Genomic DNA, 892,413 nt, shown 5'->3' with positions numbered 1-892,413 from the left:
GGGCGAGCCGGAGCGGCGCTACACCGCGCTGGCGGAGCCACCGCCCCTGTCCGATGCGTTGCCTGGCGTGCACCTTACCCTCAAGGCCGAACGCCTGGGCTCCCTGGAGCAGGGCAGTCCCGTCTACTACCGGCAGATCCAGGTCGGTCAGGTGAAGAGTTATCAGCTCGCCGAGGACCAGCGCACTGTCGAGGTCAAGGTCCATATCGAACAGCCCTACGCGCACCTGGTGCGCAAGCACACCCGTTTCTGGAACGCCAGCGGGCTCAATGTCGACGCAGGCTTGTCCGGTGTGAAGATTCGCACCGAATCCGTACTCAGCATGGTGGCCGGAGGCATCGCCTTCGCGACGCCGGAGCACCGCCAGGACAGCCCGCCCACCGATCCCAGCATTCCCTTCCGTCTCTATGACGGATTCGAAGCGGCCGAAGCCGGCCTGCGTGTGCTGCTGCGCATGGACGACGTCAGTGGCCTCAACCCCGGCAGCACCCCGGTGATGTACAACGGCGTGCAGGTGGGTACCTTGAAGAAGCTCGACATGGACAAGGATTTCACCGGTGCCACCGCCGAACTCACCATGGAGCCCCGTACCGAAGACTTCCTCGTCGAAGGCACCGAGTTCTGGACCGTGAAACCCTCCATCTCCCTGGCAGGCATCACCGGCATCGAGGCCCTGGTCAAAGGCAACTACATCGCCGTCCGCTTCGCCAAGGAAGGAAGCCCGACACGCGAGTTCAAGGTTCGGCCCAAGGCCCCGCCCTTGAATACCGACGCCCCGGGCCTGCACCTGGTGCTTACCAGCGATCGCCTGGGTTCCCTCGAAGTCGGTAGCCCCATCCTGTTCCGCCAGGTACGTGTGGGCAGCGTGCAGAGCTACCAACTGTCCCGTGATCAGGAGCGGGTCGTCATCGGCATCCACATCGAGCCGGAGTTCGCCAAGCTGGTGAACGAATCCACCCGCTTCTGGAATTCCAGCGGCGTGACCCTCAAGGGCAGCCTGTCCGGCGTCGAAGTGAAAAGCGAATCCCTGCAGACCCTGCTGGCCGGCGGCATCACCTTCAGCACGCCGGATCCCAAGGCCAAGCCTGTGACCCGCCCGCGCCGCTTCAGCCTCTACGACGATGAAGCCCAGGCCCTGCAGAAGGGCACCCTGATCGAGATCGCCGTGCCCCAGGCCAGTGGTCTCAAGGAGGGTACGCCAATCCGCTTCAAGGGGATCGACGTCGGTGAGGTCGAGTCCGTCAGCCTCAAGGACGACCTCTCGGGTGTCATCCTCAAGGCCCGGCTGACCCAGGCGGCCAACCGGATCGCTCGCGCCGGGACACGCTTCTGGGTGGTGGGGCCTGAGTTGGGCCTGTTGCGCACCGCCAACCTCGACACACTCGTCAGTGGCCAGTACCTGGAAGTCGAGCCGGCGGAAAACCCGGGCGCCAGCCAGACCCGGTTCACCGTGCTCAACCAGGCACCTGACCCTCTTGCGACCCAGCAGGGCCTGCGCATCGTCCTCAGTGCCCCCCGTCGTGGCTCCATCAAGCCGGGGGTGATCGTCAGCTACCGCGAGGTGCCCGTGGGCACGGTGCTGTCCTACGAACTGGGCAAGACGGCCGATCGCGTCTTCATTCACGTCCTCATCGAGCCGCGCTACGCACCTCTGGTCCACAGCGGCAGCCGCTTCTGGCACAGCAGCGGCGTCGGTGTCGACGCCAGCCTGTTCGATGGCGTGAAGGTGCGCACTGGATCACTGGAATCCCTGGTGGAAGGTGGCATCTCCTTTGCCACTCCCAATGAGGGGCAGATGGGCAATGTCGCGCTCAACGGTCAGACCTTCGCACTGCATGACGATGCGGAAGATGAATGGCTGACCTGGGCGCCGAAGATTCCCCTCGCGCAGTAAGCATCGGGGAGCGCCCCTGCACAGGGTGGACGCCCCAAACGACAAGGGCCGCGAATGCGGCCCTTGTCGTTTCAGCAGGTTGGCGATCAGGCGGGTTCGACGGCCTTGTCGCGGCTTTCCTGTTCAGCCTTCGTCGACTCGCGACGCTTGATGAACTTCCAGTCGGCCTCGTCGATGTAGATGCCATTGGGGCCGCTGCCGCCTTCCAGGTCGATGGCGACGTTGGCCGATACCTGCGGCTTCACCGACGCCAGGATCGGCGTGAAGCCAAGCTGCTGGCTGGTCTCGATCAGCGCCTGCTGGTTGCGCTCGTCGATGTCCGCCGCTTCGTCCAGGTAGTAAGGCAGGCGAATGCGGCTGGCCTGCTCGCGGTCCATCAGGTGCAGCAGCAGATACATGTTGGTCAGCGCCTTGATGGTCATGGTGGTGCCGTTGGACGCGGCGCCATCGATGTCGGTGTGGATCACCGGCTGGCCATGGACCTTGGTGATCTCGAACGCCAGCTCGAACAGGTCCTTCAGGCCCAGCTGGTTGCCGTTGGCCGCCACCAGGCGCGCCAGGTATTCCTTGGCCTCCTCGTTCTTCGCATCCTGGTCCGCCGACTGGGTCAGGTCGAAGACCGACAGGGTCTCACCTTCCTCGTACTGGCCGGCGCTGTGGATGATCTGGTCGATGTGGCGCAGGGCATCCTTGTTCGGTGCCAGCACGATCCGGAAGCTTTGCAGGTTGGACACCTGGCGCTTGTTGATCTCGCGGTTGAACAGCGCCAGCTGGTGTTCCAGGTTGTCGTAGTCGCTGCGGATGTTGCGCAGCGTGCGGGCGATATCGGTGACCGCCGCGCGGCGCGCCTTGGCCAGGGTCAGCGCCTCGTCCTGGCGGTGGGCATAGGCGTTGATCAACAGGGTCAGGCGGCGTTCGGCATCGTCCTCGCTGTCGAACTTGGCCACGCCTTTCAGGCGCACCTGGGCATAGAGCGCCTCGATCTGGCCGTCGATGCGCTGCAGCGCCTGCCAGGTGTCCTGATAGTCGTTGAGCAGCGGCAGCAGGTTGTCCAGGCTGTCGTCCACAGGGTCCATATAGGGCGTGCCGAAGGGCAGGTCGGCCGGGAGCAACTGGCGGCGGCGCAGGGCATCCTCCAGGGTGCGCTCCTTGGCTTCCAGATCCGCCAGTTGGCGACCCACCAGTTGCAGCTTGGCGGACAGTTGCTGGACGCGCTCGGTGAAGGCGTCGGCGGAGCGCTTCAGCTCGTCCTGGGTCGCCTCCAGTTGCGCCAGCTCCTCCAGCTTGGCCGGCTCTTCGGCGGTCAGGGTCTGGGCCTTGCGGAAGTCCTCCAGGGCTTTCTGCGCATCCAGCACGGCCTGATACAACTTCTCCGCCTGCTCCTTGCTCGCGGCGCGGTCGGCGGCCACCGACTGCTGGGTCTTGAGCTGCTTCAGCTCACGCTCCAGGCGGTCCTTCTGGTCCCGCAGGGCGGCACGGTCGGCCAGGGCCTGCAGGGCCGGCGGCTCGATGCCGGAGAGATCGATGGACAGGCCGGGTGCCTCGAACTGGCTGCCTTTGAACTGATCCAGCACCACTTCCAGGGTCTTCACCCAGGCGTCCTCATCGTCCAGCTGGATGCCTTTCTCGCCCAGGGGCAGGCTGAACAGCTGGCCATTGAACAACCGCATCAGGCGGTCCACATCGGCCTGGCTGAACTCCTCGCGCAGGCGCGAGTAGCTGTTGTTGTCGGCGTGATCGAGCTGCTGTTTCACCGCCTTCAGGCGTTTTTCCAGGTCGCGCACGCGCTCGTCGAGGTCCTCGGCGGAGAACTGCCGGGACTGCGCCAGGGCACCGGCCAGCTCGTCGTGGGCATCCTTGGCGGCCAGCAGTTGCTGCTCCAGCACCTTGGCGTCCTCCACCAGGGCGAAGCGGTTCTTGAGCACCGCCAGCTCGCCCAGCCAGCGCTGGATCTCTGTGATGGCCCGCTCCAGGCGCATCATCTCCTGGGTGCCGCCGCGCTGCTCGTTCTGCAGGCCGTCCTGCTCGTTGCGGTAATGCTCGGCCTGGATCACCAGTTCCTCGCGACGCGCACCGGAATAGTCCTGCCAGGTACCCAGCAGGGAATCCAGCAGCGGCGAGATACGGTGCAGCTTGCCGCGCAGGATCTCGCGCTGGGTCACGCCGTTGGACAGCGCCTCCACCAGCGGGCCGGCGGCCACCAGGGCCTGGTAGTCCTGCTCCATGCGGCGCACGTCGCGGAAGGCCTCTTCACAGGCGGCGATGTAGTCCACGCTGCCCGAACGCAGGCTGTGCTCGAAGGCGTCGAGGAACAGCTGCTTGAGCTTGGCCGCGGTGATTTCGCGCATATGCAGCAGGTTGATGAACAGCGAGCGGAAGGTTTTCAGGCTCTGCTCGCTGGTGGAGCGCAGCGGGATCAGCGTCAGGTCCAGCGGAATCGAGGTGTGCCCGCCCACCAGCAGGCGGCGCAGTTCGTCGGGCTTGAGCTCATAGGCCTTGATGCCCTCACGCTCCAGGTTGTTGAACAGCTCGCGTTGGCGCAGGCAGGTGCCGCCCTGCTGGTAGTGCTCCAGGTCCAGTTCGCCCCGGTAGGCGAAGAACTGGTGGCCGAAGCCGCCGCCCGGGCCACGACCGGCCACGCCGATCACATGGGGGCCGTGGGGCAGGGAGATTTCCACCAGGATGTAGCTGGTATCGGTGGCGAAGTAGAACTTGCGCGACTGCTCCAGGCTGTATTTGCCGAAGCTCATGTCCGACATGCGCGCCAGGATAGGGAACTGCAGCGCGTTGATCGACGCCGACTTGCCCAGGTTGTTGGCTCCGTAGATCGACAGCGGGGTTTCCAGGGGAAACAGACCCAGGCTGTAGCCGGCGGTGTTCAGCAGGGCGAAGCGGCGGATGCCGTAGCGTTCCTGGCTCATGCGTCTTCCTCCTGGGCGGCGCGTTCTTCAGCCATGGCGCGGGCCAGGGCGTCTTCGTCGGATTCCTCGACGGCCTCGGGCACATCGATGGGGATGATGGCATCACCGCTGTCGTCATCCAGCAGTACCGGCGCCTGCAACGCCAGGTCGCTGCTGTGCAGGCTGGCGGCCAGGTCGCGGTCGTGCTGCACCGCCAGGCAGACATCGAGGAAGCGGTGCATCGGCGGCAGGAAGCGGTAGACACCGTTGCTGTCCTCGGCGAAGCCCAGTTGGGTCAGGCGGCGGATCACCTTCTCCTCCAGCTCCTCATGGGTCGTCACCTCGGCCTGCATGAACAGGTCGCGGTACTTTTCCAGCAGTGCGGGCAGCTCGTCGCGGCCGATGCTGCCGCCGTCCAGCACGGACAAAGGGTCGCGGCCCTGATCCGCCAGGTGCTCCACCAGGATGAAGGTGAACAGGGCCAGGCGCTGGGCGGTCTTGTTCACCTGGGCGCCCATCTGCTCGGGCACGAAGTAATAGAAGCCGCGCGGGTCGCACACCAGCTCAAAGCCGAGCGCCTTGAACAGTGCGCGGTACTGGTCCTGCTGCGTGGACAGCTGGGCGTAGCACTCCGGCTCGCTGCGGGAGAGGTGATAGCCCTTGAACAGCTCGCGGAAGATGGGTGCGAGCTGGGTCATTTCTTTCAGGTCGATATTCATCAGGAAGTCTTCTCGGCCGCGGCGGTGGGGCTTTTGATCAGGGCGTAGGAGCTCAGGCTGACCTGGTGCTCTGCGGTCAGGTAATCGCGGCGTTCCAGGCGATCACGCTGGAAGCGCGAGTCGCGGGAAAGACGCGAGAACCAGTAGAGGAGTTCGTCGGTGGCGCCTTCCGGCTCCTGCTCAAGCAGCCAGACCATCAGGTCCGGCAGCGGCAGGGCCTGCTCGCAGCGGTCGAGCATCTCCCGCGCCGTCTTCGGCGAACGGGGCGCGGTCGATTTGCGCGGCCCGCTGGATTTGGGGAAGTGCGCCGGTTTCGGCTGGAAGCGCGCCAGTGCGTAGACATAGGCCTCCACCTGGGACGCGCTGCCGAGGAAGGTGGTCTGCGGGCGGGTGAACAAGGGCATCGCTGCCTGGGGCACCGCATCCAGGCCCTTCTTGCGGATCACCGACAGCGCCAGTGCGGCACCACGGGTCACGGCGTTGTGCCGGCGGGCTTCCTCCCGTAGCGGCAGCAGCAGCTCGCGGGCCTTGCGCAGGGTCAACTGGGCGCTGGTCTGCATTTCCAGAATGCGCGCGTGGGTGCGCAGCAGCAGGTCATCGTCCACCAACTGGCCCAAGCGCTGCTGCTCGCCCAGGAGGCGCAGCAGCACCTGCTCGACGCGGCGCACGCCCTGCTCGAAGGCGCCATCGGCGGCCACCAGCTGGATCATCGGCTCCACGTACTCGTCCCAGGTGGCCAGCACCTCGGCATAGCGCTGGCGCAGGGGGATCTGCCGGTCGCTGGTCTTGGCGCGGTCTGCCACCGCCACCAGCGCCTGCTCGTCGTTGTCCAGCTTCTTCAGCACGTCGCGCACGCGCATGTCCAGAAGGCGTAGCTGGCGGGCCAGGTCGTTGCCGTCGCGGATCTCGAAGGCTTCCTGGATATAGCCGGCCAGGCGCTCCAGGTGACGCAGGTAGGCCTCGATCTCCAGGCACAGGCCCAGGCGGTGCTCCCGGCGCAGGTAGGCGAGAAAGTCGTGGATCTGCGCGTTCAGCTCGAAGCGGTTCGGGCTCTTGGCCACCGGAACCAGAATGTCCAGGCGGACCCAGAGGTCGAGCAGGGCGGTGATGTCGGTGGGCGTGCCCTCCGGCAACTGGCCGGCCAGCTGCACACGCAGCTCCACCAGGCTCAGGGTGCCGGTATCGAAACGCTCGCAAAGCGGTTCGAGCAACGTCCAGTGTTCGGCGAGGGCGCGCAATACGCGCTTGGGATCGATCATCGATGGGCCGGGGTCGCTGAAAAAAGAGGGGATTGTACTTCAGGTTGCCACCGGCGATTGAGACTCAACCGATCAGAGGAGCGACAGCTGTCGCGGACTGACAAAAATCGGCAGATTGCGACTGACGCGGTGCTGGAGGCGGTAGCCCATGTACCTGCAGCCCCCGTCCAAGTGCTTGAATCTGCTGGCATGTTTTCTGCGTTATCGAACCATACACCGCTTGAACGCAGGAGCCATGAGCCTCGAATCCGCCCGTCTCGCCGATGCCCGCTGGGCCGAACTGGAATGCCAGGCCGACCTGGACTGGGACCTTGACGCCATCACCAACCGCCGGGAAGCCATCGACTTCCTGCTGCGCTTCGAAAGCCGCCTGTGCGTCTATTCCGGCTACGTGGAAAAGCTCTACAGCAGCTACAGCTTCGTGGTGCCGGAGGAGGCCCACGGCAGGATCACCATCCTGCCCGACGAGCGTGCCTGGCATGACACCTTCCATGACATCCCGCCCGAGGCCGTGCTGCCCACCGGCATCCACATCCTGCCCGGCGAAGTACTGGGGGCTTCCGGTCTCTACCTGAAGATTCCCGGCGGGCACCGCCTGAGCCCGTCCCTGGAGCTGCCGTTCCAGGACGGCCTCAAGTGGCTGCTCCGCCGTTACCAGGAGCGGGGCGAGCCCTTTCTGCCGGTGCTGGCCAAGGGCGATCTGCGCGAGTACGAGTCGCGAATGCCCTCGTTGCACCTGCATCGTATCGACCCGAAGCGCCTGGTGCGCAGCTCCCAGCTGGATATCCAGGCCATCAAGGGCGCGATCGCCGACCACCTGATCGGGCTCTATCGCCGGCGCTGAGCACGGCATTGCCCGCCCGCTGGCTCGAGCATCGGCCGGTTCGACTCCCGCCGTGACTTCTCGTCGTGGCTGGCCGGGCGTCGGGCCTCCGGAACCGGCCGGTACAAGAGGAGCAGGGACGTCGCCATGCGCACGAATCAGCCGCCATCCTGGCCTTTCCGGCCACCGCTTTTCACGCCACAATTCCCTGAATCCGGTGCCGTTGCCACAAGCAGTCCGGTGCCATCAGCCAGAGCCCCGGCCGCACGCACGGTGGGGCCGTGAGGAGCGAAACATGAGCAGCCAAGATCGCGTCATCATCTTCGACACCACCCTGCGGGACGGCGAGCAGAGCCCCGGCGCCTCCATGACCAAGGAAGAGAAGCTGCGTATCGCCAAGGCCCTGGAACGGATGCGGGTGGACGTGATCGAGGCCGGTTTCGCCATCGCCAGCCCCGGCGACTTCGAGGCGGTCAAGGCCATCGCCGACAGCATCAAGGACAGCACCGTCTGCAGCCTCTCCCGGGCAGTGGACGCCGACATCGACCGAGCCGCCGAGGCCCTGGCTGGCGCCAACGCCGCGCGTATCCACACCTTCATCGCCACCAGCCCCATCCACATGCAGTACAAGCTGCGGATGCAGCCCGACCAGGTGGTGGAGCAGGCCGTCCGCGCCGTGAAGCGCGCCCGCAACCTCTGCGATGACGTGGAATTCTCCTGCGAGGATGCCGGCCGCTCCGAGATCGACTTCCTCTGCCGCATCATCGAGGCCGCCATCGATGCCGGCGCCCGCACCATCAACATCCCGGACACCGTCGGCTACGCCATCCCGCACCAGTACGCCGAGACCATCCGGCAGTTGCGAGAGCGCATCCCCAATGCCGACAAGGCCATCTTCTCCGTCCACTGCCACAACGACCTGGGCCTGGCCGTCGCCAACTCCCTGGCCGCGGTCGCCATGGGTGCCCGCCAGGTGGAGTGCACCATCAACGGCCTGGGCGAGCGCGCCGGCAACGCCGCGCTGGAGGAGATCGTCATGGCCATCAAGACCCGCCAGGACGTGCTCGGCGTCTACACCAATATCGACACCCCGCACATCCTCAGCACCTCGCGCATGGTCTCCGGCATCACCGGCTTCCCGGTGCAGCCCAACAAGGCCATCGTCGGCGCCAACGCCTTTGCCCACGAATCCGGCATCCACCAGGACGGCGTGCTCAAGCACCGCGAAACCTACGAGATCATGTCCGCCCAGTCCGTCGGCTGGCACACCAACAAGATGGTGCTCGGCAAGCACTCCGGGCGTAACGCCTTCCGCACCCGCCTGGACGAATTGGGCATCTCCCTGGCCAGCGAGGCGGATCTGAACGCCGCCTTCGCCCGCTTCAAGGAGCTGGCCGACAAGAAGCACGAGATCTTCGACGAAGACCTCCAGGCCCTGGTTTCCGACACCCTCGGTGAAGAAGCCCCGGAACACTTCAAGCTGGTTTACCTGGAAGTCGCTTCCAAGACCGGCGAGATCCCGCAGGCCAAGCTGGTGCTGTCCATCGATGGCCAGGAGCAGGAAGCCTCCGCCCAGGGCTCCGGCCCGGTGGACGCCACCTTCAAGGCCATCGAGAACCTGGCCCTGTCCGAGGCCAGCTTGCAGCTCTACTCGGTCAACGCCATCACCCAGGGCACCGACTCCCAGGGTGAAGTCACCGTCCGCCTCGAAAAAGCTGGACGAATCGTCAACGGAAACGGCGCAGATACCGATATAGTGGTCGCCTCCGCAAAGGCCTACCTCAATGCGCTGAACCTGATGCAGGCCGGCGTGCGCAAGGCCCACCCACAGGTTGCTGACGTTTGATAGCTGAACACCGTCGTCGCGCGTATCTCGATGCCATGCAGGTAGCCACCTGGCTGCCTCGCATGGACTTGCCCTTCGCCGCGCCTTCCCGTCCCGAACTGCTCGCTCCTCTCCCCGTGGAGGAACTGGAAGACACTCCGACCGTCGCCGCGCCCAGTGCGGCCGTGGCCAGTACCGCCGCCCCCGCTGCCGCCCCTGCGGACGCCAACCCGACCGCCTCCCTGCGCGCCCGCATCGAGGTGCCCCGCCCTGGTAGTGCGCCGCGTCTGGCCGTGCAGCCCGAGGCCGAGCCGGAAGCCGAACCCGTCCAGGCCAAGGTTGAGCTGGTGCCGCCACCGCGCTTCTCCCTGCAACTGCTGCGCGCCGGCAGCTGCCTGCTGCTGGTGGAACTGCCCACCGGCGAACCGTTCCAGAGTCGCGACCCGGCCTACCTGCTGTTGAAGGACCTGCTGCGTGCCGCCGGCCTGCCCGACAGTCCGCAGATACTCGGCGAGCCTGTGCGCTGGCCGTTGCTGGCCGGTGGCAGCCTGGACCAGGGCCCCGACGCGGCCCGCGACTTCCTCCAGGGCTTCGTCGGCGCGCGTCTGGAAGAATCGGGCGCCTGCGCCTGCCTCTGGCTGGTGGGGCTGCCGGCGGTGCGCTTCGCTGGTGAAGCCGATGCTGGCGCCTACAACCGCGAACTCCAGGTCGAAGGCCTGGGTGCCGCTTGGGCGCTGCCCGGGCTGGAACTCCTGATGGACGAGCCCGAACGCAAGGGCGAGCTCTGGCATGCCATGCGCCGCGTGATGCGCCGCTGGAAGAACGCTGAATGACCGACGCCGTATCCTTCCGCCCCATGACCGAGGCGGACCTCGACACCGTACTGAAAATCGAATACGCCGCCTTCAGCCACCCCTGGACCCGCGGCATCTTCATCGACAGCCTCAAATCCTACGACTGCTGGCTCATGTTCGAGGGCAGCCAGCAGGTCGGCCATGGCGTCATCAACGTCATCGTCGGCGAGGCCCATCTGCTCAACATCACCGTCAAGCCTGAAAGCCAGGGGCGTGGCCTCGGCCTGCGCCTCCTGGAGCACCTGATGAGCCGCGCCCGGCAGCTCGACGCCAGCGAGTGCTTCCTCGAAGTACGGGCCAGCAACCAGAGTGCCTACCGGCTCTACGAACGGTACGGCTTCAACGAGATCGGCCGGCGCCGCGATTACTACCCCGCCGTGGGCGGGCGTGAAGACGCCCTGGTCATGGCCTGCACCCTGGTGGATTGAGCGCCGACGGCCATTGCCAAAGATTCCGGTGCTCCGCTATGGTGCGCCGGCCGACGAGGAGGGGACCATGAGCGACCTGAAACAGCTGTTAGAGAACAACGCCCGCTGGGCCGAGGACATCAAGCGACGCGACCCCGACTTCTTCGCCAAGCTGGCCAAGCAGCAAGTGCCGGAGTATCTCTGGATCGGCTGTTCCGACGCTCGGGTTCCGGCCAACGAGATCGTCGGCATGCTCCCTGGTGACCTCTTCGTTCACCGCAATGTCGCCAACGTCGTGCTGCACACGGACCTCAATTGCCTGTCGGTGGTCCAGTACGCCGTGGACGTCCTCAAGGTGAAGCACATCCTCGTCACCGGCCACTACGGCTGTGGTGGCGTGCGCGCCTCCATGCGTGACACCCAGTACGGCCTGATCGACGGCTGGCTGCGCTCCATCCGCGACCTCTATTACGAACATCGCGAGCACCTCGCCAGTTTCGCCACCGAGGACGCACGGGTCGATCGGCTCTGCGAGCTCAACGTCATCCAGCAGGTCGCCAACGTCAGCCACACCACCATCGTCCAGAACGCCTGGCACCGTGGACAGAGCCTCTCCGTCCATGGCTGCATCTACGGCATCAAGGACGGCATCTGGAAAGACCTCAACGTCACCGTCAGCGGCATGGACCAACTGCCACCGCAGTACCGCCTGCGTCCGCCGGGAAACAACTGAAGCATGACGCAAGGTACAGGCCCGGGCGCCGTTGGGCTGGCCTGGGCCGGCCTCCTTCTGGCCAGTCTTTTCTGGGCGGGGAATGCCTTGGTCGCTCGCGCCTTCCACGACGCGATTCCACCTTTCACACTTTCATTCTGGCGCTGGACCCTGGCCCTGGCGATCCTCCTGCCCTTCGTCGCCCGTCCCATGTGGCAGCATCGCGCCCAGCTGCGTCAGGCCGGCTGGCGCCTGCTGCTGGTGGCCACCCTGGGCATCTGCAACTTCAGTGTGCTGCTCTACTTCGCCGCCCGCACCACCGTGGCCATCAACCTCACCCTGCTCAACACCTGCCTGCCCCTGGCCACTTTCATCGGCGCCGGCATCCTGCTCAACGAATGGCCCAAGCGCCGCGCCTGGCTGGGCATGATCGTCGCCACGGTCGGCCTGCTGGTGCTCATCGCACAGGGGAGCGGGGCCCAATTGATGGCGCTGACCTTCAACCCCGGCGACCTCATCATGCTGGCGGCCGTCATCGACTGGGCGCTCTATACATTGTTGCTGCGCCGCTGGAGCGCCTATTTCCAGCTGCCGCCCCTGGTACTGCTGGGCGCCATGATCGTCTGCGGCGTTACCCTGCTGCTGCCCGGCTACCTGCTGGAGCTAGCCAGCGGCCAGCATTTCGAGCCGACTGTGGATAACTTCGCCGCCATCGGCTACACCGGCGTCGCCGCCTCTCTGTTGGCCTATCTGTTGTGGAACCACGGCATCCGCGTGCTGGGCGTGGCCAAGGCCGTACTCACCAACTACCTGATGCCCGTGTTCACCGCGCTGTTGGGTTACCTGCTGTTGGGAGAGGGCCTCCAGGCCTACCATTGGTTGGGAGGGGCAATGATCTTCGCCGGCCTGCTGCTGGCGACGCGCCCGTCATTGAGGTGAGCATATGCACAGGCTGGTGGTGATACCCGGGGACGGCATTGGTCGCGAAGTGGTGCCGGTGGCCGTCGAAATCCTCGAGGCCCTGCTCCCCGGGTTGCAGACCCGGGAAGCCGACGCTGGGTGGGACTGCTTCCAGCGTCAGGGCTGCGCCGTACCAGAGGCCACCTTCGACGCCCTGCGCGAATGTGGCGCCGGCTTGTTCGGTGCAGTTTCCTCTCCCAGCCATCGGGTGCCCGGCTACCGCAGCGCCATCCTCCAGTTGCGCCAGGGGCTGCGTCTGGGCACCAGCCTGCGGCCGGTACGCAGCTGGCCCAGCCTCTCCTCCCGTCCGGGCGTCGACCTCATCATCCTTCGGGAAAACAGTGAAGGTCTCTACAGCGGCCGGGAGCACCTGGAAGCAGAAGGCGTCGCCATCGCTGAACGGGTCGTCACCCGCGAAGCCTGCCTGGCGCTGGCCCACCGCGCCCAGGACGTCGCCAAGGCGCGGCATGCACGGCGAATCACCCTGGTCCACAAGGCTAACGTCCTGCCCCTCACCTGCGGGCTGTTCCGCGATACCTGCCGGGAGGTGCTGGAAGGCGAAGGCTGGGCCTCCGAGCTGGACGAACGCCTGGTGGACGTCGCCGCCCTGCAACTGGTGGAACAACCCGAGGCGTTCGACCTGATCGTCACCACCAATCTCTTCGGCGACATCCTCCCCGACCTCGCCTGCCACTGGAGTGGCGGCCTTGGGCTGGCGCCCTCCCTCAATTGGGGCGAAGGCATCGCCCTGGCCGAACCCGTTCACGGCAGCGCCCCCGACATCGTCGGCAGCGGCAGAGCCAACCCCCTCGGTGCCATCCTCAGCACCGCCCTGTTGTTGCGCTACCACTGGCAGGAACCTGTCCTGGCCCAGCGCCTGGAGGGGGCTGTGGAAAGCTTCCTGTGGGAGGAGGGCAGGGCCGACTTCGGTTTCGAGACCACCCGCGTCGTCGGCCAGGGCATCCTCGCCGCGCTGTAGGCGGTCGCGCCGCGGACGAAGTGCGCACAAAAGAAACCCCGCCGAAGCGGGGTTCAGGATTCAAGCGTTGACTGGCAGGAGTGGGGCCTTCTCCACCACCACCAGCATTCTTCTGGGGGCTCGGAGTTCCAGCATGACCCGGCCCTGCTCGATGGGGCCGAAGACCAGTTCGATGCCTTCCGACTTCAACATGTCCATCAACACTGATTCGCTGACTCCTTCCAGCACCCTCAGTGTCACTACGTCACCCTCCCTGCGTTCGCCAACATGGATCTGCATGGGGATTTCCTCGCGTCGATGACCGCGCAAGGGGACCATGAAGTGGGAACCCGGGTCCATGTGGCGAAGGTACTTTCAGACTTTTCCTATTTGGTGGCGGGATGATTGGTAGTAAGCCGTCTCGTTCGCCTTCTGGGGGAGGAGAAACGTGCCTCGCTGTCGGACGGTCATCATCGGTCCACACGCCTCCAAGCCATTTCCTCCGTCACATTCAGGCGTGAAGAACGACTGGTTCGGGCAGTGTTCCTGGACCTGCTCCGCTCGGGCGCCTGGAAAGGTCCCTTCCCACTTCTACCTGAATCGTCGTCCGGGCTGGGCTCATTCATTCGCGGGATGTTCGCCTCACTGGGAGGCCTTGACCTGACAGCGACTGGACACGCCATGGGCACTGATGTCACCGCTGTGCGGCCAGCCACATCAGGAGCGAGCACCACGACCTGGAGAAAGGACTTGAGAGACTTCCTGCTGCTGTTCATCCCTACACTCGCATTCACCCTCCATGCTTACCGTGACTACCGCGCCGCCGCAGGCGATCGCCCCCACGCCATTTTGCTCTGGATCGAACGCGGCCTGTTCACCGTGGCGGTAGTGGAACTGGTGCTGCTGGCGATAGCGCTGGTGTGAAACGCGCAGGGGAGGGGGAAATGACAGTACGGTACGCCTTCGTCAACCACGACATGATGAGGGACATCCTCGTCCTGCAGGGGATCCTCGGGCACTCGTCGATCAACATGACCATGCGCTATGCGCACCTTTCGCCTGACCACTTGGAGTCGGCTTTGCGTCTGTCTCCGCTGGCGCAGAGCGGGCATGTAGCCGTATGATTTCAGTGATTGCAATGATTTCACTGGAGGTGCTTATGGCCAGCATCACGATTCGCAACCTGGATGACGATCTGAAAGCGCGGCTTCGTGTCGTGGCGGCCAGTCATGGCCGTTCGATGGAGGAAGAGGTGAGGGTGATCCTTGCTGAAGCGCTTTCGCGGCAGGATAAGCCCAGCGCTATGGGCTCCCGTATTCATAGCCGCTTTGCGGCTGTGGGTGGCGCTGATGTCGAACTCCCCGCCCGCAAGACCAAGGCTCGTGCAGCGGACTTTGATGAATGATCTTGCTCGACACCAACGTACTGTCCGAGTTGATGCGTGCGAAGCCTGACCCGAATGTCATCGCTTGGGTGGACGCTCAGAGAAGCAGTGACCTGATCATCTCCTCCATCACCGTCGCGGAGATCCTCTACGGAATTGCGAGGATGCCTGACGGCAAGCGTAAGGACGCGCTGTACGCAGTCGCTACTGCCATGTTCGAAGAGGACTTCGCAGGCAATATCCTGGCCTTCGATGCCGACGCGGCTGTGCACTACGCGGATCTGGTCGCGGCAAGTGAGGGGAGGGGGAAAATAGCCGACATGGCAGATGGGCAGATCGCTGCGATTGCCCGGCTTCATGGAGCCAGGATCGCTACTCGAAACGTCCGTCACTTTGAGGAATTTGGCGTTCCCTTGGTAAATCCTTGGGAAAGTTGAGCAGGAAAGGTCTTGGTAGGCAGGGTGTAGTCACTACCCCAGAAAGCAAAAAGGGCTAGCTTGCGCTGGCGCAGAGTGGGCATGAGATTCCCAAAACCGCCCGAGCCGGATGCCGTCGTGAGTTGCTGACCTGCAGCGATGAAGTCTAGACTTGTACAGTAAATTGAACATGAGGAATTCGGGATGCGAGTAGTCAACTTCACCGATGCCCGCAACAACCTGAAGAAAGTCATCGATGACGTTGTTGATGATTCTGACTTCACCATCATTTCGCGCCGCGATGCGCCGGACGCCGTGCTGCTGTCCCTGGATAGCTTCAACAGCCTGATGGAGACCGTGCATCTCCTGAAGTCCCCGGCTAACGCCGCTCACCTGGCCCGATCGCTGGCCCAGATGGAGGCTGACAATACCGTTGTGCGGGATCTGGTCCTGGACGAAGAACAGGCGACCCGCTGATGACGAGTCGTCTTGTCTGGTCGCTCGAAGCGTGGGCCGACTATGAGTATTGGCAGAGCCAGGACAAGAAGACGCTGAAGCGTATCAACCTGCTCATCAAGGATTGCTGCCGGAGCCCATTTGAAGGGATCGGAAAACCGGAGCCCTTGAAAGAGAACCTGTCGGGATGGTGGTCAAGGCGAATCGATGACACCAATCGCTTGGTCTATCGACAGGCGGGGGAGGCGTTGGAGATTCTTTCGTGCCGCTATCACTATTGATTGGCATCTGGGGTGTTGAGAGGGGGCTGTAGTCTGCGGCGTAGTCTGTTTGTAGTCTGCCGCCCAAAACAAAAAAGGGTTAGCTTTCGCTAACCCTTTGATTTGTATGGTGGCTACACCGGGACTTGAACCTGGGACATCAGCATTATGAATCAACTGCAAGGCCACCCATTCCGACCCGAACGCCCATGATTCGCGGCCTGCAGCCCGGTCCCAACCTCACAAAACCACAGCTTTTCCGAAAAAGCCCCCAATGTAGTCACCCGTATTTCGCCGGCCTTTCTGCCAATGGCAGCCCCTCAAAGGAGGTTCACATGGCCTTTCCGGTTCTGGCTGATCTTGCCATCTCCCTCACCGACTTCAAGCGTGACCCAATCGGCGCCGTCCGCAAAGGGCAGGGTGAAACGGTCCTGGTCCTCGATGACGATCAACCGGCCTTCTATGCCGTTCCGCCTGCGCAGTACCTGGCCCTGTTGGAACGGATCGATGACCTGCAACTGTCCGAACTGGTCCGCCATCGCCAGGGGGAGCCGGTCGTGGCTGTGGATATCGATGATCTGATCAAGGAAGCAGCCGAAACCAGCGGCTGAGGCTCGCCAGCGGTTGAACTGATTAGGTTCAGGCCACATGGTTCATTGCGTCGGCCAAGGCTGCGCTTTTCCATCTGGGGGGAGTATTGTGTATGTACGTAAGTAAATACAGGTCGTCTCATGCGCTTTGAATGGGACGAAGACAAGAACCAGGCCAACATCCGCAAGCACGGGATCGACTTCAATGACGTGCCGGATATGTTTCAGCACCCACGGGTGGTTTTGCGCGATGACCGTACCGATTACGGCGAAGAGCGCTGGATCAGCCTGGGGTGGATCAAGGCGCTGGTAGGCGTGGTCGTATACACCGAGCGGCGGGGTGACGTGATCCGCATTATCTCTGCCCGAAAAGCCACCAAGCAGGAGGCCAAACGCTATGTCGAAAGCATCGAAAACTGATTGGGATCGTCTCGCCAAGCTGGATGACAAGGATATCGACACCACCGATATCCCCGAACTCGACGAAGACTTCTTCCGCCGTGCGGAACTGCGTGTTCCGGTGAAGCAGGCCGTCACCATCCGTCTGGATGCCGACGTGCTGGAATGGTTCAAGGGGCAGGGCGCCGGCTACCAGACCCGGATCAACCAACTGCTACGCCAGTACATGCAGGCTCAGCAGAGTCAGAACTCTCGGCGCTGAACAATCCCGCATGGCATTTGGAGATTGTTGATAGTGGTCGATCACTACCAGGTCTTTTCTCTAAACCCGTCCATGCACTCCTTCACGTCATCATCAATGACGTTCCCAGGCTTGATGCACTCCTTCATCGTCTTCCTTGTACCTCTGTTAGCCTCTCGCTCGGCCTGCTCTCGGCGTTGCAGGTTGCTGCGAGCCGCGTCCCCCAAGGGGCCGTCTGTGCCGGCAAAGAACTCATTTACGGTTTGGTCAACTGCCTCGCCAAACCTCTTGGCGTAGGGCTGGATGGCTTCTGCCGCCTCGGTGGCCAGGGGCTTGGATTCGGCTGCGAGCGATTCCTGAGCGACAGCTGCAAGGCCGACAAGCAGAAAGAGGATGGATAAGGCTTTCACCAGGACCGCTCCTTGGTTCAGTGGAGGCATGCTGGCGCGGGTCCAGCTAGCCCAAAGTCGTTACGGATGGCTATTTACGAAGGGCAACGTACCGCGCTAGCCTCGCCCCATGGCCTTGTGCCACGTATGGATACCACGAGAGCGCAAGGAATGGCACGTCGTCGCAAAACTTCCCCGTTTGAAGATCTCATCTCCCTCGCGGCGCTGCTGCCCTGGTGGGCCAGCCTGCTGATTGCCTTGGTGTCGTGGTTCCTGCTGCATGGCTTTGCCACCAGCGCCCCGCCTGCCATGACCCACCCCAGCCAGTTTTCCACAGCCATGACGGGGACTGTTCTCCGTAGCCTCGCCCTGGTGGGGCAGTACGTTGTTCCCTTCATATTCGTGTGTGGTGCTATCGGCTCGATCGCTGGCAGGGCCAAGCGCAAGAAGCTTATCGACGACGTGGCTACCGCCACTCAGCCCGGCAAGACGGTTGATGGCATTAGCTGGCGCGAGTTTGAGCAGCTGGTGGGCGAAGCATTCCGGCGCAAGGGCTTCACCGTTGTCGAGAAGGGCGGCAGCGGGCCGGATGGCGGTATTGACCTGGTCCTGCACCTGGGCACGGACAAGTACCTGGTCCAGTGCAAACAATGGAAGGCCATCAAGGTAGGCGTCACCGTTATCCGCGAGTTCTTTGGCGTAATGGCGGCCGAAGGTGCGGCGGGTGGCTTTGTGGTGACCTCGGGTACTTACACCGAAGAGGCCAAGGCATTCGCCCAGGGGCGCAATATCCAGTTGGTGGACGGCAATTTGCTCAAGCGCTGGATTGCCAACCGATCCGGCCCGGAGCAACCCGCCAAAGCCACCCCGCAACCTGAAAGGCCACTTGCTCAGCCTGCCGTTCCCTCCTGCCCGGTCTGCAACGCTTCAATGGTGATTCGCACTGCCAAGCGTGGGCTGAACCTGGGTAATCAGTTCTGGGGCTGTACCAAGTTCCCGGCTTGCAAAGGTGTACGCCAGTTGGAGGAGGCCCCGGTATGAGTGAAGCCAAGTTCTACAAATGGGAATACAGAAGGCGTACTTGGTCCTTTAGCCTTAGCTCCATTGCCGTTGTGCTAATGACTGGAGCGTTTCTTGCTACTCATCGAAGCATGGGGACTAACATCAACGACATTGAGGTCCTGGTCGTTGGGGGAGTTGCTTTTCTGATCTATTTGTTCAAGCGTGTTATCTGGCTATGCCCGGCATGCGGGCATGGCTTTGAGATGGGTGATTATGATCAGGCAATTAGATGCTCCATCTTGGATAGCTGTCCGATTTTCAAGGATTTGCTGTAAGGGGGTTATCTTTTTATGTGGTAAGTGTTTTTGAGGTGATAGTATCTCATTTTGAAGTTGCTTTGTTTTTTTTGCTTTTAGATTTGTGAGGGCTCATGGAAAAGATTGAAGTCATAGATTTTTTGACAATTAAAAATGCTGAGTTTGAAATCAGAAAAATAAATATTATCATAGGGCCTCAAGCAAAGGGTAAGAGTGTTATTGCGAAATTGCTTTATTTTTTTAAGAGCACTTTTGCTGAGCAGTACATTCGTTCGATTGAGAGTTTTGGTTCGAAGAGGGATTTGGATAAGAGTTGTGTTGCTCAGTTTGAGCAGATTTTTCCTAAGTATACTTGGGGGCAAAAAAGCTTCTACATAAGATATTCTTGTGGGGATTATTGGCTGTCGCTTGAAGGTAAGCTAACGGCTAGAAGTCATGTTCTTAAGTTTGATTATTGCAAGAAAATAATCGATTTTCATCGTAGGCTTAAAGCATGCTACAAGGATGCTTTGATTGAATATGATGAAAAGGTGAGGGGGAATCATTCTGGGAAGAGAATCAATAGCAGGGATCAGGTTTTCTATGAGTCGGTAATAGATAAAATTCAGTCCTCTACTTTTGGGACTTGTTTTCAACGGAGTATTTTTGTTCCGGCTACACGGTCTTTTTTTGCAAACCTCCAAAAGAACGTATTTTCTTTCCTTGCTAGTAATATTGAAATTGATCCATTTATTAAGGAGTTTGGGGCAAGGTATGAAAGTTGTAAGAGGTTTTATGGTAATAACCATATTTATGGAAATAAGGTAAGTGACGACTATAGGAAGAAGGTCGACCGTCTGACCAGGGATATTGCTTCAGGTGAATATTTATATGAAGAGGAGAAGGATTGGATTCAAAGTGACGGAAGAAAGACAAACTTGGCGAACGCTTCATCGGGACAGCAGGAGTCTATTCCTATGCTATTGGTGCTTTCTGTTTGGCCAACCCTGCTAGGGAAAGATCGACTAGGTACCTTTATAATCGAAGAGCCTGAGGCCCATCTTTTTCCTGTTTCTCAGAAGCATATTGCGACTCTTGTTGCAATTATTCATAGGTATTTTGGTCATAAGTTTTTTATTACAACTCATAGCCCTTATATTCTGACTGCTATAAATAATTTGATCGCTGCGGGTGACGCTTTCTCGATTGTTGATGAGGGGTCTTCTAAAGAGAGGGAGTTGCTTAAGGTTGCTGATAAAATGGAGACTCTGTCATTTGAGGATGTGTCCGCTTATACAATTCAAGATGGTGAGTTGATTGATATAGTTGATAAGGAGAGTCGGCTGATAGGGGCAAGTGTGCTGGATGAGGTTTCTGACTCTTTTGATCGTAGCTTTGACAGTATTGCTCAAATTCTATATGGGGAGTAAGTATGAGCTTTGGAGCGTGCGCTAATAAAACAAATAGCCCTCTTGTTACGGCTGCTGCCCATGGTAGACAATTAGTTATTCGGAATGTAAAGGGGAAAATTATCTCCAAAGTTGAGGTTGATGGGTGTGTTGTGACTGATAATTCGCCGCGTTGTGATTACCTGTTTGAGATAGATGCGCCAATGAAAAAGGTTATCTATCTTGAACTGAAAGGCAAAGATGTTGAAAAGGCGTATTCTCAGTTGTGTGCAACTATGGATAGATTTTCTGTGCGGCATGCTGGTTTAATTAAGGACTGTCATATTGTTGCGTCGAGAGTGCCGAAATCCGGGCCTAAGACCCAGGTTTTAAAGGTTAGAATGTTGAAGGATTACGGTGCTAGGTTGTTTGTTAATACTACCAGGCATCAGGTTGACGAGTAGTGTTATAGTTTTGGATGGCTCATGTTATTCAGCGTTGGGCCATCTTTATCTGGTTTTTAGTTTTTGGCTCATGGCATACTGAAAACTATCTTTTTTTAATTGACGATTTTCCGTGCTCTGACCGTCAAAGCCTCTATGGGGCTTGTCATATTCTGGTCTCGCCTTTCTTTGGCTGAAATAAACCATCAACGATATTTCGGAAATACGTCAACAAGAATCAAATGTATCCGCTCCATAAACCCCGTCTTCCTTTGACGAGTTGCCGTGATCAGGATGCGTTTGTCGGTGGGCAGTTCCACGGCAGCAGGGCTTCGAAGTCTTCGATGCTATTGGCCAACGGCAGGCGTTCGAGGATGTAGCGCAGCCAGGCATAGGGCTCCTGCCCGTTGGCCTTGGCGGTTTCGATCAGGCTGTAGATCTGCGCGCTGGCCGTAGCGCCTTTGGGCGTGTCGCTGAACAGCCAGTTCTTGCGCCCGATGACGAACGGGCGGATGGCGTTCTCCGCGCGGTTGTTGTCGATGGGCAGATGTCCGCCTTCGACATAGCGCACGAGCCGGCTCCAGTTGCTGGCCAGGTAGTTCACCGCCTTGCCCAGGGCGTTCTGCGCGGCGACCTGCGGCTGAGTCTTGTCCAGCCAGGCCTTGAGTTGATCGAGCAGTGGCTGACTACGTTGCTGACGAGCTACGAGGCGTTCGCTGTCGTTAGCCTCCTTCAGGTCGCGCTCGATGCCGTAGAGCTTGTTGATCAGGTTCAAGGCCATGTCGGCACGCCCGATCTTGCCCTTGGGCTGCACCTTCTGCGCGTCGATGAACTTGCGCCGGGCATGGGCCCAGCAGGCCAGACGCTCGATCCCCGTTTGCGCGGCCACGGCGTTGTAGCCGGCATAGTCGTCGGTCATCAGGTAGCCGCTGAAGCCTTCGAGCAGGTGCAACGGCACGTCCTGCGCACGGCTGGTGCTGTAGTCGAACAGGACGACAGGTTTCTCCGGCGGGCCGCCGCTCTGCACCCACATCCAGGACTGCGCCGTGGGATCGCGCCCGGGCTCATGCAGTACCTGGAGCCGGGTTTCGTCGCAGTGCAGCACCGGGTAGCCCAGCAACTGGTCGCGCATCAGGTTGAGCAAGGGTTGTAGCTGTTCGCCGGACTGGATCACCCAGCGCGCCAGGGTCTGGCGGGGGATGTCGATGCCGTGGCGGCTGAGCATCTTCTCGAAACGATACAGCGGGATGCCATCGGCGTACTTGGTGGTCAGCAGCATGGCCAGCACGCTGGGACTGGCCAGGCTTTTCTCAATCAGTTGCGCCGGTTTGTCAGCGGTGACCGGGGCGGTTTCGCAGGCCTTGCAGGCATAGGTCTTGCGGATATGGCGAATGACCCGCACCTGCATCGGGATGATTTCCAGCTGCTCGCTGGTTTCCTCGCCGATCACCTGTTTGCAGGCGCCGCAGGTACAGGTGCGCTCGTACTCAGGCAGCTCGTGGATGACATCCACGCGCGGCAAGTTAGCCGGAAGAGGCTTGCGCTTGCCACGTCGCTTCACGGGGGCGACGACTTCTTCGGCCTCGGCTTCACTCGATCCGCCAGCAGGCTCTTCGAGCAACTCCTCAGCCTCGTTGAACATGGCCAGCTGCGGGGAGTCGGCATCCTCGGGACTGCGCTCGGACTTTGGCGAGAACAGTTTGTGGCGCAGCAGAGCAACCTGCTCTTGGAGTTGCGCCACCTTTCCGTGCGCCAACAGCAGCATCTGCTTGAGCAGAACGGGGTCGTCGGGAAGGGAGTCAGCGCCGGATTTCATGGCGCCGGATTATACCGGCTCAGCTTACAAAACGTGGGGTCAGCACTTTGTGTGGCTGGTTCCCCCAGAGGTCGAAACCTGCCAACAACTGATTCAGTTCCCGCACCGTCAACACGATGGGTTCCTCCGCATCGGGCTTGGTCTTGAAGCGCTCAGCCTGCAAACGCTTGAGCCACAGGCAGAAACCGTTGCGTTCCCAGTAGAGGATCTTCACCCGATTGCGCGTCTTGTTGAGGAAGACGAACAACACCGGATCGAACACGGCCACCTTGATATCCAACTCCACCAAGGCCGCCAGACCATCAATGGATTTCCGGAAGTCGACCGGCTTTGGATAGAGGTAGACGGCTTTGACCTTGGCGTCCGGACGCATCATGACGGGGCTCCACTGGAAAAACGGGAGCCCAGCATCCGCAAGCGGTCAGTTCAAATGAAGGTGGGGTTTGTGGAGCGCTTACAATCAAATTATAATCGGCTCCAAGTCTTGCGCGTCTTCGCTTAATGTTTTACCCGCGCACATGCTCAGTACTTCCTGTCTTTTAGAGTTCGGTAATGCTGGCTAGATTTAACAGTTTTAAGCCGCGCTTTGTTACTCCTTTGCTAGTAATTCTCCCTGCGCCAAAGTTTCTCAGTCTAGTCTTGTGTCATTCTGTTGGGCGTACCAACTCCTAGTCGATTCCTTGGTGATCGCTATCCCGCGCTCTGATTGGACAAGTTTCGATGGGCCTCGTCGTATTCTGGGCTTGTTTGGCCTTTCTCAGGCATTACTTCTCCAGAGATAAGCCACCAGCGATATTGTGGAAAAACTGCCACAAGAATACCGATCTCATCGGCTCCAAGTCTTGCGCGTCCGCGCTTAATATTTTGCCAGCGTACATATCCGGTGCTCCCCGCCTTTGAAAGCTCGGTAATGCTGGCTAGATTTAACAGTCTTAAGCCACGCTTTGTTACTCCTTTGCTCATGATTCTCCCTGTGCCAAAGCTTCTCAGTTGAGTCTTGTTCCATTCAGTCGGGCGTACCAACGCTTAGCCACTTCTTTAGTGATCGCTATCCCGCGCTCTGATTGGTCAAGTTTCGGTGGGCCTCATCGTATTCGGGGCTTCGATGGCCATTCTCAGGTTCAATTCTTCCTGAAATTAGCCACAAGGCATAGTGGGGATAAGTGTCAGCAAGAATTCCTACTTCTTCTGTACTGATCCTGATTTTGCCGCCGCTGATATTTCTCCAGCGCTCGTAGTTTTTTCCACCGAGCTCGCTTAAATACTTGGGTCCTACAGCGCGAATCAACTGAAGTGCCCGTTTTCTTACAGCATCCATAGAATTTTCTCTGAAAGAGTAAGCTTTACTCATTCATTCTGCTGGCTTAGATTCAGTTTCAGAGTATTGATTACTCTGAATTGCTTAAATTTGTCTGATCCGATTATAGGGACTTTGTATGGAACAGTCTGGAGTAGTGGGGCTCACCCCCGAAGGGGGACCCGAACGCATCACCGATTTCCGCAGCGCGCCGTTCTGCACCCAGCTCGTCCTGGCCGAGATGCTGGGCATCCAGGACATCACAGAGGACGTGGTACGGGGCTGGGTCGAGACCCACACCATCCCCACCGTCAAGATCGGACGCCGCCGCATCATCAACCTCCACCGCATCCGCAAGGACCTGGACCGGGGCAAGACGGTCTTCTGCCAGGGGGACTACGCCGATGAATAGCCAAGTCTCCACCCAACTGGCCCGGCTGCTGTGCAACGTCCGCTACAGCCCCCACGGCGTAAAGCTCGGCCACTTCATGCACTTCGCCGGCTACCTCGACGGCCTGCGGGACCTCCAGGGCGTGGACGCCGATGCCATCACGCGGCTCGACAAGCTCGCCCTCAACGCCTTCATCCAGAGCCACGGACGGCGCCGCGAGGTGGAGGCATGAGCCATGCAACCGACTTATCCACACCTCACCCACGCCGCCAACTGCGACTGCTCTGTCTGCTGGTCCCGTCGCGAACTGGCGGCCACCGCACCCTCCCGGTCCACTCCCTGCGAGCACTGCCGCCCCGCGCGGATATCCAGGGTCGCTGGACGCTGGGTCTGCCAACCGGCCTCGTACTGCGAGAAACACAGGCCCGCCCGCCGCGCGCCGACGTACTGGCACGTTGTGTACGACAGCGGACCGCCCACGCCCTACGTGCCCATCTACGAGCCCTTCGACTGGGAGCCCTGAGCCATGACTAAGCGCCCCTCCGCCCTGGTGGCCTGCGAGTTCTCCGGCCGCGTCCGCGACGCCCTGACCCGCGCGGGCTTCTACGCGGTGAGCTGCGATCTGCTGCCTTCGGAAACCGAGGGCAAGCACATCCAGGGCGACGTGCGTGAACTGCTCGACCTGGGCTGGGACCTGATGGTGGCCCACCCGCCCTACGCCGACCTTGCCGTGGCCGGTGCCCGCCACTTCGCCGCCAAGGTCGCCGACGGCCGCCAGGGCAGGGCGCTGGGCTTCGTCCGCACCCTGCTGGATGCCCCCATCCGCTTCAAGGCCCTGGAGGCGCCCCGCTCGGTGATCTCCAGCCGGATCCGCAAGCCCGACCAGATCGTCCAGCCCTGGATGTTCGGCCACGGCGAGCGCAGGGAAATCCACCTCTGGCTCCACAACCTGCCGTTGCTGCAGCCCACCCGGCTCGTCGAAGGCCGCGCCCGCCCCAGCTATTCCGCCACCGGCCCCGAGCCCTGGAAGAACCGCAGCCGCACCTACCCGGGCCTCGCCCACGCCATGGCCGACCAGTGGGGCGGCTACGTCCTCGCCCAACTCACCGGCCCGACCCCGCCGCCCACCCTGGAGGCCTGAGCCATGACCGACGCCCAGTTCATCGCCTGCATCCTGGTCCTGATCGCCCTCCTGAGCCTCCGGCTGGCCAAGGCCCTCGGACTCTTCCCCCGCCCCCACACCGGACGTCCCCCGGTCCAGGGCCGCCGCACCGGCTTGTCCGAACACGCTTCACCGTTCGGTCAAACGGAGCGCCGGGCGAAGCGCACCCTCGACCGCCCTCCACCCTGAAACAGCCTCGGCTGGGGAGAGAGGGGCAGCTCCACCGCCCCGCGCTCCCGAGCCCTCGGCGGCAAGAGCGGGATGACAAGGGCAGCGCCCTTGGTGTTTGAAGCCTGACCGGCCACCCCGCAGCCCGACCGACGCACCCAGGCACCACCAGCAGCCACCGACACAACGGCCAACCACGGGTCGAGGGACCCTTCACGCCCAAGAAAGTCGATCCGGCTGATAACCGACCGCGCACAAGGCGCACATGAAAGAGGAACACACCATGTTCGACATCCCGACCGCTAAGGCCACCCTTGAAGTCCTGGTCGTCCAGACCGACTGGTACGCCAAGAAAGACACCGGCGAAGTCTTTGCCAGCCTGCAAGGCTTCTCCCCCATCCCCGCCGGCTCCAAGGAACGGCCCAACGCACGCGGCTTTGAATTCACCGGCTACGCCTGCGACCCCGCAATCCTGGAAGAGATCGACTTCGCCCGGGGCCCGGTGAAGATGAAATTCGAAACCGCCGTCCGCCCCACCCGCGACCAGTTCGGCCGGATCGAGAACAAGCAGGTGATTGTGTCGGTGGTTCGCGATGAGCCTGCGCCGCGCCATAGCGCGTCCCGCCAGTCCTCCACCCAGACCGCCGCGCCGGCCGTTCCCACAGCCGACTCCAGCAAAGGCGCCTGAGGCGCTGCCCCCAGGTCACCAAAGGGAGGACACCCACGTGGGAACGATCAACGCTCTGCTCTCCCAGATCACCCTCGGTGACCTGTGGGCACTCAACTTCATAACCGGGGTGCTGCAGATCATGGCCCTCGGACTCATCCACGGACACCAGAGGTAACCGGCATGGCACTCACATGGGGGCAGTACCTGGTTATCGCGGGGTTCATGGTAGGGGCCCTCGGGGTCGGCATCGCCTGGGGCCAGTTCCGGCTCGGCTGGAAAGAAATCATCGATGCCTCATCCGCATAAGGAGAACCTTTATGCATCAGCAATCCATCCACGCGCCTTCCGGCGCCGTCACCGTGCAGAACGGTACCCGTGTCGGTAAAGCACGGGGCATCAAGCATGCCGTCCTGCTCGCCGTCCTCTCCGCCAGCCTCAGCGCCGGCATGGCCAACGCGGGCATCGAGATCCCGCCGGAGCTGATCCAGGTCTTCAAAGATCTGGCCATCGCCTTCGGTGCCTTGATGGCAGCAGGCGCCGTGCTGTTCGGTGTCATCCGTGGCGGCGTGGCCCTGTTCAAGCTGGCGGGCCGCATCTTCTCCGCCGCTGGCGCCTAAGCAGGGTGCGGATAGATGCGTACGACTATCCGCCTGCTGGTTGCCCTCACGCTGATGGCGTGGGGGCAATTGGCGCTCGCCCAGGACTTTTACTGGATTACCAGCTCAAACAAGAACCCCGGACCATTTCCCAGCTCGGTAGCGGCCTGCAAGGCGATGGAAAGCTCCGTCACCTTCAACAAATCCATCAGCTACAACACGGGTGGCACCCAGGTCACGGGTACCTGCACCATGTGCTATTTCAGCAACCCCAAGAGTTGCTGGGGCAGCACTGTTATTCGAAAAGGCAAGCAGTGCCCCGCTGGCACTCAACTTGATTCGGCCGGTATCAACTGTGAGCGAACCAGCGACTGCTCCCACACCGTCGGCAAAGAGATCCTCAAGGCCCAGACCTGCCAGTACAACACCGCCCTCAAGCTCGCCGTCTGCGACGACCAGATTGCCTTCGAAGGCTGCAAGTACACCTCGGGTGGCAAGAAGTCCTGCGTCGCGCTCCTGGAGAGCGGGACCTACCAATGCACCGGCACCTTCTACGGCTCCGGCGAATCCAACGGCGAAGCCCCGGATAGCTGCAGCGGCGACGACTGTTCACAGCCCAGGCCTGACGACCCCAAGTCCAACTGCGTTTCCGCCAATGGCGTAGAAACCTGCATTGACCCCAGGAACCCCGGGTGCGGGTCCGTCAATGGCGTCGAGGGCTGCTTCCAGGAGAAGCCCGGCTGCGGCTACTTCAACGGCGTGTACCGCTGCATGGAGGCCGAGAAGCCCAACCGCAACTGCGGCTACTTCAATGGCAAGCAGGTCTGCTACGACCCCAAGGACCCCACCCGACAGATCCCCGAGTCTTCGCCTGACCACCCCAGCAACGGCGGCAACGCGGACGGCAACGACAGCAACGACCCCCTGGATCCGCGTGTGGCCGCCGCGGATGGCCGCAATCCCCAGGGTGCCCGCGAAGGCGCCACCAACGAGGCCATCGACCAGCTCGGCGACCGCATCGACCAGACCAACTCCCTGCTCGGCGATATCCAGGGCCAGCTCGGCCAACTGCTCGATGGCCTGTTCGGCGAAGACTTCGACGGCTCCGGTACCGGCTCGGATGGCGACGCCGAAGGAGCGGGGAAGGGCGCGGGCGATTCACTGGCCGGTGAGATCGGCAAGCAGACCGAACGGATCCTCGGTGAGCGCGAAGCCGAGGTCGATACCGCCCTCAAATCCCTGGCCAACAAAGTGGCCAATGACTGGTTCGGCATCGACGGCAGCAAGGTCGGGCTCAACAACGTCCTGGAGCGGATGCTGCCCTCGGCCATGGGCTGCACCGACTACACCATCGCCCTTCGCCTGGACAAATACGCCGCCAACATCGTGCTTCCGGTGTGCGAGCTGACCCGCCTCAAGCCGCTGCTGGAGTACGTCATCTGGATCGTCACCGCCGTGGGCCTCTGGAGGATCTTCTACGCCGGCCTGCGCCGTGACGATGCCAAGGCCGCCAGGGGAGGCTTCTGACCATGGGCTGGATCATCGGTTTTCTGCGCACGCTCTTCCCCCGGCTGTTCAGCGGGCTCGGGCGCTTCCTGCTGGGCTTCTTCGGGCCGCTGATAGCACCGGTCATGGGCTTCATTGCCCAGTTCTTCAAGAAGGTCGGCATCCTGCTCCTGGTCATCGCCGCCATCGGCACGGCGGTCCAGGTCATGGCCCTGGCCATCGGTGTGCTGCTCAGCCAGATCGCCAACCTCGGCCCGCCCTGGATGCTGGAGATCGGGCGCATGTTCGTGCCGGGCAACCTTTCCCTGTGCATCACCCTCCTGGTCCTCGCCAAGATCAAGTCGCTGATCTTCTACTGGGTGACGCGCCTCTCCGAACAGTTCATCCACACCTGAGGTTGCCATGGCCGTCTACATCGTCACCGGCAAGCTGGGGGCGGGCAAAACCCTGCTGCTGGTCATGCAGATCCTCAACTACCTCAAGGCCCGTCGCCGCGTTGCGGTCAACGTCGACGTGTTCATGAACAAGCTCTGCAGGCCCGGCAACACCTACTCGCGCCTTGTCCGGCTGCCCGACCTGCCTACGGCCGCCGACCTGCGTGGACTCGGCGTCGGCCATGAAACCTACGACGAGGAAATGTTCGGCGGCATCTTCCTCGATGAGGCCGGCGTCTGGCTCAACTCCCGCGACTGGAACCAGGGTGGCCGCTCCGACCTGCTCAAGTTCTTCCTCTACCTGCGCAAGCGCCGCTGGGACCTCTGGCTCTGCGTGCAGAACGTCAACGTCATCGACAAGCAGGTCCGCGAATCCATCGCCGAGCATGTCGTCTACATCAACCGTTGGGACCGGCTGAAGTTGCCCTTCATCTTCCGCTGGCCCTTGCGCCTGCTCACCTTCGGCCGCTGGAACGGCCGCCTGCCCAAGCTGCACCAGGCCATCGTCAAGTACGGCGCCAAGTTCAACTCGCCCAAGGTGGATGACTGGTACTACCGCGGCGAAGAGTTCTACGACTACTACGACACCACCCAGGAATACGACGAGGGCTACGACAAAGGCTCCTACTCCATGCTGCCGCCCGGTTACTGGCATCGGCGCCTTCCCCGAGCCCCGCGCAACTGGAGGTTCTTCATGCGCACCACCCGCATCTTCTTCCGGCGTACCCGCGTCCTCAACGCCTTCTTCCTGGGAGGTGCCTGCACGCTTCTCGTGGCCGCGCCCCTCTTCGCGTCCATCGCCTTCATCCAGCTGCCGGGCTCCGTCCAGGAACAGCCCCGCGCCATGACCTCCGCCCCGGTTACCACGCCGGATCGCCCCCTGGCCGAAGAATTCCCCGGCCTGCGCATTGCCACCTACGGCCGCCTGGCCGGCCGCACCCTGTACGTCTTCCTCGATGAGCGGGACCTGCGCATCAGCCAGGACGACCTCGCCGCCCGAGGCATCACCGTCAAGGACCGGGGCCCCCGTGAAGCCCTCCTGGTCCGTGATGCCGACTACCACTCCGTCTTCCGCTAGAGGACACCGCCATGGACTGGAAACCCCTTCCCACGCTCGCCCTCGCCGCCATCTTGCAAGCGCCGCTGGCCAGCGCCGCCGACCGTATCGAGCTGTACGACGCCACCCTCCAGGACTTCGTCGAATGGTCCGCGCAGCACCTGAAGAAGTCCGTGGTGGTGGGCTCGGATATCCGCTCGGCGCCCATCTCCATCTTCGCCACCTACAGCGGCCCGAAGGAGCTGGAGCAACTCCTGGAGAACGCCGTGATCGCCTCCGGCCTCCACTTCTCCAGCACCCCCTCAACCCTGCGCATCAGCGCCCAGGCCGTCGAAGAATCGCCGGACCTCACCACCGAGGTGCTCCAGCTCCAGCACCTGCAATCCGACTTCGCCCATCAGGCCGTGCGTGACGTACTCACCTCGCGCCGGGAAAACCGGGAGACCGGCCAGGACACCACCATGGTCAGCCCGTCCCCGACCTCCAACGCCCTGATCGTCACCGCCACCCGCAGCCAGCTGGAGGCCATCCGCCAGGTGGTCAGGGAAATCGACCGGCCACGGCGGCAAGTCATCATCACCGCCGTCGTGGCCGAACTGGCCGACAGCGACTTCGAAGCCCTGGGCCTGAACGTCGGCCTCGACAAGGGGAGGGTGGACGCGAGCGGGATCTCCCTGCGCACCTCCGACAAGTCGGACCTGGGCTTCAGCCTCACCTTCTCCGGGCCGACCCTCTCGGCCTTCCTGCAGGCGGTGAAAGCCACCGGCAACAACCGCATCCTGTCCACGCCGCAACTGCTGACCCTCAACCGGGAACCGGCCTCCATCGTCGTTGGCCAGAACGTCCCTTTCATCACCGGGCAGACCACCAGCGGCGCCACGCCGGCCTCGGATCCCTTCCAGACCATCGTGCGCCAGGATGTGGGCGTGACCCTGGAAGTCACCCCCTTCATCACCCCCGCCGACGCCATCGAGCTGGAGGTGAACCAGTCCGCCTCCAGCGTGGCCGACGACAAGGCCGCCGCCGACATCATCACCAACACCCGTCGCATCAGCACCCGCGTGCAGCTCCAGGACGGCGAGGGTGTACTCCTGGGCGGCTTGCGCTCCGAGCAGACCGACCGTTCCGAATCGGCGGTGCCGATCCTCTCCGCCATCCCCTTGCTGGGGCCGCTGTTCCGCTCCACCAGCACCCGCAGTCGTTCCACCAACCTCGTGGTGCTCCTGACCGCACGCATTCATGGCGCCGGTGACAGCGTGAAAGCCAGTGATGCGGTTCGGCCGTTGGCCCTACCAGACCTGAGCGCGGCCGAGCCGGGAATCGGCGCAGCCGGTGACGGGCTCGGCCGCGCGAAGGCGGGCCGGAAGACGTCCCTGTAGCACGTCTTATAAACCGCTTTTAGGAACCTCGTTGTTACTCATAGAAGGGAGAAAAGGGCCGTGACAAAGGCTGTTGATCAGATGCGTCTGGATGGGCTCACCGCTGAGCCCTCGAATCACGGGCGTCTGTTCCTCGACCCGAAGACGGTGCGCATCACCGACCTGTCGAGTGTCCGTTTGCTGGGCTGCCGGGTGGATACCGTCCGCCAGCTTTATCGGGGGCTGATCCGTCCTGAGCTGATCCCTGTGATCGAGCAAGGCGGGATCATCCAGTTCGCCGGGCACTCCTGGCACGCCGGACGTGTAGGCCGGGATTCGGGCTATCAGTACAAGCTGCAGAACGCCGACCTAGGCTTCGTCCTGCTGCTGAAAAACTTCAACGTGAAGATCGACGTGATCGGCGCCCACATGAAGATCGAAGTGAGTCCTCACGCGATCCAGTCGTGCCCGCCCGAGGTGCTCCAGGACTGGATGGATCGCTTCGCCCGGGAAGCCATGGAACACATGGAGCCCAACCAGTGCGCCGTCCACCTCGCCCTGGACGTTCAAGGCTGGACCCCGCCCGCCGATCTGATCGACCTCCTGCAATGCCGCGCCAGGACCCGCCGCGACATGTCGGGCATCAAGCAGGTGCACTACGACGGTGAGGCCGTTTCCTATGGCCGGGGGCAATCCTTCCTGTTCGGCTCTGCCTCCGGTATCCAGCTCGCGCTCTACAACAAGTCGCTCCAGGCCTGGAGCATCGACAAGCTCGATTACTGGCGTTCCGTCTGGTCCGCCATGGACAACCCCTTCGACGACCAAGACGACCAGAACTACGACCCTGAAGCCCCTGTGTGGCGGATCGAGCTGCGCTATCACCACTCCATCGTCCAGCAGTTTGCCGACGGCTCGGCTGACACCCACACCGGCGCCATGATCGACAGCCGCACCTTTGCCGAACTGGCGGCCCATCTGGACGGGCTATTCCAGTACGGCCTCCAGTCCTTCCGATTGCTCTCCAGCAAGGGCGTGTTCGATGCCTTCTGGACCCTGATGCGTCAGGACGTGAAGGTATCCATACCCGCCGAATCGCTGGCCGGTCGAACCCACTACAAGCGCCACTTCAAGACCTCCCAGGGCTTTACCGGCAAGAACGTGGAGCTCTTCCTGGGAAACTTCATCAGCCTGCTCGCCCGGGAGCGTGTGGGGGCAAAAAAGGCGTTCGCCAGCCTCCGTGCGTGGGCGTGCTGGCCAGTGATACGTGACCACTACGCCGCCAAGGGCAAGAGCGAGGGCGACATCTACAAGCACATCCAGCAACTGCTGACGGAGCGAACGATTAGATGGGGGAGGGCGGTATGACGGCCCGCAAGGAAGGCAAGACCTGGACTGCTGACTTCTACGAGAGTGGCCGCACAGGGCGTCGTATCCGAAAGAAGGGATTTGCCACCAGGGCTGCCGCACAGCGTTACGAGACTGAGTTTTTTGCCAGCCTGAAACACACCGGCCGGCCACTGGATGATCGGATTTCGGACCTGATCAACCTCTGGTATGAGCTGCACGGCTGCTCGCTCAAGGACCACAAGTTCCGGCTTTCCAGGACCCTCGCGATTGCCGAGCGCCTGGGCGATCCTTACGCCTCCGAGTTCGATTCCCTGGCCTGGGCCCGTTACCGCCAGATGCGGCTCAAGGACGTCTCTCCCCACACGGTGAACCACGAACAGCGCTATCTCTCTGCCGTCTTCTCGGAGCTGATCCGCCTGGGCGCCTGGGTAGGCAAGAACCCGCTCGTCAACATCCGCCAGATCAAGACGGACCAGGTCGAACTGTCTTTCCTCACGCTGCCGCAGATCGAGCAACTGCTGGAGGAGTGCCGCAAGTCCACCAACAACCACACCTATCCCGTTGCGCTGATCTGCCTTGCGACCGGCGCACGCTGGGAAGAGGCTGAAACGCTGCATCGGGGCGCCATCTTCGGCGGCAAGGCCCACTTCCACCGAACCAAGAACCGCCAGTCTCGCTCGGTACCCATTCCTCCCGAAGTGGAAGCCATCGCCCTCAAGCTCGGGATCCCCGGCAATGGTCGCCTGTTCATGTCCTGCAGGGCGGCCTTTCGCAGTGCCTACCAGCGATGCGGTTTCCACACCCCGGGCCAGATGACCCACATCCTCCGGCACACCTTCGCCAGCCACTACATGATGGCGGGAGGGGACATCCTTAGCCTGCAACGGATCCTCGGGCACTCGTCGATCAACATGACCATGCGCTATGCGCACCTGTCGCCTGACCACCTGGAGTCGGCCTTGCGTCTGTCTCCGCTGGCGCAGAGCGGGCATGAGATTCCCCGGAACTCACGCCCCCGCCGCCCTGTTGACGAACCTGTCAGCTAGGGTATTCTTCATTAACGCTTAACGTTAAGGATTAAAGGATGATCCTCAGCTTCAAGTGTGCAGATACGCGAGAGCTGTTTGAAACAGGCCGCTCGCGTCGCTGGAGCAACATCCTGAATGCCGCCATCCGCAAGCTGGTCATGCTCAACGCTGCGGTTGAACTACGAGATCTGCGATCGCCACCCGGCAACCGGCTGGAAGCGCTTTTGCATGATCGGGTCGGTCAGTACAGCATCAGGATCAACGATCAATGGCGCATCTGCTTTGTCTGGACAGACGCCGGCCCCAGGGATGTAGAGATTGTCGATTACCACTGAGGAGGTACGCATGATTGTGAATGGAATGCGGCCCGTGCATCCGGGCGAGATCCTGCGTGAAGAGTTCCTGGAGCCATTGGGCATTGCTCCAGCTGCGCTTGCTCGTGCGTTGCATGTATCCGCCCCGACGGTGAACGATATCGTCCGTGAGCGTCGTGGGGTAACGGCAGACATGGCCCTTCGGCTGGGCCGTTACTTCGACACGTCTGCCCAGTTCTGGATGAACCTGCAGAGTGAGTACGCTTTAGCGACCACTTACGCGGAGTCCGGCGAAGAAATCGAGAATGAGATCGAGCCGCTTCGTGCGGTTGGATAGACTTGCCAGCCCACATACCACACGGAAGTTCAGAGCCCTGATATGAAGAAGCTCATCCTCATACTCGCTATTGGTTTCGCCGCATGGCAGTACTACTTCAAGGACCAGGATCTCCAGACAGTCACTGGATTCGAAAGTGATCAGGCACCTTTCAGCTTTACCGCCCAGCCTTCCTCTCCGAGCCTTGCTCGCTCGTATTCCTGCGACGGGCGAACCTATTGCTCGCAGATGAGCTCATGCGAAGAGGCAACCTACTTCCTGCAGCATTGCCCTGGAGTGAAGATGGATGGGAACAATGACGGCGTCCCTTGCGAGCGGCAGTGGTGTAACTGAAAGGGGGCGTAGACAAGGTGTAGTCACTTTGTAGTCACTACCCCAGAAAGCACAAAGGGTTAGCTTGCGCTAACCCTTTGATTTGTATGGTGGCTACACCGGGACTTGAACCTGGGACATCAGCATTATGAATGCTGCGCTCTAACCGACTGAGCTATGTAGCCGAGTGGCGCGCATTTTCCGCATCTCTCGGGGGGCTGTCAACCCTGTTTTTAAGAAATTTTCTGTTGCGCGATCAATTGCTTAGGAGGATACCGGCATTGTGCCGATGGGGAAGGCTGGACGAGGTTTCGGTGGGTTTGGCGGCGGTTGACGGAGCACTATCCAGTGTTGCATCGGCATTGAATAGGTACGGCCAGGCTCCGCTTGCCCAAGGTTTTCACTCAAGGGGCGTGGCCATGTCCAGGCTCTGTCCATTGCGTTGTTGCGAAGCGGTTAAGTATCCCGCCGAGAGTGGAAATCAGCACCTTGATGGCGAGGACTCTCTTGGGCCCGCCCCGAGAGAGGAAACGAGGTAGAACGCAAAAACCCCCTGGAGCCGGAGCTCCAGGGGGCTTTTCGGTGCCGCGATGGGCGGCTTAGACGTTGAAGCGGAAGTGCATAACGTCGCCGTCCTTGACGATATATTCCTTGCCTTCCAGGCGCCATTTGCCCGCTTCCTTGGCACCGGCTTCGCCCTTGAACTGGATGAAGTCGTCGTATGCGACCACTTCGGCGCGGATGAAGCCTTTTTCGAAGTCGGTGTGGATCACGGCGGCGGCTTGTGGTGCGGTGGCGCCGACGCGTACGGTCCAGGCGCGGACTTCCTTCACGCCAGCGGTGAAGTAGGTCTGCAGGTTGAGCAGGTCGTAGCCGGCGCGGATTACGCGGTTCAGGCCAGGCTCTTCGAGGCCCAGGGCTTCGAGGAACATGTCTTTCTCTTCACCGTCGTCCAGTTCGGCGATCTCGGCTTCGATCTTGTTGCAGACCGGCACGACGATGGCGCCTTCTTCCTCGGCGATGGCTCTCACCACGTCGAGGTGTGGGTTGTTCTCGAAGCCGTCCTCGGCGACGTTGGCGATGTACATGACCGGCTTGCTGGTAAGCAGGTGGAAGCCGCGGACGAGGCGCTTCTCCTCCTCTCCCAGGTTTTTCAGCAGGGAGCGAGCGGGCTTGCCTTCGCTGAAGTGGGGGATGAGCTTCTCCAGCAGGGCTTTCTGGGCCAGGGCGTCCTTGTCGCCGCCCTTGGCGTTGCGTGCGACTTTCTGCAGTTGTTTCTCGCAGCTGTCGAGGTCGGCGAAGATCAGTTCGAGGTCGATGATCTCGATGTCGCGCTTGGGGTCGACGCTGTTGGAGACGTGGATGACGTTATCGTCTTCGAAGCAGCGCACGACGTGGGCGATGGCGTCGGTCTCGCGGATGTTGGCGAGGAACTTGTTGCCCAGGCCCTCACCCTTGGAGGCGCCCGCTACCAGGCCTGCGATGTCGACGAATTCCATGGTGGTGGGAATCACGCGCTCGGGCTTGACGATCTCGGCCAGGGCGTTGAGACGCGGGTCGGGCATCGGCACGATGCCGCTGTTGGGCTCGATGGTGCAGAAAGGGAAGTTTTCCGCCGCGATGCCGGACTTGGTCAGGGCGTTGAACAGGGTGGACTTGCCGACGTTGGGCAGGCCGACGATGCCGCAATTGAATCCCATGGAGTGTGCCTCTGCGCGGGGAGTGGTTTCACGCCTTGCGACTGTGCAGTTTCTGCATGGCGCGGGTGAGGTCACCGGCGAGCAGTTCTGGCATCACGTCGAGGGCGGAATCGATGCTGGTGTCGAGCAGTTCCTGTTCGCTGCGCGGGGCGCGACCGAGAACGAAGCCGGAGACCAGGCTGCTGTGCCCCGGATGGCCAATGCCAAGCCGCAGGCGATGGAACGAATTCTGGTTGCCGAGCTGGGCGATGATGTCGCGCAACCCGTTGTGGCCACCGTGGCCACCGCCGGTCTTGAGCTTGGCGACGCCGGGCGGCATGTCGAGTTCGTCGTGGGCCACCAGGATGGCTTCGGGGGGAATGCGAAAGAATCCTGCGAGCGCCGCCACGGCCTGGCCGCTGCGGTTCATATAGGTGGTGGGGATCAGCAGACGAATGTCACGGCCCTGATGGGAGAACTTCCCGACCAGGCCGAAGTATTTCTTGTCGAGGCTGAGGTTGATCCGTTCGCGGTCAGCCAGGCGCTCAACGAAAAGGGCCCCTGCGTTATGCCGGGTCTGGTCGTATTCCGGACCGGGGTTACCGAGGCCTACGATCAGTTGGATGGCAGTCACTGCAGGGGCCCTTCTTCAAAGCACGAGAGCAGCTTGCCCGCCCCGGTTGAGGCGGGCAGAGGCATTACTCGGCGCCTTCTTCCTTCGCTACGCGAGCAGCGTGGATGTTGGCGACGGCCAGGTCGTTACCGTGGGCCAGTGCAACCAGCTCAACACCGGCCGGCACTTTCAGGTCGGACAGGTGAACGATCTGGCCAACTTCCACGGCAGCCAGGTCGACTTCGATGAATTCCGGCAGGTCTTTCGGCAGGCAGGAAACTTCGACTTCGGCGATGGTGTGGGAAACTTCGCCGCCGCCCTGCTTCACGCCAACGGAGGTTGCTTCGTTGATGAAGTGCAGGGGAACGTGGGCGGTCAGTTTCTGGCCGGCTACGACGCGCTGGAAGTCAGCGTGTACGACGAAGCCTTTGGACGGGTGACGCTGCAGGGCCTTGATCAGAACGGTTTCGGTGGCACCGGCGACGTCCAGGGCGATCACGTGGCTGAAAGCGGCTTCGTTTTCCAGCAGCTTGGCCAGCTCTTTGGCCAGCAGGCTGATGGATTGCGGAGCCTTGTCACCACCGTATACAACAGCGGGAACTTGGGCTTCGTTACGACGCAGGCGGCGGCTCGCACCTTTCCCCAGGTCGGAACGAACGGAAGCGTTCAGGGCGAAATCAGTCATTACAGTTCTCCAAAATAACCAAAACGCCCGTAATGCTTGCGACCAGCATCCGGGCGGTTGGTGAGTAAGCCCGGCGTCGTCGACATGACGGCGCGGAGCGCTTTCGCTCAGGGATGCCCGCTTAGCGGAACATCGCGCTGATCGATTCTTCGTTGCTGATGCGGCGGACCGCTTCAGCCACAACCGGTGCGATATCCAGTTGGCGGATACGCGAGCAGGCTTGTGCCGCGGCGGACAGCGGGATGGTGTTGGTCACCACCAGTTCGTCCAGCACGGAGTTTTCGATGTTCTCGATGGCGCGGCCGGACAGCACCGGGTGGGTGCAGTAGGCGTAGACCTTGGCGGCACCGTGGTCCTTCAGGGCCTTGGCGGCGTGGCCAAGGGTGCCGGCGGTGTCGACCATGTCGTCGACCAGCACACAGGTGCGGCCTTCGACATCGCCGATGATGTGCATGACTTCGGATTGGTTGGCCTTGGGACGACGCTTGTCGATGATGGCAAGGTCGACGCCCAGGGACTTGGCCACAGCGCGTGCGCGCACGACGCCGCCGATGTCCGGGGAGACGATCATCAGGTTTTCGAAGCGCTGGTCTTCGATGTCGTCCACCAGTACGGGGGAGCCGTAGATGTTGTCTACGGGTATATCGAAGAAGCCCTGAATCTGGTCGGCATGCAGGTCGACGGTGAGGACACGGTCGATGCCGACGACGGTCAGCATGTCAGCCACGACCTTGGCGCTGATCGCCACGCGGGCGGAGCGCGGACGGCGATCTTGGCGGGCGTAGCCGAAGTAGGGGATGACCGCGGTGATGCGGGAGGCCGAGGAACGGCGGAAGGCGTCAGCCATCACCACCAGTTCCATCAGGTTGTCGTTGGTCGGTGCGCAAGTCGGCTGGATCAGGAAAACGTCCTTGCCGCGGACATTCTCATTGATTTCAGCACTGATTTCGCCATCGGAGAACTTGCCTACGGAGGCATCACCGAGGGGGATATGCAGTTGACGTACGACGCGACGCGCCAGATCGGGGTTGGCGTTCCCCGTGAAGACCATCATCTTGGACACGCGCAGTACCTGCCGGCTGAGGGTAACCTGATGAATCAAAAAGCCGTTCAAAGGCCGTGGGCTTTTGAACAGCTTTTCAAATGTATGGCAGGGGCGGCTGGATTCGAACCAACGCATGGCAGGATCAAAACCTGCTGCCTTACCGCTTGGCGACGCCCCTATGTGTAAAAACTTCGCTGCAGGACTTTCGTTTCGTTGTGCGCTCAACCCGTTGGGTTAATGGCAGGGGCGGCTGGATTCGAACCAACGCATGGCAGGATCAAAACCTGCTGCCTTACCGCTTGGCGACGCCCCTGTTTCGTACAACCGAATGCCTTGCATTCCTTCTCAGGCCTGACCTTGCAGCTTGCGGTGCAACATCGAGATGTTGCGGCCTTGGGCTATGAAGCTTGGCAGTGTGGCCGGAAGTTGGCGGCGAACTTTATCAGCATCGCCCCGGTTTGGGAAGCTCCCAAACACACAAGCTCCGGTTCCGGTCAGTCTGGCCGATGTGAATTTATTCAATTCCATCAGCGCGTTACGCACTTCGGGGTAACGCTTCTCGACCACCGGCTGGCAGTCGTTACGACTGTCCCCCCCGAGAAGGCTGCGAACTTTAATGGGCGGAGAATTTCGTGTCAACTCGGGATCGGAGAATATTTCTGCTGTGCTGACAAAGACTTGCGGTACGGCGACGAGGAACCAGGGTTCGGGTAGTTCCACTGGGGTCAGTTGCTCGCCCACGCCTTCGGCGAAGGCCGCACGACCGCGCACGAACACTGGCACGTCGGCGCCCAGGGTGAGCCCCAGCGCCGCGAGGCGATCTTCGCTCCAGTCGAGGCTCCACAGCCGGTCGAGGGCGAGCAGGGTGGTGGCTGCGTCAGAGCTGCCACCGCCGATTCCCCCGCCCATGGGCAGGCGCTTGTCCAGCCAGATGTCGGCACCCAGACGGCAGCCGGACTCGACCTGCAGCTTGCGGGCAGCGCGGACGATCAGATTGCTGTCGTGGGGAACGCCGGGTACCTCGGTGCGCAGGCGGATGTCCCCGTCCTGGCGCAGGGTGAAACCCAGTTCGTCGCCATGGTCGAGGAACTGGAAGAGGGTCTGCAGCTCGTGATAACCGTCGGCGCGACGGCCGAGGATGTGCAGCATGAGGTTGAGCTTGGCCGGCGCGGGCAGGATCAGTTGTGCATCCTGCATGTCACTGGCCGAGCTGGCGCGGTTGCCAGTCCTTGATCACCAGGGTGACGTCGAGGTCCTCTCCGCTGAGCTTGATGCGCTCGGGCAGCGAGTAACCGTTCTGTTCGACGTAGCTCAGGTACTGCACCTGCCAGCCGTCCTGCTCCAGGCGCGACAGGTGGCTGTTGCCGTCAAGCGTGACAACGCTGCGGCTGGCTGGGGCGGGGAGACCGCGCACCCACCAGAGCAGGTGGGACACCGGTAGGCGCCAGCCCAATTGTTCTTCCAGCAGGGCCTCGGGGGATTCGGCCTGGTAGCGGCCCTGGTTGGCCACTTCCAGTTCGACCTGGCCCGGGCGGCCGGTGAGGCGGGCGGCGCCACGGCCGAGGGGGCCGGAGAGCCGGATGTCGTAGTAGTCCTGGCGCTGCAGCCAGAAGAGGGTGCCGCTGCCGGAGTCCTTCGGTGCGCGGATGCCCACCTTGCCACTGATCTGCCAGCCATCCAGTGCGGCGATCTGGGTCTTGTGGGCTTTCCAGATGGCCTGGTTGCCCTGGCCTTCGAGGGTTTCGTGGGGGGCGAGGGCGGCGCAGCCGGTGAGCAGGACGAGCGCGCCGGCTGCGAGTAGATGACGTAGACGCATGGATCAGAGGGTTCCGGAGCCGGTCAGGCGTTGCAGGGTGTCACGGAGGATGTCGCTGTCGGGTTGTTTCTGCAGGGCTTCGGCCCAGACCTTGCGCGCTTCCACCTGTTTGCCCTGGGCCCAGAGGACTTCACCCAGATGCGCGGCGACTTCGTGGTCGGGGAATTTCTCCAGGGCCTGGCGCAGCAGGCGCTCGGCTTCGTCGAGGTCGCCCATGCGGTAGTTGACCCAGCCCAGGCTGTCGAGGATCGCAGGGTCATCCGGGTTCAGCCGGTGGGCCTGCTCGACCAGTTGCCGGGCTTCGTCGTAGCGCGTGGTGCGATCCGCGAGGGTGTAGCCCAGGGCGTTCAGGGCCATGGCGTTCTCCGGTTCGCGCTCGATGATGAAGCGCAGGTCCTTCTCCAGTTGGGCCAGGTCGTCGCGCTTCTCCGCCAACATGGCGCGGGTGTAGAGCAGGTTGAGGTCGTCGGGGAATTGCTGCAGCCCCTGGCCGATGACCTTCCAGGCGCGGGCGACCTGCCCGCGATTGGCCAGGCTTTCGGCCTCGATGAGGTAGAGCTGGATGGCGTAGTCAGGTTGGGCATCGCGGGCCCTGGACAGGCGCGCTTCGGCTTCGTCCGCGCGACCGCTGGCGAGGAGGATGTCCAGTTGGCGCATCTGTGCCGGCAGATAGTCGTTGCCAGGGCCTACCAGGGCGTACTCGATCAGGGCGCTCTCGTTGTCGCCGCGCTTTTCATAGACCTGCCCGAGGTTGAAGTGGGCCGCATCCAGATGGCTGCCACGGTCCACCAGCTCCTCCAGGTAGACCTGGGCTTCGTCCCAGGCCTCGCCCTCGAGGCACACCAGCGCCAGGGAGTAGCGCAGGTCGTCGTCATCGGGGAACTGCTGCACCAGGCCGGAGAACTCGGATTTGGCCTCGTCCAGCTTGCCCTGCTCCACCAGCAGGCGGGCGTAGGTCAGGCGCAGGCGTTTGTCGTCCGGGTGCTGCTTGATGGCCTTCCGCAGGAGGGGAGCGGCTTCGTCGCCGCGTTGCAGGCTTTGCAGCAGGCGGGCGCGGAGCAGGATCGGGGCGATTTCCTGGTCACTGGGCGGCAGGTCTTCCAGCAGGGCGAGGGCCTCTTCGGTGCGGCCATCCTGTTGCAGCAGCACGGCCTTGCCGAACACCAACTGGCTGTTCTCCGGGTGCTTGGCCAGGAGTCGGTCGAAACTCTGCAGCAGGCCGGTGCGGGTCTCGGCGTCGGTCTCGGCGGCGGAGAGTGCGAGGAAGTCGAAATGGGTGTCGCCCTGGGCCTGGAGCACCTTCTCCATGAAGGTCATGGATTCGTCGTAGCGGCCGGCACGTGCCAGCTGTACGGCGGCGGCGCGCTGGGCGTCGAGGTTGTCCGGCGCGTTCTTCGCCCAGATCAGCGAGGTGTCGAGGCCGGCCTGGTCCGCCCCCAGGTATTCGGCGATACGGAAGGCGCGTTCGGCGACGGCCGGATCCTGGGTCGCGTTGGCCTGCTGTACGTAGTTGCCAAGGGCGATGTCGAAGCGGTTTCTCTGGCCGGCCAGTTCGGCGGCCAGCAGGGAATAGAGGGTTTCGCGGCTGAACGAGCCATAGACCTCGGGCTTGGCGGGCGCGGAGGCCTGGGTGCCTTCCTCCACTGGCGGAGAGCCGTCAGGAGACTTGAGGGTCAGGCTCTGACAGCCGCCGAGAAACAGCAGGGCGGTCAGCAACGCGAGGGATTTGTTCATAGGAAGGGAGGCGACTAACCAGCGAGTGGCCCATCATGACACAAGCCGTCAGGCTAGCACATGGGGCGGCGCCCCACCTTGGGCACGGAAAACCTGTGCGGACAGACAATTATCCGCGGTGGTTGTCGTCCTTCGGGTGAAGTAGGACAATTGCCCGCCCTCCCGTTTCTGTTAGCGATCCTGCATGGCCTTCATTGCTCTTGGTATCAACCACAAGACCGCCTCGGTGGACGTCCGCGAGCGTGTGGCCTTCACCCCCGAGCAGTTGGTGGAGGCCCTGCAGCAGCTGTGTCGAATCACGCCCAGCCGCGAGGCGGCCATCCTCTCCACCTGCAACCGCAGCGAACTCTACCTGGAGCAGGACCACCCCAGCGCCGACGAGGTGCTGGCCTGGCTGGCGAGCTATCACAACCTGAGCCTCGATGAGTTGCGGGCCTGCGCCTACGTACACCAGGACGACGATGCCGTGCGCCATATGATGCGCGTGGCCTCGGGGCTGGACTCCATGGTCCTGGGCGAGCCGCAGATCCTCGGCCAGATGAAGTCGGCCTACGCCGTGGCCCGTGAGGCCGGCACCGTCGGTCCGTTGCTGGGCCGGCTGTTCCAGGCCACCTTCAGCACCGCCAAGACCGTGCGCACCGACACCGCCATCGGCGAGAACCCGGTCTCCGTGGCCTTTGCCGCGGTGAGCCTGGCCAAGCAGATCTTCTCCGATCTGCACCGCAGCCAGGCGCTGCTGATCGGCGCCGGGGAAACCATCACCCTGGTGGCCCGCCACCTCCATGAGCAGGGGGTGAAGCGCATCGTTGTGGCCAACCGCACCCTGGAGCGCGCCAGCATCCTCGCCGAGGAATTCGGCGCCCATGCCGTGCTGCTGGCCGACATGCCCCAGGAGCTGGCCAACAGCGACATCGTCATCAGCTCCACCGCCAGCCAGTTGCCGATCCTCGGCAAGGGTGCGGTGGAGCGGGCGCTGAAGCTGCGCAGGCACAAGCCGATCTTCATGGTGGACATCGCCGTTCCCCGGGATATCGAGCCGGAAGTCGGCGAACTGGACGATGTCTACCTTTATACGGTGGACGACCTTCACGAAGTGGTCGCCGAGAACCTCAAGAGCCGCCAGGGGGCCGCCCAGGCCGCCGAAGAACTGGTGGGCGCGGGGGTCAGCGACTTCATGCAGCGCCTGCGCGAGCTGGCTGCGGTGGACGTGCTGCGTGCCTACCGCCAGCAGGCCGAGCGGCTGCGCGACGAGGAGTTGGGCAAGGCCCAGCGCATGCTGCAGAACGGCGCTTCCGCCGAAGATGTCCTGGCCCAGTTGGCCCGGGGCCTGACCAACAAGCTGCTGCACGCCCCGAGCGTGCAGATGAAGAAACTCTCCGCCGAAGGCCGCTTCGACGCGCTGGCCGTGGCCCAGGAACTCTTCGCCCTCGACGAGGGCTCGGATAAAAGCGCCCAATGAAAGCTTCCCTGCTGAACAAGCTCGACCTCCTCCAGGACCGCTACGAGGAGCTCACCGCCCTGCTCGGCGATGCCGAAGTCATCAGTGATCAGGGCAAGTTCCGCGCCTATTCCAAGGAGTTCGCCGAGGTCGAGCCGGTGATCCTCGCCTACCGTGAATTTCGCAAGGTGCAGGGCGACCTCGAAGGCGCCCAGGCGTTGCTCAAGGACAGCGATCCGGACCTGCGCGAGATGGCCGAGGAAGAAGTGGACCAGGCCCGCACCCGACTGGTGGGGCTGGAGGACCGCCTGCAGCGCATGCTGCTGCCGAAGGATCCCAACGACGGCCGCAACGTCTTCCTGGAAATCCGGGCCGGCACCGGTGGCGATGAGGCGGCGATCTTCTCGGGTGACCTGTTCCGCATGTATTCCCGCTATGCCGAGCGCCAGGGCTGGCGTGTCGAGATCCTCTCCGAGAACGAGGGGGAGCATGGCGGCTACAAGGAAGTGATCGCCCGGGTGGAAGGCGACAACGTCTACGCCAAGCTGAAATTCGAGTCTGGCGCCCACCGCGTCCAGCGAGTTCCGGAGACCGAATCCCAGGGCCGCATCCACACCTCCGCCTGCACCGTCGCCGTGCTGCCGGAGCCCGACGAGCAGGCCGCCATCGAGATCAATCCGGCGGACCTGCGTGTGGACACCTATCGCGCGTCCGGCGCTGGCGGCCAGCACGTGAACAAGACCGACTCGGCGGTGCGCATCACCCACATCCCCTCCGGGATCGTGGTCGAGTGCCAGGAGGAGCGTTCCCAGCACAAGAACCGCGCCAAGGCCATGGCCTGGCTGGCCGCCAAGCTGAATGACCAGCAGGAGGCCGCAGCCCACAAGGAAATGTCCGATACCCGCCGGCTGCTGGTGGGGTCCGGTGACCGTTCCGAGCGTATCCGCACCTACAACTACCCGCAGGGCCGGGTGACCGACCACCGTATCAACCTGACCCTCTATGCCCTGGACGACGTGATGGCCGGCGGCGTCGAGGCGGTGATCGAGCCGCTCCTGGCCGAGTACCAGGCCGACCAGTTGGCGGCCCTGGGGGACTGACATGACCATCATCGCCAGCCTGTTGAGACAGGCCAGCCTGCCGGATTCCCCGTCGCCGCGCCTGGACGCCGAGTTGCTGCTGGCGGCAGCCCTCGGCAAGCCTCGCAGCTTCCTCCACACCTGGCCGGAGCGCGTGGTGTCCAGCGAGGTGGCCGAGCGTTACGCCGGCTACCTCGCGCGCCGTCGTGCCGGCGAGCCGGTGGCCTACATCCTCGGGCACCAGGGCTTCTGGAGCCTGGACCTGGAAGTGGCGCCGGACACCCTGATTCCACGCCCCGACACCGAGCTGCTGGTGGAAACCGCGCTGGCCCTGCTGCCCGGCGCATCCGCCGAGGCGCTGGACCTGGGCACAGGTTCTGGCGCCATCGCCCTGGCCCTGGGGTGCGAGCGGCCGGGCTGGACGGTCACCGGCGTCGATCGCATTTCCGCCGCCGTGCAACTGGCCGAACGCAACCGTGCACGCCTCAGGCTGGGCAATGTGCGTTTCCTGGAGAGCCACTGGTTCTCCGCCCTGGGCGAGCAGCGTTTCGCCCTCATCGTCAGCAATCCGCCCTACATCCGCGCCCAGGATCCGCACCTGGGCCAGGGCGATGTGCGCTTCGAGCCGTCCAGCGCCCTGGTGGCCGGCGACGACGGCCTCGACGATATCCGCCAGATCATCCAGGGCGCCCCCGCGCATCTGCTGCCGGGTGGTTGGCTGCTGCTGGAGCATGGCTACGACCAGGCGCCGGAGGTCCGCGACCTGCTGGCCCGTGGCGGCTTCGCCAGGGTGGAAAGCCGTCGAGACCTGGGCGGCCATGAACGTATCTCCCTGGGGCAATGGCCATGTTGAGCGATCAGGAACTGCTTCGTTACAGCCGGCAGATCCTCCTGCCGCAGATCGACGTGGAAGGGCAACTGCGCCTGAAACAGGGGCGCGTGCTCATCGTCGGCCTGGGTGGGCTGGGCTCTCCGGTGGCCCTCTACCTGGCCGCCGCCGGTGTGGGCGAGCTTCACCTGGCGGACTTCGACAGCGTCGACCTCACCAACCTGCAGCGGCAGGTCATCCATGACAGCCACAGCGTCGGCGTCCTCAAGGTGGATTCCGCCATGGCGCGCTTGTCCGTCCTCAACCCGGAGGTGCGGCTGGTGCCCATCACGCGTGCGCTGGACGAGGACAGCCTGGCCACCGCCGTCGCCGCCGTCGACCTTGTGCTCGACTGCACCGACAACTTCGGCACCCGCGAGGCGGTCAATGCCGCCTGCGTGGCCGCCGGCAAGCCGCTGGTCTCCGGCGCCGCGATCCGCCTCGAAGGCCAGCTTTCGGTGTTCGATCCGCGTCGCGACGACAGCCCCTGTTACCACTGTCTCTACGGCCACGGCAGCGAAGCCGAGCTGACCTGCAGCGAGGCCGGCGTGGTCGGCCCGCTGGTGGGCCTGGTGGGCAGCCTGCAGGCCCTGGAAGCCCTGAAGCTGCTGGCCGGTTTCGGCGAGCCCATGGTCGGCCGCCTGCTGCTGGTGGATGCCCTGGGCACCCGCTTCCGTGAGTTGCGGGTCAAGCGTGATCCCGCGTGCGCCGTCTGCGGGAGCCGGCATGCCTGACCAGGCCGCCATCGGCGTCTTCGATTCAGGCGTTGGCGGCCTCTCGGTGCTGCGCGAGATCCGCGCGCGGCTCCCCGCCGAGTCCCTGCTCTATGTCGCCGACAGCGGCCATGTGCCCTACGGCGAGAAAAGCCCCGACTTCATCCGTGAACGCAGCCAGCGCATCGCCGAGTTCCTCCTGGCGCGGGGCGCCAAGGCGCTGGTACTGGCTTGCAACACCGCCACAGTGGCGGCCGTGGCCGACCTGCGGGCGCGTTATCCACAACTGCCCATCGTCGGCATGGAACCGGCGGTGAAGCCGGCCGCCGCCGCCACCCGCAGCGGCGTGGTGGGGGTGCTGGCCACCACCGGCACCCTCAGGAGCGCCAAGTTCGCCGCCCTGCTGGACCGTTTCGCCGGGGATGTGCGAGTCATCACCCAGCCCTGTCCCGGGTTGGTGGAGCGCATCGAGGCCGGCGACCTGGATGGCCCGGCGACACGGCGGCTGCTGGCGGGCTACGTGGAGCCCCTGCTGGCGGAGGGCTGCGACACCCTGATCCTGGGCTGCACCCACTACCCTTTCCTGCGTCCCTTGCTGGCGCAGATGGTGCCGTCCTCGGTGAGCCTGATCGACACCGGCGCGGCGGTGGCCCGCCAGGTGCAGCGGCTGCTGGAGGTCTCGGACCGGCTCGCGGATGGCTCGCCGGCGCCCTGTCGTTTCTGGTCCAGTGGCGATCCCCTGGCGATGCAGGAAATCCTTCCGGTGCTCTGGGGCGAGTCCGCGACTGTCGACCGGTTTCCGGACTGACATAAAAGTCGCGGCCGATATTTCGTCGATAAAAAAGCTATCTATAATCGCTGACAAATCTTAGTGATTTCTGCCGTTACTTCAGAACAAGGACTGAACTCATGAAGAAAGTGCTTTGCTGGGCCGTGGCCGCAGCTGTAACCCTCGGCCAGGCCATCTCCGCGCAGGCCGCGGATGTGTCCCTGGATATCGGCCAGACCGGCGATTCCACCATGACCTATCGCCTGGGCACCCAGTTCGACTTCAGCTCCAGCTGGTTCGAAAGCAGCGTCGGCCGCGTCACTGGCTACTGGGACGCCGCCTACACCTACTGGGAAGGCGACGAGACCGCCAGCAACCACAGCGTTTCCCTGAGTCCGGTATTCGTCTACGAGTTCGCCGGCGAAACCGTGAAACCCTACATCGAGGCCGGTATCGGCGTGGCGCTGTTTGCCGACACCGATCTGGAAGACAACGACCTGGGCTCTTCCTTCCAGTTCGAGGACCGCATCGGCCTGGGCCTGCGCTTCGCCAACCAGGAAGTGGGCGTGCGCGCCATGCACTACTCCAACGCCGGCATCAAGCAGCCGAACGATGGCGTGGAGTCCTACTCGCTGCACTATCGCCTGTCCTTCTAAGGCGCGATGCAGCACGAAGAACCGGGCCAAGCGCCCGGTTCTTTCGTTTTGGCGTGGTCGCCTACCTTTTTGATTTATCAGGCTTTTTTCTGATCTTCCTGCTCTGCAAGCGGGGAGGTGTCGAAGAAGTGTCGAAAGTCTCTGGTCGGGCCGAACTCCAGAACGTCCTGGAAGTGACCGGGTGCAAGGTGGGCGTAGCGCATGGTCATCGCCACCGACGCGTGTCCCAGGATCTTCTGCAGCGACAGGATGTTCCCCCCGTTGGCCATGAAGTGCGACGCGAAGGTGTGCCGCAGCACGTGAGCCTTCTGGCCGGCAGGCAGCTCCAGGCCAGCTTCCTTCACCGCCTTATCGAACCTGTTCCGGCAGTTGGTGAATAGCCCGTGCTTTGAGAAGTGATCAAGGATGCGGGCTTCCAGCTCGGGCGTGATCGGGATCGATCTACGGCGCTTCGACTTGGTCTCAACGAAATGCACCGCGCCGCCCTTCACCCTGGACGGCACCAGACCCTGAGCTTCTCCCCAGCGGCAACCCGTAGCCAGGCAGATGGTGGAGATCAGCTCGACGTGAACGTGCTGCATCGAGCGCAACGTAGCGAACAGCCTGTTCAACTGGTCGTGATCGAGGTAGGCCAGCTCCCGCTCCTGGAGCTTCATTGGCTTCACCGTGGCCAGCGGGTTCGGGTAGTCGATTTCCTGGAACTCGATCAGCACGTTGAACAAGGCGCGGAGGTAGCCGAGTTCGTTGTTCATCGTCTTGCGGCTGATGCCGGCCGCCAGGCGCTTGGCTCGGTACTCGGCGAACTTCACGGCGGTGAACTGACAGCCGACCGGGTCGCCCAGGCGCTCGATCATTCGACGCATCAGCAATTCACGCCCTTCAAAGTCAGAGAGGCCATTGCCGTGCAGGATGCCCCACCGTTTCAACAGTTCCAGCAAACAACGGCGGTCCCTGGGGCGGGGCGACCAGTCCGGGGTTTCGATGCACTTGGCCCGGCAGGTGGCTTCAAAGCGCAGGGCCTCGCCCTTGGTCTTGAAGGTCTTGCGGAAGCGCCTGCTCTTGATGGGTTCGGTATCGACCTTCCAACGGCCATCCGGTAGTTGCTGGATAGCCATCAGACGGCACGCCCCCATCGGATGATGCGTTCCTCCAGCAGTTGCTTGATGCGCTTGTAGAGGGCCCGTTCGTCCATGCCCTTCTGGGCGTAGTGGTCACGGATCAGCGGCCAGCACTCCCAGTCGCGGAGGCCGGCAAAGGCCTTTTTTGCGCCGATGCGCCCCCTGGCGACAAGGCTGATGAAGTTGCCCAGGAAGAGGTCGATGTTCTTTCCCGAAAAGCCCTGGGCGGTCTTGTAGTGGCGCTTGTAGTGAGTGCGGCCCGCGAGCGAGACGCCGGGCACCGAGACTTTCACGTCCTGCCGCATGAGCGACCAGAACGCATCGAACACGCCTTTGCTGGAGCACAGGCGGAAGGATTCCAGGCCGTACTGGAACAGCCCGTCCAGGTGCGGGGCCAGTTCCTTGTAGGTGCGGCTGTCGATCATGGCGCCGGTGTCCATGCAGGCCGAGCCGTCGGCGAACTGCTGGACGATGGAGTGGTGAAAGCGCAGCTCCACGCGCCACACCGGGGCCTTGGCGTCGTAGTTCTGGTCGTCGTCCGGGGCGAAGGGGTTGTCCATGGTCTTCCAGACCGACTGCCAGTAGTCGAGCTTGTCGATGCTGTAGGCCTGGAGGGACTTGTTGTAGATGGCCAGCTGCATGCCCGAGGCGGAGCCGAACAGGAAGGACTGGGCGTTGCCGTAGGACACGGCCTCACCGTCGTAGAACACTTCGTTGATGCCGGTGATGCTGCGCCGGGTACGGGCGCGGCAGAGCAGGCGATCCATCAGATCCTTTGGCGGTTTCCAGCCTTGCACGTCCAGGGCGAGGTGGACGGCGCACTGGTTGGCCTCCACGCATTCCAGGGCGGCCTGGGCGAAGCGGTCCATCCACTCCTGCAGCACCTCTGGCGGACACGACTGGATGGCATGCGGGCTGACCTCGATCTTGAGGTGGGCGCCGATCACGTCGGCCTTCACGTTGAAGTTCTTGAGCAGCAGCACAAAGCCCAGGTCGTTGTTCTGCAGCTTGTACTGGTAGCCGGAATCCCGGCTGACACGCCCCGCGTGCCACTGGTGCCCGGCAAAGCTGACCAAGCCGCTTTCCTCGAACAGGGCCAGCACCTGGGGGCGGACCATGCCCCGGTACAACTGGCGCACGGTGTCCACCCGGCAACCCAACAGGCGGACGCCCGACAGGTTGGTCAGGCGGGCCGACTTCTGGTCGAAGAACAGACGGGAGTGGCGGCACTCCTGGCCGGTCTGCAAATCGACGCGAATCTGGTCTACGGCTTTCCTCATGTCGTCAAACTCCATGAAATGACACGAATTGAAATGGCGCTAAGCCATTGATAGGACGTGCTACAGGGACGTCCCGACGACCGCTTGAGCGCGGGTCCCACCCGCACGCGGGAGCCCTCCCGCGCTCACGCGTTTGCGCGGTACGCGCTGCGCGCGTATCCGTGCAAAACGCGTGTGCGCTCGGATTGGCACATTCATTCCGGGGAGGGCTCTGGAGGGCGACCGATACGGGCTCGGCCAGGGGGCAGGGAATCAGCAGCGGGGGCAGTGGGGGGGTGGGTTCACGGAACTGCGGCCAAGGCAGGGTAGCCAGTACCGCCAACAGGGCCAGGGAGAACACCAGGACCCCGACAACACCAAGGGCGCCGCCCTTGTCATCCCGCTCTTGCCGCCGAGGGCTCGGGAGCGCGGGGCGGTGAAGCTGCCCCACACTCCCCAGCCAAGGCTGCCAGGGCTGGTGCACGGTCAAGGGTGCGCTGCGCCCGTGCTTCCGTTCGCCGGAACTGAAATACGATTCCGACGAGCCGGGAGCGCGGCCCCTGACCGGATCAGGCCACCGAACACGGGAGAGGGCTGATCCGAGCCCGACAACGGGCGGCGGTGCAGCGTGGTGAGGGTGCGGATGTTCGACCAGAACACCTCATTCGGGAAGCGCTCTTCATGGAGGGCATTGAGGACCAGGAAGTGGCCTTCCTCAACGAGGCCTTCCAGCGGCACCACCACGCCGACGATGTGGAAGCAACGCCAGAGCGGCTCCGGGTCCTGCTCCCACACCAGCTCCATCATGACGGTCTGGCCGATCAGGCCCATGGCCTGGGTGGCGTTCAGGTTGAGTGCGAAGCTAGTCATTGTCGTAGTCCCCCTCATCGAACTCGTCCTTGCCGTGCTCCAGGTCCTCGCACAGCCGCTCCAGGTTGATCAGGCGCGAGCCCTGGACCCTCACCGCAGGCACGGTGCCGTTGTCCATCCAGCCCACCACGGTTTCGACGGAAACGCCGCACATGTCGGCGAAGGCTTCCGCGCTCATTACGGCGCTGTTGCCGCTGGAAGGCAGGGCGGCCAGGGTGAGGCGTACGTTGGCGTTGTTCATGCGTTCCACTCCTGTTCCAGAAGCCATTGGCGGAGCAGGGCGCAGTTGACCATGCGCAGCTTGCCGAGCTTCACCGAGGGGATGATTCCCCGATACACCCAGGCGCGGGCGGTGTCGCAGGTGACGCCGTTGCGATCCGCCCAGGCGGCGATGGGTTCTACGTCCTGTTGGGGGCCGGCCAGGCTGGCCGGTGAGAGGTCTTCCAGTTCCATGCTCGTTCCGTCACTATTTGTGGCTACTAACGCCGAGGTTTATGAAATATGTCCATATGGACATTATCCATAAATCTCCAATATGACAATAGTCCATAACGGAATTTTTCAATGGCTGAAGGCATGGCCAATAGGGCGCTTTGCTTGCTGGAACTGACGAGCCTGAAAGAGCTTGCCGAGGTCAACAGCAAGGACTATGTGCGCTGGCAGAGCATCAAGAGAGGACGAGCGCGCTTTGGCGTGGAAGAGCTAGAGCAGCTGGGGGAGCTGTATCCCCAATATCGCTGGTGGCTGATGACCGGAGAGGTCATGCCTGAGATCGGGCAGACAAGCCCTGCGTACGACGAAGCCCATTCAAACTTGCCGACTTCCAACGCGGATTAGCAATCACCGGCAAGGCAGCGGCCGCTGGTTCTTCCGGCGGTCCAGGACCGCATGAATCACCTCGCTCCACCACCTCACGACGGAGCAACCAACTCCTCAACGATCATCATCTTCCCCGGCGCCCGGATGATCAGCTTCACCGTGTCGCCCTGGATCGACGCAACCTCGATCTCTATCCCGTGAGTGAGCAACAGCCGCATCAGCTCCTCACTCGCCCTGCCTTCCAGGATGTTCAGCGACAGAACATCGCCTACTCTGCACTCGCCTTTGTGGACTTGCATGGCTTCTTCTCCCGATAGTGGGAGCCAATCCAGTCCTACTATGGCCCATTCGAGAGAAAAGATGAGAAAGATGCAGGGAAGGAATAGGGTTAAGTAAGTAGGGGTGAGAACTAAGAATTGGTCTAGAGCGGCTGCTGAGATGCAAATAAAAAATATTCGTCGTGATATTCTGAATTAGCAAGGGCGTCTGACGACACCCTTGGTTTCACGCTTCATATAGCATGTGAGCTGAAAAAATCGAATGCCAGATGCTTCACCGCTCAATATGTCGTATTGAATGGCTGATCTAGTTGGTCTGCCATAAACTAATTATTTTGCTGAGGTTGTCCTTGGCTTCATCTTGGCTACAATTTAGGTAGGAAGCTGCTGTATCTAAGGACAAAAAGTTGTCAGTGCATAGGCGCGCAACGAGCCAAGCAAATCTACCGCGTCGAGTTATTGGTGTGTTGTTTATCGGAAAGTAATCAATGGAGAGGTTCTCGGCTGCAACCCATCCATCATCAGGCTCCGGAAGAAGGCCTAAATTAGTTTCGCCAATCTTTATTCCAGTAATATTTTGATAGTGATGCTTGGCAGCAGTGCCGCCAATGCCATACATAGTCATTATCTCAGATATTACCTTTGCGGGATTGCTTTCTTTTGCTGCGAGCTTTTTGATTGCGGAAGGCGGCGCCAGGAAGGCAACCGCAAATGCATTTGCTCTAATTTCAGCAGGGTCACGCTTCGATATGCGGACGTCTTCATCGAGGTCGCCATAATCATCGGCGCGGACCTTCTCTAGTTTATCTTCTGGGTCCCAAAGTAAATGGCCGAGTTCATGGGACAGCGTCATTCTCCTGACCCAGACATTGCTATTCATGCCATTTTCGTTAATTACAATACCTCTGGAGGTTCCATTTGAGATTGTTGCTCCAGCAAATTTTGAATTGAGTGAGTGCTGGATCAGAGGTATGCCTAACTTGTCCTCAATCAACTCACGCACGCTTTCGATTGGTTGGTCATCGGTAAGGTCAAGTAATTTTCGCGTTTTCGCAGCGAGCGAAAACCCGACTTGATAAGCAGGGTAAGAGAAGTTCGAGTCGTGGGCGGGAAGCTTTGCTTTTATCTCATTCGCTGAGTCGCTTAAAAAGTCTTGACGGGCGATAACCCAAGCAGCTTCAGTTAATCCCAGAACAGTGCTAGGTCCGAATGCAGCCATATCTCCGCCACGACCGGTTAGTTCCCGAAGGCGAACTCCTAATCCTGCATCTCTGCCTGGATTGGCTTGGATTCCGAGCTTTCGCTCGTCAAGTGCCAACGCGGCACCAATCCGTTCAAGAGTGCGATATGGGGAGCGTTCACCCTCAGTTTCAGCTCGTAATAATTCAGACTCGGAGCAGCCAGCGCGACGGGATACATCACCAGTAGAAAGACCTAGCTCGGATCTTCGTACTTTTAAAGTTGCCGCCGGTTCTTGAGGCGAAGAGATTATTGGCGCAGCGCCTTCCAGAATGGCGCGGCGAATTATCTCCCAGCCAAAAGCAGCTAAAGCCTCTGATGCAGAGAAAACTCGACCTGTTGCTTCTGGGGAGGCTGGTGCAACTTGTACTTGGCTGCGGACAAAACACTGCCTAGAAGTGCGGGCTCTTTCCAATAGTGAATCGCCTGAAGAACTTGGACCGAAAACTAAATCCAACTCTTCCTTTGGGGGGGCTTCCTTTATTGAAACCATTGCGGCCTCACTCCAAGAAAAGGTAAAGGGCGATTTGCTTCTTCATCGAACCCCATATACCAGACCTGATATCCGGACTGCGCAAAAGCTGCGACGACAGACTCAAGCTCCTTTGGGCTTCTAGGACCATATCTTCCCGAGCATCCGTTGACCACGATAGTGCCGTCCTCAAGAAAGAGTAGTTCACCACCAGAGTATGCAGCCTCTCCACCGGTCAAATTCGTGTGTTTGATAACGCCAGTCTCCAGGTTACTCCCGAAACTACATTTCTCTAAGGCGTGAACCACATCGGTAGATCGGACCACCCATAGATTGATCGAATCGAGCTGATCGGTTGTCAGGAGAGGGGCTTCGGTTGGCGGAGAAGCCTTGGCACTGTCGGCGCCGTCCTCCCACTCACGGAGCCCGTCTGTTGCAGTCATCTGCCTCGTCTGATCAGCATTGGCGATCAGATGGGGCGGAGGGAGTCTCGGGGTTCCGACCTGCTCACGAAAGCGATCAAACGCCTCTTGCGTACGACTCATTACGATCCTTGAGCTAACTGGCACTAATCCGGCGCGCTAGCGTACCAAAGGGATCGGTCCTGTGCACCTGAGGCAAAAAAAGGGGCGAATTTCATCTCCCGTCACCGTCCTGCATCCACGCCGGGATATCTCTCGTTCCATACAAAACCCGCCACACATCAATATGGTCATCACGCTCAATATAGAAGACCAGGTAGGGATAGCGTTTCAGCGACCAGGAGCGCAGTCCCGGTAGGTCGAGTTCATGCGCGTATCGCGATGAGCCCGATTCGGGATGCCGGCCGATGTGCTTATAGGCCCGCTCCAGGACATCGATAAAGCCGACTGCGGCCTGCTCGGCTCCTTCCTCCAAGTAATAGCTGACGGCGTCGTCGATATCCTGATTGGCTCGCGCCCGGGAGTGATGGACTCGGCCTTCATGCCTTAGCGTTCCGTACCCGGTTGCGTAGACGCTGTCTGTCCTGGTCCTCGCGGATCAGCTCGGGTACGTACTCGCCACTGGTGCCGTAGCCGCGCTGGCTGATCTGCTCATTCACAAAGCTCCTGAGCGCAACGGGCAGGTAGATGCTCATGGCGCTCATGGGAACCTATCTTTTGGCAGATTTTGCCAAAGAATCCTGGCGCCGGGTTCCGCTGGCAGGTGTCGAAGAAGTGTCGAAGCCACTGGCGAGAACTGGCCTGAATCGACATGGGCGATTGGTTGAGAAGCCCGTAACGACGGGCTTTGCAACGCAATGAAGTGGCAATCTACAGGGCCAAGCGCCCGGTTCTTTCGTTTCATGGACCGGGTTTCGCGGTGGCCCGCGAGATTGCCGCGAGCTGGTGCAGCAGCGGCAGCACCAGCGCCCAGATCAGCGCCAGCAGTGCCAGGGTGGTGATGGTGCCCAGGGGTAGCGACACATCGGCCAGGCGTGCGCCCGCCAGGTAGGCCGGTGGTGCGAAGAGTGCGCCCAACAGGCTGGCGCGCCACCAGGGGCGAGCGCTCCAGGCCAGGCTGTGGTTGAGGGTGGTGGCCAGCAGGGCCCAGAGCAGCGCCAGCCAGAGGGGCAGCAGGCGGCTCTCGCCGGGGAAGTCGAATACCCCCAGGTTGCCCAGGAAGCTGTCCAGCGCACTGCCCAGGAAGAAGACGGTGGCAATCATCCGGCCTTCCCGCGCCCAGCTGGCGACCCAGAAGAAGTGGATGGCCAGGATCGCCGGGACGGCCACCAGCAGCCAGGGCCGCTGGCTGGCCAGCACACAGGCCAGCCAGCCCAGCTGGAACAGCAGGGCGTTGGCGATCAGCCTAGGCATCGAAGCGGCCGAGCAAGGCTTGTGGACGGGCGCCGGGCTTGGCCAGCAGCAGCTGCGCCGTGCCGATGCCGCGCTCGATGAATCCCCCTTCGCAGTAGCAGAAGTAGAACTCCCATAGCCGATAGAAGTATTCGTCGTAGCCCAGCTGCTCCAGGCGGTTCCGAGCCTGGCGCAGGTTCTCGTGCCAAAGGCGCAGGGTGCGAGCGTAGTGGTCGCCGAAGTCCTCCAGGTGCAGCAGGTTGAGGTCGCTGTGGTGGGTCATGACGTCCAGCAGCTTGTGCACCGACGGCAGGGCGCCGCCGGGGAAGATGTAGCGCTGGATGAAGTCGACGCTGCGTCGCGCCTGCTCGTAGCGCTGGTCGCGGATGGTGATGGCCTGCAGCAGCATGACGCCGTCGTCCTTGAGCAGACGCGCACACTGCCTGAAGTAGGTGGGCAGGAACCGATGCCCCACCGCCTCGATCATCTCGATCGACACCAGCTTGTCGTAGCGGCCCTCCAGGTCACGGTAATCCTGCAGCAGCAGGGTGATGCGGTCCTCCAGGCCGAGGGCTTCGATGCGCCGGCGGCAGTACTCGTACTGCTCCCGGGACAGGGTGGTGGTGGTGACCCGGCATCCGTGGCGCTGGGCCGCATGGATGGCCATGCTGCCCCAGCCGCTGCCGATCTCCAACAGGTGGTCTCCGGGCTTCAGGTCGAGCTTTCGGCAGATGCGCTCCAGCTTGTACAGCTGGGCGGCCTCGAGGCTGTCCTGCGGGCCGCTGAACTGGGCGGCGGAGTACATCATGGTCGGGTCCAGGAACTGCTGGAACAGGTCGTTGCCCAGGTCGTAGTGGGCGGCGATGTTGCGCCGCGACCCCGTGCGCGTATTGCGGTTGAACCAGTGCAGGGCCTGCAGCAATGGCCGTCCCAGGCGTGCGAAGCCGCGCTCCATGCCATCCAGCACCTCGATGTTGGCGACGAACAGGCGAATCACGGCGGTCAGGTCGGGGCTGGTCCAGTAACCGTGGATGTAGGCTTCGCCGGAGCCGATGGACCCCTTGACCGCCACCAGCTCCCAGACGCCCGGATCCAGTACCTGGATCTCCGCCTGAAGGCTGGAATCGGGGGCGCCGAAGGACAGCCGCTCGCCATCCTCCAGAACCACCAGATGGCCGTGTCGCAACTGGCCGAGTTGGCCGAGCACGGCGCGGCGCAGTAAACCGGCGGCGAGGCCGAGGCTACGAAGGCCGCCGAGCTTGGCGCTGAGGCTGGTGCTTTTCATCGTCGTGCTCCTGGGATGAAAGGGTCGCCAGACGGAACTCGTCGTCGGCGTCCTGATGGTCGAAAAGAGGGGTGCGTTTCAGCAGCAGGCGCAGGGCCTGCCAATGGATGGCGGCAAGGGTGCGGGCGGTGGTCCAGGGAAAGCGCCACAGGTAGCGGTGCAGGCTGGCGCGGTCCAGGGGCGCGCGGGTCAGGCGCAGGGTGGCGTCGAACAGCTTGTCGTCACCCCGCCAGTCCTCCATGTGGATGCCCAGGTCTTGGCCGACCGGGCTGAAACTCATGCGGTACTCCAGTTCCCGGGGGAGGAAGGGCGAAACATGGAAGGCCTTGTCCACCCGGTGATGCTGGTGGCCATCGCCGCTGACCGGCATTACGTAGTGGTAGCGCTGGCGCCAGGGGGTGTTGGTGACTTCGCAGAGGATGGCCACCAGCCGTTCGGACGTGTCGAAGCAGTAGAAGAAGCTCGCCGGGTTGAACGCCAGGCCCCAGCTGCGGGGTTGGGCCAACAGTCGAATGGGGCCCTGCGGGGCCTGGCCCAGGGCTTCGCCGACGCGCTGTCGAACCGCATCGGCCAGGGGGATGCCGCGCCGGGTGAAGCCTGGCAGGAAGTCCGTTTCACGAAAGGCGAAGGGCGCCAGCCTTCCCCGGCCGGTCAGGGGGGAGAGGTCGAACAGCCGCTGCTGCTCCGCCAGGTCCAGGTAGAGCAGGCCGATGGGGTAGCGGAAGTCATGGGCGCGCGGGGAGAAGCGCCGATGCCGGACCCAGCCGAAGTAGAGGGCGCTGTTCACGGCGCCTCTCCGAACGCCCGGCCGACACGCAGGGCGCTGACCACGCCATCCTCGTGGAAGCCGTTGCCCCAGTAGGCGCCGCAATAGTAGGAGTGGTTCACGCCGGCCAGTTCCTCCCAGCGCGCCTGGGCGGCGATGCCCGACAGGCTGTACTGGGGGTGGGCGTAGTTGAAGCGGGCGATGATGCTCGCCGGGTCGATGGCCTCGGTCTGGTTGAGGCTGACGCAGAAGGTATCCGGACCTTCCAGGCCCTGGAGGATGTTCATGTTGTAGGTCACCGCCGCTGGCTGCCGCGCCGGCCCGCCCAGGCGGTAGTTCCAGCTGGCCCAGGCCAGGCGGCGACTCGGCAGCAGGCGGGTGTCGGTGTGCAGCACCACGTCGTTGTCGGCGTAGGGCAGGGCGCCCAGGATCGCGCGTTCCGCGTCGCTGGGATCGGCCAGCAGGGCCAGGGCCTGGTCGCTGTGGCAGGCGAAGACCACCTTGTCGAAGGTCTCGCTGCCGGCCGCGCTGGTGATGCGCACGCCCTGCTCGGTGCGCTCGACCCGCTGCACCGGGCAGTCCAGGCGAATCCGTTCCTCGAAGCTGGCGATCAGGTGTGGGACGTAGCTGCGCGAACCGCCCTCCACCACGTACCACTGGGGCCGGTGGCTCACCGAGAGCAGGCCGTGGTTCTTGAAGAAGCGCAGGAAGAACTCCAGGGGAAAGGCCTGCATGTCGGCCAGGGACATGGACCAGATGGCGGCGCCCATGGGCACGATGTAGTGGTCGATGAAGCGCTGGCCATAGCCTTGGCGGCGCAGGTAGTCGCCAAGGGTCGTGCCGGCGTCGACGCGACCGTCGCGCAGGTCGGCCTGGGTCTCGCGGTTGAACCTGAGGATGTCCCGCAACATGCCCCAGAAGCCCGGGGAGAGCAGGTTGCGGCGCTGGGCGAACAGGGTGTTGAGGTCGTGCCCGTTGTACTCCAGCCCGCTGGCCGGATCGGTGACCGAGAAGCTCATCTCGGTGGGCTTGAAGGGCACGCCGAGCTGGTCGAGAAGGCGGATGAAGCTGGGGTAGGTCCAGTCGTTGAAGACGATGAAGCCGGTGTCCACGGCGTAGTGGCGGCCGTTGTGCCGCACGTCCAGGGTGTGGGTGTGGCCGCCGATCCAGCTGGCGCTTTCGAACAGGGTGATGTCATGGCGGCGATTGAGCAGCCAGGCGCAGGTGAGCCCGGAAATTCCGCTGCCGATGATGGCGATCTTCATGGACGGGACTCCTGGCGGTCGTCACGGGCGAGACGTTTGCCCAGGGCCAGGCGCAGGCGGCCCGGCAGGTGGGCGAGCAGCAGCAGGCCGGCGATGAAGGGGCCGGGGAAGGCGATTTCCAGGGGGCGCGCGGGCAGCCGCCGGAGGATGTGGCGGGCCGCCCGCTCCGCGCTCCAGCGCATGGGCATGGGGAAGTCGTTGCGGCGTGTCAGCGGGGTGTCGATGAAACCGGGACTGATCAGGGTGACGTCGATGCCTTCGCGGGCCAGGTCGATGCGCAAGGCCTCCAGCAGGTAGCGCAGCGCCGCCTTCGAGGCGCCGTAGGCTTCCGCCCGGGGCAGGGCCAGGTAGGTGACCGAACTGCCGACGCCCACCAGGTGCGGACGAACTCCACGGCGCAGCAAGGGCAGCGCCACTTCGATGCATTGGCTGGTGGCCAGCAGGTTGGTGCGGATCACCCGCTCCACCAGGGCCGCGTCATAGCGCCCGGCTTCCAGGTATTCGCAGGTGCCGGCATTGAGGATGGCGGTATCCAGCGCGTTCCAGTGGCGGTCGATGCGCTCCCCGATCTCCCGCACCTGAAGGGGATCGGTCAGGTCGCCGGGGGCGACCAGCACCTGACCTGGCCAGCGGTCCGCCAACTCCAGCAGCGGACCGGAACTGCGGGCGCTGAGGGCGACCTGATGACCGGCGGCGAGCAGTTCGCGGGCCAGCGCCAGGCCCAGCCCGCTGCTGGCGCCGGTGAGCCAGATGCGACGTGACGCGCTCATGCCAACCTCCGTTTCAGCCAGCCAATGGCGCCGCCCAGCACTGGTACATGTTCGTACAGCAGGGCGCCGGCATCGAAGTAGTCCCGGTGCCAGTGGACCTTGTGTTCCCAGCGCAGGTGGGAGCACCCCTCCACGCTGACAGGCCGGCCACCGGCCAGGCGCGGATGGCGGTAGCTCATGCACCAGCGCAGGTAGCCTTCGCCTTCGCGCACGAGGTCCTGGCCCTGAAAGTCGAAATGCAGGTCTTCCACCCGGTCATACATCGCGCGGAAGTAGCGATGCAGTGCGCTCAGCCCACGGATCCGATGCAGCGGGTCGGTGAAGAGGATGTCCTCGTGGTAGAGCTCATCGAGCAGGCTCAGGTTGTCGCGGTCGATGTGGACGAAGCGGGAGGCGAAGTGGTCGAGGAAGCCGTTCATGCCGTGCGTCCCCCGAGGTCACGAAACGCGGCCAGGGCGCGTTCCCGGCTGGCGGACAGATCGACCACGGGCTGTGGATAACCTGGCACGCCGAACAGCCCGCCGAGGGCGGAGGGGTCGTGGATGTCCCGCTTGTCCAGATGAGCCAGCTCCGGCAGCCAGTGGCGCAGGAAGTGGCCGTCCGGGTCGAATTTCTGCGACTGGCTGATGGGATTGAAAATGCGGAAGTAGGGGGCCGCGTCGGTTCCGGTGGAGGCGCTCCATTGCCAGCCGCCATTGTTCGCGGCCAGGTCGCCGTCGATCAGGTGGCGCATGAACCAGCGCTCGCCTTCGCGCCAGTCGATCAGCAGGTTCTTGGTGAGGAACATGGCGACGATCATGCGCAGCCGGTTGTGCATCCAGCCGGTGGCCAGCAGCTGGCGCATGGCGGCATCGACGATGGGGATGCCGGTGCGGCCCTGTTGCCAGGCCTCCAGCTCGTCGGGGGCGCGACGCCAGGCGAGGGCATCGGTTTCCTGGCGGAAGGCGCGGTGGCGCGACACCCGGGGGTAGCCGACGAGGATGTGCTTGTAGAACTCCCGCCAGAGCAGTTCGTTGATCCAGCAGACGGCGCCGGGGTTGCCGCTGTCGAACTCCCCCTGGTTATTGGCCAGGGCCGCATGCAGGCATTGGCGCGGCGAGATCACGCCGGCGGCCAGGTAGGGCGACAGCTGGCTGGTGCCGGCACGGGCGGGGAAGTCGCGTCGATCGTCGTAGCACCAGAGTGCTTCCAGGGCGAAGGCGTCCAGGCGCTCCCGGGCCGCTGCCTCGCCGGCAGGCCAGAGCTGGCGGAGCTGCTCGCTCGGTGCGGGGAAGCCGTCGACGGTGCATGGCGGGACGTCGCTCGGGATGCCCAGGTCCTGCTGGGGACCTGGCAGCGGCAGGCAGCTGGGCAGGGCGCTGTGCAGCCGCTGGTAGCAGACCTTGCGGAACTGGCTGTAGACCTGGAAGTAGCCGCCGGACTGGGTCAGCAGGCTGCCGGGGCGGAAGAACAACTGGTCCAGGTGACTGCGCAGGTCGACGCCGTCAGCGCCCAGGCATGCCCGGACCTGCCGGTCGCGCTCGCTTTCATGAATGCCGTACTCCTCGTTCACCTGCACCGTGCCGATGTCGTGGATCCGGCAGATCTCGCGGATCACGGCCGGGGCGTCGCTCCAGGTATCGGCCTTGCGGATCAGCAGGGGCACGTTGAGGGCGCGCAGGGCGCGGGCCAGTTCGGCGAGGTTGCGCAGCCAGAAGTCCACCTTGGCCGGGGCGTCGTCGTGGGCCTGCCACTGGCCGGGGCTGACCAGGAACAGCGCGAGGGTCGGGCCGGCGGCGAGGGCGGCGTTCAGGGCGGTGTTGTCCTGTACCCGCAGGTCGGTTCGGAACCAGATGAGCTGGCGCATGGCGTGTTCCTTATCGGTGATGCAGCAGGCCCAGGTCGGTCAGGCTCTGCAGGGCGTCCAGCGGACCATCGGCCAGGAGGACGTCGGGTTCGAGTTCGGCCCGGTGGATGGCGACGGCGGGGCCGGCCAGTACGCAGGGGCAGGCATGGCCGGTCAGCAACCGGGGCAACTGGCCGGCGGCGAAGGGCTGGCTGGAGTAGAGCAGCAGGGCCCGGGGACGGATGCGGGCGACCGCCACGGCCAGTTCCGATGGCGGCACCGGCCAGTCGAAGACGTCCACCACACAACCGGCGTTGCTGGCCAGCCAGGCCGTCAGCCAGAGTCCGGGCTCCAGGGGCAGGTCGGAGAGGTTGACCATCAGCACCGGGGCGCCGCTGAACTGTCGGTTGTGGTGGTACAGCCGGGCGCCGAGCTTGGTGCGCAGCCAGGAGTGCAGGAACACCCGTTCCACCTGGCCGCCGAACTGGCCGTGCCAGCGTTGTTCCAGTTCCGCGAGCAGGGGACCCAGCAGTTGCCGGTAGAGGGTCAGCGGCGGGTAGAGCGCCAGGGCGGCATTGAAGCGCTCGTCCAGCTGGCGCTCGGCCAGGTTGCCGACGGCTTCCAGCAGGTGCTGGCGTTGTTCCTCCCAGGGGGACGCCGGGGAGGACTCTGACGGCGCCTGGGGGACCTGTTCCTTCAGCAGTCCCTTCACCTGGCCCACCGCGACGCCCCGGTCCAGCCAGGTGAGGATGTGACGGATGCGAGCCACTTCCTCCAGGGTATAGAGGCGGTGCCCCTTGGTCGTGCGCAGGGGCGTCACCAGCCCGTAGCGGCGCTCCCAGGCCCGCAGGGTCACGGGGTTCACGCCGGTCTGGCGCGCCACTTCACGGATCGGCAACAGGCCCCGGGCCAGGGCGGCCTGGTAGTCGTTGTCCGTCGGGGAGTCCGGGGTGTCGTCCATGGCTAGAGGGCGTTGCGCAGGCTGAGTTCTTCCGGATGCGGCTGCAGGTAGGCCTGCTGCGCGATGTAGCGATCCGGGTGGCCGTGGAAGTGGTGCTTGAGCAGGGTGATGGGCACTACCAGCGGAATGATGCCGCTGCGGTACTGGTCGATGAGGCGCAGCAGTTCGGCCTTCTCGTCGCGGCTGAGGTGACGCTTCAGGTACCCGCACAGGTGCTGCAGCACGTTGCTGTGGGTGCGACGGGTCGCGCATTTCTTCAGGGCGGCCATCAGCGCCGAGAAGTAGCGCGGGGCGATGTCCTCCACCCGGTGCTCGCCGATGCTGCCCAGCAGGCGGCCAAGGGCCTTGTACTGCACCGGGTCATTGGCCATCAGCTGGTATTTGTAGCGGGCGTGGAAATCGAGGATGGCCTTGTGGCTCAGACCTTCGCGGCGTAGCGCTTGCCATTGCGCGTAGGCATAGACGCGGGTGAGGAAGTTTTCCCTCAAGACCGGGTCGTTGAGGCGGCCGTCCTCTTCAACCGGCAGGTCCGGCCGGCTGGCGCAGAATGCTTTCGCGAAGAGGCCGCGTCCGCCACCTTCCGCCGGGTAGCCGTTGTCCTGATAGACCTTGACCCGCTCCAGCCCGCAGGACGGGGATTTCTGCATGAAGATGTAGCCGCTGATGCCATCCAGTTGATTCGCCTTGGTCCGGCCGAACTCCAGCAGGGCATCGGTGTGGTCGTTCTCCGGGCGGCGCGTGCCGACTGCGCGCGGGCTGTCCGGATCGCCCACCAGGCGAATGGGCTCGCGGGGGATGCCGAGGCCGATGGCCACTTCGGGGCACAAAGGAACGAAATCGAAGTACCGGGCCAGGTCGTGGCTGCACAGCCGTGATTCCTTGTGTCCCCCGTTGAAGCGCACGGGGTCGCCCAGCAGGCAGGCGCTGATGCCCAATGTGGGGCGCGGTGACAGATCGAAGGGCGTGGACATGGATGCTTACCTGGACATGAGTTATACAACTCTTGTTTCGTGTACAGCTTTTAGATGATCATAGAGACAAACCTGTACAAGTCAATTGTCTTGTACAAGTTTTGGAGGGGAAGGGGTCAGCGCCAGCCGATGAGCCAGCGGCGGATGTCGGCGAGTTCGCGCCAGGGAAGTACCTGAAGTCGGTGGCTGTGCACCGCTTCGAGTTCGACGGCATGCACGACGCCGGCCTCATCCTCGATGAGCCGGCTGACGATGAAATGTTTTTCGCGGTTGGACGGCTCGACGGCCGTCCATTTGGAGAGCAGCAGCTTGCGGGGATTAAGACGTGGCCGGTTCACAGGTGTTCGAGCAGACGGCGAGCCGCTTCCTGGCCGCTGAGCCAGGCGCCTTCGACGCGGCCCGAGAGGCACCAGTCGCCGCAGGCGTAGAGGCCCAGGTCGGCGTCCGCCAGTGCACCCCATTGGTGCGCCTGGCTCGGCCGCGCATAGAGCCAGCGGTGGGCCAGGGAGAAGGTCGGCGCTGGAACGGCGCAGCCGATCATTTCCGCGAAGGCGCCATGGAGTTGCTCGATCACCGCTTCCTTGGGCGAGTCCAGGTGCTGGCGGCTCCAGTTGCTGGTGGCATGCAGCACCCAGGTGTCGAGGCTGGACTCACGACCGGGCTTGGAGCGGTTGCGGGCCACCCAGTCCAGCGGGTTGTCCTGGATGAAGCAGCCCTCGACCTGGGTGTCCAGGGTTTCGGAGAAGCCCAGCGCCACGGCCCAGGTCGGGTCCATGGCGACGCTGGCGGCGGCACCGGCCAGTTTCGGCGCGGCGGCCAGGAGGGCGGCCGCCTGGGGCGCCGGCGTGGCGATGATGACGTGGCTGAAGGGGCCGTGGCTGAGCCCTTCGGCGTCCTGCAGGCCCCAGTGGCGCTCACCGCGGAAGACTTCGGTGATGCGGCAGGCGAAGTTCACCGGCAGGGCGCCGAGCAGGGCGCGGGTGATGGCGCTCATGCGCGGGGTTCCGACCCAGCGGATCTGCTCGTCGGGGGAGGGCAGCAGGCCGCCTTCGGAGGCGTTGTAGAGGCTGGGCGACCATTCGGCTACCCAGCCCCGGTCGCGCCATTGCTGGACCACTTCGGCGAAACGGCGATCGCGGGCGGTGAAGTACTGGGCGCCAAGATCAACGGAGCCCGCGTCTGTGCGCTTGCTGGCCATGCGTCCGCCACTGCCGCGGCTCTTGTCGAAGAGTTCCACGTTCTGCCCAGCCGCGATGAGCGCCTGGGCGGCGGAAAGGCCGGCGATGCCGGTACCGATGATGGCGATGGGTGCAGTCATGGTCTACCTCGTTACCTATGGCTTCAGGCTACGCTTTAGACAATTCCTGTACAACATTTCATCGCTGTACAGGCTGATCGGTTCCAATCGCGAAGTACTGAACGTCTGACGTCGCGTGGCCCAAAGCGGGGCACGTGGGGGCGTCATAAACCAGACTAGGGCGATATCTCCATTTGTCGCCATGCGAGGAGGATGCCATGCACATATTGCTGACCGGCGGTACGGGGCTGATCGGCCGCGCGCTGTGCCGGCGCTGGCTCGGCGAGGGTCACCAGCTCACCGTCCTGTGCCGACGACCGCAAAGCGTCGCGAGCCTTTGCGGTCGCTCGGTACGGGGTATCAGTCAGTTTTCCGACTATGGCGACGAGCCGTTGGACGCCATTGTGAACCTGGCCGGCGAGCCGATCGCTGACCGGCCCTGGAGCAACAAGCGCAAGGCCCAGCTGTGGGGCAGCCGCATCACCTTGACGGAGCAGTTGCTGGAGTGGCTGGAAAAGCGCGACCAGAAGCCGCAGGTGCTGATCAGCGGCTCGGCGGTAGGCTGGTATGGCGATGGTGGGGAACGGGAGCTCACCGAGGATTCGCCGCCCGTGACCGACGACTTCGCCAGCCAGCTGTGCGTGGCCTGGGAGGAGACGGCGCAACGGGCCGAGGCCCTGGGCATCCGCGTGGTGCTGGTGCGCACCGGTTTGGTGCTGGCGCGGGAAGGCGGCTTCCTCAAGCGGCTGCTGCCGCCATTCAGGCTCGGCCTGGGCGGGCCGCTCGGCAACGGTCGGCAATGGATGCCCTGGATTCACCTGGAGGACCAGATCGCCCTGATGGATTTTCTCTTGCGGCGGGATGACGCCCGCGGTCCCTATAATGCGTGCTCGCCGCAACCGGTTCGCAATCGCGACTTCGCCCGCAGCCTCGGCCGCGCGCTGGGCCGGCCCGCGTTCATGCCGGCCCCCGCCTTTGTCCTGCGCCCGCTGCTGGGCGAGCTGGCCGAACTGTTGCTGGGCGGCCAGCGCGCGGTGCCGGCCCGCCTGCGGGCGGCAGGATTCACCTTTGCATTCACCGACCTGGACATGGCGCTCGGCGATCTGCTGAAGCCTAAGGATGTTTGATGACGGATCACGCTCTGCTGCTGGTCAACCTCGGGTCCCCGGCCTCCACCCGTGTGGAGGATGTGCGGACCTACCTCAACCAGTTCCTCATGGACCCCTATGTGATCGACCTGCCCTGGCCACTGCGGCGGTTGCTGGTCTCGCTGATCCTGATCAAGCGTCCGGCGGCCTCGGCCCACGCCTATGCCTCCATCTGGTGGCCAGAGGGCTCGCCACTGGTGGTGCTCAGCCGCCAGCTGGAGTCCGCCGTCCGCCCCCTCTGGCCCCACGGGCCGGTCGCCATGGCGATGCGCTACGGTGCGCCCGCCATCGAGGACACCCTGGTGGAGCTGGCCCGCCAGGGCGTCAAGCGGGTGACCCTGGCGCCGCTCTATCCGCAATTCGCCGACAGCACCACCACCACGGCCGAGCAGGAAGTGCGCCGCGCCCTGGCGGCCCGTGACCTGAAGCTGCAGGTGCAGGTCCTCGATCCCTTCTATGGCCAGCCCGAGTACCTGGACGCCCTGGCGGCCAGCGCGCGTCCTTACCTGGAGCAGGGCTTCGATCACCTGCTGATGAGTTACCACGGCTTGCCGGAGCGCCACCTGCACAAGACCGACCCCAGCGGCAGCCACTGCCTGAAGGGCGCGGATTGCTGCCAGAAGGCGGAAGGAGCTGTTCTCGAGCGCTGCTATCGCGCCCAGTGCTACCGCACCAGCGAGGGCTTCGCGGCCCGCGCCGGGCTGCGTCCGGAGCAATGGTCGGTGTCCTTCCAGTCGCGCCTCGGCCGTGCCAAATGGATCGAGCCCTATACCGAGAGCCGCCTCGACGAGCTGGCGGCCCAGGGCGTGAAGAAGCTGCTGGTGATGTGCCCGGCCTTCGTCGCCGACTGCATCGAGACCCTCGAGGAAATCGGGGATCGTGGGCGCGAACAGTTCATCGCAGCCGGCGGCGATGAACTGGTGCTGGTGCCTTGCCTGAACACTCATCCACAGTGGGTGTCCGCCCTGGCGTCGCTGGCGGGAAAGGCGTCTCGGCTGCTCTGAGGTTCTCTGGCGGTGGTCATCAGCCCAAGGGCATGGCGCGCATTCAGCGTGCCTATATGACGACCGTTCCGGTATTCAGCTTGCCCATGGCCACCTAAGCTGGGCTCTTCTTCAACCGTCGTGCGCCGCACAGGCGGCGCCGAGGAGAGCCCATGCAAAACAACAACAACGGCTATCCCTCGGGCCTGAGAGCCTGGACCACCGTCGCCATCCTGATGGTGGCCTACGTGTTGTCCTTCATCGACCGGCAGATCCTCAACCTGCTGGTGGAGCCCATTCGCCGCGACCTGGTCATCAGCGACACCCAGATGAGCCTGCTGATGGGGTTGTCCTTCGCGCTGTTCTACACCGTTTGCGGAATTCCCCTTGGGCGCCTGGCCGACAGCCGCAGCCGGCGTGGCCTGATCGCCGTCGGCGTGCTGTTCTGGAGCGCAGCCACCGCCGCCTGCGGCCTGGCGAAGCTCTACTGGCAGTTCCTGCTCTGCCGCATCGGCGTCGGCGTCGGCGAGGCGGCGCTCTCGCCGGCGGCCTATTCGCTGATCGCCGACAGCTTTCCCAAGGAGCGCCGCGCCACGGCCATCAGCGTCTATTCCATGGGCGTCTACCTGGGGTCGGGCCTGGCCTTCCTGCTGGGCGGACTGGTGATCAAGTTCGCCTCGGCCCAGGGCAATCTGCACCTGCCCGTGCTGGGCGAGGTGCGTCCCTGGCAACTGATCTTCCTCATCCTCGGTGCGGCCGGCGTGCTCTTCACCCTGCTGATGCTGGCGGTGCGAGAGCCCCAGCGGCGGGGCGTCGGGGCCGGCGTCGCGGTGCCCCTGTCCGAGGTGGGGCGCTACCTGCGCAGCAATCGCCGTACCGTGCTCTGCCACAACTTCGGCTTCGCCGGGCTGGCCTTCGCCGGCTACGGAAGTGCCGCCTGGATTCCCACGTTCTACATCCGCACCTACGGCTGGGATGCCGGCCAGGTGGGCGTGGTCTACGGCAGCATCGTCGCGGTGTTCGGCTGTCTCGGCATCGTCTTCGGCGGCCGCCTGGCGGACTGGATGGCCAAGCGGGGGCGCAGCGACGCCAACATGCGTGTGGGCCTGTTCGCCGCCCTCGGCGCCCTGCCGCTGGTGGTGCTCTTCCCGCTGCAGGACGACGCCTTCTGGGTGACGGTGCTGATGGCGCCCACGGTGTTCTTCCTGAGCATGCCCTTCGGCGTGGCGCCGGCGGCGATCCAGGAGATCATGCCCAACGCCATGCGTGGCCAGGCGTCCGCCATCTACCTCTTCGTCATCACCCTGATCGGCTTGGGCCTCGGGCCCACGGCGGTAGCCCTGGTGACCGACTTCGTCTTCGCCGATGACCGGGCGCTGCGCTGGTCGCTGCTGATCGTCACCACCCTCGCGGTGGCCAGTTCGGTGGTGCTGCTCTGGGCGGGGCTGGCGCCCTATCGGGAGAGCCTGAAGCGGCTCCGGCAGTGGGGGATGGACGCCCGGCAGGATGACGTGCCCGGTACCGCGCAAATGTCTTCGTAGGCTGGTGTCGCTCAGCCACCACCTGCGCGAGCCGCGCCGCTCGGCCCCTGGATAGGAAGACGCCCCGCGATGCGGGGCGTCTTCCTGGCGCTGCGGCGTCAGATATGCGGCGCGTCGTCCGGGTGCTGGTGCCTCCAGGTCTGGTGACCGGGAAGGATCAGGTTCAGGGCGATGGCGACGATGGCGCAGAGGGCGATGCCCTTGAGGCCGAAGTCATCCTGGCCGGTGCCGCTGCCCACGAGCATGCCGCCGATGCCGAAGACCAGGGTCACGGAGACGATCACCAGGTTGCGCGCTTCGGCCAGGTCCACCTGGTGGCGGATCATGGTGTTCATGCCCACGGCGGCGATGGAACCGAACAGCAGGCAGAGGATGCCGCCCATGACCGGCACCGGAATGCTCTGCAGGATGGCGCCGAACTTGCCGATGAAGGCCAGGCCAATGGCGAACAGTGCCGCCCAGGTCATGATCTTCGGGTTGTAGTTCTTGGTCAGCATCACGGCGCCCGTCACTTCCGCATAGGTGGTGTTCGGCGGGCCGCCGAACAGGCCGGCGGCGGAAGTGGCCAGGCCGTCACCCAGCAGGGTGCGGTGCAGGCCAGGCTGCTTCAGGTAGTTGCGGCCGGTCACGCTGCCTACGGCGATGACGCCACCGATGTGCTCGATGGCCGGTGCCAGCGCCACGGGAACGATGAAGAGGATGGCCTGCCAGTTGAACTCGGGGGCGGTGAAGGCCGGCAGTTCCAGCCAGGGGGCGGCGGCGATCTTCGCGGTGTCCACCACGCCGAACCAGAACGACAGGGCGAAGCCCACCAGCACACCGGAGATGATCGGGACCAGGCGGAAGATGCCCTTGCCGAACACGGCGACGACCAGGGTGGTCAGCAGCGCCGGCATGGAGATCCACATGGCGGTGGCGTAGGGAATCAGCTCCGTGCCGTCGCCGGCCTTGCCCATGGCCATGTTGGCGGCGATGGGGGCCATGGCCAGGCCGATGGAGATGATCACCGGGCCGATCACCACCGGCGGCAGCAGGCGGTCGATGAAGCCGGTGCCCTTGATCTTCACCGCCAGCCCCAGGAAGGTGTAGACGAAGCCCGCGGCCACGACGCCGCCCATGGTCGCGGCCAGGCCGAACTGGCCCTTGGCGAGGATGATGGGGGTGATGAAGGCGAAGCTGGACGCGAGGAACACCGGAACCTGGCGGCCGGTGACCAGCTGGAACAGCAGGGTGCCGAGGCCGGCGGTGAACAGTGCGACGTTGGGGTCGAGGCCGGTGATCAGCGGCATCAGCACCAGGGCGCCGAAGGCCACGAAGAGCATCTGCGCGCCGGACAGCACCTGGCGCCAGAGCGGGTCCTTGAACTCATCGCTCATGGATCAGTTTTCCTTCTGCTTGGTGCCGAAGATCTTGTCGCCGGCATCCCCGAGACCCGGGATGATGTAGCCATGCTCGTTGAGTTTCTGGTCGATGGAGGCGGTGAAGATCATCACGTCCGGGTGGGCGTCGTTGACCGCCTTGATGCCTTCCGGCGCGGCCACCAGCACCATGGCGCGGATTTCCTTGCAACCGGCGCGCTTGAGCAGGTCGATGGTGGCGACCATGGAGCCGCCGGTGGCCAGCATCGGGTCGATGATCAGCGCCAGGCGCTCGTCGATCTCGGGGGCCAGCTTCTCCAGGTAGGTGTGCGCTTCGAGGGTTTCCTCGTTGCGCGCCACGCCCACGGCACTGACCTTGGCTCCCGGAATCAGGCTGAGCACCCCGTCCAGCATGCCGATGCCCGCGCGCAGGATGGGGACGACGGTGATCTTCTTGCCGGCGATCTTCTCCACCTGCACGGAGCCCGCCCAGCCCTGGATCTCATAGCTTTCCAGGGGCAGGTCATTGGTCGCCTCGTAGGTCAGCAGGGCGCCGACTTCCTGTGCCAGTTCGCGGAAGTTCTTGGTGCTGATATCGGCGCGGCGCATAAGGCCGATCTTGTGGCGGATCAGCGGGTGGCGGATCTCTCTAATAGGCATGGGGAGGGCTCTCCGGCGGGCTGGCAAAAAAATCGCGATAGCTTAATCCATCGACTTCAGGCTGTGCTGAACTGACTGGCGAGTCCGTACCCGGATGTCGCAGGCAGGAAAGGATTCGTCCGTCGCCTCAACGGCCTGCTGCAGTATGGTCGACACTCGTCCGTCGGGGCTTGCTCCGAGGCAGTCGGATGAGTACCTTTGCCGACTTTTATCTTGACGCCCCGTTCAGGTTCGCAGCCTGAACCCCGCCCGTTCCCTGCCGAACCCCAGAGGAAATGCCATGTCCGCCGATCTCGCACACATCCGCCAGGTGATGGCCGAAGCCGATTGCCTGTTCACCGACGTCCAGGTCGAGGCGGCCATCGCCCAGGTCGCCGAAGCCATCAACGGCGAGCTGGCCGAGCGCAATCCGGTGGTGTTCTGCGTGATGAACGGCGGCCTGATCTTCGCCGGCAAGCTGCTGCCGCTGCTGAACTTCCCGCTGGAGCTGTCCTACCTGCACGCGACCCGCTACCGCAACGAAACCAGCGGTGGCGAACTCTTCTGGAAAGCCAAGCCGGAAATCTCCTTCATCGACCGCGACGTGCTGATCATCGACGACATCCTCGACGAGGGGCACACCCTCGCGGCCATCGTCGACTTCTGCAAGCACGCCGGCGCCGCCCATGTGCACACCGCCGTGCTGATCGACAAGGTCCACGATCGCAAGGCCCGCCCGGACCTCAAGGCCGACTACAAGGGGCTGGACTGCGAAGACCGCTACATCTTCGGCTACGGCATGGACTACAAGGGTTACTGGCGCAACGCCGCCGGCATCTTCGCCGTCAAGGGACTCTGATCCATGTCCACGCCGCGTTTCCTCGACCAGGCCCTGTTCGGCGAACTGGCCAGCCAGGCGGCGGCCAGTCCGCGCAAGCGCCAGCACCACAACTTCCACGCGATGGAAGAGCCCTGCCATCGACTGGCCGTGGGGCTGCAACCCGATACCTACATCCCGCCGCATCGTCACCTGTCCGCCGACAAGGCGGAAAGCCTGCTGGTGCTCAAGGGGCGCCTCGGGCTGGTGATCTTCGATGATCGCGGCGAGGTCAGCGGCACCCGGGAACTGGCGGCGGGTGGCGAGTGCGTCGGCGTCGACCTGCCGCCCGGCGTCTTCCATGCCCTGGTGGTGCTGGAGCCGGACAGCGTGCTCTTCGAGTGCAAGGCCGGCCCCTATCGCCCGCTGGGCGAAGGGGAGTCGGCGCCCTGGGCTCCCCGGGAAGGCGACGAGGCGGTGCCCGCCTACCGGGCCTGGATGGCCTCGCTGTTCAGCTGATCGGCGGGCTCCAGCCAGTTCGCGGCCTTGTGGCGCGCCTGTTCCAGCGTTTTCACGTAGGCCAGCCGGCCGCTCTCCCGGTGCACGCCCGCGCGGCGCAGCTTGAGCCGCACACGGGGCGTGGTGCCCACCAGCACCAGCCCGACGCCCTGGCGACCGTAGTCGTGCAGCAGGTTCTCCAGGGCCGCCAGCGCCGTCATGTCCAGCAGGGGTACGGCGCTCATCTCGACGATCACCACCTTCACCTCGGGATTGAAGCGACGCAGCACGCTCAGGGCCTTTTCCGCCGCGCCGAAGAACAGCGGGCCACGAATGGCATAGGCCAGCACGCCCTCGGGCAGTTCCCGCAGGGCCTCGTGGAAGTGGTTGGGCAGGGGCTCGGTATCGGTGAGGTCGCTCATGCGCTTGATGAACAGGCCGGCGGCCAGCAGTAGGCCGACCCCGACCGCCAACACCATGTCGAAGAGCACCGTGAGCACCAGGCAGGTGAGCAGCACCAGCACGTCATTGCGTGGGGCGATGCGCAGGGTATGCAGCACGTGGGGCGCTTCGCTCATGTTCCAGGCCACCATCAGCAGCAGGGCCGCCAGGGCCGCCATGGGCAGGTAGCTGAACAGCGGGGCGAGCAGCAGCATGGCCAGCAACACCACGCCGGCATGGACGATGGCGGCGATGGGCGATTGCGCGCCGGCGCGCACGTTGGCGGCGCTGCGGGCGATGGCGGCGGTGGCCGTGATGCCGCCGAACAGGGGTGCCACCAGATTGCCGAGGCCCTGGCCGAGCAGCTCGGCATTGGGGTCGTGACGGGTGCCGGCCATGCCATCGGCCACCACGGCGCAGAGCAGGGATTCGATGGCGCCCAGCATGGCGATGGCGAAGGCGGGGGCGAGCAATTGCCGGATGAGCTCGAAGGTCAGGCCAATCGGCTGGCCATCGGGGCCGGGCAACTGCCAGGGCCAGGCGAAGCTGGGCAGGAAGGGCGGAATGCCAGGGTGGCTGACGCCATCCAGGGTGTAGCTGAAGCGTTCACCCAGGGTCGCCACGGGAACGTCCAGGACTTCGAGGCCGAGGCCCAGCAGGGCGCCCAGGGCCAGGGCTACCAGGTGGCCCGGCACCTTGGAGACATAGCGCGGCCAGACCAGCAACACCGCCAGGCTGGCGATGGCCACCAGGATGTCGCCGAGGTGGGCGCTGGGGAGGGAGAGGGCGAGCAGCTGCAGCTGCTCCAGGTAATGCTGGGGCGTATGGGGCAGCGTCAGTCCGAGCAGGTCCTTGATCTGCAGGGTGGCGATGACGATGCCGATGCCGGCGGTGAAACCCAGGGTCACCGGATAGGGGATGAACTGGATCAGCCGGCCCAGGCGCGCCAGTCCCATGGCGATGAGGATCAGGCCGGCCATCAGGGTACAGAGCAGCAGGCCGCCAAGGCCGTACTGCTGGGTGATGGGCAGCAGGATCACCACGAAGGCGGCGGTGGGACCGGAGATATTGAAGCGCGAGCCGCCGGTGAGGGCGATCAGCGGAGCCGCCAGCAGGACGGTGTAGAGGCCGTGCTGGGGCGCGACGCCGACGGCGATGGCCAGCGCCATGGCCAGGGGGATGGCGATGATGCCCACCGTGACGCCGGCGGCCAGGTCGCCACGCAGATGGGGCCAGGAGTAGCCTTCGCGCAGGCTCTGGCGCAGGGCGGTGAACAGCGGGGGCAGGTATCGGGACATGGGGACTCCTCGGAACCGAGGTCTGGAGTATAGGGGCTGGTGGCCTCTCGCGGTCTTGACCCAGGTCGAATACGCCTGTCCGAAAGGCCCGTGCTAGAGTGGTGCGCTCACCTGACCCCGGAGTTCTCCATGCCCCTTCCCCTGCGATTCGGGGCCGGGCTGGCCTTGCTGCTCAGCCTGTCCGCCTTCGCCGCTGAAATCCCGCCGATGCACGCCCAGTTCCTGCCGCCGGATGAGCTGTCCCTGCGCCAGGAGCCACCCGAGCTGCAGCAACTGATCCAGATCACCGAGTACTCGGTGGTGTTGGGGAGCCAGCGGCAGTCCAACCAGCAGCCCATTCCCATCACCTCGCCGGCCGTGGTTCGGCTCAAGGGCAAGCCCCTGAGCAAGGGCGCGGATGTGCGCCAGGTGGTGATCCAGTTCGATGCCGAGGGCAAGAGCCTGAAGAAGCCCAGCTACGACCCGGCGACGCGCATCCTCAGCCTGAACTATCCCCAGGCGCAGTACGCGGCGGTGCTCGACCTGCTGCGCAATGGTCCGGTCTACTGCCAGTTCCTCAGCTACCCCAATGGCCATGTCTGGGCCGACCTGCACAGCGGCGCGGTTCGCCTGCGTTGAGCGCCGGCCCCCGGCGGGGGTAAACTGCCCGCCCCCGAGATACCGGCCCGAGAGATGTGAGCGATGCGTAAAGACAAGAAGCAGGTGATTGGCGAAGAAATCACCGATGACTCGATCAAGCTGTTCCTCGAGGTGGAGCCCGCCGACTCCACGCCGCCGTCGCTGCACAAGCTGGTCAAGGCCTACCGTGGCCTGCGCGTCGATGACTTCGAGCGCTTCGTGGGCTTCTTCGTCGAGGCCGGCTATGACCTCAACGCCCGCGACGAGCAGGGCAAGGATTTCATCGCGCTGATCCAGGACCAGCGCCTGGCCGAGCCCTACATCGAAGTGATCAAGGCCGCTCGCGGCTGATCGCTTCGAACCTGGATAAGCCCGCCGCGCGCGGGCTTTTTCGTGGGCAAGGCCCCAAAAGAAAAACCGCCCCGAGGGGCGGTTCTTCGTTCAGCGCGGCGCGGCGACTCAGGCGAAGCTCTGGGTCGCGGTGTCGACGCTGGTCAGGCCCAGGGTCGCATCGGAGCGGGCGCTGATTTCGCGGTACAGCGCCGCATCGGTCTCCAGGGCTTTTTCGCGGGCCGGGAAGATCTCTTTCAGCTTGGCCGACCACTGTTCGCTGCGGGCTTGTTCGCCGAAGCAGCGTTCGATCAGGTTGAGCATGATGGAGACGGTCACCGAAGCGCCCGGAGAGGCGCCGAGGAGGGCCGCGATGCTGCCGTCTTCGGCGGAGACGAGTTCGGTGCCGAACTGCAGGATGCCGCCTTTCTTGGGGTCCTTCTTGATGATCTGCACGCGCTGGCCGGCGACTTCCAGGCGCCAGTCGGCCGGGTCGAGCTCCGGATAGAACTTGCGCAAGGCATCCAGGCGCTGCTCCTGGGACTGCATCACTTCCTTCATCAGGTAGCGGGTCAGGTCCATGTTGTCGCGGGCGACCGAGAGCATCGGCAGCAGGTTGCTCGGACGCACCGACAGCGGCAGGTCGAGGAAGGAACCATGCTTCAGGAACTTGGTGGTGAAGCCGGCATAGGGCCCGAACAGCAGGGACTTCTTGCCATCCACCACGCGGGTGTCCAGGTGAGGCACGGACATGGGGGGAGCGCCCACCTCGGCCTGGCTGTAGACCTTGGCCTGGTGCTGCCTGACCACCTCGGGGTTGTCGCAGCGCAGCCACTGGCCGCTGACCGGGAAGCCGCCGAAGCCCTTGCCTTCCGGAATGCCGGAGAGCTGCAGCAGCGGCAGTGCGCCACCACCGGCGCCGAGGAAGACGAAGCGCGCCAGGACTTCACGGTTGGCGCCGGTCTCGGTGTTCCTGATGCTGACCTTCCAGCCCTTGTCGGTACGGGTCAGGTCGGTGACCTTCTGGAAGTAGCTGATGCAGGTGCCGGGCAGGCTGCCCAGGTAGTCGAGCAACTGGTTGGTGACCGCGCCGAAGTTGACGTCCGTGCCATTCAGGGCGCGGGTCGCGGCGATTTTCTCCGATGCGTCGCGGCCCTTCATCATCAGGGGCGCCCACTTGGCCATGGTGGCGCGGTCTTCGGTGTACTCCATCTCGCTGAAGGCGTGGTGCTGGCGCAGCAGCTCGAAACGCTTCTTCAGGAAGGCGGTGTCCTTGTCTCCACGCACGAAGGAGAGGTGCGGGACCGCGTTGATGAAGGTCTTGGGCGAGCCGAAGGCGGACTTGCCGCTCATGTAGGCCCAGAACTGCTTGGAGACCTCGAACTGGGCGTTGATGTTGACGGCCTTCTTGATGTCGATGGAACCGTCAGCCGCCTGGGGCGTGTAGTTCAGCTCGCACAGGCCGGCGTGACCGGTACCCGCGTTGTTCCAGGGGTTGGAGCTCTCGATGGCTCCCGACTCCCGGAGTTCCGCGATTTCCAGCTTGATGCCTGGATCGAGCTCTTTAAGCAGTACCGCCAAAGTAGCGCTCATGATGCCGGCCCCGACCAGCAACACGTCCACTGCTTCGTAATCGTTTTGCGCCATTTGCTCGCCACTCTCTCGTGAAGTAGTGAAAAACCGTCATCTCACGCTCTTTTGGAGACGTGAACCTCAAAAGAATCGCCTACTGCCGGGCAGGCCGCTTCCGTCTGCACGCGTAGATCACACATGCGTCCCTGCAAAAGCGTTTGCATTTCGGGCGGAAGGAGGCGGCAGCCAGTGGATGGCAGCGCGATAAAGTGGACGGCTCTCTGTGGGGCTGTGCGGATGCCCAAGCTGGCGCAAGGTGCGGTGTTGCGAGGCCCGATCAGGAGACGACCTTATAATCGGGGGGCGATTATAACGATGAAATCAGGGAAATAGGGCGCTCGGTGTGACTTTTATTCGTCCACCGGTCAGGCTGCCAACGCGCGGCGCTGCGCAGGCCGGCTGACGACCGGCGTAACCCAGGCGCCAGCGGGCAGGGGCTGGCCGATCCAGCCGAGGCGGGACTCCGTCACTTCCACCCAGCGGCCGCCGGTCGGTGGCACGTCGCCCTGGTGCAGGGCGCGGCAGGTTCCGCTCTCGTCCAGCAGGGCGAAATGACGACGGGGCTGGCGGCGGACGAACAGGGACCAGAAGAAGATCATGGGATAACTCCATTTCAACGCAGCCTTTATCCCACCCGGGCGTGACAGCGGCGTGACAGGAACCGGCGGCGCCCACGGCGGTCAGAGGTGGCAGGGATGCTGGCGCTCTGTCAGTACCCCGGCCGGCTGGTTATACTGCCGGCCGTTTTGCTTTCAATCCTGGAGAGATAAAGCATGCTGAAACGCTCGTTGCTTGGCCTGCTGGCCGCCCTCAGCCTGACCCTGGTCGGCTGTGCCCTCAGCCCGCAGCAACTCAGCCCGCAACCCAGGCTCACCGGCCCGCTGACCCCGGTCGGGCAGGGACAGCCCGTAGTGGTGCGCGTGGCCGATGGTCGTCCTTCCCCGGTGCTGGGTACCCGTGGTGGCATCTATTCCGACACCAGCACCATCAGCGTCCAGGGCCAGGACATCCTGCCGCGCCTTCAGGCCGAGGCCGAGGCCGCTGTGCGCCTGCTGGGCTTCACCCCGTCGCCCAACGCCTACAACGCCCCGCAGCTGACCCTGACCCTGGCTGACCTGAAGTACGTGTCTCCCAAGGAAACCTACGTCACCGAGGCCACCATCAGCGCGTCCTTCCGCGTCGATGTGCAGAACGCCACCCGTCGCTACAGCGGCAAGTACGGCGCCTCGCTGAACCAGCGCTTCGGTTCCGCGCCGAACCAGCAGACCAATACCAAGCTGGTGGGCGACGTCCTGAGCGATGCCCTGACCCGGGCCTTCAAGGACCCGACCATCGGCCAGGTCCTCGCCCAGTAAGGGACAAGCCCCAACGAGCCCGGCCCAGCGCCGGGCTTTTTTTCGGGCGCGGGATTTGCCGGCACGTTCGTGACGCCCACCCGGGCATTCGTCGGATCGACCGACTGGTCGGGGCCCGGGTTCGGTACACTCGCCGCTTTCCTTGAGAACCGCCCGGAGCCGGGCGGGCTGAACCTTGTCTTGCAGGTCGAGTGCACGGTCGCACCGCCTGAAGCGGAGTTGAAGATGTCGCTGCAGGCGCTTTGGGCCATGTTCCTGGCCCACCCCGCACAGGTCGTGAATGGCCTGGCCCTGTTTTTCGCCTGTGCCGGTGCCTGGGTGCTGCTGGCCACGCGCCTGCGCGAGCGGCGATCCGTCGCGCGCCTCGCCGCCGAGGCCGATCTGGACGCCGCAGCCACTTCCCTGGATGAGGCCAGCCAGCGCCTCAACCGCTTCTTCTACGCCTTTGGCTATTTCAGCCTGGCGGTCGCCCTCGGCGTGTCCTGGGCCAGCACCCGGCTTTGACTGGATGACTGAAATGAAAACGGCGACTTCAGGTCGCCGTTTTCATTTGCGTGTCGATCAGAGCGGCAGGCCGGCCTTGATCCGGTACTGGTTGCGCACCGGGTTGGCGTACTGCCGGATCAGGTAGGGGCGCTGCTCCTCGGTGCAGGCGTCCAGGCGTTTCTGCCACTCGGCCCGGGCGCGCGCCAGTTCATCGGCTTCGAAGCATTCCGCCGCGCTGGGCACGCTGATTTCCGGGTCGCGCTGGTCCCACTGGGCGTAGGCCAGGTAGTGCGCGGGGAAGAGGCGATAGTTGCCGAGGATCTGCTTGTCGATCTCAGTCGCCAGCTGCTTGGCGTCCTCGCTGTCGCTGCCGATCTCGCTGCCGAAGGCGATGTGTACGCGGCCTTTGTAGCCGGTGATGCCCAGGGCGATGCTGGCGTCGTCCTCGCCCGGGGCCTTGGTGTAGGCGCCGGTGCTGGCCCGGATCTGCAGTTCGCGGGCCTTGGCCAGGTCGCAGGGGTCGTATTCGTAGCTGATGGACACCGGGATCAGGTGCAGGTCGCGGATCACCTCGGCGAAGGGCTCGTCCTTGCGGCTCATGTGGAACATCTTGAGGATGGCCGAATCGGTCCTGTCGTCACCGTCCTTGGCGCGACCTTCGGCCTGGGCGATCCAGATGGACTGGCCGTCCTCGCGGATGGAGTGGTTGATGTAGGCCGACAGCAGCTGGAAGGCCGCCAGCTTCTCGCGGCGCCCGGCGAGGTTGCGGTGCACGATGAAGCTCTTGTTCAGGCGCATCAGGTCGCTGACGAAGGGCTTCTGCAGCAGGTTGTCGCCAATGGCGATGCGCGGCGTCGGCAACCCGGCGTGGTACACGGCGTAGTTGACGAAGGCCGGGTCCATCACGATATCTCGGTGGTTGGCCAGGAACAGGTAGGCGGTGCCGGGTTTCAGGCGTTCCACCCCCGAGTAGGTCACGCCATCGGTGGCGCGCTCGATGGTGTTGTCGACATAGGGTTCGATGCGGTCCTGCAGCGCCGCCACCGAGCTGATGCTGGAGAACTCGCGACGCAGCCGATGAGCTATAACAGGCTTGAGGAGCCAGCCCAAAGGGCCGGCCAGCTTGGGGAAACGATAGCGGGTGAGGGTGCCGAGGAAGGCGTCGTCGGCGAAGAGGCGCGACAGCACTGCCGGTACCTCGGCATCGTCATAGGGTCGTATGGCTTCGAAATCGCCCATTGCTCACTCTTGTTCTGGATCGGCTGTAGAAGGATGGAGGCCCCGCATTCCGGGGCCTCAGGTAGACCGGCGATTATACCGACAAGTCACATGGGAGGCGGGATGCTGGAGACAGAGAATTACCACTGCCCCTACTGCGGTGAACCGGCCGAGGCCGTGCTCGACCTGTCCGGCGGCGACCAGCGGTACATCGAGGATTGCCCCGTCTGCTGCCGGCCCATCCTGTTCCTGCTCTGGACCGACGGGCAGGACTGGAGCCTGGAGGTTCGCCGGGAGGATGACTGATGCGGCGCATCTATGAACCACGGGACCTGATCGAAGCGGAACTGTTGATGGGCATGCTCGCCAGCGAGGGCGTCGAGGCCCACCTTGCCGGCGCTCACCTGCTGGGCGGCATCGGCGAACTGCCGATGTCCGGGCTGCTGGGTCTGCTGGTGGAGGACGAGGACGCCGAACGGGCGAGCCGCCTGATCGCCGCGTACAATGCCGCCCAACCCTTGCCGGGCGAGGAGCCGGATAGCTATCCGGGCACCTTGCTCTGCTGATCCATCACCCGAGCCGGCTTCCCCCATGTCTGGACGTTTCGCCCTGTTCCGCTGGTCGCCTGCGCTGGCGGCCCTTCCCGGTTTCCCCCCCGACCATCAGCCCCATTGGAACCTGGCCCCGGGCAGTCGCGTGCTCATGCTGCGGGAACTTCACGGCGAGCGCCGCCTGGACCTGGCCCGCTGGGGACTGACTCCCGCCTGGCTCACCGACCTGTCGAAGACCCCCGCCCACGCCCGGGTCGAGACCCTGGCCGACCAGCCGATGTTCCGCGAGCCGTTCCGCTCTCGCCGCTGCCTGATCCTCGCCAATGGCTTCTACGAGTGGCGCGGGTTGCGCAAGCGGCCCTACTGGATCAGCTCCGAGGGCGGGATGATGCATTTCGCCGCCCTCTGGGAGGCCTATCCCGCCGGCGACATGGAATACCTGAGCCTGGCCATGGTCACCCAGCCCGCCGCCGACCTGCGCCGCCCGCTGGTGCTGGACGAGGAGGGACAGCGGTGCTGGTTGTCCGCCGACTCGACGTCGGTGCAATTGCTGGAGTTGCTGTCCCGGCCGGGCCCGCAACTGCGCGAGCGCGCCCTGGCGACCCTGGTGAACGATCCGAAGCTGGACGGGCCGGAGTGCCTGACGCCGGCCTGACCGTGCGGGCTTCAACCTGGATGCAGGTCGAAGGCCAGCCCCTTCGCGCGAGGGGCGTGCCGTTCGTTCACAGGCGCTGCCGGTAGGCCCGTTTCCTAGACCCTGAACTGATTGATCAGCCGCCGCTGCTGCTCCGCCAGCCTGGTCAGCTCGGCGCTGGCCTGGGAGGCCTCGTCGGCGCCGCCGGCCACCTCGTTGGCCACCTGGCCGATGTTGATCACGTTGCGGTTGATGTCCTCGGCCACCGCGCTCTGCTCCTCGGCGGCGCTGGCGATCTGGGTGTTCATGTCGTTGATCACCGACACCGCCTGGGTGATGGACTCCAGCGCGTGGGCCGCCTCGTTGGCGTGCTGCACGCTGGTGTCGGTCTTCTCCTGGCTGTCCTGCATCACCTTCACCACTTCCCGGGTGCCGTGCTGCAGCTGCTGGATCATGCTCTGGATCTCTTCGGTGGCCTTCTGGGTTTTCTGCGCCAGGTTGCGCACCTCGTCCGCCACCACGGCGAAGCCACGGCCCTGCTCGCCGGCGCGCGCCGCCTCGATCGCCGCGTTCAGCGCCAGCAGGTTGGTCTGCTCGGCGATGCCCCGGATGGCCACCAGGATGGCATTGATGTTCTCGCTGTCCTTGGCCAGGTTCTGCACCACGCCCACGGCGCGGCTGATCTCGGTGGCCAGGGCGCTGATGGCCTCGGCGGTACTCTGGACGATGCGCTTGCCGTGGTTGGCCGCCTGGTCGGCGTGGCCGGCGGCTTCCGCCGCGTGGGTCGCGTTGCGGGCCACGTCCTGGGCGGTGGCGGTCATCTCGTGGACGGCGGTGGCCACCAGTTCGATCTCCGCCAACTGCTTCTGCACGCCCTGGTTGGTGCGGATGGCGATGTCGGCGGTGTGCTCGGACGAATCGCTGACCTTCTGCACCGAGGTCACCACCTGGCTGATCATCGACTGCAGCTTGCCGAGGAAGGTGTTGAAGCCGCTGGCGATGGCGCCCATCTCGTCGGCGCGCTCGTTGTGCAGGCGCTGGGTCAGGTCGCCATCGCCCTTGGCGATGTCGTCCAGCATGCTGACCATCTGGCGCAGCGGGCGGGCGATGCCGTAGCCGACGAAGCCGATCACCACCAGGCCGAGGCCGGCCACCAGCAGGCCCACCAGGGTCATGCCGAAGATGTCGGCGTCACGCTGGGCGGACAGGTCCTGTTGCAGCGACTTGAGGTCCTTGAGGACCACGGCCTGGGGCAGTTGCAGGACCAGCGTCCAGCGCGCCCCGGTGTCGGCGATGCCGAAGGGCAGCAGCAACTCGATGGATTCCTGCTGGGCGTTGAGCTTGAAGAAGGGTTCCCCGGCAGGCTGCCTGGCGATCTGTGCGACCGTCTCGCTGTCCAGGACGCTGGCGGCGGGCTCGCCCAGTTTCGACGCATCCCGGGTGTAGGCCACCAGGCGGCCGTTGCTGGCCACCAAGGCCATTTCGCCGGCGCCCTCGTACAGCTGGGCGTCGGCCTTGCTCAGCAGCTCCTGGATGAAGTCCAGGGACAGGTCGGTGCCGACGACGCCCATGAAGGTGCCGTTCACCAGGATCGGTGCGTTGAACGAGGACATCATCACCATGCGGCCGCTCATCTCGTAGGGCGCCGGGTCCACCACGCAGGGTTTGCCGGTTTCCTTCGGGCAGAGGTAGTACTCGCCTTCGCGCACCCCGGTGGGAAGGGGCTTGACGCTCTCGATGGTCGGGCCGAGCAGCTCCAGCTTGGAGCCGCCATCGGGGGTGCGGTACCACCAGGGCATGAAGCGACCGTTCTCGTCATGACCCGACTGCGACTGGCCCGCATACAGCGCGTCGCTGCGGTCGAAGGCATTGGGTTCCCAGCCGATGAAGGCGTCCAGCAGCTTGGGGTTCTGCTCCAGCGTCCTGCGCACCAGGTTGTTCAGGTGTTCGCGGCTCAGGCTCAACTGCGGGTTGCCGGCGGCATCCGTTTCGCCCAGCAGGGCGTTCAGGTGCGCAATGTCCTTGGAGATGCCTAGGGGCATTTCCAGCTCCCGCTGGATCTGGCTGACCTGGGCGCGCGCCAGGGCCTCGAGGCGCTGTTCGATCACCTGCTCCAGCAGGGTCTGGGTGCGCTGCTGCACCAGTTCCTGGGTCCGGGCGCCGGAGAACAGCGCATAGAGCACCAGCGCGGCGACCACCGCGAGTACGCTGGCACCGGCCAGGGCGGCGATGGAAAACTGGATGGACCTGAACTTCATGTCGGCTCCGGGAAACGAGGAATTCGGCTTGTGCCTGTATATCGGCAGGTCGGTGGAAATTCCTGAGCCCGCCGCTGATAAATTCGTTGCGCCCTTGTCTACATGCGACGCGGTTGCCGGGGTGCCGGGGCCGCCTTAGCATTACCGACCTCGAAAAGAGATGGAGAGCCATCATGGCCAAGCTGTTTTATCTGTCCGGGCTCACCGCGGCCCTGCTCCTGGCCGGATGCCAGGCCGTCAACACGACCAGCGGCGGGGCGGTGGGCGTGGAGCGCAAGCAGTACATGTTCAGCATGCTGTCCAGCAGCGAGTTGAACCAGATGTATGCCCAGTCCTACCAGCAGACTTTGAGCGAGGCCCAGCAGAAGGGCGTGCTGGACAAGAACAGCACCAATGCCCGCCGCGTCGACGCCATCGCCAAGCGCCTGATCGCCCAGACTCCGGTGTTCCGCCCGGACGCCGCCCAATGGGCCTGGGAGGCCCACGTGATCGACAGCGACGAACTGAACGCCAACTGCGGGCCGGGCGGCAAGATCATCGTCTTCAGCGGTCTGATCGATAAGCTCAAGCTGACCGACGACGAACTGGCGGCGGTCATGGGCCACGAAGTCGCCCACGCCCTGCGCGAGCACAGCCGAGAGGCCATGTCCAAGGCCTATGGCGTGCAGATGGCCAACCAGATCGGTTCGGTACTGGGCGTGGGCCAGGCGGGCCTGGGCGTCGCCAACGCCGGCGTCGAGTACCTGATGACCCTGCCCAACAGCCGTTCCAACGAGAACGAAGCCGACCTGATCGGTCTGGAACTCTCCGCGCGTGCGGGCTACAACCCCAACGCTGCCATCAGCCTGTGGAAGAAGATGGAACAGGCCGGGGGCGGAGCGCCGCCGGAATTCATGAGTACCCACCCGTCGTCGACGTCCCGCATTGCCGCCCTGGAAGCGGCCATCCCCAAGGTCATGCCGTTCTACGAGCAGGCCAAGGGCCAGCGCTGACCCCCGAGCGCCCGATGAGCGTCCCGCCGGGACGCATCGGGCGCCGTCCTTTCGCTTCGATCGTCCTGGCATGCCTGGTAACCCGGCAAGCCGCGATCTAGACTGCTCGCGCCACTTCGCTACGAGGAGTGGCGCATCTCCAGCGGATGAGGAGGCCCCGTGAAGATCGCCGTACTAGGAGCAACCGGCCTGCTGGGCCACCACGCGGCCCGGGCGGTGAAAGCCGCAGGGCATCGCCTGGTGGTGATCCATCGGCCATCCTCGAGGATCGAGCGGCTGGGCTACCTGGACGCCGAGTTTCGCCCCGCCGAACTGCTGGACCACGGGTCGCTCGTTCGCGCCCTCGCCGACCTGGACGGTGTGATCTTCTGTGCGGCGGGCTACCCGAACCGTCCCCGCCGCTGGCAGGAAGAAGTGGCCGCCGCGCTGGACCAGACCAACCATTTCTATGCCGCCTGCCTCGCCGCGCGGGTTCCGCGCATCCTCTACACCGGTGCGGCCATCGCCCTGCCGCGTCATCCCGAGGGCCTGCCGGGCCACGAGGGTTTGTTCTACGAAGAAATGCCCCTGTGGAAGAACCCCTACCTGCTCAGCAAGTGGGCCTTGGACGAGCAGGCGCGGGAACAGGCCCGCAACGGCTTGCCGGTGGTGATCGGGATTCCCGGGATGTGCCTGGGCGAGTTCGATACCGGACCCAGCAGTGGGCGCCTGATCACCGCCATCGCCAATGGCTGGATGACCCGCTTCGTGCCTGGTCGGCGCAATGTCATCGACGCAGCCGATGCCGGACGCGGCCTGTTGCTGGCCCTGGAAAAGGGGCGGGTGGGAGAGCGCTACCTGCTGGCCGGCCATAACATCGAGATGGCCGAGCTGACCCGGCGGATCGCCCAGCTGCTCGGCGTCAAGCCGCCGGAGCCCATGCCCCTGGCCATGGCCCGGGGCATGGCGGCCCTCGGGCGCTTGCGCTATCGCCTGTCCGGTGAGGTCCCGAAGCTGAACGACGCCACCCTCGCGGTCATGGCGGGCGGCCAGTTCCTCGATGGCCGCAAGGCCCGGGAGGAGCTGGGCTTCATCGCCGACACGCCCCTGGAAACCACCCTGGAGCGCACCATCGCCTGGTTTCGCGACAACGGTTACCTCTGATCAGGGCAGTGCCTTCGCCGACAGCGGCTGGGTGTCGAGGCCCAGTTGGGCGCGGAAGCTCTCCATGTCGAACATGGTGCAGATCTCCTGCACCTCGCCCAGGCTGTTGAGGGTCCAGAACGCCATCGCGGAAATGCTCAGGACCTTGTCGCTGGGTGGATAGCCCAGGGCGGGCTTCTGAATGCTGCCGATCAGGGTGCACCAGGTGACCACCTTGTGGCCTTCGGCGAGGCATTCCTCCACCACCACCTCCAGGTCGGGCATGGCGTCGCGGATGTTCTGCACCATCTGGCTGTAGGCGGCGCCATTGAAGGGGCGGCTGATGAAGGAACTCTTGTAGAGGAAGTCCTTGCTCTGCAGTTGTTCGGCCAGGGCCAGGCAGCCCTTGTTCCATGAGAGATCGATGTGCTGGCGAACCAGCCGCTTCATATCGTCCAGTGACACGATGCGTTCCCCGAGCGTGGGTTGTTGGCGTCGGCCACTGTATCAGCCCCGATGCGCCCGCCATTGGCCGAAGCGCCGCCTGCCGGGGAGTCGCCGCCAATCTGCGGGGCGCCTCACACTCCGTCGTGCCCCGGCGCCGGGCCGCCGCCCGGCGCCGAGGTCGTCGGTCAGAGCACGCCGCTGAGTTTCAGGGCTTCGTACACGGCATAGGCGGCCAGGGCGGCGAAGGCGGCGGCGGCCAGGCGACGGATCAGCGCCAGGGGCAGGCGGTCGGCGGCGAAGTTGCCCGCCAGCACCACGGGCACGTTGGCGATCAGCATGCCGAGGGTGGTACCGGCGACCACCAGCACGAAGTGCGGGTACTGGGCGGCCAGCATTACCGTGGCGACCTGGGTCTTGTCGCCCATCTCGGCGAGGAAGAAGGCGATCAGGGTGGTGACGAAGGGGCCGTATTTCTTCAGTCCGGACGCTTCGTCGTCATCCAGCTTGTCCGGCACCAGGGTCCAGGCGGCAACGGCGGCGAAGGACGCGGCGAGGACCCAGCTGAGGGTCGCGGCGGAGAAGAAGCTGGCGACCCAGGCGCCCACGGCACCGGCGGCGAAATGATTGGCCAGGGTGGCGACGACAATGCCCCAGATGATCGGCCAGGGTTTGCGGAAGCGCGCGGCGAGCAGGAGGGCGAGCAGCTGCGTCTTGTCGCCGATTTCGGCGAGGGCGACGATCAGGGTGGGGACGAACAGGGATTCCAGCATCGGGGTTCCTACGGGGGGCGGGTCGACTAATCACCATGACACACGCAATCCGCCCGCCCCGGGTCAGGTTGTGTGTGTCATAGGTCTTGTCAAACCGCGTTCCGTGTAAAAAGCTGCCTGGGCGACTTTTCCTACGGAACCCTTGAAGGGTCGGTCGCATGCGCCATGGTCTGCGGACCAAGTGTGTTGACGCACGCCGGGCGAGCGGGTGGCTCGCGGGAGACTACTCCCCTAGGACGGGGCGGATTTTGCACAAGCCGGATCGCTCCGGCAAGTGCGAAATTTCTCCCATCAATCTTCGCAGGCGCGAATGTCCATTTCCGAATAGCGCACCAGGCGGCTGCCCTTCTTCAGCTTGTAGCCCAGCCAGATGGCCAGGAACAGCGGCAGGCTGATGTAGGTCGCGGCCAGGCCGGCCCAGTCGATGCGGTCGCCGAAGAAGGCCTGGTAGTTCTGCCCGAGGGTGATGGTCAGGCACAGGCCGAAGGCGAAGAGCGGGCCCAGGGGGAAGAGCTTGGCGCGGTAGGGCAGGTCCTGCAGCCGGCCGCCCTGGGCCAGGTAGCCCTTGCGGAAGCGGTAGTGGGAAATGGCGATGCCCAGCCAGGCGATGAAGCCGCACATGCCGGAGGTGTTCAGCAGCCAGGTGTAGAGGGTGCTGTCGCCGACGATGGAGGTGAAGAAGCACAGCGCACCCACCAGGGTGGTGGCGTAGAGGGCGTTGCGTGGTACGCCGCTGGCGGACAGCCGGGCGAACAGCTTCGGCGCCTTGCCCTGCAGGGCGAGGTTGTAGAGCATCCGGGTGGAGGCGTACATGCCGGAGTTGCCGGCGGAGAGGATGGCGGTGAGGATCACTGCATTCATCACGCTGGCCGCCGCGGCGAAGCCCGCGCGCTCGAAGAGCAGCGTGAAGGGCGACAGGCTGATGTCGCTGGCGTCGTTCTTCAGGAGGCTCGGTTCGTTGTAGGGAATCAGCATGCCGATCACGAAGATGGCCAGGACGTAGAACATCAGGATCCGCCAGAACACCTGGCGGATGGCGATGGGGATGTTCTTCCTCGGATTTTCCGATTCACCGGCGGCGATCCCGATCAGCTCGGTACCCTGGAAGGAGAAGCCGGCGATCATCGCCACCCCCACCATGGCCTGCAGGCCGCCGACGAAGGGCGCCTCGCCCTGGGTGAAGTTGCTGAAACCGGGGGATTCGATGCCGCCCATGATGCCGAAGATGGTGGCCAGGCCGATGCCGATGAAGACCACCACCGTCACCACCTTGATCAGGGCGAACCAGAACTCGCTCTCGCCGAAGCCCTTCACCGACACCAGGTTGAGCAGGAACATCAGTCCGAGGAACAGCGCGCTCCAGTAGAGTCCGGGCACGTCCGGCAGCCAGAAGCTCATGATCAGCTGGGCCGCCACCAGTTCGGCGGCGATGGTCACCGCCCAGTTGTACCAGTAGTTCCAGCCCAGGGCGAAGCCGAAGCCATCGTCGACGAAACGACTGCCATAGGTGCTGAACGAGCCGGAAACCGGCATGTGCGCCGCCATCTCGCCAAGGCTGGTCATGAGGAAGTAGACCATCACCCCGATCAGCGCATAGGCCAGCAGCGCGCCGCCCGGGCCGGCCGTGGCCACGGTGGCGCCGGAGGCGACGAACAGGCCGGTGCCGATGGAACCGCCGATGGCGATCATGTTCAGGTGGCGGGGCTTGAGGTCCCGGTGCAGCCCCCCTTTGGTGGTAGGCACGGGGGCGGTGTTCAAATCGGTCACGAAAACACTCCAGGTCTCCAGGCCGAAGCCGGAGGAGGGGCGGCCATTGGCGGCCGCTCGAGCAGGGTTGGATGGGCGACGCCCGGCGATTCAGCTGCGGCGGGCGCGGTAGATGCGGAAGCCGTCACCCTCGGCGAGGGTCTGGCAGGGGCCGAGATGGTACTCGATCAGCGGCGGATACCTGAGGAAACTGTTGGCGACCAGGCGCATCTCGCCGCCGGGCGACAGGTGCTCGCGGGCCTGGCGGAGCAGCTCCTCGGTGGCGCCGTAGTGGGTGTGCACGCCCTGGTGGAAGGGCGGGTTGCTGACGATGGCGGCCAGCTCTCCGGGTGCTCCCCGGATGCCGGTGGCGGTGATGACCTCCGCCTCCAGGCCATTGGCTTCCAAGGTCAGGCGGCTGCTGGCGGCGGCGAAGGCATCCACATCCAGCAGGGTCAGGCGGCTGTCTGGATAGCGACGCTTGAGGACCGCGCCCAGCACCCCGGCACCGCAGCCGAAGTCCAGGATGTGGCCCCGGGGCAGGTCCTCCAGGTGTTGCAGGAGCAGGGCGGTGCCCCGGTCCAGCCGACCATGGCTGAAAACACCCGGCAGGCTCACCACGTCCAGCGGGCCATCGGCCAGCTCCAGGCGATAGCGCTGGGCCAGTCGCAACAGGTCGGGTTCCGCTGGCGCCTGCTCCACGGTGACCTGCCAGAGCTGGCAGTGGCGGGCGTTATCCAGCTTGCGCGGCTTGCCGTAGGGGGCGAGCTGCTTGGCGGCCCGCTCGATGCCGCCACGTTTCTCGCCCACCACGAAGAGGTCGCCGCCAGGCAGGCGCGCGGCCAGTGCCGCCAGCAGATAGTCGGCCAGCTCGCGGGACTTGGGCAGGAACAACACGGCCGCCCCGAAGGGCGTCGCCGGAGGCGTGGTGCCGAAATGACTGCGGCCGGGAAAGCGGCTGTCGGCAGCCGCCTGGTCGCCCGCGTGCCAGGTCCAGCCGCTGGCCTGTGGCAAGGCGCCGAGCAGGTCGTCTGCCGGAAGCCCGGCCAGCAGGACTGGGCGTTGGAACAGGTCGGCCTGGCGGAGCAGGACTTCGCTGCGAGGGTCCATCTAAGAAGATCCTGATAAAAGCAGCGAATTTTATCAGGGTCTGGAGGGATTTATCCTACAACTCTGACGGGTGATCCCTTCATCCAGTTGGAGGCATTCTCGGCCAGTTGATGGACGATTCTCTGGCGCGCTTCCCTGCTTCCCCAAGCGTTGTGGGGGGTGACGATCAGGCGCGGAATGTCGGCGGCCAGCAGCGGATTGCCGTCCCGCGGCGGCTCCTGGGTCAGCACGTCGGTGGCGGCGCCGCCCAGGTGGCCACTGCGCAGGGCGGCGGCCAGGGCCTCTTCGTTCACCAGCCCGCCGCGTGCGGTGTTCACCAGCAGCGCGCCCGGCTTCATCAGGGCCAGTTCGGCGGCGCCGATCATGTCGCGGGTGGCGTCGTTCAGCGGGCAGTGCAGCGTCAGCGCGTCCACCTGAGGCAGCAGTTCGGCCAGCGGCGTGCGGTCCTCGCGCGCCGGGCGTCCGGGGATCTGGCCCAGCACCACGTGCATGCCGAAGGCCTCCGCCAGGCGCGCGACCGCGCCACCCAGTTCGCCATGGCCCAGCAGACCGAGGGTCTTGCCCTCCAGCTCCATGATGGGAAAGTCCAGCAGGCAGAACTGGCTCGCCTGTTGCCAGCGTCCGGCGCGCACCGCGGCCTGGTAGTCCGGGAGACGGGTGGCCAGCGCCAGCAGCAGCAACAGGGTGTGCTGGGCCACCGAGGGCGTGCCGTAGGCCTGGCAGTTGCAGACGGTGATGCCGCGCTCACGGGCGGCGGCCAGGTCGACGTTGTTGGTGCCGGTGGCGGACACCAGGATCAGCCGCAGGTCCGGGCAGGCGGCGAGGGTGGCGGCGGACAGCGGCACTTTGTTGCTGATGGCCACCTGGGCGCCGGCGAGGCGCTCGGCCACCTGTTCCGGCGCGCTCTGGCCATGCAGTTCGAGTTCGCCGAAGACCTGGCGCAGGGGGGCCAGGTCAAGGTCGCCGAGGTCGAGGGACGCGTGGTCGAGGAACACCGCACGGAGATTGTTCATGCTTGTCTGTACCTTTTCTCTGAGGCATCGGTAGGCGTAAGGTGGCCAGCCTATCAGAGCTCAACCCTTTCACCGGAGGCCCCATGTACTGGACGGAATTCCTCACCGTCGCCCTCATCCACCTGCTGGCCGTGGCGAGTCCCGGTCCGGACTTCGCCATCGTGGTGCGTGAAAGCGTGGCCCACGGCCGCCGCGCCGGGACCTGGACGGCGCTGGGAGTGGGCACCGGCATTTTCGTGCATGTGGCCTATTCGCTGCTGGGGATCGGCCTGATCGTGTCCCAGTCGATCATGCTGTTCAACGCGTTGAAGTGGGCGGCGGCCGCCTACCTGCTGTACATCGGCGTCAAGGCCCTGCGAGCCCGTCCGGCCGACCCGGTGGCCGCCGAGGCCGCCCTGATGGCCGGCGATCGCAGCTCGCGCGGCGCCTTCGTCACCGGCTTCGTCACCAATGGCCTGAACCCAAAGGCGACGCTGTTCTTCCTCTCGCTGTTCACCGTGGTGATCGACCCCCACACCCCGCTGGCGGTCCAGGCCGGCTACGGCGTGTACCTGGCCTTCGCCACCGCCCTCTGGTTCAGCCTGGTGGCCCTGCTGTTCAGCCAGCGCCGGGTGCGAGCCGGCTTCGCCCGCATGGGCCACTGGTTCGATCGCCTCATGGGCGCGGTGCTGGTGGGGCTGGGGATCAAGCTGGCGTTCAGCGAGCTGAAGTGAGCGCCCTACGCAGGATGGGGTGAGGCCAGGAACCCCATCGCGTCATCGGGGCATCTCGGGTTGCGAGGGGCATCGCCTCGCGATGACCCTCCTGCGTGGCGCGCAGCTGCGTCTCAGGTTTTCTCCAGCGTCGCCAGCAACCCCAGGCTGGCCACGTATTCCCTCGGGTTTTCCCCCAGCAGGCGGCGGAACATGGCGCTGAAGGCGCGGCCGCTGCCGTAGCCCAGGTCGTGCGCGATCTGCTGCACGCTGTGCCCGGCCAGCAGGCGGGGCAGGGCTTCGGTGAGGCGCAGCTGCTGGCGCCAGTCGTTGAAGGTCATGCCCAGCTCCTGGGCGAACAGCCGGGTCAGGGTGCGGGTACTGGCGCCTACCTGCAGGCTCCAGTCGTCGAGGGTGCGAGTGCTGTCCGGTGCTTCCAGCAGGGCCAGGCAGATGGCCTGCAGGCGGCGGTCGCGGGGCATCGGCAGGTGCAGGGGCATGCGCTCCAGGGCGGCGATCTCGTGGAGGATCAGGCGTTGCACCAGGCGCCGGTGCTCGTCGTCGGTACCCTGCCGCTCCAGCGCCACCAGCCGCAGGATCAGCTCCCGCAGCAGCGGCGGCACCGCCAGCACGCAACAGGCGTCCAGGGTCGGCGGGGCGGCGTCGGGGGCGATGAACAGCGTACGCATCGCAACGGCGCCGGACATGAAGATCTGGTGCACGATGCCCGGCGGAATCCACACCGCGCGGCTCGGCGGGATGACCCAGGCGCCCGCCTCGGTGACCAGCCGCATGAGGCCCTGGGCGGCGTACAGGAACTGCGCTTCGCGGTGTACATGCGGGGTGACGTGGTCGCCGTCCTGGTAGTCCAGGGCGACGGCGCCGATGCGTCCGCTGGGCAGGGGGGCTATCAACATGGCCGATTCGATGAGTTGTTTGTCTGAAAGGTGCCTGATGGCCAACCTAGCATGGGGGCCATAACAACCCAACAGCCGCGAAACTGCCATGAACCGACCGCGTACCGTCATCCGTTTCATCAACGCCGCCCACATCATCGACCACCTGTTCATGCTCATCTTCCCTGCCGCCGTGCTGGGCATGACGGCCACCTTCGACCTGTCCTACGCCGAGCTGATCGGGTTGTCCCTGGGGGGCTTCATCGCCTTCGGTGCCTGCTCGCTACCGGCCGGCTGGCTGGGGGACAGGTGGAGCCGCCGGCACATGATGCTGGCGTTCTTCCTCGGCATCGGCGTCTCGGCCATCTTCACCGGACTGAGCAGCGGCACGCCGATGCTGGTACTGGGGCTGACGCTGATGGGCGTGTTTGCCGCCATCTACCATCCGGTGGGGACGGCGATGCTGGTGGCCCATGCGGAGAATCGTGGGCGCGAAATCGGCATCAATGGCATGTGGGGCAACCTGGGGGTGGCGTTCTCGGCGCTGGTCACGGGCTTTCTCACCGCCCACTTCGGCTGGCGCGCGGCCTTCATCCTGCCGGGGGCGCTGTCGGTGGCCATCGGCATCTGGTTCGCCTTCTGCGTGCGGGATGAAGCCTCGCCCGTCGCGGCGGCCGGGGCTCGTCGCGGCACAGGGGCGGGGCAGGTGTCGATGCGCCTGGTGTTCGGCGTGCTGGCGCTGGTGACCGCCACCGGCGGGGTGATCTTCAACGCCTCGACCATGACCTACCCGAAGCTGTTCCAGGAGCGCCTGGTGGACCTCTTCGCCTCGCCGGAAAGCCTCGGCATCGTCGTCAGCATCGCCTACGCCTTCGGCGCCGTGGCGCAACTGCTCATGGGGCGCGTGCTGGATCGCTTCAGCCTGAAGCTGCCCTTCGTGGCGATGACCCTTTGCCAGGGACCGTTGCTGGTGGCCATGGCCTACGCCGACGGCTGGGCGGTGATCGCCCTGGGCGCCGCCTTCATGTTCGTGGTGTTCGGCCAGGTGACGGTGAACGACACCATGGTGGCCAGCTTCGTCGCGCCGCAGTGGCAGGCGCGGGTTTTCGCGCTGCGCTATTTCCTGTCCTTCGGCGCCAGCGCGGCGGCCATCCCGATGATCGCCTTCATCGAGCCGCGCCACGGGCTGGTGGGGCTGTACCTGGTGCTGGCGGTGTTCGGCGCGTTGACCTTCGCGGCGGCCCTGGCTTTCCCCAGGACGCCGGCCCACGCACCCAAGGCGGTGCCCGCCTGAAATGAAGAGGGGCTCCCGGGCGCACGGTCCGGGAGCCCCGGCGATTCAAATTCGTGACCGGAATGACCAAGTCAGTCACTGATCAAATCACTCTTTTGACTGATTTGCGCCTGGACGAACGGACCTAAAGTCGGGATCAACAACAAAGTCCTCCTACCTCGCCAGGTGTGCTCCCATGCTCCAGACCCGCATCATCAAGCCCGCTGAAAACGCCTACGTCTATCCGCTGCTGATCAAGCGCCTGCTGATGTCCGGCAGCCGCTACGAGAAGACCCGCGAAATTGTCTATCGCGACCGCATCCGCTACAGCTACGCCACCTTCAACGAGCGCGTGGCGCGCCTGGCCAACGTGCTCAGCGCGGCCGGGGTGAAGGCCGGTGACACCGTGGCGGTGATGGACTGGGACAGCCATCGTTACCTGGAGTGCATGTTCGCCATCCCGATGATCGGCGCCGTGCTGCACACCATCAACATCCGCCTTTCGCCGGACCAGATCCTCTACACCATGAACCATGCCGAAGATCGCTTCGTGCTGGTCAACAGCGAATTCGTACCCATCTACAAGGCCATCGAGGCCCAACTGACCACGGTGGAGAAGACCCTGCTGCTCACCGACGGCGACGACCACGCCGCCGACCTGCCGAACCTGGTGGGTGAGTACGAGAGCCTGCTGGCGGCAGCCAGCCCGGCCTACGAGTTCCCGGACTTCGATGAGAACTCGGTGGCCACCACCTTCTACACCACCGGCACCACCGGCAACCCGAAGGGCGTCTACTTCACCCATCGCCAGCTCGTGCTGCACACCCTCTCCATGGCCTCCACCATCGGCGCCCTGGACAGCATCCGGCTGATGGGCACCGACGACGTCTACATGCCCATCACCCCCATGTTCCATGTCCATGCCTGGGGCGTGCCCTACGTCGCCACCATGCTCGGCGTGAAGCAGGTCTACCCGGGGCGCTACGAACCCGAGATGCTCTGCCGGTTGATCCGCGAGGAGAAGGTCACCTTCTCCCACTGCGTGCCCACCATCCTGCAGATGATGCTCAACACCCCCAGTGCCCAGGGCCACGACTTCGGCGGCCTCAAGGTGATCATCGGCGGCAGCGCCCTGAACCGCGCCCTGTACGAGGCCGCCAAGGCCCGGGGTATCCAGCTCACCGCCGCCTACGGCATGTCCGAGACCTGCCCGCTGATCTCCGTGGCGCACCTGAACGAGGAGCTGCGCGCCGGCGGCGAGGATGAGCGCATCACCTACCGCATCAAGGCCGGCGTGCCGGTGCCCCTGGTGGAGGCCGCCATCATGGACGCCGAGGGCAAGTTCCAGCCGGTGGACGGCGAGTCCCAGGGGGAACTGGTGCTGCGTGCGCCCTGGCTGACCTACGGCTATTTCAACGAGCCGCAGAAGAGCGAGGAACTCTGGGAACACGGCTGGCTGCATACCGGCGACGTGGCCACCCTGGACGGCATGGGCTACATCGACATCCGCGACCGCATCAAGGATGTGATCAAGACCGGCGGCGAATGGATCTCCTCCCTGGAGCTGGAAGACCTCATCAGCCGACACGCGGCGGTGAAGGAAGTGGCGGTGGTGGGAATTCCCGACCCGCAGTGGGGAGAGCGCCCCTTCGCGCTGATCGTCACCCGCGAAGGGCAGGACCTGGATGCCAAGGGTCTGAAGGAACACCTCAAGCCATTTGTCGAGCAAGGTCACATCAATAAGTGGGCTATTCCCAACCAGATCGCGCTTGTTACTGAAATTCCCAAGACCAGCGTCGGCAAGCTCGACAAGAAACGCATCCGCGTCGACATCGCCCAGTGGCAGGCCAGCGGCAGCACCTTCCTTTCCGCACTCTGAGTGGCAGGGGTCGCGCCTTCGGGGGGCGCGGCCCATCTACCAAGCAAGCGCTTGGCTCACAAATTGCCTGCTTTCTGAAAAATACTGGCTATCTTTCCTACCGAAGGATCGGACTAATCCGCCGGAAGGGGCGAGCCAGAGTGCCTGGGGGTTCCAAATCACACTTTCGGGGGATCAAGCGCTAATACCTGCTGGCTATAGTCCGTCACCATCAATAACAAAAAACACATGGAGTAGCGTCGATGACAACAACCACCCCATTCTGGCGCCTGGCAAAGCTGCCACTGGCCGTCAGCCTCGCTTCCACACTTGCCGCTCCGGCATTCGGCGTAACCTTCAACATCGGTGAGATCGAAGGCCAGTTCGACTCCTCGCTGTCCGTGGGGGCCAGCTGGTCCATGCGGGGCGCCGACAAGGACCTGATCGGTGTGAACAACGGTGGGGATGGCCTGTCCCAGACCTCCGACGACTCCCACCTGAATTTCAAGAAAGGCGAGACCTTCTCGAAGATCTTCAAGGGCATCCACGACCTCGAGCTGAAGTACGGCGACACCGGCGTCTTCATGCGGGGCAAGTACTGGTACGACTTCGAGCTGAAGGACGAGAGCCGCCTGTTCAAGGACATCGACGACAGCGGCCGCAAGCAGGGCGCCCAGTCCTCCGGCGCCGAACTGCTCGACGCCTTCATCTACCACAACTACGCCATCGCCGATCTGCCGGGCTCCGTGCGCCTGGGCAAGCAGGTGGTGAGCTGGGGTGAAAGCACCTTCATCGGCAACTCCATCAACAGCATCAACCCCATCGACGTGTCCGCCTTCCGCCGTCCAGGCGCCGAGATCAAGGAAGGCCTGATCCCGGTGAACATGTTCTATGTGTCCCAGAGCCTGACCGACAACCTGTCCGCCGAGGCCTTCTACCAGCTGGAGTGGGACCAGACCGTCGTCGACAACTGCGGCACCTTCTTCGCCCAGCCGGACGTGGTGGCCGACGGCTGCGATAACAACCTGGCGGTGCTGCGCACCCAGTCTGCGCTGGCCAATACCCTGGGGCCGATCTCTCCGGTGGTCCAGGGCGTACTGGGCGCCAACGGCGTGAACTGGGGCAACCCGGATGAGGGCGTGATCGTTCGCCGTGGCGCCGACCGCGACGCGGACGATGACGGCCAGTTCGGCCTGGCGCTGCGCTACTTCGCCGAGGAGCTGGACACCGAGTTCGGTGCCTACTTCATGAACTACCACAGCCGCACGCCGATCTTCAGCGGTTCGGCTGCCGGGGCAGACACCTTTGGCCAGTTCAGCCCGCTGAACCCCAATGGCTTCGGTCCCCAGCTGGCCCAGGCCCTGATCAACGCGGGCGTTCCGCCGGCGCAGGCGGCCGCCCTGGCAGGGCAGCTGACCCCGGCCCTGGCGCCTCTGGTCATTGCGGGCAACTCCCAGTACTTCATGGAGTACCCGGAGGACATCCGTCTCTACGGCCTGAGCTTCTCCACCACCCTGCCCACGGGGACGGCCTGGAGCGGTGAAGTCAGCTATCGCCCCAACGCGCCCGTCCAGCTGAACACCACCGACATCCTGTTCGCCGGCCTGACGCCGCTCAACCCGAACGTCTCGGTCCTGCAGGGATCTCCGGGAACCGACCTGCATGGTTACCGCCGCAAGGAGATCACCCAGTTCCAGACCACCTTCACCCACTTCTTCGACCAGGTCATGGGCGCCAGCCGCCTGACCCTGGTGGGTGAGATCGGTGTGGTCCACACCGGCGGCCTGGAAAGCACCAGCGAGGCCCGCTATGGCCGCGATCCGGTATTCGGCCCCGGCCCGCTGCCGAACAACACCTGCTTCACCCTCAACGCCGGCACCCTCGGCAACCCCAATGCCGAGAACGTCAGCAAGTACTGCGAAGACGACGGCTTCGTCACCAGCACCGCCTGGGGCTACCGCGCCCGCGCCGTCTGGGACTACAACGACGTGTTCGCCGGTATCAACCTGAAACCCAGCGTGGCCTGGTCCCATGACGTCGACGGTTACGGCCCGAACGGCCTGTTCACCGAAGACGCCAAGGCCGTCAGCCTGGGCCTGGATGCCGAGTACCAGAACACCTACACCGCCAGCCTGTCCTACACCGATTTCTTCGGTGGCAAGTACAACACCCTGATCGATCGCGATTTCCTCGCGCTCAGCTTCGGCGTCAACTTCTAAGCGGACGGAAATTTCGAGGACGACCATGAAAATGAAAACAACAAAGAGTCTGTTGCAAACCGGCGCGCTGGCCCTGTCCCTGCTCGCCTCCAGTGTGATGGCGGCCGTGTCGCCCGATGAAGCGGCCAAGCTGGGCTCCACCCTGACCCCGCTGGGCGCCGAGAAGGCCGGTAACGCCGACGGCTCCATTCCCGAGTGGACCGGCGGCCTGCCGCAGAACGCCGGCACCGCCGATGCCAAGGGCTTCCTGTCGGACCCCTTCGTCAGCGAACAGCCGCTGTTCACCATCACCGCGCAGAACGTCGACCAGTACAAGGACAAGCTGACCCCCGGCCAGCTGGCGATGTTCAAGCGCTACCCGGACACCTACAAGATGCCGGTGTACAAGACCCACCGCTCCGCCACCGTGCCGGCCAAGGTGCTCGAGGCGACCCAGTACAACGCCACCAACACCAAGCTGGTGGAAGGCGGCAACGGTCTGGAGAACTTCCGCACCGCCAACCCCTTCCCGATTCCCCAGAACGGCCTGGAAGCCATCTGGAACCACATCACCCGCTATCGCGGCGGCAGCGTGCGCCGCCTGGTGACCCAGGCGACCCCGCAGCCGAACGGCTCCTACAGCCTGGTGTACTTCCAGGACGAGTTCACCTTCCGCGACCAGTTGAAGGACTTCGACGCGAGCAAGTCGAGCAACGTGCTGTTCTACTTCAAGCAGCGCGTGACCGCTCCGTCCCGCCTGGCCGGTAACGTGCTGCTGGTGCACGAGACCCTCAACCAGGTGAAGGAGCCGCGCCTGGCCTGGCTCTACAATGCCGGCCAGCGCCGCGTGCGCCGCGCCCCGCAGGTGTCCTACGACGGTCCGGGTACCGCCGCCGACGGCCTGCGCACCTCCGACAACTTCGACATGTACAACGGCGCACCGGACCGCTACGACTGGAAGCTGGAAGGCAAGAAGGAGATCTACATCCCCTACAACAGCTACAAGCTGGATGATCCGAAGCTGAAGTACAGCGACATCATCAAGGCCGGCCACATCAACCAGGACCTGGCGCGCTACGAGCTGCACCGCGTGTGGCACGTGGTGGCCACCCTGAAGGCGGGCGAGCGCCACATCTATGCCAAGCGTGACTTCTACATCGACGAGGACACCTGGCAGGCCGCCGCCATCGACCACTACGACGGTCGCGGTACCCTGTGGCGCGTGGCTGAGGCCCATGCCCAGTACTACTACGACAAGCAGGTGCCCTGGTACACCCTGGAAAGCCTGTACGACCTGCTCTCCGGCCGTTACCTGGCCCTGGGCATGAAGAACGAGGAGAAACAATCCTACGACTTCAGCTACACCGCGTCGGAAAGCGACTACACCCCGGCGGCTCTGCGTCAGGCGGGCGTTCGCTAACGTTCTGCAACACCTTGAGTGTGAAGCCGGCCTGCGGGCCGGCTTTTTCTTGCCTGTACTTCAGAACAGGGCTTCTATTGAGTCGGGCGAACCGCTAGGCTCGTCCAGGTTCGCGCCCCTGCAAGCACCCCATTCCTAGAAGCTGGGTAATGACCGTCCTGACCAGTTCGCGACCTCTGCCACCGATAGCCCCGTCCGTCCCGGACGCGCGTTTCTTCCGCCCGCCGTTGCCGGCCGGACATGTGCCGCGCCCGCGCCTGTGCGAGCGTCTCGCCGCCGGGCTCGATGGGCGCCTGATGATGCTCAGTGCCCCGGCCGGCTTCGGTAAAAGCTCGCTGGCCATCGAGTTCTGCGAAAGCCTGCCCCCCGGCTGGCAGAGCCTCTGGCTCGGCCTGGGCGTGCGGGACAGCGACCCGGGCCGCTTCCTCGAACGTCTGCTCGATGGCCTGCGCCAGTTCCACCCCGGCCTCGGCGACGAAGCCATGGGCCACCTGAAGATGCGCCAGCGTCACCAGCCCTTCGCCTTCGAACAGTGGCTGGACGGCCTGCTGGACGAGGTGGCCGGTCGACCGGATGGCGGCCAGCCGCTGTTGCTGGTGCTGGACGACTACCACCTGGCGCAGAACGCGGTGCTCGACCGCTGTCTGCAGTTTCTCCTCAACCACCTGCCTGATGGCTGGGTCCTGCTGGTGACCAGTCGCCAGCGCCCGGACTGGCACCTGGCGCGGCTGCGTCTGTCCCGGCACCTGCTGGAACTGAACGAGCAGGACCTGCGCTTGACCGAGTCCGAAAGCCTGGCCCTGCTGCAGCGTCAGGGCGCCCGGGTCGAGGGCGAAGACCTGGAAGGCCTGCTGCAGCGCAGCGAAGGCTGGGTCGCCGGCCTGCGCCTCTGGCTGCTGGCGGGGCAGGGCACCGGGGAACCGGCCCGAGGCGATGAAAGCCTGATCCGTGAATACCTGCTGGAGGAAGTGATCGAGCGGCAGCCGCCCGAGGTCCAGGCCTTCCTGTTCGAGACCGCCCGCTTCGAACGCTTCTGCGCCGAGCTCTGCGATGCCGTGCGCGAAAGCCATGACAGCGCCGCCATCCTCCGCCAGTTGCAGGCCAACCAGGTGTTCCTGGTGCCGTTGGACGAAGAGGGTCGCTGGTTCCGTTATCACCACCTGTTTTCCGACCTGCTCAGGGCCCGAGGCACGGGGCCACTCGCGCCATCGGCGCTGCACCTCCGGGCCTGCCGCTGGTTCAGCGCCGAAGGGTTGCTGGACGAGGCCGTGGAGCAGGCGCTACGTGCGGGGCAGCCGGACGTGGCCGCCTCCCTGGTGCAGAACCTGTCCGAAGAGCAACTGCTGGCCAATCAGAACGTCGCCATGCTGCTGCGCTGGAAAATGGACCTGCCGGACAGCCTGCTGTCCAGCACGCCCCGTCTCATCGTGCTCTACAGCCTGGCCCTGGCGCTGGCCTGCCAACTGGATGCGGCGGAGGAGCTGGCCGGCAACCTGGCGCGCTTCCTGCCCGCGCCGGACGTCGCCCGCCAGCGCAGCCTGCTGGCCCAGTGGCAGGCCATCAGCGGCCTGATCGCCCGGGGGCGTGGGGATATCGAGCGTGCCGAGCGCTGCTGCACCGAGGCCCTGGAAGACCTGGCGGCGGAGAACTATGGCCAACGTCACCTCTGTCTTTCGCTGCTGGGCAATCTGGCGGTGGTGCGTGGCGACCTCTGGCGGGCCCGAAGCTTCAACCGCGAAGCCCTGGAGATGGCTCGGCGTGGCGCCAACCCGCTGTTCGAGTCCCTGGTCCACTACGACCGCGCGCGGGTGCTGCAGATGCGCGGCGAGGTGCTGCGTGCCCAGGCCGAGGTTCAGCTGGGCCTGGACCGCCTGAAGACCGCCGCCACGCCTCGCGCCTGCGTCGCCCGGGCTCGCCTGATGCTCTACCAGGGCTACCTGCAGAGTCTGCGGATGCAACCGCAGGAAGCGCGGGTGAGTCTCCAGTCCGGCATCGCCGAGGCCCGCGCCTGCCGGGACATCAGCCTGCTCATCGGCCACTGCGTGCTGGCCGGGCTGGAAGGGCGCGAGGGGCGTTTCGCCGCCGCCTTCGCGCAGTTGGCCGAGGCCGAGCGACTGATGCATATCTGGGACGTGCCGCCCATCTACTACCTGGCGATGATCACCCTGTTCAAATGCGAACTCTGGCTGGCCCAGGGGCAACTGGAACTCGCCGAAGCCTGGCTGCCGCGGCTGGCGGAAACCTACTCGGGCGAGCAGGCCGCGGCAGCACCGGAGTTCCACCCGCAACTGGCGCTTTACATCGAACTGCAGCAGGCGACGCTCGCCCGCGCCCAGGGCAACCTGGCGGACGCCGAGGCCCGCCTGCGCGCCCTGATGGACAAGGCCGAGGCCCAGGGATCGCTGCACGTGGCCCTGATGGCGCGGTTGCAGCGGGTGGCGCTGCTGCGCAACGGCCGTGAGCGGGAAGCCAGCGCGCTGCTTTCGGAGGCGCTGGATCACCTCGCCGGTGGGGCGCTGCTGCCGTACCGCGAATTGCTGGAGCAGCATCCCCAGTGGCTGCGGGAACAGCTGGCGCCGCGTGCGCCGGAGTCGGTCCGGGAGTTGCTGGCGCTGATTCCCGAGGCGGGCGAACTTCCGCTCCTGGACGCCGGCGCCATCGAAGCCCTGAGTTCCCGCGAGCTGGCGGTGCTGCAGCTGATCGCCCAGGGCTGCTCCAACCAGGAGATCAGCGAGCGCCTGTTCATCTCCCTGCACACGGTGAAGAGCCACGCCCGCCACATCAACGGCAAGCTGGGCGTCGAACGGCGAACCCAGGCGGTCGCCCGGGCCAAGTCACTGGGCCTTCTGCGCTGAGCCCGCCACGGGCCTGGAGGGCGCGGCCACCGGAGGTCGGGCCAACGGGGCTGCAGCGTTCCCTCGCGCTTCCGCCGGGCCGTCCGCACATGGACGGGCAGGCTGCCGAGCGATTATCGTGCCGGACCGTGACACCCATTCGCCAGGCGCCGCAGAGCGCCGCCCCGGAGATGCCCCGATGACCCAGCCAACCGCCCTGATCCGCGAAACCTTCCCCGTCGGGCCTTTGCAGTGCAACTGCACCCTGATCGGCGACCCGGTCAGCAAGAAGGCGATAGTCGTCGACCCGGGCGGCAACCATGAGCAGATCCTTGCGCGTCTGGAGGCCCACGGGCTGAAGCTGGTGAGCATCATCCACACCCACGCCCACCTGGATCATTTCCTCGCCTCCGGTGAGCTGAAGAAGGCCACCGGCGCCACCCTGCACCTGCACAAGGAGGACCAGTTCCTCTGGGACAACCTGGAGATGCAGTGCCGCATGTTCGGCGTGCCCTACAAGCCGGTGCCGGCGCCGGACCAGTGGCTGGCCGACGACGAGGCGCTGGCCTGCGGTTGCGGCGTGGCCCTGCACACGCCTGGCCATACGCCGGGCTCCATGAGTTTCTGGTTCCCCGAGGCCAAGCTGCTGATCGCCGGCGACACCCTGTTCCGTCGGGGCATCGGCCGCACCGACCTCTGGGGCGGCGACTACGCCACCATCGAGCGCTCCATCAAGCGACGCCTCTACAGCCTGGACGAGGAGGCCACGGTGATCACCGGCCACGGTCCGGATACCCGCCTGGGCGATGAGATGCGGGAAAATCCCTTCGTCCGTGCCTGAGGCCAGGGAATTTCTGCCGGGCTGCGTGCTCTAATGGCGCGCAGCCATCTCGGCTGATCGTATTCACCAGGAGTAAAAGTCCATGTTCACCCCGCGTCGCCTGATCATCGCCGCCACCGCTTTCGCCCTGCTGTCGGGCTGTGCCTCCCAGAATCCCTATGAGAACCAGGGCCAGGCCCCGAGCCAGGACGGCATGAGCAAGACCGCCAAGTACGGTGCCCTGGGCGCCCTGGCCGGCGCCGTGGCCGGTGCCGCGATCAACCACGACGACCGTGGCAAGGGTGCGCTGATCGGTGCCGCCGTGGCGGGCGCCGCCAGCGCGGGCTACGGCTACTACGTCGACAAGCAGGAAGCGGAGCTGCGTCGCAGCATGGAAGGCACCGGCGTGCAGGTGCAGCGCCAGGGCGACAACATCAACCTGATCATGCCCGGCAACATCACCTTCGCCACCAACTCCGCCGATATCGCCAGCAACTTCTACACCCCGCTGAACAACCTGGCGACTTCGTTCAAGCAGTACGACCAGAACAACATCGAGATCGTCGGCCACACCGACAGCACCGGCAGCCACCAGTACAACATGAACCTGTCGCAACTCCGGGCGCAGAGCGTGGCCAACTACCTGATGGCCCAGGGCGTCAATGGCGCTCGCGTGACCTCCCGTGGCATGGGCCCGGACCAGCCGATCGCCACCAACGCCAACGAGGCGGGCCGTTCCCAGAACCGCCGGGTGGAAATCAAGCTGACCCCCATCCCCGGCGCCCAGGCTCCGCAGCAGTACTGATACCGCCCTTTCGTCCGACGAGGCCCGCTTTTGCGGGCCTCGTCGCATCCACCGCTGGTCGATCGATTGCTGGCGCAACGCCAGTTTCACCATTCCTGTCTAGACTGCGTTGCAGGGCTCCGCTGAGCCTTTTGCACCGCGGACCGGCGTTCCCCGGGAATCGCCGCCGCGGCCATGGAGTGGACAGGAGACCGCATGGACGTACGCCAATCCCCCCTTTCCCGACAATACCTGCTGCCCCTGCTGGCGACCCTGGCCCTGACGCTGGTGTTCGGCGGCCTGGTGCTCTGGCAGTGGTACGCGCTGGAGGCCCGCAACCAGGCCGCCCACGAGCAGCGCTTCAGCCTGGAGGCCGCCGAGATCGCCCAGCGCGTCGCCGTGCGCATGCGTGCCTATGAAATGGTCCTGCGGGGCATGTCCGGGCTGATGGTGGGCAGCGACGACGTGTCCTTCGAGGAGTGGTCCCGGGCCACCGACCAGTTGCACCTGCAGGATCGCTACCCCGGCATCCAGGCCCTGGCCTGGGCGCGCCTGGTGCGGCAGGACGAGCTGGACCGCTTCGTCGGCGAAATCTGGGACCAGGGGCGTCGCGAGTTCAGGGTCTTCCCGCCGGGCCCCCGGGACGACTACCTGGTGATCCAGTTCAGCAGCCCGCTGGACTGGCGCAATCGCCGCTCCCTGGGCTTCGACATGCTCAGCGAGCCGGCCCGCCGGGAGGCGATCGAGCGGGCCCGTGACAGCGGCGAGGCGAGCCTCAGCGGCCCGGTGAAGCTCAAGCAGGAAACCGACCAGGACGTGCAGGCCGGCTTGCTCCTGTACATGCCGGTCTATCGCACCGACGCCCCCATCACCACCGCCGAGGAGCGCCGCGCGGCCCTGCTCGGCATGGTCTACGGCGCCTTTCGCGCCGAGGACCTGATGGCCGGCATCCTCGGCCCCCAGAGCGCCCTGTTCCGGATCGACATCCAGGACTCGGGCAGTCCCGGCATGCTCCTGCTGCGTGAAACCCCCGACGGGACGACGCCCCGCTTCCAGCAGACCCGGGAGCTGACGCTGTTCGGCCGTAGCTGGGTGCTGGGCATCAGCAGCACGCCCGACTACGAGAGCATGCTGGGCAATGACCGGGGCGACTTCAGCCTCTGGACCGGCCTCGCGGCGGCGCTGCTGCTCTCGCTGCTGGCGGGGGGCTATCTCTACCAGCGCGAGCGGCGCCTGCAGATCAGCCTGGCCGCCACCCGTGAGCTGGGCGAGCGCGAGGAGCGCTTCCGCCTGTTGCTGCAGCACCAGCCGCTGGCGGCGCTGACCTGTGACGACGAAGGGCGGATCGAGATGGCCAACGCCCGCGCTGGGGAGTTGCTCGGGTGTTCGGCGGAGGCGCTCCAGGGGCAGCGGCTGCGGCGCTTCCTGCCCGGCCTGGCGGACCTGGGCGCGCGGGTGGCGGAGCAGCGTCCGGCCGAGTTGTCCGAAGGGGAGGCGCTGCTGGAGGAGGGCGAGCGCGTCGCCGTCGCCTACGGCCTCAGTACCTTCAGCCACGACGGCGAGCGACGTTACCTGATCAACCTGGTGGACATGCAGGCACGGCGTAGCGCGGAGGAGCGTTTCCGCCTGGTGGTGGAGGCGTCGCCCAACGCCATCGTGCTGGTGGACACCGCCGGCCACATCGCCATGGTCAACCGTCAGACCGAGCAGTTGTTCGGCTACTCCCGCCAGGAACTGGTGGGGGCGCCTGTGGAAATGATGCTGCCCGACGCCCTGCGCGAGGCCCACGTGGCGATGCGCGAGGGCTTCCAGCGCAAGCCCGAGCAACGGCGAATGGGCAGCAACCGCGAACTCTTCGGCCAGCACCGCGACGGCCGGATGATTCCCCTGGAGGTCGGCCTGTCGCCTATCCGTACCGGCCGCGAATTGCTGGTGCAGGCGGTGATCATCGACATCAGCGAGCGGCGGGCGTCCGAACAGCGCCTGCGGGACCAGGCCGAGCAGTTGATGCTGGCCAACCGCTACAAGTCTGAATTCCTCGCCAACATGTCCCACGAACTGCGCACGCCGCTGAACAGCATCCTGATCCTCAGCGACCAGCTGCGGCAGAACATGGTCGGCAACCTCACCGAGAAGCAGACCCGCCACGCCGACATCATCCACCGCGCCGGCAGCGACCTGCTGCAACTGATCAACGATGTGCTGGACCTGGCCAAGGTGGAAGCCGGACGCATGCAGCTCAAGCTGGAGCCGCTGAACGTGCAGGACATGCTGGCGGAACTGGACGGCAGCCTGCGGCCCATGGCCGAGATCAAGGGGTTGCGGCTGTCCACCCATGTCCTGGCGGGCGTGCCGAGGGTGGTCCACAGCGACCGGGTACGGCTCCACCAGATCCTGCGCAACCTGCTGTCCAACGCCCTCAAGTTCACCGAGCAGGGCGAGGTGGAGCTGTCCGTGGAACTGGACCCGGCGGCGGCCATCGACGAGCGCGAAGTGCTGCGCTTCACGGTGCGCGATACCGGCATCGGCATTCCCGAGGAACAGCACGAGCGCATCTTCCAGGCCTTCCAGCAGATCGACGGCTCCACCAGCCGGCGCTTCGGCGGCACCGGCCTGGGCCTGGCCATCACCCGCCAGCTGGTCCAGGCCCTGGACGGCGAAATCAGCCTTGAAAGCCTGCCGGGGCGGGGCTCCAGCTTCATCGTGCGGTTGCCCGTGGCCGTCGCCCCGAACCAGCCCCGGGAGGAAGACGAGCCATCGCAGCCGTTGCGCGGGGGCCAGGGGCCGGAAGTGCTGATCGTCGAGGACGATGTCGACTTCGCCTCGGTGATCGCCGAGGCGGCTCAGGCCCACGGCTTCACCAGCGTCCACTGCCGCAGCGGCAAGCAGGCCATCGCCCTGCTGCAGCACGAGCGCTTCGCGGCGGTCATCCTCGACATCCTCCTGCCCGACATCAGCGGCTGGCAGATCTACCGGCGCCTGCGCAGCCATGCCAACCACCGCACCACGCCGGTGAACATCCTGTCCTGTGTGCCCCAGCCCCAGGACTGGAGCGAGGACGCCACCCGCTATCTGGTCAAACCCATCGCCCGGGAGGACCTGGAGCAGGTGTTCCAGGACCTGGAGGGCGGCGTCCAGCCCCAGGCGAGCCGGTTGCTGCTGGTGGAGGACGTGGAGGTGGAACGCGAGCACTACCGCGAGCACCTGGAGCAACTGGGCTTCGAGGTGGTGGCCAGCGGCAACGGCGAAGGCGCTCGGCAGGCCTACGCCGAGCAGGACTTCTCCGCCCTGGTGATCGACCTCGACCTGCCGGACCAGGACGGTTTCGAACTGCTCGATAGCCTGGACCGCCAGCGTTCCCTGGAAGGTTCGCGGGTGGTCATCAACACCGGCGTCGACGTCAACCAGCAGACCCTGCAGCGGCTGCGCCGCTACTCGGCGGTGGTGGTGCGCAAGGCCGGCGAGGACCTGGACAACCTCAGCTCGGCGGTGCAGGGCTTCCTCGCCGGCCTGCGCCAGCCGCACCCCGGCACGCCCCAGGACCCGCTGGAGGGATGCCGTGTGCTGCTGGTGGACGATGACGTGCGCAACATCTATGCCCTGAGCGCCCTGCTGGACGAGATCGGGCTCAAGGTGACCCCGGCCAAGGATGGCGAGGAAGCCATCGAGTGCTTCCTGCGGGAACCCTTCGACCTGATCCTGATGGACATGGCCATGCCGCGCATGGACGGCTACACCGCCACCCGCCTGCTCAAGCTGGAGCACGGTTGCGTCATTCCCATCATCGCCCTGACCGCCCATGCCATGAAGGGCGACCGGGAGAAATGCATCACCGCCGGCGCCGACGATTACCTGGCCAAGCCGGTGAGTCGCCAGGAGTTGCTGGACATGCTCTATCGCTGGCTGGAACGAAATGGAGGTCGCCATGGCGCGCCCGCAGCCTAAGCAACAATCCGCCTCCAGCATCCTGCTGGTGGTGGACGATCGCCAGGAAAACCTCGTCGCCATGGAGGCGCTGCTGGACGACGGCGAATGGCAGGTGCGTACCGTGGACTCGGGTGAGGCCGCGCTGCAGTGCCTGCTGGAGGAGGAAGTGGGGCTGGTGCTGCTGGACGTGCAGATGCCGCGCATGGACGGCTTCGAAGTGGCCAGGCTGATGCGCTCGAGCCCGCTGACCCGCTACACGCCGATCATCTTCATTTCCGCCATCGCCCACACCCAGGACGCGGTGTTGCGCGGTTATTCCTCCGGCGCGGTGGACTTCATCCTCAAGCCCTTCGACCCCCAGGTGCTGCGGCACAAGATCCAGTCTCTGCTGGCCCACGAGCGCAACCGCCGTGACCTCCTGCAACTGAGCCAGCAACTGGACAGCGCGCGGGCCTTCAATGCCTCGGTGCTGGAGAACGCCGCCGAGGGCATCCTGGTGGTCGGCGAGGACGGCCTCATCAGCTTCGCCAACCCGGCCATGGCGCAGATGCTCCAGGGCTCGGTGGCCGACCTGGAGGGCTCGCCGCTGCTGGACCTGATCGGCCACCCCGAGGTGGGGCGCGAGTGGCGAGATTCGACGTTCTTCCGGCATTGGCGACAGGGACAGACCTACCGCTTGCACGACGCCAGCCTGAACACCTTCAGTGGCGAGCGCCTGCCGGTGGCCCTGTCATCCTCGCCCCTGCCGCGCCTGCAGCGCTCCATGGTGGTCATCGCCCTGGACATGTCGGTGGTTCGCCAGCTCCACGCCCAGCTGGAATCCCAGGCCATCACCGACGCCCTGACCGGCCTGCTCAACCGGCGGGGGTTCCACCAGTCGCTCGAGGCGTCCCTGGCACGCATCGAGCGCAATGGCCGGCGCATGGCGGTGCTCTACCTGGACCTGGACGGGTTCAAGCTGATCAACGATTCCCTGGGGCACGAGGCCGGCGACCGGGTGCTGCGGCGGGTGGCCGAGCAGTTGAAGCACTGCCTGCGCCCCTACGACATCCTGGCCCGCATGGGCGGCGACGAGTTCACCGCGCTGCTGGACGAACTGGAGCACCCGGAGGATGCCGCGCGGGTGGCGGAAAAGCTCATCGAGCTGGTGTCGGTCCGTCATCGCATCGAGGGGATCGACGTCACCCTCGGGGCCAGCGTCGGCATCGCCTGCTTCCCCGAATGCGGCCAGTCGGTGGACGGCCTGCTGCGGGCGGCGGACATCGCCATGTACGAGGCCAAGCGCGCCGGCCGCCAGCAGTACCGCTTCTACTCGCCGGAAATGAATGGCCGCGCCCGCTCGCGCCTGATGCTCGAAGAGAGCCTGCGCAACGCCATCGAGAACAAGGACTTCCACCTGGTCTACCAGCCCCAGATCCACCTGGAAACGGGGCGCCTGCGGGGCTTCGAGGCCTTGCTGCGCTGGGAGCACCGGGTGGCGGGCACCGTCGCCCCCAATGTCTTCATCCCGCTTCTGGAGGAAACCCGCCTGATCAACCGCCTGGGGGACTGGGTCCTGCGCGAGGGCGCCAGCCAGTGCAGCGCCTGGCGGCCACGCTTCGGCGATGACCTGGTGATCAGCCTCAATGTCAGCCCGGTGCAATTCGGCATGCCGCAGCTGGTGGATGACCTGCGCCGGGTGCTGGAGGCATTCGCCCTGCCGCCCCAGCAACTGGAGGTGGAAGTCACCGAAAGCGCCCTGATGCAGGACCTGGAGCTGACCCGCGAGCAGCTTCGCCAACTGCGCGAACTCGGCGTGCGCATCGCCATCGACGACTTCGGCACGGGTTATTCGTCCCTGGCCTACCTGCGTCACTTCGAGCTGGACACCCTGAAGATCGACCGCCTGTTCGTCGCCAACATGCTCGACTCGCCACGGGACGCCGCGGTGGTCAGCACCATCATCGACCTGGGGCGGCACCTGGGCCTGGAGGTCATCGCCGAGGGTGTGGAGACCCTCGCCCAGCGGGACTGGCTGCTGGCGCACGGTTGCACCTTCATGCAGGGGTTCCTGGTGGCGCCGGGACTGCCTGTGGCCAAGGCCGAGGCCTTCCCCGGCGTGGTGGACTGGGGAGCGCTGCGAGCCCCGGCGGTGCTCACCAGCACCTGACGGCGGAAAGCGGCAGAGGGCCAGCATGCATGGGCGCAAAGCGGGCCTACACTGGCCAGAAGGGGTTGCGGGGATCACGCCTGCGGCCTGTCGTGAAAAGGAGGCTCCATGTACTGCTTCGTTGTGGCGTATCCGAACGCTCCGGGCGCCAAGTTCGACTTCACCTATTACTGCGAGGAGCACATTCCACTGCTGGCCCGCCTCATCGGCGAAAACCTGGTGAAGGTCGAGATACGCAAGGGGCTTGCCGCCGTCGACGGTGCCGTGGCGCCGTTCATCTGCATGGCCAACATCTGGGTGCTCTCGGTGGAGGAGCTGCGCGAGACCCTTGAGCTGAACGGGGACGAGATCAGCGCCGACATTTCAAACTACACCAACCTGGCACCGCTGCTGCAGGTGGACGAGGTGATCCAGACGTCCTGAGCCCGGCGCTCAAGCAAAAGCCCCGTCGAACGACGGGGCTTTTGCGTATCAGGCCGGGGGGAACTGCCGGTGCAGGTCCGCCAGTTGGGCGTCCTTGGCTTCCCAGAGCTGGTTGACCCACTGCTGGAAGGCCAGGCGGTACTCCGCGTCCTGGTCGTAGCTCTTGCCGATGAACTCCGGGGGGATGTCCAGCGGTTCGATCCGCACCACCACTGACCGCAGGCGGCCGCTCAGCAGGGTCCAGAAGCTCGGGTTGCCGTCGGGGTAGTGCAGGGTGACGTTCACCAGGGCGTCGAGCTGCTCGCCCATGGCGTCCAGCACGAAGGCCACGCCACCGGCCTTGGGTTTCAGCAGGTAGCGGAAGGGCGATCCCTGCTGCCGGTGCTTGTCGGGCGTGAAGCGGGTGCCTTCGAGGAAGTTGAAGATGCCCACCGGATTGTCACGGAACCTGGCGCAGGTCCGGCGGGTGGTTTCCAGGTCCTTGCCCTGCTTCTCCGGGTGCCTGGCCAGGTAGGCCTTGGAGTAGCGCTTCATGAAGGGGAAATCCAGGGCCCACCAGCACAGCCCGATCACCGGTACCCAGATCAGCTCCTGCTTGAGGAAGAAGCGCAGCAGCCGGGTGCGGCGGTTGAGCAGGTACTGCAGGACCAGGATGTCCACCCAGCTCTGGTGGTTGCTGGTCACCAGGTAGCTGTGCTGGTAGTCCAGGCCGTCGAGCCCCTTCACGTCCCAGCGGGTATTCCGCACCAGGCGCATCCACAGCTTGTTGCAACTGATCCAGGCCTCGGCGATGGCCGCCGGCGCCCAGCCGAGAAATCCCTTGGCGAAGCGGAACGGCAGCAGCAGCTTGAGCAGGGTGACGGCGAACAGCGGCCAGCACCAGAACAGGGTGTTGAGGGCCAGCAACAGCGCCGCCAGTGCGCCGCGCAGGGAGTGGGGGAGGAAACTGAGCATGAAAGGGATGGAGCCTCACCGTGGGGTGGTCGAGGCCACCTCGTTATGGACTGGCCCGCCGCGATCCCTGGCCGCGAGCCTGTTCTGGCGGCAAAGGGTAACGGTTGTTCACTCAACTGCAAGCGCAAAGGGTGACCGGCGGGTCGAGGGAGCCGGGAACACCGGGGCGACCTTTGCGAGCACGCTCGCTCCTAGTAGGAGCCGGCTTGCCGGCGAATGGTGCGACTCGGTTCGCGAGCAAGCTCGCTCCTACAGCGGAACCTGGTCGTGTAGGAGCCGGCTTGCCGGCGAATGGTGGGGATGGGTTCGCGAGCGAGCTCGGTCCTAAGGCGGGGCTCAGCCGTTCCGGGCCTCCCCGCCGGCCGTGGCCTGGATCGCCGTCAGGGCGATGGTGTGGATGATGTCGTCCACCTGCACGTTGCGCGGCAGGTCGTTCACCGGTTTGCGCAGGCCCTGGAGCATCAGGCCGCCGTTGACCGCCGGGTTGGCCTGCTGTGCGTCCTTCCAGGCGGCGTCGCCGCTGGCGAGGTCGGGGAAGACGAACACCGTGGTTTCACCCTCGCAGGCGCTGGCGTAGGGCAGGGGACCTTCCACCGCGAGACCGGGGCGGGCGCTTCGCACCAGGTCGAGGGCTTCGCGGACGCGGGCGCGCTGGGTGGCATCGGCCGGGTCGCCGATCAGCGCCACGCGGGGCTCGATCCCGAGGGCGGCGGCGGAGTCGGCGCTCTGCAGGGCGATCTCCGCCAGGCCCTGGGCGTCCGGCTCCGGGTTCACCGCGCAGTCGCCGTAGATCACCACCTGCTCCGGCTTGAGCATCAGGTACACCGAAGACGCGATGCGGTAGCCGGGAGCCGGCTTGATCAGTTGCAGGGCCGGGCGAATGGTGGTGACGGCCGGTCGCAGGGCGCCTGAAACCAGTCCGTCCACCTCGTCCAGGGCGAGCATCATGGTGCCCAGCAGCACGGTGTCCTCCAGTTGGGCCGCCGCCATGGGCGCGTTCAGGCTCTTGTTCTGGCGCAGTTCCACCATGGGTTGCACGTAGCGTTCGCGGATCAGGTCCGGGTCGAGGATTTCCAGCCCCTCCGGCAGCTCGATGCCCTGAGCGCGGGCCACGGCACGCACGTCCTCGGGCTTGGCCAGCAGCACGCACTGGGCGATGCCGCGGGCCTGGCATGCGGCGGCCGCCTGCACGGTGCGGGGCTCGCTGCCCTCGGGAAGGACGATGCGCTTGCCGGCGAGCTGCGCCTGGCGGATCAGCCGGTGGCGGAAGGCCGGCGGCGACAGGCGCTGGTCGCGGGGGGCGCCGCAGCGGGCGCGCAGCCAGTCCAGGTCGAGGTTGCGGGCGACGAACTCGGTGACCTTTTCCGCGCGCTCGCGGTCGTCCACCGGGATTTCCTTGTTCATCCGGTTCAGGTTGGTGGCGGTGTCATAGGTGCCGGTGGCGACGCCGAGCACCGGCAGGCCGCCCTGCAGGGCTCCCCGGCAGAGCTCCAGGGTGCGCGGGTCGGGCTGGATGTCGCTGGACAGCAGCAGGCCCGCCAGGGGCACGCCATTCATGGAGGCCAGGCTGGCGGCGAGGATGATGTCGTCGCGGTCGCCGGGGGTCACCACCAGCACGCCGGGCTTGAGCTGCTGCACGGTGTTGGGCACGGTGCGCGCGCACACCACGATCTTCTGCACGCGGCGTTGGTCGTAGTCGCCGGCGTTGATGACCTGGGCGTCCAGCAGGTCGGCCACGTCGCGGGTGCGCGGGGCGTTCAGCTCGTCCAGCCAGGGCACGCTGCCCAGTACGCGGAAATCGTTGCCCCGCAGCAGTGGCGATTGTTCTTTGAGACGCTGTGCGAAGTCGGTGTCGCGCACCTTGTTGAGGATCACCCCGAGCACCTTCGGGTCGCGCGGGCCGCCGAACTGCTGGGCCTGGATCTCCAGCCGGTCGGACAGTTCGGCGAGGCTCTCGTCCTCGGGGGCCGCCACCAGGATCACGTCGGCGTCGAGGCTGCGGGCCAGGTGGAAGTTGATCCGCGCGGCGTAGCTGGCGTGGCGCGTGGGCACCATGCCCTCGACTATGACCACGTCCTTGCCTTCGGCGGCCTGGCGATGGAGTCCGGTGATCTCCTCCAGCAGTTCGTCCAGTTGGCCGTCGGCAAGCATCCGCTCCACCTGGGACTGGGCCAGGGGACGCGGCGGTTGCAGGCCGTGGGTACGGGCCACCAGTTCGGTGGAGCGTTCCGGGCCGAGGTCGCCCGGGTGGTTCTGGGCCACGGGCTTGAGGAAGCCGACCTTCAGCCCCGCGAGTTCCAGGGCGCGTACCAGGCCCAGGCTGGTGGAGGTGAGGCCGACGCCGAATCCGGTGGGGGCAATGAAGAACGAGTGCATGGGGCTCCTTGGCAAGGGTGGTTCAGGCAAGCAGGGCCAGTGTGTCGAGGGCGATCTGGCGTTCCTCGTTGGTCGGCACCACCAGCACGCGCGGATGGCCGCGCTTGTGGATGGGACCGGCGACGCCGCGCACGCAGAGGGCGTTGGCGTGGGTGTCGAGGGCCAGGTTGAGCAGCCGCAGGTGATCGACCGTGCGGCTGCGCACGAGGGGGGAATTCTCGCCGATCTCGCCGGTGAAGATCAGCCCGTCCAGCCGGGGCAGGGCGCAGCCCACGGCGGCCAGTGTCTTGGCCAGGCGATAGCAGTACACCTCGATGGCCAGGGTGGCGCCGGCGTGGCCCTGTTCACGGGCCTGTTCCAGGGCGCGCAGGTCTCCGGACAGTTCGGAAAGTCCGAGCAGGCCGCTTTCCTGGCGCAGGACCTGGTCGATCTTCTCAAGGTCCCAGCCGAGGCTGCGGTGCAGCTGGGTGTAGAGGTGCGGGTCGATGTCGCCGCTGCGGGTGGCCATCACCAGGTTCATGCTGGCGTCGAGGCTCTGGCCGTTGACGATGGCGCAGGCGGACGCGTGGTCGCCCAGGTGGGCCGACAGCCAGCAGCTGTCGCCGCTGGCGAGTCCGCTCAGTTCGGCGGCGCGGTGGCTGACGAAGCGGTGGCTGTTGCCGTGGAAGGCGTAGCGGCGCAGGCCGTGCTCGCGGTAGACGGCATCCGGCAGCGCCAGGCGGTAGACGTGTTCCGGCATGCTCTGGTGGAACGCGGTGTCGAATACCGCCACGTGGGGCAGGTTGGGCAGCAGGTGCAGGGCCGCCTCGATGCCGGTGATGCTGGCGGGCATCTGCTGCGGCGCCAGCGGGGCCAGGGCCTGGAGGCGACGAATCACCTGGGCGTCGATGCGGCAGGCGGCGCTGAACAGTTCGCCGCCGTGCAGCACATGGTGGCCGACGCCGTGGAGCTTGCCGCCGGCGGCGCCCTGGACGATGGGCAGCAGTTGGGAGAGGGCGGCGCGGTGGTCGGCGTTGGGGATCATCAGGCTGTCCTTGTCGCCGCCACGCTGCCAGTGCAGTTCCGCGTTGCGGGTGCCCAGCCCCTCGGCGCGGCCATGGAGCATGAACCGGCTGTGGGCCTCGTTCACCAGGGCGAAGCGCAGGACGTGCCTGCGGGCGTGGATGACCAGGATGTTGCGTGCCGGCATCAGGGTTCCTCAGTGGTTTCGGGGGGCAGTCCCTGGGCGCACCAGCCACAGGGGAAGGGCGTCTCGAGCAGGGCGGCGCGGCGCTCGGGATCGAGCACCCAGGGGCGCGATTGCCAGGGTGGCTGATGGCGCAGGTGCTGGGTATGACCGCAGGAAAGCACGGCGACCCAGTGACCGTCTTCGTCCTGTCTGTAGCCGACAATTCGGGGCCGTCTGTCCGCGTTCGGGTCGCAATCGACCGGCCGCGCGGTTAAACTTTTGCGTTCATCATTCATTCCCAGAAGGTCTCGCACCATGCTGATCGCCGCCAACAAGGCCGTGTCCATCGACTATACCCTTACCAACGACGCCGGTGAGGTGATCGACAGCTCCGCCGGCGGCGCCCCGCTGGTGTATCTGCACGGCGCCGGCAACATCATCATCGGTCTGGAGCGCGCACTGGAAGGCAAGCAGGCCGGTGACGAACTGAGCGTCGCCATCGAGCCGGAAGACGCCTATGGCGAGTACAGCGCCGAGCTGGTGGCTACCCTGAACCGCGCCATGTTCGAAGGCGTGGACCAGCTGGAAGTGGGCATGCAGTTCCACGCCTCCGGCCCGGACGGCGGCATGCAGATCGTCACCATCCGCGACATCGACGGCGACGACGTGACCGTCGACGGCAACCACCCCCTGGCCGGCCAGCGCCTGAACTTCAAGGTGAAGGTCGTCACCGTTCGCGAGGCCAGCGACGAAGAGATCGCCCACGGTCACATCCACGGCGAAGGCGGTCACCATCACTGACCGGTCGTCCGCGACTGCCGACCCGGCAGACCGCGAATCGGCTGCTAAGCTGAGAAAACCGAAAAGGCGCCCCGGGGCGCCTTTTTTGTCCGCTGTGAAATCCCCTGAGATGCTTCGAGGAGTCAGTCATGAGTGCCTTTCACGACCTCAATCTGCGCGCGCTCGACGGCCAGGATCTGCCGTTGGCGCCCTACAAGGGCCAAGTGGTGCTGGTGGTGAACGTTGCGTCCAAGTGCGGCCTGACTCCCCAGTACGCCGGGCTTGAGAAGCTCTACCAGCAGTATCGGGACAAGGGCTTCACCGTGCTGGGCCTGCCCTGCAACCAGTTCGCCGGGCAGGAGCCGGGCAGCGAGGACGAGATCCGCGAATTCTGCAGCCTCAACTACGGGGTGACCTTCCCCCTGGGCAGCAAGATCGAGGTCAACGGCTCGGCGCGTCATCCGCTCTATCGCCTGCTGGCGGGCGAGGGCGCGGAATTTCCCGGCGACATCACCTGGAATTTCGAGAAGTTCCTGGTGGGCAAGGACGGCCGCGTGCTGGCGCGCTTCTCGCCGCGCACCGCGCCGGACGATCCCGGCCTGATCCAGGCTGTCGAGAAGGCCCTGGCCTGAGCGATCTGCCGCCTCCCTGACCGTCCGCGAAACGCCCGAGGCCGGTCGTTCGCCAGCACGCCGGCTCCCGCGTTCAGGGTACCGATCACCTCCTGGCTTGTGGCGCGCGATCAGCGCGGTGGATAGTGCTGTGCAGGGCGAGACGACCGGTCATATGCTCGCCGCCATGAACAGCATCCGACTCGACAAGCGCGACCTCATCCTCGCCAGGGGCTCCCAGGTGATGACGCGCCGTGGCTATCACGGCACCGGGGTGCAGGAAATCGTCCAGGCCGCCGGCATTCCCAAGGGCTCCTTCTATCACTACTTCGCCAGCAAGGAAGACTTCGCCCTGCAGGCCCTGGAGCACCTCTACCGGCCGCGCCTGGAGCGCTACGCCCAGGCCCTGGGGAACCCGGCCCTGAGTCCTCGCCAGCGCATCCTCGGCTACTACCGTGACCTGCTGGCGCACTTCTCCAGTCGCGAGAAGCCCGAGTACCACTGCTTCATCGGCAGCCTGAGCTTCGAGATGGCCGAGCTGTCGCCCGCCATCGGCGAGCAGGTGGACGGTCTTCTCCAGGGCTCCGTGGACATCCTCCAGGCCTGCCTGGAGGAAGCCGTGGCCGCTGGTGAACTGCCCGCCGAGGAAGATTGCGCCAACCTGGCCGCCTTCATCACCAATGCCTGGCAGGGTGTGCTGACACGCCTGAAGGTGGCGGGCGGAACCGCCCCCATGCAGGCCTTCGTCGACCGCCTGGAACGCCTGCTCCGGGCCTGATCATGCAACGCCTTGAAACCGATACGACCGGCCGTCCGGCCGGCACAGGAGACCCCATGACCGCTCCCGCACACGCCCTCTTCGAGCCCTTTCGCCTGGGCAACCTGGAACTGCCCACCCGCGTGGTGATGGCCCCCATGACCCGCAACTTCTCCCCGGGCGGCATCCCCGACGCCCAGGTGGTGGAGTACTACCGTCGCCGCGCCGCCGCCGGCGTCGGCCTGATCGTCACCGAGGGCACCACCGTGGGTCACAAGGCCGCCAATGGTTACCCCAATGTGCCGCACTTCTACGGCGACGAGGCCCTGGCCGGCTGGAAGCAGGTGGTGGATGCCGTGCATGCCGAAGGCGGCAGGATCGTTCCGCAGCTCTGGCATGTCGGCGCGGTGCGCCGCCTGGGCACCGAGCCCGACCCGAGCGTGCCCGGCTATGGCCCCACGGAGAAGGTCAAGGACGGCAAGGTGCTGGTCCATGGCATGACCCGCGAGGACATCCAGGAGGTGATCGCCGCCTTCGCCCAGGCCGCCCGCGACGCCCAGGCCATCGGCATGGACGGCGTGGAGATCCACGGCGCCCACGGCTACCTGATCGACCAGTTCTTCTGGGAAGGCTCCAACCAGCGCACCGACGAGTACGGCGGCAGCCTGGCCAACCGCTCGCGTTTCGCCATCGAACTGGTCCAGGCCGTGCGCGCGGCGGTGGGCCCGGACTTCCCCATCATCTTCCGCTTCTCCCAGTGGAAGCAGCAGGACTACAGCGCCCGCCTGGTGACCACCCCCGAGGCCCTGGGCGAATTCCTCAAGCCGTTGTCCGACGCCGGTGTGGATATCTTCCACTGCTCCACCCGCCGCTTCTGGATCCCCGAGTTCGAGGGCTCCGACCTCAACCTGGCCGGCTGGACTCGTGAACTCACCGGCAAGCCCACCATCACCGTGGGCAACGTCGGCCTCGACGGCAGCGAGTTCCTGCAGTTCTTCGGCCACACCGAGGAAGTGGCCCAGCCAGCCAGCATCGATGGCCTGCTGGAGCGCCTGGACAAGGGCGAGTTCGATCTGGTGGCCGTGGGCCGCGCCCTGCTGGTGGACCCCGAGTGGGCCCTGAAGGTGCGCGATGGCCGCATCGGCGACATCAAGCCCTTCAGCCGCGCGGCGCTGGGCACCCTGGCCTGACCTGGCCGATGCCGCACCGGCCTTCCCTCCGACTAGGTCGGCGGCGGGAGGCCGGTCCCCAGTGGCGTTTCCGTCAGCGGGCCGCGGGCCATCAGCAGGTACTGCTCGAACTGCCGGATGATGGCCTCCCAACCCTGGCGCCCCGCGTGGGTACGGGCATTCAGTCGTACCCGGCGCAGGCGCTCCGGGTCTTCCAGCAGCCATAGGGCCGCCTCGCTGAAGCTGGCCGGCTCGTCCGGCAGGGCGAGGGCGCCATTGTGGCCGTGGCGAATATGCTGGGCCGCCGCGGCCTGGTCGAAGGCCACCACCGCCAGCCCCGAGGCCAGGGCCTCCAGCACCACGTTGCCGAAGGTTTCCGACAGGCTCGGGAAGAGGAACAGGTCCCCCGAGGCGTAGTGGCGTGCCAGCTCCTCGCCGCGCTGGACGCCGCAGAACAGCGCGTCGGGATGGGCTTTCTGCAAGGCGCCGCGCTGCGGACCGTCGCCCACCACCACCAGCCTCAGGCGTCGCTGTGGATAACGTTGCTGCAGGCGCTGTAGCGCCTCGCCCAGCAGCCCGAGGTTCTTCTCCACGGCCAGGCGGCCGACATGCAGCACGGCGATGTCGTCCTCCCCCAGGCCCCACTCCGCGCGCAGTCCGGGGCAGCGACGGGCCGGGTTGAACAACTGGCCATCGACACCCCGGGAGAGCAGTTGCAGGCGCTCGAAGCCACGCCGGGTGAGGTCCTGCAACTGGCTGGCGCTGGGCACCAGGGTCAGCCGCGAGGTGTTATGGAACCAGCGCAGGTAATGGGTCAGCACGCGGGTCAGCAGGCCGGCGCCGTAGTGCCCGGTGTATTGCTGGAAGTTGGTGTGGAAGCCGCTCACCACCGGAATGCCCAGGCGCCGCGCCGCGCGCAGGGCGGAGAGGCCCAGGGGCCCTTCGGTGGCGATGTAGAGGACGTCCGGCGTTCGCTGGCGCCAGCGACGCAGCAGCTTGTGCAGGCTCGATTGGCCCCATTGCAGGCCCGGATAGCCCGGCAGGGGCCAGCCACGAATCAGCAGCAGGTCGTCGTCGCTGCGCCGGCCCTGGTCACAGGCCTGGCGCGGGCGCACCAGCTGCAGGCGGTGGCCGGCCGCACGCAGGCCGTCGCAGAGGCGGCCCAGGGTGTTGGCGACGCCATTGACCTCGGGCAGGAAGGTTTCGCTGATCAGCGAGATGTACAGGGGCGCGATGCTCATGATCGCAGTGTCGACACGGGCCATGTAGCCCGTGTGACACTCAGGTGACGCTCTTGTGAAAGCGGCTCAGCGGGGATCGGCGAGTTGCTTGTCGCCACCCTCGCGCACCCAGAACAGCGTGGCGCCGGCCACGGCGGCGGGCATCATCACGACGTTGACGAAGGGGATCATCAGCGCGAGATAGGTGATGCCGCCAAAGCCCAGGCTCTGCCAGCGCTTCTGTCGCAGCCAGGCGAGCATCTCGTTCCAGCCCAGCTTGTGGTTGTCCGCCGGGTAGTCGATGTACTGCACCGCCATCATCCAGATGCCGAAGATGATCCACAGCGGGGTGGCCAGCAGGTTCACGCCGGGTACGAATGAGAGGATCAGCAGGGCGCCGGCGCGCGGCAGGAAGTACGCCAGCTTGCGCATTTCCCGGCCCATGGTGCGCGGGATCATCGCCAGCAGTTCGCCCCAGCTGAAGGCGGGGAAGTCATCCGTGCCACGCACCACCACTTCCACCTTCTCGGCGAGGAAGCCGTTGAAGGGGGCGGCGATGATGTTGGCCAGCAGGGTGAAGGTGAAGAACACCAGCACCAGCACCAGCAACACGAACAGCGGCCAGATCAGGTACTGGAGAAAGCCCAGCCAATCCGGCAGCGTGGGCATCAGGGCGTCCACCCAGCCGCTGAACTCCTGGATCGCGAAGCCGATCAGCGCGGCGAACAGCAGCAGGTTGACGGTCAGTGGCAGCAGGACGAACAGGCGCAATCCGGGGCGCAGGACCAGTTTCAGTCCTTCGCCGAGGTATTGCGGCCCGGTGAGAGCAGGTGCAGGCATGAGGGTCCCCCAGGGTTGAAAACGCGCCGACCTTAACGGCTTTGGCCCGATTGTGAACAGGCCGGAAACGGTCGGAAGCAATTTTGATCGGTCTTTGGCCAATAGGTGCCGCCTATGGCGTGCATTGAGAGCGGGTATTTCCGCTATCGGGCATGCCTCGGTAACCTTGCGCCCATTCCCGGCCCCCGTGAGGGGCCGGTTCCGATTCTACGGGGCCCTGCATCCAAGCCTTCCCCAAGTGCGCAGCGGTCCCTTTTTATTGCCCGCAAGGGTGGGAGTCCGTCATGTCCGAAGCACGTCATTCCCGGGTCATCATCCTCGGCTCCGGCCCCGCCGGATACTCTGCCGCGGTCTATGCGGCCCGCGCGAATCTCAAGCCACTGCTGATCACGGGGCTGCAGGCTGGTGGCCAACTGACCACCACCACCGAGGTGGACAACTGGCCGGGCGATCCCCACGGCCTCACCGGCCCGGCCCTGATGCAGCGCATGCAGGAACATGCCGAGCGCTTCGAGACCGAGATCGTCTTCGACCACATCAACGCCGTCGACCTGGCCGCGCCGCCCTTCACCCTGGTGGGTGACAGCGGCACCTACAGCTGCGATGCATTGATCATCGCCACCGGCGCCAGCGCCCGTTACCTGGGGCTGCCCTCCGAGCAGGCCTTCATGGGCAAGGGCGTGTCCGCCTGCGCCACCTGCGACGGCTTCTTCTACCGCAACCGCGAAGTGGCGGTGGTGGGCGGAGGCAACACCGCTGTCGAGGAGGCGCTGTACCTGGCCAACATCGCCAGCAAGGTGACCCTGGTGCATCGTCGCGAAACCTTCCGTGCCGAGAAGATCCTCCAGGACAAGCTCCAGGCGCGGGTGGCCGAGGGCAAGATCGAGCTCAAGCTGAACTTCGAGGTGGACGAGGTGCTGGGCGACGCCATGGGCGTCACCGGGGTTCGCCTGAAGGGCACCGACGGCGGCTTCGACGAACTCAAGGTGGACGGTCTATTCGTCGCCATCGGCCATACGCCGAACACCGCCCTGTTCGAAGGTCAGCTGGCCCTGAAGGACGGCTACCTGGTGGTGAACGGCGGCCGTGACGGCAACGCCACCGCCACCAGCATCCCCGGCGTCTTCGCCGCCGGTGACGTGGCCGACCATGTCTACCGCCAGGCCATCACCTCCGCCGGTGCCGGCTGCATGGCCGCGCTGGACGTGGAGCGCTACCTCGACGCCCTCTGAGTCTCGGGACAGCTGCAAACAAAAAGCCCGCATCTTCGGATGCGGGCTTTTTGCTGCGCCAGGGGCCGATCAGCCCTTGCGGCTCAGCGGCTGGCGCTCGAAGCGCACGCCTTCCAGGCCGGTGTCCATCAGGGCGCGGATATTGCCGTGATCGCTGCCTTCCGGCGTGGCCAGCACGGCACGGTAGTGCTCGCCGAAGGCCAGCAGGGCTTCCTCCCGGGTGAAGCCTTCCAGCAGGGCCAGGCCCAGGGTCTTGCAGGAGCCTTCGTTCTGGCCGGCGGCGTTTTCCACCGGCCCGTTGCTGAAGGCGCTCTGCTGGTAGTCGTAGCCGGCGGCGATGAAGGCCAGGGTGTCAGCGAAGGCGTGTTCGCCGCTCTGCAGGCTGGCGCGGAAGTCGTTCAGGTCGGTCATTCTTTGTTCGCTTTGTTGAAGGCCGCTTGCTGCTCGGCGCTGGCTTCTTTCTGGTACTTGGCTTTCCAGTCGGCGTAGGGCATGCCGTAGATCTCCTCGCGGGCCTGGTCCGGCGTCACGTCGACGCCCAGGTCGTCGGCGGCGGCCTTGAACCATTTGGACAGGCAGTTGCGGCAGAAGCCGGCGAGGTTCATCAGTTCGATGTTCTGCACATCGGGGCGGTTGCGCAGGTGTTGCACCAGACTGCGGAAGGCGGCGGCCTCGATCTCAAGGCGTTCTTGCTCGGTCATGGCAGGATTCTCCTGGGGCTTTCGGGAGGAACTGGCCCGGATGATAAGAGCCCGACCCGGCCCGGGCAATCGACAGAACGGCCCAACCGCGTCAGCGGTGGGCGGTCAGGGTGATGGACACCGATTCGGCGTAGCGCAGGGCGTGGGGCTTGTCCACTTCCACTTCGGCGTAGCGCACGCTGGGGTTGGCCATGACCAGGTCGAGGATTTCCTGGGTCAGGCGCTCCAGCAGGGCGAAGCGGTTTTCCTCCACGTGGCGGATGATGGCCTTGGTGATGGTGCGGTAGTTGAGGGCGTGCTCGATATCGTTGCAGTCCACGGCCTCGCTGGCCGGGTAGAGGATGGTGAGGTTGATCAGTACATCCTGCTTGTTGAGGATTTCCTCCTCCTTGATTCCGATGAAGGTGCGCAGGCGCAGGTCCTTGACGCGGATACGCGCCATTCCGGGCTCCAGTCGCGGCATTCTCAGTTGCTCCGTCCAATCAGTTTCAGGAATTCGTGGCGGGTGCTCTGGGACTGCCTGAAGGCGCCCAGCATCACAGAGGTGCTCATCACCGAGTTCTGCTTCTCCACGCCGCGCATCATCATGCACATGTGCTTGGCCTCGATCACCACCGCGACGCCCGCGGCGCCGGTCACCCGCTGCACCGCCTCGGCGATCTGCCGGGTGAGGTTCTCCTGGATCTGCAGGCGGCGCGCGTACATGTCGACGATCCGCGCCACCTTGGACAGGCCCAGCACCTTGCCGGTGGGAATGTACGCCACATGGGCCTTGCCGATGAAGGGCAGCAGGTGATGTTCGCAGAGGGAGTAGAGCTCGATGTCCTTGACCGTCACCATCTCGTCGTTGTCGGACGAGAACAGTGCGCCATTGACGATCTCCTCCAGGCTCTGCTCGTAGCCATGGCAGAGATAGCGCATGGCCTTGGCCGCGCGCCTGGGCGTGTCGCGCAGGCCTTCGCGCTGAGGGTCTTCACCCAAGCCCAGGAGGATTTCCCGGTAATGCGGGGACAGGTCTTCGTTCATCTCGGCAGTCCTTGCGGCCAGGTCACTTGAGGTGGCGGCCGCCATTGAGGGTCAGGGTGGTCCCGGTTACGTAGGGATTGTCCAGCAGGTAGCGCAGGCCCTGGTACACCACTTCGGGGCCCGGTTCGATGCCCAGTGCCGATTTGGCCAGGGTCTTCTTGCGGTATTCGTCATCGTCGTCGGCATTGAACATCACCAGCGCCGGCGCGATGCCGTTCACCTTGATATGGGGGGCGAAGCGTGCGGCGAAGGACAGGGTCAGGTTGTCCAGGCCGGCCTTGCTGGCGCAGTAGGCGACGCGATTGGCGCTGCCCTTGCGCGCCACATCGTCGCTCAGGTGGATGATGTCCGCCGGGTCGCTGCGGCGCAGCAGGGCCTCGCCGTGCAGGTTGATCAGGTAGGGCGCCAGCATGTGCACGCTGAACATGCGCTGGAAGGCCTCGGCTTCCGCACCGGGCGTTTCCTTCAGCCAGTCGGAGGCGTTGTGGATGATGGCCCGCAGGCTGTCGGTCTGGGCCTTGAGCTGCTCGATGAAGGCGAGGATCCCGGCTTCGCTGGAGAAATCCCCGAAGAGGGCGATGGCGCCACGTTCACGCAGGCGCTCGATGCTGTCGCGCTCGGTGCGGTAGCTGACGATGAGTGCATGGCCGTCGTCCAGCAGGCGCTCGGCGCAGTGCAGGCCGACGCGCTGGCTGGCGCCGGTGATGAGAATGGGAGCGGACGGGCGGCTCATGGAGGCCTCGTTCGGAGGGATGGGCCCGGCAAGGCCGGGGGGAACCCTTATAAACTTATACCAGGCCCTTTATTTGTACAACTCTACGACACCTCGACAGTCGGCCAGCGGTGCCTGTTTCCCCCGCAAGTGCTTGATTAAAGAGGGGTCTCCGATAGCGATTGATGGAATCTTGAGTTGTACATTTATTTAGTGTGTATAACTCTTGTTCCATCCTAGCGGGGCTGAATCGCCATGCCGGGTCGGCTGCCCGCCGCACGGGACGCCTTCAACCAGGGCGCCAGCAGTCGGGTGGACAGGGGGATGAACCAGTAGGTCATCAGCGGCGTCAGTGCCAGGGTGCTGAGGAGGATGCGCAGGGTCAGGGGCAGGTCTGCCAGCCAGTCGCCGAAGAGCAGGTTGAATGCCAGGGAGACCGGGAAGAACGCCAGCCAGATGGCGACGCTCTGCTTCCAGCGCGGTGGCCGTTCCTCGGCCATGCCGAACCAGGCATCCAGGCCCAGGGCGCGGTGCTCGTGGGGCTGCTCGAACAGGCCGGTGCCTCGTTCCAGCCAGGCGCGGCGGGACGCGGAATGCTCCCAGGCGGCCAGGGTGGGTTCGTCGGCGAAGCGGAAGATCATCTGGAATTCGTCGTCGTCCGGCGGCGGGGCCAGGACGCCGGAACCCAGGTATCCGGGGAAGTCGGCGGCCAGTTGTTCGCCTTCGCGAAGCCAGGCCATGAAATCCTGGTAACGCTCGCGGGCGACGCGACGAGCCACCATGAGGGTGACGGGATCGGCAGACATCGTGTATCTCCTTGCAGCGGGCCGCACCCGGGTAGGGCGGGGCTCAGTACGCGGCGCCGGGATGTTGGGCCGCGTTGAAAGACAGGCAAGGATTATTCCGTTTTTTTCTCAATGCGCCAGCGCCAGGGATGACCGGCGGGTCGCGCCGCGCCATTCGGGCGCTGACGCATTGGAATCGTCGGAACTCGGTTTAAACTCCCTGTATTTCCAGTCCTGATGACCCCCCACCATGACCGAATCCGGTGCATCCCTCGCCGCCCTGGCCCTGAAACAGGAAGAACTCTTCCCGATCCGTGAGGTTTCGCGGCTGACCGGCGTCAATCCGGTCACCCTGCGGGCCTGGGAGCGGCGTTATGGCCTGATCCAGCCGACCCGCACCGACAGCGGCCACCGGCTCTATTCCCTCGCGGACGTGGAAGCGGTGCGCAGCATCCTCTCCTGGATCGAGCGCGGCGTGTCGGTGAGCAAGGTGGGCAAGCTGCTCGCCCGCAGCCAGGCGGCCCGCGTGCCGGCCGCGCCGGTCTACCAGGAGGTGGCTTCGGGCGAGTGGAGCGAGTGGCGTGCGCAGGTGCGCGGCGCGCTGTCGAGCCTGGACGAGGCCGAGCTCGAGCGGGTCTATGGCCAGGTGTTCTCCACCTACCCGCTGCCGGTGGTCTTCGCCGATGTCCTGATGCCGGTCTGGCGCGATCTGCTGTTGCGCCAGGACGAGGTCGGCCGGGGCAGCGAATGGGCGCTCCTCGACAGCTTCCTGCGTGGCCGGGTGCTGCAGCGCCTGCAACTGGCCCGCTGCGGACAACCGGAGCGGGTGCTGCTGGCGCCGCTCTCCGCCCAGGAGCGGGAACTGGAGCTGCTGGTGACCGGCCTGTTGCTGGGCAGCGACGAGGTGTCGGTCAGCGTCCTGGGACTCGGCCAGCCCTTCGCCGAACTGGAGAGGGTCTGCGAGCGCCTGCGGCCCCAGGCCCTGGTGCTCTTCTCCCACCAGCCTCCAGGGGACGACCTGGCGGCCAGCCTGACGCGCCTCGCCCTGGGGCTGGACTGCCCTCTGGCGCTGGCCGGGGAGACCGCCGACCTGCTGGCCGAGGAGCTGGAAGGCACACCGGTGGCCTGCCTCGGCAGCGAAGGGCGCCTGATGCAGCGCCGGCTGCGACAGTTCCTCGCGGGACATCTGGATACCTGAGGGTAATCATCACCCCCCACATCGACCGTCTGGCGACTCAGGCGCGGGCGTCCCTTGCCTGAAGGGATGCAGTAATCTATACATTAAGTTGTACATTAATCATGTTTGTATAGATTATGTCTGCGCAACCGGTAGCCCCGTCGTGACCACTTCTTCAGGCTGCCGGTTTTTTTATGCCCGCCGGCACCGCGACTCAGCCCTTGAGCGCGGCGAGTTCGGCGCGGACAGCCGCCAGTTCGGCCTCCAACTCCCTGACCCGCTGCCTGGCCTCCACCTGTTCGGTGACGTTCTTCTGGATGCCAATGAAGTAGGTGAGCTGGTCCGACTCGTTGAACACCGGGGTGATGGACAGCTCGTTCCAGAAGGCGCTGCCGTCCTTGCGGTAGTTGCGGATCACCTGTCGGCAGGGCTGTCCGGCGCGGATCGCCTGGCGAATGGCGGCCAGGCCCAGTTGGTCGCGGTCCTCGCCCTGGAGGAAGCGGCAGTCCTGGTAGAGGATGTCGTCCCGCTTGTAGCCGGTGAGGCGTTCGAAGGCGGCGTTGGCGTAGATGAGGATGTTGTCGTCGCCTTCCTGTTCGGCGACCACGATGCCGTCATTGGAGGCATCGACCACCAGTTGCAGCAGCTTGGCATTGATCATGTGCGTAACTCGTCGATCGGGACCGCCAGAGTCTAAGTCATCCTGAAGCCAACGGCAGTTGCGGCATAATGCTCGACCTTTCGCACCTGGAATCGGAGTCTGCAATGAAAGTCGCCATCCTGTCCGGCTCGGTCTACGGCACCGCCGAGGAGGTCGCCCGCCACGCGGAGCAACTGCTCAAGAACGCCGGCCTGGACGCCCAGTACCTGCCCCGCGCCAGCCTGGAACAACTGCTCGCGTTCGATCCCGAAGCGCTGCTGACCGTCACCGCCACCACCGGCATGGGCGAACTGCCCGATAACCTGCTGCCCCTGTACAGCGAGCTTCGCGATCGCCTGCCGAACTGGCGCGGCCGTCCTGGCGCCATCCTGGCCCTGGGGGATTCCAGCTACGACCAGTTCTGCGGCGGTGGCGAACTGATGCGTGAGCTCTACCTCGAACTGGGGCTGCGTGAAGTGGTGGAGATGGAGCGTGTGGATGCCAGCGAGACCGTCTCCCCGGAGCGGGACGCCGAACCCTGGCTGGCCCGTTTCGCCGAGGCGCTGAAAGCCTGATACCCGCGTGGCCCCTGCAGGAGCCGGCTTGCCGGCGAAGGAGGCGAAGGCGCGGCTCTGACCTGCAAGGCCATCATCCTGGCTGCCAAGGCGACTATCGCCGAGGCGGCCCCTGGCTAGACTCCTCGGACCCATAACAACAACGAGGATCCGCCATGACCGCCGCCCAAGCCCTTCCGTCCCTCGACCTCAAGGACCAGGTGTCCGCCGCCGAATGGCAGACCCGCGTGGACCTGGCCGCCTGCTACCGGCTGATCGCCCTCTACGGCTGGGACGACCTGATCTTCACCCACATCTCGGCCAAGGTGCCGGGTACCGAGGACTTCCTGATCAATCCCTACGGGCTGATGTTCCACGAGATCACCGCCTCCAGCCTGGTGAAGATCGACCTGGCCGGCAACAAGCTCATGGACAGCCCCTACGACATCAACCCGGCCGGCTACACCATCCACAGCGCTGTGCACGAAGTGCGCCCGGATGTGGGCTGCGTGCTGCATATCCACACCCCGGCGGGCATCGCCGTGTCGGCGCAGAAGAGCGGCCTGCTGCCGCTGTCGCAACAGTCGCTGTTCGTCCTCGCCAGCCTGGCCTACCACGGCTACGAAGGCGTGGCCCTGCACCATGAGGAGAAGGCGCGGCTGCAGGCCGACCTCGGCCAGGCCAATTTCATGATCCTCCCCAACCACGGCCTGCTCACCGCCTTCGGCAGCATCGCCGACGCCTTCCTCGGCATGTTCACCCTGCAGCGTGCCTGCGAGATCCAGGTCATGGCCCAGGCCGGCGGCGGCGAACTCATCCACATCCCGCAGCCGATCCTCGACGGCGCCAGCGCCATGATCGCGGGCGTGATGAAGACCTCCCAGGGCATGGGCGGTGCGCTGCCCTGGCCGGCACTGCTGCGCAAGCTGGACCAGCAGATGCCCGGCTACGCGCAATGACCTCCACTGGCCAGGACAACCCCCTGGCGGACCTCCTGCCGGCTAGAGGGGCACAATAATTCGGGCCTCCAGCCAGAACTCACGGAAATACGAGCCTGATCCAGAGCAGAATCGGATTCGTCCGTATCCAAATCACTGGGGGACGGCTCTAGCATTCCGGGCTTCGTCCATCAGCCGGGCAGGGTCCTGCCCGGTGCCTGGGAGGCCTGGCCATGCTGTTCCGTTTCCTGGTGTTCCTCTATCCCGTCATCCGCACCCTCGGGCCGCCCCTGGCCGGCCTGCTGCTGGTGGCCGGCATCAGCCTGATCGGCTACACCATGCTCTACGGCGCCGAGCTCTGGAGCTGGTTGGGGGCCACGGCCTGCCTGTTCCTCTCGGCGGCGCTGGCGCTGCTCTGCCACAGCTACACCTGGTGGCTGTTCAAGCTGCGGCCCCAGGGATGCCTGTTCATCCCGATCAAGTAGCGTCGCCCTTATCGGGCACCATTCATGGCGGCTCGCATTCTTGTGGGGCGGGACCGGCTGCCGGAGACTCGGCCGATACCCCGACCTGCCAAGGAGCCCAGCCATGAGCGATGCAATCCGTTTCGAAGACAAAGTCGTCATTGTCACCGGTGCTGGCGGTGGCCTCGGCCGCGCCCATGCCCTGTTGTTCGCCCGTCACGGCGCCAGGGTGGTGGTCAACGACCTGGGCGGCAGCACCCACGGCGAAGGGGCCAACGCCTCGGCGGCTGACCGGGTGGTGGCGGAAATCCGCGAGGCCGGTGGCACCGCCGTGGCGAGCCATGACTCGGTGACCGACGGCGACAGGATCGTGCAAGCCGCACTGGACCACTTCGGCCGCGTCGACGTGGTGGTGAACAATGCCGGCATCCTGCGCGACAAGACCTTCCACAAGATGGAAGACGCCGACTGGGACCTGGTCTACAAGGTCCACGTCGAAGGCGCCTACAAGGTCACCCGCGCCGCCTGGCCGCACCTGCGCGAGCAGGGCTATGGCCGGGTGATCTTCACCTCGTCCACCTCGGGCATCTACGGCAACTTCGGCCAGTCCAACTACGGCATGGCCAAGCTCGGTCTCTACGGCCTGACCCGCACCCTGGCCCTCGAGGGCCGCAAGAACAACATCCTGGTCAACGCCATCGCCCCCACCGGCGGCACCCGCATGACCGAAGGACTGATCCCGCCCCAGGTGTTCGAGCAGCTCAAGCCCGAACTGGTCAGCCCGCTGGTGGTGTTCCTCGGCAGCGAGCAGTGCCAGGAAACCTCCGGCCTCTTCGAAGTGGGCGGCGGCTGGATTGGCAAGGTGCGCTGGGAGCGCAGCCTGGGCGCCGGCTTCGACCCGCGCGAGGGGTTCAGCGTCGAGGACGTGGCGGCCCACTGGCAGCAGATCTGCGACTTCGAAGGCGCCGCACACCCGGCGGACAACGTCGAGGCGCTCAAGGAAATGATGGCCAACCTGCAGAAGTACGCCCTCTGATCCCGCCTGGCTCCGCCATCGGGCTGAGCACGGGACGCACCTTGTTGAAGGCCGGCAGCGATGCCGGCCTTTTGCATGCCCGGCTCAGCGGCTGATGATCACGTAGGTCTTGCGCAGGGTTTCCTGTACATCCCAGATACCCAGGCTGTTGGCCGGCAGCAGCAGGGCGTCGCCCGCCTTGATCTCGATGGAGTCGCCGCCATCGGGGGTGAAGGTGCAGCGGCCGTGGGTGAAGTGGCAGAACTCCTGCTCGACGATCTGCCGGCGGAAGCGGCCGGGGCTGCATTCCCAGACGCCGGTTTCCACGCTGTCGCTGCGTTCGACCGAATGCACGCGGGTGTGAGGGACCGGCTCGCCCACCGGGACCGCTACCGGGCTCGGCTCCGACAGCGGCATGTCGTGGGTGTTCTGCAGCAGGGTGGCTTTCATGGGACAGGGGCTCCGAGGTCGGGGTTGTGGATAAGTCGCGCCGGGTTCAGCGCATCAGGCCTTCCATCAGGTCGGCCAGCTTCAGCGCCATGCGTCGACGCCAGGGCGCGCTGTGGGGATCGGCCAGCACCCGGTCCTCATGGACGAAGCTGCGGATGATGGCGTTGTAGCCGAGCCAGCGGCAGGGCTCCGGTTCCCAGGCGCTGAGGCGGGACAGCGGCCCGTCCCCCAGCACCCAGGGCTGGCGGGTGAGCAGGCTGTCCTTGCCGAGGATCAGGTCGGCCAGGGTGCGCCCGCCCAGATTGCTGGCGCCCACGCCCTCGCCGCCGTAGCCGCCGGACAGGGCCAGGCCGTTCCGGCGATCCACCAGCATGTGCGGGCGAAAACGCCGGGCCATGCCGAGGTTGCCGCCCCAGCTGTGGGTGATGCGGACGTTGCGCAGCTGCGGGAACAGCTCGCCCAGCAGGTAACGGCGCAGGTCGATCTCCTCCACGCTGAGCTGGAAGTCTTCCCGCAGGCGGCCTCCGAAGCGGTAGCCCCCGCGTGCGCCGAAGGCCAGCCGGTTGTCGGCGGTGCGCTGGGCGTAGGTCACCTGGCGGCTGCTTTCGCTGAAGGCCTGGCCATGCTCCAGGCCGATTTCCGCCCATTGGGCGTCGCTCAGGGGCTCGGTGGCGATCAGCAGGCTCTGCACCGGTAACTGGTACTTGCCCAGCGGCGGCAGGCTCGCCGCGTAGCCTTCGATGGCCGGAACCACCCAGCGCGCCCGAACCCGGCCCTGGGCCGTGCGCACCTGCCCGGCTTCCCAGTGGGTCACGGGGCTGTCCTCGAACAGCTGGACGCCCATCCGTTCCACCGCGCGGGCCAGGCCGCGCACCAGCCGTGCCGGCTGCAGGGTGGCGCAGTGGGGCGTGTGGATACCGCCGTAAGGGTTGGCGATTCGCAACTGGCCATTCAGTTCCTCGGGGGCGAGCCAGCGGTAGTCCGCCTCGTCGAGTCCTTCGGCGTGGAGCGCGGCCAACTGGTCGCGCAGGCGGCGCTCCTGTTCCGGGTAGCGCGCCGCGCAATAGAGGATGCCCGCCTTGCGCAGGTGGCAGTCGATGTCCTCGCGCCGCACCACCTCCGCCACTTCATCGGGGATGCGGTGGAGCAGGTCGAAGCTGGCCTTGCGCTCGGCGGCCGGCAGCGGCGCCAGGGCGCGGTCTTCACCCAGCAGGTTGCCCATCAGCCAGCCGCCGTTGCGGCCGCTGGCGCCGAAACCGGCGAAGCGGGCCTCGAGGATGGCGATCTTCAGCTCAGGTGCCTGGCGCTTGAGGTAGTAGGCCGTCCACAGGCCGGTGTAGCCGGCACCGATGATGGCCACATCCAGGTCCAGGTCGCCGGCGAGCGCGGGTCGCGGCCTGAGGTCTTCATCGAGCTGGTCCATCCACAGGCTGATCGAGCGCCAGTTCTGCATAGGCGGGTCCCCGTTGGCAGGTTGTCGTGGCGGGCAAGGCTAGAGCCTGGCGGACGGGTTGTCGTCTGCGCGGGCACGCTGGGAGAAACGAGCCTGCCCTATCGGTCAGCGGTCGCCTGCTTCAGGTAGGCCTTGGGCGACAGCCCCGTGTGCTGGCGGAAGCTGCGGTAGAAGGCGGACAGGGAGTTGAAGCCGGCGCTGAAGGCCAGCTCGTCGATGCGCACCGGCGGCGGGGCGGTTTCCAGCAGCCCCAGCAGGTGCTGCAGGCGCGCCTGGTTCACGTACTGGTAGAAGCTCTGGCCGAGCATCTGGTTCAGCAGGTAGGAAATCTGGTTGCGGGTATAGCCGGTGGCGCTGGCGACCTGGTGCAGGTCCAGGCCCGGGTCCAGGTAGGGCTGGGAACGCTGGAAGTACTCCTCGATGTCCCGCGCCAGCATACCCAGTTGCCGCGCCGAGAGGCCCAGGCGGCTGGCTGCCGGCCGTTGCGAAGCCGGCTTGCCGGGCTGGGCCGGGGGTTGTACCAGCAGGGCGTATTCGTTGATGCGCCAGATCAGTCCGTCACGCACGGTGATGGCCTCGCTGGCGCGGAAGGTGCCACCGCCAGCGACGCTGATGGCGTACTGGATGAAGGCCGTGTCGCCATCCACCCGGATGCGGTCATTGTGCTCGAGGAAGTCCTCCGGTCCGCTGGGCATCGTGGCCAGCAGGTACTCCCGCAGGGCGTCGCGGCCCATGCTGCGGTTCTGGAAGAAGTCGTTGTACTGCACCTCGGGGTGGTAGAGGGCGAGTACCGCCTCGATGTCGCGGGCTTTCCAACTGAAGTGGTAACGCATCACCACTTCGCGGGTGGCGGCGGTCTGCGGGTCGGGGCGGTCGTCGTGCATGGTGGTGGGGAATCGGGCCTACGGAACCCGAGCAGCATGCCTCAGCCGCAGAGCTGCGGGTAGGGCAGGGCAAAGGTTCCATCCATGGAGGGCATGATGGCCCATGCAGGCCGCCCATGATGGGCCGGGGGAGGGCGACGCAGAGCGGTGATTCACTCTTTCGGGCGACAGGATGAATCCCTCCTTGGTGCGCTTATCGCCTGCGCGGGTGACTGGTTAGGGTGGGGTCCTCCTTCACCCACCAGGAAAGCCGCATGACAAGAACAACAATGCGCGCAGTTTTCCGGCCTCACGCGCTGGCCACCGCAGTCGCCCTGGGCTTCGCCGCCCAGGCCCAAGCCGTCACCTTCAACATCGGCGAGATCGAGGGGCAGTTCGACTCCTCGCTGTCCGTGGGGGCCAGCTGGTCCATGCGCGGCGCCGATCCGGACCTCATCGGCATCAACAACGGCGGCAAGGGCCAATCGTCCACCGGCGATGACTCGCGCCTCAACTTCAAGAAGGGCGAGACCTTCTCGAAGATCTTCAAGGGCATCCACGACCTAGAGCTGAAGTACCGCGATACCGGCGTCTTCCTGCGGGGCAAGTACTGGTACGACTTCGAACTGAAGGACGAAAACCGCCTGTTCAAGCCCATCAGCGACCACAACCGCAAGGAAGGCTCCCAGTCTTCCGGCGCCCAGTTGCTGGACGCCTTCGTCTACCACAACTACGCCATCGGCGACCTGCCGGGCTCCGTGCGCCTGGGCAAACAGGTGGTGAGCTGGGGCGAAAGCACCTTCATCGGCAACTCCATCAACAGCATCAACCCCATCGACGTGTCCGCCTTCCGCCGTCCCGGCGCCGAGCTCAAGGAAGGCCTGATCCCGGTGAACATGTTCTATGTGTCCCAGAGCCTGACGGATCAACTGAGCGTCGAGGCCTTCTACCAGCTGGAATGGGACCAGACGGTGCTGGACAACTGCGGCACCTTCTTCGCCAGCTCCGATGTGGCCGCCGATGGCTGCGAGACCGGCTACACCGTCGGCAGCCCGGCCATCGCTCCGCTGCAGCCCATCGCCGCAGCCTTCGGCCAGGGCTTCGAGGTCACCTCCGAGGGCGTGATCCTTCCCCGTGGCGGCGACCGCGATGCCCGCGATACCGGACAGTTCGGCCTGGCCATGCGCTGGCTGGGGGACGAGACCGAGTATGGCGCCTACTTCATCAACTACCACAGTCGCACGCCCACGGTCGGCACCACCACCGCCAGCGCCGCCACCTTTGCGGCCCTCCCCGGAATCGTCAATGCCGCCAACGGCATCGTCCCGGGCTCCGGCGCGGGCCTCGCCCAGAGCACCCTGCTGGGCAACGGCCAGTACTACCTGGAGTACCCCGAGGACATCCAGCTCTACGGCCTGAGCTTCTCCACCACCCTGCCCACCGGTACCGCCTGGAACGGCGAGGTCAGCTACCGCCCGAACGCACCGGTGCAGCTGAACACCACCGACCTGACCCTGGCCCTGCTGAACCCCATCGCCGGAGGCCTGGCTTCGCCCATCGCCACCGCGCCGGGCGCCGACAACACCGGTTACAAGCGCAAGGAAATCACCCAGGCCCAGACCACCCTGACGCACTTCATCGACCAGGTGATGGGCGCCGACCGCCTGACCCTGGTGGGCGAGGTGGCCGTGGTCCATGTGGGCGGCCTGGAGTCGACCCGCGAGCTGCGCTACGGCCGGGACTCCATCTACGGAGCCTATGGCTTCGGTGGCGATACCCACGGCTTCGTCACCAGCACCTCCTGGGGCTACCGTGCCCGCGCCGTGCTGGATTACGGCAACGCCATCGCCGGCATCAACCTGCGGCCCAACCTGGCCTGGTCCCACGACGTGGACGGCTTCGGCCCCAACGGCCTGTTCAACGAAGGCGCCAAGGCCCTGAGCATCGGCGTCGACGCCGACTACCAGAACACCTACACGGCCAGCCTGAGTTACACCGACTTCTTCGGTGGCCATTACAACACCCTGGTGGACCGCGACTTCCTCGCCGTCAGCTTCGGCGTCAACTTCTGAGGGACGACATGACCATGCGCAAGACGATCCTGCAAAGCACCGCCCTGGTCCTCAGCCTGCTGGCCACCCAGGTGATGGCCGCCGTGAGCGCCGACGAAGCCGCCCAGCTCGGCGCCACCCTGACCCCGCTGGGCGCCGAGAAGGCCGGCAACGCCGACGGCAGCATTCCCGAATGGACCGGGGGTATCGGCAAGGAGGCCGGCGCCGTGGATGCCAAGGGCTTCCTCGCCGATCCGTTCGCCAGCGAGCAGCCGCTGTTCACCATCACGGCCCAGAACCTCGACCAGTACAAGGACAAGCTCTCCGACGGCCAGGTGGCGATGTTCAAACGCTACCCGGAGAGCTACCGGATTCCCGTGTACCCGACCCACCGCACCGTCGCCGTACCGCCGGCGGTGGCCGAGGCGGCGAAGCAGAGCGCGCTCAAGGTGCAGCCCATCAACGGCGGCAACGGCCTGGCCCACTTCGCCGAGAGCCGCTACTACGCCTTCCCCATTCCGAAGAATGGCGTGGAGGTCATCTGGAACCACATCACCCGCTACCGTGGCGGCAACCTGCGCCGGATCATCACCCAGGCCACTCCCCAGGTGAACGGCTCCTACACGCCGATCCGCTTCGAGGAGGAAGTGGCGGTGCCCCAGGAGATGCGCGACCTGCCAGCCTCCAAGGGCGAGAACGTGCTGCTCTACTTCAAGCAGCAGGTGACCGCCCCGTCGCGCCTGGCGGGCAACGTGCTGCTGGTGCACGAAACCCTGGACCAGGTGAAGGAACCCCGCCTGGCGTGGATCTACAACGCCGGCCAGCGCCGCGTGCGTCGCGCCCCGCAGGTCGCCTACGACGGCCCGGGCACCGCCGCCGACGGCCTGCGCACCTCGGACAACTTCGACATGTTCTCCGGCGCGCCGGACCGCTACGACTGGAAGCTCGTCGGCAAGAAGGAGATGTACATCCCCTACAACAGCTACAAGCTGGACTCGCCGTCCCTCAAGTACGACGACGTGATCAAGGCCGGCCATATCAACCAGGACCTGACCCGCTACGAGCTGCACCGGGTCTGGGAAGTGGTGGCCACGGTCAAGCCGGGTGAGCGGCACATCTACGCCAAGCGCCACATGTACATCGACGAGGACAGCTGGCAGGTGGCCCTGGTGGACCACTACGACGGTCGCGGCCAGCTCTGGCGCGTCGCCGAGGGCCATGCCCAGTTCTACTACCACCAGCAGGTCCCGGCCTACACCCTGGAAGCGCTCTACGACGTCATCGCCGGCCGCTACCTGGCCCTGGGCATGAAGAACGAGGAGAAGCACAGCTTCGAGTTCGGCTTCGTCGGCAAGGCCGCCGAATACACCCCGGCGGCGCTGCGTAACGCCGGCGTGCGCTGATGACCCACACGCACAGGGATGTGCGTGTCCCTCTACTGTGATTGCGACGCACCCTTGCGAGGCGGCCTTAGGCCGCCTTTTTTATGGTTCATCGCGGATTATCGGGGAAATCCTGTTCACACTGGATTGGCGATTTTGCGTGGTGCCCTGACCCACTCCCAGTCTGCGGATACCGCCCTCTCCCCCGCCCCTCTCCCAGAAGAGGAGAGGGGTGACTCGCGCCGGCAGGGGACAAGTCATCCTGCTGCCCAAACCGATCTGAAACCAGGCGAAGAATATGACGCCGCGCGAAGTGCCCCGTCAGGAGGCCGAGCGGAGTCGTCGTGCAGGAGGACGAGCGGCATGGATGCCGCGAGAGGCGTGTGGGGCCATGGATGGCCCCTCGCGCCGTGCCCCCGGAGCGACGATGCAGCGAGGGAAGTTTGGCGCAGCCAAACCTGGATGCAGGGGCAAGCCCTTTGGTTCCTTTCGGCGATTGAGAAAGGGACTCGCCCGGGAGGGCGAAACAGAAACTCGCAGCCTGCGCGGAAATGAGCCGAGCCCCCACAAAACCTGACGCCGGTTCGACAATCCGGCTTGAGCAAGTCCCTTCCCCGGTAATCCGTGAAGAACCTTTTTTATGAGCATTGCAGCGTCGACAGTAAGAAACAGGCCCGAGATGCCCAGCACCCCGGCATTAAGCCTCACCCATCATCCTCCACCTGACCCGCTCCGGGCCCTCGGTGACTTTTGCCGGCAGTGGCCAGAGGCGTGCCATGCGTCGCTCCAGCGTCAGTGTCGGCAGGATCTCGCCCTCCCGGAAGCGGCGGCGGGCCTTGTCCTTCACGGTGATCCAGAAGAAGTTCACATCCATCGCCTCCCAGTAGCCGGCACGTGGGCAAGGCTCGCCGCTGACGCAGATGGGCGGCGAATCCAGGTAGACGAAGTGGGGGGACTCCGGCGTTGGGCGGCCGGTGGCGGGATCGAGGTGTTTGTCCCTGGCCAGTTGGTGGATCAGCGCCTCGCTGGGCTTGGGCGGCGGGATGTTGGCCTTGCGTTCCTCCAGCCACTGGAGCTTGCCGTCCCAGGGCGGCAGCTTGGCGGGGGGCAGAGGGACTATTTCATTGATCTCGGGGACTTTTGGCGAGGCGTAGGAGTATCTGGCGAGAATGCGCCAGATGGTCTTGTAGCGTTCGGCGCGCTCGAGGTCTTTCTCTTGGCCCAGGTAGTGAAGAGTGTTCGTTGGCGGGGGGCCACGAAAGCCTTCTTCCAGAAAGCCTGCAGATGTTTCATCGCCTGCTGCGACGCCCAGCTGAAAGGCCTCCAGTGCCTCTTGATAGCGACTAATTCCAACTAAATTGACACCGAGGTCCGTGGCCGCATCGCCATGCCCCTGCTCCGCCGCACAGCGCCGCATCTGTCGGGCAATATCCGGTGCGATATCTATGGGCGCCAACTTGTCGGCAACATAAGCCTGGGCCGTGGCGCTGCCCATATCGGCCGCTTTGCGGTAGTAGCGCTGCGCCATCTCCTTGTCCTCTGCCAGCCCCAGCGCGCCCTGTTGCAGCGAGAGGGCAATGATGGTGTAGCCCGTCGCGACCTTGGCCTCGATCAGCGCTTCGGTCAGCCGCACATGCTCGGCGCTGCGCAACCTGAAGGTGCCCTGCATGGAGCCGTTCTGCAGGTTGATATTGGCCTTGGCATGGCCGTGCTCGGCGGCGATGCGGTAGAGCCGCTCCACTTGCCCATCCACGCTGGGGTCTTCCTTGAGCTGGTTGTTCTTCTGCAACCAGCGGGCGTACTTGAACAGCAGGTCGCTGTCCGCCGTAGGGGCGGGGTATTCCTCGTGCTTGCAGGTAAAGGCCAGGTTGGCACGGATCTGCGTGAGTGGATCCACGGTAAATTCCTTTTCCGGAGAAGTGACGGCGCTGCCAGGGTCACAGGCGGTGATCAGCAGGCAGGGCAGCAACCTCAGGATGCCTGGCACCCAGGCCCTAGGCTTCACCGAGCATCCTCCACCTGACCCGCTCCGGGCCCTCGGTGACTTTGGGTGGCAGTGGCCAGAGGCGGGCCATGCGTCGCTCCAGCGTCAGTGTCGGCAGGATCTCGCCCTCCCGGAAGCGGCGGCGGGCCTTGTCCTTCACGGTGATCCAGAAGAAGTTCACATCCATCGCCTCCCAGTAGCCGGCACGTGGGCAGGGCTCGCCGCTGACGCAGATGGGCGGCGAATCCAGGTAGACGAAGTGGGGGGACTCCGGCGTTGGGCGGCCGGTGGCGGGATCGAGGTGTTTGTCCCTGGCCAGTTGGTGGATCAGCGCCTCGCTGGGCTTGGGCGGCGGGATGTTGGCCTTGCGTTCCTCCAGCCACTGGAGCTTGCCGTCCCAGGGCGGCAGCTTGGCGGGGGGCAGAGGGACTATTTCATTGATCTCGGGGACTTTTGGCGAGGCGTAGGAGTATCTGGCGAGAATGCGCCAGATGGTCTTGTAGCGTTCAGCGCGTTCGAGGTCTTTCTCTTGGCCCAGGTAGTAGACGGTATCTGACGGGGACGGCCCCTTAAAGGCTTCCCAAAGACGTCCTGCTGAGCCTTCATCGCCGGCTGCTGCCCCTAACTGAAAGGCTTCAAGTGCTTCTTGAAAATGCTTGTCATACTTAAAGTCAACCCCCAAGTCTGTAGCAGCATCGCCATGTCCCTGCTCCGCCGCACAGCGCCGCATCTGTCGGGCAATATCCGGTGCGATATCTATGGGCGCCAACTTGTCGGCAACATAAGCTTGGGCCGTGGCGCTGCCCATATCGGCCGCTTTGCGGTAGTAGCGCTGCGCCATCTCCTTGTCCTCTGCCAGCCCCAGCGCGCCCTGTTGCAGCGAGAGGGCAATGATGGTGTAGCCCGTCGCGACCTTGGCCTCGATCAGCGCTTCGGTCAGCCGCACATGCTCGGCGCTGCGCAACCTGAAGGTGCCCTGCATGGAGCCGTTCTGCAGGTTGATATTGGCCTTGGCATGGCCGTGCTCGGCGGCGATGCGGTAGAGCCGCTCCACTTGCCCATCCACGCTGGGGTCTTCCTTGAGCTGGTTGTTCTTCTGCAACCAGCGGGCGTACTTGAACAGCAGGTCGCTGTCCGCCGTAGGGGTGGGGTATTCCTCGTGCTTGCAGGTAAAGGCCAGGTTGGCACGGATCTGCGTGAGTGGATCCACGGTAAATTCCTTTTTCGGAGAAGTGACGGCGCTGCCAGGGTCACAGGCGGTGATCAGCAGGCAGGGCAGCAACCTCAGGATGCCTGGCACCCAGGCCCTAGGCTTCACCGAGCATCCTCCACCTGACCCGCTCCGGGCCCTCGGTGACTTTTGGTGGCAGTGGCCAGAGGCGGGCCATGCGTCGCTCCAGCGTCAGTGTCGGCAGGATCTCGCCCTCCCGGAAGCGGCGGCGGGCCTTGTCCTTCACGGTGATCCAGAAGAAGTTCACATCCATCGCTTCCCAGTAGCCGGCACGTGGGCAGGGCTCGCCGCTGACGCAGATGGGCGGCGAATCCAGGTAAACGAAGTGGGGGGACTCAGGCGTTGGGCGGCCGGTGGCGGGATCGAGGTGTTTGTCCCTGGCCAGTTGGTGGATCAGCGCCTCGCTGGGCTTGGGCGGCGGGATATTGGCCTTGCGTTCCTCCAGCCACTGGAGCTTGCCGTCCCAGGGCGGCAGCTCGGCGGGAGGCAGCGGGACGATTTCATTGATCTCGGGGACTTTGGGCGAGGCGTAGGAGTAGTCCGCAAGGATGCTCCAGATTGCTTTGTAGCGTTCAGCGCGTTCGAGGTCTTTTTCTTGGTTCAGGTAGTAGAGTGTGTCCGTCGGAGGTGGCCCCTCAAACGCTTTCCACAAGCGCCCTGCTGAGCTTTCATCACCTGCAGCAACTCCTAGCTGAAAGACCGTAAGGGCCTCTTGATAGTGACCATCCCCAGCTAAATCTACGCCGAGGTCCGTCGCCGCATCGCCATGCCCTTGTTCCGCTGCACAGCGTCGCATCTGCCGGGCAATATCCGGGGCGATTCTGATAGGCGCCAACTTGTCGGCAACATAAGCCTGGGCCGTGGCGCTGCCCATATCGGCCGCCTTGCGGTAATAGCGCTGCGCCATTTCCTTGTCCTCTGCCAGCCCCAGCGCGCCCTGTTGCAGCGAGAGGGCAATGATGGTGTAGCCCGTCGCGACCTTGGCCTCGATCAGCGCTTCGGTCAGCCGCACATGTTCGGCGCTGCGCAACCTGAAGGTGCCCTGCATGGAGCCGTTCTGCAGGTTGATATTGGCCTTGGCATGGCCGTGCTCGGCGGCGATGCGGTAGAGCCGTTCCACTTGCCCCTCCACGCTGGGGTCTTCCTTGAGCTGGTTGTTCTTCTGCAACCAGCGGGCGTACTTGAACAGCAGGTCGCTGTCCGCCGTAGGGGTGGGGTATTCCTCGTGCTTGCAGGTAAAGGCCAGGTTGGCACGGATCTGCGTGAGTGGGTCCACGGTAAATTCCTTTTTCGGAGAAGTGACGGCGCTGCCTGGGTCACAGGCAGCGATCAAGAGGCAGGTAAGCAGCAGCAGGGGGCGCATCAGTCGAGGTTGCTCAGGGTGGGTTTGTCATAGAGGAATTCCACTAGAGGAGTATCTGGTGGAAGATCTTTTGATTGGCGTTCCTTGTTTCTCCTGATGAGGTCTTCCCAAGCCATAAAGGCATCCTTCGGATTGTCCTGCCCGCCCTGGCCAGCGGTATGCAGATTCCAGAGCCGCCGGCGCATGGCCTGGGTCACCTCGTGCCACTCGTGGGCGATGTTCAGCTCGCTGTCCACCTGCATGCTGCGGGTGTTGATATTGGCCGAGCCATGGGTGGTGAAGACGTCGTCGACGATCATCAGCTTGGAGTGGATATACACCGGCACCCAGTCATTGGCCGGCGAGTCGCCGGAAACCAGTGAGCAGATATGCACCTTGAGGCCGGGGCGCTCGGGTGGGCGGTTGACGGGGTTTCTTTTGATCTGCTCGATCTCTGCCTCGAGGTCGGCGGCGCGTTGCCGGGCGGCTTCGGCTGCTTGCTGCCGAGCCTCCCGGGCCTTGTCGCCCAGTTGGGTGCCACCCAAGGTATCGGACAGCGAGGTCATCGCCTCCAGCACCTTGCGCTCGGCCCGCTCGTGCCAGGCGGGCTCCAGTTCTGCGGCACGCTGCTTGGCTTGATCGATGCGTCGCAGCTTGGTGATTTCCGGAATCGTCTCTTCGCGCCCAAGCCGCTCCAGCATGCGCTGCGTATTGACGGTTCCAGCACCGATCCCGCCATCGGTAACGTTGGTGATCACGAACAGATGCAACGCGCCGTGGAGGCCAGGGTCGCGGCCGTTGTTGGTCTGCACCTTGGCGGCCTCGATAATGGCATCGGCCAGGGGCGGCCAGCGGAAGTACTGGTTCTCGATGTAGATGAACTGGGTGGCATTGTTGATGGCTTGCAGATAGGCACGCTCGATATCGCGCTTGCCCTCCTGGGCCTGGGTGCGCAGCAGCTGGCCCATGATCAGTGGGTCCTTCTCCCACAGAGCCAATTTTTCGGCGACCGAGGCGGCTTGCCGCGTGACAAACAGGTCCTCTCCGGTTTCCCGTCGCCAGGCCGTGGCGAAGTTGTGATGCAGGTGCGCCAGAATGGGGCCGGTCACCCGACTGGAAATATCCTGGCGCGGCAGATGCCCCCGCGCGCCTCGATCGGGCGCTGGCCTGTCGGTGTACGTACGTCCCCATGCGGAGTGCTGGTCGGTGTCCCAGTACTCGTCAAGCATGTTGTGACCCATGACGAAGCCCACGGCCAGCTCGGGGACTTCATAGTCGACCAGGACCGTCTTCTGGTGATGGGTGACAGTCCCCGCCAGCGTCCCGATGGTGCTCATGCTCAGATCGGGATCCAGGCTGTTCAACGCGGCCCGGTAAGCAATTTCAGCTCGCTGCATAGGGTCGAAACCACGACTGACAAATACCGGGAGGGGCTTGGTCCAGGCAGCGGCCTGGCCATCCCACGCGGCGCACTTGCTGAACCATTCCCGGTCGTAGGCGTACTGCTCATCCGTCGAGCTTTGTCCTGCACGATCCCACAAATGCGGACGCTTGCCGGGCAGGTTGGCTTCGTCTGCGAAGCCGGCCGTATTGCCGATCATCTCCCACCCCAGGATGCGCACGCGCACTGGGTTTTTCCGGTCTTTCGCCTTGGCCATCAGCAGTTCGCCAATGCAGGGCGCATTGCCGTCTCGAATGAAATACATCGATGGCTGAAAGCCCCAGCAAATGATGTCCACGGATCTCGTTGCACGGGCGATGGCCTCGTGAACAGCGCGGAAGGCTTCCTCACCATTGATCAGCGGCCTGTAGGTGGCAGGCCTGGGACGATACTCGGTGTCGCTGACGAACCAGGGTGAGGTGCACATCACTTCCTGGGTGTGCTGCAACGACAGCGGGACAACGATTTCACGAATTGTCATGACGGCTCTCCTTCTCGCTGGGTGTGCCTTCCAGTAGCGCGGCATAGTCGTTGCGGTGCTCGGTGTGCTGCGAAGGGGGACCAATCTCCCGGTCAGTGCTCGAGGAGGAAAGGTGGTGGAAGCCGCGATTAGCCAAGTGCCCTTGCTCTGGATTGCGATAGTCCTTGGGCACTGGAACCTGGTAACGCACACCGTTTGCCAGGTCCAGTTGGTAATGCCGAGTGATGACCTGGTGGTCGAAGGTCAGGTAACCGGTCTCGTCCAGCACACCTTTTTCCAGCACTTGGCCGTCTGCAGAAAGGGTGTAGGGCATGCCGGCCCATGTGGTGTTCGGGGCATTGGGAGTACGCGATACCAGGAACCTGATTCGCTGAGCCGACTCGAGCTTCGGGTACTGCGGGTGCGCGGCGGTCATGCTGGCCGGCCCCTGGTAGTCGAAGTGCGCGGACTTGATGAAGTGATCGCCCCGGGTGCCTGACTCGATGCCGCAGGCGTCGAGGCTGATGTAGCTGCCGCCGGCGTTGAGGACGATCTTCTGCTTGGCGGTGATGTGGATTTCATCCTCGCTGCTGACGATGTCCAGGCCCTGGCGGGCCAGCAGTTCCAGGCGGTCGTTCTGCGCCTGGATCCTGACCGCGCCCTGGTTGGCGATGAGCTTCAGCCCCAGCGTGCGCACGAACAGGCTGACGCCTTCGCCCACCCCGATGAACAGCCGCCTCACCACACTCAGGGCCGCATCCTTGCCGGCGTTGGCGATGAGGTTGCGTTCGGCGCTCAGTTGCAGGTGGTTGCCACTGCTGAGGGCGATGCCCCGGGGGGCGCTGAGCAGCACCACGGACTCGCGCAGCTGTTCGAGTTGCTCGCGCATGAAGGCCAGTTGCGCCGATACGTCCGCCGGGGCGGCGGTGGCGGCTTCGGCCTGGTTGGAGAGCGCCTGCATCTGCTCGCCCGCGTCTCGCAGCCGGGTCATGGCGTCGCGCATTTCCAGCACCTGCCCCTGGGCCCTGGCCTGCTCGTCGGCACTGATGAACACCCCCTTGCCCGCGCGGATGGCGCCCCAGCCATCGGTGCGCAGCTCGAAGCCTTCGCCGCGCTTCTGCCGCTGGCCGTCCACCAGGTGGCCGAGGTTGAGCTGGCTCTTGCCGCTGTGTTCGGTGCTGAGCTTGATGTGCTCCTGGCCACGGCTGTCGTCCAGGCGCAGCTTGTTGTTGGCCGGGGTGCGCAGGACGTTGCGCTTGTAGTTCTTCAGGGTCACCAGGTCCGGGTGCTGGCTGTCGTGCAGGGCGAAGGCGATGAAGCCCCGGTCCGGGTCGCCGTGCTCGAAGGCGATGGCGACTTCGGTGCCCTGGATCAGCGGCAGGTGCAAGCCGTAGGTGTCGCCGGCGTAGGGCCGCGCCAGGCGCAGCCACAGGCTTTCCTGCCCGGCGGGCCAGCTGTCCTGGTCGAAGAGGAAATTGACCTTGTAGCGGCCGTCCAGGTCGATGTGGCTGTAGAGGTCGCCCGCCTGCGGGCTGGTGACCCGCGCCGGGATAGTGCCGGCGATCACCGGTTTGGCCAGGCGTTCCGGGCGGAAGCAGATGTGCTCGGCGTAGGGGATGGCGCTGAAGCTTGCCTGGAAGCTGCGGTCGCGGGCGGCGGTGGTCTCCAGCCGGGTGATGACGGCGCCGGGGGCGAAGGCTTCCGGCGCGCCGCCTTCGACCTTGAGCACCTGGCCCGGCGCCAGGGCGGCGCTGCTGGTGAGGCCCGACAGGCTGGTCTGCTGGTTGAGGTAACGCTCGTGGGCGAGGCGGGCATAGAAGAAGCCGCTTTCGCTTTTCAGGTCCTCATCGCGGGCGTGGGGGTCGTCCAGCTCGGTGTAGGGCTCGGCGTAGTGGTAGGCCTCGCCGTAGGTGGTGGGGTCGCCCCGGGTCTGGTCGACTTCGCCGTCGAGGTAGGCGGCGGCATCGCGCGGGGTGTAGGCGCGGATGCGCAGATGCTTCTCCACCACGCCATGGCTCGTTTGCAGGCCCCAGACGGCATCCGCTCCGCTGCTTTGGGTGCCCGATTGCGGGCGGCAGGGCAACTGGAGGCCGAACTGGTAGTTGCGCTGGTCGTCGTGGAACTGGACCACATCGATACCCAGGCGCTCGTCGGCGGTGAAGCGGAACCAGATGCCGACCTCGGCCAGCAGGCGCCGGATGAAGGCCAGGTCGCTCTCGCCGTACTGCATCACCTGCTCGCGCTTGGGGTATTCGCGCTTGAGGTCGAAGAGGAAGTCCTGGCCTGCCCAGCGGTGGCGGTCGCTGCGCAGGATCTGCTCGACGATCTCGGGCACCGAGAGGTGCTGGTAGATGCGGTACTGGCGGCCCCGTCCGAGCAGCGCCAGGCGCGGCTCCAGGGTGAGTTGGTAACGGGCCTCGTCGTTGGAGCCGGAGAGGCGGCGAAAGCCGGTCACCACGCCGTGCAGGGTGCGCAGGGGTTTCGCGGGGGGCAGGCTCAGGCCGATGAAGGGCACCGGGGTGGGCGGCGGATGGAGGCTGAAGCGGGCGGCCTGGCCGAGGAAGCGGTCAGCCGGCAGGTCCCGCGCGGTGGCGGTGAGTTCCACCTGGTAGGAGAAGGGCGCGCTGAGGGCTTCCTTGCCGTGGAAGGCCAGCACGTCGAGGGCGGTATCGAGCCCGTCGACTGTGAGCGTGTGCCGGCTGTGATCGAAGAAGGGGCGGATTTCAGCGAGCATGTTCAGGCCTCGCCAGGGAGAAATCGCACCGGAAGCTGTTGGATGTCATGACCACTCCAGATGGCTCCCGGACGGGAGCGCGGATGGGTTCGATCGAGCTGGAATTCATGATCACAAGCGGCTTGAGCGCCGAACGGCAGCGGTGAATTCCACTTCGTGCCTTGGGTGTGCCGTGGGGACGGCAACAGGAACCGCCGGTTTCGGCGCTGGGAGCGAGAAGCCGGCGGGACGGCATTTATCTAGACCGATATCCACAGGGCCGGGAAATAGGATCAATCTGGAACAGCCGACGAAAACTCCGAGTGCTGACAGATTTCGGCGGAGCTTGGGTGCTAGAGGGTGACCAGGCCTTCTGTCAGACGATTATGGCGACGGATCATGGCCCTGAATGGTCCTTCATCAAGCCTGCGCCAGCGGCCTAGGGTTGAGTCCCGGAGTCGCTCCGAGCAGAACAAGAAGGCATGCCGCCATGTCCGCCCTGACCCCATTCGAGCAACTTGCCTACCTGCCGCGTCTGCCGACGCTGCATGTTCCCCGTCCGCGTTTGGTGGAGCAGATGCTTGCCTCCCGTGCGCGCCTGAGGTTGCTCTGTGCGCCCGCCGGCAGCGGCAAGAGCGTGTTGCTGGGCGAGTGCCTGGAGCGCCGTCCGGAGGCTGGTGCCGTGCACTGGCTGCCCCTCGGGGGGAGGCGGTGGACGGTGGCCGGGTTCTGTGCCCAGCTGGCGGGCGCCCTGGGGCTCGATGCGGTCGACGAACAGAGCCTGTGCCGGGCGCTGGCGCAGCGTCGCCAGCCGCTCTGGATCATGCTGGACGACTATTGCCGCCAGCCCGATGCCGAGCTGGATGCCTGCCTGGAGCGCCTGCTGAATGCCGGCAGCCTTCAGGTCACCTGGTGGATCAGCACCCGGCGACGTCTCGCCTGCAACCTGCCACGTCTCCTGATCGACGGCGAGTTGCTGGAACCGGACGCCAGTACCCTGGCCTTCACCCACGAGGAAGTGGCGGCGCTGCTGGCGCGGTCGGGACGAGACTGGCGCGGGGATGCTGTCGGGCGGCTGCTGGACAGCACCGGCGGCTGGTGTGCCGGCCTGCGCATGGCATTGCTGGAACCGGCGGACTGGGGGCTGGACGATTCCGGCCAGGGAAGCGGCCCGTCCGACACCCTGATGGCGTACCTGGATCACGAACTCTTCTCCGGCCTGGGGCCGGAACAGGCGGAAGCCTGGCATGCGCTGGTCCACCTTCCGCGCTTCAACACCGCCCTCTGCGAGCATCTGCTGGGCACGGGGCTCGGCGCCGAGTTGCTGCGACAGCTGCAGGTGCTGGGTGCTTTCCTGGAGCCCCTGGCGGACCAGTCCGGCTGGTTGCGCATCCTGCCCGGACTCGCGCGCCAGGTTCGGCGACGTGACGCGCTGGGTGGTCGAGGCTGGCACCTGCGGGCCTGCCAGTGGTTTTCCCAGGAGGGGGACTGGCAGCACGCCATCGAACATGCCCTGGAGGCGAATCAGCCCGAGGCGGCGGTAAGCCTGCTGCAGCACCTGGGCGTCGAGCACCTCTTCCAGGGGCGCAATGTGGCCCTGTTGCTGCGGTTGTACCGCGAAGTCGACGCCAGCCTGCTGCAGGTGTCGCCCCATTGCGTGCGCCTGCTGGCCGGCGCCCTGCTGTTTGCCGGTCGGCTGGATGAGGCCGCAGCCTGCATTGCCGGCCAGGCGCGATTCCTGCCTCAACCCGATGCCGCCGCCCAGCGGACGCTGCTGGCCTACTGGCAGGCCCAGTACGGGATGCTGGCGCATCTCCAGGGGGATGCCGCGGGGGCCGGCCTGCACCTGCGCCAGTCCCTGGAGGCCTTGCCGGAGTCGGCCTGGGAGCAGGCCCTGATCTGCTACTCCGGCCTGACCCAGCAGGCGCTGCTGAGTGGCCGGCTGGACGAGGCCCAGGCCATCAACCGCGAGGCCCTGCTGGCGGCGCGCAGCCATGGCAGCCTGCTGCTGGAGGCCTTCCTCGAACTGGACCATGCCCAGATCCTCGAGCACCGGGGCGCCCTGTTGCGTGCCGATGCGGTGCTGGAACGGGCGCAGGAGTTCCTCGCTTGCCAGGGTCGTCGGGCCAGTCCCTTGCTGGGTCGGCTGGCGTTGCGGCGGGGGCGCCTGGCGCTGCGCCAGGGGCGCGATGAGGAGGCCCGGAGCCATTACCGCTTCGGACTCCGGGAGGCCCGCTGCTGTGGTGATTACCGTGCCCTGTACGGGTACCTGGGGCTGGCCACCCTGGATGCCAACCAGGGCGCCTTCGACCTGGCCTTCGATCGCCTGCGGGAAGCCGAACGGCTGATGCAGATCCGCCATATACCGGAGCGGGTCTACCGCGCCGTGCTGCTTCAGGTGAGCAGCAGCCTCCTGCTGATGCAGGGCCGAAGCGCCCAGGCACGCCATGCCTTGTTGCGGGTGCTCAGGCATTTCCGGGGCGAGCACGCGGTGCAGGCGCCGCCGGCCACCCTCGACCTGATTCCCCGCATCGAGTGGCAACTGGCCCTCGCGGAGGTCTACGAGGGCGAGGTGTTCAACGCCCGCCAGCGGCTGCTCGGGCAATTGCAGAAAGCCCGCGAGGCGGGCATGCCGGCCCTTGAAGTGGAGATTCACCTGGCCCTGGCGGAGTGCGAGTTCCTCGCCCGTGACCGCGAGCGCGCCCTGGTGGTGCTGCGGGATGGCCTCGCCCTGGCGGAGCGGGTGGGCCTGCAGCAGCCCCTGCGGGAGCTGCGCCTGCGCCAGCCGGGAATGCTTCGGGAGCTCGGTCTGGATGAGGGTGAGGATCCGCTGGATGCGGCGTCCGGCCCCTTGAGCCAGCGGGAACTGGAGGTGCTGGGGCTGATCGCCCAGGGCAGTTCCAACCAGGAAATCGCCGAGCGGCTGTTCATCTCCCTGCACACCGTGAAGACCCACGCCCGGCGCATCAACGGCAAGCTCGGGGTGAAACGGCGTACCCAGGCGGTAGCCCATGCCAAGCGCCTGGGACTGATGTAAGGCTCAGTGCAGGGGCTGGGCCTGGCCGAGGCGGCGCAGGCGCTGGGCCAGTTGCAGGTGCTGGGCGGGGTTGTCGCAGAGCATCAGGGCGTGTTCCAGGTCGTAGCGTTCGGCCTGGGGGCAATCCAGCACGCGGTAGATATCGGCGCGGGCCAGGTGGTCGTACATGCCGGGCGGACCCAGTTGCAGCACCCGCTCCGCGTCCTTCAAGGCCGCCAGGGGCTGGCCGGCCTCCTGGTGCAACTGGCGCAGGTTGCGCGACAGGCGCTGGATCATCTCCCGAGGGGTGGCGGTGCGCAGGTGCGTGGCCTGGAGTTCCGCCTGGGGCCCCAGGGCCCTGAACAGCAGCTCCCGGCAGTCCCGGGTGTAGAGCCGGCGGCCGGAGCAGGGGTCCAGCAGGTGGTCGGCCCCCGGCACCCGCAGCAGGAAATGGCCGGGGAAACCGACGCCGACCAGCGGAACCTCAAGGCGCACGGCCAGTTCAAGGGCGATCAAGGCCAGGGACAGCGGCTGTCCGCGCCGGCGCGCCAGTACCTCGGGGAGCAGGGCGGCCCGGGGGCGCAGCGGCGTTTCGTCGTCCTCGTGGAAGTCCAGCTCGTTCAGGCGCCGCAGCAAGGGCTGCGCCAGCTCCGCCGGTGGCAGGTTCGGCAATCCGCAGGCCACGGCCTGCAACAGCCCGCCGAAGTCCCGCAGGACCTCTGTCGGTTCCAGGGAGGGCAGATGTTCAGCGGCGATCCACACGGCGGATTCCAGCAGTGCCGGTGGATCGCGATCGAGGCATTCCAGACAGTGTTGGCGCGGTTCCATGGGTTTCTCCAGGAGGTTGATTCCTTGTAGCCAACTGGTTGATTTTCGTCCAGTAGTCGCCCCGGGACGCGGTTATCTCGACGCGCCGGCTTATGCCCCCACGGGTAGGCCGGCCGTCGCAGCTCGTCCTATACTGGCCCTAAAGTCAGGAAGGGAGCCCGCCATGTTCGCCATGATGGAAGCCGCCCGGCTGGAGGCGCTTCACCTCGCCGATGATCCCGCCACCGGACTCAAGGCCATCATCGCCATCCACAACACTCGCCTCGGTCCAGCCTTGGGTGGCTGTCGATACCTCGCCTACCCCGATGACGAAAGCGCCATCCGCGATGCCATCCGCCTCGCCCAGGGCATGAGCTACAAGGCCGCCCTGGCCGGGCTCGACCAGGGTGGCGGCAAGGCGGTGATCATCCGCCCCGCCCATGTGGACGACCGCGCCGCGCTCTTCGAAGCCTTCGGGCGCATGATCGAGTCCCTCAACGGTCGCTACATCACGGCGGTGGACAGCGGTACTTCCAGCGCCGACATGGATTGCATCGCCCAGCAGACCCGCCACGTCACCAGCACCTCCGCCGCCGGCGACCCCTCGCCGCACACCGCCCTCGGCGTCTTCGCCGGCATCCGTGCGACGGCCCGGGCGCGCCTCGGCAGCGACGATCTGGAAGGCCTGCGGGTCGCCGTGCAGGGCCTGGGCCATGTGGGCTACGCCCTGGCCGAGCAACTCCACGCCGTGGGCGCCGAGCTGCTGGTCAGCGACCTCGACGCCGGCCGGGTGCAACTGGCGGTGGAACAACTGGGCGCCCAGCCGGTGGCCAGCGACGCGCTGCTCACCACCCCCTGCGACATCCTCGCGCCCTGTGGCCTGGGAGGCGTGCTCAATGCCCTCACCGTCGGCCAGTTGCGCTGCGCGGCGGTGGCGGGGGCGGCCAACAACCAGTTGGCCAGCACCGAGATCGCCGACGAAATGGAAGCGCGGGGCATCCTCTACGCGCCGGACTACGTGATCAATTCCGGCGGACTCATCTACGTCGCCCTCAAGCACAAGGGCGAGGCGCTGCCGGCGATCACCGCGCACCTGTCGCGGATCAGCCAGCGCCTCACCGAGATCTATGCGCACGCCCAGGCCGACAAGCGATCCCCCGCGCGGGTCGCCGACGCCCTGGCCGAGCGCCTGCTGTTCGGCTGAACGGCCGCCAACCAGCGGCCCGGCCTTATCGCTCCTGGAGCCACAAGCCCCGGGCCCTGTGCTGTCACCCACAAGGTGCAAGGAGAGACGCCATGTCCAACCGGATCGAACTGCCCTACACGCGCTTCCTCGACCCCGAGGGGCGGCTGGTCGGCGAACTGCCGGCCTGGGCCGACGATTTCAACCTGCTCACCGACCTTTATCGCCGCATGGTGCTGACCCGCCTGTTCGACCAGAAGGCGGTGGCCCTGCAACGCACCGGCCGCATCGGCACCTACGCCCCGACCCTGGGCCAGGAAGCCATCGGCGTCGCCATCGGCAGCCTGCTGCGGGATGAGGACGTGCTGGTGCCCTATTACCGCGACACCGCCGTGCAACTGATGCGGGGTGTCGGCATGGAGGAGATCCTCCTCTACTGGGGCGGCGACGAGCGCGGCAGCGACTACCAGGCCCCCCGCGCGAAGGAGGACTTCCCCATCTGCGTCCCCATCGCCACCCAGTCCCTGCATGCCTGCGGCGTCGCCACCGCGATCAAGATCCGTGGACAGCACCGGGCGGTGGTCACCACCTGCGGCGACGGCGCCACCAGCAAGGGCGACTTCCTCGAGGCCCTCAACGTGGCCGGCGCCTGGCAGTTGCCGGTGGTCTTCGTGGTGAACAACAACCAGTGGGCCATCTCGGTGCCCCGGCGCATCCAGAGCGGCGCGCCGACGCTGGCGCAGAAGGCCGTCGGCGCCGGCTTCCATGGCGAGCAACTGGACGGCAACGACGTGCTGGCGGTCTATGACCGGGTCCGCTGGGCCCTGGATCGCGCCCGCCAGGGCAAGGGACCGGCGCTGCTGGAGTGCATCAGCTACCGCCTGGGGGACCACACCACCGCCGACGATGCCACCCGTTACCGCAATGCCGATGAGGTGAAGGCGGCCTGGCTGGAGGAGCCCATCAAGCGCCTGCAGGCCTTCCTCGCCGCCAACCGTGTCTGGGACGAGGGCCGCGAGCAGGCCCTGGTCGCCGACTGCCAGCGCCAGGTGCAGGCGGCGGTGGACCGCTTCGAGGCCGCGGGCATCCAGCCCGTGGAGTCCGTCCTGGATCATGTCTACGCACGCTGGCCGGCGGCGCTGGGCGAGCAGCGGGAGATGCTGCTGGAGCGGGTATCCCGCCGGGAGGAACCCTCACCCGGCGCTACGCGCCACCCTCTCCCGCCAGCGGTAGAGGGGAATCGGATGTGCTCTTCGAGCAGCGGAGGCGATCATGAGTAACCTCAACGACACCACCGAAAAGCGCGCCCTGCTGGAGGCCGTCAACCTGGCCCTGCACCGCGCCATGCAGGAAGACGAGAACGTGGTCGTGCTGGGCGAGGACGTGGGCGTCAATGGCGGCGTGTTCCGCGCCACCCTGGGCCTGCGGGACCGCTTCGGCTTCAAGCGGGTGATCGACACGCCCCTGGCCGAAACCATGATCGCCGGCCTGGCCGTGGGCATGGCCGCCCAGGGCCTGAAACCGGTCATGGAAATCCAGTTCCTCGGCTTCATCTACGCCGCCATGGAGCATCTGGTGTCCCATGCCAGCCGCCTGCGCTGCCGCACCCGTGGCCGGCTGACCTGCCCCATGGTGCTGCGCAGCCCCATGGGCGCCGGCATCCGTGCCCCGGAGCACCACAGCGAAAGCACCGAGGCGCTGTTCGCCCACATCCCCGGCCTGCGGGTGGTGATCCCCTCGTCGCCGGCGCGGGCCTACGGCCTGCTGCTGGCGGCCATCGACGACCCGGACCCGGTGGTCTTTCTCGAGCCCACCCGGCTTTACCGGATGAACCCGCAGCCGATCATCGACGATGGCAAGCGCCTGCCGCTGGACAGCTGCTTCACCCTGCGCGAAGGCTCGGACATCACCTTGGTGAGCTGGGGCGCCAGCGTCCACGAGACCCTGCAGGCCGCCGCGCAGCTGGAAGAGCGGGGCGTATCCGCCGAAGTGATCGACGTCGCCTGCATCAAGCCGCTGGACCTCGACACCCTGGAGGCCTCGGTGCGCAAGACCGGTCGCTGCGTGATCGTCCACGAGGCGCCGCGCAGCTGCGGGGTGGGCGCGGAAATCGCCGCCAGCCTCTACGAGCGTGCGCTGCTGGACCTGCATGCGCCGATCCAGCGGGTCACCGCGCCGGATATCCCGCCGCCGCTGTACCGCCTGGAGCAGCTCTACATCCCCAGCCCCGAGGACATCCTCGCGGCCTGCGACCTCACCCTGAACTACGCCTGAGACAAGGAGAGCACGATGAAATACTTCAAACTGCCCGACCTCGGGGAAGGCCTGCAGGACGCCGAGATCGTCCAGTGGCATGTGAAGGCAGGCGACAGCGTGACGACCGACCAACTGCTGGTCTCGGTGGAAACCGCCAAGGCCCTGGTGGATATCCCGGCCCCTCACGATGGCGTGGTGGCCAAGCTCTTCGGCCAGGAGGGCGACATCCTCCATGTGGGCGAACCGCTGATCGGCTATGAAGGCGAGGATGCCGACGCGGGCACCGTGGTGGGACGCCTGGAGGGCGGTGGCAGCAGCCAGGCCGACAGCTTCTTCATCGGCGCCGCGCCCTCCACCCGTGAGCACCTGGCGCCCCGTGCCACGCCGGCGGTGCGCCAGCTGGCGCGACAGCTGGGCGTGGAACTGGCGGCCCTGGCCGGCTCCGGCCCCGACGGCCTGGTGACCCGCTCCGACGTGGAGCAGGCCGCCCAGAGCGCCCGTGACAGCTTTGGCGGCGAGCGCCTGCGCGGTGTGCGCCGCAGCATGGCGATCAACATGGCCCGTTCCCATGCCGAGGTGGTGCCGGTGACCATCTTCGGCGACGCCGACCTGCACCGCTGGGCGGAGGCCCGCGATCCGCTGATCCGCCTGGGCAAGGCCATCGCCGCCGCCTGCGAGGCGGAACCCATCCTCAACAGCTGGTTCGACGGCCGCGCCCTGTCCATCCGCCAGCACGACCGGCTCGACCTGGGCATCGCCGTGGACACCCCGGACGGGCTCTTCGTGCCCGTCCTGCGCAATGTCGGCGGACGCAGCGCCGAGGACCTGAAGGAGGGTATGGCGCGGCTGCGGGCCGATGTTAAGGCCCGCTCCATCCCACCCCAGGAAATGATGGGCGCGACCCTCACCCTGTCCAACTTCGGCACCCTGTTCGGCCGCTACGCCAACCCGGTGGTGGTCCCGCCCCAGGTGGCCATCATCGGCGCCGGCGGCATCCGCGACGAAGTGGTGGCCTGGGAAGGCAAGCCGGCGGTGCATCCGGTGTTGCCGCTGTCCCTGACCTTCGACCACCGCGCCGTCACCGGCGGTGAGGCGGCGCGCTTCCTCAAGGCGCTGGTGGAGGCGTTGGAGCGGCCTTAGGCCGTCTTCCCCGGCAGTGATTCCGTTGAGGCGGAGCCCTCACTCGGCGGGCTGTTCCAGCTCCGCCAGTGCATCGGGCTGGTTCTTGAAGGCGCGGGCGAAGATATCGCGGTTCTTCGCCATGTAGATGCCCAGCTCCTCGACCTGCTGCTCGCTCAGCGAGGGCACCGCCTTCTGCAGGACCTCGGCCAGGGACTCGGCCAGTTCGAGCATCTTGTCGTAACGGTCGGCTTCGGCCTTATCCATGAACAGTCGCTCCGGATCCCGGCTGCTGCGATACACCACTTCGACGGCCATTCATCACCCCTCACCTTTGGTCGATGGTTCAATAAATACTGGATGCGCATACAGTATTGGAATGCTGGCCAGTTGGAAATAGCCCCCGGCGAAATTTCCTTCTGCCCCCGGCTTCAACCTTAGCTGGAAACCCCCGTGCGACATCCTGACTCCTGGCGCGGCCCGGGCGTCGGCCCTCATCCTGCATAACCCCATTGTCACCCACACCCGTCATCATCGGGGGCGTCGTACCGAGGAGCTGTAACGTGAAGATCAAACGGGCTGAACAACTGCGCGAGAACCTGCATGGCCTGGCGGAGTCGCTGGGCAACCTGCTGGTGGAGAGCTTCCACTACCTGGCCCTGTTCGCCATCGGCGGGATCACCGCCTGGGCCGCCGTGATGGCGTTCCTGGGCATGGTGGAGAAGGGGCACATCACGGTGGATGACATCCTCCTGCTGTTCATCTATCTGGAGCTGGGTGCCATGGTCGGCATCTACTTCAAGACCAACCACATGCCGGTGCGCTTCCTGATCTACGTCGCCATCACCGCGCTGACCCGGCTGCTGATTTCCGATATCTCGCACCATCATCGTCCGGACCTGGGGGTGGTGTACGTTTCCGGTGCCATCCTGTTGCTGGCCCTGGCGATCCTCGTGGTGCGCTTCGCCTCGTCGCGCTTCCCGTCCGTGCAGACCGAGGCGCCGCCCGGTCGCAAGCGCCTGCGCCGCGCCCCGTCCGAGGCCGAGGAGGAGGCCTGATCGCCGAAGCCGGCGGGCCTCAGAGGCCCGCCGATCCCCTTGCCTGCACCCTTCCGGCGCGCACCGGCGCCACATGCCCGCCCGTCATGCTGGTGAGCAGTTCCCCGACCTTGTGACCCCGCTCGATGGCGATGCCCAGGCGGATGCTTTCGATCACCCGGGCCAGGCGCACCGGGTCGTTGCGCTGGGCCGTGCTGAGGGTGCGCCGGGCTGCGACGCCCCGTTCATTGGTCAGTGTCAGCATGATGCTGCCGTCCGGGCCGACGAGGCTGAAGTTGACCCGGTATTCGGCCTGGAATGCATCGGTGAGGATCTGGAATGGGTTGTACATGGCCTTTCACCTGGCTGATGGAGCGATGAATCGATGGACTGCCAGGGGAACTGCAAAGTTCGAACCGGAATTCCGGATTCACGTCGAGCGACCTGACCGGATGTCGCGGACGGTCCTGTCCGGGTCGCTCTTGCCCTATTGAGTGGATTTTTCTGTTGCATTCCAAACGCGCCTGTAAATAATTCTCATATCTATTTCGGAAGCGTCCCCTGGATCATGCGATTCGCGCATGGCGGGGGCCCTTGACCCTGGTGGAAACGTGAGAAAAGCCAAGTCATCCACGCCCTGGAGCCTGAGCGCCCGAGTGCTAGCGGCGATCCTCGGCGGTTACGCGCTGGCCTACGTGGCCACCGCCTTCCTGTCCGTCTACCTGCCGCTGGTGCGCAGCGAGCGGGTGGTGTTCGCCAGCCTGGCCTGCTTCGCGGTCTATGTCGTCGGCATCGTCTGGGCCTTCGCCGCGCGCTCGGCCCTGCTTGCCTGGCTGGGCCTGGCCGGGCTGACCGCCCTGCTGGCCCTGGCCGCCTACCTTCCAGGTGATTTCGGAGTGCGACCATGAGCCTGCGCCAATCCATGGCGGGACTGCACACCTGGGGCGGACTGCTGCCGTCCTGGCTGCTCTTCGTCATTCTGTTCGGCGGCAGCATCGCCTGCTTCGACAAGGAGCTGGAACGCTGGATGCGTCCGGCGCTGCATGAAGGCGGCGGCGAGCAGACGCTGTCCATCGACCAGGTGCGCGACTGGCTGCTGGCCAAGGCACCCGATGCCCACGCGCTCTGGATGCGTCCGCCGAGTGAGCGCGAACCCTTCTGGTGGGCCGGTTACGAGCCGGCGGACGAGAGCGAGTTCCAGCGCTTCGCCCTCGATCCGGTGACCGGGCAGGCCCTGCCGGAAACCCTGGGCGGCAGCTTCTGGTTCACCCTGCACTACGACCTCCACGCCGGCATGGCCGGACTCTACATCGTCGGCATCGCCGGCATGTTCATGCTGGTGGCGCTGGTCAGCGGCATCATCATCCACCGGCGCATCTTCAAGGATTTCTTCACCCTGCGGCCCGACGCCAATGGCCAGCGAGCCTGGCTCGACGCCCACAACCTGTTCGGCGTGGTGGGGTTGCCGTTCCACCTGCTGATCGCCTACACGGGCCTCGCCATCTTCGTGGTCTTCTACATGCCCGCCGGTATCCAGCGTGCCTATGACGGCAACGCCGAGGCCTTCTTCCACGATGTCATGGGCGCCTATCACCGCGAGGAAGCCAAGCGCCCGGCACCGCCGCCCATGTCCCTCGACCGGCTGGTGGCCGATGCCCATTCCCGCTGGGGGGGCCAGGAAACCGGCTGGATCAGCGTGCACCATCCCGCCGACGTCAGCGCCGTGGTGGATATCCGCCGCTACGACCGTTCCGGCATCGTCGACTTCCAGTGGACCCTGTCCTACGACGCGGCCACCGGCGAACTGCTCCATGAGCAGAAGCCGTACAGCCCCGGCTACCAGAGCTACGCCTGGCTGACCAACCTGCACATGGCCCAGTTCGGCGGCCAGATCGTCCGTGTCCTCTACCTGCTGCTCGGCCTCATGGGCTGCGCCATGGTGGTGGGTGGCTTGCAGGTCTGGCTGAGCAAGCGTGAGGCGCGTGGTGGCCGGGGAATCGGCCTGGTGCGCGCCCTCAATGGCGCCGTGGTGGGCGGCTTGCCCATCGCCAGCCTGGCGCTGCTCCATGGCAACCGCCTGATCCCCGACGATGTCGCCGCACGGGCCAGCGCCGAGGCCTGGACCTTCGTCGGCGCCTGGGTGCTGGTGGCGGCCTGGGCGGTGCTGCGTCGCAACAGCGGCAAGGTGACCCGCGATCTCCTGCTGGTCGGTGCCCTGCTGGCGCTTGGCCTGCCGCTGCTCAACCCGCTCACCGCCCCCGCCGGCAGCCTGCCGGCCACCCTGGCTCGTGGTGACTGGGGGCTGGCCGGTATCGACCTTGCGCTCCTGGGCGTGGGCGTCATCTGCGGCCTCTTGGCCTGGCGACGTGCGCAACCCCGGGCGGTGAAGGCACCCCGGGTGCGTCGCCGCCTTGTGGAGGAGGGCGCCTGATGCTGCTGCTGAGTTTTGCCTGTTGCTACCTGGCGATGACCGCCCTGGCCCTGGCCATGGGCCGCCCGCACAAGCAGGTCCTGGACGGCGCGCCCAGCGTCGGCCGTTGTCGTGCGCTGCGGCTCGGAGCGCTCCTGGCCATGGCCAGTGCGCTGGCGCTGGCGGTGGGGGAGTTGGGCGGGGAGATCGGCGGGGTGATCTGGCTTTGCCAACTGATGCTCGCGGGCCTGCTGCTGGTGGCGGTGCTGGCCTGGAGGACCCGCTGGGTGTTGCCGCTGGTGGCCATCCTGCCCCTCGGCGGCACCTTGCTGGCGTTGACCTGATCCGCCCGGCCGGTCGCGCGTACCGGTGCGGGCGGCCGGCGTAAACTGGACCTGGCGGTGGTCCGCATCACCGTCAGGAGGTGTTCCATGCGACCCACGCTGCCCCTCATCGTGCTGGCCTTGCTGATCCTCTCCCCGAGTGCGCTGGCCGCTTCCACCGAAGTCAGTTTCAGCAACGTCGAGCGCTACACCGACGCACGTCTCCACCGCGATTACGGGCGTGGGGCGGATGACGCGGTGCTCAAGGCGCTCAAGGCCCATATCGAGACGCTTGGCCAGCGCCACCTGCAGGCCGGGCAGACCCTCAAGGTGGACATCCGCAACATCGACCTGGCCGGCCGCTTCGAGCCTTGGCGCATGAACGGCTACGACGTGCGCTTTCTCCGCGAGGTGACCTGGCCGCGCATCAAGCTCCACTACAGCCTGACCCAGGACGGCCGGATCCTGGTGGCGCGCGAGGTGACGGTGATCGACCAGGCCTACCTGATGCACGGCAACCGCTACTTCAGCAGCGACCGCCTGCGTTACGAGAAATCCATGCTGGACGACTGGTTCCGCTGGAATATCCCGCCCCGGGAGAAGACGGCGGCCCATTGAGTGCCGGTGTCGGATCGGGGGCGCGGCTGTCGCCCTTTTCGCAAATGAGTTCGCACGCGGCGCCCCCGAGGCAGCATCCCGATTCGCGGTTGAAATGTCCTAAAGCCTGTCCGGGTGCTTGTCGCGTTTTGGCGTCGATCCTAACGTGCGCCGGTCGCGGTTAGCCCCGCGACCGGGTTTGACGACCTGGAACCATGAGTGCGCCTTGCCTACGGTGCCGGCGGAAAGCGGCGGACGTTTTCCGTGGAATCGACCTGGAGTGCAGTTACTTACACTGCACACCTCCTACGGCAGGCCGCACGGGGAGACCCTTCGAGGTCTGCCGGTCCGTGGTCCGGTTCGTCAACCCCGCTGCGGTCTGCCACCCTTTCGCTTGACGACGAAGGTGGCAGCTCCTTGATCAACCACGGAGATCCACCATGCACGACGCATATATCCCCCGCTTTTTCTATCGCCACGATCGCCCCCTGCGCGGGGTGATGATCGACAACCAACCCTGGTTTTCCGCCTACGACTTCGCCCGCCTGCTGGGCCTGCACCATCCCCAGGCGCTGCATCGTCGCCTGCGCCCCTTCGAGTCGTGCCGGGTGTTGCTGCAGTACGCCAGCGGCAACGAGGAGGAGGTCCCGATGATCAACGAGTCCGGCCTGTACCGGGCGCTGGTCCGCTTCGGTCACCCGGAATGCCGGGGATTGGAGGAGTGGATGAGCCGCGAGGTGATTCCCACGCTTCGCGACCTTCACGCCCGGGACGAGGCGCGGCCGCGCCGGGTGATGCTGAGCTGGCAGACCCGGCGGCTGGTGCTGCTGGAATGGCAGGGTGAACTCTGGATGCCCTGGAACGACATGCCCCGCCACCTGTTCCATCCCTAGCGACACGCGATCCGGTGCGTTGCCTCGTGCTTCGGCAACGCACCGGGAGGCGAGGGTCAGAACTCCAGGCTGTAGCTCAGGCTGTAGGTGCGGCCACGGCCGTGGTAGTCGAACAGCTCGGCGGGGATGCTGGCGCTGTAGAACACTTGCGCGCGCTGGCCCCAGACGGTGGTGTAGTCCTTGTCCGCGAGGTTCTGGATGCCGAAGCTGAGGGTGCCCACCGGCAAGGTCCGGCTGCCCAGCAGGTCGAAGATGGTGTAGCCGTCGATCCGGTGGTCGTTGCCGTCGAACTGCCCGTTGGCCAGGACGTTGCCGTCATCCGAGAGGTTGAAGGTGCGTACGCCCTGCAGGCGCAGGCTGGTGTCGCCGTCCTGCCAGCCGACGAAGGCGGTGAGCTTGGAGGGGCTGGCGGCGGTGACGTCCTGCTTCTGCCAGCGGCCGTCGATCTTCTGCTGGGAGCGGATGGCCAGGGCGCTGGTCCCCACCTGCCAGTGGTCGTTCAGCCAGTAGTTGGCCTGGCCTTCCAGGCCGTAGTTGCGCTTCTTGTTGTCCAGCTGTTCCACCAGCAAGGTGGTGCGGTTGTAGGTGATGCTCTTGTCCGACCAGGCGTAGAAGGCGGCCAACTGGGCATCCAGGCCGCCACCGTAATGACGCCAGCCGAATTCCACCTGCTTGGTCTTGATACCGTCCAGCGCGGAATCCTCGACGTTCACATGGCGGCCCAGGGTCCAGTGGTTGCCCACCAGGCTGTAGCTGCCCTGGCCGTAGTACTTGGCCGGGTCCGGCAGTTCGAAGCCTTCGGAGTAGTTGGCCCAGACCTGCTGGGCCTTGTTCAGCTTGTAGACGGCGCCGGCGTTGTAGAGGTCCACCTGGTAGTCCTTCTCGCCGCCGGGGATGGCGTCGGCGCTGGTGCCGATGCCCTTGCTGATGAGGATCTGCTGGGTGGCGGCGACAAAGTCGTCCACGTCGTTGCCGGTGCGTTGGCGACGCACGCCAGCGGACAGGGTGAGGGCGTCGGTGGCCTTCCAGCTGCCCTGGGCGAACAGCGAGTCGCTGTCGGTGTCGATGCCGGGGTAGCGCCCTGTCCTGGCGTACTCGGCGGCCACCAGTCCGCCGGTCTGGGCGGCGGTGTCGAGGTCGAACAGGGCCTGGTCGGCGTCGAAGCGCTCACGTTCGATGTCGGCGCCGTAGGTGAGGGTGAAGCGGTCCCAGGCTTTCACCAGCACGGCCTTCAGCCCGTGGTAGTCGGTGTTCTGCTGGGAGGCGGAGTAGTAGGACGAACCGGGGATGATGGCGCCGCTGCCATCGAATCTGATGCTGGGGTAGGGCTGGAAGGCCATTTCCTCGCGACGGTAGTAGGCCTGCAGGTAGAGGTCATGACCCAGCACCTCGGGCGCGTGCCAGGTGGCGTTGAACTGCTGGCGCTGGGTGCGCGGCTCGCGGTCGAAGCGGGCGCCGCCTTCGATCTCGAAGGCTTCCTCGCCACGCAGGCCGGCGAAGTCGCGGCCCAGGTCGACGCCCTTGTCGCCGTCGTAGCCGGAGTCGTACCACTGGGCTCCGAGGCTCAGGCTGTGCCCGTTGTCGAAGGCGAAGTCGAGGCTGCCCATCACATCCACCGAGCGGTTGTACTGCAGGTCGGTCTGGGTGATGTCGAGCATGACCTGGTCGCCGCTGCCGTCGTAGGCGGCGCCGTTCTTCTGGTAGGCGACCGAGGCACGGCCCTTGATCTGCTCGGTGCCGCCGCTGACCGACTGGGCCACGCGCCAGTCGTGGTCCTGGTGGGTTTCGAAGCCGCTGCGCAGGCCCACTTCGCTGTTGAAGCGCGCCGCTCCGGCTTCGCCCTTTTTCGTCACGATGTTGATGATGCCGCCGGTGGCGCCGCCGCCGTACACCGCGCTGGCACCGGAGAGCACCTCGATGCGCTCGATGTTGAACGGGTCGATGGAGTCGAACTGGCGGCTGATGCCCCGGGAGCTGTTCAGGGAGACGCCGTCGATCATCACCAGGGCGCTGCGGCCGCGCATGTTCTGGCCGTAGTTGGTGCGGCCCTGGGGGCCGATGTCGAGGCCGGGGATGAGCTGGCCCAGGGCTTCCTTGAAGGGCACGCCGGCGCGGGTCTGCTCCTGGAGCTGGGGCGCATCGATGATCCACACGGTGCCGGGCAGCTCGCTGATGCTGGTGGGCGCGCGGGAGCCCACCACCACCTGGCGGTCGACTTCCAGGGCGGCGCCGGTGGATTGCAGGCTGTAGCCACCGTCTTCCGCCACCGCCGCGAGGCCGCTGCCGGCCAGCAGGTGGTGCAGCCCTTCATCGACGCTGTATTCGCCGGACAGTCCCTGGGTGCTGCGCCCGGCGGTGAGTTCGGGGCTGAAGGAGAGCAGCACACCGGCTTCGCGACCGAAGCGGTTGAGGGCGGCCTCCAGGGCTCCGGCCGGGATGTCATAGCGTTGGCGCGGGCTTTCGGCGGCGATTTCACGGGGGGCGGCGATGCCCGGGGCGGGCAGGGCGGCGGCCAGGCCCAGGCCCAGCAGCAGGGCGCGGGCGAGGGGGGTGAGGGTGAAGGAGCGGTACTGCATGGTGGCGTCTCGTCAGTGAAAAGGGGTTCTGATTGCCTTGTCACGCGAGGGCGGAAAAAAGGTTCAGCATGGGGAAAGATTTTTCTGCCGGGTCAGCCGGTGGTGCGCGGGTGCACCTTGATCCAGTAACGGGTCAGGCTGTGGACTTCCACGGGCAGGGCGCGGGGCAGCAGGCTGAGGATGCGCTCGGTGTTGTCCAGGGGGTAGCTGCCGGAGATCAGCAGTCCGGCGACTTGCGGGTCGCAGCCAAGGTGGCCGCGTCGGTAGCGGGACAGTTCGGCGAGGAAGTCATCCAGGCGCATCTGGCTGGCCACCAGCATGCCCCGGCTCCAGGCCACGCTGTCCTCGTCGGCGCCCAGCGGCGGGTCGATATGGTTGCGCCCGAGGTCGGCCTGCTGGCCTGCCTCGAGTGCTTGCACCTGCCCGCCGGCGAGCAGGTCGGCGCTGCCGGTGAAGAGTCGGACGCGGGTGCTGCGGTCCAGCAGGCGCACGTTGAGGCGCCCGCCACGGCTTTCGACCAGGCCCTGGGGCGTGTGGATGCGCAGGGGGCGCGGGTCGCTGGCACCCTCCAGGAGGATTTCGCCCTGGCGCATCTCGATCAGCCGCTGGCCGGCGTCGAAGCGGATATCCACGGCGCTGGCGGTGTTCAGGTCCAGCCGCGAACCATCGGCCAGGCGCAGGGTGCGGCGTTCACCGATGCCGGTGGCCGCGTCGCTGCCCAGGGCCAGCATGGGCTCGCTGTCTCGCAGGCTGACCGCGCCGCCGCCCACCAGGGCGCAGAGCAGCATGAGTTTCAGGGCGTCGCGGCGGTTTCGGTTGGCGGGGGCGTCGAGGGCCGCGAGGGCCAGCGGGGTGTCCAGGCCACGCAGGCCCTGGTTGACCGTTTCGATACGCTGCCAGGCTCGCTCGTGTTCGGGGTCGGCGGCGCGCCAGTCCTGCCAGGCCCGGTGGCGCTGCTCACTGACCTCGCCGGACTGCAGCTCCACCAGCCATTCCACCGCTCGCTCGGCGACGTCGGCGGCGATGCGCGGGCGCTCCAGGCGCTGCAGGCTCATGGGAGGCTCTCCCCGAAGTAGCAGCGCTGGGCCGCGCGGACCATGTGGCGCTTGACGGTGGAAAGGGAAATGTCGAGTTCCGTGGCGATCTCGGCGTAGGTCAGGCCGTCTACCTGGGCCAGCAGGAAGACTCGCTTGGCCAGGGGCGGCAGGCCGTCCAGCAGGCGGTCCAGTTCCACCAGGGTTTCCAGGATCAGGGCGCGGCTTTCCTCGCTCGGCACCAGGGCCTCCGGCTGCGCGGCCAGGGCTTCGAGGTAAGCCCGCTCGATCTCCTGGCGCCGGAAGTGATTGGCCAGCACGCGCCGGGCGATGGTGGTGAGGAAGGCGCGGGGTTCGAGGATCACCGGCTGCTCGCGGGCCGTGAGCAGCCTGAGGAAGGTGTCCTGGGCAAGGTCGGCGGCGTTCTGCGGGCAACCCAGGCGACGGCGCAGCCAGTTGCTCAGCCAGCCGTGGTGGTCGCTGTAGAGCCTGTGCAGGGAGTCGGCCGGCGGAGGTGGGATAGCGTCGGCGCCGTGATTCAAGAGTGGGTCTCGGGAGCAAATGGGAATATTTCGCATGTTATAGCCAGGCGCCAGCTTTCAGCAATAATCCTGGTAATGCGATGAATCTCTCACTTTGCTTGTAGGAAAAAGTGGAACCGTCCATCACGCAGCGTGGTCAATCGACTACAAGAATCCAGGAGTCCCCACTATGCTTTCCCGTCCTTTCAATCGCCGTCTCGCCTCCGTCCTGATCGCCAGCCAGTTCATCCTCGTGGCCCAGGTCCCGGTGGCCCAGGCCGCCATGATCGGCACGCCCCAGGCCATCGCCGAACAGCAGCCGCAGCGCCAGCCGGTGGACCAGGCGCAGTTGCGCGCCATGCTCGATGACCGTGCGGTGCAGCAGAAGTTGGAGTCCCTCGGGGTTCCCCGTGAGCAGGTGGAGGCGCGTATCGCCAGCCTGACGCCCGCCGAGTTGCAGCAGTTCAACCAGCGCCTCGACCAGGAGCCGGCCGGTGGCTGGGTGGGCATCATCGTGCTGTTCCTGGTGATCTTCATCATCACCGACATGCTCTGCGCCACCGACATCTTCACCTTCATCAAATGCATCAACTGATGCGCGGCGGCTGGGCGCTCCTGGTCCTGTTCCTGGCCGGTTGCGCGGGGCAGCAGACCCAACTGCCGCCTGAGAGCGCGCGACTGCCGGAGCGGGTGGAACTGGCCGACACGCCGTTCTATCCCCAGGAGATCTACCAGTGCGGCCCGGCCGCACTGGCGACCCTGCTGGTACAGCGCGGCGTGCAGACCAGCCCCGAGGCGCTGGCGCCCAAGGTGTACCTGCCGGGCCGGGAAGGCAGCCTGAAGATGGAACTGGTGGCCGCGGCCCGGCAGAACGGCATGCTGGTCTACCCGGTGGAACCGGAACTGGATGCGCTGCTGGCCCAGGTGGCCGCCGGCAATCCGGTGCTGGTGATGCAGAACCTCGGCCTGGACTGGCTGCCCCGCTGGCACTTTGCGGTGGTGGTCGGCTACGACCGGGCCAAGGGGGAAGTGGTGCTGCGTTCGGGCACCGAGAAACGCTGGGTGACCGACCTGCGCAGCTTCGACCGCACCTGGCAGCGGGCCGAGCGCTGGGGCGTGGTGACGCTGCCGCCGGAGCGCCTGCCGGCGGAGGCAAGGCTGGAGCCCTGGATCAGTGCCGCCAGCGACCTGGAACAGACCGCCCAGCGCAAGGTGGCGGAGCGGGCCTACCAGACCGCCGCCGAGCATTGGCCGAAGGCGCCCCTGCCGCTCTTCGCCCTGGCCAATGCGCGCTACGCCGAGGGTGATCGTGAGGGCGCCGAGCGGGCGTTGCGGGAGAGCCTGCGGCGCAAGCCGGACTATGCCCTGGGCTGGTTCAACCTCTCCGAGGTGCTGAACGAGCGGGGCTGCGCGGCACAGGCGGCCCAGGCCCGCGCCTGCGCCCGGAAGCTGGCGCCGGATGACGCGCGCCTGGCCGTGCCAATGGCGGCGGCCGCGAAAGCGGGGCGCTGCGAGGCCGTGCCGGTGTGCGGGGAGGGCGCTCGCGCCGGGCAATGATGGGGCGCGGTGCCAGAGGCCGTGAATCTGTGGCCTGGATGCAAGCCAGGCGTGCGGTGGCGGCGTCCCCTGCGTACCGCCGCCGTGGTACTCGAAACGAAAAAGCCCCGCGATTGCGGGGCTCTCTCATGGCTGGGCCAGGGCTTACATGCGCAGGCCGCCATCCAGTTCCAGCACGCGGCCGGTGAAGTAGTCGTTCTCCAGGATGTAGGCCACCGAGTGGGCGATTTCCATCGGCTTGCCCAGGCGCTTCAGCGGGATGCCGGAGGTCATCTTCTCCAGGGCTTCCGGCTTCATGCTGGCGACCATGTCGGTCTCGATGAAGCCCGGGGCCACGCCGGCCACGCGGATGCCGTAGCGCGCCAGCTCCTTGGCCCAGACCACGGTGTCGGCGGCGACTCCGGCCTTGGCGGCGGAGTAGTTGGCCTGGCCCATGTTGCCGGCGCGGGAGATGGAGGAAATGTTGACGATGGCGCCTTCGTTCTTCAGTTCGATCATCTTCGCGGCCACTTCGCGGGTGCAGAGGAACACGCCGGTCAGGTTCACGTCGATCACCGCCTGCCACTGGGCCAGGCTCATCTTGGTCATTTCGCCGTCCTTGACCTTGATGGTCAGGCCGTCGCGCAGGATGCCGGCGTTGTTCACCAGGCCATTGATGGCGCCGAAGTCCTCGGCCACCTGGGCGACCATGTGGGTCACCTGCTCTTCATTGGCCACGTTGCACAGGTAGGCGCGGGCGTCGACTCCGGCGGCCTTGCAGGCGGCCACGGCCTCATCGAGCTTCTCCTGGTTCAGGTCCACCAGGGCCAGCCTGGCGCCCTTGGCCGCCAGATACTCACCCATGGCGCGGCCGAGGCCCTGGCAACCACCGGTGATGATGATGACCTTGTCTTTCAGTTGCATGTGAATCCCCTCGAATAACTGTCGCGTTCCCCCGCTGGCGCCGCTAAACCGCTATTCTGGGCGCTCGTCCGTTTACGACGGATTCTGTGCGAGGAGTCATAAGGTGAGCGTGAAAGCCGCAAAGCATGCACGAGAAATGCTGCTCAAGGAATACCAGGGGGTGCTTTCCACCCATTCCAAAGCCATGCCCGGCTTCCCTTTCGGATCAGTGGTGCCCTACTGCCTGGACGCGGCGGGCCGTCCGCTGATCCTCATCAGCCGTATCGCCCAGCACACCCATAACCTGCAGAAGGATCCCCGCTGCTCGCTGCTGGTGGGCGAGCGCGGCGCCCAGGACGTGCAGGCCGCCGGCCGCCTGACCCTGCTGGCCGAGGCCCGGCCGATCAGCGAGCCCGCCGAGGTGGAGGCCGCCGCCGGCCGCTACTACCGCTACTTTCCCCAGGCGGTGGATTATCACCGCACCCACGATTTCGACTTCTGGTGCCTGGAGCCGGTGCGCGCGCGCTTCATCGGCGGGTTCGGCGCCATCCACTGGGTGGACGAGCCGCTGCTGGCCAACCCCTTCGCCGGCGAGGCGGAGCTGGGCATGCTGGAGCACATGAACAGCGACCACGCCAACGCCCTCGCGCACTATGTGGCGCTGGCCGGCCTGCCCGCGGAACCCGCTCCGCAGATGGTGGGCATCGACGCCGAGGGCTTCCACCTGCGCATCGGCCAGGCGCTCCACTGGTTGCCCTTTCCAACATCCTGTAACAACCCGGGGGCGGTCCGGCAGGCCCTGGTTTCGCTGGCCCGCGCCCAGGCCTGGCCGACCGGTGGCGAATCGGCGGCTTGAATTGATTGCAAGGCGACTTCATCTAAGGGGTTACCGGAAGCCGTTCTTCCACCAAGGAAACCCCTGATGCGCGCCTTTTTCTTCCTGTTCCTGCTCTTTCCCCTGATCGAGCTGGCTGTCCTGATCAAGGTCGGCAGCGCGATCGGCGTCCTGCCGACCCTGTTGCTGATCGTCGGCTCCGCCGTGCTCGGCAGCGTGCTGTTGCGGGTGGCCGGCGTGGCCACCGCGTTTCGCGCGCGGGAACGCCTGGCCCGTGGCGAGGTGCCCGAGGAGGAAATGCTCGAAGGCCTGTTGATCGCCGTGGGGGGCGGCCTGCTGCTGCTGCCGGGCTTCATCAGCGACGTCTTCGGCCTGCTTTGCCTGATTCCCTTCACCCGTCGGCTGTTCATCCGCCGCCTGCTTCAGCGCGCGCGGGAACAGGCCATGCGCCAGCGTGCCTTCGCCGATGATCTGGCCGCCCGTACCGGGCAGACCCGCCCGAACGTGATCGAAGGCGAGTACGAGCGTCGCGATCGATAAAGTTCATTTTTTTTAGGGGTGCCCCTTGAAATGCCTCCCGGCGCCCCTATGTATCCGTTCACCGAAAGGTCCCTGTCATCCGGCAGGTCTGAATTCAGCGATGCGCTCGCCGCATCGCACCCGGCAACGCCGGACATTACCAACCCACCGGTGCCCGCACCGGTCGAGCAACAACACTATTGGGAGAGATCGACAATGAAGCTTCGTCCTCTGCATGACCGCGTCGTCATCCGTCGCAGCGAAGAAGAGACCAAAACCGCTGGCGGCATCGTGCTGCCGGGCTCGGCTGCCGAGAAGCCGAACCGCGGCGAAGTCGTCGCTGTTGGCACCGGTCGCCTGCTGGACAACGGCGAAGTACGTCCGCTGGCCGTGAAGGTCGGTGACCAGGTGGTGTTCGGCCCCTACTCCGGCAGCAACACCATCAAGGTCGACGGCGAAGAGCTGCTGGTGATGGGCGAGAACGAAATCCTCGCCGTCGTCGAAGCCTGAGCTCCGCGAATCTCCGTCCAATCATCCAAGAATTGAGGATCAATCAACATGGCTGCTAAAGAAGTCAAATTCGGCGATTCCGCTCGCAAGAAAATGCTGGTCGGCGTGAACGTGCTGGCCGATGCCGTCAAGGCCACCCTCGGCCCGAAAGGCCGCAACGTGGTACTGGACAAGTCCTTCGGCGCTCCGACCATCACCAAGGATGGCGTTTCCGTTGCCAAGGAAATCGAGCTGAAAGACAAGTTCGAGAACATGGGCGCCCAGCTGGTGAAAGACGTTGCCTCCAAGGCCAACGACGCTGCCGGTGACGGCACCACCACCGCCACCGTTCTGGCCCAGGCCATCGTCAACGAAGGCCTGAAGGCCGTAGCCGCCGGCATGAACCCGATGGACCTGAAGCGCGGCATCGACAAGGCCACCACCGCCATCGTTGCCCAGCTGAAGAACCAGGCCAAGCCCTGCACCGACACCAAGGCCATCGCCCAGGTCGGCACCATCTCCGCCAACTCCGACGACTCCATCGGCAACATCATTGCCGAAGCCATGGAGAAAGTGGGCAAGGAAGGCGTGATCACCGTTGAAGAAGGCTCGGGCCTGGAAAACGAACTGTCCGTCGTCGAAGGCATGCAGTTCGACCGTGGCTACCTGTCCCCCTACTTCATCAACAAGCCGGACACCATGGTGGCCGAGCTCGACGGCCCGCTGATCCTGCTGGTCGACAAGAAGATCTCCAACATCCGCGAAATGCTGCCGGTGCTGGAAGCCGTCGCCAAGGCCGGCCGTCCGCTGCTGATCGTCGCCGAGGACGTGGAAGGCGAAGCCCTGGCCACCCTGGTGGTGAACAACATGCGCGGCATCGTCAAAGTGGCTGCCGTCAAGGCCCCGGGCTTCGGCGACCGCCGCAAGGCCATGCTGCAGGACATCGCCATCCTGACCGGCGGTACCGTGATCTCCGAAGAAGTCGGCCTGTCCCTGGAAGCCGCCACCCTGGAGCACCTGGGTAACGCCAAGCGCGTTGTCCTGAGCAAGGAAAACACCACCATCATCGACGGCGCTGGCGCCCAGGCCGATATCGAAGGCCGTGTTGCCCAGATCCGCAAGCAGGTCGAGGAAACCACCTCCGACTACGACCGCGAGAAGCTGCAAGAGCGCCTGGCCAAGCTGGCCGGCGGTGTTGCCGTGATCAAGGTCGGCGCTGCGACCGAAGTCGAGATGAAAGAGAAGAAGGCCCGCGTCGAAGACGCCCTGCACGCGACCCGTGCGGCCGTTGAAGAAGGCGTGGTGCCTGGCGGTGGCGTGGCCCTGGTTCGCGCCCTGCTGGCCATCGAAGGCCTGAAAGGCGACAACGACGACCAGAACGTCGGTATCGCCCTGCTGCGTCGCGCTGTCGAAGCCCCGCTGCGCCAGATCGTGGCCAACGCCGGCGACGAGCCGAGCGTGGTCGTGGACAAGGTGAAGCAAGGCTCCGGCAACTTCGGCTTCAACGCCGCCACCGGCGTCTACGGCGACATGATCGAGATGGGCATCCTGGACCCGGCCAAGGTCACCCGTTCCGCTCTGCAAGCCGCTGCCTCCATCGGTGGTCTGATGATCACCACCGAGGCCATGGTTGCCGAAGCGGCCGACGACAAGCCGGCCCCGGCCATGCCTGACATGGGCGGCATGGGCGGCATGGGCGGCATGATGTAAGCCACCCGGCCATCCGGTCCGAAAAAGCCCCGCCTCGTGCGGGGCTTTTTCTTTCATGGGCAGGTCCCGGGCTGGAAGCTGCCGTATGATCGATTTCTTTCCTCGATTGGAACTCGCTGCCGATTCCGGGTCAAACTTGCCGGGCCGGCAATTGGCCATTAAAGGATCGATAGAAGGAGTGGTGGCAATGCGGATCCTGCTCGTCGAAGACAACCCCGATATCCTCGCCAACATGGCCGATTTCCTCGAGCTCAAGGGCTACGGTGTCGACTGTGCGCGAGACGGCCTGTCCGGCCTGCATCTGGCCACCCGCGAGCATTACGACCTGATCGTGCTCGACATCATGCTGCCGGGCCTGGATGGCTATGACCTCTGCCGTCGCCTGCGCGACGAGGCCCGCTGCGACACCCCGGTGATCATGCTCACCGCCCGCGACGCCCTGGACGACCGCCTGCAGGGCTTCAAGTCCGGCGCCGACGACTACCTGCTCAAACCCTTCGCCCTTTCCGAGCTGGCCGCTCGCATCGAGGCGGTGCTGCGCCGATCCCAGGGCGGCGGCAAGCGTGCCCTGCAGGTGGGCGACCTGCGCTATGACCTGGACACCCTGGAAGTCAGCCGTGCCGGCAAGGCCCTCAAGCTCAACCCCATCGGCCTCAAGCTGCTGGCGGTGCTGATGCAGAAAAGCCCTCACCTGGTGCGTCGCGAGGTCCTGGAGGAAGCGCTCTGGGGGGACGACTGTCCGGACAGCGACAGCCTGCGCAGCCATATCCACCAGTTGCGCCAGGTGATCGACAAGCCGTTCGATAAACCCCTGCTGCACACCCTGCACGGGCTGGGCTATCGCCTGGCGGAGTCGGTCGATGGAGTTTAGGCAGAGCCTGGCGCGGCGGATCCTCATCGCCTTCGTGCTGATGACCACGCTGGTGGGCGGCACGTTCTCGGTGGGCATCATCGAGGTGGTTCACCTCATCGAGGAGCAGTTGATCTCCCGGGACCTGAACAACGAACTGGAGCGGGTCCTGACCCAGAACATCGCCCAGGGCCGGCCACCGGCGCTGGACAGCGATACCCGGTTCTACAGCAGCGCCGGTCCCGCGCCCCATGCCATTCCCGAGAGCCTGGCCAACCTCGCCCCGGGGTTCCACGAGGTGTTCGAGAGCGAGGCCTCCTATCACGCGCTGGTGCGTGAGCGGGACGGCAACCGCTACGTGCTGCTGCAGGACCAGAGCGAGTTCGAGGCCCGGGAGCAGGTGCTTTACCAGGTGGTGCTGGTGGGGTTCGGCCTCAGCGTCGTGCTGGCGCTGTTGCTGGGGTGGATCCTGTCGCGCAAGGTGATCGAGCCCGTGGTGCGGCTGGCGGGCCAGGTCCGCCATCGCGATCAGCTGCTGGGCAGGGCGCCGCCCCTGGCGCCCGACTATGCCGGCGATGAGGTGGGCCAGTTGGCCCAGGCGTTCGACGACACCCTGGGGCGGCTTCGCGAGGTGCTCAACCGCGAGCGGCTGTTCACCAGCGACGTGAGCCATGAATTGCGCACGCCCCTGATGGTGCTCGCCACCTCCTGCGAGCTGCTGGCGGAGAACCCGGGCCTGGATGCCCGCGGCAAGGCCCAGGTGCAGCGCATCGCCCGAGCCACCGAGGAGATGCGCGACCTGGTGCAGACCTTCCTGATGCTGGCCCGCGCCCAGCGCGAGGAAGCCAGCCTGGCACCCAGGGAACGACTCGGCCAGGTGGCCGACGAACTGGCCGGTCAGTGGCGTTCGGCGATCGAGAACAAGGGCCTGGCCTTCGACTACCAGCCCGGGCCGGATCAGGACGATCGCTACAACGCGCCGTTCCTGCGCTCGGTCATGGGCAACCTGTTGCGCAACGCCCTTCATTACACCGACAGCGGCCGCATCCGCCTGGTGGTGAGGGAGCGGAGCTTTCTGGTGGAAGACAGTGGCGTGGGCATACCCGAAGAGGATCGCGAGGCGATGTTCCGCGCCTTCGTGCGGGGGCCGGCCAAGCGCGGCGATGGCCTGGGGCTCGGGCTTTCACTGGTGCAGCGGATCTGCGACAGCCAGGGTTGGAGCGTCAGCCTGAGTGCGGTCCAGCCCACCGGGTGCCGCTTCGAGGTGAACCTCGAGGAACGCACAGGCGTCGCGTCCTGACGATTTTTTCACCTCTTGTCGGCTAGGTTTGGCAAGCCGGTCCGCCCTGAGGGGCACAATCAAATTGCAACAAACCCCTGCTAGCCTCGACGCCCGGTTCGGGATCGGTGGCGGCAGTCGCGGCGCCATTCGTCGCGATGACCGGCGGGGTGACGGTTGCTGTTCTAGGGTTACGAAGCAGCGTTTGGCAGCGCTATCAAGGGGTTGTGATCATGAAGTTAGAAGTCACGCGAGCTTTGTTCCTCGTGGGGGCCCTGGGAGTGGCCTCCATGGCGGTGGCTGCCTGGCATGAGCCCTCGCCCTCCGTGGTCAGCGTCAATGGCCTCGGCTACTGTCCATTGCCGCCGAACGCCCGGTCGCAGGCGCCCGCCCAGCCGGACCAGAGCCTGTTGCTGCTGATGTTCGGCCTGTCCCAGGGCCTGCACCCGCAAGGTTGAGTTCCCGGTAGCCCAGACAAGAAACCCCGCAGATGCGGGGTTTCTTGTCTGGATCGCCTGGGGCTCAGTGGCTGGCCGCCGGTTCGGCGCCGGGTACCGGGTCCTTCTTCGCCAGCAGGGTGTAGACGCAGGGCAGGACGAAGAGGGTGAACAGGGTGCCGATGGACATGCCGGTGGCGATCACCAGGCCGATGTCGAAGCGACTGACCGCACCGGCCCCCGTGGCGAGGATCAGCGGCACCATGCCGAACACCATGGCGGCGGTGGTCATCAGCACCGGACGCAGGCGGATCGACGCCGCCTCTTCCACGGCTTCCCGGGGCGACAGGCCCTTCTCGCGGCGCAGCTGGTTGGCGAACTCCACGATCAGGATGCCGTGCTTGCTGATCAGGCCGATCAACGTCACCAGGCCCACCTGGGTGTAGATGTTCATGCTGGAGATGCCGAGGAACAGCGGGATCAGCGCGCCGCAGATAGACAGCGGCACCGTCACCAGGATCACCAGCGGATCGCGGAAGCTTTCGAACTGGGCCGCCAGCACCAGGAAGATGATGGCCAGCGCCAGGGCGAAGGTGACGTAGAGCGCGCTGCCTTCCTGGACGTACTGCCGGGAGGCGCCGGCGTAGTCGAAGCTGTAGCCGCGCGGCGCCTCTTCCCGGGCGATCTGGGTCACGGTGTCGATGGCCTCGCCCATGCTGGCGACGGGGAAGCCCTCGATGATCGCCGAGTTCAGTTGCTGGAACTGCTTGAGGCGTGTGGGGCGGGCGCTGTCATGCACGCTGATGAGGGTGGAGAGGGGCACCATGGCGCCGCTCTCGCTCTTCACGTAGTAGTTGCTCAGCCAGCCCGGATTGTCGCGGTAGGCACGCTCCACCTGGGCGATCACCTTGTAGCTGCGACCGTCGATGGTGAAGCGGTTGATCTCGCCCTCGCCCAGCAGGGTGGCCAGGGTGGCGCCCAGGTCCTGCATGGAGACGCCCATCTGGGCGGCCTTGGCGCGGTCGATATCCACCACCACTTCCGGCTTGTCGAAGGCCAGGTCGACGTTGAGGAAGGCGAACTTGCCCGACTCCTGGGCCCGCTGCCTGATGCGCTCGGCCACCTGCAGCAGGGATTCGTAGTCGTTGGGGGTGTTGACCACGAACTGGAAGGGCAGGCCCTCGCCGGTACCCGGCAGCGATGGCAGGTTGAAGCCGAAGATCTGCAGGCCGGGAATCTCGTTGAGCCTGGCCTGGACCTCGTGCAGCAGCTCCATCTGCGTGCGCTCGCGCTCGTCCCAGGGTTTCAGCAGGAAGCCGCCGATGCCGGACTGCACACCGTCGAAGCCGTTGATCTGGAAGGACGAGTAGTACTCGGGGAAGGTCCTGAAGATCTCCACGAACCTGTCGGTATAGGTGTTCAGGTAGTCGAGGTTGGTGGGCTGCGGCGCCTTGGCCATGATGAAGACGATGCCCTGGTCCTCGTCGGGGGCCAGCTCGCTCTTGGTGAACTTGAGCAGCACCGGGATCAGCACCAGCACGAGCACCGCGAACACCACCACCACCGGCCGGGTGTCCAGGGTGCCGTGCAGGGCGCGCTGGTAGCGTTGTTTCAGCCGCTCGAAGATCTGGTCCAGGCGGTGGGCCAGGCCCGAGGGGTTTTCCTCGTGGCGCAGCAGCTTGGAGCACATCATCGGCGACAGGGTCAGGGCGACGATGCCGGAGATGATCACCGCGCCGGCCAGGGTCAGGGCGAACTCGCGGAAGAGGGCGCCGGTCAGGCCTTCGAGGAAGCCGATGGGGGCATACACCGCAGCCAGGGTGATGGTCATGGAGACCACAGGCACGGCGATCTCACGCGCCCCTTCGATGGAGGCATCGAAGGGCGTCTTGCCCTCCTCGATGTGGCGGTGGATGTTCTCCACCACGACGATGGCGTCGTCCACCACCAGGCCGATGGCGAGCACCATGGCCAGCAGCGTCAGCAGGTTGATGGAATAGCCCATCAGTTGCATGAAGAAGAGCACGCCGATCATCGACAGCGGGATGGTGATCACCGGGATCAGCACCGAGCGGAAGGCGCCGAGGAACAGGAAGACCACCACGATCACGATCAGCACCGCCTCGCCCAGGGTCTTCACCACCTCGTCGATGGAGGCCTGGATGAAGCGGGTGGCGTCGTAGGCGATGGACACCTTCAGGTTCGGCGGCAGCTGTTCTTCCAGCTCCGGCATGATGGCGCGCACGTGCTTGATCACGTCCAGCGGGTTGGCGCTGGGGGTGCCCTTGATGCCGATGTAGACCGAGGGAATGCCGTCGAAGGAGCTGATGGAGTCGTAGTTCTCCGCGCCCATTTCCACCCGGGCAATGTCACGCACCAGGACGCGGCTGTCGCCAACGGTCTTCACCGGGATGGCGCCGAAGGCGTCCGGCGACTTGAGGTCGGTGGTGGCGTTGATGCTGGTGACCACGTACTGGCCCTTCACCTCGCCGGCAGCGGAGAGGAAGTTGTACTGGCGCACCGCGTCGCTGAGGTCGTCGGCGGTGACGCCGTAGGCGGCCATCTTCACCGGGTCCAGCCAGAGGCGCATGGCGAAGACCTGGTTGCCGAGGATTTCCGCCTCGGCCATGCCCGGCAGGGTGGCCAGCTTGGGCTGGATCACCCGCGACAGGTAGTCGGTGATCTGCGGGTTGGACAGCTCATCGCTGTAGAAGCTGATGTACATCAGCGCCGTGGAGTCGGCCGCTTCCTTGGACAGCACCGGGTCCTCGGCGTCCTGGGGCAGCTGGTTCTTCACCTCGTTGGCCTTGGCCAGCAGTTCGGTGAACAGCCGGTCGGAGTTGGCGCCGATGCGGGCGTAGATCTGGATGACCGATGCATTCTGCTGGCTCGACGAGGTCATGTAGTCGATGCCTTCGGCGCTGGCCAGGCTCTGCTGCAGCGGCTGGGTGATGTAGCCCTGGATGGTCTCGGCGTTGGCGCCCGGGTAGGCGGTGGTCACCGTGATCAGGGCGTTCTCCATCTGCGGGTACTGGCGGATGACCAGCTTGCTGAAGGCCTGCATGCCGAGCAGGACGATCAGCAGGCTGACCACGGTCGCCAGTACCGGGCGACGGATAAAGGGATCTGTGAAAGCCATGTTCCGTTCCTTCGCGCAGCCCAGGGTCACTGGGCGCGGGCGTGTTTGTCCGGTTGGGTGGCCAGGCTCTGGTCGGGCACGATGGCGACGTGGGAGCCGTTGTCCAGCTTGAGCTGGCCGGAAGTCACCACCTGCTCGCCGGCCTTGAGGCCCTTGAGGATCACCACCTGGCCGTCGCGGCGTTCACCGGTCTCGACGAAGCGGCGCTCCACCACCAGTTGCGGCTGGCCGTCCTGGCCCTGTTCGGGCTGGCCCTCGGCGTTCTTCCTGACGTCGATCACGTAGACCGAGTTGCCGTAGAGCGTGTAGGTGATGGCGGTCTCCGGCACCACGACGCGCTCCTGGTCACCCGGCAGCAGGACCTCCAGGTTGGCGAACATGCCGGGCAGCAGCTTGCCTTCCGGGTTCGACAGCACCGCGCGGACCTGCAGGTTGCGGGTGGATTCCTCCACCTTGGGGTTCAGCGCGGCGATATCGCCTTCGAAGGACTCGCCGGGGAAGGCGGCGACGCTGATGCGCACCTTCTGGCCCACCTTCAGCAGGGGCGCCGACTGTTCCGGCAGGAAGAAGTCGACGAAGAGGGTGTCCAGGTCCTGCAGGGTGGCGATGATGGTGCCGGAGGAGAGGAAGTCGCCCACGTCCACCTGGCGGATGCCGATGGTGCCGGCGAAGGGCGCGACGATGCGCTTCTTGGCCAGCAGGGCCTTCAACTGGGCCACCTTGCCGGTGGCGGCCTGGAGTTCCGAGGAGAGACGGTCGAACTCGCTCTTGGAGATGTTCTGCCGGCTCACCAGGCTGCGACCGCGCTCGAACTCGACGCGGGCCAGGGCCAGCTCGGCTTCGGCGGTGGCCAGGCTGGCGCGTTCCACATCGCTGTCCATCTGGATCAGCGGCTGGCCTTGCCTGATTTTCTCGCCGGAGAGGAAGAGCACGTCGGTGACGGTGCCGCTGGCTTCCACGGTCAGGTCGACGCCCTGGAAGGCCTTGAGCGAGCCGATGGCCGGCAGGCGGCTTTGCCAGGGCAGTTCCACGGCCTTGTCGGCGGAGACGCTGATGGGGGGCTGGGGGGCAGAGAACTGCTGGACCTGCTGATAGATCGAGTAGCCCTTGTAGGCGGCGAGCGCGATCACCACGAGGGCAACCACGCCCAGCATGATGAGCATGCGGCGGAGCAACATATTCCGGTTCCTTGGCAGGGGTAGAAGAGGCCTGGGAATAGGCGAGGGAAGCACCTTAGTACCAGACTCGGAGGCAAGTCAAAGGCTTCCGTTTGCAGAACATTGCGTTCGGCGTAGTAGGTCTGGAAGAGCGGTGCGGATCGCTGTAGATCGCCACAAATTGATGCAGTTGGACCCGCTGCATTCCGTCGCCTGGTTCGCGGGGGGCGGCACGTCCCTGTGCCGGGGGATGTCAGGCGTGCAGGCGTGCCGTCAGCTGGTTGAGATCGCCGGACAGGCCGTGCATCTGCTGGCTGGCACCCTGGGTGCGCTGGACGTTCTGCTCGTTGGCCGTGGCGATGGCGGTGATCTCGGTGAGGTTGCGGGAAATGTCCTCGGCCACCGAGGTCTGCTCCTCCGCCGCGGTGGCGATCTGCCGGTTCATGTCGCGGATGGCCTCCACCGCATCGGTGATGCGGCTGAGCATGGCGCCGGCCTCGGTCACCTGGGCGACGCTTTGCTCGCTGCGGTTCTGGCCGCTCTCGATGGCGCGCACGGCGTTCAGCGCGCCGGTCTGTACCGTGTCGATGATCTGGTGGATCTCGGCGGTGGACTCGGCGGTGCGCTGGGCCAGGGTGCGCACCTCGTCAGCCACCACCGCGAAGCCCCGACCCTGTTCGCCGGCCCGAGCGGCCTCGATGGCGGCGTTGAGCGCCAGCAGGTTGGTCTGTTCGGCGATGCCGCGGATGACTTCCAGCACCTTGCCGATCCGGCCGCTGTCGCTTTCCAGCCGGCGGATCACCTCGGCGGTGTTGGCGATCTCGCTGCGCATACCGGTGATGCTCTGGATGGTCGCCTGCATCACCGCACCGCCCTGCTGGGCGGAGTGGTCGGCCTGGTCCGCCGCGGTCGCCGCCTCGGCGGCATGGCGGGCCACTTCCTGGGCGGTGGCGGACATTTCGTGCATGGCGGTGGCCACCTGGTCGGTGCGGGAGAACTGCTCGCGGGTGCCTTCGGCCATCAGGCTGGCGATGGCGTTGAGCTCGCCGCTGGCGCTGTCCAGTTGCGTGGTGCTCTGCCTGAGGCGGTTGAAGGTGTCGGCGAGGAAGTCCCGCAGGGTGTTGGCGGCTCGCGCCAGGCGGCCCAGTTCGTCTTCCCGGCTGGCGTCGACGCGCTGGCCGAAGTTGCCCTGGGCCAGCTGGGCGATGTGTTCGATCAGGACGCTGATGGGGCCGATCAGGTTGCGGCTCACCAGCCAGAGGCTGAGCAGGCCGATGGCCAGGCTGGACAGCAGCATGACCGCCAGGCCCAGGCTGACGGTGCGGCCGGCGCTGGCGCTGATGGCTTCGGATTGCTGCTGGCCGCGCTGGTGCAGCTCCGCCACCAGGGCGCTCATCTGCTCGCTGGCGGCGCGGTCGATGCCCTTGACCGCGCTGTCCCCGGCGGCCGGGTCGGCGCCGGCGGCGAGGAAGGCTTCGCGCCCCCGTCGGTAGGCGCTGCCGAGGTCGCGGTGCTCGTTGCGCAGGCTGTCCACCTTGGCCTGCAGGGCAGCGTCGTCGAGTTCGCCGGCCTTTTCCTTCAGGCGTCCGAGTACGGCCTGGACCCTGGCTTCCTGTGCCTCGAACTGTGCCCAGTATTTCGCCAGGCTTTCCGGGTCCTTGCCGCGAAGCAGCACGTTCTTCCACTCCTGGACCTGCACCTTGAACTCGAGGTTGGCTTCGTCCACCAGGCCCGAGGCCTCGAGGGTGCCGTTCACCAGGGTGCGGTAGGACTGGATGCCGCCGGAAAGGAAGTGGAAACAGGCCAGGGCGATCAGCAGGATCAGGATCAGGCTGCCGCCCAGGAGGGTGAGGATCTGGCCACGCAGGGAGCGTCGCAGAGACATGGTGTTGCGCCTCGCGGATTGAAGGAGGGGGTGGTGGTCATCTACCAGTTGGATGTTGCAGTTTTGTGACGATTCGGCGACAGCGCGATCAATCGGTGGATTGCCCTTCCAGTCGGCTTGATCCGGGGCCTGCGGCCGGTAGGGCGCGCCACGCGCACCGGGGCTCGGCGCTGCCGGTGATGCCAAGGGGCGCATGGCGCGCCCCGCATCCGGGTTCGCAGCGGGGACCGGGACTCAGGCCAGGTGCAGGTGGTTGTCCCAGAAGCTGGCCGGCAGCTGCAGCGGGGTCACGCTGAAGGGGGCGCTGCGGCAATCGTAGAAGCGGCAGCGGCCCTGGCCGGAGGTGACCACGAAACCGTCCTTCACCGCACCGACGCCGGCGCAGTCCGGCAGGGGGGCGTCCAGGCGCACGGCGCCGCTGTCCAGGTCCCAGATGAAGAAGCGGTTGCCCCGGGGGGCGGTCAGGGCCACCAGGCGCAGTTCGTCGTGGATGGCGACGCTGGCGGTGTACTGGAGCATGGCCAGGCGCTGCTCGTCGTCCAGCGGGAAGGGCTGGAAGGGCTGGCCCGGGCGCTTGATGGCCAGGAGGTCGGCGCGGTCGCTGGCATCGCCCATGTACTGCTGGCCGGCGACCAGGGTGCCGTCCTTGGCGATGGCCAGGTGGCGGATGCTGTTCATCGGCTGGGGCAGGGTTTCCTTCGACAGCAGGGTGCCGTCGCGGCGCATCAGCACCAGGCTCGGCTCCATGGCGTCGAGGTTCATCTCCACGCGGCTTTCGGCCTCGGTGCGGATGCCGCCGTTGGCCACCACCAGGGTCTCGCCATCGGGCAGCCAGGAAACCTGGTGCGGTCCCAGGCCGTGGGTGGAGAGTTCGCCGTCGTGCACCAGCCGGCCGTCCTGGTAGCGGTAGCGGCCGAGCATGCCCTTGCCCGGGTCGCGGGTGTCGTTCTCGGTGGTGTAGACCCAGTCGCCGCTGCGGTGCCAGACGCCGTGTCCATAGAAGTGGCGGTCCGGCTGCGAGGCCAGGGTCTGCAGCAGGCGGCCATCGCGGAGATCCACCAGGTAGCTCTCGGTGCCCGGGCGGCGGGCGACGAAGAGCGCCACCGGCTCGCCGGGGTGCTCGACGATGTCATGGCAACGCTGGGCGACCCGGGTGGCGAAGGCCTGGGTGCCGTCCAGGCGGTAGCCCACGGCGTAGTGATTGCCGTCGGCGTCGTCCCGGGCGGAGAGCAGCAGGGGCGAGGCGCCCTTGCGGCTCAGGGTCCAGCCGCCCAGGCCGACGGCTCCGAGCAGCAGGCTGGCGAGGGTGAGGACCTGGCGGCGCAGCATGTCAGTCTCCGTCGTTGGCGTTGAACCCGAGCTGGACGCCGAGGGCCTTGGCCAGCTCGCCCGAGTGCAGGCGCTGGACGCGGTCCAGGCTGTCGTAGAAGTCATTGACCTGCTTCAGGCCCTCTTCGCTGGCCAGCAGGACGCCGAGGGGCTGCTCGAGGGCGTCGAGCTTGCCACGGGCCTCCGCGTAGCTGGCGTCGATCTTCTCCGCCAGGGCCTTCTGGTCGTCGCCCAGCAGGTTGCGGATGCCGTGCTTGTCGGTGCCGGTCCAGAGGGTTTCGGCGCTCGCCAGGGCGGCGGCGACATTGCTGAGGGAGGTTTCGCTGCGCCAGGCTTCGGCCTGCATGGGCTGGGGCAGGCCCTTGGTCTGGCGGCCCAGCGGGGTGCCGAGCTTCTTCTTCAGGGTGTCCAGGGCGGTGACCTGGACCCGCAGCAGCTCGGAGATGGCTTCGTGGGAGTCGGCGTAGCGCGGGTTGGGGAACTTGCTCAACTGGTCGAGCATGCCGTCCTTGCTGTTCCAGCGGGCGAGGATGTCTTCGGCCAGGGTCTTCTGGCGCTCGCCGATGGCTTGCAGCAGCGGGCAGTAGCGGGCCTTCTGGGCGCTGTCGGCCAGGTCCAGGTTGCTGTCGTAGAGGATGTATTCGTAGGCGGACAGGCCCTGCACTACCACGCTGGCCTTGGCCAGGGCGGCGGCATCGATCTGCGGCTGGGCCTTCACCAGCTGTTCCACCTGGCGCCCGACGAGGTTCTTCTTGTCCGGCCAGAACTGGACCTGCCAGGCGCGATTGCCTTCGGCCAGCGGACCGACCATCAGCGGTTGCAGTTCGGCCCAGGCTTTCTGCGCCTTCATGAAGTCGGCACGGGCCTTGTCCAGGTCGGCCTGGCCGGAGCAGAACGCCAGGGCGCTCGCCGCCAGTTCACGGTCGGCTTCCACCCAGCGGGTGTAGGTGGGAAGGATCACCTCCTTGGCCAGGGCGGCGGCGGTCTGGGCCTGCGGGTCCTGCGGGGCGCAGGCGCCCAGGGCCAGGGCGGCGAGGCTGGTGAACAGCAGTTTCGGTCGGAACATGGAGGGCTCCTTAGAGGGAATTCAGGAAGGCCAGCAGCGCGTCCCGCTGCCCGGCGTCGAAGGCGAGGACCTTCTGCCTGGCCGACTCGGCTTCGCCGCCGTGCCAGAGGATGGCTTCCAGCAGGTTGCGCGCGCGGCCGTCATGGAGGAACTGGGTGTGGCCGTTGACCGTTTCGGTCAGGCCGATGCCCCAGAGCGGCGGGGTGCGCCAGTCGCGCCCGCCGGCCTGGTACTCGGGACGCCCGTCGGCCAGGCCGTCGCCCATGTCGTGGAGCAGCAGGTCGCTGTAGGGACGGATCAGCTGGTTGGCCAGTTCGGGTTCGGCGGCGTCCGCCGCGGTGGTGAAGCTGGGGGTGTGGCAGGCCTGGCAGCCGGCCTGGTGGAACAGGCCCTTGCCTTCCAGCACCTGGGGATCGTCCACCTGGCGACGCGCCGGCACGGCGAGGTTGCGGGTGTAGAAGAGCACCAGGCCGAGGATGTTGTCGCTGACCTCGGGCTCGCCGCCGTTGACGGCCGCCTTGCACGCGGTCTGTGCGTCGGTGCATTCGTCCCTGGGCAGGGGCGTGGTGGTCAGGCCCATGTCGGCGGAGAAGGCGTGGGCGTTCTGCTGGTTGAGGTTCGGCTGGCCGGCTTTCCAGCCGAAGCGACCGATCACGGTCTGCCCGGCGACGTCGTCCCAGACGCGGTTGGGGCGGCCACGGATGCCGTCGCCATTGGCGTCGTCCGGGTCGGCATTGGCCAGGATGGCGGCTTCGGGAATGGCTTCCAGCAACCCGAGGCCGATCATGGGCGGGGCGATGCGGGCGGAAAACAGCGTGTCCGGGTGCAGGGGGCCGTAGCCCGGCTGGCTGATCTCCAGGGTCGGTTTGCGCAGCTCCACCAGGGTGCCGTCGGCGAAGCGGACCGGTACCGCTTCATAGCTCACCCGTACCTTGCCTTCCGGAGCGACGCCGGGGATGGCGGAGTCCTGCAGTTGCCCACCGTAGACCGGCTCCGGTACCACGCCCAGGCGCTCCAGCTGGCGGGCATGCTCGGCCGAAGCGTCCGCCGGGATCGACAGGCGCACCAGCATGGACACGGCATTGCTGGCATCGGGGGCCGGCGGGTGGCCGCGCCCGTCCTTCACGTGGCAGTTCTGGCAGGCGTTGGTATTGAAGAGCGGGCCCAGGCCATCACGGGCGGTGGTGGTGGAGGGGGCGATCACCCAGGGGTTGCGGAAGAAGCTGTTGCCGACGCTGAAGTCCAGCCGACGCGAGGGCTTGAGGTTCGCCGAGGGCATGGAGAAGGCGTTGTGGTCGAACTGGCGGGCCGTGGCGCCGCCGCCGGAAAGGTGTTCGCCCGGCTCGGCCTGGGTGAATCGCGGGGCATCGTCACAGGCGCTGAGACAGAGGGCCAGGAGCAGTGGCGACAGGCGGCGAAGGGCCGGTGCAGCAGGCATTGGCGGGGTCCGGTCGGCGAAAGGAGGCGGGCAAGCTTATCAGGACTGGTGGCTATGAATAAGAGGGATTTGCGTTTGGCTTGCAGGATGGAAGCGCCGCCCGGGGCCCGCCCGACCAGTGCTGGCGAAGGAACGGCGACCCATGAAAAAAGCGGATGCGGCACTGGGCCGCATCCGCTTCGGGTCAACGCGGGGTCGATCAGAACTGGTGATCGGCGTTGTCCGGCTTCAGGTCGGTGATGCCCAGCTTGCCGGCGGCTTCCTCGATGGCGCCGGTCTGCTTGACCAGGGCGGCGATGGCGTCGCGCACCAGTTGCTGGCCGGCGGTGTTGTCGGCGGCGATCAGCTGGTCGAAGTGAACGTCCTTGTTGGCGCTGTCCACCAGGGCTTGCAGCTTGCCTTCGGTGGCTTCCAGGTCGGCCTTCAGGGTGGTGTCGGTCTGGGCGTCGATCTTGGCCACCAGGGAGGACAGGCTCGGGCCGGTCAGGGTGGTGCCGTCGACCTTCTTGTACTCGCCCAGGTAAACGTTGCGGATGCCCTTGCCGTTGTAGAAGTGCGAGTTGTGGGTGTTGTCGCTGAAGCAGTCGTGCTCGTCTTCGGTGGAGTTGGCCTCCAGGGCGACCTTCATGCGCTCGCCGGCCAGTTCACCCAGGGACAGGCTGCCCATGCCGAAGAGCATCTTGCGCAGGCCGGACTCGGCCGGTTCGGCTTCCAGCTTGGCGCGGTAGTTGTCGGCCACGCCCGGCTTCCACTGGCCGACCATGTACTCCAGGTCGGCGACCAGCAGGTCGGTCACGGCCTTCAGGTACTGGCGACGGCGCTCGTTGTGGCCGCCGGTGGCGCCTTCACCCACGACGTAGTCGGTGGCCGGGCGGTTGCCGGCGCCCGGGCCGGTGCCGTTCAGGTCCTGGCCCCAGAGGAGGAATTCGATGGCGTGGTAGCCGGTGGCGACGTTGGCTTCGGAACCGCCCAGTTCGTTCAGGCTGGCCAGCTTCTCGCCGGTGATCTCGGTGACGTCGAGCTTGTCCTCGCCCACCTGGATCTCGGTGTTGGCGATGATGTTGGCGGTGGCGCCGGGGTTGCCCAGGGCGTGCTGGTAGTCGCCGGCGACGTAGTCGATCAGGCCTTCATCCAGGGGCCAGGCGTTCAGCTGGCCTTCCCAGTCGTCCACCACGGCGTTGCCGAAGCGGAAGACCTCGGTCTGCATGTAGGGCACGCGGGCGGCCAGCCAGGCGTCGCGGGCGGCTTTCAGGGTGTCCGCGTTGGGAGCGGCGAGGAAGGCGTCGATGGCTTTCTGCAGGGCCACGCCGGTGCTGTGGGCGTCGCTGAAGACGGCCAGGGCGAGGTCGGCGTAGTGGGCAACGACCTTCTTGGCCTCGGCCTCGTCGACCTTGGCGGCGGCAGCCGGCGCCGCGGTGCTGGCGGCTGCTGCGGGAGCGGCGGCTTGCGGTGCGGCGGCTTCTTTCTTGTCTTCACCACAGCCGGCGAGGGCGATGGCGACGGCGAGCAGGCTGGCAGCGGCCAGGGGCTTACGAATCATGGGCGAGGTCCTTTGCGTCTGGGTGATGTCGAACGGTGATGCGAAGTGAAAAACCGCCACATAATGCGAAAGATTTTCATTTTTGCAAAGGCCGAATTCAGGCGTTTTGCTATCGCTGTGGGGGATATCTCCTTGCCTGGCCGGAAATCCCATTAGAATCCCTGCAGCCCATGCCCCCCGCCTCAAGGAGAAGCTCCGCATGAGTCTCGCCGCCGTAGCCCTGACCGTGGTCCTGCTGCTCGTCGCCGCCTACGCGGTGATCCTCTACAACGCGCTGGTGCGCCTGAAGCACGGCGTGGGCAAGGCCTGGTCGAACATCGAGGTGCTGCTCAAGCAGCGTCACGACGAACTGCCCAAACTGGTGGAAACCTGCAAGCAGTACATGCAGCACGAGCGCACCACGCTGGAACGGGTGATCGCCGCCCGCAACGCGGTGGCCAGCGCTCGCGAAAAAGGCGATGTCGGGGCCCTGGGCCAGGCCGAGAGCGGATTGCGGGCCGGCTTGGGGCAACTCTTCGCCCTCGCCGAGAACTACCCGCAATTGAAGGCCAACGAAAGCTTCCAGTTTCTCCAGACCCGCATCAGTGGCCTGGAGAACGGCATCGCCGATCGCCGTGAGCTCTACAACGAGGCGGTGAACCTGAACAATGTCCGCGTCGAGCAGTTCCCCGACGTCATCATCGCCGGCCTGTTCGGCTTCAAGGCCGCCGAGCTGCTGGTGTTCAGCGAGGCCGAGAAGGCCGACGTGGATCTCAAGAGCCTCTTCAACTGAGCATGGCGCTGGATATTCCCGGACTCTCCATCAGCCTGGCCTTCAGCCTTGGCGCCTTCGCCGGCGGGGGTTGGTGGTGCCTGCGCCGACTGGCCCAGGCGCGGCTGTTGCTGGATACGCCCACCTCGAAGATCCGTTCCGCCGCCCAGGGTTACGTCGAGCTCTACGGCGTGCTGCATTCCCTGGGTGAGGGCCCGCTCCTGGCGCCGCTCACCGGCAAGCCCTGCCTCTGGTGGCGCTACCGAATCGAGCAGTACAGCGAGCGTGGCAAGAACAAGAGCTGGCGGGTGGTGGACAGTGGCGTCAGCGATGCCTGGCTGCGCCTGGCCGATGCCACCGGCGAATGCCTGATCGATCCAAGGGCTGCCGAGGTGCGCCCCGCCACCCGCGAGCGCTGGAAGGGCAGCCAGCGCCATCCCCGTGGCGGGCTGGTCGCCGGAGGGCTGTCCGGCTGGCTGGGCAGTGGCGAGTACCGGTACACCGAGGAACGCCTGCATGCGGGCGAACCGCTCTATGCCATCGGCGACTTCCACACCGGTGGCGGTGGGCACCAGGGCCTGGACCTGGCCACGGCCCAGGGTGCGGTGATCCGCGAGTGGAAGGGCGATTTCGCCGGGCTGCTGCAGCGCTTCGACAGTGACGGCGACGGCCAGCTGGGCGAGACGGAATGGCAGCGTGTGCGACTGGCCGCCCAGCTGGAAGCCGAGGACCGTCATCGACGCGCCAGCGTGGCGCCCGCGGTCAACCAGATGCGCCGACCGAGGGAGTCCCAGCCTTTCCTGCTCTCCAGCCATGGCGAGGACGAGCTCGCCCGGCACTTCCGCTGGCAGGCGCTGGCGGGTGCCCTGCTCTGCGTGGCGGGTGCGGTGGCGACGGTGTACCTGCTGCGTGTAACCGGGCTCTTGTAGGAGCGAGCTTGCTCGCGAAGCCGTCACGCCATTCGCCGGCAAGCCGGCTCCTGATATGGATTGACCTGTCAACTCTGGGTCTATTCTTTCGTTTTGTTCTTCTCCGCCAGTGGCTTCGGTTCAGGGGGTGGAGGGCGATTAGGCGACGGTGGATCACTCTGATATACGTGGGTTGGTTACCGACCTGACTTCACTTCGTCGCGGAGCTGCCCTTCTCTACGGTCGTGGGTCTGTCCTCCTCGCAGAGGACGCCACATAGGAGCGCCAGGGGTTCTCCTCACCGGCCCTCCACCCCCTGAACCGAAGCCACTGCTGCGGGTTCATGCCACGGCCTTACTGCCGTGTGCCTTGCCCGCCACCGCGCAGGCGATGGCCCAGATGAATCCCGCCAGCTCCCGGGCGATGGCGGTGGTGACCTGCTGCTTGAGCTTGCCCGCCGCCAGCAGCGCTCGATAACGACCGCACAAGCGCTTCTGCGCGTGCCAGGCGATGGCCTGAACCACCGCCGAGGTTTTCGCCGCGCGCGCCTCGATGACGCGTGTCTTGCGTGCCGGGAAACGGTAGTTCCACCCCGCTTCCACCAGCACCCGCCGGACATGGCCATTGCCCGTGCGGGTAATGCGGCCCTGGCGGCGTGAGCCACCGCTGGAGTGCTCGCTGGGAACCAGTCCCAGGTAGGCCATCAGCTCGCGCGGCGAGTCGAAGCGACTGAGGTCGCCCAACTCCGCCAACACCGTCATCGCCGTGATCAGGCTCACCCCGCGCAACGCCATCAGGGCTTGCGCCACCGTACCCAGCGACCAGCCGGCCAGCGCTTCGTGCATTTGCGCTTCCAGATCGGCCACCCGCCGTTGCATCGATTTAACGGTGTCGAGGTACTCCTGCAGGACGATCTGCTGCACCGGCGAGTCAAGTTTCACGCTCGCCAACCAGTGGAAATGGGCCTGGGTCCAGCGACTTTTACCGGCATAGACGTGCCCATGACGCAGCAAGAACGCGCCCAGGCGTTGCCGGCACTTCAGTTCCAGGGACTTCATGTCCTCCCGGGCGCGCGTCAAGTCGCGGATCGCTTCCTGCTCCTGATCCGGCACCCACACCGCCGTCAGCTCGCCCGCCCGATGCAGGCGCGCCAACATCAGGGCGTCCCGACGGTCGGTTTTCAACCGCTCGCCCGCCTTGCGCGGAATCAGCGAGGGCGCCACCACCACGCAACCATGGCCCAGCGCTGTCAGCTCACGGTAAAGGCCGTAGCCGCAGGGGCCGGCCTCGTAGCAGAAGCTCAACGCCTCGCCCTGCCGGCTCAGCTGCTTGAGCAGTTTGCGCAGCGCGCTGTCGCGGTTCTCGATGGTGCCGTGATAGTCCGGCTCACCGCGCCCCGGCCGTGCCACCGCGACAGCAATCGTCGCCTGGTGAACGTCCAAACCTACATAGACCTGGTTAAACTCGTTCATGACCTGTCCCCCTCGATGCGGCTCTGTGTTGGAGGTGTTTCCACCCCGAAAACATAACCCGCGCTTTCGAGGTGGGGCAGGTCAATCCATGATGTCTACGGATGTGCCAGCCCCTCTTGTAGGAGCGAGCTCGCTCGCGAACCGGTACGCAATATTCGCCGGCAAGCCGGCTCCTACGGACCTTCGCCCCCTGTAGGAGCGAGCTTGCTCGCGAAGATCGCCCGCACGTTCGCCGGCAAGCCGGCTTCTACGGATGTGCCAGCCCCCCTTGTAGGAGCGAGCTCGCTCGCGAACCGGTACGCAATATTCGCCGGCAAGCCGGCTCCTACGAACCTGCCGGCCCTGTAGGAGCGAGCTTGCTCGCGAAGATCGCCCGCACGTTCGCCGGCAAGCCGGCTTCTACGGACCTTCGCCGATTCAGAGGGTGGCGGGGTTGGCTGCGGCGTTGCTCAGCCGGCGGGCCTGCTTGAGGTAGCCGGTCAGTTCGCGGGCGGGCAGGGGCTTGCTGTAGAGGTAGCCCTGACCTTCGTTGCAGCCCTGGGCGATGATGTAGGCCTCCTGCTCGGCGGTTTCCACGCCTTCGGCGATCACCTGCATTCCCAGGCTGCGGGCGAGCTGGATGATGGCGCGGACGATGGTGGCGTCGTCCTCGTCTTCCAGCACGTCCTGGACGAAGCTCTTGTCGATCTTGATCTTGTCCAGGGGCAGGCTTTTCAGGTAGCTCAGGGACGAATAGCCGGTCCCGAAGTCGTCGATCGCGATCAGCGCACCGGAGCGGCGCAGGCTCAGCAGGTGCTGGGCGGCGGTGGAAATGTCTTCCATCAGGCCGGTTTCGGTGACCTCCATCTCCAGGCTGCGCGGGGGCAGGCGATAGACCTGCAGCAGGTTGTTCACCACCCGGGGGAGCTCGGCGTGGTGCAGCTGGACAGTGGAGAGGTTGATGGCCATGCGCAGTTCGGTGAAGCCCTGGTCATGCCATTCGCGCAGTTGCCGGCAGGCCTGGTCCAGCACCCATTCGCCGATGGGGATGATGGTGCCGTTCTGCTCCGCCAGGGGGATGAACAGGTCCGGCGGCACGAAACCCTGTTGCGGGTGCTGCCAGCGCAGCAGGGCCTCGACGCCGACGACGCGGTGGTCGCGGTAGTCCACCTGGGGCTGGTAGACCAGGTGCATCTCGCCCCGGGCGAGGGCTTCCCGCAGGTCCTTTTCCAGCTCCCGGCGACGGCGCATCTCGCTGTCCACGCTGGCGATGTAGAACTGGTAGCGGTTGCGCGACCGGCTCTTGGCGAGCGTCATGGTCTGCTCGGCCTTCTGCAGCAGCTTCTCGGTGCTGTCGCCGTCCTCGGGGAAGAGGGTGATGCCGATGGTGGCCCGCAGGCGGACTTCCTGCTGTTCCAGGCCGAAAGGTATCTCCAGGTCGTCCAGCACGCTCTGGGCCAGCTCGGCGGCCTCGTAGGGCTGCTCGATATCGGCCTGGACCAGGGCGAACTGGTCGCCCCCCAGGCGGGCCAGGGCGCCGAGCCGGCCGCTGTGGCTGCGCAGGCGATCGGCCAGGGCGATCAGCAACTGGTCGCCGGTCTGGTAGCTGAATTGTTCGTTGACGCCCTTGAAGTCGTCGAGGCCCACGCAGAGCACCGCCACGCGACGTTGCAGGCGGCCGGCGTCCTCGAGGATCTGGTCCAGTTGCTGCTGCAGCTGCTGGCGATTCGGCAGGCCGGTGAGGAAGTCGTACTGGGCCATGCGCAGCAGGCTGTTCTCGGCTTCGCGGCGCAGGTGCGTGTTGCGCTCGATGGAGGCCAGCAGGTCGTTGGCGGTGGTTATCCACAGGCCCAGTTCGTTCTTCTCGTTGCCCTTGAGCATGGGCAGCTTGTGTTCGCTGGGGCGGTCCGGATTGATGTTGGACAGGTGCTCGATGATCTTCGAGAGGGGCTTGGTCAGCAGCCAGTGGTAGACGAGGTAGAGCACCAGGCCCATGGCCAGGGCGCGAAGCACGCCGGAGATGAAGATGATGACCGAACTGGTGACGAAGTCTTCGCCGTAGGGGGCGGTGTCGAGGGTGATGCTGAGGTCGCCGTAGTATTCGCTGTAGGGGCTGCGGCCGACCAGCTGGATGCTGAAGGTCTGTTCCTTGCCGAGGATGGGGTCGGTGAGCCAGCGGGTCGGGAGTTCCATCAGCGGTCGGTCCCTTTCCGCCAGCATCGGCTCGTTGGGGTGGCCGATGGACGCCTGGCGAACCGACTCGTGCTGGAACAGGCCCTCGATGACCTGCATGCCCATCTCCCGGTCCAGGCTGTAGACCGCCTGGGTGGACGGGTCGCGGAACATGCCGAGGATGCGGTTGGCGTCGCTGGATACCGCCTGCCGGGTCTTGTAGACGTCGAACACGATCTGCGCGCAACTGAGCACCACACCCACCACCAGTGCGGACAGCAGTACCACGCGTAGCAGCTTCAGCGACAGGCTGTGTTTGAGATCCAGCTTCAAATGGAGATTCCTTGTTCGAGGCCGCCAAGCGTCAGACGGATGTGAGTATTGGCAAACTGACCCTGGCCGTCAAAGGGCCAGCATGCGAATGCCACTATTCATGCGTCCATGTCATGCGTCGGGTCGCGTTCGGCAACTGTTCCGCAGGTTTCGCCCCCTCACTGTGTCGGATTGAACCGGTCCGACCTTGAGGGCATATCCGACAATTTTTCCCTTGTACCGCAACAAGGCGACGAGCGATGCGCAAAAATGAAGAAACCCGGCGAATGGCCGGGTTTCCTTGATGCGCGGGCGCTAGCCTCAGGCTGCGTAGTTCTTGGCTACGAAGTCCCAGTTGACCAGGTTCCAGAAGGCCTCGACGTACTTCGGACGCAGGTTGCGGTAGTCGATGTAGTAGGCGTGCTCCCAGACGTCGCAGGTCAGCAGCGGGGTGTCGCCGCTGGTCAGCGGGCAGCCAGCGCCGATGGTGCTGGCCAGGGCCAGGGAACCGTCGGCCTTCTTCACCAGCCAGCCCCAGCCGGAACCGAAGGTGCCGATGGAGACTTTGCTGAACTCTTCCTTGAACTTGTCGAAGGAACCGAAGGCGGCGTTGATGGCGTCAGCCAGGGCGCCGGTGGGCTGGCCACCGCCGTTGGGGCTCAGGCAGTTCCAGTAGAAGGTGTGGTTCCAGATCTGGGCCGCGTTGTTGAAGATGCCGCCCGAGGAGGTCTTGATGATCTCTTCCAGGCTCTTGCCTTCGAACTCGGTGCCCGGAACCAGGTTGTTCAGGTTCACCACGTAGGCGTTGTGGTGCTTGCCGTGGTGGTATTCCAGGGTCTCGGCGGACAGGTGCGGCTCGAGGGCGTTCTTCTCGTAAGGCAGCGGCGGCAATTCGAAAGCCATGTCTATCTCCTTCATCAGGTCGGGATTTTTGCGCCAGGCGCGGGGCCGTTCACGGTCGGCCGAGAATGCGGCTGCGAGTTTGTACTCTTTTTGGCCGCGAAGTCCGGATCATAGCACCGGGACTGGGGGTTAACCACGCAGCAACTGTGTGGAAATGCCGGCTCCGCGGGCTCTGGCACGCCTGTCCCGTTCGGGCTCGAGGCCGTCAGATTCCCTTCAGCAATTGTGCCGCCATGGCGAACATCATCAGGGCCACCATCAGGTCCAGCAGGCGCCAGGTGGTCGGGCGCGCGAGCCAGGGAGCCAGCCAGGCGGCGCCGAGGGCCAGCGCGAAGAACCACACCAGCGACGCGCTGGCAGCGCCGAGGGCGTAGGCGCCGGGGACCGCCTGCTGGGCGCCGAGGGAGCCGATCAGCAGGACGGTGTCCAGGTAGACGTGGGGGTTCAGCAGGGTCACCGCCAGGGCCGCGGCGAGCACGGTGCGGCGGGAGCGCGGGCCGGCGTCGGCGGACTGGTCCAGGGTGCCCGGCCGGATCGCCCGGCGCAGGGCCTGCACGCCGTACCAGCCGAGGAAGATCACGCCGCCCCAGCGGGCCACCGCCAGCAGCACCGGGTTCTGTGCCAGCAGGGTGGCCAGGCCGAAGACGCCCAGGCTGACCAGCACGGCATCGCAGAGGACGCAGAGGGCGGCCACCGGCAGGTGGTGCTCGCGGCGCAGGCTCTGGGCGAGGACGAAGGCGTTCTGCGCGCCGATGGCGATGATCAGGCCGGCGGCGACCAGCACGCCGTTGAGGTAGCTCTGCCACATGTCGATCACTCCGCCTGGGCGTTGGAGGCCAGGGCCCGCAAGGTGGACAGGGCCCGTTCGGCGTCCGCGAGGGCGACGAACAGGTGGTCGTGGAAATAGCCGGCCACCACATTGCAGCTGATGCCGGCGTGGGCCAGCGCGGTGGCGAAGGTCGCGGTCAGGCCTACGGCGGCGAGGGAGGAGTGCACCTCCAGGGTGATCCAGGCGGCGCTGTAGTCGTAGGCCAGCCCCAGGCGGTCGGCATCGCCGCGCTCGAGGATCACCGTCAACCCCTCGCGTTCGCGGAAGCTGCCTACCGGGGCGCAGCCCTCCAGGCGCGAGGCGTCGTCCAGGGTGCAGAACACGTACTCGCCCGGGTTGCGCCGGGGCGACAGGTTGCGGAGCAGGAGGGTGAGCGCGGTTTCGCCGGCCATGGGGGATTCCTTAGAGGGTGGTGCTGACGGGATGTGGCCAGTCTGGAGGCCCTGGATGTATAAGGAAAACGAATCCTGCTGATCTCTCATTAGGAAAACTGATTTGTTCGACTATAAGTTGCTGGCCGCACTGGCGGCCGTGGTGGAGCAGGGCGGCTTCGAGCGTGCCGCGCAGTTGCTGGGGCTGTCGCAGTCGGCGGTGTCCCAGCGCATCAAGTTGCTCGAGGCGCGGGTGGGGCAGCCGGTACTGGTACGGGCCACGCCGCCGACGCCCACCGAGGTGGGGACCCGCCTGCTCAACCATGTGCAGCAGGTGCGCCTGCTGGAGCGGGACCTGCAACGCCAGGTGCCGGCGCTGGAGGAGGACGGCATTCCCGAGCGGCTGCGCATCGCGCTCAACGCCGACAGCCTGGCCACCTGGTGGGCGGCGTCGGTGGCGGGGTTCTGCGCCGAGCAGCGGGTACTGATGGAGCTGGTGGTGGAGGACCAGGAAGTGGGCCTCAAGCGCATGCGTGCCGGCGAGGTGGCGGCCTGTGTCTGCGCCGCCGAGCGCCCCGTCGCCGGGGCGCGCAGCCTGCCCCTGGGCGCCATGCGCTATCGCGCACTGGCGAGCCCCGCCTTCATCGAGCGGCACTTCCCGGACGGCGTGGCGCCCCATGCCCTGGCCCGGGTGCCGGCCATCGTCTTCGGCCCGGATGACCTGTTGCAGCATCGCTACCTGGCCGCCCTGGGCGTCGAGGGTGGCTTCGCGCACCATCTCTGCCCGTCGTCGGAAGGCTTCGTGCGCCTGACCGAAGGCGGGCTGGGCTGGGGCCTGGTGCCCGAACTCCAGGTACAGGAGCAACTGGCCCGGGGGGAGTTGCGCGAGCTGATTGCCGATCGGCCCATCGATGTTCCCCTTTACTGGCACCACTGGCGCCACGGCGGCGAGTTGCTGGCTCGGCTCACCGATCACCTGTCCCGGGCGGCGGAGCGCTGGCTGGTACCTATGGCGTAAGGGGATGGGAACGATCCGGGGGGCTGGCGTTCAGAGTCGCTGGGTTGGCTCTCGAGGTCACCCGCAGCGCCGCTGCGGGCTGCTAGAGTCGCGGGCAATACGAGTGGCGAGGACCGGTGGATGAAGATTCTGGTGACGGGGGCGAGCGGGTTCATTGGCGGGCGTTTCGCCCGATTCGCCCTGGAGCGGGGCCTGGACGTGCGGGTGAACGGCCGTCGTCCCGAAGGCGTGGAGCACCTGGTGAAGCGTGGCGCCGAGTTCGTCCAGGGCGACCTGTCCGATGTCGAGCTGGTGCAGCGCCTGTGCCGCGATGTCGACGCGGTGGTGCACTGCGCCGGGGCCGTGGGCGTCTGGGGCCGCTACGAGCATTTCCACCAGGCCAATGTGCAGGTCACCGAGAACCTGGTGGAGGCCTGCCTGAAGCAGCGGGTCCGGCGCCTGCTGCACCTGTCCTCGCCTTCCATCTATTTCGACGGCCGGTCCCACGTCGCGGTGCGTGAGGAGCAGGTGCCCAAGCGCTTTTCCGACCATTACGGCGCGACCAAGTACCTGGCCGAGCAGAAGGTCTTCGCCGCCGAGGAGTTCGGCCTGGAGGTGATGGCCTTCCGTCCGCGCTTCGTCACCGGTGCCGGCGATACCAGCATCTTCCCCCGTCTGATCGCCATGCAGCGCAAGGGCCGCCTGAGGATCATCGGCAACGGCCTGAACAAGGTGGATTTCACCTGCGTGCAGAATCTCAGCGACGCGCTGCTCAGCGGCCTGTCCGCCAGCGGTCCGGCGCTGGGACAGGTCTACAACATCAGCAACGGCCAGCCGGTCCCCCTCTGGGACGTGATCAACTATGTGCTGCGCAAGCTGGGCGAGCCCCAGGTCACGCGGCACCTGCCTTACGGCCTGGCCTATGGCGCCGCGTTGCTCAACGAGTCGGTCTGCCGGGTCTGGCCGGGGCGGCCGGAGCCGTCGCTCTACCGCCTCGCGGTGGCGGTGATGGCCAAGGACTTCTCCCTGGACATCAGCCGCGCGCGGGAGCTGCTGGGCTACGAGCCCAGGATCAGCATCTGGCAGGCGCTGGACGAGTTCTGCGGCTGGTGGGGCGCCCAGCAGCCCTGAACGACGCGGCGGGCGTCGGCTAGCCGCGCAGGGGGCCCGCGTACTGGGTGTACTTGCGGATCAGCTCTTCCTCGCTGAGGGTGGCCTTGAGGCTGACCCCGGTGAGGGTGCTGAGGTGCCGGCCCAGCTCGCGGGTCGCGTCGTGCTGGGACTCGGCACTGGCGCTGAGCATGGACAGGATGGCGTCGGGCTGGCTGAGGCGGATATCCACAGCCTGTTCTTCACGCAGCTGGCGCCGCAGGGTCTGCATGCAATCCAGCACAGCCTTGTTCAATTCCATACCTTCTTCCCCCATGGTCGAAGTAGGCCCCCTCCCTCCATCCCGAAAGGCGGGTAGCCTGCCGGAGCCCTCGACTCCGTCTGGCGCTTTCCTGGCATGGCCCCGGACGGGGCTGGCATCTGGCTAGCAAGGCCCGTACCAGCCCGCAACGCCAGGAACCGCGCGGGCTGGCCGTGGTCCACCCAGAGGTGATGCCCCGCGCAGGTGCAACCCGCACCAAGCGGGCGCGACGCTGAAGAGCGCGGGCCGAATCGGTATACTGCCGGCCACTCGCGATTCCGCTTTCCTCTCCAAAGGTTCCCCCATGCGCAATGACGCCCTCGATGACGTGGATGATGTCCCCAGCCTGAAAACCGATGCCCGTGATCGCGACGAGTTCGGCCATCACCCGGCCGCCGCCGAGCCGGTGTACCGCCAGAACGGTCAGGTCGCCGCTGTGCACCGCGCCCGGGGCGCCGGCACCGGGCCGCTCTGGGCCCTGGTCGTCGCGCTGCTGGTTGCCCTCTGCGGCCTTGGCTGGTGGAGCTTCCAGCAGATCAGCCTGATGGAACAGCAGCTGGTGGCCACCCAGGAAAGCTTCGCGCGGATCAGCGAGGAAGCGGCTGGCCGTATCCAGGACATCTCCGGCAAGGTGGTGGCCACCGAGTCCAGCATCACCACCGGCAGCGAATCGTTGAAACTGCAGCTCAAGCAATTGCAGAACAAGGTCGCCGAGCTGGCCCGGCAGCAACAGAACGCCGGCGCCCAGCTGGGCAGCCAGGGCAAGCGCGTGGAGCAGCTGGCCGCCGACCTCAAGGCCGCCCAGGGTGCCACCGCTCAGTTGGGCAGCCAGTTGTCCGGCAAGCTGGATGGCCTGGCCGCCGAACAAGGCAGGCTGAAGGCGACCCAGGACAGCCTGGCCCAGCTGGACGGCCGCCTGAAAGGCCTGGGCAGCGATGTCGAGGCCCTGAAGAAGCAGGGCAACCCGAACCAGGCGATCAGGAGCCTGGAGCAGGACCTGCTGGTGCTCCGCAGCGAACTGGACAACCGACCGGCCCCCACCCAGGGTGCCAGTACCGCCGAGTTCGACGCCTTCCGCGCCCAGATGACCCGCAACATCAGCACCCTGCAAAGCCAGGTGCAGAACCTCCAGCAGCAGCTCAACGCCCGTTGAGCCGCGTGGGGGCGTTGCCGTCCGTGCAACGCCCCCGCTTCCTCAGAAGCGATACACATAGTTCAGGTAAACCCGCTCGGCGTTGTGGGTGAGTATCCCCGCCGGCCCGCGTGAGGCGAAGGTGCGCTGGACGCCGTCCGGCGTGCCCTTGGTGTGGAACTCGTTGTGCAGCCACACCAGGCTCAGGCCCTTGAACAGGCCGTCGAAGCCGTACTGCAGCAGGCTCTGGAATTCCCGCCGGGAGAACCCCTCGTAGCCGGCGGCGTGGTCGGAGAAGGCGTAGTGCAGGTCCAGCCGCAATTGCGGAAGGCCCAGGGCGGAGAAGTTGCCGCCGCCCACCAGTTTGAACATCTCCTCGTCCTCCAGCCCGAAGTAGTAGAAGAGCTTGGCGCTGCTGTTCCAGGTGCCGTGGTCCTTGCTGAAGAACAGCCGGTCGAAGTCGTCGCCGCGCACCCGGTTCCAGGTCAGGCCGGCGTAGTAGTTCGGCGTGCGGTACTTCGCCGACAGGTCGAGGTAGCGGGCGTCGTGGCGGGTCTCGGCCTGGTAGAGGCCGCGCACGCCCTCCTGTTCGAAGCGGCTGCCGGCGTCCTGCTGCATCCCGTGGGTGGCATGGAAGTCCAGGGCGCGACCCTCGGACAGCTCGAGGCTGTGCTCCAGCTTGAGGGAGGCGGCGCGCAGGTAGTCCTCGGCCTCGGCGTACTCCGCCAGCAGGCGGGTGCCGGTGGGCAGGCGCCAGTCGAGGGCGCCCAGGTGCAGGGCGTCGATCCGCTCGCCGCGGAAGTTGGTCAGGTCGTCGCCCCAGCCGTTCTCGTTGCGCGGGGTGAACTGGTCGATGCGGCTGTAGCGCAGCAGCAGGCCCTTGACGCGGTAGTCCAGGTCGAAGCCCCGGGTGGACGCGGGCAGGATGCGCGAGGTGTCGTCGTGGTACTGGGCGAAGCGACGGATCTTCTTGCCGCCGCCGAGGACCAGTTCTCCGGCGTCGCCCGCCAGGCGGCCACGCAGGTAGGCCTCCAGGGGCTTGGCCAGACCGTGGGGCGACTGCACCGAGTCGTCGGGTTCGAGGTTGCTGATGCTGGTGGCGTTGCCGCCGACGTTCAGGTCGTCGGCCAGGCCGTAGCTGTAGTCGAGGCCGAGCCAGTCCCGGTACCAGCCGGAGCTGAAGCTGAACTGGGCCCCCTGCACCCATTCGTTGCGGGTCGGGCCGACGCCGTCGCCGTTGTTTTCCTTCCAGTAGAACTGGCTGTAGCGCAGCGTGGTCACGCTGTCGTCGACGAAGCCGGCGGCGCCGGCGGTTCCGGCCAGGAGGCACCCGGCCAGGCCGGCGAGGTAGCCATTCAGTGGATTGCGCATGTCGTTACCCTTGTTCTTGTAATTCGACGGTAGAGCCGCTGAGCGGGTCGACACCCATTGTCGAAATGGGGGAATCAAGGGCAATTCAATTGGGTTTCATCAGGTGGAACGGGGCGCGGCGCTGATTGCGCCCACGCCGAAGGCCACGCCGGGGCGTGGCTGAGGTCGATTCGGCGGGGCTCAATCCAGGCGGTGCTGCAACCGGCTGATGGTCTCCGCCAGGTTGTCCAGGTACCGGCGACGCACGCTGCTCACGCTGTGCTCGTCGCGGGGCCACTGCAGCGCCATGCTGCCCACCACCCTGCCCTGGCTGCGCACCGGCAGGGCCACGGCCCGGATCAGGAAGGGCAGGCGCACCGCGTACTCCCAGGAGCCTTCCGTGCGCTCGCCAAAGCCCTGGTTGAACGCCTGCTGCTGGACGCGCAGCAGGTCGTCGCTACAGAGGCGGTGGCGCACGGCGAGGCGCCGGGCGTGTTCCTCGTCCAGCTCCGCCAGGCAGGCCTTGCCCATGGCCGAGTAGAACAGGCTGGCCTTGAGCCCCATCACCAGGCGGTTGTTGGGGTAGCGTTTGCGCAGGACCTCGGGAACCGAACTCTCCACCACCAGCAGATCCTGGCCGTCGAAGGACGACAGGTCCGTCACCAGCCCGGTGTGCTCGGACAGCTCCTTGAGCAGGGGCGAGGCCTGCTCCACCAGGTGCCGGGAGAAGCGCAGCTCCGGGTCGCCGAACAGGCGCCGTGCCGAGAGCCGGTAACGCCGGTCGCAGAGGCCCCGGTACAGCCAGCCCCGGTCCTGGAGGGTGTGCAGCAGCCTCGACACCGTGGCCTTCGGCAGCCCGGTGAGGTAATGCAGCTCCTCCAGCCCCAGGGAATCGTGTTCTCCCAGCAGTTCGACAATGCTCAGCGCGCGTTCCACCGAGCGCACCGTGCCGCTTTCGTCTCTCGCTTGCATATCCGTCTCCACACCACACCCGCCGGGATCAGCGGCGGGATTTAGCAAGATACGGACCCGATGCACCGATTGGGCTAGCCGCTCATGGCGCGGCTCCGACCAGCGGTGGCGGGCAGTTTCGGACCCACTGGGTGAGCTGCTCATGGGCGTAGGCCAGTTGCAGCACCGCGAGGTCCGCCTGGGCGGGGCCGATGATCTGCAGCCCCATGGGCAGGCCGGCGGGATTGAAGCCCACCGGTACGCTCATGGCCGGGAGGCCGGCCAGGGTGGCGCCGATCGTCACCTCCATCCAGCGGTGGTAGCTGTCCATGTCCCGCCCGGCGATCGTCTTCGGCCAGTGCAGCGATGCCTCGAATGGAAACACCTGTGCACTGGGCAGTAGCAGGTAGTCGTAACGCAGGAACAGCCGGTCCAGGGCGCGGTACCAGTCGCTGCGGTCCAGTGTGGCCTGGAACACCTCCCCGGCGCTGAGGCGCTGGCCGCACTCCACCTCCCAGCGGGCCTCGGGCTTGAGCAGGGCACGCTGGGACGGATCGGCGTAGGCGGGCGCGAGGCTGCCGGCCACCAGCCAGGCGCGATGCACCAGCCAGCAGCGCCAGAGGCGTTCCGGGTCGTAGTCCGGCAGGCAGTGCTCCACCTCGCAACCCAGGGTGCGGAAGTCCGCCAGGGCGTTTTCGCAGAGGGCCAGCAGCCCCGGCTCCATGGGCAGGTGGCCGCCCAGGTCGCCGAGCCAGCCGATGCGCTTGCCCCTGACGTCACGCACCAGCGGACCGGCCAGGTCGCTGGTGCCGCCGAGGGCCAGGGGCGCGGCGCGATGGCGGCCGGCCTGGGTCTGCAACAGGGCGGCGACATCGGCGACGCTGCGGCCCATGGGGCCCTCGGTGGCCAGTTGCTGGGCGAACAGCTCGGGCGTGGGGCCGAAGGGCACGCGGCCCAGGGAGGGACGCAGGCCGTAGAGGTTGTTGAACGCGGCCGGGTTGCGCAGGGAGCCCATCATGTCGCTGCCATCGGCCACCGGCAGCATGCGCAGCGCCAGGGCTGTGGCGGCGCCTCCGCTGCTGCCCCCGGCGCAGAGGCCGGGGTCGTAGGCGTTGCCGGTGGTGCCGAAGACGCTGTTGTAGGTGTGGGAGCCCAGGCCGAACTCCGGCACGTTGGTCTTGCCGACGAACAGGGCGCCGGCGTCCCGTACCCGGGACACGGCGATGGCGTCGTGGCGGGCCACCTGCCCGGCGAACAGCGGCGAGCCCATGCTGGTGGGCAGGCCGGCGCAGGCGGCCATGTCCTTCACCGCCTGGGGCATGCCGTGCATCCAGCCGAGCCATTCGCCCCGGGCCAACTGGCGATCGCGCTCCTCGGCCTCGTCCAGCAGCACCTCCGGTGGCCGCAGGGACACCAGGGCGTTGACCTTGGGGTTGAGCCGGTCGATCTGTTCCAGGTAGGCCTGCATCACTTCGCGGCAGGACAACTGGCGGGTACGGATCGCCTCGGACAGCGGCAGGGCGTCGAGGGCGACGATCTCCCGCTCCAGCGAGACGAGTGCGGGGGTGGATTCGAATCGGGTCATTCAAAGGCTCCGGGCAGTCTGGGAGGTGACCTGGCGTCTGGCCTGGCGTTCCAGGGCGGCGGGGGCGCCCTCGCGGAAGAACCAGACCGACACCAGGCCGATGACGGCGGCGAACAGCACGTAATAGGCCGGGGCGACCGGGTTGCCGGTGGTCTTGGTCAGCCAGGTGACGATGAAGGGGGCGAAGCCGCCGAACAGCATGACCCCGAGGTTGTTCGACAGGGCGAGGCCGGTGGAACGCACGGCGGTGGGGAACTGCTCCGAGGCGGCGGTCGGTGCGGGGCCGTAGATCACGCCGATGGTGGCGCAGAGCAGCAGCTGCATGGCCAGCAGGCGCTCCAGGCTCGGGGCCGCAGCCACCCAGGTGAACAGGGGATAGACGATGACCAGGAAGACCAGGTTGCCCACCAGCAGCACGGGGCGTCGCCCCAGGCGGTCGGAGAGGGCGCCGGCGAAGGGGATCACCAGGGTCATCAGGGCCACCGCCGCCATCTGCACCATGAAGACCTGGTCCAGCGGCAGGCCCAGTTGCTTGTGGGCGAAGGTGGGCATGTTCACCAGCACCACGTAGAAGGCCACGGTGCCGGTGATGGTCGCGCCGAGGGTGACCGCCACCGCGCGACGGTTCTCCCGCAGCATGCGGCCGAAGCCGATGGGCTCGCCCCGCTGGGCCTCGCGGGATTCGAGGAAGGCTTCGGTCTCCTCCATGTGGCGGCGCATCCACAGGCCCACCGGGCCGATCAGCAGGCCGAGGATGAAGGGCAGGCGCCAGCCCCAGCTGTCCAGTGCCTCGGGCGCCAGGGTGTGGGTGACCAGGGCGCCCATGCCCGAGCCGGCGAACACCGCCAGGCACTGGCCGAACAGCTGCCAGGCGCCGTACAGGCCGCGACGGTCGGCGGGCGCGGCCTCCACCAGGAAGGCGGTGGCGCTGGCGTATTCCCCGCCGGTGGCGAAGCCCTGGAGCATCCGCGCCACCACGATCAGCAGGGGCGCGCCCAGGCCGATGGCGGTGTAGTCCGGGGCGAAGGCGATCATGGCGATCGCGACGGTCATCAGCAGGATGATCAGTTGCATGGCGGCCTTGCGGCCCTTGCGGTCGGCATAGAGCCCCAGCAGGACCCCGCCCACCGGGCGCATGAAGAAGCCGACGCCGAAGGTGGCCAGGGCCATCAGCAGCGAGGCGTATTCGCTGTCGGAGGGGAAGAACAGCCGGGCGATGATGCTCGACAGGAAGCCGTAGACGATGAAGTCGTACCACTCGAGGGCGTTGCCGATGACGGCGGCGGTGACCTGGCGGGTACGCGAGGTCCCGCTCGGGGAAGCGTGCATGGGGTCTCTCCGGGAATCTGGACGGTGGGGGCTCAGGCGCTCGGTGCTGCGCCCGGTTCGTCAGTGGGCAGTGGCAGGGGCCTGGGAAGGCGTGGCGGTGTCCTGCAGCCAGGTTTCCGCCAGCGCGGCCCAGTACGCGGCGCCGCGTACCAGGATCTCGTCGTTGAAGTCGTATCCGGGGTTATGGACCATCGGCCGGTCGGGCTCGGCGCCATTGCCGATGAAGAGGTAGCTGCCGGGGCAGCGCTGGAGCATCCAGGCGAAGTCCTCGCTGCCCATCACCATCGGGGCGTCCTGCACCTGCCCGGGGCCGGCCAGGGCTTCGGCGACCTGACGGGCGAACGCGGTCTCCGCGCCGCTGTTCTCCAGCACCGGATAGGCCGGGCGGTGCTGGATGCTGGCGCGGCATCCGTAGCTTTCCGCCTGCAGGCGGATGATGGCCTGGACCCGTTCGAGCACCTGCTCGCGCACCCTGGGGTCGAGGGCGCGCAGGCTCAGGCGCAGCAGCGCGCTCTGGGGAATCACGTTGGCCGCTTCGCCGGCCTGCAGGGCGCCGACGGTGACCACCGCCGCCTGCTGCGGGTCGACGTTGCGTCCCACCACGGTCTGCAGGGCCATCACGGCGCTGGCGGCGGCCACCAGCGGGTCGACCGCGAGGTGAGGGGTGGAGCCGTGGCTGCCGACGCCCTCCAGGGTCACGTCCAGCAGGTCCTGGGAGGCCATCAGCGGACCTTCACGGAAGCACAGGTGCCCGGTCTCCATGCCCGGCATGTTGTGCATGCCGAACAGGGCCTGGCAGGGGAAGCGTTCCAGCAGGCCGTCGGCGAGCATGGCCTCGGCGCCGCCCTGGCCTTCTTCGGCGGGCTGGAAGATGAGGTTGAGGGTGCCTTCGAAGCGGCGTGTCGCCGCCAGGTAGCGTGCGGCCCCCAACAGCATCACGGTGTGGCCGTCATGGCCGCAGGCGTGCATGCGACCGGCGTGGCAACTGCTGTAGGACAGGCCCGTGGCTTCGACTATGGGCAGCGCATCCATGTCGGCGCGCAGCCCCAGGCCACGCCCGGCGTCGCCATTGCGCAGCACCCCGACCACCCCGGTGCGGCCGATGCCGGTGTGCACCTCGTAGCCCCACTCCCCCAGCAGGCGGGCCACCAGGGCGGCGGTGCGCTGCTCCTCGAAACCCAGCTCCGGGTGGGCGTGGATGTCCTGGCGCAGCGCCCTGAGATCGGCGGCGATGTCCTCCAGCCAGGCTTGAATCTGTGCGAAACGGGACATTGTTCTTGTTCTCCTCGTTGATTCAGCGACCGCGTTCGCGGCTGGCCATCAGCTAACCGCGTGGGCGGGCGGAGGACAATCGAAGGTGGTTCCGCAGGGTGGAACCCGGGGGCCGAGCGGGGTGCCCGAGGCCTTGCAGGCCGGGCCATGAGGCGTTTCCCCATGGCGCGGCCACGACCTGTGGTCGTGGCGTGTCAGGTCAGTTCAGCGCGGCAGCCGGTAGTCGTCCGGCCCCATCAGGTCGATGCCGCATTCCAGGTTCTCGATCCAGTAGAGGAAGGCGCTGATCATTTCCTGGCCGACGAAGGGGCGGCCGTGCTGGGGCACGATCATGTCCACGTCCATGCCCCGCACCATGCTGGCCCAGAGCCGGCAGACCTTGTTGCTGGCCATGTAGCGGCGGTGGAAACCTTCCATGTTCGGCACGTGGTTGACGAAGTCCCGCACGGGGTTGGCGTCGTCCACCAGGGAGGCGCCCATGTCGCCGGAGAAGAGGATGCGGCTCACCGGGTCGTAGAGCTGGAAGTTGCCGACCGAGTGGAGGAAGTGCGCCGGGACGGCCTTGAGTTCGCAGTGCCCGAGGCTGATGGAGTCGCCCCGGTCGGGCAGGGCGATGATGCGGTCGTAGGTGGAGATGCCATGGCTGATGGCCAGGTAGTTGGCGGTGAGGTGGGGCAGGAAGCGGGCCCAGAGCTTGGAGCAGATGACCCGCGCGCGGGTGTGCAGCAGCCACTTGTCCAGGGAGGCGATGATGTCCGGGTCCTGGTGCGAGGCGAAGATGTAGGTGAGGTCCTGCACCGGCATGCGCTTGGACAGCTCCAGGGACAGGGGCGTGTAGGTCAGGTCGCCGCCCGGGTCCAGCAGCAGGTACTGGTCGTGGTCGGTGATGAGGAACTGGTTGGATTGCACGCCATCGCCGCTGACCAGGTCGTCGAACATCAGGCATTGATGGGTGCCGTTGTCGAACAGCACGATGGGGTCGCGACGCATGGCAATCTCTGTAGGAAGTGCGGCGTTCACATGTAAGTCATTTCGCACAGTGACGTCCTGACGTGGATCAACCCAGGTCGCTCATCGTGCCGGCTCCGGCTTCCCTCTCCCAGGGGGAGAGGACGTCTGTCCGTGGCTGCCGATCAAGCGAGGCCCAGGGCGGTCAGCGCGTTCTCCAGGCGCTTGACCCGCGCGCCGTTGGCGATCTCCAGCAGGCCCTGGTCCCTTCGCCACAGGTCCGCCCATTCCGCCGGGCCGGCGGCGAAGGCGGAATCGAGTTCGGGCTTCAGGGCCTTGAACGACTCGAACAGGCCCGCGAGCAACAGATGCATCACCGCGGAGGTGGCGCACTGGCGGGTGACCTCGGCGGCGCTGCCGAGCAGGGCCAGCAGGCGCAGTTGCAGGGGGCGGGGCCAGCCGCTGTCGCGGCCCACGCCGTAGAGCCAGCCGGTGATGGCGGCGAGCACGTGCAGGTCCTCGAGGCTGCGGAACGGCTTCACATAGGCATCCCAGCCGTCGCCGGCGAGGCGTTCGCAATGGGCCGCCTCCAGGTGCAGGCGGGCATGGGGCACATCGGGCATCAGCGCCAGCGCCGGCAGGGCCTCCAGGCGGACGCCCGGATCCCCGTTGCGCACCACGGCCAGGACCATGCGCGGCGGCTCTCCTTCGGCTTCGTCCCGGGCCGCCACCAGCAGCCAGTCGGCGGCGGTGCCGGCGGTGACGAAATCCTTGCGGCCGGTGAGCGCCAGGCCATCCAGGCGGGTCCGTTGGTCGGCGGGGCGCACGCTGCGGTTTTCCGTGACGCAGAGGGCGCCCAGGCTCAGCGGCGCCGACGGCCAGAGCAGGCGCAACGCACCCTGGTAGCCGGCGAGGAAGGCCAGGCCCGGCGTGGGCGCGAGGCGGCCACCGAGGACCGCCAGTTCGAAGGGCGTGACCTCGCCCAGGCGGTCCAGCAGGGCACCGTACCAGTCATCCACGGCGGGGCTGGCGGGCAGGCGGGGGGCGGCTTCGAGCAGGCGTGGCCAGGGCATCGGTGGGGCTCCTCGGGGGCTGTCATGGAAGGATCACCGGATCGTCACGGGCGTGACACCGGGTCTACCTAGCCTGAGCTTGCACAACAAGATCGTCCGGCTGCAACCGGGATCGAGCCGGCCTAGGGAGGCTTATTCATGACTCAGATCGCCCTGACCCGCGACGCCGTCGCACCCCACGGGAAAAGCCCTCGCCGCCTGCAGGCCGAACGCCTGGAAGGTGTCGCGGCCCTGCGTGAAGCCCAGGCCCTGCGCTTCCGCGTGTTCAGCGCGGAGTTCGACGCCAAGTTGAAGGGTGCCGAGTTCGGCCTGGACATGGACGACTACGACCCGCACTGCCAGCACATCGGCGTGCGCGACCTGGACAGCGGCGACCTGGTGGCCACCACCCGCCTGCTGGACCACCAGGCGGCCCGCGATCTCGGGCGTTTCTACAGCGAGGAGGAATTCAGCCTCCACGGCCTGGGCGAGCTGCAGGGGCCGGTGCTGGAGATCGGCCGCACCTGCGTCGACCCCGCCTACCGCAACGGCGCCACCATCGCCGTGCTCTGGGGCGAACTGGCCGAGGTGCTCAACCAGGGCGGCTACCGCTACCTGATGGGCTGCGCCAGCATCCCCATGCAGGACGGCGGCATCCAGGCCCAGGCCATCATGCAGCGCCTGCGGGAGCGTCACCTGTGCACCGAACACCTGCGCGCCGAGCCGAAGAACCCGCTGCCGGACCTGGAGCTGCCGGGCAATGTGATCACCGAAATGCCGCCGTTGCTCAAGGCCTACATGCGCCTGGGCGCCAAGGTCTGCGGCGAGCCTTGCTGGGACCCGGACTTCCAGGTGGCCGACGTGTTCATCCTGCTCAAGCGCGACGAGCTCTGCCCGCGCTATGCCCGTCACTTCAAGGCCGCGGTCTGAGGCCGGCATGGGCAAGTCCCTGCGGTTCCACCTGCGTGTCGCCCGCCTGCTGGCGGTGCTCGGACTGGGCCTGGCCCTGGCGGCCTGGGTCAGCGTGCTGGAGCGCCTGGGGCGAGATCGGCTGATGGCCACCCGGCAACGCCTGACCCGCTGGTTCCTCGCCCGCCTGGCCGGCGCCCTGCCATTTCGCGTGCGGGTCAGCGGCCAGGTGCCGGATCGGCCGATGCTCTGGGTCAGCAACCACGTGTCCTGGACCGATATTCCCCTGCTCGGCGCCGTGGCGCCCCTGTCCTTCCTGTCCAAGGCCGAGGTGCGTGCCTGGCCGGTGGCGGGATGGCTGGCGCACAAGGCCGGGACCCTGTTCATTCGCCGGGGATCGGGGGACAGCGGGCTGGTCGGGCAACAGTTGACGCGGCACCTGGGCGAGGGGCGGCACCTGCTGATCTTCCCCGAAGGCACCACCACCGACGGCAGCCTGGTGAAGACCTTCCACAGCCGCCTGCTGACCAGCGCGGTGGACACCGGGGTGCCGGTGCAACCGGTCGCCATCCGCTACCTGCGGGATGGCCGGCGCGACGAGATCGCGCCCTTCATCGGCGACGACGACCTGCTTTCGCACCTGCTGCGGGTGCTGCGCAGCGAGGTGGCGGAGGTGGAAATCCAGCTGCTGGAGCCCATCGCCGCCGGCGAGCTCGGCCGCACCCTGCTGGCGCGCAAGGCGAAGGGCGCCGTGGAACGGGCGCTCTTCGGCGAGTCCGAGGACGAGGGTGCGCTGGCCGCCTGAGGCCGGCGCCGAGAATCTCAGTGGGGGAGGGGCGGCGGCACCGCGAGGATGTCGCAGTCCAGCTCGCGCAGCGCGGCATCCGCCACGCTGCCGATCAGCACACGCTTCAGGCCGGTCAGGCCGCGAGTCCCCATCACCAGCAGGTCCACGGGTTCACGTTCCAGCACCCGACGCAGGGCGGTCATCGGCAGGCCCTCTTCGATCAGGCGCTGGCTGATCACCGGGCCGAGCTCCTCCTGCAGCAGGAACTCATCCAGGGCCTCGGTGGCGCGGCGGCGCTCGTCTGCGCTGTAGTCACCGGGGATGACGCCGGCACCGGCGGCCATCAGCATGGGGCCGCCCAGGGGGTCGAAGGCGTGCAGGGCACGGGCGCCGCCTTTCGGCAGCAGCCCCAGCTGGTGGGCGGCGCGCACCGCCTCGGCGGAAGCGTGCGAGCAATCCAGTGCCAGCAGGGGCGCCTGGTAGTCGCGCTCGGCCTCGCGATTGACCACCAGGACCGGGACGTGGCTGGAGCGCAGCAGGCGTTCCAGGGTGGTGCCGACGAAGATGTCCCGCAGCGGGTTCTTGCGATGGCTGCCCGCCACCAGCAGGTCGACATCCGCCCAGCGGGTGCAGTCGGCGATGTGCTTGGCCGGGTCGCCCACTTCCACCCAGATTTCCGGCGCCCGGCCGGCCAGCTCGGTGAGGAAATCCAGTTGGCCGTTGAAGTAGCGGCGTACCTGCTCCTGCTCCAGTTCCACCCGCAACTGCGGCTGGTCTTCGTCCACGACGTGGAGGATGAACCAGGGGCAGCTGAACTGCCGGGCCAACCGGGCGGCGCGACGCATTGCGCGATCGGAACGATTGGACAAGTCTGTTGCCAGCATCAGCGCTTTCATCGGGAGTCTCCGGAACAGGATGTCAGACGCTATTTCACTGTAGCCCGGCAATCCTGCCTTTGATGCAGGTCAAACGAGGCCCTGCTGCCGTTCGGCGAAGTGCTGGAGTTCGGGGTAGAAGGCCTGGAAGTCCCGGTGCAGGTCAGGGTAGAGGGCGTCCAGTTCGGCCATGGCGCCGGCGAGGACACCGGGGCGGGACAGGCGGCTGGCCATGCCTTGTATCACCCGTTCCAGGGTCTCGAACTCGCGGTAGCTGCCCAGCCAGTCCTGGGCCGCCATGCGCGGGGCGATCAGGGCCAGCCGGTCGGGCAACCTCGGCTCGGCGTCCAGCACCTGGTAGACCCGGCGCGTGAAGGCTTCCAGGGGCAGCGGAGCGTAGTGTTCCCAGTCCCGGGCCAGGCAATGGTCGAAGAAGACATCCAGCAGGATGCCGGCGACCCGCCGCCGTTCGACGGGAAAGCGCTGCTTGGCCTGGAGGATCAGGGGGTGGCCGTCGGTGAAGGCGTCGATCCGCCGGTGCAGGCGGATGGCCGACTCGATATCCGCCGGCCAGCGCCCGTCCAGCGGCCCCTTGACGAAGTCGCCATAGAGGCTGCCGAGCAACTGTGCCGGCTGCGAGCCGCCGAGGTGGAGGTGGGCGAGGTAGTTCATGGACTGAGAGTAACCCAGCGCCGCTTCCATCATGTCGGGTGATGACGACTATCGGCACAAACGATCTGTATATCGTCAGGCATCGATATAAGGTTCGCTCCATCCCGATATGCGAAGACGACCATGAGCGACGACATCGACCTGGACGAGATCATCAAGGCGCTGGCCCATCCGGTCAGGCGCGAGATGCTGCAGTGGCTGAAGGAGCCGGAGAAGCACTTCGTCGAGCAGGACCATCCCTTCGAGATCGGCGTCTGTGCCGGCAAGTTCGACCAGCGCTGCGGGCTGTCCCAGTCCACCGTGTCGGCGCACCTGGCGACCCTGCAACGTGCCGGGCTGGTCACCAGCCGCAAGGTGGGCCAGTGGAACTTCTTCAAACGCAATGAAGCCGTCATCGCTGAATTCCTTCGCCAGATGAGCGATTCGCTGTAACTGCAGCACCTGCCATAACCCCGTACTTCCCAAGGAGCAGGCCAATGCCTACTGCGCTTCTCGTCCTCGCCTTGTCCGCGTTTGCCATCGGCACCACGGAGTTCGTCATCATGGGCCTGTTGCCCGAGGTGGCGGCTGATCTGGGCGTTTCCATTCCCGGTGCCGGCTGGCTGGTGACCGGCTACGCCCTGGGCGTCGCCGTCGGCGCCCCCTTCATGGCCATGGCGACCGCGAAGCTGCCCCGCAAGGGCGCGCTGCTGGTGCTGATGGGGGTGTTCATCCTGGGCAACCTGCTCTGCGCCATTGCCGCCAACTACGGCCTGCTGATGCTGGCGCGGGTGGTCACCGCCCTCTGCCATGGCGCCTTCTTCGGCATCGGCTCGGTGGTGGCCGCGAGCCTGGTACCGGCCAATCGCAAGGCGTCCGCCGTGGCCCTGATGTTCACCGGCCTGACGCTGGCGAACGTGCTCGGCGTCCCCCTGGGCACCGCGCTCGGCCAGGCCGCCGGCTGGCGTTCCACTTTCTGGGCGGTGACCCTGATCGGCGTCCTCGCGCTCATCGGCCTCTGGCGCGTGCTGCCGCGTCAGCAGGACGAGGAAGCCGCCGACATGCGCGCCGAGTTCGCCGCCCTGCGGGGGACCGGGCTCTGGCTGGCGCTGTCCACCACGGTGCTGTTCTCCGCCGCGGTGTTCTGCATCTTCACCTATGTGGCCCCGCTGCTGGGCGAGGTGACCGGAGTCTCGCCCCGTGGCGTGACCTGGAGCCTGCTGCTGATCGGCCTGGGCCTGACCCTGGGCAACATCCTCGGGGGCCGACTGGCGGACTGGAAGCTGGCGCAGACCCTGATGGGCGTGTTCGTCGCCCTGGCCGTCGCCTCCAGCGCCCTGACCTGGACCAGCTCGGCGCTGGTTCCCACCGAGATCACCCTGTTCCTCTGGGCCACCGCCGCCTTCGCCGCGGTCCCGGCCCTGCAGGTCAACGTGGTGAACTTCGGCAGCGCCGCGCCCAACCTGGTCTCCACCCTGAACATCGGCGCCTTCAACGTGGGCAATGCCCTCGGCGCCTGGGTCGGAGGCCTGGTCATCGGCCAGGGGCTCGGCCTCACCGCAGTCCCCCTGGCGGCCGCCGTGCTGGCGATCCTCGCCCTGGTGGCCACCCTGCTCACCTTCAGCAACCGTAATCCCGAGCTGCACGCGGCTCTCGACTGACCACGAGGTACACGCTATGCCCACGCTCTTCGACCCCATCAAGATCGGTGACCTGGAACTCGCCAACCGCATCATCATGGCGCCCCTGACCCGCTGCCGTGCCGACGAGGGCCGCGTGCCCAACGCGCTGATGGCCGAGTACTACACCCAGCGCGCGTCCGCCGGGCTCATCATCAGCGAAGCCACCGCCGTCACGCCCATGGGCGTCGGTTACCCGGACACCCCCGGCATCTGGTCCGACGAGCAGGTCAAGGGCTGGAGCAATATCACCAAGGCCGTGCATGCCAATGGCGGCAAGATCGTCCTGCAGCTCTGGCATGTAGGCCGCATCTCCGACCCCAGCTACCTGGACGGCGAAGCCCCGGTGGCGCCCAGTGCCATCGCCGCCAGGGGCCATGTGAGCCTGCTGCGGCCGATGCGTGACTACCCGGTGCCCCGCGCCCTGGAGACCGAGGAGCTCGCCGATATCGTCGAGGCCTACCGCATCGGCGCCGAAAACGCCCAGGCCGCCGGTTTCGACGGGGTGGAAATCCACGCCGCCAATGGCTACCTGCTGGACCAGTTCCTCCAGGACAGCACCAACCAGCGCACCGACCGCTATGGCGGCTCCCTGGAGAACCGCGCGCGCCTGCTGCTGGAAGTCACCGATGCGGTGATTTCCGTCTGGGGCGCCGGCCGGGTCGGCGTTCACCTGGCGCCCCGCGCCGACTCCCATGACATGGGCGATTCCAACCGGGCCGAGACCTTCGGCTACGTCGCCCGGGAACTGGGCAAGCGTGGCGTGGCCTTCATCTGCGCCCGTGAGAGGGTGGCCGATGACAGCCTGACCCCGCAGCTCAAGGAAGCCTTCGGTGGCGTCTTCATCGCCAACGAGCGCTTCACCAGGGAACAGGCCAACGCCTGGCTGGCGGAAGGCAAGGCCGACGCCGTGGCCTTCGGCATCCCCTTTATCGCCAACCCGGACCTGCCGGAGCGCCTGCGTCTCGACGCACCGCTGAACGAGCCGCGTCCCGAGCTGTTCTACGCCCAGGGACCGGTGGGCTACATCGACTATCCGCGCCTGTGAGTCGCAGCGAACCGGCAGGGAAGAAGGATTTCGCCCCTGCCGGTGGGCTGTGGACCCCAAACAGCGGTTTCCTCTGGTAGCTTTGCTCCCATTGACCGGCCCACGCCGGACGATGGCGGAACCCGGCCGGCCCTTCCTGTGACCCATGGCGTCCGGTCTGTGTCTCTTCGCCGTCAGCGACATGCCAAAAGGAAGCCCGCATGCACAGATCCATCCGTTCCCTCCTGGCCCTGCTCGGCGCCCTGGCGCTGCCGGTTCATGCCAGCTGGTACCTGGACAACGAGTCCTCCCGCATTTCCTTCATCTCCACCAAGGCCGGCAGCGTCTCGGAGGTGCACCGTTTCCTCACCCTTCACGGGAAGATCGGCGATGACGGCCAGGTCCGCCTGCGGGTGGAGCTGGAGTCGGTGAGCACCGGCATCCCCCTGCGTGACCAGCGCCTGCGCGAGCAGTTCTTCGACATCGCCAGGTTCCCCGAGGCGGACGTCACCGCCAGGCTGGACCTGGGGCCCATCGCTACCCTGGCGCCGGGCGCCCAGCAGGAGCTGGTGCTGCCCCTGACGGTGAAGATCCGCGATCAGGAGAAGCCCTACCGTGCCGAGCTGCTGGCCACGCGCCTGGACGACCACCGCTTTCAGGTGGTGACGCTGGCGCCCCTGGTGCTGCAGGTGGACGACTTCGGCCTGGCCCCGGCCCTGGATGGCCTGCGCAAGCTCGCCGGCCTGCCCAGCATCAGCCTCTCGGTCCCGGTGGGGGCCGTGCTGATCTTCACGGAGCGCTGATGGGGCAGATCTTCCCCTGGAGGTCCGGCAATCGCTTCGAACTGCTGATCGACGGACCGCAGTTCTTTCCGCTCATGCTCACGGCCATCGCGCGGGCCGAGCGGCAGGTCGCGCTGGAGCTCTACCTGGTGGAGGACGGCCTCTGCACCAAGGCCCTGGTGGACGCGCTCTGCGTCGCCGCCGTGCGCGGCGTGCGGGTGCGCTGCCTGTTCGACGACTTCGGCAGCCTGAAGCTGGGCTCGACGGCCCGGGCGCGACTCGTCGAGTCAGGCGTGCAGCTGCAGTTCTACAACCCCCTTCGCTGGCGCAAGGGTTTCAGCAACCTCTACCGCGACCATCGCAAGATCCTGGTGGTGGACGATCGCCAGGCCTTCGTCGGCGGCACCGGCTCCACCGACGAGTTCTGGGACCCCAGGCTGGATGCCAGCCGCTGGCACGAGGTGATGGTGGCCATCGAAGGCCCGCTGGTAGCCCACTGGCAATCGATCTTCGATTTCCAGTGGCTGGCCAACCTCGGTCGGCGACCCTGGAAGCCGGGGGAAGGGCCGGGGCTGGCTCACCTGCCGCCCTATCCGGCGGTGGGGGAGGGGCTGGGGCGCATCGCCTACGCCGACGCCAGCCAGCATCGGGATATCGTCCAGTCGCTGGCGCGCAGCATTCGCACCGCCCGCCAGCGGGTCTGGCTGGCCACGCCCTATTTCCTGCCCAGCTGGAAGGTCCGCCGGGCCCTGATCAAGGCCGCCCGGCGGGGGGTGGAGGTCAGGCTGCTGCTTACCAGCCGGCACACCGACCATCCGCCGGTACGTTACGCCGGCCAGCGCTACTACCCACGGCTGCTGCGCTCCGGTGTGCGCATCTTCGAGTACCAGGAGCGCTTCCTGCACCTGAAGATGGTGCTGGCGGACGATTGGGTCAGCATCGGCTCCTGCAACTTCGATCACTGGAACCTGCGCTTCAACCTGGAGGCGAACCTGGAGGCCCTGGATCCGGACTTCACCCTGGCAGTGGCCGAGTGCATGCGCCAGGATTTCTCCGAAAGCCGTGAGATCACCATGGACGACTGGCTCACCCGCCCCCTGACCAAGCGGATTCGCCAGCGCCTCTGGGGCTGGCTGGACCGCCTGGTGGTGAACCTGCTGGACCGTCGTCGCTAGCCCGCAGGCTCGACGGATGATCGCCCGGCCGGTCTTGCCGGTGAACGACCCGAGGGCGTGGCTGCACGGGCCGTCGATACTGTAGTAAGCCGCTATTACCCGGCCTCGGCAGGGCCGGGGATAATGGACCGACCCTGAAGCCTTGGGCTTCCAATCCAGGAGGAGGACAGACGATGGCCGCGAAGAAGATCCTGATGCTGGTGGGCGACTACGCCGAGGATTACGAAACCATGGTGCCGTTCCAGGCGCTCTCGATGGTGGGGCATGCCGTACATGCGGTTTGCCCGGACAAGGTCGCCGGGCAGACCGTGCGCACCGCCATCCACGATTTCGAGGGCGACCAGACCTACAGCGAGAAGCCGGGCCACAACTTCGCCCTGAACTTCGACTTCGCCCAGGTGAAGGCCGAGGACTACGACGCCCTGCTGATTCCCGGCGGCCGCGCCCCCGAGTACCTGCGATTGAATGCCCGGGTGCTGGAGCTGGTGAGGGCCTTCGACCAGGCGGGCAAGCCCATCGCCGCCGTCTGCCACGGCGCCCAGCTGCTGGCCGCCGCCGGTGTGCTCAAGGGACGGGCCTGCAGCGCCTACCCGGCCTGCGGTCCGGAGGTGAAGCTCGCCGGCGGCGAGTACGTGGATATTCCGGTCGACCAGGCCCATGTCGAGGGGAACCTGGTAACGGCCCCGGCCTGGCCCGCCCATCCCGCCTGGCTGGCGGCGTTCCTCAAGCTGCTGGGGACCAGGATCGAGCCTTGAGACTTCGGCGCTGGAGGCCGGTTGCGCCGGCCTCTCGCGAATGAATTCGCCCCGTTCCGTGGATGCGTCCACGGAGGGCGGGGTATCGCCCCGGCTGGTGATGCGCGGGAACACATACAAGGAGGCACGCCATGTGCGAGCTCTACGTCAAGGCCGACCCCATCCTCTATGAGTCCCGCTCGCGCTCCCTGCGCATTCGCGGGGTGGTGACGACGCTGCGCCTGGAGAACCAGTTCTGGGACATCCTCCGGGAGATCGCCGAGGTGGACGGCATGACCACCAACCAGCTCATCACCAAGCTCTACGACGAGGTGATGGAGTACCGCGGCGAGGTGGTCAACTTCGCCTCCTTCCTGCGGGTCAGCTGCACCCGTTACCTGGCCCAGCGCCGCGCCACGGTGGTGGAACTGCCGAAGGCGCGGGCGCAGGAGGGGCGCGGCGTTTCCTGACGTCCCCGCGAGCGAGCGCCGGACAGGGCTCAGGCGCCGATCAGCAGACCTGTTCGATCCAGTCGTTGAGGTTGTAGTAGTTGGTCACCCGGGCGATCTTGCCGGCATGGAGATGGAAGAAGGCGCCGGCCGGCAGCACGTAGGTCTGGCCCTTGGCCGGCGGCAGGCCCTCGTCGTCGGCCAGGTACTGGCCGTGGACCACGAATTCGGCGGCGACGCGGCTGCCGTCGGCGCTGGCCATGATCACGATGTCGGACAGCCGCTCCTTGTAGCAGCGGTTCATCTTGTCCATGAAGGCGGCGAAGACGGCCTTGCCCTGCTGGCGCTCCCCCTGGTTGATGTCATGCACCACGTCCTCGCTCAGCAGGGCGAGGAAGGCGGGCATGTCGCCGGCGTTGAAGGCGTCGTAATAGGCTTGCACCAGTTCGGTAGCGGTCATGGCTGGGTTCCTGTCGCAATGGAGTCAGTCGGCACGTGGCGGGCATGATAGGGTCTCCGCTCGGGCCCGGCTTAGCCAGGGGCGTCATCAACATCGCCAGAACGACCGCTCCCATGCAGATCCGTCTACTCCAGGGCGCCGCCATCGCGCCCCATATTCCTGACCTCGCGCACCTTCGCCTGACCGTCTTCCGCGAGTTCCCCTACCTCTATGACGGCACCCCGGAGTACGAGGCGCGTTACCTCGCCACCTACGCGGAGTCGCCGGACAGCCTGTTCGTGCTGGCGCTGGACGGCGAGCGCGTGGTGGGTGTTTCCACCGGACTGCCCATGGCCGACGAGACCGAGGCGTTCCAGCGCCCCTTCCTCGACGGGGGCTGGGATCCGGCGCGCATCTTCTATTTCGGCGAATCGGTGTTGCTGCCTGAGTACCGGGGCGGCGGCCTCGGGGTGCGCTTCTTCGCCGAGCGCGAGGCCCATGCGCGGCGCCTGGGTCGATTCGACCACTGCGCCTTCTGCGCGGTGGAGCGTCCCGCCGATCATCCGCGCCGTCCGCCGGGCTACCGGCCGCTGAACGAATTCTGGGCCCACCGTGGCTACCGGCACTATCCGCAGCTGCGCACCGAATACCACTGGCGCGACCTGGACGAAGACGCCGAGTCGGCCAAGCCCATGTCCTTCTGGCTCAAGGAGCTCTCGCCGTGATCAGGATCGCCGCCTGCCAGTACGCCATCGAACTCCACGAAAGCTGGGAGGCCTATGCCCGGCACCTGGAGGCGCTCTGCGCCGAAGCTGCGGAGCGGGGGGCGCAGTTGCTGGTGCTGCCGGAGTACGCCGGCCTGGTGCTGAGTGGGCAACTGGCGCCGGCGTTGCGCGGCGACCTGCTGGCCTCCATCGAGGGCATCCAGCCGCTGCTGCAGGACTGGCGTGCCCTCTGCACCGGCATCGCGGCGAAGCTCGGCGTCTACCTGCAGCCCGGCAGCCTGCCCGTGCGCGATGCCGATGGGCGCTATCGCAACCGCGCCTGGCTGTTCGGGCCGGGTGGCGAACTGGGCTTCCAGGACAAGCTGATGATGACCCGCTTCGAACGGGAGCACTGGCACATCTCGGCGGGGCAGGGGCTGCGGGTGTTCGACACCAGCCTGGGCCGGCTGGGCATCCTCATCTGCTACGACAACGAGTTTCCGCTGCTGGCGCGGACCTTGGCCGAAGGCGGCGCCGACCTGATTCTCGCACCCAGCTGCACCGATACCGAGGCGGGCTACCACCGGGTCCGCATCGGCGCCCAGGCCCGGGCCCTGGAGAACCAGGTCGCGGTGCTGCAGTCGCCCACGGTGGGCCTGGCACCCTGGTCGCCGGCGCTGGACGAGAACATCGGCCGAGCGGGCCTCTACGTGCCGCCGGACTACGGCATGCCCCGCGATGGCGTGATCGCCGAAAGCGCGGCGCTGTGTCCCGGCTCGAGCCAGTGGCTGATCTGCGACCTGGACCTGGATGAGGTCCGGCGGGTACGCAACGAGGGGCAGGTGTTCACGCGTCGGGACTGGCCGGAGCAGTTCGAGCGCATCCGGCCCGCGTAGGGCGCGTTTTCGCGCGCCAGGGGCAGGGGAATCGGCGCTTGGCCCTTCGGCTAACGGTCCCCTGCGGGATCCAGAAACCGGAAAACGAAGAAGCCCGGCGCATGGCCGGGCTTCGTCGTGTCGCGTGGGCGGCTTACTTCACTTCCACCGCCAGGTTCTCGGCGATTTTCTTCTGCCAGATCGCCGGGCCGGTGATGTGCACCGATTCGCCATTGGTGTCGACGGCGACGGTGACCGGCATGTCCTTCACGTCGAACTCGTAGATGGCTTCCATCCCCAGTTCGGCGAAGGCCAGGACCCTGGACTTCTTGATCGCCTGGGCCACCAGGTAGGCGGCGCCGCCGACGGCCATCAGGTAGACGGCCTTGTTGTCCTTGATCGCCTCGATGGCGATGGGGCCGCGCTCGGACTTGCCGATCATGCCCAGCAGGCCGGTGCTTTCCAGGATCTGGCGGGTGAACTTGTCCATGCGGGTGGCGGTGGTGGGGCCAGCCGGGCCGACCACTTCGTCACCGACCGGATCGACCGGGCCGACGTAATAGATGAAGCGGCCCTTGAGGTCCACCGGCAGTTCTTCGCCCTTGTTGAGCATGTCGACCATGCGCTTGTGGGCGGCGTCGCGACCGGTGAGCATCTTGCCGTTGAGCAGCAGTGTCTCGCCCGGTTTCCAGCTCTGCACCTCTTCCGGGGTGATGCTGTCCAGGTCGACGCGGCGCGCGGAGGGGCCGGCTTCCCAGACGATTTCCGGGTAGGCGTCCAGCGGCGGGGCTTCCAGTACGGCCGGACCGGAGCCGTCGAGCACGAAGTGGGCGTGACGGGTGGCGGCGCAGTTGGGGATCATGCACACCGGCAGGGAGGCGGCGTGGGTCGGGTAGTCCATGATCTTCACGTCGAGCACGGTGGTCAGGCCGCCCAGGCCCTGGGCACCGATGCCCAGCTGGTTGACCTTCTCGAACAGCTCCAGGCGCATTTCCTCGATACGGTTCTGCGGGCCACGGGCCTTCAGTTCATGGATGTCGATCGGGTCCATCAGGACTTCCTTCGCCATCACGGCGGCCTTCTCGGCGGTACCGCCGATGCCGATGCCGAGCATGCCCGGCGGGCACCAGCCGGCGCCCATGGTCGGGACGGTCTTCAGGACCCAGTCGACGATGGAGTCGGACGGGTTGAGCATGGCCATCTTCGACTTGTTCTCGGAGCCACCGCCCTTGGCGGCCACGTCCACTTCCACGGTGTTGCCGGGAACGATGGAGTAGTGGATCACCGCCGGGGTGTTGTCCTTGGTGTTCTTACGGGCACCCGCCGGGTCGGCCAGGATGGAGGCGCGCAGGACGTTCTCCGGCAGGTTGTAGGCGCGGCGCACGCCTTCGTTGATCATGTCGTCGACGCTCATGGTGGCGCCGTCCCAGCGCACGTCCATGCCCACGCGGACGAACACGGTGACGATACCGGTGTCCTGGCAGATGGGGCGGTGGCCGGTGGCGCACATGCGCGAGTTGATCAGGATCTGCGCCATGGAGTCGCGCGCGGCGGGGGACTCTTCACGCAGGTAGGCCTCGTGCATGGCCTGGATGAAGTCGACGGGGTGGTAGTAGGAAATGAACTGCAGGGCGTCGGCGACGCTCTGGATCAGGTCGTCCTGCTTGATCACGGTCATGGGGGGAGCGCTCCTCTTAACACGGGAACATCTGGGAAGCGCCGGACCACGACCCGGCGCGCTTGCGGGCTCAAAAGGCGCGGCAGTATAGCGCGAGGTATCAGCGGGGCACAGTCGCCGGTAGTCGACCCTGGTCGGTTGTCGGCCAGTTCCTACGCACTAGGCAATCTGTGATCACAAGGGTAAATTGGCGGCATGGTGCCATTACGGGAAGGAGCCCATGAGCCCATCCAGCCAGCGGATCAGCCACAGAGCCTTGCAGAGTCTGCTGATGAAGCGCTTTGGCATGGCCGTGGCGACCTATGCGCTGATTCTCGTGTTGTGCTGGGTCGCCCTGCTGGGCGGCCTGTTTCGCGTCAGCACCAGCACGGCACTGATTGGCACCGGGTTGGTGGCGCTGTCCCAACTCGTTTTCTTCTGGATCTTCCTCAGCGGTCACAACCTGCGCTTCGCCGATCCCAGCCTGACCCAGGCACAGGTGCTGATTGCGATGCTCTGGCACACCTGGCTTCTGTCCATGGTGGACACGGCCAGGGGTACGCTGCTTGCTGCCTATGTGCTGATCCTGCTGTTCGGCGTCTTCCAGTTGAAACCTCGCGTGTTCGTGCGTTGCGCGGCGCTGGGGTTCTTCGCCTTCGCCGGGCTCAATCTCTACGAGGCATATCGCCTGCGGCTGCCAGACCCCGCGCTGGCTCTGCTGCAGGTCTGCGTGCTCTTCGTCCTGATGACCTGGATGAGCCTGTTCGCCAGCTATGTCCAGGCCCTGCGCCAGCGCATGCGACAGCGGCGCTTCGCCCTGCAGGCGCATCAGGACACGCTGCGGGGCATGATGCGGCAGTTGGAGGATATGGTGGCCACCGACGAGCTGACCGGGCTGTTCAACCGCCGGCATTTCCTGCGCCTGGCCGGCCGTGAGCTGGACAGCCTGGAGGGCACTCGACAGCTCGGCCTGGCGCTGATCGACCTGGATCATTTCAAGCGCATCAACGATGTCCACGGACACGCCTCCGGCGACCGCGTGCTGCAGACCTTCGCGGCGGTGGCGCGGGCCTGCCTGCGGGATGGCGACGTACTGGCCCGCTACGGCGGCGAAGAGTTCGTCCTGCTGATCCCCAATTGCGACGCGGACCGCCTCACTGCCTGCTGCGAGCGTCTGCGGGCCGCCTATGCCGCCGCCGAGCCCGTCGGCGTTCAGGTGGAGCGGCTGAGCCTGTCGGCGGGCATGACGCTGCTGTCGGTCGGGGACGATCTGGATGATGCGTTGCAGCGCGCGGATCAGGCACTCTATCGGGCGAAGCGCGGCGGACGTAACCGTTGCGATGCCGCCTGGGAGGAGCAGGGTGCCTGAGCTAGAAGTCGCTGGAAAACGCTGGACCGTCGCACCCGCCAGCAATCTGCTGGATGCCCTGAATGCCGGGGGCTGCAGGGTGCCGTTCAGTTGCCGCGCCGGAAGTTGCCATGCCTGCCTGGTGCGCTGCCTGGCGGGAGAGCCGGCGGATGCCCGCCCGGAAGCGCTTTCTCCCGCCCAGCGAGCCGAGGGCTGGCGACTGTCCTGCCAGTGCCTGGTGGTCCAGGACTTGCGGGTGGAGATCTTCGATCCCCGGCGCGATGGCATAGAGGCCGACGTGATCTCGGTCGACTGGCCCGCGACCGATGTGCTGCGGCTGCGGCTCCAGCCTTGTCGGCCTTTCCGCTATGGCGCCGGCCAGCATGTGCTGTTGTGGAATGACGAAGGTGTCGCCCGTCCCTATTCCCTGGCCAGCGTCCCCGGCCTGGACGAGGCTCTGGAGTTCCACCTGGATTGCCGCCTGCCGGGTCAGTTCAGCGACCGTGCGCGGCGACTGCTGCCGGGCGAGCGCCTGCGCCTGGGGGAACTGCATGGTGGCGCCCTGCACTACGATCCCGCCTGGGATGCCCGGCCCCTGCTGTTCCTGGCTTCGGGTACCGGCCTGGCGCCGCTCTGGGGGTTGTTGCGGGAAGCCCTGCGGCAGCATCACTCGGGCCCCATCCGCTTCATTCACCTGGCCCATGATTCGTCGGGGCATTACCTGGCCGGACCGCTGGGCGCGCTGGCGGCCGCGCATCCCTCATTGGAGGTGCGACTGGTGACGCCGGCCGAGCTGCCGGAGGTTTTGGCGCAATTCCGTCTTGTTTCCCGTCAGACCATCGCCTTACTCTGCGGCCACCCCACCGGCGTCGAGGATTTCGCGCGTCGGCTCTACCTGGCCGGCCTGCCCCGCACCCAGTTGCTGGCGGACAGTTTCCTGACCCGCGACGCCTGAACGGGCGCGAGAACATCGAGGATTTCCATGAGCGAGCACATTCTGGTGGAGCGCGAACAGGGGCTGCTGACCCTGCGCATGAATCGCCCGGACAAGAAGAACGCCCTGACCCGCGCCATGTACAGTCGCATGGCCGAGGTGCTGGATGCGGCCCGCGAAGACCGTGACGTGCGGGTGGTGCTGATCACCGGCAGCGAGGCGTGCTTCACCAGCGGCAACGACATCGTCGACTTCCTCGAAGAGCCGCCGAGTGGCGAGAACAGCCCGGTGTTCCAGTTCATGCGTGCGCTGTTCGACTTTCCCAAACCCGTTGTCGCGGCGGTCAGCGGGCCGGCGGTGGGTATCGGTACCACCCTGCTGCTGCATTGCGACCTGGTCTATGTGAGCACTGACGCCCGCTTGAAGATGCCCTTCGTCAACCTGGGGCTCTGCCCCGAGTTCGGCTCCAGCCTGATCCTGCCGCGACTCCTGGGCCATGCCCGGGCGGCGGAGTTGCTGCTGCTGGGGGAGGGGTTCACCGGGGAACAGGCCGCTCACTGGGGCATCGCCAATGCCGCCCTGGAAAACGGCGCCGTGACCTTCGCCCGGGCGCGCGAGGCGGCGTTGCGTTTCCTCGATCTGGCCCCGTCCGCCCTGGCGGTGAGCAAGCGCCTGATGCAGGCGCCGGGGCGCGAGGAGCTGCGCCGGGCGATCGCCGAGGAAGGGGAGCTGTTCTGCCAGCGACTGCGCAGCCCGGAGGCGATGGAAGCGCTGTCGGCCTTTACCCAGCGTCGGCAACCGGACTTCTCGAAGTTCGTCTGAGTGGCGGTCGTTCCCGCCCATGAAAAAGCCGCCCTTCGAGGCGGCTTTTTCATGGCCTTGTGCGACTCAGACCAGCAGATCGCCCACATGGAGGATCTTCATGGTGTTGGTGCCGCCCTGGGTGGTGTAGCTGTCACCCTTGGTCAGGATCACCCAGTCGCCCTTGGTGACCACGCCACGCTTGAGCAGTTCGTCCACGGCCATCTGGCTGACCTTCTCCGGCGGCAGCGCCGCAGCGTCGAAGGGCACGGTTTCCACGCCGCGGAACAGGGCCACGCGGGCCTGGGTCTCGCGGTGGGGCGAGTAGGCGAAGATCGGCACCGAGGAGCGGATGCGCGACATGATCAGCGGGGTGTAGCCGCTTTCGGTCAGGCAGATGATGGCCTTGATGCCGGGGAAGTGGTTGGCGGCATACATGGAGGCCAGGGCGATGCTCTCGTCGCAGCGGCCGAAGGTCTGGCCGAGGCGGTGGTGGGAGCGGCGGGTGTCCGGGTGCTTCTCGGCACCCTGGCAGATGCGAGCCATGGCCTGCACGGCTTCCAGCGGGTACTCGCCGGCGGCGCTCTCGGCGGAAAGCATCACGGCGTCGGTGTAGTCCAGCACGGCGTTGGCTACGTCGGAGACTTCCGCGCGGGTCGGCATGGGGTTGTGGATCATCGACTCCATCATCTGGGTCGCGGTGATCACGGCCTTGTTGTAGCGGCGGGCGTGGAGAATGATCTTCTTCTGGATGCCCACCAGCTCGGCGTCGCCGATCTCGACGCCCAGGTCGCCACGGGCCACCATCACCGCATCGCTGGCGCGGATCAGGCCATCCAGGGCTTCGTCGTCGGCCACGGCTTCGGCGCGTTCGATCTTGGCCACCAGCCAGGCCTTGCCACCGGCCTCGTCCCGCAGTCGGCGGGCCAGTTCCATGTCGGCGGCATCGCGGGGGAAGGAGACGGCCAGGTAGTCCAGCTCCATTTCCGCGGCCAGCTTGATGTCGGCCTTGTCCTTGGCGGTCAGGGCCGGTGCGGTCAGGCCGCCACCACGGCGGTTGATGCCCTTGTGGTCGGACAGCGGGCCACCGATGGTGACGCGGCATTGCAGCTCGTCGGCGGTGGCGGCTTCCACGCGCATCACCACGCGGCCGTCGTCCAGCAGCAGTTCATCGCCCACGCTGCAGTCCTTCACCAGGTCCGGATAGTCGATGCCCACCACGTCCTGGTTGCCGGCGTCGCGCGGATGGGTGACGGAGAAGCGGAAGCTGTCGCCTTCCTTCAGTTCGATGCGCTTGTTGACGAACTTGGCGATGCGGATCTTCGGACCTTGCAGGTCGCCCAGCAGGGCGACGAAGCGGCCGTGCTTGGCCGCCAGCTCACGTACCAGGCGGGCTCGGGCCTTGTGTTCTTCCGGGCTGCCGTGGGAGAAGTTCAGGCGGGCCACGTTGAGGCCGGCGAGGATCAGTTGTTCCAGCATTTCCGGGGAGTTGCTGGCTGGGCCGAGGGTAGCGACGATTTTTGTGCGGCGGAACGACATGCGACGACTCCATTTTCCAAGCTGAGCCCGAGGCTACTACGGGCAATAACTGTAGTCATGGAGACTTTTCACTACGCGCTGAATTGTTTCACCTGCTCCGCCGGACGGTTAAGTCGTCGTTGCGGTCGAGGATCTGGTCCGGGTGCCGTGCAGCTCGCAGGACCCCTCGGAGGTTATGCTTGGCGACCTGAAGAAGTGTCGTGACCGGCCGATATCCCGGTGACGGAGGAATTACCCATGCGCACCCTGATCATCCTGACGCTGCTGGCGGCCACCGCCGGCTGCACCCGCTGGTCCCTCGACCATCACCTGAACAATGCCTATCGCGCCTATGAGAAGGGGAACTGCGAGGACGTGATGCTCGAGCTGTCCAAGGCCGAGCGCAAGAGCCGCTCCCGCCAGTACCTGCAGCCGGAGATTTCCCTGTTGCGGGGGCAATGCCTGGAGCGGCAGAGCCTGTTCGTCGACGCGGCTCAGACCTATCAGTTCATCATGGCTCGCTACCCCAGCAGCGAGTACGCCTACCGGGCCAAGGCGCGCCTGGAGACACTGCAGCAGCTCGGTCACCTGGGCGGCGCGACCAGGGCGTCCGCGGCGCCGCTCTGACCGCCCACCCGCCCGTCGGTCGTTGCCTGCTTGAGCCGCACGCCGCCGGGACTATGCTGACGCCTTACGCTCAGGAGCCAGGGAATGCGTCGTCTGTTGTGTTGCTTGCTGCTGATTTCCCCGCTGGCCAATGGGGAGATCTACCGTTGGACCGATGCCCAGGGGCGGGTGCATTTCGGCGAGAAGCCGGAGGCGGGGGCGCAGCGGATCACCGTCAGGCCCCAGGTGGTGGAGCGGGACGCGGCGACCCGTGAGCGTGAGGCGCGCGCGGCGAAGTTCTACGATGCCCGTCGCCAGGAGCAGGCTGTGGCCGCCGAACGTGCCGCCGAGGTCCGCGAGGAGCGGCAGATGCGGTGCAGCCGGTTGCGCGACTCCCAGGAGCAACTGGATCATCCCGGTCCTCTTTACCGGCTGGATGAGCAGGGCGAGCGGCAGTACTACACTGACGAGGAGATCGAGTCCGCCCGCAAGCGGGTGGCTGCGAGCCTGGCCAGGGAGTGCAATTGACGGTTGGTCCGATGCTGTATCAGGTCCATACTAGGGTACCTTCAATAGCGATTTGACATCATGCCTACCAAGCGCAGAATCGAACGCCACCAGTTGCCGTACTACCTGAAGGTGTTCAATCGCATCACCGACAAGCCCATGGGTTACCTGGGCAATGTGTCCATGGACGGCCTGATGCTGATCAGCCAACTGCCCATGCTGGTGGGCGCGCGCTTCGACATGCGCCTGAAGATCCCGGGCAAGGACGGTCATGTGCACTTCGTCGATTTCTGCGCCACCTGCCAGTGGTGCCACGAAGATGTGAACCCGGGACATTACGATTCCGGCTTCTCCTTGGTGGCGCCGCCAGCCGAGTACGCCGACCTCATCGATGCCCTGCGTTTCTACTTCAGCTTTCGTCCTTTGGCCGCCTCGGCCTGAGTCTGCCTGAAAATCGCCATCCCTCCACCGGATCGGACCCCCGAAGCGCGGTTGGCTGTCCGACTCAGGGCCTGATCTCGATCAGGGTGCCGTCCTTGACCAGGCTCCAGATTTCGCGCATGTCCGCGTTCTTCATGGCGATGCAGCCCTCGGTCCAGTCCAGGGTGTGGAAATACCACTCCGGGTACTCCTCATCCAGCGGGGTGCCGTGGATCATGATCATGCCACCCGGAGGTACGCCCTTCTCCCGTGCCTTGGCGGCGTCGCGGGCATTGGGGTAGGAAATGTGCATGGCCAGGTTGAACTTGTCGCTGGTCTTGCGCCAGTCGATCCAGTAGAAGCCCTCGGGGGTGCGCTGGTCGCCTTCACGCAGCTTGGGGCCGACGGGCTGTTTACCCAGGGATATGCGGTAGGACTTGAGCACGTCGCCGCGATTCATCAGCAGCAGCTTGCGCTCCGATTTCACCACCAGGACCTTGTCGATGGATTGGCTGCCGAGGGCCGGCGTGGTGCTGGCCTGGGCGAGGGCCGCAAGGCCCATGGAAAGAACGACTAACAACCAGCGCATCGGCACGGCATCCCCAGGGTGTTCGGATAAGCGGTAGACATTCAGGTCTTCTTGTAGTGGGCCAGCAACGGTGCCAGAGGCTCATTGCGCACCGGGTAGACCTGGCCGGCGCGATCGGCGAAGAAGCATTCTAAGGTACGGCCCACCGTCGGAAAAGCCAGCTCCGACCAGGGAATCTCGGGTTCGTGGAACAGGCGGACTTCGAGGCTTTCGTCGCCCGCGGCGAAATCCAGGTCTTCCAGCTCGGCCCGGAAGAAGGTGTAGACCTGACTGATGTGAGGCAGGTCGAACAGGGTATAGAGGCTGAGGTTGCGCACCCGGGCACAGGCTTCCTCGAGGGTTTCCCGCATGGCCGCCTGCTCCATGGTCTCGCCGTTCTCCATGAAGCCGGCGGGCAGCGTCCAGTAGCCCCGGCGGGGTTCGATGGCGCGGCGACAGAGCAGCACCTGCTGGTTCCAGATGGGCAGGCAGCCGGCGACGATGCGCGGGTTCTGGTAGTGGATGGCATGGCAGTGGTCGCAGACGTAGCGCAAGCGGTTGTCGCCTTCGGGGATGCGCTGGGACACGGGGCTGCCGCACTGGCTGCAGAATTTCATCGGGGTTCCTCGGGCTCTGGCATTCATCTTGGCGCGGCCTGCCACCCTACGGCAAGCGGCGTGGGGGCGGGGAAGGGGGTGTGCGACCTGTCGGCGCGGGGCTTGGGCGTCCCTCGGGTTCATGCCATGATGCCCGGCAGTCGAAAAGAACGAGAAGATCCATGCTGGACGACCTGCTCCGACGTGTGCAGCGCTATTCCCCGATGACCCTGGAAACCGACCATGGCTTCCCTGAAGCCGCGGTTCTGGTGCCTGTCACCCGCAGTGACGAGCCTGAACTGGTCCTGACCCTGCGCGCCAGCGGGTTGTCCACCCACGGCGGCGAGGTGGCCTTTCCCGGCGGTCGCCGTGATCCGGAAGATGCCGATCTGGTGCAGACGGCCCTGCGCGAGGCGGAGGAGGAGGTCGGCCTGCCCCCGGGGCTGGTGGAGGTGATCGGTCCGCTCAGCACCCTGGTTTCCCGTCATGGCATCAAGGTCACGCCCTATGTGGGGCTGGTGCCGGACTTCGTCGAGTACAGGGCCAACCATGGTGAGATCGACTCGGTGTTCAGCGTGCCGCTGGCCTTCTTCCGGGATGACCCGCGCCAGGTCACTCACCGTATCGATTATCTGGGCCGCAGCTGGTACGTACCCAGCTACCAGTTCGGGGAATACAAGATCTGGGGCCTGACCGCGATCATGGTGGTCGAGCTGGTCAACCTGGTCTACGACGCGGGCATCGAGATGTCCCGCGCGCCCGCAAGCTTCATATCACTCAAATAGACAAGCCCCGTTCGAGGAGCGCCTGATGAAATACCGCCTTGGAACCGCCCGGGTCGATGCCCATCCCGACAGCTGGACCGCCCCCGGCGCCACCCTGGTGGGCAAGGTCCGCCTGGATGCAGGAGCCAGTGTCTGGTTCGGCGCCGTACTGCGCGGCGACAACGAGCTGATCCATATCGGCGAGAACAGCAATGTCCAGGACGGCACCGTCATGCACACCGACATGGGGTTCCCGTTGACCATCGGCCGCTCCGTCACCATCGGCCATAACGCCATGCTCCACGGCTGCAGCGTCGACGACTTCAGCCTGATCGGCATCAACGCGGTGGTGCTCAACGGCGCGAAGATCGGCAAGTACTGCATCATCGGTGCCAACACGCTGATTCCCGAGGGCAAGGAGATCCCCGATGGCTCCCTCGTCATGGGCTCCCCCGGCAAGGTGGTGCGCGAGCTCACCGAGCAGCAGAAGAAGATGCTCGAAGCCAGTGCCGCCCACTACGTACACAACGCCCAGCGCTATGCCCGGGACCTGGTGGAGCAGGACGACTGATGGACGCTGAACGCCCCGTCCGCTCGCCCTGCGTCCAGGTCTGCGTGCTGGACGACCACGACATCTGCAGCGGCTGCCAGCGCAGCGCTGACGAAATCACCCGCTGGGGCCGCATGGACAACGCCGAGCGCCGCGAAGTCCTGGTCCGTTGCCATGAGCGGGCCCAGGCCGGCGGCCTGTACATGACGTCCCCCAAGGCTTCTTGACTCCCCGAGGAAACCCCATGCCCCGTATTGGAACCCCCTTGTCGCCCAGCGCGACCCGCGTACTGCTGTGCGGCTCCGGCGAGCTCGGCAAGGAAGTGGTGATCGAACTGCAGCGCCTGGGCTGCGAAGTGATCGCCGTGGACCGTTACGCCGACGCCCCCGCCATGCAGGTGGCCCATCGCAGCCACGTGATCAGCATGCTCGATGGCGCGGCCCTGCGTGCCGTGATCGAGCGGGAACAACCCCATTACATCGTGCCGGAGATCGAGGCCATCGCCACCGCCACCCTGGTGGAACTGGAGGCCGAAGGTTTCACGGTCGTGCCCACCGCCCGTGCCGCGCAGCTGACCATGAACCGCGAAGGCATCCGGCGCCTGGCGGCGGAGGAGCTGGGCCTGCCCACCTCGCCCTACCATTTCGCCGATACCTTCGAGGATTACGCCGCCGCCGCCGCAAGTGTCGGCTACCCCTGCGTGGTCAAGCCGATCATGAGTTCCTCGGGCAAGGGGCAGTCGGTGCTCAAGTCCGATGCCGACCTCAAGGCGGCCTGGGACTACGCCCAGGAGGGCGGGCGCGCCGGCAAGGGACGGGTCATCGTGGAGGGCTTCATCGACTTCGACTACGAGATCACCCTGCTCACCGTGCGGCATATCGGCGGCACCAGCTTCTGTGCGCCGATCGGCCACCGCCAGGTGAAGGGCGACTACCACGAGTCCTGGCAGCCCCAGGCCATGAGTCCGAAGGCCCTGGCCGAGTCCGAGCGCATCGCCCAGGCGGTCACCGAGGCTCTGGGCGGGCGTGGCCTGTTCGGCGTGGAGCTGTTCATCAAGGGCGACCAGGTGTGGTTCAGCGAGGTGTCTCCGCGCCCCCACGACACCGGCCTGGTGACCCTGATTTCCCAGGACCTGTCCGAGTTCGCCCTGCATGCCCGGGCCATCCTCGGCCTGCCGATCCCGGTCATCCGCCAGCAGGGGCCGTCCGCGTCGGCGGTGATCCTGGTGGAGGGCACTTCGAATCAGGTCAGCTTCGGCAACCTGGCGGTGGCCCTCAGTGAGCCCGACACCGCGCTGCGCCTCTTCGGCAAGCCGGAAGTGGACGGACAGCGCCGCATGGGCGTTGCCCTGGCGAGGGACGAGTCCACCGACCTGGCGCGCGCCAAGGCGACCCGTTCTGCCCAGGCAGTCGACATCCTGCTGTGATCCACCTGGCCGGTTGGTGCTGGTGGGCGGCGACGCTGTCGCTGTCGCCCCTGGCATTGCCCATGGCCGTGCAGGCTCGTCGTAATGCCCTACGCCTGGCGCCCGCCGCTGGGCCTGATCGGGGGCTGGCCGGGGCGGACACGCCGGGTGAGCCCCTGCGCTTGCTCCTGATCGGTGAATCCACGGTTGCGGGCGTTGGCGTGTCCTGCCTGGATTTCGCCCTGGCCGGGCAACTGGCCGGAGCCTTGGCGAGTCGCCTGCAGCGGCCCGTGAGTTGGCGGGCCTGTGGTGAAAACGGCATCACGGCGGCGGGCGCCCGGGCGCGGTTGCTGCCGAGGGTGGCGGACGAATCCTTCGATCTGGTGCTGCTGGTCTTCGGGGTCAACGACACCACGCATTTCAGCTCCAGTCGGGGCTGGCTATCGGCCCTGAATGGCCTGGCCGGGCATTTCGCCGTTCGCGGCGCACGCGTGGCGCTCGCCGGAGTGCCGCCGCTGGAGCATTTCACCGCGCTACCCTGGCTGCTGCGGCTACTGCTGGGCTGGCGAGCGAGACTGCTCGATCGCCAGTTGCAGTCGTTGGCCGCCCGAGAGGGCTGGGACTGCTGCGCCACCCGGCTGGAGATGCGTCGGGAGTATCTGGCACTGGACGGCTACCATCCCTCGACACTGGGCTATCGGGTCTGGGGTGAGGAGTTGGCGCACTGGTTCGCCACCCGCCTGGCGGTGCGCGTGGAGCAGCCGGTCGCCCACGAGGGGGCCTGAAGGAGCGTCAGGCTCCGGGCTTGAGGCCCACTCGCCAGGCCAGTACCCGCTGTACCCGGTTCTCGCCGGATTGGAGGATCTCCAGGCGATAGGGACCGACCTTGAGGCAGACGCCGCAGTCGGGGATCTGCTCCAGGGCTTCGGTGATCAGGCCGTTGAGGGTCTTGGGGCCGTCGCAGGGCAGGTGCCAGCCCAGTACCCGGTTCAGCTCCCGCAGGTGCAGTGAGCCATCCAGTTCGTAGCGGCCACCCTCCCGGGGCTGGATGCCGGGGTTGGGGGCCAGGTCCTCCAGGCTGCCGAACTCGCCCACCAGTTCCTGGAAGATGTCCTCCAGGCTGACGAGTCCCACCACGTCACCGTACTCGTCCACCACGATGCCGAGGCGCCGCTGTTGCTTCTGGAAGTTCACCAGTTGGGTCAGCAGGGGCGTGCTTTCCGGGACGAAGTAGGTGCTCCGGCTCGCCGCCAGCAAGGCTTCCACGCTGGGCGTGCCCCCTGCGAGCAGGCGGGGGAGGCGGCGGAGGTGGAGGATGCCTTCTATCTGGTTGATGTCGCCGCGATACAGCGGCAGGCGGGTGTGGGTGGCGTCCTGCAACTGAGCGAGGATCTGTTCCGGCGAGGCGTTGAGGTCGATGCCCTGGATTTCACTGCGGGGAATCATGATGGCGCCGAGGGTGACCTGCTGCAGGGCTTGGGTCACAGCGACGGGCATGCGCGATTGCGGCTGGATCTCGACGCCGTGGCGGCGCCGGCTCGTGATCCAGGCGACCGCCGCACCGGCCACCAGGGAGAGGGTGATCCCGAGGAGGAGGCCGGCGAGCAGTCCGTGCATGGTGGCGTGTCAGATATGCAGGATGAATTCGCGGACCAGCTTGCTGCCGAAGTACGCCAGCATCAGCAGGCAGAAGCCTGCCAGGGTCCAGCGGATGGCCTTGTGCCCACGCCAGCCCAGTTGATGGCGACCCCAGAGGAGCACGCTGAAGACCACCCAGGCGATGCAGGAGAGGATGGTCTTGTGGGCCAGGTGCTGGGCGAACAGGTTGTCGACGAACACCCAGCCGGAAATCAGCGACAGCGAGAGCAGGCTCCAGCCGGCCCAGAGGAAGCCGAACAGCAGGCTTTCCATGGTCTGAAGGGCCGGGAAGCTGCGGATCAGTCCCGAAGGGTGCTTGTGCTTGAGCTGGTAGTCCTGCAGGAGAAGCAGCAGGGACTGGAACATCGCCATGGTCAGGAGGCCATAGGCCAGGATCGACAGCAGGATATGGGCGAGGATGCCCGGCTCTTCGTTGATCGCCTGCGACGTGCCTCCCGGGACTAGGGCGGCTGCCAGGGTCGTCAGGGTGCCCAGGGGCAGCAGCAGGAGCAGCAGGTTCTCGATGGGAATCCGCGCCACGGCGACCAGGGTGAGCAGGATCACAGCGGCGGCGATCAGGCTGGCGGAATTGAAGAAGTCCAGGTAGAGCCCGCCAGGGGTCAGCAGCTGGAGGATCAGCGCGGCGCCATGGGCGAGCAGGGCCAGGCCACCGCCGAGCACCAGCAGGCGCTTGTCCGGCGTGGCGCGCCGACTGAGGCGAAGACCCTGGTAAGCCGTGGTGCCCGTATAGAGGAATGCAGCCAGGAGGCTGGGCAGCAGAGGGTGCATAAGTCCTTGTAAGGCAAGCCCGAAAGGCAGTGAGTGTGGCATACAAGGCCTGCCGGTGAAAGACCGTTGGCGGTGTCGGCGGGGCTGACACTTGGTTATACTCCGCCGCCTGCAGCAAGCTCAGCCGGGGCTCCAAGAGCCCGAAAGGAACGCGCATGTTTGAAAACCTAACCGACCGCCTCTCACAGACGCTGCGCCATGTCACCGGCAAGGCCAAGCTGACCGAGGACAACATCAAGGACACCCTGCGCGAAGTGCGCATGGCCCTGCTCGAAGCCGACGTCGCCTTGCCGGTGGTGAAGGACTTCGTCGCCAAGATCAAGGAACGTGCGGTCGGTACAGAGGTTTCCAAGAGCCTGACCCCGGGCCAGGCCTTCGTGAAGATCGTCCAGGCCGAACTGGTGGAGCTGATGGGCGCCGCCAACGAGGACCTGGCGCTGAACGCAGCGCCGCCGGCGGTGATCCTCATGGCCGGTCTCCAGGGTGCGGGCAAGACCACCACGGTGGGCAAGCTGTCGCGCTTCCTCAAGGAGCGCAAGAAGAAGACCGTGCTGGTGGTGTCCGCGGACGTCTACCGCCCGGCGGCGATCAAGCAGCTGGAAACCCTGGCCAACGACATCGGCGTCACCTTCTTCCCCTCCGATACCAGCCAGAAGCCGGTGGACATCGCCCAGGCGGCGATCCGCGAGGCGAAGCTGAAGTTCATCGATGTCGTCATTGTCGACACCGCGGGTCGTCTGCACGTCGACGCCGCCATGATGGACGAGATCAAGCAGGTCCATGCCGCCATCAAGCCGGTGGAGACCCTGTTCGTGGTCGACGCCATGACCGGCCAGGACGCCGCCAACACCGCCAAGGCCTTCAATGACGCCCTGCCGCTCACCGGCGTGGTGCTGACCAAGGTCGATGGCGACGCCCGGGGTGGCGCCGCCCTGTCCGTGCGCGCCATCACCGGCAAGCCGATCAAGTTCCTCGGCATGGGCGAGAAGACCGAAGCCCTCGACCCCTTCCACCCGGACCGTGTCGCCTCGCGCATCCTCGGGATGGGCGACGTCCTCAGCCTGATCGAGCAGGCCGAGCAGACCATGGACCGCGAGAAGGCCGAGAAGCTCGCCAAGAAGATCAAGAAGGGCAAGGGCTTCGATCTCGAAGACTTCCGCGACCAACTGCAGCAGATGAAGAACATGGGCGGCTTGGGCGGCCTGATGGACAAGCTGCCCATGCTGGGAGGCGTCAACCTGGCGCAGATGGGCAACGCACAGAACGCGGCGGAAAAGCAGTTCAAGCAGATGGAGGCGATCATCAACTCCATGACGCCCGCCGAACGCCGCGACCCGGAAATGATCAGCGGTTCCCGAAAGCGCCGTATCGCGCTGGGCTCCGGCACCCAGGTGCAGGACGTCGGCCGTCTCATCAAGCAGCACAAGCAGATGCAGAAGATGATGAAGAAGGTCACCGCCAAGGGCGGTATGGCCAAGATGATGCGGGGCATGGGCAGCATGTTCCCCGGCGGCGGCATGCCGAAGATGTAAACGGCTGCAAGCTGCGAGCGGCGGGCTCCAGGAAACCGTCCCGCTTGCGGCTTGTAGCTCCCACCGACAGGTGGCCCTCAAAAGAGATTTGCAATCGGCCGGATAATCCTTAGAATATGCGGCCTTTCGGGCCCATGGCCCATGTGTGTGCACAGCTTGAAAAGCACCGACTATAGGAACGAAGTTCAATGGTAACCATCCGTCTTGCCCGTGGCGGCTCCAAGAAGCGCCCCTTCTACCACCTGACCGTGACCAACAGCCGCAATGCGCGCGACGGTCGCTTCGTAGAGCGCGTCGGTTTCTTCAACCCGGTTGCTCAGGGCGCTGAAGTCAAGCTGTCCGTGAACCAGGAGCGCGTCAGCTACTGGCTGAGCCAGGGCGCCCAGCCGTCTGAGCGTGTTGCTCAGCTGCTGAAGGAAGCTGCCAAGGCTGTTGCCTAAGCATCTTTTATGAGCACGACGCCGGCCGCCGCCGACGAACTCATCGTTCTCGGCAAGATTTTCTCGGTGCACGGCGTACGTGGCGAAGTGAAGGTCTATTCCTTCACCGATCCTCTGGACAACGTGCTCGATTACCCCCGTTGGACGCTCAGGCGTGACAACGAGGTAAAGCAGGTCGAAGTTGCCGGTGGACGCGTCCAGGGCAAGTTTCTGGTGGTGCAGCTCAAGGGGCTGGTCGATCGCGATATCGCCCGCACCTATGCAGGTTTCGAGATCTGCGTTGCCGCCAGTGAGTTGCCTGAGCTCGACCAAGACGAGTTCTACTGGCACCAGTTGGAAGGTCTCAACGTGATCAATCAGGACGGGCAGTTGCTCGGCCGCATCGATCACCTGCTCGAGACCGGCGCCAACGATGTGATGGTGGTCAAACCCTGTGCTGGAAGCCTGGATGATCGCGAACGCCTGCTGCCCTACACGGAGCAGTGCGTGCAGTCGATCGACCTGGAGTCCGGCGAGATGAGGGTGGAGTGGGACGTTGATTTCTGAGGGCCTGACATGAAGAACATGCAGGTTGAAGTCATCAGCATCTTTCCCGAGATGTTCGCTGCCATCAGTCAGTACGGCATTACCAGTCGTGCGGTGAAGCAGGGGCTGCTGAAGCTCAACTGCTGGAATCCGCGGGCCTTCACCGAGGACCGCCACCAGACGGTGGATGACCGGCCCTTCGGCGGTGGTCCCGGCATGGTGATGAAGATCCAGCCCCTGGAGCGGGCCCTGGCGGCAGCCAAGGCAGCGGCAGGGGAGAAGGCGAAGGTGATCTACCTCTCGCCGCAGGGACGCCAGCTGAAGCAGGCGGCCGTGCGCGAGCTGGCGAAGGAGGAAGCGTTGATCCTCATCGCCGGGCGCTACGAAGGCATCGACGAGCGCTTCATTGAAGAGCACGTCGATGAGGAATGGTCGATTGGTGATTACGTCCTGTCCGGCGGTGAGCTGCCGGCCATGGTGCTGATCGATGCGGTGACGCGGTTGCTGCCCGGAGCCTTGGGCCACGCGGACTCCGCCGAGGAGGACTCCTTTACGGATGGCCTGCTCGATTGCCCGCACTACACCCGTCCGGAGTTGTATGCAGGCAAGCGTGTTCCGGAGGTGCTGCTAAGCGGCAACCACGAACACATCCGGCGATGGCGTTTGCAGCAGGCGCTTGGGCGTACCTGGGAACGTCGGGTCGATCTTCTGGATTGCCGCTCGCTTTCTGGAGAAGAGAAAAAGCTGCTGGAGGAATACATCCGCCAGCGGAACGATAGTTAACGTATCGATGGCACGCCCAGAAGGCCTGCCTTAGGAGCACAGCGATGACCAACAAGATCATTCAGCAGATCGAAGCTGAACAAATGAACAAAGAGATTCCGGCGTTCGCCCCGGGCGACACCGTGATCGTTCAAGTGAAGGTGAAAGAAGGCGACCGTTCCCGCCTGCAGGCCTTCGAAGGTGTGGTCATCGCCAAGCGTAACCGCGGCCTGAACAGCGCCTTCACCGTGCGTAAGATCTCCAACGGCGTTGGTGTGGAGCGTACCTTCCAGACCTACTCCCCGCTGGTTGACAGCCTGAGCGTCAAGCGCCGCGGCGACGTACGCAAGGCCAAGCTGTACTACCTCCGCGACCTGTCCGGCAAGGCCGCTCGCATCAAGGAGAAGCTGGCCTAAGGTCTGCTTCTCGAAAAAGCCCGCCCCGGGAAACCGCGGCGGGCTTTTTCATGCCTGCGCGATGCCTACTCGCACGCTTCCAGCAATTGTCCCTCCAGACGCTCCACTTCTTCGGCCAGCCGTTCCGCCAGGCCTGCCAGCTCCGCGAAGGGTCTTTCATCATTCCAGGCTGCCTCCAGCGCCTCGCAGCTCTGGCAAAGGGCCTCGGCGTGGACGATGCGGGCCGCTCCCTTGATCTTGTGCGCCGTTGCGGCAACCTCCTGCCATTCGCCAGCGGCCAGATGGCCGCGCAGTTGTTCGAGGTCCTTGCGGTTGGCGTTCAGCAGTGTCTCGAGGAAGTGCTGGCGGAGTTCCGGGTTCCGCTCATCCAGCAGCCCGCCCGTCTTCGCGACCGGCATTGCGGATAGCGGCTGCTCCTCCAGCATGGCCAACTGCTGCGACAACTGCCGCAGGCTGATGGGCTTGAACAGGCAGGCGTCCATCCCTGCGCGCCGACAGCGCTCATGTTCCTCCTGCTGGGCATTGGCGGTGTAGCCGATGATTGGTATCCGCGTCCCGCCGCAGCGCGCTTCCCGTTCACGAATGGCGCGGGCCAATGCGTAGCCATCCATCACCGGCATGTTGCAGTCGCTGATCACCAGGTCGAAGCGTCCCGGCTTCCAGCGCTTCAGCCCGTCCTTGCCATGCTCGGCTTCGATCACCCGGTGCCCGAGATGCTCCAGTTGCTGCTTGAGCAGTTCGCGGTTGGCCGGATTGTCATCCACCACCAGCACCCTAAGGGGCGATTGGGTTTCGAGCGCCTCGACGGGTATTTCCTGCCGGGGGCGTGGAGGAAGCGGCGCCAGCTCCAGGAGGCTCAGGGCGACGCTGATCCGGGTGCCATGGCCGGGCTCGCTCTCCAGCTGGATGCTGCCGCCCATCATCTCGCAGAGGGTGCGGCAGATGACCAGGCCCAGGCCCGTGCCCCCGCTTGCGGTACCTTCGGGGCCCTGATGAAAGGGCTGGAACGCGCGAGCCTGGTCTTCATGGGCCATGCCGGGCCCGGTGTCCTTCACCCTGAGCTGGATGTCCAGGCGCTTGTCCGGCCCTGGCTCCGCCTGGATCTCGATGGAGACCTCGCCAGCCTCGGTGAACTTGATGGCGTTGCCCACCAGGTTGGCGAGGATCTGCCGGAAACGGACCGGGTCCACCAGCACATCGACGCCGGCGCGCCGGTCGAAATCCAGACTCAGTCGCAGGTTTTTCTGCCGGGCCAGGCCGTCGAACACCCGGACTACCGCCTCGGTCTGCTCCCGCAGGTTGGCGCGCACCGGTGACAGATTGAGTCGTCCCGACTCGATGCGTGCGATGTCAAGGATATTGCCGATCAGGTCCAGCAGGTCGCGGGCCGAGCCGTGGGCCACTTCAATGGCGCCACGGTCGAATTCCCCCCGATCGGCCCGCTCCAGTGCCAGCTCCAGCATGCCGATGATGGCGTTCATCGGTGTCCGGATTTCGTGGCTCATGGTCGCCAGGAAGGTGCTCTTGGCACGATTCGCGGCATCTGCGCGCTCCTTTGCGGATTGCAGGTCCCTGACCAGTCGCAGCCGCTCGCTGATATCGATCCAGCCGCTGACCACGCCCTTGATCTCGCCTTGGAAGTCCCGGTAGGGCTCGATCCAGTGATAGATGCTCAGGGGGCCGCCGAGGCTGTACAGCTGGCGATCGCAGCGGAGTGCGCTGCCGCTCTCCGTGACCTTCCGATAGTCGGCCAACAGGGTCTTGCGCTCCTCCTCGCAGCCCAGTTTCGTGACGGGGGGTAGCCGGCCAATGACGTCTTCGCGCCTGAGATGGAGCGCCTCCAGGTAGTTGTCATTGCACATGAGCAGGCGGCCGTCCCTGTCCCGCACATAGATAGGGTGCGGTGTCCCGTTGACCAGCGCCTCCATCAGGCTGAACTGGTCGCTGAGCGCCCGTTCGGCACGTCTGCGAAGGTCCATCTGGCGCCGCAGGTAGATGATCCAGGCGAGGAAGAAGAGCAGGAGCAAAGCGGCCGCTCCCGCGATCCGATAGATCAGGCCAAGATCGAGAGGCTCACGCGGTCCGCTGATCTCCACGTTGGAGCGCCAGCGTTGCCTGACGAGGGTCGACAGTTCATCCGGCGGGATGGCAGCGGTTGCCTTGTCGAGAATCGATCGGAGCAGCCGGTTTTCCTTCTTCACGCCAAAGGCGATGCTTTCCTGCGGAATGTCGATGATTTCCGATATTCGTAGCTGGTCGGAGAACATTCGGCGGATGTAGTACTCGGCGACTATCGTCGACATCACCGCCCCATCCGCGTCTCCGCGAGCCACGGCCGAGAGGGTGTCGAGCAGCGAATCCTGTTCCACCAGGTGGATCCCCGGGTGCTTCTCCCCCAGGTAGTCAGTGAGCAGATAGCCACGTGTCAGCGCGAGCTTCCGACCGTTGAGCTCCGCCAGGCGGGCGGGGCCGCTGGTGGAGTTGCGGGTGATGGTGGCGAAGGCCACTTCCATGTAGGGGCGAGTCGAGTCCAGGTCGTGCATCAGCAGGCGCTGCCGGTTCATCGCGCCAATGAGGTCGGCCTTGCCCTGTTCCACGGCGTTGATCATTTGCTCCACGGTCGTGGTGCGCACGATCTCGAAGCGCAGTCCGGTGCGCGCGCGGATCTGGTCGAGCAGGTCTGCGGCGATGCCGTGGTAGTTGCCTTCGTTGTCGAAGAAGGACACCGGCGCATAGTTGCCGTAGGTGACCACCTTGACCACGGGGTGCCGCTGGAGCCATTGCCCTTCCTCGGGGGTGAGCGTCAGGCCGGGTTCGAGCAGGCTTGGGCTGTTGCCGCCGCTCCAGCGCTTGAGAAGTGCCGACTGGTTTCCCCTTGGCATGTGCTCGAGCACCCGGTCGACGAGGCTGAGCAGTCGCGGCTGGTCCCGGGAGGCCGCAAAGCCGATCCCGCTGGCCTTGAAGTCGGCGAGACGGGCGATGCGCAGGTGGTCTTCGTAGATCTGGTTGATCTGGTAGTTGGCGACTATCAGGTCCCCCAGGTACAGGTCGTTCTCTCGGTTGAGCACGGAGTTGAGTGCCGCGGCGGTACTCGGATAGAGCGTCAGGATGGCCTCGGGGTAGCGGTTCTGCATCATGTCCAGGGGCAGGTAGTTGCTCACGATCGCGACCTGGACGCCGGCGAGGTCTTCCGGCCAGTCGCGCTTGTCCCCTTGCCGGGCGATCAGGCTGGGGCGGTCCGGCGCGTAGGGTCTGGACAGCACCAGGCGCGGGTCGCGGCGTTCGAAGTCGTTTGAGCTGCTGAGCAGGTCGGCGTCTCCCTGGATGATCGCCCGGGAGGCTTCGGCCCGGCTCGGGTAACGCAGGATGCGCACGGGGATCGCCAACTGCCGGGACAGCAAGCCTGCGATATCGGCGGTCAGGCCTTCGTACTCTCCACCGCTGGAGGTGATGTCGAAGGGCGGCAGGTCATCGGCGATCGCCAGGCGCAGTTCGGCCTTGTCCCGCAGCCATTGCCGGTCCGCCTCGTCGAGCTGGAGGTCATCCCCGAAAGCCAGGGAGCGCGCGCCCAGCAGCAGGACCTCCGGGGCCGCGAGAACTGATTGCGATAGGGTCGAGGCGATGAGCACAAGACGCACCAGAAGGCGAAGGCACATGATGGTTTCCTGGGGATGACTGGGGATCCGGATCGCGACCCTGAACGTCGCGATGTGAAAGTATCCCAGTGCCTTTCCAGGGCCTACGCAGTCAGTGCCTTTGTGTGCGAGTTTCAGTTGTTTCCCAGTATTTTTGCGGATTTTTCCTACTTGATGGCGTCAATCCGGGTGGCTTTCTCGTGCGTGTCACGCGGGTGGATGAGCAATGCCCAGGGGCGAGTGGTCAGGGTGGAGAACACCCGCCCCTCACTGTAATTGGGCGAGGGCGCAATCAGCGGCCACACCGGGCGCTTCCTCGGTTTCGATCAGCGCCACCAGGGTCCAATCCCTGTCCGGCGTGAAATCCAGCGGCTGCCCGGCCAGGTGGACCCAGCCACGGGGATCCCGGGCCAGCAACACCGTCGCGCGGTGGCCGTGCAGCGCCTGGTAATCCTCCCAGCCGAAGGCCGCGGTCAGCGTTGTGGTGCGGACGTCCGCGCCCTTGGCCAGGCGGCTGGCGAACTGGGGGAAGGTCAGGGGCTGGTTGCCCAGGTGGCGACCGCGCACGGTTTCGCTTGCACGGTGCGTGTCGCTGCGACGGCTTTCCTGGCCGCTGGGCAGGGTGAAGCGCCGCTGGGCACTGAAGTCGTGGCGAAAGTGCATGCAGGCCACCGCATTGAGTTCGCTGGAAGGGGAGAGCGCCAGCAGGTGTCCCAGGCCCACCAGGTCAAGGTGCGCCTCGGCATGCTGGGAGGCGGGATTGCCGAAATAAGTAGGCAGGTTGTCCATGCGCGCGGCGCGGATGTTTTCCCAGCTCGAGTCGGTCAGCAGCACGCGGGTGCCGAGGTTTTGCAGCGCCTTGCCCAACTCCCGCGCCACCGGATTGGCGCCGATGATGAGAAAGCCCGAGGGCGCCGGCTCGGCCACCTTCAGCAGCCGCGCCAATGGGCGGGCGGTGGCGCTTTGCAGTACCACGGTGCCGATGATCACCAGGAAGGTCAGTGGTACCAGCAGATGGGCCTGGTCGTGGCCGGACTCCTGCAGGCGCAGGGCGAAGATGGCCGACACCGCCGCCGCGACTATGCCCCGTGGCGCGATCCAGGCGAGCAGGGCGCGCTCTCGCCAGTCGAGGCTGGAGCCCCATGTGCTGACGGCGATGTTCAGCGGCCGGGCGATGAACTGGATCACCGCCAGCAGCAACAGGGTGGCGGGGCCCATGGCCACCAGCGCCGCGAAATCCAGGCGTGCCGCCAGCAGGATGAACAGACCGGAAATCAGCAGCACGCTGAGGTTCTCCTTGAAATGCAGGATGGGCCGCACATCCACGCCGCGCATGTTGGCCAGGCCCATGCCCATGACCGTGACCGCCAGCAGGCCGGACTCATGAACCAGCAGGTTGGCGCTGATGAAGACCCCTAGCACCGCTGCAAGGGCCGCCAGGTTCTGCAGGTACTCCGGCAGCCAGTGGCGACGCAGCACCACGCCGAACAGCCAGCCCCCGGCTGCGCCCAGCAGGGTGCCGCAAGCGATGACGGCGGCGAAGGTGGAGAGGCTGGCCGCCCAGCCGCCGTCGCCCTGGCTGACGATGAAGCTGAACACCACCACGGCCAGCAACGCGCCGATGGGATCGATGACGATGCCTTCCCAGCGCAGGATGTTGGCGATCGAGCTGCGCGGGCGCATCACCCGCAGCATCGGCACTATCACCGTTGGGCCGGTGACCAGCGTCAGGGTGCCGAACAGCAGCGCCAGCTCCCAGGAAAAGCCCAGCAGCCAATGGGTGGCGACGGCGATCACCGCCCAGGTGATCAACGCGCCCAGCGTCACCATGCGCTGCACGACGCTGCCGATCTCCCGCCACTCGGAGAGGTGCAGGGTCAGGCTGCCTTCGAACAGGATCAGCGCCACCGACAGAGAAATCAGGGGGAACAGCAGGGGGCCGAACAAGGCTTGCGGGTCCAGCAGCCCGGTCACCGGCCCCGCCAGGATGCCGGCCAGCAGCAGGAAGAGGATCGCCGGCAGGCGCAGGCGCCAGGCCAGCCACTGGCCGAACAACGCGGCAGCGCCGATGCCACCCAGACCCAGCAGGATGTGGTGTTCGCTCATCGAGGCTCCTTCTCGAGGGTGAAATCGGCTGTCGCCCATGGAAGACTAGCCCGATCCGAATGCCTGTCAGTGGAAACATGCCTGCCCTCGACCACCCCCTGATCGACCGATTCCTCGACGCCCTCTGGCTGGAGAAGGGGCTCTCCGAGCACACCCGCTCCGCCTATCGCAGCGACCTGGCCCACTTCAACGGCTGGCTGGGTGAGCGCGGCCTTGCCCTGGACCGGGCCGGCCGGGACCTGATTCTCGATCATCTCGCCTGGCGCCTGGAGCAGGGCTACAAGGCGCGTTCCACGGCGCGCTTCCTGTCCGGCCTGCGGGGCTTCTACCGCTTCCTGCTGGCGGAAAACCTGATCGTCGAGGATCCGACCCTGCAGGTGGACCTGCCGCAACTGGGGCGGCCCTTGCCCAAGTCGCTCTCGGAAGCGGACGTCGAAGCCCTGCTTCAGGCGCCCGAGCTGGACGACCCCATCGGCCTGCGGGACCGGGCCATGCTGGAGGTGCTCTACGCCTGCGGCCTGCGGGTGACCGAGCTGGTCAGCCTCACCCTGGAACAGGTCAACCTGCGCCAGGGGGTGATCAAGGTGTTCGGCAAGGGCAGCAAGGAGCGATTGGTGCCCATGGGGGAGGAGGCCATCGCCTGGATCGAACGCCACGTCCGCGAGGCGCGCCCCTTCCTGCTGGATGGCAAGCCGAGCGACGTGCTCTTCCCCAGCCTCCGGGGCGAGCAGATGACCCGGCAGACCTTCTGGCACCGTATCAAGCACCACGCGAAGGTGGCGGGCATCGGTAAATCGCTGTCGCCCCACACCTTGCGCCATGCCTTCGCCACCCATTTGCTGAACCATGGCGCCGACCTGCGGGTGGTGCAGATGCTGCTGGGGCACAGCGACCTGTCCACCACCCAGATCTACACCCATATCGCCCGCGCCCGCCTGCAGGAACTCCACGCCCGCCACCACCCAAGGGGGTGAGCCGGATCAGGCGACGTATGCGTCGCCCCGGCGGAATGTCCGCGCGCGCCTGGAGGGAGGCACTGCGTCGCCCCGGTGAACGCCCGGCCAGGGCGGTTGTCTTTTCAAGGCGAAAGCCGACAGAAGACCGCTTCGTCGTCCCGTGATCCGCCTGGCGCGGTGCGTCTGCTGCGGGAGGCATCTGTGTTAGGCTTGAGCAGTTTCCGACCGTCCGCCGCTCGACAGGAGTAACCATGCGCGTGACCCGTCTCATCGCAGGCCTGGCCCTTGGCCTCGCCAGCACCCTCAGCCTCGCCGACGACCCGGACGCGGCCATCCGCAAGACCCTGGACACCCTGCAACTGGGCCTGCCCATCGAGTCCATCGGCGAAAGCCCGATGACCGGCATCTACCAGGTGCAGCTCAAGGGAGGGCGCATGCTCTATACCAGCGCCGATGGCCAGTACCTGATGCAGGGCTACCTCTATCAGGTGCAGAACGGCAAGCCGGTGAACCTCACCGAGCAGGCGGAGAGCCGCTCCATCGCCAAGGAGATCAACGCGATCCCCACCAGCGAGATGGTGGTGTTCTCGCCCAAGGGGCCGGCCAAGGCCCATATCACCGTGTTCACCGACACCGATTGCGGCTACTGCCAGAAGCTTCACAGCGAAGTGCCCGAGCTGAATCGTCGCGGTATCGAAGTCCGCTACGTGGCCTTTCCGCGCCAGGGCATCGGCAGCCATGGCTACAACAGCCTGGTCAGCGTCTGGTGCAGCAAGGACCGCCAGGACGCCATGAACAAGGCGAAATCCCGCGAGGACCTGCCGGCCGCCACCTGCGACAACCCGGTAGCCAAGCAGTTCGAGCTCGGCCAGCTGATCGGCGTCAACGGCACCCCGGCGATCGTACTGGGCAATGGCCAGATGATCCCCGGCTACCAGCCGGCGCCCCAGTTGGCGAAAATCGCCCTCGAAGCCAAGTAATCCGGGCGCTTGCCTCGATTGACCAATATTCGGCCGCTTCGTAAAGTGCGGCTCTTTTCCTCGGCCGGGACTCACCCGGCCATTTTCGCAGTGATGATGGGGAGTTCAGCGTGAAGCCGGTAAAAGTAGGCATCTGTGGCCTTGGGACCGTCGGTGGCGGCACCTTCAACGTACTCAAACGCAACGCCGAGGAGATCGCCCGCCGTGCCGGGCGTGGAATCGAGGTCGCCCAGATTGCCGCTCGTCGCCCCAACCCGAAGTGTGAAACCGGCGCCACCCCCATCACCGCCGACATCTTCGACGTGGCCAACAACCCGGAAATCGACATCGTCATCGAGCTCATCGGTGGCTACACCCTGGCCCGCGAGCTGGTGCTCAAGGCCATCGAGAACGGCAAGCACGTGGTGACCGCCAACAAGGCGCTGATCGCCGTGCATGGCAACGAGATCTTCACCAAGGCCCGCGAGAAGGGCGTCATGGTCGCCTTCGAGGCCGCCGTGGCCGGTGGCATTCCGGTGATCAAGGCGATCCGCGAAGGCCTGGCCGCCAACCGCATCAACTGGCTCGCCGGCATCATCAACGGCACCGGCAACTTCATCCTCACCGAGATGCGTGAGAAGGGCCGTGCCTTCGAGGACGTCCTGAAAGAGGCACAGGCCCTGGGCTATGCCGAAGCCGACCCGACCTTCGACGTCGAAGGCATCGACGCCGCCCACAAGCTCACCATCCTGGCCTCCATCGCCTTCGGCATCCCGCTGCAGTTCGACAAGGCCTACACCGAAGGCATCTCGAAGCTCACCAGCGCCGACGTCAACTACGCCGAAGCCCTGGGCTACCGCATCAAGCACCTGGGCGTGGCCCGTCGCACCGACAGCGGCTTCGAGTTGCGCGTGCATCCGACCCTGATCCCGGCCGACCGCCTGATCGCCAACGTCAACGGCGTCATGAACGCCGTGATGGTCAACGGCGATGCTGCCGGCAGCACGCTTTACTACGGCGCCGGCGCCGGCATGGAGGCCACCGCCTCCGCCGTGGTGGCCGACGTGGTGGACGTGGTCCGAGCCCTGACCACCGACCCTGAGAACCACGTGCCGCACCTGGCATTCCAGCCGGACTCCCTGTCCGACCACCCGATCCTGCCAATCGAGGCCTGCGAGAGCGCCTACTACCTGCGCATCCAGGCCAAGGACCATCCGGGCGTACTGGCCCAGGTGGCCACCATCCTGTCCGAGCGCGGCATCAACATCGAATCCATCATGCAGAAGGAAGTCGAGGAGCAGGATGGCCTGGTGCCGATGATCCTGGTTACCCACCGGGTCGTCGAAGCGCGCGTCAACGACGCCATCGCCGCACTGGAAGCCCTCGACGACGTGGTGGGCAGCGTAGTGCGCATCCGCGTAGAACAACTCGCTTGAGGCTGAAGGGCTGAGGGCTGGACGAGAAAGTTTCTGCGTACAGCCTCCGGCCTTCAGCGCTTTCATCGGCTTTTAGAAGGTTTCGAACCATGCGCTATATCAGTACCCGCGGCCAGGCCCCGGCCCTGAACTTCGAAGACGTCCTGCTGGCGGGCCTGGCCAGCGATGGCGGCCTCTACGTACCGGAAAACCTGCCGCGCTTCACCGTCGAGGAGATCGCCTCCTGGGCCGGCCTGCCCTACCACGAACTGGCCTTCCGCGTGATGCGCCCCTTCGTTGCCGGCAGCATCGATGATGCCGATTTCAAGAAGATCCTCGAGGAAACCTACGGCGTGTTCGCCCACAACGCCGTGGCGCCGCTGCGCCAGCTGAACGGCAACGAGTGGGTGCTGGAGCTGTTCCACGGCCCGACCCTGGCCTTCAAGGACTTCGCCCTGCAACTGCTGGGTCGCCTGCTGGACCATGTGCTGTCCAAGCGGGGCGAGCGCGTGGTGATCATGGGCGCCACCTCCGGCGACACCGGCTCGGCCGCCATCGAAGGCTGCAAGGCCTGCGAGCACGTCGACATCTTCATCATGCACCCGCACAACCGGGTGTCCGAGGTGCAGCGCCGGCAGATGACCACCATCCTCGGCGAGAACATCCACAACATCGCCGTGGAAGGCAACTTCGACGACTGCCAGGAGATGGTCAAGGCCAGCTTCGCCGACCAGGGCTTCCTCAAGGGCACCCGACTGGTAGCGGTCAACTCCATCAACTGGGCGCGGATCATGGCCCAGATCGTCTACTACTTCCACGCCGCCCTGCAGCTCGGCGGCCCGGCTCGTTCCGTGGCCTTCTCGGTGCCCACCGGCAACTTCGGTGACATCTTCGCCGGCTACCTGGCGCGCAACATGGGCCTGCCCATCAGCCAACTGATCGTCGCCACCAACCGCAACGACATCCTGCACCGCTTCATGAGCGGCAACCGGTACGTCAAGGACACCCTGCACCCGACCCTGTCGCCGTCCATGGACATCATGGTTTCCTCCAACTTCGAGCGCCTGCTGTTCGACCTGCACGGTCGTAACGGCGCCGCCATCGCCAGCCTGATGGACACCTTCAAGCAGGGCGGCGGCTTCAGCGTCGAGGAAGACCGCTGGACCGAAGCGCGCAAGCTGTTCGACTCCCTGGCCGTCGATGACGCCCAGACCTGCGAGACCATCGCCGAGGTCTACAAGGAGTGCGGCGAACTGCTCGACCCTCACACCGCCATCGGCGTGCGCGCCGCCCGCGAATGCCGTCGCAGCCTGGCCATCCCCATGGTCGTCCTGGGCACCGCCCACCCGGTCAAGTTCCCGGAAGCGGTGGAGAAGGCCGGCATCGACGCGGTTCCGGCGCTGCCGGCGCACCTGGCCGACCTGTTCCAGCGCGAAGAGCGTTGCACCGTGCTGCCCAACGACCTGAAGGCCATCCAGGCCTTCGTCGCGGCCCACGGCAATCGCGGCAAGCCGCTGTAAGCCTGGCGCCTGAAAAACCAAAAGGCCGGCTCCCGCAAGGGGCCGGCCTTTTCTTTTCTGTGTAGGGTGCGCCGCGCGCACCCTACGAGGGAAAGGACCTCAGATCGCCCCGGCCGCCTTCAACGCCGCCACCTGCTCGGCGCTGTAGCCCAGCCCGGCCAGGATGCCGGCGTTGTGCTCGCCCAGCTCCGGGCCTATCCAGTCCGCCGAACCGGGCGTCTCGGAGAGCTTGGGCACGATGCCGGGCATCCGGAAAGGCTTGCCGTCCGGCAGCCTGGCCTGGAGGAACATCTCCCGGGCGAGGAATTGCGGGTCGGCGAACATGTCCTCGGCGGAGTAGATGCGGCTGGCCGGCACCTCGGCGCGGGTCAGCGTCTCCAGCACCTGGTCCAGGGGCAGCCCCCCCACCCAGCGGTCGATGACGCCATACAGCTCGTCCCGTCGCGCATCACGGCCGTCATTGCTGGCCAGTTGGGGATCCTGGGCCAGGTCCTCGCGACCGATGGCCAGCATGAAGCGCTTGAAGATGGCATCGCCGTTGGCGCCGATCTGCACATGGCGGCCGTCCGCCGCCGTGTGGATGGAGGAGGGCGTGATGCCCGGCATGATGTTGCCGGTGCGCTCGCGGATGAAACCGAACACATCGAACTCCGGGACCATGGACTCCATCATGGCGAACACCGCCTCGTAGAGCGCCACGTCCACCACCTGGCCCTGGCCGCCGTTCACTTCCCGGTGGCGCAGCGCCATCAGCGCGCCGATCACGCCCCAGAGCGCGGCGATGGAGTCGCCGATGGAGATCCCGGTGCGTACCGGCGGACGGTCCTCGAAGCCGGTGATGTAGCGCAGGCCACCCATGGATTCGCCCACGGCGCCGAAGCCCGGCTGGTCCTTCATCGGACCGGTCTGGCCGAAGCCGGACAGGCGCACCATCACCAACTTCGGGTTCAAGGCGTGGATCGTGTCCCAGCCCAGGCCCAGTTTCTCCAGCACGCCCGGGCGGAAGTTCTCGATCAGGATGTCCGCGTCCGCCAGCAGCTTCTTGAGGATCTCCCGGCCCTCGGCGTGCTTGAGGTTGAGCGTCAGCGACTGCTTGTTGCGCGCCTGCACGAACCACCAGAGCGAGGTGCCTTCGTAGAGCTTGCGCCACTTGCGCAGCGGGTCGCCGCCATCGGGGGATTCGACCTTGATGACCTCGGCACCGAACTCGGCGCACAGGCGTGAGGCGAAGGGACCGGCGATCAGGGTGCCGAGCTCGATGACCTTGAGGCCGGCGAGGGGTTTGGCGGATACGTTCATCGGAAAATCCATGGCAGGCGATGGCGGCGACTCTACTCCCTCGGGGCCTTCCCCGGACAGTCCGGATTGCCGCTGGCGCACCCCGGCGCCGCGACTTAAAGTTCATTTCAGCCCATCGCATTCCGCGTCATGACCCCCATGCCCACCGACCTCACCCGATGCCACCGACCGCCGCCGCCGCGCCGGAAGGAGGCTCAATGCCCTTGAACATTCCTACCCTGGTGATGGTGGATATCTACGTGCTGGTCCTGGTCGGCCTGCTCATGCTCCACGCCTGGCGCCGTGGTCGTCGCGATTCGACGCTGGGCTATCTCGCCGCGGCCTTGCTGCTGGGCGCATTGGGCACCGTGCTGGGCAGCCTGCGGGGCATCGGCATGGATTTCGTGCCGCTGGTGCTGGGCAATGGGGTGCTGCAGATCAGCGCCGCGCTGACCTGGACCGCCCTGCGCGTCTTCGTGGGACGCCAGCCGCACCTGCCGGGGATCTTCGCCGGGGCGGTGATCTGGACGCTGCTCTGCCTCAATCCGGCCTTCTACGAGTCCCTGGCCGTGCGGGTGATGGTCAGCTCGCTGATGACGGTCTGCTACACCGGCCTCGCGGCCCTGGAGCTCTGGCGCAGCCGCCGGAGCCTGGAGGTCGCCTGGGTGCCGGCCCTGGTCCTGAGCCTGTTCCATGCCGGCTTCTACTGCGTACGCATCGTGGTGGACCAGGGCATGCCTTTCGACATGGCCCTCGCCAGCGCCGGACAGGGCACCCGCTTCTTCGCCCTGCTGGTGTTCGAGACCCTGCTCTACGCCATTGGCATGGCCTTCGTCATTCTGGCCATGGTCAAGGAACGGGCCGAACTCAAGTTCCGGGCGGCCGCCTATTGCGACCCGCTCACCGGCGTGGGCAACCGCCGGGCCTTCATGTCGTCCGGCGAATACCTGCTCAAGGGCTGCGCCCAACGGGGCGAGCAGGTGGTCCTGCTGCTCTGCGACCTGGACCACTTCAAGCGACTCAACGACAACTATGGCCACGCGACCGGCGACCAGGCCCTGGTGGCGTTCGGCCAGGTGGTCGAGGGGAGCCTGCGCAAGCAGGACGTGTTCGGCCGCATCGGCGGCGAGGAGTTCGCCTGCCTGCTGGGGGCGGCCGACCTCGAGGCGGGCGGCCAGGTGGCCGAGCGCATCCGTCGGGAGTTCGCCGGGCTGCCGCTGCTGGAGCCCGGACAGTTGAGCGTCAGCATCGGCATCGTCAGTTCCCGCGACGGCGGCTACGACCTGTTCCGCCTGCTGTCGCTGGCCGACGACGCGCTCTACGCCGCCAAGGACAAGGGCCGCAACCGTATCCAGCGCTACCCGGCCGATTAGCCGGACGGCCCAGCCAAGGGGCCTGGAATCAGGGTAGACTTGCCACCCTCCGCGAATCACCAAGAAGCCCCCCATGGCCCTCCAAGCGACCCCCTACAAAGTCGAACTCAACCTCACCGACCTGGACCGCAGCGTTTACGAAAACCTCCGTTTCACCGTGGCCAAGCACCCCTCGGAAACCGAGGAACGCCTGGCCGTGCGCCTGATCGCCTACGCCCTCTGGTACCACGAGCAACTGGCGTTTGGCCGTGGCCTGTCGGATGTGGATGAGCCTGCCCTGTGGGAAAAGAGCCTGGACGACCGCGTCCTGCACTGGATCGAGGTGGGCCAGCCGGATGCCGAGCGCATCACCTGGTGTTCCCGTCGTACCGAGCGTTTCAGCCTGGTGGCCTACGGCAACCTGCGCGTCTGGCAGACCAAGGTGCTGGATGGCGTGCGCAGCCTGAAGAACATCAATGTGGTCGCCGTCGACCAGGACGCCCTGGAAAACCTGGCCCGCGACCTGCCGCGCTCGATCAACTGGAGCGTGATGATCAGCGACGGCGAGCTGTTCATCACCGATGAGCGTGGCCAGCACGAGATTCCGCTGGAGTGGCTGGTCGGCGAGCGCGGTTGAGTCGGCTCGCCGAGCCTGCCCGGTCCTCAGGCCTGCCAGAAGTTCAGCAGTGAGTTGAACGACAGGCCAACGCCAACGGCGGTCGCGACAATCGCCAGGACACCGAAGGCCAGCATCCAGTTCGGGTGCCGGTACTCCTGGCCGACGATGGCCGGCTTCTTCGCCGCCCACAGGATGCAGCCCAGCGCCAGCGGCAGGACCAGGGCGTTGAGCGCGCCCGCCACCACCAGCACCTTCACCGGTTGCCCGACCAGGCAGTAGATCAGCGTGGAGCAGGCGATGAAGGCGATCACCACGCGCTGGTTGTGCTGGCGGATGCCGGGGTGCAGCGAATACATGAAGCTGACGCTGGTGTAGGCCGCGCCAATGACCGAGGACAGCGCTGCGGCCAACAGCACGACGCCAAACACCTTGTAGCCGACCGTACCCATGACATGGCCGAACACCGAGGCCGCGGGGTTGCCCGGGTCCAGCTTCAGGCCCTGGCTGACCACCCCGAGCGCGGCGAGGAACAGGCAGATGCGCACGACCCCGGTGGTCAGGATGCCGGTGACCGCCGCCCGGGTCACCACGCCGACGTTCTCGACGCCGGTGATGCCGGCCTCCACCAGGCGATGGCCGCCCGAAAACGAGATGTAGCCGCCGACGGTGCCGCCTACCAGGGTGATGATCGGCAGCAGCAGGATCAGCGGGTCATCGGGCTGGATGCTGTGCAGCAGGGCGTCCTGCAGCGGCGGATTGGACTGCAGCATGGCGTAGCCGATCATCCCCAGCATCACCAGGCCGAAGAGCTGCATCAAACCGTCCATCACCTGCTTGGCGTTGCGCAGCATGAAGATGGCGATGATCAATACGGCGGCCACCAGGGAGCCGACCAGGGGAGGAATCCCGAAGATCACATTGATGGCCAGGCCTGCGCCGGCGATGTTGCCGATGTTGAAGGCGATGCCACCGAGCACGATGAAGGCCGAGATCAGGTGGCCCACGCCCGGCAGCACGCGGTTGGCCACGTCCTGGCCACGCAGGTTGGCGACGGTGATGACCCGCCAGATATTCAGCTGGGCGCCGATGTCGATCAGCAGGGAGATGACGATGGCGAAGGCGAAGCTGGCCAGGTACTTCTCGGTGAACAGGGAGGTCTGGGTCAGGAAGGCGGGGCCGATGGACGAGGTCGCCATGATGAAGATGGCACCGCGAAGGACATTCCGTTGGTCGCCGGCTGCATTGCCGGCAAGGGATTGGGTCGGTTGCATGGGGGTTACCTTCTCGCTGTTGTTCTTGGAGTCTGGGCAGGTAGCTGGTGTGCCCGCTTGCCGGGCTGGCATTTGTTCAACCGCTTCGTGTCGTGTTCTCGGTCACGCCGTTCAACCCCAGCGGGTCGTCGCGCAGGTCGCTGATGAATACGCGCCAGGGGGCGTGGCTGATCGCCAGGGCCGGCCTGGCCTGCACGGCCGCCGCCCGGGGAGTTGCGCCATGGCCCTTGCGCGGTCGCCTGGGCGAAAGGGGGGCGAGGTTCATGGAAAGGCCTCCGCGGCATCGGGAGAGGGGGGCCAGTCGGCGAGCAACCGGCGTTGCTGGCGCTGCGCCTCATCAAGCGAAACCGGATGCAAGCGTACCCGGCTACCCGGCAGGCACTGGGCCAGGCGCGCCACAGACAGCGGCGTCAGGGCACCCAGCCGTGGGTAGCCGCCGATGGTCTGCCGATCATTCAGCAGGACGATCGGCTGGCCATCGCTGGGGACCTGGATGGCGCCCAGGGGAACGCCCTCGGACACCATCGCCTGGCGCGGTCCGGTGAGCACCGGACCTGTCAGGCGGATCCCCATGCGGTCGGCACGCGGGTCCACCTGCCACTCCTGGTTGAAGGCGTCGAACAGGCTCTGGCCGCTGAAGTCGCCGATCTGGGCACCGAGCACCACGTCCAGGCGCAATGTCCCGTCGAACGGGGGAATCCGTGCAGGGTCCACCACGCGCGGACCGGGTGACCCACCTCGCCAGTGCAGGGCGTCCCCGGGCGCCAGGGGGCGGCCGTCGCCCCGCAGGCCGCCGAGGCGCTCGCGGCCCACGGTGGCGCAGCTGCCGAGAACCCTTTCGGCGATGAAGCCGCCGGGCGCCGCCAGGTAGGCCCGAACCCCCTTGCGCGGCTGGGTGAAGCACAGGCGCTGACCCTTGGCGATACGAAAGCTCCGCCAGGGTTCCAGGGGCTCGCCATCGAGGCTGGCGCCCAGATCCGCGCCGGCCAGTGCCAGGCAGGCATCCTGGCTGGCCAGCAGTTCGAAGTTACCCAGCACGATCTCGATCACCGGCGCTGCCCGTTCATTGCCCAGCAGCCAGTTGGCCCAATGGTGCGAATACCAGTCGGCGCTGCCGCCCTGGGTCACGCCGAGATGGCGAACACCGGAACGGCCGCCGTCCTGAAGCGTGGCGAGGGCACCACAACGTTCTATCAACAGGCTCATGGGGTGACCTCGAAAGGGCTGTCGTTGCCGCCAAGGCGAATGAACTCGTCCCGCTCGACCGGGACGAAGCGCACCCGGTCACCAGGACGCAGGAGGCTGTAGCCCTCCAGATTGCGATCGAACAGCGTGGCCGGGCTGCGTCCTATCAGGTTCCAGCCGCCGGGAGACTCCACCGGGTAGATGGCGGTCTGGCGGTCGGCGATGCCCAGGCTTCCGGGGGCTACGCGCTGGCGGGGGGTGCCCAGGCGTGGGCTGGCCAGGCACTCGTCGACCAGGCCCATGAAGGCGAAGCCCGGGGCGAACCCCAGGGCGAATACCGGGTAGCTGCGGGCGCTGTGGCGGGCGATCACGCCACTGATCCCCAACCCGCTGCGTTCCGCGAGCTCCGTCAGTTCAGGGCCGACGCTGGGGTGATACCAGACCGGGACCTGCAGCTCGCGCCCCGCCGCCTCGGACGCTGGGCGCAAGTCCTCGAAGGCCTGGGCAATGCACTCGCGGGCCTGCCGGTCATCCAGTTGCAGAAGGTCGTACTGCAGCAGCAGGGTGGTGTAGGAGGGCACCAGGTCCACCAGGGCAGCGCCGAAGCTCTCGCGCAGACGCTCGGTCGCCGCCAGCAGCCAGGGCATGTTGCATTCATCGATGCGCTCGAACAGCCGCAGGATCAGGCTGTCGATACCGACCACCTCGACACGCGGCCTCATTCCGCCAGGCTCCGCAGTGCCTCGCGGATGCGCCGTACGGCGGCGACGGAGCCGGCATTGTCACCATGCACGCAGAGGGTGTCGGCGTGCAGGTACAGGGCACTGCCATCGCTGGCGCGCAACGCCTCGCCGCGCGCCAGGGCCAGCGCCTGGGCCACCACGGTGTCGGCGTCCTCGTGCACCGCGCCCGGCTGGCTGCGGGGCAGCAGCAGGCCGTCGGCGTCGTAGGCACGGTCGGCGAAGGCTTCCAGCCACAGCAGCAGGCCCATTTCCTCCGCCATGGCCTGCGCCGCCTGGTTGTCGCGGGTGGCCATCAGCATCAGCGGCAGGCTGGCGTCGTAACGGGCGACGGCGCGCATCACCGCACGCAGCTTGGCCGGCTCGCGCATCATGTCGTTGTACAGCGCGCCATGGGGTTTGACGTAGCTGACCCGGGTGCCCTGGGCGCGGCAGATGCCGTCCAGTGCGCCGATCTGATAGAGCAGCATGGTTTCTATCTCGTCCGGGCTGCAGGCCATCGAGCGGCGGCCGAATCCGGCGAGATCGGGGTAGGCGGGGTGGGCACCGATGCGTACGCCGTGCTCGATGGCCAGCGCTACGGTGCGGTGCATGGTGAGTGGTTCCGAGGCGTGGAAGCCGCAGGCGATGTTGGCGCAGTCGATATGGGGCATCACCTCGGCGTCCAGGCCCATGGTCCAGGCGCCGTAGCTTTCGCCGATATCACAGTTCAGGAGTAGGCGGCTCATCGGGTTCCTCTGATTGTCTTCGCTTGGCCCGAGGTATCGGGTGGGAATCTCGTTGGTATTACGATGATAAAACATCAATAAAATATCAACGTATTTTTATTGTTGCCCTGTCGACCGGCTTCCGTCGCGACGCCGGCTTTGCTGTATGCTTGCCAACCCCATTTCCACTCGCGGCCCCGGTGGCCGTCCGCAGTCATGGATCGCAAGATGGTTGACGCCAAACCCCCCCGTTCCCCGCGTTCGCCCATCGTGGCCTCGGCCCACCTGGCCGAGCAGTCCGAGGAACTTTCCGAGCTCGAATTCGCCATCATCATTTCCAGCAACGCCTTCCTGCGCTGGATGGGGCGCTGCATGCGCGCCGCCGGCGAGGTGGAGATGAACGCCCTGGATGTGATGGTGCTGCACAGCCTGACCAGCCGCGACCGCGCCAAGCGCCAGGCGGACATCTGCCTGCTGCTGAACATCGAGGACACCCACACGGTGACCTATGCGCTGAAGAAGCTGGCCAAACTGGAACTGGTGGAAGGCGAGAAGCAGGGCAAGGAGATGTTCTACCGCACCACCGAGAAAGGCCGCGCCCTGTGCCAGGAGTACGCCGACATTCGCCGCGAATGCCTGATCGCCTCGTTCGAGAACCTCAATATCGATCCCGAGGAAATCCATCGCCTGGCCGGCATGCTCAGAGCCATGTCCGGCCTCTACGACCAGGCCGCCCGCGCCGCCACTTCGCTTTGACTCAAGCGCGGCGTCCGCCGATCACGGCACGCCGCCACGCCGGAATCCCCATGCGCATCGATCCACGCCCCTTACCTGAAAAGCTGCCCGACCTGGGCGACCTGCCGCCCCTGCTGACCCGCCTCTACGCCGCCCGTGGCGTGCAGTCGGCGGATGAACTGGACAAGAGCCTGGCGCGGTTGATCCCCTACCAGCGCCTCAAGGGCATCGACGCCGCCGTCGACCTGCTGGTGGACGCCCTGGCGCAGCGCCAGCGCATCCTCTATGTGGGCGACTTCGACGCCGACGGCGCGACCGCCAGCTGTGTCGGCGTCCTGGGCCTGCGCATGCTCGGCGCCTTCCATGTGGATTACCTGGTGCCCAACCGCTTCGAGTACGGCTACGGCCTGACCCCGGAGATCGTCGCCGTGGCCCTCAAGCGTCATCCCGACCTGCTGGTGACCGTGGACAACGGCATCTCCAGCGTCGAGGGCGTGGCCGCCGCCAAGGCCGCCGGTCTCAAGGTGCTGGTCACCGACCACCACCTGCCGGGGCCGGAATTGCCGGCGGCGGACGCCATCGTCAACCCCAACCAGCCGGGCTGCGACTTTCCCAGCAAGTCCCTGGCCGGCGTGGGCGTGATCTTCTACGTGCTGCTGGCCTTGCGCGCACGCCTCCGGGAGAACGGCTGGTTCGCCCGTGCCGGGATCAGGGAGCCCAACCTCGGCGAACTGCTCGACCTGGTGGCCCTGGGCAGCGTCGCCGACGTGGTGCCCCTGGACGCCAACAACCGCATCCTGGTCCACCAGGGGCTGGCGCGGATCCGCGCCGGTCGCGCGCGACCCGGCCTCAAGGCCATTCTCGAAGTGGCCGGTCGCCAGGCGTCGCGCATCACCTCCACCGACCTCGGCTTCATCCTCGGCCCGCGCCTGAACGCCGCCGGTCGCCTGGACGACATGAGCCTGGGCATCGAATGCCTGCTCTGCGAGGACGAGGCGCTGGCCCGTGACATGGCGGCCCAGCTGGACGCGCTCAACCAGGACCGCAAGGCCATCGAACAGGGCATGCAGCGCGAGGCGCTGGCCCAGTTGAAGAACCTGCCCATCGAGGACATGCCCTTCGGCCTCTGCCTGTTCGAGCCGGAGTGGCACCAGGGGGTGATCGGCATCCTCGCTTCGCGCCTGAAGGAGCGCTACCACCGCCCGACCATCGCCTTCGCCGATGCCGGCGATGGCCTGCTCAAGGGTTCCGCGCGTTCGGTTCCCGGCTTCCATATCCGCGATGCCCTGGATGCCGTGGCCGCGCGTCATCCGGGCCTGATCACCAAGTTCGGCGGCCACGCCATGGCCGCCGGCCTGTCCCTGCCGGTGGAGCACTTCGGTGCCTTCGCTGCCGCCTTCGACGCCGAGACCCGACGCCAGTTGTGCGAGGAGGACCTCACCGGGCGCCTGCTGTCCGACGGCCAGCTGGGCATCGAGGAATTCCACCTGGAGCTGGCCCGCGCCCTGCGCCTGGCCGGGCCCTGGGGCCAGCACTTCCCGGAGCCGCTGTTCCACGGCGTGTTCCAGATCGTCCAGCAGCGCCTGGTGGGCGAGCGCCACCTCAAGCTGGTGCTGAAGAGCGAATGCGGTGCGCTGCAACTGGACGGCATCGCCTTCAACATCGATCGCGAGCAGTGGCCCAACCCCACGGTGCGCTGGGCCGAGCTGGCCTACAAACTGGACGTCAACGAATACCGCGGCCAGGAAAGCGTGCAACTCATGGTGGCCCATATCGCCCCGCGCTGATGGCGCCCTCGGCACCCGCTTCCAGGGTGCCGTCGCCGCTCGCCAACGCATTACGTCACGCGCTCCGCGCAGTCTCTCCATCCGGGTCTACGCTGATCCGGTCCCCGCGTTCCAAAAAAAATCTGCCGGCTGTCGATTCCGCCCCTGCCGCGTCGACCACTTGTCATAGCCAGCCGGCAAGGGCCGCGGGCCAATCAAAAGGAGAAGGACAATGCGCTTCATGGTGATCGTCAAAGCCACCCCGGAATCGGAAGCCGGCATCATGCCCAGCACCGAACTGCTCACGGCCATGGGCCAGTACAACGAGGAGTTGATGAAGGCCGGCGTCCTGCTGGCGGGCGAGGGGCTGCACCCCAGCTCGAAGGGCGCCCGCGTGCGCTTCAGCGGCAAGGACCGCAGCGTCATTGACGGCCCCTTCGCCGAGACCAAGGAGCTGATCGCCGGTTTCTGGCTGTTCCAGGTGGAGTCCCTCGAAGCCTGCATCGAGTGGGTCAAGCGCTGCCCCAACCCCATGCTGTCCGATTCCGAGATCGAGATCCGGCAGGTCTTCGAGGCCGAGGATTTCGGTGAGGCCTTCACCCCTGAGCTGCGTGAGCAGGAGCAGCGGATCTTCGAAAAATCCCGCCAGTCATGAGGACCTGACCATGTTGATCAATCCCTACCTGACCTTCGACGGCCAATGCGGTCCGGCCTTCCAGTTCTACGCCAAGGTGCTGAATGGCAACCTGGAAGCCCTGTTCACCTTCGCCGAGAGCCCCGCCGAGGGCGATGTACCCGAGGAGTTCCGCGACAAGATCATGCATGCCCGCCTGGCGGTGGGCGACCAGGTGCTCATGGGCTCCGACTGCCCGCCCCAGGTGCCTTACAGAGGCATCAGCGGCGTCAGCATCTCCATCAATGTGGATCGCATCGCCGAAGCCGAGCGCGTGTTCAACGCCCTGGCCGATGGCGGCCAGGTGCAGATGCCGCTGGCGCAGACCTTCTGGGCCGCCCGCTTCGGCCTGCTGGTGGATCGATTCGGGGTGTCCTGGATGGTCAATTGCGAGAAGGACGCCTGAGCCCGACACCTGCGGCGTGGCGATTCGCTTCGCCGCAGGGTTCTCGCGCCAATCTCGTCCTAAGCTTCTGGAGTCGAACGACGGACGGCTCCCATGAACCCGATCCAATGGCTGCGCGGCTACTTCGGTCCCTTTCACTACCAGCGTGACTGGCTGCGCAGCGACCTGGCCGCCGGCCTTTCGGTGGCCGCGGTGCAGATCCCCACGGCCATCGCCTATGCCCAGATCATCGGGTTCCCCGCCCAGGTGGGGCTCTATGCCTGCATCCTGCCGATGCTGGTCTATGCGCTGGTCGGAGGCTCGCGGCAATTGATGGTGGGCCCCGATGCCGCCACCGCCGCCATGGTCGCCGCCGCCATCACGCCACTGGCCGCCGGCGACCCGCAACGGCTGGTGCACCTGTCGATGATCGTCGCGGTGATGGTGGGCCTGTTGTCGGTCGTGGCCGGACTCATTCGGGCGGGCTTCATCGCCAGCTTTCTTTCGCGGCCGATCCTGGTGGGCTACCTCAACGGCATCGGCCTCAGCCTGCTGGCGGGCCAGTTGGGCAAGCTGCTGGGCTACCAGAGCGAAACCAGTGGCTTCGTCGCCGGGCTCCTGGCGATGATCCGCAACCTCGCCAGCACCCACTTGCCCACCCTGGCCCTGGGGGCGTCCACCCTGCTGCTGATGATCCTCCTGCCCCGGCGCTGGCCGCGCCTGCCGGTGGCCCTGGTGGGCCTGGTGCTGGCCTCGGTGGCCGTGGTGGTGCTGGACCTGGAGCGGTACGGGGTGGACCTGCTGGGCGCGGTGCCGGCCGGGTTGCCTGAGCTGAGCTGGCCGCGCACCAGCTACCCGGAGCTCCTCGGCCTGCTGCGGGACGCCACCGGTATCACCATCGTCAGCTTCTGCAGCGCCATGCTCACCGCCCGCAGCTTCGCCGCCCGCCACGGCTACGCCATCGACGCCAACCGCGAGTTCATCGCGCTGGGCCTGGCCAACGTCGGTGCCGGGGTCTCCCAGTCCTTCGTCATCAGCGGCGCCGACTCGCGCACCGCAGTGAACGACCTGGTGGGGGGCAAGACGCAACTGGTCAGCGTGGTGGTGGCCCTGGTGATCGTCGCGGTGCTGGTCTTCCTCCACGATGCCCTGGGCTGGGTGCCCATCGCCGCCCTCGGGGCGGTGCTGATGCTGGCGGGCTGGGGGCTGATCGACTTCCGCGCGCTGAAGGGTTTCTGGCGGCTCAGCCGCTTCGAGACCGGGCTTTGCCTGATGACCACCATCGGCGTGCTGGGTGTCGGCGTGCTGCCCGGCATCCTGGTGGCGGTGGGCCTGGCCCTGCTGCGGCTGCTCTTTCTCACCTATCGGCCCAGGGACGCGGTGCTGGGGTGGGTGGACGGCGTGGACGGCCAGGTGGAGCTGGGACGTTATCCACAGGCCGCCACCTTGCCGGGGCTGCTGATCTACCGCTTCGACGCGCCGCTACTGTTCTTCAACGCCGACTACTTCAAGCAGCGTCTGTTGCGCCTGGTGGAGGACAGCGAGGCGCCCCGGGCGGTGCTGCTCAACGCCGAAACCATGATCAACCTGGACCTCACCGGCCTCGCCACCCTCAAGGAAGTGCAGCAGACCCTGGCGGCGAAGGGCGTCTTCTTCGCCTTCTCCCGCTTGCAGGGCCCCGCCTGGGAGTTGCTGCAACGCTCCGGCGAGCTGGGGGAGCTGAAGCCGCCCCTGGTATTCAGCTCGGTACGGGCCGGCATCAACGCCTACCAGCGCTGGCAGGCGAAGCAGGCGGCCAGCCCCTTGCGGGAGGGCGAGCCGGTCGCGTAAACAGGGACGCAACCCATAACCCGACACAAGGAACGACCATGGATCCCTTCATGCAAGCCGCTATCGAGGAAGCCCGCCTGGGACTGGCCGAGGGCGGCATCCCCATCGGTTCGGTGATCGTCCACAAGGGGCGGATCATCGGCCGGGGACACAACCGCCGGGTCCAGGAGGGCAGCGCCATCAAGCATGGCGAGATGGACGCCTTCGAGAACGCCGGTCGCCAGCCCGCCAGCGTCTACCGCGAGGCGGTGCTCTACACCACGCTGTCCCCCTGCGCCATGTGCAGCGGCGCCATCCTGCTCTACGGGATCCCGAAGGTGGTGATCGGCGAGAACCGCACCTTCCTGGGCGAGGAGGCGCTGTTGCGCTCCCGGGGCGTGGAGCTGGAGGTGCGGGACGACGCCGAGTGCGTGCGCCTGATGGAGGACTTCATCGCCGCCCGGCCGGAGCTGTGGAACGAAGACATCGGCGAGTGAGCCATCGCCGGGCGGGATGGCCGGCTCGGTCTATGCTCAGCGGTGTGCTCGGGGCGGCCGTTGGAAGGCGCGTTCCCGGGCCCTGTCCTGAGTCGATCCGGCTCGATCGTCGACGGTTTCCAGGAGATTCCGATGACTCTCTTCTTCCTTCCGGAGTGTTCCCTGCCCCTGTGCGAGACCCCATCCACGGGCCTGGCATTCCGGCCATGGCCGGTGACGCGGATACCCCTGGCCGAGGCCCCGACCGAATCCTGAGCGCCAGGTCCGTCCGCCCATGCCCGCCCTCCGTGCGCCCCTGGCGCTGGTCCTGGCCGGAACCCTCTGGCTGGCTGGCTGCACCCGGGTCGGCCCTGACTTCCAGTCGCCCCGCGAGCCCTGGGTGGAGCACTGGAACAGCCCGGCGCTCGAGCAGATCAGCCGCCACCGGCCGCAGCCGGATTTCCTCCAGTGGTGGCGGGTGTTCGAGGACCCGACCCTCGACGCCCTGATCGCCGAGGCGGATGCCTACAATCCCGGCCTGGAGATCGCCGGCCTGCGCGTGATGGAGGCCCGCGCGCAACTGGGCATCGCCCTGAGCGGCCGCTACCCGCAGTTCCAGCAGGCCAGCGCCGACGCGCTCTACCTGGATCGCCACCAGTCCGGCGGCCGCAATCCCCGGGACAGCCATTCCTGGCAATACAGCACCGGCTTCGACATCGCCTGGGAGCTGGACTTCTGGGGACGCTTCAGCCGTGCCATCGAGTCCGCCGACGCGGCCTACTTCGCCGCCCAGGCCAATTACGAGGACGCCCTGGTGCTGCTGCGCGCCCAGGTGGCGGATACCTATTTCATCCTGCGGACCTTCGAGGCCCGCCTGCGCATCGCTCAGGAGAACGCCGCTCGGCAGAAGCGCAGCTTCGAGATCACCGAGCGCCTGTTCCGCAGCGGCGACAGCGCCGAACTGGACTTCCAGCAGGCCAAGGCCCAGTACCTGGCGACCCTGGGCACCATCCCGGACCTGGAAGGCCAGGTCATGCGTACCCGCAACGCCCTTGCCGTGCTGATCGGCCGGCCGCCGGGGCCCCTGTCCGAACTGCGGGAGCGGGAAGGGCTCATCCCGTTGCCCGACCGCGCGGTCCTGCAGGAGGTGCCGGCCAACCTGTTGCTGCGCCGGCCGGACGTGCGCGCCGCCGAACTGGCGGTCGCCGCCCAGTCGGCCCTGATCGGCGTCGCCGAGGCGGATCTCTATCCCTCCGTGACCTTGCTGGGCAGCATCGTCTGGAGCGCAACGACCCTGGACGGTGCGCCCGACAACCTGGACCTGGTCGCCGGCCCCGGCCTGGCCTGGAACCTGTTCGACCATGGGCGGATCAGGAACCAGGTTCGGGTGCAGGACGCCCGCCTGCAGCAGTTGATCGAGGCCTACCGCGACCGGGTGCGCCAGGCCGCGCGCGAGGCCGATGACGCCGCCACCGGGCTGGCCAAGGCGCTGGAAAGCGAGCGTATCCGTCGTGAGAGTACCCGGGCCGCCTTGCGCTCCCTGGACCTGGCCAATGCGCAGTACCGCGAGGGCTTCGCCGATTTCCAGCGGGTCCTGGATGCCCAGCGTGAACTCTTCCAGCAGCAGGACAGCTACCTGCTCAGCCGCAGCGATGCCGTGAGCAACCTGATCGGCCTCTACAAGGCCCTTGGCGGCGGCTGGTACCGGGATGGGCCCCTGATCGACGAGGGTACCCGTGAGCGGATGAAGCGACGTACCGACTGGGATGACCTGCTGGACGAGCCACCCGCCCCGGCCCGACCGGACGCCGACAGCGAACAAGGTGAACGAGAATGAGCGAACAGCCCCAGACCCGGGAGCAAGAGTCGACCCGGCCCGAAGCGCCCCCCGCGCCCGATGCGGCGGCGAAGGGTACCCGATGGGTGGCGCTGGTCATCGTCGTGACGCTGGTCTGGTACCTCCTGGCGGATCGCTTCACCCCTTACACCCAGCAGGCGCGGGTGCAGGCCTTCGTGGTGCCGGTGGCGGCCGAGGTGGCGGGGCGCGTCACCCGCGTGCATGTACGTGACAACCAGGATGTGAAGGTCGGTGAGACCCTCTTCGAGCTGGACCCGGAGCAGTACCGGATCGCCGTCGACCGCGCCCGCGCCGATCTCGAAACCGTGCGTCGGCAGGTCGGCGCCAGTACCGCCGCCATCGATTCGGCGCTGGCGTCCTTGCGCGCGGCCCAGGCGAACGAGCTGAAGGCCCGGCAGGACAGCGATCGCCTGGAGCGGCTCTACCGGGAAGACCCGGGCACCCTTTCCGTGCGGCGTCTGGAGGTCGCCCGGGCCACCCTGGAGCAATCCATCAGCCAGGTGTCAGCGGCGCGGGCCGAGGTGCAGCGGGCACGTGAACAGCAGGGCGGCAGCGAGGAGGAGAACGCCCAGCTGCGCAGCGCCGCCACCGCGCTGGAGAAGGCCCGGCTGGATCTGGCCAACACCCAGGTACGAGCCCGTTCCGCCGGGCTGATCACCGACCTGCGCACGGACGTCGGCCAGTTCGTCGGCGCGGGCAGCCCGGTCATGACCCTGATCGCCATCCACGACCTCTGGCTGAGCGCCGAGATGACCGAGAACAACCTGGGCCACGTCCGGGTCGGCACACCCGTGGCCATCGTGCTCGATGCCTTGCCGGGCCGGGTATTCGAGGGCCGGGTACGCAGCGTCGGCCATGGCGTCAGCGTGGGCCAGCCGCCGGCACCGGGCACGCTGCCGACGGTGGAGAACAGCCGCGACTGGTTGCGCCCGGCCCAGCGCTTCCCGGTCATCGTCGAGTTTTCAGCCGGCGAACTGGAGCACCTGCAAGGCCTTCGGGTCGGTGGCCAGGCGGAAGTCATGGCGTTTCCCGTCGAGGGCAACCCGCTCAATCCCCTGGGCCGTCTGTTCATCTGGCTGATGAGCTGGCTGTCCTATGCCTACTGAACGGGACCTGCGTGGGCGGCGGGCGCTGCGCCTGGCCAGCGGCGTCGCCTTGTGCCTCGCGGTCAGCTTCGGGCTCGCCTTGCCGATTCCCTTCCTGTCGCCGATCTTCGTCGTCCTGTTGCTGGCCACCAGCAATCGCGCGCTGCCCCTGAAGGCCGCCCCGGCGCTGGCGCTGGTCGTCATGCTCACCACCGGCATCGGACTGCTGATTATCCCGTTGCTGCGCCATGCCCCCGCCAGCGGGGTGTTGCTGGTGGGGCTCTGCCTGTTCCTCTGTTTCCGCTATGGATTGAGCGGGGGCAATCCCCTGGTGGCGCAGTTCCTGGTGGTGGGGCTGACCATGATCTCGGCGGCCGGCACCTTCGACTTCGGCCTGGCGGTCATGGTCATCGAGGCCCTGGCCAAGGGCATCGTCCTCGCCGTGGTGGTGGCCCTGGCCTGCCACGGGTTGTTCCCGGAGCCCGCCGGCGCCCGGGAGGTGCCGCGCCGCCCCGCGCCGGATGCCACCGAAACCGCCTGGATCGCACTGCGGGCGGCCCTGGTGGTGCTGCCGGCCTTTCTCCTGGCGTTGATCGATCCGTCCAGCTACATGCCGCTGATCATGAAGGCGGTCAGCCTTGGACAGCAGGTCTGTGGTGCTTCCGCCCGCACCGCAGGCCGCGAGCTGCTGGGTTCGACCCTGCTCGGCGGCCTGCTCGCCCTGCTGTTCTGGAGCGCCTTGAGCCTGTTCCCGCACCTGTGGATGTTCTTCCTCTGGATGCTCCTGTTCGGCCTGCTGCTGGCACGCAGGCTCTACGCCCTGGCGGTGACCCGGCAGACACCGGGATTCTGGGTGAACAGCCTGGTGACCCTGATCATCCTGCTGGGCCAGTCGGTGCAGGACAGCGAGGCCGGCCAGGACGTCCACACCGCCTTCGCGGTGCGCATGGGGCTGTTCATCGCGGTCACCCTGTACGCCTGCGCGGCGGTCTACCTGATCGACCGTCGGCGATTCCTGCGGCAACGCCGCCACGTTCCCTGAGAGGTCGCGCCATGTTGCTCAATCTGCTGGTGGGCATCCCCGTGATGGTGTTGTGCCTGGTGATGCAGGCGCTGTTCGTCGCCTTCAGCCTGCGGCCCTATGTCCGCTACGTGCGGGGTGGAAGGATTCCAGCCAGTCCCTGGCGCCTCACCCTGCTGCTTTCGGCCGTGATGCTGGTGATGCTGCTGGGCAATTTCGTCCAGATGGCAATCTGGGGATTGCTGTTCCGGGGGCTGGGGGAGTTCGACAGCTTCGCCACGGCGCTCTATCACTCCGGGGTCAACTTCGCCACCCTGGGCTACGGCGACATCGTCATGACCGAGCGATGGCGGCTACTGGGGCCGCTGGAAGCCGCCAACGGCATCCTGATGTTCGGGGTTTCCACGGCGGTGATGACGGCGACGCTGACGGACATCATCAAGCACCATTTCGACAGGGGCCGGCCGGACTAGCGCGCGACTAGACTGAAACTGTCCGTTCCCATGCGGCGACTCCGGGAGGTGCAGCATGGCGATTCGCGAGGGCTTCATCGGCAGCATCGGCAACACGCCCCTGCTGCGTCTCATCGGGCTCAGCGCCGAAACCGGTTGCGACATCCTGGCCAAGGCCGAATTTCTCAATCCCGGCGGTTCGGTGAAGGACCGCGCCGCGCGCTCCATTATCGACGACGCCGAGCGCCAGGGCCTGCTGCTGCCGGGCGGCACCCTGGTGGAGGGCACCGCCGGCAACACCGGCATCGGCCTGGCGCATATCTGCGCGGTGCGGGGCTATCGCTGCATCATCGTGATCCCGGACAACCAGTCCCCGGAGAAGCTCGACCTGTTGCGCACCCTGGGCGCCGAGGTGCGCCCGGTGCCGCCCAGGCCCTACAAGGACCCGGACAACTACCAGAAGATCGCCTGCCGCCTGGCCGCCGAGATTCCCGGCGCCGTCTGGGCCAACCAGTTCGACAACACCGCCAATCGCCAGGCCCACTACGAGACCACCGGCCCGGAAATCTGGGCCGACACCGAGGGTCGCCTGGACGCCTTCGTCTGCGCCACCGGCACGGGGGGAACCCTGGCCGGGGTCGCGCGTTTCCTCAAGTCGCATGATCCCCGCGTACGCATCGTCCTCGCCGACCCCATGGGCAGCGCGCTCTACAACTGGGTGAAGCGTGGTGAGCTGGTGGCCGAGGGCAGCTCCATCACCGAAGGCATCGGCACGACCCGGGTCACCGCCAACCTCGAAGGCACCCCCATCGACGACGCCGTGCAGGTGGACGACCCGGCCTGCGTGGCCATGGTCTATCGGCTGCTGCGGGAGGAGGGGCTGTTCGTCGGCGGCTCCTCGGGCATCAACCTCGTCGCCGCCGTGCAGGTGGCTCGCCAGCTGGGCCCGGGTCATCGGGTCGTGACCCTGCTCTGCGACCGGGGCGGGCTCTATGCCGGGCGGCTGTTCAACCCGGCGTGGCTGGCGGAGAAGGGATTGGCCGGAGCGGCCGGGCTTGATGGGTAAGGTTCGACCACGAGGGTTGCGGCCCCCCTGCGAGTCGCAGGGGGAGCGCCACCGGGCACTCGGCTCAGGCGGCCTGGGGGTCGAACTGCAGCAGCAGCGACCAGGGCGCGTTGCAGTTTCCAACGAAGATCGGATGCAGCAGGCAGCAGTGGGTGCCGGGGCCTGGGAAGCGCAGCGGCTTGCCGTCGCGGATGGCATTGCGCGCATCATTGGGCAGTTCGCTGGCGAGGGTGCCTAGACGCTGGCCGTCCGGGTGGGTGACGAAGTGGCTGGCGTTGGACAGCAGCGCGTAGTGGCCGTTGCCGAAGGGCTTGAGCTGGCTCAGTCGCTCCTGCAGCTGTTGCAGGCTGTAGTCGGCGCCGAGGATGCCAAGGAAGCGCCCGCCGGCCAGCATCGGCGTCATGAAGGAGGTCATCAGCACACTATTGCCGGCCACCCGGTATTCGTAGGGCTCCATGAACAGGTCGCGGCCCTTGCGTCGGGGCAGTTCGTACCAGTCGCCGTCGTAGCCCACCAGACATTCGCGTTGGATGCTGCCGGCGCCACGGTTCCAGTAGGCCATGATGCGGCCGGTGTGGTCGAAACCTGGCTGGTTGGCAAACTCCGCGTCGCGCCCGTCCAGGGCATTGGGTTCACCGGCGCAGGCGAAGGCCAGCAGGTCGGGGTTCTGCGCCAGGAAATGCTGCATCACCGCATCGATCTGCTCGCGCTGTGGGCCGAAGCCCTGGGCGTGCAGGCCGAGGATGAAGTGCTTGAGGCCGTAGAGGGCGGTGGCCATCACGGTGAATTGGTTCTGCAGTTGCTGCGCCTCGCGGGCCAGCATGACTTCGGCGGTCTCCGCCTTAGCCGCGCTCTCCGCCCGCTGCACTTCGCTCAGGGCCTTTTCGCTCTCTTGGCGAATGGTGGCGACCATATTGCCGATATCGGCGGTGGCGTTTGCCGACTGAGTGGCGAGGCGCCGCACCTCGTCCGCGACCACCGCGAAACCGCGACCGAGTTCGCCGGCGCGGGCGGCCTCGATGGCGGCGTTGAGGGCCACCAGGTTGGTGTTGCGGGCGATCTGGCGAATCACGTCGGAGACCTTGCTGATCTCGGTCCAGCGGTTGTTCAGGCCGTCGATCAGCAGTTTGACCTGGTCCAGGGTTGAGTTGCCTTGGGTGCCTCCATCCGGACCGGGCGCCTGGGGCTGTCGGGGAATGCTGTGCATGGTGGTTACCGAAAAGGGGTGGGGCAGGAGGGCGCCGCAAGTGGCGACGCACAAGCCACGCCCGGCTGTGGGGGGCCGGGGTGGAGGAAAGGCCGGAGCCCAGGGGGCACTGGAGAAGGGCTTACCAGCCGAGCTGCTTGTTGAAGCCGAGGGCGTCGTAATAGTCGCCCTGGTAGGTGATCTTGCCGTTTTTCACGCGCACGAAGCTCACGCCTTCGAACTTCAGCGGCTTGTTGGTGGCCGGGGTTTCGGCGCTCCAGGCGCCGCTGTTGTTGCCGGCAAATTCCCATTGGAAGGCGATACCGTCAGTGCTGACGATAGGCTCGCTGGTCATCTTCCAGGTCAGGTCCGGAACGGCGCCGATGAAGACCTTGATCACATTGTCGCGGGCGGCCGTGCGGCCCTCTTGCGGAGTGCCGACGGTAGCGTCGAAGTACACCGCGTCCTCGGCCAGAAAGCTGGCGGCCTTGTCGACGTCATGGGCGTTCCAGGCGGCCATGTAGCCATCGACTATGGCCTTGGCGTCGTCGGCCGCCTGGGCCATCCCGGCCATGGCGAAAAGCAGGATGAAGCTGAGGTTACGCACTGTATTACGCATTTTTCGTTCTCCTGGTCGGGTGATTCCGGTGATGCGGGCCGGGCCTGTGGGAGCGACTCCAGGTTCCCGGGGGCTTTCAGCCCTTCTCGCGAATGAGCTCGTTCACAACTGCCGTCGGGCACTGCATCAATGCTTGAACATGACGTGGCGAATGGCGGTGTAGTCCTCCAGCCCGTACATGGACATGTCCTTGCCGTAGCCGGAGTGCTTGACGCCGCCGTGGGGCATCTCGCTCACCAGCATGAAGTGAGTATTGACCCAGGTGCAGCCGTACTGCAGGCGGGCGGACAGGCGATGGGCGCGGCCGACGTCCTGGGTCCAGACCGAGGAGGCCAGGCCGTAGTCGGAGTCGTTGGCCCAGTCCAGCACCTGCTCTTCGCTGTCGAAGGCGGTGACCGAGACCACCGGACCGAAGACTTCGCGGCGGACGATCTCGTCGTCCTGGCGAGCGCCCGCCAGCACCGTGGGCTGGAAGAAGAAGCCGGGCCCCGCTACGCGCGCGCCACCGGTGACCACCTGGACGTGGGGCAGGGCGCTGGCGCGCTGGACGAAGCCTTCCACCCTCTCCAGGTGCTGCCGGGTGATCAGCGGACCGAGCTCGGTGGCCGGGTCGTCCTGCAGGCCGGTCTGGATGCTGCCGACGGCCTTGCCCAGCTTGGCGACGAATGTCTCGTAGATGCCTTTCTGCGCGTAGATGCGGCAGGCGGCGGTGCAGTCCTGGCCGGCGTTGTAGAAGCCGAATGTACGGATGCCCTCGACGGCGGCGTCGATGTCGGCGTCGTCGAAGATGATTACCGGGGCCTTGCCGCCCAGTTCCATGTGCATGCGCTTAACGCTGTCGGCGGTGCCGGCGATGATCCGACTGCCGGTGGCCACCGAACCGGTCAGGGAGACCATGCGCACCTTCGGGTGAGTCACCAGCGGTTCGCCGACGCTCGGGCCGCGGCCGACGACCAGGTTCACCACGCCGGCGGGGAATATCTCGGCGATGAGTTCGGCGAGCTTCAGCGCGGTCAAGGGGGTCTGCTCGGAGGGTTTCAGTACCACGGTGTTGCCGGCAGCCAGCGCCGGGCCGAGCTTCCAGGCGGCCATCATCAGCGGGTAGTTCCAGGGTGCGATGGACGCGACCACGCCCACCGGGTCGCGGCGGATCATCGAGGTGTGGCCGGGCAGGTATTCACCTGCGGCGGAGCCGCTCATGCAACGGCTGGCGCCAGCGAAGAAGCGGAACACATCGGCGATGGCCGGCAGCTCGTCGTTGAGGGCTGCGACGAAGGGCTTGCCGCAGTTCTGTGATTCCAGGCGGGCGAGTTCTTCCGCGTGGGCGTCGATCCTGTCTGCGAGCTTGAGCAGCAGGGTGGCGCGCTCCTTCGGCGGGGTCTGAGCCCAGGCCGGGAAGGCGGCGTCGGCGGCGCGTACGGCGGCATCGACCTGGGCCGGACTGGCCTCGGCGATCTCCACCAGGGCAGTGCCAAGGGAGGGGTTGAGCACAGCGAGGCCGGGGCCTTCGCCAGCGACGAGCTGGCCGTTGATCAGGAGTCTGGTTTGCATGGTTCGGTCCTTGTTCGGTCTGGCCCCTCTCCCCCCGGAGTGGTCCGAGGCAGAGGGGTATGTCGTCTTACTTCCCGCTGCCCGCCACGCTCTCGCCACCCTTTGTCAGGTAGTAGGCGGCGAGGATCGGCAGCATGGTCACCAGCATCACCAGCATGGCCACCACGTTGGTCACCGGGACGTCGCGCGGGCGGCTGAGCTGGTTGAGCAGCCAGATCGGCAGGGTGCGCTCGTGGCCGGCGGTGAAGGTGGTGACGATGATCTCGTCGAAGGACAGCGCGAAGGCCAGCATGCCGCCCGCCAGCAGGGCCGAGCCGAGGTTCGGCAGGATGATGTGGCGGAAGGTTTGCCAGCCATCGGCGCCCAGGTCCATCGAGGCTTCGATCAGGCTGTGGGAGGTGCGGCGGAAGCGGGCGATGACGTTGTTGTGGACGATCACCACGCAGAATGTGGCATGGCCGATGACGATGGTCAGCAGGCCCGGTTCGATCCCCAGCCCCTTGAACGCCGAGAGCAGCGCGATGCCGGTGATGATGCCGGGCAGGGCGATGGGCAGGATCAACATGAGGGAGATGCCGTCCTTGCCGAAGAAGCTGTGGCGATAGAGCGCGGCTGCGGCCAGGGTGCCCAGCAGCAGTGCGATCAGGGTGGCGATGGAGGCCACCTGCAGCGACAGCTTGATGGCTTCCAGCACGTCGGCGCGGCCGAAGGCGACGCTGAACCAGTGCAGGGTGAAGCCCTGGGGCGGAAAACTGAAGGCGGCGTCCTCGGTGTTGAAGGCGTAGAGGAAGATAATCAGGATCGGGATGTGCAGGAAGGCCAGTCCGGCCCAAGCGGCCGCTTTAAGGCCCCAGGATGCTTTCTCAGAGTGCATCGAATGCCCCCAGTCGTTTGACGATGGACAGGTAGATGGCGATCAGCACGATCGGCACCAGGGTGAAGGCGGCGGCCATGGGCATGTTGCCGATGGCGCCCTGCTGGGCGTAGACCATGCTGCCGACGAAGTAGCCGGGCGGCCCCACCAGTTGCGGCACGATGAAGTCGCCCAGGGTCAGGCTGAAGGTGAAGATCGACCCGGCGGCGATCCCTGGCACCGACAGCGGCAGGATCACCTGCAGGAAGGTCTGGCGCGGGTGCGCTCCCAGGTCCGCCGAGGCTTGCAGCAGAGACGGCGGAAGGCGTTCCAGGGAGGCCTGGATCGGCAGGATCATGAACGGCAGCCAGATGTAGACGAACACCAGGAAGCGCCCGAAGTGGGACGTGGACAGGGTGCTGCCGCCTACCCCTGGAATGCCCAGCAGCAGTTCCAGCACGGGCTCCAGGTGCAGGACCTGGACGAACCACATCACAACGCCGCCCTTGGCCAGCAGCAGGGTCCAGGCATAGGCCTTGACGATGTAGCTGGCCCACATGGGCATCATCACGGCGATGTAGAAGAACGCCTTGGTCTTGCCCGTGGTGTAGCGCGCCATGTAGTAGGCGATGGGGAAGGCCAGGGCTGCGCTGGCGAGGGACACGGCGATGGCCATGGCCAGGGTGCGCAGGATGATGTCGAAGTTGGCGGGCTGGAGCAGCGCGGCGAAGTTGGCCAGGGTCAGGTCCGTGGACACCGCCATCGTGAAGTCGTCGAAGGTGTAGAAGCCCTGCCACAGCAGCGTCAGCAGCGAGCCCAGGTAGATGGCTCCGAACCACAGTAGCGGCGGCACCAGTAGCAGGGAGAGGTACAGGGTGGGACGGCGGTAGAGCAGATTGGACAACCTGCGCATGGGGTCGGCCGCGGTCCGGGCCCGTTCGGCGTTGAGGGTAAGCTCCATGTCACGCGCCCTCGTTCAGCTGGACCATGGCGTCGCGGGCCCAGCGGGCAGTGACCACATGGCCTTGCTGGTGCAGTGGGGTGGCGTCCTGCCACTGGTCGTTGGCCAGGTTGACGCAAAGGTTCTGGCCGTTGTCCAGACGGATCTCGTAGCGCGTGGCGGCCCCCTGGTACTGGATGTCGTGGAGCAGGCCGCTGATCTCCACTTCGTGGCCACCGCACACGCCCTGGGCGAAGCGGATGTGTTCCGGGCGGATGGAGAAGGGGCGCTCGCTACCGCTGAGCTGGCGCGCCAGGTCGCCCTTGAGAACGTTGGAGGTGCCGACGAACTCGGCGACGAAGGTAGTGGCCGGCTTCATGTAGAGGTTGCGCGGGCTGTCCACCTGTTCGATGCGGCCCTTGTTGAACACCGCCACGCGGTCGGACATGGACAACGCTTCGCCCTGGTCGTGGGTGACGAAGATGAAGGTGATGCCCAGCTGGCGTTGCAGCTTCTTCAGCTCGCCCTGCATCTGCTCCCGCAGTTTGAGGTCCAGCGCGCCCAGGGGTTCGTCCAGCAGCAGCACGCGCGGACGGTTCACCAGAGCGCGGGCCAGAGCCACGCGCTGGCGCTGGCCACCGGAGAGCTGCGCCGGTTTGCGCTCGCCGTAGCCGGCCAGGGCGACCATGCCCAGCGCCTCTTCGGCCCGGGCGAGGCGCTCGGACTTGCCGACGCCCTTCACCTTGAGGCCGTAGGCGACGTTGTCGCGGACGTTCATGTGGGGGAACAGGGCGTAGTCCTGGAACACGGTGTTCACGTCCCGCTCGTAGGGCGGCAGCCCGGCGGCTTCCTCGCCATGGATGCGGATCGAGCCTGCGGTGGGTTGCTCGAAGCCGGCGATCAGCCGCAGGCAGGTGGTCTTGCCCGAGCCGGAGGGGCCCAGCATGGAAAAGAACTCCCCGTCCTCGATCTCGATGGAGACCCGGTCGACGGCCTTGACCTCGCCGAACTGGCGGGAGACCTGGGTGAACTGAACTGCGGGAGTGGTCATGGTGCGTGCTCCAAGGGGCCGGCGCAGAGGTGCCGTGCCCGTGAATCTGAGATACGAGTGAATCGGCGCAGGGAGGGAAAAGTCGTTCGGGGGGGGCGTCGCGAGCAGGCCCTCAGCCGCGTCCGGCCAGCGCGCAGGCACTGCCCGGGCGCGGATCAGGGCCGCGCAGCCACGACCTGAAGACTTTTAGCGGCCGCCCATGATCGCGATGTAATCCTGGGTCCACCGACTGTAGGGCACGAACTTGCCGCCCTCGGCCTGCGGGGTCTTCCAGAAGGCGATCTTGTCGAACTGGTCGAAGCCATTGGTGGCGCAGCCTTCGGCGCCCAGCAGGGCACTTGCCTTGCAGCCTTCCGGCGCGGCCGGGAGGGAGCCGAACCAGGCGGCGACGTCGCCCTGGACCTTGGGCTCCAGGGACCAGTTCATCCACTTGTAGGCACAGTTGGGGTGCTTGGCCTCGGCATGCAGCATGGTGGTGTCGGCCCAGCCGGTGACGCCTTCCTTCGGCACCACGGTGGCCACGGGCTGGCCCTCGGCCTTGAGGGTGTTGGCCATGTAACCCCAGGTGCTGGCGGCGGCCACGCCTTCGTTCTTGAAGTCGCTCATCTGCACGGTCGCGTCGTGCCAGTAGCGGTGGACCAGGCTGTGCTGTTTGCGCAGCAGGTCGAGCACGGCGGCGTACTGCTCCTCGTTCAACTGGTAAGGATCCTGGATGCCCAGTTCCGGCTTGGTGGACTTCAGGTAGAGGGCGGCGTCGGCGATGTAGATGGGGCCGTCGTAGGCCTGGATACGCCCCTTGTTGGCCTTGCCGTCGGCCAGTTCGGTCGGCTCGAACACGGCGCTCCAGCTGTCCGGTGCCGAGGCGAAGAGCTTGGTGTTGTACATCAGCAGGTTCGGGCCCCACTGGTAGGGCGTGCCGTACTGCTGGCCATTGACGGTGAACCAGGGGGCGTCCTTCAGGCGCGGGTCGAGGTTCTTCAGGTTGGGAATGAGTTCCGGGTTGATGGGCTGGACGCGCTTGCCGTAGATCAGCCGCAGGGAGGCGTCGCCGGAGGCGGTGACCAGGTCGTAGCCGCCCTTGGCCATGAGGCTGACCATCTCGTCGGAGGTGGCGGCGGTCTTCACGTTGACCTTGCAGCCGGTGTCCTTCTCGAACGCGGTGACCCAGTCGTAGTTCTTGTCTGTCTCGCCCCGCTCGATGTAGCCGGGCCAGGCGATGATATCCACCTGTCCTTCACCCTCGCCCAGCTGTTTCAGGGCTTCGGCGGCCTGCAGGCTGCCGCTGGCGAGGATGGTGGTGACCACTGCGCTCAGCAGGGCGGTTTTGCGCACTGACATGTTGTTCCCTCTTTTTCGTTATTGGTCGTGGCAGTTGAACGTCGTTTCGCCGGTCTTCCGACCTTTCTTGTTTTAGAAGTCCTGACCGTGGCGGGCCATGATGTGGCGTACCACGCTGTAGTCCTGCAGCGAGTCGCTGGACAGGTCCTTGCCATAACCGGAGCGTTTGAGGCCGCCATGGGGCATCTCGCTCGCGAGCATGAAGTGGGTGTTGATCCAGGTGCAGCCGTACTGCAGCCGCGCGGCGACCTGCATGGCCTTGTCCAGGTCACGGGTCCACACCGAAGAGGCCAGGCCGTACTCGGAATCGTTGGCCCAGTCCACGGCCTGGGCCAGGTCGCCGAAGCGGGTCACGGTGACCACCGGCCCGAAGACCTCGCGCTGGACGATTTCGTCCTGCTGCTTGCAGCCGGCCAGCAGGGTTGGTTGGTAGTAGAAGCCGGCGCCGGAATGCACGGCCGCTCCGGTAACGCGCTCGATGTGGGGCTGGCCCAGTGCCCGCTCGACGAAGCTGGCCACGCGGTCGCGCTGACGGGCGCTGATCAGAGGACCAATCTCATTGTCCTGATCGCGCTTGCGGGCGAACCGCAGGCTGGCCACCGCCTCGCCCAGCTCGCTCACCAGGCGGTCGTGGATGCCGGCCTGGGCGTAGATGCGGCAGGCGGCGGTGCAGTCCTGGCCGGCGTTGTAGTAGCCGTGGGTGCGCACGCCCTGGATCACGGCGTCAAGGTCGGCGTCATTGCAGACGATCACCGGCGCCTTGCCGCCCAGTTCCAGGTGGGTTCGCTTGAGGGTGCGGGCGGCGCTCTGGAGGATTTTCTGGCCGGTGACGATGTCGCCGGTGAGGGACACCATGCGTACCTTGGGATGGCCCACCAACTGACTGCCGACACTGTCGCCGGCGCCGCAGAGGATGTTGATCACTCCCGGCGGGAGGATCTCCGCCAAGGCCGGCGCCAGCGCCAGGATCGATAGCGGCGTGTGTTCGGAGGGTTTGAATATCAGGGTGTTGCCGGCGGCCAGGGCCGGGGCGATCTTCCAGGCCGCCATCATCAGCGGGTAGTTCCATGGCGCGATGGAAGCCACCACACCCACCGGGTCGCGCCGCACCAGGCTGGTGTGGCCGGGCACGTACTCGCCGGCCAGTTGGCCCTGCTGGCAGCGCACCGCGCCAGCGAAGAAGCGAAACACGTCGGCGGTGGCGGGGATGTCGTCCTGGAGCGCCAGGTGCAGCGGCTTCCCGCAGTTCAGGGCTTCCAGGCGGGAGAGTAGGGCGGCGTGCCTTTCTACGGCGTCGGCGATGGCCAGGAGCGCGGTGGAGCGCTGGGCCGGGGTGGTGCGCGACCAGCCGGCGAAGGCGCGATGGGCTGCGGCGACTGCGGCTTCTACCTGATCGATGGAGGCTTCGGCGATGGTCACCAGCGTTTCCCCGCTGGCGGGGTTGATGATGGTTTCCGCCAAGCCTTCACCGACGACCAGACGGCCGTCGATCAGCAAATCCGTTTGCAGGGTGGGGAGGATGGCGGCGTCGCTCATCTTGTGGGTTCTTCTTTTCCCGTTGTCTTGTTCTGCGGTCATTCCGGGGCTCCTGTCGGGGGCCGGCATGCCTCTGTTTATGGGAACCAGAGACTAGAGGCCGTGCCTTGGGTCGACAAATTCTAAATACTGAAAGCTGCGTTCGATTAAATCGAAGGCTTGCGGTTGTTCGGTTGCTCCCGGGCCACCGTGAGGAAAGGGTCCACCAGGGCCGGGCGCGCCGTGCCGCGGCGCCAGGCCAGACCGACGTCCAGAGGTTCGCCGAGGTCCACCAGGGGGCGTGCTTCGATGATGTCGCCCTCCAGGGACCAGGGGCGGTAGGTCATGTCCGGCTGGATCGACAGGCCCAGGCCGGCCGCCACCAGGCTGCGCACAGCTTCCACCGAGGCGGTGCGCAAGGTCACCTGGGGCGTCATGCCGGCCCGGGACCAGATGCGCTGGGTGTGCAGCCCCATTTCGTCGGTATTGAGCTGGATCAGCGGTTCCCGTGCGATGTCCGCCAGGCTGATGCCGTCCCGTTCCAGCAGTGGGTGCTGGGCGGGTAGCCAGAGACGGTGGGGGGAGTGGGTCAGCACCTCGGTCTGCAGGGCGTGACGGTCTTCCAGGTTGGAGAGGATCAGCACGCCTACGTCGATCTCGCCACTCACCAGCAGGTGTTCGATATAGGGGCGTTCATCCTCCACCACTCGGGTCTTCACGTTGGGGTAGGCGCGCTGGAAGCGGGTGATGAGGTCGGCCAGGTAGTAGCCGGCCACCAGGCTGGTGACGCCTATGATGAGGCTGCCGGCCACCTGGTCGGTGCTCTGCTGCAGGCTTCGCTTGGCATTCTCCACCGTCGCCAGGATCAGGTGCGCCTGGCGCAGGAACTGGTGGCCCTGGTGAGTCAGGGACATGCCCTTGGCGTGGCGGTTGAACAGGCTGACGCCTATCTCTTCCTCCAGTTGCTGGATGGCCAGGGTCAGGGTGGATTGGGAAATGAACACCGCCTGGGCGGCGGCGGAGATGGAGCCGGTTTCGGCCACGGCGATGAAATGACGGATCTGGCGGAGGGTCATCATGGGTGTGGTTCGCGTCTGGATGCTGCCGGTGGATTTGTTTTATCGAAATATAATAGGTCGTTTCGCTTTTTTAGATTGCCAGGGTCAAAGTCCGCCGCTCTGCATGCCCGTGCAATATCTGGAAGCACTCTGCGCACTGCCGGGAGGAATCACCACGGATAGAGTCGGTCGATCATTGGGATCGAATTCACCTGGAGGCTTCCATGAATACCCGCGGACTGCTCGACCAACTGCTCAAATCCGGCCAGGACCTGCTGCAGCAGAAGGCCGGTGGCAAATCCACCGGACACACCGGTGGCCAGTCGGGCGGCAACCTGGGCAGCCTGCTCAGTGGCGCCGGTGGCGGTGCCCTGGCCGCCGGCGCCCTCGGCCTGCTGCTGGGCAACAAGAGCGCGCGCAAGCTGGGCGGCAAGGCCCTGACCTATGGCGGCCTGGCGGCACTCGGTGTGCTGGCCTACAAGGCCTATGGCAACTGGCAGGCGCAGCAGGCTTCGGCGACCGGAGCCGAGCCCCAGACCCTGGACCGTCTGCCCGCGCCCCAGGCGGAGCAGCACAGCCAGGCCATCCTCAAGGCGCTGGTGGCGGCGGCCAAGGCCGATGGCCACGTGGACGCCCGGGAGCGCCAGCTCATCGAGGAAGAGCTGGCCAAGCTGACCCAGGACGCCGAGCTGCGTCGTTGGCTGGATGCGGAACTGAACAAGCCGCTCGACCCCGCCGATGTGGCCCGTGCCGCCCGGACGCCGGAAATGGCCGCCGAGATGTACCTCGCCAGTGTGCTGATGGTGGACGAGGAACACTTCATGGAGCGCGCCTACCTGGAGGAACTGGCTCGCCAGCTACGCCTGGACCCGGGCCTCAAGGCCGAGCTGGAGCGCCAGGTTCGCCAGGAACTGGCCTGAGTGACCGGCTGGCGTGGGGCGTTCGGCTCCACGCCAGCCTCTTTCGTATTCCTTCCTGCATTCCCCGCACTTTCTGCCAAACTCCTAAACGCCCGCGACGTCGGCTTTCTGACGACGTAAAGGTGCGTCCGCCTGACGCTTGCGGGCTATTGGCCATATCACTAGAGTCGCCGCCATCGGCCGCCGGCCGCCATGAAATCGTGGGGAAGGAAGAGAGTGAAGAACTGGACTGTTCGCTTGCGTATCCAGGCAAGTTTCGCGGTGATCATCGCCATCATGCTGTCGATGGCGGCCATGTCCTACATCCAGCTGCTGACCATCGAGCGCGAGGGTGAGCGCGTCCTCGCCGACTCGGTCCCCGGCATCTACTACATCAGCAAGATCCGCAGCGGCTGGACCGACAACCTGCTACGCACCCAGGCCCTCCTGCGGACCGAAGGCGGGCAGGGCGTGGGCATCGTCTACCACACCGGCCGCGATGACCTGGAGCAGAGCAACGCCCAGTTGCTGGATCAGTTCAAGTCCTATGGCGACACCATTTCGACCGATGCCGAGCGGGCGGCCTTCGATGCCTTCTTGGTGTTGCACAAGGACTATATGGCGACTCAGGCCCAGATCCTCCGTGAGCTGCAGGATGGCGAGCGGGACAAGGCCGTGGCGAGCTTCGAGGGGGCGTTGGTGACCCGCTGGGGTGAAGGCCGGAAGGTGCTGAACGACCTGATCGAGGGCAACCGCGCCGGCAGTGAAGGCTCGGTGGCTGAGATCATCGCTTCCGTGAGAACCGCCGAGAACAGCATGCTGATCGCCCTGTTGCTGGCCGTGGCGGCGGCCGGAATCTGCGGCCTGCTGCTGCTCAGGTCCATCACCCGCCCGGTGGCGGACGTGGTGGAAACCCTCGGGTCCCTGGCCGGCGGAGACCTCAATACCCGCATGGACCTGCAGCGCAAGGACGAATTCAACGCCATCGAGGTGGGCTTCAACCAGATGGTCGAGGAGCTGAAGAACCTCGTGTCCCAGGCTCAGCGTTCGGCGGTGCAGATGACCACCTCGGTCACCGAGATCGCCGCCACGTCCAGGCAGCAGCAGGCCACCGCCACCGAGACCGCCGCCACCACCACGGAGATCGGCGCCACTTCCCGCGAGATCGCCGCCACGTCCCGGGACCTGGTGCGCACCATGAGCGAGGTGTCCGGTACCGCCGAGCAGACCTCCATCCTCGCCGGCTCCGGCCAGTTGGGGCTGGCGCGCATGGAGGACACCATGCACCAGGTGATGGGCGCCGCCGAGCTGGTGAACGCCAAGCTGGCGATCCTCAACGAGAAGGCCGGCAACATCAACCAGGTGGTCACCACCATCGTCAAGGTGGCCGACCAGACCAACCTCCTGTCCCTCAATGCCGCCATCGAGGCGGAGAAGGCCGGCGAGTATGGCCGTGGCTTCGCGGTGGTCGCCACCGAAGTGCGTCGCCTGGCGGACCAGACCGCCGTGGCCACCTACGACATCGAGCAGATGGTGCGGGAAATCCAGTCCGCCGTTTCCGCCGGCGTGATGGGCATGGACAAGTTCTCCGAGGAGGTGCGCCGGGGCATCGCGGAAGTGGGGCAGGTGGGCGAGCAGTTGTCGCAGATCATCCAGCAGGTCCAGGCCCTCGCGCCACGGGTGCAGATGGTCAACGAGGGCATGCAGGCCCAGGCCACCGGCGCCGAGCAGATCAACCAGGCCCTGGTGCAGCTGGGCGAGGCCACGGGGCAGACCGTGGAGTCCCTGCGCCAGGCCAGCTCCGCCATCGACGACCTCAACCTGGTCGCCAACGGCCTGCGCGCCGGTGTCAGCCGCTTCAAGGTCTGAGGCGGCGCCATGAGTCCGAGCCGTACCCATGCCCCGGCCCGCACCGCCAGGGGGCGGCTGTACCTGCAGTTCCGCCTGGGGGGCGACCGTTACGCCCTGGATGTGCATGAGGTGGTGGAGGTGCTGCCATTGCGCGACCTCAAGCAGGTGCCCGAGGCGCCGGCCTGGGTCGCGGGCGTCCTCGCCCACCGCCAGCGACTGGTGCCGGTGCTGGACCTGGCCCGGCTCGCCTTCGGCCAGCCCGCCCAGGTGCGCACCAGTACCCGGCTGGTGCTGGTGGACTATCCCCCGGCGGGGCAGGGGCATTGGCTGGGGCTGATCCTCGAACAGGCCACCGACACCCTGCGCTGCGCGCCCGAAGCGTTCCGAGACTATGGCCTGGAGCGTGGCCTGGCCCGCTACCTGGGACCGGTCTACCAGGCCGCCGATGGCCTGGTGCAGCGGATACGCGTGGCCGACCTGCTGACCGACGAGGTGCGCGGGTTGCTCTTCCCGACCCGGGAGGGGGGCGCATGATCGAGCGCTTCGAAGCCCTGCTGAAGAGCCGCATCGGCCTGGAGGCCGAGTCCGTGGGGCGCACGGTGATCGAGCGCGCCGTGGGCCAGCGCATCAAGGCGGCCGGCTGCGCCGATGAGGCCGTCTACTGGACCCTGCTCAATGGCTCCTCCACCGAACAGCAGGCGCTGGTGGAGGCGGTGGTGGTGCCGGAGACCTGGTTCTTCCGCTATCCGGAGTCCTTCGTCGCCCTGGGCCGCCTGGCGCTCGAGCGTCTGCCCACACTGGCGGGACGGCCGCTGCGCATCCTCAGCCTGCCCTGCTCGACGGGGGAGGAGCCCTTTTCCATCGTCATGGCGCTGCTGGACGCGGGCCTCGCCCCCGGCCTGTTCCAGGTGGACGCCATGGACATCAGCGAGCGGGTCCTCGAACGGGCGCGCCAGGGCGTCTATGGGCGCAATTCCTTCCGGGGCGATGACCTGTCCTTCCGCGACCGTTACTTCCTGCCCACCGTCGAGGGCCATGCCCTGGCCCCTCAGGTGGCCTCCAGGGTGCGCTTCCTCAGGGGCAACCTGCTGGAGCCCGGGCTGCTGGCGGGTGAGCCGCCCTACGATTTCGTCTTCTGCCGCAACCTGCTGATCTATTTCGACCGGCCCACCCAGGGTGCGGTGCTGGAGGTGCTCAAGCGCCTGATGCACAAGGACGGCGCCCTCTTCATCGGCCCCGCCGAGGCCAGCCTGTTGAGCCAGCAGGGCATGCAGCCGTTGGGTTATCCACAGGCCTTCGTTTTTCGCCTGGCGCCGCCGAATGCCGGCGCCAGGCCGGCTCGTCCGAGGGGACTGGTCGCCTCGATGCCGCCGCCCCAGTCCCTGCCCGTGCGCCCGTCGGAGCGCCCGCGTCCACCCTTGCCCAGGCCCGAACGCCCGAAAGCGGTTCCGGCCGGCACCCGCGACGAGTCCCTGGCGGAGATCGTCCGGCTCGCCAATGGCGGACGCAGCGACGAGGCGAGGATCGCCTGCGAGGCCTTCCTGGTCGCCCATGGCCCTTCGGCCGATGTCTTCTACTGGCTCGGCCTGCTGGCGGATGTCGCCGGCAAGGCCGACGAGGCCCAGGACTTCTACCGCAAGGCCCTCTATCTGCAACCCCGGCATGCCGAAGCCCTGGCCCACCTCGCCGCGCTGCTGGCGGCGCGGGGGGATCGTGCGGGGGCCCTGAGGCTTCAGCAACGTGCCGCCCGTGGAGTGAACGGCGATGACCGATAGCCGACTGCCGCTGATCGCCACGGACCATCTGCTGCCGGTGGACGACTGCTGGAACCGTATCGGTGTCCATGGCGACAAGTCCTGCGAGCGACTGGCCGCCCATGTCCATTGCCGCAACTGCGAGGTGCATGCCGCCGCCGCGACCCTGCTGCTGGACCGTTACGCGCTGGTTCGCGACGAGGCGGGCGAGTCGCCCGACGCGGAGGAGGAGGACGGTCGCACGCGCCGATCCACCCTGGTGTTCCGCCTGGGCGAAGAGTGGCTGGGCCTGCCCACCCGCAGCCTGGCGGAGGTGGCCGCCGTCAGCCCCATTCACAGCCTGCCGCACCAGCGCTCCCTGGCGCTGCTCGGCGTGACCAACGTGCGCGGCGCCCTGGTGGCCTGCCTGTCCCTGGTCGAATTGCTGGGCCTGGAGAAGGGCGGCGACATCGCGGGCGAGCGACGGATAGTGCCGCGCATGTTGATCTTCAGCAGCCAGGGAGGGCCGCTGGTGGCGCCCGTGGACGAGGTGGACGGCGTCCACCGGATTCCCCTGGATGCGGTGGTGGACCCTGGCCGCGCCCCGGACCTGGCGGCGCGCCAGTTCGCCATCGGCGTGGTGAACCTGAGTGGGCGCAGCATCACGCTGCTGGATGAAGGCCTGCTGCTGCAGGCCATGGCAAGGAGCCTGGCATGACCCCGGACGAGATGCGCGACGCCTCGCTGCTGGAGCTGTTCCGCCTGGAAGCGGAGGCCCAGACCCAGGTGCTCAACGCCGGGCTGCTGGTGCTGGAGCGCAACCCGGCCCAGGCCGAGCAGCTGGAAGCCTGCATGCGCGCCGCCCATTCCCTCAAGGGCGCGGCACGCATCGTCGGGCTGGACGCCGGGGTGCAGGTGGCCCATGTGATGGAAGACCTGCTGGAGGCCGCCCGCCTGGGGCACCTGCGCCTGCAGCCGGAACATATAGACGCCCTGCTGCAAGGCTCGGACCTGCTGCTGCGTATCGGCAGCGACGCGGGCTGGGCGGAGGCGGCCGGCCGTGAGGCGGTGAGCGCCCTGATCGCCCGGCTCCAGGGCCAGCCCGATGGCCGCACGCCGCCACCGCCCGCGCACGCGCCGCTGGAACCGCGAGTGCCCCTCGCGCCGCCGCCCGCTCCGCCTCCACCAGCGCTCGAACCGACGCCCCAGGAGCCCGAGCTTCCGGGCGGCGAGGGGAACGATCGGGATCGCGTGCTGCGGGTCAGCGCCGAGCGCCTGGATCACCTGCTGGATATCTCCAGCAAATCCCTGGTGGCATTCCAGCGCATCAAGCCCCTGAACGACGTGTTGCTGCGTCTCAAGCGCCTCCAGGCTGGCGCCAGCCGCGCCCTGGATATGGCCCGCGAGTCGGCGCTGGACGGCAGCCTCGATCCCCAGGCCCAGGCGATGCTGGGGGAAGCCCGGCAGATGCTCGGGGAGTGCCAGCAACTGCTGGCCGGCTACATGGCCGATTTCGACGAGTTCGGCTGGCAGGGTGGCCAGCGAGCCCAGCTGCTCTACGATGCGGCCCTGGCCTCGCGCATGCGCCCCTTCGCCGATGTGCTGGCTGGCCAGGCGCGCATGGTTCGTGACCTGGGGCGCTCCCTCGGCAAGTCGGTGCGCCTGGACGTGGCCGGGGAAAGCACCCAGGTGGACCGCGACGTGCTGGAGCGCCTGGAGGCGCCCCTGACGCACCTGCTGCGTAATGCCGTGGACCATGGCATCGAGAGCCCGGAACTGCGTCGACGGCTGGGCAAGCCGGAGGAAGGCGTGATCCGCCTGCAGGCCCGTCATCATGCCGGGATGCTGTTGCTGGAGTTGGCCGACGATGGCGCCGGGGTGGCCCTGGAACGCCTGCGGGACGCGGTGGTGGCGCGGGGTTTCGCCACGGTGGAGACCGCCACGCGGATGACCGAAGAGGAGCTGCTGGCCTTCCTTTTCCTGCCCGGCTTCAGCATGCGTGAACAGGTCACCGAGGTTTCCGGACGTGGCGTCGGCCTGGATGCCGTGCAGCACATGGTGCGACAGCTCCGGGGCGGCGTGAGGATGGAGCAGCGCAGCGGCTGTGGCGTCACCTTCCACATCGAGGTGCCGCTGACCCTGTCGGTGGTGCGCAGCCTGGTGGTCGAGGTGGGCGGCGAGGCCTATGCGTTCCCACTGGCCCATATCGAGCGCATGACCCGGCTGCAGCACGAGGACATCGTCCAGCTGGAAGGGCGCCAGCACTTCTGGCACGAAGGCCGCCACGTGGGCCTGGTGTCCGCCAGCCAGATCCTCCAGTGCGCCGAGGGCAAGCGCGACGAGGCGGGCATTCCGGTGGTGCTGATCCGTGATCGGGACAGCTGCTACGGCGTGGCGGTGGAGCGTTTCATCGGCGAGCGCACCCTGGTGGTGATGCCGCTCGACCCACGGCTGGGTAAGGTCCAGGACCTGTCCGCCGGTGCCTTGCTGGACGATGGCCGGCCGGTGCTCATCCTCGATGTGGAAGACCTGTTCACCTCCGTTGGCAAGCTGCTGGGCAGCGGCCGCCTGGAGAAGGTCGACCGCAGCGCGCGGCAGGGCGGCGGTGTGCAGCGCAAACGGGTGCTGGTGGTGGATGACTCCCTGACCGTGCGCGAGCTGGAGCGCAAGCTGCTCGCCAGCCGGGGGTACGACGTAGCGGTGGCGGTGGACGGCATGGACGGCTGGAACGCGCTGCGTTCCGAGCATGTCGACCTGCTCATCACCGATATCGACATGCCGCGCATGGACGGAATCGAGCTGGTCACCCTGGTTCGCCGGGACCCTCGCCTGCAGTCGCTGCCGGTGATGGTGGTGTCCTACAAGGACCGCGAGGAAGACCGCCGTCGCGGCCTGGACGCCGGCGCCGACTATTATCTGGCGAAAGCCAGCTTCCACGACGAGGCGTTGCTGGATGCGGTGGTCATGCTGATCGGGGAGGCCCAGGGGTGAGGATAGGGATAGTCAACGATATGCCGCTGGCGGTGGAGGCGTTGCGCCGGGCGCTGGCCCTGGAGCCCGCCTACCAGATCGCCTGGGTCGCCGGCAATGGCGCCGAGGCGGTGCAGGCCTGCGCCCGGGACCTGCCCGACGTGGTGCTGATGGACCTGCTGATGCCGGTGATGGATGGCGTCGAGGCCACCCGCCAGATCATGGCGAGCACGCCCTGTGCCATCCTCATCGTCACCGTGGACCTCGAGCAGAACCTGCGCCGGGTCTTCGAGGCCATGGGCCATGGCGCCCTGGACGTGGTGAACACTCCCGTCCTGGGCAGCGGCCAGGTCGAGGCGGCCGCGCAGTTGCTGCGCAAGATCCAGAACATCGGCTGGCTCATGGGCCCGCGCAGTCGCCGGGGACGCAAGGCCAGCGAGCCGTCGCGCCCCCGTGGCGCCGGCCAGCGCCTGGTGGCCATCGGCGCCTCGGCGGGGGGTCCTGCCTCCCTGGCGCAGTTGCTCAGGCAACTGCCCCCCGGCTTTCCCGCCGCCGTGGTCCTGGTCCAGCACGTCGACGAGGTCTTCGCCGCCGGCATGGCCGACTGGCTGGCCAGCGAGTCCCACCTGCCGGTGCGGCTCGCCCGTGAAGGCGAGCCGCCGCAACCGGGGACCATCCTGCTGGCCGGCACCAACAATCATCTGCGGCTGCTGCGCAACGGCGAACTGGCTTACACCGCCGAGCCCACCAGCCATGTGTACCGACCGTCCATCGACGTCTTCTTCGACAGCCTGGTGGAGCACTGGAAGGGCGAGGCCATCGGCGTGCTGCTCACCGGCATGGGCCGGGATGGCGCCGAGGGACTCAAGCGCATGCGCGGTCGGGGTTTCCTGACCATCGCCCAGGACCAGGCCAGCTGCGCGGTCTACGGCATGCCCAAGGCCGCCGCGGCCATCGGCGCGGCCACGGAGATCCTCGCCCTGGAGCGTATCGCGCCCCGGCTGGTGGAGGCGTTCGGATGAAATTCACCTCAGGCCGCAGGGCCCGGAGAGCGTTATGCAATACCCCTATCGAAGCCCCATGGACATGACCCCGGTGGAACCCTCCGCGATGGTTCTGCTGGTCGATGACCAGGCGATGATCGGCGAGACCGTGCGGCGGTCACTGTCGGCCGAGCCGGGCATCGACTTCCATTTCTGCTCGGACCCGCTCCAGGCGGTGGCCGTGGCCCTGCAGATCCGACCCACGGTGATCCTCCTCGACCTGGTGATGCCCGGCGTGGATGGTCTCAGCCTGCTGGCCGAGTGCCGCGCCCTGCCGGCCCTGCGGGATGTGCCGATCATCGTGCTGTCCACCAAGGAAGAACCCTCGGTGAAAAGCGCCGCCTTCGCCGCAGGGGCCAACGACTACCTGGTGAAGCTGCCGGACGCCATCGAACTGGTGGCGCGCATCCGCTATCACTCGCGCTCCTACACCGCCCTGCTGCAGCGCGACGAGGCCTACCGGGCCCTGCGGGAAAGCCAGCAGCAACTGCTGGAGACCAACCTGGTGCTGCAGCGGCTGATGAACTCCGACGGCCTGACCGGTCTTTCCAACCGTCGGCACTTCGATGAATACCTGGACATGGAGTGGCGGCGCGCCCTGCGGGAGCAGAGCGAACTGTCGCTGCTGATGATCGATGTCGATCACTTCAAGAGTTTCAACGACAGCTTCGGCCATGTCGCCGGGGACGATGCGCTGCGCAAGGTGGCCGAGGCGATCCGCGCCTCCTGCAGCCGCGCCACGGACCTGGCGGCGCGCTATGGCGGCGAGGAGTTCGCCATGGTGCTGCCCGGGACGGCCGCCGGTGGCGCGCGCCTGCTGGCGGAAAAGGTGCGTCGCTGCGTCGAGGCCCTGGCCATTCCCCATGACGTACCCGCGCCGGGATCGGTACTGAGCGTCAGCATCGGCGTCGCCACCCTCACCCCGAATGCCGGCCAGTCGGCCCTGGTGCTGGTGGACATGGCCGACCAGGGCCTCTACGAGGCCAAGAACAACGGTCGCAACCAGGTGGCGATGGTCGTCGCCCGCCCCGGAACCTGAGGGGCGTCGTGCAATGGCGGCCGCCCCTCCGCGTGTCGCCGGATCGGCGTAAATCGCGGAGGGCATGCTGCCGCCATCCGATCTGTCGGGTATACTCGCCGGCTTTTCCGAAAGTTTTGCCAGCGAGAGCTTCCCGCCATGGAAATCAACCCGATCCTGAACAGCATCAAGGACCTCTCCGAACGTACCCAGGCAATTCGGGGGTATCTTTGACTACGATCAGAAGCATGATCGTCTCGTCGAAGTAAACCGCGAACTCGAAGACCCCAACGTCTGGAACAACCCCGAATACGCCCAGAACCTGGGCCGCGAGCGCGCCATGCTGGCGCAGGTGGTCGAGACCCTCGACGACCTGACCGGCGGCCTGGCCGACTCCAGCGACCTGCTGGACATGGCGGTCGAGGAGAACGACGAAGGTGCGGTCAATGACGTCGCCACCGAAGTCGAGCGCCTGCGCGAGATCCTCGAGAAGCTGGAATTCCGCCGCATGTTCAGCGGCGAGATGGACCCGAACAACGCCTACCTGGACATCCAGGCCGGTTCCGGCGGCACCGAGGCCCAGGACTGGGCCAACATGCTGCTGCGCATGTACCTGCGCTGGGCCGACAAGAACGGCTTCAGCGCCGAGATCGTCGAACTGTCCGAAGGCGAGGTCGCCGGCATCAAGGGCGCCACCGTGCACATCAAGGGCGAATACGCCTTCGGCTGGCTCCGCACCGAGATCGGCGTGCACCGCCTGGTGCGCAAGAGCCCGTTCGACTCCGGCAACCGTCGCCACACCTCGTTCACCGCAGTGTTCGTCTCTCCCGAGATCGACGACAACATCGAGATCGAGATCAACCCGTCCGACCTGCGCATCGACACCTACCGCTCCTCCGGCGCGGGTGGTCAGCACGTGAACACCACCGACTCCGCGGTGCGTATCACCCACGTGCCGACCAACACCGTGGTGGCGTGCCAGAACGAACGCTCCCAGCACGCCAACAAGGACACCGCCATGAAGATGCTGCGGGCCAAGTTGTACGAACTGGAGATGCAGAAGCGCACCGCCGCCTCCCAGGCCCTGGAGGACTCCAAGTCCGACATCGGCTGGGGCCACCAGATCCGCTCCTACGTCCTCGACCAGTCGCGGATCAAGGACCTGCGCACCGGCGTCGAACGCAGCGACTGCGACAAGGTGCTCGACGGCGATCTGAACGAGTACCTCGAGGCCAGCCTGAAACAAGGGCTCTGACACGGGCCTCCCACGATTATCTTCATTTGAAATTGACGCCAGGCAGATAGAACGACCATGAGCGACCAACACGCCGACCAGCACGAACTGCAACAGGAAGAGAACAAGCTGATCGCCCAGCGCAAGGAAAAGCTTGCCGCCGTGCGCGAGGCCAAGGCCATCGCCTTCCCCAATGACTTCCGCCGTGACGCCTACTTCGCGGACCTGCAGAAACAGTACGCGGACAAGACCAAGGAAGAGCTGGAAGCCGCAGCCATCCCGGTCAAGGTCGCCGGTCGCATCATGCTCAACCGTGGTTCCTTCATCGTCCTGCAGGACAGCACCAGCCGCCTGCAGGTCTACGTGAACCGCAAGACCCTGCCGGAAGAGACCCTGGCCGAGATCAAGACCTGGGACCTGGGCGACATCATCGGCGCCGAAGGCACCGTGGCCCGCTCCGGCAAGGGCGACCTCTACGTCGACATGACCAGCGTGCGCCTGCTGACCAAGTCCCTGCGCCCGCTGCCGGACAAGCACCACGGCCTGACCGACACCGAGCAGCGCTACCGCCAGCGCTACGTCGACCTGATCGTCAACGAGGAAACCCGCCACACATTCCGCGTGCGCTCCCAGGTCATCGCCCATATCCGCCGCTTCCTGTCCGATCGCGGTTTCCTCGAAGTGGAAACCCCGATGCTGCAGACCATCCCTGGCGGCGCGGCGGCCAAGCCCTTCGCGACCCACCACAATGCCCTGGACATGGCCATGTTCCTGCGCATCGCGCCGGAGCTGTACCTCAAGCGGCTGGTGGTCGGCGGCTTCGAGAAGGTCTTCGAGATCAACCGCAACTTCCGTAACGAAGGCGTCTCGACCCGGCACAACCCCGAGTTCACCATGCTCGAGTTCTACCAGGCCTACGCCGACTACGAAGACAACATGGACCTGACCGAGGAACTGTTCCGCGAGCTGGCCCAGGCGGTGCTCGGCACCACCGACGTGCCCTACGGCGACAAGGTCTTCCACTTCGGCGAGCCCTTCGCCCGCCTGTCGGTGTTCGACGCCATCCTCAAGTACAACCCGGAGATCACCGCCGCCGACCTCAACGACGTCGAGAAGGCCCGCGCCATCGCCAAGAAGGCCGGCGCCAAGGTCCTCGGCCACGAAGGCCTGGGCAAGCTGCAGGTGATGATTTTCGAGGAACTGGTGGAGCACAAGCTGGAGCAGCCGCACTTCATCACCCAGTACCCCTTCGAGGTCTCCCCGCTGGCCCGCCGCAACGACCAGGACCCGAGCGTCACCGACCGCTTCGAGCTGTTCATCGGCGGCCGCGAGATCGCCAACGCCTACTCCGAGCTGAACGATGCCGAAGACCAGGCCGAGCGCTTCATGCTGCAGGTGAAGGAGAAGGACGCCGGTGACGACGAGGCGATGCACTACGACGCCGACTTCGTCAACGCGCTGGAGTACGGCATGCCCCCCACCGCCGGCGAAGGCATCGGTATCGATCGCCTTGTGATGCTGTTGACCAATTCGCCGTCTATTCGTGACGTCATCCTGTTCCCGCACATGCGGCCCCAGGCATGACGCAGGAGTGACACCGGCTTTGGAAAAACCGCCTTCGGGCGGTTTTTTCTTGGCCGTCCACCCGTTCGGGGACTCGTTTCTCCCGGGCCCGCTCCGTGAAGCCGCTCGTCAGGGCCGACAGCGTTCGATTCTCGCCTGATTCCCACATTGATTCGCGGGATAAATGGTCAACACTTTCACCTTGAGTGAGTCCGGAGGGTTTTCCGTCTTGAACCAGTCGTCCCGCAGTGACAGTGCGGCCCGCGTGGCCAGCGCGGTAGCCGAGAGCGTCAAGTACCAGGGCCGCAAGGCCAGCCGGCAGGGCAGCGAGCAACGCCGCCAGGCCATCCTCGACGCCGCCATGCGCATCATCGTCCGCGACGGCGTGCGTGCCGTACGCCATCGCGCGGTGGCCGCCGAGGCCCAGGTGCCGCTGTCGGCCACCACTTACTATTTCAAGGACATCAACGACCTCATCACCGATACCTTCGCCCAGTTCGTGGAGCGCAGCTCGGCGGTGATGGCCGCCTTCTGGGCCAGCGTCGAGGACGACCTTCAGGCCATGGCGGCGGTGCTCGCCCGGGACGCCGATTCGCGGCGCAAGATGACCGACCAGATCGTCGAACTGGCCATCCAGTATGTCCGCAGCCAGCTGGAGGAGAATCGCGACCAGTTGCTCGCCGAACACGCCTTCCGCCAGGAAGCGCTGCTCAATGCCAGCCTGCGTAACCTGGCTGACGCACACCGGCGGATACTCTCCCAGGGCGCGGAGCACTTCTTCCAGGTACTGGGTTCGGTGGAGCCCGGCGAGGACGCCAAGGTGTTGACGTCCGTGATTCTGCGGATGGAATATCAGGGCCTTCTCGATGGCGTGGAAAACCTCGACATCGAGGAGATGCGAGCCGTCCTCAAACGCTACCTTTATCTGGTGATGGGACTCTAGGCGCATAAGATCGAACCCCGCCGCGCCGGTGGCTGTGTGGACCCCAGGGGGGCACTCGGCCGGTAGAGCGGGGTTTTCGTTATCACAAGGAGAGCGAGATGAACGTCTGGCGTGCCGTGGTGGCCCTGTCCTTCCTGTTGTTGGGCGGCTGCCTGGTCACCTTCAAGGATCCGATCCCGGCCAACGAGCCGGCCCCTATCCCCCTGCTGGGGGACTGGACCCGCAAGGACGAGTGGGGCGAGCGGCAGTACCTGGAGATCAGCCGCGCCGGCTCCAACGTCTACCAGGCGCGCAGCTTCGAAGGCAGCAAGGACAATCTCGAGGGCATGGAGGAGTTCGGCTTCACCGTCGCCCACCATGGGCGTCGCTGGTACCTGTCCGCCGGCCTGCCGAAGAAGCTCGGCGCCAACTTCGCCATCGCCGGCTTCGAGCTGACCGCCGACAACGAACTGGTGGTCTACAACCTCGATGTGGAGCGCTTCGAGGAGGAGATGGCGGAAGGACGCTTCCAGGGCGAGGTGGTGGAGATGCCGGAAGGCGACGGGGTGCTCATCACCAGCCCGCTGGAGGTGGTGTTCGGCTGGCTGGACGACCCGGCCAACTCGGATGCCTTCGTCGAGGTGGCGCGCTACCAGCGTGCCGAAGAGGAGTGAGTCGTCGATGACCCGCCGCAAGCTGCCCGACGACTACCAGAAGACCATTCGCGCGCTCTCGGACCGCATCGTCCAGGCGCAGACGCCGATTCGCGTGCTGGACGCGGTGAAGTGGGACGACAGCGTCCGCCAGGGCTTTCTCAAGCACAAGGGCAAGGCGATGCCCGCCGTGGACCGTGGCTACTACGACAGCCGCCCGCTGGCCTTCGATTCGGCCGAGAAGAAGCTGGAGTTCCAGAACATCGAGCGGGACATCACCCGTCACCTGGGCCAGTTCAACCCGGTGGGCCAGATCATGCGGCGCATGTGCAAGGAATACCGCATGGTGATCCGCATGCTGGAGGCCCGTGGCACCGCCGATTTCGGCCTGATTTCCCAGGAACTCTACGGCGCCGCCTCCGACGCCTTCCACGCCGGCGACCCGACCCTGGCCGACCTGGGCCTGATGCTCTCGGACTACCTGAACAACATCGCCCATCGGGGCGACCTCAAGGACGAGGCCAAGTCCCTCACCGCCAAGGACGCCGTCAGCCTGCTGCAGAGCCGACTGGCCGAGGTGTTCGGCGATGACACCATCCGTGTGTTCGAGTCCGACGGCATCGTCGCCGACGCGGCGGCCGGCGCCGACTACATCAAGGTCCGTGCCGACGCGATGTTCAACGAGCGGGACGTGCGCGCCCTGGAAGTCCATGAGGGACTGGTGCACGTGGGCACCACCCTGAACGGACAGAACCAGCCGATCTGCACCTTCCTCTCCAAGGGACCGCCGTCGTCCACCGTGACCCAGGAAGGCCTGGCCATCCTCATGGAGGTGATCGCCTTCGCCTCCTACCCCACGCGCCTGCGCAAGCTCACCAACCGCACCCGCGCCATCCACATGGCGGAGGAGGGCGCCGACTTCCTCGAGGTCTACCACTTCTACCGCGAGCAGGGGTACGACATGGAGGAGAGCTACGGCAGCGCCAGCCGGGTGTTCCGGGGTTCGTTGCCCAACGGTTTGCCCTTCACCAAGGACCTGTCCTACCTGAAGGGCTTCATCCTGATCTACAACTACATCCAGCTCGCGGTACGCAAGGGCAAGCTGGAGCAGATCCCCTTGCTGTTCTGCGGCAAGACCACCCTGGAGGACACCCGCACCCTTCGCCAACTGGTGGACGAGGGGCTGGTGGTGCCGCCCAAGTACCTGCCGCCGCAGTTCCGCGACCTCAACGCCCTTTCGGCCTGGATGTGCTTCTCCAACTTCCTCAACCACCTGAGCCTGGACCGGATCGAGGCGGATTACGCGAATATCCTGTGAAGGCGGAAGGTCCCGCACCCAACGGGCCAGAACCTTGTGCAGGGCCGGTGCACGAACTCTCCGGGAAGGAATCCTTGATGCGCCACTGCGTGCTGATTGTCTTCGCGATGCTGCTGCAAGGTTGCAGCGCCCTGCTGTTCTACCCGGACACCTACCTGCCGTTCACGCCCGAGCGGGCGAAGCTGGACTACCGCGACATCGCGCTCACCGCTGCCGATGGCACGCGCCTGCATGCCTGGTGGCTCCCGGCCAAACCCGGGGTGGAGGTGAAGGGCACGGTGCTGCATCTGCACGGCAATGGCGGCAACGTGGCGTCCCACCTGGGCGGAAGCTGGTGGCTGCCGGCCCAGGGTTACCAGGTGCTGCTGCTGGACTACCGGGGCTATGGCCGCTCCGAGGGCTCGCCGAGCCTGCCGGCGCTCTACCAGGACATCGACGCTGCCTTCGCCTGGCTCGACCAGGCGCCGGAGACGAGGGACAAGCCCCTGGTGGTGCTGGGCCAGAGCATCGGTGGCGCCCTGGCGGTGCATTACCTCGCCGAGCACCCGGAGCGCCGTGCCGGGCTCCACGCTCTGGTGCTGGACGGTGTTCCCGCCAGTTACCGGGAAGTGGCGCGCTACAGCCTCTCCAATGTCTGGCTCACCTGGCCGTTGCAGGGGCCGCTGTCCTGGCTGATTCCCGATGGCGACAGCGCCATTCGCGGTATCGGCAAGCTGCAGGGCCTGCCGATGCTGATCTACCACAGCCTCGACGACCCGGTGGTGCCCCTTTCCAACGGCGTCCGCTTGTATCAAGCTGCGCCCCCGCCGCGGGTATTCCAGCCGGTCCGTGGCGGTCATGTGCAGACCTTCGCCGACCCCACCTGGCGCAAGGTGATGGTGCTCTACCTAGAAGACCCCCAGGGTTTCGTCGGTCTGCGCCGGCTGGCTGAAGTCCCGGATACAGAGAGCCCCCAATGAGCGAACGCAATCCCCTTCCCCTGATCCTCACCGGTATCGGCACCATCATCGGCACCATCGGCGTGCTCTGGTACTACGGTTACCTGCATTTTGCCAAGCCCGAGGACGCCCTGCTGCTGAACGACTTCACCATGCTCAAGACCGTGCCCGGCGAGGACTACAAGGTTTCCCTGGACCCCGCGCCCCAGGTGGCCCAGTGCATCGACGGCGTGCTGGTGCTCTTCGACATGCAGCAGAAGGGCCTGACCGGCGTGCTGGTGAACAACCGCAAGCAGGCGGTGCGCTGCATGGGGCAGGAGACCCCGCAAGCGGTCAAATAAGGGACTAGCCTCCCTGATGGAGGAGAGTTCCATGGACATCCGAATCTGGCAGGGCGATATCACCACCCTCGCGCTCGATGCCATCGTCAATGCCGCCAACTCCACGCTGTTGGGCGGTGGCGGGGTCGACGGCGCCATCCACCGCGCCGCGGGCCCCGAGCTTCTCGCGCACTGCCGCACCCTGGGCGGCTGCCCCACGGGCGAGGCGCGCATCACGCCGGGTTTCCGCCTGCCGGCGCGCTTCGTCATCCACACCGTCGGGCCGGTCTGGCGGGGGGGCGACCACGGCGAGCCGGGGCTTCTGGCGTGTTGCTACCGCAACAGCCTGGCTCTGGCCGACGCCCAGGGACTTGCCAGCATCGCCTTCCCGGCCATCAGTTGTGGCGTCTACGGCTATCCACTGGAAGCCGCCGTGCGCATCGCCGTCACCGAACTACGCCGCCCACGGCCGGCCGGCAGCACCCTGCAACGGGCGTTGCTGGTGGCCTTCTCGGAGGACATGGCGCGGCTCTACCGGGACGCATTGGCCTGAGCGACCAGGCCGGGAGTCCAACGCCTGCTGGCCCCGTCTGGTGGAGGTAAAAGGCGACCTCCACCCACAAGGCTGCACGCCATTCGCCGGCACGCCGGCTCCTACCAACGCCAGGCCCCGCACCGCGCCCCTTAGGATGGCGTAGAGCGCAGCGAAACCCATCACCGTGGCCCACGCAACAACCGCAACCCGTTGAAGACCACCAGCAGGCTGGCGCCCATATCGGCAAACACCGCCATCCACAGGGTGCCCTGGCCCATCAGGGTGAGTGCGAGGAACACCGCCTTGATGCCCAGCGCCAGGGTGATGTTCTGCATCAGCACGGCATGGGTGCGGCGGGAGAGACGGATGAACTGGGGCAGCTTGCGCAGGTCGTCGTCCATCAGCGCCACGCCGGCGGTCTCGATGGCCGTGTCGGTGCCGGCGGCGCCCATGGCGAAACCGATATCGGCCTTGGCCAGCGCCGGGGCATCGTTGATGCCGTCGCCCACCATGCCCACGGGTGCACCGGTTGCCTGGCGCCGACCGATCTCCGCCAGCTTGTCCTCCGGCAGCAGGTTGCCCCGGGCGTCGTCCATACCGACCTCGCGGGCGATGGTGGCCACCGTGTGGGGGTTGTCGCCGGAGAGCATCAGGGTCTTGACCCCCAGTTCATGCAGTTCCGCGATGGCTTCGCGGCTGCTCTCGCGCACCCTGTCCGCCACGGCGAACAAGGCCAGCACCGCTTGCTCGTCGCACAGCGCGACCAGGGTCCGGCCCTGTGATTCCTGGGCGTCCATGCGGGTCTCCAGCGCCGGGGAGCAGAGGCCCAGGTCCTCCACCAGGCGATGGTTGCCCAGGTGGTAGGTACGCCCATCGATCAGGCCGCTGACGCCGCGGCCGGGCAGGGCGGTCAGGCGATCCACTCCGTAGAGGGCGATGCCGTCCTCCTCCGCGGCACGGGCGATGGCCTGGGAGACCGGATGGTCGGAGCGCGCGGCGAGGCTGGCGGCGATGGCGCGCGCCTGCCGGTCGAGGCTCCCGATCAGTTCCATGCCGGCCTGTCGGGGACGGCCCTCGGTGAGGGTGCCTGTCTTGTCCAGGGCCACCCAGGCGAGCTTGCGGCCCAGTTCGAGGAAGACGCCGCCCTTGATCAGGATGCCGCCGCGGGCGCCGGCGGCCAGGCCGCTGACGATGGTCACGGGGGTGGAGATCACCAGCGCGCAGGGGCAGGCGATCACCAGCAGGACGAGGGCGCGGTAGAGCCAGTCCAGCCAGGCCCCGTCCAGTAGCAGGGGCGGCAGCAGCGCGGTGAGGACGGCGATGGCGATGACCACCGGCGTGTAGATGCGGGCGAAACGGTCGACGAAGCGCTGGGTCGGTGCGCGTGAGCCCTGGGCCGACTCCACCGCGTGGATGATGCGCGCCAGGGTGCTGTCGCCGGCGGCGCGGGTGGAGCGGTATTCCAGCTCGCCTTCGCCGTTGATGGTCCCGGCGAACAGGGGCGCGCCCTGTGCCTTCTCCACCGGCAGGCTTTCGCCGGTGATGGGGGCCTGGTTGACGCTGGAGCGGCCACTGAGTACCTCGCCGTCCAGGGCGATGCGCTCGCCGGGGCGAACCCGCACGCGCGTGCCGGGCGGTACTTCGCGTGCCGGACGCTCTATCCATCGACCGCTCTCGAACACCCTGGCCTGTTCCGGTGCCAGTTGCAGCAGCCCGCGTATGGCGTTGCGGGCCCGTTCCAGGGAGCGGGCCTCGATCAGCTCGGCGATGGCGAAGAGCACGCTGACCATGGCGGCTTCAGGCCATTGTCCGATCAGCAGCGCACCGGTCACGGCGATGCTCATCAGGGCATTGATGTTCAGGTTGCGGTTCTTCAGCGCGATCCAGCCCTTCTTGTAGGTGGGCAGGCCGGCGACCAGGATGGCGAGGATGGCCAGGGCCGCGACCAGGGCTTCCGGTGCCAGGGCGAACCATTCGCAGACCTCCGCCGCCAGGGCCGCGATGCCGGCCAGCGCCAGGGGCCACCAGGGTTTCTTCACCTCGGCCGGCGCGCTGGCGGACGCGCCCTCGGCCAGGGGGATGGCCTGCATTCCCAGCCCTTCGATCAGGCGTTGCAGGGGCTCCACATCCTCGAAGCGGTGGCGTACGCGGAGCAGCCGCTGCATCAGGTTGAACTCCAGCGCCTCGATGGCCGGCACCTTGCCCAGGGCATTGCGGATCAGGCGTTCCTCGGTGGGGCAGTCCATGGCGTCGATCCGCAGCTGGCTCCAGCGCGCGTCGGTGACGAGCGTCGCGGCGGCGATGGCATCGGGCCCGGTCCGGTTCGGCTGGCGGGCATGAGGGGGGCGGTGATCATGGTTGTGGCAGCACTCTTGGCTCATGGGGTCACTTCCTGTTTGACGCTTCTGCAGCCATTGCACACCCTGTAGTAACTACAGGGTCAACAGGGGGTGGAAATGAAAATCGGCGAACTGGCTGCCCGTACCGGCTGCCCGGTGGAGACCATCCGCTACTACGAGCGCGAAGGGCTGCTGCCGGCACCCTCCCGAAGCGCGGGAAACTACCGGCAGTACGACGCGGGCCATGTCGAGCGGCTGTCCTTCATCCGCCACTGCCGCTCCCTGGACATGACCCAGGAGGAAATCCGCGCCCTGCTGGCCCTGCGTGACCGCCCCGAGGCCGAGTGCGGCAGCGCCAACCGGCTGATCGAGGAGCACCTGCACCATGTGGAAGTGCGCATCGCGGAACTCGAATCCCTGCGTGGCCAGCTTCGCGACCTGCGGGCACGTTGCAGCGGGGAGGGCGCCAGCGAGGCCTGCGGCATTCTCCGTGAGCTGGAGCAGCCCGGGCCGTCGCCGGTCGCCACCGAGGAGTGCGCCCATGCCGGGCACCTGCACGTACCCGGCGTGCACCGACGGGGCTAGTGGCTCGTGTTCTCGCGCTGCATCTGCTGGAGGTAACGCTTTGAAAGCGCCAGGAAGCGTGGCGTTGGCCCGATGTCTTCGTAGAGCGGATCCCCCTGCTCGTCGGTGGCGACCACCTGGCTGCCCTTGACGTAGGGGAAACTGGCTTCCAGTTCCTCCAGGGCTGCGCCCACCAGTTCGCCGATCAGCTCCTCCACGCTGCGCTTGGGGTACATCTCGGAAAGAGCCGCCAGGCGCGCGGCGGACTCCAGGTCCAGGTGAACGTTGTACTGGCTGCGGGTCAGGCGGCCCTTGGCGTTCTGCTCCCAATGGCGGACCAGTTCTCGGATCTTCATAGGCACCTCATCCTCTTCCCACTGATGGTGGGTGGCATTGAGCCGCGGACGCTCTTTGTCGCCCGGGAGTCGTCATGCACGATGGCGGCTATTGTTCAGACTAGCTCGCGAATGGCCCCGGACACGCCGTTCGTCGCACCCTTGTAACGGGATGGCGCTCTCGGCAAGCTGGAGGTCGAATCCAGTGACGGAGAGACGGAAATGGCCGAAATCGATGCGCGCCTGCGCGAGGATGTCCACCTGCTCGGCGAGTTGCTCGGCGACACCATTCGTGACCAGTTGGGCGAGGCCTTCCTGGACAAGATCGAGCGAATCCGCAAGGGCGCCAAGGCGGCGCGCCAGGGCTCGGCCCAGGGCGAACGCCAGCTCAACGAGACCCTCGACGGGCTGACCGAGGACGAGTTGCTGCCGGTGGCCCGGGCGTTCAACCAGTTCCTCAACCTGGCCAACATCGCCGAGCAGTACCACCGTATCCGCCGACGCGGCCCGGATGAGCCACGTCCCTTCGAGGAGCGCGCCCTGGCCGACCTGCTGCAGCGCTTGCTGGCGGCGGGGCATGGCAAGGAGCAACTGGCCCGGCAGCTCGGGCGGCTGGAGATCGAGCTGGTGCTCACCGCCCATCCCACGGAAGTCCAGCGACGTACCCTGATCCAGAAGTACGACGCCATGGCGGCCGAGCTGGCCGCCCTGGATCATGACGACCTGCTGGACGCCGAGCGCGCGCGGGGACGCCAGCGCCTGTCGCGGCTGGTCGCCGAGGCCTGGCACACGGAAGAGATCCGTCGCACGCGGCCGACGCCGGTGGACGAGGCGAAGTGGGGCTTCGCGGTGATCGAGCATTCGCTCTGGCAGGCGGTGCCGAACGTGCTTCGGCATGTCGACCAGGTGCTGCATGACGCGACCGGCCTGCGCCTTCCGCTGACCGCCGCGCCCCTGCGCTTCGCGTCCTGGATGGGCGGCGACCGCGACGGCAACCCCAATGTCACCGCCGCCATCAGCCGGAAGGTGCTGCTGCTGGCGCGCTGGATGGCCGCCGATCTCTACCTGCGGGACGTCGACCACCTGGCCGCCGAGCTGTCCATGCAACAGGCCAGCGAGGAGCTGCGCATCCAGGTGGGCGTGCACCCGGAACCCTATCGTGCGGTGCTCAAGCAGCTGCGGGATCGCCTGCGGGCCACCCGCGCCTGGGCCGAGGCGGCCCTGGAGCGGGACCTCGCCCCCGGGCCGGAGGTGCTCAACGAGAACAGCCAACTGCTGGAGCCCCTGGAGCTCTGCTATCACTCCCTGCATGCCTGCGGCATGGGCGTGATCGCCGATGGCGCACTGCTGGACTGCCTGCGCCGGGCGGTCACTTTCGGCCTGTTCCTGGTACGCCTCGACATCCGCCAGGACGCCGGTCGTCACGCCGCCGCCCTGGCGGAAATCACCGATTACCTGGGGCTGGGCGATTACAGCGACTGGGACGAGGAACAGCGCCTGGCCTTCCTCCAGCGCGAGCTGGACAACCGGCGGCCGCTGCTGCCATCCCACTACCGTCCCTCCGCCGATACCGCCGAGGTGCTCGCCACCTGCCGGGTCGTGGCCAACGCGCCGGCGGCGTCACTGGGCTCCTACGTGATCTCCATGGCCGGCGCGCCGTCCGATGTGCTGGCGGTGCAACTGCTGCTCAAGGAGGCCGGGTTGCAACGGCCGATCCGTGTGGTGCCACTCTTCGAAACCCTGGCGGACCTGGATCACGCCGGGCCCGCCATCGACCGGCTGCTGGGCCTTCCGGGCTATCGCGCACGATTGCATGGCCCCCAGGAGGTGATGATCGGTTACTCCGATTCGGCCAAGGACGCCGGGACCGTGGCCGCCGCCTGGGCCCAGTACCGCGCCCAGGAAAAGCTGGTGGAGGTCTGCCGGGCGCACCAGGTGGAACTGCTGTTGTTCCACGGTCGCGGCGGCACCGTCGGACGGGGCGGTGGTCCCGCCCACGCGGCGATCCTGTCGCAACCGCCGGGCTCGGTGGCGGGACGTTTCCGCACCACGGAGCAGGGCGAGATGATCCGCTTCAAGTTCGGCCTGCCGGGCATCGCCGAGCAGAATCTCAACACCTACCTGGCGGCGGTACTGGAGGCCACCCTGCTACCGCCGCCGGAGCCCGAGCCGGCCTGGCGCGCGGCCATGGACCGGCTGGCCGCCGACGGCGTCGCCGCCTATCGCGCGGTGGTGCGGGGGCATCCCCAGTTCGTCGACTACTTCCGCCAGGCCACGCCTGAGCAGGAACTGGGACGCCTGCCCCTGGGCAGTCGCCCGGCCAAGCGGCGTGCCGGCGGCGTGGAAAGCCTGCGGGCGATTCCCTGGATCTTCGCCTGGACCCAGACGCGGTTGATGCTGCCGGCCTGGCTGGGTTGGGAGGCGGCCCTGGCGAAGGCTGCCCAGCGCGGTGAAACCCCGTTGCTGGCGCGCATGCGCGAGCGCTGGCCGTTCTTCGCCACGCGCATCGATATGCTGGAGATGGTGCTGGCCAAATCGGACATGAATATCGCGGCGCTCTATGACGAACGCCTGGTGTCCGATGAGCTGAAAACACTGGGTGCGCAGTTGCGCGACCTATTGTCGCAGGCCGGTACTTCGGTACTGGCCCTGACCGGGCAGTCGGAGCTCCTGGCGCAGAGCCCGGAGACCCGCGAGGCCATCAGCGTGCGCAACACCTACCTTGACCCGCTGCACCTGCTTCAGACGGAGCTTCTGGCCCGTTCCAGGCGTTGCGAGCAGCATGCCGAGGGCCCGCTGGAACAGGCCCTGCTGGTGAGTGTCGCGGGTATCGCCGCAGGCCTGAGGAACACCGGTTGAGGCCGGTTTTCCTCCCACTTCCGGCGTCTTGTGCGCCATAGGGGCGCTGTGTATCTTGAACGTCCTTTTTGGCCCGTCAGCGACGCCGAAACACCTATTCCGAGATTGGCCCCACGAGGCGAATCCGACCGATTTGAAAATAAAATCTTTGAGGAGCACATCGATGCGCGTGATTCTGCTGGGGGCCCCTGGTGCCGGCAAAGGTACTCAAGCCGGGTTCATCACCAAGAAGTTCGGCATTCCGCAAATTTCCACTGGCGACATGCTGCGCGCAGCGGTCAAGGCCGGCACCGAGCTGGGCCTGAAGGCCAAGGCCGTGATGGATGCCGGTGGCCTGGTGTCCGACGACCTGATCATCAACCTGGTCAAGGAACGCATTGCCCAGCCCGACTGCGCCAATGGCTTCCTCTTCGACGGTTTCCCCCGGACCATCCCCCAGGCCGAGGCCATGAAGGAAGCGGGCGTGAGCATCGACCACGTGGTGGAAATCGCCGTGGATGACGAGGAAATCGTCAGCCGTATCGCCGGCCGTCGCGTGCATCCGGCTTCCGGCCGCGTGTACCACACCGAGCACAACCCGCCGAAAGTCGCCGGCAAGGACGACGAGACCGGCGAGGACCTGATCCAGCGCGACGACGACAAGGAAGAGACCGTGCGCAAGCGCCTGGCGGTCTACCACTCCCAGACCAAGCCGCTGGTGGATTTCTACCAGAAGCTTTCCGCCGCCGAAGGCACCCCGAAGTACAGCGCCATCGCAGGCGTGGGTTCGGTGGACGAGATCACCGGCAAGGTACTGGCCGCCCTCAGCTGAGTCGCAGCCCCTATCCGATCGACGGCCCGCTTGCGGGCCGTTCGCGTTTATAATGCCCGCCTTTTTTCCGCGCCTGGACGACCCGATGACCACTCTGCTGGCCCTGGATACCGCCACCGAAGCCTGCTCCGTTGCCCTGCTGCATGACGGCAGGGTGCTCAGCCACTACGAGGTGATCCCGCGCCTGCATGCCCAGCGCCTGCTGCCGATGATCCAGCAACTGCTGGGCGAGGCCGGGCTGCCGCTCTCGGCGGTGGACGCCATCGCCTTCGGTCGCGGCCCGGGAGCCTTCACCGGCGTGCGCATCGCCATCGGCGTGGTCCAGGGGCTGGCTTTCGCCCTCGACCGTCCGGTGCTGCCGGTCTCCGACCTGGCGGTGCTGGCCCAACGCGCCCATCGCGAGCAGGGCGTGACCCAGGTGGCCGCGGCCATCGATGCGCGCATGGACGAGGTCTATTGGGGCTGTTACCGCCTGGAGCAGGGGGAGATGCGCCTGGCCGGCGTGGAGGCCGTGCTGCCTCCCGAACAGGCCGCGCTGCCCCGGGATGCGGCCGGCCAGTGGTACGGCGCCGGCACTGGCTGGGGCACCTTCGCCGCGCGGATTCCCGTGCCCGTCAGTGGCCAGTCGGCGGACCTGCTGCCCCATGCCGAGGATCTGCTGGCGCTGGCCCGCTTCGCCTGGGCACGGGGCGAAGGCGTGCCCGCCGATCAGGCTCAGCCCATTTACCTGCGGGACAATGTCGCCACACCCAAGGCGCCGAACTAGAATCTTGCTGTGACCTCCCGCCGGCGATTGCCATGGTTTTTCAGGGCGGCTAGAGTCCTCCGGCATTCATTTCGAATCGCCAGCATTGCCGAGCGGTAACCGATGCGCATCGATGGCTTCACCTCCTCCTATCCGCTGGAGCGCAGCCCCCGCCAGGGCAGCGCGGTCACGCCATTTCGCGAGGTCCAGCGCGAGCAAGAGGCTCGCCGCGAGCAACCCGCCTCGCCGTCGTCCACCCAGGGTTACGAGCAGTCCGCCCAGCCCCGTCGTGTGCAGGCCGGCAATGCCTCCGGGGACAGCCTGCCGGTGCGGCCCCAGGACCTGATCCAGCCGCAGCGCAACGCCGTCGGCAATCGTGCCGCCCAGGCCATCGCCAGCTACACCACCACGGCCAGTTTCGCCTTCGAAGCCGACGCTCCCGAAGTCCTCGGCCTCGACCTTTACGCCTGATGCTGCCTTATCACCTGGGCTGCCCGTCCTGGAACGAGCCGGCCTGGCGCGGCAGCTTCTATCCCGCCGACCTGCGTCCCGCCGATACCCTGGGTCACTACAGTCAGGTATTCAACGCGGTGGAGGGCAACACCACCTTCTACGCGCGCCCGTCCCCCGACACCCTGCAACGCTGGGCCCAGGTCATGCCGGCGAACTTCCGCTTCTGCGCCAAGGTGCCCCGGGACATCAGTCACGAGGGCGACCTGCGGGATCAGTTCGCCGCCACCGAGGCCTTCCTCCAACTGCTCGCGCCCCTGGGACGGCGCCTGGCCCCCTTGTGGCTGCAACTGCCGGCGGCCTTCGGTCCGGCGCGACTGGTCGAGCTGGCCACCTGGCTGGATGAGTTTCGCCAGCAGCCCATCGCGGTCGAAGTGCGCAATCCGGCCTTCTTCGACAAGGGGGACGCCGAACGCGCCCTCAATCGCCTGCTCCACGAGCGGGGCGTCGAGCGCATCTGCCTGGATTCGCGCGCGCTGTTCAGTGTCCATTCCCAGGATGCCGCGGTGCTTCATGCCCAGTCGAAGAAGCCCCGGGTACCGGTGCGTCCGACGGCGTTCAGCGCCAGTCCCCAGGTGCGCTTCATCGGCGGTCCCGACCTGGACGCCAACCAGGTGTTCCTCGAGCCCTGGCTGGACAAGGTGGCTGGCTGGATCGAGCGGGGGCTGACTCCCAACGTCTTCCTGCACACGCCGGACAACCATCTCGCCGCCGCCCAGGCCTTGCGCTTCCATGCCGGTCTGCGGGAGCGGCTGCCCGGATTGCCGGAGTTGCGCATTCCGGAACCGCCCGTGCAGCAGCTCGGCCTGCTCTAGATCGCCGACCTGCTAGGCTGCTGCTTCCGCCCATGGAATCAGGAGCCTGACTCATGTCCAGCCAACTTCAACGTGGCGAGGCCTTCGCCGCGCTGCACCGCGCGCCCGGCCTGTTCGTCCTGCCCAATCCCTGGGATGCCGGCTCGGCGAAGATGCTCGCGCACCTGGGGTTTCCGGCGTTGGCGACCACCAGCGCCGGTCTTGCCTTCGCGCTGGGGCGCCGTGACGCCGAGGGCCGCGTCAGTCGTGAAGAGGCGCTGGCCAACGCCCGCCAGATCGTCGACGCGACACCCCTGCCGGTGGTGGCGGACCTGGAAAACGGCTACGGCGATCGTCCCGAAGACTGCGTGGCGACAGTGCGCGCCGCGGCCGAAGCGGGACTGGTGGGGGGCTCTCTCGAAGACGCCAGCGGCCGTGCCGATGCGCCCATCTATCCGCTGGAGCTGGCCGTCGAACGCATCCGCGCTGCGGCCGAGGCAGTGAGCGGCTTCGATTTTCCTTTCACGCTGGTGGCCCGGGCCGAGAACTACCTCCACGGCCGCCCGGACCTCGACGATACGCTGCGGCGGTTGGTGGCCTATGCCGAAGCGGGGGCGGACGTGCTCTATGCGCCGGGCCTTACCCGGCGCGAGGATATCCAGGCGGTGGTCCAGGCCGTGGCCCCCAGGCCGGTGAACGTGCTGGTGGGTTCGCCGGCGCTCACCCTGGGCCTGGAGGAGCTGGCGGCCCTGGGGGTGAAGCGTGTCAGTCTCGGCTCCAACCTCGCGCGCGTGGCTTACGGCGCGTTCTTCCAGGCGGCGGAGGCGCTGCGCCAGGGTGACCTCGGGGCTATGGGGCAGGCGATGTCCTTCGACCGGATCAACGAACTGTTCAGGGACTGAGGCCTGCCTTGATCGCCGGGCTCTGGCAGAATGCGCGGGTTTTCTCCGCAGGGTCGTGGTGCGTCGATGAGTGATGAAGTAGTCAGGGTAAGGGCGGAGCCGCTTGAGCCGGCCTTTGCCGAGGCGCTTGCGACCTGGGCGGAGCGCCTGGGGCTGGCGTGCGACGGGGAAGCCGACTTCGCCCTGCAACTGGGGGCGCAGGGGTTGCAACTGCTTCAGCTGGGGCCGGACTCACCGGGACCGGTGCGGGTGGATTTCGTCGAGGGAGCGGTGGCTCACCGGCGCAAGTTCGGCGGTGGCAGCGGGCAGATGATCGCCAAGGCGGTGGGAGTCCAGCCCGGCGTCCGTCCCCGCGTGCTGGATGCGACGGCGGGCCTGGGGCGTGATGCCTTCGTGCTGGCCTCCCTGGGCTGCGACATGACCCTGATCGAGCGCCAGCCGCTGATCGCCGCGTTGCTGGAGGACGGCCTGACTCGCGGACGCCTGGACCCGGAAACCGCCCCCATCGTCGCGCGGATGCAACTGCTGCAGGCCAATGCCATCGAGCGGATGCGCGCCTGGGCGGGAGAGCCGCCCCAGGTGATCTACCTTGATCCGATGTTCCCCCACCGCGACAAGAGCGCCCTGGTGAAGAAGGAGATGCGCCTGTTCCGCCCCCTGGTGGGTGACGACCAGGACGCGCCGGCGCTGCTGGAGGCGGCCCTGGCCCTGGCCAGCCACCGGGTCGTGGTCAAGCGTCCGCGCAAGGCGCCCGTCGTCGAGGGGCCCAAGCCGAGCTATGCGCTGGAAGGCAAGTCGAGCCGCTACGACATCTATCCGAAGAAGAAGCTCTAGGGCGCCCGGACAAAGCCGGCTGCACTGGCGAGCGGGAGGCGTCCGGCTCGCCAGTCTTCAGGGCTAAGGTGCATAAGCCTTGACGAAGAGCTCCACCACTTCCTTCACATGCCGCTCCGCCTCGTCGCCCTCCAGCGCCGTGCCGCAACCCATCAGCAGGCGGAAGTTGTGCCCTCCCTTGATCAGGCAGAAGAAGTGATCGGCGGCGTTCTGCGGGTGCTCGATGCGCAGCTTGCCCGCCAGGTGCGCCTGGCCGAGCAAGCCGGTCATCTCCCGCAGGATCTGCAGCGGCCCGGCTTCGTAGAACATCCGTGACAGCTTGGGATCCTGGGTCGCCAGGGCCACCATCACCCGGTGCAACTCCAGGGATTCCCGGCTGTTGATGAGCTGGTGGAAGCTGCGTCCGATGTTCAGCAGCACGCTCTCGATGTCGGCGCCCGGCGGCAGTTCGAACAGCAGTTCGGGCAACTGCTCCTCGCACTTGGCCTTCACGGCGGCGGAGAACAGCGTCTCCTTGTCGGTGAAGTGGCTGTACACCGTGAGCTTGGATACGCCGGCCTCGGCGGCGATGGCGTCCATGCTGCTGCCGTCGTAGCCATTCCTCAGGAAAAGATTCTTGGCGGCTTCCAGAATCGCCTTTCTCTTCGCGGGGTCTTTTGGGCGGCCGGGGCCGCTGGTCGGAAATGAATTGTCAGACATTTCTTTCTAAATACTGGACTGGTGAGTTCGCTATTTTTACTATACCCGTCAGTATAAATATTCCAGCTGCTCTTCGCGAAAGGTCATTCATCATGTTTCGCCGTGCCTTGCCCCTCGCTGTGTCCCTGACCCTTCCTCTCCTGCTCACGGCCTGTGGCAACGGCGAGAGTGCGCAGCCCCTGGTGCAGCCGGCCATGGTGGTGCAGCCGGAACCGGCCGCCGATGCGGTGGACACCTTCCCGGGTGAGGTGCGGGCGCGCTATGAGCCGGAGCTGGCTTTCCGCATCGGCGGCAAGGTGGCCAAACGGCTGGTGGAAGTGGGGCAGCGGGTGAAGAAGGAGCAGCCGCTGGCCGAACTCGACCCTCAGGATGTCCGCCTTCAGCTCGAGGCCAGCCGGGCCCAGGTCGCGGCCGCCGAGGCCAATCTCAAGCTGGTGCGGGCCGAGCGCGATCGCTACCGGACCCTGCTGGACCGGCAGATGATCAGCCGCTCCCAGTACGACAACGTGGAGAACCAGTACCGTGCGGGCGAAGCGCGGGTGAAGCAGATCAAGGCCGAGTTCAACGTGGCCAGCAACCAGGCCGCCTACACCGTACTGCGGGCGTCCCAGGACGGGGTGATCGCCAGCCGTCGTGCGGAGGTGGGGCAGGTGGTGGCTGCTGGCCAGACCCTGTTCACCCTGGCGGCCGACGGTGAGCGCGAAGTGCTGATCAGCTTGCCGGAGCACGCCATCGACCGCTTCAAGGTAGGGCAGGACGTGGCGGTGGAGCTCTGGTCCCTGCCCGGGCAGCGGTTCCCGGCGCGGATACGCGAGCTGGCCCCGGCGGCCGATCCGCAGTCCCGCACCTTCGCCGCACGGGTTGCCTTCCTCGCCGGCAAGGTGCCGGCGGAGCTCGGCCAGAGTGCCCGTGTCTTCATTCGCAGCCAGGGCGAGGTGCCGCTGTCGGTGCCGCTCTCCGCCCTGACCGCGGAGGCGGGCCAGCCCTATGTGTGGGTGGTCGACCCGCAGAGTTCCACACTCCAGCGTCGACGGGTCCGCGTGGGTCCCTATGGCGAGGACCGGGTGCCGGTGCTGGAGGGCCTGAAGCCGGATGAATGGGTGGTGGCGGCTGGCGTCCAGGTGCTCCGCGAGGGCCAGCAGGTGCGTCCGGTGGACCGGGCCAACCGTCTGGTGAAGCTGTTGGCCAAGGAGTAGGCGCGATGAACTTCAACCTCTCCGCCTGGGCGCTGCAGAACCGCCAGATCGTCCTCTACATCATGCTGCTGCTGGGGCTGGTGGGTGCCATTTCCTACACCAAGCTGGGTCAGAGCGAGGACCCGCCCTTCACCTTCAAGGCGATGGTGATACGCACCAACTGGCCGGGGGCGAGCGCCGAGGAAGTGTCCCGCCAGGTCACCGAACGCATCGAGAAGAAGCTGATGGAGACCGGCGAGTACGACAAGATCGTTTCCTTCTCGCGCCCCGGTGAATCCCAGGTGACCTTCATCGCCCGGGATTCCATGCATTCCGACGAGATACCGGAGCTCTGGTACCAGGTGCGGAAGAAGGTCGGCGATATACGCCACACGCTGCCCCAGGGTATCCAGGGCCCCTTCTTCAACGACGAGTTCGGCACCACCTTCGGCAACATCTATGCGCTGACCGGGGAAGGGTTCGACTACGCCGTGCTCAAGGATTACGCCGACCGTATCCAGCTGCAGCTGCAGCGGGTGAAGGATGTGGGCAAGGTGGAGCTGCTGGGGCTGCAGGACGAGAAGATCTGGATCGAGCTTTCCAACACCAAGCTGGCGACCCTCGGGCTGCCCCTGGCGGTGGTCCAGCAGGCCCTGGAGGAGCAGAACGCGGTGGTTGCCGCAGGCTTCTTCGAAACCCCGACCGACCGTGTGCAATTGCGGGTATCCGGTCGTTTCGACTCGGTGCGGGAGATTCGCGACTTCCCCATCCGCGTGGGTGACCGTACTTTCCGCATCGGTGATGTGGCCGATGTGCGCCGCGGTTTCAACGACCCGCCCGCACCACGCATGCGCTTCATGGGGGAGGATGCCATCGGCTTGGCCGTGTCCATGAAGAGTGGTGGCGACATCCTGGTGCTGGGCAAGGCGCTGGAGGCCGAGTTCGCCCGCCTGCAGCAGAAGCTGCCGGCCGGCATGGAGCTGCGCAAGGTCTCGGACCAGCCGGCGGCGGTGAAGACGGGCGTCGGCGAGTTCGTCCAGGTGCTTACCGAGGCCCTGGTCATCGTGCTGCTGGTGAGTTTCTTTTCCCTCGGCCTGCGCACTGGCCTGGTGGTGGCGCTGTCGATCCCGCTGGTGCTGGCCATGACCTTCGCGATCATGTACTACCTCGGCATCGGCCTGCACAAGATCTCCCTCGGCGCCCTGGTGCTGGCGCTGGGGCTGCTGGTGGACGACGCGATCATCGCGGTGGAGATGATGGCCATCAAGATGGAGCAGGGCTACGACCGGCTCAAGGCCGCCAGCTACGCCTGGACCAGTACCGCCTTCCCGATGCTTACCGGCACCCTGATCACCGCCGCCGGATTCCTGCCCATTGCCACCGCCCAGTCGGGTACCGGCGAATACACCCGCTCCATCTTCCAGGTGGTGACCATCGCCCTGGTGGTTTCCTGGATCGCCGCAGTGATGTTCGTGCCCTACCTGGGCGACCGCCTGCTACCGGACCTGGCCAAACTGCACGCGAAGAAGCATGGCGGCGGCGCCGGGGGCCATGATCCCTATGCCACGCCCTTCTACCAGCGCGTCCGTCGCGTCGTGGAGTGGTGCGTGCGGCGGCGCAAGACCGTGATCCTGGCGACCCTGGCGGCCTTCGTCGCCTCCATCATGCTGTTCCGCCTGGTGCCCCAGCAGTTCTTTCCGCCGTCCGGACGCCTGGAGCTGATGGTGGACCTCAAGCTCAACGAGGGCGCGTCCCTGGCCAATACCGAAGGCGAGGTGAAGCGCCTGGAGGCGCTGCTGCGCGACCATCCGGGTGTGGATAACTACGTGGCCTATGTCGGCACCGGCTCGCCGCGTTTCTATCTACCCCTCGACCAGCAGCTGCCGGCGGCGAGCTTCGCCCAGTTCGTGGTGCTGGCCAAGTCCATCGAGGAGCGGGAGGAAATCCGCAGCTGGCTGATCCAGACGCTGAACAATGACTTCCCCACCCTGCGCAGCCGCATATCGCGCCTGGAGAACGGCCCGCCGGTGGGCTATCCGGTGCAGTTCCGCGTGTCCGGCGAGCATATCGACGAGGTCCGCGAGCTGGCCCGCAAGGTGGCCGACAAGGTGCGGGAGAACCCCCATGTGGTGAACGTCCACCTGGACTGGGAGGAGCCGAGCAAGGTGGTGCGGCTGAATATCGACCAGGACCGCGCCCGCGCCATGGGGGTGAGCACCGCCGACCTGTCGCGCTTCCTGCAGAGTTCGCTGACCGGCGCACCCGTGAGCCACTACCGGGAGGACAACGAGCTGATCGAGATCCTCCTGCGTGGCACGGTGCGCGAGCGCCAGGAGCTGGCGCTGCTGCCGAGCCTGGCGGTGCCCACCGACAACGGCCAGAGCGTGCCGCTGTCGCAGATCGCCACCCTGGAGTATGGCTTCGAGGAGGGCATCATCTGGCACCGCAACCGCCTGCCCACCGTCACGGTGCGCGCCGATATCTACGACAAGTCGCTTCCGGCCAGCCTGGTGCAGGCCATCTCGCCCACCCTGGACCCGATCCGGGCCGAGCTGCCGGATGGCTACCTGCTGGACGTCGGCGGCACGGTGGAGGATTCGGCACGGGGCCAGAAGTCGGTGAACGCCGGTGTCCCGCTGTTCATCGTGGTGGTACTGACCCTGCTGATGCTGCAGCTGAAGAGCTTCTCCCGCTCGGCCATGGTGTTCCTCACCGCGCCGCTGGGACTGATCGGCGTGACCCTGTTTCTGCTGGTGTTCCGCCAGCCCTTCGGCTTCGTCGCCATGCTCGGCACCATCGCCCTGGCGGGGATGATCATGCGCAACTCGGTGATCCTGGTGGACCAGATCGAGCAGGACATCGCTGCTGGCCTGGATCGCTGGCACGCCATCATCGAGGCGACCGTGCGGCGATTCCGGCCTATCGTCCTGACCGCCCTGGCGGCGGTGCTGGCCATGATCCCGCTGTCCCGCAGCGTCTTCTTCGGCCCCATGGCGGTGGCGATCATGGGCGGCCTGATCGTCGCCACCGCACTGACCCTGCTGTTCCTGCCGGCGCTCTATGTGGCCTGGTTCCGGGTCAAGCCGGTGGAGGCCCGGGAGGTGCGGCCGGATTCCGCTGCGGATCCCCACCTCAGCCACTGATCAAGAAAGGCCCCTTCGGGGCCTTTCTCCTGGTGCGGCGGGACGTCAGAGGGCGCCGAAGACCTTCTTCGCCAGGCTGGTGGCGGCGCCCGCCGGGTTCTGGCGGATGCTGGCTTCCTGCTCGGCGATCATCTTGAACAACCCATCCAGCGCTTCTTCGGTCACGTAGCTCTCGATGTTGGCGCTCTTGGCGTCCACCACGCCGAAGCTGGCGGCCTGGCCGGCGAAGCTGTTGTACTGCTGGGCCAGGCCCACCTTGTCGGTGGCCTGCTTGACGATGGGCAGGAAGCGGGTGCGCAGCTGGTCGCGGCTGGTTTTGTTCAGGTACTGGGTGGCGGCGTCGTCGGTGCCGGCCAGGATCGACTTGGCGTCCTGCACGGTCATCTTCTTCACGGCGTCCACCAGCAGTGCCTGGGCTTCCGGAACGGCGGCTTCGGCGGCCTTGTTCATGGTGGCTTCCAGCTGTTCCACCTGGTCGCCCATGCCCATCATCTTCATCGTCCTGGCGGCCTTGCCGAGATTGCCCGGCAGCTCGATGCGCACCTCGGGGTTATCGGCGAAGCCGCCGGGTTTGCCCAACTGCTGCACGGCAACCTTGGCGCCCTGGGTCAGGGCATCCTTCAGGCCGCCACTGGCGTCCTGCTGGCTGAGGTCTGCGAGGGACAGGGCGAAGGCGCTGGCGGACAGGGCGAGGCCGGCGCAAAGGGTGGCGATTCGAATCATTGCAGCATCCTTGTGGCGGGGGGATGAGTGGTTCGGACGGCATCAGGTGCGCGTCAGCGGACCGGGTCGACCCTGATGCGCAGGGGGCCGGGTCGCTCCTATCCAGTTTAACCGAGTGCCGTTCGGCGCTGACGAAGATCAGCCCGCCGTCCCGTTCGATGCGCGCGTTCACCCTGCTGGTGGGATGGCGGGCGCAAGCGGCCAGCGGGCCAGTGGAATCGCCCCCGGAGGGGCGATGGGGTCAGGATTGCCCTTCGTCCAGGCTGGCGCTGGAGATGGCGTTCAGGGTGTTGTTGAATTGCACCGTTTCGTTGAAGGAGCGCACCAGGCTACGAAACCTGTCCTTGGCGGCGACGAGCTGCTTCAGCTTTTCCGCCAGGTCCTCCTCCTTGCGATTCAGGCTCGCCTCGCGATCGTCCAGGGCATCGCCGCGACGCTGCAGGGTGTCCCCCAGTTCGTCGTTGCGGGCTTTCTCCTGACGCAGGGTTTCCGCCAGGCGGGCGGAGTTGCGATCCCGGGCTTCAAGGTTCTCCGCCAGGGTCTTCAGGGCCGCGCTGCGTTCGACCTGGGCGCGCGCATGCTCCTCGACCTCGCGTTGCAGGGCCTGCTGTTCCCGAAGCAGGCGTGCCTCCAACTGGCGCAGTTGTTCTTCCTTGTCGGCGAGGAAGCGTTCGCGCTCCTGCTGCTGGAGCCGTCGTTTCTCCTGGATCTCCTGTTGCTTGAGGGCGTCCAGTTTCTGCTGGGTGAGGTCCTTCGCCATTTCCGCAAGGGAGTCCAGGGTGCTCTGCACGTCGCCGAGCACGGTGTCGGTCTCCAGGCCCAGGGATGGGGTGGGGATCGCGCCGGACGCCCCAACTTCCGGCGTCTCGGGCGGCGTCTCGGGATTGGGGGCCGCCGGGGTGTCCTCGGCGCTGGGCGAGGGGGACTCGACCGGTTCGGCCTCTTCGGCGGCAGGGGACAGCGCGGCTTCGGTGGCTTCGAGGGGCTGGGCCTCAGGCTCCAGGAGCGGGATTACCCCGTCGCCGGGCGGCAGGCTGAAGTCCACGCCCAGTGCCAGGGCGGAGATCTGCGCCGACGCCTGCGTAGCGGGCTCGTCGACCCGGGGCGGGGATATGGATGGCAAGGGGTCGCCGGTATTGGCGCTGTCACGGGTGGCGATGAGCCTGTTCATCGAGACGCGGCTGAGCGAGAGGAAGCGGTGCTCCGTCGCGATGGGCGGCTGCCGGTCGCCGCCGGTGATCTCGCCCTCGAGCTCGATGAAGTGGAACTCGGGCAGGTTCGATCCGCTCATTCTTCCACCCCCTTGGTGATCTGCTTCAGCACCTCCACTGCGCATCGCCATTCTTCTTCGGACTCCAGGTTCTCCAGGCGGTAGCCGGCGTCCTCTGGCACGGCGCTGGCCACATAGACCTTGGACGTGCCGTGACGGCTGTCTTCGTTGAGGGTGTAGACGAGGATGTTGCGGTCGATCCGGGGGATGGCGAAGCTGCACAGGATGACCGCGTTGGCCGATTCCCGGGCCTCGTTCTCGACGGTGATGGTTTTCAGGATCATGGCGGGTTCTTCCGTACCAGGGAGTGAAGGTGCGCGTTGGCGCAGGGACGGATGGTACGGAGGAGGGAGGGGTAAACCTGTCGGGGTGATTCCCATGCTGATGTGGGAATGCTCCGCAACCTGTGTTCCGGTATCCGGGCCTGGTCCTGCAGGGCCAGGCCCGGACGCCTGTCAGCTCACATCCTCCGGGACGGGGGCGTCGGTTTCGGCGTGGCGATCGAGGGCCACCTGGCGGATCGACAGGCGAATTTCCGCGGGCAGTACGCGCTTCGCGGCGCCCTCGGCCAGCTCGCCCAGCTGTTCGTGGTAGCTCAGCTTGCCCGCCTCGTCCCGACGCAGCACGCGCTGGTCCAGCAAGGTCTGGATGAAGTGGCGGAACAGGGTCTTGTCGAAGAACTCCGGGGCGTTCAGGCCATGGAGGATCGACAGGCGCTGGGCCATCACGGTGCAGAGGTCCTCCAGTTCCTCGGCGCTCAACTGGTTCTGGCCAGCGTTGAGCAGCAGGGCGATGGCCATGTAGAAGCGCTGGAGCGTCTGGATGATCGCGCGGGCCAGCAGGGTGAGCAGCACGAACTGGCGGGAACTGGGTGCCGGTCGCACGTAGACGTCCCCCTCCACCTTGAGCAGGCCCTGTTCGACGAAGGCCGCCAGCCACTGGTCCACCACGCCTTCCACTTCCTCCGCATCCCAGCGGATGAACAGCTCCGCCTGCAGGTAGGGGTAGAGGGCCCGGGTGTAGCGCAGGATCTGTTCCCGGCTCATGCGCGCAGCGCTCTGGAAGAAGCAGGCCAGCAGTGCCGGAAGCGCGAACACGTGGAGCACGTTGTTGCGGTAGTAGGTCATCAGGACGGCGTTCTGCTCGTCCAGGTAGAGGATCCTGCCCAGGGCGTCCTTCTGTTCCGCCAGCAGGTTCATGCTCTGCACGTACCGGATGAGCGCCTGCCCATCGCCTTCGGGGAGGGTGGCGTGGGGCGAATAGGGCACGGCGCGGAGCAGGGCCAGGTAGAGGTCCAGCACCCGGGTCAGGGCGCGTTCGTCCAGGGCCAGGCGGCTGGTGGAGAGCAGCGCCAGGGCCACCAGGTTGACCGGGTTGATGGCCGCGGCGTCGTTGAGGTGGCGGGCGATGTGCACGGCCAGGCGGTTGGTGGTGTCGTTGAGCCAGGCCGGGCGGTACTGCGGGCCCGCCTCCTCGGTACGCCAGCCGGGCTGTTGCTGGTCGAGGAACTCTGCCAGCTTGATGGGCTCGCCGAAGTTCACCGCTACCCTGCCGAAGCGCAGCTTGAGCGCGCCAATGACCTTGAAGAGGTCGAAGATGGACTCCTTCTTCTTGCTCTTGCCGCGCAGCTCGCCCAGGTAGGTGCGCCCTTCGAGCACCCGTTCGTAGCCGATGTACACCGGTACGAAGACGATGGGCAGGCGCGAGGAGCGCAGGAAGCTGCGCAGGGTGATGGCCAGCATGCCGGTCTTGGGGTGGAGCATGCGGCCGGTGCGGGAACGCCCGCCCTCGACGAAGTACTCCACCGGGAAGCCACGGCTGAACAGGGTGTGCAGGTACTCGTTGAACACCGCCGTGTAGAGCGGGTTGCCCTTGAAGGTCCGTCGCATGAAGAAGGCGCCGCCCCGGCGCAGCAGGCCGCCGATCACCGGCATGTTGAGGTTGATGCCGGCGGCGATGTGAGGGGGCGTCAGGCCATTGCGGAACAGCAGGTAGGACAGCAGCAGGTAGTCGATGTGGCTGCGGTGGCAGGGGACGTAGATGACTTCGTGACCATGGGCGACGTCCTGCACCTGCTCGATGTGGTTGACCCTGATGCCTTCGTACAGCTTGTTCCAGAACCAGGACAGCACCACCTCGAGGAAGCGGATGGCGGTATAGGCGAAGTCCGAGGCGATCTCGTTGCCGTACTTCAGGGCCTGGGCCTCGGCGGTGGCGAGGCTGATCTTCTCGCGTTCGGCTTCCTCGGCGACGGCCTGGCGCACCAGCGGCGCCCGCACGAGGCCTTTCACCAGGTTGCGCCGGTGGGACAGGTCCGGGCCGATGACGGCGGTCTTCTGGTTGCGGAAGTGCACCCGGAGGATGCGGTTGACCATGCGCAGGGTCCGTTCGGGCCCCTTGTCCTGCTCCACCAGCTCACGCAAGTGGATGGGGGCGGAGAATTGCACCCGGGTCTTGCGGCCGAGGATGAGGATGCTCACCAGCTTGCGCAGCCGGCCGGTCACCGCCCAGCTGTCGGCGAACAGCAGCTTCCAGGGGCTTGTCTCGCGGTCCGGCGACTGGCCCCAGAACACCGTCACCGGGATGATCTGGGCATCGTCCACCGCGTGCTGGCCGAGGGCGCCCAGCACCCGCACCAGGGTCGGTGAGGCGCCGCGCTTGTCCTGGCCGCCGAACCAGCCCGGCTCCGGCGTCAGGTAGAAGAAGGCCGCCGGTTCCAGCAGCTCCCCCACCGCCACGGGCAGGACCGGACGCGGCAGGCCGGCCTTGGTGCACTCCCGATCCACCACGGCCAGGTCGCTGGCCGAGGGTTGCTGCAGCACGTAGAACACCGGCTTGCTGCGGTCCAGCCTGAGGCTGAAGGCGGACTGGTTGATGGTTTCCGAGCGCACCCAGACGTAGAGCAGGCGGCGCAGGATGCCGAAGGCGAGTCGGCGGAAGGGGGAGCGGGTCATGGCACGGCGAGTGTGAAACGAGCGATTGCTCGGGGCGGCTAGTTTGCCGGATTCCCGGCTCGCCCGCAAAAGACCGGAGGCGGCGGAACCCTGATAAAAATGCTGCAACTTTTCTGCGAAATGGCCGTCTTGCAATGCCTGCGGTTGACTCCTTATAGTCCGCCAGCGTTCGCAAGGCCCCGGAGGCCAGCATGGCCAGGGGCTTTTCCCTTCGGGATCAGAGGCCATGATAGAAATAACGAACCTGACCAAGCGCTTTGCGCACCATACAGCCGTGGACAACCTGTCCTTCAGCGTCGCACCGGGGGAGGTGCTGGGGTTCCTGGGCCCCAACGGCGCGGGCAAGTCCACCACCATGAAAATGCTCACCGGCTTCCTGGCGCCCACCTCGGGCAGCGCCAGCGTCTTCGGTTTCGATATCCAGAAGCAGACCCTCAAGGCCCAGCGCGAGATCGGCTACCTGCCCGAGGGCGCGCCCTGCTATGGCGACATGACGGTGCGCGGCTTCCTCGAATTCATCGCCGAGATCCGGGGCTTCCGGGGCGCCGAGAAGAAGGCGCGGGTCGCCCAGGCCGCCGGGCAGGTGGAGCTGGAGAAGGTCCTCGGCCAGTCCATCGAGACCCTGTCCAAGGGCTTCAAGCGCCGCGTCGGGCTGGCCCAGGCGATCCTCCATGATCCACGGGTGCTGATACTCGACGAGCCCACCGACGGCCTCGACCCGAACCAGAAGCACCAGGTGCGCCAGCTGATCCAGAGCCTGGCCCGGGACAAGATCGTGATCATCTCCACCCATATCCTCGAGGAGGTCACGGCGGTCTGCACCCGCGCCCTGGTGATCGCCGCCGGCAAGCGCGTCGCCGACGGCACGCCCTTCGAGCTGGAAAGCCGTTCCCGCTATCACCAGGCGGTGACGCTGGTGGCCGCGGAGCCCCTGGATATGGTGGCCCTGGCGGTGCTGCCGGGCGTCGCCGGTATCGAGGAGAACGCCATCGAGGGCGGGCTGACCATTCTCGCCAAGCCCGGCGAGGTGATCTTCCCGCAGGTGAACCAGCTCATCCACGAGCGCGGCTGGAAGGTGAAGGAACTGGATGTGGAACGTGGCCGACTGGACGAAGTGTTCCGCCGACTGACCCGGGGAGAAGCGGCATGAAGCAGTTGCCGGTCATTTTCAAGCGCGAGCTGGCCAGCTACTTCGCCACGCCGCTGGCTTACGTGTTCATCGTGATCTTCCTGGTGCTGTCCGGGGTCTTCACCTTCTACCTGGGCGGTTTCTACGAAAGCGGACAGGCCAGCCTCGCCCCGTTCTTCAACTTCCACCCCTGGCTCTACCTGTTCCTGGTGCCGGCCATCGCCATGCGCCTCTGGGCGGAGGAGCGCAAGTCCGGCTCCATCGAGTTGCTGATGACCCTGCCCATCACCCGCTTCGAGGCGGTGACCGGCAAGTTCCTCGCCGCCTGGGCCTTCGCCGGGCTGGCGTTGCTGTTGACCTTCCCCATGGTCATCACGGTCAACTACCTGGGTGAGCCGGACAACGGCGCCATCGTCACCGGCTACATCGGCAGCTGGCTGCTGGCCGGCGCCTTCCTGGCCATCGGCTCCTGCATGTCGGCGCTGGCCAAGAACCAGGTGATCGCCTTCATCCTCGCCGTCAGCGTGTGCTTCCTCTTCATCGTCAGCGGTTTCCCGCTGGTGCTCGACGCCTTCAGCGCCTGGGCGCCCCAGTGGCTGCTGGATGCCGTGGCTTCGCTGAGCTTCCTGACCCGTTTCGATGCCATCAGCAAGGGCGTGATCGACCTGCGTGACCTGCTCTACTTCGTCACCCTGATCGCCGCCTGGCTGGCCGCCACCGCCGTGGTGGTCGATCTGAAGAAGGCCGACTGAACATGAAAAGACTGATGTATTCCGGCGCCGGGCTGCTGCTCATCGCCCTGGCCTTCCTGGCGTTCAACCTGTTCGCCGGACTGACCCTGACCAACGCGCGGCTCGACCTCACCGAGCAGAAGCTCTACACCATCTCGGACGGCACGAAGAAGGTCCTCGGCGAGCTCGACGAGCCCATCAACCTGTACTTCTTCTACTCCGACAAGACCGCCAAGGACCTGGTGGTCCTGCGCAACTATGCCCGCCGCGTCGAGGAAATGCTCAAGGCCTACGAGCGGGCGGCCGATGGCAGGATCCGCCTGCACATCATCGACCCGGAACCCTTCTCCGAGGATGAGGACAAGGCGGCCGAGTTCGGCCTGCAGGCGGTGCCCCTGCAGCAGGGAGGGGATCAGGTGTACTTCGGCCTGGCCGGCACCAACGGCGTCGACGACACCCAGATCATCCCCTTCTTCCCGCTGGACCAGGAGGAATTCCTCGAGTACGAGATCAGCCGCCTCGTTCAGGGGCTGGCCAAGCCGGAGCGGCCGGTGGTCGGTGTCCTTTCCGGGCTGCAGCTCAATGGGGGCTTCGACATGATGAGCCGGCAGCCGACGCCGCCCTGGATGGTGATGGAAGAGGTCCGCCAGCTGTTCCAGATCGAGAGCCTCAAGGCCGACGTCGACCAGATCCCGGACAAGGTCTCGGTCCTGCTGCTGGTGCATCCGAAGAACCTGCCGCAGCAGACCCTTTACGCCATCGACCAGTTCGTCCTGCGCGGTGGCAAGCTGCTGGCCTTCGTCGATCCCTGGAGCGAGGCCGACAGCGGCATGGAGATGCCCGGCGAACCGGGGGGTGACAAGGCGTCCGACCTGGCGCCGCTGTTCAAGGCCTGGGGGCTGGAGATGCTGCCGGGCAAGGTGCTGGGCGACGGGGCCAACGCGATGTCGGTGAGCATGGGCGAGGGCAGGCCGCCGGCGCGTCACGCCGCCTGGCTCAACCTGCCCAGGCACAGCCTGGACCAGGGCGATGTCAGCACGGCGGGCCTGGAGAACATCACCGTGGCCACCGCCGGTATTCTCAAGCCCCTGGACGGCGCCAGGACCCGTTTCATCCCGCTGATCCAGAGCTCCGAGTACGCGATGCCCTTCGATGCCCAGCGTTTCGGCATGCTGGCCGACCCGGAGGAGCTGATCCGCGAACTCAAGCCCACCGGCGAGCGCTATACCCTGGCCGCCCGTATCAGCGGCCCCGCAGGGTCCGCGTTCCCGGACGGCATCGAGGGCCGCAAGGATGGCCTGAAGTCGGCGGAGAACATCAACGTCATCGCGGTGGCCGATACCGACATGCTCAGTGACCGCATGTGGGTGCAGGTGCAGGATTTCTTCGGCCAGCGGGTCCCGCAGCCCTGGGCTGACAACTCGGGGTTCGCCATCAACGCCCTGGATAACCTGGCCGGCTCCGATGCGCTGATCAGCGTGCGCTCCCGAGGCCGCTTCAGCCGTCCCTTCGAGGTGGTGGAACAGCTCCAGCGCGACGCCGAGGTGAAGTTCCGCGAGCAGGAGCAGGCGCTCCAGCAGCGACTGGCCGACACCGAGCAGAAGCTGGCGTCCCTGCAGCAGAACCAGGACCCGGCCAAGGCCCTGGAACTGACGCCCGAGCAGCAGGCTGCCTTGCAGCAGTTCGTCCAGGAGAAGCTGCGTATCCGCAAGGAGCTGCGTGAGGTGCGTTTCCAGCTCAATGCCAGCATCGAGGACCTGGGGCGCACCCTGAAATTCATCAACATCGCCCTGGTGCCGCTGCTGCTCACCCTGGGCGTGCTGGTGCTTTGGCTGTGGCGCCGTCGGCGCGCCTGAGGAGGACAAGATGGGACGCAAAGGTCTGATCATCCTCGCCCTGCTGGTCGCAGGGCTGGGCACGGCCTATTTCATCCAGCAGGAGCGGGCGCGACCCCAGTCGCTTCCCGCCACCGCCAACCGTGAATCGCTGCTGCCCGAGCTTCAGGGCGCGCTAAAGGGGTTGACCGCGCTGGACATTCGCAGCCCCGGCCTGCCGGAGATCCGCCTCGAGCGCCAGGGCGATGGCTGGGTGATTCCGGCCAAGGCCGGCTACCCGGCAGCGGACCCGACCGTGGCCGGCCTGCTGCGTGCGCTGGCGGATGCGCGCAAGGTGGAGGCCAAGACGGCCAACCCCGAGCTGCACGGTCGCGTCGGCCTGGCCGAGAAAGGGGCTCCGGAGGAGCAGGGCACCCGCCTCAAGCTGGAGCGCGGTGACGGCGAGCCCCTGGAGTTGCTGGTGGGCAAGCCGGCGCAACAGGGCAAGGGACAGCTGGTACGCCTGTACGGCGACAACCAGGTCTGGCTGATCGACCAGGCCCTGCTGATTCCCGCCAGCGAACTGGGCTGGCTGGATCGTCGGGTGGTGGCCATTCCCTTCGCCAGTGTGCGACAGGTGGAGGTGGTCTATCCCAGTGGCAATACCCTGACAGTCTTCCGTGACTCGGCCGATGAACCCAATCTCAGGGTCAAGCAACTGCCCAAGGGCCGTCGTCTGGCCTATGAGGCCGCCGCGAACGGCATGGCGACCCTGTTCGCCGGGCTGGATTTCGCCGACAACGCGCCCCTGGCGCAGGTGCAGTTCAAGGGCAAGCCGGCCTTGCGCTTCAGTCTCTCCACCTTTGACGGTGGCGAACTGAAGGGCGAGGTCTACCAGCAGGGCGAGCAGCCCTGGCTGGTACTCAAGGGGCGTGATCGGCTCGACGATGCGAAGGTGCCCGGCAAAATGGATTGGGCCTATCGGCTGGAGTCATTCCAGTACCAGGCGCTGGCCAAAAAGCTCGAGGACGTGCTCGCTGCGAAGTAGTGCAAGTAATTGTAGGACAGCGGAAAAATGCCCCAGGACGGGTCTGCTTCCGCTGTTCCCAATGCCCTGTTTTATCCGACAAAAGAACCAAAAAAGGGCGTGCAAGCCGCGTTCTGCGGCTATTCCGCACTGTCATAAAAAAGTGCTTTTCAGCGCGAACTCTTGTCGTATACTCCGGTCGCGGTCATGAAAAGAACGCCATTCGAAACGCCCGCTCCGAGCTTGATCGACGGGGTTGGTCACAACAAGAAGAACGTCCTTACCGCACCGTCGAGACTCCCTGGAAAGGGGGGCATAAAACAAAATTGCGAGTTGGAGAGAGCAGTAATGGCTGATCGTGAGATCGGAACCGTCAAGTGGTTCAATGACGCCAAGGGCTATGGTTTCATTCAGCGCGAAAGCGGTCCTGACGTATTCGTCCACTACCGTGCTATCCGCGGCGAGGGGCATCGCTCCCTGCTGGAAGGCCAGAAGGTAGAGTTTTCCGTTATCCAGGGTCAGAAAGGCCTGCAGGCGGAAGACGTCGCCAAGGTCTGAGACTCAACAACAAAAGGCCCGTCGATGACGGGCCTTTTGCTTTACGGCGACTGACGTCCTGGCGGGCGCCGAAGTTTCAGTCGGTGCGCCAGATGAATTCCTGTTCGCCTTCCGCGCTTACCTTGATCCAGCGGTCGGCGTCTTCCTCACCCTGTTCTTCGTCCCATCCCCCCGGCGCGCAGCGGATCTCCACCCCCAGGGCCGCATGGGCCGCATGGGCGCATCCCAGGTCGTCCTCCCAGGGCGTGGCATCGCTTTCCAGGAACAGGCTGTGCCATTTCCCGACCGCCTTTGGCAGCCAGGTCACCGGGATATCGCCGGCCCGGCACTTGTAGGTCTGGCCCCTCTGCTGCCAGGGCGTGCAGGGGCCAAGCGCCTCGTTGAGCCAGGCGGTGACGGCGTCCTGGTCGGCGTCCTTGAGGTAGATCTCGATATCGGGTTGGCGCATGGTGAGGGCTCTCTAGAGTTTCTCGATCCAATCGTAGCGAATGGAGACCGTGACCTCGAACGGCGCGGCGATGACGGCCGCACGGCGTTCGGCATTGGCGCGCCAGCCATGGGGTGTCATCGCCAGCAGGTCGGCGCGGGCCTCGGCGGCGTCCAGTTGCAAGCGGTATTCCAGGGTTTCGCTGTGGGCCAGGTGCATGCCGACGGGAACCTGCGCCAGGTGCTTTTCGTCGTCGTAGTCGCGGACTTCGTCATAGAGCTTTTCCCGCAGCTCCAGCAGGTGGCTGCGGGTGGGGCCCATGCGCAGCAGGCCGCCGCCCGGTGCCAGTAGGCGCAGGGCTTCCTGCCAATCCAGGGGACTGAATACCGACGCCAGCAGGTCGCAGCTGCCGTCCTCCAGGGGCACTCGGGCCATGCTCGCCACCAGCCAGTTGAGGTGCGGTGCGCGGCGGCAGGCGCGTTTCACCGCTTCCCGGGAGATGTCCAGGGCGTAGCCGTCGGCCTCCGGCAGGGCCTCGGCCAACTGGCCGGTGTAGTAGCCCTCGCCACAGCCGATATCCAGCCAGCGCGCGGGATCGCGATCGGCCGCCAGGCGGGCGAGGCGCGCGGCCAGGGGGCGGTAGTGGCCACCGTCGAGAAAGCGCCGACGGGCTTCCACCATGGTGGCGTTGTCGCCCGGATCACGGCTCTTCTTGTGCTGCACCGGCAACAGGTTGAAGTAGCCCTGGCGCGCGCGGTCGAAGCTGTGGTTGGCCGGGCAGGCGAGGCCGTTCGCGGTGGTGTTCAGCGGGGCCTGGCAGAGGGGGCAGATGAGTTTCATTGGGCGAGCAGGCGGACCAGGGTCTGCTGGTAGATCTCGGTGAGCAGGTCCAGGTCGCTGGCCAGCACGCGCTCATTGACCTGGTGGATGGTGGCGTTCACCGGCCCCAGTTCCACCACCTGGGTACCCAGGGTGGCGATGAAGCGGCCATCGGAAGTGCCGCCGGTGGTCGAAGGAGTGGTGTCGCGGCCGGTGATGGCCTTGATGCTGGCGGCAACCGCGTCCAGCAGTTCACCCGGCTGGGTGAGGAAGGGCAGGCCGGACAGGGCCCATTCCAGGTGGTAGTCCAGGCCGTGTTTGTCGAGGATGGCCTCGACGCGGCGCTGCAGCCCTTCCACGGTGGACTCGGTGGAAAAGCGGAAGTTGAAGATTGCCTTGAGTTCACCCGGAATCACGTTGGTGGCGCCGGTGCCGGCGTTCAGGTTGGAGACCTGGAAGCTGGTGGGTGGGAAGTAGGCGTTGCCATCGTCCCAGTGCTCGGCAGCCAGTTCGGCCAGGGCCGGGGCGGCGAGATGGATGGGGTTCTTCGCCAGGTGCGGGTAGGCCACGTGGCCCTGGACGCCGCGCACGCTGAGGGTGCAGCCGAGGGAGCCGCGTCGGCCGTTCTTGACCACGTCACCGACGAGGGAGGTGCTGGATGGCTCGCCGACGATGCACCAGTCCAGGCGCTCGCCACGGGCTGCCAGGCGTTCCACCACGGCCTTGGTGCCATGGTGCGCGGGGCCTTCTTCGTCGCTGGTGATGAGGAAGGCGATGGCGCCCCTGTGGTCCGGGTGCTCGGCGACGAAACGTTCCACCGCCACCACCATGGCGGCCAGGCTGCCCTTCATGTCCGCCGCACCGCGCCCGCAGAGCATGCCCTGTTCGTCGATCAGGGCATTGAAGGGCTGGTGCTGCCAGGCCGCCACCGGCCCGGTGGGGACCACGTCGGTATGGCCCGCGAAGCAGAGGACGGGGCCGTCACCGCCCCGAATGGCCCAGAAGTTCTCCACGTCCTCGATGCGCATGCGCTCGATGCGGAAGCCAACGGCTTCCAGGCGGCGGATCATGAGGTCCTGGCAGCCTTCATCCACCGGGGTGACCGAGGGACGACGGATCAGCTCGCAGGCGAGTTCGAGGGTGGGGGAAAGGGCAGGCATGGAAAGCTCCGGAACGCGGCACGGGTGAAAGGGCGACATCTTAAAGCAAGAACGGCGGCCAAGGGCCGCCGTTTGCAGGTCCGCACCGACGAATCCGTCGGTGCGGGGGAGCCGGGTCGCGTCAGGCGGTGGCCGGCTCGTTCTCCTCTTCCTCCTCCGTCTTCGGCAGGGAAGAGAGCAGGGCCATGATCAGCGCGGCCGCGTAGGGCAGCGACTGCACCAGCAGCGTGGCCACCCAGAACTTCACGTCGGCACTGGGCAGGCCCTGGACGACTGCGATGCCGACGGCCGCCCCCCAGAGCAGCAGCATGATGAAGACTTCTTCGCGGGCCTCGGCCAGGGCCATCAGCAGGCCATGGTTGCTGCGCATCTTCGGCGTGCGGAAGAACGGGATGGTCTTGGTGAAGAAGCCGTAGAGCACCGCCTTGGCGATGGTGTGCGAGAGCGCGAGCCCCGCCACCGCGGCACAGAAGGCGTCCTTCAGGTTGACGCCCACCGCGCGCTGGTAGAGGAAGACGATCTTGCCGAGTTTAAAGAAGAACAGCGCCAGCGGCGGGATGGCGAAGATCAGCAGCGGCGGGTCGACCCGTTGCGGCACGATGATCATCGCTGCCGACCAGAGCAGCGCACCGACGGTGAAGAAGATGTTCAGGCCATCGGCCACCCAGGGCAGCCAGCCGGCGATGAAGTGGTAGCGCTGGCCTCGCTTGAGTTTGGACTCCTTGCCCAGGAACAGGCTGCGGGCATGCCCCTTCATGATCTGGATGGCGCCATAGGCCCAGCGGAAGCGTTGCTTCTTGTAGTCGATGAAGGTGTCCGGCATCAGGCCCTTGCCGAAGCTGTCATGGGCGTAGGCGGCGGCGTAGCCGGCCTTGAAGACGCGCAGGCCCAGTTCGGCATCTTCGCAGATGGTCCAGTCGGCCCATCTGAGCTCGTCCATCACGCTGCGGCGGATCATGGTCATGGTGCCGTGCTGGATGATGGCGTTGCGGTCGTTGCGGGTGACCATGCCGATGTGGAAGAAGCCCTTGTACTCCGCATAGCAGAGGCGCTTGAAGGTGCTCTCGTTGCCGTCGCGGTAGTCCTGGGGCGATTGCACCACCGCGATCTCGGGATCGGCGAAGTGCGGCACCATGTGCTTCAGCCAGTTGCGGTCGACGCAGTAGTCGGAGTCGATCACCGCCACCACTTCGGCGTCCGGCGCGGTGTGCGGCAGGATGTAGTTCAGCGCGCCGCCCTTGAAACCTTCCAGCGGGGCGACATGGAAGAAGCGGAAGCGCGGGCCCAGCTGTTCGCAGTAGTCGCGCACCGGCTCCCAGACCGCCGGGTCCTTGGTGTTGTTGTCGATGATCAGGACTTCGTAGTCCGGGTAGTCGAGGTTGGCCAGGGCGTCGAGGGTCTGTTTGACCATCTCCGGCGGCTCGTTGTAGCAGGGCACATGGATCGACACCTTGGGGCGATAGGCCGAATCACCGATCACCGGCATGAAGGGGCGTCGACGCTTGCGCACCCAGACGGCCTCGGCCAGCTCGTGGGCCTCGGTGAGCAGCACGATGAACACGCCGAGGGCGCCGATGCCCAGCAGCAGGCCGACGGTGAGGCTGAACCAGGTGCTGTACTGCTGGCTGTAGTCGTAGGCGATCCACACCAGCACGGAGCCACCGGCGAAGGCGACGAAGGTCAGGAAGGTGCGGCCGCGCTGGCGCAGGGCGCTGCCGTCGATCAGCATCAGGGCCAGGGCCAGCAGTGCCATGACTACCGAGGCCACCGCCAGGATGCGCCACTGCGGGATGGCGATCACCGGGCCTTCGAATGCGAACTTGGGTTGCCGTTCGAGGTTGTAGACACCCCAGTAGGCGCCCACGGAGCCTTCGTCACTGGCCTTCCATGGCTGGTCGAAGGCCTCGATCACGAAGTAGTTGTAGCCCTTGGCGTTGAGGGTGTTGACCAGGGTGCGCAGGTAGATGGCCTGGTCCGCCTGGGAGGCGTCGGCGCCGCCGCGCATGCGGCCGTTGCTGGGCCAGCCCACTTCGGACAGCAGCAGGGGTTTCTTCGGGAAGGCCTTCTTCAGGTCCTTGGCGCGCTCCAGGACGAACTCGGTGGAGTCCTCCATGGGAATGAATTCCCAGTACGGCAGTACGTGGGCGGCGACCAGGTCGACATGCTTGGCGAGTTCGGGGTACTTCACCCAGATGTGCCACTGCTCGGAGGTGGTCACGGGAACCTTCACGGCCGCGCGCACACGATCCAGGTAGACCATCAGGTCCTTGCGGCTGATTTCGCGACGGAACAGCGCCTCGTTGCCCACCACGACGCGGACCACGCTGCGGGACGCATTGGCGATCTCGATGGCCTTGGCGATCTCGCGCTCGTTGCGCTCCTCATCGGGGCTGATCCAGACACCCAGGGTGACCCGCAGGCCGAATTCTTCCGCGATGCGCGGGATGTCGGCGAGGGTACCGTCCACCGAGTAGGTGCGGATGTTGTCGGTCTGCTTGCTCAGCAGCTCGAGGTCCTGACGGATCTGCTCGTCGGTGGGGTAGGTGTTCTGCTGGGGGTTCTGGCCTGCGCGGAACGGCGAGTAGGAGTAGCCGGAGATCTGCTCCGGCCAGTCCGGCGCAGTGACCGGGCGGTTGTACAGTGCCCAGATGCCGGTGAACAACGCGGCGACCGCCACGAAGACCACCAGGTTGAGTCCAAATTTACGCGATGGCATAGAGGTCCAAGGGTTCCGAGTCGTGGAACTGGGTCCCATACGGAAATGACCGGCGGTTGATCATTTGCGGTACGGAACCTGGGGTAGGGCCAGCGGGGTTGCTGGTCGGCGCGAATCCTACCCCGGCGCCCAACAGCTGTATAGATTGCGACCAGAGGAGGGAGTCGGATGGCCGTCCCTTCCCGAGCTTTGTTCGTCCCGGGCGGCGGAAGTTCGATCGCCGTGGCGAAATGCCGCCCCGGATCAGAGTGCCTTCAGCAGGATCCGCTCGCTGGCCGCCAGGTCCAGGTCGTGGCGTTCGCCCAGGGCGGTCATGCCGTGGCGTTCCAGCTGCGCCAGTACCCGGGGAATCACGTCGGCGTCCAGCCCGTGTTCCGACAGGCGGGTAGGTACGCCCATGCGCTTGAAGAAGTCGCGTGTGGCGCGGATGGCACCGTCGATGCGATCGTCTTCCTCACCTTCCTTCAGACCCCAGACCCGCAGGGCGTACTGCAGCAGCTTCTCCCTCTTCGCCTGGCGGCGCTCGGCCAGCAGGGCCGGCAGCACCAGTGCGAGGGTCTGGGCGTGATCGATGTGATAGAGCGCGGTCAGTTCGTGGCCGATCATGTGGGTGGACCAGTCCTGGGGAACGCCGCAGCCCAGCAGGCCATTGAGGGCCTGGGTCGCGCACCACATGAGGTTGGCGCGGACCCGGTAGTCCTCCGGATCGGCCAGGGCCTTGGGGCCTTCCTCTATCAGGGTCTGCAGCAGGCCCTCGGCGTAGCGGTCCTGCAGCGGTGCGTCGGCCGGGTAGGTGAGGTACTGCTCCAGGGTATGGACGAAGGCGTCGACCACGCCGTTGCCGATCTGCCTTGGCGGCAGGCTGAAGGTGGTCCGTGGGTCGAGGATGGCGAAGCGGGGGTAGAGCAGGGCGCTGGAGAAGGAGAGCTTCTCCTGGCGGGCGACATGGGTGACCACGCCGTGGGGATTGCTCTCCGATCCGGTGGCCGCCAGGGTCAGGACGCAGCCCAGGGGCAGGGCGGCGGCGATGCGCCTGCCGGTCAGCAGCTCCAGCGGGTCCCCCTCGTGGCAGGCCGCTGCGGCGATGAACTTGCTGCCGTCGATCACCGAGCCGCCACCGACCGCGATGATGAAGTCGCAACGCTCGGCCCGTGCAAGCTCGGTGGCTTTCACCAGGGTGTCGAACTGCGGATTGGGCTCGATGCCGCCGAAGCGGGTGACCGGGTGGCCGGCCAGGGCTTGTTCCACCTGCTGCCAGACGCCGTTCTGGAAGATGCTGCCGCCGCCGTGGGTCACCAGTACCCGGGCGCCCTCGGGAACGTCACGTGCCAGCTTGGCGATCTGGCCTTCGCCGAAGTGGATTCGGGTGGGGTTGTAGAAGGTGAAGTTGCGCATGGCCGGCTCCCTGATCGTGACCGGCCGACTATAGCCGTGGCGCGCCCCGTTCGAATCTATGGGGCACCATTCAGCGGCGATGGACTTGGGCCGGGGGATAGCGCTTCCTATAATGCGCGCCCGCCCGAAGGTTGGCGATGGGAGTGAGCGGCATGAGTACAGACGAACGTTTTGGTGGCATCGCCCGGCTTTATGGGCTGGATGGCCTGGCCCGGCTGCAGGCGGCCCATGTGGCGGTGGTCGGCATCGGCGGCGTGGGCTCCTGGGCGGCCGAGGCCCTGGCCCGATCCGGCGTCGGCGAGATTTCCCTGTTCGACCTGGACGATGTCTGCATCACCAACACCAATCGCCAGGTGCATGCCATCGACAGTGCCGTGGGCAAGGCCAAGGTGGAGGTGATGGCCGAACGCATCCGTGCCATCAATCCCCTTTGCCGGGTCCACGCGGTGGCCGACTTCGTCACGCGCGAGACCATGGCCGAGTACATCACCCCCGACCTGGACGGCGTGATCGACTGCATCGACAGCGTGGCCGCCAAGGCGGCCCTGATCGCCTGGTGCAAGCGGCGCAAGATCCAGATCGTCACCACCGGTGGTGCGGGCGGCCAGGTGGACCCGACCCAGATTCAGGTGGCCGACCTGAACAAGACCTTCAACGACCCCCTGGCGGCCAAGGTGCGTTCGATGTTGCGCCGCGACTACAACTTCTCCCGCACGCCGGGCCGCACCTACAGCGTGCCCTGCGTGTTCTCCACCGAGCAGCTGCGTTATCCGAAGCCGGACGGCACCGTGTGCCAGCAGAAGAGCTTCGTCGGCGAAGGAGTGAAGCTGGACTGCGCCGGCGGCTTCGGCGCGGTGATGATGGTCACCGCCACCTTCGGCATGGTAGCGGCGGCGCGCATTGTGGATAAGTTGGTGGCTGGCGCGCGGCGGCCTTCGGAGCGCGCGCCTGCCTAGGGACGGCTGCGCCGTCCTTTCGCGAATGCATTCGCTCCCACATACCCGTAGGTTGTGGCTGAGCTACGCGAAGCCCAACATCCCGGCGTTGGGCTTCGTTCCTCAGCGCCAACCTACGGGCGGGACTGAGTCCCGCTTAGCGAATGAATTCGCCCCCACAAGGTTCAGGCCTGGGCCAGCTCGGCCATCTTCTTCAGGACGGCGTTTAGGCCGTTGCTGCGTGACGGCGACAGCTGCCGGGCCAGCCCCAATTGGTTGAACCAGTCGGCCAGGTCGACGCCGGCCAGTTCTGCTTCGGTCATTCCGTTGACCCGGGCCAGCAGCACGGCCAGCAGGCCACGAATCAGCCGCGCATCGCTGGCGGCACGAAACCGCCAACGGTCGTCCGTTCGCTCGCCCACCAGCCAGACCTGGCTTTCGCAGCCATGTACCCGGTTGGCGTCGCCGCGCTCGCCGTCGCCCAGGGGATCCAGACGCTCGCCCCATTGCATCAGCAGGCGCGCACGCTGCTCCCAGCTGCCGGCGGCGGTGAAGGCTTCAAGTGCCGCCTGGGCGTTATCGGACAGGGTCATCTCAGCAGCTCCAGGGCATTGTCCAGAGCGCCGAAGAAGCGCTCCAGGTCGTCGCCGTCGTTGTAGAGCCCCAGGGACACGCGAATAGAGCCAGCCAGGCCCAGAGTCTGCATCAGGGGCATGGCGCAGTGGTGACCGGCGCGAACGGCGATCCCCTGCTCGGTGAGCAGGTGGGACAGGTCGGCATTGTGCACGCCGTCGACGGTGAAGCTGGCCAGGGCCAATTGCGGCTCGCCCAGCAGTCGCACGCCTTCCCGGGCCTTGAGACCCGCCAGCAACTTGGCATGGAGGGCGGCTTCGTGGCCGGCGACGGCGGCGCTGTCCAGGTTGCCGAGGTAGTCCAGTGTGGCGCCCAGGGCGATGACCGACGCGATGGCCGGTGTGCCGGCCTCGAAGCCCAGGGGGGCGCCGTGGAAGTCCGCGTGCTGGTAGTGGGCGCTGTGCACCATCTCTCCACCGAACTGCCAATGCCGCAGTCGCGCCAGGGCCTCGCCGCGCCCGTAGAGCACGCCGACGCCATCCGGCCCGTAGAGCTTGTGGCTGGAAAAGGCGTAGAAGTCGCAGCCCAGGGCCTGCATGTCGTGGCGACCATGGACGGCACCCTGGGCGCCGTCCACCACGGTGATCGCACCCTGGGTCCGGGCCAGCGCCAGCAGCTCGGCCAGGGGTTGCCAGCGCCCCAGCACATTGGACAACTGGCTGACCGCCAGCAGGCGCGTGCGGGGGCCGATCAGCTCCCGGGCCGGCCCTGGGTCGATTTCGCCCCGGTCATCCAGGGGAAGTACCTGGAGCTTGAGCTGGCGGCGCAAGGCCAGTTGCTGCCAGGGGAGCAGGTTGGCGTGGTGTTCCAGGGCGCTGATGACGATCTCGTCACCGGGCTGGAAAAGGTGTTCAAGTCCGTAGGCCAGCAGGTTGATGGCCTCGGTGGCGCCCCGGGTAAAGATAATCTGCGCCGGGTTCGCGGCGTTCAGCCAGTGGGCCACGCGCGTCCGGCTGTCCTCGAAGGCCCGGGTGGCCCGCTCGCCCGGGAGGTGCTGGGCGCGGTGCACATTGGCCGCGCCGCTGGCGTAGTAGCCGAGGAGGGCGTCGAGTACGGCCTGGGGCTTCTGCGCGGTGGCGGCGCTGTCCAGGTAGGTCTGTCCTTCGGCGTCCAGGGCCGAAAGGGCGGGAAAGTCGGAGCGCCAGGGAGATGGAAGCATGACAATGGGCCTGAAGCCGGGAGGCGGGAACTGAAAAGCCGGCGTCGGATGCTGGCGAGCGTCCGGCTCCGGCTTCCTTCGTACAGCTTAGTTATGCGCGTGAAGGGCTTCGTTCAGCTCGATCGCGGTCTTGTTGGTCTTGCACTCGACGGCGCCGTTCTGCGAGTTGCGGCGGAACAGCAGGTCAGGCTGGCCGGCGAGGTCGCGGGCCTTGACCACTTTCACCAGGGCGTTCTTGTCGTCCAGCAGGGCCACCTTGGTGCCGGCGGTGATGTACAGGCCGGCTTCGACGATGTTGCGGTCGCCCAGCGGGATGCCGATGCCGGCATTGGCGCCGATCAGGCAGCCTTCGCCCACGGAAATGACGATATTGCCGCCGCCGGAGAGGGTGCCCATGGTGGAGCAGCCGCCGCCGAGGTCGGAGCCCTTGCCGACGAAGACGCCTGCGGACACGCGACCTTCGATCATGCCCGGGCCTTCAGTACCGCCGTTGAAGTTGATGAAGCCTTCGTGCATCACGGTGGTGCCTTCGCCGACGTAGGCGCCCAGGCGCACGCGGGCGGTGTCGGCGATGCGCACGCCGCTCGGAACCACGTAGTCGGTCATCTTCGGGAACTTGTCCACGGAGAAGACCTCGAGCAGTTCGCCCTTGAGGCGGGCTTCCAGTTGCAGCTCCGCCAGCTCGGCGAGGTCCACGGCGCCCTGGTTGGTCCAGGCGACATTGGGCAGCAGGGGGAAGATGCCGGTCAGGTTGAGGCCGTGGGGCTTGGCCAGGCGATGGGAAATCAGGTGCAGCTTGAGGTAGGCCTCGGGCGTGGAGGTCAGCGCGGCGTCTTCGGCCAGCAGCGTGGCGACCAGTGGCTTCTGGCTCTCGGCCAGGCGGGTCAGCAGGCCGGCCTGGGCGGCGTCGACGTTCTTCAGGGCGTTTGCCAGCTCGGCGGCCTGGGCCTTGGTGATGGCGATGGCCTGGTTGCCACCGGCGTAGCCGAGGATCGGGGTGACGGCAGCGGCCAGTTCGGCGGAGGGCTTGAGCAGGGGCTGGGCGTAGAAGACTTCCAGCCAGTTGCCCTGGCGGTTCTGGGTGCCGACGCCGAAGGCGATGCTGAAGAGTGCGTTGGACATGGGGGTTCCTCTTGCTTAAGGGGGGAGATTCGGCGTCCGGGCCGTGCAGGTCATTGGACGCCGGTTCGGTGATCGGGGTTACCTGAGCGCCGCGGCGTAGAGGTCCGGCTTGAAGCCCACCAGGGTGCGGTCACCCAGGTCCAGCACCGGCCGCTTGATCATGGACGGCTGGGCCAGCATCAGCTCGATGGCCCTGGCCTGGTCCAGGTCGGCCTTCTGGGCGTCGTCCAGTTTGCGGAAGGTGGTGCCGGCGCGGTTCAGCACGGTTTCCCAGCCGTGCTCGTCGCACCATTTTTCCAGGCTGGCGCGGTCGATGGCAGAGGCCTTGTAGTCATGGAAAGCGTAGGCCACGTCGTGCTCTTCGAGCCAGGTGCGGGCCTTCTTCATGGTGTCGCACGCCTTGATGCCGTAGAGGGTGATGTTCATGTCGCGTTCCTCGTGAATCTTACAGGCTCTTGATGAAGGCGCGGATGCGCTCGGCCGCTTCCACGCATTCGGCCAGCGGGGCCACCAGGGCCATGCGGACGCGGCCGGCACCAGGATTGAAGCCGTCGACCGGACGGGACAGGTAGGAGCCCGGCACCACGGTGACGTGCTCGCGGGCGAAGAGCTCGCGGGTGAAGGTCTCGTCGTCCACCGGGGTCTTCGCCCAGAGGTAGAAGCCGCCGTCCGGGCGCTGCACGTCCATTACCGGGGTGAGGATATCCAGCACGGCGTCGAACTTCTCGCGGTACAGGGCGCGGTTGGCGCGCACATGCACTTCATCGTTCCAGGCGGCGACGCTGGCCAGTTGGGTCTGAACCGGCATGGCGCAGCCGTGGTAGGTGCGATACAGCAGGAACGCCTTGAGGATCCCGGCATCGCCGGCCACGAAACCGGAGCGCAGGCCCGGCAGGTTGGAGCGTTTGGAGAGGCTGTGGAAGACCACGCAGCGGGCGAAGTCCGAGCGGCCCAGTTCGGCGCAGGCGGTGAGCAGACCAGCCGGTGGATTCTGTTCGTCGAAGTAGAGCTCGCTGTAGCACTCGTCGGCGGCGATGACGAAGTCATGTTCGTCGGCCAGGGCGATGAGTTTCTTCAGGGTCTCCAGCGGGATCAGGGCGCCCGTGGGGTTGCCCGGGGAGCAGAGGAAGAGGATCTGGCAGCGCCGCCAGATCTCCGCCGGGACGGCGTCGAAGTCCGGGTTGAAGCCGTTCTCGGCCAGGCAGGGCAGGTAATGGGGTTCGGCTCCGGCCAGCAGGGCTGCGCCTTCGTAGATCTGGTAGAAGGGGTTCGGGCTGACCACCAGGCCCTTGTCGGCGCGGTTCACCACGGCCTGGGTGAAGGCGAACAGGGCCTCGCGGGTGCCGTTCACCGGCAGCACATGGCGCGCGGCGTCCAGCCAGCCGGTCGGCACCTTGAAACGACCTTCGCACCAGGTGGCGATGGCCTCGCGCAGGGCGGGCAGGCCCAGGGTGGTGGGGTAGACCGCCAACTGGTCAAGGTTGGCCGTCAGCGCTTCGGCGACGAAGGAAGGGGAGCGGTGCTTCGGCTCGCCGATGGAGAGGGCGATGGCGTTCTTTTCCGCCGGAGGTTGGGCGCCGGCCAGCAGTGCGCGGAGTTTTTCGAAAGGGTAGGGCTGGAGCAGGTTCAGGGCTTCGTTCATGGCTGCAGGGTGTCAATGGAAGGTCGTGGGTGGTGCGGTGCAATGCGGCCTGCGGCCTTGTTGCACCCTACGGGTTCAGATATTCACGCGCGTCGGGCTCTGGCCCTGGCCGTTCGCCTGTGAGAGCTGGGAAACGATCGCGTCCTGCAGTCGTCGGCAGAGTTCCGGGTCGGAAAGCGGCTGGTTGTTGGCGTCGGTGACGAAGAAGACGTCTTCCACGCGCTCGCCCAGGGTCGCGATCTTGGCATTCTGCAGCGACAGGTCGAACTCCAGGAAGATGCGGCCGATGCGGGCCAGCAGGCCGGGGCGATCCGGTGCGATGAGTTCGAGCACGGTCACCGGGCGCTGGGCGTCGTTGGAGATGGTCACCTGGGGCGGGAAGGCGAAGTGTTTGAGCTGGCGCGGCACCCGGCGCTGGATGATGGCCGGGTAGTCGTCGGGGTTCTTCAGGGCGTCGATCAGGCCTTCGCGGATCTCTCGGATGCGCGCGGGGTTGTCGCCGATCCTGCCGCCATCGGCGTCCAGCACTATGTAGGTGTCGAGGGTGAACTGGCTGGTGGAGGTGATGATCCGCGCGTCGTGGATGTTCAGGTTGAGCTGGCTCATGGCGGCCACGGTCACGGCGAAGAAGTCGTGCTGGTCCGGGGCGTAGATGAAGATCTGCGTGGCGCCCTCGAATTCCCGCTGGGCGGTTTCCTTGATCAGCACCAGGGGGTCGTTGCCGGCCGGGTGCTGGAGGATGGCCTCGGTGTGCCAGGCGACGTCGCTGGCGGTATGGCGCAGGAAGTAGTCGTCGCCCAGCTGGGACCAGAGTTGCTCGGCTTCGTCCTGGTCGATGCCGTTGCGCACCAGGATGTCGATGGCGGCTGACTGGGTCTGGCGGATCTGCTCCTCGCGATCGAGGGGATTTTCCAGGCCCCGGCGCAAGGCGCGCTTGGTCTCGGTGTAGAGCTGGCGCAGCAGGCTGGCGCGCCAGGAATTCCACAGGCTGGGGTTGGTGGCGTTGATGTCGGCCACGGTGAGCACGTAGAGGTAGTCCAGGCGGGTCTGGTCGCCCACCAGGCGCGCGAAGTCATAGATCACCTGGGGGTCGGAGAGGTCCTTGCGCTGGGCGGTGGTGGACATCACCAGGTGCTGTTGCACCAGCCAGGCCACCAGTCGCGAGTCCCAGACGGGCAACTGGTGCCGTGTGCAGAAGGCCTCGGCATCGACGGCACCCAGCTCCGAGTGGTCGCCGCCCCGGCCCTTGCCGATGTCGTGATAGAGGCCGGCCAGGTAGATCAGCTCCGGCTTGGGCAGCTTGTCGATGAGCTTGCTGGCCAGGGGGAATTTCTCGGCCAGTTCCGGCCACTTCAGTTTGCGCAGGTGCTTGATCAGGTTGAGGGTGTGCGCGTCCACGGTATAGATGTGGAACAGGTCGTGCTGCATCTGGCCGATGATCTGGCCGAACTCGGGCAGGTAACGCCCGAGGATGCCGTAGCGGTTCATGCGTCGCAGGTTGCGGTGGATGCCCTGGGAGGACTTGAACAGTTCGATGAACAGGCTGGTGTTGCGGATGTCCTTGCGGAAGTCGTCGTCGATCAGGTGGCGACTGTCCCGCAGCAGGCGGATGGTGTCGGCGCGCACACCCTTGATCTCCGGGTGCTGGGCCATCAGCACGAAGACCTCCAGCAGGGCGAAGGGGGTGCGCTTGAAGACGTTGGGGTGGGTCACTTCGATGTAGCCGTCGCGCAGCTGGAAGCGGCTGTTCAGCGGCTGCGCCTGGCCGGATTCTCCCGCACGAAGTATGACTTCCTCGAAATGCTGGGTGACCAGGTCACTGAGTTCGGATACGCCCATGACCACCCGGTAGTACTTCTGCATGAAGCGCTCGATGCCGAGCTTGCCGTCGCCATCCTCGAAGCCCAGCAGTGTGGCGATCTTCCGTTGGTGATCGAACAGCAGGCGGTCCTCGGCCCGTCCCGCCAGCATGTGCAGGGCGTAGCGAACCTTCCAGAGGAACTCCTGGCTGGAGGCCAGCACGCTGCATTCGCTTTCCACCAGGAAGCCCTGCTGGACCAGGCCATGAAGGTTGAGGCTGCCGAACTGTCGGCGGGCGACCCAGAGGATGGTCTGGATGTCCCGCAGGCCGCCGGGGGAACCCTTCACGTTCGGTTCCAGGTTGTACTCGGTGTCGTTGTACTTCGCGTGGCGAGCCTTCTGCTCCTGATGCTTGGCGAGGAAGAAGTGCTTGCTCGGCCACATGCGGTCCGGGCTGGTGACCTCCAGCATGCGCTGGCGCAGGTGCTCCGGGCCCGCGATGGTACGGCTTTCCATCAGGTTGGTGATCACCGTCAGGTCGGCACGGGCTTCCTCGGCGCACTCCTCGACGGAGCGCACGCTCTGCCCCACTTCCAGGCCGATGTCCCAGAGCAGGGTGAGGAAACCCTCGATGGGCTCGCGGAAAACCTCATGGTCGGCACTGTCCAGCAGGATCAGCAGGTCGATGTCCGAGTAGGGATGCAACTCGCCCCGGCCGTAGCCGCCCACGGCCAGCAGGGCGATGTCGGCATCCTCGCTCCAGTCGAAGCGCTCCCAGGCCGCCCGCAGGATCTGGTCGACGAACCAGGCCCGATCTTCCACCAGGCGGCGGATGTCACGGCCACCGGAGAAACGGTCGTCCAGCACCTCGCGGGCCCGGCGGATGACCTTCTTGAAGGCCGCGATGGGGCTGGACTTCAAGGCCAGTTCCGCCTGGAACTGCCCGCGGTCGAACAACTCGGGATCCACCTGAGGCATGGACGGCCTTCCTTATGGCTGGAGGTTGGTCAGGGCGAGACGCGGGGCAGGGTGTCGTCGCTGCGCAGGGTGAGGATCTCGTAGCCGTCGGCGGTCACCAGCACCGTGTGCTCCCACTGGGCGGACAGCTTGCGGTCCTTGGTGATGGCGGTCCAGCCGTCGCCCAGCAGGCGGGTTTCGGGACGGCCCTGGTTGATCATCGGTTCGATGGTGAAGGTCATGCCTTCCTTGAGCTCCAGGCCGGTTCCGGCCCGGCCGTAGTGCAGGACCTGGGGCTCCTCGTGGAACACCGCGCCGATGCCGTGGCCGCAGTACTCGCGGACCACCGAATAGCCCAGCTTCTCGGCGTGCTTCTGGATCACTTCGCCGATGTCGCCCAGGCGTGCGCCCGGCTTCACCAGCTGGATGCCCTTGTACATGCACTCCTGGGTCACGCGGCAGAGTTTGTCGGCCCACTCGGGCGCCTTGCCCACCAGGAACATCTTGCTGGTGTCGCCGTGATAGCCGTCCTTGATGACGGTGACGTCGATATTGACGATGTCGCCTTCCTTCAGGGGCTTCTCGTTGGGTATCCCATGGCACACGACGTGGTTGACCGAGGTGCAGATGGACTTGGGGAAGCCCTTGTAGTTGAGCGGGGCGGGAATGGCCTGCTGCACGTTGACGATGTAGTCGTGGCAGATGCGGTCCAGCTCCTCGGTGGTCACGCCGGGTTTGACGTGCTCGCCGATCATCTCCAGCACTTCGGCGGCCAGGCGGCCGGCAACGCGCATTTTCTCGATTTCGGCGGGCGTCTTGATGGTGACGGTCATGGCGGCTCTCAGGCGAATCTATATAAAGAGGGCAATCTTAACAGTACGAAGCCGAAAGCTTGAAGCGCGGGGGAAGACGGAAGGGGCTGCGGGAGCGTGGAGGGATCGGCGTTGATCCCAAGCGCCTGGGCGAGGATCGGGCGTGAACGGAAGCTCCGGTATTCGTATAGCTTCGAGGCGTTTTTTGTGCTATAAAACGCGCCGCTTTACGGGCATGCCGTCCGTGAAGCCTGAACCCACACACGTATCGACACGATTTCCTGGGTGCCCGCAAGGGTTGGAGATTGGGATGCGTGGAGGCCTAACCCGACTTATCAAGGAACTATCATGTCCCAAGTCAATATGCGCGATATGCTGAAGGCCGGTGTGCACTTCGGCCACCAGACCCGTTACTGGAACCCGAAAATGGGCAAGTACATTTTCGGCGCGCGCAACAAGATCCACATCATCAACCTTGAAAAGACCCTGCCGATGTTCAACGAGGCCCTGTCCTTCGTTGAGAAGCTGGCTGCAGGCAAGAACAAGGTTCTGTTCGTCGGCACCAAGCGTTCCGCTGGCAAGATCGTGCGTGAAGAAGCAGCCCGTTGCGGCGCTCCCTACGTCGACCACCGCTGGCTGGGCGGCATGCTGACCAACTACAAGACCATTCGTCAGTCGATCAAGCGCCTGCGCGAGCTGGAAACCCAGTCCCAGGACGGCACCTTCGCCAAGCTGACCAAGAAAGAAGCCCTGATGCGCACCCGCGATCTCGAGAAGCTCGAGCGCAGCCTGGGTGGTATCAAGGACATGGGCGGTCTGCCGGACGCTCTGTTCGTGATCGACGTTGATCACGAGCGCATCGCCATCAGCGAAGCCAACAAGCTGGGCATCCCGGTTATCGGCGTAGTCGATACCAACAGCAGCCCGGAAGGCGTTGACTACGTCATCCCTGGCAACGACGACGCCATCCGTGCCGTTCAGCTGTACCTCTCCAGCGTTGCTGATGCTGTAATCCGCGGTCGTCAGAATGCCGCTGGCGGTCCTGACGAGTTCGTCGAAGAAGCCGCTTCCGAGGCCGCAGAAGGCTGAGTTGTCAGCCATCTAGCGTTACCCGGTGCGCAAGAAGGGGGCTAGGCCCCCTTTTTGCCACCTTCGAGTTATGAATGCCCGGAACGTCGGGCTGAATGGTTGAAAACCTATTCAAGAGGATTGCGACATGGCAGAGATTACTGCAGCCCTGGTTAAAGAACTGCGCGAGCGCACCGGCCTGGGCATGATGGATTGCAAGAAGGCCCTGACTGCCGCTGATGGCGATATCGAGAAAGCCATCGACGACATGCGCGCCGCTGGCGCCATCAAGGCTGCCAAGAAGTCCGGCAACATCGCCGCCGAAGGCTCCATCGCCGTCAAGGTCGCTGACGACAACAAGGCCGCCGTCATCATCGAAGTCAACTCCCAGACCGACTTCCTGGCTCTGCAGGACGACTTCAAGGGCTTCGTCGCCGCGACCCTGGAGCAAGCCTTCGCCGAGAAGCTGACCGACGCCGCTCCGCTGATCGCTTCCCGTGAAGAAGCTCGCCTGGCCCTGGTGGCCAAGACCGGCGAAAACGTCAACATCCGTCGCCTGACCCGCGTCGAGGGTGATGTTGTCGGCGCCTACCTGCACGGTCACCGCATCGGCGTGGTCGTTGCCCTGAACGGCGGTACCCCGGAACTGGCCAAGGACATCGCCATGCACGTGGCTGCCAGCAACCCGCAGTTCCTGAACGCTTCCCAGGTTTCCGAAGAAGCCATCGCCAAGGAAAAGGAAATCTTCCTGGCCCTGAACGCCGACAAGATCGCCGGCAAGCCGGAAAACATCGTCGAGAACATGGTCAAGGGCCGTATCGCCAAGTTCCTCGCCGAAGCCAGCCTGGTCGAGCAGCCGTTCGTCAAGGATCCGGAAGTCAAGGTGGGTGACCTGGCCAAGAAAGCCGGCGCCGAGATCGTGTCCTTCGTTCGCTACGAAGTGGGCGAGGGTATCGAGAAGGTCGAAGTGGACTTCGCTGCCGAAGTGGCTGCTCAAGTCGCTGCAACCAAGCAGTAAGACGGCTTCGGCTGTCGCCCCGCAAGAGGCTGCCCGCTTACGCGCGCGGCCTCTTCGTCAAACTGGGGAACCGAATCGGGGCGGTTTCCGCGGCGGGCCCGCAAGGCGGGCACCAACAGCCGTTTGCGCAGTCTGAGGACTCGCCAGTACATCGGGCCGCAAGGCCCACCCATTCAGAAAGCGCCGCAGGAGAGATACGCAATGGCTCAGCAGGTGAGTGGTCGCCAACCTCGCTACAAACGCATTCTGCTCAAACTCAGCGGTGAGGCCCTGATGGGCTCCGAGGAGTTCGGCATCGATCCCAAGGTCCTCGATCGCATGGCGCTGGAAATCGGCCAACTGGTCGGTATCGGCGTGCAGGTCGGCCTGGTGATCGGCGGTGGCAACCTCTTCCGTGGGGCGGCCCTGAGCGCCGCCGGCATGGATCGTGTGACGGGCGATCACATGGGAATGCTCGCCACCGTGATGAACGCCCTGGCCATGCGCGATGCGCTGGAGCGTTCCAACATCCCCGCCATCGTGATGTCCGCGATCTCCATGGTCGGCGTGACCGATCACTACGACCGCCGCAAGGCCATGCGCCACCTGAGTTCGGGCGAAGTGGTCATTTTCTCCGCCGGTACCGGCAATCCCTTCTTCACCACCGATTCGGCCGCCTGCCTGCGGGCCATCGAGGTGGATGCGGATCTGGTGCTCAAAGCCACCAAGGTGGATGGCGTGTACACTGCGGACCCGTTCAAGGACCCCAATGCCGAGAAGTTCGAGCACCTGACCTACGACGAGGTGCTGGATCGCAAGCTGGGTGTCATGGACCTCACGGCCATCTGTCTGTGCCGTGACCAGAAGATGCCGCTGCGGGTCTTCAATATGAATAAACCGGGTGCCCTGCTGAACATCGTGGTCGGCGGCGCCGAAGGAACCCTGATCGAGGAGGGCGAACAGTGATCAACGAGATCAAGCAAGAAGCGCAGGAGCGCATGAAGAAATCCCTGGATGCGCTGGATACCGCATTCGCCAAGATCCGTACCGGCCGCGCGCACCCCAGCATCCTGGATGGCGTGATGGTGTCCTACTATGGCGCCGATACCCCCCTGCGCCAGGTGGCCAACGTGGTGGCCGAGGACTCCCGCACCCTGGCCCTGACCGTGTTCGACAAGAGCATGATTCAGGCCGTCGAGAAGGCCATCATGACCTCCGATCTGGGGCTCAACCCGGCCACCGCCGGTACCACCATCCGTGTCCCCATGCCCGCCCTGACCGAGGAAACCCGCAAGGGCTTCACCAAGCAGGCGCGTGCCGAGGCCGAGAACACCCGGATCGCCGTGCGCAACATCCGCCGCGACGCCCTGGCCCAGCTCAAGGACCTGGTGAAGGAAAAGGAAATCAGCGAGGACGAGGAACGCCGTGCCGCTGACGACGTCCAGAAGCTGACCGACAAGTTCGTCGGTGATGTGGACAAGGCTCTGGAAGCCAAAGAAAAAGACCTGATGGCCGTCTGACGTCCGGAGTCGTCATGGACAAACTCCAGCAAGGCGCCAACCCGGCGGTGCCACGTCATGTGGCAATCATCATGGACGGTAACAACCGTTGGGCGAAGAAGCGCCTGCTGCCAGGCGTCGCCGGCCACAAGGCCGGCGTCGACGCTGTCCGTGCGGTGATCGAGGTGTGTGCCGAGGCCGGCGTCGAGGTGCTCACCCTGTTCGCCTTTTCCAGTGAGAACTGGCAGCGTCCGGCGGACGAGGTCAGCGCCCTCATGGAGCTCTTCCTGGGGGCTCTGCGCCGCGAGGCCCGGCGCCTGTCCCAGAACGATATCCGCCTGCGCATCATCGGTGACCGTTCGCGCTTCCATCCGGAGCTGCAGGCCGCCATGCGCGAGGCCGAGCAGCTCACCGCCGGTCACCAGAAGTTCGTCCTACAGGTCGCCGCCAATTACGGCGGTCAATGGGACATCACCCAGGCCGCCCAGCGCCTGGCGCGGGAGGTCCAGGCGGGCCACCTGCAGGCCGAGGACATTACCCCCGAGCTTTTGCAGGGCTGTCTGGTCACCGGCGACCTGCCGCTTCCCGACCTGTGCATCCGGACCGGTGGCGAGCACCGCATCAGCAACTTCCTGCTCTGGCAACTCGCGTATGCCGAGCTCTATTTCTCCGACCTCTTCTGGCCTGACTTCAAGCACGAAGCCATGCGCAAGGCGCTGGCCGACTTCGCCAAGCGCCAGCGTCGCTTCGGCAAGACCAGCGAGCAGCTAGAAGCCGAGGCACGAGCCAAATGCTGAAACAACGCGTCATCACCGCCCTGGTGTTGCTGCCCATCGCCCTTGCGGGTTTCTTCTGGCTGAACGGTGGCGCCTTCGCGCTGTTCATCGGTGCCGTGGTGACCCTCGGTGGCTGGGAGTGGGCACGCCTGGCGGGCTTTTCCGCGCAGCCCCTGCGAATCGCCTATGGCCTGCTGGTGGCCGCCCTGCTCTATGGTCTCTACCTGGTTCCCGCCCTGGCGCCGCTGGTGCTGGTGCTGGGGGTGCTCTGGTGGGGGGCTGCCACTGTGCTGGTGCTGGGTTATCCCGATACCGCCCGTTACTGGACGGGGAGCCTCGCCAAGCTGCTGATCGGTCTGTTGATTTTGCTCCCGGCCTGGCAAGGGCTGGTGCTGTTCAAGCAATGGCCGTTGGCCAATTGGCTGATTCTTGCCGTCATGGTGCTGGTATGGGCCGCCGATATCGGCGCCTATTTTTCCGGGAAGGCCTTCGGCAAGCGCAAGCTGGCGCCTGCCGTCAGCCCCGGCAAGAGTTGGGAAGGCCTGGTGGGCGGCCTGCTGGCCAGTCTGGCGATTACCGCGGGTGTCGGTCTTTATCGTGGCTGGATCGGCGCAGAACTCTTGCTCGCGCTCGCCGGCGCCGCGCTGGTGGTACTGATCTCCGTCGTGGGTGACCTCACCGAGAGCATGTTCAAGCGTCAATCCGGCATCAAGGACAGCAGCAACCTGCTGCCCGGCCATGGCGGCGTGCTCGACCGCATCGACAGCCTGACCGCCGCCATCCCGTTGTTCGCGGCGCTGCTCTGGGCCGCCGGCTGGGGTGCTCCGTGAATCGACCGCAGCGCATCACCGTCCTCGGGGCTACCGGCTCCATCGGCCTCAGCACCCTGGATGTCATCGCGCGTCATCCCGAGCGATACCAGGCCTTCGCGCTCACCGGCTTCACCCGCCTGGCGGAACTGGAGAGGCTGTGCCTGCGCCACCGGCCCCGGTTCGCCGTGGTTCCTGATGCCGGTGCCGCTCGTCAGCTCCAGGCGGCATTGAGCGCCGCCGGCCTGCCGACCCGGGTACTGGTTGGGGAGCAGGGGCTTTGCGAGGTCGCCGGACACCCCGACGTGGACGCCGTGATGGCGGCGATCGTCGGGGCGGCCGGCCTCAAGCCCACCCTCGCGGCCGTGGAGGCCGGCAAGCGTGTCCTGCTGGCCAACAAGGAAGCGCTGGTGATGTCCGGTGCCCTGTTCATGCAGGCGGTGCGCCGCAGCGGTGCGGTGCTGCTGCCCATCGACAGCGAGCACAACGCCATCTTCCAGTGCCTGCCCCAGGACTATGTGCGCGGGCTGGGTGCCGTTGGCGTGCGCCGTATCCTGCTCACCGCGTCCGGTGGCCCCTTCCGGGAAACGCCCCTCGAGCGGTTGCCCGACGTCTCTCCCGAACAGGCCTGCGCGCATCCCAACTGGTCGATGGGACGCAAGATCTCCGTGGATTCGGCGAGCATGATGAACAAAGGGCTGGAGCTGATCGAGGCCTGCTGGCTGTTCGATGCCCGACCCGCGCAGGTGGAGGTGGTGATCCATCCCCAGAGCGTCATCCATTCCCTGGTGGACTATGTGGATGGGTCCGTGCTGGCGCAGTTGGGCAACCCGGACATGCGTACCCCCATTGCCTACGCGCTGGCCTGGCCGGAGCGGATCGACTCCGGCGTGTCGGCGCTGGACCTGTTCAGCGTTGCGCGCCTGGACTTCCAGGCGCCCGATGAGCAGCGTTTTCCCTGCCTGCGCCTGGCGCGCCAGGCGGCGGAGGAGGGGGGCAGCGCGCCCGCCATGCTCAATGCGGCCAATGAAGTGGCGGTAGCGGCATTTCTGGAGCGCCGCATCCGTTTCACGGAGATCGCGAGTATCATCGATGAGGTGCTGAACCGCGAAGTCTCCGCTGCGGTCGAAACGCTGGATTCCGTCCTTGAGGCCGATCGGCGCGCCCGCGAGGCGGCGTGTCGATGGCTGGCCCGGGCGGGGCGGTAATCCGCTGTTGTAATTCGTCCGGGCGAACCGGCCGGGGCGAGGCGAGAATTGATCGGTTGAATGCGGCATGGCTGCATGGGTTTCCGGCCTTCAGGGTGTCCTGGCGCCGAATCGATAGTGCGGGCGGTGTTCTCCCGCCCGGCTGTCCCGGAGGAATGCGATGAGCGCGCTGTATATGATTCTTGGCACCCTGGTGGCTCTCGGGGTGCTGGTGACCTTCCACGAATTCGGGCACTTCTGGGTGGCTCGACGTTGTGGGGTCAAGGTCCTGCGATTCTCCGTGGGCTTCGGGACGCCGCTGTTCCGCTGGCATGATCGTCAGGGGACGGAGTTCGTGGTCGCGGCCATTCCGCTGGGCGGCTACGTGAAGATGCTCGACGAGCGCGAGGCCGAGGTGCCTGCGGAAATGCTCGAGCAGTCCTTCAATCGCAAGCCGGTGGGGCAACGCATCGCCATTGTCGCCGCCGGCCCCATCGCCAACTTCCTGCTCGCCCTGCTGTTCTTCTGGATTCTGGCCATGCTGGGCAGCCAGCAGGTACGCCCGGTCATCGGCAGCGTCGCTCCCGACAGCATCGCCGCCCAGGCGGGGCTTGTGGCTGGCGAGGAAATCGTCTCGGTGGACGGCAAGGCCGTTACCGGGTGGAACCAGGTCAACCTTCAGCTGGTACGGCGCCTGGGCGAAAGCGGTGCCCTGCTGGTGGGCGTGCGCGAGGCCGGTGCCAGCACCGAGCAGACCCGTCAGCTGCAGCTCAACGACTGGCTCAAGGGCGTCGAAGAGCCCGATCCCATCGGCGCGCTGGGTATCCAGCCCTGGCGTCCGGCCATCCCGCCGGTGTTGGCCGAGTTGGATCCCAAAGGGCCCGCCCAGGCTGCGGGCCTCAAGAGCGGCGATCGCCTGCTGGCCCTCGACGGGCAGCCGCTGGATGACTGGCAGCAACTGGTGGAGCGCGTCCGCAAGCGTCCGGGCGAGCGGGTCGTGCTCAGCGTGGAGAGTGAGCGGCAGGTCCGGGATGTGAGCGTGATGCTCGCGGCCCGGGGCGAGGGCGAAAACCGCACCGGCTACTTGGGGGCGGGCGTGAAGGGTGTCGAATGGCCCCCGGAAATGCTCAGGGAAATCAGCTTCGGACCGCTGGAGTCGGTCTCTGAAGCCGCCGCCCGGACCTGGTCCATGAGCCTGCTAACTCTGGATTCCCTAAAGAAAATGTTGCTTGGCGAGCTCTCGGTAAAAAACTTGAGCGGGCCGATAACCATTGCTAAAGTGGCGGGCGCTTCGGCCCAGTCCGGGGTGGGGGACTTCCTGAATTTCCTCGCCTATCTGAGCATAAGCCTGGGGGTTCTCAATCTATTGCCGATTCCCGTCCTGGATGGGGGGCACCTGCTGTTCTACCTGATCGAAATGGCGCGAGGCCGCCCATTGTCGGAACGGGTGCAGGCTTGGGGGGTACAGATTGGTATCAGTCTAGTCGTGGGGGTGATGTTGCTTGCCCTGGTGAACGACCTGAGCCGACTGTAACGAGTCACAGAATGCCGAGTCTGCCGCCTTGCGCGGCAGATTCTTTATTACCGGTTGGAATAAAAAAGGACTTCATGAAACGCCTGCTGCTACCTGCGGTGCTTGCCGCACTCATGATCGCCGAGGTTCACGCCGAGTCCTTCACCATCTCCGACATCCGCGTCAATGGCCTGCAACGGGTATCCGCCGGCAGCGTGTTCGGTGCCCTGCCGCTCAACGTCGGCGAGACCGCGGACGACCGTCGCCTGGTCGAGGCCACTCGCGCGCTGTTCAAGACCGGTTTCTTCCAGGACATCCAGCTCGGCCGTGATGGCGATGTGCTGGTTGTCACCGTAGTCGAACGCCCGTCGATTTCCAGCATCGAGATCGATGGCAACAAGGCGATCAGCACCGAAGACCTGCTCAAGGGCCTGAAACAGTCCGGTCTGGCCGAGGGCGAGATCTTCCAGCGAGCCACCCTCGAAGGCGTGCGCAACGAACTGCAGCGCCAGTATGTGGCCCAGGGCCGCTATTCCGCCGAGATCGAGGCCGAAGTCATTCCCCAGCCCCGCAACCGCGTGGCCTTGAAGATCACCATCAACGAAGGCTCGGTCGCCGCGATCCAGCACATCAATGTGGTGGGCAACACCGTATTCTCGGACGAAGACCTCAGCGATCTGTTCGAGCTGAAGACCACCAACTGGCTGTCCTTCTTCAGGAACGACGACAAGTACGCCCGCGAGAAACTCTCCGGTGACCTGGAGCGCCTGCGCTCCTATTACCTGGACCGCGGCTACATCAATATGGATATCTCCTCGACCCAGGTATCCATCACGCCGGACAAGAAGCACGTCTACATCACCGTCAACGTGGACGAGGGCCAGAAATACACCGTCCGTGAAGTGAAGCTCTCCGGTGACCTCAAGGTGCCCGAGGAGGATGTGAAGTCCCTGCTGCTGGTGCAGGAGGGCCAAGTGTTCTCCCGTAAGGTCATGACCACCACCTCCGAGCTGATCACCCGTCGCCTCGGCAACGAGGGCTACACCTTCGCCAACGTCAACGGCGTGCCGGAAGCCCACGACGAGGACAACACCGTGTCCATCACCTTCGTGGTGGATCCGGGCAAGCGCGCCTACGTCAACCGCATCAATTTCCGTGGCAACACCAAGACCGAGGACGAGGTGCTGCGTCGCGAGATGCGCCAGATGGAGGGTGGCTGGGCCTCGACCTACCTGATCGACCAGTCCAAGACCCGCCTGGAGCGCCTCGGTTTCTTCAAGGAAGTGAACGTCGAGACCCCGCAGGTGCCCGGTACCGATGACCAGGTCGACGTGAACTACACCGTCGAAGAGCAGCCTTCCGGCTCCATCACCGCCAGCGTCGGCTTCGCCCAGAGCGCGGGCCTGATCCTGGGCGGCTCCATCAGCCAGAACAACTTCCTGGGTACCGGCAACAAGGTCAGCATCGGCCTGACCCGCTCCGAGTACCAGACCCGCTACAACTTCGGTTTCGTCGACCCCTACTGGACGGCCGATGGTGTCAGCCTGGGTTACAACGCCTTCTACCGGACCACCGACTACGACGACCTCGACGTCGATGTGTCCAGCTACGCCGTGGACAGCTACGGTGCCGGTGTCAGCATCGGCTACCCCATCAGCGAAATCTCCCGCCTGACCTACGGCCTGACCGTGCAGCAGGACAAGATCAACACCGGCGTCTACACCGTCGACGAGATCTTCGACTTCATCGAACAGGAAGGCGACAGCTACCTGAATTTCAAGGGCTCCGTCGGCTGGTCCGAATCCACCCTGAACAAGGGCGTCATGGCGACCCGTGGCCATTCCCAGAGCCTGGTGCTGGAATCCACCATTCCGGGCAGCGACCTGTCCTTCTTCAAGCTCGACTACCGCGGCCAGCTGTTCACCCCGCTGACCCAGAACACCGCCCTGCGCTGGCACACCGAGCTGGGCTACGGCGACAGCTACGGTTCCACCTCCGAGCTGCCGTTCTACGAGCACTATTTCGCCGGTGGCTTCAACTCCGTCCGCGGCTTCGAGGATAGCAGCCTTGGCCCACGCAGTACCCCGAGTCGCGGCCAGGCCGTCACCGGGAACGAAGGTACGGTCGCCGACCCGGACCAGGATCCGCTGCCCTTCGGTGGCAACGTGCTGATCCAGGGCGGTGTCGAGTACCTGTTCCCGATGCCCTTCGTCAAGGATCAGCGCCAGCTGCGCACCGTGCTGTTCTGGGACGTGGGTAACGTGTTCGACACCAGTTGCTCGTCCACCGCGACCAACTGCAGCAGTATCAACGCTGGCGACCTGGCCAGTTCCGTGGGTGTGGGCCTGACCTGGATCACCGCCCTCGGTCCGCTGAGCTTCAGCCTGGGTATGCCGGTCAAGAAACCGGACAATGCCGACACCCAGGTGTTCCAGTTCTCCCTGGGGCAGACCTTCTAAGTGTGTTCACCAAGACAACAGTATGTGTTGCAGGAGTTGCATCGTGCGTAAGTTGACTCAATTCGTTCTGGTTGCCGCTGCCCTGATGGCGACTCCGGCCTTCGCGGAAATGAAGATTGCGGTACTGAACTATCAGATGGCATTGCTGGAATCCGACGCGGCCAAGAAGTACGCCGTCGATGCCGAGAAGAAATTCGGTCCCCAGCTCAACAAGCTGAAGACCCTGGAATCCGACGCCAAGCGTATCCAGGATCGCCTCGTGAAGGACGGCGAGAAAATGCAGCAGGCCGAGCGTGAGCGCCTCGAGCTCGAGTTCAAGCAGAAGGCCCGCGACTTCCAGTTCCAGTCCAAGGAACTGAACGAAGCCAAGGCCGTTGCCGACCGTGACATGCTCAAGCAGCTGAAGCCGAAGCTGGACAAGGCCGTCGAAGACGTCCTGAAGAACGGTAACTATGACCTGGTGCTGGAGCGCGGTGCCGTCGTCGACGTCAAGCCGCAGTACGACATCACCCGTCAGGTCATCGAGCGCATGAACGCGCAGCGTTGATGATGACGACGCCGGTTTTCACCCTCGGCCAGTTGGCCGAACGCCTCGGTGCCGAGCTTCGCGGCGCCGAGGGCAAGGCCATCAGTGGTCTCGCCACCCTTCAGGAAGCGGGTCCCGACCAACTGAGCTTCCTGGCCAATCCGCAGTACCGCAAGTTCCTGGCCGACAGCCAGGCCGCCGCCGTGCTCCTGACCCCGGCCGACGCCGAGGGCTATGCCGGCAATGCGCTGGTGGTGGCCAACCCCTACCTGGCCTACGCCGAACTGTCTCACCTGTTCGATCCCAAGCCCAAGGCACAGCCGGGCATCCACGCTACCGCGGTGGTCGCCGCCGATGCCCAGGTGGACCCCAGCGCCAGCGTGGGCCCTTATGTGGTCATCGAATCCGGTGCCCGGATCGGTGCAGGGGTGACCCTCGGTGCCCATTGCGTGGTCGGTGCGCGGACGGTGATCGGTGAAGGCGGCTGGCTCGCGCCCCGCGTGACCCTTTATCACGACGTTCGGATCGGCAAGCGCGTGGTCATCCAGTCCGGTGCCGTGATTGGTGGCGAAGGCTTCGGTTTCGCCAAGGAGAAGGGCGCCTGGCAGAAGATCGCGCAGATCGGCGGCGTCACCCTGGGCGACGATGTCGAAGTCGGCGCCAATACCACCATCGACCGGGGCGCGCTCTCCGACACCCTGATCGGCAATGGCGTGAAACTGGACAACCAGATCATGATCGCCCACAACGTACAGGTCGGCGACAACACCGCCATGGCCGGTTGCGTGGGGATTTCCGGAAGTACCAGGATTGGCCGCAACTGCATGATCGCCGGGGGCGTGGGCATGGTCGGGCATATCGAGGTGTGCGACGACGTGTTCGTCACCGGCATGACCATGGTGACGCGCAATATCACCGAGCCGGGCGCCTACTCCTCCGGAACCGCGATGCAGACCGCAGCGGACTGGAAGAAGAGCGCCGCTCGAATTCGCCAGTTGGACGACATGGCGCGTCGTCTGCAACAACTGGAAAAACGCCTGGCGGCCGTGACCCCGGGCGGGGATGCTTCATCAGATGCGTGATCCACGCAGCGCCGTGCATCCCCAATCCTTTGAAAAGGCTCCAGGAACATGATGGACATCAACGAGATTCGCGAATATCTGCCGCACCGCTACCCTTTCCTCCTGGTGGATCGGGTCGTGGAACTGGATGTTGAAGGCAAGCGCATTCGCGCCTACAAGAATGTCAGCATCAACGAGCCCTTCTTCAACGGCCACTTCCCGCAGCATCCGATCATGCCGGGCGTACTGATCATCGAGGCCATGGCCCAGGCGGCCGGCATCCTCGGGTTCAAGATGCTCGACGTGAAGCCTGCCGACGGCACCCTCTACTACTTCGTGGGCTCCGACAAGCTGCGCTTCCGCCAGCCCGTGCTGCCGGGCGACCAACTGATCCTCGAAGCCCGGTTCGGCAGCGTCAAGCGCGGCATCTGGAAGTTCGACTGCCAGGCCAGTGTCGATGGCAAGGAAGTCTGCTCGGCCGAGATCATCTGTGCGGAACGCAAACTATGAGTTTGATTGACCCTCGCGCCATCATCGATCCGTCGGCAAGGCTGGCGGATGGCGTTCAGGTCGGCCCCTGGTCGATCATTGGACCCGATGTTGAGATCGGCGAGGGGACCGTGGTCGGACCCCATGTGGTCATCAAGGGACCGACCCGCATCGGCAAGCACAATCGCATCTACCAGTTCTCCTCGGTGGGCGAAGACACGCCTGACCTGAAGTACAAGGGTGAACCCACCCGGCTGGTGATCGGTGATCACAATGTGATCCGCGAAGGCGTGACCATCCACCGTGGCACCGTGCAGGACCGCTCCGAGACCACCCTTGGGGATCACAACCTGCTGATGGCCTATGTGCACATCGGTCACGACAGTGTGATCGCCAATCATTGCATCCTGGTGAATAACACCGCGCTGGCGGGGCATGTCCATGTCGACGACTGGGCCATCCTCTCCGGCTATACCCTGGTGCATCAGTTCTGCCGCATCGGCGCCCACAGCTTCTCCGGCATGGGTACCGCCATCGGCAAGGACGTTCCGGCTTACGTGACCGTTTTCGGCAACCCCGCCGAGGCCCGCAGCATGAACTTCGAAGGCATGCGTCGTCGTGGCTTCAGCGCCGAGGCCATCGCCGCGCTGCGTCGCGCCTACAAGGTGGTCTACCGCCAGGGGCTGACCGTGGAGCAGGCCCTGGCCGAACTGGCCGAGTCTTCCGCGCAGTTCCCCGAAGTGGCCGTTTTCCGCGACTCCATCCAGTCCTCGACCCGCGGCATCACCCGCTGAGACCATGAATCGTCCCCTGCGCATCGCGCTGGTCGCCGGCGAGGCGTCCGGCGACATCCTCGGTTCGACCCTGATGCAGGCCCTCAAGGCGCGCCATCCAGACGTTCGCTTCATCGGCGTCGGTGGCCCGCGCATGCAGGCCGAAGGGCTCGAATCCTATTTCCCCATGGAGCGACTGGCCGTCATGGGCCTGGTGGAAGTGCTTGGACGGCTGCCGGAGTTGCTGGCCCGTCGCAAGCGCCTGATCCAGACCCTGATCGACGAGCGTCCCGACGTCTTCATCGGTATCGACGCCCCCGATTTCAATCTGGGCGTCGAGCTCAAGCTGCGTCGCGCCGGCATTCGTACCGTGCACTATGTCAGTCCCTCGGTCTGGGCCTGGCGGCAGAATCGCGTGCTGAAGATCCGCGAAGGCTGCGATCTGATGCTCACGCTCTTCCCGTTCGAGGCGCGTTTCTACGAGGAGAAGGGCGTTCCCGTGCGGTTCGTCGGTCATCCGCTGGCCGACGCGATTCCCCTGGAAGCCGATCGCGCGGCCGCGCGTAATGCCCTGGACCTGCCTCTGGATTCACCTCTCGTCGCCCTCATGCCTGGCAGTCGAGGGGGCGAGGTCGGCAAGTTGGGCAGCCTGTTCCTCGATGCGGCCGAGCGGTTGCGCTCGGTCCGTCCGGGCATCCGCTTCGTGCTGCCCTGTGCCAGTCCCGAGCGTCGCCAGCAGGTGGAGGCGATGCTGGCCGGTCGCGACCTGCCGCTGAAGCTGCTGGACGGCCGTTCCCACGAAGCGTTGGCTGCCTGCGATGCGGTGCTGATCGCTTCCGGCACCGCCACGCTCGAGGCGCTGCTTTACAAGCGTCCCATGGTGGTGGCCTACAAGGTCGCTCCGCTGACCTACCGCATCCTCAAGCGACTGGTCAGAAGCCCCTATGTCTCGCTGCCGAACCTGCTGGCCCAGCGCCTGCTGGTGCCGGAGCTGCTGCAGGATGCCGCCACCGCCGAAGCCCTGGCCCAGACGCTCTCACCGTTGCTGGACGACGGCGAGATCCAGACCCACGGCTTCGACGTCATCCACCGCGCGTTGCGCCAGGACGCATCGCGCGAAGCCGCCGACGCCATCCTGAAACTGATTGGAGCTCCCTGATGCAACTCGGCCTGGATTTCAGCCTGGTGGAAGAATGCGTGGCCGGGGTCGACGAGGTGGGGCGCGGTCCGCTCTGCGGCCCTGTCGTCACGGCGGCGGTCATCCTCGATCCGGCTCGCCCGATCCTGGGCCTGAACGACTCGAAGAAGTTGTCTGAAGCGCGTCGCGATGCGCTGTTCGACGAGATCCGCGAGAAGGCCCTGGCCTGGTGCATCGCCCGCGCCGAGGTGGAGGAGATCGACCAGTTGAACATCCTCCACGCCACCATGCTGGCCATGCAACGGGCAGTCGAAGGGCTTTCGGTGACCCCGAAGCTGGCCCTGATCGATGGCAATCGCTGCCCGAAACTGAAGGTGCCCGCCGCGCCGGTCGTGAAGGGCGACAGCCAGGTGCCGGCCATCGCCGCCGCTTCCATCCTGGCCAAGGTCAGCCGTGACCGCGAGATGGTCGAGCTGGATGCGCGCTACCCGGGCTATGGCATCGCGGGGCACAAGGGCTATCCCACGGCGGTGCATCTGGAGGCGCTACGCCGCCTCGGGCCTACGCCCATCCATCGCCGTTCCTTCGGCCCGGTCAGGGAGCTGATCGAAGGCGTGCGCTGATCCTCGCGGCGCGTCGCAAGCCTATCCCGAACTTCCGCATCACTCGTGGGGCCCTCACCGGGCCCCGCTACCCTCTGCTGGCCTGCTTCGCCTGAGGCCGACCTGTGTCCATCGCGGGCAGGATCATCCATCCGCTGCGATACTCGTTCCGGGTATTCCGGAGTTTCACTCAACCGCCGCCACAAGCGGCTTAGGGAGTTTCTCATGCAAGAGATTGCCAATCTGGTAGTCGATTCCCTCAACGGCCTCATCTGGGGCAAGGTGCTGATCTGGTTGCTGGTGGCTTGCGGCCTGTACTTCACCCTGCGTCTCGGCCTGATCCAGTTCCTGCATTTCGGGCACACCTTCAGCGTGCTCAAGGGCAGCCGCAAGTCCGACGATGCCGGCATCTCCTCCTTCCAGGCCCTCTGTACGTCGCTGGCCGCGCGGGTCGGCACCGGCAACGTCGCCGGTGTCGCCGTGGCCATCACCCTGGGCGGCCCTGGCGCGGTGTTCTGGATGTGGGTCATCGCCATGGTGGGGATGGCCACCGGCTTCGTCGAGGCGACCCTCGCCCAGTTGTTCAAGATCCGTGACGACAAGGGGCAGTTCCGCGGCGGCCCGGCCTACTACATGGAGAAGGGCCTGGGGGCGCGCTGGATGGGCGTGCTGTTCTCGCTCTTCCTGATCCTCGCCTTCGGTTTCGTCTTCAACTCGGTGCAGGCCAATACCATCAGCGGTGCGATGCAGGGCGCCTTCGGCGTGCCCCTGTGGATAAGTGGCATCGCGCTGGTGATCATCACCGCGCTGATCATCTTCGGCGGCCTGCGCTCCATCGCCCGCTTCTCCGAGCTGGCGGTGCCCTTCATGGCGGTGGCCTACCTGCTGGTGGCGGTGGTGCTGATCATCACCCAGATCGATGAGATCCCCGGCGTCTTCGCACTGATTGTCAAGAGCGCCTTCGGCCTGCACGAGGCGGCGGCCGGCGGCATCGCCGCGGCGATCATGAACGGCTTCAAGCGCGGCCTGTTCTCCAACGAGGCGGGCATGGGTTCGGCGCCCAACGCCGCGGCTTCGGCGACGCCCTATCCGCCGCACCCGGCCTCCCAGGGCTACGTGCAGATGGCCGGCGTGTTCATCGACACCCTGCTGATCTGCACCGCGTCCGCCGCCATCATCCTGCTGGCCGGTCCGCAGCAGGGCGAGGGCATCATGCTGGTACAGAACGCGCTGAGCAGCCAGGTCGGCGCCTGGGGCAAGTACTTCCTGGGGGTGATCATCCTGTTCTTCGCCTTCACCTCCATCGTCGCCAACTACTTCTACGCGGAGAACTGCCTGGTGTTCCTCGAGCACAACCATCCGGGCGGGCTGCTCATCTTCCGCCTGGCGGTGCTCGGCATGGTGATGTTCGGCGCCCTGGCTTCGCTGCCCTTCGTCTGGAACCTGGCGGACGTCTCCATGGGCCTGATGGCGATCACCAACCTCATCGCGATCCTGTTGCTGTCCAACCTGGCCATCAAGCTGGCGAAGGACTACAACGCCCAGCGCAAGGCGGGCAAGCTGCCCACCTTCGATGCCAGCCAGTACCCGGAAATCCAGAGCAAGCTGGAGCCGGGCATCTGGGACGACCGACGCTGAACCCGTGTTGTCCCTGTCGATCCCTTGGTGGTCGGCAGGGGCCTCAAGCCTGTAGCTTTGCCAAAGGGCCCGGTACAATCCGGGCCTTGTCGTTTTCGCGTTTTGCATAGGACTTCCATGACCGCTTCCTTCGTCCATCTGCGTCTGCACTCCGAATATTCCCTGGTAGACGGCCTGGTGCGGATCAAGCCGCTGGTCAAGGCCGTAGCGGGGGCGGGGATGCCGGCGGTGGCCGTCACCGACCAGAGCAACATGTGTTCCCTGGTGAAGTTCTACAAGGCCGCCATGGGTGGCGGCATCAAGCCTATCTGCGGTGCTGATATCTGGCTGGCCAGCCCCTTCGAGGACGGCCCCCTCACGCGAATGACCCTGCTGGCGATGCATGCCGACGGCTACCGCAACCTGACCGAACTGGTGTCCCGGGGCTGGTCCGAGGGCCAGAGCAACGGCCTGGTCATCATTCAGCGCGACTGGGTGAAGGCGGCCGCTGACGGCCTGATCGCCCTCTCAGGCGCGAAGGAAGGCGAGATCGGCATGGCCCTGCTCAGTGGCGACCAGGCCGGCGCCGAAGCGCTCCTGGCCGAATGGATGGCGGTTTTTCCGGATCGTTTCTACCTGGAGTTGCAGCGCACCGCCCGGGTCAACGACGAGGAGCACGTCCACGCGGCGGTGGCCCTGGCCGAACGCACCGGTGCGCCGCTGGTGGCGACCAACGACGTGCGCTTCATCAAGCGCGAGGATTTCGAGGCCCACGAGACTCGCGTCTGCATCGGCGAGGGCCGTGTCCTCGACGATCCGCGTCGTCCGCGCAATTACTCCGATCAGCAGTACCTGAAGTCCCCGGAGGAGATGGCGGAGCTGTTCGCCGACATCCCCGAGGCGCTGGAAAACACCGTCGAGATCGCCAAGCGCTGCAACATCGAGGTGCGGCTGGGCAAGCACTTCCTGCCCGACTTCCCGACGCCCAACGGCATGGGCATCGACGACTACCTGCGCCACGCCTCCTACGAAGGCCTGGAGGAGCGCCTGGCGGTGCTCCTGCCCAGGGAGACCACGCCGGACTACGAGGAGCAGCGCCAGCGCTACGTCGACCGTCTGGAGTTCGAACTGGGCACCATCATCCAGATGGGCTTCCCCGGTTACTTCCTGATCGTTGCCGACTTCATCCAGTGGGCGAAGAACAATGGCGTTCCCGTGGGGCCGGGCCGGGGCTCGGGCGCCGGCTCCCTGGTGGCCTACGTACTGAAGATCACCGACCTCGACCCGCTGGCCTACGACCTGCTGTTCGAGCGTTTCCTCAACCCCGAGCGGGTCTCCATGCCCGACTTCGACGTCGACTTCTGCATGGACGGCCGCGATCGGGTGATCGACTACGTGGCCGAGAAGTACGGCCGCAACGCGGTGAGCCAGATCATCACCTTCGGTTCCATGGCGGCCAAGGCGGTGGTGCGCGACGTGGCGCGGGTGCAGGGCAAGTCCTATGGCCTGGCCGATCGCCTGTCGAAGATGATCCCCTTCGAGGTGGGCATGACCCTGGAGGCGGCCTACAACCAGGAAGAGGCCCTGCGCGACTTCCTCAAGGTCGACGAGGAAGCCCAGGAGATCTGGGACATGGCCCTGAAACTCGAAGGCATCACGCGCGGTACCGGCAAGCACGCTGGCGGCGTGGTGATCGCGCCCACCAAGCTGACGGACTTCTCGCCCATCGCCTGTGACGAGGAAGGCGGCGGCCTGGTGACCCAGTTCGACAAGGACGACGTGGAGGCGGCCGGCCTGGTGAAGTTCGACTTCCTCGGCCTGCGCACCCTGACGATCATCAAGTGGGCCATGGAGATGATCAACCGCGAGCAGGAGAAGAAGGGCCTGCCGGCGGTGGACATCGACCGCATCCCGCTGGATGACAAGAAGACCTACGACATGCTGCAGAAGGCGGAGACCACCGCCGTCTTCCAGCTGGAATCCCGCGGCATGAAGGAGCTGATCAAGAAGCTCAAGCCCGACTGCCTGGAAGACATGATCGCCCTGGTGGCCCTGTTCCGTCCGGGTCCCCTGCAATCGGGCATGGTGGACGACTTCATCAACCGCAAGCACGGCCGGGCCGAGCTCTCCTACCCGCATCCGGACTACCAGTACGCCGGCCTCGAACCCGTGCTCAAGCCCACCTACGGCATCATCCTGTACCAGGAGCAGGTGATGCAGATCGCCCAGGTGATGGCGGGCTACACCCTCGGCGGCGCGGACATGCTGCGTCGTGCGATGGGCAAGAAGAAGCCCGAGGAAATGGCCAAGCAGCGGGGCGGCTTCATCGAGGGCTGTTCCAGCAACGGTATCGACCCGAACCTGTCGGGCAACATCTTCGACCTGGTGGAGAAGTTCGCCGGCTACGGTTTCAACAAGTCCCACTCCGCCGCCTACGGCTGGGTCTCCTACCAGACCGCCTGGCTCAAGGCGCACTTCCCGGCGCCCTTCATGGCGGCGGTGCTCACCGCGGACATGCACAACACCGACAAGGTGGTGACGCTGATCGAAGAGTGTCGCCACATGAAGCTGCGCATCGTCGCGCCGGACGTGAACAACTCCGAGTACCGCTTCACCGTCGATGACGCCGGGCAGATCGTCTACGGCCTGGGGGCCATCAAGGGCGTGGGCGAGGGGCCGGTGGAGGCCATCACCGAGTGCCGCGCCGAGGGAGGGCCGTTCAAGGACCTCTTCGACTTCTGCAACCGCGTCGACCTCAAACGCATCAACAAGCGCACCCTGGACGCCCTGATCCGCGGTGGTGCGCTGGATCGCCTGGGCCCCTTCTTCAGCGAGGAGGTGAAGGCCTACCAGGCCAACATCGACCGCAACCGCGCCGTGCTGCTGGCCTCTATGGAGGAGGCCATCCAGGCCGCCGAACAGACCGCGCGTAGCCACGACAGCGGTCACATGGACCTCTTCGGCGGCCTGTTCGGCGAGCCCGAGGCGGACATGTACGCCAACCACCGCAACGCCAAGGAGCTGTCCCTGAAGGAGCGGCTCAAGGGCGAGAAGGACACCCTCGGCCTCTACCTCACCGGCCACCCCATCGACGAGTACGAAGGCGAGATCCGCCGCTTCGCCCGCCAGCGTATCGTCGAGCTCAAGCCGGCCCGTGACACCCAGATCATCGCCGGCCTGATCGTCAACCTGCGGGTGATGAAGAACAAGAAGGGCGACAAGATGGGCTTCATCACCCTGGACGACCGCTCCGGGCGCATCGAGGCCTCGCTGTTCGCCGATGCCTTCAATGCGGCCCACGGCCTGTTGCAGACCGACGCGCTGGTGGTGGTGGAGGGCGAGGTGAGCCATGACGACTTCTCTGGCGGCCTGCGCCTTCGGGCCAAGCGCGTGCTGAGTCTCGAGGAGGCCCGTACCGGACTGGCCGAAAGCCTGCGCATGAAGGTGGACTTCAGCGCCCTGCAGGGCGATCGCCTGCGCTGGCTGGCGGAGTTGTGCGGCCGTCACCGGGGCTCCTGCCCCTTGACCCTTGACTACAGTGGGAACGACGCCAAGGCTGTGCTGCAGTTCGGCGACGACTGGAGAATCGCGCCTGCCGATGCATTGATTCAGGCATTGCGTGACCAGTTCGGGCGCGACAACGTCTTCCTGCACTACCGCTGATGCGAACGTGACACCACGCTCGCACCGGCCCGATGTCGATTTGATCTCGACCCGAACGCGCCCGACCCATTAAGGTAGGGCGCCAAATGGAACCAGCCGCCTGGCCCCAAGCGCACGACGGAAGCCTATGAACCCGAACTTTCTGGATTTCGAACAGCCCATCGCCGATCTGCAAGCCAAGATCGAGGAGCTGCGTCTGGTCGGCAACGACAACGCCCTGAACATCAGCGACGAGATTGCCCGCCTGCAGGAAAAGAGCAGCGCCCTGACCGAGAGCATCTTCGGCAACCTCACCAGCTGGCAGATCGCCCAGCTGGCGCGTCATCCGCGTCGCCCCTACACCCTCGACTACATCGAGCACATCTTCACCGAGTTCGATGAGCTTCACGGTGATCGCCACTTCTCCGACGATGCCGCCATCGTCGGAGGCATCGCCCGCCTGAATGGCGACCCGGTGATGGTCATCGGTCACCAGAAGGGCCGCGAAGTGCGCGAGAAGGTGCGTCGCAACTTCGGCATGCCCCGTCCGGAGGGCTACCGCAAGGCCTGCCGCCTGATGGAGATGGCCGAGCGCTTCAAGATGCCGATCCTCACCTTCATCGACACTCCCGGCGCCTACCCGGGCATCGATGCCGAGGAACGCGGCCAGAGCGAGGCCATCGCCTGGAACCTGCGGGTCATGGCGCGGCTGAAGACCCCGATCATCGCCACCGTCATCGGTGAGGGTGGTTCCGGTGGCGCGCTGGCCATCGGTGTCTGCGACCGCCTGAACATGCTGCAGTACTCCACCTACTCGGTGATCTCGCCGGAAGGCTGCGCTTCCATCCTCTGGAAGACCGCCGAGAAGGCGCCGGACGCCGCCGAGGCCATGGGCATCACCGCCGAGCGCCTGAAGGGCCTGGGCATCGTCGACAAGGTGATCGCCGAGCCCCTGGGCGGTGCCCATCGCGAGCCGGCGGTGGCCGCCGAGTCCATCCGCAAGGAGCTGTCCGACCAGTTGGCTACCCTGAAGAAGCTCGGTACCGAGGACCTCCTGGCCCGCCGCTACGAGCGTCTGATGAGCTACGGCGTCGCCTGATCCTGTTTCCCCGCTGTAAAGATCGGGCCCCGGCTTTATGCTTGGGGCCCGATTTCATTTGGGCCAGCCCATGTCCCTCGAATCCCGCCTCCTGACTGCCCTGGCACCCTGGCGCGCCGCGCCGGCCTGGCGGGTCGCCTTCTCCGGCGGGCTCGATTCCACCGTGCTGCTCCATCTGCTGGCGAGCCTCGCCCGGCGGGAGCGCTTGCCGCCACTCTCCGCCATTCATGTCCATCACGGCCTCCAGGCTGCGGCTGACGCCTGGCCGGCGCATTGCCAGCGGGTCTGCAGCGAGCTGGGCGTGCCGTTGACGTTGTTGCGGGTGACCGTGGATGCCGGTCCAAGTCTGGAGCGTGCCGCACGGGATGCGCGCTACAGCGCCTTCGCGGGGGAGCTGGGTGCAGGGGAGGTGCTGATCAGCGCCCAGCACCGGGACGATCAGGCCGAGACCCTGCTTTTCCGTCTGCTACGGGGCGCCGGGGTTCGGGGGCTGGCGGGCATGCCCGCCAGTCGACTCCTGGGCCCCGGGTATCTGCTGCGGCCTCTGCTGGGCGTGTCCCGGACTGAGCTGGAGGCCTATGCCCGGAGCCAGGGGCTGAGCTGGGTCGAGGACCCGAGCAATGGCGATACCCGCCTTGCTCGCAATTTTCTTCGCCGCGACATCCTCCCGGCGCTGAGGACGCGCTGGCCTGCCGCCACGTCGAACCTGGCGCGCTGCGCCGAGCATATGGCCGAGGCTGATGAGTTGTTGGGCGAACTGGCCGAGATCGATCTGGCCATGGCGCGGACGAACGGCGAGTTCGGCTGGCTGGGATTGCCCAGTCTCGACCTGGCGGCCCTGGTCGGGTTGACGCCGTCCCGCCAGCGTAACGCCCTGCGTCATTGGTTGGCGCCCCTGACGCCTTTGCCCGACCGCGATCATTGGGTCGGCTGGGACAACCTGCGGGATGCGGCAGTCGACGCTCGCCCCGTCTGGCGCCTGGGGGCCGGGGAACTGCACCGCGCCGACGGACGGTTGTGGTGGCTCTCGGGCGATTGGCTCGCGCCTCCCTCGGGAGTGGTGCCCTGGCTCGACCCGTCCAGCCCCCTGGAGCTGCCGGGCAATGGCCGCCTGGAGTTTCTGGGGACGCCGCCGCCAGGTCCGCTGACGGTCGGTTATCGCCGGGGTGGGGAGGTGGTGGAGTTGCCGGGGCGCGGTCGTCGCGATCTCAAGCGCCTGCTCAATGAGTCGCGCCTGCCCGCCTTCGTGCGTGGCCGATTGCCGCTGTTGTCCGCCTCCGGACGACTGCTGGCGGTGGCCAACCTGCCGGAGCTCGACAGTTTGCGGGCGGCGGAGTGGCGACTGCGCTGGACGCCACCGACGAATGACCAAGGTTTGAGCTGATGGGGGCTTTCCGGTAGACTACGCTCCCGTCTTATATAGCTTCCGCTGGTTCCTTCGGAATCGGCGGTTGTTGCTTTTTAAGCAGCGCCCAGTGGCGCTCCATGGTTGAAGGCCCAGCCCTTCATCGCTTTCCCCGGCGGCCTTCCGCCTAAACGCAGACTTCTAGGGTTTTTCATGACGCGCTACATCTTCGTCACGGGTGGTGTTGTTTCTTCTTTGGGGAAAGGCATCGCCTCGGCATCCTTGGCCGCCATTCTGGAAGCGCGGGGGCTGAAGGTCACCATGCTCAAGCTCGATCCGTACATCAACGTCGATCCGGGCACCATGAGTCCCTTCCAGCACGGTGAAGTCTTCGTGACCGAGGACGGCGCCGAGACCGACCTCGACCTGGGCCACTATGAGCGCTTCGTGCGCACCACCATGACCCAGAACAACAACTTCACCACCGGCCGCGTCTACGCCGACGTGCTGCGCAAGGAGCGCCGGGGTGACTACCTGGGTGCGACCATCCAGGTGATCCCGCATATCACCGACGAGATCAAGCACCGCATCATCAAGGGCGCCGCCGGTGCGGACGTGGCCCTGGTGGAGATCGGCGGCACAGTCGGCGACATCGAGTCCCAGCCCTTCCTCGAGGCCATCCGCCAGTTGCGTGTGGAAGTGGGCGCCAAGCGCGCCATGCTGATGCACCTGACCCTGGTGCCCTACATCGCCACCGCCGGCGAGACCAAGACCAAGCCGACCCAGCACTCGGTGAAGGAGCTGCGCTCCATCGGTCTGCAGCCTGACGTGCTGATCTGCCGTTCCGACCATGATGTCGACCTGTCCTCCCGCCGCAAGATCGCCCTGTTCACCAACGTCGAAGAGCGTGCGGTGATCTCCCTGCAGGACGTCGACACCATCTACAAGATCCCGTCGGTGCTGCATGCCCAGGGCCTGGACGACTTCGTCGTCGAGCGCTTCGGCCTGCAATGCGGCTCCGCCGACCTCTCCGAGTGGGACCGCGTGGTCGACGCCAAGCTGAATCCCGAGAAGGAAGTCACCATCGCCATGGTCGGCAAGTACATGGAGCTGCTGGACGCGTACAAGTCGCTGATCGAAGCGATGAGCCACGCGGGCATCCAGAACCGCACCAAGGTGAACCTGCGCTACATCGACTCCGAAGATATCGAGACCCAGGGCACCAGCCTGCTGGAAGGCGTCGACGCCATCCTGGTTCCCGGCGGTTTCGGCCTGCGCGGCGTGGAAGGCAAGATCACCACCGTCAATTACGCCCGCGAGAACAAGATCCCCTACCTGGGCATCTGCCTCGGCATGCAGGTGGCGGTCATCGAGTTCGCCCGTAACGTGCTGGGCTGGACCGATGCCAACTCCACCGAATTCGACAAGTCGAGCGGCCACCCGGTCGTCGGCCTGATCACCGAGTGGCAGGATGCCACCGGCGCCACCGAGATCCGCACCGAAGCGTCCGACCTGGGCGGCACCATGCGCCTTGGCGCGCAGTCCTGCCAGCTGGAAGCGGGCTCTCAGGTCCGCGCCTGCTACGGCAAGGACGAGATCGTCGAGCGTCACCGCCATCGCTACGAAGTGAACAACAACCTGCTGCCGCAGCTCATCGAAGCCGGGCTGAAGGTGACCGGTCGCTCCGACGATGGTGCGCTGGTCGAAGTGGTGGAAGCCCCCGAGCATCCCTGGTTCGTGGCCTGCCAGTTCCACCCGGAATTCACCTCCACCCCGCGTGACGGCCATCCGCTGTTCAGTGGCTTCGTCAACGCCGCCCTGGCGCAGAAAGCGAAGAAGGCCTGACCCATGGCGCAGAAGATCGTCCGCGTCGGCAATATCGAGATCGCCAACGACAAGCCCTTCGTGCTGTTCGGCGGCATGAACGTGCTGGAGTCCCGCGACCTGGCGCTGAAAGTCTGTGAGGAATACGTGCGGGTGACCGACAAGCTCGGCATCCCCTACGTGTTCAAGGCCAGCTTCGACAAGGCCAACCGCTCCTCGATCAACTCCTTCCGCGGCCCGGGCCTGGAAGAGGGCATGAAGATCTTCGAAGAGGTGAAGAAGACTTTCGGCGTGCCGGTGATCACCGACGTGCATGAGCCCTATCAGGCGGCACCGGTGGCCGAGGTGTGCGACATCATCCAGCTTCCGGCCTTCCTTTCCCGCCAGACCGACCTGGTAGTGGCGATGGCGAAGACCGGCGCGGTGATCAACATCAAGAAGGCGCAGTTCCTTGCGCCCCAGGAAATGAAGCACATCCTCGCCAAATGCGAGGAGGCGGGTAACGATCGCCTGATCCTCTGCGAGCGCGGTTCTTCCTTCGGCTACAACAACCTGGTGGTGGACATGCTCGGCTTCGGCATCATGAAGCAGTTCGACTACCCGGTGTTCTTCGACGTGACTCACGCCCTGCAGATGCCCGGTGGTCGCGCCGACTCCGCAGGCGGACGCCGCGCCCAGGTCACCGACCTGGCCAAGGCCGGCATGAGCCAGGGCCTTGCGGGACTCTTCCTGGAAGCCCACCCCGATCCGGACAACGCCAAGTGCGACGGCCCCTGTGCCCTGCGCCTGGACAAGCTGGAGCCCTTCCTCGCCCAGCTCAAGCAACTGGATGAGCTGATCAAGGGTTTTCCGCCGATCGAGACTGCCTGAACGGGCAGTTCTCCGGTAAAGTGCCGCGTGGGCACAATCTGACCGATCGGTCAGAACATTCGCCGGGTCGGCCGACCCCGTGATCTGGCGAGTGGCCTCACTTTCTGCTGAGCGTTTTCGTCAACTTTTGGAGTGCTAACAACAATGGCAAAGATCGTCGACATCAAGGGCCGCGAGGTTCTGGACTCCCGTGGCAACCCCACCGTGGAAGCCGACGTGATCCTCGAGAACGGCTTCATCGGCAGCGCCTGCGCGCCGTCCGGTGCTTCCACCGGTTCCCGCGAGGCACTGGAACTGCGTGATGGCGACAAGAGCCGTTACCTGGGCAAGGGCGTGCTGAAGGCCGTGGCCAACATCAATGGCCCGATCCGTGACCTGCTGCTGGGCAAGGACGCGATCGACCAGAAGGCCCTGGACCGCGCGATGATCGAGCTGGACGGTACCGAGAACAAGGCCAAGCTGGGCGCCAACGCCATCCTGGCCGTCTCCCTGGCCGCCGCCAAGGCCGCCGCACAGGCCAAAGGCGTTCCGCTGTACGTTCACATCGCCGACCTGAACGGCACTCCGGGCCAGTACTCCATGCCCGTTCCGATGATGAACATCATCAACGGCGGCGAGCACGCCGATAACAACGTCGACATCCAGGAGTTCATGGTGCAGCCGGTTGGTGCCAAGAACTTCGCCGATGCCCTGCGCATGGGCGCCGAGATCTTCCACCACCTGAAAGCCGTGCTGAAGGCCCGTGGCCTGAACACCGCAGTGGGCGACGAAGGCGGTTTCGCCCCGAACCTGGCCTCCAACGAAGACGCCCTGGGCGCCATCGCCGAAGCCGTGGCCAACGCCGGCTACAAGCTGGGCACCGACGTGACCCTGGCCCTGGACTGCGCCTCCAGCGAATTCTTCAAGGACGGCAAGTACGACCTGGCCGGCGAAGGCAAGGTGTTCGACGCCAACGGTTTTGCCGACTACCTGGCCGGCCTGACCCAGCGTTACCCCATCATCTCCATCGAAGACGGCATGGACGAGTCCGACTGGGCCGGTTGGAAGTCCCTGACCGAGAAGATCGGCGAGAAGGTGCAACTGGTGGGTGACGACCTGTTCGTGACCAACACCAAGATCCTCAAGGAAGGCATCGAGAAGAGCATCGCCAACTCGATCCTGATCAAGTTCAACCAGATCGGCTCCCTGACCGAGACCCTGGAAGCCATCCAGATGGCCAAGGCCGCCGGCTACACCGCCGTGATCTCCCACCGTTCCGGCGAGACCGAGGACAGCACCATCGCCGACCTGGCCGTTGGCACCGCCGCCGGCCAGATCAAGACCGGCTCCCTGTGCCGTTCCGACCGCGTATCCAAGTACAACCAGCTGCTGCGCATCGAAGAGCAACTGGGCGACAAGGCACCCTATCGCGGTCGTGCCGAGTTCCGCGGTTAAGCGGACCGCCCGCGGAGGCCACGCCTTCGTGGGCCGGGCTCGCGCCCGGACGTCCAGGGTGAAATCAGGCGCTGCACGCGGCATTACTTGATGTAAACTTCGCCACTTCACCTGATTTCACCTGGCCGGTCGTCCGCCCGCCGCACGGCAGCGACGGACACCGGCCAGGAATGGTAAAAGGGCAGCGCAAGCTGCCCTTTTCGCATGGATATTCCTTGGCAAAATGACTCGCCCCAACACTTACTGGCTGTTCGTCGTCCTGGTCCTGCTGCTGTCCGGTCTGCAGTATCGCCTCTGGGTGGGTGACGGCAGCCTGGCGCAGGTGCGGGAACTGGAGCAGCAGATCGCCGAGCAGCAGGGCGAGAACGAGCGCCTGCTCGAGCGCAATCGCATCCTCGAAGCGGAAGTGATGGAGCTGAAGAAGGGGATGGAGACCGTCGAGGAACGTGCCCGTCACGAACTGGGCATGGTCAAGGAAGGCGAAACCCTCTACCAGATTGCCGAATGAGCCAGACCGAAAGTCCCTTCTTCTGGGCGGTGATTCCCGCCGCCGGTGTCGGGGCGCGGATGCGCGCCGACCGACCCAAGCAATACCTCGAGCTTGCCGGGCGCAGCATTCTCGAACGCACCCTGGATTGCTTCCTCGACCATCCACAGCTCAAGCGGCTTGTGATCAGTCTCTCGGTGGACGATCCCTATTGGCCCGCCTTGCCCTGCGCCAGTGACGAGCGGATCGTCCGTGCCGATGGCGGCAAGGAGCGCGCCGACTCGGTCCTGAGCGCCCTGTTGCGCCTGGCCGAACTGGGAGCTCGCGCCCATGACTGGGTGCTGGTCCACGATGCCGCACGCCCCAACCTGTCCCGCTTCGACCTTGACCGGCTGTTGGCCGAGCTGGCGGACGACCCAGTGGGCGGCCTGCTGGCCGTTCCCGCGCGGGACACGCTCAAGCGGGTCGGTCCCGATGGCCGAGTGAGTGGAACCGTCGACCGCTCCACCATCTGGCTGGCCTATACCCCGCAGATGTTCCGCTTCGGCGCCCTGCATCGCGCGCTGGCCGATGCCCTGGTGGCCGGCGTGGCGGTGACCGATGAAGCCTCCGCCATGGAATGGGCGGGGTTCGCACCGCGCCTCGTCGAGGGGCGCGCGGACAACCTGAAGGTCACCACGCCCGAGGACCTGCTGCGCCTGCAGCGCGGATTCGCCTCCTGAGCCGCCGGGTGTCCCCTCATTCCGCGACGGGATGACGCGTCGCCAGGCCGCTCTTGAGGAAGTCCACCAGTTGGCGCACCTTGGGCGAGAGGTGGCGCTGCTGTGGATAAAGCGCCCAGACGGCCGTGTTCGGTGGCCGATGCTGCTCCAGCAGCGAGACCAGTTCCCCGCTTTTCAGGTGCTCCAGCACGTAGTAGTCCGGCAGCTGGCACAGGCCGAAGCCCCGCAGCGCGGCATCCAGCACTGCCTGTCCACTGTTGCAGCGCCAGTTCCCTTGGACGCGGATGCTGTGTTCCCGCCCCTGCAACAGGAAGTCCCAGTGATCCGAGCTGCCCACCAGGCAGTTGTGCCTGGCCAGCTCCGAGAGGCTGTGGGGCCGGCCATAGCGTTCGAGGTAGGATGGCGCCGCGCACAGGTACATCACCCGGGGGGCAAGGCGCGTGGCGATCAGGCGGGAGTCCGGCAGCCGCCCCAGGCGGATCGCCACGTCCAGGCTTTCATGAACCAGGTCAAGGGTGCGGTTGCTCAGTTCGATGTCCACGCGCAATTGCGGGTGACGGGCCATGAAGGCGTTCACCAGCGGCACGATGAAGCGCTCGCCATAGGCGACGGCGCAGGTCATGCGCAGCAGGCCCTTGGGTTCCCCGGCGAGGTCGCTCACCGCCCGCAGCGCTTCGTCCCGCGCGTCCACCAGGCGCTGGCAATGCTGCAGGAAGGTCTGCCCGGCCTCGGTCAGCGCCACCTTGCGGGTGCTGCGGTAGAAGAGGCGTGTCTGGAGGCGCTCTTCCAGGCGGGCGATCTGCCGGCTGACATGGGAGGAAGAGAGGCCCAGGCGCTCGGCCGCCGCCGTGAACTGGCCGCATTCCGCGACCGCGACGAACTCGTCCAGGCCTTCCCAGAGACTCATTGATTATCCCTCCACGGCAATAAAGTTTTGCTAGAGGCCTGATTATTTACCATCAGCGGCTCAACTACACTCATCGGCTATTTCAACCCGTTGGAGAGTCTCCATGATCAAGTCCCGCGCCGCCGTGGCCTTCGCCCCCAACCAGCCGCTGCAGATCGTCGAGGTGGACGTGGCGCCGCCGAAGGCCGGCGAAGTGCTGGTGCGCATCGTGGCCACCGGCGTCTGCCACACTGACGCCTACACCCTCTCGGGCGCCGACTCGGAAGGCGTCTTCCCCTGCATCCTGGGGCATGAAGGCGGCGGTATCGTCGAGGCCGTGGGCGAGGGCGTGACCTCCCTGGCCGTGGGCGACCATGTGATTCCGCTCTACACGGCCGAGTGCCGCGAGTGCAAGTTCTGCAAGTCCGGCAAGACCAACCTGTGCCAGAAGGTTCGCGCCACCCAGGGCAAGGGCCTGATGCCGGACGGCACCAGCCGCTTCAGCTACAACGGGGAGCCCATCTATCACTACATGGGCTGCTCCACCTTCTCCGAGTACACCGTGCTGCCGGAAATCTCCCTGGCCAAGATCCCCAAGGAGGCCCCGCTGGAGAAGGTCTGCCTGCTCGGCTGTGGCGTGACCACCGGCATCGGTGCCGTGCTCAACACCGCCAAGGTGGAAGAGGGCGCCACCGTGGCGATCTTCGGCCTGGGCGGCATCGGCCTGGCCGCCATCATCGGCGCCAAGATGGCCAAGGCGTCCCGCATCATCGCCATCGACATCAATCCGGAGAAGTTCGAGGTGGCCCGTGAGCTGGGTGCCACCGACTTCGTCAACCCGAAGGAGCACGCCAAGCCGATCCAGGATGTGATCGTCGAGATGACCGACGGCGGCGTGGACTACAGCTTCGAGTGCGTCGGCAACGTCGATCTGATGCGCGCGGCCCTGGAGTGCTGCCACAAGGGCTGGGGCGAGTCGGTGATCATCGGCGTGGCGCCGGCCGGTGCCGAGATCAAGACCCGTCCGTTCCAGTTGGTGACCGGCCGCGTCTGGCGGGGCTCCGCCTTCGGCGGCGTGCGTGGCCGTACCGAGCTGCCGAGCTACGTGGAGAAGGCCCAGAAAGGCGAGATCCCGCTGGATACCTTCATCACCCACACCATGGGCCTGGACAAGATCAACGAAGCCTTCGACCTGATGCACGAAGGCAAGAGCATTCGCTCCGTCGTTCATTTCTGATCGCCCAGGCCGGACGCTGCGGGTGTTCGCCAGCAGCGTCCAGTTCGAGCTACACGTCTGACCGGAGGGCCCCATGACCCTTGAGATCGTTTCCAGCAACAAGAGCTTCGGTGGCTGGCACAAGCGCTATCGCCACCGCTCCAGCACCCTCAACTGCGACATGGTATTCGCCGTCTACCTGCCGCCCCAGGCCGAGCAGGGTGCCAGGCTGCCGGTGCTCTACTGGCTCTCGGGCCTGACCTGCACCGACGAGAACTTCATGCAGAAGGCCGGTGCCCAGCGCCTGGCCGCGGAACTGGGCCTGATCATCGTCGCTCCCGACACCAGCCCCCGGGGGGCCGAGGTTCCGGGCGACCCCGACGGCGCCTGGGACTTCGGCCTTGGCGCAGGCTTCTACGTCAACGCGACCCAGGAGCCCTACGCGCGCCACTACCGGATGCACGACTACGTGGTGCACGAACTGCCCGCGTTGATCGAGGAGAACTTCCCGGTGTCCGAAAAGCGCGGGATCAGTGGTCACTCGATGGGGGGGCACGGTGCGCTGGTCTGCGCCTTGCGCAATCCCGGTCGCTACCAGTCGATTTCCGCCTTTGCGCCCATCAGCAATCCCATGGCCTGCCCCTGGGGAGAGAAGGCACTGGGGCGATACCTGGGGAACGACCGTTCGCGCTGGCGGGAGTGGGACGCCTGCGCGCTGCTGGCCGAAACCAACGAGAAACTGCCGATCCTGGTGGACCAGGGCGATCGCGACGACTTCCTGGTCAACCAGCTCAAACCCGAAGCGCTCCAGGCCGCGGCACGGTCCGCCGGGTATCCGCTGACGCTGCGGCTGCAACCGGGCTACGACCACAGCTACTACTTCATCGCCAGCTTCATCGATGATCACCTGCGGCACCACTCCGAAGCGTTGTCGGCTCATTGACGTCGGTGGTGTGGGAGGCCCTGACTTGCAGCCTCGCGCTTTCAGTTAGAATCACGCCCTGACTTTTCAGGGCGTTTTTCATCATGCGTATTGGCCATGGCTACGACGTGCATCGTTTCGGCGAGGGGGATTTCATCACCCTAGGCGGCGTGCGTATTCCTCACAGATTCGGGCTTGTCGCCCACTCCGACGGCGATGTGCTGCTGCACGCGCTCTCCGATGCCTTGCTGGGGGCCGCCGCGCTGGGCGATATCGGCAGGCACTTCCCCGATACCGATCCGCAGTTCAAGGGGGCAGACAGCCGAGTGCTGCTGCGCCACGTACTCGCCCAGGTCCGGGCCAAGGGCTGGAGGGTGGGTAACGTCGACGCCACCATCGTCGCCCAGGCACCCAAGATGGCCCCTCATGTCGAGGCCATGCGCGGCCACATCGCCGCGGACCTCGGCGTCGAGATGGATCAGGTCAACGTCAAGGCGACCACCACCGAGAAGCTCGGTTTCACGGGCCGTGAGGAGGGCATCGCCGTGCACGCGGTGGCCCTGTTGCTGCCGGTATGACCGAACTGGAACTGCTGGGGCCCCGCGCCCATGGCGAGCCCCTCGGGCAGGCGCAGCTGAAGGCGGTTGCGGAGGACTTCCAGGTTGACGAGGTGCTCGATATCCCCCTGGCCGGTGAGGGAGAGCATCTGTGGCTATGGGTGGAAAAGCGCGAGCTGAATACCGAGGAGGCTGCGCGGCGTATCGCCCGTGCCGCCGGCGTACCCATCAAGGTGTTGAGCTATGCCGGCCTCAAGGATCGCCAGGCGCTGACTCGCCAGTGGTTCAGCCTCCATTTGCCCGGCAAGGTCGATCCGGACCTTTCGGCAGCCGAGGGCGCCAACCTGCGCATCCTGAAATCGGTTCGCCACAAGCGCAAGCTGCAGCGGGGTGCCCATTCGGCCAATGGTTTCACCCTGCGCCTGACGCGTCTCGAGGCTGACCGGGCGGGCCTCGAGTCGCGCCTCAAACGTCTTGCGGTCGCAGGCGTGCCGAATTATTTCGGCTTGCAGCGCTTCGGCCACGGCGGTGGCAACGTCGTCGATGCCCGCGCCTTCGCCGAACGACGGGAATTGCCCGTGCAGCGCAACTTGCGCTCGCGATTGCTCTCGTCGGCGCGCAGTTACCTGTTCAATCGGGTACTGGCCGAGCGCATCGCCGCCGGCACCTGGGACAGGGCCCAAGCGGGGGATCTGCTGGCCTTCACCGACAGTCGAAGCTTCTTCGCAGCGGGAGAGATGGAGTGCAGCGATCCACGTCTGGAGGCTCTGGATCTTCATCCCACCGGACCGCTCTGGGGCGCAGGTCCTTCACCCGCCACCGGAGCGCCCCAAGCGCTGGAGGACAGTGTCGCGGACACGGAGATGGCACTGTGCCGCTGGCTGGCTGAAGCAGGACTTGCGCACGAACGGCGCATCCTCCGCCTCCCCATTGGCGGTCTTACATGGCATTATCCGGAGCCTGACGTTCTGCAACTGGAATTCGTCCTGCCGGCTGGATGCTTCGCCACCGCAGTGGTGCGTGAGCTCGTCGATCTGCTGCCGGCAGGGCAGACGGAAAACCCATGCGCATTCTGATTTCCAACGACGACGGGGTGAATGCCCCCGGTATCGCCGCCCTGCATGGTGCGCTCGAGGATTACGCCGACTGCGTGGTCATCGCACCGGACCAGGACAAGAGTGGTGCCAGCAGTTCCCTGACCCTGGATCGTCCGCTGCATCCCGGTCGGCTGGACAATGGCTTCATCAGCCTCAACGGCACGCCCACCGATTGCGTGCACCTGGGGCTGAATGGTCTGCTGGAGACGCTTCCTGACATGGTGGTCTCGGGGATCAACCTCGGGGCCAACCTGGGGGACGACGTCCTCTATTCCGGTACCGTGGCGGCCGCGCTGGAAGGCCGTTTCCTCGGCCTACCGGCCTTCGCCTTTTCCCTGCTGTCGCGCCAGGCGGACAACCTGCCTACCGCCGCGCATATCGCCCGGCGGTTGGTGGCGGCCCACGACCGGTTGGACCTCCCGCCGCGCACCGTGCTCAACGTGAACATTCCCAACCTGCCGCTGGAACGTATCGGCGGTATCCAGCTGACCCGTCTGGGCCATCGTGCCCGTGCGGCGGCGCCAGTGAAGGTGGTCAATCCCCGTGGCAAGGAGGGGTACTGGATATCGGCCGCTGGTGACGCCGAGGATGGCGGACCGGGTACCGACTTCCACGCGGTGATGCAGGGCTATGTGTCGGTAACGCCGCTGCAGTTCGACCGAACCTTCAATGAGGCCTTCCGAGTCCTGGATGGCTGGCTGGAGGGTTTGCTCTGATGCCTCGGGAGCAGGATGACCTGATGCGCCGCGGGATCGGCATGACCTCCCAGCGCACCCGCGAGCGCCTGATCCAGAGGCTGTACGAGGAAGGGCTGTCGAATGCCCGCGTGCTGGAAACCATTCGCCGCACACCTCGGCACATGTTCGTCGACGAGGCGCTGGCTCATCGTGCCTACGAGGATACGGCCTTACCCATCGGGCATAACCAGACCATCTCCCAGCCGTACATGGTCGCCCGCATGACCGAGTTGCTGCTGGCGGCGGGACCGCTGGACAAGGTGCTGGAGGTGGGGACGGGGTCCGGATACCAGACGGCGATCCTCGCCCAGCTGGTGGAGCGGGTCTTTTCCGTGGAGCGTATCCAGGTGCTGCAGGACAGGGCCAAGGAGCGACTTGCCGAATTGAACCTGCGCAATGTGGTGTTCCGTTGGGGCGATGGCTGGGAAGGTTGGCCGGCGCTTGCTCCTTACAACGGCATCATAGTGACGGCGGCGGCGGCGGACGTGCCCCAGGCGCTGCTCGATCAGCTCGCCCCCGGCGGACGTCTTGTGATTCCGGTCGGGGCCGGCGATGTCCAGCAACTGATGCTGATCATCCGCGAGGAGCATGGCTTCGCCAGGCATGTGCTGGACGCCGTGCGCTTCGTTCCACTCCTGAATGGCCCTCTGGCCTGATCCGCACTGAGGGAACCGGCGTCGCGGATCGCTTTCTTACGCATCGCACGGCTGGCGCCGCGCCTCACTTTGTGCGGTAGGCGGCTGGCCGGTCTGGATATTTCCGGCACAATATTCATTTACTAGGACTGTTGGGAAAAGGGGACGAGAGTGAGCCTGATGGCCATTCGGCAGAGGATCAGCATGGGTAATAGGCTCGCTTGGTTGCCCGCAATCGCCATAGGCATACTGCTGGCCGGTTGCTCCAGTAGCCAGAAAACCAGTGTCAGCGTGGTGGATCGTGATCACCCGGCGACCACCCAGCAGCGACAACCCGTCACCAGCGGCCAGTACCGCGTCCAGCGAGGCGACACGCTCTATTCCATCGCCTTTCGGTTTGGCTGGGACTGGAAAGCCCTGGCAGCGCGAAACGGTATCGGTGCGCCCTATGTGATCCGGCCAGGCCAGATCATTCGCTTCGATGGTCAGGGCCAATCGCGTCCGACTGCCATCGCAACGGCCCCTGTCACCCGCAAACCGGTCACTGGCAGTGGAGTAGCAAGTCGTCCGTCCGTGCAGCCGCAACAACCAGTCGTCCCTCCCAGGTCGCAGCCGCAGACAGCCGTCGTACAGCCCCCCATTGCCACGAAGAATGCGTCTGGCGCGCGGTCTGCAAGCGGATGGGTATGGCCTGCCAGTGGGCCCTTGATCGGTCGTTTTTCGTCAAACGGAAGTTTGAATAAAGGGATTGATATCGCAGGGGAATTAGGCCAGCCTGTCCTGGCTGCGTCAGATGGTTCAGTTGTATACGCCGGAAGTGGATTACGGGGCTACGGCGAATTGGTCATCATCAAACACAGCGATACCTACGTGAGCGCCTATGGACACAACCGCAGGCTGCTGGTGCGGGAGGGACAGCAGGTCAAGGTCGGGCAGACAATTGCCGAGATGGGCTCAACGGGAACAGACCGGGTGAAGCTTCATTTTGAGATTCGCCGTCAAGGTAAACCTGTAGATCCGCTGCAATACCTGCCACGTCGTTGATCCGTTGTTCGGCCCGTTCAGTCGCGAGGTAAGGACGGGCTCAGGCGGGCCAGGGAAAGAAGGCTTCGCCAGGGCTTGTTGTCGAACTCAGCAAGGGACAACAACAATGGCACTCAATAAAGAAGCGCCGGAGTTTGACGTCGATGACGAACTGCTCCTCCTGGAGCCGGGCGTCATTTTGGATGAAGCGTTGAGCGAGGAGAACGACGCGCCTCTGCCTACGGCCAAATCCCGGCATTCAACCTCACCCAAGCAACACAAGTACATCGATTACACCCGCGCGCTCGATGCGACGCAGCTGTACCTCAACGAAATCGGTTTCTCCCCCCTGCTTACCCCGGAAGAGGAAGTGCATTTCGCGCGCTTGGCGCAGCGCGGTGATCCTGCCGGTCGCAAGCGCATGATCGAAAGCAACCTCCGCCTCGTAGTGAAGATCGCGCGACGCTACGTCAATCGTGGCCTCTCGCTGCTCGACCTGATCGAAGAGGGCAATCTCGGCCTGATCCGTGCCGTGGAGAAATTCGATCCGGAGCGAGGATTCCGCTTTTCCACCTACGCCACTTGGTGGATCCGTCAGACCATCGAACGGGCCATCATGAACCAGACTCGGACCATTCGACTGCCGATCCATGTGGTCAAAGAGCTGAATGTCTACCTTCGTGCAGCCCGCGAACTGACCCAGAAGCTGGATCACGAACCCTCACCGGAAGAGATCGCCAACCTCCTGGAGAAGCCGGTCGAGGAGGTCAAGCGCATGCTCGGCCTCAACGAACGGGTCACGTCGGTGGATGTTTCATTGGGGCCCGATTCCGACAAGACACTGCTGGACACCCTCACGGACGACCGTCCTACCGACCCCTGTGAATTGCTGCAGGATGATGATCTTTCGCAGAGCATCGATCAGTGGCTTTCCGAACTGACCGATAAACAGCGTGAAGTTGTGGTGCGTCGTTTCGGCCTGCGAGGCCATGAAAGCTGCACGCTCGAGGAAGTGGGGCAGGAAATCGGCCTTACCCGTGAGCGGGTTCGCCAGATCCAGGTCGAAGCGCTCAAGCGCCTTCGTGAGATCCTGGAGAAGAACGGCCTCTCCAGTGATGCGTTGTTCCAGTAATCACTGACCCCGAGATCGAGCCCGGCCTTGGCCGGGCTTTTTCTTGCGAGCATAGAATGCCCGTGGCCGTTTCTGGCGGAAATGAGCCGGTGGGGTTAATCAGAGGTCTTCTAACTTTGTTCATGTAAGAGATCGCTTACAAAGTGCGTACGTGATTACTGGAAGTTGCTGCTAGCAAAAAGCGAAAAACGCAACGACAGTTTTTATATCTATTTGAATTAAAAGGTTTTTTTGTTTTCCAGTGTCATTGGTCTTGCCTGAGACTACGGTTCTGTCGAGTTGCCTGGTCGCCACAGATCGCTAATATCTCACTTGCGTTCAGGATGAACGCAGGCCGAGAAGGAATTCGGTCAGGACATCGCCGGATGCGATCCATCAGGATGATGAGCAAGGAATACAGGGAGTAGGGACAAAAGAGTGGGCGGGTATCCCCCGCCCCTTTTTTCGTCCGCAGGAAAGCAAAAAGGCCCGCATTGCGGGCCTTTTTGTATATCTGTCGCGAGTTAGCGCTCGAGGTGCTGCAGCTTGCCCTTGACGCCATCCCACTCCTCGGCGTCGGGTAGCGGATCCTTCTTCTCGGTTATGTTCGGCCAGACTTCGGCCAGATCTCGGTTCAGTTCGGTGAACTCCTGCATGTCCTCAGGCACCTCATCCTCGGAGAAGATGGCCTGTGCCGGACATTCGGGTTCGCAAAGTGCGCAGTCGATGCACTCATCCGGATGAATGACCAGGAAGTTCGGGCCTTCGTAGAAGCAGTCCACCGGACAGACTTCCACACAGTCGGTGTATTTGCATTTGATGCAGTTGTCGGTGACGACGAAGGTCATTTCTATTCTTCTCCTCAAGCGGCGGCACGGAAGCCTTCTAGATCAGGCTTCTCGGCGCTGGAACTCACGATTTTGGGGCAGGCTGTTCTCCCGGCTTGTTCCAGAGCGCGCGGGATTCTAGCAGCTTGTGGGGGCCAAGGGTTAGAGGCGTGTCTTCAGTGTATATAACAGCTCGAGTGCCTGCCGGGGGGTGAGATCATCCGGTTTGATCCTCGACAATTCATCGAGGACCGGGTGTGGCAGGCTGGCGAACAGGTCGCTTTGCATCGGCGCAGTGGGCCTTCCCGGGGCAGCCTGGGGGATCTCGTGGGGAAGGCTGGTGGTTTCCAGGCGTGCGAGGTGCTCCCGGGCACGTTGGATTACAGCGCCCGGAACACCCGCCAGTTGCGCTACCGCGAGGCCGTAGCTCTGGCTTGCCGGGCCTGGAAGCACGTGGTGCAGAAACACGATGCGATCATTGTGCTCGGTGGCATTGAGGTGCACGTTGGCGACGACCGGCTCGCTCTCTGGCAGGACCGTCAGCTCGAAATAGTGAGTCGCGAACAATGTGAAGGCACGTAGGCGGGCGAGATGCTCGGCAGCAGCCCATGCCAGCGAGAGGCCATCGAAGGTGCTGGTGCCACGGCCGACTTCGTCCATGAGCACCAGGCTGTTGGAGCTTGCGTTGTGCAGGATGTTGGCGGTTTCGCTCATCTCGACCATGAAGGTGGATCGACCGCCGGCGAGGTCATCGCTGGAGCCGATGCGCGTGAATATGCGGTCCACCAGGGATAGCTCGCACCCGGCCGCTGGCACGAAGCAACCTATGTGGGCGAGGAGCACGATGAGCGCGGTCTGGCGCATGTAGGTGGACTTACCCCCCATGTTCGGGCCGGTGATGACCAGCATGCGTGTCGCGTCGTCGAGGTTGAGGTCGTTGGCCACGAAAGGCGTGTCGAGCACCTGTTCCACTACGGGATGACGCCCCTGGTTGATTCGCATGCAGGGCTCTTCAACGAATCGAGGGCGGTTCAGGTCGAGGTTGAGTGCGCGTTCGGCGAAGTTGCTCAGTACGTCCAGCTCCGCCAGGGCGGCAGCGGTGTCCTGCAAGGGCGCCAGCTGCTCGATGAGCAGGTCCAGCAGTTCGTCGTAGAGCAGCTTTTCCCGCGCCAGCGCCCGGCTCTTGGCCGACAGCGCCTTGTCCTCGAAGGCCTTCAGTTCGGGAGTGATGAAGCGCTCGGCGCCTTTGAGGGTCTGGCGGCGTATGTAGTCCGCCGGCGCTTGCTCGGCCTGCACTCGGGGCAGTTCGATGTAGTAGCCGTGGATACGGTTGTAGCCCACCTTGAGGTTGGGCAGGCCGGTGCGCGCCTTCTCGCGCGCCTCCAGGTCCATCAGGTACTGGCCGGCGTTCTCGCTCAGCGCCTGGAGTTCGTCCAGCTCGGGGTCATAGCCGGTCTTGATGACGCCACCGTCGCGAATCACGGCAGGAGGATTGTCGATGATGGCGCGGCTCAGCAGGTCCGCGAGCTCCGGGTAAGTGCGGATGCTGCCGGCCAGGGTCTGCAGGTGGGGTACGTCGAGTTCGGTCATGGCGGCCTGCAACTGGGGCAGGGCCGCCAGCGCATCGCGTAGACGGGCAAGGTCTCTGGGGCGCGCATTGCGCAGGCCGATTCGCGCCAGAACGCGCTCGACGTCGCCGATCTCCTTCAGCTGCGGTTGAAGGTTCTCGAAGCGATAGCGATCCAGCAGGCAATCAATGGCGTTCTGACGAGCCTCGAGAACGGCCCGGTCGCGCAGCGGGCGATTCAGCCAGCGGCTTAGCAGGCGGCTGCCCATGGCGGTCTGGCATCGATCCACCACCGATTGCAGCGTGTTGTCGCGGCCGCCTGACAGGTTGACGTCCAGTTCGAGGTTGCGACGGGTCGCGGCATCGAGGATCACGGTATCGTCGATGCGTTCGTGTCGCAGGCTGCGCAGGTGGGGCAGGGCGGTACGTTGGGTTTCCTTCGCATAGGCCAGCAGGCAGCCGGCGGAGCCGATTGCCAGGGTGAGGCCATCGCAGCCAAAGCCCTTGAGGTCCTGAACGCCGAATTGCTGGCAGAGGCTTTTTCTGGCGGAGTCGCGGTCGAAGTCCCAGGGCGCGCGGCGCCGCACACCTCGACGCTTCTCTGCTGGAAGCCCCTGAGGCCAATCGTCCGGAATCAGCAGTTCCGCAGGGTTCAGGCGTTCCAGTTCAGCCAGCAGATTCTCCCAGCCCTTGATTTCCTGCACGGTGAAGCGGCCACTGGTGATATCCAGCACCGCCAGGCCGAACAGGCGTTCGTCCCCGAGCACGGCAGCCAGCAGGTTGTCGCGGCGTTCATCCAGCAACGCCTCGTCGCTCACGGTGCCAGGGGTGATGATGCGAACCACCTGACGCTCCACCGGCCCCTTGCTGGTGGCCGGGTCGCCAATCTGCTCGCAGATCACCACGGATTCGCCAAGTTTCACCAGCTTGGCGAGGTAGCCCTCCACCGAGTGGAAGGGGATGCCTGCCATGGGAATCGACTTGCCCGCAGACTGGCCCCGTGCCGTCAGGGTGATGTCCAGCAGTTTGGCGGCCTTCTTGGCGTCCTCGTAGAAGATCTCGTAGAAGTCGCCCATGCGATAGAACATCAGTTGATCCGGATGCTGGTTCTTCAGCTTCCAGTACTGCTGCATCATCGGGGTGTGTTCGCTGAGATCGCTCTGACTCATTGGCTGGCCTTGCATGCAAAAGGCGCTAGTGTACGGTATCCCGTCAGCCTGCTTTAACCCCGGAGTGAACATGTCCGTTGCCGAAGAAGATCTGACCTCCCTGGCGGCCCGCCTGGGTGAGGAATTGCGTAAGCAGGGAGAGCAGGTGAGCACCGCGGAGTCGTGCACCGGTGGAGGTATCGCTGAGGCCATCACTCGGATTCCGGGAAGCTCCGCCTGGTTCGAGGCGGGCTTCGTCACCTATTCCAACGAACAGAAGACCGCTCAGTTGGACGTACCGACCGAACTTTTTCCACAGGTGGGGGCGGTCAGTCGGGAAGTGGTGGAGGCGATGGTTCGCGGCGCTCGGCGGCGCAGTGGTGCACGGTTTACGGTGGCGGTCAGCGGAGTGGCCGGCCCGGATGGTGGTTCGCCCGAGAAGCCCGTAGGTACCGTTTGGCTCGCCTGGGGGGATGGTGATGAAGTCGTGACCATTCGTCGCCAGTTTTCCGGTGATCGCCTCGCGATACGTCGGCAAACCGTGGCGGATGCGCTCTCCGGGCTGATCCGACTGGCTGCCGGAGAAAAAGCCATCGAGGGGTAGGCGAGCGACTTGCCCTATGGAATAATACTGGCTACTTATACAGTTGTTGGTGGCCGCCTGGCCCTCTTGAGTTTAGTGAGGACTTCAATGGACGAGAACAAGAAGCGCGCCTTGGCTGCTGCCCTGGGCCAGATCGAGAAGCAGTTCGGCAAGGGCGCTGTCATGCGCATGGGCGATCACGATCGCCAGGCCATTCCGGCCATTTCCACCGGCTCGCTGGGCCTGGACATCGCCCTTGGCATCGGCGGCCTGCCGAAAGGCCGTATCGTCGAGATTTACGGTCCCGAATCCTCCGGCAAGACTACCCTGACCCTTTCCGTCATCGCCGAAGCCCAGAAGTTGGGCGCTACTTGCGCCTTCGTCGACGCCGAGCATGCCCTGGATCCGGACTATGCCGGCAAGCTGGGCGTCAACGTCGATGATCTGCTGGTCTCCCAGCCGGACACTGGTGAGCAGGCGCTGGAAATCACCGACATGCTGGTGCGCTCCAACGCTGTCGACGTGATCATCGTCGACTCCGTGGCGGCCCTGGTACCCAAGGCCGAGATCGAAGGCGAGATGGGCGATTCCCACGTCGGCCTGCAGGCCCGCCTGATGTCCCAGGCTCTGCGGAAAATCACCGGCAACATCAAGAACGCCAACTGCCTCGTCATCTTCATCAACCAGATCCGCATGAAGATCGGCGTCATGTTCGGCAACCCCGAGACCACCACTGGCGGCAACGCCCTGAAGTTCTACGCATCTGTGCGCCTCGACATCCGCCGTACCGGTGCGGTGAAGGAAGGCGAGGAAGTCGTGGGCAGCGAAACGCGCGTGAAGGTGGTGAAGAACAAGGTGGCGCCGCCGTTCCGCCAGGCCGAGTTCCAGATCATGTACGGCAAGGGTATCTACCGCACTGGTGAGATCATCGACCTGGGCGTCCAGCAGGGCCTGGTTGAGAAATCCGGTGCCTGGTATAGCTACCAGGGCAACAAGATCGGCCAAGGCAAGGCCAATGCCGCCAAGTACCTCGAAGACAACCCCGAAACCGCCAGCGCCATCGAGAAGATCATCCGCGAGCGGCTACTGGTCGGATCCAACGCCTCCAGCAAGGCTGCTGCGGCGACTGCCGATGCCGATGATCTGGCAGACGTAGACCTCTGATCCCACATGGCCATCGTGCTCGACAGCCACGCCGCTGTGCGACGGGCGGCGATGGACCTGCTGGCGCAACGCGAGCATGGGCGGGTCGAACTCACACGCAAGCTGCGTCAACGCGGCGCTCCTCCCGAGATGATCGACAGTGCCCTCGACCGCCTGGCGGAAGAGGGCCTGCTCTCTGAGTCGCGTTACCTTGAAAGCTTCATAGCCAGCCGCGCTCGGGGCGGCTATGGGCCCCAGCGAATTCGCGAAGAATTGGCCCAGCGCGGCTTGCCCCGTGGAGATATCGATCAGGCCTTGCGTGATGCTGACATCGATTGGGGAGAGCAGTTGCGGGAGGTCTGGCGGCGGAAGTTCGGCCATCCCCCCCGAGACGCCCGTGAACGTGCGCAACAGGGGCGCTTCCTTGCCTACCGTGGCTACGCCATGGACATGATCAGCCGCGTGCTGCGGGGGCATCCCGACGACTGAAACTCCGGGGGCATGTCATGTGCGTACACATGGCATGCCTCCGAGTTGCGGGTACCGGGGTCAGGCCTTGATGGCCCAGTTCTGCGGCAGATTGAGTCGATCGATCAGCTCTCGCAGGCGACCATGGTCGCGGCCGTTGAAGCGGAATGCCAGGCGAACCAGATCACTGAACTCCGGTTCGTCCTTCTCCGATTCATCGAAGCTCTGCTGGGTGAAGCTGCCTTCAATGCACAATTGGGCGAAGTCCTCCTGGATCTGCCCCAGTGCCGTTTCATTCAAGGCATGGTTCATGCGGATCATGAACAGGCCCTTCAGCCAGCGGCTGGAGTGGTAGTTGCGATAGAACTGCGCGATTTCTGCTGCCGCCTCTTCAGCGCTGCGAACAAGGCGTACCAGGTTCATGTCGCTGGGCAGGATGTAGCGGTTGCCTGCCAGCTGTTCGTGCAGGAAGCCAATGGCGTCCTCCCAGTAGGTACCATCCGGCTCATCCAGTAGCACCACCGGCACGATGGGGCTCTTGCCCGTCTGGATCAGGGTGAGGACTTCCAGTGCTTCGTCCAGCGTGCCGAACCCGCCGGGACAGAGCACCAAGGCATCCGCCTCTTTCACAAAGAACAGTTTGCGCACGAAGAAGAAGTGGAACGACAACAGATGATCGGTTCCCGCGACGATATCGTTCGCCTGCTGCTCGAATGGCAGGGTGATATTCAACCCGAGGCTGTTTTCCAGTCCGGCCCCCTCATGGGTGGCCGACATGATGCCGCCGCCCGCGCCCGTAATCACCATCAGGTCGCGTTTGGCCAGTTCGGCGCCCAGGTCTCGGGCCAAGGTATAGAGCGGATGGCCTTGAGGCGTGCGCGCCGAGCCGAAGACCGTGACCTTGCGGCGTCTTTTGAACTGTTCGAGGACGCAGAATGCGTGCTCCATTTCGCGCAGGGTCTGCAGCATGATCTTGGCATCCCACCGATTGCGATCCGCCTGGGCCATGCGGACCACGGTGATCAGCATTTCGCGGTAGAGCTGGAGGTTCGGGCTGTCGTTGGGGACGATGAGGCCGATCAGGTCATCGACCTTCTGTTTGAGATCGATTCCACTGGTCTGGAAGTGCCGGGAGAGGTAATCGTCCGGATCGTAGGGCATAGCAATCTCCTTGCTCATCAACTACTCGGAGCTGCTCGGCTGGATAGACCGGAAACCGGGCGACCCAGACGAGCCGCTTCCGTACAGCTTGCGGCAGGGCGTTGATCTTTTCCAGTCGCTGCCCTGCGAAGTAGCGTGAGAGGAGATTTCAGGCGGGTGGCGGGTTCCGCGTAGGCGACCTCGGGAGACCGCCTTCGTGCTGGGTCAGCTGGATTTGGCCTTGAGTCCACAGTCCGGTGCGGTAAAGCGTTCGGTGGTGACCGGACGATTGGTCTTGTACTCGCTGAACTCGTACCGCAGCGCTGCTCCGCGGGCTAGCAATTGGCGGTAACCGGTATTGCGACAGACGCTGGCGGCCAGTTGGCTGCGCACGGCGTCCGGGTTGGCGCGCATCTGGGCCGCATGGGCGGGGCGCACGCTGAGGTGGTTCACCAGTTCGTTACCCTCCACCGTGTAACCCTGGTCGAGGATGTCCTCGTTGATGGCGCGAGGCGTGCCGACGCTGCTTTGTTCGGCGACCTTCTCGAGCATCTTGCCCAGTTCATAGTCCTTGAGGGAGGCAGCCTGGACGCCGAAGGGCAGGATGATGCCGAGGGCGATGGCGATATGGCGCGACATGAAAGTCTCCTGGGGGATGGAAGCCTTTGACCGGGTTGAAAACCCATTGTTCAGCGGCAGGTGCGAACGACGGCGAATCCTGAACAAGGCGACGAGTGAGATCAAGCCGATGTTTTTCTTCACCGACCAGGGCCGTCACCAACTGGTGACGCAATGATCGCTGACCCGGGAACTGAGCTTGCTTCATGTCGATGAAACCGTCTCGTCCTCATTTTTTCGGCCGTGGCATCGATCAACACTCCGGATGGGGGCGGGTCGACGCGCGCCCGGGCCTGCCCCCGCGTTACACTATGGATCCGCCGCTTTCACTCCATCTTGCCGATCGTCTGCCAGACCTATCATGAGCCATGCCGTTTTCCGCCTGCGTGCCGATTGCCTCGCTCGCAGTACCCGTCCTTTCGTCGCCCGAGGCTCACGAGCGCCCCGCTGCCCTGGCTGCCGGGTGGCGTTCGACTACTGTTTCTGCGCCTGGCGCCCATCGGTGCCGGTGCGATCGGGCTTCTGCCTGTTGATGTACTACTCGGAGCCCATGAAGCCCAGCAACACCGGCTGGCTGATCGCGGACCTGGTGCCGGATACGTCCGCCTTCAGCTGGTCACGTACTGGTGTGGACCAGGCGCTGCTGGCCTTGCTCGATGACCCAGAGTGGCAGCCTTACCTCGTATTCCCAGGCGAGTACGCCGAACCGGGGAGGGTGGTTGATCGTGTTGAGGTGGCGGAGGGCAAGCGGCCGCTGTTCATCCTGCTGGATGCGACCTGGACCGAGGCGCGCAAGATGTTCCGCAAGAGCCCCTACCTGGACCGCTTCCCGGTCCTCAGCCTCACTCCGGAGCAGATTTCCCGCTACCAGTTGCGTCGCTCGAAGAATGACGAGCACCTGTGCACAGCGGAAGTGGGCGCCCTGTGCCTGGAGCTGGCGGGGGACGATCAGGCCGGTGGTGCATTGAACGCCTATCTGGATGTGTTCACCGAGCGCTACCTTGGGGCCAAGCGTGCCTTGCCCCTGGATGAGTCCAGCTCGGCGCACCGGGCCTTGGCGACCTATCTCTGATCAGTTCGTGGTCGCCGCCACGGCCGGCGCCTGCCTCTGGGGCCAGAGTTGGGCGACCAGCATGCCGACGAACATCAGGGCGCAGCCCAGATAACCACGCGCGTGAAGCGACTCGTCCAGCATCAGGGCGCCGGCGATGGCAGCGAACACCGCTTCCAGGGAGAGGATGATGGCGGCGTGGGAGGCGATCGCGTGACGTTGGGCGACCACCTGCAGGGTATAGCCGATGGCCACGGCGATCACGCCGCCGTAGAGGATGGCCGGCCCTGCCTGGACGATGGCACTGAACCGGATGTCCTCGAACACCATTGCCAGGACCAGGCTCACCACGGCGCAGACGGCGAACTGCAGGAGTGCGAGGCGGATCGGGTCGTAGCGGCTGGCGAAGAAACCCACCAGCAGCACATGGATGCCCCAGACGAAAGCGCCGGCGAGCTGCAGCCAGTCGCCGGAGGCAACGTGGAAGTTATCACCCACGCTGAGCAGGAACATGCCAGCCACCGCCAGGCTGGCGCCGATCCAGGTGCCCATTCCGGTGCGATGGCCGAGGAACAGGCCCAGCAGCGGCACTATGATGACGTAGAGGCCGGTGATGAAGCCGGAGTTGGTGACGCTGGTGAAAAGCAGGCCGACCTGTTGAAGGTTGATCCCCAGGGATAACGCCAGCCCCATCAGCAGGCCGCCCAGCAGCATGCCGCGATTGAGGGGTTGCTTCACCGCCGGTTTCGGCAGGACCAGCAGCAACGGAAGCAGCACCAGTGCTCCCAGCGTGAAGCGCAGGCCGGTGTAGAGGAACGGACCGATGGCATCCATGCCCAGACGTTGCGCGACGAAGGCCGCACCCCAGATGGCAGCGGTGATCAGCATCAGGACATCGGCGCGCAGGGCTTGGCTTCGCATGGCGGTTCTCGGCATGAAAAGCCGGGAACTTTGCCGCAAAGCGCGCGACTTGACCACCCCGTTCCGGGTCGGCATTCTGGGCGCCGCTTTACGGCCTGCCCGTATCAAGCTTCGGGCCTGGCTGGCGTATCCCGTCGAGCCGAAATGCTTCCTTCATCCATGGGGAAGCCTGTCTGGGCCCATTACAACAAGGACATGCCCATGGCCTCATACGAAATCCTGATCGCCGATGACCACCCGCTGTTCCGCAGCGCCTTGCACCAGGCCCTGACCCTTGGCCTCGGTCCAGATGTGCGGCTGGTGGAGGCTGCGAGCATCGCCGAACTGGAAACCCGGCTGGCCGAACGCGCCGACTGGGACCTGGTCCTGCTGGACCTGAACATGCCCGGTGCCTATGGCTTTTCCGGCCTGGTGTTGCTACGTGGCCAGTACCCGCAGATTCCCGTGGTCATGATCTCCGCCCAGGAAGAAGCCTCCGTGGTGGCGCGCTCCCGGGAGTTCGGCGCCAGCGGGTTCATCCCGAAATCCAGTCCCCTCGAGGTGATCCAGGCGGCCGTACGGGCGGTGCTCGACGGCGACACCTGGTGGCCGCCGCAGATCGAGGAAGCCCAGGCCCTGTCCGCTGAGGCCAAGGCGGCGAGCGAAGGGTTGGCCAGCCTCACGCCGCAGCAGTTCCGGGTACTGACCATGGTGTGCGAAGGCCTGCTGAACAAGCAGATCGCCTTCGAACTTCATGTGTCCGAGGCCACGGTAAAGGCCCATGTGACGGCCATCTTCCGCAAGCTCAATGTGCGCACCCGGACCCAGGCGGCCCTGTTGCTGCAACAGATGGAATCGATTCCCTCGGCCTGATCGCCAGTATTTCACGCATTTTTGAGGCGCGCCGCGCTAGCCTGCGCGCTTCCATTCAACAGCCAGCCTCCCTATGTCGCCATTCAAAGGCCAGACCGGCCTAAAACGTATCCTCAACGCCGCCGGCTATTCGCTCGACGGCCTGCGTGCAGCCTTCACCGGTGAAGCCGCGTTCCGCCAACTGGTGCTGATCAACCTGGTGCTGATCCCGTTGTCCTTCTTCCTCGACGTCAGTCGGGGCGAGCGGGCCCTGATGATCGGTGTCTGCCTGCTGGCGCTGATCGTCGAGTTGCTGAACTCCGCAGTGGAGGCGGCCATCGACCGCATTTCCCTGGAGCGTCACCCGCTTTCGAAGAATGCCAAGGACATGGGCAGTGCCGCTCAGTTGACGGCGCTGACGCTGATCACCGTGGTGTGGGCCACCATCCTGCTGGGGTGATGCCTCAGGCGATGGGCGGCAGGTCGATCTCGTCGCTGCGCCTGACCCCCTCGGTCAGCGCCTGGCACTGGTCAAGGAACTCGCGCATGGCGGCGGTCTGGTACTTCTGACGGTGCCAGATGAAATAGAACTGCCGGCGCAGGTCGATTCCCGGGGTTTCCACCGGGACCAGGCTGCCGCGCCGGAAGGCGTCCCGCAGGGCGAGGCGCGAGATGCAGCTGATGCCCAGTCCGGACTCCACGGCGCGCTTGATCGCTTCGGTATGTTCCAGTTCCAGGCGGATGTTCAGCGGAGTCGGATGATGACGCATCGCCTGGTCGAAGGTCAGGCGTGTGCCCGAGCCCTGTTCCCGCAGGATCCAGGCCTCCCGGCTGAGCTCTTCCAGACTCACCTGGCCTTTCTGCGCAAGGGGATGCCGGGGGGCGCAGAACACCACCAGTTCGTCCTCCACCCAGGGCAGCACCTCGATTTCCGGGTGCTGGCAATCACCTTCGATTAGACCCAGATCAAGTTCGTGCAGCGCAATCTGCTGGACGATATGCGCCGTGTTCTGCACATGCAGCTTCACTCGGCATTCCGGGTGGCGTTGCATGAAGGAGCCGATCAGCAAGGTCGCCAGGTAGTTGCCCACCGTCAGGGTGGCGCCCACATCCAGGGAGCCGAAGCCGGACTTGCCATTCAGCAGGTCCTCGATCTCCCGGGCCTGGTCCAGCAGGGCCACCGCTTGTGGCAGCAACTGGCGGCCGAGGGCGTTGAGACTGAGGCGCTTGCCTGCGCGATCGAACAGCTGGCAACCGGACTGCCGCTCCAGCTCCGTCAGAGAGGTGCTGGCTGCGGACTGCGACAGGGACAGTGATTCGGCCGCGCGGGACACGTTGCCCTGCTGAGCGACGCTGACGAAGACCTGCAATTGACGGAGTGTGAAACGCATATCGATATAACCGATAACCTATATCTTGATAATCCAGTTAACAGATATTGTGGCGATCACTACAATGTCGCGCAATCGCGCCCCATCGGCGGCGCTGGCGACTTGAATTCTTCGGAGCCCCGTACATGAGCAACATGAATCAGGAGCGCGTTCTCAGCGTTCATCACTGGAACGATACGCTGTTCAGCTTCAAGTGCACCCGCGACCCGGGCCTGCGCTTCGAGAATGGCCAGTTCGTCATGATCGGCCTGCAGCAGCCCAACGGTCGTCCGCTCATGCGCGCCTACTCCATCGCCAGCCCGAACTGGGAAGAGCACCTGGAGTTCTTCAGCATCAAGGTACCGGACGGCCCGCTGACCTCGCAGCTCCAGCACCTGAAGGAAGGTGACGAGATCATCATCAGCAAGAAGCCCACCGGCACCCTGGTCCTGGACGACCTGAATCCCGGCAAGCACCTGTACCTGCTGAGCACCGGCACCGGCCTCGCGCCCTTCATGAGCGTGATCCAGGACCCGGAAACCTACGAGCGTTTCGAGAAGGTCATCCTGATCCATGGCGTGCGCTACGTGAACGAAGTCGCCTATCGCGAGTTCATCACCGAGCACCTGCCGAAGAACGAATTCTTCGGCGAATCGGTGAAGGAAAAGCTGATCTACTACCCCACCGTGACCCGCGAGCCCTTCGAGAACCAGGGCCGCCTGACCGACCTGATGCGCAGCGGCAAGCTGTTCCGGGACATCGGCCTGCCGCCGATCAACCCGCAGGACGACCGCGCCATGATCTGCGGCAGCCCGAGCATGCTGGACGAAACCAGTGAAGTGCTGGACAGCTTCGGCCTGAAGATCTCCCCGCGCATGCGTGAGCCGGGCGACTACCTGATCGAGCGCGCCTTCGTCGAGAAGTAAGCGCCAGTCGCCAACACGAAGCCCGCCCATCGGCGGGCTTCGTCGTTTCAGGTCGGGGCGCTGAAGCGCTGCCCCGAAATGGCGGGGTGGTAGATGGGCTGGATCTTGTTTCCCGCCGGGTCCAGCACATGGAAGCTGTGGGCACCGTCGCCATGGGCGAAGGGACGGTCAAGCAGGGTCACGCCTTGTGCCTTGAGGTACTGGTACCAGGCCTCCAGTTCTTCGAGGCTGTCCACCACGAAACCGTAGTGATCCACCGCCTGTACGCCGCTGCTGGGGACGTCCGAGCGCCCCAGGGACAGGTTGTCGTTGCCGCAGGTGAGATAGACGAGGTCCTGGTTGGCGCGGTTCAGGACTTCCATGCCCAGCACCTCCACGTAGAAGCGTTCGCACTCCTCCAGGTTGGGCACGACGATGGCGATGTGGCGCAGGCCGTTGAGACGGCCGGGACGACTGGGCATTTCGCTGACTCCAATTTTGTATACAATTTTTCGCGAATATAAGACAAAACGGAGTTCAACGTGTACTGCCTTCTACTCAAGACCCGCCTGCGTCCCGGTAGCCTGGACGCCTTCATGGACGCCATGCGCATCAACGCCGCCGCTTCCGTGCGTGACGAGCCTGGTTGCCTGGTGTTCGACGTATTGCGGGATCGCAGCGATCCCGATCTGGTCTGGCTCTATGAGGTCTACACCGACGAGGCCGCGTTCGAGGCCCATATGCGGACCTCGCACTTTCTCGCCAGTCGGCCATTGATTGAACCCCTGATCCTGCAGCAGGACTGCATCGAAGCGGACGCCCTGGCCCTCAACGCCGCGCGTTGAGGGCAGTGCGCCCGGTCAGCCCGGCTCGATCGCCAGCACGCGGATGCGGCCGGGCTCCGGATAGTGCCAGCGCACATCCACATCCCAGAAACGGGCGCCATAGCGGCGTCCGGGTTCCGGCTTCTGGTAAGCCGGGCGCGGGTCCTGGGCCAGGCATTGTTCCACCAGCTCAACCAGGGGCTGCGCCAGGCGCGAGCCGTGTTCATGGGCCTGGGCCAGCGCCTCGGGCGCCCAGTCCACGGGAATCAGCGCCGGTGGTGCGTCAGCGATGGCGTTCAGCGCCCCGTCCTGGCGATCGGCATAGGGCACGTAGGGCTTGATATCCAGGATAGGCGTGCCGTCCAGCAGGTCGATGCCCGATAGCCAGAGGCGGCCGGCCTCCACCCTGTCCAGCTTCACCACCGACTGGCCGATGCCGTTGGGGCGATGGGTGGAGCGGGTGGCGAAGACGCCGATGGACTGGTTGCCGCCGAGGCGCGGCGGTCGCACCTTGAGCCTCGGCTTCTCCTCCAGGGCCTGGTGGAAGAGGAACAGGAGCCAGACGTGACTGACCTGCTCCAGTCCCGCCACCGCTTCGCCGCTGTCGAAGGGCGGCACCAGCTCCAGCACGCCACGGGCGGCCGGCGCCAGGTGCGGCTGCCGGGGAATGGCGAATTTTTCCTTGAAGCAGGAGCGGACGTAGCCGACCGGGGAGACGCTGTGCTGCATATCAGTAGGGCACGCGGCAGCCGGCGTCACGGAAGGGACCGCCCAGGCGCAACCAGCCATCGCCGGGGCGGGTCTGGGCGCAGGTCAGTCCGCCATCCAGCTTGCTCTGCCAGATGAAAAAGGGGGCTGGCGCGGCGAAGGCCGGTGCAGCGAGGGTGAGCAGCAGGGGCAGGCAGGCGAGGCGCATGGGCGGAGTCCGGTGGGTAGCGGGGCTACCCTAGCGCCGGCTCCCGCGCTGCGCAAGGGATGGGTTACAGGTGGAAGCCGCCGTCGATGGGGATGATGGCGCCGGTCATGTATGCCCCTGCGGTACTGGCCAGGCTGATGGCCAGGGCCGCCATTTCTTCGCCACGACCCCAGCGCTTCATGGGGATCAGCGCCCTGTCCCGCGCCAGGGCCTCGGGATCCTGGGCGATGAAGCGGGTCATCTTGCTGGGAAAGCGCCCTGGAGCGATGACATTGACGTTGATGTGCTCGGCCACCAGTTCCCGGGCCAGCATCCTCGACAGCTGATGCAAGGCCGCCTTGCTGGGGCCATAGGCGTAGGCGTCCTCGCCCTGGGAACTGAGGCCGGCCACCGAACCGATGTTGATCACGCGGGCGGGGTTCGCTTCGCTGCCGGCCTTTCGCAGCAGCGGCAGCAGTTGCTGGATGCAACTGAACACCGAGGTGACATTGAGCTGCATGACCTTTTCCCAACCCTTCACCGGGTAGTTTTCCAGCGGGGCGCCCCAGGTGGTCCCGGCGTTGTTCACCAGAATGTCCAGCCGGTCGATGCGTTGCCCGAGCGCCTCGGCCAGGGCGCGTGCGCCTTCTTCACCGGACAGGTCGGCGGCCAGGTACTGGCAGTCACCGAAGGCCGAGAGCTCCTGGGCGGTTTGATGGCAGGCCTCGGCATCGCGGGCGCAGATGAAGACTTGCGCACCGGCTTCCAGCAGGCCCTGGGCGATCATTCGTCCGATGCCGCGGGTGCCGCCGGTGACCAGGGCGATACGGCCCTGAAGACTGAAGTAGGGATGCATGACGAACCTCCTTTTAGAGCCGGGAAAGGCTCCACCCTAGCCCCGGATACGCCGGGGCGGGGGCATTATCGAGGTGCGGAATGCAGGGGCATTGTCAGGCCTTGGCGTCCTGCTGGGCGGCGGCCAGCTCGGCGTCCCTGGCCAGGGTCTTCTGGTAGGCGGGACGCTGGAGGAAGCGGTTGATGTAGTCGCGGACCTCCGGCACCTCGGGGATCAGCCCGAACTGGGTGGTCCAGTTCAGGGCGCTGCCCCAAAGCACGTCAGCGGCGCTGAATCGCTCCCCCAGCAGCCAGGGGCCGGCCTTCAACTGGCTGACCAGGGTGTTCATCACACTCTCGAAGCTGCCATAGGGCGAGCGTTGTTCGTGGATGGGTTCGCGATTCTGGACCCGATCCACCACGGCAGGTTCGAAGCAGGAACCGTAGAACACCATCCAGCGCAGGTAGGGCCCGCGCAATGGGTCGCCCATGGGCGGGGCCAGGCCGGCCTCGGGGTAGAGGTCGGCGAGGTAGAGATAAACCGATACCTGTTCGGTGACCACCGCATCGCCGTGGGTCACCGTGGGCACCTTGCCCATGGGGTTGATGGCGAGGAACTCCGGCTGGCGCTGTTCGCCGGCCTTCATGTTCATGACATGCAGTCGGTAGTCCGCACCCAGTTCCTCGAGGAGGGTCAGGGCGCCGGTGGAGCGGGTGAAGGGGCAGTGGTAAAGGGTGATCTGGCGGTCTTGTGTGGTCATGGCGGGGTCCGCTTCGTCCGTGGATGTTCCGAGTCTAGCTTGGCCCCCGCAGCCTGCCTTCGCGGCGCAGGCGATGCATGACCCAGTGGCGATAGAGACGTGACAGGAGCGGACGAACCAGGGGCAGGCCGATCAGCCAGGCCAGCGGCGCCAGCCGGGGGACGCGGGCCAGCAGCAGGATATAGGCGTCCAGTTCCCGGTGGATGCGGCCGGTCTCGTCCTGGACGTGGAGCTCGGTGAGGGCCCGGAAGGGGTCGATGCCCAGGGCGCGGAGCTGGTCATCTCGACCGGTGATGTCCACCCACTCCACACCCTGTGCGGCGCGGGGCAGGGATTCGTACCAGCGTCGATCGGCGATGCAGCGGGGGCAGGCGCCGTCGTAGAAGACCTTGAGCATGGGAGGCTCCGTCGATGGATCGCAACGCTCGCTCCTATCCTACGACCCGATCCCTGCTCCAGAAAGAAAAAGCCCCGCATGATCGGGCGGGGCTCAGTCCAGGGGGGGCGACTCAGACCAGTTCGGCCCACATGTCGTATTCGTCGGCATCGATGATGCGAACGCGCACCTTGTCACCCGGTTTCACGGTGGTGGATTCGATGAACACGCTGCCGTCGATCTCCGGTGCGTCCGCCCAGGAGCGTGCCACGGCGCCTTCGTCGTCCACTTCATCGATCAGCACATCCATCTCGCGGCCGATCTTTTGCTGCAGGCGGGCGGAGGAGATGGCCTGCTGGTGGGCCATGAAGCGCTCCCAGCGCTCCTGCTTGACCTCGTCCGGCACCGGCTCCAGGCCCAGGTCGTTGGCCGGGGCGCCGTCAACCGGGGAGTACTGGAAGCAGCCGACGCGGTCCAGCTGGGCTTCGCTCAGCCAGTCCAGCAGGTACTGGAAATCTTCCTCGGTCTCGCCGGGGAAGCCGACGATGAAGGTGGAGCGGATGGTCAGGTCCGGGCAGATCTCGCGCCATTTCTTGATGCGGGCCAGGGTCTTGTCCTCGAAGGCCGGACGCTTCATGGACTTGAGCACTTTCGGGCTGGCGTGCTGGAAGGGGATGTCCAGGTAGGGCAGCAGCTTGCCTTCGGCCATCAGCGGGATGACGTCATCCACATTGGGATAGGGGTAGACGTAGTGCAGGCGCACCCAGACGCCCATGGCGGAGAGGGCCTCGCACAGCTCCAGCATGCGGGTCTTCACCGGCTGGCCGTTCCAGAAGTCCAGCTTGTACTTCAGGTCGACGCCGTAGGCGCTGGTGTCCTGGGAGATCACCAGCAGTTCTTTCACGCCGGCTTTGACCAGGCGCTCGGCTTCGGACAGCACGTCGCCGACCGGGCGGCTGACCAGCTTGCCGCGCATGGAGGGGATGATGCAGAAGCTGCAGCTGTGGTTGCAGCCTTCGGAAATCTTCAGGTAGGCATAGTGACGCGGGGTCAGCTTGATGCCCTGGGGCGGAACCAGGTCGATGAAGGGGTCGTGGTCGGCCTTGGGCGGCACCACCTCATGCACGGCGTTGACCACCTGCTCGTACTGCTGCGGGCCGGTGACCGCGAGCACGCTGGGGTGAACGTCGCGGATGCTGCCCTCGGACACGCCCATGCAGCCGGTGACGATCACCTTGCCGTTCTCGGCGATGGCCTCGCCGATGGCGTCCAGGGATTCGGCCTTGGCGCTGTCGATGAAACCGCAGGTATTCACCACCACCACGTCAGCGTCCTGGTAGGTCGGTACGATCTCGTAACCTTCCATGCGCAGCTGGGTGAGGATGCGTTCGGAGTCGACTGTGGCCTTCGGGCATCCCAGGCTGACGAATCCGACTTTGGGGGTGGCGGTGGACATGTGCGGCTAACCTCGATGGGCGCTCGGGAGGGCGCCTCTGATCAAAAAGTGCGCAATTCTAGCGGCAGCCGTCCGTCATTTCCAGCCTCATCTGACGTCTTTGTTTGACGAGTTCGATTGACCTGGACCGAACAGCAAGGACGCATACTGCCGGCCGGTGGGGCATCCGGGGCGACACCGGCGGCGTGCTGCCGCCGGTCTTCCACTCGCGGGGCCGAGCGCCTTCGGCCAAGGGTCCGTTGTGCGTCCTGCGCCCCTCTGCGGGAGAGGGGCGGCGGGGTCAGTTGCGTCCGGGTAGCATCCGCTCCAGGGTGTTGTCCCGGGACACGTAGTGGTGGAACAGCGCGGCCACGGCGTGGAGGCCGATGAGCCAATAGCCGGCGGTGCCTGCCAGTTCATGGAGTTCCTTGATCTGCCCCGCCAGTTCCTTGTTCGGGCCGATCAGCGCGGGCAGTTCCAGGCCGAAGAAGGGAATCGGCTTGCCGGCGGCGCTGAGGATCAGCCAGCCGGCCAGGGGAGCGCCGATCATCAGGGCGTACAAGGCCAGGTGCATCAGCCTGGACAGTGCGTGCTGCCAACCCGGCGGGTTGGGGCGGATTGCCGGCGTGGGGGAGAAGAAGCGCCCGGCGATGCGCAGCCAGACCAGGACGAAGACCGCGAGCCCCAGCATGAAGTGCCATTGCTTGAGGAGTTCGCGGGTCTCGCTGCCCTTGGGGAAGTTGCCCTTGAGTTCGATGCAGGCGTAGACCGCCGCGATCAGCACCAGCATCAGCCAGTGCAGCGATATCGAAAGCTTTCCATAGCGGGATGGCGAAGTGTTGAGACTCATCAGGGTTCCTCTTTCTGGTTACTCATTTGCGAAGCCGGGGGCAGGATAGAGTCGATCCCTTAAGCGAATCTGAACCTGGATCAATTCGACTCGAGTGAACATCCGCGTTCGTAGTGCGTGAACTTGTGCTTGAGCCCGGCAACGGGGTGAGACTTTGCAGGTCATGGCTGAGTCCGGCTGGGCGTCGATGGGGTTCGCTTCGCAGCCGCCAGTTGCAGACTCTGCTGCGCGACTTCAGGCCAGCAGGACGGCAGCCAGGGCGTGGACCCCTATCAGCGACAGGCGTCGCCAGTGACCTCCGAGCATATTCACCTCAGCGCTTGACCAGTCCGGTGAAGCCGCCGGCGATGAGCGCGGCGGTATCCGCCAGCGCCACCAGCGGATCGAGCCCGGCGGGCACCGCCATGTAGCGCGGCTCCCAGTCGGGTTGGAATTTCTCCTTGAAACGGCGCAGTCCCTGGAAGTTGTAGAACTGCTCGCCTCGGCGGAACACCAGGGCGCCCAGGCGCTGGGTCAGTGGCGCGCCACGCCTCGGCTGCAGGCCGGCCAGGGGGACCATGCCCAGGCTGAAACACAGGTATCCAAGGGACTTGTAGTGCAGCAGCAGGCTGAGCATGAGGAACTCCATGGTCGGCTTGGGCGCTTCGGGGTGGACGCGCATCAGGTCGATGGTGGCCAGGCTGTTGCCCTCGGTTTCCAGCAGGTTGGCGAAGGCGACTGGCCGGCCCTCGAACTGGAGGGTCGCGATGCGGAAGTGCTTCAGGTAGTCCGGGTCGAATCGGCCCAGGGAGAAGCCCTTTTCCCGCGCCTGCCTGCCTTGCATCCAGGCGTCGGAGATGGCGCGCAGCGCGTCCATGGGCGCGCTGCCGACCTCGTGGATCTGCAGGCTCAGGCCGTCGCGCTGGCCGCGGCTCCAGGTGTAGTGCAGGTCCTTCATGGCCATGCTCCTGGCGTCCAGGTCGAACCGGGGCAGGTCCACCCGGGCTTCTTCGCCCAGCTTCAGGGCCGTGAGACCGATGTCCATGTAATAGGGCAGGTTTTCCGCCCGCACCTGGTAGAACACCGGCCGTGCATGGTGGTGGTCGCAGAGGTCGCGGAACTGCCAGATGAGCTCGGCGCGACGACTGGTCGGGCCTATGGGGTCGAACAAGGCCACCAGACTGCGGCCCCGGCGGGCGTACATGAGGAAGGCATCGCCCTGGGGGTGGAACAGCAGGGCCTTGTCGCCGGTCAGCACCAGGCCGCCATCGGGCTGGTCGGAGCGGCGAACGATAGCCCCCGCCTGTTCCAGTTCCGCGTCCGTGGGCTCGTGGATGGTGGGCGGTACCGGCCGCAGCAGCCAGGCCAGGGCGATCCCCGCCAGCAGCAGCCCGCTGGACAGCGAGGCGCGCAGCGCCCGAGGCGCATCCGCGTCCACGGCGAACTGCCACCAGAGCTCATGACTGTAGGGGACATCCTGGAAAGCGAAGAACATCAGCCAGACCGAGGCCAGCAGCACGCAGGCGCTGGCCGCCAGGTTCAGCGGCGAGAAGGGCACCTCCAGGAGCCGGCTCGGGCGGTAGAAGGCGTCGCGGAAGATCGCCAGCAGGATGGCGGTCAGGGTCAGGAGGCTGGCCTCTTCCCAGTCGAACCCCTTGAGCAGGGACAGCCCGGCACCGGTCAGCAGCAGCACCAGGGTCAGTGCCCAGGCTGCGGACAGGCGATGACGGAGGCCGTGGGCCAGCAGCAGGCAGAGTACGCCGACCAGGCTGGCGGCCAGATGCGAGGCATCGATCAGCCGGTGGGGAATCAGGAAGCTCAGGTGTTCCAGGCGGTTGTCCGTCGCTGGCGTTACCCCGGAGAGCAGCAGTACCACGCCCGCCAGGAACACCAGCAGAGAAAGGATTGGCGCGGCCAGGCCGGACGCCGCCCGCAGGGCCTGGCGTCCGGCCGGGAACAGGCGTTGCGCTTCATTGCCCAGCAGCAACAGGCAGGCCATTGCCAGGGGCAGCCCGACATAGATCAGGCGATACAGCAGCAGCGCCGCGGCGAGTGGCGCGGCGCCCAACTGGCCGGCGAAGGCCGCCAGCAGCACGGCCTCGAAGACCCCGACGCCACCGGGTACGTGGCTCAACACCCCGGCGGCCAGGGCGAGCATGTAGACCAGCAGGAAGGCACCGAGCGGTGGCGCCTCCGGCAGGAGCGCGTAGAGCACGCAGGCGGCCGCACAGACGTCGATCACGGTGATCAGCAGTTGCAGGCCCGCCAGGCGCAGACCCGGCAGGCGAACACCGCGATTGCCCAGGCGCAGGTCGATGCAGTCGGGAGCCGGCGCCTGCGGTGCGCGGTTCCGGGCGATCCAGGCCACCAGCCCAAGGGTTGCGGCGAGCACCGCGAGGGCGAGGGTGGTGACCATGCCTTCGGGCAGGCGCAGGGCCAGGGAAGCCGCCTTGGGCGCGCTGAGGGCGGCGACTGCGGCCAGTGGTGGCAGCGCGGAGCCCAGTGCCAGGCTGGCGAACAGGGTGATCCGGGTGATATCGCCTGCTCCCAGGTTGTCGCGGCCATAAAGGCGGAAGCGCACCGAGCCGCCGGTCAGCATCGAAAGGCCCACGGCGTTGCCGATGCCGGCCGCGCAGAAGCTGCCCAGGGCCATGCGCGACAGGGGCAGGCGCACCCCGGCGAAGCGGCAGCCCGACCACTCATAACCCACGTAGGCGGTGAAGCTGGTGGCGGTCGCCGCCAAGGCCAGCAGCAGGCTGCTGGTGGGCACCTCGCGGACGGCGGCGCGCAGGGCGTCCGGGTCCAGTTCCCGCAGCAGATGCCAGCAGGCCAGCAGGCCGAGGATGAACACCAGCAACGTGAAGGCGATCACTATCCATTGCCGGTAGGCCGTCAGGTGATCGATCCAGCGTAGGGGGGCGGACTCTTCGTTGAGGGCGTTATCGGCGGGGAGTTCCACGCTATCCGTCTGCGGAGTATTGGCGCGCATCGAGCACCTCTGAGCAATGTGCGCCACTCTGTGTGGGCGGACCGGGCCGGTTCCAAGGGTCGGTTCGAAATTTTCTTCCCGGCACGCCGGGGGCCGGATCGTGTCCGGTCAGGGCAAGTCTAGGCGAGGCGTGGCCTTAACGGCTGCGACGCGGGACGGGCTGGGCGGGGGCGGCGAAATGCCGCGCTCAGTGCCAGGTGGAGCGGACCTCCCAGTCGCGGAACTGCTCGGCGGGAATCGGCTGGCTGATGCGATAGCCCTGGACGATATCGCAGCCGAACTGGCCAAGCTGGTTGAGGGTGAGCTGGTCCTCCACGCCTTCGGCCACCACGGTCAGGTCCAGGTTGTGGGCCAGTTCGATGATGGAGCGGACGATCTTCGCCGAGCCGTCGTTGCTGGTCATGCGGGTGACGAACGACTGGTCGATCTTCAGGGAGTCCACCGGCAGTTTCTGCAGATAGGCCAGGGATGAGTAACCCGTGCCGAAGTCATCGATGGTCAGGTGCGCATCCAGTTCCTTGAGGGCGCTGAGGGTTTGCATGGAGGCTACCGGGTCCTCCATCAGGGCGCTTTCGGTGAGTTCGAACTCGATCCAGTGGGGCTTGGCCCCCCAGGTCGCGAAGGAGCCCTGGATACGTTCCAGCAGGCGCGGATCCCGCAGGTCGTGGGCCGACAGGTTGACCGAGATGGGGCGCTCGTCGCCCTCTTCGTGCCAGGCGTAGCGCTGGCCCAGGGCGGTATCCAGGACCCAGAGGGTCAGCGGGGTGATCAGGCCGGTGTTCTCCGCCAGGCGCACGAACTCGTCCGGCGGCAGCATGCCGTGCTGCGGGTGGCGCCAGCGCACCAGGGCCTCGGTGCCGCACACGCGGTTGCTGGCGATCTCCACCTTGGGCTGGTAGTAGAGCAGCAGTTCGTTGCGGTCGATGGCCCGGCGCAGGTCGCCCATCAGCGTCAGGTGCTGGGCGCATTCCTGGTCGAGCCCGCCCTGGAACAGCGCGAAGCCCGCATTGGCTCGTTTCGCCTGCTCCATGGCGCTGCCGGAGCGACGAATCAGCGATTCCGGAGCCGTGCCATGGCCGGGATAGAGCGCGATGCCGATGCTGGCGCGGGCTTCCAGGAAGAGGCCGGAAAGTTCCACCGGATCGTAGAGGGCCGTGAGGATCTGTCTCGCCAACTGCGAGGCCTGCTCGGCGCCGCCGTTGGGCATGAGTACCGCGAATTCGCATTCCCCCATTCGTGCCACCGTACGCTCGGGGCCCACCACTTGCGTCAGGCGCGTGGCGATCTCCACCTGCAGGCGATCGCCTTCCCGGTAGCCGAGGGTTTCGTTGATTTCCTGGTTACGGGCGATCTCCAGGTGCAGCAGGCCGAAGGGGCGACGGTCCTGTCGGGCGACGCTGATGGCGTCGTCCAGCAGTTCCCGCAAGCGCAAGCGGTTGGGGAGGCCGGTGAGGGTGTCTTCGAAGGCCATGCGGCGGATGGTGGTTTCGGCTTCCACTGCCCGGGCACGGGTACGCAGGGCGGCGATGCCGAACGCCAGGTCGTTGGCCATGGCCAGCAACAGCTCCACTTCCGGATCGTCGAAGGCGTCGGCGTGTTCGGCCATGATCACCAGCATGCCGATCAGGTCGTCGTCCACCTTGAGGGGCAGGACCAGGGCGGCGGCGAAGCCAAGCTCCCGGGCTTCCTGGTGCAAGGCCGCAGTGGGAGTGTTGAGCAGGTCCCGCATCACCAGGGGTTGTCCGGCCTCGAGGTTCTGTTCCAGCCGACCGTGGAAGCTGGCGTCATGCCGCCCCGAACCCCAGCCCTGGCAGATGCCGTCGGCGGCATCGCAGGCCATCATCCGGTAGGGGCGGGTCGGGTCAGACTGGCGATAGTCCACCCAGGCCTGGCGGTAACCGCATTCCTCCACCAGCACCCTGCAGATTTCCGCCAGCAGCGGCGTTTCATCGGTGGCGTGGATCACCGCGTGGTTCACCGCCACCCGGGTAGCCAGGGCGCGATTCAGCGTTTCCACCTGCCGTTCCGCCTGGCGTCGCTGGGCCTTGCCACGCAGCGCCTGGAGGCCGAAGGCCAGGTCGTCGGCGGCCTCGCTGAGCAGCGCCAGCTCCCGTTCGCCAAAGGCATCCGGCTCCTTGGCGCAGATGGCCAGGGCACCGAAGACGCGGCCGTCCACCCGCAGGGGCAGCGACAGGACCGAGGCGATGCCGTGGGTGATGGCGTTCTCCCGCCAGGGGCCGACCTTGGGATCGGTGAGGATATTGCGGCTGAGCGTGGGGGTGCCGGTGCGGATGGCGGTGCCGGTGGGGCCGCGCCCGCGCTCCCGGTCGGCCCAGGTCATCTGCAGGGAATTCACGTAGTCCTGGTCGAGGCCGACATGGGCCATGGGGGTCACCGTCTGCGCTTCGTCCTGCTCGGCGCGACCAACCCAGGCCATGCGGTAGCCGCCTTCCTCCACCACCACGCGGCAGATCTCCTGGAACAGGAAGGCCTCGTCCTCGGCGCGCAGCAGGGCGCGATTGCAGCCGCTCAGGGTCCGCAGGGCGCGGTTCAGGTATTCGACTTCTTCGCTGGGCACGCAGGACGCAGGCATGGCCGACCTCCAATAGATGGATGGGCGCGCTAGAAGTATAGAAGTGGAGGCTGTCGCGAACGGCGTGCCGACGGAGCGCCTGGACGGGCGGGGGAGGGGGAAAAGGACGGAAACGAAAAAGGCCACTCCGAAGAGTGGCCTTTGCTCGAATCTGGTTGCGGGAGCTGGATTTGAACCAACGACCTTCGGGTTATGAGCCCGACGAGCTACCAGACTGCTCCATCCCGCGCCGGCAATTCTACAGTTCTGGAGGGGGCTGTCAAACGATTTCTTCCATTTAAATCAAATGGTTACTTTCAGCCCAAACGAAAAAGGCCACTCCGAAGAGTGGCCTTTGCTCGAATTTGGTTGCGGGAGCTGGATTTGAACCAACGACCTTCGGGTTATGAGCCCGACGAGCTACCAGACTGCTCCATCCCGCGCCGGCAATTCTACAGTTCTGATGGGAACTGTCAAACGGTTTGTGGGGAAAAATCTTTTTTCCTCAAATATTTAGCGATTCTGATGGGGCGCGTGTTCCGACGGGAGCCTAGGCAGCCGGACGCGATATCATTCGTGAACCTTACGCATCGCCGACCGCCATGCCGCAACGAAAGATCATCCACATTGACTGCGCAGGCCGTTCTCGGCCGTTTTTTTGCATTCTTTTCACCCGCGCAGGCTGCGGGCTGCATGGCGTTGGTGTTCGTGGGTGTTCCGTGGCGTGCTGTTCCAGCCAACAAAAAAGCGGGTATTAAAGCGGGGTATTTTTACCCACTAGGCGATACCCACCTATGCCACTCACAGATGTCCAGGTCCGGCAGGCGAAGCCGGGCGACAAGCCTCGTAAGCTCACAGACGAGCGCGGGCTGTTCGTAGAAATCCGGCCGACCGGCGGCAAGTACTGGCGGTACCGGTACAAGATCGACGGAAAGGAAAACGTCTTTGCCTTGGGCGAGTATCCTGAGATGGGCCTGGCTGAGGCAAGGGCTGAGCGAGACAAGGCTCGGGCCTTGGTCAAGCAAGGCCGACACCCGGCGCATGTGCGGCGCACTGATCGGGCGCGGCAGTCCCTGGAGAATCAGTCCTCCTTTAAAGTGGTCGCCTTGGAGTGGATCAACGGCAAGGTAGGAATCAGCGATGGATACCGTAACCAACTGACCCGGGCGTTCGCCAAGAACCTATTCCCCTATGTGGGCAAGATGCCGGTGCGTGACGTGACGGCGGCCCACCTGCTTGAGTGCTTGCGGCGGATGGAGAAGCGTGGTGCGACCTACTACGCCATATCCCTGTGTAACTGGCTTTCGCAGATGTTCCGCTTTGCCGTTCGTACGCTGCGGGCCGACGCTGATCCGGCATCTGCGTTGTATGGTGCATTCGTGCGGAAGCCCATTGAGCACAGTCGACCGATGTCGGTAGCGGACATGGCCCACTTCCGAGAGCAGCTGAAGACCTATGGCGGCTTTCGGACCAACACCATCGCCTTGGAATTGATGCAGCTGCTGTTTCTACGGACAGTGGAGATCCGACGTGGGCGGTGGGAGGACGTGGATCTCGAGGCAGCGCTCTGGGATATCCCGGCGGAGTTCATGAAGAAGCGGCGGCGCCACCTGGTACCGCTTCCGCCGCGGGCGGTCGAACTGCTGAAGGAGTTGCACTCCATCACTGGCGGGCGCGGCCTGATGTTCCCCGGACTGCGGCACCCCGACAAACCGGTGGATGGCTCGACCTTCAATCGGGCGCTTGAGCGACTCGGTATGAAGGGGTTTACCTGCCATGATTTCCGGGCCACGGCTTCAACACATCTCTACGAATCGGGCCTATTCCGCGGGGAAGTGATTGAGATCCAACTGGCTCATGCAGAGGGCAACCAAACCAAGGCCGCCTATAACCATGCCCAGTACCTGCCCGAGCGGGTGGAAATGATGCGTTGGTGGCAGGACTTCTGCTTGTCGGCGGTCAATGAGTAAGGGCGGCTCAAGCCGCCCTTTTTCCTTTTTGCTGTTCGATCCAGTCCTGAACCTCCAGCTGTGACCATCGCGAGTAGCGCCCCAGCTTCACAGGTGCTGGAAATTCTTCGAGCTGGATCATGTCGTAGAGCTTCGTCCGGCCCATGCCGATCTGCAGCATGACCTCCTCGATCTTGATGAGGCGGTCGAGTGGCTTGTTGTTCATGCTGCCTCCTTTGTTGGCCAGGCGCCGACGGCATCGAAGACGCGGGCGGCCTGGGGCTCTTCCAGGGAAACGGTGTCCGGGATCGCGATCCAGGCCATGCCCTGCAGGTGTTGCGGGTTGCAGCCATCTTTCAACTCAACGCTGTAGGTCTCGATGACCTGCTCGAGGTCCTTGGCGAGGTAGGCGCCCTGGGGCGCCACCTCAATGGACTTCATGTAGCGCGTACCGGCCTGGTCACGGCAGAGCGCGGCCAGGTAGATGCACCACTGGTGTGGGATGTCGCACACCGCGTCGACGATGGTGGGGCGGGCCTTCGAGGTGATCAGGGCTGCGTTCTTCCAGTTGATCAGCGTTTGGACGTCGCTAGCCTCTGCATCGACCACCGCCACATGGTTGATGCGGAGCATGGCCTTGAAGTAGGCGTGAACCCTGGCGCGGTGGTTGTAGGGTTTGCGCTTGCTCATGCGGCATCCTCCTGCGGTGTTATGGCGAAGATATCGAGTTGTGCTGCTCGAGCAGCTGCTTCCTCGATCGCCGCGTTCGCTCGATCGAGTTCATGACCGATGCGCGCCTGCGCGATCGCGAAGTACTCCGGCGACAGCTCGCAGCCGATGAACCGGAATCCCTCGCGCATGGCCGCCTTGCCTGTGCTGCCGCTGCCCATGAACGGGTCCAGCACCGTTCCGCCGGGCGGTGTGACCAGGCGGCACAAGTAGGCCATCAGGTCGGTGGGCTTCACCGTGGGGTGGTGGTTCTGGCTGCTTTTGTCGGTACCCGCTGACTGGAAGCTCCCGGGGTTCTGGTCGCCGCTGGACCAGTGCAGGGGCTTGCGCTCCATGTCCTCGCAGCCCTCGTTGCGATCCAGGCGGCTGGTCTTGGGGCAGTAGAAGAAGCGAGCCGCGCTGCCCGAGTCGCCGTGGAAGGCACCGGGCACTCGATCGAGCATCCCGCTGTACTTCACGGCACCGCTGAAGCCGTTGGCGGTCGGCTCGGTCCCTTTCACCGGTGCACTGGCGCCGGTCTCATCGGGGAATGCTTCCACCACCTCGGCGCTGCCGTCATGGATCAGGTTGGCTGGCCACCGGCCGCTCGGGTGCGGCTGAGCTACGACCCCGGCGCCGCGCTGCTCCTCTGGCCGGCGCCGGGGTAGGCCTCCTGCGCCAGTGTTCGGCTGCATGGCCTCTGCCGGTATACGGCAACCGTCAATGTTCAGCGCGCCGGTACCGTGGGCCAGCACGTTCGCGGCAACCGTCCCGGCCAGCGGCTTTCGGGCGATGGTGATTGGCTCCATGGCCGGCTTGAGCGCCGTTCCCCAGCCCTGCCAGTCGCCATCCAGGTTTCGCGACTTCGGAAAGCCCGAGCCGTACACCCAGGCGATCAGGTCGCGGATCTCGAAGCCGGCGTCTTCGATGCGAACGGCCATGCGGTGCTGGGTGCGGGTACCGGCGAACGCCAGTAAGTGACCGCCCGGCTTAAGCACGCGCAGACACTCGGCCCACACCTCGATCGCTGGCACGTCGCAGTCCCAGCGCTTGCCCATGAAGCTCAGGCCGTAGGGCGGGTCGGTGACGATGCTGTCCACGCTGTTGTCGTCCATGCTGCGCATAACCACGAGGCAGTCGCCCAGGTGAAGCTGGTACCTCTCGCTCATGCCGCCTCCTCGCTCTGCTGCTGCTCTACCAGGTTCGCGCGCACCAGGGCGGCGGCCACTGGCGGGCAGACGCTGTTGCCGCACATGCGGACCTGGGCGGCCTTGCTCAGTTCGGGCTTGGTGGCAGTGCGGTTGTGGATGTAGTTGGCCGGGAAGCCCTGGGCCGCGTAGAGCTCGTGGGGTTCCAGCATGCGCATGCCGATGTCCACGATCTGGTAGGGCTCGCCCTTGACCATAACCAGGCCAATGCGGTCTTTCGTGGTGATGGTGTGCAGGGGTTCGTTCAAGGCCTGTCCATTGCCGTGCTCGTAGTACTTGAGCAGGAACGCGCGCACCTCGGCGTGGTGGTTGCCCTGGGCGCTGACGGTGTGCAGCGGCTCGTCCAGGGGCTGGCCATGGCGGCTGGTACCGCGCAGTTTCACCAGGCTGCTAGCCACCAGTGCGGCCTTGCCGCTGCCGCCGGCGGTGACGGTGGCCAGGGGTTCGTCTGCCGCGTGGCCGGTGCTGCCGGTGAAGTCTCGCTGGATGTGGGCGGTCACCAAGGCGTGATGGTCCTGGGGGGTGATGGTGTGGAGCGCGGTGGCTAGATCGGCGCCCGGCCCGGTGTAGTTGCCGCCGAAGTGCTTGGCGAGGAAAGCAGCGACCAGGCCGTGCTTGCCGCCGCCGGCCACCACGGTGCCCAGTGGTTTGTCCAGACCGGGCACCCGGGGCGCTTGGCCTTCGCGCTCGCCATAGCCGAGCTGGACCAGCGTCGGTGCTACCAGGGCGAAGTGACCGCCCTTGACCTCGGCACAGATGGTGCGCAGGGGGGCATCGATCGGCATGTTGCGCTGGGTCGTGCCGTTGGCGTGCTCGGTGATGAAGGGGGCCAGCTTCGGCACCACCAGACCAGTGCCCAGCTTGCTGGTCATGGTCTGCAGGGGCTCCTCTAGGGATTGCCCGCGGAAATAGTCGTAGCCGTGGTTCACCTTCACCAGGAAGGGCTGCTCGGCGTCCAGCACGAAGCGCTGGATGCCCCGCGCGATGCGGCGCATGGTGGCCTCGGCCAGCGGCCGGCGCACACCTGCCGCCTTCCCCTCCTCGCGGGTGAGGAAGATGGACGGGCAGGGGATCGACCAGTCGATGATATCGGCGGCCAGGCGCTGCGGCAGGGCGCGCTTTGCCTTCACCTCTGGGCTGTCGGCCGGCGCATGGGTGGGCTCTGGCCAGGCGATGGGCCTGCCGTCACAGCGGGCGATGAGGAACAGTCGCTTGCGGATGGTTGCCGCGCCGTAGGCGTTGCCCCGCAGCTCGCGCCACTCCACCTGGTAGCCGTGGCGGCGCAGGGCGTTGACGAAGCTGTTGAAGGTCCGGCCCTTGTTCTTCGGGCAGGGGCGGCCATCGGCCAGTGGGCCCCAGGTGATGAACTCCTCGACGTTCTCCAGCATGATCACGCGCGGTTTCACCGTGGCGGCGTAGCGGATGGCCACCCAGGCGAGGCCCCGGATCTCCTTCTTCACCGGCTTGCCGCCCTTGGCCTTGCTGAAGTGCTTGCAGTCGGGGCTGAACCAGGCCAGCTCGACGGGCTTGCCGCCGGTGATGGTGCGCGGGTCGACCTCCCACACCGATTCGCAATAGTGCTTGGTGTGGGGGTGGTTGACCTCATGCATGGCGATGGCTTCGGGGTCGTGGTTGATGGCGATATCCACAGGGCGTCCGAGGGCCATTTCGATCCCGGTTGAGGCGCCGCCGCCGCCAGCGAAGTTGTCGATGACCAGGCCACCGAAATTGAAGCTGGACTGGGGATGGATGCGGTAGAGGTTGTTCATACCTGGCTCTCCTTGCTGGGCTTGAACAGAGGATCGGCGCCGATGAACACCTCATCTGGGACGTTCTCCCACTCTTTGCGCAGGGCGTCGAAGTTGCCTTCGTTCCAGCAGCGCAGAAACTCCAGGGGCTCCTCGCAGGGGTTCGCCAGCACATAGGTGATTGCTGCGACAGCAGCGTCATTGCTTGCTAGCGTGGCGGCATACCGCACCGATGCCAGTACCTCGTCCGTTTCTGGATTGCACCCAAGGTCATGTCCAAGTGCTTCCCATGCATCGAGCAGAGAAATCGACTTGGTTTCGCTGCCGGTACCGATGATGGTGCCGCAGGGGCCTCCGAGAACTTCCAGCACGTATTGCCACAGGATCGAGGGTGGGAGCTGGAAACGGTCGAAGTCGGTGTCCGGTTCCACGCCGATCAGGCAACTGGAGGTGGCCCCGGCCTGGCCCTCCCACGACTTTTTCATGAGGGTGGCGACCCTGCCGTCACCGCCTGGCTCTGTGCGGTGGAAGTTGTATGCGCGCATGGTGTAAGTGGCCCCGGCAAAGATGATGTCTCGGCTGCTTTCGGCCATGCGTGCCTCGCCAGCGGGCACCCAGGGGCGCCCGCCTCGAGCTGTGCGGGGACCCTCATGCAGGTAGAGCGTGTGAGTAGCCGCCAGGCCGAGGTTAGGCATCGGCTGTGCGGGGATGTAGTTGATGTTGATCTGCTGCCCAACCAGCACGCGGGACTCGAAGTCGAATCGGTGGTTGTGGATGGCCGAGTGCTCAAAGCAACTGCGGCGAGGTAGGTCGGGGTGCCAGACGTGAAGGCGCTGGTCACCCTGGAGCTGAACCTGGATGAAGCCCAGACCGTGAAGGGTGATGGTTTCGCGCATCGGATCGTAGACGGTGCTCATGCTGCCACCTCGCCCTTCGGTTGCGTCGCCAGGGCTGCGTCAATAGCCGCGTCTAGGTGTTCTCCGTTGAGCACTACGTTCTCTGGCGTGGCGCCGGCAAACACGCCGCCGCCAGTGATGGTGTCCAGGTCGCGGGCACGCAGCCAGCGGTAGCGGTTGGCGTCCAGTGCGAGCTGGGCGAAGCGTGGGTGGAGGTCGATGGTGTCTGACGTGGGGTCGAGAATCTCGTTCTTCTCGTACATGATCACGTGGCACATCCCGCTGATTACGCGACCGTAGAAATTCGGGGCGGTACGGAGCAGGTGGGCCAGGTTGTTGTAGAGGGTCTGCAGGTGGGTCTCGTTGTCGCAGTCGAAGGACTCTTCGCCATCCTCCAGCAGCTGGCTGAGGCTTTCCCCAGCGTCGGGGTTGGCCCATGGCCCGCCGAAGCGGGCGTCAATCAGCTGCAAAACCTGCATCAGTTCTTCGGCAGCCTTAATGTCGCGAGCGGAAGGTTTAGCCATCTTCATGCCACAGCCCTCCCACGATGTGTCGTCGCCAGCAGTTGCAGCAGACGGTGGTGGTAGTGGATCGCCGCGTAGCTCGGCTGCCAGGGGTCGATGAAGGCTGCATAGGGCTCGATGCCGTTGAGGCAGGGCCAGGGCTCCGGGTGGTAGGGCATCAGGTCCCGTTTCTCGGTGGCCAGGGCGATCAGGTCGGCGTGCTTCACGCACTCCGGCAGGATCGGATCAAGGTCAAAGCGTTGGCAGATGGCGATCCAGACCCGGCGCTCGGTGAGGTCGTACAGGCACTCGTCGCCGTGGCTGTTGGCAAAGTCGCGCATGCCTTCCTTGAGCGGGCGCACCAGGTCACCCACGTAGGCCTCGGTGGCGTCATGGAGCAGGTCGGCGAGCTGGTATTCGGCCGGCACGAGGTCGGCCACCAGGTAACAGTGCTGGGCCACGCTGTAGAAGCTGCTGGTGTGACCGTTGAAGCGACACTGCATGCTCAGGCTGTGGGCGATATCGGTGGTGTCCACCATGTCGGCGTTGGGGCGGGCGAGATCGAACTTGCGGCCGCTGCGGGTGAGTATCCAGCTCATGCAGCACCTCCGGCCTGGGCGGCCTTCATCAGGGCCAGGGCGTGGCACAGTTGGTGGGCCTCGTGGAGGGCGTCATGCAGGGCATGGTGCTTGATACCCTCGAACTCTACTGCCTTCTTGGCCTCGGGGAAGATGGCCAGCAAGGTGCGCAGGTCGCGGTCGTTCCAGAACTTCCAGGGCGCTGAGTTCCAGCATCGTTCGAAGGCGCCGCGCAGGATCACGTTGTCGAAGCTGCTGCCGTTGCCCCAGACCAGGATATGGTCCGGGCTGGCCTGGCCTTCGCCCATGAACTGAGCAAGGCTGTGAAGGGCAGTTGCTAAGTAGATGGTGCCGGGCTGGCTGCCATCGATTTCCGCTCGGGCCTCTGCGCTCTGCTGCAGCCACCATTGCACGGTGGAAGCATCGACCTCGCCACCGATGGCCATGGAGTAGTCCAGCTCGACGCGCTCGTAGTAGCTGCCCGCGATCTGGCCATGCTCAACGCGAACGCAGCCGATGGAGACAATGGCGGCCTTCGGGCCCTTGCCCATGGTTTCGAGGTCGACGACGTAGTGAGTGGCGTTGATCATGCGGCAACCTCCATGCGCTGGGCTTCTACACGCTGCATGGCCTCGTCGAAGCTGAGAATGCGGCGCTTGAAGGGGGGGAACGGGCCATCGCTGTTGGTCAGAACCAGGGTGTTGAAGGCCGGTACCGGCATGCCCGGCTGCCAGTCATCGAGGATCTCGGTCAGGCCCAGGGTGTCGGCAATGGCGCGGGCATTACGGGTTTTGCCGCAAGCCATGGGGCCATGTACCAGGTAGCTTTTCACCAAAGCGGGCGGGCTGGCCTCAACCGGCGACGTGCCTTGCTCCGCCAGCGCCTGTTTCAGCCGCTCGTGCATCGCCCTGATGGCGGTCTGCTGGGTGGCGGCTGCGGTGTGGGCGTCCCAGGCCTGGAGGCCGGCGTAGGTGTTGCATGCCAGGGTCAGGCACTTGTTGGTGTCTGCCAGGGTGGCCAGGTCCTGCTCGGTGAAGGGATTGGCGCGGCGGGCGTAGGTGGCGATGCGCCGGTCGGCGTCCTCGATCAGGCGGTCGCGTTCGGCGCCGTACTGGTCACGCAGCTCCTGGGCGATGCGGTCACGCTCGTGGACGTGGGCATACCGCTCGGCGGCGCGCTTCTCGGCAAGGGTTGCCAGGTCGACGTTGAGCAGGTCGATCCGCTGCTGGGCGGCGTTGCGCGCAATGGTGTGGCCGTCGTCGAAGCCGTTGGCGCGCGCCGTGGCGGCGAGGCGGGTGGCGATCAGGGGCCAGATGACCAGGGTGATCACCAGGGCGCCGGCCAGTAGCTTGATGATGGTTGCTTCTTGCATGTGCTGTGTCCTCGTAGGTGCCCGGCGCCGGGAAAGGCGTAAGAGTCCGGCGGCCGGGGCTTGAACGGTGGCTTACTTGCCGAGGTTGAAGGTGCCGATGGTCAGCGGTACCAGGCCGCCTACCTGCTGCTCGAGCACGTCCTTGAATTCCTTGGCGAACTCCTCACGCTGGGATTCCTCGCCTACCCAGCGCAGCTTCAGCAGCGGTTCGTCACGGCCGGTGATGACCGACAGGCGCAGGGTGATGCTGGCGACGCTGAGGCCCTCGTAAGGTGCGGTGCTGAATACGAAGGTGCTGGGCATGGTTTCCAGTCTGCGCGCCTCGATCTCGTCCATGGCGCTGCGGCTGGCGGAGAAGTCGCCCACCACGCTGTCGCGGGTGCTGGCAGCCTTGATGGTCATCCGGCGCACGGCATTGATCGCCGCTGGCATGCCGATGGAGTCCTCGCCAGCGCTGGCCACCAGGTGCGGCATCCAGTCTTCCAGCCACTCCGCCAGGGCCTGCTGAGACAGCCCGCGACCGAGGATCGCCTGCAGCGCGGTGTAGGCGGCGGTCTGCTTCAGCGTCAGGGTGGCGGAGTCGTCACCGTGGCCCGGTGCGGCGTCGGTGCCCAGGTTGAAGATGATGGTGGCGCTCATCTGGTCCTGGTCCACGAAACCGGCCGGGGTCTGGTTGTCGGTGGTGTGGCCCGCCACGTACTTGGAGAAGTCCGTGATGGAGTGCGTGGCAAGGGCGCCGCGGAAGCGATTGCGGCCGGCCTGGTAGGGCTCCAGGTTGCTCAGCTTCACCGACTCGGGCAGCACGGCCAACTGGGCGCCGCCGACGATGTTGATCTGCTGGCTGGCGGCGGCGAGGGCGTTGGCGAGGATCAGTTGCAGGGTGTCTTTTTGCAGCATGGTTCAGTTCCTTCTTTCGTAAGTGGTGGGTGTTGCCGGGATCAGGTGCGGGCGTGGACCGGCGCGTCCTTCTCGTTGAAGAGCTGCGCGGTGGGGTTGGTCAGGAACAGCTGGAGTCCCTCCGCCGTGACGTAGAGGGGCGTGTCCAGTGTGGTGTCCTCGCGCTTCTTGCCGCGCTTGGTGGGCTGGACGAAGTCCAGGGTGTGGGTGACGGCAACCTGCTGGCTCTGCGCGATCTGCTTGAGCTTGAAGGTCAGGGTCACCTGGCCTTGCTTGCCGAACTCCACGACGCCGGCGGCGACGTCGGAGAGGGCCTTGCCGACCTGCTGGGAGAACACGCCGGCATTGAGCGAGTTGATGAAATCGGCGGTATCGGTGGCTTTCATGTGCTGTGCCTCATGGTTGTGGAACGTAAGAGAGGCGCCCGGGTGGGCGCCGGCTATGCCGCCTTCTCGGACTGCTTGTCGAGGAAGGCGGCCAGGTCCTTCAGGCGCACCCAGTGGCAGGCCAGGCGGGATTCGGTGTGCTTGTAGGTCACCAGGTCCACCTTCCCTTCACGGATAAGGGCACGCATGCGTTTCTCGGTCTTGATGTGCGGGAAGTAGTGCTCCCTGACCTGGTCAAGGGTCAGGCTGCTGGCCTTCCACTGAGCCATCAGTTGCTCCAGGGTGCTGCTCATCCATGGACCTCCCCGCGCCCCTTCCGTGGGAGCTGGGCTGCGAGAAGCTCGACGAGACTGTCGACACTCTTGCCCAGCTGGCGGGCGACTACGTTGTCGTTGGTGTCGGTGATCACCGCGCCGTAGGGGCGCTGTGGGTCCTGGGTGAGCGTCACGTAGGGCCGGTAGCCCTGCGGGGTGCGCTCGATCAGCCGGGCGTAGAGCAGGGCCAGGTGGTGGGCGGCCGGGGCGATCTGCTGCTGCAGGCGCTCGATGGCCTCCGCGCTGGCGTCCCGCACCAGCTTCTGGTCGATAACGGTGGGGTGGTCGATGTGCAGGCCGACGAGCTTGAGCACGCCCACGGCGTGGTCGACGGCAGTTGGTCGGTGCTGGCTCATGCCGCTGCGTCCTTGTCCTTGGTGACGGTGATCCCGACGCCGAGCCGCTGGGCCAACCAGGCGATACCCGCCTCGGTGACCATCAGCACGGCGTAGTGCTGGTAGCGTTTGGTGGCCTCGACCCAGCGAGAGCGCGGGTCCATGAACAGGTTGCCGCCGCCGACGTGCTTGGCGGCCAGGCTGCCGTCACGGTTGAGCACCTTGGTGTCGCGCAGGTGGGCGCGCAGTTCGCGCTCGCGCACTCCCAGCACCTGGGCGGCCTCACGGATGGTCCGGTTCATGGCCGTGGCCTCAGGCTGCCCGCTGGACTGCGTTGTGGTGCAGTCGAGCGATCAGGGCATCGAGCTTGTCGTAGAGCTCGGCGAGGGTGCCGTCGTTGTGGATAACCAGGTCGTTCGGGCCTACCGTGAGCCCCTGCTCGGACGTGTGAGCGGCCACCTGCTGGGCGTCGGGCCGCAGGATGTGGACGATGACCCCGCCCTTGCCGCGCAGCCAGTCGGCCTCGTTCTCGAAGCGCACGTCACGGATCACGGCGCCGTGCATGTCCTGGTGATGCTCCGCCAGCAGGTGCAGGTTCTGCTCGGCCAGCAACAGCCAGAGCTGCGGGTGGACCAGGTCGCGCCCCCACTCGGTGCCGAGCAACTGCATCAGCTCGCGGGGCGACTTGCCGATGACGGGCAGCGGCACTTCCTTCAGGTCGCCTTCGAGGTGGGCCTGGGTCAGGTGGAAGATGCCGGCCAGAGCCTGCTTCAGCGGATCGGCGAAGGCGTAGCTGATCAGGGCGAGGTGCAGGGCCAGGTAACGGGCCACGGTGTCTTTTCCGGAACGGGCGCGGCCATGCAGGCCGATGAGGATCTGGTTCATGCGGTTTGCTCCTGAGTGGGCGCAGGGTCTAGGCGGCGGGTGTAGGCGGGTTTCGTGATGTCTTCCAAGCGGCGACAGTCATTGGCGCTGTCGATCAGGGCATGCAGGCGATTTCCCTCGGCCGCGCTGATGGCGTCGAGCATCAGCGCCCCCGAGATCATGCCGATGGCATGGAAGAGGGCATGCGTTTGCGACAGCGTGTCGGAAGCCTCGCGGACATTGCGAACACTGGTGAGGAAGCGATCCCGCCAGCAGGCGATGTTGAGGGCGTTCATGCGGCATCACCCCCGAATGGGCCGGGGCTGGGGGCGCGGTTGCGGCGCTGCTGGGTGCCGATAAAGGGCAGGCCCGCGTCACGCGCCTGGCGGCGGATCTCGAAGATCAGGCTGGGGTTGGTGGCTGCCGGGTGCAGGTGCACCTGGCAACGGGTGGAACTGTGCTGTGTCGTTTGCATCGTCGCGTACTCCAGAGGTAAGAGGTGGGTACGCGAATAAAATTAGCGAGACCAATTTTATAAATCAATAGTCGTGCGAATATTTTTTCCTTGGGCACAAAAAACCCGCCATTTGGCGGGTCGTTGGTATGTGCTGGGGCGCTAGTAGTCCACTATCTTTCTGCGAACGCGACCGCAGAGGTGCCACTCCTCGCTAAGCTTGATCACTCTTTCCGGCCAGTCTGGATTGCTGGCGAAGAGATAGTGTGCCTCACCCTCCTTGCGAAGACGCTTAAGAGTCACAGCGTGATCGCTGATTCTCTTGGCAACAACAAAGTCGCCCGGTTTGCACTCCATGTCGGGGTCAACGACGACTTTCTCTCCCGGTTTGAAGTCCGGCTCCATGCTGAATCCCTCTACCCTGAGGATGAAGGCTCGGGGCCCTGCGGGGCCATACGATTCAATCCATTCTTCGGCATCGCCTGGGTGGAAGCTGTCGATCGCTTCGCAGAAGGATCCGGCTTGAACGTGCCCTATTACGGGCAGAAGGCGCGACGCTTTTGCGTCGGCCATGGTGACTTCGTGAACCACTCGAGGTGCTGCATTGAGCAAACCTGCAAGACGAGGGCTGACCTCGGCGGGATCGAAGACCAAAACCTGGGCGAACTTAAGCAAAGCCTCGAGATTGAGTTCAAGGCGACCGGTCATGTATTGGCTGACGGTTCCTTGGGACTGCCATCCGGCGAGTGCAGCGACGTCTGCTTGGTTGCCGATCAGGCCATCTTTTTTTCTTTGGCGATAGATAGCCTTGAGATTCTTGGCTTCTTCGCTCACGTGCTTGGGTAGATTTTCGCTCATTCCCTGATCTTATTAGCGCGTCTAATTGACTTGCAATTCGCTCAAGCAATTTATTCTTGATTCGAAAAATTCCCGTGGCTAATATCTTCGACGGGTCACCATCCTGAGGATTCCCCCTATGGACGAAGAAATTGGTATGCCCCTGAAGGAATTCGCTCAGGGGCGCAAGCAGCCCGAGATCGCGGCGCTGCTCGGTGTGACGCAGGGCGCTGTATCACAAATGCTCAAATCTGAACGTGATATTCGGGTTCGGAAGCGCCAGGACGGTTCTTTTCAGGCCGTAGAGATTCGGCCTGTTGGCAGCCGCCGGAAGCCGGCGGCTGCGTAAAAAGAGATTGCCGGCGCGGGCCTCTTACCTCCCGCGCCGGCAGGGTGCCTGGCAAGGTCTCTTACCCCCTTGCTTCGGCTTACGACGACACAGCACATGCATCGGTCGTGGTCATAGAGTAGGCCCAGGCCCGCTCGATGGCTACACCGTAAAGGGAGCTTTTACGGTTATGAGCCGCGTTGACCTTTTGCCGGACGCCGGTCCGGTCCTTTCCATCCGCCAGGCGCTGTACCGTGCCGGGCGCGACTATCACGGCGGGATCACCGCCCTGGCCCATGACCTGGTCATGGATCTCGACACCCTGCAGAAGAAGCTCAAGCTCGATGAAGAGCGCCGCTGGCCGACGCCCGACGAGCTGGAAGAGATCATTGCCGCCACCCGTAACCCGCGCCTGCTGGACGCCCTGACGCGGCCCGCCGGGGCGGTGTGGTACCGCCCGGAACCGGTGAATGCCACGCCGGCCGCGCTGAAGGCGGTGGGCGATCTGCTGGTGAAGGAAGGCCAGTTCGTCGGCAGCCTGCACTCGGGCGCTGCGGACAATCTGTGGCAAGCCCATGAGGTGGCCCAGCTGGAGTACCACGGCCACCAGGTGATCCGCGCCGTGCTCGGCATCATGGCCGGCGCCCGCGCCGCGATGGAGGGTACCCAGCATGGATGAGCGTTTCATCGAGCTGGCGGAGGCCGCTCAAGCCGAGGCCCTGCAACGGTCCATCGACAATCGGGTGCGGTACCAGGGCGAGAGCGCCAGGGAATGCGATGAATGCGGGGACGAGATTCCCCAGGCCCGGCGCCTTGCGGTGCCGGGTTGTCGTTTCTGCGTGGATTGCCAGGGATTGCTGGAGGTGCGCCGTGCGTGAGCCTCTGACCTTGTCCGCTGGGCCCGCCATGGAGGCGACTGCATGACACAGGCAGGGAACGCCGCTCCAATTGCCGCCTGGGCGCGGCGCTACATCGAAACCTTCAACCTCGCCCTGGTCCCCATCGATCCGGGCGAGAAAGCCCCCAAGGGCAACGGCTGGAACCAGCCCGGCGGCTACTTCGTCGACGCTGACCAGGCCGAAGCGTTCTGGCAGAAGCACCCCCGGCACAACATGGGCGTGGTCCACGGGCCCAGCCGGCTGTGTTCGCTGGACGTGGACCATGTGGAGTATTCGCGGCTGGTGCTGCGGGACCTGCTGGATCTGGACGTGGATGCCCTGGCGGTGGATTACCCCACGGTGGTGGGCAACCCGGCGCGGTTCCGGGTGATGTTCCGCCTGCCCGAGGGTGCCGACTTCGGCCGGCATGCGTTGAGCTGGCCGAATCCGGACGACCCGGATGGCAGCAAGTTCAAGCTGGCCACGGCTGCCGCCAAGCGGGCAAAGGATACGGGCGACTCGGCGCTGGAGGCTGAGATGCGGGCCAAGGCCAAGACCCTGGCGCCCGTGACCGTGTTCGAGCTGCGCGCCGGCCTGGTGCAGGACGTGCTGCCGCCTTCTATTCACCCGGACACGGGCCAGCCCTATCACTGGCGCACGGCGCCCTCGGCCGATGGCCTGCCAGAGCTGCCGCGCGACCTGGTGAACATCTGGCGCAACTGGGAGGTGTTCAAGCGCATGGCGCTGGAGGCCTGCCCCTGGGCGCCGAAGGCGAAGCCTCCGGTGAAGGCCAAGCCGAAGCGCCCGTTGGCGCCGGCCGGTGACAAGCCGTCGGTGATCGATGCCTACAACCAGGCGTATGACGCCGAGTCCCTGCTGAAGGCCCACGGCTACGTGCGGCGCGGCAGGAAGTGGCTCTGCCCGCAAAGCACCACGGGCTTGCCCGGCGTGACGGTGAGCGAAGAGGGCAAGGTGTACTCGCACCACGGTTCCGACCCGCTGGCCAACGGGCATATGAACGACCCGTTCGATGTGTTCTGCATCCTCGAGCACAACGGCGACCAGGGCGCGGCGGTGAAGGCGGCGGCGAAGCAGCTTGGCCTGGAGGTGAAGCGTTCGCCCCGGGCGCCGAGTCCGCCGCCGGAGGGCGAGGCACGCCCACCCGTTCCGCCGGCTGCCGACCATTCGCTGGAGGATGCCGCTGAACAGGAGGACCTTCCCCCGGCCCCATCCGCCGATGACTCCGGCGCAGAGCCCGGCCGCTCCGACAACGGGGGGGCGGGGGAGGGCCTGACTCTGGCGCGCTTGCTGCGCCGCTACGCGCTGGTGGAGGGCACCACCCATGTGTGGGACCTGGACACTGCGAAGAAGATGAAGAAGTCGGCCTTCGTCGCTCACGTCGGCAAGGAGTTGTTCAAGGAGTGGGACTCGGTCACCGACACCAAGCGCAAGAAGCGCGTCAGTGAAGAGTGGGTGCGTGAGATCGAGCAGGCCCGGACGATGGCCGGCAAGGCGGTGGGGGATATCACCATGCCGCCGCTGGTGCGCTACGTGTATATCGACGGCACGAAGGACGTGTGGGACTACGCGAAGAAGCGCCGGGTTGCCGAGGGCGCTGTGAAGATGGCCCTGGGCGATGCCTACAGCCTCTGGTTGAACAGCCCGGATCGACGCGTGGTGGACATGGATCACATCGTGTTCGACCCGACCCTGAGCCATGACCCGGCGGTGTACATCAACACCTTCGAGGGGCTGCCGCTGACGCCGAAGCGCGACGACGCGGCCTGCGAGAACCTGCGCTGGCTGATCCACTTCCTGTGCAACCACACCGAGGACGTGGCGCAGTGGCTGACCCGCTGGCTGGCGTTCCCACTGCAGCACACGGGCGCGAAGATGGACACGGCGGTGCTGATGCACTCGACCATGGAGGGCTCGGGCAAGAGCCTGCTGTTCTCGGTGGTGATGGGGATCCTCTATGGCCGGTACGCGGCCACGGTGGGGCAGACCCAGTTGGAAGGGAACTTCAACGCCTGGCAGAGCGGCAAGCTGTGGGCGGTGTTCGAGGAAGTGGTGTCGCGGGACCAGCGCTACAACCAGGTGGGCAAGATCAAACAGTTGATCACCGGCCAGACCGTGCGCATCGAATCGAAGTTCGTGAACGGTTGGGAAGAGGCCTCGCACATGAATGCGGTGTTCCTCTCCAACGAGATCATGCCGTGGCCCATCGGCCAGGATGACCGGCGCTTCCTGGTGATGTGGCCGGAAGAGAAGCTGCCCGAGGATCGGCAGAAGGCGATCAAGCATGAGCTGGCCAACGGCGGGGTGGAGGCGCTCTATGCCTGGTTGCTGGAACAGGACCTGGGCGACTTCGACGAGCGCACCAAGCCGCCGTCGACGCCGGCTCGCGAGCGGCTGGTGGCCCTGAGTCGGGCGACCTGGCAGACCTTCATCCACCTGTGGCGCACGGGCGAGCTGGGCGCCGGGATCTGGGGGGCGTGCCTGACCACGGACCTCTATGCGCTGTTCCTCGAGTGGTGCCACCGGAACAAGGAACACGCGATGAGCCAGACGAAGTTCAGTCTGTTCATCAGCTCGGCCGGTATCGACAAGACCCGGGCGATCCCCTGGACGGACCGCAACACGCGCCGGTTTGCGGCGTTCTTCTTCCCCAAGGACGACCAGTCCTTCCTGCCACCTTCCCCGTCATCGGCCGAGCTGGGCAAGCACGTCGCCGAATGGCGGGAGCGCGCCAAGCTGGCGGGCTGGAGCGTGGACGCCTGGGACCACGTGAAGGCGGTGGCGGCATGACTACGACCGAATGTGTGTTGGGTGTGTTGCCTGTGTGTCGGGTCGTTTCGCTCAACCCAACACAGCCGCAGGCCACGAACGGCGCGGGGTGTGGCGGGTGTGTGTTGGGTGTGTTGGGTTTACGGGCGCGCGCACGCGTGTACGAATTCATTTTCTCGGGCTTGGTGGGTGATGCGTTTTTTTCTCCACGCGAGGACCGAAACACCCAACAAACCCAACACACCCTACACAGCATGATTCAAAGCCTTGTTTTTATTGGGTTTGTTCTGTGTTGGGTGTGTGTTGGGTTGGGGGTTTTTGTGTTGGGTTGGGTTTTTGACCAGGGAGAGCGCGCATGATCGAGGCCATCGAGGACCTGTTGAAGCACTGGGGCGAGCAGCACCGCAAGAACGGCTCGGCCGGTGGCCTGGGCAGCACGCTGGGTACCATCCTGGAATACGGCGGCTGTGCGCCCCGGGGCGGCGTGTACGGTACGCGGGAGTTGGTGGCGGGTGCCGGGCCCGACCACGTGGCCGAAGAGATCGAGGCGGCGCTGGTGGCCGTGGGCGCTGCCGCCGACGGGGCCGCGCTGATGACCCTGGCCCGTGTGCGCTACCGGCCCGGTGCCGGGCTGGACGAACTGAGCCTGGCGGAACAGATCGACGTGCTGGAGCTGGGGCGAGGCGCGGGTGGTCGTAGCGCCTACTTCCGTCTGCTGGAGCGCCTGCATGTGCGCCTCGAGGCGGAGCTGACCGCCCGCGCGGAACGGCTGAAGGCGCGCCGCCGTGAGGCCGGGCGGGCAGGGGGCAAGGTGCGGGCGGCGTCTCTGCGGCAGGCCAAGGCGGCGCACCGGGCGCGTGGTGTGGAGCTGTTCAAGGGGGAGAAGGCTTGACCGTTCGTCGGGTCACTCGGCGCCGTAGCGCCCCCGTGCGGCTCCGGTCGGCGCCCGTCAGCCACAACCGAAAACTGGGGGTTTTCGGTTTGCAACTCGGGGGGTACAAAGTCCCCACGATTCGACAGTAACGCCTGAACGGATCGCGCGCACTGTGCTGTGTGCCAGCCCCGAGCCTCACTCGGGCACCCGAACCCCGCCGCCAGGCGGGGTTTTCTTTTCCGCCGACGGCTGTGGTGGCTCGAGGCGCTCCGCCCGCAGGCAGCGGGCTTTCTACTTCAAGGTGACGCTATGAGCGATCAGAGCCAGGTGGCGGCAGACATGCCGCTGTGGTCGGTGATGCTGGCCCTGGTGCTGGCGGGCCTGAGCGGTGAGATGTGGCGCGCGGACAAGGCGGGGCTCACCGGTTGGGATTTGCTGAAGCGCATCGTTCTGCGCGCCGGGGCGTCGGCCTCCTTCGGCCTGGGCACCTTCGGCCTGGTGCTGATCGGCTTCGAGGCCCACATCGTCGCGGCGGTGGCCATCGGCTGCATCGTCGCGACCATGGGCGCCGATGTGGCGTCGGCGCTTTATGAGCGCTGGCTTGCGCGGAAGGCGGGTCTCTCTGATGCTGCTCGGCCTGATCCGGAAGGCGGGGCCTGAGACCAGAACCTAGGGGGCTGATCCATGTTCAAGGTTTCGTCGTCTGGTCTGACTGAACAGCTTGCGATGCTGGTTGACCTGGAGGAGCGGCATATTCCGGTGGCCACGGTGCTGGCGTTGAACCAGACGGCATACGATCTCCGGGCGCGCCTGCAACAGGAGATGGAGTCTGTCTTCGATCGACCGACCCGTTACACCCTGAACAGCCTCAAGGTGTTCCCCGCATCCCGGCAGCGCCTCGAGGCGCGGGTGTGGATGAAGGATGAGTCGGTGAAGGCGGAGCCCGCGACGCGCTGGTTGGCCCCGGAGATCTTCGGCGGTGATCGGCGCAACACGCGCATCGAGCGGCAGCTGCGGGAGCGCGGCATTCTGCCCGCCGGGAAGTACGTTGTGCCTGGGGCGGGCGCCAAGCTCGATCGCTTCGGCAACATCAGTCGAGGCCAGGTGACCAAGGCGGTGTCGGGGGTTCGAGGGTTCACCGAACAGGGCTACAACGCGAACGCCTCGGACAGCGCGCGCAGTCAGCGCAAAGGCTACGGCCGGCGCTACTTCTTGATGCGGCGGGGGTTCGAGTTCATCGGCATAGCCGAGCGGACAGGGCGAGGGCGTGACAAGGTGCAGATGATCCTCGCCTTCGTCGGCAAGCCCTCATACCAGAAGGCCCTGAAGTTCTTCGACGTGGCTGATGAGTTCGTGGCTCAGCAGTTGCCGAAGCGCTTCGCCGAAGCCCTCGCGAAGGAGCTGCGCTACGGGCGTCGATAGGCCCTCCCTATCGGCCGGGGGCCCCAGGTAGAGCGGGTCAAAGAGGGTAATTCGAGCCGCGTTTCTCGGCTAGCTGCTGGATCCGGAAGTTAGTTAACAGGGGTTAACCGGGTTAACCGGCGGCCATGTCCCGGTTAACAGGGGTTTGCGCCATGACGTTCATGACCAAGTCGGAGTATGCGGACAGCCGAGGCTGGTCCCGGCCCTACGTTTCCAAGCTGGCCAAGCAGGAGCGCCTGGTGCTCAACGAGCAGGGGCTGGTGGACGTGACTGCCACCGACGCCTTGCTGGCCAGCACGGCAGACCCGAGCAAGGCCGGGGTGGCCGCGCGGCACCAGCAGGAGCGGGCAGAGAAGGGCGTCCACGCCCTGGTGACCGCCGCCGCTCCGGCGACATCGCCACCTGCGGCCGGCGGCCAACTGCCGGACTTCCAGAAGGCTCGCGCTCGGCGTGAGCACTACCTGGCGCTGTTGGCCGAAGACGAGTTCCTCAAGGGACGCGGCGAACTGGTGTTGCGCACCGCCGTTGAAGATGCCGCGTTCACCATCGCGCGCACCCTGCGTGACCTGCTGCTGGGCCTGCCGGCCCAGGTCGCGGGGGAGCTGGTGAGCATCGACGATGCCTGGGAGATGGAGCGCAAGCTCACCGGCCTGTTTCGTCGTGTCCTGGAGGATGCGGAGAAGCTGGTCACGCTCGATGCCGAGCTGCAGGACGACAAGAGGGAGCCGAACTGAGCCATGGATCACCAGTATGCCGACGGTGCCGCCGCGTACCGGGCGGCATACCTGCGGGGTCTGAAGCCAGACCCTGAACTGTGGGTGGACGAGTGGGCGGACGAGTTCCAGAGGATTCCGCGCGATACCGGCGCTGCGGAGCCCGGCAAGTACCACACCGACCGCACCCCTTATGCCCGTGAGCCCATGCGGTGCCTGTCGCCCACTCACCCGGCGATGCGCGTTGTCACCATGGTCGCCTCGCAGTTGATGAAGACCCAGATCGGCCTGAACTGGATCGGCGGGTGCATCCACATGGCGCCGGCCAACATCCTCGCGCTGTTGCCCACCCTGGGCCTGGCCAAGCGTGTCTCCGGCCGTATCAGCAAGAACATCGAAGCGGTGCCTGAGCTGAAGGCGCGGGTGGCCAAGCCGAGGTCGCGCGATGCCCGCAACACCATGGACACCAAGGAGTTCGAGGGAGGGACGCTCTATTGCACCACGGCGGGTGCTGCGGCCAACCTGGCCGAGCTGTCTGCCCGCTACATCTACGGCGATGAGGTGGACCGCTGGGAGATCAACCTCAACGACGAGGGCGACCCCATCGAGCTGGCTGAGGCGCGCGGATCGACCTTCGGCCGGCGGGCGAAGTTCTACTATTCCAGCTCGCCCACCCTGAAGGGGGTGTCGAAGATTGCCGACCTGTTCGAGCAGGGCGACCAGCGTCACTACTACGTGCCCTGTCCGCACTGCGGCGAGATGCAGGTGCTGGAGTGGGAGAACCTCAAGTACACCCCGGACTACAGCCGGGTGGAGTACCTCTGCAGCAATGCCGACTGCGGCTGCCTGATCGAGGAACACCACAAGGCCGACATGCTCGCCCGGGGCGAATGGCGTGCCCATGCCGAGGGCGATGGGGAGACGGTGAGCTTTCACCTGAACGCGCTCTATTCCCCCCTCGGCTGGCTGAGCTGGACCAGCCTGGCCAAGCAGTACGACAAGGCCAAGGAGAAGCAGGATCGCGGCGACCTGGAGCCGATGCAGACGTTCTACAACACGCGTCTGGCACGGGTCTGGGACAGTGCTCAGGAGATGACCAAGGCCTCCGAGTTGAAGCAGCGCGCGGAGGACTTCCCGCTGGGCTTCGCGCCGCGCGGCGTGCTGCTGCTGACGGCTGCGGTGGACACCCAGGGGGACCGCCTCGAACTGCTGGTTCTCGGTTGGGGGGAAGGGCTGGAGCGCTGGACGGTCGATCACCAAGTGATCGTCGGCGACCCTTCCGATGCCCGTACCTGGGCCCTGCTGGACGAGAAGCTGAAACGCCGTTACCGGCACGCCTCGGGCGTTGAGCTGGCGATCCTCGCCACCGCCGTCGACTCGGGTGGTCACCACACCGACGAGGTGTACCAGTTCGCCCGGCTGCGCCGTTGGCGCAACGTCTTCGCCGTGAAGGGGCACAGCAAGCCGGGTCGTCCGGTGATCGCTCAGCGGCCGTCGAAGGTCGACGTGACCTGGCAGGGCAAGACCGAGAAGGGCGGCGTTGAGCTGTGGATGGTGGGCACCGACACGGCCAAGGACTGGATCTATCACCGCTACCCGCTGACGGAAGGGCCCGGGGCGCTCCACTTCTCCAAGGACCTGCCGGACGACTTCTACGACCAGATCACGGCCGAGCGGCGGGTTACCCGCTACGTGAAGGGGCACAAGCGTTCCGAGTACGTAAAGGCCAAGTCCGACCGAAACGAGGGCCTCGACCTGCTGGTTTACAACCTGACCATGGCCCACTACCTGGGCCTGCACCGCTACAGCGTGAACGACTGGGAGCGGCTTAAACAGGCGGTTTCGCAGTCCAGTCTGTTCGCCGAACCGGCGGAGGCCGCTGATCACTCGAGCGAGTCCGGCCCGATGGCCGAAGCACCCGCGGCGGTGGTCGCACCACCATCTGCACCGACCGCCACCACCAGCCGCCGCTTCTCCCGAAGCGGCTACCTGAAACGCCGATAACACCGAGGCCACCATGAGCACCGCACAGCAGCGCCTGGAGGAAGTCCAGGCGGCCATTAGCGAGATCCTCGCCAAGGGCCAGTCGGTACGAAAAGGGGATCGCCAGATCGACCGCGCTCAGTTGGCCAGCCTCCGCATGCTGGAAGAGCAGTATGCGGCGCAGGCGGCCCGCGAGAACGTGTCCGGGCGTCCCCGGCAGGTACGGCTCTACAGCAAAGGCAAGGGGGCATGATGGCGCGACGTATCCGTCACACCTCCGCACGCATCAGGGCGAGTTATGAAGGGGCCGGACAAGGGCGCCGCTCCCAAGCCTGGGATGCGCCCGAGGCGGCCCTGAACACTGTGGCGATTCCGGCCTTGCCGACCCTGCGCAAGCGCTCCAGGGCGGCCGTCCGCAACGACCCCTATGCCTTCAGTGCGATCTCGCGCCGGGTCAGCAGCCTGATAGGCGCCGGCATCACCCCGCGCTCGCGCATTGCCGACAAGGCGCTGCGCGAGCGGGTCAATCAACTCTGGGAGGACTGGACCGACGAGTCCGACGCCGACGACCGCACCGACTTCTACGGCCAGCAGGCCCTGATCGCGCGGATGGTCGAGGAGAGTGGCGAATGCTTCGTGCGGTTGCGCTACCGGCGCCCCGAGGATGGCCTTTCGGTGCCGCTGCAACTGCAGGTGTTGGCGCCGGAGTTCGTGCCGCTGGACCGCAACTTCACCACCCGACGCGGCAACGTCGTCCGCGCCGGCATCGAGTTCGACCAGGTAGGCAAGCGGGTGGCGTACTGGATGTACAAGTCCCACCCGGGTGACCCACGCGCGGCCGGTGCGAACTACAACCAGCTGAACCGCGTCCCGGCCGACCAGGTGCTGCACATCTTCGAGCCCCTGGAGGGTGGCCAGTTGCGGGGCATCCCCCGCCTGGCGCCCGTGCTGCTCCGGCTGAAGGCTCTGGACAACTACGACGATGCGGTGCTGTTCCGGCAGGAGGTGTCCAACCTCTTCGCCGGCTTCATCACCAAGCCCCGAGGCGATGGCCCGCCGCAGCTGGACCCCATCACCGGCCAGCCCGTGCAGAAGGATGCCGATGGCGTCCCGATGGTGGGGTTGGAGCCGGGGACGATGCAGGAGCTGATGGATGGGGAGGAGGTGACCTTCTCCGACCCGCCCGACGCCGGCAACACCTACGTCGACTTCATGCGTCAGCAACTGCAGGCCGTCGCGGCTGGGGTCGACCTGCCGTATGAGCTGCTGACCGGCGACATGGGGGACATCAGCGATCGGGTGCTCCGGGTCTTGTTGAACGAGTTCCGGCGGCGCATCGAGCAACTCCAGTTCTCCGTGTACGTGTACCAGCTGTGCCGCCCTGTTCGTGCCGCATGGCTCGATGCTGCCTGGCTGTCCGGTGCGCTGGACCTGCCGGACTTCACCGCGCGCCGCCGGGAGTACCTGCGCACCCGTTGGGTTCCGCAAGGCTGGGCCTACCTGCACCCCGTCCAGGACGTGCAGGGCAAGTTGCTGGAGATCAAGGGCGGCCTGGCCAGTCGGTCGGAGCACGTCCTGCGCACCGGCTACGACGCCCAGCAGATCGACGAGGAAAACGCCGAGGACAACGCCCGGGCCAAGGAGCTTGGCCTGGAGTACACCACCGACACCCAGCCGGCCGGTGAGCCGACGGGAGACAAAGAGGACACACCATGATGAAGCACAACCTGAAACTGGCCTTGGCGCTGGTACTCGGGAGCCTGGGCATCTGCACCCTGGCAGCTCCCCGGATCCTCAACAAGGCTGCGGGGCTGCCGGAGTTGCAAGCCGAACACTGGTACAACATCCGGGCCGTTGGCGAGGGCTCGGCCAAGGTCATCGAGGTCTTCATCTACGGCGAGATTGGCATGTGGGGGGTGACCTCCGGCGACTTCATCAGGGACCTCAAGGCTCAGGATGATGGTGTGTCGCAAGTGCTGGTCCGCTTCGACACCATCGGTGGCGATCTCTTCGACGGGATCGCCATGCACAACATCCTGCGGGGGCTGGGAGAGCGCTGCACCGCCCGAATCGACGGTGCGTGTTTCAGTGCCGGCAGCGTGGCCGCCTGTGGGGCGCACCGGGTGGAGATGGCGGACAACGCGCTGTTCATGATCCACAACCCGTGGACGTGGATCGCGGGGGATGCCGGTGAGCTGCGCAAGATGGCCGACATGATGGACAAGGCCTTCGAGGGCATCGTGGCCAGCTTCCAGCATCGCGCCCTGAGCATCGACGAGGCCGAGCTGAAGCGCCTGATCGAGGAAGAGACCTGGATGACGGCCACCGAGGCCAAGGCCATGGGCTTCGTCGATGAGGTCCTCGGGGAAGGTCAGCCGATGGCCGCCAATGCTGCCCTGGGCAAGATCCTCAACCGCTACCGCAACACCCCGCCGGAGGCCCTGAAACTGTTGAAGGCGGAGGCCGATGACGACGACCCGGCGCCGTCTGATCCACCCGCCAATGACCCGCCCACCGAACCGGACAGCGCCGAAACGGCTGCGTTGGCGGCCCAGCTCGCGGCCGATTGTGCCGCGGCCGGGCTGTCGGCCTGCGTGCCGGCGCTGATCAAGGCCAGCGGACTCAAGAGTGCTGCGGAAGTGAAAGCACAGCTGGATCGGGCCAAAGCCGTTCGCGCGGTGTGCCTGGTCGCCAAGTTGCCCGATGAGGCGCCGGGACTGATCGAAGCGGGCCTCGATGCCGACGGTGCCCGCGTCAAGCTCTTCGACAAGATCGCCAGCAACAGCAGCGCGCTGGAGATCGACAACAAGCAGCGGTTGGACGACCTGCCGCAGAACACCGTTTACCAACCCCCGGTGCCTGGTGATGTCTACGCCCGGCGCCGTACCAACGCCTCGAAAGGAGGAAAACACGCATGACCATCAAGACCGAAGGCGTACATGCCGGCGAGTTCCTCCTCTCGGAGGCCAACGGCTCCCGCAGCCGCGAGAACATCGTGATCTGCGCCGGCTCCGGCATGCTCCGCGCCGGCACCCTGCTGGCGATGATCACCGCCGCCAATGCCCTGACTCCGACCGCGCAGCCCGGCAACACCGGCAATGGCACTGTCGGCTCCGTCACCGTGACCAGCGAGGCGATCACCGGCACCTACGTTCTGGAAATCACCGAGGCCGCTGCCAACGGCGGGACGTTCGAGGTGACCGATCCGCTGGGCCGGTTGGTGGGAGAGGGCCAGGTCGGTCAAGCCTTCACGGGTGGTGGGCTGACTTTCACCCTGGCCGATGGCTCCACCGACTTCGCAGTGGGTGATGGATTCAGCCTCGCAGTGCTGGCGAACCTGGGCGAATGGACCGCCTACGACGACGACGGCACCGATGACGGCCGCCGCGCGGCCACCGGCATCCTCTATGCCGGTGTCGACGCCACGGACGTCGACGTGAAAGCGGTGGCGGTCGTTCGTGATGCCGAGGTGATCGAAGCGCTGCTGACGGGGTTGGATACCCCCGGCCGAGCCGACCTCAAGGCCCTGGGCCTGATCCTCCGCACCTGATACCCAACCCACCTTCATTCCACTTAGACCCCGCGCCCTGCGGGGTTTCGCATTTCAGGAGCATCACATGGCTGAAATCAGCATTTTCGAAGACGAGGCGTTCACCGTCGAAGCGCTTCTGGCCGTGATCAACGAGGATCACGTCGTGTATGGCCAACTGGCTGCCCTGCAACTGTTCGAGGAACGGGGAGTGCCCAGCCTGGTCGTCCAGATCGAGAAGGACGGCACCACCCTGAACCTCGTCGAAGCCAAGGCCCGTGGTGGGGTTGGCCAGGTCGTGACCGGCGACAAGCGCGTGCTTGTACCGTTCAATACCGTTCACCTGCCGCAAACCTTCCAGATCCTGGCCGACGAGATCCAGGGTATCCGTGCCGTCGGCAGCCGCACGGAGCTGCAGGGCGCTCAGGCCGTGGTCAACACGCGCATCGAGAAGGCCCGCCGCCAACTGGACCTGACCCACGAGTACCAGCGCATCGGCGCGGTCAAGGGACAAGTGGTCGATGCCGACGGCAAGACCGTGCTGGTGGACATCTATCGCTCCTTCGGCCTGCAGAAGCCCAAGCCCTTCTCCCTGGAACTGGGTAATGCCGACACTGACGTGAGTGCTCACCTCACTGAGGTGCTGGATATCCAGGAAGACGAACTCGGTGAGGTCCCCAGCACCGGCTCCCGCGCTCTCTGCGGGAAGCGGCTGTGGAACGACCTGATCTCTCACCCGCGCGTCCGCGAAACCTACCTGAATACCCTGCAGGCGGCCGAGCTGCGCGGGGATCGTCGCCAGTCCTTCGAGTTTGGTGGCATCACCTGGGAGCGCTACCGCGGCAAGCATGCCGGCAAGCCCTTCGTGGCGGATGACCGCGCCTACCTGGTACCGGAGGGTGTGCCGGAACTGTTCATCAGTGCCTTCGCGCCCGCCGACTATATGGAAGTGGTCAACACCGAGGGCCTGCCGTACTACGCCAAGCTGGAGCGCATGCCGTTCGACAAGGGCGTGGCCGGCGAGGCGCAGTCCAACCCGCTGCACCTCTGCACCCGCCCGCTGTCGGTGCGCGAGCTGACCATCTGACCATGGTCGGGTTCAGCGAGCTGGTGGAGGACATGGACGAACAGATCATGTCCTCCTTGGGTGATGCGGTCGGCCAGTACCTGGACGGGGTATCGGGTCGACTGCATTGCGGCATCGAACTGATCATCGACCGCAATCTGCAGCAGTCGGGCCCTGATGGGGTCTTCCTCACTGATGCGGTGGGCATCACCTGCCGCCGCGCAGCCCTGGGTTGCGTGGCGCGAGGTGGGGTCTTCATCGTTGGTCCGACCCGCTACCTCGTCGAAGAGATCATCGCCGACGACGGTCACATGGTCACTGCGGCCTGCCAGGTGCAACCATGAACAATCAGAATCCTCTGACCGCAGGTCGGGAAGCCCTTCTGGCCCGGCTTTCCACCATCAGCGTGGCGGATGGTTACCTCACCAATGTCGGTGCGAATGTGCACTCCGGCTGGCTGAATGAGGTGATCAAGGCCCAGACGGTGGCATACCCGCTGCTGGTTGTGCAGCCGGGTCGTGGCCAGCCTCCAGCGGCTGGCCCGGGGGCGATCAAGCTGCAGCCAGGCTTTCGCATCGTCGGCGCGGTGGAGGCCGGCACCAGCTACGAGTCGGCGCTTGAAGACCTGCAGCTGGATGTAATGCGCTGCCTGCTGCCGGGCCACAAGAACTTCCTCAAGTGGTTGCCGCTTGGCGTGACGGGAATCCAGTTCGGTACGCCTGACGCGTTTCCACCAGGTGACGGGCTCAGCTGCGCCACCTTCCTCCTGCCGGTTTACCTGACCACCCTGATCCAGCAGTGAATACATCAACTTCACGAGCCCGCCCTGTGCGGGTTTCGCTTTTTCTGGAGGCCACTCCATGGCTCGCACGATCGAAACTGTAATTCTCGGCGGCATCGTCAAGATCCGTCCTGCTGGTACCGGGTTGCCCTTCCGCGACGTGGGGCTGGTCTCGACGGTGACTCAGGCGACCGAAACCCAGGAGATCATCCTGGCCAACACCCGGACGCCGGAGGGCGGGAACTTCGACAAGAAGACTCGAATCACTGCCCTGACCCTGGCCATGAACTTCCGTGAGTTCAACACGGAGAACATCGCTGCGAATCTCTGGGCCAACGTCTCTGAGGTCCCCTCCGCAGCCGTGGCCGATGAGGCTCATATCGCCCAGGTCGACAAGACCATCGTCCTGGAGAAGATGCCCCTCACCATTACCTCGGTGACGGACGCTGCCACCGGCACCACGACCTTCGTTGAAGATGACGACTACCGCATGACCGGTTCCGGCATCGAAGTGCTGCCCGGCGGGGCCCTGGCGACGGCGATTGAGGGGGCGGTTGGCGATTACTCCGTCGAGGTCAGCTATACCTGCGCCGCCTTCGACGAAATCGAAGTCCTGACTAACTCCAGCCAGGAGTTCGAGATCCTGCTCGAAGGCCAGAACGGTGCCGGCACCATGAAGCGGATCAACCCGCGCTTCTGGCGCTGCAAGTTCGCGCCGGCCGAGTCGCTCGACTGGCTGGGCACCGAAGACTTCATGGGCATGAACGTCGCCGTCGAGGTGCTGGCCGATCCTACGCGTGGCACTGGCAAGTCCGCTTACATGAAGATCCAGAAGGAAAAGCCGTTGCCAGCGCCGTGACGACGGACCGGCGGATGATCTACATTCCCTCCCATTCCAATTTGGGAGGGATGCCCTGATGAAGTGTGATGACTGTGGCTACGAATTCACCTTGAAACAGATTCAGGCTGAAGCCGAATGCCCGGTATGTGCCGACGCTACCATGCGGCATGTCGGTGCTGCTGGCGACTACGTTAGGCCCCAACAGGTGGTGGTAGTGGATTTCCAGATGAGCTTCAACTCGATGGTCTGGTTTATGGTGAAGGCAGCGTTGGCCTCCATTCCAGCCCTGATCATCCTGGCCGTCATTGGTGCGTTACTGACGATCTTCTTCGGCGCCTTCTTCGGCGTCCTTTCAAAAATGTAGGGCCTGACGCCCTGGAAACCCGCTTACGCGGGTTTTTTTTCGTCCGGAGGATTCATGTCCGACGCTATCACCATCAAGTCCAAGACCATTGCCGGGCGCGAAGTCCAGGTGCGGGAAATCACTGTGGCTGAGGCTCGGGTGATTTTCGCCGATCGCGGCGGGGATATCTTCGGTGACCTGTTGTTCAAGGAGTGCCGCTTGTCTGACCTGAGGGTCATGACCAATCTCTCCGAGGATGCCCTGGATGCCATGACACCCAGTCAGGTAGCCGAGGTCATCAAGCTGGCCAAGGAGCAGAACCCCCATTTTTTCGAGCTACTGGACCGGCTAAGCAAGGCTCCGGCGGCAGCCTGAGCGCCCTGGAGTCTGCAATTTGCACGCTGGTCCGGGTGGGCCACCACCAGGTGTTGAGTTACCCCTGGTCTCTATTCCTCCGTGCCCTGAAGGGGTGAGCTGATGAACCCTGAAGTTGAGTTGCGGCTGACCGCTGACCTTGATGACGCTGCGCGCGAAGTAGCCGGATTCCGCAAGGAGTTCGGTCGGCTGGTCCAGGAGGTGGAAAAACCTCTGCGCCAGGTCAACTCCTTCCGAGATGTCGGGCAGAGCCTCGTTGGCACCCAGCGGCAGATTGCTGCGACCAAGGATCGCCTGCGTCAACTGCGGGATGAATTGGTTCGGAGTGAGGCGCCCTCGAAGGAGCTGCAGGCCGATTACCGGAACGTCACCACTGAGCTGAGGCGCCTGGAGCGGCAGGAGTTGGCCCAGATCGGCCAGTTGCGCAACCTGCGCGAAGAGCTGCAGGGCGCGGGGGTTGATGTCGGCAACCTGGCCGCCGAGCAACGGCGTCTCAGCGCCGAGTTCAACTCCCGCATGGACGCGGGGCGCAGTGATGCGGCGCTGACTGCGGCGCGGAATGCGCTCGGTGTCGGCGAGATAGAGACAGCCCAACGCAAGCTGGTCGAACTTCGGCAGCAGTACCAGCTGGTGACCCGGGACGGCAATCTTTCCGCGCGTGAGCGAGCCGAAGCCGAAAGCCGGTATCGGCGCAATGTCGGCGAAACCCTTTCGCGCCTGCGGGACCTGCGTGAGCAGACCCAACGGCAGGCTACCGCCGAAGAGCGGGAGGCTGCCGCCCAGGCCCGGCGATATGCCCAGGCGAAGCAGGGGGTGGCTCAGCTGGCTGCCGCCCAGCGCCGGGCGGGTGTTGAGGCCCGCCTGGCTGCTGCGGAGCGTGCTCGCGACAACCTTGGGATCAATCAGGCTCGTGCTGCCGAGCAGGAGATTGCCGGCCTGCGGCAGCAGTATGAACTGCTGCGTCGCTCCGGATCCCTGACGACGAAGGAGCTGGCCATTGCCCAGGCGCAGCTGAAGCGCCGGGTTGCTGAGACAAAGGCCGAGCTGAAGGGAATGTCAGGCGGCGGTGGTGGTGCGGCCTTGTCAGGTGCTGCCAGCGAGATCCCCGGGCTATCACGTGTTTCCGGCGGAGGCGCCAGTGCGGCGGCTGCGGCGGGAGTCGCCGCGTTGGGTGCTGCCGCGCTTCAGGTTGGGACGGGCGCTGATGAAGTCGGCCGCCTCGACTCGAGGTTGCGCTTGGCTACTCGTTCTCAGGGGGAGTTCAACACGGCTCAGGTTGAACTGGACCGGATTGCAGACCGGACGCAAGGCGATGTGGCGGACCTGATCGGTCTGTACTCCAGGCTTCAGCGCCCCATGCGAGATGCCGGCCTGGATCAGCAGGCCACCCTCGAGACCATCGAGGCGGTGTCTCTTGGCCTGAAGATTGGTGGCGCCTCTGCTGAGGAATCGGCATCGGTCATCCAGCAGTTCTCCCAGGCGATCAGCAGCGGGGTGCTGCGTGGCGAAGAGTTCAATGCGGTACTTGAAGGTTCAGATCGTATTGCCGGAGCGTTGGCCGACTCTCTTGGGGTGACCATCGGCCAGCTACGGGAAATGGCTGCCAACGGCGAGCTGACCGCAGAGCAGGTGACCAACGCCTTGCGCAAAGAGTTGCCGAAGCTTCGGCAGGAAATGGACTCATTCGCCCCCGAGATCGGAGCCGGATTCCGGCGCATCTTCACCGAGACCCGACGTTACTGGGGGCGCTACGCCAAGGAGTCAGGGGCAGCGGATGCCATTGCCGGTGCTCTGAACGATGTGGCGAAGAGTATCAACGGCGCCAACAACCTCATCAAGAAGGGTGACTCCGACCTGACCGAGTCGATGCGGCAGGAGTCTGCCAGTCGACAAGAGATCTTGAAGCAGGAGAAGGCCAATACGGAGCAGGCGCGCAAGGAGCTCCTGAGCAGCCTCAATCAGGCTATCAGCGACCAGCGAAGCCTGTTGGCCCGCGCGAACTCTGAGCTGCTGGCTGCGCGCAAGCAACAGGAGAGCATTGCGGCCGAGTTCCGTGCTGCGGCCGCGGAGTTCGGCAGTGCAGCGGGAGGCGCTGGTGAGGCTGATTTCGGTGCTGTTACGGCGGCGAAGGCGACGGCGCGGCAGAAGTTGCAGCAGGGCGATACCGAGGGCGCTGTCGCTGAGGCCCGGAAGGCGATCGAGATCCTGCGGCAGTTGCGCGCGAGCGACGGCAATGAGTACGGCTTCGAGGGCGTAGCTAAGGAGTTGGAGGCGATCGCCAACCAGGCCGCCCGCGTTGATGCCGAGGCCGCGAAGGTCAAGGAAGGCCTGGCGAAAATGGAGCTGGAGAGCCTGTCCAGCCAGGCCCGGGCATTGGAGAACATCACCATTCGCTTCGGCCTGGATGCCAGCAGCGTGGAGACGGTGAAGCAGCAGATGGCCGATCTGGCGAAGGGCCTTTCCGACCAGATGACGATCCAGGTCAAGGTTGTGCCGCCGCCCGAGATGGGGGCGCCCGGTGTGCCGACCGCAACCGGCGTCGAGTTTCCCGGGTACGCCCAAGGGGGGCTGCTGCGCGGGCCTGGTACCGGCACCAGCGACAGCATTCTGATGTGGGGGTCGAACGGCGAGTACATGGTGCGCGCGGACGCCGTGCGCCATTACGGCACGGCCCTGCTCGACCAACTGAATGCCCGGCGACTGCCGCGTTTCGCCGAGGGTGGCTCGATTGGGGGGCGATCGCTCCCGGCTATTCCTACCCCAGCCGCGCCGCCTGCGCCCGCTGGCGGCGGCAACCCTGTGATCCTCCAGCTACCTGACGGCGGCACCTACACGCTGCAAGCAGACAATCCAACCTATGACGCGCTCGTGAGGGTTGAGTCGCGAAAGTACGGGAGAAAGAGACATGGTTGAGGTGATGCTGGGTGGGATACCCATTCGCCTCCAGAGCGGCGTTCCGGTGGAGGAGTATTCGCCGGTCGGTGGTGTCTCTACTGGGCGCCGTTCGGGCGGGGCGCTGGTCAAGATGCGCCATTGGCGGAAAACGGCGATCACCATCCGTGGTAGCGGGTGGATGGGCCCCGGCTTCTCGGGCCTCGACTTCGACCAGCCACTGGAGCTGCGCTGCACCAAGCAGAAGGCGCTGACCACTACGGAGCTCACCGGCACCTTGCCGGGGACTCCGCGCCCGGACGATGCGCCCTGGGCGCTGGCCTATGTGGGGGGCGACTGGCATCGGACGCCCGTGGTGGTCGAGCCTGACCGGACCTTCACCATCACCCCGGTTCCCGGAGCCCTGCAGTACCAGGTGTGCTGGCTGCCAGTGTTCACGGTCTTCTGCGAGCCTCCGCCGGAGGCGCAGGATTCCTCTACCGGAATGCACGACTGGACCATCACCGCCGAGGAAATCTGATGGAGCTGAATGCATCGGAGCTGAACACCATCGAGTTGAACGGCGCTTCGGGCGGCGGGAATGCGGTCGACGTCGAGCCCATGGTGTCGGTGATCTGGGATGTGCGCCTGATGCTCAATGGGGTGGACGCCAGCGATCTGCTCACCGGAGTGGTCAGGATCGAGCGGGAGGAGGGCGCCCGGGCCCTGGCCGACTTCAACCTGTTGCTGGATGCCGGTGCGGTGAATCCCGCCAGCTACGTCGGCCAGAGCGTGGCGATCTACTACCGCGACCTTCGGAACGGGGCCTGGGTGGAGACTCTGCGCTTCACCGGCCAGGTGATCCGCCCTCAGTTCAACCTGCAGACCCGCGTGCTTGCCTGCGAGTGCAGCGACCGCCTGCAGGAGGAAGTGGAGGCCATGGACGTGGCCGCCATCGACGCCCTGGTGGGTGGCCTCTGGTCGGCCGACGTGTTCGAGGCGGTGGAGGGGCGGTCGCGCTGGGACTATGCCCAGGAGCGCCTGAGCACCCGGGCGGCCAGCTTGCAGCGCGCCGTCGAGGGCTCGCTCCAGGTGACTCCCTGGGCAACCGGACCTACGGCGTTCGTGATCCCGGCCGGGGCTGTGCTGGACGGCAGCCTGGACTGGCTGCCAGTAGAGCTCAACGACCGGGTCAACGTGGTGGAGGTGGCGGCGGACTACCGCTTCATCCGCCTTCGCGAGCGGCACCAGGACTTCAGCTGGGAGCATCCGGCGGTGGCGGGCGTCACCATCATCGACGGCTTCTGTTCCACCTGGGGCCGCAATGACAACACCGAGGTGCCCGACATTGCCATGATTGAGGCCGCCAGCAGCGGTGCCGGTTACCAGGCGATTCTCGCCACAGCGAACTGGGGGCGGGTGCCAGCGACCGGCAGCGGCGCTCTGTGCGACCCGCCCTTCGGCTGGACCAACGCCTATCCTGACCTGCTGCTGAGCGCCACCTGGACCAGTGCCATGCGCTGGAGTCAGCGGGTTACCGAGCAGTACAGCCTGCGGGTAGAGGCGCCGGCCAGCGTAGCCCAGGCGGGGGAGGTGATCAGCCGCGAGCGCGTTGCCCTGGAGACCGAGAGCGACCGCGAGGCGGAGTTCGAAGGGGCGACCTTCACCGAACCGGAGGCGGACGCCATCCAGGATGCCCTGGGCGATTGGGTGGTGGACCTGCGGGAAGAGGAACGGCGCATTGATGCCATCAGTTGCCTGCTGGCCATGGCCGCCACCAGCATCCGCGCCGCCCATCGCGGCAACCGCCTGGCGTTTCAGTTGCCGACCTCCGACACGCGCGGGTTCAGGCTGGAGCATACCCTGCATGTGCAGGACACCATTCTCGGGCACCCGGTGCAGTGTCGGGCCCGGGTCTTCAACCTGACGGATGAATGGGACCTGGATGCCGGGGCGGCCATCACCTCCATCCAACTGGCGGTGAGCCAGGGCGGTGGCGATGTGGCCGATCCGCTGACGCCGCCGGCCATCCCGTCGAGCACGCCGCCCGGAGTGCCGCCGAGTCCGACCCAGCTGGCCACCCAGCTCGGTTCGCGCAACAGCAGCCCGATCTACGACGACGAACTGGACGGCTTCGCCGGCAACTACACGGTGAACGACCTGGACATCAATCCCGCCCTCGAGGAGTTCCCCCGGCGCTTCGACTTGACAGCGCCGGAGATTCCCGAAGAGCACCGCGACGAGTACCTGGTCACCGTGGCGCAGACCTACCGGGTGACCATCGACAACGACCTGCTGGAGCTCTGACATGACGCTTGCCGAAGAACGTGCGGCCATCCGCACGGGGGTGACGGCTGCCCGCACGAGCACCCTGCGCCGCGACCTGAACTCGCTGGAGACCCAGCGGCGCCAGGTCCAGGCGCTCAACACGCTGGAGCGCAAGGGCGCCCGGCCGTCGACCAAGGGGCGGGGGACCTGGGATCCCGCGCGGGCTACGACCGGGACCGGCGGCGGCATAGCCAGCCCGCTCACGGAAACCTCCTACTACGACCGGACGCACTGGGCGGAGCGGACGCTGCTCAGCTCCGACGGGCTGCTGTCCTTCCGGGTGCAGCCGATCAAGGAAATCACCCAGCGTGATGCGAACGACGCCGAGGTGAAACAGGTGTTTGCAGACCCGTCGGTGACGCCATGATCGAAAGCCACTTTCATCCCCTGGATGAGATCGAGACGTTCGGTTTCACCTGGCACGGCCTGGCAGAGGGTGGATCGTACAATCCGAAGATCACCATCAATGGTGTGAAGCGCACATTGCCTTTCAGTGCACCGTCGACACCCCTCGGCGGGGATATCGACTCGCTGGGCGATACCCACCTGCTGCAGGCCCCCGGCATCGGTGCGGTACCACTGACCGAGGAGCAGCTGGCGGCGGAGCTGGCCGAGGGCCGGGCCTGGCAGAACTACGCGCTGATCTCTGGCGGCAGCCTGCATCTGTTCGGTCAGGCCTTGGGTGGGTGGGTTTGTATCGACCCGGCCGGCAAGCGCTGGCTGGTGCGGACGTATGGCGCTACCAGCTTTACCGGTGGCGAGGTGACCCCCGGCGAGGCCGCCACCTTCAACTTTCGAGTGCTTCCGTTTGGCTACCTTGATGACGCGCCATCGGCGCCGGTGGAGTTCTCCGGCACTCTGGAGGATATCGGCCAGGCTGCGATACCGACGTATGAGCCGCCCGTCAATTCGCTGTTTCAGTTGGGGATCAATTCCATTTCCAGCGACGGTCGGCGGGTCATCGTCTACATCCGCAACCGTTGGAACTTCACGGGTACCCGATCGGCGTTTCCCATTGGCTACCTGCTCCTGACCCTGGAGGGCAATGGGCCGACGTTCACGCCGGTGCTGGAGGTTCTCTACACCCGTGCGGACTGTTTCCCGAAATGGGAGGAGGAGGGGCCGCGTAGCGAGCTGAAGGGGTGGGTGTTTGAGGCGGAGTCCGACGTCATCGAGCTACCCCCGGGAAGCGGGAACATGGTCACCCGAACCTGGTACACCGGCCTGAACTACGTCGGCGCCGGCGAAGGCCGCGAGGACGTGTCGATCGGCAGCCCTGACGTGGTTGAGCGTTGGGCGGGGCGGATCGTCACGGTGGTGTTCGATGAGCTCGACGAGATTCGCACCTTCACGCTGTCGGCCGAGAGCTCCTGCACCGGGAGCTTCCCCGAATTCACCTTCACGTCCAGTGGGTACCTCTACAGCGACAGCACGCCGAGCACGCTGGTCTGGGAGATGAGCAGGCCGACCAACTCCTACACGACGGTGGACTGGGTGATTCGCCTGGATGGCGTAGAGGTGGAGCGCGTGACATGGAGCGCGGCCCAGTCCGGCACTGAGCGGCGTGGCAGCGACGTTGCCGCCGAGGATCACTGGACACTGACCACGACGGCGAGGCTGGAGATCCGTGGTGCTCAAACACTGGAGCACACGGTGGACTATCCGGGCGGGAGCCAGTTCGGTCCGCGGGCGTTCTCGGGGCCTCTGTTAACGAGCGCGTCGCGGCCTGACTCGCACCTCTACAACGGTCGATGGATCTGGAGGCTGGACAGCCTGACTGGCTGGGAGGACGCGGTGTTCTCCGTCCAGCGTCACTGCAATCAGGTGGTGGCCGTTGGTGTCAGCCTCAGGAATGAGTCGGCCCAGGTATTCGAGGCCTACACGACGCGTGTTCTGGCGACCGGTGCTTCCTGGGATGGAGAGGGGCAGAACGAGATCTACACCCGTGTCTCGACCTACGAACCGAAGAAGAAAATCATCGTCACCGACGCCTCCGGGGCGTTCGATGGCCCCTGCTGGATTTGAGGAGACCCCATGACCCAGCGATTCATCGATAACTGGAACGCCGCCACGGTAGCGCCGCTGTCGGCCTCGGGGGGCGGCGTGATCGAGGACCTGGCCCCGCCGGAGCGCCTGGCCGAGATCACGGACCTGCTCGGCCGGGACGAGTTCTACATGGAGCTGACGCTGGCCGCCGTGGGCGGTGGCGTGGAAACGGCCTGGGAGATCGTGCGTGTGTTCGGCGACGGTACCTTGCAGCGCGGCGTGAACAGCCAGCCGCTCGACTGGCCGACGGGTACGCGCATCGCGGCCCGTTTCACGGCCGCCGCTGCCACGGCTGCTGCCACCTCCCCGCGCGGGGTTGTGCGCGTTGAGGAGAACCTGCTGGTGGTGGATGAGCAGGGCATCACCTGGCGCTGGGAGCCGGATTCGGATACCTGCACGCTACAGATGCAGGCCTTCTCGTTCCTGGATCGCCCGCAGCGCGCCTACGACACGGACATCGAGCTGGACTGCAGTTGGGCGCCTCAGGTGCTGAACATCGACGTGGCGGGCGCATGGGCCTTCCTGCTACCGGATGGCGCCACTGCGGAGCGTCCTGAGCAGTCGCCCTACATTGTGACCCTGCCCGGTGAAACGACCTACCGGCTGCGCCTGCGCGGCTCCCCGTGGGCGGCGACCATCGAAATCGTCGATATCGGCCAGTACTACTACCCCTGATCACCCCCTGACCAATTGCCACTGGAGAAGCCAGCCATGCAGCCGGCCTGTGTACCCCTGCGTCTGTTTCAGGGCGCGACGTTTCGCGATGTGCTCCGGCTGAGCCAGCCGACGCGCGTCTACCGCGACATCCAGAGCATTCAGGCGGTGGCTCCGGTTCGGCTGGTGGTGCCGGATCACGGCGTGCCATCGGAGTGGCCGGTGTGGGTGGTGGGTGTCCAGCAGTGGCCGGAGATCAACCGTCAGCCCGTCACTGGCCGCCCGTGGCAGGCGCTGCGTGTGGATGAAAACACCCTGGAGATCAACACCCTGTCCGCCGTTGGCCAGCGGCCGGCGGGCGGGCAACTGATCTATCTGGCTCCGGTCGACCTCATCAGTTGCACCGCACGAATGCAGATCCGAGACCGTCCGGGCGGCCAGCTCCTGCTCGAACTGGGCTCCGGCCCAGGACAGGGTCTGGTCATCGAGCAGGCCGGGACCATTCGGCGCGAGATCTCGGCGGTGCAGACCGGGGCTCTGCCGGCTGCTGCGGCGGTCTACGACCTCGAGGTGACCTTCGCCGACGGCAGTGTGCTGCGTTGGGTAGAGGGCCCCGTGACCGTTTCGCCTCAGGTGACCCTATGAACGACACGCCCCAGACCGTCGAGGCTTTCGTCCTGGTGGTGGAGGCGCAGGCCGCCGCCGCCCTGGTCGAGGGCGGCGAGCAGTACGCCGTCACTCTGGAGCACCCCGAGACCCTGGTGGTCGCGGCTGGTGGCCAGGGCCCGCCGGGCCCGCCCGGTGGTGGCGCTGCCGAATGGCAGTCCCGCGAGTGGTAACCCTCAATCCCTGAAACAGGAGGCCCTATGGCCCTGCTCAAGTTCTTCAAGGTCGCGTCGCTGCCAGGCAGCCTGGAGGCTGACGCCTTCTACTACGTCGAGAACGGCACCTACGCCGAGTCCTACCTGACCAACGCCGCCGGCGAGGCCCGGTCCATCGGCAACAGCGCAATGATCAACACCCTGATCAGCGAGGCGCTGGCCGGCTTGCCCAGCGCGGGGGCGCCCGTGTTGTTCGTGGCCGATATCGCGGCCCGGGACGCCCTGGAGCCGACCCTGGATCAGGCCGTGTTCGTCCTGGTGCAGGACGCCAGCGCGGACCCCACCGTCACTTCGGGTGCCGCGCTCTACGCCTGGAACCCGGCGACCACCACCTGGTTGAAGGTGGCCGAGTACGAATCCATGGACGTGACCCTGACCTGGGACGCGATCCAGGGCAAGCCCACCTCCACCCCGGCGCAGATCGATACGGCAGTGAGTCAGGCTCACAGCCACGCCAACAAGGCGACCCTCGACAAATTCAGCGAGTCCGGCGGCCTGCTGCGCTTCAACGGCAGCCCTATCCCCGCAGAGTGGACTGGCACGAACTGGTGATCCCATGGCGGAACTCAAGCTGTACAAGGTGGTGGCCAGCTTGCCGGGTGCGCTGGAGCCCAATGCGATCTACCTGGTGCGCGTGGGCAATGGTTACGACCAGTACGTAACCAACTCCTCGGGCACCATAGTCAGCTACCCGATGAATCTGCCGACCAAGGGCAGCCTTGGGCTGGGCGCGGCGGCTGACTACGGGGTGACCTCCGGGCCTACCGGACAGCCTGACGGCCTGCTCTGGCGCACCAATGACCTGGTGAAGACCACCAGCAGCACCGACACCACTGCTGGGCGCGTCACCCGTGTCGGTGACGGCGGCCTGCTCGGCGATGGGCCAATCCAAGACCCGGACACCGTCGGCCAGCCGGGCGGGCTTTACTCGATCAACGCGGCGAGCAACCTGATGCCGTCGTGGGGGCCGTACCTGACCCTGAAATATTGGGGGGTGGACCGCAAGTTCCAGATCGGTGGCGTCGTATCGAGCGCAGGCGCAGAGGGCTACTACGTGCGCGCTCAGCACGCCAACGGCGTGTGGTCCAGCCGGCGTGCGCTCTGGCATGACGGCAACTTTGATCCGGCCGGCAAGCAGGACGCCAACGCCAACCTGAGCGCCTTCGCCGACTTGACGGGCTCGGCCAACAAGTTGCCTTACTTCACCGGTGCGGGCGCGCTGGCTCTGGCCGACTTCACCGTGTTTGGTCGCTCGTTGGTGGACGATGCCGATGCACCTGCGGCACGGGCAACCCTTGGTCTCGGCACTGCGGCCACCCGCGATGCCACCACCTCGGCCAGCGATACCACCAGTGAGCGGCTGTGGCGCACCAACGATCTAGTCAAGGTCACCGGCACCACAGACAGCACGTCGGGCCGCGTACTGACCACCGGTTACGCCAACCTGATGTCGGCCGCCGGCACCGCAGACTTCGCCACCGTGCTCGGCTCGCGTTTCCTTCGGGCCTCCGGCGACGGCCCGCTGGGGGCGACTATCTGCGGCGGGATTACGATAGGCGTCACGGGCTCTATCGAGCAGCAACTGGCTGCCCGCCTGGGGCGACTGTTCTTCCGCTCGGTGGGCGACCCTTCCGGTCCAACCGGCTGGGGCGAGGTGTACACCACCCACAACTTCGACCCGGCGACCAAGGCCAGTCTGTCCGGTGCGACTTTCACCGGCACGATTTCTGCCGTTCAGCTCAATATGTCGGCGCAGATCGTCTACGAGGCGGACAACTACGGTTCCGGCTGGGCGCGCGGGCTGTCCTATGTGGATGGTGGAACCACTCAGGCCGGCATTGGCGGTTACGGGACGGCGGGGGTGGTGGAGTACGTGTATATGGGCTATGGCGCGTCGCCGTGGGTCGCGCCCTACCGCGTCGAAGTCAGCTCGACCAAGGTCAGTGTTTACGGCGTTACCGTCATCGAATCGGGGCAGCTACAAACCAAAGGCTCCATCGAGAGCATTCGTATGTACGCCCCGGCTGGGGTGAATGCCATCTATCAGACCTTCTACGACAACCAGTCTTCCCCGGTCCGCCTCGGTTATGTCGGCAAGGGCTCGACGGGTAACAACAACATCACCTTGGCGGCTGACCAAGGTGAGGTGCAGCTGGTGCGTAGCGGCCTGACGGTCCTGCTGAGCAACGCCACCGGCGCCACCCTCAACGGCTACACCAAGCTGGGCACCGATGCTCCAGCGATCAAGCAGAAGAAGCTCACCGGCACCACCGCCGCTGCCCAAGGGAACGCGGTCACCGTGGCGCACGGCCTGACCAGCTCGAAGATACTAGACGTGCGGGTGACGATCTTCTACGAGGCCGGCAAGGGTATTCCGACCAACCACCCGGTCGCGGGCTATCAGGCCGGCACCGGCTTCGATGCAACCAACGTCACGGTGTCGTGCATCGCCAGCAACTCGGCCAACATCCTGTCCAAGCCGTTCACCGTGCTGATTACCTACGAGGAGTAAACCGTGCCCGACTATCAGGAAAGCGCCGTCGCCGGCACCCGTTGGGTGCGCTGCGGCTACCTTGGTGTCAACAACCCGCGCCCGCACCTGGGTGATCCCTCGGTGACCTTTGTCGAGGAAGAAGTCATTGCTCTAGGGGATGGTCGCGAGCTGATTACACCGCTGGGCAACCTGGTGGAGCCGGTCAATGCGGGCAACCTCGGCGAGTCGTTCGACCTGCTGCACCCGGAAACCGGCGCCGTGCTGGGGCAGATGACCTACCAGGACCTCTACGTGGCACTGGCCAGCGCCTATCGGCATGTGGCCGGGAAGCGTGACCAGGCGGCTACTGAGCCGCCTCTCGAACTCCCCGCTGAGTAGCGGATGACCGAACCACCAACCCCGCTCCGGCGGGGTTTTTCATTCTGGAGACTCCCATGACCCCGAGAGAACTGCGCTGCGGCCCGGTGGCCGAGGCGTTGGCGTTGCTGCCTGCGCCAATGTCCGGCGCCCAGGCTGAGGCGATGCTGCTGGCCATTGCCATGCAGGAGAGCGAATTGCGGTACCGCCGCCAGCACGGCAACGGCCCGGCCAGGTCGCTGTGGCAGGCGGAGCGTGGCGGCGGGATGGTTTCCGGCCTGCTGCGCTACCACGATCACCGTGTGCGCGACCTGGCCGTGGGTCTGTGCGCGGTGCGCGGCGTCTCGCCGGATGCCATGTCGGTGTGGACGGCCATCGAGCATGACGACGTGCTCGCCGCCGGCCTGGCCCGGCTGCTGCTGTGGACAGACCCGGCGCGCCTGCCGCGCCTTGGTGACGAGGAGGGGGCCTGGCAGCTCTACCTGCGCACCTGGCGCCCAGGTGCGTTTGACCGGGGCACTCCGGCCCAGCGTGCCGAGCTGCGGCAGAAGTGGGCGCGGAACTATGCCCGGGCCCTGGCCGAGGTGCAGCAATGAACGCGCTACAGGTGGTGCCGGCCTGGTGCTGGTGGCTGCTGGCGCTGGCCCTGGTGGGCGGTGGGCAGCAGTTGCGGGTCAGCTGGGCCCAGGCCGACGCCGCTGGCGCCCGGTCCGAGCTGGCCGACTATCGGCTGGAGGTCTCGGAGCGCGATCGTCGCGCCGTCGCCCAGGCCAGGACTGAAGAGCAACGCCGCCAGCGGGCGGCCGACGAGGTGGAACAGAATGCACAAGGGGAATTGGAGGTTGCCCGGGCTGATGCTGATCGGGCTGGGGATGCTCTGCAGCGGCTGCAGCAGCGATACGCGGATCTCGAGCAGCGCAGCCGAGCCTGCGGCAATGCCGTCACTGCCCAGCTCAGCCAGGCAGCCGGCGCCACCGCCCGAGTGCGAGCCGAGCTGTTCGGCCGGCTCGGAGAGGCTGTTCGATTCTATGCTGCCGAGGCTGACAGAAGGGGGGTAGCGGGCCGGGCCTGTGAGGCGGCCTATGACCGGGTGAAGGGATAGGGATAGGGCCTATGCATTACGAATTTTCGGAGAGGTAAGTTTCGAGGTTGTTGAGGTAGTAGGACAAGTCGTCGGCTACGTCATATAGGCCGCTCACCCAACTAACTTTTCTTGGATTTGCATTGATTGTCAGTCTAAAACTGGCTGACGCCCTTTGAACTGCTGGCGCGAAGAAGCAACGCTCGAGGTCTGTGAGTGCAAATTTCTTCCGGGAGAGAGTGCCGTGCTTTGCAGCTGCCTTGATTTCCCCCTTAATTGCTTTCAGTCGTTTCTGGAGTGATTCGACCTCGGCATCGGTGAAGCTTCGGCGATCACCTGTCTCTTTCATTAGGCTGTCGACTTCATCATGCATGCGATGCAGCTCACCTGCGATAGCTTGCGCTTCTTCCATGTTGATGGATGTCATTCGTCGGCCTCTTGAATTGAAAAATTGTTGTGCCGCTGGTGTGTGTGCGGCACAACGTAAAGCATTACTTGATTTCGAGGGCTGACTGGATCTGATCGGCGTATGTACTCAAGTTGTTCAGCTCAGCCTGCAGGTGCGTTCCATTAGCAGGCGCGGAGGTAACCCGTGCAGCGATCAATTCAAGCGCGGCGGCAACAGCAATAGAGCGTTTTCGGGTCGGGCTGGCATGTTCGTAGCTTGCGTTGGTGTTTGCTGCAAGCGCGATAGTCACTTCACTCATGTCCATTTCCTTGTGTTGCGTTGTCGGAGCCTTCTATCTGAAGGCGCATTGCTAGCATTTCAACCCCGGCTTGCGATAGAGGGGTTGGTCCTGCAACAGCTCATAGCTGTCACCCGAGCATTCAAGCGATTCACCAATGAGAAGCGACCGGCCCCGGTGTTCCAGCACCAGAGCCGGCCGCTGAACCCGCAGACCGTACCTGCAAGCCCAGCCAAGGCTCCCCGCCTCGTGCACGAAGCGCGGCGAGTCTAACAACTGGATATTCATACAGTAAAGGCTTGCATAAAATGACCAATCCGATCGTTCCCTGGATGGGCGGCAAGCGCCGCCTGGCCGACCGCCTTATCCCGCTGTTCCCGCCCCATGAGTGCTACGTCGAGGTGTTTGCCGGCGGCGCTGCGCTCTTCTTCCTTCGCCCGATGCCGGCGCCCACTGAGGTGCTGAACGACATCAACGGCGACCTGGTGTGCCTCTACCGGGTGGTGCAGAACCACCTTGAGGAATTCGTGCGCCAGTTCAAGTGGGCCCTCTCCAGCCGCCAGATCTTCGAGTGGCAGAAGATGACCCGCCCCGAGACTCTGACCGATATCCAGCGCGCCGCGCGCTTTTTCTACCTGCAGCACCATGCCTTCGGTGGCAGGGTGTCCGGGCAGACGTTCGGCACGGCCACGACCGGCCCGGCCATCAACCTGCTGCGCATTGAGGAAAATCTCTCTGCCGCTTGGCAGCGCCTGTCCGGCGTCTACGTCGAGAATCTGCCCTGGCTGGACTGCGCCGAACGCTACGACCGGCCGCACACCTTCCTCTACATAGATCCACCGTATTGGCAGACGGAGGGATACGGTGTCGACTTCCCGTTCGAGAACTATGAGCGGATGGCCGATTTCATGCGGCGGTGCAAGGGGAGGGTGATGGTCAGTATCAACGACCATCCTGATATCCGGCGGGTGTTTCAGGGCTTCCACCTCGAACGGACCGACATTCGCTACAGCAATACCAATCAGCGGCAGGGGCAGGCGGAGGTCACTGGAGAGCTAGTGATAACCAGCTGGGAGCCTGGCCGATTAGGGCGGCTCTTGTAGTGTTAATAGTCGGTCTTTCCTGTTGGTCTTGGTCGTCCCAGAGGGGCTACCAAGCTTCAAGCAGTAGCATCAAGAAGGGGGGCCGCGCCCTTATGAAGCTCGATATCCCAGTCGTCGGTGTGAGGATTAAGCGTGGCCCGGATGTGTCCAATGCTTTTGTCGATTGGGGCTATCTCTGTGGCAGTTGCTTTAATCATTTTCTCAACAAGGGAGGAGCGCGAGGGTTTTCGTGTCTTCCGCAGATGACGCGTAGTAAATGCACGCTCGGAGCGTTTCGCGATACGCGCGATGTCAGCTTCGGTAGGAAGCTTTGAGCCGCGGTTGTATGGCGTAAGTATGCTCACTGGATTTGGGGCAAGCATTTTTTCCCAGACGCCGTCATGGTGGCCATTCTGCGAGCCGTGATGCGGTACCTTAAATAGTGTCGATTTTTGTTGGGGTCGCCCGCCAGACTCAAGAATAGCGGTCCAGCCTTTATGGGTTTCTTCTAGGTCAGCTCCAAGAAGTACAGCATGATTACCATACTTTATAAGAAGTGCGACCGCTGTTTCGTTTGCGTGGATCGATGGTGCTCTAGTCTTGGTTACCCCCTTCTGGGGCATATTCGATGCGATATATCTCATGAACCTTTCCATGCACGCATCAGAAGGGGATAAGGACCAAATTTCAATTTCGTCACCATCGGCAATTTTCGTACAGAAGAGCCGCCGATCAGGTTCGGCCCTGCGCGGGATAGCTTTCCGTTCGCTGAGTAACCTTAGAGAGCGAATTAGCTCCATAGATCCAGATGAAAATTTGTCGTTGGGTGGCGTCTGATTGAAGGCTGTCAAGAATGCCACAAACTCGGATCTTGAAAATACATTGCTCATACAGAACACTGCATTGGTGCAAGTTTGTACAATTTCTGATAGCCCTCTGACGTGGTCATCATGCCAATGAGTAACCACTACTAGAGAAACTTGCTCTGGCGGGACTCCAATTTGCTCAAGGTATGAGAGTGCAGCAGGTTTACCTGCTTCATCCTGGCAAGAGTCCACAATCATCCATTTGTCATGGTCGATTTTGGCGACAATGCATTCGCCATAACCAGGCCCAAACAGATTGACCTCAAAGGTAAAGCTGGTAATTTTATTGTCCCTTCAATCCCATTGAAGATCGGCCAGCAAGTCGTCGGCTTCCTTCTTGCTTCTTTCAATGTCGCGCGCGCTCCAGGCAGGTAGGCGCCTGAAGACTAAGCTAGATACTTTGCTTCTTGTTCCACCCTTCTGGCGTTGATATCCGATTGACCATCTGAATAGGGCGCCTTCTTTTAAAAGGTCATGGTGGATGCTTGATATTTCGCCGATATCGAATACTGCTTCTTCCTCAATGCCTTCGTTGGTAAGGTCTAGAAGATGAGCGTGGAATTGCTTGTCGTCAAACCAAGTTACGCAACCTTCCCACTCTTGTTCTGCCACGAAGGAGCATTCAAACTCAAAACTATGCAGTATCCTTGTTTGGGCTGGTTGCTCAATCGGGGACTGAGGTTTTGCTAGACTGTTGTCGGGTTCGTTAAGGTCGACAAGAGCGGAATAATCATAGCTCGATGCGTGGATTCGAGGAGAGTTGGCCGCTGCTGAAAAGGGGCGTGCTGTTTGGTTGTGCTCGGGGAGATTTAGCTCCGCGCTCGAGTCAAATATCAAAGCAGCTGTAGCGCCCATTATTCAACTCCTTGCATAATTTCTTCCGCAATTGAGTGAGACCGTTCCAAAGACTTTTCGAATTCTGATGCGAGCGTCTTTGCAGCAATCTCGGAATTTACACTGGAATCCGGTTCATCCATGTACGAATAATGATCGTTGATATATATGGATATGCCGTATGGTTTCAGGATGTTAGAGCTTTTAACGGAAACATCCACATACTTATTGTAAGGGTTCTCTAGGTCAGAACCCTGTCGCATGGTTATTAGGGTAAGGCCGTTGCTCGGCTTTGTCGGGTCGGCATTGTTCAAGCGTTTCCCCCAGTTTCCCCAAGCATCTCTTGGAGCGAGTTTTTGGCCAAGAGATTCGCGTTGCTCTGCAGTAACCGGGTAGTCCATTGAGACATTAATGCCAACTGCTCGACAGGTAGTGCCAGGCAGTACTTCGCTGAGCATTTTGGAAATTAGGTCGCTTGCTCTTACCCATGGGGACTGAGATGTGGAAACTTGTATGCGCTGCTGGTCGGCGTAGAATCTTCCCCATCCAAAATCTATCTGGGTCAGTTCCGGAGTCATTAGCGTTACGGTAGCTTCTTCAGCTTCTCGGGTACTTACTAATCCGTGGAACGAGAACCAGAACGGAGACATGATCCCGGGCGTGAAGACACCCACGATCACGATCGTCACTTCCTCTATTTCTGGTGAATGTCTCACAGTAACCCTCATCCCAAAGGCGTGAAATCTGGCAGCCCGCAATCATGGCACGTCGAGTCGGCTTCGGCCACTCTGGACAATCCCTGGGTGAGACTATAGGTCATGGCTCAATAGCCCGTATAGATCTACGCCCCAGCGTAGCTGCGCGTCTTGGGCAGTGACTGGCCTACCCGAGGGGGGGGGCCGAGATCTCATGGCGGCCGCCCGTCGGAAAATTCTGATGCGTGCGTTTCATGCGCTCTTCAAAATTTTGCAGCTTTAAAAAAGGCGGGTATCAAAGAGGGTAGCAATTGGCTGTTTCTGTAAAAAAACCATAAATATCATCAGCTTATGAGCCAAAGAAAAATCGTCCACATTGACTGCGATTGTTTCTATGCCGCCATCGAGATGCGCGACGACCCCAGCCTGGCAGGCAAGCCACTGGCCGTCGGCGGCTCGCCGGACAAGCGCGGTGTGGTCGCCACCTGCAATTACGATGCGCGAGCCTACGGCGTGCGCTCGGCCATGCCCATGCGCACGGCGGTCAAGCTTTGCCCGGACCTGACCATCGTCCGGCCGCGCATGGACGTCTACAAAGGGGTGTCGCGGCAGATCCACCAGATCTTTCGTGACTTCACCGAGGTCATCGAGCCCCTGTCCCTGGACGAAGCCTACCTGGACGTCTCCGACAGCCCGCACTTCGCTGGCAGCGCCACTCGCATCGCCCAGGAGATCCGGCGGCGAGTTGCAGCGGAGTTGCTTATCACCGTGTCCGCCGGCGTGGCGCCGAACAAATTCCTGGCCAAGATCGCCAGCGACTGGCGCAAGCCCGACGGCCTGTTCGTGATCACTCCGGACCAGGTGGACGACTTCGTCGCCGCGCTGCCGGTGAGCAAGTTGCATGGGGTGGGCAAGGTCACGGCGGAGAAGCTGGCGCGCCTGGGAGTGCGCACCTGCGCCGACCTGCGTGACTGGAACAAACTGACCCTGGCCCGGGAGTTCGGCAGTTTCGGCGAGCGCCTCTATAACCTGGCGCGGGGACAGGACGAGCGTAGCGTGCAGGTGGACAGCCGGCGGCAGTCCATCAGCGTCGAGAACACCTATGACCGCGATCTGCCGGATCTGCCGGCCTGCCTGGCGCAGTTACCGGCCCTGCTGGACGAATTGCGCGGGCGCATGGCGCGGCTGGACGCCAGCTACAAGCCGGACAAGCCCTTCGTGAAACTGAAGTTCCACGACTTTACCCAGACCACCCTGGAACAGGCCGGCGCCCGGCGCGACCTGGACAGCTACCGGCAACTGCTCAGCGCGGCGTTCGCCCGGGGCGATAAACCGGTGCGGCTGATCGGGGTGGGCGTGCGCTTGCAGGACCTGCGTGGAGTCGCCGAGCAGTTGAGCCTGTTCTAGGCGGGCTCAGCCTTCCACCGGCCAGAGCCGGATCGGTTTGCCCTCGGCTGGCCACAGGCGCAGTTGGTCGATAGGGGAGATGTCCCAGCGTTGCACCTTGTCCAGGGCCTCGAGGAAGCGTTGTTCCTGCTCCATCAGGGCCGGGGCGCACAGTTTGCGGGTGCTGCCCGCGGCGCCGAAGGTCAGGGTGTCGCCCTTCAGTTCATAGGATGCGAACCAGTGGTTGCAGCCGGCGTTGCCGTAGGCGCGGTTGTCGTCGCCCAGGGTAATGGTCAGGTGACTGCGATCGATCAGCGGTCGCTCGCCTATCCATTCCACCTGGTAGGTGGTGCCGGTTTCCAGGCGCGGGCGATCGCTGGCGCAGCCGGCGAGGGCGGTGGCCAGCACGATCAACGGCAGGGCGCTGTGGTTCATGGGGTGTCCTCCTGACGACAGTTCGGGCAGTAGTGCTTGCCGGCCTGGCTGCGCCAGCCCAGTTCGGCGATGCGGGCTTCGGCGGCCGGCGCCTGGGCCGCCTTGCCGAGTCCGCCGTCCACGGCGAACTCGAAGTCCAGGTGCGCGCCACAGGCATCGCAGTCCACTTTCCAGTTGTGGATGGCGAGTTCCTTGAAGGCCGGACCCTTGGCCACCGCCAGCCACTGGCCGGGCGGGTTGATCAGGTGGCGTACCTTGTCCACGGTCAGGCGCATGCTGAGGTCGCGGCTGCCCTTGAGGGTGACCAGCAGGGTGTCGCCCGACTGGATCGAGCCGCCAGTGCCCGTGACCTGGTACAGGCCCGGGGACAGCGCGCGGCATTCGTTCAGGGTGTGGGCAGGGTTGAGCAGGTTGTAACGGAAATCGTGTTCGGCCATGGGTCCTCCAGCTAGGTCGCGCATCCTACCATCACTGGGCTTGCACCTGATTGCACGGCTGTCCGGCAGCCCAGGCGGTGATGTTGTCCAGGGTGGTGCGAGCGATGGCGGCCAGGGCCTCGCGGGTCAGGAAGGCCTGGTGGGCCGTGACTATCACGTTGGGAAAGGTCAGCAATCGCGCCAGCACGTCGTCCTGCAGGGGCAGGTCGGAGCGATCCTCGAAGAACAGGTTGGCTTCTTCTTCATAGACGTCCAGGCCGAGGTAGCCGAGCTGGCCGGATTTCAGGGCCTCGATCAGGGCAGGGGTGTCGACCAGGGCGCCACGGCCGGTGTTGATCAGCATGGCGCCGGGTTTCATCCGGGTCAGGCTGTCGGCGTTGATCAGGTGGCGTGTCGCGTCGTTCAGCGGGCAGTGCAGGCTGAGGATGTCGCTGTTGGCCAACAGGTCCGGCAGGTCCACGTACAGGGCACCCAGCGCCTCGACGCCCGGATTGCGCTGCGGATCGTGGGCCAGCAGGCCGCAGCCGAAGCCGGCCATGATGCGGGCGAAGGCCTCGCCGATCTGCCCGGTGCCGACCACACCGACGGTCTTGCCCACCAGGTCGAAACCGGTCAGGCCGTGGAGGCTGAAGTCGCCCTCGCGGGTGCGGTTGTAGGCGCGGTGGAGGCGTCGGTTGAGGGCGAGGATAAGCGCTACCGCGTGCTCGGCCACCGCATGGGGCGAGTAGGCGGGTACCCGCACCACGGTGAGCCCGAGTCGCTCGGCGGCGGCCAGGTCCACATGGTTGTAGCCGGCCGAGCGCAGTGCGACGAGTCGGGTGCCGCCGTTGGCGAGGCGCTCCAGTACCGGTGCGGAGAGGTCGTCGTTGATGAAGGCGCAGACCACGTCGAAGCCATTGGCCAGCGCCGTGGTGTCGAGGGTCAGGCGGGCTTGCTGGAAATGCAGTTCGACGGTGGGATTGGCGCCCAGGAAGCTGTCGCGGTCATGGGCCTGGCTGCTGAACAGGATGGTTCGCATGGGATCTCCTTGTGTCGTTCAGCAGCATAGCTGGCCGCTGGCCAGCGCCCATTGTCGCGGATCAGGCCTCCTCCCGGGCAACGTCCGCGAGGCGCTGGATGGCGGCGTCCAGTTCCTCCAGCGCGTGCTGGGCCTCCGGGTCGTTCTGCTTGATCAGGGTTTCGCTGAGCTGGCAGGCGGCGCGCAACTGAGGCACGCCGCAGTAACGGGTGGCGCCGTGGAGGCGATGGACACGCTCCAGCAGGGCGGTTCGGTCGCCGCTGCGGGCGGCCTGGGCGATGGCTTGGCGGTCGGCGTCCAGGGAGGCCAGCAGCATGGAAAGCATATCGGCGGCCAGGTCGGCCTTGCCGGCGGCCAGGCGCAGGCCTTCTTCCGGGTCCAGCACCTGCAGCGCCCGTTCGGCGTGGGGCCCGTGGATGGCGCGCGGAGCCCCCTGGTTGCCGAGGGTCAGGCCGCTCCATTTGAGGACCACCTGGGCCAGTTGGCGCTCGCCGATGGGCTTGGTCAGGTAGTCGTCCATGCCGCCCTGGAGCAGGGCGCGCTTCTCGTTGGCCAGGGCATGGGCGGTCAGCGCGACGATGGGCACCGGATCCAGGCCCTGCTGGCTTTCCCAGCGGCGGATGGCTTCGGTGGCCTGGCGGCCGTCCATGCCGGGCATCTGCACATCCATCAGCACCAGGTCGAAGCGCTCCCGCTGCACCGCCTCCAGGGCGGCGAATCCGCTGTCGACGGCCAGGACGTCGGCGCCCATGTCGCCGAGCAGGGTCTGCACCAGCAGCAGGTTGGCGGGGTTGTCGTCGACGCAGAGCAACCGTGGGGCGCGACTGACGACGGGGCCGCTGGGCTCGACCGCCGCCTGGCGAGGCGCCACCAGGACACTGAGGGCCTGTTGCAGCTTGCGGGTACACACCGGCTTGGCTTGCAGCTGGCTGTGGGATTCGGGGAGCACGCGGTGGTAGAGCGCCTGCTCGGTGGTGGGGCAGAGCACCAGGGTCTTGCAACCCAGTTCCTCCAGTTCCCAGACCCGGCGGGCCAAGTCTTCGGGCGAGAGGCTGCGGCTGTCGGCGGCGATCACCGCCAGACCGAGGGGGTGCTTGCCCTGGCGACGGGCGGCGACTTCCTCCACCAGGGCGTCGAGGCTGGAGAAGTCCGCAGCCTCCAGTCCGCAATCCTCCAGCTGATGGTGCAGGGCCTGGCGCGTGAGTTCCTGCGGCTCCAGCACGGCGACCAGACGCCGGCCGAGGCTGGGCGCGAAGGCGTCCTCGCTGCCATCGAGGGACTTGGGCAGGCTGAGGCTGATCCAGAACTCCGAGCCCACGCCCGGCGTGCTGCTGACACCGATCTCGCCGCCCATCTGTTCGATCAGGCGCTTGGAGATCACCAGGCCGAGGCCGGTGCCACCGGCCTGGCGGGAGAGGGAGTTGTCTGCCTGGGTGAAGGCCTGGAACAGCGCCCTCACGTCCGCGTCGGAGAGGCCGATTCCGGTGTCCTGAACGCTGATGCGCAGTTGCGCGAGCTCGTCGTCGCTGTCGTCCTCGAGCATGGCGCGCACGGCGATGGTGCCTTCGCGAGTGAACTTGATGGCGTTGCTCACCAGGTTGGTCAGCACCTGCTTCAGTCGCATCGGGTCGCCCACCAGCTGCAGTGGCGTGTCCCGGTACACCAGGCTGACCAGCTCCAGGCGTTTTTCATGGGCGGAGGGGGCGAGGATGGTGAGGGTGTCCTGGACCAGGTCGCGCAGGTTGAAGGGGATGTTCTCCAGCACCAGCTTGCCGGCCTCGATCTTCGAGAAGTCCAGCACCTCGTTGATGATCCCCAGCAGGTTGTCCGCGGATTTTTCGATGGTGGACAGGTAATCCTGCTGGCGCGGGGTCAGGTCGCTCTTCTTCAGCAGGTTGGTGAAGCCGAGGATGCCGTTCAGCGGCGTGCGGATCTCATGGCTCATGTTGGCCAGGAACTCGGATTTGATTCGGCTGGCCTCCAGGGCTTCCTTGCGTGCCAGGTCCAGTTCGATGTTCTGGATCTCGATGGTTTCCAGGTTCTGCCGCACATCCTCGGTGGCCTGGTCGATGTTGTGCTGCATTTCTTCCTGGGCGCTCTGCAGCGCCTCGGCCATGCGGTTGATGCCCGAGGCCAGTTCGTCCAGCTCATGGCTTCCCAGGGGCGGCAGGCGGGTTTCCAGCCTGCCTTCCTTGAGCAGCGCCACGCCCTGCTTGATCCGGCGCAGGGGGTCGTTGATGGCGCGGCTCATGCGCAGGGCGAGCAGGGCGGTGATCCCCAGGCCGGCGGCCACCAGCAACAGGCTGGCCAGCAGGCTGCGGTAGCCCCGAAGCAGGGTGCCTTGGTGGGACATCTCCAGCTCCACCCAGCCCAGCAGGTGGTCCTCGGCCAGGCTCGTGGAGGCTGCGGAGAGATTGCGGTGACGTTCGAACACCGGTTGCAGGAAGCGCGTGGCTTCGGTGCTGCTGGTCAGGGTGAGGCTGCCGGCTTCCCCGGCGGGGCTTTCATTGAGCATGCGCGGGCCGGCGTGGGCGAGGCGCCGGTGGTCGGCGCCGATGAAGCTCACGGCGCGGACATCGGCCTGGTCGAGGGCGTGGTCGGCGATGCGCTCCAGCAGCACCGCATCGCCCCGGGTCAGGGCGGGAGCGGCCAAGGGGGCCAGGTGTTCGGCGATCATCTGCCCCCGCTGGAGCAACTGGGCCTGCATGTCGGCCTGCTGAACCCAGGTGAAATAGCCACCCAGGACCAGCGCCAGCAGGCTGGTGGGTAGCAGCGTCAGCATGAGCACGCGGCCCTTGATGCCCAGATCCTTGTACACGCCCATCTTCCCCTTGCACTTTTCGGGCAGTTTAGCGACTCATCGGGTGGGAATCTTCAGGCAGTTTTGTCAGAACCCTAACCTGCTAATCATTTCCACTCGCAGGCTGTGTCGATGCGCAGGCGTGGGCTCAGTCCCTCCATTCCCGACAGGCCCACCTTGCGACATACAAGCGAACTCGCTTGCGAAGCGGCCCTTGCGATTCGCCGGCAAGCCGGCTCCTACGAGACCAGGCCGGGCACGGAGTCGCTGTAGGAGTGGGCTTGCCCGCGAAGCCATCCACGCGATTCGCCGGCAAGCCGGCTGCTACCAGGCCGGTGCCTGTAGGCACTGCGCTGTCCCTGGTTCTAGGGAAGGAGGTTTCGGACATGGTCCGCCAGGGCGCGGCGGTCGCTGTCGTCGCCCAGCTCGGCGGCGCGTTGGTGATAGGGCAGGGCCAGTGCCCGGATCTGTGGCTGTGGCGCCTGGGCCAGGCGGGCGCGGCTGGCCCGGAGGAAATTCAGGTTGCCACCCGCCAGGGCCTTGTCCAGCCAGCGCAGGGCTTCCTCCAGATAACCCCGGTCCGCCAGTGCGGCGGCGTGGCTGAACTGGCCCCGGAAGTCTCCGGCTTCGGCGGAGCGCTGGTACCAGTAGCGCGCTTGCTCGGACGAGGGGGCGATACCTATGCCCTCGTCATAGAAGCGCCCCACGAAGTTCATTGCCTTGGCGTGGCCCATCTCGGCGGCCTTGAGGTACAGCTGGAAGGCGCCGGCCGGGTCAGGCTCCACGCCCCGTCCCGACGCCAGCAGGGCAGCGTAGTTGTAGTAGCCCCAGTCCAGTCCGGAGGCCATGGCCAGGTGGTATTCACGCGCGGCGGCGGTCAGGTCCACCTCGCCTCCCCAGCCCTGTTCCAGGCAACGTCCGAGCATGTTGCGCGCCATGGCGTCACCGCCCTCGGCGGCGATTCGGAACCAGGTGCGCGCCAGGGCGGGATCGCGCTCGATGCCGGTGCCGTCGAGCAGGATCTGCCCCAGCAATGTCTGGGCCGGCACCAGGCCTTCGCGAGCGGCATCGAGAAGGATCCGGGCAGCCTGGTGCGGGTCCGTTGCCAGGCGCTGACGCAATGCCTCGCTGTCGAGGGTTTCGGTTCGGGTGAGGGGCATGGTCATGGCCGGAAGGACGGAGCGGGCAGGCTGAGGAAGGCGAATGCTATTCATTTTCATCAAGGCTGTAAAACCGCCTCGACCCTGGCCATTCCTTTTCGTCACGGGCTTATAGCCGTAAGCCATAAGCCGAAACGCTTGTGCGATATGGCGTCGAGCGGTTTGTCGCTATCATATGCAGCCCCTGCGTCCGGATTGCGAAACCCGCCATGACCCTGCAGTACCCCACTATCGCCGACTGCGTCGGCCAGACCCCGCTGGTGCGTTTGCAGCGCCTGGCCGGCGATACCAGCAACACCCTCCTGGTCAAGCTCGAAGGCAACAACCCGGCCGGCTCGGTGAAGGACCGCCCGGCCCTGTCGATGATCACCCGTGCGGAGCTGCGGGGCGATATCCAGCCCGGGGACACCCTGATCGAGGCCACCTCCGGCAACACCGGGATCGCCCTTGCCATGGCGGCCGCCATCAAGGGCTACAAGATGATCCTGATCATGCCCGACAACATGAGCGCCGAGCGCAAGGCCGCCATGACCGCCTACGGTGCGGAACTGGTTCTGGTGAGCCGTGAGGAAGGCATGGAAGGCGCCCGCGATCTGGCCGAGAGCCTGCAGCGCGGTGGTCGTGGCAAGGTGCTGGACCAGTTCGCCAACGGCGACAACCCGGAGGCCCACTACGTGGGCACCGGACCGGAGATCTGGCAACAGACCCAGGGCACCATCACGCATTTCATCAGCTCCATGGGCACCACCGGCACCATCATGGGTGTGTCGCGTTACCTGAAGGAGCAGAACCCGAACATCCAGATCGTCGGCCTGCAGCCCCAGGAAGGCTCGGCGATTCCCGGCATCCGCCGCTGGCCGCAGGAATACCTGCCGAAGATCTACCAGGCCGACCGCGTCGACCGGGTGATCGACATGGCCCAGGCCGAAGCCGAGTCGACCATGCGTCGCCTGGCCCGCGAGGAAGGCATCTTCTGCGGCGTCTCTTCCGGCGGTGCGGTGGCGGCCATGCTGCGACTCTCCCGCGAGGTGGAGAACGCCACCCTGGTGGCCATCATCTGCGACCGCGGCGATCGCTACCTCTCCACGGGAATCTACGACGCCCCCCATGTCCCGGCGTAACGCAGGCCTGCGCTTCCAGCCCAGTGGCGGAGCACGGACGCCGCAGGTGCCCGTGGGCAAGAAGCAGCGGCTACGCATCGAGCGGCTGGCCCATGACGGACGGGGCATCGCCTTCCTCGAAGGGCGCACCTGGTTCGTCGCCGGCGCCCTGCCCGAGGAAGAGGTGGAGGCCCGTGTGCTCGCCGCTCGCAGCCAGGTGGTGGAGGCCCGCGCCGAGCGAGTGCTGGTCGCCAGCCCGCTGCGCCTGGCGCCGCCCTGCGCCCATGCCGGGCACTGCGGCGGCTGCACCCTGCAGCACCTGCCCCATGGCGAACAGCTCGCCCTGAAACAGCGCACCCTGGCCGAGCAACTGGCACGTTTCGCCGACCTGGCACCGGCCACCTGGGCGGCCCCACTTGTGGGGACCGAGTTCGGTTATCGGCGGCGCGCGCGCATTGCCGTGCGCTGGGATGCCAGGGCGCGGCAGCTGGAGGTCGGGTTCCGCGCGGCGTCCAGCCAGGCCATCGTCGGCATCGAGGATTGTCTGGTGCTGGTACAGCCCTTGCAGCCTCTGCTGCGCGGGTTGTCCGACCTGCTGCGTGGCTTCGACAAGCCCCAGGCGGTCGGCCATGTGGAACTCTTCCAGGGCACCGCGTCGGCGCTGTTGCTGCGTCACACCCAGCCGCTTGCCGAGGCCGATCTGCTGCGCCTGCGCGCGTTCTGCCAGGCGCAGGGCGCGCAGCTCTGGCTTCAGGGTGAAGGCGAGCCCCAGCCTGACCAGGCGGACGCCCGGCTGGCGTACCGGCTGGAGCGCTGGAACCTGGAGCTGGACTATCGCCCGGGAGATTTCGTCCAGGTGAATGCCGCGGTCAATGAGGCGATGGTCGCCCAGGCGCTAGACTGGATGAACCCGCAGCCGGGCGACCGGGTGCTGGACCTGTTCTGCGGACTCGGCAACTTCGCCCTGCCTCTGGCGCGCCAGGTGCGTGAAGTGGTGGCGGTGGAAGGCGTCGAGGCCATGGTGCAACGGGCCCGTGGCAATGCCAGGGCCAATGGCCTGGAGAACCTGCAGGTCTTCCAGGCCGACCTGTCGAACCCGCTGGCCGATGCGGCCTGGGCGCGTCAGGGATTCGATGCGGTACTGCTGGATCCGCCCCGTGACGGTGCTTTTGAGGCCGTTCGGCAGATGGCGGCAACCGGCGCACGCAGAGTGGTCTATGTATCCTGCAATCCGGCGACCCTGGCGCGTGACAGCGCGGAGCTGGTGAAGCAGGGGTACCAGTTGAAGAAGGCCGGGATTCTCGACATGTTTCCTCAGACGGCCCATGTCGAGGCCATGGCGTTATTCGAGGCGGGCTAGGGATGCCCGCGTAATCCGACCGGCACGACAGAGGCTGGCGACAGTTCGACGTGAGGGGTTCACGTCGTAGGGAAGGTAGGCAAGATGGTACAGGTGAGAGCGCAACAGCCGGTCAATACGGACGGCAGCATCAACCTCGAGGCATGGCTGGACCATGTCATCAGCCTCGATCCGGTGCTCGACCGCGCGGTACTCAAGGAGGCGTGCGAGTTCGCCCGCGACGCCGAGCAACAGGCCATCGCCGCCCAGAACCGCTGGGCCGAGGGTACTTCCAGCTTCCAGACGGGCCTCGAGATCGCCGAGATCCTCGCGGACCTGAAGCTGGACCAGGAGTCCCTGGTGGCCGCCGTTATCTATCGCGGCGTACGCGAAGGCAAGATCCAGCTGCAGGCCGTGCAGCAGCGATTCGGTGCGGTGGTGGCCAAGCTGATCGAGGGCGTGCTGCGCATGGCCGCCATCAGCGCCAGCCTCAACCCCCGCCAGTCCATGGTCCTGGGGGCTCAGGCGCAGGTGGAGAACCTGCGCAAGATGCTCGTGGCCATGGTGGACGACGTGCGCGTGGCGCTGATCAAGCTCGCCGAACGCACCTGCGCCATCCGCGAGGTGAAGAACGCCGATGAGGAGAAGCGCCATCGCGTCGCCCGCGAGGTGTTCGACATCTACGCGCCACTTGCCCACCGCCTCGGCATCGGCCACATCAAATGGGAGCTGGAGGACCTGTCCTTCCGTTACCTGGAACCGGAGCAGTACAAGCAGATCGCCAAGCTGCTGCACGAGCGGCGCCTGGATCGCGAGCAGTACATCGCCGACGTGATGAAGCAGCTGCGCGAGGAACTCGCCGCGACCGGCATCAAGGCCGATATCAGCGGCCGTGCCAAGCACATCTATTCCATCTGGCGGAAGATGCAGCGCAAGGGGCTGCAGTTCAGCCAGATCTACGACGTGCGCGCCGTTCGGGTGCTGGTGCCGGAAGTGCGGGACTGCTACACCGCCCTGGGTATCGTCCACACCCTCTGGCGGCACATCCCCAAGGAATTCGACGACTACATCGCCAACCCGAAGGAGAACGGCTACCGCTCCCTGCACACCGCGGTGATCGGACCGGATGGCAAGGTGCTGGAGGTGCAGATACGCACCCACGCCATGCATGAGGAAGCCGAGCTCGGGGTCTGCGCCCACTGGCGCTACAAGGGCACCGACGTCAAGTCCAGCTCCGACCACTACGAAGAGAAGATCGCCTGGTTGCGCCAGGTGCTCGAATGGCACGAGGAACTGGGCGACATCGGCGGCCTCGCCGAGCAGTTGCGGGTGGATATCGAGCCCGACCGGGTCTACGTCTTCACGCCCGATGGCCATGCCATCGACCTGCCCAAGGGCGCCACGCCCCTGGACTTCGCGTACCGGGTGCACACCGAGATCGGCCATAACTGCCGTGGCGCCAAGGTCAATGGGCGGATCGTGCCGCTCAACTACGGACTGCAGACCGGCGAGCAGGTGGAGATCATCACCGGCAAGAACGGTGCGCCCAGCCGCGACTGGCTGAACCCCAACCTGGGCTACATCACGACCTCCCGGGCACGGGCGAAGATCGTCCACTGGTTCAAGCTGCAGGCCCGCGACCAGAACGTCGCCGCCGGCAAGGCCATGCTGGAGCGCGAGCTGCAGCGCCTGGCGCTGCCGCCGGTGGACTTCGAGAAGCTCGCCGAGAAGTGCAACCTGCGCACCGCCGAGGACATGTACGCCGCGCTGGGCGCCGGTGACCTGCGCCTGGCCCATGTGGTCAATGGCGCCCAGGCGCTGGCGGAGCCGGAGCGTGGCCACAACGAGCAACTGGAGCTCATCCCGCGCAAGGCCACGGCCTACAAGCCGGGCAAGCGCGGCGACGTGCAGATCGAGGGTGTCGGCAACCTGCTGACGCAGATGGCCGGTTGCTGCCAGCCGGTGCCGGGCGACCCCATCGTCGGCTACATCACCCTGGGACGCGGCGTCAGTATTCACCGCCAGGATTGCGCCTCGGCCCTGCAACTGGCCGGTCGCGAGCCGGAGCGGATGATCCAGGTGAGCTGGGGGCCGGTGCCGGTGCAGACCTACCCTGTGGATATCGTCATTCGGGCCTACGACCGCTCCGGCCTGCTGCGTGACGTCTCCCAGGTCCTGCTCAACGAGCGCATCAACGTGCTGGCGGTGAACACCCGCTCCAACAAGGAAGACAACACCGCGTCCATGTTGCTGACCATCGAGATTCCCGGGCTGGATGCCCTGGGCCGGCTGCTGGCGCGCATCGCCCAATTGCCGAACATCATCGAGGCCCGTCGTAACCGCGCAGCCTAGGTTGGCGCCGAGCCTGCGAAGCCCAACGCTGCGATGTTGGGCTTCGCTACGCTCTGTACCAACCTGCGGTGCTGCTCACTGGAATGCCTGCCATGTACCAACTCAATGATCTGCTGCATCTGATGGCGCGGCTGCGTGACCCGCAGCACGGCTGTCCCTGGGACCTGAAGCAGGACTACGCCAGCATCGTCCCCCACACGATCGAGGAAGCCTACGAAGTGGCCGATGCCATCGAGCGCGGTGACTTCGATCACCTGCCGGGTGAGTTGGGTGACCTGCTGTTCCAGGTCGTCTACTACAGCCAGCTGGCGAAGGAGGAGGGGCGCTTCGAATTCGCCGAGGTGGTGGACGGCATCACTCGCAAGCTGCTGCGCCGCCATCCCCACGTGTTCCCTGACGGCGACCTCCATGGTGCGCCGGACATGGCCCGCCTGGAGGAAGCGGCGATCAAGCAGCGCTGGGAGGAGATCAAGGCGGAGGAGCGCGCCGAGAAGGCCGCCGCACCGGAACAGCTGTCCCTGCTGGATGACGTACCCAGCGCCCTGCCGGCCCTGTCCCGCGCCGCCAAGCTGCAGAAGCGAGCCGCCCAGGTGGGCTTTGACTGGCCCGAGGCGCTGCCGGTGGTGGACAAGCTCCGGGAGGAGCTGGACGAGGTGCTGGAGGCCATGAGCGAGAACGATCCCGAGGCGATCGCCGAGGAGGTGGGCGACCTGCTGTTCGTGGCGGTCAACCTTGCCCGGCACCTCAAGGTGGACCCGGAGGCGGCGCTGCGTTCGGCCAACGCCAAGTTCGATCGACGCTTCCGTTTTATCGAACAGGCATTGCGCGATGCGGGTCGTCCCATTGAAGATTGCGCCCTGGAAGAACTGGATGCCCTCTGGGGCGAAGCCAAGAAGCAGGAAAAAGCCGCCCTTGGCTGCTAAGTAGAGAGACTGAACCACCCATGAGCCTATCCCTTCGCGACCAGCTGCTGAAAGCCGGGCTGGTGAATGAAAAGCAGGCCAAGCAGGCCGCCAAGCAACAGCAGAAGCAGACCCGCCTGGAGAAGAAGAACCAGGTGGAGAAGGACGACTCCCTGCGCCAGGCGGCTCTCCAGGCCCAGGCCGAGAAGGCCGCCCGTGACCAGGAGCTGAATCGCCAGCAGCAGGAAAAGGTCGACCAGAAGGCGCGTGCGGCCCAGATCAAGCAGTTGATCGAGACCAGCCGGTTGCCGAAGCTGACCACCGAGGATTACTACAACTTCGTCGACGAGAAGAAGGTCAAGCGCCTCTCGGTGAACGCCATGATGCGTGACAAGCTGAGTCGCGGCTCCCTGGCCATCGTGCGTCATGGCGGCGGCTACGAAGTGATTCCCCGCGATGCGGCACTGAAGATCCAGGAGCGCGACCCGCGCCGGGTGGTGTTGCTCAATACCCAGGTGGACGAGCCGGATGCGGACGATCCCTACGCCGCCTACAAGGTGCCGGACGATCTGATGTGGTGATGCGAGAAACCGGGCCGAGGCCCGGTTTTTCATGCCCGCAGATCGGCCCTGTCGATTCTCAGCACACCTGGTTGCCCAGCAGGACACGGCCGAAGCTCGCCCCTTCGGTGAGCGGGGTGATGGCGGTGATGCGGTCCAGCCGCAGGCGTTCCTGGCCACCCTCGTTCTGCACCAGCAGGTATTCCTCCTTGTCCGCCGTGGTCAGGGTGGTGACGGCGCGTGCGTCCAGGCGCGCGCCGCCGGCCAGTTCGATGTGCAGCTGGTAGTGGTGCAGGCAGGCGATCTCGATGTAGTCGTAGAGGTCGCAGGAAAGGGGCTGGTAGTCCTGGGTCATGGTGATCTCCTCTGCGGCAAGCGGTGCCAAGCATAGGCGCTGGCGAGTCGGTCGGAATCCCCTTCCAGTATCAGCCTGTTTCACCGAGGTTGCGCCCAGCACCGCTTCGGCTTTGTCGCCGGCACAAAAAAACCGGGCGCGAGGCCCTGTAGATTGCCACTTCATTGCGTTGCAAAGCCCGTCGTTACGGGCTTCTCAACCAATCGCCCATGTCGATTCAGGCCAGTTCTCGCCAGTGGCTTCGACACTTTTTCGACAGGCTTTTTAACCCGCGAGTCATCCTTGCGCTGCGAAAGAGAAGAGAATGACCCCCCTTTCTCCTAGCGCTCCCTGGTCTTGCCTACACTAAAATTCTTATAACTCGATCAACCGTGATTGGGTGCAGCCAGTGGATAAGCCCTACCGAAAGGAATGAAACTAAAACCACCATAAGTAGAGCAAGCCAATACTGACGCCCCCCACCATTAACCTTAAACCGCATTGCAATAAGTATATTAAACCCAATTAAAAGACACCAAAAAACAACAACTAGAATTGAAGCCGAAGCCACATTTGCGGCCTTCGAGAAAACATTGATACTGACAGTAATGAAGGCAAAAAAAGAAACAAATATCGAAAGAGCAGAAACCGCATTGGACTTTATGGATGATATTTCATTTTCAAGCTTTTCCCGGGCCTCGATAGATTTCTCCACCATCTTGGTGGATGTATCGAGACTTTCCTGAATGGTCTTTAGCATATTAGTGGAATGCTCGATATTTCTCGATACACGACTCTGAGCCTGCTCGATATATACGACCTTTTCTGCATGCATCCGCTCCACTTCCAAAGCAAGCTTGGCAAACGCTTGCTGAGCATACCTTTCAAGCTGCTCCTTTATATCGGCCTGAGAGATATTGTTAGAAGCTGCTTCACCCAGCGAGGCGGACGAAGTTGAAGAGGCAGAGGCCGCACTAGCGGATGCCTTAAAAAAATCATTAGAGCTTGATGATGACCCCCCGGCCGAAGTCTTACTGAAGCCAGCCCCCGGGGCCCCACCCTTTTGTGCGCCATCCTTTTTCGACGACATATTTTTATCTCACAAAATCGGAAACACTATTTCTATCAATCATCCCCTTCATAAAGTCAATCAACTCTTCTATGTCTCGGGGCGACATTGAATAGTTTATGTGAGGAACTGTATTAACATCTCTCACCAAAACATATCCATCCCCCATGTGAGCGGAGGCGCCTGAAGCAAAATTATATAAATTATTCAAGAGCCGACCGCCTCTTTCGAATCTTTTTGTGATCGAAAAATTCAGCTCAGCTACGTCATCGCTATCAACCTTAAGAAACTTCTGGGCAGCATCTTTTGCCGAAACAGTGCTTGAAAGGAAGTAGTTGCAAATAAGGCCAACTCTCGAGAAAGAAAACCCGTAACTACCAAGAATTCCAAGTAGCTGGGATGCCCTTTGATGAAACTCTGTAAGCTCTTTGTCTTCGAGGCCCAACGGCAGCGACATAAAAAAGTCAATCCGAAGCTTGCTCATTGTAAGCTGATAGCCTTTCGACGTATTTATCTGGAGCCTAGGGAATTCCTCAGGCATTCCTGGAGCTTCTGGGATCAACATTGGCTCGTAGCTGCCCAAATCCATGCCGCGCCTAACTTCCACGCTGAGTTCATCTGCTCGGACACTTCCAGATTCGACGAACAGCGCTAATTGGCAGCTGAAAAGAGTCATGTTTTCAAACAAGATAAAACTCCATAATTCCAATAAAGAAAAACCTAAATCTTAGAACCAAAATTCCGATAGAACCAGTGGTCAATGCCTTGCCGGTGGCTTGCTAGTCCGCGTTGGAAGCCGGCAAGTTTGAATGGGCTTCATCATAGGCGGGGCTCGTCTGTCCGATCTCGGGCATGACCTCTCCAGTCAGCAACCACCACCTGTACTGCGGGAACACTTCAGCGATCGCAAGGATCTCGGTTTCCTTGATCTCTCTACTTCGGGCTGGATTCTTGAGGTTGTTCCAAGTGTAACGACTGATACCTGTCCGCTCCTCCAGCTCTGGAAGGCGCATCTCTGAGCTTTTCAAAATCTCTATAACACGTGCTTTGATCATAACTTTTCGATCTATTGGTGATCTATCCAATTCGGATCAAAAGTGGCATGATCCGCCTTAATTGATCCAAATTGGATCAATTAAGGATGGATATCCACTCACAGAGACGAATAGTGACGGAACGAGCATGGAACTGGAAGACCTCTCACCGGCCAGCCTGGCCGGCCCCCAACAGGACGTAGAACCCATCGCCGCCTGGGCGGATCGCAACGGCGTCACCTGCGACACCGCCCGCGCCTGGGTGTATCGGGGAATCATCCCCTCGGTGAAGCTCGGCAAGCTGCGCATGGTCAACTGCGCCCTGCTGCGCCAATGGCTTCTGGAACAGGAGTGGAACGCATGAACAACGCCAACGTACGCCTCACCCTGGCCGCCCTGCCTTCCAGCGGCAACAGCGCCGTAATGAGCGCGGAAGCCTTCGCCGACATGTGCGGCGTTTCCGTCGAAACCGTGGTGGGCTGGATGGACAACGGCACCGTGCCTGCGGTGAGGGTCCAGGGCTCGCGCCTGATCAACCTGGAGCGGCTGTGCGAGGACCTGGAGCACGGCAAGGACGAGTTCGATGAGGGGGACTACGACAATGACTAGCTTCGCACTCAACCTGAACGCCACCCAGGCCATGGGCCTGATCGGCCAGACCGTCATGATGGAGCTGGTGTGGGAGCAGGACCCGGAGCCGCTCTGGCGCTGCTTCCACATCGTCGGCGTGGTGGTGCCGCTGGAAGGCCTCGTTGAGGAAGGCCACTTCCTGGTCCTCAATGCCCTCCATGAAGAGCGCTTCCCGAATGAGGTGTTCTGGTCGAACATCCGCACCCTCACCACGCTGCACCGCCGCCCGTTGTCGGGCTCGGACCAGCCCTCTCCCGTGTTCGGTGGCCTGATCCGGTCAGGGGCCGCGCTCCCGGCTCGTCGGAATCGTATTTCAGTTCCGGCGAACGGAAGCACGGGCGCAGCGCACCCTTGACCGTACACCAGCCCTGGCAGCCTTGGCTGGGGAGTGTGGGGCAGCTTCACCGCCCCGCGCTCCCGAGCCCTCGGCGGCAAGAGCGGGATGACAAGGGCGGCGCCCTTGGTGTTGTCGGGGTCCTGGTGTTCTCCCTGGCCCTGCTGGCGGTACTGGCTACCCTGCTTTGGCCGCAGTTCCGTGAACCCACGCCCCCGCTGCCCCCGCTGCTGATTCCCTGCCCGCTGGCCGAGCCTGTATCGGTCGCCCTCCAGAGCCCTCCCCGGAATGAATGTGCCAATCCGAGCGCACACGCGTTTTGCACGGATACGCGCGCAGCGCGTACCGCGCAAACGCGTGAGCGCGGGAGGGCTCCCGCGTGCGGGTGGGACCCGCGCTCAAGCGGTCGTCGGGACGTCCCTGTAGCACGTCCTATCAATGGCTTAACGCCATTTCAATTCGTGTCATTTCATGGAGTTTGACGACATGAGGAAAGCCGTAGACCAGATTCGCGTCGATTTGCAGACCGGCCAGGAGTGCCGCCACTCCCGTCTGTTCTTCGACCAGAAGTCGGCCCGCCTGACCAACCTGTCGGGCGTCCGCCTGTTGGGTTGCCGGGTGGACACCGTGCGCCAGTTGTACCGGGGCATGGTGCGGCCCCAGGTGCTGGCCCTGTTCGAGGAAAGCGGCTTGGTCAGCTTTGCCGGGCACCAGTGGCACGCGGGGCGTGTCAGCCGGGATTCCGGCTACCAGTACAAGCTGCAGAACAACGACCTGGGCTTTGTGCTGCTGCTCAAGAACTTCAACGTGAAGGCCGACGTGATCGGCGCCCACCTCAAGATCGAGGTCAGCCCTCATGCCATCCAGTCGTGTCCGCCAGAGGTGCTGCAGGAGTGGATGGACCGCTTCGCCCAGGCCGCCCTGGAATGCGTGGAGGCCAACCAGTGCGCCGTCCACCTCGCCCTGGACGTGCAAGGCTGGAAACCGCCGAAGGATCTGATGGATCGCCTGCTCTGCCGCGCCCGTACCCGGCGCAGCATCACCGGCATCAACGAAGTGTTCTACGACGGTGAGGCCGTGTCCTACGGCAACGCCCAGTCCTTCCTGTTCGGCTCCGCCTCGGGCATGCAGCTGGCCATCTACAACAAGTCCCTCCAGGCCTACAGCATCGACAAGCTCGACTACTGGCAGTCGGTCTGGAAGACCATGGACAACCCCTTCGCCCCGGACGACGACCAGAACTACGACGCCAAGGCCCCGGTGTGGCGCGTGGAGCTGCGCTTTCACCACTCCATCGTCCAGCAGTTCGCCGACGGCTCGGCCTGCATGGACACCGGCGCCATGATCGACAGCCGCACCTACAAGGAACTGGCCCCGCACCTGAACGGGCTGTTCCAGTACGGCCTGGAGTCCTTCCGCCTCTGCTCCAGCAAGGGCGTGTTCGATGCGTTCTGGTCGCTCATGCGGCAAGACGTGAAAGTCTCGGTGCCCGGCGTCTCGCTTGCGGGCCGCACTCACTACAAGCGCCACTACAAGACCGCCCAGGGCTTTTCGGGAAAGAACATCGACCTCTTCCTGGGCAACTTCATCAGCCTTGTCGCCAGGGGGCGCATCGGCGCAAAAAAGGCCTTTGCCGGCCTCCGCGACTGGGAGTGCTGGCCGCTGATCCGTGACCACTACGCCCAGAAGGGCATGGACGAACGGGCCCTCTACAAGCGCATCAAGCAACTGCTGGAGGAACGCATCATCCGATGGGGGCGTGCCGTCTGATGGCTATCCAGCAACTACCGGATGGCCGTTGGAAGGTCGATACCGAACCCATCAAGGGCAAGCGCTTCCGCAAGACGTTCAAGACCAAGGGCGAGGCCCTGCGCTTTGAAGCCACCTGCCGGGCCAAGTGCATCGAAACCCCGGACTGGTCACCCCGTCCGAGGGACCGCCGTCGTTTGCTGGAACTGTTGAAACGGTGGGGCATCCTGCACGGCAATGGCCTCTCTGACTTTGAAGGGCGTGAATTGCTGATGCGTCGAATGATCGAGCGCCTGGGCGACCCGATCGGCTGCCAGTTCACCGCCGTGAAGTTCGCCGAGTACCGAGCCAAGCGCCTGGCGGCCGGCATCAGCCGCAAGACGATGAACAACGAACTCGGCTACCTCCGCGCCTTGTTCAACGTGCTGATCGAGTTCCAGGAAATCGACTACCCGAACCCGCTGGCCACGGTGAAGCCAATGAAGCTCCAGGAGCGGGAACTGGCCTACCTCGATCACGACCAGTTGAACAGGCTGTTCGCTACGTTGCGCTCGATGCAGCACGTTCACGTCGAGCTGATCTCCACCATCTGCCTGGCTACGGGTTGCCGCTGGGGAGAAGCTCAGGGCCTGGTGCCGTCCAGGGTGAAGGGCGGCGCGGTGCATTTCGTGGAGACGAAGTCGAAGCGCCGTAGATCGATCCCGATCACGCCCGAGCTGGAAGCCCGCATCCTTGATCACTTCTCAAAGCACGGGCTATTCACCAACTGCCGGAACAGGTTCGATAAGGCGGTGAAGGAAGCTGGCCTGGAGCTGCCTGCCGGCCAGAAGGCTCACGTGCTGCGGCACACCTTCGCGTCGCACTTCATGGCCAACGGGGGGAACATCCTGTCGCTGCAGAAGATCCTGGGACACGCGTCGGTGGCGATGACCATGCGCTACGCCCACCTTGCACCCGGTCACTTCCAGGACGTTCTGGAGTTCGGCCCGACCAGAGACTTTCGACACTTCTTCGACACCTCCCCGCTTGCAGAGCAGGAAGATCAGAAAAAAGCCTGATAAATCAAAAAGGTAGGCGACAACGCCCAAACGAAAAAACCGGGCGCGAGGCCCGGTTTCTGGTGTGGCGAAGGGGATCAGTCGGAGGCGCCCTTGACCTCTTTCCCGTTGACCGTGCCTTCCTTGAGCATGATCTGGTACTCCTTGCCGTCTTTTTCCACCTGGTGCAGGCGAACCAGCAGGTAGTCCCAGTCCTTGGCGAACCAGAGCACGGTCTTGCGGCTGCTCTGGGTGGGGTCGCGCACGCGCTCCACCTTGATGGCGTCCAGCACGCCGGCCTTGGTGCGCACGCGCTCCTCGCCCAGCACACGGAAATCGTAGGTTTCGATCTCGTCGCCGTCGATCACCTGGTAGCTCATGCTCTTCTTGCCGTCGGCGACGTCATGCTGGAGCACCAGCTGGTAGGTGGACTTGTCCTGCAGGCCGCGGTTCAAGGGCAGGCGAACCTGGTCACCGCGATCGCTGCCGATGATCTGCTTCTGGGTCCAGTCGAAATCGAACTCCACCTCCTTGCTCTTGCCCAGGCCGTTGCGGCTGAAGCGATAGGTCAGGGGCAGGAAGGCGTTGTTCTCGACGCGGAAGGTGCTGACTTCGCTGAGGCTGGCTACCAGCATGGAAGCCTCGAAGTCCAGCTGCCAGCGGCCGTTGTCCAGCGGCTTGAGGCTACGTCCGGCGGTACCGCTGATGGGCAGTTGCTTCCAGTCGGCGGTGTAGCTGGCCGTGAAGGGCTTCAGGTCAGCGGCCAGCGCAGGCAGGGTGAAGAGGGAGAGGAGCAACAGCAAGGCGCGACGCATTGGCGAATCTCCTAGTTACGCAGTTGTCGCCCGGTGGGGGGCAACGCTTGTCCATCCAGTTCGGCGCCGTCAGGGCCCAGGCGCAGCCTGCCTTCGGCAAACCAGCGCATGGCCAGCGGATAGATGCGGTGTTCCTGTACATGGACCCGCTGGGCCAGGCTTTCCGGCGTGTCATCCGACTCTACCGGGATCAGGGCCTGCGCCACCAGGGGGCCGCCATCGAGTTCCTCGGTGACGAAGTGCACGCTGCAGCCATGCTCGGAATCGCCGGCTTCCAGTGCGCGCTGGTGGGTGTGCAGGCCCTTGTACTTGGGCAACAGCGACGGATGAATGTTCAGCAGGCGACCCTGGTAATGGCGCACGAAGCCGGGGGTGAGGATGCGCATGAAACCGGCCAGTATCACCAGCTGCGGGTCGTAGGCATCGATGGCTTCGATCAGCGCGGCATCGAAGGCTTCGCGGTCGGCGAAGGCCTTGTGGTCCAGGGTCCGGGTGTCGATGCCGGCCTTCTTCGCGCGTTCAAGGCCGAAGGCATCGGCGCGGTTGGAAATCACCGCGCGGATGCGGGCCGGGTGCTCGTCGCCGGTGATGCTGTCGATCAGCGCCTGCAGGTTGCTGCCGGAGCCGGAGATCAGCACCACCACATTGCAACGTGCGGCCATCAGTGGCCCTTCAGGTTGTTCAGCACAACGCGCTGGGCGCCTTCGGCCGCTTCGGCGATCTGACCGATGATCCAGGGCTGCTCACCGGCATCACGCAGGACCTTCAGGGCTTCTTCGGCCTGTTCCGGCGCGACGCAGATCACCATGCCCACGCCGCAGTTCAGGACGCGATGCATTTCGGTCTCGTCGACGTTGCCTTGCTCCTGCAGCCAGTCGAACACAGCCGGACGCTGCCAGCTGGCCACATCGATCACGGCTTGGGCGTTGTCCGGCAGGACGCGCGGAATGTTGTCCAGCAGGCCGCCGCCGGTGATGTGGGCCATGGCCTTGACTGCGCCGGTGTCCTTGATCAGCTTCAGCAGCGGCTTGACGTAGATGCGGGTGGGCGCCATCAGCAGGTCGGCCAGGGGCTTGCCGTCGAGCTGCACGCTTTCGATGTCGGCGCCACTGACTTCGATGATCTTGCGGATCAGGGAGTAACCGTTGGAGTGCGGGCCGGAGGAGGGCAGGGCGATCAGGGTATCGCCGGTGCGGACGCGGGAACCGTCGATGATCTCGGCCTTTTCCACGACGCCGACGCAGAAGCCGGCCAGGTCATAGTCTTCGCCTTCGTACATGCCGGGCATCTCGGCGGTCTCACCACCCACCAGGGAGCAGCCGGCCAGTTCGCAACCGGCGCCGATGCCGGTCACCACGGTGGCGGCCACGTCGACGTTGAGCTTGCCGGTGGCGTAGTAGTCGAGGAAGAACAGCGGCTCGGCGCCACAGACCACCAGGTCGTTCACGCACATGGCGACCAGGTCCTGGCCGATGCTGTCGTGCTTGTTCAGGTTCAGCGCCAGGCGCAGCTTGGTGCCGACGCCGTCGGTGCCGGATACCAGCACCGGCTGCTTGTAGCCCGCCGGGATCTCGCAGAGGGCGCCGAAGCCACCCAGGCCGCCCATCACTTCAGGGCGCGCGGTGCGCTTGGCCACGCCTTTGATGCGTTCGACCAGGGCTTCGCCTGCGTCGATGTCTACACCGGCGTCCTTGTAGCTCAGGGAGGGTTGCTTGCTCATAAATCCAGGCCTATAGGGGGAAATCGTGGGTCTGCCGGCAAGTCTGGCTGCCGGTTTGCGAAGGCGAGCGATTTTATCAGGGTTGCCCCGTAGCGGCCATCGGCAGCGGTCGGGCGCCCGTGAAAAGAGTGGGAAAAGGTTGCGTTGCCGGGAAACGGAGGGCTGTTTAAGGTATAGCCCTCCGTTTCCCAGGGGCCGTCTTACAGCCTAAGCTGCACCCTGTTCGTCCATAGAGACCCCACCATGCGCCTGATCGTCCACGCCCTCCTGCTCTGTCTCACCCTCTTCGGCCTGTCGGTCCGGGCCGAGACGGCCCACAACCTCTATCAGGTTCGCGAGCCGGTTGCCTCCCAGCAACCGGAGGAGCGCAACCAGGCGCTGGTCCGGGCGCTGGATACCCTGGTGCTGCGACTGTCCGGCGATGCCAAGGCGTCCCAGAGCCCGGCGCTGGCATCGGTTCGGCAGGATCCACAGCAGCTCATCAGCCAGTACGGTTACGAGGGGCGGACCCTGGTGGTGGACTTCGATCCGGTGACCACCGAGCGAGCCCTGCGCCAGGCCGGTATCGCCCTGTGGAGCGCCAACCGCCCCACGATCCTCGCCTGGTGGCTGAATCGCGGCACCGCCAGCACCAGCCTGGTGGGCGATGGCCAGGAGGCCGCCGTCCCCTTGCAGGAGGCCGCACAGAACCGTGGCCTGCCGTTGCGCTTGCCGCTGGCGGACCTGGAAGAGCAGTTGCTGGCCACCCCCGAGCAATTGACCTCCGCCCAGCCGGGCGCCCTGACCCAGGCGTCCGAGCGATATGGCGCGGATGCCTTACTGGCCGTGGATGCCGCCGAAGCGGACGGCAAATGGCAGGCGCAATGGCGCCTCTGGCTGGGCGACAGCCGTGAGCAGGGCACTGCGGAAGGGGTCGACAGCGCCGCCGTTGCCGATGTGGTGATGCTGGCGGTGAACCAGCGCCTAGCCCCGCGTTTCGTGGTGGCGCCGGGGGCCGGGCAGAGCCTGGACCTGGAGGTGCAGGGCGCGACCCTGGCGCGTTACGCCGAGCTGTCCCGTCTGCTGGAGCCCTTCGGCGCCCGACTGATCCGGGTGGAAGGCGATCGCCTGGCCTATCAGGTCAATGCCAGCCCCGAGCAGCTGCGGGCCCAACTGGCCCTGGTCGGCCTGCAGGAATCGCCGGTGGAGTCGCCCACCGCGCAAGCTCCCTCGGCCGATCCACAAGCTACCCCCGCGCCCCTGGTCGTACCGCGCGACAACCTGCTGCGCTTCCATTGGTAAGCCGACATCGTCGAACCCGCCACACAGGGAAGAGGGCCTGACATGACCGATTCGCGCCGCTGGCTCTGGCTGGGTGGCTTCCTGCTGCTGGGCTGGCTGCTCTACCAGCTGCATCCGGTGCTTTCACCCTTCCTGGTGGGGATGCTGCTGGCCTACCTGGGCGATCCGCTGGTGGATCGCCTGGAGCGCCTTGGGCTTTCGCGGACCTGGGGCGTGGTGCTGGTCTTCGGTCTCTTCGCCTTGATCCTGCTGGCTATGTTGCTGGTGCTGGTACCGATGCTCGGACGACAGCTCTTCCGCCTCTATGAGGTGGCACCGCAGATGCTCGACTGGCTGCAGCAGACCGCCTTGCCCTGGGTCCAGGGCCGGCTGGGCCTGGCCGGCGAGTTCTGGCGTTTCGACAAGCTCAAGGCGGTGCTCAGCGGCCATCTCGGGCAGACCACCGATATCGCCGGTTCCCTGCTGGCCAGCGTCACGGCGTCCGGGCTGGCGCTGCTGGCCTGGCTCGGCAACCTGGTGCTGATCCCGGTGGTGGGGTTCTACCTGCTGCGGGACTGGGACCTGATGGTGTCGAAGCTGCGCGGCCTGCTGCCGCGCAGTCGCGAGTCCTATGTGGTGGGGCTGGTGGGCGAATGCCACGAGGTGCTGGGGGCCTTCCTCCGTGGCCAGTTACTGGTGATGCTGGCACTGGGGATGATCTATGCCGTCGGCCTGATGCTGGTGGGACTGGACCTTGGCCTTCTGATCGGCCTGCTGGCGGGGTTGGCCAGCATCGTGCCCTACATGGGCTTCGTGGTGGGATTCGGCGCCGCGGTAGTGGCTGCGCTCTTCCAGTTCGGGGGGTTCGAGTTCTATCCGCTGATCGGTGTGGTGGCGGTGTTCACGGCAGGCCAACTGCTCGAGGGAATGCTGCTGACACCCCTGCTGGTGGGGGATCGCATCGGCCTGCACCCGGTCGCGGTAATCTTTGCCATACTCGCCGGAGGCCAGCTGTTTGGCTTCACCGGCGTGCTCCTGGCGCTGCCGGTCGCGGCGATCATCATGGTGTTGCTGCGCCATGCGCATGATTTCTATAAACTTTCCGACCTTTACGGAAAGTCGAGTAGCGGTCCAGACGACCCTCCCAGTACGGCATGACACCGATCCAGCTTCCCCTGAGTGTGCGTCTGCGTGACGACGCCACCTTCGCCAACTTCTATCCCGGCGCCAATGCTGCGGCTCTCGGCTATGTCGAGCGCCTGTGCGAAGCCGATGCCGGCTGGACCGAAAGCCTGATTTACCTCTGGGGTGGAGAAGGCGTTGGCCGTAGCCATCTGTTGCAGGCCGCCTGCATCCGCTTCGAGCAGCGCGACGAACAGGCGATCTACCTGCCGATGGATGAGCTTGTGCATTACGGCCCTGAGGTCTTCGACAACCTGGAGCAGTGCGAGCTGGTCTGTCTCGACGGCCTGGATGCGCTGGCCGGGCGCCAGGAGTGGGAAGAAGGGCTGTTCCACCTGTTCAACCGGCTGCGGGATGCCGGTCGCAAGCTGTTGCTGTCGGCCAACAAGTCGCCCCGTGAATTGGGCATCAAGTTGCCGGACCTCAAGTCCCGGCTGACCCTGGCCCTGGTGTTCCAGCTCCACGGCCTGTCCGATGAGGACAAGCTGCGTGCCCTGCAATTGCGGGCCTCGCGCCGGGGCCTGCATCTGACCGATGAGGTGGGGCGTTTCATCCTGACCCGTGGGCCGCGCAGCATGAACCTGCTGTTCGACCTGCTGGATATCCTCGACCAGGCCTCGCTGCAGGCCCAGCGCAAGCTGACGATTCCCTTCCTCAAGGAAATTTTCGGCTGGTAGCCGTGGCGCGACCGCAAGCCCAAAAGGAAAGCCCGGACGAATGTCCGTAATGCCGTTCACATAAAGAAAACGCCGCTTTTCCTTCAGCAGGAAAGCGGCATTTTTTTGATTCTGCGTGATCGTAGGAGATTCTATGTCTACCCCGCCGTACAGGTTGGTGACCGATACGGCTGCTGGGTCTTCATGAGGGCGAAGGCAATTCGAGCCAGTTTCCGTGCCAGGATGGTCAGGGCTTCGGTCTTTTTCAGACCACGCTCCAGGTAGCCCAGATAGAGCTTCTGCCAAGCTTTGGTGCGACTGGCGGCCATGGCGGCATTGTGTAGCAGCCGCCGGACCTCCGGATCGCCCTGTTTGCTCAACTTGCGGCGTCCGCTGTAGCGCCCCGATTCCTTCGCGCGCACATCCAGGCCCAGGAAGGCGATGAAGGCGTCGCTGTTGCGGAAGGGGCCACGCTGAAAGGCCATGTTCAGGGCTGCTGCGGTTAGCGGGCCGATGCCTTCAATGGCCCGGCAACGCTTGGCCTGCTCGGCTAGGCCAGCGTCCTTCAAGGCCTGGGCAATGTCCTGATCGAGGCGCTGCTCCAGGCGCTTGAGGGAGCTGAGCGCCGCTTTCATCGACACCTTGAACTGGGTGTCATGGCCAAAGCTCTGGCGCAGCGCCGTGGCACTGCGGATCAGCGTCGCCCGGCGTCGCAGCAGGCTTTGCAGCAGCCGGTAAGCCTTGCCGGCGGGTTGCCAGACCCGCAGTTGGGCCTGTTCGTGGGCCAGATAACGGGCCAGTAGACGGGCATCGCTGGCGTCGGTCTTGATGCGGCCGCCGATGCCCTTGCGGTAATTGCTCAGGCGATAGCCATCAATGACATAGAGGCGATGACCACGCGCATGGGCCAGGTCGACGAGCTGCACGTGATAGGTGCTGGTGGCTTCCACTGCCAAGGCACAGTCGCCGGGGAGCGTCTTCAGCCAGGCGCGGATGCTGCGGGCGTCATTGTCCAGGGTGCAGTACTGGTCCAGGTCGGCGCGATACAGGCTCAGGCTGTCCTTGGCCACGTCGATGCCGATGATGGGGGATTGGGTTGTCATGTGCGATTCCGGCCGACAAGATGAATGAGTCTGTCGGGGGGCTCACCTGTGCGCAGGCTTGCAGATATGGTCGATCTCGAGCGGCTACTCGAGTCGATGGATTCCTTATCGGCGCTTGTCGTGAGCCAGGAGTGGGGGAGTTCTCCTACCGTCTGTCTTGCAGAAGCGAGCTCAGTCCCTCCACCCCCGACAGACCCACCTTACGACATACAAGCGAGCTTGCTCGCGAACAGGCCGTTTTCGCGAGCAAGCTCGCTCCTACATCAGGGGTTGAAGCCCCAGCGACTGACGCTGGCATCGCCTAAGTGAACAGCATTACGGACGAATGTCCGGGCTTTTTCATTGCGGAGCTTATTCCCCGGCCAGCTTGCGGTTGTACTGGAAGCGCCAGCGGGTGTAGAGCAGCGCGGCGCAGAACAGCAGCAGGCTGAGCCCCGCCTCCAGCCAGCCGAACAGCATGCGGGCCGGGTCGATGGCGGCAAGCACGCCCTGGATGAAGTAGAGGTTGACCACGAAGCAGGCCCAGGCATGGGCACGGGCGTTGCCCATGATGATGCCGGGGGCGAGCAGGAGCAGGGGCACCAGTTCGATGGTCAGCACCACCCAGGTGCGGGCGCCGTGCAGGTCGGCGAAGAACAGGGTGTTGATTGTCAGCAGGGCGGCCAGGGCGAGGAAGCTCGCCAGGCTCACCACGCGGCTGGCGCCCATGCGAGGTGCCAGCCATTCCAGTGCCGGGAGTGTCTTGGGTTTCCTAGCCACGCGGTGCCTCCAGGCGTTGGGCAATCTGTGCCAGGCGTTGACCCAGCGCCCGGCAGAGGGCGATCTCGTGCTCGTCCAGGGGGCGCTTGCCGTCGGCGCCCGCATGGTGGCTGGCGCCGTAGGGGGTTCCGCCGCCACGGGTCTCCAGCAGGGCCGGCTCGCTGTAGGGGAGCCCGGTCACCAGCATGCCGTGGTGCATCAGTGGCAGCAGCATAGACAGCAGGGTCGTTTCCTGGCCGCCATGGAGGCTGGCGGTGGAGGTGAACACCGCTGCCGGCTTGCCCACCAGTTCGCCGGTCAGCCAGAGGCTGCTGGTACCGTCGAGGAAGTACTTGAGCGGGGCGGCCATGTTGCCGAAACGGGTGGGGCTGCCGAGGATCAGGCCGGCGCAGTGACGCAGGTCGTCCAGTGTGGCGTAGAGGGCGCCCTCGGCGGGGATGTCCGGGGCCACCGCTTCGCACTCGGTGGACACCGCAGGCACCGTTCGCAGCCGTGCCTCCAGGCCGGCCTGCTCGACGCCCCGGGCGATCTGCCGGGCCATCTCGGCGGTCGCGCCGTGACGGCTGTAGTAAAGGACCAGGATGTAGGGTGTGCTCAAGGAAGGATCTCCAGCACGTTCTCCGGCGGACGGCCCACAATCGCCTTGTCGCCGGCGACCAGGATGGGGCGTTCGATCAGCTTGGGGTGGGCGACCATGGCGTCGATCAGTTGCGCTTCGCTGAGTCCCGCGTCGCCCAGGTTCAGCGTCTTGTACTCGTCCTCTCCGGTGCGCAGCAGCTGGCGGGCGGACAGGCCCAGCTTGGCCAGTAGCTCGCGAAGTTCGGCGGCGCTGGGCGGCGTTTCCAGGTAGCGGACGATGGTCGGGGCCAGGCCGCGGGCCTCCAGCAGTTCGAGGGCGCTGCGGGACTTGGAACAACGAGGATTGTGGTAGAGCGTCAATTCGGTCATGTCTGGGTCGCATGGGCTTGGTCGAGGCGGCTATTCTAACCGCGTCGTGGCATCGTCCTGAACCGTGGACCGCGCTTGTGGTCTGCTGGGACGGAACGGGCCCTACCGCAGCTAAGGAGATGGAATGCGCCAACGCCTCACCGACCTCGTCGAATTCTGGCGCTTCCTGCTGCAGCGGTTCATCGCCGATCGCGGTACCAACAGCGCCGCTGCGCTGACCTACACCAGCCTGTTCGCAGTGGTGCCGATGATGACGGTGACCTTCACCATGCTCTCGGCCATTCCCGCCTTCCAGGGCACCGGCGAGCAGATCCAGAGTTTCATCTTCCGCAACTTCGTGCCCTCCACCGGTGAAGCCTTGCAGGAGTACCTGCAGGGCTTCACGGTGCAGGCCCGCCACCTGACCTGGGTCGGTGTCGGCCTGCTGGTGGTGACCGCCTTCATGATGCTGGTGACCATCGAGAAGGCCTTCAACACCATCTGGCGGGTGCGTCAGCCCCGGCGGGGCATTTCCAGCTTCCTGCTCTACTGGGCGATCCTCAGCCTGGGGCCCCTGCTGCTGGGGGCCGGTTTCGCGGTGAGTACCTACATCACGTCGCTGTCGCTGATTTCAGGGCCGGATGCGCTGATCGGCGCCAAGACGTTGCTGGGGTTCATGCCGCTGCTGTCCAGCGTCGCGGCCTTCACCCTGATCTATGCCGCCGTGCCCAACGCCCGGGTACCGGTTCGTCATGCGCTGGCCGGGGGCGTGTTCACCGCGCTGCTGTTCGAGGCGGCCAAGGCACTGTTCGGCCTCTATGTCAGTCTCTTTCCGGGCTACCAGCTCATCTACGGTGCCTTCGCCACGGTGCCGCTGTTCCTGCTGTGGATCTATCTGTCCTGGGTCATCGTGCTGTTCGGCGCCGAACTGGTGTGCAACCTGTCCACGCCCTGGCATTGGCGACGCCGTGCGCTTCCGCGCCTGCTGGTGATGATGGGCATCCTGCGGGTCTTCCACGACCGCCAACTGCGGGGCATGCCGGTGCGGCACCTGGATGTCCAGCGCGCGGGCTGGTACCTGCCCGAGGACGAATGGCTGGAGATGCTCGAGTTGCTGGAGGGCCAGCACCTGGTCTGCCGGGCCAGTGGCGGTGCCTGGGTGCTGTGCCGCGACCTCAGCGGCTACAGCCTCTACCAGTTGCTGAGCCACATGCCCTGGCCGCTGCCCAGGCCGAACCAGTTGCCCGAGCACCTGGACGAGGCCTGGTACCCGCCGCTGCGCAATGCCTTGTCGTTGTTGCAGGAAGAACAGCAGGCCTTGTTCGGCGGCAGCCTGGCGCAGTGGCTCAGGGCCGAATCGGAATGACACGTCGCGTCGATCGCCTCTGTCGGTGCGACGGCCGTGCCGTTCACGCCAGTTGCAGGGGGTAGCGCGCGACCAGACTGGTCGTCAGGTTGGGGGCGGGCAGCCGGACGATGGCCTGGTTGTTCATATTGGCCAGTTGCAGCCAGAGATTCTCCCCTTCGACGAACTGCTGGCCGGGCAGCCAGAGGCCATGGTGCCAACCGATGCCGGGGGCCGGAGTGCTCTGCAGGACGCCGGGATGGGTCTGCGCGCTGGGGGCCCGGCGCAGCCAGGCAGGCCGGGGCAGGCCCTTGAGGTAGCGCAGGCCCAGATGCAGGCCTTCGGCGTTCTGGTAGCGCCAGCGCACCAGCGCGAGAATCGGGGAGCTGGCACCGCGGACCAGCACCAACTGGCCCACTGGCACCAGGCTGGTGAGGTGGCCGTCGCAGAGCAGGCGAGCGCCACCGGGGCTGGCATCCAGCAATTGCGTCTCATGGCGGTCGGGATGCTGGGTCAGCAGATCGGCGTGTATCGCGGGAAGGCCCACTACCAGTTGGCAACTGCCTGATTGTTCCGTGCGGGGATGGCGGCGCTGCTGGCGTCCCAGCCAATGCTGGCGAACCCGCTCCAGCAGGGCGCTGTCGCGCTCGCTGCGCAGGGGGGCGGGTTCATTGAGGGCGATCAGCAGGGCGCCGAGCTCCAGCCGGCGGAGGTGGGTGGACTCGCCGTCCGGAGTCTGGTCCTGTGGAAGGCAGGGTTGGGACTCGGTGAGGTCCACTGTCGGGTTGGCATTCTCGTCGTCCTCGTCCCAGGGCAGCAGGCGCGCCAGGCCGGCCAATGGTGCAAGGGCGCCGAACAGCTGCAGGCATTCGCCGTCGGGGAGGTGGAAGGGGTTGCTCAGGGCCAGGAGCAGCATCTGCTGGTAGAGGCCACGCAGGGTATTGGCGGGCGTCGGCACGAAGGCGGCGGCGACGGGTTCATCCAGGCAGTGCTGGTGTTCGCCGAGCCAGTAGAGCAGGTGGCTGTCGCGCCAGAGGCGCGGGTCGGGCTCCAGGTACAGCTGGTAATGGCGTAGCTGGGTCTGGGCGAGGAAATGCTCGGCCATGTAGAGGCACCAGGCAAGGTGCGGCCTGGAGGGCTGGTGCCCCTGCAGAATCTGCAGAAGCAGGCGCTTGAAACCGCAGGCCAGCTCGTCGCAGAGGCGCAGGAAGGGCGCTGGGACGTCCCGTTCCTGGCAGCCCTGCGCATAGTGGCGGAACTCTTCACTGAAGTTTTGCAGCACCCGTTGCCTTTCAAGTAAGGTCAGTGCGCTGCGATTGAGCCTGAAGAGAAGCGTCAGGACCTGCTGCAGGGCACTATCCTGAGGGAGTTGGCGGGCCTCGGCCAGGAGCGTTGGCACGCTCGCCAGGGGAGTGGAGTTCTCTTCCAGGATGTCCGGCACTTCCAGGCGCAGGGCATCCAGCGTCATATCAACCCCGCGTACACGAGGACCGAATGCATGGGATCGCGACTCCAGGCTGTCATTGGGGCGTTCGCACTGATGGGGGCCAGCCTGTTCCTGGCCGGCTGCTCGGACGACGTCGGCGTCGATCAGCATGGACAGAAGGTAGCGGTTGAGCGGCTTGAAGGCCAGTGGCTGGTCATCAATTACTGGGCGGAATGGTGTGCGCCCTGCCGCACCGAAATCCCCGAGCTCAACGCGCTTGCCGAACAGCAGAAGGACAAGGGCGTGAAGGTGCTGGGGGTCAACTTCGACGGACTCCAGGGCGAGGAGCTCAGCGATGCGGTGGACAAGATGGGTATCCGCTTCACGGTACTGGCGGAGGATCCGGCCGCGCGCTTCGAGTTGCCCCGCAGTGAAGCCCTGCCGGTGACCTACATCATCGATACCCAGGGCAAGGTGCGCGAGCGGCTCATGGGTGAGCAGGACGCCGCCGGCCTCACTGCGCGTCTCGCCAGCCTGCGCAAGGGTGAGTAGCGATGGCGCGAATCTGTCTGCACGGTTACGTCAGTGGCAAGGTCCAGGGTGTCTACTATCGCCAGTCGACCCAGGAGGAGGCGGATCGCCTGGACCTGGACGGCTGGGTGCGCAACCTGGACGACGGCAGGGTCGAGGTGTTGCTGGAGGGCGAGGAGGACGCCGTGCGCGAACTGGCCCGCTGGCTCGAGCGGGGACCCGACAAGGCGCGGGTGACGGCGGTGGAGCTCGCCGAGCAACCCCTCCAGGGGATCATCGGCTTCATCGTGCGACGTTGAGCCGCAAGGGGAGGGATCGGATTCCCTCCCGGTTCGTCACTCCGAATCGCCCGGATCCGCAGCCAGGCGGCCGGCGTCCTTCATTAGCGAGTGGAGGAATTCCTTCTGCAGTTCCGGATCGTTGCGCGTCAGCTCGATCAGGCTTTGCTCCAGTTCGCTGGCCTCTTCTTCCAGGCCTAGTTCCGACAAGCGTTTGACCCGGTGTACCCACTGCGCGACTTCGTCGTCCTCGAGGTCCTCGAAGATCAGTGCGTGGGCTTCCGACAGCTTGCCGCGCAGTGAGCGGCTGATGCCCAGGGTCGCGTCGGCGCGGGCGCTGTCCTGGTCATCCGAGACGCTCAGGTGCAGCGTGCCCACGCGGCTCACCTCTTCATCGGCGAAGGGGCTGTCCAGCAGGTTCAGGCGCAGGATGCCATTGCGGTCGGTCAGCAGCTCATGGCTTCGACTGCCCAGCTTCACCAGCACGGGGCGTTCCGCCCAGGGTTGGCTGGTGTACTCCATCCTCTTGTCCAGCTGCTTCTCGTCGATGCCGGCGAGGTTCTGCTCCGAGCGGCCGTTGGACTCCACGTTCATCGCCGGGTTGAGGCCAGCGAAACCGTAGCTGATCCAGTCCTTGGTGGCGGTGTCGGGCAGGCTGCCCAGCAGCACCACGTTGAGCACGTTGGCACCGACGCCGGCCACCACCGCTACCGCACCCAGCGGAACCTCGTAGAGCTCGCGCCAGGGCTGGTAGGGCGTGTAGCGGTCGTAATGACGACTGACCTCGAACTCGGTGACCTCGAAGGTCTTCTGTTCGTTGATGCGGACACGTCGTTGCGGGAGTTCCAGCACCTGGGGTTCGCCCACGTCGATCTGCAGGCTGTGGCTGAGAAGCTTGCGCTCGACGCGCTCCTCGTGTTCGCTGCGCTGCGGCAGGTGGTTGGCACAACCACTGACGAAGAGGGCGCCGCACAGGGCGGCACCCACTCGGATTAGGGAACTACGCTTGGACATGTTCTCGATCAGCGATTCACGCGGGCGGTGATGAAGGAAACGACGTCGGCGACCGGAACGGCCTCGCTGTCGGTTTCGCGACGGCTCTTGTACTCCAGGTTGCCGTCGGCCAGGCCGCGCTCGCTCACCACGATGCGGTGGGGAATGCCGATCAGCTCCATGTCGGCGAACTTGACGCCGGGGCTGGTCTTCTTGTCACGGTCGTCCAGCAGCACGTCGACGCCCGCCGCCCGCAGTTCGGCGTAAAGCTTGTCGGTGGCTTCCTTGACGGCCGGGGTCTCGTACTTGAGGGGAACCAGGGCGACCTGGAAGGGTGCCAGGGCCGCCGGCCAGAGGATGCCGCGATCGTCGTAGTTCTGCTCGATGGCGGCGGCCACCACGCGGGATACGCCGATGCCGTAGCAGCCCATGGTCAGGGTGACGGGCTTGCCCTGTTCGCTCAGCACGTTCAGCTTCATGGCTTCGCTGTACTTGGTGCCCAGCTGGAAGATGTGGCCCACCTCGATACCGCGCTTGATCACCAGGGTGCCCTTGCCGTCGGGGCTCGGGTCGCCCGCGACCACATTGCGCAGATCGGCCACTTCCGGCAGCGGCAGGTCGCGCTCCCAGTTCACGCCGAAGTAGTGCTTGTCATCGATGTTGGCGCCGATGGCGAAGTCGCTCATCAGGGCTACGGAGCGATCCACCACGCAGGGCAGCGGTAGGTTCAGCGGACCGAGGGAGCCGGCACCGGCACCGATGGCCTGGCGCAGCTCGGCTTCGCTGGCGAATGCCAGCGGGCTGGCCACCTGGGGCAGGTTGGCGGCCTTGATTTCATTCAGCTCGTGGTCGCCGCGAACGATCAGGGCGACCAGCTTGCCTTCTTCTGCGCCATGGACCACCAGGGTCTTGATGGTCTTCTCGATGGGCAGGCCGAACTTCTCCACCAGGTCCGCGATGGTCTTGGTGTCCGGGGTGTCCACCAGCGTCAGCTCCTGGGTCGCGGCGGGACGCTCGGACTCGCGGGGCAGGGCTTCGGCCTTCTCGACGTTGGCGGCGTAATCGGAGCTGTCGCTGAAGGCGATATCGTCTTCACCGGACTCGGCCAGCACGTGGAATTCATGGGAACCGGTGCCGCCGATGGAGCCGGTGTCGGCCAGTACGGGGCGGAAGTCGAGGCCCAGGCGGCTGAACACGTTGCAATAGGCCTGGTGCATGCGGTCGTAGGTTTCCTGCAGCGACTCCTGGCTCATGTGGAAGGAATAGGCATCCTTCATCACGAACTCGCGGCCGCGCATCAGGCCGAAGCGCGGACGGATCTCGTCACGGAACTTGGTCTGGATCTGGTAGAAGTTCAGCGGCAGCTGCTTGTAGCTGTTCAGCTCGTTGCGCGCGAGGTCGGTGATCACTTCCTCGTGGGTCGGGCCGACACAGAAGTCGCGATCATGACGGTCTTTCAGGCGCAGCAACTCGGGTCCGTACTGCTGCCAGCGGCCGGACTCCTGCCAGAGTTCGGCGGGCTGCACGGCGGGCATCAGCACTTCCAGCGCACCGGCGGCGTCCATCTCTTCACGGACCACTGCCTCGACCTTGCGCAGCACCCGGAGGCCCATTGGCAGCCAGGTATAGAGGCCGGAGGCAAGCTTGCGGATCATGCCGGCACGCAGCAGCAGCTGGTGGCTGATAACCACGGCATCGGCGGGGGTTTCCTTGAGGGTGGACAGCAGGTACTGACTGGTACGCATGTTTGGCCGTTTTGTCGGTTGCGATGGGTTTGGATGGCTCGGCATTGTACGGCCCTGATCAAGTGGCGTACAGGATTGCGGTCCGTTGGCGGAGGGAGGGTGATGGAGTGAGTCTTACAGCGGAGCAGGTGCAGGCGCTGATCCGGGGTGGCGTGCCGATGGCGGACGATATCGACCTGCGGATCGAGCGGCTGGATGAAACCGGTGCGCTGGCGCGAGTCCCTTTCCAGCCCAGGCTGGTGCGCCCGGGAGGAACGCTTTCCGGTCCGACCCTGATGGCGCTGGCGGATGCGGCCATGTATGCGGTGGTGCTGGGCAGGCTGGGGAAAGTGGAGATGGCGGTGACGTCAAACTTGAATATCAACTTCCTGGCACGACCTCAGCCAGTGGATCTGCTGGCGGAAGCGAGAATACTCAAGTTGGGTCGGCGGCAGGCGGTCTGCGAGGTTTCACTTTATTCGGCGGATGACAGGGATAACCTTGTTGCCCATGTAACCGGGACTTATGCGTTGCCCATTAATTAGTCGATTGATTATTTGTTGATCAATGATGGATAAAAAGAAAGCCCGGCAATGCCGGGCTTTCTTGTATCGAGCTTTTAGCTGATATCCAGATTACAGGATGCTCAGCGGGTACTCGACGATCAGGCGTACTTCGTCCAGGTCGGAATCGAAGGAAGTGGCACGGTGGGTAGCCTGACGCACGCGGAAGGACAGATCCTTGGCGGAGCCTTCCTGAACCACGTACTTGGCCTCGATGTCGCGCTCCCAGTGCTTCTCGTCGTCGCCGCCGAAGTTGCCAGCGTAGACACCGGTCGGGTCCATCTTGGTGCCATCGATGTCGTCACCGGTGATGTAGCGGGTCATGAAGCTCAGGCCGGGAACACCGAACTCAGCCATGTTCAGGTCGTAGCGAACCTGCCAGGACTTCTCGTTCGGGGCGTTGAAGTCGGAGTACTGCACGGAGTTGGCCAGGAAGATGGAGTCGCCGGCGTTCTGGCCGTCCATCGACAGGTAGTCGAACGGCTCGTCGCCGTTCACGCGCTGGTGGGCCAGGGTGAACTTGTGAGCACCGATGGTGTAACCAGCCGACAGGGACCAAGTGGTGTTGTCGATTTCGCCAGCGAGGCTCTTGCCTTCGTCGGAGGTGCGGTAGATGTTGAAGTCGAAGTTCAGGGCCTGGGTGTCACTGAACGGGATGTTGTAGTTCAGGTTGCCGTAGTACTGGCGCCAAACGTCCTGGAACTCGGAACCGTAGACGGTAACGCTGACGTTGTCGGTCAGGGAGTAGCTGCCGCCGAGGTAGTCGACATTCTGGGCGTCTACGACTGCGCCGAAGTCATAGGCCAGGGTGATGCGGCCGTTACGGTCGGTGGAGGCGCTGCCGTCACGAATGGAGGTGAAGTGACCGGCTTCGAGGTTCAGGCCTTCGATCTCGCTGCTCAGGATCTGGAAGCCTTCGGTGGAGCCGGGGAACAGGCGAGCGGTACCTACTGCGAATACCGGGTTGGCCGGCATCAGGTTGCCGTACTTGAACTCGGTGTTAGAGATGCGAGCCTTTACGGCGCCGCCTGCATAGGAGTAGTCATCCTGGGAGCGGCCGTCGCTGCCACGAGGCATCAGGCCGGTACCGGCGGTGCCTTTACCGCTGTTCAGTTTGATACCCAGCATGGCATGGGCATCAACGCCGAAACCTACGGTGCCCTGAGTGTAGCCCGACTGGTAGTCGGCCATGATGCCGTGGGCCCACTCGTTGCGGTAGTTCTGGCCGCCGGGGTTGTTCAGGAAGTTACGGTAGAAGGTGTAGTTCTTGTTCAGAAGAGTAAGGCTGCTGTCGTCGATAAAGCCCTTGGACTCTTCCTGGGCGCTGGCGAAAGCCAGCTGAGTGGTACCGGCGGTCACGGCCAGAGCCAGTGCGCTCCACTTCATCACTTGCATTGTGATTGCTCCTTTGGTTTTAGAAGATTCTCGCCGCTTTCTTATTGGGGTGAAGGCGGTTCTTTCTTTTTGTGTCGGCGCTAACTTATAGCATGACGACAATATTGGCGATAGTTGAAACCTGGTCCTTACGATTTCTTCACAGTGCTGTCGCAAATCGAGAAGGACTGTGTCGCATATCTATAGTTTCGGCCTTGCATCCTTTCATCCCCTATGTATCCGGGACACTTGGCGGGTCGGGGTGATTGGGGTCTGTTCCCGGTCCCGCGTGTGACCTTGGAGCAGATAAGCAACAAGCGTGCACAAAATGCTACGGCTGCCGAAAAAACTTGTATCGCGCCGCGTTGAAGCGGCTTGCGGCGTATCGAGCCGCGAAATGGCTGTATTCCGAGGTGATTGTCTGCCCCGAAATGGAGCGTTCGGTTCGCTCGGCGGCGCTTGACACTGAGGCGCGAATCGCGTGGAAAGACGCTGGGGGCCGCGTCGCTACTGGCGTTGGTAACTGCGGTGTGGCGCTCGGTAACGAGTTGTTAACGCTGCGCGAATCTGGTGCGAGCCGGGTAACGAGGTTGGCTTCGCCTTCCTTATATATAGGAAGGGGCGAGCGTTTCGCTGGGGCTTCGGGCTCGCTATGCTGCGCGGCTGCTTTGAGCTGCGCCCCGTTGCGGGGGGGGTAAGCTCGAATTCCCTAACGTCGAACAGGAGAGGTCAGTATGTTCGCACTGGACCCAAGACTTCAGCAGGACACCCTGCCCATCGGTGATTTTCCCCTGTGCCGGCTGCTGTTGATGAACGACTCACAATATCCCTGGTTCATTCTGGTGCCTCGCTGCGAGGAGGTCAGCGAACTGTTCCAGCTCGGCGTAGAGGATCAGCGGCGCCTTTGGGAGGAAACCACCTTCCTCGCTGAAACCCTCAAGGACACCTTCGGTGCCGACAAGATGAACGTCGCGAGCCTGGGAAATGTGGTGAGCCAACTGCACATGCATGTGATTGTGCGGCGTCGATCGGATGTAGCCTGGCCCGCTCCGGTTTGGGGGCGTCAACCAGCAGTGGCCTATTCGGCGGACGAGGTGTCGGCCATCCGTGCCAAGCTCCGCATGGCGCTCACTGACGATTTCACCTTCGTGGAGGGCTGAACCATGAGCCTTGAGATGCGCATAGCCGATCTGGAGAGTCGCCTGGCCTTCCAGGACGACACCATTCAGGCCCTCAATGATGTATTGGTGGAGCAGCAGCGGATGGTGGAGCGCCTGCAGTTGCAGGTCGCCGCGCTGGCCAAGCGCCAGGAGGAGTTGTTGGGTCAGTTCGGGCCAGTCGATGACGAAACACCACCGCCTCATTATTGAGTCGACGAAAAAGCCGCCCGAAGGCGGCTTTTTCATGTCTGGCGATCAGCGGCGGCCGCTGGGCAGTGCGGCGATCACGTCCTCGGCCTGCAGGCCCTTGTCGCGTTGAATGACCGAGAACTCCACGCGTTGGCCCTCTATCAGTACGCGGTGGCCTTCGCCACGGATGGCGCGGAAGTGGACGAAGATGTCGTCACCCGTATCGCGGGAGATGAAGCCGAAGCCCTTGGAGGTGTTGAACCACTTCACGGTGCCCGTTTCGCGGTTGGACATGTCCTGGGGCAGAGGCGCTGCCTGGGTGGCCTTGCGCAGGTTCAGGGCCAGGTGCAGGGCAATGGCGATGACCAGCGCCAGGAGGCTGGCAAGGACCGCGGGTTGTCCGCCCAGGGAGGGCAGGGGCGCCAGCAGGACCAGGGTCTGGGCGATGACCGACAGGACCAGAAGGGCGGAGACCAGGTTCTGCAGCAGGTCGCGGGGGCCTTTGGGCCACGCGGGCACCACGGGGGCCAGCAGCAGGTTCAGCAGGCCGCAGAATGCCAGGTAGAGCGCATCGGGTCGTTGCAGGTAAGGCAGGGCTTCAGCGCGCAGGCTGGGGATGAACGACAGCAACAAAGCGGCAGCGCCCGTCAACAGATGGACGATTTTCAGTATGTTCAATGGATTCACCTTGAAAGCGAAATCTCTGATGGAAGAGCCGGTTGCGCGGGATGAATAAGGCGCAAAGGCCGGCCTATGCCGCTTGCGGAGTGTCAGCGAGCGGCACGGGCTGTATTTAACAGCAAAGGGCAGGGCTTCTCAAATCAGGCGGTTAGCACCGGCTCGGAGGTCGGAGGGTGCACCTGGTTACGCCCATTTCGCTTGGCTTGATAGAGCGCGTCGTCGGCTCGGGTGATGAAGCTTTCGACAGTGTCGCCCGGTTCTGCGAGTGCCAGGCCGAAGCTGGCGGTAATGGTGTCCAGTACCTGGTCGGTACGGCGGACCTTCACCCGCAGGGCCTGCATCTTGCCGCGCAGTTGCTCGGCGAAGGCCCGCGCGACATCCAGGCCCTTGCAGTCGCGGAGCAGTACGCAGAACTCCTCGCCGCCGTAGCGTCCGGCCATGGCGCGCGGGGGTAGCAGTTCCCGCAGCAATTGCCCTACATGCTGAAGCACGCGGTCGCCCAGCGGGTGACCGAACTGGTCGTTGAACTGCTTGAAATGGTCGATATCCAGCATGACCAGCGCCAGGCCGTCCCGGTTGCCCTTGAGGTGCTGTTCCAGCAGCCGGGTGAAGGCGTGGCGGTTGAACACCTGGGTCAGGCCGTCGAGCGTGGCGGCCAATTGCGCGCGCTCCAGCTGATGACGCAGGTGCTGGATCTCCGACTGCGCCGAACGCAGGCGATAGAGGAACTGCTCCTGCTGTTCCTGCATCAGCTGGGTGCTTTCCTGCAGATGGTTCAGCACGCTCGGGAGGTCGTCGATGATGGGTTCGTGCAGGGCGGCGAGGCCCGCCGCGAGGCTGTTTTGAAAGGACTCGCTGCCCCGGACGCTGCGGTTGACGTCGCCTTCGATGTCGTCCACCAGCTCGATGACTTGCTGTTGGCCCTGGCGGGCTTCTTCCAGCTCGCCGCGAATGATGTATTCACGGAACAGCTTGATGGCGGACTCGGGCGGGAACACATCGAAGTCGCCGGTGATCTTGTCCAGGCGACGGTTGAGCTCCGGTTCCATGCCCTTGCTGTAGGTGTACCAGAGGGCGTAGTGGACCGGGTTCGGTGGAATCGAGTGGCGAACCATGTGCGGCACGGCCTGCTTGAGCAGTTCGGCTGCCTCACGGGTTTCTTCAGGGTAAAGCTCAAGCAGCGACGGTGGTTTCGGAGGCTGGCTCATGCACTTCACTGTGGCAAGGTATCGAATCGCCAGAGCATAGATCAGGCGGGCTTCCGCGCCTAGCGAAAGGCCCGGTTATCCGGGCCTTTTTGATGCGGTCGGGGCTCAGGCAGCCAGCAGGCTGCGGAGCATCCAGGCGGTCTTTTCGTGAACCTGCATGCGCTGGGTCAGCAGATCGGCTGTGGGTTCGTCGCTGACCTTGTCGAGCAGCGGGAAGATGCCGCGCGCGGTACGTACCACGGCCTCCTGGCCCTGGACCAGTTGGCGGATCATGTCCTCGGCACCGGGGACGCCTTCCTCTTCCTTGATGGACGACAGTCGCGCATATGCGGCGTAGGTGCCGGGTGCCGGGAAGCCCAGTGCGCGGATGCGCTCGGCGATGGCGTCGACGGCGAGGGCGAGTTCGTTGTACTGACCTTCGAACATCAGGTGCAGGGTGTTGAACATCGGGCCGGTGACGTTCCAGTGGAAGTTGTGGGTCTTGAGATAGAGGGTGTAGGTGTCGGCCAGCAGACGGGACAGGCCCTCCGCAATGGCTGCGCGATCCTGCTCGGCGATTCCGATGTTGATTTCCATTCAGGTTCTCCTCTGGGTAGCGGCGGCCCGATCCGGGCCCGTAATGGCCGAAGCCTAACACGGGCTCATCGGGATTCGACCTTGCCCTTCATCAATGGATGCGATGGTTAGAAGCGATTGGCCTTTCAGAGGTTCAACGCGTTTTCCAGTGAATCGGCGGACATCGATCCCGCCAGGCCTACCGATTTTCATCGGGCTTCGAGCCTTTCTCCTACCCCCCCCCGGTGGGAATCAGTCCGAGGGGCGCGGAGGGAAGTGTTGGGCTGGAGCCTTCCCGCTAGGCGGGGTGAAGGTGGAAGTCGGCCCGGGCGCAGGCCGCCGGGCGGGCGGCTGCACCCGGGCGATTTACGCTATATAATCCCGCTCTTTGCCGCGAACCCCGGCCCGTTCGGCAGGGGGTTGCACCTCCGCCGGATGATCCGTCGCCTTCGAGGCAGGCGGACGAATTCACGACTCAAGAGAAGCGAAACACGACCATGATGCGCAGCCACTATTGCGGCCAGTTGAACGAGAGCCTGGACGGCCAGGAAATCACCCTCTGCGGTTGGGTGCACCGCCGCCGCGACCACGGCGGGGTCATTTTCCTCGATATCCGTGACCGCGAAGGCCTGGCCCAGGTGGTATTCGACCCGGATCGCGAAGAGACCTTCGCCCGCGCCGACCGCGTTCGTAGCGAGTTCGTCGTCAAGATCACCGGCAAGGTGCGCCTGCGTCCGGCCGGCGCCGTCAACCCCAACATGGCCTCCGGCGCCATCGAAGTGCTGGGTTACGAACTGGAAGTCCTGAACCAGGCGGAGACCCCGCCGTTCCCGCTGGACGAGTACTCCGACGTCGGCGAGGAAACCCGCCTGCGCTATCGCTTCATCGACCTGCGTCGTCCCGAGATGGCCGCCAAGCTGAAGCTGCGCTCCCGCATCACCAGCAGCATCCGTCGCTACCTGGACGAGAACGGCTTCCTCGACGTCGAGACCCCCATCCTGACCCGGGCCACCCCCGAAGGCGCCCGCGACTACCTGGTGCCCAGCCGCACCCATCCCGGCAGCTTCTTCGCCCTGCCCCAGTCGCCCCAGCTGTTCAAGCAACTGCTGATGGTGGCCGGCTTCGACCGCTACTATCAGATCGCCAAGTGCTTCCGCGACGAAGACCTGCGCGCCGACCGCCAGCCGGAATTCACCCAGATCGACATCGAGACCAGCTTCCTCGATGAGCGCGACATCATGGGCATCACCGAGACCATGATCCGCAACCTGTTCAAGGAAGTGCTGGATCTGGAGTTCGGCGAGTTCCCCCACATGACGCTGGCTGACGCCATGCGCCGCTTCGGCTCGGACAAGCCCGACCTGCGTATCCCGCTGGAGCTGGTGGACGTCGCCGATCAACTGAACGCCGTCGAGTTCAAGGTGTTCAGTGGTCCGGCCAACGATCCGAAAGGACGCGTCGCCGCCCTGCGCGTTCCGGGCGCCGCCTCCATGCCCCGCAGCCAGATCGACGACTACACCAAGTTCGTCGGCAACTACGGTGCCAAGGGCCTGGCCTACATCAAGGTCAATGAGCGCGCCAAGGGCGTGGAAGGCCTGCAGTCTCCCATCGTCAAGTTCATTCCCGAGGAAAACCTCAACGTCATCCTCGATCGCGTGGGTGCGGTGGACGGCGATATCGTCTTCTTCGGCGCCGACAAGGCCAAGGTCGTCTGCGACGCGCTGGGTGCCCTGCGTATCCGCCTGGGCCACGACCTGAAACTGCTGACCTGCGACTGGGCGCCGCTGTGGGTCGTCGATTTCCCGATGTTCGAGGAGAACGACGACGGCAGCCTGACCGCCATGCACCACCCTTTCACCTCGCCCAAGTGCAGCCCGGAAGAGCTGGAGGCCAACCCGGCCGGCGCCCTGTCCCGCGCCTACGACATGGTGCTCAATGGCACCGAATTGGGCGGTGGTTCCATCCGTATCCACGACAAGGGCATGCAGCAGGCGGTGTTCCGCGTGCTCGGCATCAGCGAAGACGAGCAGCAGGAGAAGTTCGGCTTCCTGCTCGACGCCCTCAAGTACGGCGCGCCGCCCCACGGCGGTCTGGCCTTCGGCCTGGATCGCCTGGTCATGCTGATGACCGGTGCGTCCTCGATCCGCGAGGTCATCGCCTTCCCGAAAACCCAGAGCGCCGCCTGCGTCATGACCCAGGCGCCGGGCGTCGTGGATGCCAAGGCCCTGCGCGAGCTGAACATCCGGCTGCGCGAACAACCCAAGGCCGAGTAAGTCGAACCAAACCGCGACGGCGCCCAGGGCGCCGTCCGTCAAAGCAGAGTACGGAGTCAGTTATGGCTGGTCATTCCAAATGGGCCAACATCAAGCACCGCAAGGAGCGCCAGGACGCCAAGCGCGGCAAGATCTTCACCAAGCTCATCCGTGAGCTGACCGTCGCGGCCAAGCACGGCGGCGGCAACCCGGCGGACAACCCGCGCCTGCGCCTGGCGGTGGACAAGGCGCTGACCGCGAACATGACCCGCGACACCATCGATCGCGCCATCGCGCGCGGCGCTGGCTCCAACGATGCCGACAACATGGTGGAGCTGAGCTACGAGGGCTATGCGCCGAGCGGCGTGGCCATCATCGTCGAAGCCATGACCGACAACCGCAACCGCACCGCGGCCGAAGTGCGCCATGCCTTCAGCAAGTGTGGCGGCAACCTGGGCACCGATGGTTCCGTGGCCTACATGTTCGACCGCAAGGGCCAGATCAGCTACGCCCCGGGCGTGAACGAAGAGGCCCTGATGGAAGCGGCGCTTGAAGCGGGCGCCGATGACGTGGTCGCCGACGAAGACGGTTCCGTCGAGGTCTACACCACCTTCGCCGACTTCCTCTCGGTGAACGAGGCCCTGACTGCGGCCGGCTTCAAGGGTGACGAGGCCGAAGTGGCGATGATCCCGTCCATCAGTGCCCCGATCACCGACCTGGAAACCGCCCAGAAGGTGCTGAAGCTGATCGACATGCTCGAAGACCTCGACGACGTGCAGAACGTCTACCACAACGCCGAGATCCCCGACGAGATCATGGAGCAACTGGGCTGATAGCCGGCCCGATGCCGAAGCCGGAAGTCGCCTCGCGCGCTTCCGGCTTTTTTGTTTGGAGGCCCCTCCGTATACTCGCGGCTGGATAAATAGACAGTGTGTCGGCGCGGCCGGCACGTGGAGCTTGCGGCGGCATGACCCTGATTCTTGGTATCGACCCTGGTTCGCGAATCACCGGCTACGGCGTGGTGCGCGATACCGGGCGCGGCTGCGAGTATGTGGCTTCGGGATGCATCCGCACGGGTGCGGGCGAGTTGCATGAGCGCCTGCAGATCGTCTTTCGCGGCGTGGGTGAGGTGATCCGGACCTACGAGCCGGTCACCATGGGCATCGAGCGGGTGTTCATGGCCCGCAACGCCGATTCCGCGCTGAAGCTGGGCCAGGCCCGTGGTGCCGCCATCGTGGCCGCCGCCGAGGCCGGACTGGAGATTGCCGAATACACCGCCAGCCAGGTCAAGCAGGCCATCGCCGGCACCGGTGGGGCCGACAAGCAGCAGGTGCAGATGATGGTCATGCACCTGCTCAAGCTGGTGCAGAAACCCCAGATCGACGCCTCAGATGCCCTGGCCATCGCCCTTTGCCATGCCCACCATCGCCAGAGCCTGATCCCCCACGGCCTGGCGACCGCCAAGCGGCGGGGCGGGCGGCTTCGTTTGTAACCTGATTTAAGGACGCTCTTCGTGATTGGACGTTTGCGTGGCAACTTGGCGGAGAAACAGCCGCCGCACCTGATCCTGGACGTCAACGGCGTCGGCTACGAGCTGGAGGTTCCGATGACTACCCTGTATCGCCTGCCGTCCGTGGGCGAGCCGGTCACCCTGCATACCCACCTGGTGGTGCGCGAGGATGCCCATCTCCTCTATGGCTTCTTCGAGAAGCGCGAGCGCGAGCTGTTTCGCGAGCTGATCCGGCTGAACGGGGTTGGGCCGAAGCTGGCCCTGGCGCTGATGTCCGGGCTGGAAGTGGATGAGCTGGTGCGTTGCGTGCAGGCCCAGGACACCTCGACCCTGGTGAAGATCCCGGGCGTGGGCAAGAAGACCGCCGAGCGCCTGCTCGTTGAGCTGAAAGACCGCTTCAAGGCTTGGGAGAGCATGCCGACCATCGCCACGCTGGTGGTGGAACCCCGCGCCGGCGCGGCGGCGCCCAGTGCGGAGAACGACGCCCTGGCCGCCCTGGTCGCCCTTGGTTTCAAGCCCCAGGAGGCCAGTCGCGCGGTGTCCGCAGTCAGGGAAGAGGGGTTGTCCAGCGAAGAGATGATCCGTCGCGCCCTGAAAGGAATGGTGTAATCCCCGATGATCGAAGCCGACCGCCTCATCGCCGCCAGCAGCCGCGACCGCGAGGAACAGCTGGACCGGGCCATCCGCCCGCTGAAACTCTCCGACTACATCGGCCAGCCCGTGGTCCGCGAGCAGATGGAACTGTTCATCCAGGCTGCCAAGGGGCGGGGCGAGGCACTGGACCACACCCTGATCTTCGGCCCGCCCGGACTCGGCAAGACCACCCTGGCCAACATCATCGCCAGCGAGATGGGGGTGTCCATCAAGAGCACCTCGGGTCCTGTGCTGGAGCGCCCAGGCGATCTGGCTGCGCTCCTTACCAACCTGGAAGCGGGCGATGTCCTCTTCGTCGACGAGATTCACCGGCTTTCGCCCATCGTGGAAGAGGTGCTCTATCCGGCGATGGAGGATTTCCAGCTGGACATCATGATCGGTGAAGGTCCGGCTGCCCGCTCCATCAAGCTGGACCTGCCGCCTTTCACCCTGGTGGGTGCCACCACCCGCGCGGGCATGCTGACCAACCCCCTCAGGGACCGTTTCGGCATCGTCCAGCGCCTGGAGTTCTACAGCACCCAGGACCTGACCACCATCGTCGCCCGCTCCGCCGGAATCCTCGGCCTGCCCATCGAGCCCGAAGGCGCATTCGAGATCGCCCGCCGGGCCCGTGGAACGCCGCGGATCGCCAATCGGCTGTTGCGTCGGGTGCGGGATTTCGCCGAGGTGCGCGGCCAGGGACAGATCACCCGGCTCATCGCCGACAAGGCCCTGAACCTGCTGGATGTCGATGAGCGTGGCTTCGACCACCAGGACCGGCGTCTACTGCTCACCATGATCGACAAGTTCGATGGCGGCCCGGTCGGCGTCGATAACCTGGCCGCAGCCATCAGTGAAGAGCGTCACACCATCGAGGATGTGCTCGAGCCCTACCTGATCCAGCAGGGCTACATCATGCGCACGCCGAGGGGGCGGGTGGTGACACGGCATGCCTACCTCCATTTCGGGCTCAACCTGCCTCGTCGCATGGTGGAGAATCCGACGGCCGATCTGTTCGAACCGGGTGACGAATAGCGGGTTTCGCGGTCGAAGCGGACGGCTGGGATGTCGCCTTGAAAAAATCTGTTGCCTGGCCGGATTGGCAACCTTAGGAGTAAGCACTAGAGTATGCGCGCGCAAAATGGGGCCCAGCCTTTTCAGCATCGTTGTCGTGTCTATTACGAGGACACCGATGCCGGCGGCATCGTCTACTACGTCAATTACCTCAAGTTCATGGAGCGGGCTCGAACCGAGCGCCTGCGGAACCTGGGCTTTGCCCAGTCCCAGCTGGCCGGGGAGAACCTGCTGTTCGTCGTGCATTCGGCCGAAGCGCGCTATCACGCGCCCGCGAAGCTGGACGACGAACTGAACGTCAGTGCCGAGGTGATGGAGTTGAACCGAGCCAGCCTGCGTTTTCGTCAACAGGTGAGAAGAGCCGCCGATGACGCCTTGCTATGCGAAGGGCAGTTCCTGGTGGCCTGTGTACGTGCAGACAGTTTGAAACCCCGGGCGATTCCCGAAGCGCTTAAAGAAGCCTTCGCCGCCGACTCGGGTCTATTCCCAGCAGGAGATTAAGCGTGGAAGCCAACGTCGTCGACCATACCTCCATGTGGAGCCTGATCAGCAACGCCAGTATCGTGGTGCAGCTGGTCATGCTGACCCTGGTGGCCGCATCGGTCACCTCCTGGATCATGATTTTCCAGCGCAGCAACATGTTGCGCGCGGCGAAGAAGTCCCTCGAGAGCTTCGAGGAGCGTTTCTGGTCCGGCATCGACCTGTCCAAGCTCTACCGCCAGGCGGGCAGCAACCCCGACCCAGACTGCGGCGTCGAGCAGATCTTCCGTGCCGGCTTCAAGGAGTTCTCCCGCCTTCGCCAGCAGGCCGGCGTCGACCCGGATGCGGTGATGGAAGGGGTCGCCCGCGCGATGCGCGTCGCCATTTCCCGCGAGGAAGAGAAGCTCGAGCAGAGCCTCCCGTTCCTGGCCACCGTGGGCTCCACCAGTCCCTACATCGGCCTGTTCGGTACCGTCTGGGGCATCATGAACTCCTTCCGTGGCCTGGCCCAGGTCCAGCAGGCGACCCTGGCCACCGTGGCCCCCGGCATCGCCGAAGCCCTGATCGCAACCGCCATCGGCCTGTTCGCTGCGATCCCGGCCGTTATCGCCTACAACCGCTTCGCCGCCCGCGGTGAAACCCTGGTCGGTCGCTACTACACCTTTGCCGACGAGTTCCAGGCCATCCTGCACCGCAAGGTGCACACCAGCGACGAATAAGCCGCAGGTTCAATAGAGAACAGGTTTCACGCCATGGCCAGAATTCGCCAAAAACGCAAACCCGTCGCCGAGATGAACGTGGTGCCCTACATCGACGTGATGCTGGTGCTGCTGGTCATCTTCATGGTGACCGCGCCGATGCTCAACCAGGGCGTCAAGGTCGACCTGCCGAAGGTGTCCAGCGAGGCGCTGCCCCAGGACAACGACTCCCGAGTGCTGACCATCTCCATCAAGGCCGACAAGAGTTACTACTGGAACATGGGCGAGGAAGTGGAGCCCGACCAGGGCAGGAGCAGCGAGACGTCCAGCACGCTGCCGGAACTGGTGCAGGCGGTTACGGCGATCATGAGTCAGAACAGCAGCCAGGGTAAGAAGGTCCAGGTCTTCGTCCGTGGCGACAAGGCTGTCGACTACGGTTCCGTCATGGCCGTCATGGGCGGTCTGCAGCAGGCCGGCGTAGGTAATGTCGGGCTGATCACCGAGGCGCCCTGATGCAGCAGCAGAGCGAACGCTCCCCTTCTGAAAGCTACTTCTGGCCCACGGTATGGGCCGTGGCGCTGCACGCCCTCATGTTCGGCATGTTGTTCGTCAGCTTCGCCTTCACGCCGGAGCTGCCGCCTGCCCGACCGATCGTCCAGGCCACCCTCTACCAGCTGAAGTCCCAGAGCCAGGCCACTACCCAGACCAACCAGAAGATCGCCGGCGAGAAGAAGCAGACCAGCGCGCCCCAGTATGAAACCGAGCAGCTGGAGCAGAAGAAGGCCGAGGAACAGAAGGTAGCGGCGGCCAAGGCGGCGGAACAAAAGAAAGCCGACGACGCTCGAAAGGCCCAGGAGCAGAAGAAGGTCGAGGAAGCCAAGCAGGCCGAGGCGAAGAAGGCCGCCGAAGCCAAGAAGGCTGAAGAGGCCAAGAAAGTCGAAGAGAAGAAGCAGGCCGACATCGCCAAGAAGAAAGCCGAAGAGGAAGCCAAGAAGAAGGCGGCCGACGAGGCGAAGAAGAAAGCCGCTGAACTGGCCAAGAAGAAGGCCGCGGAAGACGCCAAGAAAAAGGCGGCTGCCGAAGCGGCGAAGAAGAAGGCTGCCGAGGAGGCGAAGAAAAAAGCCGCCGCCGACGCCGCGAAGAAGAAAGCAGCGGAAGAGGCCAAGCGCAAGGCCGCCGAGGACAAGAAGGCTGCGGCCCTGGCCGAGCTGCTGTCCGAGGATGTGGGGCATCAGCAGGCGCTCGCCGATGAAGTGGGCGACCAGGTCGCGGGCAGTCTCGATGACCTGATCATCAAGCTGATCAGCGAGAACTGGCAGAAACCCGTGACCATCCGGCCCGGTGCCAGCGTCGAGTTGCTGATCCAGATGCTGCCGGACGGCACCATCACCAACGCCAGCGTCTCCCGCTCCAGCGGTGACGGCGTTTTCGACAACTCAGCCGTGGCGGCGGTCCGCAGTGTCGGACGCATCCCCGAAATGCAACAACTGGATCGCGCTACCTTTGACCGGATGTACAGGCAGCGTCGCGTCATCTTCAAACCGGAGGACTTAGGTCTGTGAAAACCCTCATTCGTATCGCCCTGATCGGGGTGGCCATGCTGGTCGGCTCGGTCCAGGCCGCCGACCCGCTGGTGATCACCAGCGGTACCGACCGGGCGACCCCGATCGCCGTGGTTCCCTTTGGTTGGCAGGGCGGCACCGTGCTGCCCACCGACATTTCCGACGTGGTCGGCAACGACCTGCGTAACTCCGGCTACTTCGAGCCGATTCCGCGGCAGAACATGATCAGCCTGCCGACCCAGGCCAGCGAAGTGATCTATCGCGACTGGAAGGCCCTGGGCGCCCAGTACGTCCTGGTCGGCAGCATCGTTCCCGCCGGTGGCCGCCTGCAGGTGCAGTTCGCCCTGTTCAACGTCACCACCGAGCAACAGGTGATGACCGGCAACGTCAGCGGGTCCACCGACCAGCTGCGGGACATGGCGCATTACATCGCCGACCAGTCCTTCGAGAAGCTCACCGGCATCAAGGGTGCCTTCTCCACCCGCATGCTCTACGTCACCGCCGAGCGTTTCTCGGTGAACAACACCCGCTACACCCTGCAGCGCTCCGACTATGACGGTCAGCGTGCGGTGACGCTCCTTCAGTCCCGCGAACCCATCCTGTCGCCGCGTTACGCGCCTGACGGTCGTCGTATCGCCTATGTGTCCTTCGAGCAGAAGCGTCCGCGCATCTTCATCCAGCACATCGACACAGGGCGCCGCGAGCAGATCACCAATTTCGAAGGCCTGAACGGCGCTCCGGCCTGGTCGCCGGAAGGCAATCGCCTGGCCTTCGTGCTGTCCAAGGACGGCAACCCGGAGATCTACGTGATGGATCTGGGCAGCCGCCAGCTCCGTCGCGTCACCAACAGCATGGCCATCGACACCGAGCCGTTCTGGGGAGCCGACGGCCAGACCATCTACTTCACCTCGGATCGTGCCGGCAAACCGCAGATCTACAAGACCAACATCAACGGCGGCGAAGCCCAGCGCGTGACCTTCGTGGGCAACTACAACGCCAACCCGAAGCTCTCGGCTGACGAGAAGATGCTGGTGATGATCCACCGTCAGGACGGCTTCACCAACTTCAAGGTGGCCGCCCAGGATCTGACCCGCGCCGGCAGTGCTCCGCGCATCCTTTCCGGCACCACGCTGGACGATTCGCCCACTGTTGCACCCAATGGCGCCATGCTAATCTACGCAACTCGCCAGCAAGGGGGCGGCGTACTGATGCTCGTGTCTACAAACGGGCGCGTGCGGGTCCCGATTCCTACCGTTCAGGGTGACATTCGCGAACCTTCCTGGTCGCCGTACCTGAACTGAAGCGGTCACAAAAAAACACCTTTGCTAAACACACCTGGGGTTCATTAGGAGTTACATGATGGAAATGCTGAAACTTGGCAAATTTGCCGCTCTGGCTCTGGCCATGGCCGTAGCTGTTGGTTGCTCGTCCAAAGGCGGCGAAGGCACCGGCGAAGGCGCTGTCGATCCGAACGCTGGCTACAACGCCGGTGGCAGCGGTGTAGACGGCAGCATGAGCGAAGAAGCCGCTCTGCGCGCTATCACCACCTTCTACTTCGAGTACGACAGCTCCGACCTGAAGCCGGAAGCCATGCGCGCTCTGGACGTACATGCCAAGGACCTGAAAGCCAACGGCAACCGCGTTGTCCTGGAAGGCCACACCGACGAGCGTGGTACCCGCGAGTACAACATGGCTCTGGGCGAGCGTCGTGCCAAGGCCGTTCAACGCTACCTGGTTCTGCAGGGCGTTTCCCCGGCTCAGGCGGAACTGGTTTCCTACGGCGAAGAGCGTCCGGTTGCTACCGGTAACGACGAGCAGTCCTGGGCCCAGAACCGCCGCGTTGAACTGCGCAAGTAATTGCCATGCGTAAGTGCCGTCGTGCTTTGACCCTCTTGGCCCTCGCCAGCCTGCCGTTGGCGGCGCTGGCCGAGGTTCCCGTGGTGGATAACAACTCCGGATACGGCAGTTACCCACCTGCCGGTTACGGCACGACTGGCGCCTACGCCGGGACAGGGGCCTCCTCGGCCCCCGTCACGGCGCAGGGTGAGCTGTTCATGCAGCTCCAGCAGATGCAGGAAGAGATCGCACGCCTGCGCGGCGCCCTCGAGGAGCAGCAGTACGAAATCCAGCGCCTGAAACAGGAAAGCCTGGAGCGTTATCAGGACCTCGATCGTCGCCTCTCCAGCGCCCCCGGCGCGGGAGCTCCCGTTTCCCCGAATACTCCAGCCGCTGGCGGTCCCGCCGCCAACGGTGCACCGACCGCCCCCGCTCAGCAGCCTGCCGCAGGCAGCGGCGAGCCGGGCGATCCCGCGAAGGAAAAGCTCTACTACGACGCCGCCTTCGACCTGATCAAGGCCAAGGACTTCGACAAGGCCAGCCAAGCGTTCAGCGCCTTCCTGCGCAAGTATCCCAACAGCCAGTACGCCGGTAACGCCCAGTACTGGCTTGGCGAGGTGAACCTGGCCAAGGGCGACCTGCAAGGTGCCAGCCAGGCTTTCGCCCGCGTCAGCCAGGCCTATCCGCAGCACGCCAAGGTGCCGGATTCCCTGTACAAGCTCGCGGATGTCGAGCAGCGTCTCGGCAATGGCGCCAAGGCCAAGACCCTGCTTCAGCAGGTCATCGCCCAGTACCCGGGCAGTTCGGCCGCCCAACTGGCCCAGCGCGACCTCCAGCGCCTGCCCTGATTCGACCGCCATCTTTCGAAAACCCGCGCCTGTCGCGGGTTTTTTCGTTAGAATCCCCGGCCTTCACCCTAACTTCCCGCAACGGAGGCGGATGGCCTGTTTAGCCGTCACGCCCGTGGCTGATATGCATCAAACCCTGCGAATTACCGAGATCTTCTACTCGTTGCAGGGGGAAACACGTACCGCCGGCCTGCCGACGGTCTTCGTGCGCCTGACCGGCTGTCCCCTGCGCTGCCAGTACTGCGACACCGCCTACGCCTTCAGTGGTGGTGACATGATCACCCTCGACGACATCCTCGAGCGCGTCGCCTCCTATAAGCCCCGGTATGTCTGCGTTACCGGCGGCGAGCCGCTGGCCCAGCCCAATTGCATCCCGCTGCTTCAGCGTCTCTGTGACGCCGGCTACGAGGTGTCGCTCGAAACCAGCGGCGCACTTGACGTGTCCTCCGTCGACCCGCGCGTGAGCAAGGTGCTGGACCTCAAGACACCCGGCTCCGCCGAGGTGGGGCGCAACCGCTACGAGAACATCGTCCACCTCACGCCCAACGACCAGGTGAAGTTCGTCATCTGCTCCCGGGAAGACTACGACTGGGCGGTATCCAAGCTGATCGAGTACCGGCTCGAAAAGCGCGCCGGCGAAGTGTTGTTCTCTCCCAGCCACAAGCAGGTGAATGCGCGTGACCTGGCTGACTGGATAGTGGCGGACAACCTGCCGGTACGCCTGCAATTGCAGCTGCACAAGATTCTCTGGAACGACGAGCCCGGCCACTGACCGGTTCGATTGTCTACCTTGCCTGCCGGCGTCCGCGTCGGGCGGGCCGATTCGAGGGACATCCCATGAGCGAGAAGAAAGCGGTCATCCTGTTGTCCGGTGGCCTGGACTCGGCCACCGTCATCGCCCTGGCCAAGGCCGAGGGCTATGCCTGCTACAGCATGAGTTTCGACTACGGCCAGCGTCACCGCGCAGAACTCCAGGCAGCCAATCGGGTTGCCCGCCAATTGGGCGTGGTGGAGCACAAGGTCATCGGTCTCAACCTCAACGGCATTGGCGGCTCCGCCCTGACCGATACCCGTATCGCTGTACCGGAAAGTCCTACCGAGGGCATCCCGGTCACCTACGTGCCGGCGCGCAACACCGTCTTCCTCTCGTTGGCCCTGGGCTGGGCGGAGGTGCTGGGGGCGCGCGACATCTTCATCGGTGTGAATGCGGTGGATTACTCCGGCTACCCGGATTGTCGCCCTGAGTTCGTCGAGGCCTTCGAGCGCATGGCCAACCTCGCGACCAAGGCAGGTGTGGAGGGAGACGGCTTCCGGATCCGGGCACCGCTGCAGAACATGAGCAAGGCCGAGATCGTCCAGGCGGGTAGCCGGCTTGGCGTCGATTACGGTCTGACCGTGTCCTGCTATCAGGCCGATGATGAAGGTCACGCCTGTGGCAAGTGCGACAGTTGCCGGTTGCGCGCTGCCGGCTTCCTGGCAGCCGGTCTGAATGATCCGACACGCTACCAGTAATTTTTTTCGAAGAGGGTGTTGAATTCCTGAATAAAATCAGTATTATGCGCCTCGCGTTGGGTCGTTAGCTCAGTCGGTAGAGCAGTTGGCTTTTAACCAATTGGTCGTAGGTTCGAATCCTACACGACCCACCAACATTCAAAAGCCCGCCTTCATGGCGGGCTTTGTCGTTTCCGGAGACCGGTTTTTGATCCGGTGCAGGACAGACGGCGCCTGCTGCCGTGGTCCCCGCACCGTCAAATCTGCGTTATCATCCGCGACCCCAGGCTCCGCGGCCCAGAGGTCGGAGGGGGCAGGGCTATAATTATCTACGCGTCACCGTGCATGCAGGTTCAGCCTCTATGACTCAGCTTTCCGAACGCTTCCTGGTCCAGGCCCACCTTGCCGCCAAGCAGCCCAAGCCGCTGACGGCCGAGGAAGAGGCGCACTACCGTGCCGCCATCGCCGCCGAACTGAAGGCGCGGGATGCGGTACTGGTTGCCCACTACTATTGCGACCCGGTCATCCAGGCCTTGGCCGAGGAAACCGGTGGCTGCGTCTCCGACTCCCTGGAAATGGCGCGCTTCGGCAACCAGCATCCGGCACGGACGGTCGTGGTCGCCGGCGTGAAGTTCATGGGCGAGACCGCCAAGATCCTCAATCCCGAGAAGCGCGTGCTGATGCCCACCCTGGAAGCCACCTGCTCCCTGGACCTGGGTTGCCCGGTGGACGAGTTCTCGGCCTTCTGCGACCAGCATCCCGAGCGCACCGTGGTGGTCTACGCCAATACCTCCGCCGCCGTGAAGGCCCGTGCCGACTGGGTCGTGACCTCCAGCTGCGCCCTCGAGATCGTCGAGAGCCTGATGGACAACGGCGAGAAGATCATCTGGGCCCCGGACCAGCACCTGGGCCGCTATATCCAGCGCGAAACCGGCGCTGACATGCTGCTCTGGGACGGTGCCTGCATCGTCCACGAAGAGTTCAAGGCCAAGCAGCTGCAGGACATGAAGGCGCTCTACCCGGACGCCGCCGTGCTGGTACACCCGGAATCCCCCGAGGCGGTCATCGAACTGGCCGACGCGGTAGGCTCCACCAGCCAGTTGATCAAGGCCGCCCAGACCCTGCCCAACACCACCTTCATCGTCGCCACCGATCGCGGCATCTTCTACAAGATGAAGCAGCTCTGCCCGGACAAGCAGTTCATCGAGGCCCCCACCGCCGGCAACGGCGCCGCGTGCCGCAGCTGTGCCCATTGCCCCTGGATGGCGATGAATACACTGGAGCGCACCCTGCAATGCCTGCAGCAGGGGACCAATGAAATCTTCGTCGACCCGGCCCTGATCCCCAAGGCGGTCAAGCCCCTCAAGCGCATGCTGGACTTCACCCAGGCCGCCCGCCTCAAGCAGGCCGGAAACGCCTGATCCGCCTTCCGCCAGCGCCCATGAAAAAGCCCGGTTTCCCGGGCTTTTTCGTCTCCGCCGACGGTGCTCAGCGCATCATCTGCTTCACCATTCGCTGCTGCTCCATCAGCTGCTGCTGGCGGGCGTCGATCCGCGCGGCCAGCGGGAAGTTGCCACTGGAACGACGCTTGGCGAAGTCCAGCTGCTCGATGGCCTGGTCGAAATCGCCCACCAGGGCGAAGAACTCGGCGCGGGCCTGGTGCAAGCCGATGGTATTGCCGGCCAGGCCGCGCACTTCCGCCATTTCGTACCAGATGTCCGGGTCGTTGGGCCGCTCCTTGAGCAGTCCGTCCAGTACCCTTTCCGCGTCCTTCGGCTTGTTCAGCTTGATCAGCAGCTCGCTGCGCATCTGCTTCAGCGGGTAGCTGTTGGGGTAGACCCCCAATAGGCGATCGACACGCTTCTGGGCGTCGGCCACGCGGTTGGCGGTGATGTCGAGGTCCACCTGGGCCAGGTTGTAGGTGATGTCGTTGGGCGCCTTGGCCAGCAGCGGCGTCAGGTTCTCCCGGGCCTGGTTCAGTTGTCCGCCCTTGATCTGGGCGATGGCCAGGCCATAGCGGGCGGCATCCAGCTTCGGGTCTTCGTCGAGCATGGCGCGGAAACGCTTGGCGGCGATACCCGGGGTTTCCTCGAACATCAGTTGCACGCGGGCGCGCATCAACTGATAGCGCAGGCTGTTCTCCACGCCGCCGGCCGGCAGTTGCTCGGCGCGGTTGCGGGTATCGGCGATACGGTTTTCGGTCACCGGGTGAGTGAGGAGGAATTCCGGCGGCTTGGCGTCGTAGCGATACTGCCGCATCAGTCGCTCGAACATCCGCGGCATGGCGCGGGGGTCGTAGCCGGCCTTCTCCAGGTTGAGCAGGCCGATGCGGTCGGCTTCCTGTTCGTTCTGGCGCGAGAAGCGCCGCTGCTCCTGGATGGCCGCCGCCTGGGTGCCCATGATCGCGGCGATACCCGCATCCCCGGCTCCGGCCGCCGCCGCGACGATACCGGCCAGCATCGCCGCCATCACCGGAATCTGCATGCGCTGCTGCGCCTCCACGCCCCGGGCGAAGTGGCGTTGCGACAGGTGCGCCAGTTCGTGGGCCATCACCGAGGCGTACTCGGCTTCGGTCGGCGCGTAAAGGAAGAGGCCGCCGTTGACGCCGATGATGCCGCCTGGTGCGGCGAAGGCGTTCAGTTGTGGGCTGTTGAGCAGCACGAATTCCAGGCGCCGATCCTGTAACTGGCTCGTTTCCGCCAGGCGATAGACGCTGGCTTCCACGTAGTCCTTGAGCTGTGGGTCGTTGAGTTGCGGAACCTGGCCGCGTAGCAGGCCGAGCCAGGCGCGGCCCAGTTGGTGTTCCTGTTCGGGGGAGACGATCGAGGAGCTGGAGTCCCCCAGGGATGGCAGGTCGTCAGCCATGGCGGGGGACGCGAATAGGCAGGCAAGCGTCAGCAGAGTGGGGCGCAGAAAAGTCATGCACTGGGCTCGTTGGCGGCAAAGGCCTAAATGTAGCTTCCGGGCTGCCCAACTGGCCAGCGGCGTGCCGCCTTCGGTATCCTAACCGCCCGCTCAAGTATCACGCCCCGCGACCTTCCCCGGGACCGCCAGGCATCTTCCCCGGAGGATTTCCATGACCGACATCGCCAGTCGACCCGACGCGTTCGACGCGGAGCTGGACGCCAGCGGCCTGAACTGCCCGCTGCCGTTGCTCAAGGCCAAGCTCGAGCTCAACCGCCTGCCCAGCGGCGCGGTGCTCAAGGTGATCGCCACCGACGCCGGTTCCCAGCGCGATTTCCGTGCCTTCGCGCAATTGGCAGGGCACCAGTTGCTCCATGAAGAGGTCGAAGGCGGCGTGTTCCGCTATTGGCTGCGCAAGGCCTGATCCCGCCTGGCGGCCCCATCAAGGATTTCCGATGCTCAAGGTCCTTCGCGACTGGGTACAACGCTACTTCTCCGATGAAGAAGCCGTGGTGCTGGCCGTCGTCCTCGTACTCGGCTTCACCGCCGTCCTCACCCTCGGCAACATGCTGGCCCCGGTGCTCGCCGGCCTGGTGCTGGCCTTCCTCATGCAGGGGCTGGTCAACCTGCTGGAACGGCTGCGCCTGCCCCACAGCCTGGCGGTCTGGGTGGTTTTCGCGCTTTTCCTGGGGGCTCTGGGGCTGATCTTCGGCGTGCTCATGCCGCTGCTCTGGCAGCAGGTCAGCACCCTGTTCCAGGAGCTGCCGCGAATGCTCGGCGAATGGCAGTCGCTGTTGCTGCTGTTGCCGGAGCGCTATCCGCACCTGGTCACCGATGAGCAGGTCCTGAACGCCATCGAAGTCACCCGCAGCGAGGTGGGCAAGTTCGGCCAGTGGGCCCTGACCTTCTCCCTGTCCAGCCTGCCGCTGCTGGTCAACCTCATGATCTACCTGGTGCTGGTGCCCATCCTGGTGTTCTTCTTCCTCAAGGACCGGGACCTCATCGGCCGCTGGATCGTTGGCTACCTGCCCAGCGAGCGGGGGCTGATGAAGGAAGTCTGGCAAGAGGTGCACCAGCAGATCGCCAACTACATCCGTGGCAAGGTCATCGAAATCGTCATCTGCGGCGCCGTCACCTACGTCGCCTTCGTCTGGCTCGGGCTCAACTATGCGGCGCTGCTGGCCCTGCTCGTCGGACTTTCCGTGGTGGTGCCCTACATCGGTGCGGTGGTGGTCACGGTGCCGGTGGCGCTGATCGCGCTGTTCCAGTGGGGCTGGAGCGACCAGTTCATCTACCTGATGGTCGTCTATACCGTCATCCAGACCCTCGACGGCAATGTCCTGGTGCCGCTGCTGTTCTCCGAAGCGGTGAACCTGCATCCGGTGGCCATCATCTGCGCCGTGCTGCTGTTCGGCGGGCTCTGGGGCTTCTGGGGCGTGTTCTTCGCCATTCCCCTGGCCACCTTGTTCAAGGCCGTACTCGATGCCTGGCCCAAGGCCGCGCCTCGGGAGTACGGCACCCCCTAGCCGGGCCAGGTACCGTCCATGAAAAAGGCCGCGTTCGCGGCCTTGTTCGTTTCAGCGGGCACTCAGCCCCTGTTCAGCGCCTGGGCGGCTTCCAGCACCGCGTCGGCATGGCCCGGCACCTTCACACCGCGCCATTCCTGGCGCAGCACGCCGTCCTTGTCGATCAGGAAGGTACTGCGGTCCACCCCGAGGTACTCCTTGCCGTACAGCTTCTTCAGCTTGATCACGTCGAACAGCTGGCAGACGGCTTCGTCCTTGTCCGAGATCAGCTCGAAGGGGAAGGCCTGCTTGCACTTGAAGTTCTCGTGGGACTTCAGGCCATCGCGGGACACCCCGAAAATCACCGTATTGGCCGCCAGGAAGGCGTCGTGGCGGTCGCGGAAGTCCTGGCCCTCGGTGGTGCAGCCGGGCGTGCTGTCCTTCGGGTAGAAATACAGCACCACCTGCTTGCCCTTCAGCGCCGACAGGCTGACCTCCAGGCCGCTGGTGGCCTGGACGGTGAAATCGGCGACGGGTTGGTTCAGGGATACGGCCATGTCTGCTTGCTCCTCAAGGATGCTGCGGGCGCCAGGGCTCGATCAGGGCGTCCAGGTTCAGGGCGTCGGCGAAGTCCAGGAACTGGTCGCGCAGCCAACTGATCTGGGTCCCGGCGGGCAGGGTCACGGTAATGGTGGCGTTGAGCATCATGCTGCCGGTCTGCGGCGCCATATAGGTATCGCAAGTCATGTTCTCCAGCTCCACGCGGTGGTCGATGAAGAACTGGCACAACTCGCCGAGCACGTCCGGGCGATAGGCCGCGCTCACATAGGCGACGTAGGGCAGCGCCTGGGGACGCACTTCCTGGGCGTTGCTGCGGGTCACGTGCACCGTGAAGTCGTGGCGCTTGGCCAGGGTATTCAGACCGGCCTCCAGTCGGGCGAGGCCATCCCAGCTGCCGGACACCTGGAACACCAGGGCGGAAAACTCGCCGTGACGGCTCACACGGCTGCTGACCACGGCGCAGCGGCTTTCCTGGCTGGCGCGGCACAGCACATTGGTCAGCTCCATCGGGTTGCGGCCCAGGGCACTGATCAGGAGGAATTGTTCGCGAGGCGGGGTGGTGGACATGCAGCGTTCCTAAAGCGAGGGGAGGGCGGCCGGGGCCGCGCGGTTCAAACGGGGAAGGTTAGCGAAAAGCGCCGCCGAGGGAAATGCCGCAACCGCCTGACGGCGCTTGTGTTCACCTTGTGCAAGGCCAGAGCCGACAGTACCATTACGGCTCTCTTTTTCCGGCAGGAGCGGTTGCATGATTGCGGGCAGTATGGTGGCACTGGTTACGCCCATGGATGCGCAGGGTCAATTGGACTGGGACAGCCTTTCCAAGCTCGTTGACTTCCATCTTCAAGAGGGTACCAACGCCATAGTCGCCGTCGGCACCACCGGCGAGTCCGCGACCCTGGACGTCAAGGAGCACGTCGAGGTCATCCGTCGCGTGGTCGACCAGGTCAACGGCCGCATCCCGGTCATCGCCGGCACCGGTGGCAACTCCACCCGTGAGTCGGTCGAGCTGACCTCCGCCGCCAAGGGCGTGGGCGCCGATGCCTGCCTGCTGGTGACCCCGTATTACAACAAGCCGACCCAGGAAGGCCTGTACCAGCACTTCCGCCACATCGCCGAAGCCGTGGCCATTCCGCAGATCCTCTACAACGTGCCGGGCCGTACCGTCTGCGACATGCTCCCGGAAACCGTCGAGCGCCTGTCCAAGATCAGCAACATCATCGGCATCAAGGAAGCCACCGGCGACCTGCAGCGCGGCCAGGAAGTCCTGGATCGCGTCAGCAAGGAGTTCCTCGTCTACTCCGGTGACGACGCCACCGCCGTCGAGCTGATGCTCATGGGCGGCAAGGGCAACATCTCCGTCACCGCCAACGTCGCCCCCCGCGCCATGGCCGACCTCTGCGCCGCCGCCATGGCGGGCGATGCCGCCGCCGCCCGCGCCATCAACGACAAGCTGATGCCCTTGCACAAGGCCCTGTTCATCGAATCCAACCCGATTCCGGTGAAGTTCGCCCTGCACGAGATGGGCCTCATCCCCGACGGTATCCGCCTGCCGCTGACCTGGCTCAGCCCGCGCTGCCACGAACCGCTGCGTCAAGCAATGCGCCAGTCCGGCGTACTCGCCTAATCCAAGGAAAACTCCCGCATGAAGCGACTGGCCGGACTCTCCGCTCTCGCACTGATCATTTCCAGCACCAGCGGTTGCGGCTGGCTCTGGGGTAAAGATGGCTATTTCCGCGACCGCGGCAGCGACTACCTCGAGGCGCGCCAGACCGCTCCCATGCAACTGCCGCAGGACGTCGACGCCAAGCGCCTCGACCCCCTGCTGCCGGTGCCGATGAACGTCGCCGACACCCGCACCACCGAAGGTGAGTTCGAAGTACCCCGCCCGCAGGCCCTCCAGGCCCGTGGCGAGGTCAGCGACTACAGCCTGCAGAAGAGCGGCGACTCCCGCTGGGTCGTCGCCCAGCGCGTACCGGCCGAAGTCTGGCCGGTGGCCCGCCAGTTCTTCGAAGACGGCGGCTTCCGCGTCGTCGACGAGCGCCCGCAGACCGGTGAATTCACCACCGACTGGCAGCGCCTCGACCAACTCTCCGGCCCCTTGGCCCGCCGCCTCGGCAGCCGCGTCAGTGGCGTCGAGCCCGACAGCGAACTGCGTGCCCGCGTGCGCATCGAGCCGGGCGTGCAGCGCAACACCAGCGAGATCTTCGTCACCACCGTGACCCGTCCGGCCGGCAGCAGCGCCGACACCGGCTGGCCGAGCCGCTCCGACAGCCCGAGCCTCGAAGCCGCGCTGCTGGACGAAATGCTCGCCAGCATGGCCCGCAGCGCCGAACAGGGCGGCTCCGTCTCCCTGCTCGCCGCCCGCGACTTCGACGCCCCCAGCCGCGTGACCCTCTCCGAAGACGGCAACGGCAACCCGCTGCTGAGCCTCGGCGCCGACTTCGACCGCTCCTGGTCCAGCGTTGGCCGCGCCCTGGAAACCGCCGACGTCCGCGTCGACGACCTCAACCGCAGCCTGGGTGTGTACTACATCAACCTGGCCGAAGGCGCCGAGAAGAAGGACGAGAAACCCGGCTTCTTCAGCCGCCTGTGGGGCAGCGACCCCAGCGAGGAAGAAATCGAAGCCCGTGCCGAGCGCTTCCAGGTTCGCCTGACCCGCGTCGGCGACACCGTGCAGGTCACCGTCGAGAAGGACATCAACACCGTGGCACCCGCCGACGTGGCGCGCCGCGTGCTGACCCTGATCCAGGAAAACCTCGGCTAAGCGACTCGCCGCAACGCGGCGGAACGTGGAACACAACAAGGCGAAACCCCCGGGTTTCGCCTGTTTCGTTTGATAAAGGCGGAAATCACATGAGCACACCCACCACCCTCAGCTTGAAGAAGATCTACTCGGGCAAGGTCCGTGACCTCTACGAAATCGACGACAAGCGCATGCTGATGGTCGCCACCGACCGCCTTTCCGCGTTCGACGTCATCCTCGACCAGCCCATCCCGGAGAAAGGCAAGATCCTCACCGCCATCTCCAACTTCTGGTTCGACAAACTCAAGGACATCGTCCCCAACCACTTCACCGGCGACCGGGTGGAAGACGTGGTGCCCGCCGCCGAACTGCCCCTGGTGGAAGGCCGCGCCGTCGTCGCCAAGCGCCTCAAGCCCGTCGCCGTCGAAGCCATCGTCCGTGGCTACATCGTCGGCTCCGGCTGGAAGGAGTACCAGAAGAGCGGCACCGTCTGCGGCATCCAGCTGCCGGCCGGCCTCAAGGAGGCCTCCAAGCTGCCCCAGCCCATCTTCACCCCCTCCACCAAGGCCGCCGTCGGCGACCACGACGAGAACATCTCCTTCGAGCAGTGCGAAGCCATCATCGGCAAGGAACTGGCCGCCAAGGTCCGTGACACCGCCATCGCCCTGTACAGCACCGCCGTCGAATACGCCGCCACCCGCGGCATCATCATCGCCGACACCAAGTTCGAGTTCGGCATCGACGAAGACGGCACCCTGACCCTCATGGACGAAGTGCTCACCCCCGACTCCAGCCGCTTCTGGCCCGTGGAAAGCTACGTCGAAGGCAAGAACCCGCCCAGCTTCGACAAGCAGTTCGTTCGCGACTGGCTCGAGTCCACCGGCTGGAACAAGGAACCGCCGGCCCCCGCCGTACCCGCCGACGTCGCCCAGAAAACCGCCGACAAGTACCGCGAAGCCCTCACCAAGCTCACCGCCTGATCCCGGCGGCTCCTCTCCCTCCCGGGGGAGGGGAGCCCTGTTTCAGGACGCCTGCCCACCTGACCAATCCCCACGCCTGATCCCCCGTAGCGCGCATCGCGCCAAAGGCACCGTGTTCCTGGTGCGCAAAGCCCGGATCCGGAGCCAAGGCGGAACCCCGCTCCCCGGATTGCATCCGGGCTGGCCCGACCTCCCGCGATCGCAATGGGGCGCTCAACAGGTGTACCCGAGACCCGGTACACCGCGCCCAAAGGACATGTCCCCAAGGCTGACGGCCCTCCATTACCCGGGGCACTCCGCTCATTCGGTACGCACTTGATGGCGCCGAGCCCGTGGCGTCGTTCCAGCGAGCCGATTGGACCTGCACCATGGAGCACATGCATGCAATATCCGGTCGTGTGGACTCGGCCATAGTGACCATTTGGTTTCGACGGAAGGCTGCATGGTCACGGCACTCAAGCCGGTGACGGCATCGATCGCCTGTATCCGATACTCGAATACCCACCCAAGGACCCGAGCCGGCCATGACCAATTCCTCTCCTTCCCCCTGGAGTCCGTTGCGTCACTCCACCTTCCGATGGCTGTGGTTGGCCAGCATTGCCTCCAACATCGGCACCTGGATGCATGAAGTAGGCGCCGGCTGGCTGATGACTTCGCTTTCAGCCAGCCCCTTGCATGTGGCAATGATCCAGGTAGCCGCATCACTGCCAATGTTCTTCCTGGCGCTACCGGCCGGCGCCCTGGCGGATATCGTCGACAAACGTCGCTACCTGCTGGTCGTGCAGCTCTGGATGTCCGCCGTGGCAGTCGTACTGGCGCTGCTCAGCCTCAGCGGCGCGATAACGGTTTCCTTGCTGTTGTTGCTGACCCTTGGCCTGGGTGTCGGGACCGCTCTGATGATGCCCGCCTGGAGCGCACTTTCGCCTGAGCTGGTGGATAAGGCCGACCTTCCCTCTGCCGTGGCGCTGTCCAGCGTTGGCATCAACCTCTCCCGTGCAATCGGACCTGCTCTCGCCGGCGTGCTGGTCAGCCTGGTGGGCCCCTGGCTGACGTTCGCCATCAATGCGGTGTCGTTCTTCGGCGTGATCCTGGTGCTGCTGCTCTGGAAGCGCGAGGTGGCCGAACCCCTGCTCCCGGCTGAGCGATTCCTGGGTGCCATTCGAACCGGAGCCCGCTTCGCCCGGAGCTCCCGTCCCCTCCAGGCAGTCCTGGTTCGGGCGTTGGCATTCTTTCTCTGCGCCAGTGCCGGCATGGCCCTGTTGCCGCTGATCGTGCGAACGGAGCTACAAGGCACTGCAGCTGACTTCGGCCTGCTGTTGGCCAGCGTGGGGATCGGGGCAGTCTGCGGGGCCATGCTCTTGCCGCGCCTGCGGGAGCGGGTCCAGCGCGATTACCTGGTGGCCGGCGCCAGCCTGCTCTACGCTGCCGTGCTGCTGGGCCTGGCTTTCCTGCGCAACTTCCACCTGTTGATGCCCGTCATGTTCGTCAGCGGTGCCGCCTGGATCGCGGTGCTGTCCAGCCTCCAGGTTTCCGCCCAGACCTCGGTGCCGGCCTGGGTGCGCGCCCGGGCGCTGTCGGTCTACATCCTCATCTTCTTCGGCGGTATGGCAGCCGGTGGTCTGCTGTGGGGGAGCATCGCCAGCCATGCCTCCATTTCCCTGGCATTGATCCTGGCTGCCGCCGGCCTGGCAGCAGGTACATTGGCAACCCTCAAGGTCAAGCTGCCGGCGACCGAGGCGGAAGACCTGGCGCCCTCGCTGCATTGGCCCGCACCGCTACTGAGTGCCGAGCTGGACCAGGAAGGCGGCCCGGTGATGGTGACCCTCGAATACGACATCGCCCCCGAAAAAGTCGCGGCTTTCAAGGCGGCCGCCCTGGAGCTGGAGCACATGCGTAAACGCAACGGCGCCCTGTCTTGGGGGCTGATGCAGAACAGTTCCAACCCGCGCTTGTGGCTCGAGTTCTTCTTTGAAGAGTCCTGGCTGGAGCATCTGCGCCATCACGGTCGGGTCACTCGCGGGGAACTCAGGATCGAAGCGTCGGTACGCCAATTTCAAACAGAGGGTGTGGAAATACGCATCTGTCATTACGTGGGAGGTATGAAAAAAACCTGATACCGAATATCCCCACCGCCTGAAATCGACCACAATTTCACCGATGGGGATTTCGTTGGCCTGGGCTTCCACTGGTGGTGTCGACGGCCCTTGACGCCTCGACCCAATCGAATATCGATTGGGTCGCATCAACTCCTTCAGAACTCCACGAGCGTGCTCAGCGCTCGCGTTTCGTAAGTCCATGAAGAAAATCGCAATCGTTCTATTTCATGACGTCCTGCTCCTGGATATCGCAGGGCCCATGGAAGTCTTCTCCATCGCCAATCGCTATCTGAGGCCGGAGCATCACTACCACATCGTCACCATCGGCCCCGAATCCGGGACCATCCGCGCATCCAACGGCCTGATGATGCGGGCCGAGCTGACCCTGGCGCGGGCCGACGAGACCTATGACCTGCTGTTGGTTCCGGGTGGCCCTGGCGCCTACCACGAATGTCATCCCGACCTCGTGGCCTGGCTGCCGGGCGCCTGCGAGCGGTCGGCTCGTTACGGCTCCATCTGCACCGGAGCCTTCATCCTCGGCCATGCGGGGCTGCTGGACGGTCACCGAGTGACCACTCACTGGAACTACACCGAACGGCTGACCAAGGCCTTTCCCCGGGCGCAGGTGGAGACCGATCACATCTTCCTGGAGGACCGGCGCCTGGTGACTTCCGGCGGTGTCACAGCCGGCATCGACCTTGCGCTGTCCATGGTGGCGCTGGACCACGGCCGCAAGGTGGCTCTGGACGTAGCCAAGGTCCTGCTCGTGGTGATGACCCGCCAGGGTGGGCAGGCCCAGTTCAGTCCCCTGGTGGCCAGCCTGACCACCCAGGAAACGGCCATCAATCGGGTGCAGAACCATGTCGTAGAGCACCTGGACCAGTCCTTCAGCATTGCGCAGATGGCGGAGATCGCTTCCATGAGCCCGCGCCATTTCGCCCGGTTGTTCGCCCGTGAAGTGGGCATGACGCCGATGGAGTTCCTGCAGAACGTCCGCATCGACCATGCGCGGGGACTGCTGGAATCCAGTGACCTGCCGCTGAAGACCATCGCATTCCGCAGCGGCTTTGGAAGCGTGCGCCTGATGCGCCAGCGCTTCGTCGAGCGCCTCGGACTCACGCCCCTGCAGTACCGCCGGCAATTCGGCTGAGGCCGTGTCTGCATCTGGCACTTTCATGTCCGTAACCGGTCCCTCGTGACGGTTGCCGTTCGTCGGGCCGCTGGCAATATTTCGGGGAGGTTTCCGGGGCAAGGTGGACGACCTTGCCTACCCTTGTTGAGCCCCGGAGGTCGATGAAATCCCTCGCACTTGCCCGCTACTCGGGTGTGCAGTGCTTCACGATCGGGCAGGACATCCTTCAGTCAGCCCCGCGACAATGGAAGTTCCTGATGGCACAACTCGACCCCTACACCTCTGGCAGCCCCGGAGCGGTGCCACGAGAGGGCCAGGACAACGGTGAATCCGGTGGTCTCAGCGCCAGCCGTGAGCGGTTGGTCAAGCAACTGATTCAGGCCAACCTCGGAGGCAGCCTGGAAGTCACCGCCCTGGCCGATGCCTGCTCGCTATCCCGCAGCCATTTCTCCCGGGCCTTCAAGTGCAGCACCGGCGTTTCGCCGCAGGAGTGGATCCACCGCCAGCGCATTGCCCGGGCCAAGGAACTCATCCGCCATTCCGAGCTGAGCCTGATCCAGATCGGCCTCGAATGCGGTTACTGCGACCAGGCGCACTTCTGCCGCAGCTTCACCCGCAGCGTCGGCGTGCCGCCCCTGGCCTGGCGCAGCGTAGTCCGCGACGCTCCACTGCCTGCCGATTCCGTCACCGGGACAGCCCCATGAACCGAAATGAACTGCGCCGTGTCGATCTCAATCTGCTGGTGGTCTTCGAGGCCCTGATGTTCGAGCGCAATGTCACCCGTGTCGCCGAAAGGCTCTTTCTCGGCCAGTCCGCGGTGAGCGCTTCTCTGGCACGGCTGCGCGACCTGTTCGACGACCCGATCCTGATCCGTCAGGGGCGCGGTATGGAGCCCACTGCGCGGGCACTGGCCATATTCCAGGAACTGCGTCCGGCCCTCGACGCCATCTCCGGCGCGGTGAGTCGGGTCAAGGACTTCGATCCCGTCAGCAGCCGCGAGATCTTCCGCATCGGTCTGTCCGACGATGCCGAGTTCGGCCTCTTTCCCGGCCTGCTGCGGCGCATGCGCGAGGACGCGCCGGGGATCAAGGTGGTGGTGCGGCGGGTGAACTACCTGCTGCTCCCTTCCTTGCTGGCCTCGGGAGAGATCTCGGTGGGGGTCAGCTACACCCAGGATCTCCCGGCTAACGCCAAGCGTCGCAAGCTGCGCGACATTCCCTGCAAGGTGCTGCGCGGTGACGACGGGGCCGGGCCACTGACCCTGGATGACTACTGCGAACGCCCCCACGCCATGGTGTCCTTCTCAGGCGACCTCTGCGGCAATATCGATCTGGACCTGCAACGGGTCGGACGCACCCGCAACGTGATGGTGGCGGTGCCCCAGTTCTCCAGTCTGCGGGCCGTGCTGCCGCGCACCGAACTGATCGCCACAGTGCCCGACTATGCCGCCTGCGCCCTGGTAGAGGGCACCAGCCTGCGGGCGGAAGATCCGCCGTTCCCCATCACCGCGGCGGAGCTGAGCATGGTCTGGAGCGGTGTTCACGACAATGATCCCGGCGAGCGTTGGTTGCGCAACCTGATGGTCGAGCACATGTCCCGACCGCTTGCTGAATGGGTGATCGGAGCCGTCTAGAACGGCCGTTCCATCATGGAGGACAGCACATTCGTTCAAGCGCCCCGAGATGGCTGCGGGCATGCTCCGGTTTCGACCTGAACCCTGAACCGCCGCCAGCCGGCAGCCGCACTGATCGAGGAGCCCTTCATGAACCGAGACCCCTCCGACAAGAGTCGCCGCCAGTTCCTGGCCGCCGGTTCGGTGCTGAGCGCCGCCGGCGCCCTCTGGTCCGCCTTGCCGTTCATCGGCGAGGGCGGTGCTTCCTACGCCAGCCCTTCGAGGAACGACATGAAAGCCGATCTCATCCTGTTCAACGGCCGCTTCCACACGGTCGACCGCGAGAAACCCACCGCCAGCGCCGTGGCCATCAAGGACGGCAAGTTCCTCGCAGTCGGCAGCGACGCCGAAGCCATGGCTCATCGCGGCGACGCCACCCAGGTCATCGACCTCAAGCAGCGCACTGTCATTCCCGGCCTCAACGACTCGCACCTGCACCTGATCCGCGGCGGCCTCAACTACAACCTGGAGCTTCGCTGGGAAGGCGTTCCGTCGCTGGCCGATGCCCTGCGCATGCTCAAGGAGCAGGCTGACCGCACACCTTCGCCGCAGTGGGTGCGGGTGGTGGGTGGCTGGAACGAGTTCCAGTTCGCCGAGAAGCGCATGCCCACCCTGGACGAACTGAACAAGGCCGCGCCGGACACCCCGGTATTCGTCCTTCACCTCTATGACCGCGCGCTGCTCAACCGCGCCGCGCTGAAAGCGGTGGGCTACACCAGGGACACGCCCAACCCGCCCGGCGGCGAGATTCAGCGCAACAGCAGCGGCGAGCCCACCGGCATGCTGATCGCCCGGCCCAACGCGATGATCCTCTACGCCACCCTGTCCAAGGGGCCCAAGCTGCCGCTGGAATACCAGGTCAACTCCACCCGCCAGTTCATGCGCGAACTCAACCGGCTCGGCCTGACCAGCGCCATCGACGCCGGTGGCGGCTATCAGAACTACCCGGACGACTACCAGGTGATCCAGCAACTGGCCAGCCAGGGCCAGCTCAGCGTGCGCATCGCCTACAACCTGTTCACCCAGAAGCCCAAGGAAGAACTCGCCGACTTCCAGAACTGGAGCAAGCAGGTCAAGCCCGGTGACGGCAGCGACTTCTTCCGCCACAACGGCGCCGGCGAGATGCTGGTCTTCTCCGCCGCCGACTTCGAGGACTTCCTCGAACCGCGCCCGGACCTGGCACCGAGCATGGAGCAGGAACTGGAACCGGTCGTGCGCCACCTGGTGGAGCAGCGCTGGCCGTTCCGCCTGCACGCCACCTACGACGAGTCCATCTCGCGCATGCTGGATGTGTTCGAGAAGGTCAACCGCGACATCCCCTTCAACGGTCTGCCCTGGTTCTTCGACCACGCCGAGACCATCTCGCCGAAGAACATCGAGCGGGTCCGGGCTCTCGGCGGCGGCATCGCCATTCAGGACCGCATGGCCTTCCAGGGCGAGTACTTCGTCGACCGCTACGGCGCCCGCGCGGCGGAACAGACCCCGCCGATACAGCGAATGCTCGCCGAGGGCGTACCGGTGGGCGCTGGCACTGACGCCACCCGGGTGTCCAGCTACAACCCCTGGACCTCGCTCTACTGGCTGGTCAGCGGCAAGACCGTCGGCGGGATGGAGCTCTACCCGCAAGGGCTATCCCGCGATACCGCGCTGCAGCTGTTCACCCACGGCAGCGCCTGGTTCTCCAGCGAACAGGGCAGGAAGGGGCAGATCAAAGTAGGCCAACTGGCCGACCTGGCGGCGCTCTCGGCGGACTTCTTCAGCGTCGAGGAAGAGGCCATCAAGTGGATCGAATCGGTGCTGACGGTGGTCGACGGCAAGGTGGTCTACGCCGCTGGCGAGTTCGACAAGCTCGGCCCGCCGCAGCTGCCGGTGCTGCCCGAGTGGTCCCCGGTGGCCAAGGTGCCTGGCCACTGGAAGCCCGCCGCGCCGCTCACCGCCCAGGTGCACCAGTGCGTCGGCGCCTGTGCCGTGCATGCCCATAGCCACGAGCGGGCACGCCAGTCCAGTGTGCCGGTGAGCGACTTCCAGGGCTTCTGGGGAGCACTGGGCTGTTCGTGTTTCGCCTTCTGACGACACCCCTCCCGTGGGAGCGATTCAATCGCAGATGAATTCGCGCCCCTCAAGGCATGCGATCCGCATGTCTCGCAAGATCCGGCGCCGATCCACAAGGCCGGCGCCAAACCCAAGCAAGGAGAACTTCCATGGCTACTCCCTACAAGCGTCTCGACAAGAACAACGCCGCCGTCCTGCTGGTGGACCACCAGGCCGGCCTGCTGTCGCTGGTGCGGGACTTCACCCCCGACGAGTTCAAGAACAACGTGCTGGCCCTGGCTGACATTGCCAAGTTCTTCAACCTGCCCACCATCCTCACCACCAGCTTTGAAAGTGGGCCCAACGGCCCGCTGGTCCCCGAACTGAAGGCCATGTTCCCGGACGCGCCCTACATCGCCCGTCCCGGCCAGATCAACGCCTGGGACAACGAGGATTTCGTCAAGGCCATCAAGGCCACCGGCAAGAAGCAGCTGATCATCGCCGGCGTGGTGACCGACGTCTGCGTGGCCTTCCCGACCCTGTCCGCGCTGGCCGAGGGCTACGACGTGTTCGTGGTGACCGACGCCTCCGGCACCTTCAACCCGGTGGTGCGCGATGCCGCCCTCAACCGCATGAGCCAGGCCGGTGCCCAACTGATGAACTGGTTCGCTGTGGGGTGCGAACTGCACCGTGACTGGCGCAACGACATCGAAGGCTTCGGCGGCCTGCTGGCCGGGCACCTGCCGGCTTACGCCAACCTGATGCAGAGCTTCTCCTCCAACGCCAAGTAAGCAGGTGTTCGCGGGCAAGCCCGCTCCTACGGCGGGGCCGCCTTTGTAGGAGCCGGCTTGCCGGCGAAGGGTGCGGAAATGTTCGCGAGCAAGCCCGCTCCTACGGCGGGGTTGGATTTCGTAGGAGCCGGCTTGCCGGCGAAGGGTGCGGAAATGTTCGCGGGCAAGCCCGCTCCTACGGCGGGGTTGGATTTCGTAGGAGCCGGCTTGCCGGCGAAGGGTGCGGAAATGTTCGCGAGCAAGCCCGCTCCTACGACCACGCAGAATCAAAAAAACGCCGCTTTCCTGCTGAAGGAAAAGCGGCGTTTTCTTTATGGGCATTACGCACCCGTGCGGGCATTTTGCTTTTCAGGGCCGCCCAGGCGGACACCCGCAAGGCTCAGCTCGCAAGAAACACCAGCAGCTCCTCATCACGGGAGGTAACCGTGCTCACAAGTGCCTCCTGATCATCGAAAAGAACCGCCTTGTCTCTACCTACGGAGCCAATTGGCGGAAAGACGGGTCACCCAGGGCATGATCACGAATACCACCGGGACGATGACGAAGAAGTTGATTATCAGGTTGCCCAGGATCACCCCAGCCAACTCCGGGTAGCGCTCAAACAGCGGCACAATAGAAAAGGAACCAGCAGGGTCATCGGACAGATAACCAGATAGGTGAGCACCGCTTGTTTCCACCTGGGCGGCGGGGGAGTGTCTGCATGGGGCGGGGTGAACCAGAACTCCGCACCGGCTTGAATCTCTGTGTGATCGCCGCCCTCCAGCAGCGGCAGCACCTCATGAATCAGTGCGGCGCGTTCGGACGAATCGATCCAGGCCTGCAGCAGGTGAGCCTCGGTAAAGCGCACCACCGTCGTGAAAAGCCGGCTTCCGCCACCGGGGCGAATGATGTTCGCGCCCAAGTGTCCGGGTTGCAGGCTGGCGGTCTTGACCGTCCGCTGGAGCCAGTCTTCGTAGCCTGACAGCGCATCGGAACGCACTTTGTGCTGGATCACCAGCGTGACAACGCCATTCGTGTCGAGGGTGGTAGTCATGAGTGCCTCTCGGGATCGCCCGTCTTGTCCCTACTATGGCTGCAGGCCTATTGGAGAGGCTTGCACTGGCGTGCTGCCTTTCTACCGATCGGCTTCAAGGGACGTTCGAAGGCTCAGGCAAAGCGCCAGGACTCCACCTGCAGGTTCTGAAATCTGGAACGGATATCACTTGGCGGCCTGGTCCCGGATGGGGGAGCACATGGGGCTCCCCCTCCCGGTGTCGCTGTCTGGTTACTGGTTGCCACTCAGGGCGTTGTAGCTGGTGATCAGGTTTCGGTAGTCCGGTATGTGGTTGGAGCACAGCGCCGCCAGGCCTTCGACGTCGTTGCGCCAGTCGCGATGCAGCTCACAGGCCACGCCGAACCAGGTCATCAACTGGGCGCCGGCGGCTTCCATGCGGCGCCAGGCGGCGTCGCGGGTCATCTCGTTGAAGGTGCCGGAAGCGTCGGCCACCACGAACACCTCGAAGCCTTCTTCCAGGGCCGACAGCGCCGGGAAGGCCACGCACACCTCGGTGACCACACCGGCGATGATCAGCTGCTTCTTGCCGGTGGCCTTGATGGCCTTGACGAAATCCTCGTTGTCCCAGGCGTTGATCTGGCCGGGACGGGCGATGTAGGGCGCGTCCGGGAACAGCGCCTTCAGCTCGGGAACCAGCGGGCCGTTGGGGCCGGTCTCGAAGCTGGTGGTGAGGATGGTCGGCAGCTTGAAGAACTTGGCGAGGTCCGCCAGGGCCAGGACGTTGTTCTTGAACTTGTCCGGCTCGATGTCGCGCACCAGCGACAGCAGGCCGGCCTGGTGGTCAACCAGCAGAACCACGGCGTTGTCCTTGTCGAGACGGTTGTAGGTGTAGGAAGTGGTCATGGTGCGGTCCTCGCTTTTCAGTTGGGTGCCGAGTGAGTCGGCTGGTGGGGTCGTTGCAGTGCGTCACTGCATGGACACAGATTAAAAATGACACCCTTGCTGCGCTAGACTGCGAAAATTGCTTGTAGCGTTCTATTTGAGGAACGGAAATGGAAGATCTGAACACGCTCTACTACTTCACACAGGTGGTGGAGCACGGCGGTTTCGCCCCGGCTGGCCGGGCACTGGACATGCCCAAGTCAAAACTCAGCCGTCGCATCGCCCAACTGGAAGACCGCCTCGGCGTACGGCTGTTGAACCGCTCCAGCCGCCTCTGCACGCTCACCGAGATCGGCCAGGAGTACTACCAGCGTTGCCTGGCCATGCGAGTGGAAGCGGAGAGTGCAGCCGAAGTGATCGAGCGCAACCGCAGCGAACCGAGGGGCCTGGTGCGGCTGGCCTGTCCCACCACACTGCTCAATTCCTGGGTCGGCCCCATGCTCACCCGCTACATGCTCGAATACCCACTGGTGGAGCTGTTCATCGAGAGCACCAACCGCCGTGTGGATCTGCTTCATGAAGGCTTCGACGTCGCGCTGCGGGTGCGTTTCCCGCCGCTGGAGAACACCGACATGGTGATGAAAGTGCTGGGCGAGAGCACTCAGTGCCTGGTGGGGCGACCGGACTTCCTGGCGCAACTGCCCCAGGGCTTCGCCCCCGTGGAACTTGGCCGGCTGCCGAGCCTCCATTGGGGCGGCTCGCAAAGGGAGTACCAGTGGGAATTGTTCGGCCCTGACGGTGGCAAGCTGCTGATTCCCCACCGCCCCCGGATGGTCACCGATGACCTGCTGGCCCTGCGCAATGGCGTCCTGGCGGGCGTTGGCATTGCGCACGTGCCGCGCGTCGCGGTGCGCGACGATCTGGCCAACGGAACGCTTGTGGAGATGCTGCCGGGCTGGGCGCCGAAGTGCGGCATCGTTCACGCCGTCTTCCCGTCACGACGCGGCCTGCTGCCATCGGTGCGCACCCTGCTCGACTTTCTCGCCGAAGAGTTCAGGCAAAGCGATATGGCGTAGAGCCGGCCACCCGGCATGTTGCGGTCGACGACGGCAAGGCATTCACCCGCCTGCGATCGCGCGACGGACCTACCCGCATCGCAACCAACTGAAACCACGCGAAAAAATCTCCCCACAGGCTTCGCCAACGGCCGATGAGCTGGTATGATGCGCGCCGTTCGGGAAGATGCCGGAGTGGCCGAACGGGACGGATTCGAAATCCGTTGTGTCAGCAATGGCACCTAGGGTTCAAATCCCTATCTTCCCGCCATATCTCATAGCCTAAGCCCCTGAAACTCCTGGAGTTTCAGGGGCTTTTGCTTTCTGGCTCCAGCCAAGTGTCGAGAAGTGTCGAAGGGCAGGAGTGAGTACGGCATCCGAACTCGCTAAACTGCGCCGCAAACGGTCAGGCCAATGGCCACTGCCTGCGCTCCTGTCGAGCCTGACCTGGTACATCACACGGATGCTCGAAAGGAGTCGATATGGCGAAGTTCCTGAACACCAGCGCAACCAATTACTTCCTTGAAGAAATGATCAAGGACGCCAAGGATCGCCTGGTACTCATCAGCCCGTTCCTCAAGCTCAATGATCGAATGAAGGAGCTGCTGGCCGACAAGGATCGCCTCAAGATCGATGTGCGTATTGTCTACGGCAAGAGCGAACTGCAGCCGGAAGAGATCAACTGGTTGAAGGAGCTGACCTACATTCGAACCAGCTTCTGCAAGAACCTGCACGCCAAGTGCTACCTCAACGAGGACATCTGCATCATCACCAGCCTGAACCTCTATGAGTTCAGCCAGGTAAACAACAACGAGATGGGTGTTCTCATCCGTCGATCTGACGATCCTGAGCTCTATAAGGACGCCTACGAAGAAGCTCAGCGAATCATCCGCATTAGCGATGAAGTGCGGATAACCATGGAGCGGGTGAGCTCCGAGGGGGAGGGCAAGCAGGATAATGAAGAGGCTACCGGCAAGCTCACCTCTTCAAAGCTCGCCCAGAAGCTGGGGCTCAAGACTTCCGAGCTGATCGAGAAGCTCATCGCCCAGGAATTCCTCGAGGACCGGGACGGCAAGCCCTACATCACGCAGAAGGGCAAGGACGCCGGCGGTGAGTTCCGCATGAGCCCGAAGTTTGGTCCTTACTTCCTTTGGCCCGAGAGCCTCACCATCTGACCTGGCTGAGCGACCAAACAGTTTATCCAGATCGAGCTTTGACCCCAGCCTGACCACATCCAGCCAGTGGTCAGGCGCCAGATGCGCATAACGCATCGCCATCCCCTCTGTCGTACGCCCCTGAATCCGCTGCAAGGTCAGGAGAGCGCCGCCCTTCATGATGAAGTGGCTGGCGAAGGAAGGCCGCAGCCCCTGTGATGGCTGACCGGATCAAGCCACCGAGCACCGGGGGTGGCGGGTTCGAGCCCGGCAATTTGCGGCGGTGCAAGATCCTGAGGGTGCGGATGCTCGACCAGAACACCTCATGCGGGTAGCGCGCTCCCTGGAGGGCGTTGATGACCAGGAAGTAGCCTTCCTCCACCAGCCCCTCGATGGGCAGCACCACGCCGACGATATGGAAGCAGTGCCAGATCGGTTCCGGGTCCTGTTCCCAGACCTGTTCGACCATCACGGTCTGGCCGATCAGGCCCATGGCCTGGGCGGCGTTGAAGGCGCAGGGCTTATGCATGCTCGTAGTCCCCCTTATCGAATGCGTCCTTGCCTTGCTCCAGGTCCTCGCACAGCAACTCCAGATCGATCAGGCGCGAGCCCTGGACCCTCACCGCAGGCACGGTGCCGTTGTCCATCCAGTCCACGACGGTTTCGACGGAAACGCCGCACATCCCGGCGAAGGCTTCCGCGCTCATCACGGCGCTGTTGCCGCTGGAGGGCAGGGCGGCCCGGGTGAGGCGTACATGGGGGCCGTTCATGCGTTCCACTCCTGTTCCAGAAGCCATTGGCGGAACAGGACGCAGTTGACCATGCGCAGCTTGCCGAGCTTCACCGAGGGGATGATTCCCCGATACACCCAGGCGCGGGCGGTGTCGCAGGTAACGCCGTTGCGATCCGCCCAGGCGGCGATGGGTTCAACGTCCTGTTGGGGGCCGGCCAGGCTGGCCGGTGAGAGGTCTTCCAGTTCCATGCTCGTTCCTTCACTATTCGTGCCGATGCACTCTCTGTGTATTTCCCGGGTTCTGAATGGTGGTTCAGAATTGGAGTGTAAATATTGAACTTGCGAGCACAGGGTAGCAGTTCAGATCAAGAGTTCAACTATTGAACTCATCTGGCGCGATTGAAATATGGAATCGATTCAGGAAAGGGCTATAGCGCTTATCTATAAGGCTGGCTTGGATAACCTGGTCCGGGAATCCGAGATCAACTACAGCCGGTGGAAGAACCTACGCCACAGAAAAGCCCGAATGAGCACCGAAGAGATGGAGGTCCTAGTGCGGCTCTATCCGAGCTATGGCCTTTGGCTGGCTACAGGACAAATCGCACCGGAAGCGGGGCAAACCAGTCCTGCCTATGACGAAGCTCATTCAAACTTGCAGACTCCCAGCACGGATTAGAAATCATCGCCTCGGTCGCGGCCCGTTGGTTCTCCCGGCGGACCAGGACCGCTTGAAATCACCTCGCTCTGCCACCTCACGGCGGAGCCACCAATTCCTCAACGATCAGCATCTTCGCGGGCGCTCGAATAATCAGCCTCACCGAGTCGCCCTGGATCGACGCAACCTCGATCTTTATCCCGTGAGTGAGCAACAGCCGCATCAGCTCCTCACCCGCCTTGCCTTTCAGGATGTTCAGCGACAGAACATCACCTATTCAGCACTCGCCTTCGTGCACTTGCATGGGGTTCTCCTCGTGCGTTTTTGGGGAGGAAAACACAAAGAGTTGGGGGCATATGCGACAAAACATAAGTTAGGGCGATTCCTAAGGTAGGATAGGAGAGGTCAACCTATTAACTATTGGCAGGGATTCAAATCCAAAATTGCAGGATCTTATTGGCTTATTTTTGACTGAGAAGGTCCAGGTTATCCATTTCTCTTTATCTTTTAAATTTTTAAGGAGGTAAGAATTGAAACCATTAAAGGCGCGTATCACAGAAGGTATTCTTTCTGCAGCAGGGAAAGCTCCTATAGTTTTTTCGCGGAGGTTAAGTGAGGCGGGGAAGTATTTTCTATTGGAAAGCAAAGGTGAGCTTGACTTTGACGAAGATCCGACAGAGACAGCCAGTCTTTTTGATTTTAGTTGTGACTGGAAAGCGATAGGCGTAGTCGTTCAAATTGATCACAATGAACTATCGGCGATCCATAACTGGATTAAGGGAAGTGCGTCAACGGGGTGGTACGCTCCGGAGCGGGACTCAGAAGTCTTTGAGACGAAGTTTAGCGGAGGTCTGAGTTATAGAAATTTGGGGTGGATAAATATAAATAAGCAGAAAGGTGTTGCTGCTATTGCGAGTATAGAGATTCTAGAGAGTTGTTGCAGTAATTGTTATGTGAGCATTCAAAAGCTTGCGCATGGATTCACATACCTTTCGCTTTATATGCTTTTGTCTGAAAGTGCTAAAAAAGAGCTATTCAGTAGCGATGTCCGTCATATCGAAAAATATAGGTGCTTTCAGTCTCTAAATCCATTCAGTAAGGGATTTAAAATTATTGAGCATCATGATAGGCATAATGGAATTGAAAGATATATTTACGGGCATGTAGAAAAGATTGTGAAAGATGCAAAGCAATCGTCTGTCTATATTCTTGAGATGTTGGGGTTGCATAAAAAGGTAGATGATTTAGTTGTTGTGGCTGATATATGCAGGAACGATGTTGCTCCGTATTTTGTTGAGGCTGATGTTGGTGCTCTGTCCGAGAGGCGAGGTGAGGAAAAGCATAGGGTAATTATTGAAAGATATAGAGGGTATATGAATGATGAAATTAGTTCGGATCCAAATGAGAACTCCTGTCGTCAAAGATTTTCCAGCGAATTAGGGGTAGATCGTATATTTATAAAAAGCCAAAATGATAATGCGGTGGATCAGTTTAAAGATTTTCGCAATACGGGGATGGCGCTTTATGATTCCCATTTATTTACTTCTATGCTGATTGATGTGGATAAGAAGTTTGACAGTGTTTCTGAGTTTTCTAATGGAGTCTTGCTTAGGAGTAAGAAGGAGGTGGCTCGACGGTATAAAATTTTATTGAACTCAAAGGTGAAGTTGGATTCGCTGAGGGAGAATATAAAGGCGATAGAAGGTTCAATTGGGTGGGCTTGTGATGGAAGATATGCCGAGTATTCAAAGCGAGTGATAAAGTGGCAGGCTAAAAAAGTAGATGAATTGCAGTTGGCAATTGAAAAGCGGAGATTGCATTCGGGGGACGAGCTTCAATACAGAAATCTTCTTTTTCAGAAAAAAAATTCCTATCTTGTTCTGTTTCTTGCGTTAGTTCAAATTGGTATTGCCTACTTTCAAATTAAGCAGGTGGAAAGTGAGTCTGATTTTAAGGTCGAAAAGATTTATAGCTTTCTAAGGGCTAAATGAACGTAAAGGGGCAGATTTATTTTTCGTCGCTCCGCTGCATCCAGGCAGGGATATCCCTCATCCCATGCAACACCCGCCACACATCGATATGGTCTTCACGCTCGATATAGAGGATCAGGTAGGGATAGCGCTTCAACGTCCAGAAGCGCAGTCCCGGCAGATCGAGCTCGTTGGCGTATCGCGATGAACCTAATTCGGGATGCCGGCTGATGTATTTATAGGCCCGCTCCAGGGCGTGGACGAAGCCGAGTGCGGCCTGCTCGGCTCCTTCCTCCAGGTAATAGCTGACGGCGTCGTCGATATCCTGATTGGCGCGTGCTCGGGGGATGATGGTCTTGGCCTTCATGTCTTGGCGTTCCGTACCCGGTTGCGCAGCGCTTCGAAGTAGTTGTCATCGGCCGGGGCGGCAGGGGAGGAGGCGGCGCCTTCCAGGAGCAGGTTGCGGAGGCGCTGGCGGTCCTGGTCCTTGCGGATCAGTTCGCGTACATACTCGCTACTGGTGCCGTAGCCGCGCTGGTTGACCTGGTCATCGACAAAGCTCTTGAGGGCGTCGGGCAGGGAGATGTTCATGGTGCTCATGGGAATCCACCTTTTGGCAAAATTTGCCAAAGCATCTTAGCACCTGGTTCCCGTGGCAGGTGTCGAAAAAGTGTCGAAATCACAGGCACGAACTTTCGAATATCGACACGCGGGGATGGCTAGAAACCCTGAATTGAGTAGGGTTGCGACGTACTGAGCCAGCCACCGGGATAATTCAAACCCCCATCTTCCCGCCATAGCTCATAGCCTAAGCCCCTGAAACTCCTGGAGTTTCAGGGGCTTTTGCTTTCTGGTTTACGCCATGTGTAGAAATGCGCGAGAAGGTTATGCGGGAGCTATCGCCTGACCCACCGACCATCTTCCGGAAATATCGCTCCGGGCCTTACCGCTCAATCCCCCACCACGTACTCCATCTGGTAATCGAAGGGCTCGCGCTCGATCTGCTCCTTGAACAGCCAGGCGGCGTCCCGGCAGCCCTGGCTCTTGTAGAACAGCACGGTTTCCCTGGCCGAGTGCGATGAGATGTACAGGCGCTTGAAGCCTCGGCTGCGGGCCGCGTCGACGCAGTGGGCGAAGAGGCGCTTGCCGATGCCTCGGCCTCTTGCCGAGGCTTCGACGTGGAACTCCTTCAGTGGGTGGTAGCGGCCCGCGTCATCGACGGGCTGGCCGTCCATGCAGGCGAAGCCGACCACCCGGTCGTTGCTGCTGGCCAGGCAGAGGATGCCGTTACGTGCCAGGCAGCCCAGCAGGTCGTCTTTCACCTGTTGCCGTTCGGCCTCGGTCCAGTCGTCGACGAAGGGGTCCGAATCCTCCACCACCCTGCCGTGCCGCCGCCGGAGGACCCGGTCCACCACCTGTCTTCTTTCGAAGGTGAAGACGAAGTCCAGGGTGGCGTCGGTATCCGTGACGCTGCTGATGATGATGTCGTGGGTGTGATGCATGCTGTTCACTTCGATACTGGGCGAGACGATGGAGGCGCCGGGGCTTCATTCGGTGTCTTTGCGCACCCGCTCGCGCAGCCCTGCGAATTCGTGCTCGTCGGTCTCGTTGGCCGTTGCGGAGGCGGCGCCGTCCATCAACAGCTGGCGCAGGTGTTGGCGATCCCGCTCCTTGCGGATCAGTCCGCCCAGGTACTCGCTGGGGGAGTCATGACCCTGCCGGCTGACCTGCTCATCCACGAAGCGTCGGAGGTCGTCGGTCAGGTGGATCTTCAGGGTGATCATCGGCGCTCGCCTTATGGATGGACACGCCAGGGTAGCCTAGCGCCTTGCGCCGTTGGAGGGGTGTCAGCCACGGCCCGAACCTCCGAGGTCCGGGCCGATGAGCTGAGGGGACGCCGCCGATGCCGTGCGCATCGGGGCGCTACGGGTCAGGCCTTCGAGCACATCAGGGCCACATTGATCAGGCGTCCCTTGTCCTGCCAGGCGCTGCGCTGGCGTACCGAGAAATGGTTCCCGCCCTGGGCGCTGGACAGTTCGACCAGACCGCTTGCCCGGTTGGGGTCGGTGCTGCCGACATACAGCAGGGTCTTGCCGTCTTCTTCCTCGGTGAAGGTATCGGTGCGGTATCCGACGTCTTCCTTCACGCAACTCAGGTACTCGGCAGCCGGCCTGGTGGTCATGCCGGAAGTACCGTCCCGGCTGGCCCTGATATCGGGATCATGGGCGCAGCCCGTGGCGAGCAGCAGGGCGCCGAGCAGCCAGGCGCGGCCGCCGGGCAGGAAGGCTGAAGGGGTGCCAGGGAACGAAGGATTCATGGCGGTTTCTCCAGGCTGAGGCATTTGGCTACCCCGGCATCTCGCCGGCGAGCCGGTTGGGGGCAGGGCGCCTGGAGAAGGCCGTCGACAATCGGGGAATGCACCTTTCCCCAAGTTGGCCGCTGCCTGTGGAGAAAAAGTCTAGGCCCGTTTTTTCATCGATCGGGAGAATCGGAGAAACGGTCACCCCCGCACGCCGGCTTCCGCTCCAGCGGCCATCCTCAGCCCGTTTCCACCGCCTCCAGCAGGTCTTCCCCCTCGTTCCGCACATCGTTCACCCGGGTGGACACCGGGTGGGCGACGACGTCCTCGCGGGCCTGTTCCATGGCCCGTTGCAGGGCTTCGCCTTTCGTGTCGGAGGCCAGCCAGAGCGAGAACTGCCCGGGATGGAGCAGCACCGGCATGCGGGGGTTGATGTCGCTGATGGCGGGGGCGGCGGGGCGGGTGAGAAGGGCGCAGGAGGTGACGGGGTGGCCATCCGGTGCGGTCCAGGTGGACCAGAGGGCTGCCATGGCCAGCACCGGGTCGTTGGGGCTGTGGAGGTAGTAGGGCTGGTGGACGAGGCGGCCGGAGGCGTTGCGCACCGACTCGCTCGCGTTCCACTCGTACCAGCCGCGCAGGGGCATCAGGCAACGCTGGCTGCGCAGTCCCTGGCGCCACATCGGCTTGTGCTGGGCTTCCTCGCTGCGGGCGAAGAAGGCGTGGGCCGGCGGTTTGGCGTCCTTCCACCAGAACGGGATCAGGCCCCAGCGGGCGGACAGCAGTTCCAGCTCGCCCTGCCGGTCCAGGCGCAGGATCGGCACCTGGGTGGTGGGGGCCACATTGAAGCGTTCCACCCAGCCGCCGGATTCACGGGCGCCTATGTGCCAGTAATCCTCGATGGCTCGCTGGGAGGGGCTGACGTACCTGCCGCACATGCTGGGCTCCTGATGGCGTCGATGATTCCAGCATAGAGGTTGGCGCAAGGGTGACGGCACGGCGGCCGGGCGGGGGGAACTGTTTCAGCAGATGACAGGGTGGCAAGCCCCGCCCCTGAAGTCATGGGCTTACGGGAGCCTTGCCGCGACGGGGCGGGTTGGCGGAGGGCCGAATGGCACCGGAAAGCCGGCAGCGGCCCATACTGGACAGAAGCCAATACCCAGGCCGTGAGGGGCGTCCATGTCCCATCCACCTCAGGAAGTCCGTCAATCCTCCCCTTTCGACAAGGACGCCGAACAATTGCTGGAGATCGTCCGGCGCACGGTGGCCGAATTGCGGCCGGATACAGCCGACAGGCTGCGCGTCGAGCTGGACAGCTCGCTGGAACATGACCTGGGCGTGGACAGCCTGGTTCGTGTCGAACTCTGGTCGCGTATCGAGCGGGAGTTCGGGGTGCGCCTCCCGCAGCAGCTGTTCGCGTCGGCCAATACGCCAGCGGATGTGCTGAAGGTGCTGCGCCGTGGCGACCCCGGCGGGCGGGTCGAGAGGACCGAGCGCGCCATCGTGGCGCCGTCTGCAGAGGGCGAGCTGCAGGTCCCGGAGCGTGCAGGCACCCTGATCGAGGTGCTGGAGTGGCATGCCCGGCAGCATCCGGGCCATATCCATGTGCGCCTGCTGGGCGAGGATGAGGCCACCGAGGACATCAGCTATGAGGCCCTTTACCGCGGTGCGCGGGAGGTCGCTGGCGGCCTGCTCGAGGGTGGCCTGCGGGCGGGCCAGTCCGTGGCGCTGATGCTGCCCACCGGGCGGGACTTTCTCCTGGGTTTCTTCGGCATCCTCCTGGCCGGTGGCGTGCCGGTGCCGATCTACCCACCGATGCGCCTGACCCAGATCGAGGAACACCTGCAGCGCCAGGCCGGCGTGCTGTGCAACGCTGGGGCCCGGGTCCTGATCACGGTGACGGAGGCGAAGCTGCTCGCGCGCCTGCTCCAGCCCCGGGTGCCGGGCCTGGAGCGTATCGCCAGCGTGGCGGAGTTGAGCCGGGACCCCGGGCCGGACCTGCCGGCCGTGCGGCGCCCGGAGGACATCGCCTTCCTCCAGTACACCTCGGGCAGCACCGGCCAGCCCAAGGGCGTGATGGTCAGCCATGCCAACCTGCTGGCCAACCTGCGGGCGATGGGGGCCGCGCTACGGGTCGATTCGCGGGACGTCTTCGTCAGCTGGCTGCCGATGTACCACGACATGGGGCTGATCGGCGCCTGGCTGGGCAGTCTCTACTACGGCTTCAACCTGGTGCTGATGTCGCCCCTGGCGTTCCTCGCCCGGCCGAAGAGCTGGCTGTGGACCCTCCACCGCTTCCAGGGAACGCTTTCGGCGGCCCCCAACTTCGCCTACGAGCTGTGCCTGAACAAGCTCTCCGACAGTGACCTGGAGGGCCTGGACCTCAGCCACTGGCGCCTGGCCTTCAATGGTGCCGAGCCGGTCAATCCCGACACGCTGAAGCGTTTCGCCGAGCGCTTCGCGCCCTGTGGCCTGGCGCCCGGTGCATTGGCGCCGGTCTATGGCCTGGCCGAGGCCACCCTGGGCGTGGCCTTCCCGCCGCCGGGACGCGGGCCGCTGGTGGACCGGGTTCAGCGCGACGCCTTCCAGACCCGAGGCGAGGCCGTGCCCGCCAGGGACGACGATCCGGCCACGCTGCGCTTCGTCTCCTGCGGAAGGCCGCTGCCGTGGCATCAGGTCCGCATCGTCGATGGCAATGGCGTCGAACTACCCGAGCGCCGGGAGGGCCACCTGCAGTTCAGCGGCCCTTCCACCACCTCGGGTTATTTCCATGCGCCGGAGGAAACCCGCCGGGTGCTGCGGGACGGCTGGATGGATTCCCTCGATCTCGCCTACATGGCCGGCGGCGAGGTCTACCTCACCGGACGGGTCAAGGACCTGATCATTCGAGCCGGGCGCAATATCTACCCCTACGACGTGGAGGCGGCGGTGGGTAGGCTGCCCGGCCTGCGCAAGGGCTGCATCGCGGCATTCGGCAGCCGTGACGCGGCCAGCGGAACCGATCGCCTGGTGGTGATGGCGGAGTGCGCGGTGCGTGACCGCGACAGCCAGCGAAGCCTGCGCCAGGAGATCAATCGCATCGTGGTGGAACTGACCGGCATACCGCCCGATGACATAGTCCTGGCGCCGCCCCGCAGCGTGCTGAAGACCTCCAGTGGCAAGATCCGCCGCGCCGCCTGTCGCGATCTCTATGAGCGGGGCGAGGTGGGACGGCCGCACCTGGCGCCCTGGCGACAACTGCTGCGGCTGTCCCTGCAGGCGTTGCGCGGCTATCTGGGACGGGCCTGGCGCAGCCTCGGGGGCTGGTGCTACGCGCTCTATGCCGCCCTGCTGTTCTGGCCCTTCGCGTCCCTGACCTGGCTGGCTGTCGTCCTGTGTCCGAGCCAGCGCGGCTGCCGCGCCATCACCCGGCAGGCCGCGAGGACCTTCCTGCGCCTGGCCGGCATTCCCCTCGGCGTCGAGGGGCGGGACCGCTTGTCGGCCAGGGGGGCGAGCGTGCTGGCCGTCAACCATGCCAGTTACCTGGATGGCGTGGTCCTCTGCGCGGTCCTGCCGTCGCACTTCGCCTTCGTCGCCAAGCGCGAGTTGGCCGGCCAGTGGTTCGCCGGCCTGTTCCTGCGCCGGCTGGGAGCCCGGTTCGTCGAGCGCTTCGACCTCGAGCGCAGCGTCGCCGACAGCGACGCCCTGGGCGAGGCGTTGCGCGCCGGCCAGTCCCTGGTGTTCTTCCCGGAGGGCACCTTCACCCGCGAGCCTGGCTTGCGGCCTTTCCGCATGGGCGCCTTCGTGCTGGCCGCGAACACCGGCGTACCGCTCTTGCCGGTGGCCATTCGCGGCACCCGCGAGATCCTGCGTGACGGCCAGTGGTTCCCCCATCGCGGGGCCGTGCAGGTCCATGTCTGCGACCCGCTTCAGGCGGGCGGCAGGGACTGGTCGGCGGCCATCAGGTTGCGGGACGAGGCGCGTGCGGCATTGCTGGCGCAGTTGCAGGAGGCCGAAAGGGTCTTGGGCTGAGCCGTCAGTCCAGTCCGAATTGACGTGGGGAATGCACTGATATTTACTGTATATAAATACAGTATTCGTAGGATTTCCCCCAATGGCCTTGATGATTGTTCCTGGCCCTTTCGGCAGTCCCCTTCGGGGGCTGCCGTTTTTCTTCTCTGGCGATGGGCGGGCCTGATGGGCGCGGTGGTCGCCCTCGACGCCCTGCTCAACGAGCGGCGGGTGTGGAAAGGCCAGCCCGTATCGCAGCCGGGCGGCAGCGACCAGCCCACCGGTCTGGCCGAGCTGGATCGGGCGCTGCCCGGTGGCGGCTGGCCCGAGGCGGCCCTGAGCGAGATCCTCGCCGCCGCCGTCGGGCTGGGTGAGCTGAGCCTGCTCTGGCCGACCCTGGCGCGGCTCACCGGCAGCGGCGAGCGGGTGGTGCTGGTGGCGCCGCCGCATATCCCTTATCCACAGGCCTGGCAGGCGGCGGGGGTGGACCTGCGCGCCCTGGCCCTGGTGCAGGCCAGTGGCCGCGACGCCCTTTGGGCGGCGGAGCAGTGCCTGCGTTCCGGCAGTTGTGGCGCGGTGCTCTGCTGGCCGCAGCAGGCCGACGACCGGGCCCTGCGGCGCTTGCAGGTGGCCGCCGAGACCGGACAGACCCTGGCCTTTGCCTTTCGCCCCCTGGAGGCGTCCCTGAACCCTTCGCCGGCGGCCTTGCGCATTGCCGTGGAGGGGGCGCCGGCGCGCCTGAGGGTGCTCAAGTGCCGGGGCGGCCTGCCGCCCGCCAGGCCCATCGCGCTGGCCCGGTGAATCCCCCATGCGCTGGGCTTGCATACTGCTCCCGCAGTTGGCGCTGGATAGCGTGCTGCGAGGGCATCCCGACCCCGAGGCGCCCCTGGCGCTGGTCACCGGCACGCCCCAGCGGCGGGTGCTGCGGGCGCTGAATCCGGCGGCCCGAAGCTTGGGGCTGCGCCCTGGCCAGTCCCTCACCGCCGCCCATGCGCTGACCCGCGATTTCGCCCAGGTGGAGTACGACCCGGCCCAGGTCGAGCGGGCCGAACAGCTGCTGGCGGCCTGGGGCTATGGCTTCAGTTCCCAGGTCAGCCGGCGCTACCCGCGCTGCCTGCTGCTGGAGGTGGAATCCAGTCTCGGCCTGTTCGGGCCCTGGCCGCGCTTCGAGGCGCGCTTGCGCCGGGAGCTGGAAGGGCTGGGCTTTCGTCATCGCATCGTCGCCGCGCCCAACCCGGCGGCGGCGCGGGTGCTGGCCAATGCCGCGGACGGCCTGGCGCTGGCGACCCCGGCGGAGCTGCGCAAGGCCCTGGGGCGCCTGCCGGTGGAGCGCGCCGGCCTGGATCGTGACGTCGCCACCGCCTTCCAGCGCATGGGCCTGCGAGCCTTGGGACAGGTGCTGGCGATGCCCCGGCAGACCCTGGCCCGGCGCTTTCCCGCCGAGGTGCTGCGGCACCTGGATTGCCTGCTGGGCGAGCGCCCCCTGGCCCTGGAGTTCTACCGGCCGCCGGATGAGTTCGATGTGCGCCTCGAACTGAATTTCGAGGTGGAGTCCCACCAGGCGCTGCTCTTTCCCCTGCGCCGCCTGACCGCCGACCTGGCGGCCTTCCTCGCCGGGCGCGACAGCGGCGTGCAGCGTTTCAGCCTGTTGCTGGAGCACCGCGACCGTCCCGATACCCAGGTGCCCGTGGGCCTGCTCAGCGCCGAGCGGGAGGCCGCCATACTCTTCGAGCTGGCCCGGGGACGCCTGGAGCAGTTGCAGGTGCCGGCGCCGGTGCGGGCCTTTCGCCTGCTGGCGCGGGACCTGCCGGCCTTCGTGCCGGAGCGGCGCGAGCTGTTCGACGAGCGCCCCCAGCAATCCCTGCCCTGGGAGCAGTTGCGCGAGCGCCTGCGGGCCCGCCTGGGGGACGAGGCCGTGCACAGCCTGGCCGCCCGCGCCGACCACCGCCCGGAATGCGCCTGGCGGCTGGACGCCGAGGCCCCGGCGCTGCACCTGCCGCCCGGTCCGCCACGCCCCGGCTGGCTGCTGCGGGAACCCCAGCCCTTGCGGGAGGGCAGCGTGCGCATCCTGTCGGGACCGGAGCGCATCGAGTCCGGCTGGTGGGACGGGGGCGATGTGCGTCGCGATTACTTCCTCGTGGAAACCCGCAGCGGCCAGCGGGGCTGGGCCTTCCGTGCCGTGGGGGAGGCGGGGCCGCTGTGGCTCCAGGGCTGGTTCGCATGAGTGCCTACGCCGAGCTGCACTGCCTGTCCAACTTCAGCTTCCAGCGCGGGGCCTCCAGCGCCGCCGAGCTGTTCCAGCGTGCCCGCGAGCATGGCTACGAGGCCCTGGCCATTACCGATGAATGCACCCTGGCCGGCATCGTACGCGCCTGGCAGGCGTCGAGGGACAACGGCCTGCCCCTGGTGATCGGCAGCGAGGTGCGGCTGGAAGGCGGTCCCAAGCTGGTGCTGCTGGTGGAGAACCTGGCGGGCTACCAGCGCCTGTGCCGCTTGATCACCGAGGCGCGGCGGCGGGCGCGGAAGGGCAGCTATCGGCTCTTGCGGGAAGACTTCGCCGATCCCACCGATGGCCTGCTGGCGCTCTGGGTGATGGAGGACGACGTGCGTGAGGCGGACTGGCTGCGCCGCCACTTTCCCGAGCGCCTGTGGCTGGCGGTGGAACTGCACCGGGGCGCGGACGACGCGGCCCGGCTGGCGCAGCGGCTGGCCCTGGCCGACGACCTGGGCATTCCGGCGGTGGCCTGCGGCGATGTCCACATGCACGCCCGTGGCCGCCGCGCGCTGCAGGATTGCATGACCGCCGTGCGCCACCACTGCACGGTGGCGGAGGCGGGCCATCGGCTCTTCGCCAACGGCGAGCGTCACCTGCGGCGGCGCGAGGTGCTGGCCGCGCTCTATCCCCCGGCGCTGCTCGAAGAGTCGGTGCGCATCGCCCGGCGCTGCCGCTTCAGCCTCGATGAACTCCAGTACCAGTACCCGCGCGAGCTGGTGCCGGCGGGCGAGACGCCCACCAGCTGGCTGCGCCGACTGACCGAGCGGGGGCTGTGCAACCGTTGGCCGGAGGGGCCGCCGGACAAGGCCCGGGCGCTGGTGGAGAAGGAACTCGCGTTGATCGCCGAGCTGGGCTACGAGAGCTATTTCCTCACGGTGGCGGATATCGTCAGCTTCGCCCGCCAGGAGCGCATCCTCTGCCAGGGGCGGGGGTCGGCGGCCAATTCGGTGGTGTGCTTCGCCCTGGGGATCACCGAGCTGGACCCCTGTGGCGACAGCGAGCTGCTCTTCGAACGCTTCATATCGAAGGAGCGCAACGAGCCACCGGACATCGACGTGGACTTCGAGCACGAACGCCGCGAAGAGGTCATCCAGTACATCTTCCGCCGCTACGGCCGCCGCCGCGCGGCCCTCACCGCGGTGGTCAACACCTACCACGGCGCCGGCGCCATCCGCGATGTGGCCAAGGCCCTCGGCCTGCCGCCGGACCAGGTGAACGCCCTGGCCGAGTGCTGCGGTGGCTGGAGCGATTCGGCCCCCTCGGCGGAGCGTCTGCGGGAGGCGGGGTTCGACCCCGAGAGCCCGGTGCTGCGCCCGGTGCTGGCGCTGACCCGCGAGCTGATCGGCTTTCCCCGGCACCTGTCCCAGCACCCGGGGGGCTTCGTGATTTCCGAGGCGCCCCTGGACAGCCTGGTGCCTGTGGAAAACGCCACCATGGCCGAGCGCACCGTGATCCAGTGGGACAAGGACGACCTCGACCTGGTGGGCCTGCTCAAGGTGGACGTGCTGGCCCTGGGGATGCTCAGCGCCCTGCGCCGCTGCTTCGACCTGATCGAACGCTATCGCGGCCGGCGCTGGACCCTGGCCAGCCTGCCGAAGGAGGACCGCGCCACCTACGACATGATCAGCCGCGCCGACACCATCGGCGTGTTCCAGATCGAGTCGCGGGCGCAGATGTCCATGCTGCCGCGCCTGCGGCCCCGGACCTTCTACGACCTGGTGATCCAGGTGGCCATCGTCCGGCCGGGGCCGATCCAGGGCAACATGGTTCACCCCTACCTGCGGCGGCGTAATGGCGAGGAGAAGGTGAGCTACCCCAGGGAAGAGCTGGTCCCGGTGTTCCGGCGCACCCTGGGGGTGCCGCTGTTCCAGGAGCAGGTGATGCAACTGGCCATGGTGGCCGCCGACTACACCCCCGGCGAGGCGGACGAACTGCGCCGCAACATGGCCGCCTGGAAGCGCCACGGCGGTCTGGAGCACCACCGCCAGCGGCTGACCTCGCGGATGCTCGCCAAGGGTTACGAGCCGGCGTTCATCGCGCGCATCTTCGAGCAGATCAAGGGCTTCGGCAGCTACGGGTTTCCCGAGTCCCACGCCGCCAGCTTCGCCTTGCTCACCTACGCCAGCAGCTGGCTGAAATGCCATGAGCCGGCGGCCTTCGCCTGCGCCCTGATCAACAGCTGGCCCATGGGTTTCTACTCCCCCGACCAGGTGCTGCAGGACGCCCGCCGCCACCGCATCCCGGTGCATCCGGTGGATGTGCGCCATTCGGACTGGGACTGCTCCCTGGAACCGGCGGGGCGGGGCGACGACCTTGCCATCCGCCTGGGCCTGCGCATGGTGCGAGGCTTTCGCGAGGACGATGCCCGGCGCATCGAGGCGGCCCGGAGCGGCGCGGCCTTCACCAGCGTGGCCGACCTGGTGCAGCGCGCCCGTCTGGATGCCGGCGCCCGCGAGCGGCTGGCGGACGCCGGCGCCTTGCGCGGCCTGGCCGGACACCGGCACAAGGCCCGCTGGGCGGTGGCCGGGGTGGAGGTGCAGGCGCCGCTGTTCGCCGGCCTGCCGGAGTCGCGGGAGGTCCAGGTGGCGCTGCCCCTGCCCAACGTCGCCGAGGACATGCTCACCGACTACGCCACCCTGGGCACCACCCTGGGCCCCCATCCCCTGAGCCTGCTGCGTGCGGCCCTGCGCAAACGCCGCTGCCGCAGCTCGCGGGAGGTACAGGGCACGGAGCACGGGCGCTCCCTCAGCGTCGCCGGCCTGGTGGTGGGCCGCCAACGCCCGCAAACCGCCAGCGGGGTGATCTTCGTCACCCTGGAAGACGAGTTCGGCATGGTCAACGTGGTGGTCTGGCATGACCTGGCGGAGCGCCAGCGGCGCGTGCTGGTGGGCTCGCAACTGCTGCAGGTGGACGGACGGCTGGAGTCGGTGGACGGCGTGCGCCACCTGATCGCCCGGCGCCTGCAGGACCTGACGCCATTGCTGGACGGGCTGGATATCAGGAGCCGGGATTTCCATTGAGCGACCTGCACCCGGCCAACCCCCTCTCCCTCCGGGAGAGGGCTGGGCAGAGGGAAGCGCGGGCTCGCTCGGTCAACCCCCTCTCCCTCCGGGAGAGGGCTGGGGAGAGGGAAGCGCGGGCTTGCTCGAACAACCCCCTCTCCCTCCGGGAGAGGGCTGGGGAGAGGGAAGCGCGGCCTCGCTCGAACAACCCCCTCTCCCTCCGGGAGAGGGCTGGGGAGAGGGAAGCGCGGGCTCGCTCGAACACCCCCTCTCCCTCCGGGAGAGGGCTGGGGAGAGGGAAACATGGGTTCGCTCGCTGTAGAGATCGTCCGCGAACGGTCAATCAATGGCCGCGAGGATGCAGCGATTTCGCGTTATCGAGTCGACCCCGACGAAAGGGCGAGCCTGGCCGCCTTTCACCCTGGGCGATTCGCGCGCCACGGGGAAAGGAGGCTGCCGGCTCGGCTGTCAGTGGGGGGTGGCCGGTGTGCCCTTGGCCTTGTTCCTGCGGAAGGAACGGCTGGAGTGGGGCGGCGATGGCCGGTGGTGATGAGGGTGATGGTGATGATGGGAAATCCTGAGCATGGCCCACAGCAGCGCCACCGCTGCCAGCAGCCAGCCCATGATCATCAGGGCTATGAAGATTTCGGGACCCATTGCAAACCGCCTCTGGCGCCAAAGTGGAGGGCGCACGGTTAGAGTCTAGTCCGCCTCCTGTGACGGTCCGATGCAGGAGTGGCGCCTTTGGTCGGGTGAGAACGGAAATCAGACCGGGTGGCGATTCGATCCGTCCGGTCGCCGGCTACTGGCAGGCCTGCTCCATGCTGCGCTTGGCCCGGTCGGTGGGGGCGTTGCGGTATTGCTCGGTCCAGAACTGGCACCTGGCGTTGCTGAGGCGGCGCTGTTCCTCGAGGCGCTCCACGCGCTCGTTATCCGCCCGCACGGCAGCGTTGTAGTTGTCCTCGTAGCGTTTCAGCCGCTCTTCGGCGCTGCCCGGCGCCACTGCGGGCGGGGCGGGGGCCGGGGTGGCGATGGCCGGAGGCGGCGGCACGACCTGGGCCACCGGGGCGCCGCCGGCCAGGTAGAGGCGATAGCCGAGGTAGCCAGTCAGGCCGATGGCGATGAACCCCAGCCACACCCCGAGGGCCACGCTCAGGGTCAGGGCGAGGGGGCTGAAGCTGATGCGCAGGATGCGGCGTGGGCGAGTCATGGGGCCTCCGGAGCGGTGGGCGGCCGGTTCAGTGTACCTGCAGCACCTCGAAATGCTGGTGCCCCTTGCCGATGTTCAGTGTGATCTCCGCGCCTTCTGCCTTGCCCAGCAGCGCCTGGCCGAGGGGAGAGCGGGGCGTGATCACGGTGATTTCCTCCCCTTCGAGCTGCACCTTGAGACCGGCCGCTTCGGGGCCGAGGAACAGCCATTGCTCGCTGCCATCCTCGGCGGCCAGCACCACCAGGGCGCTGAGCTGGATACCTCGCTGCGGGTCGAACGGACGCAGGTTGAGGGTCTGGAACAGGCCGATGGAATGCTTGATCTCGGCGGCGCGGCGGGCTTGCCCGGTGGCCAGGTAAGAGGCTTCCAGGCCAAGGGTGTCGTACTTGTTCTCGGCGACGTTCTCCTCGTGGGTCGCGGCCTCGTAGGCGGTCTGCGCGGCCCGCTGCAGCAGTTCCAGGTCGGCGGCGAGCCTGTCGAGGATCAGTCGGTGGATGCGGGCTTTGTCCATGGGGAGGCGATCGTGGAGGGGGAGTCGGCATTCTAGGGGGCGCACCGGCCTGGCGGTAGTCGGGTCGATACAACCCTGTGGCCAATCTGTGCACAGCTTTGGCGCAGGCGTATGTCCGTACCCGAAACAGGCGGGACGCCGGCCCCCTGTTTTCCTGCCATTCGTCGTCACTTGGAACGACCGTGCAACACCGGTCCCAGACGCATTTCCGAGGAAAATGCCCCGCAACAGGGCGAAGAGGGTATTGACAGAGTTGAGTTGTGCACAGTGGCGAGGCAGCCTCGCAAAAGGCTGTCGAATTCGGGCCTAAGCGCTTGATTCCCCATGACTGTTTTGTAAGTCATTGAAAAATATAGTATTTTTTTATTGGTGAAAAAATCGCCAGTTTGACTGGAGGCCAGGATCCATGAGCGCTCGGTGACGTTTCGAGCATCTTCTTCACAGAGTTATCCACAGCTTCTGTGGATTGTCCCGAGCACTTGCTCTAGAACGCGCCCTGCGACAATTGCAAGACTTTACCTGCCAAAAAAAAGGAGTAGAGTTGCGCGCCTTTCCGGTCACCACCCCCTTCCCATGAAGTACCGCGTCCCCGCCGCCACCTCGTCCACCTTGCCCACCCGTGTCGCCCTCTGGCTGCTGGACAGCCCGCGCCTGGGCCAGGCCAACAGCGTCAAGCGCCTGGCCGGCAACCTGCTCAAGCAGCCGGCCCTGGATGGCGAGGTGGAGGCACAGAGCCGCCTGGGCCAGATGCTGTGCCGGGACTGCGGCAACCCCCGGGATCGCCGTATCGGCCTGGACCTGCTGCGACAGGCCGCCCGCGCTGGCGACCGCCGTGCCCAACTGGAACTCGGGCGCCTGTACAGCCTGCCGCGCCACCATGAACCGGAGCAGGCCCGCCACTGGCTGGAGCTGGCCGCCGCCCAGGGTTCCCACGAGGCCGCCCGACTGCTCAGCCGGCTCGCGCCGCACGCCTGATCACGGCTTCGAGGCTGGGTATACTCCCGGCATTCCAGCGCGGAGCCGCTCATGCCTTTCGATATCCCCACGCTTCTGGCTGGCCTCCTGGCCGGCGCCATTCCCCTGCTGGGCGTCGCCTGGCAACTACAACGCCGGATCGGCGCCCTGCAGACCGAACGCACCCTGCTCGAAGAACGCCTGGCCAACGCCCAGCTGGCCCAGGACGGGCTCGCCGTGCAACTGGAGGACAGTCGCGAGGAAGCGCGCGAACTCAGCCAGATGAATGCCGCCCAGCAGGCGGAGCTCGCCGCCCTGGGACGGGAGGCCGAGCTGCTGGGCGTTGAGCGCCAGAGCGCCCGCGAGGCCCTGCTGGCCTGGAACCAGGAGCGGGAGCGCAAGGACGCCGAGCTGCGCCGGCTGGACGCCGACCGCGCCGGACTGGAAGCCGAGCTGCGGGAACAGCGCGAGGCACACGAGCAGCGCCTTGCCGACCTGCAGGCGGCCCGCGACGACCTCCGTGCCCAGTTCGCCGAACTGGCGGGGAAGATCTTCGATGAGCGCGAGCAGCGCTTCGCCGAGAACAGCCAGCAGCGCCTGGGCCAGTTGCTCGACCCGCTCAAGGAGCGCATCCAGGCTTTCGAGAAGCGGGTGGAGGAGAGCTACCAGCAGGAAGCCCGCGAACGCTTCTCCCTGGGCAAGGAACTGGAACGCCTGCAACAGCTCAACCAGCGTCTGGGCGACGAAGCCACCCAGCTCACGCGCGCCCTCAAGGGGCAGAAGACCCAGGGCAACTGGGGCGAGCTGGTGCTGGAGCGGGTGCTGGAGCACGCCGGCCTGGAGAAGGGCCGCGAGTACCAGACCCAGGTCAGCCTGAAGAGTGCCGAGGGCGAGCGCTTTCAGCCCGACGTGCTGGTGCGGTTGCCGGGAGACCGCCAGGTGGTGGTGGACGCCAAGGTCAGCCTCACCGCCTACCAGGCGCTGGTCGCCGCCGAGGACGAGGCGACCCGCAGCCAGGCGCTGAAGCAGCACGTGCTGTCCCTGCGCAGTCACCTGAAGGGTTTGTCGGTCAAGGACTACCAGCGCCTGGAAGGGCTCCACAGCCTGGATTTCGTGCTGCTCTTCGTGCCCATCGAAGCCGCCTTCGCCGCCGCCCTGCAGGCCGACCCGGGTTTGTTCCAGGAGGCCTTCGAGCAACACATCGTGATCGTCAGCCCCACCACGCTGCTGGCCACCCTGCGGGTGATCGACAGCCTCTGGCGCCAGGAACGGCAGAACCAGAACGCCCGGGAGATCGCCGAGCGCGCCGGGGCGCTGTACGACAAGTTCGTGGCCTTCGTCCAGGACCTGGACGAGGTGGGCAGTCGCCTGCAGCAGCTGGACAAGGCCTACGCCAACGCCCGCAACAAGCTGGTGGAGGGTCGCGGCAACCTGATCGGCCGGGTGGAGAACCTCAAGCTGCTCGGTGCCCGCGCCAGCAAGAGCCTGCCCAACGACCTGCTGGAACGCGCCGCCGGCCTGCCGCTGCTGGACGAGTCGCTGGAAGACTGATCGCGCGGCCCACCTGCCTGCTTTCGTAGGAGCCGGCTTGCCGGCGAATGGCGTGGGTCACGCTCCACCGACCCACCGGCGGGGTCCGCTGCGGGCACGTTGATGGGTTTCGCTGCGCTCTACGCCATCCTACGAACCGCTCGCCGGCACGCTTGTAGGGTGGGTCACGCTCCACCGACCCACCGGCGAGGTCCGGTTCGGGCACGTCGATGGGTTTCGCTGCGCTCTACGCCATCCTACGGTCTGCTCGCCGGCACGCTTGTAGGGTGAGTCACGCTCCACCGACCCACCGGCGAGGTCCGCTGCGGGCACGTTGATGGGTTTCGCTGCGCTCTACGCCATCCTACGAACCGCTCGCCGGCACGCTTGTAGGGTGGGTCACGCTCCACCGACCCACCGGCGGGGTCGGGTGCGGTCACGTCGATGGGTTTCGCTGCGCTCTACGCCATCCTACGGTCTGCTCGCCGGCACGCTTGTAGGGTGGGTCACGCTCCACCGACCCACCGGCGAGGTCCGCTGCGGGCACGTCGATGGGTTTCGCTGCGCTCCACGCCATCCTACGGGCCGCTCGCCGGCACGCTTGTAGGGTGGGTCACGCTCCACCGACCCACCGGCGAGGTCCGGTTCGGGCACGGCGATGGGTTTCGCTGCGCTCTACGCCATCCTACGGGCCGCTCGCCGGCACGCTTGCAAGGGTGGGGCACGCTTCACCGACCCACCGGCGAGGTCCGATGCGGGCACGTCGATGGGGTTCGCTGCGCTCCACGCCATCCTACGGGCCGCTCGCCGGCACGCTTGTAGGGTGGGTCACGCTCCACCGACCCACCGGCGAGGTCCGCTGCGGGCACGTCGATGGGTTTCGCTGCGCTCTACGCCATCCTACGGGCCGCTCGCCGGCACGCTTGTAGGGTGGGTCACGTTTCACCGACCCACCGGCGAGGTCCGTTGCGGGCACGTTGATGGGTTTCGCTGCGCTCTACGCCATCCTACGGGTGGGCGCCGGCGCGCGCCCGCGCGCCGAGGCTCAGAACATCAGCAGCACGGCGGCACCCGCCAGCAGGCCACCGGCGATGAAGGGGAAGGTATGCAGCGCCAGCCCCTTGCCGCCGATCACCGCGATCAGCCCGGCCTTCACCAGGCTATTGCTCAGCACGGCGAGGAAGATGCCGCGCACCGCCACCTCGGTATCCAGCCCGCGGTTGGCGCCCCGGGACAGGGAGAGGGTGATGGCGTCCACGTCGGTCAGGCCCGAGAGCAGCGCGACCAGGTAGACGCCGATATCCCCCAGGTACCGCCGCGCCGCCTCCACCAGGAACAGGATCACCGCCAGCATCACCGCGAAACGCAGCGCCGGCCCCAGCTCGAAGGGGTTCTTCAGCGGTGGTTCGGCGTTGGGCGATTCATCCTTGGCCGCCAGGCGCCAGAAGAACAGGGCACCCGCCGCGTAGGTCAGGCCAGCGATACCCAGGGGCACGGACAGGTGCGGCAACAGGCCCGGGTTCACCAGGCCCACCTCCAGCAGCACCCGGGGGAACATCAGCGCCGAGGTCGCCAGCAGCCCCGCGGCCAGCAGCGGGCGCAGGGCCCGGTGCTCGGCCAGGTGGGAGAGGGTGATGGTCATGGCGGTGGAGGAAACCGTTCCGCCCAGCAGCGCCGTCAGCAGCAGGCCGCGCTGGGTGCCTACCAGGCGGATGGCGAAGTAGGCGGCAAAACCCAGGCCGGCGATCAGCACCACCATCCACCAGGTGGCGTAGGGGTTGAACAGGTCCCAGGGACCGAAGCCCCTGTCCGGCAGGATCGGCAGCAACACCACCGAGATGAACAGCAGTTTCAGCGTCGCCAGCAGCTCCTCCTCGCTGAGGCGCTCCAGGGCATGGTGCAGGGGGTCCTTGAGGCTCAGCAGCAGGGCGACCACCACCGCGCCGGCGGCGGACAGCACGTGGTAGCCGGCCACCGCCAGGCTGCCGAGGAGGAAGGTGAGCAGCAGGGCCAGTTCGCTGGAGAGGCCCAGGTCGCCGACATAGACCAGCTCGCCGAAGTAGGAGGCGATCACCAGCACCGCGAAGCAGGCGAAGATCGTCACCCAGACGGCGATGCCGAACTGTTCGCCGAGGAAGGCCGCCATCCCGCCGAGCAGGGCGGTGAGGCCGAAGGAGCGGATGCCGGCCACCAGCCGCAGGGCTTCCTTGTTGCGGTCTCGCCAACCGCGCTCGGCGCCGATCAGCAGGCCAGCGGCCAGGGCGCTGGCGAAGTCGAGCAGGACCTCCGTGGCGTCGGGCATGGGGCTTCCTTTCGAGGGGGATGGAAGCAGTCTAGACCCTGCCCGGGCGGCATTCCTTTCGTCGGCGAGCCGGGTCCTGTAGGAGCGAGCTCGCGAAAGGCCCCGCACGATTCGCCGGCAAGCCGGCTCCTACGAAAGCCGGACGCCGCACCGCGCATCCGTAGGATGGCGTAGAGCGCAGCGAAACCCATCGACGTGCCCGCAGCGGACCTCGCCGGTGGGTCGGTGAGGCGTGCCCCACGGCATTCGCCGGCAAGCCGGCTCCTACGACGCCAGCGCCGCGCGCCGGCCGCGCTCCAGGCGCACGCTGGCGAGCAGCAGCAGGCCCAGCACGAAGTAGCTGCCGGTGATCAGCATCGCCAGGCGGTGGTCGCCCCCGGAGAGCCAGTTGGCCAGGCCGTAGGTCATGGGGCCGAGGATGGCCGAGAGCTTCACCGCCTGGCCCCAGAGGCCGAAGAATTCTCCCAGCCGCGTGGGCGGTGCCAGCAGGCCGACGATGGCGCGGCCCGCCGACTGGCTCGCGCCCATGCACAGGCCGGCGATGTTGGCCGCAGCCCAGAACAGCGCCGGGCCGCTGGCAAGCCAGATCATCCCCACCATGGCCAACCACCCCAGCAGGGTCAGGGCCAGGGTGGGGCGGTGGCCGATGCGGTCCTGCAGCCAGCCGAAGGCCACCGCGCCGAGGGAGGCGGTGATGTTGACGATGAAGATCAGCATCAGGGTGTCCTGGGTGCTGAATCCCATCACCTGGTCGGCGTAGATGGCCGCCAGGCTGATCACCGCGGCGATGCCCGCCTGGTAGCAGACGGTGCAGGCGAGGAAGCGCATCAGGTCGCGGTAGCGGCCGGCGTCCCGCAGCGTGCGGCTGAAGCGTGCCCAAGCTCCCTGTTCGCTGGCGGGCTGGGGTTGGCTGCGTTCCTTGAGGAGGAGGAAGGTGGGGGTGCTGGCGATGGCGAAGAGCAGGGCGGTGATGAGGACGCACACCGGCACGAACTGCGCCGCCGTCTGGCCCTGGGCCTGGGCCCAGCTGACATAGGCCAGGCAGGCCCCCAGGCTCACCAGGCCGCCGATGTAGCCCAGCCCCCAGCCCCAGCCGGACACCCGCCCCAGGGCATCGTCCCGCGCCAGTTCCGGGAGGAAGGCGGCGATCAGGTTCTCCCCGGTGCCGAAGCAGAAGTTCGACAGCACCAGGAACAGCACCGTCAGCGCCAGGGCGCCGGGGCCGGCCAGCGCCAGGGCGGCGGTGCAGGCGACGCAGCCGAGGGTGCTGAACAGCAGCAGGCGCTTCTTGCGGGCGGTGGCGTCGGCATAGGCGCCGATCAGCGGCGCAGTGAGGATGACCAGGGCGTAGGAGACCGCGAGGGTGCTGGTCCAGGCCAGGGTGCCCCAGGGCTTGCCCTCGGCCACCACGGCCACGAAGTAGGCGTTGAAGACGGCGGTGATGATGACGGTGGTGTAGCCGGAATTGGCGAAGTCGAACATCGCCCAGGCCCAGATTTCCCGGCGTCTCACGCCGGAGGCGAGGCTGGATCGCATTGTGCTTGTCCCCCTGCTTGAACGATGGCCTGAGCCTAGCCCGGTGCCGGTCAATCCGCGAACCGGGGGCCCGTCGGGCGCTTCCGGAATGCCGCCGCCCGGCCCGTCCTCGCTCAGCCCAGGCTGCTGCGCAAGGCTTCGATGCGCTGGTCGATCAGGGGGGTGAACAGCGCGTAGAGCTGCTCGGGCGGGACGCTCAGGCCGCGCGTGCTGAAGAGGTCGGGCGCCAGTCGCCCCAGGGCGTCGCGCAGTTCGCCATCGGCGCCTTCGAGCAAGCGGTCGTGCAGGTACTGCAGCTGGATGCGCAGTTCCAGTGGGCACTCCTGCCGCGCGGCGGCGCGGATCGACAGGCCACGCAGGCGGCCCAGGTCTTCCACCTGCCAGCCGCGATCGGCGATGGCGGGCGCGCGCAGCCGCAACCGGCACAGATGCAGCTCCAGGAAGCGGATGCGGGCCAGCAGGTTTTCCACGAGGCGGCAGTGGCCGTCGAAGTCCGCCGGGGATTGCCGCAGGCTCGTCCAGATCCTCAGGTGGCTGGCCTCCGGCCAGGCCTGCCAGGCCGGGGCCAGGCGCTCGGCCAACTGCCGGCGGTCCTGCGCCGCCCCCGGCCCGTCCTGGCCGCCCAGGGCACGGTGGCGCTGGACGCCCTGCATCAGTTCGAGTCCCAGCAGCAGCTCCTGGCCCAGGGTCCGCAGCAGGCGCTGCCGCCGGCGCCGGGTGAGGCCCCAGGCGAGCGTGCAGGCGGCCAGGAGCCCGGCGACGATCAGCGAGAGCGACAGGAACATCACGCCACCTCCCCGGCGAGGCGGGACAGGTAGCGGGTCAGGTCGTGCAGGCTGCGGGTCTGGCCGCTCTGGGTCTCCAGGCTGTCGCTGATCTGTTGCAGCTGCTCGCACAGGGCCTGGTTCGCCTGGTGATGTTCACCCAGGGCCTGCTGCATGCTGCCGAAGCGCTGCAGGTTGTCCCGGCTCTTGCGCGCCAGCTGGTCCAGGCTCTCCGCCAGCCGGCCGCTTTCTTCGCTGCCCTGCTCCAGCAACTCGCGGTGATGGCTGACCTCGCGCTCCACCTGGCCGACCGCCGCCGCGATCGCCGTGGCCGCGGCGGTGATGCCGCGGGTGGTTTCATCGGTGGCGCCGGCCATGCGCCGGACCTCGTCGGCCACCACGGCGAAGCCCCGTCCCTGTTCGCCGGCGCGGGCCGCTTCGATGGAGGCATTGAGGGCCAGCAACTGGGTCTGCTTGGCCAGGTTCTGGATGCCCTGCACCGATTGCTCCACCAGGGCCGTGCTGTGCAGCAGGTGTTTCACGGCGTCGGCCGTATCGCCGAGGCTGTCGTGAATGGCGCCCATGCCCTGGCCCAGCTTCTCCGCCGCGCGGCAGCCGTCCTCGCCCTGGCCCAGGGCGGCGGCGAAGGCGACGCGGGCGTTGCCGGCCAGTTCGTCGACGCCGGAGAGGCTGCGTTCGATCTGTTCGCTGGCGGCGGCGATCATGTTGACCCGCTGGTTCTGTTCGCAGCCCTGGACATGGGCCGTCTGCGCCAGTTGTTCGAGGGCCTGGCTGGAGAACCGGACCTCGCTCTGCAACCGCTCGGCTGCGCGCAATTGCTGGTCGCAGGTCACCAGCAGGGTGGCCGGATCGCAACCTGGCGAGCGGCCCAGCAGGTGGGCCAGCTCATCGAGCCAGAACCTTTCCAGGTGCCGCTGCCGCTGTTCCAGCAGCCTCAGGGCCACGGCCAGGTAGAGGCTGCAGGCCAGCAGCCCGAGGGCGACCGGCTGCGCTCCGTCGCTGGCGCTGGCGGTCGCGCAGAGGGCCAGGCCCAGGGGCAGCCAGAGGCCGGCGCCGGTGGCCGCCAGCAAGGCGATGCCCGGCTCGAACAGCCGCCCGAGGCGGTGCTTCTCTTGAGGGTGGATCTCGTTCATGGTCGGCTCCCCGTCCGCGCCTTTCCGTTCCGTGCAACTGTCCTCCGGGCGCGACGTGGCGCCGCGCCGGAGGCCGGCCCGTTGCGGGCCGGGTTCACTCAGTAGCTGTACTGCAGTTGCGCCCAGAACTTCTCGGTGTCCAGGGTACGGGTCCGGTCAGCCGAGTCGTAGTGCGCGTACTTGAGCATGCCGACCAGGCCCTTCACCCCGGGGATCGGCCGGGTATAGGACAGGTCGATCTCGTCGCCGTAGCGGTCGCCGCCCCGCTCGCTGGCGAAGTCGTGGTACCAGGCCTGCAGGCTGCCGCCGGCCAGGGGCGCGGTGAAGCCCAGGTAGGCGTCCTCGATGCCGTCGGCCGGCGTGGTGAGGAACTGGTCGGCCCAGCCCTGGAACAGGTGCTTGGTCGCCAGCGGCGTCTGGAACGCACGGTTGCCCGGGCCGCTGTCGCCCCCCAGCACCTCGTAGCCGCCCTTGAGCTGCACGCCCTTGAGGACATAGCCCAGTTCCGCCAGGTAGTACTCGCTGTCCAGGTCCTGGGGGTTGTCGGCGTAGTCCTGCTGGCGGGCGTACTCCAGCGCATAGCTGAAGCCTCCCAGCGCACCGTTCAGGCGCAGCCCGCGAGTGGCGCTGGAGAGGCTGCCCAGGGGGGAGGCGGCGGTCACGGCGATATTGTCCAGGCCGAGCAGGTAGCCGTAGGCGGTCACCGTGAGTGCCGGCATGACCTGGTACTGGGCGTTGAACAGGTGGCTGTGGCCTTCGATGTTGGCCGGGTTGGTGCGGTTGTCGAAGCGGCCGTTGTCCGGGCCGAAGATGGTGTTGATGTTGTCCAGGTAGGCGTAGGTCAGGGTCAGGCCGTCGAGGGGCTTGAGCTGGCCGAGGGCGGCGTCGTAGGTCTGCTCGTTCTGGCGCCAGGCGACACCGCCGACGAAGCGCTGGTTGTCCAGGTTGATGCGCTGGCGCCCCAGCACGGCGCTGCCGAAGGCCTGGTCGTAGCGCAGCAGGGCCTGGTTGACTTCCGTGCCGTCGGGGTCGACCACCATGGCGTAATCGGTCTGGCCGTTGCGGCTGCTGTTGTAGGCGGCGTCGCCCAGGCGGCTGACGTTGTCCACCTCCACCAGGCCCGAGAGGCCGTACCACTTGCCGCTCTGGAAGCCGACGCGGGTACGCAGGGTCTGGGCGTTGGCGTGGCGCAGGTTGTTGTCCTGGTCGACGTGTTCGTAGCGGTAGCGGGCGTCGAGGATGGGCTTGCCCTCGGTGAACAGCGTGCTGGGAGCCTCTTCGGCCAGGGCGGCGTGACTGGTAGCGGCAACGGCCAGCGACAGCAGGGCGGGCTTGAGCGGGTGCATAGCGGTCTTCCTTAGTGTGGAAAGCGCAAAAAAAAACGTCGCGGCCCCGTGCTCATGATGGCGAGGGGGCTTCGCGACGTCGTTGTCGGTTGGGTGGCAGACACGCCGTTGTGCTGACCGGGGAGGGTCCAAGCAGGCACTGTGCCAGAATGCTCAAGCCTTTGATTTTAGTGGGCTTTTATTGGATCGATGGCGTTTGTGTGGCAGCGCCCCGGACCTTGCCGTCGCCGCTTGCATTGGCAGGGTGCGAAGCCGCCGGAAAGAGCCCCTGCATGGGGCATGGAGGCAGGCGAGAGATGCCCCCTGGAAAGCAGAAGCCCGGCGCGGAGGCCGGGCTGTTGCAAGGGGCGGGGAGGGGAAGGGATCAGGCCGCCGGGCGACGCTGGCGCTGGTAGAGGAACTCCAGCACGGCGGTGCGGTACTCGTGGTAGCGGGCGTCGTTGGCCAGGGCCAGGCGGTCCCGTGGGCGTGGCAGCTCCACCCGCAGGATGTCGCCGACGGTGGCGGCCGGGCCGTTGGTCATCATCACGATGCGGTCGGAGAGCAGCACCGCCTCGTCCACGTCATGGGTGACCATCACCACGGTGCTCCGGGTCTGGCCGACGATGCGCAGCAGCTCGTCCTGGAGGTGCGCGCGGGTCAGGGCGTCGAGGGCGCCGAAGGGCTCGTCCATCAGCAGCACCTTGGGTTCCATGGCCAGGGCGCGGGCGATGCCCACACGCTGCTTCATGCCGCCGGAGATCTCGCCGGGATGCTTGTGCGCCGCGTGGTCCAGGCCGACCATCTGCAGCGCCGCCGCCGTGCGCTCCTTGAGCCGCGCCTTGTTCTCGCGGCCGCCGAAGACCTTTTCCACCGCCAGGTGGACATTGCCGAAGCAGGTCATCCAGGGCAGCAGGCTGTGGTTCTGGAACACCACGGCGCGATCCGGGCCGGGACCGTCGATCTCCCGGCCGTTGCAGATCAGCCCGCCCTCGCTGGGGGAGAGCAGGCCGGCGATGAGGTTGAGCACGGTGGACTTGCCACAGCCGGAATGGCCGATCAGCGAGACGAACTCGCCTCGGGCGATGCGCAGGTTGACGTCGCTGAGGGCCTGGAAGCGGCCCTTGCGGGTATCGAAGTGCTTGCTGACGCCGGTCAGCTCGACGAACTTGTCCATCAGGTTTCTCCTGTTCCTGGTAGGAGCGAGCCCAGCGCGCGAAGCGCATTCGCGAGCGAGCTCGCTCGCTCCACGGGAATGTTCAGTTGCTGTAGTCGAAACGTTTGGCCAGCCACAGCAGGCCCTGTTCCAGGGCCAGGCCCACCAGGCCGACAATGATGATGGCGATGAGGATGTGCTCGACGTTGAGGTTGTTCCATTCGTCCCACACCCAGAAGCCGAGGCCGGTGCCGCCGGTGAGCATCTCGGCGGCGACTATCACCAGCCAGGCCACGCCTATGGCCAGGCGGATGCCGGTCATCAGGTGCGGCAGCACGGCGGGGAAGAGGATGCGCGTGAGCACCTTGAACTCCGAGAGCTTCAGCACCCGCGCCACGTTGATGTAGTCCTGCGGCACGCTGGCCACGCCGGCGGCGGTGTTGAGGATGATGGGCCAGATCGAGCTGATGAAGATCACCCAGATCGAGGCCGGGCCGGCGGCCTCGAACACCAGCAGGCCGATGGGCAGCCAGGCCAGCGGCGAGACCGGGCGCAGCAGGCTGATGATGGGCGAGAGCATGCCGGCCAGGAAGGCGAAGCGGCCGATGGCGAAGCCCAGCGGAATGCCCACCAGCGCGGCCATGCCGAAGCCCAGGCCGACCCGCCCCAGCGAATGCAGGATGTTCCAGCCGATGCCCATGTCGTTGGGGCCGTTGTCGTAGAAGGGGTCGGCGAAGAGTTCCAGCGCCGAGTGCCAGGTCGACACGGGCCCCGGCAGGCCTTCGCTGCGTGCCGCCACCAGGGCCCAGAGGCCGATGAACAGCAGCAGTCCGAGCGCCGGTGGAACCAGCGCGCGAGCCAGGTTGCGCAGGAACTCCGCGCCAGGCAGGGGCTGGCGTCGGGCGCTGTCGGGGACCTGGCTGGAGGCTGCCGGCAATGGCGTGTTCAGGGGAGCATTCATGGCGGTCTCCTGGCTCAGGCCTTGATGGCGAAGGATTGGGCGTAGGCGGCCGGGTTGGAGCCGTCCCACAGCGTGCCGTCCATCAGGGTGCTGCCGCGCATCTGGCTGGCCGGAACCGGCAGGCCGAGGGCACTGGCCGCTTCGCTGAACAGCTTGGTCTGGTTCACCTGGGCGGCCACGGCGGCGTAGTCAGGGTCCTGCTTGATCAGGCCCCAGCGCTTGAACTGGGTCATGAACCACATGCCGTCGGAGAGGTAAGGGAAGTTCACCTGGCAGTCCTTGCAGAAGGCCATGGCGTGCTTGTCCTGCCAGCTGTTGCCGAGGCCGTCCTCGTAGTTGCCGAGGAAGCGTTGCTCGATCACCTGCACCGGGGCGTTCACGTAGGCCTTGCCGGCGATCAGCTTGGCGGTGGCCTTCTTGTTCTCCTCGCTGGCCTCGATGAAGCGGCTGGCGTCCAGCAGGGCCATCACCAGGGCGCGGGCGGTGTTGGGGTTCTGTTCGACGAAGGCGCGGGAACAGCCCAGCACCTTCTCCGGGTGGTCCGCCCAGATCTGCTGGGAGGTGGTGGCGGTGAAGCCGATCTTGTCGAAGATGGCCCGTGCGCCCCAGGGTTCGCCGACGCAGAAGCCGTCCATGTTGCCCACGCGCATGTTGGCGACCATCTGCGGCGGCGGCACGGTGATGGTCTTGACGTCGGTCATGGGGTTGATGCCGTGGCTGGCCAGCCAGTAGTAGAGCCACATGGCGTGGGTGCCGGTGGGGAAGGTCTGGGCGAAGGTCAGGGGTTTGGCGGACTGTTTGACGTGGGCGGCGAGCTGTTCGCCGTTGGTCACTCCGGCTTCCCGGAGCTGGCGGGACAGGGTGATGGCCTGGCCGTTCTGGTTCAGGCCCATGAGCACCGCCATGTCCTTCTGCGGGCCGGCCACGCCGAGCTGGCTGCCGTACATCATGCCGTAGAGCACATGGGAGGCATCCAGCTCGCCGGTGTTGAGCTTGTCGCGCACGCCCGCCCAGGAGGCTTCCTTGCTGGGGGTGATGCTGAGGCCGTACTTGGCGGCGAAACCCTGGGTGGCGGCCACCACCACCGACGCGCAGTCGGTCAGCGGAATGAAACCGACCTTGAGGGCGGCCTTTTCCGGTGCATCGGAGCCGGCGGCCCAGGCGGCGCTGCGCAGGAAGCCGGGGGCCGAGAGCCCGAGGGCGGCGACGCCGCCGACGGTGCCGGCGATGGCGATGGAGTGCTTGAGGAAGTTGCGGCGGCTGTTGTTGATCGGGTCTTTGGAATCACGTTCGCTCATGGTGCTGTCCTGATGGGAGGGCAAAAACAAAAACGGCGTACGCCAGAGCTCCCGCACAAGGGGATGGAGCTCTGACGGACGCCGTTGTCCGTGATCCGCGGCCCACCGCCGTTGGTGCGCTACGCAGGAATCCGCAGGTGGTTTTGCAAAGGTCTTGCCAGTTTTCGCCGCCCGCCCGCGGGTCGCCCCGATGTGCCTTCGATTCGGTGGTTATCGCCTTCTGAATCAAGCAGTTGCCCGCCGGATGCGGACACAGGTGCGGCCGGCGGGGGTGGGCGATATCTGTGCGAAGGGCGCGCCGCCTGAGCGGTTTTGGTTCGCTGGCCGCCGCTGGCCTGTGCCCCGCAGGCGCAGGTCAGGCGCCGAGCATCTCGTGGGTGGCGATGATCTGCTCGGCCACCTGGATCAGTCGCTGCTGACGCCCCATGGCCTGGCGACGCATCAGGGTGTAGGCCGCCTCCTCGTCGCAATTCTTCATCTTCATCAGCACGCCCTTGGCCTGTTCGATGCGCTTGCGCTCGGCCAGCTGGCTGTCCCGTTCCAGCAGCCGCGCATGCAGGGCCTGGTCGGCCTCGAAGCGGGCCATCGCCACCTCGAGGATCGGTCGCAGGCGCTCGGCCTGGATGCCTTCGACCACGTAGGCGCTGACCCCGGCGCGAATCGCCTGGCGCATCAGGCCGGGGTCGTGGTCGTTGGTGAACATGACGATGGGACGGGGCTGGTCGCGGCTCACCATCACCACCTGTTCCATCATGTCGCGGCCGGCGGATTCGGTGTCGATCAGCACCACGTCGGCGCTCGCGGCCAGGATGCGCTCGGCCAGGTCGAGGGTCAGGCCGGTCTCTTCGACGACGGCGAAGCCCGCCTCGACCAGGGCATCGGCCAGGCGGCCGGCGGTCTTCGGTGTGTCGTTGATCAGGAAGATGCGAAGCATGGGGTCAACTCCTGGCGTCGGCGGCAAGGGGAGTGAGCGAGGGGTGGGCGTGGACGGCGAAGCTGCGGGCGTAGCCGGCCGGGTCGCTGCCGTCCCAGACCCGGCCGTCGAACAGCCGGGAGCTGCGCATGGGCCGTGCCGGAACCTCGATGCCCAGGGCCTCGGCCGCTTCCCGGTAGCCTTCGAGCTGGTGCACCTGGCGGGCCACGCCGAGGTAGTCCGGGTCCTCCTTGAGCAGCCCCCAGCGGCGGAATTGGGTCATGAACCAGATGCCGTCCGACAGCCAGGGCATGGTCGCCTCGCCACCGGCGAAGAAGCGCAGCGGATGGGCGTCGCGCCAGGCGTAGCCGAGGCCGTCCTCGTAGAGCCCGAGGAAGCGCGGCTCGATGGCCGACAGCGGCGCGTCGAGGTATTCGCCGCCGCTGATGAGCCGGGCGGTGCCGCGCCGGTTCTCGTCGCTGGCATCGATGAAACGGCTGGCTTCCAGCACCGCCATGGTCAGGGCGCGGGCGGTGTTGGGGTAGCGCTCGGCGAAGGCGCGGGTGCAGGCGAGGACCTTCTCCGGATGGTCGGGCCAGATCATCTGGCTGGTGGCCAGGGTGAACCCCTGCTTCTCGTCCACCGCCAGCGCGCCCCAGGGACCTCCGGCGCAGAAACCGTCGATCTGGCCGCTGCGCAGGTGCCGGACCATCTGCGCCGGGGGCAGCACCAGGGTGTTGACCTCTTCCAGCGGGTGGATGCCGTGGGCCGCCAGCCAGTAGTTGAGCCACATGGCGTGGGTGCCGGTGGGAAAGGTCTGGGCGAAGGTCAGCTTCGCACCCCGTTGGCGCACCTGGGCGACGAGCGCGTCGGCGTTCGTCACGCCGGCGCGGCGCAGGGGCTCGCACAGGTTGATCGCCTGGCCGTTCTGGCACAGCCCCATGAGGATCGCCATTTCGGTGGGGGCGCCGCCCAGGCCCAGGTGGGTGCCGTAGACCTGGCCGTAGAGGGCGTGCGCGGCGTCCAGCTCACCGCTCTGCAGCCGGTCGCGCAGGCCGGCCCAGGAGGTCTGCCGTTTCAGTTCCAGGGTCAGGCCGTAGGGCTGGGCGAAGCCCTGGGTGGCCGCGACGATCAGCGAGGCGGCGTCGGAGAGGGGCATGAAGCCCAGGTTCACCCTGCCCTTTTCCGGGGCATCGCTGCCCGCGACCCAGGCGAGGTTGTCGTTACGGGTGCAACTCGTGTCGGTCATGTCGTTTGTCCCACCACTGAACGAAAAAGGCGCCGCTCCCGCCACCCTGCAGGTGGTGGCGGGAAACGACGCCATCGTCTGTGAACCGACTCCGCCGTTGGAGCGGGCTCTAGGGCGGGAGCGTTAGCAAGCGATATGCCAGGGCGCTTCGCCTCAGCTGGCAAGTTCCTCCGCGATGCTCTGCACCACCCGGTAGCAGGGCACGTAGGCCGCGCCGCCCGGCAGCTTCATCCGGTGCTGGCGGACGAAGGCCTGGAGCAGGGCGTCCAGGGGTTGCATCACGGCGGCTTCCCCATGGATCTCGTAGGGGCCGTGCTCCTCGATCAGGCGGATGCCCTTGTCCTTGACGTTGCCGGCGACGATGCCGGAGAACGCCCGACGCAGGTTCGCCGCCAGTTCGTGGGGGGGCAGCTCGCGGCGCAGGTCCAGGCTCGCCATGGCCTCGTGGGTGGGTTCGAAGGGGTGCTGGAAGCGCTCGTCGATCTTCAGCAGCCAGTTGAAGTGGAAGGCGTCGTTGCGCTCGCGGCGGAACTGCTTCACCGCCTTGAGCCCCTCGGCCATTTCGATCGCCACGGCGGCCGGGTCGTCGATGATGATCTTGTAGCGGGCCTGGGCGGCCTCGCCCAGGGTGGCGCCGACGAAGGCGTTCAATTGCTCGAAGTAGGCGGCGGCGCTCTTCGGCCCGCTGAGCACCAGGGGGAAGGGCAGCTCCCGGTTGTCGGGGTGCATCAGGATGCCCAGCAGGTAGAGGAACTCCTCCGCCGTGCCCACGCCGCCCGGGAAGATGATGATGCCGTGGCCCACCCGCACGAAGGCCTCCAGGCGCTTCTCGATGTCCGGCAGGATCACCAGCTCGTTGACGATGGGATTCGGCGCCTCGGCGGCGATGATGCCGGGCTCGGTCAGGCCCAGGTAGCGGCCGCCGTGGGTGCGCTGCTTGGCATGGCCGATGGTGGCGCCCTTCATCGGCCCCTTCATCACGCCCGGGCCGCAGCCGGTGCAGACGTCGAGCTGGCGCAGGCCCAGCTCGTGCCCCACCTTCTTGGTGTACTTGTACTCCTCGGTGCTGATGGAGTGACCGCCCCAGCAGACGACGATCTTCGGCTCCACGCCGGCGCGCAGGGTGCGGGCGTTGCGCAGCAGGTGGAAGACGTAGTCGGTGATGCCTTCCGAGCTCTCCAGGTCGAATCGGCGGCTTTTCAGTTCGTTCTCGGTGTAGACGATGTCGCGCAGGGCGCTGAACAGCATCTCGCGGGTGCTGGCGATCATCTCGCCATCGACGAAGGCGTCGGCCGGGGCATTGATCAGCTCCAGGCGCACGCCACGGTCCTGCTGGTGGATGCGCACCTCGAAGTCCTTGTAGGCGTCGAGGATGGTCTTGGCGTTGTCGATATGGGCGCCGGTGTTGAGGATGGCCAGGGCGCACTGGCGGAACAGCCGGTACATGCGGCCGGAGCCGGCTTCGCTGAGCTGCTGCACTTCCAGTTGGGAGAGGGTATCCAGGGTGCCCTTGGGGCCGACCTGGGCATTGATGACGTGTCTTTTTGGCATGTGATACTTCCTTACAGCATTGCCGGCGGGCCGGGGCGTCCGGCCTCGGGCGAAATGGGCGCCGGGTGGGGCGCAAACAGCGGAGGTCGTTCCTGTCAGGGCATCGCGAGGTTGCGGATTCGTGTCGTGGAGCGTTCTGTTCGGGTGCTGGCTCAGGTAATAGCGAGGTTGGTACCCGTCTGACAAGGATTTTCTTGGCGAGGCGCGGCGTCCCTGACGATTCATTGCGCGCGTCCGGGGGCCGGTGTCGCGGCCGGGTTCAGCCCCGGAAGCGCCACCGGTCGTCCCTCACTTGCGGGCTTCGAGGATCAGGTTGAACGGCGTCTCGGTGGCCCGGCGGAAGCGGGTGAACCCGGCTTCCTCGAAGACCTTGCGCAGGCGCGCCTCGCCGGCCTGGGCGCCGAGGCCGAGCCCCACCTCCTGGGACAGGGAGTTGGGCGTGCAGATGAAGGTGGAGGCCGAGTAGAACAGGCGGCCCACCGGGGTCGCGTTGTCGTCGAGCCGGTCGTTGGCGAAGGGCTCCACCAGCAGCACGGTGCCGTCCGGCTTCAGGGTCTCCCAGGCGTGCCGGGCGGCGCCCACCGGGTCGCCCATGTCGTGCAGGCAGTCGAAGTAGCAGATCAGGTCGAAACCGTCGCCCGGGTAGTCCTTGGCGCTGGCCTGGACGAAGGTCGCGCGATCCGCCACGCCAGCCTCCGTCGCCCGCCGGGTCGCGACCTCGATCGAGGGGCCGTGGTAGTCGAAGCCGATGAAGCGCGACGCCGGAAAGGCCTGGGCCAGGATCACCGTGGAGGCGCCGTGGCCGCAGCCGACGTCGGCGACCTTGGCGCCGGCCTCGAGCTTGTCCACCACGCCGTCCAGGGCGGGCAGCCATTCGCTCACCAGGTGTGCGCGGTAGCCGGGCCGGAAGAAGCGTTCGGTGCCGCTGAACATGCAGGGGTGGTGATCGCCCCAGGCCAGGCCGCCATCACCGCGCATGGCCTTCACCAGCTTGTCCTTGTCATGGAAGAGGGCGGCGATCACCGAGGCGCCGCCGGCGACGTAGACCGGCGAGTCCTCGACGGCCAGCGCCAGGGCCTGTTCCTCCGGCAGGCGGAAGCGCCCGTTGTCGTGCTCCATGTAGCCGGAGGCGGCGTGGGCGCTCAGCCATTCGCGCAGCAGGCGGGCGTTGCAGCCGGTCTTCTCGGCCAGTTCCTCCGGGCTGACCGGCTGGCTGTCGGCCATGGCGCGATACAGGCCGAGTTCGTCCCCGAGGATGATGTTGGCGAGCATGGCGGCGCCGCCCATGTCGGCCACCAGCTTGCCCATGAAGTCGTTGAGCCTGGATTCGTCCATCGCGTCTGCTCCTCTGCCGACGGGCGCGTTCCACGGGCCGGGCGACGGCGGGATGCGGCGGCGGGAGCGCGGAGGGGTGGAGGAAGAGGCCAGGGCGGCCGGATGGTGCCGGGCCGGAGTGGCCTCCTCCAAGTCCCGCCATCGCGGGACAGTAAAAGTGTAGTGGCCCCGGGGCCCGCCGACCGGCGGCCGGGGACCCGCAACCGATGAGCGGCGGGGCTCAGACGTAGAGGCTGATGCCGCCCTTGGCTTGCAGCCAGTCGCGGTAGGTGGCCAGGGAGGTGGTCTGCTGGTCGCCGTCGTAGCCGACGAAACCGAAGCCGCTGTCCTTCTCGTCGAAGCCGGCGTCGATCAGTGTCTGCACCTTGTCCTTGAGTTTCAGCGCCTCGTCGCGGTCCAGTTCGGCCACATCGGGCAGTGGGATCCGGTTGGCGTCGGTGCCGGTCTTCTGCCCCGTCGACTGGGTGGCGCCGAACTGGCTGCCGTTCAGCGCGGGGCTGCCGTTCATGGCGCGGAACAGCCCGCCCTGGCTCTGGGCGATCAGGGCGTTGGCGTAGCGGCGCAGATCGGCGACGGCGGTCTCGCGGGGGCTGCTGGTGCCCTCGGCGGTGTCCGGGGTGCTGCCGTTGCCGCCGTTCACCGGGGTACCGCCGGTGTTGCCGGTGGACCTGGAGGACAGCCCCAGGTAGCTGGCCAGGGCGTTGCTGGCGATGGTGGTCATGGTCGTTCCTCTTCGCGGATGCGCCCCCGTCCAGCAGGAATCGGGCCATCCGGCCGCAGGCCCCGTGGCGACTGGGTCGGCTGGCACGCCAGTGCCATCCGGGTGGCACGGGCTTGCCGCCCGGGGGCAAGCCGCCGCCGGTCCGGGCTCCTTGAGGCGGCGATCGACGGCCCCCATAGTGGATTCCATGACCCAGACCCGCTCGCCCGCCACCCTGGCGCTGGAGGGGTTCCATCCCGCCGTCGCCGCCTGGTTCCGTGGCCGTTTCCCGGCGCCCACGGCGGCCCAGGCGCGCGCCTGGCCTTCCCTGCGGGCCGGCCGGAGCCTCCTGGTGGCGGCGCCCACCGGTTCCGGCAAGACCCTGACCGCCTTTCTCGCCGCCCTCGACGCGCTGGTCCGTGAAGGCCTGGACGGGGAGGGGCTGCCGGACCGTTGCAGCCTGGTCTATGTGTCGCCCCTCAAGGCGCTGTCCAACGACATCCGCATCAACCTGGAAGAGCCCCTGGCGGGCATCCGCGCCGAGCTGGCCCGCCAGGGCCTTGCGGACGTGCCCATCCGCACCGCCGTGCGCACCGGCGATACGCCCCAGGCCGAGCGCGACGCCATGCGCAGGCGGCCGCCGCACATCCTGGTGACCACCCCGGAATCCCTCTACATCCTGCTGGGCTCCGATTCCGGCCGGGCCATGCTGTCGGGCTGCCGCAGCCTGATCGTCGACGAGATCCACGCCATCGCCGGCAGCAAGCGCGGCAGCCACCTGATGCTGAGCCTGGAACGCCTGGAGGCCCTCTGTGGCCGCCCGCTGCAACGCATCGGCCTGTCCGCCACGCAGAAACCCCTGGAGCGGGTGGCGGCCTTTCTCATGGGGCGACGGGAGACGCCCTGCGAAGTGGTGGACCTGGGTTACGGCCGCCAGCGCGACCTGGCCCTGGAGGTGCCGCCGGTGCCCCTGGAGGCGGTGCTCAGCCATGAGGCCTGGGACAAGGTCTACGACTGCCTGGCGCAGCGGGTGCGGGAGCACCGCACCACCCTGGTCTTCGTCAACACCCGGCGGCTGGCGGAGCGCGTCGCCCGGCACCTCTCCGAGCGCCTGGGCGGCGCGGCGGTGGCGACCCATCACGGCAGCCTGGCGCGGGAGCTGCGCCTGGACGCCGAGCGGCGCCTGAAGCGCGGCGAGCTGAAGGTGCTGGTGGCCACCGCGTCCCTGGAGCTGGGCATCGATATCGGCGACGTGGAGCTGGTCTGCCAACTGGGCTCGCCGCGCAGCATCGCGGCCTTCCTGCAGCGGGTGGGGCGCTCCGGCCACAGCGTCGGCGGCGTGCCCAAGGGCCGGCTGTTCCCCCTGTCGCGGGACGACCTGGTGGAGTGCGCGGCGCTGCTGGATTGCGTACGCCGCGACGAACTGGACGCCCTGGTGATTCCCCATGCGCCCCTGGATGTGCTGGCGCAACAGATGGTGGCGGAAGTGGCGTGCCAGGCGTGGGACGAGGACGAGCTGTTCCGCGTGATGACCCGCGCCATGCCCTATGGCGACCTGCCGCGCCCGCAGTTCGACGCCCTGGTGCGGATGCTCTCGGAGGGCTACGCCGGCCGCCAGGGCGTGCGCGGCGCCTACCTGCACCGGGACGCGGTGAACCGGCGCCTGCGAGGCCGGCGCGCGGCGCGGCTGACCGCCATCACCTCCGGCGGCGCCATTCCCGAGACGGCCGACTACACCGTGCTGCTGGAACCCCAGGGCATGCCGGTGGGCAGCGTCCACGAGGACTTCGCCGTGGAAAGCCTGGCGGGCGATGTGTTCCAGCTGGGCAACCAGTCCTACCGCATCCTGCGGGTGGAGCCGGGCCGGGTGCGGGTGGAGGATGCCCGGGGCCAGCCACCGAACATCCCCTTCTGGCTGGGCGAGGCGCCGGGACGCACCGATGAACTGTCCCGGGGCGTGGCGCGATTGCGGGCCTGCGTCGAGGGCTGGCTGGTGGCCGCCGAGGCGGCTGATGCCGTGCCCGGCCCGTCCTCCGACGGAAGCGGGGAGCGCATCGAGCGGGTCGTCGGGCGCCTGTGCGGCGAACTGGGTCTCGACGAGGCGGCGGCGCGGCAGATCGTCGAGTACCTGGCCCGGGCCCGCGCCTCCCTCGGGGCGCTGCCAACCCGTGAGCGGCTGGTGATGGAGCGCTTCTTCGACGAGTCCGGCGGCATGCAGCTGATCATCCATTCCCCCTACGGCAGCCGCATCAATCGGGCCTGGGGCCTGGCGCTGCGCAAGCGTTTCTGTCGCAGCTTCAATTTCGAACTGCAGGCGGCGGCCACCGAGGACGCGCTGATCCTGTCGCTATCCACCCGCCACAGCTTTCCCCTGGAGGATGTCTGGCGCTACCTGCATTCCAACAGCGCCGAGCAGGTGCTGATCCAGGCCTTGCTGGACGCGCCGCTGTTCGGCGTGCGCTGGCGCTGGAACGCCTCCACGGCCCTGGCCCTGCCGCGCTTCAGCGGCGGCCGCAGGGTGGCGCCGCAGATCCAGCGGATGCGCAGCGAGGACCTGCTGGCCAGCGTCTTCCCCGACCAGGTGGCCTGCCAGGAGAACCTGGTGGGCGAGCGGGAGATTCCCGATCACCCGCTGGTGGCCCAGACCCTGGACGACTGCCTGCATGAGGCCCTGGACACGGAAGGCTGGCTGGCCTTGCTGCGGCGCATGGAGAGCGGCGAGGTGGCGCTGCTGGCCCGCGACCTGCCGGCGCCCTCGGCCCTGGCGGCGGAGATCCTCGGTGCGCGGCCCTACGCCTTCCTCGACGACGCGCCCCTGGAGGAACGTCGAACCCAGGCCGTGCAGCAGCGGCGCTGGACCGACCCGGAGTCCGCCGATGACCTGGGCGCGCTGGACGCCGGGGCCATCGCGCTGGTGGCCGGGGAGGCCTGGCCCCAGGTGCGGGATGCCGACGAGATGCATGAGGCGCTGCTGGCCCTGGGGGGCGTCACCCCGGCCGAGGCGGCGGCCAACGAAGGCTGGCCGGCCTGGCTGGCGCAGCTGTCTCGCGCCCGCCGTGCCACCTGCCTGTCACTGGATGGCGAACCGGCATTCTGGGTGGCGGCCGAGCGCCTGGGGCTTTGGCGCGCGGTTCATCCCGAGGCCGGCGCCAGGCCGGCCATCGGCATTCCGGAGGGATTCGAGGCGACCTGGGAACCGGAAACCGCCCGGATGGAACTGGTGCGGGCGCGCCTGGGCGGGCATGGGCCGTTGACCCTGGCGAGCCTGGCGGCCTGGTTGCGCCAGCCGCCCCCCGCCGTGGCGATGGCCCTGGCCGGCCTGGAGCGCGAGGGGCAGGTGCTGCGGGGGCGCTTCAGCCCCGGCGCCCGGGAGGACGAGTGGTGCGAGCGGCACCTGCTGGCACGCATCCATCGCTACACCGTGCAGCGCCTGAGGCGTGAGATCGAGCCGGTGGAGCGGGCCGACTTCATGCGTTTCCTCTTCCAGTGGCAACGGCTCGCGCCGGGCGCCCAGGTGCGCGGTGCCGAGGCCCTGGCCGGCGTGCTGGCGCAACTGGAAGGCTTCGAGGCGGCGGCCGTCGCCTGGGAAAGCGAGATCCTGCCCAGCCGGGTGGCCGACTACGGGATCAACTGGCTGGACGACCTGTGCCGCGCCGGCCGCATCGTCTGGTGTCGCCTGGGGACTCGGGGCAGGGCGGCGGGACCGGTGCGCGGCACGCCCATCCTGTTGCTGCCGCGCAAGGACCTGCCCCTGTGGCGAGCCTGCCTGCGCGAGGCGCCTGCGCCGGAGCCCTCGCCCCGGGCGGAGCGGGTGCGCCAGGTGCTGGCCAGCCAGGGGGCGCTGTTCTTCGACGAGTTGATGGACGAGGCGCACCTGTTGCGCAGCGAGCTGGAGGATTGTCTGGGCGAGCTGGTGGCGCTCGGGCTGGCCAACGCCGACAGCTTCGCCGGCCTGCGTTCCCTGCTGTTGCCGGCCGCGCGACAGGGTCGCCAGGGGCGTCGCGCCCGCCTGGCCCTGGCCGGCATGCAGGACGCCGGACGCTGGGCCCTGCTGCGGGGGGCGCCCGAGACCGGCGGGCGGCTGCCGGCGGAGGCCCTGGAACATGTCGCCAGGACCCTGCTGCGACGGTACGGCGTGGTGGGCTGGCGCCTGCTGGAGCGGGAAGCCGGCTGGCTGCCCCCCTGGCGCGACCTGCTGCGGGTCTACCACCGGCTGGAGGCACGCGGCGAGATTCGCGGCGGCCGGTTCGTCGCGGGGGTATCCGGCGAGCAGTTCGCTCTGCCCGACGCCGTGGGTCTGTTGCGGGAGGTGCGCAGGCAGCCCCGCGACGGCAGCCTGGTCAGTCTGTCGGCCTGTGACCCGCTGAACCTGTTGGGGACCTTGCTGGCCGGCACCAAGGTCCCCGCGATCATGGGCAATCGCCTGCTGTTCCGCGATGGCGTTCCGGTGGCGACCCTGGTGGCGGGCAAGGTGGCCCTGTTGCAGGACGCCGACGCGGCCACCACCCAGGCCTGGCGCGCGGCGCTGATCCGCCAGCCGGCCGCGAGGCCCTTGAGACAGGGGGCGCACCATTCGCCATAGGAGCTTGCTCGCGAAGGGGGGTGTGCGATTCGCAGTAGGAGCGAGCTTGCTCGCGAAGGGGGTCGTGCGATTCGCCGGCAAGCCGGCTCCTACGAGGCGAGGGGTCGTGTGATTCGCAGTAGGAGCGAGCTTGCTCGCGAAGGGGGGTGTGTGATTCGCCGGCAAGCCGGCTCCTACGAGGCGAGGGACCGTGTGATTCGCCGGCAAGCCGGCTCCTACGAAGCCGAGGCCCGTGAAACCCTCCTGGCCCGGTCAAGCCGTTGAAATCGCTCAGAAATCGACCCGTGCCGCGCATCCCGCGTTCTACCTGGCCCGAAGCCATCTCCCGACAGCTTTTCCACAGGTTCATCCACCGCTTCTGTGGGTAAGCGCCCTTCAGGCTCCGGTGGACTTATCCACAGCCAGCAAGGGGGCCAGCAAGGCGCACATGCTGCGCCAGTGGGAGCCTTCCCAGTACAGCCGCTGGCAGGCGTCGCAGCCGAAGAAGCGCGAATGGCGTTCGCGCACCCGGGGCGGCACCTGAGGGCGGGCCTGCTCCGGGGCGACTTCCTTCAACGGGCCGTTGCAGTGCAGGCAGCGGCTGAACGGGTTGGCGCTGCGGGCGAGGTCGAGGCGCTCGAACAGCTCGCGCAACTGCAACGCGGGTTTCAGGGCGTGGATGTAGCAGCCGTGGGTGATGATGCGGCGCTTGAGCAGCTCGCGGTCGCGGGTGAGCACGATGCGCCCCTCGCGGGCGGCGATTCCGGCGATCTGGCCGTCCTCGAAGCCGTTGTCGTAGAGGGTGTCGAAGCCGCTCATGCGCAGCAGGCTGGCCAGCCCGCCCAGGTGGGCGTCGGCGATGAAGCGCAGCACCCGCAGCGGACGCGCGCGGACCCGCAGCAAGGGGGTGATGTCCAGGGTCTCGAAGGTGGGATAGACCGCCACCCGGTCGCCCTCGAGGAGCACCCGCTCGAAGCCCACCGACTCGCCGTTGACCAGCACCAGTTCCACTTCCGTATGGGGAACGCCCAGGGCTTCGATCATGTGCTTGACCGTGGCCGCGTGGGCGCAGTCGCAGCTGAAATCCCGGCGCCGCCGCGCGGCGGGCAGGAAGTCGTTGAGTTCCTCGTAGAAGCGAAAGGTCGCTCGAGTCATGGGGCGGGAACCCTGCGCGCCCGTCATGGGACGGGCGCGCGAGCGGTCATTTCGGCTGGGCGACCACGCGCAGGTAGGGCTTGAGGGTCTTGTAGCCGTCCGGGTACTTCTTCTTCGCGTCTTCGTCGGAGACCGAGGTGGGGATGATCACGTCGTCGCCCGGACGCCAGTTCACCGGGGTGGCCACGGTGTGCCTGGCGTTGAGCTGGAGGGAGTCCAGCAGGCGCAGCACCTCGTCGAAGTTGCGTCCGGCGCTCATGGGGTAGACCAGCATCGCCTTGACCTTCTTGTCCGGGCCGATGATGAACACCGAGCGCACCGTGGCGTTGTCGACGGCGGTGCGCGGGCCGCCGCCGCTGGCGTTGGGGTGGATCATGTCGTAGAGCTTGGCCACCACCAGGTTCTCGTCGCCGATCATCGGGTAGTTCACCGCGTAGCCCTGGGTTTCCTCGATGTCGCCGACCCACCTGCGGTGGTCGCTCACCGGGTCGACGGAAAGGCCGATGACCTTGGTGTTGCGCTTGTCGAACTCGGGCTTGAGCCTGGCCATGTAGCCCAGCTCGGTGGTGCAGACCGGGGTGAAGTCCTTCGGGTGGGAGAACAGGATGGCCCAGTGGTCGCCGATCCACTCGTGGAAGTGGATGGTGCCTTCGGTGCTGTCGACCGTGAAGTCGGGGGCTTCGTCGCCTATGCGGATGGACATGTTCGGACTCCTGTGGTGAGGGTGGCAGGAGGGCCGCCGGCAGCTGGCAGCCATCGGATTGCGTCGCGTTCGGGCCCTCAGTATAGGCCCGTGCCGGCCTCCCGCCAGGCGCGTCGGGGCGGATGAACGGACAGCGGTTCCGTCCGGGCGGTGCTAGCGTTAGTGGAGGGCGGCGTCGGCCTCGAAGCCGCGCCCGTCCCTTGTGGCAGGGCCGTCCGGCCATTCGCCGCCTGCAACCTTCCTGTCCCGGCCCCGGCGCCCAGCGGCGCCGCGGAAGGTGTGCGGCCTTGCCGAAACCCCTCAACCCGCACGGAGGTGATCGCCATGGCCCGTACAACGCCCATCAGCCACTACCGCAACATCGGCATCGTGGCCCACGTGGATGCCGGCAAGACCACCACCACCGAGCGCGTCCTCTATTACACCGGGGTCAACCACAAGATGGGCGAGGTGCATGACGGCGCCGCCACCATGGACTGGATGGTCCAGGAGCAGGAGCGTGGCATCACCATCACCTCGGCGGCCACCACCGCCTTCTGGAGCGGTTCGCGCAAGCAGCTGGACAAGTACCGCATCAACATCATCGACACCCCCGGGCACGTGGACTTCACCATCGAGGTGGAGCGCTCCCTGCGGGTGCTGGACGGCGCCGTGGTGGTGTTCAGCGGTGCCGACGGCGTGGAGCCGCAGTCCGAGACGGTCTGGCGCCAGGCCGACAAGTACCATGTGCCGCGCATCGCCTACGTGAACAAGATGGACCGCGCCGGCGCCGACTTCCTGCGGGTGGTGGAGCAGATCCGCAAGCGCCTCGGGCATACCCCGGTGCCCATCCAGCTGCCCATCGGCCAGGAGGAGAACTTCATCGGCCAGATCGACCTGATCCGCATGAAGGCCATCTACTGGAACGACGCCGACCAGGGTGCCTCGTTCCGCGAGGAAGAGATCCCCGCCGAACTGCGCGAGGAGGCCGAGCGCTGGCGCGCCAACATGGTGGAGGCGGCGGCCGAGGCCAACGAGGAGCTGATGAACGCCTACCTGGAAGGCGCCGAGCTGACCGAGGAGCAGATCAAGGCCGGCCTGCGCATCCGCACCCTGTCCTGCGAGGTGGTGCCGTCGGTGTGTGGCTCCTCCTTCAAGAACAAGGGCGTGCCCCTGGTGCTGGACGCGGTGGTGGAGCTCCTGCCGTCACCCACCGAGATCCCCGCCATCCGGGGCACCCACCCGGACGATCCGGAGCGGGAGGACGAGCGCCATGCCGACGACACCGAGCCCTTCTCGGCGCTGGCCTTCAAGATCGCCGCCGACCCCTTCGTCGGCACCCTGACCTTCGTCCGCGTCTACTCGGGGGTGCTCAACTCCGGTGATGCGGTGCAGAACTCGGTGAAGGGCCGCAAGGAGCGGGTGGGCCGCATGGTGCAGATGCACGCCAACCACCGGGCCGAGATCAAGGAGGTGCGCGCCGGCGATATCGCCGCGCTGATCGGCATGAAGGACGTCACCACCGGCGACACCCTCTGCGCCCTCGACAAGCCGATCATCCTCGAGCGCATGGACTTCCCCGAACCGGTGATCTCCATCGCCGTGGAGCCCAAGACCAAGGCCGACCAGGAAAAGATGGGCATCGCCCTCGGCAAGCTGGCCCAGGAGGACCCCTCGTTCCGCGTCCGCACCGACGAGGAGACCGCGCAGACCATCATTTCCGGCATGGGCGAGTTGCACCTGGACATCATCGTCGACCGCATGCGCCGCGAGTTCAACGTCGAGGCCAACACCGGCAAGCCCCAGGTGGCCTACCGCGAGGCCATCCGCAAGACCTGCGAGGCGGAGGGCAAGTTCGTCCGCCAATCCGGCGGACGCGGCCAGTACGGCCACTGCTGGATCCGCTTCGCGCCGGCCGATGAGGGCAAGGAGGGGCTGGAGTTCAGCAACGAGATCGTCGGCGGCACCATCCCCCGGGAGTTCATCCCCGCCATCCAGAAGGGCATCGAGGAGCAGATGAAGAACGGCGTGGTCGCCGGCTACCCGCTGCTGGGCCTGAAGGCCGCCGTGTTCGACGGCTCCTTCCACGACGTGGACTCCAGCGAGATGGCCTTCAAGATCGCCGCCTCCATGGCCACCAAGCAGCTGTCCCAGAAGGGCGGGGCGGTGCTGCTGGAACCGGTTATGAAGCTGGAGGTGGTGACCCCCGAGGAGTACATGGGCGACATCATCGGCGACCTCAACCGCCGTCGGGGCCTGATCCACGGCATGGACGACGGCGTCTCCGGCAAGATCGTCCGCGCCGAGGTGCCCCTGGGCGAGATGTTCGGTTACGCCACCGACGTGCGCTCCATGTCCCAGGGGCGCGCCAGCTTTTCCATGGAGTTCGCCCGCTACGCCGAAGTGCCGGCGAGCATCGCCGAGGCCATCGTGAAGAAGTCGGGTTGAGGAGGCCGTCCAGCCGCGCCCTGCCGTCGGCGCGGGGCGGCGGTCAGCGTGCGAGGCCTTCCTGTTCCGCCCGCGCCAGCAGGCGCCGCCAGGCCGGCAGCTCGGCGCTGTCGCCGATGCGCCGCACCTCGCCGTCCTCGAGGGCGTAGAGCGCCCGGGTGTCGAAGGCATAGCGCAGGACCAGGTCCGGGCGCTGGGAGACGGGGAGGATGCCGTCCGTCAGGTTGTCCAGCACCAGGGGCTCGGTGTCCGGCGCGCCTTGCCAGACGAGCACCATGTGCGCCTGGTTCAGGTCCAGGGCCTTGGCGTAGACCAGGCGCAGCCGATCCCGGGGGACGCCCAGCTGGAGCAGGGAGAAGTACTTGGCGAGGGCGAAGTCCTCGCAGTCGCCGGCGCCCCGGGCGAGGGTTTCCAGCGGCGTGGCCCAGTAGTCGCGGCGCTGCCAGACGGCGCTGTCGTCCTCGAAGCGCACCAGCCGGTTGATCCCGTGGTTGACCGCCTCCAGCTGCTCGCGCTCGGTCAGGCGGTGGCCACCCTGCAGCAGGTCATGCCAGGCGGCCAGGCGTTCACGGGCGGAGGTGCTGCGGTTGTAGCGCTTTTCCGCCTTGCGCAGGGCCGGGTCCGGGCTCCAGGACGCGCGGGCCTCGGCAGTGCCCAGGAGGACGCCGGCGCTGAGGGCGGCGATGACGACGAACTGCCAGGACAGGACAGCGCCCAGGCGGCGGAGGACGGGCTTCTGCAACGGGTCGAGTCTCCAGGGGAAAGCGGCCGGGGCCGGGTTCAGCGGTCGATCAATCCGTTGAGGCGATCACCGGCACAGGGCTTGCCCTCCACCGGTTTCAGGGACAGGGAAACACTAGGGCGAGGCGGGCGGGGCGCGCAACGGTCAGCGGACATACGGCGCGCAGGGGCGTTCCGGCGGAGGCGGCAAGGGCCCTGGAACGGGGCGGGAGAGCGGTGGCCGGTCGTCGGATGGACGGGGGGCCGACCCGTCGGGCGCGCGGGAGGCGCGCAGCCGACGGGCGGGTAAGGGTCACTTGCCGAATTCGACCCGTTGCTGGTGTATCCAGGACTGGTACCTGGGTTTCTCCGGCCCGCTGGGCCTCATGACATCCTCTTCATACAGGGGACCGGCGGCGGTCGGTTGCTCCTCAACCATCCGCACGAAGTCCTGGCTGGAGTCTTGCCGCATCTGGAACACCTGCAGGTTGCGCTGGCGGAACTCTTCCACCCGGGCGCTGCCGTTTTCCGCTACTGCAGCGCCCGATGCCGCCGTCACGGCCAGGGCCAGAAACAGGCCACCGAGGGCCTTGGAGTCGAGTGTCGATTTCATCGTCTTGTCCTCTTGATCCCCATTTCCCCCCTCGATTGGAGCGCCGGCTCCGGGGTTTGTTACGGGGGCGGGAGTCAGGCTGACGGATGGCGGAGAACTGGACTGACGGTTGCTTTCAACGCCTTGATTGGCATGGGGTTTTCCAACTTTCGTGCCCGTTTTCGGGCGCCCCGGCGTGGGGCGGGGCTCAGGTCTCCAGCCACTCCTTGGGCACGTCCCGCTTGAGCATCAGCTGGCATTGCTGGCTGTCGGGGTCGTAGGCGATCACCGCCTCGCCCTTGCGCAGGGCATGGCGGACCCGCTCGACGCGGGTGTCCAGTGGCGTGTCGTCGCCGTTGTCGGTGCCTTCGCGGGTGACGAAGTCCTCGATCAGGCGGGTGAGGGTCTCGGCCTCGAGCAGGTCGTGGGGAATCAGCATGGGGAAGTCTCCGGCGGGGGCGCGATTCTAACGCTGCGGTCGGATTCGCATCACCCTTCCACACCCTGCCGGGCGATGAAGCGTTCCAGGGTGCTGAACAGCAGGGCGCTGTCCAGGGGCTTGCCGAGGAAGTCGTCCATCCCGGCGTCGGCGCCGGCCTGGCGGTGTTCCTCGAGGATATGGGCGGTGAGGGCGACGATGGGCACGGGCGGCCAGTCGCGGTTGCGTTCCAGGCGACGGATCTGCCGGGTGGCTTCGAAGCCATCCATTTCCGGCATCTCGCAGTCCATCAGGATCAGCTGGATGCCGTCCGGATCGCGCTGGTATTCCTCCACCGCCGCCCGACCGTTGGCCACGGTGCGCACCAGGTAGCCGCGCTTCTTCAGGAAGCCCTGGACCACGAGCTGGTTCACCGGGTTGTCCTCGGCCACCAGGATGCAGGGGGTGGCGGCGGTCCGGCGACGCCCTTCCCGTTGTGGCGGGCGCTCTTCCAGCCGGCGTTCGCGGTAGAGCTCCTGCAGGGTTTCCCGCAGGTGACCGAGGATGATCGGCTGGGCCAGGGCGCGCAGGCGCAGGCCGTCGTTCACGGGCAGGTCCTTGCACTGTTCCGGCGGGCAGACCAGCAGGACCCGCTGGCCATGCTCCAGCCGCGGACGCAGCCCTTCCAGCCAGCGCGTCGGCTCGCCGGGCCAGGGCGCCATGATGACCAGCAGGGGCGGCGTGGCGAAGTCTTCCAGGTGCTCCAGCAGGCGCTCCGGGTCCTGGCAGCGCTCGCAGCGCATGCCCCAGCGACCGAGCAGGCGGCCCAGGGCGTCCAGGCCCAGGCCATCGCGGGACGCCAGCAAGGCGGTGCGGCCGTCGAGCAACCGGGCAAGGCTGTCGTCGTCGAAGGCCCCCGGTTGCAGGGGCAGGCTGAAGCTGAAGCGGGTGCCCTGGTTGAGGGTGCTCTGCACCTCGATGCGTCCATCCATCAGCTCCACCAGTTCCTTGCTGATGGCCAGGCCGAGGCCGCTGCCGCCATAGCGCCGGGTGGTGCTGGAATCGCCCTGGGCGAAGGACTCGAACAGCTGGGCCAGGGCTTCCGGACGGATGCCGATGCCGCTGTCGCTGACACAGAACACCAGGTGCCCGGCGCCCGAGGCGTTGCGGCGCAGGCTGACCTGCAGGGACACATGGCCCTCGGCGGTGAACTTGACGGCATTGCCCAGCAGGTTCATCAGCACCTGCTTCAGGCGCGTCGGGTCGCCCTGGATGCGCCGGGGCACGCCGGCGTCGAGGGCGAGGTGCAGCCCCAGGCGCTTGTCCAGGGCCTGGGCGGTGAAGAGACCGAGGGTCTCAGAGACCAGGTCCTCGAGGTCGAATTCGATGCGCTCCAGTTCCAGCTTGCCGGACTCGATGCGAGCGAAGTCGAGGATGTCGTTGATCACCGACATCAGCGCCGTACCGGAGCTGGAGATGGTGTCGACGTAGAAACGCTGGCTGCGGTCCAGCGAGGTTTCCCGCAGCAGTTGCAGCATGCCCAGCACGCCGTTGAGCGGGGTGCGGATCTCGTGGCTCATGGTGGCCAGGAAGCGGCTCTTGGCGAGGTTCTCGATGTGCGCCTGCTCGGCCGCCTGGCGCGAGCGGAAGCCTTCTTCCTTGAGGGTATTGATGCGATCGGCCAGGCCGATGGAGAGGGTGATCAGCTCGAGGGTGACCCCCAGCTTGACCACGGTCGCCCCGTAGATCCCGAGGACCTCGACGCCGAGGGAGCCGGTGGTGGCCTGGATGAAGGCGAACAGCAGCACGCCCCAGGCCAGGGTGTAGTAGGAGCCGTAGCGCAGGCCCCGGCGCCAGACGTAGACGCCGGTGGCCAGGAGGCAGGCGGAGACCGCCAGGACGGTGAGGCTGGCGAGGATGTTCCAGTTCTGCAGGCCCACCAGGGGGAAGGACAGCAGGCCCAGCAGGGTCAGCAGCATCAGGCCGAGGAGCCCGCGATCCAGGCGGGGGAAATGCGGGCGGGTGTGGAGGAAGTGACGGCTGAACTGCAGCGCGGTGAGGCAGTGCAGGTACATGAAGAGGTAGATGGCCACCGACTGCAGGCCCACATGCTCGGGCAGCAGCTTGAACAGCATGCCGTCGAAGCAGGCGGCCAGCATCACCACATTGAGGTTGTAGGCCAGGTACCAGAAGTAGGCCGCCTCGCGCAGGGACAGGTAAAGGAAGAGGTTGTAGAAGAACATGGCGAAGAGCACGCCATAGAAGGCCCCGTTGAACCCCATGAGGTTCTCCTGGGCGGCGGCGCTGGCGTCATGGGTGCTGAACACCAGCGGCACGAACAGGGTGCTGGTGCTCTCCACCCGCAGGATCAGGGTGCTCTCGCCGGGCTCCACATGCAGCGGGAACCAGAAGTTGCGCACCTGCACCGGGCGCTGGGCGAAGGCGAACTGGTCGCCGGTTTCCTGGGCCTGCACCTGGCCGTCGGGGCCGATGGCGTAGAGGCGGATGTCGTCCAGCAGCGGGTAGTTGGCTTCCAGGTAGCCGTCCAGGGCCTGGGGGCGCGAGTTGTCCAGGCGGACCTTGAACCACCAGACCGAGTTGTTCTTGCCGAGGTTGATGTGCGTGCCGGGCACCGGCTGGAAGGCCGGGTCAGGCAGGCTGCGCACCTGTTCGAGGCGCAACTGGCCCTTGGGGTCCTCCAGGTAGCCGACCCAGGGACCCAGCGACAGGCGCAGCTGGTCGCGGTCCAGGGGAGCGGCTCCCAGGGTCTGGGCCAGGGCCGGCAGGGTGAGCCAGGAAAGGCAGAGGGCGAAGGCGAGGGCGAGGAGGCCGACGAAGCCCGAACGGTGAAGCATGGGTTACCACCCGAATGATTATTGCGTCCCTGGGTGGCACTTTGCTCTCAGCCGCCGTCCCCATCAAGGGTTGCCGTCGGACTTTCCTACCAGGCTTTCCACGGTCGGGACGCGGGTCTCGCTTTCCATCTGGGTCTCGTGCTCCAACTGGTGGCTGAAGGGTTCCAGCGTCTGCTGGCGCCCGGTGGCGTCGCTGGCGAACACCGGTGGACTCATCAGGTAGGCGCCCAGCAGCCGGGCCAGGGCCTCCAGGCTGTCGAGGTGGGTGCGCTCGTAGCCGTGGGTGGCGTCGCAGCCGAAGGCCAGCAGGGCGGTGCGGATGTCGTGGCCGGCGGTGACGGCCGACTGGGCGTCGCTGTGGTAGTAGCGGAACAGGTCCCGGCGCAGGGGGATGGCGTTGCTCTCCGCCAGGCGCAGCAGGTGGCGGGAGAGGTGATAGTCGTAGGGGCCGCCGGAGTCCTGCAGGGCCACGGTGACGGCGTGCTCGCTGGAGTGCTGGCCCGGGGCGACCGGGGCGATGTCGATGCCGACGAACTCGCTGACGTCCCAGGGCAGGGCGGCGGCGGAGCCGGAGCCGATCTCCTCGGTGATGGTGAACAGGGGGTGACAGTCGATGGGCGGTACCTGGCCCGACTCGGCGATGGCCTTGAGGGCGGTGAGCAGGGCGGCGACACCGGCCTTGTCGTCCAGGTGGCGGGCGCTGATATGGCCGCTCTCGGTGAACTCCGGCAGCGGGTCGAAGGCGACGAAATCCCCCACCGAGACGCCGAGGCTTTCGCAGTCGGCGCGGGTGGCGCTGTAGGCGTCCAGGCGCAGTTCCACGTGGTCCCAGCTCACCGGCAGGCTGTCCACCTGGGTGTTGAAGGCGTGCCCGGAGGCCAGCAGGGGCAGGACGCTGCCCCGCAGCACGCGGCTGTCGCAGAACAGGCTGACGCGGCTGCCCTCGGCGAAGCGGCTGGACCAGCAACCCACCGGCGCCAGGCCCAGGCGGCCGTTGTCCTTGATCTCGCGGACGATGGCGCCAATGGTGTCCAGGTGCGCCGACACGGCCCGGTCCGGGCTGCTCTGGCGGCCCTTGAGGGTGGCGCGGATGGTGCCGCGACGGGTCAGCTCATAGGGGACGCCGATCTCGTCGAGGCGTTCGGCGACATAGCGCACTATGGTGTCGGTGAAGCCGGTGGGGCTGGGGATGGCGAGCATTTCCAGCAGCACCCGTTGCAGGTAGGCGAGGTCGGGATCGGGAAGCTTCCGGGTCATGGCGACTCCTTTCCGAGGGGGATGAAGGGGCTCGGGTGCGCGCGGCGCACCCTACGACGGCGCGGGTGGTCCGGGCGTCCCGGCAGGGTGCGCTACGCGCACCGCGATCACGGCATCCGGTTCAGTGGCCACCCGGCTGGCGGCTCAAGGGGAAGAGCAGGTCGATGAAGCGTTCGGCGGTGGGCTGGGGCTGGTGGTTGGCCAGGCCGACGCGCTCGTTGGCCTCGATCAGCACGTACTCGGGCTGGTCGGCGGCGGGGACCAGCAGGTCCAGGCCCACCACCGGGATCTCCAGGGTGCGGGCGGCGAGGATGGACGCCGCCGCCAGTTCCGGGTGGAGGATCGAGGTGACGTCTTCCAGGGTGCCGCCGGTGTGGAGGTTGGCGGTGCGGCGCACGGCCAGGCGCTGGCCGGCGGGCGGCACGTCGTCATAGCCATAGCCGGCGGCGCGCAGGGTGCGCTCGGTCTCGCCGTCCAGCGGAATGCGGCTCTCGCCACCGGTGGCGGCCTGGCGCCGGCGGCTCTGGCGTTCGATCAGCTGGCGCAGGTTGCGCTGGCCGTCACCCACCACTTCGGCGGGGCGGCGGATGGCGGCGGCCACCACCTCGTAGTTGATCAGCACCACGCGCAGGTCCAGGCCCTCGTGGAAGCTTTCCAGCAGCACCCGGCTGTCGAAGTGCTCGGCGCGGGCGATGGCCTCGCGCACCTCCTCAGGGGTACGCAGGTCCACCGCCACGCCCTGGCCCTGCTCGCCGTTCACCGGCTTGACCACCAGGCGGCCGTGTTCGGCGAGGAAGGCGGCGTTGTCGGCGTCTTCGCCGGCCAGGCGCTGGGCGGGCTGGCGGATGCCGACGCGGTCCAGGGCGCGGTGGGTCAGGCGCTTGTCCTGGCAGAGGGTCATGCTCACCGCGCTGGTGAGGTCCGACAGCGATTCCCGGCAACGGATGCGCCGGCCGCCGTGGCTGAGGCTGAAGAGGCCGCCCTCGGCGTCGTCCACCTGCACCTCGATGCCACGGCGCAGGGCTTCGTCGACGATGATGCGGGCGTAGGGGTTGAGGTCCTCCTCGGGCCCGGGGCCGATGAACAGGGTCTGGTTGATGCTGTTCTTGCGCTTGATCGCGAAGGTGGCCAGTTCACGGAAGCCCAGGCGCTGGTAGAGGGCCTTGGCCTGGAGGTTGTCGTGGAGCACCGACAGGTCCAGGTAGGCCAGGCCCCGGCTCATGAAGTGTTCCACCAGGTGGCGCACCAGCACTTCGCCGACGCCGGGGCGGCTGCATTGCGGGTCCACCGCCAGGCACCAGAGGCTGGCGCCGCCCTCGGGATCATGGAAGGCCTTCTGGTGGTTCAGGCCCATCACGGCGCCTATCACCTGGCCGTCACGCTCGTCCTCCGCGAGCCAGTAGACCGGTCCACCCTGGTGGCGCGGGGTGATGGCGTCCTGGTCCACCGGCAGCATGCCGCGACAACGGTACAGCTGGTTGACCGCCAGCCAGTCGGCGTCGCTCATCACCCGGCGGATGCGGAAACCGCGAAAGGCCCGGCGCGCCGGCCGGTAGTCGGTGAACCAGAGGCGCAGGGTATCGGAGGGGTCGAGGAAGAGCTGCTGCGGGGCCTGGGCCAGCACCTGCTGGGGCGCGGCCACGTAGAGGGCGATGTCGCGCTCGCCGGGGCGTTCGTCCAGCAGCTCGCGGGCCAGGCTCAGCGGTTCGGCGAAGGTGTGGCCGAGGAGCAGGCGCCCCCAGCCGCAGTGGAGGATCTGCGGCGAGGCGGGCGGCGCCCGGTGGTCTTCGGCCAGGCGTGCCTGCAGGCGCTGGTAGGACGGCGCCTGGCCACGCAGCAGGCGCTGGCTGTGCAGGGGATGGGCTTTCATTGTTGTTCAGAGTCCCTGTTGGTTGAGCCAGAGGTTGAGGGCGGCCATCTGCCAGAGCTTGGAACCGCGCAGCGGGGTGATGTCTTCCGCCGGGCTGGCCAGCAGGCGCTCGAGCATCGTGGCCTGGAACAGGCCCCGGTCCTGGCTCGGGTCCAGCAGCAGTTCACGCACCCATTCGCGGGTGCGACCCTCAAGGTGCTTCAGGCCCGGCACCGGGAAGTAGCCCTTGGGCCGGTCGATCACCGCGGCGGGAATGACCTGGCGCGCGGCGGCCTTGAGCACCGCCTTGCCGCCGTCGCCCAGCTTGAAGCGTGACGGTATGCGCGCGGACAGTTCGGCCACGCGGTAGTCGAGGAAGGGCACCCGCGCCTCCAGGCCCCAGGCCATGGTCATGTTGTCCACCCGTTTCACCGGGTCGTCCACCAGCATCAGGGTGCTGTCCAGGCGCAGCGCCTTGTCCACCGGGTCGAGGGCGCCGGGGCGCTCGAAGTGCTGGCGCACGTAGTCGCCGGCCAGGTCGTCGGTGAGCCAGGCGGGGGTCACGGTGGACTGGTATTCGGTGTGGCTGCGGTCGAAGAAGGCGGCGCGGTAGCTGTTGAACGGATCCCGGGTGTCCGCCAGGGGCGGGTACCAGTGGTAGCCGCCGAAGAGTTCGTCGGCACCCTGGCCGCTCTGCACCACCTTGCAGTGCTTCGAGACCTCGCGGGAGAGCAGGTAGAAGGCGATGCAGTCGTGGCTCACCATGGGTTCGCTCATGGCGTCGAAGGCGGCGGGCAACTGCTCCAGCACTTCGTGTTCGCCGATGCGCAGCTGCTGGTGGCGGGTGCCGTAGTGGCGGGCGATCAGGTCGGAATACTCGAATTCGTCGCCGCGCTCGCCACCGGCATCCTGGAAACCGATGGAAAAGGTGGGCAACCGCTCCACGCCGGACTCCGCCAACAGGCCCACCAGCAGGCTGGAGTCCACGCCACCGGAGAGCAGCACGCCCACTTCGCGGGCGGCGCGCTGGCGGATGGCGACGGCGTCGCGCAGGCTGCCGAGCAGGCGGTCGCGCCAGTCGTCGAAGCCGAGGTTCAGTTCGTCCTCGCGGGGGCCGTAGTCCAGTTGCCACCAGAGGCCCTGGCTGAGGTTGCCGTCGGCGTCCACCTGCATCCAGCTGGCCGGGGGCAGTTTCTCCACGCCCTTGACCAGGGTGCGCGGGGCCGGCACCACGGAGTGGAAGTTGAGGTAGAAGTTGAGCGCCTGCGGGTCCAGGCTGGTATCCAGGTCGCCGCCCTGGAGCAGGGCCGGCAGGCTGGAGGCGAAGCGCAGGCGCCGGTCGGTGCGCGAGAGGTACAGGGGCTTGATGCCGAGACGGTCGCGGGCGAGGAACAGGCGCTGGGTATCGCGCTCCCAGATGGCCAGGGCGAACATGCCGTTGAGCTTGGGCAGCATGTCCTTGCCCCAGGCGTGCCAGGCCTTGAGCAGCACCTCGGTATCGCCTTCGGAGAAGAAGCGGTAGCCCAGGCCAAGGAGTTCGGCGCGTAGCTCTGGATAGTTATAGATGGAACCATTGAAGACCATGGCCAGGCCCAGGTGAGGGTCCAGCATGGGTTGGCCTGAGGCGTCGGCGAGATCCATGATCTTCAGCCGGCGATGGCCCAGCGCTATGGGGCCCTGACTGTGGAAACCCTGGCTGTCGGGGCCGCGAGGCGCCATTTTGTGGGTGATGCGTTCGACCGCTGCAAGATCGGCCAGTGTTTTGTCGAAACGAAGTTCTCCAGCTATGCCGCACATTGTTCCTTACCGGATTGCCGTTGGGGAGGGGTGTGCGCCCGGGGCACGTTTTTTACCTAAGCAGAAAAATACTTTCAGGTCAAAGTAATTTATGGAACAGTTGGATGACAATTCGCTATCAGCCAAGGAGGTTGGAATGACCGAAGACCTCTATCCCAAGGTCTTGGCCGATGCCTACGCGCTGGCCGTTTTCAAGGGCCTGCGGCGCCTGCAGCAGGTCACCGAGGTTCACGCCAAGCGGCTGGCCCGCTACGGCGAACTCACCCCCGTCCAGTTGCTGATCCTGCGCATCCTCGCCGGCCATGGCGAGCTGACCGCCAGTCAGCTGGCGCGGGAGGTGAGCCTGACCCAGGCGTCCCTGTCCGGCGTGCTGGATCGCCTGGAAAGCCGTGGCCTTCTGATGCGTCGGCGGGATGAGCGGGACCGGCGCAAGCACTGGCTGGTGCTGGCGGCGGCCGGGCGCGAGGCGCTGGAGAAGGCGCCGCCGCTGCTGCCCGAGCATGTTCTGGAGCGTTTCGCCGGCCTGCTGGAGTGGGAGCGGCATGCGCTGCTGGCGGCCCTGCTGCGGGCCGCCGAGCTGTTCGATACGCCGGAGGAGGAAGAGGAGTAGAGAGGCCCCCGGGGCTCAGCCCTTCTGCCCGCGAATCAGCCGGCGCAGGGCGAATCGGTTGGGGTGGCAGGCCTCGGCCACGCTACGCGGCACCGGCAAGGGTTCGTCATCCAGCCAGGCGGCCAAGAGCTCGCCGGCGAGCGGCGCGGTGATCAGCCCCCGGGAGCCGTGGGCGCTGTTCAGGTACAGCCCTTCATGCCAGGGCGCGGGAACGTCCGGCACCTGGCGGGCGTCCCGGGCCAGCACGGCGTAGGCCTCGGCGAAGGCGTCCGCGTCCGCCAGGGGGCCGACGATGGGCAGGTAGTCCGGCGTCGTGCAGCGAAAGGCGGCGCGGCCTTCGAGTGTGGCCGGGTCCAGGTTCTCGGCATCCAGGCGGCGTACAAGATCGGGTGATATCTCTTCAAGTAGCCGAAGGTTACCGGCATGTTCGGCGACGCTTGGTTCGAGGTCCGTGGCGTGGAAATCGAAGCTGGCACCGAGGGTGTGTTCGCCCTCGCGGGGCGGTGCCACATAGCCTTCGGCACAGACCACGGTGGCGAGCCGGGCGCTGTCGGCGGTGGCCGGCAGGCGGCTGATCTGGCCGCGAATGCGCTTGAGGGCCAGGCCGGCGGCCTGGGGGAAGCGGGTGACCTCGGCGGCGCCCGCGAGCACCACCACCGGGGCCTCGGCGATGAGGTCGTTTCCGGCCAGGGCCTGCCACTGGCCATGCTCACGGCGAAGTTCCAGGGCTTCGCGGTGGGTGACCAGGCGGATGCGGGGATGCGCGACGAGTGCGCGGCACAGCGCCGGCGGGTGGACCCAGCCGGCCTCCGGGTAGAACAGGCCGCCGGCGGGCAGTTCGACACCGGCCAGGGCCTCGGCCTCGGCGCGGTCCAGCGGACGCAGCAGGTCGCTCGGGAAGGCATCGGCGAGCTTCGCCTGGCGCTGGGCTTCCTTGTCGTCGAAGGCCAGCTGCAGCACGCCGCAGGGCTGCCAGTCGCTGCCGGGCCGCAGCCGTTGCAACAGCCGCCGGGTATGGCCGAAACCGCTGAGGATGAGCCGTGACAGGGGCGTGCCATGGGCGGACAGCTTGAGGTAGAGCACGCCCTGGGGATTGCCCGAGGCTTCCCGGGCGGGGGCGTCGTGGCGTTCCAGCAGGGTCACCTGCCAGCCACGGGCGGCGAGGCTCGCGGCGCTGGCGCAACCGGCGAGGCCGGCGCCGATGACCAGGGCCTCGCGGCGTGCCGGTACGAAATCGGGGCGGGCGAACCAGGGTTTGCCGTCAGTGCGGGCGGGGCCCTCGTAGCGCCCCTGGCTCATCTCCCACTTCTTGCCGAATCCCGGGGTGCGCCGGATGGCGAAGCCGGCGTCCTTAAGGGCCCGGCGCACGAAACCGGCGGCCGTGAAGGTGGCCAGGGTGGTGCCCGGATGGGACAGCCGCGCCAGTTCGGCGAAGAGCGCCGGAGACCACATCTCCGGGTTCTTCGCCGGCGCGAAGCCGTCGAGGAACCAGGCGTCGATGGGGGCATCCAGTTCCGGCAGGCAGTCCAGGGCATCGCCGATCAGCAGGGTCAGGGTGACGCGGCCGTCGGCCAGGTTGAAGCGCTGGAAGCCGGGGTGGACGGCGAGGTACTGGTCCAGCAACGGGTCGGCCTGGGGCGCCAGCTCCGGCCAGAGGGCGAGGGCGCGCCGCAGGTCGTCGCGGGTGAGGGGGAATTTTTCCACGCTGACGAAGTGCAGGCGGGCGTCCTGCGGCGCTTCGCGCTCGAACAGCTGCCAGGTGCAGAGGAAGTTCAGGCCGGTGCCGAAGCCGGTTTCACCCAGGGTGAAGCGTCCGCCCGCCGGCAGCGCGGCGAAGCGCCGTGGCAGGTCGTTGCCGGCGAGGAAGACATGGCGGGTTTCCTCGATGCCCGAGGCGGGGGAGAAGTAGACATCGTCGAACTCGCGGGACAGCGGCTGGCCCTGGTCGTCCCAGTCGAGTCGGGCGTGATGGAAGTCGGACATGGGGTGTTCCGTGACGGCGAAGCGCGAATAGTAGCCGATCGACAGGGCGCTTCGGAGAGCCCGGGAGGGGTGTCCGTCACGGCTTTCGTGGAAGCGCTGGGCGGCGGCACGAGGCTTCCGCTACCTTTTCTCCATCACGCCAAGGAGGTCCCCATGTTCGAATCCGCCGAGATCGGCCACTCCATCGACAAGGAAACTTATGAAAAGGCCGTTCTGGAGCTGCGCGAGGCCTTGCTGGAGGCCCAGTTCGAGCTCAGCCAGCAGGCCCGCTTCCCGGTGCTCATCCTGATCAACGGCATCGAGGGCGCCGGCAAGGGCGAAACGGTGAAGCTGCTCAACGAGTGGATGGACCCGCGCCTGATCAATGTGGAGAGCTTCCTCCGTCCCACCGACGAGGAGCTGTCACGGCCGCCGCAGTGGCGCTTCTGGCGCAAGCTGCCGCCCAAGGGGCGCATCGGCATCTTTTTCGGCAACTGGTACAGCCAGATGCTCCACGCGCGGGTCGAGGGGGACATCAAGGACGCCCGCCTCGACCAGGCCATCCACGACACCGAGAACTTCGAGCGGATGCTCTGCGACGAAGGGGCGCTGATCTTCAAGTTCTGGTTCCACCTGTCCAAGAAGCAGTTGAAGGAGCGGCTCAAGACCCTGGAGAAGGATCCCCAGCGGAGCTGGCAGCTGAACCCCCTGGACTGGAAGCAGAGCGAGGTCTACGACCGCTTCGTGCGCTTCGGCGAGCGGGTCCTGCGGCGCACCAGCCGCGATTACGCGCCCTGGTACGTGATCGAGGGTTACGACGAGAACTACCGCAGCCTGAGTGTCGGCCGCATCATCCTGGAGGGCCTGCAGGCCGCCCTCAAGCGCAAGGACCGCGCCCAGCCGCACCCTCACGCCGCACCGCTGGTGGCCAGCCTGGACAACCGCAGCCTGCTGGCCAGCCTGGACCTCGGGCTCAAGCTGGACAAGGACGACTACAAGGAGCAACTGGCCACCGAACAGGCCCGGCTCAATGGCCTGATGCGCGACAAGCGCATGCGCGGCCATGCCCTGATGGCGGTGTTCGAAGGCAATGACGCGGCGGGCAAGGGCGGGGCCATCCGCCGCGTCACCGGCGCCCTGGACCCGCGCCAGTACCGCACCGTCCCCATCGCCGCGCCCACCGAAGAGGAGCGCGCCCAGCCCTACCTGTGGCGTTTCTGGCGCCATGTTCCGGCTCGGGGGCAGTTCACCATCTTCGACCGCTCCTGGTACGGCCGGGTGCTGGTGGAGCGGGTCGAGGGCTTCTGTTCCCAGGCCGACTGGCTGCGCGCCTACGGCGAGATCAACGACTTCGAGGAGCAGTTGCACAACTACGGCATCGTGCTGGTGAAGTTCTGGCTGTCCATCGACCGGGAAACCCAGATGGCGCGCTTCAAGGAGCGTGAGGAGATCCCCTTCAAGCGCTACAAGATCACCGAGGATGACTGGCGCAACCGCGACAAATGGGACCACTACGTCGACGCGGTGGGCGACATGGTGGACCGCACCAGCACCGAGATCGCGCCCTGGACCCTGGTGGAGGCGAACGACAAGCGCTACGCCCGCGTCAAGGTGCTGCGTACCCTTAACCAGGCGCTGGAGGCGGCCTTCGCCAAGGACTGAGACCGGATGCCCCCGCATACGCGAGGTGAATGATCGTGGTGGGGCTTCATGGGGCGACCCTATGCTCGCGCCATTCCCATCCCGACAAGAACGAGGTGCGTCATGCGTGAAGTGGTGATAGTCGACAGCGTCCGGACCGGCCTGGCCAAGTCCTTCCGTGGCAAGTTCAACATGACCCGGCCCGATGACATGGCCGCCCACTGCGTTAACGCGCTGCTGGCGCGCAACGACCTCGATCCCGCCCTGGTGGACGACTGCGTGGTGGGGGCCGGTTCCAACGAGGGCGCCCAGGGCCACAACATCGGCCGCAACGTGGCGGTGCTGTCCGGCCTCGGGATCGGCGTTGCCGGCATGACCCTGAACCGCTACTGCTCCTCCGGCCTGCAGGCCATCGCCATCGCCGCCAACCAGATCGCCTCCGGCTGCAGCGATGTAATGGTGGCCGGCGGCGTCGAGTCCATCACCCTGACCCTGAAGAGCATCAACCAGGACAACTTCGTCAACCCGCGCCTGAAGCTGGAGCACGCCGGCATCTACTACCCCATGGGGCAGACCGCCGAGATCGTCGCCCGGCGCTACAACGTCAGCCGCGAGGCCCAGGACCTCTATGCGCTGCAGAGCCAGCAGCGCACCGCCCGCGCCCAGGCCGAGGGCCTGTTCGACGATGAAATCGTGCCGATGAGCGTGAAGTACCTCGTCGAGGACAAGGCCAGCGGCGAGAAGCGGGTGCTGGACGGCGTGGTGGATCGCGACGACTGCAACCGCGCCGATACCACCCTGGAAGGCCTGGCGTCGCTGAAGCCGGTGTTCTCCGAGGACGGTTCGGTCACCGCCGGCAACTCCTCGCAGCTGTCCGACGGCGCCTCCATGACCCTGCTGATGAGCCTGGACAAGGCCATCGAGCTGGGCCTCAAGCCCCGCGCCTTCTTCCGTGGCTTCGCCGTGGCCGGTTGCGAGCCCGACGAGATGGGCATCGGCCCGATCTACTCGGTGCCCAAGCTGCTCAAGGCCCGTGGCCTGTCGGTGGACGACATCGACCTGTGGGAGCTGAACGAAGCCTTCGCCTCGCAGTGCCTGTATGCCCGTGACCACCTGGGCATCGACAACGAGAAGTACAACGTCAACGGCGGCTCCATTTCCATCGGCCACCCCTTCGGCATGACCGGTTCGCGCCAGGTGGGTCACCTGGTGCGCGAGCTGCAGCGTCGCGGCAAGCGCTACGGCATCGTCACCATGTGCGTGGGCGGTGGCATGGGCGCCACAGGGCTGTTCGAGGCCTATCGCTGAGCCTTCGGCGAAGGGTCAAAAAAACCCGCGCCTGGCGCGGGTTTTTCTTTGTGTGCGTCATCGTCCACTCAGGGCCATCAGCGCACTGGCCTGTTGGATGCGGCGGATATAGAGGGCGATTTCCCGCTCCGCGTCCACCCGTGTGAAGAAGGGACCTTCCAGGGTTCCCTCCCGCGTGGAGAAGAAGTATTGCCCGTTGACGGCGCTGACACGTTCACTGCGGTAGTGGGTGCCTGGCGCCATGTCTACTGCGCGTCGACCGAACATCGGACCACCTCCCAATCCTTATTGGAACTAAGAGTCTAATCGCCTCGGCGGGCCTTGGTCCGGGGCTCGACGGGCGGTGGCGGGGGCGTCGGATCAGACAGGTACAGTTGGGCGCGTGACCGATGGACAACTGTTCCTGTGCCGCCGGCGCGGGCGCTCCTAGAATGACCCGCTTCCTTTCCGTTCGGCCTTCTTGCCGGACGTTCCTGCCGAGGTTTCCATGCACATCACGTCCGGCCGTTGGGTATACGGCCTGCTCCTTGCCCTGGTCACGGCCGTCCTCTGGGGTGTGCTGCCCATCTGGCTGAAGGAGGTCCTGCAGACCATGGACCCCATCACCGTGACCTGGTACCGGCTGGTGGTCGCGGGGGCCCTGCTGTTCGTCTACCTGGGCGCCAGTCGGCGGCTGCCGGCGTTCCGCCCCCTGGGCAAGCGCGGCGGCGGGCTGGTGGCGCTGGCGGTGTTCGGGCTCACCGGCAACTACGTCTGCTACCTCCTGGGCCTGAAGATGCTCAGCCCCGGCACCACCCAGCTGGTGATCCAGGTGGCGCCCATCCTCTTCCTGCTGAGCAGCCTGTTCATCTTCAAGGAGAGCTTCAGCCTGGGGCAGGCCCTGGGGCTGGTGGTCACGGTGCTGGGCTTCGGCCTGTTCTTCAACGAGCGCCTGGAGGAGCTGCTGACGTCCATGAGCCAGTACACCCTCGGCGTGCTGGTGATCCTGTTGTCGGCCTTCGTCTGGACCTTCTATGGACTGGCGCAGAAGCAACTGCTCAGCCAGTGGAGCTCGGCCCAGGTGATGATGGTGATCTACCTCGGCTGCGCCGCCTTGCTGACGCCCTGGGCCCATCCCCTGGAGCTGTTCGCCCTGAGCCCCTTGCAGGGGTGGCTGCTGCTGGCCTGCTGCCTCAACACCCTGGTGGCCTACGGCGCCTTCGCCGAGGCCCTGGCCCACTGGGAAGCGTCCCGGGTCAGCGCCACCCTGGCCATCACCCCGCTGGTGACCTTCGCCAGCGTCGCCCTCTGTGCCAGCCTCTGGCCGGACCATGTGCAGCCGGAGCAGGTCAACTGGATCGCCTACGTCGGCGCGGTGCTGGTGGTGGTGGGTTCGGCCCTCACCGCGCTGGCGCCATCGCTGCTGCGCAGCTGGCGGACGCGGCGCGAGGCGGCGGCACTGGCAGCGGGGGAGTGACAGCCCCTGGGGGCGGTTTCAAGCGCGACGCGCGGGTGTTCCACCCTGGGAGCCGGCTTGCCGGCGAGGGTTAGCGACCTCGCTCCCCCTCTCCGGGCTACCCGCGTGCGGCGGATCGACCTGGCCGCTCCCAACGGCCGCTAACAGCGGGTGCCGAGGGTCTCGGCCTTGCGCAACCAGGTCTGGCGCTGCTCCTCGGAGGAGGGCCGCACCGGGGAGAACTCGGTGAGGCGGCGGGTCTTGATGCCGCAGAAGCCGAGGATGGTGCGCACCATCTGCCGGTGCGCCGGGGCGCCGTAGATCCAGCGGAAGTACCAGCGCGGGGTGTCGAGGGTCACCAGCAGGTCGGCGGTACGGCCGGTCAGCAGCTTGTCCCAGAGCTGGCCCTGGTTGCGGTAGCGGAAGGCGAAGCCGGGCAGGAATACGCGGTCGAAGAAACCCTTGAGCAGCGCCGGCAGGCCGCCCCACCAGACCGGATAGACGAACACCAGGTGTTCGGCCCAGTGGATCTGGCGCTGGGCTTCCAGCAGGTCCGGCTCCAGGGTCTGGCTCTGGTCGTAGCCTTCCCGCAGCACCGGGTCGAACTGCATCTCGCCCAGCTTCAGCAGGCGCACCACGTGGCCTTCGCTGCGGGCGCCCTGGGCGAAGGCGTCGCCCAGGGCGTGGCACAGGCTGCCGGCCTTGGGGGTGCCGAGGATCAGCAGGATGCGCTTGCCGTCCCCTTCCAGCGGGGTGGCGCCGTGTTTCGCCGACTCAGCCATGTTGACCGGCCTCCAGCATGCTCTCCGGGCGGACCCAGGCGTCGAACTGCTCCTCCGTCAGGAAGCCCAGGGTCAGCGCCGCCTGCCGCAGGGTGGTGCCTTCGGCATAGGCCTTCTTGGCGATCTGCGCGGCCTTGTCGTAGCCGATATGGGGGTTGAGGGCGGTCACCAGCATCAGGCCGCGCTCCAGGTGCTCGGCCATGCGCGCGGCGTCCGGCTCCAGGCCGGCCACGCAGTGCTGCTGGAAGTTGCGGCAGCCATCGGCCAGCAGCCGGATCGACTGCAGCAGGTTGTGGACGATCACCGGCTTGAAGACGTTCAGCTGCAGGTGGCCCTGGCTGGCGGCGAAGCCGACGGTGGCGTCGTTGCCCATGACCTGGCACGCCAGCATGGACAGGGCCTCGCACTGGGTCGGGTTGACCTTGCCCGGCATGATGGAGCTGCCCGGCTCGTTGGCCGGCAGGCGCACTTCGGCCAGGCCGCCTCGGGGACCGGAACCCAGCAGGCGCAGGTCGTTGGCGATTTTCATCAGGGCCACGGCGAGGGTCTTGAGGGCGCCGGAGAGGGCGACCAGCGGCTCATGGCCGGCGAGGGCGGCGAACTTGTTCGGCGCCGAGACGAAGTGCAGGCCCGACAGCGCCGCCAGTTCGGCGGCCATGGCGTCGGCGAAGTCATGGGGCGCGTTCAGGCCGGTGCCCACGGCGGTACCGCCCTGGGCCAGTTGCAGCACCGCCGGCAGGGCCGCGCGAATGGCCTTGTCGGCGTAATCCAGCTGGGCGACGAAGGCGGACAGTTCCTGGCCGAAGGTGATGGGCGTGGCGTCCATCAGGTGGGTGCGGCCGGTCTTCACCAGGTGCGCATGGCGGGCCGATTGCTCGGCCAGGCCGCCGGACAGCTCGCCGATGGCGGGCAGCAGGTCCTGTTGCACGGCGCGGGCGATGGCGATGTGCATCGCGGTGGGGAAGCTGTCGTTGGAGCTCTGGGCGAAGTTCACGTGGTCGTTGGGGTGGACCGGGCTCTTGCCGCCGCGCTGGCCGGTGGCCAGTTCGTTGGCACGGCCGGCGATCACCTCGTTGACGTTCATGTTGCTCTGGGTGCCGCTGCCGGTCTGCCAGACCACCAGCGGGAACTGGTCGTCATGGCGGCCGGCCAGCACCTCGTCGGCGGCCTGTTCGATCAGCCGCGCCACGTCCGGCGGCAGGTCGCCATTGTGGCCGTTGACCCGGGCGGCGGCCTTCTTGATCAGCGCCAGGGCGTGCACCACCGCCAGCGGCATGCGTTCGACGCCGATGGCGAAGTTCTCCAGCGAGCGTTGGGTCTGCGCGCCCCAGTAGGCGTCGTCGGCGACCTCGACGGGTCCGAGGCTGTCGGTTTCGGTACGGCTCATGGCTATAGGCTCCGGGAGTTGATTCCGCAGTTTAGGCCCGTTCTCCGGCCCTCGGTTCCACCGCTCGGGCAATTACCAGCGTGCGCGGGTGGAGCCCAGCCAGCCCAGGGCATTGGCCACGGGCACACGTTCGCCATCGGGGCTGCGCAGGAGCCCGTCGAAGCGCCCGAACCACTGGCGGGTGTCGGCGTAGAGCGGACCCAGTCGCGGATGGGCCCTGTGCAACTGGCGCGGGGTGAAGGTCAGATCGACGCGGCGGCATTGGGTGAAGAACCGCCAGGGGGCGAGGGGGTCGCTGGGGGCCTGCTCGATCTGCACCGGGCGATCCAGCTTGGCCAGGCGCCCGCCGAACCAGAGGGCGTTCTCGGTGAGGCCGCTGGTGTCGGTCCAGCCGGCGCCGAAATTACCGGCGATGCCGCCAGGCGCGGCGAAGGCCGCCCGGGTCCAATGGCTGTTGAAGGGCCAGACACCCCGGCCGAAGTCCAGGGCGGCGAAGCTCTGGCCGCTGACACAGGGGTAATGGTGGTCGCCCAGTTGCAGTTCGCCGCTGACCGGCAGGCCCAACTGGCGGCTGCTGGCATGGAAGCAGCCGCCCGGAAGCGGCGCCACCAGGTTGACCGAGTCCAGATGGGCCGGGCGCAGGACGTCGAGGGTGGCCTGCAGCCGCTGGCCGCCCAGGTCGGGCGCTTCGACCCGCAGGCTGAGTCGGCCGGGGTGTTCGTCGATGCGGATCCGCAACCGGGAATGCTCGAAGCCGTGGCTTTCCACCGGGGTGTCCGGCAGGTGGCAGCCCCGGGCGAAGGGGCGCAACTGGGTGTGGGCGACGGCCCGGCCGCTGTCCAGGTCGAGGAAATAGGCCGCGCCGTAGCCCAGGTAGTCGAGGTCGGCCACGGTCAGCGACAGCATCCAGTGGGGGGTGGTGAGGCACCAGTGGTTCCAGCGCTTGCGTCGGCCGAAATGGCCCGGAATGGCGCAGTTCAGCCGGGGACGGCTGGACCAGCCGATGGCGCCGGGGGCGAGCGCCCCCCGTTCGTCGCAGAGGGCGGGGCACTCCGGCGACAGGGTGGAGATGTGGCTATTCATCGGGCACGTCCATGTTTGTGCGAAGTCAGCCAGCCGGCTACGGACTTATTTGAAGATCCTTGAGTTGAGCGTAGGAAACTTCCCACGCCGGTACAGCATTCCAGCGGGCGAAAGCATGGGCAAGTGATGGCACTTTGGCAACGGTCGACGGGGTGCGTCATCGCACATTTTCCCGGATCCGTGGTCGACATTTCCTCAGCTTGAGCCGGATATCGGCTTGAGCGCAGAATGCCCGCTCAGGGGCAGCCCCCTCCCGAAGGCCAGACAAGGATTCCCGATGACCAAGCTTCGCGTTCTCTGCACCGCCGTACTGCTGGCCTGCGCCAGCGGCCAGGTCCTGGCCGACGCCGCCAGCCATGCCGCCGACGCCGAGCGCTTCCTCAAGCTCGCCCGCGCCGACAAGCTCACCGTCCCGGTGTACGCCCAGGTGCAGCAGATGTTCCAGCAGCGCTTCGAGCAGGCCCAGGCGCCCGCCAGCAAGAAGGCCACCCTGGAGTCCTACCAGGCCAAGGCCAACGCCGCCCTGGACAAGGCTGTGGGCTGGGACAAGCTGAAGCCCGAACTGGTGAAGATCTACACCAGCAATTTCACCGAGAGCGAGCTGAAGGACCTGATCGCCTTCTACGAATCCCCCCTGGGCCGCAAGGTGCTGGAAAAGATGCCGACGCTCACCCAGCAATCCGCCCAGCTCACCCAGAGCCGCCTGGAGTCTGCCGTCCCGGAGGTCAACAAGCTGCTCAGCGACATGGGCAACGAGCTGCAACCCCAGGCCAAGAAACAGCAGTAAGCGGAGTCCCCGATGTCCATGCGTGACCGTATCCTGAGCGCCCTGGAAGCCCTCGAACCCCTGCACCTTGAGGTGCTGGACGAGAGCCACATGCACAGCCGCGGCCTGGAAACCCACTACAAGGCGGTGATCGTCAGCCCGGTGTTCGCCGGCCTGAACGCCGTCAAGCGCCACCAGAAGGTCTACGGCACCCTCGGCGACCTCATGGGGCAGTTCCACGCCCTGGCCCTGCATACCTACACCCCCGAGGAGTGGGCGGAGCAGGGACGGGCGCCGGAGTCGCCGACCTGCCAGGGTGGCAGCAAGCGGGATCACTGATGCGGTTTCATCCGCTCGGCGGCTGAGGCAATCTCACGCAGCCAGTCCCCCGCAGCTTTTTGATAGACTTCGCACCGCGCCGGCCCAGCCGGCGCAGTCGTTTCTATCGCCCGGTCCACCCTTTGCGAGGGTGACCACTGGAGGATCTACCGCATGACCCAGATCGTTGTCGCGGCGCTGTACAAGTTCGTCACCCTGAAGGACTACGTCGCGCTGCGCGAACCCCTGCTCAAGACCCTGCTGGACAACGGCGTTCGCGGCACCCTGCTGCTGGCCGAGGAAGGCATCAACGGCACCGTGTCCGGCACCCGCGAGGCCATCGACGCGCTGCTGGCCTGGCTCAAGGTCGACCCGCGCTTCGCGGACCTGGAGCACAAGGAGTCCTACTGCTCCGAGCAGCCCTTCTACCGCACCAAGGTGAAGCTGAAGAAGGAGATCGTCACCCTCGGCGTGCCGGGCGTCGATCCCAACCAGCAGGTGGGCACCTACGTCGCGCCCAAGGACTGGAACGCCCTGATCAGCGACCCCGAGGTGCTGCTGATCGACACCCGCAACGACTACGAAGTGGCCATCGGTACCTTCGAGGGCGCGGTGGACCCGAAGACCCGGTCCTTCCGCGAATTCCCCGAGTACATCAAGGCCCACTACGACCCGGCGGTGCACAAGAAGGTGGCGATGTTCTGCACCGGCGGCATCCGCTGTGAGAAAGCGTCCAGCTACATGCTGAACCAGGGCTTCGAAGAGGTGTTCCACCTGCAGGGCGGCATCCTCAAGTATCTGGAGGAGGTGCCCCGCGAGGAAAGCCTCTGGCGTGGCGACTGTTTCGTCTTCGACAACCGCGTCACCGTGCGCCACGATCTTTCCGAGGGCGATTACGACCAGTGCCACGCCTGCCGCAACCCGATCTCCGTCGAGGATCGCCAGTCCGAGCACTTCGCCCCCGGCATCAGTTGCCCGCACTGCTGGGACAGCCTGAGCGAGAAGACCCGCGCCAGTGCGCGCGAGCGTCAGAAGCAGATCGAGCTGGCCAGGGCCCGCAACCTGCCGCACCCCATCGGCCGCGACCCGCGCCAAGCCCTGGAGAACTGAGCGTGACCCACGCCCGCCTGCTCTACGTGATGGACCCCATGTGTTCCTGGTGCTGGGGGTTCGCCCCGGTGGCCCAGGCCCTCGCCGAGCAGGCCGCGGAGGCCGGCGTGCCCCTGCACCTGGTGGCCGGAGGCCTGCGCGCGGGCCATGGGGCGGCGCTGGACGCCAACACCCGGCGCTACATCCTCGAGCACTGGCAGGCGGTCAGTCTCGCCACCGGGCAACCCTTCCGTTTCGAGGGCGCGCTGCCCGAGGGTTTCGTCTACGACACCGAGCCGGCCTGCCGTGCCCTGGTGGTCGCGCGAACCCTCGCGCCGGAGCTGGCCTGGCCCCTGGTGCGCCTGATCCAGCACGCCTTCTACGCCGAAGGCCGCGATGTGACCCTCGCCTCCACCCTGGTGGCCCTGGCGGAGCAGGCCGGCATTCCCCGCATCGAGTTCGCGCACGCCTTCGATGACGCAGCCAGTCATGAAAGCACCGTCGCCGACTTCACCTGGGTGCAGGACCTCGGCATCGCCGGCTTCCCCACGCTGCTGGCCGAGCGCGAGGGCCAGCTGGCGCTGCTGACCAATGGCTACCAGCCGCTGGAGGAACTGGCACCGCTGCTGGGCCGCTGGCTGGAACGGGGTGCCCATGCCTGATCGCCTGAGCTGGGCGGAGATCCGCCGTCTGGCCCTGCGCCACAAGAAGGCCCTCTGGCTGGCGAACTTCGCCGCCGTCCTCGCCACCCTCTGCAGCGTGCCTATTCCCCTGCTGCTGCCCCTGCTGGTGGACGAAGTCCTGCTGGAGCGGGGCGACGCCGCCCTGCGCGTGATGGACCATCTGCTGCCGCTGGCCTGGGAAAACGCCGTGGGCTACATCGGCCTGATGCTGGTGGTCACCCTGCTGCTGCGGGGCATGGCCCTGGTGTTCAACGTGCTCCAGGCGCGGCTCTTCGCGCGGCTGGCCAAGGACATCGTCTACCGCATCCGCATCCGCCTGATCGAGCGCCTCAAGCGCGTCTCCCTGGGCGAGTACGAGAGCCTGGGCAGCGGCACCGTCACCGCTCACCTGGTGACCGACCTGGACACCCTCGACAAGTTCGTCGGCGAAACCCTCAGCCGCTTCCTGGTGGCGATCCTGACCCTGACCGGCACGGCCGCCATCCTGGTCTGGATGCACTGGAAGCTGGCGCTGCTGATCCTGCTGTTCAACCCGCTGGTGATTTGGTCCACCGTGCAGCTGGGCAAGAAGGTCAAGCACCTGAAGAAGCTGGAGAACGACAGCACCGCGCGCTTCACCCAGGCGCTCACCGAAACCCTGGAGGCGGTCCAGGAGGTGCGCACCAGCAATCGTCAGGGCTTCTTCTTCGGCCGCCTTGGCCAGCGCGCCCAGGAAGTCCGTGACTACGCCGTGGCCTCCCAGTGGAAGAGCGACGCGGCGGGGCGCACCAGTGGCCTGCTGTTCCAGTTCGGCATCGATTTCTTCCGCGCCGCGGCCATGCTCACGGTGCTCTTCTCCGACCTGTCCATCGGCCAGATGCTGGCGGTGTTCAGCTACCTCTGGTTCATGATCGGCCCGGTGGAGCAGTTGCTCGGCCTGCAGTATTCCTACTACGCCGCCGGGGCGGCCCTGGGCCGCATCAACGAGCTCCTGGCCCGCGCCGACGAACCCCAGTACCCCCAGGTCGTGGACCCCTTCAAGGGACGCGAGACGGTGGGCATCGAGGTGTCCGGCCTGCGCTTCGCCTACACGGACGAGCCAGTGCTGGACAGCCTCGACCTGACCATCGCCCCCGGCGAGAAGGTGGCCATCGTCGGCGCCAGCGGCGGCGGCAAGAGCACCCTGGTGCAGCTGTTGCTGGGCCTCTACCAGCCCCAGGCCGGCACCATCCGCTACGGCGGCTGCCGGCTCGAGGAGATCGGCCTGGCCCAGGTGCGCGACAACGTGGCGGTGGTGCTGCAGCATCCGGCGCTGTTCAACGACAGCGTGCGGGCCAACCTCACCATGGGCCGCGAGCGCACCGACGAGGCCTGCTGGCGAGCCCTGGAGATCGCCCAGCTGGCGGAGACCATCCGCAACCTGCCCCAGGGGCTGGACAGCGTGGTGGGGCGGTCCGGCGTGCGCCTGTCCGGTGGTCAGCGACAGCGCCTGGCCATCGCCCGCATGGTGCTGGCCGAGCCCAAGGTGGTGATACTCGACGAAGCCACCTCGGCCTTGGACGCGGCGACCGAGTACGCGCTGCACCAGGCGCTGGGGCGGTTCCTCAACGGCCGCACCACCCTGATCATCGCCCACCGCCTGTCGGCGGTTAAGCAGGCGGACCGGGTGCTGGTGTTCGACGGCGGCCATATCGCCGAGGACGGCGATCATCAGCAGCTCATCGCCGAGGGCGGGCTCTACGCCAAGCTCTACGGGCATCTGCAGCAGGGCTGACGGAGTGCTCGCGGTCGTCTCCTGAAGGACGCTGCGGGCCCTCAGCCGTACTTCACCGCCTCCAGGAAGGCCACCCGCTGGCCGACGTCGTGGAACACCCGCGCCGAGGCGATCTCGTTGTAGTCCACGCCATCCAGCAGGCTCAGCATCTGGGCGTCCTGGCGGTAGCGGGGGTGCCAGTCCAGCAGGCCTTCGAGGAAGCCGATGGCCGGGACGCCGGGCCGGAAATTGGCCAGCAGCAGGCGTCCGCCCGGACGCAGGGCCTGGAACAGGCGGAACACCAGGCGTTCGCAGTGGCGATCGTCCAGCAGTTCGGTGATGCCGGCCGAATACACCAGGTCGAATCCTTCCAGGTCGCTTGCGGCGGTCAACAACTGATCCAGCTGCATCTGCCGGGTGGTCACGCCCAGGTGGCCGTAGGCGGCGTGGACCCGTTCGAGGCGCGCGCCGTCGTCATCGATCACCAGCATCTCGCCGAAGCGGCCATGGCGGAGTTCACGGGCCAGTTCGCCTTCGCGGAAATGGCCGCCGGCGACGCAGAGCATGCGGGCGTCGAGGCCCAGACGCTGGCAGGTGTCGTCCAGGTACCGGGCCAGCGTGCGCCGGCGGGAGCGCAGTGCGCGGGCGGCCTGGGCGCTGGTGGCGAACTCGAAGAGCTGGCGCACCCGCTCCTCGGGCAGCCCGTGCAGGGCTTCGGTCGGCACCCCATAGAGGTAGTCCAGCAGCCACGGATCGCCGCAGTGCATGCGGGGGCTCGCCACGGGCCGAACGGGGAAGGGCAGGATATTGCTCGGCGAAGGCGCTTCCGGCCAGGGGGCCGGCCGGTCCAGCTGCAGGCGTTCACGTTCGGATTTGATGTGCGCCAGTTCCTCGCGCAGTTGTCGTTGTTCCCTGATGCTCCGGTTCAGTTCTTCCTCTTCCACTTGCCACCTCCTCTGGCCATTCGTGGGCTCCCCGACCCGGCACGCGGGATATAGGCAGACGCTGATTCCGTTGTGAACCTTAGTTGATGTGACTTTCGCCGCCATCATCCAGATGAATGACGGCGGGCTTCCTGACCGGTGGTGCTAAGGGGGATCAGGCGCCCTGGAGGCGGGCGAGGAGCTGGAGCAGTTCGGCCTGGCGACGGGTGTCGGTCTTGCGGAACAGCGCGCGCAACTGGGTGCGGATGGTGTTGATGGAGACCTGCAGGCGCTCGGCGCAGTCTTCGGGAGAAAGGCCCTGGACCAGCAGTTCCACGAGCCTCAGCTCGGCGGGGGTGAGCTGGAAGAGCTCCACCAGCAGCGCCTTGCGTGGGCGGCTGTCGAGCACCGTCACCAGCGCCAGCGGTCCCCGATGGGGGGCCGCCAGTGCGGAGGCCTCCGGCACGGGCGTGACCAGGACCTGAAGGGGCGAGCCTTCGCCCAGTGCCAGCCAGCCGGCACGGCGCTTGCCGTCGCGCCCGGCCGCCTGGCGGATCAGACCCTGCAACCGGTGGTCCAGCGCCTGGCCGTGGAGCCGGCCCTGGCGCAGTCGCAGGGGGTAGTCCGGCTGGCCGAGGCGTTGCTCGGCCTCGCGGTTGCAGAACAGCATCCGGCCCTCGCCGTTGAGCAGCCAGACGGGGGCGCCATGGCGGTCCAGCAGCAGGTCCCGCCGCGCCACCTCCCGTTGCAGGTCCTGCAGGCGTTCGGACAGCTGGGCGGCCCGCAGCAGGTGCGGGCTGAGGCGCGTCAGCAGCGCGCGATGGCCCGGTTCCGGCAGGGCCGCGCCCACGGCGGTCAGCAGCGACAGGTAGGTGCCGGCATCTTCCTGTTCGTGCAGCTTGATGCAGGAGATGGCGTTCATCCCGTAGGGCAGGTGGAACTCCTGGTAGTAGGGGTCCCGGCGGATCCGCTGGGGGGCCAGGTCTTCCCGATCGTGGTACCAGCTGCCCACCGGGCGGGGCACCAGCATTTCCTTGGCCGGATCGTACTGGTGGTAATAGCTGTTGTAGGCGTCCACCGAGGCCGGGTCGCAGAGGTTGAGGGACGAGACCCGGGGCCGCTGGGCGTGGCGGTCGAGAAAGAGCAGGGCGCCCATCTGGTAGCCGGTGGCCGCCGCCAGCCGCTCCAGCAGCGGCTTCCAGGCGGCGGCGTCGAGTACGCACTCGTAGCAGAGGTTCACCAGGGTGTCATAGCGCTCGTCGAGTCCCATCCGGGGCGTCCTTGCGGTCGAGGGTCGTCGCAGACATATGGCACAGCGCCATCCTCCCTGCAAATCACCGTTGGTCGGGGCCCTCGCGGCTCGGCTGGAAGCCTGGCGTGACGCACTGTCAACTTATCGTTACGACGCCCGGGCGCATGGCCCCTGGCCGCGAGGGTTATTCCGGGCTGTCAGGAAAACGTTCCGGATCGGCCGGGCGACGCCGTCCATCGCCCTGCGACACGCCTTGTTCCCGGGGCGCTGCCAGAGTGAGATGACGCAAACAAGAAACGGCCCGCTGCCATGACTACCGAACTCACCCTCTACGGCTACTGGCGCTCCAGTGCCGCCTACCGCGTGCGAATCGCCCTCGAACTCAAGGGCCTGGCCTATCGCCAGGAGCCGGTGCACCTGGTGCGCAACGGTGGCGAGCAACACCAGGAGGCCTATCGCGAACTCAATCCCCAGGGCCTGCTGCCCTTGCTGGTGGACGCCGGCAACGCCGGTGGCGAAGTGCGCATCGCCCAGTCCCTGGCCATCCTCGAATACCTGGAGGAAGCCTTCCCCGTGCCGGCCCTGCTGCCGGCCGAACCGGCCCAGCGCGCCCTGGTCCGCTCCCTCGCCCTGCACATCGCCTGCGACCTGCATCCGCTGAACAACCTGCGGGTGCTGCAGTACCTCGAGGCCGAACTGGGGGTAGGCGATGCCGCCAGGAAGGCCTGGTACCGCCACTGGGTGGGGCTCGGCCTGGCCGCCGTGGAGAAGGGGCTGGAGCCCTTCGGCGGCCGGCTTTCCCTGGGCAGCCGGCCGGGTTACCTGGAGGCCTGCCTGATCCCTCAGGTGTACAACGCGCGGCGCTTCGACTGTGACCTGTCGGCCTATCCGCGCATCCTCGATATCGCTGCGCGCTGCGACGCCCTCGAAGCGTTCAGGAAGGCTGCGCCGGAGGTGCAGCCGGACGCGCAGTAAGAGGCTCTACCCGCCTTGCAAACCTCCGCCGGACCACAAGCCCGGCGGGTTGATTTTCCGTCACGATAAAAACAACAGGTGGCGCATGACTCGTGAAAAACCCAAGAACCTCTGGCTGTCCCGCTGGGGCTTCATCCTCGCTGCAACCGGCTCGGCCGTGGGCCTGGGCAATATCTGGAAATTCCCCTACATCACCGGTGAGTACGGCGGCGGGGCCTTCGTGCTGATGTACCTGGCCTGCATCCTGGCCATCGGCATCCCGGTGATGATGACCGAGATCGCCCTGGGTCGCCGTGGCCGTGGCAGCCCCATCGATGCCATCGCCCGGGTGGTGCGCGAGAACAACGGCAATCCGCTCTGGCGGGGTGTCGGCCTGATGGCGATGCTGGCCGGCTTCATGATTCTCTGCTTCTACGTGGTCGTGGACGGCTGGGCCTTCGCCTACACCTGGAAGATGCTCAGCGGCGCGCTGGTGGCCAGTAGCGTCGACAGCCTGGCGCAGGTGTTCGAGGGCCACAATGCCAACCCGTGGCAACTGGGTGGCTGGAGCGTCCTGGTGTCCTTGCTGACCCTGTGGATCGTCGGCAAAGGCGTGCAGGCCGGCGTGGAGCGTGCGTTCCGCTGGATGATGCCGGGGCTGGCGGTGATGCTGCTGGTGCTGGTGGGCTATGCCTGGACCAGCGGCAGCTTCCGCCAGGGCTTCGACTTCCTGTTCACCTTCGACGCCACCAAGCTCACCGGCGAGGCGCTGCTGGCTGCCCTGGGCCACGCCTTCTTCACCCTGAGCCTGGCGTCCGGCGCCATCCTCACCTATGGCTCCTACCTGCCGGACGGCCAATCCATCGCGCGCACCACCTTTGTCGTCGCCATCGCCGACACCTGCGTCGCGCTGCTGGCGGGCCTGGCCATCTTCCCGGTGATCTTCGCCAATGGCATGAGCCCCAGTGCCGGCCCGGGCCTGATCTTCATGAGCCTGCCGCTGGCCTTCCAGCAGATGCCCATGGGGACCCTGTTCGGCGTGCTCTTCTTCGCCATGGTCTCGGTGGCCGCCCTGACCTCCGCCATCTCCATGATCGAGGCGGTGGTGGCCTATCTGAACGAGAAGTACGGTGTCAGCCGTGGTCGCGCGGCCCTGGCCTCCGGTGCCGTGCTGCTGGTGATCAGCCTGCTGGCGATGCTGTCGTTCAACGTCGGCGCGGAGTGGAAGCTGTTCGGCACCACCCTGTTCGATGGCCTGGACTACCTGACGTCGCGCTGGATGATGCCCCTGGGCGGCATTCTGATGGTGATCCTGGCCGGCTACTGCCTGCGCCCCGAGATCATGCGCAACGAACTGGGCCTGGGCGCCGCCGGTTATGCACTGTGGCTGTTCATGGTTCGCTACGTCAGCCCGGTGCTGATCCTGATGGTGTTCCTCAACGCCCTGGGCTGGCTGAGCTTCGACCCGATCGCCCGCTGGTACTGGATCGTCGGTGCCATCGGCGTGCTGGCCCTGGTGGGTGAGCTGCTGGCGCCTCGCGTGCGGATGGAGCTGGTGCGGGGCTGAGCGTAGAAACTTGCCGGCGAATGGTGCCCCGCCATTCGCCGGCAAGCCGGCTCCTACGATCACCCCATCCCTGTAAGCGAGCTTGCTCGCGAAGCAATCCGCGCCGTTCGCCGGCAAGCCGGCTCCTACAGGCTCCAGGGTGACGGGCCCTTGTGTGTCGTTTTTCGTAGTTATTTGTGGCTATTTTCGGATAAATCCTGGGATGTTTCGGGATTTTTCGGCTTGTTAAGCAGGGCAATCCATGTATGGTTGGGCGTTCGTCTCTAGGACCCGTACAGGAGAACGGACATGAAACTGACCCTGCACTTTGATGGTTCCGTTGCGATCAACACCCTGCGCCAGGCGATCCTCGCCGCCGGGGAGAACACCACCATTCACTACTCCGCCGCCCACGATCTGGACGCCAGCAACCTGCTCTCGGTGCTGAGCGCAGCCGGTGCCGAGAAGAACCTCGTGCTCGGCTTCGACGGTGCCCGCCTCGATCCCCGCAGCCTGCAACAGGCCGTGAGCTTCGCCGGCGACCGCACCCGCGTGGACATCGGCGCCGCCCAGGCGGTCAAACCCGCCGCACTGATCACCGCCATCGCCGCCGCCGGTGACGGCAAGTCCCTGCGGGCCAGCTTCAGCGGCGCCCGGGCCACCGAGGAAGCCCTGCGCGCCGCCCTGGACGCCGCCGGCCGCCAGGTGGACATCGGTCTCGGCGCATCCCAGTCCCTGACCCTGGACACCCTGCTGGCCACCCTCCAGGCCGCCGGCGACGAGCGCAACCTCGCGGTCGAGCTGGGGGGCGCGCAACCGGCCGCCAACCTGATCCAGGCCCTGGAAGCCGCAGGCGCCAGCACCGACATCGCCATCAACACCGCCCATGCGCTGGACCGGGACGAGCTCCAGGCCCTGATGCTGGGGGCGGGGGATGGCAAGCACCTGAGCCTGTCCTTCAACGGCGGCCAGGTGGATGAGGCGCAGCTGCCTCAGCTGGTCGCGGCCGCCGGCACCAACACCCGGATACGGCTGAACACCGCCGAGGCCATCGCCGCTGGCCGCTTGCTGGCGGCCATCGAAGCCACGGGCAATACCCGCCAGCTGAGCATCGAGTACAACGGCGCGCAGATCCCGGCGGCGGGCCTGGTGCAGGCTATCGAGGCAGCCGGTATCAGCACCTCCGTCAGCGTGAGCAGCGCCCAGGGCGTGGATGTCGGGGGCCTGGCCTCGGCCCTGGAAGCGGCGGGTGCGACGAAGAAGCTGGACCTGCAGTTCAACGCCGGGCAACTGCCCGCCGCCGATCTGCTGCGCCTGGTGGAAGCCGCCGGCCATCGTTGCGACCTGGCCATCAGCGGCGCCCAGGCGCTGCCCCTGCCGGTCCTCAAGGATGTGCTCAGGGCCGCCGCCTGACGCATCCCTGTTCCTGAGCCATCGGGCCGCCTGCGGGCGGCCCTTTGCCGTCCGCCGTTCAGATCTGGAAGCGTGCCACCGAGGACTGCATGGTGCTGGCCACCTGATCCAGGCGTTCGGCGGAGCGGGCCAGCTCGCGCATGGCGTCGCTGTTGCTGCGCGACATCTGGGCGATCAGCTCCATCCGGTGAGCCACCTCGTTGCTGGCCTTGGACTGCTCGCCGATGGTCTGGGAAATCTCCTCCACCACTTCGGCGGCGCGCTGGGCACCGTCGCGGATCTCGCTGATCGAGTCCCCCGCCTGCCGCGCCAGGCCGACGCCGAACTGCACCCGCTCCACCCCGGTCTGCATGCTGTCCACGGCCTGCTGCGTGGTCTCGCGGATACGCTGGATCATGCCGGTGATCTCCTGTGTGGACTGGGCGGTGCGTGCCGCCAGGTTGCGCACCTCGTCCGCCACCACGGCGAAGCCACGACCGGCCTCGCCGGCGCGTGCTGCCTCGATCGCCGCGTTCAGTGCCAGCAGGTTGGTTTGCTCAGCGATACCCTTGATCACCTGGATGATGGAGTGGATTTCCTCGGAAGACTGGCCGAGGGCGGTGATGGTGGTGGATGACCGGTTGACCGCCTCGGCGATGCGGCTCATGCCTTCCACCACTCCGAGGATCACCTGGCCGCCGCTTCCCGCCAGTGACTCCGAGTGGGCGGAAATCCCCTGGGCGTTGCGCGCATGTGCGGCGATCTGGCCGATATTGGCGATCATCTGCTCCATGGCCGCAGCCATGCTGGTGGCGCTGTCGGATTGCTCGCCGGCACCGTCGACGATGCGTTGCGACGTCTCGCTCAGATGGTGGGCGGTGCCGCGCAGCTCCTCGCTCTCGCTACGGATGCTGGCGATCATCTGCCGCAGGTTGTCCTGCATCTCGGCCAGTGCCCGCTGCAACTGGCCGGCCTCGTCGTCGCTGTCGATGCTCACAGGTTGCAGCAGATTGCCTTGGGCAATGGCTCGGGCCACGCCGACGGTCTTTTCCAGGGGACGCAGCACGGTGCGCATCAGTTGGCCAGTGACCAGGCAGAGCAGGCCGATCACCAGCAGCAGCCCGCCTACCAGCCAGGCGGCGGCACTGCGCACCGCCGCTTCGCCGTCCTCGCGGGTCTTGGTCGCATGGGCTTCGATACGACCGCTCAGGGCCTCGTTCTTTTCCTCCAGCTCGCCGAAGCTCTGGTCGAAGGCCGGCAGCTCCGCGCGGGCCGCCTGGGTATCCCGCAGGGCCAGCTCGACGATGCGTTCCGCCTCGCCGATGTAGCGCTCCAGGGCGGGCTGGGACTCGGCGATGGCACTCTGGATCTCGCCCGGCAGCGGCAGCCTGGCATTGTCTCCGAGGGTGCGGCGGAACCACTGGCTGTGCTCGGCCAGGTCTTCGCGCACCTGGCGCGCGGCGGCCTCATCTCCCGGCTGCACGACCAGCGCCGCCAGCACGTCGGCGCGCAGGGCGTCGTGCATCATGTCGCCTTCCAGATGGTTGCGCAGGGCGGTGACGCTCAGTTGGTTCTCCGCCAGCGACCCGGCCAGGCGGGTTTGTCCCCAGTAGCCAATGCTGCCCAGCAGGGCAGCGGCGAGCACGCTGATCACACCGGAGGCAACCATTCTCTGTTTTATCTTCATGTCCCTTCCCCATGCGCCGGAGTTCGATGCAGGGAAGCGTAGTGCAGCCTGGACGGCCCGTGGGCTGGCGTGCCGCTACTGCCGCAGCAGGCCCGCCCAGCTTGCCAGCGGCACGGCCTGGTCCTGCTGCCAGACGCGCTGCCAGAGCAGCTTCAGGCGCTCCGCGTCGCCCCGGTCGGTGGGCCAGCGGCGCGCTTGGGCCAGGGGCTGCCAGCGTCCGTCACGATGCTCGGCGAGGATGAAGCGGAAGGGGTGGAAACCGGTCATGCCCAGGCGCAGGTCGGTCACCACCAGCGCCTGGTCGATCCGGTCGTAGCGCAGGATGCCGTGGGTGAACCAGGCCAGCCGCAGGTGCTGCGGCGAGTCCCGCAGCCCACGGGCCAGGTCGGTGCCCCGGGGGATGCGCTCCAGCACCGGCGGCGCCTGGTCGAACCAGCTCACCAGCGCTTCGTGGTAGTCCTCGCCCTCCAGCACCACCACCCGCCAGAGCAGCGTGTTGAACGGTGTCGGTGAGCTGAAGACCGCCTGGGGACGGATGCCCTCCCGCTCCAAGACGTCCGCGACCCGCTGCTCCGCCATGAACTTGCCGCCCAGGCTGAAGGCCAGGTACAGGCTGGACAGCGCCAGGGCGGCCAGGGGCAGGCGTGGTGTGCGGTCCTTCAGGCCGAACGCCAGGCCGGCGAGCACCGCCAGCAGCAGTGGCAGGGTGTAGAGCGGGTCGATGATGAAGACGCTGGACCAGGCGATGGGCGGCGTCTGCAAGGGCCAGAACAGCTGGGTGCCATAGCTGGTGAAGCTGTCCAGCAGCGGATGGGTGACCAGCACCAGCCAGAGGGCGATGAAGAGCCTCTGCGTCGAATAGTCCGGATTCGGCCGCCATCGTCGGATCAGCAGGGTGAGCAGGACGGCGAGGGCGGAGAGGACGAAGATCGAGTGGCTGAAGCCCCGGTGATAGGTCATGGCCGCCACCGCGTCGCTGTAGCGGATCACCACGTCCAGGTCAGGCAGGGTGCCCAGTGCCGCACCGTAGAGCAGCGCCTTGCGCCCCTGCCAGCGCCCCAGCATGGCGCCCTGGAGGGTGGCACCGAGTACCGCCTGGGTGATCGAGTCCATTGCCGTCTCTCGAGAATGTTCCGGCGGTTAAGGTACTGCGCCGCAGGCTTCCTCGGCAGCGGTAAATTTCCACCAGATTTTTCCGCCAGGCACGGCGCGCGACGGGTCGGGACCGGGTGGCGGTCGTGCCGGGGCCGGCCGCCGTGGCGGGGGAGAAGGGCGGGGGTGCAAACACCATTCCGGGCCTGGGCGCAATGCAACTTTTGGCTCGGTGCGCCTGGGCTGCGTCCCCTCCGTCCCATGGTCTAGAGTCTTGGGTTCGAGACCATGACAACAAGAAGGGAGTCCCCCCATGCGACTGCGCCACTCGATCCGTTCCATTGCCTTCGTTTCCGCCCTGGCGGCCAGCGCCGCGGCCCTGGCCGCCCCCACCTTCATCAATATCCTCACCGGCGGCACCAGCGGGGTGTACTACCCCATCGGGGTCGGCCTGTCGCAGATCTACGGCGGCGGCATCGAGGGCTCCAAGACCTCGGTACAGGCCACCAAGGCCTCGGTGGAGAACCTCAACCTGCTGCAGGCGGGCCGTGGCGAGCTGGCCCTGGCCCTGGGCGACTCGGTCGCCGATGCCTGGAACGGGGTGGAAGACGCGGGCTTCAAGGCGCCGCTGAAGAAGCTGCGCGCCATCGCCGCCACCTACCCGAACTACATCCAGATCGTCGCCAGCAAGGAGTCCGGCATCCAGACCCTGGCGGACCTCAAGGGCAAGCGCATTTCCGTGGGGGCGCCCAAGTCCGGTACCGAGTTGAACGCCCGGGCCATCTTCGCGGCGGCGGGGCTCAGCTACGAGGACATGGGCAAGGTGGAATTCCTGCCGTACGCCGAGTCCGTGGAGCTGATCAAGAACCGTCAGCTGGATGCCACCCTGCAGTCCTCGGGCCTGGGCATGGCGGCCATCCGCGACCTGGCCGCGAGCATGCCGATCAGCTTCGTCGAGGTGCCCGCCGAGGTGACCGCGAAGATCGGCAACGCCGCCTACCAGCCCGCCACCATTCCGGCCAGGACCTACGACGGCCAGGAGCTGGACGTGAAGACCGTGGCCATCACCAACATCCTGGTGACCCACGAGGGTGTGTCGGATGAGCTGGCGTACCAGATGACCAAGCTGATGTTCGACAACCTGCCGCGCCTGGGCAACGCCCATTCCGCGGCCAAGGACATCAGGCTGGACAGCGCTGCGCAGAACCTGCCGATTCCGCTGCACCCGGGCGCCGAGCGCTTCTACAAGGAAGCCGGTGTGCTCAAGTGACGGACCTGGCCGGTGCCGCCCCGGCACCGGCCTTTCGGCCGCTCCGCTGGGCGGTCCACCTGGCAGTAGAGGTGCCTGCATGACCCAGGATCATTCCCAACTGGCGGCCAGCGTCGGCGACTGGCCCCGGACGCTGTTCGCCGTCGCCTTGCTCTTCTCCGTCTTCCAGATCGTCACCGCCGCCTTCCACCCCGTCTCCACGCAGATTCTCCGTGCCGTGCACGTGGGCTTTCTGCTGATGCTGGTATTCCTCAGCTACCCGGGCTGGGGACGTGGGCGTCCCTGGCAGCCCCTGGCCTGGGTGCTGGCCCTGGCGGGCGCCGCCACGTCCGCCTACCAGTGGGTGTTCGAGGCGGACCTGATCCAGCGCTCAGGCGACCTGACCGGCGCCGACATGGTGATCGGCCTGCTGCTCATCGCGCTGGTGTTCGAGGCGGCGCGGCGGGTGATGGGCATCGCCCTGCCGCTGATCTGCGGCCTCTTCCTCGCCTACGGGCTGCTGGGCCAGTACCTGCCCGGCGACCTGGCCCACCGGGGCTACGGCCTGGACCAGATCGTCAACCAGCTCTCCTTCGGCACCGAAGGGTTGTACGGCACGCCCACCTACGTGTCGGCCACCTACATCTTCCTGTTCATCCTGTTCGGCGCCTTCCTCGAACAGGCGGGGATGATCAGGCTGTTCACCGATTTCGCCCTGGGCCTGTTCGGCCACAAGCTGGGCGGTCCGGCCAAGGTCTCGGTGGTGTCCTCGGCGCTGATGGGCACCATCACCGGCTCCGGCGTCGCCAACGTGGTCACCACCGGGCAGTTCACCATCCCGCTGATGAAGCGCTTCGGCTACCAGCCCGCCTTCGCCGGCGGCGTGGAGGCGACCGCCAGCATGGGCAGCCAGATCATGCCGCCGGTGATGGGCGCGGTCGCCTTCATCATGGCCGAGACCATCAACGTCCCGTACTTCGAGGTGGCCAAGGCGGCGCTGATCCCGGCGCTGCTGTACTTCGGCTCGGTGTTCTGGATGGTCCACCTGGAGGCGCGCCGCTCGAACCTGGTGGGGCTGCCCAAGGACCAGTGTCCCAGCGCCTGGGGCGCGGTGAAGGAGCGCTGGTACCTGCTGATCCCCCTCGCGGTGCTGATCTACCTGCTGTTTTCAGGGCGCACGCCGCTGTTCTCCGGCACCGTGGGGCTGGCGCTGACGGCCATCGTCATCCTCGGCTCGGCCATCATCCTGCGGGTGTCCTCCTTCGGCCTGCGCATCGCCTTCTGGATCGCCCTGGGGCTGCTCTGCGCCGGTTTCTTCCAGCTGGGCATCGGCGTGGTATTCGGGGTGATCGGCCTGCTGGTGGCCGCCTGCTGGTTTCTCAAGGGTGGGCGCGAAACCCTCCTCCTGTGCCTCCATGCCCTGGTGGAAGGGGCGCGCCATGCGGTACCGGTGGGCATCGCCTGCGCCCTGGTGGGGGTCATCATTGGGGTCGTCAGCCTCACCGGCGCCGCGTCTACCTTCGCCGGCTACATCCTCGCCATCGGCCAGGAGAACCTGTTCCTCTCCCTGGTGCTGACCATGCTCACCTGCCTGGTGCTGGGCATGGGCATCCCCACCATCCCCAACTACATCATCACCAGTTCCATCGCCGCGCCGGCCCTGCTGGAGCTGGGCGTGCCCCTGCTGGTGTCGCACATGTTCGTCTTCTACTTCGGGATCATGGCCGACCTCACACCGCCGGTGGCACTGGCCTGCTTCGCGGCGGCGCCGATCGCGCGGGAGAAGGGCCTGCTCATCAGCCTCTGGGCGGTACGCATCGCCGTGGCGGGATTCGTGGTGCCCTTCATGGCGGTCTACGACCCGGCGCTGATGCTGCAGGGCGGCGGCTGGGGCGCGACCCTCTACATGCTGTTCAAGGCGGCCCTGGCCATCGGCCTCTGGGGCGCGGCCTTCACCGGTTGCCTGCAACGGCCCATGGCCCACTGGGAACGGCTGCTGGCCTTCGTCGCTGGCGGCAGCCTGATCCTCGCGGCGCCCATCACCGATGAGCTGGGCTTCGTGCTGGCGGCGCTGTTCTTCGCCCAGCACCTCTGGCGGGCCCGCCGTGCCGGGGCTACGGCAGCGTGATCGCCCTGTGCCTGGGGCTGGCCGGCAGCGTCTGGGCGACGCTGCCGGGCGAGCCCTTCACCCTGGCCTGGCGCCACAGCGTCGAGAAGATCCGCTGGGAGGAGGATTACCGGGTGACGTCCGCCGGGCTGCGACTGGACGAGGCCCGGGTGCGGGGCAGCGGGGCCGGGATGGAGATTCCCGAGGGCGCGGTGCTGCGGGACGGCGCCTGGCACTACCGGCGCGACCTGCCGCCCTTGCAGCCGCTGCGCCTGGGGCGGACGCCCGAGGCGGGCGACTACCAGCTCTGCCGCGACGGCCGGTGCCGCGACCTGGCCCACTGGCTGGGCCCGCCCAGGGCCGATCGGCCGGCGGTGGAGTTGTGGAGCTGTTCGCCGGACTGAGGGTTCAGTCCGCCCAGTTTTCCAGCCGCAAGTCCGGAATTCGCTGGAACTCCCGGAGGTTGTTGCTCACCAGTGTCAGATCCGCCGCCTGGGCCTGGGCGGCGATCCAGAGGTCGTTACCGCCGATGATCTGTCCACGGGCCGACAACTCCGCCCTGATCTGGCCGTAATGCGCTCCGGCGGTTTCCTCCAGCGGGAGTACCTGGATCAGGCTTTCCAGTCGCTCGATCACCGCCAGGGCGCGTTCCCTCGACTGACTCTTTTCAGCCCCGAAGCGAAGCTCGCCCAAGGTGATGACCGACATGCCGAGCTCGGCCGAGGCATGCGCCGCAAAGCGTTCGCGCACCCTGGCGGGATTGTGCTTGGCGATGTAGATGCAGATGTTGGTGTCCAGCAGGTAGCGCACCGACATTCAGAAGTCCTCCCGTTCCTGGGGAGGCAGGTCGTCCCGACCGCCTTCCATGAAGTCATCCGGCATTTCCACCAGTGCGTCGAAGATGTCCGTCGCGTTGGTCGATATCTCACGCAGCACGATCTCGTTGCCGCGACGGAAGATTTCGACGCGATCCACATTCTTGAAGCGGAATTCCTTGGGCAGTCTGACGGCCTGGCTGTTGCCGGATTGAAAGAGCTTGGCGAAGGGCATGATGCTCTCCAAGGATGGATATACGCGGAGTATATACAGCGTCGGAGCAGGGGGTTGCCGAAGCGGGCTACACCCGGTTCCCGCTTCCCCGTCGCCGCGCCTGGGCGAGCAGCGCCGGGCCTATGGCTTCCAGCGGCAGGATGTCTTCGGCCGCGCCGATCTCGGCGGCTTCCCGGGGCATGCCGTAGACCACGCTGCTGGCCTCGTCCTGGGCCAGGGTGTAGCCGCCGGCCTCGCGGATGGCCAGCAGGCCCCGGGCGCCGTCCCTGCCCATGCCGGTGAGCAGGGCGGCGATCAGGTTGCGCCCGGCGCAGCGGGCGGCGCTGTGGAACATCACGTCCACCGCCGGACGGTGGCCGTTGACCTGGGGCGCGTCCGACAGCCGGGCCAGGTAGTTGGCGCCGCTACGGGTCACTTCCATGTGCAGGCCGCCGGGGGCGAGGAGGGCGGTGCCGGGGAGGATGCGGTCGCCATCCCGGGCCTCGGCCACGCGGAGGCGGCAGAGCTTGTCCAGGCGGGCGGCGAAGGAACGGGTGAAGCCCGCCGGCATGTGCTGGGTGATGACCACCCCGGGACTGTCCGCCGGCAGGCCCAGCAGGACCTCCTTGATGGCCTCGGTGCCGCCGGTGGAGGCGCCGATGGCGATCAGCTTCTCGGTGCCGACGATCGGCAGCGCCGGTTCGGCCGCGCGTGGCTGCGGCGAGCGGTGCCGGACCAGCCGCGCCCGGGCCGCCACCTTGAGCTTGGCGCGGATCTCCTCGGCGTAGGCCTGCATGCCTTCGGCGATGCCCAGCCTGGGCTTGGCGACGAAGTCGATGGCGCCCAGTTCCAGGGCCTTGAGGGTGGCCTCGGAGCCGCGCTCGGTGAGGGAGGAAATCATCACCACCGGCGTCGGTCGGCCCTTCATCAGCTTGTCGAGGAAGGTCAGGCCGTCCATGCGCGGCATCTCCACGTCGAGGGTGATGACGTCGGGCGAATGCTGCTTGATGAGGTCGCGGGCGACGTAGGCGTCCGGCGCCACGCCCACCAGTTGCAGCTCGTGATCGGCTCGCACGATCTCGCTCAGCAGGCTGCGGATCAGCGCCGAGTCGTCCACCACCAGCACCTTGATGGCCACGGCTTCACTCCTTGAACAGGTCGTAGGGCCCCAGCGCTTCCCCGCGCTTGAGGTAGAGCAGGTATTCCAGCTCGCGCTGCAGGAGGGTGTCGTTGTGCAGCCCCTTGAGCTTCTTCACCAGCACCTTGCCGCTGGAGGGGAAGACGTAGACCTTGCGGGCCTGCGCCCCCATCACATCCTCGGCGAGCAGGGTGACGCCCTCGGTGTCCAGGTAGCTGTGGACGAATTCCACGGTGCGCAGGGTGGTGTCGAAACGCAGCAACTCGTCGTGCAGGTTGGCGGCGCCGAACACCTTGGCCACCAGGTGATGGCGCCGGGCGCCGAGGCGCAGCAGTTCCTCGCCGAGCTGTTCCATGATGCGCACGCCGTGATGGGTGGCGGCGCTGGCCAGGCCGCTGCCGGGGCCGGGATCGGGCAGGAGGAACTGGTTCATGCCGCCGATGCCGCGCTGGCGGTCGAACAGGCAGACGGCGACGCAACTGCCCAGGGCGGCGACCAGCACCTGGTCCTCGGCGGTGGCGTAGAACTCGCCGGGCAGCACCTTGACCGCCGGCAACTGGAAGTCCGGGTCGAAGTAGCGGTTGGCGGCGATGGCGCCGAGGGTCTCGCCCTTCATGCGGCCACCCCCGGCGCCGGCCTGTAGACGGTGCGGCTCACCAGCTTCACCACGTGGCTGGCCTGGACGAAGCTTTCCGAGTGGCCGGCGAAGAACAGGCCGTCGGGACGCAGCAGGCGGACCATGCGCTCCAGCAGGTTCACCTGGGTGGACTTGTCGAAGTAGATCATCACGTTGCGGCAGAAGATGGCGTCCAGGCCACCCTTGAGATGCCAGTCGGGCTCCAGCAGGTTGATGCGGCGAAACTCCACCATCCGTTGCACCTCGGGCACCACCCGCGCGAGGCCGGCGTTGGCGCCGGTGCCGCGCTGGAAGTAGCGCTTCTTCAGCGCCGGCTCCAGCTGGGCCAGGCGTTCCAGCGGGTAGATGCCCTGGCGGGCGGTCTCCAGCACGCCGGTGTCGATGTCCGACGCGAGGATGCGCACCTGCTGCACCTGGCCACCCAGGGCCTGGTGCAGGGCGATGGCCATGGAGTAGGGCTCCTCGCCGGTGCTGGCGGCGGCGGACCAGAGGCGCAGGGGCCGACCCCGCCGCGCCGGGTCGCGGGCCAGCTCGGCCAGTTGCTCGAAGTGGTGCCGTTCGCGGAAGAAGGCGGTGATGTTGGTGGTCAGGGCGTTGATGAAGGGTTGCCACTCGCCGGGGTGCTGGTCGAGGTACGCCAGGTAGGCGGCGAAGTCCGGCAGCTCCAGCTGGCGCAGGCGCCGGGACAGGCGGCTGTAGACCATCTGTTGCTTGCTGTCGGCCAGGCTGATGCCGGCGCGACGATAGAGCCGCGCGCGGACTTCGTCGAAGTCCGCCTCGCGGTAGCCGAACTGGTGTTCGCCAGCGCCCTGCGCACTCATCCCTTCACCTCGTGGGGCCCGTCAGCGCCTCAGAACTCTTCCCATTCCTCTTCCTTGCTCCGGCTGCGTCCGCCCGTTCGCGCCGGACGGGCGGACGCGGCGCTCCGGGGCGCCTTCGCGGCGGGTCGCCCCGGCTGGCCGGCGTGGGCCGGGTCCAGCCTGAACACCGCCACCGACTGGGCCATCAGTCCGGCCTGCTCCTGCAGGGCATCGGCCGCCGCTGCGGCCTGCTCCACCAGGGCGGCGTTCTGCTGGGTCATCTCGTCCATCTGGCTCACCGCGCCATTCACCTCCTCGATGCCCCGGCTCTGCTCGGCGGAGGCGGCGGCGATTTCCGCCATGATGTCGGTGACCCGCTTGATGGCGATGACGATGTCGCTCATGGTCTGGCCCGCCTGGGCCACCAGGGTGTTGCCGTTCTCCACCTTGCTCACCGAATCGGAGATCAGCGCCTTGATCTCCTTGGCGGCGGCGGCCGAACGCTGGGCCAGGGTGCGCACCTCGGCGGCGACCACCGCGAAGCCACGGCCCTGCTCGCCAGCGCGGGCGGCCTCCACGGCGGCGTTGAGGGCCAGGATGTTGGTCTGGAAGGCGATGCCGTCGATGACGCCGATGATGTCGGAGATCTTCCGCGCCGAGTCGTTGATGGCGGTCATGGTGCTGACCACCTTCTGCACCACGTTGCCGCCCTCGGTGGCCACCTCCGAGGCGTTGACCGCCAGGGAGTTGGCCTGGCGGGCGTTCTCCGCGTTGAGTTTCACGGTGCTGGTGAGCTCCTCCATGCTGGAAGCGGTTTCCTCCAGGCTGGAGGCCTGCTGCTCGGTGCGGGTGGAAAGCTCGGCGTTGCCGCTGGCGATCTCGCCGGCGGCGGTGTTGATGGTGTCGGCGGCCTCGCGGATCTGCCCGAGCATGCGCGACAGGCTCTGGGCGGTTTCATTGGAGTAGTCCTTGAGCTCGCCGAAGGTGCCCTGGTAGTCGGCGACTATGCTCTGGGACAGGTCGCCCTTGGCCAGTGCGCCGAGCATCCGCGCGACGTCCTTGAGCCCCTTGTCGGCGGTGTCCACCAGGGCGTTCAGGCCATTGGCCAGGGTGAGCAGGAAGCCGCTCTTGCCTTCTTCGCTGATGCGCCGGGAGAAGTCCCCGGCGGCGGCGGCGCCCACCAGGCCCGCCACTTCCTTCTCCACCTGGACCTCCAGGGTGCGGTCGGCCCATTCCACCACCGAACCCAGGCGCTCGCCGCTGTCGCTGATAACCGGGTTGGCCACCAGGCCGAAGGTGCGCCCGCCCACTTCGATCTGGGCGCGGAAGGTGCTGGTGAAGGTGGCCAGCAGGCGTTTCTGGTGCTCGGGGTTCTTGTGGAACTGGTCGATCGAGCCGCCCAGCAGCCGGTCCACCGAGAAGCTGGGCAGGGCCTTGCGCAGGTCCGCCTCGGCGTTCTGCAGCATGCTGGTGACGGTCTTGTTCATGTAGACGATGTTGCGCTCGCCGTCGGCGATCATCACGTTGGTGCTGCAGTTGTCCAGGGCGCTGCGGATGCGGATGTTCTCACTGGCGGCCCGGGCGGCGGCCTGCAGGCTGTCGCGCACCCGGTCGATGGTTTCGGTGATCTGCGCCTTCTTGCCCGGCAGGCGGTCCATGGCCTGGCTGAAATCCCCGTTGCCGTAGGCGTTGACCACCCGCACCACCTGCATCTTCACCGCGATATGGGCGGCCACCAGTTCATTGATGCCCCGGGCCAGGCGGGCCTGGACGCCAGCGAAGCGTTCCACCGGGATGACCTCGTCGATCCAGCCGTCGCTGTGCTGGCGGGTCATTTCCACCAGGGCGGCGTCCAGCGCCTCGGTGGCGGCGGCGTCCGCCTGTCGCTGGCGCTGGCCTTTCTGCAACTGGGCGAGGGCCTCGTACACCGGCGCCCACACCGGGTCGTCGCCGACGCCGATGGGCTGGTCCGTGTCGCCTTCGGCCAGGCCCCGGATCAGGCCGGCCAGGTGCTGTGCGCGCAGTTGCGTTTGTGCCTTGTTGTTGAACAGACCCATGGATTTTCCCCTTCCGTGTCAGGCTGCGGCTGCTTCGACCAGGGCCATTTCGCGGCTGGTCATCAGCTTCTCGATGTCCACCAGGATCAGCATCCGCTCGGCCACGGTGGCAAGGCCCAGCAGGTATTCGGTGTCGAAGCTGGCGCCGAATTCCGGCGGCGGCCTGATGGCGTCCCCGGGCAGGGCGATCACGTCCGACACCGAGTCCACCACCACGCCGACGATGCGCCGGCCGATGTTGAGGATGATGACCACGGTGAAAGGATCGTAGGTGACGTCCGCCAGGTTGAACTTGATGCGCAGGTCGACGATGGGAACGATGGCGCCCCGCAGGTTGATCACGCCCTTGATGAAGGCCGGGCTGTTGGCGATGGCGGTGACCTGGTCGTAGCCACGGATTTCCTGCACCCGCAGGATGTCGATGGCGTACTCCTCGCGACCGAGGGTGAAGGTCAGGTACTCCTGGGCCGGCTGGGCGGCCTGTTCCACGCTAGGGGAGTTCATGCAGCGCTGCTCCTTGCTGTTGGGCGAGGCCCGGCAGGGCGTCGACGTCGAGGATCAGGGCGACGCTGCCATCGCCCATGATGGTGGCGCCGGCGATACCCTCGATCCGGCGGAAATTCTGTTCCAGGCTCTTGATCACCACCTGCTGCTGGCCCACCAGGTCGTCCACCTGCAGGGCGAAGGGGCGGCCATCGGCTTCCAGGATCACCACGATGGAGTCCTCCGCCGGCAGCGCCGGGGCCGACTCGCCGAGCAGGTCATGGAGCGAGAGCAGCGGCAGGTACTCGCCCCGGACCCGGATCACCGCGCCGTCCTCGCCGCCCAGGCCGCGGATGTCGCCGGCCCTGGGTTGCAGGGACTCGACGATGTAGGTGAGCGGGATCACGTAGTGGGTGCGGGACACCGCGACGATCAGGCCGTCGAGGATGGCCAGGGTCAGGGGCAGGCGGATGCTGATGCGGGTCCCCATGCCAGGCGCCGAGTCGATCTCGATGCGTCCGCCCATGGCCTGGATGTTGCGCTTGACCACGTCCATGCCGACGCCACGCCCGGACAGGTCGGTGACCACCTCGGCGGTGGAGAAGCCGGGCATGAAGATCAGCTGCCAGACCTCGGCGTCGCTCATCCCGTCGTGCACCGGCAGGTTCTTTTCCCGGGCCTTGGCGAGGATGCGCGCGCGGTCCAGGCCACGGCCGTCGTCGCTGACCTGCACCACGATGCTGCCGCCCTGGTGGAAGGCCCCCAGGCGCACCGTGCCCTGGGCCGGCTTGCCGGCGGCCAGGCGCGCCTCGGGCTGCTCGATGCCGTGGTCGATGCTGTTGCGCACGATGTGGGTGAGCGGGTCGCCGAGGCGCTCGATCACGCCCTTGTCCAGCTCGGTGTGTTCGCCCTGCAGCACCAGTTCCACCTGCTTGCCCAGGCGCGCGGACGTGTCCCGCACCAGGCGCGGGAAGCGGCTGAAGATGAAGCTGATGGGCAGCATGCGGATCGACATCACCGATTCCTGCAGATCGCGGGTGTTGTGCTCCAGCTGCGCCAGGGCCTGGTGGATGCGCTCGTACTGGCTCGGGTCCAGCGCCGAGCCCAGCTGGCCGAGCATGGCCTGGGTGATCACCAGCTCGCCCACCAGGTTGATCAGGCTGTCGATCTTCTCGACGCTGACGCGGATGGAACTGGATTCGCCTTCGCCGCCCGGCACCTTGCCGGTGGCTGGGGCGGGTGCCGCCTGAGGCGGTTCGCAGGCCACCGGGGGCGGTGTGCCGGGGGCGTCGTCGAAGAAACCGAAGTCGTCGTCGGTCGTGGCCCCGGGCAGGCCGGGCGCCTCATCGAACAGGCCGAAGCCTTCGTCCTCGGCTGGCGCGGGGGCCTCGTCCAGCAGCGCGCGCAGGCGGGCCAGGGTCTCGGCCACCGGCACGCCCGGGTCGGGGCGCTGCTGGCGATGGGCGTCCAGCAGGCGCATCAGCACGTCGCGGGCCTGGAGAAACAGGTCCACCCGCTCCGCGTTGAGCGGCATCCGGCCGCTGCGGATGCGGTCCAGCAGGGTTTCCAGCTCGTGGGTCACGGCGGTGAGGTCGTCGAAGCCGAACATGCCGGCCGAGCCCTTGATGGAGTGGGCGGCGCGGAAGATGCCGTTGAGCTCTTCCGCCTCCGGCTGCTGCAGGTCGAGGCCGAGCAGCAGCAGTTCGAGGCTGGCCAGGTGTTCCTCGGTTTCCTCGAAGAACACCTGGAGGAACTGGTTCATCCCGTCATTCATGGGAGGCGCCTTGTGCCGGGATCAGGGGAGGACCTTGCGGGTGACTTCCAGCAGTTTGGGCGGATCGAAGGGCTTGACCAGCCAGCCGGTGGCGCCAGCGGACTTGCCTTGCTGCTTCATGGCGTCGCTGGACTCGGTGGTGAGCATCAGGATGGGCGTGGCGCGGTAGCTGGGCAGCCCGCGCAGGCTGCGGATCAGGCTCAGCCCGTCCATGTTGGGCATGTTCTGGTCGGTGAACACCAGGTGGTAGGCCTTGCTCTGGGCCTTGCCGAGCCCTTCGCGTCCATCTGCCGCCTCGTCCACGAGATAACCGGCGGCTTTCAGGGTGAAGCTCAGCATCTGCCGTATGGAGGCCGAGTCGTCGACGATCAGGATCTGCTTGCTCATCGGTGCCGCTCTCCTTGCCGCTGGGTCGGGTTGTCCTGCTGGCCTGTGGCCATGCTTAGGTGTAGAAGCGTGGTTTTTTGACGTCCAGCCCTTGGCGTTCGCCATTCGTCGAGCGGATGAACGGCGACCAAGGGGCGTCCTCAGAACAGTTCCACCTCGCCGGCGCTGACGCTGCTCTGGCTCACCGGGTTGGAGACCGGCTTGCGCAGCTCGCGGGTCTCGTCCTCCACCCGTCGCGCCCAGTCCTCCGGCGCCTGCGCCCGCAGGCCACCCAGCCCCGCCGCGAAGCCGCCGAGCCTGGCGAAATGCTTGCGCATCTGTCCCAGCAACTGGCTGCTCATGTCCTGGAACTGCAGGGCGGTGATCGCCTGGTCGACGCCGTCAGCCACTTCCAGCGACAGGCGGTCCATCTCCTGCACCACCTTCAGGGTGTGGCGGTTCATGCCGTCCAGGTCCTCCAGCATGTGATGCAGTTGCTGCCGCGACTCCATGGCGAACCCCATGTCCTTGTCCGCCAACTGGGCGATGGCCTTCTCGGCGTCGCGGATCTCCCGGTAGACCACGTCCACATGTTCGCGGATCTGCTCCGAGAAACCGGTGGAGCGGGTGGAGAGGGCGCGCACCTCGTCGGCCACCACGGCGAAGCCCCGGCCGCTCTCGCCGGCCCGCGCGGCCTCGATGGCGGCGTTCAGGGCCAGCAGGTTGGTCTGCTTGGCGATGGCGTCCATGTCGTGGGTGGATTTCAGGATATCGGCGATCTTCTGCGTGACCCGGTCCATGCGCTGCACCAGGTCCTGGGAGGTGCGGCTGGTTTCCAGGGCCGCCTCGACGAACAGGCCCAGGGTACTGCGGGTGGTGGCGATGAACTCCTGGAAGTTCATGCCGTCGTCGGCCGCCTGCTGCTCGCCGTAGCGCTCGATCAGGTTGTGGGAATGGGCGCGCTGCTGGTCGATGCGCGCCGCCAGGCCCTGGAAGCTCTCGCCCAGCCGGCCGATGGCGTCCTGCAGCAAGCCGTCGATCTGCCCGGCGTGGGCCTGGAGGGTGCCCAACTGCTCGTCGAGGGCATCCTGGGCGGCCTGCCAGTCGGGCGCGGCGAGCGCTGGCGTCGCCGTGTCCGCACGCTGCCGGGCGGCGTCATGCCGCAGCAGGGCCACCAGCGACAGGCTGGCCAGCCAGCCGCCTCCCAGCACCGCCCAGAGCGGCAGGCCGAGGGCCAGCAGGCCGGCGGCCGTCAGCCAGATCAGGGAATGCAGGGCCAGGCCCTGGACGAGGTGGGCGGACGACGGCTGCGACATGGTGCACTCCCTGGCCTGGTGGGGACCGATGGCTCTTACCGGGCCATCGGCATCGATGCTTAAAACTAGAGGGCCGCTGGGTGCTGTCAAATCGCCAGTGATCGTCGCCTGTCGGCTATCCCGCCGTCTCCGTCTCCTCCTCCGGCAGGCTCAGGTAGCGGTGTGCGCCGCAGCGCAGGCAGCGCTGGCAGATCATGGGCACGGCACCCACCTCGGTACGGACACCCTCGGTCCAGCGACAACCGAGCACGAAGCAACGAATACGCATGGCTCCTCCCCGGGGGACGCATCCCCCTGGATTCGATCCGGCAGTGGTGACTGGAATCGCACTCGCCTTGTTCTTGTTGGAGGCATGGGACGCGGTGGACTCTGCGCCGCCCGCTCTAGAACGGACAACCTAACCGGTTGCCGACGGGACGGACGGCAGGCGCGCGGGTGCGGGGAACAGCACGCGGTCGCCAGGGTCATATCCCGGTCCTTTTCCCCTCCATTCGCGTAGCCACTCCATGCATCCCATCGCCCGTCACCTGCTGGCCCTGCTTCCCGTCGCGCTCGTTCCCCTGTTTTCCGCCCCGGCCCAGGCCGCGGGCGAACGCCAGCTCCTGGCGGCCATCAACGATTACCGCCAGCACCCGCAGCGTTGCGGCTGGCGCACTTACCGGCCGGCGGCGCCGTTGGCGCTGAACGCGAAGCTGGCCCTGCCGGTGGGCTACTCGGGCGCGTTGCGACCGGCCCTGCGCGAGGCCGGCTACCAGGCCGGCGAGGTACGCAGCATCCGTCTGTCGCGCGCCCGGGACGTGGCGTCGGCCTTCGATCAACTGCAGGACGGCTACTGCGCCGACCTGCTGGACGCCCAGTTCGCCGACATCGGCGTCAGCCGCAGTGGCCAGCAATGGCGGGTGGTGCTCTCGCGTCCCCTGGCCGGCGCCGCCCTGGGGGACCCGCGTGCCGCCGGGCAGGCCCTGCTGGCCCAGGTCAATGCGGCCCGGGGACGGAGCCGGATGTGTGGAAGCCAGCGTTTCGCCGCCGCCCGTCCGCTGGCCTGGAACGGTGCCCTGGGCAAGGCCGCCGAGGGGCACAGCCGCTCCATGGCCCGTCGCGACTATTTTTCCCACCGTGGCCCGGGCGGTGATTCGCCCTTCGACCGCGCCCGGGCGGCGGGCTACAAGGGGCGCATGGTGGGCGAGAACATCGCCGCCGGGCAGGGCTCGCCGCGCGCCGCGCTGGACAGCTGGCTGGCCAGCCCCGGCCATTGCGCCAACCTGATGAACCCGCGCTTCACCCAGATGGGCGCGGCCTACGCCTCGGAAGTCCGCAGCGAGAACGGCATCTACTGGACCCTGATGTTCGGCGCGCCCTGAGCGACCCGCCGCGCGGTTCAGCCGACGACCCACCCCGGTCGCCCTTTTGTCTTCCATCGATTTGCAATCGCGCCAGGCGCTTCAAGAATGATGGGAACGGCAAAGGGACTTTCCATGACTTCCATCGCGGCCTTTCTCAAACGCGTCACACAGTTGTGGCAGGCCAACGACCTCGCGCTGGTGGGGCAACGGCGGGAGCGGCGCATGCGCCTGCTGGCCTCCGGGGTGATGCTGGCGGTGGCGCTGTTCTGGGGGCTGTACTTCTCGCTCCGGGGTACCTGGAGCGTCGTCTTCATGGACCTGCTGATGATCCTCTGCGCCCTGGGCGTGTTCCTGCTCACGCTGCAGGGCCGGGCACGGGAGGCGAACCGGCTGCTGTTCGGCGTGCTCATCGTCGTCATCCTCTATTCGACGCTCGTGCTGGACCCGCCCTCGGCGGCCGCCCCGCGTGCCACCCACCTGTACTTCCTGCCGCTGGCGGTGGCGTCGTTGATGACCTTCCGTGACGAACCCTTCTGGCTGCGTTACGGCATGGCCCTGGTGTGCCTGTCGCTGTTCGCCGTCCTCGCTTCGACCCACTGGAGCCCGATCAGCGCGCCGGGCTTGCCGGACGAGGTGCGGGTGGTCGGGTCCTGGGTGCAGTCCTTCGCCGCGATGACGATGCTTTTCCTCCTGCTGCACATCCTGCAGACCGACGCCGCCGAGCGCTCGGAGCTGGACCGGGACCTGCGCATCGCCATTCGCGAGGAGCAGTTCGTCCTGCACTACCAGCCGCAGCTGGACAGCGCCGGACGGGTGACCGGGGCGGAGGTGCTGATCCGCTGGCTCCATCCTCAGCGCGGCCTGTTACCACCGGGGGAGTTCGTCGACCATGCGGAGAAGTCCGGCCTGATGCTGCCCATCGGCGAGTGGGTGCTGCGCCAGACCTGCGCCCAGTTGCGGCGCTGGAGGGACGACCCCGTGCTGGGCGGGTTGGTGCTGGCGGTGAACATCAGCCAGGACCAGTTCCGTCAGCCCGGTTTCGTGCCCGACGTGCTGGCGCTGATCGACGAAAGCGGCATCCCGGCGCGGCTGCTGGAGCTGGAACTGACCGAGACCCTGATCGTCCAGGACATGGAGGACCTGACCCGGAAGATGACGGCGCTGGTGGAGCAGGGGGTGCGTTTCTCCCTGGATGACTTCGGCACCGGGTTCTCTTCCCTCAGCCACCTGAAGCGCCTGCCCCTGGACAAGCTGAAGATCGACCGGTCCTTCGTCTGCGATGTGCTGAGCGATGCCAGCAGCGAAACCATCGTGCGCACCGTGATCGCCCTGGGGCGCAGCATGGGCATGACGGTGATCGCCGAGGGGGTGGAAACCGAGGCCCAGCGACAGTTCCTCGCCGACAGCGGCTGCGCGCAATTCCAGGGCTACCTGTTCAGCCAGCCGCTGCCGCTGGAGTCGTTCGTCGACTTCGTGCGGCGCAGCAGACGGGCTCAGGCGTCGGTCATCCCGGCGGAGTCGGCGCTACCGGACGGCGCGGCCTGAGGGCGGAGGGAAACGTCTCCCGGCGCCCTACTGGACGGCTTTTTTCTCGAGCGGGTCGCTATCGAACAGGGTTTCCAGCTCGGCGCGGGCCTCGCGGGCGGTCTGGATCACCGCCGCATGGTCGTCGTAGACCTCGTGCTGGGCGGCGAGCACCTCTTCGTCGTGGCGCTGGAAGCGGCGAATGCGCGCGTTGGCCTTGTCCTCGTCCAGCCCGAGTCCCAGCAGCGCCTGGCGGCTCATTTCCAGGGCGGAGTGGAAGGTTTCCCGCACCGGCACGGCCCCCAGGTCCAGCAGGCGATGGACGTGCTGGCGGTTGCGCGCCCGGGCGATGACCTTGATGTGCGGGTAGAGGCGCTTCACCAGCTCGGTGGTCTTCAGGTTGGTTTCGGGGTCGTCGGTGGCGACGATGAAGAACTCCGCCTTGTCCACCTTGGCGGCGCGAAGGATCTCCGGGCGCAGCGGGTCGCCGTAGAACAGCGGCATGCTGCCGAGACTGCGGCCGTACTCGATCATTTCCACCGCCGTGTCCAGGGCCACGAAGGGCACCCGCTGGGCCCGCAGGACCCGGGCGACTATCTGCCCCATGCGGCCCATGCCGGCCACCACCACACGGGGTTCGTCGCCCTCGATGCGCGCGTACTCCGAGGGCACCTCCACCGGGGCCGGCTTGAGGGTGAACAGGCGGAACAGGGTCAGCACCAGCAGCGGGGTCACCGCCATGGACAGGGTGATGCCGAGCACCAGCAGGCCATGCAGGCGCGCATCCAGCATCCCCTGCTCGAAGGCCAGCTTGAACACCACGAAGGCGAATTCGCCGCCGGCCGCCAGGACGATGCCCAGGCGTATGGCATGGGCGCGATCCAGCCCGCCGCCGAAGCGACCCACCAGGTAGAGCAGGGGCAGCTTGAGGGCCATCAGCATCACCGTGAGCACCATCACCGCCACGGGTTCGCGGAGCAGCAGGCCGAGGTCGGCGCTCATGCCCACGCTCATGAAGAACAGTCCCAGCAGCAGGCCCTTGAAGGGTTCGATCTGGGCCTCCAGTTCATGGCGGTACTCGGAGTCCGCCAGCAGCAGGCCGGCGATGAAGGCGCCCAGGGCCATGGACACGCCGGCCAGTTCCATCAGCCAGGCGGTGCCGATCACCACCAGCAGCGAGGTGGCGGTGGACACTTCCTTGAGGCCGGCCTTGAGCACGACGCGGAACACCGGACGCAGCAGGTAGCGTCCGCCGACGATCACGGCGCCGATGACGGCCACCGCCAGCAGGACGTCCCGGGAGTCCATCTCCTCGGTGTCCAGGTGACCGGCACCGCTGAGCAGGGGCAGCAGGGCGATCAGCGGGATGGCGGCGATGTCCTGGAACAGCAGGATGGCGAAGGCCAGGCGCCCGTGGGGGCTGGTGAGTTCCTTGCGCTCGGCGAGGATCTGCAGGCCGAAGGCGGTGGACGACAGGGCCAGGCCGAAGCCCAGCACGGCCGCGGTACTGAGGGATTTCGCGAAGGCCAGCCAGGCCACCAGGCCGATGGCCAGGGCGGTGAGCAGCACCTGGGCGAGGCCGACGCCGAAGACCGAGCGGCGCATCACCCAGAGCCGCCGGGGGGACAGCTCCAGGCCGATGATGAAGAGCAGCAGCACCACCCCCAGTTCGGATACCCGGGCGACGCTTTCCGGGTCGGTGACCAGCTTCAACACCGACGGGCCGATCAGCACCCCCGCCAGCAGGTAGCCAAGGACCGCCCCCAGTTGCAGGCGCCTGGCCAGGGGAACCGTCAGGACGGCGGCCAACAGGAACATCACTGCGGCCTGCAGCAGGCTGCCGTCGTGGGGCATGGGGTCTCTCCTTGGAAGCGGGGGCTTGCGGGGGCGACATTTTAGAGCAGGAAGGGCGCGCGGGGCAGGGAATCGCGCCAGTCTGGCGCGGCGCCCCTGGCGGCGAGGTCGGCGGGATGGGGTGGAGCGGGGAGGAGGCGGGGCTCCAGCGGTCCCCGGGGCCGGGGTCCGTTGGAGCGGGGTGGATCATCGAACCGGGATTGGACGAGTGGCCTGTCTGGTTGATTGGTTTATCTGTCGCGGTTTTGTCGGCTGGATGCACTTCCCTCACCCCGGCCCCTCTCCCGGAGGGAGAAGGGAGACCAGCGCTTGCTCGCTCGGATCAAAGTCAACGAACTTGGCAAACAGGACACTAGAAACAGGGCCTTCCGGTATCGGTGTCACGCCAGATGTGTGCGCCGAAGAAGGCATAGGCATCCGGATTGTCCATGCGCCCGGCGGTGGTCTGGCCGGCGGGGGCGGCGGTGTCGCCGGTGGGGTACTGCGCGCTGCCCCGGTTCGGCGGATGCGCGCCGGCCACGCCGATGCCGACGTCGTGGGCGCCTTCGTGGATGAGGATGATGGCGCGGCAGGTCGGCGACAGCTCCCAGAATGGCCGGCAGACGTGAACCAGGTCGTCGGCCTCGATCCAGAAGGCCTGTTCGCCTTCGCAGATGTTCTGGCTGTTGCAGATGTAGTTGGCCGGCACCAGGGTGCCGAGAATCCGCCGGTAGTTGTCCTCGATGGTGGCGCGGTCGGCGGCGCTGGGGGTGATGAAGTGGCGGCCCAGGGCCGTCTCGTAGGTGGTGCCGGCCGCCGGCGCGGCGCCCAGGGCACGGCGTGCCGCGCCGACGTATTCCCGGGCGCGCTGGCGGGCGGTTTCCAGCCGTTCGTTGGCGTCGGTGATGCCGGTGATGCGTTCGCTGCAATCACGGAAGCTGGGCGCGGCCGCGGGTTCGGCCAGGGGCTCGGCCGCGTCGCTGGCCGTGGCGGCCTCGCCGTCGCGGGCCTGGCGCGGACCGGGTGGGCGGCTCTCTTCCCGGCAGTTCGGACAGCCGCCACCGCAGGCGCAGCTGGAGCGCGCGAACCGGCGCGGGCGTCCTGCCGGCGGTGCGGGGGCGGCCTGGGGCGTCGGGGCGCCCTTGCGTCCGGCCCGCTGGATGGCCTCTTCCTGCAAGGCGCTGTACATGTCGATTGCCCTCCTTCGGTTGCCTGCGACGACCTGCGGCCCCGCTCAGGGGCACTTGGTCGAGTTGCAGGGATTGGTGTTCCAGCTGGCGTTGCCGGTCTTCTTGCGGTGGCAGCAGAGGTCGGCCAGCACCGAGCTGTCGTAGCTGACGGTCACCGTGGTCACGCCGATTCGCGTGTGGTAGTTGATGTCCCGGATCGAACTCTGGCTGCCGACGTGCACGCAGGCGTGGGAGCCGGTATTGAGCAGGCCCTCGTGGATCGCCTGGATGCCCTTGAAGAAGATCGCGTAGTTCATGCTGCCGGCGCCGCTCTTGGAATAGCGCGCTCCCTTGCCGGACTTGGCGACCGGGTCGATCAGGTTGCCGAGCCTGACGTTCTCGGAGTCCATGTAGCCCAGGCCTTCCAGCCGCGTCACCTTGGATGCCTTCACCCGGTCGGTCAGGCCCACGCCCAGCATCGTCGAGCCGCCGGAGATCGGCAGCACGACATCGGCCGGGACCGTGCTCGACTTCGCGCTGTACTTGGCGGTCAGGGTGCCGGTGGGCATGCGTGGCTCCAACTGCCCGGCGGCTTTCGCGGCGGCCTTGTGCCCGTCGTCGACCACGGCCTTGTCGAAGTGAATGGTGATGGTCTCCACCCAGGGCTGCTTCTTCGGGTCCGTGAGGGTTTCATTGGCGGCATCGAAGGCGATGGTGTCCTTGCCCTTGCTGCGGTAGCGGGCCAGCGTGGGATGCCGGTCTGCGCCGGCGGTGCCGGATTGCTGGATCACATGGGTCAGTTCATGGGCGATCAGGTGCTTGCCGGCCGAGGTGTCGGGCGCGTACCTGCCGGCGCCGAACACCAGGTCGCGTCCCACCGCGTAGGCATCGGCATCGACCTCACGGGCCGAACGTTCGGCCTGGCTGCCAAGGTGGACCCGTACCTGGGAGAAGTCGTAGCCGAAACGCGGCTCCATCTGTTCTCGCACGGCCGGTTCCAGCGGTTGCCCCGGGCTTTCCAGCGTCCGCATCACGCTCTCGGGGGCCTGAATGGATTGCCCGGCGGGCGTCCCGCCGGAGCGCTGGATCGAGGAGGAAAGGTGGCTGATGCCGGGCGTCGCGCTCCTTGCCAGTACCGCACTGGCCACCTGGTCCGCCTCCCATTCGAAACGGTCTCCCGGGTCGCTGATGGCCAGTTTCGCCTGGAGCGGCGAAGTCCCGCCGCAGCGTGGGCAGCCGCCGCCGCAGGCGCATCGGTCCGCCGGTCGTCCCGGCGCGGGTGGGGCCGGTTGCCCCGGGGTTGGCGGAGCCTGCCTGGACAGCGTGGCCGGCATCGAGGTGCGTGATGGTTCCGGGGAGTGGCGTGCCAGGACCATGGGAAAGACTCCTAATCGCGGGCATCGAAGTGAACGCTGATGTCTTCGTCCTGCCCCGTGCCGCCAACCGCTCCGTCCGCGCCCAGGCTCGACAGCGTGACGATCGAGTCGCCCGTGACGCGGTAGAGGATGCGGCGGCCCCAGCCATCGACCGTGGCGTTGTCGCGGCCGGGGGTAGGCGGCAGGTCGGACAGGCTGGGCGGAAGGCGGCCATGGGCCTGCCAGTAGGCCCTGATCCTCGACCGGGTGACGCCGAGCCGGGTGACGGTGAGATCGCGCGGCGGGATGGTGGCGATGAAGAATCGCGGGAGCGCCAGCAGGGCGTTCCTCAGGGCGCCGAGGCAGGCTGCGAGCCCCTTCACCATTGACCTCGCCTACCAGTGACTCGGTGCATCCCTGAACTCCCACTGCGAGAACAGCCGGCAGTTGTGGCGTGCGACGGAATAGCCGTCCTGCAGGCCCAGGCGGCTGCCGTCCATGTAGTTGACCCAGTTATCGGCCTGGGCAACGGTGGGGGTGTGGGTGCTCACGATGGAGGCGCCGGGGACGGGAGCCGGGTCATAGACCTCGCCCTGCAGGATCGCCCCCGTCACCCAACTGCTCCAGCCCAGCCAGGTCGAAGCGAACTGCGGCAGCTGGGCGCCGGTGGCGGCGAAGGAATAGCAGCGCTTGGAGCGGGACGGCCGATCCACGCAAACCTGCTGGTGAACCAGGTTGTTCAAGGCCCCGGCGCCCGTATTGCCGGTTTCCAGGGTGATTTCGGCCGTGGTTCCCGACCCCATCGGGGCGGCGGTTTCAGCGGTATCGGCCCCGGCGTCGCGACGGGGTGGGGCGGCGGGAATCTCGACATCGGCGCTGTCGCCGTCGAAGGAACCCGGGGAGCCCGAGTCGGCGGACCCCGGCGTGCCGCCATCGCTGTCATCGATTTGCCGTCGCAGGTAACCGTCGCTTCGCCCCGATTGCTGCACCACATGGGTGAGTTCGTGGGCCAGCAGGTGCCGGCCCTCGGCGGTTCCGGGGGCGAAGCGGCCCGGTGCGAACACCATGTGCTGCCCCACCGTGTAGGCCTGGGCGCCCAGGTCTCGCGCCGACCGCCCGGCGGCCGCGTCGAGGTGCACCTGCACCCTGGAAAAGTCCTGGCCGAATCGCGGCTCGAAGAATCCCCGGGTCCCGCTGTCCAGCGCTTCGCCCGCACCGCTCAGGACCGCATCGACGCTGGCGGGCGCGACGGCCCCGGGTGTCGCGGTTCCAGCGGACCTGGGTTGCAGGCCTGCGGCAACGGGGGTGACGGGGCCGCTTGTCGAGTCCCTGCGCATCAGGCGCTCGGCCACCGCGTCGGCTTCGCGCTCGTGGGCATCGTCGGGGGCTCCGACCTTCAGCCCCGACCCGGCCTGGCAGCGCGGGCAGGACCCGCCGCAGGCGCAGGATGCGGGCGAACTCCGCCGCTGGACAAGGGCGGGCTGCCGTGGCGACGAGCCTGCGAGTGCCGGCAGCGCCCCGTCGTTTCGGCGTACCCGCTGGGGGTGCGCTTCCTGCTGTGTGGTGAGCATGGCGAGTCCTGTCCTTCCCTTCGCGGGTCCCGGGTCTCAGCGTTTCCTGGGGGTGGGTTTCTTCGCGGTCGTGCGAGCCGCGCGGCCGGGGGCGGTCGGTTTCGGCGGTGGCGTCTGCGCGAGCGCCTGCTTCGCCATCCCGGTCAGCTTCTCCGCCTGCTCCGCACCGCCGAGGATCCTGGCGAGGGTCTTCGGACTGGTTTCGACTATGCCTTCGACGTCCCGGATACCGCTGGCGGCCAGTTGATTGCGGGTCGCGTCGTCCAGCTCGAGCCTGTCGAGTGGCGTACGCACCCTGGGTGGCGGCTCGGGTGTCGGCTTCGGCGAGGTGGGCGCGCTCGCGGCGGGCGTTCCGTAGATCAGCGTGGCGTCGACCACCACCGACTTCGGCACTACGCGCACCGGCATCACCAGGGTGGCTTGCAGCGCGGCACCGGTGTCGAAGCGCAGCGCGGTGCTGTCCCGCAGCACCTCCCTGCCGGCAAGATCGCTGACCTGGGCGAACAGCTCGCCTTCCTTGGCCAGGCGTGCGGTCCGGGCGCTGTCATAGGCCGCGCTGAAGGCGCCGCTGGCATCGGTGACGCCCAGGGTCTCGACTGCGGTGCCGTTGCTGCGCAGCAGCGCGACCCGGTAATCGGCCAGGCCCTGGCCGCGGTCGTTGATGAGGCGGCCGCTGAAGGTCGAACCGCCCTCGGGGGCCGTCGGCGTGCTGATCGTCAGGGTTTCCGAACTGGTGGCCAGCAGGCGGTTGGTTTCCGCGTCGGCCTGGCTTCTCGCGTTGAGGGCCACGCTGGCCGGGAACCCGGCACCGTGCTTGAGCGTCATGCGCGCCGCCTCGGCCTGGTAGACCCTGGCGGTCGCCACCTGGGTCGCGTTCACCTGGGCGAGTGCGCGGGCGCCGGCCTGCCGGCCCAGGGTATCCAGTTCCGCCGCAGTGAAGGCGTCGGACGACAGCGTTCCGCCGAGCGGCTCGGCGTTGGCGGCCAGCACGCTGACGAGGAACTGGCCGACCGCAGCGCGGTTGGGAAACAGCCGGCCGCACTGGACGGCGTCCAGCACCTGGTTGGGCTGGTCCAGGGTCGGCAACGGCCCCATCCCGGCGGCGGGCTGGGCGACGATGCAGTGGTCCGCCTGGTTCAGCGCCGTCATGTTCATGCGCAGGCCGATGGTCAGCAGGGAGAGTGTCCTGGCGAGGTCCTCGCGCAGCCGTGATGCCGTCGCGCGGACGGTGTCGGCCATCAGCACGGCGTTGGCGAAGAAGGGTGCGCCGCGATAGACCGCCGAGGTATTGGCGGCGTAGCCCAGGTCGTCCGCGGCCAGCAGTACCTGCGAGGTGATCGAGCGGTTGGCCAGGCCCAGGCGCACGTAGTTGTCGTCGAACAGCGTCTCGCCACCCGGCAGGGCGCGCTCGGCCAGGTCGCTGAAGCGGCCCTTGCCGGTGCCACCGGGCTCGAACGCGAGATAGGCGCCATAGGTCCGTGCGAGCAGGCGATGGATACCGCCGAGGTTGAGGATCAGCACCCCGCCCACCATCGTGTCGAGGAAGCCGAACTGGCCGCTGAACTCGCTGTTGAAATGGTTGTTGGCCACCGACACGGGGCCGAAGGCGAAGGCGGTCAGGGCGCGGCCGGCGGGCTGGTCGATGCGGTTGTCATGCACGCGCAGGGCGGCGTGGCGGCCGCTGGACGTGGACAGGTGCGAGGTGAGCGCCCCGGCGAAACGCAGGTACAGGCCGCCACGGATGCCGGCGTTGCGGTTCTCCTCGAAGCCGGTGGTGGTGGCGCCATTGGCGGCGAGCTGGTTGTCGGTGATTTCCAGGTTGTCGCCGTAGCCGACGAATATGCCGCACACCGGATCCACGGCGCGGGGGCCGTTCTCATGGATGTGGTTGCCGCTGATCCGCGCCGCTTCGACCAGGGCCAGGGAAACGCCACCCCGTCCGATGAACTGGGCGTCGGCCAGCAGCGCGTCGTCGAAGGGGTTGCGCAGGTTGTGGTGCAGGCGGTTGCCCCGGATCACCAGGTCGCGTACCGGATCGGTTGCGCGCAGCAACGGCGTCAGTGCGAGGTTGAGCAGCGCCGCATCGAGGTAGGCCAGCAACGCCGCTTTCGGATCATTGCCGGGAATCCCACGGCTCGGGCCCTTCAGGTCGGTGCCGTTGCGTGGTGCGAAGCCGATGCCGGACAGGCCCATCATCGAGATGTCATTGGCCTCGATGCTGATCTCGTGCAGGAATCCGCGCAGCTCTGATGGGGCGCGGGCCGCCAGGGTCACGGCGTTGACCAGCACGCCCTGGTCCCGCGCTTCGGTGATGCGCAGCACCTGGAATTGCGGCGACACGTCCAGGCGGTAGGTGCCGGGGGCGGTCTTGATGCTGGCCATGCCCTGGGCATCGCTGCGGTCGGTGGCGACCGTGGCGTCTTCCAGGTACAGGTCGACGCCGGACAGGGGCGTGCCCCGCTCGTCCTGCACCAGGGCGAGGAATTGTCCGCCGGCGGCCACGTTGACGGTCGCCGGCGGCGCGGCAGTCCCCGTCGCCGAGAGGAGGGCGGGCGGCTCGGCGGGCGGCGGGGCCTCGGCCGGGTCGAGGTCGCCTCCCAGGGTGACGCCGTTGCCGGCACCGCCGGCCAGGGTGTTTTCCACAAGACGCACGCGCTCGGAGCCGGCCCGCAGATGGATCCCGCCCAGGGCGCGGTACGGCTGCTGCGGCAGCAGCTGCGCGATCGGCAGGGCCCAGACGGCGAGGGCGTACTGCCGCACCAGCAGCGGATGCAGGTAGAGGATCTGCGGCCTGGCGCAGGGATCGGCGGGGTCGCGGGTAGGGTCGTCGTCGGGTTCGTCCGGCTCGTCGGGCGTCTGGTCGATGAAGGGCAGCAGCACCAGGGTATTGCGCTCGACCAGCACGTCGTCGGCGGCGATCGACAGGGTGGCCCGGCCGTCGACGGTGTCCAGCAGGTGCAGGCGGTTGCCGGCGATCTTCAGGCCCATGGCCTGGGTGGCGCGGATCGCGTTGGTGCGGGCGATCATGCGGTTGTCATGGATGTCCAGATCGCGGCAGCCATCCTCGCGGCTGCCGTCGATGCGCACGGCGATGCTGTCGAACGTCACCAGGTCCAGGTCGCAGACCTCGATTCCGGCGCAGTCGACGAAGTGCAGCAGCGGCTGGCTGCGGGTTTCGGTGCGTGGCAGCACCAGGGTGCGCCAGCGGCAACCATGGATCTTCACGTTGCGCCGGCCTTCCAGGCGCAGGTTGGTGCGATGCACGCCGGGCAGCAGGCAGAGCTCGCCACCGGCCGCCGGCAGGTGGAAGGCGGCTTCCTCCAGGGCATTGAAGTCGCCGAAGCTGCTCACGCCGTCCCCCACCAGGAAGGTGCAGCAGAGCTTCTGGTTGGTCAGCGGGCGGAAGCGCCTGCGGCAGTCCTCGATGCTGCCCGAGATCTCGGTGTTGCGCCGGCCGGTCCAGTTGATCTCCGCCAGCGGCACGCGGTGATGGACGATGCCGACCGGCGGCGCGCGGTCGAGCAGGACCTGCGGATTGCCGATCTCCCCGGCGCGTACGCTGAAGGTCCAGTAGTCGCCCGGCCGGTAGTGGCCGGTGGGGTCAAAGGCCAGGCGGATGCCGTCACGCAGCGCTCGCGGGTCGGCGATCTCGGGATAGTCCTGGATCTCGCCGATGCCGTTCCACAGGCGGAAGAACACCGAATCCAGGGTGCCCGGCAGGCTGCCGAAGCTGGCGGGCGCCTGCAGTTCCAGGTCGTGGTCGGTGTTGAGGCGGGCGATGCTGCCGTAGACCACCGTCCAGGCACCCACCCGTTCGTCGTACTCCAGGGCTTCCAGGTAGAACTCGTTGAGCCCCGAGTTGACGATGGCCGCGCGGCCGGCGTCGATGATCACCCGGTCGGGGTCGCCGCTGGCGTCGAAGCGGCCACGGCCGGCGAGGCCGCCGTTCCACTGGCTCCACTTGAAGCGCGCCGGGGCGCCGTCCGGAGCCTCGGCGATCTCGATGCGATAGAGGCAATGCTCGAATCCGGTGTAGCCGCCACCGCCCACCACCGGGCAGTCGCCCACCAGGTTCAGCACCGGCGCCAGGGTGGCGCTGAGGCGTCCCTTGGCGGATGGGGCGTCACGCAACCGCGCGAGGAGGCTGTGACAGTCTTCGCCGGCGCCCAGGCGCAGCAGGCGCAGGCGGAAGTTGACGTAGGCGCGTTCGCTGGTGTCCGGGCCGCCCAGGGCCGGTTCGATCAGCCGTTGCGGGTACTGGAAGCCGTGCAACGCCTCCTCCGAGACCTCGAGTATCACCGCGTCGCGGATGCCGTCGTCGATCTGGTCGGTGCTCGGCTCGGGCGTGGCCAGCGGCGGGCCCAGGTAGGTGGCCAGGCGCGTGACCAATGCCTGCGGGTCGGGGGTGACGCCCGCCAGGTGCGTCAGGATACCGTCGGCCCAGGCACGACCGGGGCGCAGATGCACCTGCACCCCGCCATCCACCACCGCCGCCGCTTCCACGCGGAACCCCTCGGGTTCGCTGGCCGGCACCGCGCAGACGCCGGCGCCGATGACATCGCGACCCGCCTGGCCCTGCCAGGCGAGATCCAGCAACTCGCCCTCGGTGAGGTCGGCGTCGAGGGTCACGCGGCCCTGCTGGTGGAGCACGCCGCTGAGGTTGCGCAGCACGCCCAGGGACGGTGGGTTGACCCCGCTTTCGTGCTGGTGGGGGTCGAAGTTCAGTATCGAGAAATCGCCTTGCATGGCTCCCCCTTCGTCAGGTGACGGGTACCACCAGCGGCCTCACGCCGACCGGCATGAATTCACGCAGCCGCACGTGCAGGTTGGTCCATTTGTGTGCCTCCAGCAGGAAGCCGAAGGCGCCCATCGCATCGTCGTCCGGCCCCAGCTCGCGCACGCGACGGTCGGTTTCCCGCTGCAGTTGCGCATAGCCCGGGTCGTTGAAGCGTTCAGAGGTGAAGTACACCCGCGCATCCGGCGCATGCACGCAGAAGTGGTTGGCTGGAAGGCGATCGGCGGCGCCGCTGAAGGCGCTCCATTTGATGCAGCCGTGCTGATCGTCCAGGACTTCGAAACGCTGGCTGAAGATGCCGCCCAGGCCGCCGACGGCGGCCACCCGCACCGGGCCGAAGCAGGTCAGGCCCTGGAAATCGAGGGCGGCGCCCCAGGCGTTGGCCGGATCGCTCGCCGCGGCGATGGCGTACCGGCCGCTGGGGGCGTCGTCGAAGCCGAGTCCGGCGTCCACCACGCTGTCCTGGATATCCAGCCGGTAGCGCGGGTCGACGGCGAGGCTGCCGGTGATCGAGCGCTGGATGAGGATATCGGGCGTGGGCACGAAGGCCTCGATATCCTCCGGGTCGCTGAAACCGTAACCGTCCGCCAGGCGCAGCCCCGGCTGCATGGGCGCGCGCGCGCCGTCGCGCAGGCTGTGGCCGCCGGGGGCGAGGGTGCAGCCGACCAGTTCCAGGCGCGCCACCGCGACACGGTCGATCAGCGCCTGCCCAGTTGGGAAGGGCGCGGCCTCGTCCGCCGCCAGGTACAGGCCTTCGAGGCGCACCCCGGGCGAGAAGGGGGTCGCGCTGCCGGCCTCCAGCACCCGCAGCGACAGGGGCCGGGCCAGCAGCAGGATGGGGCGGTGGCCGCCTGCCGCCCGGAGGGTCAGCGACTGCGCCAGGCGCAGGGAATGGGTGCCGTCCACGGCGGTGCCGGTCAAGCCGGCCAGGTCGAGGGGGTGCACCAGGCTGTCGTGGATTTCGACGATCACCGGTCCGGTGGCGTTCTCCAGCCCTTCCAGTGCCTCTTGCAGGCTTGTGCCGCCCGTCACCGCGCCGACATGGCGTACCTCGGCATCGGCCGGCGGCGCCGGGAAGTGCCGCGACTGTGGGTGCGCGCCCACCGGGCCGGTGGCGCCGTAGGTGAAGCTGGCCTGCATCCGCGAGACCAGGGTGCCGTCCACCGGGGCCAGGAGCCGGTCGGCCTGGTCGGCGGTCTCCAGGCCCACCAGCAGCCGGCCGATATCCGGGTCGATGATGATCTCGCCGATGCCGGCGGGGCGGCGCAGGCCGGTTTCCCAGGCGCACAGGTTGTCGCCACGCAGCAGCCAGCGCCATTGGTCCTGGGGGGCGGGCGGCACCAGCAGCGGCGCCAGGTCCTGGGGCATGAACAGGTGGAGGCCGACGTCACCCAGGTCGAAGCCGCTCGGCGGCGTCTGCGCCGGGTCGTAGAAGTCCAGTTGCACGTAGGCGTCGCCGTGGCTGGCCAGGCGCGCGTCGAGCAGGGGGCCGGGCACGGCGTCGGCCTCGGTCAGGGGGGCCACCAGGCCGCCCGAGGTGGCCGCGCGCAGGAAACCGGGGCGGCTGGTGTTGAACAGGCGCACCGGGATGTCCAGCGGGTGCAGGTCCAGGCGCAGGACGAAGCGCGCCAGCCCGGCCGGCTGCGGGCCCAGGTCGATGCGTCCCTTGGCGAGGGGCGTGACCCGTGGCAGTCGGTAGGCCGCCAGGCGCCAGAGGAAGATCGCCAGGTTGGGCAGGTTGAGGTGGCGCTGGTCGTCCACCGCCGGCTTGACGTCGGCGCTGCTGGCGAAGGGGTCGAAGGGCGTACCCAGCAGTGCCAGGGTGGCCGGTTCGCGGATGGGCGCCGTGCCGCCACGGGGGACCTCGAAGCGGGTCAGGGCCGGACTGCCGTAGGGGGGCAGGCCACCGGCATCGGGGCGCGGGTGGTTGAGGTGCTGGGTCCAGCCGAGGTTCTCGCGCAGCTCGACGCCACGGCAGGCCCAGCCGGTGAGGTTCACCGCCAGGCGTTCGATCGCCCCCAGGGTGCCCTTGCGCCGGCGCAGGGCGATGGTGTCGGCGACGTCGGCGCGCAGGGTGCGCGGATCGCCCTTGAGATGGGTGGTGCCGAGCAGGTCGGCCAGGTAAGGGATCACCCAGTCGTCGCAGGTGTCGATGAAGAGGTCTTCGTAGAGCTGGGCGATGTGCCGGTGCAGGGCCTCGAATGGCCCTTCCACGGCACCGAGGTAGGCGCGCAGCTGGTTGGCCGGGGTGACCTCGGCGTCACGGGTGCGATAGATCTCGGGCAGGCGCTCGAACAGCGGTACTCGGCTCATGGGCATTCCCCCGCTGAGGGATCGGCGACCGGGGTCAGGGTCAGGTGCGGCGCGGCCAGCTGCAGCAGCTCGAAGGGGCTGCAGGGCAGCACCTGGGCCAGTGGCCGGGGCGCCGCCGGCAGCGTGGCCGTGGCGTCGAGTCCGGGGGCGAACAGGCCGAAGGCGGTGACCCGGCACCAGAGCACTCCGGCGACATTCTGCGCCCGGCCTTCGACGCGGCTGGCGTATTCGGGTTCACCCAGGCGCCGCGCATGGAGTCCGAACAGCCCGCTGCGTTCGTCCGCGACGTGGGCGGCCAGGCCCAGGCTGGCGCGCAGGGCGGCCTCCACCTCCTCCTGGCGATAGCGCGGGTCACGGGCGTAGCCGAGGTCGAGAAAGACCTGCCGCGGACGCGCCTGCTGCACCACCAGCGGGAAGCGATCGGGGCCCCGGCAGCGCTGGGCATGGGCCAGGGTGGCCTGCACGGCGGCGAACTCGGCCTCGCGGCCGGCGGCCAGCAGCACCCGCAGGATCACCGCCGGCACGCCACCGTGCAGGTCCCAGGCGGCGGCCGCACGGACCACGCCGGGCACCGCCAGGGTCTCGTTCTCGTAGTCGCGGATGCTGACCAGCCGGCCCAGGCTCTGCACCTTGCCCGGCGCCGCTTCGCGTGCCTTGTCGCCGGGCTCGGGGTCCGCGCCGCCGGAGACGATGCCCGCCAGCGCCACCTTGTCGAAGCCCGCCGGCCGTTCGCCCGCCGTGGGGGTGGCGCCGGGCTTGATCGGCCCGCGCGCGCCGACGCCGCTGCGATAGCGCGCCAGGACGTTCTTCAGGCCGGAGGGCAGGCGGGCGCCGGTCTCGCCGTCGCCGAATTGCACGAAGCTGCGACCTTCGGCGTCCTCCCGGACGATGTACAGCGGCTCGTCGGGCCCATGGCCGTAGAAGCTGTCGACGCGCGTCCACAGGCGGCCCTCGACCCAGACCTCCAGTGCCGGGGTATGCGGCGGCACGGCGTCGGCGGAGAGGAACCAGGTCAGCGGCGACTTGGGCAGGGGGAAGGTCTGCCACCGCTGGCGGTTGTCGCCATTGCCCAGCACCGCCTCGTGCTCGGCCTTGCCCTGGGAGGTATCCACCAGGTTGCCGTAGACCGTCACCCTGGGCTCGGCTTCATCGAAGTCGGCGCGGGTGAAAGGCGTTGGCGGGCGGTCGAAGTTCAGCAGCCAGGGCCGGGCGACATCGGGCGTCGGCGTGGGGAAGCTGTTCGGGCCGCTGGTGCAGGTCAGTTCGACGCTGCGTCCGTCGGGGTGCCTGAGGTACAGCCGGCGTCCGGCCAGGGCCCGTGCCTGGGCTGCGCTGCCGTGGAAGAAGAGGGCGCCGCTGCCGCTGGCGAAGGCGGCGGACGACGGCGTGGATACCGGCTTGAGGCTGAGCGCCGGGCTGGTGATCTCGCGGATCAGGAAGTCGCGCACGTCGCTCCAGGGCGAGCCGGACATGGCATGGCGGATCAGCGGCTGGTCCAGGCTCAACAGGCTGCTGGCGCCATTGAGGTTGCCGAAGCCCAGGGTGGCCGAACGCACCGCAAGCACCTTGCGCACCAGCGCCAGGGGGACGGCGCCGGTCATGCCGCTCCTGGCCACGCGCACCTGCACCACCACGCGCATGCCGGGCCGCAGGTCGCTGACCTCCGCATCCAGCGGCATCAGGTCCGCCGGCAGCGCGATGGAAGCGCTGGTGTTGGTGCAGTCGTGGGGATAGAGGTGGCGCTGGAAGCCGGTGTCGGACTCGAAGGCGCCGACTATCTCGCTGCCGCTCTTCTTGCTGGTCACCGTCCGGGTCGGCGCGTTGTGGCCGAAATGGCGGAAGCTGCGGCCCACCCGCCAGGCCGCCACCGGCTGGTTCCAGCTGTTCTGCAGCGGGGCGTCGATTTCCACTATCACGCGCCCGAGCAGGCGATTGACGGTCTTCACCCGGACCTGCTGCGGTGCCTGCTGCGGGGTCAGGTTGGAGCCGCTGGAGGTCCAGCCCGGCTCCGCCGACATCAGCAGCAGCTGGTCGCCGGGCTTCAGCTCGAAGGCGTCGAGGCTGGCGCTGTCGCTGGCGTTGCCGACACTGTGCAGTTCGAAGCGGGTAGCGCCAGCGGCCAGCGTGGCGGCGTAGGCCCTTGGACGGTAGAGGTTGAAGCGTCCGAGGTGCGGCCAGGCGAGCAGCTCGGCGTCGGTCTGGAAATCCGCCGGGTCGGGCAGGTCCTGCAGGTCGGCCTTGACCGGGAAGCCGGCGCGCAGCGTCAGCGGGCCGTCGCCTCTCACTTCGACGGCGAGGGTGGCGCGCCCGCCGATGCCCGGCGCCAGGCGGTAGCCGGTGAGCCGCACCAGTTCGGCCACGCTCTCGCGCCAGGCGGCGGTGCGCAGGTAGGCCTCGTTGGCGTAGTGCTCCTGGTAGAAGCTGAGGATGTCGCCGAGCACCGCAGCACCCTGCAGCAGGGCGATGCCGGGGTCGTCGGCGCCACGGTGGGTCCAGGCGGCCAGTTCCGGCGCCGCGTCGATGCTGCGGGTCATCGCCTCGAGGAAGTCGGCGTAGCGGCCGATGCGGTAGGCGATGCGCGGCAGGCCGGGCCGGTTGTCGATGGGCCGGGGAAAGATGAAGGGGTCCTTGATCAGCGGATCGCAGGGCATCAGCGCCTCCCCCCCTGTATGTCGAAGCGGATCAGCCCGCGTTCGAGGTGGTCCGGGTCATTGGCCAGCAGCAGGGTCTCGTCGAAGCCGATCTCCAGCAGGGGTGCGCCGGGCACGCCGGGCAAGGGCGCGGAGAAACGCTTCATGCCGAGGCTGACCAGGTGGCGGATGCCGGCGATGCGTTGCAGGCGACCCTCGATCATGCTGCGGTGCAGGGACTGGCCGAAGCTCCACTGGTCCGGATGGAAGAAGCCGCGACGGCCGTCGGCGGTCCAGCCATCGGAGAACTCCTGTTCCAGCACGAAGCGCAGGTCTTCGCGCCAGTAGGCGTCGTCGGCGCAGACCACCACGCGGATATCCAGCGGCACGTAGCGCGGCGGCCGAATCTCGATGTCCTCGCCGATCAGCCGCACCGCTTCCAGGTGGTCCGCCACGCGGGGGCGCAGTTCGCTCCAGAGCGCGTCGGAACGCTCGTCGCCCAGGGCGGTGAAGCCCGCCGGGTCGATGGCGATGCGCACGGTGCGCCAGCTGCCGGTCCAGGCGTAGCGGGCCACCGCGCGGGACACGCCCGTCACTTCCTCGGCGCGCTTGACGTAATCGGCCAGGGTCACCGCCCGCAACTGGCGGGCGCGGAAGGCTTCCGGGGCGTTGCGACGGATGCGTTCGGCCGCTTCCGGCTCGCGGCCATCGGTCACGTCGAAGGGGTTGCTGGCGGCCAGTACCGCACCGTTCAGGGCACCGGTCAGGGGTTGCAGGTTGACCAGCTGGTCCGCGCCTATGTTGCCGGCATGGCCGCCGCCCACCTGGTACTCGGCATGCACCACGGCGCCGGCGGGCAGCAGGCGGCCGTTGCTGCCGTTGCCGAAGCGCAGCAGGCTGCGGCGGTGTTCGTCGGTTTCCACCATGAAGTGGTCGCCGTTTTCCGCCGAGTCGTCGCTGTGCACCAGGCTTTCCACCTCGTCCCAGTCCTCGCGGCCGCCGCCGGGGGTCTCGACCTGCAGCCAGAGCGTCGAGCGGGCCGGCTCCTCGCCCGTGGGGGCGCCGCCCAGGCGCGGTGGCAGGTAGGCCAGCGGGCCGTCGTCGGGCAGCGGGGCGAGCACCCAGTCGTGGCCGTCGCCATGGCGGTCCAGGCGTTGGTAGTGGCGGTGGCGCAGGCCCGGGACGTCGCTCGGCAGCGGGCTGCCGGGTTCCAGGAACCGTACCCGGAGGGGCCGCCCTTCATGCACCGGCAGCAGGTTGCCGCGGAACACCGAGATGTCTTCCACCACGGTGGGCGGCGGGCCGGGGCAGAAGCTGGTGAAGGCGAAGTCGAAGCGCAGGGCGTCTTCCGTGCGCCAGCTGACACGCAGCATCCAGGTGCCGGTGAGGGGGTCGAAGCGGCTTTCGGCAGCGCCCCCGTCGAGGTCGGCACCGGGCAGCAGGCGCAGCAACTGACGTTTCATGGGGTTGCGGCCGGGTGTCTGCCCGGTGAGCGGGTTGAGGCGCTCTTCGATCAGCAGCTCGCGCCAGCGGCCCTCGCGCACCAGGTCGCGCAGCGCATCGGCCTCGGCCTGGGACGCCAGGGGCAGCTCGGGCACCAGGTCTGCCGTGGTGCTGCCGGCGGCGAGGGCCGGCTGGGCGTTGCCCCAGGTATAGAGGCGCAGGCGATTGAGGCGCGGGTCCAGATACTGGCGCTGCGCGGGGGCGAGGCGGCGTTGGCGGCTGGCGAAGAACACCGCGCCGGCGGTGGGCGGGTCGTCGCCGGTCCAGGCCACCAGTTCCTGGTCGTCGAGACTGAAGGGGGCCTGGCCGTCCACCAGCTCCAGGGCGAGCCAGGTGCTGGCCTGGTTGCCTTCGTGCAGGTGGTAGTCCACCAGTCGGGCATGGCGGGCCAGGGAGACGCGCTTGCGCGTGGTGGCCAGGTAGGCCTCGGCCATGACGCGGTCCTGGAAGTCGCTGAGCTCGTCGGCGGCGGCGGCGAACAGGCCGATCAGCACCTGGTCCAGATCGGCCTCGCTGGTGCTGGCCCATCCCGGTACGCGCTCGGCCATGGCGACCATCAGCGTGTGGCGGAAGGAGTCGTAGTCCTTGGCCAGGTAGTCGATCGCCGGGTTGGGCGCCGGTGGCCGTCCGGCCTGCGGCGGAGCGCAGTCGTTGGTGAAGCAGCCGGGGCGGAAGCGGAAGCCGATGGCGCTGAAGAAGGGGTCGATCAGGGCGGCGTCCCAGACCAGTTCCAGGCGGTAGGTGGAGTAGTCGCCCACCGGCTCGATGCGCAGGGACAGGCGTGTGGCGTCCAGTGGCGCCACCGCGCTCACCTGCACCTGCCCGCTGGCGTTGCCTGCCACCAGCCGCGCGCCGCCGCGGATGCGGAACACCTGCCGCACCCGCGCCGGGTCGCCGCCCGTGTCCGCGAGGATGGCGGCCAGGTGCAGGCCGTTGAAGAAGTGCAGTTCCAGGTCGGCATGGCTCGGGTTGGGGCCCGGCGGCACGCTCACCAGGGCCAGCTTCAGGCCGTCCAGGCCATGGCTCTGCAACTGGTCCGCGCGCTCGTCGACGAGGTCTGGGAACTGGATGGCGGCCATGCTGGGCGTCCCCTAGCGTGAACTGCGCTGGAACTTGATGACCCGGGAGTCCGGGCTGCCCGCAGGCCGGTACTTCAGGGTCACTTCCAGGGTCGCGGCGGCGTCGTCCCAGAGAACCTCGACCAGCTCCACCGTCAGCCGGTGCCCCAGCCAGCGCGTCAGGCCGTTGGTGATGCGCGCCTTGACCACCCCGCGCAGCGCCTCGGAGGCCGGCTCGAACACCAGTTTGCGCACGCCGCCGCCGAACTCCGGCAGGAACAGGCGCTCGGCCGGGCTGGTGAGCAGGAGCTGGAGCAGTTCGTCGCGCACATGGGCGTCGTCGTTGGCCGGGGCGACCGTGCGGCCGTCGTCGCCGATGCGGAAGGGGAAGGCGAGGTGCCGTCCGTTGGAGAGTGCCATGCTCAGATCCCCTTGGCCTTCTGTTGGGTCTGCACCACCAGGGCGGTGCCCTGGGGCACCTGCGCGGCGTTGAGGCAGAGGCCGACGCTGTTCTGCAGCAGCACCGGCACGTTGCGTATCGAGGTCTGGGTCGCCGCCGTCACCCAGCGGATCGACACGCAGGGCGAGTAGATCGACGGGGTGAACGGGCAGCCGACAATGGGGTGGATATCGGTCTGCAGCAGCATGGGGGCGCCGTCCACGCGTGCCTCGGTATTGCGGGTGATCAGCTGGGCCATGCCGCCATGGGGGCACATCACGGTGCTGCTGGTGGTGAGGATCGGGATCATGTCGGCGGCACCCCGAAGCTCATGGCGCCGTTGACCAGGCTGACCCCGGCCAGGCCGACCTTGATCAGCCCGTTGTTCAGCGAGATGGCCTCGTTGCTCAGGCGGATCTCGCAGGCGCCGCAGGTGATGATGATCTCGCTGGCGGTGAGGGTGATGGTCTTGGCGAGCGCCTCGTCGCCATGGCTGATGCGCACCTCGTTGGCGTCGTCGTCCAGCACCACCTTGTGACCCCGCTCGGAGACTATGACCCGCACACCGGCGCCCTTGGGCTCGGGCCGCTGGCCACCGGCCCACCAGGCGCCCGACCAGATGGGGTGGTCCAGCCGGCCCGCCTCGAACTCTATCCACACCCCAGAGCCGACCCTGGGCAGCAGCACCATGCCGTGGCCGTCACCGGCGAAGGGCGCGGCCGGCAGCGCCCAGCCGCAGGCATGCTCGCCGAGCACGGCAGGTACCGTGGCGCGGATCCGGCACTGGTCCTCGGGGTCGTCGATAGCGGTGACGGTGCCACGGTACTTGCCGAAATAGCTGGTGCCGGCGCGCTCGACGAGACGCTCGACGGTGTTTTCCAGGAGTCTGTCCATTCAGAAGATCCCCACGCTTGCGGAAACCGAGAGTTGCAGGCCGCCGCCGAGGGCCTCGGCCACCGCCGCGCCCGATACTTCGGACACCGAGTCGGCCTTGGCTTCGAGTTCCTGGGTGTAGAGCGACGGGGTGATGCGGTGAACCACCCGGGTGATCAGGTAGTCGCCGCTGTAGGGGGTGGCGCCGGCGTCCAGGCGCACCTTGCGATAGGGGTTCAGCACGGCGGCGTAGCAGCCCGGAATCACCTGGCTGGCGAGGTGGAAGACGTACCCGCTGCGCCGGGCCCGCGCGGTGGCGGCGGCGGTGGGGTCTTCACCGGTGGCCTCGGCCGGGGGCAGCATGCGCCGGGGCGTGAGGTCGGCGGGCAGGGCCGGCAGGTTGCGCATCAGGCCGAGGTCCGCGGCGCTGGTCGCGAAGGTGGTGACGCCCTGGTCGTCCAGCCGCAGCACCTGGGCGTGGGTGCGCTCGCCGCCGTCCGGGTCCTGGGTGATGCTGGCGTTGGCGAGGTTGCGGCCGTCGCCGATCATGACCAGGGGCGGCAGGTCCGCCGCGTCCGTGGGGGCGGCGAGGAAGCAGCCGATGCTGGCGCCGGGCTCGTCCCCCGGCAGGACATAGGCGTGGCGGTCGTTGGCCGTGGCCAGCTCGCGCAGGAACTGCAGCACGGTGCCACGCCGCGTGGTGGTTTCGGGACTGGCCTCGGTGGCGTCGAGGCGGGTTTCGGCGATCTGGGCGAAGCGGCCGAACAACTCGCTGGCGATCTCGCTGGCCTTGCGGTGCTCGAAGGGCGCTTCGGCTTCTTCGTCGCGGTTGAGGAAGGCGCTGTCGTCCCGTACCACCAGGGTCGCGGTGCTGCGGCCGGGCTGCGAATCGAGGGCGGCGTCGATGCTCACCAGCGGGCCGTCGATCAGGGGGGTGAAGCGACCGTCGCCGATGTCCAGCTCGATCCGTATCCGCGAGAAGGGCTCCTGGGTCTCCCCCGGCCAGTGCAGCCAGGCTCCCCTGGCGTCCAGGCAGAGCACCATGCGCAGGCGGGCTTCCCAGAAGGCGTCCATCTCCTGGGTGACCTCGATCTCCTCGATGCGGCGCAACTGGTCCTCGCTGGCGGCATCGGCGCCGAACCAGACGCGGAAACGTTGTTCGGTCATGCCCGGCTCCCCGGCACCAGCAGCGTATCGCCGGGGTTTTCCACCAGGCTGCGGCCGTCCAGGGCGCTGTTGGCGTCGGCGATGTGCCAGAACTGCGTGGCATCGCCAGCCCCGGCGTGGGCCAGCAGGTCGAGGCGGTCGCCGGCCTGGACCATGCGCGGCTCGCCGGGGACGGGGGTCAGGCGGCGCAGCTTGAGGGCGACCAGGGTTTCGCCGGTGGATCCGGTGGTCTGCACCGTGGCGACCCGGGCGTAGCGGGAGTTGGGCAGGAACATGGGTGGCCTCCTAGAGCGGGATCAGCTCGACGATCTGTTCGGCGGTATTGGCCAGGTTGGCGATGGCCTGGGCTTCCTTGGCGAGGGTGGAGTACTCCAGCGCCCCCTTGGCCAGCACGTCGTCGGAGCAGTCGTCGACGGCGACGACGCTGAGGCTGATGTCCACTTCGGCGCGGGTCGGGTTGAGCAGTGCGTCGTACTCCAGTTCGGCGATGCTCATGGAGTCGATGGTCACCGGGAGCACCCGCGTGAGGCCCCAGATGAACAGGATGCGCGGGTACTTCTCGCGGGGGATCGGCTGGGCCGGCGCGTCATCGCCTCCGCCCCCCAGCGCATCGCCGATCGCGTCGATGGCGGCGCCGACCAGGCCGGCCAGCTTCGAGCTCGGCAGCACCATCTTCTCCAGTGCCGCGAGCTGCGGACCGATGCCGAACATCTCGGCCAGCACCTTGCCCTCGTCCAGCAGGTTGGCGGCGCTGAAGTGGGCCTTGAAGCTGATCTTTTCGAAGGTCTTCTCGCCGGCCTGGCCGGTTTCGCGCTGGGTGGCGCCGGTGGGGCGCGGTGGAATTTCCAGGGTTCGCGTGAGGGACTCGGGGTTGTACTGGAAGATCACCACATTGGGGATGGGGCCGATCAGGTCGGTGCCGTACTCGATCAGTGCACCGCGCAGCAGGCTCATGACCCTTCTCCGGCCAGGCTGCTGGCGATCCGCCGGGCGATGCCGGCGGCCAGGTCCGACGCCTGTGTCGCGGCCGGGGTGGCCAGCGCCCCGGCGTCCAGGCGCTCGTGGGGAGCGGGCTGCAGGTCCTGCCCGGCCAGCGCCTCGGCCAGCGCCGGGCCCAGCGCGCGGGCGGCGGCCTCGGCGACTTCCGGGGCTATGCCGCGCAGGTCCAGTTGCAGGCTGTCTATCCGCAGTTGGCGGCTCATGACGGTCTCCCCTTGGCTAGCGGCGGGTGCGGTGGGTGGCGGCCAGGGCGGCGTAGGGGCCGAACTGGTCGAGGCTGCTGGCGCGGTCCAGCTTGTCGTACTCGCGCTGCAGGGCGCGCACCACCACCGGCATGTCGAGTCGGCGCGGCGCACCCTCGGTGGCGCTCTGCAGGCAGGCGTTGAACACCACGCTGCGGATGTGCCCGCCGGCCAGGGCGAAGCGCTGGGCGAGGAAGTCGAAATCCAGGGCGCTGGCGTCGACCCCGGCGGGGATCGCACCGCGCCAGATGCGCAGGCGTTCCTCGGCTCCGGGCATGGGGAACTCGACCAGGAAGCGCAGGCGACGCAGGAAGGCTTCGTCCAGGTCCTTGCGGCGGTTGGTGGCGAGTATCGCCAGCCCCTTGAAACGTTCCATGCGTTCCAGCAGGTAGCTGATCTCCAGGTTGGCGTAGCGGTCGTGGGCGTCCTTGACCTCGGTGCGCTTGCCGAACAGGGCGTCGGCCTCGTCGAAGAACAGGATCAGGTCGGCCGAGTCGGCGACGTCGAACAGCCGGCGCAGGTTCTTCTCGGTCTCACCGATGTACTTGTTGACCACCTGGGACAGGTCGATGCGGTAGAGCGGCAGATCCAGGTCGGCGGCTATGGCTTCGGCGGCCATGGTCTTGCCGGTGCCCGGAGGTCCGGCGAAGAGCGCGCTGAGCCCCCCTTCGCTCCAGGCCCGCGCGGTGCCCCAGTCGTAATGCACCCGGGTGAGGTTGTGCATGGCCGCCACCAGCTCGTCGATCTGCGCGGCCTGTGGCGGTGGCAACATCAGTTCGGCTCGGCCGAAGCGCGGCGTGACGGGCTGGGCCAGGGTGCCGAGGTCGAGGTCGGCGCGCGCGGCGGCGAACAGTTCGGCGGCGCTGGGTACCCGGCCCAGGGCCGCGAGCTCGCCGGCGACCCGGGCGATGGCCGAGCGTTCGTAGCGGAAGCGTCGCGCCAGTTCCGGCAGCAGCGGCTCCAGTTCGCGGGCGGGCAGGTGCTGGCGCCAGCAGGCCAGCCGCTGGGCATGGTCAGCGGCTGGCACCGCGAGTACCGGCAGCGTCTCGCCGAGGCCGCGCAGGGCGTTGCGCTCATGGGCGCCGATGAAGAGCATCAGCGGCAGGCCGGGCAGCGGTGGCGCGTCGAGGCCGCCATCGTGGGCCGTGGGATCGGCCAGGAGGCTGGCCGGCAGGTAGAGTGCGCAGCCGCGCAGCCAACTGGTGCAGAGCGCCTCGGCGAGGTGTTCGCGGTGCAGGGCGGCGCTGGGTTGCAGCGTTTCCACACCGGCCCGCGCGGCGCAGGCCGCGGCGGTTTCCGCCAATGGGGCGCCGGGTGCGCCGAGCAGCGGCAGCAGCTGCATCCCGTTGCTCCGGCTGAGGGCGGCGCGAACCCGCGCGGCGGCCGGCGCCAGGCCCTCGGCGAGGGGAGTCGGGGAAACCCGTTGCAGGGCCGCCGGTGGTTCGCTGCCGGGGAACAGCAGCTCGCGGGCCACCAGCGCCGGCACGGCGAGGGCGGTTTGCCAGTCATGGGGCTGGGCCGTGCTCAGCAGTCCGTGGCGCAGCAGCGGGTGGGCCGGGTCGAAGCAGAGCAGGAGTTCGTCGGGTTCGTCCCACAGGCGCTGGGCCAGGGCCAGGTTGGGGCGGGTGCGCGTGGGGTCGTTGAGGCAGCTGGCGATCACCGGCCCGGCGGCGCTGTCGATGCCTGGCAGCAAGGCCAGGGCCAGCACGAAGCGCTCCACCGGGGCCAGTTCCAGCTCCCGCGCGACCCAGCCGAAAGAGCCACGGGGCGCCTGGTCGCCATCCGCCGGCGCGGCCGATGCGATGCGTTCGCTGAGGTAGCGGGCGGTGACGTCCTCGCTGAAGAAGGCCCGCTTGTCGCGGTCGTAGCGCAGCAGGTCGAGGGCGGCCAGGGCGCCATCCACCGGCGGCGGCAAGGGAGATTCGCCGCCGCCCTGGAGCAGGCGTTCGCGCCATAGCCAGCAGACTTCGCGGCGCAGGCGCAAGGTGACCTGGGCCAGCCAGTGCCCCGCCTGGGCGTCCTGGCCGTGGATGCCCGGGAGGAAGGCCACCGGATCGGCCAGCGCGTGGGTGCCCAGCGGATTGGTCATGGCACTGTCACCCGTGGGCTGGCCTTGGCCTGCTGGTTGTTCACCCGCAGGATCACCCGGTAGCTGCCCGCCGGGACCGCCGCCGCCGCGCCGGCGACGACCAGGCTCCGCTGATCGGCGGCGGTGGTGGCCTCGTCGAACAGGTGCAGGGTCAGGCCATCGGATTCGCGAAGGAAGAGCAGCATCAGGTCGTCGCTGTCGGTCCCCAGCAGGGTGCCTTGAAGGTGCAGGTCGCCGCCCACCAGCGCGGCGCTGTCCAGGGTCGGCAGCAGGCGCGCGGCGAGCAGGTTGCTGGAGCGGGTACGGGTGGGCGACAGGCGCCGACGCACCACCAAGGGCATCTCCCCGGCGGACAGGGTGGTGCCGGAGGCGATGGGGGTGCCGGGGCTGCCCTCGGCGGTCACCACCAGGCGCTGCGGCTGGCGCTCGATCACGCTGAGCTGGACGTTGCCCAGCATGACTTCCAGGTCGCTCGGGTTGAGGTCGTCGCCCAGCAGGGTGAGGGTGGCGCCGGTCTCGAAGCGGGCGGGCTCGACCCGGTCCAGGCGCGATCCCATGGACGGGATCACGGCCACCTGCACGCCTTCGCGGCCGATCAGGGTCTCGGGCGTGGTGCTGTAGTCGACGCCCACCAGGAGCGCGCCTCGCGGCAGGCTGGACGGCACTATCATCACCGGCCGCACCTGGAAGGCCACCGAGAGCCGGTAGCGTTCCTCGGCGCCCTGCATGGTCTTGGCGAGGAGGTCGGCGCCGGATTCGTCGAAGCTCAGCTTGAGCGGCTCCGGGTTGTGTTCCAGGGCCTGGCGCACGTCCAGCGCCACCAGGGCGTCCAGCGGCAGGAAGCTGAGTTCGTGCAGTGCCGCCATGCCGCGCCCGAGCAACTCGTGGGCGGCGGCGGTGTCGCTGCTTTCGCCGATGTCGAAGGCGGTCAGGAGGAACTTCAGCACCAGCCACAGCGGCGGCGGCTCACCGTCGCGCAGGGAGAGGTTGCGCAACTGCGGGTCGAAGGCGGTTTCGTAGAGAAAGAGGTTGAGCTTCTCGTTGGAGTCGTTCTGCGCCGCATCCTCCGGCTTGCCGATGGACACGTCGAAGCCGCGCCTGATCAGGTGATCCTGGAGCAGGCGGGTGACGGCGCCGATGGCCCTGCCGGAATCCGCGAGGGCCATGGTCAGAGCCGCCGCAGCGCGCGGCGCGAAAGGCCGCTGCGGGTGGGGGAGGCGGGGGCCGCCGGACGCTGTGCCGGGGGTGTTGGCGCGGCCGGGCGGGCGACGGTCTGCGGCGCCGGGGCCTCGACGCGCAGGTGGATGGCGCCGATGGAGATTGTCAGGGGCTCTTCCGCTGTCCCATCGGGTCCATCGGGTTCGGCGCGGAGGATGGCCGGTGCGGCGACCCGGGGCGCCAGGGGCACGGGTTCCGGCGTTGTCACCACCTCCTGGGCGCGGTCCCCGTCCGCTGGGGCCGGACGGCGGGACTGGCCGGGCGTGGCCATGGTGTGCGGCGGGACGGCCGCGACACGCGTGGTCGCGGTGTCGGGGGTGCCCGGATGGGGTTGCGTGGCGCGGTCGAGGGACGCTCGCTGCGCCGACGCCGCCTGCTGCGGGTCGCTGGCCACCCAGTGCATCGCCGCGCGGAGCAGTTCGTCAGCCTGTGGCGGGCGCGGCGGGCCGTCCTGCGACGGGGCGCCGGGCGCTGGCACCTGCTCTCGGGGGCGCGGCGCGTCGGGCGCGGCCTGTTGCCATTGAGGAAGGTCGCCCGGGTCGATGCTCGGCGCGGGGCGGCTCTGGCCATGGTGGGCCGGGTCGGGCGCGGGGTGCGGCTGCCCGTTGGTGGGCATCGGCGTTTCGCGGCCGGGTACCCTTTCCCGGGGGATACCGATGGCCGGGCCGGGGGCGTCCGGCGCCCTGGGCGCCGGGACGTCCATCTCAAGCTCCGGGGGCGCTTCCGGCGCCTGCTCGGCGCGGTGGCTGAACAGCCCGCTGGAACGCATCAGGGCGGCGAAGTAGTCGCTCATCATGAGGCCTCGATCAGGGCCAGGTAGCGGGCGCGGCGCGCGGGCGGCAGCGCCATGACCTGGGCTTCGCTCCAGCCGTAGCGCGAAGCCAGGCAATGGACCTCGCGCAGCAGCGCACCCTGCCGCGCGGCGAGGCGGGCCAGGGCGGTGTCGTCGAGGTCGACCGGTACTTCGCTGGCATCGCCGCAGGCCGGGCAGTCGCAAGCCACGGACAGGGCCACCAGCGGGTCCGACGCCGCGACGGCCGACGATAGCCGAGCCTCGTCCTCGGGCCGCACCCGTCCCTCCAGCAGCAGGCTGTCGAGCATCAGTCGCCGGGCCTCGGCGCGGGTGGCGGGGTGCGCACTGCGCCAGCGGCGCAGGTCGTCACCGGTCGGGCGGCGCAGGACCACGTCCGTGTCCTGGCCGAGGCTTACGCGGATGGGCTCGCGCTCGCCGGCGACGGCCACCAGCGCCGCCAGTTGCAGTTCGAACTCGAAGGCTTCGGCGCAGGTCGGGCAGCGCGCGGTGAAGGACAGGGCCTGAATGCCGTCGGTGATGGCGACCAGGCGCAGCAGGGCGGCGCTGCGCACCGCCACCGGCTGCGCCCACCAGAACTCGGCGTCGGCGGCGCAGCGGGCCAGCAGGTCGGTGACCAGGCGCGGGCGGTCGAGGTCGGCGAAATCCAGGTCGAGGTCCGGGAGTTCGCCGAAGGGCCGCAGGGCGATCCCCGAGGGAAGCGTCTGCATGGCGCGGTTCATCCCACCAGAACCGGCTCGGTCGGCTCGGACACGTCCGGATCACGTTCCCAGCCCTCGTTCTCCAGCTTCAGGGTCTGGATCGCGATGGCGTTGGCGTTGGCATCCAGGTCGGGCATCGCCTGAAACTCCGAGACCCAGCAGCGGTAGAGCTTGTAGGCCAGCACGACCTGGCCGGCTTCGTTGTAGACCTCCAGTATCAGGTCCTTGCGGAAGTCCTTCAGGCTCACTTCGGCGCCGAGCCCCGTGCCGACGTGCCAGACCTTGTTGGCCCAGGCCTCGAACTCGAGGTCGTGGGTCACGCCGCGCTCCAGGGTGATGGCCTCGTACTTGGTGCGGCCGGGGGATTTGCGCGAGGTGGACGGGTCGCCACCCTCGCGGTGCTCGACCACTTCGGTGGTGCGCTTGAGGGCGCCGACCTTGCTCACTCCGGCGACGTAGCGGCCATCCCACTTGATGCGGAATTTGAAGTTCTTGTAGGGATCGAAACGATGGGTGTTGACGGCGAACTGGGCCATGATCCGACTCCCTTTACTGCAGATCGCCGGCGATCTGCTGGATGGTGAGAACGACGAATTCCGCCGGCTTCAGCGGGGCGAAACCGACCTGGATGTTGACGATGCCGAGGTTGCGATCGGCCTGGGTGGTGGTCTCCTTGTCGCATTTGACGAAGAAGGCCTCCTGCTGCGTCCTGCCCTGGAAGGCGCCCTGGCGGAACAGGCCGTTCATGAAGGCCCCTATGTTCAGGCGGATCTGCGCCCAGAGCGGTTCGTCGTTCGGCTCGAAGACCACCCATTGGGTGCCCCGGTAGAGGCTTTCCTCGATGAACAGGGCGAGACGGCGGATGGGGATGTACTTGTACTCGTCGGCCTGGGCGTCGGCGCCCTTCATGGTGCGCGCCCCCCAGGCGACCCTTCCGTAGGCGGGGAAACTGCGCAGCACGTTGACCCCCAGCGGGTTGACCTGGCCGTTCTCCAGGTCGTTGACGGGCAGGGCCAGGTCGAGCACGCCGTTGAGTACGGCATCGGTGCCGGCGGGGGCCTTCCACACGCCACGGGTGGCGTCGGTGCGCGCATAGACGCCGGCGAGGGTGCCGGAGGGCGCCATGGCGCGTGGCCGCAATCCGTCCAGCGGGTCGACGATGCGCACGGCGGGGAAGTAGGTGGCGGCGTTGCGCGACTGGGAGGCGGCGTTGGCCCAGCCGCCGATGGTGGCCAGGGTGCTGTCGATCGGCGCGTCGACGATGTAGAAGGCCCGCCGGGCCTCGCACAGGGCCGTGGCGGCGGGAATCACCAGGGCCTGCTCGAGGGCGCTCATGGTGAAGGTTTCCGGAATGGACAGGATGTTGAACAGGTCCACGTCCAGCAGTGCGTGGATGCCGGTCTTCATCGATGGGCTGCCGACCACGGCCGTACCGTCGCCGGGTGTGCCGTCCACGCCGGGTGTCGCGGGGATCTGGTTGGCGACCACCGCCGGGCGGTGCTCGGCGGCACCGGTGAATTCCCGGCCCTGGTTGACTAGCCCGAGGTGGATGGTGGCGCTGAGACTGCCGAAGGCCCCGGCGGCGATGGTCACGCTGGAGGACTCGCCGGGCACCAGGGATTCCAGGGTCAGGTGATCGCTGCCAGTCTCGCCATCGGCGCCGGTTTCCGAGGCCAGCAACTGGGCGGCCAGGCTGGCGTTCACTATGGCCGCGTTGGTGGAGGTCACCAGGTCGCCGACGCTGTTCCAGGGCCCGCCTTCGACGAGAAGCGCGAAGGGCGTGGTGCCATCCAGGGTGCCGGCGATGGTGGTCCCGGTCGGGTCCAGGGGGAAGCTGCTGATCTCGCCGCTGACCGCGCGCCCGGCCTCGGCGAAGGTCAGGCCGCCGCTGCGGGCCACGCGGATCAGGGCGGAGGCGTTGTTGATCACCGAGACGGCGTACTGAGCCGAGTTGGCGTCGAGGTTGAGGTTGCGATGGGTTTCCACCGGCAGAAGGGTGGCGCCGTCGGCCTGAAGCTGCGACACCACCAGGTTGAAGTCGCTGTCGGGGTTGCGGACGCCGCTGTGCTGCACGCTCAGCCGCAGGCCGTTGCCCCAGGTGCCGGGGCTGGCCGCAGTGACTTCGAGGACCGGGTCGCCGGCGCCGTTCTCCAGCACCCAGGCGCTGGTGCCGTGACCGACGGCCACCCGCACTATGAGGGCCTGGGTACCGCCGTTGAGGAAGAACTGCCGGACCGCGTAGGAGAGCGGGCTGTCGCGGTCGAGGCCGCCGTAGCCGCGTTCGAAATCGGCGAAGCTGGTGATGGCCACGGCCTTGTCGGGCACGCCCTTGCGCGTATAGCCGACGAAGGCGGCGATGGAGGTCGCGACACCGGTGATGGTGCGTACCCCGCTGGCCTTTTCGACGATGTAGACACCGGGATAGCTGACTTGGACCATGACGCCGACTCCTTTGCGCTGTGCAGGGGACCCAGCCAGGGCGGCGCCGGAACGCGTCCCTGGAGGACTCTTGGATGACTCGGTTCGACTTGGGGCGGGGCGGGACAGCTGCCGTGTCCAGCGGGACGCTGGAACGGCGAGGCACGGTGGGGCGGGGGAGGATGGGGCCGCGTCCTTGTCGACCGTGCAGTTGTTTTTCCAGAGACAAGGCTACCGCCACTCGCTTTCAGCAAGTTGGGGGAAAGTTTGTTCATCTGGAACTTGTGTACTAACTGGGGATCACAATTCCATGTGCATTAATTGATGGCAGAGTGCCTTCAGTTAGTGCTGTCAGAGGACAAGGCTTGAGGATAGTTCGGCATTCAAGGGGGACAAACCTTCCGCGTGGGAAGAGGGTGATTTCCGACCGGCGGACAAGTTGCGTCCTCAACTCCGAAGGCGGTCCCTACCACTAGTCGGAAAGCCGATTTGCATGGCGGCGTGGGTTTCAGGGAGGAACTAGCGTCTGACTGAGGATCTATTTCGCTAGGGACGGCCATGGATAAAAACATACTTCTCCCTGAAATCGCCTGGTATCTCGTGCAATGCAAGGCACGCCAGGACGAGCGCGCCCAGGAGCACCTCCAGCGCCAGGGTTTCGATTGCTTCTGCCCGGTCCTCAGTGTGGAAAGTCTCAAGGGTGGCCGGCTGCGGCGACTCATCCAGCCCCTGTTTCCGGGTTACCTCTTCGTCCATCTCCGGGCCCAGGACAACTGGGCTGCGTTGCGCTCAACGCGAGGCGTGGCGAGGGTTGTGAGCTTCTCTGGCGCGCCCTCGAGGGTGCCTGACGCGGTCGTCGAGCATCTCATGTCGCGTTGTGAACGGCCTGATCACCGTGCGGCCTTCAACCCGGGCGACAAGGTCCAGGTCCAGGTCGGGCCCTTCGCGGAGATGGATGCGCTGTTCCTCGCCATGGATGGCGAGCAACGGGTCATACTCCTGTTGAACATCCTCAATCGACAACAGCAAGTGAGTATTCCCGTATCCCATCTTGTGGCTTGAACTAGTTGTGAGTTGTTTCGCATGTCAGAAGTTTTCAAGGCATGTCTTGCCTGGTTTTTTATTTTTTGCGAGTTAGTGTTTGAAACTATTTTTTAATATTTCGCTGTCTGTCTGATCTGTACTTTCTGGTGGAGTTGTCTCGCGGATCGCAGCCGGTTCTTCGCAGGATTCATACACTTCAAAGTTGTTTGAAGTTGTCCGGTGACAAGATGGGTTGCCGCCTCCAACAGACTCTCGCGCACTGTCTCGTTATTCTCATGGCCGTTGTTCTTTTCCCGCGATATCAGGCCCCGGCGAATCAGGTGCGCTATCACCGGCGCCTGTGAGAGTGCGAGTGCCCGCATAGGAGGGGTGAGGCCAACCCGGGGCGCATTGGCGTGCCCCGGGGGCGTCATCCCATTGGCCTCAATGCGCCCCGGCGCCCTTGGCCAGGTCGCTTTCGTTCCATTCGGTGTAGACGCAGGCGTCCGCCGCGGCCCAGCGCACCATGACCTGGGCACCCGGTTGCAGTGGCGCGGTGGCGCCGGAGAGTTCCTTGAGGGTCAGGCTGGTGCCGCCGGCGGTGGTCACGCTGCAGGTCAGGCTTTCGCCGAGGAACACCGTCTCGCTGACCTTCGCCGCGACCTGGTTCCAGCCGGCGGCCAGCGGCTCGCGGGTGGCCTGTTCCGGGCTCAGCACCTGGGCCTTCTCCGGACGCACCATCAGCACCAGGTCCTGGCCATTCTGCAGGCCGGCGGTGGGACGGATGGCCAGGGACTGGCCCTCGAAGCTGGCGGCGGCGTTGCCCTGGGCCTTCACCTTGAGGAAGTTGGAATTGCCCAGGAAGGAGGCGACGAAGGCGTTCGGCGGGTCCTGGTAGAGGTCGTAGCCGCTGCCCAGGCCGACGATCCTGCCGTGGCTGAAGATGGCGATGCGCTGAGACAGGCGCATGGCTTCTTCCTGGTCATGGGTCACGTAGACGATGGTGATGCCGAGGCGGCGGTGCAGGTGGCGCAGCTCGTCCTGCAGGTCTTCGCGCAGCTTCTTGTCCAGGGCGCCGAGGGGTTCGTCCATCAGCAGGATGCGCGGTTCGTAGACCAGCGCCCGGGCGATGGCCACGCGCTGCTGCTGGCCGCCGGACAGCTGGGCCGGGCGGCGCTGGGCGAACTTCTCCAGTTGCACCAGCTTGAGCATGGCCTCGACGCGGCGCTCGCGCTCGCCGGCGGCCTGCTTGCGGATGTCCAGGGGGAAGCCGATGTTGTCGCGCACGTTCAGGTGCGGGAACAGCGAGTAGCGCTGGAACACCATGCCGATGTCGCGCTTGTGCGGCGGCACGTTCACCAGGGACTTGCCGTCCACCAGGATCTCGCCGGAGCTGGGGGTCTCGAAGCCGGCCAGCATGGACAGGGTGGTGCTCTTGCCCGAGCCGCTGGAGCCGAGGAAGGTGAGGAACTCGCCGTCCTGGATGTCCAGGCTGATGTTGTCCACGGCGGCGAAGTCGCCGTAGTGCTTGTTCAGGTTGCGCAGGCTGACCAGGGTCTTGTTGTCGCGGGTGTCTTGGATCACGGCACTCATATTCGTTACCTCGGCGCTCAGGCGCTTGCAGGGGTGCGCCGGCGCAGCACGGCGGCGATCACCATTACCAGGAGGGACAGGCCGATCAGCAGCGTCGAGGCGACGGCGATCACCGGGGTCAGGTCCTGGCGCAGGGTGGTCCACATTTTCACGGGCAGGGTCTGCAGGGTCGGGCTGGCCATCATCACGCTCAGCACCACTTCATCCCAGGAGACCAGGAAGGCGAACAGGGCGCCAGCCATCATGCCGGGGCGGATCGCCGGGAAGGTCACCCTGTACACCGCCTGCAGCCTGGAGGCGCCGCAGATCACCGCGGCGTCCTCGATGGACTGATCGAACAGCTTCAGCGAGTTGATGATGGAGATGATGGTGAAGGGCAAGGCCACTATCACGTGGCTGACCACGAAGGAGAACAGCGTCCCGGTGTAGCCCAGCTTGAGGAACAGGGCGTACACGGCCACGGCGATGATCACCAGCGGCACGATCATCGGCAGGGTGAACAGGGCGTAGAGGAACTCCCGGCCGGGGAACTTGCCGCGCACCAGGGCGAAGGCAGTGGGCAGGCCCAGGGCCACGGCGCAGACGGTGGTCAGCAGGGCGACCTTGAGGCTGGCCAGGGCCGAGTCCATCCATTCGGCGTTGGAGAAGAACTGTTCGTACCACTTCAGCGTCCAGCCGGGCGGCGGGAACACCAGCCACTGGGAGGAGCCGAAGGACAGCAGCACGATGAACAGGATCGGCAGCAGCAGGAAGGCCGCGATCGCCCCGGTGGTGAGGTAGAGGCCGATGCGCAGGCGCAGGCCCATGGCGTTGGGTGACAGCAGCATGGCTTACCTCGCGGTACTGGAAGCCACCGGGGATTCCGGTTGCAGCTTCAGGTAGACGTAGAACAGGGCCAGGGTGATGGCGATCAGCAACGCGGCGGCGGCGCTGGCCAGGCCCCAGTTGAGGAAGGACTGCACCTGCTGGACGATGAACTCCGGCAGCATCATGTTCTGCGCGCCACCCAGCAGGGCCGGGGTGACGTAGTAGCCCAGGGACATGACGAAGACCATCAGGCCACCGGAGAACAGGCCCGGACGGCACAGCGGCAGGAACACCCGGAAGAAGTTGGTCCAGGGGCTGGCGCCGCAGATGGAGCCGGCCTGCAGCACCAAGGGGTCGATGGCGGACATGGTGGCCTGCAGGGGCAGGACGATGAACGGGATCATGATGTAGGTCATGCCGATCACCACGCCGGTGAGGTTGTGCACCATCTCCAGGGGCTGGTCGATGATCCCCAGGGCCATCAGGGTCTTGTTGATCACGCCGGAGGCCTGCAGCAGCACCAGCCAGGAGTAGGTGCGCGCCAGCAGGCTGGTCCACATGGACAGCAGGACGATGTTCAGCAACCAGCGGCCCCAGCCATTGGGCACCAGGGTGATCACCCAGGCCAGGGGGAAGGCCAGCAGGACGCTGATCAGGGTCACCAGGCCGCCGACGGCGAAGGTGTTGAACAGCACCCGGGCGTAGGCCGAGTTGGCGAACAGTTGCTCGTAGTTGCCCAGGCCCGGGGTGGGCTCGAGCACGCCGCGCAGCAGCAGGCCGATCAGCGGGGCCAGGAAGAACAGGCCCAGGAACAGCATCGCCGGGATCAGGTTGCGGGCACCGCGCCAGCGCAGCGCGGTCTGGTTGTCATGCTTCATCGACGCAGCCTTGGAGTCGGAGCCGCCGGAAGCGCGGGCTGCGCCTCCGGTGGCCTTGGCCGGGGTGGGCTGGACGGCCGCCATCTTTACTTGACCAGCCATTCGTTCCACCGCGCGGCAATGGCCGGACCGTTCTTGGCCCAGTATGCGTAGTCGAGGGTGATCTGATCCTTAGCGTAGGCGGTGGGCAGGTTCGGGGCGAGGTCGCCCTTGAGCTGGCTCAGGCTGTCCACATTCACCGGGGCGTAGGCGGTGAGGTTGGCGAAGTCGGCCTGGCCCTTGGCGCTGCTGGCGGCGGCGAGGAACTTCATCGCCGCGTCCTTGTTCTTGGCGCCTTTGGGGATCACCAGGAAGTCGGCCATGACCAGGTTCTGCTTCCAGCTCACGCCCACCGGCGCGCCGTCCTGCTGCAGGGCGTAGACGCGGCCGTTCCAGAACTGGCCGAGGGTGGCTTCACCGGAGGCGAGCAGTTGCTGGGACTGGGCGCCACCGCCCCACCAGACGATGTCCTTCTTGATGGTGTCGAGCTTCTTGAAGGCGCGGTCCAGGTCCAGCGGGTAGAGCTTGTCGGCGGGCACGCCGTCGGCCAGCAGGGCCAGCTCCAGCACGCCGGGGCTCGGCCATTTGTAGAGGGCGCGCTTGCCCGGGTAGTTGGCGGTGTCGAACAGGGCGCTCCAGTCCTGGGGGGCGTTGCCGCCGACCTTGCCCTGGTTGTAGCCGAGCACGAAGGAGAAGTAGAAGGAGCCGACGCCGTGGTCGGAGACGAAGCGCGGGTCGATCTTGTCGCGCTGGATGACGCTGAAGTCCAGGGGCTCCAGCAGGCCTTCGGCGGCGGCGCGCAGGGCGAAGTCCGCTTCCACGTCCACCACGTCCCACTGGACGTTGCCGCTTTCCACCATGGCTTTCAGCTTGCCGTAGTCGGTGGGGCCGTCCTGCACGACGCGAATGCCGCTTTCCTGGCTGAAGGGCTCGGCCCAGGCCTGTTTCTGCGCATCCTGGGTGGTGCCGCCCCAGCTGACGAAGCTGAGGTTGTCGGCGGCGATGGCGGCAGTGCCGGACAGGGCCAGGAATGCGGCGGTGAGCACCGCGGTTGCACGTTTTTTGAACACCATCTTGCTTGCCCTCATTGTTGTGTTTGTACGCAAGCGGGCCTTTCGTATGCCCGCTTATCAGGAGCAGTGGACCCCATGGGGGCCGTCAAGGGCGGCCGTGTCGAGTGCTCTTGTTCATGCGGATCCCGGATGGGCGCACTCGCAAAAAATCTCCGGCCTACGGAATGTCATATTATGGTATTCCAAACTTTCTGCAAGTCCTTCGCCCTGCCGGTCATCGCCGACGGTTGCAGAAATGGAGGGTTTCGCGCGGCGGGTCAGGTGCAGCGCGTAATTGGATGGGTAGAGCGCAGCGAAACCCATCGCCGTGGCCGCACCGGACCTCGCCGGTGGGTCGGTGCAGCGTGACCCACCCCATAAGCGTGCTGGCGAGCGGTCCGTAGGATGGCGTAGAGCGCAGCGAAACCCATCACCGTGCCCACGACCGGCCCCGATGGTGGGTCGGTGAAGCGTGACCCACCCTATGTATGGACTCGCCTTTTACTGTCAACCCGCTTTGAACAGAGAAACCCGGTTGCATCTATGTATCAGGCCTCAGCAAGGGAGCCGCAAAGGGGCTCCGGGCCAACATTGTCTGAGCTCGCGCCGTGCCAATTACGAAGAGGCTTAGGGGCCAGTAGGATGGCAGGCATCATCGCGCGGCGGTCTGACCTGGGGTCAATGTTCTCAGCAGCGGTTGAGGCGCTCAGCGCCTCGGTGGCGGGATCTCGTGGGATCTATTCGGCTATCGTTGCTCCCGGTTGGACAGAGGGATTACGGCAGTAGCGGGCGTCCGACTGCAGCAGCACCCAGACGATACGCAAGTTGCGGTTGGCCAGACGTATGGCCGCCCCCTTGCGTCCGTGCCGCTGCATCCAGCGGTTCAGCCGACGGTCGTCCACTTCCTCGGAGTCAGCCTTGAGCGTGCGGAGCACCGCATGGGCGCCCTCGACCATCAGGCTGCGCAGATAACCATCACCGCGTTTGCTCATCTTGCCGAGCCGAACCTTCTGGCCGCTGCTGTGCTGATCGGGTACCAGGCCAAAGTAGGCCGCGAACTGGCGTGCATTCGGGAAGCGCGCGGGCTCGACCTGCTTGGCGACCAGGGCAGTGGCGATGATCGGCCCAACCCCGCGCACGCTCATCAGTCGCGAGGCGGTCTTGTCCGCGTGCGCACATTGTTCCAGCCGTTTGGTCAGCAGCAGGAGACGGCCTTCCAGAGCCTGCCATTCCGCCTGCATATCGGCGATCAGCTCACGCAGCAGGTCTGGCAGCGGCAACGTGGCATCCTCCAGAATCCGGCTCACGCGGTCGCTGAGCGCTGCAGCGCCTTGCGGGATCGCCAGGCCATGCTCGAGCAGCAGCCCCCGGATTTGATTACCCAGCGTCGTCCGGCGCCGTATGTAGCCCTGTCTGACCCGATGCGCCGCCTGCATGGCCAGGGCCTCCACGGTTTTCACCGGTACGGCATGGATGGTGGTATCGCGTCCGGCGCGCAAGATCGCCTGCGCATCGTTGCGATCGTTCTTGGCACCACTGCGGTGCTCGGCGACTCGCTGTGCGGGTAACAAGCGCACCTGACAACCCAGGGCCTGCACCTGTCTTGCCCAGGCTTGTGCGCCCGGCCCGGTCTCCAGCAAGACCGTCGCGCCCTTGGCGATCTGGTACAAAAACCTCGAGAACGCCTCGCGCGACTGGAGACGCTTTTCGTACACCAGCTCTCCGTGCGCCTCTTCGCCGGCGATTTGGAACACCTGCTTGGCCAGATCAACAGCGACTGTCGTGCACAGAGAGAGCGTTTCCGGGTGTGCAGCTTGCGGTTTCGTCGTACGCTTTTGCATGGCCTTGCCCTCGCTGTCGGTGGTTATCGTAGGGTGCCACCGTGGCGCGCTCGACGCCTCGGCGAGGGCGAGTCCATCCAATTACGAGAGCCGGCTCGCGCCCGTAGGATGGGTAGAGCGCAGCGAAACCCATCAGCCCACCACCCGCGATGGGTCCTGCTTCGCTCACGGAACACCGCCCGTCCCCGGCTGCGGAAGGGCGCGGCGCGGGCGGATCACCCCTCGAACGGCAGGGTGTCCACCACTTCCAGGTCGTAGCCGGTGAGGCCGGCGTACTTCAGCGGGGCGCCCAGGTGGATGAGCTTGCCCACGCCCAGGTCCTGGAGGATCTGCGCGCCGGTGCCCACCTCGGAGTAGATGCGCGACTGCGAGCGGCTGAACTGCCGGCGTGGCTGGGTCAGCTGCGGGACCCGCTCCAGCAGGGCCTGGGACGACTCGTTGTTGGCCAGCACCACCACCACGCCGTGGCCCGCCTCGGCCACTTTCTCCAGGGCGGCCCAGAGGGTCCAGTTCTTCGGCCCGGTGTACTCGGCGCCCACCAGGTCCCTGAGCGGGTCGATCACGTGGACGCGCACCAGGGTCGGTTCGTCGCGGCGGATCTCGCCCATCACCATGGCCATGTGCACGCCGCCCTCGATGCGGTCCTCGAAGGTCACCAGGCGGAAGGTGCCATGCACCGTGGGCAGTTCCCGTTCGCCGATGCGGGCGACGGTGTGTTCGGTGCTGAGGCGGTAGTGGATGAGGTCGGCGATGGTGCCGATCCTGATGCCGTGCTTCTCGGCGAAGGCCTCCAGGTCCGGGCGTCGGGCCATGGTGCCGTCGTCGTTCATCACCTCGACGATCACCGACGCCGGGCTGAAGCCGGCCAGGCGCGCCAGGTCGCAACCGGCTTCGGTGTGCCCGGCGCGGGTCAGCACGCCGCCTTCGCGGGCGCGCAGGGGGAAGATGTGCCCGGGTTGCACCAGGTCCTCGGCCTTGGCGCCGGGCGCCACGGCGGTGAGCACCGTGTGGCAGCGGTCGGCGGCTGAGATGCCGGTGGTGACGCCGCTGGCGGCCTCGATGGAGATGGTGAAGGCGGTGGAGAAGACGCTGCCGTTGGCCGGCACCATCTGTTCCAGGCCCAGGCGCTGGCAGTGTTCGTCGGTGAGGGTCAGGCAGATCAGGCCACGGGCCTCGCGGGCCATGAAGTTGATGGCGGCGGGGGTGCAGGCTTCCGCGGCCAGCAGCAGGTCGCCCTCGTTCTCGCGGTCTTCGTCATCCACCAGGAGCACCATCTTGCCCTGGCGGTAGTCTTCGATGAGGTCTTCGATTCGATTGAACGGCATGTCGGCACCTGGAGCGCTAGCGGTGATTGAATTATGGTATACCATCATACCAAATTAGCCGAAACAGCAGAGGTCGCCATGAAGGCTTACTGGATTGCCCACGTCGATGTCACGGACCCGGAGCGCTACAGCGAGTACACCCGCCGCGCACCGGCGGCGTTCGCCAGGTATGGCGGTCGCCTGCTGGCCCGGGGGGGACGTTCGCAGGCAATGGAGGGGCGCGCCACTCCCCAGCGTAGCGTGGTGATCGAGTTCGATTCCTACGACCAGGCCCTGGCCTGCTACCACTCGGCGGAATACCAGGAAGCCTGTGCTTATCGCCAGGGCGTGGCGAAGGCGGAGGTGATCATCGTGGAGGGTGTCGAGTAGGTTGTGGCCGTTCGTAGCCCGGATTAAATCCGGGCTACCGGCGGTGCGCGCGGCGCACCCTGCGAGTGGCAGCCGTGTTCCTGCCCTAGCGGATGAAGTGGATCTTGCCGCTGTCGTCGTTGCCCATGTAGATGCCGTACACGCCGGCCTGGCGCTCCTCGATGTAGCGTTCGAGGATCTGCCGGATGGCCGGGTAGTAGATGCTTTCCCAGGGAATCTCTTCCGGCGCGAAGAAGCGGTAGTCCAGGGTTTCCGGGCCGTGCTGGCCGGTCACTTCCAGGGCGATGGCGCGGAAGATGATGTACACCTCGCTGATCTTCGGCACGCTGAAGATGGAGTAGGGCGAGACGATCTCGGCGCGAACGCCGGTCTCTTCCCAGACCTCCCGCAGCGCCGCTTCCTCGGTGGTCTCGCCGTTCTCCATGAAGCCGGCGGGCAGGGTCCAGGTGCCGGGGCGCGGGGGGATGGCGCGCTGGCAGAGCAGGTACTTGCCGTCCTGCTCGATGATGCAGCCGGCGATGACCTTGGGGTTTTCGTAGTGGATATAGCCGCAGGCGCCGCAGACCAGCCGCGCGTGGGTGTCCCCGTCGGGCTGCCGGCGGTCCAGGTCGCCTGAACCGCACTGGGGGCAGAAACGCGGGGCGGGCATGGCGTCAGCGTCCGATGCGCGGATCTTTCAGGGCGATGGGGCTGGCGATCTCGCGTACCTCCCCTGCGTCGTCCTGCTTCGAACGGAGGTAGTCCAGGGCCACCTTGGCGGCGGCGCGGACATGGTCCACTGAGGCCTGGTGGGCGACGAGCGGATCGCCGCTCTTGATGGCCTCGACGATGCGTTCCATCTCCTGGTTGCTGGCGCCCCGGCGGTTCTGCTGGGACACCGAGGTGGCGCGCAGGTAGCTGATGCGTGCCTGCAACTGGCGCAGCTGGGTGGCGGCGATGTGGTTGCCGGAGCCTTCCAGCAGCACGTCGTAGAAACGCTGGACGGATTCCAGCACCTGCTGCAGGTCGCCTTCCTCCAGGGCCTCGCGGTTCTCCTCCAGGGCACGCTCCAGGGCGCGGATGTCCTTGGCCTTGGCGTTGAGGGTGAAGAGCTGGACGATCAGCCCTTCCAGCACGCAGCGCAGCTCGTAGATGTCGCAGGCGTCCTCGAGGGTGATGATGGCCACGCGCGGGCCCTTGGCGTCGGCGAACTCCACCAGGCCCTCGGATTCCAGGTGGCGCAGGGCTTCGCGCACCGAGGTGCGGCTCACGCCGAGGCGGTCACAGAGATCGCGTTCCACCAGGCGGTCGCCGGGCAGCAGCTGGAAGTTGAGGATGGCGCCGCGCAGCTTGTCGAGGACGATCTCGCGCAGGGTGACGGGGTTGCGATTGACCTTGAAAGTGTCGTCGATGGGCTGGCGTTTCATGGGGTCCGCTCTGGTTCTGGCTGTCCGTAGAAAAACAACGAAGGAGCACCCGCAGGTGCTCCCTCATCAGTTCTTGCTGGCGCTCAATCCCGGGCCTCGGCATCGGCTTCGGCGAAGGCCTCGCGGGCGATGCGGAAGCTGTCCACCGCCGCCGGCACGCCGCAATAGATGCCGACCTGCAGGAGGATCTCGCGGATCTGCTCGCGGGACAGGCCGTTGCGCAGGGCGCCGCGAACGTGAAGCTTCAGTTCATGGGGTCGATTGAGCGCCGAAATCATCGCCAAGTTTATCATGCTGCGTTCTTTCAGCGATAAGCCGTCCCGCCCCCAGACATGGCCCCAGCAGTACTCGGTGACCAGTTCCTGCAGCGGCCGGGTGAAGTCGTCGGCGTTCTGGATCGACTTGTTCACATAGGCCTCGCCCAGCACCTGGGTGCGGATTTCCAGGCCCTTTTCGTATTTTTCGTTGCTCATCGTGGACTCCTTTTCTTCTGTAGGAGCTGGCTTGCCAGCGAAGGCTCCCGGGACGGGTTCGCGAGCGAGCTCGCTCCTACACAGTCGTTCAGGCGATCTCCGGCAGGGCGCCGAGCTTGCCCCGGTGGTAGACCATCGGGGTGACCGGCTCCTTGGGCAGGATCAGGTTCTTCACCGCGCCGACGATGATGGCGTGGTCGCCGCCGTCGTACTCGCGCCACAACTCGCACTCGATGATGGCGGTGGCCTTGTTCAGCAGCGGATTGCCGCGCTCGCTCAGGTGCCACTCGATGCCCTTGGCCTTGTCCTTGCCCTTCTTGGCGAAGGCGTAGGCCTCGGCCTGCTGGTCGGCGCAGAGCAGGTGAATGGCGAACTGCTTGCTGTCCCGCAGGATCGGGTAGGTGTCCGAGGCGTAGTTGGGGCAGAACAGCACCAGGGCCGGGTCGATGGACAGGGCGCTGAAGGCGCTGGCGGTGATGCCGACGATGTCGCCTTCCGGGTCCAGGGTGGTGACCACGGTCACGCCGGATGGGAAGGAGCCCATCACTTCTTTGTAGATGCCGGGTTCGATCATGGCGGGCTCCTCTCAGCGCATCACGAAGGGGTCGGGCATGGGCGCCTGGGAGAGGTTGATCCACACCGTCTTCAATTCGGTATAGGCCAGCACCGAGTCGATGCCGCTCTCCCGGCCGTAGCCGCTGTTGTGGAAGCCGCCGATGGGGGCCATGGCCGAGACCGCGCGGTAGGTGTTGACCCAGATGATCCCCGAGCGCACGTCACGGGCCATGCGGTGGGCGCGGCCCAGGTCGCGGGTCCAGATGCCGGCGGCGAGGCCGAACTGGGAGTCGTTGGCGATCGCCAGGGCCTCGGCCTCGTCCTTGAAGCGGATCACCGAGGCCACCGGGCCGAAGACCTCTTCCTGCATGATCTTCATCGAGTTGCGGTCGCACTCGAACAGCGTCGGCTCGTAGTACCAGCCCTTGGCGTCGATGGCCGGGCGCTTGCCGCCCATGCGCAGGCGTGCGCCTTCGGCGACGGCGTCGGCCACCAGGCCTTCCACCACGGCCAGTTGCTGGGCGGTGGCCATGGGGCCCATCTCGCTGGCGTCGTCCTGGGGATTGCCGATGCGGATGCGCTGGGCGCGTTCGATCAGCCGGCCGACGAACTCGTCGTAGATGCCGTCCTGCACCAGCAGGCGCGAACCGGCCACGCAGCTCTGCCCGGAGGCGGCGAAGATGCCGGCCACGGCGCCGTTGACGGCGCTGTCCAGGTCGGCGTCGGCGAAGATGATGTTGGGGGATTTGCCACCCAGCTCCAGGGACAGCTTGGCGAAGTTCTCGGCGCTGCTGCGGACCACGTGGCGCGCGGTGGCGGCACCGCCGGTGAAGGCGATCTTGCGCACCAGCGGGTGGCGGGTCAGGGCGGCGCCGGTGCTGGGGCCGAAGCCGGTGACCACGTTGACCACGCCCGCCGGGAAGCCGGCTTCCAGGGCCAGGCGCGCCAGTTCGAGGATGGTCGCCGAGGCGTGCTCGGAGGGCTTGAGCACGATGGTGTTGCCGGCGGCCAGCGCCGGGGCCAGCTTGATCGCGGTCAGGTACAGCGGGCTGTTCCAGGGGATGATCCCGGCCACCACGCCGATGGGCTCGTGCACCGTGTAGGCGAACATGTCCGGCTTGTCGATGGGCAGGGTGCCGCCTTCCAGCTTGTCCGCGAGGCCGGCGGTGTAGTGGAAGAATTCCGGCAGGTAGCCCACCTGGCCACGGGTTTCGCGGATCAGCTTGCCGTTGTCGCGGCTTTCCAGCTGGGCCAGGTGCTCCTTGTTCTCGGCGATCAGGTCGCCCAGGCGGCGCAACAGCTTGCCCCGCGCGGTGGCGGAGAGACCGCGCCAGGCCGGGCTCTCGAAGGCCTGCTGGGCCGCCTGCACGGCGCGCTCGACATCGGCCTCGTCGGCGTCGGGCAGTTCCGCCCAGGGCTCGGCCAGGGCCGGGTTGAGGCTTTCGAAGGTCTTGCCGGACAGCGCGTCGACCCACTGTCCGCCGATGCACATCTGGAAGCGTGCGAGGGTCATGCGACTATCCCCTTTGCTTGATTCTGGAAAGGCTCCGCCTGCCGGAGGAAGTCCAGCAGCATCTGGTTCACCAGGCGCGGCGACTCCACCGGCATCATGTGGCGCTGTTCCTCCAGCACCACCACCCGGGCGCCCGGAATGCGCTCGGCCAACTGGCGGGCCATCTCCGGCGTGGAGCCGGGGTCCAGTTCGCCGGTGGCCACCAGGGTCGGGACCTGGATGCCGCCGAGGTCGTCGGCGCGGTACATGTCCTGGGTGGCGAAGAGTTCGTAAGTCGTCAGATACCCCTGCGGATCGTTGCTGGCAAGGGTCTGGCGGATGGCGGCGATCTGCGCCGGGTTGGCCGCCTGGTATTCATGGCTGAACCAGCGCGACAGGGCCGCTTCGGCGTTGGCGTCCGGGCCGTGCTCGGCGGCCTGGCGGGTGCGTTCGATCACCCCGGCGCGCTGCTCGGCGCTGCGGTTGAAGACGCTGTTGAGGATCACCAGTCCCTCCAGGCGCTCCGGGTGGTGCAGGGCGAAGGCCCTGGCCACCAGGCCGCCCATGGAGAAGCCGATGACGGTGGCCCGTTCCAGCTTCAGGTGCTCCAGCAGCTCGCGCAACTGCTCGGCGTAGCCGGCCAGCCCCGTGCCCGGATCGGGGCGCGGGCTGGCGCCGTGGCCCAGCATGTCGTAGGCGATGACCTGAAAGTGCGGGGCCAGGCCGACGATCTGGCCTCCCCACATTTCCTTGTTGAGGCCGACGCCGTGGATCAGCACCACGGGGTGGCCTTGGCCGGTCGCCAGGTAGCTGGTGCCGGCCGGGGTGCGTTCAGCGGTGAGCCGAATCATGGATCGCTCCTGCACGGGCCTTGGTTCACTGGGCCTGCTCGGCGGCCAGTTCTTCCAGATCGATGTAGCGGTTGCCGATGCGCGGGTGCAGGCGGCCACCGTCGGCGGCGCCCAGGACCACGATGATCTCGTCGGCGCGGGGTGCGTCCTCGATCTGCATTTCCAGGGTGATGTAGTGGGAGCGCAGGCCCTCGTCGTCCTTGTGCATCATCGGGATCTGGATGGAGGTGCCGGGGCCGCCGCGCTTGTTGGTGAAGCTCAGGTAGCTCTTGGCATTCACCGCCTGGCGGTAGTGGTTGCCGAAACGCAGGGTGTGGATCACGGCGGAGGCGTGCTCGATCTCGCCGTCGGCGCCCACCACGGCGGCCTTGCCGTAGGCCTCGATCCTGTCGGCGCCACCGATGGCCGCGGTCAGGCGTTCCACCATCAGCGCGCCCAGGTCGGAGCAGTTGGCCTTGATCTCGGGCTTCAGGTCCTCGACGAAGCCACGGCCCAGCCACGGGTTCTTGATCACCACGGCCAGGCCCACCATGGTCACCGGCTTCTCGGCGGCCTTGCCGCCCTCGATGAAGGTTTCTTCCACGTAGCTGACGATCTTGCGGATTTCGAAGCTCATTGGGCTCTCCTGGTTGGGGAAGTCTCTTGCTGTCTGATGGTATACCATAATATTGAATATGCAAGAGCCAGGGGCCAGGGGAGAGCAGGGCTTGGCGACGGAAGGTCATGCAGGCCGGGAAGGGCGCGGAAGCATAGGGGAGAATATGGAATACCGTGATACGGGATCCCGATGACGGTGCGCGGCGGGAATGGATGGCGCGGGGGGTTGTGACGCGATCAACCCGCTGCGCTGTACCCCAGCTGTGCCGAGATGGCTGCCGCGCACTGGAACAGCGCCTGGAGGAAGGTGGCCTGGGCCTCGGGGCCATCCATCACCGCGTCGGGGCCGGAGAGGTTGATGGCGGCGACCACCTGGCCGTTGTGGTCGCGGATGCCGGTGGCGATGGCCGTGGAGTAGTCGGAACGGTGCAGCACCCAGCCGCGTTCGCGGTCCCGGGCGATCAGCGCCTGCAGTTCCGGCAGGGTGCGGGGGGCGGGCGGCGGGTAGTCGTCCAGGCGCAGGTGCTGGTAGAGCAGGCGCAGCCCGGCGTCGTCGAGGGCGGTGAGCAGCACCCGGCCCAGGGCGGTGCCGTGGCAGGGCAGACGGGTGCCGATGGGGATGTTCACCGTCAGCCGCTGCGGCGCGAAGGCGCGGTAGAGGTAGAGGCTGTCGGTGTGCTCGCGGATGCTCAGGTGGCAGGACAGCGAGGTGCGGTCGCGCAGGGCGTTGAGCTGAGGCATGGCCACCTCGACGATGTCGCGGCTGGCGAGGTAGGCGAAGCCGTCGCGGATCACCTGGGGGCCCAGCTCGAAGGCGTTGCGCCCGACCTTCTGCAGGTAGCCCATGTCCACCAGGGTCTGGACGATGCGGTAGAGCGCCGAGGTGCTCACGTCCAGGCGTTCGGCCATGTCGGTCATCGCCAGCACCCGCTCCCGGGCGTTGAACAGGCCGAGGATGGTCAGCCCGCGCTGCAGGGCGGGCACCCGGTAGTCCGTATCGCGTTCCGGGGTTTCGATGGCGGTCATGGGGTTCCTCCGATCAGGTGGGCTCGGCGTAGGTTGGGCAGAGATACGAAGCCCAACGATCAGGGCCCGCTGTGCGCGCCATGCTGGGCTTCGCTCCGCTCTGCGCCAACCTACGAGAGCAGGGCGTCCAACCCAACCGGCTGGCCGCCGAACTCGTCCATGGCATCCAGCATGGCGCCCTGGAAATATTCCAGGGACGGCCGGTCGCAGAGGATATGGAAGCGCGGCAGCTCGTCCGTGCCGACGTTGATCAGGATGACGTTGATCCGCGCCGCCGAGGTCTGCGCCACGCTGCCGGCGGGGAAGGCCTGGGGCCGCAGGTCGACGCCGCAGACCTTGGCCATCACCTCCGCCACGTGGCACCCGGACAGTTGCAGCCAGGCGTGGCTGTCCTGGCGCGGAAGCAGGTAGTTGGCCGCGTCCGTCAGTTGCCAGCCGGCTTCCTCGGCGGCGATGCGCGCGCCCCGGTCCGCCAGGCTGCCGAGCAGCAGGTACTCGGTCTGCGACAGCCGCGCCACCCAGCCGCCGTCGGGCTGGGCCAGGGCGCGGTTGGGCGCCTCCGGCAACTGGTAGCCGCGTGTGCCGAGCCATGCGGCGCTGTCCAGGCCACGGAAGCCGACCCGGGGCAGGTCGGTGAGGTCGACGAGCGCACAGCGCTCGATGGGGTTGAGACTGGTCATGGCTCAGAGCTCCTGGCGCAGGTTGGCGGGGTCATAGAAGGGCAGTTGCACCACGGTGGCCTGGACCACGGCACCACCTTCGACGCGGATCGGGATCAGCGACCCCGGCTCGGCCTGGTCGGCCCCGGCGTAGGCCAGGCCGATGATCCGGCCGAGGGTGGCCGAGTACTCGCAGGAGGTGACGTTGCCGCTGATGTCCGGCCCCTTCAGCACCAGGTGGCCTTCCAGCGGCTGCGGGCTGCCCTTGGGCAGGGTGAAGCCCACCAGTTTGCGCTTCAGCGGCTGGCGTTCGAGGATCTCGATCGAGCGCTTGCCGACGAAGAAGGGCTTCTTGCGGCCGATGGCCCAGTCCATGTCGATCTCGCCGGGGTGGGTCATGCCATCGGTGTCCTGGCTGATGATCAGGTGGCCCTTCTCCAGGCGCAGCAGGCGCTGGGTCTCGACGCCGAAGGGGCGGATGCCGAACTCGGCGCCGGCGTCCATCAGGGCGTCCCACAGTGCGCCGCCGTGGCGGGCGGGTACGTGGATCTCGTAGCCCAGCTCGCCGACGAAGCCGACGCGCATCAGGCGCGCGGGGATGCCGGCCACGGTGCCGGTGCGCAGGGCGAGGTAGGGGAAGCCCCCGGCGGACAGGTCGACGTCGCGGCAGACCTTCTCCAGCACGCGGCGGGAGAGGGGGCCGGCGAGGTTCACCGCGGCCAGGGCGGCGGTGACGTTGGTGATGTCCACCTGGAGGCGCCACTGGGCGTTCCACTTGAGCATCTGCTGGTAGATGCGGTCGACGCCGCTGGTGGTGGCGGTGACGTAGAAGTGGTTCTCCGCCAGGCGGCCGCAGACGCCGTCGTCGATCACCACGCCGTGCTCGTTGGTCATCAGCGCGTAGCGGGTGCGGGCCACCGGCTGCTTCCTGAAGGGCAGGGTGTACATGCGCTCCAGCAGCTCGGCGGCGTCCGGGCCGCGCAGGTCCAGGCCGCCCAGGGTGGAAACGTCGATCAGGCCGACCTTTTCGCGCACATGGCGGGCCTCTTCCTGCATGCAGCGTTCGCGGTCCTCCGGCTTGCCGTAGTAGGCCGGGCGCTGCCAGATGCCGGCCGGCATCAGCTTCGCGCCGGCGGCCAGGTGGCGGCTGTGCATCGCGGTCTGGCGGTAAGGGTCGAAGGCGCGGCCGGCGACGTGGGCGAGCTTCTCGGCCTCGAAGGGCGGACGCGCGGTGGTCACGCCGGTTTCGCTGATGCTGCGGCCGGTGGCCTGGGCCACCAGGCGCGCGGTGGGCAGCGCCGAGTGCCGCCCCTGGGACGGTCCCATGCCGACGGTGGAGAAGCGCTTGACCAGTTGCACGTCGCGGTAGCCGTGGCGGGTGGCGTTGACGATGTCGCGCACCTGCAGGTCCTCGTCGAAGTCGACGAAATCCTTGCCCTTGGGGTGGGGGAAGATCGGCCAGTCGAAGTTCACCCGGGCCTCGCCACGGAAGCTCAGGGCGCCGATGCCGGCGTCCAGGCCCAGGGCGGCGACGGCCTCGGCTGCGGCGCGGGCGCCGTCCTGCAGCACGTTGTCCAGGTGGTGCCGGCCGTTCACCGAGCCGGCGATGTCCAGGCCGTCCGGCAGGCCGCTGATGGCGAACTCGGCGCGCGGGTCGTCGTAGGTCAGCTTGCCGCCGGCCTGGCAGAGCAACTGGTAGACCGGCATGTAGCCGGCGGACATGCACAGCAGGTCGCAGGCCAGCAGTTGGCCCTGGCTGGCCACCTGGCCCTGGGCGGTGATGCGGCGGATGTCGACGCCGCTGACATGGCGCAGGCCTTTTTCATGGAGCGCTTCGTAGACGGTGCTGCCCAGGTGGCAGGGGATGCCCTGCCTTTCCACGGCGATCTGCAGTGCGCCGTCCGCGGGCTGCGGGCGCATGTCCACCAGGGCGGCCACCTGCACGCCCTGCTCGGCGAGGTCGAGGGCGGCCAGGTAGCCGTCGTCGTTGCCGGTGAGCACCACGGCGCGCTGGCCGGGCTTGACCGCATAGAGCTTCATCAGCCGCTGGGCGGCGCTGGCCAGCATGACGCCGGGCAGGTCGTTGTTGCGGAACACCACCGGCTGGTCGAAGGAGCCGGCGCTGACGATGCAGCGGCGGGCGCGCACCTTGTACATCCGCTTGCCCTGGATCACCGGCAGGTAGTGCTCGGTGAACCAGGCGTTGCAGGTGGCTTCTTTCAGCACCTGGATGTTGGCGTGGCCTTCCACGGCCGCCACCAGCTCGCGGCGCAGGTGTTCGGCGCGGCGGCCTTCCACATCGAAGCGGGCGTAGGTGAGCGAGCCACCGAGCACCGGCTGCTGCTCGATCAGCAGCACCTTGGCGCCGGCGTTGGCGGCGGTCAGGGCGGCGGAAAGCCCGGCCGGGCCGGCGCCGACTATGGCGACGTCCACGAACAGGTAGGCCTTGTCGTAGTACTGGGGCTTGAAGTCCAGGTTCAGCACGCCGAGGCCGGCTTTCTTGCGGATCAGGGGTTCCCAGACCTTCCACATGCCCCTGGGCTTGTAGAAGGAGCGGTAGTAGAAGCCTACCGGCATGAACTTCGAGAACTTGCCGAGGTACGCGTCGCGGTCGTTGTCCAGCGAGCCGTTGAAGTTCTGTCCGGTGACGCTCAGGCCGGCGCTGATGGCGTGGGCATCGGCCAGCACATTGGGCTCGTCCGGCAACTGCACCAGGGTGTTGGCGTCCTGGCCGGCCAGGGTCAGAGGCCCGCGCGGGCGGTGGTACTTGAAGGAGCGCGAGAGCAGCCAGCGGCCGTTGGCCAGCAGGGCGCTGGCGATGCTGTCGCCGGCCAGGCCCTGGTAGTCACGGCCATCGAAGCTGAAGCGGAGCGGCTGGTCACGGTCGATCAGCAGCCCCATGGGGGCGGGGAGGCGGCTCATCCGGCGATCTCCTGGGCGAGGGGGGCGAACTCGACCCGCTGGGTGAAGACTTCCTTCGGGTCGAAGGTGCGAACGATCTGGTCGGTGACGGTGTGGCGCTCGGCGATGAACCAGTAGCTGGAGGCGTTGTGCAGCCACCACTCGCGGACGATGCCGGCGCGGTTGTCGCAGTTGAACACGTAGTCGGCCCACTCGGCGTCGCTGCAGGTGGCCGGGTCGGGCATCACCTTGAATTCGCCGCCGTAGGTGAATTCGCTGATGTTCCGTGGCCCGTTCAATGGGCAATTCATGATCTTCATAGGCTTCACTCCCTAGCGATCAAGGCTGCGGTAGTCGGTAATCGTAGGAGCGAGCTCCGCTCGCTCCTACGGGGGATTCCTTAGTGGCTGGCGGCGGTGGCGCCCATCTCGTTGACCTGCTGGAAGGTGCTGAAGCGGTCCAGGGCGAAGGGCCTGATCAGGTCCGGCACCTTGCCGCCGCTGGCCACCAGTTCGGCCATGGTCTTGCCGCAGATGGGCGTGGACTTGAAGCCCCAGGTGCCCCAGCCAGCGTCGAGGTAATAGTTCTGCACCGGGGAGAGGCCCATGATCGGGCTGTAGTCCGGGGTCATGTCGGTGATGCCCGCCCATTGGCGCATCAGCTTGGCGTTGGCCATGAAGGGGAACATCTCGATGGCATGGGCCAGCAGGCTTTCCTTCAGGTCCAGGGTCGAACGGGTGTTGTACAGCGGGTAGGGGTCGGAACCGCCGCCGAAGACGATCTCGCCCCGGCTGGTCTGCTGCACGTAGCAGTGCAGGGCGGAGGAACTCACCAGCGGGTCGAGGAAGGGCTTGAACGGCTGGGTCACCATGGCCTGCAGCGGGTAGGTGTGGATCGGCGCGCGGATACCGGCCTTGGCCAGCAGCAGCGAGCTGGCGCCGGCGATGGCCTGCACCGCGCAGCCGCACTTCACCGTGCCGCGATTGGTCTTCACGGCGGTGATGCGGCCGTGCTCGATCACCAGGTCCTGCACCTCGGTGAGCTGGTGGATTTCCACGCCGCGCTTGGCCGCCTGCTTGGCGTAGCCCCAGGCCACGGCGTCGTGGCGGGCGGTGGCGCCGTCGATGTGCCAGAGCCCGGCCAGCACCGGCAGGTGGCCGGGGTCGAGGTTCAGGGTCGGCACCAGCTCGCGGATCTGCTGGCGGTCGATCATCTCGGTGCGTCCGCCGAAGTGCCTGTTCACTTCGGCGCGCTGGCGGAAGGCGCGCACCGTGGCGTCCGTGTGGGCCAGGGTGAGCTGGCCGCGCTCGGAATACATGATGTTGAAGTCGAACTCGTTGGAGAGGTTCTGGAACAGCTTCACCGACTCGGCGTAGAAGCGCACGCCCTCGGAAGTGAGGTAGTTGGAGCGGATCACCGCCGTGTTGCGCGCGGTATTGCCGCCGCCCAGGTAGGCCTTCTCCAGCACCGCCACATTGGTGATGCCGTGGTACTTCGACAGGTAGTAGGCGATGGCCAGGCCATGGCCGCCGCCGCCGATGATCACCACGTCGTAGGAGGGCTTGAGCTCGGTGGGCGGCGGCAGGTCCACCTCCACCGGGTATTCGGAGCTCAGGCCGTATTTCAGGAGATTGAAAGGCATGGCGCCTCCGGATGCTGGACGGTTGCGGGCAGGTCGGAATGCTGCAGGCGAGCTGCGGCCAGGGTGTTCTTCATCAGGAAGGCGATGGTCATGGGGCCGACGCCGCCGGGAACCGGGGTGATGGCGGCGGCCCGGGCGATGGCGGAGTCGAAATCCACATCGCCGACGAGGCGCGAGCGGCCGCCTTCGTCGATGCGGTTGATGCCGACGTCGATGACCACGGCGCCGGGCTTGAGCCAGTCGGCGTCCACCAGGCGCGGCCTGCCGACGGCGGCGACGACGATGTCGGCCTGGCGGCAGAGGTCCTTCAGGTTGGCGCTGCGGGAATGCACCACGGTCACGCTGCAATGGGCCTTCAGCAGCAGGGCGGCCATGGGCTTGCCGACGATGTTGGAGCGGCCGATCACCACGGCGTGCTTGCCGGCGAGGTCGCCGCAGCTGTCCTGCAGGAGGCGCAGGCAGCCGGCCGGGGTGCAGGGCGTGAGCACCTCGCGGCCCTGGCTGAGTCCGCCGACGTTCTCGGCGTGGAAACCATCCACGTCCTTCAGCGGGCTGACGGCCTGGAGCACGCGGGCTTCGTCGATGTGGTCCGGCAGCGGCAGCTGGACCAGGATGCCGTGGACGTCGGGGTCGGCATTGAGGTTGTGGATAAGGTCCAGCAGCTCGGCCTCGTCGGTCTCGGCCGGGCGCCTGAACTCCAGGGAGCGGATGCCGCATTCCTCGGCGCGCAGCACCTTGTTGCGCACGTAGACCTGGCTGGCCGGGTCCTGGCCGACGAGGATCACCGCCAGGGCCGGGGCGACGCCCCGGGCCTTCATGGCCTGCACCTCGGCGCTGACCTCGGCCAGCACGCGGGCGGCGGCGGCCTTGCCGTCGATGATCTGTACGGGGGCTTGTGCGTTCACCGGAAGATCACCGTGCGGTCGCCATTGAGGAAGACGCGGTGCTCCAGGTGGTACTTCACCGCCCTGGACAGGGCCACGGTCTCGGTATCGCGGCCGATGGCGACCAGATCGTCGGGCAGGTAGGCGTGGTCCACGCGCTGCACTTCCTGCTCGATGATCGGGCCTTCGTCGAGGTCGGAGGTCACGTAGTGGGCGGTGGCGCCGATCAGCTTCACGCCGCGTTCGAAGGCCTGGTGGTAGGGCTTGGCGCCCTTGAAGCCGGGGAGGAAGGAGTGGTGGATGTTGATGGCGCGGCCGGAGAGCTGCTTGCAGAGGTCATCGGAGAGGATCTGCATGTAGCGGGCGAGCACCACCAGCTCAGTGCCGGTTTCCTCCACCAGTTGCAGTAGCGCGGCTTCCTGCTGGGCCTTGGTGTCCCGGGTGACCGGCAGGTAGACGAAGCGGATGCCTTCGCGCTCGGCCATCGGGCGCAGGTCCAGGTGGTTGGAGACGATGGCGGTGATGCGCATGTCCATCTCGCCCTTCTGGTGGCGGTAGAGCAGGTCGGCCAGGCAGTGGTCGTACTTGCTGACCATCAGCAGCACGCGCATCGGTTGCGCGGTGCCGTGCAGGGACCATTCCATCTCGAAGCGGCGAGCCACGGTGTCGAAGCCCTGTTCGACCTCGTCGATATCGCCTTCGTACCGGTCGTTGAAGCGGAACACCGCGCGCATGAAGAAGCGGCCGCTGGTGTCGTCGTCGAACTGGGACATCTCGCTGATGTAGCAGCCCTTGTCCGCCAGGTAGGTGGTCACCGCCGCAACGATGCCGGACGTGGCCGGGCAACTGACCTTGAGGATGAAATGGCTGGTGGCGTGTTGCATGTCGGGTCCTCGGTTGTGGGGCGGCAGCTCATCGCAAGGCGGGAAGATTGCATGGGCGAAATGGGATTTCGCGGGCGAATTATTTTTACTGTCAGGAAATTAAAATTCCTGTGGCGCTTTTATAGGCGAAGTGAGGGTGCAGGTCTAGCCTGTTGTGAAAATTTTTATCCTGTCAGGAAACTTTTGTCGCGTTAGCGATGGAGCGCAGAACGGTGCGCGCGGCGCACCCTGCGGCATGGCGGGAAACAGAGGGGTAGGGTGCGCCATGCGCAGCGGAATGGCGTTACCGGGCGCACCTTGCGGGGGAAACGGCCTTACTCGCTGCCGTAGTTCATCACCGACAGCAGGCGGATCGGCACCTTCAGCAGCTTTTCCGGCCCGTGGGGCACGTCGCCGTCGAAGGTCAGGCTGTCGCCGGCTTCCATGTGGTAGAGCTGGTTGCCGTGGCGGTAGACCAGTTCGCCTTCCAGCAGGTGGAGGAACTCGGTGCCGGGGTGGGCGAAGGTGGGGAACTCCTCGCTGGCGTCATCCATGCTCACCATGTAAGCCTCGAAGTTCTTCTTGGGCCCACGGGTGTGGTTGAGCAGGTGGTAGGTGTGGCCCTTCTCGGTGCCCCGGCGAACCACCTCCATGCCGTCGCCGGCCTTCACCAGGATGGCATTGCCGTCGGGCTGGTCGTACTGGCTGAACAGCTTGGACATGGGCATGCCCAGCACGTCGCACAGGCGGCTGAGGGTGTCCAGGCTGGTGGAGACCTGGGCGTTCTCGATCTTGCTCAGCATGCCCTGGCTGATACCGGCGATACGCGCCACATCCGCCAGTTTCAGCTCCTGGGCCTGGCGCTGGCGCTTGATCTGCATGCCCAGGTACTGCTCCAGGCGGAGGCGGGGCGGGGTCTCGGTGGTCATGGGCGGCTATCCTGCACGGTTTCAGTTCAAGAATTTATTTTTCGCACTGAGAAAGTGCGAATCGGGTGTCCAGGTCCGGAAGGCGGCACGGGACTTTCCCACAGTGAAAACGATTTTCCCATATAAACAGTAGCTCGGCGCAAAACCGAGTTCTTCCTCCTCGTGCATTCCGGATTGGCAAGCTGCTTGCATTCCTGATGGGAAACTAAATTTCCTGTGTGGAATTCAATGAAAAAGCCTGGCCGCCACCCGCCCATTCAGACGACCCGGACCCCGGTGGCAGTCGTGCGCCGCTCCGTCCTTGATCGCCTGCCATCCAACGCTCGCCTTGCCCTAATCCAGGAGTGAAGACCCATGTTGCCAACCGAAACGCAGCGCATCATCGACCAGCACGGCATCAAGTACGTGCTGGCCCAGTTCGTCGATATCCACGGCGCCGCGAAGACCAAGTCCGTGCCCGTGTCCGGCCTCAAGGCGGTGGCGGAAGAGGGCGCCGGGTTCGCCGGATTCGCCATCTGCGGCATGGGTATGCAGCCCCATGGCCCGGACTTCATGGCCCGTGGCGACCTCTCTACCCTGATCCCGGTGCCCTGGCAGCCCGGCTATGGCCGCGTGGTGTGCATCGGCCACGTCGAAGGCAAGCCCTGGCCCTATGACCCACGCTATGTCCTGCAGCAGCAGGTACAGCGCCTGACCGACAAGGGCTGGATCCTGAACACCGGCCTGGAGCCGGAATTCAGCCTGTTCCGTCGTGATGCCAGTGGCCGGCTGCAACTGGTGGACGCCTCCGACAACCTCGACAAGCCCTGCTACGACTACAAGGGCCTGTCCCGCTCCCGCGAATTCCTCGAGCGCCTGACCGAGGCCCTGCAACCGGTGGGCTTCGACATCTATCAGATCGACCACGAGGACGCCAACGGCCAGTTCGAGATCAACTACACCTACAGCGATGCCATGGAGTCGGCGGACCGCTTCACCTTCTTCCGCATGGCCGCCGGCGAGATCGCCAACGACATGGGCATGATCTGCTCCTTCATGCCCAAGCCCGATCCGAGGCGCGCCGGCAACGGCATGCATTTCCACCTTTCCATCGCCAGCGCGACGAACAGGAACCTGTTCCACGACGACAGTGACCCGAACGGCATGGGCCTGTCCCGGCTCGCCTACCACTTCGCCGCCGGCCTGCTGGCCCACGGCCCGGCCCTGTGCGCCTTCGCCGCGCCCACGGTGAACTCCTACAAGCGCCTGGTGGTGGGGCGTTCGCTGTCCGGCGCCACCTGGGCGCCGGCCTTCATCGCCTTCGGCGCCAATAACCGCTCGGCCATGGTTCGCGTGCCCTACGGCCGCCTGGAGCTGCGCCTGCCCGATGCCGGCTGCAACCCCTACCTGGTCACCGCCGCGATCATCGCCGCCGGCCTCGACGGCATCGACCGCCAGTTGGAGCCCGGCACCATCTGCAACGAGAACCTCTACGACCTGAGCCTGGAGGAGATCGCCGCGCGCGGCATCAAGACGCTGCCGCAGTCGCTCAAGGAAGCCACCGACGCCCTCGACGCCGACCCGCTGTTCCGCGAGGTGCTGGGCCGCGAGATCGTCGACGAGTTCATCAAGCAGAAGCGCATGGAGTGGGTGGAGTACAGCCGCCACGTCTCCGACTGGGAGATCCAGCGCTACACCGAATTCTTCTGATTACCCACTGCCTCCCGAGGAGACACGCCATGTGCGGCATCGTAGGTCTTTACCTGAAAAAGCCCGAGCTGGAAGGCCAGCTCGGCAAGCTCTTCGAACCCATGCTGGAAGCCATGACCGACCGTGGCCCGGACAGCGCCGGCTTCGCCATCTACGGCGATGAAGTGGCCGAGGGCTGGATCAAGCTGACCCTCCAGGCCACCGAGGGCGGCTACGACTGGAAGGCCCTGATGGGCGCCCTGGAAGGCCGCCTCGGCTGTTCCCTGGACTGGTTCCAGAACGCCAGCGCCGCGGTGCTCAAGGTCCACAGCGACGAGGCCGCCGTGCGTGCCGCCCTCGCCGAGCTGGCCCCCGGCGTGCGCATCATGAGCGCCGGCCAGAGCATCGAGATCCTCAAGGGCATGGGCCTGCCGAAGGAAATCTCCGAGCGCTTCGGCCTGGCCCGAATGAAGGGCAGCCACATCATCGGCCACACCCGCATGGCCACCGAAAGCGCCGTGACCATGGAAGGGAGCCACCCCTTCTCCACCGGCGCCGACCTCTGCCTGGTGCACAACGGCTCGCTGTCCAACCACTTCCGCCTGCGCCAGGAACTCAAGCGCCAGGGCATCGCCTTCGAGACCGAGAACGACACCGAGGTGGCCGCCGGCTACCTGACCTGGCGCCTGCAGCAGGGCGACAGCCTGAAGGAGGCCCTGGACAAGTCCCTGGAGGACCTGGACGGCTTCTTCACCTTCGCCATCGGCACCCGCAATGGCTTCGCGGTGATCCGCGACCCCATCGCCTGCAAGCCGGCGATCCTCGCCGAGACCGACGACTACGTGGCCATGGCCTCGGAGTACCAGGCCCTGGCGAGTCTGCCGGGTATCGATAAAGCAAAAGTGTGGGAGCCGGAGCCGGCCACCCTGTACATCTGGGAACGTGCCTGAGGAGCATCCGTATGAAAACCATCGATCTTTCCACCGCCTCGGTGCGTGAACTGAACCAGGCCCTGCATGGCGACGTGCAGGACCGCGAATGGGTGGTGACCCGCCCCGACGGCAAGCACAACCTGGCCGTGGGCGTGAACCAGGCCGTGAGCATCGATATCCAGGGTCATGCCGGCTACTACTGCGCCGGTATGAACCAGAAGGCGAGCATCACCGTCCACGGCAACGTTGGCGTCGGCGTGGCCGAGAACATGATGTCCGGCAGCGTGCGGGTGAAGGGCAGTGCCTCCCAGGCCGCCGGTGCCACCGCCCATGGCGGGCTGCTGGTGATCGAGGGCGATGCCGGCGCTCGCTGCGGCATCTCCATGAAGGGCGTCGATATCGTCGTCGGCGGCAGCATCGGCCACATGAGCTGCTTCATGGCCCAGGCCGGGCGCCTGGTGGTCTGTGGCGATGCCGGCGACGCCCTGGGCGACTCCCTCTACGAGACCCGCATCTATGTGAAGGGGACCGTGAAGTCCCTGGGTTCGGACTGCATCGAGAAGGAGATGCGCCCCGAGCACCTGGAGGAGCTGAAGGAGTTGCTCAATCGCGCGGGCTTCATTGAGGACCCGGCCGCCTTCAAGCGCTACGGCTCGGCACGCACCCTGTACAACTTCAAGGTCGACAACGCTTCGGCGTACTGATCCAGCACCGACGAGGAACTGCAAATGAGCGAACAACACACCCCGGTGCTGCGCGAGTCCGCCACCTTCGACCGCCTGACCATCCAGGAAATCCAGCGCGCCGCCGAAACCGGCATCTACGACATCCGTGGCGGCGGCACCAAGCGCAAGCTGCCGCACTTCGACGACCTGCTGCTGCTGGGCGCCTCCGTCTCCCGCTACCCGCTGGAAGGCTACCGCGAGAAATGCGGCACCGACGTGGTGCTCGGCACCCGCTTCGCCAAGAAGCCGATCCACCTGAAGATCCCGGTGACCATCGCCGGCATGAGCTTCGGCGCGCTGTCGGCCAACGCCAAGGAAGCCCTCGGCCGTGGCGCCAGCATCGCCGGCACCAGCACCACCACCGGCGACGGCGGCATGACCCCGGAAGAGCGCGGCCAGTCCCAGCACCTGGTCTACCAGTACCTGCCATCGCGCTACGGCATGAACCCCGATGACCTGCGCAAGGCCGACGCCATCGAGATCGTCCTCGGCCAGGGCGCCAAGCCGGGGGGCGGCGGCATGCTGCTGGGCATGAAGGTCACCGAGCGCGTGGCCGGCATGCGCACCCTGCCCATCGGCGTCGACCAGCGCAGTGCCTGCCGCCACCCCGACTGGACCGGCCCGGACGACCTGGCGATCAAGATCGCCGAGCTGCGCGAGATCACCGACTGGGAAAAACCCATCTACGTGAAGATCGGCGCCAGCCGCCCCTACTACGACGTCAAGCTGGCGGTGAAGGCCGGCGCCGACGTGATCGTCCTCGACGGCATGCAGGGCGGCACCGCGGCCACCCAGGAAGTCTTCATCGAGCACGTGGGCATCCCGATCCTCCCGGCCATCCCGCAAGCCGTGCAGGCGCTGCAGGAGATGGGCATGCACCGCAAGGTGCAACTGATCGTCTCCGGCGGCATCCGCAACGGCGCCGACGTGGCCAAGGCCATGGCCCTGGGGGCCGACGCGGTGGCCATCGGCACCGCCGCCCTGGTGGCCCTGGGCGACAACCACCCGCGCCTGGACGCCGAGCTGAAGAAGATCGGCTCCGCCGCCGGCTACTACGACGACTGGCAGAACGGCCGCGACCCGGCCGGCATCACCACCCAGGACCCGGAGCTGTCCAGGCGCCTGGACCCGGTGGAAGCCGGCCGCCGCCTGGCCAACTACCTGCGCGTGCTGGTGCTGGAGGCCCAGACCATGGCCCGCGCCTGCGGCAAGTCCCACCTGCACAACCTCGACCCCGAGGACCTGGTGGCCCTGACCGTCGAAGCCGCCGCCATGGCCCGCGTGCCGCTGGCCGGCACCAGCTGGATTCCGGGGCAGGGTTACTGATTCCCCGGTAGTGCGAGTCAAAGAAGGCCGGCGAGCGATCGCCGGCCTTCCTGTTTCTGGGACGGCTTTGCGGTGCGCACAGCGCACCCTACAGGGTGTCGCAAGGGGCCTAGGGTGGACGTCGCGCTTCACCTCCACCGGCGATGCTTGTCGTGGGCCCGAATGGTGGATCGGTGGGATGGGTAGAGCGAAGCGAAACCCATGCTGGAGCGCTCGGTAACGATGGGTTTCGCAGGCTCGCGGAACGCCGCCCGACCCATCCTGGGGACTGGCGCACCTTGTCCTCTGGTGCGGGTCCGGCACCATCCTGATGAATGAATGGCCATTTTGACTCACAGGAAAATCAAATTCGCACCAAGAAAATGCGTGCGCCTGTGCCAAGCCACCCCGACCGCTCCCCGTCCCTCCCCATAAAGCGTTTACATTCAACGATTTAGTAGAAATACAAGCCCATGCTGCGGCCTTGGCAGGCCAATTGCTATGCCTCTGGGGAAACAAAATTGCCCTTCAGGAAGTTGGACATTCCCCCTAGGGCGCACGCACGGCGGTCCGTCCTTCCGACAGCGGACCGGCCTAATCCCCGTCGGTTGGAGGCAATAGGCAATGATCCGGTTTTCCCCTGTGGGCCGCGGTACCTTGGGCCTTTCTCTTCTCCTTGGCTGTGCAACGGCGTTCGCGGACGACGCGGCCCCCGCCATCAACAGCGGCGACACCGCCTTCGTGGCGCTCTGCTCCCTGGTGGTGCTGCTGATGACCCTGCCGGGCCTGGCGCTGTTCTACGGCGGCATGGCGCGGACCAAGAACGTGCTGTCGATCCTGATGCAGGTGTTCTGCAGCGCGTCCCTGGCATCGTTGCTCTTCGCGATTTACGGCTACAGCCTGACCTTCGCCGACGGCGGTTCGCTGCAGGCGATCATCGGCGGCGTGGACAAGCTGTTCCTCGCCGGCATCACCACCGACTCGGTGGTGGGCTCCATCCCGGAATACCTCTACTTCCTCTTCATGCTGCTGTTCGCCGCCATCACTCCGGCGATCATCGTCGGCGGCTTCGCCGAGCGCATGAAGTTCTCCGCCGTCATGGTCTTCATGGCCGCGTGGCTGACCCTCAACTACATCCCCATGGCCCACATGGCCTGGGGCGGTGGCTGGGTGTTCGACCTGGGCGTGCAGGACTTCGCCGGGGGCAACGTGGTGCACCTCAACGTCGGCATCGCCGCCCTGGTCGGCGCCTGGCTGGTGGGGCGTCGTCGTGGTTTCGGCACGCCCACGCTGGCGCCGCACAACATGACCATGACCCTCACCGGCGGCTCGCTGCTCTGGGTCGGCTGGCTCGGCTTCTGCGGCGGCTGCGCGCTGGCCGCCAACGGCTTCGCCATGCTGGTGATGGTCAACACCATGCTGGCCAGCTGCGCCGGCGCCCTGGGCTGGATCTTCGTCGAGTGGCAGCACCGTGGCCGACCGAGCCTGTTCGGCGCGGTGTCCGGCGCCATCGCCGGCCTGGTGGCCATCACCCCGGCCTGCGGCTTCGTCGGCCCCATGGGCGCCATCCTGCTGGGGCTGATCGCCGGCCCGGTGTGCGTCTGGTCGGTGGACAAGCTGAAACCCATGATCGGCCTGGACGACGCCTTCGACGTCTTCGGCGTACACGGCGTGGCCGGCATCCTCGGCGGCCTGCTGACCCCGGTGTTCGCCCTCACCGCGCTCGGCGGCCAGGGCTTCGCGGAAGGCCGCACCCTGATGGACCAGTTGCTGATCAACGGCGGCGCCATCCTCTTCAGCGTGCTCTTCTCCGCCCTCACCAGCTGGATCGCCTACAAGGTGGCGGCGGCCTTCTGCGGCGGCCTGCGGGTGGATGAGGAATCCGAAGTCGACGGCCTGGACCTCTCCGCCCATGGCGAGGTCGGCTACAAGTACTCGAGCTGAGGAACCCGGCCATGAAACTCATTACCGCCATCATCAAGCCCTTCCGCCTCGACGCCGTGCGCGAGGCCCTGACCGACGCCGGCGTCAGCGGCGTCACCGTCACCGAGGTGAAGGGCTACGGTCGGCAGAAAGGCCATTCGGAGATCTACCGGGGCGCCGAGTACGTGGTGGAGCTGCTGCCCAAGGTGAAGCTGGAGCTGGTGGTGGCCGAGGCCCTCTGCCAGGCCGCCGTGGACGCCATCGTCACCTCGGCGCGCACCGGCAAGATCGGCGACGGCAAGGTCTACGTGCAGGACCTGGAAAGCATCCTGCGCATCCGCACCGGAGAGCTGGGCGAAGACGCGTTGTAAGTCCTCTGCAATACCCCGCGCCGACGCCTTGCGTCGGCGCTTTCCCTGGTGAAAAGCCAACGCGGTGCGCGCGGCGCACCCTACGGGCTGTGTAGGGTTCGCCGCGCGCACCGGATACTTTCGAGTAGGAGAGGTGACGGATGGCATGGTTGAACGGATGGGGATTCCTCTTCCTGGCGGGCTTCTGCGAGGTGCTGTACGCGTCGATCATCCCGCGCACGGAAGGGTTCACCCGGCTTTGGCCGAGCCTGTACTGCGGTTTCTTCCTGGCCCTCAGCATCTACCTCCTGAGCCTGTCCGTACGCGAGCTGCCCCTGGGACTTGCCTATGCCGTGTGGGTGGGCATCGGCACCCTGGGGACGGTGGCCTACGGCACCCTGTTCCTCGGCGAGCCGCTGGGGGTGCTCAAGGGCTTGTGCCTGCTGATGATCATCGGCGGCATCGTCGGCCTGAAGCTGGTGGGCGAGGCTCAGGTGGCGTAGGCGCGCGCCGGCCAGCCGCCATTGGCCGCGGCCAGGATGAGGGGGCATTCAAGGCCGTAGCCCGGATGCAATCCGGGAGCCGGAGCCCCCGGATTGCATCCGGGCTACGAGAGGGCTACTTCAGCTTGGGCAGCTCTTCGTCCGGGAGGTTGTAGCTGTGCTTCTCGTGGATGAAGGTGGCCGCCAGGGCGTAGAGGGTGGCGGCCACCACCACGACGGTGATGACGCCGAGCACGGCGGGGTTGTCGGCGAAGGTGAACACGGCGCTGGCGCCTTCGTAGGTGCTGATGCTCATGGGAATCTTCCTCGTCTGGCCGCGATCAGGCGGTCTTGGTTTCCACCACCAGGGTGGCGGCCACGCTGACGGCGGGTTTCAGGGGTTCGCCGTAGAGGGCGCTCCATTCCGGATAGGCCTGGGCCGGGACTTCGGTGAGGTCCAGCCCGCGTTCCTCGGCATGGGCCGGAACCCGGAGCACGCCGGCTTTCTTCAGGGCATAGGAAATGAGGAAGCCGGGGATGAAGCCCAGTGCCGCCATCACCAGCGCGCCGCCCAGTTGGCCGAAGAAGCTGATCTCCGCCATGCCGTTGACGTTCGGGTACCCCGAGAGGAACACGCCGCTGACCACCAGGCCGGCGAAGCCGCCGAAGCCATGCACGGCGAAGGCGCCCACGGCATCGTCGAGGCGGAACTTCAGCAACAGGTTGTTCACCAGCGGCGCCATGGCGGCCACGCCCATGCCGATCAGGTAGGCGAGGCCGGGGTGGTAGAGGTCCAGTCCCGGGGCCACGGAGATGATCCCCACCAGGCCGCCGGACATCATCCAGTAGGGCTCGCGGGTGGTCAGGTAGGCGCCGATGAGGCCGCCGGCGAACCCCATCAGGGTGTTGAAGGCGAAGGCGGACAGGGTGGTGGGCGCGCCGTAGATGTTGATCCACTGGGCGCCGGAGCTGTAGATGATGCAGCCGCCGAGGAAGCCGAAGAACCCGACGATGATCATCATCAGGCCCACCACGCTCATCGGCATGCTGTGGCCGACGATGGCGTTGGCGCTGCCGTCCGGGTTGAAACGGCCGATGCGCGCGCCGAGGTTGAGCACCACCGCCAGGGCGAAGAAGCCCGCGACCATGTGCACCACGCCGGCGGCGCCGACGTCATGGTAGCCCCACTTCACGGTGAGCCAGCCTTCCGGGTGCCAGCCCCAGGCGGCGGCGAACAGCCAGAGCACCGAGCCGAGCAGGATGGTCATGACGATGAAGGCGCTCATCCGGGCGCGCTCGATGATGGCGCCGGAGAGGATGGAGCCGGTGGTGGCGGCGAACAGGGCGAAGGCCGCCCAGAAGATGCCGGTGGCGTTGTCCTTGATGTTCGGGCCCATGGACTGGCTCCAGGGCATGGCCCCCATCAGGGCATCCATGCGCGGCACGATGCCGTCGGGGAAGGCGTTGTAGATGGCCCAGCCGAAAAGGAAGAAGGTGGGGACGATGAAGCCGAAGGCGAGGATGTTCTTGACCCCGGCGGCCAGGGCGTTCTTCAGCCGCGAGGCGCCGATCTCGTAAGAGAGGAAGCCCGCGTGGATCATGATCATCAGGGCGATGCACCACCAGTAGAATATTTCCATATTCAGCGTGTTGGTCATCTCGATCAGACCCTGCAACTCCTCCAGGGTCGGCGTTTTCTGTTCTTCCATCACTCAATCCTCGATACGAATTCGTTGGAATAGCGTTGGTCGGCAGATCAGGTCGAACACGCGCCTGGCGGCTTCTTGTTTTTATTTCCAAGCAAGAAAAGTGCGTACTGGGAAAGGCAAACACTGTGCCAGTCCATGGCACCGAGCTATCACGCGGTGCGCGCGGCGCCCCCGGTCTCTCACCAGGTTGGGGGGGCCTGTGCACACCGGCGGCAAATGCCCCGTTTGCAGTCATCCTCCCGGCGGGGCGCCTGAATTTGGGTCGTTTCTCAGCGCTGCTGCTGCAACATCGCCTGGATCTGCTGCACCGATTCCTGGGTGCGCCGGGCCAGGTTGCGCACCTCGTCGGCCACCACCGCGAAGCCCCGGCCCTGTTCGCCGGCCCGCGCCGCTTCGATGGCGGCGTTGAGCGCCAGCAGGTTGGTCTGCTCGGCGATGCCACGGATCACCCCGGCGACCTGGGCGATCTGCCCGTAGGTGGACTGGATGCTCGCCTGCTCCCGTTCATGGAGGGCGGCGGCGGCCTTCTCGTCGCTGATCTCGCGCACCGCCCCGGTGACGTGGATGAGCGTGCCCCGGGCATCCCGCAGGCAGCGGCCGCGTTCGCGGAACCACACTTCACCCCGGGTCTTGTGGCGCATGCGGTACTCCACGGCGTAGGAGCCGTCGCCGTTGCGGTCGACCATGGCGGCGTTGAAGGCCTGCATCACCGCTTTCACATCGTCCTGGTTGACCACGCCGAAGTAGCTGTCCCAGCCGTCGGGGAATTCCTCGCGGCTGTAGCCGACCAGCTCGCGGAACTGCTCGGACCAGCGGATCAGGTTCTGCGGGTGGTCCGGGTCGCCGTTGACCACGTTCATGGCCCAGCAGCCCTCGGTCAGGGTGCGCTTGGTCAGTTCCCAGACCTGGCGATCTTCGTCCCAGCGCTCGCGTTCGGCTTCCAGCGCTTGGAGCCGCTGCTCGCCGTCGTCCAGTTCGGTACGCAGTTGCGCGGTGCGGGCCTCCGCCTCGGTCAGGCGCCGCTGTAGCGCCGCGTATTCCTCGGCGCTGCAAGGCGGCGGCGCCTGCCGCTCGGTGTGCCGGCGGATGCGCTGCAGTTCCTCCCAGTCGCGCTGCAGCCGGTCCAGGCTGCCGAGCAGTTGCGGCTGGCGCTGCAGGTGTCGCCGGTTGGCGTCGGCCGTGCCCTGTTCGCTGAACAGGCGATCGAGCCATTGGCTGATTTCATTGGCCAGGTTGCTGGATGCATTGCTGAACCACATCGGTCGGTCCTCCTTGGCTGGTGACGTATTCCTGCCCGTTGCCGTTCCCTAGCAATTCTTCGTCCAGTTCCGGGCTCAGGCGCGCACGCGGGTCTTCTCCGGGTCGTAGGCGACGGTGCCGGCGGCCACCGTCGCCGGGATGCGCTTCTGCTGGCCGTCCAGCTTGCCCACCTCGACGCGGGTGCCCGGTTCGCAATGGGCCAGGTCCAGCCGGCAGAGGGCGATGTTCCTGCCCAGCACCGGGGAGCGGGTGGCGCTGGTGATCACGCCCACCTGGGCACGGCCGATGCGCACGCAGTCGCCATGGGCCGCCGGTTCGTTGCCCTCCAGTTCCAGCCCCACGAGACGGCGTTGGGGATGGGCACTGCGCCGTAGCAGGGCATCGCGGCCGATGAAGTCCGCCTGCTTGCTCTTGAGCGGGACGCAGAAACCGATGCCGGCCTCGAAGGGGTCGGTCTGGTCGCAGAATTCGTAGCCGGAGAAGATCAGTCCGGCCTCGATGCGCAGCATGTCCAGGGCCTGCAGGCCGAGGGGCACCAGGCCCAGCGGGTCGCCCAGCTGCCAGAGGCGGTTCCACACGGCCATGGCGTCCTGCGGGTGGCACCAGATCTCGTAGCCCAGCTCGCCGGTGTAGCCGGTGCGCGAGACCATCAGCGGCGGGCCGTTGTAGTCGTCCAGGCGGCCCACCAGGAAGCGGAACCAGCCGAGGTCCTCGAGCCGAGGCTGGGTGCCGGGCGTCCAGACCATCTGCCGCAGCAGCTCGCGACTCAGCGGGCCCTGCACGGCGATGTTGTGGATCTGTTCCGAGGCACTCTTGACCCACACCTTCATGCCCAGCTTCGCCGCCTGTTCCCGCAGCCAGTCGCCGGCCAGGTCCTCGCCGCCGATCCAGCGGAAGGCGTCGGGCCCGAGGCGCAGCAGGGTGCCGTCGTCGAGCATGCCGCCATGCTCGTAGCACAGGGCGCTGTAGACCACCTGGCCCACCGCCAGCTTGCGCACGTCGCGGGTCAGGCAGTGGTCCAGCAGGGCCTCGGCGTCGGGGCCGAGTACCTCGAACTTGCGCAGGGCGGACAGGTCCATCACCGCCACGCGCTCGCGGCAGCCGTGGTATTCGGCCAGGACGCCATGGCCGTCGTACTGGATCGGCGTCCAGAAGCCGCGGTAGTCCATGAACTGGCGGGTGAGGGCGGAGGTGCCGGGGTGGAAGCCGCTTTCGCGGGTCAGCACCGGGTCGGCGTCGGGCGTCTTGCGGTTGGCCATGGCGATACTGAAGCGCTCCTTTTCGGAATACACGCGGATATGGATGTCGGTGGGCTGCCAGCCGTTGGCCGGGTCGATGTCGTCGGGGCAGGCGCTGCTGGCGCAGACCAGGTCGGTCATGGCGCGCAGCAGCACGTAGTCGCCGGGGCGCGACCAGGGCTCGTCGAGGGTGAGCTGCTGGTGGGCGTCGACGCCGGTGTTGAAGAAGAAGTTGATCGCCGGCCAGCCGGCGCGGCCCTGCACGCCATGGGCGGCGAGGCTGCGGCTGAGGTTGTCGCTGCAGTTGGCGTGGCCGAAGAAGCCCTGGGACTCGTAGTAGCGGGCGGTGCAGGCCAGGGCGAAGGTGTCGTGGCGGCCCACGGTGTCGCGCACCACTTCCAGCATCGGTTGCAGGTCGCGGTCGTAGAAGCGGCTGTACAGGCCGGGGCCGGGGTAGGCGTTGCCGTTGAGGGTGCGGGTCACCGTGGGGTCGAGGTCGATCTCTCGGCCGGCGTCCAGGCCCCGGCGGTCGAAGGCGACGAAGTCCGAGCACTGGCGCCCGGCCACGTCCAGCACCTGGAGGTATTGGCCGGCGCCCACCACGTAGTCCCGCGCGGTGCCGGGGCTGATGGTGAACTCGTCGACCAGTTCCCCCAGGGGCGCCGGCAGTGGCGGGGCCAGCGTGGCGCGCGGGTTGGCGCGCTGGACCAGCAGGCGCAGCTCGCTGGCGCGCCGCTGGCTGTCCACCGGCGTGGCGCCGCCGGGTGCGGCCACCAGCACCAGTAGCGCCTCGCTGGCGCTGAAGGCGCGGCTGAAGCCGGCCGGGGTGCCGGCGGGCCACAGCCGTGCGGCGGTCGGCAGGTGGCGGCAGTCGATGCCGCGCCGGACCAGGCCGGCGCTGACATGGGCAGACTCGCGGCTGCCGTCCCGCAGCAGGTGGCCGATGAAATCGGCGCCGGGGCTTTCCGCAAGGCCGAGGGCGCCGAGGGCCGGGCGGCTGCCGGCGAAGGCCAGCAGCTCGGCGCCCTGGTCGCCTTCCAGGTCGATGACCTCCAGCCGGTCGCCGGGTTCGAGGCCGATGACGGTCAGCCCGCCGGGGGCGACGCGGTGGCGTTCCAGGCCCGGGGCGCGGGCGAACAGGGCCGGCTCCAGCGGCCGGGATATCACGGGTGGTTGCATGCAAGGCTCCTGCGGTGAGGCTACCCGGTGCGCATGGCGCACCCTACGGGGCGGGGTAGGGTGCGCCGTGCGCACCGATCACGGGGTCAGCCCACGGCCTTGATGGAAGGCTCGGGGCTATCGGCCAGGTAGGCTCCCAGGGAGTCGTCCAGGGCTTCCAGCCAGGGGGTGTGGTGAGGTGTGGCGAGGGTGCCGGTGATGAGGGAACGGTGGCACTTGTCGCGGTAGCCCATGATGTCGTCGTGCTTGTCCTGCTTCCATTGCAGGAAGGTGCGGTTCACCGCGGCGATGTCGAAGCTGGGGTAGTCGGTGGCCTCGATCAGCTGGCGGATGTACTCGCCCTGGAACTCGAACATCTCCTGGGCGGTTTCCAGGGTTTCCTCTTCCTGGCGCCAGGCCAGGTCCTCGGCGTGCATGCGCTCGGCATCCGGCAATGCGATGCGTCCGAGGATCACGTCGCGGGCGTACCAGGCCTGGGCGTCGAACATGTTGAAGCTGTACCACTGGTCCTGCATGCCCAGGTAGATGAGCCGGGGGTTCTGCTCCCAGAACACGCCCTTGTAGAGGTTCAGCGGCCAGAGGCGGTTGCCGGTCTTCAGGCGCAGCTCTTCCGGCAGGAAGGGGAAGTGGTGCTTGTAGCCGGTGCAGAGGATCACCGCGTCCACCTGCCGGCTGCTGCCGTCGGCGAAGAAGGCGGTGCTGCCCCTGACGTGGGTGAGCAGGGGCTTCTCTTCCCAGTTCTCCGGCCAGTGGTAGCCCATGGGGGCGCTGCGGTAGCAACTGGTGATGCTGCGGGCGCCGTACTTGAAGCACTGCGAGCCGATGTCCTCGGCGGAGTAGCTGCCGCCGACGATGAGCACGTCCTTGCCCTTGAATTCCAGCGCGTCGCGGAAGTCGTGGGCGTGCAGCACGCGCCCGGCGAAGCTCTCGAAACCGGGGAAGTAGGGCACGTTGGGGGTGGAGAAGTGGCCGCTGGCGACCACCACATAGTCGAAGGTCTCGCTGTAGGTCAGGTCCTGCTCGTAGCTGTGGGCGGTCACTTCGAAGGTGCCGCTGGCGGCGTCGAAGCGCACGTCGCGCACGGCGGTATTGAAGCGGATGTAGGGGCGCACGCCGGCCTTTTCCACGCGGCCCTTGATGTAGTCCCAGAGCACCTCGCGAGGCGGGTAGGAGCCCATGGGGCGGCCGAAGTGCTCGTCGAAGCTGTAGTCGGCGAATTCCAGGCATTCCTTCGGCCCGTTGGACCAGAGGTAGCGGTACATGCTGCCGTGGACCGGCTCGCCGTGCTCGTCGAGGCCGGTGCGCCAGGTGTAGTTCCACATGCCGCCCCAGTCGGCCTGCTTCTCGAAGCAGACCAGTTCGGGGATCTCGGCGCCCTTGGCCTGGGCGGACTGGAAAGCACGCAACTGGGCGAGGCCGCAGGGGCCTGCGCCGATGATGGCGACACGTTGTTTCATGCTGGGATCTCCACGGAAGGTTGGCGGCCTGCGGCCGGGTGTTGCCGCTGGGCGGCGGCGACGGTGTTCTTCATCAGGAAGGCGATGGTCATGGGGCCGACGCCGCCGGGAACCGGGGTGATGGCGGCGGCCCGGGCGATGGCGGAGTCGAAATCCACATCGCCGACGAGGCGCGAGCGGCCGCCTTCGTCGATGCGGTTGATGCCGACGTCGATGACCACGGCGCCGGGCTTGAGCCAGTCGGCGTCCACCAGGCGCGGCCTGCCGACGGCGGCGACGACGATGTCGGCCTGGCGGCAGAGGTCCTTCAGGTTGGCGCTGCGGGAATGCACCACGGTCACGCTGCAATGGGCCTTCAGCAGCAGGGCGGCCATGGGCTTGCCGACGATGTTGGAGCGGCCGATCACCACGGCGTGCTTGCCGGCGAGGTCGCCGCAGCTGTCCTGCAGGAGGCGCAGGCAGCCGGCGGGGGTGCAGGGGGTGAGCACCTCGCGGCCCTGGCTGAGTCCGCCGACGTTCTCGGCGTGGAAACCGTCCACGTCCTTCAGCGGGCTGACGGCCTGGAGCACGCGCTGCTCGTCGATGTGGTCCGGCAGCGGCAGCTGGACCAGGATGCCGTGGACGTCGGGGTCGGCATTGAGGCTGTGGATAAGGTCCAGCAGCTCGGCCTCGCCGGTCTCGGCCGGGCGCCTGAACTCCAGGGAGCGGATGCCGCATTCCTCGGCGCGCAGCACCTTGTTGCGCACGTAGACCTGGCTGGCCGGGTCCTGGCCGACGAGGATCACCGCCAGGGCCGGGGCGACGCCCCGGGCCTTCATGGCCTGCACCTCGGCGCTGACCTCGGCCAGCACGCGGGCGGCGGCGGCCTTGCCGTCGATGAGGGTGGGGGGCGGCACGGCGCTCATCGGAAGATCACCGTCTTGTCGCCATTGAGGAAGACGCGGTGCTCCAGGTGGTACTTCACCGCCCTGGACAGGGCCACCGTCTCGGTGTCGCGGCCCACGGCCACCAGGTCGTCGGGCAGGTAGGCGTGGTCCACGCGCTGCACTTCCTGCTCGATGATCGGGCCTTCGTCGAGGTCGGAGGTCACGTAGTGGGCGGTGGCGCCGATCAGCTTCACGCCGCGCTCGAAGGCCTGGTGGTAGGGCTTGGCGCCCTTGAAGCCGGGGAGGAAGGAGTGGTGGATGTTGATGGCGCGGCCGGAGAGCTGCTTGCAGAGGTCATCGGAGAGGATCTGCATGTAGCGGGCGAGCACCACCAGCTCAGTGCCGGTTTCCTCCACCAGTTGCAGTAGCGCGGCTTCCTGCTGGGCCTTGGTGTCCCGGGTGACCGGCAGGTAGACGAAGCGGATGCCTTCGCGCTCGGCCATCGGGCGCAGGTCCAGGTGGTTGGAGACGATGGCGGTGATGCGCATGTCCATCTCGCCCTTCTGGTGGCGGTAGAGCAGGTCGGCCAGGCAGTGGTCGTACTTGCTGACCATCAGCAGCACCGGCATGGGCCGGTTGCCTTCGAACAGTTCCCAGTCCATGTCGAAGGGCACGGCGACGTCGACGAAGCCCTGGCGCAGGGCGGCGAGGTCCGGCCTGGCGCCGGCGTTGAAGCGGAACACCGCGCGCATGAAGAAGCGCCCGGTGAACTCGTCGTCGAACTGGGCGAGTTCGCTGAGGTAGCACTCGCGCCCGGCGAGGTAGGTGGTGACCGCCGCGACGATGCCGGAGGTGGCCGGGCAGCTGATCTTGAGGATGTAGTGGGTCATGTCGGTGGTTCTCGTGCAGGCAAGGTCGGGTGCGCTCAGCCCTTGGCGGTGCGCTTCTTCTTCTCGGGGTCGTCGAACGGCAGGCTGTGGGCGATGGCCTTCGCGGCGAGGCTGCCGCGCACCTCCAGGGGCAGGCCCTGGGTGGCGATCTGCGGCTCGACGCGGGCGATGGCCATGGAGCGTTCGGTGAGGCGCGAGTACATGGCGCAGGTGATCACCCCCACCTGGCGGCCGTCGTGCCAGAGGGTGTCGCCGTTCTGCGCGGCGACGTGGCCGTCCAGCAGCACGCCGTAGATGCGGAAGCGCTCCTGGCCCTGGCGGCGGTAGTGTTCGCCGGCGCCGCGGAAGTCCTGCTTGCCGGGGGACACGGTGAAGTCCAGGCCCAGCTCCCAGAGGGTGTCGCCGGCCTTCTGGTCGGCGAAGGGGTACATCTGCGAGTTGTCGTAGGGGTAGAACAGCAGGTAGCTCTCCACCCGCAGCCAGTCCAGGGCGGTGAAGGCGCAGGGGATGATGCCGAGGTCCTTGCCCTTCTCCAGGATGCCGTCCCAGATGGCCGGGGCGTCGGCGGCCTTGCAGAAGATCTCGTAGCCGCGCTCGCCGGTGTAGCCGGTGCGGGAGATCATCACCGGGCGCTCGAAGAGTCGGGTCTGCAGGTGGTGGAAATAGGGCAGCTCGCGGATGCCGGGCACATGCTCGGCCAGGAAGTCGACGGCCCTGGGGCCTTGCAGGGAGAGGTCGTGCAGGTCGTCGTCGAACAGCGCCGCCACCTGGCGGCCCTGGGCCGAGCGGATGAGCATCTCGTGGCCCGAGCCTGCGCCGTGTACCACCATGAAGGCGTTGGGGCCGGTGCGGTAGACGATGCAGTCGTCGGCGAAGGTGCCGTCCTCGTCGAGCATGCAGGCGTAGACCGACTTGCCCGGGTAGAGCTTGGAGATATCGCGCGTGGTGGCTTACTGCAGCAGGCTTTCGGCGTGGGGGCCGACGTAGTGCACCTTCTTCAGGCCGGAGACGTCCATCAACCCGGCACGGGTGCGGATGGCCTCGTGGTGGTCGGCGAGGTCGCTGGCGTAGGTCCAGGCGGTGCCCATGCCATTCCAGTCTTCCAGGTTGGAGCCGAGTGCCAGGTGGCGTTCGCGGAGCGCGCTGATGCGCCATGAGTGGGCCATGGGTATGTCCTCTTGGGGTGAGTGGGGTCGGGTCAGGCTTCGGGGTCGAACCGGCGCAGCCAGTCCACCAGCGTCTGGCGGTAGCGGGTGATGCCCTTGTAGTCGGCGATGGGGTCGGGCAGGTCGCGCATCACCCGGTGCATGCGCTGCGCCCAGGCGGGGTTGGTGACCAGTTCGTCGAGGCTGATCAGGTAGGTACGGATGCCGAACAGCAGGGCGTTGGAGCGCGGCAGGCGGGCCATCAGCTGCAGCTCCACGCGCAGGTGCACCAGGCGGCCGACGTTCTCCGGGGTGACCTTGCCGCGGTCGCCGCCCCACTGGTGGAAGGTCTCGGGGGAGGTGTCCAGGCGCGGGTTGATGGTCAGCGTCCAGTTCAGCCGGCGCACCGGGTGGCCCACCTGGATGTTCAGCAGGTACTTCAGGGCGCGGTCGAACACGCCCATCTGGTGGGCCATGGGCACCGGCGAATGCCATTGCTTGAAACTCATGCCGGCATCGAAGCGCAGGGACCAGTCGGCCGGGCAGGTGACCATGCCGGCGTCCATGAACAGGTCGCCGTCGCGCTGGTCGAGCACGGCGAAGTCGCCCTGCATCTGCCGGGTGATGTACTCCAGGGGCTCGCAGGGCAGGGTGGCCGGGTCGCCGAAGGTGAAGCGCTGGTCGATCCCCAGCGCCAGGTTCTGCCAGTGCCAGGCGCTGCCCTGGCGGCCCAGGCGGAAGTGCTGCGGATAGTCCCGGGCCAGGTGCTCCATGAGCATCTCCAGGGTGTCCCAGGCGGCCTGGGCCATGTGCGGCATCACCAGGCAGCGCTGCGGGTCCTGTTCCAGCACCCGGGCGCGTTCGGCCATTTCCGACAGGTAGTGTTCGTCCACGTCGAAGCTGTGCTCGTACACCGAGCCCGGGTCGCGGGACACCGCCGGCTCGAGATTGACCGAGTACATGTACTGGTCTTCCGGAAATGGGAACGGGAAGCGGGCGATGGCCTCGGGACTGTTGCGGAAGCTGAAGTCGTCCCGGTAGGTCTCCAGCGGCTTGAAGGTGAGGGTCATGGCGTGGCGTCTCCGGAATCAGATATCGAGCAGGATCGGGCTGCCGCAGCCGCGGGATACGCAGGGCATCAGGCTGCCGGCGCGTTCTTCGGCGCCGAGGACGTGGTCGCGGTGCTTCACGTCGCCCTTCAGGTAGGTCGTCCGGCACTGGCCGCAGACCCCGCCCCGGCAGAGGTTGGGTACCTCGATGCCGACGGCTTCCAGGGCTTCCAGCAGGCTTTCCTCGGCGGCCACCTCCAGTTGCCGGCCGCTGCGGGCCAGCTCGACGCGGAAGGGCTGGCCGGGCTCCGGCGCGGCGAAGGCCTCCCAGTGCACCCGGCGTTCGCTCCAGCCCTGGGCGGCGGCCTGTTCCTTGAGGTCCAGCAACAGGGGCTGCGGGCCGCAGGCATAGACGTGGGCGCCCAGGGGGCGGTCCTCGAACAGGGCCACGGGGTCGAAGCGGCGTACCCCGCTGGGGTACTCGTTGAGGCGTGGCCCGAGCCACTGGCGCAGTTCCGCCAGGTAGGCGTCGCTGGTACCGCTGCGATAGGCGTAGTGCAGTTCGAAGTCCGCGTTCCGGCGCAGCAGTTCGTGGCTGAAGGCGAGGAAGGGGGTGATGCCGATGCCGGCGGCCACCAGCAGGTGCTGCCGCGCCTCGCTGTGCAGCGGGAAGAGGTTGGCCGGGGCGCTGATGCGCAGGCGGTCGCCGGCCTGCAGCACCTGGTGCAGGTAGCGCGAGCCGCCCCGGGAGGCCTCCTGGTGGCGCACGGCGATGCGGTACTGGCGGGTGTCGGCCGGGTCCCCCAGCAGCGAGTAGGCGTTGCGCCGGCCGTTGGGCAGGTGCAACTGCACGTGGCTGCCGGCGGAGAAGCCGGGCAGGGCGCCGGCGAGGGCTTCCAGGCGATATTCGCGGATCACCGGGGTGAGCTGGCGGATGGCGGCGACGCGGACATCGAGCAGGGCACTCATGGGCGGGTCTCCCGGTAGGGCTGGTCGGCATCGGCACAGACCCCGAGGTAGGCCCCCAGGCGCTGGGAGAAGTGGCGGCGCACTTCCAGCACGACGCCACAGTGGGCGCAGGTGAGGGCGGCGGCGGTGCCGGCGCTCTGGCAGGTGGCGCAGTGCACGCAGAACACCCGGCGGGTGCCTTCGGTGCTGCTGCCGAGGAGGATTTCGTCGCCTTGCAGGCCAGCCCCACGGGCCAGGGCATGCAGTGGCCAGACGAAGGCTTCGTCGCCGCGCAACTCCAGCCGCAGGCCGACGCGGGCGTCCTTCAGCCGCGCGCTCAGGGCCAGTTGCAGGGCCGCGAGACTGGCGAAGTCCGGCAGGGCCAGGTGGACCAGCGGGGTGTCGCCCAAGGTGCTGGCCAGGGCGGCGAGGGTTTCCCGCCCGGCGTCCTGGGTCACCAGCAGGTGTTCCCGAGCCTTCGGGCTGGGTTGGCCGCTGGGGTAGCGCGGCACGCTGAAGGGGTGGTCGGTGAAGGGGCTCATGGGGACCTCTGGCGTTAAGGGGCGCTGTTTCCTCGTGGGGAAAATAATTTCGCCAGAAGAACTCACGCTCAATCCGCTAGAGGAGGTATGCCAAAAGGCGTAGTCGCCAGTTCAAGGCATGGAAGTTGCTGCCCGGTGGAGACTTGCCACCCGAGAGTCGAGTGCCGGAGGAGGAAAGGGATGCACAACGCCAGCCTGCTGCTGCCCACCGCGGCGCCGGCACCTGCCTGGGATGAACTCACCGAACGCGAGGGTCAGACCCTGTCGCTGATCGCCTCGGGCCTCAGCAACAAGCAGATCGCCCGTGAGCTGGGCATCAGCGATGGCACGGTGAAGATCTACGTGCGCAACCTGCTGCGCAAATTCCGTCTCAGTTCGCGCCTGGAACTGGCGACACGGATCCACCGCAGCGGCTCGTCATGGCGCATGAGCGAGGAACCCCGGTTGCCCAGCGAGGGTGCAGGCGGGGTTTCCCCTGCACTGATTCCGACCGCCCTGGGCCTGCTGGACGAGTTGCCGGGGCTGATCTATCGCGGCGACAACGACCGTACCTGGTACATGGAGTACGTCAGCGCCGGCTGCCTGCGCCTGACCGGCTACCCGGCGGAGTACCTCACCAGCAGCCCGGAGCACAGCTTCGGTTCGCTGATCCTCGACGAGTACGCCGACTACATCTGGTACTGCGTGCAGTGCGCCCTGCTCACGCGCGAGCCCTACCAGCTCAGCTACCGCATCCGCTGCGCGGACGGGCGGATCAAGGACGTCTGGGAGACCGGCGTGGGCATCTACTCCGCCACGGGCGAGGTGCTTGGGGTGGAAGGCGCCATCTTCGAGCGGCGCCTCTAGGCGCTGCCGTTCCCGGGTTGATCCGAACCCTGGGGTGCGCTGCGCGCACCGATTCCGGGGCCGGCCTGGGCACCCGATCGAACCGCTGAATCACCCCTCTTCCTTCGGGAGAGGGGCCGGGGGTGAGGGGTGTTCGAGGCGGCAGGATGTATCGGCGCCGCCTTGAGCTTCCCTCACCCCAACCCTCTCCCAGGGGGAGAGGGAGTATTGTCCGTGCCTAGACCGGGCACGGGCGCGCCAGGCGCTGGCGCATCGCGAAGTAGTAGATCAGCGCCGGCACCAGCAGGCCCACCACCCAGGCCAGGTCGATACCGTCCAGGGCCTGTGCGACCGGGCCGACGTAGAGGCTGGTGTTGATGAAGGGGATCTCCAGCAGGATCGCCAGCAGGAAGCTGCCGCAGGCGACGCCGTTCACCCGTCCGTAGCGTCCGTCGGGGTCGAAGATGTCGGCCACGCAGTAGTCGCCTTTCCTCAGGCAGTAGAAGTCCACCAGGTTGATGGCCGTCCAGGGGATGAGGAAGTAGCTCATGAAGAAGATGAAGTTGAGGAAGAAGGCGATGAAGTCATCCTGCCCCAGGGTGCAGAGCAGGGTGGCCAGCAGGCTGATGGCGGCCAGGAAGAGGCCGCGCACCCGGGGCGTCACCTTCAGGCGCACGAAGGGCTCCAGCACCGTCACCGTGGACATGAAGGCGCCGTAGAGGTTGAACACGTTGATCGCCACCTGGCCATAGAGGATGAAGACGAACAGCAGCACCGCGCCGGCCCCGAAGAGCCCGGCCACGTGGCTGCCGACGTTGTCGGAGAAACCGCCGATGGCCACGGCGAGGATGGCGCCGAGGATCATCATCCAGGCGCCGCCGGCCACGGTGCCGGCGTAGCTGAACCAGAACACCCGGGCGCTGGAGGTGCGGCTCGGCAGGTAGCGGGAGTAATCCGCGACATAGGGCGCGTAGGACAGCTGCCAGGTGACGGCGATGCCGACGGCGGCGAGGAACTTCGGCAGGGAGAAGTCCACGGCGGCCCATTGCCCGGGGTCGATCGGCAGGCCGAGGGCGAGCAGGGTGGCGGCGCAGAACACCAGGATCGACAGCAGCGACAGCAGCTTCTGCAGACGGTGGATCAGCCGGTAGCCGTAGAGCGCCACGATGAAGCACAGGGCGCCGATGAGGTAGATGTTGCCGCTGGCCGGCAGCGGGCTCACCGACTCGATGGCCTGGGCCGCCAGCAGGGTGTTGCTGACGAAGAAGCCCAGGTAGATGAGCATCACGAACAGCAGCGGCAGGACGGCGCCGATGACGCCGAACTGGGCGCGGCTCTGGATCATCTGCGGGATGCCGAGCCTGGGGCCCTGGGCCGAGTGGGAGGCCATGAAGAGGGCGCCGATCAGCGAGCCGAGGACGATGGCCAGGGCGCTCCACAGCAGGTTCAGGCCGAGCACCACGGGCAGCACGCCGGAGGCGATGGTGGTGATGTTCATGTTGGCGCCGAACCAGATGTAGAACAGCGATCCGGGCGTGCCGTGGCGTTCGCTTTCCGGGATGAAATCGATGCTTCTTTTCTCGATGTGCATGGCGGTCACTCCTGTTCGCGCCCGGGCAGGCCCAGGGCGGATTGAAGGCGGGCGATGGTGGCGACGAACTGCTCCGGGGCGTGGGCGAAGGCGTCCGGCTCCTGGCAGGGCACGGAGCGCCAGGGCTGCCCGGCGAGGCGGCGCAGGTACTGCTCGGTGGCGAACAGCTCCAGGGCGTAGACCCAGTTGGCCATGAGCAGCAGCGCGGCCTGGTGCGCGGCTTCGGTGGTGCTGGTGCAGGCGTCGGCGATCAGGTCGATGCGGTAGCCGAGGGCGAAGGCGTCCTGCACCGTGGCCAGGACGCAGGCATCGGTGAGCACACCGGTGACGATCAGCCGGCGGATGCCGCGCTCGCGCAGGAGGCTGTCCAGGTCGGTGCGGTGGAAGGCGCTGTAGCGCGGCTTGTCGATCACCCGGTCCCCCGGCGCGGGCGCCAGGGCGTCGAGGATCTCCACCTGCCGGGTGCCGGCGCGGTAGGCGAGCGGCTGGCCCCGGGCGTCGCAGGGTTCGCCCCAGGGCAGGTCGCGGCCGTCGGCGCGGTTGAGGTGGCGGGTGAAGAGGATGGGGATACCGGCCGGGCGCAGGGCGTCCAGCAGGCGGATGTGATTGTGGATAACCCGGTCGAAGCCATGCAGGGGGAAACCGTCCTCCTGCTGCATGTCGATGACCAGGCAGGCGCAATGCTTGTCCATGGGCGACTCGTGTCGTTGGGTCACGGGAAGGCGGCACGCCACCCGAGGCCGGTGCGCGCAGGCGCGAGCGGCCCGGGGAATGCCGGGTGTCGTTCAGCGTGGGACGTGACTCAGCGGACTATCTGCCAGAAGCCGTTCTGCTTGGCGGAGACGCAGGCGCGCAGGCGCTTGAGGAGGACGCGGCCACGCAGGTACGCCAGGGCGGCGCCGGGTTGCGTGGGCGGAAGCGAGGCGAGGTCGTTGGCTTTCATTGTTATCGACCACCTGTAGGGTTGATGGGGCCCCCGGCGGGGCTGCCTGCGAACGCGCCGTGGCGCGCCCGCAGGGGGGACGCTTAGCGGAACGCCGGCACCACGTGCTGGATGAACAGTTCCAGGGACTTCTTCTTCTCCGCGTGGGAGAGGCTGTTGTCGGCCCAGAAGCTGAACTCGTCCACGCCCAGTTCCTGGTAGTGGCGGATGCGGGCGATCACCTCTTCCGGGGTGCCGATCATGGTGTTCTTGCGGATGTTATCGAGCTCGAACTCCGGACGGTCCTTGAACTTCTCCTCCGGGCTGGGCGGGAGGATGCCGTTGACCGGGGTTTGCTTGTTGCCGAACCAGGCATCGAAGGTGCGGTAGAACTTCGAGATGGCGGCGGCGCCCACTTTCCAGCCGTCCGGGTCGTTCTCGGCGTGGACGTGGGTGTGGCGCAGCACCATCAGTTGCGGACGCGGCACCTCGGGGTTGTTGGCCAGGGCGGCCTCGAACTTGTTCTTCAGGTCCACCACTTCCTCGTCGCCTTTCATCAGCGGGGTGACCATGACGTTGCAGCCGTTGGCCACGGCGAAGTTGTGGGAGTCCGGGTCGCGGGCGGCGATCCAGATCGGCGGATGCGGCTGCTGGATCGGGCGTGGCGAGGAGGTGGAGGTGGGGAACTTCCAGATTTCGCCGTCGTGGGCGTAGTCGCCCTGCCACAGGGCCTTCACCACCGGGACCATTTCCCGCAGGTGCTGGCCGCCGGCGGTGGCGGGCATGCCGCCCGCCATGCGGTCGAACTCGTACTGGTAGGCGCCACGGGCCAGGCCCACTTCCATGCGGCCGTTGCTGATCACATCCAGCAGGGCGCATTCGCCGGCCACGCGGATGGGGTGCCAGAAGGGCGCGATGATGGTGCCGGCGCCGAGGCGGATGGTGCTGGTGCGCGCCGCGAGGTAGGACAGCAGCGGCATGGGGCTGGGGGAGATGGTGTATTCCATCGCGTGGTGTTCGCCGATCCACACGGTGCTGAAGCCACCGGCCTCGGCCATCAGGGTCAGCTCGGTGAGGTCTTCGAACAACTGGCGATGGCTGATCTGCTCGTCATACCGCTCCATATGCACGAACAACGAAAATTTCATGATGCTTTCCTCAAACCTGTGTCAGTTCGGCCCTGCTCTGGCCGGTTCGGCGAAGCGTGCACTGCGCCTCGATTTCGCTGGATTCCGCTGCGTCGCGAGACGCCTTACACAAGGCGGAGCGGATCGCTGAATATTGGTATACCATAATATGGAATGTCTGCAAGTCTTTCCGATCAGTGCCCGCGAAGCAACCAAAAAAGGTTCATCGCGGATTATCGGGGAAATCCTGTTCACACTGGATTGGCGATTCTGCGTGGCGCCCTGACCCACTCCCAGTCTGTGGATACCACCCTCTCCCCCGCCCCTCTCCCAGAAGAGGAGAGGGGTGACTCGCGCCGGCAGGGGACAAGTCATCCTGCTGCCCAAACCGATCTGAAACCAGGCGAAGACGATGACACCGCGCGAAGTGCCCCGTCAGGAGGCCGAGCGGATTCGTCGTGCAGGGGGACGAGCGGCATGGATGCCGCGAGAGGCGTGTGGGGCCATGGATGGCCCCTCGCGCCGTGCCCCCGGAGCGACGATGCAGCGAGGGGACCCGGCGAAGCCGGGCCGGATGCAGGGGCAAGCCATTTGGTTCCTTTCGGCGATTGAGAAAGGGACTCGCCCGGGAGGGCGAAACAGCAACTCGCAGCCTGCGCGGAAATGAGCCGAGCACCCACAAAACCTGACGCCGGTTCGACAATCCGGCTTGAGCAAGCCCCTTCCCCGATAATCTGCGAAGCACCCAAAAAAAGCCCCCAATCAAGGGGGCGGGAAATGACAAAGCACGGTTGCGATGCATCAGGCGAAGGCGGGCAGGGCCCCCATCTTGCCCCGGCAGTAGACCATCGGGGCCACGGGCTGCTCGGGGAGGATCAGGTTCTTCACGGCGCCCACCAGGATGGCGTGGTCGCCGCCCTCGTACTCCCGCCACAGTTCGCATTCGATGATGGCGGTGGCATTGGCCAGGATGGGGTTGCCCAGCTCGCTCAGGGTCCATTCGATGCCCTGGGCCTTGTCCTTGCCCTTTTTGGCGAAGGCATAGGCTTCGCCCTGCTGCTCGGCGGAAAGCAGGTGGATGGCGAAGCGCTTGCTCTTGATGAGCACGGGGTAGGAGTCGGAGCTGTAGTTGGGGCAGAACAGCACCAGGGGCGGGTCCATGGAGAGGGAGCTGAAGGCGCTGGCGGTCAGGCCGACGATCTGGCCGTCATCGTCCAGGGTGGTGATCACGGTGACGCCGGAGGGGAAGGAGCCCATGACGTGTTTGTAGGCATTGGTGTCGATCATTTCGGGTACCTATCGTGAGCAACGGGCTGCGACCGGCAGCGCATCTGTGTCTGATGGTATACCGTAATACTGTCAATGCAAGCGGATTTTTCTCCGGTCATCGGCAGCCCGACGAAATGCCGTCCATCCCGTGGAAGCCCCGTGCAATGGGCGTTTCCGCATTCAAGCTGTAACGTTTCAGCGAGGATCGGCGGGATTTTCAGTACAGATCGACCACTGGAAAAGCCTTGTCTGAATCTTGGAATACCATAATATGGTGTGCGATTTAGGGCGACTGCCGACACCTCCCCGCCCGAACGCAAGGCCCCTTCGTGGCTGTTCTACAAAGACAATAAGCAAGGCAATACGATGTCCGAGAATTCCCAGCAGACGCTGATCGAGAACCATACCGTCGATTACGTGCCCGCCGCCGAACGTCATGGCAAGGCCCGCGACCTGTTCACCCTCTGGTTCAGTACCAATATCGCGCCGCTGCCCATCGTCACCGGGGCCATGGTGGTCCAGGTGTTTCACCTCGATCTGTTCTGGGGGCTGCTGGCCATCGTGCTGGGGCACATGATCGGCGGCGTCTTCATCGCCCTGGCCTCGGCCCAGGGGCCGCAGATGGGCATTCCGCAGATGGTCCAGAGCCGGGGCCAGTTCGGCCGCTATGGCGCCTTGCTGATCGTGCTCTTCGCGGCGGTGATCTACGTCGGCTTCTTCATTTCCAACATCGTGCTGGCGGGTGAGTCGATCCACGGCATCGCCCCGGCCGTTCCCATGCCGCTGGCGATCATCATCGGCGCCCTCAGCGCCACGGCCATCGGCGTGATCGGTTACCGCTTCATCCACACCCTGAACCGCATCGGCACCTGGGTGATGGGCGGGGCGCTGGTGGCGGGTTTCGCCTGGATCCTGCTGGGTGAGCTGCCGGCGGACTTCCTCACCCGTGGCGGCTACAACCTCTCGGGCTTCCTGGCCACCGTCTGCCTGGGGATCATCTGGCAACTGAGCTTCTCGCCCTACGTGTCGGATTATTCCCGCTACCTGCCGGCTTCCATCGGCATCGCCAGGCCGTTCTGGGCCACCTACCTGGGCGCCTGCCTGGGCACCATCCTGTCCTTCAGCTTCGGCGCCGTGGCGGTGCTGGCCACCCCGGAAGGCACCGAGGCGATGGCGGCGGTGAAGCAGGCCACCGGCGCCCTGGGGCCGCTGCTGATGGTGCTGTTCCTGCTCAACATCATCAGCCACAACGCCCTCAACCTGTACGGCGCCGTGCTGTCCATCGTCACCTCCATCCAGACCTTCCGGGGCGGTTGGACGCCCAGTGTGCGGGTGCGCGTGCTGCTGTCGTCCGTGGTGCTGGCGGGCTGCTGCGTGATGGCGCTGGGCGCTTCGGCCAACTTCATTTCCCACTTCATCGGCCTGATCCTGGCGCTGCTGCTGGTCCTGGTGCCCTGGGCCACCATCAACCTGGTGGATTTCTACCTGATCAAGCGCGGCCGCTACGACATCGCCTCGATCTTCCGCGCCGACGGTGGCATCTACGGTCGCTTCAACGCCCATGCGATCACCGCCTACTTCATCGGCATTCTGGTGCAGCTGCCCTTCGCCAACACCGCGCTCTATGTCGGTCCCTACGCCAACTGGATCGAGGGCGTGGACCTGTCCTGGCTGGCGGGCCTGCTGGTGACCGCGCCCCTCTACTACTGCCTGGCCACCCGTGGCAAGGCGCCGGTGGGGGCCCTGGGCCTGGCCGACTGAGCCGCGTTCCCTGCGTCCCCGAACGCCCCGTCCTGCCCGGCAGGTCGGGGCGTTCGCCTTTTTCGGGGCACGGCCTGCAAGTCTTCGGCGCTCAGCTAGCTTTTAGTGATCGGCATCCACGAGGGGCACTGGTCATGGCAAAGGGCAAGAAGAAGGCGGTCGCCGAGTCGACGACGGAGCGACTGGGGCGCAAGGACTACGAGAAGGAACTCAAGAACCTGCATGTGGAGCTGGTGAAGCTCCAGCAGTGGGTGGTGGACCAGGGGTTGAAGGTCTGCATCGTGTTCGAGGGGCGCGATGGCGCCGGCAAGGGCGGCACCATCAAGGCCATCACCGAGCGGGTCAGTCCCCGGGTGTTCCGGGTGGTGGCGCTGCCGGCTCCCACCGAGCGGGAAAAGTCCCAGATGTACGCCCAGCGCTACCTGGCCCATATGCCAGCGGCCGGTGAGGTGGTGATCTTCGACCGCAGTTGGTACAACCGCGCGGGCGTGGAGCGGGTCATGGGTTTCTGCACCGAGGAGCAGGTCCACAAGTTCCTGACGGTGACGCCCCTGTTCGAGAAAATCATGGTCGAGTCGGGGATCATCCTCATCAAGTACTGGCTGGAAGTGAGCGCCGAGGAGCAGACCCGTCGACTGCGGGACCGCATCGACGATGGCCGCAAGATCTGGAAGCTGTCACCCATGGACCTCAAGTCCTACACCCGCTGGGATGACTACACCCGCGCCCGGGACGAGATGTTCGCCGCCACCGATACGTCCTGGGCGCCCTGGTTCATGGCGCGCTCCGAGGACAAGCGGCGGGTGCGCCTGAACCTCATCAGCCACCTGCTCAAGCAGATTCCCTACAAGGACCTGACCCGCGACCAGAAGGTTACGCTGCCCAAGCGCGGCAAGCTGGGCAAGTACAAGGCCGCGTCCTATCCCTTCCGGATGATCGAGGAACGCTTCTGACAGGCTCGCCGATCCCGGCGAAGGTGGTGAGTGATGGGCCGCGTGAATCCGCTGCGTCTGCTGCTGGGCCTGGTGCTGTGCCTGCAGCTGGCCGTGGCCTGGGGGGAGGATCTGCCCAGCGCCGAACTCAGCGCCGCCGAGGAGGCGGAGGTGGACGCCATGGTGCTGCCGGTCCCCGATGCCTGGACGGGGGACTTCGAGGGCATGCGGGAGCGACGGCTGGTGCGCCTCCTGGTGCCCTACAGCAAGACCTTCTTCGCGGTGGACCGGGGGCGGCAGCTCGGCATCACCTACGAGATCGGCAAGGCCTTCGAGGACTGGTTGAACCGCTCGTATCCCCACCCGAGCAAATCCCTGCGCTGGCGGGTGATGTTCATTCCCGTGGCCCGCGATGAGCTGATTCCCAAGCTGGTGGCCGGGGTCGGGGACATTTCCGCCGGAGGCCTGGCCATCACCCACAGGCGCGAGGCCCAGGTGGACTTCTCCGAGCCCTTCGCCAGCGGCATTCACGAAGTGCTGGTGACCGGTCCCAGGAGCGTGCCGATCGCCCGGCTGGAGGACCTGTCCGGCGTGGAAGTCATGGTGCGTGCGTCCAGCAGCTACTACGAGCACCTGATCCAGCTGAACGAGCGTTTCCGCGAGCAGGGACTGGCGCCCATCACCCTCAAGCCGGCGGACGAGAACCTGGAGTCCGAGGACCTGCTGGAAATGGTCAATGCCGGGCTGGTGAACGCCACGGTGGTGGACCGCTACCTCGCCCTGACCTGGCAACCGATGCTGGAGGATCTGGTGATCCACGAGGACTACCCGGTGCGCGACGACACCTCCATCGCCTGGGCCATTCGCAAGGACAGCCCCCAGTTCAAGGCCGTGCTGGCCCGCTTCGCCAAGGCCCACAAGCTGGGCACCGCCTTCGGCAACACCCTGCGCAACAAGTACGTGAAGAACAGCAAGGCGCTCTACAACGCCACCGACGAAGAGGAGCTCAAGCGCTTCGCCCAGCTGGTGGCGCTGTTCGAGAAGCACGCCGGCACCTACGACTTCGACTACCTGATGCTGATGGCCCAGGGGTACCAGGAATCCCAGCTCGACCAGAGCGCCCGCAGCCATCGCGGGGCGGTGGGGGTGATGCAGCTGCTGCCCAGCACCGCCGCCGATCCCGCCGTGGGAATCGAGGGCATCGACAAGAGCGCCGACCGGAACGTCGAGGCGGGCAGCAAGTACATGCGCCTGCTGGCCGACAAGTACCTGGCCGACCCGGCGCTGACGCCCTTGAACCGGACGCTGATGACCTTCGCCGCCTATAACGCCGGCCCCGGCAACCTGCGCAAGTTCCGCCGGCTGGCGGAAAAGTCGGGCCTGGACAAGAACGTCTGGTTCGGCAACGTCGAGCACGCCGCCGCGCGGATAGTGGGGCGCGAGACCGTGGACTACGTGGGCAACATCTACAAGTACTACGTGGCCTACAAGCTGGCACGGGACAAGCAGATGGCGAAGGACCGGAAGAGCTGACTCAGACGACCACGGCGGTGCCGCTGATGCTGACCATCAGCATGCTGCCGTTCTGGCCCACCACCTCGTAGTCGATGTCGATGCCGACCACGGCATTGGCGCCGAGCTTCTGCGCCTTTTCGGAGAGTTCCTCGAAGGCGATCTCGCGGGCCTTGGCCAGTTCCTTCTCGTAGGCGCCGGAGCGGCCGCCGATGATGTCGCGGATACCGGCGAAAAGGTCGCGGAAGACGTTGGCGCCGAGGATCGCCTCGCCGACGACTATGCCCTTGTATTCACGGATGGCGCGGCCTTCGAGGGTGGGGGTGGTGGAGAGGATCATGGAGGGCTCCTGATGGGGTAAGAGCCTCATTCTAGAAGCCATTCACCGGCTGCACAGGGTGGCGTGGTAACCGGTTGCGACGGGCCGGGCCGCGTGGCGCACCCTGCGCACGCCGCTCCCGAAACGGAAAAGGCGGGCCTCTTGCGGGGCCCGCCCGGGTTCACCGCCGGCCTCAGACCAGGGTCAGGGTCACGTCGATGTTGCCGCGAGTGGCGTTGGAGTAGGGGCACACGATGTGGGCCTTGTCGATGATGGCGCGGGCTTCCTGGCGGTCCAGGCCGGGCAGGTCGATGCGCAGCTCCACCTCGATGCCGAAGCCGTTGGGGATGGCGCCGATGCCGACGATGCCCTCGATGGAGGTGTCCTTCGGCAGGTTGTGCTTGTCCCGGGCGGCGACGAACTTCAGGGCGCCCAGGAAGCAGGCGGAGTAGCCGGCCGCGAACAGTTGCTCGGGGTTGGTGCCTTCGCCGCCGGCACCGCCCAGTTCACGGGGGGTGGTCAGGCTGACGTCGAGTACGCCGTCGGAGGAGATGGCGCGGCCGTCACGGCCGCCGGTGGCTTCTGCGTAGGCGCGGTAGAGAACGTTTTCGATGCTCATGGTGATTTCCTCAGGTGACGATGTTCAGGGGTGGTGGTTGAAGGTGGACAGGATCAGCCGTCGTGGTTGATCAGCCATTCCGGGTAGTGCGCACCGCCGTTGTTGTCGCGTTTGGCTTGGGCGTCGTCGGCGAAGCTGGCGGACGAGAATGCGAGGACGGCGGCGAAGGTGATCAGGGCTGTCATGGCGGTTCTCCAGTTGATTTGTTCGTTAATGTTTTGTGCGCTAAGTGATTTGGTGAGATGAAATTTACTGCTGTGTTATTTAGTGCGCAAGTTATTTGTTAGAACACTTGGCGCTATCGAGATGACTTTTTTGGAATAAGTAGGACCTCGGTCTGCGCGTTGAAATAGGTTTCGGCCCCGGCGCGGCGCTATGCTGCGAGCCGTCCTGGCTGAAACCTTGGCCCAGCTTTCATGTTTTGTTGTTGTAATAACAAAATATTTTTCGGTTGATGCTGATTTTGTTCATTGAATGGCGTTATCGTTGTTTCTATAAGAACAAATTCATCCGCTACCTGGAGTCGATTTCATGCATCCCCGCGTCCTTGAGGTAACCCGGCGAGTGGTGGAGCGCAGCCGCGCGACCCGCGAACGCTATCTGGCAATGATCCACAAGGCGGCCAGCGACGGGCCCCAGCGCGGCAAGCTGCAATGCGCCAACTTCGCCCACGGCGTGGCCGGTTGCGGCGGCACCGACAAGCAGCGCCTGCGCCTGATGGATTCGGCCAACATCGCCATCGTCACGGCCTACAACGATATGCTCTCCGCCCACCAGCCCTATGAGGACTACCCGGAGAAGATCCGCCGCGCGCTGCGCGAGATCGGTTCCGTGGGGCAGGTGGCCGGCGGCGTTCCGGCCATGTGCGACGGCGTCACCCAGGGCGAGCCGGGCATGGAACTGGGGATCGCCAGCCGCGAGGTGATCGCCCTGTCCACCGCCGTGGCGCTGTCCCACAACATGTTCGACGGCGCGCTCTTCCTCGGCATCTGCGACAAGATCGTCCCCGGGCTGATGATGGGCGCCCTGCGCTTCGGTCATCTGCCCGCCATCTTCGTCCCGGCCGGCCCGATGCCCTCGGGCCTGTCCAACAAGGAAAAGGCCGAGGTGCGCCAGCGCTACGCCGAGGGCAAGGCCAGCCGCGATGAGTTGCTGGAGTCGGAGATGAAGGCCTACCACAGCCCCGGCACCTGCACCTTCTACGGCACCGCCAACACCAACCAGATGCTCATGGAAATCATGGGCCTGCACCTTCCCGGCGCCTCCTTCGTCAATCCGGGCACCCCGTTGCGGGAGGCCCTGACCCAGGAGGCCGCGCACCAGGTCACCCGGCTCACGCAGCAGGGCGGACGCTTCCTGCCCCTGGCGGAGATCGTCGACGAGAAGGTGCTGATCAACTCCATCGTCGCCCTGCACGCCACCGGCGGCTCCACCAACCACACCCTGCACATGCCCGCCATCGCCCAGGCGGCGGGCATCCAGCTCACCTGGCAGGACATGGCCGAGCTCTCCGAAGTGGTGCCCACGCTGGCCCACGTCTATCCCAACGGCAAGGCCGACATCAATCACTTCCACGCCGCCGGCGGCGTCGCCTTCCTGGTGCGCGAACTGCTGGATGCCGGCCTGCTCCACGAGGACGTGAACACGGTGATGGGGCCGGGCCTGCGCCAGTACACCCGCGAGCCCTTCCTCGAAGGCGGCAGGCTGGTCTGGCGCGAGGGCGCCGCTGCCAGCCTGGACGACAGCATCCTGCGGCCGGTCAGCCGGCCGTTCTCGCCCGAAGGTGGGTTGCGGGTGATGGAGGGCAACCTGGGGCGCGGGGTGATGAAGGTTTCCGCCGTGGCGCCGGAGCACCAGGTGGTGGAGGCCCCGGTGCGGGTATTTCATGATCAGCAGGCCCTGGCCGATGCCTTCAAGGCCGGCGAACTGGACCGCGACCTGGTGGCGGTGATGCGCTTCCAGGGTCCCCGCAGCAACGGCATGCCCGAGCTGCACAAGATGACGCCCTTCCTCGGCGTGCTGCAGGACCGGGGCTTCAAGGTGGCGCTGGTGACCGACGGCCGCATGTCCGGCGCCTCGGGGAAGATCCCGGCGGCCATCCATGTCTGCCCGGAAGCCTTCGACGGTGGCCCGCTGGCGCGGGTGCGCGATGGCGACATCGTCCGCGTGGACGGCGTGGCCGGCACCCTGGAGGTGAAGGTGGACGCCGCCGAGTTCGCCGCCCGCGAGCCGGCCCGCTGGGACCTGGAAGAGAACGTCGGTACCGGCCGCGAGCTGTTCGCCTTCATGCGCGAGGCCTTCAGCACAGCGGAGCAGGGCGCCAGCGCTTTCACCCGCAACCTGGAGCGCCTGACGTGAAGCTGGCGCTGGTGGGGGATATCGGCGGGACCAATGCGCGATTCGCCCTCTGGCGGGATTCGCGCCTGGAGTCGGTTCGGGTGCTGGCCACCGCCGACTTCGCCGGACCGGAACAGGCCATCAGTCACTACCTGGCCGCGCAGGGCCTGGCGCCGGGCAGCCTCGGCGCTGTGTGCCTGGCGGTGGCGGGACCGGTGCGGGGCGAGCATTTCCGTTTCACCAACAACCACTGGCGGCTGTCGCGCTCGGCCTTCTGCCGGACCCTCGGGGTGAGCGAGCTGCTGCTGGTCAACGACTTCACCGCCATGGCCCTGGGCATGACCCGGCTGCGCGACGATGAACGCCTGCCGATCTGCCCGGGGGAGGCCGATCCCGAGGCGCCGGCCGTGGTGATCGGGCCAGGCACCGGCCTCGGCGTCGGCACCCTGCTGCCGCTGGGGGCGGGGCGCTGGAAGGCCTTGCCGGGTGAGGGCGGCCATGTCGACCTGCCGGTGGGCAGCCTGCGGGAAGCGCGGCTCTGGCAGCAGTTGCACGGCCAGCTCGGCCATGTCAGCGCCGAGAATGTGCTCAGTGGCAATGGCCTGTTGCAGCTCTACCGGGCGCTGTGCGCCGTGGAGGATAATCCGCCGCGCCTGGCCTCGCCCGCCGAGGTGAGCGCGGCCGCCCTGGCCGGCGACCCCGTGGCGGAGGAGGTGCTGGAGCTGTTCTGCACCTGGCTCGGCCGGGTGGCGGGCAACAATGTGCTGACGGTGGGCGGCCGGGGTGGCGTCTACATCGTCGGCGGCGTGGTGCCGCGCTTCGCCGGGTTCTTCCAGCGCAGCGGCTTCGCCCGCGCCTTCGCCAGCAAGGGGTGCATGAGCGATTACTTCGGTGGTGTGCCGGTCTGGCTGGTCACCGCCGAATACCCGGGCCTGGAAGGCGCGGGCGTGGCGCTCCAGCAGGCCTTGCAGGCCTGAGGCGCAAACGCAGGAAGCAGACGCGTTGCACGTTCCCGGCACGGCGCCTGATGTAGGGTGGACCACGCTTCACCGGTCCACCGATGGTTATGCATCGACGCCGACAGGTGGATGAAAAGAGCGTCATCCACCCTACGCCAACGCCCTGCATCCAGACGGACATGACCCATAACAACAGGGGAAGGCCCACGTGAGCCAAGCCGGAAAATCCATACTCCTGGTGGACGATGACCAGGAAATTCGCGAACTGCTGGAAACCTACCTGAGCCGCGCCGGCTTCCAGGTGCGCAGCGTGGCCGATGGCGAGGGCTTTCGCCACGCCATGGCCGAAGCGCCGGCGGACCTGGTGATCCTCGACGTGATGCTGCCCGACGAGGACGGCTTCAGCCTCTGCCGTTGGGTGCGCGCCCACCAGCGGCTGGCCCAGGTGCCCATCATCATGCTCACCGCCAGCTCCGACGAGGCGGACCGGGTGATCGGCCTGGAGCTCGGGGCTGACGACTACCTGGGCAAGCCCTTCAGCCCCCGCGAGCTGCTGGCGCGGATCAAGGCGCTGCTGCGTCGGGTCGGCTTCGCCCAGGAGCGCACGACGGAGGTGCTGGCCTTCGACGAGTGGCGCCTGGACATGGTCAGCCACCGGCTGTTCCACCTCGACGGCGAGGAGGTGATCCTCTCCGGCGCCGACTTCGCCCTGCTCAAGCTGTTCCTCGACCACCCGCAGCAGATCCTCGACCGCGACACCATCGCCAACGCCACCCGGGGCCGCGAGGTGATGCCCCTGGAACGCATCGTCGACATGGCCGTGAGCCGCCTGCGCCAGCGCCTGCGGGACACCGGCAAGGCCCCGCGACTGATCCGCACCGTGCGTGGCGCGGGCTACCTGCTGGCGGCCCAGGTCACGCCGCAGCACCATGCCTGAGCGCCTGCGTCCCGCCCTGCGCCTGGTGCCCCGCTCGCTGCTGGGGCGGATGCTGTTCCTCACCCTGCTGGTGGTGCTGGTGGCCCAGGCGCTGTCCAGTTTCATCTGGCTCTCGCAACTGCGCGCCAGCCAGCTGGACGGCCTGCTCACCAGCGCCCGCAGCCTCGGCCAGTCCATGGCGGCCAGCGTCAGCTACATCCGCTCGCTGCCGCTCGGCTACCGGCCCATGGTGCTCGACCAGTTGCGCAGCATGGGCGGCACCCGCTTCTTCGTCTCCCTCAACGACAAGCCCCTGGACATGCGCGTGCTGCCGGAAACCCCGCGCAAGCGGGCGGTGCTGGAGGAGGTGGAGCAGGTGCTTCGCGAGCGCCTGGGCAAGGACGTCGAGATGTCCCTGCACTTCGTCGGACCCGACGACCTGCGCCTGTTCAACGGCGGCCTGAAGCTGGACGAGCTGCCGCGCTCCTGGGCCCACTACGCCCTGACCCTGGAACCCCTGAACCCGCCGGTACTGGTCACCCAGATCCGCATCGGCGGCGACGAGTGGCTCTACCTCGCGTCCCTGCTGCCGGAGCCTTACGCCGGCCTGGAGGACCAGGGGCTGGCGGACCAGCAGCTGTGGTTCATCCTCATCACCGGCGCCTTCCTGCTGCTCTTCATCGGCCTGCTGGTGCACTGGCAGAGCCGTCCGCTGAAACGCCTGGCGCGGGCCGCGCGGGAGATGTCCCTGGGCGCCGAGGTGGAGCCGCTGCCGGAGGCCGGCGGCAGCGAGGTGGCCGACGTGAGCCGCGCCTTCAACAGCATGCGCGAGCGCATCAGCCGTTACCTGAACGAGCGCAGCCAGTTGTTCAGCGCCATCTCCCACGACCTGCGCACTCCCATCACCCGGCTGCGCCTGCGGGTGGAGCTGCTGGAGGACGAGGCGCTGCAGGCGAAGTTCAGCCGCGACCTGGACGAGCTGGAGCTGCTGGTGAAGGGTGCCCTGCAGTGCGTGAAGGACACCGACATCCACGAGAACATCGAGCCGGTGGACCTCGACCACCTGCTGCAGGTCCTGGCCGAACCCTACCGGGACAAGGTGACCCTGGAAGGGCGTGCCCTGGCCCCTTATCCGGGCAAGCCCCTGGCCCTGCGCCGCTGCATCGGCAACCTGGTGGACAACGCCCTGAAGTACGGCGAGCGCGCCCACCTGCGCATCGAGGACAGCGCCGAGGCCTTCGTCCTCCATGTCGACGATGAAGGCCCCGGCGTGCCGGAGCAGAAGCTCGGCCAGGTCTTCGAGCCGCACTTCCGCCTCGCCGGTCACAAGCAGGGCTACGGCCTGGGCCTGGGGATCGCCCGCAACCTGGCCCACAGCCACGGTGGCGAGGTCAGCCTGCGCAACCTGCACGCCGGCGGATTGCGGGTGACCCTGACGCTCCCGCGCCCGGCCGACTGAGGCCTTGCGCCTAGGGCCAGGGATCCAGCCCCAGCAGCCGACGCCCATGCGCGTCGAGCCGGGCGCGCTCGAAGTGCCGGCGTTCGTACGCCCTGGGGTCCCCCGGGAAGGGGTCGCCTTCCGGGTGGGTCTGTTCCGCCCAGGTGCGGATGCGCGCCTGGCGCAGGGGCTCGTTGTCGAAGTCCGCGGGGAACATGGAGATGTATTGCGCCAGGCGCACGCGGTTCTCCGACCGGTTGGGGCGCACCCCGTGGGGCAGCAGGCTGTTGAAGATCAGCAGGTCGCCCTTGTCGAGGCGGACGTTCTCGATGGGGTGCTCGCCGATATCCGGCTTGAACGGATTGGCGCCCTCGGGCTGGCGCGCCCACCAGTGCTCGATCTCCTCGAAGATTCCGGGCACGCACTGGAAGCCGCCGACGTCCTCGTCCTGCCGAGCCAGTGAGAGGACGCCCTGGGCGGCGACGGGCAGGGGGCGTTGCGAAACATCGACGTCGAAATGGATGAAGCCATCCCTGGTCCCCGCTGCGCGGGCCGCCTTGTTCGGCGGGTTGAGGTTGGCCCGGTCGATGGCGACCCAGAGGTCCTCGCGGTCCCAGATATCCACGAAGGCGTCATGGACGCGCCGGTTCTGCCGGGTGTCCCACAGGCTCTGGTGGTGGTAGACCTCGACCATCCCGGTGTTGTTGAGCTCGGTCATGCGGTGTTCGCGCAACTGCGGCCGGTACCAGGTGGACGGATCGTCCGGGTCCATTTCCTGGAACCGCCAGAGCATCGCCACCACGGCATCGGCCTCGGCGGCGCTGACCGCGTTGCGCACGATCACGTAACCCTTGCGGGTCCAGTGCTGCCAGTCGGCCTCGCTCAGCACCCGCAGCGGAAGGCGTTTCTCGATCGCCTGCAAGGGCGTGGTGCTGCGCCGGGCGCCGGGGTGGTTGCCGTGCCCGTCCGTATGGAGCTTCGCCATGTCGTTCTCCTGCGTTGTCGTTGTGGGAACGGCTCGCAGGTTATCCAGCGGGGCGCGGCGCTTATGCCGGGGTTGGTGGCCGAAACCGATACTATTCTGGCGTGAACGCCTGCCCGGGTTGGGTTATCGTGCCGCCCATGCATGCCTTCCTCGAAACCATCCTTCCCGACGACGGCGCCTCCTGGGCGCTGCTGGACCGCCGCCTGGAGGAGGGCATCCCCTTCGAGTGGCATCACCACCCGGAGTACGAGCTGACCCTCACGCTCAACAGCAGGGGGCATCGCTACATCGGCGATGACATCGAGCCCTACGACGACGGCGACCTGGTGCTGATCGGTCCGGGCATGCCACACAGCTGGTGTTCCCGCGAGCGCATCGACCCGGACCGGCCGCACCGGGCCCTGGTCATCTGGTTCCACCGCGACTGGGCCGATGGCCTGCTGGCTGTCCTGCCCGAACTGCGGGACATCGGCGCGCTGCTGGCCGGCGCCGAGCAGGGCCTGAGTTTCGGCGCGTCGACGCGCGCCCGCGTCCGTCCGCTGATCGAGGCGATGCCGGAAGCGGAACCGGGCCGGCGACTGATGCTGTTGCTGGACGTCCTGCTGTCGCTCTGCCGTGACCCCGACAGGCTGCCGCTGGCCAACGCGCCGGCCGCTCCCGCCGCCGTGCCCACGGCCGATCCGCGTATCCAGCGGGTGCTCGATCACCTGCACCGGGGATTCGCCGAGCCGGTGTCCATCCCCGCGCTGGCCGAGCTGGCCTGCGTCAGCGTCTCGGCCTTCCACCGGATGTTTCGCCGCCACACGCGGATGACGGCCGTGCAGTACGTCACGCGCTTGCGCATCGGCCGCGCCTGCTCCCTGCTGATCGCCACCGAAGCGGCGGTGCTGCGCATCGCCGAGCAGGTGGGCTACGCCAACCTCTCGTTGTTCAATCGACAGTTCCTGGCGCTCAAGGGGCGAACCCCGAGGGACTTCCGCCGCCTGCACCGCAAGCCCCTGGAACCGCCAGGGGGTGGCGGGAAGTCGGTATGAATCGGGTGCCGATCCATTCCGCCCTGTGTAACCGGCCTGTGACCTTCGGGCATCCCTTTGTTACCCGGCGCTCCGACGATCCTGTTTAGACTTTCGGCAAGGGCAAGCACCGACTTGCACAGTCATAAAAACAAAAAGGTATCCCCATCCATGAATGCCATCTCCCGCCTGGCCGCCGTCGTATCCCTCGCCTCCCTGTTCCCCCTGACCGCCCTCGCCGGCGAAGTGGAAGTCCTGCACTGGTGGACGTCCGGCGGCGAGAAGCGTGCCGCCGATACCCTGAAGGAACTGGTCGAGCAGAAGGGCCACACCTGGAAGGACTTCGCCGTGGCCGGTGGCGGCGGCGAAGCGGCGATGACCGTGCTCAAGACCCGCGCCGTATCCGGCAATCCGCCGTCCGCCGCCCAGATCAAGGGGCCCGATATCCAGGAGTGGGGCGCGCTCGGCCTGCTCACGGAAATGGACGCCGTGGCCGAGGAGGGCAAGTGGGACGCGCTGCTGCCCGAGCAGGTCGCCGGCATCATGAAGTACGACGACCACTACGTGGCGGTGCCGGTGAACGTGCACCGGGTCAACTGGCTGTGGATAAATCCCGAGGTGTTCCAGAAGGCCGGCGCCACGCCGCCCACCACCCTCGACGAGTTCTTCGTCGCCGCCGACAAGCTCAAGGCCGCCGGCTACATCGCCATCGCCCACGGCGGCCAGCCCTGGCAGGACGGCACCACCTTCGAGAACATCGCGCTCAGCATCCTGGGCCCCCAGGACTACCACAAGGCCTTCGTCGAGCTGGATTCGGCCACGCTCTCCGGCGACAAGATGGTCAAGGTGTTCGAGACCCTGCAGAAATTCCGCGGCTACATGGACGCCAACACCGCCGGGCGTGACTGGAACGGCGCCACCGGCCTGCTGATCAATGGCAAGGCCGGCATGCAGATCATGGGCGACTGGGCCAAGGGCGAGTGGACGGCCGCCGGCAAGGTGGCGGGCAAGGACTACCTCTGCGTTCCCTTCCCCGGCACCCAGGGCAGCTTCGACTACAACATCGATTCGCTGACCCTGTTCAAGCTCAAGGACGAAGCCAACCGCAGCGCCCAGGAAGACTTGGCGCGAATCGTCATGGGCGCCGAGTTCCAGACCCTGTTCAGCCAGAACAAGGGCTCCATCCCGGTCCGCCAGGACGCCGACATGAGCGGCTTCGACAGTTGCGCCCAGGCCTCCATGAAGGACTTCAAGGAAGCCGTCGGCAATGGCGGGTTGCAGCCCAGCCTGGCGCACCTGATGGCCGCTTCGGGCTACGTCCAGGGCGCGATGTTCGACGTGGTGACCAACTTCTTCAACGACCCCAAGGCCGATCCGAAGAAGGCCGCCCAGCAACTGGCCGCCGCCATCCAGGCGGTGCAGTGAGCGCCCGGGCCGCGTAGCGGCCCCTCGATCTCCCCTTCCTCCTGAGCCAGCGGGCTCCCGGGCCCGCACCTCACCGGTTCCTCTCCTTTCAGGGAGCGGGTTGGGGAGCGTGTTGCCCGAAAAAATCCTTCTCTCCCGCAGGCGGGAGAGGGGAGTGATCACCTGACCATCGGAGCTGGATACCCATGAGCTCAACCGCCGTCTTCGCCAAGGCCTCACCCCTGGATGCGCTGCAGCGCTGGCTACCCAAGCTGGTGCTGGCCCCCAGCATGCTCATCGTGCTGGTGGGCTTCTACGGCTACATCCTCTGGACCTTCCTGCTGTCCTTCACCAACTCGCGCTTCATGCCCAGCTACAGCTGGGTGGGGCTGCAGCAGTACCAGCGCCTGTGGGAGAACGACCGCTGGTGGGTGGCGAGCCAGAACCTCGTGGTGTACGGCGGCCTGTTCATCGTCATCAGCCTCGCCATCGGCGTGCTGCTGGCCGTCCTGCTGGACCAGCGCATCCGCCGCGAGGGCTTCATCCGCACCGTCTACCTCTACCCCATGGCGCTGTCGATGATCGTCACCGGCACCGCCTGGAAGTGGCTGCTCAACCCGGGGCTCGGGCTGGACAAGCTCTTGCGTGACTGGGGCTGGGAAGGCTTCCGCCTGGACTGGCTGGTGGACCCGGACCGGGTCGTCTACTGCCTGGTGATCGCCGCCGTGTGGCAGTCCTCCGGCTTCGTCATGGCGCTGTTCCTCGCCGGCCTGCGCGGGGTCGACCAGTCGATGATCCGTGCCGCCCAGGTGGACGGCGCCAGCCTGCCGACCATCTACCTGCGCATCGTCCTGCCGAGCCTGCGCCCGGTGTTCTTCAGCGCGCTGATGATCCTCGCCCACATCGCCATCAAGAGCTTCGACCTGGTGGCGGCGATGACCGCCGGCGGCCCCGGCTACGCCTCCGACCTGCCGGCGATGTTCATGTACGCCCACACCTTCACCCGCGGCCAGATGGGCCTGGGTGCCGCCAGCGCCATGCTCATGCTCGGTGCCGTGCTGGCGATCATCGTGCCCTACCTGTACTCCGAACTGAGGAACAAGCGCCATGACTAGCCTGGCCGGAAAACCCGCATTCAGTGTCAGCCGCCTGGCCATCTACGCCATCCTGCTCCTGGCCTGCGCCCTCTACCTGGTGCCGCTGGTGGTGATGCTGCTGACCAGCTTCAAGACCCTGGACGACATCCGCACCGGCAACCTGCTGTCCCTGCCGGACGTCTTCACCCTCATCGGCTGGAGCAAGGCCTGGGCCAGCGTCGGTGGCTACTTCTGGAACTCGGTGATGATCACGGTGCCGGCCGTGCTGATCTCCACGCTGCTGGGCGCGCTCAACGGCTATGTGCTCTCGCTCTGGCGCTTCCGGGGCTCCCAGCTGTTCTTCGGGGCCTTGCTGTTCGGCTGCTTCCTGCCATTCCAGGTGGTGCTGCTGCCGGCGTCCTTCACCCTCGGCAAGCTGGGGCTGGCCAACACCACCGGCGGCCTGGTGCTGGTGCACGTGGTCTACGGCCTGGCCTTCACCACGCTGTTCTTCCGCAACTTCTACGTGAGCATCCCCAACGCCCTGGTGCGGGCGGCGCGGCTGGACGGGGCGGGGTTCTTCACCATCTTCGGGCGCATCCTGCTGCCCATGTCGGTGCCCACCATCATGGTCTGCCTGATCTGGCAGTTCACCCAGATCTGGAACGACTTCCTCTTCGGCGTGGTGTTCGCCAGCGGCGACAGCCAGCCCATCACCGTGGCCCTGAACAACCTGGTGAACACCAGCACCGGGGTCAAGGAATACAACGTCGACATGGCGGCCGCGATGATCGCCGGCCTGCCCACCCTGCTGGTCTACGTGTTCGCCGGCAAATACTTCCTGCGCGGCCTCACCGCCGGCGCTGTCAAAGGCTAGGAGTCGCACCCATGGCAACCCTCGAACTGCGCAACGTCAACAAGTCCTACGGCAGCGGCCTGGCGGACACCCTGAAGAACATCGAGCTGGCGATCGACTCGGGCGAGTTCCTGATCCTCGTCGGCCCCTCGGGCTGCGGCAAATCCACCCTGATGAACTGCATCGCCGGGCTGGAGGACATCAGCGGCGGCGCCATCCTGGTGGACGGCGAGGACATCAGCGGCATGAGCCCCAAGGACCGGGACATCGCCATGGTGTTCCAGTCCTACGCCCTGTACCCGACCATGAGCGTGCGCGAGAACATCGCCTTCGGCCTGAAGATCCGCAAGCGGCCCGCCGCCGAGATCGACGCCGAGGTGGCGCGTGTGGCCAGGCTGCTGCAGATCGAGCACCTGCTGGAGCGCAAGCCCGGCCAGCTTTCCGGTGGCCAGCAGCAGCGCGTGGCCATGGGCCGGGCCCTGGCGCGGCGGCCGAAGATCTACCTGTTCGACGAGCCGCTCTCCAACCTCGACGCCAAGCTGCGGGTGGAGATGCGCACCGAGATCAAGCTGATGCACCAGCGCCTGAAGACCACCACGGTCTATGTCACCCATGACCAGATCGAGGCCATGACCCTGGGCGACAAGGTGGCGGTGATGAAGGACGGCATCATCCAGCAGTTCGGCACCCCGCAGCAGATCTACAACGACCCGGCCAACCTCTTCGTCGCCGGCTTCATGGGCTCGCCGCCGATGAACTTCATCCCCCTGCGCCTGCAGCGTCGGGACGGGCGGCTGGTGGGGCTGCTGGACAGCGACGATGGCCATTGCGAGCTGCCGCTCGGCGAGGCCTCCGGCGAGCTGGAAGGCCGCGAGCTGATCCTCGGCATCCGCCCCGAACAGATCCAGCAGGCCTCGGGCGAGGGCTCGTCGGTGCGCGCCCGGGTGCAGGTGCTGGAGCCCACCGGGCCGGACACCCTGGCCTTCGTCGAGATCAACCAGACCAAGGTCTGCTGCCGCCTGGCGCCCGACGCGCCGGTGCGCGTCGGCGATGCCCTCGACCTGCAATTGGCGCCCGAACGGGTGCTGTTGTTCGACGCGCAAAGCGGCGAGCGCCTGTGCCTGCCGGGAAACGCGGCAAGCCCTGAGCGGCAGGCCAGGGTGGCGCACCTGAAAGGCCTGTAGGAGCGAGCTTGCTCGCGAAGCACCCCGAGCAGGTTCTTTCGCGAGCGAGCTCGTTCCTCCTACGAAGAAGCTCAGAAGAACGATCCATCGAAACACAACAATAAAAATCTGGAGTGGACATGAACACTAAGACCAAAGGTTTGTGGGTACTGCCCTGCGCGCTTTTCGCGGTTTCCGGGCTGGCGCAGGCGGTGGAGTTCACCGGCTACGTGCGCAGCGGTGCCGGCGGATCCAGCGAGGGCGGCACGCAATCCTGCTTCCAGCTGCCGGGGGCGCAGTCGAAGTACCGCCTGGGCAACGAGTGCGAGCAATACATCGAACTGGACCTGCGCCAGGACCTGTTCAAGCTCGATGACGGCTCGGTGATCAGCGTCGAGGGCATGGCGCAGCTGTACAACGAGTACGGCCATACGCCCGAGTTCACCGGCGACCATGGTTTCGCGCGGATGAACCAGATGTACGCCGAATGGAGCAACATGCCGGCGCTGAACGGCGGTTCCTTCTGGGCGGGACGTCGTTTCTACAAGCGTAACGACATCCACATCTCCGACTTCTACTACTGGAACCAGAGCGCCACGGGCTTCGGCTTCGACGAAGTGGCCATCGGCGACCTCAAGTACAGCTACGTGTTCTCGCGCAAGGACAGCGTCTTCCAGGACCCCTACATCAACCGCCACGACTTCAACGTCGGCGGATTCCAGACCAACCCCGGCGGTGAGGTGGAGGTGGGCGTCAGCTATATCGACAAGCCCGACAGCACCGGCGCCCACAGCGGCTGGTCGGTCTCGGCGCAGCACAAGCAGCAGGCCTTCCTCGGCGGGGTCAACACCTTCGCCCTGCAGTACGGTCGCGGCCCCGGAACGGCCCTGGGCTACACCGGCGACCCGACCCTGGACAACGCCAACAAGAGCTGGCGTGTCGTGGAGTTCTTCGACTGGCAGGTGACCCCGCGCTTCGGCGGCCAGTTCGAGGTGGTCTACCAGAAGGACACCCGCCCGGACGGTGACGACCAGGACTGGCTGTCCATCGGCGTGCGCCCGAGCTACGCCTTCACCGAGGAGTTCAAGCTGGTGACCGAACTGGGCCGCGACCAGGTGGATGCTCCCGGCGGCACCCGCAAGCTCACCAAGTTCACCGTCGCGCCCACCTGGTCGCCGGCGGGACCGGGCTTCTGGCAGCGCCCGGAGTTCCGCCTCTACTACACCTACGCCAGCTGGAACGAGGCGGCCCAGCGTGCCGCCAGCCAGATGGCGGCCGGCTCGGCGCTGTCGGACACCGGCGCCTTCGGCGATGCCCTGCACGGCTCCAACTTCGGCGTGCAGGTGGAGTACTGGTGGAAATGACCGGGAGCGTCCATGGCCGCCGTTGAGCGGGGGGTGAAGCGTCGGCAGGTGCGGACGGGGGAGGGCGATGGCCACCCCCTCGACGCCCTGCTGCGCCCGGCGGCCGGGCAGCCGTTCCGCTGGGGCGAACACCAGGGGCGCGAGCTGCTGCTGGTGGAGCACCCCCGCTGCTCGGCGGTGTTCAGCCGCCAGGGCGGCCAGCTGTTGCATTTCCAGCCCCGTGGCGAGCGGCCGCTGCTCTGGTGCGCAAGCCGCTGGCCGCGTATCGGGGCCATTCGGGGTGGCGTGCCGGTGTGCTGGCCCTGGTTCGGCCGGCACCCCATGGAAGGTGGCTGGCCCCACCACGGCTGGGCGCGGCTCTCGGACTGGCGGTTGGTGGACAAGCAGGCGGACGCCGAGGGCGTCGCCTTGCGCTGGCGCCTGGAGCTGCATGACTGGCAGGTGGAGTTGCGGGCGGTGCTGGGGGATTCCCTGAGCCTGGAACTGGTGACCAGCCACCGCGACAGCGAGCCTTGCGTCCTCAGTCACGCCCTGCATGCCTACTGGCGGGTTTCGGATGTGGCTCGGGTGGGGCTGCTGGGGCTGGACGGCGCCGAGGGGCGCGACCTGTTGCTGCGCGAGCCCTGTCGACAGGACGGCGAGCTGCGGGTGAGCGACGGCGTGCACAAGCTGTTCCACCGGGGCGGACGCCTGAAGCTGCAGGACCCGGGCTGGCAGCGTCGGCTGTGCATCGATGGCGGGGGCAATCCCCATACGGTGGTCTGGCACCCCGGCAGCCGGCCGCTGGCCGAGGTGAGCTGGGCGGAAGGGCTGGGATTCCTCTCCGTGCAGGGAGCGGCCTGTGGCGAACGGGGCGTGACGCTGGTGGCGGGAGAGCAGGCGAGGCTGCACTTGACCGCCCGAGTACTGTAGGAGCCGGCTTGCCGGCGAATAGCACGGACGGTTTCGCCGTAGGAGCCGGCTTGCCGGCGAATAACGTGGAGGGCTTCGCGGGCAAGCCCGCTCCTACGAGGAAGGGCGCGGACGGTTTCGCCGTAGGAGCCGGCTTGCCGGCGAATAACGTGGAGGGCTTCGCGGGCGAGCCCGCTCCTACAAGGAAGGGCGCGGACGGTTTCGCCGTAGGAGCCGGCTTGCCGGCGAATGGCTCGGACGTTTCGCGGGCAAGCCCGCTCCTACGAGGAAGGGCGCGGACGGTTTCGCGGGCGCTTCAGCTGGGTTCTTCGTCCGCCGGGTAGCGGCTGGCGTTGAGGCTTTCCTTGATCTTGCGCAGGTGCGGCTGGAAGTCCACGCCACGGCGCAGGGTCATGCCGGTGGCCAGCACGTCGAGCACGGTGAGCTGGATGATGCGCGAGGTCATCGGCATATAGATGTCGGTGTCTTCCGGCAGCGGGATGTCCAGGCTGATGGTGCTGGCCCGGGCCAGCGGCGAGCCGGCGGCGGTGAGGCCGAGCACCGAGGCGCCGTTCTGCCGCGCCAGGCGTGCCACCTCCACCAGTTCGCGGGTGCGGCCGGTGTAGGAAATGATCACGAACAGGTCCCCGGTGTGGGCCACCGAGGCCAGCATGCGCTGCATCAGCACATCGGAATGGGCCGACACCGCCAGGTTGAAGCGGAAGAACTTGTGCTGGGCGTCCAGGGCCACCGAGGCCGAGGCGCCGAGGCCGAAGAAGTGGATCTGCCGGGCCTGGATCATCAGGTCCACGGCGCGGCTGATCAGTTGCGGGTCGAGGCTCTGGCAGGCGCTGTCCAGGGAAGCGATGGCGCTGCCGAAGATCTTCCGGGTGTAGGCCTCGGGGCCGTCGTCGGCGGCCACCGCCTGGCTGACGTAGGCGGCGCCGCTGGCCAGGCTCTGGGCCAGCTGCATCTTCAGCTCCGGGTAGCCGTTGACGCCGAAGGAGCGGCAGAAGCGGTTCACCGTGGGTTCGCTCACCTGGGCGGCCTGGGCCAGGGCGGCGATGCTGTAGCGGGTGGCCTGCTGCGGGTCGCGCAGGATCACTTCGGCGACCTTGCGTTCGGCCTTGTTCAGCTCGTCGAGGCGGTTCTGGATCTGCTCCAGCAGGTTGTGCACGCGGTCCATCTGGACTCCTGGAAATGGGGCCTGCAATCGGTGGCTTATCGTACTGAGCGCGCCGGGGAGCGGCCACCGCAATCTCGTTTGTCGGTAAATGTAGTTTTATTACTACATTTTGTCTTGCTGTAACGCAAAGCAGGGTGTATTCATAAGCTCATGTTGGATAGAAGAACAAATATCATGGCCTCACGACCTGTTGAACCTTGCACTGTCGGACTCTTCGGCGCCCTGGGTGACCTGGCGTTGCGCAAGCTGTTTCCGGCCCTCTATCACCTGGATCGCGCCGGGCTGCTGCCGGCCGATACGCGCATCCTCGCCCTGGCCCGGGAGGATGGCTCGCCGGCCGAGCGCCTGGCGCAGATCGGCGAGCACCTGCGCCGCCACGTGCCGGCCGCCGAGCTGGAGGAGGCCGTGGTGCAGCGCTTCATGGCGCGTCTGGACTACCTCACGATGGAGTTCCTCGAGGCGGACGGCTACCCGGTGCTGGCGGACAAGCTGGGCCCGGTGTCGCGGCTGATCGCCTACTTCGCCACCCCGGCGGCGGTGTACGGCTCCATCTGCGCCGGCCTGGCGTCGGTGGGCCTGGCCGAGCGCACCCGCGTGGTGCTGGAGAAACCCATAGGCCACGACCTGGAGTCCTCCCGCGCGGTGAACGATGCGGTGGCCGCCTGGTTCCCCGAGGACCGCACCTATCGGATCGACCATTACCTGGGCAAGGAGACGGTGCAGAACCTGATCGCCCTGCGCTTCGCCAACAGCCTGTTCGAGACCCAGTGGAACCAGCACCACATCTCCCACGTGGAGATCACCGTGGCCGAGCAGGTGGGGATCGAGGGGCGCTGGGGGTACTTCGACCAGGCCGGGCAGTTGCGCGACATGATCCAGAACCACCTGCTGCAGCTGCTCTGCCTGATCGCCATGGACCCGCCCAGCGACCTTTCCGCCGACAGCATCCGCGACGAGAAGGTCAAGGTGCTCAAGGCCCTGGCGCCCATCGCCCCGGAGCAACTGGGCCAGCAGGTGGTGCGTGGCCAGTACGTGGCCGGCAACATCCTCGGCAAGCAGGTGCCGGGTTACCTGGAAGAGGACAACGCCAACGCCGAGAGCGACACCGAGACCTTCGTCGCCCTGCGCGCGGAGATCCGCAACTGGCGCTGGTCCGGCGTGCCCTTCTACCTGCGCACCGGCAAGCGCATGCCGCAGAAGCTGTCGCAGATCGTCATCCACTTCAAGGAGCCGCCGCACTACATCTTCGCCCCGGAGCAGCGCCCGCTGATCAGCAACCGCCTGGTGATCCGCCTGCAGCCGGACGAAGGCATCTCCCTCCAGGTGATGACCAAGGAACAGGGCCTGGACAAGGGCATGCAGCTGCGCAGCGATCCCTTGCAACTGAGCTTCTCCAACACCTACCGCAGCGCGCGGATTCCCGATGCCTACGAGCGGCTGCTGCTGGAAGTGATGAAAGGCAACCAGAACCTCTTCGTTCGCAAGGACGAAATCGAATATGCCTGGCGTTGGTGCGACCGGCTCATCGCCGGCTGGCGCGAGCTGGGCGACGCGCCCAAGCCCTATGCGGCGGGCAGTTGGGGGCCGATGGCTTCCATTGCATTGATCACCCGTGATGGTCGGAGTTGGTATGGCGATCTCTAATCTGAACCTGCCGGCCCAGGTCCTGGGCCTCAGCCTGGACAACCCCGCCCAGCTCGCCGGCGAGCTGGCGCTGACCGTGGCCAATGCCCTGCGCGGCGCCATCGCCGAACGGGGCGCCGCCACCCTGGTGGTGTCCGGCGGGCGCAGTCCGGTGGCCTTCTTCGAGCGCCTCGCGGCCCAGGAACTGGACTGGTCGAAGGTGACCCTGGGCCTGGCCGACGAGCGCTTCGTGCCGGTCAGCCACCCCGACAGCAACGAGGGACTGGTACGCCGGCACCTGTTGCAGGGGCGCGCGGCGGCCGCGCGCTTCCTTGGTCTCTACCAGCCGGCGCCCAGCGTCGAGGCGTCGGCCCAGCTGGCGGACGCCCGACTGGCGGACCTGGAGGACCCCGATGTGCTGGTGCTGGGCATGGGCGAGGATGGCCACACCGCGTCCTTCTTCCCCGGCAGCCCCAACCTGGCGGCGGCCCTGGACCCGGAAGGCCCGCGCCGGTGCCTGCCGATGCTCGCGCCCAGCGTGCCGCGCCAGCGCCTGACCCTGACGCTGCCGGTATTGCGGCGTGCGCGCCTCACCCTGTTATCCCTGCAGGGTGCCGGCAAGCTGGCGACCCTGGCCGATGCCCTGGCGGGGGAGGACGTGGCGCAGATGCCCATCCGCGCCTTCCTGAGCCGTCCCCTGGAAATCTACTGGTGCCCCTGAGCCCGAAGGACCGACCCATGACTTCTATTTCTCCCGTTCGGGCCAGCCAGCGTGACAGCGTGCCGGGCATGGCCGAGAAGGTGGCGCTGATCGACGCCCTGTGCGAAGCGGCGCGCATCCTGCCGGTGATCACCATCGAGCGTGAGCAGGACATCCTGCCCCTGGCCGATGCCCTGGCCGCCGGTGGCCTCACCACCCTGGAAGTGACCCTGCGTTCGGAACACGGCCTGGCCGCCATCCGCCTGTTGCGGGAACAGCGCCCGGAACTCTGCATCGGCGCCGGCACCGTGCTGGATGAGTGGATGCTGGCCGATGCCGAAGCCGCCGGCGCCCAGTTCGTGGTGACCCCGGGCTGCACCGCCGAGCTCTTGCGGGCGGGCGTCTACAGCCCGCTGCCGCTGGTGCCCGGCATCAGCAGCGCATCCGAGATCATGCTCGGCCACGCCCTGGGCTACCGCCGCTTCAAGCTCTTCCCGGCCGAGCTCTGTGGTGGGGTCAAGGCGCTCAAGGCCTTCGCCGGCCCCTTCCCGAACATCCGCTTCTGCCCCACGGGCGGTGTGCGTCCGGGCAATATCGGCGAGTACTTCGCCCAGCCCAACGTCATGTGCGTGGGGGGCAGCTGGATGCTCGAGCCGGAGTGGATCCGTGCCGGCGACTGGCAGCGCATCCGCGATACCACCGCCGAGGCCCTGGCCCAGCTGGACTGAGGTCCAGGCCGAACCTTCCTCACGCCTGTGGGGGCGATTGAAATCGCCCCTGCGGGTATCCGTCACCCGTCTCTGACCGATGCCGACTCATGTGCGGGCACGGATTCCGCCAAACGGTTTGCTGAAACGATTTACCAAGCAGAAAAATCGCGCTAAAACCAGATCACACCACTCAACCCCATCGTTTCCGAGGGAAGTGCAATGACCGACAACAACAACCTCGATGCCCTGTTTCCCACTGCCGACCAGATCCCCGAGCGCTACCGCGCCGGTGCCCCCATCGAACAGCGCGAGTACCTGGTGAACGGCGAACTGCTGCGCTGGGACGGCCCGCTCGCCAGCGTGCGCAGCCCGGTGTTCCTGGCCACTGAGAACGGCGACGAGCAGGTGGTGCTGGGCAGCACGCCGCTGCTGGACGCCGACGCCGCCCTGGCGGCCCTGGATGCTGCCGTGGCCGCCTACGACCACGGCCAGGGCCTGTGGCCGACGATGCGCGTGGCCGAACGTATCCAGCACGTGGAGCGCTTCCTCGCCCGCATGCGCGAACAGCGCGAGGCGGTGGTCAAGCTGCTGATGTGGGAGATCGGCAAGAACCTCAAGGACTCCGAGAAGGAGTTCGACCGTACCTGCGACTACATCGTCGACACCATCGAGGCGCTCAAGGAACTGGATCGCCGCTCCAGCCGCTTCGAGCTGGAGCAGGGCACCCTCGGCCAGATCCGCCGCGTGCCCCTGGGCGTGGCCCTGTGCATGGGCCCCTACAACTACCCGCTGAACGAAACCTTCACCACCCTGATCCCGGCGCTGATCATGGGCAACACCGTGGTGTTCAAGCCGGCCAAGTTCGGCGTGCTGCTGATCCGTCCGCTGCTGGAGGCCTTCCGCGACAGCTTCCCGGCCGGGGTCATCAACATCATCTACGGCCGTGGCCGCGAGACCGTCAGCGCCATCATGGCCAGCGGCAAGGTGGACGTGTTCGCCTTCATCGGCACCCACTCCGGGGCCGCCGACCTGAAGAAGCTCCACCCGCGTCCCCACCGCCTGCGGGCCGCGCTGGGCCTGGATGCGAAGAACCCCGGCATCGTCCTGCCCCAGGTGGACCTGGACAACGCGGTGAGCGAAGCCATCACCGGCGCGCTCTCGTTCAACGGCCAGCGCTGCACTGCGCTGAAGATCCTCTTCGTCCACGAGGCGGTGCTCGAACCCTTCCTCGACAAGTTCTGCGCCAGGCTGGCCAAGCTCAAGCCCGGCATGCCCTGGGACGATGGCGTGGCGCTGACGCCGCTGCCGGAGCCCGGCAAGGTCGATTTCCTCAACACTCTGCTGGAGGATGCCGTGGCCAAGGGGGCCAGGGTGGTCAACCCGGGCGGCGGCAGCCACCGGCAGAGCTTTTTCTACCCGGCGGTGCTGAGCCCGGTCAGCCCCGCGATGCGCCTCTACCAGGAGGAACAGTTCGGCCCGCTGATCCCGGTGGTGCCTTACCGCGAGCTGGAGGAGGTGATCGACTACGTCCTGCATTCCGACTACGGCCAGCAATTGAGCCTGTTCGGCAACGACCCGGCCCAGGTCGGGCGCCTGGTGGACGCCTTCGCCAACCAGGTCGGGCGCATCAACATCAATGCCCAGTGCCAGCGTGGCCCGGACACCTTCCCGTTCAACGGGCGCAAGAACTCGGCCGAGGGGACCCTCTCGGTGCATGACGCCCTGCGGGTGTTCTCCATTCGCACTCTGGTGGCCACCAAGTTCCAGGAGGACAACAAGCAACTGGTCAGCGACATCATCCGCAACCGCGAGTCGAACTTCCTGACCACGGATTACATTTTCTGAGGTGAGCGGCGGGGCCCGCCCCTGCGAGGGCCCCGCCCGGATTCGGTCAACGGAGATTCCCATGCCCCGCACCATCAGCCGCGACACCCGCCTGTGCATGTCACTGTCCGGGCGTCCCGGCAACTTCGGCACGCGCTTCCAGAACTACCTCTACCAGGCACTGGACCTGGACTTCGTCTACAAGGCCTTCACCACCACCGACCTGCCGGCGGCCATCGGCGGTATCCGCGCCCTGGGCATTCGCGGGAGCGCGGTGTCCATGCCCTTCAAGGAGGCCTGCATCCCCTTGCTGGACGAACTGGACGCCTCCGCGCGGGCCATCGACTCGGTGAACACCATCGTCGCCGAGTCCGGCTGGCTCAAGGGCTACAACACCGACTACAGCGCTGTGGCCAGCCTGCTGGCGAGCCACGGCGTACCCCGCGACATCACCTTCGCCCTGCGCGGCAGCGGCGGTATGGCCAAGGCGGTGGCCAGCGCCTTTCGCGACAGCGGCTTTCGCCAGGGCCGCATCGTCGCGCGCAACGCCACCGCTGGCCCGGCGCTGGCCGAAGCCTGTGGCTATGCCTGGCGCGACAGCCTGGGCGACGAGCGTCCCGGCATGCTGGTCAATGTCACGCCCCTGGGCATGGAAGGCGGTGCGGACGCCGCCACCCTGGCCTTCACCCCGGAACAGGTGGTGGCGGCGGACTGGGTGTTCGACGTGGTGGCGCTGCCGGTGGAAACCCCGCTGATCCGCCTGGCCCGCGCGCACGGCAAGCGGGTCATCACCGGTGCCGAGGTCATAGTCCTGCAGGCGGTGGAGCAGTTCGTGCTCTACACCGGCGTGCGGCCGGAGGCTGGCTTGATCGAGGAAGCGGCGGCCTTTGCGCGAGGGATGGATCAATGAGAAAGGCCGGGGACAGCGCCCCGGGATGGGCTGGCCATGCAGCCGGCAGGGGCGGCGGCTGCCATGACCCGCTCACCCGTGCGCTGGCGGTTGCCTGTCCTCTGTGAGGGCGCCTCAATCTTCCGGCAGGTTGGCGAAGATCTTTTCCAGGGTGACGTTCAGCTTGGCGATCTGGGCTTCGGTGAGGCCCTTGAAGCTGTTGGTGAAGAGGTGCGCGGTGTTCGCCTGGATCTCTTCCACCGTGCGCCGGCCGTGGTCGGTGATGGTCACCTGGGTGACGCGGCCGTCGTTGGCGCAGGGGGCGGTGTCCACCAGGCCGTCGTCCTTCATGCGGTAGACGATCTTGGTGACGGTGGAGAGCTTGGCGATGGCGTGTTCGGAGAGTTCCGAAATGCTCGACTGGCCGTTTTCCTTGAGGATGAAGAGGATGCGCCAGCGAGGGACGTCCAGGTCGATCTTCTTCAGGGTCTTTTCCATGGCCATGTTGTAGCGGCCATAGACGCGGGCGATCCAGTAGAAGGGGAATTCCTCTTTCTTGAAATCGTCGCTGGCGGGGTTGTAGCGGTTGAGGCGTTTCTTCGGGGTACTCATGCGGACCGGGGCACAGTGATGCGGACAGGGGGAGAGTTATAGGGGGTTGCGGCGAGGCTGTCGACCGCCTTCTGGAAACCTTTTGATCCCCGTCAGTTCAAGGGCCGCCGCAATGGGCGGCCCTTCGATTCCACCCCTTCAGCAAAGGCCGGGCCAGGCCCGGTCGCGCGCTGGGGGTCGATGAATCCCCGGGTGCTCATCCGGGGCTCCCGCTCACCAGCTCGGGCCACGGCTGGCGTGCATCTTGCGCACCATGGCGTCGAAGAACTTCACCGCGAAGCCGCTTTCGCGGATCAGCATGGCGGTGAGGTCGGTGCATTTCTGCTGGATGGCTACCGGCAGCGGGTGGTCCGCGCCGCCCAGGGCGCCGGCCGCGCACTGGATCTCCGCCGCCCGCTGCACCGTCCAGAGCAGGAAGAAGGCCTTGGCGATGCTGCTTTCGCCGACCGCGATGCCGTGGTTGCGCAGCACCAGGATGTGCCTGTCGCCCAGGCTCTCGATCATCCGCCCCTTCTCGTCCTCGAACAGGGTGATGCCCTCGAAGGCGTGGTAGCCGATGCGGCCGTGGAGCTGGGCGCCGTAGAAGTTGTCGTGGGAGAAGCCGGCCTCCTTCTGGACGATGGCGGAGATGGGCGTGGTGTGGGTGTGGATCAGGCAGTGGATGTCGTCCCGCGCGCCGTGTACCGCGCTGTGCAGGGCGAAGCCGGCGGGGTTGGCGTCGTAGGGGGAGTCCTCCAGCTTGTGGCCGGCGAGGTCAACCTTGAGCAGATTGGCCGGGGTGACCTCGGTGTAGTTCAGGCCGAAGGGGTTCACCAGGTAATGGTGGGCCGGGCCCGGCAGGCGCGCGGAGATGTGGTTGAAGATGGTCTCGGTCCAGCCGAAGAAGTCCACCAGGTGGTAGCAGTGGGCGAGCTGGACCCGCAGGGCCCACTCCTCGTCGCTGCAGTGGCTGGGCTGGGTGATGGGGGCGATGGCGTTCATGGGCGACTCCGTTCAGGGGCGTGGCGGGTGGGCGCGAAAACGCGCCAGGGCCACCAGGTGGCGGGTGATGGGCATGGGCAGTTCAAGGCGGTCGGCCAGTTCCAGCACCGCGTCGCCGATGGCGGCCAGCTCCAGCGGGCGGCCTTTGTCGTAGTCCTGGAGCATCGAGGTGCGCACCGCGCCCATGCCGGCGCCCAGGTCGAGGAAGGTCTGCGGATCGAACTCGATGCGCGCGCCGTAGGCCGCCGCCGTCAGCAGGGTTTCCTGCAGGCAGTCGCCGGCGATCCGGCGCAGGTCGGCCTGGCCATAGATCTGTTCGAGGGTGGCGCCGGTGATCACCGACAGCGGGTTGGAGCTGAGGTTGGCGATGGCCTTGGTCCACACCGAGTCGCGGATGCGCTCGCTGGCGCGGGCCTCGATGCCGGCGTCCGCCACCAGGGCGCGCAGGCGTTCCAGGCGCGGGGTGAGGCGGTTGTCGGGTTCGCCGAAGATCATCAGGTGCGGGTTCTGCGCCTCGGCCACGGCGGGGGCCGGGCATTGCGCGGTGATGAAGACGACGCAGCCGATGACCTGGGCGAGGTCGAGGCGCTCGGCGAGCAGGCCCTCTGGATCGACGGCCCGGATGCGCTGGCCGGCGAAGCGCCCCTGGAGCCCGTGGAAATACCACCAGGGCAGGCCGTTGACCACCGGCACCAAAAGGCTGCCTGCGTGCAGCAGCGGCTGGATGTCGGCGGCGAGGGCGGGCAGGGCGTCGGCCTTGGCGCAGAGGAAGACGATGTCCTGGGGGCCGAGGTCGGTGGCCCGGTCACTGGCCGGGACGCGGACGAAATGATGGCCGTCCAGGTCGTCCAGGTGGATGCCGTTGGCGCGGATGGCCGCCAGGGTGGCGCCTCGGGCCAGCACCGAGACGGTGTGGCCGGTGTCGGCCAGGCGCGCGGCCAGGGTGCAGCCGATGGCGCCCGCCCCGGCGATGCAGATGCGGGGAGCGTGGTTCATGGGGTCCTCCTTGAGGGGAGCCCGGCCTTGCGGCCGGGCGGGGGTATCAGCCGGCGAGCATTTCCTGGTGCTTGCTGGCCAGGCCCAGGTACGCCTCGATCACCCGGGGATCGTCCGCCAGCTGCGCGGCGGGTCCCTGCATGGCGACCTGGCCGGTCTCCAGCACATAGGCGTAGTCGGCCACGCGCAGGGCGGCGCGGGCGTTCTGCTCCACCAGCAGGATGGAGACGCCCTGCTGGCGCAGGGTGGTGATGATGCGGAAGATCTCCCGGGTGATCAGCGGCGCCAGGCCCAGGCTCGGTTCGTCCAGCATCAGCAGCTTCGGCTTGGCCATCAGCGCGCGGCCGACCGCCAGCATCTGCCGCTCCCCGCCGGACAGGGTGGCGGCCAGCTGCTCGCGGCGTTCCCACAGGCGCGGGAAGAGTTCGTAGACCTCCTTCAGGGTCTGGCCGTGGTCGCGCTGGCCGCTGCGGTGGCGCTGGAAGGCCCCCAGCAGCAGGTTGTCGGCCACGCTCATGCTGCCGAACAGCTCGCGCTTCTCCGGCACCAGGCCGAGGCCGCGAGCGACCATCACCTCCACGTCCGGCACCGCCTCCAGGCTACCGTCGAAGGCGACCCGGCCACGGGAGCCGAGCACGCCCATGATGGCCGAGAGCAGGGTGGTCTTGCCGGCGCCGTTGGGGCCGATCACGGTGACGATCTGTCCCTGGCCCACCCGCAGGCTTGCGTTGGAGAGGGCCTCCACCTTGCCGTAGGCGACGCAGAGGCCGCTGACGTCCAGCACCGGGTTGGCCACCCGGTTCTCCGCCTGCTTCAGGTCTTGCATCGGCATGTTCATCACTCCGCTCCTCCGAGATAGGCTTCCAGCACCGCCGGGTCCTTCTGCACCTCGGCCGGCAGGCCGAAGGCGATGCGCTGGCCGAATTCCATCACCACCACGCGGTCCACCAGTCCCATCACGAAGTCCATGTCGTGCTCCACCAGGAGAATGGCCATGCCTTCGCCGCGCAGGCGGCTGAGCAGCAGGCCCAGGGCCTCCTTCTCCTTGTGGCGAAGGCCGGCGGCGGGCTCGTCCAGCAGCAGCAGGCAGGGGTCGGCGCAGAGGGCGCGGGCGATCTCCAGGATGCGTTGCTGCCCCAGCGCCAGGCTGCCGGCTTCCAGGTGCAGGTAGTCACCCAGGCCGACCCGCTCCAGTTGCCGCCGGGCCTCGCCCAGCAGGCGCGCTTCCTCGGCGCGGTCCAGGCGCAGGGCGGCGGCGATCACACCCTTGTCGCCACGCAGGTGGGCGCCGAGGGCGACGTTCTCCAGCACGCTCATCTCCGGCAGCAGCTTGACGTGCTGGAAGGTGCGGCTCATGCCCATGCGGGCGATCTTCCGGGAGGGGATGCCGTTGATCCGCTGGCCACGGAAGAGCACGTCGCCGGAGGTGGGCGTGTCGACCCCGGAGAGCTGGTTGAACAGGGTGCTCTTGCCGGCGCCGTTGGGGCCGATCAGGGCGAGGATCTCGCCGCTGCGCACGTCCAGGTTCATCGCGTCGTTGGCCACCAGGCCGCCGAAGCGCCGGGTCAGGTCACGGGCTTCCAGCAGTACCTCGCCGGCGGCCGGCAGCTCGCGCCGTGGCAGTTCGGCGGCGGCGTCCAGGTCGCGGGCGGCGCGCGCGGGTTTCCAGCTCTCCGGCAGCAGGCGCAGCAACAGCGGCCAGAGGCCGCCGGGGGCGCGTTGCATGAGCAGCACGATGGCGATGCCGAAGACGATCACCTCGTAGTTGCCGGTGCTGCCGAGCAGCGTCGGCAGGAGGTCCTGCAGCCACTGCTTGAGCAGGGTCAGCACGCCGGCGCCGAGCAGGGCGCCCCAGACGCTGGCCACGCCGCCGATCAACGCCATGAACAGGTAGTCGATGCCCATGTGCAGGCCGAAGGGCGTGGGGTTCACGAAGCGCTGGGTGTGGGCGTAGAGCCAGCCGGACAGCGCGGCGAACAGGGCGGAGATGAGGAAGATGACCATCTTGGCGCGGAAGGTGTTCACGCCCATCGACTCGGCCATCAGCTGGCCCCCCTTGAGGGCGCGGATGGCGCGGCCTTCGCGGGAGTCCAGGAGGTTCTGGGTGATGAGCATGGCGCCCAGCAGCACGGCCCAGATCAGGTAGTAGATCTTCTCGCCCTTATCCAGCTCGACGCCCAGCAGGGAAATGCTCGGCAGGCCGCTGACGCCGGTGTGCCCGCCCAGGGATTCCAGGGTGCCGAACAGGTAGTAGAGGGAGAGGCCCCAGGCGATGGTGCCCAGCGGCAGGTAGTGGCCGGAGAGCTTCAGCGTCAGGGCGCCGAGGATCAGCGCCACGGCGGCGGTGAGCGCGAGGCCCGCCAGCAGGGTCAGCCAGGGCGAGGCGCTGGCCCAGGCCAGCCAGCCCGGGAGGTCCTGCACCGTGGTCAGGTAGGCGCTGGTGTAGGCGCCGAGGCCGACGAAGGCGGCCTGGCCGAAGCTGGTCATGCCGCCCACGCCGGTGAGCAGCACCAGTCCCAGCACCACCAGGGTATAGAGGCCGATGTAGTTGAGCAGGGTCACGTAGTAGGGCGGCAGCACGGCGGGCGCCAGCGCCAGCACGGCCACCAGGGCGAGGATCAGGTTGCGCGGTTTCATTCATCGTCCTCGACATGACGGCGGGTGAGGGAACGCCAGAGCAGGAAGGGGATGATCAGGGTGAAGACGATGATCTCCTTGTAGGTGCTGGCCCAGAACATCGAGAAGGCCTCGATCAGGCCCACGCCCAGCGCGCCCAGGGCGGCCACCGGGTAGCTCGCCAGGCCGCCGATGATGGCGCCGACGAAGCCCTTCAGGCTGATGACGAAACCCGAGTCGAAATAGAGCGTGGTGATGGGCGCGATGAGGATCCCCGACAGCGCGCCGATGAAGGTGGCCAGGGCGAAGGTGGCCTTGCCCGCCAGGGTCGGCGAGATGCCCATCAGCCGGGCGCCCAGGCGGTTCACCGCGGTGGCCCGCAGGGCCTTGCCGTAGAGGCTGCGCTCGAAGAACAGGAACAGGCCGATGATCAGCGCCAGGGACACCGCGATCACCCACAGGGTCTGGCTGTTGAAGGTCACCGGGCCCAGGGTCAGGCCGGCCTCGGAGAAGGGCGCGGTGCGTGCGCCCTCGGGGCCGAACAGCAGCAGGGCGACGCCCACCATGGCCACGTGCACGGCGATGGAGACGATCAGCAGCACCAGGGAACTGGCCGAGGCGAGCGGCTGGAACACCAGGCGATAGAGCTGCGGTCCCAGCGGCACCACCAGGGCCAGGGTGAGCAGCGCCTGGAGCGCCATGGGCAATTGCGCGAGTGGCAGGGTGCGGATCAGGCCGACCAGGGCCAGGGCGTAGGCCAGCTTGACGACGATCCGCCTGGGGAAGCGGAAGCCGCGGCTGGCGCGGGCGGCGTCGTACAGATCCATGGCGCAGTCGGCCAGGGTCAGGGCGAGCAGCAGCCAGACCAGGGCCGTGGGCTGGCCGGCCTGCAGGGCGGCCATGGTCAGCGCGCCGTAGGTGACGAACTCACCCTGGGGAATCAGCAGGATGCGCGTCACGGTGAAGACCAGCAGGATCGACAACGCCAGCAGCGCATAGATGGCGCCGTTGGTGATGCCGTCCTGGCCGAGCAGCAGGGCTATCTGGAAATTCATGGTGGGAACTCTTTATCGCAATGGATGAGGCTGTGGCTTCGGAGCCCGGTGGACATGAAGCGCGATGTCCACCCTGCGGGGTGTGTCCGCGCGGGTATCGGCTCGGGCTTCGCTGGGTGGCGGGCGTAGGGTGGATGGCGCTTTTCCCATCCACCATCGGTGCCTGACCGGAGCTCTGGAAGGTGGACGAAGAAAGCGTCGTCCACCCTACGGGGAACCCGTGCGATCAGTTGCCGCCGAGCAGGGTCCAGGCGCCGTTCTTCACCTGGATCAGCTCGCGGCCGCGTTCGTCGAACCCGCTGTGGTCCTCGGGGGTCATGGTGTAGACGCCCTGGGTCGCGGGGACTTCATGGCTGGCTTCCAGGGCGTCGCGCAGGGCCGCGCGGAACTCCGGCGTGCCCGGCTGGGCCTTGGCGGCGGCCACCGGGATGGCCTTCTGCAGCAGCAGGCCGGCGTCATAGGTATTGGCGCCGAAGGTGGCCGGCTTGCTGCCGTTGAGCTTCTCGTAGGCGCTCACGTACGCGCTGGCGACGGGCTTGGACGGGTGGCTGTCGGGGATCTCGTCCAGCACCAGCATCAGGCTGGCGGCGAGGATGGTGCCTTCCACCTTCTTGCCGCCGAGCTTGAGGAAGTCCGGCAGGGCGGCGCCGTGGGTCTGGTACATCTGGCCCCGGTAGCCCTGGTCGAACAGGGTGGTCTGGGGCAGCACGGCGGAGCTGCCGGGGGCGGCCACCAGCACCGCGTCGGGACGCGCGGCGAGGACCTTCAGGCTCTGGCCGGTGACCGAGGTGTCCTGGCGCTGGAAGCGCTCGGTGGCGACCACCTTGATGCCGTGCTCGGCGGCCAGGGCGCCCATCACCTTCGACCAGTTCTCGCCGTAGGGGTCGGCGGTGCCGATGAAGCCCAGGGTCTTCACCCCGCGACGGCCCATGTCCTCCACCAGCGCCTTGGCGATCAGGTCGTCGTTCTGGGTGGTCTTGAACACCCATTTCTTCTGCTCGTTCATCGGCAGCACCACGGCGGCGGTGCCCACCGGCGCCAGCAGCGGTACGCCCGCCTCGGCGACGAACTGGATCACGCCCATGGCGTTGGGCGAGCCGCTCGGGCCGATGATGGCGTCCACGTTCTCCTCGCTGATCAGCTTCTTCAGCGCCTTCACCGTGGCGGTGGGGTCGCTGCCGTCATCCAGGGCGATGTAGGTCACCGGCTGGTCGCCCGCCTGGGTAGGCAGCAGCGGTATGGAGTTCTTCTGGGGCAGCCCGACCAGGGCAATGGGGCCGGTGGAGGAGGTAATGACGCCGACCTTCACATCCGCCTGCGCAAAGGACAGGCAGGCGGCACTGAGGAGCAGGGTGGACACGGCTTGTTTGAAGTGCATGACGTACTCCGGGGTTGCAAGGCTAGTGGAGAGGCAAGGTCCCGCAGTGCGCGCCGGCCGGTTGAGCCGAAGCGCGGTTGGCTTGCCGCCTTCTTGTTGTTCTGGCGCCTCTGGGCGCTGCCGGCGGATGACCCGGCCGGCGCAAACGGGTTTGCACCTCCCGTGCCAGAACATCACGCGCTGTCGTGGTGCGCCTCCCGCCGAAGTCGTCGTCATGGCCGTGCCCGGCACCCGCTCGACGCCAGCTCGACGCCCGTTCGGTAGCCCGGTCCGCCATCGCCTGGCAGGCTCGCCATGCCCTGTGGCACTGGGGCTCGCGGTGAATTCATTGAACGAATCCGGCTCTTTTTCTGGGTGCGATTAAGCGAGTTTTTTGAATAAAAAATCCATGTTTTATGGGGCTGTTTTTCTGTTCTGGCTGGAGATTTTCTGTTCGATTATCGGACGTCTTCTCGGGTCGTTAATTTCACTCGTTTTTGCAGTGTGCGATGGGATGAATTCTCATTTCGTGTGTAATTGACTGTTTTTAATGGATTTATTTTTAAGGATCGGCTTTCTGGCGACTTTTCTGGCTGTTACCAAACTGCACGCATTTGGTGCTGACGAGGTGGAAAATGCACCGAATCTACACAGTCGTTTTCCAGTGATAATTCAATTGACATTTCACGTAATTCTTCCGATTCTGGATTTACGCAAGCCGCTGCCCACGACCGGGACGCGGCCCCCGAACAAGAACGCCAGTGGGTGATGCCGATGACGACAGTGGTCGAGAAACTGGAACTGGGTGGGCAAGGACGTACCGTGATGGTGAAGGACACCATCGACGTCGCCGGCCACCCCACCCGCGCTTCCAGTCGCGCACTGGACGAGGCGCCGGACGCCCCGCGCCATGCCGAGGTGGTCCAGGCCCTGCTGGACGCCGGCTGCCGCATCACCGGCAAGACCAGCCTGCACGAGCTGGCCTTCGGCACCACCGGGCTGAACGCCTGGACCGGCACCGCCGAGAACCCGCGCTACCCCGGCCGCATTCCCGGTGGCTCCTCCAGCGGGTCGGCCGCCGCCGTGGCCGCCGGCCTCTGCGACTTTTCCCTGGGCACCGACACCGGCGGCTCGGTGCGGATTCCCGCCGCCTGCTGCGGTGTCTTCGGCCTCAAGCCAACCTTCGGCCGCATCAGTCGCGTCGGGGTGATGCCCGCCGAGAGCAGCCTGGATTGCGTCGGCCCCTTCGCCGCCCGCATCGACCTGCTGATCGAGGCCATGGCCGCCATGGACCCCGGCTTCAAGGCACTGCCCCCTGTGGAGGGCGTGCGTATCGGCGTGGTGCCGGTGAGCGCCCACCCGGAAGTCCTGGCGGCGATAGAGACGGCGTTGAAGGCGATCGATTTCCCCCTGGACAGGATGCCGCTGCCCGGCATGCAGGCCGCCTATGACGCGGGCCTGGCCATCATCAACCGGGAAACCTGGAACGCCTGCGGCCACCTGCTGGAGACCGGCCTGGTGGGCGCGGATGTCGCGGCCCGACTGCAAGCGGCGAGCCTCACCAGCGACCAGGCCCTGGCGGACGCCGAAGCCGTGCGCCGCGCCTTCACCGCCGAGGTGGACGCCGCGCTCGACCGCTGCCCGATCCTCGCCCTGCCCACCATGCCGGACTACCCGGCGCGGGTGGCGGACGCCTCTGATACCCGCGCGGCCATCGGCATGACCGCCTTCGTGCGGCCCTTCAACCTGACCGGCCACCCGGCACTGAGCATCCCCCTGGAAGGGGCCTCGAAGCTTCCGGTGGGGCTGCAACTCGTCGCCGCCAAGGGCGCGGATGAACGGCTGCTGGCCGTCGCCCGCGAGCTGGTCCGGCGCCTCGAACACTAACCCTGTTGCCCACCTGGAGAACCCCATGTCTTCGCTCAGTGAGCTGGATTACCAGCGCCCCGCCCCGATCACCGCGAACGAAGGATTCCAGGCGCTGCTCGCCGATATCCGCGAGCGTGCCCGGCAAGAAGAATTCGACCGGCAGAAGTTCATCTCCCAGGACGTGATCGAGCGCTTCAAGGCGCTCGGTGTCTATCGCGCCCTGGTGCCCACCCGCTTCGGCGGCGACCAGCGCACCCCCATGGAGTTCTGCCAGATGGTGGAGGACATCTCCGCCGCCGACGGCTCCGCCGGCTGGGTGGCCAGCTTCGGCATGAACCCGGTGTACCTGGCGGCGCTGCCCCTGGAGACCCTGAAGCAGGTCTACGCCGATGGCCCGGACGTGGTTTTCGCCGGCGGTATCTTCCCGCCGCAGCCGGCGGAGTTCGTCGAGGGTGGCCTCAAGGTCACCGGCCGCTGGAAGTTTTCCAGCGGCTGCATGGGCGCCAGCCTGATCGGCGTCGGCATCAGCCCGAAGAACGGCGAGACCGTCGGCCTGCCGCGCCTGGCGGTGATGCCCCGGGAGAAGGTGCGGATCGAGGAGACCTGGGACGTGGTGGGCCTGATCGGCACCGGCAGCCACGACGTGGTGATCGACGGCGTGGTGGTGCCCGAGGACTGGACCTTCGTCCGTGGCGGCCCGGCCAACCTGGACGAGCCGATGTTCCGCTACCCCTCGCTGTCCTTCGCCACCCAGGTGCTCTCGGTGGTCGGCCTGGGCGTCGCCCGCGCCGCACTGGACTACCTGTCGGGCCTGGCCAGCGGCCGCTTTTCCGTCACCGGTGCCCCGGCCCTGGCCGACCGCCCGCTGGCGCAGATGCAGATGGCCAAGGCCGAGGCCGAGCTGCGTGCCGCCCGCGCCTGGTTCTACGAAGCCATGGAAAGCGCCTGGGCCAGCGTGGTCGCGGGCGACCCGGCGAGCGTGGAGCAGACCAACCTCCTGCGCCTGTCCTCCACCCATGCCACCCGCGTGTCGGCCGAGGTGGCGCGCACCGCGCAGATGCTGTCCGGCATGACCGGCGTGTACCGCGAGAGCCCGCTGTCGCGCTTCGTCAACGACACCCTGGTGATCACCCAGCACGCCTTCATGGGCGACATGACCTACCAGAACGCCGGGGCGATCTTCTTCGGCAACAAGCCGCTGCCCGGCTACCTGTGACTTCCAACTGACTGATCGGTGATTGTGATGAGCGAGAAAAAAGCCCTGCGCGTGCTGTTCTGCATGGGAATCAACCAGAACTTCTTCGACGCCCCGCGCGAGGAACAGCTGGAAGTCTGGGCCGCCTTCAGCGCCATGTGGAACGGCATCCACGACCTGCCCGGCGTGAAGGTCTTCGGCAACATGGACGACGACCAGAGCATGGTCGGACCCAGCACCGGCTACCCCTGGACCACCTACCTGCTGGCCGACGTGCCGGACATCGAGACCGTCCACGCCGCCTGCAACCTGTTCCGCACCACGCCCGTGGGCACCGGCCCCTACAAGCTGTGGCGCTATTGCAAGGTCGAGGCCCGCACCGGCCGCGAATTGATCATCCAGCGCGCGTGACCGCCATGAGCCAAGCCCTCGAACAGCGCCTGCGCCAGCTGGAAAGCGAACAGGCCGTGCGCGCCTGCATGAACCGCTACATGGAATTGTGCGACGCCCTGGACGCCCGCTCGCCCCTGGATGAGCTGGCCGGGCTCTTCACCCTTGATGCCGTCTGGGAAGGCAAGGGCGCCAAGTATGCCAGGAGCTTCGGTGGCTACCGGGGGCGCGAGGCGATCCGCGCCATGTTCGCCACCTACATGACCGAGCCGGCGCACTTCGCCCTGAACGTGCATTTCCTCTGCTCGGAGCTGATCCGGGTGGACGGCGCGGAGGCCACCGGCAGCTGGGTGATGTTGCAGACCTCCACCTTCGCCGGTGGCGCGTCGCACCTCAACGCCGCGCGCCTCACGGTGAAGTTCCGCGAGGAAGAGGGCGCCTGGCGCATGGCCCATTTCCAGACCGAGAACCTCTTCAGCCGCCCGGTGGACGCGTGGAACAGCGACGCGCACCTGCCCGTGCCGGGGAAATGACGATGAACCAGCCGACTGGCACCACTTGCGTAGGAGCGAGCTTGCTCGCGAAGCCGTGGCGAAGATCCATTCGCGAGCAAGCTCGCTACGAAGCCGCCAACAACCCATTTCTGTGAGTCAGCGCCCAGCGCTGACGAGGAGTGACCGTGACCAACCTGATCGAAACCCTGAACCTGGCCAGCTCGCCGGCCGACCTGGTGCAGCACGACCGCGTGCACACCTCCCTCTACACCGACGCCCGTCTCTTCGACGCGGAGCTGGAGAAGGTCTTCTACAGCACCTGGATCTGGGTGGCCCACGCCAGCGAGATTCCCGAGGCCGGCAGCTACAAGAGCACCTACATCGGCAAGCAGCCGGTGATCGTGGTGCGTGACCGCAAGAAGGACGTGCACGTGCTGCTCAACCGTTGCCGCCACCGGGGCGCCACCGTCTGCGAGCACAAGAAGGGCAAGGCCAACAGCTTCGTCTGCCCCTACCACGGCTGGAGCTATGGCCTGGACGGCAGCCTGCGCGGCGTGCCGCACCCGGAGAGCTACGCCGACTGCCTGGACAAGGGCGAGCTGCCGCTGGTGAGCCTGCGGGTGGAGCAGTACAACGGCATGATCTTCGCCACCTTCAAGGACGACATCGAGCCGCTCGCCGACTTCCTCGGCCCGGCGAAGAAGTGGATCGACCTGTTCATGAAGCAGGGCGCCGGCTACGGCGTGAAGGTTTCCGGCGAGCACCGCTTCCGCTTCCCCGGCAACTGGAAGATCCAGCTGGAAAACACCACCGACGCCTACCACTTCCCGCTGGTGCACAAGTCCTTCCTGTCCTCGGTGGACGAGCAGACCCTTGAGCTCTTCGACTTCGTCAAGGGCCCGGGCTATGTAGAGGACCTGGGCAACGGCCACAGCGTGATGGTGATGATTCCCGAGCTGATCGACCTCGAGGCCGACCTCGACAAGCCGATCCCCGAGCGTTTCGAGGCGCTGGCCGAGGAGCTGCGCGCCGAGGGCATCGAGGAGCAGCAGGTGCGCCGCATCGTCCGTGCCGTCGGCGGCTCGGGTTTCAACCTCAACCTGTTCCCCAACGTGGCCTGCTCCATGGCCTTCTTCCGGGTGCTGCAACCGATCTCGGTGAACGAGACCGAGATCCACCACGCGGTGATCACCATGGACGGCGGCCCGGCCGTGGCCAACCGCTACCGCCTGCGCCTGCACGAGCACTTCCAGGGCCCCATGGGCTTCGGCACCCCGGACGATTCCGAGGCCTGGGAGCGGGTGCAGAAGGGCGCCCAGGCGGGCACCGACCTCTGGATCATGCTCAACCGCGGCCTGCCGGGCGAGACGCCCAGCGAGGACGGGCGGGTCAGCGACGTGAGCGCCGAGACCGGCATGCGCGCGGCCTACCAGCAGTGGAAAAAGATGATGTCGGCCTAGAGCGGATCGACATTCAGCCCGAAACCCGATGGCACATGCCTGTAGGAGCGAGCTCGCGAACCCTGCTCGCCGCCCTTTCGCGAGCAAGCTCGCTCCTACGGAAGCGCACTTTCTGAGAGAAGCACGATGAACCTTGAATTGCTCAACCACGTCAGCGCCTTCATCTGGCAGGAAGCGGACATGCTCGACCACGGCGAGTTCGACGCCTGGCTGGACCTCTGGACCGACAAGGGGACCTACATCATCCCCATCGACCCCAACGAGACCGATTTCGAGAACACCCTGAACTACGCCTACGACGACCATCACATGCGCCAGCTGCGGGTGCAGCGCCTGATCGGCGGCGAGTCCATCTCCACCAGCCCCCGTGCCCGCACCGTGCGCGCCCTGTCGCGCTTCCGGGTGCTGGGCGAGGAGGACGGCGTGGTGACCGTGCGCTGCGCGCAGAACCTGCGGGAGTTCCGCAAGGAAACCCTGAAGCACTACACCGCCGACATCACCTTCCAGCTCAAGCGCGACGGCAATGGCTTCAAGATCCAGCGCAAGCTGATCCAGCTGATCAACTCGACCGAGACCCTGACGGGTATCGGCTACATCTTGTAAGGAGCCGGTAATGAGCCAGATCGCACTGGTCACCGGCGCGGCCCAGGGCCTCGGCCTCGCCATCGCCAGCCGCCTGTTCGCCGCCGGCCATTCGGTGGTGATCACCGACCTGTCGCTGGAGCGTGCCCAGGCCGCGGCCGACCGGCTCGACCCCAGCGGCGAGCGCAGCCTGGCGCTGCGACTCGACGTGGGCAGCAAGCCCGACTTCGAAGCGGCGCTGGCCGCCGTGCTGGATCGCTTCGGCGCCCTGCACGCGGTGGTCAACAGCGCAGCCATGACCCGCACCACCCCGGTGATGCAGATCAGCCCCGAGGAATTCGACCAGGTCATGAGCCTCAACACCCGCAGCATCTTCATCGGCTGCCAGGTGTTCGGCGCCCACATGGCGGCGGCGGGCTACGGGCGGATCATCAACATGGCCTCCCTGGCCGGGCAGAACGGCGGCACCGCCACCGGCGCGCACTACGCCGCGTCGAAGGGGGCCATCGTCACCCTGACCAAGATCTTCGCCAAGGAACTGGCCGCCAGCGGCGTCACCGTCAACGCCATCGCCCCGGGGCCCATCGAGTCCCCGGCGGTGCGGGCGGCGGTGCCGGCCGAGCGCATGGACGGGCTGCTGGCCAACATCCCGGTCAGGCGCCTGGGCGATGCCGACTTCCTCGGCGACCTCGTCGTGCAGCTGGCGCGCCCGGAAGCCTACTTCACCACCGGGGCGACCTGGGATGTGAATGGCGGGCTCTTCATGCGTTGAACACCCGCCCCGGCGGTCGCCCGGGGCACCCGAAAGAATGCCGCGCGTGCAAGCAGCGGACCGTAACGATCGATAGAACAAGCACCCCGAAGGGTGCGGGAAGGCCGGTATGAGTGAGCAAGTGTTGAACCTGGTGGTCCGCAAGCGGCAGGAGCAGGGCGAGGGCGTCGTCGTTCTCGAACTCGCCGATCCGTCGGGCAAGTCCCTGCCGGCCTTCGAGGCGGGCGCCCATGTGGATATCCACCTGAAGACCGGCCTGGTGCGCCAGTACTCCCTCTGCGGTGATCCGGCCAACGCCGCCGTCTACCGCCTCGGCGTGCTCAAGGACCCGGCCTCCCGGGGCGGTTCCCTGGCCGTTCACGAACTGCTGACCGAGGGCGCCAGCGTCAGCGTCGGCGCCCCGCGCAACCTCTTCCCCCTGGCGGCCGACGCCAGCCGCTCGATCCTCATCGGCGGCGGCATCGGCATCACCCCGATGATCGCCATGGCCCACCAGCTGACCGCCCAGGACAGCCCCTTCGAGTTGCACTATTGCGGCCGTTCCCGCAGCCGTACCGCCTTCCTCGACGAACTGGCCGACGCCGACTTCGCGGCCTGCGTGCGCACCCACTTCGACGACGAGGGCGAGGCCCAGAAGCTCGACCTGCCCGCCGTGCTCGGCCAGCCGGCCGAGGGCGTCCACCTCTATGTCTGCGGCCCGGCCGGCTTCATGGATTGGGTCATCGAGGGCGCGCGCAGGGCCGGCTATGCCGAGGACCAGATCCACCGCGAGTACTTCCAGGTGGAGGTGGACGCCAGCGGCGAGGGCTTCGAAGTGGAGGCCCGGCGCAGCGGCAAGACCGTCCAGGTGGCGGAGGGCCAGAGCATCCTCGACGCCCTGGCGACCGTCGGCATCAAGGTGGAGATCTCCTGCGAGCAGGGCGTCTGCGGCACCTGCCTGTGCGACGTGCTGGAAGGCGAGCCGGACCACCGCGACGTCTACCTGACCGATGAAGAGAAGGCCGCCAACGACCAGATCCTGGTCTGCTGTTCGCGGGCCAGGACGAAGAAACTGGTACTGGATATCTGAGAGGCGAGGGCAAGACCATGGTCGATACCACAGGATTCCGTAATGCCATGGCGCTGCTGGGCGGCGCCGTTTCCGTCATCACCACCGATGGCGCCGCCGGCCGCTGGGGCTTCACCGCCTCGGCCGTGTGCAGCGTCACCGACCAACCGCCGACGCTGCTGGTGTGCATGAACCGTGCTTCGTTCGCCAATGGCCACTTCAAGCAGAACGGTGTGCTCAGCGTGAACGTGCTGACCGCCGAGCTGAAGGCCATTTCCGGCGTCTTCGCCAACCGCGAGCTGGACTCCGACCAGCGCTTCGCCCAGGCCAGCTGGAGCACCCTGGAAAGCGGCTCGCCGCTGCTGGACGACGCCCTGGTCAGCTTCGACTGCCGCATCGCCCAGGCCCATGAGGTGGGGTCCCACACCATCTTCTACTGCGAGGTGCTGGGCATCCGCCACGGCAAGAGCCAGGAAGGGCTGGTGTATTTCAACCGCGCCTACCACCGCCTGGGCGACGCTTCGCGCTCGGCCTGCTGACGGCGGGCTTGTCGGGTTTCGCTGCGCAACCTGCCAAGGCTGACCCCTAGGTTGAGGCTGAGCGACGCGAAGCCCAACGGGCAGTGCCGAAAAGAACTCCGGAGCCGATCCGGAATAGTGGATGAAGTGGTCTTTCGTCCGGTTTGAAAGTTGTACCCATAACTAGAAATCGAGGGCGCCCGTTACTTTCGGGTGGCGGGCCTTGCTACGACCTTTTTGCAGTAAGTGGTTATAAAAACAACACTGCGGATTAACTGCCGAAGTTGCTCTTCCAACAATTAATCTGCTCCCACTCAATGTGCCATGCGTGCACATGTAAGAAAGGATCACGTCCATGTTTCATAAGAGCTGGCTGGCCAGCGGCGTAGCCGCCGCGAGCCTGATGGGGATGTTCATGCCGATGTCCGCACAGGCGGACTTCGTGAAGGATCGGCAAATAAGCCTGGGCTTGCGCAACTTCTATATCGACCGTGACTTCAAACAGGATGACGCGCCGAAGTCCCGTATCGGAAGCTGGACCCAGGGTTTCGACTTTCGCGCCATCTCCGGTTATACGGAAGGGACTCTGCAGTTCGGCCTGGATGTTTCCGGGCAATATGCCTACCGACTGGACGGTGGCGGTGGCCGAGGCCCGGATACCATCATTCCCTACGACGACAGCAAGGGCGAGCAGGTGCGCGACTACGGCCGCGCGGCGCTGACCGGCAAGATGCGTTATTCCAGGACCGAGCTGAAGGTGGGCGAGCATCGCCCGATGCTGCCGGTGGCCTTCTACGACGACTCCCGCCAGCTCATCACCACCTACCACGGCTTCCTGCTGGAATCCCGCGAGGTGGAGAACCTGACCCTCACCGCCGGCCGCTTCACCGAGATCAGCAGCCGCGAATCCTCCAACCGCGAGAAGATGTACCTGTTCAACGGGCCGGACATCCAGCGCCGCAGCGACGGCCTGAACTTCGGGGGCGCCACCTACGCCTTCAGCCCCGCGCTCTCGGCCACCTACTTCTACGGCCAGCTGGAGGACATCTACCAGCAGCACTATCTGGGCGGCACCTACAACGCCGACCTGGGCAATGGCTACGGGCTCAAGACCGACCTGCGCTACTTCGACAACAGCGAGGACGGCAAGGCGCTCTACGGCGATATCGACAACCGCTCCTACGGCGCCATGACCACCCTGCGCAAGGGCCCCCACGCCATCGGCGTCGGCTACCAGCGCATGCTGGGCGAGAGCACCTTCCCCACCCTCAACGGCTACGCGCCCCAGCCCTACCTGGTGAACTGGTCCACCGTCGCCTTCGTCAAGCCCAACGAGAGCTCCTGGCAGCTGCGCTACGACCTCGACTTCGCCGCCTACGGCGTGCCCGGCCTCAAGCTGATGACCCGCTACCTGCGCGGCACCGGCATCGACCGTGGCAACAACGCCCTGGACCAGAACGTGGAGAGCGAGCGCAACCTCTTCCTCAGCTACGTGGTGCAGAGCGGCCCCCTCAAGGGCGTGGGCTTCGAGTGGCGCAACATCGACGTCAAGACGCGCTACGGCAACGGCGCGGCCTCCGGTGCGGACTACCAGGAGAACCGCCTCATCACCAGCTACACCTTCAAGTTCTGAGCCAGGCGGGGCCGGCCTCGCGGCCGGCCCCCCTTCGCTCGGGAGCGGGCGGTGCGCGCGGCGCACCCTGCGGAGCGAGCGCGGAGGACGGGGGAGAGGGACGCTCAACTGTCGAGGTTGCGCATACCCAGGCTGCGCGCGGCTTTGCTGTCGAAGGTCACGAGGTCCTTGCAGCCTGCTGCCTTGGCGTTACGTTCGATGAGACAGTCGGCGAAGTCAGCGTTGGTTTCCGAGTAGCGTCGCAGGGCTTGCCAGACCTGGTCGGCGTCTTCCACCAGCCGTTCCTGGGTACTGAGCAGCGCGTCCAGCACGCTGCTGATTCCCGTTCTGGTGGAGTGGTAGCAGGACTGCAGCCCGTAATTGGATGGACTCGCCCTCGCCGAGGCGTCGAGCGCGCCACGGTGGCACCCTACGATAACCACCGACAGCGAGGGCAAGGCCATGCAAAAGCGTACGACGAAACCGCAAGCTGCACACCCGGAAACGCTCTCTCTGTGCACGACAGTCGCTGTTGATCTGGCCAAGCAGGTGTTCCAAATCGCCGGCGAAGAGGCGCACGGAGAGCTGGTGTACGAAAAGCGTCTCCAGTCGCGCGAGGCGTTCTCGAGGTTTTTGTACCAGATCGCCAAGGGCGCGACGGTCTTGCTGGAGACCGGGCCGGGCGCACAAGCCTGGGCAAGACAGGTGCAGGCCCTGGGTTGTCAGGTGCGCTTGTTACCCGCACAGCGAGTCGCCGAGCACCGCAGTGGTGCCAAGAACGATCGCAACGATGCGCAGGCGATCTTGCGCGCCGGACGCGATACCACCATCCATGCCGTACCGGTGAAAACCGTGGAGGCCCTGGCCATGCAGGCGGCGCATCGGGTCAGACAGGGCTACATACGGCGCCGGACGACGCTGGGTAATCAAATCCGGGGGCTGCTGCTCGAGCATGGCCTGGCGATCCCGCAAGGCGCTGCAGCGCTCAGCGACCGCGTGAGCCGGATTCTGGAGGATGCCACGTTGCCGCTGCCAGACCTGCTGCGTGAGCTGATCGCCGATATGCAGGCGGAATGGCAGGCTCTGGAAGGCCGTCTCCTGCTGCTGACCAAACGGCTGGAACAATGTGCGCACGCGGACAAGACCGCCTCGCGACTGATGAGCGTGCGCGGGGTTGGGCCGATCATCGCCACTGCCCTGGTCGCCAAGCAGGTCGAGCCCGCGCGCTTCCCGAATGCACGCCAGTTCGCGGCCTACTTTGGCCTGGTACCCGATCAGCACAGCAGCGGCCAGAAGGTTCGGCTCGGCAAGATGAGCAAACGCGGTGATGGTTATCTGCGCAGCCTGATGGTCGAGGGCGCCCATGCGGTGCTCCGCACGCTCAAGGCTGACTCCGAGGAAGTGGACGACCGTCGGCTGAACCGCTGGATGCAGCGGCACGGACGCAAGGGGGCGGCCATACGTCTGGCCAACCGCAACTTGCGTATCGTCTGGGTGCTGCTGCAGTCGGACGCCCGCTACTGCCGTAATCCCTCTGTCCAACCGGGAGCAACGATAGCCGAATAGATCCCACGAGATCCCGCCACCGAGGCGCTGAGCGCCTCAACCGCTGCTGAGAACATTGACCCCAGGTCAGACCGCCGCGCGATGATGCCTGCCATCCTACTGGCCCCTAAGCCTCTTCGTAATTGGCACGGCGCGAGCTCAGACAATGTTGGCCCGGAGCCCCTTTGCGGCTCCCTTGCTGAGGCCTGATACATAGATGCAACCGGGTTTCTCTGTTCAAAGCGGGTTGACAGTAAAAGGCGAGTCCATACATAGGATGGGTTGAGGTACGAAACCCATGCGGACCACGGTTGATGGGTATCGCACGCTCAACGGAACGCCGCCCGCCCCGTCCTGCAAGAGCGTGTTCCTACAGCTGCCCCCGCGACAGCTCCTCGATCAGCGCCAGGCAATGGGTCAGCGCGGGCGACGCGTCGCCGACGCGGCGGCTGATGATGATGGGGGAGGTGGCCTGGGCTTCCTGCAGGCTGGCGTAGCCGATGTCGACCCGGTGCAGCACCTGTACCGATGCCGGCACCAGGGTGATGCCGATGCCGGCCGCCACCAGGCCGATGGCGGTCTGCAGTTCGTTGGTCCATTGCGCCACCTCGATCTGCAGCCCGTAGGCGGCGAACAGGGCGAGGACATGGTCGGCGTAGCTGGGCCGCGGGTTGCCCGGGTAGAGCACGAAGGGCTCCTGGGCCAGGTCGGTCAGGCTCACCGGGCCCGGCAGCAAGGGATGCCCGGCGGGCAGGGCGGCCACCAGCGGGTCCAGGGTCAGCACCTGCTGCTGGATCGCCGGGTCGTTGATGTGGATGCGGCCGAAACCGACGTCGATCCGCCCCGCCTTGAGCGACTCCACCTGCTGCAGGGTGGTCATCTCCGACAGGCCGAGTTCCAACCCGGCGTCGCTGCGCAGGCGGCGGATCAGGTCGGGCAGCACACCGTAGAGCGTCGAGGGGGCGAAGCCGATGCCGAGCCAGGCCTTTTCTCCCGAACCAATACGCCGGGTATTGTCACAGACCTTCGCCAACTGCTCGAGCAGGGTGCGGGAATGCTCGTGGAAGAAGCGCCCCGCCTCGGTCAGGCGCAGGGGCCGGCCACGTTCCAGCAGGGCCACCCCGAGCTCCTCCTCCAGCTGCTGGATCTGGCGGCTGAGGGGCGGTTGGGCGATGTGCAGGCGCTCGGCGGCGCGGGTGAAGTTGAGGGTTTCGGCGAGCGCCTGGAAGTAGCGCAGGTGACGGAGTTCCATGGGGCCGGTCCTTCGAAGGTGGCGATACCTGGAGGGTATTGTTGCAGACAAAATCAATATTGGAACCTGGATCGCGGCGGTATCACTATCCCGTCACAGAGAAGAACAACCAGATGGGTATTGAAATGAGCCACACCGCGATCGAGTCGCTCGAAGCGATCATCGTCGACCTGCCGACCATCCGCCCCCACAAGCTGGCGATGCACACCATGCAGAACCAGACCCTGGTGATCCTGCGCATCCGCTGCGCCGACGGTATCGAGGGCATCGGTGAGGCCACCACCATCGGCGGCCTGTCCTACGGCAACGAAAGCCCGGACAGCATCAAGGTCAACCTGGACCGGCACTTCGCCCCGCTGCTGGTCGGCCAGGACGCCAGCAACCTCAATGCCTGCATGCAGCGCATCGACCGCGTGGTGAAAGGCAACACCTTCGCCCGTTCCGCCGTGGAAACCGCGCTGCTGGACGCCCAGGGCAAGCGCCTCGGCCTGCCGGTCAGCGAGATCCTCGGCGGCCGCGTCCGCGACAGCCTGGAAGTGGCCTGGACCCTGGCCAGCGGCGACACCAGCAAGGACATCGCCGAAGCCGAGCACATGCTGGAGGTTCGCCGCCACCGCATCTTCAAGCTGAAGATCGGCGCCGGCGAGGTGAACAGGGACCTGGCCCACGTCATCGCCATCAAGAAGGCCCTGGGCGACCGCGCCAGCGTGCGCGTCGACGTCAACCAGGCCTGGGACGAAGGCGTTGCCCTGCGCGCCTGCCGTGTCCTCGGCGACAACGGCATCGACCTCATCGAACAGCCCATTTCCCGCAACAACCGCAGCGGCCAGGTGCGCCTGAACCTGTCCAGCCCGGCGCCGATCATGGCCGACGAATCCATCGAGTGCGTGGAAGACGCCTTCAACCTGGCCCGCGACGGCGCGGCCCCGGTGTTCGCCCTGAAGATCGCCAAGAACGGCGGCCCGCGTGCCGTGCTGCGTACCGCCAGCATCGCCGAGGCGGCCGGCATCGGCCTCTACGGCGGCACCATGCTGGAAGGCAGCGTCGGCACCCTGGCCTCCGCCCATGCCTTCATCACCCTGAACAAGCTGGCGTGGGACACCGAACTCTTCGGCCCGCTGCTGCTGACCGAGGACATCGTCACCGAGCCGCCGGTCTACCGCGACTTCCAGCTCCACGTGCCGCGCCTGCCCGGTATCGGCCTGACCCTGGACGAAGAGCGCCTGGCGCGCTTCCGTCGCCCCTGACACCTGCCTGAAGGAGGAGAGCAAGCCTATGCTGTTCCACGTGAAGATGACCGTGAAGTTGCCGGTCGACATGGACCCCGCCAAGGCGGCCAAGCTCAAGGCCGACGAGAAGGAACTGGCGCAGCGCCTGCAGCGCGAGGGCAAATGGCGCCACCTGTGGCGCATCGCCGGGCATTACGCCAACTACAGCATCTTCGACCTGGCCAGCGTCGAGGAGCTGCATGACACCCTGATGCAGCTGCCGCTGTTCCCCTACATGGAAATCGAGGTGGACGGTCTCTGCCGCCACCCGTCGTCGATTCACGAAGACGATCGCTGAGCGATCGTTCCGTCCCGATAAAAACAAGATGAGGAAATAGCCATGACTATCAAACTGTCCAGCACCGAAAGCGTCCAGAACTTCTTCAAGGAAGTCAGCGGCTTCAACAACGACCAGGGCAGCCAGCGCATGAAGAAGCTGGTGAACCGCATCCTGATCGACACCATCAAGATCATCGAGGATATGGAAGTCACCACCGAGGAGTTCTGGAAGGCGGTGGACTACCTGAACCGCATGGGCGCCCGTGGCGAGGCCGGCCTGCTGGTGGCGGGCCTCGGTCTCGAGCACTACCTCGACCTGCTGCTGGACGCCCAGGACGAGCAGGCCGGCCTGACCGGCGGCACCCCGCGCACCATCGAAGGCCCCCTCTACGTGGCCGGCGCCCCGCTGTCCGAGGGCGAGACCCGCATGGATGACGGCACCGACGCCGGCACCGTGATGTTCCTCCAGGGCCAGGTGAAGGACGTGGATGGCAAGCCGATCGCCGGCGCCATCGTCGACCTGTGGCATGCCAACACCAAGGGCACCTATTCCTACTTCGACACCACCCAGTCGGACTACAACCTGCGCCGTCGCATCGTCACCGACAGCGAAGGCCGCTACCGCGCCCGCAGCATCGTGCCGTCCGGCTACGGCTGCCCGCCGGAAGGCACCACCCAGGAAGTGCTGAACCTGCTGGGTCGCCACGGCAACCGCCCGGCCCACATCCACTTCTTCATCTCCGCCCCGGGTTACCGTCACCTGACCACCCAGATCAACCTGTCCGGCGATGAGTACCTGTGGGACGACTTCGCCTACGCCACCCGCGATGGCCTGGTGGGCGACATCCGCTTCATCGAAGACGCCGTCGCCGCCAAGGCCCGTGGCCTGGACGGCGAGCGCTTCGCCGAGATCGACTTCGACTTCCAGCTGCAGAGCGCCGCGGCTCCCGCCCAGGAGCAGATCCGCGACCGCGTACGCGCCGAAGCCTGAGTCACCGACTTGGCGGGGGAGGCTGGTTCCCCCGCCATTTGAACCGGCCCAATGGGCCGGTTTTTTTATGGGCGGAATTTGCCTGGCACGCATTCTCCAACCTGTACGGACAGCCCCCTCTCCCTCCGGGAGAGGGGCGGGGTGAGGGCGGTCGTACCCCGTGCCTTCGCGAATGAATTCGCTCCCACAGCGTGCTCGCCCAATTCCCCGGATAACCATCCCCGACTATCCGGATTTCCCCGCGTCGCCGAATGCCGCCTAATCGGCTCACGAGCAACCGGAGATGCCCATGACCCGCCCCAGCGCCCCGGCCGACCTGGCCGCCTATTTCGATGTGCAATACAACGCCCGCGCCAGTGTCGAGGATTTCGACCAGTACCCGCGTCAGTACCGCGCCCTGAGCGACGCCGCCCATGCCGGGCTGCGCTGCTTCAAGGATGTGGCCTACGGCCCCGGGGCCAACGAGCGGCTGGATATCTTCCCGGCGGCGTGCCCCGATGCGCCGGTGCTGCTGTTCATCCATGGAGGCTACTGGCGGGCGCTGTCCAAGGCGGATTCGGCCTTCATGGCGCCGGCGCTGACGGCGGCCGGCGCCTGCGTGGCGGTGCTGGACTACGACCTCGCGCCGGCGGTGACCCTCGACCATATCGTCGACCAGACCCGCCGTGCGCTGGCCTGGCTGCATCGCCATGTGGGCGAGTACGGCGGCGATCCGCAGCGCCTCCATGCCAGCGGCAGCTCCGCCGGCGGGCATCTGGTGGGCATGTTGCTGGCCGGTGGCTGGCAGGCGCAGTACGGCCTGCCGGAGAAGCCGCTGAAGGGCGCGCTGCCCATCAGCGGCCTGTTCGACCTGCTGCCCCTGCTGGACACCCATATCAACGGTTGGATGAACCTCGACGAGGCGGCGGCGCGGCGCAACAGCCCGCGCTTCCAGCTGCCGGACCGTGGCGCCGAACTGGTGATCAGCTATGGCGCGCTGGAAACGGCGGAGTTCGCCCGCCAGTCCCATGAGTTTCTCGACGACTGGCAGGCGCGCGGACTACCGGGACGCTTCGTCGCGGCGCCGGGCAGGAACCACTTCGATGTGGTGCTGGAGCTGGGGCAACCGGGGACGCCGTTGTACCGGGCGCTGCTGGAGCTGATGGGACTGCCCTCGTAGGGATCGCGCAGCCCCGTAATTGGATGTGTTGAGGAACGAAACCCATGCTGTGCGCGGTGATGGGTATCGCTGCGCTCAGCCGCATCCTGCGGTTCGGGATGCGGCGATAGCCGGGAACCGGCCTCGCAGGATGGCGACGTTCAATCCAGCAGCTGTCGCACGGCCCCGGTGAGCTGCTGTTTCTCCTCCAGGCGCTGCATGATGCGCTGGACGATTTCGTAGCGGGCGGTGGCCACCTCCTTCATGCGCGCGAGGGCGTCGAGGGCGATCTCGGACTTGTCCAGGCCGGTACGGGTCGAGCCGTCCACCTGGGTCAGCCCTGCGCGGGCGTCGCGGGAAGCCTGCTGCAGGCCGCCGACGATCTGGCGGATCTGCTCGCTGGCCTCGTTGGCGCGCCGTGCCAGCTGGCGCACTTCATCGGCCACCACGGCGAAGCCACGGCCCGCCTCGCCGGCGCGGGCGGCCTCGATGGCGGCGTTGAGGGCCAGCAGGTTGGTCTGCTTGGCGATCTCCTGGATGCTGCCGACGATGGCGCCGATGCGTTGCGACTGTTCTCCCAGGTCGTTGAATACCGACGTCATGTGGACCATGTAGCGCGCCAGGTCGTCGATGGTGGTGCGCGAATCCTGGATGCTCTGGGTCGACAGTTGCAGGCACTCGCCGGCCTGTCGGGCGAGGGTGTTGGCCTGCTGCATTTCCGCGTCGCTGTCGGCGATGGAGCGGCTCAGTTGTTCCAGCAGCGGATGCAGGCGATCGAGGGGCAGTGCCGTGGCTTCGGCGACAGGTGCAGGCACCACCACCGGGTCGGGCTCCGGCGCGGCGGCGGGCAGGGGAATCTCCACCTCGACGATGCGCGGCGGCTGCCGGTGGTAGAGCAGGCCGGCCAGCAGGTTGCACAGCAGCCCCACGGCGAGCGGCCAGGGCGAAGCCAGGGGCAGGGCGGCGAGCATCAGCAGGTTGCCGAGGCCGAGCAGCCAGGCGGCGAGGGCGTTGCGGGGCATGGGGTCACTCCTTGTGGATGGAATGGGAATCCTGGGCAGGGGGGGCGCGCGTCACCGGTTCACCTATCGTGGCCCCATCTGGCGCCGTGGGTGGATGAAGAGCCCCCTCCACCCTCCGACGCCGGACGCAGCGCGGCGCTCGAACCTAGAATAGCGCCAGGCTGTAGTTGAGGATCAGGCGGTTCTCGTCGATATCGGTGCGGTAGTTGGAGCGCGCGGTGACATTGCGGATGCGCACGCCAAGCCCCTTGAGGCTGCCGCTCTGGATCACGTAGCCGATGTCCAGGTCGCGTTCCCAGTCCTCGCCTTCGAAGCCCCGGCCGGTGTCCACGTTGTCGCCGCGGATATAGCGCAGGGTGGTGGTCAGGCCGGGGATGCCGAGGGCGGCGAAATCATAGTCGTGGCGCACCTGCCAGGAGCGTTCGTCCGCCGAGGCGAACTCGTAGGTGGGCACTTCGTTGCCCAGCGGCGTGACGTTGGCGAACACCTTGGGGAAGCCCTGGTCGCCGTACATGCCCTGGTAGCCGAGATAGAAGGTATGGCCGCCGCGCTTGGCGGAGAGCAGCGAGTAGAAGGCGCGGTTGTCCACCTCGCCGATCAGTTGCTTGCCCTCTTCGCGGGTGTCGTAGAAGCCCAGGTTCGCTCCCAGGATCCAGTCGCCCATCGGCTCGAAGTGTTTGAGACCCAGGTGGCGCTGCTCGTAGATGTCCTCCAGTTGGGCGTACCAGGCGCTGGCCGTGGTGCGGTTGCCGTTGAAGGCGTAGTCGGCTCCGGCGTAGTTGAAGGCGTCGCTGGAGGCCTGGCGCTGGGGCTGGTAGCCCAGCTGGGCCTGCAGCTTGTCGTCGCCGGCCTCGTTGCGCAGGCTGGTGCCGGTGAGGTGGCCGGCCTGCAGGGTCAGGCCGGCGATCTCGCTGGAGGTGACCATCGCCCCCTGGTAACTGGGCGGCAGCAGGCGGATGTCGCTGTACACCAGCACCGGCAGGTTGGGCTGCAGCTCGCCCACCTTCAGCTCGGTCTTCGACAGGCGCATCTTCGCCGCCACGCCCAGGCGGCTGTAGTCATCGGCGGCCTCGCCGTCTTCCTGCACCGGCAGCAGGCCGGTGTTGACCCGGTCCGGGCTGCTGTCGAGCTTGATGCCGAGGGTGCCGATGGCGTCGAGGCCGAAGCCGACGGTGCCCTGGGTGTAGCCGGACTTGTAGTTGAGGATGAAGCCCTGGGCCCATTCCTCCGCCCGGGATTGCTGGCTGGGGCCGACGATGTCGGAGAAGTCGCGGCTGAAGTAGTAGTTGCGCAGTTGCAGCGTGGCGGTGGAATCCTCGATGAAGCCGGATTCGGCGGCCAGCGCGCTGAAGGGGAGGGTGCTCAACAGGAGGGGAAACGCTCGGGTCTTGTGGTTCATCGCAAGGCTCTTCTTCTTCTGTTTTCAGGGCGCAGCCGTCCGCCACCGGCCCGGGATGGGGCCGGCGGAGGCGGGTGCGTCGGGGAACGCGGCCCGGCGTGACGACGGGCCGCTGGATCAGGTGTCCGGCCGGTGGCTAGACACCCAGGTATCGCTGCGAGAGGTCCGGCGCGGCGGCCAGTTCCACCGGCGTGCCATCCCAGACCTGGCGGCCCTTCTCGATGATGTGGTGGCGGTCCACCACGCGGGCCATTTCCTTGAGGTTCTTGTCGATCACCAGGATGGTCTCGCCCTCGTCCTTGAGGGTCGCGAGGCAATTCCAGATGGTTTCGCGGATGATCGGCGCCAGGCCTTCGGTGGCCTCGTCGAGGATCAGCAGCTGCGGGTTGGTCATCAGCGCGCGGCCCACCACCAGCATCTGTTGCTCGCCGCCGGAGAGGGTCTTCGACAGCTGGTCCTGGCGTTCCTCCAGGCGCGGGAAGAGGCGGTAGATCCGCGCCAGGTCCCACTTGCCGCCCTTGCTGGCGGTGGCCAGCAGGTTCTCCTTCACGCTGAGGGTGCCGAAGGCGCGGCGGCCCTCGGGCACCAGGCCGAGGCCGGCCTGGGCGATGCGATAGGGCGTGGCGCCGCGCATTTCCCGGCCGTGGATGCGGATGCTCCCGGCGCTGGGCTTGAGCAGCCCCATGATGGACTTCACCGTGGTGGTCTTGCCCATGCCGTTGCGGCCGATGAGGGAAACCACCTGGCCCTGTTCGATCTTCAGGTGCATGTCGAACAGCACCTGGCTGAGGCCGTAGCCGGCCTGCAATCCACTGACTTCAAGCATGCTCTTCTCCCAGGTAGGCGCTGCGCACCTGCTCGTTGCCGCGGACTTCCTCCACGGTGCCGGTGAGGATGGTTTCGCCGTAGACCAGCACGGTGATGCGGTCGGCGAGGGCGAACACGGCGTCCATGTCGTGCTCCACCAGCAGGATGGCGTAGCGGCCCTTTAGGCTCATCAGCAGCTCGGTCATGCGCGCCGACTCCTCGGCGCCCATGCCGGCCATGGGTTCGTCCAGCAGCAGCACCGAGGCCTCCTGGGCCAGCGCCAGGGCCAGCTCCAGCTGGCGGCGCTCGCCGTGGGACAGCGCGCTCACCGGGTCTTCGGCGCGGGCGCCGAGGCCCACCTGCTCCAGGTAGGTGCGGGCCGGGTTCAGCAGGCCGCGATCCCGCGAGAGGGATTTCCACAGCCCGAAGCTCTTGCCGTCGCGGGCGGCGATGGCCACCGCGACGTTCTCCAGCAGGCTGAACTCGGGGTACAGCTGGCTGACCTGGAAGGAGCGCGCCAGGCCCAGGCGCGGGCGCTCATGGGCGGGCACGGCGGTGATGTCGCGGCCGCCGAGGAGGATCTGGCCCTTGTCCGGGCGCAGCTCGCCGGCGATCTGCGAGATCAGCGTGGACTTGCCGGCGCCGTTGGGGCCGATGATGGCGTGCAGCTCGCCGGCGGCCAGCTCCAGGTTGGCGTTGTGGGTGGCCTTCACCGCGCCGAAGGATTTCTCCAGGCCACGGATCGACAGGTGGGCGCTCATGGGTGGACCTCCTGGGGCTTGATGGCCTTGGCCGGACGCGGCGCCTTCGCCTTGCGCGCTTTGCCGGCGCCGCTCATCAGCAGGCCGTAGAGGCCCTGGCGACCGAACAGCACGACGAGGAGCAGCAGCGGGCCGAAGACCAGCAGCCAGTGTTCGGTCCAGAGGCTCAGAAGCTGTTCCAGGCCGAGGTAGGCCGCCGCGCCCAACACCGGGCCGAGCAGGGTGCCGACGCCGCCGAGGATGACCATCGCCATGAGTTCGCCGGACTTCTGCCAGGCGGCCATGTCGGGGCTGACGAAGAGGGCGTAGTTGGCCCAGAGGATGCCGGCGAGGCCCGCGCCGAGGCCGGCGATGACGAAGGCGGTGAGGCGGTAGCGCACGGGTTTCAGGCCCAGGCTCACGGTGCGCCGTTCGCTCTGCTTGAGGCCGCGCAGGACGAAGCCGAAGCGCGAGTCCACCAGGCGCCGGCAGAACAGCAGCCAGCCCACCAGCAGCGCGACGCAGAGGTAGTAGAACTGGTTGGCGTCGTTGAGGTCGAGGCCGGGCAGGGTGTTGCGCTCGTTCATCAGGATGCCGTCGTCGCCGCCATAGAAGGACAGCGAGCCGAGGATGAAATAGAGCATCTGGCTGAAGGCCAGGGTGATCATGATGAACTGCACGCCGCTGGTGCGCAGGGACAGGTAGCCCATCACCAGCCCCAGCAGGGCGCAGCAGAGCAGCGCCAGGGGCCAGACCACCAGGGCGCTGTTGCTGCCCTCCCAGCCCCAGAGCGGCAGCATCTGCGAGCTGTGGAAGGCGATCACGCCCACCACGTAGCCGCCGAGGCCGAAGAAGGCGGCGTGGCCGAAGCTGACCAGGGCGCCGTAGCCGATCAGCAGGTCGAGGCTGGCGGCGGCCATGCCGTAGATGGCCAGGCGGGTGAACAGGCTGACCAGGAAGGGTTCGTCGAACAGCGCGGCCACCAGGGGCATCAGCGCGAAGGTGGCCAGGCAGGCCAGGTCGATGACAAGACGACGGGACATGGGATTCTCCTCAGGCGCGCGCGGGCAGCAGGCCACGGGGACGGACCAGCAGCACCAGGGCCATGACGATGTAGGCGCTGGCGGAAATCAGGCCGGCGGACAGGGCGCCGCTGACCTCCGGGGGCAGCATCCGGTCCAGCAGCGGGGGGACGTAGGCACGGCCCAGGCTGTCCACCATGCCGATCAGCAGGGCGCCAACCAGGGCGCCGCGCACCGAGCCCACGCCGCCGACGACTATGACCACGAAGGTGGTGATCAGGACCTTCTCGCCCATGCCGATCTCCACCGACAGGAGCGGGGCGGCCATGAAGCCGGCCAGGCCGCAGAGGGCGCAGCCGAAGACGAACACCAGGGTGTAGAGGCGGCTGATGTTCACCCCCAGCGCGCCGACCATCTCGTGGTCGTCGGCGCCGGCGCGGATCAGCATCCCCAGGCGGGTGTGGTTGATCAGCAGCCACATGCCCAGGGCCACCAGCAGGCCGGCGCCGATGAACAGCAGGCGGCTCACCGGGTACATCAGTCCCGGCAGCACCTCGACGAAGGCGTTGTACCAGTCCGGGGTGGGCATGGCCGGTGGGCTGCGGCCGAACAGCAGGGTGATGAGTTCGTTGGTGAAGAACACCACGGCGAGGGTGGCCAGCACCTGGTCCAGGTGATCGCGGTTGTAGAGCCGGCGGATGATGCCGGTCTCGATCACCAGGCCGTAGCAGGCGGCGCCGGCCAGCGCGGCGAGGCCGCCGAGCCAGAAGGAGCCGGTGGCGATGGCGGTGTAGGCGGCACAGAAGGCGCCGACCATGTAGAAGGCGCCGTGGGCGAGGTTGATCACGCCCATGATGCCGAAGATCAGCGTCAGGCCGGAGGCCAGCAGGAACAGCAGGGCGCTGTACTGCAGGCCGTTGAGCAATTGTTCGAGCAACAGCATGGCGAAGTCCTGCGTTGGAGACCCGCCGGATGGGCCGGCGGGTCAGGCGTGGGTCAGAGCGCGCACTGGGCGGCGTAGCTGTCCACCTGGGCCTTGGCGATGGTCTTGACCGGTACCTCGGTGAGCGTGCCGTCGGCACCGGCCTGGACCTTGAGCAGGTGCCAGTCGATGACCGCGTGCTGGTTGCTGCCGAAGCGGAAGTCGCCGCGCACCGAGTCGAAGTCCGCCGCGCGCAGGGCGCCGCGGAAGGCGTCGGCGTCCTTGAGGTTGCCATTGGTGGCCTTCAGCGCCGAGCCGATCAGCCGCGCGGTGTCGTAGCCCTGGGCGGCGTACAGGGTGGGCGCGCGGTTGTACTTCTCGGTGAAGGCCTTGATGAAGGCCTGGTTGGCGGCGTTGTCGGACTGCGGGTTCCAGCCGCTGACCACGTTCACACCCTCGGCGACGCTGCCGGTGGCGGCGAGCATGCGCTCGTCCATGGAGAACACCGGGACCACCATCGGGATGCTCTTCGATAGGCCGGAGCTGCCGTACTGCTTGGCGAAGTTGATGCCCGCGCCGCCCGGGTGGAACTGGAACACGGCGTCGGGATTCAGCGAGCGGACGCGCGCCAGTTCGACGGAGAAGTCCAGCTGGTTGAGCTTGGTGTAGATCTCGGTGACTTCGCCCTTGAAGGTGCGCTTGAACCCGGCCAGGGCATCGCGGCCCGCCTGGTAGTTGGGGGCGAGGATGACCATCTTCTTGTAGCCCAGCTCGTTGGCGGCCAAGCCGGCCATCTCGTGGGGCACGTCGTTCTGGTAGGACGCGGAGAAGTAGTTGGCCTTGCACTGGGCGCCGGCCAGGTTGGAGGGCGCGGCGTTGGCGCTGATGTAGAAGCGGTCGCCCTGGGTGGCGCTATTGACCACGGCGGCGAGGACGTTGGAGAACATCACGCCGGTGTAGAGGGAGATGCCGTCGAGGCTCATGCGGTCGACGATCTGCTTGCCCTTGGCGGGTTGCAGGCCGTCGTCCTCCACCACCAGCTCCACGGGCACGCCGCCCAGCTTGCCGCCTTCCTGCTCGATGGCCAGGCGGAAGGCGTCGCGGGCGTCTTCGCCGAGGTAGCCGGCGGGGGTGGAGAGGGTGGTGATGAAGCCGATGCGCACAGGGTCCTGTGCCAGGGCGTTGAGGGAAGAGGCCAGTGCGGCCCCGAGCATCGCAAGGTTCAGGGTCTTTTTCATGATTACCGCCGTGGTTATGCGGGCCGCTTGGGACGCGGCCGGCTGTTGTTGTGTTGGGCAGTTGCTGAAGCGGGTGGAGCGATCTTGTTGGGGTTATGGGGGCCGTAGGAGCCAGCTTGCTGGCGAACAGGGGCTGCGTTCGCGAGCCAGCTCGCTCCTACAGGGACGGACCCGCCGAAAGGGCCGGGGATCAGCTATTGCTCTCGGTGAACTTCTCGAAATACAGGTGGCCGTTGTCGATGCCGTTGTCCGTGAGCCAGGTCTTCACCGACTCGACCATGGGCGGCGGGCCGCAGAGGTAGAGGTCGAAGGGCGCCTCGCGCAGGGCGGCGGCGTCGAAGTGCTCGGCCACATAGCCGCGCTTGCCCTGCCAGTCCTGGCCGTCGTCGCTGATGACCGGGATGAAGCGGAAGCCCGGGATGCGTTCGGCGTAGGCCTGGATGCGCTCCAGCTCGCAGAGGTCGGCCACCTGGCGCACGCCGTAGTAGAGGTGCACCGGCTGGCCGCAACCGCCGCGCTCGGCGATCTCGTCGAGCATGCCGAGGAAGGCCGAGAGCCCGGTGCCACCGGCCACCAGCAGCAGGGGCCGCTCGATGTGGCGCATGTAGAAGGCCCCCAGGGGCGCCTCGAAGTGGATCTCGTCGCCCACCTTGCAGCGCTCGCGGATGTAGTTGCTCATCACCCCGTCCGGCAGCAGGCGGATGAGGAACTGCAGCTTGTTCGCCGCGTTCGGCCGGTTGGCGAAGGAGTAGGAGCGCCTGGCGTCGGTGCCCGGCACCTGCAGGCGGGCGTACTGCCCGGGCAGGAAATCCAGTTGCTGGCCATCGACGCCCGCGTCCAGGTGCAGGATCGCGGTGGTGGGCGAGACCTGCTCGACGTGGGTGACGATGCCGCGCTCCTGCACCGTCTTCGACGCCCCGCAGAGCGTGGAGTCGAAGTCGAAGTAGAAGGACGCATCCGACTGCACGCGGGTCTGGCAGGTGAGGATCTTGCGCTGCTCCAGGTCCCTGGCCGAGAGGGCCTCGTCGTCCACGTAGTCCATTTCGTAGCGGCCGGACTCGCAGCGGCCCATGCAGGTCCCGCACACGCCCTCGCGGCAGTCCAGCGGGATGTTGATGCCGTTGCGCAGGGCGGCGTCGAGAAGGATCTCGTTGCCCTGCACGGGGAAGAACAGGGTTTTGCCGTCGGCAAAACTGAAGGCGACCTTGTGGTTCATGGCGCAGGTATCCGGCAGATCAGAGGTGGTAGAAGTCGAGCACCGAGTTGATGGTGTCGTTCAGCAGCACGATGTGCTTGCGGGTGATCTTCCAGCTCTCGCCGGCGGGCTTGAGGTGGTAGGTGACGTAACCGAAGAACTGCTCGCTCATGCCCAGCCGGTGGAACAGGGTGTGCCAGTTGGCCTTCACCTCCAGCTGGCCGTCGTCGCGCTGGGCGATGCGCACGTTGTTGATCAGGTGCGCGGTGCGCGGCATCGGGATGGTGGAGGCCGCCTTGCCGGTGCGGATGCGGAACACGCGGTCTTCCAGGCCGGAGCGGTTGGCGTAGTAGATCAGCGACATGCCGCGCTTCGGGTCCTGGGTGTATTCGTGCTCGGAGTCCCACTGGGGCAGGTGGTACTCGCAGTGCTCGTCGAACAGGTCCAGGTAGGCGTCCCAGTCCTGGGCGTCGCACAGGGCCGACTTGGCGTAGAGGAACTGTTCGATCTGGTATTGCAGTTGCGGATTCATCATTCCACCTCCTTCAGGTTCAGGGCTTTCCTGGCCAGGCCCTCGAGCAGGAAGCGCTGCCAGTTGCCGTGCTGGTTCACGTAGAGGCCTTCGTGGGTGAACTCGGTGCCGGTCATGGCCGGGGCGATGCCGAGGGCCTCGCTGTTGGCGGTGGGGCCGGTGACCCACTTGTCGTAGCCGCGGGAGATGTCGCTCCAGCGCTCCAGGCGGCCCTGGAAGCCGCGCTGCTGCTCGCGGAACTCCACCAGGTCATCGGGGGTGCCCAGGCCGGAGACGTTGAAGAAGTCCTCGAACTGGCGGATGCGGCTCTCGCGGTCGGCGTCGGACTCGCCCTTCACGCCGATGCACTGGCTGATGATCTCGGTCTTGTTCCAGGCCACCGGCCGCACGATGCGCAGCTGGGAGCTGATCTGGTCCATGAAGAACAGGCTGGGGTAGATGTTCAGGTTGCGCAGGCGGTGCATCATCCACTCGGCCCTGGCCTGGCCGTATTCCTCCACCAGGCGCGGCATCACGGTGGCGTAGCCGGGGCGCACGGTGGGGTTGGGCATGTCGCTGAACAGCACGCTGTGGCCGTTGTGGAAGGAGAACCAGCCATCGTCGGTCTCCGCGTCGCCGGCGCCCAGCTTGCTGTAGTCCAGGGTGCCGCTGGCCGCGCCCTTGGCGGCGTTGACCTGCTGGCGGTGTTGCACGGTGGCGACGTAGTTGTAGTGCACGGTGCTGACGTGATAACCGTCCAGGCCGTTCTCGTTCTGCAGCTTCCAGTTGCCGTCGAAGGTGTAGGTGGAGCGGCCGGGCAGCACCTCCAGTTCACCGGTGGGGGACTGGGCCACCATCATGTCGAAGAACACCTTGGCGTCGCCGAGGAAGTCTTCCAGGCTGTCGTTGCCGGTGGGGTCGAGGCTGATGAAGACGAAGCCCTTGTAGCTCTCGATGCGGGCCTTCTTCAGGCCACGGGTGGCCTTGTCGAAGCCTTCCGGGTACTCGCCCGGCGCCTTGACCTTCACCAGGCGGCCGTCGCTCTTGTAGCACCAGGCGTGGAAGGGGCAGGTGAAGGTGGACTGGTTGCCCTTGGCGACGCGGGTGAGGGTGGCGCCACGGTGCTGGCAGGCGTTGATCAGGGCGTGCAGCTGGCCGTTGCCGTCGCGGGTGATGATCATCGGCTGGCGGCCGGCGCGCATGGTCATGAAATCGTGGGCGTTGGGAATCTCGCTCTCGTGGCAGGCGTAGATCCAGTTGCGCTCGAAGATCAGTTCCATCTCCAGGTCGAAGAGTTCCGGCTCGGTGAACATGTCACGGGCGATGCGGAATACCCCCTCCTCGGGACGGAAGTCCAGGCAACCGCTGACGTAGTCTCTCCACTGGGCAATGCTTTTGTTCGAAGTATTCATGGCGTGGCACCTTCCACATCGGGCGAATCGTGGGATCCATTAGAAGGAGCCGGGCGCTCTCCGGTCTATCCGCTAAGTTGGCGAAGCCGGGCCGGTTTTTTTGATCCCGATCGAAGCGGGACGAATCGCCTGAAAGCCCGGTGAATCAAGGCTTTCGGAGATTCGGGACGCGGCAGAAAAAGTGGATAGCCTTTGCCGACAAAGCGGATCGCCAGGCCCCGTGGCCGGGGTGTCGAATCCTCCCTCACGGCCGCGCCGACGGCACCCGGTAACGCTTCGGCGGCCCGGGGCCGGCTGCGGTAACGCTTTTTCCGGTCGCTAGCAGAAGGGTGGGGCAAGGGGCTAGCCGAAAAGTGATTCAAGATTATCCGTCGAGTGCGAATCGCCGCCGTCCGGCGCCTCATCCGACCCGCTTTGCGGTAACAGGCCGCCACTTCTGGGTAGCCAGGCCCCGCCGGCGCTGGCGCAGAGGGTGGCCAGCGGTTGCCCGGCGCCTGTCCGGATGCTGCGCCAAAGCGAGGCGCTCGTGCTCGTCGCCGCCACCGAAAGGTTCGTGGCAGAGCCCTTTCGCCGGCCTGGCTGCCAGGCGACTATCCGGAAATTTTGCGAATGCTATCCTCTTCTTCTGACCCTCGATGGATAGTCCCGGCGTGGCATGGAGCTTGCCTCTGATAGCCCAAACGCGCCGTTAGAGCGCGCATGACCAATTGCCGTATTGGGTGCCGCGTGATGAGTACGAAGAACCATCATTTCCGTGATATTTCCGCCGATCGCTACGACCTCGCCGGGGCTCGCTCCTGGATGGCCAATATCTGCGGGCCGCACAACCTGAAGGCCGCCCGTCCGGAACGGATCCAGTTCCACCACAGCGGCAACGTGCTGCCGTCCATGTCCACCACCCTGGGCTACGTGGAGTACGGCACCGACGTCACCATCGGCGTCGGCGACGAGTTCAACCTCAACTGCTACAGCCTGAGCCTGCCGCTGGCCGGCGAGCAGGAGCTGGACAAGTCCGGCCGGCGGCTGCTGTCCGACCGCGACCGTGGCGTGATCATCTCGCCCCACGAGAACCAGGAACTCACCATCGGCGGCGACTGCCACAAGCTGCAGGTGGCCATTCCCCGCGCCGCCATGCAGAAGACCCTGGAAGAGTTGCTGCAGCGGGCCGTGGACACGCCCCTGTGCTTCCAGCCCGAAATGGACGCCGTGGACGGCGCGGCCGCCGCCTGGTGGCGCATGGCTCGGCACCTCACCGACGAGCTGGAGCGCAGCCGCGACCTCTATGGCCAGCTGTTCTTCACCCGCGACATGGAAAGCGCGCTGATCAAGGGCCTGATCCTCTCCCAGCCGAACAACTACTCGGCGGAGTTGCGGGATCGCCTGGAGATCAAGCTGCCTCATTACCTGGTGCGGGCGCGCGACTTCATCCACGCCCATGCCCGCGAGGACCTGTCGCTGGAGGATGTGGAGCGCGCCGCCGGGATTTCCCGCTTCAAGCTGTTCGAGGGCTTCAAGAAGTACTTCGGCCAATCCCCCATGGCCTACCTGAAGAAATATCGCCTCACCGCCGTGCGCCAGGAGCTGCTGGAAGACCGCTGCGCGCGCAATATCTCGGTGATCGCCATGGCCTGGGGTTTCAACCACCTGGGCCGCTTCGCCAGTGAGTACCGCAAGCTGTTCGACGAAACCCCGAGCATGACCATCCAGCGCCTGGAAGCCCGGCGCGGTCGCTCGTTCTAGGCATTCGCCCGCGAACACCTCCGCGCGGTTCGCCGGCAAGCCGGCTCCTACAAAAGCCGGTCTGTGCGATTCGCCGGCAAGCCGGCTCCTACCTGAGGGGCTTCACGCCGGAGCCGCCTCGGCCTCCTGCACCGGTTGCTTCTCCCGCAGCACAAGCGCGCACAGCGCCGGCAGGAACAGCAGGGTGAGCAGCGTGCCCACCAGCACGCCGCCGATCAGCACATAGGCCAGGGACGACCAGAACACCGAGAAGGTCAGCGGGATGAAGGCCAGGGCGGCGGCCAGCGCGGTGAGCAGGACCGGGCGGGTGCGGCGCACCGTGGCCTCGATGATGGCCTCGCGAAGGGCCCGTCCCTGGGCCTGCTCCCGCTGGATCTGGTCGGTGAAGATCAGGGTATTGCGCATCAGGATGCCGCCGATGCCGATCAGCGCCAGGATGGCGTTGAAGCCAAAGGGCTGGTCGAACAGCAGCAGGGCCGGAATGGCGCCGATCAGTCCCAGGGGCGCGGTGGCGAAGACCATGAACATCAGGGAGAAGGAACGCACCTGGAACATGATCACCACCAGGGTCAGCAGGATCATCACCGGGAACCAGGCCGCCAGGGCCTTGTTGGCCTTGGCGCTTTCCTCGACGGGGCCGCCGACCACCACCCGGTAGCCCGCCGGCAGCCTGGCGATGAGGGCTTGCAGGTCGGCAAGCACGGCCTTTTCCACATCCGGCGGCTGGGTGCCCGGGATGATATCGGCGCGCACCTCGAAGGTGAGTTCGCGGTCGCGGCGCTTGAGGATGGGCTCCTCCATCACCGGCTGGAAGCGCCCCACCTGTTCCAGGGGCACCGAGACGCCCGCGGCGTTGGTGATGGTCAGGCCCTCGATGCCGCCCAGGTTCTCGCGCTGGGCGTTGCGCGCGCGAACCATCACCGCCACGCTGCGGGTGCCTTCGCGCACCTCGGTCACCGGGTTGCCGCTGAGCAGGGCGTTGAGCTGGCTCTTCACCTCATTGGGGGTGAAGCCCAGCAGGCGCAGGCGATCCTGGTCCAGTACCAGGCGATAGGCGCTGGCGCGTTCGCCCCAATCGACGAAGGTGTCGCGGGTCATGGGGTTGGCGGCCACCACGGCGCGGACCTCTTCGCTGAGTCCGCGCAGGGTGTCCAGATCCGGGCCGGATACCCGGAACACCACCGGGAAGGGGACCGGCGGACCGAATACCAGCTGAGTGACCCGCACCCGCGCCGAGGGGAACTCGCCGGACTCGATGCGTGCCTGCATCCGCGCCTTGAGGGCGTCGCGGGCGCGGGCGTCGGCGGTCTGCACGATCAGCTTGGCGAAGGCCGGGTCCGGCAGTTCGGGGTTCAGGGAGAGGAAGAAGCGCGGCGCGCCGCCGCCCACGTAGGCGTCCACCAGCCGGGTCTCGGGTTCGTCCAGCAGGGCTTTTTCCACCTGGGCCACCACGGCTTCGGTGGCCTTGAAGGCGCTGCCTGGCGGCAGGTAGATCTCCACCAGCAGTTCCGAGCGGTCGGAGTTGGGGAAGAACTGCTTCTTCACCACACCCAGGCCGGCGCCGGCCAGGACGAAGGCCAGCACCACCAGGGCGGCGACCCGCTTGCGCCGGTCCACGCACCAGATGACCAGCGCGCGCAGGCGCTGGTACAGCGGCGTGGCGTAGAGCGCGTCGTGGCCGCCCTGCACGGGCGCGATCTTCGGCAGCAGCTTCACCCCCAGGTAGGGGGTGAAGTACACCGCCACCAGCCAGGAAGCGATCAGGGCGAAGCCGACTATCCAGAAGATATTGCCGGCGTATTCCCCCGCGCCCGATTTGGCGAAGCCCACCGGCAGGAAGCCGATCACGGTCACCAGGGTGCCGGTGAGCATGGGCGCGGCGGTGGAACTCCAGGCGAAGGTGGCGGCCTGCAGCCGGTCGAGTCCTTCCTCCAGCTTCACCACCATCATCTCGATGGCGATGATGGCGTCGTCCACCAGCAGGCCGAGGGAGAGGATCAGCGCGCCCAGGGTGATGCGGTCGAACTCGCGGCCCGTGACCAGCATCACCACGAAGACGATGGACAGGGTCAGGGGGACGGCGGCGGCCACCACCAGGCCGACGCGGAAGCCCAGGGCCAGCAGGCTGATGAGCATCACCACGGCGAGGGCGACGAAGAACTTCACCATGAACTCGTTCACCGCCAGGCGGATCTTCTCGGCCTGGTCGGAGACCTTGTCGAAGGTCACGCCCAGGGGCAGGTTGGCGTGGATGCGGTCTTCCTCCGCCTGCAGCGCCTTGTCCAGTTCCAGGCCATTGAAACGGGACTCCATGATCACCCCCAGCATCAGCGCCGGTTCGCCCTGGTGGCGGATGCGGTAGCTCGGCGGGTCCTCGTAGCCGCGCTTCACCTCGGCCACGTCGGCGATGCGCAGCAACCTGCCACCGGCGTTGATGGGGACGTTCTCGATCAGGCGGAGGCTGTCGAAGGCGCCATCCAGGCGGATGTAGACCCGGGGACCGGAGGTTTCCACGAACCCTGCCGGGGCCACGCCGTTCTGCTTGGCCAGGGCTTCGAAGATCTGCTCGGGCTTGAGGCCCAGGGTGGCCAGGCGCTCATGGGAGAACTCGACGAAGATGCGCTGGGCCTGCTCGCCGAGGATGTTCACCTTCTTCACCCCGGGCAGGCGCAGCAGGTCCTGGCGCAGGTCCTCGGCCATGCGCACCAGCTGGCGGTGGGGCAACTGCTCCGCTTCCAGGGCGTAGAGGGCGAAGTAGACGTCGGAGTATTCGTCGTTGAAGAAGGGACCGACCACGCCCTGGGGCAGTCGCCGGGCTTCGTCCGATAGCTTCTTGCGGGTCTGGTAGAAGAGCTGCTGGATATCCCCGGGGCGGGTGGAGTCGAGGTACTGCAGCTTCATGGAGACGAAGCCGGGTTGGGCGATGGTCTCCACACGGTCGTAGAAGTCCAGTTCCTGCAGGCGCTTCTCCAGGCGGTCGGCCACCTGCTCCTGCATTTCTTTCGCCGTGGCGCCGGGCCAGGCGGCGGTGATGGTCATGGTCTTGACCGTGAACGACGGGTCTTCCGCCCGCCCCAGCTTGCCGAAGGCGATGGCCCCGGCCAGCAGGGTGGCGAGGATCAGGAACAGCGTCACCGCCGGATTGCGCACCGCCAGGGCGGAGAGGTTGAAACGGTTCATCTCAGCGCTCCAGGGCCAGCTCGGGGGCTGGCAGCTCGCGGACGGGGTCATCGGCATTGAGCAGGTGGGCGCCCAGGGCGACGATGCGTTCACCCGGCTGTACGCCACCCTCCAGCACCGCCTCTTCCTGTTCCAGGCGAGCGACCCGGACCGGGCGCAGTTTTACCCGCGACTGGGCATCGATGACCCAGACGCCGGCGCCCTGGCCCTTGTCGTGCAGGGCGCCCAGGGGGACCCGCACCTGTCGCTGCCGGGCATCGCCATCCAGGCGCAGGGTGACGGTGGAACCGATGGCCAGGGCGCTGGAGTCGCCGCCCAGGGTGTAGCGCGCACGGAAGGTGCGGGTGGTGGTGTCCGCCGCCGCCGAGAGTTCCCGCAGTTGCGCGGGGACGGCATCGCCGCTGGCGCCATAGGGATAGGCGCGGGCCGAATGGCCGGCGAGGGTGCGCTGGGTTTCCGGAATGTCGATCACCGCTTCCCGGGCGCCGTCATGGGCGAGGCTGGCGACGATCTGCCCTTCGGCCACCACCTGGCCACGGTCCACGCGGACGTCGGTGATCACGCCATCGGCGTCGGCTTTCAGGGTCGAGTAGGTGCGGCGGTTCTCCACCTGGGCGGCTTCCGAGACGGCCGCGGCCCGATCTGCCTGGGCCACCCGCAGGCGGGTGGCGGCCTGGTCGAACACCTGGCGGGACACCGCGCCGGTACCGGCCAGGCGGCGATAGCGGGCCTCGTCGTCACGGGCCTGGCGCAGTTCCGCTTCGGCGGCGGACACCCGGTTGCGCGCGGCGCGCAGGGCCAGTTCGAAGTCGGTGTTGTCCAGCACCAGCAACACGTCGCCACGCTTGACGCGGGTGCCCGGGTCCACGTTGCGGGCGATCACCTTGCCGCCAACGCGAAAGCCCAGGTCGCTGGCGGTGCGGGCCGCCACCACGCCGGTGTAGAGGGCATCCTGTTGGCTGGCGGCCTGGACTTCGGCCACCAGCACCGCCCGGGGCCGTGGCGCGGTGGCGCTGCTGTCGGCCTGGCTGTCACAGCCGCCGAGCATCAGCAGGGCAGGCACCAGGGCGAAGGGAGCAAGGCGGAGAGGGTTCATGGCGATGGCCTCGGGTTCGGTGAGCGGACATGCCGCAGGTCGAAAATATGATATGCATAATCTAATTCGGTGTATATATGTCACTCGTCATCTCAATGCATCGCCTGGAGGTACCTGCAATGAACGAACAACAGCGAGTGGACGGCGGAAGCTGCGGTGCGCCGCACGCTGTCAGTGTCGACGACTGGCAGAACCTGGAGGCGCAACTGATGGCGCTGGTACTGGATGCCCGGGAAGAAGGAGAGGCGCAATGAACCCGTCTCGCCTGCTGCTGGCCATCCTCATGGTGCTGACCGCCCTGGGGGAGATATCCACCCAGCTGATCATTCCCGCGCTGGGCGGCATCGAGCGGGGCCTGGGAGCCGCGCACGGCGCCAGCCTGGCGGCGCTGTCCGCCTTCGTTGCCGCCTTCGGTGTCGGCCAGTTGCTGCTGGGGCCCCTGTCGGACCGGGTGGGCCGGCGCCCGGTGCTGATCGGCGGGCTCAGCCTCTACCTGGCCGCCACCGCCTGGATGCTGCTGGCGGACGACATGGCTGGCTTCGTTCTCGGCCGGGTGGTCCAGGGCCTGGGGGCCTGCGCCGCCCTGGTGCTGGCGCGGGCCATTGTCCGCGATGTGTGGAAGGCTCAGGCGGCACCGGCCCTGGCGCTGACGGTGATCGGCATGCTGTCGGCGATCGCCCTGGCGCCCATGGCGGGGGGCCTGCTGACCCAAGTGGGCGGCTGGCAGGCACCCATCCTGGCCTCCCTGGCTGTCGGCGGCACCGCGCTGCTGGCGGTGCTGGCCTTCTACCGCGAGAGCAATCCCAGCCTGGACCCGAAGGCGGGTCATCCGGCGACCCTGGCGCGGGACTACCTGGACCTGCTCCGGCAGCCCGCCAGCCGCGCCCTGGCGCTGACCCTGGCGGGCACCTATGGCGCCATGTTCGCGGTGGTCGCGGGGTCGTCGTCGGTCTACATCGGAATGCTGGGCCTGTCTTCGGCGGAGTACGGGCTGGCTTTCGGCGCCACCATCTCCGGGTTGATCGCCGGGGCCCTGTTCACCCAGCGGAGGATCCTGCAGCTGGGGCCGCAGCGCATCGTCGGCATCGGCGTCAGCCTGGTGGCGGCGGGAGCCGCGCTGACGGTACTGGTCCACGCCACCCTGGGGTTGTCGGTCCTGGGGCTTTCCCTGCCGCAGGCGCTGGTGACCCTGGGCGGCGGCATGCTGATACCCGCCTCGGTGGCCGGCGTGGTGATGCCCAATGCGCACCGCGCCGGGCTGGCGGCGGGCCTGATGGGCTTCTCGCAGATGCTCGGCGCCACCCTGAGCGGCCTGCTCCTCGGCGCGCTGCAGGACGCCAGCGCCTGGCCGATGATCGGCGTCCATGCGCTGTTCGCGCTGTCGGCCCTCAGCCTGTTCGCCCTGATGACCCGCAAGCCCCGTGACCGGGCCGTCAGCGCGGCCAGTTGAGCCCTGCCAGGCCCGGCCGGAAGGGCCGGGCCTGCGCTCGACTCAGAGCGCGCAGCCCACCTTCAGCCCCTCGTACACCGCCTCTTCCGCCGTGCGCGGGGCCAGGCAGTCGCCGAGGGCGTGAAGTTCGACCAGGCCCTCCAGTTCCTCCCGCAGGTCGTCCACCGGCTGGTGGCCCTGGCAGAGCACCAGGGTGTCGATGCCTTCGAGGACGATGGGCTCGCCGCTGGCGCTGTGTTGCAGGTAGACGGTATCGCCGTCGCAGCCGTAGAGCCGCGCGTAGGGAATCACGGCGATGCCCAGGCGATGCAGTTCCCCGGCCAGTTGGTCGCGTACGTAGAGGGGCAGGGCCTCGCCCATGTGCGGGCCGTTCACCGCCAGCTGCACGCGGCTGCCGGCGCGGGTGAGCTTCTCGGCGATGCCGGGGCCGATCCAGTCGCAGCGCCAGTCGGTGACCAGTACCCGACCGCCCACCTCCACATCGCCCCGCAGCACCTCCCAGGCATCCACCACGTGCAGGCCGTCGTTGGGAAACTCCGGTCGATAGGGGTGGGCGCCGGTGGCCAGCACCACGGCGTCGGGGCGCGCGCGTTCCACCAGGGCGCGGTCGACGCGGCAATTGCGCTCGACCCGCACGCCGGCCAGTGTCAGCTCCCGCGACAGGTTGCTGACAATGCCGCCGAACTCCGCGCGGCGGGGCAGGAGCTGCGCCAGCAGGGCCTGGCCGCCGAGCTGGCTGCCGGCTTCGAACAGCGTCACCTCGTGGCCACGTCGGGCGGCGGTGATGGCGGCTTTCATCCCGCCTGGCCCGCCACCGATCACCATCACCCGCTTGCGCCGGGTGGCGGGAGCCAGACCGTCGTACTGCAGCTCGCGTCCGGTTTCCGGGTGCTGGATGCAGGAGATCGGCAGGCCCCGGTGGAAGTGGCCGATGCAGGCCTGGTTGCAGGCGATGCAGGCGCGGATGTCGTCCGGGCGGCCCTCGGCGGCCTTGCCGGGCATCTCCGGGTCGCAGATCAGCGCGCGGGTCATGCCGCAGATGTCGGCCTGACCGGCGGCGAGCAGGGCTTCGGCGTCCTGGGGCTGGTTGATGCGGCCGGCGACGAACACCGGGATGTCCAGCGCCGCGCGGAACAGCCCCGCCTCGCCGGCCAGGTAGGCGTTGGCGATGGCCATGGGCGGCACGATGTGCACCGCGCCGCCGTGGGACGCCGAGGTGCCGGCCACCAGGCTCAGGTAATCCAGGCGCGACTGCAGGTGTCGGCAGCTTTCCAGGGCTTCCTCGACGCTCAGCCCCTGCTCGTCGCATTCCCCGGCGCTGATGCGCAGGCCGATGACGAAGTCCTCATCGGTGGCGGCGCGCAGGGCGTCCAGTAACTCCCGCAGGAAGCGCAGGCGGTTGTCCAGCCCGCCGCCGTAGTCATCGTCCCGGCGGTTGATCCGGGGGTTGAGGAACTGCGCGGGCAGGTAGCCGTGGCTCGCCACCAGTTCCACGCCATCCAGGCCCGCCTGCCGGATGCGCCGGGCGGCCTGGGCGTAGCCTTCCACGATCTCGGCGATCAGCGCCGGGGTCAGTTGCCGGGGCATCACGCGGAAGCGCTCGTTGGGCACGCTGGAGGCGGAGTAGGCCACCGCCAGCAGTCCGTCGCCGCTTTCCATGATCTCCCGGCCAGGGTGGAACAACTGGGCGAACACCCGGCAATCATGGGCGTGGCAGGCCTCGGCCAGCTTGCGGTAACCGGGGATGCAGGCATCGTCGGTGGCCATCAGCATGTGGGAGGTGTAGCGGGCGGTTTCGTGGACCCCCGCCACCTGGGTGACGATCAGGCCGGCGCCGCCCCGGGCGCGGGCGGCGTGGTAGGCCACCAGGGCGTCGTTGATCCGCCCATCGGTGGGCAGCGAGGTGTCGTGCCCGGTGGACATGATCCGGTTCTTCAGGCGCGCGCCGCGAATCACCAGGGGACTGAACAGCTGTGGAAACAGCGGCCGGGTCATGGTGCCTCCCGGGTCAGGGTCCCGACTTCGCGATCGACCGCCCGGTAGTCCCGAGCGATGACCCAGTGGGCCAGGGCGCCCATGCCGAAAAGCATCGCGCCATAGTAGATCGCCAGCAGATAAGCCCCCATATCGGGTCCTCCACAGGGTGTGCCCGGCGCCTCAAGGGGCCAGGGCGAGGTTGAAGGGAATGGCATAGGACTGGATCAGCCAGGCGGCCAGCAGGACGCCGCCCAGCATCATCAGGCGTGGTACCAGCAGGGTCCGGCTCACCGCCGCGAAATCGCGTTCGGCCTCCGGGGTCCGGTGCAGGCCGGCGAGGAAGCGTCGTTCCGCCTCGCTGACTCGGGTATGGCGGCTGATCAGCAGGATGCAGGCGAGGCTCGCCAGGCCGCCGATGATCAGTGGGTCGAGGTAGACCGGCAGGTCCACCAGCCCCAGCTTGCGCAGGAAGCTGGCGAGGATGTTGCCGAGGAAGCCGGCGACTATGCCCCAGAAGGCCGCCGGGGCGGTGATGCGCCGGCTCCAGACGCTCATGAAGGCCACCGGTCCCCAGGACGAGGCGAACAGGGTGCCGGCGAAGTAGGTGATCCACATGATGGCGGAGGGGCGGATGAAGGCGATGGCCAGGCTCACCAGGCCGCTGGCCAGCATCACCCGGCGACTCAGCCGAAGCATCCGCGCTTCGTCGAGGTCCAGCTTCACCAGGTCGTTGGTGACGCTGAAGCCGATCAGCGAGAGGAAGGTGGAGCAGGAGGACAGGGCGGCGGACATGATCCCGGTGATCAGCAGCACGCCGAGCCAGTCGGGCATGAGGTTCATGGCCGCCCAGATCACCGCCTTCTCCGGGTTCTCGATGGCCGGGTTGACCAGGTTGATGGCCGCGCCCATCAGCATCAGCACGACGTAGAGCAGCATCAGGATCAGCGCCGAGAAGCAGGCCGAGCGCAGCACCACCTGCTCATTGCGGGCCATCAGGTAGCGGCTGGTCTGCCAGGGACTGACCGCCACCACGGTGCCCCAGGCGAGGCCGAGGACCAGCGCCCAGCCCAGGCTGCTGGCCGGGGAGCCCCAGTAGGCGTTTTCGCCCACCAGCCCGTGCCAGGCGAGGATGCCGGGCCGCTGCTCGAAGCGCGCCAGCTCGCTGACGGTGCGTTCCAGCCCGCCGGTGGCATCCAGCAGGAACCAGGCGCCGAGGAAGGCGGCGGCGGTGAACAGCAGGAACATCAGGGTGTCGGTCAGCACCACGCCCCGGGAGCCGGAGTAGAGGGTGAAGAGGCTGTAGCCGGCCCACACCAGCAACAGCGATTGCCAGTAGGGCAGGCCACCGATCTCGCTCACCAGCAGCGCCGCGCCCTGGGTCACCGCCACCAGGTAGGCGGCCAGGCCGATGAGGGTGGTCAGGCCCGCCGCCGCCTGCACCCGGCGCGAGGCGAAGCGCTTGCCGAAGAACTCGGGAATGGTCAGGGCCTGGCTGCGTCGGACGTAGCGGCCGAAGAACAGCGCCCCCACCACGTAGCCGCTGCTGTTCACCGCCACCAGCACCAGCATCAGGAAGGCGTAGCCCTCGTAGGCGAAACCGGTTTCCCCCATGAAGGCGTTGGTGCTGAGAAAGCTCGCGACCAGGGTGCCGACGATCAGCAGGGTGGGGGCGTTGCGCCCCGCCACGTAGTAGTCGTCGAGGTGCTTCACCTTGCGGCCTGCATAGTTCCCCACGGCGATGAAGCAGAGCACGCTGGCGATGATGCCGATCAGGTACTGGCTCATGTTCCCTCCCTCGGGTCTTGTCCTCCGCCTGCGGTCGTCGAGCCGGCTGGAGTTCAAGTTATTGTTATTTTTTATTTGAGAGTAAAAAAATTAACGTATTTTTTACTAAAGGCAAGCCCATGAGTCGGCCGTGCCTTCTCGCCGACGGCAAGGAGCGGAGAAATGAGAGGGGGGATTGGCGAGGGAAAGCTTCAGACCAGGACGGCCAGCTCGGTGTACTTCACTACCAGGGGATCGGCGGTCAGCAAGCGCATGGGCTCTGTAACAGCGGTGGCAACCAGGATCCGGTCGAACGGATCGCGGTGGTGGTGGGGAAGGTCCCGGGTTGCCAGGCAGTGTTCGACGGCTATCGGGATCTCGGTGAAGCCGCTTGTCCGGCAGCCGTTACGCACGGCCTCGAGGTCGATGTCCAGCTTGCCCAGGCCCGCCTTGATGGACATTTCCCAGAAGCTGGCCGCGCTCACATAGACCTCGGCTGCCTCCTCGATATGCCTGCGAGCACGCGGGGACAGTTTCGGGCTGTCCATGAGGGCCCAGAGCAGGATATGGGTATCCAGCAGCACCCTCACCGCGCGGTGCCTTCAAAGGCGTCCAGCAGTTCGTCCGGCAAGGGGGCGTCGAAATCGTCCGGGACAGTCAACTGGCCCTTCATGGCGCCAATGCGTCGTTCGGACGGCTTGCCTGCCGGTACCAGCCGAGCCATGGCGCGGCCATGTTTGGATATCGTGATGACCTGCCCGGCGGCGGCTTCATCCACCAGCTTCGACAGGTTGTTCTTCGCTTCGCCCAGTGGAATGGTAATCATGATCCGACCTCAGGATTTCTGGACAAATCTAGCCAGAACCCGTGGAGGGTGCAAAGGTCGCTGATGGACTCAGCCATGGAGCCACGGCACCTGCTTCACCAGGGCGCCCCGGATATCCAGTCGCAACTGGCCGGCGCGGATGACCTGACCAAGCCGGCAGCGACACCGGGATACCCATCGCCGCCAGCCCAGGCGACGGGGGAGGGAGGGGCCGCCTAAGATCGCGCCATCGATGAGAACACCCATCGCGGTTGACCCGAATCATGAAGATCCATCCCCTGCCTCCCCTGAACAGCCTGATCGCCTTCGAAGCGGCGGCCCGGCACCTGAGCTTTACCCTGGCCGCCACGGAACTGAACGTCACCCAGGGCGCCATCAGTCGCCAGGTCCGTCACCTGGAGGACTACCTGGGCAAGCCCCTGTTCGAGCGGGGCATCCGCACTGTCCACCTCACTCCCACCGGCGCCCGCTACTACGACACGGTGCGTGACAGCCTGCTGCACCTGGCCAGATCCACCGACGAGGTCCGCCACTGGCGCGGCGACCAGCAGGTGACGGTGGTCACCAGCACGGCACTGGCCGCCCACTGGCTATTGCCACGGGTGCCGGCGTTCAAGAGCCGCTTCGAGGATATCGACCTGCGCATCGTCGCCGATGACCAGGTGCGGGACTTCGCCCGGCTGGATTGCGACCTGGCGCTCTACTACTGCAGCAAGCCGCCCCGGGACATGCGGGTGACCCCGTTGTTCGCCGAAGAAGTCTTCCCCGTTTGCAGCCCGGCCTACCTGGAACGCCACCCACAGCTGGCCGATGGGGCCGGGCTGGCGGATTGCACCTGGCTCTGGCTGGAGGCCACCCAGCGGGACTGGATCGGCTGGCCGGAATGGCTGGTACGTCTCGGACTGGGGGGCGTGACGCCTCGGCAGCGGATCAACATCAACAGCTACAGCCTGCTACTGCAGTCGGCCCTGACCGGACAGGGCGTGGCCCTGGGCTGGCACCAACTGGTGGACGATCACCTGCTGACCGGCGCCCTGGTGCGCCCGAATGGGCTGTCCCTCAAGACCGAGGGCAGCTTCTGCCTGCTGGAGCGTCCCGGCGCGTGCAGCCCACGGCAGAGCGTCCGGCAGTTCCGCCAGTGGCTGACGGAGAGCGTCTGAGGCCGGGGGGCCTGCACGCTGCGCTCGGGATCGGGATCGGGATCGGGATGTAGGGTGCGCCGTGCGCACCGAGCGAAGGTCAGGACCGAGCCGCGCACCGTTTCCCTCTCCCCAGCCCTCTCCCGGAGGGAGAGGGGGCTGTTCGAGCGAGCCGGCGTTTCCCTCACCCCAGCCCTCTCCCGGAGGGAGAGGGGGTTGGCCGAGCGAGCCGGCGTTTCCCTCACCCCAGCCCTCTCCCGGAGGGAGAGGGGGTTGTCCTAGCGAGCCCGCGCTTCCTTCACACCCGCTTGCGGGCCGTCAGGCCGGCGTCCGTCCCGTCACCGCGGGAGGCCTGGGCCGTGGCCAGCACGTCCACCAGGTGCGGGGCCTGGCCGGGAAGCCGGCGATCACCGGGAGGGGCGGGCAGGAAGGCGGTGCCTTCCTGGCGCAGGCAGCGCATCAGGCTGTAGCTCAGCACCACCACGAACAGCGCGATGGGCAGGCCGGCGGCGATGCTCGCCATCTGGATCGCCTTGAGCCCACCGGCCAGCAGCAGGGCGATGGCGATGCCGGCCTCCAGCACGCACCAGAGCAGGCGGATGCCTTTCGACGTATCCACCTGGCCGTTGGCGCTCAGGGTACAGAGCACCTGGGTCCCGGAATCCGCCGAGGTGATGAAGTAGGTGGCCAGGAGGATGCATACCAGGATGCTCAGGGCCTTGCCCAGCAGGCCGGAATCGATGCGTTGCATCAGCACGAACATGGCTGAGGATGTTTCCGCCTGGGTGGCCTTGAGCACTTCGCCGCCCTTGAACTCGGCCGCCTCGCCCAGCACCTGGCCGGCCGCTACCTGTTGCTGGTGCTGCAGGCGTTCGTCGCGCTCGGATTTGAGCGCCGAGCCGCCGAACACCGACATCCAGACGATGGTCACCAGGGTCGGTACCAGCAGTGCGCCGACGATCAGCTCGCGCACGGTGCGCCCACGGGAGATGCGGGCGATGAACAGGCCGACGAAGGGGCCCCAGGTCAGCCACCAGGACCAGTAGAAGGCCGTCCACAGGTTCTGCCAGCCCTCGTCCTTCTGGGCGTCGCTCCAGAAGCTCAGGTGCATCAGGTTCTGTGCGTAGTCGCCGGTGCTTTCCAGCATCAGGTTGAGGATGTAGCGGGTCGGCCCCAGGCAGAGCACCGCTGCCACCAGCACCACGGAGAGGAGCATGTTCCACTCCGAAAGGATCTTCATGCCCCGGGACACCCCGGCCATCACCGACAGGGTGGTGACCAGGCTGATGGCGATCACCAGGCACACCTGCACACTGAGGTTGATCGGCAGGTCGAAGACCTGGGCCAGGCCGGTGTTCATCTGCACCACGCCCATGCCGAGGGACAGGGAGACACCAAAGGCGGTGATCACCGCCGCCAGGCTGTCCGCCAGGTCGCCCGCCTTGCCGTGGATACGCTCGCCGATCAGCGGGTAGAGGATCGAGCGCATGCTCAGCGGCAGGCCCTTGCGGTAGGCGAAGTAGGCCAGCGCCAGGCCGATGATGGCGAAGATGGCCCAGGGGTGCAGGCCCCAATGAAAGAGGGTGATGCGCATGGCGGTGGTGGCCGCCTCGTCGGTGAGCCCGCTGGCGAAGGGGTTGCCGGCGTAGTGGTACATGGGCTCGGCCACGGACCAGAAGATCAGGCCGATGCCCATGCCGCCACTGAACAGCATGGCGATCCAGGAGCCGAAGCTGAATTCCGGGGCGTCCTCATCGCGGCCCAGCTTGATATGGCCGAAGCGGCTCATGGCGAGGTAGACCAGCAGCCCGAGGACGCCGGTGACCACACTCAGGTAGAACCACTTGAACTGCTGCAGGACGAAGTCCGAACTGGCCTGGAAGACCTTGGCCGCGCCCTCCGCATGGAGTACACAGCCCACCACGAAAGCCAGCACCATCAGCACCGAGCTGAGCGTCACGGTGGGATTGAGGCCCTTCATCAGGCCCGACTCTGCACGCATCGACATCCCCTCTTGTTCTTGTTTCAGGGTTTCACGGGGCGCTCGGCCCCAGGGAGGGCGACAAAATGGGGCCAGAGGGGATTGTCCGACAACCCATTTTTAGTCATGCACGGATGATTTTTCGGCATGGGTAGGCCCCGGGGCGGGTCTCAATCCCGCCATGCCCGGGGGCGTTGCCTCGAACCCTGATCGCAGCGCAGGCTGCGGATGGATCGCCCGTGCCGCTCAGGGCGGCTCAGCGGACGGGGTTGCCGATGCCTTCGGCGGCCATGATCTCGGCGATGATCGGCACCGGCGTCATCAGGTGGGTGCGCATCATTTCGCTGGCGCGGGCGGCGTCGCGGGCGAGGATGGCGTCCACCAGGGCCGCGTGTTCCTGGCGCTTGCGCTCCAGCGCCTCTTCCGAGAACACCGTCTGGGTCAGCCACAGGTGGCGGTAGCGTTCGGCCTGGTCGAACAGGTAGGTGCGCGCCTGCAACAGGTGCTTGGAACCGCAACCGGCGGCGATGGCGGTGTGGAAGGCCTTGTGCCGCTGGTCCCAGATATCCAGGCGCTGCTCGCGGGTCTTCACCTCCACCACCTTGGCCAGGGTGTGGGAATGGGCCAGCACCTGGGCTTCCCAGGCGTCGTCGCCGCGCTCGATGGCCAGGCCGACGATCATCGCCTCCAGGTTGGCGCGGGCGTCGTAGATGTCCTTCATCTCGTCCAGGGACATGGGCGCCACGCGGTAGCCCTTCTGGCTGATGGCGACCACCAGCTTCTCCGCCACCAGTTGCGAGAGGGCCTCGCGCAGCGGGCCGACGCCGAGGTCGTAGCGATCCTTCAGGGTGCTCATCAGCAGCTTTTCACCGGGCTTGAACACGCCACGGATGATGTCCTGTTTGAGCCACTCATACCCGCTGAAAGCCGAGTTCTGACGAGGGGCGAGTGCTTCCAAGGTCCTGTTCCTCAAAACGTTTTGCCGATCATACCGAAACGTCTTTTCGCCGAGAAACAGTGGACAAACGTCTGTTTTATTTTCGTTTAGCAAAAATGTAGACATTTTTTGTTTGTGGCGATATTTTTTTGCTCGCCCGCCAGATCAGGGCGCTGCCTACCCCCTCTTTGCCAGGAAACCGCCATGAACGCCTTTACGAAGATCGAGAACCCCGTGATGCCGTTGCCGCTGGAGACCCGTGGGTTCACCGTCGAACCTGCCCAGCAATCGCCGCGCGTACTCGAGGTGAAGTTCGCCCGCAAAACGGTCGAGGCTTTCGTCAAGGCGGTGGGCGAGTGGCCGGTGCAGGCGCTGGAATACAAGTCCTTCCTGCGCTTTCGCGTGGGCCAGGTCCTCGACGACCTGTGCGAAGGCACCCTGCGCCCGGTGCTGCTGAACACCATCCTCGACCGTGGCACCGGCGCGATGCTGATCACCCCCGAAGGGCTGGATGACGTGAGCCAGGCCGAGGACATGGTGAAGTTCACCACCGCCTGCGCCCACCTGATCGGCCGTTCCAACTACGACGCCATGAGCGGCCAGTACTACGCCCGCTTCGTGGTGGTGAACACCGACAACTCCGACAGCTACCTGCGCCAGCCGCACCGCGTGATGGAGCTGCACAACGACGGCACCTTCGTGAACCAGATCACCGACTACGTGCTGATGCTGAAGATCGACGAGAAGAACATGGAAGGCGGCAATTCCCTGCTGCTGCACCTGGACGACTGGGCGCAGTGCGACGAGTTCTACCGTCACCCGCTGGCCCGCCGCGAAATGCGCTGGACCGCACCGCCGAGCAAGAAGGTCACCGAGGATGTGTTCCACTCGGTGTTCGACACCGATTCCGAAGGCCGCCCGACCATGCGCTACATCGACCAGTTCGTGCAGCCGGAGAATTTCGAGGAAGGCATCTGGCTCAACGCCCTGTCCGAATCCCTGGAAGGCAGCCCGCAGAAACTCTCCATCCCCGTGCCGGTGGGCAGCTTCCTGCTGATCAACAACCTGTTCTGGCTCCACGGCCGCGACCGCTTCATCCCCCACGAGGGCCTGCGTCGCGAACTGATGCGCCAGCGCGGCTACATCAGCTTCCAGAAGCCGCTTTACCAGCGCGGTCAATAATCAATGAAGCGCGGAGGAGCAGCCCTCCGCCGCGCGCAACAGTTGTAGGAGCGAGCTCCGCTCGCGAAGGTCCCGCGCACGGATATTCGCGAGCGATCTCGCTCCTACGGGCAACCTTCAGCTACGCCAGTGCGCGAGGTAATGGCTGTGTACGATTTCATCATCATCGGCGGCGGTATCGTGGGCATGTCCACGGCGATGCAGCTGATGCAGGTTTACCCGGACGCCAAGGTCCTGCTCCTGGAAAAGGAGTCCGGCCCGGCTCGTCACCAGACCGGCCACAACAGCGGCGTGATCCACGCCGGCGTCTACTACACCCCCGGCAGCCTCAAGGCGCGCTTCTGCCTGGAAGGCAACAAGGCCACCAAGGCCTTCTGCAACAAGCACGGCATCCGTTTCGACGAGTGCGGCAAGCTCCTGGTGGCCACCAACGAGCTGGAAATGGAGCGCATGAAGGCGCTCTGGGAACGCACCGCCGCCAACGGCCTGGAGCGCCACTGGCTGTCGGCCGCCGAACTGCGTGAGCGCGAGCCGAACATCGTCGGTCTGGGCGGCATCTTCGTGCCCTCCAGCGGCATCGTCAGCTACGCCGAAGTCACCGCCGCGATGGGCCGCGAATTCCAGGCCGCCGGTGGCGAGATCCGCTACAGCGCCGAAGTGGTCGGGCTGGACGAGCGCGCCGACCAGGTCATCGTCCGCACCACCGGCGACGAGTTCCGCGCCCGCTACCTCATCACCTGCTCGGGCCTGATGGCCGACCGCGTGGTGCGCATGCTCGGCCTGGAACCCAGCTTCATCATCTGCCCCTTCCGGGGCGAGTACTACCTGCTGCCCAGGCAGCACAACCAGATCGTCAACCACCTCATCTACCCGATCCCGGACCCGTCCATGCCCTTCCTCGGCGTGCACCTGACCCGGATGATCGACGGCACCGTCACCGTCGGCCCCAACGCCGTGCTGGCGATGAAGCGCGAGGGCTACCGCAAGTCCGACATCTCCCTCTCCGACATGGTCGAGACCCTGACCTCGCCCGGCATCCTCAAGGTGCTGGCGAAGAACCTGCGCCCGGGCCTGATCGAGATGAAGAACTCCCTGTTCAAGGGCGGTTACCTCAAGGAAGTGCAGAAGTACTGCCCGAGCATCACCAAGGCCGACCTCACCCCGTACCCGGCCGGCGTGCGTGCCCAGGCGGTGTCCCGCGAGGGCAAGCTCATCGACGACTTCCTCTTCGTCAACACCCCGCGCAGCGTCAACGTGTGCAACGCACCGTCGCCCGCCGCCACCTCCGCGATCCCCATCGGCGCCCACATCGTCGACAAGGTCCGTGAACAGATCGCCGCAACCGGCGGCAACTTCGCCCCCAAAGCCATCGACAACAAGCAGCGGGCCGCCGGCTGAGCCGACGTCACCACCGCCCCCAGAGAGGATGACAAGCGTGCAACTGAAAGACTCCAGCCTGTTCCGCCAGCAGGCCTATATCGACGGTGCCTGGGTCGACGCCGACAACGGCCAGACCCTCAAGGTCAACAACCCCGCCACCGGCGAGCTGATCGGCAGCGTGCCGAAGATGGGCGTGGCCGAGACCCGCCGCGCCATCGAGGCCGCCGAGCGCGCCCTGCCGGCCTGGCGCGCGCTCACCGCCAAGGACCGCGCCAACCGCCTGCGCCGCTGGTTCGAGCTGATGATGCAGAACCAGGAAGACCTGGCCCGGCTGATGACCCTGGAGCAGGGCAAGCCGCTGGTGGAATCCCGTGGCGAGATCGCCTACGCCGCCTCCTTCCTCGAATGGTTCGGCGAGGAAGCCAAGCGCGTCTACGGCGACATGATCCCCGGCCACCAGCCGGACAAGCGCCTGATGGTCATCAAGCAGCCCATCGGCGTGACCGCCGCCATCACCCCGTGGAACTTCCCCTCGGCGATGATCACCCGCAAGGCCGGCCCGGCCCTGGCCGCCGGCTGCACCATGGTGCTCAAGCCCGCCTCGCAGACCCCGTACTCCGCCCTGGCCCTGGCCGAACTGGCCGAGCGCGCCGGCATTCCCAAGGGCGTGCTGAGCGTGGTGACCGGCTCGGCCGGCGAAGTGGGCGGCGAGCTGACCAGCAACCCCATCGTCCGCAAGCTCACCTTCACCGGCTCCACCGAAATCGGCCGCCAGCTGATGGCCGAATGCGCCAAGGACATCAAGAAGGTCTCCCTGGAGCTGGGCGGCAACGCCCCCTTCATCGTCTTCGACGACGCCGACCTGGACGCCGCCGTGGAAGGCGCGCTGGTGTCCAAGTACCGCAACAACGGCCAGACCTGCGTCTGCGCCAACCGCCTCTACGTGCAGGACGGCGTGTACGACGCCTTCGTCGACAAGCTCACCGCCGCCGTTGCCCGGCTGAAGATCGGCAACGGCCTGGAAGACGGCATCACCACCGGCCCGCTGATCGACGCCAAGGCCGTGGCCAAGGTGCAGGAGCACATCGAGGACGCCGTCGCCAAGGGCGCGCGCCTGGTCGCTGGCGGCAAGCCCCACGCCCTGGGCGGCACCTTCTTCGAGCCGACCATCCTGGTGGACGTGCCGAACAACGCCGCCGTCGCCAGGGAAGAGACCTTCGGCCCGCTGGCGCCGCTGTTCCGCTTCAAGGACGAGGCCGAGGTCATCGCCTGCTCCAACGACACCGAGTACGGCCTGGCCGCCTACTTCTACGCCCGCGACCTGGGCCGCGTGTTCCGCGTGGCCGAGGCGCTGGAGTACGGCATCGTCGGCATCAATACCGGGATCATCTCCAACGAAGTGGCGCCCTTCGGCGGCGTCAAGGCATCGGGCCTGGGCCGGGAAGGCTCCAAGTACGGCATCGATGACTACCTGGAGATCAAGTACCTCTGCCTCGGCGTGTAAGCGCGGCGCGGTAACCCCGAAGCCCCCTGGCGCACCCACCCGCGCCAGGCGGGCAACTCCATTCTTTTTTCGGACGGGCCGTCGCCTCGGCGCGGGCGCGGCCTCGTCCAGTGCAACCTGCAACTTGGGAGCGAGCATGAACACCAACCAGAGCCTGCAACAACGCCGTATGGCCGCCATCCCCCGTGGCGTCGGCCAGATCCACCAGATCTATGCCGAGCGCGCCGAGAACGCCACCGTCTGGGACGTGGAAGGGCGTGAGTACCTGGACTTCGCCGGCGGCATCGCCGTGCTCAACACCGGCCACCTGCACCCCAAGGTCATGGCCGCCGTGCAGGAACAGCTGGCCAAGCTGACCCACACCTGCTTCCACGTCTTCGGCTACGAGCCCTACGTGGCCCTGGCCGAGAAGATCAACCAACTGGTGCCGGGCGACTTCGAGAAGAAGACCCTGCTGGTGACCACCGGCGCCGAAGCCGTAGAGAACGCCATCAAGATCGCCCGCGCCGCCACCGGCCGTAACGGCGTCATCGCCTTCACCGGCGCCTACCACGGCCGCACCCAGTACACCCTGTCGCTCACCGGCAAGGTGGTGCCTTACTCCGCCGGCATGGGCCTGATGCCCGGCGGCGTCTACCGCGCCCAGTACCCCAACGCCGTGCATGGCGTGACCACCGACGAAGCCATCGCCAGCATCGAGCGCATCTTCAAGAACGATGCCGCGCCCGGCGATATCGCCGCCATCATCCTCGAGCCCGTGCAAGGGGAGGGCGGCTTCAACGTCGCGCCCAAGGACTTCATGGCCCGCCTGCGCGCCCTGTGCGACCAGCACGGCATCCTCCTGATCGCCGACGAAGTGCAGACCGGCGCCGGCCGCACCGGCACCTTCTTCGCCATGGAGCAGATGGGCGTCGCCGCCGACCTGACCACCTTCGCCAAGTCCATCGCCGGCGGCTTCCCCCTGGCCGGCGTGTCCGGCCGCGCCGAGATCATGGACGCCGTGGCCCCGGGCGGCCTGGGCGGCACTTATGCCGGCAGCCCTATCTCCTGCGCCGCCGCCCTGGCGGTGATCGACGCCTTCGACAGCGAGAAGCTGCTGGACCGCGCCAAGTCCGTGGGTGAAATCCTCACCGCCGGCCTGCGCCGCATCGGCGAGCGCCACAAGAGCCTGGTGGACGTGCGCAACCTCGGCGCCATGGTGGCGGTGGAACTGTTCGAGGGTGGCGACACCGACAAGCCGGCCGCCGACCTGACCGCCAAGCTGGTGGCCAAGGCTCGCGACAAGGGGCTGATCCTCCTGTCCTGCGGCACCTACTACAACGTCCTGCGCATCCTCGTGCCGCTGACCGTCAGCGACGCGGACCTGGAGCGTGGGCTGGCCATCATTGGCGAGTGCTTCGACGAACTCGCCTGAGGACAGCCGGACAGCGGCCCAGCGAGCTAGAGGCTGACAAGGCGAGCGTGGCTGAGAAAGCCGAGTTTACGAGCGGTAAATGAGCATTTCGAAGCCGCGCTCAACGCCGTCAGACCGACGCGCAGCAGGCCGCACGATTTAGAGCGTCACCCTGGTCCCTGCTCACCCGCCTGCCCCGCCACACCGTCCGGGGCAGCGCGGGCTTTTTGGGTCCCGCGGCTCTGGTGAGCGCGGATACCGATGCTGCCCAACGGGCACGACAAGAACAAAGGTAATGCCATGCAGACAGATAAGAACAACCTGAGTCACGGGTTGAAGTCCCGTCACGTGACCATGCTTTCCATCGCCGGCGTGATCGGCGCCGGCCTCTTCGTCGGCTCCGGCCGCGCCATCGCCGAAGCCGGTCCGGCCACCATCCTGGCCTACATCTTCGCCGGCGTGCTGGTGGTACTGGTGATGCGCATGCTGGCCGAAATGGCCGTCGCCTCCCCGGACACCGGCTCCTTCTCCACCTACGCCGACCAGGCCATCGGCAAATGGGCCGGCTACACCATCGGCTGGCTCTACTGGTGGTTCTGGGTACTCATCATCCCCATCGAAGCCAACATCGCCGCCACCATCATCAACACCTACGTGCCGCAGCTGGAAATCTGGGTGCTGTCGCTGGTGATCACCCTGCTGCTCACCGCCACCAACCTCTTCAGCGTGAAGAACTACGGCGAGTTCGAGTTCTGGCTGGCCCTGGTCAAGGTGGCCGCCATCATCGGCTTCATCATCCTCGGCGCCTGCGCCATCTTCGGCCTGCTGCCCGGCACCGGCGTCAGCGGCGTCTCGCGCCTGTGGGACACCGGCGGCTTCATGCCCAACGGCTTCGGCGCCGTGCTCAGCGCCATGCTCATCACCATGTTCTCCTTCCTGGGGGCGGAGGTGGTCACCATCGCCGCCGCCGAATCCGACGCCGCCGGCAAGCAGATCTCCAGGGCCACCAACTCCGTCATCTGGCGGATCACCCTGTTCTACATCCTGTCGATCTTCATCGTCGTCGCCCTGGTGCCCTGGACCGACCCGCGCCTGGCCAGCGAAGGCTCCTACGTCACCGTGCTGGACACCCTCGGCGTGCCCCACGCCAAGGCCATCATCGACTTCGTGGTACTCACCTCGGTCACCAGCTGCCTCAACTCCTCCCTCTACACCGCCTCGCGCATGCTCTACTCCCTGAGCCGCCGTGGCGATGCCCCGGCCTGCGCCCAGGTCACCAGCCGCAGCGGCACCCCGCTGATCGCCGTGCTGTTGTCCACAGGCGCCGCCTTCCTCACCGTCATCGCCAACTACCTGGTGCCCTCCAAGGTATTCGGCTTCCTCATGGCCAGCTCTGGCGCCATCGCTCTGCTGGTGTACCTGGTCATCGCCATCTCCCAGCTGCGCCTGCGCAAGCGCCTCACGGCCGAAGGCAAGACCCTGGGCTACCGCATGTGGCTGTTCCCCTGGCTCACCTGGGGCGTGATCCTCTTCATCAGCGGCGTGCTGGTGCTCATGCTCTTCCGCCCGGACCACCGCATCGAAGTGCTCTCCACACTGGCCCTGGCCATCGTCGTGGTCTGCTCCGGCCTGCTCATCACCCGCCGCCGCGCGCGGGAAGGGCAGGGTGCTGCGCTGGGGCAGGGGGCCAGTGGATAAGTCGCTGAGTCCGTTCGGTCGAATGAAAAAGACACGCCTTGGGGCGTGTCTTTTTGTTTTGGGGCAGCTATCGGCCAATGGCGGCCGCTGAAAGCTTGCAAACATCGCTCCATTGCGAGTGTTGGTCCCCTATGGCGGGAACACACTTCTTCTCGGAAGAGGAGCCGTCTTGCAGCAGCACTTTCGCACTGAGATCGGACTCCTCGACGGTGCTGACCGTTATTCCGCCTTGGTGATATTCAGAATGGAGGCATTCATGCCTTCCGCCTTGAACTCGAAGGTGACCTTCTCTCCCACTTCAACACTTTCGAGTTGTTCCTGGCTGGCAGCGAAGGCCATGGTCATCGCCGGCCATTTAAGGCTCGGCACGGCCCCATGGGAAATCGTGACCGTGCCCTTGGCTGGATCGACTGCCTTGACCGTGCCACTTGCCGTGGCGGTTTGCGCCTGCACCTGGGCGGGCTCCTTTGTCGTGTCGCCCATGTTCATGCCGGACATATCGTCGGCGAGGGCGGGTAGGGCCGAGCTCAAAACGAGGGCAAATGCAGTGGTGAGTGCTGCTCTCATGAAACTTCTCCAAGGGTGGTTTGCGAAGTGGGGTGGGGTTGGGTACGACGGCGCATCAGCCAATACGCCGCCGGGATGACGAACAGGGATAGCAGCGGCGCGGTGATCATGCCGCCGACCATGGGTACGGCGATGCGGCTCATCACTTCGCTGCCGCTTCCGCCACTCCAGAGGATCGGCAGCAGGCCGGCGATGATGACGGCGACTGTCATGGCCTTGGGACGTACGCGCTGTACCGCTCCTTCCCGAATGGCGCCCCGCAAGTCTTCGTTTGTCGTGTGCCCGGCATCCTGCTTCTCGGTCCAGGCGTTCTTCAGGTAGAGCAGCATGATCACGCCGAATTCGGCCGCCACGCCGGCCAGCGCGATGAAACCCACACCGGTCGCGACCGACAGGTTGAAGCCCATCAGGTAGAGGAACCAGACGCCTCCGGTCAGCGCGAACGGTAGGGTGGCCATGATCAGCAGGGCATCGTCGAAGCGGCCGAAGGTGAGGTAGAGCAGAACGAAGATGATCGCCAAGGTGGCCGGCACCACCAGTTTCAAACGGGCATTGGCCCTCTCCAGGAATTCGAACTGCCCGGAATAGCTGAGGCTAATGCCGGGCGCCAGTGTCACCGAGGCCTCGACGGCCTGGCGCAGATCCGCCACGACCGAGGCCAGGTCTCGCCCGCGAACGTCGATGTACACCCAACCCGAAGGGCGCGCATTTTCACTTTTGAGCATGGGCGGCCCATCGGTGATCCGGATCCGCGCCACCGTTCCGAGGGTGATCTGGCCGCCCTGGGCGGTATAGATGGGCAGTCGCTCCAGGGCATCGACCGAGTCCCGCCACTCACGGGGGTAGCGCAGGTTGATGGGATAGCGTGCAAGCCCTTCCACGGTCTCGCCGATGTTTTCGCCGCCAATGGCGCTGGCGACGATGGCTTGCACGTCGGCGATGTTCATCCCGTAGCGAGCGGCCGTCTGCCGATCAATATCCACATCTATGTAACGTCCGCCGGTCAGGCGTTCGGCGAGGGCCGAGGTCACGCCGGGCACCGTCCTGGCAGCACGCTCGACGGCCTGGGTCACCTGGTCGATTTCAGCAAGATTCGTCCCGGCGACCTTCACCCCGATAGGGCTCTTGATGCCTGTCGCCAGCATGTCGATCCGGTTGCGAATCGGCGGAATCCAGATGTTGGTCAGGCCCGGCACCTTGACCACGCGATCTAGCTCCTCCACCAGCTTGTCGCTGGTCATTCCCGCACGCCACTGATCCTTGGGCTTGAAGCGTACCGTGGTCTCGAACATCTCCAGCGGTGCTGGGTCGGTGGCGGACTCGGCGCGTCCGGCCTTGCCAAACACACCCGCCACTTCCGGGACGGTCTTGATCAGCCGGTCGGTCTGTTGCAACAGCTCCGAGGCCTTCTGTGCGGAGAGGCCAGGCAGCGCCGAAGGCATGTAGAGCAAGTCGCCCTCGTCCAGTGGCGGCAGGAACTCTCCACCCAGCTGCGAAACCGGCCAGAGCGTGGTCAGGAATGCCAGCAGGGCCACCACCAGGGTTGCCCTGGGATACCGCAGCACGGCATCCAGCGCCGGCTGGTACAGGCGAATCAACCCACGGTTGAGCGGATTGCGCTGCTCGGCTGGCAGCCGTCCACGTATCCAGTAACCCATCAACACCGGAATCAGCGTCACCGACAAACCCGCGGCGGCGGCCATCGCGTAGGTCTTGGTGAAGGCCAGTGGGCCGAACAGGCGGCCCTCCTGGGCCTCCAGGGTGAACACCGGGATGAACGACAGGGTGATGATCATCAGGCTGAAGAACAACGTGGGGCCGACCTCGATCGCCGCATCGGTCATCACCCGCCAGTGCTGCTCGCCGCGCAAGGTTTCGCCGGGATGGCTGGCGTTCCAGGCCTCAACGCGCTTGTGGGCGTTCTCGATCATCACCACGGCGGCGTCGACCATGGCGCCTATCGCAATGGCGATCCCGCCCAGAGACATGATGTTGGCGTTGATGCCCTGGTAGCGCATGACGGCGAACGCGATCAGCACGCCCACCGGCAGCGAGACAATGGCCACCATGGAGGAGCGCAGGTGCCAGAGGAACGCGGCGCAAACCAGGGCGACCACGATGAACTCTTCGATCAGCTTGTGGCTGAGGTTGCGCACCGCCCGCTCGATCAGTTGGCTGCGGTCATAGGTGATGACCAGCTCCACGCCCTCGGGCAGGCTCTTCTGCAACTCATCGAGCTTGGCCTTCACGGCGGCAATGGTGTCACGCGCGTTCTTCCCGCTGCGCAGGATCACCACACCGCCGACGGTTTCCCCTTCGCCATCGAGTTCGGCAATGCCCCGGCGCATCTCCGGCCCGAGCTGGATCGTCGCCACATCGCCCAGGGTGATGGGCGTGCCCTCGGGCGTTAGTTTCAACGGCACGGCACGGAAGTCGGCGAGGGTCTTCAGGTAGCCGGAAGCCCTGACCATGTACTCGGCCTCGCCCAGTTCCAGCACGGCACCACCGGTTTCCTGATTGGCCTTGCCGATGGCCTCGACCACTTCGCCCTGGGTGATACCCAGGTTGGCGAGGCGGATCGGGTCGACCTGAATCTGGTACTGCCTCACCATGCCGCCCACCGTGGCGACTTCGGCCACGTTGGGCAGGGCCTTCAGCTCGAACTTGAGGAACCAGTCCTGCAACGCTCGAAGTTGCGCCAGGTCGTGAGTGCCGCTGCGGTCGACCAGGGCATATTGGAATATCCAGCCGACCCCCGTGGCATCCGGGCCCAGCGCGGGCTTGGCGGCGGCGGGCAAGCGCCCCTGCACCTGGTTCAGGTATTCAAGCACCCGCGAGCGCGCCCAATACAGGTCGGTACCGTCCTCGAACAGCACGTAAACGAAGCTGTCACCGAAGAACGAGAAGCCCCTGACCGTCTTGGCCCCGGGCACCGAAAGCATGGTGGTGGTCAGCGGGTAGGTGACCTGGTTTTCGACGATCTGCGGGGCCTGGCCTGGATAGGACGTGCGGATGATGACCTGTACGTCGGAGAGGTCGGGCAGGGCATCGATAGGGGTGCTGCGCAGCGACCAGATGCCCCAGGCCACCGCAAATAGAGTAGCCAGCAGCACCAGGAACCGGTTGGCGACTGACCAGCGAATCAGCTTCTCGATCATGGCGCACTCTCCAGTTTCTCCAGCTGCTCGATCAGCAACCCGGAATTGCCCTCGCGCACTTTCAGGCTGATGCGGTCACCCGCTTTCAGGCCCCGCGCCAGTTCGGGCCTGGCCAGGGGAAAGGTCATGGTCATGCCGGGCATCCCCAGGGTCTTGAAGGGGCCGTGGGAAATCGTCAGCTCCTGGGCACCGACTTCGACGATGCTGCCCTCGGCTTCATGCAGGGTGGGCCGGTCGATGGGCATCGTTGGCTTGCCCAGTGCCCTGGCCTCGATACCCCGCAGGCTGGCTTCCGAATCGATCAGGAACTGCCCGGAGGCGACGACCTGCTGGCCGGCGGCCAATCCTTCGAGCACCGCTACCTGACCTTCGCTCTCCTGACCCAGCTGGACTTCAACCGGGCGGAAGCGACCGTTTTCTTCTACAAGCATCACGAGCGCGCGTTTGCCCGTGCGAATGACCGCTTCACTGGGCAGCAGCAACAGATCGGTCTGGCTTGACTGGTTCAGTCGAACCTGGGCGGTCATGCCTGGCCGCAAGCGGCCGTCGGGATTGGCCAGTTCGACGCGCACGCGTAACGTACGGCTTTGCGGGTCGCTCTCGGGAAGCACGCTGGAAAGCGCCCCGTGGATCACTTCGCCGGGGAGGGCTGGTAGCCGGGCTTCGACCGTCTGCCCGATTTGCAATGCGCCAGCCTGGGACTCCGGGATGGCCGCCTCCAGCCAGACGTGTTCCAGGCCGTTGATCCTGGCAAGGGTCTGTCCGGCGGACAGGGTCATGCCAATGCGCACGTCGAGTTCGCGAATCACACCGCTGATGGGGCTGGTCAGCGTCATGACTGGCCTGGCTTTTCCGCCGCGCTCGACCCGAGTGATCAGCTCCGGCGGCATCCCGATCAGGCGTAGACGCTGACGAGCTGCAGCCGACATGGCCGGGTCGCCGCTGCGGCGCAGCGCGAGAAACTCTTCCTGGGCGGCGGCCCACTCGGGAATCAACAGGTCGGCGAGGGGCTCGCCGGCCGCAATCAGATCGCCAGGTGCGCGGACGTAGGTGCGCTCGACGAAACCACCGGCCCGCGCCTGTACCAGTGCCACTTCGCGCGCATTGAAGGCCAGGACGCCGCTTACTTGCAGGCTTTGCTCCAGTTTCCCCTTGGTGACCGAGGCCAACCGCACACCGAGGTTCTGCTGGATGCCCGGCTCTATGCGGACAGCAGTACTTTCTCCCATTTCATCCGCATATCTTGGTACCAACTGCATGTCCATGAAGGGCGATTTGCCGGGGCTGTCGAACTTCTGCTGCGGGAACATGGGGTCGTACCAGTAGAGCGGCTGACGTTCGGCTGCGGGGGCGCCGCGATTGCCATCGGTGACCGTCGGCACTCCATCCGGACCCCGTTGGGCCGCAAACCAGTAACCGCCTGCCGCACCTACGAGCAGAGCCAGGCTCATCAGCGCTGGCAGCTTCCAGGATGCACGGCTCATGGGCGGCCCTCTCCGTAGGTGAAGTAAAGGCGGGCAGCAGCCAATGCTTTCAAGCCTTGCACGTCGAGCTCCTTGAGTCGGGCCTGGACAAGCTCGCGCCGTGCCGCGATGACACTGGCCAGCTCGGTATTCCCGGCGCGATAACCCGCCAGGGCGAGCGCCACCTTCTCTTCGGCCAGGGGCACCAGGGTGGACTGACTGCGGGCCACCGCCCGATCCAGGCGCTGGTAGTCCGCCAGATCCGCTTCCAGTTGCTGGGCGTGCTCGCGAAGCAGGGCTTCGCGCTCGGCCTCCAGCTGACCGACCTGGGCCCGTCGCGCAGCGATCTTCGGGTCTTGGCGAGTACTGGAAAAAAGCGGCAGGTCGAAGGTGAATTGCACGGTCATCATGTCGCCGAATTCGCGCCCACGGCGCTGGTAGTCCACCTCCCAGCTCCAGTCGGATTTCTTCTCCGCTTCGGCCTCGCGCACCTGGGCTTCGGCTTCCCGCGCCATCGGCTCGTAGGTCGCCAGTTCGGGATGGCGATGCAGGGCGTGCAGGTACCTGGAAGCATCGATGGGCCAGTGCGGAAAGTCACCGGCAAGGGGCCGCGCAGCCTCCTGGCCGACCCAGCGCTTAAGTGCCGCTCGCGCCTGGGCCACCCGGAGTGCCAGATCGTCCTGCTGCTCCGCCAGTTGGGCCGCTTCCTGCTTGGGCTCGACCGCGTCCAGCGCCTGGCCGCGTCCTCCCGCCAGGCGGGCCCGAACGGTCTCCGCCAGCAGTCGGTTTTCCCGGAAGAAGTCGTCGAATCGGGCGAGTTTGCGCTGCTCGGTGTAGGTCGCGATCCAGGCCAGGGCGGTTTCCCGGCGGACTTTCACGCGTTCGGCTTCCGCCTCGGCTGTAGCCCGATCCACCGAAGCCTGGGCCGTTTCGACCCGCGCCTTGCGCTTGTCACGATTGGGCATCTCCTGCATCACGCCGACCATCTGCATGGTCATGAAGTCGCGGTCGAGGCTCCAGCGGTCTTCGCCCTCGATGGGGACGTTCTGCACGCCCAGGGCGAGCTTGGGATCCGGCAGTTCGCCGGCGGGTATCGCGGCATTTTTCGCCGCATCCAACTTGGCCGCTTGAGCGGACAAGGACGGTGCATTGCGCTCTGCCAGCTGCAACGCGTCGTCCAGCGACAGCGAGGCCGCCTGGCTCGGCAAGGCAAACAGCATCATTGCCAGGGCGGCCGCAACAGGCAGCCCGGGGCAAGGACTCAAGGAAGTCATCTGACGATTCCTCTGAATATTCAGCGCGTAGGCGCGTGCCCTCCCGCAGTCGGAAGCGATGCAGGTGGGGAGTTCAGACAGGGAGAGGAATCAGACGCAGGGAGGTCGCCAGAGATCGGCAGGGGAGCGGTCGGGAACAGCTACAGGGTAGGAGTCGGCGAGCACAGGCCCGGTAAGGGTGACCGGTGGTTTCAGGATTGAAACCTGAAGCATGCTGCCGGTCTTGCATTCCTGGCCCGTCTTGCAGGCTTTCTTGCCATGCTCGGCCATCTTGTCCAGGTCATGGCAGCAGTCCATATCCATGTCCGCCATCTGGCTCATGCCGGCGGCTTGCATCGGACAGGGCTCGGCCGGCGCCTCGACGCCCGCCATCCCGCTCAGGGGAAGCGCCAGGCTGATCAGAAAGACGAGGAGGAACCGAAGGCGGCGTTTCATGCAGGGGAGTTTAGTCGTTGGCTAAGAGGTGGAGCAATTACGGGATGTCGGTTTCGTAGTGGCAAGTGAATCGATCCGTCTGTTTTCGAGCGAATTGGGCCGATGACAAACGGCTGCTTCTGGCCGATCCCAGCCTTTCCATATCCCCAAAAACGCCGCAGTTCCCTACGGCGTTTCTCTTCCTCCAGAGCTTTAAGGCAACGACAACCCGGCGCCTGCTCGCTCGCGAACATGGAGCGGCAACAGAGTCCGCCCGCAGGACTTCATCGGAGCTACGGCGGGATGGCTGTACCAACGCTTCGCGTAGGAGATTCTATGTCTACCCCGCCGTACAGGTTGGTGACCGATACGGCTGCTGGGTCTTCATGAGGGCGAAGGCAATTCGAGCCAGTTTCCGTGCCAGGATGGTCAGGGCTTCGGTCTTTTTCAGACCACGCTCCAGGTAGCCCAGATAGAGCTTCTGCCAAGCTTTGGTGCGACTGGCGGCCATGGCGGCATTGTGTAGCAGCCGCCGGACCTCCGGATCGCCCTGTTTGCTCAACTTGCGGCGTCCGCTGTAGCGCCCCGATTCCTTCGCGCGCACATCCAGGCCCAGGAAGGCGATGAAGGCGTCGCTGTTGCGGAAGGGGCCACGCTGAAAGGCCATGTTCAGGGCTGCTGCGGTTAGCGGGCCGATGCCTTCAATGGCCCGGCAACGCTTGGCCTGCTCGGCCAGGCCAGCGTCCTTCAGGGCCTGGGCAATGTCCTGATCGAGGCGCTGCTCCAGGCGCTTGAGGGAGCTGAGCGCCGCTTTCATCGACACCTTGAACTGGGTGTCATGGCCAAAGCTCTGGCGCAGCGCCGTGGCACTGCGGATCAGCGTCGCCCGGCGTCGCAGCAGGCTTTGCAGCAGCCGGTAAGCCTTGCCGGCGGGTTGCCAGACCCGCAGTTGGGCCTGTTCGTGGGCCAGATAACGGGCCAGTAGACGGGCATCGCTGGCGTCGGTCTTGATGCGGCCACCGATGCCCTTGCGGTAATTGCTCAGGCGATAGCCATCAATGACATAGAGGCGATGACCACGCGCATGGGCCAGGTCGACCAGCTGCACGTGATAGGTGCTGGTGGCTTCCACTGCCAAGGCACAGTCGCCGGGGAGCGTCTTCAGCCAGGCGCGGATGCTGCGGGCGTCATTGTCCAGGGTGCAGTACTGGTCCAGGTCGGCGCGATACAGGCTCAGGCTGTCCTTGGCCACGTCGATGCCGATGATGGGGGATTGGGTTGTCATGTGCGATTCCGGCCGACAAGATGAATGAGTCTGTCGGGGGGCTCACCTGTGCGCAGGCTTGCAGATATGGTCGATCTCGAGCGGCTACTCGAGTCGATGGATTCCTTATCGGCGCTTGTCGTGAGCCAGGAGTGGGGGAGTTCTCCTACCGTCTGTCTTGCAGAAGCGAGCTCAGTCCCTCCACCCCCGACAGACCCACCTTACGACATACAAGCGAGCTTGCTCGCGAAAACCCCGTCGCGTTCGCCGGCAAGCCGGCTCCTACGGCCTACGGCAGCCGTCGCCAGCTCGGCCCATGCCCCAGTGCCCGATCGTCGTTCGTCGCCATGAAGCGCGGCAGGTCGGGGCGGGCGATCCAGATTTCGCCTTGCCACTTCAGGGCGGCGATGCGCTGGTCGGCCCAGGTCATCAGCACGCGGCGCGGGCTGGCGGTTGGGGAGCGGTAGTAGTCGTGGAGGGTGGGGACGACTTCGTCGCTGATCCATTGGCTGAGGGCGCAATGCTCGGGGTGCCCGAAGCGGTAAAGGGCGCGGTAGAGGCCGGCTTCGTTCACCAGCTCCAGCTCTTCGCAGGTGCCGCTCTGGTGCTGGAGGACGGCGAAGCGGCGTTGGTGGGGGTAGATGCGCTTGGTGAGCCGGTAGGGGCGGGTGGCGGCGATCATCAGGGCGAAATCGAAGGCGACGAACCAGGGCTGGTTGTCGATCATCACGGCGCGCAGTTGATGGCAGTGGCGTTGGAAAACGATGGGGGTGTATGCGTCATGCATGGTGAAGCTCCAGTATGAGATTGAGGAGCTGCCACTAACGTCGTCAAACATTGGGGTGGCAGATCGCGCAGGGTTGACGAACCGGCATACTGGAACCGGCAGACCCGGGGGCCTCCCCACGCGATCTGCCATAGAGCACTGCAGTAAAAACTGCATGCGCGTCGATGCCTGCAAGAAACGTCCGCCGTTTCTCGCATGCACCTTGCGGCGCAATCGCGCCAATGTCTTTCGGGTCGCTACACCCGGCCACGGGATTGACCGTGACGGGCCGCAGCATAGGTAAGCGGGTAGGGCAGGGCAAGGGGCGGGACTTTTACGGGTGTCGGATTCCGTGCCGAGCAGCAGCGGGCGAAGGCATTGCGCTACTCAGTCGAGGAGTCTGCGTCCGCTGGTTGCGTCTACGGCTGCGTCCAGTTCGGCGCCGGCCAGGTATTGCGCATAGTGGTCCTTGAGCGCTTCTTCCCAGGCGGCGACCTCGTCGAGGATCTCCGCCGCTGCGTTTCTGGAGAGCGCAAAGTGCTGGTGGTGGCTCAACAGGTTGGGTGGCCCTTGGCACCGCCTCGCGCATGCTCTACTCCCTGAGCCGCCGTGGCGATGCCCCGGTGTGCGTCTAGGTCACCAACCGCAGCGGTACCCCGCTGATCGCCGTGCTGCTGTCCACAGGCGCCGCCTTCCTCACCGTCATCGCCATCTCCCAGCTGCGCCTGCGCAAGCGCCTCACGGCCGAAGGCAAGACCCTGGGCTACCGCATGTGGCTGTTCCCCTGGCTCACCTGGGGCGTGATCCTCTTCATCAGCGGCGTGCTGGTCCTCATGCTCTTCCGCCCGGACCACCGCATCGACGTGCTCTCCACACCGGCCCTGGCCATCGTCGTGGTCTGCTCCGGCCTGCTCATCACCCGCCGCCGCGCGCGGGAAGGGCAGGGTGCTGCGCTGGGGCAGGGGGCCAGTGGATAAGTCGCTGAGTCCGTTCGGTCGAATGAAAAAGACACGCCTTGGGGCGTGTCTTTTTGTTTTGGGGCGGCTGTTATCCAAGGAATGCCAGCGGCCAGAGGCAGCTATCCACTTCAGGCGGGTTTAACTCCAAAGTCGTCAGCCAAAACATGCAGTCGACTTTTACTTTCATTACTGTTTTTAGATGAATTGTCTGGTGCGGATGAATGAGGCTTTCCTAACACATATGACGTGTAATCCGGGGGCGAAAGAGTCATCCTTGTCTTGCGTTTATAGAAGGAGGTGATAACTATTAAGATGTCTATCAGTTATTGCCTTGCTTGGAGGGTTTAAATCTGGCAGTGGTCTGGATATGTGATGCTTCAAGCCTTGCGTCACCGTTGAGTCAGGAGTCGGTACGAAGTTGAGCTTTGTAGGAGTTGAGCTTCCAGCGATCACCATGATCTATGGGGTTGCCGCAGAACAGGGGTGAATCTATTGGATATCAGTACTCCACTCAAGGCATTGGCGTCAGCAGCGATTGTTTATTTGCGATTTCCCATGGGGCAACCATGGTTCGAGTTGGAGAAGGGTTCTCGGCTCAAGAAACGAGTGCCTGTATATCGGAAGGTCTTAAGGAATACGGAAATAATCATGCGGCATAAAACTTCAAGGGCACCAATAATTGCTTATCTCTGCCTTGCTCTGTCAATGTGTATGGTGGGTAGTAATATTGGTATCGGAAAGATAGTAGTGGCAGATCTCCCTGTATTTCTTTTCGCGGCACTGCGTTTCGCGATTGCGACGATCATTCTTTCCCCGGGAATGCTCAAGACGTCATTCCGCCAAGGTCTCAATAAGGCCAGTTGGGGTGGGCTGTTCATGCAATCCTTTTTCGGTTGCTTCTTGTTTAGTGTTTTTATGCTCTACGGCGTCATTTATACGTCGGCGACCAGTGCGGGGGTAATCACCAGTGCACTTCCTTCAATAATCGCGCTGCTGGCATGGATATGGATTCGTGAGCGGGTCGACAGCAGAGGAGCAATAGCTATTGTGTTTGCAGTACTGGGGATCGCTTTACTGAACCTGCAGGACGCAAGCGCTTCCGGAAAGAGCAGCATGCTGGGCAACGCATTGGTACTGGGCGCCGTTCTTGCTGAAGCAATCTTTGCTGTTTTCTCTCGCCGTCTGTCATTGACCGTACACCCTTGGAGCATGGCATTTGGTGTCAATCTTGTAGGTGCACTTCTATTCCTTCCCCTGGCCATACCCCAGGCGATTGCTTTTGACTGGAACGCTGCCGACGCTGAGATTTGGTATTGGGTGCTGCTTTACTCCATCACCGCGAGCGTACTGTCCTTCCTGCTGTGGTACAGAGGAATCTCTGAGGTTCCTGCCAATGTGGCGGGGCTGTTCACTGGTGTAATGCCGGTTAGTGCAGCCTTGATCGGTTTCTTTGTACTGGGTGAGTTACTGTCCGCAGGGCATTTGATCGGCATGCTCCTGGTCATTGCCTCAATCGTCTTCGGCGCTAAAGCGAAGACGGATCTGGCAGTAAAAAGACAGGCATAAGCAGAGCGTGACCGATTGACTCTTCATCTTTCATGGTCGTTCCTGGCTGATATCCGCACTCCAAACGTCTACCACCAAAAAAACGCCGCAGCTCCCTACGGCGTTTCTCTTCCTCTACAGCTTTAAGGCGACGACAACCCGACGCCTGCTCGCTCGCGAAAGCCCTCGCCGCGTTCGCCGGCAAGCCGGCTCCTACCGCCTCCAGCTCGGTCCGTGCCCCAGTGCCCGATCGTCGTTCGTCGCCATGAGGCGCGGCAGGTCGGGGCGGGCGATCCAGATTTCGCCTTGCCACTTCAGGGCGGCGATGCGCTGGTCGGCCCAGGTCATCAGCACGCGGCGCGGGCTGGCGGTTGGGGAGCGGTAGTGGTCGTGGAGGGTGGGGACGACTTCGTCGCTGATCCATTGGCGAAAAAGGGGACGCAACCATCAGCCGGTCTAGCGTCAAGACCCAAAGGACAGGCGTGGCCAGGAATCGATTCGAAAAAAGGGTGCTTCGGATGGGGTCACATTCCGAAGCACCGTTTCGCATCAGGAGTGAAGCAACGCATCGAGCCCGCCCTTGTGATCGAGACTCGCCAGATCATCAAAACCGCCGACATGCACCTCGCCAATGAATATCTGCGGGACGGTTCTGCGCTGGGATCGCTGCATCATTTCCGCCAGGTGCTGGGGCGATTCTTCAACGTTTATCTCGTATGGGGTGACGCCCTTGCTCGATAGCAGTCGCTTGGCGCTCACGCAGTAAGGGCAGCGCTGGGTGGTGTAGATAGTCACTTGGCTCATGGCGGTTACCCTCTCAATGTGACGATGGCGGGAAGTCGATATCGGTAGCGGCGATGTTGTTCAGGTAGTTGGTCAGGGTTAACAGCGTGACCTGTGCCACCACCTCCACGATCTTGCTGTAGGCAAGACCTGCCTCGCGCGCCGCAGCGATCTGTGCATCACTCAATCGGCCGCGGCTTTCGGTGATCTGATGCGCCAGCGCCGCGACCGCGCTGAGCGTGCCGGTACGGGCCTTGTGAATGGCCTCATCGTTCAATCCCGCCTTGGCGCCAAAGAAGCTGTGCGCGGCCAGGCAGTAGTCGCAACCGTTGATTTCCGAGGTCGCGAGGGCAACGACCTCACGCTCTGCGGCGCTCAGCGAGCCCTTACCCAGCGTCTGGGAGAGGCCCAGGTAACCATTCAATGCAGCCGGGGAGTGAGCCAGGGTCTTGAATGCATTGGGAATGAACCCGAGACCTTTTTGCACGCCTTCAAGAGCAGCACGCGAGCCAGCAGGGGCTTGGTCCAGGGAGAGAGCAGCGATACGGGTCATGGTGATTCTCCAGTAGGTTGATTGACCACTTGTTGAACAAGCTTGGAATCAATACTAGGGAGGCAGGCTTTGCTTTCGGATTCAGATCGTCGAACTTATGCAACAGATCGTCTAAATCTGAGCGCGCTCTGGGCCGGTTATCGACACAGCGCACTGGCAGCGCGCCCGCAGGAACCTCAGTTACCGGCGACGGAAGCGGATGAAGCCGAGTTGGTGTGTGCAACTGGACTTGCCGGACTTCATCATCGCGAGCCGACAGGCGTATCCGTTATGGCAATGAGCGCGGGCCTGCGCTTCGTCTGGGGAGACTTACAGGTGCTCCCGCAGAAAATCGATGAATGCCATCGTCCGGGCTGAACGTCGTCGCTCACGACTGAATACGGCGCTGACAGGCAGCGCCGTGGCCTGATAGTCGTCGAGCAGGGTACGCACGCGGCCCTGTTCGACATCCGCGGCGAACAGCCATTCTGGCGAAAGGGAGATGCCCAGGCCGTGCAGGACCATTTCGCGGATGGCCTCGCTGCTGTTGCTGGTGACGTTTCCCTTGATGGTCACATCGAGCGCTTCTGCCTCGCGGGTGAAGTGCCAGCTGTCGTAGTGCTCCAGCAAGGTGAACGCGATGCAGTTGTGGTCTGCCAGTTCAGCGGGCGCGCGCGGCAGGCCGTGCCGCTCCAGATAGGCGGGTGAGGCATACAGCCGCCGCGTGCTGTTGCCCAGAGACGCGGCCACCAGGCCTTCGCTCTTCACCACGCCGATCCGGATGGCCAGGTCAATGTTCTCCTTGAGCAGGTCTTCGTTGTGATCGCTCAGGCGCAGGTCGATCCGGATGTCGGGATGGCGCTGCAGAAAGGTTCCGATGAGGGGCGCAATGCACAGCCTGCCGTAACTGACCGGGGCGGCGACTCGCAGCGGCCCTGCGATCTGCTCCTGGCCGCTGGCGAAGCTGCGCGTGGCGGTTTCGAGTTGGCCGAGGATCTCCTGGCAGTGGTTGTAGAAGCCTTGACCCTGGTCGGTCAGCGCCAGGTGCCGGGTGCTGCGGGCGAACACCGGCCCGCCCAGATACTGCTCCAGGGCACGGACCTGCTTGCTCACCGCGGGCTGCCCGACGTTCAGTTCGCGCGCGACCGCAGAGAACGACCCTCGCTCCACGACGCGCACGAAGATGCGCATGCTGTCGAACAGATCCATCGCGATTAGGCCTCTTTGGGGAATAAGTAATATGCAAATTTAGTTTCTTATCGGAATGGTGAAGTGGGCGCAATCTGCAGGTGTCCACTTCATCGAGGTTCCAGACCATGAAACACCTGATGCTTGCCGCTATCGCCGAGTCCGCCCAGGCCCCGCTGGCCGTACGCCACATCGCTCGCCCCGTTCCCGGCAAGGGGCAGGTCCTGGTCCGGGTCCATGCCGCAGGGGTCAACCCGCTCGACACCAAGATCGCCACCGGCGCAGGGGCGCACGCCCGCCAGCCGCTGCCGGCGGTGCTCGGCCTGGACCTCGCCGGCACTGTCATCGAGCTGGGCGAGGCGGTTGAAGGGTTCGCGCCTGGTCAGGAGGTCTTCGGCATGGCCGGCGGTATCGGCGGCGCTCAGGGCACCATGGCCGAATACATCGCCGTGGACGCCCGGCTGATCGCGTCCAAGCCGCACACCCTCGGCATGCGCGAGGCCGCCGCCCTGCCTCTGGTATTCATCACCGCCTGGGAAGGCTTGGTGGACCGCGCCAATGTCCGCCCGGGGCAGCGTGTGCTGATTCACGGCGGCGCGGGCGGTGTCGGCCAGGTAGCGGTGCAGTTGGCCAAGGCGCGCGGTGCCGAGGTTTACGCCACCGGTTCGGCGGCGAGTCTCGACTTCATTCGCTCGCTGGGGGCGACGGCGATCGACTACCAGGCGCAGAGCGTGGAGGCCTATGTCGAACAGCACACGGCTGGGGAAGGTTTCGACATCGTCTACGACACGGTCGGAGGCAGCACGCTGGATGCGTCGTTTCAGGCCGTGAAGCCTTATACCGGGCACGTTCTGAGCTGCCTGGGCTGGGGTCAGCACAGCCTCGCGCCGCTATCCTTCAGAAGCGCCACCTACTCGGGCGTCTTCACCCTGACGCCGTTGCTCACCGGCAAGGGGCGTGAGCATCACGGGGCTATCCTGCGCGAGGCGGCTGCACTGGCAAATGCCGGGCAACTGACGATCCGCGTAGATGAGCGGCCCTTTGAACTGGATGAGGTCAACGAGGCATTTCGCCAGGTCGCGGAAGGTCGCGGCAAGGGCAAGACGGTGATCCAGTTGGTGGGTGAATAGTCCCCGGTACTTCTTTCAGTCGGCGCAGATGGCCAGAAGCGGCCGCTCCTGATCGATCCCGGCCATTCCATACCCCCAAAAACGCCGCAGCGCCCTGCGGCGTTTCTCTTCCTCCAGCGCTTCAGGGCAACGACAAGCCGGCCCTGGTCGCTCGCGAAAGCCCCCGCCGCGTTCGCCGGCAAGCCGGCTCCTACCGCCTGCGGTCGTCATTCGCCGCCATGAAGCGCGGCAGGGCCGGGCGGCGGCGATCATCGGGGCGAAGTCGAAGGCGACGAACCAGGGCTGGCTGTCTGCGTCGCTGAACGAAAGAGGGCGGATCACCTGGGGTCAGCGAACAGGAGACATTGGACTCCGGCAGGCCCGGGGGCCTCCCCACGCGATCTGCCATGGAGCATTGCAGTAAGAACTGCATGGGCGTCGAGGTCTTTCGGGTCGCTACACCCGGCCAGGGGATTGACCGTGACGGGCCGCAGCGCAGGTAAACGGGGAGTGCGCGTGCTTTCAGGGCGTGCTCTGAGCCTTCATGAACAGGGCGAACAACTCCGACTGAGACTTGATATTGAGCTTGCCGTAGAGGTGCCTGCGGTGGACTTTCACCGTTTCGGCGGAGATGTCCAGCTTGCGCGCGACTTCCTTGTTGGAGCAGCCGGCCAGCATCAGGCGGACGACGTCCACTTCTCGCAGGGTCAGGGCTGTGCCCAAACGCTGCATCACCCTGTCCACCCCGCCGTCCTCAGGGGGGCTTCCAGTCGACGTCTGCTCATCGGGCTCTGGCTCGAAGGACATGCGCTTGCGCATCAGCGCGGTTACCCAGGGACGGATCAGCTCCAGCAGGGTGATCTGTTCAGGGGTAAAGCGGCGCTCGCTGCCCAACGACAGGCAAAGGGTGCTTTCCGCATCCAGCTGGACGTTGAACTGCACCTCGTCAGCAACCACGTTGTGGGTGAAGTACAGCCGGTAGTAATCGGTTTGCTCGAAGCATTCGGGGGCTACATCCGCCAGACGCACCAGGCCGCTGCCCTGGTGCTCGCGACTGGCGATGTAGAAGGGGTCGAGCAAGTACAGACCCCTGAGGTAATCGTGATGCAACGGGTCGCTGCCTCCACCCTCGAATGGGCTCTCGGCAAAGACTCGTGGGCGCCCGTTGCCGAACAGCAGGGCGACCCAGCTATCGGCGGGTACGTAGTCATGCAGCAGCCGGCTCAAGGCCAGCCAGAAGTCTGGCTGGTCGAGGCGCTCGATCAGGTGGCCGACGGCTCGATGCCAGGCCAGGTCCTGCAGTGTCAGCCCCATCTCGATTACTCCCGGGGTTAGCTAATCGGGGTGATATGAAATTCGGCGTTAAAACACATACTTACATCGCCCCTCCGGAAAATCATGAAGTTTCCGGAGCCCACGTACAACAACAAGGTTTGCCCATGAAGCTCGAACTCGTACAGATGGCCGGACGCGACGGCGATACCGCCTACAACCTGCAACGCACGCTGGACGCCATCGCCGCCTGCTCGTCCGATACCGACATCGTGGTGTTCCCCGAATCGTTGATCACCGGTTTTCCCAACCCGCAGAACATTGCCCGCCTGGCAGAGCCGCTGGCCGGCCCTAGCCTGGACGCCATCCAGCAAGCGGCACGCGAGCACGATCTGGCGGTGGTGTGCGGGCTGACCGAGAACGATCAAGGCCGCTACTACAACACCAGCGTATTGGTGACGCCGGACGGTATCGCGTTGAGCTACCGCAAGACGCACCTGTGGGTAGGGGAGGGCGAGGCGGTGCTGCCGGGGGATCGTTTCTCCACGGTGGAGTGGCGGGGTGTGCGCATAGGTCTGTTGATCTGCTACGACTGCGAGTTCCCCGAGACCGCGCGCGCCCTGGCGGAACTGGGTGCCGAACTGCTGCTGATCACCGATGGCAACATGGAGCCCTACGGCCATGTTCACCGCACGGCGGTGGCTGCCCGTGCCCAGGAGAACCAGGTGTTCGCCGTGATGGTGAACCGTGTCGGACAGGGCGACCACGGCCTGACCTTCGCGGGGGGCAGTATGGTGGCCAACCCCTTCGGCCGCGTGCTGTTCGAAGCCGGTACTGAAGAGTGCCGCCATGGCCTATGCCTGGATATGACCGGCATTGCCGCCGCCCGCGCGCTGTACGACTACCACACCGATCGCCGCCTCAACCTGCCCGGCGAACGCATCAACCATGCCGATGGTCGCCGCGAACTGCTGGTACCCGAAGGCCGCTGATCCCGCCTCCGAATAACAATGACTCAAGGAGCCACCATGCAGTGCAAGCCTTTGCTCAACCTCGGTCTGGTCGGCCTGCTCGCCATTGCGGGCAGCGCGCAAGCGGATATGCCCAGCGTGCACCTGTACAACTGGTCCGACTTTATCGCCCCGGAAACACTCAAGGAGTTTCAGCAGGAAAACGCCATCCTCCCGGTGCTCGACGTGTTCGATGACGCCGAGGTGATGGAAAGCAAACTCATGGCCGGGCGCAGCGGCTATGACGTGGTTGTGGTGCCGGATGACCTGCTGCCGAACTTCGCCCGAGCCGGCTTGCTGCAAGAGCTGGATCGCTCGAAACTCCCCAACTGGTCTCACCTGGCTCCGGAAGTCATGGCCAAGCTGGAGGCGAACGATCCGGGAAATCGCTACGCCATTCCTTACATGTGGGGCACCACCGGGATTGGCTATAACGTCGACAAGGTGCGCGAACTGCTTGGCGAGAACGCCCCGGTCGATTCCTGGGATCTGATCTTCAAGCAGGAGAACATCGCCAAGCTCAGCCAATGCGGCGTGGCCATGCTCGATGCGCCGGTTGAGATCCTCCCCATCGCCCTGCACTACCTGGGCCTGCCCGCGAACAGCCAGAACCCGGACGACTACAAGCAGGCCGAGGCCTTGATGAAGGAGATCCGCCCCTACATCCGCTACTTCAATTCCGCGAAGTTCACCACCGAAATCGCCAATGGCGACATTTGTGCCGTGGTGGGCTGGGGCGGATCGGTCTACAGCGCGAAGCTCAACGCCGAGAACGCGAACAATGGCGTCAAGCTGGCCTACAGCATTCCGCGAGAGGGGGCTCCCATGTGGATCAACACCCTGGTAGCGCTCAAGAGTGCGCCCAATCCCCAGCCGGCCTATGCCTTCCTTGACTACATGCTGCGCCCGGAAACCATTGCCAAGAACTCCAACTATCTTGGCTACCCCAATGGCAACCGCGACGCCACTGCGTTGGTCGACGAACGACTGCGCAATGACCCCATGCTTTATCCGCCCAAGTCCGTCATGGACAACCTGTTCCCCCTGAAGACCCTGCCGCTGAAGCTGGAACGTGTACGCACGCGCACCTGGAGCAGGATCAAGAACGGCACCTGAGGACCACCTTGGCCTCGTACGCAGGTCGCGACCCGCCGTTCGAGGCCGGCTTCGTTCACCGGTTGCAGTGCTTCGCAGGTGCCGCTCTTCAGTTCAAGCCGCGCCGATTGGGATCAGGCTCTGGAGTGTGTTCCCTCCAAGGATGGCGCCCCTTCCTTAAGTTGGGGCGTCTCGCCGCAAGGTGCCTTTCCCTCAGCGCTTCACACAGACGAACAGCGCATTCCCGCTTTTGCCGGCCCAGGGCGTGATGCGTTCGTAGTCGTGCTCGAACACCTGCACCTCGAAACGGGGCTCCAGCAGGGTCTGCAAGTCGGCGAAGCCGAGGGCGACCATGCTGTGTTCGTCCTGCCAGTTTTCGGTCACGCCTGCGGTGGTCTTCTCGATGCTGAGGCGCAGGGCCTGGCGGTCGCCTTCGCCGCTGTAGTACCAGCCGGAACCGAAGGTGAAGTGGCTGCCCAGGTGATCCGCGCTGTGGCGCACGAAGGAGCGATTGTCGATCTGGTGCTTGTCGACGCTGTTGAAGCAGAACACGCCGTTTTCGGCGAGTGCGTCGTGGACGCGGCCGAGGCAGGCTGCGAGAGGCTCCAGGCCGGCGTTGTAGTGGAGGGAGTAGAGGAAGCAGGTGATCAGGTCCTGCGGTTCGTCCACCTGGAAGCTCGCCATGTCCTGGCAGCTGAAGCGGGCTTCGGGGCAGCGCTGCTGGGCGAGGTCGAGCATGGGCTGGTTGATGTCGAGGCCGGCGCTGAGGTAGCCGAAGTCGAGGAAGTGGCGCACGTGGGGGCCGGTGCCGCAGGCCAGGTCCAGGTGGCGGCGCCCGTCGTTACCGAAGAGCTGGTGCAGCCGACGCACGCTGTGGCTTTGCGCCTGGTAGTCGATGTCGGCGCACATCAGGTCGTAGTAGGAGGAGAGGTCGGTATACAGCGCGTTGGAGGACATAGGCGGCCAGCGGGTGGGCGTAGATTTCGGTGCGGCATGGTAGCTCAGCTGCGGGCGATTCTTGCGGGAAAGAGACGAGATTCACGCCAGGTTGCCTGGCGAAGGGGGAGCCGTGCGCACCAGGAGCCTTTGGCGTTAACCCGACAGGGGCTGTGTTCTACATGTGCCAGCGCACATTCTGATTTACATCTACGGCTAGGTTACGGACTACGCAAACCGATGGCTTGCCGGGTATGGCAGGCGTGCAGTGTCGAATGATCGCGGACGACATTCCGGCGATGGCGCTGCTTCCACTCAATAGGCCGAAAATAATGATGCAGAGTTGTAGGGGCTTCCTGGCGGTCATTTAAGGCGCTCCTTACTCTAACGGGATACGTCGGATTTCATTGAAGTCACCGAGATCGACTTCAGTGCCGTCTATGGTGTTGTCGTAGATGGCTTTCATTGTTTTGAAAAGAAGTGGGTCTGACGATGCTTTCGCATGATCAATGGCCAGTTTCATTGTTAGCTCGGACTTCTCTTTATGGCCTTGTATGAAGTAAATCTGGCCTAATTCCATGGTGTACTCAGCCTTCATTTTATTGATCATCTCGGAGTTCCAGACTCTTTGCGTGCTTTCATTGTTGAGTAGCGACAGTGCCCTCTCGTAGCCTGTCACCGCCTGCGCATATCGCCCCAAGGAGAAGTCAACCGCTGCAATTTGGCCATGACGCAGCGGTGATACATCAGTAAGCCCCTCGAACTCATCGGCTGTTTGCAAGAGATGCCTGGCATCGTTAAGACGGTCGACATCGTTTCCCTCAGTACCAAGGCGCAGTTTCACGATGGCCAGCTTCTCGTGGACAGCCCCGGCCCACCCGCTATTCCAGAGCGTCTGGCTCAGCTCGTTGTCCGCAAGCAATGAGGTGAATAGCTGCTCTGCCTCAAGATCCTGGCCGCTACGAAGGTAACTGGTGCCCAACATATTCATGAACTGGGCATCACGAGGTTTGACCTCAAGCGCTCTCTTGAGCAAGTCAATGGCTGATCTCTCATCCAACTGGATCTCGGATAGGCAGCCTGCGGTGATGAAAACCATTTCCTCCCATGCGTGGCTTGCTGTGTGAGGTCGGTGGAGAAGGTTGTTCCTGAACTCTTCGAGTCTTGGCTGGGCTTGTGTGCAACCAATCTTCCAGCCTTCATTCTGGATGGTGTTGGCAAGTTCGAGTACTTCATGCTGGTTATCGATCAGGGGTTCGGAGGCGGCCTCTTTGTGTTTTTTAGAATCTGGCTTTCCGCTTGTTTGCTCTGCTGTGGAGGTTTCTGGATGTTGGTTTACATGGGGGCCTGGTAGAGGCTCAGATACTGAGTCGCTCGGGGTGTGATCGCGCAAGTTGTATGGAAGGGAGCCGAAGGCGAGTATTGAGGCAATGGCCGCAAAGGTGGTTCTTGATTTCATGTGAGGCTCATTCTCAGTGTGTCAGGAAGAGCGTTGCATAGGACGTTCTCACTGCCGGAAGTCTGCGTGATAAAGCCGGAGTTCTGGTGCATTAGGGCTTTTCGAGACAACAGGGCAGCGCTTATCTATGCCTTTGACTTTGGGTGGCGGGAAAGTGGAGGTGGACTGAAAAGACCGAGGAAAATGCTGAGTCGGTCGGTAACTTGGGCAGCCCGAAGATGCGCAGTTCGGTGTGGCCGAGATGCCCCGTTGGCGAGGCATCTATTGGAGGGTGGATAGGGCGGTAGTAGCGCGCCAGGCCCTGGCGCCGTTCGCGTGGGGGGAGCGGGTCAGCGGTGCTGGCTGGTGTCGCGGTTCTCGCTGTCGTTCCAGGGGAGGGCACCGTCGGCCTCGCCGGAATCGGGCAGGTCGATGGGGCTGGCGAGTACCTTGTCGATGCGCTTGCCGTCCATGTCGACGACCTCGAACGACCAGCCGCTCCATTCCACCCGGTCGCTGGTGGCGGGCACACGGCCGAGCAGCAGCATGAACATGCCGGAGACGGTGTGGTAGCGGCCCTTGTCTTCTTCCGGCACGGTCTTGAGGCCGAGGCGGTCTTTCATTTCCGGGATGGGGATGGCGCCGTCGAGCAGCCAGGAGCCGTCGTGGCGTTGCACGGCCCAGGCGTCTTCGGCGTTGTTGGGGGTGAATTCGCCGGTCACCGCTTCCAGTACGTCCTGCAGGGTGACGATGCCTTCCAGCTCGCCGTATTCGTCGATGACGAAGGCCATCTGCATGCCGCTGGCGCGGAACTGTTCGAGCAGTTCCATGCCGGTGAGGGTTTCCGGCACGAACACGCAGGGGTGGAGCTGTTCGGTGAAATCGGGCGCCTCGCCCTTGGCCAGGCGGGCGAAGGCCTGTTTGGCATGGATGACGCCGAGCAGATTGTCCAGGCCGCCGTCGCAGACCGGGAAGCGCGAGTGCTCGGATTCGATCATCGCCTGGACGTTTTCTTCCGGGGTCTTGCGGATATCCACAACCACGAGGTCGGAGCGCGGGATCATCAGGGAGCCGAGCTGGCGGTCGTCCAGACGGAAGACGTTGCGCACCATTTCATGCTGGTGCTGCTCGATGACGCCCGCTTCCGAGCCTTCTTCGAGCATGGCGTGGATCTCTTCCTCGGTGACGCCGGAGCTGGCGGACTGGCGCACGCCCAGGATGCGCAGGATGGTGTGGGTCGACCAGGACAGGAGCACGACGAAGGGGCGGGTCAGGAAGGAGAGGGTGACCATCGGCCGGGCCACCAGGCGGGCGATGGTTTCGGGATTGAGCTGGCCGATGCGCTTGGGCACCAGTTCGCCGATGACGATGGAGACGTAGGTGATGACGATGACCACGCCGGCGGTGGCACCGATGCTGGCGGTGGTGGCGGGCACGCCGAGGGTCTGCAGCCAGTTGGCCAGCGGGGCGGCGAGCACGGCCTCGCCGACGATGCCGTTGAGGATGCCGATGGAGGTGATGCCGATCTGGATGGTGGAGAGGAACTGGGTCGGATCCTCGCCCAGCTTCAGGGCCACCGAGGCGGAGGAGTCGCCTTCGGCCGCCAGCTTCATCAGGCGCGCCTTTCTGGCGGCCACCAGCGCGATCTCGGACATGGCGAACAGGCCATTCAGCACGATCAGCAATGCCAACGCGAAAAATTCCACTCTCTTGTCTCCTGCGTGCGTTCTCGGCGCACGGCTCGTTCAGCTCTTCGTTTCGCTCGGGCGACACGCCCGTTCGGTGAGGTAAGCCCTTCGTTGTGCCAGGGTGGCGACGGCCGGGGCGGGTCAGCGTTTCAGGCCTATAGGCGGCCCCTTGCCGTGGAGGGCGGCGACGCGCAGGGCGGCCTTAGGGCAGGACGAAACGGTGCCGTGCAAGGAGACGAGCCTGCCTGGGCGACGGCGGGATGATGAACGGGAGGGTGGCCGGGGACGGCGCGACTGGGAGGTTCCGATGCGTTGGACATGCAAAAAGGTTTGGGTCCGTGGGAACCAAATGATAACCACGGCTGTCGCGGCGGCGACAAGGCATTCTTTGCAAGCTGTGTCGTGATGGGAAGGCCTGGACGAGTGCCTTGGGGGCGGGCAATGGGGGCGCGCGGCGCCCCCTGCGGACGGTGCGTTGGTCGAAGGACTCAGCCCGCCACGCTGGCCCGTGCGGCGTGGAGTTTCTTGTAGCTGTCGATCAGCCGCAGGTGGCGGTCCAGGCCTTCCAGTTTCATGCTCGTCGGGGTGAGGCCGTGGAAGCGCACGCTGCCGTCCACGGAGCCCAGCACCGCGTCCATGCGCGGGTTGCCGAACATGCGGCGGAAGTTGGCTTCGTAGTCGGCCAGTTCCATCTCGTCGTCCAGCACCACCTCCAGCACCACGTTCAGGGCCTGGTAGAAGAGGCCACGGTCGACGGTGTTGTCGTTGTACTGGAGGAAGGTTTCCACCAGTTCCTTGGTGTCCTCGAAGCGTTGCAGGGCGAGGTAGATGAGCAGCTTGAGCTCGAGGATGGTCAGTTGGCCCCAGACGGTGCTTTCCTCGAACTCGACGCCGATCAGGGTGGTGATGTCGGTGTAGTCGTCCAGCTCGCTCTCTTCCAGGCGCGCCACCAGGGCTTCGAGGGCGTCGTCGTCCAGGCGGTGCAGGTTGAGGATGTCTTCGCGGAAGAAGAGCGCCTTGTTGGTGTTGTCCCAGATGAGGTCGTCCACGGGGTAGATCTCGGAGTAGCCCGGCACCAGGATGCGGCAGGCGGTGGCGCCCAGGTGCTCGTACACGGCCATGTAGACCTCCTTGCCCATGGCTTCGAGGATGCCGAAGAGGGTGGCGGCTTCCTCGGCGTTGGCGTTCTCGCCCTCGGCGGAGAAGTCCCACTCGACGAACTCGTAGTCGGCCCTGGCGCTGAAGAAGCGCCAGGAGACCACGCCGCTGGAGTCGATGAAGTGCTCGACGAAATTGTTCGGCTCGGTCACCGCCTGGCTTTCGAAGGTGGGTGCCGGCAGGTCGTTCAGGCCTTCGAAGCTGCGGCCTTGCAGCAGTTCGGTGAGGCTGCGCTCCAGGGCCACTTCGAAGCTCGGGTGGGCGCCGAAGGAGGCGAAGACGCCGCCGGTGCGCGGGTTCATCAGGGTGACGCACATGACCGGGTATTCACCGCCCAGGGAGGCGTCCTTCACCAGTACCGGGAAGCCCTGCTCCTCCAGCCCCTGGATGCCGGCGAGGATGGCCGGGTACTTCGCCAGCACCTCCTGGGGCACGTCCGGCAGGGCGATTTCGCCTTCGAGGATTTCACGCTTGACCGCGCGCTCGAAGATTTCCGACAGGCACTGCACCTGGGCTTCGGCCAGGGTGTTGCCGGCGCTCATGCCGTTGCTGAGGTAGAGGTTCTCGATGAGGTTGGAGGGGAAGTAGACCACCTCGCCATCGGACTGGCGCACGAAGGGCAGGGAGCAGATGCCGCGCTCGATGTTGCCGGAGTTGGTGTCATGGAGGTGCGAGCCGTGCAGTTCGCCATCGGGGTTGTAGATGGCCAGGCAGTACTCGTCGAGGATTTCCTTGGGCAGGGCGTCGCGGCGGCCGGGCTTGAACCAGCGTTCGTCCGGGTAGTGGACGAAGGGCGCGTTGGCGATGTCCTCGCCCCAGTATTGGTCGTTGTAGAAGAAGTTGCAGTTCAGGCGCTCGATGAACTCGCCCAGGGCTGAGGCCAGCGCCGCTTCCTTGGTGGCGCCCTTGCCGTTGGTGAAGCACATGGGCGACTGGGCGTCGCGGATATGCAGCGACCAGACGTTGGGCACGATGTTGCGCCAGGAGGCGATCTCGATCTTCATGCCGAGCCGGGCGAGGATGCCCGACATGTTGGCGATGGTGTCTTCCAGCGGCAGGTCCTTGCCGAGGATGCAGGTGCGGGCGCCGGCGGCGGCTTCCGGCATCAGCAGCGCCTGGGCGTCGGCGTCCAGGTTCTCCACTTCCTCGATGATGAACTCGGGGCCGGTCTGCACCACCTTCTTCACGGTGCAGCGGTCGATGGAGCGGAGGATGCCCTGGCGGTCCTTGGCGGAAATGTCGGCCGGCAGCTCGACCTGGATCTTGAAGATCTGGTTGTAGCGGTTTTCCGGGTCGACGATGTTGTTCTGCGAGAGGCGGATGTTCTCGGTGGGGATGTCGCGGGTCTGGCAATACAGCTTGACGAAGTAAGCCGCACACAGCGCCGACGAGGCCAGGAAGTAGTCGAACGGACCCGGCGCCGAGCCATCGCCCTTGTAGCGGATGGGCTGGTCGGCCACGACGGTGAAGTCGTCGAACTTGGCTTCAAGTCGCAGGTTGTCGAGAAAGTTGACCTTGATTTCCATGGGGGATTACCGCGTACGCAAGACGAAATGGCCGGCATTATCCGGCTTTTCGGCCGGATGTCTTGCACTGACCGGACGGACGCGGTGATTTCCGCCGATCCGCGCCATGCGCGTAGTAGCGAGCTTGCTCGCGAAAGGGTTCGCACGATTCGCTGTAGGAGCGAGCTTGCTCGCGAACCCATCCCCGCCATTCGCCGGCAAGCCGGCTCCTACGAGACGGGCGCTATTCGATCATGCGCGGCGGACCCACGTCGGCCGCGCTGCGGTCGAGGCCGAAGGAGACGAGGATGTCGGCGATTTCCCCCGCCTCGTGCATGGCCTGGATATTGGCATTGAGCGCGGCTTCCAGCGCTGCGTTGGTCCTGGTGAAGGGGAAGCCGGTCTGTCCCGGCTGGAGCGTGGCCCGAATGCGTGGGTCGGGCTCGGATACCTTGATGACCTTGCCCTTGTACGCCCCCTTCCGCTGGGAGGCGATGCCCACGGCGAAGCTGTCGGCGCCGACCTCGATCCGCCTGGAGGCCAGGTCCTGGGCCATGGCCACAGGGTTGGGGTAGAGCACCAGGTTGTCGCCGAAGGCTTTCTTCAGGTCATCCACCCAGAGGTAGCCCTGCACGGTGCCGATGCGCTTGCCGTCCAGCTGGGCGATCTGCGAGTAACCCTCGGCGGAAATGATGCCCATCTTGTCCAGGTACAGCGGGGCGGATAGCCCCAGCGCCTTGCTGCGTTCGGTCGTGCGGTACCAGTCGCCGATGCCGACGTCGGCCCGCCCGGAGATGACCGACTGGATGACCGCCGCCGGGTCGAGCACGGTGACCTTGAGCGTCAGGCATTCCCGGGCCGCGATGCGGGTGATGATCTCGCCGTCGACGCCGCCCAGGCGATGGCCGGGGCCCGGGATGGAGTAGGGCGGGAAGACCCAGGCCGCGACGGTGAGGACCCCGGGGCTGAGGGTGTCGAATGCGTGTTTCGGGGTGCAGTCCGCCCGGGCCAGGGAGGTGCTGGCCATGGCGGCGAGCAGAAGCGCCGAGTGGAGGATGGCGATGAGTGAGCGGTTCATGTCTTCACCTCTTCTTGTTGACGGCTGGAGCGGGGGTGGCAGGGACCCGGGCGAGGGCATCAGCCCCGCCCGCCGGGCGCCAGTCTCTCTTCCAGTGCCGCCACGCCCAGGGTCGCGGGGGCGCAGACGGCGGCGTACATCAGGCCGGCGAGGGTCAGCACGGGCATGTACTCGAAGGTGGATGAGCCGATGGCCGAGGCGCGGCTGACGATTTCCGGCAGGGCGATGGTGAAACACAGGGACGAGGCCTGGAACATCATGATGGAGAAGCCCAGCAGGGGCGGCAGCGCCACCCGCAGGGCTTGGGGAAGGATCACGAAGCGCAGGGCGTCGAGGCGGCCGAGGCCGATGGCTTCGGCGGCTTCGGCCTGCCCCCGGGCCACGGCCTCCAGGCCGCCCCGGATGATCTCGCTGGTGTAGGCGGCGGTGCAGTAGGCCATGGCCAGCGCCGCCGCCCAGAATGAGGTCAGGGTCAGGTTCACCGAGGGCAGGCCGAAGTAGAGGTACTGCAGGAGGATGAGCACCGGCGCGCCGCGCCCCAGTTCGACGATGGCCAGCGCGGGGTAGCGGAGCAGTCGGCTCGGCGCGGACACCCCGAGCGCCAGCACCAGTCCCAGGACGATGCCCAGGCCCAGGCTGGCGACGGTGACCTGCATGGACAGCACGAAGCCCGTCCAGAGTTCCGGCAGCCAGGCGGCCCAGAGCGTGAGCAGTTCGGTCATGGGGCGATCCTCCGTTTCAGCGTGGCGGACAGCCAGCGGGAAAAAAGCGCCGCTGGCGCGCTGAGGGCCAGATAGAGCAGCGCCGCCGCGCTGTAGACCTCCAGCCCCTGGAAGCTGCGCTGGGACTCCTGGTAGGCCTGGAAGCTGATCTCGCCGACGCCCAGGGTCGAGGCGATGGCGGAATCCTTGAGCAGGCCGATGGCATAGGTGGCCGAGGCGGGGATGGCGATGCGCACCAGTTGCGGCAGCACCACGTCGAAGAAGCGTTGGGGAGCCGTCAGGGCGAGGGCGTTGGCGGCCTCGTGCTGGCCGGCGGGGATCGCCGCGAAGGCGCCGCGATAGACCTCGGACAGGTGTGCGCCGGTGATCAGGCCCAGGCCCAGCACCGCCGCCGCGAACGGGGAGAGGTCGATGTAGCCGCCGCCGATGCCGAAGAAGATGAAGAACAGCCAGACGATGGGCGGGATGGATCGCAGGGTCAGCACCAGCAGGGCCGCCAGGACCCGGCAGGGGGCGAAGCCGGACAGGCGCAGCGCGCAGAGCGGGAAGCCGAGGACCGCGCCCATCGCGAAAGCGCAGAGGGTGACGGCGAGGGTCCAGGGTACGCCGTGCAGCAGGGTCAGGAGGAGGTCGGTCATGTGCGGTTCCACACGGCCCGGAGGAAGCGGATCACCCGCTCGTTTTCCGGCTCTCGCATGACCTTCAGGCTGGGCCCCTGTTCGATGATGCGGCCGTCCGCCATGACCACCACCCGGTCGGACACCGTTTCGGCGAAGTGCATTTCATGGGTCACGACGATCATCGACATGCCGTCACGGGCCAGCTCCTTCATCACCGCCAGCACTTCCAGGCCGAGCTCGGGGTCCAGGGCCGAGGTGGGCTCGTCGAACAGCATCAGCTCAGGTTCCAGCGCCAGGGCCCGGGCGATGGCGATGCGCTGCTGCTGGCCGCCGGAGCAGCGCGTCGGGTACTGCCCGGCCTTGTCGGCGAGCCCGACGCGCTCCAGCAGCTGGAGGGAGCGAGCGTCCGCCTCCTTCGGGCTGCGGCCCAGGGTGCGGACCTGGGCCAGGCTGACGTTGCCCAGCACCGTGAGGTGGGGAAAGAGGTTGAACGACTGGAACACCATGCCGACGCGACGGCGCAGTTTCAGCAGGGCGCTCCTGGGCAGCGGTCGCCCGGCTTCGATGCTCAGGTCGCCGATGCTCACCCGGCCCCGGGTCGGCGGCTCCAGCTGGTTGATGCAGCGCAGCAGGGTGCTCTTGCCCGATCCGCTGGGACCGATGATGGCCACCACCTCGCCTTTGCTCATCTCGAAGGACAGGTCATGCAGCACGGCGTAGGGGCCGAAATCCTTGTGGATGGATTCCAGGCGCAGCAGCGGTTCGGCAGTGGGTGTACGGCCTGGTGTCGGGAGGGCGGTGTTGGCGGTCAGGCTGTTCATTGTTGTTGATCTCCGGGCCGGGCAGGCGTGCCGCCTGCGTACCAGTGGCAACCGCTTGGCTATCGGTCGAGGTCGAGCAATGGGGTGTGTGAGAGCTTGACCGCTCCCCGGGCCGTGATCAGGACCTGTTCCTCCAGCTTCACGCCTTGGTGGCCGCCCTGTTCGCCGATGTAGCTTTCCACCGAAACGACCATGTTTTCCTGGAACAGCCCGTCGTAGCCCCATTCGGCGAAGTCCACGGCGTAGGCCACGCTGGGGTACTCGTCCACCAGCCCGACGCCGTGCAGCATCATCATGTAGCGGTTGTGCTCGTAGCGTTCGGGCACCGGCCAGCAGCGTTCGGCGAACTCGCGAAAGGACAGGCCAGGGCGCAGCAGGTCGAGGTTGTGGGTGATCTGCTGCGCGGCGATTTCCAGCAGGTCGCGCTGGACGGCGGTCGCCGCCTTGCCGGGGCAGATGAAGCTGCGGGAGATGTCCGAGAGGTAGCCACCGGGGCCGACCATGTCGGTGTCGAAGCAGACCATTTCGCCGGCTTCGATGACCCTGTCCGAGGCGTCCTGGAACCAGGGATTGGTGCGAGGGCCGGAGCTCAGCAGGCGGCTCTCCGCCCATTCCCCGCCCTGGGCGACGTTGGTGCCGTGGAGGATGCTCCACAGTTGGTTCTCGGTGATGCCGGGAACCAGACTGGCGCGCATCCGGGCGATGGCGAGGTCGCAGACGTCCATGGACACGCGGTGGCTGGCGATCTCCTCGGCGGACTTGATCAGGCGTGCCTGCTCCATCAGGGGTTGGGCATCGAACAGTTGCAGGCCCTTGCGGACCAGCCGCTCGGCGCCCCAGGGGTCGCAGCGATCCACGGCAAGTCGCCGGTTGCCGGCACCCTGGCGCCTGACCAGTTCGGCTACCTCCCGGGCCCAGCGCTCGGCCTTTTCCTGCACGCGCGGGCCGGCGAGGAAGTACAGCCAGGGGGTGGCCGGACGGATTTCGTCCAGGGTTTCGATGTGCTCGCTGTTGTGCCGGCTGCTGCTGAAGTCGAAGAGCACCACCGGGCCGTCCGTGGCGATGAAGACGTAGCGGCTGGGGGAGTGCATCACCCAGAGTCCGAGGTTGTTGGTGTCGGTGGCGTAGCGGATGTTGATGGGGTCGGCGAGCAGGATGCCGGCGTAGTCGTGCTCGCGCAGTTGCTGGCGGATGCGCTCCAGCCGGTAGCGTCGCAGCGCCTTGCGGTCGATGGCAGCGTGGGCTTCGAGCAGCGCCGCGTCGACGGGGGCCATGCGGTGGGCGGTGACTTCGGCGTCATCGCGAAAGCGCAGGCTGTGTTCGTGGGGAGCATCGTTCAGCCAGGTGGGCAGGGGATTCCTTTGCATGGGACAACCTCCACGGAGAACGTCGGGGCACGGCGGTGGACGAATGCGCGGCTAGAGGTCCTTGACCAGCCGCAGGGCGTCGTAGATCGCCGCATGGGTGTTGCGCGATGACACCGCATCGCCGATCCGGAACAGCTGGAAGTGCCCGTCCGGGTTGGTCTTCACCTGCTGCGGCCGCCCCAGGATCAGGTCCTGGTACTCCACCGCGCCCTGGTTGGTGGACAGGGGCTGGAGCTCCACGTACAGCTCGTCCAGGGGCCGGGTGCCGTGGTTGACGACGATCTGGTCGAAGTGGCGGGTCTTCTCGAGATCGCTGTAGTCGGTGCCGAGGGTGGCGAGCAGCAGGTCCCCGTCCCGGTCGACGGCCTTGAGCCGATAGGTGACGGTGAAGGTGGTGTCGAGCCGCTGCAGCGAGCGCATGTAGGGCACCAGGTTCATGCCCATCACCTCCGGGGCGAAGGCGCGGTCCGGGGTCATGATCTCCACCCGGGCGCCGCTCCGGGCGATGAGTTCGGCGGCCTGCAGGCCCGCGTGGTCGCCGGCGTCGTCATAGACCAGGACGTTGCGCCCGGGCCTCGCATCGCCGGAGAGGATGTCCCAGCTCGACACCACCCACTGATTGCCGCGCGCCAGCACCTCGGTATGGGGCAAACCGCCGGTGGCGACTATGACCACGTCGGCCCCCTCCTCGCGGATGGCAGCGGCATCGGCCCAGAGGTTGAAGTGGAACCTGACGCCCAGCCTGGCGCATTCGGCCATGCGCCAGTCGATGATGCTGATCATCTCCTTGCGGCGCTCGGAGCGCGCCGTCAGGCGGACCTGCCCGCCGGGCTTGTCGGCCGCCTCGAACACCACCACCTCGTGCCCGCGCTCGCCCGCCACACGGGCCGCCTCCAGGCCTCCGGGGCCGGCGCCGACGATGACCACCTTGCGCCTGGCGGGGGCCCTGGGCACGTCATGGGGCATGGTGGTTTCGCGGCCGGTCGCGGCGTTGTGGATGCAGTAGGCGGCGCCGGCGTTGTAGATGCGGTCCAGGCAATAGTTGGCGCCCACGCAGGGGCGGATCTGCTCCTCGCGGCCTTCGATGATCTTGCGCACGAGATGGGGGTCGGTCATGTGCGCGCGGGTCATCCCGACCATGTCCACCCGCCCCGAGGCGATGGCGTGGCGGGCGGTGGCGACGTCGGGAATCTTGGCGGCGTGGAAGGTGGGAAAGCCGGTGAGCGAGCGGATTTCCCCGGCGAAATCCAGGTGCGGCGCGTTGCGCATGCCCTGTACCGGGATCACGTCGGTCAGGCCGGCATCGGTGGCGATGTTGCCGCGAATCACGTTGAGGAAGTCGATCATGCCGCTGTCTTTCAGCAGCCTGGAGATCTCCAGGCCTTCTTCCTTCCGCAGGCCGCCCTGCAAGGCCTCGTCGGCGGTGTAGCGGATGCCGACGATGAAATCCGTGCCGACGCGCTGGCGGATGGCCCTGAGCACGTCGAAGGTGAAGCGCAGGCGATTCTGCAACGAGCCGCCGTAGGGGCCGTCGAGTTCGTTGGTCAGGGGCGACCAGAACTGGTCCATCAGGTGGCCGTAGGCTTGCAGTTCGATCCCGTCCATCCCCGCGGCCTGCATGCGCTCGGCGGCATCGGCGTAATCGCGGATGATCCGCTCGATGTCCCAGCTCTCCAATCGCTTGGGGAAGGCTCGGTGGGCGGGCTCGCGATTGTGGGACGGCGACACCACCGGCAGCCAGTCGCCCTTGTCCCAGCGTGTGCGCCGGCCCAGGTGGGTGAGCTGGATCATCACCGCCGCGCCATGCTCATGGCATTCGTCGGTGAGGTCCTTGAGCCAGCCGACCACTTCGTCCTTGTACGCAAGAATGTTGTTGAAAACCGGCGGACTATCCCGGGAAATAGCGGCCGAGCCGGCGGTCATGGTCATGGCGACCCCGGCCTTGGCCCGTTCGACGTGGTAGGCCCGGTAGAGCTGCTTCGGCATTCCCTCCTCGGGATAGGCCGGCTCGTGGGACGTGGTGATGATGCGGTTGCGAAGTGTCAGGTGCTTCAGGCGATAGGGCTGCAGGAGCGGATCGTTATTGTTCATATCGGTCTCGCAGACAGGTCATCAGGCGAACTGACCATAGGTCGCTGTGTACACTAGTGTCAAGTTAGTGGTCTTTTGTGTACATGGACGGCGGGAAACCAATCGGATGTCAGGAAACGCGTGAATGAAAACAACGACGAATGGCCAGGAAGCGGCAGGACGCGGCTCCCCGGAGGGCTGGCTCAACGCGGCCTACGAGAGCCTGACGGAGTCAGGGGTGGATGCGGTGAAGGTCCTGCCGCTGGCCAAGAAGCTGAATCTTTCCCGGACCAGCTTCTACTGGTTCTTCGAGGATCGGGAAGCGTTGCTGGAGGCGCTGATCGAGCGCTGGAGGCACAAGAACACCCGGAACCTGGTGGAGCGGACCCAGGCCTACGCCGAGTCCATCACCGAGGCGATCCTGAATGTCTTCGACTGCTGGCTGGACAGCGCGCTGTTCGACTCCCAGTTCGAGTTCGCCATGCGCAGCTGGGCGCTGCAGTCCGAAGACGTGGCCGAGGAGATCAATAAGGCCGATGCGCAACGGGTCGAGGCCCTGACGCGGATGTTCGCGCGCTTCGGCTTCGAGCACGACGCGGCCTACACCCGCGCCCGTTCCATCTACCTGACGCAGATCGGCTACATCAGCATGAAGACCCGGGAACCCCTGGAGGAGCGCCTGAAGTACATCCCCGAGTATTTGCGGATCTTCACCGGGGTCGAGCCCCAGACCCGCGAGCTGGAGCGTTTCTACAGTCGTCATGGGGTTGCCGGGGCTTCTTGATACGGCGTGTGCCCGTCCCTGGTCGGCGTAAAGGTCGCTTGGTCGACTCAGCTCCCCACGCCCGATTGCCAGAACAGCGAGAGAGGGACGGCCAGCAGCTGTTCATCGAAAGGCACCACCTGTTCGCCGGTGTAGAAGACGATGCCGCGCTTGAACTGCCGCGGCGTCGTTTCACGCAGATGACGCAGGCCGTTGAAGTCCTTGCTGGAGAGCGTGGTCGATGCCTTCACTTCGATCCCGACCAACTCGCCACGCCGGCTTTCCAGGATGAAGTCCACTGGCCAGGGTGCTCTTGCCTGTCTGGCGCGCGCCGTTGATCAGCAGCACCGGCGTGTCGTTCAGGGCGTTCAGGGCCAGGGGGCGGATGCAGCGAGGATACGTGGTGTAAATTCGTCCACGTAATGGATGAATTTCCACTATGACTCTGGACGATTTTCCATCTCTATCGGGTGCGCGACAGGCTAGGTCATCGTGCGCGCACTGCGTCCAGGACACCGGAGCCCGCGTGCGTGCCGCCGGTAGCCTGGATGAAATCCGGGGACAAGGCGGAGCCTCGCTCCCGGACTGCATCCCGCTACCGGATAACGGCCTTGCAGCGCTATCCGCAGGGTGCGCACTGCGCACCGCTACAGCGCGCCCGTGCGGGATCCCAGGCCGCCCGATCAGGCCAGCGATTCGCCCGTCGGGGCGGCGACGCGGCAGTTCACCGAGCGATGCAGCAGGCTGGAGACCAGGAAGCCGATCACGGCCAGCACGCTCATCAGGGTGAAGACGTAGGTGTAGCCCTGTTCGCCCGGATACTGGTCGAGCAGCGCGCCGTAGATGATGTAGGCGAACATGCCGGGCGCGTAGCCGATCAGGCAGCCGATGCCGAACGCCGAGCCGCTGATGCGCGAGGGGATGCCGACTTCGCTCATGGGTGCCCAGAACACGCCACGCATGGTGAACACCACCAGGGCGAAGGACAGGGTGGCGGCCATGCCGGCATAGATGAAGCTCTCGCCGTGGGGGATGGCGAGGATCACGCCCATCAGCGGCAGCAGTGCCAGGAAGGCCCACTTCAGGTAACGGCTCGGGCTCTTCACGGCCTTGTCGGCGATGAAGCCGCCGGCGGGGCCGCCGAGGACCTTGAGGAAGTACTGGTTGATGATGCCGTAGGCGCCCACCAGGGCCACCGGCAGCTGGTACATGTCCTTCAGGTAGGGGATGAAGTAGGTCAGGCCGCAGTAGACGATGTAGACCATGAAGACGTTCAGGCTCACCAGCCAGATGCCGGGCATGCGCACGGCTTCCATCAGGCCGGCCAGGCCCATCGGTTCGCGGTTGCCGCTTGCCTGGGGCGCGTTGCGCAGCAGGAACAGGGTCAGCAGGCCGACGCCGATGTCGATGCAGGAGTAGAACAGGATGGCGGCCTTGAGCCCGGCGGCACCCGAGCCCAGGGCGACGAAGACGCCGAGGGCGGAGAAGGCCACCAGGGTGTCCACCACGCCACGGCCGCCTTCCAGGAAGCCGAACATGCGCCCCTGTTCACCGTTGTCACCGAGGTTGCGGATGGCCTTGAGCAGGGAGGGCCAGAAGATGCAGTCGGCGCACACGGCCAGCAGGGCGAAGACGATGAGGAGCTGGCTGAAGCCGGGGAAGCTGGCCAGGTACAGGCCCAGGGCGCCGGTGCCTATCAGTCCCAGGGGAATCAGTTTGCGGGTTTCGAAGCGGTCGGCCAGGAAGCCGCCCAGCACGAACAGCGCGGTGGCGATGATGGCGTTGGCGCTGAGCAGGGTGCCGATTTCGGTGTGGGTCAGCCCCATGTGCTCCTGCATCGGGATGTAGAAGGCGTCCTTGAGGTTGGCCAGTTTGTAGATGGTCCCGCCGCCGAGGACGAGGACCAGGAAACGGAGCCATTTGGCTTTAGCCTGTGCTGTCATTGTTGTTCTCCACAGTTTCCGGAGTTGTCGGGGGCCGCTTGGGGCGACCGGTCAGTTGCGTTCGGCGGCGTCCAGCGTCAGCTCGGCCAGCAGGCGCAGTTCGGCCAGCAGGCCGCGCACATGGCGCACCTGGTTGTTGGCCCAGCGGTGTTCGTCGGCGAGCATGCGTTCGAGGCTGTAACCCGGCGGCAACGGCGTCTCGCTCATTTCGCGATAGGGGATGAAGGGATCGGCGTCTTCCCCGACCTCCCGGAAGGCGGGGGCGATGTAGTGGTTTTCCTGCTCCAGGATGAAGGCCACCACCTGGGGTGCGCTGTCGCCCAGCAGGAGCAGCTCCAGCAGCATGCGCGCGCCGGGCAACTGGTCCTCGGCGCTGCCCTGGAGCACGCCGTAATGGCCGTAGCCGTTGCGCTCGGGCACCACGCGCACGCCCTTGAGGTGCACCTGGCGGATGAAGGGGGCGAGGTTGGCCAGCGCCGGCAGCGGGCGTTCGCAGGCGTTGATCATGTTGCCGAAGTCGAACAGGGCGTTGAGCCGTGGGTGACCGACGCGGCGCAGCAGGGCGCTGATCTCTGCACTCTTGAGCTCCTCGTGCTGCTCGAAGTCGAAGTTGAGGTCGTGCTGGTCGGCCAGCTGCGCCAGGCGGCGCAGGTCGACTTCGATCAGGTCCATCACCCGCGACAGGTGGCCCTCGTAGCGGGAATAGACGCGGATATTGCGGCTGCCGATGGCGCGGGCGATGGCCACGGCCTGGTCGACGTCCTCGGGGCGGGTGCTGCTGATCTCCAGGTGGACGTCGAGGCCCAGGGCGCGTGCCTTGTCGGCGAAGGCCGCGAGGCGCTCGGCGGACATGCGCGACAGGCTGTTGTGCTCGCCGTCCAGCAGGTGCAACGCGAGGCCGTCGAGTTCATGCCGGTAGGCGAAGTCGAGCATGTCCTCGGGGGTGGCCCGACCCTGGGTGAGGTTGGTCAGCAAGGGGTAGCCGTGGGCGAACAGGCGCAGGCTGTCCAGGCGTTCCAGAAGGCGACGGGCAAGGACGGGGGTGAGCGGTGGGGGCGGGCTGTCCGCCCCGACGTTGTGACTCAGCAGGGCGGCGAATCGGGCTTGGATAGCGTTCATTGTTGTCATTCCTGATAGCGACGCCGGGGTGGCCGGCGAGTCTTTTATCGCTCTGGAATGGCGCTATACCTATAGCCACTTCTTTCAGGTTGTCATAGCCATTTTGAGTGTCCGCGCGGACCGCTTCAGGTCAGCAGGCCCAGGGACGTCAGGGCCTGGGCGAGCTCCTGCACGCGGCGCTCGGCCTGCTGCTCCGGCGTGGCGGCGAAGCCCAGCAGCAACCCCGGCGGCAGCCGGTGACGGACGCAGTAGTCGCGCAGCGCGTAGGTGTAGACCTGGTGCTCGCCGAGCTGGCGGGCCAGTTGGTCGTCGTCCTGGTCGTCGGGCAGCCAGCCCATCAGGTGCAGGCCGGACTCCACCGGATTCGCCGAGAGAAAGCCGCCCAAATGGCGTTGCAGGGCCTCCAGCAGGCAGGCCTGGCGCGCCTGGTAGAGGTTGCGCATGCGGCGGATGTGGCCGAGGAAATGCCCTTCCAGCATGAAATCGGCGACCGTCGCCTGGTGCAGGGTGGAAGGGCTGCGGTCCATCACCGCGCGAATGGCGCAGAACGGCTCCACCAGGTCCTCGGGAAGGATGACGTAGCCCAGGCGCAGCGAGGGATAGAGCACCTTGCTGAAGGTTCCCACGTAGATGACCCGGCCCCAGGGATCCATGGCGTAGAGGGCTGGCAGGGGGCGGCCCACGTAGCGGAACTCGCTGTCGCAATCGTCCTCGATGATCCAGCCCTGGCCGCGGCCGCCCCAGTCGATCAGCTCCTGGCGTCGCGCGTAGCTCATGGTGGTGCCCAGCGGGTGCTGGCGCGAGGGGGTGGTGAAGGCCAGGCGCGCGTCGGGGCAGTCGCGCACGCCCTGCTGCACGTCCAGGCCCTGGTCGTCGATGGGCAGGGGCACCAGGCGGCAGCCCTGGGCCTGGAAGGCGATGCGCGCGGCGATGTGGCCGGGGTCCTCCATCCAGACGCCGTCGCCGGGATCGAGCAGCAGCATGCCCAGCAGGTTGAACGCCTGCTGGGCGCCGGAGGTGATCACCACCTGGTCGACGCTGCATTCGATACCGCGCGCATCGGCCACGTACTCGACGATCGCCTCGCGCAGCCGCAGCAGGCCCTTGAGCTCGCCGTAGCCGAGCTCGGCCTTGCCCGGCTTGCGCAGGTGACGGTTCATCAGGCGCTTCCAGGCCTGCACGGGGAAGGCATCGTAGGCCGGATGGCTGGGCAGGAAGGAGGTGGGGCAGTCCGGCGCCCAGGTGCTGTAGGAGACGCCGCTGAAGTGGTCGCTGCGCAGGGAATGCACCGCGTGGCTCATGCTCGACAGCCGGGGCGGCTTGCGAGGCTCATCGGTGGCCGCGCGGCGTCCCTCCCATTCGTGGCCGACATAGGAGCCGGCGCCGGTGCGGGACGCCAGGAAACCCTCGGCGGTGAGCTGGTCGAAGGCGTTGAGCAGGGTGATGCGCGACAGCCCCAGTTCCTTGCACAGGGTGCGCGTCGAGGGCAGGCGGGTGCCGCCGGGAAGCCGGCCGGAGAGGATCTGCTTGCGAACCTGCAGGTACAGCTGGCGATAGAGCGGCACCGGGCTGGCGCGGTCCAGCTCGATGCCTGTGAGCAACATGCCGCCTGGGGTCTTCATGCAGGGTCTGCCTCGCGCGTGGGGAGGCCTATTGTGCGCCGGGCGGGATTGGTCTGGGGAGTGATTCACAGCCCACTTGCCAGGGCACCGATCCGGCCTGCGGCTCGTGAGCGGAGTGGTGACCAAGGACTGGGGCACGCCCCGGGGCGTGCCCCACTTCAGGGACGATGGCGCTGTGGCAGGGTCAGGCCTTCTTCGGCGCCAGCTTGCTGCAGTTGGCCTTGCGTGAGGGGTATTGCTGGCAGCGCGCGAGGACCCGCTGCACCTCGGGTTCGTTCTTCAGTTGCTGGTTGGCCAGCAGCTTTTCGTTGATGAAGAGCTCTTCCGAGCCCAGGTTGCTCTCGGCGCGCCCGATCATACTCAGCGCAGCCTGGGGATCACCGTTCTTGAGGTGGTAGCTGATCATCAGGTCGTAGATGGACGGGCCGGCCAGGGACCAGTCGTCGATGGCTTGCAGGTCCTTGAGGGCTTCACGGCCATTGCCTTCGGCCAGGTGCAGGTTGAATGCCGTGCGGCGGATGCCGGGCTGGTTCTTCACCGGGGAGGCCAACGCGCGGTCCACCAGCAACCTGGCCTCGCGAACCTTGTTCTGCTCCAAGGCCACGGTGGCTCCGTAGGCGTCCTTGTAGGCCTGCATGGACGCCGCCACCGCTTGGGAGTCGCGCACCTTGGGCCAGCTGCGGCGATCCACGCGAGCCCTGCGTTCCTGCCGGTATTCCCGTTGCAGGTAGTGGCGCAGTTCCTCGTCGCGGTCCATGGGCGACATGTGCGAGCGGTTGAGGTACTGGCCAGCGGAGGTGATCGTGGTGCTCAGTCCCTGGTTGAGCATTACATTCAGCTCCTGTGTGAAGCGGTTCAGGTTGAACTGTTCGAGGGATTCCTGCATCGCGGACTTGCGTGACTCGAGGAAGCCCTTGAGCAGGGGCTCCTGTTTGCCCTGGAAGTCGTTCAGGCGCTGCAGGCTGTGGCTCGCCGCACGGGGGGCGTAACCGCTGCGGATCATCAGGTCGGTTCCAAGCAGATCAGCCTGGTCTTCCTGGCTGCGGCCCCAGGCGGTGCTCCATACGTTGTCGGAGAAGCTGTTCGCCAGGGCGGTGTAGAGCACGGTGTTGCCGATGGTCTTCTGGGTGCCCAGTGGGTCCTTGCTGATGAGTTTCAGGGAGCCCGAGCTCTTGTCCACGCCCGTATTGGAGGCAACTGCAGCCACCACCACTGTCGTGGCCACGGTGGTCATCAGCTCCTTCTGCTGCTGAAAGGCCGCCATTCGGTCGTGGTGACGCAGCAGCAGGTGGCTCATTTCATGGCCGAGCATGGCGGCGATCTCGTCCTCGCTCTCCACGTTGTCGAGCATGCCCAAGGGCACGAAGATCGTGCCGAAACGGTCGGCTGAGGGGCCGAAGCCGTAGCTGTCCACCAGGCGGACCTGCATGGGCGGCAGCTCGCCCGGCCAGCCTTTGGACAGACGAGTGACGATGCCCTGCAGGTAGCTTTCCAACTCGGGAATCCGCACCAGGTTCTGCTGGCGGATTTCGCCTGCGGGCACCGCGCGGCCATCGAAGCTCAGGCGCTGTTCGCCGAGCTTCTGCGGGTCCAGGCGATAGTAGCCGCGGACGTCCGATTGCTCGATATAGCGGCCGTCAAATCGTGATTGGGTGGAGGGCCCCACAAGATTGATCAAGGCGTCGTCGGCGCCTTTCATGGTTTCGCAGCCCGACAGTGCGAGGCCGGTGATCGCGGAGAGTGCGAGAAGCGAGCGTTTCACCTGTCGACTCCTCATTGGCTGCATCCCGCGCCGAAGCCGATGGTGGAGTTGTTGTGCTGATCCGTCGCCTGACTGGTGGGCAGCTTCTGGCAGGGCAGCTTCACGATCTTGCTGGGGTTCAGGCGCAGGTCAACGGTATCCAGCCAGATCTTTTGCCCGGACAGCTCCACCTGCACCAGTTCCAGGTCTTCGTTGTACTGCAGGACGGTCAGGGGCTGGCCGGGCAGCTCCTGGCGCGCGACTTCCCGCTGGAGCTTGCCCTGTTCATCGAGCACGGCCACGGGGTCGGCGAGAAAGGCCTCGACCACCGGAGGTGACGCCAGGGCGGCTTGCGTTGCCAGGGTTGCGAGCAGCAGCAGGGAGGTTCTGATCATCTCTGGGTTCCTTGAGTTGCAGGGGGGAGCGCCCCTTTCCGGTGGCTTGCATTGACGATTTCTTCGAGCTTGTCGCTGAACAGCACCAGCGACAGGAGCAGGATGCCGAGGATGTTGGCTGGGGTGATGCTCATGAAATGGAGGACTCCCGACAGCGTGGCCAGCAGGAGCAGCACGACGCACCACGAGTGCCAGCTGCGCCAGTGGGCGCAGCTCCAGGTATCTCTTTCGTGTGCTTTCTTGAGTACCGCGATGAGCAGGAGCAGGGCGAGCTCCACCATATCCAGCCAGTCGATGTCACTGCCGAACAGGTTGGCGGGGGAGTGGTAGTAATCGGTTCCCCAGGCGATCAAGTTGTCCAGTGCCATGGCGTGGATGTAGATACCGGGCACCTTGCCATGCAGTGGGGATTGAACGAGGTCGCCGGCCGAGGTGATCTGGGCGCCGACGAGCACCAGCTTGCCCCGCAGCAGGTGGCTGAGCAGTTCGCGTTCTTCCGGTCCGTTCGCCTCCAGGTCGCCGGCCCTCAGCGTCAGGCTGTAGGCGCAATTGGATTCGGCTTCGCTGCCCAGCTTCCAGAAGATCGCCTGGAGCAGTTGGTCGATGACCCCCGGCGTCGAACAATGGCCGACCGGCGCCACCAGGGACTGCTTCGCCGACATCTTCAGCCCCCATTGCAAGGCGATGGGGGGCAGTGAGATGGCTGCGGCGGCATCTTCTGGCAGCGGTTCACAGGCGTTCTTCTGGCAGTAGCGGCGATAGAGCTCGAGTGCCGGGGTTTCCAGATCGCCCACGGCCGTTCGAATCGCAAGCGGGTAATGGTCGCCGAAGCCACTCCAGGCCACCAGGGTGGGGGAGGTTACGCCAGAGAAGCGTGGCAGGGTGTTGATCTGCCCGTCCTTGCCGCGCTCGAGGCCCGTGTTGGCCAGCAACAACGGTATGCCCTGGTGCTTGTAGCGTTCGAACACGTTGGCCAGCAGTTGGCTGCTCTGCCTTGCATCGTCCCGGGAGTGATCGTGGCTATAGAGCAGGTCGACGAATACGGCATCCGGCTTGTAGGCGAGCAGCCGCTTGAACAGCTTGCTCTGCTCGGAGTAGGGCATGGGCCAATAGGTGTCGTTGCGCAACAGGTACTCATCGTCGATGAGGATGACGACCGTGTTCCGTTGCCCGGTATCGGGGTAGAAGCTGGCGAAGATCCGGTTCAGCCACTTGGCCGAGGCGTCGTCCGTCGAACTGGTCAGCCCGAACGGGTCCAGCAGGGCGAGCGCCACGATGAAGGCCCCGAAGGCGTACTGGCGCCCCGAGAACCAGGAGAATAGGTTCAACATCCCTGAAAAAACGTATCCATGCTTTCAAAATGCCATTACGCCGCCGAAAGCTAGAGCAACCGGTTGTGAGCGTCAACCCTGAAGCGCAGCACCTGCCAGTCTGCAAGGCGCCCATCGCCGTCGAATCAAGCCTGGCCCCTGAGTTCCAGGTGAGCATCCGCAGTCGCGCTGCGTAGTATTACTGCTGGTCCGGCGACGGCGAGGCGTGTCATAACCTGCCTCTTTCCGCGCGGGCGACGGCCTGGTTTCCAGGCGCTCGGCCCGATGTACCCAGCTCGACACACAGGGGGAAATCCATGTCCGAAGAACGCTACGTTCCACCCAGGGTCTGGCAGCACCTCGCGCCGTCCGGCGGTGCCTTCGCCAACATCAACCGGCCGGTGGCGGGCCCGACCCATGAGCGCGAGCTGCCGGTGGGGCGGCATCCGCTGCAGCTGTATTCCCTGGCCACGCCCAATGGGGTCAAGGTGACCATCCTGCTGGAAGAGCTGTTGGCGCTCGGCGTTTCCGGGGCCGAGTACGACGCCTGGCTGATCCGCATCGGCGAGGGCGAGCAGTTCTCCAGCGGCTTCGTCGAGGTGAACCCCAACTCCAAGATCCCGGCCCTGCTGGATCGCAGTGAGCAATCGCCCATCCGCGTCTTCGAGTCGGGCTCGATCCTGCTCTACCTGGCGGAGAAGTTCGGCCACTTCCTGCCCACCGACCGGGCCGCGCGCACCGAGACGCTGAACTGGCTGTTCTGGCAGATGGGCGCGGCGCCCTATCTGGGCGGCGGCTTCGGGCATTTCTATGCCTACGCGCCGGAGAAGTTCCAGTACGCCATCGACCGCTTCAGCATGGAAGCCAAGCGCCAGCTGGACGTGCTGGACCGGCGCCTGGCGGAGTGCCGCTACCTGGCGGGGGACGGCTACAGCATCGCCGATATCGCCGTCTGGCCCTGGTACGGCGAACTGGTGCGCGGCAACCTCTATTCGGCCGGCGAGTTCCTGTCGGTGCATGAGTACACCCATGTTCAGCGCTGGGCCGAGGAAGTCGCCCAGCGTCCGGCGGTCCAGCGTGGTCGCCGGGTCAACCGCACCTGGGGCGACCCTGCGGAGCAGTGCCCGGAACGGCACGCCGCCGCAGACCTGGACCGCCCCTAGGACGCTCCCCGCTGAACACGCGGCTCACCCTGCGGGGGCCGCGTGCAGCGGGTCGTTTCCGCACCGTGCCACGACCCTGGGGCCTGATCCCCCGCAGGTGCTGTACAACGCGGCGGGGCGCCGGACGGCACGTCCCGCAGAGGGCGAGGGAGGCGGGCGCAGGGGCGTTTCACCTCTTAACGACATGTTCCACTTCGCTTGCGACACCCCTCCTCAAGGAGTGGCGGGCAGCGCCGATAGTCCGGTAGCGCCCTTCGCCATCTGCGTATTCGCACCTGGCGTGTTCCCACTCCCGAGAGTCCATGTAATGAACATCAAGCAGAAGCTGACCTGTGCCTTCGCGGCCATCGCGTGCGTGCCCATCCTCCTGGTGGCCGCGGTGGTGATCTACAACCTGCGGACCCAGGCGGAGACCGACTTCCTCGACGGCAGCCAGCGGGAGATCCGCCAGGTCGACAACGCCATGGCGATGTTCTTCCGTGGCATCAGCGAGAACGTGGAGTACATCGCCTCGTTGCCCCAGGTGGTGGAGGCCAGGGACCTCAAGAGCTATGTGTCGGCCGATGCCCCGGGGATTCCCCTGACCGAGACCAGCCAGGCCCTGGAAACCCTCTTCGGCAACTTCGCCAAGTCCCATCCCACGACCGCCTACCTGTCCTACGGGCGCGTCGACGGCGGCTACGCGACCTGGCCGGCCGACCCGGACCTGAAGCACTACGACCCGCGCCAGCGCCCCTGGTACCAGGCCGCCGTGGCGGCGCCGGGCAAGACGGTGCGCACCGCCGCCTACTACTGGGCGCCGGACGACACCGTGCTGCTCGGCACGGTACGCACGGTGAACGACGCCCAGGGCACGCTCTCCGGCGTGGTGGGGCTGGACGTGTCGCTGAAGCAGCTGACCGACCTGGTCAAGCAGATCCGCATCGGCGAGACCGGCTACCTGATGCTGGTGGAAGACAATGGCAACGTGCTGGTGGACCCGCACGACGCCAGCCACAACTTCAAGCCCCTCAAGGACCTCGGCGGCGACTACGCGCGGCTGGCGGATACCCAGGGGCTGGCCGAGGTGGAGCTCGACGGCACGCGCTACATGGCCAACGTCTGGGCCTCGCCCACCCTCGGCTGGCGCTTCATCGGCCTGATCGAGCACGGCGAGGTGATGGCCAAGGCCAACGGCCTGGCCTGGCAGATCGGCATCGTCGTCGTCGTGCTGGCGGTGCTTTTCGCCGTGCTCGGGGCCCTGTTCGCCAACCTCATCGTCAACCCGATTCGTGGCGTGGCCAGCGGCCTGGAGGGGATCGCCCAGGGCGAAGGCGACCTCACCCGCAGCCTGACGGTCAACGGCAAGGACGAAACCGCCGTGCTCGCCGGCTGGTTCAACCAGTTCCTCGGTGCCATTCGCCAACTGGTGCAGCGCATCATCGAGGCCTCGGCGGCCCTGCGTCACACCTCCGATGGCACCACCCGGGTGGCGCGGGAGATGGCCGAGGTCGCCGAGCGCCAGCGTGGTGCGGTGGAACTGGTATCCACCGCGTTCAATGAAATGGTCGCCACGGCCAACGAAGTGGCGCGCTCCTGCAGCCAGGCGGCGACCTCGGCCGACGAGGGCCAGCGCCAGGTGCATACCGGGCAGACGCAGATCGAAGGGGCCACCGACAGCGTGCTGCGCCTGAGCGAGAACCTGAAGCAGTCCGCCGAGGCGCTGCAGGGGCTGGAGCAGGACAGCCAGAACATCAATGCCATCCTCGACACCATCCGCTCCATCGCCGAGCAGACCAACCTGCTGGCGCTGAACGCCGCCATCGAGGCGGCGCGGGCGGGCGAGCAGGGCAGGGGCTTCGCGGTGGTGGCCGACGAGGTGCGAGCCCTGGCGCAGCGCACGGCGTCGTCGACCGGCGAGATCGATGGCCTGCTGGGTGGACTGGCGCGGCGTACCCAGGAGGTCACCCGGCAGATGCAGAGCAGCCTGGAGATGTCCCGAGCCAGCGTCGAACGCATCAGCCAGGCCAGTGAAAGCTTCGAACAGATCCGCGGCGCGGTGGACCATATTCGCGATCAGAACACCCAGATCGCCACGGCCGCCGAAGAGCAGCACCAGGTGGCCGAGGACATCAACCGGCACATCGCGCAGATCCAGGACGATGCGCTGCTGGTGGAGAACCTGGCGCAGTCGGCCCGGCGCGACTCCCACGAGCTGGTGCAGTTGTCCGAGCAGCTCCACGGTCTGGTCGGGCGCTTCAAGGCCTGATTTTCCCTCCTGCCGGCGACCCGCTCCGGGGCGCCGGCCTCCTTCCCCTCCCGCATGGCCAGGCCCCGACTCCGCTCCGGGGTCCTTCGCATTCGCGCCCTGCCGGGTAGTCGGTCGCGTCGCCTGCGTTCGATTCCGCCCCTTCGCAGCCATTAAAAAAAGCGGGTCTCAGGCCCGGATATCATCGTTTTTCAGGGGGTTATCCATTCCCTATATTCGCCGGCAAGCAGAACTGCTTCGTGATGTTGTCTTGCGGATTCGGGATTAGAGATGAACAAGAAATCGGAAACTGCTCGCGGTGAAGTTGCGGGAATGGGTACTCAAGTCGTCTGGGCCGGAGAGCAGGACGGACATCCTTACAACGCAACGCAAACGCCGATCGTGGTCAGCGCCGCCTACGGTTATCAGGATGTCGATCATTGGTACGAGGTCGCCCTGGGCCAGCGCGAAGGCTATATCTACAGCCGCATGAGCAACCCGACGGTGGCGACCCTGGAAGCCAAGCTCTGCGAGCTGGAGGGCGCGGAATCGGCGGTGGCCTTCAGCAGCGGCATGGCCGCCATCAGCGCGGTGCTGCACACCTTCCTGTGCCAGGGCAAGCGCGTGGTCTCGACCCGCGACAGCTACGGCGGCACCAACAAGATCTTCGAGGAGTTCCTGCCGCGCATGGGCGTGGACGTGGTGCTCTGCGACACCCTGGATACCGAGGCCATCGAGGCGGAAATCGCCCGTGGCTGCGACCTGCTGTACCTGGAAACCCCCACCAACCCGACGCTCAAGGTGCTGGACGTCCGCCGCCTGGTGGCCGCGGCCAAGCGCGTCGGCGCCCTGGTGGTGGCGGACAACACCTTCGCCACGCCCCTCAACCAGAACCCCCTGGCCCTGGGCGTGGACCTGGTGGTGCACAGCGCCACCAAGTTCCTCTCCGGTCACGGTGACGCCCTGGGCGGCATCGCCTGCGGCGCCGAAAGCCTGATGGCCAGCGTGCGGCACTACCGCGAGATCAACGGCGCCGCGCTGGACGCCTTCTCCGCCTTCCTCATCATCCGTGGCATCAAGACCCTGGCCCTGCGCCTGCGCCAGCAGCAGCGCAGTGCCCAGGCGCTGGCCGAGTACCTGCTGACCGAACCGCTGGTGGAGGCGGTGAACTATCCGGGCCTGCCCAGCCATCCGGGGCATGCCATCGCCCGAGGGCAGATGCGCGGCTTCGGCGCCATCGTCAGCTTCGTGCTGCGCGGCGGCATGGACACCGTGGTCCGCCTGCTGCCGCGCCTTCGCTATGCGCACCGTGCCGGCAACCTCGGGGCGGTGGAGACCATCTACGGTCCCGCACGCACCACCAGCCATGTGGAAAACACCCTGGAGGAGCGCCTGGCCCTGGGGATTTCCGAGGGACTGGTGCGAGTCTCGGTCGGCATCGAGGAGACCGAGGATCTCCTGGCCGATCTCAAGCAGGCGTTCGCCTGCGTTCATGAGGAGCTGTCCTGCTCATCCCCAGTCCACTCCCTTCCATCCCTCACCGAATGTCGCACCGAGGTGGAAATCTGACATTCGCCCCAACTCCTGGCCGGAGAGTCAGCGAGTCGATCATGAAACGGAACAATAAAAATACCTGACGGCAATCAGTTTGGTTCTGCCTTGAAGTTGTTCGCAGAAGCGTCCTTGTCCGTAAACTTTCATGAGATTCAACATATGTCCCTACATACAACAAACGACAAAGCGACATCGGGGCCTGGTTTCAAACAGGACATGCAGACCCGCCACATCGTCATGCTGGCGCTGGGCGGGGTCATCGGCACCGGGCTGTTCCTCACCTCCGGCTACACGGTGAACCAGGCGGGACCGCTGGGCGCGGTGATCGCGTACATCATCGGCGCGGTGATGGTGTACATGGTGATGATGTGCCTGGGCGAACTGGCCGTGCACATGCCGGAAACCGGTTCGTTCAGCAGCTACGCCTCCCGCTACCTCGGCGCGGGCACCGGCTACACCGTGGCCTGGCTCTACTGGCTGACCTGGACGGTGGCCATCGGCTCGGAGTTCACCGCTGCCGGCATCCTCATGGTGCGCTGGTTCCCCGAGACCCCGGTGTGGATCTGGAGCGCGCTGTTCGCCCTGACGGTGTTCATCAGCAACGTGGTGTCGGTGCGACTGTTCGCCGAGACCGAGTTCTGGCTGTCGCTGGTCAAGGTCCTGGCCGTGGTGGCCTTCCTGGTGGTCGGCGGTGGCGCCATCTTCGGCATCTTCGAGACCCAGCAGGTGCAGAGCGCGGGACTGGCCAACTTCACCCGCGAGGGGCTGTTTCCCACCGGTTTCTGGTCCATCGCCATGACCCTGCTGGCGGTCGCCTTCGCCTTCTCCGGCACCGAGCTGATCGGCATCGCCGCCGGCGAGACGCGCGACCCGCAACGCAACGTGCCGAAGGCGATCCGCACCACGGTGGTCCGCCTGGCGCTGTTCTTCGTCGGCACCATCTTCGTGCTGGCGACCCTGCTGCCCCGCGAGCAGGCCGGCCTGGTGGAAAGCCCCTTCGTCACGGTGTTCGAGTCCATCGGCATTCCCTATTCGGCCGACATCATGAACTTCGTGATCATCAGCGCGCTGCTGTCGGCGGCCAACTCCGGCCTCTACGCCGCCTCGCGGATGCTCTGGACCCTCAGCGACCAGGGCCACATGCCCAAGCGCTTCGGCACCCTGAGCCGCATGGGCACGCCGTTCAACGCCATCGTCGTGAGCATGGCCGGCAGCATCGCCTCGCTGCTCTCCAGCGTGTTCGCACCGGATACCGTCTACCTCGCCCTGGTGTCCATCTCCGGCCTGGCGGTGGTGGTGGTGTGGATGAGCATCGCCGCGAGCCAGATGGCCTTCCGTCGCCATTACCTGGCCAACGGCGGTCGCCTGGAGGACCTGGGCTTCCGCGTGCGCGGCTATCCCTGGGTGCCCCTGGGCGCCTTGCTCTGCTGCGCGCTGGCCTGCATCGGGATTGCCTTTGATCCGGCCCAGCGAGTTGCGCTCTACTTCGGCGTGCCGTTCATTGCCTGGTGCTACTTCGTCTACTGGGTGACCCGCAAGCTGCGCGAACGGCGCCAGGTTTCGCCCGTGGCCCCGGCTAGGGTGCCCGAGGCGGCCTGAGCGATTCCTTCCCACTCCGCCGTCCCGAGGTCCCGACCATGAATCCGAAAGCCCTGCCTCCCCTGAACTGGCTGCGAGCCTTCGAAGTCTCGGCGCGGTACCTCAACTTCACCCATGCGGCGGAGGAACTGCACCTGACCCAGGGCGCCGTCAGCCAGCAGATCCGGCAGCTGGAAAGCCACCTCGGGGTGGCGCTGTTCAAGCGCCTGCCCCGGGGGCTCGGGCTCACCGAAGAGGGCCAGTCCTACCTGCCCGTGGTGCAGGACGCCATCACCCGGCTGGCGGTGGGCACCAACGAGATCTTCGGCCAGCACAAGCGCCGGCCGATCAAGGTCAGGGGCAGCCTGTCGTTCCTGCATTTCTGGCTGGCACCCAGGCTGGCGGACTTTCGTCGGGCCCATCCGCAGCTGGATATCCGCTACATCAGCAACCTCTGGGTGAAGGAACTGGACGGCGAGGACGATGTGGAAATCCGCTGGGGTCACGGCCAGTGGCCGGGCCTGCTGTCCCAGCGGCTGACCTGGGACACCCTGTTCCCGGTCTGCTCGCCGGAGCTGCTGGCACAGGGCCCCCTGCGCGAACCACGGGATGTCGCCCGCCATCCCCTGCTCCATGTGCTGGGTTACGAGGAGGGCTGGGGCTACTGGCTGCAGCGCGCCGGCGCCGAGGACGTGGACTACGCCACCGGCCCGCAGTTCGACACCCTGGTCTCCACCCTGCGCATGGCGGAGCTGGGGCAGGGCATCGCGCTCGCGCGCTCGTCCATGGTCGAGGACCTGTTGCGCGAAGGGCGCCTGGTGGAGCTGTTCGACTGCCGCATCGAGGCCAGCGAATCCTTCTACCTGGTCAGCGGCTCCGGCACCGAGCTGCACCCGGATGCCCAGGCCTTCGCCATTTGGCTGGTGGCCCAGGCCCATCGATCCACCTGATTTCGGGAGTGAACATGCATTACCTGAGTACCCGCAGCGCCGCCGTGCGCGCGGATTTCCGCAGCGTCGTGCTGTCGGGGCTGGCCCCCGATGGCGGCCTCTTCGTGCCGGCCAGCCTGCCGGTGTTCAGCGTGCAGGAGATCGCCACCTGGTCCTGGCTGCCCTTCGAGGAGCTGGCCTGGCGGGTGATCGCGCCCTTCGTCGGCGAGTCGATCGCCGAGGACGAACTGCGCGCGCTGCTGAAGGCCTGCTACCAGCGCTTCGGTCACCGCGCCATCGCGCCCTTGCGCCAGGTGGACCGCAACGAGTGGGTGCTGGAGCTGTTCCACGGGCCCACCCGGTCCTCCAAGGATTTCGCCGCCCAGTTGCATGCGCGCCTGGCCAGTCACTTCCTCGAACGGGAGGGGCGCGAGGCCCTGGTGCTCGGTGCTACCAACGGCGATACGGGCCTCGCGGCCGTCGCCGCCTTCGGCGAGTGCCGCCGCAGCCGGGTGGTGATGCTCTACCCGGAGCGCGGCGTGCCGGCGGACCGCCTGGCGGCATTGCAGGCCGCCGAGTCCGAGCGGGTGCGCGGCTATCCCCTTGAGGGCAGCTTCGACGACTGCCAGCGGCTGGTGTCGCGGCTCTTCGCCCAATGGCCCAGCGAGCACCTGGCCATCGGCTTCAACTCCTCCAATTGGGTCGGCGTGCTGGCGCAGATCGTCTTCTACTTCCACGCCGCCCTGCAGCTGGGAGGCGGCCAGCGCCCCATCGGCTTCAGCATTCCCGCCGCCAGCTTCGCCGAGGTCTACGCCGGCTACGTGGCGCAGAAAATGGGCCTGCCGGTGAACCAGATCATCGTCTCCACCAACCGCAACGACGCCCTGCACCAGTTCATCCACCGCAACCGCTACGGCACCCGAGAGGCCAGCTCGACCCTGTCGCCGGCCATGGATTTCTCGGTGTTCTCCAACGTCGAGCGGCTGGTGTGGGAGCTCTACGACCACGATGACCAGGCCGTGCGCGGCCTGATGGAGCGCCTGGAGGCCACCGGCGAACTGAGCATCGGCAACCCGCAATGGCTGCAGGCGCGGATGCTGATCGACTCCTACGCAGTGGACGACGCCCAGACCGAGGCGGAGATCGTCTCGCTGTTCCGCGACACCGGCCTGCCCATGGACCCGCACACCGCCACCGGCGTACTGGCCGCGCGGCTCTACCGCCGCAGCGTGGTCACGCCGATGGTCACCCTGGGCCAGATCGCCCCGGAAAAATCCGCCACGCTGCTGGCCAGCCTGGGCGCCTGGCCATCGCCACCGCCCGCCCCGGCAACACCCCTTGCACACGCGCGGCGCTATGCCCGCACCGACCTGGAGGGCCTGCGCCAGGCCCTGGCCGGGGCCTGAGGAATTTGCCGCGATGAAGCGAATCCTCGACCCGCTGGATGAGCGGATACTGGCCGAACTGACCGCCAATGCGCGGATCGCCCACGCCGAACTGGGCACCAAGGTCAACCTGTCACGCAATGCCGTGCGCCAGCGCATCGAACGCCTGGAGCGGGACGGCGCCATCCAGGGCTACACCCTCAAGGTGGGCGACGGCCGCCGCGCGGCGGCGCTGATCAGCGCGGTGATCTTCGTCTACCGCCACGACCGCATGCGCGGCGAGGAAGTGCTGCGGGACCTGCGGGCCATTCCCGAGGTGACGCAGTGCGACGTGATGAGCGGCGAGTTCGACCTGATGCTGCGGGTCGAAGCCGCCACGCCGGACCGCGTCCACGGCGTCTGGCGGGAAATCTCCGCCATGCCCGGCGTCGCCAATACCGTTACCTCCTTCGTGCTCTCCGCAGTCATCTGAGCCCATCCCCTCGCTCCAGGACCCGGGCCCCGGCACGCCACGCGTGCCGGGGCCTTTTCGTCTGCGCCATTTCCGCACCTCTGTAGCCCCTCCGGACGAGCCCGCGTGGGCCGTTCCGGCACTGGGCAAAACGCCCAATAAATACAGCGGATTGGCCTATTCAACTGCCACTGGCCGGCTCTTAGGCTGACTCCATCGAGCAAACGCCGGATTGGAGGCACCTGATGACCGAATACAAGATCGCCCTGGTGGGCTTTGGTGGTGTGAACCGTGGCCTGGCCCGCCTGGTGGCCGAGCGCAACGCAGCCTGGCAGCGCGAGCTGGGCTTCAGCCTGAAGATCGTCGGGGTCACCGACCTCTTCCTCGGCTCCCTCATCGACCGCGACGGCCTGGACGCCGCCCAGCTGGCGGACCTGCCGGCGATCAAGGGCGCCTTCGCCACCCTGCCGGGCGGCACCGCCGAAGCCTTCAACGAGGCGGTGATCAAGCAGTCCGGCGCCGACCTCATCGCCGAGGCCACCTTCACCAACCCGGTGGACGGCGAGCCGGCCGCCACCTTCTGCCGCTGGGCCCTGGAAAGCGGCAAGCATGTGGTCACCACCAACAAGGGGCCGATCGCCCTGCACGGTGCCGAGCTCAAGGCCCTGGCCCGACGCAACGGCGTGGCCTTCGAGTACGAGGGCGCGGTGATGAGCGGCACCCCGGTGATCCGCATGGCGCGGCAGACGCTGCCGGGCGCTGGCATCGTCGGCTTCGAGGGCATCCTCAACGGCACCTCCAACTACGTGCTGACCCGCATGGAGGAGGGTCTCGGCTTCGACGCGGCGGTGGCCAAGGCCCAGGAGCTGGGCTATGCCGAGGCCGATCCGACGGCGGATGTGGAAGGCCACGACGTGCGCCTGAAGGTGGTGATCCTCGCCAACGAACTGCTGGACGCCCACCTCTCGGTCAGCGACGTGGCCTGCAGCGGCATCAGCGCCCTGACCCCGGCCGACCTGGCCCAGGCACGGGAGGAGGGCGCCCGCTGGAAGCTGATCGGCTCCGCCCAGCGTCAGGCCGACGGTTCGGTATCGGCGCGGGTCGAGGCCCGCAAGCTGGACCTCGGCCACCCGCTGGCCGGGATCACCGGGGCCACCAACGCCCTGGCCTTCAACACCGAGCTGCTGGGCGCGGTCACCCTGTCCGGGCCGGGGGCCGGTCGCATCGAGACCGCCTTCGCGCTGCTCTCCGATATCGTCGCCCTCCACGCCACCCACGGCCGCCAGTGAGCCCAGGAGTTGCCCATGACCCTCTCGTCCCTGGCCCTGGCCAAGACCGCTGAGAACACCGCCATCGAGGTCCGCAATCCCTTCGATGGCAGCCATGTCGGCAGCGTGCCCTGCCTGACCGTCGCCGATGTTCCCGCGCTGCTGGCGACCGCCCGCGAAGGCGTGCGCCGCTGCGCCGCGCTACCCCGGCACCGGCGCGCCGCCATCCTCGAGGAGGCCGCGCGGCGGGTGGAGCAGGACGCCGCCGCTTTTGCCGCCCTGATCGTCGCCGAGGCCGGCAAGACCCTGCGCCAGGCGCAGAAGGAAGTGAAGCGCTGCATCAACACCCTGAAGCTCTCGGCCGAGGAGGCCCGGCGCAACGCGGGCGAGGTGGTGCCCTTCGACGCCTACGAGGGCTCCGAGTCCCGCCAGGGCTGGTTCTCCCGCGAGCCCCTGGGGCTGATCGTCGCAATCACGCCCTACAACGACCCGCTGAACCTGGTGGCGCACAAGCTTGGGCCGGCCATCGCCGGCGGCAATGGCGTCCTGCTCAAGCCGTCCGAGTTGGCGCCACTGTCGGCGTGCAGGCTGGTGGATTGCCTGCGCGAGGCGGGCCTGCCGAGCGAGGTGGTGACCCTCGCCACCGGCGGCGCGGACCTGGGCAAGGCGCTGACCTCGGCCCGGGAGGTGCGGATGATTTCCTTCACCGGCGGCTTCGTCACCGGTGAGCACATCGCCCGCACCGCCGGCCTGAAGAAGCTGGCGATGGACCTGGGCGGCAACGCCCCGGTGCTGGTGCTGGACGACTGCGAACTGGAGGCCACCGTCGAGTCCTGTGTCTCCGGCGCCTTCTGGGCGGCCGGGCAGAACTGCATCGGCACCCAGCGCATCCTGGTGCAGGCTTCGATCTATGCCGAGTTCCGCGAGCGCTTCCTGGCCCGGACCCGGGCGCTGGTGGTGGGCGACCCGTCCCGGCCGGACAGCGACATGGGCCCGATGATCACCGAACAGGCCGCCCGCGCCACCGAGCAGGTGGTGGCGGAAGCCCTCGCCGAAGGGGCGACCCTGCTCTGTGGCCAGCGCCGGGAAGGCGCGCTCTACCACCCCACGGTGCTGGAAGGGGTGGACCATCGCAGCCGCCTCTGGCGCCAGGAAGTCTTCGCGCCGGTGGTGGTGCTGGAGTCCTTCGAGACCCTGGAAGACGCCGTGGCCCTGGCCAACGAGCCGGAGTACAGCCTGCACGCCGGCATCTTCACCCGCGACCTGCGCCGCGCCCTCTGGGCCGCGCGGCGGATCGAGGCCGGCGGCGTGATGATCAACGATTCGTCCGACTACCGCTTCGATGCCATGCCCTTCGGCGGCTTCAAGTACGGCAGCCTGGGGCGCGAGGGCGTGCGCTTCGCCTACGAGGACATGACGCAGCCCAAGGTGGTGTGCATCAACGAGTTGAGCTGAACCGTCAGGTGACGACCGTTCGCGGTCGTCCTTTGCACCGGGCGGGTCCGCTCGCCGCGCCGTCCGGTGCGCTTTTTTCAAGGGAGCTGAGCATGATCGAGCGATTTGACGAAGGCCGGCGCATGGCCCAGGCCGTCGCCTACGGGCCCTTCTTCGAGACGGCGGGGATCTGCGCCGATGATCCCTCGCTGGATGTCCGCGCCCAGGCGCGCCAGGCGCTGGCCAGCATCGACGCCTTGCTGGAGCGCGTTGGCGTCAGCCGCCGGGACCTGGTCCGGGTACAGGCCTGGCTGGCCGACTACCGCGACTTCGATGCCTTCAACGAGGTCTACGACGCCTGGATCGAGGGCTGCCCGAAACCGGTGCGCGCCTGCGTGGAGAGCGGCCTGGGCGGCTACGCCGTGGAGATCAGGGTGCTGGCGTATCGCAGCGCTTGAGTCCTTTCCCGGCGGCGGCCTGAAGCCTGTGCTTCAGGCCTTCTGGCGTTTGGCGGGGGCGTCCGTCATGGCGCCCCGACCTCGTCCAGCGCGGCGTCCAGCGTTTCCAGCAGCAGGTCCGCGTGTTCCCGCTCGAAGGCCAGCAGCGGACGGATCTTCAGGATGTTCTCCAGGGGGCCCGCCGCGCTGATTAGGACGCCGCGCTCGCGCATGGCGTTGACCACCCGCCGGGTTTCGGCGGCGGCGGGGGCCTGGCTGGCTCGGTCCTTCACCAGTTCCACGCCGAGGAACAGCCCAGCTCCGCGGACATCGCCGATCAGGGCATGGCGCTGCTGCAGGCGCCCGAGGCCTTGCAGCAGGTAGCGACCGGTCTCCCTGGCCCGTGCTTGCAGTTCCTCGTCACGAATGACGTCCAGCACCGCCTGCCCGGCGGCGCAGGAGACCGGGTTGCCGCCGAAGGTGTTGAAGTAGCGCAGGTTGCGGCCGAACCCGTCCACCACCTCGGCCCGGCCCACCAGGCCGGCGATGGGCTGGCCGTTGCCCATGGGCTTGCCGAGGGTCACCAGGTCGGGGCGCACGCCGTGGCGCTCGAAGCCCCAGAAGGCGTCGCCGGTGCGGGCGAAACCCGATTGCACCTCGTCGGCGATGTACAGCAGGCCTTCCGCCTGGGCCAGCGCCACCGCTTCGGCGAGGAAGCCGGCGGGGCCCGGGAACACGCCGTCGCTGGAGAAAATGCCGTCCAGCAGCAACGCGGCGGGGCGGATGCCCTGGGCGCGCAGGTCGTCGATGGCTGCGCGGACGTCGGCCGCGAGCGTGGCGGCCACCTGGTCGGCGCCCAGTCGGTAGGCGTCCGGCGCGAGAACGGTACGGGCGTGGGCCGGGAGGCGGATGCCCGCGCCCAGCGACGGCGAGAGTTCAGCGAGGTCGCCGGTGACGCCGTGGTAGGCGAAGCGGGTGATGATGACGCCGGTGCCGCCGGTGTGATGGCGGGCGATGCGCAGGGCAAGGTCGTTGGCCTCGCTGCCGGTGCAGGTGAACATCACCCGTTCCAGGTAGTCGGGAAAGGTGCCCAGCAGTTGCTCGGCGTAGTCGAGGATGCCTTCCTGCAGGTAGCGGGTATGGGTGTTGAGCTGCGCCGCCTGGCGGCTGATGGCGCTCACCACACGGGGGTGGCAGTGACCCACGGAGGCGACGTTGTTGTAGGCATCCAGGTAGCGGCGCCCCTGGTCGTCGAACAGCCAGACGCCTTCGCCACGCACGGTGTGCAGCGGGCGTTCGTAGAACAGCCGGTAGGCCGGGCCGAGCAGGCGCTCGCGGCGTTCGATCAGGCTTCGTTCGTGGGCGGACAGGCGCTCGGCGTCGGCGGCGCTGAAGCCGTTGATCATGCTCATGGGCGTATCTCCTGGATGCAGGCGTGGCGGGTCCTCCTGTGGACCTCGAGGTGAGAGACCTGGACCAGCCGCTCGAGGCTGGACCAGGCGCGTTCCGTGTTGCGCAGGATGTAGTCGCGGTTTTCCGGGTGGATCACGGCGCGCCAGGAGTTGATGCACAGGGTCAGGGCGAGCCGCGTTGCGATCAGCTCCGGCAGCAGCTCGACTTCCGCGGCCTCCAGGGGGTTGCAGGTGTGGTAGGCGGCGATGAACTCCAGGGCCGGCGCTAGGACGTCGCCGGAGGTGTCCAACTGGTAGGAGGCGGCCACGGCCAGGTCATTGACTCTCGGCGCGCGGACCATGTCGCCGAAGTCGAGGATGTTGCGCAGTTGCTCGGGGTGCGCGGCATCGACGATCAGGTTATGGGGATTGAGGTCATTGTGGATCACCTGGCGGCGTAGCCCGGGCAGGCGCGGCAGGACGTCCCTGACATAGGTGTCGAGGCACCTTTCCACCAGGTCGCGGCGTAGGCCCTGTTCGATGTACACCAGCAGGGGGCGCAAGCGCTGGGCATGCTGCATGTCCCAGAGCAGTTCGTGATCGGCGGCGGGATGGTCGAAGCCTTCCAGGGCGCGGTCGAAGCGGGCGAGCGCTTCACCCAGGTTGCGGCGCAACGCCGGGCTGCGCACCGCCACCCGATGCAGCGGCAGGCCGTCGACGAAGGACAGCAGGCGCGCGATCAGGCGTTGGCCCGCGATATCCGCCTCGGCCATGAAATGGCCGTCCCGGGTGGGGTAGACCCGCTGCACCGGAAGTTCGGGGTCACGCTCCTCGAGGCGGCGCATGGCGCCGTTATGGAAGTCCACCACCTCCGGGTCCTCCAGGGGATGCGAGAGCTTGAGCAGGCGCGACGAGCCATCCTCGCAAAGCACGCGGAAGTTCAGGTCTCGTTCGCCACCGAGTCGTTCCAGGCGCCCGCTGAGGGCGAAGTGGCGCTGGATAACCTCTGCGGCCTCGGCATCGCTGACCTGCGCCGGGGCGGATTGCAGCAGTTGGTCGTGGACTATGGCTTGCTGTAGCGACATTGCATCGACTCCGATGAAAACAGGCTGGTGGCCGGCCCGCGAGGGGCCGGCCCGATCCTCACTTGCTGGCCCAGGCGTTGAACCGTTCCTCCAGTTCCTCGCCGTGGTCGATCCAGAACTCGGTATCCATGGCGCGGGCGTTCGCCAGGTTGTCGGGTGCGGTGGGCAGGTTCTGGCGGATGGCGGCGTCCAGCAGCGCGAGGGTGTGGATATTGCTCGGGCCGTAGGGGATGGCCGTGGCGAAGTCCCGTTGCTGCTCCGGTTCGCTGGCGAAGGCGATGAAACGCTCGGCCTGCGCCTTGTTGGGGCTGCCCTTGACGATGGCCCAGTGGTCCAGGTCGTAGAGGCTGCCGTTCCACTGGATGCTGAAGGGCTGGCCCTCCTTCTGGGCGGTGGTGACCCGGCCGTTGTAGGCGGAGGTCATGACCACGTCACCGGCGGCCAGCCACTGCAGGGGCTGGGCGCCGGCCTCCCACCACTGGATGCTGGACTTGATCTGGTCGAGCTTGCGGAAGGCGCGGGTGATGCCCTCCTGGGTGGCGAGTGTCGTGTAGAGGTCCTGCTGGGGCACGCCGTCGGCGAGCAGGGCGATCTCCAGGGTGAACTTGGCGCCCCGGCGCAGCCCGCGCTTGCCGGGGAATTTCTCCAGGTCCCAGAAGTCCGCCCAACTCTGCGGCGCGCCGCCCAGGCGGGTGGCGTCGTAGGTCAGTACCGTGGACCAGATGAAGATGCCCACGCCGCACTCACTGACGGCGGCGGGGAGGAAGTCCGCCTGCTGGCCGATCCGGCTCCAGTCCAGCGGCTCGAACAGGCCCTCGCTGCAGCCGCGCAGCAGCTCCGGGGTTTCCACCTCCACCACGTCCCAGGTGGTCTGGCCGGTATCGGCCATGACTTTGATCTTGGCCATCTCGCCGTTGTAGTCGGCGGCCCGGATAGTGGTGCCCTGGGAGGCGCTGAAGGGCTGGTAGAAGGCTTTTTCCTGGGCCTGGCGGTTGTCGCCGCCAAAGGACACCACGGTCAGGCTGTCGTCGGCGAACAACGGCGTGGCGCAAGCGCTCAGCAGGGCCAGTACTGCGACTTTCTTGGTCATGCGGTCTCTCCTGGACGAGCCTCGGGGGCTCGGATGGGTGATGGCAGCTTCAAGGGGAAGGCAGGAACTGTCGTGATGGCGCACGCGCGGTGCGTCCTTCGGGGCCGGCTGACGCCTGAGCGCGGCCGGTACATGCAGGTGGCGCATCGAGAACCTCACGTCTTGTTGTCGTTGTCACGGGGCAGGGGGATTAAAACATATTTGGAATATGATGCATCATAATTTTTACTGGTGTAGGCTGACGCCATCACCCCGCCACCGGAGTCCGTCATGAGCCACCCCAAGACCCTGCTGTTGACCGGCGCCAGCCGAGGCATCGGCCACGCCACCGTCAAGCACTTCAACGCCGCCGGCTGGCGGGTGTTCACCGCCTCGCGCCAGGACTGGGTGGAGGATTGCCCCTGGGCCGAGGGGGTGCTGAACCACATCCACCTGGACCTGGAAGATATCCACAGCGTCGAGGCCAGCCTGCCGCTGCTGCGGGAAAAGCTCGGTGGGCGTCTGGATGCGCTGGTGAACAACGCCGGCATTTCCCCGAAGGGAGAGGAGGGCGAGCGACTGGGCGTGCTGGCCTCCGACTACGGGACCTGGCTCAAGGTCTTCAACGTCAACCTGTTCAGCACCGCGCTGCTGGCGAGGGGGCTGTTCGACGAGCTGAAGGCCGCCCAGGGGAGCGTGATCAACGTCACCTCCATCGCCGGTTCCCGGGTGCATCCCTTCGCGGGTGCCGCCTATGCCTGCTCCAAGGCCGCGCTGGCGGCGCTGACCCGGGAGATGGCCCATGACTTCGGTCCCTACGGCGTACGGGTCAACGCCATCGCCCCGGGGGAGATCGAGACCTCGATCCTGTCGTCCGGCACCGAGCAGATCGTCGAGCGGGACATCCCCCTGCATCGCCTGGGACAGCCGGAGGAAGTGGCGGCGCTGGTGCATTTCCTCTGCACCCGTGGCGCCTCCTATGTGAATGGGGCGGAAATCCACGTGAATGGCGGTCAGCATGTCTGAGGCGATGCTGGCGTTCGCCTGTGGAAAACCCGATCATTCCGCCGGCGACCCCACGGCAGCGGATGAGCCATCCATGAACTACCCGATCCAAGACCTCAATCATGCCTACCTCGGCAGCAGCATCTATGGCCTGCTGCGGGAGGCCTTGATCAGCGGGCGCTTCCGGCCGGACGACAAGCTGCGCATCCGCGACCTCGCGGAGCAACTGGGCACCAGCGTGACCCCTGTGCGTGACGCCATCCTGCAACTGGCCAAGGAGCAGGCCCTGGTGCTGAAGACCCCCCGGGATATCCGCGTGCCGGTGCTGACTCGCGAGCAGTACCTCGAGATCCGCAGCATCCGCCTGGCCCTGGAGGGCCTGGCGGCGGAAACCGCCGCTTCCCGGGTGACCCCGGCGCAACTGGCGATGCTGGAGAGCAACATCCGCGACAACCTGGCGGCCATTCACGCCGATGACCTGGCCGCTGCCCTCAAGCTCAACCAGGCCTTCCATTACGCCCTGGCCGACATCGCCGGCATGCCGCTGCTGGGCGGCTTCCTCGACAGCCTGTGGATGCGCACCGGCCCGCTGATCGCGCTCGCATACGGCAGCTTCAACGAACGCATGGCCATCGATCACCACTGGGAGGTGCTTCGTGCCTTGCAGCAGGGCAATGGGACCGCCGCACGCGAGGCCATCTGCACCGATATCCTCGATGGCAATGAGCGGATGATCGAGTTCATCGAGCAGAAGGGCTAGGGCTGGGCTTTCGGCCTCGCACGCTCGCAACCTTCCCGCCGGCGAGCTCCGGTGTTTGCCGGATGACGCCTGGGAACGCTGGCGTCGGCCCCGAGGAACAGACCGGTCACCGAGAGCGCCATCCCCGGCACTGAAGCGTTGCGATCCGTCGCCTCAGGGCTGCCGGGCGGCGGTGGTGACCCCGGGTTTCTGCGCGCGGGCCACATCGGCCTGGATCTTGTAGGCGGGGGCTTCCACCGCGTTGAAGTCCTGGGTGTAGCGGCGGGCGAAGTCTTCCACGCCCCAGTCCAGGTACTGCTGCACATGGAAGAGTTCATGGGCCCAGAGGGCGACGTCGTCCTCGGCGTCCTCCGGGTGGCGGAAGACGATCACGTCCACCAGGGTCACGGCCTGCACGTCGGGGTTCTGCATCAGGGTGCTGGCGGCGTCCAGTTCCTGGCCCACGCCCACCTTGTAGCGGGCGGTGTCCAGTACCCGCAGGTCGTAGTAGGGCTCCAGCTGGGCGCGGATGTGCAGGGGGATGGGGCGCAGGTCGCTTTCCGGCATCTGCGCCCGGGACTGCTGGATCCACTGCTGCAGGCTGCTCGCCGCCATGCCGTTGACCTGCTCCAGCAGCGGGGCGATGTCCCCGGGCTGGCCGGGCGCGCAGAAGCAGGTCACCACGCAGACCCTGGACTGCCCGTTGGGACAGGCGACGGCGGCGGTGGCGAACAGGGACAGGGCGAGGATGGACTGGCGGAGCAGGTTGAGCGGGGTTGCTGCGGACAACTGGGCCTCCCGGAGGCGCGTGAAGGGCGCGTCATTATGGACAGCATCGCCGGGCATTGGTTTTCGCGGACCTTCGCCGCTTGTCGCCACGCGCCCCATTTTCCCCGGACCCTGTGTGTCTTGCCGGGCAGGGTCGGGCACGACCGTTCGTCGTGCCGGGCCTGCGTGTCAGCGCCGGGTCACGCGCCTTGCCTAACCTTTCCCTTCCCAGGTGTTCAGGGCCTGGCCGTGCTCGCCAGGCTATCCACGGCGCCGCCGGCTTCCGAGACCGGCGCACAACCCAAGCAAGGAGAACTTCCATGGCTACTCCCTACAAGCGTCTGGACAAGAACGACGCCGCCGTCCTGCTGGTGGACCACCAGGCCGGCCTGCTGTCGCTGGTGCGGGACTTCACCCCCGACGAGTTCAAGAACAACGTGCTGGCCCTGGCCGATATCGCCAAGTTCTTCAACCTGCCGACCATTCTCACCACCAGCTTCGAGTCCGGCCCCAACGGCCCGCTGGTGCCGGAACTGAAGGCCATGTTCCCGGACGCGCCCTATATCGCCCGCCACGGCAACATCAACGCCTGGGACAACGAGGACTTCGTCAAGGCGGTGAGGGCCACCGGCAAGAAGCAGCTGATCATCGCCGGCGTCGTGACCGACGTCTGCGTGGCCTTCCCGACCCTGTCCGCGTTGGCCGAGGGCTACGACGTGTTCGTGGTGACCGACGCCTCCGGCACCTTCAACCCGGTGGTGCGCGATGCCGCGCTGAACCGCATGAGCCAGGCCGGCGCCCAGCTGATGAACTGGTTCGCCGTGGGGTGCGAGCTGCATCGTGACTGGCGCAACGACATCGAAGGCTTCGGCGGCCTGCTGGCCGGGCACCTGCCGGCCTACGCCAACCTGATGCAGAGCTTCTCCTCCAACGCCAAGTAAGCAGGTGTTCGCGGGCAAGCCCGTTCCTACGGCGGGACCGGATTTCGTAGGAGCCGGCTTGCCGGCGAAGGGTGCGGAGATGTTCGCGGGCGAGCCCGCTCCTACGACGGGGTTGGATTTCGTAGGAGCCGGCTTGCCGGCGAAGGGGGCGGAAATGTTCGCGGGCGAGCCCGCTCCTACGGCGGGGTTGGATTTTGTAGGAGCCGGCTTGCCGGCGAAGGGTGCGTAGATGTTCGCGGGCGAGCCGCTACGGCGGAGCCGGCTTGCCGGCGAATGCAGGATCCGTTACCGCGCAGACGATGATGTCATTCTGGCTTTACCGGGCGATGCATTCAGACCCGCAACCGGAGTATTCTGCCGCTGCCATTGGCCCCGGCGCCCCCGGTTCCGCTGGTGCAAGCCTCCCAGCGCTTTCCCGCGCGCGTTTGATGATCATCGATTCACCCCTGCCATTGCCTGGCCATGCGCTTCCAGTCGCCAGACCTTGGCTGTCTGGTCATCCCGGAAGCCTGGCGGCGGAAACGGGTCGCATCGGCAATGAACACACTTGTCAGAAAAGGAGTCGAGAGTGGATTTCAGGAACTTGAAGATCGGCCTCAGGGCGGGCCTGGGATTTGCCGTGCTGACGGTGCTCAGCCTGATCCTGGGTGGCGTCGCCCTCTACCAGATGAAGCGGATGGACGCCATGGCGCAGCAGGTTGACCAGAACTGGTTGCCCGCCATCGTCACCGTCAACGAGCTCAACACCGCGACCTCCCGGGTCCGCGCGCTGACCCTGAGCATGCTGGCGCTGCGCGGCAACACCGCGCTGAAGTCCACCAGCGATCGGATCGATGAAATCAAGCGGCAGGCCAAGGACGCGGAGGCGCGTTACCAGTCGCTGATTTCCACCGAGACGGAGCGCGTCGCCTTCGCCGAGTTCCAGGCGGCCCTGTCCCGCTACCTGGAGCAGCAGCAACTGGTGCAGAGCAAGATGCTGCAGGGGGCTCGCGCCGAAGCCATCGACATCATCAACACCAAGCTCAACGACCTGGCCTCCGAGCTGACGCGGGAGATGCTCGACCTGACCGAGATCAACAAGGCGGGCGCCCAACGAGCCACCCAGGAAAGCGATCGGGTCTTCGCGCAGGCCATCACCCTGATCGCCGCGACCATGGCCGTGACCGCCGCCCTGACCCTCGCCATCGCCCTGCTGCTGACCCGCAGCATCGTCCGCCCCCTGGCCCAGGCGGTCGACGTGGCGCGCACCGTGGCGTCCGGCGACCTGACCCATCGCATCCAGGTGACCGGCAGCGACGAGCCGGCGCAGTTGCTGCACGCCCTGCGGGAGATGCAGCAGAACCTGAGGGACACCCTTCAGCGCATCGCCGACTCCTCCACCCAGCTGGCTTCGGCCTCGGAGGAGTTGCACGCGGTCACCGAGGACTCCACCCGTGGCCTGCACCGGCAGAACACCGAGATCGAGCAGGCCGCCACCGCGGTGAACGAGATGACCGCCGCCGTCGAGGAAGTGGCGCGCAACGCCGTCACCACCTCCGAGGCCTCCCGGCACACCGACCGCACCGCCCAGGACGGTCGAGACCGGGTGCGCCAGACCGTGGAGTCCATCAGCCAGCTGGCCAATGACGTGACGGTCACCTCCGAGGAAGTGGGGCAACTGGCGGTCGAGGTGCGCAATATCTCCCAGGTGCTCAACGTCATCCGCGCCATCGCCGAGCAGACCAACCTGCTGGCGCTCAACGCCGCCATCGAGGCCGCGCGGGCGGGCGAGCAGGGCCGGGGCTTCGCCGTGGTGGCCGACGAGGTGCGCGCCCTGGCCCACCGCACCCAGCAGTCCACGGCGGAAATCGAACAGATGATCAACGGCATCCAGCAGGGCACCGAGAAGGCCGTCGGCGCCATGCAGAACAGCATGGGGCGCGCCCAGTCCACCCTGCAGGTGGCCCAGGCCGCCGGTGAGGCGCTGGAAGACATCACCCGCGCCATCGCCGAGATCAACGAACGCAACCTGGTGATCGCCAGCGCCTCGGAGGAACAGGCCCAGGTGGCCCGTGAAGTGGACCGCAACCTGGTGAACATCCGCGACCTGGCGGTGCAGACCTCCGCCGGCGCCGATCAGACCAGCGCCTCCAGCCAGGAGCTGTCGCGCCTGGCGGTGGACCTGAACGGCCTGGTGGCGAAGTTCTCGGTCTGACGGGGGCTGCCGAGGTGCCCTTCAAGGCACCTCGAAGACGTCCACCAGCGCCTCCAGGAAGGCGCTGACCAGCTCCCCCTGCCTCGCCGACCGCCGCACCGCGACCTGGAAGTCCACCTCGTAGCGCAGCCGGTCGGGGTTCAAGGCGCGCAATTGCCCCTGCTCGACGTGACCACTGGCGTAGTGCTGGGGCAGAAAGCCCAGGTGCTGGCCGGAGAGGATCAGCATGGCGGCGCCGTCCATGCTGTCGGTCAGCGCGGTCAGACGTTCCAGTTCGGTGGGCGCGGGCATCTCCGGGAGCGGATGGCTGGGCCAGACCCATTCGTATCCGGTCACCGCCTCGCGCGGCAGGGCGCCGGCCTGCCCGTACAACGGGTGACCGGCGCCGCAGTAGGCGATCTGGGTTTCGCGGAACAGCGCCAGGTAGTCGAGGCTGTCCAGCCGGCGCCAGAAATAGCCGATCGCCAGGTCCAGGTGGCCATTCACCAGCCGCTCCTCGAGGAAGCTGGACGACAGCTCGGTGAACTGGAAGTACAGCCCCTGGTTGCGCGCCCGCAGACGCGAGATGGCCAGGGCGAGGCGCTTGTTCGCCTGCGGGTCCAGCTGCCCCATCAGGCCCACGCCGAGGGTGCCGCTGAGGGTGCGGTTGATCTGCTGCACCTCCACCCGGAAGCCTTCCGCGGCGGCCAGGAAGCGCCGGGCCGCGTCGAGGAACTGGGCGCCCCGGGGCGTCACGGCGAAGCCGGCGCGTCCCCGTTCGCAGAGGCGGAAGCCCAGGCGGGTCTCCAGCGCGGCCAATTGCGCACTGATGGTGGGCTGGCTGGTGTTGAGCAGGGCCTGGGCGGCGGAGACGCCCCCGGCCTCCACCACCGCGAGAAAGACCCGGATCAGGCGGATATCCAGTTCCGATACGTTGCCCAGCATGCTTGACCTCGGGCGACTCATATAGGTCGCGATCTATGTGAACAGTGTGGGGCGGGTATTTTACGGCTCACCGACCCGCCCTAGATTGGCCTTCGGCGGTTGCGGCGGATGCCCGCAGGCATGGTGGTACGAGCCTTGCCGGTGCGCGCCAGCCTACTTCGCCAAGGGCGAAGGGGGCCAGGGTCCGCTTCGGTCAACATAGATGGATTCGATGTTCATCACGCGGTTCGAGGGCGTTGCCGCCCCACACAAGAACAAGATCGAGGAGACGCTCCATGTCCGGGTCCACCCCTATCGCCCGCAGCGCCGAGTCCGGCGCGGGGCTGGCCATCGAAGGCCGTTCCATCGACTACATTCCCGAGTCCGAGCGCCACGGGCGGCTCGCCAGCCAGGGCCCGTTCTGGTTCCTCGGCAACTTCCACTTCTTCACCCTCTCCATCGGCTTCGTCGGCCCGAGCCTGGGGCTTTCGGCGCTGTGGACCACCCTGGCCGGCGCCCTGGGCATCATGTTCGGCACGCTGTTCATGGCCTTCCATGGTTCCCAGGGGCCGGAAATGGGGCTGCCGCAGATGATCCAGTCGCGGGCCCAGTTCGGCTATCGCGGCGTGGTCCTGGCGCTGCTGGCGACCTTGTTCGTGTTCGTCGGCTTCAATCTGGTCAATGTCACGCTGATCATGGAGGGCCTGCGTAACGTCTTCGGCCTGGCGCCGCTGCCGGTCGCCTGCGCCGTGATCTCCGTGGGGGCCTTGCTGGCCATCTACGGCCATGACCTGATGCACCGGGCCTTCAAGTGGGCGCTGCTGGTCACCCTGCCGCTCTATACCCTGGTCACCCTGGCCCTGATGTTCGGCGCAGGCTGGGGCGCGGCGCCGGCCGAGCCCTCGACCCTGGGCTTCAACGGGGTCGCCTTCGCCACCCAGTTCGCCATCGCGGCCAGCTACAACATCGCCTACGCACCCTATGTCTCGGACTACTCGCGCTACCTGCCCAGGCACACCGTCCGCTGGAAGCTGATCGCGGCGGTGTTCCTCGGCGCGTCCCTCTCCGGTGCCTGGATGATCGGCCTGGGCGCCTGGATGGCGGAGCTGCTCCAGGCCTCCGACGCCCTGGTGGCGCTGGACCGCATCGGCTCGGCGCTGCTGCCGGGGCTGGGTCATCTGCTGGTGGTGGTCTCGGTGCTGGGTTTCCTGCCGGTGATCGCCCTGAACACCTACAGCGCCATGCTGACGTTGCTCACCGGCATCGACTCCGTCCGCCCCATCCGCCCCACGCCCCGGGCGCGGGTGCTGGCGATCCTCTGCATCACCCTGCTGCTGCTGGCCTGCGTGCTGAGCCTGCGTGGCAGCGGCATCGCCATCCTCAACACCGTGCTGGTGCTGATGCTCTACTTCCTGGTGCCCTGGACCGCGGTGAACCTGGTGGACTACTTCTTCGTCCGCAGGGGGCGCTACGCCATCCCCCATTTCTTCACGCCCAATGGCCTCTACGGCGCCTGGCAGATGCGCGGCATCCTCGCTTACCTGGTGGGCTTCGCCTGCATGATTCCGTTCTTCTGCATCGTCGATGCCGGCAGTGGCGAGGCGGTATTCGTCGGCCCGGTGGCGCGCCTGCTGGACGGCGTGGACATCGCCTGGCTGGTGGGGCTGGCGGTGTCCGGCCTGACCTACCTCGTCCTCAGCCGTTCCCTCGACCTGGAAGCCGAGCGCCTTGTCATCGCCGGCATCCGCGAGGAGGACATCCTCGCCAGCGGGCAGTCCTAGCCTGGAAGCCATCCAGGCGCGGCGCTCGGGTTCCCCGGATTGCATCCGGGCCAGCGGAAGGCGAAGCCCCTTCGATCCAACGAGACAACAGGGAGAACGATTCAATGAGCGCATACAGCGTGGTGGCGTGCTGCCAGATTGCGCCCCGGGTGGGCGACCTGGCCTACAACCGGCGCATCGGCGAGCGGGCGATCCGCGATGCGGCCCGGCATGGGGCGCAGATCCTGGTGCTGCCGGAGCTGGCCCAGAGCGGCTACGTCTTCCATGACCTGGAGGAAGCCCGGACGCTCGCCGAAACCCGCGATGGTCCCGCGCTGCAACTGTGGCGGGCACTGGCCCGAGAGCTTGGCGTGGTCATCGTCGGCGGCTTCTGCGAGCAGCTGGAGGAGGGCGGCGTGGCCAACAGCGCGGCCCTGGTGGACGCCAGCGGCGTGCGGGCGATCTACCGCAAGGCCCACCTCTGGGACGGAGAGAACACCATCTTCAGCGCCGGCACCGAGCCGCCCCCGGTGGTGGACACCGCCTTCGGGCGGATCGCCCTGATGATCTGCTACGACCTGGAGTTCCCCGAATGGGTGCGCCTGCCGGCCCTGGCCGGCGCCGAGCTGATCTGCGCCCCGGTGAACTGGCCCCGGGCACCGCGTCCGCCCCTGGAAAGGCCGGCGGAAGTGGTGCGGGTGCAGGCCAACGCCTCGGTCAACCGCCTGTTCATCGCCGCCTGCGACCGCCACGGCCACGAGCGCGGCGTGGATTGGGTGCAGGGCTCGGTGATAGTCGACTCCGACGGCTATCCCCTCGCCGGTCCGGTGGAGGAGGGTGGCGAGCAGTTGCTGCTGGCGACGCTGAACCTGGCGGAGGCCCGCGACAAGCGCATCAGCCGCCACAATCACCTGCACCAGGACCGCCGTCCGGGGCTTTATGGCGAGGGTGGACTGCTGGCCTGAGGATCAGATGAAGAGGTCGGCGGGTACCTGGAAGCGCTCCACCAGGGCACGGATCTGGCGGACGTTCAGCTGACGCTTGCCCGCCAGGATTTCCGAGACCACGGACTGTGCGCCCACCTCGGGCAGGTCGCCCTGGCTCAGTCCGTGCTCCTGCATCAGCAGACGCAGCACTTCTCGTCCCGGGGCCTTGGGCATGGGGAAGTGAACCGCATCGTAGGCGGCGATCAGCTCGCCCATCTGCGCGGCCAGACCGCCCAGCGGGTGCTCCGGTGCTCCCGCGATCTCGTCCAGCAGCTCGTCCAGGGCGTCCACCAGGGTTCGGTAGTCCGCTTCGGAGCGGGGAGGGGTGAGCAGCGGGGCAACGAAGTGCCAGTGTGCCTTGGCCAGTTTCAAGCGGTCGTCCATTTGGCACCTCACTTCCAATGGTTGCGGTCGTACTCGCGATGGTCGAGTACGGCACGGATGAAGACTTTTCTGAAGCGATAGTCCACGACCGCGATCAGGCGGAGCTTGTTGCCACCGATATCGAACACATGCTTGTCGCCGACCTTGTCCACGCTGGGGAAGGTCTGCTTCATGTCGGCGAAATCCGTCGGCTCCAGGCGACCCATCAGGCGATACCAGGCGTCCAGGGCCGAAGCGGCTTCAGGCCATCGCTCCTTCGCCTCCCAGATGCGCTTCTGAGTGATTATGTGCATGCCATATCCCTATAGCAAATTGCGATAGTCAACTTAGACGGCTTCCAGTCCATCGACCAATCGGCCCTGGGGGCGTCGGCCTGTCGGCCTCTGCGCAACCTGTCGTAGGGCCTGGACAAGGCGCGCAACTGCCCCCTGGCGATCGCGTTGCGGGCACCGGCTTGGGGCGATTGGGCGGAACGAGCACTGTTTTGGGACGCTGGCCGGGGGCGTGGCAGAGCTCGCCGAGTGAGCTTACGTATCGGCGGCGTCGGCTCTGGAAGGCCCGTGCCTGGGGCCTCCGCGCGGCGGCACCAGGCCCTTGTCGGTGAACTGGCACAGCCACTGCATAGAGGCTCACAGGCCCAACGCGACCACTGCGGAGGGCGGCCCGGTGGATCAATGGCGATCAGGCTTCCGGGCTGACAGGTGCGCCCGGCAGCGAGGCCCGGCGACACCCTATAACGAACAGGCAAAGGCGCCTGGGACTTTCGAGTTCCAGGCGCTTTTTTTTTGCCCCCAGAAAACCTGATTGGCTTGGCCGGGTGCTACCTATGAACACTTCCAACCCTGATCTGCAAACGCTGGTCGTCATCGGCAACGGCATGGTGGGTCACCACTGCGTCGAGCAACTCATCGAGCGTGGCGCGCTGGATCGCTACCGCATCCAGGTGTTCAGCGAGGAGCCGCTGCGCGCCTACGACCGCGTGCACCTCTCGGAGTACTTCGGCGGCCGCGATGCCGAATCCCTCGCCCTGGGCGAAGCCAGCCTGTACCAGACGCCGGGGGTGACCCTGCACCTGGGCGTACCGGTGCTGGAGATCGACCGCGCCCGCCGCGAGGTGATCACCGCCCAGGGTTGCGTGGCCTACGACAAGTTGGTGCTGGCCACCGGTTCCTATCCCTTCGTGCCGCCCATCGAGGGTGCCGAGGGGGATTCGCGCCTGGTCTACCGCACCCTGGCGGATCTCGACACCATCCGCGCGGCGGCGACGTCCGCCCGCCGGGGCGTGGTGGTGGGCGGCGGCCTGCTGGGCCTGGAGGCGGCCAATGCGCTCAAGTCCCTGGGCCTCGACGCCCATGTGGTGGAGTTCGCCCCGCGCCTGATGCCGGTGCAACTGGACGACCAGGGCGGCCAGGCGCTGAAGGCGCGCATCGAGGCCTTGGGCGTAGGCGTTCACCTGTCCAAGGCCACCCAGTCCATCAGCGCGGGCGAGGACTACCGCTACCGGATGAACTTCGCCGGCGAGGATTTCCTGGAAACCGACCTGATCGTCTTCTCCGCCGGCATCCGTCCCCAGGACGCCCTGGCCCGCGCGTGCGGCCTGGAACTCGGCCCAAGGGGCGGTATCGCCATCGACGGCCAATGCCTGAGCTCCGACCCGGACATCTTCGCCATCGGCGAGTGCGCGGCCTGGAACGGCAGCATCTTCGGCCTGGTCGCGCCGGGCTACCAGATGGCCCGCAGCGTCGCCGCCCAGCTCTGCGGCGAGGAGGCCGACCCCTTCATCGGCGCGGACATGTCCACCAAGCTGAAGCTGCTGGGGGTGGACGTGGGCTCCATTGGCGACGCCCACGGCGCGCTGCCGGGTGCCCGCAGCTACCGTTTCATCGATGAAGCCACCTCCAGCTACCGCCGCCTGGTGGTATCCGCCGACGGCAAGCAGGCCCTGGGCGCGGTGCTGGTGGGGGACAACAGCTACTACGACACCCTGCTGCAGTACGTGCAGAACGGCATCGCGCTGCCCGCCGACCCGGCCAGCCTGATCCTGCCGGCGGGCGAGGGCGCCCCGGCGCTGGGCGCCGACGCGCTGCCGGCCACGGCCACCGTCTGCTCCTGCCACAACGTCAGCAAGGGCGCCATCTGTTCCGCCATCGACAACGGCTGCACCGATGTCGCCGGGGTCAAGGCCTGCACCAAGGCGGCCACCGGCTGCGGCGGCTGCGCCGCGCTGCTCAAGCAGGTGGTGGAGCACGAGCTGTCGGCCCGTGGCGTGGCGGTGGACAAGAGCCTCTGCGAACACTTCGCCTACACCCGTCAGGAGCTCTACGCCCTGGTGCGTGTGGAGGGCATCGAGACCTTCGAGGAAATGCTCGCCAAGCACGGCCGTGGCCATGTGGGCTGCGAGATCTGCAAGCCGGCCGTCGGCTCCATCCTCGCGTCCTGCTGGAACCGCCCGATCCAGGAGCCCTGGCTGGTGCCCCTGCAGGACACCAACGACACCTTCATGGCCAACATGCAGAAGAACGGCACCTACTCGGTGGTGCCGCGCATCCCGGGCGGCGAGATCACCCCGGAAGGCCTGATCGCCATTGGCGAGGTGGCGAAGAAGTACAAGCTCTACACCAAGATCACCGGCGGCCAGCGCATCGACCTGTTCGGCGCCCAGCTCCACGAACTGCCGGATATCTGGGCCGAGCTGATCGCCGCCGGTTTCGAAACCGGCCATGCCTACGGCAAGTCCACCCGCACCGTGAAGTCCTGCGTGGGCAGCACCTGGTGCCGCTACGGGGTGCAGGACAGCGTGAAGATGGCCCTGGACATCGAGCACCGCTACAAGGGCCTGCGCTCGCCCCACAAGCTGAAGTTCGCCGTGTCCGGCTGCACCCGCGAGTGCGCCGAGGCCCAGAGCAAGGACGTGGGCGTGATCGCCACCGAGAAGGGCTGGAACCTCTACGTCTGCGGCAACGGCGGCATGCGTCCGCGCCACGCCGAGCTGTTCGCCACCGACCTGGATGACGAGAGCCTGATCCGCATCATCGACCGCTTCCTGATGTTCTACATCCGCACCGCCGACAAGCTGCAGCGCACGTCGGTGTGGCGCGAGAGCCTGGAAGGCGGCCTGGACTACCTCAAGGCGGTGATCCTCGACGACAGCCTGGGCCTGGCGGCCGAGCTGGAGGCGCAGATGCAACTGGTGGTGGACCGCTACGAGTGCGAGTGGGCCAACGCCATCCAGGACCCGGAGAAGCTCAAGCGCTTCCGTACCTTCGTCAACGACGGTCGCGGTGATCCGGATGTTCATTTCGTCAACGAGCGTGGGCAGATTCGTCCGGCGAAGGCGGCCGAGCTCACCCTGATTCCCCTAGCCGAGGAGGTGGTCTGATGGCCCCGGTCAACGCACAACGTATCGACGTTTCTCCCCAGTGGCAGGTGCTCTGCAGTCGCCAGGACCTGGTGCCCAATTCCGGCGTGGTGGCCTGGCTGGACGGCGCCCAGGTGGCGCTCTTCTACCTGCCGGACGCAGAAGAGGGGCGGCAACTGTTCGCCGTGGACAACCACGACCCCCATGCCGGCGCCAATGTGATCGGCCGGGGTATCGTCGGGCACCTTGGCGGCGACCTGGTGATCGCCTCGCCCCTCTACAAGCAGCACTACCGCCTGGAAGACGGGACCTGCCTCGAATACCCGGAGCAGCGCCTGCGGACCTGGCCGGTGCGCCTCAATGGCGAAGTGGTGGAGGTGGGGTTGTAACCCCGCCGAATCTCCGGGGGCGGGCTCGCCTGCGAAGGGACCGTGCGGTTCGCCGGCGAGCCGGCTCCTACGATGCCGGGTCCCGCGCCGCTGTAGGAGCGGGCTTGCCCGCGAAGGGTCCGCACCATTCGCCGGCGAGCCGGCTCCTACGATGTCGGGTCCCGCGCCGCTGTAGGAGCGGGCTTGCCCGCGAAGGGGCCGCACCATTCGCCGGCGAGCCGGCTCCTACGATGTCGAGTCCCGCTCCGCTGTAGGAGCGGGCTTGCCCGCGAATACCTCCGCACCATTCGCCGTCAAGCCGGCTCCTCCCGGAGTGCCCAGCCTCAGGCTGAACGCCGCTACCGCCTGCTCGTCCGCCGCGACCCGCTCGGGCAGGAATTCGCGGAGGAACTCCACCCAGGTGCGGATCTTCGCATCGAGGAACTGCCGCGACGGATACAGGGCGTAGATGCCCAGGGGAAACAGGCTGTGGCTCGGCAGCACCCGCATCAGGCTGCCGTCCTTGAGGCCGCTGATGGCCGAGTACACCGGGAGCACGCCGATGCCGATGCCGGCCTTGATGGCCTCGGTCATGGCATCGGCGGTGTTCACCTGGAAGGGCGTCTGGGTGACAGGGACCAGTTCCTGGCCGTCCGGTCCGTCCAGCAGCCACTTGTCCAGGGCCATCACATTGTTCACCAGGCGCAGGCAGCGGTGCCGCGACAGGTCGGCGGGCTGGCGCGGCGCGCCGTGCTTCTCCACGTAGCCCGGCGAGGCGCAGAGCACGCTGTAGGTGGTGCCCAGCTGCTTGGAAATGAACCCGGAATCCGGCAGCTCCTGGGCGATCACCACGGAAATGTCGTAGCCCTCGTCGAGGATGTCGGTGGTGCGGTTGGCCAGGGTCAGGTCGAAGCTGACGTCCGGGTACTTCTCGCTGTACCCGGCGATGGCCTTGATCAGGTAGTGCTGGCTGATTCCGGTCATGGCGTGGACCTTCAGATTGCCCACCGGCCGTGCATGGGCCTCGCTGGCTTCGGCCTCCGCCTCCTCGATGTAGCCGAGGATCTGTTCGCAGCGGTGCAGGTAGCGCTGGCCGGCCTCGGTGAGCGCGATGCGGCGGGTCGTGCGGTGCAGCAGGCGGGTGCGCAGGTGGGTTTCGAGGGTGGCGACTGCGCGGGAGATGTAGGAGGTGGTCAGGTCCATGCGCTGGGCGGCTGCGGTGAAGCTGCCGGTCTCCGCCACGCAGACGAAGGCGCGCATGTTGAAGAGGATGTCCATTGAGGGTCCTGGCCCGGGAAGGGAGGCGAATTTTGTCACGGAGTGTGTCGGGGGATTATGGCTGATTCAGTACACAATCCTTCATCTATCCGTCGCCTTATCCTCGGCACGCGCCCCCCCTAGAATCGCCGCCACTTCAGCTCGTTCCACCCATTCAGGGTCCGCCGCAGTGCTCCGCAATCCTTGGTCCGGCCTTCCAGGCGCCGGCCTGTTTCTCGTTGTCCTCTCCCTCACCGCCTGCATCGACAGCCAGGGCATCGCTCCCCGGAGCGAGCGTCTCGATGTCGCCGCCGTCGATGCCGGCCGCGCCATTCGCCAGGCTGAACGGGAGGCCCGCTGGCCCGACGCCCGCTGGTGGCGCGCCTATGGTGATCCGCAGCTGGACGCCTGGATGGAGATGGCCCTTGCCGAAAGCCCCACACTCGCCATGGCGGCCGCGCGGGTCCGTCAGGCCCGCGCCCTGGTCGGTGCGGTGGAGTCCGCCGAACGGCCCCAGGCGAACCTCGACGCCAGCCTGCAACGCAAGCGCTGGCCGGACGACTATTTCTATGGTCCTGGCGACCTGGCGCGCACCACCAGCTGGAACAACACCAGCCTGCTGGGCTTTTCCTACGACCTGGACCTCTGGGGACGGGAGCGCAGTCGCAGCGCGCAGGCCCTGGACCAGGCGCGGATGCGCGGGGCGGAGGCGCGCCTGGCAGCGCTGGAGCTCCAGGGCAACCTGGTACGCAGCTACATCGGCCTGGCCCTGCTGCACGGCGAACGCGATGTGGCGCAGGCAAGCCTGGCGCAACAGGAGCAGCGCCTGGCCCTGGCCCAGCGACGCCTGCGCGATGGCATCGGCACGCGCCTGGAGGTCAGCCGCGTGGAGGCGGAACTGCCCGAAACCCACAGGCGTATCGACGCCCTGGACGAATCCATCGCGCTCGTGCGGCACCAGCTGGCGGCCCTCGCCGGCAGGGGGCCGGGGGAAGGGGACCGCCTGCAGCGTCCGCGCCTCGACTTGCAACGCATGCCCGGGCTGCCCGACAAGCTGCCGCTGGAGCTGCTGGGACGGCGCCCCGACCTGGTGGCCAGTCGCTGGGCGGTGGCAGCGGAGGCGCGGGGCATCGAGGTGGCCAAGGCCGGCTTCTATCCCAACATCGACCTGCTGGGCGGTGTCGGCTCCAGCGCCACCCAGGGCGGCATGCTGGATTTCCTGCGCTACGACAGCCTCACCTACCACCTGGGCCCGGCGCTGTCGCTGCCGGTGTTCGACGGCGGCCTGCGCCGGGGGCAACTGGGCGCCGCCACCGCTGGCTACGACCTGGCGGTGGAGCGCTACAACCAGACCCTGGTCAATGCCCTGCGCCAGGTGTCCGACGGCCTGGTGCGCATCCACTCCCTCCAGCAGCAGCGACGGCTTGCCGCCGAGGCCGTGGCCGCCGCCCGCGCCACCTGCGACCTCGCCCTGCTGGCCCAGCAGCGGGGCCTGACCGGTTTCGACGCGGTGCTGGATGCCCAGCCGCCGCTGTTCCGGCGCCAGCTCAGGCAGCGGGAGGTGGAGGCCGCCCTGCTCACCGCCCAGGCCGACCTGCTCCTGGCCCTCGGCGGCGGCGTGCAGCCCGAGCCCGCTGGCCCGGACGAAGCGGACCTGGTGCCACGGCAACCCCGCCTGCGATTTCTCCCCAAGCCCTGAGGACCCACCATGGTTCGCTCCTTCAACCGCGCGCTGGCCGAGTGGGCGCGCAGTGACGGCCTGACCTGGGCCTTCGTCTGCAAGGCCCTGCTCACCGCTTTCCTCGCCCTCTGGCTGGCCTACCGACTCGAACTGCCGCAGCCGGGCACCGTGCTGGTGACGGTGTTCATCGTCATGCAGCCGCAGAGCGGACAGGTCCTGGCCAAGAGCTTCTACCGCATCATCGGCACCTTGCTGGGGCTGTCGGTGATGGTGCTGCTGATCGCCCTGTTCAACCAGGAACGGGTGCTGTTCATGCTCTGCCTGGCGCTCTGGATCGGCCTCTGCACGGCGGGCGCCGCGCGTTACCGGGACTTTCGCGGCTACGCCTGCGTGCTGGCGGGTTACACGGCGGTGATGATCGGCCTGCCGGCCACCCGCCACCCCGACGATGCCTTCATGCTGGCGCTCTGGCGGGTGCTGGAGATCGGCCTGGGCATCCTCTGCACCGGCCTGGTGAGCGGGCTGGTCCTGCCCCAGAGCAGCCGCGTCGACCTGCGCAATACCCTGCAAGGGCGTTTCCGTGACTTCGCCGCCTTCGCCTGCGAAGGGCTGCGCGGCGGGCTCGATAGCGTGCGCTTCGACGCCGCCAATGCGCGCTTCGCCGCTGCCGCCGTGAGCCTGGAGAACCTGCGCAACGCCACCGCCTTCGAGGACCCGCAGATGCGCATGCGCAGCGGACGGCTGGCCCGGTTGAACAATGAGTTCATGGTGCTCTCGACCCGCTTCCATGGCCTGCACCAGTTGCTCCGGCGCCTGTCCGTGGGGCAGGGCGGCGGCGTGCTGGAGGCCTTGCAGCCCTGCCTGGCGGAGGTCGCCCGCCTGCTGGCCCCGCTGCGGGATCGACTCAGCAGTGAAGCCGAGGCGTCCGAGCTGGCCGCGCGCCTGGAGGCCTGCAAGCAGGAGTTGATGCCGCTGATTCGCGCCGGCCGTGCTCAGCTCGCCGTGCAGCAGCCCTCGGAGGCCCAGGGGCTGGACTACGACACCGCCGCCGAACTGCTCTATCGCTTCGCCGACGATCTGCACAACTACGCCCAGACCCACGCCTCGCTGCTGGACGATCGCCATCAGCGGGAGCAGTGGAAGGAGAGCTTCCGCCCCCGCGCCAACCCGGTGGCGGCGGCCATCGCCGGCTTGCGTAGCGGCCTGCTGATCCTCGTCCTCAGCCTGTTCTGGATGGCCACCGCCTGGCCCAGCGGTGGCACCTTCGCCATGACCATCGGCATGGTATCGGCGCTGGCGTCCTCCTCCTCCAATCCCCGCCGGCTGTCGCTGCAACTGGCACTGGGGGCCTCGGCCGGCGCCTGCCTGGGCGTCCTCATGACCTTCCGGGTGTTGCCGCACCTGGATGGCTTCGCCTTGCTCTGCTGCGCCCTGGCGCCGGTGGTGGCCCTGGGCGCCTGGCTGCTGGCTCGGCCCCGGAGTGCGGGCGCCGGCCTGGGGCTGCTGGTCTGGTTCGGCATGCATTCGGTGCCGGCCAACCAGACCCTGTTCGACCCGCACCGCCTGCTCAACGAATACCTGGCCTCGGTGCTGTCCATGGCCCTGGCCACCGTCGCCGCCGCCGTGCTGCTGCCGCCCAACCAGCCCTGGCTCTGGCGCCGCCTGGAGCGGGACCTGCGCCTGTGCGTGGTGCGTGCGGTGAGCGGACGCTTGAAGGGCCTGGTGTCGGGCTTCGAAAGCGGCACCCGCGACCTGCTCAACCAGGCCTACCTCTATTCCGCCGGCCGTCCGGACGTGCAGCGACAGCTGCTGCGCTGGATGTTCCTGGTGCAGGAGGTGGGGCATGCGGTGATCGAGCTGCGCCTGGAGCAGGCCCGGCTGCCGGCGTTGTCCTGCTACGCCGAATCCATGCCCTGGCGTCAGGCCATCCGTGCCATGGGACGGGCCCTGGTGCGGCTGTTCATCCTGCCCTCCGAGGCCAACCGGCAGCGGGCGTTGCTGGCGGTGGAGCAGGCCATCGACAGCGTCCGGGGCACCGCCGAACCCTGTGCGCCGCAGTTCGAGACCTCGCCCCTGCGGCGCCTGCAGAGCTACCTGCACTTCATCCGCAGCTCGTTGCTGGACCCGCAGAACCCGCTGCCCCGGCAGGTCGCGGACAGCCCCCGGCAAGGAGTGGCCCATGCCCCGTGAAATCGCCGTCCTCGGCGTCTACCTGCCGACCCTGACCTTGCTGTTCCTGCTGGCCTTCCTGCTGGGCTGGGGCCTGGACCGCCTGTTCGCCTGGTGCGGCCTCTACCGCCATGCCTGGCACCCGGCGCTGCTGCGCGTCGGCCTGTTCACCTGTCTCTATGGCGCCCTGGCGCTGACCATCTACCGTTGAGGCCCCCATGTCCCTGAAGCGACTCATCAGCGTCGGCGTCACCCTGTCCGTCCTCGCCCTGGCGGTGCTGCTGGTACGCACCCTCTGGCAGCACTACATGGACGCCCCCTGGACCCGCGATGGCCGGGTGCGCGCGGATGTGGTCAACATCGCCCCCGACGTGGCCGGCCTGGTGGTTGAGGTCGTGGTGCGGGACAACCAGCGGGTGGCGGCGGGGGATCTGCTGATGCGCATCGACCCGGAGCACTACGCGGTGCGGGTGAAGGAAGCCGAGGCCCTGGTGGACGCGCGCAAGGCGGCCCTGGAGATGCGCAAGGAGAACGCCGACCGCCGCGCCGACATGGACGACCTGGTGGTGTCCCGGGAAAGCCGCGAGGATGCCAGCCGCCTGGCCGCCGTCGCCCGAGCGGACTATCGGCAGGCCGTGGCGGCGCTGGACGCGGCGCGGCTCGACCTGGCGCGTACCGAGGTGCGCGCGCCCATGGCGGGCCATGTCACCAACCTGAATGTCTACAAGGGTGATTTCGCCCAGCGCGGCGAGGCCAGCATGGCACTGGTGGCGGATGGGTCCTTCTACGTCAACGGCTACTTCGAGGAAACCCGGCTGCCGCGCATCCAGGTGGGTGACCGGGCCGAACTGCGACTCATGGGCGGCCAGCGCCTCACCGGCCGCGTGGACAGCATCGCCCGGGGCATCTACGACCGCGACAACCCACAGAGCCGGGAACTCATCGCCGACGTGAACCCCACCTTCAACTGGGTGCGGCTCGCCCAGCGGGTGCCGGTGCGCATCCACCTGGATGACATTCCCGACGACGTACTGCTGGCTGCGGGGATGACCTGCACCGTGGTGATCGGCGAGGGCGGCGAAGCCCCCGATAGTTCCGGCCTGCTCAATGGATTGTTGTTCGCCCAGTAAAGGGTCTTTGGATGGAACTGCGCTGTTTCGCCACTATCCGCGCCACTAGAATCATCCCGCCTCCCACAAGTTGGCACCTACCGTGAAACTTCACCGAAAGGTGTTGCGCTGTACCTTCGACCCGTTCGTGGAGAGCGGGTCGAAGTTTCAAACTTCATCTATCCGAGAGTCCCGCGATGAAACTACTTGCCCTGCTGGCGCTGGCCGGCCTGCCTGCGTTCGTCTTCGCCGCCGAGCAGGCGGAAAGCAGCGTTGCCGAAGAACCTGCAGTCGAGCGATACCATTACGGAATGGAGCTGGATATTGCGAAAGTCCTGTCCAGAAGCGATATCCCGAACGCCTGCGGAGTTGTCCCGGCTTATATGATTTACCAGGACCATCAAGGCAGGATTCATAAACTCGAATACAGGGTCTTCGGTCAGGGTTGCAGTAACGGTTGACCTGAAGATGGAAAGCCATTTCCCGAGTCCCGGTTTCTGTCCGTGCGGATTCGAGTCAGCCGGGCGACAGGGGAAGCGTCTGACCCGCCCTGAGGGCTGTGTCCGGCCGACCTGTTCGATGCTTCTTGGGGGCTGTGAGGTTCTTCGTTAAACTCTTCACGAATAATCCTCAAGCCTGCCCTGACATGCCCAGCCCAAGACCCTCCCTGACCCTGACCCTGCTCCAGGCCCGCGAAGCGGCCATGAGTTTCTTCCGTCCCCTGCTCAACCAGCATGACCTCACCGAACAGCAATGGCGGGTCATCCGCCTGCTGCGCCAGCATGGCGAGCTGGAGAGTTATCAGTTGGCGGAACTCGCCTGCATCCTCAAGCCCAGCATGACCGGAGTGCTGGCGCGGCTGGAGCGGGACGGGATGGTCTCGCGGCGCAAGGCCCCCCAGGACCAGCGCCGTGTGCTGGTGAACCTCACCGAGAAGGGCCACCAGTGCTTCATCTCCATGAGCGAGGGGATGGAAGCCAACTACCAGAAGATCCAGGAGCAGTTCGGCGAGCAGAAGCTGCAGCAGCTGATCGAGCTTCTGAACGAGCTGAAGCAGATCAAGCCCTGAGCGCCGGCTTCCCTGCAGGCGAGCTTCGCCGGCAAGCCGGCTCCTACGATCCTGTAGGAGCGAGCTTGCTCGCGAACGGCTCCGCGCCATTCGCCGGCAAGCCGGCTCCTACAACGTGAGGCCCGCACCTACCCTGTAGGAGCGAGCTCGCTCGCGAACGGGTCTGCGTCATTCGCCGGCAAGCCGGCTCCTACAGCGTGAGGCCCGCACCTACCCTGTAGGAGCGAGCTTGCTCGCGAACGGCTTCGCGCCATTCGCCGGCAAGCCGGCTCCTACAGCGTGAGGTTCGCACGTGCCCTGTAGGAGCGAGCTTGCTCGCGAACGGCTCCGCGTCATTCGCCGGCATGCCGGCTGCTGGCGGCAAACACCCTCTTGCCGCTTTGCCGCTCCAGCGCCGACAGCGGAACCCTCTTGCCGCTTATTGCCGGGTGTCCTTTATTCAAGGTATTGAAAATAAAGGAAAAACAAAGATGGCACGGCCTTTGCTGAATGTCAGGCAAGCAAACCAGATTGCCACTGGCAAAGGTTCCGGACATGAGCATCAGCTTCGAAAAGGCCCTCGGCATCCATCAGCAAGCCCTCAGCTTCCGCGCCCAGCGCGGTGAGGTCCTGGCCAACAACATCGCCAACGCCGACACCCCGAACTACAAGGCTCGCGACCTGGACTTTTCCGCCGTGCTGGCGCAGCAGGCGGATAAGCAGGCCCAGGGCGCCTTCCACGCCGCCACCACCCACGAACGCCACATTGAAGCCGATGGCTTCGACATGGGCGACGCGGCGCTGAAGTACCGGATTCCGTTCCAGGCGGCCATCGACCAGAACACCGTGGATGCCCAGCTGGAGCAGGCGAACTACACCGAGAACGCCATGCAGTTCCAGGCCAGCTTCACCCTCCTCAACAGCAAGTTCAACGGCCTGACCAAGGCCCTGCGCGGCGAATAACGGAGCGACCCGACATGTCCCTGTCCAGCATCTTCAGCATCGCCGGCTCCGGCATGAGTGCCCAGAACACCCGGCTGAACACCATTTCCAGCAACATCGCCAACGCCGAGACGGTGTCCTCCAGCCTCGACACGACCTACCGCGCACGCCACCCGGTGTTCGCCACCGTGTTCCAGGACAGCCTGGGCAACGGCGACCGTGGCTCGTTGTTCGCCGACCAGGACCAGTCCGGTGCCGGCGTCGAGGTGCTGGGCGTGGTGGAGGACCAGAGCACCCTGACCCCGCGCTACGAGCCCAACCACCCGGCGGCCAACGCCGAGGGCTACGTCTACTACCCGAACGTCAACGTGGTGGAGGAAATGGCAGACATGATCTCCGCCAGCCGTTCCTTCCAGACCAACGTCGAGATGATGAACACCGCCAAGCAGATGATGCAGAAAGTGCTGACCCTCGGTCAGTGACAGGGAGTGAGCCAGCATGAGTATCAGTAACGTCGCCACCACTGACAGCCAGTCGATCCTGGATCAGTACGCCCTCAAGAGCGAAGCCACCAAGTCGAACGACCTCGGCAAGAACGAGTTCCTCGAGCTGCTGGTGGCCCAGTTGAACAACCAGGACCCGATGTCGCCCCAGGAAAACGGCGAGTTCATCGCCCAGCTGGCCCAGTTCAGCCAGGTGGAGGGCATCGAGAAACTGAACAGCAGCATGGGTTCGCTGCTCTCAGGCTACCAGTCGTCCCAGGCCCTGCAGGCCTCGTCCCTGGTGGGGCGCAAGGTCATAGTCCCCAGCGAGAAGGCCGTGGTGGATACCAGCGAGACCTTCAAGGCCAGCGCCGTGCTGCCGGTGTCCAGCAGCAACGTCTGGGTCAACGTCTACGACAGCTCCGGCACCCTGGTGAATCGCATCAGCCTCGGTGAGCAGAGTGCCGGCAGCGTCAGCTTCATGTGGGACGGCAAGGACTCCAGCGGCAAACTGATGCAGCCGGGCACCTACAAGTTCGAGGCCCAGGCCCAGTACGGCGGCGAGACCAAGGCGCTCTACACCATGCTGCCGGCCAACGTCGACAGCGTGACCCTGGCGCAGAACGGCGGCGAGCTGATGCTCAACCTTGCCGGTATCGGCAGCGTCGGCCTGTCCAAGGTCCAGGTCATCGGTCAGTAACTTCCCGGAAACGATCGCCGGGAAGCACCGGCAAAGGAGATAGAAATGGCGTTCAACATCGGTCTCAGCGGCCTGCGGGCGGCTACCAGCGACCTCAACGTCACCGGCAACAACATCGCCAACGCAGGCACCGCGGGCTTCAAGCAATCCCGCGCGGAGTTCGCCGACGTCTATGCCGCCTCGGTGCTCGGTACCGGCAAGAACGCCCAGGGCAGTGGCGTGTCGCTGGGCGATGTGTCCCAGCTGTTCAACCAGGGCAACATCAACTACACCCAGAACGCCCTGGACCTGGCCATCAACGGCAACGGCTTCTTCCAGACCAGCAACAACGGTGAAATCAGCTACACGCGCGCCGGCTACTTCGGCACGGACCGCAATGGCTACATCGTCAACAATTTCGGCTACCGGCTGCAGGGCTACGGCATCGACGGCAACGGCAACGTCCAGAACGGCGTGGTCAGCGACCTGCAGATCCAGACCGCGAACCAGGCGCCCAGGGCCACCACCGAGGTCGCCCAGAAGTTCAACCTGAACTCCACCACCAAGGCGCCGACCAATACCCCGTTCGACCCGAGCGACCCGACCACCTACACCTCGTCCACCTCGGTCAACATCTATGACTCCCAGGGCAACGCCCATGTCATGACCCAATACTTCATCAACAATGCGGACCCGGCCGCCACCCCGCCGGTCAGCAACAACTGGACCATGGCGGTCCTGGTGGATGGCCGTAACCCGTCCGACCCCACCAGCACCGACCCGCACACCTCGAGCCTGCTGTTCAACACCGATGGCAGCCTGGACACGGCAGGCATGGCCGCCGGTGGCGAGCTGAACTACGACCCGGCCACCGGCCTGTTCAACATGGACGACTGGGTTCCGGCCAAATCCGACGGCGCCACCCCGGCCACCTGGTCGGCCAACGGTGCCGTCGCCAACGCCGCTGGCATCAGCCTCGATATCCGCGGCTCCACCCAATACTCCAGCGCCTTCGCGGTGAACAGCATCAGCCAGGACGGCTACACCACCGGCCAGCTGGCCGGCCTGGAAATCGACGACACCGGCGTGATCTTCGCCCGCTACACCAACGGCCAATCCAAGGTGCAGGGCCAGGTGATCCTCGCCAACTTCGCCAACGTCCAGGGCCTGACCCCGGTAGGCAAGACCGGCTGGGTGCAGTCCTTCGAGTCCGGCGAGCCGGTGGTGGGTACGCCGCGCTCCGGCACCCTGGGCGCCCTGCAGGCCGGCGCGCTGGAGGACTCCAACGTCGAACTGTCGGACCAGCTGGTGAACCTGATCGTCGCCCAGCGCAACTACCAGGCGAACGCCAAGACCATCCAGACCGAAGACGCCGTGACCCAGACCATCATCAACCTGCGTTGATGAGCGGCTGCGCGTCGGCCATGCGTCGTTGCAAGTGACCCGAGGAATGCTCATTTACAGTCGTAAACTCCGCTTCCTCGGGCCACTTCCGCCTGGCCTGGCTCTAGCTCGCGAGCTCATCCGCATCTGCCTGCAGGAGCGATTTCAATCGCTAAGCAGCTGGGTAGGGTGCGGGCTCCGGAGTCGCCTGTGGAGCCCGAGCGGCAAATTCCCTTGCCGCTGGCGGCATCCCCTCGCCGCCAGCGCTTTGACAAGGCCCTGCAGAGGGCCTTTGTTTTTTCTTGAAAATCCTTTAATTTCAATGTCTTGCGGATGAATCTCGGGGTTGGCACGGCGCTTGCTGAGTAGCCTGCAACGCGTCAAGGGGCGTCAAGGCCCACTCGGAGAGATTCATGGACAAGATGCTGTACGTCGCGATGAGCGGAGCCAGCCAGAACAGCCTGGCCCAGCGGGCTCACGCCAATAACCTGGCCAACATCTCCACCAGCGGATTCCGTCGCGACTTCGAGCAGGCGCGGTCCATGCCGGTGTTCGGCGACAGCTTTCCGTCGCGGGTCTATGCCATGACCGAGCGCCCGGGTACCGACTTCACCCCCGGCGCCCTGCAGGAGACCGGCCGCGACCTGGACGTGGCGATCGACGGACAGGGCTGGATCGCCGTCCAGGCGCCCGATGGCGGCGAAGCCTATGTGCGCACCGCCAGCCTGCAGATCGATGCCCTGGGCCAGTTGCGCACCGGCAACGGGTTGCCGGTGATCGGCAATGCCGGGCCCATCGCCATTCCGCCGGAAGAGAAGGTCGAGATCGGCCAGGATGGCACCATCAGCATCCGCGCTCTGGGCGAGGCCCCCAACGTGGTGGCCGAGGTGGACCGCATCAAGCTGGTCAATCCCGACCCCCGGCAACTGGAGAAAGGCGCCGACGGCCTGATCCGGGTGAAGGACCCGCAGCAGCTGGTGCAGGCCGACGCCGCCGTCAAGGTGACCTCCGGGTTCCTCGAGGCGAGCAACGTCAACGCCGTGGAGGAGATGACCGCGATCCTCTCCCTGTCCCGGCAGTTCGAGCTTTCCGTGAAGATGATGCGTACCGCCGAGGACAATGCCTCGGCGATGGCGCGGGTCTTGCAATTCAGCTAATCACCAGCACGCGGCGCCATGTTTCCGGCGCCCGAGGAGAAGACGATGCTTCCGGCACTCTGGGTCAGCAAGACCGGCCTGTCCGCCCAGGACATGAACATGACCACCATTTCCAACAACCTGGCGAACGTGTCGACCACGGGCTTCAAACGCGACCGCGCCGAGTTCGAGGACCTCCTGTACCAGATCCGTCGCCAGCCCGGCGGCCAGACCAGCCAGGACAGCGAGCTGCCCACCGGCCTGCAGCTGGGCACCGGTGTGCGCATCGCCGGCACCCAGAAGATCTTCACCCAGGGCAGCCTGCAGACCACCGAGCAGCCGCTGGACATGGCGGTGAACGGCCGGGGTTTCTTCCAGATCCTGATGCCCGACGGCACCGTCGGCTATACCCGCGACGGCAGCTTCCACCTCAACTCCGACGGCCAGATCGTCACCTCCCAGGGCTTCGCCCTGGAGCCTGCGATCGTGCTGCCCACCGACGTGCAGACCTTCACCGTGGGCGAGGACGGCACCGTCTCGATCACCACCGTCGGCAACCCGGCGGCGCAGGTGGTCGGCAACATCCAGACCTCGGACTTCGTCAACCCGGCGGGCCTGCAGGCCATCGGCAACAACCTGTTCCTGGAGACCGCCTCCAGTGGCGCGCCCCAGGTGGGAACCCCCGGCCTCAACGGCCTGGGCGTCGTGCTGCAGAACACCCTGGAGAACTCCAACGTCAGCGTGGTGGAGGAGCTGGTGAACATGATCACCACCCAGCGCGCCTACGAGATGAATTCCAAGGTGATCTCCACCTCCGACCAGATGCTCGCCTTCGTCACGCAGAACCTGTAACGCCCTGAGGTAGTCGCCATGAACCGGCTGATCTTTCTTGTCCCGCTGCTCGGCATCACCCTGGTCCAGGGCTGTGTCCAGCCGGCTCCGCGACCCAACGACCCCTACTATGCGCCGGTGCTGCCGCGTACCCCGCTGCCGGCGGCGCAGAACAATGGCGCCATCTACCAGGCCGGGTTCGAGACCAACCTCTACGACGACCGCAAGGCCTACCGCGTGGGCGACATCATCACCATCACCCTCAACGAACGGACCCAGGCCAGCAAGAACGCCCGCTCGCAGATCCAGAAGGACAGCAACACCAGCGTCGGCCTGACCTCCCTGTTCGGCGGCGGCGTCTCGGTGAACAACCCCAATGGCGGCCTCAACCCGCTGGACGCGGCGCGCCTGTCCCTGGATGCCGAGTACGGTGCGTCCCGCGATGCCCAGGGCGACGCCCAGGCCGGGCAGAGCAACAGTCTGTCCGGTTCGGTCACCGTCACCGTGGCCGAGGTCCTGCCCAACGGCATCCTCGCCGTGCGCGGCGAAAAATGGCTGACCCTGAACACCGGTGACGAGCTGGTGCGCATCACCGGCATGGTCCGGGCCGATGACATCAGCACCGACAACACCGTGTCCTCGACCCGCGTGGCGGATGCGCGCATCACCTACTCGGGTACCGGTGCCTTCGCCGATGCCAGCCAGCCCGGCTGGTTCGATCGCTTCTTCCTGAGCCCGATGTTCCCGTTCTGATGAGGCCGACCATGAAGCGCTTGATCACCGCCCTCTGCCTGCTGCTCGCCGCTGGCGGCGCCCAGGCCGAGCGCCTGAAGGACCTGGCCAGCATCCAGGGCGTGCGAAGCAACCAGCTGATCGGCTACGGCCTGGTGGTGGGGCTCAACGGCACCGGCGACCAGACCACCCAGACGCCCTTCACCCTGCAGACCTTCAACAACATGCTGGCGCAGTTCGGCATCAAGGTGCCGGCCAATTCCGGCAACGTGCAGCTGAAGAACGTCGCGGCGGTTTCCATCCACGCCGACCTGCCGCCCTTCGCCAAGCCGGGGCAGGCGATCGATGTGACCATTTCCTCCATCGGCAACGCCAAGAGCCTGCGCGGTGGCAGCCTGCTGATGACCCCGCTGAAGGGGATCGACGGCAACGTCTACGCCATCGCCCAGGGCAACCTGGTGGTGGGCGGCTTCGACGCCGAAGGCAGCGACGGCTCGAAGATCACCGTCAACGTCCCGTCTTCCGGCCGCATTCCCTCCGGCGCCACCGTCGAGCGTCCGGTGCCCAGTGGTTTCGACCAGGGCAACTTCCTCACCCTGAACCTCAACCGTCCCGACTTCACCACCGCCAAGAACATCGTCGACAAGCTCAACGGGCTGCTGGGCCCGGGCGTCGCCCAGGCCGTGGACGGCGGCTCGGTGCGGGTCAGCGCGCCCCTGGACCCCAACCAGCGGGTGGATTACCTCTCGGTGATCGAGAACCTGGAGATCGAGGCGGGCCAGGCCGTGGCCAAGGTCATCATCAACTCCCGCACCGGCACCATCGTCATCGGCCAGAACGTCAAGGTGCAGCCGGCCGCGGTGACCCACGGCAGCCTGACCGTGACCATCACCGAGGACCCCATCGTCAGCCAGCCCGGCGCCTTCTCCGGTGGCGAAACCGCAGTGGTTCCGCGTTCCCGGGTGAGCGCCGAGCAGGAAGCCAAGCCGATGTTCAAGTTCGGTCCCGGCACCACGCTGGACGAGATCGTCCGGGCGGTGAACCAGGTGGGCGCCGCGCCCTCGGACCTGATGGCCATCCTCGAAGCGCTGAAGCAGGCGGGCGCCCTGCAGGCCGACCTGATCGTGATCTGAGGAGGGACCATGAATTCGAGACTCTCCGCAGGCCTGGCCGCCGGCTCCAAGCTGGACAGCGGCGCCTACACCGACCTCAACCGCCTGAGCCAGCTCAAGGTGGGCAAGGACCGCGACAGCGAAGGCAACATCCGCAAGGTGGCCCAGGAATTCGAGTCGCTGTTCCTCAACGAGATGATGAAGTCCATGCGCCAGGCCGGCGAGGCCTTCGCCGAGGGCAACTACCTCAACAGCAACGAGACCAAGACCTACCAGGAGATGCATGACCAGCAGCTGGCCGTGACCCTCTCCAAGCAGGGCCGTGGCCTTGGGCTGGCGGATGTGCTGACCCGGCAGCTGTCGAAGACCGGCCATGCCGAGCGGCCCAACCCCTTCGCCCAGGTGCAGTCCGGGGCCCAGGCCAGTTGGCCGGTGGACGGCGGCAAGCCGGTGGCGAAGGCGGCCGAGGCCGCCGAGCCGGTCCGCGACGACTCCAGGCTCATCAACCAGCGTCGCCTGTCGCTGCCCGGTCGTCTCGCCGACCGCCAGGTGAGCGGCGTCGCGCCATCGGTCGAAGAGCAGGCCGGCGCGGCCCTGGCCGCCAAGGACTGGTCGACGACCCGCAGCTACCCCGCGCCGGAGCGCCAGCCGGTGGTGGGAGCCGATACCACCCGGGCTGCCGGCAAGCGCGTCTTCGCCTCTCGCGATGAGTTCATCCAGACCCTGCTGCCCATGGCCGAGAAGGCCGCCGAGCGCATCGGCGTCGACCCCCGCTACCTGGTGGCCCAGGCCGCGCTGGAGACTGGCTGGGGCAAGTCCATCATCCGCCAGGGCGACGGCAGCAGCAGCCACAACCTGTTCGGCATCAAGGCCCACAGGGCCTGGGATGGCGAGTCGGCGCGGGTGATGACCACCGAGTACAAGGCCGGTAGGCCGGTGAAGGAAGCGGCGTCCTTCCGTGCCTACGACTCCTTCGAGCAGAGCTTCCACGACTACGTGAGCTTCCTCGAGAACAACAACCGCTACGACAACGCCCTGGATGTCGCCGACAAGCCTGAACAGTTCGTCCGCGAACTGCAGAAGGCGGGCTACGCCACCGACCCCCAGTACGCCCGCAAGATCACCCAGATCGCCCGTGGCATGCAGACGTACCAGACCGTCGCGGCAGTCGGCGGCACCACTACCAGGATATGAGGCATGAGTCATGGCTGACTTGCTGAACATTGGCCTGTCCGGGCTGCGCGTGAGCCAATCGCAGCTCACCATCACCGGCCACAACATCGCCAACGTCAACACACCCGGCTTCTCCCGGCAGAGCGCGACCCAGGCGACGACCCTGCCGCAGTTCTCCGGCTCGGGCTACATCGGCAGCGGTGTGGCGCTGACGGACATCCGTCGCAGCTACAGCGAATTCCTCACCACCCAGCTGCGCAACACCACCTCGCTCTCCAGCGACGTGGGAGCCTACAAGAGCCAGATCGACCAGTTGGACTCGCTGCTCTCCGGCACCACCACCGGCGTCACGCCGTCGCTGAAGAGCTTCTTCGCCGCCCTGCAGACGGCCGCCGAGGACCCCGCCAACATTCCGGCGCGGGACCTGGTGTTGTCTGAGGCGGATGGCCTGGCCCGGCGTTTCAACACCATCCACGACCGACTGTCCGCGCAGAACGACTCGCTGAACAAGCAGCTGTCCGCGGTCAGCGACCAGGTGAACCGCCTGGCCGGCTCCATCGCCAGCCTGAACGATTCCATCGCCGTGGCCGCCGCCAATGGCCAGACACCCAACGACCTCCTGGATGCGCGGGAGGAGGCGATCCGCCAGCTTTCCACCTATGTCGGCGTCAGTGTGGTGCCGCAGAGCGATGGCACCCAGAGCATCTTCGTCGGCACCGGCCAGCCCCTGGTGGTGGGCAGCTCCGCCAACCGCCTGGAAGCCGTGCCCGGCAAGGGCGATCCCAGCCGTTTCGAGATCGAGTTCGTCAGCGGCGATTCACGCCAGGGCGTCACCACGCTGCTCAGCGGCGGCGAGCTGGGCGGCCTGATTCGCTATCGCAGCGAGACGCTGGATTCGGCCATGAATTCCCTGGGGCGCCTGGCGCTGGCGGTGAGCGACCAGGTCAACACCCAGCTCGGCCAGGGCCTGGACCTGAAAGGGCAGGTGGGGGCCGCGCTCTTCGGCGACTTCAACGACCCCGCCCTGGCGGCCCTGCGGGTCAAGGCGTTCTCGGGCAACAGCAATGCCCAGCCGGCGATGAACATCACCGATACCAGCCTGCTCGGCACCAGCGACTACCAGATGGACTACGACGCCAGCGCGACGCCGCCCTACAAGGTGCGCCGCCTGAGCGACAACCAGCAGATGGTGGTCACCGACAGCACGCCGTCCGGCACCCTCAGCATCACCGACGGCGACGGCCGCAGCCAGGGGTTCCAGATCAGCCTGGGGACGCCTGCGCCGACCACCGGCGACCGCTTCCTGCTGCAGCCGACCCGCTCGGCGTCCAAGGACATCGCGGCGGTGTTGGACCAGGCCGACCAGCTGGCATTCGCCTCGCCCCTGCATTCGGAAGCCAACGTCCAGAACAAGGGCACCGGCAGCATCGGCCAGCCCAGCATCGACAACGTGCTGCAACCCATGAGCCAGGAGCACCTGGCGGCGATCTCGTCCATCACCCTGAACTACACGGCCGGCACGCCCGGGACCCTGTCGTTCTCCGGCCTGCCCGCCGGCGTGACCATCACCCAGCCGACCTCCGGCAACCTCAGCGTGAATCCGGGGCAGACCAACGAGCTCAGCTACACCGTCTCGGTGACCACCGGCACCCCGGCGACCACCCAGGAGTACCAGATCACCCAGAGCTTCAGCGGTCGCGCGGAAACCGGCGACAGCTTCAGCCTGGCGGTCAGCACCAGCGGCGTCTCCGACAACCGCAACGCCCTCAAGCTGGTGGACCTGCAGTCCAAGGCCACGGTGGCCGTGGATGCGCTGTCCAGCGGCTCCGGCATGAGCTTCTCCGACGGTTACGGCCAACTGGTGGAGCGCGTCGGCACCCTGACCGCCCAGGCGCGGGTGGACAGCGAGGCCAGTACCGCGATCCTCAAGCAGGCCACCGACAACCGGGATTCGCTGTCGGCCGTGAGCCTGGACGAAGAGGCGGCCAACCTGATCAAGTTCGAGCAGTACTACAACGCCTCGTCGCAAGTGATTCAAGTTGCGCGCAGCCTGTTCGATACCTTGATGAGCACCTTCCGCTGACGGAGCCCGCCATGCGCATTTCCACCCTCCAGCAATACAACAACGGCGTCGCGGGCCTGCAGCGGAACTACTCCAATGTCACCCGCACCCAGGAACAGATCAGCACCGGCAACCGCATCCTCACGCCGGCCGACGACCCGGTGGCCTCGGTTCGCCTCCTGCAACTGGATCAGCAGCAGGGCGTGCTGGAGCAGTACAGCGCCAACCTCACCGCGGCGAAGAACAGCCTGAACCAGGAAGAGGTGACGCTGAATTCGGTGAACACCGTGCTCCAGCGTGTTCGCGAGCTGGCGGGGGAGGCCGGCAACGGCGCCCTCAGCGCCGCCGACCGCAAGTCCATCGCCGCCGAGCTCAAGGAGCGCGAAGACGAGCTGCTGAGCCTGATGAACACCCGCAACGCCCGGGGCGAGTACATCTTTTCCGGCTTCCAGGGCAAGACCCAGCCCTTCGTGCGCAACGCCGACGGCAGCTACAGCTACGAGGGCGACGAAGGCCAGCGCAAGCTGCAGATCGCCAGCTCCCTGCAGGTGCCCATCAGCGACAACGGCAAGCGCATCTTCGAGAACGTGATCAACGCCGGGCGCCTCGACAGCGCCCTGACCAACAGCCCGGCCGGCTCCACCCTGAGTCCGTCGGCGCCCCTGGTGCAGGACGAGGTGTCCTTCACCGGCAGCCCGCCGTTCCCCGATGCCGGCATCGAGATCGTCTTCGGCAACCCCGATGCCGGCAGCTACGAAATCTTCGAACTGGGCACCACCACCCCCGTGCTCGGTAGCGGCTCGGTGGATACGGACGACGGCACCGCCGATGAAGTGGTGTTCCGTGGCATGCACATCAAGTTCGATGGCTTGCCCGTGGGCGGCGAGACCATCGAGGTGACCCCCCAGGCCAGCCAGCAGAAGCAGGGCATCCTCGACACCATCGCCAACCTGCGCATGGCGCTGGAAAACGCGCCGGACACGCCGGCGGGCAACCTCCAGGTGCGCGATTCCGTGGCCGAGGCGCTGGCCAACCTGGACAACGGCATGACGGTCGTGGACTCGGTGCGCGGCGACATCGGCGCGCGCCTGAACGTCATCGAGTCCACCCTCACCGACAACGAGGACGTGACCCTGGTGAACCAGTCCGTGCAGGCCGAACTGCGCGAACTGGACTACGCCGAGGCGCTGTCGCGGCTGTCGTTCCAGTCGATCATCCTGGAGGCGTCCCAGCAGAGCTACGTGAAGATCGCCGGGCTGAGTCTGTTCAACAAGCTGGGCTGATCCACCCCCCCTGTCCACCGGAGCCCCGAGTCGCGCCGCCGCGTCTCGGGGCTTCTTCTTTCGCGGAAAATCGCAGCGACGTCATTCCGGGCATTCGCTACACTCCCGCGCATTTGCACCCGGCATTTTCGCCGAGCGCCCCGACGCCGCCCCGACGGGCATGCCGGGCCGCTGGCAAGCTTCTTGCTGCGTGCCGTGCACGAGTCGGAATACTGACGCGACATGACCGGTGCAGGTTCATAACAAGGCTGACAAGAAATGAAAGTGGTAATCCTGGCGGGGGGATTGGGAACGCGTATCAGCGAGGAATCCCACCTGCGGCCCAAGCCGATGATCGAGATAGGCGGCAAGCCGATCATCTGGCACATCATGAAGATCTACTCCCACTACGGCATCAATGACTTCGTGATCTGCCTCGGCTACAAGGGCTATGTCATCAAGGAGTACTTCGCCAACTATTTCCTGCACATGTCCGACGTCACCTTCGACATGGCCGAAAATCGCATGCACATCCACAATCGCCACGCCGAGCCCTGGCGCGTCACCCTGGTGGATACCGGCGAAAGCACCGGAACCGGGGGGCGACTCAAGCGGGTGCGCGAGTACCTGGACGACGAAACCTTCTGCTTCACCTACGGCGACGGGGTATCCGATGTGGATATTCCGGCGTTGCTCGATTTCCATCGCCAGCACGGCAAGTTGGCCACGGTCACGGCGGTCCAGCCCCCCGGCCGTTACGGTGCCCTGGATGTACAGGGGGACCAGGTCAACGGGTTCCAGGAAAAGCCGCTGGGCGACGGTGGCTGGATCAATGGCGGCTTCTTTGTGCTCGAGCCGGCCGTGCTCGACTACATCGCCGGCGACAGCACGACCTGGGAGTACGAGCCGATGCGCAGGCTGGCCGACGATGGCCAGCTGATGAGTCATCTGCACCGCGGATTCTGGCAGCCGATGGACACCCTGCGCGACCGCGTCCTGCTGGAGGAGCGCTGGAAGAGCGGCCAGGCGGAGTGGCAGCTGTGGCGTTGAATCCGGCCTTCTGGCAAGGGCGGCGCGTCCTGCTCACCGGGCATACCGGGTTCAAGGGCGGCTGGCTGGCGTTATGGTTGCGCGAGCTGGGCGCCGAGGTCTTCGGCTACGCCCTGGAGGCCTCCACGACCCCATCGCTCTGGCAGTCCGCGCGTCTGGCGGAGCGGGTGCCGGGGCGGATCGCCGATATTCGTGATGCCGAGGCCCTGAGCCGCGACTTATTGGCGTTCCGACCCGAGATCGTGCTGCACCTGGCGGCCCAGCCGTTGGTGCGCGAGTCCTATCGGGCGCCGGCGGACACCTATGGGGTGAACCTGATGGGCACCCTCAACCTGCTGGAGGCGGTGCGCCAGTGCGAAACCGTGCGCGCCGTCGTGGTGGTCACCACCGACAAGTGCTACGAGAACCGCGAATGGGTCTGGCCCTATCGTGAACAGGACGCCCTCGGCGGCGTCGATCCCTACAGCAGCAGCAAGGCCTGCGTCGAGTTGCTGTGCGCCTCCTGGCGCGATTCCTTCCTGCGGGCCCGGGGTGTCGCCCTGGCCACCGCCCGGGCGGGCAACGTGTTGGGCGGCGGCGACTGGTCGCCTGAACGCCTGATACCGGACGCCCTGGCTGCCTGGCAGCGGGGCGAGACGCTCACCCTGCGTTATCCCCAGGCCACTCGTCCCTGGCAGCACGTGCTGGAGCCCCTGCAGGGCTACCTGTTGCTGGCCCAGGCCCTGGTGGAACGGGGCGATGGAGTGGCCGAGGCCTGGAACTTCGGCCCCGATGCCTCAGGCGTGGCCCCTGTAGGCGAGGTAGTGGAACAGCTGGCGCGTCTCTGGCCGGGATGCCCTGGCTGGACCGCCAGTGGCGAGGTGCAACCCCACGAGGCCGGGCTGCTCACGCTCGACTCGTCCAAGGCTCGCCAGCGCCTGGGCTGGCGTCCAAACGGCTCCCTGGAGCAAACCCTGGAACGGACCCTGGCGTGGCACCAGGCCTGGCAGGCGGGTCAGGATATGCAGGCCTTCACCCGCGCGCAGATCGCGGCATTTCAAGGCGAGAACCCATGAGTGATGAGGCGGCGCAACTGCGCCAGCAGATAGTTGAACTGGTAGGGCGCTACGCGGAGTTGCAGTTTGCGCCCAACCCTTTTATGCCGGGTGAGCATGCGGTGCCGCCATCGGGCAAGGTGATCGGCGCAGCCGAGCTGCAGCGCATGACCGAGGCCGTGCTGGATGGCTGGCTGACTACCGGGCGTTTCAACCAGGCCTTCGAGTCGCGGCTGGCCCGCTACCTCGGCCGGCGCTCGGTGCTGACCACCAACTCCGGCTCCTCGGCCAACCTGGTGGCCTTCTCGGCCCTCACGTCGCCGCGCCTGGGGGACCGGGCGATCCGCAAGGGCGACGAGGTGATAGGCGTCGCCGCCGGCTTCCCCACGACGGTGAACCCGATCCTGCAGTTCGGCGCGGTGCCGGTGTTCGTCGACATCGAACTGGGCACCTACAACGTCGACCCGGCGCTGATCGAGGCCGCCATCGGCCCGAAGACCAAGGCCATCATGCTGGCCCACACCCTCGGCAATCCTTTCAACCTCAAGGTGGTCCGCGAACTCTGCGACCGCTACGGGCTCTGGTTGATCGAGGACTGCTGCGACGCCCTGGGCGCCACCTTCGAAGGGCGGCAGGTGGGCAGCTTCGGCGACATCGGCACCCTCAGCTTCTACCCGGCGCACCACATCACCATGGGCGAAGGCGGTGCGGTGTTCACCGACACCCCGCTGCTGAAGCGCATCATGGAGTCGTTCCGCGACTGGGGCCGCGACTGCTACTGCGCGCCGGGGGAGGACAACACCTGCGGCAAGCGCTTCTGCTGGCAGCTGGGCGATCTGCCGGAAGGCTACGACCACAAGTACACCTACTCCCACCTGGGCTACAACCTGAAGATCACGGACATGCAGGCCGCCTGCGCGCTGGCGCAGATGGACCGGGTGGACGACTTCATCGCCGCCCGCAGGCGCAATTTCGCCTGGCTCAGCGAGCGACTGTCCGGCTGCGCCGACCGCCTGATACTGCCCCGGGCGACGCCCGGCAGCGACCCGTCCTGGTTCGGTTTCCCCATCACCCTGCGCGATGGTTGCGGCGTGGATCGCGTCGAGCTCCTGCGCGACCTGGACCGGCACAAGGTGGGCACGCGCCTGCTGTTCGCCGGCAACCTGACGCGGCAACCCTACATGCAGGGACTCGAGTACCGCGTCGCAGGCGAGTTGAGGGTGACCGACAAGGTCATGCGCGACACCTTCTGGATCGGCCTCTGGCCGGGCCTGTCCGAAGCCCATCTGGAACACGCAGCCAGCCGGATCGAAGCCTGGTTCGCCCAAGGAGTCTGAACATGAACGACGTTTCCACTGCCGCAGCTGCGCTCTTCGACCGGCCGCTGTTCATCCTCGAGATGGCCAACAACCACATGGGTGACCTGGAGCATGGGATCGCGCTGATCAGGGCCTTCGCCGACGTGTGCCGGGACTTTCCCTTCCGCTTCGCCTTCAAGCTGCAGTACCGGGATCTGGATACCTTCATCCACCCCGCCATGCGCGGCCGGGACGATGTGAAGTACATCAAGCGCTTCAGCGAGACACGCCTGTCCCGCGAGCAGTTCGATGCGCTCGTCGCGGAGATTCGTGCCTGCGGCTTCCTTTGCCTGTCCACGCCCTTCGACGAGCCGTCGGTGGCGCTGATCGAGGAGCAGGGGCTGGATGCCATCAAGATCGCCAGCTGCTCCATGAGCGACTGGCCGCTGCTGGAGCGCGTGGTGCAGACCCGGTTCCCGCTGATCGTTTCCACCGCCGGGGCGACCCTGGAGGAAGTGGATCGCCTGGTGAGCTTCCTCACCCATCGGGAGAAGAACTTCGCCATCCTCCACTGCGTCGGCGAGTACCCGACACCGGACGCCCATATGCACCTGTCCCAGGTGGATTTCCTGCAGCGGCGCTACCCCGGCGTGCGCGTGGGCTTCTCCACCCACGAGGACCCGGACAACACCGACATCGTCAAGATGGCCCTGGCCAAGGGCGCCCGCGTCTTCGAGAAGCATGTCGGTCTGCCCACCGAGCGCTACCCGATCAACGCCTACTCGGCCAGTCCCGAGCAGGTTCGCCGCTGGTTGGACGCGGCCCGCTACGCCCTGCTGCTGTGCGGGGAAGGCAGCCAGCGCCTGCCGGTCAACGAGAGCGAACTGGCGAGCCTGCGCTCCTTGCGCCGGGGCGTGTTCGCCCGGCGGCCCATCACTGCGGGGGAGGTGGTGCATGCCGAGGACGTCTATTTCGCCTTTCCGCCCCGGGACGACCAGTTCACCGCCAATGACTGGTCGAAGTACGCCACCTTCACCGCCCAGGCCGATATCCCCGCCGACGCACCTATCGGTCCGGCCAACAGCACCCGGCGCGACGTCCGCAACAAGGTCTGGGACATCGTCCAGCAGGTTCGTGCGCAACTGCGCAACAGTCATGTGGTGTTCCCCGGCCGGGTCGACCTGGAGATTTCCCACCACTACGGACTCGACCGTTTCGACGAGGTGGGCCTGACCATGCTCACGGTGGTCAATCGCGGTTATTGCAAGAAACTGCTGATGCTGCTGCCTGGCCAGCGGCACCCCGAGCAGTACCACGAGCGCAAGGAAGAGACCTTCCACGTGCTGCAGGGCGAGCTGAGGTTGTGGCTGGATGGTGAAGAGAGCACGTGCCGCCCAGGCGACGTGGTCACCGTGGAGCCTGGTGTTCGCCATGCCTTCAGCAGCCCGGGCGGGGCGATCATCGAGGAGCTTTCCTCCACGCATTACGCCAACGATTCCTTCTATACCGATGAGGCGATCAACGCCAATCGGGACCGAAAAACCCTCTTGAGCTACTGGATGGACTGACGTGCCGAGCCCTTATCGTGTTGCCGACTACATTGCCGACTTCATCGCCGGGCTGGGCGTGGAGCATGTGTTCCTGCTGCCGGGCGGGGGGGCCATGCACCTCAATGACGCCGTGGGCAAGCATGAGCGCCTGGAGGTGGTCGCCTGTCACCACGAGCAGGCCGCGGCCATCGCGGCCGAAGCCTATTGCCGGATCAACGAGAACCTCGGCGTGGCCATGGTCACCACGGGGCCGGGTGCGACCAACGCGGTAACCGCCGTCGCCGGTGCCTGGATCGAGTCGGTGCCGCTTCTAGTGGTTTCCGGCCAGGTGAAGCGTGCCGACCTGCTGCGCGGGGCGCCGCTGCGGCAGAGGGGCGTGCAGGAGGTGGACATCGTCAGCGTTGTCACCCCCATCACCAAGTACGCCGTGACCATCGAGCGTCCCGAGGACATCCGTCGCGAGCTGGAGCGTGCCGCGTTCCTCGCGCGTGATGGCCGTGCCGGCCCTGTGTGGGTCGACGTGCCGCTGGATGTCCAGGGCGCGCCCATCGACCCCGCCCGCCTTGAAGGCTGGCAGCCCGACCCGGCCCCGGCCGCAACCCTGGACCCGGCGTTGCTGGAGCAGGTACGTCGTCTGCTGGAAGGCGCCGAGCGGCCGCTGATCCTGGCTGGCCACGGGGTTCGCCTGAGCGGCGCGGCCAAGGCCTTCCGCAATCTGGTCGAGGCCCTGGGCGTGCCGGTGGTGACCACCTGGAACGCCATGGACCTGCTGCCCCACGAGCACCCCCTGTATGTCGGGCGACCCGGCGTCGTGGCGTTGCGCGCACCGAACTTCGCGGTGCAGAACGCGGACCTGCTGATCGCCATCGGCTGCCGCCTCGACAACATCATCACCGCCTACGCGCCGCGCGACTTCGCCCGCGCCGCTCGCAAGGTCGTGGTGGATGTGGATACCCACGAGATCGACAAGCTCGACATGCCCATCGAGGTGGCGATCTCCAGCGATGCTGGCGATTTCATCGCGGCTCTCGGCGAATCCCTGGGCGATGCCCGGTTCAGGCGTTCGCAATGGCTGGAACGCTGCGCCGACTGGAAGGCGCGCTACGGCGTGAATGACGGCAAGCCATTCCCGGTCGAAGGGCCGATCAGCCACTTCCAGTTCGCCGATGCGCTGTCCGACGCCGTGCCGGCCGATACCCTGGTAAGCACGGGCAGCTCCGGGCTCGCGGTCGAGGTGTTCTACACCGTGTTCCGCAACCGTCCCGGCCAGCGGGTATTCCTCACCTCGGGCCTCGGTGCCATGGGCTATGGCCTGCCGGCGGCGATCGGCGCCTGCTTCGCCAACGGCCGCAAGCCAATGGTGGCGGTGGAAAGCGACGGCAGCCTGCAACTCAACCTCCAGGAGCTGGCCACACTGCGTGGCTTCGACCTGCCGATCTGCCTGGTGGTGATGAACAACGGCGGCTATGCCTCGATCCGCAACACCCAGCGCAACTACTTCGAGGGTCGCTACGTCGGCACCGGTCCCGAGGCCGGGCTGTGGATGCCGGACCTGGAAGAGCTGGCGCGGGCCTACCACCTGCCGTTCAAGCGCATCCGCCACATCGCGGAGCTGGCTCCGGGCCTGGCCGAGGCCATGGCCCAGCCACGACCGATGATCGTCGAGGTGATGCTGCAGAAGGACGAGGCGCTCAGCCCGAAGGTGGCGGCGGTACCCCAGGCCGATGGCTCGATGACCTCCATGCCGCTGGAGGACATGAGTCCGCTGTTGCCGCTGGAGCAGCTGCAGGCGGAAATGCTCGTGCCTCTGAGCCCGGTGTCCCTGGCGGTTCGGCGCTGACGCCATGAAACGGTCCTGCCCCTGTTGCGCCCACTCGGTCGAGGGCGCCCTGGAAAGCCCGGCCTATACCCGCTGCCTGTCGTGCGGTCACCGCTGGCGGACGCCGCCGGCAGCGACCGACGCCGGCTATTACGAATCGCTGGTGGCGCGTAACGACCTACAGGCGCCCTGGTTCGCCCGCAAGATCGCCGAGCGCTCGGCGGCGCTGTCCGACCTGCTGGCGCCGGGCCTGCGGGTGCTGGAGGTGGGCTGCGCGGAAGGGGCGCTGGGCCAGGCCCTCAAGGCCCGGTTGCCCGTGGTCTACGACGGGATCGAGTTGTCCCGCGACCGCGACCTGGCCAGTCAGCACCTCGACCGGGTGTTCTCGACGTCGGCAGCCGGGGTGTCGACCCTTCCCTACGACCTGATCGCCTCCTTCCATGTGCTGGAGCACATCGCCGAGCCGGAAGCGGAGCTCCTGGCTTGGGCGCGGCTGTTGGGACCGGCCGGCAGGCTGCTGATCGAGGTGCCGAACCAGGCCGGGCATCCGTCGTTGGCCGATGACCGCAATCCCGAGCACCTGCACCAGTTCACCCCGGCATCCCTCGGCATGCTGTTGGCCCGCTGCGGCTTCGCCTGCCGCAGCCTCACCACGGGGCACTACGAATCGCCGGTCTACCCGGACTCGATCCGGGTCATCGCCGAGCGCCAGGCGCAGCCGGCGATCCAGCGGGAACTCCTGCTGCAGCGCTTCCGCCAGCGACTCGGCGGCCCTTTCATCGCCTATGCCATCGGTGGCGACTTCCACAACTACCTGGAGCCGCTTGCCGAGGGGCTGGAGCTGCATGCGCTGGTGGACTCGTCACCGGCCAAATGGGGGCAGCAGCGGGCAGGATTCGTGGTCGAAGGCTACGATCCGGCGCGCCACGGCGACCTGCCCATCCTCATCTGCTCCATCCGCTTCGGCGCGGACATTCGCCGGCAGTTGCTCGCCATGGGCATCGCCCCTGAGCGCCTGGTCGGCCTGGAGGCTGTATATGAAGGCACCTGAGGCCTGCCTGGCCGAAGACCTGTCGGGGATTCTCACGGCCGCGCTGCCCTGGGAGGCCCTGTACGGCAAGCGCATCCTGGTGACGGGGGCCGCGGGCTTCATCGGCGGGCACCTGGTCGAGGCGCTGGCCTGGCTGAACCGCAGTCGTCCTGCTGCCAATCTGCATATCCAGGCGCTGGCCCGTGACCTGGGCCGGTTGCGTGAGCGCCTGCCCTGGCTCGATCTGCCCGGCGAAGTCGAACCCTTGATCCAGGACGTGACCCAGCCCCTGCCACCGGAGGTGGCGCCGGACGTCATCATCCATGCCGCCAGCCCGGCCAGCCCGCGCTCCTATCTGCAGCGCCCGGTGGACACCGTGCTGGCCAATACCGAGGGCACCCGCCAGATGCTGGAGCTGGCCCGCCGGCACTCGGCGCGCCTGCTGTTCCTCAGCAGCGGGGCGGTCTACGGCGAGAACACCCAGGGTATCGAGGCCATCGGCGAAACCGATTTCGGCAGCGAGGACCCGCTGTCGCCCCGGGCCTGCTACAGCGAAAGCAAGCGCCTGGCGGAAACCCTGTGCCGGGCCTACCACACCCAGTACGGGGTCGATGCCCGGATCGCCCGGGTGTCCCATTGCTATGGCCCGGGGATTCGCCTGGACGATGGCCGCGCCATCGCCGACCTGCTGGCCGATGTGCTGAACGACCGGGATATCCAGCTGGATTCCGACGGCAGCGCCTCGCGACCCTTTTGCTACGTCTCCGACACCGTCCTGGGGCTGTTCCACGTCCTGCTCAAGGGCAGGGCGGGGGAGGCCTACAACGTCGGCGAAACCCGCGAGACCACCATCCTGGAGCTGGCCCACCTGCTCATCGCCGCAGCCGGCAAGACCGAGCACCTTGATGTCCGGGCCAAGGCCCGCGACCCGCTGGCGCCGGCCGCCCGCAGCGCGGGGCATTTCGATATCGACAAGATCGCGCGTCTGGGCTGGTGCCCCCGCGTCGGTCTGGAAGACGGGTTGCCGCGGATGCTCGGTAGCGCCGTGGCGCCCACGCCTGGGCGCGCATGAGGAGAGCCTTTATGAACCCCCCCATTTTCATCCACATCCCCAAGACCGCCGGCAGCACGCTACGCACGCTGATCACCGAGAACTATGCGGCTGATGAGGTGCTCAGCCTGTACGGGGATCCCAAGGAAATACTGGTGGCTGCAGCTGCTCAGATGGGCAGAACGGATACCTATCGGCTGATCCAGGGGCATACCCCCTACGGCACCCACCGCTTCCTTGGAATCCGCGAGCCCCGGTATTTCACGTTCCTGCGTGACCCCGTCGAGCGCTTCCTCTCGGATATTGCCCATGCGACGCGCGATGAGGAGCATCGCTTCCACCGTGAATTGGCCGCTTCCGGCCTATCCGAGGACCAACGCATCAGCGTTGCGCTTGACATCCCCTATTACCGCAACGCCATTGCCCACTATGTGAGCGGCACCTTTACCACCGAGACCATCTCCATGACCCAGCTGGGAGTGGCCATCGACAACCTTTGGGCCAGCGAATTCGTCGGGGTCAGCGAGCAGTTCGAGGTGTCCTTGTTGATCATGGCGAAGAAGTTGGGTTGGCAGCATGTGGTGCCACAGAAGTGCAATGTGCGACCGGACGCGAGGAAAGCCGTCGAGCCCGCCCTCAAGACCCGGCTCGACCGGGCCTTGGCCTATGACCGCATGCTCTACGCGGTGGCTCAGGATCACCTGAACCAAAGCCGTCGCCACTACGGTCCGTTGCTCGATGAGGCCGGTGCCCAGCTGGCCGAGTTGATCAACCAGCAGGAGCACGAGCACCCGGAGACGCGCTATTCCAAATATCTGGTTGGAGAGGCGACTCAGGTAGCCCTGGGGAACTACCACGCACGTATCGACGTCGGTTCGCCCCTGCATCGATGGCTGAACCCATGAAAGGAATCCGAGATTGACCAGGAGAGCTTGTGAAATCTGCGGTGGAGCGGAGCCGGAGGCATTGCGCCGCCAGCACTTCCTGTTTCCCGGACTGCCCCGGCCCGTTCACTACGATGTGGTGGCGTGCCGCGTTTGCGGCTTCGCCTACGCCAGTGACATCCCGGACCAGTCGGCCCTCAACCAGTTCTACCAGGGCGTCGAGCATCATCTGCACGCCGAGTTACCCGCCGGCCTCGAGCGGATCCATGCCGACTTCTTCCGCTTCGTGCAGGACAACGCCCCACTGAAGCGCGATGACCGCATCCTGGATATCGGTTCTGGCATGGGGCATTTCCTTCGGCAATTCCAGATAGCCGGTTTCGAGTCCTTGCTGGGTATGGAGCCGAGCCCCGCCGCCAGTGAGTTGGCGAGGCGGACCTACGGACTGGATATCCGCAGCGGGACCCTGGACGGGTTCGCCACGGAAGAGCGCTTCCGCCTGGTCAGCCTGTGCGGCGTGCTGGAGCACATCGCCGACCTCACCGGCGGCATGGCAAAGATCTCCACACTGCTGGAGGAGGGCGGCTACCTGTTCCTCGCTGTCCCCGATGTAATGTCTTTCGGCGCGGCACCACCGGCCGAGCCCTTCCTGGAGTTCGCCCTGGAGCACATCAACTTCTTCAGCGAGACCAGCCTGGACAACCTGCTCCGTGGCGCGGGCTTCGAGAAGGTCGAGGTCATCTCCCAGCACAACGACTTCTACGACAACCACTACCTCCTGGCGCTCTACCGCAAGGCGGGGGAAGCTTCCGTCGCCATCGAGCCGGACCGGGCCTCGGCGGACAGCCTGCGCCGCTATGTGGCGTTCTCCCAGGAGCGATTGGCGCCGGTGGAGGCACAGGCGCGGCGACTGGTGGCCAGCGGCGAGCCCCTGGTCATCTGGGGGGCGGGTGGCCTGACCAGCCGCCTGCTCTGCGATACCCGCCTGGGCGAGGCGAACATCCGCGCCATCGTCGATCGCAACAAGGCCCTGCAGGGCAAGCCCTTGCTCGGTGTCGCCATTTCCGCGCCCGAGTCGGTGCGGGAACATCCGGACGCGACGGTCTTCATCGCCAGCACCACCTATGCCGAGGAGATCAGGCGCACGCTCGTCGACGCCTACGGCTGGACCGGGCGCATCATCTGCCTTGCCGAACAGGATACCGACCGCCAATGAATACGCTGACGCAGCTGCGCGACGCCCATGAGGCCGGTGAAATCCGCAAGCAGGACTACATCGAGGCCATCCATGCCCGGCACGAGGGCCTCTTCGACTACCCCGGCCTGCTCCAGGGCACCGATGTGGAGGCCTTGCGCATCCAGGCCGACGGTATCTACGTCCGCTCCCGCTCCCAGCAGGTGGAATTGGTGCTGGACCCCCAGGACCAGCATCTGGTGCCCTACACCCTGATGAACTTTCGTGCCTATGAAACGGCGGAGACGGAGTTCCTCAAGTCGGTGTTGCCGGAGGATGGCACCTTCCTGGACATCGGTGCCAACTGTGGCTGGTATGCCTTGGCCCTGGCGCGGCACCGTCCGCTGGCGCAGGTGCATGCCTTCGAGCCCATTCCCCATACCCATGAGCTGCTCCAGCGGAATATCCGGCACAACGGCCTGGGCAATGTCGAGGCCCATCGGCTGGCATTCTCCCACCGCGAGGGCCCGCTGGAGTTTCTCCACACGCCCCGCTGCTCGGGGGCTACGTCCCTGGCGGTGGCGGGGCAGCCATGCGGCGCGGAGAGCCTGGAGCGGATTCCCTGTCCGGGGACCACGCTGGACCTGTTCTGCGAGCGCAACGGCCTGGCACCGCACGTCATCAAGTGCGATGTCGAAGGGGCCGAGCTGATGGTGATGCAGGGCGCCGAAGCCGTGCTTGCCCGCCACCAGCCGGTGATCCTCATCGAACTGTTGCGCAAATGGGCACGGCAGTTCGACTACCACCCCAACGATGTGCTGCAGCTGCTCGGTCGCCATGGCTATGGCGCCTACACCCTGCATCAGGACGGTGTGCGGCGCTGTGCCCTGATCGACGAGACCACGGCGCAAACCAACTTCATCTTCCTCCATGGCGAGCGGCACCGCTCGATCATCGCAGCGCATTCGGGAGTCACTCCATGAGCCGCCGTGCGCCGCCGCCGCTGACGGTCGCCCTGCTGACCTACAACCGGCTGCACTACCTCAAGGAAGCCGTGGAGGCGATCCTCGGGCAGAGCTACCGGACCTTCGAGCTGCTGGTGCTGGACAACGGCAGCACCGATGGCACGGGGGCCTACGTGCTGGGCCTTCCCGACCCGAGGATCCGTTATGTGCGGAACTCGGTGCATTACTCCACGGTGGAGTTCAACTGCTGCTCGGCCTTCCATCTCGCCATCGGCAAGCGGGTGATCGTCACCCACGACGACGACATCATGGAGCCGGACATGCTGGAGCGGCAGATGGCGTTCATGGATGCTCACCCCGAGGTGCGTCTGGCCTGGACCCGGGTCAGCGATATCGACCAGGACGGTCGGGCCATTCCCGGGAGCGTCAACGCACCGGAGGAAGACCGGGTGTTCGGGCCCGGCGAGTACATCGCCAGCTTCCTCAGGGAGCGACTGTGGCCGATGCCCAGTGGGGTCATGCTGGAGCGCGCCTGCCTGCCCAGGCTGTATTCCATGGAGTTGCCGTTTCGCGAGGCACCGCGCCTGAAGAACCCCATGGATGCGGCGGGCATCGCCGATGTGCTGTTGCCGGCGCGGGTCAACCGTCGCCATGCCATCGGTTATATCGGCGCGCCGTTGCTGCGCCGCCGGGTGCACACCAACCAGTTCTCCCACGCGGCCAGCCTCTCGCGCCCGGGCGTCTACCTCTATCGCCGGCTGAAGAGGGTGGCCGGCCAGGTGCCCGGCGGACGCCCGGATGCCCTGCATTTCGACGCCTTCGTGGAGCGCTTCGATATCCAGGAACTGATCACCACCCAGGCGCGGGCACGCGTGGGTACAGGCGTCGTCGACCGGGTGGCGCGCGCGACCGCGAAGCTCAAGGCCAACCTGGACGCCTCGCCGGACGCCTTCCTGGCCGGGCTGCCGATCGTCATGCTGCACGACCTGCTTACGCCGGGCGAACGCTTTGCCGGGGTGAAGGGCCTGTCGGCCCAAGGGCACGGCAGCGCCACCCGCCAGTTGCTGCGTTGGGCGCAGGCACGGGCGGACGATGCCAGCGCGAATCTGCTGGCGCCCCTGGCGGGGCGGCGGGTCGTGGTGTTCGGCAGCGCCTTCATCGCCGCCCTGCTGGTGCTGGAAGCGCGTCGCGGCGGCTGTGAGGTCCTGGCCTGCCTGGATTCCAACGTCAACCGCCAGGGCCGTTCGCTGCTGGGCGTGCCCATTCACGCGCTGGACTGGATGCGCGAGCACGTCGGGCCGGAGGACGTGGTCCTGGTGAGCTCCGAGCGCGACCATGAGCATTACATCGAGGCCCTGATCCGGCAGCACCTGGCCGGCGCGGCGCTCATCATTTCCTGGAAGGACCTGGTGGATGGCCTGGACGGCGCCACCCGGCAACAGCATTCGACCGCTCCAATCGAGGTGGAGACAGCATGACGGACTGGGCTTGGATCGCGGGGGGGCGTTGCAAGCATCCCTGGCATGTAGGGATCGCCGGCTTCGACTCGAGCACCCAGCGGGCATTTGTCCTGTCTGAGGAGGATTGGTCGCACCTGGCGCGGCAGATGCCACTTGAGCCGCTCGGATGCTACGGGCAGGGTAATGGTCTTGCTTTCGAACGCGTCGATACGGCGGCGGCCGCGACCGATTGCGACGGCCTGCTGCTGATCGCCAGCGACTACCGTGGCCAGCCATTGCTCGCTGCCATCGAGCCCCGGAACTGTTATCTGGTATTGCAGCGAGGCGACGAGCGGGAGGGGCTGGACGATGAGAGCCGCTACGCCGCGCTATTCCTGCCGGCGGTCGTCCCCTTCTATGACGAGCGCCTGATTTATCTGAACTCCGATGTGCTGACCGACAGGGAGGGGGCTGAGCCCTGGGCCATCGCACGCAATGATGACGAGCGTGACCACTCCCGGCTCTACCACCGCTCGGCGGACTTCTGGATCCACCGCGTCACCTCGGCCATCGCCGCCGATGCCGCCAGGGTCCGTGGCGACGGACCACTGCTCAGCGTCGTGATTCCCTCCTACAACTACGGGCGTTTCCTGCCGCAGTGCGTCCAGTCGGTGCTGGACCAGGGGCTGGACGACATCGAGATCCTGGTGCTGGACAACGCCTCCACCGACGACACCCCGCAGGTGATGCGCGCATTCGCCGATGAGCCTCGCGTTCGCTACATGCGCAATCGCTACAACTACGGCCCCGGCTACAACTGGCGCAATGGCATGTGGGTGGCCCGGGGACGCTACCTGACCTTCCTCTCGGCGGACGACTACTTCAATCCGGGCCACCTGTCCCGCCTGCTGCCGCTCCTCGAGCAGCAGCCGCAGGTGGCGGTCGGCTATACCAGCATCCGCTGGGTCGACGGCAACGGGCAGCCCATCAACCAGCCGCGCCACCCAGGCTACTGGAGTGGCGACTACGTCGGCGGGCGCAACGAGGTCGCCGACCTGCTGATCCACGATTGCTACATGGCGCCGTCGGCGGTGATCTATCGCCGCGAGGCCTTCTGCACCACCTGGCGGCCGGAGAAGACCTACAGCGCGGGCGACTGGGAAATGGTCGTGCAGATGGCCGAGCGTTTTCCCGACTTCGCCTATGTCGACACGCCCGGGGTCAGCTATCGCTGGCATGGCGGGCAGGAGTCGAACCGTTTCTACGCCTCCGCGGAGCCGCTGGCGGCGCACCTGGCGATCGTGCAGGGGGTGTTCAACCGCAAGGCGGAAGCCCGCCTGAAGGGGCGCGAGCGCGAGGTGGCCGCCCATATCCAGCGGCGCCTGGCCCTGTATCCCCAGGAGACCCAGTCGGAGCTCGGCCAGCATGCCCGCCAGCTCTGCGAGCGCCTGGAGGCCCTGGCGCGGGAGGGGGAGACGTCGCTGTTCTCGATCATCCTCACCACCTACAACCGTCCCGGCCTGCTGCGCCATGCCCTCGCCAGCCTGGAGGCGCAGACCCTCAAGGACTTCGAGGTCATCCTGGTGAATGACCACGGCGACCCCGTGGAGTCCCTGCTGGCGGAATTCGACCTGCCGATCACCTACCTCTACCAGGGACGCAACCAGGGCTTGTCGGCAGCGCGCAATGCCGGCCTCAAGCTGGCCCGAGGCCGCTTCATCTGTTACCTCGACGACGACGACCTCTACCTGCCCACGCATCTGGAAAGCCTGGCCGGCGCGTTCGAGCGCCAGCCGCAGAGCGTGGTCTACACCGGCGTCGAGTACGTCAACGAGCGCCTGGAAGGGGACTCCCGCGTCGAACTCGCTCGCCAGGCGCCCTTCGCCCACGAGGTCTTCGACCGCGAACGGCTGTTCGTGCAGAACTACATCCCGGTGAACACCTGGGCACATCCGCGCAGCATGCTGGCTTCGGTGGGCGAATTCGACACCGGGCTCTCGGCCTTCGAAGACTGGGACATGCTCCTGCGCCTGGCGGCGCGCTATCCCTTCGTGCACCTGCCGGTCGTCACGGCCGAGGTGCGTCTGCGGGATGCGCCCAACACTGGCTCCGACCACATGCTGGGGCGCGAGCAGAAGAACTTCGGCGCGCTCTACCAGGAAATGTACCGGCGTCACGCCGACCTCGGCAGCGAGCGGGTCCGTCTCGGCCGCGACGACATGCTGCGGCGCTTCGGTCTGCTGAAGGGGGCAGGCTCGCCGCGCAAGGCCGGCCTGCAGGGTTGGCTGCAGGCGCGTGAGCTGAGCGCTGGCCAGCAGCGACTGGTGGCCGAGCGCCTGGAAGCGAACGCCGGCGGTCCCCGCATCGGTGTGGTGGTGCTGGACCTGGGAGCTGAACGCGACGCGGTGGCGCGGACTCTGGCGTCCCTGCAGCCGCCGCACAACGGCTACGACAATCTGCAGCCGTTGCTGCTGTCCGTGGGCGCGTCGGGCGATCTGGCCCTGCCGGTCCTCGAGGTGACCGCCGAGAACTGGGTGGGCGTGCTGAACCAGGCGCTTCAGGATGCCGATTTCGATTGGCTGCTGGTGGCCAGGGCCGGCGACGAGTTCACCGCCAACGGCCTGTTGATGGCCAGCCTGGAACTGCTGACGGCGCCGGATTGCCGCGCCGTGTACTGCGACCTGGTCTATCGCCAGGCGCAGGGTGCGCTCGGTGCCGGCTTCCGCCCGGCCTTCAACCTCGACTACCTGCTCAGTTTCCCTGCCGGCATGGCCCATCACTGGTTGTTCCGTCGGGACCAGGTGCTGCAGATCGGCGGCTTCGATGCCGAGTTGCCGCAGGCCGTCGAGCTGGACCTGATCCTGCGGCTGATCAACGGGGGCGGGTTGGCGGGGCTGGGCCATATCGCCGAGCCCTTGCTGATCACCGAAGCGCCGGTGCTCGCCGATCTCGATGACGAGCGCCGGGCCATCCTGCGGCATTTGCAGGGCAGGGGGTACGAACGGCCCGAGATCGGGTCGGTCCAGCCGGGCCAGTACCGCATCCGCTATGGACACCCTCAGCAGCCGCTGGTCTCGGTGCTGCTGCTGGCCGGCAGCCAACTGGCCCCGTTGCAGCGCTGCGTCGAAAGCCTGCTGGAAAGCACCCGCTACCCTCACTACGAACTGCTGCTGATCGAGAACGATGCCGCTGCTGGCGACGTCCGTGACTGGCTCACGGCACTTGCCGGCCTGGGCGAGGCGCGCCTGCGGACGGTCTGGCCGAGCGCCGAGCGGTCCGATGCGGCTGCCCTCAACCTTGCCGCGACCCAGGCCAACGGCGACTTCCTCCTGTTGTTGTCACCTGACACCGCAGTGATCGATGCGGGCTGGCTGGATGAACTGGTCAACCATGCCTTGCGTCCCGAGGTCGGTGTGGTGGGCGCCAAGCTGATCGCGGCGGATGGCGCGGTGCGACACGCCGGCCTGGTTCTGGGGCTGGACGGTCCCGTTGGCCGGCCCTTCGCGGGTGAGGCGCTGGACGCGCCGGGTTACCTGCAGCGCCTGCAGGTAGACCAGGATTACAGCGCCGTCAGCCGTGACTGCCTGATGATCGGTCGTGATCTCTACGCCGAACTGGGCGGCTGCGCGACGGACCTGCCAGCGTGCTACCTGGATGTGGACCTCTGCCTGCGCAGCCGCCAGGCCGGCTACCTCACGGTGTGGGCGGCGAGCGCGCGGCTCATGCTGGAGGCGGCGGCCCAGGAAGCTCCCAGCAAGGACGAAGAGGATGCGCTCTACGCCCGATGGCTGCCCGTGCTTGCCCGTGATCCGGCCTACAACCCGAATTTCTCGTTGTTGCAGCCCGGTGGCTTCAAGTTGGCCGACGTCGGCCTCGCCTGGCGCCCGCTGGAGTCCTGGCGTCCGCTGCCTCGGATACTGGCGCACCCGGCCGACCTCTTCGGCTGTGGCCACTACCGGGTGGTTCAGCCTTTCAAGGCCCTGGAGGATGAGGGGTTCCTGGAAGGCGTGATGTCCACTCACCTGTTGCCCCTGACCGAGCTGGAGCGTTTCCAGCCCGACGTCATCCTCCTGCAGCGGCAGGTGGGTGAGGCGCGCCTGGAGGCCATGCGCCGGATGAAGGCCTTCTCCTCGGCATTCAAGGTCTACGAACTGGACGACTACCTGCCCAACCTGCCCTTGAAGAATGCCCACCGGCAGCACATGCCCAAGGACATCCTGCGCTCGTTGCGCCAGGGCTTCGCCTGCGTCGACCGCTTCGTGGTTTCCACTGAACCTCTGGCCGAGGCGTTCGCCGGCATGCACGAGCAGATCCGGGTGGTCCGCAACCGATTGCCGACGCACTGGTGGGGCGACCTGCAGAGCCATCGTCGCACCGGCACCCGAGCCCGGGTCGGCTGGGCGGGTGGTGCCGGGCACAGCGGCGACCTGGAGATGATCGTCGACGTGGTCAAGGAGCTGGCAGGGGAGGTGGACTGGGTCTTCTTCGGCATGTGCCCGGAGGCCATCCGTCCCTACGTCAAGGAAGTCCATCCGGGTGTGGACATCAACCGCTACCCGCAGGCCCTGGCCAGCCTCAACCTGGACCTGGCCCTGGCGCCGGTGGAGCAGAACCTCTTCAACGAGTGCAAGAGCAACCTGCGCTTGCTGGAATACGGTGCTTGCGGCTACCCAGTGATCTGCAGCGATGTCCGCTGCTACCAGGACGGCTTGCCGGTGACTCGCGTGAAGAACCGCTTCCGCGACTGGGTGGATGCCATCCGCATGCACCTCAACGACCCGGATGCGTCCGCGCGGGCAGGTGACCTGCTCCGCGAAACGGTCCTGCGGGACTGGATGCTGTCGGGTGACAACCTTGCCGAATGGCATCGCGCCTGGATGCCTGATTGAGTGCGGGCGCCCGGCCGACGCCGGCCGGGCGCGACGCCCGAATCGTGATGACTCTGCACTAAAGTTCCAGTCGGACCTGCCGAAAAGCTGATCAACTCATCGGGAAACGCGGGTTTCACAAGCGTCCCGGAGCGAGGGTGAAAAAAGTTGGAATCCACCCTAAAGCTCTTCCCGAAGAGGTCGATAAGCAACATGACAGCGCACTCAATGGTTGCCTGAGCGATGCAGGCCAGATGCGCAAGCCCAGGCAAACACGTTAGGTCCGATGGAGGACAAACATCATGGCTTTGACCGTCAACACGAACATTGCGTCTCTCAACACCCAGCGGAACCTGAACTCCTCCTCCCGTGCGCTGGACACCTCCCTGCAACGCCTGTCCACCGGTTCGCGCATCAACAGCGCCAAGGACGACGCTGCCGGCCTGCAGATCTCCAACCGCCTGAGCAGCCAGATCAACGGCCTGGGCGTTGCGGTGAAGAACTCCAACGACGGTATCTCCATGGCGCAGACCGCTGAAGGCGCCCTGCAGCAGTCCACCAGCATCCTGCAGCGTATGCGTGACCTGTCGCTGCAATCGGCCAACGGTTCCAACAGCGACGACGAGCGCAAGGCGCTGAACGCCGAAGTGACCGAGCTGAAGAAGGAACTGAACCGTATCTCCAACACCACCACCTTCGGTGGCAAGAAGCTGCTGGACGGCACCTTCGGCACCACCACCTTCCAGGTGGGCAGCGCCGCGAACGAAACCATCAGCGTCAAGATCGACGAGATGAGCACCGACTCGCTCACCGGCAAGTACTACGAAGGCGATGTGTCCGCCGCCACCGGCACCGCGACCGCCTCCGGTACCGCCTCCATGAGCATGACCGTCGACGGCAAGAGCGTCACCATCGAGACCACCATCGCCAGCGGCGCGACTGCAGTCGAGGCGGCTCGCGCCCTGGGTGCTGCGATCAACGATGCCAACCTCGGCGTGGGTGCCTTCGTGGACGACACCGGCGCCATGAAGATCGTTTCCCAGGACAAGGATGGCGCGAACGAGCTGACCGCGCTGAGCTTCGCCAGCCTGCCGGCCGGTATCACTGCGGGTACCTACACCGCGGCCACCGCCGTGACCGAGGACAAGATCGACGACATCGACGTCACCACCGTGCAGAACTCCCAGGAGGCGGTGCTGGTGATCGACCAGGCGATCAAGATGATCGACTCCCAGCGCGCGGACCTCGGTGCGGTACAGAACCGCTTCGAGAACACCATCGGCAACCTGCAGAACATCTCGGAAAACGTATCGGCCGCCCGCGGTCGTATCCAGGACACCGACTTCGCTGCGGAAACGGCTAACCTGACCAAGAACCAGATCCTGCAACAGGCAGGTACCTCGATCCTGGCCCAGGCCAACCAGTTGCCGCAGGCCGTCCTCAGCCTCCTGGGCTAAGGCCCGGACGAGGCAAGGCGTTGAACGCGGGGGGAAGTGCTTGGCGCTTCCCCCCTTCTTGCCATTTGTGAGGTGAGCACGATGGATATCGGAATAGTCAATCTGACGAGCAAGGGCGTTAATGCGGCTCCCGTCGGCAGTGGCCAGGTCCGTGCTCCGGCGAAGCAGGAAAGTCCCGAGAAGGTCGGCGAGCAGGCACGACCGAAGTCCGAAAGTGAGGAGGACCGTGAGCCGGTTGTGGCGGCGGCTTCAAGCATTCAGGAGTTCGTCCAGAGCATTCGTCGCAACCTGAACTTCGACGTGGACGACAGCAGCGGGCGCGTGGTGGTGCAGGTAACCGATTCGGAATCCGGCGAGGTGATTCGGCAGATCCCCTCCGAGGATGCGCTGAAACTGGCCGAGAGCCTCTCGGAAATGCGCAGTCTGTTGTTCAAGGCGGAAGCCTGATAGCAGAAAGGCGCGTGCCGGATGGCACGTTTATTGATTGTCTCCTGGAGTAGTGGAGCAGGCGTCAGACGATTGGCGAGGTAATGGAAAATGGCGGGTATCACGGGACTTGGCACGGGCATGAACATCGACGAGATCGTGTCGGCCCTGGTGAATGCTGAAAAAGCGCCCAAGGCGGCTCAACTGGATCGTGTCGAGAAGGCCGCAACCTCGAAGTTCACCGCCCTCGGCCAGCTCAAGGGTGCCATCAGCGAATTCCAGACCGCGCTGAAGGACCTCAACTCCGCCGACCTCTTCTCCAAGCGCACGGCCAAGTCCAGCAATACCGACCTGGCCACTGTGACCGCTTCCAGCAAGGCCAGCTCCGGCAGCTACCAGGTGACCGTGGAGCGGCTCGCCACGGCCAGCAAGGTCGGGACTTCCACCTTCGCCAAGGACGCGACAACGGCCGTCGCCGGGACCCTGACCGTCAAGCTCGGCGCCGACGACCGCGGTGTTGACGTGCAGGTCGCCGCCGGCGCGACGCTGTCCGAGATCCGCGACAGCCTGAACACGGCGCTCAAGGACAAAGGCATCAGTGCCAACATCGTCAGCAACCCGGCGGACGGTTCCTCGCGCCTGGTGCTGAGTTCGAACACCACGGGTGACGGCGAGGACATCTATGTCCAGGCCTCGTCCGGGCTGGAGGCGTTCCGTATAGGCAGCTTCGCCGACAACGACCCGGCCTCCAGCCCTTCGGGCGCGCTGTCGGCGCTGGACAGCGCCAACGCGTCCAGCAGCGGCTACCTCACCCAGGCCCAGGACGCCCAGTTCACCATCGACGGGATCGCCCTGAGCAGCTCCAAGAACTCGGTTTCCGATGCGATTTCCGACGTGACCCTGAACCTGGTCGCGGCGGAGCCCGGCAAGAAGTTCACCGTCACGGTCGACCAGGACAACTCGTCGGTAAAGGCCAACGTCAAGAAATTCGTCGACGCCTACAACAAGATGCTGGGCGTGACCAAGAGCATCACCTCAGTCACCACCGTTACCGGCAGTGCGCCCGTGACCGGTGCGCTCGTGGGCGACGCCAGCGTGCGCAACCTGGTGTCCACCGTGCGCAACGAGCTGGTCAATCCCTCCGGTGAGAAGGGGGGTATCTCGATCCTTTCCGATCTGGGCATCACCACCCAGCAGGATGGCACGCTGAAGATCGACGACACCAAGCTCGACAAGGCCTTGAGCACCCAGTACGAGTCGGTCGCGAGCTATTTCACCGGCGATACCGGCCTGACCGCGCGCCTGAATGACAAATTGAGTGTCTACACCGAGTCCGGTGGCGTGCTGGCCCAGCGCCAGGACGGTCTGCAATCCACCCTCGATTCGGTCAAGGACCAGCGTACGCAACTCGACCTGCGCATCCAGAAGGTCCAGGCCCGTCTGTACGCCCAGTACAACGCCATGGATGCCCTCGTCGCCAGCCTCAACCAGACCAGCGACCGCATTGGCCAGGCGCTTTCCAACCTGCCTGGCGTCGTCAAGAAGAGCAGCTAATGGCCAACCCGATCGATACCTACAAGCAAGTCAAGACCAGCCAGGACGTCAGCCCCTACCGCGCGGTGCAGCTGTTGCTGGATGGCGCCCTGGAGCGCCTGTCCCTGGCGCGCCACGGACTGGAAACCGGCAATCCGGAAGTGCGCGGCATGGCGGTCGGCTCCACCCTCAGCATCATCGGCGTGCTCCAGGGGAGCCTGGACAGGCAGTTGGGCGGCGAGATCGCCGAGAACCTGGATGCGCTGTACGACTACATGACCCGGCGCCTTTCTCGGGTGGCGCTGGACAACTCGCCGCGTCCCATCGACGAGGTCGAGTCGTTGTTGCTGGAGATCAAGCAGGCCTGGGACGCGATTGGCCCCGAGGTGGCGGCGGCAGCGCCTGCGGAAATTTCCTGATTTCCGCAAAGGTGCGGGCTAAAGCTCTTGCCGGTACTGCCGATACCTCGTGTATCACAGCCCGATACACGAGCGAGAGCGAATCATGAATGCGATGGCGGCCCTCAAGCAGTACCAGTCCGTTAACACCAACGCTCAGATCATGGATGCCAGCCCGCACCGCCTGATCCAGATGTTGATGGAAGGCGGCCTCACCCGCCTGGCCCAGGCCCGTGGCGCCATCGAGCGCGGCCAGCTGGCACAGAAAGGCGAGCTGATCGGCAAGGCGATTGCTATCATCGGCGGCCTGCGCAACAGCCTGGACTTCGAGCAGGGCGGCGAGATCGCGCCCAACCTGGATGCGCTCTACGACTACATGGTCTCGCGACTGGTGGAAGCCAACCTGAAGAGCGATGCGGCCCTTGTGGACGAAGTGTCGGGATTGCTGCGCAACGTGAAAACCGGATGGGACGGTATCGCCCAGTGATGATCCCGGGTGGGGCAGGAGAGTTTCCAATGAATGCAACAGTCCAGCGTCTTGAAGCCACTGGCGCCGCCCTGCGCGAGGCGCTGTCCCGCCAGGATTGGGACGCCATCGGCCAACTTGACCAGCTCTGCCGCCAGGCCGTCGACGACGCCATGGTCGATGCCCTGGACGACACCGAGCAACTGGGCAACCGCATGCAGGATCTCCTGGCCCTGTATCGCGAGCTGGTGACGGTGTGCCAGGCTGAGCAACAGAGGGTTGCCGGTGAGCTGATCCAGCTGAACCAGGCCCAGCAGGGTGCGAAAGTCTACAAACTGTTCGGCTGACCGCCAGGTGATTTCCATCTGCCAGTATCGCGGCCCCGAGCCGACAATCGTTTAGCTATTCCGTCGGCTCAACCAAAAAAAGCACGCCATAAAATTGACTCGGCAAGGGTTTTTCACTTTACTAGTGGCCAATTGCCGGGCAATCCTCCTCCAGGGATGCGCCGTCTCCCCATGCGCCGTGAATCGCGGCGTTCAGCCAAAAAAGCAAGAACCCGACAATGTGGCGTGAAACCAAAATTCTGCTGATCGACGACAACAGCGATCGCCGCCGTGATTTCGCGGTGATCCTGAGTTTCCTTGGGGAAGAGCACCTGTCCTGCAGCAGCCAGGACTGGCGTGACGCTACCGCCTCCCTTGGCGCCAGTCGTGACGTGCTGTGCGTCATGCTGGGCGAGGTGAATGCCAAGGGCGGTGCGCTGGAGCTCATCAAGCAACTGCTGGTCTGGGACGAGTTCCTGCCGGTGTTGCTGATTGGCGATCAGGTCCAGGCGGACTGGCCGGAAGACCTGCGCCGCCGTCTCCTGGCCTACCTGGAGATGCCCCCGAGCTACAACAAGCTCCTCGACTCCCTGCACCGCGCCCAGGTCTACCGTGAAATGTACGACCATGCCCGCGAGCGTGGCCGTCAGCGCGAGCCCAACCTGTTCCGCAGCCTGGTGGGTACCAGCCGCGCCATCCAGCAGGTGCGGCAGATGATGCAGCAGGTGGCCGACACCGATGCCAGCGTGCTGATCCTCGGTGAGTCCGGAACCGGCAAGGAAGTGGTCGCGCGCAACCTTCACTACCATTCCAAGCGTCGCGAGGCGCCCTTCGTGCCGGTCAACTGTGGCGCGATTCCGGCCGAGCTGCTGGAAAGCGAGCTCTTCGGCCATGAGAAGGGGGCCTTCACCGGCGCCATCACCAGCCGGGCGGGGCGCTTCGAACTGGCCAACGGCGGCACCCTGTTCCTCGACGAAATCGGCGACATGCCGCTGCCCATGCAGGTCAAGCTGTTGCGTGTGCTGCAGGAGCGTACCTTCGAGCGCGTGGGCAGCAACAAGACCCAGAACGTCGACGTGCGCATCATCGCCGCCACCCACAAGAACCTCGAGCAGATGATCGAGGCCGGCAGCTTCCGTGAAGACCTCTACTACCGCCTCAACGTCTTCCCCATCGACATGGCGCCCCTGCGCGAACGTGTCGAGGACATCCCGCTGCTGATCAACGAGCTCATCTCGCGTATGGAGCACGAGAAGCGCGGCTCCATCCGCTTCAACTCCGCCGCCATCATGTCCCTGTGCAACCACGATTGGCCCGGCAACGTCCGCGAGCTGGCCAACCTGGTGGAGCGCATGGCCATCATGCACCCCTATGGCGTCATCGGCGTCAGCGAGCTGCCGAAGAAGTTCCGCCACGTGGATGATGAGGACGAGCACCTCAAGGCCAGCCTGCGGGAAGAGATCGAGGAGCGCTCGGCCATCGGCGCCGGTCTGCCGGGAGTCGCTTCGCCCGCGCTGTTGCCGCCCGAGGGGCTGGATCTCAAGGACTACCTCGGCAACCTGGAGCAGGGCCTGATCCAGCAGGCGCTGGACGATGCCTCCGGCGTCGTCGCCCGTGCCGCCGAGCGCCTGCGCATCCGCCGCACCACCCTGGTGGAGAAGATGCGCAAGTACGGCATGAGCCGTCGCGACGAGGAATTGGCGGAGGAATAACTCCGTTTTTATCAAGTCATTGATTCTAAAGGACTAAATTTTAGGCATGGGTATTGCTAGTACCTCCTCGACCGACCGTCTGCTGACGGTCGATGGAGCGAGAGAAGAGCATGAACCCAGTCGTCATCCCCGCGCAGAAAACGGACGTCATCCCCGCCGAGCAGGCCAGCCGCGAAGGCCTTGAGCAGGCTTTTTCGCTGTTCAACCAGATGTCCACGCAGCTCAGCGAGTCCTACAGCATGCTGGAGGCGCGGGTCACCGAGCTGAAGGGCCAGCTGGCCCTGGTCAGTGCCCAGCGGATGCAGGAGCTGGCCGAGAAGGAACGCCTGGCCAATCGCCTGCAGAGCGTCCTCGACCTGCTGCCCGGCGGCGTCATCGTGATCGACGGGCAGGGCGTGGTGCGCGAAGCCAACCCCGTGGCGCGCAGCCTGTTGGGTCAGCCGCTGGTGGGCATGCTCTGGCGCGAGGTCATCGCCCGCAACTTCGCGCCCCGCGAAGACGACGGTCATGAGATATCGCTGAAGGACGGGCGCCGCCTGTCCATCGCCATCCGTTCCCTGAATGGCGAGCCTGGCCAGTTGATCCTCCTCACCGACCTGACGGAAACCCGTCGCCTGCAGGATCAGCTCGCCCGTCACGAGCGACTTTCCGCCCTGGGCCGCATGGTCGCGTCCCTGGCCCATCAGATCCGCACCCCCCTGTCCGCCGCATTGCTCTATGCAGGTCACCTGAACCAGCAGGTGCTGCCGGCCGATCAGCAGCAGCGTTTCGCCGGGCGCCTGAAGGAACGCCTGCATGAGCTGGAGCACCAGGTCCGCGACATGCTGGTGTTCGCCCGTGGCGACCTGCCCTTGCCCGACCGCCTGGCGCCGTCGGCGCTCTTCGCCGCCCTGCGGGCCTCCGCGGAGACCCACCTGGAGGGCCGCAAGGTACGCTGGCAATGCGACTTCTCCCAGGGTGAGCTGCTGTGCAATCGAGACACCCTCGTCGGCGCGATGCTCAACCTGGTCGAAAACGCCTGTCAGGCCGCCAGCCGCGACCTGCGGCTGAAGGTCCATCTCTACCGACGCGGGTCGGACTTGCATCTCTGCATCAGTGACAACGGCCCGGGCATCGATGCCGCCACCCTGGCGCGCCTGGGCGAACCCTTCTTCACCACCAAGACCACCGGGACCGGCCTCGGGCTGGCCGTGGTCAAGGCGGTGGCGCGTGCCCACCGGGGCGAGTTGCGATTGCGCTCCCGCCTGGGTCGCGGCACCTGCGCCACCCTGGTTCTGCCGCTGATTCCCGCGGCGCATTCGGTTACACAGGAGTAAAGGACGATGACTGCCAAGATTCTGCTGGTCGAAGACGACCGCGCCCTGCGCGAGGCCCTGGCGGACACCCTGCTGATCGGCGGCTACGACTTCCGCGCCGTGGAGTGCGCCGAGGCGGCCCTGGTGGCCCTGGAGGAGGAGGCCTTCGGCCTGATGGTGAGCGATGTCAACATGCCCGGCATGGATGGCCACCGTCTGCTGGGCATCGTCCGCCAGCGTTACCCGCAACTGCCGGTGCTGCTGATGACCGCCTTCGGCGCCGTCGAGCGGGCGGTCGAGGCCATGCGCCAGGGCGCGGCCGATTACCTGGTCAAGCCCTTCGAGCCCAACGTCCTGCTGGACCTGGTGGCTCGCCATGCCCTCGGGCGCATGAGCGTCGAGTCCCAGGACGGCCCCGTCGCCCTGGAGCCTGCAAGCCGCCAGTTGCTCGAACTGGCCGCCCGGGTGGCCCGCAGTGATTCCACCGTACTGATTTCCGGCGAGTCCGGGACCGGCAAGGAAGTGCTGGCCCAATACATCCACCAGCAGTCCGGGCGTGCCAAGGGGCCCTTCATCGCCATCAATTGCGCGGCCATCCCCGACAACATGCTGGAGGCCACCCTGTTCGGCCACGAGAAGGGGGCTTTCACCGGCGCCATCGCCAGTGCCCCGGGCAAGTTCGAACTGGCCGACGGCGGCACCCTCCTGCTGGACGAGATTTCCGAGATGCCCCTGGGGCTGCAGGCCAAGTTGCTCCGGGTCCTGCAGGAGCGGGAGGTGGAGCGGGTCGGCGGGCGTCGTCCCATCAGCCTGGATATCCGCGTGCTGGCCACCACCAACCGCGACCTGGCCGGAGAAGTGGCGGCGGGGCGCTTCCGAGAGGACCTCTACTACCGCCTCTCGGTCTTCCCCCTGGCGTGGCGCCCGTTGCGCGAGCGTCCGGCGGACATCCTGCCCCTGGCCGAGCGACTCCTGGCCAAGCACGTCAAAAAAATGAATCACGCCGCCGTGCGTTTCTCCGGCGAGGCCCAGGCCGCGCTCCTGGCCCACGCCTGGCCGGGTAACGTCCGCGAACTGGACAATGCCGTGCAGCGCGCGTTGATCCTCCAGCAGGGTGGGGTGATCCAGCCCCAGGACCTGTGTCTGGCCGCCCCTGTCGGCATGGCCCTGACGCCATCCATGGTCGCGCCGTGCCTGCATGCCGTTCCGTCGGTGGCGGTGCCGGTGCCGGTGGCGCCGGTGGCCGAAGCGCCGGGCGCCCTGGGCGACGACCTGCGCCGTCACGAGTTCCAGATGATCATCGACACCCTGCGTTCCGAGCGCGGTCGCCGCAAGGAGGCCGCCGAGCGCCTGGGGATCAGTCCTCGCACCCTGCGTTACAAGCTGGCCCAGATGCGTGATGCCGGCATGGACGTGGAGGCCTACCTCTACGCCAGCTGAGGCCGCGCGAAGCGCCATCAGGCTTTATTCCGTCCCATGGCATCAGTCCCAGAGCTCTTGGCACCCTTGTTGCAGATACCTCTTCAGCAAACCGCGTAGCGTCAAAAAATCGCGGCCGTTGGAGGAAAGTCATGAGTCAGGGTGTCGAATTCAATCGACTGATGCTGGAAATGCGTGCCATGCAAATGGATGCGATGGCACGCGCCAAACCCGTCCAGGTGGAGCAGCCGGCCGCCGCTGCGCCGAGCTTCGCCGACATGCTGGGCCAGGCCGTCAACAAGGTGGCGGCCAACCAGAAGGTGTCCAGCGAGATGGCGGCCGCCTTCGAAATGGGCCAGAAGGGCGTCGACCTCACCGACGTCATGATCGCGTCGCAGAAAGCCAGTGTGTCCTTCGAGGCCTTGACCCAGGTGCGTAACAAGCTGGTCCAGGCCTATCAGGACATCATGCAGATGCCGGTTTGAGGACGGATTGAGAAATGGCTGAAGCCGCTGTTGCCAAAGTGCCCGCCCATGCGGATGCCCCGGAAGAGAAGAAGCCGCTGTTCGGCCTGTCCTTCCTGGAAAACCTCTCGCAGATGAGCATGCTGCGCCAGGTCGGCCTGATGGTCGGTCTGGCCGCCAGCGTCGCCATCGGCTTCGCCGTGGTGCTCTGGTCCCAGCAGCCGGACTATCGCCCGCTCTACGGCAGCCTGTCCGGCATGGACGCCAACCAGGTGGTGGAAGCCCTGGGGGCGGCCGATATCCCCTACAAGATCGAGCCCAACTCCGGCGCCCTGCTGGTGAAGGCCGAGGACCTGGCCCGGGCCCGCCTGAAGCTCGCCGGGGCCGGCGTGGCGCCCAGTGACGGCAATGTCGGCTTCGAGATCCTCGACAAGGAGCAGGGCCTGGGCACCAGCCAGTTCATGGAAGCCACCCGCTATCGCCGCGGCCTGGAAGGCGAGCTGGCACGGACCGTGTCCAGCCTGAATAACGTCAAGGGCGCCCGCGTTCACCTGGCGATCCCGAAAAGCTCGGTCTTCGTCCGCGATGAGCGCAAGCCCAGCGCGTCCGTGCTGGTGGAACTCTATCCGGGGCGTACCCTGGAGCCGAGCCAGGTGATGGCCATCGTCAACCTGGTGGCCACCAGCGTCCCGGAACTGGACAAGTCCCAGGTCACGGTCGTCGACCAGAAGGGCAACCTGCTGTCCGACCAGCAGGAGCTGTCCGAACTGACCATGGCCGGCAAGCAGTTCGACTACACCCGGCGCATGGAAACCCTTTACACCCAGCGGGTGCACAGCATCCTGCAGCCGGTGCTGGGCAACGGCCGCTACAAGGCCGAAGTGTCCGCCGATGTGGATTTCAGCGCCGTCGAATCCACCTCCGAAATGTACAACCCGGACCAGCCGGCGCTGCGCAGCGAGCAGAAGGTCGCCGAGGAGCGCCAGAACAGCAGCGGTCCGCAGGGCGTGCCGGGCGCGTTGTCCAACCAGCCGCCGGCGCCGGGCGCCGCGCCCCAGCAGGCCACCGCCGCCGCGCCCGCCGGGGTGCAGCCGGGCCAGCCGCTGCTGGACGACAACGGCCAGCAGATCATCGACCCGGCCACCGGCAAGCCGATGCTGGCTCCCTATCCCACCGACAAGCGCGACCAGTCCACTCGCAACTACGAACTGGATCGCTCCATCAGCTACACCAAGCAGCAGCAGGGCCGCCTGCGCCGGCTCTCCGTCGCGGTGGTGCTGGACGACCAGGTGCGCGTCGACCCGCAGACCGGCGAAACCAGCCGGGTGCCCTGGACCGCCGACGAGATCGCGCGCTTCACCCGACTGGTGCAGGACTCGGTGGGCTACGACGCCAGCCGAGGCGACAGCGTCAGCGTGATCAACACGCCCTTCCTGGCGGACAACAGCGAGGAAGAGCTCGACATTCCCTTCTACACCCAACCCTGGTTCTGGGATGTGGTGAAGCAGGTGCTGGGCATCCTGTTCATCCTGGTGCTGGTGTTCGGCGTGCTTCGTCCGGTGCTGAACAACATCACCGGCACCGGAAAATCCAAGGAGCTGGCGGGTGGTCGTGACGGCGATGTCGACCTCGGCGAGATGGGCCTGTCCGGCGACCTGTCGGATGACCGCGTGAGCCTGGGCGGGCCGCAAAGCATTCTCCTGCCGAGCCCGAGTGACGGGTATGATGCGCAGCTCAACGCCATCAAGAACCTCGTGGCCGAGGATCCGGGCCGCGTCGCCCTGGTAGTCAAAGAGTGGATCAACGCCGATGAGTGACAACCGCGCTCCCGCCAAGCTGACCAAGGTCGACAAGGCCGCCATTCTCCTGCTCTCCCTGGGTGAGACCGATGCCGCCCAGGTGCTCCGTCACATGGGGCCCAAGGAAGTGCAGCGCGTGGGCGTCGCCATGGCGCAGATGCGCAACGTCCACCGCGAGCAGGTGGAGCAGGTGATGGGCGAGTTCGTCGAGATGGTCGGCGACCAGACCAGCCTGGGCGTGGGTGCCGACGGCTACATCCGCAAGATGCTCACCCAGGCCCTGGGCGAGGACAAGGCCAACAACCTGATCGACCGCATCCTGCTGGGCGGCAGCACCAGTGGCCTGGACAGCCTCAAGTGGATGGAGCCGCGCGCCGTGGCCGATGTCATCCGCTACGAGCACCCGCAGATCCAGGCCATCGTGGTCGCCTACCTGGACCCGGACCAGGCCGGTGAAGTGCTCAGCCACTTCGATCACAAGGTGCGGCTGGACATCATCCTGCGCGTGTCTTCGTTGAACACCGTGCAACCCTCGGCGCTCAAGGAGCTGAACCTGATCCTCGAGAAGCAGTTCGCCGGCAACGCCAGCACCACCCGCACCACCATGGGCGGCGTGAAGCGCGCGGCGGACATCATGAACTTCCTCGACAGCTCGGTGGAGGGCCAGCTCATGGACTCCATCCGAGAGGTGGACGAGGACCTGTCGTCGCAGATCGAGGACCTGATGTTCGTCTTCGACAACCTGGCCGACGTGGACGATCGCGGCATCCAGGCGTTGCTGCGGGAGGTGTCCTCGGACGTGCTGGTGCTGGCCCTCAAGGGTGCCGACGACGCCATCAAGGAAAAGGTCTTCAAGAACATGTCCAAGCGGGCGGCCGAGCTGCTGCGCGACGACCTGGAAGCCAGGGGGCCGGTCCGCGTCAGCGACGTGGAGACCGCGCAGAAGGAAATCCTCACCATCGCCCGCCGCATGGCCGAAGCCGGGGAAATCGTCCTCGGTGGCAAGGGCGGCGAAGAAATGATCTGAGGCATCCATGGCCAGCAAGGAATCGGCAAGCGAACTGATTCGCGCCAAGGACGCCAACGCGTTCGACCGTTGGTCCCTGCCCAGTTTCGATCCGGATGCCCCGGAACCCGAGGTGGCGGAGCCCGAGGTGCAACAGGTGGCTCCCGAGCCGGAGCCGCAGATCGAGGAGGTCCCGGTCGAGGACGTCAAGCCGCTGACGCTGGACGAGCTCGAAGCCATTCGCCAGGACGCCTACAACGAGGGTTTCGCCACGGGCGAGCGGGACGGTTTCCATGCCGGCCAGCTCAAGGCCCGCCAGGAAGCCGACGCGGCGCTCGCCGCGCGACTGGCCCAGCTGGAGACCCTGATGGCCCAGTTGCTGGAGCCCATCGCCGAGCAGGACCGGCAGATCGAGGAGTCCCTGGTCCACCTCACCAGCCTCATCACCCGCCAGGTGATCCAGCGCGAACTGCGCCTGGACTCCAGCCAGATCCGCCATGTCCTGCGCGAAGCGCTGAAGCTGCTGCCCATGGGCGCCGGCAACGTGCGCATCCACGTCAACCCGCAGGACTTCGAGCAGGTGAAGGCCCTGCGGGAGCGTCACGAGGAAAGCTGGCGCATCCTCGAAGACGAGGCGCTGGAACCGGGCGGCTGTCGTGTCGAGACCGAGCACTCGCGCATCGACGCCAGCATCGAGACCCGACTCAACCAGGCCATGAAGCAACTCTTCGAGCAGCAGCGCGAACAGAAGGTCCATCCGCCGGCGGCGGATCGGGTAGTCGACCTGGACGCCCTGGAGCCTCCCCGCGATGCGAATTGAGCGCACCAGTTTCGCCAAGCGCCTGGCGGGCTATGACGACGTGATCCAACTGCCGGACCAGCCCGTCGTCGAGGGCCGCCTGCTGCGCATGGTGGGCCTGACCCTCGAGGCCGAGGGCCTGCGCGCGCCCGTGGGCAGCCGTTGCCTGGTGATCAACGACGACAGCTACCACCCGGTGCAGGTGGAAGCCGAAGTGATGGGGTTCTCGGGTAGCAAGATCTACCTGATGCCCGTGGGCAGCCTCTCCGGCATCGCCCCGGGCGCCCGTGTGGTGCCCTTGCCGGATACCGGACGGCTGCCCATGGGCATGTCCATGCTCGGCCGTGTGCTGGACGGCGCCGGCCGCGCCCTGGATGGCAAGGGCGGCATGAAGGCCGAGGACTGGGTGCCCATGGACGGTCCCACCATCAACCCGCTGAAGCGGCATCCCATCAGCGAGCCGCTGGACGTGGGCATCCGTTCCATCAACGCGCTGCTCACCGTTGGCCGCGGCCAGCGCCTGGGCCTGTTCGCCGGCACCGGCGTGGGCAAGAGCGTGCTGCTCGGCATGATGACCCGCTTCACCAAGGCGGACATCATCGTGGTGGGCCTGATCGGCGAGCGGGGTCGTGAGGTGAAGGAGTTCATCGAGCATATCCTCGGCGAAGAGGGCCTCAAGCGATCCGTGGTGGTGGCGTCCCCGGCGGACGACGCGCCACTCATGCGCCTGCGCGCCGCCATGTACTGCACCCGTATCGCCGAATACTTCCGCGACAAGGGCAAGAACGTGCTCCTGCTGATGGATTCCCTGACCCGGTTCGCCCAGGCCCAGCGCGAGATCGCTCTCGCCATCGGCGAGCCGCCGGCCACCAAGGGCTATCCGCCGTCGGTATTCGCCAAGCTGCCGAAGCTGGTGGAGCGCGCCGGCAACGCGGAGGCCGGCGGGGGCTCGATCACCGCGTTCTACACCGTACTCTCCGAGGGCGATGACCAGCAGGACCCCATCGCCGACTCCGCGCGGGGCGTCCTTGACGGCCACTTCGTGCTCTCCCGGCGCCTCGCCGAGGAAGGGCACTATCCGGCCATCGACATCGAGGCCTCCATCAGCCGGGTGATGCCCCAGGTGGTCAGCCCCGGGCACATGAAGCTGGCCCAGCGTTTCAAGCAGCTCTGGTCCCGCTACCAGCAGAGCCGCGATCTCATCAGCGTGGGGGCCTATGTCGCCGGTGGCGACCCCGACACCGATCTGGCCATCGCCCGTCAACCGACCATGAGCGCCTTCCTGCGCCAGGCCCTGGACGAGAGCGAGAGCCTGGAACAGAGCGCCCAGCGCCTGGCTTCCAGCCTGGGCGTCCAGGGCTGATAGCCGATGTCCCGCAGTCGCGCGGCGCGCCTGGCGCCGGTGGTGGAAATGGCCGAGCGCGATGAGCGCGAGGCTGCACGGCTGCTCGGTCGTTGCCAGGGCCTGCTGTCCCAGGCGGAGGTCAAGCTGGGAGAGCTGGAGCGGTATCGCGCCGATTACCAGCAGCAATGGATCGACGAGGGGCGTCGCGGCGTTTCCGGCCAGTGGCTGATGAACTACCAGCGCTTCCTGTCGCAGCTGGAATCGGCCATCGGCCAGCAGGCCCAGAGCGTCAAATGGCACCGGGACAACCTCGACAAGGCGCGCGCCGCCTGGCAACAGCGTCATGCCCGCCTGGAAGGCTTGCGCAAGCTGGTGCAGCGCTACCTGGACGAAGCCCGTGCCGTCGAGGACAAGCGCGAGCAGAAGCTGCTGGACGAACTGGTGCAGCGCCTGCCCGGCAGAAACCCCTAGGAGCCGGCTTGCCGGCGAATCGTGCGGGCAGGTACGCGAGCAAGCTCGCTCCTGCGGGGCACGGTGGGTGTAGGAGCCGGCTTGCCGGCGAATGGGCCGGCGTGCTTCGCGGGCGAGCCCGATCCACCGGGCGTGGTGTCTGCGCATAAGCGAATTCATCTCAGAACCATAAATTCTCGTGCGGCGCGGCTTTCCAGTTGCCCGGCATCGATGCGGGTGCTAAATCTTCAGCACGCGTTTTCCGAACTTGATCAAGGAGCTATGCATGGCCATCACCTCGATGCCCACCGACGATGGGCAGGAGCTGACCATCACCATTCAGGGACGATTCGATTTCGGCGCCCACCAGGAGTTTCGCGACGCCTACGAGCGCGTCAATTTCACGCCCAAGCGCTATGTCGTCGACCTCAAGGGCACCACTTACCTGGACAGTTCGGCCCTCGGCATGCTGCTGCTGCTGCGGGACCACGCCGGCGGAGAGCGGGCGCAGATCCGCCTTACCAACTGCAACCCCGACGTTCGCAAGATCCTGGCCATTTCCAACTTCGAACAACTGTTCCAGATCGCTTGAGGTGCGCTGAGATGCCGGCGCCGCTGACGATCCTGATCGCCGAGGACAACGCAGCGGACCGGCTGCTGCTGTCCACCATCGTCAACCGCCAGGGCCATCGTGCCATTACCGCGGCCAATGGCCGGGAGGCGGTGTCGCTGTTCCAGCGGGAACAGCCGCAGCTGGTGCTGATGGATGCCCTGATGCCGGAGATGGACGGTTTCGAAGCCGCCCGGCGCATCAAGCAACTGGCCGGCGAGGCCCTGGTCCCCATCATCTTCCTGACCTCCCTCACGGAGAACGAGGCCCTGGTGCGCTGCCTGGAGGCAGGCGGCGATGATTTTCTCGCCAAGCCCTACAACCGGGTGATCCTCGAGGCCAAGATCAAGGCCCTGGACCGGCTGCGCCGGCTGCAGGACACCGTGCTCCAGCAGCGCGACCTGATCGCCCGGCATAACGAGCACCTGGTCACCGAGCAGCGTGTGGCCAAGGCGGTGTTCGACAAGGTGGCGCACTCCGGCTGCCTGAGCGCGCCCAATATCCGTTACCTGCAGTCGCCCTACGCGCTATTCAACGGCGACCTGCTGCTGGCGGCCTACAAGCCCTCGGGCGGGATGCATGTGCTGCTGGGAGACTTCACCGGCCACGGCCTGCCGGCCGCCATTGGCGCCATGCCCCTGGCGGAGGTCTTCTACGGCATGACCGCCAAGGGCTATGCCATGGTGGACATCCTGCGGGAGATGAACGCCAAGCTGAAACGCATCCTCCCGGTCGGCGTCTTCTGCTGCGCCACCTTCCTCAACCTCAGTTTCCAGCGGCGTCTGGTCGAGGTCTGGAATGGTGGACTGCCGGATGGTTACCTGCGTCGCGCCGAGGGTGGCGAGCCGATCCGCCTGGTGTCCCGGCACCTGCCTCTCGGCGTGCTGGACCAGGGCAGTTTCAATGCCCATTTCGAGTCCTATCCGGTGGAGGCGGGCGACCGCATCCTCCTGGTGTCGGACGGCGTGCTGGAAACCCGCAACGACAACGACGAGCTGTTCGGTGACCAGCGGCTTCGCGCGGTGTTGGATACCACCGCCGATGGCAACCGGGTATTCGATGAGATCCAGCTGGCCCTGAGCGCGTTTCGCGGGCATGCCCAGGACGATGTCAGCATGATCGAGGTGTGCATGCTGGAGGAGGTCACCGAGCGCGCCAAGCTGGCCTTCACCGACAGCGGCCAGGCCAGTCCGCTGGACTGGTCCGCCTCGTTCGAATTCCGTGCCCAGACCCTCAAGCGCTTCAATCCGCTGCCCTTCCTGCTGCAATTGCTGCTGGAGGTCCAGGGCCTGCGGGACCAGGGCGGGGCGCTCTACACCGTGCTGGCCGAGCTCTACTCCAACGCCCTCGAGCACGGCGTGCTGGGCCTGGACTCTTCGCTCAAGCGCGATGCCGAGGGGTTCGCGCGCTACTACCGGGAGCGCAGCGAACGCCTGGCGTCCCTGGAAGCCGGCTACGTGCGCTTTCACCTGGAGCTGATCCCGGAGGGGCGGGGAGGGCGCTTGCGGGTGCAGGTCCAGGACAGCGGCGGGGGGTTCGACCTTGAGGATGTGCTGGCCAGGCGACCAGCGGTGGAATGCTTCAGCGGCCGGGGACTGGCCCTGGTGAGCCAGCTTGCCGCGCGGTGCGAGCCGGCCGAGGACGGCAATGGCATTCACGTGGAGTTTCGCTGGCCCAGTCAGGCATAATTTTCGGGCGTTCAGTTCAGGGAGTGACGAATTTGTCCGATAGCCCGCTCGACCACGCCGTGCTTTCCGCCCTGCATGAAGTCATGGAGGAAGAGTTCGTGGTATTGCTGGATACCTTTCTGGCGGACTCCCAGGAGCGTCTCCGGCAGATCCGCCAGGCCCTGGCCGACGGCGACAGCCAGGCCATGCGCCTGGCGGCCCACAGCTTCAAGGGCAGTTGCAGCAACATGGGCGCGCCCCTGCTGGCCGGCCTGTGCAAACAGCTGGAAGACCTTGCGCAACGCGGGCAGCTCGCCAGTGCGCCGGCCCTGGTCGAGCAGATCGAGGCGGCGTTCCTCGTCGTCCACGACCTGCTTCAGGATGAGCGCCGCGGCCTGACCCGCTGAGCTCGGTCGATATTCTGGCCCGACCCTTGCAATCCCCCTGGCACGAACCAACCCGAGCGGAGAGTGCCCATGCCCGTTGCCCCCGATCTGCTTCTCCAGGCCCGGCCTGACGTGAAGCCGAAAGCACCGGCCGCAAAAGCCCCGGAAAAACCGGCGGAAGCCAGCAAGGGCGAGGCGTCCAGCTTTGCCCAGATGTATGCGAAGGAGCGCCAGGCGAAAGCCGTCGAGCGCAATGAAGCGGAGGCCAGACAGGCCAGGAGCAAGGACGGCGAGGCGGCAAGGACTGACCCGCCGGCGGCAGCACCCGGTTCCGACGAGCCCGGGGTTGCCGATAGCGGCAAGCCCTTGCCGGCCGACGAGAGCGACACCCGCAAGGCCGAGGGCGAAACGGTCATGGACCCGTTGCTGATGATGGCGATGAACGGCCAGTTGCTGGCTGACGAGGCGCAAGCGCCCGCAGTGGACGCGGGGGACGACCTGGCCACCCTGACCGTGGCGCCGCCGGTACAGAGCGCCGCGCCCGCGACCCTGAGCGAGGCCAGCCTCGATCCGGACCTGGACCAGCTGAACCAGATGCCGGCGGTGAAAATGGCCCTGCAGCAAGGGGCGCAGGCCGCCCAGCAGGTGCAGAACCTCGCCCAGGCCAACCAGGCCGCTCCCACCGCTGACCAGGACTTCGCCAGTGCCCTGGCCGCCTTCGCCGACCAGCCCGTCGAGGGCGGCGAGGGCGAGCTGGAGGCGAGCCTTGCCTCCGCCGAGCTGTCGGGCGAAGTGGCCGAAGGCCTGGGCGAGAGCAAGGGCGATGTGCGCAACGAGCTGCTGGCCAACCGCCTGAACGCCCTGAGCCAGGCCATCAGCCCGCAGGCGTTGCAGGCGCAGCGGACGCCGACGCTGGTCCCCGGCCAGCCGGTGGCGGTGAACCAGGGTGGGTTCAGCGAAGCCGTGGTGGATCGGGTGATGTGGCTGTCCAGCCAGAACCTCAAGTCCGCCGAGATCCAGCTCGATCCGCAGGAACTGGGGCGCCTGGAAGTGCGGGTGCACATGACCCAGGACCAGGCCCAGGTGACCTTCGCCAGCCCCAACGCCAACGTCCGCGACGCCCTGGAAGGACAGATGCACCGGCTGCGGGAGATGTTCGCCCAGCAGGGCATGAACCAGTTGGACGTCAACGTCTCCGACCAATCGCTCAATCGTGGCTGGCAGGGCGCCGGCGGCGAGGCCGAGCGCCGTGGTGGCGGTCGGGGTGATTTCGGCGGTGGCGGCGACGAAGAGGTGACGGTCAGCCACAGCGAGATCCGTGCGACCGGCAGCGGTGGCGGCCGCGGGCTGGTGGATTTCTACGCCTGACGCCCCCGCGCTATCCATCCCTCTCCCGCCCGGGAGAGGGAACCCCGTGACAGCCGCCCCCCGAGGCTGGTATATCCGCACCCCGAAAGCCGCGCCCGGCCTGCGAGAGTCCGGTCGGCTGGCATGACACTTGCTCACTCCCCAGGAAATGGGCGGCGATCCCCGCCCGGTGACGGATTATTGGCATGGCAAAACAACAAGCGAAGGCACCGCCAGAGGGCGGCGCGCCGGCAGGCGGCAAGGGCAAGCTGAAGCTCATCATCCTCGGCGTGGTGGCCTTGCTGCTGGCGGTGGGGTTGTCGGTGGGCGCCACCTGGTTCTTCCTGAGTCGCGGCGACAAGGCCGAGGAGCCGGCCGAGGAAGCGGCCGCTGCGCCCACCAGGCAGCCGGCCATCTACCTGGATATGGCGCCGGCCTTCGTGGTGAACTTCAGCCAGAACGGCCGGCAGCGCTACATGCAGGTCAGCGTGGCCCTGATGGCGCGCGACCAGGCTCAACTGGATGCCCTCAAGGTGCATATGCCGGTGCTGCGCAACAAGCTGGTCATGCTCTTCTCCGGCCAGGGCTTCGAATCCCTGGTCACGCCGGTGGGCAAGGAGATGCTGCGTCAGCAGGCCACCGCCACGGTCCAGGAGCTGGCCAAGCAGGAAACCGGCGCGACCGTCGTCGAGCAGGTACTCTTCACCAACTTCGTTTTGCAGTAGGCAAGGTACGACCATGGCTGTTCAAGACCTGCTGTCCCAGGACGAGATCGACGCGCTGCTCCATGGCGTCGACGATGGCCTGGTTGAAACCGAGGCCGATTCCGATCCTGGCAGCGTCAAGAGCTATGACCTGACCAGTCAGGACCGCATCGTCCGGGGCCGCATGCCGACCCTGGAGATGATCAACGAGCGCTTCGCCCGCTATACCCGCATCAGCATGTTCAACCTGCTGCGCCGCTCGGCGGACGTGGCGGTGGGCGGGGTCCAGGTGATGAAGTTCGGCGAGTACGTCCATTCGCTGTACGTGCCCACCAGCCTCAACCTGGTGAAGATGAAGCCCCTGCGCGGCACCTGCCTGTTCATCCTCGACGCCAAGCTGGTGTTCAAGCTGGTGGACAACTTCTTCGGCGGCGATGGTCGCCACGCCAAGATCGAGGGGCGGGAGTTCACCCCCACCGAGTTGCGGGTGGTGCGCATGGTGCTTGACCAGGCCTTCGTCGACCTGGCCGAGGCCTGGCATGCGGTGCTCGACGTGAACTTCGAGTACATGAATTCGGAAGTGAACCCGGCCCTGGCGAACATCGTCAGCCCCAGCGAGGTGGTGGTGGTCTCCACCTTCCACATCGAACTGGACGGCGGTGGCGGCGACCTGCACATCACCCTGCCTTATTCGATGATCGAGCCGATCCGCGAGATGCTCGATGCCGGCTTCCAGTCCGATGTCGACGACCAGGACGAACGCTGGATCAAGGCCCTGCGCGAGGACATCCTCGATGTCAGCGTGCCCGTGGCCGCCACCGTGGTGCGTCGCCAGCTCAAGCTGCGGGACATCCTGCACATGCAGCCGGGTGACATCATCCCGGTGGAAATGCCCGAACACATGATCATGCGCGCCAATGGCGTGCCGGCCTTCAAGGCCAAGCTGGGGTCGCACAAGGGCAACCTGTCCCTGCAGATCCTGGAACCCATCGAACGCCAGCGCTGAGGGCGCGGCACCCCAGAATTCCGAGCCAGCCGAGGTCCACCGATGGCAATCGACGATACTCCCACTCCCGAAGAACAGGCCCTGGCCGACGAATGGGCCGCCGCCCTGGCGGAGGCCGATGACGCCAGCCAGGACGACATCGACGCGCTGATGAACCAGTCCGCTCCAGCCGCACCCAGTTCGCCGCGCGCACCCATGGAGGAGTTCGGTGCCGCGCCCAGGCCCAGCGGCCCGGTCAGCCTGGATGGCCCGAACCTGGACGTGATCCTGGATATCCCGGTGTCCATCTCCATGGAGGTGGGCAACACCGACATCACCATCCGCAACCTGCTGCAGTTGAACCAGGGCTCGGTGATCGAGCTGGATCGCCTGGCCGGCGAACCCCTGGACGTGCTGGTCAATGGCACCCTGATCGCCCACGGCGAGGTGGTGGTGGTGAACGAGAAGTTCGGCATTCGCCTGACCGACGTGATCAGCCCCAGCGAACGCATCAAGAAGCTGCGCTGACGCATGGGTCGCCTTCTTTTCTCGGGCCTGGCGCTCATGCCGCTGAGCGTCCTGGCCGCCGAATCCGCACCTGTCGCCCCCGTCCCGGCGGCCGTGCAGGTCGGCAGCGGCATGGCTGCGCAACTGGGCCAACTGGCCATCGGCCTGCTGCTGGTGGTGGGGCTGATCTTCCTCCTCGCCTGGCTGCTGCGCCGGGTGCAGCGGATGGCGCCCCGTGGCGGGCAGGTGATCAAGCTGGTGGCGACCCAGGCCCTCGGCCCCCGCGACCGGCTGGTGCTGGTGCAGGTGGGGGGCGAGCAGATCCTGCTGGGCCTCAGCGCCGGCCGCATCACCCCGCTTCATGTGCTCAAGGAGCCGGTGCACCTGGCAGACGCCCAGGCCGCCAGCCCGGAGTTCGCCCAACGCCTGATGGAACTGCTCGGCAAGGACAAGCATTGATGCCCCGCTTTCTGATCGCGCTGCTGCTGGCGCTGGCCGCGCCCCTGGCCCTGGGCGCCGACAACCCGCTGTCGATCCCGGCCATTACCCTGGGCACCAACCCGGAAGGGCAGCAGGAGTACTCGGTAAGCCTGCAGATCCTCCTGATCATGACGGCGCTGAGCTTCATCCCGGCCTTCGTCATGCTGATGACCAGCTTCACCCGGATCATCATCGTCTTCTCCATCCTGCGTCAGGCCCTGGGCCTGCAGCAGACGCCCTCGAACCAGATCCTCGTGGGGCTGGCGCTGTTCCTGACGATGTTCATCATGGCGCCGGTGTTCGACCGGGTGAACCGCGATGCCCTGCAGCCGTACCTCAATGAGCAGCTGTCGGCGCAGGACGCCCTGGCGAAGGCCGAGGTGCCGATCAAGGACTTCATGCTGGCCCAGACCCGCTCCAGCGACCTTGAGCTGTTCATGCGCCTGTCCAAGCGCACCGATATTCCCAGCCCCGAGGCGGCGCCCCTGACCATCCTGGTGCCGGCCTTCGTCACCTCGGAGCTGAAGACCGCGTTCCAGATCGGCTTCATGATCTTCATCCCCTTCCTGATCATCGACCTGGTGGTGGCGAGCGTGCTCATGGCCATGGGCATGATGATGCTCTCGCCGCTGATCATTTCCCTGCCGTTCAAGATCATGCTCTTCGTCCTGGTGGACGGTTGGGCGCTGATCATCGGCACCCTGGCCGGCAGCTTCGGAGGCGTCTAGCGATGACACCCGAGATTGCCGTCGACCTGTTCCGCGAGGCCCTCTGGCTGACCTGCCTGATCGTCGGCATCCTGGTGGTGCCGAGCCTGGTGGTGGGCCTGATCGTCGCCATGTTCCAGGCCGCCACCCAGATCAACGAGCAGACCCTGAGCTTCCTGCCTCGCCTTCTGGTGATGCTGGTGACGCTGATCTGGGCCGGCCCCTGGCTGACCCGCCAACTGATGGAGTACATCCAGACGCTCTATCAGAACATCCCCTTGTTGATCGGCTGACATGCTGGAGCTGAGCGATTCGCAGATCGGCGGCTGGGTGAGCAGCTTCGTCCTGCCGCTGTTCCGCATCGCCGCGCTACTGATGACCATGCCCATCATCGGTACCCAACTGGTGCCGACCCGGGTGCGCCTCTACCTGTCCCTGGCCATCGCCATGGTGCTGGTGCCGACGCTGCCCGCCATGCCCCAGGTGGAGGCCATCAGCCTGGGTTCGTTGCTGCTGGTGGCCGAGCAGATCATCATCGGCGCGCTGATGGGCTTCATCCTGCAGCTGTTCTTCCATGCCTTCGTGGTGGCGGGGCAGATCATCTCCATGCAGATGGGCCTTGGCTTCGCGTCCATGGTCGACCCCACCAACGGCGTTTCGGTGCCGGTGCTCGGCCAGTTCTACCTGATGCTGGTGACGCTGCTGTTCCTGGCCATGAATGGCCACCTGGTGGTGTTCGAGGTGCTGGCGGAAAGCTTCGTGACCCTGCCGGTGGGCGGCGGGCTGCTGGTCGACCATCACTGGGAGGTGGCCGGCAAGCTGGGCTGGGTGATGGGCGCGGGCCTGCTGCTGGCGCTGCCGGCCATCACCGCCCTGCTGGTGGTCAACCTCGCCTTCGGCGTGATGACCCGCGCGGCGCCCCAATTGAACATCTTCTCCATCGGCTTCCCGCTGACCCTGGCCCTGGGGCTGGTGATCGTCTGGATCGGCCTGGCCGATATCCTCGCCCAGTACCAGGTGCTGGCCAGTGATGCCCTGCAGCTCCTGCGCGAGCTGGTGAGGGCGAAATGAGCGCTTTTCTGAAGGCATCCCGGCTGCTGGAAAACGCAGCCTTGGCAACGCAGGTAGTTTTCCATGGCGGAAAGTGAGAGCGGGGCGGACAAGAGCGAGGAACCCACAGGCAAACGGTTGCAGGAGGCCCGCGACAAGGGCCAGATCGCCCGTTCCCGTGAGCTCAACACCCTGGTGGTGACCCTGGCGGGCGCTGGCGGCCTGCTGGCCACTGGCGGCGGCATGGCCGACATGCTGATGAAGCTGATGCGCTCCAACTTCGACCTGTCCCGCGCGGTGCTCATGGACGAGCGCAGCATGGGGCTGCTGCTGCTCTCATCGGGGAAGCTGGCGCTGGAC

855 protein-coding genes, 7 tRNA genes, 8 pseudogenes and 1 riboswitch (2 of these 871 cut by a window edge) are annotated in these 892,413 nt (G+C 66.2%); of the genes and pseudogenes, 467 read left to right on the top strand and 403 right to left on the bottom strand.

What is annotated here, in order from left to right:
- Positions 1-1,894, top strand: partial view of a PqiB family protein gene (locus tag KF707C_RS24435; RefSeq protein WP_004422831.1) — the 3' portion only. The gene continues 398 nt to the left of window position 1, outside the view; only the last 1,894 of its 2,292 coding nucleotides appear in the window; the start codon falls outside the window, past its left edge; it ends in the stop codon at positions 1,892-1,894.
- Between the two features lie 86 nt (positions 1,895-1,980).
- Here the strand turns inward: KF707C_RS24435 and mksF are convergent, their stop codons facing one another.
- Genes mksF through mksB form a run of 3 tightly spaced genes read right to left on the bottom strand, consistent with a single transcriptional unit; the run spans position 1,981 to position 6,772 of the window.
- The gene (gene mksF, locus KF707C_RS24430; RefSeq protein WP_004422830.1) at positions 1,981-4,815 is read right to left on the bottom strand and encodes an Mks condensin complex protein MksF; all 2,835 of its coding nucleotides are present in this window, start codon (positions 4,813-4,815) and stop codon (positions 1,981-1,983) included.
- The gene (gene mksE, locus KF707C_RS24425; protein ID WP_004422829.1) at positions 4,812-5,513 is read right to left on the bottom strand and encodes an Mks condensin complex protein MksE; all 702 of its coding nucleotides are present in this window, start codon (positions 5,511-5,513) and stop codon (positions 4,812-4,814) included. Before mksE ends, mksF begins: the two co-directional genes overlap by 4 nt.
- Positions 5,513-6,772: an Mks condensin complex protein MksB gene (gene mksB / locus KF707C_RS24420; protein WP_004422828.1), complete on the bottom strand. Its 1,260-nt coding sequence runs from the start codon at positions 6,770-6,772 to the stop codon at positions 5,513-5,515. The genes mksE and mksB overlap by 1 nt, the downstream gene beginning before the upstream one ends.
- A 235-nt stretch (positions 6,773-7,007) precedes the next feature.
- Between mksB and KF707C_RS24415 the strand changes: the two genes are divergently transcribed.
- The 7 genes from KF707C_RS24415 to KF707C_RS24385 all read left to right on the top strand — a co-directional run bounded on the left by KF707C_RS24415 (position 7,008) and on the right by KF707C_RS24385 (position 13,332).
- Positions 7,008-7,616: a hypothetical protein gene (locus KF707C_RS24415; RefSeq protein ID WP_036994330.1), complete on the top strand. Its 609-nt coding sequence runs from the start codon at positions 7,008-7,010 to the stop codon at positions 7,614-7,616.
- A 274-nt stretch (positions 7,617-7,890) separates the two neighbouring features.
- Positions 7,891-9,441, top strand: coding sequence for a 2-isopropylmalate synthase (locus KF707C_RS24410; RefSeq protein WP_004422821.1), 1,551 nt, complete (start codon positions 7,891-7,893; stop codon positions 9,439-9,441).
- Positions 9,438-10,253: a hypothetical protein gene (locus tag KF707C_RS24405; RefSeq protein ID WP_036994328.1), complete on the top strand. Its 816-nt coding sequence runs from the start codon at positions 9,438-9,440 to the stop codon at positions 10,251-10,253. The genes KF707C_RS24410 and KF707C_RS24405 overlap by 4 nt, the downstream gene beginning before the upstream one ends.
- The gene (gene rimI, locus KF707C_RS24400) at positions 10,250-10,702 is read left to right on the top strand and encodes a ribosomal protein S18-alanine N-acetyltransferase (RefSeq protein ID WP_004422817.1); all 453 of its coding nucleotides are present in this window, start codon (positions 10,250-10,252) and stop codon (positions 10,700-10,702) included. Before KF707C_RS24405 ends, rimI begins: the two co-directional genes overlap by 4 nt.
- 67 nt (positions 10,703-10,769) lie before the next feature.
- Positions 10,770-11,414, top strand: coding sequence for a carbonate dehydratase (gene can, locus KF707C_RS24395; protein ID WP_004422815.1), 645 nt, complete (start codon positions 10,770-10,772; stop codon positions 11,412-11,414).
- Between the two features lie 3 nt (positions 11,415-11,417).
- Positions 11,418-12,332 carry a DMT family transporter gene (locus KF707C_RS24390; RefSeq protein ID WP_036994327.1) on the top strand — a complete coding sequence of 305 codons (915 nt, stop codon included), beginning with the start codon at positions 11,418-11,420 and terminating at the stop codon, positions 12,330-12,332.
- 4 nt (positions 12,333-12,336) lie between these two features.
- Positions 12,337-13,332 carry an isocitrate/isopropylmalate dehydrogenase family protein gene (locus KF707C_RS24385; RefSeq protein ID WP_004422810.1) on the top strand — a complete coding sequence of 332 codons (996 nt, stop codon included), beginning with the start codon at positions 12,337-12,339 and terminating at the stop codon, positions 13,330-13,332.
- Positions 13,333-13,392: 60 nt separating this feature from the next.
- On the opposite strand, the gene KF707C_RS24380 is transcribed toward KF707C_RS24385, so the two are convergent.
- On the bottom strand, positions 13,393-13,611 hold the full coding sequence (locus KF707C_RS24380; protein ID WP_036994319.1) for a hypothetical protein: 219 nt from the start codon (positions 13,609-13,611) through the stop codon (positions 13,393-13,395).
- Between the two features lie 450 nt (positions 13,612-14,061).
- Here KF707C_RS24380 and KF707C_RS29380 point away from each other — a divergent pair, with 450 nt between their 5' ends.
- From KF707C_RS29380 to KF707C_RS24340, 9 genes and pseudogenes are all read left to right on the top strand, one after another.
- Complete coding sequence (locus tag KF707C_RS29380) at positions 14,062-14,235, top strand: hypothetical protein (protein ID WP_004422807.1); 174 nt, start codon at positions 14,062-14,064, stop codon at positions 14,233-14,235.
- A gap of 44 nt (positions 14,236-14,279) precedes the next feature.
- A pseudogene (locus KF707C_RS24375) lies at positions 14,280-14,435 on the top strand (phage integrase); the annotation flags it as partial.
- Positions 14,436-14,470: 35 nt separating this feature from the next.
- Positions 14,471-14,716 carry a FitA-like ribbon-helix-helix domain-containing protein gene (locus tag KF707C_RS24370; RefSeq protein WP_036994317.1) on the top strand — a complete coding sequence of 82 codons (246 nt, stop codon included), beginning with the start codon at positions 14,471-14,473 and terminating at the stop codon, positions 14,714-14,716.
- Complete coding sequence (locus KF707C_RS24365) at positions 14,713-15,132, top strand: type II toxin-antitoxin system VapC family toxin (RefSeq protein ID WP_036994315.1); 420 nt, start codon at positions 14,713-14,715, stop codon at positions 15,130-15,132. The genes KF707C_RS24370 and KF707C_RS24365 overlap by 4 nt, the downstream gene beginning before the upstream one ends.
- 183 nt (positions 15,133-15,315) lie before the next feature.
- A complete protein-coding gene (locus KF707C_RS24360; RefSeq protein WP_004422802.1) occupies positions 15,316-15,588 on the top strand; it encodes a type II toxin-antitoxin system Phd/YefM family antitoxin in 273 nt (90 codons plus the stop codon).
- Positions 15,588-15,848 (top strand): Txe/YoeB family addiction module toxin, encoded by a 261-nt coding sequence (locus KF707C_RS24355; RefSeq protein WP_004422800.1) that lies wholly within the window; start codon positions 15,588-15,590, stop codon positions 15,846-15,848. Before KF707C_RS24360 ends, KF707C_RS24355 begins: the two co-directional genes overlap by 1 nt.
- Before the next feature lie 314 nt (positions 15,849-16,162).
- On the top strand, positions 16,163-16,438 hold the full coding sequence (locus tag KF707C_RS24350; RefSeq protein WP_004422799.1) for a hypothetical protein: 276 nt from the start codon (positions 16,163-16,165) through the stop codon (positions 16,436-16,438).
- A gap of 120 nt (positions 16,439-16,558) precedes the next feature.
- Positions 16,559-16,837, top strand: a complete 279-nt coding sequence (locus KF707C_RS24345) for a BrnT family toxin (RefSeq protein WP_004422797.1) — start codon at positions 16,559-16,561, stop codon at positions 16,835-16,837.
- The gene (locus tag KF707C_RS24340) at positions 16,815-17,078 is read left to right on the top strand and encodes a BrnA antitoxin family protein (protein ID WP_004422795.1); all 264 of its coding nucleotides are present in this window, start codon (positions 16,815-16,817) and stop codon (positions 17,076-17,078) included. Before KF707C_RS24345 ends, KF707C_RS24340 begins: the two co-directional genes overlap by 23 nt.
- 44 nt (positions 17,079-17,122) lie before the next feature.
- On the opposite strand, the gene KF707C_RS24335 is transcribed toward KF707C_RS24340, so the two are convergent.
- A complete protein-coding gene (locus tag KF707C_RS24335; RefSeq protein ID WP_036994313.1) occupies positions 17,123-17,467 on the bottom strand; it encodes a hypothetical protein in 345 nt (114 codons plus the stop codon).
- Positions 17,468-17,617: 150 nt separating this feature from the next.
- Between KF707C_RS24335 and KF707C_RS24330 the strand changes: the two genes are divergently transcribed.
- From KF707C_RS24330 to KF707C_RS29215, 4 genes are all read left to right on the top strand, one after another.
- A complete protein-coding gene (locus KF707C_RS24330) occupies positions 17,618-18,487 on the top strand; it encodes a restriction endonuclease (RefSeq protein ID WP_004422790.1) in 870 nt (289 codons plus the stop codon).
- Positions 18,484-18,783 carry a hypothetical protein gene (locus tag KF707C_RS24325; protein WP_036994308.1) on the top strand — a complete coding sequence of 100 codons (300 nt, stop codon included), beginning with the start codon at positions 18,484-18,486 and terminating at the stop codon, positions 18,781-18,783. The genes KF707C_RS24330 and KF707C_RS24325 overlap by 4 nt, the downstream gene beginning before the upstream one ends.
- A 95-nt stretch (positions 18,784-18,878) precedes the next feature.
- Entirely contained in the window at positions 18,879-20,174 is a 1,296-nt protein-coding gene (locus KF707C_RS24320) for an AAA family ATPase (protein ID WP_069776297.1), read from the top strand.
- A 2-nt stretch (positions 20,175-20,176) separates the two neighbouring features.
- The gene (locus tag KF707C_RS29215; protein ID WP_131679701.1) at positions 20,177-20,596 is read left to right on the top strand and encodes a hypothetical protein; all 420 of its coding nucleotides are present in this window, start codon (positions 20,177-20,179) and stop codon (positions 20,594-20,596) included.
- A 268-nt stretch (positions 20,597-20,864) separates the two neighbouring features.
- Here KF707C_RS29215 and tnpC read toward each other — a convergent pair whose 3' ends face one another.
- From tnpC to KF707C_RS24300, 4 genes are all read right to left on the bottom strand, one after another.
- A complete protein-coding gene (gene tnpC / locus KF707C_RS24315; protein ID WP_003449169.1) occupies positions 20,865-22,391 on the bottom strand; it encodes an IS66 family transposase in 1,527 nt (508 codons plus the stop codon).
- Positions 22,392-22,410: 19 nt separating this feature from the next.
- Positions 22,411-22,767, bottom strand: a complete 357-nt coding sequence (gene tnpB / locus KF707C_RS24310; protein WP_003449170.1) for an IS66 family insertion sequence element accessory protein TnpB — start codon at positions 22,765-22,767, stop codon at positions 22,411-22,413.
- Positions 22,768-23,081: 314 nt separating this feature from the next.
- Positions 23,082-23,354: a DNA-binding protein gene (locus KF707C_RS24305; RefSeq protein ID WP_081608146.1), complete on the bottom strand. Its 273-nt coding sequence runs from the start codon at positions 23,352-23,354 to the stop codon at positions 23,082-23,084.
- A gap of 85 nt (positions 23,355-23,439) precedes the next feature.
- Positions 23,440-23,742, bottom strand: coding sequence for a DNA-binding protein (locus KF707C_RS24300; RefSeq protein WP_231992291.1), 303 nt, complete (start codon positions 23,740-23,742; stop codon positions 23,440-23,442).
- Between the two features lie 85 nt (positions 23,743-23,827).
- On the opposite strand from KF707C_RS24300, the gene KF707C_RS24295 reads away from it, so the two are divergent.
- The 16 genes from KF707C_RS24295 to KF707C_RS24220 all read left to right on the top strand — a co-directional run bounded on the left by KF707C_RS24295 (position 23,828) and on the right by KF707C_RS24220 (position 34,389).
- On the top strand, positions 23,828-24,100 hold the full coding sequence (locus KF707C_RS24295; protein ID WP_036994306.1) for a MerR family transcriptional regulator: 273 nt from the start codon (positions 23,828-23,830) through the stop codon (positions 24,098-24,100).
- Positions 24,093-24,311, top strand: coding sequence for a hypothetical protein (locus KF707C_RS24290; protein WP_004422788.1), 219 nt, complete (start codon positions 24,093-24,095; stop codon positions 24,309-24,311). Before KF707C_RS24295 ends, KF707C_RS24290 begins: the two co-directional genes overlap by 8 nt.
- 3 nt (positions 24,312-24,314) lie before the next feature.
- Entirely contained in the window at positions 24,315-24,602 is a 288-nt protein-coding gene (gene pflM, locus KF707C_RS24285; RefSeq protein WP_081608144.1) for a lysogeny maintenance protein PflM, read from the top strand.
- A 3-nt stretch (positions 24,603-24,605) separates the two neighbouring features.
- Entirely contained in the window at positions 24,606-25,220 is a 615-nt protein-coding gene (locus KF707C_RS24280) for a hypothetical protein (RefSeq protein ID WP_004422787.1), read from the top strand.
- Positions 25,221-25,223: 3 nt separating this feature from the next.
- The gene (locus KF707C_RS24275) at positions 25,224-25,430 is read left to right on the top strand and encodes a hypothetical protein (protein WP_004422786.1); all 207 of its coding nucleotides are present in this window, start codon (positions 25,224-25,226) and stop codon (positions 25,428-25,430) included.
- Between the two features lie 262 nt (positions 25,431-25,692).
- Entirely contained in the window at positions 25,693-26,097 is a 405-nt protein-coding gene (locus tag KF707C_RS24270; protein ID WP_003456805.1) for a hypothetical protein, read from the top strand.
- 299 nt (positions 26,098-26,396) lie between these two features.
- Positions 26,397-26,696 (top strand): hypothetical protein, encoded by a 300-nt coding sequence (locus tag KF707C_RS24265; protein WP_003456801.1) that lies wholly within the window; start codon positions 26,397-26,399, stop codon positions 26,694-26,696.
- A 15-nt stretch (positions 26,697-26,711) separates the two neighbouring features.
- Positions 26,712-28,202, top strand: coding sequence for a hypothetical protein (locus KF707C_RS24260; RefSeq protein WP_131679700.1), 1,491 nt, complete (start codon positions 26,712-26,714; stop codon positions 28,200-28,202).
- A 2-nt stretch (positions 28,203-28,204) separates the two neighbouring features.
- Complete coding sequence (locus KF707C_RS24255; RefSeq protein ID WP_003456795.1) at positions 28,205-28,576, top strand: hypothetical protein; 372 nt, start codon at positions 28,205-28,207, stop codon at positions 28,574-28,576.
- A 7-nt stretch (positions 28,577-28,583) separates the two neighbouring features.
- Positions 28,584-29,693: a zonular occludens toxin domain-containing protein gene (locus KF707C_RS24250; RefSeq protein ID WP_003456793.1), complete on the top strand. Its 1,110-nt coding sequence runs from the start codon at positions 28,584-28,586 to the stop codon at positions 29,691-29,693.
- A gap of 11 nt (positions 29,694-29,704) precedes the next feature.
- Positions 29,705-31,051, top strand: a complete 1,347-nt coding sequence (locus KF707C_RS24245) for a secretin N-terminal domain-containing protein (protein ID WP_003456767.1) — start codon at positions 29,705-29,707, stop codon at positions 31,049-31,051.
- 81 nt (positions 31,052-31,132) lie between these two features.
- Positions 31,133-32,395 (top strand): hypothetical protein, encoded by a 1,263-nt coding sequence (locus tag KF707C_RS24240; protein WP_036994302.1) that lies wholly within the window; start codon positions 31,133-31,135, stop codon positions 32,393-32,395.
- Complete coding sequence (locus tag KF707C_RS24235; protein ID WP_003456760.1) at positions 32,392-33,423, top strand: phage integrase; 1,032 nt, start codon at positions 32,392-32,394, stop codon at positions 33,421-33,423. The genes KF707C_RS24240 and KF707C_RS24235 overlap by 4 nt, the downstream gene beginning before the upstream one ends.
- 38 nt (positions 33,424-33,461) lie before the next feature.
- Positions 33,462-33,740: a type II toxin-antitoxin system RelE/ParE family toxin gene (locus tag KF707C_RS24230; protein WP_003456758.1), complete on the top strand. Its 279-nt coding sequence runs from the start codon at positions 33,462-33,464 to the stop codon at positions 33,738-33,740.
- A gap of 10 nt (positions 33,741-33,750) precedes the next feature.
- The gene (locus KF707C_RS24225) at positions 33,751-34,056 is read left to right on the top strand and encodes a HigA family addiction module antitoxin (RefSeq protein ID WP_036994301.1); all 306 of its coding nucleotides are present in this window, start codon (positions 33,751-33,753) and stop codon (positions 34,054-34,056) included.
- Between the two features lie 42 nt (positions 34,057-34,098).
- Positions 34,099-34,389: an excalibur calcium-binding domain-containing protein gene (locus KF707C_RS24220; protein ID WP_036994300.1), complete on the top strand. Its 291-nt coding sequence runs from the start codon at positions 34,099-34,101 to the stop codon at positions 34,387-34,389.
- Positions 34,390-34,476: 87 nt separating this feature from the next.
- Here the strand turns inward: KF707C_RS24220 and KF707C_RS24215 are convergent.
- The 10 genes from KF707C_RS24215 to KF707C_RS24170 all read right to left on the bottom strand — a co-directional run bounded on the left by KF707C_RS24215 (position 34,477) and on the right by KF707C_RS24170 (position 41,940).
- Positions 34,477-34,553 (bottom strand) — tRNA-Met (locus tag KF707C_RS24215).
- A 414-nt stretch (positions 34,554-34,967) separates the two neighbouring features.
- Complete coding sequence (gene ychF, locus KF707C_RS24210) at positions 34,968-36,068, bottom strand: redox-regulated ATPase YchF (RefSeq protein ID WP_003456754.1); 1,101 nt, start codon at positions 36,066-36,068, stop codon at positions 34,968-34,970.
- A gap of 28 nt (positions 36,069-36,096) precedes the next feature.
- Positions 36,097-36,681 carry an aminoacyl-tRNA hydrolase gene (pth, locus tag KF707C_RS24205; RefSeq protein WP_003456752.1) on the bottom strand — a complete coding sequence of 195 codons (585 nt, stop codon included), beginning with the start codon at positions 36,679-36,681 and terminating at the stop codon, positions 36,097-36,099.
- Between the two features lie 64 nt (positions 36,682-36,745).
- Positions 36,746-37,345, bottom strand: a complete 600-nt coding sequence (locus KF707C_RS24200) for a 50S ribosomal protein L25/general stress protein Ctc (RefSeq protein WP_003456751.1) — start codon at positions 37,343-37,345, stop codon at positions 36,746-36,748.
- A 121-nt stretch (positions 37,346-37,466) separates the two neighbouring features.
- Entirely contained in the window at positions 37,467-38,408 is a 942-nt protein-coding gene (locus KF707C_RS24195; protein WP_028629917.1) for a ribose-phosphate pyrophosphokinase, read from the bottom strand.
- An 85-nt stretch (positions 38,409-38,493) separates the two neighbouring features.
- Positions 38,494-38,568, bottom strand: a tRNA-Gln gene (locus KF707C_RS24190).
- A gap of 60 nt (positions 38,569-38,628) precedes the next feature.
- A tRNA-Gln gene (locus KF707C_RS24185) sits at positions 38,629-38,703 on the bottom strand.
- A 32-nt stretch (positions 38,704-38,735) separates the two neighbouring features.
- A complete protein-coding gene (ispE, locus tag KF707C_RS24180; protein ID WP_003456748.1) occupies positions 38,736-39,587 on the bottom strand; it encodes a 4-(cytidine 5'-diphospho)-2-C-methyl-D-erythritol kinase in 852 nt (283 codons plus the stop codon).
- A 1-nt stretch (position 39,588) separates the two neighbouring features.
- Positions 39,589-40,206, bottom strand: coding sequence for a lipoprotein insertase outer membrane protein LolB (gene lolB, locus KF707C_RS24175; RefSeq protein ID WP_003456745.1), 618 nt, complete (start codon positions 40,204-40,206; stop codon positions 39,589-39,591).
- 3 nt (positions 40,207-40,209) lie between these two features.
- Positions 40,210-41,940, bottom strand: coding sequence for a tetratricopeptide repeat protein (locus KF707C_RS24170; RefSeq protein WP_003456743.1), 1,731 nt, complete (start codon positions 41,938-41,940; stop codon positions 40,210-40,212).
- Positions 41,941-42,124: 184 nt separating this feature from the next.
- Here KF707C_RS24170 and hemA point away from each other — a divergent pair, with 184 nt between their 5' ends.
- The 6 genes from hemA to KF707C_RS24140 all read left to right on the top strand — a co-directional run bounded on the left by hemA (position 42,125) and on the right by KF707C_RS24140 (position 47,463).
- Positions 42,125-43,399: a glutamyl-tRNA reductase gene (gene hemA / locus KF707C_RS24165; RefSeq protein ID WP_003456741.1), complete on the top strand. Its 1,275-nt coding sequence runs from the start codon at positions 42,125-42,127 to the stop codon at positions 43,397-43,399.
- Positions 43,396-44,478, top strand: coding sequence for a peptide chain release factor 1 (gene prfA, locus KF707C_RS24160; protein ID WP_003456739.1), 1,083 nt, complete (start codon positions 43,396-43,398; stop codon positions 44,476-44,478). The genes hemA and prfA overlap by 4 nt, the downstream gene beginning before the upstream one ends.
- Position 44,479: 1 nt before the next feature.
- Complete coding sequence (prmC, locus tag KF707C_RS24155) at positions 44,480-45,310, top strand: peptide chain release factor N(5)-glutamine methyltransferase (protein WP_003456736.1); 831 nt, start codon at positions 44,480-44,482, stop codon at positions 45,308-45,310.
- Complete coding sequence (locus KF707C_RS24150) at positions 45,304-46,059, top strand: molybdopterin-synthase adenylyltransferase MoeB (RefSeq protein ID WP_003456733.1); 756 nt, start codon at positions 45,304-45,306, stop codon at positions 46,057-46,059. Before prmC ends, KF707C_RS24150 begins: the two co-directional genes overlap by 7 nt.
- Positions 46,052-46,846, top strand: a complete 795-nt coding sequence (murI, locus tag KF707C_RS24145; protein ID WP_003456731.1) for a glutamate racemase — start codon at positions 46,052-46,054, stop codon at positions 46,844-46,846. The genes KF707C_RS24150 and murI overlap by 8 nt, the downstream gene beginning before the upstream one ends.
- A gap of 101 nt (positions 46,847-46,947) precedes the next feature.
- On the top strand, positions 46,948-47,463 hold the full coding sequence (locus tag KF707C_RS24140) for an acyloxyacyl hydrolase (RefSeq protein WP_003456730.1): 516 nt from the start codon (positions 46,948-46,950) through the stop codon (positions 47,461-47,463).
- A 77-nt stretch (positions 47,464-47,540) separates the two neighbouring features.
- On the opposite strand, the gene KF707C_RS24135 is transcribed toward KF707C_RS24140, so the two are convergent.
- From KF707C_RS24135 to KF707C_RS24110, 5 genes are all read right to left on the bottom strand, one after another.
- Positions 47,541-48,578: a phage integrase gene (locus KF707C_RS24135; protein ID WP_096368073.1), complete on the bottom strand. Its 1,038-nt coding sequence runs from the start codon at positions 48,576-48,578 to the stop codon at positions 47,541-47,543.
- Positions 48,578-49,861, bottom strand: a complete 1,284-nt coding sequence (locus KF707C_RS24130) for a hypothetical protein (RefSeq protein ID WP_003450489.1) — start codon at positions 49,859-49,861, stop codon at positions 48,578-48,580. The genes KF707C_RS24135 and KF707C_RS24130 overlap by 1 nt, the downstream gene beginning before the upstream one ends.
- A gap of 465 nt (positions 49,862-50,326) precedes the next feature.
- Positions 50,327-50,710, bottom strand: a complete 384-nt coding sequence (locus tag KF707C_RS24120) for a hypothetical protein (RefSeq protein ID WP_003450473.1) — start codon at positions 50,708-50,710, stop codon at positions 50,327-50,329.
- Positions 50,703-50,951, bottom strand: a complete 249-nt coding sequence (locus tag KF707C_RS24115; protein ID WP_003450476.1) for a MerR family transcriptional regulator — start codon at positions 50,949-50,951, stop codon at positions 50,703-50,705. The genes KF707C_RS24120 and KF707C_RS24115 overlap by 8 nt, the downstream gene beginning before the upstream one ends.
- Positions 50,948-51,163, bottom strand: a complete 216-nt coding sequence (locus KF707C_RS24110) for a MerR family transcriptional regulator (RefSeq protein ID WP_003456723.1) — start codon at positions 51,161-51,163, stop codon at positions 50,948-50,950. Before KF707C_RS24110 ends, KF707C_RS24115 begins: the two co-directional genes overlap by 4 nt.
- A gap of 111 nt (positions 51,164-51,274) precedes the next feature.
- On the opposite strand from KF707C_RS24110, the gene KF707C_RS24105 reads away from it, so the two are divergent.
- Complete coding sequence (locus tag KF707C_RS24105) at positions 51,275-51,547, top strand: hypothetical protein (RefSeq protein ID WP_003456721.1); 273 nt, start codon at positions 51,275-51,277, stop codon at positions 51,545-51,547.
- Positions 51,548-51,621: 74 nt separating this feature from the next.
- Here the strand turns inward: KF707C_RS24105 and KF707C_RS24100 are convergent, their stop codons facing one another.
- From KF707C_RS24100 to KF707C_RS24030, 15 genes and pseudogenes are all read right to left on the bottom strand, one after another.
- On the bottom strand, positions 51,622-51,828 hold the full coding sequence (locus tag KF707C_RS24100; protein ID WP_036994299.1) for a carbon storage regulator: 207 nt from the start codon (positions 51,826-51,828) through the stop codon (positions 51,622-51,624).
- 286 nt (positions 51,829-52,114) lie between these two features.
- Positions 52,115-53,539 carry an XRE family transcriptional regulator gene (locus KF707C_RS24095; RefSeq protein ID WP_003456717.1) on the bottom strand — a complete coding sequence of 475 codons (1,425 nt, stop codon included), beginning with the start codon at positions 53,537-53,539 and terminating at the stop codon, positions 52,115-52,117.
- Positions 53,540-54,154: 615 nt separating this feature from the next.
- Positions 54,155-54,439 (bottom strand): type II toxin-antitoxin system RelE/ParE family toxin, encoded by a 285-nt coding sequence (locus KF707C_RS24085; protein ID WP_081608143.1) that lies wholly within the window; start codon positions 54,437-54,439, stop codon positions 54,155-54,157.
- 67 nt (positions 54,440-54,506) lie between these two features.
- A pseudogene (locus KF707C_RS29375) lies at positions 54,507-54,644 on the bottom strand (ribbon-helix-helix domain-containing protein); the annotation flags it as partial.
- Between the two features lie 196 nt (positions 54,645-54,840).
- Entirely contained in the window at positions 54,841-55,353 is a 513-nt protein-coding gene (locus KF707C_RS24080; RefSeq protein ID WP_003456708.1) for a DUF2878 domain-containing protein, read from the bottom strand.
- On the bottom strand, positions 55,346-56,617 hold the full coding sequence (locus tag KF707C_RS24075; protein WP_003456705.1) for an SAM-dependent methyltransferase: 1,272 nt from the start codon (positions 56,615-56,617) through the stop codon (positions 55,346-55,348). The genes KF707C_RS24080 and KF707C_RS24075 overlap by 8 nt, the downstream gene beginning before the upstream one ends.
- Positions 56,574-57,404, bottom strand: a complete 831-nt coding sequence (locus KF707C_RS24070; protein WP_003456702.1) for a DUF1365 domain-containing protein — start codon at positions 57,402-57,404, stop codon at positions 56,574-56,576. Before KF707C_RS24070 ends, KF707C_RS24075 begins: the two co-directional genes overlap by 44 nt.
- Positions 57,401-58,648 (bottom strand): NAD(P)/FAD-dependent oxidoreductase, encoded by a 1,248-nt coding sequence (locus KF707C_RS24065; protein ID WP_003456699.1) that lies wholly within the window; start codon positions 58,646-58,648, stop codon positions 57,401-57,403. Before KF707C_RS24065 ends, KF707C_RS24070 begins: the two co-directional genes overlap by 4 nt.
- Positions 58,645-59,418, bottom strand: a complete 774-nt coding sequence (locus KF707C_RS24060) for an SDR family NAD(P)-dependent oxidoreductase (protein WP_003456696.1) — start codon at positions 59,416-59,418, stop codon at positions 58,645-58,647. The genes KF707C_RS24065 and KF707C_RS24060 overlap by 4 nt, the downstream gene beginning before the upstream one ends.
- Positions 59,415-59,837 (bottom strand): nuclear transport factor 2 family protein, encoded by a 423-nt coding sequence (locus KF707C_RS24055; RefSeq protein WP_003456693.1) that lies wholly within the window; start codon positions 59,835-59,837, stop codon positions 59,415-59,417. Before KF707C_RS24055 ends, KF707C_RS24060 begins: the two co-directional genes overlap by 4 nt.
- Entirely contained in the window at positions 59,834-61,264 is a 1,431-nt protein-coding gene (gene phrB, locus KF707C_RS24050; RefSeq protein ID WP_003456691.1) for a deoxyribodipyrimidine photo-lyase, read from the bottom strand. The genes KF707C_RS24055 and phrB overlap by 4 nt, the downstream gene beginning before the upstream one ends.
- A gap of 10 nt (positions 61,265-61,274) precedes the next feature.
- A complete protein-coding gene (locus KF707C_RS24045; RefSeq protein ID WP_003456689.1) occupies positions 61,275-62,204 on the bottom strand; it encodes a MerR family transcriptional regulator in 930 nt (309 codons plus the stop codon).
- A 2-nt stretch (positions 62,205-62,206) separates the two neighbouring features.
- The gene (locus tag KF707C_RS24040; RefSeq protein WP_003456687.1) at positions 62,207-63,175 is read right to left on the bottom strand and encodes a YbgA family protein; all 969 of its coding nucleotides are present in this window, start codon (positions 63,173-63,175) and stop codon (positions 62,207-62,209) included.
- 116 nt (positions 63,176-63,291) lie between these two features.
- The gene (locus tag KF707C_RS24035) at positions 63,292-63,513 is read right to left on the bottom strand and encodes a TIGR02450 family Trp-rich protein (RefSeq protein WP_003456685.1); all 222 of its coding nucleotides are present in this window, start codon (positions 63,511-63,513) and stop codon (positions 63,292-63,294) included.
- The gene (locus KF707C_RS24030; RefSeq protein ID WP_003456682.1) at positions 63,510-64,493 is read right to left on the bottom strand and encodes an NAD(P)/FAD-dependent oxidoreductase; all 984 of its coding nucleotides are present in this window, start codon (positions 64,491-64,493) and stop codon (positions 63,510-63,512) included. The genes KF707C_RS24035 and KF707C_RS24030 overlap by 4 nt, the downstream gene beginning before the upstream one ends.
- Positions 64,494-64,690: 197 nt before the next feature.
- On the opposite strand from KF707C_RS24030, the gene KF707C_RS24025 reads away from it, so the two are divergent.
- From KF707C_RS24025 to KF707C_RS24015, 3 genes are all read left to right on the top strand, one after another.
- On the top strand, positions 64,691-65,599 hold the full coding sequence (locus KF707C_RS24025) for a TIGR01777 family oxidoreductase (protein ID WP_003456674.1): 909 nt from the start codon (positions 64,691-64,693) through the stop codon (positions 65,597-65,599).
- Positions 65,599-66,624, top strand: a complete 1,026-nt coding sequence (gene hemH, locus KF707C_RS24020) for a ferrochelatase (RefSeq protein ID WP_003456673.1) — start codon at positions 65,599-65,601, stop codon at positions 66,622-66,624. Before KF707C_RS24025 ends, hemH begins: the two co-directional genes overlap by 1 nt.
- Before the next feature lie 152 nt (positions 66,625-66,776).
- Positions 66,777-68,144 carry a spinster family MFS transporter gene (locus KF707C_RS24015; protein ID WP_003456672.1) on the top strand — a complete coding sequence of 456 codons (1,368 nt, stop codon included), beginning with the start codon at positions 66,777-66,779 and terminating at the stop codon, positions 68,142-68,144.
- A 98-nt stretch (positions 68,145-68,242) separates the two neighbouring features.
- On the opposite strand, the gene KF707C_RS24010 is transcribed toward KF707C_RS24015, so the two are convergent.
- Both KF707C_RS24010 and upp read right to left on the bottom strand, forming a co-directional pair.
- On the bottom strand, positions 68,243-69,520 hold the full coding sequence (locus KF707C_RS24010; protein WP_003456671.1) for a uracil-xanthine permease family protein: 1,278 nt from the start codon (positions 69,518-69,520) through the stop codon (positions 68,243-68,245).
- A gap of 3 nt (positions 69,521-69,523) precedes the next feature.
- Entirely contained in the window at positions 69,524-70,162 is a 639-nt protein-coding gene (upp, locus tag KF707C_RS24005) for a uracil phosphoribosyltransferase (RefSeq protein WP_003456670.1), read from the bottom strand.
- 280 nt (positions 70,163-70,442) lie between these two features.
- Here upp and KF707C_RS24000 point away from each other — a divergent pair, with 280 nt between their 5' ends.
- Together KF707C_RS24000 and KF707C_RS23995 are read left to right on the top strand one after the other, a co-directional pair.
- Positions 70,443-71,000 (top strand): hypoxanthine-guanine phosphoribosyltransferase, encoded by a 558-nt coding sequence (locus KF707C_RS24000; RefSeq protein WP_003456668.1) that lies wholly within the window; start codon positions 70,443-70,445, stop codon positions 70,998-71,000.
- Between the two features lie 3 nt (positions 71,001-71,003).
- A complete protein-coding gene (locus KF707C_RS23995) occupies positions 71,004-71,477 on the top strand; it encodes a WbuC family cupin fold metalloprotein (protein ID WP_003456660.1) in 474 nt (157 codons plus the stop codon).
- Here the strand turns inward: KF707C_RS23995 and dauA are convergent.
- Positions 71,444-73,195 (bottom strand): C4-dicarboxylic acid transporter DauA, encoded by a 1,752-nt coding sequence (dauA, locus tag KF707C_RS23990; protein ID WP_003456658.1) that lies wholly within the window; start codon positions 73,193-73,195, stop codon positions 71,444-71,446. The genes KF707C_RS23995 and dauA overlap by 34 nt on opposite strands.
- Before the next feature lie 129 nt (positions 73,196-73,324).
- On the opposite strand from dauA, the gene KF707C_RS23985 reads away from it, so the two are divergent.
- Together KF707C_RS23985 and KF707C_RS23980 are read left to right on the top strand one after the other, a co-directional pair.
- Complete coding sequence (locus KF707C_RS23985) at positions 73,325-73,813, top strand: hypothetical protein (protein WP_003456656.1); 489 nt, start codon at positions 73,325-73,327, stop codon at positions 73,811-73,813.
- A gap of 63 nt (positions 73,814-73,876) precedes the next feature.
- Positions 73,877-74,164: a PA4642 family protein gene (locus KF707C_RS23980; RefSeq protein ID WP_003456654.1), complete on the top strand. Its 288-nt coding sequence runs from the start codon at positions 73,877-73,879 to the stop codon at positions 74,162-74,164.
- A 108-nt stretch (positions 74,165-74,272) separates the two neighbouring features.
- On the opposite strand, the gene mqo is transcribed toward KF707C_RS23980, so the two are convergent.
- Positions 74,273-75,790 carry a malate dehydrogenase (quinone) gene (mqo, locus tag KF707C_RS23975; protein ID WP_003456653.1) on the bottom strand — a complete coding sequence of 506 codons (1,518 nt, stop codon included), beginning with the start codon at positions 75,788-75,790 and terminating at the stop codon, positions 74,273-74,275.
- A 350-nt stretch (positions 75,791-76,140) separates the two neighbouring features.
- Positions 76,141-76,374, bottom strand: a complete 234-nt coding sequence (locus KF707C_RS23970; RefSeq protein ID WP_003456651.1) for a hypothetical protein — start codon at positions 76,372-76,374, stop codon at positions 76,141-76,143.
- 174 nt (positions 76,375-76,548) lie between these two features.
- Here KF707C_RS23970 and KF707C_RS23965 point away from each other — a divergent pair, with 174 nt between their 5' ends.
- Both KF707C_RS23965 and KF707C_RS23960 read left to right on the top strand, forming a co-directional pair.
- The gene (locus tag KF707C_RS23965) at positions 76,549-77,130 is read left to right on the top strand and encodes a YajG family lipoprotein (protein WP_003456649.1); all 582 of its coding nucleotides are present in this window, start codon (positions 76,549-76,551) and stop codon (positions 77,128-77,130) included.
- 225 nt (positions 77,131-77,355) lie between these two features.
- Complete coding sequence (locus KF707C_RS23960; protein WP_003456647.1) at positions 77,356-77,634, top strand: hypothetical protein; 279 nt, start codon at positions 77,356-77,358, stop codon at positions 77,632-77,634.
- 57 nt (positions 77,635-77,691) lie between these two features.
- On the opposite strand, the gene KF707C_RS23955 is transcribed toward KF707C_RS23960, so the two are convergent.
- The gene (locus KF707C_RS23955; protein ID WP_003456645.1) at positions 77,692-78,855 is read right to left on the bottom strand and encodes a 1-acyl-sn-glycerol-3-phosphate acyltransferase; all 1,164 of its coding nucleotides are present in this window, start codon (positions 78,853-78,855) and stop codon (positions 77,692-77,694) included.
- 102 nt (positions 78,856-78,957) lie between these two features.
- Between KF707C_RS23955 and KF707C_RS23950 the strand changes: the two genes are divergently transcribed.
- From KF707C_RS23950 to KF707C_RS23940, 3 genes are read left to right on the top strand one after another with little or no spacing between them, the layout of a single operon-like run.
- Positions 78,958-79,140 carry a CPXCG motif-containing cysteine-rich protein gene (locus KF707C_RS23950; RefSeq protein ID WP_003456643.1) on the top strand — a complete coding sequence of 61 codons (183 nt, stop codon included), beginning with the start codon at positions 78,958-78,960 and terminating at the stop codon, positions 79,138-79,140.
- Positions 79,140-79,400: a putative signal transducing protein gene (locus tag KF707C_RS23945; protein WP_003456638.1), complete on the top strand. Its 261-nt coding sequence runs from the start codon at positions 79,140-79,142 to the stop codon at positions 79,398-79,400. Before KF707C_RS23950 ends, KF707C_RS23945 begins: the two co-directional genes overlap by 1 nt.
- A gap of 25 nt (positions 79,401-79,425) precedes the next feature.
- The gene (locus KF707C_RS23940; protein WP_036994297.1) at positions 79,426-80,040 is read left to right on the top strand and encodes an SOS response-associated peptidase; all 615 of its coding nucleotides are present in this window, start codon (positions 79,426-79,428) and stop codon (positions 80,038-80,040) included.
- Between the two features lie 95 nt (positions 80,041-80,135).
- On the opposite strand, the gene KF707C_RS23935 is transcribed toward KF707C_RS23940, so the two are convergent.
- Complete coding sequence (locus KF707C_RS23935; RefSeq protein ID WP_003456636.1) at positions 80,136-82,277, bottom strand: methyl-accepting chemotaxis protein; 2,142 nt, start codon at positions 82,275-82,277, stop codon at positions 80,136-80,138.
- Between the two features lie 173 nt (positions 82,278-82,450).
- On the opposite strand from KF707C_RS23935, the gene KF707C_RS23930 reads away from it, so the two are divergent.
- Positions 82,451-83,269, top strand: coding sequence for a M48 family metallopeptidase (locus tag KF707C_RS23930; protein ID WP_003456635.1), 819 nt, complete (start codon positions 82,451-82,453; stop codon positions 83,267-83,269).
- A 159-nt stretch (positions 83,270-83,428) separates the two neighbouring features.
- Positions 83,429-84,412 carry an NAD-dependent epimerase/dehydratase family protein gene (locus KF707C_RS23925; protein WP_003456633.1) on the top strand — a complete coding sequence of 328 codons (984 nt, stop codon included), beginning with the start codon at positions 83,429-83,431 and terminating at the stop codon, positions 84,410-84,412.
- On the opposite strand, the gene KF707C_RS23920 is transcribed toward KF707C_RS23925, so the two are convergent.
- From KF707C_RS23920 to KF707C_RS23900, 5 genes are all read right to left on the bottom strand, one after another.
- On the bottom strand, positions 84,413-84,856 hold the full coding sequence (locus KF707C_RS23920; protein ID WP_003456631.1) for a ketosteroid isomerase-related protein: 444 nt from the start codon (positions 84,854-84,856) through the stop codon (positions 84,413-84,415).
- A 167-nt stretch (positions 84,857-85,023) separates the two neighbouring features.
- The gene (locus tag KF707C_RS23915) at positions 85,024-85,605 is read right to left on the bottom strand and encodes a TMEM165/GDT1 family protein (protein WP_085986681.1); all 582 of its coding nucleotides are present in this window, start codon (positions 85,603-85,605) and stop codon (positions 85,024-85,026) included.
- A 139-nt stretch (positions 85,606-85,744) separates the two neighbouring features.
- Positions 85,745-85,852: riboswitch (yybP-ykoY riboswitch) on the bottom strand.
- A gap of 47 nt (positions 85,853-85,899) precedes the next feature.
- Positions 85,900-87,375: an amino acid permease gene (locus tag KF707C_RS23910; RefSeq protein WP_003456628.1), complete on the bottom strand. Its 1,476-nt coding sequence runs from the start codon at positions 87,373-87,375 to the stop codon at positions 85,900-85,902.
- Between the two features lie 90 nt (positions 87,376-87,465).
- Positions 87,466-88,464, bottom strand: coding sequence for a class I SAM-dependent methyltransferase (locus tag KF707C_RS23905; RefSeq protein WP_003456626.1), 999 nt, complete (start codon positions 88,462-88,464; stop codon positions 87,466-87,468).
- Between the two features lie 50 nt (positions 88,465-88,514).
- Positions 88,515-89,477 carry a 2-hydroxyacid dehydrogenase gene (locus KF707C_RS23900; RefSeq protein ID WP_003456624.1) on the bottom strand — a complete coding sequence of 321 codons (963 nt, stop codon included), beginning with the start codon at positions 89,475-89,477 and terminating at the stop codon, positions 88,515-88,517.
- A gap of 83 nt (positions 89,478-89,560) precedes the next feature.
- On the opposite strand from KF707C_RS23900, the gene KF707C_RS23895 reads away from it, so the two are divergent.
- Entirely contained in the window at positions 89,561-90,190 is a 630-nt protein-coding gene (locus KF707C_RS23895) for a LysE family translocator (RefSeq protein WP_003456623.1), read from the top strand.
- A 113-nt stretch (positions 90,191-90,303) separates the two neighbouring features.
- Here the strand turns inward: KF707C_RS23895 and KF707C_RS23890 are convergent, their stop codons facing one another.
- A complete protein-coding gene (locus KF707C_RS23890; RefSeq protein ID WP_003456621.1) occupies positions 90,304-91,086 on the bottom strand; it encodes an AraC family transcriptional regulator in 783 nt (260 codons plus the stop codon).
- Between the two features lie 88 nt (positions 91,087-91,174).
- On the opposite strand from KF707C_RS23890, the gene KF707C_RS23885 reads away from it, so the two are divergent.
- The 10 genes from KF707C_RS23885 to KF707C_RS23840 all read left to right on the top strand — a co-directional run bounded on the left by KF707C_RS23885 (position 91,175) and on the right by KF707C_RS23840 (position 108,751).
- Complete coding sequence (locus tag KF707C_RS23885; RefSeq protein WP_003456619.1) at positions 91,175-92,359, top strand: MFS transporter; 1,185 nt, start codon at positions 91,175-91,177, stop codon at positions 92,357-92,359.
- A gap of 175 nt (positions 92,360-92,534) precedes the next feature.
- A complete protein-coding gene (locus KF707C_RS23880) occupies positions 92,535-94,217 on the top strand; it encodes a fatty acid--CoA ligase (protein WP_003456618.1) in 1,683 nt (560 codons plus the stop codon).
- 242 nt (positions 94,218-94,459) lie between these two features.
- A complete protein-coding gene (locus tag KF707C_RS23875; protein WP_003456617.1) occupies positions 94,460-96,415 on the top strand; it encodes a DUF1302 domain-containing protein in 1,956 nt (651 codons plus the stop codon).
- A gap of 31 nt (positions 96,416-96,446) precedes the next feature.
- Positions 96,447-97,814, top strand: coding sequence for a DUF1329 domain-containing protein (locus KF707C_RS23870; RefSeq protein ID WP_036994296.1), 1,368 nt, complete (start codon positions 96,447-96,449; stop codon positions 97,812-97,814).
- Between the two features lie 149 nt (positions 97,815-97,963).
- The gene (locus tag KF707C_RS23865; RefSeq protein ID WP_036994295.1) at positions 97,964-100,669 is read left to right on the top strand and encodes a LuxR C-terminal-related transcriptional regulator; all 2,706 of its coding nucleotides are present in this window, start codon (positions 97,964-97,966) and stop codon (positions 100,667-100,669) included.
- A 178-nt stretch (positions 100,670-100,847) separates the two neighbouring features.
- Entirely contained in the window at positions 100,848-101,489 is a 642-nt protein-coding gene (locus KF707C_RS23860) for an MBL fold metallo-hydrolase (RefSeq protein WP_003456597.1), read from the top strand.
- 82 nt (positions 101,490-101,571) lie between these two features.
- Entirely contained in the window at positions 101,572-102,273 is a 702-nt protein-coding gene (locus KF707C_RS23855; protein ID WP_003456595.1) for an OmpA family protein, read from the top strand.
- A 195-nt stretch (positions 102,274-102,468) separates the two neighbouring features.
- Positions 102,469-106,197 carry a CHASE domain-containing protein gene (locus KF707C_RS23850; protein WP_003456580.1) on the top strand — a complete coding sequence of 1,243 codons (3,729 nt, stop codon included), beginning with the start codon at positions 102,469-102,471 and terminating at the stop codon, positions 106,195-106,197.
- Positions 106,178-108,328 (top strand): putative bifunctional diguanylate cyclase/phosphodiesterase, encoded by a 2,151-nt coding sequence (locus tag KF707C_RS23845; RefSeq protein ID WP_003456579.1) that lies wholly within the window; start codon positions 106,178-106,180, stop codon positions 108,326-108,328. Before KF707C_RS23850 ends, KF707C_RS23845 begins: the two co-directional genes overlap by 20 nt.
- 108 nt (positions 108,329-108,436) lie before the next feature.
- Complete coding sequence (locus KF707C_RS23840) at positions 108,437-108,751, top strand: EthD family reductase (protein ID WP_003456577.1); 315 nt, start codon at positions 108,437-108,439, stop codon at positions 108,749-108,751.
- Between the two features lie 48 nt (positions 108,752-108,799).
- Here the strand turns inward: KF707C_RS23840 and KF707C_RS23835 are convergent, their stop codons facing one another.
- From KF707C_RS23835 to KF707C_RS23820, 4 genes are all read right to left on the bottom strand, one after another.
- A complete protein-coding gene (locus KF707C_RS23835) occupies positions 108,800-109,705 on the bottom strand; it encodes an acyltransferase (protein ID WP_003456575.1) in 906 nt (301 codons plus the stop codon).
- Between the two features lie 336 nt (positions 109,706-110,041).
- The gene (pta, locus tag KF707C_RS23830; protein ID WP_003456573.1) at positions 110,042-112,081 is read right to left on the bottom strand and encodes a phosphate acetyltransferase; all 2,040 of its coding nucleotides are present in this window, start codon (positions 112,079-112,081) and stop codon (positions 110,042-110,044) included.
- 22 nt (positions 112,082-112,103) lie between these two features.
- Positions 112,104-113,270 carry an acetate/propionate family kinase gene (locus KF707C_RS23825; protein WP_003456571.1) on the bottom strand — a complete coding sequence of 389 codons (1,167 nt, stop codon included), beginning with the start codon at positions 113,268-113,270 and terminating at the stop codon, positions 112,104-112,106.
- Complete coding sequence (locus tag KF707C_RS23820; protein WP_081608147.1) at positions 113,270-113,596, bottom strand: DUF3565 domain-containing protein; 327 nt, start codon at positions 113,594-113,596, stop codon at positions 113,270-113,272. The genes KF707C_RS23825 and KF707C_RS23820 overlap by 1 nt, the downstream gene beginning before the upstream one ends.
- On the opposite strand from KF707C_RS23820, the gene KF707C_RS23815 reads away from it, so the two are divergent.
- The 4 genes from KF707C_RS23815 to KF707C_RS23800 all read left to right on the top strand — a co-directional run bounded on the left by KF707C_RS23815 (position 113,565) and on the right by KF707C_RS23800 (position 116,587).
- Positions 113,565-114,050, top strand: coding sequence for an FKBP-type peptidyl-prolyl cis-trans isomerase (locus KF707C_RS23815; RefSeq protein ID WP_003456568.1), 486 nt, complete (start codon positions 113,565-113,567; stop codon positions 114,048-114,050). The two genes, KF707C_RS23820 and KF707C_RS23815, sit on opposite strands and share 32 nt — an antisense overlap.
- A 128-nt stretch (positions 114,051-114,178) precedes the next feature.
- Complete coding sequence (locus KF707C_RS23810; RefSeq protein WP_003456567.1) at positions 114,179-114,661, top strand: glutathione peroxidase; 483 nt, start codon at positions 114,179-114,181, stop codon at positions 114,659-114,661.
- Positions 114,662-114,827: 166 nt separating this feature from the next.
- Positions 114,828-115,418 (top strand): TetR/AcrR family transcriptional regulator, encoded by a 591-nt coding sequence (locus KF707C_RS23805; protein ID WP_231992290.1) that lies wholly within the window; start codon positions 114,828-114,830, stop codon positions 115,416-115,418.
- A gap of 56 nt (positions 115,419-115,474) precedes the next feature.
- Positions 115,475-116,587, top strand: coding sequence for an NADH:flavin oxidoreductase (locus KF707C_RS23800; protein WP_003456565.1), 1,113 nt, complete (start codon positions 115,475-115,477; stop codon positions 116,585-116,587).
- A 32-nt stretch (positions 116,588-116,619) separates the two neighbouring features.
- Here KF707C_RS23800 and KF707C_RS23795 read toward each other — a convergent pair whose 3' ends face one another.
- Together KF707C_RS23795 and cysZ are read right to left on the bottom strand one after the other, a co-directional pair.
- Positions 116,620-117,831, bottom strand: coding sequence for a glycosyltransferase family 4 protein (locus KF707C_RS23795; protein ID WP_003456564.1), 1,212 nt, complete (start codon positions 117,829-117,831; stop codon positions 116,620-116,622).
- Positions 117,832-117,873: 42 nt separating this feature from the next.
- A complete protein-coding gene (cysZ, locus tag KF707C_RS23790; protein ID WP_003456563.1) occupies positions 117,874-118,626 on the bottom strand; it encodes a sulfate transporter CysZ in 753 nt (250 codons plus the stop codon).
- Positions 118,627-118,910: 284 nt separating this feature from the next.
- Between cysZ and trxB the strand changes: the two genes are divergently transcribed.
- Positions 118,911-119,858 (top strand): thioredoxin-disulfide reductase, encoded by a 948-nt coding sequence (trxB, locus tag KF707C_RS23785; RefSeq protein WP_003456562.1) that lies wholly within the window; start codon positions 118,911-118,913, stop codon positions 119,856-119,858.
- A gap of 69 nt (positions 119,859-119,927) precedes the next feature.
- Here trxB and KF707C_RS23780 read toward each other — a convergent pair whose 3' ends face one another.
- From KF707C_RS23780 to KF707C_RS23755, 6 genes are all read right to left on the bottom strand, one after another.
- A complete protein-coding gene (locus tag KF707C_RS23780) occupies positions 119,928-120,269 on the bottom strand; it encodes a HopJ type III effector protein (protein ID WP_003456561.1) in 342 nt (113 codons plus the stop codon).
- Positions 120,266-120,559 carry a DUF1244 domain-containing protein gene (locus tag KF707C_RS23775; protein WP_003456560.1) on the bottom strand — a complete coding sequence of 98 codons (294 nt, stop codon included), beginning with the start codon at positions 120,557-120,559 and terminating at the stop codon, positions 120,266-120,268. Before KF707C_RS23775 ends, KF707C_RS23780 begins: the two co-directional genes overlap by 4 nt.
- 91 nt (positions 120,560-120,650) lie before the next feature.
- Complete coding sequence (gene folX / locus KF707C_RS23770; protein ID WP_003456559.1) at positions 120,651-121,022, bottom strand: dihydroneopterin triphosphate 2'-epimerase; 372 nt, start codon at positions 121,020-121,022, stop codon at positions 120,651-120,653.
- Positions 121,023-121,024: 2 nt separating this feature from the next.
- Positions 121,025-121,585: a GTP cyclohydrolase I FolE gene (gene folE, locus KF707C_RS23765; protein ID WP_003456558.1), complete on the bottom strand. Its 561-nt coding sequence runs from the start codon at positions 121,583-121,585 to the stop codon at positions 121,025-121,027.
- 22 nt (positions 121,586-121,607) lie between these two features.
- A complete protein-coding gene (folM, locus tag KF707C_RS23760; RefSeq protein WP_003456556.1) occupies positions 121,608-122,318 on the bottom strand; it encodes a dihydromonapterin reductase in 711 nt (236 codons plus the stop codon).
- A gap of 215 nt (positions 122,319-122,533) precedes the next feature.
- Entirely contained in the window at positions 122,534-123,103 is a 570-nt protein-coding gene (locus tag KF707C_RS23755; RefSeq protein WP_003456554.1) for an antibiotic biosynthesis monooxygenase, read from the bottom strand.
- 229 nt (positions 123,104-123,332) lie between these two features.
- Between KF707C_RS23755 and KF707C_RS23750 the strand changes: the two genes are divergently transcribed.
- Entirely contained in the window at positions 123,333-124,280 is a 948-nt protein-coding gene (locus KF707C_RS23750; protein WP_003456552.1) for a MerR family transcriptional regulator, read from the top strand.
- Between the two features lie 193 nt (positions 124,281-124,473).
- On the opposite strand, the gene KF707C_RS23745 is transcribed toward KF707C_RS23750, so the two are convergent.
- Entirely contained in the window at positions 124,474-124,920 is a 447-nt protein-coding gene (locus KF707C_RS23745; protein ID WP_003456550.1) for a PAS sensor domain-containing protein, read from the bottom strand.
- Between the two features lie 104 nt (positions 124,921-125,024).
- On the opposite strand from KF707C_RS23745, the gene KF707C_RS23740 reads away from it, so the two are divergent.
- The 4 genes from KF707C_RS23740 (at position 125,025) to KF707C_RS23725 (ending at position 127,891) form a co-directional block, all read left to right on the top strand.
- Entirely contained in the window at positions 125,025-125,474 is a 450-nt protein-coding gene (locus KF707C_RS23740) for a flavodoxin (protein ID WP_036994294.1), read from the top strand.
- Between the two features lie 155 nt (positions 125,475-125,629).
- Complete coding sequence (locus tag KF707C_RS23735; RefSeq protein WP_003456547.1) at positions 125,630-126,412, top strand: class II aldolase/adducin family protein; 783 nt, start codon at positions 125,630-125,632, stop codon at positions 126,410-126,412.
- Between the two features lie 212 nt (positions 126,413-126,624).
- On the top strand, positions 126,625-126,876 hold the full coding sequence (locus KF707C_RS23730; protein ID WP_003456546.1) for a hypothetical protein: 252 nt from the start codon (positions 126,625-126,627) through the stop codon (positions 126,874-126,876).
- Between the two features lie 103 nt (positions 126,877-126,979).
- The gene (locus KF707C_RS23725; RefSeq protein ID WP_003456545.1) at positions 126,980-127,891 is read left to right on the top strand and encodes an SDR family oxidoreductase; all 912 of its coding nucleotides are present in this window, start codon (positions 126,980-126,982) and stop codon (positions 127,889-127,891) included.
- A gap of 84 nt (positions 127,892-127,975) precedes the next feature.
- On the opposite strand, the gene KF707C_RS23720 is transcribed toward KF707C_RS23725, so the two are convergent.
- From KF707C_RS23720 to KF707C_RS23710, 3 genes are all read right to left on the bottom strand, one after another.
- Entirely contained in the window at positions 127,976-128,320 is a 345-nt protein-coding gene (locus tag KF707C_RS23720) for a cupin domain-containing protein (RefSeq protein WP_003456544.1), read from the bottom strand.
- Positions 128,321-128,366: 46 nt separating this feature from the next.
- A complete protein-coding gene (locus KF707C_RS23715) occupies positions 128,367-129,773 on the bottom strand; it encodes an NAD(P)/FAD-dependent oxidoreductase (protein ID WP_003456543.1) in 1,407 nt (468 codons plus the stop codon).
- A 98-nt stretch (positions 129,774-129,871) separates the two neighbouring features.
- A complete protein-coding gene (locus KF707C_RS23710; protein ID WP_003456541.1) occupies positions 129,872-130,657 on the bottom strand; it encodes a nuclear transport factor 2 family protein in 786 nt (261 codons plus the stop codon).
- A 254-nt stretch (positions 130,658-130,911) separates the two neighbouring features.
- Between KF707C_RS23710 and KF707C_RS23705 the strand changes: the two genes are divergently transcribed.
- Together KF707C_RS23705 and KF707C_RS23700 are read left to right on the top strand one after the other, a co-directional pair.
- Complete coding sequence (locus tag KF707C_RS23705; RefSeq protein WP_003456540.1) at positions 130,912-132,708, top strand: DUF1302 domain-containing protein; 1,797 nt, start codon at positions 130,912-130,914, stop codon at positions 132,706-132,708.
- A 14-nt stretch (positions 132,709-132,722) separates the two neighbouring features.
- The gene (locus KF707C_RS23700; protein ID WP_036994333.1) at positions 132,723-134,090 is read left to right on the top strand and encodes a DUF1329 domain-containing protein; all 1,368 of its coding nucleotides are present in this window, start codon (positions 132,723-132,725) and stop codon (positions 134,088-134,090) included.
- Between the two features lie 676 nt (positions 134,091-134,766).
- On the opposite strand, the gene KF707C_RS23695 is transcribed toward KF707C_RS23700, so the two are convergent.
- The 5 genes from KF707C_RS23695 to KF707C_RS23675 all read right to left on the bottom strand — a co-directional run bounded on the left by KF707C_RS23695 (position 134,767) and on the right by KF707C_RS23675 (position 143,261).
- Positions 134,767-135,966 carry an SEL1-like repeat protein gene (locus KF707C_RS23695; RefSeq protein ID WP_331251399.1) on the bottom strand — a complete coding sequence of 400 codons (1,200 nt, stop codon included), beginning with the start codon at positions 135,964-135,966 and terminating at the stop codon, positions 134,767-134,769.
- A gap of 97 nt (positions 135,967-136,063) precedes the next feature.
- Positions 136,064-137,335: an SEL1-like repeat protein gene (locus KF707C_RS23690; RefSeq protein ID WP_231992289.1), complete on the bottom strand. Its 1,272-nt coding sequence runs from the start codon at positions 137,333-137,335 to the stop codon at positions 136,064-136,066.
- Positions 137,336-137,360: 25 nt separating this feature from the next.
- Positions 137,361-138,647 (bottom strand): SEL1-like repeat protein, encoded by a 1,287-nt coding sequence (locus KF707C_RS23685; RefSeq protein WP_096368062.1) that lies wholly within the window; start codon positions 138,645-138,647, stop codon positions 137,361-137,363.
- Complete coding sequence (locus tag KF707C_RS23680) at positions 138,647-140,548, bottom strand: phospholipase D-like domain-containing protein (RefSeq protein WP_003449016.1); 1,902 nt, start codon at positions 140,546-140,548, stop codon at positions 138,647-138,649. The genes KF707C_RS23685 and KF707C_RS23680 overlap by 1 nt, the downstream gene beginning before the upstream one ends.
- Positions 140,535-143,261 (bottom strand): type VI secretion system Vgr family protein, encoded by a 2,727-nt coding sequence (locus tag KF707C_RS23675; RefSeq protein ID WP_096368061.1) that lies wholly within the window; start codon positions 143,259-143,261, stop codon positions 140,535-140,537. Before KF707C_RS23675 ends, KF707C_RS23680 begins: the two co-directional genes overlap by 14 nt.
- A gap of 469 nt (positions 143,262-143,730) precedes the next feature.
- Here KF707C_RS23675 and KF707C_RS23670 point away from each other — a divergent pair, with 469 nt between their 5' ends.
- Positions 143,731-146,277, top strand: a complete 2,547-nt coding sequence (locus KF707C_RS23670; protein WP_036991815.1) for a LuxR C-terminal-related transcriptional regulator — start codon at positions 143,731-143,733, stop codon at positions 146,275-146,277.
- Positions 146,278-146,280: 3 nt separating this feature from the next.
- Here KF707C_RS23670 and KF707C_RS23665 read toward each other — a convergent pair whose 3' ends face one another.
- The gene (locus tag KF707C_RS23665; RefSeq protein WP_003449569.1) at positions 146,281-147,084 is read right to left on the bottom strand and encodes a SirB1 family protein; all 804 of its coding nucleotides are present in this window, start codon (positions 147,082-147,084) and stop codon (positions 146,281-146,283) included.
- A gap of 163 nt (positions 147,085-147,247) precedes the next feature.
- Between KF707C_RS23665 and KF707C_RS23660 the strand changes: the two genes are divergently transcribed.
- From KF707C_RS23660 to KF707C_RS23645, 4 genes are all read left to right on the top strand, one after another.
- Positions 147,248-148,267, top strand: a complete 1,020-nt coding sequence (locus tag KF707C_RS23660) for a Leu/Phe/Val dehydrogenase (RefSeq protein WP_003449568.1) — start codon at positions 147,248-147,250, stop codon at positions 148,265-148,267.
- A 92-nt stretch (positions 148,268-148,359) separates the two neighbouring features.
- Positions 148,360-149,526: a pyruvate dehydrogenase (acetyl-transferring) E1 component subunit alpha gene (gene pdhA, locus KF707C_RS23655; protein ID WP_003449567.1), complete on the top strand. Its 1,167-nt coding sequence runs from the start codon at positions 148,360-148,362 to the stop codon at positions 149,524-149,526.
- Positions 149,519-150,520, top strand: a complete 1,002-nt coding sequence (locus tag KF707C_RS23650; protein WP_003449566.1) for an alpha-ketoacid dehydrogenase subunit beta — start codon at positions 149,519-149,521, stop codon at positions 150,518-150,520. The genes pdhA and KF707C_RS23650 overlap by 8 nt, the downstream gene beginning before the upstream one ends.
- 15 nt (positions 150,521-150,535) lie before the next feature.
- Positions 150,536-151,642: a dihydrolipoamide acetyltransferase family protein gene (locus tag KF707C_RS23645; RefSeq protein ID WP_003449565.1), complete on the top strand. Its 1,107-nt coding sequence runs from the start codon at positions 150,536-150,538 to the stop codon at positions 151,640-151,642.
- Positions 151,643-151,681: 39 nt separating this feature from the next.
- Here the strand turns inward: KF707C_RS23645 and KF707C_RS23640 are convergent, their stop codons facing one another.
- On the bottom strand, positions 151,682-151,939 hold the full coding sequence (locus KF707C_RS23640; protein WP_003449563.1) for a YebG family protein: 258 nt from the start codon (positions 151,937-151,939) through the stop codon (positions 151,682-151,684).
- Between the two features lie 245 nt (positions 151,940-152,184).
- On the opposite strand from KF707C_RS23640, the gene KF707C_RS23635 reads away from it, so the two are divergent.
- Positions 152,185-152,679, top strand: a complete 495-nt coding sequence (locus KF707C_RS23635; RefSeq protein ID WP_003449561.1) for a phosphate-starvation-inducible protein PsiE — start codon at positions 152,185-152,187, stop codon at positions 152,677-152,679.
- A 19-nt stretch (positions 152,680-152,698) separates the two neighbouring features.
- Here KF707C_RS23635 and KF707C_RS23630 read toward each other — a convergent pair whose 3' ends face one another.
- A complete protein-coding gene (locus KF707C_RS23630) occupies positions 152,699-153,010 on the bottom strand; it encodes a DUF3509 domain-containing protein (RefSeq protein ID WP_003449559.1) in 312 nt (103 codons plus the stop codon).
- 259 nt (positions 153,011-153,269) lie between these two features.
- Between KF707C_RS23630 and KF707C_RS23625 the strand changes: the two genes are divergently transcribed.
- The 5 genes from KF707C_RS23625 (at position 153,270) to KF707C_RS23605 (ending at position 156,881) form a co-directional block, all read left to right on the top strand.
- The gene (locus tag KF707C_RS23625; protein ID WP_036991812.1) at positions 153,270-153,566 is read left to right on the top strand and encodes a DUF3649 domain-containing protein; all 297 of its coding nucleotides are present in this window, start codon (positions 153,270-153,272) and stop codon (positions 153,564-153,566) included.
- Positions 153,563-155,089, top strand: coding sequence for a PepSY-associated TM helix domain-containing protein (locus KF707C_RS23620; RefSeq protein ID WP_003449555.1), 1,527 nt, complete (start codon positions 153,563-153,565; stop codon positions 155,087-155,089). The genes KF707C_RS23625 and KF707C_RS23620 overlap by 4 nt, the downstream gene beginning before the upstream one ends.
- Positions 155,089-155,412: a DUF3325 domain-containing protein gene (locus KF707C_RS23615; RefSeq protein WP_003449553.1), complete on the top strand. Its 324-nt coding sequence runs from the start codon at positions 155,089-155,091 to the stop codon at positions 155,410-155,412. The genes KF707C_RS23620 and KF707C_RS23615 overlap by 1 nt, the downstream gene beginning before the upstream one ends.
- 87 nt (positions 155,413-155,499) lie before the next feature.
- Positions 155,500-156,009 carry a DUF3016 domain-containing protein gene (locus KF707C_RS23610; RefSeq protein WP_003449551.1) on the top strand — a complete coding sequence of 170 codons (510 nt, stop codon included), beginning with the start codon at positions 155,500-155,502 and terminating at the stop codon, positions 156,007-156,009.
- 419 nt (positions 156,010-156,428) lie between these two features.
- Complete coding sequence (locus tag KF707C_RS23605; protein WP_003449549.1) at positions 156,429-156,881, top strand: BRO-N domain-containing protein; 453 nt, start codon at positions 156,429-156,431, stop codon at positions 156,879-156,881.
- 56 nt (positions 156,882-156,937) lie between these two features.
- Here KF707C_RS23605 and KF707C_RS23600 read toward each other — a convergent pair whose 3' ends face one another.
- From KF707C_RS23600 to KF707C_RS23590, 3 genes are all read right to left on the bottom strand, one after another.
- Positions 156,938-159,457 carry a TonB-dependent receptor gene (locus tag KF707C_RS23600; RefSeq protein ID WP_003449547.1) on the bottom strand — a complete coding sequence of 840 codons (2,520 nt, stop codon included), beginning with the start codon at positions 159,455-159,457 and terminating at the stop codon, positions 156,938-156,940.
- Between the two features lie 92 nt (positions 159,458-159,549).
- On the bottom strand, positions 159,550-160,512 hold the full coding sequence (locus KF707C_RS23595; RefSeq protein ID WP_003449545.1) for a FecR domain-containing protein: 963 nt from the start codon (positions 160,510-160,512) through the stop codon (positions 159,550-159,552).
- Positions 160,509-161,033: a sigma-70 family RNA polymerase sigma factor gene (locus KF707C_RS23590; RefSeq protein ID WP_003449543.1), complete on the bottom strand. Its 525-nt coding sequence runs from the start codon at positions 161,031-161,033 to the stop codon at positions 160,509-160,511. Before KF707C_RS23590 ends, KF707C_RS23595 begins: the two co-directional genes overlap by 4 nt.
- A gap of 169 nt (positions 161,034-161,202) precedes the next feature.
- Here KF707C_RS23590 and KF707C_RS23585 point away from each other — a divergent pair, with 169 nt between their 5' ends.
- Positions 161,203-161,607 (top strand): PA2779 family protein, encoded by a 405-nt coding sequence (locus KF707C_RS23585; RefSeq protein ID WP_003449541.1) that lies wholly within the window; start codon positions 161,203-161,205, stop codon positions 161,605-161,607.
- Positions 161,595-162,569, top strand: a complete 975-nt coding sequence (locus tag KF707C_RS23580; protein ID WP_003449538.1) for a PA2778 family cysteine peptidase — start codon at positions 161,595-161,597, stop codon at positions 162,567-162,569. Before KF707C_RS23585 ends, KF707C_RS23580 begins: the two co-directional genes overlap by 13 nt.
- A gap of 144 nt (positions 162,570-162,713) precedes the next feature.
- Here KF707C_RS23580 and KF707C_RS23575 read toward each other — a convergent pair whose 3' ends face one another.
- Complete coding sequence (locus KF707C_RS23575) at positions 162,714-163,472, bottom strand: SDR family oxidoreductase (RefSeq protein ID WP_003449535.1); 759 nt, start codon at positions 163,470-163,472, stop codon at positions 162,714-162,716.
- Between the two features lie 103 nt (positions 163,473-163,575).
- Between KF707C_RS23575 and KF707C_RS23570 the strand changes: the two genes are divergently transcribed.
- From KF707C_RS23570 to KF707C_RS23540, 7 genes are all read left to right on the top strand, one after another.
- A complete protein-coding gene (locus KF707C_RS23570) occupies positions 163,576-164,307 on the top strand; it encodes a HugZ family pyridoxamine 5'-phosphate oxidase (protein WP_003455855.1) in 732 nt (243 codons plus the stop codon).
- A gap of 66 nt (positions 164,308-164,373) precedes the next feature.
- Positions 164,374-164,826: an FxsA family protein gene (locus KF707C_RS23565; protein ID WP_003454480.1), complete on the top strand. Its 453-nt coding sequence runs from the start codon at positions 164,374-164,376 to the stop codon at positions 164,824-164,826.
- A gap of 195 nt (positions 164,827-165,021) precedes the next feature.
- The gene (locus KF707C_RS23560) at positions 165,022-165,315 is read left to right on the top strand and encodes a co-chaperone GroES (protein ID WP_003454482.1); all 294 of its coding nucleotides are present in this window, start codon (positions 165,022-165,024) and stop codon (positions 165,313-165,315) included.
- Between the two features lie 48 nt (positions 165,316-165,363).
- Positions 165,364-167,004, top strand: coding sequence for a chaperonin GroEL (gene groL, locus KF707C_RS23555; RefSeq protein WP_003454484.1), 1,641 nt, complete (start codon positions 165,364-165,366; stop codon positions 167,002-167,004).
- A 187-nt stretch (positions 167,005-167,191) separates the two neighbouring features.
- Positions 167,192-167,875 carry a response regulator transcription factor gene (locus tag KF707C_RS23550; RefSeq protein ID WP_003454486.1) on the top strand — a complete coding sequence of 228 codons (684 nt, stop codon included), beginning with the start codon at positions 167,192-167,194 and terminating at the stop codon, positions 167,873-167,875.
- A complete protein-coding gene (locus KF707C_RS23545; protein ID WP_003454488.1) occupies positions 167,865-169,154 on the top strand; it encodes a sensor histidine kinase in 1,290 nt (429 codons plus the stop codon). The genes KF707C_RS23550 and KF707C_RS23545 overlap by 11 nt, the downstream gene beginning before the upstream one ends.
- A 212-nt stretch (positions 169,155-169,366) precedes the next feature.
- Positions 169,367-169,591 carry a hypothetical protein gene (locus KF707C_RS23540; RefSeq protein WP_036993512.1) on the top strand — a complete coding sequence of 75 codons (225 nt, stop codon included), beginning with the start codon at positions 169,367-169,369 and terminating at the stop codon, positions 169,589-169,591.
- A 64-nt stretch (positions 169,592-169,655) separates the two neighbouring features.
- Here the strand turns inward: KF707C_RS23540 and KF707C_RS23535 are convergent, their stop codons facing one another.
- The 7 genes from KF707C_RS23535 to KF707C_RS23500 form a co-directional block, all read right to left on the bottom strand.
- On the bottom strand, positions 169,656-172,709 hold the full coding sequence (locus KF707C_RS23535) for a multidrug efflux RND transporter permease subunit (RefSeq protein WP_003454492.1): 3,054 nt from the start codon (positions 172,707-172,709) through the stop codon (positions 169,656-169,658).
- A 26-nt stretch (positions 172,710-172,735) separates the two neighbouring features.
- Positions 172,736-173,887: an efflux RND transporter periplasmic adaptor subunit gene (locus tag KF707C_RS23530; RefSeq protein ID WP_003454499.1), complete on the bottom strand. Its 1,152-nt coding sequence runs from the start codon at positions 173,885-173,887 to the stop codon at positions 172,736-172,738.
- A 232-nt stretch (positions 173,888-174,119) separates the two neighbouring features.
- A complete protein-coding gene (locus KF707C_RS23525) occupies positions 174,120-175,751 on the bottom strand; it encodes a methyl-accepting chemotaxis protein (RefSeq protein ID WP_003454502.1) in 1,632 nt (543 codons plus the stop codon).
- A gap of 234 nt (positions 175,752-175,985) precedes the next feature.
- Entirely contained in the window at positions 175,986-177,080 is a 1,095-nt protein-coding gene (locus tag KF707C_RS23520) for a DUF1513 domain-containing protein (RefSeq protein WP_003454504.1), read from the bottom strand.
- Position 177,081: 1 nt separating this feature from the next.
- Entirely contained in the window at positions 177,082-178,146 is a 1,065-nt protein-coding gene (locus KF707C_RS23515; protein ID WP_003454506.1) for an imelysin family protein, read from the bottom strand.
- A gap of 10 nt (positions 178,147-178,156) precedes the next feature.
- Complete coding sequence (locus tag KF707C_RS23510) at positions 178,157-179,584, bottom strand: di-heme oxidoreductase family protein (protein ID WP_003454507.1); 1,428 nt, start codon at positions 179,582-179,584, stop codon at positions 178,157-178,159.
- 199 nt (positions 179,585-179,783) lie between these two features.
- Complete coding sequence (locus tag KF707C_RS23500) at positions 179,784-181,124, bottom strand: imelysin family protein (protein WP_036993510.1); 1,341 nt, start codon at positions 181,122-181,124, stop codon at positions 179,784-179,786.
- Positions 181,125-181,323: 199 nt separating this feature from the next.
- Here KF707C_RS23500 and KF707C_RS23495 point away from each other — a divergent pair, with 199 nt between their 5' ends.
- Together KF707C_RS23495 and KF707C_RS23490 are read left to right on the top strand one after the other, a co-directional pair.
- Positions 181,324-181,896, top strand: a complete 573-nt coding sequence (locus tag KF707C_RS23495) for a LemA family protein (protein WP_003454513.1) — start codon at positions 181,324-181,326, stop codon at positions 181,894-181,896.
- Positions 181,897-181,898: 2 nt separating this feature from the next.
- A complete protein-coding gene (locus KF707C_RS23490) occupies positions 181,899-182,804 on the top strand; it encodes a GIDE domain-containing protein (protein WP_003454515.1) in 906 nt (301 codons plus the stop codon).
- Positions 182,805-183,124: 320 nt separating this feature from the next.
- Here KF707C_RS23490 and KF707C_RS23485 read toward each other — a convergent pair whose 3' ends face one another.
- From KF707C_RS23485 to KF707C_RS23465, 5 genes are all read right to left on the bottom strand, one after another.
- On the bottom strand, positions 183,125-184,255 hold the full coding sequence (locus KF707C_RS23485) for an IS110 family RNA-guided transposase (protein ID WP_036990837.1): 1,131 nt from the start codon (positions 184,253-184,255) through the stop codon (positions 183,125-183,127).
- 417 nt (positions 184,256-184,672) lie between these two features.
- Positions 184,673-186,739 carry a putative bifunctional diguanylate cyclase/phosphodiesterase gene (locus KF707C_RS23480; protein ID WP_003451373.1) on the bottom strand — a complete coding sequence of 689 codons (2,067 nt, stop codon included), beginning with the start codon at positions 186,737-186,739 and terminating at the stop codon, positions 184,673-184,675.
- 300 nt (positions 186,740-187,039) lie between these two features.
- Entirely contained in the window at positions 187,040-187,621 is a 582-nt protein-coding gene (gene sodB, locus KF707C_RS23475; protein WP_003451390.1) for a superoxide dismutase [Fe], read from the bottom strand.
- Between the two features lie 205 nt (positions 187,622-187,826).
- Positions 187,827-188,429, bottom strand: a complete 603-nt coding sequence (locus tag KF707C_RS23470) for a LysE/ArgO family amino acid transporter (protein ID WP_003451392.1) — start codon at positions 188,427-188,429, stop codon at positions 187,827-187,829.
- Between the two features lie 5 nt (positions 188,430-188,434).
- Positions 188,435-188,842, bottom strand: coding sequence for an ACT domain-containing protein (locus KF707C_RS23465; protein WP_003451395.1), 408 nt, complete (start codon positions 188,840-188,842; stop codon positions 188,435-188,437).
- Between the two features lie 103 nt (positions 188,843-188,945).
- On the opposite strand from KF707C_RS23465, the gene KF707C_RS23460 reads away from it, so the two are divergent.
- Both KF707C_RS23460 and KF707C_RS23455 read left to right on the top strand, forming a co-directional pair.
- Positions 188,946-189,839: a LysR family transcriptional regulator ArgP gene (locus tag KF707C_RS23460; RefSeq protein ID WP_003451396.1), complete on the top strand. Its 894-nt coding sequence runs from the start codon at positions 188,946-188,948 to the stop codon at positions 189,837-189,839.
- 120 nt (positions 189,840-189,959) lie between these two features.
- On the top strand, positions 189,960-190,949 hold the full coding sequence (locus tag KF707C_RS23455) for an NAD-dependent epimerase/dehydratase family protein (protein WP_003451398.1): 990 nt from the start codon (positions 189,960-189,962) through the stop codon (positions 190,947-190,949).
- 19 nt (positions 190,950-190,968) lie between these two features.
- On the opposite strand, the gene KF707C_RS23450 is transcribed toward KF707C_RS23455, so the two are convergent.
- Positions 190,969-191,229: a hypothetical protein gene (locus tag KF707C_RS23450; protein WP_003451401.1), complete on the bottom strand. Its 261-nt coding sequence runs from the start codon at positions 191,227-191,229 to the stop codon at positions 190,969-190,971.
- 304 nt (positions 191,230-191,533) lie between these two features.
- On the opposite strand from KF707C_RS23450, the gene KF707C_RS23445 reads away from it, so the two are divergent.
- Complete coding sequence (locus KF707C_RS23445; protein ID WP_003451403.1) at positions 191,534-192,382, top strand: hypothetical protein; 849 nt, start codon at positions 191,534-191,536, stop codon at positions 192,380-192,382.
- A 42-nt stretch (positions 192,383-192,424) separates the two neighbouring features.
- Here the strand turns inward: KF707C_RS23445 and KF707C_RS23440 are convergent, their stop codons facing one another.
- From KF707C_RS23440 to KF707C_RS23410, 7 genes are all read right to left on the bottom strand, one after another.
- Entirely contained in the window at positions 192,425-193,732 is a 1,308-nt protein-coding gene (locus KF707C_RS23440) for an OprD family outer membrane porin (RefSeq protein ID WP_003451417.1), read from the bottom strand.
- Positions 193,733-193,912: 180 nt separating this feature from the next.
- The gene (locus tag KF707C_RS23435) at positions 193,913-194,683 is read right to left on the bottom strand and encodes an IclR family transcriptional regulator (RefSeq protein WP_003451418.1); all 771 of its coding nucleotides are present in this window, start codon (positions 194,681-194,683) and stop codon (positions 193,913-193,915) included.
- Positions 194,684-194,765: 82 nt separating this feature from the next.
- Positions 194,766-196,247 carry an amidase gene (locus KF707C_RS23430; protein WP_003451421.1) on the bottom strand — a complete coding sequence of 494 codons (1,482 nt, stop codon included), beginning with the start codon at positions 196,245-196,247 and terminating at the stop codon, positions 194,766-194,768.
- On the bottom strand, positions 196,248-197,576 hold the full coding sequence (locus KF707C_RS23425; RefSeq protein WP_003451424.1) for a citrate-proton symporter: 1,329 nt from the start codon (positions 197,574-197,576) through the stop codon (positions 196,248-196,250).
- A gap of 60 nt (positions 197,577-197,636) precedes the next feature.
- A complete protein-coding gene (locus KF707C_RS23420; protein WP_003451427.1) occupies positions 197,637-198,848 on the bottom strand; it encodes a M20 aminoacylase family protein in 1,212 nt (403 codons plus the stop codon).
- A gap of 204 nt (positions 198,849-199,052) precedes the next feature.
- Positions 199,053-199,838 carry an oxygen-binding di-iron domain-containing protein gene (locus tag KF707C_RS23415; protein ID WP_003451428.1) on the bottom strand — a complete coding sequence of 262 codons (786 nt, stop codon included), beginning with the start codon at positions 199,836-199,838 and terminating at the stop codon, positions 199,053-199,055.
- A gap of 143 nt (positions 199,839-199,981) precedes the next feature.
- Positions 199,982-200,869: an acyl-CoA dehydrogenase family protein gene (locus tag KF707C_RS23410; protein WP_003451430.1), complete on the bottom strand. Its 888-nt coding sequence runs from the start codon at positions 200,867-200,869 to the stop codon at positions 199,982-199,984.
- Positions 200,870-201,007: 138 nt separating this feature from the next.
- On the opposite strand from KF707C_RS23410, the gene olsB reads away from it, so the two are divergent.
- Both olsB and KF707C_RS23400 read left to right on the top strand, forming a co-directional pair.
- Entirely contained in the window at positions 201,008-201,778 is a 771-nt protein-coding gene (gene olsB, locus KF707C_RS23405) for an L-ornithine N(alpha)-acyltransferase (protein ID WP_003451433.1), read from the top strand.
- A gap of 7 nt (positions 201,779-201,785) precedes the next feature.
- Positions 201,786-202,562 carry a lysophospholipid acyltransferase family protein gene (locus KF707C_RS23400; protein ID WP_003451436.1) on the top strand — a complete coding sequence of 259 codons (777 nt, stop codon included), beginning with the start codon at positions 201,786-201,788 and terminating at the stop codon, positions 202,560-202,562.
- Positions 202,563-202,579: 17 nt separating this feature from the next.
- On the opposite strand, the gene KF707C_RS23395 is transcribed toward KF707C_RS23400, so the two are convergent.
- Together KF707C_RS23395 and KF707C_RS23390 are read right to left on the bottom strand one after the other, a co-directional pair.
- Entirely contained in the window at positions 202,580-203,428 is an 849-nt protein-coding gene (locus KF707C_RS23395; RefSeq protein ID WP_237744119.1) for a universal stress protein, read from the bottom strand.
- A gap of 81 nt (positions 203,429-203,509) precedes the next feature.
- Entirely contained in the window at positions 203,510-204,091 is a 582-nt protein-coding gene (locus KF707C_RS23390; protein WP_036992684.1) for an acyl carrier protein phosphodiesterase, read from the bottom strand.
- Positions 204,092-204,214: 123 nt separating this feature from the next.
- Between KF707C_RS23390 and KF707C_RS23385 the strand changes: the two genes are divergently transcribed.
- The 7 genes from KF707C_RS23385 to KF707C_RS23355 all read left to right on the top strand — a co-directional run bounded on the left by KF707C_RS23385 (position 204,215) and on the right by KF707C_RS23355 (position 209,937).
- Positions 204,215-204,523, top strand: coding sequence for an ArsR/SmtB family transcription factor (locus KF707C_RS23385; protein WP_003451442.1), 309 nt, complete (start codon positions 204,215-204,217; stop codon positions 204,521-204,523).
- Positions 204,524-204,567: 44 nt separating this feature from the next.
- Positions 204,568-205,731 carry an MFS transporter gene (locus KF707C_RS23380; protein WP_003451445.1) on the top strand — a complete coding sequence of 388 codons (1,164 nt, stop codon included), beginning with the start codon at positions 204,568-204,570 and terminating at the stop codon, positions 205,729-205,731.
- A 16-nt stretch (positions 205,732-205,747) separates the two neighbouring features.
- On the top strand, positions 205,748-206,797 hold the full coding sequence (locus KF707C_RS23375) for an alkene reductase (RefSeq protein ID WP_003451447.1): 1,050 nt from the start codon (positions 205,748-205,750) through the stop codon (positions 206,795-206,797).
- A 200-nt stretch (positions 206,798-206,997) separates the two neighbouring features.
- Positions 206,998-207,579, top strand: a complete 582-nt coding sequence (locus tag KF707C_RS23370; protein ID WP_003451448.1) for a YceI family protein — start codon at positions 206,998-207,000, stop codon at positions 207,577-207,579.
- Positions 207,576-208,733: a phospholipase D-like domain-containing protein gene (locus KF707C_RS23365; protein ID WP_036992685.1), complete on the top strand. Its 1,158-nt coding sequence runs from the start codon at positions 207,576-207,578 to the stop codon at positions 208,731-208,733. Before KF707C_RS23370 ends, KF707C_RS23365 begins: the two co-directional genes overlap by 4 nt.
- Before the next feature lie 173 nt (positions 208,734-208,906).
- Complete coding sequence (locus KF707C_RS23360; protein ID WP_003451450.1) at positions 208,907-209,488, top strand: DJ-1/PfpI family protein; 582 nt, start codon at positions 208,907-208,909, stop codon at positions 209,486-209,488.
- A 131-nt stretch (positions 209,489-209,619) separates the two neighbouring features.
- Positions 209,620-209,937 (top strand): ribbon-helix-helix domain-containing protein, encoded by a 318-nt coding sequence (locus tag KF707C_RS23355; RefSeq protein WP_003451451.1) that lies wholly within the window; start codon positions 209,620-209,622, stop codon positions 209,935-209,937.
- Between the two features lie 40 nt (positions 209,938-209,977).
- On the opposite strand, the gene KF707C_RS23350 is transcribed toward KF707C_RS23355, so the two are convergent.
- Positions 209,978-210,376 carry a nuclear transport factor 2 family protein gene (locus KF707C_RS23350; RefSeq protein WP_003451452.1) on the bottom strand — a complete coding sequence of 133 codons (399 nt, stop codon included), beginning with the start codon at positions 210,374-210,376 and terminating at the stop codon, positions 209,978-209,980.
- A gap of 113 nt (positions 210,377-210,489) precedes the next feature.
- Between KF707C_RS23350 and KF707C_RS23345 the strand changes: the two genes are divergently transcribed.
- A complete protein-coding gene (locus KF707C_RS23345; protein WP_003451462.1) occupies positions 210,490-211,080 on the top strand; it encodes a GNAT family N-acetyltransferase in 591 nt (196 codons plus the stop codon).
- On the top strand, positions 211,077-211,955 hold the full coding sequence (locus tag KF707C_RS23340) for a carbon-nitrogen hydrolase family protein (protein WP_003451465.1): 879 nt from the start codon (positions 211,077-211,079) through the stop codon (positions 211,953-211,955). The genes KF707C_RS23345 and KF707C_RS23340 overlap by 4 nt, the downstream gene beginning before the upstream one ends.
- Before the next feature lie 133 nt (positions 211,956-212,088).
- On the opposite strand, the gene KF707C_RS23335 is transcribed toward KF707C_RS23340, so the two are convergent.
- Positions 212,089-213,612: a fumarate hydratase gene (locus KF707C_RS23335; protein WP_003451468.1), complete on the bottom strand. Its 1,524-nt coding sequence runs from the start codon at positions 213,610-213,612 to the stop codon at positions 212,089-212,091.
- 220 nt (positions 213,613-213,832) lie between these two features.
- Between KF707C_RS23335 and KF707C_RS23330 the strand changes: the two genes are divergently transcribed.
- The 3 genes from KF707C_RS23330 to KF707C_RS23320 are packed head-to-tail and all read left to right on the top strand — an operon-like array spanning position 213,833 to position 216,695.
- Positions 213,833-214,960, top strand: a complete 1,128-nt coding sequence (locus tag KF707C_RS23330) for a GGDEF domain-containing protein (protein ID WP_003451471.1) — start codon at positions 213,833-213,835, stop codon at positions 214,958-214,960.
- Positions 214,953-215,894, top strand: a complete 942-nt coding sequence (locus tag KF707C_RS23325) for an iron-sulfur-binding ferredoxin reductase (protein ID WP_003451473.1) — start codon at positions 214,953-214,955, stop codon at positions 215,892-215,894. Before KF707C_RS23330 ends, KF707C_RS23325 begins: the two co-directional genes overlap by 8 nt.
- 27 nt (positions 215,895-215,921) lie before the next feature.
- On the top strand, positions 215,922-216,695 hold the full coding sequence (locus KF707C_RS23320) for an enoyl-CoA hydratase (protein WP_003451475.1): 774 nt from the start codon (positions 215,922-215,924) through the stop codon (positions 216,693-216,695).
- A gap of 66 nt (positions 216,696-216,761) precedes the next feature.
- Here KF707C_RS23320 and pyk read toward each other — a convergent pair whose 3' ends face one another.
- Positions 216,762-218,213 carry a pyruvate kinase gene (pyk, locus tag KF707C_RS23315; RefSeq protein WP_003451477.1) on the bottom strand — a complete coding sequence of 484 codons (1,452 nt, stop codon included), beginning with the start codon at positions 218,211-218,213 and terminating at the stop codon, positions 216,762-216,764.
- Between the two features lie 237 nt (positions 218,214-218,450).
- On the opposite strand from pyk, the gene KF707C_RS23310 reads away from it, so the two are divergent.
- From KF707C_RS23310 to KF707C_RS23300, 3 genes are all read left to right on the top strand, one after another.
- Positions 218,451-218,819, top strand: coding sequence for a tetratricopeptide repeat protein (locus KF707C_RS23310; RefSeq protein WP_003451480.1), 369 nt, complete (start codon positions 218,451-218,453; stop codon positions 218,817-218,819).
- A gap of 84 nt (positions 218,820-218,903) precedes the next feature.
- A complete protein-coding gene (locus tag KF707C_RS23305; RefSeq protein ID WP_003451484.1) occupies positions 218,904-219,326 on the top strand; it encodes a DUF4124 domain-containing protein in 423 nt (140 codons plus the stop codon).
- A gap of 60 nt (positions 219,327-219,386) precedes the next feature.
- Positions 219,387-219,746 (top strand): PilZ domain-containing protein, encoded by a 360-nt coding sequence (locus KF707C_RS23300; protein WP_003451485.1) that lies wholly within the window; start codon positions 219,387-219,389, stop codon positions 219,744-219,746.
- Between the two features lie 64 nt (positions 219,747-219,810).
- On the opposite strand, the gene KF707C_RS23295 is transcribed toward KF707C_RS23300, so the two are convergent.
- Both KF707C_RS23295 and KF707C_RS23290 read right to left on the bottom strand, forming a co-directional pair.
- Positions 219,811-220,314 carry a L,D-transpeptidase family protein gene (locus KF707C_RS23295; RefSeq protein ID WP_003451488.1) on the bottom strand — a complete coding sequence of 168 codons (504 nt, stop codon included), beginning with the start codon at positions 220,312-220,314 and terminating at the stop codon, positions 219,811-219,813.
- A 41-nt stretch (positions 220,315-220,355) separates the two neighbouring features.
- Positions 220,356-220,910, bottom strand: coding sequence for an NUDIX hydrolase (locus KF707C_RS23290; protein WP_003451490.1), 555 nt, complete (start codon positions 220,908-220,910; stop codon positions 220,356-220,358).
- 161 nt (positions 220,911-221,071) lie between these two features.
- Here KF707C_RS23290 and KF707C_RS23285 point away from each other — a divergent pair, with 161 nt between their 5' ends.
- Genes KF707C_RS23285 through KF707C_RS23265 form a run of 5 tightly spaced genes read left to right on the top strand, consistent with a single transcriptional unit; the run spans position 221,072 to position 224,393 of the window.
- On the top strand, positions 221,072-221,674 hold the full coding sequence (locus KF707C_RS23285; RefSeq protein ID WP_003451491.1) for a CoA pyrophosphatase: 603 nt from the start codon (positions 221,072-221,074) through the stop codon (positions 221,672-221,674).
- Positions 221,675-221,699: 25 nt separating this feature from the next.
- On the top strand, positions 221,700-222,224 hold the full coding sequence (locus tag KF707C_RS23280; protein ID WP_003451492.1) for a gamma carbonic anhydrase family protein: 525 nt from the start codon (positions 221,700-221,702) through the stop codon (positions 222,222-222,224).
- Positions 222,224-222,430 carry a DUF1289 domain-containing protein gene (locus KF707C_RS23275; protein WP_003451494.1) on the top strand — a complete coding sequence of 69 codons (207 nt, stop codon included), beginning with the start codon at positions 222,224-222,226 and terminating at the stop codon, positions 222,428-222,430. The genes KF707C_RS23280 and KF707C_RS23275 overlap by 1 nt, the downstream gene beginning before the upstream one ends.
- A gap of 17 nt (positions 222,431-222,447) precedes the next feature.
- On the top strand, positions 222,448-223,629 hold the full coding sequence (purT, locus tag KF707C_RS23270; RefSeq protein ID WP_003451495.1) for a formate-dependent phosphoribosylglycinamide formyltransferase: 1,182 nt from the start codon (positions 222,448-222,450) through the stop codon (positions 223,627-223,629).
- The gene (locus KF707C_RS23265) at positions 223,626-224,393 is read left to right on the top strand and encodes an SGNH/GDSL hydrolase family protein (RefSeq protein ID WP_003451496.1); all 768 of its coding nucleotides are present in this window, start codon (positions 223,626-223,628) and stop codon (positions 224,391-224,393) included. The genes purT and KF707C_RS23265 overlap by 4 nt, the downstream gene beginning before the upstream one ends.
- A gap of 7 nt (positions 224,394-224,400) precedes the next feature.
- Here KF707C_RS23265 and KF707C_RS23260 read toward each other — a convergent pair.
- Positions 224,401-225,081, bottom strand: a pseudogene (locus tag KF707C_RS23260) (transporter associated domain-containing protein); the annotation flags it as partial.
- A 153-nt stretch (positions 225,082-225,234) separates the two neighbouring features.
- The gene (locus KF707C_RS23255) at positions 225,235-226,035 is read right to left on the bottom strand and encodes a cytochrome C assembly family protein (RefSeq protein WP_003451502.1); all 801 of its coding nucleotides are present in this window, start codon (positions 226,033-226,035) and stop codon (positions 225,235-225,237) included.
- A gap of 155 nt (positions 226,036-226,190) precedes the next feature.
- Between KF707C_RS23255 and ffh the strand changes: the two genes are divergently transcribed.
- The 5 genes from ffh to rplS all read left to right on the top strand — a co-directional run bounded on the left by ffh (position 226,191) and on the right by rplS (position 229,710).
- Positions 226,191-227,567: a signal recognition particle protein gene (gene ffh / locus KF707C_RS23250; protein WP_003451504.1), complete on the top strand. Its 1,377-nt coding sequence runs from the start codon at positions 226,191-226,193 to the stop codon at positions 227,565-227,567.
- Between the two features lie 188 nt (positions 227,568-227,755).
- Positions 227,756-228,007: a 30S ribosomal protein S16 gene (gene rpsP / locus KF707C_RS23245; protein WP_003451507.1), complete on the top strand. Its 252-nt coding sequence runs from the start codon at positions 227,756-227,758 to the stop codon at positions 228,005-228,007.
- Positions 228,008-228,016: 9 nt separating this feature from the next.
- Complete coding sequence (gene rimM / locus KF707C_RS23240) at positions 228,017-228,553, top strand: ribosome maturation factor RimM (protein WP_003451509.1); 537 nt, start codon at positions 228,017-228,019, stop codon at positions 228,551-228,553.
- A gap of 9 nt (positions 228,554-228,562) precedes the next feature.
- Positions 228,563-229,315 (top strand): tRNA (guanosine(37)-N1)-methyltransferase TrmD, encoded by a 753-nt coding sequence (trmD, locus tag KF707C_RS23235; protein WP_003451512.1) that lies wholly within the window; start codon positions 228,563-228,565, stop codon positions 229,313-229,315.
- Between the two features lie 44 nt (positions 229,316-229,359).
- Entirely contained in the window at positions 229,360-229,710 is a 351-nt protein-coding gene (gene rplS, locus KF707C_RS23230) for a 50S ribosomal protein L19 (protein WP_003451517.1), read from the top strand.
- Positions 229,711-229,775: 65 nt separating this feature from the next.
- Here the strand turns inward: rplS and KF707C_RS23225 are convergent, their stop codons facing one another.
- Together KF707C_RS23225 and KF707C_RS23220 are read right to left on the bottom strand one after the other, a co-directional pair.
- Positions 229,776-233,366: an ATP-binding protein gene (locus KF707C_RS23225; protein WP_003451521.1), complete on the bottom strand. Its 3,591-nt coding sequence runs from the start codon at positions 233,364-233,366 to the stop codon at positions 229,776-229,778.
- Between the two features lie 246 nt (positions 233,367-233,612).
- A complete protein-coding gene (locus KF707C_RS23220) occupies positions 233,613-235,451 on the bottom strand; it encodes a cation:proton antiporter (protein WP_003451523.1) in 1,839 nt (612 codons plus the stop codon).
- Between the two features lie 77 nt (positions 235,452-235,528).
- Between KF707C_RS23220 and xerD the strand changes: the two genes are divergently transcribed.
- From xerD to thrC, 4 genes are all read left to right on the top strand, one after another.
- Complete coding sequence (xerD, locus tag KF707C_RS23215) at positions 235,529-236,425, top strand: site-specific tyrosine recombinase XerD (RefSeq protein ID WP_003451526.1); 897 nt, start codon at positions 235,529-235,531, stop codon at positions 236,423-236,425.
- A 233-nt stretch (positions 236,426-236,658) separates the two neighbouring features.
- Positions 236,659-237,387 (top strand): disulfide isomerase DsbC N-terminal domain-containing protein, encoded by a 729-nt coding sequence (locus KF707C_RS23210; RefSeq protein WP_003451528.1) that lies wholly within the window; start codon positions 236,659-236,661, stop codon positions 237,385-237,387.
- Between the two features lie 110 nt (positions 237,388-237,497).
- Positions 237,498-238,802: a homoserine dehydrogenase gene (locus tag KF707C_RS23205; RefSeq protein ID WP_003451538.1), complete on the top strand. Its 1,305-nt coding sequence runs from the start codon at positions 237,498-237,500 to the stop codon at positions 238,800-238,802.
- A gap of 89 nt (positions 238,803-238,891) precedes the next feature.
- Positions 238,892-240,301 carry a threonine synthase gene (thrC, locus tag KF707C_RS23200; RefSeq protein WP_003451539.1) on the top strand — a complete coding sequence of 470 codons (1,410 nt, stop codon included), beginning with the start codon at positions 238,892-238,894 and terminating at the stop codon, positions 240,299-240,301.
- Positions 240,302-240,400: 99 nt separating this feature from the next.
- Here thrC and KF707C_RS23195 read toward each other — a convergent pair whose 3' ends face one another.
- Positions 240,401-241,600 (bottom strand): CaiB/BaiF CoA transferase family protein, encoded by a 1,200-nt coding sequence (locus KF707C_RS23195; protein ID WP_003451540.1) that lies wholly within the window; start codon positions 241,598-241,600, stop codon positions 240,401-240,403.
- Between the two features lie 197 nt (positions 241,601-241,797).
- Here KF707C_RS23195 and KF707C_RS23190 point away from each other — a divergent pair, with 197 nt between their 5' ends.
- Both KF707C_RS23190 and KF707C_RS23185 read left to right on the top strand, forming a co-directional pair.
- The gene (locus tag KF707C_RS23190) at positions 241,798-242,952 is read left to right on the top strand and encodes a GGDEF domain-containing protein (protein ID WP_003451541.1); all 1,155 of its coding nucleotides are present in this window, start codon (positions 241,798-241,800) and stop codon (positions 242,950-242,952) included.
- A 73-nt stretch (positions 242,953-243,025) separates the two neighbouring features.
- Positions 243,026-243,568 carry a YaeQ family protein gene (locus tag KF707C_RS23185; RefSeq protein WP_003451542.1) on the top strand — a complete coding sequence of 181 codons (543 nt, stop codon included), beginning with the start codon at positions 243,026-243,028 and terminating at the stop codon, positions 243,566-243,568.
- A gap of 26 nt (positions 243,569-243,594) precedes the next feature.
- On the opposite strand, the gene KF707C_RS23180 is transcribed toward KF707C_RS23185, so the two are convergent.
- The 5 genes from KF707C_RS23180 to KF707C_RS23160 form a co-directional block, all read right to left on the bottom strand.
- The gene (locus KF707C_RS23180) at positions 243,595-244,821 is read right to left on the bottom strand and encodes an NRAMP family divalent metal transporter (protein WP_003451543.1); all 1,227 of its coding nucleotides are present in this window, start codon (positions 244,819-244,821) and stop codon (positions 243,595-243,597) included.
- 76 nt (positions 244,822-244,897) lie between these two features.
- Positions 244,898-245,086: a hypothetical protein gene (locus tag KF707C_RS23175; RefSeq protein ID WP_003451551.1), complete on the bottom strand. Its 189-nt coding sequence runs from the start codon at positions 245,084-245,086 to the stop codon at positions 244,898-244,900.
- Complete coding sequence (locus tag KF707C_RS23170) at positions 245,083-246,027, bottom strand: 5-oxoprolinase subunit C family protein (RefSeq protein WP_003451564.1); 945 nt, start codon at positions 246,025-246,027, stop codon at positions 245,083-245,085. The genes KF707C_RS23175 and KF707C_RS23170 overlap by 4 nt, the downstream gene beginning before the upstream one ends.
- Complete coding sequence (pxpB, locus tag KF707C_RS23165) at positions 246,024-246,728, bottom strand: 5-oxoprolinase subunit PxpB (protein WP_003451568.1); 705 nt, start codon at positions 246,726-246,728, stop codon at positions 246,024-246,026. The genes KF707C_RS23170 and pxpB overlap by 4 nt, the downstream gene beginning before the upstream one ends.
- A complete protein-coding gene (locus tag KF707C_RS23160) occupies positions 246,725-247,474 on the bottom strand; it encodes a 5-oxoprolinase subunit PxpA (RefSeq protein ID WP_003455860.1) in 750 nt (249 codons plus the stop codon). Before KF707C_RS23160 ends, pxpB begins: the two co-directional genes overlap by 4 nt.
- A gap of 207 nt (positions 247,475-247,681) precedes the next feature.
- Here KF707C_RS23160 and KF707C_RS23155 point away from each other — a divergent pair, with 207 nt between their 5' ends.
- From KF707C_RS23155 to KF707C_RS23105, 11 genes are all read left to right on the top strand, one after another.
- Entirely contained in the window at positions 247,682-248,209 is a 528-nt protein-coding gene (locus KF707C_RS23155) for a winged helix DNA-binding protein (RefSeq protein WP_003455862.1), read from the top strand.
- Positions 248,210-248,259: 50 nt separating this feature from the next.
- Positions 248,260-249,975 carry a single-stranded-DNA-specific exonuclease RecJ gene (recJ, locus tag KF707C_RS23150; RefSeq protein WP_003455864.1) on the top strand — a complete coding sequence of 572 codons (1,716 nt, stop codon included), beginning with the start codon at positions 248,260-248,262 and terminating at the stop codon, positions 249,973-249,975.
- A 211-nt stretch (positions 249,976-250,186) separates the two neighbouring features.
- On the top strand, positions 250,187-250,609 hold the full coding sequence (locus KF707C_RS23145; RefSeq protein ID WP_003455866.1) for a YciI family protein: 423 nt from the start codon (positions 250,187-250,189) through the stop codon (positions 250,607-250,609).
- Between the two features lie 10 nt (positions 250,610-250,619).
- A complete protein-coding gene (locus KF707C_RS23140) occupies positions 250,620-251,033 on the top strand; it encodes a VOC family protein (RefSeq protein WP_003455869.1) in 414 nt (137 codons plus the stop codon).
- 93 nt (positions 251,034-251,126) lie between these two features.
- The gene (locus tag KF707C_RS23135; protein WP_003455871.1) at positions 251,127-252,842 is read left to right on the top strand and encodes a SulP family inorganic anion transporter; all 1,716 of its coding nucleotides are present in this window, start codon (positions 251,127-251,129) and stop codon (positions 252,840-252,842) included.
- A gap of 38 nt (positions 252,843-252,880) precedes the next feature.
- Positions 252,881-253,318 (top strand): nucleoside deaminase, encoded by a 438-nt coding sequence (locus KF707C_RS23130; protein WP_003455874.1) that lies wholly within the window; start codon positions 252,881-252,883, stop codon positions 253,316-253,318.
- A 274-nt stretch (positions 253,319-253,592) separates the two neighbouring features.
- A complete protein-coding gene (locus KF707C_RS23125; RefSeq protein WP_003455876.1) occupies positions 253,593-255,134 on the top strand; it encodes an efflux transporter outer membrane subunit in 1,542 nt (513 codons plus the stop codon).
- Positions 255,131-256,261, top strand: coding sequence for an HlyD family secretion protein (locus KF707C_RS23120; protein ID WP_003455877.1), 1,131 nt, complete (start codon positions 255,131-255,133; stop codon positions 256,259-256,261). Before KF707C_RS23125 ends, KF707C_RS23120 begins: the two co-directional genes overlap by 4 nt.
- On the top strand, positions 256,251-257,282 hold the full coding sequence (locus KF707C_RS23115; RefSeq protein WP_003455878.1) for a DUF2955 domain-containing protein: 1,032 nt from the start codon (positions 256,251-256,253) through the stop codon (positions 257,280-257,282). Before KF707C_RS23120 ends, KF707C_RS23115 begins: the two co-directional genes overlap by 11 nt.
- Before the next feature lie 11 nt (positions 257,283-257,293).
- Complete coding sequence (locus KF707C_RS23110; protein ID WP_003455879.1) at positions 257,294-257,734, top strand: potassium channel family protein; 441 nt, start codon at positions 257,294-257,296, stop codon at positions 257,732-257,734.
- Between the two features lie 55 nt (positions 257,735-257,789).
- Positions 257,790-258,779 carry a cysteine synthase A gene (locus KF707C_RS23105; protein ID WP_003455880.1) on the top strand — a complete coding sequence of 330 codons (990 nt, stop codon included), beginning with the start codon at positions 257,790-257,792 and terminating at the stop codon, positions 258,777-258,779.
- A gap of 64 nt (positions 258,780-258,843) precedes the next feature.
- Here the strand turns inward: KF707C_RS23105 and KF707C_RS30190 are convergent, their stop codons facing one another.
- The 10 genes and pseudogenes from KF707C_RS30190 to KF707C_RS23060 all read right to left on the bottom strand — a co-directional run bounded on the left by KF707C_RS30190 (position 258,844) and on the right by KF707C_RS23060 (position 268,911).
- Complete coding sequence (locus tag KF707C_RS30190; RefSeq protein ID WP_371918824.1) at positions 258,844-259,341, bottom strand: PDC sensor domain-containing protein; 498 nt, start codon at positions 259,339-259,341, stop codon at positions 258,844-258,846.
- 306 nt (positions 259,342-259,647) lie between these two features.
- Positions 259,648-259,986: pseudogene (locus KF707C_RS30185) on the bottom strand (methyl-accepting chemotaxis protein); the annotation flags it as partial.
- 121 nt (positions 259,987-260,107) lie between these two features.
- Positions 260,108-260,584 carry an ester cyclase gene (locus tag KF707C_RS23095; protein ID WP_003455882.1) on the bottom strand — a complete coding sequence of 159 codons (477 nt, stop codon included), beginning with the start codon at positions 260,582-260,584 and terminating at the stop codon, positions 260,108-260,110.
- Positions 260,585-260,710: 126 nt separating this feature from the next.
- Entirely contained in the window at positions 260,711-262,135 is a 1,425-nt protein-coding gene (locus KF707C_RS23090; RefSeq protein ID WP_003455883.1) for a gamma-aminobutyraldehyde dehydrogenase, read from the bottom strand.
- 67 nt (positions 262,136-262,202) lie between these two features.
- On the bottom strand, positions 262,203-263,009 hold the full coding sequence (locus KF707C_RS23085) for an ABC transporter permease (protein WP_003455884.1): 807 nt from the start codon (positions 263,007-263,009) through the stop codon (positions 262,203-262,205).
- Entirely contained in the window at positions 262,999-263,949 is a 951-nt protein-coding gene (locus tag KF707C_RS23080) for an ABC transporter permease (RefSeq protein WP_003455885.1), read from the bottom strand. Before KF707C_RS23080 ends, KF707C_RS23085 begins: the two co-directional genes overlap by 11 nt.
- 1 nt (position 263,950) lies before the next feature.
- On the bottom strand, positions 263,951-264,979 hold the full coding sequence (locus tag KF707C_RS23075; protein ID WP_003455886.1) for an ABC transporter ATP-binding protein: 1,029 nt from the start codon (positions 264,977-264,979) through the stop codon (positions 263,951-263,953).
- Positions 264,980-265,165: 186 nt separating this feature from the next.
- Entirely contained in the window at positions 265,166-266,317 is a 1,152-nt protein-coding gene (gene ydcS / locus KF707C_RS23070; RefSeq protein ID WP_096368060.1) for a putative ABC transporter substrate-binding protein YdcS, read from the bottom strand.
- 72 nt (positions 266,318-266,389) lie between these two features.
- Positions 266,390-267,895, bottom strand: a complete 1,506-nt coding sequence (locus tag KF707C_RS23065) for a gamma-aminobutyraldehyde dehydrogenase (protein WP_003449269.1) — start codon at positions 267,893-267,895, stop codon at positions 266,390-266,392.
- Between the two features lie 104 nt (positions 267,896-267,999).
- Positions 268,000-268,911 carry a LysR family transcriptional regulator gene (locus KF707C_RS23060; RefSeq protein WP_003449268.1) on the bottom strand — a complete coding sequence of 304 codons (912 nt, stop codon included), beginning with the start codon at positions 268,909-268,911 and terminating at the stop codon, positions 268,000-268,002.
- A 203-nt stretch (positions 268,912-269,114) separates the two neighbouring features.
- On the opposite strand from KF707C_RS23060, the gene KF707C_RS23055 reads away from it, so the two are divergent.
- From KF707C_RS23055 to KF707C_RS22980, 16 genes are all read left to right on the top strand, one after another.
- Positions 269,115-269,810, top strand: coding sequence for a tellurite resistance TerB family protein (locus tag KF707C_RS23055; RefSeq protein ID WP_003449266.1), 696 nt, complete (start codon positions 269,115-269,117; stop codon positions 269,808-269,810).
- A gap of 216 nt (positions 269,811-270,026) precedes the next feature.
- Positions 270,027-271,658, top strand: coding sequence for a methyl-accepting chemotaxis protein (locus KF707C_RS23050; RefSeq protein ID WP_003449263.1), 1,632 nt, complete (start codon positions 270,027-270,029; stop codon positions 271,656-271,658).
- 9 nt (positions 271,659-271,667) lie between these two features.
- Entirely contained in the window at positions 271,668-272,174 is a 507-nt protein-coding gene (locus KF707C_RS23045) for a chemotaxis protein CheW (protein WP_003449261.1), read from the top strand.
- A complete protein-coding gene (locus KF707C_RS23040) occupies positions 272,171-273,415 on the top strand; it encodes a CheR family methyltransferase (RefSeq protein WP_003449259.1) in 1,245 nt (414 codons plus the stop codon). Before KF707C_RS23045 ends, KF707C_RS23040 begins: the two co-directional genes overlap by 4 nt.
- Positions 273,405-274,091, top strand: a complete 687-nt coding sequence (locus KF707C_RS23035) for a chemotaxis protein CheW (RefSeq protein ID WP_003449256.1) — start codon at positions 273,405-273,407, stop codon at positions 274,089-274,091. Before KF707C_RS23040 ends, KF707C_RS23035 begins: the two co-directional genes overlap by 11 nt.
- On the top strand, positions 274,088-276,364 hold the full coding sequence (locus KF707C_RS23030) for a hybrid sensor histidine kinase/response regulator (RefSeq protein ID WP_003449255.1): 2,277 nt from the start codon (positions 274,088-274,090) through the stop codon (positions 276,362-276,364). Before KF707C_RS23035 ends, KF707C_RS23030 begins: the two co-directional genes overlap by 4 nt.
- Positions 276,361-277,365 (top strand): chemotaxis response regulator protein-glutamate methylesterase, encoded by a 1,005-nt coding sequence (gene cheB / locus KF707C_RS23025; protein WP_096368059.1) that lies wholly within the window; start codon positions 276,361-276,363, stop codon positions 277,363-277,365. The genes KF707C_RS23030 and cheB overlap by 4 nt, the downstream gene beginning before the upstream one ends.
- 34 nt (positions 277,366-277,399) lie before the next feature.
- Positions 277,400-278,425, top strand: coding sequence for a response regulator (locus KF707C_RS23020; RefSeq protein WP_004420986.1), 1,026 nt, complete (start codon positions 277,400-277,402; stop codon positions 278,423-278,425).
- 138 nt (positions 278,426-278,563) lie between these two features.
- Positions 278,564-279,659, top strand: a protein-coding gene (prfB, locus tag KF707C_RS23015; RefSeq protein WP_096368058.1) for a peptide chain release factor 2 whose coding sequence is annotated in 2 segments (ribosomal slippage) — positions 278,564-278,635 and positions 278,637-279,659 — 1,095 coding nt in all. Because the reading frame shifts where the segments join, the coding sequence is not laid out codon by codon here.
- Positions 279,660-279,716: 57 nt separating this feature from the next.
- A complete protein-coding gene (lysS, locus tag KF707C_RS23010; protein ID WP_004420991.1) occupies positions 279,717-281,222 on the top strand; it encodes a lysine--tRNA ligase in 1,506 nt (501 codons plus the stop codon).
- 208 nt (positions 281,223-281,430) lie between these two features.
- A complete protein-coding gene (locus KF707C_RS23005; RefSeq protein WP_004420994.1) occupies positions 281,431-282,144 on the top strand; it encodes a TetR/AcrR family transcriptional regulator in 714 nt (237 codons plus the stop codon).
- 98 nt (positions 282,145-282,242) lie between these two features.
- Positions 282,243-282,797 (top strand): hypothetical protein, encoded by a 555-nt coding sequence (locus KF707C_RS23000; RefSeq protein WP_004420998.1) that lies wholly within the window; start codon positions 282,243-282,245, stop codon positions 282,795-282,797.
- Positions 282,798-282,804: 7 nt separating this feature from the next.
- Positions 282,805-284,094: a flavohemoglobin expression-modulating QEGLA motif protein gene (locus tag KF707C_RS22995; RefSeq protein ID WP_004421002.1), complete on the top strand. Its 1,290-nt coding sequence runs from the start codon at positions 282,805-282,807 to the stop codon at positions 284,092-284,094.
- A gap of 77 nt (positions 284,095-284,171) precedes the next feature.
- The gene (locus KF707C_RS22990) at positions 284,172-285,053 is read left to right on the top strand and encodes an alpha/beta hydrolase (RefSeq protein WP_004421005.1); all 882 of its coding nucleotides are present in this window, start codon (positions 284,172-284,174) and stop codon (positions 285,051-285,053) included.
- On the top strand, positions 285,050-285,373 hold the full coding sequence (locus KF707C_RS22985; protein ID WP_004421007.1) for a hypothetical protein: 324 nt from the start codon (positions 285,050-285,052) through the stop codon (positions 285,371-285,373). The genes KF707C_RS22990 and KF707C_RS22985 overlap by 4 nt, the downstream gene beginning before the upstream one ends.
- 31 nt (positions 285,374-285,404) lie before the next feature.
- Positions 285,405-285,905, top strand: a complete 501-nt coding sequence (locus tag KF707C_RS22980; RefSeq protein ID WP_004421011.1) for an O-acetyl-ADP-ribose deacetylase — start codon at positions 285,405-285,407, stop codon at positions 285,903-285,905.
- Positions 285,906-286,066: 161 nt separating this feature from the next.
- Here KF707C_RS22980 and KF707C_RS22975 read toward each other — a convergent pair whose 3' ends face one another.
- Complete coding sequence (locus tag KF707C_RS22975) at positions 286,067-288,268, bottom strand: heavy metal translocating P-type ATPase (protein WP_004421014.1); 2,202 nt, start codon at positions 288,266-288,268, stop codon at positions 286,067-286,069.
- Positions 288,269-288,343: 75 nt separating this feature from the next.
- Here KF707C_RS22975 and cadR point away from each other — a divergent pair, with 75 nt between their 5' ends.
- Positions 288,344-288,811: a Cd(II)/Pb(II)-responsive transcriptional regulator gene (gene cadR / locus KF707C_RS22970; protein WP_036992159.1), complete on the top strand. Its 468-nt coding sequence runs from the start codon at positions 288,344-288,346 to the stop codon at positions 288,809-288,811.
- Here the strand turns inward: cadR and KF707C_RS22965 are convergent.
- Entirely contained in the window at positions 288,808-289,146 is a 339-nt protein-coding gene (locus KF707C_RS22965; RefSeq protein ID WP_004421020.1) for a hypothetical protein, read from the bottom strand. The genes cadR and KF707C_RS22965 overlap by 4 nt on opposite strands.
- A gap of 201 nt (positions 289,147-289,347) precedes the next feature.
- On the opposite strand from KF707C_RS22965, the gene ppc reads away from it, so the two are divergent.
- The 7 genes from ppc to KF707C_RS22930 all read left to right on the top strand — a co-directional run bounded on the left by ppc (position 289,348) and on the right by KF707C_RS22930 (position 296,580).
- Complete coding sequence (gene ppc, locus KF707C_RS22960; RefSeq protein ID WP_004421021.1) at positions 289,348-291,984, top strand: phosphoenolpyruvate carboxylase; 2,637 nt, start codon at positions 289,348-289,350, stop codon at positions 291,982-291,984.
- 163 nt (positions 291,985-292,147) lie between these two features.
- Positions 292,148-292,795 (top strand): adenylate kinase, encoded by a 648-nt coding sequence (gene adk / locus KF707C_RS22955; RefSeq protein ID WP_004421026.1) that lies wholly within the window; start codon positions 292,148-292,150, stop codon positions 292,793-292,795.
- A gap of 85 nt (positions 292,796-292,880) precedes the next feature.
- Positions 292,881-293,561: a tRNA (adenosine(37)-N6)-threonylcarbamoyltransferase complex dimerization subunit type 1 TsaB gene (gene tsaB / locus KF707C_RS22950; protein WP_036992160.1), complete on the top strand. Its 681-nt coding sequence runs from the start codon at positions 292,881-292,883 to the stop codon at positions 293,559-293,561.
- Between the two features lie 102 nt (positions 293,562-293,663).
- Positions 293,664-294,011, top strand: a complete 348-nt coding sequence (locus tag KF707C_RS22945) for a hypothetical protein (protein WP_004421033.1) — start codon at positions 293,664-293,666, stop codon at positions 294,009-294,011.
- The gene (locus tag KF707C_RS22940; RefSeq protein ID WP_004421034.1) at positions 294,011-294,865 is read left to right on the top strand and encodes a DUF72 domain-containing protein; all 855 of its coding nucleotides are present in this window, start codon (positions 294,011-294,013) and stop codon (positions 294,863-294,865) included. The genes KF707C_RS22945 and KF707C_RS22940 overlap by 1 nt, the downstream gene beginning before the upstream one ends.
- Before the next feature lie 53 nt (positions 294,866-294,918).
- Positions 294,919-295,746 carry an isocitrate lyase/PEP mutase family protein gene (locus KF707C_RS22935; RefSeq protein WP_004421038.1) on the top strand — a complete coding sequence of 276 codons (828 nt, stop codon included), beginning with the start codon at positions 294,919-294,921 and terminating at the stop codon, positions 295,744-295,746.
- 66 nt (positions 295,747-295,812) lie between these two features.
- On the top strand, positions 295,813-296,580 hold the full coding sequence (locus KF707C_RS22930; protein ID WP_004421040.1) for a class I SAM-dependent methyltransferase: 768 nt from the start codon (positions 295,813-295,815) through the stop codon (positions 296,578-296,580).
- Between the two features lie 63 nt (positions 296,581-296,643).
- Here KF707C_RS22930 and KF707C_RS22925 read toward each other — a convergent pair whose 3' ends face one another.
- Positions 296,644-297,279: a TetR/AcrR family transcriptional regulator gene (locus KF707C_RS22925; protein WP_036992161.1), complete on the bottom strand. Its 636-nt coding sequence runs from the start codon at positions 297,277-297,279 to the stop codon at positions 296,644-296,646.
- Between the two features lie 92 nt (positions 297,280-297,371).
- Here KF707C_RS22925 and KF707C_RS22920 point away from each other — a divergent pair, with 92 nt between their 5' ends.
- The gene (locus KF707C_RS22920) at positions 297,372-298,475 is read left to right on the top strand and encodes an efflux RND transporter periplasmic adaptor subunit (protein ID WP_004421045.1); all 1,104 of its coding nucleotides are present in this window, start codon (positions 297,372-297,374) and stop codon (positions 298,473-298,475) included.
- Between the two features lie 5 nt (positions 298,476-298,480).
- The gene (locus KF707C_RS22915; RefSeq protein ID WP_004421049.1) at positions 298,481-301,597 is read left to right on the top strand and encodes an efflux RND transporter permease subunit; all 3,117 of its coding nucleotides are present in this window, start codon (positions 298,481-298,483) and stop codon (positions 301,595-301,597) included.
- Positions 301,598-301,642: 45 nt separating this feature from the next.
- Here KF707C_RS22915 and KF707C_RS22910 read toward each other — a convergent pair whose 3' ends face one another.
- From KF707C_RS22910 to plsB, 4 genes are all read right to left on the bottom strand, one after another.
- Positions 301,643-302,320, bottom strand: a complete 678-nt coding sequence (locus KF707C_RS22910; RefSeq protein WP_004421050.1) for a DUF4197 domain-containing protein — start codon at positions 302,318-302,320, stop codon at positions 301,643-301,645.
- A 241-nt stretch (positions 302,321-302,561) separates the two neighbouring features.
- The gene (locus tag KF707C_RS22905) at positions 302,562-303,611 is read right to left on the bottom strand and encodes a hypothetical protein (protein WP_004421051.1); all 1,050 of its coding nucleotides are present in this window, start codon (positions 303,609-303,611) and stop codon (positions 302,562-302,564) included.
- Positions 303,608-303,874 (bottom strand): hypothetical protein, encoded by a 267-nt coding sequence (locus KF707C_RS22900; protein WP_004421052.1) that lies wholly within the window; start codon positions 303,872-303,874, stop codon positions 303,608-303,610. The genes KF707C_RS22905 and KF707C_RS22900 overlap by 4 nt, the downstream gene beginning before the upstream one ends.
- 171 nt (positions 303,875-304,045) lie before the next feature.
- On the bottom strand, positions 304,046-306,544 hold the full coding sequence (gene plsB / locus KF707C_RS22895) for a glycerol-3-phosphate 1-O-acyltransferase PlsB (protein WP_004421053.1): 2,499 nt from the start codon (positions 306,542-306,544) through the stop codon (positions 304,046-304,048).
- 226 nt (positions 306,545-306,770) lie between these two features.
- On the opposite strand from plsB, the gene KF707C_RS22890 reads away from it, so the two are divergent.
- From KF707C_RS22890 to KF707C_RS22870, 5 genes are all read left to right on the top strand, one after another.
- On the top strand, positions 306,771-307,694 hold the full coding sequence (locus KF707C_RS22890) for an ABC transporter ATP-binding protein (protein WP_004421054.1): 924 nt from the start codon (positions 306,771-306,773) through the stop codon (positions 307,692-307,694).
- Positions 307,691-308,425: an ABC transporter permease subunit gene (locus KF707C_RS22885; protein WP_004421055.1), complete on the top strand. Its 735-nt coding sequence runs from the start codon at positions 307,691-307,693 to the stop codon at positions 308,423-308,425. The genes KF707C_RS22890 and KF707C_RS22885 overlap by 4 nt, the downstream gene beginning before the upstream one ends.
- A 2-nt stretch (positions 308,426-308,427) precedes the next feature.
- Positions 308,428-310,260 carry a GldG family protein gene (locus KF707C_RS22880; protein ID WP_036992172.1) on the top strand — a complete coding sequence of 611 codons (1,833 nt, stop codon included), beginning with the start codon at positions 308,428-308,430 and terminating at the stop codon, positions 310,258-310,260.
- Between the two features lie 10 nt (positions 310,261-310,270).
- On the top strand, positions 310,271-311,266 hold the full coding sequence (locus KF707C_RS22875) for a DUF4340 domain-containing protein (RefSeq protein WP_004421057.1): 996 nt from the start codon (positions 310,271-310,273) through the stop codon (positions 311,264-311,266).
- A gap of 327 nt (positions 311,267-311,593) precedes the next feature.
- Positions 311,594-311,803 carry a cold-shock protein gene (locus KF707C_RS22870; protein ID WP_004421058.1) on the top strand — a complete coding sequence of 70 codons (210 nt, stop codon included), beginning with the start codon at positions 311,594-311,596 and terminating at the stop codon, positions 311,801-311,803.
- 76 nt (positions 311,804-311,879) lie between these two features.
- On the opposite strand, the gene KF707C_RS22865 is transcribed toward KF707C_RS22870, so the two are convergent.
- The 5 genes from KF707C_RS22865 to KF707C_RS22845 form a co-directional block, all read right to left on the bottom strand.
- Positions 311,880-312,251, bottom strand: a complete 372-nt coding sequence (locus KF707C_RS22865; RefSeq protein ID WP_004421059.1) for a hypothetical protein — start codon at positions 312,249-312,251, stop codon at positions 311,880-311,882.
- Between the two features lie 12 nt (positions 312,252-312,263).
- On the bottom strand, positions 312,264-313,070 hold the full coding sequence (locus KF707C_RS22860) for a putative RNA methyltransferase (RefSeq protein WP_004421060.1): 807 nt from the start codon (positions 313,068-313,070) through the stop codon (positions 312,264-312,266).
- Positions 313,067-314,248 (bottom strand): succinyl-diaminopimelate desuccinylase, encoded by a 1,182-nt coding sequence (dapE, locus tag KF707C_RS22855; protein ID WP_085986646.1) that lies wholly within the window; start codon positions 314,246-314,248, stop codon positions 313,067-313,069. Before dapE ends, KF707C_RS22860 begins: the two co-directional genes overlap by 4 nt.
- Positions 314,249-314,330: 82 nt before the next feature.
- Positions 314,331-316,925, bottom strand: coding sequence for a glycosyltransferase (locus KF707C_RS22850; protein WP_004421062.1), 2,595 nt, complete (start codon positions 316,923-316,925; stop codon positions 314,331-314,333).
- Positions 316,926-317,168: 243 nt separating this feature from the next.
- Positions 317,169-318,320 carry an iron-containing alcohol dehydrogenase gene (locus KF707C_RS22845; protein ID WP_004421063.1) on the bottom strand — a complete coding sequence of 384 codons (1,152 nt, stop codon included), beginning with the start codon at positions 318,318-318,320 and terminating at the stop codon, positions 317,169-317,171.
- Between the two features lie 152 nt (positions 318,321-318,472).
- On the opposite strand from KF707C_RS22845, the gene tcdA reads away from it, so the two are divergent.
- Entirely contained in the window at positions 318,473-319,276 is an 804-nt protein-coding gene (tcdA, locus tag KF707C_RS22840; RefSeq protein ID WP_036992174.1) for a tRNA cyclic N6-threonylcarbamoyladenosine(37) synthase TcdA, read from the top strand.
- A gap of 164 nt (positions 319,277-319,440) precedes the next feature.
- Here the strand turns inward: tcdA and KF707C_RS22835 are convergent, their stop codons facing one another.
- The 7 genes from KF707C_RS22835 to map all read right to left on the bottom strand — a co-directional run bounded on the left by KF707C_RS22835 (position 319,441) and on the right by map (position 327,401).
- Positions 319,441-319,848 (bottom strand): SufE family protein, encoded by a 408-nt coding sequence (locus KF707C_RS22835; RefSeq protein ID WP_004421065.1) that lies wholly within the window; start codon positions 319,846-319,848, stop codon positions 319,441-319,443.
- The gene (locus KF707C_RS22830; RefSeq protein WP_004421066.1) at positions 319,845-321,047 is read right to left on the bottom strand and encodes an aminotransferase class V-fold PLP-dependent enzyme; all 1,203 of its coding nucleotides are present in this window, start codon (positions 321,045-321,047) and stop codon (positions 319,845-319,847) included. Before KF707C_RS22830 ends, KF707C_RS22835 begins: the two co-directional genes overlap by 4 nt.
- 87 nt (positions 321,048-321,134) lie before the next feature.
- A complete protein-coding gene (gene dapD, locus KF707C_RS22825; RefSeq protein WP_004421067.1) occupies positions 321,135-322,169 on the bottom strand; it encodes a 2,3,4,5-tetrahydropyridine-2,6-dicarboxylate N-succinyltransferase in 1,035 nt (344 codons plus the stop codon).
- Between the two features lie 78 nt (positions 322,170-322,247).
- A complete protein-coding gene (locus KF707C_RS22820; RefSeq protein ID WP_004421068.1) occupies positions 322,248-322,595 on the bottom strand; it encodes an ArsC family reductase in 348 nt (115 codons plus the stop codon).
- A 19-nt stretch (positions 322,596-322,614) separates the two neighbouring features.
- The gene (gene dapC / locus KF707C_RS22815; protein WP_004421069.1) at positions 322,615-323,811 is read right to left on the bottom strand and encodes a succinyldiaminopimelate transaminase; all 1,197 of its coding nucleotides are present in this window, start codon (positions 323,809-323,811) and stop codon (positions 322,615-322,617) included.
- A 75-nt stretch (positions 323,812-323,886) separates the two neighbouring features.
- Complete coding sequence (locus KF707C_RS22810; RefSeq protein ID WP_004421071.1) at positions 323,887-326,589, bottom strand: [protein-PII] uridylyltransferase; 2,703 nt, start codon at positions 326,587-326,589, stop codon at positions 323,887-323,889.
- Positions 326,590-326,618: 29 nt separating this feature from the next.
- On the bottom strand, positions 326,619-327,401 hold the full coding sequence (gene map, locus KF707C_RS22805) for a type I methionyl aminopeptidase (protein WP_004421072.1): 783 nt from the start codon (positions 327,399-327,401) through the stop codon (positions 326,619-326,621).
- A gap of 327 nt (positions 327,402-327,728) precedes the next feature.
- Here map and rpsB point away from each other — a divergent pair, with 327 nt between their 5' ends.
- From rpsB to ispD, 24 genes are all read left to right on the top strand, one after another.
- Positions 327,729-328,469 (top strand): 30S ribosomal protein S2, encoded by a 741-nt coding sequence (rpsB, locus tag KF707C_RS22800; RefSeq protein WP_004421073.1) that lies wholly within the window; start codon positions 327,729-327,731, stop codon positions 328,467-328,469.
- A gap of 127 nt (positions 328,470-328,596) precedes the next feature.
- Positions 328,597-329,466, top strand: coding sequence for a translation elongation factor Ts (gene tsf, locus KF707C_RS22795; RefSeq protein WP_004421074.1), 870 nt, complete (start codon positions 328,597-328,599; stop codon positions 329,464-329,466).
- A gap of 201 nt (positions 329,467-329,667) precedes the next feature.
- On the top strand, positions 329,668-330,411 hold the full coding sequence (pyrH, locus tag KF707C_RS22790; protein ID WP_004421075.1) for a UMP kinase: 744 nt from the start codon (positions 329,668-329,670) through the stop codon (positions 330,409-330,411).
- Positions 330,408-330,965 carry a ribosome recycling factor gene (frr, locus tag KF707C_RS22785; protein ID WP_004421076.1) on the top strand — a complete coding sequence of 186 codons (558 nt, stop codon included), beginning with the start codon at positions 330,408-330,410 and terminating at the stop codon, positions 330,963-330,965. Before pyrH ends, frr begins: the two co-directional genes overlap by 4 nt.
- A gap of 14 nt (positions 330,966-330,979) precedes the next feature.
- Positions 330,980-331,741, top strand: a complete 762-nt coding sequence (gene uppS, locus KF707C_RS22780) for a polyprenyl diphosphate synthase (protein WP_004421077.1) — start codon at positions 330,980-330,982, stop codon at positions 331,739-331,741.
- Positions 331,735-332,550 carry a phosphatidate cytidylyltransferase gene (locus KF707C_RS22775; protein ID WP_004421080.1) on the top strand — a complete coding sequence of 272 codons (816 nt, stop codon included), beginning with the start codon at positions 331,735-331,737 and terminating at the stop codon, positions 332,548-332,550. Before uppS ends, KF707C_RS22775 begins: the two co-directional genes overlap by 7 nt.
- Entirely contained in the window at positions 332,547-333,737 is a 1,191-nt protein-coding gene (gene ispC / locus KF707C_RS22770; protein ID WP_004421081.1) for a 1-deoxy-D-xylulose-5-phosphate reductoisomerase, read from the top strand. Before KF707C_RS22775 ends, ispC begins: the two co-directional genes overlap by 4 nt.
- A 160-nt stretch (positions 333,738-333,897) precedes the next feature.
- Positions 333,898-335,250 carry a sigma E protease regulator RseP gene (gene rseP / locus KF707C_RS22765; protein WP_004421082.1) on the top strand — a complete coding sequence of 451 codons (1,353 nt, stop codon included), beginning with the start codon at positions 333,898-333,900 and terminating at the stop codon, positions 335,248-335,250.
- Positions 335,251-335,324: 74 nt separating this feature from the next.
- Positions 335,325-337,688 carry an outer membrane protein assembly factor BamA gene (bamA, locus tag KF707C_RS22760; RefSeq protein WP_004421083.1) on the top strand — a complete coding sequence of 788 codons (2,364 nt, stop codon included), beginning with the start codon at positions 335,325-335,327 and terminating at the stop codon, positions 337,686-337,688.
- Between the two features lie 43 nt (positions 337,689-337,731).
- Positions 337,732-338,235, top strand: coding sequence for an OmpH family outer membrane protein (locus KF707C_RS22755; RefSeq protein ID WP_004421084.1), 504 nt, complete (start codon positions 337,732-337,734; stop codon positions 338,233-338,235).
- Complete coding sequence (gene lpxD, locus KF707C_RS22750) at positions 338,235-339,296, top strand: UDP-3-O-(3-hydroxymyristoyl)glucosamine N-acyltransferase (RefSeq protein WP_004421085.1); 1,062 nt, start codon at positions 338,235-338,237, stop codon at positions 339,294-339,296. Before KF707C_RS22755 ends, lpxD begins: the two co-directional genes overlap by 1 nt.
- Positions 339,297-339,344: 48 nt before the next feature.
- On the top strand, positions 339,345-339,785 hold the full coding sequence (gene fabZ, locus KF707C_RS22745; RefSeq protein ID WP_036992181.1) for a 3-hydroxyacyl-ACP dehydratase FabZ: 441 nt from the start codon (positions 339,345-339,347) through the stop codon (positions 339,783-339,785).
- Positions 339,782-340,558 (top strand): acyl-ACP--UDP-N-acetylglucosamine O-acyltransferase, encoded by a 777-nt coding sequence (lpxA, locus tag KF707C_RS22740; protein ID WP_004421087.1) that lies wholly within the window; start codon positions 339,782-339,784, stop codon positions 340,556-340,558. Before fabZ ends, lpxA begins: the two co-directional genes overlap by 4 nt.
- Positions 340,559-340,562: 4 nt before the next feature.
- Entirely contained in the window at positions 340,563-341,696 is a 1,134-nt protein-coding gene (gene lpxB / locus KF707C_RS22735; protein ID WP_004421088.1) for a lipid-A-disaccharide synthase, read from the top strand.
- The gene (rnhB, locus tag KF707C_RS22730; RefSeq protein WP_004421089.1) at positions 341,696-342,298 is read left to right on the top strand and encodes a ribonuclease HII; all 603 of its coding nucleotides are present in this window, start codon (positions 341,696-341,698) and stop codon (positions 342,296-342,298) included. Before lpxB ends, rnhB begins: the two co-directional genes overlap by 1 nt.
- Before the next feature lie 204 nt (positions 342,299-342,502).
- A complete protein-coding gene (locus tag KF707C_RS22725) occupies positions 342,503-343,915 on the top strand; it encodes an alanine/glycine:cation symporter family protein (RefSeq protein ID WP_004421090.1) in 1,413 nt (470 codons plus the stop codon).
- A gap of 117 nt (positions 343,916-344,032) precedes the next feature.
- A complete protein-coding gene (dnaE, locus tag KF707C_RS22720) occupies positions 344,033-347,557 on the top strand; it encodes a DNA polymerase III subunit alpha (RefSeq protein ID WP_004421091.1) in 3,525 nt (1,174 codons plus the stop codon).
- Positions 347,558-347,684: 127 nt separating this feature from the next.
- Positions 347,685-348,635 (top strand): acetyl-CoA carboxylase carboxyl transferase subunit alpha, encoded by a 951-nt coding sequence (gene accA / locus KF707C_RS22715; RefSeq protein ID WP_004421092.1) that lies wholly within the window; start codon positions 347,685-347,687, stop codon positions 348,633-348,635.
- Between the two features lie 70 nt (positions 348,636-348,705).
- Complete coding sequence (gene tilS / locus KF707C_RS22710) at positions 348,706-350,019, top strand: tRNA lysidine(34) synthetase TilS (protein ID WP_036992230.1); 1,314 nt, start codon at positions 348,706-348,708, stop codon at positions 350,017-350,019.
- 174 nt (positions 350,020-350,193) lie between these two features.
- A complete protein-coding gene (locus tag KF707C_RS22705) occupies positions 350,194-351,825 on the top strand; it encodes a CTP synthase (protein ID WP_004421094.1) in 1,632 nt (543 codons plus the stop codon).
- 3 nt (positions 351,826-351,828) lie between these two features.
- Positions 351,829-352,674: a 3-deoxy-8-phosphooctulonate synthase gene (gene kdsA / locus KF707C_RS22700; RefSeq protein WP_004421095.1), complete on the top strand. Its 846-nt coding sequence runs from the start codon at positions 351,829-351,831 to the stop codon at positions 352,672-352,674.
- A 144-nt stretch (positions 352,675-352,818) separates the two neighbouring features.
- On the top strand, positions 352,819-354,108 hold the full coding sequence (gene eno, locus KF707C_RS22695; RefSeq protein ID WP_004421096.1) for a phosphopyruvate hydratase: 1,290 nt from the start codon (positions 352,819-352,821) through the stop codon (positions 354,106-354,108).
- A gap of 223 nt (positions 354,109-354,331) precedes the next feature.
- Entirely contained in the window at positions 354,332-354,616 is a 285-nt protein-coding gene (ftsB, locus tag KF707C_RS22690) for a cell division protein FtsB (RefSeq protein WP_004421097.1), read from the top strand.
- Complete coding sequence (gene ispD, locus KF707C_RS22685; protein ID WP_004421098.1) at positions 354,613-355,317, top strand: 2-C-methyl-D-erythritol 4-phosphate cytidylyltransferase; 705 nt, start codon at positions 354,613-354,615, stop codon at positions 355,315-355,317. Before ftsB ends, ispD begins: the two co-directional genes overlap by 4 nt.
- Positions 355,318-355,333: 16 nt before the next feature.
- On the opposite strand, the gene KF707C_RS22680 is transcribed toward ispD, so the two are convergent.
- Entirely contained in the window at positions 355,334-356,224 is an 891-nt protein-coding gene (locus tag KF707C_RS22680) for a LysR substrate-binding domain-containing protein (RefSeq protein WP_004421099.1), read from the bottom strand.
- Positions 356,225-356,327: 103 nt separating this feature from the next.
- Between KF707C_RS22680 and KF707C_RS22675 the strand changes: the two genes are divergently transcribed.
- The 8 genes from KF707C_RS22675 to rpoS all read left to right on the top strand — a co-directional run bounded on the left by KF707C_RS22675 (position 356,328) and on the right by rpoS (position 363,522).
- Positions 356,328-357,440 carry an S-(hydroxymethyl)glutathione dehydrogenase/class III alcohol dehydrogenase gene (locus KF707C_RS22675; RefSeq protein WP_004421100.1) on the top strand — a complete coding sequence of 371 codons (1,113 nt, stop codon included), beginning with the start codon at positions 356,328-356,330 and terminating at the stop codon, positions 357,438-357,440.
- Positions 357,441-357,513: 73 nt separating this feature from the next.
- Entirely contained in the window at positions 357,514-358,362 is an 849-nt protein-coding gene (gene fghA / locus KF707C_RS22670; RefSeq protein WP_004421101.1) for an S-formylglutathione hydrolase, read from the top strand.
- 83 nt (positions 358,363-358,445) lie between these two features.
- Positions 358,446-358,919: a 2-C-methyl-D-erythritol 2,4-cyclodiphosphate synthase gene (gene ispF / locus KF707C_RS22665; RefSeq protein ID WP_004421102.1), complete on the top strand. Its 474-nt coding sequence runs from the start codon at positions 358,446-358,448 to the stop codon at positions 358,917-358,919.
- Positions 358,916-359,974: a tRNA pseudouridine(13) synthase TruD gene (truD, locus tag KF707C_RS22660; protein ID WP_004421103.1), complete on the top strand. Its 1,059-nt coding sequence runs from the start codon at positions 358,916-358,918 to the stop codon at positions 359,972-359,974. The genes ispF and truD overlap by 4 nt, the downstream gene beginning before the upstream one ends.
- Positions 359,962-360,711, top strand: coding sequence for a 5'/3'-nucleotidase SurE (gene surE / locus KF707C_RS22655; RefSeq protein ID WP_004421104.1), 750 nt, complete (start codon positions 359,962-359,964; stop codon positions 360,709-360,711). Before truD ends, surE begins: the two co-directional genes overlap by 13 nt.
- A complete protein-coding gene (locus KF707C_RS22650) occupies positions 360,711-361,388 on the top strand; it encodes a protein-L-isoaspartate(D-aspartate) O-methyltransferase (RefSeq protein WP_004421105.1) in 678 nt (225 codons plus the stop codon). The genes surE and KF707C_RS22650 overlap by 1 nt, the downstream gene beginning before the upstream one ends.
- Positions 361,389-361,571: 183 nt before the next feature.
- Positions 361,572-362,411, top strand: a complete 840-nt coding sequence (locus tag KF707C_RS22645) for a peptidoglycan DD-metalloendopeptidase family protein (RefSeq protein WP_394296127.1) — start codon at positions 361,572-361,574, stop codon at positions 362,409-362,411.
- A 106-nt stretch (positions 362,412-362,517) separates the two neighbouring features.
- The gene (gene rpoS / locus KF707C_RS22640) at positions 362,518-363,522 is read left to right on the top strand and encodes an RNA polymerase sigma factor RpoS (protein WP_004421110.1); all 1,005 of its coding nucleotides are present in this window, start codon (positions 362,518-362,520) and stop codon (positions 363,520-363,522) included.
- A gap of 503 nt (positions 363,523-364,025) precedes the next feature.
- Here rpoS and fdxA read toward each other — a convergent pair.
- Both fdxA and mutS read right to left on the bottom strand, forming a co-directional pair.
- Positions 364,026-364,349 carry a ferredoxin FdxA gene (gene fdxA, locus KF707C_RS22635; protein WP_004421111.1) on the bottom strand — a complete coding sequence of 108 codons (324 nt, stop codon included), beginning with the start codon at positions 364,347-364,349 and terminating at the stop codon, positions 364,026-364,028.
- A 141-nt stretch (positions 364,350-364,490) separates the two neighbouring features.
- A complete protein-coding gene (mutS, locus tag KF707C_RS22630; protein ID WP_004421112.1) occupies positions 364,491-367,064 on the bottom strand; it encodes a DNA mismatch repair protein MutS in 2,574 nt (857 codons plus the stop codon).
- A gap of 70 nt (positions 367,065-367,134) precedes the next feature.
- Between mutS and KF707C_RS22625 the strand changes: the two genes are divergently transcribed.
- The 3 genes from KF707C_RS22625 (at position 367,135) to recX (ending at position 369,258) form a co-directional block, all read left to right on the top strand.
- Positions 367,135-367,647: a CinA family protein gene (locus KF707C_RS22625; RefSeq protein WP_004421114.1), complete on the top strand. Its 513-nt coding sequence runs from the start codon at positions 367,135-367,137 to the stop codon at positions 367,645-367,647.
- 87 nt (positions 367,648-367,734) lie between these two features.
- On the top strand, positions 367,735-368,790 hold the full coding sequence (recA, locus tag KF707C_RS22620) for a recombinase RecA (protein WP_004421116.1): 1,056 nt from the start codon (positions 367,735-367,737) through the stop codon (positions 368,788-368,790).
- A gap of 6 nt (positions 368,791-368,796) precedes the next feature.
- Positions 368,797-369,258, top strand: coding sequence for a recombination regulator RecX (recX, locus tag KF707C_RS22615; protein WP_004421118.1), 462 nt, complete (start codon positions 368,797-368,799; stop codon positions 369,256-369,258).
- Positions 369,259-369,318: 60 nt separating this feature from the next.
- On the opposite strand, the gene KF707C_RS22610 is transcribed toward recX, so the two are convergent.
- Positions 369,319-370,398 carry an LOG family protein gene (locus tag KF707C_RS22610; RefSeq protein WP_004421120.1) on the bottom strand — a complete coding sequence of 360 codons (1,080 nt, stop codon included), beginning with the start codon at positions 370,396-370,398 and terminating at the stop codon, positions 369,319-369,321.
- A 204-nt stretch (positions 370,399-370,602) separates the two neighbouring features.
- Positions 370,603-371,016: a quorum-sensing-regulated virulence factor family protein gene (locus tag KF707C_RS22605; protein ID WP_004421123.1), complete on the bottom strand. Its 414-nt coding sequence runs from the start codon at positions 371,014-371,016 to the stop codon at positions 370,603-370,605.
- On the opposite strand from KF707C_RS22605, the gene KF707C_RS29370 reads away from it, so the two are divergent.
- Entirely contained in the window at positions 371,015-371,173 is a 159-nt protein-coding gene (locus tag KF707C_RS29370; RefSeq protein ID WP_158526759.1) for a hypothetical protein, read from the top strand. The two genes, KF707C_RS22605 and KF707C_RS29370, sit on opposite strands and share 2 nt — an antisense overlap.
- A 183-nt stretch (positions 371,174-371,356) precedes the next feature.
- Entirely contained in the window at positions 371,357-372,067 is a 711-nt protein-coding gene (locus KF707C_RS22600) for a tRNA-uridine aminocarboxypropyltransferase (RefSeq protein ID WP_036992195.1), read from the top strand.
- Here KF707C_RS22600 and KF707C_RS22595 read toward each other — a convergent pair whose 3' ends face one another.
- Positions 372,068-372,982 (bottom strand): DMT family transporter, encoded by a 915-nt coding sequence (locus KF707C_RS22595; protein ID WP_085986647.1) that lies wholly within the window; start codon positions 372,980-372,982, stop codon positions 372,068-372,070.
- Positions 372,983-373,168: 186 nt separating this feature from the next.
- On the opposite strand from KF707C_RS22595, the gene erdR reads away from it, so the two are divergent.
- Both erdR and KF707C_RS22585 read left to right on the top strand, forming a co-directional pair.
- Positions 373,169-373,819, top strand: a complete 651-nt coding sequence (gene erdR, locus KF707C_RS22590; protein ID WP_004421136.1) for a response regulator transcription factor ErdR — start codon at positions 373,169-373,171, stop codon at positions 373,817-373,819.
- A 73-nt stretch (positions 373,820-373,892) separates the two neighbouring features.
- On the top strand, positions 373,893-374,258 hold the full coding sequence (locus KF707C_RS22585; RefSeq protein WP_004421139.1) for a diacylglycerol kinase: 366 nt from the start codon (positions 373,893-373,895) through the stop codon (positions 374,256-374,258).
- 4 nt (positions 374,259-374,262) lie between these two features.
- On the opposite strand, the gene KF707C_RS22580 is transcribed toward KF707C_RS22585, so the two are convergent.
- On the bottom strand, positions 374,263-375,189 hold the full coding sequence (locus tag KF707C_RS22580; RefSeq protein WP_004421141.1) for a LysR family transcriptional regulator: 927 nt from the start codon (positions 375,187-375,189) through the stop codon (positions 374,263-374,265).
- 125 nt (positions 375,190-375,314) lie between these two features.
- Between KF707C_RS22580 and fpr the strand changes: the two genes are divergently transcribed.
- A complete protein-coding gene (fpr, locus tag KF707C_RS22575) occupies positions 375,315-376,094 on the top strand; it encodes a ferredoxin-NADP reductase (RefSeq protein WP_004421144.1) in 780 nt (259 codons plus the stop codon).
- 47 nt (positions 376,095-376,141) lie between these two features.
- Here the strand turns inward: fpr and KF707C_RS22570 are convergent, their stop codons facing one another.
- Positions 376,142-376,555 (bottom strand): VOC family protein, encoded by a 414-nt coding sequence (locus tag KF707C_RS22570; RefSeq protein WP_004421150.1) that lies wholly within the window; start codon positions 376,553-376,555, stop codon positions 376,142-376,144.
- Between the two features lie 60 nt (positions 376,556-376,615).
- On the opposite strand from KF707C_RS22570, the gene KF707C_RS22565 reads away from it, so the two are divergent.
- Positions 376,616-376,918 (top strand): putative quinol monooxygenase, encoded by a 303-nt coding sequence (locus tag KF707C_RS22565; protein ID WP_004421155.1) that lies wholly within the window; start codon positions 376,616-376,618, stop codon positions 376,916-376,918.
- A 15-nt stretch (positions 376,919-376,933) separates the two neighbouring features.
- On the opposite strand, the gene tsaA is transcribed toward KF707C_RS22565, so the two are convergent.
- The 11 genes from tsaA to KF707C_RS22510 form a co-directional block, all read right to left on the bottom strand.
- On the bottom strand, positions 376,934-377,626 hold the full coding sequence (tsaA, locus tag KF707C_RS22560; protein WP_004421159.1) for a tRNA (N6-threonylcarbamoyladenosine(37)-N6)-methyltransferase TrmO: 693 nt from the start codon (positions 377,624-377,626) through the stop codon (positions 376,934-376,936).
- Between the two features lies 1 nt (position 377,627).
- Complete coding sequence (locus KF707C_RS22555) at positions 377,628-377,813, bottom strand: hypothetical protein (protein ID WP_004421163.1); 186 nt, start codon at positions 377,811-377,813, stop codon at positions 377,628-377,630.
- Between the two features lie 64 nt (positions 377,814-377,877).
- Positions 377,878-378,648, bottom strand: a complete 771-nt coding sequence (locus KF707C_RS22550) for an SDR family oxidoreductase (RefSeq protein ID WP_004421165.1) — start codon at positions 378,646-378,648, stop codon at positions 377,878-377,880.
- Positions 378,649-378,742: 94 nt separating this feature from the next.
- On the bottom strand, positions 378,743-379,387 hold the full coding sequence (locus KF707C_RS22545) for a glutathione S-transferase family protein (protein WP_004421168.1): 645 nt from the start codon (positions 379,385-379,387) through the stop codon (positions 378,743-378,745).
- Between the two features lie 34 nt (positions 379,388-379,421).
- Positions 379,422-379,784: a thiol-disulfide oxidoreductase DCC family protein gene (locus KF707C_RS22540; RefSeq protein ID WP_004421173.1), complete on the bottom strand. Its 363-nt coding sequence runs from the start codon at positions 379,782-379,784 to the stop codon at positions 379,422-379,424.
- Positions 379,785-379,896: 112 nt separating this feature from the next.
- Positions 379,897-381,219: a 30S ribosomal protein S12 methylthiotransferase RimO gene (gene rimO / locus KF707C_RS22535; RefSeq protein WP_004421178.1), complete on the bottom strand. Its 1,323-nt coding sequence runs from the start codon at positions 381,217-381,219 to the stop codon at positions 379,897-379,899.
- Between the two features lie 280 nt (positions 381,220-381,499).
- The gene (locus KF707C_RS22530) at positions 381,500-382,048 is read right to left on the bottom strand and encodes a cytochrome b (RefSeq protein WP_004421183.1); all 549 of its coding nucleotides are present in this window, start codon (positions 382,046-382,048) and stop codon (positions 381,500-381,502) included.
- A gap of 313 nt (positions 382,049-382,361) precedes the next feature.
- Positions 382,362-385,016 carry a bifunctional lysylphosphatidylglycerol flippase/synthetase MprF gene (mprF, locus tag KF707C_RS22525; RefSeq protein ID WP_036992204.1) on the bottom strand — a complete coding sequence of 885 codons (2,655 nt, stop codon included), beginning with the start codon at positions 385,014-385,016 and terminating at the stop codon, positions 382,362-382,364.
- Between the two features lie 187 nt (positions 385,017-385,203).
- Positions 385,204-387,609: a bifunctional diguanylate cyclase/phosphodiesterase gene (locus KF707C_RS22520; RefSeq protein ID WP_004421189.1), complete on the bottom strand. Its 2,406-nt coding sequence runs from the start codon at positions 387,607-387,609 to the stop codon at positions 385,204-385,206.
- 152 nt (positions 387,610-387,761) lie between these two features.
- Positions 387,762-387,838 (bottom strand) — tRNA-Met (locus KF707C_RS22515).
- 116 nt (positions 387,839-387,954) lie between these two features.
- A tRNA-Met gene (locus KF707C_RS22510) sits at positions 387,955-388,031 on the bottom strand.
- Between the two features lie 351 nt (positions 388,032-388,382).
- Here KF707C_RS22510 and KF707C_RS22505 point away from each other — a divergent pair.
- Entirely contained in the window at positions 388,383-389,558 is a 1,176-nt protein-coding gene (locus KF707C_RS22505; protein WP_036992210.1) for a tyrosine-type recombinase/integrase, read from the top strand.
- A gap of 7 nt (positions 389,559-389,565) precedes the next feature.
- On the opposite strand, the gene KF707C_RS22500 is transcribed toward KF707C_RS22505, so the two are convergent.
- The 18 genes from KF707C_RS22500 to KF707C_RS22415 all read right to left on the bottom strand — a co-directional run bounded on the left by KF707C_RS22500 (position 389,566) and on the right by KF707C_RS22415 (position 400,658).
- Positions 389,566-389,763: a helix-turn-helix transcriptional regulator gene (locus KF707C_RS22500; protein WP_004421194.1), complete on the bottom strand. Its 198-nt coding sequence runs from the start codon at positions 389,761-389,763 to the stop codon at positions 389,566-389,568.
- Complete coding sequence (locus KF707C_RS22495; protein ID WP_004421197.1) at positions 389,760-390,227, bottom strand: hypothetical protein; 468 nt, start codon at positions 390,225-390,227, stop codon at positions 389,760-389,762. Before KF707C_RS22495 ends, KF707C_RS22500 begins: the two co-directional genes overlap by 4 nt.
- The gene (locus tag KF707C_RS22490; protein ID WP_004421199.1) at positions 390,224-391,414 is read right to left on the bottom strand and encodes a DNA-methyltransferase; all 1,191 of its coding nucleotides are present in this window, start codon (positions 391,412-391,414) and stop codon (positions 390,224-390,226) included. Before KF707C_RS22490 ends, KF707C_RS22495 begins: the two co-directional genes overlap by 4 nt.
- Positions 391,411-393,222, bottom strand: coding sequence for a DNA cytosine methyltransferase (locus KF707C_RS22485; RefSeq protein ID WP_004421202.1), 1,812 nt, complete (start codon positions 393,220-393,222; stop codon positions 391,411-391,413). The genes KF707C_RS22490 and KF707C_RS22485 overlap by 4 nt, the downstream gene beginning before the upstream one ends.
- Positions 393,219-394,118: a hypothetical protein gene (locus KF707C_RS30060; RefSeq protein WP_004421203.1), complete on the bottom strand. Its 900-nt coding sequence runs from the start codon at positions 394,116-394,118 to the stop codon at positions 393,219-393,221. Before KF707C_RS30060 ends, KF707C_RS22485 begins: the two co-directional genes overlap by 4 nt.
- The gene (locus KF707C_RS29545; protein ID WP_004421206.1) at positions 394,115-394,627 is read right to left on the bottom strand and encodes a hypothetical protein; all 513 of its coding nucleotides are present in this window, start codon (positions 394,625-394,627) and stop codon (positions 394,115-394,117) included. Before KF707C_RS29545 ends, KF707C_RS30060 begins: the two co-directional genes overlap by 4 nt.
- The gene (locus KF707C_RS22470) at positions 394,624-395,199 is read right to left on the bottom strand and encodes a hypothetical protein (protein WP_004421209.1); all 576 of its coding nucleotides are present in this window, start codon (positions 395,197-395,199) and stop codon (positions 394,624-394,626) included. The genes KF707C_RS29545 and KF707C_RS22470 overlap by 4 nt, the downstream gene beginning before the upstream one ends.
- Positions 395,196-395,768, bottom strand: a complete 573-nt coding sequence (locus KF707C_RS22465) for a 3'-5' exonuclease (RefSeq protein WP_004421211.1) — start codon at positions 395,766-395,768, stop codon at positions 395,196-395,198. The genes KF707C_RS22470 and KF707C_RS22465 overlap by 4 nt, the downstream gene beginning before the upstream one ends.
- The gene (locus tag KF707C_RS29840; RefSeq protein ID WP_004421213.1) at positions 395,765-396,550 is read right to left on the bottom strand and encodes a ferrochelatase; all 786 of its coding nucleotides are present in this window, start codon (positions 396,548-396,550) and stop codon (positions 395,765-395,767) included. The genes KF707C_RS22465 and KF707C_RS29840 overlap by 4 nt, the downstream gene beginning before the upstream one ends.
- A 72-nt stretch (positions 396,551-396,622) precedes the next feature.
- Complete coding sequence (locus tag KF707C_RS22455; RefSeq protein WP_004421215.1) at positions 396,623-397,447, bottom strand: DUF2303 family protein; 825 nt, start codon at positions 397,445-397,447, stop codon at positions 396,623-396,625.
- Between the two features lie 41 nt (positions 397,448-397,488).
- Positions 397,489-397,833, bottom strand: a complete 345-nt coding sequence (locus KF707C_RS22450; RefSeq protein ID WP_004421217.1) for a hypothetical protein — start codon at positions 397,831-397,833, stop codon at positions 397,489-397,491.
- Between the two features lie 53 nt (positions 397,834-397,886).
- Positions 397,887-398,126, bottom strand: a complete 240-nt coding sequence (locus KF707C_RS22445) for a pyocin activator PrtN family protein (RefSeq protein WP_004421220.1) — start codon at positions 398,124-398,126, stop codon at positions 397,887-397,889.
- A complete protein-coding gene (locus tag KF707C_RS22440) occupies positions 398,123-398,503 on the bottom strand; it encodes a hypothetical protein (RefSeq protein ID WP_004421221.1) in 381 nt (126 codons plus the stop codon). Before KF707C_RS22440 ends, KF707C_RS22445 begins: the two co-directional genes overlap by 4 nt.
- Complete coding sequence (locus KF707C_RS22435; protein WP_004421222.1) at positions 398,500-398,784, bottom strand: phage antirepressor KilAC domain-containing protein; 285 nt, start codon at positions 398,782-398,784, stop codon at positions 398,500-398,502. Before KF707C_RS22435 ends, KF707C_RS22440 begins: the two co-directional genes overlap by 4 nt.
- Positions 398,785-398,794: 10 nt before the next feature.
- On the bottom strand, positions 398,795-399,367 hold the full coding sequence (locus KF707C_RS22430) for a deoxynucleotide monophosphate kinase family protein (RefSeq protein WP_004421224.1): 573 nt from the start codon (positions 399,365-399,367) through the stop codon (positions 398,795-398,797).
- On the bottom strand, positions 399,364-399,642 hold the full coding sequence (locus tag KF707C_RS22425; protein WP_004421226.1) for a hypothetical protein: 279 nt from the start codon (positions 399,640-399,642) through the stop codon (positions 399,364-399,366). The genes KF707C_RS22430 and KF707C_RS22425 overlap by 4 nt, the downstream gene beginning before the upstream one ends.
- Positions 399,639-399,821, bottom strand: coding sequence for a hypothetical protein (locus KF707C_RS22420; RefSeq protein WP_004421228.1), 183 nt, complete (start codon positions 399,819-399,821; stop codon positions 399,639-399,641). Before KF707C_RS22420 ends, KF707C_RS22425 begins: the two co-directional genes overlap by 4 nt.
- A gap of 141 nt (positions 399,822-399,962) precedes the next feature.
- Positions 399,963-400,658, bottom strand: a complete 696-nt coding sequence (locus KF707C_RS22415) for a LexA family protein (RefSeq protein WP_231992287.1) — start codon at positions 400,656-400,658, stop codon at positions 399,963-399,965.
- Positions 400,659-400,776: 118 nt separating this feature from the next.
- On the opposite strand from KF707C_RS22415, the gene KF707C_RS22410 reads away from it, so the two are divergent.
- The 32 genes from KF707C_RS22410 to KF707C_RS22255 all read left to right on the top strand — a co-directional run bounded on the left by KF707C_RS22410 (position 400,777) and on the right by KF707C_RS22255 (position 429,290).
- Complete coding sequence (locus KF707C_RS22410) at positions 400,777-400,986, top strand: Cro/CI family transcriptional regulator (protein ID WP_036992216.1); 210 nt, start codon at positions 400,777-400,779, stop codon at positions 400,984-400,986.
- Between the two features lie 169 nt (positions 400,987-401,155).
- On the top strand, positions 401,156-401,644 hold the full coding sequence (locus tag KF707C_RS22405) for a phage regulatory CII family protein (RefSeq protein WP_004421230.1): 489 nt from the start codon (positions 401,156-401,158) through the stop codon (positions 401,642-401,644).
- The gene (locus tag KF707C_RS22400; protein WP_004421232.1) at positions 401,637-401,843 is read left to right on the top strand and encodes a TraR/DksA C4-type zinc finger protein; all 207 of its coding nucleotides are present in this window, start codon (positions 401,637-401,639) and stop codon (positions 401,841-401,843) included. Before KF707C_RS22405 ends, KF707C_RS22400 begins: the two co-directional genes overlap by 8 nt.
- A gap of 42 nt (positions 401,844-401,885) precedes the next feature.
- Positions 401,886-404,651: a bifunctional DNA primase/polymerase gene (locus KF707C_RS22395; RefSeq protein ID WP_004421234.1), complete on the top strand. Its 2,766-nt coding sequence runs from the start codon at positions 401,886-401,888 to the stop codon at positions 404,649-404,651.
- A 334-nt stretch (positions 404,652-404,985) separates the two neighbouring features.
- On the top strand, positions 404,986-405,522 hold the full coding sequence (locus tag KF707C_RS22390; protein ID WP_004421236.1) for a hypothetical protein: 537 nt from the start codon (positions 404,986-404,988) through the stop codon (positions 405,520-405,522).
- Between the two features lie 291 nt (positions 405,523-405,813).
- The gene (locus KF707C_RS22385; protein WP_004421238.1) at positions 405,814-406,164 is read left to right on the top strand and encodes a phage holin family protein; all 351 of its coding nucleotides are present in this window, start codon (positions 405,814-405,816) and stop codon (positions 406,162-406,164) included.
- A 24-nt stretch (positions 406,165-406,188) separates the two neighbouring features.
- Complete coding sequence (locus tag KF707C_RS22380) at positions 406,189-406,926, top strand: hypothetical protein (protein ID WP_036992219.1); 738 nt, start codon at positions 406,189-406,191, stop codon at positions 406,924-406,926.
- 152 nt (positions 406,927-407,078) lie between these two features.
- Positions 407,079-407,660: a hypothetical protein gene (locus KF707C_RS22375; RefSeq protein ID WP_036992220.1), complete on the top strand. Its 582-nt coding sequence runs from the start codon at positions 407,079-407,081 to the stop codon at positions 407,658-407,660.
- Between the two features lie 3 nt (positions 407,661-407,663).
- Positions 407,664-409,643 carry a phage terminase large subunit family protein gene (locus tag KF707C_RS22370; RefSeq protein WP_004421245.1) on the top strand — a complete coding sequence of 660 codons (1,980 nt, stop codon included), beginning with the start codon at positions 407,664-407,666 and terminating at the stop codon, positions 409,641-409,643.
- 13 nt (positions 409,644-409,656) lie between these two features.
- Positions 409,657-409,875: a hypothetical protein gene (locus tag KF707C_RS22365; protein WP_004421246.1), complete on the top strand. Its 219-nt coding sequence runs from the start codon at positions 409,657-409,659 to the stop codon at positions 409,873-409,875.
- Positions 409,875-411,338 (top strand): phage portal protein, encoded by a 1,464-nt coding sequence (locus tag KF707C_RS22360; RefSeq protein WP_036992235.1) that lies wholly within the window; start codon positions 409,875-409,877, stop codon positions 411,336-411,338. The genes KF707C_RS22365 and KF707C_RS22360 overlap by 1 nt, the downstream gene beginning before the upstream one ends.
- On the top strand, positions 411,335-412,540 hold the full coding sequence (locus KF707C_RS22355; RefSeq protein ID WP_004421249.1) for a head maturation protease, ClpP-related: 1,206 nt from the start codon (positions 411,335-411,337) through the stop codon (positions 412,538-412,540). The genes KF707C_RS22360 and KF707C_RS22355 overlap by 4 nt, the downstream gene beginning before the upstream one ends.
- Positions 412,537-413,172 carry a head decoration protein gene (locus KF707C_RS22350; protein ID WP_004421251.1) on the top strand — a complete coding sequence of 212 codons (636 nt, stop codon included), beginning with the start codon at positions 412,537-412,539 and terminating at the stop codon, positions 413,170-413,172. The genes KF707C_RS22355 and KF707C_RS22350 overlap by 4 nt, the downstream gene beginning before the upstream one ends.
- 67 nt (positions 413,173-413,239) lie before the next feature.
- Positions 413,240-414,238: a major capsid protein gene (locus KF707C_RS22345; protein WP_004421252.1), complete on the top strand. Its 999-nt coding sequence runs from the start codon at positions 413,240-413,242 to the stop codon at positions 414,236-414,238.
- A 2-nt stretch (positions 414,239-414,240) separates the two neighbouring features.
- Positions 414,241-414,561, top strand: coding sequence for a hypothetical protein (locus tag KF707C_RS22340; protein WP_004421254.1), 321 nt, complete (start codon positions 414,241-414,243; stop codon positions 414,559-414,561).
- On the top strand, positions 414,558-415,019 hold the full coding sequence (locus KF707C_RS22335) for a hypothetical protein (RefSeq protein ID WP_004421255.1): 462 nt from the start codon (positions 414,558-414,560) through the stop codon (positions 415,017-415,019). The genes KF707C_RS22340 and KF707C_RS22335 overlap by 4 nt, the downstream gene beginning before the upstream one ends.
- A gap of 58 nt (positions 415,020-415,077) precedes the next feature.
- Positions 415,078-415,857, top strand: coding sequence for a phage tail tube protein (locus KF707C_RS22330; protein ID WP_004421258.1), 780 nt, complete (start codon positions 415,078-415,080; stop codon positions 415,855-415,857).
- Between the two features lie 58 nt (positions 415,858-415,915).
- Positions 415,916-416,203 carry an FmdB family zinc ribbon protein gene (locus KF707C_RS22325; protein WP_036992222.1) on the top strand — a complete coding sequence of 96 codons (288 nt, stop codon included), beginning with the start codon at positions 415,916-415,918 and terminating at the stop codon, positions 416,201-416,203.
- Positions 416,204-416,257: 54 nt separating this feature from the next.
- Complete coding sequence (locus KF707C_RS22320; RefSeq protein ID WP_004421262.1) at positions 416,258-416,557, top strand: hypothetical protein; 300 nt, start codon at positions 416,258-416,260, stop codon at positions 416,555-416,557.
- A 102-nt stretch (positions 416,558-416,659) separates the two neighbouring features.
- On the top strand, positions 416,660-419,470 hold the full coding sequence (locus KF707C_RS22315; RefSeq protein ID WP_004421263.1) for a tape measure protein: 2,811 nt from the start codon (positions 416,660-416,662) through the stop codon (positions 419,468-419,470).
- On the top strand, positions 419,463-419,969 hold the full coding sequence (locus KF707C_RS22310; RefSeq protein ID WP_036992223.1) for a hypothetical protein: 507 nt from the start codon (positions 419,463-419,465) through the stop codon (positions 419,967-419,969). The genes KF707C_RS22315 and KF707C_RS22310 overlap by 8 nt, the downstream gene beginning before the upstream one ends.
- Positions 419,969-421,735, top strand: coding sequence for a hypothetical protein (locus KF707C_RS22305; RefSeq protein ID WP_004421267.1), 1,767 nt, complete (start codon positions 419,969-419,971; stop codon positions 421,733-421,735). The genes KF707C_RS22310 and KF707C_RS22305 overlap by 1 nt, the downstream gene beginning before the upstream one ends.
- Before the next feature lies 1 nt (position 421,736).
- Complete coding sequence (locus tag KF707C_RS22300) at positions 421,737-422,123, top strand: hypothetical protein (RefSeq protein WP_004421269.1); 387 nt, start codon at positions 421,737-421,739, stop codon at positions 422,121-422,123.
- Positions 422,120-423,781, top strand: a complete 1,662-nt coding sequence (locus KF707C_RS22295) for a hypothetical protein (protein WP_004421271.1) — start codon at positions 422,120-422,122, stop codon at positions 423,779-423,781. Before KF707C_RS22300 ends, KF707C_RS22295 begins: the two co-directional genes overlap by 4 nt.
- Positions 423,782-423,790: 9 nt before the next feature.
- Complete coding sequence (locus KF707C_RS22290) at positions 423,791-424,477, top strand: hypothetical protein (RefSeq protein ID WP_004421273.1); 687 nt, start codon at positions 423,791-423,793, stop codon at positions 424,475-424,477.
- 36 nt (positions 424,478-424,513) lie between these two features.
- Positions 424,514-425,101: a hypothetical protein gene (locus tag KF707C_RS22285; protein ID WP_004421275.1), complete on the top strand. Its 588-nt coding sequence runs from the start codon at positions 424,514-424,516 to the stop codon at positions 425,099-425,101.
- Positions 425,098-425,295 (top strand): hypothetical protein, encoded by a 198-nt coding sequence (locus KF707C_RS22280; protein WP_004421277.1) that lies wholly within the window; start codon positions 425,098-425,100, stop codon positions 425,293-425,295. The genes KF707C_RS22285 and KF707C_RS22280 overlap by 4 nt, the downstream gene beginning before the upstream one ends.
- Positions 425,296-425,322: 27 nt before the next feature.
- Positions 425,323-425,889, top strand: a complete 567-nt coding sequence (locus KF707C_RS22275; protein ID WP_004421279.1) for a hypothetical protein — start codon at positions 425,323-425,325, stop codon at positions 425,887-425,889.
- Positions 425,890-425,893: 4 nt separating this feature from the next.
- Positions 425,894-427,849: a hypothetical protein gene (locus KF707C_RS22270; protein ID WP_004421282.1), complete on the top strand. Its 1,956-nt coding sequence runs from the start codon at positions 425,894-425,896 to the stop codon at positions 427,847-427,849.
- Between the two features lie 3 nt (positions 427,850-427,852).
- Complete coding sequence (locus KF707C_RS22265) at positions 427,853-428,209, top strand: hypothetical protein (protein ID WP_004421284.1); 357 nt, start codon at positions 427,853-427,855, stop codon at positions 428,207-428,209.
- Positions 428,210-428,265: 56 nt separating this feature from the next.
- Positions 428,266-428,784 carry a hypothetical protein gene (locus KF707C_RS22260; RefSeq protein ID WP_004421286.1) on the top strand — a complete coding sequence of 173 codons (519 nt, stop codon included), beginning with the start codon at positions 428,266-428,268 and terminating at the stop codon, positions 428,782-428,784.
- Positions 428,781-429,290 (top strand): DUF2514 family protein, encoded by a 510-nt coding sequence (locus KF707C_RS22255; RefSeq protein WP_004421287.1) that lies wholly within the window; start codon positions 428,781-428,783, stop codon positions 429,288-429,290. Before KF707C_RS22260 ends, KF707C_RS22255 begins: the two co-directional genes overlap by 4 nt.
- Positions 429,291-429,306: 16 nt before the next feature.
- On the opposite strand, the gene KF707C_RS22250 is transcribed toward KF707C_RS22255, so the two are convergent.
- Both KF707C_RS22250 and KF707C_RS22245 read right to left on the bottom strand, forming a co-directional pair.
- Positions 429,307-429,696, bottom strand: a complete 390-nt coding sequence (locus KF707C_RS22250; protein ID WP_036992224.1) for a hypothetical protein — start codon at positions 429,694-429,696, stop codon at positions 429,307-429,309.
- A 64-nt stretch (positions 429,697-429,760) separates the two neighbouring features.
- Positions 429,761-429,976, bottom strand: a complete 216-nt coding sequence (locus KF707C_RS22245; RefSeq protein ID WP_036992225.1) for a hypothetical protein — start codon at positions 429,974-429,976, stop codon at positions 429,761-429,763.
- 287 nt (positions 429,977-430,263) lie between these two features.
- On the opposite strand from KF707C_RS22245, the gene KF707C_RS22235 reads away from it, so the two are divergent.
- On the top strand, positions 430,264-431,058 hold the full coding sequence (locus KF707C_RS22235) for a DNA adenine methylase (RefSeq protein WP_004421289.1): 795 nt from the start codon (positions 430,264-430,266) through the stop codon (positions 431,056-431,058).
- A gap of 56 nt (positions 431,059-431,114) precedes the next feature.
- Here KF707C_RS22235 and KF707C_RS22230 read toward each other — a convergent pair whose 3' ends face one another.
- The 4 genes and pseudogenes from KF707C_RS22230 to KF707C_RS29200 all read right to left on the bottom strand — a co-directional run bounded on the left by KF707C_RS22230 (position 431,115) and on the right by KF707C_RS29200 (position 433,426).
- Positions 431,115-431,927: a ComEC/Rec2 family competence protein gene (locus KF707C_RS22230; RefSeq protein WP_231992286.1), complete on the bottom strand. Its 813-nt coding sequence runs from the start codon at positions 431,925-431,927 to the stop codon at positions 431,115-431,117.
- Positions 431,928-431,933: 6 nt separating this feature from the next.
- Positions 431,934-432,158 (bottom strand): annotated as a pseudogene (locus KF707C_RS30240) (MBL fold metallo-hydrolase); the annotation flags it as partial.
- Positions 432,159-432,197: 39 nt separating this feature from the next.
- Positions 432,198-432,758: a hypothetical protein gene (locus KF707C_RS29205; protein ID WP_131679668.1), complete on the bottom strand. Its 561-nt coding sequence runs from the start codon at positions 432,756-432,758 to the stop codon at positions 432,198-432,200.
- Positions 432,758-433,426, bottom strand: coding sequence for a hypothetical protein (locus KF707C_RS29200; protein ID WP_131679669.1), 669 nt, complete (start codon positions 433,424-433,426; stop codon positions 432,758-432,760). Before KF707C_RS29200 ends, KF707C_RS29205 begins: the two co-directional genes overlap by 1 nt.
- 357 nt (positions 433,427-433,783) lie before the next feature.
- On the opposite strand from KF707C_RS29200, the gene dinB reads away from it, so the two are divergent.
- Complete coding sequence (gene dinB / locus KF707C_RS22225) at positions 433,784-434,839, top strand: DNA polymerase IV (protein ID WP_004421291.1); 1,056 nt, start codon at positions 433,784-433,786, stop codon at positions 434,837-434,839.
- A 6-nt stretch (positions 434,840-434,845) separates the two neighbouring features.
- On the opposite strand, the gene KF707C_RS22220 is transcribed toward dinB, so the two are convergent.
- From KF707C_RS22220 to KF707C_RS22200, 5 genes are all read right to left on the bottom strand, one after another.
- Entirely contained in the window at positions 434,846-435,253 is a 408-nt protein-coding gene (locus KF707C_RS22220; protein ID WP_004421292.1) for an META domain-containing protein, read from the bottom strand.
- Positions 435,250-435,690 (bottom strand): hypothetical protein, encoded by a 441-nt coding sequence (locus KF707C_RS22215; RefSeq protein WP_004421293.1) that lies wholly within the window; start codon positions 435,688-435,690, stop codon positions 435,250-435,252. Before KF707C_RS22215 ends, KF707C_RS22220 begins: the two co-directional genes overlap by 4 nt.
- A 31-nt stretch (positions 435,691-435,721) precedes the next feature.
- Entirely contained in the window at positions 435,722-436,708 is a 987-nt protein-coding gene (locus tag KF707C_RS22210; RefSeq protein ID WP_004421294.1) for a 2-hydroxyacid dehydrogenase, read from the bottom strand.
- 61 nt (positions 436,709-436,769) lie between these two features.
- Entirely contained in the window at positions 436,770-439,526 is a 2,757-nt protein-coding gene (locus KF707C_RS22205; RefSeq protein WP_004421296.1) for an ATP-binding protein, read from the bottom strand.
- Between the two features lie 347 nt (positions 439,527-439,873).
- Complete coding sequence (locus tag KF707C_RS22200) at positions 439,874-440,674, bottom strand: tetratricopeptide repeat protein (protein ID WP_004421298.1); 801 nt, start codon at positions 440,672-440,674, stop codon at positions 439,874-439,876.
- Positions 440,675-440,877: 203 nt separating this feature from the next.
- Here KF707C_RS22200 and cysM point away from each other — a divergent pair, with 203 nt between their 5' ends.
- From cysM to KF707C_RS22175, 5 genes are all read left to right on the top strand, one after another.
- Positions 440,878-441,789 carry a cysteine synthase CysM gene (gene cysM, locus KF707C_RS22195; RefSeq protein WP_004421300.1) on the top strand — a complete coding sequence of 304 codons (912 nt, stop codon included), beginning with the start codon at positions 440,878-440,880 and terminating at the stop codon, positions 441,787-441,789.
- Complete coding sequence (gene rlmD / locus KF707C_RS22190) at positions 441,776-443,128, top strand: 23S rRNA (uracil(1939)-C(5))-methyltransferase RlmD (protein ID WP_036992227.1); 1,353 nt, start codon at positions 441,776-441,778, stop codon at positions 443,126-443,128. The genes cysM and rlmD overlap by 14 nt, the downstream gene beginning before the upstream one ends.
- An 84-nt stretch (positions 443,129-443,212) precedes the next feature.
- On the top strand, positions 443,213-445,459 hold the full coding sequence (relA, locus tag KF707C_RS22185; protein WP_004421306.1) for a GTP diphosphokinase: 2,247 nt from the start codon (positions 443,213-443,215) through the stop codon (positions 445,457-445,459).
- Positions 445,460-445,551: 92 nt separating this feature from the next.
- Entirely contained in the window at positions 445,552-446,382 is an 831-nt protein-coding gene (gene mazG / locus KF707C_RS22180) for a nucleoside triphosphate pyrophosphohydrolase (protein ID WP_004421308.1), read from the top strand.
- A 20-nt stretch (positions 446,383-446,402) separates the two neighbouring features.
- Positions 446,403-446,942, top strand: coding sequence for a DUF2058 domain-containing protein (locus KF707C_RS22175; protein WP_004421311.1), 540 nt, complete (start codon positions 446,403-446,405; stop codon positions 446,940-446,942).
- A gap of 58 nt (positions 446,943-447,000) precedes the next feature.
- Here KF707C_RS22175 and KF707C_RS22170 read toward each other — a convergent pair whose 3' ends face one another.
- The 4 genes from KF707C_RS22170 to KF707C_RS22160 all read right to left on the bottom strand — a co-directional run bounded on the left by KF707C_RS22170 (position 447,001) and on the right by KF707C_RS22160 (position 449,379).
- Entirely contained in the window at positions 447,001-447,276 is a 276-nt protein-coding gene (locus KF707C_RS22170) for a Rho-binding antiterminator (protein ID WP_004421315.1), read from the bottom strand.
- Positions 447,277-447,616: 340 nt separating this feature from the next.
- Positions 447,617-448,345: a hypothetical protein gene (locus KF707C_RS29195; RefSeq protein ID WP_131679670.1), complete on the bottom strand. Its 729-nt coding sequence runs from the start codon at positions 448,343-448,345 to the stop codon at positions 447,617-447,619.
- A 4-nt stretch (positions 448,346-448,349) separates the two neighbouring features.
- Positions 448,350-449,012 (bottom strand): hypothetical protein, encoded by a 663-nt coding sequence (locus tag KF707C_RS22165; protein WP_036992228.1) that lies wholly within the window; start codon positions 449,010-449,012, stop codon positions 448,350-448,352.
- Positions 449,013-449,103: 91 nt separating this feature from the next.
- Positions 449,104-449,379, bottom strand: coding sequence for a helix-turn-helix domain-containing protein (locus tag KF707C_RS22160; protein WP_036992229.1), 276 nt, complete (start codon positions 449,377-449,379; stop codon positions 449,104-449,106).
- A gap of 127 nt (positions 449,380-449,506) precedes the next feature.
- Here KF707C_RS22160 and KF707C_RS22155 point away from each other — a divergent pair, with 127 nt between their 5' ends.
- From KF707C_RS22155 to KF707C_RS22130, 5 genes are all read left to right on the top strand, one after another.
- Positions 449,507-449,722, top strand: coding sequence for a MerR family transcriptional regulator (locus tag KF707C_RS22155; RefSeq protein WP_003456723.1), 216 nt, complete (start codon positions 449,507-449,509; stop codon positions 449,720-449,722).
- Complete coding sequence (locus KF707C_RS22150) at positions 449,719-449,967, top strand: MerR family transcriptional regulator (protein WP_003450476.1); 249 nt, start codon at positions 449,719-449,721, stop codon at positions 449,965-449,967. The genes KF707C_RS22155 and KF707C_RS22150 overlap by 4 nt, the downstream gene beginning before the upstream one ends.
- The gene (locus KF707C_RS22145) at positions 449,960-450,343 is read left to right on the top strand and encodes a hypothetical protein (protein WP_003450473.1); all 384 of its coding nucleotides are present in this window, start codon (positions 449,960-449,962) and stop codon (positions 450,341-450,343) included. The genes KF707C_RS22150 and KF707C_RS22145 overlap by 8 nt, the downstream gene beginning before the upstream one ends.
- A 465-nt stretch (positions 450,344-450,808) precedes the next feature.
- Positions 450,809-452,092 carry a hypothetical protein gene (locus tag KF707C_RS22135; protein WP_096368057.1) on the top strand — a complete coding sequence of 428 codons (1,284 nt, stop codon included), beginning with the start codon at positions 450,809-450,811 and terminating at the stop codon, positions 452,090-452,092.
- A complete protein-coding gene (locus KF707C_RS22130) occupies positions 452,092-453,129 on the top strand; it encodes a phage integrase (protein WP_096368056.1) in 1,038 nt (345 codons plus the stop codon). Before KF707C_RS22135 ends, KF707C_RS22130 begins: the two co-directional genes overlap by 1 nt.
- A gap of 77 nt (positions 453,130-453,206) precedes the next feature.
- Here KF707C_RS22130 and KF707C_RS22125 read toward each other — a convergent pair whose 3' ends face one another.
- Genes KF707C_RS22125 through purM form a run of 3 tightly spaced genes read right to left on the bottom strand, consistent with a single transcriptional unit; the run spans position 453,207 to position 455,643 of the window.
- Positions 453,207-453,923 (bottom strand): DUF3108 domain-containing protein, encoded by a 717-nt coding sequence (locus KF707C_RS22125; protein ID WP_003450656.1) that lies wholly within the window; start codon positions 453,921-453,923, stop codon positions 453,207-453,209.
- Between the two features lie 11 nt (positions 453,924-453,934).
- Positions 453,935-454,585, bottom strand: coding sequence for a phosphoribosylglycinamide formyltransferase (gene purN, locus KF707C_RS22120; RefSeq protein WP_003450657.1), 651 nt, complete (start codon positions 454,583-454,585; stop codon positions 453,935-453,937).
- The gene (gene purM / locus KF707C_RS22115) at positions 454,585-455,643 is read right to left on the bottom strand and encodes a phosphoribosylformylglycinamidine cyclo-ligase (protein ID WP_003450658.1); all 1,059 of its coding nucleotides are present in this window, start codon (positions 455,641-455,643) and stop codon (positions 454,585-454,587) included. Before purM ends, purN begins: the two co-directional genes overlap by 1 nt.
- Before the next feature lie 243 nt (positions 455,644-455,886).
- On the opposite strand from purM, the gene KF707C_RS22110 reads away from it, so the two are divergent.
- From KF707C_RS22110 to hda, 3 genes are read left to right on the top strand one after another with little or no spacing between them, the layout of a single operon-like run.
- Positions 455,887-456,924, top strand: coding sequence for a DUF2066 domain-containing protein (locus KF707C_RS22110; RefSeq protein WP_003450660.1), 1,038 nt, complete (start codon positions 455,887-455,889; stop codon positions 456,922-456,924).
- Between the two features lie 42 nt (positions 456,925-456,966).
- The gene (locus tag KF707C_RS22105; RefSeq protein ID WP_003450662.1) at positions 456,967-458,061 is read left to right on the top strand and encodes an AI-2E family transporter; all 1,095 of its coding nucleotides are present in this window, start codon (positions 456,967-456,969) and stop codon (positions 458,059-458,061) included.
- Entirely contained in the window at positions 458,058-458,762 is a 705-nt protein-coding gene (gene hda / locus KF707C_RS22100; RefSeq protein WP_003450663.1) for a DnaA regulatory inactivator Hda, read from the top strand. The genes KF707C_RS22105 and hda overlap by 4 nt, the downstream gene beginning before the upstream one ends.
- Positions 458,763-458,899: 137 nt before the next feature.
- Here hda and KF707C_RS22095 read toward each other — a convergent pair whose 3' ends face one another.
- From KF707C_RS22095 to arsC, 4 genes are all read right to left on the bottom strand, one after another.
- Positions 458,900-459,844, bottom strand: coding sequence for an IS110 family RNA-guided transposase (locus tag KF707C_RS22095; protein ID WP_003450664.1), 945 nt, complete (start codon positions 459,842-459,844; stop codon positions 458,900-458,902).
- Positions 459,845-460,195: 351 nt separating this feature from the next.
- Positions 460,196-460,603 carry a DUF2069 domain-containing protein gene (locus KF707C_RS22090; RefSeq protein ID WP_036991759.1) on the bottom strand — a complete coding sequence of 136 codons (408 nt, stop codon included), beginning with the start codon at positions 460,601-460,603 and terminating at the stop codon, positions 460,196-460,198.
- Positions 460,596-461,201: an NAD(P)H:quinone oxidoreductase gene (gene wrbA / locus KF707C_RS22085; RefSeq protein ID WP_003449442.1), complete on the bottom strand. Its 606-nt coding sequence runs from the start codon at positions 461,199-461,201 to the stop codon at positions 460,596-460,598. The genes KF707C_RS22090 and wrbA overlap by 8 nt, the downstream gene beginning before the upstream one ends.
- Positions 461,198-461,551: an arsenate reductase (glutaredoxin) gene (arsC, locus tag KF707C_RS22080; RefSeq protein WP_003449439.1), complete on the bottom strand. Its 354-nt coding sequence runs from the start codon at positions 461,549-461,551 to the stop codon at positions 461,198-461,200. Before arsC ends, wrbA begins: the two co-directional genes overlap by 4 nt.
- A gap of 124 nt (positions 461,552-461,675) precedes the next feature.
- Between arsC and KF707C_RS22075 the strand changes: the two genes are divergently transcribed.
- Positions 461,676-462,896, top strand: coding sequence for a virulence factor BrkB family protein (locus tag KF707C_RS22075; protein ID WP_003449438.1), 1,221 nt, complete (start codon positions 461,676-461,678; stop codon positions 462,894-462,896).
- A 43-nt stretch (positions 462,897-462,939) separates the two neighbouring features.
- Here KF707C_RS22075 and KF707C_RS22070 read toward each other — a convergent pair whose 3' ends face one another.
- Positions 462,940-464,343, bottom strand: coding sequence for a PilZ domain-containing protein (locus KF707C_RS22070; protein WP_003449436.1), 1,404 nt, complete (start codon positions 464,341-464,343; stop codon positions 462,940-462,942).
- 30 nt (positions 464,344-464,373) lie between these two features.
- On the opposite strand from KF707C_RS22070, the gene KF707C_RS22065 reads away from it, so the two are divergent.
- Together KF707C_RS22065 and KF707C_RS22060 are read left to right on the top strand one after the other, a co-directional pair.
- Positions 464,374-464,853, top strand: a complete 480-nt coding sequence (locus tag KF707C_RS22065) for a TlpA disulfide reductase family protein (RefSeq protein WP_036991757.1) — start codon at positions 464,374-464,376, stop codon at positions 464,851-464,853.
- 2 nt (positions 464,854-464,855) lie between these two features.
- Positions 464,856-465,131 carry an acylphosphatase gene (locus KF707C_RS22060; protein ID WP_003449432.1) on the top strand — a complete coding sequence of 92 codons (276 nt, stop codon included), beginning with the start codon at positions 464,856-464,858 and terminating at the stop codon, positions 465,129-465,131.
- Between the two features lie 36 nt (positions 465,132-465,167).
- Here KF707C_RS22060 and KF707C_RS22055 read toward each other — a convergent pair whose 3' ends face one another.
- Both KF707C_RS22055 and KF707C_RS22050 read right to left on the bottom strand, forming a co-directional pair.
- The gene (locus KF707C_RS22055; protein ID WP_036991754.1) at positions 465,168-466,124 is read right to left on the bottom strand and encodes a hypothetical protein; all 957 of its coding nucleotides are present in this window, start codon (positions 466,122-466,124) and stop codon (positions 465,168-465,170) included.
- Between the two features lie 8 nt (positions 466,125-466,132).
- Positions 466,133-467,848: a proline--tRNA ligase gene (locus tag KF707C_RS22050; protein ID WP_003449429.1), complete on the bottom strand. Its 1,716-nt coding sequence runs from the start codon at positions 467,846-467,848 to the stop codon at positions 466,133-466,135.
- 158 nt (positions 467,849-468,006) lie between these two features.
- Here KF707C_RS22050 and KF707C_RS22045 point away from each other — a divergent pair, with 158 nt between their 5' ends.
- Positions 468,007-468,372, top strand: coding sequence for a PaaI family thioesterase (locus KF707C_RS22045; protein WP_051050695.1), 366 nt, complete (start codon positions 468,007-468,009; stop codon positions 468,370-468,372).
- A 90-nt stretch (positions 468,373-468,462) separates the two neighbouring features.
- Here KF707C_RS22045 and KF707C_RS22040 read toward each other — a convergent pair whose 3' ends face one another.
- A complete protein-coding gene (locus KF707C_RS22040) occupies positions 468,463-469,785 on the bottom strand; it encodes an OprD family porin (RefSeq protein ID WP_003449425.1) in 1,323 nt (440 codons plus the stop codon).
- Between the two features lie 713 nt (positions 469,786-470,498).
- Here KF707C_RS22040 and KF707C_RS22035 point away from each other — a divergent pair.
- Positions 470,499-470,924: an HIT family protein gene (locus tag KF707C_RS22035; RefSeq protein ID WP_003449422.1), complete on the top strand. Its 426-nt coding sequence runs from the start codon at positions 470,499-470,501 to the stop codon at positions 470,922-470,924.
- A gap of 3 nt (positions 470,925-470,927) precedes the next feature.
- Positions 470,928-471,134: a SlyX family protein gene (locus tag KF707C_RS22030; protein WP_003449421.1), complete on the top strand. Its 207-nt coding sequence runs from the start codon at positions 470,928-470,930 to the stop codon at positions 471,132-471,134.
- A gap of 45 nt (positions 471,135-471,179) precedes the next feature.
- Here the strand turns inward: KF707C_RS22030 and KF707C_RS30175 are convergent, their stop codons facing one another.
- From KF707C_RS30175 to KF707C_RS22015, 3 genes are all read right to left on the bottom strand, one after another.
- The gene (locus KF707C_RS30175) at positions 471,180-471,785 is read right to left on the bottom strand and encodes a cold-shock protein (RefSeq protein ID WP_036991761.1); all 606 of its coding nucleotides are present in this window, start codon (positions 471,783-471,785) and stop codon (positions 471,180-471,182) included.
- 149 nt (positions 471,786-471,934) lie between these two features.
- Entirely contained in the window at positions 471,935-473,002 is a 1,068-nt protein-coding gene (locus KF707C_RS22020) for a GGDEF domain-containing protein (RefSeq protein WP_003449418.1), read from the bottom strand.
- A gap of 105 nt (positions 473,003-473,107) precedes the next feature.
- A complete protein-coding gene (locus tag KF707C_RS22015) occupies positions 473,108-473,578 on the bottom strand; it encodes a Dps family protein (RefSeq protein ID WP_003449416.1) in 471 nt (156 codons plus the stop codon).
- Positions 473,579-474,054: 476 nt separating this feature from the next.
- Here KF707C_RS22015 and aspS point away from each other — a divergent pair, with 476 nt between their 5' ends.
- The 16 genes from aspS (at position 474,055) to nadA (ending at position 487,362) form a co-directional block, all read left to right on the top strand.
- Positions 474,055-475,830: an aspartate--tRNA ligase gene (gene aspS, locus KF707C_RS22010; RefSeq protein WP_036991750.1), complete on the top strand. Its 1,776-nt coding sequence runs from the start codon at positions 474,055-474,057 to the stop codon at positions 475,828-475,830.
- Positions 475,831-475,892: 62 nt separating this feature from the next.
- Entirely contained in the window at positions 475,893-476,642 is a 750-nt protein-coding gene (locus tag KF707C_RS22005) for a YebC/PmpR family DNA-binding transcriptional regulator (RefSeq protein ID WP_003449412.1), read from the top strand.
- A 134-nt stretch (positions 476,643-476,776) separates the two neighbouring features.
- The gene (gene ruvC, locus KF707C_RS22000) at positions 476,777-477,301 is read left to right on the top strand and encodes a crossover junction endodeoxyribonuclease RuvC (protein WP_003449410.1); all 525 of its coding nucleotides are present in this window, start codon (positions 476,777-476,779) and stop codon (positions 477,299-477,301) included.
- 21 nt (positions 477,302-477,322) lie between these two features.
- Complete coding sequence (ruvA, locus tag KF707C_RS21995) at positions 477,323-477,928, top strand: Holliday junction branch migration protein RuvA (protein ID WP_003449409.1); 606 nt, start codon at positions 477,323-477,325, stop codon at positions 477,926-477,928.
- A gap of 6 nt (positions 477,929-477,934) precedes the next feature.
- Complete coding sequence (gene ruvB, locus KF707C_RS21990; protein ID WP_003449408.1) at positions 477,935-478,987, top strand: Holliday junction branch migration DNA helicase RuvB; 1,053 nt, start codon at positions 477,935-477,937, stop codon at positions 478,985-478,987.
- Between the two features lie 93 nt (positions 478,988-479,080).
- Complete coding sequence (gene ybgC / locus KF707C_RS21985) at positions 479,081-479,527, top strand: tol-pal system-associated acyl-CoA thioesterase (RefSeq protein ID WP_003449407.1); 447 nt, start codon at positions 479,081-479,083, stop codon at positions 479,525-479,527.
- A 2-nt stretch (positions 479,528-479,529) separates the two neighbouring features.
- Positions 479,530-480,225: a protein TolQ gene (tolQ, locus tag KF707C_RS21980; protein WP_003449406.1), complete on the top strand. Its 696-nt coding sequence runs from the start codon at positions 479,530-479,532 to the stop codon at positions 480,223-480,225.
- A gap of 33 nt (positions 480,226-480,258) precedes the next feature.
- On the top strand, positions 480,259-480,717 hold the full coding sequence (gene tolR / locus KF707C_RS21975; protein ID WP_003449405.1) for a protein TolR: 459 nt from the start codon (positions 480,259-480,261) through the stop codon (positions 480,715-480,717).
- On the top strand, positions 480,717-481,766 hold the full coding sequence (gene tolA / locus KF707C_RS21970; protein ID WP_003449404.1) for a cell envelope integrity protein TolA: 1,050 nt from the start codon (positions 480,717-480,719) through the stop codon (positions 481,764-481,766). The genes tolR and tolA overlap by 1 nt, the downstream gene beginning before the upstream one ends.
- Complete coding sequence (gene tolB, locus KF707C_RS21965) at positions 481,763-483,067, top strand: Tol-Pal system beta propeller repeat protein TolB (protein WP_003449403.1); 1,305 nt, start codon at positions 481,763-481,765, stop codon at positions 483,065-483,067. The genes tolA and tolB overlap by 4 nt, the downstream gene beginning before the upstream one ends.
- Positions 483,068-483,125: 58 nt before the next feature.
- Entirely contained in the window at positions 483,126-483,623 is a 498-nt protein-coding gene (gene pal / locus KF707C_RS21960; RefSeq protein WP_036991747.1) for a peptidoglycan-associated lipoprotein Pal, read from the top strand.
- 5 nt (positions 483,624-483,628) lie between these two features.
- On the top strand, positions 483,629-484,450 hold the full coding sequence (gene ybgF, locus KF707C_RS21955) for a tol-pal system protein YbgF (protein WP_036991745.1): 822 nt from the start codon (positions 483,629-483,631) through the stop codon (positions 484,448-484,450).
- A 124-nt stretch (positions 484,451-484,574) separates the two neighbouring features.
- On the top strand, positions 484,575-485,222 hold the full coding sequence (queE, locus tag KF707C_RS21950) for a 7-carboxy-7-deazaguanine synthase QueE (protein WP_003449400.1): 648 nt from the start codon (positions 484,575-484,577) through the stop codon (positions 485,220-485,222).
- A gap of 65 nt (positions 485,223-485,287) precedes the next feature.
- Positions 485,288-485,962 carry a 7-cyano-7-deazaguanine synthase QueC gene (gene queC / locus KF707C_RS21945; RefSeq protein WP_003449399.1) on the top strand — a complete coding sequence of 225 codons (675 nt, stop codon included), beginning with the start codon at positions 485,288-485,290 and terminating at the stop codon, positions 485,960-485,962.
- A 58-nt stretch (positions 485,963-486,020) separates the two neighbouring features.
- Positions 486,021-486,096: transfer RNA gene (locus tag KF707C_RS21940), tRNA-Lys, on the top strand.
- 207 nt (positions 486,097-486,303) lie between these two features.
- Entirely contained in the window at positions 486,304-487,362 is a 1,059-nt protein-coding gene (gene nadA / locus KF707C_RS21935; RefSeq protein WP_003449398.1) for a quinolinate synthase NadA, read from the top strand.
- Between the two features lie 67 nt (positions 487,363-487,429).
- On the opposite strand, the gene KF707C_RS21930 is transcribed toward nadA, so the two are convergent.
- Positions 487,430-488,863 carry a M48 family metalloprotease gene (locus KF707C_RS21930; RefSeq protein ID WP_003449397.1) on the bottom strand — a complete coding sequence of 478 codons (1,434 nt, stop codon included), beginning with the start codon at positions 488,861-488,863 and terminating at the stop codon, positions 487,430-487,432.
- 154 nt (positions 488,864-489,017) lie between these two features.
- On the opposite strand from KF707C_RS21930, the gene KF707C_RS21925 reads away from it, so the two are divergent.
- Both KF707C_RS21925 and KF707C_RS21920 read left to right on the top strand, forming a co-directional pair.
- Positions 489,018-489,269 carry a sulfurtransferase TusA family protein gene (locus KF707C_RS21925; protein WP_003449396.1) on the top strand — a complete coding sequence of 84 codons (252 nt, stop codon included), beginning with the start codon at positions 489,018-489,020 and terminating at the stop codon, positions 489,267-489,269.
- A gap of 31 nt (positions 489,270-489,300) precedes the next feature.
- The gene (locus KF707C_RS21920; RefSeq protein ID WP_003449394.1) at positions 489,301-490,371 is read left to right on the top strand and encodes an AI-2E family transporter; all 1,071 of its coding nucleotides are present in this window, start codon (positions 489,301-489,303) and stop codon (positions 490,369-490,371) included.
- 62 nt (positions 490,372-490,433) lie between these two features.
- Here the strand turns inward: KF707C_RS21920 and KF707C_RS21915 are convergent, their stop codons facing one another.
- Both KF707C_RS21915 and KF707C_RS21910 read right to left on the bottom strand, forming a co-directional pair.
- Positions 490,434-490,907: a peroxiredoxin gene (locus KF707C_RS21915; RefSeq protein ID WP_003449392.1), complete on the bottom strand. Its 474-nt coding sequence runs from the start codon at positions 490,905-490,907 to the stop codon at positions 490,434-490,436.
- Between the two features lie 13 nt (positions 490,908-490,920).
- On the bottom strand, positions 490,921-491,478 hold the full coding sequence (locus tag KF707C_RS21910; RefSeq protein ID WP_003449390.1) for a glycine cleavage system protein R: 558 nt from the start codon (positions 491,476-491,478) through the stop codon (positions 490,921-490,923).
- Between the two features lie 178 nt (positions 491,479-491,656).
- On the opposite strand from KF707C_RS21910, the gene dapA reads away from it, so the two are divergent.
- The 9 genes from dapA (at position 491,657) to ycaC (KF707C_RS21865) (ending at position 502,356) form a co-directional block, all read left to right on the top strand.
- Positions 491,657-492,535, top strand: a complete 879-nt coding sequence (gene dapA / locus KF707C_RS21905; RefSeq protein WP_003449386.1) for a 4-hydroxy-tetrahydrodipicolinate synthase — start codon at positions 491,657-491,659, stop codon at positions 492,533-492,535.
- A gap of 18 nt (positions 492,536-492,553) precedes the next feature.
- On the top strand, positions 492,554-493,675 hold the full coding sequence (gene bamC / locus KF707C_RS21900) for an outer membrane protein assembly factor BamC (RefSeq protein WP_003449384.1): 1,122 nt from the start codon (positions 492,554-492,556) through the stop codon (positions 493,673-493,675).
- Between the two features lie 89 nt (positions 493,676-493,764).
- Entirely contained in the window at positions 493,765-494,634 is an 870-nt protein-coding gene (locus KF707C_RS21895; RefSeq protein WP_088191104.1) for a phosphoribosylaminoimidazolesuccinocarboxamide synthase, read from the top strand.
- A gap of 524 nt (positions 494,635-495,158) precedes the next feature.
- Positions 495,159-496,748 (top strand): MFS transporter, encoded by a 1,590-nt coding sequence (locus tag KF707C_RS21890; RefSeq protein ID WP_003451330.1) that lies wholly within the window; start codon positions 495,159-495,161, stop codon positions 496,746-496,748.
- A 181-nt stretch (positions 496,749-496,929) separates the two neighbouring features.
- The gene (locus KF707C_RS21885) at positions 496,930-497,880 is read left to right on the top strand and encodes a GlxA family transcriptional regulator (protein ID WP_036992675.1); all 951 of its coding nucleotides are present in this window, start codon (positions 496,930-496,932) and stop codon (positions 497,878-497,880) included.
- A gap of 239 nt (positions 497,881-498,119) precedes the next feature.
- Positions 498,120-498,566 (top strand): helix-turn-helix domain-containing protein, encoded by a 447-nt coding sequence (locus KF707C_RS21880; RefSeq protein WP_003451326.1) that lies wholly within the window; start codon positions 498,120-498,122, stop codon positions 498,564-498,566.
- Entirely contained in the window at positions 498,563-499,495 is a 933-nt protein-coding gene (locus KF707C_RS21875) for a LysR family transcriptional regulator (RefSeq protein WP_003451324.1), read from the top strand. Before KF707C_RS21880 ends, KF707C_RS21875 begins: the two co-directional genes overlap by 4 nt.
- A gap of 270 nt (positions 499,496-499,765) precedes the next feature.
- Positions 499,766-501,604, top strand: a complete 1,839-nt coding sequence (locus KF707C_RS21870) for an amidohydrolase (RefSeq protein WP_085986658.1) — start codon at positions 499,766-499,768, stop codon at positions 501,602-501,604.
- A 131-nt stretch (positions 501,605-501,735) separates the two neighbouring features.
- Positions 501,736-502,356 carry an isochorismate family cysteine hydrolase YcaC gene (ycaC, locus tag KF707C_RS21865; protein ID WP_088191100.1) on the top strand — a complete coding sequence of 207 codons (621 nt, stop codon included), beginning with the start codon at positions 501,736-501,738 and terminating at the stop codon, positions 502,354-502,356.
- A 470-nt stretch (positions 502,357-502,826) separates the two neighbouring features.
- Here the strand turns inward: ycaC (KF707C_RS21865) and KF707C_RS30050 are convergent.
- Together KF707C_RS30050 and ycaC (KF707C_RS21855) are read right to left on the bottom strand one after the other, a co-directional pair.
- A pseudogene (locus tag KF707C_RS30050) lies at positions 502,827-503,041 on the bottom strand (hypothetical protein); the annotation flags it as partial.
- Between the two features lie 579 nt (positions 503,042-503,620).
- A complete protein-coding gene (ycaC, locus tag KF707C_RS21855; protein ID WP_003449372.1) occupies positions 503,621-504,253 on the bottom strand; it encodes an isochorismate family cysteine hydrolase YcaC in 633 nt (210 codons plus the stop codon).
- Between the two features lie 149 nt (positions 504,254-504,402).
- Between ycaC (KF707C_RS21855) and KF707C_RS21850 the strand changes: the two genes are divergently transcribed.
- The 3 genes from KF707C_RS21850 (at position 504,403) to KF707C_RS21840 (ending at position 506,462) form a co-directional block, all read left to right on the top strand.
- Positions 504,403-505,308, top strand: a complete 906-nt coding sequence (locus KF707C_RS21850) for a LysR substrate-binding domain-containing protein (RefSeq protein WP_003449371.1) — start codon at positions 504,403-504,405, stop codon at positions 505,306-505,308.
- 160 nt (positions 505,309-505,468) lie between these two features.
- Positions 505,469-505,558: transfer RNA gene (locus KF707C_RS21845), tRNA-Ser, on the top strand.
- A 211-nt stretch (positions 505,559-505,769) separates the two neighbouring features.
- Complete coding sequence (locus tag KF707C_RS21840; protein ID WP_003449368.1) at positions 505,770-506,462, top strand: phospholipase D family protein; 693 nt, start codon at positions 505,770-505,772, stop codon at positions 506,460-506,462.
- Between the two features lie 70 nt (positions 506,463-506,532).
- Here the strand turns inward: KF707C_RS21840 and KF707C_RS21835 are convergent, their stop codons facing one another.
- From KF707C_RS21835 to KF707C_RS21825, 3 genes are read right to left on the bottom strand one after another with little or no spacing between them, the layout of a single operon-like run.
- Positions 506,533-506,970 carry a hypothetical protein gene (locus KF707C_RS21835; RefSeq protein ID WP_003449366.1) on the bottom strand — a complete coding sequence of 146 codons (438 nt, stop codon included), beginning with the start codon at positions 506,968-506,970 and terminating at the stop codon, positions 506,533-506,535.
- On the bottom strand, positions 506,963-507,211 hold the full coding sequence (locus KF707C_RS21830) for a MerR family transcriptional regulator (RefSeq protein ID WP_003449364.1): 249 nt from the start codon (positions 507,209-507,211) through the stop codon (positions 506,963-506,965). The genes KF707C_RS21835 and KF707C_RS21830 overlap by 8 nt, the downstream gene beginning before the upstream one ends.
- A complete protein-coding gene (locus KF707C_RS21825) occupies positions 507,208-507,423 on the bottom strand; it encodes a DNA-binding protein (protein ID WP_088191095.1) in 216 nt (71 codons plus the stop codon). Before KF707C_RS21825 ends, KF707C_RS21830 begins: the two co-directional genes overlap by 4 nt.
- 157 nt (positions 507,424-507,580) lie before the next feature.
- Here KF707C_RS21825 and KF707C_RS29835 point away from each other — a divergent pair, with 157 nt between their 5' ends.
- Positions 507,581-507,850, top strand: a complete 270-nt coding sequence (locus KF707C_RS29835; protein WP_036993327.1) for a hypothetical protein — start codon at positions 507,581-507,583, stop codon at positions 507,848-507,850.
- Between the two features lie 76 nt (positions 507,851-507,926).
- On the opposite strand, the gene KF707C_RS30170 is transcribed toward KF707C_RS29835, so the two are convergent.
- Positions 507,927-508,079, bottom strand: a complete 153-nt coding sequence (locus KF707C_RS30170; protein ID WP_449288514.1) for a carbon storage regulator — start codon at positions 508,077-508,079, stop codon at positions 507,927-507,929.
- 280 nt (positions 508,080-508,359) lie between these two features.
- Here KF707C_RS30170 and KF707C_RS29190 point away from each other — a divergent pair, with 280 nt between their 5' ends.
- Positions 508,360-509,820 carry a hypothetical protein gene (locus tag KF707C_RS29190; RefSeq protein ID WP_003453628.1) on the top strand — a complete coding sequence of 487 codons (1,461 nt, stop codon included), beginning with the start codon at positions 508,360-508,362 and terminating at the stop codon, positions 509,818-509,820.
- Between the two features lie 16 nt (positions 509,821-509,836).
- Here the strand turns inward: KF707C_RS29190 and KF707C_RS21805 are convergent, their stop codons facing one another.
- The 6 genes from KF707C_RS21805 to KF707C_RS21780 form a co-directional block, all read right to left on the bottom strand.
- Positions 509,837-510,166 carry a type II toxin-antitoxin system RelE/ParE family toxin gene (locus KF707C_RS21805; protein WP_003453630.1) on the bottom strand — a complete coding sequence of 110 codons (330 nt, stop codon included), beginning with the start codon at positions 510,164-510,166 and terminating at the stop codon, positions 509,837-509,839.
- Positions 510,163-510,399, bottom strand: coding sequence for a type II toxin-antitoxin system ParD family antitoxin (locus tag KF707C_RS21800; RefSeq protein WP_003453632.1), 237 nt, complete (start codon positions 510,397-510,399; stop codon positions 510,163-510,165). Before KF707C_RS21800 ends, KF707C_RS21805 begins: the two co-directional genes overlap by 4 nt.
- Positions 510,400-510,749: 350 nt before the next feature.
- On the bottom strand, positions 510,750-511,301 hold the full coding sequence (locus KF707C_RS21795; protein ID WP_003453633.1) for a GNAT family N-acetyltransferase: 552 nt from the start codon (positions 511,299-511,301) through the stop codon (positions 510,750-510,752).
- A 45-nt stretch (positions 511,302-511,346) separates the two neighbouring features.
- Complete coding sequence (locus KF707C_RS21790) at positions 511,347-511,583, bottom strand: ribbon-helix-helix domain-containing protein (protein ID WP_003453635.1); 237 nt, start codon at positions 511,581-511,583, stop codon at positions 511,347-511,349.
- A 146-nt stretch (positions 511,584-511,729) separates the two neighbouring features.
- The gene (locus tag KF707C_RS21785) at positions 511,730-512,116 is read right to left on the bottom strand and encodes a hypothetical protein (protein WP_003453636.1); all 387 of its coding nucleotides are present in this window, start codon (positions 512,114-512,116) and stop codon (positions 511,730-511,732) included.
- A gap of 221 nt (positions 512,117-512,337) precedes the next feature.
- Positions 512,338-513,033 (bottom strand): SOS response-associated peptidase, encoded by a 696-nt coding sequence (locus KF707C_RS21780; protein WP_003453638.1) that lies wholly within the window; start codon positions 513,031-513,033, stop codon positions 512,338-512,340.
- Between the two features lie 241 nt (positions 513,034-513,274).
- On the opposite strand from KF707C_RS21780, the gene KF707C_RS21775 reads away from it, so the two are divergent.
- The 4 genes from KF707C_RS21775 (at position 513,275) to KF707C_RS21760 (ending at position 521,380) form a co-directional block, all read left to right on the top strand.
- Positions 513,275-516,106: an AMP-binding protein gene (locus KF707C_RS21775; protein WP_003453641.1), complete on the top strand. Its 2,832-nt coding sequence runs from the start codon at positions 513,275-513,277 to the stop codon at positions 516,104-516,106.
- Between the two features lie 165 nt (positions 516,107-516,271).
- Positions 516,272-516,886 (top strand): translesion DNA synthesis-associated protein ImuA, encoded by a 615-nt coding sequence (gene imuA / locus KF707C_RS21770; protein ID WP_003453643.1) that lies wholly within the window; start codon positions 516,272-516,274, stop codon positions 516,884-516,886.
- A gap of 7 nt (positions 516,887-516,893) precedes the next feature.
- Positions 516,894-518,309, top strand: coding sequence for a Y-family DNA polymerase (locus tag KF707C_RS21765; protein ID WP_036993329.1), 1,416 nt, complete (start codon positions 516,894-516,896; stop codon positions 518,307-518,309).
- Positions 518,285-521,380: an error-prone DNA polymerase gene (locus KF707C_RS21760; RefSeq protein WP_003453648.1), complete on the top strand. Its 3,096-nt coding sequence runs from the start codon at positions 518,285-518,287 to the stop codon at positions 521,378-521,380. The genes KF707C_RS21765 and KF707C_RS21760 overlap by 25 nt, the downstream gene beginning before the upstream one ends.
- A gap of 450 nt (positions 521,381-521,830) precedes the next feature.
- Here the strand turns inward: KF707C_RS21760 and KF707C_RS21755 are convergent, their stop codons facing one another.
- The 3 genes from KF707C_RS21755 to KF707C_RS21745 form a co-directional block, all read right to left on the bottom strand.
- A complete protein-coding gene (locus KF707C_RS21755) occupies positions 521,831-522,019 on the bottom strand; it encodes a hypothetical protein (protein ID WP_003450069.1) in 189 nt (62 codons plus the stop codon).
- A gap of 145 nt (positions 522,020-522,164) precedes the next feature.
- Positions 522,165-522,572 carry a hypothetical protein gene (locus KF707C_RS21750; protein ID WP_003450073.1) on the bottom strand — a complete coding sequence of 136 codons (408 nt, stop codon included), beginning with the start codon at positions 522,570-522,572 and terminating at the stop codon, positions 522,165-522,167.
- 28 nt (positions 522,573-522,600) lie between these two features.
- Positions 522,601-523,083, bottom strand: coding sequence for a GreA/GreB family elongation factor (locus KF707C_RS21745; RefSeq protein ID WP_003450074.1), 483 nt, complete (start codon positions 523,081-523,083; stop codon positions 522,601-522,603).
- A gap of 573 nt (positions 523,084-523,656) precedes the next feature.
- Here KF707C_RS21745 and KF707C_RS21740 point away from each other — a divergent pair.
- Together KF707C_RS21740 and rmuC are read left to right on the top strand one after the other, a co-directional pair.
- Entirely contained in the window at positions 523,657-524,058 is a 402-nt protein-coding gene (locus KF707C_RS21740) for a tetratricopeptide repeat protein (RefSeq protein WP_003450075.1), read from the top strand.
- A gap of 51 nt (positions 524,059-524,109) precedes the next feature.
- Entirely contained in the window at positions 524,110-525,588 is a 1,479-nt protein-coding gene (gene rmuC / locus KF707C_RS21735; protein WP_003450076.1) for a DNA recombination protein RmuC, read from the top strand.
- A 1,024-nt stretch (positions 525,589-526,612) separates the two neighbouring features.
- Here rmuC and KF707C_RS21730 read toward each other — a convergent pair.
- The 13 genes from KF707C_RS21730 to KF707C_RS21670 form a co-directional block, all read right to left on the bottom strand.
- Complete coding sequence (locus KF707C_RS21730) at positions 526,613-527,869, bottom strand: MgtC/SapB family protein (protein WP_003450297.1); 1,257 nt, start codon at positions 527,867-527,869, stop codon at positions 526,613-526,615.
- A gap of 264 nt (positions 527,870-528,133) precedes the next feature.
- Complete coding sequence (locus KF707C_RS21725) at positions 528,134-529,405, bottom strand: MFS transporter (RefSeq protein WP_003450300.1); 1,272 nt, start codon at positions 529,403-529,405, stop codon at positions 528,134-528,136.
- A 113-nt stretch (positions 529,406-529,518) separates the two neighbouring features.
- Complete coding sequence (locus KF707C_RS21720) at positions 529,519-530,190, bottom strand: hypothetical protein (protein WP_003450301.1); 672 nt, start codon at positions 530,188-530,190, stop codon at positions 529,519-529,521.
- On the bottom strand, positions 530,190-531,323 hold the full coding sequence (locus KF707C_RS21715) for a methyl-accepting chemotaxis protein (RefSeq protein WP_003450302.1): 1,134 nt from the start codon (positions 531,321-531,323) through the stop codon (positions 530,190-530,192). Before KF707C_RS21715 ends, KF707C_RS21720 begins: the two co-directional genes overlap by 1 nt.
- A 98-nt stretch (positions 531,324-531,421) precedes the next feature.
- Positions 531,422-532,669, bottom strand: a complete 1,248-nt coding sequence (locus tag KF707C_RS21710) for an alginate export family protein (RefSeq protein WP_003450303.1) — start codon at positions 532,667-532,669, stop codon at positions 531,422-531,424.
- Positions 532,670-533,033: 364 nt separating this feature from the next.
- Positions 533,034-533,825, bottom strand: a complete 792-nt coding sequence (locus KF707C_RS21705) for an ABC transporter ATP-binding protein (protein WP_003450304.1) — start codon at positions 533,823-533,825, stop codon at positions 533,034-533,036.
- Between the two features lie 82 nt (positions 533,826-533,907).
- Positions 533,908-534,765 carry a nitrate ABC transporter permease gene (gene ntrB, locus KF707C_RS21700; protein WP_003450305.1) on the bottom strand — a complete coding sequence of 286 codons (858 nt, stop codon included), beginning with the start codon at positions 534,763-534,765 and terminating at the stop codon, positions 533,908-533,910.
- Positions 534,766-534,779: 14 nt separating this feature from the next.
- Complete coding sequence (locus KF707C_RS21695; RefSeq protein ID WP_003450307.1) at positions 534,780-536,063, bottom strand: CmpA/NrtA family ABC transporter substrate-binding protein; 1,284 nt, start codon at positions 536,061-536,063, stop codon at positions 534,780-534,782.
- A 355-nt stretch (positions 536,064-536,418) separates the two neighbouring features.
- Positions 536,419-536,997, bottom strand: a complete 579-nt coding sequence (locus KF707C_RS21690; RefSeq protein ID WP_003450309.1) for an ANTAR domain-containing response regulator — start codon at positions 536,995-536,997, stop codon at positions 536,419-536,421.
- Positions 536,998-537,001: 4 nt separating this feature from the next.
- Complete coding sequence (locus tag KF707C_RS21685; protein ID WP_036992306.1) at positions 537,002-538,225, bottom strand: CmpA/NrtA family ABC transporter substrate-binding protein; 1,224 nt, start codon at positions 538,223-538,225, stop codon at positions 537,002-537,004.
- Between the two features lie 153 nt (positions 538,226-538,378).
- Complete coding sequence (ppnN, locus tag KF707C_RS21680) at positions 538,379-539,776, bottom strand: nucleotide 5'-monophosphate nucleosidase PpnN (protein ID WP_003450313.1); 1,398 nt, start codon at positions 539,774-539,776, stop codon at positions 538,379-538,381.
- A gap of 288 nt (positions 539,777-540,064) precedes the next feature.
- Positions 540,065-541,111, bottom strand: coding sequence for a class I SAM-dependent methyltransferase (locus KF707C_RS21675; protein WP_003450316.1), 1,047 nt, complete (start codon positions 541,109-541,111; stop codon positions 540,065-540,067).
- Between the two features lie 220 nt (positions 541,112-541,331).
- The gene (locus tag KF707C_RS21670; protein ID WP_003450318.1) at positions 541,332-541,832 is read right to left on the bottom strand and encodes a hypothetical protein; all 501 of its coding nucleotides are present in this window, start codon (positions 541,830-541,832) and stop codon (positions 541,332-541,334) included.
- A 187-nt stretch (positions 541,833-542,019) separates the two neighbouring features.
- Between KF707C_RS21670 and KF707C_RS21665 the strand changes: the two genes are divergently transcribed.
- Complete coding sequence (locus KF707C_RS21665) at positions 542,020-546,393, top strand: DEAD/DEAH box helicase (RefSeq protein WP_003450319.1); 4,374 nt, start codon at positions 542,020-542,022, stop codon at positions 546,391-546,393.
- Between the two features lie 375 nt (positions 546,394-546,768).
- Here the strand turns inward: KF707C_RS21665 and KF707C_RS21660 are convergent, their stop codons facing one another.
- Together KF707C_RS21660 and KF707C_RS21655 are read right to left on the bottom strand one after the other, a co-directional pair.
- On the bottom strand, positions 546,769-547,527 hold the full coding sequence (locus tag KF707C_RS21660; RefSeq protein WP_003450323.1) for a Mut7-C RNAse domain-containing protein: 759 nt from the start codon (positions 547,525-547,527) through the stop codon (positions 546,769-546,771).
- A gap of 46 nt (positions 547,528-547,573) precedes the next feature.
- Complete coding sequence (locus KF707C_RS21655) at positions 547,574-548,230, bottom strand: peroxiredoxin (RefSeq protein ID WP_003450324.1); 657 nt, start codon at positions 548,228-548,230, stop codon at positions 547,574-547,576.
- A gap of 324 nt (positions 548,231-548,554) precedes the next feature.
- On the opposite strand from KF707C_RS21655, the gene fusA reads away from it, so the two are divergent.
- Complete coding sequence (gene fusA, locus KF707C_RS21650; protein WP_003450325.1) at positions 548,555-550,657, top strand: elongation factor G; 2,103 nt, start codon at positions 548,555-548,557, stop codon at positions 550,655-550,657.
- Positions 550,658-550,700: 43 nt separating this feature from the next.
- Here the strand turns inward: fusA and KF707C_RS21645 are convergent, their stop codons facing one another.
- The 7 genes from KF707C_RS21645 to KF707C_RS21615 form a co-directional block, all read right to left on the bottom strand.
- Positions 550,701-551,399 (bottom strand): transglutaminase-like cysteine peptidase, encoded by a 699-nt coding sequence (locus tag KF707C_RS21645; RefSeq protein ID WP_003450327.1) that lies wholly within the window; start codon positions 551,397-551,399, stop codon positions 550,701-550,703.
- Positions 551,400-551,690: 291 nt separating this feature from the next.
- Entirely contained in the window at positions 551,691-551,990 is a 300-nt protein-coding gene (locus KF707C_RS21640; RefSeq protein ID WP_003450329.1) for a hypothetical protein, read from the bottom strand.
- A 187-nt stretch (positions 551,991-552,177) separates the two neighbouring features.
- Entirely contained in the window at positions 552,178-552,408 is a 231-nt protein-coding gene (locus tag KF707C_RS21635) for a YheU family protein (protein ID WP_003450330.1), read from the bottom strand.
- Between the two features lie 50 nt (positions 552,409-552,458).
- On the bottom strand, positions 552,459-555,242 hold the full coding sequence (locus KF707C_RS21630; protein ID WP_003450332.1) for a hybrid sensor histidine kinase/response regulator: 2,784 nt from the start codon (positions 555,240-555,242) through the stop codon (positions 552,459-552,461).
- Positions 555,243-555,305: 63 nt separating this feature from the next.
- Complete coding sequence (locus tag KF707C_RS21625; RefSeq protein ID WP_003450334.1) at positions 555,306-556,499, bottom strand: osmoprotectant NAGGN system M42 family peptidase; 1,194 nt, start codon at positions 556,497-556,499, stop codon at positions 555,306-555,308.
- Positions 556,500-556,620: 121 nt separating this feature from the next.
- Positions 556,621-558,369 carry an N-acetylglutaminylglutamine synthetase gene (ngg, locus tag KF707C_RS21620; protein WP_003450335.1) on the bottom strand — a complete coding sequence of 583 codons (1,749 nt, stop codon included), beginning with the start codon at positions 558,367-558,369 and terminating at the stop codon, positions 556,621-556,623.
- 6 nt (positions 558,370-558,375) lie between these two features.
- Complete coding sequence (locus KF707C_RS21615; RefSeq protein WP_003450337.1) at positions 558,376-560,145, bottom strand: N-acetylglutaminylglutamine amidotransferase; 1,770 nt, start codon at positions 560,143-560,145, stop codon at positions 558,376-558,378.
- 136 nt (positions 560,146-560,281) lie between these two features.
- On the opposite strand from KF707C_RS21615, the gene KF707C_RS21610 reads away from it, so the two are divergent.
- Positions 560,282-560,755, top strand: a complete 474-nt coding sequence (locus KF707C_RS21610) for a MarR family winged helix-turn-helix transcriptional regulator (protein WP_003450340.1) — start codon at positions 560,282-560,284, stop codon at positions 560,753-560,755.
- 15 nt (positions 560,756-560,770) lie between these two features.
- Here KF707C_RS21610 and mnmC read toward each other — a convergent pair whose 3' ends face one another.
- On the bottom strand, positions 560,771-562,738 hold the full coding sequence (mnmC, locus tag KF707C_RS21605) for a bifunctional tRNA (5-methylaminomethyl-2-thiouridine)(34)-methyltransferase MnmD/FAD-dependent 5-carboxymethylaminomethyl-2-thiouridine(34) oxidoreductase MnmC (protein WP_003450342.1): 1,968 nt from the start codon (positions 562,736-562,738) through the stop codon (positions 560,771-560,773).
- A 153-nt stretch (positions 562,739-562,891) separates the two neighbouring features.
- Here mnmC and pap point away from each other — a divergent pair, with 153 nt between their 5' ends.
- Both pap and KF707C_RS21595 read left to right on the top strand, forming a co-directional pair.
- Complete coding sequence (gene pap, locus KF707C_RS21600) at positions 562,892-564,379, top strand: polyphosphate:AMP phosphotransferase (RefSeq protein WP_003450344.1); 1,488 nt, start codon at positions 562,892-562,894, stop codon at positions 564,377-564,379.
- Between the two features lie 102 nt (positions 564,380-564,481).
- Positions 564,482-565,666: a thiolase family protein gene (locus tag KF707C_RS21595; RefSeq protein ID WP_003450345.1), complete on the top strand. Its 1,185-nt coding sequence runs from the start codon at positions 564,482-564,484 to the stop codon at positions 565,664-565,666.
- A gap of 57 nt (positions 565,667-565,723) precedes the next feature.
- Here KF707C_RS21595 and KF707C_RS21590 read toward each other — a convergent pair whose 3' ends face one another.
- On the bottom strand, positions 565,724-565,933 hold the full coding sequence (locus tag KF707C_RS21590) for a DUF6316 family protein (protein WP_036992309.1): 210 nt from the start codon (positions 565,931-565,933) through the stop codon (positions 565,724-565,726).
- 220 nt (positions 565,934-566,153) lie between these two features.
- Here KF707C_RS21590 and KF707C_RS21585 point away from each other — a divergent pair, with 220 nt between their 5' ends.
- Entirely contained in the window at positions 566,154-567,122 is a 969-nt protein-coding gene (locus KF707C_RS21585; RefSeq protein WP_003450347.1) for a DMT family transporter, read from the top strand.
- A 140-nt stretch (positions 567,123-567,262) separates the two neighbouring features.
- Here the strand turns inward: KF707C_RS21585 and KF707C_RS21580 are convergent, their stop codons facing one another.
- The 3 genes from KF707C_RS21580 to KF707C_RS21570 form a co-directional block, all read right to left on the bottom strand.
- Positions 567,263-567,883 (bottom strand): NAD(P)H-dependent oxidoreductase, encoded by a 621-nt coding sequence (locus KF707C_RS21580; protein ID WP_003450348.1) that lies wholly within the window; start codon positions 567,881-567,883, stop codon positions 567,263-567,265.
- On the bottom strand, positions 567,876-569,270 hold the full coding sequence (locus tag KF707C_RS21575) for a class II fumarate hydratase (protein WP_003450349.1): 1,395 nt from the start codon (positions 569,268-569,270) through the stop codon (positions 567,876-567,878). Before KF707C_RS21575 ends, KF707C_RS21580 begins: the two co-directional genes overlap by 8 nt.
- Positions 569,271-569,342: 72 nt before the next feature.
- Positions 569,343-570,353 carry a DUF2804 domain-containing protein gene (locus KF707C_RS21570; RefSeq protein ID WP_003450350.1) on the bottom strand — a complete coding sequence of 337 codons (1,011 nt, stop codon included), beginning with the start codon at positions 570,351-570,353 and terminating at the stop codon, positions 569,343-569,345.
- A 277-nt stretch (positions 570,354-570,630) separates the two neighbouring features.
- Here KF707C_RS21570 and KF707C_RS21565 point away from each other — a divergent pair, with 277 nt between their 5' ends.
- From KF707C_RS21565 to KF707C_RS21545, 5 genes are all read left to right on the top strand, one after another.
- Positions 570,631-571,140: a DUF2059 domain-containing protein gene (locus KF707C_RS21565; protein ID WP_003450351.1), complete on the top strand. Its 510-nt coding sequence runs from the start codon at positions 570,631-570,633 to the stop codon at positions 571,138-571,140.
- Positions 571,141-571,152: 12 nt separating this feature from the next.
- The gene (locus KF707C_RS21560; protein WP_003450352.1) at positions 571,153-571,458 is read left to right on the top strand and encodes a BolA family protein; all 306 of its coding nucleotides are present in this window, start codon (positions 571,153-571,155) and stop codon (positions 571,456-571,458) included.
- A gap of 153 nt (positions 571,459-571,611) precedes the next feature.
- Positions 571,612-572,547 carry an oxygen-dependent tRNA uridine(34) hydroxylase TrhO gene (gene trhO / locus KF707C_RS21555; RefSeq protein WP_003450353.1) on the top strand — a complete coding sequence of 312 codons (936 nt, stop codon included), beginning with the start codon at positions 571,612-571,614 and terminating at the stop codon, positions 572,545-572,547.
- A gap of 29 nt (positions 572,548-572,576) precedes the next feature.
- On the top strand, positions 572,577-573,188 hold the full coding sequence (locus KF707C_RS21550; RefSeq protein ID WP_036992327.1) for a DsbA family protein: 612 nt from the start codon (positions 572,577-572,579) through the stop codon (positions 573,186-573,188).
- Positions 573,181-574,962 carry an ABC transporter ATP-binding protein gene (locus KF707C_RS21545; RefSeq protein ID WP_003450356.1) on the top strand — a complete coding sequence of 594 codons (1,782 nt, stop codon included), beginning with the start codon at positions 573,181-573,183 and terminating at the stop codon, positions 574,960-574,962. The genes KF707C_RS21550 and KF707C_RS21545 overlap by 8 nt, the downstream gene beginning before the upstream one ends.
- A 41-nt stretch (positions 574,963-575,003) precedes the next feature.
- Here the strand turns inward: KF707C_RS21545 and KF707C_RS21540 are convergent, their stop codons facing one another.
- Both KF707C_RS21540 and KF707C_RS21535 read right to left on the bottom strand, forming a co-directional pair.
- Positions 575,004-575,885 carry a class I SAM-dependent methyltransferase gene (locus KF707C_RS21540; protein ID WP_003450358.1) on the bottom strand — a complete coding sequence of 294 codons (882 nt, stop codon included), beginning with the start codon at positions 575,883-575,885 and terminating at the stop codon, positions 575,004-575,006.
- Between the two features lie 154 nt (positions 575,886-576,039).
- Positions 576,040-577,134 (bottom strand): helix-turn-helix transcriptional regulator, encoded by a 1,095-nt coding sequence (locus KF707C_RS21535; RefSeq protein ID WP_096368055.1) that lies wholly within the window; start codon positions 577,132-577,134, stop codon positions 576,040-576,042.
- A gap of 291 nt (positions 577,135-577,425) precedes the next feature.
- Here KF707C_RS21535 and maiA point away from each other — a divergent pair, with 291 nt between their 5' ends.
- The 3 genes from maiA to KF707C_RS21520 all read left to right on the top strand — a co-directional run bounded on the left by maiA (position 577,426) and on the right by KF707C_RS21520 (position 581,029).
- On the top strand, positions 577,426-578,091 hold the full coding sequence (maiA, locus tag KF707C_RS21530; RefSeq protein WP_003450362.1) for a maleylacetoacetate isomerase: 666 nt from the start codon (positions 577,426-577,428) through the stop codon (positions 578,089-578,091).
- 85 nt (positions 578,092-578,176) lie between these two features.
- Positions 578,177-579,637 (top strand): sodium-dependent transporter, encoded by a 1,461-nt coding sequence (locus KF707C_RS21525; RefSeq protein WP_003450364.1) that lies wholly within the window; start codon positions 578,177-578,179, stop codon positions 579,635-579,637.
- A gap of 288 nt (positions 579,638-579,925) precedes the next feature.
- On the top strand, positions 579,926-581,029 hold the full coding sequence (locus KF707C_RS21520; RefSeq protein ID WP_003450366.1) for a hypothetical protein: 1,104 nt from the start codon (positions 579,926-579,928) through the stop codon (positions 581,027-581,029).
- Positions 581,030-581,087: 58 nt separating this feature from the next.
- On the opposite strand, the gene KF707C_RS21515 is transcribed toward KF707C_RS21520, so the two are convergent.
- Both KF707C_RS21515 and KF707C_RS21510 read right to left on the bottom strand, forming a co-directional pair.
- Positions 581,088-582,695 (bottom strand): methyl-accepting chemotaxis protein, encoded by a 1,608-nt coding sequence (locus KF707C_RS21515; protein WP_003450368.1) that lies wholly within the window; start codon positions 582,693-582,695, stop codon positions 581,088-581,090.
- A gap of 75 nt (positions 582,696-582,770) precedes the next feature.
- Positions 582,771-583,808, bottom strand: coding sequence for a metal-dependent hydrolase (locus KF707C_RS21510; protein WP_003450370.1), 1,038 nt, complete (start codon positions 583,806-583,808; stop codon positions 582,771-582,773).
- 292 nt (positions 583,809-584,100) lie between these two features.
- Between KF707C_RS21510 and KF707C_RS21505 the strand changes: the two genes are divergently transcribed.
- The 3 genes from KF707C_RS21505 (at position 584,101) to KF707C_RS21495 (ending at position 587,547) form a co-directional block, all read left to right on the top strand.
- The gene (locus KF707C_RS21505; protein ID WP_003450371.1) at positions 584,101-585,057 is read left to right on the top strand and encodes a TAXI family TRAP transporter solute-binding subunit; all 957 of its coding nucleotides are present in this window, start codon (positions 584,101-584,103) and stop codon (positions 585,055-585,057) included.
- 79 nt (positions 585,058-585,136) lie between these two features.
- A complete protein-coding gene (locus KF707C_RS21500) occupies positions 585,137-587,164 on the top strand; it encodes a TRAP transporter permease (RefSeq protein WP_003450372.1) in 2,028 nt (675 codons plus the stop codon).
- Positions 587,161-587,547, top strand: coding sequence for a DUF1850 domain-containing protein (locus tag KF707C_RS21495; protein WP_003450373.1), 387 nt, complete (start codon positions 587,161-587,163; stop codon positions 587,545-587,547). Before KF707C_RS21500 ends, KF707C_RS21495 begins: the two co-directional genes overlap by 4 nt.
- Before the next feature lie 4 nt (positions 587,548-587,551).
- Here the strand turns inward: KF707C_RS21495 and vapC are convergent, their stop codons facing one another.
- The 11 genes from vapC to KF707C_RS29490 all read right to left on the bottom strand — a co-directional run bounded on the left by vapC (position 587,552) and on the right by KF707C_RS29490 (position 597,011).
- The gene (gene vapC / locus KF707C_RS21490) at positions 587,552-587,959 is read right to left on the bottom strand and encodes a type II toxin-antitoxin system tRNA(fMet)-specific endonuclease VapC (RefSeq protein ID WP_003450374.1); all 408 of its coding nucleotides are present in this window, start codon (positions 587,957-587,959) and stop codon (positions 587,552-587,554) included.
- On the bottom strand, positions 587,960-588,193 hold the full coding sequence (locus KF707C_RS21485) for an antitoxin (protein ID WP_003450375.1): 234 nt from the start codon (positions 588,191-588,193) through the stop codon (positions 587,960-587,962).
- 67 nt (positions 588,194-588,260) lie between these two features.
- Positions 588,261-589,310, bottom strand: coding sequence for a protein-glutamate methylesterase/protein-glutamine glutaminase (locus KF707C_RS21480; protein ID WP_003450376.1), 1,050 nt, complete (start codon positions 589,308-589,310; stop codon positions 588,261-588,263).
- A gap of 4 nt (positions 589,311-589,314) precedes the next feature.
- Complete coding sequence (locus KF707C_RS21475) at positions 589,315-589,926, bottom strand: hypothetical protein (RefSeq protein WP_003450377.1); 612 nt, start codon at positions 589,924-589,926, stop codon at positions 589,315-589,317.
- Entirely contained in the window at positions 589,923-590,768 is an 846-nt protein-coding gene (locus tag KF707C_RS21470) for a CheR family methyltransferase (RefSeq protein ID WP_003450378.1), read from the bottom strand. Before KF707C_RS21470 ends, KF707C_RS21475 begins: the two co-directional genes overlap by 4 nt.
- A gap of 29 nt (positions 590,769-590,797) precedes the next feature.
- Positions 590,798-592,804 (bottom strand): methyl-accepting chemotaxis protein, encoded by a 2,007-nt coding sequence (locus tag KF707C_RS21465; protein WP_003450379.1) that lies wholly within the window; start codon positions 592,802-592,804, stop codon positions 590,798-590,800.
- A gap of 18 nt (positions 592,805-592,822) precedes the next feature.
- Positions 592,823-593,308 carry a chemotaxis protein CheW gene (locus tag KF707C_RS21460; RefSeq protein ID WP_003450381.1) on the bottom strand — a complete coding sequence of 162 codons (486 nt, stop codon included), beginning with the start codon at positions 593,306-593,308 and terminating at the stop codon, positions 592,823-592,825.
- Positions 593,295-595,061: a chemotaxis protein CheA gene (locus tag KF707C_RS21455; protein WP_003450382.1), complete on the bottom strand. Its 1,767-nt coding sequence runs from the start codon at positions 595,059-595,061 to the stop codon at positions 593,295-593,297. The genes KF707C_RS21460 and KF707C_RS21455 overlap by 14 nt, the downstream gene beginning before the upstream one ends.
- A gap of 21 nt (positions 595,062-595,082) precedes the next feature.
- Positions 595,083-595,448, bottom strand: a complete 366-nt coding sequence (locus KF707C_RS21450; protein WP_003450384.1) for a response regulator — start codon at positions 595,446-595,448, stop codon at positions 595,083-595,085.
- 140 nt (positions 595,449-595,588) lie between these two features.
- Entirely contained in the window at positions 595,589-596,743 is a 1,155-nt protein-coding gene (locus KF707C_RS21445; RefSeq protein WP_003450386.1) for a methyl-accepting chemotaxis protein, read from the bottom strand.
- A 115-nt stretch (positions 596,744-596,858) separates the two neighbouring features.
- Entirely contained in the window at positions 596,859-597,011 is a 153-nt protein-coding gene (locus tag KF707C_RS29490; protein ID WP_003450388.1) for a PSPA7_2676 family Cys-rich small protein, read from the bottom strand.
- A 238-nt stretch (positions 597,012-597,249) separates the two neighbouring features.
- On the opposite strand from KF707C_RS29490, the gene KF707C_RS21440 reads away from it, so the two are divergent.
- Entirely contained in the window at positions 597,250-598,104 is an 855-nt protein-coding gene (locus tag KF707C_RS21440) for a CAP domain-containing protein (protein ID WP_003450390.1), read from the top strand.
- A gap of 114 nt (positions 598,105-598,218) precedes the next feature.
- On the top strand, positions 598,219-599,631 hold the full coding sequence (locus tag KF707C_RS21435) for a putative bifunctional diguanylate cyclase/phosphodiesterase (RefSeq protein WP_081608064.1): 1,413 nt from the start codon (positions 598,219-598,221) through the stop codon (positions 599,629-599,631).
- Positions 599,632-599,658: 27 nt separating this feature from the next.
- On the opposite strand, the gene KF707C_RS21430 is transcribed toward KF707C_RS21435, so the two are convergent.
- The 22 genes from KF707C_RS21430 to KF707C_RS21325 form a co-directional block, all read right to left on the bottom strand.
- Entirely contained in the window at positions 599,659-601,464 is a 1,806-nt protein-coding gene (locus tag KF707C_RS21430) for a monovalent cation:proton antiporter-2 (CPA2) family protein (RefSeq protein ID WP_003450394.1), read from the bottom strand.
- A gap of 352 nt (positions 601,465-601,816) precedes the next feature.
- Complete coding sequence (locus KF707C_RS21425; protein WP_003450396.1) at positions 601,817-602,632, bottom strand: hypothetical protein; 816 nt, start codon at positions 602,630-602,632, stop codon at positions 601,817-601,819.
- A gap of 45 nt (positions 602,633-602,677) precedes the next feature.
- Positions 602,678-603,988, bottom strand: a complete 1,311-nt coding sequence (locus KF707C_RS21420; protein ID WP_081608065.1) for an eCIS core domain-containing protein — start codon at positions 603,986-603,988, stop codon at positions 602,678-602,680.
- Between the two features lie 11 nt (positions 603,989-603,999).
- Positions 604,000-604,350 carry a type II secretion system protein GspG gene (locus KF707C_RS21415; RefSeq protein WP_197704968.1) on the bottom strand — a complete coding sequence of 117 codons (351 nt, stop codon included), beginning with the start codon at positions 604,348-604,350 and terminating at the stop codon, positions 604,000-604,002.
- A gap of 12 nt (positions 604,351-604,362) precedes the next feature.
- Positions 604,363-605,538, bottom strand: a complete 1,176-nt coding sequence (locus KF707C_RS21410) for an eCIS core domain-containing protein (RefSeq protein WP_081608066.1) — start codon at positions 605,536-605,538, stop codon at positions 604,363-604,365.
- A 36-nt stretch (positions 605,539-605,574) separates the two neighbouring features.
- Positions 605,575-610,284: a right-handed parallel beta-helix repeat-containing protein gene (locus KF707C_RS21405; RefSeq protein ID WP_003450406.1), complete on the bottom strand. Its 4,710-nt coding sequence runs from the start codon at positions 610,282-610,284 to the stop codon at positions 605,575-605,577.
- A gap of 13 nt (positions 610,285-610,297) precedes the next feature.
- Positions 610,298-612,646 (bottom strand): phage tail protein, encoded by a 2,349-nt coding sequence (locus KF707C_RS21400; protein ID WP_003450409.1) that lies wholly within the window; start codon positions 612,644-612,646, stop codon positions 610,298-610,300.
- Positions 612,643-615,297, bottom strand: coding sequence for a baseplate J/gp47 family protein (locus tag KF707C_RS21395; RefSeq protein ID WP_003450412.1), 2,655 nt, complete (start codon positions 615,295-615,297; stop codon positions 612,643-612,645). Before KF707C_RS21395 ends, KF707C_RS21400 begins: the two co-directional genes overlap by 4 nt.
- Entirely contained in the window at positions 615,297-617,858 is a 2,562-nt protein-coding gene (locus KF707C_RS21390) for a baseplate J/gp47 family protein (protein ID WP_003450414.1), read from the bottom strand. The genes KF707C_RS21395 and KF707C_RS21390 overlap by 1 nt, the downstream gene beginning before the upstream one ends.
- A gap of 12 nt (positions 617,859-617,870) precedes the next feature.
- Positions 617,871-618,257, bottom strand: coding sequence for a GPW/gp25 family protein (locus KF707C_RS21385; RefSeq protein ID WP_003450418.1), 387 nt, complete (start codon positions 618,255-618,257; stop codon positions 617,871-617,873).
- 2 nt (positions 618,258-618,259) lie between these two features.
- A complete protein-coding gene (locus KF707C_RS21380) occupies positions 618,260-618,586 on the bottom strand; it encodes a hypothetical protein (protein WP_003450421.1) in 327 nt (108 codons plus the stop codon).
- On the bottom strand, positions 618,583-619,170 hold the full coding sequence (locus KF707C_RS21375; protein ID WP_003450423.1) for a phage baseplate assembly protein V: 588 nt from the start codon (positions 619,168-619,170) through the stop codon (positions 618,583-618,585). Before KF707C_RS21375 ends, KF707C_RS21380 begins: the two co-directional genes overlap by 4 nt.
- Positions 619,171-620,316, bottom strand: a complete 1,146-nt coding sequence (locus KF707C_RS21370; RefSeq protein ID WP_003450424.1) for a hypothetical protein — start codon at positions 620,314-620,316, stop codon at positions 619,171-619,173.
- Positions 620,313-620,591, bottom strand: coding sequence for a hypothetical protein (locus KF707C_RS21365; protein ID WP_003450426.1), 279 nt, complete (start codon positions 620,589-620,591; stop codon positions 620,313-620,315). Before KF707C_RS21365 ends, KF707C_RS21370 begins: the two co-directional genes overlap by 4 nt.
- A 10-nt stretch (positions 620,592-620,601) precedes the next feature.
- A complete protein-coding gene (locus tag KF707C_RS21360) occupies positions 620,602-621,270 on the bottom strand; it encodes a hypothetical protein (protein WP_003450428.1) in 669 nt (222 codons plus the stop codon).
- Positions 621,267-621,518: a hypothetical protein gene (locus tag KF707C_RS21355; RefSeq protein WP_003450430.1), complete on the bottom strand. Its 252-nt coding sequence runs from the start codon at positions 621,516-621,518 to the stop codon at positions 621,267-621,269. Before KF707C_RS21355 ends, KF707C_RS21360 begins: the two co-directional genes overlap by 4 nt.
- 16 nt (positions 621,519-621,534) lie before the next feature.
- On the bottom strand, positions 621,535-623,646 hold the full coding sequence (locus KF707C_RS21350) for an ATP-binding protein (protein ID WP_003450432.1): 2,112 nt from the start codon (positions 623,644-623,646) through the stop codon (positions 621,535-621,537).
- Positions 623,643-624,812, bottom strand: a complete 1,170-nt coding sequence (locus KF707C_RS21345) for a Pvc16 family protein (RefSeq protein ID WP_003450434.1) — start codon at positions 624,810-624,812, stop codon at positions 623,643-623,645. Before KF707C_RS21345 ends, KF707C_RS21350 begins: the two co-directional genes overlap by 4 nt.
- Positions 624,813-624,814: 2 nt before the next feature.
- Positions 624,815-625,660, bottom strand: a complete 846-nt coding sequence (locus KF707C_RS21340; RefSeq protein WP_003450436.1) for a hypothetical protein — start codon at positions 625,658-625,660, stop codon at positions 624,815-624,817.
- Positions 625,657-626,385 (bottom strand): hypothetical protein, encoded by a 729-nt coding sequence (locus KF707C_RS21335; protein WP_131679672.1) that lies wholly within the window; start codon positions 626,383-626,385, stop codon positions 625,657-625,659. The genes KF707C_RS21340 and KF707C_RS21335 overlap by 4 nt, the downstream gene beginning before the upstream one ends.
- A gap of 8 nt (positions 626,386-626,393) precedes the next feature.
- Complete coding sequence (locus tag KF707C_RS21330; RefSeq protein ID WP_003450440.1) at positions 626,394-626,912, bottom strand: phage tail protein; 519 nt, start codon at positions 626,910-626,912, stop codon at positions 626,394-626,396.
- Between the two features lie 13 nt (positions 626,913-626,925).
- The gene (locus tag KF707C_RS21325; RefSeq protein ID WP_003450442.1) at positions 626,926-628,815 is read right to left on the bottom strand and encodes a phage tail sheath C-terminal domain-containing protein; all 1,890 of its coding nucleotides are present in this window, start codon (positions 628,813-628,815) and stop codon (positions 626,926-626,928) included.
- Between the two features lie 537 nt (positions 628,816-629,352).
- On the opposite strand from KF707C_RS21325, the gene rfaH reads away from it, so the two are divergent.
- A complete protein-coding gene (rfaH, locus tag KF707C_RS21320; protein ID WP_003450444.1) occupies positions 629,353-629,856 on the top strand; it encodes a transcription/translation regulatory transformer protein RfaH in 504 nt (167 codons plus the stop codon).
- Positions 629,857-630,261: 405 nt separating this feature from the next.
- Here rfaH and KF707C_RS21315 read toward each other — a convergent pair whose 3' ends face one another.
- The 6 genes from KF707C_RS21315 to ribBA form a co-directional block, all read right to left on the bottom strand.
- Positions 630,262-631,410, bottom strand: coding sequence for an ABC transporter ATP-binding protein (locus KF707C_RS21315; RefSeq protein ID WP_036992312.1), 1,149 nt, complete (start codon positions 631,408-631,410; stop codon positions 630,262-630,264).
- A 17-nt stretch (positions 631,411-631,427) separates the two neighbouring features.
- Entirely contained in the window at positions 631,428-632,237 is an 810-nt protein-coding gene (locus KF707C_RS21310; protein ID WP_003450451.1) for an ABC transporter permease, read from the bottom strand.
- Between the two features lie 3 nt (positions 632,238-632,240).
- Positions 632,241-633,197 (bottom strand): ABC transporter permease, encoded by a 957-nt coding sequence (locus tag KF707C_RS21305; protein ID WP_036992315.1) that lies wholly within the window; start codon positions 633,195-633,197, stop codon positions 632,241-632,243.
- A complete protein-coding gene (locus KF707C_RS21300; protein WP_003450455.1) occupies positions 633,182-634,207 on the bottom strand; it encodes an ABC transporter substrate-binding protein in 1,026 nt (341 codons plus the stop codon). The genes KF707C_RS21305 and KF707C_RS21300 overlap by 16 nt, the downstream gene beginning before the upstream one ends.
- 716 nt (positions 634,208-634,923) lie before the next feature.
- Positions 634,924-636,027, bottom strand: coding sequence for an IS110 family RNA-guided transposase (locus KF707C_RS21295; RefSeq protein WP_036992720.1), 1,104 nt, complete (start codon positions 636,025-636,027; stop codon positions 634,924-634,926).
- Between the two features lie 215 nt (positions 636,028-636,242).
- The gene (gene ribBA, locus KF707C_RS21290; protein WP_003449578.1) at positions 636,243-637,352 is read right to left on the bottom strand and encodes a bifunctional 3,4-dihydroxy-2-butanone-4-phosphate synthase/GTP cyclohydrolase II; all 1,110 of its coding nucleotides are present in this window, start codon (positions 637,350-637,352) and stop codon (positions 636,243-636,245) included.
- A gap of 78 nt (positions 637,353-637,430) precedes the next feature.
- Here ribBA and KF707C_RS21285 point away from each other — a divergent pair, with 78 nt between their 5' ends.
- Positions 637,431-637,721 carry a DUF1330 domain-containing protein gene (locus KF707C_RS21285; RefSeq protein ID WP_003449579.1) on the top strand — a complete coding sequence of 97 codons (291 nt, stop codon included), beginning with the start codon at positions 637,431-637,433 and terminating at the stop codon, positions 637,719-637,721.
- A gap of 85 nt (positions 637,722-637,806) precedes the next feature.
- Here the strand turns inward: KF707C_RS21285 and KF707C_RS21280 are convergent, their stop codons facing one another.
- The 15 genes from KF707C_RS21280 to KF707C_RS21210 form a co-directional block, all read right to left on the bottom strand.
- Positions 637,807-638,370: an NUDIX hydrolase gene (locus KF707C_RS21280; RefSeq protein WP_003449580.1), complete on the bottom strand. Its 564-nt coding sequence runs from the start codon at positions 638,368-638,370 to the stop codon at positions 637,807-637,809.
- A gap of 4 nt (positions 638,371-638,374) precedes the next feature.
- Positions 638,375-639,127 (bottom strand): GntR family transcriptional regulator, encoded by a 753-nt coding sequence (locus KF707C_RS21275; RefSeq protein WP_003449581.1) that lies wholly within the window; start codon positions 639,125-639,127, stop codon positions 638,375-638,377.
- Between the two features lie 83 nt (positions 639,128-639,210).
- Positions 639,211-639,600: a carboxymuconolactone decarboxylase family protein gene (locus tag KF707C_RS21270; protein ID WP_003449582.1), complete on the bottom strand. Its 390-nt coding sequence runs from the start codon at positions 639,598-639,600 to the stop codon at positions 639,211-639,213.
- A gap of 88 nt (positions 639,601-639,688) precedes the next feature.
- On the bottom strand, positions 639,689-640,174 hold the full coding sequence (locus KF707C_RS21265; protein WP_003449583.1) for a flavin reductase family protein: 486 nt from the start codon (positions 640,172-640,174) through the stop codon (positions 639,689-639,691).
- Between the two features lie 12 nt (positions 640,175-640,186).
- Positions 640,187-641,668, bottom strand: coding sequence for an aldehyde dehydrogenase (locus KF707C_RS21260; RefSeq protein WP_003449585.1), 1,482 nt, complete (start codon positions 641,666-641,668; stop codon positions 640,187-640,189).
- A complete protein-coding gene (locus KF707C_RS21255) occupies positions 641,665-642,498 on the bottom strand; it encodes an alpha/beta fold hydrolase (RefSeq protein ID WP_003449586.1) in 834 nt (277 codons plus the stop codon). The genes KF707C_RS21260 and KF707C_RS21255 overlap by 4 nt, the downstream gene beginning before the upstream one ends.
- A gap of 25 nt (positions 642,499-642,523) precedes the next feature.
- Positions 642,524-643,114, bottom strand: a complete 591-nt coding sequence (locus KF707C_RS21250; protein ID WP_003449589.1) for an amino acid synthesis family protein — start codon at positions 643,112-643,114, stop codon at positions 642,524-642,526.
- Positions 643,115-643,332: 218 nt separating this feature from the next.
- Positions 643,333-644,121 (bottom strand): IclR family transcriptional regulator, encoded by a 789-nt coding sequence (locus KF707C_RS21245; protein ID WP_003449592.1) that lies wholly within the window; start codon positions 644,119-644,121, stop codon positions 643,333-643,335.
- Between the two features lie 110 nt (positions 644,122-644,231).
- Positions 644,232-644,801: a sarcosine oxidase subunit gamma gene (locus tag KF707C_RS21240; protein WP_003449594.1), complete on the bottom strand. Its 570-nt coding sequence runs from the start codon at positions 644,799-644,801 to the stop codon at positions 644,232-644,234.
- 3 nt (positions 644,802-644,804) lie between these two features.
- Positions 644,805-647,702, bottom strand: a complete 2,898-nt coding sequence (locus KF707C_RS21235; RefSeq protein WP_004420931.1) for an FAD-dependent oxidoreductase — start codon at positions 647,700-647,702, stop codon at positions 644,805-644,807.
- A complete protein-coding gene (locus KF707C_RS21230; RefSeq protein WP_004420932.1) occupies positions 647,699-648,001 on the bottom strand; it encodes a sarcosine oxidase subunit delta in 303 nt (100 codons plus the stop codon). Before KF707C_RS21230 ends, KF707C_RS21235 begins: the two co-directional genes overlap by 4 nt.
- Positions 648,002-648,081: 80 nt before the next feature.
- The gene (locus tag KF707C_RS21225) at positions 648,082-649,323 is read right to left on the bottom strand and encodes an FAD-dependent oxidoreductase (protein WP_004420933.1); all 1,242 of its coding nucleotides are present in this window, start codon (positions 649,321-649,323) and stop codon (positions 648,082-648,084) included.
- On the bottom strand, positions 649,305-650,228 hold the full coding sequence (gene folD, locus KF707C_RS21220; protein WP_096368054.1) for a bifunctional methylenetetrahydrofolate dehydrogenase/methenyltetrahydrofolate cyclohydrolase FolD: 924 nt from the start codon (positions 650,226-650,228) through the stop codon (positions 649,305-649,307). Before folD (KF707C_RS21220) ends, KF707C_RS21225 begins: the two co-directional genes overlap by 19 nt.
- Positions 650,225-651,091, bottom strand: coding sequence for a formyltetrahydrofolate deformylase (purU, locus tag KF707C_RS21215; protein ID WP_003452212.1), 867 nt, complete (start codon positions 651,089-651,091; stop codon positions 650,225-650,227). Before purU (KF707C_RS21215) ends, folD (KF707C_RS21220) begins: the two co-directional genes overlap by 4 nt.
- A gap of 314 nt (positions 651,092-651,405) precedes the next feature.
- The gene (locus KF707C_RS21210) at positions 651,406-651,999 is read right to left on the bottom strand and encodes a cupin domain-containing protein (RefSeq protein WP_003452214.1); all 594 of its coding nucleotides are present in this window, start codon (positions 651,997-651,999) and stop codon (positions 651,406-651,408) included.
- A gap of 354 nt (positions 652,000-652,353) precedes the next feature.
- On the opposite strand from KF707C_RS21210, the gene glnT reads away from it, so the two are divergent.
- The 7 genes from glnT to KF707C_RS21175 all read left to right on the top strand — a co-directional run bounded on the left by glnT (position 652,354) and on the right by KF707C_RS21175 (position 659,405).
- A complete protein-coding gene (gene glnT, locus KF707C_RS21205) occupies positions 652,354-653,688 on the top strand; it encodes a type III glutamate--ammonia ligase (protein ID WP_003452216.1) in 1,335 nt (444 codons plus the stop codon).
- Positions 653,689-653,717: 29 nt separating this feature from the next.
- Positions 653,718-654,617, top strand: coding sequence for a class II glutamine amidotransferase (locus tag KF707C_RS21200; protein WP_003452218.1), 900 nt, complete (start codon positions 653,718-653,720; stop codon positions 654,615-654,617).
- 11 nt (positions 654,618-654,628) lie between these two features.
- Positions 654,629-655,303 carry a GltB/FmdC/FwdC-like GXGXG domain-containing protein gene (locus tag KF707C_RS21195; protein ID WP_003452220.1) on the top strand — a complete coding sequence of 225 codons (675 nt, stop codon included), beginning with the start codon at positions 654,629-654,631 and terminating at the stop codon, positions 655,301-655,303.
- A gap of 24 nt (positions 655,304-655,327) precedes the next feature.
- A complete protein-coding gene (locus KF707C_RS21190; RefSeq protein ID WP_003452222.1) occupies positions 655,328-656,650 on the top strand; it encodes an FMN-binding glutamate synthase family protein in 1,323 nt (440 codons plus the stop codon).
- A 603-nt stretch (positions 656,651-657,253) separates the two neighbouring features.
- Positions 657,254-658,573 (top strand): ammonium transporter, encoded by a 1,320-nt coding sequence (locus KF707C_RS21185; protein WP_003452223.1) that lies wholly within the window; start codon positions 657,254-657,256, stop codon positions 658,571-658,573.
- An 11-nt stretch (positions 658,574-658,584) separates the two neighbouring features.
- On the top strand, positions 658,585-658,923 hold the full coding sequence (locus tag KF707C_RS21180) for a P-II family nitrogen regulator (protein ID WP_003452224.1): 339 nt from the start codon (positions 658,585-658,587) through the stop codon (positions 658,921-658,923).
- 140 nt (positions 658,924-659,063) lie between these two features.
- Positions 659,064-659,405 carry a DMT family transporter gene (locus KF707C_RS21175; protein WP_003452226.1) on the top strand — a complete coding sequence of 114 codons (342 nt, stop codon included), beginning with the start codon at positions 659,064-659,066 and terminating at the stop codon, positions 659,403-659,405.
- 115 nt (positions 659,406-659,520) lie between these two features.
- Here KF707C_RS21175 and KF707C_RS21170 read toward each other — a convergent pair whose 3' ends face one another.
- From KF707C_RS21170 to KF707C_RS21120, 11 genes and pseudogenes are all read right to left on the bottom strand, one after another.
- The gene (locus KF707C_RS21170) at positions 659,521-659,700 is read right to left on the bottom strand and encodes a hypothetical protein (protein WP_003452228.1); all 180 of its coding nucleotides are present in this window, start codon (positions 659,698-659,700) and stop codon (positions 659,521-659,523) included.
- A 25-nt stretch (positions 659,701-659,725) separates the two neighbouring features.
- Positions 659,726-661,093 carry an ammonium transporter gene (locus KF707C_RS21165; protein WP_003452229.1) on the bottom strand — a complete coding sequence of 456 codons (1,368 nt, stop codon included), beginning with the start codon at positions 661,091-661,093 and terminating at the stop codon, positions 659,726-659,728.
- Positions 661,094-661,362: 269 nt separating this feature from the next.
- The gene (locus KF707C_RS30165; RefSeq protein ID WP_003452230.1) at positions 661,363-662,352 is read right to left on the bottom strand and encodes a methyl-accepting chemotaxis protein; all 990 of its coding nucleotides are present in this window, start codon (positions 662,350-662,352) and stop codon (positions 661,363-661,365) included.
- Positions 662,353-662,427: 75 nt separating this feature from the next.
- On the bottom strand, positions 662,428-664,770 hold the full coding sequence (locus KF707C_RS21155) for a DUF1989 domain-containing protein (RefSeq protein WP_003452232.1): 2,343 nt from the start codon (positions 664,768-664,770) through the stop codon (positions 662,428-662,430).
- A gap of 86 nt (positions 664,771-664,856) precedes the next feature.
- Positions 664,857-666,227, bottom strand: coding sequence for a flavin-containing monooxygenase (locus KF707C_RS21150; protein ID WP_003452234.1), 1,371 nt, complete (start codon positions 666,225-666,227; stop codon positions 664,857-664,859).
- Complete coding sequence (folD, locus tag KF707C_RS21145; protein ID WP_096368053.1) at positions 666,224-667,132, bottom strand: bifunctional methylenetetrahydrofolate dehydrogenase/methenyltetrahydrofolate cyclohydrolase FolD; 909 nt, start codon at positions 667,130-667,132, stop codon at positions 666,224-666,226. Before folD (KF707C_RS21145) ends, KF707C_RS21150 begins: the two co-directional genes overlap by 4 nt.
- On the bottom strand, positions 667,129-667,983 hold the full coding sequence (gene purU, locus KF707C_RS21140; protein WP_096368052.1) for a formyltetrahydrofolate deformylase: 855 nt from the start codon (positions 667,981-667,983) through the stop codon (positions 667,129-667,131). Before purU (KF707C_RS21140) ends, folD (KF707C_RS21145) begins: the two co-directional genes overlap by 4 nt.
- Before the next feature lie 35 nt (positions 667,984-668,018).
- Positions 668,019-669,149, bottom strand: a pseudogene (locus tag KF707C_RS30045) (aminomethyltransferase family protein).
- A gap of 32 nt (positions 669,150-669,181) precedes the next feature.
- Complete coding sequence (locus tag KF707C_RS21130) at positions 669,182-670,198, bottom strand: heme-dependent oxidative N-demethylase family protein (RefSeq protein WP_003451598.1); 1,017 nt, start codon at positions 670,196-670,198, stop codon at positions 669,182-669,184.
- An 18-nt stretch (positions 670,199-670,216) separates the two neighbouring features.
- Positions 670,217-671,146 carry a PDR/VanB family oxidoreductase gene (locus KF707C_RS21125; protein WP_003451594.1) on the bottom strand — a complete coding sequence of 310 codons (930 nt, stop codon included), beginning with the start codon at positions 671,144-671,146 and terminating at the stop codon, positions 670,217-670,219.
- Entirely contained in the window at positions 671,143-671,667 is a 525-nt protein-coding gene (locus tag KF707C_RS21120; protein ID WP_003451592.1) for a dimethylamine monooxygenase subunit DmmA family protein, read from the bottom strand. The genes KF707C_RS21125 and KF707C_RS21120 overlap by 4 nt, the downstream gene beginning before the upstream one ends.
- 180 nt (positions 671,668-671,847) lie before the next feature.
- On the opposite strand from KF707C_RS21120, the gene KF707C_RS21115 reads away from it, so the two are divergent.
- Positions 671,848-672,513 carry a LuxR C-terminal-related transcriptional regulator gene (locus KF707C_RS21115; protein ID WP_003451589.1) on the top strand — a complete coding sequence of 222 codons (666 nt, stop codon included), beginning with the start codon at positions 671,848-671,850 and terminating at the stop codon, positions 672,511-672,513.
- 217 nt (positions 672,514-672,730) lie between these two features.
- On the opposite strand, the gene KF707C_RS21110 is transcribed toward KF707C_RS21115, so the two are convergent.
- The 5 genes from KF707C_RS21110 to KF707C_RS21095 form a co-directional block, all read right to left on the bottom strand.
- On the bottom strand, positions 672,731-674,083 hold the full coding sequence (locus KF707C_RS21110) for a purine-cytosine permease family protein (protein WP_003451586.1): 1,353 nt from the start codon (positions 674,081-674,083) through the stop codon (positions 672,731-672,733).
- A gap of 5 nt (positions 674,084-674,088) precedes the next feature.
- Complete coding sequence (locus tag KF707C_RS21105) at positions 674,089-674,775, bottom strand: isochorismatase family cysteine hydrolase (RefSeq protein ID WP_003451585.1); 687 nt, start codon at positions 674,773-674,775, stop codon at positions 674,089-674,091.
- A gap of 110 nt (positions 674,776-674,885) precedes the next feature.
- The gene (locus KF707C_RS29485; RefSeq protein ID WP_003451584.1) at positions 674,886-675,026 is read right to left on the bottom strand and encodes a hypothetical protein; all 141 of its coding nucleotides are present in this window, start codon (positions 675,024-675,026) and stop codon (positions 674,886-674,888) included.
- A gap of 83 nt (positions 675,027-675,109) precedes the next feature.
- A complete protein-coding gene (locus KF707C_RS21100; protein ID WP_003451583.1) occupies positions 675,110-676,153 on the bottom strand; it encodes an LLM class flavin-dependent oxidoreductase in 1,044 nt (347 codons plus the stop codon).
- Between the two features lie 780 nt (positions 676,154-676,933).
- Positions 676,934-677,419, bottom strand: a complete 486-nt coding sequence (locus tag KF707C_RS21095; RefSeq protein WP_003450820.1) for a flavin reductase family protein — start codon at positions 677,417-677,419, stop codon at positions 676,934-676,936.
- Positions 677,420-677,767: 348 nt separating this feature from the next.
- Here KF707C_RS21095 and KF707C_RS21090 point away from each other — a divergent pair, with 348 nt between their 5' ends.
- From KF707C_RS21090 to KF707C_RS21080, 3 genes are all read left to right on the top strand, one after another.
- Complete coding sequence (locus tag KF707C_RS21090) at positions 677,768-679,162, top strand: purine-cytosine permease family protein (RefSeq protein ID WP_003450822.1); 1,395 nt, start codon at positions 677,768-677,770, stop codon at positions 679,160-679,162.
- Positions 679,163-679,296: 134 nt separating this feature from the next.
- Positions 679,297-680,115 (top strand): polyphosphate kinase 2, encoded by an 819-nt coding sequence (gene ppk2, locus KF707C_RS21085; RefSeq protein ID WP_003450823.1) that lies wholly within the window; start codon positions 679,297-679,299, stop codon positions 680,113-680,115.
- Positions 680,116-680,148: 33 nt separating this feature from the next.
- A complete protein-coding gene (locus KF707C_RS21080; RefSeq protein WP_003450824.1) occupies positions 680,149-681,627 on the top strand; it encodes an MltF family protein in 1,479 nt (492 codons plus the stop codon).
- Position 681,628: 1 nt separating this feature from the next.
- Here the strand turns inward: KF707C_RS21080 and KF707C_RS21075 are convergent, their stop codons facing one another.
- The 3 genes from KF707C_RS21075 to KF707C_RS29975 all read right to left on the bottom strand — a co-directional run bounded on the left by KF707C_RS21075 (position 681,629) and on the right by KF707C_RS29975 (position 682,729).
- The gene (locus KF707C_RS21075) at positions 681,629-681,946 is read right to left on the bottom strand and encodes a heavy metal-binding domain-containing protein (protein ID WP_003450826.1); all 318 of its coding nucleotides are present in this window, start codon (positions 681,944-681,946) and stop codon (positions 681,629-681,631) included.
- A gap of 172 nt (positions 681,947-682,118) precedes the next feature.
- On the bottom strand, positions 682,119-682,544 hold the full coding sequence (locus tag KF707C_RS21070; protein ID WP_003450828.1) for an organic hydroperoxide resistance protein: 426 nt from the start codon (positions 682,542-682,544) through the stop codon (positions 682,119-682,121).
- Between the two features lie 53 nt (positions 682,545-682,597).
- Complete coding sequence (locus tag KF707C_RS29975; RefSeq protein WP_003450831.1) at positions 682,598-682,729, bottom strand: hypothetical protein; 132 nt, start codon at positions 682,727-682,729, stop codon at positions 682,598-682,600.
- Between the two features lie 346 nt (positions 682,730-683,075).
- Here KF707C_RS29975 and edd point away from each other — a divergent pair, with 346 nt between their 5' ends.
- The 4 genes from edd to KF707C_RS21050 all read left to right on the top strand — a co-directional run bounded on the left by edd (position 683,076) and on the right by KF707C_RS21050 (position 688,215).
- On the top strand, positions 683,076-684,902 hold the full coding sequence (gene edd / locus KF707C_RS21065; protein WP_003450833.1) for a phosphogluconate dehydratase: 1,827 nt from the start codon (positions 683,076-683,078) through the stop codon (positions 684,900-684,902).
- Positions 684,899-685,858 carry a glucokinase gene (locus KF707C_RS21060; RefSeq protein ID WP_003450841.1) on the top strand — a complete coding sequence of 320 codons (960 nt, stop codon included), beginning with the start codon at positions 684,899-684,901 and terminating at the stop codon, positions 685,856-685,858. The genes edd and KF707C_RS21060 overlap by 4 nt, the downstream gene beginning before the upstream one ends.
- A 190-nt stretch (positions 685,859-686,048) precedes the next feature.
- The gene (locus tag KF707C_RS21055; RefSeq protein WP_003450843.1) at positions 686,049-686,777 is read left to right on the top strand and encodes a response regulator; all 729 of its coding nucleotides are present in this window, start codon (positions 686,049-686,051) and stop codon (positions 686,775-686,777) included.
- Positions 686,770-688,215, top strand: coding sequence for an ATP-binding protein (locus KF707C_RS21050; protein WP_003450847.1), 1,446 nt, complete (start codon positions 686,770-686,772; stop codon positions 688,213-688,215). Before KF707C_RS21055 ends, KF707C_RS21050 begins: the two co-directional genes overlap by 8 nt.
- Positions 688,216-688,225: 10 nt before the next feature.
- On the opposite strand, the gene KF707C_RS21045 is transcribed toward KF707C_RS21050, so the two are convergent.
- Positions 688,226-689,179, bottom strand: coding sequence for a phytanoyl-CoA dioxygenase family protein (locus KF707C_RS21045; RefSeq protein WP_003450850.1), 954 nt, complete (start codon positions 689,177-689,179; stop codon positions 688,226-688,228).
- Between the two features lie 137 nt (positions 689,180-689,316).
- Here KF707C_RS21045 and KF707C_RS21040 point away from each other — a divergent pair, with 137 nt between their 5' ends.
- The 7 genes from KF707C_RS21040 (at position 689,317) to KF707C_RS21010 (ending at position 696,967) form a co-directional block, all read left to right on the top strand.
- Positions 689,317-690,213, top strand: a complete 897-nt coding sequence (locus KF707C_RS21040; protein ID WP_003450853.1) for a helix-turn-helix domain-containing protein — start codon at positions 689,317-689,319, stop codon at positions 690,211-690,213.
- Between the two features lie 150 nt (positions 690,214-690,363).
- Positions 690,364-691,617, top strand: a complete 1,254-nt coding sequence (locus KF707C_RS21035) for an ABC transporter substrate-binding protein (RefSeq protein WP_003450855.1) — start codon at positions 690,364-690,366, stop codon at positions 691,615-691,617.
- A gap of 185 nt (positions 691,618-691,802) precedes the next feature.
- Positions 691,803-692,711 carry a carbohydrate ABC transporter permease gene (locus tag KF707C_RS21030; RefSeq protein ID WP_003450858.1) on the top strand — a complete coding sequence of 303 codons (909 nt, stop codon included), beginning with the start codon at positions 691,803-691,805 and terminating at the stop codon, positions 692,709-692,711.
- Positions 692,704-693,549: a carbohydrate ABC transporter permease gene (locus tag KF707C_RS21025; protein WP_003450860.1), complete on the top strand. Its 846-nt coding sequence runs from the start codon at positions 692,704-692,706 to the stop codon at positions 693,547-693,549. Before KF707C_RS21030 ends, KF707C_RS21025 begins: the two co-directional genes overlap by 8 nt.
- A gap of 11 nt (positions 693,550-693,560) precedes the next feature.
- On the top strand, positions 693,561-694,712 hold the full coding sequence (locus tag KF707C_RS21020) for an ABC transporter ATP-binding protein (protein WP_003450863.1): 1,152 nt from the start codon (positions 693,561-693,563) through the stop codon (positions 694,710-694,712).
- Between the two features lie 119 nt (positions 694,713-694,831).
- Entirely contained in the window at positions 694,832-696,055 is a 1,224-nt protein-coding gene (locus KF707C_RS21015) for a maltoporin (RefSeq protein WP_003450865.1), read from the top strand.
- 12 nt (positions 696,056-696,067) lie between these two features.
- A complete protein-coding gene (locus tag KF707C_RS21010; protein WP_003450867.1) occupies positions 696,068-696,967 on the top strand; it encodes a D-hexose-6-phosphate mutarotase in 900 nt (299 codons plus the stop codon).
- Between the two features lie 295 nt (positions 696,968-697,262).
- On the opposite strand, the gene KF707C_RS21005 is transcribed toward KF707C_RS21010, so the two are convergent.
- Positions 697,263-698,132, bottom strand: coding sequence for a MurR/RpiR family transcriptional regulator (locus KF707C_RS21005; protein ID WP_003450869.1), 870 nt, complete (start codon positions 698,130-698,132; stop codon positions 697,263-697,265).
- A gap of 174 nt (positions 698,133-698,306) precedes the next feature.
- Between KF707C_RS21005 and zwf the strand changes: the two genes are divergently transcribed.
- The 5 genes from zwf (at position 698,307) to KF707C_RS20980 (ending at position 703,899) form a co-directional block, all read left to right on the top strand.
- Positions 698,307-699,776 carry a glucose-6-phosphate dehydrogenase gene (gene zwf / locus KF707C_RS21000; protein WP_003450887.1) on the top strand — a complete coding sequence of 490 codons (1,470 nt, stop codon included), beginning with the start codon at positions 698,307-698,309 and terminating at the stop codon, positions 699,774-699,776.
- Entirely contained in the window at positions 699,763-700,476 is a 714-nt protein-coding gene (pgl, locus tag KF707C_RS20995; protein ID WP_003450891.1) for a 6-phosphogluconolactonase, read from the top strand. Before zwf ends, pgl begins: the two co-directional genes overlap by 14 nt.
- Positions 700,477-700,493: 17 nt before the next feature.
- Positions 700,494-701,183 (top strand): bifunctional 4-hydroxy-2-oxoglutarate aldolase/2-dehydro-3-deoxy-phosphogluconate aldolase, encoded by a 690-nt coding sequence (locus KF707C_RS20990; RefSeq protein ID WP_003450894.1) that lies wholly within the window; start codon positions 700,494-700,496, stop codon positions 701,181-701,183.
- Between the two features lie 201 nt (positions 701,184-701,384).
- Positions 701,385-703,010, top strand: coding sequence for an NADP-dependent glyceraldehyde-3-phosphate dehydrogenase (locus tag KF707C_RS20985; RefSeq protein WP_003450897.1), 1,626 nt, complete (start codon positions 701,385-701,387; stop codon positions 703,008-703,010).
- A gap of 61 nt (positions 703,011-703,071) precedes the next feature.
- Entirely contained in the window at positions 703,072-703,899 is an 828-nt protein-coding gene (locus KF707C_RS20980) for a shikimate 5-dehydrogenase (RefSeq protein ID WP_003450900.1), read from the top strand.
- 114 nt (positions 703,900-704,013) lie between these two features.
- Here the strand turns inward: KF707C_RS20980 and KF707C_RS20975 are convergent, their stop codons facing one another.
- From KF707C_RS20975 to KF707C_RS20945, 7 genes are all read right to left on the bottom strand, one after another.
- The gene (locus KF707C_RS20975) at positions 704,014-704,490 is read right to left on the bottom strand and encodes a MarR family winged helix-turn-helix transcriptional regulator (RefSeq protein WP_003450906.1); all 477 of its coding nucleotides are present in this window, start codon (positions 704,488-704,490) and stop codon (positions 704,014-704,016) included.
- 213 nt (positions 704,491-704,703) lie between these two features.
- On the bottom strand, positions 704,704-705,471 hold the full coding sequence (locus KF707C_RS20970) for a class II aldolase/adducin family protein (RefSeq protein ID WP_003450909.1): 768 nt from the start codon (positions 705,469-705,471) through the stop codon (positions 704,704-704,706).
- A gap of 12 nt (positions 705,472-705,483) precedes the next feature.
- Positions 705,484-706,467 carry a ketopantoate reductase family protein gene (locus KF707C_RS20965; protein WP_003450911.1) on the bottom strand — a complete coding sequence of 328 codons (984 nt, stop codon included), beginning with the start codon at positions 706,465-706,467 and terminating at the stop codon, positions 705,484-705,486.
- Between the two features lie 46 nt (positions 706,468-706,513).
- Positions 706,514-707,305, bottom strand: coding sequence for an ABC transporter ATP-binding protein (locus KF707C_RS20960; protein ID WP_003450913.1), 792 nt, complete (start codon positions 707,303-707,305; stop codon positions 706,514-706,516).
- Positions 707,305-709,104 carry a branched-chain amino acid ABC transporter ATP-binding protein/permease gene (locus KF707C_RS20955; RefSeq protein WP_003450916.1) on the bottom strand — a complete coding sequence of 600 codons (1,800 nt, stop codon included), beginning with the start codon at positions 709,102-709,104 and terminating at the stop codon, positions 707,305-707,307. The genes KF707C_RS20960 and KF707C_RS20955 overlap by 1 nt, the downstream gene beginning before the upstream one ends.
- Complete coding sequence (locus tag KF707C_RS20950; protein WP_003450917.1) at positions 709,101-710,138, bottom strand: branched-chain amino acid ABC transporter permease; 1,038 nt, start codon at positions 710,136-710,138, stop codon at positions 709,101-709,103. Before KF707C_RS20950 ends, KF707C_RS20955 begins: the two co-directional genes overlap by 4 nt.
- Before the next feature lie 226 nt (positions 710,139-710,364).
- Complete coding sequence (locus tag KF707C_RS20945) at positions 710,365-711,516, bottom strand: ABC transporter substrate-binding protein (RefSeq protein ID WP_003450922.1); 1,152 nt, start codon at positions 711,514-711,516, stop codon at positions 710,365-710,367.
- A 753-nt stretch (positions 711,517-712,269) separates the two neighbouring features.
- Between KF707C_RS20945 and KF707C_RS20940 the strand changes: the two genes are divergently transcribed.
- From KF707C_RS20940 to KF707C_RS20895, 10 genes are all read left to right on the top strand, one after another.
- Positions 712,270-713,382 carry an amidase gene (locus KF707C_RS20940; RefSeq protein WP_036992443.1) on the top strand — a complete coding sequence of 371 codons (1,113 nt, stop codon included), beginning with the start codon at positions 712,270-712,272 and terminating at the stop codon, positions 713,380-713,382.
- Positions 713,383-713,407: 25 nt separating this feature from the next.
- Entirely contained in the window at positions 713,408-714,580 is a 1,173-nt protein-coding gene (locus KF707C_RS20935; protein WP_003450930.1) for an acyl-CoA dehydrogenase family protein, read from the top strand.
- Between the two features lie 27 nt (positions 714,581-714,607).
- Positions 714,608-714,970, top strand: a complete 363-nt coding sequence (locus KF707C_RS20930; protein ID WP_036992432.1) for an IacB protein — start codon at positions 714,608-714,610, stop codon at positions 714,968-714,970.
- A 5-nt stretch (positions 714,971-714,975) separates the two neighbouring features.
- Positions 714,976-715,482 (top strand): nuclear transport factor 2 family protein, encoded by a 507-nt coding sequence (locus KF707C_RS20925; RefSeq protein ID WP_036992446.1) that lies wholly within the window; start codon positions 714,976-714,978, stop codon positions 715,480-715,482.
- A gap of 146 nt (positions 715,483-715,628) precedes the next feature.
- Positions 715,629-716,903 (top strand): aromatic ring-hydroxylating oxygenase subunit alpha, encoded by a 1,275-nt coding sequence (locus KF707C_RS20920; RefSeq protein WP_003450937.1) that lies wholly within the window; start codon positions 715,629-715,631, stop codon positions 716,901-716,903.
- A gap of 126 nt (positions 716,904-717,029) precedes the next feature.
- A complete protein-coding gene (locus tag KF707C_RS20915; protein ID WP_003450939.1) occupies positions 717,030-717,506 on the top strand; it encodes an aromatic-ring-hydroxylating dioxygenase subunit beta in 477 nt (158 codons plus the stop codon).
- A gap of 10 nt (positions 717,507-717,516) precedes the next feature.
- Entirely contained in the window at positions 717,517-718,257 is a 741-nt protein-coding gene (locus KF707C_RS20910; protein ID WP_003450942.1) for an SDR family NAD(P)-dependent oxidoreductase, read from the top strand.
- Between the two features lie 109 nt (positions 718,258-718,366).
- Entirely contained in the window at positions 718,367-719,326 is a 960-nt protein-coding gene (locus KF707C_RS20905; RefSeq protein WP_003450944.1) for a PDR/VanB family oxidoreductase, read from the top strand.
- A gap of 17 nt (positions 719,327-719,343) precedes the next feature.
- The gene (locus KF707C_RS20900) at positions 719,344-719,844 is read left to right on the top strand and encodes a flavin reductase (RefSeq protein ID WP_036992433.1); all 501 of its coding nucleotides are present in this window, start codon (positions 719,344-719,346) and stop codon (positions 719,842-719,844) included.
- A gap of 334 nt (positions 719,845-720,178) precedes the next feature.
- Positions 720,179-721,456: an OprD family porin gene (locus KF707C_RS20895; RefSeq protein WP_003450949.1), complete on the top strand. Its 1,278-nt coding sequence runs from the start codon at positions 720,179-720,181 to the stop codon at positions 721,454-721,456.
- Between the two features lie 104 nt (positions 721,457-721,560).
- Here KF707C_RS20895 and KF707C_RS20890 read toward each other — a convergent pair whose 3' ends face one another.
- Entirely contained in the window at positions 721,561-721,767 is a 207-nt protein-coding gene (locus KF707C_RS20890; protein WP_003450951.1) for a PIN domain-containing protein, read from the bottom strand.
- A gap of 130 nt (positions 721,768-721,897) precedes the next feature.
- On the opposite strand from KF707C_RS20890, the gene KF707C_RS20885 reads away from it, so the two are divergent.
- Positions 721,898-723,001, top strand: a complete 1,104-nt coding sequence (locus tag KF707C_RS20885) for an IS110 family RNA-guided transposase (RefSeq protein ID WP_036992720.1) — start codon at positions 721,898-721,900, stop codon at positions 722,999-723,001.
- Between the two features lie 349 nt (positions 723,002-723,350).
- Here KF707C_RS20885 and KF707C_RS20880 read toward each other — a convergent pair whose 3' ends face one another.
- A complete protein-coding gene (locus tag KF707C_RS20880; protein WP_003449327.1) occupies positions 723,351-724,232 on the bottom strand; it encodes a LysR family transcriptional regulator in 882 nt (293 codons plus the stop codon).
- Positions 724,233-724,357: 125 nt separating this feature from the next.
- Between KF707C_RS20880 and KF707C_RS20875 the strand changes: the two genes are divergently transcribed.
- From KF707C_RS20875 to KF707C_RS20860, 4 genes are all read left to right on the top strand, one after another.
- Entirely contained in the window at positions 724,358-725,479 is a 1,122-nt protein-coding gene (locus KF707C_RS20875) for a muconate cycloisomerase family protein (protein WP_036991683.1), read from the top strand.
- A gap of 28 nt (positions 725,480-725,507) precedes the next feature.
- Positions 725,508-725,798 (top strand): muconolactone Delta-isomerase, encoded by a 291-nt coding sequence (gene catC, locus KF707C_RS20870; RefSeq protein WP_003449325.1) that lies wholly within the window; start codon positions 725,508-725,510, stop codon positions 725,796-725,798.
- 42 nt (positions 725,799-725,840) lie between these two features.
- Positions 725,841-726,770 carry a catechol 1,2-dioxygenase gene (gene catA, locus KF707C_RS20865; protein ID WP_003449324.1) on the top strand — a complete coding sequence of 310 codons (930 nt, stop codon included), beginning with the start codon at positions 725,841-725,843 and terminating at the stop codon, positions 726,768-726,770.
- A 289-nt stretch (positions 726,771-727,059) separates the two neighbouring features.
- Complete coding sequence (locus KF707C_RS20860; protein WP_003449321.1) at positions 727,060-727,929, top strand: alpha/beta hydrolase; 870 nt, start codon at positions 727,060-727,062, stop codon at positions 727,927-727,929.
- 140 nt (positions 727,930-728,069) lie between these two features.
- Here KF707C_RS20860 and KF707C_RS29970 read toward each other — a convergent pair whose 3' ends face one another.
- From KF707C_RS29970 to antA, 10 genes are all read right to left on the bottom strand, one after another.
- Positions 728,070-728,930, bottom strand: a complete 861-nt coding sequence (locus KF707C_RS29970) for a methyl-accepting chemotaxis protein (protein WP_003449319.1) — start codon at positions 728,928-728,930, stop codon at positions 728,070-728,072.
- A 145-nt stretch (positions 728,931-729,075) separates the two neighbouring features.
- Positions 729,076-730,329, bottom strand: coding sequence for an OprD family porin (locus tag KF707C_RS20850; protein ID WP_003449317.1), 1,254 nt, complete (start codon positions 730,327-730,329; stop codon positions 729,076-729,078).
- Between the two features lie 136 nt (positions 730,330-730,465).
- Positions 730,466-731,155 (bottom strand): ABC transporter ATP-binding protein, encoded by a 690-nt coding sequence (locus KF707C_RS20845; RefSeq protein ID WP_036991676.1) that lies wholly within the window; start codon positions 731,153-731,155, stop codon positions 730,466-730,468.
- Positions 731,148-731,897, bottom strand: a complete 750-nt coding sequence (locus KF707C_RS20840) for an ABC transporter ATP-binding protein (RefSeq protein ID WP_003449315.1) — start codon at positions 731,895-731,897, stop codon at positions 731,148-731,150. The genes KF707C_RS20845 and KF707C_RS20840 overlap by 8 nt, the downstream gene beginning before the upstream one ends.
- Positions 731,894-732,919 carry a branched-chain amino acid ABC transporter permease gene (locus tag KF707C_RS20835; RefSeq protein WP_003449314.1) on the bottom strand — a complete coding sequence of 342 codons (1,026 nt, stop codon included), beginning with the start codon at positions 732,917-732,919 and terminating at the stop codon, positions 731,894-731,896. The genes KF707C_RS20840 and KF707C_RS20835 overlap by 4 nt, the downstream gene beginning before the upstream one ends.
- A 10-nt stretch (positions 732,920-732,929) precedes the next feature.
- The gene (locus tag KF707C_RS20830) at positions 732,930-733,841 is read right to left on the bottom strand and encodes a branched-chain amino acid ABC transporter permease (protein ID WP_003449313.1); all 912 of its coding nucleotides are present in this window, start codon (positions 733,839-733,841) and stop codon (positions 732,930-732,932) included.
- Positions 733,842-733,894: 53 nt separating this feature from the next.
- Positions 733,895-735,058 (bottom strand): ABC transporter substrate-binding protein, encoded by a 1,164-nt coding sequence (locus tag KF707C_RS20825; protein ID WP_003449312.1) that lies wholly within the window; start codon positions 735,056-735,058, stop codon positions 733,895-733,897.
- A gap of 190 nt (positions 735,059-735,248) precedes the next feature.
- Positions 735,249-736,274, bottom strand: coding sequence for an anthranilate 1,2-dioxygenase electron transfer component AntC (antC, locus tag KF707C_RS20820; RefSeq protein ID WP_003449311.1), 1,026 nt, complete (start codon positions 736,272-736,274; stop codon positions 735,249-735,251).
- Positions 736,275-736,293: 19 nt separating this feature from the next.
- On the bottom strand, positions 736,294-736,785 hold the full coding sequence (antB, locus tag KF707C_RS20815) for an anthranilate 1,2-dioxygenase small subunit (protein ID WP_017244337.1): 492 nt from the start codon (positions 736,783-736,785) through the stop codon (positions 736,294-736,296).
- Positions 736,785-738,176: an anthranilate 1,2-dioxygenase large subunit gene (antA, locus tag KF707C_RS20810; protein WP_003449309.1), complete on the bottom strand. Its 1,392-nt coding sequence runs from the start codon at positions 738,174-738,176 to the stop codon at positions 736,785-736,787. The genes antB and antA overlap by 1 nt, the downstream gene beginning before the upstream one ends.
- A gap of 729 nt (positions 738,177-738,905) precedes the next feature.
- Between antA and KF707C_RS20805 the strand changes: the two genes are divergently transcribed.
- Positions 738,906-739,916, top strand: a complete 1,011-nt coding sequence (locus KF707C_RS20805; protein WP_003449305.1) for an AraC family transcriptional regulator — start codon at positions 738,906-738,908, stop codon at positions 739,914-739,916.
- 102 nt (positions 739,917-740,018) lie between these two features.
- Here KF707C_RS20805 and KF707C_RS20800 read toward each other — a convergent pair whose 3' ends face one another.
- Positions 740,019-743,096: an efflux RND transporter permease subunit gene (locus KF707C_RS20800; protein WP_003449293.1), complete on the bottom strand. Its 3,078-nt coding sequence runs from the start codon at positions 743,094-743,096 to the stop codon at positions 740,019-740,021.
- 1 nt (position 743,097) lies between these two features.
- Positions 743,098-744,192, bottom strand: coding sequence for an efflux RND transporter periplasmic adaptor subunit (locus KF707C_RS20795; RefSeq protein ID WP_003449292.1), 1,095 nt, complete (start codon positions 744,190-744,192; stop codon positions 743,098-743,100).
- A 119-nt stretch (positions 744,193-744,311) separates the two neighbouring features.
- Between KF707C_RS20795 and KF707C_RS29965 the strand changes: the two genes are divergently transcribed.
- Positions 744,312-744,446 (top strand): hypothetical protein, encoded by a 135-nt coding sequence (locus KF707C_RS29965; RefSeq protein WP_003449290.1) that lies wholly within the window; start codon positions 744,312-744,314, stop codon positions 744,444-744,446.
- On the top strand, positions 744,443-745,642 hold the full coding sequence (locus KF707C_RS20790) for an MFS transporter (RefSeq protein ID WP_003449288.1): 1,200 nt from the start codon (positions 744,443-744,445) through the stop codon (positions 745,640-745,642). The genes KF707C_RS29965 and KF707C_RS20790 overlap by 4 nt, the downstream gene beginning before the upstream one ends.
- Before the next feature lie 42 nt (positions 745,643-745,684).
- Here KF707C_RS20790 and KF707C_RS20785 read toward each other — a convergent pair whose 3' ends face one another.
- The 5 genes from KF707C_RS20785 to KF707C_RS20770 form a co-directional block, all read right to left on the bottom strand.
- Positions 745,685-747,637: an oxidoreductase gene (locus KF707C_RS20785; protein WP_003449286.1), complete on the bottom strand. Its 1,953-nt coding sequence runs from the start codon at positions 747,635-747,637 to the stop codon at positions 745,685-745,687.
- Positions 747,634-747,768, bottom strand: a complete 135-nt coding sequence (locus tag KF707C_RS29960; RefSeq protein ID WP_003449285.1) for a hypothetical protein — start codon at positions 747,766-747,768, stop codon at positions 747,634-747,636. The genes KF707C_RS20785 and KF707C_RS29960 overlap by 4 nt, the downstream gene beginning before the upstream one ends.
- 31 nt (positions 747,769-747,799) lie before the next feature.
- Complete coding sequence (locus tag KF707C_RS20780) at positions 747,800-749,404, bottom strand: sodium:solute symporter family protein (RefSeq protein ID WP_003449282.1); 1,605 nt, start codon at positions 749,402-749,404, stop codon at positions 747,800-747,802.
- A 191-nt stretch (positions 749,405-749,595) separates the two neighbouring features.
- Positions 749,596-749,973, bottom strand: coding sequence for a type II toxin-antitoxin system VapC family toxin (locus KF707C_RS20775; protein WP_003449280.1), 378 nt, complete (start codon positions 749,971-749,973; stop codon positions 749,596-749,598).
- A complete protein-coding gene (locus KF707C_RS20770; RefSeq protein WP_003449278.1) occupies positions 749,970-750,209 on the bottom strand; it encodes a type II toxin-antitoxin system Phd/YefM family antitoxin in 240 nt (79 codons plus the stop codon). The genes KF707C_RS20775 and KF707C_RS20770 overlap by 4 nt, the downstream gene beginning before the upstream one ends.
- A gap of 263 nt (positions 750,210-750,472) precedes the next feature.
- On the opposite strand from KF707C_RS20770, the gene KF707C_RS20765 reads away from it, so the two are divergent.
- The gene (locus tag KF707C_RS20765) at positions 750,473-751,369 is read left to right on the top strand and encodes a LysR substrate-binding domain-containing protein (protein WP_003449274.1); all 897 of its coding nucleotides are present in this window, start codon (positions 750,473-750,475) and stop codon (positions 751,367-751,369) included.
- Positions 751,370-751,646: 277 nt separating this feature from the next.
- Here KF707C_RS20765 and KF707C_RS20760 read toward each other — a convergent pair whose 3' ends face one another.
- Entirely contained in the window at positions 751,647-753,350 is a 1,704-nt protein-coding gene (locus tag KF707C_RS20760) for a BCCT family transporter (RefSeq protein ID WP_036992136.1), read from the bottom strand.
- Between the two features lie 235 nt (positions 753,351-753,585).
- Positions 753,586-754,287, bottom strand: coding sequence for a DNA-binding transcriptional regulator CsiR (gene csiR / locus KF707C_RS20755; RefSeq protein WP_003450137.1), 702 nt, complete (start codon positions 754,285-754,287; stop codon positions 753,586-753,588).
- 183 nt (positions 754,288-754,470) lie between these two features.
- Between csiR and glaH the strand changes: the two genes are divergently transcribed.
- The 5 genes from glaH (at position 754,471) to gabP (ending at position 761,423) form a co-directional block, all read left to right on the top strand.
- Positions 754,471-755,448, top strand: a complete 978-nt coding sequence (glaH, locus tag KF707C_RS20750) for a glutarate dioxygenase GlaH (protein ID WP_003450135.1) — start codon at positions 754,471-754,473, stop codon at positions 755,446-755,448.
- 147 nt (positions 755,449-755,595) lie between these two features.
- The gene (lhgO, locus tag KF707C_RS20745) at positions 755,596-756,846 is read left to right on the top strand and encodes an L-2-hydroxyglutarate oxidase (protein WP_003450132.1); all 1,251 of its coding nucleotides are present in this window, start codon (positions 755,596-755,598) and stop codon (positions 756,844-756,846) included.
- 37 nt (positions 756,847-756,883) lie between these two features.
- A complete protein-coding gene (gabD, locus tag KF707C_RS20740; RefSeq protein ID WP_003450130.1) occupies positions 756,884-758,332 on the top strand; it encodes an NADP-dependent succinate-semialdehyde dehydrogenase in 1,449 nt (482 codons plus the stop codon).
- Between the two features lie 136 nt (positions 758,333-758,468).
- Positions 758,469-759,746 (top strand): 4-aminobutyrate--2-oxoglutarate transaminase, encoded by a 1,278-nt coding sequence (gabT, locus tag KF707C_RS20735; protein WP_003450129.1) that lies wholly within the window; start codon positions 758,469-758,471, stop codon positions 759,744-759,746.
- 279 nt (positions 759,747-760,025) lie between these two features.
- Entirely contained in the window at positions 760,026-761,423 is a 1,398-nt protein-coding gene (gene gabP / locus KF707C_RS20730) for a GABA permease (RefSeq protein ID WP_003450124.1), read from the top strand.
- A 219-nt stretch (positions 761,424-761,642) separates the two neighbouring features.
- On the opposite strand, the gene KF707C_RS20725 is transcribed toward gabP, so the two are convergent.
- The 8 genes from KF707C_RS20725 to KF707C_RS29365 form a co-directional block, all read right to left on the bottom strand.
- A complete protein-coding gene (locus tag KF707C_RS20725) occupies positions 761,643-761,990 on the bottom strand; it encodes a copper-binding protein (protein ID WP_036992121.1) in 348 nt (115 codons plus the stop codon).
- Positions 761,987-765,148: an efflux RND transporter permease subunit gene (locus KF707C_RS20720; RefSeq protein WP_003450107.1), complete on the bottom strand. Its 3,162-nt coding sequence runs from the start codon at positions 765,146-765,148 to the stop codon at positions 761,987-761,989. The genes KF707C_RS20725 and KF707C_RS20720 overlap by 4 nt, the downstream gene beginning before the upstream one ends.
- Positions 765,145-766,632: an efflux RND transporter periplasmic adaptor subunit gene (locus tag KF707C_RS20715; RefSeq protein ID WP_003450109.1), complete on the bottom strand. Its 1,488-nt coding sequence runs from the start codon at positions 766,630-766,632 to the stop codon at positions 765,145-765,147. The genes KF707C_RS20720 and KF707C_RS20715 overlap by 4 nt, the downstream gene beginning before the upstream one ends.
- The gene (locus KF707C_RS20710; RefSeq protein WP_003450111.1) at positions 766,629-767,885 is read right to left on the bottom strand and encodes a TolC family protein; all 1,257 of its coding nucleotides are present in this window, start codon (positions 767,883-767,885) and stop codon (positions 766,629-766,631) included. The genes KF707C_RS20715 and KF707C_RS20710 overlap by 4 nt, the downstream gene beginning before the upstream one ends.
- 90 nt (positions 767,886-767,975) lie before the next feature.
- Positions 767,976-768,320, bottom strand: a complete 345-nt coding sequence (locus KF707C_RS20705) for a hypothetical protein (RefSeq protein WP_036992124.1) — start codon at positions 768,318-768,320, stop codon at positions 767,976-767,978.
- Between the two features lie 319 nt (positions 768,321-768,639).
- Complete coding sequence (locus KF707C_RS20700; protein WP_003450664.1) at positions 768,640-769,584, bottom strand: IS110 family RNA-guided transposase; 945 nt, start codon at positions 769,582-769,584, stop codon at positions 768,640-768,642.
- Positions 769,585-769,852: 268 nt separating this feature from the next.
- Complete coding sequence (locus KF707C_RS20695) at positions 769,853-770,350, bottom strand: BRO-N domain-containing protein (protein WP_096368051.1); 498 nt, start codon at positions 770,348-770,350, stop codon at positions 769,853-769,855.
- A 366-nt stretch (positions 770,351-770,716) separates the two neighbouring features.
- Entirely contained in the window at positions 770,717-770,884 is a 168-nt protein-coding gene (locus KF707C_RS29365) for a hypothetical protein (protein WP_003447969.1), read from the bottom strand.
- 11 nt (positions 770,885-770,895) lie between these two features.
- On the opposite strand from KF707C_RS29365, the pseudogene KF707C_RS20690 reads away from it, so the two are divergent.
- Together KF707C_RS20690 and KF707C_RS20685 are read left to right on the top strand one after the other, a co-directional pair.
- Positions 770,896-771,306 (top strand): annotated as a pseudogene (locus tag KF707C_RS20690) (GABA permease); the annotation flags it as partial.
- A gap of 630 nt (positions 771,307-771,936) precedes the next feature.
- Positions 771,937-772,854, top strand: coding sequence for a DMT family transporter (locus KF707C_RS20685; RefSeq protein WP_036992876.1), 918 nt, complete (start codon positions 771,937-771,939; stop codon positions 772,852-772,854).
- A 192-nt stretch (positions 772,855-773,046) separates the two neighbouring features.
- Here the strand turns inward: KF707C_RS20685 and KF707C_RS20680 are convergent, their stop codons facing one another.
- From KF707C_RS20680 to KF707C_RS20665, 4 genes are all read right to left on the bottom strand, one after another.
- Positions 773,047-773,277, bottom strand: coding sequence for a hypothetical protein (locus KF707C_RS20680; protein WP_096368050.1), 231 nt, complete (start codon positions 773,275-773,277; stop codon positions 773,047-773,049).
- 105 nt (positions 773,278-773,382) lie between these two features.
- Entirely contained in the window at positions 773,383-773,637 is a 255-nt protein-coding gene (grxC, locus tag KF707C_RS20675) for a glutaredoxin 3 (protein WP_036994375.1), read from the bottom strand.
- 13 nt (positions 773,638-773,650) lie between these two features.
- Positions 773,651-774,169 (bottom strand): carboxymuconolactone decarboxylase family protein, encoded by a 519-nt coding sequence (locus KF707C_RS20670; RefSeq protein ID WP_036994378.1) that lies wholly within the window; start codon positions 774,167-774,169, stop codon positions 773,651-773,653.
- A 309-nt stretch (positions 774,170-774,478) separates the two neighbouring features.
- On the bottom strand, positions 774,479-775,357 hold the full coding sequence (locus KF707C_RS20665; RefSeq protein WP_003456817.1) for a LysR family transcriptional regulator: 879 nt from the start codon (positions 775,355-775,357) through the stop codon (positions 774,479-774,481).
- Positions 775,358-775,464: 107 nt separating this feature from the next.
- Here KF707C_RS20665 and KF707C_RS20660 point away from each other — a divergent pair, with 107 nt between their 5' ends.
- Entirely contained in the window at positions 775,465-776,466 is a 1,002-nt protein-coding gene (locus KF707C_RS20660) for a zinc-dependent alcohol dehydrogenase family protein (protein ID WP_003456819.1), read from the top strand.
- A gap of 501 nt (positions 776,467-776,967) precedes the next feature.
- On the opposite strand, the gene KF707C_RS20655 is transcribed toward KF707C_RS20660, so the two are convergent.
- Positions 776,968-777,759, bottom strand: coding sequence for a response regulator transcription factor (locus KF707C_RS20655; RefSeq protein ID WP_003456821.1), 792 nt, complete (start codon positions 777,757-777,759; stop codon positions 776,968-776,970).
- Between the two features lie 125 nt (positions 777,760-777,884).
- On the opposite strand from KF707C_RS20655, the gene KF707C_RS20650 reads away from it, so the two are divergent.
- Positions 777,885-778,709, top strand: coding sequence for a carbon-nitrogen hydrolase family protein (locus tag KF707C_RS20650; RefSeq protein ID WP_003456823.1), 825 nt, complete (start codon positions 777,885-777,887; stop codon positions 778,707-778,709).
- A gap of 36 nt (positions 778,710-778,745) precedes the next feature.
- Entirely contained in the window at positions 778,746-779,843 is a 1,098-nt protein-coding gene (locus KF707C_RS20645) for a polyamine ABC transporter substrate-binding protein (protein ID WP_003456825.1), read from the top strand.
- Between the two features lie 192 nt (positions 779,844-780,035).
- Here the strand turns inward: KF707C_RS20645 and KF707C_RS20640 are convergent, their stop codons facing one another.
- From KF707C_RS20640 to KF707C_RS20590, 10 genes are all read right to left on the bottom strand, one after another.
- Positions 780,036-780,779 carry a class I SAM-dependent DNA methyltransferase gene (locus KF707C_RS20640; protein WP_003456827.1) on the bottom strand — a complete coding sequence of 248 codons (744 nt, stop codon included), beginning with the start codon at positions 780,777-780,779 and terminating at the stop codon, positions 780,036-780,038.
- A gap of 358 nt (positions 780,780-781,137) precedes the next feature.
- The gene (locus tag KF707C_RS20635) at positions 781,138-782,217 is read right to left on the bottom strand and encodes a tetratricopeptide repeat protein (RefSeq protein WP_131679702.1); all 1,080 of its coding nucleotides are present in this window, start codon (positions 782,215-782,217) and stop codon (positions 781,138-781,140) included.
- Between the two features lie 329 nt (positions 782,218-782,546).
- Positions 782,547-783,902 carry a hemolysin family protein gene (locus tag KF707C_RS20625; protein WP_003456829.1) on the bottom strand — a complete coding sequence of 452 codons (1,356 nt, stop codon included), beginning with the start codon at positions 783,900-783,902 and terminating at the stop codon, positions 782,547-782,549.
- Between the two features lie 470 nt (positions 783,903-784,372).
- Positions 784,373-786,568 carry an OsmC domain/YcaO domain-containing protein gene (locus tag KF707C_RS20620; RefSeq protein WP_003456833.1) on the bottom strand — a complete coding sequence of 732 codons (2,196 nt, stop codon included), beginning with the start codon at positions 786,566-786,568 and terminating at the stop codon, positions 784,373-784,375.
- A gap of 223 nt (positions 786,569-786,791) precedes the next feature.
- Complete coding sequence (locus tag KF707C_RS20615; protein WP_231992350.1) at positions 786,792-787,574, bottom strand: substrate-binding periplasmic protein; 783 nt, start codon at positions 787,572-787,574, stop codon at positions 786,792-786,794.
- Between the two features lie 110 nt (positions 787,575-787,684).
- Complete coding sequence (locus tag KF707C_RS20610; protein WP_003456836.1) at positions 787,685-788,347, bottom strand: amino acid ABC transporter permease; 663 nt, start codon at positions 788,345-788,347, stop codon at positions 787,685-787,687.
- A complete protein-coding gene (locus KF707C_RS20605) occupies positions 788,344-788,985 on the bottom strand; it encodes an amino acid ABC transporter permease (protein WP_003456837.1) in 642 nt (213 codons plus the stop codon). Before KF707C_RS20605 ends, KF707C_RS20610 begins: the two co-directional genes overlap by 4 nt.
- Complete coding sequence (locus KF707C_RS20600) at positions 788,982-789,788, bottom strand: amino acid ABC transporter ATP-binding protein (RefSeq protein WP_003456839.1); 807 nt, start codon at positions 789,786-789,788, stop codon at positions 788,982-788,984. Before KF707C_RS20600 ends, KF707C_RS20605 begins: the two co-directional genes overlap by 4 nt.
- A 59-nt stretch (positions 789,789-789,847) precedes the next feature.
- Positions 789,848-791,155, bottom strand: coding sequence for a M24 family metallopeptidase (locus KF707C_RS20595; RefSeq protein WP_003456841.1), 1,308 nt, complete (start codon positions 791,153-791,155; stop codon positions 789,848-789,850).
- A gap of 51 nt (positions 791,156-791,206) precedes the next feature.
- Positions 791,207-793,246, bottom strand: coding sequence for an NADH:flavin oxidoreductase (locus tag KF707C_RS20590; RefSeq protein ID WP_003456843.1), 2,040 nt, complete (start codon positions 793,244-793,246; stop codon positions 791,207-791,209).
- Between the two features lie 124 nt (positions 793,247-793,370).
- On the opposite strand from KF707C_RS20590, the gene KF707C_RS20585 reads away from it, so the two are divergent.
- Entirely contained in the window at positions 793,371-794,009 is a 639-nt protein-coding gene (locus KF707C_RS20585) for a TetR/AcrR family transcriptional regulator (protein ID WP_003456845.1), read from the top strand.
- A gap of 47 nt (positions 794,010-794,056) precedes the next feature.
- Here KF707C_RS20585 and KF707C_RS20580 read toward each other — a convergent pair whose 3' ends face one another.
- The 7 genes from KF707C_RS20580 to KF707C_RS20550 all read right to left on the bottom strand — a co-directional run bounded on the left by KF707C_RS20580 (position 794,057) and on the right by KF707C_RS20550 (position 802,139).
- Positions 794,057-794,287, bottom strand: coding sequence for a hypothetical protein (locus KF707C_RS20580; protein ID WP_003456847.1), 231 nt, complete (start codon positions 794,285-794,287; stop codon positions 794,057-794,059).
- Between the two features lie 384 nt (positions 794,288-794,671).
- Positions 794,672-795,931 carry an MFS transporter gene (locus KF707C_RS20575; RefSeq protein WP_003456849.1) on the bottom strand — a complete coding sequence of 420 codons (1,260 nt, stop codon included), beginning with the start codon at positions 795,929-795,931 and terminating at the stop codon, positions 794,672-794,674.
- 51 nt (positions 795,932-795,982) lie between these two features.
- Complete coding sequence (locus tag KF707C_RS20570; protein WP_003456851.1) at positions 795,983-797,050, bottom strand: sugar phosphate isomerase/epimerase family protein; 1,068 nt, start codon at positions 797,048-797,050, stop codon at positions 795,983-795,985.
- Between the two features lie 125 nt (positions 797,051-797,175).
- A complete protein-coding gene (gene pdxR, locus KF707C_RS20565) occupies positions 797,176-798,672 on the bottom strand; it encodes a MocR-like pyridoxine biosynthesis transcription factor PdxR (RefSeq protein WP_003456853.1) in 1,497 nt (498 codons plus the stop codon).
- 184 nt (positions 798,673-798,856) lie between these two features.
- A complete protein-coding gene (locus KF707C_RS20560) occupies positions 798,857-800,434 on the bottom strand; it encodes a M48 family metallopeptidase (protein ID WP_003456855.1) in 1,578 nt (525 codons plus the stop codon).
- 11 nt (positions 800,435-800,445) lie between these two features.
- A complete protein-coding gene (locus KF707C_RS20555; RefSeq protein WP_003456856.1) occupies positions 800,446-800,808 on the bottom strand; it encodes a hypothetical protein in 363 nt (120 codons plus the stop codon).
- Positions 800,805-802,139, bottom strand: a complete 1,335-nt coding sequence (locus tag KF707C_RS20550; RefSeq protein WP_003456859.1) for a CHASE2 domain-containing protein — start codon at positions 802,137-802,139, stop codon at positions 800,805-800,807. Before KF707C_RS20550 ends, KF707C_RS20555 begins: the two co-directional genes overlap by 4 nt.
- A gap of 296 nt (positions 802,140-802,435) precedes the next feature.
- Between KF707C_RS20550 and yghU the strand changes: the two genes are divergently transcribed.
- The 10 genes from yghU to KF707C_RS20500 all read left to right on the top strand — a co-directional run bounded on the left by yghU (position 802,436) and on the right by KF707C_RS20500 (position 814,565).
- Positions 802,436-803,281, top strand: coding sequence for a glutathione-dependent disulfide-bond oxidoreductase (gene yghU, locus KF707C_RS20545; RefSeq protein WP_003456861.1), 846 nt, complete (start codon positions 802,436-802,438; stop codon positions 803,279-803,281).
- 307 nt (positions 803,282-803,588) lie between these two features.
- Positions 803,589-805,529 (top strand): methyl-accepting chemotaxis protein, encoded by a 1,941-nt coding sequence (locus KF707C_RS20540; protein WP_003456864.1) that lies wholly within the window; start codon positions 803,589-803,591, stop codon positions 805,527-805,529.
- Between the two features lie 270 nt (positions 805,530-805,799).
- Positions 805,800-807,077 (top strand): cystathionine gamma-synthase family protein, encoded by a 1,278-nt coding sequence (locus KF707C_RS20535; RefSeq protein WP_003456866.1) that lies wholly within the window; start codon positions 805,800-805,802, stop codon positions 807,075-807,077.
- A 144-nt stretch (positions 807,078-807,221) separates the two neighbouring features.
- Positions 807,222-808,661, top strand: coding sequence for an amino acid permease (locus KF707C_RS20530; RefSeq protein ID WP_003456868.1), 1,440 nt, complete (start codon positions 807,222-807,224; stop codon positions 808,659-808,661).
- A 38-nt stretch (positions 808,662-808,699) separates the two neighbouring features.
- Positions 808,700-809,590 carry a LysR substrate-binding domain-containing protein gene (locus tag KF707C_RS20525; protein WP_003456870.1) on the top strand — a complete coding sequence of 297 codons (891 nt, stop codon included), beginning with the start codon at positions 808,700-808,702 and terminating at the stop codon, positions 809,588-809,590.
- Between the two features lie 14 nt (positions 809,591-809,604).
- On the top strand, positions 809,605-810,975 hold the full coding sequence (locus KF707C_RS20520) for a pyridoxal-phosphate dependent enzyme (protein ID WP_003456872.1): 1,371 nt from the start codon (positions 809,605-809,607) through the stop codon (positions 810,973-810,975).
- A gap of 13 nt (positions 810,976-810,988) precedes the next feature.
- Positions 810,989-811,426, top strand: a complete 438-nt coding sequence (locus tag KF707C_RS20515) for an Lrp/AsnC family transcriptional regulator (protein ID WP_003456874.1) — start codon at positions 810,989-810,991, stop codon at positions 811,424-811,426.
- A 224-nt stretch (positions 811,427-811,650) separates the two neighbouring features.
- Complete coding sequence (locus KF707C_RS20510; RefSeq protein WP_003456876.1) at positions 811,651-812,694, top strand: homoserine dehydrogenase; 1,044 nt, start codon at positions 811,651-811,653, stop codon at positions 812,692-812,694.
- Between the two features lie 15 nt (positions 812,695-812,709).
- Entirely contained in the window at positions 812,710-814,128 is a 1,419-nt protein-coding gene (locus KF707C_RS20505) for an aldehyde dehydrogenase family protein (protein ID WP_003456878.1), read from the top strand.
- Between the two features lie 92 nt (positions 814,129-814,220).
- Positions 814,221-814,565, top strand: a complete 345-nt coding sequence (locus KF707C_RS20500; protein WP_003456880.1) for a RidA family protein — start codon at positions 814,221-814,223, stop codon at positions 814,563-814,565.
- A gap of 65 nt (positions 814,566-814,630) precedes the next feature.
- Here KF707C_RS20500 and KF707C_RS20495 read toward each other — a convergent pair whose 3' ends face one another.
- From KF707C_RS20495 to KF707C_RS20485, 3 genes are read right to left on the bottom strand one after another with little or no spacing between them, the layout of a single operon-like run.
- Positions 814,631-815,956 (bottom strand): aspartate aminotransferase family protein, encoded by a 1,326-nt coding sequence (locus KF707C_RS20495; protein WP_003456882.1) that lies wholly within the window; start codon positions 815,954-815,956, stop codon positions 814,631-814,633.
- Positions 815,953-817,020 (bottom strand): phosphotransferase, encoded by a 1,068-nt coding sequence (locus KF707C_RS20490; RefSeq protein WP_003456884.1) that lies wholly within the window; start codon positions 817,018-817,020, stop codon positions 815,953-815,955. Before KF707C_RS20490 ends, KF707C_RS20495 begins: the two co-directional genes overlap by 4 nt.
- Positions 817,021-817,078: 58 nt before the next feature.
- Positions 817,079-818,110 carry an ABC transporter substrate-binding protein gene (locus KF707C_RS20485; RefSeq protein ID WP_003456886.1) on the bottom strand — a complete coding sequence of 344 codons (1,032 nt, stop codon included), beginning with the start codon at positions 818,108-818,110 and terminating at the stop codon, positions 817,079-817,081.
- Between the two features lie 270 nt (positions 818,111-818,380).
- Here KF707C_RS20485 and KF707C_RS20480 point away from each other — a divergent pair, with 270 nt between their 5' ends.
- Positions 818,381-819,115 carry an SDR family NAD(P)-dependent oxidoreductase gene (locus KF707C_RS20480; RefSeq protein WP_003456889.1) on the top strand — a complete coding sequence of 245 codons (735 nt, stop codon included), beginning with the start codon at positions 818,381-818,383 and terminating at the stop codon, positions 819,113-819,115.
- A gap of 73 nt (positions 819,116-819,188) precedes the next feature.
- Complete coding sequence (locus KF707C_RS20475) at positions 819,189-819,854, top strand: GntR family transcriptional regulator (protein ID WP_003456891.1); 666 nt, start codon at positions 819,189-819,191, stop codon at positions 819,852-819,854.
- Positions 819,855-820,007: 153 nt separating this feature from the next.
- Here KF707C_RS20475 and KF707C_RS20470 read toward each other — a convergent pair whose 3' ends face one another.
- A complete protein-coding gene (locus tag KF707C_RS20470) occupies positions 820,008-820,622 on the bottom strand; it encodes an eCIS core domain-containing protein (RefSeq protein WP_051050805.1) in 615 nt (204 codons plus the stop codon).
- 299 nt (positions 820,623-820,921) lie between these two features.
- On the opposite strand from KF707C_RS20470, the gene ycaC (KF707C_RS20465) reads away from it, so the two are divergent.
- Entirely contained in the window at positions 820,922-821,542 is a 621-nt protein-coding gene (gene ycaC / locus KF707C_RS20465) for an isochorismate family cysteine hydrolase YcaC (RefSeq protein WP_003456896.1), read from the top strand.
- Between the two features lie 568 nt (positions 821,543-822,110).
- Positions 822,111-823,736, top strand: coding sequence for a methyl-accepting chemotaxis protein (locus KF707C_RS20460; protein WP_003456898.1), 1,626 nt, complete (start codon positions 822,111-822,113; stop codon positions 823,734-823,736).
- A 21-nt stretch (positions 823,737-823,757) separates the two neighbouring features.
- On the opposite strand, the gene KF707C_RS20455 is transcribed toward KF707C_RS20460, so the two are convergent.
- Positions 823,758-824,660 (bottom strand): LysR family transcriptional regulator, encoded by a 903-nt coding sequence (locus KF707C_RS20455; RefSeq protein ID WP_003456900.1) that lies wholly within the window; start codon positions 824,658-824,660, stop codon positions 823,758-823,760.
- A gap of 275 nt (positions 824,661-824,935) precedes the next feature.
- Between KF707C_RS20455 and KF707C_RS20450 the strand changes: the two genes are divergently transcribed.
- Positions 824,936-826,420 carry a purine-cytosine permease family protein gene (locus KF707C_RS20450; RefSeq protein WP_003456902.1) on the top strand — a complete coding sequence of 495 codons (1,485 nt, stop codon included), beginning with the start codon at positions 824,936-824,938 and terminating at the stop codon, positions 826,418-826,420.
- 104 nt (positions 826,421-826,524) lie between these two features.
- Complete coding sequence (locus KF707C_RS20445) at positions 826,525-827,364, top strand: nitrilase family protein (RefSeq protein WP_003456904.1); 840 nt, start codon at positions 826,525-826,527, stop codon at positions 827,362-827,364.
- Between the two features lie 3 nt (positions 827,365-827,367).
- Here the strand turns inward: KF707C_RS20445 and KF707C_RS20440 are convergent, their stop codons facing one another.
- Together KF707C_RS20440 and KF707C_RS20435 are read right to left on the bottom strand one after the other, a co-directional pair.
- Positions 827,368-827,769: a helix-turn-helix domain-containing protein gene (locus KF707C_RS20440; protein ID WP_003456906.1), complete on the bottom strand. Its 402-nt coding sequence runs from the start codon at positions 827,767-827,769 to the stop codon at positions 827,368-827,370.
- 8 nt (positions 827,770-827,777) lie between these two features.
- Positions 827,778-828,062: a type II toxin-antitoxin system HigB family toxin gene (locus tag KF707C_RS20435; RefSeq protein WP_003456907.1), complete on the bottom strand. Its 285-nt coding sequence runs from the start codon at positions 828,060-828,062 to the stop codon at positions 827,778-827,780.
- 533 nt (positions 828,063-828,595) lie between these two features.
- Here KF707C_RS20435 and nirB point away from each other — a divergent pair.
- Both nirB and nirD read left to right on the top strand, forming a co-directional pair.
- A complete protein-coding gene (nirB, locus tag KF707C_RS20430; protein WP_003456908.1) occupies positions 828,596-831,148 on the top strand; it encodes a nitrite reductase large subunit NirB in 2,553 nt (850 codons plus the stop codon).
- A complete protein-coding gene (nirD, locus tag KF707C_RS20425) occupies positions 831,148-831,516 on the top strand; it encodes a nitrite reductase small subunit NirD (RefSeq protein ID WP_003456909.1) in 369 nt (122 codons plus the stop codon). Before nirB ends, nirD begins: the two co-directional genes overlap by 1 nt.
- A gap of 225 nt (positions 831,517-831,741) precedes the next feature.
- Here the strand turns inward: nirD and KF707C_RS20420 are convergent, their stop codons facing one another.
- Positions 831,742-832,773 carry a LysR family transcriptional regulator gene (locus tag KF707C_RS20420; RefSeq protein ID WP_003456910.1) on the bottom strand — a complete coding sequence of 344 codons (1,032 nt, stop codon included), beginning with the start codon at positions 832,771-832,773 and terminating at the stop codon, positions 831,742-831,744.
- 169 nt (positions 832,774-832,942) lie between these two features.
- On the opposite strand from KF707C_RS20420, the gene KF707C_RS20415 reads away from it, so the two are divergent.
- The 6 genes from KF707C_RS20415 to hpaR all read left to right on the top strand — a co-directional run bounded on the left by KF707C_RS20415 (position 832,943) and on the right by hpaR (position 838,780).
- Positions 832,943-834,451: an efflux transporter outer membrane subunit gene (locus tag KF707C_RS20415; protein ID WP_003456911.1), complete on the top strand. Its 1,509-nt coding sequence runs from the start codon at positions 832,943-832,945 to the stop codon at positions 834,449-834,451.
- Between the two features lie 9 nt (positions 834,452-834,460).
- Positions 834,461-836,623: an FUSC family protein gene (locus KF707C_RS20410; RefSeq protein ID WP_003456912.1), complete on the top strand. Its 2,163-nt coding sequence runs from the start codon at positions 834,461-834,463 to the stop codon at positions 836,621-836,623.
- Entirely contained in the window at positions 836,613-836,813 is a 201-nt protein-coding gene (locus KF707C_RS20405) for a DUF1656 domain-containing protein (protein WP_003456913.1), read from the top strand. Before KF707C_RS20410 ends, KF707C_RS20405 begins: the two co-directional genes overlap by 11 nt.
- Positions 836,814-836,820: 7 nt before the next feature.
- On the top strand, positions 836,821-837,732 hold the full coding sequence (locus tag KF707C_RS20400) for an efflux RND transporter periplasmic adaptor subunit (RefSeq protein ID WP_003456914.1): 912 nt from the start codon (positions 836,821-836,823) through the stop codon (positions 837,730-837,732).
- Positions 837,733-837,908: 176 nt separating this feature from the next.
- Entirely contained in the window at positions 837,909-838,172 is a 264-nt protein-coding gene (locus KF707C_RS20395) for a DUF2790 domain-containing protein (protein ID WP_036994390.1), read from the top strand.
- Positions 838,173-838,357: 185 nt separating this feature from the next.
- Entirely contained in the window at positions 838,358-838,780 is a 423-nt protein-coding gene (hpaR, locus tag KF707C_RS20390; protein WP_003456915.1) for a homoprotocatechuate degradation operon regulator HpaR, read from the top strand.
- A 332-nt stretch (positions 838,781-839,112) separates the two neighbouring features.
- Here the strand turns inward: hpaR and KF707C_RS29175 are convergent, their stop codons facing one another.
- A complete protein-coding gene (locus KF707C_RS29175; protein WP_131679703.1) occupies positions 839,113-839,316 on the bottom strand; it encodes a hypothetical protein in 204 nt (67 codons plus the stop codon).
- Here KF707C_RS29175 and flgB point away from each other — a divergent pair.
- The 50 genes from flgB to flhB all read left to right on the top strand — a co-directional run.
- Positions 839,315-839,722 (top strand): flagellar basal body rod protein FlgB, encoded by a 408-nt coding sequence (gene flgB, locus KF707C_RS20385; protein ID WP_003456916.1) that lies wholly within the window; start codon positions 839,315-839,317, stop codon positions 839,720-839,722. The two genes, KF707C_RS29175 and flgB, sit on opposite strands and share 2 nt — an antisense overlap.
- A 14-nt stretch (positions 839,723-839,736) precedes the next feature.
- Positions 839,737-840,183, top strand: coding sequence for a flagellar basal body rod protein FlgC (gene flgC / locus KF707C_RS20380; RefSeq protein ID WP_003456917.1), 447 nt, complete (start codon positions 839,737-839,739; stop codon positions 840,181-840,183).
- A gap of 16 nt (positions 840,184-840,199) precedes the next feature.
- Positions 840,200-840,883, top strand: a complete 684-nt coding sequence (gene flgD / locus KF707C_RS20375; protein WP_003456918.1) for a flagellar hook assembly protein FlgD — start codon at positions 840,200-840,202, stop codon at positions 840,881-840,883.
- Between the two features lie 45 nt (positions 840,884-840,928).
- Complete coding sequence (gene flgE, locus KF707C_RS20370) at positions 840,929-842,266, top strand: flagellar hook protein FlgE (RefSeq protein ID WP_003456919.1); 1,338 nt, start codon at positions 840,929-840,931, stop codon at positions 842,264-842,266.
- Positions 842,267-842,658: 392 nt separating this feature from the next.
- The gene (gene flgF, locus KF707C_RS20365) at positions 842,659-843,402 is read left to right on the top strand and encodes a flagellar basal-body rod protein FlgF (RefSeq protein WP_003456920.1); all 744 of its coding nucleotides are present in this window, start codon (positions 842,659-842,661) and stop codon (positions 843,400-843,402) included.
- A gap of 45 nt (positions 843,403-843,447) precedes the next feature.
- The gene (flgG, locus tag KF707C_RS20360; protein ID WP_003456923.1) at positions 843,448-844,233 is read left to right on the top strand and encodes a flagellar basal-body rod protein FlgG; all 786 of its coding nucleotides are present in this window, start codon (positions 843,448-843,450) and stop codon (positions 844,231-844,233) included.
- A gap of 18 nt (positions 844,234-844,251) precedes the next feature.
- Positions 844,252-844,965: a flagellar basal body L-ring protein FlgH gene (gene flgH / locus KF707C_RS20355; RefSeq protein ID WP_003456925.1), complete on the top strand. Its 714-nt coding sequence runs from the start codon at positions 844,252-844,254 to the stop codon at positions 844,963-844,965.
- An 11-nt stretch (positions 844,966-844,976) separates the two neighbouring features.
- A complete protein-coding gene (locus KF707C_RS20350; protein WP_003456927.1) occupies positions 844,977-846,077 on the top strand; it encodes a flagellar basal body P-ring protein FlgI in 1,101 nt (366 codons plus the stop codon).
- A 9-nt stretch (positions 846,078-846,086) separates the two neighbouring features.
- Positions 846,087-847,250, top strand: coding sequence for a flagellar assembly peptidoglycan hydrolase FlgJ (gene flgJ, locus KF707C_RS20345; protein WP_003456929.1), 1,164 nt, complete (start codon positions 846,087-846,089; stop codon positions 847,248-847,250).
- Positions 847,251-847,260: 10 nt separating this feature from the next.
- Complete coding sequence (flgK, locus tag KF707C_RS20340; protein WP_036994397.1) at positions 847,261-849,312, top strand: flagellar hook-associated protein FlgK; 2,052 nt, start codon at positions 847,261-847,263, stop codon at positions 849,310-849,312.
- A gap of 11 nt (positions 849,313-849,323) precedes the next feature.
- On the top strand, positions 849,324-850,574 hold the full coding sequence (flgL, locus tag KF707C_RS20335) for a flagellar hook-associated protein FlgL (protein WP_003456933.1): 1,251 nt from the start codon (positions 849,324-849,326) through the stop codon (positions 850,572-850,574).
- Positions 850,575-850,832: 258 nt separating this feature from the next.
- A complete protein-coding gene (rfbF, locus tag KF707C_RS20330) occupies positions 850,833-851,603 on the top strand; it encodes a glucose-1-phosphate cytidylyltransferase (protein WP_036994400.1) in 771 nt (256 codons plus the stop codon).
- Positions 851,594-852,658: a CDP-glucose 4,6-dehydratase gene (gene rfbG / locus KF707C_RS20325; RefSeq protein ID WP_003456937.1), complete on the top strand. Its 1,065-nt coding sequence runs from the start codon at positions 851,594-851,596 to the stop codon at positions 852,656-852,658. Before rfbF ends, rfbG begins: the two co-directional genes overlap by 10 nt.
- Positions 852,655-853,974, top strand: coding sequence for a lipopolysaccharide biosynthesis protein RfbH (gene rfbH / locus KF707C_RS20320; protein WP_003456941.1), 1,320 nt, complete (start codon positions 852,655-852,657; stop codon positions 853,972-853,974). The genes rfbG and rfbH overlap by 4 nt, the downstream gene beginning before the upstream one ends.
- 2 nt (positions 853,975-853,976) lie before the next feature.
- Positions 853,977-855,503 (top strand): N-acetylneuraminate synthase family protein, encoded by a 1,527-nt coding sequence (locus KF707C_RS20315; RefSeq protein ID WP_003456943.1) that lies wholly within the window; start codon positions 853,977-853,979, stop codon positions 855,501-855,503.
- Between the two features lies 1 nt (position 855,504).
- Complete coding sequence (locus tag KF707C_RS20310) at positions 855,505-857,325, top strand: thiamine pyrophosphate-binding protein (protein WP_003456945.1); 1,821 nt, start codon at positions 855,505-855,507, stop codon at positions 857,323-857,325.
- A gap of 4 nt (positions 857,326-857,329) precedes the next feature.
- Positions 857,330-858,355 carry a class I SAM-dependent methyltransferase gene (locus KF707C_RS20305; RefSeq protein WP_003456947.1) on the top strand — a complete coding sequence of 342 codons (1,026 nt, stop codon included), beginning with the start codon at positions 857,330-857,332 and terminating at the stop codon, positions 858,353-858,355.
- A complete protein-coding gene (locus KF707C_RS20300; RefSeq protein ID WP_003456949.1) occupies positions 858,342-859,406 on the top strand; it encodes an NAD-dependent epimerase/dehydratase family protein in 1,065 nt (354 codons plus the stop codon). Before KF707C_RS20305 ends, KF707C_RS20300 begins: the two co-directional genes overlap by 14 nt.
- A gap of 11 nt (positions 859,407-859,417) precedes the next feature.
- Positions 859,418-860,290 carry a sulfotransferase family protein gene (locus KF707C_RS20295; protein WP_003456951.1) on the top strand — a complete coding sequence of 291 codons (873 nt, stop codon included), beginning with the start codon at positions 859,418-859,420 and terminating at the stop codon, positions 860,288-860,290.
- A 61-nt stretch (positions 860,291-860,351) separates the two neighbouring features.
- On the top strand, positions 860,352-861,485 hold the full coding sequence (locus tag KF707C_RS20290) for a class I SAM-dependent methyltransferase (RefSeq protein ID WP_003456953.1): 1,134 nt from the start codon (positions 860,352-860,354) through the stop codon (positions 861,483-861,485).
- Positions 861,482-862,426 carry an FkbM family methyltransferase gene (locus KF707C_RS20285; RefSeq protein ID WP_003456955.1) on the top strand — a complete coding sequence of 315 codons (945 nt, stop codon included), beginning with the start codon at positions 861,482-861,484 and terminating at the stop codon, positions 862,424-862,426. Before KF707C_RS20290 ends, KF707C_RS20285 begins: the two co-directional genes overlap by 4 nt.
- The gene (locus KF707C_RS20280) at positions 862,423-863,886 is read left to right on the top strand and encodes a glycosyltransferase family 2 protein (protein ID WP_003456957.1); all 1,464 of its coding nucleotides are present in this window, start codon (positions 862,423-862,425) and stop codon (positions 863,884-863,886) included. The genes KF707C_RS20285 and KF707C_RS20280 overlap by 4 nt, the downstream gene beginning before the upstream one ends.
- Positions 863,883-868,736, top strand: a complete 4,854-nt coding sequence (locus KF707C_RS20275; protein WP_231992285.1) for a glycosyltransferase — start codon at positions 863,883-863,885, stop codon at positions 868,734-868,736. Before KF707C_RS20280 ends, KF707C_RS20275 begins: the two co-directional genes overlap by 4 nt.
- A gap of 281 nt (positions 868,737-869,017) precedes the next feature.
- Entirely contained in the window at positions 869,018-870,172 is a 1,155-nt protein-coding gene (locus KF707C_RS20270; protein WP_003456961.1) for a flagellin, read from the top strand.
- Positions 870,173-870,253: 81 nt separating this feature from the next.
- A complete protein-coding gene (locus KF707C_RS20265; RefSeq protein WP_003456963.1) occupies positions 870,254-870,619 on the top strand; it encodes a flagellar protein FlaG in 366 nt (121 codons plus the stop codon).
- A 90-nt stretch (positions 870,620-870,709) separates the two neighbouring features.
- Positions 870,710-872,152, top strand: a complete 1,443-nt coding sequence (gene fliD, locus KF707C_RS20260; protein ID WP_003456966.1) for a flagellar filament capping protein FliD — start codon at positions 870,710-870,712, stop codon at positions 872,150-872,152.
- Complete coding sequence (gene fliS / locus KF707C_RS20255; RefSeq protein WP_003456968.1) at positions 872,152-872,550, top strand: flagellar export chaperone FliS; 399 nt, start codon at positions 872,152-872,154, stop codon at positions 872,548-872,550. Before fliD ends, fliS (KF707C_RS20255) begins: the two co-directional genes overlap by 1 nt.
- 85 nt (positions 872,551-872,635) lie before the next feature.
- The gene (gene fliS, locus KF707C_RS20250) at positions 872,636-873,016 is read left to right on the top strand and encodes a flagellar export chaperone FliS (RefSeq protein ID WP_036994402.1); all 381 of its coding nucleotides are present in this window, start codon (positions 872,636-872,638) and stop codon (positions 873,014-873,016) included.
- A gap of 29 nt (positions 873,017-873,045) precedes the next feature.
- Positions 873,046-873,342: a flagellar protein FliT gene (locus KF707C_RS20245; protein WP_003456972.1), complete on the top strand. Its 297-nt coding sequence runs from the start codon at positions 873,046-873,048 to the stop codon at positions 873,340-873,342.
- 218 nt (positions 873,343-873,560) lie between these two features.
- Positions 873,561-875,033, top strand: coding sequence for a sigma-54 dependent transcriptional regulator (locus tag KF707C_RS20240; RefSeq protein WP_003456975.1), 1,473 nt, complete (start codon positions 873,561-873,563; stop codon positions 875,031-875,033).
- 110 nt (positions 875,034-875,143) lie between these two features.
- Positions 875,144-876,349: a sensor histidine kinase gene (locus KF707C_RS20235; RefSeq protein ID WP_003456977.1), complete on the top strand. Its 1,206-nt coding sequence runs from the start codon at positions 875,144-875,146 to the stop codon at positions 876,347-876,349.
- A gap of 6 nt (positions 876,350-876,355) precedes the next feature.
- A complete protein-coding gene (fleR, locus tag KF707C_RS20230; protein WP_003456979.1) occupies positions 876,356-877,768 on the top strand; it encodes a sigma-54-dependent response regulator transcription factor FleR in 1,413 nt (470 codons plus the stop codon).
- Between the two features lie 131 nt (positions 877,769-877,899).
- Positions 877,900-878,232: a flagellar hook-basal body complex protein FliE gene (fliE, locus tag KF707C_RS20225; RefSeq protein ID WP_003456981.1), complete on the top strand. Its 333-nt coding sequence runs from the start codon at positions 877,900-877,902 to the stop codon at positions 878,230-878,232.
- Positions 878,233-878,246: 14 nt separating this feature from the next.
- Positions 878,247-880,028, top strand: coding sequence for a flagellar basal-body MS-ring/collar protein FliF (gene fliF, locus KF707C_RS20220; protein WP_003456983.1), 1,782 nt, complete (start codon positions 878,247-878,249; stop codon positions 880,026-880,028).
- Complete coding sequence (fliG, locus tag KF707C_RS20215; RefSeq protein ID WP_003456985.1) at positions 880,021-881,037, top strand: flagellar motor switch protein FliG; 1,017 nt, start codon at positions 880,021-880,023, stop codon at positions 881,035-881,037. The genes fliF and fliG overlap by 8 nt, the downstream gene beginning before the upstream one ends.
- Positions 881,038-881,044: 7 nt before the next feature.
- Complete coding sequence (gene fliH / locus KF707C_RS20210) at positions 881,045-881,836, top strand: flagellar assembly protein FliH (protein ID WP_003456987.1); 792 nt, start codon at positions 881,045-881,047, stop codon at positions 881,834-881,836.
- Positions 881,826-883,178, top strand: coding sequence for a flagellar protein export ATPase FliI (gene fliI / locus KF707C_RS20205; RefSeq protein ID WP_003456989.1), 1,353 nt, complete (start codon positions 881,826-881,828; stop codon positions 883,176-883,178). Before fliH ends, fliI begins: the two co-directional genes overlap by 11 nt.
- 6 nt (positions 883,179-883,184) lie before the next feature.
- Positions 883,185-883,631: a flagellar export protein FliJ gene (gene fliJ, locus KF707C_RS20200; protein ID WP_003456992.1), complete on the top strand. Its 447-nt coding sequence runs from the start codon at positions 883,185-883,187 to the stop codon at positions 883,629-883,631.
- Positions 883,632-883,896: 265 nt separating this feature from the next.
- A complete protein-coding gene (locus KF707C_RS20195) occupies positions 883,897-884,202 on the top strand; it encodes an STAS domain-containing protein (protein WP_003456994.1) in 306 nt (101 codons plus the stop codon).
- An 11-nt stretch (positions 884,203-884,213) separates the two neighbouring features.
- Positions 884,214-885,908, top strand: a complete 1,695-nt coding sequence (locus tag KF707C_RS20190; RefSeq protein WP_003456997.1) for a fused response regulator/phosphatase — start codon at positions 884,214-884,216, stop codon at positions 885,906-885,908.
- 32 nt (positions 885,909-885,940) lie between these two features.
- Positions 885,941-886,294 (top strand): Hpt domain-containing protein, encoded by a 354-nt coding sequence (locus tag KF707C_RS20185; protein ID WP_003456999.1) that lies wholly within the window; start codon positions 885,941-885,943, stop codon positions 886,292-886,294.
- A gap of 69 nt (positions 886,295-886,363) precedes the next feature.
- On the top strand, positions 886,364-887,641 hold the full coding sequence (locus KF707C_RS20180) for a flagellar hook-length control protein FliK (protein ID WP_003457001.1): 1,278 nt from the start codon (positions 886,364-886,366) through the stop codon (positions 887,639-887,641).
- Positions 887,642-887,826: 185 nt separating this feature from the next.
- Positions 887,827-888,345 (top strand): flagellar basal body-associated protein FliL, encoded by a 519-nt coding sequence (gene fliL, locus KF707C_RS20175; protein ID WP_003457003.1) that lies wholly within the window; start codon positions 887,827-887,829, stop codon positions 888,343-888,345.
- A gap of 13 nt (positions 888,346-888,358) precedes the next feature.
- Positions 888,359-889,330: a flagellar motor switch protein FliM gene (fliM, locus tag KF707C_RS20170; RefSeq protein ID WP_003457005.1), complete on the top strand. Its 972-nt coding sequence runs from the start codon at positions 888,359-888,361 to the stop codon at positions 889,328-889,330.
- 42 nt (positions 889,331-889,372) lie between these two features.
- The gene (fliN, locus tag KF707C_RS20165) at positions 889,373-889,837 is read left to right on the top strand and encodes a flagellar motor switch protein FliN (protein WP_003457007.1); all 465 of its coding nucleotides are present in this window, start codon (positions 889,373-889,375) and stop codon (positions 889,835-889,837) included.
- A 3-nt stretch (positions 889,838-889,840) separates the two neighbouring features.
- Complete coding sequence (gene fliO / locus KF707C_RS20160) at positions 889,841-890,275, top strand: flagellar biosynthetic protein FliO (RefSeq protein ID WP_003457009.1); 435 nt, start codon at positions 889,841-889,843, stop codon at positions 890,273-890,275.
- Complete coding sequence (gene fliP / locus KF707C_RS20155) at positions 890,275-891,024, top strand: flagellar type III secretion system pore protein FliP (RefSeq protein WP_003457011.1); 750 nt, start codon at positions 890,275-890,277, stop codon at positions 891,022-891,024. Before fliO ends, fliP begins: the two co-directional genes overlap by 1 nt.
- 2 nt (positions 891,025-891,026) lie before the next feature.
- The gene (gene fliQ, locus KF707C_RS20150) at positions 891,027-891,296 is read left to right on the top strand and encodes a flagellar biosynthesis protein FliQ (protein ID WP_003457013.1); all 270 of its coding nucleotides are present in this window, start codon (positions 891,027-891,029) and stop codon (positions 891,294-891,296) included.
- Position 891,297: 1 nt separating this feature from the next.
- Positions 891,298-892,074 carry a flagellar biosynthetic protein FliR gene (fliR, locus tag KF707C_RS20145; protein ID WP_003457014.1) on the top strand — a complete coding sequence of 259 codons (777 nt, stop codon included), beginning with the start codon at positions 891,298-891,300 and terminating at the stop codon, positions 892,072-892,074.
- Between the two features lie 63 nt (positions 892,075-892,137).
- On the top strand, positions 892,138-892,413 hold the beginning of the coding sequence (gene flhB, locus KF707C_RS20140; protein WP_003457015.1) for a flagellar biosynthesis protein FlhB. It continues 861 nt past the right edge of the window; the window shows 276 of its 1,137 coding nt (coding positions 1-276); its start codon is at positions 892,138-892,140; its stop codon lies off the right edge, out of view.

Origin of the sequence: Pseudomonas furukawaii (assembly GCF_002355475.1) — a bacterium.
In the GTDB taxonomy this organism is placed as follows: domain Bacteria; phylum Pseudomonadota; class Gammaproteobacteria; order Pseudomonadales; family Pseudomonadaceae; genus Metapseudomonas; species Metapseudomonas furukawaii.
Note: the sequence above shows the minus strand (reverse complement) of the source record. Positions and strands in the feature narration are given on the sequence as shown.

What these genes read in the sequence shown, in the direction of transcription:
- KF707C_RS23225 (WP_003451521.1), bottom strand. Translation starts at nt 233,366, where the DNA reads ATGTGCCTTCGCCTTCTGGTGCGTCTTGTGCTCATCGCCTCGACCCTA.
- KF707C_RS21420 (WP_081608065.1), bottom strand. Translation starts at nt 603,988, where the DNA reads ATGGTCCTGGCACGCCACTCCCCGGAACCATCACGCACCTCGATGCCG.
- KF707C_RS23520 (WP_003454504.1), bottom strand. Translation starts at nt 177,080, where the DNA reads ATGCTGCGCCGCCAGGTCCTCACCCTCGCCAGCCTGCTGCTCGGAGCC.
- KF707C_RS21885 (WP_036992675.1), top strand. Translation starts at nt 496,930, where the DNA reads ATGAAGAAAATCGCAATCGTTCTATTTCATGACGTCCTGCTCCTGGAT.
- rlmD (WP_036992227.1), top strand. Translation starts at nt 441,776, where the DNA reads ATGTCCCGGCGTAACGCAGGCCTGCGCTTCCAGCCCAGTGGCGGAGCA.
- dauA (WP_003456658.1), bottom strand. Translation starts at nt 73,195, where the DNA reads ATGTCCCGATACCTGCCCCCGCTGTTCACCGCCCTGCGCCAGAGCCTG.
- KF707C_RS21330 (WP_003450440.1), bottom strand. Translation starts at nt 626,912, where the DNA reads ATGGCCCAGTTCGCCGTCAACACCCATCGTTTCGATCCCTACAAGAAC.
- KF707C_RS22015 (WP_003449416.1), bottom strand. Translation starts at nt 473,578, where the DNA reads ATGGAAATCAACATCGGAATCGCCGAGCAGGATCGCGCAGCCATTGCG.
- KF707C_RS20275 (WP_231992285.1), top strand. Translation starts at nt 863,883, where the DNA reads ATGACGGACTGGGCTTGGATCGCGGGGGGGCGTTGCAAGCATCCCTGG.
- yghU (WP_003456861.1), top strand. Translation starts at nt 802,436, where the DNA reads ATGTCCGAAGAACGCTACGTTCCACCCAGGGTCTGGCAGCACCTCGCG.
- KF707C_RS23485 (WP_036990837.1), bottom strand. Translation starts at nt 184,255, where the DNA reads ATGAACGAGTTTAACCAGGTCTATGTAGGTTTGGACGTTCACCAGGCG.
- KF707C_RS20235 (WP_003456977.1), top strand. Translation starts at nt 875,144, where the DNA reads ATGAACCCAGTCGTCATCCCCGCGCAGAAAACGGACGTCATCCCCGCC.
- KF707C_RS23575 (WP_003449535.1), bottom strand. Translation starts at nt 163,472, where the DNA reads ATGCAACTGAAAGACAAGGTCATCATCATCACCGGTGGTTGCCAGGGC.
- KF707C_RS20240 (WP_003456975.1), top strand. Translation starts at nt 873,561, where the DNA reads ATGTGGCGTGAAACCAAAATTCTGCTGATCGACGACAACAGCGATCGC.
- KF707C_RS21005 (WP_003450869.1), bottom strand. Translation starts at nt 698,132, where the DNA reads ATGGACCGCGTGCACAACCTGCTGGAGCAGATCCAGAACCGCCTCGAC.
- recX (WP_004421118.1), top strand. Translation starts at nt 368,797, where the DNA reads ATGGCCATCGTGCTCGACAGCCACGCCGCTGTGCGACGGGCGGCGATG.
- KF707C_RS21245 (WP_003449592.1), bottom strand. Translation starts at nt 644,121, where the DNA reads ATGACCGCCATCGAAACCCCGGAACGCGATACGGACTACCGGGTGCCC.
- KF707C_RS23370 (WP_003451448.1), top strand. Translation starts at nt 206,998, where the DNA reads ATGCACAGATCCATCCGTTCCCTCCTGGCCCTGCTCGGCGCCCTGGCG.
- mksF (WP_004422830.1), bottom strand. Translation starts at nt 4,815, where the DNA reads ATGAGCCAGGAACGCTACGGCATCCGCCGCTTCGCCCTGCTGAACACC.
- KF707C_RS20940 (WP_036992443.1), top strand. Translation starts at nt 712,270, where the DNA reads ATGACGACAGTGGTCGAGAAACTGGAACTGGGTGGGCAAGGACGTACC.
- KF707C_RS22650 (WP_004421105.1), top strand. Translation starts at nt 360,711, where the DNA reads ATGCCTCGGGAGCAGGATGACCTGATGCGCCGCGGGATCGGCATGACC.
- KF707C_RS22520 (WP_004421189.1), bottom strand. Translation starts at nt 387,609, where the DNA reads ATGCCTGCGTCCTGCGTGCCCAGCGAAGAAGTCGAATACCTGAACCGC.
- trmD (WP_003451512.1), top strand. Translation starts at nt 228,563, where the DNA reads ATGAAGAACATGCAGGTTGAAGTCATCAGCATCTTTCCCGAGATGTTC.
- KF707C_RS22495 (WP_004421197.1), bottom strand. Translation starts at nt 390,227, where the DNA reads ATGAGCAAGCGCAAACCCTACAACCACCGCGCCAGGGTTCACGCCTAC.
- KF707C_RS23960 (WP_003456647.1), top strand. Translation starts at nt 77,356, where the DNA reads ATGTCGCTGCAGGCGCTTTGGGCCATGTTCCTGGCCCACCCCGCACAG.
- flgE (WP_003456919.1), top strand. Translation starts at nt 840,929, where the DNA reads ATGGCGTTCAACATCGGTCTCAGCGGCCTGCGGGCGGCTACCAGCGAC.
- KF707C_RS21880 (WP_003451326.1), top strand. Translation starts at nt 498,120, where the DNA reads ATGGCACAACTCGACCCCTACACCTCTGGCAGCCCCGGAGCGGTGCCA.
- KF707C_RS21910 (WP_003449390.1), bottom strand. Translation starts at nt 491,478, where the DNA reads ATGTCCACCACCCCGCCTCGCGAACAATTCCTCCTGATCAGTGCCCTG.
- KF707C_RS20830 (WP_003449313.1), bottom strand. Translation starts at nt 733,841, where the DNA reads ATGCTGTTGCTCGAACAATTGCTCAACGGCCTGCAGTACAGCGCCCTG.
- maiA (WP_003450362.1), top strand. Translation starts at nt 577,426, where the DNA reads ATGACTACCGAACTCACCCTCTACGGCTACTGGCGCTCCAGTGCCGCC.
- KF707C_RS21265 (WP_003449583.1), bottom strand. Translation starts at nt 640,174, where the DNA reads ATGATCGAACCCGGCATCTACAAAGAAGTGATGGGCTCCTTCCCATCC.
- KF707C_RS24080 (WP_003456708.1), bottom strand. Translation starts at nt 55,353, where the DNA reads ATGCCTAGGCTGATCGCCAACGCCCTGCTGTTCCAGCTGGGCTGGCTG.
- KF707C_RS21230 (WP_004420932.1), bottom strand. Translation starts at nt 648,001, where the DNA reads ATGAAGATCATGAATTGCCCATTGAACGGGCCACGGAACATCAGCGAA.
- KF707C_RS21460 (WP_003450381.1), bottom strand. Translation starts at nt 593,308, where the DNA reads ATGAACTCCCCTAGCGTGGAACAGGCCGCCCAGCCGGCCCAGGAGTAC.
- KF707C_RS21310 (WP_003450451.1), bottom strand. Translation starts at nt 632,237, where the DNA reads ATGCTGCTGTCACCCAACGCCATGGGCCTGCGCCTGCGCATCGGCCTC.
- antC (WP_003449311.1), bottom strand. Translation starts at nt 736,274, where the DNA reads ATGAACCACAAGGTCGCCTTCAGTTTTGCCGACGGCAAAACCCTGTTC.
- KF707C_RS22370 (WP_004421245.1), top strand. Translation starts at nt 407,664, where the DNA reads ATGGATCACCAGTATGCCGACGGTGCCGCCGCGTACCGGGCGGCATAC.
- KF707C_RS29840 (WP_004421213.1), bottom strand. Translation starts at nt 396,550, where the DNA reads ATGCAAGAAGCAACCATCATCAAGCTACTGGCCGGCGCCCTGGTGATC.
- KF707C_RS22570 (WP_004421150.1), bottom strand. Translation starts at nt 376,555, where the DNA reads ATGCCCAGTCGTCCCGGCCGTCTCAACGGCCTGCGCCACATCGCCATC.
- KF707C_RS22445 (WP_004421220.1), bottom strand. Translation starts at nt 398,126, where the DNA reads ATGAGCAGCACCCTGGAGCAACTGATGGCTCAGTGGAAGGCCAGCAGC.
- fliJ (WP_003456992.1), top strand. Translation starts at nt 883,185, where the DNA reads ATGTCCCGCAGTCGCGCGGCGCGCCTGGCGCCGGTGGTGGAAATGGCC.
- thrC (WP_003451539.1), top strand. Translation starts at nt 238,892, where the DNA reads ATGCGCTATATCAGTACCCGCGGCCAGGCCCCGGCCCTGAACTTCGAA.
- KF707C_RS23580 (WP_003449538.1), top strand. Translation starts at nt 161,595, where the DNA reads ATGCATCAACTGATGCGCGGCGGCTGGGCGCTCCTGGTCCTGTTCCTG.
- KF707C_RS29970 (WP_003449319.1), bottom strand. Translation starts at nt 728,930, where the DNA reads ATGCCCCGCAACGCCCTCGCCGCCTGGCTGCTCGGCCTCGGCAACCTG.
- mazG (WP_004421308.1), top strand. Translation starts at nt 445,552, where the DNA reads ATGTACCAACTCAATGATCTGCTGCATCTGATGGCGCGGCTGCGTGAC.
- KF707C_RS22245 (WP_036992225.1), bottom strand. Translation starts at nt 429,976, where the DNA reads ATGAGTGAAGTGACTATCGCGCTTGCAGCAAACACCAACGCAAGCTAC.
- KF707C_RS23470 (WP_003451392.1), bottom strand. Translation starts at nt 188,429, where the DNA reads ATGTGGCAGAGCTACCTCAACGGCGTGCTGGTCGCCGCCGGCCTGATC.
- mprF (WP_036992204.1), bottom strand. Translation starts at nt 385,016, where the DNA reads ATGCGCGCCAATACTCCGCAGACGGATAGCGTGGAACTCCCCGCCGAT.
- KF707C_RS23450 (WP_003451401.1), bottom strand. Translation starts at nt 191,229, where the DNA reads ATGGAATTGAACAAGGCTGTGCTGGATTGCATGCAGACCCTGCGGCGC.
- lpxA (WP_004421087.1), top strand. Translation starts at nt 339,782, where the DNA reads ATGAGTTTGATTGACCCTCGCGCCATCATCGATCCGTCGGCAAGGCTG.
- KF707C_RS20925 (WP_036992446.1), top strand. Translation starts at nt 714,976, where the DNA reads ATGAGCCAAGCCCTCGAACAGCGCCTGCGCCAGCTGGAAAGCGAACAG.
- KF707C_RS21125 (WP_003451594.1), bottom strand. Translation starts at nt 671,146, where the DNA reads ATGAGTGCCCTGCTCGATGTCCGCGTCGCCGCCATCCGCCAGCTCACC.
- KF707C_RS22990 (WP_004421005.1), top strand. Translation starts at nt 284,172, where the DNA reads ATGCGCCACTGCGTGCTGATTGTCTTCGCGATGCTGCTGCAAGGTTGC.
- KF707C_RS23045 (WP_003449261.1), top strand. Translation starts at nt 271,668, where the DNA reads ATGAGTCCGAGCCGTACCCATGCCCCGGCCCGCACCGCCAGGGGGCGG.
- KF707C_RS23135 (WP_003455871.1), top strand. Translation starts at nt 251,127, where the DNA reads ATGAACCCGATCCAATGGCTGCGCGGCTACTTCGGTCCCTTTCACTAC.
- fliD (WP_003456966.1), top strand. Translation starts at nt 870,710, where the DNA reads ATGGCGGGTATCACGGGACTTGGCACGGGCATGAACATCGACGAGATC.
- pap (WP_003450344.1), top strand. Translation starts at nt 562,892, where the DNA reads ATGTTCGAATCCGCCGAGATCGGCCACTCCATCGACAAGGAAACTTAT.
- KF707C_RS20190 (WP_003456997.1), top strand. Translation starts at nt 884,214, where the DNA reads ATGCCGGCGCCGCTGACGATCCTGATCGCCGAGGACAACGCAGCGGAC.
- KF707C_RS20885 (WP_036992720.1), top strand. Translation starts at nt 721,898, where the DNA reads ATGCAAAAGCGTACGACGAAACCGCAAGCTGCACACCCGGAAACGCTC.
- fliS (WP_003456968.1), top strand. Translation starts at nt 872,152, where the DNA reads ATGGCCAACCCGATCGATACCTACAAGCAAGTCAAGACCAGCCAGGAC.
- KF707C_RS21315 (WP_036992312.1), bottom strand. Translation starts at nt 631,410, where the DNA reads ATGAGTGCCGTGATCCAAGACACCCGCGACAACAAGACCCTGGTCAGC.
- KF707C_RS21165 (WP_003452229.1), bottom strand. Translation starts at nt 661,093, where the DNA reads ATGGAAGAACAGAAAACGCCGACCCTGGAGGAGTTGCAGGGTCTGATC.
- KF707C_RS23185 (WP_003451542.1), top strand. Translation starts at nt 243,026, where the DNA reads ATGGCCCTCCAAGCGACCCCCTACAAAGTCGAACTCAACCTCACCGAC.
- KF707C_RS23665 (WP_003449569.1), bottom strand. Translation starts at nt 147,084, where the DNA reads ATGGAACCGCGCCAACACTGTCTGGAATGCCTCGATCGCGATCCACCG.
- KF707C_RS23560 (WP_003454482.1), top strand. Translation starts at nt 165,022, where the DNA reads ATGAAGCTTCGTCCTCTGCATGACCGCGTCGTCATCCGTCGCAGCGAA.
- KF707C_RS21920 (WP_003449394.1), top strand. Translation starts at nt 489,301, where the DNA reads ATGCTCAAGGTCCTTCGCGACTGGGTACAACGCTACTTCTCCGATGAA.
- KF707C_RS21385 (WP_003450418.1), bottom strand. Translation starts at nt 618,257, where the DNA reads ATGGCACTCTCCAACGGACGGCACCTCGCCTTCCCCTTCCGCATCGGC.
- KF707C_RS24235 (WP_003456760.1), top strand. Translation starts at nt 32,392, where the DNA reads ATGACGGCCCGCAAGGAAGGCAAGACCTGGACTGCTGACTTCTACGAG.
- KF707C_RS29965 (WP_003449290.1), top strand. Translation starts at nt 744,312, where the DNA reads ATGAACGAACAACAGCGAGTGGACGGCGGAAGCTGCGGTGCGCCGCAC.
- KF707C_RS23620 (WP_003449555.1), top strand. Translation starts at nt 153,563, where the DNA reads ATGAGCCTGCGCCAATCCATGGCGGGACTGCACACCTGGGGCGGACTG.
- KF707C_RS23905 (WP_003456626.1), bottom strand. Translation starts at nt 88,464, where the DNA reads ATGGACCCTCGCAGCGAAGTCCTGCTCCGCCAGGCCGACCTGTTCCAA.
- KF707C_RS24000 (WP_003456668.1), top strand. Translation starts at nt 70,443, where the DNA reads ATGTCCGCCGATCTCGCACACATCCGCCAGGTGATGGCCGAAGCCGAT.
- queC (WP_003449399.1), top strand. Translation starts at nt 485,288, where the DNA reads ATGAGCGAGAAGAAAGCGGTCATCCTGTTGTCCGGTGGCCTGGACTCG.
- KF707C_RS22110 (WP_003450660.1), top strand. Translation starts at nt 455,887, where the DNA reads ATGCGCCTGATCGTCCACGCCCTCCTGCTCTGTCTCACCCTCTTCGGC.
- KF707C_RS21430 (WP_003450394.1), bottom strand. Translation starts at nt 601,464, where the DNA reads ATGCCCCACGACGGCAGCCTGCTGCAGGCCGCAGTGATGTTCCTGTTG.
- KF707C_RS22210 (WP_004421294.1), bottom strand. Translation starts at nt 436,708, where the DNA reads ATGCGAACCATCCTGTTCAGCAGCCAGGCCCATGACCGCGACAGCTTC.
- KF707C_RS23890 (WP_003456621.1), bottom strand. Translation starts at nt 91,086, where the DNA reads ATGTTGATAGCCCCCCTGCCCAGCGGACGCATCGGCGCCGTCGCCCTG.
- flgH (WP_003456925.1), top strand. Translation starts at nt 844,252, where the DNA reads ATGAACCGGCTGATCTTTCTTGTCCCGCTGCTCGGCATCACCCTGGTC.
- KF707C_RS22905 (WP_004421051.1), bottom strand. Translation starts at nt 303,611, where the DNA reads ATGAGCGGATCGAACCTGCCCGAGTTCCACTTCATCGAGCTCGAGGGC.
- ntrB (WP_003450305.1), bottom strand. Translation starts at nt 534,765, where the DNA reads ATGAATGCTCCCCTGAACACGCCATTGCCGGCAGCCTCCAGCCAGGTC.
- KF707C_RS22465 (WP_004421211.1), bottom strand. Translation starts at nt 395,768, where the DNA reads ATGATCAACGCCACTCACTACGTCGTCGACCTCGAAACCATGGGCAAG.
- fliQ (WP_003457013.1), top strand. Translation starts at nt 891,027, where the DNA reads ATGACACCCGAGATTGCCGTCGACCTGTTCCGCGAGGCCCTCTGGCTG.
- KF707C_RS22890 (WP_004421054.1), top strand. Translation starts at nt 306,771, where the DNA reads ATGATAGAAATAACGAACCTGACCAAGCGCTTTGCGCACCATACAGCC.
- KF707C_RS23210 (WP_003451528.1), top strand. Translation starts at nt 236,659, where the DNA reads ATGCGCGTGACCCGTCTCATCGCAGGCCTGGCCCTTGGCCTCGCCAGC.
- KF707C_RS23380 (WP_003451445.1), top strand. Translation starts at nt 204,568, where the DNA reads ATGCCTACTGCGCTTCTCGTCCTCGCCTTGTCCGCGTTTGCCATCGGC.
- fliR (WP_003457014.1), top strand. Translation starts at nt 891,298, where the DNA reads ATGCTGGAGCTGAGCGATTCGCAGATCGGCGGCTGGGTGAGCAGCTTC.
- KF707C_RS22625 (WP_004421114.1), top strand. Translation starts at nt 367,135, where the DNA reads ATGTCCGTTGCCGAAGAAGATCTGACCTCCCTGGCGGCCCGCCTGGGT.
- KF707C_RS24380 (WP_036994319.1), bottom strand. Translation starts at nt 13,611, where the DNA reads ATGCAGATCCATGTTGGCGAACGCAGGGAGGGTGACGTAGTGACACTG.
- tnpC (WP_003449169.1), bottom strand. Translation starts at nt 22,391, where the DNA reads ATGAAATCCGGCGCTGACTCCCTTCCCGACGACCCCGTTCTGCTCAAG.
- fghA (WP_004421101.1), top strand. Translation starts at nt 357,514, where the DNA reads ATGACCCTTGAGATCGTTTCCAGCAACAAGAGCTTCGGTGGCTGGCAC.
- KF707C_RS23415 (WP_003451428.1), bottom strand. Translation starts at nt 199,838, where the DNA reads ATGCGTCGCGACCCCATCGTGCTGTTCGACAACGGCACCCATCAATGC.
- KF707C_RS20770 (WP_003449278.1), bottom strand. Translation starts at nt 750,209, where the DNA reads ATGATTACCATTCCACTGGGCGAAGCGAAGAACAACCTGTCGAAGCTG.
- KF707C_RS21285 (WP_003449579.1), top strand. Translation starts at nt 637,431, where the DNA reads ATGAAGGCTTACTGGATTGCCCACGTCGATGTCACGGACCCGGAGCGC.
- KF707C_RS24330 (WP_004422790.1), top strand. Translation starts at nt 17,618, where the DNA reads ATGGCACGTCGTCGCAAAACTTCCCCGTTTGAAGATCTCATCTCCCTC.
- KF707C_RS23815 (WP_003456568.1), top strand. Translation starts at nt 113,565, where the DNA reads ATGCTGATCGCCGCCAACAAGGCCGTGTCCATCGACTATACCCTTACC.
- KF707C_RS20990 (WP_003450894.1), top strand. Translation starts at nt 700,494, where the DNA reads ATGACTTCTATTTCTCCCGTTCGGGCCAGCCAGCGTGACAGCGTGCCG.
- KF707C_RS22830 (WP_004421066.1), bottom strand. Translation starts at nt 321,047, where the DNA reads ATGCTTCCATCTCCCTGGCGCTCCGACTTTCCCGCCCTTTCGGCCCTG.
- KF707C_RS24075 (WP_003456705.1), bottom strand. Translation starts at nt 56,617, where the DNA reads ATGAAAAGCACCAGCCTCAGCGCCAAGCTCGGCGGCCTTCGTAGCCTC.
- KF707C_RS21750 (WP_003450073.1), bottom strand. Translation starts at nt 522,572, where the DNA reads ATGACTCGCCCACGCCGCATCCTGCGCATCAGCTTCAGCCCCCTCGCC.
- KF707C_RS21525 (WP_003450364.1), top strand. Translation starts at nt 578,177, where the DNA reads ATGACTCGTGAAAAACCCAAGAACCTCTGGCTGTCCCGCTGGGGCTTC.
- KF707C_RS21175 (WP_003452226.1), top strand. Translation starts at nt 659,064, where the DNA reads ATGGCATGGTTGAACGGATGGGGATTCCTCTTCCTGGCGGGCTTCTGC.
- hda (WP_003450663.1), top strand. Translation starts at nt 458,058, where the DNA reads ATGACACCGATCCAGCTTCCCCTGAGTGTGCGTCTGCGTGACGACGCC.
- KF707C_RS23220 (WP_003451523.1), bottom strand. Translation starts at nt 235,451, where the DNA reads ATGAGCGAACACCACATCCTGCTGGGTCTGGGTGGCATCGGCGCTGCC.
- KF707C_RS20510 (WP_003456876.1), top strand. Translation starts at nt 811,651, where the DNA reads ATGACCGAATACAAGATCGCCCTGGTGGGCTTTGGTGGTGTGAACCGT.
- folE (WP_003456558.1), bottom strand. Translation starts at nt 121,585, where the DNA reads ATGAACGAAGACCTGTCCCCGCATTACCGGGAAATCCTCCTGGGCTTG.
- KF707C_RS23445 (WP_003451403.1), top strand. Translation starts at nt 191,534, where the DNA reads ATGCGCAATGACGCCCTCGATGACGTGGATGATGTCCCCAGCCTGAAA.
- KF707C_RS22325 (WP_036992222.1), top strand. Translation starts at nt 415,916, where the DNA reads ATGAAGTGTGATGACTGTGGCTACGAATTCACCTTGAAACAGATTCAG.
- KF707C_RS23610 (WP_003449551.1), top strand. Translation starts at nt 155,500, where the DNA reads ATGCGACCCACGCTGCCCCTCATCGTGCTGGCCTTGCTGATCCTCTCC.
- KF707C_RS21475 (WP_003450377.1), bottom strand. Translation starts at nt 589,926, where the DNA reads ATGAAGGGCGAGACCCTCGGCGCCATCGCCGCCAACCGCTACTTCGAC.
- groL (WP_003454484.1), top strand. Translation starts at nt 165,364, where the DNA reads ATGGCTGCTAAAGAAGTCAAATTCGGCGATTCCGCTCGCAAGAAAATG.
- ftsB (WP_004421097.1), top strand. Translation starts at nt 354,332, where the DNA reads ATGACTCGCCCCAACACTTACTGGCTGTTCGTCGTCCTGGTCCTGCTG.
- KF707C_RS21455 (WP_003450382.1), bottom strand. Translation starts at nt 595,061, where the DNA reads ATGAATGACGGGATGAACCAGTTCCTCCAGGTGTTCTTCGAGGAAACC.
- KF707C_RS22870 (WP_004421058.1), top strand. Translation starts at nt 311,594, where the DNA reads ATGGCTGATCGTGAGATCGGAACCGTCAAGTGGTTCAATGACGCCAAG.
- KF707C_RS22340 (WP_004421254.1), top strand. Translation starts at nt 414,241, where the DNA reads ATGGTCGGGTTCAGCGAGCTGGTGGAGGACATGGACGAACAGATCATG.
- KF707C_RS23030 (WP_003449255.1), top strand. Translation starts at nt 274,088, where the DNA reads ATGACCCCGGACGAGATGCGCGACGCCTCGCTGCTGGAGCTGTTCCGC.
- KF707C_RS20475 (WP_003456891.1), top strand. Translation starts at nt 819,189, where the DNA reads ATGAACTACCCGATCCAAGACCTCAATCATGCCTACCTCGGCAGCAGC.
- KF707C_RS22845 (WP_004421063.1), bottom strand. Translation starts at nt 318,320, where the DNA reads ATGCGCAACTTCACCTTCTACAACCCCACCCGAATCCACTTCGGCGAA.
- KF707C_RS23735 (WP_003456547.1), top strand. Translation starts at nt 125,630, where the DNA reads ATGACCGCCGCCCAAGCCCTTCCGTCCCTCGACCTCAAGGACCAGGTG.
- KF707C_RS23090 (WP_003455883.1), bottom strand. Translation starts at nt 262,135, where the DNA reads ATGCAAACCAGACTCCTGATCAACGGCCAGCTCGTCGCTGGCGAAGGC.
- KF707C_RS21795 (WP_003453633.1), bottom strand. Translation starts at nt 511,301, where the DNA reads ATGCATCACACCCACGACATCATCATCAGCAGCGTCACGGATACCGAC.
- KF707C_RS24010 (WP_003456671.1), bottom strand. Translation starts at nt 69,520, where the DNA reads ATGAGCGATGAGTTCAAGGACCCGCTCTGGCGCCAGGTGCTGTCCGGC.
- KF707C_RS23950 (WP_003456643.1), top strand. Translation starts at nt 78,958, where the DNA reads ATGCTGGAGACAGAGAATTACCACTGCCCCTACTGCGGTGAACCGGCC.
- KF707C_RS22810 (WP_004421071.1), bottom strand. Translation starts at nt 326,589, where the DNA reads ATGCCTCAGGTGGATCCCGAGTTGTTCGACCGCGGGCAGTTCCAGGCG.
- pyrH (WP_004421075.1), top strand. Translation starts at nt 329,668, where the DNA reads ATGGCTCAGCAGGTGAGTGGTCGCCAACCTCGCTACAAACGCATTCTG.
- flgB (WP_003456916.1), top strand. Translation starts at nt 839,315, where the DNA reads ATGAGCATCAGCTTCGAAAAGGCCCTCGGCATCCATCAGCAAGCCCTC.
- KF707C_RS23865 (WP_036994295.1), top strand. Translation starts at nt 97,964, where the DNA reads ATGACCGTCCTGACCAGTTCGCGACCTCTGCCACCGATAGCCCCGTCC.
- KF707C_RS20280 (WP_003456957.1), top strand. Translation starts at nt 862,423, where the DNA reads ATGAGCCGCCGTGCGCCGCCGCCGCTGACGGTCGCCCTGCTGACCTAC.
- KF707C_RS21535 (WP_096368055.1), bottom strand. Translation starts at nt 577,134, where the DNA reads ATGGGACTCGACGAGCGCTATGACACCCTGGTGAACCTCTGCTACGAG.
- KF707C_RS22130 (WP_096368056.1), top strand. Translation starts at nt 452,092, where the DNA reads ATGGCTATCCAGCAACTACCGGATGGCCGTTGGAAGGTCGATACCGAA.
- dapD (WP_004421067.1), bottom strand. Translation starts at nt 322,169, where the DNA reads ATGTCCAACGCACTCTTCAGCATCGCCTTCGGCGTCGGCACCCAGAAC.
- KF707C_RS22170 (WP_004421315.1), bottom strand. Translation starts at nt 447,276, where the DNA reads ATGACCCAGGACTACCAGCCCCTTTCCTGCGACCTCTACGACTACATC.
- dapE (WP_085986646.1), bottom strand. Translation starts at nt 314,248, where the DNA reads ATGTCGCCCTTTCACCCGTGCCGCGTTCCGGAGCTTTCCATGCCTGCC.
- KF707C_RS23645 (WP_003449565.1), top strand. Translation starts at nt 150,536, where the DNA reads ATGAAATACTTCAAACTGCCCGACCTCGGGGAAGGCCTGCAGGACGCC.
- KF707C_RS23535 (WP_003454492.1), bottom strand. Translation starts at nt 172,709, where the DNA reads ATGGCTTTCACAGATCCCTTTATCCGTCGCCCGGTACTGGCGACCGTG.
- folX (WP_003456559.1), bottom strand. Translation starts at nt 121,022, where the DNA reads ATGCCGCGACTGGAGCCCGGAATGGCGCGTATCCGCGTCAAGGACCTG.
- KF707C_RS23675 (WP_096368061.1), bottom strand. Translation starts at nt 143,261, where the DNA reads ATGCTCGCTGAAATCCGCCCCTTCTTCGATCACAGCCGGCACACGCTC.
- KF707C_RS23425 (WP_003451424.1), bottom strand. Translation starts at nt 197,576, where the DNA reads ATGCACGCTTCCCCGAGCGGGACCTCGCGTACCCGCCAGGTCACCGCC.
- KF707C_RS20530 (WP_003456868.1), top strand. Translation starts at nt 807,222, where the DNA reads ATGTCCCTACATACAACAAACGACAAAGCGACATCGGGGCCTGGTTTC.
- KF707C_RS20395 (WP_036994390.1), top strand. Translation starts at nt 837,909, where the DNA reads ATGAAACTACTTGCCCTGCTGGCGCTGGCCGGCCTGCCTGCGTTCGTC.
- KF707C_RS22965 (WP_004421020.1), bottom strand. Translation starts at nt 289,146, where the DNA reads ATGAAGATCCGAGAACTGGTCCGCCATTGGGAGCAGAACGCCAAGGGC.
- KF707C_RS29490 (WP_003450388.1), bottom strand. Translation starts at nt 597,011, where the DNA reads ATGCGTATTCGTTGCTTCGTGCTCGGTTGTCGCTGGACCGAGGGTGTC.
- KF707C_RS23955 (WP_003456645.1), bottom strand. Translation starts at nt 78,855, where the DNA reads ATGGGCGATTTCGAAGCCATACGACCCTATGACGATGCCGAGGTACCG.
- KF707C_RS24325 (WP_036994308.1), top strand. Translation starts at nt 18,484, where the DNA reads ATGAGTGAAGCCAAGTTCTACAAATGGGAATACAGAAGGCGTACTTGG.
- aspS (WP_036991750.1), top strand. Translation starts at nt 474,055, where the DNA reads ATGATGCGCAGCCACTATTGCGGCCAGTTGAACGAGAGCCTGGACGGC.
- KF707C_RS22435 (WP_004421222.1), bottom strand. Translation starts at nt 398,784, where the DNA reads ATGAACCGGACCATCCGTGAGGCCGCCCAGGTGCTGGGAGTGCGCGAG.
- KF707C_RS22285 (WP_004421275.1), top strand. Translation starts at nt 424,514, where the DNA reads ATGCAGCCGGCCTGTGTACCCCTGCGTCTGTTTCAGGGCGCGACGTTT.
- rimM (WP_003451509.1), top strand. Translation starts at nt 228,017, where the DNA reads ATGAGCACGACGCCGGCCGCCGCCGACGAACTCATCGTTCTCGGCAAG.
- KF707C_RS20520 (WP_003456872.1), top strand. Translation starts at nt 809,605, where the DNA reads ATGCATTACCTGAGTACCCGCAGCGCCGCCGTGCGCGCGGATTTCCGC.
- KF707C_RS21725 (WP_003450300.1), bottom strand. Translation starts at nt 529,405, where the DNA reads ATGCGATCCAGCCTCGCCTCCGGCGTGAGACGCCGGGAAATCTGGGCC.
- arsC (WP_003449439.1), bottom strand. Translation starts at nt 461,551, where the DNA reads ATGACCGAATTGACGCTCTACCACAATCCTCGTTGTTCCAAGTCCCGC.
- KF707C_RS24280 (WP_004422787.1), top strand. Translation starts at nt 24,606, where the DNA reads ATGACTAAGCGCCCCTCCGCCCTGGTGGCCTGCGAGTTCTCCGGCCGC.
- KF707C_RS23310 (WP_003451480.1), top strand. Translation starts at nt 218,451, where the DNA reads ATGCGCACCCTGATCATCCTGACGCTGCTGGCGGCCACCGCCGGCTGC.
- KF707C_RS23195 (WP_003451540.1), bottom strand. Translation starts at nt 241,600, where the DNA reads ATGAACGTATCCGCCAAACCCCTCGCCGGCCTCAAGGTCATCGAGCTC.
- KF707C_RS21400 (WP_003450409.1), bottom strand. Translation starts at nt 612,646, where the DNA reads ATGAGCCGAGTACCGCTGTTCGAGCGCCTGCCCGAGATCTATCGCACC.
- KF707C_RS21110 (WP_003451586.1), bottom strand. Translation starts at nt 674,083, where the DNA reads ATGCACATCGAGAAAAGAAGCATCGATTTCATCCCGGAAAGCGAACGC.
- KF707C_RS23435 (WP_003451418.1), bottom strand. Translation starts at nt 194,683, where the DNA reads ATGCAAGCGAGAGACGAAAGCGGCACGGTGCGCTCGGTGGAACGCGCG.
- KF707C_RS20975 (WP_003450906.1), bottom strand. Translation starts at nt 704,490, where the DNA reads ATGAGTACCCCGAAGAAACGCCTCAACCGCTACAACCCCGCCAGCGAC.
- KF707C_RS20795 (WP_003449292.1), bottom strand. Translation starts at nt 744,192, where the DNA reads ATGAACCCTCTCCGCCTTGCTCCCTTCGCCCTGGTGCCTGCCCTGCTG.
- KF707C_RS21195 (WP_003452220.1), top strand. Translation starts at nt 654,629, where the DNA reads ATGAAAACCATCGATCTTTCCACCGCCTCGGTGCGTGAACTGAACCAG.
- KF707C_RS22995 (WP_004421002.1), top strand. Translation starts at nt 282,805, where the DNA reads ATGACCCGCCGCAAGCTGCCCGACGACTACCAGAAGACCATTCGCGCG.
- KF707C_RS22060 (WP_003449432.1), top strand. Translation starts at nt 464,856, where the DNA reads ATGGCGCGAATCTGTCTGCACGGTTACGTCAGTGGCAAGGTCCAGGGT.
- KF707C_RS20590 (WP_003456843.1), bottom strand. Translation starts at nt 793,246, where the DNA reads ATGAACAATAACGATCCGCTCCTGCAGCCCTATCGCCTGAAGCACCTG.
- KF707C_RS24120 (WP_003450473.1), bottom strand. Translation starts at nt 50,710, where the DNA reads ATGACTAGCTTCGCACTCAACCTGAACGCCACCCAGGCCATGGGCCTG.
- KF707C_RS23000 (WP_004420998.1), top strand. Translation starts at nt 282,243, where the DNA reads ATGAACGTCTGGCGTGCCGTGGTGGCCCTGTCCTTCCTGTTGTTGGGC.
- KF707C_RS29975 (WP_003450831.1), bottom strand. Translation starts at nt 682,729, where the DNA reads ATGACAGCCCTGATCACCTTCGCCGCCGTCCTCGCATTCTCGTCCGCC.
- uppS (WP_004421077.1), top strand. Translation starts at nt 330,980, where the DNA reads ATGGACAAACTCCAGCAAGGCGCCAACCCGGCGGTGCCACGTCATGTG.
- KF707C_RS21730 (WP_003450297.1), bottom strand. Translation starts at nt 527,869, where the DNA reads ATGCCCGACGCCACGGAGGTCCTGCTCGACTTCGCCAGCGCCCTGGCC.
- KF707C_RS20845 (WP_036991676.1), bottom strand. Translation starts at nt 731,155, where the DNA reads ATGCTTGAAGTCAGTGGATTGCAGGCCGGCTACGGCCTCAGCCAGGTG.
- recJ (WP_003455864.1), top strand. Translation starts at nt 248,260, where the DNA reads ATGCGCATCGATCCACGCCCCTTACCTGAAAAGCTGCCCGACCTGGGC.
- KF707C_RS21745 (WP_003450074.1), bottom strand. Translation starts at nt 523,083, where the DNA reads ATGGACAAAGCCCGCATCCACCGACTGATCCTCGACAGGCTCGCCGCC.
- KF707C_RS24065 (WP_003456699.1), bottom strand. Translation starts at nt 58,648, where the DNA reads ATGAAGATCGCCATCATCGGCAGCGGAATTTCCGGGCTCACCTGCGCC.
- KF707C_RS23130 (WP_003455874.1), top strand. Translation starts at nt 252,881, where the DNA reads ATGGATCCCTTCATGCAAGCCGCTATCGAGGAAGCCCGCCTGGGACTG.
- flgL (WP_003456933.1), top strand. Translation starts at nt 849,324, where the DNA reads ATGCGCATTTCCACCCTCCAGCAATACAACAACGGCGTCGCGGGCCTG.
- ycaC (WP_003449372.1), bottom strand. Translation starts at nt 504,253, where the DNA reads ATGACCACTTCCTACACCTACAACCGTCTCGACAAGGACAACGCCGTG.
- KF707C_RS22540 (WP_004421173.1), bottom strand. Translation starts at nt 379,784, where the DNA reads ATGCTCAAGGTCTTCTACGACGGCGCCTGCCCCCGCTGCATCGCCGAT.
- fliN (WP_003457007.1), top strand. Translation starts at nt 889,373, where the DNA reads ATGGCAATCGACGATACTCCCACTCCCGAAGAACAGGCCCTGGCCGAC.
- purM (WP_003450658.1), bottom strand. Translation starts at nt 455,643, where the DNA reads ATGAGCAAGCAACCCTCCCTGAGCTACAAGGACGCCGGTGTAGACATC.
- KF707C_RS23275 (WP_003451494.1), top strand. Translation starts at nt 222,224, where the DNA reads ATGGACGCTGAACGCCCCGTCCGCTCGCCCTGCGTCCAGGTCTGCGTG.
- rpsB (WP_004421073.1), top strand. Translation starts at nt 327,729, where the DNA reads ATGTCCCAAGTCAATATGCGCGATATGCTGAAGGCCGGTGTGCACTTC.
- KF707C_RS22310 (WP_036992223.1), top strand. Translation starts at nt 419,463, where the DNA reads ATGGTTGAGGTGATGCTGGGTGGGATACCCATTCGCCTCCAGAGCGGC.
- KF707C_RS23085 (WP_003455884.1), bottom strand. Translation starts at nt 263,009, where the DNA reads ATGCACTCTGAGAAAGCATCCTGGGGCCTTAAAGCGGCCGCTTGGGCC.
- KF707C_RS24290 (WP_004422788.1), top strand. Translation starts at nt 24,093, where the DNA reads ATGAATAGCCAAGTCTCCACCCAACTGGCCCGGCTGCTGTGCAACGTC.
- KF707C_RS21020 (WP_003450863.1), top strand. Translation starts at nt 693,561, where the DNA reads ATGGCAACCCTCGAACTGCGCAACGTCAACAAGTCCTACGGCAGCGGC.
- kdsA (WP_004421095.1), top strand. Translation starts at nt 351,829, where the DNA reads ATGGCGCAGAAGATCGTCCGCGTCGGCAATATCGAGATCGCCAACGAC.
- flgK (WP_036994397.1), top strand. Translation starts at nt 847,261, where the DNA reads ATGGCTGACTTGCTGAACATTGGCCTGTCCGGGCTGCGCGTGAGCCAA.
- KF707C_RS24200 (WP_003456751.1), bottom strand. Translation starts at nt 37,345, where the DNA reads ATGACTGATTTCGCCCTGAACGCTTCCGTTCGTTCCGACCTGGGGAAA.
- KF707C_RS21435 (WP_081608064.1), top strand. Translation starts at nt 598,219, where the DNA reads ATGACTTCCATCGCGGCCTTTCTCAAACGCGTCACACAGTTGTGGCAG.
- KF707C_RS23500 (WP_036993510.1), bottom strand. Translation starts at nt 181,124, where the DNA reads ATGATTCGTAAGCCCCTGGCCGCTGCCAGCCTGCTCGCCGTCGCCATC.
- KF707C_RS21635 (WP_003450330.1), bottom strand. Translation starts at nt 552,408, where the DNA reads ATGCTGATTCCCCACGACCTGCTCGAGGCCGAGACCCTCACCCGCCTG.
- KF707C_RS20455 (WP_003456900.1), bottom strand. Translation starts at nt 824,660, where the DNA reads ATGCTGGGCAACGTATCGGAACTGGATATCCGCCTGATCCGGGTCTTT.
- KF707C_RS23725 (WP_003456545.1), top strand. Translation starts at nt 126,980, where the DNA reads ATGAGCGATGCAATCCGTTTCGAAGACAAAGTCGTCATTGTCACCGGT.
- KF707C_RS21465 (WP_003450379.1), bottom strand. Translation starts at nt 592,804, where the DNA reads ATGGGTCTGTTCAACAACAAGGCACAAACGCAACTGCGCGCACAGCAC.
- KF707C_RS20350 (WP_003456927.1), top strand. Translation starts at nt 844,977, where the DNA reads ATGAAGCGCTTGATCACCGCCCTCTGCCTGCTGCTCGCCGCTGGCGGC.
- mnmC (WP_003450342.1), bottom strand. Translation starts at nt 562,738, where the DNA reads ATGTCCGACTTCCATCACGCCCGACTCGACTGGGACGACCAGGGCCAG.
- KF707C_RS20575 (WP_003456849.1), bottom strand. Translation starts at nt 795,931, where the DNA reads ATGACAGCACAGGCTAAAGCCAAATGGCTCCGTTTCCTGGTCCTCGTC.
- KF707C_RS23845 (WP_003456579.1), top strand. Translation starts at nt 106,178, where the DNA reads ATGGCGCGCCCGCAGCCTAAGCAACAATCCGCCTCCAGCATCCTGCTG.
- KF707C_RS22175 (WP_004421311.1), top strand. Translation starts at nt 446,403, where the DNA reads ATGAGCCTATCCCTTCGCGACCAGCTGCTGAAAGCCGGGCTGGTGAAT.
- KF707C_RS24305 (WP_081608146.1), bottom strand. Translation starts at nt 23,354, where the DNA reads ATGAGCAAAGGAGTAACAAAGCGTGGCTTAAGACTGTTAAATCTAGCC.
- murI (WP_003456731.1), top strand. Translation starts at nt 46,052, where the DNA reads ATGCCTGACCAGGCCGCCATCGGCGTCTTCGATTCAGGCGTTGGCGGC.
- KF707C_RS23745 (WP_003456550.1), bottom strand. Translation starts at nt 124,920, where the DNA reads ATGATCAATGCCAAGCTGCTGCAACTGGTGGTCGATGCCTCCAATGAC.
- KF707C_RS23055 (WP_003449266.1), top strand. Translation starts at nt 269,115, where the DNA reads ATGAATACCCGCGGACTGCTCGACCAACTGCTCAAATCCGGCCAGGAC.
- KF707C_RS21675 (WP_003450316.1), bottom strand. Translation starts at nt 541,111, where the DNA reads ATGGACGAATCCAGGCTCAACGACTTCATGGGCAAGCTGGTGGCCGAC.
- tsaB (WP_036992160.1), top strand. Translation starts at nt 292,881, where the DNA reads ATGACCACTCTGCTGGCCCTGGATACCGCCACCGAAGCCTGCTCCGTT.
- ngg (WP_003450335.1), bottom strand. Translation starts at nt 558,369, where the DNA reads ATGAAAGCCCATCCCCTGCACAGCCAGCGCCTGCTGCGTGGCCAGGCG.
- KF707C_RS22420 (WP_004421228.1), bottom strand. Translation starts at nt 399,821, where the DNA reads ATGCAAACGACACAGCACAGTTCCACCCGTTGCCAGGTGCACCTGCAC.
- hemA (WP_003456741.1), top strand. Translation starts at nt 42,125, where the DNA reads ATGGCCTTCATTGCTCTTGGTATCAACCACAAGACCGCCTCGGTGGAC.
- KF707C_RS21360 (WP_003450428.1), bottom strand. Translation starts at nt 621,270, where the DNA reads ATGAGCCTGCTGCGCGGTGCACTGATCGAGTACGGCACCGACCTGATC.
- tcdA (WP_036992174.1), top strand. Translation starts at nt 318,473, where the DNA reads ATGAGTACAGACGAACGTTTTGGTGGCATCGCCCGGCTTTATGGGCTG.
- KF707C_RS24350 (WP_004422799.1), top strand. Translation starts at nt 16,163, where the DNA reads ATGGCCTTTCCGGTTCTGGCTGATCTTGCCATCTCCCTCACCGACTTC.
- KF707C_RS23035 (WP_003449256.1), top strand. Translation starts at nt 273,405, where the DNA reads ATGACCGATAGCCGACTGCCGCTGATCGCCACGGACCATCTGCTGCCG.
- imuA (WP_003453643.1), top strand. Translation starts at nt 516,272, where the DNA reads ATGGGCGCGGTGGTCGCCCTCGACGCCCTGCTCAACGAGCGGCGGGTG.
- KF707C_RS23105 (WP_003455880.1), top strand. Translation starts at nt 257,790, where the DNA reads ATGGCGATTCGCGAGGGCTTCATCGGCAGCATCGGCAACACGCCCCTG.
- KF707C_RS22455 (WP_004421215.1), bottom strand. Translation starts at nt 397,447, where the DNA reads ATGCTGCAAAAAGACACCCTGCAACTGATCCTCGCCAACGCCCTCGCC.
- KF707C_RS24225 (WP_036994301.1), top strand. Translation starts at nt 33,751, where the DNA reads ATGATTGTGAATGGAATGCGGCCCGTGCATCCGGGCGAGATCCTGCGT.
- KF707C_RS24170 (WP_003456743.1), bottom strand. Translation starts at nt 41,940, where the DNA reads ATGAACAAATCCCTCGCGTTGCTGACCGCCCTGCTGTTTCTCGGCGGC.
- KF707C_RS29175 (WP_131679703.1), bottom strand. Translation starts at nt 839,316, where the DNA reads ATGTCCGGAACCTTTGCCAGTGGCAATCTGGTTTGCTTGCCTGACATT.
- KF707C_RS21545 (WP_003450356.1), top strand. Translation starts at nt 573,181, where the DNA reads ATGCCTGATCGCCTGAGCTGGGCGGAGATCCGCCGTCTGGCCCTGCGC.
- KF707C_RS20315 (WP_003456943.1), top strand. Translation starts at nt 853,977, where the DNA reads ATGAACGACGTTTCCACTGCCGCAGCTGCGCTCTTCGACCGGCCGCTG.
- KF707C_RS23550 (WP_003454486.1), top strand. Translation starts at nt 167,192, where the DNA reads ATGCGGATCCTGCTCGTCGAAGACAACCCCGATATCCTCGCCAACATG.
- KF707C_RS21035 (WP_003450855.1), top strand. Translation starts at nt 690,364, where the DNA reads ATGAATGCCATCTCCCGCCTGGCCGCCGTCGTATCCCTCGCCTCCCTG.
- KF707C_RS20800 (WP_003449293.1), bottom strand. Translation starts at nt 743,096, where the DNA reads ATGAACCGTTTCAACCTCTCCGCCCTGGCGGTGCGCAATCCGGCGGTG.
- KF707C_RS20725 (WP_036992121.1), bottom strand. Translation starts at nt 761,990, where the DNA reads ATGAGAGCAGCACTCACCACTGCATTTGCCCTCGTTTTGAGCTCGGCC.
- KF707C_RS20405 (WP_003456913.1), top strand. Translation starts at nt 836,613, where the DNA reads ATGCCCCGTGAAATCGCCGTCCTCGGCGTCTACCTGCCGACCCTGACC.
- dapC (WP_004421069.1), bottom strand. Translation starts at nt 323,811, where the DNA reads ATGAACGAAGCCCTGAACCTGCTCCAGCCCTACCCTTTCGAAAAACTC.
- KF707C_RS23390 (WP_036992684.1), bottom strand. Translation starts at nt 204,091, where the DNA reads ATGAACTACCTCGCCCACCTCCACCTCGGCGGCTCGCAGCCGGCACAG.
- KF707C_RS21450 (WP_003450384.1), bottom strand. Translation starts at nt 595,448, where the DNA reads ATGAGCAAGCAGATCCTGATCGTCGACGACTCGGCCTCCATACGGCAG.
- pxpB (WP_003451568.1), bottom strand. Translation starts at nt 246,728, where the DNA reads ATGAGGCCGCGTGTCGAGGTGGTCGGTATCGACAGCCTGATCCTGCGG.
- KF707C_RS23280 (WP_003451492.1), top strand. Translation starts at nt 221,700, where the DNA reads ATGAAATACCGCCTTGGAACCGCCCGGGTCGATGCCCATCCCGACAGC.
- KF707C_RS22105 (WP_003450662.1), top strand. Translation starts at nt 456,967, where the DNA reads ATGACCGATTCGCGCCGCTGGCTCTGGCTGGGTGGCTTCCTGCTGCTG.
- KF707C_RS24230 (WP_003456758.1), top strand. Translation starts at nt 33,462, where the DNA reads ATGATCCTCAGCTTCAAGTGTGCAGATACGCGAGAGCTGTTTGAAACA.
- KF707C_RS20985 (WP_003450897.1), top strand. Translation starts at nt 701,385, where the DNA reads ATGACCGACAACAACAACCTCGATGCCCTGTTTCCCACTGCCGACCAG.
- fabZ (WP_036992181.1), top strand. Translation starts at nt 339,345, where the DNA reads ATGATGGACATCAACGAGATTCGCGAATATCTGCCGCACCGCTACCCT.
- KF707C_RS21660 (WP_003450323.1), bottom strand. Translation starts at nt 547,527, where the DNA reads ATGACTCGAGCGACCTTTCGCTTCTACGAGGAACTCAACGACTTCCTG.
- fliP (WP_003457011.1), top strand. Translation starts at nt 890,275, where the DNA reads ATGCCCCGCTTTCTGATCGCGCTGCTGCTGGCGCTGGCCGCGCCCCTG.
- KF707C_RS20850 (WP_003449317.1), bottom strand. Translation starts at nt 730,329, where the DNA reads ATGAACCACAAGACCCGAGCGTTTCCCCTCCTGTTGAGCACCCTCCCC.
- KF707C_RS23335 (WP_003451468.1), bottom strand. Translation starts at nt 213,612, where the DNA reads ATGACCGTGATCAAGCAGGACGACCTGATCCAGAGCGTCGCCGACGCC.
- pal (WP_036991747.1), top strand. Translation starts at nt 483,126, where the DNA reads ATGGAAATGCTGAAACTTGGCAAATTTGCCGCTCTGGCTCTGGCCATG.
- KF707C_RS22975 (WP_004421014.1), bottom strand. Translation starts at nt 288,268, where the DNA reads ATGAGCCAAGAGTGCTGCCACAACCATGATCACCGCCCCCCTCATGCC.
- ribBA (WP_003449578.1), bottom strand. Translation starts at nt 637,352, where the DNA reads ATGCCGTTCAATCGAATCGAAGACCTCATCGAAGACTACCGCCAGGGC.
- KF707C_RS24300 (WP_231992291.1), bottom strand. Translation starts at nt 23,742, where the DNA reads ATGAGTAAAGCTTACTCTTTCAGAGAAAATTCTATGGATGCTGTAAGA.
- KF707C_RS23255 (WP_003451502.1), bottom strand. Translation starts at nt 226,035, where the DNA reads ATGCACCCTCTGCTGCCCAGCCTCCTGGCTGCATTCCTCTATACGGGC.
- KF707C_RS20495 (WP_003456882.1), bottom strand. Translation starts at nt 815,956, where the DNA reads ATGAGCATGATCAACGGCTTCAGCGCCGCCGACGCCGAGCGCCTGTCC.
- KF707C_RS22030 (WP_003449421.1), top strand. Translation starts at nt 470,928, where the DNA reads ATGAGCCTTGAGATGCGCATAGCCGATCTGGAGAGTCGCCTGGCCTTC.
- KF707C_RS21610 (WP_003450340.1), top strand. Translation starts at nt 560,282, where the DNA reads ATGACCGAAGACCTCTATCCCAAGGTCTTGGCCGATGCCTACGCGCTG.
- KF707C_RS22440 (WP_004421221.1), bottom strand. Translation starts at nt 398,503, where the DNA reads ATGAGCCAGCACCGACCAACTGCCGTCGACCACGCCGTGGGCGTGCTC.
- KF707C_RS24055 (WP_003456693.1), bottom strand. Translation starts at nt 59,837, where the DNA reads ATGAACGGCTTCCTCGACCACTTCGCCTCCCGCTTCGTCCACATCGAC.
- KF707C_RS24110 (WP_003456723.1), bottom strand. Translation starts at nt 51,163, where the DNA reads ATGGAACTGGAAGACCTCTCACCGGCCAGCCTGGCCGGCCCCCAACAG.
- olsB (WP_003451433.1), top strand. Translation starts at nt 201,008, where the DNA reads ATGACTCAGATCGCCCTGACCCGCGACGCCGTCGCACCCCACGGGAAA.
- KF707C_RS20570 (WP_003456851.1), bottom strand. Translation starts at nt 797,050, where the DNA reads ATGAACGCTATCCAAGCCCGATTCGCCGCCCTGCTGAGTCACAACGTC.
- KF707C_RS21835 (WP_003449366.1), bottom strand. Translation starts at nt 506,970, where the DNA reads ATGCATAAGCCCTGCGCCTTCAACGCCGCCCAGGCCATGGGCCTGATC.
- KF707C_RS24275 (WP_004422786.1), top strand. Translation starts at nt 25,224, where the DNA reads ATGACCGACGCCCAGTTCATCGCCTGCATCCTGGTCCTGATCGCCCTC.
- KF707C_RS29545 (WP_004421206.1), bottom strand. Translation starts at nt 394,627, where the DNA reads ATGAAGATGGCTAAACCTTCCGCTCGCGACATTAAGGCTGCCGAAGAA.
- KF707C_RS20640 (WP_003456827.1), bottom strand. Translation starts at nt 780,779, where the DNA reads ATGTCCTCCAACGCGCTGTATACCGACCTCTCCTCCTACTACGACCTG.
- pyk (WP_003451477.1), bottom strand. Translation starts at nt 218,213, where the DNA reads ATGTCGTTCCGCCGCACAAAAATCGTCGCTACCCTCGGCCCAGCCAGC.
- KF707C_RS21255 (WP_003449586.1), bottom strand. Translation starts at nt 642,498, where the DNA reads ATGATTCGGCTCACCGCTGAACGCACCCCGGCCGGCACCAGCTACCTG.
- KF707C_RS23375 (WP_003451447.1), top strand. Translation starts at nt 205,748, where the DNA reads ATGCCCACGCTCTTCGACCCCATCAAGATCGGTGACCTGGAACTCGCC.
- KF707C_RS21775 (WP_003453641.1), top strand. Translation starts at nt 513,275, where the DNA reads ATGTCCCATCCACCTCAGGAAGTCCGTCAATCCTCCCCTTTCGACAAG.
- grxC (WP_036994375.1), bottom strand. Translation starts at nt 773,637, where the DNA reads ATGAGCCAAGTGACTATCTACACCACCCAGCGCTGCCCTTACTGCGTG.
- glnT (WP_003452216.1), top strand. Translation starts at nt 652,354, where the DNA reads ATGTTGCCAACCGAAACGCAGCGCATCATCGACCAGCACGGCATCAAG.
- KF707C_RS20450 (WP_003456902.1), top strand. Translation starts at nt 824,936, where the DNA reads ATGTCCGGGTCCACCCCTATCGCCCGCAGCGCCGAGTCCGGCGCGGGG.
- KF707C_RS23290 (WP_003451490.1), bottom strand. Translation starts at nt 220,910, where the DNA reads ATGAAATTCTGCAGCCAGTGCGGCAGCCCCGTGTCCCAGCGCATCCCC.
- folD (WP_096368053.1), bottom strand. Translation starts at nt 667,132, where the DNA reads ATGAGCGCCGTGCCGCCCCCCACCCTCATCGACGGCAAGGCCGCCGCC.
- KF707C_RS22925 (WP_036992161.1), bottom strand. Translation starts at nt 297,279, where the DNA reads ATGTCTGACAATTCATTTCCGACCAGCGGCCCCGGCCGCCCAAAAGAC.
- KF707C_RS23305 (WP_003451484.1), top strand. Translation starts at nt 218,904, where the DNA reads ATGCGTCGTCTGTTGTGTTGCTTGCTGCTGATTTCCCCGCTGGCCAAT.
- KF707C_RS21695 (WP_003450307.1), bottom strand. Translation starts at nt 536,063, where the DNA reads ATGAGCGAACGTGATTCCAAAGACCCGATCAACAACAGCCGCCGCAAC.
- KF707C_RS20480 (WP_003456889.1), top strand. Translation starts at nt 818,381, where the DNA reads ATGAGCCACCCCAAGACCCTGCTGTTGACCGGCGCCAGCCGAGGCATC.
- KF707C_RS24030 (WP_003456682.1), bottom strand. Translation starts at nt 64,493, where the DNA reads ATGACTGCACCCATCGCCATCATCGGTACCGGCATCGCCGGCCTTTCC.
- KF707C_RS23285 (WP_003451491.1), top strand. Translation starts at nt 221,072, where the DNA reads ATGCTGGACGACCTGCTCCGACGTGTGCAGCGCTATTCCCCGATGACC.
- folM (WP_003456556.1), bottom strand. Translation starts at nt 122,318, where the DNA reads ATGAGCCGCCCGTCCGCTCCCATTCTCATCACCGGCGCCAGCCAGCGC.
- KF707C_RS23295 (WP_003451488.1), bottom strand. Translation starts at nt 220,314, where the DNA reads ATGCGCTGGTTGTTAGTCGTTCTTTCCATGGGCCTTGCGGCCCTCGCC.
- KF707C_RS21765 (WP_036993329.1), top strand. Translation starts at nt 516,894, where the DNA reads ATGCGCTGGGCTTGCATACTGCTCCCGCAGTTGGCGCTGGATAGCGTG.
- adk (WP_004421026.1), top strand. Translation starts at nt 292,148, where the DNA reads ATGCGCGTGATTCTGCTGGGGGCCCCTGGTGCCGGCAAAGGTACTCAA.
- KF707C_RS23700 (WP_036994333.1), top strand. Translation starts at nt 132,723, where the DNA reads ATGCGCAAGACGATCCTGCAAAGCACCGCCCTGGTCCTCAGCCTGCTG.
- truD (WP_004421103.1), top strand. Translation starts at nt 358,916, where the DNA reads ATGACCGAACTGGAACTGCTGGGGCCCCGCGCCCATGGCGAGCCCCTC.
- KF707C_RS21010 (WP_003450867.1), top strand. Translation starts at nt 696,068, where the DNA reads ATGGCCGCCGTTGAGCGGGGGGTGAAGCGTCGGCAGGTGCGGACGGGG.
- KF707C_RS30060 (WP_004421203.1), bottom strand. Translation starts at nt 394,118, where the DNA reads ATGAGCACCGTCTACGATCCGATGCGCGAAACCATCACCCTTCACGGT.
- KF707C_RS22360 (WP_036992235.1), top strand. Translation starts at nt 409,875, where the DNA reads ATGGCGCGACGTATCCGTCACACCTCCGCACGCATCAGGGCGAGTTAT.
- KF707C_RS23730 (WP_003456546.1), top strand. Translation starts at nt 126,625, where the DNA reads ATGCTGTTCCGTTTCCTGGTGTTCCTCTATCCCGTCATCCGCACCCTC.
- KF707C_RS29205 (WP_131679668.1), bottom strand. Translation starts at nt 432,758, where the DNA reads ATGGGCGCTACAGCTGCTTTGATATTTGACTCGAGCGCGGAGCTAAAT.
- KF707C_RS21515 (WP_003450368.1), bottom strand. Translation starts at nt 582,695, where the DNA reads ATGAAGATAAAACAGAGAATGGTTGCCTCCGGTGTGATCAGCGTGCTC.
- KF707C_RS22045 (WP_051050695.1), top strand. Translation starts at nt 468,007, where the DNA reads ATGGCGGACGATATCGACCTGCGGATCGAGCGGCTGGATGAAACCGGT.
- KF707C_RS21520 (WP_003450366.1), top strand. Translation starts at nt 579,926, where the DNA reads ATGAAACTGACCCTGCACTTTGATGGTTCCGTTGCGATCAACACCCTG.
- KF707C_RS21210 (WP_003452214.1), bottom strand. Translation starts at nt 651,999, where the DNA reads ATGACCACCGAGACCCCGCCCCGCCTCCGCCTGGAGCAGTACCTGGGC.
- KF707C_RS22580 (WP_004421141.1), bottom strand. Translation starts at nt 375,189, where the DNA reads ATGCGTTTCACACTCCGTCAATTGCAGGTCTTCGTCAGCGTCGCTCAG.
- KF707C_RS24265 (WP_003456801.1), top strand. Translation starts at nt 26,397, where the DNA reads ATGCATCAGCAATCCATCCACGCGCCTTCCGGCGCCGTCACCGTGCAG.
- KF707C_RS21350 (WP_003450432.1), bottom strand. Translation starts at nt 623,646, where the DNA reads ATGACCAATCCGCTGGGCACCCACGCGCTGGCCGATCCGGTGGCCTTC.
- KF707C_RS23540 (WP_036993512.1), top strand. Translation starts at nt 169,367, where the DNA reads ATGAAGTTAGAAGTCACGCGAGCTTTGTTCCTCGTGGGGGCCCTGGGA.
- KF707C_RS23970 (WP_003456651.1), bottom strand. Translation starts at nt 76,374, where the DNA reads ATGATCTTCTTCTGGTCCCTGTTCGTCCGCCGCCAGCCCCGTCGTCAT.
- KF707C_RS23330 (WP_003451471.1), top strand. Translation starts at nt 213,833, where the DNA reads ATGAGCCCATCCAGCCAGCGGATCAGCCACAGAGCCTTGCAGAGTCTG.
- dapA (WP_003449386.1), top strand. Translation starts at nt 491,657, where the DNA reads ATGATTGCGGGCAGTATGGTGGCACTGGTTACGCCCATGGATGCGCAG.
- lysS (WP_004420991.1), top strand. Translation starts at nt 279,717, where the DNA reads ATGAGCGACCAACACGCCGACCAGCACGAACTGCAACAGGAAGAGAAC.
- KF707C_RS24390 (WP_036994327.1), top strand. Translation starts at nt 11,418, where the DNA reads ATGACGCAAGGTACAGGCCCGGGCGCCGTTGGGCTGGCCTGGGCCGGC.
- KF707C_RS22255 (WP_004421287.1), top strand. Translation starts at nt 428,781, where the DNA reads ATGAACGCGCTACAGGTGGTGCCGGCCTGGTGCTGGTGGCTGCTGGCG.
- KF707C_RS21485 (WP_003450375.1), bottom strand. Translation starts at nt 588,193, where the DNA reads ATGCCCTTCGCCAAGCTCTTTCAATCCGGCAACAGCCAGGCCGTCAGA.
- KF707C_RS23300 (WP_003451485.1), top strand. Translation starts at nt 219,387, where the DNA reads ATGCCTACCAAGCGCAGAATCGAACGCCACCAGTTGCCGTACTACCTG.
- KF707C_RS21260 (WP_003449585.1), bottom strand. Translation starts at nt 641,668, where the DNA reads ATGACCCTCGCACGCTTCCAGATGTGCATCGGCGGACAGTGGGTCGAC.
- KF707C_RS22910 (WP_004421050.1), bottom strand. Translation starts at nt 302,320, where the DNA reads ATGATTCGAATCGCCACCCTTTGCGCCGGCCTCGCCCTGTCCGCCAGC.
- KF707C_RS24060 (WP_003456696.1), bottom strand. Translation starts at nt 59,418, where the DNA reads ATGAGCGCGTCACGTCGCATCTGGCTCACCGGCGCCAGCAGCGGGCTG.
- ycaC (WP_003456896.1), top strand. Translation starts at nt 820,922, where the DNA reads ATGGCTACTCCCTACAAGCGTCTGGACAAGAACGACGCCGCCGTCCTG.
- KF707C_RS21070 (WP_003450828.1), bottom strand. Translation starts at nt 682,544, where the DNA reads ATGAGCATCGAAAACGTTCTCTACCGCGCCTACGCAGAAGCCACCGGC.
- KF707C_RS22390 (WP_004421236.1), top strand. Translation starts at nt 404,986, where the DNA reads ATGATCGAGGCCATCGAGGACCTGTTGAAGCACTGGGGCGAGCAGCAC.
- KF707C_RS20790 (WP_003449288.1), top strand. Translation starts at nt 744,443, where the DNA reads ATGAACCCGTCTCGCCTGCTGCTGGCCATCCTCATGGTGCTGACCGCC.
- KF707C_RS21850 (WP_003449371.1), top strand. Translation starts at nt 504,403, where the DNA reads ATGGAAGATCTGAACACGCTCTACTACTTCACACAGGTGGTGGAGCAC.
- KF707C_RS22900 (WP_004421052.1), bottom strand. Translation starts at nt 303,874, where the DNA reads ATGATCCTGAAAACCATCACCGTCGAGAACGAGGCCCGGGAATCGGCC.
- flgG (WP_003456923.1), top strand. Translation starts at nt 843,448, where the DNA reads ATGCTTCCGGCACTCTGGGTCAGCAAGACCGGCCTGTCCGCCCAGGAC.
- KF707C_RS23840 (WP_003456577.1), top strand. Translation starts at nt 108,437, where the DNA reads ATGTACTGCTTCGTTGTGGCGTATCCGAACGCTCCGGGCGCCAAGTTC.
- KF707C_RS24340 (WP_004422795.1), top strand. Translation starts at nt 16,815, where the DNA reads ATGTCGAAAGCATCGAAAACTGATTGGGATCGTCTCGCCAAGCTGGAT.
- KF707C_RS22270 (WP_004421282.1), top strand. Translation starts at nt 425,894, where the DNA reads ATGGCGGAACTCAAGCTGTACAAGGTGGTGGCCAGCTTGCCGGGTGCG.
- KF707C_RS22530 (WP_004421183.1), bottom strand. Translation starts at nt 382,048, where the DNA reads ATGAGTCTCAACACTTCGCCATCCCGCTATGGAAAGCTTTCGATATCG.
- tsf (WP_004421074.1), top strand. Translation starts at nt 328,597, where the DNA reads ATGGCAGAGATTACTGCAGCCCTGGTTAAAGAACTGCGCGAGCGCACC.
- KF707C_RS23345 (WP_003451462.1), top strand. Translation starts at nt 210,490, where the DNA reads ATGCAGATCCGTCTACTCCAGGGCGCCGCCATCGCGCCCCATATTCCT.
- KF707C_RS21405 (WP_003450406.1), bottom strand. Translation starts at nt 610,284, where the DNA reads ATGCAAGGCGATTTCTCGATACTGAACTTCGACCCCCACCAGCACGAA.
- KF707C_RS23715 (WP_003456543.1), bottom strand. Translation starts at nt 129,773, where the DNA reads ATGCAGAACTGGCGCTCGATCAGCCTGTGGATGGACCAGCTCGATGAA.
- KF707C_RS21305 (WP_036992315.1), bottom strand. Translation starts at nt 633,197, where the DNA reads ATGGCTGGTCAAGTAAAGATGGCGGCCGTCCAGCCCACCCCGGCCAAG.
- KF707C_RS20700 (WP_003450664.1), bottom strand. Translation starts at nt 769,584, where the DNA reads ATGACAACCCAATCCCCCATCATCGGCATCGACGTGGCCAAGGACAGC.
- KF707C_RS21300 (WP_003450455.1), bottom strand. Translation starts at nt 634,207, where the DNA reads ATGGTGTTCAAAAAACGTGCAACCGCGGTGCTCACCGCCGCATTCCTG.
- KF707C_RS21425 (WP_003450396.1), bottom strand. Translation starts at nt 602,632, where the DNA reads ATGTACAGCGCCTTGCAGGAAGAGGCCATCCAGCGGGCCGGACGCAAG.
- KF707C_RS22250 (WP_036992224.1), bottom strand. Translation starts at nt 429,696, where the DNA reads ATGACATCCATCAACATGGAAGAAGCGCAAGCTATCGCAGGTGAGCTG.
- KF707C_RS24135 (WP_096368073.1), bottom strand. Translation starts at nt 48,578, where the DNA reads ATGGCTATCCAGCAACTACCGGATGGCCGTTGGAAGGTCGATACCGAA.
- KF707C_RS23145 (WP_003455866.1), top strand. Translation starts at nt 250,187, where the DNA reads ATGCGCTTCATGGTGATCGTCAAAGCCACCCCGGAATCGGAAGCCGGC.
- KF707C_RS23525 (WP_003454502.1), bottom strand. Translation starts at nt 175,751, where the DNA reads ATGTCTCTGCGACGCTCCCTGCGTGGCCAGATCCTCACCCTCCTGGGC.
- KF707C_RS23710 (WP_003456541.1), bottom strand. Translation starts at nt 130,657, where the DNA reads ATGCACGACGACCGCCCCGACCCGCAGACCGCCGCCACCCGCGAAGTG.
- rnhB (WP_004421089.1), top strand. Translation starts at nt 341,696, where the DNA reads ATGCAACTCGGCCTGGATTTCAGCCTGGTGGAAGAATGCGTGGCCGGG.
- KF707C_RS21690 (WP_003450309.1), bottom strand. Translation starts at nt 536,997, where the DNA reads ATGCTTCGCATCTTCCTGATCAACGACACACCGAAGACCGCCGGCCGC.
- KF707C_RS23155 (WP_003455862.1), top strand. Translation starts at nt 247,682, where the DNA reads ATGGTTGACGCCAAACCCCCCCGTTCCCCGCGTTCGCCCATCGTGGCC.
- KF707C_RS21640 (WP_003450329.1), bottom strand. Translation starts at nt 551,990, where the DNA reads ATGAAATCGACACTCGACTCCAAGGCCCTCGGTGGCCTGTTTCTGGCC.
- KF707C_RS20960 (WP_003450913.1), bottom strand. Translation starts at nt 707,305, where the DNA reads ATGAACATGCCGATGCAAGACCTGAAGCAGGCGGAGAACCGGGTGGCC.
- queE (WP_003449400.1), top strand. Translation starts at nt 484,575, where the DNA reads ATGCATCAAACCCTGCGAATTACCGAGATCTTCTACTCGTTGCAGGGG.
- KF707C_RS20295 (WP_003456951.1), top strand. Translation starts at nt 859,418, where the DNA reads ATGAACCCCCCCATTTTCATCCACATCCCCAAGACCGCCGGCAGCACG.
- KF707C_RS20410 (WP_003456912.1), top strand. Translation starts at nt 834,461, where the DNA reads ATGGTTCGCTCCTTCAACCGCGCGCTGGCCGAGTGGGCGCGCAGTGAC.
- KF707C_RS23095 (WP_003455882.1), bottom strand. Translation starts at nt 260,584, where the DNA reads ATGCGTAATACAGTGCGTAACCTCAGCTTCATCCTGCTTTTCGCCATG.
- KF707C_RS21190 (WP_003452222.1), top strand. Translation starts at nt 655,328, where the DNA reads ATGAGCGAACAACACACCCCGGTGCTGCGCGAGTCCGCCACCTTCGAC.
- KF707C_RS23600 (WP_003449547.1), bottom strand. Translation starts at nt 159,457, where the DNA reads ATGCAGTACCGCTCCTTCACCCTCACCCCCCTCGCCCGCGCCCTGCTG.
- KF707C_RS21840 (WP_003449368.1), top strand. Translation starts at nt 505,770, where the DNA reads ATGGCGAAGTTCCTGAACACCAGCGCAACCAATTACTTCCTTGAAGAA.
- KF707C_RS22585 (WP_004421139.1), top strand. Translation starts at nt 373,893, where the DNA reads ATGTCGCCATTCAAAGGCCAGACCGGCCTAAAACGTATCCTCAACGCC.
- KF707C_RS20805 (WP_003449305.1), top strand. Translation starts at nt 738,906, where the DNA reads ATGAGTACGAAGAACCATCATTTCCGTGATATTTCCGCCGATCGCTAC.
- rfaH (WP_003450444.1), top strand. Translation starts at nt 629,353, where the DNA reads ATGGATAAAAACATACTTCTCCCTGAAATCGCCTGGTATCTCGTGCAA.
- KF707C_RS23615 (WP_003449553.1), top strand. Translation starts at nt 155,089, where the DNA reads ATGCTGCTGCTGAGTTTTGCCTGTTGCTACCTGGCGATGACCGCCCTG.
- rmuC (WP_003450076.1), top strand. Translation starts at nt 524,110, where the DNA reads ATGCCTTTCGATATCCCCACGCTTCTGGCTGGCCTCCTGGCCGGCGCC.
- KF707C_RS22355 (WP_004421249.1), top strand. Translation starts at nt 411,335, where the DNA reads ATGATGAAGCACAACCTGAAACTGGCCTTGGCGCTGGTACTCGGGAGC.
- ispF (WP_004421102.1), top strand. Translation starts at nt 358,446, where the DNA reads ATGCGTATTGGCCATGGCTACGACGTGCATCGTTTCGGCGAGGGGGAT.
- lpxD (WP_004421085.1), top strand. Translation starts at nt 338,235, where the DNA reads ATGATGACGACGCCGGTTTTCACCCTCGGCCAGTTGGCCGAACGCCTC.
- KF707C_RS21345 (WP_003450434.1), bottom strand. Translation starts at nt 624,812, where the DNA reads ATGGCCCTCGCGGATTCCGGCAGGGCCATCGGCGCCGTCACCCGCCTG.
- KF707C_RS21120 (WP_003451592.1), bottom strand. Translation starts at nt 671,667, where the DNA reads ATGAGCCCCTTCACCGACCACCCCTTCAGCGTGCCGCGCTACCCCAGC.
- KF707C_RS21200 (WP_003452218.1), top strand. Translation starts at nt 653,718, where the DNA reads ATGTGCGGCATCGTAGGTCTTTACCTGAAAAAGCCCGAGCTGGAAGGC.
- KF707C_RS22235 (WP_004421289.1), top strand. Translation starts at nt 430,264, where the DNA reads ATGACCAATCCGATCGTTCCCTGGATGGGCGGCAAGCGCCGCCTGGCC.
- KF707C_RS23170 (WP_003451564.1), bottom strand. Translation starts at nt 246,027, where the DNA reads ATGAGCCTGTTGATAGAACGTTGTGGTGCCCTCGCCACGCTTCAGGAC.
- KF707C_RS22550 (WP_004421165.1), bottom strand. Translation starts at nt 378,648, where the DNA reads ATGCATCCCTACTTCAGTCTTCAGGGCCGTATCGCCCTGGTCACCGGC.
- KF707C_RS20655 (WP_003456821.1), bottom strand. Translation starts at nt 777,759, where the DNA reads ATGGGGCTGACACTGCAGGACCTGGCCTGGCATCGAGCCGTCGGCCAC.
- KF707C_RS22385 (WP_004421238.1), top strand. Translation starts at nt 405,814, where the DNA reads ATGAGCGATCAGAGCCAGGTGGCGGCAGACATGCCGCTGTGGTCGGTG.
- KF707C_RS21340 (WP_003450436.1), bottom strand. Translation starts at nt 625,660, where the DNA reads ATGATGAGCGACTACTTCGCCGCCCTGATGCGTTCCAGCGGGCTGTTC.
- KF707C_RS23945 (WP_003456638.1), top strand. Translation starts at nt 79,140, where the DNA reads ATGCGGCGCATCTATGAACCACGGGACCTGATCGAAGCGGAACTGTTG.
- KF707C_RS21500 (WP_003450372.1), top strand. Translation starts at nt 585,137, where the DNA reads ATGACCCAGGATCATTCCCAACTGGCGGCCAGCGTCGGCGACTGGCCC.
- KF707C_RS20605 (WP_003456837.1), bottom strand. Translation starts at nt 788,985, where the DNA reads ATGACCGACCTCCTCCTGACCCTGCTGCACGGCGTACCCTGGACCCTC.
- KF707C_RS20515 (WP_003456874.1), top strand. Translation starts at nt 810,989, where the DNA reads ATGAAGCGAATCCTCGACCCGCTGGATGAGCGGATACTGGCCGAACTG.
- KF707C_RS24100 (WP_036994299.1), bottom strand. Translation starts at nt 51,828, where the DNA reads ATGCAAGTCCACAAAGGCGAGTGCAGAGTAGGCGATGTTCTGTCGCTG.
- KF707C_RS24140 (WP_003456730.1), top strand. Translation starts at nt 46,948, where the DNA reads ATGAAGAAAGTGCTTTGCTGGGCCGTGGCCGCAGCTGTAACCCTCGGC.
- KF707C_RS22865 (WP_004421059.1), bottom strand. Translation starts at nt 312,251, where the DNA reads ATGCGCCAACCCGATATCGAGATCTACCTCAAGGACGCCGACCAGGAC.
- KF707C_RS22345 (WP_004421252.1), top strand. Translation starts at nt 413,240, where the DNA reads ATGGCTGAAATCAGCATTTTCGAAGACGAGGCGTTCACCGTCGAAGCG.
- hpaR (WP_003456915.1), top strand. Translation starts at nt 838,358, where the DNA reads ATGCCCAGCCCAAGACCCTCCCTGACCCTGACCCTGCTCCAGGCCCGC.
- KF707C_RS21370 (WP_003450424.1), bottom strand. Translation starts at nt 620,316, where the DNA reads ATGACCGAACAACGTTTCCGCGTCTGGTTCGGCGCCGATGCCGCCAGC.
- KF707C_RS22820 (WP_004421068.1), bottom strand. Translation starts at nt 322,595, where the DNA reads ATGAACATCACCCTCTACGGCATCAAGGCGTGCGACACCATGAAGAAG.
- KF707C_RS21335 (WP_131679672.1), bottom strand. Translation starts at nt 626,385, where the DNA reads ATGCAGACGCTTCCCTCGGGGATCGCCCTGCGGCCCTTCGGCGAACTC.
- KF707C_RS21180 (WP_003452224.1), top strand. Translation starts at nt 658,585, where the DNA reads ATGAAACTCATTACCGCCATCATCAAGCCCTTCCGCCTCGACGCCGTG.
- KF707C_RS22470 (WP_004421209.1), bottom strand. Translation starts at nt 395,199, where the DNA reads ATGAGCTGGATACTCACCCGCAGCGGCCGCAAGTTCGATCTCGCCCGC.
- KF707C_RS21355 (WP_003450430.1), bottom strand. Translation starts at nt 621,518, where the DNA reads ATGAGCCGCCAACTGCGGATAGACAGCCTGCAACTGGACCTGCGCGGC.
- KF707C_RS23900 (WP_003456624.1), bottom strand. Translation starts at nt 89,477, where the DNA reads ATGAACAATCTCCGTGCGGTGTTCCTCGACCACGCGTCCCTCGACCTC.
- KF707C_RS21575 (WP_003450349.1), bottom strand. Translation starts at nt 569,270, where the DNA reads ATGAGCCGTACCGAAACCGACAGCCTCGGACCCGTCGAGGTCGCCGAC.
- KF707C_RS24115 (WP_003450476.1), bottom strand. Translation starts at nt 50,951, where the DNA reads ATGAACAACGCCAACGTACGCCTCACCCTGGCCGCCCTGCCTTCCAGC.
- prmC (WP_003456736.1), top strand. Translation starts at nt 44,480, where the DNA reads ATGACCATCATCGCCAGCCTGTTGAGACAGGCCAGCCTGCCGGATTCC.
- KF707C_RS23355 (WP_003451451.1), top strand. Translation starts at nt 209,620, where the DNA reads ATGTGCGAGCTCTACGTCAAGGCCGACCCCATCCTCTATGAGTCCCGC.
- KF707C_RS23935 (WP_003456636.1), bottom strand. Translation starts at nt 82,277, where the DNA reads ATGAAGTTCAGGTCCATCCAGTTTTCCATCGCCGCCCTGGCCGGTGCC.
- pflM (WP_081608144.1), top strand. Translation starts at nt 24,315, where the DNA reads ATGCAACCGACTTATCCACACCTCACCCACGCCGCCAACTGCGACTGC.
- KF707C_RS20650 (WP_003456823.1), top strand. Translation starts at nt 777,885, where the DNA reads ATGAAGCTCGAACTCGTACAGATGGCCGGACGCGACGGCGATACCGCC.
- KF707C_RS21895 (WP_088191104.1), top strand. Translation starts at nt 493,765, where the DNA reads ATGAGCACACCCACCACCCTCAGCTTGAAGAAGATCTACTCGGGCAAG.
- sodB (WP_003451390.1), bottom strand. Translation starts at nt 187,621, where the DNA reads ATGGCTTTCGAATTGCCGCCGCTGCCTTACGAGAAGAACGCCCTCGAG.
- KF707C_RS22050 (WP_003449429.1), bottom strand. Translation starts at nt 467,848, where the DNA reads ATGCGTACCAGTCAGTACCTGCTGTCCACCCTCAAGGAAACCCCCGCC.
- KF707C_RS20535 (WP_003456866.1), top strand. Translation starts at nt 805,800, where the DNA reads ATGAACAAGAAATCGGAAACTGCTCGCGGTGAAGTTGCGGGAATGGGT.
- KF707C_RS20485 (WP_003456886.1), bottom strand. Translation starts at nt 818,110, where the DNA reads ATGACCAAGAAAGTCGCAGTACTGGCCCTGCTGAGCGCTTGCGCCACG.
- fpr (WP_004421144.1), top strand. Translation starts at nt 375,315, where the DNA reads ATGAGCAACATGAATCAGGAGCGCGTTCTCAGCGTTCATCACTGGAAC.
- KF707C_RS22835 (WP_004421065.1), bottom strand. Translation starts at nt 319,848, where the DNA reads ATGACCCTGTCCGATAACGCCCAGGCGGCACTTGAAGCCTTCACCGCC.
- KF707C_RS22350 (WP_004421251.1), top strand. Translation starts at nt 412,537, where the DNA reads ATGACCATCAAGACCGAAGGCGTACATGCCGGCGAGTTCCTCCTCTCG.
- KF707C_RS21655 (WP_003450324.1), bottom strand. Translation starts at nt 548,230, where the DNA reads ATGTCCATCCGCATAGGCGACGAAGCCCCCGACTTCACGGTCGACAGC.
- KF707C_RS20945 (WP_003450922.1), bottom strand. Translation starts at nt 711,516, where the DNA reads ATGCACTTCAAACAAGCCGTGTCCACCCTGCTCCTCAGTGCCGCCTGC.
- antA (WP_003449309.1), bottom strand. Translation starts at nt 738,176, where the DNA reads ATGAATACTTCGAACAAAAGCATTGCCCAGTGGAGAGACTACGTCAGC.
- KF707C_RS22610 (WP_004421120.1), bottom strand. Translation starts at nt 370,398, where the DNA reads ATGCCCTACGATCCGGACGATTACCTCTCCCGGCACTTCCAGACCAGT.
- KF707C_RS23530 (WP_003454499.1), bottom strand. Translation starts at nt 173,887, where the DNA reads ATGTTGCTCCGCCGCATGCTCATCATGCTGGGCGTGGTTGCCCTCGTG.
- KF707C_RS20270 (WP_003456961.1), top strand. Translation starts at nt 869,018, where the DNA reads ATGGCTTTGACCGTCAACACGAACATTGCGTCTCTCAACACCCAGCGG.
- KF707C_RS29835 (WP_036993327.1), top strand. Translation starts at nt 507,581, where the DNA reads ATGGAATCGATTCAGGAAAGGGCTATAGCGCTTATCTATAAGGCTGGC.
- KF707C_RS23350 (WP_003451452.1), bottom strand. Translation starts at nt 210,376, where the DNA reads ATGACCGCTACCGAACTGGTGCAAGCCTATTACGACGCCTTCAACGCC.
- KF707C_RS21080 (WP_003450824.1), top strand. Translation starts at nt 680,149, where the DNA reads ATGGGCCGCGTGAATCCGCTGCGTCTGCTGCTGGGCCTGGTGCTGTGC.
- KF707C_RS21155 (WP_003452232.1), bottom strand. Translation starts at nt 664,770, where the DNA reads ATGCAACCACCCGTGATATCCCGGCCGCTGGAGCCGGCCCTGTTCGCC.
- KF707C_RS23020 (WP_004420986.1), top strand. Translation starts at nt 277,400, where the DNA reads ATGCAATACCCCTATCGAAGCCCCATGGACATGACCCCGGTGGAACCC.
- KF707C_RS22985 (WP_004421007.1), top strand. Translation starts at nt 285,050, where the DNA reads ATGAGCGAACGCAATCCCCTTCCCCTGATCCTCACCGGTATCGGCACC.
- KF707C_RS21740 (WP_003450075.1), top strand. Translation starts at nt 523,657, where the DNA reads ATGAAGTACCGCGTCCCCGCCGCCACCTCGTCCACCTTGCCCACCCGT.
- KF707C_RS20500 (WP_003456880.1), top strand. Translation starts at nt 814,221, where the DNA reads ATGATCGAGCGATTTGACGAAGGCCGGCGCATGGCCCAGGCCGTCGCC.
- KF707C_RS20760 (WP_036992136.1), bottom strand. Translation starts at nt 753,350, where the DNA reads ATGCGTGCAGAGTCGGGCCTGATGAAGGGCCTCAATCCCACCGTGACG.
- KF707C_RS20525 (WP_003456870.1), top strand. Translation starts at nt 808,700, where the DNA reads ATGAATCCGAAAGCCCTGCCTCCCCTGAACTGGCTGCGAGCCTTCGAA.
- KF707C_RS29215 (WP_131679701.1), top strand. Translation starts at nt 20,177, where the DNA reads ATGAGCTTTGGAGCGTGCGCTAATAAAACAAATAGCCCTCTTGTTACG.
- KF707C_RS22940 (WP_004421034.1), top strand. Translation starts at nt 294,011, where the DNA reads ATGCTGCCTTATCACCTGGGCTGCCCGTCCTGGAACGAGCCGGCCTGG.
- KF707C_RS23510 (WP_003454507.1), bottom strand. Translation starts at nt 179,584, where the DNA reads ATGCCTGCTGCACCGGCCCTTCGCCGCCTGTCGCCACTGCTCCTGGCC.
- KF707C_RS20835 (WP_003449314.1), bottom strand. Translation starts at nt 732,919, where the DNA reads ATGTCCCGTCGTCTTGTCATCGACCTGGCCTGCCTGGCCACCTTCGCG.
- KF707C_RS23680 (WP_003449016.1), bottom strand. Translation starts at nt 140,548, where the DNA reads ATGACAATTCGTGAAATCGTTGTCCCGCTGTCGTTGCAGCACACCCAG.
- KF707C_RS22365 (WP_004421246.1), top strand. Translation starts at nt 409,657, where the DNA reads ATGAGCACCGCACAGCAGCGCCTGGAGGAAGTCCAGGCGGCCATTAGC.
- fliF (WP_003456983.1), top strand. Translation starts at nt 878,247, where the DNA reads ATGGCTGAAGCCGCTGTTGCCAAAGTGCCCGCCCATGCGGATGCCCCG.
- KF707C_RS24015 (WP_003456672.1), top strand. Translation starts at nt 66,777, where the DNA reads ATGCAAAACAACAACAACGGCTATCCCTCGGGCCTGAGAGCCTGGACC.
- KF707C_RS21045 (WP_003450850.1), bottom strand. Translation starts at nt 689,179, where the DNA reads ATGGCGAAGCTCCATACGGACGGGCACGGCAACCACCCCGGCGCCCGG.
- KF707C_RS20440 (WP_003456906.1), bottom strand. Translation starts at nt 827,769, where the DNA reads ATGGACGACCGCTTGAAACTGGCCAAGGCACACTGGCACTTCGTTGCC.
- KF707C_RS20635 (WP_131679702.1), bottom strand. Translation starts at nt 782,217, where the DNA reads ATGAAATCAAGAACCACCTTTGCGGCCATTGCCTCAATACTCGCCTTC.
- KF707C_RS24220 (WP_036994300.1), top strand. Translation starts at nt 34,099, where the DNA reads ATGAAGAAGCTCATCCTCATACTCGCTATTGGTTTCGCCGCATGGCAG.
- KF707C_RS23930 (WP_003456635.1), top strand. Translation starts at nt 82,451, where the DNA reads ATGGCCAAGCTGTTTTATCTGTCCGGGCTCACCGCGGCCCTGCTCCTG.
- KF707C_RS21270 (WP_003449582.1), bottom strand. Translation starts at nt 639,600, where the DNA reads ATGAGCAACGAAAAATACGAAAAGGGCCTGGAAATCCGCACCCAGGTG.
- KF707C_RS23860 (WP_003456597.1), top strand. Translation starts at nt 100,848, where the DNA reads ATGACCCAGCCAACCGCCCTGATCCGCGAAACCTTCCCCGTCGGGCCT.
- KF707C_RS24345 (WP_004422797.1), top strand. Translation starts at nt 16,559, where the DNA reads ATGCGCTTTGAATGGGACGAAGACAAGAACCAGGCCAACATCCGCAAG.
- KF707C_RS23385 (WP_003451442.1), top strand. Translation starts at nt 204,215, where the DNA reads ATGAGCGACGACATCGACCTGGACGAGATCATCAAGGCGCTGGCCCAT.
- relA (WP_004421306.1), top strand. Translation starts at nt 443,213, where the DNA reads ATGGTACAGGTGAGAGCGCAACAGCCGGTCAATACGGACGGCAGCATC.
- KF707C_RS23175 (WP_003451551.1), bottom strand. Translation starts at nt 245,086, where the DNA reads ATGAACCTCGCCCCCCTTTCGCCCAGGCGACCGCGCAAGGGCCATGGC.
- KF707C_RS22005 (WP_003449412.1), top strand. Translation starts at nt 475,893, where the DNA reads ATGGCTGGTCATTCCAAATGGGCCAACATCAAGCACCGCAAGGAGCGC.
- surE (WP_004421104.1), top strand. Translation starts at nt 359,962, where the DNA reads ATGCGCATTCTGATTTCCAACGACGACGGGGTGAATGCCCCCGGTATC.
- KF707C_RS23670 (WP_036991815.1), top strand. Translation starts at nt 143,731, where the DNA reads ATGTCCGCCCTGACCCCATTCGAGCAACTTGCCTACCTGCCGCGTCTG.
- KF707C_RS20660 (WP_003456819.1), top strand. Translation starts at nt 775,465, where the DNA reads ATGAAACACCTGATGCTTGCCGCTATCGCCGAGTCCGCCCAGGCCCCG.
- plsB (WP_004421053.1), bottom strand. Translation starts at nt 306,544, where the DNA reads ATGACCCGCTCCCCCTTCCGCCGACTCGCCTTCGGCATCCTGCGCCGC.
- KF707C_RS20860 (WP_003449321.1), top strand. Translation starts at nt 727,060, where the DNA reads ATGACCCGCCCCAGCGCCCCGGCCGACCTGGCCGCCTATTTCGATGTG.
- KF707C_RS24025 (WP_003456674.1), top strand. Translation starts at nt 64,691, where the DNA reads ATGCACATATTGCTGACCGGCGGTACGGGGCTGATCGGCCGCGCGCTG.
- KF707C_RS21280 (WP_003449580.1), bottom strand. Translation starts at nt 638,370, where the DNA reads ATGCCCGCCCCGCGTTTCTGCCCCCAGTGCGGTTCAGGCGACCTGGAC.
- KF707C_RS20930 (WP_036992432.1), top strand. Translation starts at nt 714,608, where the DNA reads ATGAGCGAGAAAAAAGCCCTGCGCGTGCTGTTCTGCATGGGAATCAAC.
- KF707C_RS22260 (WP_004421286.1), top strand. Translation starts at nt 428,266, where the DNA reads ATGACCCCGAGAGAACTGCGCTGCGGCCCGGTGGCCGAGGCGTTGGCG.
- KF707C_RS21915 (WP_003449392.1), bottom strand. Translation starts at nt 490,907, where the DNA reads ATGGCCGTATCCCTGAACCAACCCGTCGCCGATTTCACCGTCCAGGCC.
- KF707C_RS22675 (WP_004421100.1), top strand. Translation starts at nt 356,328, where the DNA reads ATGATCAAGTCCCGCGCCGCCGTGGCCTTCGCCCCCAACCAGCCGCTG.
- KF707C_RS22335 (WP_004421255.1), top strand. Translation starts at nt 414,558, where the DNA reads ATGAACAATCAGAATCCTCTGACCGCAGGTCGGGAAGCCCTTCTGGCC.
- KF707C_RS22135 (WP_096368057.1), top strand. Translation starts at nt 450,809, where the DNA reads ATGAGGAAAGCCGTAGACCAGATTCGCGTCGATTTGCAGACCGGCCAG.
- prfA (WP_003456739.1), top strand. Translation starts at nt 43,396, where the DNA reads ATGAAAGCTTCCCTGCTGAACAAGCTCGACCTCCTCCAGGACCGCTAC.
- KF707C_RS20305 (WP_003456947.1), top strand. Translation starts at nt 857,330, where the DNA reads ATGAAACGGTCCTGCCCCTGTTGCGCCCACTCGGTCGAGGGCGCCCTG.
- KF707C_RS21830 (WP_003449364.1), bottom strand. Translation starts at nt 507,211, where the DNA reads ATGAACGGCCCCCATGTACGCCTCACCCGGGCCGCCCTGCCCTCCAGC.
- KF707C_RS20435 (WP_003456907.1), bottom strand. Translation starts at nt 828,062, where the DNA reads ATGCACATAATCACTCAGAAGCGCATCTGGGAGGCGAAGGAGCGATGG.
- KF707C_RS22915 (WP_004421049.1), top strand. Translation starts at nt 298,481, where the DNA reads ATGAACTTCAACCTCTCCGCCTGGGCGCTGCAGAACCGCCAGATCGTC.
- KF707C_RS22320 (WP_004421262.1), top strand. Translation starts at nt 416,258, where the DNA reads ATGTCCGACGCTATCACCATCAAGTCCAAGACCATTGCCGGGCGCGAA.
- ppk2 (WP_003450823.1), top strand. Translation starts at nt 679,297, where the DNA reads ATGGCAAAGGGCAAGAAGAAGGCGGTCGCCGAGTCGACGACGGAGCGA.
- flgJ (WP_003456929.1), top strand. Translation starts at nt 846,087, where the DNA reads ATGAATTCGAGACTCTCCGCAGGCCTGGCCGCCGGCTCCAAGCTGGAC.
- fliM (WP_003457005.1), top strand. Translation starts at nt 888,359, where the DNA reads ATGGCTGTTCAAGACCTGCTGTCCCAGGACGAGATCGACGCGCTGCTC.
- KF707C_RS22160 (WP_036992229.1), bottom strand. Translation starts at nt 449,379, where the DNA reads ATGATCAAAGCACGTGTTATAGAGATTTTGAAAAGCTCAGAGATGCGC.
- KF707C_RS22380 (WP_036992219.1), top strand. Translation starts at nt 406,189, where the DNA reads ATGTTCAAGGTTTCGTCGTCTGGTCTGACTGAACAGCTTGCGATGCTG.
- accA (WP_004421092.1), top strand. Translation starts at nt 347,685, where the DNA reads ATGAACCCGAACTTTCTGGATTTCGAACAGCCCATCGCCGATCTGCAA.
- KF707C_RS20505 (WP_003456878.1), top strand. Translation starts at nt 812,710, where the DNA reads ATGACCCTCTCGTCCCTGGCCCTGGCCAAGACCGCTGAGAACACCGCC.
- KF707C_RS22400 (WP_004421232.1), top strand. Translation starts at nt 401,637, where the DNA reads ATGGATGAGCGTTTCATCGAGCTGGCGGAGGCCGCTCAAGCCGAGGCC.
- KF707C_RS22020 (WP_003449418.1), bottom strand. Translation starts at nt 473,002, where the DNA reads ATGAGCCAGCCTCCGAAACCACCGTCGCTGCTTGAGCTTTACCCTGAA.
- KF707C_RS23060 (WP_003449268.1), bottom strand. Translation starts at nt 268,911, where the DNA reads ATGATGACCCTCCGCCAGATCCGTCATTTCATCGCCGTGGCCGAAACC.
- KF707C_RS21030 (WP_003450858.1), top strand. Translation starts at nt 691,803, where the DNA reads ATGAGCTCAACCGCCGTCTTCGCCAAGGCCTCACCCCTGGATGCGCTG.
- KF707C_RS22145 (WP_003450473.1), top strand. Translation starts at nt 449,960, where the DNA reads ATGACTAGCTTCGCACTCAACCTGAACGCCACCCAGGCCATGGGCCTG.
- KF707C_RS20695 (WP_096368051.1), bottom strand. Translation starts at nt 770,350, where the DNA reads ATGCATGACGCATACACCCCCATCGTTTTCCAACGCCACTGCCATCAA.
- tolR (WP_003449405.1), top strand. Translation starts at nt 480,259, where the DNA reads ATGGCCAGAATTCGCCAAAAACGCAAACCCGTCGCCGAGATGAACGTG.
- KF707C_RS24250 (WP_003456793.1), top strand. Translation starts at nt 28,584, where the DNA reads ATGGCCGTCTACATCGTCACCGGCAAGCTGGGGGCGGGCAAAACCCTG.
- KF707C_RS23360 (WP_003451450.1), top strand. Translation starts at nt 208,907, where the DNA reads ATGGCCGCGAAGAAGATCCTGATGCTGGTGGGCGACTACGCCGAGGAT.
- KF707C_RS23650 (WP_003449566.1), top strand. Translation starts at nt 149,519, where the DNA reads ATGAGTAACCTCAACGACACCACCGAAAAGCGCGCCCTGCTGGAGGCC.
- ybgC (WP_003449407.1), top strand. Translation starts at nt 479,081, where the DNA reads ATGCGCGCGCAAAATGGGGCCCAGCCTTTTCAGCATCGTTGTCGTGTC.
- KF707C_RS23825 (WP_003456571.1), bottom strand. Translation starts at nt 113,270, where the DNA reads ATGCCGGCACGCAACATCCTGGTCATCCACGCCCGCAGGCACGTCCTG.
- KF707C_RS23515 (WP_003454506.1), bottom strand. Translation starts at nt 178,146, where the DNA reads ATGTTCCGACCGAAACTGCTGTTCACCAGCCTCGCCGCCCTGGCCCTG.
- KF707C_RS20620 (WP_003456833.1), bottom strand. Translation starts at nt 786,568, where the DNA reads ATGGAAATCAAGGTCAACTTTCTCGACAACCTGCGACTTGAAGCCAAG.
- KF707C_RS20905 (WP_003450944.1), top strand. Translation starts at nt 718,367, where the DNA reads ATGAGTGAGCAAGTGTTGAACCTGGTGGTCCGCAAGCGGCAGGAGCAG.
- KF707C_RS22230 (WP_231992286.1), bottom strand. Translation starts at nt 431,927, where the DNA reads ATGAGCAATGTATTTTCAAGATCCGAGTTTGTGGCATTCTTGACAGCC.
- KF707C_RS23465 (WP_003451395.1), bottom strand. Translation starts at nt 188,842, where the DNA reads ATGGCCGGCGAAACCGCGCTCACCCTCCTGCTCCGCAACCTGTCGCCC.
- ruvC (WP_003449410.1), top strand. Translation starts at nt 476,777, where the DNA reads ATGACCCTGATTCTTGGTATCGACCCTGGTTCGCGAATCACCGGCTAC.
- KF707C_RS20245 (WP_003456972.1), top strand. Translation starts at nt 873,046, where the DNA reads ATGAATGCAACAGTCCAGCGTCTTGAAGCCACTGGCGCCGCCCTGCGC.
- KF707C_RS21365 (WP_003450426.1), bottom strand. Translation starts at nt 620,591, where the DNA reads ATGTTCCTGCCCAACTCCCGCTACGCCCGGGTCGCCACGGTGCAGACC.
- KF707C_RS21130 (WP_003451598.1), bottom strand. Translation starts at nt 670,198, where the DNA reads ATGACCCTCACCTTCAAGCCGCTGGAGACCTACCGGGACGACTTCAGC.
- pdhA (WP_003449567.1), top strand. Translation starts at nt 148,360, where the DNA reads ATGTCCAACCGGATCGAACTGCCCTACACGCGCTTCCTCGACCCCGAG.
- KF707C_RS23870 (WP_036994296.1), top strand. Translation starts at nt 96,447, where the DNA reads ATGAAAACAACAAAGAGTCTGTTGCAAACCGGCGCGCTGGCCCTGTCC.
- KF707C_RS23940 (WP_036994297.1), top strand. Translation starts at nt 79,426, where the DNA reads ATGTCTGGACGTTTCGCCCTGTTCCGCTGGTCGCCTGCGCTGGCGGCC.
- KF707C_RS30190 (WP_371918824.1), bottom strand. Translation starts at nt 259,341, where the DNA reads ATGGCCTACTGGAACCGTGGCGCCGGCAGCATCCAACGCGAATGTCTG.
- purU (WP_003452212.1), bottom strand. Translation starts at nt 651,091, where the DNA reads ATGCAACACGCCACCAGCCATTTCATCCTCAAGGTCAGTTGCCCGGCC.
- KF707C_RS20840 (WP_003449315.1), bottom strand. Translation starts at nt 731,897, where the DNA reads ATGAGCGCCCACCTGTCGATCCGTGGCCTGGAGAAATCCTTCGGCGCG.
- KF707C_RS23850 (WP_003456580.1), top strand. Translation starts at nt 102,469, where the DNA reads ATGGACGTACGCCAATCCCCCCTTTCCCGACAATACCTGCTGCCCCTG.
- KF707C_RS22150 (WP_003450476.1), top strand. Translation starts at nt 449,719, where the DNA reads ATGAACAACGCCAACGTACGCCTCACCCTGGCCGCCCTGCCTTCCAGC.
- KF707C_RS20265 (WP_003456963.1), top strand. Translation starts at nt 870,254, where the DNA reads ATGGATATCGGAATAGTCAATCTGACGAGCAAGGGCGTTAATGCGGCT.
- KF707C_RS24385 (WP_004422810.1), top strand. Translation starts at nt 12,337, where the DNA reads ATGCACAGGCTGGTGGTGATACCCGGGGACGGCATTGGTCGCGAAGTG.
- glaH (WP_003450135.1), top strand. Translation starts at nt 754,471, where the DNA reads ATGAACGCCTTTACGAAGATCGAGAACCCCGTGATGCCGTTGCCGCTG.
- KF707C_RS24360 (WP_004422802.1), top strand. Translation starts at nt 15,316, where the DNA reads ATGCGAGTAGTCAACTTCACCGATGCCCGCAACAACCTGAAGAAAGTC.
- KF707C_RS23780 (WP_003456561.1), bottom strand. Translation starts at nt 120,269, where the DNA reads ATGACCGACCTGAACGACTTCCGCGCCAGCCTGCAGAGCGGCGAACAC.
- purT (WP_003451495.1), top strand. Translation starts at nt 222,448, where the DNA reads ATGCCCCGTATTGGAACCCCCTTGTCGCCCAGCGCGACCCGCGTACTG.
- KF707C_RS21685 (WP_036992306.1), bottom strand. Translation starts at nt 538,225, where the DNA reads ATGACCGACACGAGTTGCACCCGTAACGACAACCTCGCCTGGGTCGCG.
- KF707C_RS23075 (WP_003455886.1), bottom strand. Translation starts at nt 264,979, where the DNA reads ATGACCACTCCCGCAGTTCAGTTCACCCAGGTCTCCCGCCAGTTCGGC.
- fdxA (WP_004421111.1), bottom strand. Translation starts at nt 364,349, where the DNA reads ATGACCTTCGTCGTCACCGACAACTGCATCAAATGCAAATACACCGAC.
- edd (WP_003450833.1), top strand. Translation starts at nt 683,076, where the DNA reads ATGCATCCCCGCGTCCTTGAGGTAACCCGGCGAGTGGTGGAGCGCAGC.
- KF707C_RS21440 (WP_003450390.1), top strand. Translation starts at nt 597,250, where the DNA reads ATGCATCCCATCGCCCGTCACCTGCTGGCCCTGCTTCCCGTCGCGCTC.
- fliL (WP_003457003.1), top strand. Translation starts at nt 887,827, where the DNA reads ATGGCAAAACAACAAGCGAAGGCACCGCCAGAGGGCGGCGCGCCGGCA.
- rpoS (WP_004421110.1), top strand. Translation starts at nt 362,518, where the DNA reads ATGGCACTCAATAAAGAAGCGCCGGAGTTTGACGTCGATGACGAACTG.
- fliI (WP_003456989.1), top strand. Translation starts at nt 881,826, where the DNA reads ATGCGAATTGAGCGCACCAGTTTCGCCAAGCGCCTGGCGGGCTATGAC.
- cysM (WP_004421300.1), top strand. Translation starts at nt 440,878, where the DNA reads ATGACCCTGCAGTACCCCACTATCGCCGACTGCGTCGGCCAGACCCCG.
- KF707C_RS22410 (WP_036992216.1), top strand. Translation starts at nt 400,777, where the DNA reads ATGGACGAAGAAATTGGTATGCCCCTGAAGGAATTCGCTCAGGGGCGC.
- KF707C_RS23400 (WP_003451436.1), top strand. Translation starts at nt 201,786, where the DNA reads ATGGGCAAGTCCCTGCGGTTCCACCTGCGTGTCGCCCGCCTGCTGGCG.
- ppnN (WP_003450313.1), bottom strand. Translation starts at nt 539,776, where the DNA reads ATGCCAAAAAGACACGTCATCAATGCCCAGGTCGGCCCCAAGGGCACC.
- catA (WP_003449324.1), top strand. Translation starts at nt 725,841, where the DNA reads ATGACTATCAAACTGTCCAGCACCGAAAGCGTCCAGAACTTCTTCAAG.
- KF707C_RS21755 (WP_003450069.1), bottom strand. Translation starts at nt 522,019, where the DNA reads ATGGGTCCCGAAATCTTCATAGCCCTGATGATCATGGGCTGGCTGCTG.
- KF707C_RS23430 (WP_003451421.1), bottom strand. Translation starts at nt 196,247, where the DNA reads ATGACCCGATTCGAATCCACCCCCGCACTCGTCTCGCTGGAGCGGGAG.
- KF707C_RS22705 (WP_004421094.1), top strand. Translation starts at nt 350,194, where the DNA reads ATGACGCGCTACATCTTCGTCACGGGTGGTGTTGTTTCTTCTTTGGGG.
- KF707C_RS22935 (WP_004421038.1), top strand. Translation starts at nt 294,919, where the DNA reads ATGTCCAGCCAACTTCAACGTGGCGAGGCCTTCGCCGCGCTGCACCGC.
- KF707C_RS22295 (WP_004421271.1), top strand. Translation starts at nt 422,120, where the DNA reads ATGATCGAAAGCCACTTTCATCCCCTGGATGAGATCGAGACGTTCGGT.
- KF707C_RS21040 (WP_003450853.1), top strand. Translation starts at nt 689,317, where the DNA reads ATGCATGCCTTCCTCGAAACCATCCTTCCCGACGACGGCGCCTCCTGG.
- KF707C_RS20780 (WP_003449282.1), bottom strand. Translation starts at nt 749,404, where the DNA reads ATGAGCCAGTACCTGATCGGCATCATCGCCAGCGTGCTCTGCTTCATC.
- KF707C_RS23895 (WP_003456623.1), top strand. Translation starts at nt 89,561, where the DNA reads ATGTACTGGACGGAATTCCTCACCGTCGCCCTCATCCACCTGCTGGCC.
- recA (WP_004421116.1), top strand. Translation starts at nt 367,735, where the DNA reads ATGGACGAGAACAAGAAGCGCGCCTTGGCTGCTGCCCTGGGCCAGATC.
- fliS (WP_036994402.1), top strand. Translation starts at nt 872,636, where the DNA reads ATGAATGCGATGGCGGCCCTCAAGCAGTACCAGTCCGTTAACACCAAC.
- rpsP (WP_003451507.1), top strand. Translation starts at nt 227,756, where the DNA reads ATGGTAACCATCCGTCTTGCCCGTGGCGGCTCCAAGAAGCGCCCCTTC.
- KF707C_RS23855 (WP_003456595.1), top strand. Translation starts at nt 101,572, where the DNA reads ATGTTCACCCCGCGTCGCCTGATCATCGCCGCCACCGCTTTCGCCCTG.
- KF707C_RS20935 (WP_003450930.1), top strand. Translation starts at nt 713,408, where the DNA reads ATGTCTTCGCTCAGTGAGCTGGATTACCAGCGCCCCGCCCCGATCACC.
- cysZ (WP_003456563.1), bottom strand. Translation starts at nt 118,626, where the DNA reads ATGCCTGCACCTGCTCTCACCGGGCCGCAATACCTCGGCGAAGGACTG.
- dnaE (WP_004421091.1), top strand. Translation starts at nt 344,033, where the DNA reads ATGACCGCTTCCTTCGTCCATCTGCGTCTGCACTCCGAATATTCCCTG.
- pdxR (WP_003456853.1), bottom strand. Translation starts at nt 798,672, where the DNA reads ATGAAGACCCCAGGCGGCATGTTGCTCACAGGCATCGAGCTGGACCGC.
- KF707C_RS21170 (WP_003452228.1), bottom strand. Translation starts at nt 659,700, where the DNA reads ATGAGCATCAGCACCTACGAAGGCGCCAGCGCCGTGTTCACCTTCGCC.
- KF707C_RS22500 (WP_004421194.1), bottom strand. Translation starts at nt 389,763, where the DNA reads ATGAACAACAAGCCACTCGACCGCCTCATCAAGATCGAGGAGGTCATG.
- KF707C_RS23875 (WP_003456617.1), top strand. Translation starts at nt 94,460, where the DNA reads ATGACAACAACCACCCCATTCTGGCGCCTGGCAAAGCTGCCACTGGCC.
- mutS (WP_004421112.1), bottom strand. Translation starts at nt 367,064, where the DNA reads ATGAGTCAGAGCGATCTCAGCGAACACACCCCGATGATGCAGCAGTAC.
- KF707C_RS20300 (WP_003456949.1), top strand. Translation starts at nt 858,342, where the DNA reads ATGAAGGCACCTGAGGCCTGCCTGGCCGAAGACCTGTCGGGGATTCTC.
- KF707C_RS21790 (WP_003453635.1), bottom strand. Translation starts at nt 511,583, where the DNA reads ATGATCACCCTGAAGATCCACCTGACCGACGACCTCCGACGCTTCGTG.
- KF707C_RS22275 (WP_004421279.1), top strand. Translation starts at nt 425,323, where the DNA reads ATGGCCCTGCTCAAGTTCTTCAAGGTCGCGTCGCTGCCAGGCAGCCTG.
- KF707C_RS21805 (WP_003453630.1), bottom strand. Translation starts at nt 510,166, where the DNA reads ATGAAGGCCAAGACCATCATCCCCCGAGCACGCGCCAATCAGGATATC.
- KF707C_RS23190 (WP_003451541.1), top strand. Translation starts at nt 241,798, where the DNA reads ATGCCCTTGAACATTCCTACCCTGGTGATGGTGGATATCTACGTGCTG.
- fusA (WP_003450325.1), top strand. Translation starts at nt 548,555, where the DNA reads ATGGCCCGTACAACGCCCATCAGCCACTACCGCAACATCGGCATCGTG.
- nirD (WP_003456909.1), top strand. Translation starts at nt 831,148, where the DNA reads ATGGCCCCGGTCAACGCACAACGTATCGACGTTTCTCCCCAGTGGCAG.
- ycaC (WP_088191100.1), top strand. Translation starts at nt 501,736, where the DNA reads ATGGCTACTCCCTACAAGCGTCTCGACAAGAACAACGCCGCCGTCCTG.
- KF707C_RS29485 (WP_003451584.1), bottom strand. Translation starts at nt 675,026, where the DNA reads ATGAAAGCCAACGACCTCGCCTCGCTTCCGCCCACGCAACCCGGCGCC.
- KF707C_RS21615 (WP_003450337.1), bottom strand. Translation starts at nt 560,145, where the DNA reads ATGTGCGGCATAGCTGGAGAACTTCGTTTCGACAAAACACTGGCCGAT.
- KF707C_RS20550 (WP_003456859.1), bottom strand. Translation starts at nt 802,139, where the DNA reads ATGTTGAACCTATTCTCCTGGTTCTCGGGGCGCCAGTACGCCTTCGGG.
- KF707C_RS22125 (WP_003450656.1), bottom strand. Translation starts at nt 453,923, where the DNA reads ATGCGTCGCGCCTTGCTGTTGCTCCTCTCCCTCTTCACCCTGCCTGCG.
- KF707C_RS21595 (WP_003450345.1), top strand. Translation starts at nt 564,482, where the DNA reads ATGCGTGAAGTGGTGATAGTCGACAGCGTCCGGACCGGCCTGGCCAAG.
- KF707C_RS21590 (WP_036992309.1), bottom strand. Translation starts at nt 565,933, where the DNA reads ATGTTCGGTCGACGCGCAGTAGACATGGCGCCAGGCACCCACTACCGC.
- KF707C_RS29195 (WP_131679670.1), bottom strand. Translation starts at nt 448,345, where the DNA reads ATGTCGTCGAAAAAGGATGGCGCACAAAAGGGTGGGGCCCCGGGGGCT.
- KF707C_RS23410 (WP_003451430.1), bottom strand. Translation starts at nt 200,869, where the DNA reads ATGCCCTGGCCACGCCTGCTCGAAGCCGCCCCCCGCCTGCCCGCCAGC.
- KF707C_RS22075 (WP_003449438.1), top strand. Translation starts at nt 461,676, where the DNA reads ATGCGCCAACGCCTCACCGACCTCGTCGAATTCTGGCGCTTCCTGCTG.
- KF707C_RS24255 (WP_003456795.1), top strand. Translation starts at nt 28,205, where the DNA reads ATGGGCTGGATCATCGGTTTTCTGCGCACGCTCTTCCCCCGGCTGTTC.
- KF707C_RS22155 (WP_003456723.1), top strand. Translation starts at nt 449,507, where the DNA reads ATGGAACTGGAAGACCTCTCACCGGCCAGCCTGGCCGGCCCCCAACAG.
- purN (WP_003450657.1), bottom strand. Translation starts at nt 454,585, where the DNA reads ATGGCCGCACGTTGCAATGTGGTGGTGCTGATCTCCGGCTCCGGCAGC.
- hemH (WP_003456673.1), top strand. Translation starts at nt 65,599, where the DNA reads ATGACGGATCACGCTCTGCTGCTGGTCAACCTCGGGTCCCCGGCCTCC.
- KF707C_RS23685 (WP_096368062.1), bottom strand. Translation starts at nt 138,647, where the DNA reads ATGCGCCCCCTGCTGCTGCTTACCTGCCTCTTGATCGCTGCCTGTGAC.
- KF707C_RS20965 (WP_003450911.1), bottom strand. Translation starts at nt 706,467, where the DNA reads ATGAACCACGCTCCCCGCATCTGCATCGCCGGGGCGGGCGCCATCGGC.
- KF707C_RS21715 (WP_003450302.1), bottom strand. Translation starts at nt 531,323, where the DNA reads ATGAACGAGATCCACCCTCAAGAGAAGCACCGCCTCGGGCGGCTGTTC.
- bamA (WP_004421083.1), top strand. Translation starts at nt 335,325, where the DNA reads ATGAAACGCCTGCTGCTACCTGCGGTGCTTGCCGCACTCATGATCGCC.
- KF707C_RS21550 (WP_036992327.1), top strand. Translation starts at nt 572,577, where the DNA reads ATGGACCCCATGTGTTCCTGGTGCTGGGGGTTCGCCCCGGTGGCCCAG.
- trhO (WP_003450353.1), top strand. Translation starts at nt 571,612, where the DNA reads ATGACCCAGATCGTTGTCGCGGCGCTGTACAAGTTCGTCACCCTGAAG.
- xerD (WP_003451526.1), top strand. Translation starts at nt 235,529, where the DNA reads ATGCCTGCCCTCGACCACCCCCTGATCGACCGATTCCTCGACGCCCTC.
- KF707C_RS22065 (WP_036991757.1), top strand. Translation starts at nt 464,374, where the DNA reads ATGGGATCGCGACTCCAGGCTGTCATTGGGGCGTTCGCACTGATGGGG.
- KF707C_RS23885 (WP_003456619.1), top strand. Translation starts at nt 91,175, where the DNA reads ATGAACCGACCGCGTACCGTCATCCGTTTCATCAACGCCGCCCACATC.
- KF707C_RS23585 (WP_003449541.1), top strand. Translation starts at nt 161,203, where the DNA reads ATGCTTTCCCGTCCTTTCAATCGCCGTCTCGCCTCCGTCCTGATCGCC.
- pta (WP_003456573.1), bottom strand. Translation starts at nt 112,081, where the DNA reads ATGCACTCGTTCTTCATTGCCCCCACCGGATTCGGCGTCGGCCTCACC.
- KF707C_RS23490 (WP_003454515.1), top strand. Translation starts at nt 181,899, where the DNA reads ATGGCGCTGGATATTCCCGGACTCTCCATCAGCCTGGCCTTCAGCCTT.
- pgl (WP_003450891.1), top strand. Translation starts at nt 699,763, where the DNA reads ATGGCGATCTCTAATCTGAACCTGCCGGCCCAGGTCCTGGGCCTCAGC.
- KF707C_RS24150 (WP_003456733.1), top strand. Translation starts at nt 45,304, where the DNA reads ATGTTGAGCGATCAGGAACTGCTTCGTTACAGCCGGCAGATCCTCCTG.
- KF707C_RS22545 (WP_004421168.1), bottom strand. Translation starts at nt 379,387, where the DNA reads ATGACCACACAAGACCGCCAGATCACCCTTTACCACTGCCCCTTCACC.
- KF707C_RS23040 (WP_003449259.1), top strand. Translation starts at nt 272,171, where the DNA reads ATGATCGAGCGCTTCGAAGCCCTGCTGAAGAGCCGCATCGGCCTGGAG.
- KF707C_RS23605 (WP_003449549.1), top strand. Translation starts at nt 156,429, where the DNA reads ATGCACGACGCATATATCCCCCGCTTTTTCTATCGCCACGATCGCCCC.
- KF707C_RS21225 (WP_004420933.1), bottom strand. Translation starts at nt 649,323, where the DNA reads ATGCCTTTCAATCTCCTGAAATACGGCCTGAGCTCCGAATACCCGGTG.
- KF707C_RS24295 (WP_036994306.1), top strand. Translation starts at nt 23,828, where the DNA reads ATGGAACAGTCTGGAGTAGTGGGGCTCACCCCCGAAGGGGGACCCGAA.
- KF707C_RS20900 (WP_036992433.1), top strand. Translation starts at nt 719,344, where the DNA reads ATGGTCGATACCACAGGATTCCGTAATGCCATGGCGCTGCTGGGCGGC.
- KF707C_RS20705 (WP_036992124.1), bottom strand. Translation starts at nt 768,320, where the DNA reads ATGAAACGCCGCCTTCGGTTCCTCCTCGTCTTTCTGATCAGCCTGGCG.
- KF707C_RS21380 (WP_003450421.1), bottom strand. Translation starts at nt 618,586, where the DNA reads ATGATCCCGATCCTCACCACCAGCAGCACCGTGATGTGCCCCCATGGC.
- KF707C_RS22200 (WP_004421298.1), bottom strand. Translation starts at nt 440,674, where the DNA reads ATGACCATGCCCCTCACCCGAACCGAAACCCTCGACAGCGAGGCATTG.
- tnpB (WP_003449170.1), bottom strand. Translation starts at nt 22,767, where the DNA reads ATGATGCGTCCGGACGCCAAGGTCAAAGCCGTCTACCTCTATCCAAAG.
- KF707C_RS21025 (WP_003450860.1), top strand. Translation starts at nt 692,704, where the DNA reads ATGACTAGCCTGGCCGGAAAACCCGCATTCAGTGTCAGCCGCCTGGCC.
- KF707C_RS22605 (WP_004421123.1), bottom strand. Translation starts at nt 371,016, where the DNA reads ATGTCGCGCCATATCGCCATCGCCCTCGGCATCATCCTGCCCTTCGGC.
- KF707C_RS21075 (WP_003450826.1), bottom strand. Translation starts at nt 681,946, where the DNA reads ATGATCCTCTCCACCACCCCCACCCTCGAAGGCCGCGCCATCCGTGAA.
- KF707C_RS21090 (WP_003450822.1), top strand. Translation starts at nt 677,768, where the DNA reads ATGTCCGAGAATTCCCAGCAGACGCTGATCGAGAACCATACCGTCGAT.
- KF707C_RS29370 (WP_158526759.1), top strand. Translation starts at nt 371,015, where the DNA reads ATGAAAGTCTCCTGGGGGATGGAAGCCTTTGACCGGGTTGAAAACCCA.
- KF707C_RS21050 (WP_003450847.1), top strand. Translation starts at nt 686,770, where the DNA reads ATGCCTGAGCGCCTGCGTCCCGCCCTGCGCCTGGTGCCCCGCTCGCTG.
- KF707C_RS20595 (WP_003456841.1), bottom strand. Translation starts at nt 791,155, where the DNA reads ATGCAAAGGAATCCCCTGCCCACCTGGCTGAACGATGCTCCCCACGAA.
- KF707C_RS23160 (WP_003455860.1), bottom strand. Translation starts at nt 247,474, where the DNA reads ATGAGCCGCCTACTCCTGAACTGTGATATCGGCGAAAGCTACGGCGCC.
- KF707C_RS21785 (WP_003453636.1), bottom strand. Translation starts at nt 512,116, where the DNA reads ATGAATCCTTCGTTCCCTGGCACCCCTTCAGCCTTCCTGCCCGGCGGC.
- KF707C_RS23080 (WP_003455885.1), bottom strand. Translation starts at nt 263,949, where the DNA reads ATGGAGCTTACCCTCAACGCCGAACGGGCCCGGACCGCGGCCGACCCC.
- KF707C_RS20950 (WP_003450917.1), bottom strand. Translation starts at nt 710,138, where the DNA reads ATGAATTTCCAGATAGCCCTGCTGCTCGGCCAGGACGGCATCACCAAC.
- KF707C_RS22980 (WP_004421011.1), top strand. Translation starts at nt 285,405, where the DNA reads ATGGACATCCGAATCTGGCAGGGCGATATCACCACCCTCGCGCTCGAT.
- KF707C_RS21100 (WP_003451583.1), bottom strand. Translation starts at nt 676,153, where the DNA reads ATGAAATTTTCGTTGTTCGTGCATATGGAGCGGTATGACGAGCAGATC.
- KF707C_RS20875 (WP_036991683.1), top strand. Translation starts at nt 724,358, where the DNA reads ATGAGCCACACCGCGATCGAGTCGCTCGAAGCGATCATCGTCGACCTG.
- flgC (WP_003456917.1), top strand. Translation starts at nt 839,737, where the DNA reads ATGTCCCTGTCCAGCATCTTCAGCATCGCCGGCTCCGGCATGAGTGCC.
- KF707C_RS22290 (WP_004421273.1), top strand. Translation starts at nt 423,791, where the DNA reads ATGACCCAGCGATTCATCGATAACTGGAACGCCGCCACGGTAGCGCCG.
- KF707C_RS21875 (WP_003451324.1), top strand. Translation starts at nt 498,563, where the DNA reads ATGAACCGAAATGAACTGCGCCGTGTCGATCTCAATCTGCTGGTGGTC.
- rplS (WP_003451517.1), top strand. Translation starts at nt 229,360, where the DNA reads ATGACCAACAAGATCATTCAGCAGATCGAAGCTGAACAAATGAACAAA.
- fliG (WP_003456985.1), top strand. Translation starts at nt 880,021, where the DNA reads ATGAGTGACAACCGCGCTCCCGCCAAGCTGACCAAGGTCGACAAGGCC.
- KF707C_RS22395 (WP_004421234.1), top strand. Translation starts at nt 401,886, where the DNA reads ATGACACAGGCAGGGAACGCCGCTCCAATTGCCGCCTGGGCGCGGCGC.
- KF707C_RS20715 (WP_003450109.1), bottom strand. Translation starts at nt 766,632, where the DNA reads ATGAGCCGTGCATCCTGGAAGCTGCCAGCGCTGATGAGCCTGGCTCTG.
- KF707C_RS22600 (WP_036992195.1), top strand. Translation starts at nt 371,357, where the DNA reads ATGAGCCATGCCGTTTTCCGCCTGCGTGCCGATTGCCTCGCTCGCAGT.
- KF707C_RS23395 (WP_237744119.1), bottom strand. Translation starts at nt 203,428, where the DNA reads ATGCTGGCAACAGACTTGTCCAATCGTTCCGATCGCGCAATGCGTCGC.
- KF707C_RS21890 (WP_003451330.1), top strand. Translation starts at nt 495,159, where the DNA reads ATGACCAATTCCTCTCCTTCCCCCTGGAGTCCGTTGCGTCACTCCACC.
- KF707C_RS21275 (WP_003449581.1), bottom strand. Translation starts at nt 639,127, where the DNA reads ATGAAACGCCAGCCCATCGACGACACTTTCAAGGTCAATCGCAACCCC.
- ruvB (WP_003449408.1), top strand. Translation starts at nt 477,935, where the DNA reads ATGATCGAAGCCGACCGCCTCATCGCCGCCAGCAGCCGCGACCGCGAG.
- KF707C_RS22505 (WP_036992210.1), top strand. Translation starts at nt 388,383, where the DNA reads ATGCCACTCACAGATGTCCAGGTCCGGCAGGCGAAGCCGGGCGACAAG.
- KF707C_RS22485 (WP_004421202.1), bottom strand. Translation starts at nt 393,222, where the DNA reads ATGAACAACCTCTACCGCATCCATCCCCAGTCCAGCTTCAATTTCGGT.
- KF707C_RS20400 (WP_003456914.1), top strand. Translation starts at nt 836,821, where the DNA reads ATGTCCCTGAAGCGACTCATCAGCGTCGGCGTCACCCTGTCCGTCCTC.
- KF707C_RS21720 (WP_003450301.1), bottom strand. Translation starts at nt 530,190, where the DNA reads ATGTTCCTGTCGCTCTCGCTGATCGTCGCCGGGCTCCTGGCCGCCTGC.
- KF707C_RS23820 (WP_081608147.1), bottom strand. Translation starts at nt 113,596, where the DNA reads ATGGACACGGCCTTGTTGGCGGCGATCAGCATGGTGCGAGACCTTCTG.
- KF707C_RS21630 (WP_003450332.1), bottom strand. Translation starts at nt 555,242, where the DNA reads ATGCTTCACCGTTCGGGCTTCGTCGGCCTCCTCGCCCTCGCCTTCGCC.
- KF707C_RS24415 (WP_036994330.1), top strand. Translation starts at nt 7,008, where the DNA reads ATGAGCCTCGAATCCGCCCGTCTCGCCGATGCCCGCTGGGCCGAACTG.
- KF707C_RS21470 (WP_003450378.1), bottom strand. Translation starts at nt 590,768, where the DNA reads ATGAGTGCGCAGGGCGCTGGCGAACACCAGTTCGGCTACCGCGAGGCG.
- KF707C_RS22860 (WP_004421060.1), bottom strand. Translation starts at nt 313,070, where the DNA reads ATGAAACTCATCTGCCCCCTCTGCCAGGCCCCGCTGAACACCACCGCG.
- KF707C_RS20285 (WP_003456955.1), top strand. Translation starts at nt 861,482, where the DNA reads ATGAATACGCTGACGCAGCTGCGCGACGCCCATGAGGCCGGTGAAATC.
- lpxB (WP_004421088.1), top strand. Translation starts at nt 340,563, where the DNA reads ATGAATCGTCCCCTGCGCATCGCGCTGGTCGCCGGCGAGGCGTCCGGC.
- KF707C_RS21150 (WP_003452234.1), bottom strand. Translation starts at nt 666,227, where the DNA reads ATGAAACAACGTGTCGCCATCATCGGCGCAGGCCCCTGCGGCCTCGCC.
- KF707C_RS22035 (WP_003449422.1), top strand. Translation starts at nt 470,499, where the DNA reads ATGTTCGCACTGGACCCAAGACTTCAGCAGGACACCCTGCCCATCGGT.
- KF707C_RS21670 (WP_003450318.1), bottom strand. Translation starts at nt 541,832, where the DNA reads ATGACCACCATCGCCAGCAACGCCCTGGCCAGCTACCTGGGGCTGTCC.
- KF707C_RS20825 (WP_003449312.1), bottom strand. Translation starts at nt 735,058, where the DNA reads ATGAAAAAGACCCTGAACCTTGCGATGCTCGGGGCCGCACTGGCCTCT.
- KF707C_RS20180 (WP_003457001.1), top strand. Translation starts at nt 886,364, where the DNA reads ATGCCCGTTGCCCCCGATCTGCTTCTCCAGGCCCGGCCTGACGTGAAG.
- KF707C_RS22680 (WP_004421099.1), bottom strand. Translation starts at nt 356,224, where the DNA reads ATGAGTCTCTGGGAAGGCCTGGACGAGTTCGTCGCGGTCGCGGAATGC.
- KF707C_RS24260 (WP_131679700.1), top strand. Translation starts at nt 26,712, where the DNA reads ATGCGTACGACTATCCGCCTGCTGGTTGCCCTCACGCTGATGGCGTGG.
- KF707C_RS23595 (WP_003449545.1), bottom strand. Translation starts at nt 160,512, where the DNA reads ATGAGCCTGCAGCGCCTGGAGCGCCCGCGCATCGCCGCCGACGTCGCC.
- KF707C_RS22725 (WP_004421090.1), top strand. Translation starts at nt 342,503, where the DNA reads ATGCAAGAGATTGCCAATCTGGTAGTCGATTCCCTCAACGGCCTCATC.
- KF707C_RS22415 (WP_231992287.1), bottom strand. Translation starts at nt 400,658, where the DNA reads ATGAGCGAAAATCTACCCAAGCACGTGAGCGAAGAAGCCAAGAATCTC.
- KF707C_RS20980 (WP_003450900.1), top strand. Translation starts at nt 703,072, where the DNA reads ATGCCCCGCACCATCAGCCGCGACACCCGCCTGTGCATGTCACTGTCC.
- KF707C_RS21115 (WP_003451589.1), top strand. Translation starts at nt 671,848, where the DNA reads ATGCACAACGCCAGCCTGCTGCTGCCCACCGCGGCGCCGGCACCTGCC.
- KF707C_RS23495 (WP_003454513.1), top strand. Translation starts at nt 181,324, where the DNA reads ATGAGTCTCGCCGCCGTAGCCCTGACCGTGGTCCTGCTGCTCGTCGCC.
- KF707C_RS22920 (WP_004421045.1), top strand. Translation starts at nt 297,372, where the DNA reads ATGTTTCGCCGTGCCTTGCCCCTCGCTGTGTCCCTGACCCTTCCTCTC.
- KF707C_RS23775 (WP_003456560.1), bottom strand. Translation starts at nt 120,559, where the DNA reads ATGACCGAGCAAGAACGCCTTGAGATCGAGGCCGCCGCCTTCCGCAGT.
- KF707C_RS21570 (WP_003450350.1), bottom strand. Translation starts at nt 570,353, where the DNA reads ATGAATAGCCACATCTCCACCCTGTCGCCGGAGTGCCCCGCCCTCTGC.
- trxB (WP_003456562.1), top strand. Translation starts at nt 118,911, where the DNA reads ATGTCCGAAGCACGTCATTCCCGGGTCATCATCCTCGGCTCCGGCCCC.
- KF707C_RS22280 (WP_004421277.1), top strand. Translation starts at nt 425,098, where the DNA reads ATGAACGACACGCCCCAGACCGTCGAGGCTTTCGTCCTGGTGGTGGAG.
- KF707C_RS21710 (WP_003450303.1), bottom strand. Translation starts at nt 532,669, where the DNA reads ATGCACCCGCTCAAGCCCGCCCTGCTGTCGCTGGCCGTTGCCGCTACC.
- KF707C_RS21240 (WP_003449594.1), bottom strand. Translation starts at nt 644,801, where the DNA reads ATGACCAGTCTCAACCCCATCGAGCGCTGTGCGCTCGTCGACCTCACC.
- KF707C_RS21250 (WP_003449589.1), bottom strand. Translation starts at nt 643,114, where the DNA reads ATGAGCTTCGAAATCCGCAAGATCGTCAGCTACGTGGAAGAAACCTTC.
- tolA (WP_003449404.1), top strand. Translation starts at nt 480,717, where the DNA reads ATGCAGCAGCAGAGCGAACGCTCCCCTTCTGAAAGCTACTTCTGGCCC.
- ffh (WP_003451504.1), top strand. Translation starts at nt 226,191, where the DNA reads ATGTTTGAAAACCTAACCGACCGCCTCTCACAGACGCTGCGCCATGTC.
- KF707C_RS22305 (WP_004421267.1), top strand. Translation starts at nt 419,969, where the DNA reads ATGGAGCTGAATGCATCGGAGCTGAACACCATCGAGTTGAACGGCGCT.
- KF707C_RS22450 (WP_004421217.1), bottom strand. Translation starts at nt 397,833, where the DNA reads ATGAAAGCCACCGATACCGCCGATTTCATCAACTCGCTCAATGCCGGC.
- flgD (WP_003456918.1), top strand. Translation starts at nt 840,200, where the DNA reads ATGAGTATCAGTAACGTCGCCACCACTGACAGCCAGTCGATCCTGGAT.
- KF707C_RS22555 (WP_004421163.1), bottom strand. Translation starts at nt 377,813, where the DNA reads ATGCGCCTCGCCTGCCTGCCCCTGCTGCTCACCCTCGCTGCACCGGCC.
- KF707C_RS21105 (WP_003451585.1), bottom strand. Translation starts at nt 674,775, where the DNA reads ATGGACAAGCATTGCGCCTGCCTGGTCATCGACATGCAGCAGGAGGAC.
- KF707C_RS23965 (WP_003456649.1), top strand. Translation starts at nt 76,549, where the DNA reads ATGCTGAAACGCTCGTTGCTTGGCCTGCTGGCCGCCCTCAGCCTGACC.
- KF707C_RS24410 (WP_004422821.1), top strand. Translation starts at nt 7,891, where the DNA reads ATGAGCAGCCAAGATCGCGTCATCATCTTCGACACCACCCTGCGGGAC.
- KF707C_RS22215 (WP_004421293.1), bottom strand. Translation starts at nt 435,690, where the DNA reads ATGGCCGAACACGATTTCCGTTACAACCTGCTCAACCCTGCCCACACC.
- rfbH (WP_003456941.1), top strand. Translation starts at nt 852,655, where the DNA reads ATGAGTGATGAGGCGGCGCAACTGCGCCAGCAGATAGTTGAACTGGTA.
- KF707C_RS20895 (WP_003450949.1), top strand. Translation starts at nt 720,179, where the DNA reads ATGTTTCATAAGAGCTGGCTGGCCAGCGGCGTAGCCGCCGCGAGCCTG.
- KF707C_RS23995 (WP_003456660.1), top strand. Translation starts at nt 71,004, where the DNA reads ATGTCCACGCCGCGTTTCCTCGACCAGGCCCTGTTCGGCGAACTGGCC.
- KF707C_RS22095 (WP_003450664.1), bottom strand. Translation starts at nt 459,844, where the DNA reads ATGACAACCCAATCCCCCATCATCGGCATCGACGTGGCCAAGGACAGC.
- KF707C_RS23140 (WP_003455869.1), top strand. Translation starts at nt 250,620, where the DNA reads ATGTTGATCAATCCCTACCTGACCTTCGACGGCCAATGCGGTCCGGCC.
- KF707C_RS23180 (WP_003451543.1), bottom strand. Translation starts at nt 244,821, where the DNA reads ATGCAACCGACCCAATCCCTTGCCGGCAATGCAGCCGGCGACCAACGG.
- KF707C_RS23880 (WP_003456618.1), top strand. Translation starts at nt 92,535, where the DNA reads ATGCTCCAGACCCGCATCATCAAGCCCGCTGAAAACGCCTACGTCTAT.
- flgF (WP_003456920.1), top strand. Translation starts at nt 842,659, where the DNA reads ATGGACAAGATGCTGTACGTCGCGATGAGCGGAGCCAGCCAGAACAGC.
- eno (WP_004421096.1), top strand. Translation starts at nt 352,819, where the DNA reads ATGGCAAAGATCGTCGACATCAAGGGCCGCGAGGTTCTGGACTCCCGT.
- KF707C_RS23795 (WP_003456564.1), bottom strand. Translation starts at nt 117,831, where the DNA reads ATGGCCCGTGTCGACACTGCGATCATGAGCATCGCGCCCCTGTACATC.
- KF707C_RS20645 (WP_003456825.1), top strand. Translation starts at nt 778,746, where the DNA reads ATGCAGTGCAAGCCTTTGCTCAACCTCGGTCTGGTCGGCCTGCTCGCC.
- KF707C_RS20585 (WP_003456845.1), top strand. Translation starts at nt 793,371, where the DNA reads ATGAAAACAACGACGAATGGCCAGGAAGCGGCAGGACGCGGCTCCCCG.
- KF707C_RS24240 (WP_036994302.1), top strand. Translation starts at nt 31,133, where the DNA reads ATGCGTCTGGATGGGCTCACCGCTGAGCCCTCGAATCACGGGCGTCTG.
- KF707C_RS22880 (WP_036992172.1), top strand. Translation starts at nt 308,428, where the DNA reads ATGAAAAGACTGATGTATTCCGGCGCCGGGCTGCTGCTCATCGCCCTG.
- gabT (WP_003450129.1), top strand. Translation starts at nt 758,469, where the DNA reads ATGAACACCAACCAGAGCCTGCAACAACGCCGTATGGCCGCCATCCCC.
- KF707C_RS22220 (WP_004421292.1), bottom strand. Translation starts at nt 435,253, where the DNA reads ATGAACCACAGCGCCCTGCCGTTGATCGTGCTGGCCACCGCCCTCGCC.
- mksB (WP_004422828.1), bottom strand. Translation starts at nt 6,772, where the DNA reads ATGATCGATCCCAAGCGCGTATTGCGCGCCCTCGCCGAACACTGGACG.
- KF707C_RS21505 (WP_003450371.1), top strand. Translation starts at nt 584,101, where the DNA reads ATGCGACTGCGCCACTCGATCCGTTCCATTGCCTTCGTTTCCGCCCTG.
- KF707C_RS22375 (WP_036992220.1), top strand. Translation starts at nt 407,079, where the DNA reads ATGACGTTCATGACCAAGTCGGAGTATGCGGACAGCCGAGGCTGGTCC.
- catC (WP_003449325.1), top strand. Translation starts at nt 725,508, where the DNA reads ATGCTGTTCCACGTGAAGATGACCGTGAAGTTGCCGGTCGACATGGAC.
- ychF (WP_003456754.1), bottom strand. Translation starts at nt 36,068, where the DNA reads ATGGGATTCAATTGCGGCATCGTCGGCCTGCCCAACGTCGGCAAGTCC.
- nadA (WP_003449398.1), top strand. Translation starts at nt 486,304, where the DNA reads ATGACTCAGCTTTCCGAACGCTTCCTGGTCCAGGCCCACCTTGCCGCC.
- KF707C_RS22850 (WP_004421062.1), bottom strand. Translation starts at nt 316,925, where the DNA reads ATGCCATCGCGTAAATTTGGACTCAACCTGGTGGTCTTCGTGGCGGTC.
- cadR (WP_036992159.1), top strand. Translation starts at nt 288,344, where the DNA reads ATGAAAATCGGCGAACTGGCTGCCCGTACCGGCTGCCCGGTGGAGACC.
- KF707C_RS21625 (WP_003450334.1), bottom strand. Translation starts at nt 556,499, where the DNA reads ATGACCCGGAAGCTTCCCGATCCCGACCTCGCCTACCTGCAACGGGTG.
- KF707C_RS23805 (WP_231992290.1), top strand. Translation starts at nt 114,828, where the DNA reads ATGAACAGCATCCGACTCGACAAGCGCGACCTCATCCTCGCCAGGGGC.
- KF707C_RS21705 (WP_003450304.1), bottom strand. Translation starts at nt 533,825, where the DNA reads ATGGACAAGTTCGTCGAGCTGACCGGCGTCAGCAAGCACTTCGATACC.
- KF707C_RS20670 (WP_036994378.1), bottom strand. Translation starts at nt 774,169, where the DNA reads ATGACCCGTATCGCTGCTCTCTCCCTGGACCAAGCCCCTGCTGGCTCG.
- KF707C_RS21665 (WP_003450319.1), top strand. Translation starts at nt 542,020, where the DNA reads ATGACCCAGACCCGCTCGCCCGCCACCCTGGCGCTGGAGGGGTTCCAT.
- nirB (WP_003456908.1), top strand. Translation starts at nt 828,596, where the DNA reads ATGAACACTTCCAACCCTGATCTGCAAACGCTGGTCGTCATCGGCAAC.
- KF707C_RS22775 (WP_004421080.1), top strand. Translation starts at nt 331,735, where the DNA reads ATGCTGAAACAACGCGTCATCACCGCCCTGGTGTTGCTGCCCATCGCC.
- KF707C_RS23800 (WP_003456565.1), top strand. Translation starts at nt 115,475, where the DNA reads ATGACCGCTCCCGCACACGCCCTCTTCGAGCCCTTTCGCCTGGGCAAC.
- KF707C_RS24270 (WP_003456805.1), top strand. Translation starts at nt 25,693, where the DNA reads ATGTTCGACATCCCGACCGCTAAGGCCACCCTTGAAGTCCTGGTCGTC.
- KF707C_RS20880 (WP_003449327.1), bottom strand. Translation starts at nt 724,232, where the DNA reads ATGGAACTCCGTCACCTGCGCTACTTCCAGGCGCTCGCCGAAACCCTC.
- KF707C_RS23455 (WP_003451398.1), top strand. Translation starts at nt 189,960, where the DNA reads ATGAAGATTCTGGTGACGGGGGCGAGCGGGTTCATTGGCGGGCGTTTC.
- KF707C_RS21800 (WP_003453632.1), bottom strand. Translation starts at nt 510,399, where the DNA reads ATGAGCACCATGAACATCTCCCTGCCCGACGCCCTCAAGAGCTTTGTC.
- KF707C_RS23125 (WP_003455876.1), top strand. Translation starts at nt 253,593, where the DNA reads ATGCCCGCCCTCCGTGCGCCCCTGGCGCTGGTCCTGGCCGGAACCCTC.
- KF707C_RS21395 (WP_003450412.1), bottom strand. Translation starts at nt 615,297, where the DNA reads ATGCCCTGCGATCCGCTGATCAAGGACCCCTTCATCTTTCCCCGGCCC.
- gabP (WP_003450124.1), top strand. Translation starts at nt 760,026, where the DNA reads ATGCAGACAGATAAGAACAACCTGAGTCACGGGTTGAAGTCCCGTCAC.
- KF707C_RS21375 (WP_003450423.1), bottom strand. Translation starts at nt 619,170, where the DNA reads ATGGACAGACTCCTGGAAAACACCGTCGAGCGTCTCGTCGAGCGCGCC.
- fliE (WP_003456981.1), top strand. Translation starts at nt 877,900, where the DNA reads ATGAGTCAGGGTGTCGAATTCAATCGACTGATGCTGGAAATGCGTGCC.
- ydcS (WP_096368060.1), bottom strand. Translation starts at nt 266,317, where the DNA reads ATGTCAGTGCGCAAAACCGCCCTGCTGAGCGCAGTGGTCACCACCATC.
- KF707C_RS21095 (WP_003450820.1), bottom strand. Translation starts at nt 677,419, where the DNA reads ATGATCGACACCAATGCCTACAAACACGTCATGGGCTCCTTCCCCTCC.
- KF707C_RS22070 (WP_003449436.1), bottom strand. Translation starts at nt 464,343, where the DNA reads ATGACGCTGGATGCCCTGCGCCTGGAAGTGCCGGACATCCTGGAAGAG.
- KF707C_RS20785 (WP_003449286.1), bottom strand. Translation starts at nt 747,637, where the DNA reads ATGACCCGGCCGCTGTTTCCACAGCTGTTCAGTCCCCTGGTGATTCGC.
- KF707C_RS20720 (WP_003450107.1), bottom strand. Translation starts at nt 765,148, where the DNA reads ATGATCGAGAAGCTGATTCGCTGGTCAGTCGCCAACCGGTTCCTGGTG.
- KF707C_RS21870 (WP_085986658.1), top strand. Translation starts at nt 499,766, where the DNA reads ATGAAAGCCGATCTCATCCTGTTCAACGGCCGCTTCCACACGGTCGAC.
- KF707C_RS21015 (WP_003450865.1), top strand. Translation starts at nt 694,832, where the DNA reads ATGAACACTAAGACCAAAGGTTTGTGGGTACTGCCCTGCGCGCTTTTC.
- rimO (WP_004421178.1), bottom strand. Translation starts at nt 381,219, where the DNA reads ATGTCCACCGCCACCCCCAAAGTCGGATTCGTCAGCCTGGGATGCCCG.
- rseP (WP_004421082.1), top strand. Translation starts at nt 333,898, where the DNA reads ATGAGCGCGCTGTATATGATTCTTGGCACCCTGGTGGCTCTCGGGGTG.
- phrB (WP_003456691.1), bottom strand. Translation starts at nt 61,264, where the DNA reads ATGCGCCAGCTCATCTGGTTCCGAACCGACCTGCGGGTACAGGACAAC.
- KF707C_RS23705 (WP_003456540.1), top strand. Translation starts at nt 130,912, where the DNA reads ATGACAAGAACAACAATGCGCGCAGTTTTCCGGCCTCACGCGCTGGCC.
- KF707C_RS23810 (WP_003456567.1), top strand. Translation starts at nt 114,179, where the DNA reads ATGAGTGCCTTTCACGACCTCAATCTGCGCGCGCTCGACGGCCAGGAT.
- KF707C_RS22430 (WP_004421224.1), bottom strand. Translation starts at nt 399,367, where the DNA reads ATGAACCAGATCCTCATCGGCCTGCATGGCCGCGCCCGTTCCGGAAAA.
- tsaA (WP_004421159.1), bottom strand. Translation starts at nt 377,626, where the DNA reads ATGCAGCACAGCGTCTCCCCGGTCGGCTACGTCCGCTCCTGCTTCAAG.
- KF707C_RS20490 (WP_003456884.1), bottom strand. Translation starts at nt 817,020, where the DNA reads ATGTCGCTACAGCAAGCCATAGTCCACGACCAACTGCTGCAATCCGCC.
- KF707C_RS22490 (WP_004421199.1), bottom strand. Translation starts at nt 391,414, where the DNA reads ATGAGCGAGAGGTACCAGCTTCACCTGGGCGACTGCCTCGTGGTTATG.
- KF707C_RS23545 (WP_003454488.1), top strand. Translation starts at nt 167,865, where the DNA reads ATGGAGTTTAGGCAGAGCCTGGCGCGGCGGATCCTCATCGCCTTCGTG.
- tilS (WP_036992230.1), top strand. Translation starts at nt 348,706, where the DNA reads ATGTCCCTCGAATCCCGCCTCCTGACTGCCCTGGCACCCTGGCGCGCC.
- bamC (WP_003449384.1), top strand. Translation starts at nt 492,554, where the DNA reads ATGAAGCGACTGGCCGGACTCTCCGCTCTCGCACTGATCATTTCCAGC.
- KF707C_RS23640 (WP_003449563.1), bottom strand. Translation starts at nt 151,939, where the DNA reads ATGGCCGTCGAAGTGGTGTATCGCAGCAGCCGGGATCCGGAGCGACTG.
- KF707C_RS22040 (WP_003449425.1), bottom strand. Translation starts at nt 469,785, where the DNA reads ATGCAAGTGATGAAGTGGAGCGCACTGGCTCTGGCCGTGACCGCCGGT.
- KF707C_RS21445 (WP_003450386.1), bottom strand. Translation starts at nt 596,743, where the DNA reads ATGTCGCAGCCGTCGTCCGCCCACCTCGTCCAGGGCCTGGCCCTGCAT.
- KF707C_RS20910 (WP_003450942.1), top strand. Translation starts at nt 717,517, where the DNA reads ATGAGCCAGATCGCACTGGTCACCGGCGCGGCCCAGGGCCTCGGCCTC.
- KF707C_RS23740 (WP_036994294.1), top strand. Translation starts at nt 125,025, where the DNA reads ATGAAAGTCGCCATCCTGTCCGGCTCGGTCTACGGCACCGCCGAGGAG.
- KF707C_RS22885 (WP_004421055.1), top strand. Translation starts at nt 307,691, where the DNA reads ATGAAGCAGTTGCCGGTCATTTTCAAGCGCGAGCTGGCCAGCTACTTC.
- KF707C_RS21560 (WP_003450352.1), top strand. Translation starts at nt 571,153, where the DNA reads ATGTCCATGCGTGACCGTATCCTGAGCGCCCTGGAAGCCCTCGAACCC.
- antB (WP_017244337.1), bottom strand. Translation starts at nt 736,785, where the DNA reads ATGAATCCGCAACTGCAATACCAGATCGAACAGTTCCTCTACGCCAAG.
- KF707C_RS24045 (WP_003456689.1), bottom strand. Translation starts at nt 62,204, where the DNA reads ATGGACGACACCCCGGACTCCCCGACGGACAACGACTACCAGGCCGCC.
- KF707C_RS23120 (WP_003455877.1), top strand. Translation starts at nt 255,131, where the DNA reads ATGAGCGAACAGCCCCAGACCCGGGAGCAAGAGTCGACCCGGCCCGAA.
- map (WP_004421072.1), bottom strand. Translation starts at nt 327,401, where the DNA reads ATGACCGTCACCATCAAGACGCCCGCCGAAATCGAGAAAATGCGCGTT.
- KF707C_RS24105 (WP_003456721.1), top strand. Translation starts at nt 51,275, where the DNA reads ATGGCTGAAGGCATGGCCAATAGGGCGCTTTGCTTGCTGGAACTGACG.
- KF707C_RS21585 (WP_003450347.1), top strand. Translation starts at nt 566,154, where the DNA reads ATGCACATCACGTCCGGCCGTTGGGTATACGGCCTGCTCCTTGCCCTG.
- KF707C_RS22405 (WP_004421230.1), top strand. Translation starts at nt 401,156, where the DNA reads ATGAGCCGCGTTGACCTTTTGCCGGACGCCGGTCCGGTCCTTTCCATC.
- KF707C_RS23110 (WP_003455879.1), top strand. Translation starts at nt 257,294, where the DNA reads ATGTTGCTCAATCTGCTGGTGGGCATCCCCGTGATGGTGTTGTGCCTG.
- KF707C_RS20685 (WP_036992876.1), top strand. Translation starts at nt 771,937, where the DNA reads ATGCGGCATAAAACTTCAAGGGCACCAATAATTGCTTATCTCTGCCTT.
- KF707C_RS23065 (WP_003449269.1), bottom strand. Translation starts at nt 267,895, where the DNA reads ATGACCGCAGAACAAGACAACGGGAAAAGAAGAACCCACAAGATGAGC.
- KF707C_RS21235 (WP_004420931.1), bottom strand. Translation starts at nt 647,702, where the DNA reads ATGAGCCGCCTCCCCGCCCCCATGGGGCTGCTGATCGACCGTGACCAG.
- KF707C_RS22595 (WP_085986647.1), bottom strand. Translation starts at nt 372,982, where the DNA reads ATGCCGAGAACCGCCATGCGAAGCCAAGCCCTGCGCGCCGATGTCCTG.
- KF707C_RS24320 (WP_069776297.1), top strand. Translation starts at nt 18,879, where the DNA reads ATGGAAAAGATTGAAGTCATAGATTTTTTGACAATTAAAAATGCTGAG.
- KF707C_RS23835 (WP_003456575.1), bottom strand. Translation starts at nt 109,705, where the DNA reads ATGCTCAGTTTCCTCCCCCACTCCCTGCGCGGCGCACTGGCGGCGCTG.
- KF707C_RS22315 (WP_004421263.1), top strand. Translation starts at nt 416,660, where the DNA reads ATGAACCCTGAAGTTGAGTTGCGGCTGACCGCTGACCTTGATGACGCT.
- KF707C_RS24245 (WP_003456767.1), top strand. Translation starts at nt 29,705, where the DNA reads ATGGACTGGAAACCCCTTCCCACGCTCGCCCTCGCCGCCATCTTGCAA.
- KF707C_RS23320 (WP_003451475.1), top strand. Translation starts at nt 215,922, where the DNA reads ATGAGCGAGCACATTCTGGTGGAGCGCGAACAGGGGCTGCTGACCCTG.
- KF707C_RS20955 (WP_003450916.1), bottom strand. Translation starts at nt 709,104, where the DNA reads ATGAAACCGCGCAACCTGATCCTCGCCCTGGTGGCCGTGCTGGCGCTG.
- KF707C_RS21510 (WP_003450370.1), bottom strand. Translation starts at nt 583,808, where the DNA reads ATGGACTCGATCACCCAGGCGGTACTCGGTGCCACCCTCCAGGGCGCC.
- lolB (WP_003456745.1), bottom strand. Translation starts at nt 40,206, where the DNA reads ATGCGTCTACGTCATCTACTCGCAGCCGGCGCGCTCGTCCTGCTCACC.
- fliH (WP_003456987.1), top strand. Translation starts at nt 881,045, where the DNA reads ATGGCCAGCAAGGAATCGGCAAGCGAACTGATTCGCGCCAAGGACGCC.
- upp (WP_003456670.1), bottom strand. Translation starts at nt 70,162, where the DNA reads ATGCCTATTAGAGAGATCCGCCACCCGCTGATCCGCCACAAGATCGGC.
- KF707C_RS21295 (WP_036992720.1), bottom strand. Translation starts at nt 636,027, where the DNA reads ATGCAAAAGCGTACGACGAAACCGCAAGCTGCACACCCGGAAACGCTC.
- KF707C_RS24130 (WP_003450489.1), bottom strand. Translation starts at nt 49,861, where the DNA reads ATGAGGAAAGCCGTAGACCAGATTCGCGTCGATTTGCAGACCGGCCAG.
- KF707C_RS20555 (WP_003456856.1), bottom strand. Translation starts at nt 800,808, where the DNA reads ATGATCAGAACCTCCCTGCTGCTGCTCGCAACCCTGGCAACGCAAGCC.
- KF707C_RS21390 (WP_003450414.1), bottom strand. Translation starts at nt 617,858, where the DNA reads ATGGCCGCCATCCAGTTCCCAGACCTCGTCGACGAGCGCGCGGACCAG.
- erdR (WP_004421136.1), top strand. Translation starts at nt 373,169, where the DNA reads ATGGCCTCATACGAAATCCTGATCGCCGATGACCACCCGCTGTTCCGC.
- KF707C_RS20970 (WP_003450909.1), bottom strand. Translation starts at nt 705,471, where the DNA reads ATGAACGCCATCGCCCCCATCACCCAGCCCAGCCACTGCAGCGACGAG.
- KF707C_RS21580 (WP_003450348.1), bottom strand. Translation starts at nt 567,883, where the DNA reads ATGGCTGAGTCGGCGAAACACGGCGCCACCCCGCTGGAAGGGGACGGC.
- can (WP_004422815.1), top strand. Translation starts at nt 10,770, where the DNA reads ATGAGCGACCTGAAACAGCTGTTAGAGAACAACGCCCGCTGGGCCGAG.
- rimI (WP_004422817.1), top strand. Translation starts at nt 10,250, where the DNA reads ATGACCGACGCCGTATCCTTCCGCCCCATGACCGAGGCGGACCTCGAC.
- KF707C_RS20540 (WP_003456864.1), top strand. Translation starts at nt 803,589, where the DNA reads ATGAACATCAAGCAGAAGCTGACCTGTGCCTTCGCGGCCATCGCGTGC.
- KF707C_RS22300 (WP_004421269.1), top strand. Translation starts at nt 421,737, where the DNA reads ATGACGCTTGCCGAAGAACGTGCGGCCATCCGCACGGGGGTGACGGCT.
- KF707C_RS22930 (WP_004421040.1), top strand. Translation starts at nt 295,813, where the DNA reads ATGAGTGATGAAGTAGTCAGGGTAAGGGCGGAGCCGCTTGAGCCGGCC.
- ispE (WP_003456748.1), bottom strand. Translation starts at nt 39,587, where the DNA reads ATGCAGGATGCACAACTGATCCTGCCCGCGCCGGCCAAGCTCAACCTC.
- KF707C_RS21825 (WP_088191095.1), bottom strand. Translation starts at nt 507,423, where the DNA reads ATGGAACTGGAAGACCTCTCACCGGCCAGCCTGGCCGGCCCCCAACAG.
- KF707C_RS23660 (WP_003449568.1), top strand. Translation starts at nt 147,248, where the DNA reads ATGTTCGCCATGATGGAAGCCGCCCGGCTGGAGGCGCTTCACCTCGCC.
- KF707C_RS23980 (WP_003456654.1), top strand. Translation starts at nt 73,877, where the DNA reads ATGCGTAAAGACAAGAAGCAGGTGATTGGCGAAGAAATCACCGATGAC.
- purU (WP_096368052.1), bottom strand. Translation starts at nt 667,983, where the DNA reads ATGACCCACTACATCCTCAAGATCAGCTGCCCGGCCACCTCCGGCATC.
- KF707C_RS23440 (WP_003451417.1), bottom strand. Translation starts at nt 193,732, where the DNA reads ATGCGCAATCCACTGAATGGCTACCTCGCCGGCCTGGCCGGGTGCCTC.
- rfbF (WP_036994400.1), top strand. Translation starts at nt 850,833, where the DNA reads ATGAAAGTGGTAATCCTGGCGGGGGGATTGGGAACGCGTATCAGCGAG.
- KF707C_RS30165 (WP_003452230.1), bottom strand. Translation starts at nt 662,352, where the DNA reads ATGTGGTTCAGCAATGCATCCAGCAACCTGGCCAATGAAATCAGCCAA.
- KF707C_RS21410 (WP_081608066.1), bottom strand. Translation starts at nt 605,538, where the DNA reads ATGCTCACCACACAGCAGGAAGCGCACCCCCAGCGGGTACGCCGAAAC.
- vapC (WP_003450374.1), bottom strand. Translation starts at nt 587,959, where the DNA reads ATGTCGGTGCGCTACCTGCTGGACACCAACATCTGCATCTACATCGCC.
- KF707C_RS21565 (WP_003450351.1), top strand. Translation starts at nt 570,631, where the DNA reads ATGACCAAGCTTCGCGTTCTCTGCACCGCCGTACTGCTGGCCTGCGCC.
- KF707C_RS22875 (WP_004421057.1), top strand. Translation starts at nt 310,271, where the DNA reads ATGGGACGCAAAGGTCTGATCATCCTCGCCCTGCTGGTCGCAGGGCTG.
- KF707C_RS23720 (WP_003456544.1), bottom strand. Translation starts at nt 128,320, where the DNA reads ATGAAAGCCACCCTGCTGCAGAACACCCACGACATGCCGCTGTCGGAG.
- KF707C_RS23115 (WP_003455878.1), top strand. Translation starts at nt 256,251, where the DNA reads ATGCCTACTGAACGGGACCTGCGTGGGCGGCGGGCGCTGCGCCTGGCC.
- KF707C_RS20665 (WP_003456817.1), bottom strand. Translation starts at nt 775,357, where the DNA reads ATGGATCTGTTCGACAGCATGCGCATCTTCGTGCGCGTCGTGGAGCGA.
- KF707C_RS23565 (WP_003454480.1), top strand. Translation starts at nt 164,374, where the DNA reads ATGCGCGCCTTTTTCTTCCTGTTCCTGCTCTTTCCCCTGATCGAGCTG.
- KF707C_RS20600 (WP_003456839.1), bottom strand. Translation starts at nt 789,788, where the DNA reads ATGAACAGCCTGACCGCCAACACCGCCCTCCCGACACCAGGCCGTACA.
- mqo (WP_003456653.1), bottom strand. Translation starts at nt 75,790, where the DNA reads ATGGCGCAAAACGATTACGAAGCAGTGGACGTGTTGCTGGTCGGGGCC.
- KF707C_RS20195 (WP_003456994.1), top strand. Translation starts at nt 883,897, where the DNA reads ATGGCCATCACCTCGATGCCCACCGACGATGGGCAGGAGCTGACCATC.
- dinB (WP_004421291.1), top strand. Translation starts at nt 433,784, where the DNA reads ATGAGCCAAAGAAAAATCGTCCACATTGACTGCGATTGTTTCTATGCC.
- KF707C_RS21925 (WP_003449396.1), top strand. Translation starts at nt 489,018, where the DNA reads ATGACCGACATCGCCAGTCGACCCGACGCGTTCGACGCGGAGCTGGAC.
- KF707C_RS20445 (WP_003456904.1), top strand. Translation starts at nt 826,525, where the DNA reads ATGAGCGCATACAGCGTGGTGGCGTGCTGCCAGATTGCGCCCCGGGTG.
- mksE (WP_004422829.1), bottom strand. Translation starts at nt 5,513, where the DNA reads ATGAATATCGACCTGAAAGAAATGACCCAGCTCGCACCCATCTTCCGC.
- KF707C_RS24040 (WP_003456687.1), bottom strand. Translation starts at nt 63,175, where the DNA reads ATGTCCACGCCCTTCGATCTGTCACCGCGCCCCACATTGGGCATCAGC.
- KF707C_RS24095 (WP_003456717.1), bottom strand. Translation starts at nt 53,539, where the DNA reads ATGGTTTCAATAAAGGAAGCCCCCCCAAAGGAAGAGTTGGATTTAGTT.
- KF707C_RS21930 (WP_003449397.1), bottom strand. Translation starts at nt 488,863, where the DNA reads ATGACTTTTCTGCGCCCCACTCTGCTGACGCTTGCCTGCCTATTCGCG.
- KF707C_RS22330 (WP_004421258.1), top strand. Translation starts at nt 415,078, where the DNA reads ATGGCTCGCACGATCGAAACTGTAATTCTCGGCGGCATCGTCAAGATC.
- KF707C_RS20710 (WP_003450111.1), bottom strand. Translation starts at nt 767,885, where the DNA reads ATGACTTCCTTGAGTCCTTGCCCCGGGCTGCCTGTTGCGGCCGCCCTG.
- KF707C_RS24370 (WP_036994317.1), top strand. Translation starts at nt 14,471, where the DNA reads ATGGCCAGCATCACGATTCGCAACCTGGATGACGATCTGAAAGCGCGG.
- KF707C_RS22945 (WP_004421033.1), top strand. Translation starts at nt 293,664, where the DNA reads ATGCGCATCGATGGCTTCACCTCCTCCTATCCGCTGGAGCGCAGCCCC.
- KF707C_RS20765 (WP_003449274.1), top strand. Translation starts at nt 750,473, where the DNA reads ATGAAGATCCATCCCCTGCCTCCCCTGAACAGCCTGATCGCCTTCGAA.
- KF707C_RS29960 (WP_003449285.1), bottom strand. Translation starts at nt 747,768, where the DNA reads ATGGGGGCTTATCTGCTGGCGATCTACTATGGCGCGATGCTTTTCGGC.
- KF707C_RS23755 (WP_003456554.1), bottom strand. Translation starts at nt 123,103, where the DNA reads ATGTCTGCCGATCCCGTCACCCTCATGGTGGCTCGTCGCGTCGCCCGC.
- KF707C_RS23630 (WP_003449559.1), bottom strand. Translation starts at nt 153,010, where the DNA reads ATGTACAACCCATTCCAGATCCTCACCGATGCATTCCAGGCCGAATAC.
- KF707C_RS22055 (WP_036991754.1), bottom strand. Translation starts at nt 466,124, where the DNA reads ATGTCCAAGCGTAGTTCCCTAATCCGAGTGGGTGCCGCCCTGTGCGGC.
- ybgF (WP_036991745.1), top strand. Translation starts at nt 483,629, where the DNA reads ATGCGTAAGTGCCGTCGTGCTTTGACCCTCTTGGCCCTCGCCAGCCTG.
- fliO (WP_003457009.1), top strand. Translation starts at nt 889,841, where the DNA reads ATGGGTCGCCTTCTTTTCTCGGGCCTGGCGCTCATGCCGCTGAGCGTC.
- fleR (WP_003456979.1), top strand. Translation starts at nt 876,356, where the DNA reads ATGACTGCCAAGATTCTGCTGGTCGAAGACGACCGCGCCCTGCGCGAG.
- KF707C_RS20915 (WP_003450939.1), top strand. Translation starts at nt 717,030, where the DNA reads ATGAACCTTGAATTGCTCAACCACGTCAGCGCCTTCATCTGGCAGGAA.
- KF707C_RS20420 (WP_003456910.1), bottom strand. Translation starts at nt 832,773, where the DNA reads ATGGACATCCTCTTCAACATGCGCGCCTTCGTCTGCGTGGCGGAGACC.
- KF707C_RS20615 (WP_231992350.1), bottom strand. Translation starts at nt 787,574, where the DNA reads ATGGCCAGCACCTCCCTGGCCCGGGCGGACTGCACCCCGAAACACGCA.
- ppc (WP_004421021.1), top strand. Translation starts at nt 289,348, where the DNA reads ATGGCCGAAATCGATGCGCGCCTGCGCGAGGATGTCCACCTGCTCGGC.
- KF707C_RS23750 (WP_003456552.1), top strand. Translation starts at nt 123,333, where the DNA reads ATGACCGAATCCGGTGCATCCCTCGCCGCCCTGGCCCTGAAACAGGAA.
- zwf (WP_003450887.1), top strand. Translation starts at nt 698,307, where the DNA reads ATGGCCTCACGACCTGTTGAACCTTGCACTGTCGGACTCTTCGGCGCC.
- KF707C_RS24365 (WP_036994315.1), top strand. Translation starts at nt 14,713, where the DNA reads ATGATCTTGCTCGACACCAACGTACTGTCCGAGTTGATGCGTGCGAAG.
- KF707C_RS24355 (WP_004422800.1), top strand. Translation starts at nt 15,588, where the DNA reads ATGACGAGTCGTCTTGTCTGGTCGCTCGAAGCGTGGGCCGACTATGAG.
- KF707C_RS22645 (WP_394296127.1), top strand. Translation starts at nt 361,572, where the DNA reads ATGGGTAATAGGCTCGCTTGGTTGCCCGCAATCGCCATAGGCATACTG.
- KF707C_RS20610 (WP_003456836.1), bottom strand. Translation starts at nt 788,347, where the DNA reads ATGACCGAACTGCTCACGCTCTGGGCCGCCTGGCTGCCGGAACTCTGG.
- KF707C_RS23420 (WP_003451427.1), bottom strand. Translation starts at nt 198,848, where the DNA reads ATGTCCCGTTTCGCACAGATTCAAGCCTGGCTGGAGGACATCGCCGCC.
- KF707C_RS23985 (WP_003456656.1), top strand. Translation starts at nt 73,325, where the DNA reads ATGCCCCTTCCCCTGCGATTCGGGGCCGGGCTGGCCTTGCTGCTCAGC.
- ispD (WP_004421098.1), top strand. Translation starts at nt 354,613, where the DNA reads ATGAGCCAGACCGAAAGTCCCTTCTTCTGGGCGGTGATTCCCGCCGCC.
- KF707C_RS22425 (WP_004421226.1), bottom strand. Translation starts at nt 399,642, where the DNA reads ATGAACGCCCTCAACATCGCCTGCTGGCGGGATCGCTTCCTCACCAGT.
- KF707C_RS21185 (WP_003452223.1), top strand. Translation starts at nt 657,254, where the DNA reads ATGATCCGGTTTTCCCCTGTGGGCCGCGGTACCTTGGGCCTTTCTCTT.
- KF707C_RS21325 (WP_003450442.1), bottom strand. Translation starts at nt 628,815, where the DNA reads ATGGTCCAAGTCAGCTATCCCGGTGTCTACATCGTCGAAAAGGCCAGC.
- KF707C_RS21780 (WP_003453638.1), bottom strand. Translation starts at nt 513,033, where the DNA reads ATGTGCGGCAGGTACGTCAGCCCCTCCCAGCGAGCCATCGAGGATTAC.